We start from the raw sequence: 922746 nt of genomic DNA on the forward strand, positions 1-922746 counted from the left end.
ACAGATTCCCGAGTACAGAGGTAGCGATAAGAAGCGGTGATGCTGTAGCTCCTGTCTCCACATTCCCTGGAATATGGGCAAGGCCAAACAAAACGCCCGTAATGAACAGACCGAACCAGAACGCTGTAGTTATAGAATCGGTGACGAAGCTGAGTGCCCACATGGTCAGACTTAGGAAGCCCCATCGGAAAATAATCTCCTCAGTCATCCCACCCGAGGCTACTCTTGTCCACAAGCCCATCTGTAGCCGCTGGCTCTCGGAGATGCGGACGGTAGCCGGATCGAGACGCTTCCGCACATAGCCGTAATACACGGCAACCCACACGAGCCCGCACGGGAGTCCCGCAGCAATACCTATTCCTAGCTGCAGGTATAATTGCTCAGGAAGCCAATGGCCATTGCTAAGCGCAAGCAGGAATTCATCCATAAGACCCACCTTCGGGGTGAAATATGCGCCGCTGGCTGCACTAGCGCTGGTAATCAACAACGTTTGAACAAACGTAATCGTCAAAAGTGTCGTTCTTGAGAGTGAGTTGCTCGCATCAGAGTTCATGACGTTCGTCGTATGAACGCTCATCAGCCATATGCCAGGTAAGCAGAGCACGGTCAGTATCAGCCATAGATTGAAGTTAAACATATTCGCCTCCGATCAGGTGTGGATTGCATATCGATCTGCTCAAATTATATCCTGTAAATTCCAATAATACCATATAAGATAGATTCGAGCTGTATCAACGATTTGAAAATGGTACAAATAGCTCCAAGTGCCCAAGGATCGCAGCTTTCTTCACATCAAGCCGTTCACACACAATTTATTGTTTTCAAAGCGCCTGTTTTCGTGTACAATAGATGTATTGTTACAATTGCTAACACAACAGGACAGGTGATATTTCATGATAAATGCCCTCTTGGCAAGGAGCTCGGTGACGATGAATCAACGCAAAGCGGCTGATGTGTATCCATTCTTGGAAGCCTTCATTACTCACAAAGAGGCTCAAATTACAGAAATTGAGCAGGTTGTGCAGCGCTACGAGAAAAAACGGGCTCTAGAAGAAAGAAGCTACCAGTCGATGTCAGCTTTCAGACGGATGTTTGCTGGAAGAAAGCCGGACCACCATCTGGCGGTTGAGTACATTCACTATGTGAAGAAGCCGATGGAGCAAATTCGTCAGCTGCGTCTTGAAATTGAGCAGGCTCGCACCATTATGAACGACAGCAAGCCGAGCGATCTTGTCGTCGTGAGTGATGAGCTGGAGAAGCAGATGAACTAAATTAATATGCATGGCTTATCGAATTGGAGGCCGTGCTTCACGAACTTTCGCCAGCTGGCGGAAGTTTTTTTGTTTGACTATTTGTAGAAAAAAACTGGCGGCCAGTATGAGAGTTCATTCCCTCACACTAGCCGCCAGCCTATTCGTGTTTACTCGATTACTTCTCCCTCGTCAGCTGCCCGAGCTCGATGAAATCGTGCTCCTGGCTGTACGCCGGAACGCCGTGGATGCCGACGTCGAGACCGACGAGCTCCTCGTCGCGGCTGACGCGTGTCGGGATGAAGCGCCCGATCAGCTTGAACGCGAGCCATGTCGTGCCGAAGCCCCAGACGATAATGACAGCAAGTCCGAGCGCCTGCACGCCGAGCAGCTGGAAGCCGCCGCCGTAGAATAGTCCGGTGTAGCCTTGTCCGAGCTCGCCGATCAGCTCCGGCTGGGCGAACAGGCCGACAGCGAGTGTGCCGATGCTGCCGCTGACGCCGTGTACGGCGAATGCGCCGACCGGATCGTCGATGCGGCGGGATTCGAGGTATTCGGTCGCGAATACCATCGCGATGCCGCAGACGGCGCCGATCAAGATCGCGGCAGCGCTGCTGACGAACGCGCAGCCTGCGGTGATGCCGACGAGGCCGGCAAGAGAACCGTTGATGACCATCGGCGGGTCGGATTTGCGGTAGCGGAACATGGTGAACAAGATACAAGTCGCACAGCCCGACGCTGCGGCGAGCATCGTCGTCACGGCGATATGGCCGATGGCGCCGTTCGTCGCGCTGAGCGTACTGCCCGAGTTGAAGCCGAACCAGCCGAACCATAGGATGAATGCGCCAACAGAGGCGAGTGGCAGATTGGACGGCGGCACGATGTTCGCGACGCCCTTGTCCGTGAACTTGCCGATCCGCGGTCCGATGATCATCGCAGCTGCCAGCGCAGCGAAGCCGCCAAGCGCGTGGATCGTAGCGGAGCCTGCGAAGTCGATCATGCCGAGGCCGCCGAGCCAGCCGCCTACGCTCCATACCCAGTGTCCAGCGATCGGATAGATGAAGCCGGTCATTGCGACGGTGAACAATATGTAGGCGTGGAAGTTAATGCGCTCGGCCACCGCACCCGATACGATCGAGATGACGGCGATGACGAAGGCGCATTGGAACAGCCAGTACGTGTCGTGACTGATCGTTAAGTCGATGTGTGACAGATCCCCTTGCATGAAGAAGCCGGATGTGCCGATCATTCCTGCGAAGTCTTTCCCGTACATGAGTCCGAAGCCGAAGAAGAAGAAGATTAGGGCTCCGAAGGCGATGTCCACGAATACCTTCATAATGATGCTGACAGCGTTCTTCTGTCTGACGAACCCGGCCTCCAGCAAGGCGAAGCCGCCCTCCATCAGCAAAATCATGGCTGCCGTCAGCACGACCCAGATCGTATCCAAACCGCTCTGCAGCGCGGTCAAATCCATACATGTCACTCCTCGTTTTGATTAGGATTAAGCGTTTTCGCTTTCCAATTATAGATGGCGCCTGACAAGTATGTCAACGACAAACGTAAGAATAATTAACACCAGTTTAATAGCTGAGAACTATTAATTAACTTAACATGCATTGTCAGGTGCAAATGGTGTGCTCACTTGTATAACTCTCACTAATATTCTGCGCATTCGGTGTATTTAGACGCTCTGCGTCGTATTCCAGCATAATTTTACCTAAACATGTCCATCCTATTACTGCATCATACAAAACCAATAAACTCAATACATCGACGGTCTTGCGCATAAGCCTAGCCGATCGTAGGAGGAGAGATCCGCGATGATACCGCTGCAATCTACAATTACAGGCCGCGAGGAGGCCTTTGACGCTGTACGAGAATATTTGCATGGGATGGAGTTCGCGCTCGGAGGGAACTGGGATTACGAGCATGGCAGCTTCGATCGGTACCTCGATGAGGCGCATAAGGTGTGGCTGAGGCTGCCGTTCGAGGTGACACACGGGGTGCTCGACGGTGATACACCGGAGACAGGGGCGATCGTGCAATTCGGCTCTCCGTTCGTGCTGAAGCATATATATAATGAAGGCTTGGACAGCGAGGCGCAGATTCGAACGTATGGAGCGCTCCTCGACCAATTCTCATCACCTCTCGATAGTGATGCTCCGGTTGAAGACAAGTGGGTGAAGGAAGCGAAGGAGCTGCTGCACAGGGTGGAGAGCACCTGGCTTCAGTAGAGATACTGGAGTGTGCATTCACGTACGACTACTTATTAATATGTAATGAAGGGAAGCCAGTGGAGTCGACATGTATCCGCTGGCTTTTGTCGCCTATGCACGAAAAAATATACTTTTAGCTTCGCTTTACCTTCTTTTAATGTTCAGTTAAGGTTCATCCTTCAATATAAGTAGCATAGCAGCAAACGAAAACGAAACTTGATCGAAGTGGAGGGAATGTAGATGGACTTCAACAACAATAACAATAACCATAGCAATGGCGGCTCTAACGATAATAAGAACGGTGCGTACAATCCGTTCGACGATTTCTTCCGCAGCTCAAGCGCGCGCGATGGGGATGCACGACAGTCGGATGATTCGGCCGCGCAGCAGCCGGCGTCCAGCTCGAGCGAGCGCGACGGTCAGCCTGCCGGCCGATCCTCGCACTACTTCGGCTACGGTCCATATACGCCGAGCGCAGGGGATACGACGGTGACGGGTGCTAGTGGCACGTCCTCGGTCGAAGTGACGCCGCCGAAGCCGGTGCGACCGCTGCAGACGAATTCAGCCGAGCCGTCGGCTCAAGCCGGTCAATGGCAGTTCAATCCGGCACCGAAGCGCGGCAGCAGCTTCCGCTCGATTTTCGCCTCGTTCATGGCGGGTGTAATCGTGGTCGGATCGCTCATGTTCGCCTCGGATAAGATGAACCTGTTCACCGGCGCGGAAGGCGTCATGAACGGCTCCAGCCCAGCAAGTGCGACCGCTCAGTCGGCTCTCGGAGGCTCGGGCAATGCGGGAGTTCGTCAGACTGCGTTCGACATGGAGCGTCCGAACAACATCTCCGGCATCGTCGAGCAGTCAAGTCCTGCTGTCGTGAAGATCGAGACGAAGGTGAAGGCGAAGAGTACGAGCCGCAGCGGCAGCTCGCTGTTCAACGACCCGTTCTTCCGACAGTTCTTCGGCGATGACTTCGGCATGACGCCGCCGAGCAACAATGACTCTGGACAGCTGCAGCCGGGCGGGATGGGAACGGGCTTCATCTTCGAGAAGTCCGGCTACATTCTGACGAATGAGCACGTGATCGAGGGTGCGGATGAGATCTGGGTGTACGTACAGGGCTTCGAGAAGCCGTTCAAGGCTGAGTTGCTCGGCAACAGCTACGACCTCGACCTCGCGGCGCTGAAGATCACACCAGAGAATGGCAAAGACTTCCCGATGCTGCCGCTCGGCAATGCGGATGATCTGAATGTTGGGGACTGGGTCGTCGCGATCGGCAACCCGTACGGCTTCGACCATACGGTAACCGTCGGCGTGCTCAGTGCGAAGGAGCGTCCGATCAGCATTCCGGATGCGAACGGCACACGTAACTACAAGCATCTGCTGCAGACGGATGCTTCGATTAACCCAGGTAACTCGGGCGGACCGCTCTTGAACTTGAACGGCGAGGTTATCGGCATCAATACGGCGGTCAGCGCGACAGCACAGGGCATCGGCTTCGCCATTCCGACGAGCACGATCTCGGCGGTGCTGGATAATCTGAAGAACAACATCAAGATTCCGAAGGAGCCACTGCCGTACATCGGCATCTCCATGCAGAATATCGATAAGGAATGGCTGAGTGAGCTGAAGCTGGACAGCACCGACGGTGCAATCGTCGCTCAGGTCGAGCGTAAGAGCCCGGCGTTCAGCGCAGGTATTCGTCCTTATGACGTCATCGTCGAGGTGAACGGCACGAAGGTGAAGACGTCGACGGAGATCAGCGAAGCGATCAAGAAGCTGAAGGTCGGTGATAAGGTGACGGTCGGCATTATGCGCGACGGTCAGAAGCAGTCGATTGAAGTCACGATTGGCAATCGCAACGCGGAGTAGCAACTTCGAGTCATGAAGCGGGGCAGCAGAGCGCCCTGCTTCTTTTTTTCACCCGACATGTTCGGTACAATAGAGGAAGAGATGGCTGGAGAGGGAAGGTGACTTGCGATGCGCGAGAAGATCGTGGTGATCGATGATGATGAGAAAATTACGTCCATGCTGCGGCGCAGCCTGGCGTTCGAGGGATATACGGTGTTCACGGCGAATCACGGCGTCGAAGGACTGAAGTCGATTACGGAGAATGAGCCGCATGCGGTCATTCTCGATGTGATGATGCCGCAGCTGGACGGCTGGGAGGTCGTGCGCCGCATCCGCGAGGCGGGTCTTGAGGTGCCGGTGCTCATGCTAACGGCGAAGGATGAGGTGAGCGACCGGGTGAAGGGGCTCGATCTCGGTGCCGACGACTACCTCGTCAAGCCGTTCGCGCTGGAGGAGCTGCTCGCTCGGGTGCGCGTGCTGCTGCGGCGCAAGTCGCCGGACAAGCCGGAGGTGCAGACGAACAAGCTGACGTATCTGGACCTGTCGCTCGATCTCGATACGCGGGAGGTGTTCCGCGGCGGTCGTCTGGTGGAGCTGACGACGAAGGAGTTCGACCTCTTGCATCTGTTCATGCAGAATCCGCGGCGCGTGCTGTCGAGAGACATTATTATGGAAAAAGTATGGGGCTACGACTATAGCGGCGAATCGAACGTGCTCGAGGTGTACGTGGCGCTGCTCCGGCAGAAGACCGAGGAGCACGGTCACAAGCGTATCATTCAGACCGTCCGCGGCGCGGGCTACGTGCTGAGAGGAGAAGGGTGACATGTCGATCCGCATGCGCCTGACGCTGTGGTACACAGGGATATTGACCGCTACCCTGCTTGTGCTGGCGATCGGCTTCTATTTCTTCATGAACTACATCATGTACAGCAGTCTGAAGTCAGAGCTGAAGAGCGAGGCGGAGTACGTGCTCCCCCGCATTCGCGCGTTGCCGACCGTATCGTCGCAGGGCTTCAGCTTCAACTTCGAGCTGGAGGGGCGCAATTCGATTCGCAGCGGCAAGCTGCAGCTTCAGGTCGTTAACCTGCAGGATGGGCGCAAATTCCGCTCGAATGATCTCATTGAAGCGGATTTGGAGCTTCCGGGTGTGTCACCGGCCAAGGTTGCGTGCGTGCTGAGGGGGTCTTGTGCGTTTCAGAAGGTCAAGGTAGATGGCAATGATTTCCTTATTCATTATACACCGCTGTTCGCCTCGTCGCTGTTCGGCTCGTCCGATGAGCCGATCGGCATGCTGCAGGCGGCGTATTTCGTCGGCAATTACGAGCGTGTATTCGTCATTCTCCGGCTCGTACTGACGATTACGATGCTGCTGATCATCGTGCTGGCGGCATCGGTCGGTTGGTTCTTAGCGCGCAAGGCGCTTCGTCCGATCGAGCGGCTGGTGGAGGCGACGAATCGGATTGAGAAAGGAACCGACCTGCAGCGCCGCATCGAATATGACGGTCCGCCCGACGAGATCGGCGTGCTGACCGATACGATCAACGGTATGTTAAGCCGGCTGCAGCACACCTACACCGAGCTGGAGGAGGCGTACAGCGCCCAGCGTCGGTTCGTATCCGACGCCTCGCATGAGCTGCGGACGCCGCTGACGACGATTCGCGGCAATGTGGAGCTGCTGGAGAAGGTGTGGAACCAGACGCTGCAGCGTTCATCGGCGCCAGATTCGGGTATGTCCTCGGTCGAGCTCAGTCTGGAGGCGATGCGGGACATTTCCGGTGAGGCGGAGCGGATGTCGCGTCTTGTGAACGATCTGCTCGCGCTGGCTCGCGCCGATGCCGGGTTCCAGATGGCGAAGGCGGAGCTCGAGCTGAGGCCGCTCTTGGAGGACGCCGCGCGCAAGGCGCACATGCTGCCGCGTACGGTGGAATGGATCGTTGGTGATCTGTCCGCCGCTGCAGGTGTGCGGATCATCGGCAATCGGGACTATATGCAGCAGCTTCTGTTTATTTTCATCGAGAATGCGTTCAAGTACACGGAGCACGGCTACGTGAAGCTCGATGCGCTGCGCCATGGCGGTCAGATTGGTATCCGTATCGAGGATAGTGGCATCGGGATGGATGAGCAGGAGGTGCCGCACATCTTCGACCGCTTCTATCGGGCGGATGTGTCGAGGGGGATGAAGTCTGGTACCGGACTCGGTTTGTCGATCGCGAGGTGGATTATCGATGAGCATGGGGGCTCGATTGAGGTGAATACGGCTAAGGACGAGGGCTCGACCTTCACGCTGTGGTTCCCGATTGTCGAGTCGAGGGTGCTAGAGGCGGACGCAGAGCATGCGAGCCATTCCCTCACAGAAGGAGATCGGGTATAATGAGGGAATGAACTTTGCCGGGAAGGACGGTGTACCTATGGACGTGATCAAAATATCGCCGAGAGGCTACTGCTACGGCGTCGTCGATGCGATGGCGCTGGCGATGCAAACTGCGAAAAATTTCAACCTGCCAAGGCCGATCTACATTCTCGGTATGATTGTGCACAACGCGCACGTGACCGAGTTCTTCGAGAAGGAGGGCGTCATTACGCTGGATGGCCCGAACCGACTCGAGATTCTGGAGAAGATCGATAAGGGGACGGTCATCTTCACCGCGCATGGCGTATCGCCCGAGGTGCGTAAGCGTGCCCGCGAGCGCGGACTGTCGATCGTCGACGCAACGTGCCCGGATGTGACGAAGACGCATGACCTCATTCGTGAGAAGACGAGTGAAGGCTACCATATTATCTATATTGGCAAAAAAGGCCACCCCGAGCCCGAAGGCGCTGTCGGCGTCGCGCCGGACCATGTCCATCTGATCGAGAAGCTGGAGGAGATCGACGGACTGACGCTCACGAGCGAGCGCATCGTCATCACGAACCAGACGACGATGTCCCAGTGGGACATCAAGCACATCATGAACCGTCTGCTCGAGAAGTTCCCGCAGGCGGAGATCCACAACGAGATCTGCCTTGCGACACAGGTGCGCCAGGAGGCGGTGGCCGAGCAGGCGAAGGGAGCCGATCTTGTCATCGTCGTCGGCGATCCGCGCAGCAACAACTCGAACCGGCTGGCGCAGGTGTCGGAGGAGATCGCGGGCGTGAAGGCGCATCGGATCTCGGACTTGTCCGAGCTGAAGCGGGAGTGGCTTGAGTCAGTGCGGCGCGTGGCCGTTACGAGCGGCGCCTCGACGCCGACGCCGATCACGAAGGAAGTGATCTCGTATCTTGAGCAATACGACGAGAACGATCCGTCGACGTGGGAGATTCGCCGAACGGTGAACATGGACCGTCTCATTCCGACCGTGAGGACGAAGGCGGGCGCGGAGCAGGGGTAGCGTGAGTCTGGTGCGGGCCGGCGGCCGCGGAGCAGGGGTAATGTGCGCTAAGTGAGACCGTTTTCATCAGAATCCGAACGTTCGGTGTATCGCTCATTTTCGTGTAAAGCTTGGTTTTGTGGAAAATATAGGAATGTTGGAGCTAGAGCTTGGCGCTTTTGCACGAATTGCAGAGCGTCAAGCTCGTTTTATGTCGAAAATGTGAACTTAACCCAAAAAGGTGTGAGCATACCTTACACATGCATAAAAAATACCTTACATAAGTATTGACGATTAATGCCGAATAGTTTTATAATAACCACATATTCAAGGGAAAACTTGAACAATCTTCGTTTAAACAGCCGATAATGTTCGGAATTTAGGAGGTAACCGAGTCCATGTCAGTTCAAAATGTATTGAACCTTATTCAAGAAAAAGGTATCGAGTGGGTAGATTTCCGTTTTGTTGATCTGAACGGCCGTGCACACCATATTTCTTTGCCAGCAGTAGAAGTAGAAGAAGCAACGTTCGAGAACGGCGTAGCATTCGACGGCTCTTCCATCGTAGGCTTCCGCGGAATCGAAGAGTCCGATATGGTTATGCTTCCAGATACAGAGTCCGTATACGTGGACCCTTTCACAGCGCATCCGACGCTGATCGTAATGTGTTCCATCCACACGCCGGACGGCGCTCGTTATGAGCGTGACCCGCGCGGTATTGCTCAGAAGGCTGAAGAGTACTTGCAGAAGGCAGGCGTTGGTACGGCAGCATTCTTCGCGCCTGAGTCCGAGTTTTTCATCTTCGACGAAGTTCGCTTCGAGAGCAAGCAAAACAGCTCCACTTACTTCGTAGATTCCGAAGAAGCTCACTGGAACTCGAACCGTAAGGAAGAGGGCGGCAACCTGGGCTTCAAGGTCGGCCACAAGGGCGGCTATGTGCCAGTAGCTCCAACGGATACACAGCAGGACATCCGTTCGGAAATGTGCCGTCTGCTGATGGAAGCTGGTCTTCGCATCGAGCGCCATCACCACGAAGTAGCGACTGCAGGTCAAGGCGAGATCAACTTCCGCTTCGACACGCTGACGAAGACAGCCGACAACCTGATGAAATACAAGTACATCGTTCAGAACACAGCTCGCCAGTACGGCAAGGTGGCTACATTCATGCCGAAGCCGCTGTTTGGTGACAACGGTAGCGGTATGCACGTTCACCAGTCCATCTTCAACGGCGACGAGCCTTTGTTCTATGACAAAAACGGCTACGCAAACCTGAGCGAAATGGCGATCCACTACATCGGTGGTATCCTGTACCATGCTCCAGCTCTGATCGCGTTGACGAACCCGAGCACGAACTCCTTCAAGCGTCTGGTTCCTGGCTACGAAGCACCAGTTAACCTGGTATTCTCCAAGGGTAACCGTTCCGCAGCAGTTCGTATTCCAGTTGCTGCTGTTACGCCGAAGGGCTGCCGTATCGAGTTCCGTACACCGGACAGCACAGCTAACCCTTACCTTGCATTCGCAGCGATGCTGCTTGCAGGTCTTGACGGTATCAAGAAGAAGATCGATCCTCGTGAGCTTGGCTACGGACCTTTCGACAAGAACATCTACGAGCTGTCCGATGCTGAGAAGAAGGAAATCCGCAGCGTACCTGGCACACTCGACGAAGCTCTCAACGCGCTTGAGGCTGACTATGAGTTCCTGACAGAGGGCGGCGTATTCACGAAGGACTTCATCGACAACTACGTTGCACTGAAGCGTGACGAGGCGAAAGCTGTATCGATCCGCATTCATCCGCACGAGTTCTCCCTGTACTTCGATCTGTAAGACTCAGCACTTATATGATAAATACAGAGCGTACACTTTGAGCATTCAAGGTGTACGCTCTTTTTTGTGCGTGCGGAGAAGGAGGTGGGGGGCGTACGCTAATGCACGGGGCATGGGCAGGCGCGGCTATGGCGCTCGCGGATAGCGCCCGAAGCGTACGCTAAAGGGCGGCGCCTGCGCTCGGCGCGGTCATGGCGCGCGCGGATAGCGCCCGAAGCGTGCGCTAAAGCGCGGCGCCTGCGCTCGGCGCGGTTATGGCGCGCGCGGATAGCGCCCGAAGCGTACGCTAAAGGGCGGCGCCTGCGCTCGGCGCGGTCATGGCGCGCGCGGATAGCGCCCGAAGCGTGCGCTAAAGCGCGGCGCCTGCGCTCGGCGCGGTTATGGCGCGCGCGGATAGCGCCTGAAGCGTACGCTAAAACGCAGCGCCTGCGCCAGGCACGGTCATGGCGCGCGCGGATAGCGCACGAAGCGTGCGCTAAAGCGCGGCGCCTGCGCTCGGCGCGGTCATGGCGCGTGCGGATAGCGCCCGAAGCGTACGCTAAAACGCAGCGCCTGCGCCAGGCACGGTCATGGCGCGCGCGGATAGCGCACGAAGCGTGCGCTAAAGGGCGGCGCCAGCGCTCGGCGCGGTCATGGCGCGCGCGGATCGCGCACGAAGCGTGCGCTAAAGGGCGGCGCCAGCGCCGGGCGCGGTTATGGCGCTCGCGGATAGCGTACGAAGCGTACGCTAAAACGCGGCGCCAGCGCCGGGCGCGGTCATGGCGCGCGGATAGCGCCCGAAGCGTACGCTAAAGCGCGGCGCCTGCGCTCGGCGCGGTCATGGCGCGCGGATAGCGCCCGAAGCGTACGCTAAAGCGCGGCGCCTGCTCCCCACGCCTGTACGCTCCAGCCTCTGACGGCTCACCGCGCCCCGCTGCTTCCCACAACGTGCCCAACGCGTGGGCTAACTCTCCGCCGCCAGCCCCTCCGCACGCCATAGCGCATAGAAGTACAGACTTGCCTCCGGCAGACCATGTACGCGAATGTACGTGGCTCCAGCCGGCAGTATGTCAACGGCATGCTGCAGCCCCTCGAGACTCGTAATCGCGGCATCAGCAGCATGAAGCTCAGTCAACCGGCTCATGTCGGCAGCTGTAACCGAGTTAGCTTCCCCTAGCTGAAGCTGTGCCTTGACCGCCTTTTCCAAATGTATATCGGTAAATGCAACACGCCAAGACGCAGCCATCGCCGAGGGGGTACCGGAGCCTAAGGACATGCTGCAGACGATTAGTAAGACAGATACGGTGACTATAACCATTCCAATGCTACGTGATCCTCTCTATATTTTAGAGGATTGGCGTGAACAGTCAACAGAAAATGATACTCAGTGTATCAATCTATGGAGACATAGCCACCTCGTCCTGAGGCTGCACAAATATAGCCTCACAACAGCATATAATCAATCAATCCGCGTTAAATTTTTTTTGATTAAACGAACATTTTCTTCTGTCTGTATTGACAAAAGTGACATAAAATGAGATACATATTGTATCGGACGAAATAAATAGGCAGCGATGATTCTTACTCTATATGTGGGCACTTGGGGTAAGGGGAGCTAGTAGTGCAACCGGCCATCAAGCAGCATACGATGGCTATTTTTTATGCCTAAGCAGATGAAGGACATGAATCAGTGATTATGCGAGGGGGTGCGTCGGATGGGGCAGAAGCTGACCGTCATGCTGTCTACAGAAGGGACTTACCCGTTCTATCAAGGCGGCGTCAGTACCTGGTGCGACATACTTGTGAGGAAGCTCTCGAACATTGATTATGTGCTGTACAGTGTCATTACTGATCCTTACGTGTTGCCCAAGTTCAAGATTCCTAAGCATGCGCTGCTGAAGTCGATGCCGCTATGGGGAACTGAGGAGCCGTGCGAGCACCTGGACATTCCGTTCTCCCAAGTATACCTCGCCAAGAAACGAACAACGCCCAAGGTCATTCAAGAACAGTTCATTCCACTATTTACGACTCTCGTGGAGGAACTGATTGGACTCGACCGCAACCCCCAAGAGCTTGCTCAGGTGATGCATGCACTGTACCGTTACTTCCAGGAGTATGAGTACAAGGAGTCGTTCAAGTCTGAGTTGACCTGGGATGTATACAAGCGGATCGTGATGTCCGCCCCATCGCTTCCTGCACCAGACCTGTACGGCATGATCCAGAGCCTCGGGTGGATCTTCCGCTTTTTCAACCTATTGAACAATCCTGTTCCGAAGGCTCATGTCTCGCATTCCTCGGCTGCTGCGTTCTGCGGCATTCCATGCGTGCTTGCGAAGCTGGAGCACGGGACGCCGATATTGTTAACCGAGCACGGCGTCTATTTACGTGAGCAGTACTTGTCACTTGCGAAGCGGGGACTGTCCTCGTTCCTGAACACGTTCCTCGTTCGACTCATCTCGTCTATCGTCACCTTGAATTACGCCTATGCGGACCAAGTATCACCCGTTTGTCAGTACAACACACGTTGGGAGACTCGACTTGGGGTAGAAGCGGACAAGATCAAGGTCATCTACAATGGGGTGGATGATAAAATTTTCCTGCCTTCGCCAAGTCCCGGCAACGCTCATCCGACTGTTGTGACTGTTGCGCGGATCGATCCGAATAAGGACATTCTCACGCTGATCCGATCTGCCATGCTGGTGAAGCAGCGTATTCCGAATGTGAAATATGTCATCCACGGCAGCGTCGCAGTACCTGATTATTACGAGGAATGCGTGAAGCTCAGAGATCAGCTTGGTCTGGAGGCTACGGTGATCTTCGCAGGTCATACTCAAGATATGGCGGGCGCTTACCGGAGCGGGGACGTCGTCGTGCTGTCGAGTATTTCGGAGGCGTTCCCTTACGCCGTAGTTGAGGCAATGATGACGGCAAGACCTGTCGTCGCGACGAATGTCGGAGGGATCAGCGAGGCGCTCGGAGATACGGGCTACATCGTGACGCCTCGAGATGCGGAGGCGCTGGCTGAGCAGACAGCTCTCTTGCTGCAGGACGCGGAGCTGCGGCGTACGCTCGGCAAGGCGGCGAGAGCTCGGGCGATGAGCTTCCTGACCTTGGATAAAGTGCTGGAGCAGCATATGAAGAGCTACATCCAGCTATCGGTTCAATCGGACATGGCGATGCGCGAGAGCGCGGCTTCGGTGCATGTGGTGGACCGACAGCGAATCTATGTTCAGCAGGGCTACACGTTGAAAAGCCAAGGCTATTATCCCGAGGCCGTCACGCAGTTCCGGGCTGCGGTACAAATGCTGCCGGGAGCGGCATCAACACCTGCACTGCTAGCCGAAATTTCCGAGTGCTTGTCCCATATGGGACGGCCGGACGCAGCACGTATGGAGCTTGAGCGTATGCGAATGCTTGCTGAGCTGTATGGGTTCAAGATTGTATCGTAGGGAGGAAGATGTACTTGGATATGCTGTACCGCAAGCTGATCGATGAAGCCGAGACAGAGCTGTCCACACTGCTTCATGACAATGAACAACTCAAGCGCAGGCTGCAGGAGATGAATCAGCAAGGAACGGATCTGTCATTGGTAGAGAAGGAAATATCGTCCATCATTCTAATGTCTCATATGGACAATACGAAGAAGCTGTTCGAGCTGATCGAGAGCCTTAAGAAGAAGGAACAGGAGATGGAGCTACAGCTGGAACGGAAGAGGGAACAGCTGCACAAGCTAAAGAGAAGCTTGTCGCAGACGATTCGCACAATGAAGGCGCAGGTCGCGAATGTGGAACAGGGGGGAATCGGATGATGGAGATACAGATCAATGATTCTCTTGTTGAGACTGTGCAGCTGGATGATGCAAGACGTCTGTGGGAGGCGTACTTTGCTATTAAGCAGAGGATCGAAGTGTTGAGGCTTGAGAATGAGTCCCTGCAGCAGGCGCTTATGGAAGCGGAGGTGCGCAGCAGCCAGCTGGTGACGGACGAAGCGTATAAGCAGCTGGTGCTGCGCAAGACGAAGGATGCGCTGCTGCTGTTGAATAATGAGCGCGAGGAAGAGGCCAATCGGCTGAAGACGGAGGCGGCAAGGCGCAGAACGGAGCAGCTTGCTGCTGCGGCGGAGCTTGATATAGAGATTGATACGTTTCGTATCACGATCGAGGTATTGTTGGATCAACTGGACGAGGCTATTGGCGACGTCGAGCAGGATGCGTCGGCGTCGGAGCTGGGAGCCGAGACGGAGCCTGCGGCAGTAGAGGCGGAGTCTGGTGAAGACGAGACGGAGCCAGCGGTAGTGGAGGCGGAGTCTGGTGAAGACGAGACGGAGCCAGCGGCCGTAGTGGAGGCGGAGTCTGGTGAAGACGAGGCGGAGCCCGCAGCAGTAGTAGAGGCGGAGTCTGGTGAAGACGAGACGGAGCCTGTGGCCGTAGTGGAGGCGGAGTCGTCCGAAGACGAGACGGAGCCTGCGGTAGTGGAGGCGGAGTCTGGTGTAGCCGAGACGGAGCCTGCGGCAGTAGAGGCGGAGTTCGGAGAAGACGAGACGGAGCCCGAGGTGTCCGCGACTGAAGAGGCGCACTCCGCAGACACGATGGAGACTGAGGCTGAGGCTGAGGTGCGGATTGCGGCAACAGCGGTGGAGACAGCTCATGATCCGCGGGCGGATTTTTGGGATAACCTTGACAAATATTTGTACGGAGGCGATTCGGAGGCGAAGAAGGAGACGGCAGCAGTAGCAGAGGAGACGGCAGCACCAGACCCTGCGCATAGCTCGGCTGTAGATGCGGGCATCAGTAAGTCAGCGCAGGGAGCTTCGGCCGCTTATGGAACGGCTGATGCAGGTCCAGCAGCTCAAGACCCAGCTTCGTCGAGCGCTCAGCTGACGCAGGAGGCGAGCTTCATTAAGAAGCAATATATCGTCGGCAACCGGGCGGGCCAAGATCTTCTCGATAGCCGGGGGAAGCTGATCATTCGGAAGTACGAGGTCATCACCGAGCCGATTCTGGCTATAGCTGAGGCCGATGGTAAGCTTGCCGACTTGATCGTGCATATGATACTGCCCGGATTCGAGGACGATGAGACATGAGCAACGTTGTACCGATTAACGCCAGCGCTTCTCTGTATGAGAACGGGGCGTTCCGCGGGTTGGTCCAGGAGGTGCTGGAGCGGCACCTCCAGCCCCAGGACCGCTACGAGGTAGCAGCCATTCTCGAATCGATTGGCTGGAGTGACCGCAGAGCGGCTGACACCTTCGGCGTACAGGACGTATTCGGGCTCGCGGACGCCATCTGGGATTCGATCCGGGACAACATCCAGTACAGCTCATTCTCCAAGGCGGAGGAGCTGTCGTGGCGGCAGAAGCTGTATGAGCTGTTGCGTGCTTTTCTACGCGGAACGATATTCGCACTGCCGATGGCGATCTCCGTCATCTCCATGCTAACGCTGAAGTTCTCCCTCTGGTCGTTCGAGAACTTGTCTGTCGAGCTTGCGACGAGTATAGCGATCGGCACCATTCTAAGCTTCATGACGGTGGGCGGCTTCACCCAGGCGATTGCACGTCGCGGCTTCTTCTACATCCTGCAGGGTCATTACATGCTAGCCAGCCGAACGACGTTCTTCTTCATTAAAGTCGGCTTCGTTCTATGTTTAGTGATGGCTGTTCTGATTTTGGCAGTCGATATGCTCTTTACGTTGTTTCCTTACCGCATGCTCTTTCACATACTCGCCTATTTTATACTGCTCACGGGCATCTGGATTACGGTAACGGTTATGTACATTCTCAAGAAGGAATTGTACTTCACAGGCATTATCGTGCTCGGCATATTTCTTGTCTATGTTCTCTATAAAATACTCGGCATCGACATCATCTTCTCGCAGCTGGTCGCACTGACGATCGTATCGCTGCTCTGCATGCTGCTCATTATGAGACTGTTCCGACAAGCGGAGAAGAAGGCGGGACCGACGACAGTCTCGGTAATGCCTCGAGTGTCGATTACGATTTACTCGGCGATGCACTATTTCTTCTACGGCTTCTTATACTTCACCTTCATCTATATCGATCGGATCGTCGCATGGTCCACGAACAATACCTATATGCCGTACGTCATCTGGTTTCGCGGCGAATACGAGGTCGGGATGGACTTTGCTCTCCTCATGCTCATGATTCCGCTAGGCATCAGCGAGGTCAACATCTCCTGGTTCATGCGCAAGCTCGAGGCCGAGCAGAAGAAGTATATGGCGGACGAGGCGGAGAAGATGAACCGGTTTTTCCTACGGCGATACATTCGCACCCAACTGCTACAGGTCGTGACAGCAATCGGCAGCGCGATTCTCGTATTCTGGCTCTTCCATTATGCAAGTAACAATTATTTCCTGGAAAATGCTCAAGGCTTCCTGGCGAGCGAGGTAACTCAGTTCGTCCTCGTGTGGGCGCTAGTGGCGTACGCGGTGCTGTCAGTGTTCCTGCTGAACGCCGTCATCCTGTTCTCCTTATCACAGCCTACGAAAATTAACAAAGCGCTTATCATCGGACTGATCGTCAATTTCGTTGTCGGCTTCCTGCTTAGTCGCTGGGTCGATTACCATTATGCGATCTTCGGCTTGCTTGCTGGCTCGCTCGTCGTCGCGGTGCTGTCTACGATTAATCTGATGAAGCTGATCAAGAAGCTTGACTATTACTTGTACGCGGCATCTTAGTCGGGCGCTGGCAGACCTGACCTGAACGGATCGGTTCGGGGATCGGATGGGGCGCTGTTCGAGGGCAGCTGCACGTCAGTTCATCTTAGCATCATTGTGGAAAAGGAGGTAGAGAAGCGATGTATAGTGCGTGGTCTCACCAGCTCGGCCAGCTGCTGCATATGGCGTTCGCCTTGTTCATGCTACTCCTTGTCGTACCGAGACTGATCTTCACACGTCCGTCCGGCGATTGGGTCGAGCGACAGCTCGTCTACAGCAGTCACATCGTCCTGTATATCATCGCCTGCGGATACATCCTTGTCGCGACGAAGCTGTACGAATTCATAGCTTGGGTGCTGCTCGTGCTTGTCTTATCCATTCGCAAATATACCCGACTCAGGAAGCTCAGGCTGGCCATGGCTGGTCCCGACTCGCATAGCTTCCAGTACCAGGTGCTGTTCTACAATGCGCTCGACGGACGACTGGCTCTCGCAGGATTAACCCGTGAGTGGCTGCAGCGCAGGTGCAGACGACTTGCCCAAGCATGCTTCGAGCGTCTGCAGGTCAAGCGACTTGCAGGTCCGCTGCTGCTGCTCAGCGTCGTCGGCTACGCCGCCTACCTCCGGTTCTACGATGCACTGACCGAGGCGGCTCCGGCGCTGTCGGACGGCTTCGTGACTCTCGCGTGGATGAAGTATATTGACAAGCGGCAGCTGTTCTTCGACTACATCTATCCGCAGGGCTTCCATATTGTGCTGGCGACGATCCAGAAGTGGGCGCAGATCGACCATCTGTACATTCTGAAATATATGGGACCGCTGGACGGCATCCTGATTACGCTCGCGATCTGGGTCACCGTTCAGCGCTTGACCGGCTCCTACTCGGGAGCGCTGCTCGCCGCCGCACTGTACGGCTGGTTCGGCGCAGAGCTGAACCCCGGTGCCTGGGAGCGCCAGACGGCGACCAATTCGCAGGAATTCGCCTTCATCTTCGTGCCGCTGACGTCATACTTCTACTACCGCTACGTACGGATGCGGGGAGAGGATAGCGAGCTGAGCGAGCGCTTGGCAGCTGGCACTGGCCAGCACGCGGAGTCCTTGTCAAGCGGCGCAGGCGAGCACACGGGGCCACCAATTGCTGCTCGCATAGGTCTGAAGCAGACGCAGCTCCGCTGGCGCTTGAAGCATCCATCCTGGCCTGGCAAGGAGGCTTGGACCTCCGTTCTCGTCGTCCTGTGCATCCTCGGCCTGACGCACGCCCTCGCGTATGCGTATGCGTGTGCGGCGATCGCCGCAGGACTCGTTGCTGGGCTGATGGTGCAGCGGGTCGGCCGATTGCAGCTTGTGCTGCAGACTGCGGCTGTGGTCGTCATCTCCGGTGCAGCCGCCGCCATTCCGCTCGGCTACGGCCTGCTGATCGGACGGCCGCTGCACTCGACGTCTGTCGAATACTTAGTCAGCAAGGTTGAGGAGACGACCTACGTGACGACAGTGAACCTGATTCACGAGATCGCAGCTGTGTCGATCGGCGTTGTCGCCATGGGCATGCTGCTCAAGCTGCTCATACGTAAGCAGTCGTGGGCAACGATGTATGTGCCCATCTACCTCGTCGGCTTCGGCTGCGCGTCCTTCCTCCTGTACGCGTATGGAGGTGAGCTGACACAGAGCGGTGTCGTCGCCTCTCGCTCAGGCGACCTGTGGGCCTTGACGGCGCCGATCTGCATCGGGTCGGCATGGCATATGGTGTGGAGCTTCGTACGTCATTACCGCTGGGCAACGGCGGTGAGCAGCAGCGTCCTCATCATGGTGCTGGCATGGGCGCTGCTGCAATGGCAGCCGGAGAAGGTGGAGCCGTATAAGATGGAGTCGGAGAGCAGCATGGAGCAATATCTTCGCATTAGTCAGCAATACCGACCGAAGACATGGACGATCGTGTCACAGACCGAGGGCGGCTACTCGCTGGCGCTCGGGATCGGCTACCATCAACAGCTTAGCAGCTTCCTTGAACGGTACGATCCGAGCTACGAGCTACTGACTAGACAGGGCTCCGCTCGACCCGATCCGGACATTACGCATGACGTCTTCCTGTTCCATGAGAGGCAGTCGATCTTCGTCAAGGAGACGAACGGACTGTATCCGCTGCTGCTGGAGCGCCGTGTACCCTTTGAAGCCAATAACCGCAGATTAGAGCAGTGGCTTCATCAATATGAGAGCTTGCATGGCAAGCCGCCCGTCTATTACGAGGATGACCACTTAACGGTCTATCACTTCCATCGGGATGCCTCTCGTAAAGAAATATTCGACCTGCTATGGGGCCCGAGCCCAACGAGCCCGGTCAGCCAGACCCGCTCGACGAGCCCCACCAGCCAGACTGGCTCATCAGGCGCAACCGGCGCTGGCAGCCCATAACGAAAGGAGGTATTGCATCCGATGGCCGAATTTGCTGCTGATCTGTTCCATCTACTGAAATACATCATCGCCTACATGCTGCTGTTCTACTGGCTCCCGGCTCTAGTGGTGCCGCCGCACGTCGATGAGCAGCAGGAGCGTCCGCGCCCGATGGACCGCTGGATGGTCAGCATGGTGCACTCCCACTTCTTCATCATCGTCGTCGTGCATGTGCTGGCTCTGTCGAAGCTGTTCGAGACGATCTCGCTGTACTGTGTCATCATCTTGACCTTCGTCTTCCTTCTGCGGAAGCGGGCGAAGGAGGGGAGCTTGTCAATTGGTGTATATCGGCTAACGACGCTGCTGGACTTGTCCGATAACCGCATGAAGCTGCGGCAGCTGCTGCTCAAGAGCCTCAGAAAGGTGCGGCTGAAGACAAGGAGAGCAATCCACCGGACAGCCACCTACATCCGCCAGCATCCGGTCGTCAGTATCGGCCTGATCGGCTCGATCGGCTGCTCCGCATACATCGTGTTCCGACATGCGCTGCTATACGCCTATTACGCCTCCTCTGACCCGTACGTTCATCTGAAGTGGGCCAAGGCGCTCAGCACGAACATTATCTATATTGACGGAGTATACCCGTATGGGTATGAGGCGGTCATTGCGGCGCTGAACAAATTTTACATGATGGACCCGTACTATATCGTCCGATATATCGGTCCGCTGACGGGCGTGCTCATTCTGTTCACCATATTCTACGTGCTGCGCAGGCTGTTCCCTAAGGATCTGATGCTCATCGTGCTGACCTTCGTCATCATTACAGCGTCATCGTGGCTGTTCGGGGGCTACGTCTGGCGGCAAATGTCCGCGTTGTCGATGGAATACGGCATTCTGTTCTTCGCTCCGGGCATCTACTACCTCATCTCGTTCTTACGGACGGGACGCTCGTATTCACTCATTCTGGCTGCGGAATGTCTGGTGCTGACGCTGTTCATCCATCCGTACGTCGCCGTCTGTCACGGTGTCGCCTACATCATCGTGTTCGTCGTATACGCAGATAAGGTGCTGGCGTCGCGAAGCATGCTGCGCATCATCGCGATCTTCCTCGCCGCCGGTATTCTCGGTATGGCGCCGCTCGCGCTCGGTATTCTGGCGGGGCTCGAGTTCCACCAGACGTCGATCGACTTCATCAAGGACAGCGTGACGCTGGACGGCGCCGAGCAGACGTGGGCAGACAAGTGGAAGGTGTATCAGAGCAATCGGTTCTTCTTCCTGTTCTTGTTCTGCATGGGCGCTCTCGCTGTGCTGCTCGCCCTGTCGCAGCTGCTGCGCAAGCGGGTGTCCCTGTTGCCGCAGCATAGCCTAAGAAGCAGCATGGTGTTCCTGCTCCTTGGCTTGTTCTTCTTCTGTGTATACCAAGCAGGCCACCTCGGACTGCCGGTGTTCATTCCCGAGTACCGACTCGAAGCGTTCTTCGTGCTCGGGGCAGCGATTTTGATGGCGCTGACGATTAGTACGGCCGGCAGTCTGCTACGCAGCACGAAGCTGTCGAATGCGTTCAAGCTGCTATCGTGCTCGGCGGCGCTGCTGTTCTTCTTCTCCAATAGCGGGCATGCGATACCAGAGGGTGATCGGTTCCAGTATGACGATGCCGCGCGAGCGTACTTGCGCATACAGGGAGACTTCCCGCATCAGGAGTGGACGATCGTCTCGACGATTGAGGAGTATCCGCTCGTCATCGGCTACGGCTGGCATTACAACCTGTGGGAGTTCGTGCGCGACATTACGGGTCAAGGCGACGCGGAACGAGTCAGCTTCCCGACTAACTACGTGTTCTGGTTCGTGGAGAAGGTGCCGCTCGGCACAGAGCGGCACGTGACGGAGGCGGACGCGGCACAGCCGTTCCCGACGATACAGGGCGATCGACTCGATGATTATTACCGCAACAAGGATAGCCGCACCGTGCTCGAAGCGAAGACTTATTACTGGGCGGAGGCGTACCGGCAGAAGCATCCGGGTCGTCTTGAGGTGTATGAGGACACGCCGAGCATGCGCATTTACTTATTGAAGCAGGACGGGAATAACCCGTATGACCTGCTGCGCTGAGGAGAGAAGAAGATGAGGGTGCTGTTGACCGATGGCTTGATGCGCAAGACGCTCTCGGCTGTACGTTCGCTAGGGGAGCAGGGGGTGGAGGTCGTCGTCGCCGATCGCATGCGTGTGACGTCGGCCGCCTTCTCTAAGTATTGCTATAGAGCGCTTCGTTACCCCGATCCGGCTGCAGCTCCGCAGCTATTCATGAGCTGGCTGCTCGAGACGCTGGAGGTTCAGCGGATCGATGTGCTCATCCCTATGGACGATCAGACGATGTCTATCGTGCTGAAGCATCGGGAGGAGATTGAGGACAGAACTCGCGTTCTACTTCCGCCTCTGGATAGCTACAAGATCGCGGCGGATAAGTTCTTATCCGTCAAGTGGGCCGCCTCGCACGGGGTAGATTGTCCAGAGACGCTGATGCCGATGAGCATGAAGGAGCTGCAGAGCGCCATGAGCAGCTTAACGTATCCGGTCGTCATTAAGCCTCGGGCGAGCGCAGGCTCGAGAGGGATCCGCATGGCGCATACGCCAGCGGAGCTGCAGCTGCTGTACCGCGAGGTGCATGCGGAGTATCCGTACCCGCTGCTGCAGGAGTGCATTCCGGAGGGGCCGCGCTACGATGTCTGCCTGTTGTACAAGGCGGATGGGACGCTTGCTGCTTCCTTCGTGCAGAAGGAGCTGAGGCATTTTCCCGCGGAGCGGGGGCCAAGTACGGCACAGGAGAGCGTCGCATGGCCAGAGCTGATCGATGCGTGCGATCGGATGCTATCGGCCTTGAAGTGGCGCGGCGTCGCGGAGGTGGAGTTCATGCTCGATCCGCGGGACGGCAAGCCGAAGTTCATGGAGATCAACCCGCGCTACTGGAACTCGCTGCACTTGTCGTACTTGTCCGGACTGAACTTCCCGTACGATACGGCTCGGGAGGCGCTCGGACTCGGACTTACGGCAGATGAGCCTGCTCCCTATAAGGTCGGCGTACGGTGCCGCTCGCTGCTGCCGATCGATCTGCTGCACTTCTTGACGCGAAGGCGCAGGCTCGCTGCAGTCGGGGCGTTCGCCAAGTCGCTGTGGAACGGCGGCAAGGACGACATTATATCGTTCAAGGACCCGCTGCCCGCTCTCGGCATGGTGCTCGCCTGCTTCCGGCTCAGTCTCAATAGAACGGTGTGGAAGATGATGTTCGATCGATGAAGGGATGGGAAGCATGTGTTGAATGCATTAACGGTTGATGTGGAGGACTGGTACCAGACGAACGATTTTAACTATCCAGTGGAGACGTGGGGGAATTACCAGGATCGGGTGGTGGACAATACGTTCCGCCTGCTGGGCATGCTGGAGGAGCATCAGGTGAAGGGGACGTTCTTCATTCTAGGCTGTATTGCGGAGAAATATCCGGAGCTCGTGCGCGAGATCGACGTGAGAGGTCATGAGATCGGCTCGCATGGCGGCTGGCACCGGATGGTGAGCGAGCTGTCGCTGAAGGAGTTCAGACGGGACGTTCTATACTCCAGGCGAATGCTCGAGCGCGTTACGGGCAAGCCGGTACGTCTGTTCCGCGCGCCGTCGTGGTCGATCTCGCCGGATCGCTACGAGGTGCTCACCATCCTGGACCAGCTCGGCTTCACGTGCGACTCCAGCATTCAGCCGTTCTGGACGCCGCTCTCTGGTGTCGCGGGAGCGCCGTCTGAGCCATATTACCCAGTCGTGAACGGCCGACAGCTCAGCCTGCTCGAATTCCCGCCGACGGTGCTGGACTTCGGCAAGCTGAAGGTGCCGTTCTCCGGCGGCTTCTACATGCGGGCGCTGCCCTATACCGTTATCGCTTGGGCACTGAGGCAGCTGAACGAGAAGCGAGCGGGCATGATCTATATTCACCCGTGGGAGATTGATCTGGAGCAGCCGGTCGTTCGCAAGGTGCAGCCTCACCGCAAGCTGATTCATTACCATAACTTGAGAACGATGGAGCCGAAGCTGCTTCGTCTGCTGAAGGAGTTCCGCTTCGGCACGATGAGCGAGGTGATCCGCGAGAGCTACGCGGGCTCTCCGGTCAAGCAGCTGAGCGCTTCGGTCTAAGGGGGAGAAGGCTACGGCTGCGATCCATACTTTGTTCCAGTCTATACGGGGACCGACCGGTGCTGTTATATTCGTCAATCTGCTGCTTGCCGTCGTCGCCTTCCTGAAGGATACGTTGTATGCGATCTACTTCGGTACGCAGCAGGAGGCTGACCAGCTCGCGCTATCGTTCTTCATCGCCGATACGCTCGGCAACGGATTGTTCGCGGCTGTACTCGCCTCCGCCTGTGTGCCGAAGCTGACCGAGCTGACACTCTCAGGCGATGAGGCGCGATTGCGCAGCTCGATTCGGTGGGCCGTCATCGGGACGGCCGCAATTGGTCTATTGCTTGCCAGCTTGTGCGCGATCTTCAGCGTCCCGCTTCTCGGCTCGTTCGGCGCAGAGCTCGCGCCTCGTGGACAGGACACGTCTACGGCACTGCTGCTTCTAATGCTGCCGATCACGCTGCTGGCGCCGCTCGGTGCGGTCGGCACCTCTGTGCTGCAGGCGCAGAGGGAGTTCATCAGGCCGGCCGTAGCGCCTGTACTCTTGAATGGGGTGCTGCTCGCCGCCATCGTCGTCGCGCTTGCGCTGCAGCTGCCGCATGAGAGCGGTGTATACGTCTACGCGATGTGCGTTACCGGTGCGGCCGCGGTCATGGCTGTGTATGTATGGCAGCCGATTGTCGGCACGAGGGGTGGAGTCAGGCTGACAGACCGCTTGCTTCCGCGGCTCGACCCCGTCGTACGCGCCGATGTGCGCGAGATGGCCGCTGCCGCCTTGCCTTACTTCTTCATTCTGCTCACGTCACAGACGGTGCTGCTCGTGGAGCGCTATCTGGCGTCCCAGCTTGAGGTCGGTACGATCGCCGGCTTGAACTACGCCTACCGCATCTCCCAGTTCCCGATCTGGGTGTTCGCAGCTGCCATCTCGGCCGTCGTGCTGCCCTCCTTATCCGAATGGATTCGGAGCCGGGAATGGCACAAGCTGCAGCAACGGCTGCATCGCTCCGTGCTTGCCATTACCGCTCTGACGCTGCCGCTGTCGCTGCTGTTCTACGTGTTTCATGAGCCCATCGTCGCACTGCTGTTCCTGCGGGGCTCGTTCGATCATAGCTCGCTCGCCTTGACCTCCGGTATGCTGCAGAGCTATGCGCTGTGCATGGTCGGGCAAGGCATCTCGACGGTCGTGCTGCGCTACTTCCTCGCGGCTGGCCAGATGAGCAGGGCGCTGCTCGTGTTCATACTGTCCGGGGCGGTTACGATCGCGCTCGACCTCGTGCTCGTTGCCCGCCTTGGCGCTCCCGGCATCGGCTACGCGGCTGCCTGCGGCTGGAGCTTGAACGCGGTATGTCTATGGCTGATGATGGTTCGTTCGTTACGTATGACAATGAAGAAAGAGGGATTCGCCGATGGTCAAATCACTAGTCATCATTCCAGCTTATAATGAGGAAAAAAGCATCGCCAGCGTCATTACCGGCATCCGCGAGCAGCAGCTCGACGTCGACATCCTGGTCGTCAATGACGGCTCGGCCGACCGTACGGCGCAGCTGGCAGCGCAGCTTGGCGTCTACGTTATTTCGCATCCGAGCAATATCGGTTACGGCTCCGCGCTGCAAACCGGCTACAAGTTCGCCAGTCTGTATCAGTATCCATACATTATTCAATTCGACGGCGACGGCCAGCACGATCCGTCCACGCTGCGCAGCATGATCGAGGAGATGAACAAGGGGACGAGCGATATCGTAATTGGTTCCCGGTTTCTGAACAATGAGCGTATAGAGATGCATGTTGGACCGCACAAGAGAGCGGTAGCGGGCTTATTCCGCGACATCATTCGGGTCTTAACGGGCAAGCGGATCACCGACACGACATCCGGCTTACGCTGCATTCGACTGCCCTTGTATCGCGAATTCGCGATCAAGAACCGGTTCCCGATGGAATATCCGGATGCGGACTTCCTCATTCGGATGCTGTATCGCAATCTGACGATTACCGAGGTCCCTGTCAATATGCGGGATCGCGAGCACGGAGAGAGCCAGCAGCACGGTGGCTTGAAGCCGATCATCTACATGTGCCGCATGATGCTCAACATTCTCATCGTCTTCGTCCAGTACAAATTCAGATTGAGGGTGAAAAATAATGCCTAGCATTCTTCCCTACTTCACATTTGTATGCGGTCTGTGCTTCGTTATCATCGTCTTCCGTCTGCTCGCTCGTAGCAAAATAAGCGAGAAGCTGTCGCTCGTCTGGCTCGGCGGCTCCACCCTCATTCTCGTGCTATCCGGCAATCCGGGCTCGCTCGATAAGCTTGCAGCACTGCTCGGCGTGCAATACCCGCCCTCGCTGCTGTTCATGCTGTCTACACTTGTGCTGCTCTTGATCGTGCTATACTTGTCCATTCAGATCTCGCATCTGAACGATAAGCTGAAGGAGGTAGCGCAGCACGTGGCGCTGAACAACTTCTTCGTCAGCTCCGAGCTTCATATGCAGGAAGCGGGAGTGTCACTCGGAAAGGAGTCGTCCCTTCAACATGAGTAGCCTTACGACCTTATATCCCGTTCAAGCGGCTGCGGCGGGTATGCTGCTCGCGGTACTCATTATGGTGGCACTCGACATATTGGGGCGGTTTCGTGCGGGCAAGAGGAGAGCGAAGTCGTCTGAGGCGAACCCTAATATAGATGCTGGGCTCGCTGCAGACGGCGCTATTGGCACATTGACTGAAGATGCTTCTAAGACTGGCAGTGCGCGTGACACCGCCATCGGAGCATCAGCGGCCGTCCATGCGCTTGCTGCTGATGAGTCGTTCGACCTCGTCGTCGCTGCGGGCAAGGCGCGACGGCTCGTTGAACAGCCCGACGCGCTGGTCGAGCTGCTGTTCCAGCTTGCACAGACGAGCTGGAGCATGGACGGCTGCTTGCTGATTCATCCGGAGGGGCAGCAATTGAAGGTGACTTGCTCGTCCAAGGCGCAGGGAAGGGGTCTTGAGGCTCAGCTTGCTGAAGACAGGGGGATGAGGGCACTGTTTCGCCTCATCGGGGAGGCGGTCGAGCCCGTAACGATAACTACCGAACACCCGAGGTACAGCAGTCTACCGGAGACGGTGCGCGGGATCGGCGCGCAGTGGCTCGTATTCGCTAGAATGATGTACAGGGGCGAGCCTGCTGTCTGGATCGGCTACGCGATGGATCAGGAGCAATGGACCGGTCCATACAGCTACCGGGTACTCATGCTTGGGAGCGTGCTCGGACCGCTCAACGACCTGCTTCTGCAGCAGAGCCTTGCTGGCTCCGGTTCGGCGACTGCTCTCCAGCAATTGCGCAGCCTGGCGCAGCTCGTCGACTGTATCGAGCCGGGCTCATCCGGCCGCTCGGAGCAGGTGGGCCGCTACGCTGCAGCTATTGCGAGGCAGCTCGGTCTTGAGCCTCAGCTCGCACAGCGTGCCTCACTCGTCAGCAGCTTAGGCCGCATCGGTCTGCTTGGCTGTCCGGAGGAGCTATATATGAGGCACGATGTCGAGCTGCAGTCTGAGCTGTGGCGAAGACGCATTCGTCTCATCTCAGCGGAGCTCGTACGGTCTCTGACAGGCGACCTTCAGCTCGCAGCCGATCTACACGGAGAAGCCAACAACGAAGCTACCGACTCTGCCGCTGCTGACAGCAATTCAGATGAAACCGGGCAGCTGCGACCCGACCCTCCCGCACATTACGACGAGCCGAGCTATCTGGCAGCTGCACAGGCTGCAGAGCGCTTCGTTAGCTTGCTGAGTGCAGGCTCAGACACTGTACGCATCGGCTCCTTCGCTGATACGATGAGCCAGCTGCGTCTCGAAGCTGGCTCGCAGCTGAACGCGCGAGCTGTTGAAGCACTAACAGCTTGGTTCGCGCTGAAGCGGGAGCAGATACCATCCAGCGAGCGCTCGCTTGGCTATTGCTGGGAGATGAACTGCGCCCCGCTCACAGTATGCCGCAGCTGTCCCGCATACGAGCAGTATGCTGTGAATTGCTGGGAGCAGCTAGACAATGCCTGCAAGGCGCACGGCAAGAGCTGCAGCACGTGCTATGTTTATACAGAGAGCCAAGACTGGCAGCATCAGCAGAGTGTCTAAGTCATGTGCGAGTGTGGCGGTCAGCTATATGTTCCTGAAGCACGCAGTAGCTAGGAGATTCGTATGGCATGTGATACAATATGTATACGAATGTATGCGAAAGCGAGGAATTGTTGATGCGTATAGGTTGGAAGTGGACGATCCCCGTTCTATTGCTGGGGGGCAACATCGCGGTTTGGTTCTTCGGCAGTCAGTACTATGACCGGCAGGCGCGCGCCGCGGCCGTACCAGCTGCTGCAAGCCAGTCGACCCCAGCGAGCCCGGCAAGCCGTGTAACAGAGGACGTCTATCCGAACGGTTCACAGCAGGAGCGGCCTGCGGGAATGCTGTACGATCCTGCTGATCCGTTGCAGCTCCAGTTAGCTGCTGTTCAGTCGTATTCGTCAAGCAGAGCACACCAATAGAGCAGCAGTCATTATACAAGCAAGGGGGAGGGAGTAGTGAAGGTCGGTGATCGCATCAAAGTGCTGCGCTTACAGAGGGGATATACTCAGCACAGCATGGCCGAGAAGCTTCATATCGGAAGAGCCCACTACAGCCACATCGAGAATAACCGAATTAATCCTTCCATTGACAATTTGAGCCGCATTGCGGACATATTGAACACGACGACCGACTACCTTCTTGATCGGACAGGGGACACATCGCAGTCTTCTGTAGACATCGACCACCCGGCGATTCAGCTGTTATCTCGCGCGGCTTGCCGAATGACCGAGGAGCAAGTATTGCAGCTTCGCCGAGTCGCCGAGGTGCTCTATCCCGATGCATTCCGAGAATAACTCAATAAGCTCACAGTCATACACACCCATTCACGCATGCCCAAAAAGAGCACAGTCTGATCGTTCAGAACCGTGCTCCTTGGCTTGTTCACAATTGAGAACGGCTGCGTACAAGCAGCCCCAAGTCTATTCCTTGCGACCTATCATACGCTCCGCCCGGATGAAGGCGATAAAGCGGCGCGCCTCATCGGCAGTCAGCTTCGTCCCGTCGATCGTCAGGCTGAACTTCTCCATAATGTTGTCATCTGACAGCTCCAGGCTGTCCACGAATTCTCGAACCTCATCATCCAATACTTGATGCGGGTCGTCGGTGCGTCCGAGTAAATAATCGACTGACACCTTAAAGAAGTTGGCGATCTTGTCGATCGTTTCGAAATCTGGTGCACGTCTGTTGTTCTCGTAATGCGAGAGAGAGGCGCGTGTAATGCCGAGCTTGCTGGACAAATCGCCTTGCGTCATCGCATGCTTCTCACGAAGCAGTGCGATTCGCTCTCCGTAGTTCATAGACGGTACCTCCCAACATAGTTGACTTCCCAGTAGATGTATTATAAGCATGGCAAAAAAAAACATCTTGACAATGATACAGTTTGTATCATATTTTTAATTTAGTGAATGCACTCTTGGATGGTTCATTACAGATTGTATCCGCTTTACAAGCTTATTGTAACCAAAAAGTATGAAGATGGGAAGATGCTGAGTGCATGATTCGACATATTTTCTTGATGCCTCATATTTCAAGCTTCGTTCACCGATTCGGCTGACGCTCTCCATCGAGCGGCTGAACGGTAGAACGGTACATACGAGAAGCGCTGTCGTTCGATTGGTGAGCGTGACTGAGCACGACATTACGTTCGCCACTCCGCTCCGGTTACCTGACGATCACGAGGTGCAGCTTCGCTTCGAGCTTGCTGCAGACGAGCTTCGATTGAGCTGGCTCGGTATGCTTCTTCGACAGGAAGGTGAAGGCTCCTCCAACATCTATGCCGCACAGTGCACGTTGCAGGAGAAGGAGCGCTCGCATCTCTTACGCAGGCTAGCTGAAGCGTCCGATCAGAGAGAACGATTCTACGACCGTGCGACAGAAAGCTACCAGCTGCATATGAGCCCTATCTATAATTATACCCCGCTAGTCAATGTTCAAACCTAATTTCCATCCATACATTCTATGTCGTATTCTTTCATTCACAGCGTTCACCCTGGAGCTTCATCCATTTAACATAGATAACAAGGAGTGGGATTATGGTAATGAAAAACAAGCTAATGCTGACCACGCTTAGCGTTGGTCTGCTGTACAGCAGCCTGATGGTTGTCCCGGGCGTTGAGCTAGGACTGTATCGTTCCGTCTATGCAGCTACAACTCCAAGCCAGAAGCTGAACGATGAGATCAAGCGCATCGTGGAGAAGATGACGCCGGAAGACCGGAAGATCGTGCTTGCCGCTCAGGACAAGGTGGATGCTCTCAAGTCCGATCTCAATAATCCGGATAACCAGAAGCTTATTCAACCGATCTGGGCACGTGTAGAGGCGAAGAAGGGCACATCGCCGGACTATCCGAACTTGACCAAGGCGAACATTCTGAACCTCGTACTGCATCTGAGCTACCCGTATGATCAGCAAGGAAGTGGACTGAACGACATCATCACGAAGCCGGAGCTGCGCGCTGTCGCTGACGAGCTCATCCGTCTTGCCGGACAGGATGGCTTGAATTATATTACGATCGACGACATCGCAGCTGCGATCGACAAGCTGCAATCGAACGTTACGAATCGCTTCAAGGCGATGACGCTTAATGAGCTGCTGAATATGGCGACAGACCCGGTCAAGGCTGAGAATGTCGTGGAAGAAGAGCTTAATAAGGTGATCGGCGATAACTCGCTGAAGGTCTCTAACGTCTTGTCCACAATTGGGATTCGAGGCTCCGACATTACCGATGTTATCCGTCTATTCCGTCCGCGGGTTGACCCAGATCGTAAGGCAATGATCGCCTGGGTGAAGGCTGTTATCGCTGCAGAGGGTCTTGGCAATGGCAGCGGTAATGGTGAAGATTCGGGAAGCGGCAGTGGAGGCGGTACAACAGGCGGTACACCGGGCGGCACCACGACAGCTCCGTTCAACGGAACGCTCGGACTTGGAGCTGCGACGGTAACACAGGTGACCAAGAATGGCGTCGCGGTTAACGTTGTCGAGCTGAAGAGCGAGCAACTGAAGGCTGCGCTTGACGACCTCGCAAGCGGCAAGGTAGCTGGCAAGGTGCTGACTCTCGATCTCGGTGCTACGAAGCTGCCGGTCGATGTGAAGCTTGATGCAGCAGTATTGGCAGCAGCAGCTTCATCGGGCATTACGTTGAAGATTGTTGTAGATGGTATTACGCTCCAGATGCCTCTGAACATCTTCGCTAACGCAGCAGGCGCAGCGAATGATCGAATTGTCTTCGAGCTTGCACGAATTGACGAGGGAGATACGATGTATGAGAGAATTCAGAAGGCGGCTGCACTGAAGAGTTCTAAGGTTGTCAAGCCGATCTACCAATTCTCCATTAAGCGGGAAACGGCCAGCGGTACACGGACGAATATTACCGACTATAAGAATCAGTATGTGCCTCGAACGTGGACAATGAACAGCAGCGTGAATGCAAGCCGCACAACAGCCGTATGGTTCAATCCGGCCAATGATAAGCTGAGCTTCGTTCCATCTGTCTTCTCAGGCGGCTCCAGCACCTCGAACGCGACAATCAGTTCTCTGCACGACGCGATCTTTGCAACCATTACACGCGAGAAGGAGTTCGCGGATCTGTCGAGTCACTGGTCGAAGTCGGACGTTGAGATGATGGCCTCGAAGCTGGTAGTCGACGGCGTCAGCGAAGATACGTTCTCGCCGGAAGCTTCGGTTACACGTGCCGAGTTCGCGGCATTGCTCGTCCGTGCGCTCGGACTGTTGGAAGCACCAGCGGGCAGCACGTTCAAGGATGTGCAGGCAAGCGCCTGGTACAGCGGCTCTGTCGAAGCGGCGGCGAAGGCCGGACTCATCGAGGGCTTCGAGGACGGTACCTTCAAGCCAGACGCGACGATCCAGCGTGAGCAGCTATTCGTCATGCTCGAGCGCGCAGCGAAGTACGTCGGCCAAGATATTAAGGTCGCCTCGAACGGCAACCATAGATGGGAGCAGTTCGTCGATACGTCGCTCGTCAGCCCATGGGCAGCTGATGCAGTTAAGAAGTCGCTGCAGGCTGACATCATCCAAGGAGTGAAGGACTACTATGTCCGTCCACAGGAGACAGCGACAAGAGCGCAGGCGGCGGTGCTCCTGAAGCGACTGCTCGACCACCTGAAGTTTATCGACTAGTAAGTAGCTGAAGAATGTAGCAGGGAGGCTGGGGAGATCCGGTTGAGGATCTCCTCTTCTTTATGAAAAAGCAATTATAAAAAAAACTTGATATTTCGTCATAGAAGTAGGCGTTTTCATTGCTTACATTCGACATATAGCGACATATTTTTTGTTTGACAAGATACGCTGTGTATCATAAAGTGATAGTAAGAGCTGCAAGCAACATATCCTCTAACCATTCGATAGAGAAGGAGCAATGCCAAATGAGTAAACGACATGCCCATTCTGAACCGATCCATTTGGATATACAGCTGATCTTAGAGCAGCTCGATATTGCCTCCGACAAGTTCGTCAACGCCTCGATGATCGAGCCTAAGCCTTCCGAGCTTAATCAACAATCTTCCACAAAAGATTCATTCCGCGCGAATAATCGTTAAAAACCGCTTGACATGAAACATATTGTATCATAAAGTGTAAGTTGTAAGAGTAATGATACTTATAGTATCAATTTAATGTGCGTGAGTACGTTCTCTAGCGAGAACAACAGCGGAGCTGTCAGATCGGCGCGACCAGATGGCAGCTGAGGTGAGAGGGGGCGCGTGACAGATTCCTGGGACGGCACAGTCGAGACATAAGTAGGATCGCAGGGACTCATTTTTTTAACTACAATGATACATTAAGTATCAGTTAATACAAATAAACTAGAGAGAGCGTGAGGAGAAGCAATGGAACTAGAGCTGAAGGAATACGTCCAAATCTTAAAGAAGCGCATGTGGATGATTTTGGTGATCGTGCTTGCCAGCTGTCTGGCCTCGGCTGCGATTAGCTTCTATTACTTGAAGCCGGTCTACTCCGCCAGCACGAAGCTGATCGTCAACAAGTCAGTCGAAGTGAGCGGTAAAGATACGATTACGAGCGATCTCGTTCGGTCACAAATCATGCTCGTCAATACATATAAGGAAATTGTGAAGACACCGGCCATTATGGAGAAGGTAGCCACCCAATATCCAGACCTCGGGCTGACCACGGAGCAGCTCATCCAGAAGGTGAAGATCAGCTCGGTCAACGATACACAGGTCATCACGTTAACCGTCGAAGATCAATCCCACGTCTTAGCTGTCCGTACCGTGAATGCGATCGCGGATGTGTTCCGTAGTCAAATTCCTCTCATCATGAATGTCGACAACGTCATGATTCTCAATGAAGCGAAGCTGCTGGACCATCCGCAGCCGATCAAGCCGAATCCGAAGATGAATATTGCGATCGCCTTCGTCGTCGCGCTCATGGTCGCGATCGGACTGACGTTCCTCCTCGAATATCTCGATGACACGATTAAGAATGAAGCGGATGTGCAGCATGTGCTCGGCCTGCCGGTGCTCGTCACGATCCATAAGATGTCGAAGGAAGACTTCGGCACGAATAAGCAAGACAAACATACACAGGTGGGGGAGACGACCTATGCAAGCGCGAGCCAATAATTATCGCATTATGATCGCGGAGAATCCGAAGTCGTTCATCTCGGAGTCGTACCGGACGCTGCGCACGAATATTCAGTTCTCAACGGTGGATGATGAAATTAAGGCGATCATGGTCACCTCACCGGAGCCGTCTGAAGGCAAGTCGACAACGATTGTGAACCTCGCGGTCGCCTTCGCTCAAGAGGGCAAGCGGGTCATCCTGCTGGATGCGGACCTTCGGAAGCCGACGCTTCACTATTATTTCACGAAGTCGAATCGAATCGGCATCTCCAGTGTACTCGCCGGCCAGCACCAGCTCATGCAGGCGATCAACGATACTCATATCGATAACTTGTCGCTTCTATCGAGCGGTCCGATCCCGCCGAACCCGGCGGAGATGCTGAACTCGAAGAAGATGAACGCGCTGCTCGACGAGCTGAAGCAATCGTACGACATCATTCTAATCGACTCGCCGCCTGCGCTTGCCGTGACGGATGCTCAGGTGCTGTCGACCAAGTGCGACGGAGTGGTGATGCTGCTCAGCAGCGGACGCGTGAAGCGGGATACGGCCCGCAAGGCGGTGCAGAGGCTGCAGCAGGTGAATGCGCGGTTCCTCGGCGTCGTGCTCAATAACAAGGAACGCAAGAAGGAAGATGCGCCTTACTACTATTATTACAGCTCGGAGGAATAAGGGATTCGAATGCTTATGAATATGAAGGAAGCTTCAGCCCGAGGGCGCGCTTCAGGTCATGTCTACTGCACCTCTATCACGTGTAGGCACTCGGTCATGCTGTGGGCGGCTTGCCGCCTTAGACGTTCATCGTCAAGGGTGTGACGTGAGGAGGGGTTAGATGCCCCATTCTTTATTGTGTATAAAATTTCAAGCTATGCCGTTTTCGTGGTGAAGACGGTGTAGCTTGCACTTTTATCAGGCTGCAATGAAAGAAGTGCCATACCAATATATCGAATACGGGAGGTTAGATGTGATGAAAAAAGTCAGAAAAGCGATCATTCCCGCAGCCGGGTTAGGTACACGTTTCTTGCCGGCCACGAAGGCGATGCCGAAGGAGATGCTGCCGATCGTCGACAAGCCGACGATTCAGTACATCGTTGAGGAAGCGGTCAAGTCGGGTATTGAGGACATCATCATCGTCACAGGTAAAGGAAAACGGGCGATCGAGGACCACTTCGATCATGCGTTCGAGCTGGAGCAGAACCTGCTGGAGAAGGGGAAGCTTGAGCTGCTGCGTCAGGTGCAGCATTCCTCGAAGATGGCGGACATTCATTACATTCGTCAGAAGGAGCCAAGGGGTCTGGGTCACGCGGTCTGGTGCGCGCGCAGCTTCATCGGAGATGAGCCGTTCGCGGTCCTGCTCGGTGACGACATCGTACACGGCGATACGCCTTGCTTGAAGCAGATGATCGACCACTTCAACGAGAAGCAGCATTCGATCATCGGCGTGCAGCCGGTGTCGCAGGAGGAGACGAGTCGCTATGGCATCATCGATCCTTCGGAGAGAGATGGCCGTCTGTACAAGGTGAGCAACTTCGTCGAGAAGCCGGCCAAGGGCACAGCCCCGTCCAATCTGGCGATTATGGGCAGATACATATTGACACCGGAGATCTTCGAGATTCTCGGTCAGCAGAAGCCGGGCGCAGGCGGTGAGATTCAGCTGACCGATGCGATCCAGATGCTGAACAAGTTCCAGAGCGTGTATGCGTATCACTTCGAGGGGACGCGCTATGACGTCGGCGAGAAGCTCGGCTTCATTCTAACGACACTCGATTACGCGCTGATGAACGGCGAGCTGAAGCTTCCGCTGCTGAACGCGCTGCAGGAAATTCTTGACCGTGAGAAGTCTTCTCTGCCGATGCTCGGTTAAGGGGGAGAGAAGCATATGAAATCTACCGACTTCCATACCGGAGCGGAGGCGGCTGCTGTGATGCAGTCGTCCTCGCTGTCGCATACGAAATATTTCGCCATGAAGCGGATGATGGATGTGCTGGGAGCAGGAGCGGGCGTTGTGCTCCTCTTCCCGCTCTTCATCGTCGTCGCCCTTCTGATCAAGCTGGAGGACCCGAAGGGACCTGTCTTCTTCAGACAGACTCGCGTCGGCAAGAACGGCGCCGAGTTCTCGATGTATAAGTTCCGCTCGATGGTATCGAACGCGGAGGAGCTGCTCGCTGAGCTGCTCGCGAAGAACGAGACGACCGGCGCCATGTTCAAGATGAAGAATGACCCTCGCGTCACCCGCATTGGCCGCTTCATCCGCAAGACGAGCATCGACGAGCTACCGCAGCTGTGGAACGTGCTGAAGGGCGAGATGAGCCTCGTCGGCCCACGCCCGCCGCTTCCTCGTGAGGTCGCCGAGTATACGGAGTACGACAAGCTTCGGCTGCTTGCGACTCCAGGCTGCACCGGCCTGTGGCAGGTGAGCGGACGCAGCAACATCGGCTTCAAGGAGATGGTCGAACTCGACCTGCGTTACATACGGGAGCGCTCGATCCGGATGGATTGCCGGTTGATCGTGAAGACCGTGCTGGTCATGTTCGGGTCGAAGGGTGCTTATTAAGAGATGAAGAGAGGGAATAAGTGATGGAGCTTCAATCGAAAATTTATGTAGCCGGTCACCGCGGTCTGGCTGGCTCGGCTATTGTTCGCAGGCTGGAGAAGGCAGGACATGAGAATATCGTGACGAGAACGAGCAAGGAGCTCGATCTTCGTGACAAGACGGCCGTCTATCGATTCTTCGCCGAGCAGCAGCCCGAATACGTGTTCCTCGCAGCTGCAAGGGTAGGGGGAATTGTAGCGAATCACACCTATCCGGTGGACTTCCTTGGCGACAACCTGAAGATTCAGACGAATGTGATCGAAGCAGCGTATGAGTTCGGCGCCAAGAAGCTGATGTTCCTCGGCAGCACGTGCATCTATCCGAAGCTCGCGCCACAGCCTCTGAAGGAAGAGTACTTGCTGACTGGGGCACTAGAGCCGACGAATGAGCCTTACGCAATCGCTAAGATCGCCGGTATTAAGCTGTGCGAAGCATATAATCGTCAATTCGGCACCGATTATGTATCGGTCATGCCGACTAATCTGTACGGCCCGAACGATAACTTCGACCTGCAATCGTCCCATGTACTGCCAGCCTTGCTGCGCAAGTTCCATGAGGCGAAGGAAAGCAGTAAGCCATCCGTTGAAATCTGGGGTACAGGCACGCCACGTCGCGAGTTCCTGCATGCCGATGACCTTGCTGATGCCTGCGTGTTCTTAATGAATAACTACTCAGGCAGCGAGATTGTGAACATTGGCGTCGGCGACGACATCGCGATCAAGGACCTTGCCGAGCTGATCGGCCGCATCGTCGGCTACGAGGGCGAGATTGTCTACGACACGACGAAGCCGGACGGCACACCGCGCAAGCTCGTCGATACGACGAAGATCAACGAACTTGGGTGGAGCGCCAGCATCCCGCTGGAGGATGGAGTTCGTTCAGCTTATGCATGGTTCAAGGAGCAATACGCTGTAAATCCAGTTAATTAAATACGATTAAATTCAACCATTCGGAGGAGTATATCTATGACGAAGAGAGCGCTAATTACAGGTGTAACGGGACAAGACGGATCTTATCTGGCGGAGCTGCTGCTGAGTAAGGGCTATGAGGTGTTCGGCCTGCGCAGACGTACGAGCACACCGAACTATGAGAACGTCCAGCACATTAAGGATCAGATTCAGTGGATCTCTGGCGACTTGACAGACCTCGCTTCGCTGATCGAAGCGGTACGTATCTCGCAGCCGGATGAAGTCTATAACCTGGCGGCCCAATCGTTCGTCGCTGCATCTTGGCCGCAGCCCTTCACCACTGGACACATTACGGCGCTGAGTGTAACGAATATGCTCGATGCGGTTCGTCTCATTAAGCCTGATGCCAAGTTCTATCAAGCGTCCAGCAGCGAGATGTTCGGTAAAGTGCAGGAGACGCCTCAGAAGGAGACGACGCCGTTCTATCCTCGCAGCCCTTATGGCGTAGCGAAGGTATACGGTCACTGGATTACGGTCAATTACCGCGAGAGCTTCAATATGTTCGCTTGCTCTGGCATTCTGTTCAACCACGAGTCTCCGCGTCGCGGACTTGAGTTCGTCACACGTAAGGTGACAGACGGTGTCGCCCGTATCAAGCTCGGCCTGCAGGATAAGCTGCCGATGGGCAACCTCGACGCTCTGCGCGACTGGGGCTTCGCCGGCGACTACGTGAAGGCGATGTGGCTCATGCTTCAGCAGGACGAACCGGACGATTACGTCATCTCGACTGGCGAGATGCACACGGTTCGCGAGCTGCTAGAGGTGGCATTCTCTTATGTTGGCTTGAACTACGAGGATCATGTGTACATCGATCCGGCGTTCGTACGTCCAGCTGAAGTCGATCTTCTGCTCGGTGACTGCTCGAAGGCGAAGGAGCAGCTCGGCTGGGAGCTGGAGGTAGGGTTCAAAGAGCTGATTCATATGATGGTGGATGAGGATATGAAGCGGGTTGGTCGTGAGGAAAGTCACAGAGCCCGTGTTGAGATACAATAGTTGAGAATCATATATATGTATAGGTGGCGTTAAGGTATGTTGATGCCACCTAATACCTTTAGTATCTCAGGAGAGATAAGATATGAAAAAACTTATATATTTTACACTACCAAGTATTTTGTCAAGATTGATCAGTTTTTTTGTTTTTCCAATAATTACATTTTATATATCGCCTGAGGACTACGGTATTTTATCGATTTCAATAGTTATATGCACTATTATTACTACACTAGTAACACTCTCAGTCAATAATTATATATTTAAAAGCTTGAAGGAACAAAGTTCGAGTAATGGAACTGATGACCTAAAGGAATCATATTCTATAACATTTTGTATTTCTTCAATAATATTTGGAGCTCTTATTATTAATGGGTTCTTATTTGAGAATAGCAAGTTGGTCCTACTGACGAGTTTTTTACTAATAGTATATTTTGTTGATTTTTTCTTTTGTTCTTTCTATAGGGACTTCTATCGAGCGACCAACAACGCAAGAGACTATGCAGTAGCAGATCTTATTAAGGTTATATTATATCCATCTTTCACCATTATGGCGCTAGTTCAACTTGGTTGGGGAGTCTATAGTGTGGTTCTGGGGAATGTCGCTGCTTTAGTAATGACAATTATCTATAACACTCGCAAAAGTGGTGTTTTTTTTCATAAGGTATCATTTTCGAAAAAGTTAAAGACGAATTTGTTATCTGTTTATAAATATACTGTTCCATTTGCGATATTTGCCATCCTACAATTAGTACTAACCGGTGGAGATAGGGTTATTATCAGTTATTTGCTTTCAAGTCATGAGGCAGGTATTTACGCAACTGCAGTGACCATTGCTTCAATATTAGGATTAGTGGCCAACGCAGTAAATAATCAAATGATAGGGGTATTCATGAACACAACTGATCCAGAAAAAGTACAGTCAGCCATTGAACTATACAGTAAATTTATATTCTTCGTTTGTTTTTCTATATACTTAATGTCTAAACCGTTTATAGAATTATTCTTACATGATAGTTATGTTGATTCTATTCCTTATGTACCGTTTTTGTTAGCTGGACAACTACTATACTCACTACATCTAGTATCAGTAAATGTAATGGGTATTATTGCATTAAAATCTAAGTTAATACCAGTGAGTACCTTGATTGCAACAATTTTTAGTGTTTCAATGAATTTTATTCTTATCCCAAAATTCGGATTGTATATTGCTACTATAGTTTCACTTGCTTCGTTTGTTGTTCTACTAGTAATATCGTATTCGTTATCGCGTCGCTACTTTAGGTACAGACTATTTAGTAAAAGATTGTTGTATTATTGTGTGATTATGTTAATTTTTATTACAATATCAGAATTAACAGTTAGTTTAAGTGATAGTTCTATAGTACTTTTCATCATAAACATAGCCATAATCCTAATAGCATTAATAGTTTTTATATTACTTGAAAAAAAGGAAGTAGTGAAATATTTCTATAAGAGAAAAGTAAAGGTGGAAGCAGCTAAATTAACTTCATAATAAACGAATCCGTGTAGTCTGGGGGCCATATGATAAAATTCTTACTTGTTCTCTTGGTGATTGGTAACATTATCTCATATATGAAATATGAGTTTGCAACCCAAATGTATAGCTTGAAATTTCTAATTGTAATTTTAATATCATTATCAGTAATCATAGTATCCCTTTTAAAATATAGAAGTATATTATTTTATAAAAATAATATACTGGTTCTGACAACCTTCTATCTCTGGCTTCTAACTATAGGATTAGGAACAATAAATTCAAATGATTTTGATGAAATAGTAAGCATTTTATCATCTACTTTAACATACGTGCTACTATTTTTATTCTCTTTTGTTGTTATACCTAATTATATTAAGAGCAGAGAAGAATACTTTGAGTATCTGAAATTGTTTTTTTGGTGCCTTTTTTTATCACTTGGGATATCTTTCTTAATCAGCTTCTCGGATCCCTCTGCATATCACTTGAATCCAGAAAGCTTAAGGAATAGATATTATGCGTTATTTAATCATCCTAACTTCCTAGGAGTCTTTTCTTTTTTAGGAATAACTGTATGCACCTATTTGGCTTATGTTTTTAATAAAAAAAAATACTTAACCGTGGTGCCATTTTATTTGTACTTGATTTATCTGAGTGACAGTAGAACAGCAGGGCTGGCAGTTATTTTACTACTTACTCTCCTTGCTTATTTTATGTTGTCTAGTAAGTTTCAAGTTGTAATAAAAAGGACAACTTTAGGAGTTTTAACATGTATTGGGGTTATTGTATTGAGTAATAAATTAAGCCAAACAGGGAATTTATATTATGACCTAAATGAATTATTAAGTAATAGATTAGATGTCTGGATGTATCATATCGATCAAATGAACTCGGCGTCTACAGTATTTCTAGGAATGGGTTTAACCAAAAATGAATTACCTATTGATAATTACTATATAGCTGTATTTACGAAAACTGGTATCTTCGGACTGGGTATATTTCTTTTATTTATAGCATCTGTTTTTATTATACTTTATCGATCTTATAAGGTGAATAAAGATCGAAGCAGTAAATTTATGATGTCATTTTTTATTGTGATGCTTTATTATGCACTGACAGAGTCTGTCCTCTATACTCTCGGTAGTTTAACGAGTATTTTTTTATGGTCATCTATTGGTGTTCATACCAGTCAAAGCTTATCTAATCAGAGAACTCTAAAAGGTACAGTACCGGTAAAAACTAAAAATATAGATAATATTGTGAAGGAGTCCAAAATTCTAACATGAACATCCTAATGGTACTATCCATTGGCCTTCCAAGCAAAATTTATGGAGGTCCGACATCCGTTGCATTCAATCAAGCCAAAGCATTAGTTAAGCTAGGTCATGATGTAACGATTGTGACTTCTAATCTTCTGGCTTTCACTCCTAAGCAGGTTGTGAGCATGTCTGAGACCAACGTTGATGGTATTAAAGTGAAGTATTTTGAATCAAGCTATGTCCGAAAGAAATTTTCACTTCTATATTCTCAGTCGATGTTTAATTGGTTGAAGGCTAATTGCGGAAGATATGATGTCATACATATTCACTTCGGACGAGAGCTTATTCCGATTATTGCAACACGCATTGCGATGAAGAGTAAAGTACCCGTCTTTATACAGCCGCATGGCATGCTGAATAAAAGGTCCGGAGCTAGAAAGTTAATTGATCAAATAATTACAACAAGTATTCTTGAAAAATGTAATATGGTGTTTGTGCTGCAAGAAAAAGAGGCAGCCTGCGCGCTTGAAATTGCACCGAATTGTCGCACGATGGTCGTACCTAATGGAGTAGAACTGCAACCTAGAGAGACGACTTGGAGTATAGAAAACCTTAAGCATAAAACGATCCTTTTCTTGGCAAGATTACACCCTCGAAAACGGTTATTGAATTTTATAGAAATGGCAAAGGAACTTAAAGATCGTGGCGGTCAATACAATTACAAGGTAGTTGGTCCTGATGAAGGGGATCTGAATGAAGCAATTCGAAGAGTAACGGATTATGATATGCTTCAGAACTTTCAGTTTACCGGTGCTCTCAATAGTCAGCAAGCCATTGAAGCCTATCAAAGCGCTAGTATTTACATTTTGCCAGCTAAAGACGAGCCATTCGGAATGACCGTAATTGAAGCACTATCTATGGGGGTTCCAACAATTGTTAGTGAATGCATTCATATTCGAGACATATTGGAGGAATCTAACTCGGTGTTGCTTAGCGATGCTACACCAACTGATCTAGCGAATAAAGTAGAAATGATATTTAATGAACCACGAGTTGCCTCGGAGCTTTCGTTGAATGGAATGAAGTTAGTGCATGAGAAGCTGACGATTATGAATATTGCTAAGCAATTAGAAAGTACGTATTCCGAGGTGAAAAGTATTGGATAATCTGTCCTACAATGAAGCATCCGTAATCGATTTATCTAAAGCTGGAAATGGTGATTTCACAAGAACATGGCCGAGGTGGCTGGAAGCATTATGGATGATCATTGAATTTATATTAGTTACGAATCCTCTGCAGGTATCTTCAAAGCTAAGGATAGGAGTTCTCCGAATATTTGGAGCTAAGATAGGCTCTGGTGTCATTATGAGGGCCAGAACTAGAATTAGATTTCCATGGAACCTGACCATTGGGGATAATTGTTGGATTGGTGAGGGAGTATGGATCTCAAATAAGGGAAAGGTTGTTATTGGAAATAATTCAGTTATTTCTCAGGAATCATTCATCACAACAGGCTCACATGAGCCCTACGTCACTATGGATGTAATCGTTAAACCTATTATTATCCAAGATGGAGTATGGATTACATCAAGATGTATAGTGCTACCAGGGGTAACAGTGGGGAAAAATTCAATCGTTACTCCCGGGAGTGTAGTGAACAAGGATTTAAAGCCGAATGGCATTTATGGCGGTAACCCAGCTAAATTTATTAAGAATAGATTTCATAGAGAAGAGGATCTCAATGACCATGACCATGAAGAAAAAGAAAATCGTCTTCGTCATCAACTTCTTTCATCCTGACTATGCCTCAACCGGTCAGCTGATGACGGAACTGTGCCTGCATCTTCAGAATGACTTCGACATTACCGTCATCGCCCAGCAGCCTGACCATATGGAGCAGACGAACAACGGTAAGAGATTTACGACAGCGTACCTCGAGAGTATCGAGATCATTCGCATTCGACTGCCTCAGCTGAACAAGACGAATAAGCTTAGTCGCATCAAGTACATCTTGTCCTACTTCTTCTTCGCTCAGATTGCGCTCTTGAAGCTGAAGAACGTCGATATGATCTACTCGATCTCAAGTCCTCCGATCATCGGCGGTCTGATTGGCACGATCGGCAAGCTGCTGAAGGGTGCGAAGCACATCTACAACATCCAGGATTTCAACCCTGAGCAAGCGGAAGCGGTCAGCTTCACCGATAAGAAGTGGCTCTTCCAGCTGGCGCGTAAGGTGGACAATATCAGCTGCAAGCTGGCCGATCATGTGATTACCGTAGGTGAGGATATGCGGGAGACGTTGCTCCATAGGTTCAAGAATAGTCAAGCGCCTAGCAACACGGTCATTAACAACTGGACGGACGAGAAGCAGATTACACCGCTGCCGAAGGAGCACCCGAAGGTGCAGGCGTTCCTCGAGCAATACGGACTTACGAATAAGTTCGTTATTATGTACTCAGGCAATCTTGGACTGTACTACGATCTAGAGAATATGATCAGCATCACCGAGCACTTCAGACATATGTCGCACGTGGCCTTCGTCTTCATCGGAGACGGTGCAGTCAAGGGGAAGATGCAGCAGTTCGTGGAGCAGAAGCAGCTTCCGAACGTTCACTTCATCCCGTTCCAGCCGAAGGATCAGATCATCTATTCCCTGAATGCGGCTGACATTCATCTTGTTGTGAACCAGAAGGGGATTAAGGGCGTGTCTGTTCCGAGTAAAATATACGGAGTCATGGCGGCGGGCAAGCCGATTCTAGGTGTACTGGAGAAGGGCAGTGAAGCTTCGAACCTGATCGAGCATAGTCAATGCGGCTATACAGTGGAGCCTCAGGATTATAATGCACTTATTGATACGATTCGTAACATTGTGAAGCTTGATCGTCATCAGCTGATCGCTCAAGGGCTTCTGGGTCGTGAATATTTGGAGCAGCATCTGCGCAAGGAAGTGGCCATCAATAAGTACCGTCATCTACTGGCGAATATAGGGTAACGAGATGAGAACTCAATCATCGGTAGACGCTAACATAGCCTTCTATATCTCGGACTATGGATATGGTCATGCTTCACGCAGCATTGCCTTGATTCGGCAGTTGATGCTTATGCACAAGAGGCTCCGCTTCGTCGTGTGCAGCTCGTTTCCGATCCCGTTCATGCAAGCTTCGCTGCAGCCCTTCAAGGACCGAATAGTATACCGCAACGACTATTGTGAGTTAGGATACGAATTGTATCTACATTCAATGGAGCCGGATATTTCAGCCATGCGATCTGCGTATGAACGATTCACGGATGAACTGCCAGCCCGAGTGCAACGTGAGGTGCTGCTTCTCAAGGAGCAGGAGGTGCAGCTCGTCCTATCCGATATGGCTGCTGTTCCGTTCGCCGCTGCAGGTCAGCTTGGCATTCCATCCATAGGCATCTCGAACTTCACGTGGTATACGGCCTACAGAGGCATGCTGGATCACGACCAGCTGATTGACCTATACGCTCTATATGTGCAGATGGACTATTATGCTGCGCTGCCAGGGGCGAAGGAGCCACGCTGGGGACGACTCGGTCAATCGCAGTTCGGCTTCTACAGTCGGGAGGTGGATCAGCAGGAGGTGAATCGTATTCGCAGCTTGCTGCCTGCGGATAAGCGTATCGTATTCACTGCTCTCGGTATGAAGATTGACGCACAGCATATATCCGAGTGGCGGTTGTGGGCGGATGAGGATGTTCACTATATCGTATCTGCGAATATGAATGTGCCCCTGTCGAATGTAACAAGTATTCCTGCTGAATATACCGAGACGCAGCATTATGTAGCGGCCGCGGATGTGATCGTAACCAAGGCTGGCTGGGGGATGATCTCAGAGGCGGTATGCTGTGGCAAGCAGCTGTTCATTATGGAGAGACATCGTATGCAAGAGGACGAGAATACGCTCCTTGCGCTCGCCAGTCAGTATCCGTACGTGTCCGTACCTTGGGAGGCATTGAAGACCAAGAGCTTCTCGGAGCTGGAACGAATAGGTGAGCGTTGCGGTCCTCCGCAGGCGACCCAAGGTACGGACCGTATCGTAGCGATCGTCCGATATATCAATGAAATTATGACCACACTTCAGCTAAGGAGAGATGATCACGATGAAGCTAATTCTACTATCCGGCGGCTCGGGTAAGCGCCTGTGGCCCCTATCTAACGATGCAAGATCGAAGCAGTTCCTGAAGGTGCTGGACAACGAGACCGGAGATAAAGAATCGATGGTGCAGCGAGTATGGCGGCAGCTGGAACATGTTGGCCTCGCTCAGGATGCATGTGTGACAACGGGCAAAGGTCAAGTGGAAATGATCGTATCGCAGCTCGGCTCCCTCGTGCCTGTCGTCGTGGAGCCTGCTCGTCGGGATACGTTCCCAGCGATCGCGCTTGCAGCGACGTATCTGTACTCGATTCTTGGTGTCAGTCTTCAGGAGGTCATCGCGGTGCTTCCGGTTGACCCATACGTCGAGGATGATTTCTTCCTGCGCGTGAAGGAGCTGGAGACGATCGTCGAGCAGTCTGATGCTGATCTTGCACTTATTGGCATTAAGCCAACGTATCCATCGGAGAAGTACGGCTATATTGTACCGAAGCTCGAGGAAGCTGACGCGAGCAGCACTTATGTACGTGTCAGTCACTTCAAGGAGAAGCCCCGCGAGGAAGAAGCGAAGTCGCTGCTTGAGGCGAATGCGCTTTGGAACGGCGGGGTTTTTGCATTCAAGCTGGACTATATTATCAATCTGTTAATGGCCAAGGGTCTTCCGATTCAATATGAGGAGCTGCTGAAGCAGTTCGACAGCTTGCCGAAGATTAGCTTCGATTACGAGGTGGTCGAGAAGGCGAGCAACATTGTAGCGACTCCGTATGAAGGCTACTGGAAGGATCTGGGTACCTGGAATACGCTGACTGAGGAGATGGGCGTAAGTATTATGGGCTCCGGCATCCTGTGCGAGCAATCGACTAATTCTCATATCGTGAATGAGCTGGATATTCCAGTTACAGTGCTCGGCGTGCCGAATGTAGTGGTGGCCGTCAGTCCGGACGGCATTCTCGTCAGTGATAAAGCCGCAAGCCCGAGGCTCAAGGATATGATCAACCATATCGAGCAGCGCCCGATGTATGAGGAGCGCCGCTGGGGTGAATACAAGGTGATGGATTACCACAAGCTGGGTGAAGGTCAGGAGCTGCTGACGCGTAAGATGCGCGTGACAGCTGGCAACTCGCTGAGCTACCATATGCACCGCAACCGTAGTGAATGCTGGACGATCGTAGCCGGGCATGGGGAGTTCATACTGAACAACGTGTTCATGCAGGTGAAGGAAGGCGACATGCTGCAGATTCCGGCAGGCACCCTCCACAGCATACGCGCACTGACCGATCTGGAATGGATTGAGGTCCAAATGGGCAAACAGGTTAATGACGGAGACATCGTGCGCCTGTTCATGAACTGGGAAGAGATCGAACTGCATTGCCGCTCCGTGAGGTAATGGAACTCCATCAAGCAAAGGAAGCGGGCAATTGAGACAAAAACGAATGAAGCGAAGCGGCGCGAGGCTCTGGCTGTACGGGGCGCCGCTTCTGATCTGGCTGCTCGTCATCTTCATGATGTCAGCGCAGCCGTATACGAAGCAGGACTTGAAGCCTTGGATTAAGCAACACCTGTCTGAGCCTGTGATGAAGGAGCATCTCGGGCAAGTGGAAGTGAAGTATGGTGGCCGCACGATCAGTGTGGAGAAGAACGGGGCGGCGGGCTTTGTAGAATTTGTCATCCGCAAGGGTGCGCATCTGCTCGTATATATGCTACTGGGCATGATGATGTATCGGCTGCTTGCGTACGTGCTGCAAGGACGGAGTACGTATGTGCCGATCAGTCTTGCGCTCGTCCTGTGCTCGCTGTATGCGGTGTCGGATGAGTGGCATCAGCGCTACACCGTATCGAGAACGCCGATGGTCGCGGATGTGCTGGTTGATGTATGTGGTGCAGCGCTCGGTATAGGGACAGCTTGGTTGTTCATGTATGGGAAGCGGGGAAGGAGAGAGGTGACTTGACCGTTAAGAAACGACGATGGGCACGCACTGGAACGTATGTGCTTATCCTGCTGTTCGCTATATTGGCAGGTGGAGCGGGCTATGTAGCATACATGTACCATCAGCTTAGCTCGATGGATATTTCCGATGTGCTTGCTCGTCAGACAAGTACGACATCGACAACGCAGGAGCAGGGGCAGTCGGAGGCTGGGACAGGTACAGGGGACGGGAAGACGAACAATCCTACCGAAGATAAGGCGCTTCCTCTTATTCTGGATCAGACCTTGGATAAGGCGGGCGCCATCGCGAATAAGCCCATTGATAAGCAGGATGCACTGGATGCAGCCGCGATCTTACTGCAATCCGGATTATCGCTTCGGGACATCTACTTCCTGATCGGTCAGTCTGATGCGAAGCTGTCAACCGAGGAGAAGCAGCGCATTCGAGATATTTTATTAGAAAAAATGACGAATGAAGAAATCGACGCCCTGCGCGCCATTACGAGGAAATACGGCAAGGGCTTGAACATAGCAGACCCGAATTACCCGATCGAGCTGGTCGGAGTTACGGACAAGGCGGAGCGGGAGCGGATTATGCAGGAGCTCGCTGAGCGAGAGCGGCACGAGATGGCAGGCGGAGAGCCTGCTGAGCAGAGGACTGTTCCAGCATCAGTAGAAGCAGGTACGGCGGCTGGGGAAGCTGGGCATGTGGTAGGAGCTAAGCCTGAACGTACAGAAGCGATAGCCGCGATCGAAGGTAAGTATGAAGAGCAGCTGAAGCAGGTGCAAGCTTCCTGTCAAGGGAAGGCGTCTGCCCTGATCGGGGAGCTGAAGCGCGAGCTGGCTGGTCATGACAAGGTAGATCGTAAGCTGCTCCAGGAGCTGCAGCGTAAGTATGCGGCGCGCATTGATGCGGCCGAGACTGGCTGTGAGCAGCAGGTGAAGGGCATGGTCAGCAAGGCGAAGCAAGAGCTGAAGGCAGCAGGGCTGAACGACACGGGCCCAGATAGCTGGCTGAAGCAATACCATTCGGCGAAGGCTGGTATGCAGGCTAAGGCGTTCCAAGAGCTGGAGAGCAGCTTGAAGTAAGTGATGAGAGTTCAAGTATCATTTTACAAATCTAATGAAAGTGTTAAGGTGATCCGAATGATAGGTAAGCGTATACAGTATTACCGGAACATGAAGCGACTCTCGCTCACGGAGCTGGCGTACCGGGCTGGCGTGGCGAAGTCTTACTTAAGCTCGATTGAGCGTAATATTCAGAGCAATCCTTCAGTTGATTTTCTTAATAAAATCTGTAAAGCGCTCGGAATTGACATCTCGGTTCTGATTAAGGATACGGACCACGAGGCAGCACAAGTGGCGAGTCTGGACCAAGAGTGGCTGAGGCTTGCTCAGGAGGTTCAGGCGTCAGGGATGAGTGTGGAGGAAGTGCGGCAGGTGTTGAGTCAGTATAGGTAACCCCTCACAACTCATGCACCGTCACCTCGCTCCGCACGAACAGCCTGGCATTCACACCTGTCTGCCCGAGGCCCTTAGATATATAGTAATGTCCCTGCGGGCTGTGATGCAGCCCCTTATAGATTCCGCTCGCTGGCAGCTTGCCCATCGGGCGGATGCGGTACAGGAACGGGACGTTGATCTGCTTGCCGTGCAGGTGTCCGGCCATCAAGTAATCGTAGCGCTCAGTCAGATGGAGCACGATATTCGGATCGTGAGTGATGACGACGCGAGGGCGCTCGGCGTGGACGGAGTGGAACGCCTTCAAGACGCGGGCCTTGCCGCTACCGAAGTCGTCAATGCCGATGAGCTGGAAGCCGGGCAGCTGCACCGCTTCGTTGCGCAGCACGACGATGCCCCGCGATTGCAGCAGCTTGATCAGGTTCGTCAGCTTGCGCAGGTGATGGTCATGGTTGCCGAGTACTGCATAGGCGGGCACGCCGCTCTGCTGCACTGCCTCAAGGTACCGGTCCAGCGGCAGCAGCTGGTGCTCGAGCTCCGTATAGTCGCCGGTCAGGAACAAGTAGTCCGGCCTCTCACTCGCGATAACGCGGGCAAGCTGACGAGGCGTTATGCGCAGCCGTTCGACGTGCAGGTCGCTCAGCTGCAGCACCTTGATGCCGAGTCCGAGAGGGCGCTGCACGCGCTCGATCTTCAGCCATTGTGTAGGCAAGATGAATAGCACATAGACGCTTGCCAGTGCGCCTAATGCAGCTCCGATAATCCACTCCATAGCTATAACCTCCTCTGATCCCCAAGCAATGCTCAAGTCTTCATTCTAGCTCCAAGACATTGGATACTCAAGCACTCTCTATTATCAGTACGCTCCTGGTACCTATATTATTGACCTGCTTAACTATTATTTAAGAAAAAATAGTCAAATCTAGGGTTGGATTCTATCTCAGAACGTGTTAAAATTCACATAATGGGACTTGATACAAATTGTATCGTACTGGAGGTGTGCGACCAATGCCCTATCACTATTTTACAGAAATTTGGACACCGCTGCGCCTAATAGGAGTGAAGCTGCTTCGGGATTCAGATGGTAAGTATTGGGTCAAAATATGGGGTTTTACACGTCGCAAGCTTTAGTGTGGACGGTGTGATACAATTGGTATCCAAAAAGAGAGGGGAAGCGCCATGGAGATCAGAAGCTCGAGAGTACGAAATAACGTGCGGGCGATGACTGTAATTGACAAGCCGTATTATATGAACTACGAGGTCCATAAGAAAGCTAGTCCGGATGATGAAGAGCCGTTCTATGTGGGGTATGACCATGGTATGGATATACTATGCGGCTCTTGTCAATGGTTGATGACCAAAAATGTCAATCTCATGGACCTTCCCGTTCTCGCTGTCTACGAGTGCCCGAAGTGCGGACAGCTGAACCGGCTGTAGAGGTTCATAATATAGAGCTTACGGTTACTTCACGAGCTCCGATCGAACGAGCGACAGGAATTGCTTCGTCTCTTCGGCAGATAATGCTCTTCCCTGAAACGTAAGCTTGAACTGCTGCATGATCTGATAGTCTGAGTTGAATAGGCTTTGCACGAAGGAGCGAACATCTTCGTCAAGGATGGTGGTCGGGGCTAGTGTGAGGCCACGTATATAGTCTTCGGATACCTCAAGCGCGATGGCCAGCTGTCGCAGCTGCTGATCATCAGGGACTATTGTACCTTCTTCAATCCACTCGATTAGGTCTAATGCCATTCCGCACCTGCTTGCGAGCTCCTGCTCGCTCCATTCCAGGCTTAGTCTTGTCGCTGTGATTCGGCGTCCGACATGCTTCAACGTGTTACACCTCTGATTCTCTGTATAATATACAATATAATACGATTGTTCGCTGCAGCGAACACTTCACGATTATACAACATGTAGCATAGTATGTGAAGATAAGCTTTCTATGGAAAAGGTTTACATAGGAATAATTAACTAAATCTAAAAAATTATTTAGAAACGAAAATATGGATAATAATAACTATCGAAACGAAAAGGTTTTACCGATAAACTTAAACATATGGATAGAAGGCTCTCACACACGGAAGTGGATGGATCAAAGTCTAAATAGACGAATGGAGAGAGAGAACTTTGATGGAGAGAACCATTACAATAGAAGTCGAGCGCATTCTGCGACAATTGGGTATAGTGTCCATGCAGACGATGAACGCTTCGGATGCGGTTCAGCCTGCTGCATACGCTTCGGATGCGACCTCTGAGCAATCCGCCACCAGACGCTTGTCGCATCAACCTGACTTAGAACGCACATAATATACGCTGCCGAGCGGCCATATATACATTTCATGAAAACTACACTTGAATCCGTATGGTATCCTTTGCTATCATAACCATATCAATTGAGGAAACGAAGGTGTGATTCCTGTGTCCAAGCGCGCATATAATTTCAACGCCGGTCCGGCTGCACTGCCCCTAGAGGTACTGCAGCGTGCTCAAGAGGAGCTGGTCGAGTACCAAGGTATCGGCATGTCGATTATGGAAATTTCTCATCGCAGCTCGCAGTACGAGAAGCTGAACGAGGAGACGCAGGTGCTGCTGAAGGAGCTGTTCGCGATTCCGGACGGCTACAAGGTGATGTTCCTGCAGGGAGGCGCGAGCACCCAGTTCGCAATGATCCCGATGAACCTGCTGAAGGAAGGGAAGACCGCGCACTACGTGCATACCGGCTCCTGGGCTGATAAGGCGATCAAGGAAGCGAAGCTGTTCGGCGCTACAGCCGTTGCGGCATCGTCAGAAGAGGACAAGTTCACCCGTATGCCAGACCTGTCGGGTCTTGCTCTAGGCGAGGATGCTGCTTATCTTCACCTGACGTCGAATGAGACGATCGAGGGCACACAGTTCCAGACGTATCCGGACACAGGCTCGGTGCCGTTGATCGGAGATATGTCAAGCGACATCTTGTCCCGCCCTGTTAACGTGGCGCAGTTCGGCATGATCTATGCGGGTGCGCAGAAGAATCTCGGTCCATCTGGCGTGACGCTCGTCATTATGCGCGAGGACCTGCTGCAGGATGCGCCTAAGGGTGTAGCGACGATGCTCCGCTACGATACACATGTGAAGAACAATTCCCTGTACAATACGCCTCCAGTGTACTCGGTCTATATGATGAACCTGGTGCTGCACTGGATCAAGGATCATGGCGGTCTCGCCGCTATGGAGCAGCGTAACAAGGAGAAGACGGACCTGATCTACCAGGCGATCGATTCGAGCGATGGCTTCTACCGCGGTGTCGTACAGGCGCCGTACCGTTCGCGCATGAACATTACGTTCCGCCTTGGTACGGAGGAGCTGGAGAAGGCATTCGTGAAGGAGTCCGAGCAGAACGGCTTCGTCGGTCTGAAGGGACACCGCAGCGTTGGCGGATTGCGCGCATCGACGTATAATGCCGTGCCGCACGAGTCCTGCAAGGCGCTGGCGGATTTCATGAACGACTTCCGCAGCCGGAACCAGTAACAGGCGCGTCAAGTGCGCATGCTAGCCCAAGAGCAGTAGCTTGCTACAGACCGTCCGCGGCTCGTAGCAGGCTGCTGCTTTGTGCTGTTCAGCCTACACAGGAACGAGCCGCGGCGCACCTTAACAACGATATAAGCGCCACGGCTCGTTGGGCGCGTGACGCTTATGGATTCGATGATGATTTCGATTAGGCGAGCGATTCCTTGACGTTAGGCTCTGTTAATTTGTATCCGACGTTGCGAATCGTTACAATATATTCAGGCGTACGAGCGTTCGTCTCGATCTTGTCGCGCAGGTGACTGATATGCACGTCGACGATACGGGTATCGCCGAGGAAGTGATAGTCCCATACTCCGTGCAGCAGCTGCTGACGGCTGAGCACCTTGCCTCTGTGCTTGCATAAGAACAGCAGCAGGTCGAATTCCTTCGGCGTGAGCTCGATCGTCTCGCCCTTGATCTTCACCTCGCGCTGATCCGGCTGGATCGAGATGTGACCAATCTGTACTGGAGCGTTCTCGGATGTAGAAGGGAGAATCTGAATACGACGCAGGATGGCTTGAATGCGGGAGATGAGTTCCTGTGGACTGAATGGCTTCGTCATGTAATCATCGGCTCCGTTGTCAAGTCCGGCGATCTTGTCAGACAGATCCTGCATGGCGGTGAGCATAATGATCGGCACCATGTTGTTCTGATCTCTGAGCTTACGGCACACTTGAATGCCGTCCATCTTCGGCAGCATGAGATCGAGTACGATCAGGTCGGGGCGGAAGTGCTGAATCGCGCTGAATACAGCCTCGCCATCGTATACGCAATGCACCTCGAAGCCTACTAGCTTCAGGTTGAATTCTATGAGCATCGAGATGGAAGGTTCATCATCAACGACAAGAATTTTCTTCTTCAACATGATTGAATTTCTCCTTTACTGTCGATTGCATGTGAATCAGTAACATCGTTACAGCTTCGTTACAGCCTCACCAGATATGCTCATTATCTCAATGCACCGTCAACCTTGTATTAAGAATAGGTAAAGCGAGTGTTAAAATTGGAGTGACATGTAATGGCGTTTCACATTGTGCTGGTAGAACCCGAAATTCCGGCGAATACGGGGAATATTGCAAGAACGTGCGCAGCGACAGGTACCTGGCTGCATCTGGTACGGCCACTCGGCTTCGACACCGACGACCGAACGCTGAAGCGGGCGGGTCTTGATTATTGGCATTCCGTGAAGCTGGAGTACCATGATTCGTGGCACGAGCTCAAGGAGAAGTACGCATCTTCACGATTTTTCCTTGCGACGACGAAGGCGACGAAGCTATACACGGACATCGAATTCCAGGACGAAGATTTCCTCGTGTTCGGCAAGGAGACGAGAGGTCTCGATCCGTCGATCTTAGCTGAGCATCCGGATTCATTGATTCGCATGCCGATGACCGATACGGTTCGTTCCTTGAACCTGTCGAATTCGGCCGCTATTATCCTCTATGAAGGCTTGAGGCAGAATAGGTTTCCAGGATTATCCTAGCTGTCATGTTAGGGTCTGAAGGGCCATACAATTGGAGTAAGGCGGGGCAGGAATTTACACTTTGATGTCGAAATATCTAAGGTGGCAACTAAAGAACAGGATTGAAATGAGGTGTATGATGATGAAACCGGCAGGTGTTGTCCGCAAGGTGGATCAGCTTGGACGTATCGTGCTTCCAAAGTCGCTGCGCAAAAGGTACCAAATGAACGAGGGGGACCCGGTCGAAATATTGGTCAGCGGCGATCATATTATTCTGGAGCGATATCGGCCACGGTGTGTGTTCTGCGGATCGATGGAGCAGGTGAGCGATTTCAAGGAACGGCACATATGCGGCGAGTGCTTGAGAGAGATGTATGGTCTTAGGCAGAAGGACGCCTAGGAGGAGCATGAGCGGGGGAAGTGCTGCGCTTATGAGCTCAATGGAATGATGCTCTTCGCTTCGAGAACGAAAGAGATGGACTTAGAGGGCTCCACGGCATGCCGCCGTCGGAGCCCTCTCTCGTGATCAGGTCGGTGTATCGCGTGCCAGCTTGCGCCGTCTACGCAGCCACTTGCTCTGCTCCTTCCCTGCGCCGAGCAGCCGGTACGCCTCGATCAAGAGGTCGATCACCTGCAGCTCATTGACGCCGCTGTGCGGCTGCACGTTAAGCAAGAACTCGATAGCGGTGTGCGGCTTGCGCTGGGATAAGAGCTGTCTGGCCGCCCAGATCGCCAGCTTCTCCCATTGCATCTCCAGCCTGTCCTTGATGGACAAGGCATGGGGATCGTAGAAGCCCGACAAGATCGGACCGGTGAACTTGTCCAGCAGTAGCCGGCACAGGAATAGCTTGCTGACAGGCTCGGACAGCTCACTGGCTGTATGAAGCAGCTTCTGTAGCTCCAGCAGATCGAATGCGAGCTCGCCGTGGAGGTGCACATGAGAACGGTCGATGGTGATCGCCTTCTCTTGGTGCTGACCGCGGTCCAGCAGCTTGCTAATATGGTTCAGGTATACGCGCAGGTTACGCAGTGCGCTATGGTAGCTCTTCTCCGGAAACAGGTCGGTACATAGCTGCTCCCGGGATACGTTCCGGTGGAAGGCGAGGTAGAGCAGAATGTTCTTGGCATAGCGGCTATGCCAGCCGTCAGGCATTGCAGCTCCATCTGTCCAGCTGACATCGAATTCGCCGATACACTGGATCCGAAGGGCGGGCTTCGCTTGCTCTAGCATTGATTGCTCGGCTAACAGCTCTCGCATGTGCTCATGGATTAATGAGTCCACGATCGTCGGCGAGACGGACGTCTGTTGCTGGAGGAAGCGATGGAGCCAATCGAACGTGCAGGACGGATCATCGACGAACATGAGGTTCGCCGCCTCCGGTACGATGAGGAAGCCGCTCGTATTCCAATAGACATGCACGAGCCCCGCGAGCGCCGGAGTGAACAGCTGATCCTTCTCTCCGGACAACAACAGCGTCTCGATCGAGGCGAGCAGCGGACTAGGCTGCTGTTGAAGCCATACGGCGATCGTGTTCAAGGCTTGGCGATACGTAAGGTCACTTACACGGCTGAGAGCCTGCGTGACTTGCTGCTGCAGACGCGCCTGCTGCTGTCCATGTACAGTAAGGCTGATCGACTGATCGAGCATCAGCTTCCACTTGTCGAGGTGACTGAATATGGCGGCTGGGTCCTGATTGTAGCCGTGACGCAATAGGAATGGGAACGAGAACAACGGTGATAGGTAGACGATACGCTGTACGTAGCTCGGGTAATGCTGTGCATACGCTCTGGCGACGAGTGAGCCGAACTGATGTCCGATCAAGACGACGGAACGAAGCTCAAGATGAGTGATAAGTGCATGCAGGTCCTGGATTAAGCGATCAGGCTTAAGAGAATCGGGAGATTCCTCGCTGAGTCCGTGACCCGGCAGATCGTAGGCTACGACGGAGTAATGAGGCAGCAGCAACGGGAGTAGACGCTCCCAGATCGACGAGGATAGGCCCATGCCGTGAATGAGCACGAGAGCAGGCTTGTCCGTGGCGGGTGTAGTAGAGGAGGCTAGGTTATATGTAAAGTTCATTCCATAACTGCAAGTGAACGGCTGCATGATGTCATCCCTCTGGGTCTATAATCTTACAATTGGAACAAATAGTTTAATTTCTAAATTTATCTTAATACAAATATAGGGTAGTGTCACTAGAAATGGATGGTAGTGTAACCTTCGTGTAACGATAAATATGGTAATCTAGGTACAACATCCTATTTGTCGGATAAAATTATATTATTGACCAAGGGAAGGTGACAGCGCGCCATGGAGAGGACAGTTGAGATCGAGGTCATCCTACTTCAATTGGGGTTAAGCATTGAGCAGGGGAGGAAGCAGATTAGCGGTTCTGCACCTCTGCATAAAGAGTCAGTCAGTCTCGAGACGCAGACTGATGCACGATTAACGAAAAAAGCGGTCTCGTCCATTCCCCTTGAAGCCCGTACATCGTAGGGCCGTGGCGATGGCGAGTCCGCTTCATATAACGAAAGAGCCGTGCTTACAGCCCCTTCGTCTTATCCTCATTGTAAGCTGCAGTAAGCATCGCAACGATGAAAAGTAGAAATACGACAATCACTAACCAAAATGTAGCAGACATCCTGAGCACCCCCCAGCCATTATTATAACCAACCAATAACGAAAAGAAAACGGATAATGTGTGAACAATTGCTACTTGAAAAACAAAAAATGAGTCGGCATCGGTCTCAGACGTCCGCCGGCATCTGAAGGCTTGTTGATCACCTGTCCGTCGAAAATGAGACTCGATGAGCCTCCACCATCCAGATTATACGCGTCCTTGACGCCGAGCGCCAGCAGCTTGTCCTGAAGCTCGGCCAGCGTCGCTCCGGAATGTCCGCGCTCGTCGTACCCATCCGTTACGAGGAACACTAGCTGGTCGTTCTTCAGGCTGCCGACGACGGTCCTCGGTGCTCTCGCCGGAGACGTCTGCCATTGCGTAGGAATCGTCTGCTTCTGCCCGCCCTGCAGCAGCACCGGTACGAACGTCGCGCCGAACATCGGGTTCAGCTTGTCAAGCTGCTGCTGGGTGGAGAACATGCCGCCGATCAGCTTGCGGTCCTTGCTCAACCCGATGAAGGTCAAATCATTAAACGTAGGCTCGAAGCCGTATACGTACTTGCCCTCATAGACGGTCGTGCTGAGCGGATAGCGCTTGCCTGTACGCTTGTCGTCGGCGAAGCCGCCAGCGTTAACACCAGCGATCGCCCCGTAGCGGCGCGCCGCCTGCTGGGTTGTCTCGCTGCCGCCGACCTTGTCGTTGCCAAGCGTCATGCGCATCCCCTTATCCGACTTCACGGTAACCTTCAGCGCATGGCCGGCATATCGAGCCTCGCTGAACGAATATAGCTTCAGATCGATGTTGTCGGATGACGTGCTGCGCAGCTGCTTGCCGCCGAGTCTTGAGATGAACCGTGAGTCGAAGATGGCGGAAGGCCGCGTAGCGGCATCTGCTGCAAGCTGTGACAGCCGTGCCGCTTCATTGGCGCTCGCTGCGTACAGCTCATAGTACTTCTGAATCGTGGCACGAGTCGAGACTGCATCCTGATTCGCACGGTCGAGACCATCGAGCGCACGCTGTACCGTGCTCGCGAGCTGCAGCTCAGCCTTCGGCCCTGTTGCAGGCGGTGTAATCGTCACGCTCGGCGGGGCGAAGGCCAGGAAGCCGATCAGCCCGAGGAACGGAGCGGCGGCTAGCAGCATGAGCCGATTCAGCTGCTGGAAGCCATTCATGCTTGCTTCACCTCCTCATGAAGTTCGCTTCGTTCTATAGATTATTGCAGCGCATCGAGCTGCTTCTTCAGCTCTTCGAGCTTCTTCGTCACTTCCGCCAGCTGGGTATATAGCTGGTTGCTGTTGTCAGTCTTGCTGCTGGCGCTGTCCTTCGTGAACGCCAGCAGCTCATTCACGGAGTCAATCTTCGACTGCAGCTGCTTCATATCGTCTTGGATCGAAGCTCTCAGCTCCGTAATCTGCTTCTGATAGTCCTCCTGAATAGCAGCAAGCTGCAGCTCCGTCTGGGCCGCGATGTCGGCCTTCAGCTGCTGCTGAAGCTGATCGCTGTATAGCTTTGCCCCATAGATGCCTCCTCCGACGAGGAGAGACCAGACGAGCACGAGCAGCACGTACGTCCGTACTTGCTTCGGCTTGCCGGCTTTGCCGGTCCTGACCTGCTGCCCCCCAGTATCGGGATCTGTTCCTATGCCGGATCTGCTGCCGCGAACAGGCAGCTGCGTCGAATTCGTCTCTAGCTCCGTATTCATGCTTCCCGCCCCTTCCTGTATTCGTTCGGGGTGACACCTGTCGTCTTCTTGAACACCTTGCTGAAATATTTCTCATCCTCGTACCCGACCATCGAAGCGATCTGTGCGATCCGCAGGTGCGGATTCAGCAGCAGCAGCTTCGCCTTATCCATCCGGATGCGGCTCAAGTAATCCGACAGGTTCTCTCCGAATTCCTGCTTGAACTTGCGCGATATATATTCCCGGCTGAGGTAGAAGTGGTTCGCGATCTCCTGCAGCGAGATGTCCTCGTGATAATGGTTGCTGATATACTTCGCGATCTCGAACATGACGTTGCTGTCCTGCTGCTGCAGCTTCAGCATCTGCTTCGACAGCTCGGACAAGCTGCGCGTCAGCTGCTGCTCCCACAGATCAAGGGCGAGCCGCCCTTCGTTATCCGTCGGCACCTGGAACTCGGCTTCCTCACGCGGCTGGACGAGCTGCTGCTGATCGCCGAACCATTCGACGATCCAGCGGCTCTTGTACGCCTTGTACTGGTGCCACCACAGCTCCAGCTGCTCCAGATCAATAGAGCCGAGCTTGCGGACAGCAGCCATCCATTCGCTGACGGCCTTGCTGATCTGCTCCTCGCTGCCGCTGCGAACCGCAAGACGGATCATCTCGGCGTAGCCGTCGATTGACAGGGAGGTCGGCAGTGTACCGGGCTCCTCCGGCTGATAGACGTGAATGCGCTTCTGCTTCTCGAGCAGGTTGCGACGGCGCAGCGCTTGCTTCGCTTCGGCGTAGGCGTTCTTCAGGCCGTCCGGATAGGCGAGCGTGCCGCTCACGCCGATGTCCAGAGAGCTCTGGAACGTGCTCTTAATACACTGCTGCACCGTCTGCAGCAGCTGGTCCGAGCGGCCGAGCTCACGCACGAGCAGCAGGACGATCTCGTTGTCGCTGTTCCAGTAGCGGAAGGCAATGCCCAGCCTTGCAGGCTGCTGCTCGGTCAGCACCTCGTTGCACACATTCATCAGCGAGAAGTAGACGAGATCCCACTGCGACCAGAATCGGTCCTTCAGCTTGCCGTTGATCGTGTCGAGGCTGAGCACAGCCAGACGGCATTCCGTGATGGACGGATCGAAGCCGTACTCGTCGACGATTTCCTTCGCGTGCTTGTCATAGCCGGCCGGCTCGCTGACGAGATTGGACCAGATTGTGTCCCAATAGACGGGACGCAGCTGGTTCACCTCCATCTCGCGCGCCTGCTGCAGGAGGCGCTCCTCCTGCTCCTGCTTCAGCTCGAAGACGGCCTTCTGCACCGTCTCCTTCAGCTGCTGGGCGTCGATCGGCTTCAGTATATAGTCAGCGCCGCCATGCTTCATCGTGTGCCGCACAAGCTCGAAGTCATCGTGTCCGCTGATGACGATTGTCTTGGCGTCAGGCGCTATTTTACGAACCGAGACGAGGAGCTCCTTGCCGTCCATCAGTGGCATCATCATATCGGTGAAGATGAGCTGTGCCGTCTGTTCCTGGAGCAGCTCGACGGCCTCGGCGCCGTCCTGAGCCTCCATGACTGTATGGATGCCGAGCTCCTTCCACGGCACGAGCAGCTTGATCGCCTCGCGTACATGCTTCTCGTCATCGACGATTAATGCTATCATCCTATTCTTCCTCCTCTAGCTGTAGCTGCAATGGAATCGTGATCGTCACCTGGAAGCCGCCCTCAGGCGGTACCTCGATGTGCATGCGCGTGCGAGCATCCTTGCTGCGGCCGCTGCCGTCATAGAGCATGAGCCGCGCGAGCACGTTGCGCAGTCCGATGCTGTCCGATGCAGCGGTGCCACCGCCTCCTCCGGCAGTGGGCTCCAGCGGCAGCCGAAGTGACTGCTGGAGCGACTCGAGCTGATCGGCATTCAGTCCCTTCCCGTTATCCCGCACCGTCAGCTGCAAACAGCCCTCCGCGTTGATGAAGCCGCCAATATAGAGGCGACCTGCTTGCGTGCGAGGCTCGAACCCATGCTTGAAGTAGTTCTCCACGAGAGGCTGGAGCAGCATCTTCGGCACGCGGACCGATTCGGCCTCCTCGGATACGTCGATGGTGACCGTCAGCTCGTCCTCGAACCGCTGCAGCTGCAGATCGAGATACGCCCGCACGTGCTCCACCTCGCGCTTCAGCATGACGCTCGTCTCGTCGTTGTTCATGCTGTAGCGCATAATTTTGGCCAGGGAGGAGAGGAGGGTGTACACCTTGGTCGTCTCCTGCTGCAGCGCGAGCGTCCCGATTGATTGCAGCGCGTTGTATAGAAAATGCGGATTGATCTGCGCCTGAAGCGCCTTCAGCTGGTTCGTCTTATTGGCAAGCTCCAGCTTGTACTCCTTATGAATGAGCTCGTCGATCCGCTGCATCATCGTGCGGAACCGCTGAGCAAGTATGCCGAACTCGTCCTTGCTCGTGACATGAATATCGACCTGCATGTTGCCGGTCTGGACGATACCGATGTAGCCGATCAGCTTCTTGATCGGTGCCGTGAACCGGAACGAGACATACAGCGTGCCGAGGATGACGACGATCATGAAGACGATCAGAATGACCGTATTCGCGTACGTCAGCTCCGCAGCGTGAGCGTATAGCAGCTCGCTGGGGATACGCTTGACGATCGTCCAATTGGCGTAAGGCATACGTATATGCTCGTAGATCTGAATGCCCTTGAACGCGTCATCGCTCCATTCACCGCTGCCGCTGCTCGTCCAGTCTGCTGTCGCCAGCACCTGAGTGACCCAAGGGGCGGCAATGGCAGCGCCGATCAGCTGCGGCTTCGAGCTGAAGATGATGCTGCCGGACTCGTCGAGCACGTACAGCTCCTCGCCTGTCGCATATAGCTGACTGCATATCTCGCGTATATAGTCGAGCCGCACGTCGATGGACAGCGTTCCGAGATCCTTCAGCGTCAGCGCGTTCGAGATCGAGCGGTGCAGCGTGAATACATCGGCGACCGGCAGGGGATTAATAGAAAATAGCTCATACGTATGGCTGACATGCGTCGGCTCGATGCGAATATTGCTATGCTGAATCGCAGGTACATATTTAGACTGACCGGTCTCGTTCAGGTTGACGTTCCCGCGTGTATACAAGTACGCCTTGTCTGTCGTGCTCAAGTACAGGTACACCTGATGAATATCTCGCACCGCATTGTGCACGCTGATGAGACCGCGAATCACCTCGTTGCGGCTGCCGTAGCCAGGCGCTCCATTCTCAATGACGCTGTAGAAGCTCGGGTCGTTATAGACGAACGTTGACGCTTGCTTGATGCTCTCCAGATAGTTAACCATATTGGTCTTGCCTTGATAAATCAAGCGGGAATTGGTCTGTATCGTATCCTCGATGACCTGTCGCTCCGTGACGAAATACGTCATGACGATCGATGTCGAAATGGGCAGAATGGTGGCGGCAAGCAAAAATAAAATGAGCTTGTTGCGAATGCTGTTACGGATCATACGCTTGTCCTCCTAACGGCGCCAGCACCCTTAATTGTAACAATAAAGATCAATAAATTCCACCTGTTACGTCAAGAGAGTAAGTGTTAATTACATCCGTCGAATTTTATACTTACCGTATACTTTACAAGCAGATTGTAAAATTTATAAAAAAAGGGGAGGATCCCATGAAAGCAACCCAGCGGTGGTCTGGCTTCATGCAGCAGCTTGTATTCGTCGGACCGGCTTTCGTTTTTTTCAGCATTATAGTGGCAGTCCCATTCCTCATGAGCATGTACTACTCGTTCACAGAGTGGAACGGGGTCACCTCCAACGTGAAGTGGGTCGGATTCGATAACTTCGTCCACATTCTGACGAATGATAAGGACTTCCACAAGTCATTCTGGTTCACGACAAGATTCACCGTTACGGAAGTGATTCTGGCGAATGTTGTCGGCTTCTTGCTGGCGCTCTTGCTGTCGCAGGCGTTGAAGTCGCGGAACGTGCTTCGCACGATCTTCTTCATGCCGAACGTCATCGGCGGTCTGTTGCTCGGCTTCATCTGGCAGTTCATCTTCGTGAAGGGCTTCGCGAGCATTGGAGAGCTGACAGACTGGTGGTTCTTCACGCTTCCGTGGCTCGGCGACTCGCCGACCGCCTTCTGGGCAATCGTCATCGTTAGCGTGTGGCAGCATGCCGGCTATCTAATGGTCATCTATATCGCAGGCTTGGCGAACGTGCCGAAGGAGCTGCAGGAGGCCGCTTACATCGACGGCGCGAACCGCTGGCAGACGCTGCGCAACATTACGTTCCCGATGATCATGCCATCGATTACGGTGTGTCTGTTCTTAACGATCTCGTGGGCGTTCAAGATGTACGATCTCAACGTGTCGCTGACATCGGGCGGACCTTTTAACTCCACACAATCGGTTGCACTGAACATCTATGAGGAAGCATTCCGCAACAATCGATACGGACTCGGTACGGCGAAGGCGTTCCTGTTCTTCATCATCGTTGCGATTATTACGATGGTTCAAGTTACAATTACGAAGCGTAAGGAGGTTGAGGCGTAATGGAGGCATCCAAAAAAAGCTATACGTTCCGGCTGTTCAGCCTTGAGGTGATCGGCATCATCGTCGCGCTGCTGTTCCTCGTGCCGTTCTACTTCGTCATCGTCAACTCGATGAAGACGTTCGGCGAGCTGCTCGTGAACACGTCCAACCTGCCGAAATCGTTCAACATCGCGAATTATATTAAGGTATGGGACATTATGAAGTTCCCGAAGGTGTTCATGAATTCGTTCTGGATTACGGTGTTCAGTAACCTCGGTCTTGTGCTCGTGAGCTCGATGGCGGCTTACCGTCTCGTGCGGCATCCGTCCCGCTTTAATAACCTGCTGTTCCTGGCGTTCGTCGCGGCGATGGTCATTCCGTTCCAGTCGATCATGATTCCGCTGGTGAAGGTGGCGAGCGAGGTCGGTCTGATGGACAGCCGTCTGGGCCTTATCATCTGTTACTTCGGCTTTGGCGTATCGCTCAACGTGTTCCTGTACCACGGCTTCATCAAGTCGATCCCGAAGGAGATCGAGGAGTCGGCGACGGTCGACGGCTGCTCCCCTTACGGTGTATTCTGGAAAATCATCTTCCCGCTCCTGAAGCCGATGAGCGTCACGATCGTGCTGCTGAACAGTCTGTGGATCTGGAACGACTTCCTGCTCCCGCTGCTCGTGCTGAACAGCCCGGACCTGCGGACGATTCCACTCGCCACGTACTCGTTCTTCGGTCAATATACGAAGCAGTGGGATATGGCGCTGGCCGCGCTCGTACTGGGTGTCATTCCGATCATCCTGTTCTTCCTGTCGATGCAGCGCTACATTATCGAGGGGATTACAGCCGGCTCGGTGAAGGGGTAGTCAGTTGGCGAAGGGTGAGCTTAGAGGCTAGCCAGTCTGTATTTGTTGCGGATGTAAATAAATGGGATGAAAGCGTTTGTTCAAAATGTTCCACCTTTTCGTTCAATATCTTACGTGTTCGAAGGGCGGAGCCTTTTATACAATAAATTCAGAAGCAGCAAGACACGCACGTTCAAATTGAGAGTTACACAAACAGGGAGGGTTCTTAGATGAAAACAAAGAAAATCGTAGGTCTTAGCCTCGCGGCCTTGCTCGCGATGACGACAGCAGCAGGCTGCGCACAGAAGGATGACGCTCAGCCGAACAACGGTGCGGCTCAAGGTGACAAGCCAGCTGCGAAGAACGTAACGCTGAAGATGTTCCAGTTCAAGGTGGAGATCGCAGAGCCGCTGGCGAAGCTCGTGCAGGAGTATGAGAAGCAGAACCCAGGCGTGAAAATCCAGGTTGATACAGTCGGCGGCGGCGCAGACTACGGCGCAGCGCTGATGGCGAAGTTCAACTCCGGCGACAAGCCTGACATCTTCAACAACGGCGGCTTCTCCGACCTCGACAAGTGGATCGAGCACCTCGAGGACCTGTCCGGCGAGCCGTGGGTGAAGGATCTCGTAGACGTGGCGAAGGAGCCAATGACGAAGGACGGCAAGCTGTACGGTCAGCCGCTGAACCTTGAGGGCTACGGCTTCCTGTACAACAAGGACCTGTTCCAGAAGGCCGGCATTACGGAGACGCCGAAGACGCTCTCCCAGCTGGAGGAAGCGGCGAAGAAGCTCCAGGCCGCAGGCATTACGCCATTCGTGAACGGCTACGGCGAGTGGTGGGTACTGGGTAACCACTTCGTGAACTTGCCGTTCGCTCACCAGCCAGATGCGAATGCATTCGTGAAGGGCTTGAACGATGGCACAGCGAAGATTCCTGGCAACTCAGCGTTCGATAATTGGGTGAAGCTGTTCGACCTGCAGCTGCAATACGGCAACAAGAACCCGCTGCAGACGGACTACAAGACTCAGGTTACGGAGTTCGCGACGGGCAAGGCGGCCATGACACAGCAAGGTAACTGGACGCAGACACAGCTTACACAGACGAACCCTGATCTGAAGGTAGGCTTCCTGCCAATGCCGATCAGCGAGGACGCGGCTGCGAACGACAAGCTTCCGGTCGGCGTACCGAACAACTGGGTGATCAACAAGAACTCCGCGAACAAGGAAGAGGCGAAGAAGTTCCTCAACTGGCTCGTTACTTCTGACCTCGGTAAGAAGTACATGGTTGAAGAGTTCAAGTTCATCCCTGCGTTCAAGACGATCTCCGCTGACGAGAAGATTCTCGGCCCTCTGGCTGCTGATATCATCCGCTACAGCAAGGACGGCAAGACGATTAGCTGGAACTGGTTCAAGTTCCCAGGCGGCGAAGCTTCCTCCAAGAAGTTCGCAGCGTCCATGCAGGCTTATGTGGCGAAGCAGAAGACGAAGGACCAGATGCTGACGGAGTTCCAAGAGGCATGGGATAGTCTGAAGAAGAAGTAATACGACGGTGAAAGCTACCGTGTGATTTATGAGGCACCGCCCCGTAGGGGGCGGTGTTTTTTGTGTTGGGGCGAGAGGCTGGTGCGGTGCGGGAGGGCGCGAGGCCGCGCGGTGGGCGCTGGGCGCGAGGTGGCGCGGTGGGTTAGCGCACGAAGCGTGAGCTAACGGCGAGCGCCGGGCGCTGGGCGCCGTGCGCGAGGCCGCGCGGTGCGATAGCGCACGAAACGTGAGCTAACGGCGAGCGCCGGGCGCCGTGCGCGAGGCCGCGCGGTAGGTTAGCGCACGAAACGTGCGCTAACGGCAAGCGCTGGGCGCTGGGCGCGAGGCGGCGCGGTGCGATAGCGCACGAAGCGTGCGCTAACGGCGAGCGCCGGGCGCTGGCCGCGAGGCCGCGCGGTAGGTTAACGCACGAAACGTGCGCTAACGGCGAGCGCTGGGCGCCGTGCGCGAGGCGGCGGGGTGGGTTAGCGCACGAAAGGTGCGCTAACGGCGAGCGCTGGGCGCCGTGCGCGAGGCGGCGGGGTGGGTTAGCGCACGAAGCGTGCGCTAACGGTGCGCGCTGGGCGCTGGGCGACAGGCCGCGCGGTGGGTTAGCGCACGAAACGTGCGCTAACGGTGCGCGCCGTGCGCTGGGCGCCGTGCGCGAGGCTGCGCGGTGGGTTAGCGCACGAAACGTACGCTAACGGCGAGCGCCGTGCGCCGTGCGCGAGGCCGCGCGGTGGGTTAGCGCACGAAGCGTGCGCTAACGGTGCGCGCTGGGCGCCGTGCGCGAGGCCGCGCGGTGGGTTAGCGCACGAAACGTGCGCTAACGGCGAGCGCCGTGCGCTGGGCGCCAGGCCGCGCGGTGCGATAGCGCTTTTGCACACGCAATATCAATCCCCCTGAAGATTCGGCTTATCGGAGAGAATAACCAACATATAGTCCGATTACGGGGATAAGATCGCACCCAGCAACGAATTACGGCGCTATATGCGGTGAGAGCGGAATTTGACCATTATGCAACGATGCCGGGTCGCTATACAATGGGAAGAACATCTGTTCAAGCTTGGAGGATCGAGCGTTATGACGAAGGCACTTCCTGCAACATTATCCGGCTGGCTCGAATCACGTAGGTCAAGCATCCCTCCGGACAAGCGGCTCTCCAATGAAGCTGCGGTATCGTTGTTCATTCACTTCTGCTTCCAGTTCGGCGCATCGATGTCCGGCGTGTTCCTGACGCTTTATTTATGGCGGTTAACCGAGAGCTTGACGATCAACGCCATTTATTTTGCAACGAGTTTTTCGGCTATGATGGTAGGCTTCGTATTCGGCGGCTGGATGATTAAGAAGAAAGATCGGATGGTCGTATACCGGATCGGCATAGCGATGAACGCGGTATTTTATCTTGCGGTCGTGTTCGCTGGGGAGCTAGTAGCGTCGTGGTATCTGCTCTTCGCTATAGGCCACGGTATTGCCGGTGCCTTCTACTGGGTTGGATACTTGACGCTGATGTATGAAGTGTCGACGGATCAGAACCGGATTCGTTATCTCGCGCTGAATACGACCATGTTTATGCTTGGCGGGCTTGTCGGACCAGCGCTCGCAGGCTTCCTCATCCGTATGAACGACGGGCTGCAGGGCTATACACTCGTCTTCGGCATCGCCTGTGTCATGTTCTTCATCGCGAGCATCGGCAGTCTGCGGATTAAGTCGAATGCGTCTCATCACCGCACGTATTATCTGAAGTACTCGGGCTTGCTCATCCGCAAGCATAAGCGGTGGGCGAAGTCGATGTACGGTTTTTTATCGCTAGGGCTGCTGCAGGGTCTGATGCTGTTCCTCCCCAACATCCTGCTATTCCGGCTTATCCCAAGGGAGGACATCGTTGGCTACCTTGGCGTGCTGTTCGCGCTGCTTAGCATTGGGGCAAGTATGTACATCTCACGGTTCGGTAACGAATCGTTAGCGAAGCGAATGATCGTATTATCGACACTCGGCTTCGTACTCGGAACACTGTTCATCGTAGCGGATATGTCGATCGGGTCCGTGCTCATCTTCATGATTCTGTACTCCGTCTGTGCGCCGCTACAGGGCAATACGATCACCGTGTTCTTCTATCGAACGATTGGCGAGCTACCGTTACGCGGCGAGCTGCGGGTCGAGTCGGTCGTGCTGCGTGAGATCTTCATCAATATTGGCCGTATTATTGCAATTGTCAGCTTCGTGCTCGTGTTAGAGCGCTACGGAATTGAGCTGCTACCTTGGGTACTGCTCGTCGCGGCCGCCCTGCAGATCACACTATACCTCTTTGTTGAAAATGGTTCAGGCGAACCCAAACCTCTCGCCCCCGTAGACCACCAGCAGCGACAGGAGCGTGCGGAGGCGTAGGGTTGGGGCTGGTTCTTATGACGGATGGTGTCATAACAACCAGCCCTTTTTGACGTTACGATGCGAATCATCGTAACGCCATCCCGCCCGCGCCCGATCCGCGTCGCGCGCCCCTCCGTTACGATGCGAATCATCGTAACGCCATCCCGCCCGCGCCCGGTCCGCGCCGCGCGCCCCTCCGTTACGATGAGAATCATCGTAACGCCAAGCCGTCCGCGCCCGGTCCACGGCGCGCGCCCCACCGTTACGATGCGAATCATCGTAACGCAACGCCGACCGCGCCCGGTCCGCGGCGCGCGCCCCTGCGTTACGATGGGAATCATCGTAACGCCATCCCGCCCGCGCCCGGTCCGCGGCGCGCGCCCCTCCGTTACGATGGGAATCATCGTAACGCCATCCCGCCCGCGCCCAGCCTGCGTCGCGCGCCCCTCCGTTACGATGAGAATCATCGTAACGCCAAGCCGTCCGCGCCCGGTCCGCGCCGCGCGCCCCTCCGTTACGATGCGAATCATCGTAACGCCAAGCCGTCCGCGCCCGTCGCGCCCCGCCCCGCGATCCCCCCTGCATAATCCCCCCTCTGCGAAGAAATGCTAAGCAGTACAACACGTTCCGAAGAGGCAGGGGATTATGAGATGTACGATAGCATTATTGTTGGTGGAGGCTTTGCCGGACTGCAGGCTGCGATTCAGCTGGGTCGGTACAAGCATCGGGTGCTCGTGATCGATAAGGGAGAGGGGCGTTCCACGCTCTGTGTGAGCTATAACAACATTCTCGGCTGGCCGGAGGGCGTGTCGGGACAGCACTTGCGTTCACTTGGACGAGCACAAGCGGAGCAATACGGTGTTCAGTTCGTGGAGGACGAGGTCATCGCAGCAGCGCGTGACGGCGAACAGTTCGAGCTGGCGCTTGCGCGTCTTGGCGGTGTGCTAAGAGCTCGGACGATGCTCATCGCAACAGGGATCAGAGATCGTTATCCTGCTTTGCCAGGCCTGACAGACAAGCTCGGGTGCAGCATCTACGTCTGTCCGGACTGTGACGGCTATGAGACGTCAGGTAAGCGGACCATCGTTCTTGGCGCAGGTGTGGCTGGAGCTGGGATGGCGATCACGCTGCGGTACTGGTGCGACGATCTCGTCTATGTGAATCATGAGCGGACTGTTATCGGCAGCGACAAGCACGAGAAGCTTCAGGAGCTCGGCATTGCTTATATAGAGGCAGAGATTACAGAGGTGCTGGGTGAGCAGGATGGAGAAGTGTCGAGGCTCACAGGTGTCAGACTCGCAGATGGTCGTGTCATCGAAGGGGAGAAGGGGTTCATTGCATTCGGAGGCAATAAGGTTGAATCGGAATGGGCAGCTTCGCTCGGCATTGAGCGGATGGAGAACAAGCACATTATCGTCGATCCGCGGACAAAAATGACGTCAGTCCCCCGCGTATGGGCAGCAGGCGATATTGGCGTTCATTCGGAGCAGTCCGTCATTGCGATGGGCGACGGCTCTCAAGCGGCCATCTGGATGCATAAGGAGCTGCTGAAGCTGAAGGCGCAGCAGCCTGTCGGCTCCTTCTAACGGCTCCGAGTGGCGGTTGGATGGTAGTAGGGATTGCCGCACCACTCACCCGACTATTGTGCCCCCTCCCCGTCCAGCCCGCCTGTCTCCTCGAACCGAAACCCGCCTTCGAGCACATGCTTGTACTCGTCGAGCGCCGCCTCGCCTGCTGGCGTAAGGCGGTATATGCCGCGCTCTACTCGCTCGAACCAGCCGTACACGTTGCTGCGCAGCGTGGCGGCTGCTTGGGCGTTGCCTGTCGCGTCGCGCAGCTTGCGCGGGGCTTGCGGGCCGTAGCGGTGGAGCAGGTGCGCCAGCTGCAGCGCCTTCTCGCGGTAAGCGGTGACGAGCTTGCGCTTCGAGCTGCCGCCCACGTTGTAATCGCCCTGTCGCTCCTTGAATTCCTTCTCCAGCTTGTCGGCGGCATATTTGCTGCGACGCGGCTTGCGGACGTTGCCTGCAGCAGCTCGTCCTTCCGGCGACAGCTCCGGTGGATGGCACTCGACCTCGACGCGCGGCTTGCGGCTCTTATAGAACTGCACCGTCATCATACCCAGACCCAGCATACCGCACAGCATGCGCAGCTCGGACCAGCTCGCTCCGTGCGGAGCGCGCCCCTTAGCGGGCCGCTCGAACGCCACGTACACCGTCCGCGACAGCCGCAGACGGTCGATGCCCTGCAGCAGCAGCGGCACCGAGAAGCTGCGCTTCAGCTCCACGATCAGCGGCGGCTCCTCGCCGCGGATCGCCACGATGTCGCAATGACGCACCTCGCCCCGCACCTCGTAGCCAAGCTGCTCCAGATATGCTTTGACAGGAGCGTACAGCTCCATCTCACTCTTGATCGCCACGACGCCCGCCCCTTCGATCTCGTCGACACCGCCCTTGGCTACAGCTTAGAACACCAGCCTATGGAGAGTGTGAACGCTCTTTCGGTCATTTAAGTACAGTCATTATAGGCGAATTTCTCTGCTTTGTCTAAAAAACAGGTCAACTTCTCCTCAGCGGCGCATAGGTATTTAATACACTTCGAGTTCGGCAGGAAGGTGCTGGAAGCCCGACCGCTGTCGATCTCACGGTCGATGACGCTACGACAGCCTTACCGTCAGCCGCAGCTTGTACCGATGCTCATGAAAGCTGGTTTTGCTTCGCAAAGCCCGGAGGAGGTTATCGAATATGGACATATTTAAGAAAATCGCCGATTATCGCACGGAAACCGAAAGGCTCTCATGGACAGGGACGTTCGCCGAGTACATGGACCTGCTCCGCGACAACCCGAGTCTGGCTATGACCGCACACGCGCGCGTATATGAAATGATCGCCTCTCACGGTATTGTGGAGAAGAACGGGCGGCGCAAGTACCAGTTTTTCGAGAAGGAGCTGTTCGGTCTCGATACGGCCATTGAGAAGCTTGTGGAGGAGTACTTCCACTCCGCAGCGAAGCGTCTGGACGTGCGCAAGCGTATCCTGCTGCTGATGGGGCCTGTAAGTGGCGGTAAGTCGACGCTCGTGACGATGCTGAAGCGGGGTCTGGAGCAGTTCTCCAGAACAGAGAAGGGCGCTGTCTTCGCCATCAAGGGCTGCCCGATGCATGAGGAGCCGCTCCATCTCATCCCCAATGAGCTTCGTCCGGAGGTCGAGCAGGAGTTCGGCGTCCGCATCGAGGGCAACCTGTGCCCATCGTGCCAGATTCGTCTGCGCGACGAATATAACGGCAGAATCGAGGAAGTGCTGGTCGAGCGCGTATTGCTGTCGGAGGAGAGCCGCGTCGGGATTGGTACGTTCAGTCCATCTGATCCGAAGTCTCAAGATATTGCCGACCTGACGGGTAGCATCGATTTCTCCACCATTACCGAATACGGCTCCGAGTCTGACCCGCGTGCGTACCGATTCGACGGTGAGCTGAACAAGGCGAATCGCGGTATTATGGAGTTCCAGGAGATGCTCAAGTGCGACGAGAAGTTTCTGTGGAACCTGCTCTCGCTCACGCAGGAGGGCAACTTCAAGGCTGGCCGCTTCGCGCTCATCAGTGCCGACGAGCTCATCATCGCGCATACGAACGAGTCGGAGTACAAGGCATTCATCAGCAATAAGAAGAATGAAGCGCTCCAATCCCGCATGATCGTCATGCCGATTCCATATAACCTCAAGGTGTCCGAGGAGGAGAAAATATACGCCAAGCTCATCGAGCAGAGCGATATGCGCCATGTTCACATCGCGCCTCATTCGCTGCGAGCCGCGGCGATCTTCTCGATCATGACCAGGCTCAAGGAGTCGAAGAAGCAGGGCATGGATCTGGTGAAGAAGATGCGCATGTACGACGGCCAAGAGGTCGAAGGCTACAAGGAAGCGGACCTGAAGGAGATGCAGAACGAGTTCCTCGAGGAAGGCATGACCGGCATCGACCCGCGCTACGTCATCAACCGCATCTCGAGCGCACTCATTCGTCATGATCTTGAATTCATCAATGCACTCGACGTGCTGCGTGCGCTTAAGGACGGACTCGACCAGCATCCTTCGATTACGAAGGAGGAGCGCGAGCGTTACCTGAACTTCATCTCCATCGCACGCAAGGAATATGACGAGCTGGCGAAGAAGGAAGTGCAGAAGGCGTTCGTGTACTCGTTCGACGAGTCCGCGAAGACGCTGTTCAACAATTACCTCGACAACATCGAGGCGTATTGCAACTGGACGAAGATCAAGGACCCGCTGACAGGTGAGGAGATGGACCCGGATGAGCGCCTCATGCGTTCGATTGAGGAGCAGATCGGCATCAGCGAGAATGCGAAGAAGGCGTTCCGCGAGGAGATTCTGATCCGTATGTCGTCGTACTCGCGTAAGGGCAGAAGATTCGACTACAGCAGCCATGAGCGTCTGCGTGAGGCGATCGAGAAGAAGCTGTTCACCGACCTCAAGGATATTGTGAAAATCACGACCTCGACGAAGACGCCAGACGAGAACCAGCTGAAGCGCATTAACGAGGTCATCAAGCGACTGGTGGAGGAGCATGGCTACACGACAGCGTCGGCCAACGAGCTGCTGCGTTATGTGGGCAGCCTGCTGAACCGCTAGCTGTTCGCTTGCGGCAACAGCCCAGCCGCCGACCAGCAGCCCAGCTAAGCTGGACCAACGCATGCCGATCAACAGCTCAGCAGCAGCTGGACACCCTCGTGCTAATCAACAGCTCAACCGCCGACCAGCCAGCTTGCTAACTGGACACCCGCGATTCACCAAAGAGGACTGCCGATATCCCCGGCAGTCCTCTTCGTCTCTACATGCAGTCGTCCTGCCTCTGCGTCCGTAAGCCCCCTGACTAAGGTCAGCGCGGACGCTTACATCCGCGGGCTTCCTGTCCCTATTCGGACTCGGCTGCGCGGAGTACAATTTCGACCGTCGTACCGACGCCGACCTGGCTGTAGATTTTCATCTCGCCGCCATGATCCTCGATAATTCGGAATGTGACCATTAGGCCTAGGCCGGTGCCCTTCTCCTTCGTTGTATAGAACGGCTCGCCCAGCTTAGGAAGACGGTCCTCCGGAATGCCACAGCCTTCATCCATGAAGCGCAGCAGCACACGGCGATCGTCCAGCCTTCTAAGCTCAATACGGATCGTACCGCCCTCGTTCATCGAGTCGATCGAATTGTTAAGCACGTTAATGAACACCTGCTTAATCTGATTCTCATTACATATAATGGGGGGGAGGTTCGGCTCTGTGTCGACCTCGATCTCCACATTGCGGCCTGCAGCTTGCCCACCAAGCAGCATCACCGTGCTCAGCACAATTGACTCGGCGTTGCTCGGCTCATAGGCGATGGACTGCGGCTTCGCAATCACGAGAAATTCGCTGACGATAAAGTTAATGCGGTCAAGCTCTTCCTTCATTATATTGAAGTAATGGTCGAAGCCTTGTACACGTGTCTGCATCAGTTGAACGAAGCCCTTGAGCGACGTTAACGGATTGCGGATCTCATGTGCGACGCCAGCCGCTAATTGACCGACGATCGACAGCTTCTCGGAGCGAATAAGCATCTCTTCTGCGCGCTTGCGCTCGCTAATGTCTTGACCGATCATATAGATGCCGGCGATCTGCTTGCCTACATAGATTGGGAAGCTGTGTACGCTCAGCTCGATACGCTTGCCTTGCTTGTGCTGGAAGGCAAGCTCATATTGGGGAGTTGCCCCTTGGATCGTATCGTGGAAGAAGTTATACCACTGTGGATAATGCTCGGGCAGTATGAGCGTTCCGATCGTCTTATGTAGTAAGTCCTTCTCCGTGTAGCCCGTGACAGCGATCATCGCCGGATTCACGCTCGTGATGAGGCCGTTCAGATTCAGCGAACAGATCGGGTCCGGGTTATGGACGAACAACGACTTGTTGCGCAGCTCGCTCTCTTCTAATAGAATCTCCGTCTTGCGCTTCTCATACAGCGCCTTGATCATCGCATACGAACGGGCGAATCGATGATCCTCTTCCTGAGCGAGAATCGTCTCGAACAGCTTGTCATCCTCTTCATCTGGCATCCCATGCTCGAGCTTCTTCATCTTCTGTATAAGACTCATCAGCTTGACGATATGATCTCCCTGAATCCACGCAGCCGAGGCGGTGCGCATCGTGGAGTCGGAATCCGCTTGCAGCGTCACGATGCCCTTGCGAGAATCGTAATTCGTCACGCAGTTCATATTGACCAATGTCATCTGGTCGATCAAGCGGAAGTTCTCCTCGAACAAGAACTCCTCGAAGCCCTCGAGAGAGGCTGCCCAATAAAATTTGTCATGAGCGGTATATATCAAAAACTCCCGATCTCGAATACACTCGATCTTCATGACCTCATCGGACGAAATGATTTCGATATCGGAGCTTCTTTTATCTCGCACGACCGGAATTTTTTGCATGGATGAAGATCACCTGCCTGTTGCAATCGTTACATATGGTATGAGTCGTACCTCGATAAGTAGCATGCCGTGCCATGTATAATATAGTAGAAATCGTTCGTGAAATAAATGAGGTAAAGGTCATTATATTATACCGCTTGTCGAAATATGAAGTAAATGGGAACGGTTAATTAAGTTTTTGTGCGAAAGTACACAGAATTAGCCAATGACATCGAAGCAGACAGCCTTTATAATTTAATTATAAGAACAAGGCTCTATGCAGTAAGGGGTTATGGTAAGTGATAGATATTCATACACACATCCTGCCTGGTATCGATGACGGCGCCGCGAATGAGGAGCAAGCGCTGCAGATGGCCAGAGCCGCTGTGGCCGACGGTATTCATACATTGATCGCAACGCCGCACCATTACAATGGTAAATATACGAATCCAGGCGCTATGGTTCGTGAGCGAGTCCAGGCGTTGAACGCGTTGCTGCAGGCGAATGGCGTAGACGTTCAAGTGCTGCCCGGCCAAGAGGTGCGCCTCAATCGCGAGCTGCTGGACGAGCTGCAGTCCGGTGTAACTATCGGCTTGCATGATACAACGTACGTGCTGCTGGAGCTGCCTTCGTCCGACGTGCCGTCGTATACCGAGGAGATGCTTCATGAGCTGCTGCTCATGGGCCGCATTCCGATCATCGCGCATCCGGAGCGCAATGCCGTGCTCGCTTCAGACACCGAGCAGCTGTCCCGGCTCATCGAGGCTGGCGCACTCGCCCAGCTCACCTCGCATTCGATTAACGGTGTATATGGCCGCAAGCTGCAGAAGCTGTGCTTCACTTGGTGCAAGCAAGGTCTGATCCAATTCGTATCGTCGGATGCGCATAACGTGGAGCATCGGGCGTTCCATCTGAGACAAGCGTATGAGGCGGTTCGGGAGCAGTGCGGCTCGGACATGACAGACTACTTGATGGGCAATGCAGAGCGGCTCGTCGCGGGGGAACTGGTTCGGGTCCGAACAGCGGCCGTAGCTTCTGGGAGGAAATGGTGGAAGTTATGGGGGTAATCCGCATTTTTGTCTAGGCTTAGTATATAAAATTTTCTTTAAAATTATTGTATTTCATTGACCCTGCCTACTGGACATGGTAACATTTTGTAGCGATGTTTGCAGAAAATCGTCGTATTCTTGATTTATATTCATAAAGCGGCCAATGACTTCGCTACTACCTGTTCGCTATATCGTACATGTGAACAGGGAAGCGACTGATGCTCATGCTGCTTTTTATATAATATTAGATTCAGAGAGGAATGGGAGTATTGAAAAATAAAGTTATTGCGTCTACAGTTGCAGCCAGCTTGGCACTTGGTTCGTTCGCGGGATTGCCGCTTAGCACGAATGGTCTGTTGGAGAAGCTGGGGGTTAGCACCGCACATGCAGAATCCTCAGCAACGGTTGATTCGGTAGCCGTGCGCTTGCAGCAGTATCAAGCGTTCCTGTGGGAAGAGGAGCGGGTACAATCGATCCGCGATGCCCGCGCAGAGCTGAAGAACGTAACGGATGTTGAGCTTGTGAGACCGTTGACCGAAAAGATTAAGGGAAGCAAGGTCTCTGCAACTAGCTCCGCTCGTATTCTGAAGCTGTTCGCTCGTCTTGGACTGTTCTTCAATACGAACAGCGCTTCGGCATACGAGTACTTGAACGATGCAGAGGTACGCGAGACGCTGGAAGCGCTGGCGAAGAACGCTGACACGAGCCTGTCTGATCCGGAGCTGACGGTACAGGATGCGGTCGACTTCGCGATGAAGGTGCAGGACGAGGTACTGGATGAGCTGAAGAGCCAGAGCTTGCTGGAGCTTGCCTCACTTGCGAATGACAAGGTGAAAATCAAGGCGTTCATCAAGGAAGCCATTGCGGATGTGCTTGCCGACGACAATGCATTCAGCAACGTGCTGAAGCATCAGAACACGGAGGATCCGATCAATGCGGACGATGTCGCACAAGTGATCGTGAACCTGATCGATGCGGTCGATCCAGAGCGTGAGGCGGTCGAGAACATTGCGCTGTCGGTACTTCGCTACGAGGCGAATACGTCGATTAAGCATGGTGATTCAGGCAAAGAGGAATACAGCTTATCGTTCAATGTGCTCGGTATCGAGGTTCCTGCTGCTCTGATGAAGTGGGAGTTCGTTCCTTCGTCCACTACCGATAAGACCATAACTGTAGACGGCACGAAGGATAGTAAAGTAACCGTTAAGCTCTCCAGTGTTGGCGAAGTTAGCGGAACGATTAACGGCTACATTAAGCTGGCCGCTGGCATGCCGCTGAATGACGTGCTGCTGGTGAAGAAGGATAGTGTGTCGTTGAAGAAGGAAGAGGAACAGACGCCGCCAGATGGCAACCCAGGGAATGGAAACCCAGATGATGGAACCACCGGTTCCAACACTACACCACCTCCAGCTGAGCCAATTGAGGAGCTAGACAAAGAATTGGACAAGGTCGGCCAGGAATTAGCCACTCTTCCTCTATCCGAGCAGCTCGCCAAGCTGGACGGCCTTGTGAAGCAAGCAGCCGCTGCGCTGGATAAGGTTGCGACCGTCGACCTGAAGGATAAAGTGACCGTCACTGGCGATAAGGCCGAGGTGAAGGTTGACGCGGCTGCGTTGACAGGCAATATGAAGAAGGTTGCCGAAGAAGCGAAGAAGGTGAACGACAAGCTGAAGGAGCTTGGCGCACCGATTGTGAAGCCTGAGCTGAAGCTTGCGCTTGGCGAAGTGAAGGCGAAGGAAGTTAAGATTCCGCTGCCTAAGGATTTATTTGCAGGTGCAGCTGACAATGGTGTTGAACTCGTGAGAGTTGAATTCAACGATGTGAGCATCGGAATGGACCCGAGCGAATTCGGTGCAGATACGACGGTCGATGTACAGACGTTGGATAAGAACGTCGTTCCTGAACAGAAACGTTCTTCGCTTGTAAGCACTTTACTTGACTTTACTTTTACAGTTGGCGGCCAAGTGAAGAGCACGTTTGAGACACCGATTGATCTGCGCTTGAATATCCCGACTCATCCGGAGCCAGATTACTTGTCGATCTTCAAGGTCGAAGTTGATAATCGCTTGACGAATTACGGTGGAAAGTTTAGTAATGGCAGTGTCGGATCGAGGTTGTATACGTTCTCCGCATATACAGTCATGGAGAACAAGGTATCGTTCGACGATACCAGCTCCGTGAACGCCTGGGCAGGTCGCCAGATTCAATCTGCTGCAGCGAAGGGTATTGTGGAAGGTCGTGCGGACAAGCAGTTCGTTCCTAACGATTCTGTGACGCGTGCAGAATTCGCGAAGATGATTGTGAATGCATACGGCCTGAACACGCCGAATGCGAAGGAGACGTTCGACGACGTCGAGGCTACCGATTGGTTCGCTCCATACGTAGCTGCAGCTGTGAAGCACGGTCTCGTGAACGGACGCTCCGAAGGCAAGTTCGAGCCGAACGGCAAGATTACTCGTGCTGAGATGGCGACGATCGCCGCTCGTGCGCTGTCAGCTGTGAATGGCTGGCCGGCTGTGAAGGATGTAGATGCTTCTCTGAAGAAGTTCACAGATAATAGCTCGATTGACTCCACGCTGAAGGCAGGCGTTGCACTCTCTACTGCTCACGGTATCGTGATCGGTGAAGAGAATGAGAAGTTTAACCCGAACGGTGATTCGACTCGTGCGCAAGCTGCAGTGGTCATCTACCGACTGCTGAATAAATAAGCTGCTATCGTGATTGAGGTGCCTCCTCTCCGTGTGGAGGGAGGTGCTTCATTCATTTTGCCATTATGCGCGAAAATTGTGGGAATCATTCGAATCTTATCGAATAAGATGAACGAGCATGAACAGGGATGGGGGAACATAATGGAGCTCGATTTGAGGGATTACTTGAAGATCATTAAGAAACGGATCTGGTTAATCCTCGTTTTTGTATTGCTGTGTACACTGACCACGGGAGTAGTCAGCTACTTCTTCATGACACCGGTATATGAAGCTTCAACGAAGCTCATTGTGAACAAATCGAATGAACAGCAAGGCCTGCAGCAGGTCGATATTAACTCGGTTAACCTGAATATTCGTCTCATTGAGACGTATAAGGAAGTTATTAAGACGCCGCGCATTATGGACAAGGTGGCCAAGGAGTATCCACAGTTCAACCTGACGGCGGAACAGCTGATTAAGAAAGTTCGAGTGAGCTCTGTGAACAACACGCAGGTGATGACATTAATCGTACAAGACAACTCTTACAATAAAGCGGCCGATATTGTGAACGCCGTATCCAGGGTGTTCCAGCAAGAAATTCCGCAAATCATGAAGGTCGACAACGTGTCGCTGCTGAATGAGGCCATCTACATCGACAATCCGGTGCCGGTCAAGCCTAACCCGAAGCTCAATATTGCGATCAGCTTCATCGTGTCGCTGATGATCGCGATCGGTCTTGCCTTCCTGTTCGATTACATGGACGATTCCATTAAGACCGAGGAAGACGTTAAGCAATATTTGAATTTGCCGACAGTAGCTATGATTGCGAAGATTAAGGAAGAAGATCTAGCGAATCCGAAGTCATCTTCCTCCACATCTAAACAGGTAGGTGAGCCGACTCATGTTACCATTAACCAATAATCGCCGCCCGATTATTACTCATGAGAATCCGAAGTCGCCGATCTCAGAAGCGTACCGAACGCTGCGTACGAACATCCAGTTCTCTGCGATCGATGAAGACCTGCGCATTCTGATGGTCACATCAGCCGGACCTGGGGAAGGGAAATCGACGACCTTGACCAACCTCGCTGTGGCCTATGCCCAGACCGACCTCAAGGTTGTGCTGATCGATGCCGACCTGCGGAAGCCGACGATGCATCATACATTTACTCAGACGAACCGTTGGGGATTGACGAGTGTGCTGGCCGGACAAGCTCAGCTCGATGAGGTAATTCGTGAGACGTACATCCCGAACCTGAGCATTATTACCGCTGGACCGATTCCACCGAATCCGTCGGAGATGCTGTCGTCCAAGCGGATGACCGCGCTGCTCGATGAGCTGAAGAGTCGCTATGACATCGTGCTGATCGACACGCCGCCGGCTCTCGCCGTAACCGACGCTCAGATCGTGGCAACCAAGTGTGACGGTGTCATTCTCGTCGTAGACTCGGGCAAGGTGAAGCGCGACATGGCGATCAAGGCGAAGGCCAATCTTGATCACGTGAAAGCCCGCATACTCGGCGTCGTGCTGAACAACATGGACCGCAAGAATGCCGAGTCGTATTACTATTATTATTATGGAGCACCAGAGAATAAAAAATAACAGGCGCTAGATCGATAACGGAGGATGGTTATGAGTTACGAGAAACGATTATCATTACTTGTCATGCTGGATGTATTCATTGTATGGTTTAGCATCATGACAGCGTACGTGCTGCGTTTTGACGGAAACATACCATCCTCCTTCGTCATGCAAGCGATGCTGTATGGTATAGTATCGAGCATCATCTGCATCTATACGATGCGGCACTTCAAGCTGTACAACCGGGTGTGGCAATACGCCAGCACGCACGAGATGATCGCGATCTTCAAGTCAGTGACAGCAGGGGTCATTGCTTCGTACGTGCTTGTGCTCATATTCACACAGGAGCGGGTGCCGCTGTCCGTCCTGCTGCGCAATTATGAGACGTTGCTGCTGATGCTGGGCGCCTCGCGCTTCGCTTGGAAGTTCGTGCGTGATCGGTACGTCGTGAAGCCGAGCAGCTCGCAGAAGCGGGCGCTCATCTACGGCGCTGGCGACTGCGGTGCGATGATTGCGAAGGAGATGCTGAACCAGCCGAATGCTGACCTGTACCCTGTCGTATTCATGGATGATGATCGGACGAAGCACAGGCATCACATTCATAACATTCCGGTGTTAAGCGGCAGGTCTGACTTGCCGATTATCGTAGACCGGATGGACATTGATGAGATTATTATTGCGATACCGTCGCTGTCACGCAAGGAGACGGCTGAGATCATCGAGGTATGTAAGACGACCAAGGCGAAGCTGAAGCTGATCCCTCGACTTCAGGATCTGATCGATGGTAAGGTGACGATTAAGGAAATACGTCACGTTGAGGTGGAGGATCTGCTCGGTCGTGATCCGATCAATGTCGATCTGGAAGGCATCGCGAATTATGTGGAAAATAAAGTGGTGCTCGTGACGGGAGCTGGTGGGTCGATCGGCTCTGAGCTGTGCCGCCAGATCGGACCATTCCAGCCGAAGTGCCTGATTCTGCTCGGACATGGCGAGAACAGCATCTACAATATCGAGATGGAGATTCGCCGTAAGTACCCGGAGCTGCCGATCGAGACGATCATCGCTGATATTCAGGATCGTGAGCGTATACATGAGGTGTTCGACACGTATCGTCCTCAGGTCGTGTTCCACGCCGCGGCGCATAAGCATGTCCCGCTCATGGAGCGTAACCCGGCCGAGGCGATCAAGAACAACGTGTTCGGTACGAAGAACGTCGCAGAAGCTGCAGACCGCTATGGCAGCGAGCGCTTCGTCCTCATCTCGACCGATAAGGCCGTCAACCCGACCAGCATCATGGGCACGACGAAGCGTATCGCCGAGATGATCATCCAGTCGCTCGACAAGACGAGCCAGACGAAGTTCGTCGCCGTCCGCTTCGGCAACGTATTAGGCAGCCGCGGCAGCGTCATCCCGCACTTCAAGAAGCAGATCGCCCTCGGCGGTCCGGTCACGGTCACGCATCCCGAGATGATCCGCTACTTCATGACGATCCCGGAAGCCGTCCAGCTCGTCATCCAGGCCGGTGCCTTCGCCCAAGGCGGCGAAGTATTCATCCTCGACATGGGCGAGCCCGTGAAGATCGTCCAGCTGGCTGAGGACTTGATCCGTCTATCCGGCTTCACGCCGTATGATGACATTGAGATCGAGTTCACCGGCATGCGCCCTGGCGAGAAGCTGTATGAGGAGCTGCTGACGGATGAGGAGGGGCTCGGCTCGACGAAGCATGATCGGATCTTTGTAGGGAAGCCGCTTCATCTGAACCCTGCACAGCTCGAGTTCGAGCTGAAGAAGCTGGAGAAGGTGACGCTTGAGGATCAACAGGCGATTCGCGAGATGCTGAAGAAGATGGTGCCGACGTTTTTGAATGTTTCATAAAAGGGAATATTGTTCTAATTAAAAACAAAAAAATAGGGTGAAATATTTTGTATATTTTTTTTCTGTATCTCATTCTTGGACTATTAATCATATTATTTGAGAAAATTAGAAAAAAGAACAGCATAGTCGATATGTTGACTTTTATTAATTTGTTTTTCTTAGTTTCTTATATAATATATCCCGTATCTCTATGGTTTTATGAAGGCAGAGTAATTCCGTGGAAATATACGTCCAAGGACGAGATAAGTTTCACATCCAACTTTTTTTTAATATTTATTTTTTATGTATTTTTAATTCTTGGATTCTATGTTAGGTTTTCTAAATATAATACCCGACTATATTTAAAAATTAAACAGAAAATAGATCCAATAAAAGTTGCGGTAATTCTACTCATTCTTGGAATTCTTGCTTTTATCTTATTTGTCATTTCATATGGTGGTCTTTCTTATGTAATTCAAAATGCCGGAGCAATACGAGGCGGGTATGTTGAAAGATCAAATTTCGGAGCTATTGTAAATCTTTTTACTAAAAATATTTATCTCAGTTTTTGGATACTTCTAACAATATTCATAACTTCTAATAAAAATAAACTCGTGCTTATATTATTAATTTTATCGTTAAGTTCATCTATAGCAGTTGGCATTATTGGTGCTGGTCGTCTTGATTTTTTAATGATTTTTATAATTGCTTATTTTATCATAGTGAGTATTAAGCATAAGTTTTATTTCAGATATTTAATATTAATATTACCATTATCGTTATATACGATACTTTTTGGGAAAGAGATTTTTGGTTCAATTCAGTATGGATATAGTGGAGTTTTAAATGCAATTGAATATAAGCGTGAAGTAGTTGGGGGAGATCTGTTCTCAGGAATTATTCAGTACTTTGCACATCCTTTTATTTCTATACAAGCTTCATTAGATTCGACAGAGAGTTATAGATTTTTTAGTGACTTCCCTTACTCGTTTCTGTTCTTTCTGAAAATTTTTAACTTACAAGTACCGGAAACAATCGTATATTACAACACCGAATTCTTAAGCGGAATTTTTGAGAGTGATATACCAGCAGGTGTTGTTGCGTTTTCTTATTATAATCTAGGTATTTTAGGTATTATCATTTTTGGCTTTGTGTTCGGTGTAGTGAGTAAAGTTATTGAGGACCTGTTCATCTCGATAAAACAAAGTGCTCTCGGTATTGTACTATATTTGTTTACATGCTATTCATACGGTTGGTTTGTTACTCATGCTGAACTTCGAATTAACATATTATTCATGGCGTTTAGTATACCTTTACTAGTGCTTATAGTTTTTTATAGTAAACTTTATTCTACAAAAAGTCTTCAAGGTACTAGCATATGAAAAAAAACATTCTTCTTAGTTTTGTGAATTATGGTTGCTATTATTTTTCACAATGGCTAATTATAGTATTGCTAGCTAGATTCACAACTAAAGAGGATTTAGGTGTGTTTTCACTTGCACTAGCAATATGTGTACCGATGTTTTATTTTTTCGGACTGAGTTTTAAAAGTGTGATGTCAACAGATCAAGCTATTGATAGTACCGTTAGTAACTATCTTTCAATTCGATTGTTTTCATTTATTCCTGTATTTTTGTTGACAATTAGCATTGCATTTTTGTTTGATTATGCTGCTTACTTGAAAATTTTTATGTTAGTATTTGCGTGGAAGTTACTTGAGTTTGTTTCAGACGTTATTCATGGATATTTTCAAAGCAAGGAGTATTTTTTTAAGCTCACCATCGCGCAAATAATAAAAGCTAGTTTGGTTATCGTATGTTCTTTTGTAGTTTTGCTATTTTATCCTAGTGTTGTAGCGATATTATATACATTGATTGTTGTTTATTTGGTTGGTTTGATTGTTGAACTCGTAATGTTACTTAAGCCTGGAATTGTTACTTTTCAATTAGACCTTAAGGGGACTGTAAGCGTCTTAAAGAGAACATACCCTTTGGCTTTTGTAGTGTTGATTAGTAATCTATTCAATAACGTCCCCCGATATATGCTTGAACAAATTAGTTTGGAAGCAGTCGGTGTGTTTTCGGCTGTTTATTACTTTGCAGTAATAGGAAGTTCAGTTATTAATTCAATAAGCCAGGCTCTGCTTCCTAGACTATCCAAGTACTATAATCTTGGTGAACGTAACAAGTATAATCAGATCTTGAAAAAATCTACGTTGGTGTCTGTTGGATTAGGCGTAGGATGGCTATTGATTACAGTCATTTTTGGAGATCAACTGCTTTATATTATATTTGGTGAAGAATACATGTTATATCAGAGTTTGCTTGTGTATTTGTCCGTAGGGATGCTCTTTTTATATTCTTCTATTTTTATTGGTACTTCACTGCATGTTGCCGGTCAGTACCATCAACAATTGAAAATTAATGTTGCTTCTTTAGTTGTTTTATGTATCTCATCATTTTTAGCAATTGGACATTTCGGATTAGATGGTGCTGGTATAGCAATAATGCTCACTAATTTGTTTCATAGTATCCTTATATTCACTGTATATAGTTACAAGTTTAAATGGACTCATTAAATGAATCTAGGAGAAAAGCATGGTGAAACAAAAGATAGTACACATTATCACTGGATTAGGCAACGGTGGGGCTGAAGCAATGCTTTATAAGTTGCTTAAAAACTTAGATAAAAATAAATATGTGCTAGAAGTAATATCTATGATGGATTACGGAGTTTATGGCGAGAAACTAGAAAAGCTAGGGGTAACTGTACACAAATTGGATATGAGACGTGGCATTCCAAATTTTAAGAGTTTGCGCAAAGCACTAAAAATAGTACAGGGCGCAGACATACTTCAAACATGGATGTATCATGCTGATCTTTTTGGGTTCATTCTAGGTAAACTAGCCAACGTTCCAAAACTAATATGGGGTATCCATCACAGTAATCTAGAGTCTAATAAAAATAAAAAGACAACTATTCTACTCGCACGTATCAATGCTTTGTTGTCAAAGTATGTAACTAGTGTTGTTAGTTGTTCCAAGGTAGCTACAGAGGTGCACATTTCAATAGGATATTGTAGTCGGAAACTGCTTACGATACCAAATGGATTTGAAACGGATCTTTTTATCCCGAATAATAATGCTAAGGATAGCTTGCTTTCCGAACTTGGTATTAGTAGAGAAGTGGATGTCATCAGCCTCGTAGCACGTTGGGAGATCTTAAAAGATCATAATAATTTCTTGTCTGCTATTCAATTTCTTGAGGAAAGAAATCTTTCAAAGGATGTTGTCATACTTATGTGTGGAGAAGGGATAGATCATCATAATCTGGAACTTCAACAATTGATTAAGAAGATTAATCTTAGATCAAGCGTATATTGTCTCGGGAGAAGAATTGATGTGCCCAGAATTATGGCTGCGACAGATGTTCTTGTTTCCTCTTCAAGCGGAGAAGGCTTCCCTAATGTTATAGGTGAGGCGATGGCGTGTGAGACATTATGTGTTGTTACTGATGTGGGAGATTCAGCGTTTATAGTTGGGGATACTGGAAGAGTTGTGCCGAAACAGAGCCCACAACTTTTAGCTAATGCTATAAATGAACTCTTAATTCTGCCTAGTCATGTTAAGGAGGAATTGAAAATGAAAGCACGACAAAGAGTTAAAGATTTGTTTGATATAAAATCAGTTGTTTTGAAATACGAGTCTCTGTATAAAGAGGTGTAAGGATGAATCGAAAAATAGGTATAGTTGGTCTCGGGTATGTTGGCTTACCTGTAGCGGTTGCATTCGGCTTAAGAGAATCAGTCGTTGGCTTTGATATCAACCAAAAGAGGATTGAATCTTTGCAAAGAAATATTGACTCTACGGGTGAAATCAACTATGAAGATTTGAAAAATACTAATATAGAATTTACAACAAATTCTGCAAAATTGAGTGACTGCAATTTTATCATTGTAGCAGTACCTACTCCCATTGATGCAGCACGACAACCTGATCTAACACCACTCCAAAAAGCATCTGAAACGGTAGGGAAACATCTAAAAGCAGGAACTATTGTTGTATTTGAGTCAACTGTTTATCCAGGAGCTACTGAAGAAGTATGCTTACCTATTCTTGAGAGATTTTCGGGTCTACAAGCTGGAACTGATTTTTTTCTCGGCTACTCGCCAGAAAGAATTAATCCTGGTGATAGAGAACACACCTTTACAAAGATAGTAAAAGTAGTAGCGGGTCAAGATGAAAATACAACTTCAATCATTGCTGATGTATACGGCTCAGTAGTTGAAGCAGGTGTTTATCGTGCTTCTTCAATCAAAGTCGCTGAGGCAGCTAAGGTCATTGAAAATACTCAGCGCGACTTAAATATTGCGTTGATGAATGAACTCGCTATTATTTTTGATAGACTTAATATTGATACGTCTGAGGTTTTGAAGGCATCAGGTACTAAATGGAATTTCCTTAAATTTTCCCCTGGTTTGGTCGGAGGGCATTGTATTGGTGTAGATCCATACTATTTGACACACAAAGCCGAGAGCGTTGGGTATCATCCTGAGATTATTCTAGCCGGACGTAGAATAAACGATAACATGGGGCAATTTATAGCAACATCCTTGGTTAAACAAATGATTTTAGCAGGAATTCCTATTCAAGGTTCCAAGGTAGCCGTTCTTGGTATTACATTTAAAGAAAATGTACCTGATATACGAAATTCAAAGGTGATCGATATAATCAAGGAACTCCAAGAGTTTGGTATCGTTGTAGAGGTATCGGACCCAATTGCAGAGCCGACTGAAGTCTTTGATGAGTACGGTGTTCAATTAATTCCGTTGAATAAGCTAGAGAACTTTGATGCAGTTGTTCTTGCTGTTCCACACGAGGAGTTTGTTTGTGAAGGATGGAATATCGTTAATCCTATAGTTAACTTAAGTAATCGAGTGGTCATTGTTGATGTAAAAAGCGTGCTAGATGTACAAGCTAAACCAAACAATGCTAACCTTTGGAGATTATAAAGTGAAAAAAAATTTTACAAGTTTGCGCCATTGATCTTTCTGTTGATGCCTTACTAAAGCCTTTAATTCTTCAATCGATGGAGCACGGCTATATTGTGCATAATGTCTGTACGGATACGGGAAGATTTAGTCGGTTGAGAGCTGAAGGCCTCACTATGATAGATATAAAAATTGATCGTAAGATAAGCCCAGTTGCAAATATAAAGTCAGTTATTAAATTATACAAGTTAATGCGTACAGAGAATTATGACATTGTACACGTCCATACTCCTATAGCAGCTGTTTTAGGCCGTGTAGCAGCTAAGCTGGCAGGTGTAAAAAACATTGTTTATACAGCGCATGGTTTTTATTTTCATGACGATATGTCCCCAACAGTTTATCGTACTTTCTATCTAATTGAGAAGTTTTTTGCGAGGATGTTTACGGATTGGTTGTTACTTCAAAGCAAAGAGGATTATGAGCTATGTAACACAGATCATTTTAAAAACAAGAATCGCATTATTCACATTAGTAATGGAGTAGATATAACAACAAAGTTTAATCCGAGCTTGATTGATGAGAAGCAGCAATTAAATTTAAGGGAACAATTTTGTATTAACGAGCATGATATAGTTTTCTCTTTCATCGGTCGGTTTGTTCGTGAGAAAGGCATTTTTGAGTTATTGGAAGCATTTCATCAGCTGAAGGTCAGCTGTCCGAACGTTAAGCTACTTATGATTGGAGATGTTCTTGATAGCGAACGAGATCAAGAGAGCGCAGTTAGGCTAAAGCAGTTATTGAATGATCCATCCATTATTGCACCTGGCTTTCGTAAAGATGTACCGGAACTATTATCTATTTGTGATGTGTATGTCCTACCCTCCTATCGAGAAGGGTTGCCTAGATCAATAATTGAGGCGATGGCACTGGCTAAGCCAATCATTGCTACCGATATTAGAGGTTGCCGCGAAGAAGTATTTGATAGCGAGAATGGTTTCTTGGTTCGTAAAGGTGACTCACAACATTTATACGAAAAGATGAAGGCAATGGCTGACGATCCTACATTGCGAAAGAGATTTGGTGATAAGAGTAGGAAGCTCGTAGAAGAATTATTTGATGAAGATAAAGTTGTTAAAATTCAGCTTGACCTGTTTGAGAAACTAATCCATTAAGTATGGAGATGACAATGTGCTGAAAAGAAGCTTTGACATAATTACATCGTTGGCGTTATTGCTGATACTCTCTCCGGTCATTGTCTTAGTTGCCCTTCTAGTTCGACTTAGGCTTGGGTCACCAGTATTATTTAAACAGAAACGTCCGGGCCTGAATGGAAGACCTATTCATGTGTTAAAGTTTCGCACAATGACGAGTGATACGGACCAGCATGGGAAATTGCTACCTGATGAAGTTCGTTTGACCGCATTTGGAAAATTGTTAAGAAAACTGAGCCTAGATGAGCTACCGCAACTATTTAATGTGCTTAAAGGGGACCTCAGTCTCGTCGGTCCAAGACCTTTGCTTATGGAATACTTGGAGCTCTATACACCAGAACAAATGAGGCGTCACAATGTGAAGCCTGGCATTACGGGATGGGCTCAAGTCAATGGACGGAATACGATTTCTTGGGAGCAAAAGTTTGAATATGACGTCTGGTATGTGGACAATTATTCGTTCAAGCTTGACATTAAGATTTTGTGGTTGACTATCCGAAAAGTGTTTAAGTCGGAGGGAATTACTCAAAACGGCCATGTTACAGTAGAAAAGTATAAAGGGATTTCTTCATGAGAAGGCTCATAATACTTGGTGCTGGGGGCCACGGTAAAGTAGTTGCAGATGCAGCAGAACAATCTGGCCAATGGTCTGAGATTGCCTTCTTGGATGATAACTATCCGGATGTTACGCATGTATACGGCTGGAGTATTATAGATCGCATCTCTAATCTAGAGCAGTATGTAACAGAGTATGTCGATGTTGTTGTAGCAATAGGGAGTAATGGCGTTAGGCTATCCTTGCTTCAAGAAGCAGTTAGTCTAGGATACCGTGCAGCTCGGGTCATACATCCCAGAGCATTCGTGAGTAAGTACGCTGAGATCGGCGTAGGTACGGTATGTTTAGCTCAAAGTGCCGTTAATGCGGGGGCTACGATAGGTAATGGTGTTATTATCAACACAGGAAGTACAGTTGATCATGATTGTTCGATAGCCGCTGGAGTTCACATTTCCCCTGGAGCACATCTTGCGGGAAATGTTACAGTGGGGAAATGCAGTTGGGTGGGTCTGGGTGCATCTATTATCCAACAAACTAACATTGGAAGTTATGTGACGATTGGGGCTGGCTCCGTAGTCATTCGGAATATCCCAGATAACACGAAAGTAGTAGGGGTACCCGCTAAAGCTCTGACATAGAGAGGGACGAAGCAATGAATAATTCGACTACTCGACCAAGAATATACTTATCTTCTCCTCATATGGGTGGAGAAGAACTGATGTTTATTGAAGAGGCGTTTCGCACGAATTGGATAGCACCGTTGGGAGCCAATGTAGACTTGTTTGAGCAGGAACTGGCTTCTTACTGTGGAACGAAGGGCGCATTAGCTCTAAGCTCGGGTACTGCTGCTATCCATCTTGCTTTAAGGTTACTAGGTGTGGGTAGAGGAGATGTCGTATTTTGTTCATCTTTGACTTTTGTAGCGAGTGCCAATCCAATCTTATATCAAGGTGCTGAACCTGTCTTTATTGATTCGGAACCTGATTCATGGAACATGTCACCTGTAGCTTTAAGAAAAGCATTAGAAGCTAGCCGAGAACTAGGCAAATTGCCTAAGGCAGTTATTGTTGTTAATCTTTATGGCCAAAGTGCTGATTATGATGCTATTACTAATCTGTGTAATGATTACGAGGTCCCTATTATCGAAGACGCCGCGGAATCACTCGGTGCAACGTACAAAGAAAAAAAGAGTGGTTCTATAGGTAGATTTGGCATTTACTCATTTAATGGTAATAAAATCATCACAACCTCTGGTGGTGGAATGCTTGTATCTGACGATGTCGAGGCTTTAGACCAAGCAAGATTTTACGCTACGCAGGCACGTGATGAGGCTCCTCATTATCAGCATAGTCAGCTTGGCTATAATTATCGACTGAGTAATGTACTTGCAGGTATAGGTAGAGGACAACTCAGAGTTCTTGATGAGCGAGTTAAGGCTCGTCGACAAATTTTTAGGCGTTATCAAGAAGCCCTGTCTCACATTAGAGGCTTAAGCTTTATGCCTGAATGTGAGTACGGAGTCTCCACTCGATGGCTTACTGCTCTGACCGTTACTCCTGAAGTAGCTAATATCAACACCATTATTAATGGTTTAGCCGTTGAAAACATAGAGGCAAGGCCTGTTTGGAAACCACTGCACATGCAACCTTTATTCTCTGATAATCGTTATTATAAACACGGCGATGAGAGCGTCACAGATCAATTGTTCCATAACGGAATATGCTTACCATCCGGATCAAATATGACTGAGGATGAGCAGGATAAAGTCATTAATACAATATTAAAGCTTATCAGTAACACGAGCACGATTTAGGATGGAGGATATTTGTGGGATATAGACATTTGAAATTTCAAGACAACTCGACTTTCCTTATCACCGGTGGAGCTGGCTTTATTGGAGCTAATTTAGCAGAAGCGCTGCTCGAGATGGGGTACACAGTCAAAATTATGGACGACCTCTCCAACGGTAGAAAAGAAAATATTGAAGGTCTGAAGCAAAAGTATGAGTTTGACTTTATCGAAGGCAGCATTACTGACTTGGAGCTATGCCAGCAGGCTTGTCAAGGAGTCGACTACATACTTCATCAGGCTGCATGGGGGTCGGTGCCTCGCTCCATTAAGATGCCACTTCATTATGATACGGTCAATGTGCATGGCACGCTTAACATGATGCAGGCTGCTGTTGAAGCGGGTACGGTCAAAAAGTTTGTGTATGCTTCTTCTTCATCAGTATACGGGGACGAGCCTAATTTGCCTAAAGTAGAAGGCCGTGTAGGTAAGCCGCTATCACCATATGCAATAACCAAGAAGGTAAATGAGCTATATGCACTTAACTTCTTTGAAATGTACGGTCTTGAAACAGTTGGACTGCGATACTTTAACGTATTCGGTAGACGTCAGGACCCGCAATCTACGTATGCAGCTGTTATTCCTGTATTCGTAAAGTGTCTACTTAACAATACAGCCCCGACGATTAATGGTGATGGCTCGCAAACTCGAGATTTTACGTACATCGAGAACGTCATTGAAGCTAACCTGAAGAGCTGCCTAGCTGGTAAAGAAGCAAGCGGTAAGGCGTTCAATATTGCCTACGGACAGAACACGTCCCTGAACGAACTGTACCGGAAGCTGTCACAGCTTCTTGAGAAAGAGATCGCTCCTAATTATGGACCGCCGCGTGCAGGGGATATCCCACATTCTTTAGCAGACATATCATTAGCTAGAGAGCTTCTGGATTACAATCCTGAATATGATATTAATCAAGGTTTAGAGTTAACGATTGATTGGTATAAGAAGCATTTAGCGTAAGCAATTACGAAGAGAGGAGTGCCTATGCGAAAAAAAATCGTAGTCATCTCTATATCTGTCAGCTTGCTGCTCGCTGTAGCATTTTTAGCAAATCTAACGTTTTCTAAGGTTATTGGGAACTTTGTAAGTACTGGTGAAGTAGCTGCAGTAGTTCAGTCTATCACCAAGACTAATAACCATAATATGCAAGAGAACCCTTCAGTAAAAGCAGAAGGAAACCCGGCTTCAGTAGCTAAGGAAGAGGCGCAGCAGGCTCAACAACCTAAAACACCAGACGCTACTGAAAAAACAACCACATCGCATGACAATAATCATTCAGAGCCAAGCGAATCGAAGGTCCTTGAAAAAAATGTAGAACCTTCTTCTAAATACGAAGCGGCTGTACCAGAAGACAAAGCAATTGAAGTCAAAGAAAATGTCACATTAAAAGAAAAAGCAAAAGTAACATCCATCCTTCTCTCCAAGCTCAGCACATCCGAAATTCAGATGTTCATGAAAATGTCCTCTGGAGGGCTGACACTTGAGGAGAAACAAGAAGCCAAGAAGATCATTCTAGCCAAACTATCTGAAGAAGAATATAATGAGCTTATTGCAATTGCCGCTAAGTACGGCTTGAGTCAAGGGAAAAAATACAACGAGACACAGTAAGAGGAGGCACATATGCTTAGTAAAATAAAGCGGTTGGCTCTCGCATCTGTTCTTGCTGTGAGTCTGGCAGGAACAGCCCAAGCCGCCCAAACCCCCCAGCAAATCGACGTCTACTACGTGCCGTTGCAGTTCGTCTTCGACGGGGAGCAGTACGCGCCGCCGGAGGATCAGAAGAGCTTCATCTACGAGGGCAGTACGTATGTGCCATTGCGATTCCTCTCTTATTCACTGAATAAGGCGGTGAAGTGGGACGGAGATTCGTATACAGTATCGGTAGAGGAACCGAAGGATACGGCGAAGATCGAGATTCAAGAGCATAATCTCAATACGAAGGTGCGCGGCGGGAAGCTGCGGGAGCAGTTCGATGCGTCCCAGCTCGCGCCGACGCAGGTGACGGTGTACCAAGAGAAGGTTCAGTATGTGTTCGACGGGAAGCAGAAGGAGATTGGGGAGGACCTGCCGGGTCTGTTCGTGGATAACCGACTGTACGTGCCGCTGCGCTTCTTCTCCGAGTCGGTCGGACGCAAGATCGTGTGGGACCCGAAGAGCTACTCGATCGCGGCTGACACGCCGCCAGCGGAGAAGCCTCCGGTGAAGAAGGAGGAGCCGAAGAAGGAAGAGCCTAAGCCTGCTCCTGCAGCTCCAGGACCTGTCGGAGGCGGTGGTGGTGGAGGTGGCTTCGGAGGCGGTGCGCCTACGATCACGAAATCTGTAGAGGCGATACTTGCCGACTTCCAGTCGTCTTACGATTCGGTTAAGCTGCAAGCTATGATTGGAATGCTAGAGATATCTAATCTGCATACGGAGTACCTAGCCATCACAGACCCTGTTGTGCAGGAGGAGAAGAAAGATTATTATAAGGACGAGGCTCTAAAGATCGTAAAGAAGTACGACGATATGGTCGATGCGGCGTTGAATGAATTAGGTAGCAAGCTCCAACAGCACGGTCACGATGCTGCGACGGTTACAAGCGTGAAGGCTGAGAAGAAGGCGGAATACTTGAATCAGAAAAAGAGTCTACTTAGCCAATATGGTGTGGATACAAAATATTGGTATATGTTCGGCGTTACACCGTGACCTCAGGTCACGGTTATTTTCATTCCAAGCAGAGGTAATTCCCACCACAGCATCGAATCCATATAGCGAGGCTAGATCATACTCAAGCAAAGGGTGTGTACCATGTATAAAATCGCTGTAGCCGGTACGGGATATGTCGGGCTCGTCGCTGGAGCTTGCTTCGCCGAGGTTGGGTATAACGTGACGTGTGTCGATATTGACGAGCGGAAGGTCGAGCTCATGAAGTCGGGCGTATCGCCGATCTATGAGGTGGGGCTTGAGGAGCTGATGCAGCGCAATTATGCGGCGGGACGACTCCACTATACGACGGATTACCGCTCGGCGTATCGGGATGCCGATGTCATCTTCATCGGGGTCGGTACGCCGGAGCAGCCCGATGGATCGGCTAACTTGTCGTACATCGCGACGGCGGCGAGGCAGATTGCGGAGACGGTGGAGAACGATTGCCTGATCGTCGTGAAGTCGACCGTGCCGGTCGGGACGAACGATAAGGTGGAGCAGTTCGTGCACGACTTCCTCGTGCAGGATGTACGGGTCGAGGTGGCGTCGAATCCGGAGTTCCTCGCCCAGGGCTCGGCGGTGCGGGATACGCTCCATGCGCAGCGGATCATTATCGGGACGGAGAGCGAGTGGGCGGAGCAGCTGCTGAGGAAGCTGTACGAGCCGTTCGGGCTGCCGATCGTGTCGGTGAGCCGCCGTTCGGCGGAGATGATCAAGTATGCGTCGAATGACTTCTTGGCGCTGAAGATCTCGTACATGAACGATATTGCGAACCTGTGTGAGCTGGTCGGAGCCGATATTCAGGACGTGGCGCAGGGGATGAGCTACGACGAGCGGATCGGGGCGAAGTTCCTCGGGGCCGGGATCGGCTACGGCGGCTCGTGCTTCCCGAAGGATACGAAGGCGCTCGATTACCTCGCGCGTCAGCATGGCTATGAGCTGAGAACGGTGAAGGCTGCGATCGATGTGAATAAGGACCAGAAGACGGTGCTGTACCGCAAGGCGTGCAACCGGCTCATTACCTTCAACGGACTGAAGGTGGCGGTGCTCGGCTTGACGTTCAAGCCGGGGACGGATGATCTGCGAGAAGCGGCTTCGCTGGAGAATGTGCCTCTGCTGCTGCAGCAGGGCGCCGACATCTATGCCTACGATCCCGTAGGCGCGGATAACTTCGCCCGCTTGTATCCCGAGGGGCCTAACGGCAACGGACGGATCACGTATGTGCGTGAGGTCGAGGAGGCGCTGAGGGGGGCGAATGTCTGCTTTATTTTCACCGAGTGGGGAGAGATTAAGGCGTTGCAGCCAGAGGTGTACACGTTGATCATGCGAACGCCGTTAGTGTATGATGGTAGAAATATATATGCGGTGGAAGCGATGGCGGCAGCAGGTGTCGAATATTATTCGATCGGAAGGAAGGCGGCCGCAAGAGCCGAGTTAAAGGAGTCCAAGCAGCGTGAACGAACCTCAGTACGATCCAGCTAACGTATATCTCATTACCGGAGCGGCCGGCTTCATCGGCTGCCATATGGCGAAGAGGCTGCTCGATGCAGGCGCTCGCGTCATCGGTCTTGATAATATGAACAGCTATTATGAGTTGAAGCTGAAGGAGGAGCGGCTCGCGCAGCTGAAGGGCTATGAGTCGTTCCACTTCATTAAGGGCGACATCTCGGACAAGTCGCTGATACGTACAAGCTTCGCGACGCATCGTCCGAACGTCGTCATCCATCTCGCCGCGCAGGCGGGCGTGCTGCATTCGATCGATCAGCCTGATGTATACATGAGCAGCAATGTGCTCGGCTTCTACAACGTGCTGGAGGCGTGCAGGCAGTATCCGGTGGAGCATCTGATCTATGCGTCGTCGAGCTCGGTGTACGGGGCGAACAAGAAGGTGCCGTTCGAGGAGACGGATATGACGGATACGCCGATCTCGCTGTATGCGTCGACGAAGAAGTCGAATGAGCTGATGGCGTATACGTACAGCCATCTGTTCCGCATTCCGGCGACGGGCCTGCGCTTCTTCACGGTATATGGCCCGATGGGTAGACCCGATATGTCGTATTACAAGTTCGCCAACATGCACTTCGCCGGTAAATCGATTCCGATCTACAACAATGGCGACCTCGAGCATGATCTGTACCGGGATTTCACGTATATCGATGATATTGTAGCCGGGTTGGAGCGACTGCTCGGCCATGCGCCGACAGGTGAGGTGCCGCACCAGCTGTTCAACATCGGCAACAACAGGCCGGAGAAGCTGATGGTGTTCATTGAGACGCTGGAACGATGCTTGAGCCGCGCCGCGGGCAGGACGATCGTATTCGATAAGCGGTTCGAGCCGATCAAGGCCGGCGACGTTCCCGCTACCTATGCGTCGACGGAGCGGCTGCAACAGGCGGTCGGGTTCAAGCCCGAGACGCCGATCGAGGTCGGCTTGCAGCAATTTGCCGATTGGTACGTGTCTTACCATGGCATTAGTTAGCAGCAGGTGAAGCTGAGAGGTACATAGAGCTGCTTCCGAACCGATGTGAGCGTCGGTGGGGGCGGCTTTTTTGGCATCGGATGCGAAGGATAGATGTTGAGTTATAGGTACAACCTATTGCATCCATAACTTCTATATATTTCACTAATAATCAATCTTCCTTCATAATCAAGGTAAATAAAGGAAGGGACTGGTGTCTATGACGAAGTCAATGAACACACAAGTATGGAATGCGGAGCATTACGATGCTCGGATCGGGTTCGTGTCGGAGCTCGGGCGGGGGCTGATCGAGGTGTTGAAGCCGCAGGCTGGAGAGCGCATTCTGGACATCGGCTGCGGGACGGGGGATCTGGCGAGTGAGATTGCAGGCTTCGGTGCTGTCTGTAAGGGGATCGACTATTCGCAGGAAATGGTGGATCAGGCACGGGTGAAGTATCCGCAGCTCGTCTTCGAGCAGGCGGACGCGCAGGTGTATCGGCTGCAGCCCGGCGAGGAGCGGTATGATGCCGTGTTCTCGAATGCGGCGCTGCACTGGATGAAGCAGCCGGAGCTGGCAGCAGGCGCCGTCTGGGAGGCGCTGAAGCCGGGAGGCAGATTCGTCGCCGAGTTCGGCGGCAAGGGGAACGTCGGCGCGATCGTGGGTGCGCTGGAAGCGGAGTTAGCGGATGACGGCATCGATGGGGCGGGGCGGAATCCGTGGTATTTTCCCAGTGTGGGGGAGTATGCGGCTGTACTGGAGAGACAGGGCTTCGAGGTGAGAGGGGCGCAGCTGTACGATCGGCCGACGCAGCTGAGCGACGGGGAGCATGGACTCGCACATTGGCTGAAGGCGTTCGCGGGTGTGCATCTTGAAGGGTTGACGGAGGAGCAGCGGTCTTCGCTCGTCTGCCGATGCGAGGATCGCTTACGGCGTACGTTGTACCGTGATGGATCGTGGTATGCGGACTACCGGCGAATTCGAGTGTATGCGGTGAAGCCGGCGCGGGCTTAGTCTAACATTACGTGGACGGTGACAATGTTCGACTAAAGTTGGTAGAATAACGTGTTCAAGATGCACGGTGTCGATTATAATGAAGGAGAGCATGTCCAAGTAAGGATAAGGGAGGCCGTTGTGATGTGGAAGGAGAAGCTGAAGCTGCTCACGGCAGGTGGAGTCATTGGCGCGCTGCTGACGACAGCCGTAGGCGTAAGTGCGGCAGGTGAGCAGCTGGACGTATATGTGAAGCAGCTGAAGCTGGTGTTCCATGGTGTGGAGCGCCAGCTCGAGGAAGGACAGGGCAAGACATTCATTCATGAGGGCACGACGTACGTGCCGCTGCGCTTCATCAGCGAGTCGCTCGGGCAGCCGGTGCAATATAACGGTCAGCGCGAGACGATCTATATCGGCTATCGGTACCATCAGCCGCCTGAGATGATGATCGATCCGGACAAGAGCTACAAGGCGAAGCTGGAGACGACGAAGGGGACCGTGACGATCGAGCTGTATGCGAAGTCGGCGCCTTTGACGGTGAACAATTTCGTCTTCCTGGCGAAGGAAGGCTTCTATGAGGATGTCATTTTCCATCGGGTGCTCGAAAGCTTCGTCATTCAAGGTGGCGATCCGACAGGCACAGGACGAGGCGGTCCGGGCTATTCGTTCGCTGATGAGCTGAACAGCGGCTACCGGTATGAGCCGGGCGTCGTGGCGATGGCCAATGCGGGTCCTGATACGAACGGCAGTCAGTTCTTCATCTGCACGGGCGAGGATAGCCATAGCTTGAATCAGTATCCGAACTATTCGATATTCGGCCGGGTCGTGGACGGTATGGACGTCGTGAAGAGCATCGCAGCTGTGCCGGTAACCGCTGTCGGACCAGGAGGAGAGGCTAGCCGTCCGGTGGAGCCTGTGGCGATCAAGAAGGTGACGATCGAGGAGTCCGGCTCGTAGAGCGGAAAGATACAGGAGCTGAAGCGGTGAGCAGATACTTACGATTACGCATCATACCGCTGCTGGCGCTCGCGCTGCTATTGCTGCTGATCGGACTTGAGGTGCAGCGGATGCTGCTCTCCTCGGCAGCCTCACAGCCGAAGGCGAGTGCAGGTGTGCTCGAGCTGGACGACTGGGACTGGGAGCAGCAGCCGATTGTTCGCTTGAACGGACAGTGGGAGTTTTATTGGATGGAGCTGCTCGGTCCGGGTGAGTTTCTCGATTGGCCGAATCCGGTGGAGGATCGCTTTCGGATCGCTTCCGTTCCGGGCTCCTGGAATGCGATGAAGCAGGATGGTCAGTTGCTCAGCGGTCAAGGCTATGCGACCTACAGGCTCCGCGTTCGGCTCGATGAGAGGCTGGAGCGGCCACTCGCTGTTAAGCTCCCCGTGATCAACACGGCCTACCAGCTGTGGATGAACGGCAAGCTCGAGGCGACTGTCGGTGTCGTCGGGACGAGCGCTGATTATTCGAGGCCGGGCTTCATGCCTCAGCTGACGAGCGGTGACCGATACGCGGAGGAGCTGGAGCTCGTGCTGCAGGTGTCGAACTTCGATCATGTGAAGGGAGGACTGCTGCAAGCGATCGAGCTCGGAACGTTCCGTGAGGTGGCGCGCAAGAAGGAGCTTCAGACCGGCTTCGATACGCTCTTGGTCGGCAGCCTGCTCATTATGGGGCTGTACCATATCGGTGTATATGCGGTGCGGAGGAAGGAGCTGTCCTCACTCTTCTTCGGCATTCTATGCTTGCTGTTCGCGTTCCGGATGATGCTGCTGGGCGAGATCGTACTGACGAAGCTGTTCCCGGACTTCAACTGGGACCTTGAGCTGATGCTCGAATATATGAGTGCGGCGATGATGCCGCCGATGTTCGTCCTGTTCTTCGCCTGCATCTATCCCGAGGAGAGCTCGAAGCGTCTGAATCTGGCGCTATGCGCTGCGGTTGCTCTATATGTGATCGTATTGCTCTTCCTGAAGCCGATGACGTTCACGAAGCTGTTGTGGATCATGCAGCTGCTGGTCGTATGTGGTCTCGTTCAGGTGATGGTGACCGTGACGCTAGCGTTCATGCGCAAGCGTGAGGGCGGGGGACTCATTCTTATGTCGTGCTTCATCTTCGGCGTTTCGATCTTGAACGATATTTTGTACGCGCACGAATGGATTGATACGACAGACCGGATGGCGGCGTTCGGGCTGCTGGTGTTTATTTTTTGCCAGGCGGTGCTGCTGTCGATGAAGCTGTCTCGCGCCTTCGTCAATGAGGAGAAGCTGTCTGCCGAGCTCGCCGCTCTTAATAACGGTCTGCAGGAGCGGGTACGGGCGCGGACGGACGATCTCATGCAGGCTAACGCTGCGCTGCGACGGACGAACGAGGAGCTGTTCCGGCTCGAGACGTCGCGTAGTCACTTGATCAGCAACATATCTCACGATCTGGGCACGCCACTGACGACCATTCAATGCTATACGGAAGCGATATTGGATGGCATGGTCGATCAGGAGGAGCAGCGGGAGCGCTACCTGCGCATGATCCACAGCAAGGTGCTCGGGATGAATCGTCTGATCGAGGACTTGTTCCAGCTGTCGCGCCTCGAGGCTAGACAAGTCGAGTTCAAGCTGCAGCTCATAGCTGCTGATCGTCTAATGCAGCTGCTGTTCCATCGGATGGAGCTCGAGGCCCGGAATGCGGGCATCCGTTACGAGCTGACCATGCGCGGTCTGATGAAGGAGTACTGTGGAGAGCAGGAGCAGAAGCAGGAGTGCTTCTCGAGTGTGTCGGTCGATCTGGAGCGGCTTCATCAGGTGTACAGCAACCTGCTCGTCAATGCGGTCAAATTCACTCCGGCAGGAGGCTCCATTACAGTGGAGCTCCAAGATAACGGCAAGGAGATGGTATGCCGCATGACGGATACGGGTGACGGGATTAGCTCGGAGCATCTGCCGTACGTATTCGATCGGTTCTATACGAGTAACCAGTCGCGGAATATGTCGACCGGAGGCAAGGGCCTCGGCTTATCGATTGCCAAAGAAATTATTGAGGCGCATGGCGGAGAAATATGGATCGAGCGGACGGAGCCGGGGGAAGGGACGGTCTTCTGCTTCTCGCTGCCTGTGCAGCCGCATGTACATGCGGGCTAACGATGCACGGAACAGCATTCAGCTGCGGGAACGGATAGTCGCTTAGTCGCTTATTAATTAGGAACGCGGACAGCGCACAATTGGCGGAGGATACGCATAAGAGAGGCTTACGTATGTTGAAGGATAATACAAGCTCAGTGAAACTTGCGACGAATCGGGCGGTGATCAGATGAGGATGCACAAAATTATGGTGATCGAGGATGATCCGGACATTCAAGATGTGATCCGATTGTATCTTGAGAAGAACGGCTTCGAGGTCATTGCTCTGCAATCCGGAGACGGCTCCGTCGCTCTCTTGGAGAAGGAGCGTCCTGATCTGGTCATTCTCGATGTGCTGCTGCCGGGAAGCAGCGGCTTCGACATTTGTCAGGAGCTGCGTAAGGTGTCCCCGGTGCCGATTATTTTCCTAAGCTGCAAGAAGGAAGAAACGGACAAGATTCAAGGGCTCAATTACGGCGGGGATGATTATATGACGAAGCCGTTCTCGCCCAATGAGCTGATCGCCCGGGTGCGGGCGTTGCTGCGCCGTCCGTACCTCGTCGGTGCGGAGGAGACGGAGACGTCGTCCAAGCGGCTGACGTTCGGGGAGCTGCAGATCGATCCGGGGAGCCGGGTCGTTACGGTACGCAATCAGGAGCTGACGCTATCGCGCAAGGAGTTCGACCTGCTGTACATGCTGGCGACTCACCCAGAGCGGACGTTTACGCATGAGCAGCTGTTCCGCGAGATCTGGGGACAGGAGTGCTTCAACGATACGCGTACGATCATCGTGCACATTAGTAATTTGCGGAAAAAAATCGAGCCCGATACGTCCAGTCCGAAGCATATCATCAACGTTCACGGAGTCGGATACAAGTTCTTGCCAGGCAGCTGATCGTTAAGGATTGGATGCTTCAGAATTGGGCTATACAAGTACATGTAGCGATGATTAGAATGATTAGAGAAGAAAGTGGAGGGGCCGCAGATGGAGCCTATTATTACTACAGCGTCGATGACGCATTCGAAGGAAGACGGATATATCGGCCATGTTGTGTTCCATATGCCACAGCAGCAGACGAGCCTGGAGCTGACGCTGCAGAGCGCGAAGGGGAGAGACTGGAATTACAGCTTGACCTATGCGAACGATCAGGGCAAGGAGGAGGAGCTGTTCGCGGTCGAGGAGCGGCTGGAGAACGATGACGACTTCTTCGATGCGCTGATTGATGCTGCTCTTGCGAGCTTGCCGGAGGAAGAAGCAGCGGAGTAACGAGGAGGTGCACAGCCTATATGGGCACACGTGTTCGATGGACGATAGCGGTGTTGGCCGCTATGCTGCTGCTCTCTGCCTGTACAGCTGGACAGAGCGGGTCGGGACCTGGTTCTGGATCTGCACCTGGCGGCTCAGGAGCGGCAGCTCAGTCAGGCGCGGCAGGCGGGACGCGGACGGATGGGAAGCAGCCGGCTGTTGAGACGGTGCTGGAGCAGCTGAAGACGCCGTGGTCGATCACGCTGCACGACGGCACGTTCTATATGACGGAGCGCGGCGGGACGGTCGTGAAGAAGCCTCCGGGCTCGTCTGCTGCGATGGAGCGCCAAGCGGTGCGGCTCGTGAAGCCTGTGCTGCAGCAAGGCGAGGGCGGTCTGCTCGGCTTCGTGCTGGCGCCGGACTTCGCGAGGTCGCATCACGCTTATGCGTATCACACGTATGCGGAGGATGGCGAGACGTTCAACCGCATCGTGCTACTGCGTGAGACTAGCGGCGGCTGGGAGGAAGAGAAGCCGCTGCTCGAGCGTATTCCGGGCTCACGGTACCATAACGGCGGTAGGCTGGCGATTGGGCCTGATGGCTACTTGTACGCGACGACTGGCGATGCGAGCGAGGAGAGCTTGTCCCAGAATAAGGATAGTCTCGCAGGCAAAATATTACGGCTGACGCTGGACGGCCGCATCCCGCCTGATCAGTCGTCCTCGTATGTGTACAGCTACGGGCACCGCAATCCGCAAGGGCTCACGTGGACGCCCGATGGGACGCTGTACAGCTCGGAGCACGGACCGTCCGGCTCGCCGGGCGGACACGACGAGCTGAACCGCATCGAGCGCGGCAATAACTACGGCTGGCCGCTCGTCATCGGCGACGAGACGAAGCCGGACCTCGTGCCGCCGCTGCTGCATTCGGGCGAGCGCGCCTTCGCGCCGTCAGGTATTGCCGCTGACCCGAGTGGTCAGGTGTGGGTGACGGCGCTCGTCGGCGAGACGCTGTTCCGCTACGATCCGAAGGTGAACAAGCTGCACGTCGAGCTGCAGCAGCTCGGACGGCTTCGGGATGTGCTCGTGGCAGGCGACTACGTCTACGTCATCACGAGCAATACGGATGGCCGCGGTCACCCGAAGGCGGGCGACGACCGGCTGGTGCGGTTCAAGCTGCCGCAGTAAGGAGAGAGCGGGGAGGAGGCGCGGGAGAGCTTCCTCCCCTTGCTGTTGACGGGTTAAGAAGGGGAGAGGGGAATGAGTATGGTGAAATTCGTCGCATTCGATGTGGACGGTACGCTGCGCGATCGGAGCTATATGCCCGACTCGACGCGTGAGGCAGTGAGGCGGCTGAGGCAGGCGGGGGTGGAGCTGGCCTTGTGCACAGGCCGGAGCGAATATGAGATCGCGGGCTTGCGCGAGGAGCTCGGGATCGACTGGGCCATTACGTGCAACGGCGCGCATGTCGCGTATCAAGGGAGCACCGTATTCGGCACGGCCTTCGATGATGCGCGGGTGCAGCGATGGCTCGAGACGAGCCGCAGCGCACGTCATTCGCTGCTGCTGTACGGCTCTCAGGGCATGTACTGGAGCGGGGAGGACGATTCGTACTTCCGCCGAGCGCAGCAGGAGATCGGCTTCCTCGAGCCGCTGCCACTTCATGAGGAGCCGCAGCTACCAGCGGTCTATCAGGCGATCGTGTTCTGCACGGAGGCGGAGGAGCGGGCATATACGGCAGTGAGCGGGGGAGCGAGTGGAACGGATGCAACGGATGCAACGGATGCGAAGGGTGGCAGCCTGTACACACATCGCTGGCGTCCTTGGGCGGTTGATCTGAACCCGCAAGGCGTACATAAGGCTGCGGGCCTTGCTCTTCTGCTCGAGCATCTTGGCGTGCGCCGCGAGGAGACGGCTGCATTCGGAGACGGACTGAACGATCTGGAGCTGCTCAGCTCGGTTGGCATCGGCATCGCGATGGGCAATGGCTGCGACGAGCTGAAGGCCGTGGCGACCCATGTGACGAAGCCGCTGGCCGAGGACGGCATCGCCTATGCGGTGGAGCGCTGGCTGCTGCGCTGAGGACGCGGAATAAGCTGGTGCTCGGAGCACTGACGGCCAGTCTGGAGTCTGGTGCTACTCCTGAACGGCTGGATCAATGCGGCGCTGCTGCAGGCTGATCGAGCATTGCCGCCACATTATGCGGCGGTCGAGTCGATCCGACTGCTGTGGCTGCTGCGCTGCCGCCTCGATGAGGCGGTATTTTTGCTGTTGCTTGCGTATGCGGGCGTGATGTTTCTCGGGATGTATGTCGTCGAAGGGGTCGTCTGATTTGATACGCTCCAGAGCCGCGGCTCCGTTAGACGCGGTGGTCATTCAGCTTGATTGAGCATTGGATGAATGCGGTACAAGCAAAACAACAATAAGCCGGAGCTGCATCAGCGCAGCTCCAGCTATTCCATGGGTCATACGTTCAATTAGGATATGGAAGCCACATTCTTATCGAACTTGTACTTGATGTCCTTGATCAGGAACGCCTGTTCTTCAATCTCGTTCCATTGCTCGGACAGGTCCGTGACATCGTTAATCGCGCTGTCGATATCCGAAGCGGACAGATCGTTCAGCATCTTGTCCAGATCCTGCACCATCTGGTACGTCTCGTACACCGCAGCTTGCCAGAAGTTTCTCACCCCGGTGGCCGACTTCTGTACTTCCTCATTCTCTTGAAGCAATTGATCGAAGGTCAAGGAGATGCTCTTCAGCATCGCAATCGCCTTGTTCTCTTGATCCATCTCGGCCTGCACATTCGCGATCTCATCTTGCTCAGCCTTGACGTCTGCTCCATCGGCGACGATCACGTTGTAGGTGTCTTCGAGGGCAGATACAGCCGCATCCACGACCATATCCTCGTCCTCGATCAGCACCCCGACTACAATCTTCACCGTCGAGATGAAAATAATATAATCGATCTTGAGCCCCTTCTCGAGCTTGACGAGCTGCTTCTTGCTGTTAATCGTATCCTGAAGTGTATTGACACTGTCGACGAGCTTCTGAATCTGGGCAGTATCTGCCTCCGCCGATGCCATCGCATCGCTGGCGATCGCACTGAGCACCGCGGAGTCGGATACAAGCTCGGTGTTGAACTCGGCCATCGCATCGTCAAGTCCATTAATCGTGAGCTGCACGGACTCGATCGCTGCTTGCAGCTTGGGAATGCAAGCTTGAATCGCTTGGATCGCCGACTCGTTCTGCGGATCGGCTTGCAGCGCTTGCAGACTCTTCGTGATGACGTTCAGCTCCGCTTGCAGCAGCGTATTCAGATTGACGAGGCTCTGCGGAATCGTCGTCAGGCTTGTCAGAATACCGTTCGTCCAATCGAGGCAATGAGACTTGGCTACGGCCAGCTTCTCGGCGAACTCAGCGTACCAGTCGGGCACTAGAATAGTCAGGGCAGGCAGTCCAGTCTGCGTTAACGAATACGAATAGGATGTAACGTCCGAGATGTCATTAATATATTGGGATAGCTGATCCGTTGTAGGCTTAAGCGCAATGATTGTCGCTGTCATAGAGTACCTCCGTCTCGTAAAGGGCAAGCCCGATTGGCTTAGATTAAGCTACGTTGCTAGGCGCTTGATCGATCGTAGCACCGTTCGCTGGAGGCGCTTGATCGGTGAAGCTGTGCCAGTTACCGTTCTGATCCTGCCACTTGTAATCCACGCCTGCGAGGGCATCGGCGAAGGCGACAACCTCCTGCCAAGCCTCATTGGCTGCGTTGAGATCTGTGGAGGCTTGAGCGTATTGCTCCTTGGTCGGTGCCGCACCTTCGATATCTGCTTCGACAGAAGCGAGGTCTGTCTTGACAGTAGCCAGATCGTTGTACAGATCCTGCCACATGGCGATGACGACCTTGATCGCTTCTTGTGCCGCTTGGTTCGCTTCGATCAGGTACTGGAACGACGTGTTGATGCCCTGCAGCAGGATAATATCCTGATTCAAGCCATCAATCTGCTTCTGCTCGCTCTGAATCTGGTCATTGGCCGCATCAATCGCTTTCTGAGACAGCACCCAGCCTGTGATGGAGGCTGCTTCGCCGACAACACCTACGACGATCAGGCCAGCACCAACGCCTTGAGCGCCTGGAATGAAGCAGCACACAACCCCTACAAGACCGATGAATAAGGATAACCCTGTGCCGATCTCGGATAAAGTCAAGTACGTCTGCAGCGTATCAATCTGGTTATGCAAGTCCTTGATGCTGTTGTTCAACTGCGTAATCTGATCCTTGTCGGATTGAACATCATTCAACGCTTCTGTGGCAATGTTGTTCAGAATAGTCGCATCTGCAGTGATGTTCGTCGAGAAGGTGTTCAGGCTCGTGACAAGGCCATTCGCCGTATCAATTTGCTGCTGAATGAGGCTCATCATCGTCGTGATGGCTTGGTTCAGGCCTTCCTTCGCTTGTGCGTTGCTCGGGTCAACTTGAAGGATTTGAAGATAAGAGGCGGCCATCATCTCTTCCATATTAAAAAGATTCTTCATCTGGGTCGAGATCGTCTTCGGGAAGGAAAGCATCGTAGGGAAGATGCCGTTCGTCCAATCGAGGCAATGGGCCTTAGCAGGGGCGAACTGTGCGGTGAAATCGCCATAATCCTTAGGCGGGTATTGCAACACAGGCATCGACTGCTGGGTAATGGCGTATACATACAGGTTCACCTTGGACGTCGCATTGGCATAATCGAGAAGGCGTTGCTTGAACTCATCGGAATTAACGTTAACGCTTGCTGTCATAACAGGGATCATCTCCTTGGATATATTGGGATAATAGTAGAAGTTCAACCATTGTTTACGTCGAGCTCGGCCTTATGCTGCTAGCCGATCTGGAGATTGGCAGGCAACTGATCGTAGTTCTGTGTAGCGAACTGGACGAGATTGTTCCACGACTCGAGCGCGTAGGTGAGATCTAGCTTGACGAGAACAGCCGGATCGGCTGCGACCTTGTCCAATGCGGACATGACCGTCTGCGTGTTGGCCGTCATGACGGACCAGAATTGGAGCATGTACGAGATGCCTTGACTCGCGCTGCTCGCTTGGGATAAGGCGTTGCCAATGAGCGAATACAGCTGCTGAATCTGGTTGATCAGGTTCTGCTTGCTCTGGATCTGGCTCTTGCATGCCTGAATATCGCTGTCGCTCGGGCACGTCTTGCTCTCCAGACTGTGAAGCTGGCCATAGAGAGAGGATAGCTGGTTCTGCTGATTCTGAAGCTCTATCATGAGCGCCTGATAGCTGGCGTTCAAGCTGGCGAAGTCTGCGTTCATATGATCTTGGAATGAGGACAAGCCTTGCTGAAGCTTATTCGATTGCTCGTAGATACCGGCAACGAGGCTCTTCACCTGATTGCACGAGCTCACGATGGCGGTGTGAAGCGCTTCGTTGTCTGGCTGAGAGGCGTATTGTGCGGCTAATGATTGGAGCGTGTTGATGCCGCCTGTCACTTGCGGATTGAGCGATTGAATCGAGTTCAACACTTGAATACAAGACGGATAGATGACGTTATACCACTCGATGGCATCCTGCTTCGTCTTGGTGAAGGCGGTGTCTGCATTGTTGTAAGGCGCGTCGCTCGGATATGGCGCTACGGACTGACTCTCGATCCAAGTGACGAATGACGACACAGAGGCAATGGCATTGGCGTACGCATTACTGGAGTTCGATTGTTGGGCTGCTGTAATTAACAAATAACGGGACCTCCTGATCGTTCATGTTCAAGTCCATACGCTGAGTATGTATGCGAATGCTGACTAACGAGAACTCCACCCCCTATTTCGACCCGACTCAACCTGATTTTACCATCCGATTATCCATGTGTCTATAGTACTATCCTACTTTGTAGGAATGGGTCCTAATTACTGGTTGGGCTCGAGTGGTGGATGCAGCCGCCGTCGATGGAGGGGAGCGGGGGGTGAGAGTACGGGGGATTCGTCGAAGTCTGGAGGTGGTGATCCGGGTAATCGATCCGTCCATGTGTACGCGATGCACGATGGCAAGTACCTAGTCAGAGAGCTGTATATGGAGAAGGACGTGGTGCAGTCCGTCATGTTCAAGGATCTGTGTGTATCGACACATAAGCTGTTCAGCTTGGATGATGCTCGCTCGTAGACAACAAGCCGGCCCAGCACATACGCTGAACCGGCTTTTTCGACCTTCTAACCCTTCATACCCCGTTACGGCTACAAAAACTTCCGCTGGTGCTTCTTCCCGTCATACGTGAACAGCACGGGCTTATCCTCGATCCGCGTCTCCATGTGGACGTTCTTGCCCCAGAGGCGGTGAATGTACGGCAGCGTGCGCTCGAGATACTTCAGGTCCAGCTCGACGCCCTCGTAGCTGTGCTTCAGATACAGCTCACCGGAGCGGTTGTAATCGCCGTCGTGGACGACGATGTACGGGAAGCCACCGTTCACGCGGGAATAGACGAGCTGGTCGCGAATGTTCTCCCACGACTTGTCGGTGATCTTCCACTCCGGGCCCTTCTTCTCGAACACGTACAGATCCAGCTCGTCGCAGAGCGGCTTGTTCATGTAGTTGCGGATGAAGGAGATGTCCGAGTCGACCTCGCGTACCTCGAATATTTTGTCCCGACCCTTGCCTGGCACACGTCCGAACCGCTCGCGCTCCTCCTCGGTCGGATGGTCCCATCGCTTCTCAATATCTTCGAAAATCTTCAGCCCGAGGTAATACGGGTTCAGCGAATGACGCGACGGCACGACGACGGAGGAGTTCAGCTTGGCGTACTCGATCGTCTCGGTCTCGGTCAGGTCGAGCTCGCGCAGAATGCGCTGATGCCAGTAGGAGGCCCAGCCTTCGTTCATAATCTTCGTCTCGAGCTGCGGCCAGAAATACAGCATCTCGTCGCGGAGCATCGTCAGAATGTCGCGCTGCCAATCCTTCATGTACGGCGCGTACTCCTCGATGAACAGCAGCAGATCCTTCTCCGGCTTCTCAGGGAACCGTGTCTCCTCCTGAGTGTCCGGCTTCTTGTTCTTCGCCTCGTCCAAGTCCCACAGATCCTCGTAGCCGAACGTGCGTTCCTTGATGGCCGGGGCGTTGCCCGCATCCTTGCGGTCACGCTTGTCGAAGTGGCGGTACGGATTCGTGATGAGTGGATCGACATGCTCCTGAATCGCGAGCACCGCGTCGATGAACTGCTCGACCTCGTCCCGTCCATGCTCAAGCTCGTACTGGCGAATGCGCTCAGCCGTAGCGGACATGCTCTCGACCATGTTGCGGTTCGTTTTGGAGAAGCGGACGTTGTTCTTGAAGAAGTCACAGTGAGCCAGCACGTGCGCTACAATGAGCTTGTTCTGGATGAGCGAGTTGCCATCGAGCAGGAACGCATAGCACGGATCGGAGTTGATGACGAGCTCGTAAATTTTGCTTAAGCCGAAGTCGTACTGCATCTTCATCTTGTGGAACGTCTTCCCGAAGCTCCAATGGCTGAAGCGGGTCGGCATTCCGTAAGCGCCGAACGTGTAAATAATATCCGCGGGACAGATCTCGTAGCGCATCGGGTAGAAGTCGAGGCCGAAGCCGACTGCTATCTCTGTAATTTCGTCGATGGCGCGCTCGAGCTGCTTGATGTCATCTGGTGTCAAGCTTAGCTCACCTCCGATCTGGGTTGTAATCAATATATTCGGACGGAGGCGCGGACATACTTGATTTTCGTGGGGGAGGGGTGGTCGGTTAGATTAAGTTCTCCCCTGTGCTCCTTGATTGTTTCTGATCCGCACGAATTATGGTATAATTCAGGGATAAAGGAGGCGAAGATCATGCAATTCAGTCTCAAAGCTCCGGACGGTACAGTCATTGAGTCTTACTTGAAGAATCACAAAGAATTCATTCAGATTGCTGGCATGGAATACGAGGTGTACAGTCCTGTCGATGAGTTTGATTCCGACCCGGAAATCAGACAAATGATCGAGGCTTCTGAGAAGGACATAAAGGAAGGAAACGTGTATTCTGCTGAAGAGATGGTGGAAGCGATAAAGCGTGGTGAATTGTAGTTGATCGTGCAATGGACCGAAACGGCGCGAAATCGATTCCGGCAAATCAAGAGCAAGCATTACAGCGAACAAGAGACGATCGAATATAAGATAAATCTGCTTCGGCGCGTAGAGCATAAGGTCGTTCAAATGGGAACGATGATGCCTTCACGTGAATACCACGGCACCTACTACTGCATCGTAGACAGGTATATCGTGTCTTACAAGGTACTGGATAACGGGGAAAGATACGTCATCACTTCGTTCAAGCACGGTGCGATGAGACGCAACCTTAAATATTGAACCGACTTCACTGGGAGTCGGTTTTTTCGTCCCCAAATTAAGTAACTTGGTGACACGAAGCCTAGCCTTCTCTCATAAATTTTCATCTCGAGCTGCTTGATGTCATCTGGTGTCAAGCTTAGCACACCTCCGATCTGGGTTGTAATCCATATATTCGGTCGGAGGCGCGGACATACTTGATTTTCGTGGGGCAGGGATTCCCCTCCAATTAAAAGGAAACTTCCTTCCAGCTCCCTTCGTACTACCCCATAAGCTACAGAGGCAAGGGCTGAATACCCAATACGCTGCGAAGGAGCGCGAAGCGAGATGAGAGACAAGGGCTGTATGAAGTGCGGAAGCAGGGAAGCGAAGACGAAGAATGTCGCGATGACGGGAACGGGGCTGTCCAAGATGTTCGATCTACAGCATAACGAATTTGTGGTCGTATATTGCACGAACTGTGGATACTCGGAGTTTTATAATCGGAAGTCGTCCACGGCGTCGAATGTACTGGATTTATTTTTTGGCGGATAACAATCTATATTATAGTTGCATACGGAGCTCTCCCGACGGTCCTGGATCGTTCGCGGGGAGCTTATTCGTGTATGTGGCGGCTGGAGCTGCACTTCGCATCTAATCCGTACCCGGACTTGAAGGTCGTCCGATTGAACGAGCTAGACTTCGACACGAACGCGCCAGCGCTTGCCACGAATGTGCAGGAGGCCGCTCGCACTGATGCTCGAGCTAGCTGGGTCCCCTACCGACTAGAGCTAAACCGTGAGGTAACGCGTGCCTTTTTTCGAGATACGGAGTTGACCAAGGTGTTCAATTGGAGTATACCGACTGAGTTGATCGAATTCATCGTTGCGTATCCGGAGCATGGTGAATCCTAGAGACGAACTTGCGGTATCATTGTCATTGTTAGTAAAATCAACGATATAGGATTTAGATGCTCTCGAACAATCGGTTCATATACTATTCTTGTCAGAAGTGAGGGAGACCATGCCAATAACGAAAGCGAAGCTCTCCGATTTTACTGTTTTTGATGAATTAAATTTGTCATTTACTAATGGGATCAATGTCTTTATCGGAGAAAACGGGACAGGGAAGACACATCTTCTGAAGCTACTGTATGCAGCAAGTCAAGCCTCACGTAAAGATGTGACTTTCGAAGAGAAGATTCGAAAGGTGTTTAGACCTAAGGACATGAAGATGTCTCGCTTAGTTCGCAGGGTGAAGGCTGGAAATCGTACGGCCACTATTGAAATCAGCTCTCATGAAGCAACGCTGAAGAGCGAAATCAAGCTGAAAACAGCAGGAACTGAAACAAAGGGTGAAGAAAAATGGGAGCACCATTTTTTGGGTCACAGTATATTTATACCTGCCAAAGAAATTCTCTCGCACTCTTATAATTTCTTGGAAGCCCATCGAGCGGGGAACATTGACTTCGATGATACATACGCTGACATTATTGCATATGCAAAAGTGGATATCAAAAAAGGGCCGGAGCCACAAGCGAGAAAATCGTTCATTAAGGATCTCGAGAAGATGCTGAGCGGTACGGTTAAAGTGGACAATGATGTATTTTATTTACAGCAGAAAGTCGGAGGTCCCTTAGAATTTAGTCTTGTCGCAGAAGGTGTAAGAAAGCTGGCCTTGCTATGGATGCTCATCAAAAACGGAACCCTTGAACAAGGCTCTGTTCTATACTGGGATGAACCTGAAGCGAACATTAACCCTTCCGCTATTCCGATCATTGCCGATATTCTACTAGCCTTAGAAAAAGAAGGTGTGTAAATCTTCTTGGCCACTCATAACTATGTATTGCTGAAGGCGATTGATCTACGCAGGTCAACTGACAATCAGGTCCAATATCATTCCTTCTATAAAGATATGGAGACGATCCGGGTCAGTAGTTACACAGAGTTGTTCCAAGTGTCTCCAAATCCGATCTTAGAAGCATACACGATGTTAATGGATGAGTCTGTTAGACGGGAGATGGATAGTTGATCCTGATCATCCGAGGTCCTCGGTGGAGGAGAGAGTCAAATACTTGGAGCGTATGAAATCGTCTGACTTGGCTCGTGATCTCGGCCAGAAGGTGAAGGATACCTTGCTATTTGAGTGGGCCTGTAACCGATCGCTGGACAAGCCCATTCATTATATCGTGTTAATAGAAGCAAGCTTTGCGGATAGTGCAGTATTACTGGCGCTCTCTGACAAGACCAAAGGACATTTCCCTATGAAGCTGTCGAGGCTACCAGAAGTTAAGAGGCGGGGAATTGAAGCTTTCACGCTGGTTTCCTTGGCACAGTGGAATAAGCTCTTCACATTATTTCCCGTATGGCGGATAAGTGAGAGGTCAGAATAAATTGTAATGGCTATCATCCTTCATATTCCCCCAGATATGAACAGAATATATGTTCATGACCTATGCACTTCGTGGTAAGGTCTGGTAGTTTATCGGATGATGCGCAACCCAAAGAACCATCCGATAATGCTCCGGCCAAAATAAATCAATAAGTCTTGCAAACTGCTGTACATGTGTGTCACAATCGATGTAGATTCGCTGTTGCCCTTTGTGGTGTGACATGCGGACCTGACAACGAGTGTGGAAGAGGCCACGAACCATTTCGCCGTGGGTGTAGCCTTCATCACTCGTTTTTTCTTTGTTTAATTCGTATAGAGCAACGGACAGCAACGTTTCGGCCGTAAACAATAATTCGAAGTGTGCATGGTGATGGGCTTCAGTTTCGGAATGACACTTCTCCAAGGCGAGCTCCTGCTTGGCCGTTCGGAAAAACACCTCGATCCGCCAACGCTTCACGTAAGTACGCAAGGCTTCTTCAGGCGCATCGAAGCGGTTGCTGATGAGCAGGTAGGCACCCTTGTAAGTCGCGGGGGCTTCCTCCTCCGTCTCGAGCAACTCGGAATCATCTTCCTTTAAGCGCATGGCGGCTACAGCGGCAATTTGTACATAGCGCTGCTTGTTGACTTGCTTGCCTCTGCGGTTCGTTACAGGATGAGGCTGCTTCATGTAGATGTCAGGAATCGCAAGCGAAACCAGTCCTGACGCACCCTCGGCAACCAACTGGCCGTACACTTCCCGAATGAGCATGATCGGGGTCACAGGAACGTACCGCTCCCTGCCCGTGTAAGGCTCGATGACCTTACGAAATAATGCCGTGTTGCGTTTAGCCTTCGTTACCCAGTCAAATTGATGCTTTTCGAGAAAGGCGAAAAAGCCTTTACACAAGTACCAGCGGTCCATCGCAACCCAAAGACGGCAGGTCGCCGATTCGCGCAGCATCAAGAGCATTTGCTTAGCCAAATCGATCTTCGACAAGCCTTCGTTCTTCTGCTCAGACTTGTGCCATACGCGGTAAAACAACGGATATTCAAGTCCGCCTTGAAGTACGGCCTGAACAACGACCACATTCATCGCCCACACATAAGTCTTCTTAGACGAATCATACAACCAGCTCAAAAAAGGAAGCTGCTTGGCATAAGGATGAGCTAGATGCGTATCATCCAGATTGATCACATCCCCATCCTGCAGACGAGTGACTTCATCCTGCTGAAGCCGCGCTACTCGCTTTTTGCCAAAGGTAGTCCATGCGAAGGAGTTGGAGAGAAACCGACTCATCGTGTACTGAGCGAGCTTCCATGGCTGAAACATCACTTTAAGAAGCGCATCCTGCTCGGCCAGTCTCGCCATCTGAACGACAGACGAGCAGTTACTGACAAGGCCGATCACATAGAGAAAGCAGATGAGCCAGGACGGAGTACCACTTCGTTTCATCATACCGGATTGTGTGAGCAGCAGGGAAAGGTCAAACCGCTCCCACAAGCTTTTTAGTATGGGTGCGCCTGCGCACTCTCCATGGTTTAATTGTTTGAATCTCGGTTTTTGTAACGCTGACATTGGAAAACCACCTGTTATCTAGAAGATATACCTCGTGAAAAGGTATTCTTCGCAATTATTAGGCCGTTTTTCAAAAGTCAAGTTTTTTTTGGATTGGGATGCTACCAGTTAATTACTTCAACTGCATAGGTCATGTATGTTCTATCCACGGACAAAAAGAGGGCTTGCGCCCTCTTTTCCACCCCCACAGCTCTCATTTAATCTTCACCCCACCTTACCTCGCCGCGATACCGTCCTTCTTCGGGAAAAACGTCCGCAGCGCCTTGTACACCTCGCCCTTCTCGCGGATGACGTAGTGAACGAACTTCGGATCGTGCAGGTTGCGGTAGGCCGACATGAGCGTGCTGCTGCGGTTGTATTGGTTCACCTCGCCGTAGCCGAACAGGTTGCTGCGCTTGATGAGCTCGCCGATCAGCTTGACGCATTTCTCGTTGTCGGAGGTCAGGTTGTCGCCGTCGGAGAAGTGGAACGGGTAGATGTTGTAGCGGCTCGGGGCGTACTTGCGGTCGATCAGCTCGAGCGCCAGCTGGTAGGCCGATGAGCAGATCGTGCCACCGCTCTCGCCCTTCGTGAAGAACTCCTCCTCCGTCACGACCTTTGCCTCCGTATGGTGCGCGATGAAGACGATCTCGACGTGCTCGTACTTCGTGCGCAGGAAGCGGGTCATCCAGAAGAAGAAGCTGCGGGCAATATATTTCTCGAACGAGCCCATCGAACCAGATGTATCCATCATTGCTAAAATAAGTGCATTCGACTGTGGCGTCACCTTCTCCTCCCACGTGCGGAAGCGCAGGTCGTCCGGGCTAATGCCGTGAATGCCGGGTGAGCCCTCGCGCGCGTTGCGGCGCAGATTCTCGAGAATGGTCCGCTTCTTGTCGATGTTGGACATAATGCCCTTCTTGCGCACATCGTTGAAGATGATCTCCTTGCTGATGACGTTCTCCTTCTCCTTCTGCTCGAGGTTCGGCAGCTCCAGCTCCTCGAACAGCAGCGCCTCCAGCTTCTCCATCTCGACCTCAGCGTCGTAGTAGTCCTCGCCGGGCTGGTCGCCGGCTTCGCCCTTGCCCTTGCCGGGGCCTTGCGAGGCTTGCGGATCAACGCCCAGCACATCGCCGACCTGCGAGTCGCCATCGCCTTGGCCGACATGCTTGCTCTTGTTGTAGTTATAGCGGAAGCGGTACTCGTCGAGACTGCGGATCGGCACCTTGACGATCTGCTTGCCGTCGTTCATGATGATGCTCTCGTCGGTGACGAGGTCAGGCAGGTTCTGCTTGATCGCGTCGCGCACCTTCTCCTGATGGCGGGTCTGATCCTGGAAGCCCTTGCGGTGAAGCGACCAATCCTCGCGGGATACGGTGAATAGCGGCTCTGACATGCGGACACCTCCGGGTTCGTGAATAGAATAGCGAAACAAGTCTTGTAACTTAAATATATTCAAGACGCCAGTGTATATGTGACGGCAAGAGATATTGCCCCGGTGCAGCTCGCACGGAGCTTGTACCCGATCACCTGAAATTCCGGGAATCGATATGAAATATGAGGCCTTATGCTCCGGCGGCCAGCCCGATATAATCAACCTTGTAAGTGCTTACACGACTACAACATTGCTGCTCGGGAGGGAAAGCCTATATGCATGCGGAACGCAACGCCGGGCAGACGGCGCAGCCTAAGACTAAGCCGCCGCACATGCCGCCGCACATGCCGCCGCGTAGCCAGCATCGTTCGCGGCTGCAGCTGCTAGGGCGCAAGCTCGCCTCGCAAAAAATATTGCAGGTGATGGCGCTGCTCGGGGTCGCCTGGATGATCATCTTCAACTACATTCCGATGTACGGACTCGTCATCGCCTTCAAGGAATTCAGCATCATCAAGTCGATCTCGGAGGCGCCGTGGGTCGGTCTCGAGCACTTCAAGGCATTCCTTGACGATGAGAATCTCGTGAACGTCATCCGCAATACGCTCGGCATGAGCCTGCTCAAGCTGTTCATCGGCTTCCCGCTGCCGATTGTGTTCGCCCTGATGCTCAACGAGCTGCGTTCGGAGAGGTTCAAGCGTACGGTGCAGACGATCTCGTACTTGCCGCACTTCTTGTCCTGGGTCATTCTCGGCGGCATTCTGACGACGTGGCTGGCTGATGTCGGCATCATCAACAGTCTGCTGATGGCGCTGCACGTCATTGACGAGCCGATCAGCTACCTCGCGGAGCCGTCGTACTTCTGGGGCATCGTCGTCAGCTCGGACATCTGGAAGGAGCTCGGCTGGTCAGCGATTATCTACTTAGCAGCGATCTCGGCCGTATCGCCGGAGCTGTATGAGGCCGCGACGATGGACGGGGCCGGACGACTGCAGAAGATGTGGTACGTGACGCTGCCGATGATCAAGGGAACGATCACGATCTTGTTCATTCTCGCGGTCAGCGCGATTCTGAACTCGAACTTCGACCAGATCTTCGTGCTGCGCAACAAGCTGAACGAGTCGGCGAGCAGCGTCATCGACATCTACGTATACCAGACCGGTATTACGATGAGCCGCTACTCGTACGCGACAGCCGTCGGCTTATTGAAGGCCGTCATCGCCTTCTTTCTGCTGCTCACAGCGAACTACGTGACGAAGAAGGTTAACGGCACGTCATTATTTTAACGAGGAACAGAGGTGACATCTGCTATGCTGCGCTTACATCGAAGGACGGCGGGGGAAGCTGTATTCGATCTGTGGAATACGACGGTCATGCTGCTCGTCTGCTTCATCATGCTATACCCGATCTGGTACGTGCTTATACAATCGTTCAATGAAGGCAAGGATGCAATGCAGGGAGGCATCTATTGGTGGCCCCGTCTGTTCAGTCTTGAGAATTACGACGCCGTCTTCACGAACAGCGGCATCATGCAGGCGATGTGGATCACGATCGCCAAGACCGTAGTCGGCACCGTCGTCCACGTGCTATTCACCGCTATGGTCGCCTACGCGTTATCGCGGCAGGAGCTGGTCGGGCGCAAGCTCTATATGGTGCTCGGCACGGTGACGATGTTTTTCAACGGGGGACTGATACCGACTTACCTGCTCATCCGCGACCTCGGACTCCTGGATACGTTCTGGGTATATATCATACCGGTCATGTTCAGCTTCTTCGATCTCATTATATTCCTGACGTTCTTCCGGGAGATTCCAGCCGCTCTCGTCGAGGCGGCCCATATGGATGGCGCGAACGACTTCGTCATCTTCTACCGCATCATTATTCCGGTATCGATGCCTGTCGTCGCGACGATCGCGCTGTTCCACGGCGTGTACCAATGGAACGACTACTTCGCCGGCGTCATCTATGTGAACAACCAGGAGCTGCAGCCGATTCAGACGTATCTGTACCGCATTGTCGCACAGTCGGGGACGAGCCAGATCGCGAATGCAGCGGCCGGAGGCATTAACAAGACCGTCACCTCGCAGTCGATCAAGATGGCGACGATGGTCGTCACGACGGTGCCGATTGTACTGATCTATCCATTCCTGCAAAAGTACTTCGTCAAAGGCTTCATGATCGGCTCGATCAAGGGCTAGCTGTACCTGTAACTCACACCTCAACACAATCAGGAGAAAAGGGGTATTCCGATGACAATACTTAACAATAATAAAAAGCTGCTCCCGCTAACCGTTGCGCTCGCCATGACCTTCACGACTGCTGCCTGCACAAGCCCATCCGGCTCAGAGCCGAAGGAAGGGCAGTCTACCGACAAGCCGAAGCAGGATGCGGTTCAGGTCGATCCGAACTCGCCGGGCTGGAAGGCCGATACGTCCCCGATTACGTTCGACTGGTACTTGAACTTCTCTTGGTTCCCGAACAAGTGGGGTGTGGATGCGACGAGCCAATATGTGACGAAGAAGACGGGTGTCAACATTAACTTCATCGTCCCGGCTGGCAACGAGAACGAGAAGCTGAACACGATGATCGCCTCTGGTAAGCTGCCGGACCTCATTACGCTGGGCTGGTGGGAGGATGCGGTCAAGAAGATGGTCGAGGGCGGACTCGTTCTGCCGCTCGACGAGCTGGCGAAGCAGTACGACCCGTACTTCATCAAGGTCGCTGACCCGGCGAAGGTGTCGTGGTTCTCGCAGCCGGACGGTCATCTGTACGGCTATCCGAACGCGTCGGCCTCGCCGAAGGACTATGAGAAGTATGGTGAGAATTTCGTCGGCAACCAGACGCTGGTCGTGCGCAAGGATATGTATGAGGCGCTGGGCAAGCCGGACCTGCGTACGCCGGAGGGCTTCCTCGATGCGCTGAAGGCGGCGAAGCAGAAGTTCCCGGAGGTGAACGGGCAGCCGCTTATTCCGATCGGTTTCCATGAATTTACAGATACGGGCAATGCGTCGTTCTCGGATAACCAGCAGTACAGCTCGATGCTGCAGAACTTCCTCGCTATCCCGATGGAGAAGGATGGCAAGATGTACGACCGCGAGACAGACCCGGAGTACATCCGCTGGCTGAAGACGTTCCGCAAGGCGAACGAGCTCGGTCTGATCGCGAAGGATGTGTTCATCGACAAGCGCTCGCAGATGGAGGAGAAGGCGGCGCAGGGACGTTACTTCGCGATGTTCTACCAGCGCACAGACTTTGCCGCGGCGCAGAACGCGCTCTATGCGAAGGACCCGAACTCGGTCTACATCGCCGTAGACGGACCGGCGAACGCGAAGCTTGACCCGCCGACCATCCCGGGACCAGGCATCTCCGGCTGGACCGTGACGCTCATCTCGAAGGACGTCAAGGATAAGGCGCGGGCGATCCGCTTCCTCAGCTACCTGATGAGCGAGGAGGGCGTGAAGGATCTGTACCTCGGTGAGAAGGGCGTATCGTGGGATACGATCGATGGCAAGGATACGTTCAAGCCGGAGGTATGGGAGCTGATGAACAAGGACCGCAACGCCTTCGACAAGAAGTACGGCTCGTCGTGGACGTTCTGGATGCTGATGGACAACAATATGCAGCTGCAGTGGCAGAAGCCGACGCCTGAGCCGTTCAAGCAGCTGGAGGATTGGACGAAGGGCAAGCTGAAGAACTTCTCGCCTTACGACCAGACGGTGCCGAGCGGCACAGGTGCGGAAGGGCTCGCCGCGAGCAAGATTGCTCAAGTATGGGGCAAGGCGCTGCCGAAGCTGCTGCTCGCGAAGTCGGATGCCGAGTTCGATCAGCTGTTCGACAAATATGTGAAGGACCGCGAAGCAGCCGGCTTCGCGAAGATGATGGAATACCGCAATAAGGCTTACGGTGAGAATAAGAAGAAGCTGGAGCAGTTTATGAAATAGTTGGGGTAGAGTCCTCACACAGATGTCTACGGCTTGGTGGAGCCCAGGAAGTGCGATCGCAGCGCTTCCCGGGCTTTTCCAGTTACCCAAGCGGCCGTGAAGGTTCCAATGCTGACCGATTTCCGTTACGATAGACGTACAACTCTAAGCGGCTGGAAGTGATGCTAGCTCATGCTGATGAATCCATGGATCAAGCGCGTCAATGGCTGGCTGCAGCGGGCTGTCTTCTACTTCGGCAGTGTCACGCTGCGGACGAAGCTGATCTTATCTTATATTGTGATACTGCTTGTGCCTGTCATCTTGCTCTCGGCGTATGTGTTCCGAGACTTGTACGAGAGCGCGATTGACGACATGCTCCGCAAGAACGAGTATATGCTCGAGGTAGAGCTGAACAACGTCAGACATAATGTCGAGCTGATGCAACGGACGGCGCAGCTGGCCATATCGAATAAGAAGGTCACCGAATATGTAATGAGTAGCGAGGAGCTGGATGCGGCACAGCTTATTGCATTCCGCGAGCAGGAGAACTCGGAGCTGATCCGCATGCACTTCAACAACCCGAATATTGCTTACATCCGCATCTTCACGAGCAATCCGTATGTGAAGGAGCTGTGGCCGATCTTCCTGTCGGAATCGCGTATCGCAGGCAAGCCGTGGTACGAGGAGGTGCTGAAGACCGGAGGCATCGAGCAATGGGTGCTTCATCCCGAGGACAACGATCTGCTCCAGCCGATTATGAAGAACGCCGACTCCATCTCCCTGCTTCGCGAGATCAGCTATGCGCAGGGGCAGCATGTCGGACTCATTGAGGTCAATATGCCGCTGGCGCACTTCTTCCCCAAGTCGTTCGGCGGGGCGGAGGATGGGCAGACGCAGACGTTCTTGGTTGACAAGGGGAGGAGGGTGTTCACGAGAGCTGAATCGGGCTTCCTCAGCCGCAGTGGCCGTGAGCTTGTACTCGACCAACTTCAAGCTCTGCCACACGCCTCGCACGGGCATTGGGAGTTCACCTTGGATGGTGTTCCATATCTAGCCATCTACACCGAGGTCGAGGCGGTTGGCGCCTACATGGTGAACGTCGTATCGCTCCAGACGATGCACGAAGATATCGAACAGACGCGTACCCGGATGCTGCTGGTCGTCGTCCTGCTGGTCGGACTGCTGTCCGTTATTACGTATGTGCTGAATTCGTTGATATTGAAAAAGCTCCACCGGCTGCAGGATTCGATGAAGCAGGTTCGCCGCGGTCAGTTCAACGTGGAGATCGACATCCATAGCGGAGACGAGGTCGGCGAGCTGGCGCACCACTTCCGACTCATGATGCGCCGCATGAACGAGCTGATCGCCGATGCGGTGAACAAGCAGGCGGCGACGAAGGAAGCGGAGCTGAGATCGCTGAAGAATCAGATCGACTCTCACTTTTTGTATAACACATTGGAGAATCTGAAGATGCTTGCCGAGATTGAGGCGCAGTACACGATATCCGACGCGCTGACGTCGCTCGGCGGCATGATGCGCTACAGCATGAATTGGAGCGGCAGCTATGTTCGTCTTCAGGATGAGCTGCTTCACATTCGTAACTATATCGCGATCATGAACATCCGATATGACAATAGGCTGGTGCTGGAGCTGGACATACCGCCTGAGCTGATTGACCATGAGGTGCCGAAGATGTCGCTGCAGCCGATCGTGGAGAACGCAGTGAAGCATGGAATGAAGGAGATGCGCGAGGACGACCGCATGGTCATCTCGGTGCGAGCCTATGTGCATAGTGGGCATACCGTCATTGAGGTGATGGATCGTGGCTGCGGTATGAGCCATGAGGCGGTCGTCCTGCTGAACGAGTCGCTGGAGCTTAACGAAGTCCATACACGTTCAGGCGCTGCTGCAGAGCAGCGGGCGGAGCGTGACGGGAGCGGTATAGGTCTGCGCAACGTGCATCAGCGGATGAGACTGTATTATGGCCAGACCTGCGGTCTCAAGGTGGAGAGTGAGCAAGGTCGGTATACGAGAGTAGAGCTGCGGCTGTCTTACAGGTAGGCTCGGAGCGGCCTTTAGCATAACGGGAAGGAAGGGGGTAAGCGGATGCGTAAGCTGCTGATTGTAGATGATGAGCGTAATATTAGGGTTGGACTGAAGGCGATGCTGGAGCGAAGGTTTCCCGGGAAATATGTCGTATTGATGGCGCAGGATGGCGAACAGGCGCTGGAGCTCATCCGGCAGGAGCTGCCGGTTCATATCGTCATTACAGATATCCGAATGCCGAATATGGACGGTATTGCGCTCATGCAGGAGCTGCAGTCGCTGGAGCCGAAGCCGAAGCTCGTCATCCTGAGCGGCTATGATGACTTCAAGTATGCGAAGGCCGCGATCCAGTGCGAGGTGAAGCAATATTTGCTTAAGCCGATCGTGCGCGAGGAGCTGTATGAGACGATGGAGCGGCTGGAGGAGGAGCTAAGTCGGGAGGAGGCGCAGCAGGGCCGTCAGGAGGCGCTGCTCGCTACGCTGGACGAATTCCGCACCAGTCAACTCCATTATGTACTGCTGCATCCGCAGCTGCAGCCGGACGAGATCCGAGAGAAGCTGCAGCCCCTGGAGCTGCACGCGTTCGAGCGGCAGTATGCGGTGGCGGTTGCTCGATATCCGAAGGGGCGTCTCTATGACGCGGAGGAGCTCGTACGTCGCATGCATGCCTGCTGCCATCACGAGCAAGGGGAGCAGCTGATCCATCTGTATGACAAGGACGGGAGTCTCGTCGTCGTATCTAGCCGCAAGGCGGCCGAGCTTACAGAGCAGCTCGACAGTCTGCTTGACCGTCAGCCGGATGCGGTGTGCCGTATTGGTGTCAGTGAGACGATGTGCGGGCTGGAGCTGCTGAAGGCGGCTTATGAGCAAGCGGTGTACGCGTTGAAGCATACCTTCGTGCACGGCCAGACAGCTTGCCTTCGCTTCGGAGAGATAGATCGCAAGGAGCCTCAGCCGCCGATCCCGCTAGATACGATCCGTAAGCTGGCGAACATGCTCGGCACCGGACGTGACGACGATATGCAGGCGCTGCTGCGCGAGGTGCTGGACATTCGGGTGGTCCGCCGTTACGAGCCCGGGTACCTAGAGGCGGTTAGCCGCAGCCTTAACGAGCTTGTATTCGATTATGCCTTCCATACGTATGGAGACGCGCTGCTGGACATCTTGAAGCTGTATAAGCAGGTCGGTCAGCTCTATAGCTTCGACAATTATGCGCAATATTACCAGAGCGTCGAGGGCTTGCTGGGACGGGTTAGCACCTATGTTCAGCAGGCCAAGTCTGCACACGACGAGCATAAGGAGCTCAGCCGTGCTGTCGCTTATATTCATGAGCATTACAACAAGGACCTGAACATGGCGATGGTGTCCAACTACGTCTCGCTGAACTACTCCTACTTCAGCACCGCGTTCAAGGCGTACACCGGGGAAAGCTTCGTGCAATATGTGAAGAAGGTGCGCGTTGAGAAGGCGCAGCAGCTGCTCATATCGACCGACATGCTCGTCTATGAGATTGGGGAGCAGGTCGGCTTCGACAATGCGAAGCATTTCAACCGCGTGTTCCGCGAGCTCGCAGGCGTCACGCCGATGGAATATCGGCAGCATCGGGGGCATGGAGGCGGTACACCGTAGAGGACTTGATGGAGCGGCACCATGCATCTGTGTGGGTGCCGCTTTCGCTTATGTATGAACCTCGGGTCTCACTTCAAACGTAATTCCAGCGACCCCCTACGGGCTAGTCGAGCCACTGCTGGACGTATTGCTCGGCGTGCCTTTCGGCTGCGTGCCAGACGGTTGACCCTGCTGATTCTTCGTCTGGCTGCTCGTGTCGCTCTTCGATGCACTGCTCGTATCGCTCTTAGGCACATTGCCTGACGTTGCCTTCTCTGGTGTCTTCTCTGCCGGCTTCGTTCCTGTCGTAACGTTAGACGCCTTCTCCACAGGCTTCTCAACCTGCTTCTCCGGCGCCTTGACCTGACTCTTCACAGAGCTCTGCTCCTGCTTGGCCGCTGTCGGGAGAGCCTCGCGCTGTAGATGCCGAGGACCAGGCAAGTACAGTGTCTGCCGTCTGTCCTTGCTCACCTCAAGCAGCAGCTCCTTCCTCTCCGGGTCCATCACGATGTACAGCGCCTCGAACGGGATGTCATACTCCCCGAGCCGATCCAGCATGAGCTCGTAGTCATCGTCTGCCGGCTCATACTCTGCTGAGGTTACCTTGTAGGTGCCCGGCGCAAGGTCGGTATAAGCAGGCGCTTGCGTCGATACGCTCGAGCAGCCCGCCGTTGCCGCAGTGAGCGTCAGCGCCAGCAGCAATGTTCTCCAGCGGTACGTGTTCCTTTGGTTCATGATCATCTTCCCATACTCCTCTCCATAATCTCTAGCCACATCATGATTCCCAGACGCTAAGATGATATCGTTCTCTACAGCGCACATTACGCCCATCAAGAAAAGCACGCCATTCAACCGTTAACCGGTCAAAAAAAGCGTGCTTCGCTTCGAGAACGTACAATATGGATATGTTACCATATAGAACCAGAAGTGTCTATATATCGGTTGTTGATGTTTTGTAAAATGTGCAGGTCACACTATACGACTGCCGCGAGGAGCAAATGGATGAAGTGACTTCTTATATTTAAGACGTCTAAAGAAACGGGACATATATCACTTCCTCCGGTAATAAACAATAAAATAGACTGCGATGCTGCTCGTGCGGCGCCTTGTGCGGATTTGTGAATCATTGACCCATTCATACGTTAATTATCGATTTATCGTTGAAAATGTTGGAAATTGTATGTACCATGAAAGAGGACGCAATCGAGTCGCTGCCAACGTGCGGCTGTCTCAGGAGGGCAAACATCATGGACAAAAAGCTGTTCGTTACGATGATGCTGTTCATTGTCATATACATGGTCATTCCGTGGGTGCTGTCTCGCATATTCAGTCTCGGCGTATTCCGCCGAGGCCAAGCAGGCCATCAAGAGGTGGCCTTCACCTTCGACGACGGACCTGATCCCGTCTACACGCCGCTGCTGCTGGATATGCTGAAGGAGCGGGGCGTGAGAGCGACCTTTTTCGTCCTTGGCTCCAAGGCGGAGAAGCATCCCGAGCTTATCGAGCGTATGCACCGAGAAGGGCATCTCATCGGCGTTCATAATTACCGGCATCTGTCCAATTGGCTGATGGCCCCTTGGACGGTGGAGCGGCGTGAAGTGAAGCGTTCCGCGGACATCGTAGAGTCCATTACAGGAGTAAGACCTGTTCATTACCGGCCGCCGTGGGGTGTCCTCAACCTATTCGATTACAGGCTGACCCAGTGGTTTACAATCGTACTGTGGTCTGTGATGGTGCAGGACTGGCGCAGTCATGTCGGGAAGACAACAATGAAGTCGATCTTGCTGAAGCGCATCCAGGACGGCTCGATCGTGCTGCTGCACGACAGCGGGGATACGATTGGTGCGGATCAGGACGCTCCTCTATACATGCTCGAAGCGCTGAAGGACGTGATCGCGGAGCTGGCGAGCAGGGATTACCAGTTCGTCCGGGTCGATGAGCTGAAGACGAAGCCCTCTGCGGCCGGAGCGGCCAGAAGAATCGTCGTGACCGCTTGGCTCATGTGGGAGCGTGCCCTGATCAGACTGCTTCGCGTGAAGCCGATCGATCACGAGAATACGCTGCTGCAGCTGCGTGTACGCGAATATCGCGGACGCAGCCCGCTCCAGCTCGCGGACGGCGAGGAGATCAAGCAGGGCGATCAGATTGCGGAGCTTCATCTAGATAATTATCTGCTGTATGAGCTGGGCAAGAGCTCGAGCAGCTCTGTGCACTTGGCGATTCAGCTGGTGAGGCGGACCGAGAGTCTGATGCCGCGCATCATGCAGCTGATCGCCAGTGATCCGGCCTATAAGGATGTGAAGGGGCTGTATGGCATCAGCCTCATTCACCGAGGTACGAAGCAGCTCGGCTTCACGGTGCTGGACCTGCCGAAGGGTGTTTTTTCACACGTGACTCGTCTCTATCTTCGATTATTGCTATCCATCATACACCCCAGAGGCAAGGATCGTCTCAAGGAGAAGTCGGAGCTGCTCGTTCCGAAAATTATTGCCATATCGCGAAAAGAGCTCATGAACCGCTACATTGCTTAGCTCACAGAAAGGTGTGTCACTCCATGCATAAGCTCCGTAACATTCTTATTCTTACGGCCAGCTACGGCGATGGTCATATGCAGGTGTCCAAGGTGCTGAAGCAGAAGTTCGAGCAGGCCGGATTCCGCAGCGTAAGACTGATCGATCTATTCGAGGAAGCGCATCCTCTGATGAATACGGTGTCAAAGTTTCTATATATGAACAGCGGGGCGCTGTCCGCATACGGTCTTGATTACTACGGGTGGAGCTATTACTTGACCCGGGATATGAAGCCCGGCAGCGTGCTGGCGAGATGCTTGAATGTGCTCGGCATTCATAAGCTGATCAAGGTCATTATGCAGGAGGAGCCGGACGTGCTCATCAGCACGTTCCCGTTCGGCGGCATATCCGAGCAGCTCGAGCGGCGCTGTATATCGATTCCGACGTATACGATATTAACCGACTTCGTCGTGCATAACCGGTGGCTCTATTCGATTCCAGAGCAATTCTATGTGGCGACGAATCATCTGCGCGACACGATGGTGGAGCGTGGAATCGATCAGGAGCTCATTACGGTAAGCGGCATTCCGATTCGTGAGCCTTTCTATCGGACGAAGCGGGTCGAGGCATCAGCCGCCGAGGAGCCGTCCATTCTGCTGATGGCCGGAGGCTACGGTGTGCTGCGGGATATGAAGAAGATGACCGAGCAGCTCTTGACGATCCCGAGCGTGAGGCTGAATGTCGTCTGTGGGCGTAACGCGAAGCTGCTGGAGGAGCTGAACGACTGCTTTGCCTCGGAGCAGCGAGTGAGCGTGTACGGCTTCGTCGATAATATTCACGAGCTGATGAGTCGGTCCTCGTGCGTCGTGACGAAGGCGGGCGGCATTACGCTGTCGGAAGCGATTCATGTCAATGTGCCGATCCTTATCTTCAAGCCGTTTCCTGGTCAGGAGAAGGAGAATGCTGCGTACTTGGCTGAGCAAGGGGCTGCCTTCATCTCCTGCGAGCTGGAGGAGCTGCTGGAGCAGGCGCGCAGCATTCTGCACGATCAATCGCTGCAGCATACGATGAGAGAGCGCGCCAGGTCACTGCAGAACGAGTATGCGGCAGACCGGATCGTACGCGATGTGACACGCAAGCTGACGGAAGGGAACCAAGCTCAAGAAGGCTCCAGTGCTTGAGCCTGAATAGCCGGATTGACCTGTGAGAGCAACGATTGGAGGAGCTATGTCTACGATCAAAGCACTGTCGCTTAAGGGCTCGTTTATACAGCTATGCAGCATTTTGTTTTTTACCGAAATTGTGCGCAGCGCTTTTATTATCTCGTTCCTACCCGCCTATGCGAGCAACGTGCTCGGCATCTCGGTAGCAGCCGTAGGGCTGGCAGTGTCCATTCATTATATTGCCGATACGGCGATCAAGACGGTTGCCGGATATTTGCTCGACCGGCTTGCACCGCGCTTCATCTTGCACGCGTCGCTGTTGCTCGTCTTCGCCGGTTTATGGCTATCCTTCTTCATCGGACAGCCGTGGGCGCTCATTACAGGCGCTGCGCTGATGGGTCTTGGCGCTTCGCCGATCTGGCTCATCTGCTTGAGCTCGATTGAGGAGGATAGCCGAGGCTCGCATATGGGCATTATTTATACCGTCTGGCTAGCTGCGCTAGGTATTGGACCGGTGGCGGTCAATTTTGTGCTGGACAGCGGATATCGGATGACGTTCTGGCTGCTAGCCGCCATATTCGCGGTCGGTTGGCTCATCGCGCTCGGTTGGAACAGGCCGGTGCGGCCGATTCCGAGCATACCTGTACGCGAGCAGCTTGTCCAGCTGCGCCTGAAGCTGAAGACGATGAAGCCGCTGCTACCGGGGATGGTCGTACAGACGGCGGCAGCGGGCTTGCTCGTGCCGATCCTCCCGACGTTCGCACATCAATATTTACAGCTGAGCTATACGAATTATTCCTTCATGCTGATCGCTGGTGGTGCGGCGACGACACTGTTCCTCATCCCGATGGGACGGCTGTCCGATCGGTTCGGGCGCAAGTGGTTTCTCGTGGTCGGCTTCGCGCTGCTGGCTGTCTCGATGGCCTGTCTATTGCTGGCTTCCTCGAAGCTGTATTGGATCATCACGCTGGCTGTCGTGCTCGGAGCCTCCTATGCGGCCGTCCTGCCTGCATGGAACGCGCTGATGTCCTACTATGTACCGGAGGATCAGAAGGGGACCGGGTGGGGCGTGCTGTCGAGCATCGAAGGAATCGGCGTCATGGTTGGACCTGTAGCGGGAGGATGGATCGCCAGCATGTACGGAGAGGGCGTCACGGTCGCTATCAGCGCCTCGCTGCTGCTTGCAATTGCATTGCTGTATGTGTGGCTGCCGGTAGAGAAGCCACAGTAGAGTATCGTGATCGAGCTGTGGTTCTAGGAATATAGAGTGAATTTGCAGGTTTTGTCGAATTCAATGGAAGTCAAGCAGGAGAATAGATGCAGGGCGTCGTATCATTGTTTGTAGAGGAAGTCAAAAGGAGGACAGTTTATGAATTATTTAATTTGCCAAAAGGTTACAATTGTTGATATGAACGATGAAATCATCACAGAGGCACTGTTCGAGCACGGGAGCTACGATCTGCCAAGCTTGTCCATCGGACATTCGGTCGTTACGTATCAGCTTGGACTGAAGGAGTTCGAGGTGGTGTACGACAAGCGGGAAGGTAAGATGCAGCATTTTAAAGTGGTAGATGTCGAAATTAATTTAATGGACGAGCCAGCCGTTATGCGTGCTTATCTGGAGCCGGTTAAGCTTATTGTCGGTCAGCACGATATTGGCCTTCTGTAGAGCTGGCTTGTCAACGGAGGTAATAAGAGCGTGAACAGAACGTTTGTTGGACTGGGTGCGATCTGCGCTTTTTTGTCGGTTGCCATTGGAGCCTTCGGTGCTCATGCGCTGAAGGCCAAGCTCGGAGCGGACATGCTGGCGAACTATCAGACCGGCGTGCAATACCAGATGATGCATGCACTAGGGCTGCTTGCGGTTGGTCTTGCCTCCGCATATATCAAGGATAGTCGGCTGCTGCGTCTTTCCGGATGGTTCATGCTAGGTGGGATCATCATTTTTTCTGGCAGCTTGTATACGCTCAGCATCACCGGCATGAAGGTGCTTGGCGCGATTACGCCGATTGGCGGACTGTGCTTTTTGACGGCATGGCTGCTGCTGGCTGTTGCCGCTTGGCGCCATGGTGTGACACAGAATCGCTGAGTATCGTACTGAATAGGAGCACGACTCATTATTATCGGCATACGTGCCGATTTTTTTTATAGATTTTGTGATTTTTTGTCTGTATAGCAGGAATAAGCTCGTTTTCCGTAGAAAATGTTAGGAGCGCATCAAAGAAATGCGTACTAGCTAATGTAATCATGATCACATGTTGGGAATGAAGACGTGCGCTGGTTAAGGAGGACAACTCATTCATGCTCCACATTACGGATAAGTGTAACGTTGAAAGCAGGAATCGACGTCTTCGCACGGCAGCGGGTCTCGCAACGGTTGCTGCGGGCAGCAGCTTCATCTTCACTTTATTGCTGCCGCAACTGATGCCTTGCGTATTGAGCGGAATTGCTCTGCTGGCGGCCTGCTTCGTCTGGCGACAAACGTACGGGCTGTCTTCGCCGCGAACTGCTGCGGTTCAAGTCAACGGAGCAGAGCATCCCTCCGAGCTACCGTCTTATGAGGTGCTGGAGGCGCTGTATCGCCACAGCCCGAGCGGGATCGCCTATGTGAACGAGCAAGGCGAAGTGGTAAGGCTCAATGGCATGGGCGAGCAGCTCCTAGGACGGAAGGAGGCAGAGCTGCTCGGCAGTCGTCTGCGTGATTTCATCGTCCCTGAAGGACTCGTGCAAGCGCTGGGGATCGTTGAAGCTGCGATGAAGGGAGAGCGACATTCATTCCGAACAGCTCTTATACATAAGGATGGGTATCGGATCGACGTTGAGGCGACCGTCGTGCCGATTCAATGTGGCACCAAGACGACGGGAGTCGTATTGATTGGTCAAGACGTCACGGCGGCACGGCGCACTGAAGAACAGATTCGGCATATGGCCTATTACGATGATATGACTGGCTTACCGAACCGCAGAATGTTTCTGCAGCAGCTGGAGCTAGCTATGGAGCGACAGTCGACCGGTGTTGGCAAGGTTGCCGTATTATTCATTGATGTAGACCGGTTCAAGCTGGTGAACGACGGCTTCGGTCACGATTATGGAGATATGCTGCTGCTGCAGGTGGCCGAGCGGTTTACCCGATGCTTGTCGGAGCATGATTTCATGGCGCGTACGGAAGGCGATGAGTTCGCGCTATACTTCGGCAGCATTGAGGAGTCTTATGCCCATGAGCAATTGTCCGAGATTGCTCAGTCGCTGCTGCAGGTGCTGGAGGAGCCGTTCACGCTTGGACAGTTCCAGCTGCATATTACGGTCAGCATCGGTATCGCCATTCAATCCGAGGAGGAGAACGGGATTACCGAGCTGATGAAGGGGGCAGACCTGGCCCTCACTCGTGCGAAGGAGAAGGGACGCAACAATTATCAGATCTTCAACTCCCAGATGAAGACGGCTTCCCTGGAGAAGCTGACGATGGAGCAGGAGCTTCGGCGCGCAATTGCGAAGGATGAGCTGGTGCTGCATTATCAGCCGCAGATGGACATTGTAACCGAGAGCATCGTCGGCTTCGAGGCGCTTGTGCGATGGAAGCATCCGGAGAAGGGCTTTATTTCGCCAGGCGTATTCATTCCGTTCGCCGAGGAGAGCGGGTTAATAGTTCCGCTGGGAGAATGGGTATTGAAGGAGGCATGCCGGCAAAATATGGAGTGGAGGCTCTCAGGAATGAACCCTCTACCCGTGTCGGTTAACTTGTCAACGCGACAATTTTTGCAGCCGAATCTGATTGGTAAGATTAAAGAGGTGCTCGAGACGACCGGCTTGCCTGCGGACCAGCTGGAGCTAGAAATTACGGAAAGCAGCACGATGGATGTGGATTATGCGATTGAGCTTCTTCATGAGCTGAAGCAGCTCGGTGTCAAAATCAGTATCGACGATTTCGGTACAGGATATAGCTCGCTCTATTATTTGAAGAAATTTCCGATTGATAAGCTGAAGATCGATCAGTCGTTCGTACGTGATATTATGACGGACCCGAACGATGCAGCGATCGTGGCTTCTATCATTGCGATGACGGGACACTTGAATTTGAAGGTGATCGCGGAGGGGGTGGAGACGGAGGACCAGCTGCAATTTCTGCATCATAATCATTGCAACGAAATTCAAGGCTATTACTTCAGTCCACCGCTTGATGCGTTCGCGATTGAGAAGCTGATGCAAGCCCGGGCGATGACAGCGGCCGCAGCCCCGAACCGGTTACCTTCGGATGGAGAGCCGGTTCACTAGGGTGGCTACGAATGATGGATTACGTAATTTCGAAATCATCGATTTCGTTGATTTTGACCAAGTATACCTTCTTCTCATCGACATGATATACGGATAAATTGCCACTTGGCGGGTCTGTATTGATAATCCGGCAGGGCATGCTGGCCTTTACGCCTTTGCCCTTCAAGATGGAGAGGCGAATCAAAATGTTATTGGCTTGGAAATTCCCCAATTGATCCCAAATCAGGCGGTGCGGGTCCTTCTCAATAGAGTAGGGCTCCTCCGTCTTTTTCGTTGGTTCGCCGCTTGATGCTTTAGCCGTGCTCTTCTCGGGCTGTGGCTTCGGGGGTGCAGGCTTATCTGCTTCTGTCTTAGTCGCATGACGCTGCAGCAGCGTTTCCTTCAGAGACTGCTCAATTTTTTTGCCGAGCTCGATCCCTTCTAGTACCTTGTAGTCCTCAACCTTATCTGTATTAAGTAAGTGTAAAAGCGCTTCCAATGCTCGACCGTTAGTTTCTTCCTCTATCATAATATCCACCTTAAACAGAAATTTCCGTTTAGGCTTCGGATCGTTCCCCATTAATTTCCCCCCTGTCGCAGTAGTCCTAATATACCATGTTTTTCGATCAATATGTAGTCTGCATTCGAGCGGCATCGACTGCCTGACCTAGTGTCTTCACCTTCAGACGGCACGTGACATATAGTGAAGCATCATCAGAAATCAAGGAGGGTGCTTCATTATGATGCGCATGGAACCGATCGAAATTCAAGGCCGCACCGCTCTGGCAATCGAGGTCAAGCTTCCGAAGACGACGCTGCTCGTCGTAACGACGGATCAAGGTTATATTATGTGCGGCGCACTGGACGTTGGGCTGCTGAATGCGAAGCTGAAGGATCGCGGTATTATTGCCGGCCGGGCGACAGGCGTCCGCACGATTCAGGAGCTGCTCGAGGCGCCGCTCGAATCGGTCACGCACAAGGCCGAGGAGCTCGGCATTCGGGCAGGAATGAAGGGCAGCGACGCCGTAGCGCGAATGCTACACCTGGAATAACAAGCGCCAAGACGAAGTCGGAGCTTGTTATGGCAAGCCTCGAATTTGGTGCAACCAAATTGAGGGTCTAATCCCCCCTGGAATAACAAGCGCTAGGACGAAGTCGGAGCTTGTTATGGCAAGCCTCGAATTTGGTGCAACCAAATTGAGGGCCAAATCCCCCTGAAATAACAAGCGCCAAGACGAAGTCGGAGCTTGCTATGGCAAGGTGTAACGGTAGATTAGGGCTGGGGAACTCCCCCAGCCTGTTCGGAATGCCAGACAGCCGGTAATCTTCATTGCAGGCTGACGAGGACCCGTTCTATAATGGAATCAGATCCAATATAGGGAAGCGAGGTTCGCGGCTGATGCGTACGTGGCGGTTTACGTTTACAGATGCAGAGCAGGTTCCGATACATACGTATAGATGGTTACCGGAGGAGCAGGTGCCTGTGCGTGGCATCGTCCAGATTGCACATGGGCTCGCCGAGACGGCCGGTCGATACGCCCGCTTCGCCGAATGTCTGACGGCTAACGGCTATGCGGTGTACGCGAATGATCACCGAGGACACGGGCTGACGGCTGGCTCACGGGATAGATTGACCGATGTGGGTGCGGAGGGCTTCGGTCATATGGTCGATGCGATGCGCTTGCTATCTGACATTGCCAGGCAGGAGCAGGAGGGAGTGCCGCTCTATGTGATGGGGCACAGCATGGGCACGTTCTTAACGCTGCAATATATGTACCGGTATCCAGGTCATGCGGATGGTATTATGCTCTCAGCGCCGAAGGGCCCGTCCGCCGTGCATGCGGTAGGTTATCGGCTTGCGAAGCTGATGTACAGGCTGCAGGGGGCACAGCATCATGGCTGGCTGCTCAATCGGCTCGTTACAGGTGCATTCAATAAGCCGTTTCGTCCGAATCGCACACCCTTCGATTGGTTGACGCGTGATGAAGGAGAAGTTGACCGGTTCATCGCGGACGAATATTGCGGCTCCTCGGCCACGAACGCGCTCATTATGGGGATGCTCGGCTCGCTTGTGGACATTTTCCGGACGGAGCATCTGTTGCGCATTCCGCGTGAGCAGCCGATCTATATGTTCGCTGGTGATCAAGATCCACTTGGGGAGAACGGACGTTCCTTCATGCAACTCGTCCATACGCTGACCGGTATCGGCATGCTCGACGTCACGTACAGGCTGTATCCGGGTGGACGTCATGAGATGCTGAATGAGACGAATCGGGATGAGGTTGTCTCGCATGTGTTGGAATGGCTGGGCGAGCGCTCACGAGTTCTTCGTTGAGCGTCTCTCTATTTTTTTCATTTTTTTCATAGTCTTAATAGTCTCCTAATAAATGACTGAAACTTTCTGAAGATATGCCTCTTATAGTAGACTTATCGAGTTTAGGAGGTGTTGGATGATGAAGGAGCTTCAGGTCATCCATAAAGGAAAAGTGTACGTGGGCCATGTCTCGTTCGAAGGACATGAATTGATGGAGCTGTTCTTGGAGCAGCCGTCGACATTCGCTACGGGTGAATCGGTGATTTGCTTCAATCAACAGGAGCGGGCCCAGATGCGGGTGCTGCGAACGACGGAGAATAAGCTGCTGCTGGTGCCGGGCGATTCGGAGTTATTCCGGATCGCGGCCAGGCTGAAGGGGGAGCTGCAGAGCGAGCTGGATCTTCTGCTGGAGGACCCGACGAAGCCGGTTCAATCGATGGAGCTGAACAGCTACGGTACGTTGAATGATGATTTCAAGACGATGCCTGTTCGTTATTGCGCAGTGAGCCGCTTTGGCTTCAGCTTTGAAGTGAACGATTTCTCTGTTCGAATGAACCACCCTTACTACTCCATGATCATCTGCGGCGATGAGGCGATTCATCCGAGACTGATCGTTCGATATGCACATATTAAGGAGAATACGATTCGATACGGCGCGGAGATTCAAGCGATCTCAGATCGAGATTTGCAGAAGCTGCAGCTTCATCTGGTCGGAAGACAATTTATGTCGAAGTCTTAATTTGACTATAAAAAAACCTTGTCAAAGGCAGCGCGGCTCGCGGTAGGAACGGATGTTCGTTCCTGGGCGGTCAGGCTGGAGCTTTGTCAAGGTTTTTTTTGTCCTACGGTGCGTACGGTGAAAAATTATTCAAACAGCTGCTTCAAGCTGTCTGTATACGGAGCGCGGACGATGCCCTTCTCCGTGATGATCGCTGTTACATATTCATTCGGCGTTACGTCGAATGCTGGATTGTACACCTTCACGCCGGCAGGTGCGGTGCGCTTGCCGAAGCCTTGCGTAATCTCATCCTCGTGACGCTCCTCGATCGGAATGTCTGCACCTGTCGGTGTGCTCAGATCGATCGTGGACATCGGGCACGCAACATAGAACGGGATGCCGTGTGCCTTGGCGAGTACCGCAACGCTGTATGTGCCGATCTTGTTAGCGACGTCGCCGTTCGCGGCGACTCGGTCGGTGCCGACGATGACGGCCTGCACCCAGCCCTTCGCCATGACGGCGCCCGCCATATTATCGCAGATGAGCGTCACATCAACGCCAGCCTGCTGCAGCTCGAAGGCGGTCAGTCGTGCGCCTTGAAGCACCGGCCGCGTCTCATCGGCGAACACCTTGAGCGAGATGCCCTTCTCCTGGGCGACGTACATCGGCGCGAGCGCCGTGCCGTAGCGTGCCGTAGCGAGGCCGCCGGCGTTGCAATGCGTGAGGACGCCCATGCCGTCCTCGAACAGCGTCAGCGCGTGCTCGCCGATCAGGCGGCACGTCTGTTCATCCTCGGCCTGGATCGCCACGGCCTCGTCCAGCAGCGCCTGCTTGGCCACTCCCGGCTCGGCACCCTCGCCGTCCGGGCCAAGCAGAGCCTCTGCGCGCGCCCGCATCCGGTCGAGCGCCCAGAACAGATTGACGGCCGTCGGACGGCTCGTCGCGAGATAATCGCACTGGCGGTTCACCTCCGCCAGCAGCTCCTGCGGCGTGCCCTCTGCGTCACGCACGCCCAGATACACCCCATACGCCGCGGCGATGCCGATCGCCGGCGCGCCCCGGACCGCGAGCTGCTTGATCGCGTCCCATACTTGCTCGCTCGTCGTCAGCGGCAGGTAGACGATCTCCTCCGGCAGCAGCCGCTGGTCGAGCAGGTCGAGCTGCTCCGCTTGTGAGTTCCAGCGTACCGATTGCAGCCAGTCTGCTTTTTCTACTTGCTCTGTATTCATAATGATATCGCTCCTCGTATGTTCATCTGCAAGGGGGCCGCCTCCTGAAGGATGACAATCGGCAACCGATTGCTGTCTCCCTGAACGAGGCTCCCCGCCATTCATTCAAGCTTACTCGGACTTCGCAGCCTTCTCCGCAATCTGAAGCAGCTCGTCAATGGACGTCGCCTGACGATTGCGACGAATCAGCTCCGTACCGATCGCCAGCGCCATACGCTGCGCACGCTCGCGTGCCGCCTCGTCCTCCAGCTTGTTGATGTCCGCCACCTGCGCAAGACCATATGTACGGCGCACCATCTTGCAGCCCGTATAGCCAAGAGTGTCACGCAGCAGCTCCTGCATGTACCAATCCTGATAGCCCGGGGTCTTCGCCATCCGGTCAACGCCATGCTCGTTCCACAGCGCGCGGAACTCGGCCTCGAACTTCGTCCAGACGTCGCGGATCGTACCAGTCAAATACGAGCGGTATGCTTGCTTGTCTGCGGCGTTCTCGCTCCAGCCTTCCTGAGCGGTGAAGTTCAGCAGCAGGTTCGCGAACAAGGCGCCGATATCGAAGCCCATCGGTCCATAGTAGGCGAATTCCGGATCGATCACCTTGGTCGAGTCCGGCTTGATGAAGATGCTTCCTGTGTGCAGGTCACCGTGCAGCAGCGCTTGAGCCTTCGTCAGGAACTTATCGCGCAGAATGGCTACCTCCAGATGCAGCGCATGGTCCTCCCAGATCGCTTCCACCGCATCGCGGATCGCGGGCGGCACGTTGTTGTTTGGTGAATCCGTATACGGATCGTCGAAGATGAGATCCTCTGTAATTTTGCACAGCTCCGGATTAATGAAACGCTTCACGCGCTCCTTCTTCTCCTGCTGGTTCATGCCAAGATCGGACGTGAAGAACAGCGTGCGGGCGAGGAACGTGGCGATATGTCCAGCGAACAGCGGATACTGCTGCTTCTCCATCAGTCCGCGGCGCATAATGACGTGATCGCTCAAGTCCTCCATCACCGTCAGCGCGAGGTCGGCCTCGTATGCGTACACATGCGGCACCAGCGTCGGGCACAGCTCCTCCTGAATGATCAGCGCCTCGCTCTCGATACGGGCGCGGTCCAGCGTGAGCGGCCACGACTCGCCGACGACCTTGGCATACGGCAGCGCCTGCTTCAGAATGATGCTCTTGCCCGTTGCAGGCTCGCTAATGTGGAACACGAGATTCAGGTTACCGTCTCCGATCTCGCGGCTTACGAGCTCAGCGCCAGGGCTGAACAGGTCAGGGATGCCTCGCGCGTAGTCGATAGCTTGTGCTTCAGTGAATGCATGATAAGCGGTCATTCGTATATCCTCCTTATAATTGCTGTCACAGGCAGATCATTCCCTCTAGTATAAAGCAATTTGCGGTCGGTTGGAATATCTCGAATGATGTCGATTTGACGACGGGATCTGAGGACTGACAGTGGAACGCAAGCGTATCTATGTACAATGAAAAAAGGACGGCATGAGCCGACCTTTTTTCCTACAAAAAATGAATTAAAATCTTCTGCGGTGCTCCACCAAATCGATGGCTCCGAGCACGACGTGGGCAAGCCCGAAGCCGACGACCGCGGCTGCCGCCAGCGGATACTTGTTGCGGATTGCTGCCCCTGACGCGGTTACGGCTGTGCCTAGTACAGTTGGAATAAGACCTTCGCGCATCGTTAGTCAACCTCCTAGAAGCATCATATTGATGGTGCTGTATTAGCATCCATTTTTGCGATTGATTTTATGCTGAGGCGGAATTGCATTGTTTTGCCTAAAAATCTATAATATCAGAATGGCTCGACGGTCGACATCATCAGTCACCATATGAAGGGGAGGGGTACGAATGAGTCAGGCGATCGGGCTTAAGGAATGGGCCGTCGCGGTGGAGGCGCTGAAGCGCGGGGAGCAAATTCTCATTATGCGGAAGGGCGGCATTCGTGAGGAGACACGGGATTTCCAAGTGGAGAGCGATTGCTTCTTCCTCTATCCTACATACGAGCACCAACGCAAGGAGCTGGTCAAGTCGCATCACAGCTCACGGGTCGAGGAGCTGGAGCGAGGCTGGAATCCGCAGCAGGACGAGATCGAGCTTAGCGTGTACGCGGAGCTGGTTGAGGACATCTTGATTCATACACAGGAGGAGCTGGACAAGCTCGGTGGCTGTCACATCTGGACGGACCACTTCGCGGAGGAGCGACTGAAGTGGAAGCGGACGAAGCCGCTGCATCTGATGCTGCTCAGGATATATGAGCTGGACGAGCCTGTGAAGGTTCCGATACTGCCGGAGTACAACGGTTGCAAGTCGTGGATTCGTCTGCCGGACGAGCTGACCGAGGCGCCGCGGCGTGCGGTGATGTCGGAAGAGCGCTTTCAAGAGGAGCTTGCGGCAGTGAAAGTCGCGTTAAACGGATAAATTTCAAGAATATGCGATAAAAAGCGAGCGCGCAGGTATTTAATCATTCCAAATGGTAAGATATAATAGTATATTATGATTGAGAATCAGTGAGAATCAGTTTAGAATGATTCTAAACAAATAATAAATCTATAGTGCGGAGGCAAACGAACATGGCAAACTCACCTCATTTCAAAATAGAGGGATTGAAGGCGACGATTGAAGGTAAAGAAATTCTCAAGGGACTTAGCCTCGAAATTAAGGGCGGCGAGGTTCATGCGATCATGGGTCCGAACGGTACAGGTAAGAGTACCCTCGCTTCGACGCTCATGGGTCATCCGAAGTATGAAGTGACGGAGGGCTCGGTCGTGCTGGACGGCGAGGACGTGCTTGAGATGGCGACGGATGAGCGCGCACGCGCTGGACTGTTCCTTGCGATGCAGTACCCGAGCGAAATTACAGGCGTAACGAATGCCGACTTCCTGCGCAGTGCGATCAATGCCCGCCGTGAGGAAGGCAACGAAATCTCGCTGATCAAGTTCATCCGCCAGATGGAAGGCAAGATGAAGGAGCTTGAGATGAATCCGGAGTTCATGCACCGTTACTTGAACGAGGGCTTCTCCGGCGGTGAGAAGAAGCGTAACGAAATTTTGCAAATGCTGATGCTCGACCCGCGTGTCGTCATCCTTGACGAGATCGACTCCGGTCTTGACATCGACGCACTCCGCATCGTAGCGAATGGCGTGAACGCGATGCGTTCCGAGGAGCGCGGCTTCCTCATCATTACTCACTACCAGCGCTTGCTGAACTATATTAAGCCAGACTTCGTACACGTCATGATGCAGGGTCGTATCGTGAAATCCGGCGGACCTGAGCTTGCTGAGCGTCTTGAGAACGAGGGCTATGACTGGGTGAAGGAAGAGCTCGGCATTGTCGATGAGACGGTAGGCGGCTCGGAAGAAGAGTTCAAAATCCCAATGAATACGACAGCTCCTAAATACTAAGAAGCGACTCGAAGGACAGGAGGAATAAACGAAATGAGTACACAAACTCTTCCCATCGACCGCGCTAGCTTGGTGGAGCAGTCCAAGGCACGCAAAGAGCCGGAATGGATGACCACTATTCGTGAACAGGCGCTTGAGCTGGCTGGCTCGCTCGATTGGCCCGCATTGGAGAAAACAAGAATTGACCGTTGGAATCTGACTTCCTTCGGTACGTATAAGCAAGCTGAGGCGCTGACTACGCTTGACGCATTGCCTGAGGCTGCGCGCAGCCTGCTGGCGAACGGCGGCGAAGGCGTACAGACGAACCTGCTCGTGCAGCGCAATTCCGGCGTCGTGTACAGCAGCTTGTCTGAGGAGCTGAAGCAGCAGGGCGTCGTATTCACGAGCCTGGAGGAAGCGCTCAGCACACACGAGGAGCTCGTGAAGTCTTCCTTCATGAGCGTTGTGAAGAAGGATGAGCACAAGCTGACGGCGCTGCATGCGGCGCTGTGGAGCGGCGGTGTGTTCCTGTATGTACCGAAGAACGTCGTTGTTGACGTGCCGCTGCAGGCGCTGTTCCTGACAGACGACGCCGAGGCATCGTTCTCTCCGCACGTACTGATCGTTGCGGAGCAGCATTCGTCCGTGACTTATGTGGATAACTTCATCTCCGAGGGCCAGCTTGGCGGTCTCGTGCAGAACGGAGTCGTCGAAGTCATCGCGAAGCCGGGCGCTAAGGTTACGTTCGCATCGGTACACAACCTGAATGAGACGGTAGCGGACTTGACGTACCGCCGTGCGAGCCTTGACAACGACGCTTCGATCGAGTGGATCGTTGGCGAGATGCACTACGGCAATGCGGTATCCGATACGACCTCGATTCTGAAGGGTAACGGCTCGACGTCGGATGCGAAGCTGATCTGCGTCGGTACGAACGATCAGAAGCTGAATGTCACGACACGCGCCGTACACTTCGGCAAAAGCTCGGACAGCCAGATGATTACTCGCGCTGTAATGCGTGACGAAGCGACAGCGATCATCAACGGCGTAACGAAGATCGAGCATGGTGCGACGAAGGCGAACGGCGAGCAGACCGAGAAGGTGCTCATGTTGAGTCCGAAGGCACGCGGCGACGCGAACCCGATCCTGCTCATCGACGAGGACGATGTTACGGCTGGTCACGCCGCTTCGGTCGGTCAGGTGAATCCGGAGCAGGTGTACTACTTGATGTCGCGCGGTATCAGCCGTACACAGGCTGAGCGTCTCATCATCTACGGCTTCCTCGATCCAGTCGTGAACGAAATTCCGCTGGAGCAAATTCGCTCGCAGCTGCAATCGCTCGTCGAAAGGAAGCTGGGTCAATGAACACAGCTGAAATCCGCAGTCAGTTCCCGATTCTGAATCAGGAGATCAACGGTCACCCGCTCGTCTATCTCGATTCGGCCGCGACAAGTCAGAAGCCGGTCTCGGTGATTGAGGCGATCAAGACGTATTACGAGCGTGACAATGCGAACGTGCATCGGGGCGTTCATACGCTCGGCTCGCGTGCGACCGATGCGTACGAGGGCGCTCGCGAGAAGGTGCGCCGCTTCCTTAACGCCCGGTCGACGGAGGAGATTATTTTCACCCGTGGCACAACGACGGCGATCAATCTGGCAGCAGGCAGCTATGCGCGCTCGGTATGCGGCCCAGGCGATGAGATCGTCCTGACACCGATGGAGCATCATAGTAATCTCATTCCATGGCAGCAGGTCGCGAAGGCGACCGGCGCTGTGCTGAAGTATATTCCGCTGCAGCCGGACGGCACGATCAAGCTGGAGGACGTGGAGCGTACGATTACGGAGAAGACGAAGTTCGTCTCGATCGTGTATGCGTCGAACGTACTTGGCACAGTCAATCCGGTGAAGGAAATTGCAGCAATTGCTCATCGTCACGGTGCTAAGATTCTTGTGGACGGTGCGCAGAGCACACCGCACAAGAAGGTCGACGTGCAGGACCTTGATTGCGACTTCTACGCGCTGTCTGGTCATAAGATGTGCGCTCCTACAGGCATCGGTGCACTGTACGGCAAGAAGGAGCTGCTCCAGCAGATGGACCCGATCGAATTCGGCGGCGAGATGATCGATCATGTCGGCCTGTATGACTCGACGTGGAAGGACCTTCCATGGAAGTTCGAGGGAGGAACGCCGATCATTGCTGGCGCTGTCGGACTCGGCGCAGCGATCGACTTCCTAGAGAGCATTGGTCTTGATCAGATCGAGGCGCATGAGCGCAAGCTCACCGCCTACGCGATGGAGCGTATGCTCACGATTGACGGACTGACCGTATACGGTCCACAGACAAATCGTGTCGGACTGATCACCTTCAACCTCGACGATGTACATCCGCACGACGTAGCGACTGTGCTCGATGCGGACGGTGTCGCAGTACGTGCCGGACATCACTGCTGCCAGCCGCTCATGCGCTGGTTGAATGTGACCGCAACGGCGAGGGCAAGCTTCTATTTATACAATAATGAAGATGACGTGGACCGGTTAATTGCTGCTCTGAATAAAACAAAGGAGTACTTCGGCCATGCAATTGGATGATTTGTACCGCAGAGTCATTATGGATCATTATAAAAATCCGCGGAACCGCGGCTCGTTCGAAGGCGAATCGGTTAGCATCGACCTGAACAACCCGACGTGCGGCGATAAGATTCAGCTGCAGATGCAGGTTGAGGATGGGAAGATCAAGGCGGCGAAGTTCACCGGGGAAGGCTGCTCGATCAGCCTTTCCTCCGCTTCCATGATGACGGAGGCGGTCAAGGGAAAGTCGCTGGACGAGGCGCTTCAGATGGCGGAGCAGTTCTCGAGCTTGATGAAGGGCGAGTCGGTCGAATTCGAGTACGAGGAATTGGAAGCATTGTCCGGTGTGAATAAATTTCCTGCCCGCATCAAGTGTGCGACATTGGCATGGAACGCGCTCCGCAAGGGCGTAGATCAAGTAAAATAAAGGAGGTCGGAAGCAATGGCTAAGAAAATGCCCGAAATGGGAGAGTACAAATACGGCTTTCGTGATGAGCATAAATCGGTCTTCCAGAGCGGTAAAGGTCTGACTCGTGAGATCGTGATCGAGATTTCCCGCATGAAGGGCGAGCCGGAATGGATGCTGGAGTTCCGTCTGAAGTCGCTGGAGCAGTTCCAGAAGATGGCGATGCCGAACTGGGGCGGCAACATGGACGATCTGGATTTCAACGATATCCAGTACTACGTGAAGCCTTCTGAGAAGCAAGGTAAGACATGGGAAGAGGTTCCGACTGAGATTAAGGAAACGTTCGACAAGCTCGGTATTCCAGAGGCGGAGCAGAAGTTCCTCGCTGGCGTATCGGCTCAGTACGAGTCCGAGGTCGTCTACCACAGCATGCAGAAGGAGCTTGAGGATCAGGGCGTCCTGTTCATGGATACCGATACAGCGCTTCGTGAGCATCCGGAGATCTTCAGGAAATATTTCGGGACGGTTGTACCTCCTGCGGACAACAAGTTCGCAGCGCTGAACAGCGCAGTATGGTCGGGAGGGAGCTTCATCTACGTGCCTAAGGGCGTGAAGGTGGAAATTCCGCTGCAGGCGTACTTCCGTATTAACTCCGAGAACATGGGTCAATTCGAGCGTACGCTGATCATCGCCGATGAAGGCAGCTTCGTGCATTACGTTGAGGGCTGTACAGCTCCTGTCTACAGCACGAACTCGCTGCACAGCGCCGTCGTTGAGATTCTGTGCCTGAAGGACGCTCGTGTGCGCTATACGACGATCCAGAACTGGGCACCGAATATCTACAACCTTGTTACGAAGCGTGCGGTAGCCGAAGAGAACGCAACGATGGAGTGGGTGGACGGCAACATCGGCTCGAAGCTGACGATGAAGTACCCAGCTGTCGTGCTGAAGGGCCGCGGCGCGAAGGGTATGGTATTGTCCATTGCCGTTGCAGGCAAGGGCCAGCACCAGGATGCAGGCGCGAAGATGATTCACCTTGCACCGGACACGACGTCCACGATCGTATCGAAGTCGATCAGTAAGCACGGCGGTAAAGTTACGTACCGCGGTCTCGCTTCCTTCGGACGTAACTCCCAAGGCTCCAAGGCGAACATCAAGTGCGATACGCTGATCATGGATAACCAGTCCACGTCGGACACGATTCCATACAACGAGATTCTGAACGATAACATTACCCTCGAGCACGAGGCGACCGTATCCAAGGTATCCGAGGATCAGCTGTTCTACCTCATGAGCCGCGGCTTGACCGAGGCTGAGGCAACACAGATGATCGTCATGGGCTTCATCGAGCCGTTCACGAAGGAGCTGCCGATGGAGTACGCGGTTGAGATGAACCGTCTTATCAAGTTCGAGATGGAAGGTAGTATTGGATAAGCTTGATCTAGAAGGCGAACTTATACAGTTCGTCTTCTTTTTTTATCTCTGCCACTTCTTTCGAAAGAGTAGCGGTGTGTATTCTACGCGGTCCTTGAATAAATTTATAAAATGGCTGACGTTCTCAATGCCCACCTCTGCTGCGATTTGGGCGACCGGGAGGTCAGTATATTTGAGTAGCTCCTTGGCGTGTGTAATTCTGATGTTAATGAGGTACTCATTAGGTGAGAATCCAGTCATACGTTTAAACTGCTTGGATAGATGGGATTTACTTACAGCATGCTGTTTGCTCAGCTCATCCAACGTTATTTTACTTTTATAATTCAATTTGATATCCTCTATGACTGCATAAATATAGTCCGCTTCGCTTAACGCTGTACCTATGGCTTGCTTCTGCTCCAATAAGCAATCGGTCATGAGCTCAACCAGCAGCATCGAGCATTTCAATTCACTGTATAAGCTAGGTTGCTGATAATGAATAAGCTGCTTGATCAAAGAAGGGATGCTCGTTTCCGGCTGAAGGGTTAGGATCGGATTTCCGGCCTCGGCAAATTTGTCGTAATATCCACGAGTTGTACTGCCATTAAAGTGGACCCACAACAGCTCCCACGGGTTCTCATTGTCGGTTCGATAATGATGATATTGCATACAGTCAATAAAAAATAATTGATTGGCATGTACAGTAAGAGAGCGCTGCTGATAGTTTAATCTCCCTAATCCCCTAAGTGTGTAGACCATCAAGAAGGAATCGAGCTGCTCGCGTTCTGTGAAATAGGAGGGCTGTGTCTGAAAATGACCGATTTCCTGCACGTAAAATAAGCTGGACTTAGCAAATGGCGAAGGGGTGCGAATGAATCGTAGAGAGTCCTCGCTCCAAGCGTCTTTATAACGTTCCATAAATTGTGTCATGAGGCCACCTCACAGCATTCTGTTATTTTTGAAGCAGATTCTTTGATGTTTAATGAAATAAGAGCGTTTACAATTATAGTGTAAAGTTATTATTTCATAATTGGATGAGGTGGTAAAGATGCAATGGCAGCAGTCGATTAAACCAGCTAGTAAACCTAGAATCGGATTATATTCAGTAGGCTTGAAGGCTTACTGGGAGCAATTTCCCGGTTTGAGAGAGCGACTGCTCGAGTATGGAAGGTTTATTGAACAAAGAATATCTAACTGGGCTGAGGTGAAAAATTATGGTCTGGTTGATACGGAAGGAGAGGGACGCAAGGCCGGTGAATGGTTGAATGTGAACCAAGTAGATATCGTCTTTGTCCATGCGGCCACGTATTCGACGAGCTCGACAGTACTGCCGGTTCATCAAATTTGTAAGGCACCAGTCGTCTTCTTAAATCTTCAGCCAACAGACCGAATGAATTATGAGGCATCTACAACGGGGGAATGGCTGGCTCATTGTGGTGCTTGTCCAGTACCTGAGTTTTCAAATGCGTTCAATCGAGCAGGGCTACCCTTTCGAATTGTGAATGGACTGCTTGGCTTGGAAGACAGTCCTGCTATTTCGTTGTCCAATGAATCGACCCATATGCGCAAAGAAGCGATTCGCGCGTGGAAGGAGATTGAGGAGTGGACGAGAGCAGCAGCAGTTCCGCGGCAATTGCAATACAGTCGATTCGGTTTCCTCGGTAACACTTACTCTGGGATGCTGGATATGTATAGTGATTTTACGATGGTTCAGGCTCAGACAGGGGTACATCTTGAGATGCTGGAAATGTGCGAGCTCGATCGCTTGCTTCAGGAGATCACGACTCAAGAGGTCAAGGCTAAACTGGAAGAAGTGCATGCCATGTTCGACATAAGCGGCGACTCTCCGTCTGATCCAATAGCAAGAAAGCCAACTGAGGACCAACTGGAATGGGCCTGCAGAGTAGCGGCCGCACAAGAGAAGCTCGTTAGGGAATATGATTTGGATGCACTGACCTATTACTACCATGGCACTCCTGGTGGCCATTATGAGAAGCTACAGGGAGGGTTTATTGTAGGGCACTCGTTATTAACTGCGCGCGGTATTCCGTGCTCTGGTGAAGGTGACCTGAAGACTGCATTGGCCATGAAAATATGTGACCTGCTAGGTACAGGCGGCAGCTTCTCGGAAATTGTAGTTGTTGATTATGTGGATGAGACGATTCTTTTGGGACACGACGGTCCGTTCCACATTGCCATTTCCGAAGGAAAGCCTATTCTTAGGGGGATGGGACTCTATCATGGTAAGCAAGGCAACGGAGTGTCTGTCGAGGCGAAGGTGAAGACTGGCGACATCACGACCTTGAACGTCACCCAGACCGGAGACGGTAAGCTGAAGCTGATCATCAGCGAGGGGCAATCTACGAATGGTCCCATTATGCGCATCGGCAATACCCAAACTCCGGTAAAATTCAGCATGCATCCGGATGATTATATGAAGAAGTGGTTTATGGAAGCTCCGACGCATCACTGCGCCATAGCTATTGGACACCAGGCCAGTCTCTTCGAGAAGGTGGGATATCTTATGAATATCCATACTGTTCTTCTATAAAAGATACAGCACTATGCACGTTCGTTCTCAATTTAGTAAAACGTTTTTACAATAATTAGTTTGTAAACATGGGTATATTATGATAAATCCATATGTTTCTGGCGTGATTCAAACTATACACATGATATATTGCAAAAATGACAGCGTTGACAACGCTTACTTTATGGATTATCATGTATTTTATAAAAACGTTTTTATTCATGTAATGAGCTTGGGGAGGCTAGTACTCTAATTTTTACAGAGTTGAATCATGCGAAGGAGTGAGTATATATGAAAGGCTTGATTACTGTGTTGATGAGAAAAATGACTATTGTCAGTGTAATCCTGGTAATGGCTCTAGTAGTTAGCGGTTGTTCAGCATCAAATAAAAAAGTCGCGGAAAGTGAACATGTTGCGGAAGGCTCTGGGGCTGTTACGTTAAGAGTGGCCATAAGAGATTACTTAACTGCTGAAGCAGAGAAGGTCGTTGCTGCATTCGAGAAGAAATATCCGAACATTAACGTAGAGCTAGAGCCTTGGCCTACTAGCGAGGACCAGTATAGGCAAAAAATAACCACAAACCTTGCGGCGAATAATTTACCTGATGTGATTGCAAACTTAGGTGCAATGTCTTCGCTCTTTGCAGATAATGGTGTTACCGTGAACCTCGATGAAATGTTGAAGTCTGATCCTGATCTCAATAGAGATTCTTTTGATGCAGCCTTTTTGAATACTGGTGTATCATCAGGTACTAAAACTAAAGGTGAAGTGCACATGCTGCCGCTCGGAGCAGATGCCATCGTTATTTTTTATAACAAGCGGCTGTTTGATGAAGCGAATGTACCTTATCCAACAAGCGATTGGGATTATGAGAAGTTTATTGATACAGCTAGAAAGCTCACTAAGAAGGATGATAAAGGGAATACAATAACCTACGGTGCGAATATGCGATTTAAGTGGATGGCCGTTTATAATCCATTATTAGCGAATTTCGGAGGTTCATTGGTCAATGCTGGGGGAGATCAGGCGACTTTTGATAGTCCTGAAGCCATTAAGGGATGGAAAGCTCTCGTAGAGCCTGCGAAAGAAGGGATATTCGTACCTTTAACGGTTCAGAACGATATGGGTAGTGATAATGCTCCATTCTTAGCTGGTAAGGCTGCGATGTTCACTGGAATAAGAGCCTTGGTTCCTGTGGTAAGAAAAAGCTTAAAGGACGACTGGGATGTTGTAGAGCTTCCTTATATCAATGGTGTCAAAAAAGTTGGCGCTGGCGCTGTCGGCTTCTCGATAACATCAAAAACAAAGCATAAAGAGGAAGCATGGAAATTCATGAAGTTTATATACGATGCTGAAGGCGGAATGAAGATTTTTGCAGAAAATTATTCTGTAGTTCCGCCGATCAAGAGTCTATACACGAGTGCATTCTGGACGGAATTACCAGGTCCTCCATATTCAAATCATGTGTTTACAGATACTTTGAAATATTCTGTTACGTCTCCTCCAATACCTGTTGAGGCCGGTGGTGCATTCAATAGTGCAATCAATGAGGCTCTGGAAAAATACTTATTAACTGATGGACTCAATCTAGAGGAATTGATGCAGGACGCTGCTGTTAAAGCAACTAAGGCTCTTAACAAAAACTAATAAAATTCGATAGTCATATTAACGTGCTGGGAGATGCTCCTAGCACGTTAATATGAAACGAATTAGCTGGGGTGGGTGAATAATTGATGGCTGCGTCCAAAGGGTATTACAGTCAAGTAAGAAGAGCTTTCGGAAACAGAGATAATTGGTGGGCCTTTTTGTTTCATTTGCCTAACCTTGTTGTTTTTTCTGTCTTTACGCTATTTCCAATCCTATTTGCTATTGTTTTGTCGTTTTATCAATGGAATGTAATAGAGCCTCCCACTTTTGTTGGACTTGATAATTATATCCATTTTTTAAAGGATGATAAAGCAATCACTTCACTTCAATTAAATATTTTGCTAATTGTATATTCTGTGCCGACGGCCGTGGTGATTAGTTTCTTCATGGCTATATTAATTAATCGCAAGCTGGCAGGCATACATCTAATAAGAACTATGTTCTATTTTCCCATAATTATATCACTCGTATCATCGGCATTTATATGGAAATGGATATATTCGAAAAACTTCGGGGTGTTGAATTATGGCTTAGAGTGGTTAGGAATACCGCCTGTGGATTGGCTAGGGGATGACAATGTCGCATTGTTGGCGGTTGCAATCGTAATCATATGGAAGCATATTCCGCCCACTCTCATTATTTATTTAGCTGCTCTACAAAGTGTACCTAAGCATTTATACGAAGCTGCCTCCTTAGATGGTGCAGGAGCTTGGAAAAAGATGATTCATATCACTTGGCCCATGGTCTCCAATGCTACTTTACTATTGTTTATTCTAAATATGATATGGACATTTTTTGGTTCATTTGATGCAATTGCAGTATTAACTGGAGGCGGTCCATATGGTTCCACAGAAATAATTATATATTACTTGTATGAAAAAGCGTTTATGGAGCTGAATATGGGGTATGCATCTGCTCTTGGAATCGTTTTATTCGTCATTTCACTGTTTATAACATGGCTGCAGTTTTCACTGAAAAAAAGAGGTGACAGTAAATGAATATAGAGTTCGTAAAAAAGCAGATCCTCCTTATTTGTTCGTGTCTTCTAGGCTTGGTTATGTTTTTTCCATTTATATGGATGCTTAGTACTTCGTTAAAGCCGTCGGAAGAAGTGTATGTTTTTCCCCCTGAATTTGTACCTTCTTCGATACAATGGAATAATTTTGTGCTGGCATGGGAAGAGCTCGGCATTCAGACTTTTATGAATAGTATTTTTTTCACAGGGGCGATCTTAATCGGCCAAGCTATAATTTGTTTAATGTCTGGATTCGCATTGGCCAAAATTCCAGCAAAAGGTCAGAAGATCTTTTTTGCTTTGCTGTTGATGTCCATGATGGTTCCGAGTCAAGTTAGTCTAGTCCCGTCTTTTATCATAGTCAAACATTTAGATTGGGTGAACACCTATCAAGGACTCATTGTTCCTATTATTGCTCATACAGGATTTGGTACGTTTTTGTTTAGGCAGTTTTTACAGGACGTTCCTGATGAAATAGCTGAATCCGCGAAGATGGACGGCGCAAATTGGTTTACGATATTCGTCACTATTTTTATACCTCTAAGTAAACCTATTATTGCTACGTTCTCCTGTTTAACATTTCTAACTGCATGGAATATGTATTTATGGCCATTAGTGATAACACAAAAAACTGATCTATGGGTACTTACATTAAAACTGGCAGCAATGGGTTCAGAATATACTTCTGCACCATGGAATGTATCAATGGCTGCCAACTTACTGGCTGCTTTACCGGTTATTATTATTTTTTTGTTGGCACAACGATTTTTTGTTGAAAGCTTATCAACCACAGGAATGAAAAACTAATGAGCGTGAGATACGTATGCAATACGTTTGGGGAGACGAATATATTGGGACATAGAGTAGAGAGTGTACGGTGTGAGTATCGAACAAATCCAGTAGGAATCGATGTGAAGTGCCCTAGATTTAGTTGGAAAATGGTTTCTGATAGCCGCAATGTAGTTCAATCGTCTTATCAAATTCAAGTATCTATTAACGATCCGACCTTATCGGCGCTCCATTGGGATACAGGGAAAGTAGAATCCGATCAATCTATACATGTAGTGTACACAGGGCCCGACTTACTCCCTCGAACCAAGTATTATTATCGTGTCAGAGTGTGGTGTAATGCACTGGTGTCTGAATGGAGTGATGTGAATTACTGGGAGACGGGGTTATTGGGGCAGGAAGAGTGGTATGCCCATTGGATTACTGGGGATCTATCACGCGATTCCTCGAATATGGACGCGTGCCTTATGCTTCGCCGTGTATTCACTCTGAAGGGGAAGGTGAAGGATGCACGGTTGTATGCAACTGCATTAGGTCTATATGAGCTTCACCTTAACGGGCGCAGGGTGGGAGATTGGTTATTTACACCCGGATGGACCTCGTACAATAATCGATTACAATATCAAGCCTATGAGGTTACCGAATTATTGAAGACGGAAGTAAATGCTATCGGTGCCCTTCTAGGGAATGGTTGGTATAAAGGAAATTTGGCCTTTGCCGAACAAAGAAATATTTATGGGAAGCAATTGGCATTATTGTGCCAGTTGCATATCACCTATGAAGATGGCACTGAGGATATGGTTATATCTGATGATCAGTGGAAATCAGCAACTGGCCCCTTATTATTCTCTGAGATATACCACGGTGAAACCTACGATGCGCGATTAGCAAGGAACGGGTGGAATGAGGCGGAGGGTCTCGATTCTGATTGGGCAGGAACCCAAATTATCGATCATCCTAAAGACATATTGATAGCTCAAGAACATATGCCCACACGTATTATTCAAGAAATAAAGCCCGTTTCCATGATACACACGCCTTCAGGTGAAACCGTACTAGATATAGGACAAAACATGGTAGGCTGGGTTCATTTTAAGGTACAAGGGGAACGTGGACGAACCATTACATTGCAACATGCAGAAGTGCTTGATCGCAACGGAGAATTCTATGTAGGTAATTTGAGGAATGCCAAGCAAACGATAAATTATGTGCTAAAGGGAGGGGAAGAGGAGGAGTACGAGCCTCATTTTTCTTACCAGGGATTTCGTTACGTGAAGGTTGAGGGATGGCCGGGAGAGCTAGACTTGCAGGACTTCACAGCCAAAGTGATTCATACCGATAATGAGATAACAGGGACATTCGAATGCTCGGATCATATGCTCAATCAGCTACAGCACAACATTGTGTGGGGCCAGAGAGGTAACTTTCTTGATGTGCCCACAGACTGCCCTCAAAGAGACGAAAGACTGGGCTGGACAGGAGACGCTCATGTTTTTATGCGGACAGCGTCGTTCAACATGAATACAGCGTTATTCTTTACGAAGTGGCTGCGAGACTTGAAGGCTGACCAGCTTCCAAGCGGTGGAGTGCCTCATGTCATTCCACATGTACTACGGGAGGAAGACCATTCTTCATCAGCCTGGGGTGATGCTGCGGTTATATGCCCATGGACACTCTATGTCTGTTATGGAGATGTAAGAATTCTGGAGGAACAATATGAAAGCATGAAGGCATGGGTAGAGTATATACGAAATCAAGGCGATAATGAGTATCTTTGGAATACAGGCTTTCACTTTGGCGATTGGCTTGGATTGGATGCGAAAGAAGATAGTTATGAGGGCGCAACTCCGAAGGATCTAATCGCAACTGCATTCTACGCTTATTCAACTAAGTTAGTGAAAGAGACAGCTCAAATCCTCAGTCATACCGAAGATGTAGTCAAGTATGAACGACTGTACCAGCAAATAATCGAACATTTCAGTAGTGAGTTTGTTTCGCCTAATGGAAGATTGGTATCTCATACTCAGACTGCGCATGTGTTGGCTCTAATGTTCGATGTTCTTAAAGTAAAGGATCGGCAAAGAGTGGCGGACACATTAGCTAAATTAATCATTGATAATAAGGTACATCTATCAACGGGGTTTGTGGGAACGCCTTATTTATGCCATGTATTGTCACGGTTTGGCTACGTAGATCTCGCTTATCAATTAGTGTTGCAAAAGGACTACCCTTCATGGCTATATTCCATAAGTAAGGGGGCGACAACGATCTGGGAGCATTGGGACGGAATCAAAGAAGACGGCTCTTTCTGGAGTGACGATATGAATTCGTTCAACCATTATGCGTATGGTGCGGTTGGCGATTGGCTTTATCGAACCGTAGCTGGTATTGATACATCGATAGATCGGCCTGGATATAAGCATATTGTAATATGTCCTAGCTTTGGAACAGAATTAAGCTGGGTCAACGCCAGTTATGATAGCATGTATGGTACAATTCACTCCAAGTGGATGAAGCTGCCTGACGGTATGCAGATCTATATCTCAATTCCGCCCAACACTGATGCAACGGTACGATTTAGCGGAGTAAGCAGAGTGGAGCAAATAAGGGAAAGTGATTCGGCGATACCGGAAATGGAAGGCTTATTGGACTGGGGTCTTAACGATGGGCATGTCGAATTGCGAGTAGGATCGGGTCATTATCACTTTACGATTGAGCATTGATCACATATATCGAGGTATATATTAGGATGAGGAGGCGGTTGACGTGCGACCGAATATTATTTTTTTGATGACGGACCAACAGCGCTGGGACTGCATTGGAAGGTACAATAAGTATATTCATACCCCTACTATCGACAAGCTGGCGGATGAGGGGATCGTTTACAGCCAGGCGGTTTGCCAAGCACCGATGTGTGTACCAAGCCGCTACTCGATGATGTATGGTCTATATCCATCGCAGCTTGGGATTCGCACGAATTCGGGCGGTATTACGAATGAAGAACTGTTGCCTGTTGACCCACTCCCGGAGCTTATGCGCCAAGCTGGTTATCAGACCGCAGGGTTTGGCAAGACCCACTGGAATCATAATACTAAGGAGGTTCCCGAACCGTCCGCCCGAGGCTTTGAGCATCGCGCGATTGGATTAACTCGTGAGAGCGGACATTACGAACAAGGTGCTGTCATGATGGGGGATTCGCATCCAGAGCGACTTCAGGCGTATACAGAAGAGACGAACAATTACGGTGACGGCGAAGAGAATGCTAATGGATATATTGGCTGTACCAGTATGATTCCAATGAACTATCATCGCGATGGATGGGTCGCTGAGCAATGCTTACAGTTTATCGAGGATGGCGGGATTGATTCAGAACGGCCGCTGTTTCTGTATTTGTCATTTTTAAAACCACATGCGGGCTATAATGTCCCAAAACAATTCGAGGAGCTCTATCGTCTGGAGGATATTCCTGACATCCAGCAGCCACCCTGGGAGACGGAGTCGGATACGCACCTTGCGGCAACGGATGCACTTAATCAGGGAAGCCTAAATGATTATCGCGAGAAGCGTGACGCTTGGGAAGCGATGAGCCCACTCGAACGACGCCAGTCCACGTTAAGGTATTGGGCGAACTGCTCATGGCTGGATCATTATTTCGGTCAAGTATTGGAGCGATTGCGAGAACGGGGAGTACTGGATCATGCGTTGATCGTATTCTGCTCGGATCATGGAGAGATGCTCAGCGAGCGCCGCTTCCGTTTTTCCAAGTATTGCTTGTATGACAGCAGCGTGCGTGTACCTCTCCTTCTATCGGGTTCTTATATTGCCGAGGATCAACGCGGGACGACGGATGAACGTATGGCCGAGCTGATTGATCTCGTGCCTACGCTGTCTAACGTGGCGGGCTTGCCACGAAATTTGATGCTGCCCGGACTCGATTTGCTCGGTCAGGAGGTACGAAGCGGGACATTCTGTGAATTTCATGGCAAAGGAGTACCTGTTCATTCCGCTCCGGCGTATATGTGGAGGACTAAGGAATGGAAGTTGATTATGTACCTGGATGGGGCGATCGGCAATCCTCTGTCCAATCATCAGGAAGCGTTCGGAGAACTGTATGATCTGATCAATGACCCTAATGAGTGGAATAATGTATACTCTGATGATGCCTATGCTCGGATACGGGAACGGTTGAAGACAGACCTGTTGATGCATCTGGCGGTCGCATGGGCGAAGGCCCCGGCTTTTTATGATAGAAGGGGATTGGTTGGTTTGAAGCCATATAGAGGTAACCTCATATGAACGGATATACGAATCTGAAAGCGCAATTTACGTCAGCTTCACCCCCGCGCAGTTTATTCCCTCTGCTGTGGTTGCATGGTGATCCCCGGGAGACAGAAGCTGTCATTCGTCAAGAGATTGCCGCCATGGACGAAGGGGGATGCGGTGGATTTATTATTGAATCACGTCCGCATTGTGATTATTTAGGTGAGGGCTGGTGGAGGGATCTTGACATCTGTCTTGATGAAGCTCAGAAACGAGGCATGAAGGTATGGATATTTGATGAAGAGTACTATCCTTCGGGTATTGCAGGAGGTAAAGTGCTGCAGAGGATGCCTGAAGGTCGAATGAAGGTGCTCGTCAGGGACACTAGAAGGTGGAATGCTTCGGAGGCTGCGTTTCATAAGACGGATTATAATGATATGGACACGATATGCAAATGTGTATGTGTGCCTGAAACGGACGGTAAACCACAATGGACGCGTTCTGTGCGCTTCGATGAAGTAGATGATTTGTTGTCGTGGCAGTCCACAGAACGGAATGAGCCAGCATCCTGGCTCATTCATGTCATTGGTCTCAAGCCATCTTGGAGCGGTCGAATGTTTGATAAGATGGTGGATTATATCGATCCACAAATCACTGACTGCTTTATTGCGATAACCTATGAAGAGACTAAGGCTCGATTCGGTCATCTATTTGGAACGGTAATCCAAGGGTTCTTTGGCGACGAAACAAGCTTTGAAAATTTCGCTTCCTATGATGTCCTGTTTGGGGAAGACACTCCTTGTATGCCGTGGACCCGGTCTATGCGTGAAGCTTTCTTCGAAATGAAAGGATATGACTTGTTTGATGAGCTGGAGTGGCTCTGGTACGAGCATGCTGACGGTCGTGACGCAAGGGTGCGGTTCGACTTTATGGACGTAATTACCCGACTATTCTCTCAGCATTTTTTTGCCAAAATCCAAGCCTGGTGTCATGCAGAAGGCGTTAGTTTTATTGGACATGTTGTGGAGGACAATCAAGCACATATGCACCACGGCTATGGAGTGGGTCATTACTTTCGTACTACCCGTCACTTTGATATGGGAGGCTATGATTTCGTCCTGCGTCAGGTGGACTCGGAGCAAAAGCTGGAGCCTTATGTGGAAAACTATCCTCAATTTTCTCAGTATCGAGAAGCCTCGAATCCTGATTTCTTCCAGTACACACTGGGAAAGCTGGCACAATCCCAAGCTCATCTTGAAATCGGAACCGATTTAGTGATGTGCGAGAATTTTGGTGCTTATGGCTGGGACCTTGGACTTCGAGAGATGAAATGGCTGACGGACTGGATGACCGCGCGCGGTACGAACTGGTATGTTCCACATGCATTCTCTCCGATCTTTCCTGACGACGATTGTCCGCCGCACTTTTATGCTGGGGGGCGTAACCCGCAATGGAGCTTCTTCAGGAAATGGGCTGATTATGCGAACCGATCCTGTCTCATGCTGAAGGAAGCGGAGCACGTGTCAAGGATCGCTGTATTGTATCCGGCTGAATCACACTGGGCCGGAGATGAGACTTTGCTTGATCAGGTTGCCAAAGTATTGATGCAGCAGCAATATGATTTTGACATTCTTTCCATGGATTTATTAATGGATCGTGAACGGTGTCATCTTGTAGAAGGGAAGCTATGCATTGCCCAGCATCAGTTCTCATGTATATTGCTGCCCGGAATCGAAACTGTGCCGCTCGAGGTGCTTGAGCGTCTGCTGGAATTTCGTGATTCCGGTGGACTTCTACTTGAGGTCGAGCTCAGCTTGAAGAAGGATTGCCGTGGACGTCACGATCTTATTCAATCACGACTTGCATCGATAAATGAGAGGGAAGGTCCTATTAGTCTAAGTAGCTTGACTGACAGGCTGAACCAGCATTCAGGCTTGAGAAGCTTACAGCTAGGCCATTCTTTCCCTGAGCTCCGATACTGTCACTATCAGCGAGAAGGTCTTGATATGTTCTTTTTGAATAACGAGAGCGTACAGCTGATATTCGAGGATGAAGTTATTTTCTGCGCTTCCGGAACCCCGGAATTATGGGATGCGATGAGTGGAACAGTCATTCCACTGTCTGGATATGAACAACGCGAAGGGAACACGGCTATTCCGATGCGACTGGCCCCATATGAGGCAATATTCGTAGTATTCCACTCGGATGGCGGAGACGGTCTCGAGGTACGAAGCTCGAGTACCAGCCTCGAGCATAGGTCTGAAGCATACAACTATCCGCTCACCGACTGGAGTAGTATTCATAGCAGCAGTTCGGTTGCTCCCTTGCACGATGGGCACTCCCTGCCCGCTCCTGGAAATTGGATGGAGCAAGACGGGTTCGAATCATTTAGTGGTACGATTACTTATGCATGCAGCTTTACGCTGGATACGAGTGTATTGGAGCGGATTGATCAGAGTCACGCACGTGTAGACCTTGGTGAAGTGCATGAAACGGCTGTATTGTCAATCAACAGCTATCAGCTGCCTTCTAAAATTTGCCCTCCCTATGCTTGGGAGGTGCCACGAGATTTTTTTCAAGAGGGAACTAATACGCTTGTCCTGGAGGTAACGAACACTCTTGGCGCTTCTGTTCGTAGTACCTTTAATCGAAAGACTCCGGCTCCTTCCGGCTGGATAGGTCCTGCCATGTTAGTGATATCGTAGAGAGCGATGGGACATGCGGAAGGGACTGCCCCTAGATCGAGTTCGACCTTATGGGGCAGATTTCCTCTGGATAATACAGTTACTGCTCAAGGCTCTAACGGTTTTGTTGAGCCGCAGCTATTCCGAATGAAGAGTTCGCTGGGGATAATTATATTTTGTGGATGAAAATTTCTTTTGTTATGTTTGATTTGTTTTAATAATAGACGAGCTGCTTCCTTACCTATCTGGTACAGTTCCGTAGAGATGGAGGTGATTTGATGCTTCTTAGCGATATCTGAATTCTCAAAGCTTACTAAAGCCAGATCATTAGGGATGCTAAGTCCGAATTCAGTACAGTATTGTAACACACCTAGAGCTTGAATATCTCTTCCTGTAATTACTGCGGTTGGAGGTTTTTTCAACGAAAAAAATGATCGCATGGCCTCATAACCACTTTCTTCTCTTGTATCACCTATATAAAAATAACGATGATCGATCTTGATATGGTTGTCTTGCATGGCCGCCTTATAGCCTTGGTATCGGTCCTCCGAAAGAAGATAATCTAGAGAACCAGGACTGATGAAGGCGATCTCCTTATGGCCCAGTTGAATAAGATGTAGTGTATTTCGATAACTGATCTCGAAATTATCCACATTAACGGTATTCATAGTCATATTATTTATGGGAGGTCCCATAAAGACAAAAGGGTAGTTGTTCTGTGACAAATAGGAAATGGGCTCGATATGATCTGAAGGACTGAAAAATAAAAAACCATCAACCGTTTTTGATTTTGCCAACGACTCAATTTTCGAATGGCTTGATGAAGCATGATCCCAAGAGAGCAAGAGGTTATAGTTATGCTCGTCTATGACTTCACCGATGCCTTGAAGCATATCGTTTAACAACGTATTGCCCATAAACTTGAATATATTTGATTTGGGATTTGGAATGTGTAGACAGATCGAATAGGTTTTGTTGGTAACGAGACTGCGAGCAGAGGAGCTTGGTACATAATTTAATCGATCTACAGCCTCCATTATACGTTTTTTCGTCTCCTCAGCGACTGGAGCGGTTCCGTTTAATGCGAAAGATACTGTAGATATGCTCACATTGGCTTCTCTTGCAATATCTTTAATTGTGGTCTTCATTATTGTCATTCCCTTCCATGTGCCTGTCATTTCAAGCTGTGTGAGTGGAGTACGTATAGCGGTAAAAACGTTTTATATATTGTATCTTAATTCATGCCCGAGTAACAAGCCGTTGAATGTAAATAGGTAGAACGTAGAAGGTGGACAGTCGTTTTGAACTAGTGATGTGTCATGTTGAATATTTATGATGATAAGGGGGATTGTGCGATGAATGGTGTAAAGCCCAACGTCGTCTATATTTTCAGTGATCAGCATCGAGCTGAAGCCGTGGGGTATGAGAATCATCCTGATGTTAAGACTCCGAACATGGATCAATTAGCTCAACAAGCGCTTCGATTTACTACAGCTGTATCTTGTATGCCCGTATGCGCGCCATATCGGGCGAGCTTAATGACGGGGCAATATCCATTGACTCATGGCGTGTTTGTTAATGATGTTCAACTTAGCAATACAGCCGTGTCTTTAGGGCAAGCCTTTCAAGCGGGAGGCTATCATACAGCTTACATTGGAAAGTGGCATTTAGACGGTCCCAATAGAAGTGCATTCATTCCCGTGGAAAGAAGACAAGGCTTTGATCATTGGTGTGTGCTGAATTGTACGCATGATTACAATACATCCAACTATTATGATAATGAGGACCAATTTAAGCAGTGGGAAGGTTACGATGCATTCGCGCAGACGAAAGAAGCGCAGCGCTATATTTCTCAATATAAGGACGACAAGCCATTTATTCTTGTGCTCTCCTGGGGGCCGCCACACAATCCTTATGAAACTGCACCGAAAGCTTACCGAGATATGTATGATCCCCAGCAATTAACCTTGAGAGGCAACATACCACACGCCGATGAAGAAAAGGCTAGAGAAGAATTGGCAGGTTACTACTCACATATTACAGCCTTGGACGATTGCCTCGGAAGCTTAATGGAAACGATAACAGAAAAAGGGATATTGAACGATACCATTGTTATATATACCTCGGATCACGGTGACATGCTCTACTCTCATGGAGAAATTCGGAAGCAAAGACCTTGGGACGAATCCATACGAGTACCCTTCTTGCTTCATTATCCACGTGAATTCGGTAATAAGGCAAAGGAAATTAGCATCCCGTTCAATACACCAGACATTATGCCCACTCTGCTGGGGTTATGCGGGTTGACTATTCCCGAAACCGTGGAGGGGACGAACTTCACACCGCATCTTCTTGGAGAAGAAACATTGCACATTGAGGAAGCCTTAATAATGTGCCCCCATCCATTCGGTGAGTATAAACGAATTCAGAATGGAAGAGAATACCGAGGGATACGGACAGAACGTTATACCTACGTTAAGGATTTGAAGGGTCCGTGGCTGTTGTATGACAATAAAGTGGATCCACTGCAACTACATAATTTGGTTGATCTTCATGAATACGAGCAGCTTCAAAAAGACCTGGACCTAAGATTAATGAGCCTATTGAAACAGCGCGATGACGATTTTTTACCCGGAGAGGCTTACATTGACAGGTGGGGATATGAAGTTGATCAGAATGGGACAGTTCCGTTCGTGCTGTAAGGCTTGAATAGGATTAATGTGGCTTAGGCTGATGTCGTTAATTCTCGTCGTTCCATGCATATCCCCCTCCTTGTTGTCTCAAGCTATAGGCAGACCACTAAATGAGACAACAAGGAGTCGTGAACATGAAGAAGAGAAGCTATTCGTTACTTGCAGCCGCTGTAGCAATGACTATGCTCGTTACGTCGAGCGGCTGCGGACAAATCTCGAAGGAGCAGCGTCTGACGCAGCAGGATGTCCCGAATCGGGAGCATCAGAATGCAGATCGTCAGCTGAGCGAGCAGCTGAACGGGAAGTCGACTGCGCTCGGACAAGGCAGTACGATCAACATGCTGGGTAATCAAGAGACGCTGAGAATTCCGTTCGTGAATGTAGGCGGCGTCGATTATGTCGCGGGGTCGGAGCTGGCGAACGGGCTTGATTTTCTAAGCAAGTGGGAGAAGGATACGAATACATTCATGTTCGGCGACAACGATGCGGCGTACGAGCTGAAGTCGAACAGTACGACGGTGACTCGTGGTGACGAGCAGACGACGATCAGTCAAGCCCCGATCGTTCATAATTCTCAGCTGTTAATCCCTGTGTCTGCGCTGTCGTTCTTGCTTGCGGACGATTTCGATTACACCGTTGAGAATAAGGCTCTCGTAGTGAAGGCGAGCGGCGCGGCGGTTAACGGCTCGATTGACGGTCCTGACGAGGTGAACACAGGCGGAGAGCTGGAATTCGGCGATGACCCGAGCGATCCGTTCAAGGGTGAAGAGGGCACAGTTGATGAATCGGAGCCCATGATGCTGCCGATCGGCGCCGACGATACAGTCTGGTCCGATGAGGATGCCATCCCCGTATTGAAGAATATTAACATCAACGCGATGATTGCGCGTGCGAAGCGATATCTCGGTGTTAAATATGACTTTGGAGCGAAGCCGTACCCGCAGTCTGGTGTTTTTGATTGTTCGACGTTCGTCCAGTATGTGTATGGGAAATACGGCATCACGTTCCCGCGTACGTCGCGGGCGCAGGCGAAGAAGGGGACGACGGTTAGTCGCAAAAGCTTGCGCAAGGGCGACCTGCTCTATTTCTACGTTCCTGGGCGCTTCAAGAGCAATAAGATTGTCGGACACGTCGGTATCTACATCGGAAACCAAGTGATGATTCATTCGTCGCCGCAGCCGAAGGATGGTGTACAGCTGACGAATATCAACAAAGCGTATTGGAAAGAGACGTTCCTGTTTGCCAAGCGTGTGGCGTACTAGACGGGAGAGTGAAAAAAAGTGCCGCGTCGATCCAGCGATTGACTGCGGCACTTTGTAATTGTTCACTACATCCCAATGTATCGACTGTACAAGCTCTTGGCTGTAACAGGATCGTCGGTGCCTTGTACAATTAATCGTCCGTCCGGGAAGAGGACCAGCGTCAGCTCGTCGCTCACGTGCAGCTTCAATAAGAATGGATTGCGTTCGACGCGGCCGACTGGACGCAGCTTCTGCTCCCACTCGTCGAGTGACAGGCTCATCGGCTGTCTGGGCTGAATCTGGACCGAGTTGCGTCCGCACATCGATTGGATCGTATCTTCATCGATGCTGGCATCCAAGTATTCGAAGCGGCGTTCGCCGCAGCATGGACAGCTCTCCTTACGCGCCTTGGACACATCGACAGCAGAGTAATGGTTGTACCATACGTCCCAGTGTACCATCTTGCGGTTGCGGGCTTCGTCTGCACCGACGAGCAGCTTGAACGCCTCGGTAGCTTGATGAGATGCCACCGTATGGATTAGCGGTCCGATGACTCCAGCCGTGTCGCACGTCTCAGCCGTGCCTTGGGCTGGCGGCTGTCCGAACAGGCAGCGCAGACATGGAGTGACACCCGGAACTATGGTAAGCGATACGCCGCGGGAGCTGACGGCACCGCCATAGATCCACGGAATGCCAAGCTTGACACTGACATCGTTAATGAGAAAGCGAACGGAGAAATTGTCCGTACCGTCGAGTATGAGATCGACGTCGCCAAGCAGCTCCTCCGCATTAATGGCGTTCAGGTCGGCGACAATCGGCTCGATCGTGATACTAGAGTTCGATGCACGAAGGCGAGCTGCGCCTGCCTCGGCCTTCGGCGAGGAGGCGGCAGCATCCTGCTCGTCATACAGCATCTGCCGCTGCAGGTTGCTGCGCTCGACGAAATCGCGATCAATGATGCGGACGAACCCGATGCCTGCCCGAACGACGTGGTTGGCAAGCACTGTACCGAGCGCTCCCATGCCGACGATGGCGACGCGGGCTTGGAGCAGCTTCAGCTGGCCGTCTTCGCCGATTGGCTGGAACAGCATTTGTCTCGAATACCGCTCACGATCTATGGTTATGTGCTCCTGCGGAGCTAATGTCGAATCATTCATTGCTCGTTCAAGCCTCCTTCACGTGCTACAGGTGCTAGCGGGTTCCATGGACCCGTCTGATGCCCCTTCCACTCCGAGCCGTCCTCCCAGCGCTCCCGCTTCCAGATCGGTACGACCTGCTTCAGTCTCTCGATCGCATACCGATTCGCCTCGTAGACGGCATCGCGATGTGGGGACGATACGGCTATGACGACGCTGATCTCGCCGACAGCAACAGGACCGAGCCGATGGGTAACTGCGCACAGCGTACCCGGCCAGCGCTCCTTAATCTCGTCGACTAATTGCTCCAGCTTACGGATCGCCATCGGCTCATAAGCCTCGTACTCCAGCAGCAGCGTACGCTGTCCGTTCGTCCATTCACGGGTCGTCCCGATGAAGCATAGACTTGCGCCATGATTCGGATGGAGCACCTTGGCAGTTACTTGATCCGGTATGATAGGCTCATACGTAAGCTCGGCCCATTCAGGCTCTCCTCCAGATACAGGAGGAATGATCGCGACCTCGTCGTTCTCGTGTATAGGCGCGTCCTCAGCTGCATATTCTTGATTTATCGCAACATAAGCAGTGGCTAGCACGCCTCTAGCTTGTGGATGGCGCTGGGCTAGCAACGTCTTCAGTTCAGTAACGCTCAGCGTATGTTGCTCCGTATCCACCTCGATGTAACGGGCGCCCATGACGTCCGCTAAGCCGGCAAACAGCAGCACCTTCAGCTTCATGATCTCATCACTCCGGGTCACTTGTTGTACGATAGATGCAGCAGCTTGAGTCTGCTGCGTTCGATTATATCCCAGCATACCATAATTGAAGGCAAAAGTGATATAATGGCAACAAAGCTGCTTATGCTGCGGCAAACTGGAAATGATGAGAGACGGGGGACGTGAAGCTAGTGAAGCAAGTGGAAATTATGATGGAGGACGAACGTTTAGGAAGGCAAACGTATCAATCCGCGGCCGAGCTAGCTGAGCTGGGGCCTGCTGTTGCAGACCTGAGCGCGAGGCTGGAGAAGGTAAACGGATATGCGATCGATTGGAACGAGTGGTACGCTCGCTGGTGCGCTCAGCATAAGGCTGGCCAGGAGCAGACAAAGCAGGAGCAGACAGGCTCGGAGGCGAAGCAGGAGGCTGCTCCTACACATCTTCAAGTAACAGCGGTCGATGAGTTTCGGGCGCTCATTCCGTGGAAGCAGCTGACCGATGCGTTCATCGTCTATGCGAAGGAGGATGGGACACCGCTGGATAAGGGGTTTCCGATGCGGCTCTACGTGCCCCATGGCAGCAGTGACTGCTTACACGTTAAGGGGGTAGTCAGCCTTCGTGTGCTATACAATCCAGCTCTTGGCGAGCAGGCGGAGTATGGCTTCCTCAACACGATAAGCCCGGAGCAGCTATTCGGCGGCGCAGGGCGCGGCAAGGAATAAGGTCGAAGGCAGGTGCTTCACATTACGGAGGAATCGATTAAGCTTCGAATAATACATACGAACGATATACATAGCCATTTTGAGCAAATGCCGCATATGGCCTCCTGGATTCGAAGTCTGAAGGAGGATGCAGGCGCAGAGCATACCGTTGTGCTGGACATTGGCGATCACATCGACCGTATGCGTCCGGAGACAGAGGGCACCGAAGGAATGGCGAATGTCGCGGTGCTGAATGCAAGCGGCTATGACGCCATTACTCTTGGCAACAATGAAGGGCTGACGTACACGTCTGAGGTGCTGGAGAAGCTGTATGGTCAGCAGGCCAAGTGCCAGGTTGTGCTCGCCAATCTTCTCGAGCGTACGACCGGCGACGTACCGAGCTGGATGAAGCGATGGCACATCTTGGAGAAGTCCGGCATCCGGATCGGCCTCGTTGGCGTTACGGCTCCATTCACCGAGTTCTACAGGCTGCTTGGCTGGGACGTTACAGATCCATTCGATGCGGTGCGAGAAGCGGTTCATCAGCTGCGTCCGATCACCGACGTCATTATCGTTATGTCTCATCTAGGCATTCGCAGTGATGAGAGGCTTGCGGAGGAGATTCCCGGCATACATGTCATTCTAGGCGGGCACACACATCATCTGCTCACCGAGCCGCTGTATGCTGGAGGAGCCTGGATATGTGCAACTGGTAAGTTCGGGCAGTACGTCGGCTCTGTCGATCTGCAAATAGACCGCTCCACCGGCAAGGTGGAGCTGATTGGTACGGTTGTTCATCCATCTCAGGAGGCGCGTCCGGACCCGGAGCTACTGTCCATCGTGGATGCTTATCGCAAGCAGTCCAAGGAGGCGCTCTCGCGAGAGGTCGTCACGCTTGATCGTGACATGCCGGCAGACTGGTACGGCGAATCACCGCTTGGCAACCTGCTCGCAGAGGGGCTGCGCGAGCGGGCCGGTGCGCAGATCGGCCTCGTTAATGCAGGGCAGCTGCTAGGAGGGCCGCCGCAGGGGCCGGTAACGGCAGGCTCCCTGCTGCAGCTATGCCCTTCTCCGATCAACCCATGCCGAATGACGCTGACAGGAGAGCAGATCTGGCAGGCGCTGGAGGAAAGTCTGCTTCCCGAATTTATGGGCAAGCCGCTGTACGGCTTCGGCTTCCGCGGGAAGGTGCTCGGCACGCTGTGCCTCGCGGGGATCGTTGTCGAGTATGATCACGCGAGACCGCCTTATTCGAAGCTCGTATCGGTCTTCGTCGGGAATGAGCAGCTGCAGTTGGAACGCTCGTACTCTGTAGGAACGATTGACATGTTCACCTTCGGTATCGGCTATATGAGCATTGGGCAAGGCACCGATGTCGAATATTATTTGCCCGAATTTATTCGTGACATCCTGCTGGAACGTCTGCGGAGCCCGCAGGCGCTTGCGGAGAGCGCCTTGAAGCGATGGCGTTCGATGCCTGTTTAGCTTCATACAGTTCGACAGACAAGCCTGGTGAGGCTTGTCTGTTTGTGCAAAAAAATATGAAAAGTAAGCGCCAACATGTCGAAAATGCATTGCTACTTTACCGGAAATCGGATAGGCTGAAGGATGAAGACGATGAGACCGCATCATATTACAGAAGGAAGACGTGGTATCAGCTATGCGACTGCTGCCGATCAGCATGGTAGAGCCTGGGATGAGGCTCGGCAAAAGAATTTACAACTCGGAAGGCTTAATATTGCTAGGTGAGCACGTCGAGCTCACACAGAGCTTGCTGCAAAGACTGGAGCAGTACGGAATTCATCAGATTTATATAGAAGATCCGCGGACGAGCGATATTGTCATTCGAGATATGTTGTCTGACGAGACGCGCATTCGCGCCATTACCGAGATTCGTGATACGTTCCGCAAGCTGTCTGAGACCGATATTCGGAGGAAGGCTGTCGGGCAGCTGCAGGTGGGCAAATCGTTCCGAGGCTTGATGGACACAATCATGCAGGAGCTAAGCACCCATAAGGACGCGATGATTATGCTCTCCGCGATCCATGCAACAGATGAATACTTATTTCATCATTCGCTTAACGTGTGCATCTACTCCGTGATGCTCGGCATGGCCGACAGCTATACCCGGGAGGAGCTGATGACGCTAGGTCTTGGCTCGCTGCTGCACGATATCGGCAAGATCCATGTACCGCTCACTGTTCTGAACAAGACGGAGCCGCTGAGCGATGAGGAATTTTCACTGATTCAGCAGCATACGGTGTACGGCTTCCAGTACTTGAAGGATGAACCGAATATCCCTCTGCTCTCGGCACATTGCGCGCTACAGCATCATGAGCGTCTGGACGGTAGCGGCTACCCGCGAGGCTTGAAGGGTAATGACATTCATGAGCTGGCCAAGGTGATCGGAATCGTCGACTCCTACGATGCGATGACGACGAACCGTGTATACCGCAGAGCGATGCTGCCGCATCAGGCGATGGAGAGGCTGTTTGGCGGCTGTGGGACGCTGTACGACAAGGAGAAGCTGGAGCTGTTCCGGGACAAAATTGCAATTTATCCAATCGGCATTACAGTTACGCTGAGTACTGGCGAGAAGGGCGTCGTCGTTGATTTGAATACGAAGGTGCCGCACCGCCCGATCGTTCGCATTCTTGAGGATGAGGCCGGACAGCAGTTGGATGGCTCGAAGGAGATGGATTTGTCCAAGGTGCTAAACGTTATCATCACCGACATTAACGATGTGCCGGTTGGATGAACCGGCTTTCGTCTGGAGCGATGGCTGCTGTCCTATCCAGGGGGCGGCCTATTGGCATTTTGTTTTCTTTTTGTGCGTGTTGCGATACAATGGAGAATAGATTTTATTAGATACCAACTATCCTAAGACTTCCTATCCTAACAAGAATAAGGTGTGCCGAATATTATGTCTGATTCCTTACCGAACAACCTCTCCGTATGGCGCAAGCTATCTCCGGCCTACGATCCGTGGGATCCGTTGCCCGTCTATCAGCAGTACGGGGAGCACCGATTGACCAGCGTCGAGCTGACCGTGACGAACCTGTGTAACATGCGCTGTGAGCATTGCGCTGTCGGAGAGACGCTGACCTTGACCGAAGGCAAGCGTATACCGCTAGCTGACCTCCTAAGGCGACTTGATGAGGTAGAGCAGCTGGAGACGATCAGCATCACGGGAGGAGAGCCGAGCTTCCATGAGCAGACGGTGGGCGAATATATCGTTCCGTTGCTTCGATATGCGCGTGAGCGCGGTGTCCGCTCCCAGATTAATTCCAATCTTACGCTAGATCTTTCACGCTATGAGCTGCTTGCTCCTTATCTGGATGTGATGCATATATCGTTTAATTATTTGAATGCAGACGATTTCTATGAGGTGGGCTTCGTTCGCTCGGAGCGCCGTACACCGAGAGAAGCCGCCAATAAGCTGTACGAGCGTATGGTCGACAATACTAGAGCGCTTACGAAGGGCGGCATGCTCGTATCGGCCGAGTCGATGATCAATTATCGGACGCACGAGAAGCTGGTCGGCATTCATCAGCTGATCGCTGAGATGGGCTGTCAGCGGCATGAGGTGCATCCGATGTACCCGAGCGCGTTCGCTTCGAATCTTCCGGTTCTTTCATTAGATCAGACGCGTGACGCCATTAACCAGCTTCTGGACGGCAGAAGACGCGACCTGTGGATGCTGTTCGGAACGTTGCCGTTCTATGCCTGCAGCTCCTCCGAGGCGGATCGAGCAATCGTCGAGCGTCTGCGTCGTGAGCCTTGCGTAACGGTACGCAATGATCCTGACGGACGCAATAGGCTCAATGTCAATGTGTTCACCGGGGACGTGTACGTTACAGACTTCTCAGACGTTCCGCCGCTCGGTAATGCGCTCCATGACCGTCTCGATCAAGTATTCGCCCGCTGGAAGCAGCATCCGTTGTATAGCTCTGTCAGCTGCTATTGCGCGGCGGCAGCCTGCTGCGGTCCGAATCTGCTTGTGGCTGATACGTATTATCGGGATGTCGATTTTACGAAGCGTCAAGCGATCGTTTAACGTAGGGCGCATTGGCGGGTAAGGAACAGCATCAATCGATTATGTGAACGAACGATCTATTCGATTATCGAGGAGGAGCTTTCGGCAATGTCGTTACGTACCTTAGTGTTCTGCCTGCTAGTTGCTCTTCTGATCTACGCCTCATTTACGCTCGGCTTCCCGTTCATGCTGGCGATGCTGATTGCGATTTTGCTTGAGCCAGTCGTGCTAATGCTTAACAAGTACCTGAGACTCCCCCGCATCGGGGCAAGTCTGATTGTTTGTACTCTATTCGTTGGCGGCCTGCTCGGCTTCCTCTATGTGGTCGTGTTCAAGGTAGTGAACGAGCTTGTGTCGTTTTTGAAAAACGCGCCCTCGTACTTAAACGAGGTTACCGACTTCATTGAAGAAGCAACGATCCAGACGCAGTTCTTCTTCGATACGCTTCCTCCAGCGATGGCACTGGATGCCCAGAGATGGCTTGAGAACGGTCTGCAAGGCTTGACCGAGAACGTCAACAGCATCATCAGCGCGGCGACCGGCTACTTGATTGGTATTGCCAAGGCGATCCCGAATATGTTCATCTTCTTCATCGTCTTCGTGATCGCGCTGTACTTAATTTCCTTCAGCTTGCCTAAGCTGCACCAATCGTTCCTGAGTATGTTCGAAAGCTCCTCGAGGTCGAAGGTTAATGAGGTGCTGACCGATTTGCGGCGTGCGATTATCGGCTTCATCTTCGCACAAGGCTTGATCAGCCTCCTGACCTACATCGTGACGCTGATTGGCTTACTCATCTTGAAGGTAGACTATCCGATGGCAATCGCTCTCTTGATTATCGCCGTCGATATTTTACCGATTCTCGGGACGAGCGCCGTGCTGCTGCCTTGGGCAGGGTATAGCTTATTCGTGGGCAACGTGCATCTGGCCGTCGGGCTCGTCATCTTGTACCTGGTCATCCTCGTATTCCGCAGAATCGTCGAGCCGAAGATTATCGGTGAAGCCGTTGGCATCAATGCGCTTGCCGCGCTTGTCAGTATGTATGTGGGCTTTCAGGCGCTCGGTGTGCTCGGCTTGTTCCTTGGACCGATCATGGTCATTATATTCGAGGCGCTGCGACGGGTTGGTATATTAAAAATAAACATTAAACTAGGCTCCTAGGCTCCATATAGCCTAGCCTAGTTGTATGTGAGCAGAAGGGGGAATGCATGTGCAGAACGGAGTGGCGAACACGAAGCAGCATACGAAGATCGCACCTGCCAAGCTAATAAGGCGAGCCGTGCTGATGCTAATCGGAGCTGCTCTAGTGTCAGTCGGACTTGAAATATTTCTCATTCCTAATAACATTATCGACGGAGGCATCGTCGGCATCTCGATTATTACGTCTCACCTGTCTGGGATACCTATTGGGGTATTCCTGATGCTCTTCAATCTTCCGTTCTTATTCATCGGTTATAAGCAAATCGGTAAAACATTCGCGTTCTCCACTTTATTTGCCGTTACGATGATGTCGATTGGCACGACGCTGCTCCATCCGGTCAAACCGTTCACGGTAGATCCGCTGCTCGCCGCTGTGTTCGGGGGCATCATTCTTGGGGTTGGCGTCGGTATGGTGATCCGATCCGGAGGCTCGCTGGACGGTACGGAAATTATGGCGATATTGTTCAGCAAAAAAACCCCGTTCTCGGTTGGCGAAATTGTCATGTTCTTCAACCTCTTCATCTTGACCAGCGCAGGCTTCGTGTTCGGCTGGGATCACGCTATGTATTCGCTTATTGCCTATTACATCGCCTTCAAGATGATCGACATCACGATCGAGGGCTTCGACGAATCGAAGGCGGTCTGGATTATCAGTGACAACAGCCGGGAAATCGGCGACGCCATCCTCCACCGTCTCGGACGCGGTGTCACGTATTTGCAAGGAGAAGGCGCCTTCAGCGGCGGTAACAAGCTCGTCATTTTCTGCGTCATTAACAGACTGGAGGAGGCGAAGCTGAAGTCCATCGTGGAGGAGAAGGATCAGGCCGCGTTCCTTGCCGTCGGCAACATTCATGATGTGAAGGGCGGACGCTTCAAGAAGAAGGATATTCATTAACGTTATGCGTCTTCCCTAGGGCTGTCTTGTAGACCGGATCTCCGGCTGCGGGGCAGCTTTTTTTTACTGATGGAAGGGGAGGTGGCTTGAATTCGAATTCGTAAGCATAACAGGCTACACAGCTCTGTATACATAAATGTAGTCATTCGTAAAGGAGGTCCGGTGTATGGAGCAAACGAAAGCTTGGTACCCGTATGTCAGTCCGTTCGATCCGTGTCCGCCTGTAACCGTAAAAACATACTCTACGCCGATTAACCTGTACATTCCGTTCCAGCCGCCTGGTCTGCCGCAATTCTCGCCGATGGAGGCGCTGAAGTGCGGTACGCTGTGGCCTGCGCTCTACAGCCCTTACGAGCCGCGTCAATATTGAGTTACGAGGAGGGGACGATATGCATCACAAGCTTCCTGACCATTATTATACGATGCTGCATGAGCTGCAGGCTGTCGATTTCGTGCTGCTGGAGCTCAATCTGTATTTAGACACGCATCCGCACGATACGCAGGCGATTCAGCAATACAACCAATGCGCGCAGCAGCGCAAGGCGCTGGCCTACCAGTTCGAGCTGGAGTTCGGACCGCTGCAAAATTACGGCCAAAGCTACACGAAGCAGCCGTGGCAATGGAACGATACCCCTTGGCCTTGGCAAGTATAAGCCATTCCCCGAGCAAGCACGAGGTACGAGGAGAGGAGAATCGGTATGTGGGTATATGAGAAGAAGCTGCAGTATCCGGTCAAGGTAAGCAAGTGCGACCCTCGCATGGCTAAGCTGCTCATGGAGCAGTACGGCGGAGCAGATGGCGAGCTCGCGGCCGCGCTTCGTTACCTGAACCAGCGCTATACGATTCCGGATAAGGTGATCGGACTGCTTACAGATATTGGGACGGAGGAATTTGCGCACTATGGGTGTAGGTGATGAAAAAGCCTGTAGTGGCGCGGGTTTGGAGAGGAGGGGCTTGTGTGGAGAGGGTGAAATGAGAAGCTGCCGAGGGGTTCGGCAGCTTCTCTTAATTTATTTTGTTTCTAGTCCAATATTTTTTTTAGACAGTGACCACTCTAAAACTGTTTCTTCCGATAAGCTTAAAGTGTGGGTATTTTTCAGATGCCTCAAATAATGATTTTTTTCGTCTTCTGGTAATATCGAGCATGCTATTAGCAATGCTCTTCTACTCCATGGATCTAAAGTAGAGAAAAGTTCCTTCAACTCTCTAATCCAAGTAGAGGCATTAGCTTCATAAGCAGCAAGGATTATTTTTCTTTTAACTTCTGAAGATGATGAACTAAATTGCGATAGTAGTTTATTAAGATGGTTCAGTTTTGAGTTGCTTGCAAATAGATTTAATACAGCAATATAGAAGTATTCATTAATTTCAAATAACTCATCATCAAGTATATTTACAATATGATCACCCAATAAAAGGAAATCATCGTGAAAATTTCTACTTGCAGATATAAGATAATGACAAACATCACTAATAGCTGGGATTAGCTGTTGTATGTTTAATACTGTAAACATAATGCCATCTGGGGCTCCAAGCTGACCAAGTCTTCTATAAAGCCATCTAATTTTCTTATAGTCCGGTTCATCTATATCTAGATAGCCCGTAATAAGGTATCGAATGTTTTCTTCAGAAAATAATTCTTGTTCTTCTTCTGTCAATTGATAGAAGTTTGTTCCTTGATACGGTCCGGTAGTATATTTTTTTAATACTCTGATCATTTCATCTTCTTGTTCGTTTTGTGAGTTGTCGTCTAAATTTTTCTGACAAACATCAAAGAACTCTTCCGAAGTGAAAATTTTTGTTTTCTGATTTTGAAGGACAAGCCTCTGTTGTTTATCTAAAATATCTGCCATTTGATAAACTGTCTTATATGCATCTTTTTCAGTATCAACGAAAACGAATATGTCATCAGCATACCTACAAAAATCAAGACCTCTTATAGATAGACTATCATCAATTGGTATTAACGTCATCTCAGCAAGTAGATGGGAGGAGTGGGGACCAATTGGTAGACCTCTAGAGACAGTCTTGGTAATATCCTCAAGCAGTCTCATAATAAATTTTATTATTTGATTATTAAATTTTGATTCAGCTAGTTGGTTTTCGACTGTATGATGGTAGATTTGATTATAAAAATCTGAAATGTCCATTTGAACAACGAATTTTTTACGTTTACTCTTTTCAAGACAGGATTCCCAGAACTGTTTCCACGAGTTTTCATTGCTGTAAAAGATACCGTTCTTCAAAGGATTAAATCGATAGCTAAAAACACTTTTCTCACTAACTGGTCGTCTGCGCTTTTCTATTAATTCACCATACTCATAGAGAATTGCAGCTAGGAGCAAACTATCGAGAGGGTCGAGTTGAGTTGCTATCCTATAGGATAATTCAGTTTTTGGTATTACAAATCTTCTTGAAGGGCTGATTTTATGCTGAGAGATATCATAATCTTTTAACTTCTTTATAAGCTTTTCTTGATGTTCGCTAAAAACAGTAATTTCTTTAGGACTTGGGAATAAGTCTGTATCTTTCTCGACTTCTAAGTGTTTAATAGCCCATGTAATAGATTGTTCCTTTAATTTCATGATTCACCTCGCAGTTATAGTAATTATAATAATATTCTATATTGTTTATTTTTTCTATATCCTCGGAAACACTTCTAGCTCAAACTGATCCGCGGCGCCACTCCAGCGGCCGCCGGTCTCCTTGCGGTATTTCACCAGTCGGACAACCTCCTTGAGCAGTGCGTTCTTCTCGCCGGGGGAGCCGGCCAGCGGATAATCGTCCAGCACGCGCTCAACCTTCGGGATCGTATCGAACTTAGCTGACGTGCGGTGACGTTCTTCCTCGAGCTCTTTCTCGGTTTCCTCTAGTGATGACTTGATCGATTTCAGCCGTTCGGTATGCCGGGTCGATCGTTCCATGAAGACTTCAAGGGTATAGATCTTCTTCTCGAGCAAGTCATGCACCTGAGCGAGCTGTTCATTCACTTCCTCGAGCTGCTTCTTGAGCTCCTTTCGTACTTTCTCCAGAGCTTTGATTTTCGCCTCTGCTTGCGTGTCGGTGCTCGGGTCCTCTTGTCGGTCGTTCAGCTCGTTCCGAAGGCCCTGCAGCCAATCCTGAAGAGCGATGAGCAGTCTCTGCTCCACCAGGTGGACGTATGAGCTGACATTGCTGCAGCTGGTCTCGGGGCAGATCAGGCTATCGGGTATCTTGCTATTGTAAGGTCTTTGCAACATTGGACCGCCGCACATTCCGCATCGGACGAGTCCGGCCAATGGATTAGCGATCTTGTTCCTCGACACTGGCGCATGGCTATTGCTCTTCATGACCTCCTGAGCCCGTGCGAAGGTCACCTCATCAATCAGGGGAGGGTGGATGCCTTGCGCCTCGATCCATTGATCTCGCGGCTTCCTCGGGCGGCTCTTGGAGTCCTTCTTCTTCACAAGGGGACGTGATCCCCAGCGCACTTTACCGATGTATACCGTATTGCGAAGGATGCCGTTGATTGTGGCCACTGTCCATCGCGTCTGCCTTGCTGTAGGCACCTTCAGCTCTTCGTTCAAGTAGCGTGCCAGCTTGGCGGTGCCCATCCACTTGTCCGGATCTGGATCGGTATAGATGGCAAAGATGAGCTGCACGATAGGCGCCTGCTCCGGATGTGGCTCCAGCGTGAAGCCCTTGCCAGGTAGCTTCACTCGATTGTAGCCGTAGGGGGCTTGATTGCCGACGTACTTGCCTTGATTGACGGACATGACACGACCCGTCTGCATTCGCCGTGTGGTGGTCTTGAATTCACGCCGTGACATGAACAGGTTGAACTCGAAATATTCTTCATCATTCGGGTCGTTCGGATCGTACGTCCGCATCGGTGTGATGATCAGGGTGTTGGAGTACTTGAAGGTTTGGGCTACGATACCTTGGTCCATCGTGTCGCCGCGCGCCAGTCGCTCGACTTCAACAGCGAGAATACCATCCCACTTCTCAGCCTCTACGTCCGTAAGCAGCCGCAGCATCTCTGGACGCTCCGATATCCGTTCGCCCGATGTGCCGGCCTTCTCCTTATAGATCTCTCGGATCTGGATGCCAAGCTTCGCTGCAAGATCGAACAGTATTCGTTCATGCTTCGTGTAGGTGTCTTCTTCTCCGTTGGATTCCGCTTCGAGGTCCACTCGAGATTTCCTCATGTACACCGCATACTGAGCGTTCTTATCAAGAGCCTTATACATTGGGATCACCTCGCGACAGGATGGTTATTGCACGTATAATTTGGGAGAGATATAATAAGAATTATAAAGACCGCAGATGTTGGTAGCATCTACGGCCTGCACAATTGCCGCTATTAAGGGCGGTGGCTTGAGTTTTGGTGGTTGAGAAATAGACCGCGCACCTTCTCACAGGGCGGTCTATTTCTTATTCATGTAGGTAAGCAGTGCAAGTATGAACATTCCGAACAGGAACATTAGCTGCAGTGCTTGAAATACCTCCACAGGCATCACCTCCCATCTTGGGAGCTTAGCCGACCGCCCTTAAGCCGATTCAATTGTACAGGCTAGATTATAGCATATTTGGAAGGTGCGTACAGAGAATCTTCAAGGTTCTGTATAAAACAATAGGCCGCTTTCTCTTAGGAGGAGCGGTCTATTTCGACAACTATAAGTTGGATTGGTAGTATCTCGTCATCTCGCGAGGTATGCCATTTCTTGCAAAGTAGTTCTCTACCGATTCATGGCATTCTATGGTGCCTGACTGATGCAACAATAGATTCACAGCAAACTGATTAGCTTCCCTCTCGTATCGCCCCGGATTAAAGAACGTTGCCTCCTCGAGGAAGAAACGGCTCATACCCTTGTGCAGTCGGTCATGACCAAGCTCATGTGCACAGACGAACCGCTGCCATTCATCACTCAATGCATTGTTAATGGCTATGTATCGCCTGCGGAGTGTACGCAGATAGTAGCCGCGGCATTCCCCAAGATCACCGTACCAGACTTGAATGTTCAGTGCGCGAGCAAGTTCAAAGGGGCAATTCGTTTTATACTTTCTAGCGAGCTTTGCAATGATACGGGCGATATCCAATGCTACCCCTCCGACAATATATTTCTGTCCACATCCACATCCTTATTGATTGTCTTTGTCTTTCTTACGCTTGTTCTTTGCTTTAGCATCCCAGAACATGCCCTCCATGAATGCCAATACCTTATCCTTGCTCTCCTGATCCATTGGGACACCGTCGAACATGACCTCTTGTTGTTCTAAGAACTTCTTGAAGTCGCGCTTATCTTTGGGAGAAGCGTGTTCAGGAATGATTGGTCGATCTGGTGTGTTAGTTCGGCCAAGTAAATAATCTGTTGAAACATCAAACAGATCAGCAATTTTTCGTAAGGTTTCTTCACGTGGTACTCGGTTTTTATCCTCTGACTCATAACCGGCTATGGTTGGACGGGAGAGCCCGAGCTTGTCTGCTACCTGGTCTTGCGTCCAATTCGCGGCTTCTCTAAGCTGCTTAAATCGTTGTTGGAAAGAGCTCATATGTATATTAGTACTGGAATGTTTGAGTGACACATGTTCAGGAATATCTGTTGATGGACGTCCATTTGTTCTGGAGTCGTTGTTATTATTGTCAGATTCATCAAGACTTACAGGACGACTCGGAACTTCAGTCCGGCCTAGTATGTAATCAATATCAACTTCGAAGAAATCAGCAAATTTACTTAGTAAATCAATGTCAGGCTTTCTTGCTTCATTCTCATATCCAGATATTGTTGATTCAGCAAGGTTGAATTTTTTTCCGAATTCTTTCATGGTGAGATTTGATTTCTGTCGTAGTTCCCGAATTCTTTGCCCGAACATTGTTCTTATACACCGCCTTTTAATCTAAATTATACTTTGCACTTTGCAAAATGTGAATTTTTTTCTATTGACTTCGCAAAATGCATTGACAACTTCGCGTTATGCAATGTAAAATGTCAACATACAACGCGATTTGAGAAGTTGAGGGGTGAGTATATTTGAATAGAGTGAAGTTGGCTAGGTATGAGTCAGGATTATCAATAGAGGAGGCTGCTAGGTTATTGAATATTTCAGCTGGATACCTTTCTCAAATTGAGAATGGTCATCGACATGTTAGCTCAGAGCGGGCAAATGCTATTGCTCTGGTATATGGAAAAGCAAAAGAAGATATTTTTTTGCCAACGCGCTACGCAATTCGCGAAGTTGATTTGAAAATTTAGCATGCAAGCGAGCACAGGAGGTGAAAAAACAATGCCCGTCCCATCCAGTATCGAGCATATACATACCCATAGGAGGTCGATGTCCATGGGTCAGCAAGAATACGAAGGCAAGATCGTAGCAACGTACAAGTACGGCAACTCGCTATGCCACGTGAATGACAAGTATATCGCCAAGACGCCTGAAGAACGGGAGAAGGTACTGAGCAGCTACTACCGCACTGCCTGGAGCATCTGGAAGCGCCGCATGGCGGAGTCGGAGGTCGTCCGTGCCTTCCATCAAGCGAAGACGGAGGCCGAGCGTGACGAGCTGCTCCCATTGCTGGAGGCAGAGGGCTTCATGGTCGTGCCGCGCACAAGCTGAACTTATGCCATCTCATCCTTAGGATCATCAGATAAAAAAACAGCTCGCACCGATCCGGCCGCGAGCCTTACAGAATGGGACAAGCCGTATAAGCACAATTTCATCATAGTATGAGACGGTCCGCTTGTCAGTTCCAATATAGAACGAGAGGGAAGGTGATACCTTGAAGCTCGGCGCGATTATGCAAGCCTGCCGAGAACGAGCCAGATTAACTCAAGAACAGCTCGCTGAGAAGTTATATCGATCTCGAAGCTGTATCAGCAAGTACGAGAACGATCAGAAGGAACCGACGATGACGACGATGCTCAAGTGGGCAGAGGCAACAGGATCGAAGGATGTACTCATGGCTCTATGTAACGGCGTGGACGTAATGACGATTATGCAAAGCATTTTACAGGTAGGAGGGATCACGTGAATACAATACATACGAAGGTGGAGGCGTATCAGCGGCTTGCTGGACTGCATGGTATCAGGGAGCAGATGCTCCAACAGCCGGAAGGATATGTTGCAGGTGCGTACGATTGGGTCTGTAACGATATTGCGGAGCTGGAAGCTCTACTCTTCCGACAAAACGAAAAAGCCGCCGGCCAGGGCGACTTGATCATTATTGCATTGGAAAACCATCTTAGCCCAAGTATAACGCTAAAGCAGCAGCTTGACAAGGAGGTGCGCGCCGGTGCGTGAGACCTTGCGAGAGCTCCTCGAGCGATTGTGCCAACCGCACAGCCAGTGGCAGCCGCCAGATGTGACTCCAGCTCTGCTGGACGAATGTGACGATTGGTGGATCGTGCGTATAGCGGACGCGTTGCTCGTATACCGAAGCCGTGACGTCGATCGGGATGGGAACATAGGTGAAGGTGCTGAGCCTGTTGCTCGGATATACAGCAAGGCGCGAGCCGATCGGAGGAGTCTCAGGACGTGTGTGCTGCATGACTCGAGTGAGAAGACGATCATTCACAACGGTCACGCATACATCGTGACCCATGAGTTTACTGAGCAGCACGTATGGGCGTACCGCGAATTGGAGCATGGCTTCATCGAGCTGTACCGCTGTGTCAACGGCGCTGTGCATACCGAGATTGTCGTCGTTTCGATATTGCAGCACGTGTTTGCCGTGCGCGAAGGCGTTCAGCAGCAGCTACGAGACGAGCGACAGCGGTATGTGACCGATCGGCACTCATTGACCGAGGACGAGGCTACGGCTGAGCTGCATCTCGATGGACAATCGCTCGAACTGCTGGCGATGGCGGCTGAGCAGATGTGCCGCGGGCAGGACTACCGTTCGCGGCAGTACGGGATTCTGGCTAGGAAGCTGCGGGACTGCAAGCGTAGCTTCCATGCGTACCATGCAAGCCGATTCTCCGATCGATTCGGCTTGCATGGACAAGCTTTGAATTCGTAGTGCCATGTTAATTGAGTTCACCAAGATGATATCAGTGCGAACAGCCTATGAAGGACGCAGGAGCTTGGAATGCAGAGTGGGGGAGTCACTGGTGTGGTGCGGTCAGCTACTCGTAAGAGTCAGTCTGACCGCAACGAGAGGTTTAATAATTCGAGAGGAGGATGTTCTCATCTAAACAAGATTTGTCTGATTTGTTTATCGAACAAGGGAACGTCAAAGCTATGCAGATCTTTTAAATGATAGTTGATTAAATCAGTCAATTCGTCTAATAAGTCTGTCCGTTTAGCCTTTTTTAGAAGCTTGAGTAACATGTCATGAATATATTCATGTGATTGCATAGTCTGAATTTTATCCAAGCAAAACTGAGCATTATTGTTGAAATGTTCGCATAACTGAATAGATTCACCTTCTTCACTATAGAAATAGTCCATATTTTTCATGTTTTCAGCTGCGGATTGATATAGACTGAGCATCTCAAAAAAATAAGAAAATACACCGTCAGGAATGGCTTCCAAAAAACGTTTCTCACGCTGAAACATAAGTCGCCGTTTATCCACAATAACTGAAATCGAGAGAGGTTCAGTAAATCTTGAAGTTAGCCTATTTATTTCTTCCAGTGCTTCAACAAATTTACCTGCTTGCTGCAGATAGAGAGGAAGTCGGAGTAGTTCTGTGACTCCGTACCCTCCGTGCTCCAACATCTTAGCATGTAGTATTCGTAGCGGTTCGATGGCAGCGCTGTAGCCACCTTGTTGCTTGGCTAACTGTACATGATCTCTAAGCTCATAAATCTCTCTATCAAGTGGGCTCCAATTCATCGGTATAGTCATGCTCTCATCCTTTCGCACTAGTATTGAACTGTATGTACGGCTATGAAGTTCGACATATTAGGGAGAATATCCTGCATTTGGAAGGTGGGGGTGAGGCTATAGGTGGTCAGTATGAATTTCGTAGTGACTGATGTCTGACTATTCATATGGCAGGAAGGGAGGTGAAGATGGTGGATGAACAAAGGGTTCGGGAGATCGTACGGGAGGAATTGGCTGAACTGTTACGAGCAGATCAGCCAGCTGTCATGATAAAACTGGCACCAACAGTTGTTATTGATGCCAGTGAATTTACTGAAAGGCTTACGAATCAACTAACGCTTTCTAAAATGCCGAAAAACCATGGGGTTAGATTTCTTCTGTAATGAACCCGATGCGATGGGCTGGCTTGCTGTGAACGAGGTGGAGGCTAGCGTTGTATAGGTCGTATCAAGGCAGAGCCCTCCGGGCCATAGTTTATGTTAGGTTCTGCCTAGCAGGTAATCACTTGGGACATCAAGTACGTCTGCTAGACGATTTAAGTTATCGAATCTCGGTTTGACTTTCCCATCCAGCCAACGTTTGACTGTGACAGGTGAGACGTTAGCGATCATCGACAATGACATTGGGTCTAAGTTGCGACTTTCCATAGCGGATGCGAGCCGCTGGGAAAATTCAGATTTGAAAAAAAAGAAGAAGAAGACGCATCACACTCCTTTCCGCCCGGAGGGTTCTGCCTTGATACGACACCAACTAAATTCTGGCGCTGTAGCTCAGGAGCTACATTCACCGCTTAGCAGAGGACATGTGAAAGGAGGTGAACCCTATGTCCAATATGATTTTGTCCATCAACGACATTGCAGGCGGCGGCTTGGCCGAGAAGCTGAACATCGAGCTGCGCAAGGTCGCAGAGAACGTCCTTGATCCGAATACGAAGGCGAGCGCCTCAAGGACGGTCACGCTGTCTATCAAGATCACGCCGAATGAGACGCGTCAGATGGCATCCGCAGAGATTAATGTCAAGTCGAGCCTCGCCCCATCCAAGGGCATTCCGACGTCGTTCGTGTTCGACTTCGATCGTGAAGGGAAAGCCGTGATGAAGGAGTTGCTGACACGAGATCCCAATCAGCTCATCGTGAATAACGATGGAGACGTGGCAGACGCGACAGGCGGCAAGGTAGTGAACGGGAACTTCCGCTAGACCCACCAATCATGAAGTGAAGGAGCAATCATCCGATGATCAAAGAAGCGCTGCAGTATATTATCATGAACTTTACTTCCGAGACGAAGAATATCGAGGGCCAGATCTACTCCACCCAGCCGTTACACGCGGTCCGACAGGCGACGCCAGAACCGCTTCAGGTACGGAACCTATCTGGACTTGTGGACTACATCATCCATAACTACGACGAGCAGCCTGCTGTTCTCATCCAAGTATCCAGCCCTACCGAAGTCAATGTGTACAGCACCTTCAACCGCGACATGATCCGCAACCATCTGCTGAAGGCATCGGCGCTGCTTCCGAGCATTCCGTTCGAACGATTCCTGGATCTGGAGCACTTCAATATTCTCCTACAGAGCTGCTTCGTCCCTAATGAGCATCGCCAGACCTTGCTGGCCATTGTCGGCAATGTGAAGGACGAGCATGTCACGACCTTCGGAGACGACGGAATCGCACAGCAGGTGACGGCCAAGACGGGGGTAGCTACAGTCGCGCCGGTAGTCGTGCCGAATCCGGTGTTCCTGAAGCCGTTCCGAACGTTCGTCGAGATCGTACAGCCTGAGAGTCAATTCGTCTTCCGCATGCAGAAGGGACCGACAGCGGCACTGTTCGAAGCGGACGGTGGAGCGTGGAAGCTAACTGCGATTGACTCCATTCGTGCGTACTTGAGCGATAGGCTGCAGGATCAGATCAAGGGCGGCCGAGTCACGATCATCGCGTAATTATAGCTGTGCAGGGCGGCGGACGTGCGTCGCCCTTGCCAGGAAGGAGGAGACAGGAAATGTTGAAGGAAGCACTGAATAAGCTGCAAGCCGAAGTAACCGCAAAGCCAAAGGATAAGTATGTAGCAGTGGTTGCCGCTTTCCTAATGAATCATGTACGGAGCAATCCGCAGCATGCGGAGCTCATACTGGCCCAAGGCAAAAACATCGAGGGAAGTGTGTCTGCCATGAAAGAAGAGGCAAGGAAGCAACAACAGAACGGCGTTGGCGTGCTTACGGATGAAGAAGGTTTTGCCACGGTGCTGAAGTATTATGGCGTGGCCGTAGTGAGCCAAGCTGCATTCGCTCAATCAACTGCTCCTGCAACATTAAACGTGTCGCTAGATGATCTGTTCTAGGAGGATCGTGACATGAATCAAAGGGATATAGAACTGGAGGAATTTCTGGCTCACTTCGAATCAAAAATCAGTCAAGAGCTATGTGATTATGTGCGTGATGTTGTCCTCCTGAAAAGCAGATATGTATTCCTCACGCGGGAAAAAGGCTGCCAATACGGACACTGTACGCATTGCAAGGCAAAATACCGCACGAACCTTAATCACAATGATGATACTACATGTCCTAATTGCTCATCTGCTTGCATAGCAAAGAAGGCAGGTCTTGGGCGTAAGCATCTCTATGACGCATCATATGTCGTCGTATACGAAAAGAGCGTCGTGAACCCAGCTGCGATGGTTGCGAGAGGAATCACTGTCCAGAGGGATTACAGCGGAGACTACACGCAAGTAGTGACGAAATTCCATGCGGACTGCTTGTACCTTTTTGAGATGGGCAACAGCAAGATGTATCGCTCAAATTACCACAGCACAAGAGGGTACTATCCAGAGCGAACCGTTCATTCCGATTTTTATAAGACCAACTTTCATTCGACCATCGGATTTCACTCCTATTGCCCAGAGCAGTTTCTTCTTGAGGCAATAAAGGGGACACCTTATCAGTACAGTACGTGGGAGTCCTATCGCTGCGGAGACAATGTGAAGTTCTTTGATCTCTATTCCAAACATCCGTGCGTCGAGTATTTAACCAAGCTGAAAATGAATTACTTCGTCTTGGCGAAGCTTGACCGGGCATACACCTATGGAGCAATCAATTGGAATGGCAAAAGTATTGATAAAGTATTGAAGCTGGAAAAATCCCGAGTAAAAGAATTTTTGCGATTTGTAGAGCATCCGTCTGGCCATCCACTAACATTGCGACTATTTCAAATCAGCTGTAAAGAAAAATCTGAACTTACCCTGCATCAGCTGAATGATATGGCAGAACGATATGATGACTGCTTCGAAGCACTGAAAAAGGTATTAAAGTACACTGCCCTTCGACGTGCAGATGGATACATTCAAAAACAGCAGAGGGTCGAGAGGCAAGCGAAGCGACCGTGTGCTCCGAAGGATATTCTAGGCACTTGGTATGACTATATCGGAGATTGCATCCGCCTTGGTTTTGATCTTACGAACGACATGGTACTGTTCCCGTCAAATCTGCACCGCGCCCACCTCAACACGATCAAACAGGTCAAGGTAAAGGAGAACAAGGAGCTTGACGAAAAGATAAAGCAACGAAAGAAGAGATTGGATCAATACCATTTCGAACACAGCGGATATCTGATTCGGGCAGCTGCTGACACCGCCGAATTGATTATTGAGGGAAAAGTACTGCATCACTGTGTGGGTACGTATGCGGATCGTTATGCGAAGGGCGACTGTGACATTCTAGTTATCAGAAAAATCGAAGATCCGGACATACCATTCTTCACTATGCAGATTAGTGGCGGAAAGATAGTGCAGTGTCGAGGTCACAAGAACTGTGACACTACGAACGAAGTGAAGCAGTTTATCGACAAATTTCAGAAAGAGCGTCTGGAGAAGAAGCCGAAGCAACGACCAGATAAAAAGAAGCCCCAGGAGGTAGCTGTATGAGTAAAGCTTTGAAAGCAGCAGAGCCAGCAGGCATTATCGAAGAAAATCGGACACCGCAGCTGATCGCGGCAGAGATCCGCAGCATTGACTCCCAAACTCGGGAGTTCGTTCTTCGCAGCGCCATTGAGATCGGCCACCGGTTGACCGAAGCTAAGGAGCTCGTTGCTCACGGTGAATGGGGGTCCTGGTTAGAGAAGAACGTCTCATACAGCCAATCGACCGCCAATAACTTTATGCGGATCGCGACCGAATACGGGAAAACAAGTTCCCAGGTGCTCTCGAATTTGAGTTATACCAAAGCGGTCGCTCTTCTCGGCGTTCCTGCAGAAGAGCGGGAGGACTTTGCCGAAAAGCATGATGTGGAGAAGATGTCCTCTCGCGAGCTGCAGGCAGCGATCAAGGAGAAGCAGGAGCTTGAGCGTAAGCTGAAGGAGAGTCAGCAGCAGGCAGAGCAGGAACGTGTGGCCCGAGAGGCGCTTGCCGCATCCGTTGCGGAGATGGAAGCACAGCAGAAGGCTCATGACGAGCTGGTCCAGAAACTTAATGCAGATATTGAAGCAGCTAAGGCATCAAAGGACGATCAAGTAGCCCAGAAGGCCAAAGAGCAGCTGAAGAAAGCGAAGGACGAGCTCACCGAGAAGACCAAGCGGGTCAAGGAGCTCGAGGAGCAACTGAAGAATACTCCGATCGATGTACCGAAGATCGAGATTCCGAAGGAAACCCAGGAGGAGCTCGAGGCTCTTCGTAAGCGTGAGCAGGAGCTGGCGGCTATCACCCGGCAGAAGGAAGAAGAAGCGGCCAAACAGATCACAGAGATGAAGGAATTGCTGGAGAAGAACAACAATACGGCTGCCATTAAAGTGACGGTATGCTTCGAGAATTTGAAAACGAACTTTAACGACCTCCTCAAATCAATCAACGAGGTGAAGAACGAAGAGGAGAAGCAGAGGTTTAAGGCTGCCATTGGCAAGCTTTGCGACATGATCAAGGGAATGGTGTAATGTTTTTTTTCTTCTTCGGATCGGAGAGTTTTCGGCGAGGGCAGTTATGTGAATTCATCAATAATGACTCTCGTCACGTCGCCATGCCGAAGCTTTTCCCTGATCGGATCGGGAAGAGGGTTGTCGTTGATCGAGTATATCAAGACCAGCGAACGGTGTGGGTCTATGATGCCAAGCCAGCGCGGTGGAGATTGAATCAAAGAGGGAATCTAGTATGCGAGTACGATCCTCGCTGCGTTACATCACCAGTATCATTCGATGACTTGAAGGTAGTAAGTGACCACTACGAAGTGAAGAGAGAATATGTATAGATTGGAGTCGAAGAACATGCAAACGAGAGAGGAAGATCTGCTAGACGGCAAGCGGCTTGTACACTGGCTCCGCACCGAAGGCGCTTATGCCTCTCCGGAGGAGATCGTCAGACAAATACAGCAGGCGCGCTTCCATCCGTTCGGCATCCATGTCCGTTCAGATCGGAACGAGCGCTCGACCTTGAAGAAGGGCGACACGGTCGTCATGCATACATGCATGGAGGCGAGCAATCCGAAGTACGCGGGGCGACTCTGGACGTGCAAGTCGGACGCCTTCCGACCTAAGGGGCATAACTACTGCTCGATATTCCTCGAAGGCTACAGTGGGTGCTTTTCGACCGAATATCTGCAGCTGGTACAGCTTCCGCAGGCGGAAGGGAGCGCTGAGACCGATGCCTAACGCTAATGGTAGGTTTACGAAGGAAGAGGTTCAGGCCACGGGGCTACCGGTGTACATACCGCGCTCCAAGAGCTGGACGCATACGCCATACCCGTTCGCCGTGCTGATTAGCAAGACGAGGTGCGGCAAGTTCGGCGTACCCATTTTGCGTAATGGAGCAGAGCTTCCGTCGGCCTTCCTGTATCAAGCGAACGCAGGGGCTGGTACTGGTGATCTACTGCATCGGTACACTCCACTGTACGACCGAACGGATGTATTCGTGCGGGAGATTGGACTCGAGCAGCTGCTGGAGCGAGAGATCATGAGAGGCGAGTCGCCTCATTGACATAAGAAGAGGGTGAAGAGCTTGGACTACGTACGAGAGGTACACGCGTTTTATAACGAGCTAGAGATAAACCCACTTTCCTCATCCGCGATCGCGCTATGGCACGTGCTGCTGCATATGTCGACCCGATTCGGATCGAAAGGCAAGTTTTCCGTGCCCGTCGGAACGCTATCTCTTAAGAGTGGATTAAGCGACAGAAGCATCTCGAATGCAAGGAACGAGCTGAAGACGAAGGGCTATATCGATTTCACTTCACGAGGCGGTAGCAAGGCGGCGATGTACCAGCTGAGGCAATTGTCAGCATCTATTGCCGACAATTGTTCCGATAATGCTTCCGACTTTACTTCTGACAATAGTTCCGACTTCGGTTCCGGTAATGGTTCCGCTTTAAAAGATCTTAAAGATATTCATTCTTCTTCTGCTTCTTCTGCTGGCGCGTATGAATCGTTCTATGCTGCCCATACTCGAGTGTTCGGCTTCGAGTGCAATCCGTTCCAAACACAGAAGCTGGTGGCGTACATCGAGCAGGACGGGATGAGCGAGGACGTGGTGATTCGGGCGATTGAGCGTGCGGCTCTTGCAAGCAAGGGCTACAGGTTCAATCTCATTACGAAAATATTGGACGACTACTTCCGAGCAGGCGTAAGAACGCTAGGTGCTGCGAAGGCGCTGGACGAGTCGTTCGAGGCGGCGAAGGGAGCTTCTGCCTCTCAAGGAGCAGGTTATCGGCCATTCGATCTGCTGGATCAAGTCGTGGAGGAGGAACGTAAGCGTGGAGCTATCGGACATCTCGGAGTTGTTTAAGAGCATCAAGCGCATATATCCCTTGTTCGTCATACCGCGTGAGAATAGGAGCGAGGCTCGGGACATGCTGCATGCGTGGCATGAGTGCCTTGGATCTGTATCCGTCGAGGTCGCCAGAGAGAATCTGCGCAGGTATGCGCTAGATCCGGATAACAAGTATCCGCCTCATCCTGGAGCGCTGGCGAAGCCGCTGGATAAGCGGTCAGGAGCCGATCACTATCATGACCATATGCGTCAGTCGGGACTGGATACGCTGGCCGAGTACGACCGAATGCAAGAGCGGGCCGTCGGACCGACGCCGGAACAGAGGGAGAGGATCTTACGTGCGTTACACAAGTCAAGCTGAATCGCGTATGGAACACAGTATTCCGCTGCCGCATAGTCTGGAGGCCGAGCAGGCGGTGATCGGGGCGATCTTGCTATCTGGCAAGTTCGACATGACGGTTGACTTGACGGAGAAGCACTTCTACGATCGGCGGCATCAGCGCATTGTACGAGCGATCCGTCAGCTGAAGGAAGGTCCGATCGATCTCGTCACATTGGCATCAAGGCTGCAGGAGGGCGACGAGCTCGCACGGATCGGCGGCGTCGGGTATCTGACCGATCTCGCGCAGAGCGTGCCGACGGTGGCTAATGTGGACTATTACGCGGGCATCGTGCATGAGCGCTATCTGCATCGACTGACGATATTGGAGCTTCAGCGTCAGCTGGACGAAGCGTGGAAGCTGAATGCTACGGATGCCATATCGGGCATGCAGACGGCGGCCAGCGCGCTCGCAGAGCAGGCTCTGCAGTCTAAGGAGTTTCGTTCCATTCGGGAGGTCGCGATAGAGACCTATGAGCAGATCGAGCATCGGTTCAACAATCGGAGCGAGAATCACGTCAACGGTATTCCTTCGGGCTATGCGGATCTGGATCGGATGACGTGTGGCTTCCAGCGCTCTGATCTGATCATCGTCGCAGCGCGTCCCTCTGTTGGGAAGACCGCCTTCGCGCTGAACATTGCGCAGCATGCGGGTGTACAGGCGAAGAAGAAGGTGGGCATCTTCAGCCTGGAGATGGCTGCGGGTCAGCTCGTGCAGCGGATGCTGTCCGCAGAGCAGCATATCGACGCAGGCAAGCTACGGTCCGGCTACCTGCAGAGCGACGACTGGGACCGCCTTGCTGTGGCGGTCGGCTCAGTCGCAGAGGCTGACATTCATATCGATGACACGCCAGCGATCACGGTGCATGAGATTGCGGCCAAGAGCAGACGGCTGAAGAAGGAGCAAGGGCTGGACCTGCTGCTTATCGATTACTTGCAGCTCCTAGCAGGCAGTGGCAAGGGGGACAACCGGCAGCAGGAGGTGTCCGAGATCTCGAGGACGCTGAAGCAGCTGGCCCGCGAGCTGGACATTCCGATCATCGCGCTGTCGCAGCTAAGCCGAGCAGTTGAGCAACGGCAGGACAAGCGTCCGATGATGTCGGACTTGCGGGAGTCCGGCGCGATCGAGCAGGATGCGGACATCGTGGCGTTCTTATACCGCGACGACTATTACGACAAGGAATCCGAGAAGAAGAATATTATCGAGGTCATCATTGCGAAGCAGCGGAACGGTCCCGTGGGAACGGTGGAGCTGGCATTCTTGAAGAGCTTTAACAAGTTCGTCAGTCTGGATCGCTGTCATTATGATGGGGCGCACCAGTCGCTGCCTTCGGGTCAAGGACGGTTTCCTGTGCCGGATATGCACCGCCGTAAGATGAGTCGCTAATATCACAGAGAGGATGAGGAAGGATGAAGCAAGGGAAGAATCCAACGCGCAAGCAGAAAGAGCTGATCAAGTCATATGGCTTGAATTACCAGAACTGGCTAGTCGAGCGTGTGACGAGCGCGGAGGTCGTGATCGTACATCGGATGTCGGGGACCGTGCGGAAGCTGAGGGTCGGGGCGTAACGATGGGACAGGAGTTGCAAGAGACGTTTGAGGAAGTCGTTATGAACCTGAAGGAGCACGAGGAAGTGATCGTGCGGGTTCGTGACCGGGCATACGTGGTCGCGCCGGCTACGGCAGATGATGTGAAGAGGATTGTCCGAGGCGAGGCATCGATGGATTGAGGGGGATTCGCAAGCGATTGGGAATTTGATCCGGTTGCTGGTGAGGTTGAAGGGAGCTCGTAAGATGCCCAGCTATGACAAAGCAATTAAACTGCTCGAGGAAAAGATAACCCCCCTAGTCCATGCCGGCAAGGACATTCAGCTATTAGCATTGTATGTAGCTCCTACTGCTCCTATGGCCGAGAGATCGCATCTCGGTACGAAGTTCGGATACCTGAAGATTAAGACGAATGTGTACATGAGCAAAGGAATGGCATACATCCTAGAAGAGCCTGCAGGTGTTGCTGGGAGAGCGTTTTGTTGGATTGAAAATTGATTAGTAGGTGGGAACATGACATGAACTTAATTAATAAACTGGCCGGTTTCTTCAAATCTTTTTGTTCGTACTGGAAGTCAAACCAAGATTTCCGACTAACATTAACTATCTCTATAATTGCACTTATTGTGTCAATACTAAGGTTAATTATCCCTTAAGAACCGAGAAAACAAGAGCACAGACGGAGATTCCTATAGGTAGGGACTTCCATAGTATCTCCTTTTTTCTTTCTGTGAGATAATCCAAACCCTTAAGCGTAATGATCCAGTGATCGCATTCCTCTTTTTCATCTGTTGAATTTTGATTCGAGTCGACGACATAGCATTCTGTTACATGTTTAACATACTCAACTTCTTCTAACTCAAGTAAGCAAGAGAGCACGATAGTATTACAGTGGATATCGGCCAGGTTCTCTAAAGTCTGGGGCCCTTTAAAAAGTCTCTTTAAGATTGCTCGTTTGTACTTGTTCATTTTAATTACCCTCTTTCTTGGTAATATAAATTATCCGATATTTTTCACTATTCGATAGTGCAGTTGAGATATCCTTCCTCGGTGCAGCAATCACATTAGAAATTAAGTAGTGATCTATGTGGATATAAGGAGGATTGAACGCGTGAAGGCCATAACCATACATCAGCCTTGGGCGACGATGATCGCCCTTGGTGAGAAAAGATACGAAACACGGGGATGGCGTACGAAATATCGGGGACCTATTGCGATACATGCCAGTAAAAAAGACCCGTTTATCATTCTGGACACACTCCAGAACGATCAAGAAGAATACATTCGAGACTATTTTCGAGAAAGGTGCCGTTACAGTAACAGTTATACGATCAATAGATTGCCTAAGGGAGCCGTTATAGCAACAGCAATACTTAAAGACTGCATAAAGTGTATTGATACTTTCACAGGTGGATATGAACTAGAGAACGGAGTATATGTTTATCATCCTGAGTATGAATATGGTGACTTTGCACCAGGTCGATATGCGTGGGAATTGACTGCCATTACATCATTATCTGAACCGATTCCAGCTAAGGGTCAACAAGGGTTGTGGAACTGGAACGGACAAGTATGAATAATCTGTAGCAAGAGTCAGGGCATTGCGGGGTAGGAGAGGTTATCGATGAATGCATACGATAAAAAACGTCGTGCTCAAGTCGTCAAGACGCTGCAGAAGGCAAAAGAGCAAGCTGAAAACGCGCTTCTATACTTGACGGCAAACGAACGTAGCCTAGAGGAAATTGCTGATATTGGACTTGTCATTGAGCACATTGAAAATGCGATCGAAGTCTTGGAGTTAAAGCAATAATATAAAAATTCCCCAACACAATGATCTTTGGCCGGATCTGTCGGGGAATAAATGTTCTCACCCGAATTATACCATAGAGGATGGGTGAGCGGAATGGGACAACTGTCGTTTAAGCTGCTTGAGATTGATCAGGATGAGACGCGCCGCCGTGTGGAGGAAGCACTCGAGGCAGCCCGGACCTATAAAGGGATCGAGAAGCTCGAGTTCAAAACGAAGCCGGTGGAGGCTGCCGTGCAGCGACTAGGCAAGCTGCAGCGTGAGATCATCCGTAAGAGATACCTGGAAGATGAGGATGTGTACGACTTCAATGTGTATGCAGAATTGAACATCAGCGAGAGAACATACTACCGTGTGAAGTCCAAAGCGTTCTACAGACTTGCCTTTATGCTGAATCTGGAAGTGCTCATTGAACCATCTGAGAGCATTGCTGAAGGATAAAAAAAGTGGCAGACGAGTGGCAGAATGCAGACAGAATAGCGGCAGGTCATAAGGGTGGCATACAGGGTACAGTAGAATCATGGAAGCCGAGATGAGGCTTCGGGTGATGTCTACTGTACCCTTATCATTGTAGGCACTCGGCCGTGCTGTGGGCATGTGCTGCCTTAGACGCCAGTCGTCAAGGGTGCGGTGAGAGGTGGGGTTAGATGCCCCTTATTAACTTCAATCCTTGTAGAGCGGCTCGGCCGTAGCCGGTCCGCTGCGGAATGATTGAAGGTGGAAGACGTGCAGACGAACGGGTACTACTGTCGGCCTGCGCTGGGACTATCACGCATAGGACAAGGGGAGGGAGTCGCGTGAAGAAGCAAAGGTATAAGGATCCGCCACAACAGCCACAGATCTGCCGGGGCTGCATCTGGGGGCAGTGGACGGGAGTCAAGCAAGTGTGCTTCAAACCTCTACTATGTGTCAAGAAGGAGTGCACGAACCATGAAGTTCGTACAACCCATTCGTGACACGGCGCTCATTGAGAACATCAAAGAGGATCTGCGTTTGGTCAGTGAACGCAATTACATTCTGTTCTGCATGGGGATTTACACAGGATTACGAATATCTGATATTTTGAAGATTCGCGCAGGCATGGTTCGCAATAAGACGCACATTAAGATCATAGACGAGAAGACCAGGAAGAAGAAGAAGCGGCGTAAAGAACGAAATATCTTCATCACTCGGAACTTAAAAGCAGACCTCGACAACTATATCCGAACTATGGGTGATCAAGAGTATTTGTTTCCGAGCCGTCAAAAGAAGATGAAGAACGGAGCACGGCGACAGCCGATCGATCGGATGACCGCATATCGGATGCTGAATGCTGTTGCCAAGCGATACGGCTTAAGTGAAATTGGATGTCACACGATGAGAAAGACGTGGGGATACCACTTGTACCGGAGAGACCCGACGAAGCTGGCGTTACTAATGGATATGTTCGGCCATAGCTCGCAATGGGTTACCTTAAGGTATTTGGGCTTGACGCAAGACGCAATGGATGAGGCGTTCGACGAGCTGAGCGATACATATTGAGGTCCATGATACACTTGTTTTCAGAAAACATGGATAAACCCTTGATATAGCTAAGAATCTGGCGATCGGTTGAGTGTGACAGAATTACTACTAAGATACACTCATTTACCATGATTTAGTTAAACGTGGAGGGCAGATGTAAGCGAAAAGGAGCCTTGAATTTCGCATCCAACTTTATGATTATTTAGTAAATGTATGGTTAATCGTAATAATTACGTGAAAACCAACTCAATTATGAGGGGGTACATCGGGGGGTATACTTTCGCAGGCTGACTCACGACGAGCTGTGTCAAAAAGCATGCTTTTTGACACGTAGTAAAACTCATTCAACTTTGCATGTCAAAAGTTACAAAATTCTAAATTGAAATATGTCAATAATTGAGGTAATGTTATGACATGGATCAATGAACGGAGGAACTGACATGCGAATGGGTTATGTTCGTGCAAGCGCGAAAGATCAGAACGTCGAGCGACAGCTACGCAAAATGGCGGAGCTCGGCATCGAGGATCGTTACCTCTTCATAGATAAACAGAGCGGCAAAGACTTCGACCGTCCTCGCTATCAAGCGATGAAGCTCATGATCAGAGAGGGAGACATCATCTATCTGGATGCGCTGGATCGTCTCGGTCGTGATTACGATGGCATTATTCGGGAGTGGAAGGAAATCACTCGTGAGCTGAATGCGGACATTGTCGTGCTCGAGAATGAAACATTGTTCGACAGCCGGAAATTCAAGACGATGGGCGATCTTGGCAAGTTGCTGGAGGATCAGTTCTTATCCATGCTATCCTACGTGGCTGAGCAGGAGCGGAAGAAGAACAGGCAGCGCCAGGCCGAAGGGATCGCGGTAGCGCTGGACAGCGGAGTAAAGTTTGGTCGTCCGAAGCAAGAGGTCACGGAGCAATTCAGGGCCGTATATGGGGAGTGGAAGGCCGGCAACATGACGGCAGTAGCTGCTATGAAGCAGCTAGAGATGAAACCGAATACCTTCTACCGTAGAGTGAAGGAGATTGAACAAGATACAAGATGACCGATTTCGGGTCATCTTTTTTTGTTGAGGTGATCGGCTATGTCGAGAGCACAAAGCCCCGAGCGCAAGAAGGCACTCAAGATATGGGAGAAGAGCGGACGCACGAAGAAGCCGGCGGAGATCGCTGCTGAGCTGGGTATCAGCGCGCAGCTCGTCCGTAAGTGGAAGAGCATCGATCAGTGGGAGGAGAAGCCGACACCAAGACAGCGCGGCCCTGGCGCGCCGACCGGTAATAAGAATGCTAAGGGCAACAAGGGCGGCCCAGGAGGTCCGCTGCGTAACGCTAAGGCTGTGACACATGGGCTATATCGCAAGTTTCTTCCGAACGATAAGGAGACACTTGAGATCTTCGACGTGACTGATTCGATGGAGCCGCTTGATCTGTTATGGGCATCCATACGAATTCTATGGACCAACATCATTCGCGCTCAAAAAATCATGTTCGTCCGGGACCAGGACGACATGACGAAGGAGCTCAAGAAGGAGAAGAATGTGCACTTCGGCGGGGAGGAGGGCGGTGGGTCGGAAGAGACCGAGTACGAGATCCAGTTCGCTTGGGACAAGCAAGGTGCAGCACTGACGGCTCAATCCTCCGCCATGTCGAGGCTGACATCCATGATCAAGCAATATGAGGATATGCTTCGTACGCTGCCGCCTGAAGAGATACTCGAGGAGCAGCGCTTACGGATCGAGAAGCTGAAGCTGGAGATCGGTGACTTGAAGGGTGAGGGCAACGATATCGCCCATCAGCAGGGCAACAGCTACGAGGCGGCGCTGAACGCGCAAGCGGCAGACGTATTCGCCGACGAGGACTGAACTCATGCGGAAGCGTAAACGAACGACCTCATTCAAGTTCCAGCCCTTCAGCCGCAAGCAGAAGAAGTTGCTCATGTGGTGGACCGATAATAGTCGGTACAAGGATTACGATATTTGCGTAGCCGAAGGTGCGATCCGTTCGGGCAAGACAATTGCCTGCATAGACTCGTTCATTACATGGTCGCTTGCCAAACACCGTAACCAGAACTTCATCATAGCAAGTAAATCGATGGGCGCTCTGAAGCGTAACGTGCTCGAGCCCATGTTTCAGATTCTGACGGCGAAGGGCATTGATTACCATTACCATCGGTCGGAGAATCCTCATCTCATCATCGGTACGAACACTTACTATCTGTTCGGAGCGAACAATGAGTCCAGTCAGGACACGCTACAGGGCTTGACCGCAGCCGGCGCCTACTTAGATGAGGTCGCGTTGTTCCCGCAGTCGTTCGTCGATCAGGCGATTGGCCGTTGTTCGGCAGAAACAGATGGTCAAGGAGCGAAGCTATTCTTTAACTGTAATCCAGATGGTCCGTACCACTGGTTCAAGGTCGAATATCTCGACAAGGCGGTTGAGAAGAAGATTCTCGTGCTTCACTTCACGATGGATGACAATCTCTCGCTGTCCGAACGGGTGAAGGAACGCTTCCGGCGCATGTTCTCGGGCGTGTTCTATAAGCGGTATATTCTCGGTCTCTGGGTGCTCGCAGAAGGTGTCATCTACGACATGTTCGATCGGGATAAGCACGTCGTATCAACGATCGATCGACCCTATACGCAATACTATGTCTCCTGTGACTACGGAACATTAAACCCGACCACGTTCGGGCTGTGGGGGCAGAGCAAGGGGATCTGGTACAAGGTGAAGGAGTACCATTATGACGGTCGCTCCAGGGGCAAGCAGAAGACAGATGAAGAGTATTGTGACGACTTAATCGAATTTGTCAGCGGCCTGCCGATCAAAGGGGTCATCATTGACCCGTCAGCAGCTTCCTTCATCGCAGCGATCCGCAAGCGCGGTGAGTTGAAGGTTATCAAGGCCAAGAACGACGTCGTGGACGGGATCCGCAACGTCGCTTCCGCGCTGCTGGAGGGACTGATCAAGTACAACGACTGCTGCACGGAGACGTTCCGCGAGTTCAATTCTTATATATGGGACGAGAAGGCGTCAAAGAGGGGCGAAGACAAGCCGGTCAAGGAGAACGATCACCAGATGGACGGCGATCGCTATTTCGTCAATACGATCGTTAAGAACAAGGCAGGCGTCTGGTTCGATTAATGGGTGAAGGGAGGATAAGTATGTACGGAATCGATTCCAGTGGTATGAAGGAGATCACACGGATCTTACAAGCAGGCGCCAGATCGGCGATGACCGAGGCTCAGATCATACAGCAGGAAGTAAGCACATGGAGGAGCAGCACGAAGCGTAACTGGATGCTCACCGGCGAGCGATACTACCGTAACAGGACCGACATCATGGGCCGTGAGCGGACCGTCATTGGTGAAAACGGGGCGAAGGTCATCGTGGGCAACCTGGCCAACAACAAGCTCATCCATCCATTCATACGCAAGCTTGTGGATCAGAAGGTTGGCTATCTGTTAGCCAAGCCGCTCAGCATTCAGACGAACCTAACCAAGTATCAAGAGCAGCTGCAAGCCTTCTTCAACAAAAGCATGCTGCGCCTTCTGCAGAACGTCGGTAAAGAGGCGATCAATAAAGGCATCGCATGGCTGCATGTCTATTACGATCCAAAGGGGCGTCTTAGCTTCAAGAAGATCCCTTCTGAGGAGATCATCCCGCTATGGAGGGACACGGCTCATACCGAACTGGACGCGGTCATACGTGTCTATGAAGTGGAAGCCTACGAGGGCATTCGTCAGACCACAGTAACTAAGCTCGAATGGTGGGATACGGCAGGTGTGCGGCGGTACGTCCAGCAAGGCGGACTCGTACCGGATGTTGAGGCAGGAGAAGCGGACTCTCACTTCAAGGTCATTGCCGGACCCGAGGAGAAGACGTTGAACTGGGAGTACGTACCGTTCATCCCGTTCAAGTACAACGAAGAGGAGCAACCGCTCGTCGAGCTGATCAAGAGTCTTGTTGACGATTACGACCTGCGGAAGTCGGACAACGCGAACAACCTGGAGGATCTTCCCGACAGCATCTATGTGGTTAAAAATTACGGCGGTACAAGCGGAAGTGAGTTCCGAAAAAATATCTCCAATTTCCGTGTTGTGTTCGTAGAGGATGACGGCGGCGTCGACACGATCAGTCTGGACATTGACACGGAAGCCTACAAGACGCATATGCAGATGAACCGTAAGGACATCTACGAGTTCGGACGCGGTGTTGATACGCAGAGCGAGAGCTTCGGCAACAGTCCGAGCGGCGTCGCGCTCAAGTTCCTGTACGCTGATCTGGATATGGATGCGAATATTATGGAGACGGAGTTCCAGGCGTCTCTAGAACGTCTGCGCTGGTTCATCGATGCTCATCTCGCCAATACGACCGGTGTTGATTACAGTGAGGAGCAGGTCGACTTCATCTTCAATCGGGATATCGTCATCAACGAGACGGATACCATTACGAACGCCAAGAACAGCGCCGGCCTCATCTCGGATGAGACGATTATATCTAACCATCCGTGGGTCACAGACACAGCAGCCGAGCTTGATCGACTGGAGAAGCAGCGTCATGCGTCTATGGAGGATGCCCTCCAATACGGTGGGTTGACAGGCAATGAGAAGACGACACCTGAGGATGAGGGTGAATAGCCTTGAAATCCGAAGACTATTGGGTCAAGCGGCTTGAGAAGCTTAGCGATGCACAGTTTGCCAAGGGCGATGCCTACATCCAGAAGATGCGTCAGGAGTATGACAAGGCGATTGCATCCATCCAGCAGGACATCGAAGTTTTCTATCAGCGGTTTGCCAAAAACAACGAGGTCAGCTTCGCAGATGCACGCCAGCTGCTGAATGCCGGCCAGCTTAAGGAATTCAAGTGGACTGTCGAGGAGTACATCCAGAAGGGCCGAGAGAACGCAGTCGATCAGAGGCATATGAAGGAGCTTGAGAATGCAAGTATTAAGGTCCGAGTTAGCCGCCTGGAGGCGCTGCAATTGCAGATGCGGCAGGAAGTCGAGCTCTTGGCGGCCAAGCATCAGCAAGGCACGAGCGAGCTGCTGCATGGGATCTACAAAGACAACTATTATCGCTCTGTGTTCGAGCTCCAGAAGGGTACAGGCGTCGGGAGCTCCTTCGCCAAGCTGGATAACAGGCAGATCAATAACCTGCTGGTCACACCGTGGGCGCCAGACGGTCGAGACTTCAGCTCCCGCATATGGGGCGATCGCTCCAAGCTCATATCCGAGCTGCAGACAACGCTCGTACAGGGGCTGATTCGAGGTAACTCGTCAGATACAATGATCAACATCATGACCGAGCGCATGGGCGTCTCTCGGAGAGATGCCGAGCGACTCGTCCTTACGGAGATCGCCTTCTTCTCTGGCCATTCCCGCAGAGAGGCGTATAAGGAGCTGGAAGTCGAAGAGTTCAAGAACGTCGCCACGCTGGATAAGAAGACATCGACCCTATGCAGGCAGATGGATGGAACGGTGTTCAAGGTCGCAGAGGCGCAGCCGAACGTCAACTGCGCGCCGTTCCATGCCCGCTGTCGAACCGTCGATATTCCGCATTTTGAGGGAAACGTGAAGGAACGTGCGGCTCGGAATGAGAAGGGCGATCACTACATGGTGCCGGGGGATATGACGTATAAGGAATGGGCGAAGAAGAATGTGTCAAGTGACCTGTCAGAACCTTCGGGGTCATCGAATTCATCGACGCAAGCCGATCCATCTCCAGCGACGAAAGAACCTCCAGCGTCTGAACACAGCGGAAGTGTAGAGGAACCATCGGGCTTGCCCAATCGTCGATTTAACCCTAAGGCAAGTTATCACATTGAATTGCCTCAAGTAGGAGAGGAGACATTAGAGCGGTTGACCGAAACGAATCGAAGTATTGCTAAGGAAGGTCATAAACGAGCCAAGGAGATAGCGGTCCTATTGAGCTCAAAGGAGGGAATCCCTCTTGCTCGTACTTCAGGTACGATCAACAAAGCGGAATTTAGCAATGAGATGGACGCAATTTTACGTGAGGCAAGTTCAAATTCAATCATTTTGACTCATAATCATCCTCAAGGCACCCGCATTAATCTGAAGGACATTCAAAATTTGTCTTTATATCCTTCGCTTCAAGCCATAGTGGCGGTTGGTCATGATGGTGGGGTTAGCGCGGTATCTACACTCGGTAAGTTTATTAATGTATGGGTCTTTAACGACTTGATGGCAAAAACTGCTGAAAAAGTGAACAAGCAATTATCAGCGGACTCTAATTATGCTATAATGTCATCATCTGAACGACGATATTACTTTTCACATCTGGTCTTGTTATCTATGGTTGAGGAATTGGGGTGGGAATATGTCGAAGACTTCGAAGCCGCAAGAACGCCAAATTGGGGGATTTGATGAGACATATTTAGACGGTCTCCCTGATCCAAGCGATCCAAGCTTCCTCGAAAAATTTATTGAGGCTGTCAAAAAGCCCATTAAGATCGAGAAGGAAGACAAACAATAAGAAGCGCTCTCCATACAATGCGAGAGTGTTTTTTTTGTTTGGGGGAGGCTGGCCGAGCTATAAAGAGCACTCGCATGCAGCGGAGTGCTCTTTTTGATTTTTCCAAATTCATAAGCGCTTCGTATTTTAGGGGGGTGGTCGTCATGTAGCCGTGAGAATAGGCTGCGTACATTGAACTCGTTGTAGCAACGTCACGTAAATACAAAGTACAAAGCGAGGTCGAATCACATGGACTGGTTAAAGAAGCTGCTGGAGGCCCAAGGGCTTACCGCTGAGCAGATCAAGGCAATCACCGAGGGCGTCGACGCAAACTATAAAGGCTGGGTGCCTAAGGAGCGCTATGAGGAGGCTACGACGGCAAAGAATAAAGCGGAAGCCGATCTGAAGGATCGGGACAAGCAGCTCGAAGACCTGAAGAAAGCGGCAGGGGACAGCGCCACGCTGAAGCAACAGATCGAACAGCTGCAGGCAGATAACAAGACGGCCAAAGAGAAGTACGACGCAAACCTCAAGGAGCTGCGCCTTGGCACAGCTATGAAGCTGGCGCTCGTCGGCAAGGTGCATGATCCAGACATCGTAACAAGCTTGTTGGATAAATCGAAAATCGAGCTCGACGACAATGGCAACGTGAAAGTCGGACTCGAGGACCAGATCAAAGCCCTGCGCGAGAGCAAGGCTTTTTTGTTTGTCCAAGAGAAGCAGCAGGAAGAACAGTATCAATTCAAGGGCGTCAACCCCTTCGATGGCAAGGACAAGCACACGGGCGGCGGCGCAGGCGGCACCGGGAGCGACTTCGGCAAGCGCGTCGCGGATTACGCCAAGCAGAACGACGGGCTGGATAAAGCCCGCACAGCCTACTTTGAGTAAGGGAGCTGATTGAAGATGAGCAAGTACATCGTATCCACCTTTTCTAACAAAAAAGAAATTCTGAAGTTCCCCGATCACTTCATCGCCTTGGCCGTAACGGTGAGCGATGCCGGGGTCGTCGCCAATGCGGACGGTAAGAAGATCGTTCCTGCGGGCACGATTCTCGGCGGCGGCGTTCTGGCGAACGAGACAACCCCAGCTGCCCGGGCGACAACAGCAGATGGCGTATCCAATGCCGAAGGCGTGCTGCTGAACGATACAGACGTTACGCATGGCCCAGCACAGGGGGCGCTCGTCATCCACGGGTTCATTCAGACTGGCAAGCTGCCGAGCCCGCCAACCGAGGAAGAAACCGCTGCTCTGCCGCAAATTACGTTCATCGCCTAAATAGGCAGAAAGGACAAGTGAAAGCATGGCGACTATTTTTGACCTGGTCAACTCGAAAAACATCTCGACCTATTACCTCTCCAATCCATCGAACACGATTCCGTATTTAGGGGCGACACTGTTCCCGCCTAAGAAGCAGCTGGGGCTCGATCTGAGCTGGATCAAAGGCTCTCGGGGACTGCCAGTATCGCTGCAGCCGTCCGCCTTTGATGCGAAGGCGACGGTGCGCGATCGGATTGGCTTCAGCAAAATTGAGACGGAGATGCCGTTCTTCCGCGAAGCTATGCGGATCGGAGAGAAGGAGCGTCAGGAGCTCAATAAGCTTGCTGCCTCGCAGAACGAAGCGCTCATTATGCCGGTCATCAACGCGATCTACGATGATATCACGAATCTGGTCAACGGCGCTCAGGTCATTCCGGAGCGGATGATCATGCAGCTGCTGTCGACCGGGAGAATCAAGATTACGGCCAACCGTCAAGATTACGACTACACGTACAAGATGCCGGATAACCACAAGACGACTCTTGCGACCGCCGACGACAAGTGGAACAACCCGGAGGCGAACATCATCGGTGACATCATGATGTGGCAGGATACGGTTGAAGAAGACACTGGTGTCCGCCCGACGAAGGCGATCTGCACGCGGAAGACGTGGAATTACATTCTGGAGAATAAGAGAATTCGCCTCGACATGAATCCGCTCGGCGGCCAGAACATCATCATGACCGATGCGATGATGAAGCAGTACTTGCAGACGAAGCTCGGCCTGTCCGTAGCTGTCTACAACAAGAAGTATGCGCTGCATGACGGCTCCACGAGCTTGTTCTATCCGGATGACCACTTCACGCTTATTCCCGACGGGACGCTCGGCAGCACGTTCTACGGCACGACGCCGGAAGAGAGCGATCTTATGGCTGGCAGCACCGCTGCAGAGGTGTCCATCGTTCATACCGGTGTTGCGATTACTACGATTCGCGAGCCGCATCCGGTGAACGTGGAGACGGTCGTGTCGGAGATCGTCCTGCCGTCGTTCGAGACGATCGATACGATCTTTATCGCGCAGGTTGTGTAAGGAGAGGCACGTGCCTCTTCGCTATCGCTATTCAGGAGGTGAATACCGTGAGAAAGAAGCTTGTAGACAAAGACGAAGTCGAGCGATCGAATGAAGAGCTGGAATCAGTCGAGGGGAATCCGGAAGGCGCTTCGACTGAGCTACCATCCGAACAGCCATCCGAGCAGTCCTCTGAGCGGCCAAAGGAGACGGAGCCGTCGCAGCCGCCCGTCGTATTGGAGCTCGTACTCGTGAAGTGGAACAAGGGTGTCAAATACCGCGGGCAATGGTTTATGAAAGGCCAACGCGCCCAGGTCAAGCAGACGGACTATGCGGACCTCTTGAGGAATGGCCTGATCGTGCCGGAGGACGGTGAGTAGCATGGAGAAGTACATGCCTAAGCTGAAGGCAATGCTCGACATTCCACCTGAGGACACGAGCAAAGACGAGCGGCTGTCGTTCGTGCTGGAGACGGTCGTGCAAGCGGTCAAGACGTATTGCCGTCTCTCTCTCCTTCCTCCCGAGCTAGATCTTGTCATCGTTCAGATCGCGGAGGACTATTACCGAACCAAATATGCGGACGAGTTCCCGAAGGAGACGGTCATCCAAAGTGTAAAGCGTGGTGACGTGCAGACGACCTTCGGAGCCGCGAAGCCGACGGTTCGCGCCGGCAGCGACGCACAATTCGTCCAAGGGTATGCATCGCAGCTGCGAGCGTTCCGAAGGATGAGGTGGTAGCAGTGGCATACGGCAGCATTAGCGCAGAGCGCCAGGCGCTGGAGATGACCTACGAGGGGCTGTGCACGGTGACGGAGTTCCAGTCGGTCAAGGACCCGGCGACACGCGTCACAAGGCTGGAGCCGATCGTCGTGCTGCTTGAAGAGCCGTGCGCGTTGTCGCAAGCGTCGCTGGCTAGCGCGAAGGGAACGGACACGGATCAGCAGGTTCGCTATGACGCCAAGCTGTTCCTGTCACCCGATGTTGTGATCAAGGCTGGCAGCCGCATCCGAGTGCAGCAGCACGGAATGGAGCTTGAATTCGAGCATGTTGGCCATCCCTTCCGGTACCCGACGCATCAAGAGGTCATGCTGCAGGAGGTCAGCCGGGCATGAGCCAGATGGGGGAGTTCGAATTCGAGGGGCTGAAGGAGTTTCAGACGAAGCTCGAGCAGCTGCAGCTCGCGTACCCGAAGTTCGTAGAGTCGTGCATGAAGGAGCTCGCTGGTCGTCTGCTGGCCAAGGTCATCGCTAGGACGCCTGTCGGTCGTACTGGCGATCTGCGCAAAGGATGGACGGTCGGGAAGATCCAGCGAGCGGGCGATCAGATCTACATCGAGATCATCAATCCGATCGAGTATGCCAAGTATGTCGAGTTCGGACACCGAACGCGGGATCATGCCGGGTGGGTCGAAGGCCGATTCATGCTGACCACGTCTGAGGCCGAGCTGCAGCAGGAGCTTCCAGCCATACTGGAGCGCAGACTTCAGACATTCATGAACCGTTATCTGGGAGGCTGAGTCGATGATCGAAGTGATTCACGGCATTACAAGCTGCCTCGGCAGCTTGTATCCCGACCATCCGATCTATACCGAGCAGGTCAAGCAGGGCTTCGCGGAGCCTTGCTTTTTTGTACGGTCGATCAGCTCCGGGCAAGCTCGCGGGCTAGATCGCCGGTATACGCGCATGATGCTGATTACCGTTCGGTATTTCCCCGACCCGAGCAGCCTCGACATGAAGGGCGCTTGCGAACGCATCGCCGAGCGGTTATACGCCGAGCTGGAGTATATCCAGTGGGAAGGGGAAACGTACAGGGCTAACAGTCTGCGCCATGAGGTCGTAGACGACGTGCTGCACTTCTTGCTCGAGCTGAACGTCAGAATGCTCAAGCTGAAGCCTGCGGTACCGAAGATGAACCAACTGAAGAAGGAGGTCACGATCCGTGACTACACGTAAAAATCAGACCGATTCGGCTCAAACGGATGAACAATTCACCGAGCCGCTGACGTACAGCAAGCGCCAATTTCTCGACTCTAGCACCTATGCAGAGCATCGGGACGTACTGGCCGCCTTGCTGCAAGACGATCAGCTATACAGCCATGAGCAAGTCGAGCAGCTGCTCGGCACATTTCGCAATGCGGAGGTGAAGTAACCGATGGCAGGTGGAACATGGACAACGCAAAACAAAGTACGGCCCGGTGTCTACGTCAACTTCGCTAGCCAAGCGCAGCTCGGCTCGATCAGTGACCGTGGAGTCGCCTCCTTGCCGCTGCCGCTCAGCTGGGGGGATGCGAAGCAGATGGTCACGATTAATGCCGGCGACGACATATTCAAGATTCTCGGCTATGACTTGACTGACCCGAAGCTGCTGCTCGTACGGGAAGCGCTGAAGCGAGCCAGCAAGCTGCTGCTCTACCGCGTCAACACTGGCACGAAGGCGGCGGCCACAGTCGGCACGTTAACGGCCACTGCTCGATGTGGCGGCGTACGCGGCAACGACCTGAGGCTCGTCATCCAGGCGAACGTCGACGATAACACCAAGTTCGACGTCCAGACTCTGCTGCTTGGTAAAGTCGTCGATACACAGACGGTCGCCAACATCGCAGGGCTGAAGGCGAATGACTGGATCGTCTTCAGCGGAGCCGGCTCGTTGACTGCTACCGCGGGCAGTCCGCTCACAGGCGGCACAGACGGCACGGTGACGAATCAGGACTATCTGGATTACCTCGCGGCGGTTGAGCTGCATTCGTTCCAGACCATTGGCTTGCCCGTGACGGACAGTACACTGAAATCGGTGTTCGTTACGTTCATCAAGCGCCTGCGTGACAGTGAGGGGATCAAGGCGCAGCTCGTCATCGAAACTGACTCGACCGCCGACTGCGAAGGTGTTATCAACGTCAAGAACGGCGTCAAGCTGGCCGACGGCACGACGCTGACAGCAGCACAGGCAACAGCCTGGGTGGCCGGAGCGACCGCAAGGGCGGCAGCGAACGAATCGTTGACTTATGCTGCGTATGACGGCGCCGTCGATGTCCATCCGCGCTATACGAACAGCCAGATCGAAGCTGCGCTCAAAGCTGGCGAGCTCGTGTTCGTCCATCACAATGGACGCGCCATCATCGAGCAGGACATCAATTCGCTCGTTAGCTTCACGCCGGAGAAGGGTAAGATGTTCGCCAAGAACAGAGTGCTGCGCGTGCTGGACAGCATCAACAACGATTTCAAGCGCATCTTCGAGACGTACTACATCGGCAAGGTGGACAACGACGACGACGGCCGCAACCTGTTCAAGAAAGAGTGCATCAAGCTGCTGGAGACGCTGCAGTCGATTTCGGCGATCCAGAACTTCGACGCGCAGACGGATATCATCGTAAGCCAAGGCGACGAGTCGGACAGTGTTACGGTTGAGCTCTATGTCCAACCGGTCGACTCGATCGAGAAGATCTATGTCAAAGTCAACGTGCGCTAATACGTGAAGGAGGTGAGACCCGATGTTCTTAAAAGCTAGTGACACGATCAGCGGTCAGGAAGCGCGCGCGTACGCGACAATTGACGGACAGGTCGAGGAAATGTTCTATGCGAAGAAGATCGAAGCCAAGGCTAAGAAGGTAAAGAAAGCGATCAAGACGCTCGGCAAGCGGGGGGCGCAGCAGAAGGCTGCCGGATGGGAAGGGTCAGGCACGATGACGATCTACTACGTGACCTCGAAGTTCCGCCAGCTCATGCTGCAGTACATGAAGACCGGGAAGGACACGTACTTCGACCTGCAGGTTGTGAACGAGGACCCGACCTCGACGATCGGCAAGCAGACGACGATCATCAAGAACATTAACCTGGATGAAGTCGTCCTTGCGCTCGTCGATGTAGACTCCGATGCGCTTGAGGAAGAGATCCCGTTCACGTTCGAGGACGCAGACATTCTTGATCAATTCGGCAAGCCGATCTTAGGATAAACCCCATCTCGAGGAGGATGAATAACGATGTCAGATATTAGCGTATTTTTTGCTCAGAATGCCCCGATTGAAACGAACGTGGAGTACATGGTCTCCGATCGCTTCAAGGGCAAGGACGGCAAGCCCGTTCCTTGGATTCTTCGTTGCATGACCGAGGACGAGAACGAGACGATTCGCAAAGCCGCGACGAAGCGCGAGCGGGGCAAGAACGGGATCGTGACACAGGAGACGAATCAGAATGAGTACATGGCGAAGCTCGTTGTGGCCAGCGTCGTGTTCCCGAATCTGAAGGATGAGAGCCTGCAAAAATCGTACGGCGTGATGGGAGCGGAGGCGCTGCTGAAGAAGATGCTTCTGTCGGGCGAATATACGACCTTGATCATGAAGATCCAGGAAATCAACGGCTTCGATACCGATATGAATGAGCTGGTGGATGAAGCAAAAAACTGCTCAACGGAGGATATGACGCAGAAGGACAACGCATAGAACCGGATTCGGTGGCGAACCTGCTGCATTATGCCCTCCACAGGCTGAAGAAGCTGCCTGGCGAAATATTGGCCCTCCCGAAGCGCGAGAGGGCTTTCGTCTTTGCTTCCATTCAAGTCGCGGTGGAAAGCGAAAAGCGGGCCAAAAGGGAGCTGACGTAACATGGAAACGATTAGCGCCAGCCTAAAGCTATTCGATCACTTCTCGAACACGATGAATCGGGCGCAGCAGTCGATGCAGTCGACCTTGCAGGTGGCGGAGCGCTTGAAGCATACGTTACAATCACGCATCACGATAGACCTTGACACCGCTAGTATGGTCACTGAGATGGAGCAGGTGCGGCAGCGCGCCGCGTCGATGGGCGGACAATCGGCGATTCAGATCGTGATCGACAGCGATGGTGTCGCCCGGGAGCTCGCCGGCATCCAGAACCGTATACGCGCTGAGCTCGGGGACACGGCTGTACAGGTGGCACTGGATGCGACGTCGGCCATTCAAGCCGCGCCGCTCACGCGCAATCAGATTGCGGGCGCCATGAGCGAGATCGACGTGCCAGTCAAACTGAACGCTCCGACGATGCGCGAGCAGATGCTAGATGTGCTGCGGCACATGGATTCGATCCAAGCTCCGATCTCGATGCAACTGGACATTGCGCATGTCGACGCCTCGTTATCCACGTTGCGGACGCGGGTACAGTCTAATCCGGCTGTGCTGACGCTTACGATGGATGCTCGGGAGGTATATTCGGAGCTGGAGCAGCTGCGAGCTCGCGTCATGTCGTCAGGCGAGAGCAGCGCCTTGCACATCATACTAGATACAGCGGATATGTCTCGCAGTCTGAGCGAGGTCCAGCGGCAATTGCGAAGCTCCTTGACAGATATGGCGGTACAGCTCTCGCTTGACTCGACGCAAGCCTTGGCTCAGGCGAGCCAGCTGCGGCAGGCGCTGGATACGAGGCTCGAAGTGCCTGCGATCCAAGTGAGAGTTGACGCATCCGAGGCGACGCGTCAGCTGGAGCAGATGCGTCAGCAGCTGGCAGCAGGAGCGAGGGCCGGGGGAACGAGTGTCCTTCGCGTGCTCATCGATGCGGACGACGTGTCCCGACGATTAGCCGACATTCAACGAAGGATCAGCTCGGGTATCGCATCAGGAGCGGTTCGTGTGATGCTTGATATTCCTCACGCGGTTGCACAGGCTCGGCACATGCGGGGGCAAATCCTTGGGGAGATCGGTAACTTGCAGGCTCGCATCGAGCTGCAGCTGCCTTCATCCGTGACGAATACGTTTCGTCATCTGCAGCGACTGATGCTGCAGCTCGTCCATATCGCAAGGCGCATACAAGTGCCATCGGACGGTGCTGCCCAGCTTCAGGCGGCGCTGCAGCGTATTGCATCGCTTGAGCAGCAAATAATCGGTCTGCAGGAGCGGCTGAATAGCCGTATCGAGGAAGGCGGTCGTGAGGCCGGTGAGCTGAGTCGCACAATTCGGGATCTAGCCTCAGCTTACCTCAGTCTGCATACGGCTCAGAAGTTAACGGATCTGACCATCAACGGCGCGATGCAGCAACAGCAAATGATGGACATGTTCAAGGCACGAACCGGCGATGACGCGGTTGGCGCAGCCATGTTCCAGAAGTTCAAGAGCGAGGCTCTGAAGGCGGGTATGGACGTCAAGGAGTCGCTGCAAGGGACGCTGTCCTTCTTCTCGATGACGCAGGATACGAGCCAGCTCACGAAGCTGAACAACCTCGCCCAGCGTCTCAATGCGTTCGACAGCGCCGGGAACGGCCTCGACGGAGCGAACTTCTCTATCAAGGAAGCGATGAGCGGCGATATCGTGTCGCTGGCCGAGCGCTTCAACATGTCGAAGAACGACATTCGCGCCTTCAAGATCGATGAGCTTGGCAAAGAAGGCGACATCGACGGCTTTATCAAAGCGTTCGATAAGCTCCTCGAGAAGCAGAAGATGGGACAGGCCGCGTTCGAGAAGATGCTCGCAAGTCCGGCCAAGCAGACGGAGATTCTGAAGAACAACATGAAGTCTGCCTTCGCGGATGCCGGACAAGGAGCGGTCGCCGCGCTGCTGCCGCTCATTAAGCTGCTGAATACGGCCTTCCAGGAGGGAAGGTTCAAGCCGTTCCTCGATGCGCTCAGCGTCGGTCTGCGGTTCATCGCCATCGTCCTGACTCAAGTCGTACAAGGGGCCATGTGGTTTGCCGACGTCGTGCAGCGGCACTGGCCGATCATTGCCGGCGTTGTGACAGGCATCGGTGCGCTGTTGACGATGCAGATCATAGCCAAGCTATGGGCGATGATACCGCTCCTGTGGGCGCAAGTACCTCCACTGCTCGCACAGGCAGCTGCATGGATGGCCATTAACTGGCCGATCATGCTCATCGCCGCCGCCATCGGGATACTCATCTACGTGCTGCTGCGTTGCGGCGTGACGGCTGATCAGATTGTCGGCTTTATAGCAGGGCTGTTCACGACGCTCGGGGCAACGATCTGGAACCAGGTCGCGTTGATCTGGAACGTGTTCTCGAGCTTTGCCGAGTTTCTGATCAATCTGTTCATCGATCCGACGTATGCGGTGCAGAAGCTGTTCTATGACCTGATGCAGACGTTCGGCGGTTACATGTATAACATGCAGCGGAGCGCTGAAGACTTCGCGGGAGACTTCATGAAGGTCATTCTGAAGGGGATCAACAAGGTACTAGAGGGCTTCAACTGGCTCGTTGAAAAAGTGAACAGCATGTTCGGTACGGAGATCGGAACCGCGAAGCTCCTTGACGAGAACAACATCCACGTCGTCAGCGATGGGATGAAGAAGATGCTCGATCAGCTTCAGAAGCCGGTAAGCACGGAAGCGGTCGTATCCATTCCTCGTATGGAGCATATGAACCTGAAGTCGTCCTTCGATGTCGGGTACAAGGCAGGAGCAGACTTCGTGAACGGTCTCTCCTTCGAGCTGCCCGGTGCAGACATGAGCGTGCTCGATAAGTGGAATCAGGATCTGAATATTAATCGGGTCCATGAAGTCGGTAAAATCGGCGACGCTGTCGACATCTCCAGCGAAGATCTGAAGGTGATGCGGGATCTGGCCGAGATGAAGTCGATCCAGAACTTCGTTACGCTGACACCGACGGTGCAAGTACAGACCGGAGACATTCGTATGGATTCCGACATTGATGAGATCGTCGACCGCATCGAGCAGCGGCTCGTCGAACAGATCGCGTCTTCTGCGGAAGGGGTGTATGGGCTGTGAGTGAATACGGCATCTACTTGAGCTGGAACAACCAGGAGGAGGGGTTCCGGATCCCGGTCAACCCGGAATCCCTCGAGATGAAGGACAGCGGTGGGGATAACAAGACATATGCGGTGTCTGGCGGTGAGATCTCGGTCATCAAGGATCCGAAGCTGACAGAGATCGGCTTCTCAAGCGAATTCCCCGCGCAGCAGTATCCGTTCGTCGTGGGCAACCTACTCGCAGAGCCGATGTACTATGTGGACTTGATCCGCAAATGGATGCGGACGCGCATGCCGATCCGGTTCGTTTTCACCGGCTCATCGTTCGATTTGAACTTACCCGTAAGCATCGAGCGATTCGAATGGAAGGAGGCGGCCGGTAGTCCGGGGGATATTGAATACACGCTACATCTGAAGAAGTACGTCTTCTTCGCCGCGAAGCGTGTTTCGGTGGCCGCGACGGGACAGGGCGCTCCGCAGCTCGTCGCCGAAGCACCGTCTCGTCCCAGCGAGCGAGTACCGCCGAAGACGTACACGATCGCCGACGGCGATACGCTGTGGCTCATCGCCAAGAAGCTGCTCGGGGACGGCGCCAGATTCAAGGAGCTACAGTCCTTGAATGGAATTACAGATGCGCAGATGCGAGCTTTACCCGTCGGAATGGAGCTCCGGATGCCGGAGGGGAAAGGGTATGCTTGAGGTACTTATCGATAACAAGAATGGGAACGTGTGGGACATCTCCTCGATCGTGAGTAAAGTGACGTGGAAGTCATCACGGATCGGCAAAGCCTCGAACGCGACGATCAGCTTCGTGAAGGGCGGTCTGTATGAATCCAAGTCGTTTCAATACGGGCCTGGCGACATCATTCGGATCCGTCTCGGGGACCGGAACGTGTTCTATGGTTATTTGTTCACCATAAGCGGTGGGAAGACGGATATCGTGCAGCTGACCGCTTACGACCAGCTGCGGTATCTTCTTGCGAGCGATACCTATGTGTTCAAGAACGTGACGGCCACGGAGGTCATTCGGCGGATCGCAGGAGACTTCAGCTTGAAGCTGGGAGAGCTAGCCGACACCGTGTATCGAATCCCGACGATGGTAGAGGACGGCAAGAAGCTGCTCGACATCATCTGCACAGCGCTCGATCGGACTCTCATGGCCACGGGCAAGCACTACGTCTTCTATGACCAGTCCGGATCGCTGATGCTGCGGGACGTACTGAACCTGCGTGTTGATGTTGCGGTTGGTGATGGCAGCCTCATGCACGATTATGACTACACAACGTCGATCGATAGTGAGACGTACAACCGCATCAAGCTCGTTCGCGACAACAAGGAGACGAAGAAGCGCGAGGTATACATCGCCCAGGACAGCGCGACGATCGCGAAGTGGGGTCGCTTGCAGTTTTATCAGAAGGTCGATGATGGATACACCGATGCGCAGTTGAAGGAGCTGCTGGATAATCTGCTACAGCTTAAGAACCGTGAGCGCAAGTCGCTGCGCGTGGAAGCGATCGGGGATATCTCGATTCGCGCAGGCTGCATGGTCCCGATCATGATCGAGGAGCGGGGAATTCATCAGTATTTCCTGGTCGATGAATGTACGCATCTGTTCGAAGGAGCTGATCATACGATGACACTCGAATTGAAGGTGATTTGATGCTGCTAGATGTCATTAAGCAGGCAAGTAAAGCTGGGGTAGAGGCAGGCAATCCGGTTGCCCTGGTCCTTGGCACCGTGACTAACGAGAAGCCGCTAGAGATTACGGTCGATCAGCGATTCACACTGACGGAAGAGTTCCTTCTCGTGCTTGAGCATCTGACGCCATACGAGGTCGAGCTGCAGCATACACACACTTATGTCGATCAGACTGGCAATGGGAGCACCTCGAGCACAACAGCGGAAGCGCTCAAGGAGAAGCTAGTCATTCGACGCGGCATGAAGTTGGGAGATCAGGTTCTTCTGCTGCGCGCGCAAGGTGGCCAGCCGTACGTCGTCATAGACCGGGTGGTGACGAGCGGATGATTCCCCAAGGAGGCACACTTGCGCAGTTACCGCTCGCAGACCCGGCAGCCCGACCGAGCCGGACGTATGCACTTGACTTCGAATCCGGACGCATCTCCGGAATGATCGACCACCTTGAGGCGGTCCGGCAGGCGGTGTTCAAGATTTTGAACACCGATCGGTATGCACATGCGATCTACAGCACGAATTATGGCCATGAGCTGCATGCGGGCCTAGTAGGAGCTGACCCTGGATTATTCCGCTCCGAGCTTATGCGCCAGCTCCGGGAGGCGTTGCTGCAGGATGATCGGATTTCCGCAGTGGAGAACATTGAGCTGATGGGGCATGGGGATGAGGTGACGGTTACGTTCACCGTCATATCTACCTATGGCAGCTTCACGATGACGAAAGGAGGGGAGGGTGGTGTATGAGCATCAGACGTATGAAGCGATCTTGCAGCGAATGCTAGGCCGTGTCCCGGACGACGTCGATAAGAGGGAAGGAAGCATCATCTACGATGCGCTGGCGCCGGCGGCCGCCGAGCTCGCTCAGGTATATATCGAGCTGGATACCGTACTGAAGCTCTCGTTCGCGGATACTTCGTCTGGCGAGTATCTGGATCGGCGTGTCAGCGAAAGCGGCGTTTACAGGGAATCAGCTACGTTTGCTAAGCGCAAGGGGCTGTTTTACGACAGTCAGAACAATCTGCTGGACATTCCGCTGGGCAGTCGCTTCGCCATTGGTCAGCTTCATTATATTGCAGAAGAGCGACTTGCGGCCGTCGGTGAATACGTCATGGTATGCGAAAGCGCGGGTACGGTCGGCAACCAGCAATTCGGTGTACTTACGCCTGTGGAATATATCGATGACCTCGTACGTGCGGAGCTGACAGACGTCCTCGTGCCTGGCGAAGATGAAGAGTCTGACGAATCGCTAAGGCAGCGATATGTAGATGCGCTGCAGGAGCAGCCGTTCGGAGGCAATGCCGCGGATTACCGGCAGAAGATTGGCGCGATCAGTGGTGTCGGCGGTGTGAAGGTGCTTCGAGCGTGGGCAGGCGGCGGAACAGTGAAGTGTATCATCATCGGCGCGGACTACAACTCGCCGACGCAATCACTGATCGATACTGTGCAGCAGAAGGTGGACCCGCTTACGAATCCGGGTGAAGGGCTGGGGCTAGCTCCGATGGGGCATATCGTGACGGTGGAAGGTACAGCAGACCATGTTGTGAACGTCACCACCACGCTGACCTTAGCGACGGGGGTTACCATCGGGCAGGTAGAGGCCGATGTGAGGGCCGTGATCGAGGCGTATCTGCTCGCGCTGCGTCAATCCTGGGAGGATGCCGAATACTTGGTCGTTCGGACGAGCCAGATCGAGGCACGTATATTGACTGTGCTCGGTATTGCTGATATATCGGGAACGATGCTGAATGGGTCATCGGCCAATGTGACGCTAGACAGTCATCGAATCCCTAAGCTCGGGACGGTGACGCTGTATGCCAGTTAACCTACAGCCATATTTACCCGAATATTACCTCGACATACGAGAGTTTCGAGAGCTGGTCCAGACGGAGAATGCCGAGCTAGACGTACTGCGGGGCGCTCTGGAGCAGCTGCTCGATGACCAGTATATTGAAACTTCGGGCGAAACGGCGATCTTAAGACGGGAGCTGATGAGCGGTATTCGTGCCGATCCTAAGGCCGAGACGCTCGGGCTGCGCAGAAGCCGTCTGCTGGCGAAGTCGCGCAGTCGAATTCCGTTCTCCACCTTGACGCTGCAAGGCATCGCTGAGGCGTATACGGGCAAGCCTGCACGTGTCGCGATTGACGCGGAAAGTCTTATCGTGACCTTTTACTTTGAGGAATCGTTCGTCACGAACGCGAGCTTCTATCAGCAAGTCGATAAGGTGATTCCATCGAACATGCAGATCGTCAAGCAGGGTTATTGGGAGGACGAGAATACGATTGAGGTTAGACGCAGCTATACGGACCTGATGTATCCGTTTCAAGCATTCGCCTCTCAGACGCTATACACGGGCACGAAATACGGCGGACCGACCATCGTAAACTTGCCTACTCCGCCGGTGTACAATAACGGAACGCTTGTGGCCAGCCAAAGTGCATATGTAACGAAGCAGCAAGCGCCGTATGCGATTACGGGGCTTATTTATGCTGGGAGCAGCGGCGTAGCGATACCGCCGATGATCGATCCGGCCGATCAAGCAGTCACTTATACGGGATCGCTGGAAGCCAGCGCGACCTACAGCGTAGTAACCAAAGCTTACAGGGCTACGGGAACAGTTAACGCAGGAACGGGGGAAGTAATCTGATGGCTATTACAGCGGCAGCACATGCAAAGATGAAAGACTGGCTGCAAGGGATGATCTCTCACGGGACGTACACGAAGGGCGGTGTTGAGACGACGATGCCGATCCATGCGATCAGCCAGGCCGGTGACGTCATTACCGTGCAGTTCTATCTGGACGATAACGTCAGCGGCACGATTACGAAATTCAAGGTGATCGATAAGGAGGGCGGCGTCTTCGACGACCAGCCGGATAGCATCGTCAAGCCCGCGCTGAACGGGCTGCTCATTACGTTCAAGTACACCCTGAAGCGGGTATGAAGGAGGCTACTCTTGCGTGCAGTATACCAAAATTAACTTTAAGGACCATATCGTCGACGGCAGCGGCAATGTCGTCCAGCAGGGCACTCCGCTGAGTGCCGGTAATCTTAACAAGATTGAGGGGCTGGCGAAAGATGCCAGCGTACAGTTATCCAGCGAGCTGGCGGCACATGCGGCGCATAGCGGGGTGCTGGACTGGGAACCTGTCGTATACCGATGGAACATAGCTGCAACAGACAAGCTGGGGCAAGTTCAGGCACCGCATCCATCTGGCGGCACCGATCGTAATAATCAGCTGGCTCTGCAGCCGTTTCACGCGATTATTAACGGTAACATCATCCTGGTTCGAGGACTTAACAATACAGCAGCTCCCTTGGGATGTAGCCTTGTAACTCTTCCCGCGCCGCCAGCTGCTGGCGAACGTGACGATCTGGTGTTTTTGGAAGCGTGGCGCGATCAAACAGCACAAGACTGGAAGGTACGAATGCGATGTATCGCTGGTGTAGACTTCATCAGCTTCAACGCGGATGGTTTCTGTTCTAGAGAGTGGAACGGCTGGGTTTCGGTCAATTACTTGAACATCATGCCACAAGGCGGAAATACGGCCCCGATCACTCCGGTTGCAGGCTTCGACAAAACGTTCCTGCCAGTCGAACGTAGAATCACTACTTTCGCTCATACCGTGCACCCGCTAGACGCAGGGATCTATGTGGCAGGCGATGGAACGGATGCGTCTAAAGGATTGCACAAAACATACGACGGTTACGTGTACGCCATTCCACTGTTCAAAGTACGGCGAAGAAACTCAGGCGGGTACAGTGTAACGAATCCCAACGGCGCACGCTCTTACTACTCTGCAACATTGGCATCGCCAGGCGGGAACTTCGCGCTGGATGAAATTCGGCAAGTTACGGTAGCCAGTACGGCTGGGCTTAGGGTCGGTGATGTTCTGGGGCGTAGTGACGCTGCCAACTTAACGATGCAGGTTATTAGCATTGACTCGGCCACAACAGTCACGTTGAAAAATACATCGGGGGCTAGTGCTTTAGGTCTTGGCCTGCCTTTTGTTCTGAAAGCAGACCGCCCTGACGGGTTATTTGCTGACATTATTGATGAACGGGACGTCACCGATCTTCGCCATAAGACGTACCTTACGGCGCCTTCGTACAGCCAGCTGCTTATAGAGGGATTGGACCAGCACCTGCGCGGCGTTATTCAGCCCGAACGACGTAAGATAATGCGGAAGAATTATGTAGGTGTACGGAAAACCCCGATTGATGGGAATCATATATTCTATGCTTCTTATGATGGAAGCCCAGTTGCAGAGATCGGTGGTCCGGCTCAACTCAGTACGATAGCTGCTCATCCTTCAGTAACTGGCGTCGGCTTCAAGGGTGACAAGTCGAAGTATTTGGATTACCCACTTACTTTGTCAGGAAACATTCTGACCATTGATTTCTGGTATTACTACCGTAAAGAAGACGAGAATGCCTATTCGCACATTGTTACTTTATTAGATGCTTCGAACGCTCAAGTTTTCACGACGTTCCTGTATGACAATAAATTTTATCATAGTCTTCTAACGGGAGCTGTGAAACCGAATAACTGGAATCATTTTAGAGTCGTACTCAATAGCGGGAGTTGCACGACCTATATTAATGGAGTTCATGTTGCTGCAGCAGTCATCACGGTCAACCTAGCCAATGTCGCCAAGCTCCGCGTTGGCAGTAGCCATGCGGGCGGGAACAATACGTTTAACGGGATCATATGCGATCTTTCCCTGAGTACAGTGGACAGGGGGGCGACATTCGCGACACTTCCCGCAGACTTTATTGCGGGCTACGCCGACATCATGCCGTCATTCAACTACCAGCGTCGCATTAACAGTGACGCATTGACATCGCAGAAATCTTCCTCCGTAGCGAAGGTGCAAAATCAAACACAGGAGCGCGGTGTAACGGTAGCGAAGGGAACAGGCGTAAATACTGCAGTATGGGAAGTTGGAGACAGGATCAAGATCCGCGGACTGGCAGGAGAGATCATTAGTGGAATCATCGATGCAGATACGGCAGCTGCGCGAATTACCGGCTACATTAGCGGGGCTGGAACGACAACCGTAGTCTTAACCTTGAATTCCGTTAACGCAATGGCTGTTGGTGATAGCTTTAACGTTGTCTTCAATTCGGGCGCCGTTTCCGGAAACATCTATACTGTAGCTTCGATTGATACTAGCAAAAATGAAGTTACTTTCAGTGTAAACACATCTGCGACGACTAGCACGACACTTTGGACGGGTGGATACATTTACGAAACGACTGCGAGCACTTCCAGCCCTTCAGTACGATCCATTATCGCAGGAGTATCGACGGCAGTGCCTGGCACTTGGACGAGCCTTGGAACAACGGAAGCTGAGTTCACCCTTGGTACGTTGCCCGCTGGCCTCGACGTGGAAGAGCTCATCATTGAATACAGCCTTAACATGCCTGCAGGTCAGGGCGGATTGTTCCAGCTCTATTCCAACATCCTTGCAGGTGAAGCAAACGGCAAAAAGCTAATCAAAGGCACCGTCGTTGTGACGGATGACTTCGCAGGCAAAGTGGCGGGTAGCACGGCAGCCAACCCTAACAGAGCATATAGCAATGTCGGAGCTGTTCTTGCTACACCATCTGCGCCCGGTGCTGAACTGAATCAAGCCGATTACGATGCGATAAAGAAAATCGATAACGCGCTTAAGCTGGTGACTACCACTGTAAACGGAGATCGAGCGCAAATGTTGATCGGGTTTGATGCGGTGCGCATTTTCGAAGATAAATACGGGAAGATACCCGGTGCATACACGACCGTCGAGAAGGCGTCATGGCTGCGAGCCAACGTAGGGAAGCTAGTATTCAAATGGACCGGATACGGATCTGGACCTGCTGGATTCGGAGCAGAGACTGCACTATGGAACGGCAGCGCATGGCAGTATCCTGCGGCAAATTCTAACTCAGCTCCTGTAACGGTGACACGCAATATATCGGCGGGTACTCTCAATCCATACATCCTGGATTCAGGCTTCACATACATCATCGCGTATGCGCCTGTATCTGATGGCGTGACAGCTTCGACCTTATATACAGATTCTGCTTCCGTCGAATATGAGATCATCGCGAGAACGGGTTACGACACCCTCGTTCCTGAGAACCCGCGTCGCGATGCTGGTAACGCTGGGGTATTGTATGTGCGACGTCAGACCCGCGAGATTGAAAGTCTCTTCCCAGGCAATGACGAAGATAACGGCATCGTGGTAATAGGGGAGTACGTTCCGACGCAGGAATATGCCAGCACGTTGACGGGCATTAAGGAGCTGCTGCAAGGGGTGCAGGGCATCGTGCTGACCGCAGGGACGAACCGGCACTATGATGCGCTGAATCAGTATGCGAATGCGATCACGCGACTTGTAGGACCCGAGAGTGATCTCAACTACAAGGTGGACCCGCAGCCGCTCATGGCCAACATCATCTATGAGAGCGCGAATAACAGCGTGTTACGCTACTGGACAGCTGATGCCCCGCATTCCTTCGGGATCGCGACCATGTTATTCGCAGATGGTCTGCCTGCTTGGGCGAGTAAAGTGGCCGAGTTCCTTAGTGCTATGCCGCGACTTGTCGAGCATAACGGTGAGATTCTACTTCGATTAGACCTGCGCAGAAGGAGCGAATTAACAACCATAGGCTTAGGGGGTTCGGCCACAGTTCGTTACTATCGACTTCCAGGCCGTCCGCTTATTAAAAAGTAAGGGAGTAGCGATCGATGGCGATAATGAACGCAGTACTTAGTCGACAGGACCATTCGTTACGAGGGCTTAATCGGCCTGCAGCAGGCCCAGGGGAATATGTCGTACAGCTCCCATATGCAATCCGGCTCGCTAAGCCTGTAACGTATATCGACGGAGAGGTCCCCAAGACGAATGACTTGGGGCAGCCGCTATATAAAGATAACGTTACGGTGGACGAGCTTGGAGCGGAAGCTTGGGATGAGGTGACCGAGCGGCAGAAGCCTGTTGCTTGGGAAGAGCGGACGACAACGTATCTTGTGGACGGCGAGAACGTAACGACGACAGCTCAGATCCCGATCGAATGGGAAGAGCGAGCACCCGTTATGGTACCTCATCAAGTAACAAGCTACGTAACGTTCGAAGAAGCTCCGGCGCTGTTCACGTACGATGAGATAGTAGCCGCGAAGATCGAAAGTATCCAGGCGGTTCATAAAGGGTTGGATCTCGTCTTCTATGATGAGGATTTCTCACTAGAACACTTCGCCGACGAGCTACAGAGCCATAAAGCGAACATGGGTGACGGGATCATGGCGCTGCATCCGGGTGGCAGCTGTAGAACGGTCAAGCTGCAGCTGGGGAAAGCGACCGACACGATCCAGCTCTATCTTGAAGCGCAACCAGCTGTCGTCGTAGCTGTAGGAGCGAAGAGCGGCGAGCCCTTCGTCGACTTTGTCGATGGGATCGCTATGCTTCCGGAGCCCGCGGATGCTGTATATGTGCTGTTCACGAACACGACGGATCGTTACCGAGATGTATATGCGTTTGGTCTATTGATTTAGTGGCAAAGCCTCCAATGCTTGGGGGCTTTCTTAATACCCTCAGAGGGGAGTGGAGTAAACAATGGAACTGCAATCGATGTTGCCCTGGATTGCTGTAGCAGGGACAGTAAGCGGTATTGTGCTGGGCTGGAAGGCGAGGTCACGCTCAGTCCAGCAGGACACAGTGGCTGAAGCCAGCAAAGACGCCGCGCTGCAGGCTGATATGGCCTACATCAAGCGCGGGGTGGACGATATGCGAGTGGAGATCAAGATGCAGGGCCAGCGCTATGAACAGCTGTCTGAGCGCGTCACGCGCGTTGAAGAGAGCACGAAGCAAGCACATTATCGCCTCAATCGAATGGATGGAAAGGAGTAATCGAGATGCAGGAAGGACAATTTTTCACTTGGGAAGCTCTCTCCGCAATGGGGGGAGCTTCGTTGCTGACGTTCTTTATCGTCCAATATTCAAAGGGATTGCTGGATCGTGTCGTTAGTAATCTGCCGACGGACATTTATGCTGTGCTCGTTGCGTACATGGTACTGCTGGCCGCGCAGCTCGCAACCGGCGCAGAGGCGTTGGACTGGCGTCTGTATGTGCTGACGTTCGCGAATTCGTTTCTCGTCGCTGCCGCGGCGGGGCAGATTCAGACGAAATCACAGCATCCGCCGGCGATGCAGAAGGAGGAGCGTCCATGAGTCGGACTGAGTTTATCGCCGTAGTCGCGCCGATCGCGGTCAAGCTGCGGAGGGAGGGATCTCCGATCTTTCCTTCCGTTCGGATCGTGCAGGCCATGCTTGAGACTGGATGCGTGCTGCACGGATGGAATAACCTTGTAGGCTTCAAGGTCGGGAGCGGGAAGCCGAATGCGTTCTGGAAGGGGCGCAGCGTGAGTACGAAGACGTGGGAAGTATACAATGGTGTCCGCGTCGATGGTGTACAAGCTCACTGGCGTGCTTATGATACGATCGAGGATTGCTTTCGGGACCAGGATCTATTGTTCCAGTGGAGTCGGTATGATCGGGTGCGCGCAGCGAAGACACCGCAGGAGCAGACGGCCATGCTACGGATGTGTGGGTATGCGACTGATCCGGTGTATGAGCGGAAGTTGAATAGTTTCATCTCCGGATACGAGCTTTCGAAATATGACTGGGAGGCTGATGAGCCTGTGTTGAATCCAGATGTAGCTAATACGATTATTAATACTTGGATTAAGACTGCGTGGCATGGGGCAGAGTCCGCAAAAGCAGGAGCGGGGCGTGAGGCGGTTGCTCAGCTGGAGGAACAGCAGAGGTATTATAATTGGTTGGCGAATGAGCTGCGAATTGCTTCAGGACAGCAACCTACATGATCCATGTTATATGGGTTCGGTATTCATTAATATTATAAAGAAAACTTTATCGGAAAATGCCGAAAATGTATGGATATTATTGATAAAAAAAATTAAAATTAGCATGTTTGTAATTTGAGAGGAGTGGTTTTGTGTATCGGAAGATAAGATTTGAGTATTATCAAGTAGTTTATAGAACTAAGGATGATACAAAGCATGACCGAGATAGGCTATTTGATTTGGTACAGTGGATGGATAAGGCTAATAAAAAGTCTCTTGAAGGAAGAACTTATAATTATCGGCAGGAGCAAGCTCGTCTTGACTCATCATATTGGGATTCCGAACTGAATTACTATTTCCTACATTTGGTTAGACTTCGCGACACAAACATCCCCTCAAAGGCTAAAGTCGATGCAATTGTAGAACCTATGGAGTTGGAGGATGATGAGTTCATTGGAGAAGAAGTATCGGCACTGTATGATGAAGATAGCCACGTGTTGATGCTACAACGAAATAAGTTCAGTTTAGGACCTGAAGGTATTGAAGAATACATGAACTTACTTTGGGATAGTGATGATGAAAAAATATATCTGAGACCTATTTGTCCACCTGATGCATTTGCACTTGCAAGGAAAGCAACTGAATATAGAAAAATAAATATTAGGTTTGCCGATATTAAGAGTGTTGATAGTAATAGACTCGGAAGGTTCCAATCCCCACTAAAGAAAATTATATCCTCGTTCAACGAATATGAGGGAATCAATGCTCAAGTAATAATTACTGTTGGAAATGTAAAAGGATCGTCACTAGATGACGATACTATTAGTGATACCTTGAATGACCTGCAGGAGAATCCACAATTCTTTTCAAAAGCCGAGATTACCAAGAGAGACTGTGACGATTCAAGGGTTGAAATCTTAGACCTATTTGAGCATAAGGCACATGATTTTGGAACCTTCCGTATGGAAAAGAGGGAATCCTTGGGCCATTATGCGATAGCGGAAGAAATGTGGCGTATATATAGTGGAAATGAAGGATGTGCAAACAGGCAAAAGGATATTAACTCATTCTTAAGATAATGTGAAAGGGGGCGAACAATGGAAAGGGTGACTAAATTTTTGGGTTGGTTCTACCCTCTCTTGCTAGCTCTACTCCTTTTGGCTCTGGCATTCAAATTTGGGTTCAATAGCAAAGTTAAATATTTTGATAAAGTGTTAGATGGTTCAATAACTTTTAGCTCGATCGTTGTTGGTTTCCTAGGGGCGTTACTTGGGATACTAATGAGTATTCGAGATAGTTTAATTGTAAAAGCAATATTTGCAACAAATGAAAAAAAGACGTTGAAGCTGTATTTTCAAGAGACTTTTATCATTGGTTTTGCAGTTGTAATATCCTCTTGTGTTATGCATGTTATTAGGGAAGATATTTCTTTATTGACTGACTGGATTTTTACGATCTGGTTATTGGTGGTCGCATGGTTTATTCCGTCCACGTATCGAATTGTAAGTATTTTAATGTCTGTTTTTTTTAGCTCTAATAATTCAAGTACAAGACCTCAAGGAAACAAGACCAATGATATTACAGCCAGAGAACAGTTGAAAAAGAATCTAACACGTTATAAAGAGTAACAGTTGATTGTCAACAGTAAAACTGACAATCGGCTAGATGTCAAATTATCTGATATCTGTTACCGCTCATATAAAATGTCGGTAGAAACCGGGATTATTCTCATTTCAGATGGCGGCCAGCCAGAAGAGTGATTGACGGAAGCAACGGGAGTACCAGCCGCCAAGTAACGTGAGAAATCAAACGGTAGGAAGTCAAGGCCGCGCAGCGTTCATTTTAGCCTTGACTTCCGACTCCTTCGATCACGCTATTTCCTTGCCCTGCAATGCTTTGCAGGGCCTGCCGCACGGCGAGAGACGGGGTGCAGGGGACTGTGTTCCCTGCGTTTCCCCGGAGGGGACGGAAGGGGCGAGTGACTCCACCTTGACTCGTGATATATCTCTCAGTTGCTTGGCAGACTGACACCACAATTCTCACGCCGTTGTCGGTGAGAAAATCACCGTCAAATCTATTTAGCCCCTAAATGAATTTGGACAGTACACCCCTTACTCCGATACAATAATATTGAGGCGGAGGGGAACGAAATGAAGAAGAAGCAGTATGATCTAGAATTTAAAAAGATGGTGGTTGCCAAGGGCAACGAAATTGGCAACATGACTGCTGTTGCAAGACAACATGAACTGGATCCGAAGATGGTGCTGCGGTGGGCTAGAGAGCTGAACCGAAAGGATCTGGATCAATTGGATGGAGCCAGCTTCAAGCAAGCGAAGTATGTGCCCACCGCAGAAGATTATGCGCAGCTGCAGAAAGAGAATGAGAAGCTGAAGAAGCTCTTTGCAGAGCAAGCTTTAGAGAGGGACATTCTCAAAGACCTGCTAAAAAAAACGAACCCACACTTGCGGATAAAATAGAGATCGCCCAGAAGTATATCCGAGAAGGCAACAACATTAGCTTTGTGCTACGTGTGCTGGAAGTAGAGCGGTCCACGTATTATGCACATGCGAACAGAAGTAAGCAGCAATCTCAAGAGACTGTCCACAGGGTCGGGCGCCCCGCACCTGGTTTATCATATACACAAGAAGGCAAGCCAATCAGTGATGAACAAATATGCGAATGGATCATGGAGTTCTTAGCCGGCGAAGGCGCAAACTACGGTTACCGCAAGCTGACCGTGCTTCTTCGAAGACGCCATCAGATGGAGATTAACAAGAAGAAGGTCTATCGCCTTTGCAAGCAAATGAACGTGCTTCGGCCGCAGCGCAAAATAACAGTAAAGCATCCGAAGCGACTTGCTAACAATCGCGAGATAACGGGCTCCAACCAGTTATGGGAAACGGATATCAAGTATGGGTGGGTCCAGGGCGAGCAACGATTTTTCTTTCTTATGAGCATCATAGACGTGTTTGATCGCGCCATCGTTTCATACCACATTGGATTGACCTGTGAAGCCAGGCATCTCGTCCAGATCACGCAGGAAGCGCTCATGAAACGCCAGCTCTTTGAAAAGGCTGAGAAGCCGGTCATACGCTCCGATAACGGTCCACAGTTCATTAGCAATCTCTTCGAAAATGCGTGTGATGAGTTTGGTGTGATCCACGAGCGTATCCCGCCTAAGACGCCGAATAAGAACGCTCACATCGAATCGTATCATTCGATAATAGAGGCGGAGTGCTACCAGCGCCATGAGTTCGAGTCTTATCCACAGGCCTATGAAGTTGTGAGTCAGTTTATACAAGACTACAATCGAATCCGCATCCATGGCAGCATCTACGACTTATCCCCATATGACTATATGGAAGCGGTGAAGCAAGGCATTGTGAAGCCTAAGCAGATTAAGGTTTAATAAATCGTTATGTCCGTTTGCAAGCTGAACCAGTGGAAAAGGCAAGCGAAGCGGTCCTTGATGCTGAGAAGGCGGATATGATAGGCTGGTCCGGCTAGCAGCCCCAAGCGACCGTAGGGAGCGCCCTAGGGGGATGCCGGCAGGGATGCCTCATCATATCCGTCGGAGGCTCAGCGTCAAGGATGCCTTTGGAGCGGCCGATGGAAAGTCGACTGAATTGATCCAATGTATATCTGAATTCGGCGAAAAACGAAGAAAGTTAAAGCAATTGTACGATTGATATCGAATAAGAGGTGCGGTGTCCATAATAAGGGTGTTTAACCGAAATTACCTGAGAGGCAACAATGTCCCGTGAAAGTGTTACGTATTGAATTAGTTTCCCTAATTAGAGAGTTCCAATTTCAGATGGCGAAAATCCTTCAGCTCATCTGGTATTGGAACTCTGTCTCCATGATTTTGAATAGACCATGGGTACCCCGTGTGGAAAACCTTTCAAACTTAGGTATTGGCCGCTATTAATCAACCTTACACGTTTGTTAATATCTTTATACTTAGTTTCGTTACCATGGTCTGAATTAAATCATTCTATTTGCTGCAAATCGCCTGCCACTTTCGTAAAGAGAGGGGTGTTATTATCAGGCCCACGTTGTATTTTCGTGGCAGAGTCTACTCCATCATACGTGACTCTTTTATTTTATTAATTCCAAATTAGTATGTACGGTCTATTTATTGGTATTTATCTACTTGAAATAACGAATATTTCAATATTCGATGACATCTTGGATACTGTACAAGTCAACTCGTCTTTATCATTAGATTGGGGATAGAATGATGCATGCGCGGATAAGACCCAGTTATTACAAAAAGAAAAAACAAAATAATCATCGTATATTTATAGCACCATCTAATCCAGTCAGCCTTATTTTTCGATGTACTCTCCATGATGAGAATATGAGGGAGAAGGTTGTTGAGGGTAAGATACTACCTTATTGCAACTCATGTATGCTATCTAGTCTCGTACAGGAAAAGTTACAGCAAATTGAAAATGATAAGGAGAATAAGGCAAAAGCAATTAAAAAAGAACTCTTCAATTCATTCATGGCACTATTATTTGTCGGTGGTATATTTTATGTAGTTGTCGGGATTATTGTTGGGGGTATTATACACCAAATTGTTGAAGGTGTTCTGGATAAGATAGGATATGAACTATATATACATCCCAACTGGTTCATTGGAGTATTTGCTGCAGTTCTGCTCTTCCTCACGATAATAAGCACTTACTCTGAAGAAATTCGAAGAATAATCAAGGAGAAGGATGAAGCTCAAATTAATGAGGAAATCAAAAATAACTTGGAACGGGAAAAAAACACTAGAAGCTATGAATTAGTGAGATTCAAAGAGTCAATATACCGACAGTATCTTTATCAGACCAGTAATATTAGGGATATAGATAAGCTCGAAGGAATAGCATTTGAGGATTTTATGGCTTCTGTTTTTCAAAGGCAGGGATACATAGTCTCTGGAACAAAGGCGTCGGGCGACGATGGGATTGATCTTATTATTGAGACACACGGGAGACGAATTGGTGTACAATGCAAGAGGTACAGTGGAAATGTCTCTGTTTCGGCTGTTCAAGAGGTATACGCAGGTAAAGGAATGTATGATTGCGATGAAGCTCTTGTGGTTACGAATTCATACTATACACACCCAGCAAGGCGCATGGCAGACAAACTCGGTGTCGCACTTTGGGATCGGAATAATCTAATTGAGGAATTACATAACCTCCAGAAGAGAATAACTTGGGAGACTTATCTCAAGAATTATTACATAATTCCGAATCAAAATATTCCAACAGAAAATTCAGATTTAAAAGAGATCATAAAATGTTTGAATTGTAAAATTGACAATAGGGTGTTGGTTGGAAAACTATACATAGCACTTTGTGGTAATTGTCGGAAAAAGCTATCTGAAAGAGTATGTTAAGATGAAGATCATCGCATGAGAGTAAAGGGAGTATCCCAGATCTTCTTGGAAAAATGATAAACTCCCTGAGGTGCTTCCTCAAGGGGAGTTTTGCCGGTGCTTCCGGACAAAGTAAATTTACCACATATACTCATAATTGTAAATGTAATCACATATATTCCCAAACGCTTGGGATTTCTGTGTAATGCAACTGCTTAACTTAGGTTTATATGGTAGTTGTTTGTCTTTGTTGACACAGAGCTGTTTTTAATTGTATTATGTTTTATGCGGTCACGTTCCCGTAAGAAAGGGGAACCGAACAATATGAATAATGATCGTATCTTGCTTTACATCATTCTTCTAATTGTTGTGATTTTCGGTATTTTGGCTTTGACTCGTTAAGTGAGTACAGATTCATATCTAGACCAATCTCGTTAACAAAAAACGAACGTGACCAGCCCTTATCAGGGTTTGGTCAATAAAATAAATTATAAAAAACCAATCACCCATTAACAGGGTGGTTGGTTTTTTAGTACCTTCCTCTATTTTGTGAGTACTATCCCCTACAATCCATTGATTCATCAATCTCAGTAGGAGGTATCATTAAAAAGTCCACAATTACGTTCATTTAAGCAGCGCGTTGAGTTGATGCGGAAGCCGTTCCGCCTATCAGAAAGGATATTGCTACAGTCTGCATCTGCTAATTTGGTTTCAACGTGAAGTTTTAATATTGCACACAAAAAAGACGCCTTCAATGGAAGGCGTCGCGATATTCAAAATCAGAGTACTTACGATACTAAGAATTTCTGAGGATGCCAGAAGTATAAAGATAATAAGGATCTGAGTCAGCGGCTCCATCGACATAAATTACGTAACTAGAAAATGGATCCACTGGAAACTCTATAAAGGTGTGTCCGTTTTGTTGGCTGCTCTGAATAGGAGTAACAACATAGAATCCGCTTGGAGTGTATTTATAAGCTGTGACAATGAGAGAAGGGCTCCAATGGATAGCATTTACCGCAAATGTCCCACCATAGTCAGCTGTATGAAAACCATACCAATCCATATCCTCATGGCTGCTTATGTAACCTTGAAAGTTTGCTGCTCCAAATGCTGGGATGATCGTTGGGGTATAAGGAGAGTCGTTTGGTTCATTTACGTCCTGTGAAGCAAAAACGGATTGTCCCGTACTAAACATCAATACAGCAGCGAGCGCAATTGACAAAAATCTTCTCTTCTTCAAATCCACCATCTCCTAAACTATATAATATTTATATTACATATAATAATTTAATATATTTTCAATAATATGTAAATAAAAAATAGTGTTAAGATTTGATTAAAAGAGAAACATTACGTCAGGCAAATGAATCGATTATTTGACGCAGCCAGAGAATTGAAATAAACAGTAAACGGAGTTCAATATTCTAATGAAAGAAACACAGTGAAAAATAACCGATACCCATAGTGTTCAGAAGAATTTGCGCACCTCGAGATGATCGCCACCATGATCTACAAGCTGACGAAGGATGCATCGATCGAGCAAATCAAAGCAGCAGGTCTTGACCCTTATTACGTCAGCCACGATTCGGCGCTCTTCTACGCGAATGCGGCGGGAGATCCGTGGACCGCGACCTACATTCAGGCGAAGGGCGATCCGATCGCCGATCTGTATGAGGATATTGCGGCGGAGGAGAAGGCACGGGCGACGTACCAGTGGCTCATTGATATGACTGATGACGTCGACTTGCAGGACGGACTTAAATTTTTGCGCGAGCGTGAGGTTGTGCATTCCATGCGGTTCCGCGAGGCGGTTGAGATACTGAAGGCGGAGCAAGGGGCGAAGAAAATATTTTAGTAGCAGCTAACTAGACAACCATCATCATAGCTCACAGGGATAGGCCGTACTTCATTGCGAAGGAACGGCTTCTTTATATGCTGTCATCCTACCATTTACAAATAAATTACGCCTCAAGTATTGACTATTTAAACTGTAAATCGTAGAGTAACAGATATAGGGGCGCGCAAAACACAGCCCTGTATATACGGAGAAGGAAGTGGAGTGAAGGCATGAAGCAATATAATACGAAGGCCATTATGGCGTCGCTGCTCATTTGCGGCTTCATGGGCATGTTCAGCGAGACGGCGCTGAATATAGCGATCAGCAATTTAATGGAAGTATTCCAGATCACCGCTGCGACGGCGCAGTGGCTGACGACGGGCTTCCTGCTGACGCTAGGCATTCTGATGCCGATGACGGGCTTGCTGCTGCAATGGTTCACGACGAGACAGCTGTTCATTATTTCATTGGCCAGCTCGCTGGCGGGCACGTTAATCGCGGCTCTCGCGGTTAACTTCGAGATGCTGATGGTCGCACGTGTGCTGCAGGCGGCGGGTATGGGGCTTCTCATTCCGCTGATGTTCAATACGATCCTTGTCATCTACCCGCCGGAGCAGCGTGGAGCGGCGATGGGCTTCGTTGGACTGGTCATCATGTTTGCGCCAGCGACAGGTCCTACCGTGGCCGGTATCTTGATCGAATATTTATCGTGGCACTATATTTTCTGGCTGACGTTGCCGTTCTTGGTCGTTGGATTATTGGTAGGGTTGAAATATTTGGAAAATGTCACGGAAGTAACGAAGCCTCCTATTGATCTATTATCGGTCGTGTTATCGACAATCGGCTTCGGAGGAGTCGTCTTCGGCTTCAGCAAGGCTGGCGAAGGCGAGCAAGGCTGGGGCAGTCCGATTGTGATCGCCTCCATCGTCGTCGGCTTGATCGCACTGATGTTGTTCGTGCTACGTCAATTGACGATGCGTCAGCCGGTCATGAACCTGCGTGTGTTCAAGTTCCCGATGTTTATCGTTGGCCTACTGATGGTGCTGTCGTGCATGATGATTATATTGTCCAGTATGATTATTCTTCCGCTCTATTTGCAGAATGGCATGGGCTTGTCCACATTTGCAGCTGGACTGATGCTGCTGCCGGGCAGCGCGCTGAACGGTATTTTATCGCCGCGCATGGGGCGGTTGTTCGATAAGTATGGACCGAAGTGGCTCGTCATACCGGGGCTTGCCATCGTTGCGGTGACGCTATGGTTTTTCTCCGGCATTACGCCGACGACTTCGATTGCCTTCATCGTGGTGCTGCATATCGCTCTTATGGTTGGGATCTCGATGGTATGGATGCCTGCACAGACGAACGGGCTCAATCAGCTGCCGCCGGAGCTGTACCCGCACGGCACAGCTGTCATGAACACGCTGCAGCAGGTCGCAGGTGCGATCGGTACTGCCGTAGCGGTAGCTATATTGACGAGCGGGATGGAGAAGTACCTGCATCAATCGACTGCACCGTCAGAGCTGGCGGAGATGGCCAAGGCGATGACGCTCGGGTCGCAGAACGTGTTCCTGTTCGCCATGTTCGTTACGCTGATCGGACTCGCCATTGCGTTCACGATTCGTCGGGTCATTGTCAAGCAAGGCGCGTTAGGTCCGATGCATTAAAGCAGTTAGGAGAGGGAGTTTTCGGACTCTCTCTTTTTTTGCACCCAATAAATACGAGCACGCGAATTACATTTTTATACATATAAGTAATCTAAAGAAAATTTTAGGTGCGGCTCTGCAAAAAGAGTGCATTCTTGTCCATCCTATAACTCATCAAGTCTTATACAGAAGTGTGATGGAAAGAGGAGAGCTGTCATTCATCTACTAGTAACCGCAATCACGATTGCATGCTTCTTTCGCTCGAAAAATTGGCGGCAGTCCGGACGCTATCATACGACAGCGCTCTATATGATCGTCGGCAATTTATTGTATTTGCTGCTTACGGCCGGCTTCGTGCTGTGGCGATTTTCACCAGAATTCGAGCTGTTGCCCATTGTGTTTGAGCTTAGCTACACCTTCATCGTATTTCCGCTTACGGTGCTCATGTTCTTGAATAGCTATCCACAGGGTCGTGTCCATATTGCGAAGCATTATGCCAAGTGGATCTTGCTGTACTCAGGCTTCGAGCTTGTGCTCGCTTGGAACGGCCGTATGCTGTATGGCAATGGGTGGAACTGGTATTATTCCACAGCGTTTGATGTGCTCATGTTCCCCATGCTGCTGCTGCATAGCCGCAAACCGCTGATTGCCTATGCGGTGTCGGTACCCATTATTATACTCCTTGTATGGTACTTCAAGGTTCCGATCGAACCGATTGCCAGAGCCATATTGGAAACCAGGTGGTCTCCCGCTAATTGACATTCGAGAGGAAACATGGTTGTATAGAAGGGCATTGGTTTGAAAGCGGTGGGGGGAAACGAATGATGAACAAACGAACGATGCCGGAAGCGATGATATTTGATGTAGACGGTACGTTATTCCGGACGGAGACGCTGCTGCTGCCTGCCTATCATGCTGCATTCGAGCAATTGCGGGCTGAAGGGCTGTTTCGCGGGGAAACGCCGCCGGAACGGTACATCATCGGCAGTCTTGGGATGCTGCTTGAGCACATATGGGAGCAGGTACTGCCTGAGTATGGGCGTGATGTTCATCGACGTGCGGACGAGCTGCTGCTGAAGCTCCAGCTTGAAGGGCTGCGGCGCGGCGAGGGTGAGCTCTATGAGGGAGTTGCTGAGACGCTGCGAGCGCTGAAGGAGCGGGGCATCCGTTTGTTTACCGCGAGCAACGGTCTGGAGGCATATGTCAAAGGAGTGATCGGCTATCAGGGCTTGGAGCCGTTGTTCGAGCCGGAAGGGCTGTACAGCGCCGGGCAGCATCGGACGCGCTCCAAGGTAGACCTCGTTCGTCTCTTACTTGACCGGTTCGGAATTCAGGAAGCATGGATGGTCGGAGACCGCTCGTCGGACGTTGAGGCTGGCCGTGGCAACGGACTGTTCGTCGTTGGCTGCGATTACGCAGGCTTCCGCAAGCAGGGGGAGCTAGCGGGGGCCGATGTACGCATTCAGTCGTTCAGTGAGCTGCTCGACGTGCTCGATTCGTTCGAACAGACGCAGCGAAGCGGATAGCGACAACTCAAGCTGTAACATAGGGCTGTACCGTATGCCGTATGTGTAAAACAATAGACCCGCTCCACGGAAGCTCGTCACAGAGCTCCTGGGAGCGGGTCTTGTCATGAGGGTCCGATTGACCGCGTGAAGTGCTACGTCTGAGGTAGGCGACGGACTCGTTAACGCAGCCTTAGGGCCGCGGCTTGACTGGTGCATCCTTCTTCTTCGTAGTCATCAGCCACTGTGCATATTGTAGCGGTCGGGTGATCGCCTTCGCGTAGGTCTCCTTCTCGCCGATGCGTCGGAACACTTCACGGGACGGCTTCGGGTTCACCTCCAGCAGCCAGATGTGACCGCTTGGATCGACCGCAAGATCGATGCCCGCCTCGCAGAACGGGCCGAACTTCGTCTCCAGATGCTCCGCCACGCGAAGACCGAGCTCATAAGCCTCCTTGCGGATCGACTCGACCTTGGCCCCGGTGCCGAACCGCCTCGCGAGCAGCGTCTCCATCGACACCGCGCGGCCTCCGCCGTGCAGGTTGGACGTAACCGAGCGCTGCGGTCCGATACGGCCTGCACAGCCAGTCACCTGCCACTGGCCTTGGCCGTCCTTCTGCACGAGCATACGGAAGTCGTGTACGCGTCCATCCCTCAGCTTCAGGTTGATGCCCTGCTGCACAATATATTGCTCCTGCAGCTTCCAGCCTTCGAGCTTGGCGGGAAGGCGGTCGGTTTTCATTTTACCCGCGGTCAAGATGCGTCTCATCGGGTCTCGGCCTTGCACGTGAATAACGCTTCCGCTACCGGCCAGCCGCTGAAGACGAAGAATGCCGCGTCCGCCGGTGCCGCTCTTCGGCTTCATGTAGACGACCTCGTGCTTTTTCAGAAAATCAGCCAGCTCCTTCGCGCTTCGATAGCGGACCGTCGCCGGCAAGTAAGGCTCGATCCGGTCATCCTGTGCGAGCAGCTGATGCATCGCCCACTTGTTAGCAAGCGGGCGGCTTATATATTGAAGCTCCGGGTGGCGCTTGCGGAAGCCCGACAGCTTCCGGTAATTGCTGACGCCGTGGTACCGGCAGCGGTCGTAGATGAGTGGAGGGAACTTCGTCCACTTGCGCACCCATTTCTGCTGGGCTGAATCGTAGGTGAGGGCGTGCACGCGCGGAGGCTGCAGCTCCTTGACGTCATCGGGTGTAAAGATCATGACATCCAGTCCGAGCTTGCGGCCTTGGATGCACAGCTTTTTGAAGAAGGCGAGCTCCTCCAGACGACGCCCCTCCAGATACATAGCCAGAACGCCTAGTGGTTTGGACATGATGGTCACCTGCCTAACGATAGCTGCTTAGCTTCGTACTCTTTTTGGATAAAAACATCGAATAGCGAATCAAGTTTTCGAGCGATTTTTGCCGAATTGGAGGCTCATCGAACTTCATTGGCTTCGAATTCGCCTCGAAAAACCAGATGTGTCCGTCGCTGTCGACGCCAAGGTCCATGGACATCTCGCCAAGCGTATGGCCGCTTGCCTTCTCAATGTGCCGGGCAATCGTAAGCGCGGCCTTCTTCGCCCGCTGGATCACCTTCTTGCTCGTCGTGCTGCCGAAGGCATGCGCGAGCAGCTTGGCTGGGTCGTCGATGGAGCCTCCACGCGGGACGTGGGTCGTAATGCTGAGCTTACCGGCCAGCCTCGCCCCGACGCCTGCTACGCTCCAGGCGCCTTTGTAATTTTTCTGCACGAGCACACGGAGATCGAACGGCCGGCGCTTGTAGCTCGTCAGCTGGATGCCCTGCTGGGCGATATAATCCTTCGAGCCGATCAGCTCGCTCACCTCGCTCCACAGCTGGGAGACGTTCGGGAAGCGGGTAATCTGGCTCTTCGTCTTATCTTGAATGCTCAGCTCGAACTGCCTTGCGGCTGCCTTGCTGCTATCGACGCGGCTCACCTTCATAATCCCCTTGCCGGCCTTGCCGCGAATCGGCTTCAGGTACAGCGAGGAGTAGCTCTGCAGCAGCTTGTCGAGCTCGGAGCTGGAGGACAGGCGCACCGTAGCCGGGATGTAAGGCTTCGTCTGCTTCGACTTGTTCAGCCATTCGAACAGTGTCCACTTGTTGAAGAACGATGGGTTGAAGAAGCGGATGCGCTCGTGGCGCAGACAGGTTTGGATCACCTGCTGCACCTCGGGCATCATCTCGAACTTGCGGTACGGAATCCGGTTATAGATGACATGGGGCAGTGGCAGCAGCTCGCGCTTCCAGCTCTTCGTGCCATGCTGGTAGCGGTAGCCGACCGCATGCTTGCCGCTCAGCTTGAAGTCGCTCGTCGTCATGACGTATACGAGGACGCCGCGTTCCTCCCCGGCTCGGATCAAGTCGATGAAGTTATCTTGATTGCCGCGAAAAATACGCTTGTTATCCGCATAGGTCAGAATGGCGAGCGTCGGTCGCTGAGGCGTCGCTTGTTGCTTCGTTCGCGTAGCCACCTAACCATCCCTCCTTGCCTTGAAGCGGCTCAGGTAGAGGCAGTAGTCGTATATATATTGCAGGGAAGCGCGTCCCTGCTCCTTAAGAGCCGGGTGCTTGAAGATCGAGCGTCCTGGCTTGGAGTTCGCCTCGAACATCCAGATGCGCTCGTTCTTGTCGATGCCGATGTCGAAGCCGAGCTCGCCGAGCGTATGCTTGTAGTTGCGTTCGATGTCTTGCGCCAGCTTGATGGCCGAATCTTTGGCGTTAGACAGCACGGCATCCGCCCGCGAGCCGTACACTTGGCGCAGTGCTTGCTCCGGCGTCATCAGCATGCCGCCTGTGCGAACGTGCGTCGTAACACTGCCTTTACCCGCCTTCTTCGCGCCGATCGCAGCGACGACCCATTGGTTGGCGCTGTTCTTCGTCATATGGAAGCGGAAGTCGAGCGGACAGCCGTCAATCTCGATTAGACGGATGCCCTGCTGGGCGACATAGCCGCGCAGGCTGCCGTTATGACGGTGCAGCAGCTTAATGAGCCCATCGTACTTACCGAAGCGCAGCAGTACGTTGCGGCCGCTGCGACGGAAGCGAGCGTAGTAGCCGCGCTTCGGGTTATACGTCAGTCGGTAGATGCCGATGCCGAGACTGCCCGCTGTCGGCTTCAAGTAGATGAACTTGTGCTTCTCCAGCATCTCCTTCAATTCCTCACCCGAAGGATTAATGCGCGAGTCCGGTACAAAGCGGAACGCATCGGTGCCCTGGAGCAAGTTGTAGACGTCCCATTTATCGAAGAAGCTCCAGTTGAACAGCGGAATTCCCCGTCGGATGAAGCGCTGCTTGAACGCATTCATGGAGCTTAGCTTCTCCGCCTTGCGGCTCGGAAGCCGGTTGTACACGACATCTGGCAGCGGAACCGTCTTGCGCACCCAGCCGCCTTCGCTGCGAGGAATGATCGCGTTCACGGTGCCCTGCGACCAGTTCACATCGCTCGGGGAGAAGGCGAAGTAGAACGCGCGATCTGCGCCGACCCGCATGAATTGACGGATGAAGTCAGTCCGAGAGCCGAACGGTGCTGTGCTGCTGCGGACGACGTTGGTCAAGATGCCGATCAACGGTCCGAGCTTCATTTCTTTACCGCTGTTATTGACAACCATGATCGTTCCGGTGCGGGGGAGCTTGAGCTGCGTATAGAGGGAGGCGGTTATATACAGATGGTTCCCGCTTTTTTTCAGCAGCTTGAGTGGCAGCGTTACGCTCTTGCTGCCAGCCTTTACGGTAACGCTGCGCGTTTTGGACAATTTCAGCGCTCTAGCTAAGTCACCACTGGCATAGACCGCGCGTTCCTGTCTTTTTGTAATATGAACTGTACAAGTGGTCGAGCTCATGATGAACCTCCTATCCTGGAATAACAGTCTCCCGGAAGAAACAGGAGCTGTTATGGCAAGCCTCGAATTTGGCGTAGCCAAATTGAGGGCCTGATCTACTGGAATAACAGTCTCCCGGAAGAAACAGGAGCTGTTATGGCAAGCCTCGAATTTGGTGAAGCCAAATTGAGGGCCTGATTTACTGGAATAACAGTCTCCCGGAAGAAACAGGAGCTGTTATGGCAAGCCTCGAATTTGGTGAAGCCAAATTGAGGGCCTGATTTACTGGAATAACAGTCTCCGGGAAGAAACAGGAGCTGTTATGGCAAGCCTCGAATTTGGCGCAGCCAAATTGAGGGCATTTATCGAATGATGGACGCTTCGTGCCGCAGCATGTAATCCGCATAGCGCAGCGGGTTCGCTGCGGCGGCTGTTTGCGCCTCTTGATGCTGGATATAAGTAAAGATGGAGCGGCCCGGCTTGGAATTCACTTCAAGCAACCAGATACACCCGGCGGTATCGATCCCATAATCGATACCGAGCTCGGCGAGACGCCCGTGATCGGCTTCGAGAACGGGCGGCACCGCCTCTGAGAGCTGCTGCAGCTCCTCCAGCAGCTGGGCAGCTCGCGCCCGCCCGAACTGGCGGGCGAGGAAGGGCTCGGCGGCCTCCGCGGAGCCGCCGCCGTGCAGGTTCGCGGTCAGGCTGCCCCCCTGACCGCATCGGACGGCGAGGCCGGTCAGCTGCCAGCGGCCGGAGCCGTCCTTCTGCATGAGCGCGCGCACGTCGTACGCGCGGCCCTCGCTCGTGTGCAGCGCCAGATAGCGCTGCACCAGATAGCGGCGGCGGCCGATGAAGCGCCGCAGCCATAGCCCGAGCGCGGCGGCGTCCGCGAAGCCGCGCGACACATCGCGGTTGCGCGCGTCCCGGCCGCGCACCGTATAGGCATGCGCCGCGCCCGCTTCGCCGCGGCGCACGAGCAGCACGCCGCGGCCCTGCGAGCCGCCGAGCGGCTTCAGCACGGCTTCGCCGTGCGCCGCCAGCCAGACGCCGAGCGTGCGCATGCTGCGCAGCAGCTCGGTCGGCGGCAGGTGGCGGTTGAACTGGCCGCTTGCAGCGAGCATCTGCTGCACCGTCCATTTATCCTTCAGTCCGTTACTGAGCAGACGGACCGAAGGAATGTCGCGCAGCCGACGGAGCGCCTCGCGGTATACGGCTTGCTGCGGCTTGCTCGAGAAGAAGCACCGATCATAGATCACCGGAGGCAGCTCGAAGGAGCAGCGCTCCCAGCATCGCAGAGCGAGGTCGTATCGGTAGCCCTGCACGCGCTCCTGCTCCCAGTCGACGGAGCAAGGCGTGAACACGTACACGGTCAGGCCGAGCTTGTGGCCGAGCATCGTTAACCGCTGGTAGAAGCTGCGATTCTCGAACGGCGCCTCCTGATCAGTCCGTACCTCCGTTCTCGTCCTCGTCCTTGTCGTCAGGATGCCGACCGTCTTCGGCTTACGAGCCGACTTGTTGAAGATTGCCATCGCACAGCACCTCTCGATCGGTGGGAAGTGATCTTGCGCTCATCTTCATATATGCACGCAACGTTAGAACTTGGCAGCGTATCGGGAATATTGCACGATGGTCTTGACGGATGGACGAATTTTGCGTTCTGCCGACAGCGGCGTATTGTCCTCCTTGGACGGCTTCGAGTTGACCTCGATCAGCCATACCCGACCTCCGGAATCTAGCGCCAGATCGACGCCCAGCTCGGCAAAATGTCCATCGATCTGCTTCTCGACGCCCTTCGCGATCTGCAGCGCCGCGCGGCGCAGCTTGAGGAGACCGCTCGACGGAGAGATGGAGCGGGCACGCTTCAGCGCATCCTTGACGGTCGTCAGCGAGCCGCCGCGAGCCAGGTTCGACACGAAATGGTCTTGACCGGCGATACGAGCGACAATCGAGGTGACGGTCCACTGTCCGCCGTCTCCACGCTGTACGAGCGCGCGGAAGTCGACGGGGCGTCCTCCGACAGAGACGAGCGGCAAGCCTTGCTGAATCTGATACCGCTGCGACTTGACCTTGCGGGACAGCGCCGCGTACAAGGCGCTCATCGTCGGGTAAGACTGCTTGCGCGACCCGTTCACTCCAGTGAAGGAGCAGCTGTAGCCGCCGCCTGACAGCTTACGGATACGGATTATGCCCTTGCCGAGACTGCCAGTGATCGGCTTCAGAAAGACGGTGTTGTACTTGCTGCACATCGACTTCATCTGCTCGAACGATTTCAGTAGATGCGACTCTGGCAAGTAGAGGCGAATGCCGGACTCCTTCTGCAGGGCGTCGAACACCTCGGTTTTGTTCAAATATTTCTCATTGAACAGCACTGTGCCTTGCTTCGACCTTACATGCGAGATGAACTGCTGCACGCTCGGGCGGTTCTCCAGCTTGCGGCTCGTCAGTCGGTTGTACAGCACATGCGGCAACGGGAAGGCAGTCTTGTGCCACCCTCCGGCATAATGCCAGCCGCGAACAGTGTCGCCCTGGCCGTCCAGATCGTCAGGGGTGCAGAAGAAGACCGCTGCGCCGTACAGCTTGCACGCATCGCTGAGCTCCCGGCAGAAGCCGGTGTTCGCTCCGAACGGCTTGTCGGTTGCAGTTGCATGTACACGGCTCATCATGACGCCTATGAGCGGCCCCAGATGGAGCGACTTGCTGCTCGCCTTATACCGCACACATAGCTGCATCCCTTGGGTCAGACCGAGCTTGGCGGCGAGCGTCGGGCTCATGCGCAGCGTGCCGCTCGCTTGAACCGCCACGACCTTCACGTCGTGCCGAGCCGAGCCAAGGCGTAACTGGATCGTCTCTCGCTGCGGAATTTTCCATTTGCGGACCAAGGCATCACTGAGCATGAGCAGTGTGCTGTCGCCCATCATGGACGCTTGTATCGCGATTTTCACTTTTGTTCTCTTCTTCATACGGTACTCCTTCCCAGCATGAGCGGTGCGCCCTGTTGGCGGTTTTGTTCATGCATGGAGCGTTGGCAAACGAACTACTTCATCATATGAGGGCGTCTATCCCTTGGTGAGAATAAAAACGTGATCAGCCGCAATAACGCAAAAAGGACTCCACCTCATCGTCTACTGACGTTGAAGTGAAGTCCTATTTCAAACTTGACGATGCATGGTCAGAGCATCATTACAGCCGATACCGTGTCGGCCGCTTCTGCTCCTGCTCGTCGTTCTCTTGCTTCTCGTACGGTGATTCGGCCCCGATGCGGGTTACGGCAACGACGCCGAGCTCGTAGCGCTCATGTGGCGCTGTATCCTCGTAGACGGTAGCCGGATCGCCGTCGGTCTCCGGCTCGAATTGCGGCTCGTTAGGCATATGCTGCGCTCCTTATGAGTCTATATTAACGACAACAGCTCGTTGAAGCTCCTGGCGCTGGCGTTTACATGTACAGCTGGCCGCTGTCTCCGGTCTGGCCCTGCTGCTGCTTGACGAGCACGTCCATCTGATTGATGCATTGCTGAAGCTTCGATTGAATCTCCATGATGCGGCGCTGCTGCGCGCTCATCTGGGTCTCCACCTGAGACTGGGCCTGCTGGAGCTCGGTCTGTACTTGAACGAACTGCTGCTGAAGCTCGCGCAGACGGGAGGAGAAGTTCGTCAGTCCCGATTGGGCGAGTGCCTGCTGCGCCTGCTGGGCTTGCTGCATTTGCTGCAGTTGGCGCTGCTCTAGAAATTGCTGATACGATAACGATTGCTGCTGCATGCCCGGCTGTGTCGAGCCTTGCTGCGTATATCCTTGCGATTGTACACTTCCTTGAGGGATGTAGGTCTGCTGTCCTTGCTGCTGTTGCATGTTCTGCTGCATTCGTAGTGCCTCCTCGTCATCCTAGTGTAGTTTAAGTATTCGATGTACGGTGTGGAATTATTCGCTATAGCTGCCGCGATGCACCGCTTCCAGGTACACGAGCCAAGACAAGCGGTCATGAAGCCGTGCTATGGCGAATACAATGGGAGCGGGCGTGTGAACAAGCATGCGCCAATTCCGAATGCAAAGGAGCTCATACATGAACGTCTTTCTCTCGTACATGATGCTGGGCATCTCCTTATCGGCGCCGATCGGGCCGATTAACGCCGCTCAGCTGGACAAGGGGCTGAAGAACGGCTTCTGGCATGCGTGGATCGTCGGCTTCGGTGCGCTGCTAGCTGATGTGCTGTACATGCTGTGCGTCTATTTCGGCGTTGTCCACTTTCTGGAGACGCCCTTCATGCAGACGTTTCTATGGCTGTTCGGCTGCTTCGTGCTGCTCTATATCGGCCTCGAAAGCGTGCTGAAGGCCGGGGACGCCGCTTCTTATCAAGCCCGAGGAGACGAGACGCTGACCCGTTCGCTGCTGTCCGGCTTCCTGATGGCGCTGACGAATCCGCTGAATATCCTATTCTGGCTCGGCATCTACGGCTCGGTGCTCGCGAAGACCGCGTCCACCTTCGGGATGAAGGAGCTCATCCTGTATTCGCTTGGCATCATCGCAGGTATTCTGCTGTGGGACATCATTATGGCCAGCATCGCGAGCACGTTCCGCAAGGTGCTGACGCCGCGCATGCTGCGCTTCATCTCGATCGCCTCGGGTGTGTCACTGATCGGCTTTGGACTTTACTTTGGTTTTCAAGCGGCCAAGCTTCTGTTCGGTTGAGAAAATGGCAGGGTCCGGCTCGAAGCTCCAGATGGAGCCGCCGCTTGACGGGCGCACATCCCACGCTGGTGCAGCGCCTTCCGTCTTGCCATCGGCATGAGCATCGGCGGCATCCCCGTGCTTACGCCAGACGCGCTGCATCACAAGCGTGACGATGCCAACCACGACGACGAACAGCAGGCTGATGAAGAAGCCGGGCCGCGTCGTCTCGTGCAGCAGCGTGCCGCTGATTGCGAGGGCAAGCAGCAGGATGCCCGTATAGCGCTTCACCTTGCCGAACGTCGATGCCTCCAGCAAGCGACCGGAGGAGAGCAGGATGAACATCCAATTATAGAGCAGCATCAAGCCGGCCGCGGTCGTGACGAATTCATACAGGTTATCCGGCAGCAGCAGCGCCATGAGGACCGATAGCCCGAGCCCCCCGGCTGTGAACGCGATCGCACGCAGCGGCTTCTCCTTCTTCTTCGTCGTCTTGGCAAAAAACGGCGGAGCGTCCCGCTCCTCCGCAAGCGAGACGAGTATCGTCGTCACCGCGAATAGCGACGCGACCATCGTCGAGAAGCCCGCGATAATGAAGGTAGCGTTGAATACGTGCGGCACCCACGGCAGCAGCGGATCGGCTAGCGCGGTCACGAACGGGCTCTCCTTCGTCTGGAACGAGCCGAACGGCACGAGCACGAGGGCGAGTCCGATGGAGACGACATAGATGATGCCGAGGAGCAGCAGCATCACCTTGCCCGCCTTCGGGCCGTCCTTCGGGTTCTTCAGCCGCGTCGCCATCAAGCCCATCACCTCGATGCCGCCGAAGGCATAGAAGGCGTAGATGAAGGCCGACCATAGCGCTATCGTTCCGTTAGGCAGATAGGAGGCAGGCGTCTTCGGCGCATGTCCCGTGCCACCAATGACATCGAACAGAATGAGCGCGGCAAGCACGATGAACATGAAGATGGCCGCAATTTTCATGACGGCGAATGCATTCTCTGCCCGGTCGAACGTCTTCGTCCCGAGCAGGATGACCCCAAGTCCAAGCACAGCATAGACAAGTGCGAGCATCCACATTGGCATAGTCGGGAACCAGAAGCGCGAGAACAGCGACAGCGCCGTCAGCTGGCTTCCCATAATAAGCAGCTCCGACAGCCAGTACACCCAGCCGCAGCTGAAGCCCGCCCATCGACCGTAGGCGTTCTTCGCGTACGTGCGGAACGACCCCTTCTGCGGGTCGGCGATCGTCATACGAGCGAGTGCGTCGAAGACGAAGTACGTCCCGAGCGCAGCGAGCACGAAGGCGGCGATGAGCGCCGGTCCACCGATCGTCAGTCCAATCGCCGAGCCGAGGAAGAAGCCGGTGCCGATCGTACAAGCGACGCCAAGCAGGGCGAGCTGCCACCATTCGAGCCTGCGCTCCGCCTTGCCGCTGTCTGCGCTCACGTTGTGCTGTTGGTTGCTATGCTCCACGATACAATTCCCCTTCCGAGCAGTTATTTTCCTATAAAGTTAACCATTAGCTCTCTGCACGTTATTTGTGCGCAGGGGGCGAGCTTTTCATGCACAGGCGTAACATTCTCATCGTATAATCCGAACTGTGGTCCGAGGCACAATTCGTTATAGTCGTACATGCCTATGGTATGTTACTGTATAGGAATCATAAGCCAACGCGCGGAACAGGAGTTAGATGAGAATCGATGAGCAACAGCACTTCTTCAGTCAGTCCTATATGGCAGCCTAAGGTACCTGAGCTTCAGCTTGTACGCGCAATCGCTATTGTTGCGGTCCTTGTTATTCATGCAACAGCAGATGCGACCGTAGAGCTGCAGACTGGCAGCGGCTCACAGGCGATGTATGTCCTGATCAACAAGCTTCACAATTTTGCAGTGCCGGTCTTTATTTTGCTGAGCGGACTTGTCCTGTTCTACAGATATAAGGATGATTTCGGGAGCAGGCAGGCGGTCAGTTTTTATACGAAAAGATTAAAGCTAATCGTCATCCCTTACTTAGTCTGGTCCTTATTCTACTACCTATATAATCAATGGATCTATGACCGCAGTAATGTGCGCTTCGACGCTTCGGCATTCGCGGAGCTGCTGCCGTGGGCGGACGCGTCGTACCATCTGTACTTCATGATCATTATCGTGCAGTTCTACGTGCTGTTCCCGCTGCTGATGGGGCTATGCCACAAGTATGCGTGGATCGGGCGCCACCTCATCTGGCTCGGTCTAATCGTTCATGCGGCGTTCTACGTATACCACGATATGGTGCGTCCTGTAGACCACATGGCATCGCTATGCTTGAACTACTTCAGCATGTTCACGTTGGGCGGCTGGATCGGTCTTCACTATGAGCAGGTAACCGTATGGCTGAAGCGGAGGCTGGGACTGGTGCTTGCTTGCACAGCGGCTTGCGGTCTTAGCTTCGCGATCTTGTTCGTGCTAGACGATCGTAAGCTGTTCAGCATGTCCGCCTATACGTTCCAGGCGCTGTTCTTCGGCTATGCAGGACTTGCCGCCCTGACGTTCATTCGTCTCGGTCAATGGATCGTCAGCCATCAGCCGCGCGTATCCGCCGCTCTGCAGGCGCTAGGCGCCGCCTCGTTCGGCATCTATCTGGTGCATCCGGCTGTGTTGACGTATTACAAGGTGCATGTGGAGTCGCCTAGCTCGATGCTGCTCTATCATGGCTATGTGGCTGGCGGGTTGTTGGTCAGTCTGGCTGTGCCATGGCTGCTCTCGTACGTCTATGGCAAGGTGGTGCAGCCTGCACGTCAGGCGAAGAAGGCTAGCCCTGCGACGATGTCAGGCTGAGGTGAGGCTACTGGCGGGTCTATGGAGGGCAGTCGGGCTGCTGTCCGGCTGCTGCGACTGGGACGCGATCCGCACGGTTGCTCAATCGGGGGTGCTAATTCGCAATTCTTCTTCATACAATGAACTGTACAAGTTGTTAGGGAGGAGGATACGCCATGCGAAAAGGCTGGAAAAACATCATCTACATGGGGCTTGCGCTAGGAATGATTGCGTATTCCGTGCCCAAGATCGATATCGGCCACCTCAGTGCGCCTAGCACCATATTCGGCCTCGTCTGGATCGGCTTCGCCCTGCTCGTCGTAGCCTCTCATCTGCATGAGCTGCTCGGGGTCGAGGAGGAGACGAAGCGGGAGCTTCTGAAGATCAAGCGGATGAAGCGCTGGCAGATGGAGCAGGCGGTAACTGGCAAGCGCAAGATGCTTCAGGTGAGAAGATAATTGTCCGTATACATGTGCTCGTCAATATGTAATGAGCCCGCAGGCGGGCCGCTTCCTTGCAAGCGGCGGCGCTGCGGGCTATTTGTTGTATTCCTCATGAATGAACGAATGGACAACGAATTACACGAGCAGAGCGATCGCTAACAAGTCGAACAGTGCGAGCGGCAGGATGACATTGTTGTAATACGGATTGTAGCCCGGAGCTCCGTATCCATAGCCATAAGGCGAGCCGAGGAAGGCGCGGCTATGTCCTGGCATCACCTGCAAATATACATACTGCATATCAATATGTACGATGATGCCGTCATGCATGCTGCCTTGCACCGTCTGAATGCGCACAGGCTTGTGCATGTGCTGGCTGCAAATATCATGCACCTTATGCTTACACTTGCTCAGCACGTCGACATCGGACTTCTCCATCTCGAATATCGTTTGCGGAGCGGCTGCGTTCGGGTTAGGCATGTTTAACATTCGGAATACACCTCCATAAAGTATAGGCGACGCATAGGTCGTGTTCGATTCACTATATGCAGGAGAGGGTCGTTTCACGCTTTCTCAGAACGATAGAACCTTTAATTTTTTGCAAATTCAGCCGTAATCTGTACGCAGCTTGTTCTAATCGATCGCTAGACATGGTAAGATGAAGTTGAAGTAGTACAGTTATACATACAGTATAAGAGAAGCGGGTGAGACAGATGGACGAGCTGAGTCCGCTTGGGGCCGATGCGGCAACGAAGCATGAGCTTATACTTCGATATATTGAGAGTCTAAAGATCGGCAGCAAGATCTCTGTGCGTAAAATTGCGGAGAAGCTGGGGGTCAGCGAGGGGACGGCGTACCGGGCGATCAAGGAGGCCGATCAGAACGGTCTTGTCGCCACGAAGGAACGGGTTGGGACAGTACGAGTCGAGAAGAAGCTTCGCGATCAGCTTGACAAGCTGACGTTCGCCGAGGTCGTCAACATGGTCGACGGGGAAGTGCTCGGCGGCCGGAGCGGCCTGTCCAAGTCGCTGCACAAGTTCGTCATCGGCGCGATGGAGCAGGATGCGATGCTGCGCTATATCGATCCAGGCAGTCTGCTCATCATTGGCAACCGGAACGAGGCGCATTCGAGCGCGCTGGAGCAAGGAGCAGGCGTGCTCATAACGGGTGGCTTCGGAACGAGCGAGGAGGTGCGCAAGCAGGCTGACGAGCTAGAGCTGCCGATCATCTCGAGCAGCTACGACACGTTCACGGTAGCTTCGATGATTAACAGGGCGATCTATGACCGTCTCATTAAGAAAAAAATATTGCTCATCGAGGACATCCTCCCGAAGCCGATGAAGCTGTACGTACTCAAGGGCAATCATACGATGGAGGATTGGAAGCGGCTCAATGTGGAGACGGGTCTCAGCCGATTCCCCGTCGTCGACGAGTGGAACCGCGTCATCGGCATGCTGACGTCGCGCGACTTGATCGGCGCCTCGCCCGGGCAGACGATCGACAAGCTGATGACGCGTAATCCGGTGACGGCGCTCGTCAGCACGTCCGTCGCATCAGCGGCGCACCTGATGGTATGGGAGGGCATCGAGCTGCTGCCGATCGTCGACGGCGCGCGCAAGATCGTCGGCTGTATCAGCCGTCAGGATGTGCTGAAGGCGATGCAGCATGTGCAGCGGCAGCCGCAGCACGGCGAGACGTTCGAGGACTTGATCTGGTCGGGCTTCGCCGAGGAGAGGGATGGGGCAGGGCAGCCCGTGTATAGAGGCTCGATTACGCCTCAGATGATCAATCGACTCGGCACCGTATCCGAGGGAGTGCTGGCGATTCTGATGACACAGTCGGCCTACCACGCGATGCAGGTGGTGAAGAAGTCGGACATCGTGCTGGACAACATGGCCTCTTACTTTGTCAAGCCGGTGCAGATCGACAGCGTCATTGAGGTGCGCCCGCGCATCATCGAGGTGAGCCGCAAGTTCGGCAAGCTTGACGTGGAGATGTACCACAACGGCTCGCTCGTAGCCAAGGCGATGATGACCGCGCAGGTGATCGAGCCGGCTTGACGCTTCACACGGAGCGCGCATCACGACAGCAAGCCCGGCAGGCCACTCGGCCTCCGGGCTTGCTTGTCATGATTTGTATAGCTTCGCATCGCTTCAGCGCTCCCTGGTGCTGGCCTCTGAAGCATGCCTACCTCATGCGAGGATTGCGCGACACGAACAGGAGCATCGCGGCAACCTGACTCGATCCTGACACGAATCTCACTTCTGCAAGCGGCTGTAATGACCGTGGTTGCGCAGTCCTGCGAACAGGTTGTACACACCGATGATGAGACAGACCGTACCGAAGATGCGGCGCAGAGGCGTATCGGTGAAGAAGAACAGCTGCGACACAGCGATGACGACCAGCATCAGTCCCATCGCGATGTTCATTCTGGACGCATAGAGCCCCCGCAGCCGAGGCTCGCGCTCCCGACGGTAGCGGAAGCTGTAATAGACGGAGATCATCACCGTCACGATAATGAGGGCGCTGAGCACCCCTTGTACCTTTTCCATTCCAATCGCACATCCTTATTCGTACCGACCCGGCTACATGATAATGACTACTCCTCTACACTGTAGCCCATATGCCATACGGAATCAACTGCCGAAGTACGACGTCGGAATTCGCTTCCACTCCCGGACGCTGACCCAGATCTTCAGCTCCGACTGCGTCAGGACAATCCACTTGACCGATGTTACCATGTAATCTTTATCGAGCACGCCGAGCAGCGGCTTCTCGATCAGCATTTGCTCGTAGACGTCTGGCATTGCAGCGAACTCGGACACCTTGCGGCCGACGATGACAGGCTTCAGCTGGGCGTGGATGCGCCGCTTGAGCTCACTTTCGGTCAGCTTATCGATTTCGGAATGCTCCTCGGGCTGAATGTATACGTTGAGCAGATTGATCGTCGTTTGCTGATTTTTCGTCTTGCGCAGATCGGATACTTCGCCCTCGAGACGACTCTTCTCCGTGAACAGCTCGCGGTTCTGCTCGATCATCAGGTTCAGTCTCTGGTTGTAGATGCCGAGGAACAGGGCTGCGCCGATGACCATCCCGGCAATGATTAGACCTATCGCGCGCAAGTATGCTTGACTCGCCTCGAACGAAGGGACCCTCAAGCGGCCGTCCCTCCCTTGCAGATCCATTGGATGAGCGTCGTGCCCATGTGGGCGCCGATGAAGGCGCTGACGATGTACAGAATTTGCTGGATCGCCGGTGAGATGTGGCCGTAATGGAAGTGAGTCTCGATGGCGCGGATCGGATCGATCGTACCGCCGATGGCCGCAACCATGGCCCATATTTTAATCTGCTCGGCGACGTTCATCATCTTGTGCACCGGCGGCTCGAGCGTAATGACGGCACAGATGCCGGCGAGCATCGTTCCTCCGAACACAACGCCGAACGCGACGAAGAAATCAAGCAAGCATTTGGATAAAAATGCAGCCATCGTTGGCCCTCCCCATCCTACAAATGTAATCATTGGTCTTGTTCGCATACGCTGCTTCTGTACGAGCCGGGCTTGGCCGGCGCTTTCTACTACTCTATGGCACACTTGTTCGCATTATGCTAAAATTATTTTTACGAACAATGTGCGATAAAAGAAAGGGGGCCGGAGTATGCGTTCATTCGTCCATCTGCATGTACACAGCGAATACAGTCTCCTTGATGGGGCTGCGCGTCTGGAGGAGCTTGTGAGCCGGGCGGCAGAGCTCGGCATGAAGGCGCTGGCGCTGACCGATCACGGTGTGATGTACGGGGCAATCCCGTTCTATAAGGCGTGCAAGGCGCGCGGCATCAAGCCGATTATCGGCTGCGAAATGTACTTCACGCCGGCCTCCATCAGCCAGAAGGGAACCCGGCAGGAGCAGCCGATCTATCATTTGATTTTGCTGGCGAGGAATGAGGTCGGCTACCGTAATCTCATGAAGCTGAGCTCGATCGCCCATCTGGAGGGCTTTCACTACAAGCCGAGAATCGATCTGGAGCATCTCGCGCAATATGCCGAGGGGCTGGTCTGCACGAGCGCCTGTCTCGGCAGCGAGGTGTCCCAGCACCTGCTGCATGGACGGTATGAAGAGGCGAAGGCTGCGGCGCTGCGATATAAAGCCATATTCGGCGAGCACTTCTATCTGGAGCTGCAGGACCACGGTCTTCTCGAGCAGAAGAAGGTGAATCTGGAGCTGCTGCGGCTCGCGAGGGAGACGGGCATCGGCGTCGTGGCGACGAACGATGTCCACTATGTACATGAAGCTGATCATCAGGTGCAGGATATATTGATTTGTATCGGAACAGGCAAGACGGTGGAGGACGAGGATCGGCTGCGCATCGGGTCGAGCCAGCTGTACTTGAAGAGCGTCGAGGAGATGCACGCGCTGTTCGCGCACGTGCCGGAGGCGATTGCGAACACGACGGCCATTGCCGACAGCTGCTCGCTTGAGCTGGAATTCGGACGCTCGATATTGCCGCAGTTCGATCCGATTCCTGAGGGGTTGACAGCTGGTGACTACTTGGTGCAGCTGTGCCGGGAGGGGCTGAGGCTGCGCTATGCCGACACGTCGGACTGGAGCGATATCGAATGGCGTCGTGCGGCTGAGGAGCGGCTTGACTACGAGCTGGGCGTCATCGAGCGGATGGGGTACTCCGATTACTTCCTGATCGTGTGGGATTTCATCCGCTATGCGCATGAGCAGCGGATCGTGACCGGTCCGGGCAGAGGCTCGTCTGCGGGCAGTCTCGTTGCTTATGTGCTACGTATTACAGATGTCGATCCGATTCGGTATAGGCTGCTCTTCGAGCGTTTCCTCAATCCGGAGCGGGTATCGATGCCCGATATTGATATCGACTTCAGCGATCTGCGACGGGACGAAGTGATTGAATACGTCGTGCGCAAGTATGGTCGCGACCGCGTCGCGCAAATTATTACGTTCGGGACGATGGCCGCGAAGGCAGCTGTCCGCGATGTCGGACGGGCGCTGAACGTGCCTTATGGCGAGGTGGACCGGGCGGCGAAGCTCATCCCGAATCAGCTCGGTATGACGCTGGAGGAGGCGCTGCGCGTCAGCCCTGAGCTGAAGGCGCTTAGCGACAAGCACCCGAAGACGGCCGAGCTGCTCGATTATGCAAGAAGGGTCGAAGGAATGCCGCGTCACTCCTCTACACACGCGGCAGGCGTCATTATATCTCGCGAGCCGCTGACCGAGTACGTACCGCTGCAGGCGGGCAGCGACGATACGCCGCTGACGCAGTATACAATGGAGCATCTGGAGTCAATCGGGCTGCTGAAGATGGATTTTCTCGGCTTGCGAACCCTCTCGATCATTGAGCGCACGCTTGCGTGGATTCACGACCTGACCGGAGAACGCATTGATTGGACGCGCATCTCGACCGACGATCCGAGGACGTATGAGCTTCTTGGCCTAGGGGACACGACAGGCGTGTTCCAGCTCGAGTCGCCGGGCGTCCGCCGGGTGCTGAGGGAGCTGCGTCCGACGCACTTTGAAGATATTATCTCGGTTCTGGCGCTGTATCGTCCAGGTCCGATGGAATTCATTCCGAAATATATAGCGGGCAAGCACGGCCTTGTCGAGGTGGAATATCCGCATCCGGACCTTGCGCCGATCCTTAAGGATACGTACGGCATTATCGTGTATCAGGAGCAGATTATGCAGATCGCCTCGGCGATGGCTGGCTTCAGTCTGGGTGAGGCCGATCTGCTGCGCCGGGCGGTCAGCAAGAAGAAGCGTGAGGTGCTCGACGAGCAGCGGGCGCACTTCGTCTCGGGCAGCCGCTCTCAGGGCTACGGCGAGGACGACGCGAACCGCGTGTACGATATGATCGTGCGGTTCGCCGATTATGGCTTCCCGCGCGCGCATGCGACTGCCTACGGTGTGCTCGCCTTCCAGACCGCTTACCTCAAGGCGCATTATCCGGTCATCTTCATGGCATCGATGCTGGCGGCAGTCGTTGGCAGCCATCACAAGGTAGCCGAATATGCGGATGAGTGCCGCCGCATGGGTATTGCGGTGCTGCCGCCGGATGTGAACGAGAGCAGCTTTTTGTTCACGCCAGTGACGGGAGCGTCTGGTGAAGGCTCTGCGGCGATCCGCTTCGGCCTCGCGGCGATCAAGAACGTCGGCACGCACGCGATCGAATCCATTATCGAGGAGCGCAGGAGCGGTCCTTATGCCAGCTTGACTGACTTCTGTCGACGCGTGGACTTGCGCGTATGCAACAAGCGGGTGCTGGAGTCGCTCGTGCAGGCAGGCGCTCTCGGCTCGATGTCGGGACACCGCGCGCAGCAGCTGGCGATGCTGGAGGAGACAGTGGAGGCAGCGCTTAAGTGGCGCAAGGACCGCGAGGCGCTGCAGCTCGTGCTGGACGGCTTCGACGAGGAAGTAACGTGGGAGCTGGAATATCCCGACATCCCGCCCTTCACGCTCATGCAGCAGCTGGAGCTGGAGCGGGAGCTGCTCGGCCTGTACATCTCCGGCAGTCCGCTTGATGACTTCGACGACGTGCTGCGCAGGCTAGAGGTCGATTCGATCGCACGGCTTCCGGACTATCCGGACGGCGCTGACATTCGTGTGGCAGGACTCGTCATGTCGCATAAGACGATCATTACGAAGAAGGGGCAGCCGATGGCGTTCATGGAGCTGGAGGACCGTATCGGCAAGCTCGAGGTCGTACTCTTCCCCGAGACGTGGCGCATTCACGCTCCGCTCGTGCAGAAGGGCAGCCCGCTGCTTGTCGTCGGCAAGCTGCAGCACGGCGACGAGCAGGCGAAGCTGCTCGCCGATCGGCTCGTGGCGCTGACCGATCCGCACCTCGAGCTGAAGGCAGGCTCGCCGCCGCGCATGGCAGGAGGCGGTAGCGGCGCTGTGCGTGGCGGCGGAGCAGGCGGAGCGAGACCGTACGCAGGCGGTGCGAAGTACGGCGGCGGAACGAAGCAGGGCGCGGGGGGAGCTGCGGCATCGCAAGGCGGCTCAGCTGCGCGCCCGGCCTCGCGCGGCGCCGGGCAGTCGCAGGCGCCGACCAGCGGCGATGCGCAGAAGGGCGCGGCTTACAGCGCGGCGGCCTCGTCGGCCGCCGCGCGCCCTGGTCGCGCGCCCAGCAACGCCGCTGCGGCACCGCCCGTTGACCGGCGGCTTGGTGCCGCGCCAGCGCCTACGCCTAGCGGCACTAGGCCGGGCGCTGAGCGGCGGGCGCAGGCGGCCTCCCGCCCACCTGAGCGTCCGCCTGCGCGGCCAGATGCCTCCGCAGCACGCACGCAGGCGCAGCGCGTCTATGTGCGCATCGCGGCAGACCGAGAGCAGCCTGCCGTTCTTGCCTCGCTCAAGAAGCTTATAGCTGAGCATCCAGGCGCATTGCCTGTTGTGCTCTATTACGAGAGCTCCCAGCGCACGCTTGGCTTGAGCGCCGACCTGAACGTGAAGCCATCGCCAGAGCTTTTTGCCCATATTGAAGCACTTCTTGGCGAGCAATGTGTAATAGTGAAATAATGACGCGTTCCCTCGCATACATTTAGTATCCCAGACCATCCAGCCATAGCTCATGCCCGGTTATGTCGGGATGGTGCTCGGATTGTGAAGATGAATCGAGGGAGGCGTTGTTGTTATGTCTCAGCTACTCATTATCGACTATTTGAACAAACGCGGAGTAACCGTCGACCAGATTGCGGATATTGTACTCGAGCTGCAGCTCCCTTACAATCCGGCGTTGTCGAAGGAGGCTTGTGTGGAGAGTGTGCTTCATGTGCTGCGCAAGCGCGAGGTGCAGTACGTGCTCTTCACCGGTATTGCGCTCGATGAGCTGGCCGAGAGAAAGCTGCTGCCTGAGCCGCTGCAGAAGCTGATGGAGGAGGACGCTTCCTTGTATGGCGTCGACGAGACGCTGGCGCTCGGAATCGTGAACGTATACGGCATGATCGGCCTAACAAGCTTCGGTTACTTGGACAAGAAGAAAAACGGCATCATCCGCGACCTGAACGACCATCCGACGAGCATTCATGTGTTTCTTGACGATCTGGTTGCAGGGCTCGCTGCCGCCGCCTCAGCACGAATTGCGCACAAGCACCAGGATGAGCTGGAGCAGGCGCCGTATTAGCCGTTACAACGGGCAATGGGCTGAGAGGCCCATTTTCGCCTGTTTTTTTACATATATTTAATGAAGTAAAAATGCGGTCGACATCATGGATACAATGATGGATATTCGCGTCAGGACGCGTTTTTTGTGAGATTTGCCCGTTTATAGCGGTCCGTCCTCTCGGTTGCGGGAAAAAGTGGAGGTATGTTATCATTATTCCATTATGTACGGGAGGACTCTGTCATGTGGACCGTGATCTACATTGCCCCAACAGCGAAGATTGCTGATCGTATCAAGCATAGGTTGACGGAAGAAGGCTTTCTGGTACAGGTTCGCGCGATCAATATGACTAAGAATCAATTCGAAATTTTAGTTCCCGAAGGCGAATTGGAGGAAGTTCAGGAAGTGTTGAACACCATTTTGCATAGATCTTAATGGCAGGTACAAGCCCCGGCAAGGATGCACGGTCAAGTCCAACAACGTAAGGCGAGGTGTAGTCGTGCAATTTAAAGATTTGTTTCAGAAGAAGAGGAAGTATGCAACGGTCCCATCCGCGGACAAGCCCAGCGCTGTAAGACCGCTCGACGGAGCTATTGACGTTCCGGAGGAACGGCCGCGCCGAGAAGTTCCGGAAGGGCTGATGAACAAGTGCCCGAAGTGCGGAATGATTCAATACAACAAGGAGCTCGACAAAAATTTAAGAGTATGCTCCTCCTGCGATTACCATTACAAGCTGAATGCCGTTGAGCGCATTCAGATGACGATGGATGACGGTGAATTCGCAGAGTTCGATGCGGATATCATATCCGAGGACCCGCTCGGGTTCCCGGACTATGCGGCTAAGTATAATAAGGCCGTCGAATCGACTGGTCTGAAGGATGCCGTTATTACTGGCGAAGGTAGAATTGGCGGCCTGCCGGTCGTCGTAGCTGCGATGAGCTTCGACTTCATGGGCGGCTCGCTCGGCTCGGTTGTCGGCGAGAAGGTGACAGCTGCAATTGAGCATGCGATTGAGCATAAGAAGCCGATGATCATTTTCTCGACCTCGGGCGGAGCCAGAATGCAGGAGAGCATTCTGAGCCTTATGCAGATGGCCAAGACGAGCGCCGCGTTATCCAAGCTTAACGAGCAGGGCGGACTATATATTTCCGTTATTACAGATCCTACCTTCGGCGGTGTAACGGCCAGCTTCGCGACGCTTGGCGATTACATTATTGCGGAGCCTGGTGCTGCCTTCGGCTTCACCGGACGCCGCGTTATTGAGCAGACCATTCGTCAGAAGCTGCCTGATAATTTCCAGACGGCTGAATTTAACCTGAAGCACGGACAAGTTGACTTGGTTGCGCACCGCAAGGAGCTGCGAAGCATGCTGGCCAAGCTTCTTAGCATGCACACGGTAAAGGAGGAAGTCGTCAATGGCAAGTGAGATGCCGTTCGAACAGCCCCTAGCGGAGCTTCGTGCCAAGATTGAGGAGCTGCGCAGGTTCAGCAAGGATAAGCATATTGATTTCTCCGAGGAGATCGCGCGACTGGAGCAGCGTCTTGCCGAGCTTGAAGCCGAGCTGTACGTGAGCATGACCACCCAGCAGAAGATGCAGGTCGCCCGTCATCCGCAGCGGCCTACTACGCTCGATTACATTCAGCATATCTTCACCGATTTCATTGAGCTGCACGGTGACAGACTGTACGGTGACGACCTTGCGATCGTCGGCGGTATTGCCCGTCTCGATGGTGTGCCGGTAACGGTGATCGGACACCAGAAGGGGAAGGATACGAAGGACAACATCGCCCGTCACTTCGGCAGTCCGCACCCGGAGGGCTTCCGCAAGGCGCTTCGTCTGATGCGTCAGGCAGACAAGTTCAAGCGTCCGATCATTACGTTCATCGATACGAAGGGCGCTTATCCCGGCAATGCTGCTGAGGAGCGTGGGCAAGGTGAAGCGATCGCTCGCAACCTGCTCGAGATGGCAGGCATGCGTGTGCCGATTCTGTGCGTTGTTATTGGGGAAGGCGGCAGCGGCGGTGCTCTTGCGCTTGGCGTAGGCAACCGCGTGTTCATGCTGGAGAACGCGATCTATTCGGTTATTAGTCCAGAGGGCGCGGCCTCTATTCTATATAAGGACGCTTCGAAGTCGCTGGAGGCGGCTGAGGCGATGAAGATTACCGCAGACGAAATATTGAAGCTCGGCGTTGTTGACGAGGTCATTCAGGAACCGAAGGGCGGCGCCCATCGGGATGTCGCCGTGCAGGCTCAGGCGATCAAGGAGACACTTACGCGCAATCTTCAGCAGCTGCTCGTCTTGTCGGAGGAGAAGCTCGTTGAAGACCGGTACCGCAAATTCAGACAAATAGGACGCTTCACAACTATCCAGGAGGGTAACCATGCGTAAAACAAAAATTGTATGTACGATCGGTCCGGTAAGCGAATCGCTCGAAATGTTTAAGAAGCTCATCAATGCAGGTATGAACGTGGCTCGACTGAACTTTTCCCACGGCGACTTTGAGGAGCATGGCAATCGAATCAAGAATGTGCGCCAGGCTTGCCAGGAGCTCGGCAAAAACGTAGCGATCCTGCTCGATACAAAAGGTCCGGAAATTCGTACAGGCAAGCTCAAGGACGATCAGAAGGTCGAGCTTGTGCAGGATGAATTGATTACGCTGACGACAGAGGAGATCCTGGGCGACGCCTCCCGTGTATCAATTACATATCGCGATCTGTACAAGGACGTGAAGGTCGGCTCGACGATTCTGATCGATGACGGCTTGATCGGACTTACGGTCGAAGATATTCAAGGCACAGACATCGTGTGCCGCATCAAGAACGGTGGTCTGCTCGGCGGTAAGAAGGGTGTTAACGTACCAGGCGTGAAGATCAACCTGCCGGGTATTACGGAGAAGGATGCGAATGATATCGTGTTCGGCATTCAGCAGGGAGTTGACTTCATCGCCGCTTCGTTCGTCCGCAAGGCGAGCGACGTGATCGAGATTCGTGAAATTCTCGAGCAGCACCAGGCGCAGCACATTCAGATCATCTCGAAGATCGAGAACCAGGAAGGCGTAGACAACCTGGACGAGATTCTTGAAGTATCCGACGGTCTGATGGTTGCACGCGGCGACCTCGGCGTTGAGATTCCGGCTGAAGACGTGCCGATCGTGCAGAAGGCGATGATCAAGAAGTGTAACCAGGCAGGTAAGCCGGTTATTACCGCTACGATGATGCTTGATTCGATGCAGCGCAACCCGCGTCCGACTCGTGCGGAAGCGAGTGACGTGGCGAACGCTATTTTTGACGGAACAGATGCGGTTATGCTCTCTGGTGAGACGGCAGCCGGTAAGTACCCGGTAGAGTCCGTGCAGACGATGGCTCGCATTGCCGAGCGTGCAGAGGCTGCGCTCGAGCACCGTGAAATCTTCATTCGTCAGAGCAATGCTCAGCAGACGACAGTGACCGAGGCGATCAGCCAAGCGGTAGCGAACTCTGCACTCGATCTGGATGCGCGTGCGATTCTGACGGCGACTGAGAGCGGCTATACGGCACGTATGGTGTCCAAGTACCGTCCGAAGGCTCCGATCATCGCCGTAACGCCAGATGAGCGCGTGCTGCGCCGTCTGTCGCTCGTATGGGGCGTTGTGCCGTTGAAGGGCGAAAGCTGCACCTCGACTGACCAGCTGTTCGAGATGGCGGTAGACGCAAGCGTGAAGGCTGGTATCGTCAGCCTGGGCGATCTTGTTGTCATTACGGCAGGCGTACCTGTTGGCCGCTCGGGAACGACGAACCTGATCAAGGTTCATCAGATCGGCGAAATGATTGCGAAGGGCCAAGGCATCGGCACGCAGATTGCGACAGGCAAGGTTATTACTGCCCGCAATGCGGATGAGGCGATCACGAAGGTAGTTGAAGGCTGTATTCTCATTACGCCGACTACGGACAAGGAGTACATGCCTGCGTTTGAGAAGGCGGGAGCGGTCATTACCGAGAGCGGAGGCATTACGTCGCACGCAGCTGTTGTAGGCATCAGCCTCGGCAAGCCGGTTATTGTCGGTGTAGAGAACGCCTTGACCATCCTTAAGGACGGCGATGAAGTTTCGATCTATCCGGAGGTAGGCGTTATTTATTCCGGACGCGCGCGCGTGTTGTAATTGTAGGAACGAGGCATCAGCAGGAGCAAGAGGGCGAAATCGGATGCCGATTTCGCCCTTTTTTTGCGAGCGGGAGCGAGCTGTGCGTATAAGGATAGTACGAAAAAAGAGGGGGATATAGCATGTGGTTCAAGCATGAGCTGAGAGCTCGCTATGAGGAGACGGACCAGATGGGGGTCGTCTACCATGCGAATTACTTGACATGGTTCGAAATCGGCCGCACGGAGATGATTCGCTCGCTCGGGATGCCGTATCGGATGCTCGAGGCGAAGGGGCTGCTGCTTCCGGTCATCGAAGCTGAACAGCAGTTCAAGCAGCCGGCCAAGTACGACGATTGGATTACGGTGCACACGCGCATCGCTTCATATAATCACCTTCGGTTACAGTTCGAATTCAAGCTTACGCGGGACGACGATCTGCTCGTCACCGGGAGTACGAAGCATGTATGGCTGAACCGAGATTGGCGTCCGGTTCGCATCGACCGAGAAGCGCCTGAGCTGTTCAAGCTCATTCAAGAGGCGGCTGTGCAGCATTAATATAAAAAAAATATCGCATTTTCGGCTACAGTTCATATATAATTTACAATAAGTACATATACGCTTAACATTGTCGAATTATGATGAAACAAGCAGAAATTGACTGCGTAAAAGAAGCTTGATGAAGGTAGGGGTAAGGTATGACGGAAACAGCTTCCAAAGAAGCGGCTATTCGAGAGACGACCACACGCGATACCGCGAACCATTATTTGAATCGGGATCTCAGCTGGGTGGAGTTTAACTGGCGAGTGCTGGAGGAAGCTCAGGATCCGGCAACTCCGCTTTTGGAGCGGGCGAAGTTTTTGGCTATCGTCTCTTCGAATTTTGATGAGTTCATGAGCGTTCGCGTTGCTGGGATTAAGGATCAGATGAAGGCGGGCTACACGAAGAAGGATTTTACAGGGTATACCCCTGCAGGCTTGTTCAAGCGCATTATGAAGCGTTCGGAGAAGATGGTTGTAGAGCAGTATCGGACATACAGAGAAATATTGCGTATGCTCGCCAAGGAAGGTATTCATCTGACGGAATACAATGACCTGTCCGCGACGCAGCGTCGAGCGATGGACGAGTACTATCATGACATCATCTTCCCGGTGCTCACGCCGATGGCAGTCGACCAAGCGAGACCGTTCCCGCTCGTTCACACCCAGTCTGTCTACTTAGCTGTTGTGCTCAGGAAGGACGGTGACGATCCAGAGGACGATCCGTACTTTGCCATACTGCAGGTGCCGTCCAACCTGACTCGTTACATCGAGCTTCCAGGCCGTGTGAACAGTAAGAAGCAGGAATATATACTGATCGAGGAGCTCATTGAGCAGCATATTCAGACGCTGTTCAGCGGCTACAAGGCGGTGTCTGTTCATAGCTTCCGCCTGACTCGCAACGCGGATCTGACGCTGAACGAGGAGGGCGCAGAGGATTTGCTCGAGGAGATCGAGAACCAGCTGCGCAGACGGCGCTGGGGAGCTCCGGTGCGGCTGGAGGTGCAGAAGGGGATTCACCCTTATGCGCTGAAGCAGCTGACCGAGGAATTCGAAATTACAGATAATACATTCGAGATCGACGGTCCGATTGACTTGACGTACATGATGCGGCTCGCCGGACATCTGCGCGGCTACGACCATTTGCGCTACAAGCCGATTCAATCGGTGTACCCTGCTGAGCTACAGGATATCGAGGACTTGTTCGGCAAGCTGCGTCAGCGCGACGTGCTGGTGTACCATCCGTACGAATCGTTCGACGCGGTGACGGACTTCATCTGTCAAGCCGCATACGACCCGCAGGTGCTGGCGATTAAGATGACGCTATACCGGGTTAGCGGCAATTCTCCGCTCATTCAGGCACTCGCGCGTGCGGCTGAGTCGGGCAAGCAGGTGACGGTGGTTGTAGAGCTGAAGGCTCGCTTTGACGAGGAGCGCAATATTGCTTGGGCACGCAAGCTGGAGCAATCAGGCTGCCATGTCGTGTACGGTCTTATTGGACTTAAGACGCATGCCAAAATAACGCTCGTCGTTCGTCAGGAGTCGGACGGTCTGAGACGCTATGTGCATGTGGGCACTGGCAACTATAACGATAACACGGCTAAGCTGTATACGGATGTTGGCTTATTCACCTCGCACAAGATCATCGGTGAGGATGCTTCGGCTCTGTTCAATGAAGTGACGGGCTTCTCGGCGCCACATAACTGGAAGGCGTTCGGCGTCGCACCGACCGATCTGATGGAGAAGCTGTGTGAGAAGGTTGAGCGGGAGGCGGAGTTTGCTGCTCAAGGGAAGCCAGCCCGAATTATCGCCAAGCTGAACTCGCTGTCTAACCAGCAGATGGTTGATGTGCTCTATAAGGCGTCGCAGGCCGGGGTGAAGATCGACCTGATCGTTCGCGGCGTCTGCTGCCTGCGTCCTGGCGTTCCGGGCTTGAGCGACAACATTACGGTGCGCAGCATCGTGGATCGGTTTTTGGAGCATTCCCGCATTTTCTACTTCGAGAATGGCGGCACTCCGGAGATATATATTGCTAGCGCCGACTGGATGACCCGGAACCTGACACGTCGTGTGGAGCTGATGTGCCCGGTGTTTGACAAGCAAATTCAGGCCTCATTGATTAATATTTTACAACTAAGCCTCGATGACAATGTAAAAGCCCGCCAGCTTCAGCCGAACGGGCTCTACGAAAGAATATGTGCGAAGGACGATGAACCGCAGCTTCGCAGTCAATTCGAAGCGATGCGCATCAGCTCGTGGAAAACGACGGCTCATGAAGCTTAAGCTGCAATCCCCATAGCTTCTTGAAATCTTTAAGCAGCCCCTCGACCTCTCTGTATTCTGCAGAGGGGTCGTGCTGTGTCTTCAGACGTACGTGCAGACAGGTGTCTTCCGCGAAGGCACCTGTCACCTGCAACGCTTGCGTCTCGCTCACATCAAGCGCTGCTGCAAGCTGCACCAGGATGCCAAGCTTCGATATGAGATCAGCGTCCGACTCCTCGACGATATCCCGATAAGGGGCCATCGCCTGCTGGGTGCGGGCCTTCGTCTTGAACGAGGCGATCAGGGCGCAGAGCATCGTCTCCCGATGGCTGAAGCCGTCGATACGGGTGTGCGCGATCATATGGAATGAATGCTTCGGATACTGGTAGTATTGCAGCGATACGCCGACGCGGTACAGCTTGGCTGCAATTTTCAGACATAGTCGTGTGCGATCGGAATACTGATGGACGAGTCCATCCGCTAGCGCATCATAGAGCTGCAACGTCGTGCTAACAACCTGTGTCAGGTGTGCTTCGGGAGCTGTTGAGTGCAGAGCAAGCAGGTTGTCCGAGCTGTGCTCGGCTACGCTGAGCGCGCCTGCGGGCTCCTCAGGGCCGAACGTCTCGTAGAACAGTCCGTCGCGAAGTCCGGCTCCGCTGATGACGTAGTGACTCGCTCCGGCAGTCTCAAAGACGGTCTGAAGGATGACGAGGCCCGGAATAATGATGTCGTGCCGATCCTTAGATAGCCCGTCCACCTTCTTGCGCTTCTCGCTCGGCAGGAAGGGCAGCCAGAGGGCGAGCTCGTTCATTTCCGCTGCCTGCAGCACGTAATTGTGCGTCTGCTGGAGCGAATACTTCTTGCGTCGCTGGCTGATCTTGCATAGCGTGCGCACGCCGCCGCCAAGGCCGACGAGCGGTAAGCCCTTCGCCTCGCGAATCCACGGCTCCTGCTCGAGCGCCTGCTCGACCATTTCGCGAATTTGGCGAAGCTGCTCCTCTTGGACTTCTCCTTCTACGGCGAACCTGCGTGTCGTATTCACCGCTCCGAACGGGAAGGAGACGCTGCGAACGAGCTTTCGCTCGCGGAATAGCGACACCTCCGTGCTGCCGCCGCCGATATCGATAAGCAGACCTTCTGTTAGATCCATCGTGTGAATCATGCCGATAAATCCGATTCTCGCTTCGTCCTCGCCGGACAATATTTCAACAGGCAAGCCGCTGTCGCGCTGCAGTGTGTCTACGATTTCCTGAGCGTTCGCTGCATTGCGGATCGCTGCCGTTGCCACGACACGGTATTCGGTAACTTGATGGGCGCTGCAAATTCGTTTGAAGTGAAGCAGAATACGAACAGTTGCTTGTATTTCCGTAGAGCCGAGCACGCCGTCCGCGCCGACCCGGCCGCTCAACCGCGCCGATTCCTTAAATTCGCTCACGACTCGATAGCCTCGCCCAAGAAGCTCGTATATGGCCAGACGAATCGAGTTGGAGCCGATGTCAATAATGCCGATTCTGCGGTTGCTGCTCATTAGGCCTTCCTCCTGTTACGCGCATGAAAGATTATGCTCTATTTTAACTTCTAACTGTATGCAAGTCTACATTGGATCAGGGACTAATGGTACAAGATCAGTGCTTTTTCAGAGACTCTGGGCAAATTTGGAAGTCGGGACAACATTTGAGAATAATTTTACATCGGTTATGACATGCTTCTATGTGGGATCTGAATTTAGGCGGCTAAGTCTATAACAAACAATCTTTATGATGCTGATAATGAACTTTTATGTCTAAATTTGTTCACATTGATTGGTAAATCCATTATAGTAGACGTATGTGAAATTGAACGCTAAAGGAGAGATTATCTTGACTGCTACCAAAGGTTTGGAAGGAATTGTAGCAACAACGTCTTCCATAAGCTCCATCATCGACGGGGTTTTGACGTATCGCGGAATTAACATCGACGAGCTCGCCGAGCATGCCACGTTCGAAGAGGTTGTATACTTGTTATGGTACGGCAAGCTGCCTAATCGCTCCGAGCTGAGCAAGCTGATCCAGGATTTGAACGATAACGCGTCTGTACCTGCAGAGGTACTTGAGCAGATCAAGCTGTATCCGAAGGACGTTAACACGATGGCGGCGCTGCGTACAGCTATCTCCAGTCTGGCGCTGTACGATGCCGAAGCTAACGACATGAGCGACGAGTCGAACCTTCGCAAGGCGATTAAGCTTCAGGCGCAGCTTCCTACGATTGTTGCCGCTTTCGATCGCATCCGCAAAGGTCTTGAGCCGATCGCACCGAAGGCTGGCGCTGGTATCGCTGAGAACTTCCTGTACATGCTGACAGGCAACGCACCTGATAAAATTGCGATTCAAGCTATGGACAAGGCGCTTGTGCTTCATGCTGACCATGAGCTGAACGCTTCCACCTTCGCAGCTCGTGTAACGGTTGCAACGCTCTCCGATATTTATTCGGGCGTAACATCGGCAATTGGCGCGCTGAAGGGACCTCTGCACGGCGGAGCGAACGAAGCGGTTATGGCGATGCTCGAAGAAATCGGCACAGCCGATAACGTCGAGAGCTACATCTCCAACGCGCTGGCTAACAAAGTGAAAATCATGGGCTTCGGTCACCGCGTCTACAAGAATGGCGATCCGCGTGCGAAGCACCTTCAAGTGATGTCCCAGGAGCTCGGTAAGCTGACAGGCAACATGAACTGGTATGACATGTCTGTTCAGATCGAGGAAATGGTAACTGGACAAAAGGGATTGAAGCCTAACGTAGACTTCTACTCCGCTTCGGTGTACACTTCTCTAGAGATCCCGCGCGATCTGTTTACGCCGATCTTCGCGATCAGCCGTACATCCGGATGGACGGCTCACATTCTCGAGCAGTACGAGAACAACCGCCTGATCCGCCCGCGTGCGGAGTACACAGGTCCGTCCCAGCAAGCTTACGTTCCGATCGACAACCGTTAAGCGGCTGCGCGTTCGCTTCGAGCGCACATGACTTACGATCGGCTTAAGCACATAGCAATGTTACCTACACGGGCTGCTGCGGCACCCAGTCACCTCGAGCGGATGCGACAGGTGACGGCCGCAGCTCCCGTATCTTTTTGAGGTAAATCTTTACCTGTCATCCGATGGGGAGTATCTTACGAGTCAGTCGCGGCTGACTCTAATTTGACGAGGAGGAATACATAATCATGGCACAATTCGAGCAATACGCATTGCCGACTGAGGGCGAGCGCATCACAATTGAGAATGGCAAGCTGAACGTTCCGAACAATCCGATCATCCCTTTCATCGAGGGCGATGGTACAGGTCCTGACATCTGGGCCGCTTCCAAGCGCGTGCTGGATGCAGCTGTAGAGAAGGCATACAACGGCGAGAAGAAGATCGCTTGGTACGAAGTATTCGCAGGTGAGAAGGCATTCAACCAGTACAACAACTGGCTGCCAGCTGATACATTGACAGCAATCCGCGAGTACATCGTTGCAATCAAGGGACCATTGACGACGCCAATCGGCGGCGGTATCCGTTCCCTGAACGTTGCGCTTCGCCAAGAGCTTGACCTGTACGTGTGCTCCCGTCCAGTTCGCTACTTCAAGGGCGTACCTTCCCCTGTTAAGCGTCCTGAGCTTGTGGACATGGTTATTTTCCGTGAGAACACAGAGGACATCTATGCAGGTATCGAGTGGGCTGCTGGCTCCGACGAAGTGAAGAAGGTTCTTGCATTCTTCCAGAACGAGATGGGCGTGAAGAAGATCCGCTTCCCAGAAACTTCAGGTATCGGTATTAAGCCAGTATCGTCCGAAGGCTCCAAGCGTCTGATCCGCGCTGCCATCGAGTATGCGATCCAGCATAGCCGTAAGAGCGTGACGCTTGTACACAAGGGCAACATCATGAAGTTCACTGAGGGCGCGTTCAAGAACTGGGGCTATGAGCTCGCTGAGGAAGAGTTCGGCGACAAGACGTTCACTTGGGCACAGTACGACAAGATCAAGGAAGAGCAAGGCACGGACGCTGCGAATGCAGCACAGAAGGCTGCTGAGGCTGAAGGTAAGATCATCGTGAAGGATGCCATCGCAGACATCGCGCTGCAGCAAGTATTGACGCGTCCTACAGACTTCGACGTCATCGCAACGTTGAACCTGAACGGCGACTACTTGTCCGATGCACTTGCAGCACAAGTTGGCGGTATCGGTATTGCACCAGGCGCGAACATTAACTACGTGACTGGACATGCGATTTTCGAAGCGACTCATGGTACAGCTCCGAAGTATGCAGGTCTTGACGTTGTTAACCCTGGTTCCGTTATTCTGTCCGGCGTTATGATGCTTGAGCACCTGGGCTGGCTGGAAGCGGCTGAGCTGATCTACAAAGGAATGGAAGCATCCATCAACAACAAGACGGTTACTTACGACTTCGCACGTCTGATGGAAGGCGCTACCGAAATCAAGTGCTCGCAGTTCGCTGACGAGATTATCAAAAACTTCTAAATATAGAGCTAGAGCTGGCGAAAGCCGGAATGATGATGAAGCGTGTGACTTAACGTCTGCACGCTTCATCTTCTTCGTTTATGGCGTTCATATGTACGTCGTTGGCTCGTTGCGGCATGAACGACAATCCTTCTTGGGAGGTAATGGATAGTGGCCATTACGCGTAAGAAAATAACGGTAATCGGAGCAGGCTTCACAGGTGCGACGACAGCGTTGATGCTAGCGCAGAAAGAGCTTGGCGACGTCGTGCTTCTCGATATTCCTCAGCTGGAAAACCCGACGAAGGGGAAGGCGCTCGATATACTTGAGGCTTCACCGGTTCAAGGCTTTGATGCTCATATTATCGGTACCTCCAGCTATGACGACTCCGCACATTCCGATGTGGTCATCATTACAGCGGGTATTGCACGTAAGCCTGGCATGAGCCGCGACGATCTTGTGAACACCAATGCCGGCATCGTGACCTCGGTATGCGACAATATTAAGAAAACGAGTCCGAATGCGATTGTCATTATTCTCAGCAATCCTGTGGACGCTATGACTTACGTAGCCTACAAGGCGCTCGGCTTTCCCAAAAATCGTGTCATCGGTCAATCCGGTGTCCTCGATACGTCGCGTTACTGTACATTTATCGCACAGGAGCTGAACGTATCGGTCGAGGACGTTCGCGGCTTCGTGCTGGGCGGGCATGGTGACGATATGGTGCCGCTCGTCCGTTATTCGAACGTCGGCGGTATTCCGATCGAGAAGCTGATCCCTGCCGATCGTATTGAGGCCATCGTACAACGAACCCGTACAGGCGGCGGGGAAATCGTGAATCTGCTCGGCAACGGCTCCGCCTACTATGCGCCGGCTGCTTCGATCGTACAGATGACTGAAGCGATTGTGAAGGATAAGAAGCGTCTGCTGCCGACCATCGCACTGCTGCAGGGCGAGTATGGCTACCACGATCTGTTCATGGGTGTACCGACACTACTGGGCGGCAACGGAATAGAGAAGGTGTTCGAGCTGGAGCTGCTTCCGGAGGAACAGGCGGCGCTTGACAAATCGGCTGAATCTGTACGAAGTGTCATTCGAGTGATTACGATCTGAGGAAGATATGAACTGCAATAGCACCTGTCCGTTTAGCTTGCGTGCGGCAGGTGCTTTTTTTGTCACGAGATGGACATGGGAGCGAATTGCTCTTCGTAAGCAGTCTTCGGTATACTAGGGAAGAAGTGATGAAGAAATTGGAAGGGAGGGTCTCACTATGCTTCAAATTCTACTCTACATCCACGTGTTGACGTCGATCGTGATGGGCATATACTTGCTTATGCCATTCCTCGTTAAGCATGTGGACAAGCTTCAATCCGGTGCCGCTCAGTACGGCTTCTTGAACGTGCTGTTCGTGTCCAACCGTATCGGTCAGTTCGCTCTGATCTTGTCCTTCTTGACGGGCGGCTATATGATCAGCAAGGGGAATTACTCCGTTCTGTGGCAGGTACTCGCGATTGTGCTGTTCCTCGCGGTTGCTGCGTTGTCCGGCATTATGGGCAAGCGTCTGCGTCTTGCGGTGAAGGAATCGTCCGGCAGCGCTGTATCGGCTCAGCTCGGCTCGATTAAGACGCTGGCGACGATCACGGGAATTATTTATTTCCTGATCGTGACGCTGATGAAGTTCCCGTATTTAGTTTAGTGTAATGCCGCGACATGCTTCTTAACAGATGAAAAAAAGCCAGCCAGATCTTAAACGATCCTGTGCTGGCTTTTTTACTGCACAATTGAGGGCTTACAGCTCGTCAATCGTTTTCTCAAAGCTCGGCGCCATATGCTCGAGGAAGTACTCGAGCTCCGGCATGCTCAGCTGGGTCATCGACTGCTCGATCTGCTTCTTGGCTGTGGCGAACTCACGGTTCCCTGCGGACAGCTCGGTTACGCATTTCAAGTAAGCGTCGAGCAGGTCGGCGGCCTTCACGTACGCCTTGTATGCTGCGGCTGAGGGCTCCTCATTGCGCTTAGCGTCAACGAGCGGCTCATACACGTGTCGCAGCGGCTCTGGCACCATATCAAGCAGCCGATCCGCGGCCAGCTGCTCGATCTCGCGGAAGTTAGCTAATATTTTGTCATTATGGTGCTTGACGGGCGTCGGAATGTCTCCGGTGAACACCTCGGTTGCATCGTGGAACAGTGCCATGCTGACAATCCGATCTGTCGGCACGTTCCTCTCGAATACAACGTTGGCGATCGTGCACAGCGCATGCGTCAGCATGGCGACATGGAACGAGTGCTCCGCCACATTCTCCTTCATCATATTGCGCATCAGGCTCCAGCGCTCGATGTAACGAAGACGATACATATACGCGAAAAAGTGATTATTCATAGTAAAGTCCTTCCGTGCCGTTATGGTAGGGTGATTCGACAAGAGTCAACGAATATTATACACCATTTGACAATGAAAACGAATGGATCGTTGAGCGATCGAAGCGTATTTAAGCGTTCAAATATTGTTCTCTACTACCCTCGTGTAGCAGCACGAATAATATGTTAAGATAGAGCTATGTGTCTTAAGTATGATCAGTTCAATGTATAGTTATCGAAAGGGGATACACGCGATGGCACAACCATTTCAAGAGAGCATCTATAAGCTGATTGTCGAGACGTCGACGAACCTTCCTGCTGACGTTCGCGAAGCGATTCAGGAAGCGAGAAAGAAGGAGGATGCGGGTACGCGCTCGGCGCTGTCGCTCTCCACGATTGCTGATAATATCCGCATGGCGGAGTGCAACGTATCGCCGATCTGTCAGGACACGGGGATGCCGACCTTCATCGTGCATACACCGGTTGGCGTGAACCAGATGGAGCTGCGGAAGCAGATCATTGAAGCGGTCGCACAAGCGACGAAGGACAGCAAGCTGCGGACGAACTCCGTTGATTCGTTGACAGGTGCGAACAGCGGCGACAATATCGGACCCGGAACGCCGGTCATTCACTTCGAGCAATGGGAGAACAGCCAGATCGAAGTGAAGCTCATTCTGAAGGGCGGCGGCTGTGAGAACAAGAACATCCAGTACAGCCTTCCTACGGAGCTCGAAGGACTGGGCAAGGCTGGACGTGACCTCGACGGCATCCGCAAGTGCATCATGCACGCTGTGTACCAGGCGCAAGGTCAAGGCTGCAGCGCGGGCTTCATCGGCGTCGGCATCGGCGGCGACCGGACGAGCGGCTACGAGCTCGCGAAGCATCAGCTGTTCCGTGCTGTGGACGATGTGAACCCGCATGAAGACCTTCGCAAGCTCGAGGAGTATGTGATGGAGAATGCGAACAAGCTCGGCATCGGGACGATGGGCTTCGGCGGTCAAGTGTCGCTGCTCGGCTGTAAGGTCGGCGTCATGAATCGTCTGCCAGCGAGCTTCTTCGTATCCGTCGCTTACAACTGCTGGGCGTTCCGTCGTCAAGGCGTGCTGATCGATCCGCAGTCTGGTGAGATCACGAAGTGGGTATACCGCCGCGGCGATGAGCTGCCGATGAGCAAGGACGAGCCGACAGAGGCTGCTCCAGCGGCTGAAGCACAACCGGAGCGCCGCGAGATCGTACTGCAGACGCCGATCTCCGAGGAGCAGATTCGTCAGCTGCGCGTAGGCGATGTCGTTATCATCAACGGACCGATGCATACGGGACGCGATGCACTGCACAAGTATTTGATGGACCACGATTCGCCGATCGACCTGAATGGTGCGGTTATTTACCATTGCGGTCCGGTCATGGCTAAGGATGAGCAGGGCGGCTGGGTAGTGAAGGCAGCAGGACCGACGACGAGTATTCGCGAGGAGCCTTACCAGGGCGACATTATTAAGAAGTTCGGCATTCGTGCGGTCATCGGTAAGGGAGGCATGGGCGCGAAGACGCTGAAGGCGCTTCAAGAGCATGGTGCGGTATATCTGAATGCAATCGGCGGCGCCGCTCAATATTACGCAGAGTGCTTCAAGCAGGTCGAAGGTGTCGACTTCCTCGAGTTCGGTATTCCAGAGGCGATGTGGCACCTGCAGACCGAAGGCTTCGCAGCAATCGTCACGATGGATTCGCACGGCAACAGCCTGCATGCGGACGTCGAGAACGATTCCCGTACGAAGCTGGCGCAATTCAAAGACCCGGTCTTCGTGTAATGTCTTCCATGAGACAGGTCGGACTCCGACTCAATATACAGCTTGAGAAATATTTATTCGTTCTGACCCCGGTATCGCTGATACTCGGGTTTCTTTTATCTGAACAGAGTAAGGGCGGCGTAGCGCTCGTCCCTTACCTGTTCGCCTTCCTCACCTTCGTGATGGCGACAGGCTGCAGCTGGAGGCAGATTAAGGGTGCCTTAGCGATGCCGGGCATGATCGTGCTGACGTTTGCCATTACGCATATTGTAGCGCCAGCGATCGCGTATGCGGCGGGTGCTGCTTTTTTCGGGGCAGATTCGCCTTATGTGATTGGTCTTGTGCTGTTAGCCATCATACCGCTTGGTGTCTCCTCTGTCATCTGGGTATCGATCTCGAAGGGGCATGTGCCGTTCACGCTTGCCATGATCGTCATCGATACGGCCATTAGCCCGTTCGTCATACCCGCTGCGATGAAGCTCATATTCGCGGAGGCGATTGAGCTTGATCTGGCGAAGGTGATGGCGGACTTGCTTCAGATTGTCGTCGTTCCTACCGTGCTCGGCGTTATCGTTAACGAGCTGTCGCAGCAGCGCTTCAAGGATTGGTCGGCGCCAGCGTTCGGCCCGCTGTCCAAGGTGGCGCTTTGTTCCGTCATTCTTATTAATTCCGCAGCTATTGCCGAGTATGTGATCGAGCTGAAGCACAATATGCTGACGGTCGTACCGCTTGTGGCGGTGCTGGTGTTCATCTTTTACCTCATTGGCTTCGTCAGCTCGATCGGACTGCGTCGTCCGGAGTTGATGATCGCGATGACGTATTCGTCAGGCATGCGCAACATTTCACTTGGGATTGTGCTGGGACTCGCCTATTTCAGCCCGATTGCGGCTATTCCAGTCGTCATCGGCATCTTGATTCAGCAGCCGTTCGCGACGTTGAATCATGCGTTCCTGAAGCGATTGATGCAGACGAAGCTTTACAAAAAAATTACTGGCATTCCAGCGCCCGAAGAGCTACGATAATGTGTAAAACGTTTGACGGTGCTCTCCCTGCTCCGTCTCCTTGATGAAGGGAAGACCAGACCATATGAATATGTTTCGCGCCAGGCTTACTTTAATTTTCATCGTTCTGATAGGCTGCTCCGTATTGGTAGCAGGTATATTCATGGCCAGCATGCTGAGGAAGTCGTACATGGATTCCTTGACAGTCAGCATGGAGCGTGAGCTGCATGTGATTAAGTCCACAACTGACTGGGCCTATCAGGGGACTGAGGAGCAGATGTACCAATATTATTCGTCCAAGACGGCTCTGCTGAGGCAATCTGCAGACACACGTATTACGTTTATTGGGGTAGATGGCCAAGTGTTCGGAGATTCGGAGCATAATCCGCGTACGATGGATAGTCACACTGAGCGTGAAGAAATTGTAGAAGCCCGTCAGTATGGTATCGGGTATTCAACACGCTTCAGCAATACGATAAATCGCAATATGCTATATGTCGCGGTGCCGGTCCAGAAGGGTAGTGAGACAATAGGCTTCCTGCGCCTAGCGATGAGCCTTGTAGAGGTTGAGAAATCCATTCGGAACGTGTGGTATGTGCTGCTGGGGGGGCTCGCCGCTGTGTTCCTGCTGGCTGCACTGATCAGCTACAGAGTGGCCTTCAGCATTACGAGGCCGATCGAGCTCGTTACGAAGGTTGCCCAGCAAATTACCGACATGAACTATAAGTACCGTGTAAGTGTGAATAAGAAGGATGAGATTGGGCAACTCGGTAATGCGATTAATCGGATGGCTGACAGCCTGCAACTGCAGATGAATCGAATACGCGAGGATGAGAGTCGTCTGAAGAGCGTTCTGGAGAATATGATCAGCGGTGTTGTCATGATCGATCGTGATGGGCAGATCGTGCTTCTGAACCGCTCAGCAGAGGAGATACTCGGCTTCTCGTCACAGGAGCTGCTGGGCAAGCGATTCGACCAGGCGAAGCAGCAGTTCGAATTTACACAGCTTATTCAGGAGTGCATTGATTCTAGATCGCCGCTTCGTGATGAGATGGTGTTCTATTATCCGACGGAGCGTATATTGGAGATTCATATGAATCCGATCTCGCAAACAGAAGACGACTGGTCCGGCATGCTTATCGTGCTGCACGATATTACGGCGGTCCGGCGCCTTGAACGTATGCGTAGTGAATTCGTCGCGAATGTATCCCATGAACTGAAGACGCCGATCGCGGCGGTGAAGGGCTTCGCCGAGACGCTGCTCGCGGGAGCGCTTAACGATAAGGAGACGGCGCACTCGTTCCTGCAAATTATTCTTGATGAGAGTGAGCGCTTGAACCGACTCATCGGAGACATTCTGGAGCTGTCTAAAATCGAATCCAAGCGTATTCCGCTGCAGTTCTCACCTATTCATCTGGAGTCGTTCGTGAACAATTGTCTGAACGTACTCAATACGCAAGCAGCTTCCAAGGACATCGAGCTGTCAATGCTCGTACCGGAATACATATATATGGAAGCGGACGAAGACCGACTGCGTCAAATTATGATGAACCTGTTGTCCAACGGTATTAACTATACGCCAGAGGGCGGAAGTGTTACCGTGAAGGTCGAACACATTATGAGCGGCAACGATTCGGGAGAAGGGGATTGGGTTCGATTTACAATCGTAGATACGGGAATTGGTATTCCACGTAAAGACATACCGCGAATTTTCGAGCGATTCTACAGGGTGGACAAGGCACGCTCCAGAGGGTCAGGCGGAACCGGTCTAGGCTTATCGATTGTGAAGCATCTTGTCGAGCTGCATCAAGGGAATATTCGTGTGGAAAGTGAAGTAGGCGTAGGCTCGAAATTTATTATTGATATGCCGTTAATTCACTCTTAAACAAGCGTTATTGCACATTTTCGACCTCATGTATGGTTTGTCAACTCCTATCGGCTATGTTAAGCTACATAGTATATAGATCATAAGTCGGGGGAATCCCATGCCACAAAAAATATTAGTTATTGAAGATGAGCCTACGTTAGCAAGATTGCTATCTTATAACTTGTCCCAAGAAGGCTATGAAACGAAGGTTGTGGACCACGGGAGTGACGGGCTGCAAGCAGCACTCCAGCAGCAATTCGATCTAATCATTCTTGATATAATGCTTCCGGGTATGAACGGCTTTGAGATTTTGTCCAAGCTTCGCCAGAAGGGGAATCGGACTCCGGTCATTATATTGACAGCGCGCAACGCGGAGGAAGAGGTCGTACAAGGTCTGAAGTACGGAGCTGACGATTATATTACGAAGCCGTTCGGCGTTGCGGAGCTGCTGGCGCGTGTATCGGCTGTACTTCGGAGAACGATGTCGGAGGAGGGCTCGTCGGATAAGCCTTCCAGCGGTGAGAAGGTCATTACGGTTGGCGAGCTGCTTATATATCCGGAGAAATATGAAGTCGTACTGGGCGGAGAATCAATTCCGCTCCGTCCGAAGGAGTTCGAGGTGCTGCTGTACTTGGTTCAGAGGCCGGGTGTTGTAGTGACAAGAGATGACCTGATGAACATCGTATGGGGCTTCGATTATATCGGTGGTCAGCGTACGGTGGATGTTCATGTCAGCTCACTTCGCAAGAAGCTGGAGATGAATCAGGAATCGGTACAGATCGAATCGATCCGGGGTGTCGGCTACAAGCTGGTGACGTCTCCGGTGAAGAAATAGTTGATGATACGGTTATAAGAGAAAGGGCCCCGACAGGGCCCTTTCTCTTACCTAGTTTCCTTGGCTGATACTAGACGGAAACGAGTTTTTTCTCCTTCTCCTCAACCTTCTCTTCCTCGTTAGTTACTTCCTTCTCTATATGCTTCTCCTCTTGCATATCTTCTTGCCGGATCTCTTCCTTAAGCTCGATTACATCTCCAACTGGTTTACTCGGTGATTGGACATCGTCATTGGCAGTAGTCTGCGCCGCCGCTTCCGGTTCATCTTGGGCAGGGTCGGCAATGATGATGGCTTCTTCTTCTGTAGTAATACGGAATCTATTGATTTCACTCGACAGCCACTCGGCAAGCTCTAGAATGTCATCGGCTTCCTTCGCAACCTGATGAATGGCTGCATCCTGCTGCAAGGAGGAGGAGTTCACCTGCTCGACTCCTGCGGCTGTTTCTTGGGCGATGGCAGCTACTTGATGAACCGTTTCAATGAGCTGATTATTCTTATGCTCGGTTGCTTCAATACGCTTATGGATTTGATTAATGTAGTCCGACAGCTCGTCCATGGAGGTGCGAATATCTGTGAACGATTGCAGACTTTCGTTCATTTTGCCGTTCTGCTGCTCGAAGGAATCTTTGACCTCGGACAAGCTTACGGCAAGTCCATGAATTTGGGTTGTCAACGACTTGACGATCCCGCTAATGATTTTCGACGATTCGTTCGTCTGTGTAGAGAGTTGTCTGACTTCCTCGGCAATGACAGAGAAGCCTTTGCCGTGCTCTCCGGCTCTTGCAGCCTCGATGGCAGCATTGAGCGCAAGCACATTCGTTTGTGTAGAGATGTCGGATATCGAATTTACAATTTTGCCGATCTGAACGGAGCTTTGAGTCAGGCTATCAAGCGCGTTATATACTTGATGCAGCGTTGCTTCGGATTGTGTGGCTGCTGCTTGTAAGCCTTCCATTGATTTAGAGCCCGTATGCGTGTTGAACGCCGCTTCGCGGCTTCTGCGCTGTACGGTATCAATAAACTGTGCGATATCGCGAACTTGATCGGACAACTCAGAGATGGTGAAGGAGCTCGTCTCGGAGAAGAGCGCCTGCTGCTCGGCTCCTGTTGATATTTCTTGAATGGCCCGTACAATCTCCTTATTCGAGGCTGCGGTAGAGCTGGAGAACTCCTTGAATACGATGGAGTGCTTCGTTAACGATTGAGCAATTTGCTGGGAGCTTGCGAGCATCGACCTTACTTCCTCGATCATTTGATCGAAATCTCGGCTCAGTTGACCAAGCTCGTCCTTCGAGCTGTTATTGATCTTGCTCGTCAGATCGCCTTTCGCGATTTGCCGGACGGCCTTCTGCAGCTTCGTGATCGAGGCTGCGAACGACTGGATCAGCATGAAGGCAATGACAGAGCTGACGACAATGACTGTAATGATCGTGATGAGAGAGGCCGACTGGGATTCGCTCAGTATCGCGTTAGAGCTTGCGATAGCGGCGTGCACATCTTGGACATAAGCGGTATTGAATTGATCGACGAGCTCAAAAATATATTCCTTATGTACCTGCGACATGTCATGTATGCGAGCCATTTGATCATACTTTTCTTCTGTGGTCAGACTGTTGTTTTGAGATACTTCTATAATAGTATCAAAAGTAGCTGTATATTCAGTTGACGTGTTGGTCAGTCTTGCAGACCACTTGCGTTGATCTGCATTAGCTGCTGTAGCAGCAACCTGCTCAACCAGCTGCATGAATTGAGTCTTCTTCCCCGTAAATAATGTAATGAACTTCTCGTCTTGGGATATAATAAATGCGGACTTGATTGAATCAATTTCATTAGTGTTGACCTTAAGCTGCATCGCTAGCTGCTGCTTGTTCATTTCCGCGTTCTGATGCAAAACCTGACTATGAATCTCATTAATCTGGTTCTTGTTGTAGGAGGAGGCTGCGGCGAATATAGCGAGTAGGGCAACAAAGCTTAGAATCAGTTTAAGCTTGAGGCTTAGATGCGGCAGTTTGAGCTTGCTTAATAATCTGGTAAACACGTGAATTCCCTCCTGATAAATGTGTAAATGAATAATGAAGACGAGCGGCGCGTTTACTAAACATTCAAATTTAATAAAGTAATTACATTGTACTATTAATAGATTAAAGGACAATGTGCAAAAAGTTAAATCCATGTAAAATTTGTCGAATAACTGCGCTTTTTTGTTGCAAAATCTAGGAGGAAAAGATTACCTGATAGATTTCGAGTCTATTTTACATAGATTTTACAAACGATTGAAATAGCGAAAACAAATGAGGGGTAACATAGCGAATGTGGATGAAAAACATATAATTATTAAGGAGTGGTCAAGTTGTTTAAGAAAAGCACTTTGGCAGTAACTGCAGTTGCAATGGCATTGTCTCTCGGAGCATGTGGTACTAAAACTGAAGAAAACACTCAAGGCAGCACACCAGCACCGACAAACACAGAGAAGCCTGCTGATAAGGCTGCTGCACCTGCTCTGAAGGGCGAAATCAAAGTTGATGGCTCCTCCACAGTATTCCCGATCTCCCAGGCCGTAGCCGAAGAGTTCATGAAGAAAAATAAAGAAGTTAAAATTACTGTCGGCGAATCCGGCTCCTCCAACGGTGCGAAGAAGCTGATCGGCGGCGAGATCGATATCGCGGACATGTCTCGTAAATTCAAGGCAGCTGAGTATGAAGAGCTGAAGACAAAGCAAGGTACAGAAGCTGTTGAAATGCCAGTGGCTCTTGATGGTATCACGGTTGTTCTGAACAAGAAAAACACATTTGCAAAAGAAATGACAGTTGAAGAGCTGAAAAAGATTTGGTCCAAGGACAGCAAGATCAAGAAGTGGAACGAAGTTCGTCCTGAATGGCCTGATAAAGAAATCAAGCTTTACGGTCCTGGTACAGCATCCGGTACGTTCGAGTTCTTCACTGAAGCAATCAACGGTAAAGCGAAGGAATCCCGTGCGGATTACACAGCTTCCGAGGATGACAACGTACTTGTTAAGGGCGTAGCTGGCGATGAGTTCGCTCTTGGTTACTTCGGCTTCTCCTACTACAAGGAGAACGAGGACAAGCTGACAGCAGTAGCAATCAAGAAGGACGCTGCAGCACCAGCTGTACTGCCTTCGAAGGAAACGATCGAGAACTTCTCGTACGCTCCACTGTCCCGTGAAATCTATATCTACCCTACGAAGAAAGCTCTTGAGCAACCGCACATCAAGGAATTTATCAAGTTCTACAACAGCGAAGAGGGCATGAAGCTTGTTGAAGCTGCGAAGTACATCCGTCTTCCAGATGCAACAATCAAGAAAAACCTTGAGAACGTAAAGTAGTTTTGATAAAATAAACCATTGTCATGTACTGAAAACCGTGACGCTCCAATTTGCATCAATGGGGGTCACGGTTTTCACAATATTAATTGCTTTACACGGGGGAATGTAACGATCATGGACAAAGTTGCGGATTCAGGTATGAAGGTGAACTACAAAAAGAAGAATAGCGTATTATCCTCCGATGTGCTGATACCTAAAATATTAGCCTTTTTTGCTGTCATCTCGGTTCTTACGACGGTTGGAATTGTAGCCATCCTCGTCATTGAATCGCTGGGCTTTTTTAGGGAGGTTCCGTTTTGGACCTTTATCAGCGGTACGAATTGGACACCACTATTCGAACCACCGAGCTTTGGAGTGTTGCCGCTTGTGACAGGAACGCTCTTAATTACTATAATCGCAAGTATTGTTGCCATCCCGATCGGTCTTGGCTCGGCCATTTACTTAAGTGAGTATGCAAACCCGAAGGTTCGTAACATCGTTAAGCCTATCCTTGAAATACTGGCAGGAGTACCGACGATTGTATATGGCTTCTTCGCCCTGACGTTCGTCACTCCGATCATTCGCTTCATCATCCCGCAGACGGAAATATTCAATGCACTTAGTGCAGGTATTGTGGTTGGTATTATGATTATACCGATCATATCTTCAATGAGTGAGGACGCTATGGTAGCTGTTCCTAATGCGCTGCGTAATGGCGCATATGCGCTGGGGGCAACAAAGCTTGAGGTTGCGCTGAAAATTGTGTTGCCAGCGGCTTTGTCCGGTGTCGTTGCTTCGTTCGTGCTTGGCATTTCCCGGGCAATCGGGGAAACGATGATTGTTACGCTCGCGGCAGGCAGTATGGCCGTTATGGCATACAATCCGCTTCAAAGTATTCAGACGCTGACAGCATATATCGTTTCGGTCAGCTCCGGTGATACTCAATATGGCTCTACCGAATACTTAACCATTTATGCGGTAGGTATAACGCTCTTCGTAATGACATTAGTGATGAATATTCTGGCAAGCTATATCTCCAGAAAGTTCAGGGAGGAATATTGATGGATAGCAAAGCGGACTTAAAGCATATTAGCGCGAGAAAACGGAAAAACAAGCTTTACCATCAATTGTTCTTGTCTGCAACACTTTTCGGGATCGTGGCGCTTGCCTTGCTGCTTATACAAGTTCTCGTGCAAGGAATTGGCTGGCTCGATTGGGATTTCATCACGAATTACTCCTCACGCTTGCCTGAGCGTGCCGGTATTCTCGCCGCATTAGTTGGAACGTTCTATTTGATGTTGATTACCGCACCGCTTACGTTTTTCATTGGAGTTGCAACTGCACTCTATCTGGAGGAGTATGCGAAGGATACAAGGTTTAGTCGTATGATTCAAACGAATATTTCGAACCTGGCAGGAGTACCTTCGATCGTGTACGGCTTGCTCGGATTAACCGTATTCGTCCGCTTGCTTGGGCTGGAGCGAAGCCTGCTGTCGGGTGCGCTGACCATGACCTTGCTCGTCCTGCCGATTATTATTGTGTCTTCTCAGGAAGCGATCAAGACGGTGTCTCAGTCGCTTCGCAATGCTTCGTTCGCACTTGGCGCTAACCGTTGGCAGACGATCGTTCGGGTTGTATTGCCTTCCGCCTTGCCTGGTATTTTGACCGGTTCAATCTTGTCCTTGTCCCGTGCAATCGGTGAGACTGCTCCGTTGATCGTGATCGGTGCCGTAGCCTATATCGCGTTCTTGCCAAGGTCGCCGTTCGACACGTTCACCGTTATGCCGATTCAGATATATAACTGGGCGAGTCAGCCTCAAGAGGAGTTTGCCTACGTTGCGGCCGCGGGTATTATTTTGTTGCTTATTATGCTGTTAAGCATGAATGCTTTTGCGATTTATTTGCGTAACAAGTACCAGAGGAAGCAGTAGGAGGATCAGGACGATGACGACAATTGTCGATATTAAAAAATTGGATTTATACTATTCCGAGTTTCATGCTCTGAAAAAGGTCGATATGGACATATCCGAAAATTCCGTAACGGCATTCATCGGACCTTCCGGCTGCGGAAAGTCCACGTTGCTCCGAACGTTGAACCGGATGAATGACATGATCAAAGGAATTCGTATCGAAGGTCTTGTCAGCATCGATGGACAAAACATCTACGATCCGGATGTGAACGTGGAGCTGCTTCGTAAAAATATCGGGATGGTGTTCCAGCAGCCGAATCCGTTCCCTAAGTCCATCTATGATAACGTAGCCTACGGTCCGCGTATTCATGGTATTACAGATAAAGAGAAGCTGGATCATATCGTGGAATCGAGCTTGAAGGCTGCTGCACTATGGACAGAGGTATCCGGCAACTTGAAGAAGTCCGCTTACGGCTTATCCGGCGGACAGCAGCAGCGTCTGTGTATCGCCCGAGCGCTTGCGGTCAATCCTCGTATTTTGCTGATGGACGAACCGACTTCAGCGCTTGACCCGATTTCTACTCTTAAGATCGAGGAGCTGATTCGGGAGCTACGCGATAAGTATACAATTGTCATTGTAACGCATAATATGCAGCAAGCGGCACGTATTTCCGACTTTACTTCGTTCTTCTTGAACGGCGAGGTTATTGAATCCGACCAAACGGAGAAAATATTCACGACGCCAACAGATCAGCGTACAGAAGATTATATTACCGGACGATTTGGTTAATATACATACAAGAAGGAGGTCGAGTGTATGGACACGAGATCTAATTTCCATCAATCAGTGGAAGATTTGCAGGCAGAGCTACTCAAGATGGGTAGCCTCGTTGAGGATAGTATTCAAGGTGCAGTGGAAGCTCTAGCCAAGCGTGACGAAGCGCTTTCTAAGCAAGTTGTTGATCAAGATGATCGTATTGATCATATGCTGCTTGAGATTGAGGAGAAATGCTTGCGTCTAATCGCGTTACAGCAGCCTATGGCAAGCGATCTCCGTATTATTGGTACAGCGCTGAAAATCGCCATCGATCTGGAGCGTATTGCCGATCATGCGGTTGATATTGCGAAAATTGCGTACCGTCTTGCGGGCAAGGATCCGATCAAGCCGCTTGAAATCATACCGAATATGGCGATTGTGGTAAAGACGATGCTAAGCGAAAGCTTGAAATCGTACACGGAGCGTAACATTCATCGCGCTTCAGCTCTGGCGGAAAGAGATGATGAAGCAGATAAGCTGTACAGTGCAGTCGTTGAAGAGATTAACGGTCTCATGACTAGTGATCTGGTAAGAAACCGCGAGCTGTCGCAATTGATGCTCGCTGCTCATTTCCTTGAGCGTGTAGGCGACCACACGACGAATATCGGCGAAGGTGTAATCTACATGGTAACAGGCAAGCGTAAAGACTTGAACGTATAATACATTCAGCAGTATCAGGACCCTCCAGCATTGGCCGGAGGGTCCTTCATTTTATACAGAACTTTTATACAAAACATACTTTTCGACAAAATCTTAACATAACATTTACATAAATAGTCTACTTGATTTTACACTAGGTTCAATGACCTATGGTATGATACTGATTAAGAAGATTTCCAATAGTAAGTAGGGATGCTTAATGGTGACAGACCAAAATGTCGTCGAGTCGTCAGCAGGTGAACTTCAGATGAGACGCGATAAGCTTCAGCAAGTCATCCAACAAAGAGATATACACTGTGTCTATCAACCGATTGTTTCGCTCAAGGATGGGGATATTCTCGGATTTGAATCACTTACGCGTGGCCCTGAGGACAGTCCGTTACACTTCCCTCTTGATTTATTCGGCTTGGCTAAGGAAGAAGGGCTGTTATATTCTCTCGATCAGCTCGCTCGGGTGAAGGCGATTCAAGGAGCTGCTCTGTCAAGCATGAATCAGCTTCTCTTTATGAATGTGTCGGCCGACATATTGTACGATCCGGAATTTGCTCCTGGCAAGACCTTAGAACTATTACGCGGCAAGGGACTGCATCCGTCTAATGTCGTATTTGAAATTACGGAGCGAAGCTCTATAGAAGACTTTAATGCTGTGAAGCGTATACTTGAGCATTACCGACAGCAAGGCTATCGCATTGCCATTGATGATGCCGGAGCTGGTTACTCGTCGTTACAGTTCATTGCCGAGCTGAATCCACATTTCATTAAGATTGACCGATCGCTTGTTCACGATGTGCATCGGAACAAAACGAAGGAATATATCATGGAGACGATGGTGATGTTTGCTGAGAAGCTCGGCATTCACCTGATCGCCGAAGGTATAGAGACTGCGGATGAGCTGATGAAGCTTACCCGAATAGGTGTTCATTATGGTCAAGGCTTTTTACTCGGTCATCCGGTAGAGACACCGTCAGCCATTACACCAGACTTGCAGCGTCAAATCTTAGAGCATCGCAAGATCAACGAGATGATTGATCATTTTGTAGGAATTGGTGACATATCGACACCGTGCCAGACGTTTACCATGCAGACCTCGATATCGGTTGTCGCCAACTTTTTCAAGGATAATGTGAATGCTCAGGGCGCTGTTATTATGAAGGGACAGCAGCCTGTAGGCTTAATTATGCGAGACCGGCTGTTCCAGCAGCTGGCTGGCCAATATGGATATTCGTTGTTCTGGAATCGCTCGATTGATCAGCTGATGGATGTGAGCCCACTTATAGTGGAGGAGCAGACTCCGGTAGAACACGTATCCAAGCTGGCTACGTCCCGTGATATTCGGAATCTGTACGATCTGGTCATCGTTACGACGCAGGGCAAGCTTCATGGCACCGCTTCAATTCGTACCATACTGGAATGTATTACGAACGCGAAGATGGAGAGTGCGAAGGTCGCCAATCCATTGACCGGACTGCCTGGTAATTTGCAAATTAACAGAGAAATTAGCAGGAAGCTGGCTGATGGCTCCCGATTCTCCGTCATATATGCCGATCTTGATTACTTCAAGTGGTTTAACGATCAATTCGGCTTCCATAAGGGCGATCAGCTTATCCAATTTACCGCTGACAGCATGCAGCAGGCGATTTCGCTGCTTGGCACACCATCTGATTTTGTAGGGCATATTGGCGGAGACGACTTCATTGCCATCACTACATCTCCTGAGCCGGATCGAATATGTCTTGAGATGCTGCGGCGGTTTGATCTTGGGGTCCAAGCGTTATACGACTCCGGTAGCTTCACCTATGTGGAGGACCGTCACGGGAATCGTGTGGACAGTGAAGGGGTTACCTTATCGCTTGCACTTGTCGTATGCGATCCCGCGAACATGAACATTACGCCTGACCATATTTCGCAGGTTGCTGCCGCTTTGAAGAAGAAGTCCAAGGCCTTTAAGGGTAGCGTATTCTTCTGTGATTCGATCGGTAACAATGCGGAAGATTGCTGCAAGAGTGCTGCATTATACAAATAATTCGAGCATATGCTCCATCCGTCGTATCATATATACATTTCGTCGTCCCAGCCGGTGCTGGGATATTTTTTTGACATCAGGTTCATTGCTTCCCGAATCATGAATCCAGATCGCGTCCATGCCAGCCTTCACCGCTCCGCACACATCATGCTTCCAGGAGTTGCCGACCATGACCGCTTGTCGAGGCGGAAGCTTCATGCTTCGTATCGCTTGCTTGAATAAATAAAGGGATGGCTTCTTCTCCGCTGGTGAGCGTGCCGTGAACACTCGATGCTCCGGAAACAAGTCCTGCAGCCCGAATCGTTGTAGAAGCTGAAGCACCTCAAGCCTTGGGCTATTGCTAATAACTGCAAGCTTATGTGTCGATGCGAGGGCGGATAACGTTTCGAGCGTACGCGGGGGCAGCTGCTTCGCTGATGAATGCAGCTGAAGCACTTGCTGAATGAATGGTCTAGTCATTGCTTCGCTGATCGGCAGTCTATGTTCTCGGAACACCTGCCACAAGCATTGTACCTGCAGCTCGTCGAGCTGCTTGAAGGTAATTCGGTCCTTCTTATGCTGTCTCCACTTGGTCATATACGATTGCCACAGCTCTTGCCCATCTGGACGTTCTTCAGGTAACCAGCGTGCGCTAAGCTGCTCCCAAGCATGCAGGAAGCATGCTTCGAACGTCATGGTTTGTACGACAAGCGTTTGGTTCACATCAAAGAAAATAGCTTGCTTACCGCGAAGCGGCTTCATCTCGATCATCGTGTTCCCTCCGATCTCCTCAGTGCCATAGGTAGGCGAGCGGCAAGGATGAGTTAGTTCATTTTATGCATGAAGGGCTCGGGCGACGCCTTTTCGCAGAGAAAAGTGTCAAGTTTTTTTCTTGCTTACGCGTGTGCTATCATAAGAAGAGAATGCAGTTCGTAGGGATGAGGTGCACATGTTGTCTAAGTCGAAATTAATTATTGTAGATGGTAACGGAATAGCATATCGGGCGTTCTTCGCGCTGCCGCTGCTCAGCAACTCCAAGGGGATTCATACGAATGCGGTATTCGGCTTCACCAGAATGCTGCTGAAGCTTATTGAGGATTACAAGCCGACACACTTTCTTGTCGCATTCGATGCGGGTAAGAAGACGTTCAGACATACAGGCTATGCCCAATATAAAGGAACGCGGGAGAAGACGCCGCCGGAGCTGTCTGAGCAATTCCCGCTGTTGCGTGAGCTTATCCAATCGTTCGGTATGAAGCAGTTCGAGCTCGAGGGCTACGAGGCCGATGACATTATTGGGACAGTGACGAAGGTAATTGAGAGCAAGGCTGAATACGAGGCGCTGGTCGTAACGGGCGATAAAGATATGCTGCAGCTCGCATCGGACAAGGTATCGATCGCTCTGACGCGGAAGGGGATCAGTGAGATCGAGCTGTACAACCCGGCATACATCGACGAGAAATATGGCTTGAAGCCTGAGCAAATTATTGACCTCAAGGGGCTCATGGGCGATACGAGCGATAACATTCCCGGTATACCAGGCGTAGGCGAGAAGACAGCGCTCAAGCTGCTGCACGAGTATGGCTCGGTGGAGCAGGTGCTGGAGAATGCCTCGCTGATTAAGGGGAAAATGGGCGAGAAGGTCGCCGCCCATGCAGACGATGCCCGGATGAGCAAGGAGCTCGCGACGATCTACCGCGAGGTGCCTGCGGAGCTGCCGCTGGACGAGCTGGCCTATAGCGGATATGAGAAGGATGCGCTCGCGGATATGTTCCGCAAGCTTGAATTCAAGTCGCTGCTGGAGGAGCTCGATCTGTACGGACACGGCGGATCGGCTGATCCAGCTGACGTTGAAGAGGCGGAGGCGCATGCTCCTATCGAGGCGGTCTGGGCGGCGGGCGAGGAGCAGCTGGCGAGACTGTCTGACGAGCTGGATCGGGTGACCACCATTCACGTCGAGGTCGTTGGAGACAATCCGCACAATTCGGACGTGCTCGGTCTGGCATTCTACGTGCCGAATGCGGAGGCGGAAGAAGGGAACGCGGACATTCTGGCCGCAGACGTGTACTACGTGCCTTATAGCGCGCTGAAGGAGGCCGCTCAAGGCAGTGCGGCTGAGCGTGTGAAGCTATGGCTGGAGCAGGAGGATAAGGCTGTCGCGATGTACGACCTGCACCGTGCGATCATTGCACTCGCATGGCATGGGATCGAGCTGCGCGGAGTGGCGTTCGACGTGCTCTTAGCCGGCTATCTGCTCGATCCAACGGAATCGACGCTGACGCTCAGCGGCTTGACGAGCCGCTATAAGCTGCCTGCGCTCCAAGCGGATGAGGACGTCTTCGGCAAGGGGGCGAAGTTCCAGATTCCGTCTGAGGACAAGCTGTGTGACTTCATGGCACGCAAGACGGCCGCTATCGAGCGATTGACACCGAAGCTGAAGTCTGCGCTTGAGGCTGACCGTATGGAGCCGCTCTACTACGAGCTGGAGCATCCGCTAGCGCTCGTCCTTGCCTCAATGGAGCGCAAGGGGATTAAGGTCGACACCGGTGAACTGGAGGCGTACGGCAAGGATCTTGCCGGTCAGCTCGAGGGCATTATGAAGTCTATCTACGAATCCGTAGGAACCGAATTCAATATTAATTCACCGAAGCAGCTCGGCGAAATTTTATTCGAGAAGCTGGGGCTGCCTGTCGTCAAGAAGACGAAGACCGGCTATTCGACCGATGCGGAGGTGCTGGAGAAGCTGGAGCCGCATCACCCGGTCATCGGCCACATTTTACACTATCGTACACTCTCTAAGCTTCAGTCGACTTATGTGGAAGGTCTGCTGAAGGAGGTTCGGCCGTCGACCGGCAAGGTGCATACGTATTATAAACAGACGATCGCCGCGACAGGCCGCTTAAGCAGCCAATATCCGAACCTGCAGAACATTCCGATCCGACTTGAGGAAGGGCGCAAAATTCGCAAGGTGTTCGTGCCGTCCGAGCCGGGCTGGCGTATCGTAACCGCGGACTACTCGCAGATCGAGCTGCGCGTGCTTGCGCACATTTCCCAGGATGAGAAGCTGATCGAAGCGTTCCGCAACAATATGGACATTCATACGAAGACCGCGATGGACGTATTCGGGGTGTCCGAGGAGCAGGTCGACTCGAATATGCGACGCCAAGCGAAGGCGGTCAACTTCGGCATTGTGTATGGCATTAGCGATTACGGCTTATCGCAAAACTTAAATATTACGCGCAAGGACGCGGCGAAATTTATTGAGCAATATTTTGCCGTGTTCCAGGGCGTACGAACATATATGGACACCATCGTGCAGACGGCGCGGGACAATGGCTACGTATCGACGCTGCTGAACCGCAGACGGTACTTGCCAGAGATTAAGGCGTCGAACTTCAACACGCGCTCGTTCGCGGAGCGCACGGCGATGAACTCCCCGATTCAGGGCACCGCGGCCGATATTATTAAGCTGGCGATGGTGCAGCTCGATGAGCGGATGCGTCAGGAGCAGGTGAAAAGCCGCATGCTGCTTCAGGTGCATGACGAACTGGTGTTCGAGGTGCCGGAGGAGGAGCTCGATCAGATGAAGGCGATGATCATCGAAGTGATGGAATCGGCTCTTGCGCTCGATGTGCCGCTGAAGGTCGACGCCGACTCCGGTGCGAACTGGTACGAGGCGAAATAACAGGAGGAATCAGACATCATGCCGGAATTGCCAGAGGTGGAGACGGTTCGGCGCACGCTGCAGCAGCTCGTCGTCGGCAAACAAATTGAGCGTGTCAGCATTCATCTGCCACGCATTATCCAGCGTCCGGATGACCTGCAGCAATTCGCTTCGCTACTAGCAGGCGAGACGATTCAGTCGGTAGAGCGGCGGGGGAAATTTCTCCGCTTTATGCTTGATGCCTATACGCTCGTGTCGCATCTGCGGATGGAAGGGCGCTACGGTGTATACGAGGCTGCGGAGCCGCTGGAGACGCATACGCATGTCGTGTTTCATTTTACCGACGGGACGGAGCTGAGATATAAGGATGTGCGGCAATTCGGGACGATGCATCTGTTCTCGGCGAATGAGGACCTGAACGAGCAGCCGCTGTGCAAGCTCGGGCTGGAGCCGCTGGAGGCGACGTTCACAGAGAAGGCGTTCCGGGACAAGCTGAGCAAGCGGTCGACGAAGATCAAGCCGCTCCTGCTGAATCAGGAATATGTCGTCGGACTCGGGAATATTTATGTCGATGAGGCGCTCCACTTGGCCGGTATACACCCGGAGCGAGAAGCGAGTAGCTTGCGCGGCGCGGAATGGACAAGACTGTATGAGGCGGTCGTCCGAACGCTGGAGGAGGCTGTCGAAGCTGGCGGCTCATCGGTCAAGTCGTACGTCAACGGTCAAGGCGAGATCGGCATGTTCCAGCATCAGCTGAAGGTATACGGTCGCAAGGGTCAGCCGTGTAACGGGTGTGGAGGTCCGATCGAGAAGACAGTCGTCGGCGGTCGGGGCACTCACTTCTGTCCGGTCTGTCAGCCGATGAAGAAGCATAGTGGTGCGTGAGCTTTGTAGACGTGAAAATAAGATGCACACCCCGCCCAGAAGCGCCATATAGTAGCGAGTGAAGGCGCGCAAGGTCTGCTCAGCCGATGAGGCGTGCAGGCTTGCGTCATGAACTTGCTAGAGCCGCCGAAGCTGCAAGTTAGCACCGATACGGACAGTTGAACGTGCTGAAGGTGAAGCTAAAGGTGAGGCGGTTCCGCTTTACTCGGGAGGGGACATCATGCTGCCTGTAGTTTCGTTAATGCTGCTGGCGCTCGCAGTCAGCTTAGACGGCTTCGGCGTCGGTATTACGTACGGCTTACGCAAAATCCGCATCCCGCTGCTGTCCATCGCCATCATCTCGTTCTGCTCCGGACTGATCATCTTCGGTTCGATGCAGCTCGGTGTGTGGCTGAAGGGCTGGGTGCAGCCGGAGACGGCCCAGATGCTGGGTGCGATCATACTGATCGGAATCGGGACGTGGGCGCTGTATCAGCTGTACAGTCAACGTAATGGGGATCAGGAGGACGAGGAGGAGAATCATTCGCCTGTTGCAGTGGTGCCTGCTGCTACGGCGAAGGAAGTGCTGTACATCGAGCTGAAGCGATTCGGACTTGTCATTCAAATTTTGCGCAAGCCGTCCATCGCGGACGTCGACCGCTCCGGCAACATCTCGGCCTATGAGGCGATGCTGCTCGGTACGGCGCTGTCGCTCGATGCGCTCGGCGCGGGGATCGGGGCTGCGATGCTCGGATTTACGCCGTGGCTGACGGCGGCGGTCATCGCACTTGCGAGCGGAACGTTCTTAAGCGTCGGGCTTCGAGTCGGCTTCCGGTATGCGGGCATGAAGTGGATGCGCAAGCTGTCCTTGCTGCCGGGGTTCGTATTAATTATGATGGGAATTATGAAGCTGTTCTAATGTGAATGGTGAAGATAAGGATTTGAGAGTATGAATATAGGATTAACCGGAGGTATCGCCTGCGGCAAAAGCACGGTCGCCCGTCTGCTCGTCAGCCGCGGCGCCCTGCTGGTCGATGCGGACCGCATCGCCAGAGAAGTAGTCGAGCCCGGTACGCCGGTGCTCGCCCAAGTGATTGAGGCGTTCGGTGGTGACCTGCTGCAGGCGGACGGCTCATTGAACCGCAAGAAGCTCGGTGAGCGTATTTTCGGAGATGCGGAGGCAAGGAAGAAGCTCGAGCAGCTTCTGCATCCTCCTATTCGGGCGTTGATGCGTGAACGCAAGGAGACGTTCGAGACCGAGTTCCCGGACAAGCTCGTCGTGCTCGACATTCCGCTGCTGTACGAGTCTGGTCAGACGTCGATCGTGGATGAGATTATGGTCGTCTATGTGCCGCGTGACGTGCAGCTTGTACGGCTGATGGAGCGGGACGGGCTGACGCTGGAGGCGGCTGAGAAGCGGATTGCTGCTCAGATGCCGATCGAAGAGAAGAAACGGCTAGCAGATATTGTGATTGATAATAGCGGCACGATTGACGAGACCGAAAGGCAAATCGAATCGTTTTGGACGGAAAGGGGGCTTTCATGAGCTTTTGGCGCAAAAAGCGGGTGTACGCTCTATTGCTGCTTACTTTTCTCCTATTCTTATTCCTAAGCAGCTCGTGGATGGGCCGATTAATCTATCCGATTCATTATAAAGAGGTTATTCAACAGCATGCGGTCAAGTATAAGCTCGATCCGTTCTTGATCGCCGCCATTATACGTGTGGAAACGAATTATAAGCCGGATGTATCGTCCGTTAAGGGTGCTTATGGGTTGATGCAGCTTATGCCCGATACGTCGGATTGGATCATTGACAAGGCTCCGTTCGATAAGTCGTTCAAGCAGCGGCTTGATCAGCCGGTCGTGAACATTGAGCTAGGTGCTTGGTACTTAAATTGGATGGACAAGCAGTTCGATGGGAATCTGTATGCCGTCATCGCTGGCTATAACGCAGGACACGGCAAGGTGAGTCGCTGGATGAGCGAAGGCGAGTGGGACGGTACGTTCCAGCACGTGGATCGTATCCCGTACGGTGAAACACGCCACTATGTGCAGCGCGTCATGTATTATTACGATAAGTATGAGAAGCTGTATGCCGAGGAATGGATGGATAAATAGAAAGGAGCACCGGACAGGTGCTAGTTGCTCCTGTCCGACACTCCTTGCGTATTCTGCGAAACGTGTTATTATTTGAATTGACCTGCAAGCTGCTGCTCTGCGATTTGTACTAGGCGACGTGTAATGTGACCACCGATCGCACCAGTATCACGAGTAGCCATGTTACCATAGTAACCGTCTTGCGGAATGGCGATACCAAGCTCCTGTGCCACTTCGTATTTCAGTTGATCCAACGCTGCATTTGCTTGAGGGACTACCAATGCGTTGCTGCTGCGGGATTGACCTGCACCCATGTCTGTTCACCTCCTTGTCGTTGGTAATCCTATTATGTGTCCTGCTGGCGTTCTTCATGTGAGGGATTCATTGGTAATGGCGGTTCAGACGGTACATATGGAAAGGAAGAGCTCGAATTATGAAATGTCCGTATTGCGATAACGCCGGGACGAAGGTGCTTGATTCCCGTTCCGCTAATGAGAATAAATCGATTCGCCGCCGCCGCGAATGCGAGAAGTGCCAGAAGCGCTTCACGACGTTCGAGATGGTGGAGGAGACGCCGCTGATCGTCATTAAGAAGGACGGCAGCCGCGAGGAGTTCAGCCGCGAGAAGATGCTACGCGGTCTCATCCGCGCCTGTGAGAAGCGTCCGGTCTCGGTGGAGCAGCTCGAGATGATCGTCTCCGAGGTGGAGAAGCAGCTGCGCAACACCGCCCATGCCGAGGTCGACAGCCGCGACATCGGCGAGATCGTCATGACCGAGCTGTACCCTGTCGACGAGGTCGCCTACATTCGCTTCGCCTCCGTATACCGCCAGTTCAAGGACATCAACATGTTCATGAAGGAGCTCAACGAGCTGCTGTCCAAGCACCAGGTAGGCGGGGAAGGCAACGGTAAGCTGTAGCGTTTGTAGGAGATGTGATCGGGCGCAGGGGGCGGGCTGTTGTTGGCTCGCGGGATGGGATGGGCAAGACGCCTGCCTGTAGCTAGAAAGAAGGGCAAATGATGATGCGAAGGCGTGCGGATTGCTTATGAGCCAGTACGGAATGTGCGTGTGCGACTCGGTCATGAGGCTCCTTCTGGTGGTGTTGACAGCCTCACAGGCGTATGCTAATATACTCCTTGTCAACAAAAACGGGGCCTTAGCTCAGCTGGGAGAGCGCATCGCTGGCAGCGTGGAGATCAATTGAATATTTGGGCCCTTAGCTCAGCTGGGAGAGCGCTTGCATGGCATGCAAGAGGTCGTCGGTTCGATCCCGATAGGGTCCACCAAAATGCCAACAAACCCTTGATACATAAGGGTTTTTTCTGTTTTGCTCGAACTCAAATTCATACATTTTTGTAGTGATTAGGGCTACTTCAATCAATCTATATTCGTTGGCAAAGCAGCCGTGGTCACAACTGTGGTCACAAAAGGTTAGCACCTAGAATGTGGTCACAGACGGTCACACAATTAAGTGAAATCAAAAAAGGCCTTGTCCGTATGAATTCCATCATACGAGCAAACCCTTTATTGTAAAGCTGTTGAATTGCCGAATATTTTGTCTCCATGCCGCTTAGCTGTATCCTTATGAACAGTTGGAAGCACATGGTGGTAGGTACCAAGGGTAATCTTAACATCCGAATGTCCGAGGATTTCTTGGACAACTCTTGGGTTGACCCCATCCATTAACATAAGTGTGGCGACGGTGTGCCTTAGATCGTGGAATCGAATCTTTGGAACTTTGGCCTTCTTAATGATGTTGTAGAAAGTACGTAACAGATTCCTTGGCGACACAGGCGTTCCCTTAGCTGTACATATGACTAGATCGTTATCTTGATACGCGACGCTTGCGGCTTTTTTCTCCCTTGAGATAAGCCGTTCCTGTTTGAGTAGCGCATTCACCGTCCTGGTATCGATTGAGATTGTTCTGGAACTACTTTTGGTTTTGGTCTGAGTAAGCAGTTCCTTTCCATCATGACTTAACGTTTGTCTTACATTCAACACTTCATTGTCGAAATCAATATCCTTCCACCGAAGACCGAGTATTTCACTTTGTCTCATTCCTGTTGCCAGAGCAAGATGGAATGCTAAGTAATAGCGATCGTCACGAGCGGATTCCAGAAACTTGCTAACTTCTTCGATAGACCATACGCTCATCTCCTGGGATATGACTTTTGGTGTTTCAGCATCCCTTACAGGATTAGATGTAACGTACTTTCTTTTCATAGCTGCCTCAAAAGAGCTCTTGAGGATCTTATGAATATCAAGTACCGTTCTGCTGCCTAATCCCTTTTCCTCAGATAACGTAACATAGAACTTCTCAACCTGAGCAGACGTGATCTTGGCAATTTCATGAAACCCTAAATGGGGGACGATATGCCTCTGAACATGCCCTGTGTACATTTCAAGAGTGACTCGGCGCAGCTTAAGTGATTTGCTTTGCAACCACTCTGTTAAGAATTCAGAATAGGTTAGCTTTGTCGGCTTAACAAAAGTCTTCTCATCGACTTGCGACTGAACTTTCCGCATTTCACGCTTTGCCTCGGATTCGGTGCGGAATCCCCGCCTTTTGATTTGTTGCCGTTTGCCCTTATCGTCCTTTCCAGCATCTACAACGAAGTACCAGGTACCGCGTTTGTCGTCTTTTTTGACACTCATTGTGCCCCTCCTTAGACTCGTTAATGAATTTGTCTCGACAACCATGCATTGGTCGGATCGCGAATTCGGACAATAACCATTTCGTTCACTTCCTTTCAAAGTTCAATTATCTTTGGCTGTTCATCCACTTATAGAACACATCATGAGCGACTCGGATTGACTTACCGATGCGGATCACAGGGAACTGTCCTGAGTTCACCAGCTCGTATGCTTGGCGACGGCCAATACCAAGCATTTTCTGGATATCAGAAACTAACAGTACGGTTGGATAAGATTGCTCCATGACAAATCACTCCTTTAACCTTCATCTTTCTTTGGAGATGGGGGCTTCACTTCATTCACTGAGCCAATCAAGGCAGGGTGACATTCGATATTCATACCGTTTCTTCCTCTCAGCGACTTCGTAATATCGGCGCGGACATATCCACGTTCAGCAAGGATCACCAAGGCACTGTCAAACCTTTCAGCAGTATGGAATTTGCCCTTCACCATCGACCAGAGCTGCTGACGTTTGTATACTTTGATTTGCTTCTTCTTCAGAACATCCAGAAGATACTTAGCCCCTTCTTGATCTTGGCTTGATTTTAGCGAAGTAAATGCAGCCTTGGCGTGCTCAAGAAAGTACTCTCCAAGTGAAAGAGCTCTCTCCATCGTTTCCTTCGTGATTTGACTATCCAACGACTCATCAAACGACACACCATACATGGCTTGCTCGGCAACATGAAGTAGGGAAGCGATTCTAACGATCTGCCCAGGAAATCGCTCACTCCAGGTTCCTAGGAAGTCATAGGAGAGTTCTTCACCCTCTCTTAAATGCGGCTCATAGTGATTTCGGAATTCCTGAAATACATTCATTGCTTCCTCCGAGAGAGAGAGTACTACTGGCGTCTCTGGCTCAAACATCATGAGATGATGAATCAGGTCACTATACGACTCATACAAGTCATCAGGTATGGACTTGATCGCTATATCACGGTAACCACGTTTGGAAGGCGGCACCGCATATAAGAACCTACCGAGAAGTCCCAATCCAACAAACTTTTCAGGCAAGTTCTGAAGGACTGTGGGCTGTACAAACAAGCAGATGGTCAAAGTAGGATCGTTCAGCACGATTTTAGGAGCATGCTTTCGGTCAATGATCATCCGATCTCCTGTAAATGCCTTCAGGAAGACGTCCAGTTTCGCCTGATTACCATAGTGCTTGTGGGTGAGATTGTCGAAGAATCCCCCTTCTGTGGAAAGCACAGCCATTTTCTCTCCATTTTCATCGAGACGTTGAATGAGAGCTTGCGGGGTCACGTCATCAGTGACGAACTGTTGTACCCTGATTCCATGAGTCGTACGAAATGCGGGATCATCCAGCTTCTTTTCAAATTTAATCAACGGCTTGACTAGATGACTGAAAACAGCGCTTTTTCTCTCGCCTGATGGCATGGCAATAATGACGTAAAGGTTGTTTTTCTCTTTCCATCCTTCGCCTTCTGCCAATCGGACGATGAATTTTCTCGCAGCAGCCGCAGACAACATGGACAGTACAGCGGTGCCTGCCGCATCAGTTGCCGTCTGGGTTACTTCCGAAACTTGCTCTACAATTTGAGCCAGAACTTCTGGCAGGCTTTGAACTGGAAAGGCTATTTGCTTGTGTGCCTCGAATTCAACGGGTGCCTCTTCCCATTTCAATGCTTTCGCAGCTTGTTCAAGGATCTTCACGGCGTCGCTGGAATTGTGATCGTCATCTTTGTTTGCATTTGACATTGTTCATTCCTCCTCAGAATGGATTGATTGTCTAAAGTGATTAAAGCGAGTTGGAGCTGGCTACCAAAACACAGTTGAAATCAGCGTGGCTTTGACTTTCATTTTGCTTGTCATCTTAGTCACCGTCCTGTCATTTGTTGGCTTGCATGGATGATGATACATTGTGATTTTTGAGTTTTCAACTGGTTTAATAATGTTGTTGTGATGTTAGGTTGATTTATACTATAAATCGCTTTCAACATTGAAATAGGGTAGAAATAGTGTCATTATTAATATAAGGATTAAACTTACAGTGAAGGTGGTGTTATTTAATGAGTACGGATGCTAATTCAAAGGTCAGGACAAAACAATCTCCGCGACCGATAATCCTCGAGAGAATTCATGACGAATTAGATGAAGTTCCTGGCGGGTGCTTGGTCGGTGTTCACTTTGAAAGGTTCATGATACTCGATCCGCGAAAGAAACTACATCGTATTCGCATTTGGCTTGAGGAGATGTATGGGGATGAATATTCACGGTCAGCTGTGATCAAGAAGATAAACAATGACCTGTCTTATCAAGGTTTGAAGAACATTGAAGAGTGTCTGAAGGGGAGTGTCCGCAAAGGAAACATCAGCATACTTGCGAAGGCGTATGGTGTTCCCGAAGCGATTATCACTATGGAAACCACTGATGAATGCGGGGTTAAGGGGCTGTTCATAGGCAAGGAAGAGGATGAAGATGAATATTTTTACAGATACTTTTGTCAAAACGGTAAGAAGCACATCCTGGATGACAGCGACTTATCGAAGTACCAATGGGAGACGGATGTAAAGCGACTTAATGAAGTTGATGTTGAAATATTGATACGGGTAAGAGAGCCTGAAACTGGAGAGTTCATATCGAAGCGGAATAGCTTTGCTCGGTTCAAATTGTTGTCGGAAGATTTGCCACGATTACACGACATTCTCCAGAAGGATATTGAAATGATCTCCATTAAGCACAAAGAGTACATTGAAATGCGCGAACACATACAAGAGCTCTATCAAATGCTGTCAGCAGCGGAACGTCGCATAGACCAATATGAGGGCATTGATCCTAATGAACGAATCATGCGGGAGTTGAACCAACTACTCGACAACTGAAGCTCGGCAATGCCAAGACCTGGTTCCATAAAGGGATCAGGTTACTTTGTTCATCCAGCAAAATTGCCACTTGAAATATTATTGTGAAATGGTTGTTCTATGACTGCGAGTATAATATGACCCCGTTTCTTGTCATTTTTACTCAGCACTCACATGAACAGGACGGATGAACACATGCATATGAATACCGATTCTAAGCATCTTAAGATTGATCTAACGGATATCGAACGACAGCTAGTCTTCAAGCTTATCTGCCAGCGTTACGGCTATACACCAAGCAAGCAGTATCATTATGTTGTGCGGGATAAGCGAAATGGAGTTTATCTCTTACACTTTCCGAGAGCGCCATTTGCCAACTACACGACATCCCTTATCTTCCAGGGTTATTCAAATGAAAGCCAGCTTCTGAAGGATATCTTCGAGATCATTCCGTTAAGACGATGGAAAGCCCGCAGGATCGATATTGCACTGGATACTAACCTCCCATATCAGCAGCTACATGCCATTCACCCAGCGAAAAGGGCAGACACCACGCATTATCGAACCTCAGTATATCTCGGTTCTCATTCTTCTCCAGTACAGCTGCACATGTACGACAAACAGGAGCAGATGTATCGTCAATGGGGGATAATGACAGACACATGGACACGTATTGAGTTGCGGTTTCGCTTTGAGCCGATGATGCGGATATCTTCTCTATGCATCGATGATTTCGCCGCGGCCGCTCACTACTCCATCATTCCTGAGGTGTGCGCGATGTCGTCAAAGCTTAAGGATCAAGTAACGCAGTTAAACCAAGGGCTTGTTCAGTGGCGAGACCTGACTCGCACCACGCAAGAAAAGATAAGAGAGTACGGATGCGAACATGGTCTGAACATGTTCGAACACATACTCTCTGCTCTTGAGAACACCGATATTTGCAGTTTTGTTTACGATCCGAAGAAGCAGCCACCACAGCAGCTTTCTTCCTGAGGCTAGCATAAGCAATAGCACAAGGTACGTCAATGGAATACTGAAAGACTATATTGGGAAAGCCGCGCTACGACTGGCCTGAGAGGGCTCTGCCCCCTTTTTTCCAGTATTCCTAAAGTGCTGGCGGCGGCAATCACTCCGATGTTATTTAGGAATTCTAGGGATATTGCATATTCGTGGCTCAATTCCTCCTCATCCCTTGCGGGACAAGGTAAGCAGCATTTTAGTCTTTTAGTCATCCGTTTTCAAACATCTGGATAAGACGATGGAAGTCACCGATTACTTGCCCCGCGTAACCAATCCCTGTTCGTTCTGCGTCCTCTATCCCGTATTCGTCTATCAAGTGGTTAAGACTGGACCAGGCGCGGTCAATCTGCTCCCGTTCTTCCTGAGTAAAGATATCGATCAGGATATCGTCGGCAAATATTACTTCCTGCGGGACATTCCTTATGGATTCCAAATCGATAACAACGGGATTACGGGCGAACGGTGAGTCCACCTGGTATTTTCCCAACACAGCAGAATGAATCTGCCTGGCCGATTTAACCAGACGTTTGATGTATAAGCGTCTGAATGAATCTCTGCGCTGTCGTTCCTTCTTCTGAAATGCTTCATATTGCATCCTTGTATGCTCATTAGACTGGATTGCCGTCTCTGCGCTTCTTTCCGCCGCGAGAGCATTCCTTTCAGCAGCTTGTGTGTTTCGGTGAGCAGTCCTCCATGAGAATACACTAACGATGATAGCTGCAACAGCTAATATCGTAGTAATCCATTCAACGGGCTTCATTTCCATATAAGAGCTCTCCTTTCTTATGTTAACGTATTAACAGACTATTTGGCAGTCAAGGGCCGAAGGAGCGAAGCTGAACCCTTGACGGGGTTAAGCTCATTACAAGCTGTCCTATGTCCTCCAACTTGTTTGGAGGCTTGCTTGCGGCGAGCGACCTATGTATTTAATGTTTCGAGGTATGATCTTATGAATTGAAGGTACCCACGTACACAAGCTGCCTTAAACTGCTGATAAGTTAGATCGACTGAATAGATTCTTCTTAATCCAGAGATAATTCGTTTTCTCTTTAAGCTAGCTTCTGTCTGGCTCTCAGCTACTGTTAATGAGTTCATCATGCTATGGTCACTGTTTGCAAAATGAAAGTTCCAATAGTCTCCTTCGTGGGCAAAACAATTCCTTATCTCATTGACTACCCTTGCAAAGATATCCATGGTTACTCGCGTATTAAATGTACGATCAACCGAAGTGCTTAATCGTTCCTGATATTCTTCATAATTTTCTCCAGGGCGCTTATGAACATTGAACTTTTCGTCCGCAAGATTGCGGTGAAAGCAATCTAATATAAGCAGCCGATCATCCTCTTCGATATAGTTGGTAAAGAAGTCAATTACGGCTAGTGTCTTATTATCAACCTCTCCATCTCGAAGATGGTACAGGGATTCGATACAAACTACAAAGTGAAAAACCTTAAGAGAGTCCTTACCTGGACGTACTTCATCCATTGCATCGGCAAGAGTCACAAGCCTATGGATGCTGTTGAGCATTCTTCGAGGGACGTTGTTACTCCGCAGACGCAGAACAGATGTAATGAATTCCGCGAGTTCCCCCTTTTCTGTAACGAATGGCGCATAAAAATCTAGAAGTTCAGGTAGGAGGGATTCATCGTTCAAGACAGTAACAAATTGCAGGTATGTATCCATTTGAGTATCGTAGTCTGCTGTAGTGGCGATCTCCAAAGCGTGATCCTCGGTTATCTCCAACTTCTCGCAGAACAGTGATAATTGCACATTAGCCTCATTTAATAGATCAAGTAATGTTGACATTAGGTACCATCTCCCATGTTTAATTATAGCACGTCCCCCAGCGCGAATGCCTCATACTTCTGTTTGAGAATACGGCCATGAGTGCCCGAAACCCCAGTGTTTATGCGGGATTTCCCACTTCTGCATGCTTCACGGGTGTATAGGTCGCAGAAAGGCAATGAGGATTATTAATTTGTTTGACAAAATAGTTGACAACCAGCTCGCGAACAGCTTACGTTCGAGTTAGAACGATACAGGTTCCCAACTGTTTCCTGTATCGTGTTCTCCTTCCTAATATAGCCCCTCTTCACCAGGAGAGGGGCACGAAACCTGCAAAGGAATGATGTTATGGATTTTGATGATCTAACGAAGTATGGGGAATTCGGCTTTCGAAAAGCTTATGTGGAAGACCCCAATGATATCATGAGTATCTTTAATGCACGAAAAAGCGTTCTAATTGAACCTGACAGTTTGCCTCTGCATAAACAAATAAAACTTAAGAGAATTCACGACGGACTTTCTCAGGAGGGACTCGGAAAGATTGTCCGATTGCAAGCTTCTACTATAAGCCTTATTGAAACAGGCCAGCGGCTGATTCCCAAAAGGAGATTCAAGGAATTTGAATCGTACTTATATGAAGAACTATACTCTGATGGCGTTTTACAGTATAAGATTGATCAGGATGCACCAGAAGAACCATTAGATATGACTATTGAAGAACAACGAGCGCACTGGAAAGCGATAACCGATAATGATCCCGATCTTTGGGGTACGATACTATAACCTGTCGGCGGCGGAGAAAACAAACTGAATAAAAAGGGGGACAAGATGCATGAATAGCACTATTGTTTCGATTGAGCAAAACGAGCCAAGCTACTGGCCTGAGTTTATATTTGGATTTGGAACTGATGAAGACAATGAAGGAGAAGATGACAATGCATAATTACGACGACCTAATAGATTCCCTTAAAAGGGAAAGTGAATTGAGTACTTGTTCGGACAGTCAAAAGGCCGCAAATGCTCATATGATTAACCTGTATGAGAATCTAAAGAAGAAGCGGACCAGTGATTCCCCTACCTATACTAACGAGTTATCAATGGACCTAATGGCGCGGCGTTTGGCCGATCCTACCTACACGTTCAGCGTTCGATCACTCATGAAGGAGAAGTAACAGGTAAGAGCCAACCAGGTGGCTGGCTCCCTCCCAATTGAATCAATTACTGTCGAATAGCTGGATAACATCAGCAATCTTGCTATCCATTACATCTTTAACGGCTGGGAATACCTCTATTTCAGAGAGACCTTCTGCAACCAGTAGTGCCTTCAGCTTTGCAGCAGTTTCATCTTGTTCATGCTTTGGTAGTTGCGCAATGTATACAGCTTTGCTCATAGAATTGGATCCTTTCACTTGTGTCATAAATACAATTGCACCATAGGTATAATTCGAAACTTAAGAAGGGCCAATCACTTATGGAATGGCTCCTCCGCGATTACTCAATTAATTCCTACGATACACTTCCTCAGCTTCTTCCTCTGTAACGAGGTCAAGATAGCTGTACATAATAGATTCGAGGCGCTTTAGCTCCTCATGGTTCATGCCCATCTTCTTTGCTGCGAGTAGTGCGTATCCAATTGCTGCTGCGTTAGTCATAGTAACATTCCTCCACTGAATTTGATTTGTATGCATAGAACTGCGTATGATGAGAACGTGCGAACACAAAGGCGAGCGAAGCGAGCCCAACAACACAGCCGAAGGCTTTATATATAAGAGGGAGTCAGCGTATTAGGCCGACTCCCAATAGATGAACTACATCAACCCGTGCTCTTTAATCGAAAAGTAACTGTCAGTTGAGACAATAACATGATCGAGCAGTTCGATACCAAGCAATTCTCCAGCTTCAGCCAAACGCTTCGTTAGCTGTACATCTTCAGGGGAGCTGTCCGTAATTTGCGAGGGGTGATTATGAACTGCGATATAGCTTGCTGCTGATCTTTGGATTAGAGAACGATATACTTCACGGCAATGCACAATGGCACTATTCAGCGTTCCGACACTGATCCTTTCTTTACAAATAACATGATTCTTGGTGTTCAGCGGTAGAATCCAGAATTCTTCATGCATTAGGTGACCTACGGTAAAGCGCATGATGTCGAATACATCCTTCGGTGAACGGATAATGTGTGGATTCTCACGTGGAGTGTTCAACGCTCTTGCCAACTTAAGCGTAGAAACGATTTGACGAGCCTTCGAGGGGCCAACACCTTTGATACGGGTAAGTTCCAACTCATTAGCATCAAGTAGTTCATATGGCGTTACAAAGCGAGTAAACAGCTCTTGAATGACGGTACTATCTTCTTTCACGCAGAGCGCATCAGCTAAGGCTGTTTTGATAGAGTACATGTTCACTGTGGATTACCTCCAAGAAATAGAAATAGGAGAGGCGCGGCGACCTCCCCTTGAATGGGTATAGATATTGAGTTATGATTGAATCGAAATGGGTTTTACTGAGGGCGCTGGCAGGCGTCCTTTTTCATGCTTTGATGTTCTTCAATCTGCATTTCCGTAGTGACGAGCATAGCCAGGCAACGGATATACTGTCTTCCTTCATCGGACCTGAGTGATGCATTGTCATGCAGGCGCTTCCTGACGCTCTGTAAAGCCTTTTTGCGCTCCTTTAACTGCTTTGTCACCGAAGTTCACCTTCCTTAACTGGCTCGATTTTGACGCTTCAAATGCTTCTCTAGCTGCTTTGGATAGTACTTAGTAAAGTAGCCGCGAACAAAACGATTAGCTAGTTCCTCATCGACCTTCCATACACGCTGGAAGTACACTCCCAAGACGCGAGCCGCCATTACCAACTGATTTTGCATTACCAACTGACGGAGAAGAGTAGTCATCTCGTCAGCAATTTGCCGTTTTTCCACGCTTGATCGCCTCCTTAAGTTCGTTGATCGTTTCTTGCCATTCCAACATTCCATGTACGATTTCCAGCAGACACACGCTGAATGGGTAGTTCAAGCAGAGAAGATCGGAATGATCAGTTTCCGTTCAAACTCTTTGCTTAACAGAATCAATGCAGCCGATGCCTCACTCAGTCTCTTACTAAACTCGTCCATATGCATTACCTCCCCTCTGGCCTGATCTCACTAAGCCTACATTTGGTTCTCTGTCAAACGAAAAAGGGCTCCCACCAATACCCGTTCCCAGGTATCAAGCAGAAGCCCTTAGTGAAGCAGTTTCTTTATTTGTTTCCGAAGCTTTTGATTAGCAACTTTACCAAAAGGATTTCCGTACTGATTCCAACACCAGCTTTCATGTTCTTTCCATATCATCTCCCGTATCTGACCCAGGTCATTGAATCCTTGTCTGTGTAGATGATGGAATAACCAATTCACCTGATTTCCCTGTGCGGAGAGGGGACCGCTGTCATAATAGATTTCCTCTTGTCCGATGAATAGGATCGCAACGATGCCGTATGCACCGATCATTACGTTCTGCTCGATGATTGTGCCTCTGTAGTCATTGTAGGTAGCAGGATGGAGAATATCGACACGGTATAGCTGATACTGCGTATTGCCAGCGGTCTTTGTAACCAGTAGCTGTTTGCTCAATTGCATCGTTCCCTTCATTGATTTATGTTGGTGCCGTGGCGCTGCAACTCGCTTTCGATCAATGTGATGAATGCCGCATCCAACTTTAGTTCTCTTGCTGCTTTAAGCACGTTCAACAACTGCTGATCGGTCAATTCATTCAGGCTACTTGCCATTCTTTTCACCTCCTCCAATATGGGCGTCCTCTCACAGCCCTGGTTATCTCTGTCATACCGATGAACGCAAAAAGGCCCTATAGCCTTATCCCATTAGGGATTAGCCACAGAGCCCTGTGATAGCGCTGTACGATTAGCTGTACAACGCTTTTAATAATTGCAGTGCCTTCCGCTGTTCTTCGATGCTTCTGCTTTCCAATAACTTAACAATCTGAACTAGTACCGTATTATCGATCCTACTCTTGGTTTCATCAATATTATGGAACAGATCGCCGTACGAAACATCTAGTGCATTCAGAATGTTATCCAAGCTTTCAATCGTCCAATTAGACCTGCCCGATTCAAGCTTAGTTATGTATGAAGGATGGACATCGGCCTCGTGTGCAACGTCCTCTTGGGTTCTGCCCTGATGATTCCTGAATCCTTGTAGCCGCTGCCCCACAGCGGTCTTGATCTTCTGAACATCCCGAGATTTCCTAGCCATTCTCTCACCTCTACCAAAAACAGTAGAGGAATGATGAATCGTCGTCGAAACATTATAATGCACTATATCAACTTAACTAACCAATATAATGCATGTTATAATCTGATTGGGAAAAGTAGGTATTCTGTTCTAGTGAAGAAAGACTACCAGTCTGTAGGGAGGGGGTGGCCGATTCCAAAAGTTCGACAACATTCCACAATACATAATTACCTTGCCAATTTTTTGTAACTTCACGATCTGCTTAAGGAAATTTCTTCGGAAAGGAGAGCGTACATGAGAAAGATCGGATTGACCGCGACGATGATACTCGCACTTCTAATGCTCGTTGGATGCGGCGCTGATGCAACAGACAATAGTGATGGCGGGGCTAAAGCCAAGGTAACGCAATTGGTTAAGGAAAGCATCGGTGATCAGTACGGTCCAGAAGTCGCTAAGACGGTTAAAGTGCATTTTACTTCTGTTAAAGAAGGAGCGACAGACGGCAGAATGTTTCTCGATGGAAGTACGGAATTCACCTGGAAACATGAAGGCATGAAGAAGACGTGGGACTACACCAAGAGCTTTCAATATGAGCTGCAACATAACGGAACAGAATGGACAATACGCAATAAGATGTTTTTCGATGAAGAACGAACAGAACGCAAATAGATTAAGGCTAATTATCAGCTGGAGGGTGGTTGGGTTGAATGATAACAGTACAGGACAAGGAAAAATGGGATAGTTTTGACGAAGACTCTTTCGCCTCATTTCTCGACTACGTTACTCACTTTGTCTTTAATGATATTGACGACATCGTACTTCAGGGATTTGACAGGTCAGCCTTATCAGAGATGGAGCCTATATTAGACAGAGAGTATTTGGCAGCACATTTAGCTAGATGTGTACACCTTCAATCCGAATATGTCGTTAGTTCGAACAAGTTAAATTCAAGGCTATTCATCAAGCTCCTTCCAGAAGGAAAAGGGCTTGAGATTCGCGATTTCGATTTATATGGAGGATCAGGGTTATACGATCGACTTGCAGTAAGTCTGCAGACCATGATTTGGGGAGTATTCAAGCTGGAAATCCAATAGAGTTAATTGATAGATTCGTATTTTCCTTGGGAGGGGAACCTATGCAACAAATGAGCCAAGACCAAATTGTAAAAGCAATTGAGAACTTCATCATCGAAAATAAAGGGATACCAGGCATGTATCAAGTCAGTTTCGGACATGTTCCACCGCGTCAACGTCTTGAGTTATTTCAGAACATTCCATTGGAGGTCTTTGATTCTGATCTTGTTACTTTATTCATGAGTACGTGCGGTGAAGCTGGAGAAGTACAGACTGCTATCAAGTTTGCAAACTATTTCTTAGATAATGGGGTAATCAGCAAGTTTCAGTATGGTGGGATTCAAGCTATCGTGGAATCTCCATACAGAAGAGCGGAAGGACAGTACAAGACGTTTGATAAGGCAATAAGTAGATTACAGTTTGAAAATGATCCCTTCTCGAAGCTATTACTTCATTACTGCCAGCATTACAAGGCAAAGGGAGAAAAGTGAAAGAAGCGCCCATGTGGCGCTTTTCTTGTTACTGGAAGAAGGGTAATAACCTCCCTGCGTCGAATTAGTCGAATTATAGGACGAAAGTATGAAGTTTGGCGGTGAAACATGTGATTGTTAAGTATTTTGGTCTTATCATCGATCATCCAGGCAAAAACATCATTTACGGTGAATCAGGGATCATATATAAGCTAGAGAATATTGGTGGTTATCAAGCTACTATATACAAAACATCACATGGATTTGAGTCAGAGCTTGAACAGGCTCGCAAAACATACCCGATGTATTCGTTAATAACTGCGGGGCTTATGTTTTCAGTGCTGTTACCGAAATATATGGAAAGAGTAGCGGAGTTGCGATCAAAGGGGATGCCTATTGAAATAGACCAATCTTTGTTGTGATCTTCAAGCAAGAATGTTTGTTCGGTGACAATATGCTGACAGAATAGATAGCTATGATGGTATGATAAGAGGTGTTGCTCATGATCATTAAAAATCAAGCTGGACAAACCATCCATTCCCTTGATGAATGGCTCAAATATGCTCCACCAGCAAAAGGAGAGAAGCACTGGAAAGATGGCCGTAGCGCAAAAGAGTTTGCTAAAGCATGGATGTCCAGCAATGGAGCCAGAATGCCATCTTATATTTCTGATTTCTTATTATCCCAAGCTTGCACGGTCGGTTTCCAACCAGAATGGGCTACCCCTGAGCATGAAACAAAGCTTGATAATCTAAAAGGTAACTGTCGCAATCACGATATGATAGTCGTAGGAAATGCGAACGGGAAGAAAACACTGTGTGCAGTAGAAGCAAAAGTCGATGAATCATTCGGTGAGATTGTATCTGACTATGTAATCAAGAGTAGAAAGAAGAATCCACGTTCTCAGGTGCCTGAGAGGATCAACAATCTTTCAACTGCTCTATTCGGTTTGAAGGATATAGGAGCTCTTCGATATCAACTCATACATGCAATTGCTGGAACACTGATTGAAGCGAAGAGCCAAGGTGCCGATCAAGCTGTGTTTATTGTTCATGAATTTGTTCCATTTGGAAAAGCGTCTAAGAAAGCAAAGCAAAATGAAGAGGCTTTGCAGGAATTCGTAGAATCGCTGGCGGGTACTCCCTTATCTTCAGGTCAATTGAAAGGGCCGATATTTGTACCAGGAAATGATTTTATACCGAATGATATACCGCTATATATAGGTAAGGTCGAAACTGTACTCGGTATGAACCAATGGCAAGTAAGCGTAGCTGCTGAAGCCATAACCGCAGCATTGTTTGCAAGAGCGGGTTATGACGTTTCAGTGCAATATGGGGCAAACCAGCCCGAATATGACCTAATGGTAGCTAAAGGTAACAAGATGCTCAAGATATCTGTTAAAGGCAGTCAAGATGGAGGTTGGGGGCTTACTCAGTCGCATATGTCCGATGCGAACTATCATGCTGCTGCGGATGCCTGGTACAGAAAACACAAGCCGCATACGGTCATTTGCCTTGTACAGTTTAATGATGTGACGATAAACGAAATGCCGAGGGTATATCTTGCTACGCCTTTGGACATTGCAAATCACCTAAAGAAGAGTGCGAATGGGAGGGGAGAAACCATCCTGTATGAGTTCAAGCAATGGACGGACAGAGCTTTTGGCGCGGGAACCACCGACCAGATTCCTGCAGATTGGTTATTTTCAGAGTCCAGAATAACAGATGTGTTAGAGCATGCTTAACGGAGGAGCGGTTAGTTAAATGGCAAGTAATACAGCGGCAAGTAATGTAAACAGGGATGTCCTTGTCGGACAATTAGGATTAAGACAGTATAAAAATACGACCATCTATACAAAAAGCCGAGTCTTTGTAATATCCCCCTCCTCGCAGAACTCCTATAGCTGGTTCGATCTGAGAAAGGTGAACCTTGATCGGTACGATAGGACGAAGGAGACAGGGCATTTACTGGTGCGGTATCAAAATATACTGCTTTGGGCCGAACTCAACCAATTTATCGACAATTCCATTTCAGAAGAAAGCAAGGTATATACGCCTAGTATCGGTGTACACTGGAAGTTCAATATTGTTGAGCATGACGGTAATTATACCGCATTGAATCGAACGGGAAAGCAGAAGTATAAGCTCATTAACATAGGTGTAGAAAAACTTAAGTCAATCATTGAATCTTAACCAGTAGAGGTTTGCGAGGTGGAACCAAATTGAATGAAGTCATCAATTCCAATGAACATCTAATCACAAGGATCAATGAAGTACTAAAGGACAGGAAAGACAGTATTGTTAATATCATTAACGATAAGCTAACCCTTTCTGTCTTTTCAGAGCTTTCGAAAAACCTTCATAACGTGAAGCAGATCAACTTCATCATTCGTGATACAGCCTTCATTCCATCGGCCAGAGAGATAGCTAGAGAATTCGAGATAGCATTCAACAGCTCGGACTTATTCTTTAATTCGTATGAGATCACGGAGAAGAATAAGCTAAAGCATTTCGTAAAAGCAAAGTCCATGTATGACTTCATCAAGAAACATGTCAATGTTCGGAAGACTAGAACTCCTCAACTGGTAACGGGCAACCTGATTATTATTGATGAAGAGTTTCAGATACAGGGCTCTTCCTCCCTTGAATTATCGAGGAAAGCTGTGCGCGGCGCATTGCCAAGAGTGAATTTCGATACATTCATTACGAATTCAATGGATAATGCTCAAATATTAAACAATAAGGCAAAGTTCGAGGCTCTTTGGAACAACAATCAGTATACGGAAGACTTTAAGGATCAAATCCTGCAGAGTCTCAGCTATGTATATAAAGAGTATTCGCCTGAGTTTCTTTACTACTTCACGCTGAACGAGCTGTTTGGAGAGCAACTCGATAATGGTATTGACCGCTTCGAACGAGACAGCATCAGCTTCAAGAAGACCAAGATATGGGATAGCTTGTTCGACTTTCAGAAGGATGCCGTTGTCTCTGCAATTCAAAAGATAAACAAGTATAATGGCTGCATCATTGCGGATAGTGTCGGTCTTGGTAAGACATTCGAAGCATTAGCGGTGATTAAGTACTTCGAGCTTCGACAAGACAATGTCCTGGTTCTTACACCAGCGAAGCTCTATGATAACTGGAATTCGTTCAAGAGTCCGTACCGCGACAATCAATTCATTGATGATCGCTTCAACTATAAGATTCTCTTCCATACCGATTTATCAAGAACGAAGGGAATGTCCAGAAGCGGGATGGACTTATCTCGCGTTGATTGGAGCAAATTTGATCTGATTGTCATAGATGAATCTCATAACTTCCGCAATCGTGTTGAAAACGAGGAACACGAGACGCGGTATCAGCGACTGATGAACGAGGTCATTAAAAAGGGGTCAAACACGAAAGTGTTGCTCCTCTCTGCGACACCTGTAAACAATTCTTTGACCGATCTTAAGAACCAGCTGAGCATCATTACAACAGATAAGGACCATGCATTTGAGGAACAAGGTATTGCAAGTGTGTCGTCATTGTTGAGAAGGACTCAAAAGGAGCTAAATGATTGGCTCGAATCCGACAACCGTTCCAAGAACGCACTTATCGACAGACTCCCTGCTGATTTCTTTAAGCTGCTTGAAATGCTGACGATATCCCGCAGCAGAAAACACATTACGGGATACTACGGCAGCGATAAGGTTGGAAAGTTCCCTCAGAAACGGAAGCCTGATACGCATACTCCGCCGATTGATGAATGTAAAGAATTACTGAACTTCGGTCAAACGAATGAAGTGTTGGAGTCTCTTAAGCTTGCGGTATATTCACCGATGAGCTATATTCGTTCGGAGCATAAGGCATATTATCGTGAAAAGTATCAGACGGTACGCGGTGATCGAGTGCTCTTTTATCATGAAAGCCGTGAGCTCATTACGGCCAAGCTTCATCGGTTCAACTTGTTTAAGCGACTTGAGAGCTCGGTCTTTTCATTCGGCGAAACGATCAGACGCTTGATTTCCCGAATTGATGGCTATATCGATGTAATCTCTCGTCATGAGTCTGGAGACGTTTCACTTGAAGGAGAGGAAGTTCTGGACGATGGCACCACGCTTGATTACAAGTATGAAATTAAAGTGGAACATCTCCTCACTGCTGACTTCTTGGAGGATTTGTTTTACGACAAAAGCATTTTGGATCGGCTATATGATGATGTAATGACCGTCTTGAATAACCGCAGGGATGCGAAGTTGAAGGAGCTTGAGACGATTATATCCAATAAGATCATAACGACGCCGTTTAATCCAGGTAATCGCAAGATACTAATCTTCTCAGCCTTTGCTGATACAGCCAACTACTTGTATGACTCTATCGCGAAGGAATGTTCTAAACATGGCGTCAATGTAGCTTGCGTCACGGGTTCAGGCAATCCAAGATCGACGGTCAAAGGGTTGGCGGAATTCAACCAAGTCCTTAGCCATTTCTCGCCTCGTTCGAAAATGGGGCAAGAGTTGCCGCATGAACAACAAATCGATGTACTTATTGGTACGGACTGCATTTCCGAAGGCCAAAACTTGCAGGATTGTGATTGTGTAATTAACTTTGATATTCAGTGGAATCCTGTCGTTCTTATTCAACGTTTCGGACGGGTGGATCGGATCGGCAGTAAGAATCAGCAGATCGCAATGATCAATTTCTTCCCTGCTGTAGAGTTGAATGATTACTTGCAACTTGAACAGCGGGTTAAGGGCAAGATGCTGGGGGTCAATCTAACATCTACTGGAGATGAGGACCTGTTATCTCCTGAGATGAATGATTTCATGTTCAGAAAGAAACAGCTCGAACGGCTGCAAGAAGAAGTAGTCGATATGGATGATTTGAATGACAATATCTCCTTGACCGACTTGAACATGAACGATTACTTGTACGAGTTAGCAGGATATATTAAGGAGCATCCTGAGATCAAACAAGTACCGAAAGGGATCTATTCTTTGGTGGATGGCGGTACGAAGGGTACGCTCTTTTGCTTTAAGCATCAATCGGATACGTCCAAGCCCAATAACGAAAGCTCACTGTATCCCTATTACATCATGTATATGACAGAAGCGGGCGAAGTCCACTTTGGTAATGCCAATGCCAGGGAGGCACTGAAAGAATTCAGAAGACTTGCCTACGACAAGAGCGCTCCTATTGCGGATTTGTTTAACAAATTCAACAAAGAGACACGAAATGCTGAGAATATGTCGAAGTACTCCACCCTGCTGAATAAGGCAATAAAGGCGATTCAGGGCGAAGAGGATAAAAACGCACAGATATCCATATTCGACTTCAGCGGTTATAACAACGAGTTTGCGAATTCAAGCAGTGATGATTTCGAATTAATTTCATTCCTGGTTGTGGAATAGAGGTGATACAATGCTAGGCTTACCCAGCGAGTATGCGATAGACAAGAGTATTCAAGTGAGCACCTTTATGACTTCTGATTTGTTGCCTAAGGAAAAGAAGCGTTTCAAGGAAAGCGTGGAGAGTATTAAGCTGGCATTTCAGATTGCTGGCGAGTCGATCCCATCGCTGATTAATGACCAATATGATTGCCAAGCTATACTCTTTTTTGATGTTCAATTGAAGACGTTGAAGGATGCCTCATTCGTATGCGATAGCATGCAAAAGCTCGTAAAGCCGTTATGTGTGATTAGATGTTACGATGTAAAGGGAATGCAGACGTATTCCTTTGCACATAAAAGACTCAACCTTCAGGATCGTACACAGGTTGTTATCGAGGATTCAATCTTATCCGCGATTAGTTCATCGCAGCTAACAGATGATACGGTCACGCTTATGAATGACTTTGCAGCCTTCGAGAAGATAAGGAACAAGGCAAACAAAATGACCTTTTATATTGAGCTAATGACGAAGGCATACATTATATCTCATTTACTGGTGTGGTCTAGGAGTAAGGAAATGCTTGCTTCGAAAGCTTGGTATAATGTTTCCGATGCTCATCTTATCTTCGATTACTATAAGCGTATCATTCAGCTCCAAAAGGAAAAGAAGGCAGCCATGATAATCTCTAACCAATCAAAATACAATAGCGAGTTAAAGAACATATTTAATCAGTTATCCCAATTCATAACCCAATAATAGGAGGAATCAAAAGTGGAATATACTAAAGTATCCAAAGAGATATTCGATCCGATCAAGATGAACAAAGCAAAGTTCGAAGAGGTGTTCAGTGAACAATTAGCTGAACTATTTCCTTCTTCCGTGAAAGACGGAGTTGTAGATTTCGCCTGTTTGCTGGCGCATTTAGGGCAGTACATTGATTCGGAAGAACGCTACGAGCTCAACTGGGCTGGTAAAGTTGATTCAATGCGCATCGCCAATAGCGATATTGTTGGTAAAACCCTTAAGTATATACCTGAAGACAGTAAAGACCCTGAATTAACTGAAAATACCTATATAGAAGGCGACAACCTTGAAGTATTAAAGTTATTACGAAATAGCTACTATAACAAGATCAAAATGATTTACATTGACCCCCCATACAATACGGGGAATGACTTTGTTTACAAAGATGACTTCTCAATTAGTTCAAAAGAGAATGAGAAGGCTGAAGGTGATGTTGATGAGGATAATAACAGGCTAATTGCAAATCAGCGGAGTAATGGTAAATATCACTCTAACTGGTTAAGTATGATATACCCGCGGCTTAGAATTGCTAAGGATTTATTGTCGGAAGATGGAGTTATTTTTATTAGCATTGACGACAACGAAGTGGTAAACCTTAGGAAAGTTTGTGACAGTGTATTTGGTGAGGAAAACTTCTTTGCTCAAGTTATTGTGCAATCAAACAAGCGTGGACAAACATACAAACAAATATCAAAAACTCATGAGTACTTGCTGATCTACACTAAGAATCCAGATGTAGAGATTAATGAACTTGAGAAATCTGGTGAGACTGATGATTTGAACCAAGAGGATAACATCGGAAGGTTTAATACAAGGGAGTTAAGAAATCGAAACCCTAAATTTGGTAAATTCAATAGACCGAATCTCCACTATCCTATATACGTGAATGGTAGAGTTGTTGATAAAGATGGCTTCTCTCCCATCTCATTAGTTAGAGACAATAACTATAGTATAGAGGTGCTCCCTATTAACTCAACGGGGGGAGACAGTTGTTGGCGTTGGGGTAAGGCATTGTTAGAAAGTAATATTAACAGCGACACCTTATCCAGTAACGTAGTGGCAAAACGGAAGAATGATGGTGGTTATAACATTTATGAAAAATATAGAAAGAGCACATTTAAACCTAAGTCCATCTGGCAAGAGACGGATTTTATTACTGAAAAGGGTACAGTAGAATTAGGTAAGTTGGGACTATCTAAGTTTTTTGATTTCCCGAAACCAACGGCTTTAATTAAACAAATAGTCCAAATTGGTACGGATAAAGATAGTATTGTATTAGATTTCTTTTCTGGCTCAGCTACCACAGCAGAAGCTGTTATGAGAGTAAATGCTGAAGACGGTGGAAATCGCAAATACATTATGGTCCAATTAGATGAAAAGTTTGATAGCAGTTCTGAAGCCTTTGGTAATGGATATAAGACGATCTGTGACGTTGGAAAAGAAAGGATTAGAAGAGCAGGAATCGCTCTCAGAGATGAGTTCCAAAAAGCTGAATTGGATACTGGCTTTCGAGTATTCAAATTATCCAATACAAACATACGTTGGTTCAGTGAAGCGATCAAGTCGGACATTCTCGATTATGACATGACAATGACAGATAAGGACAAGCTGGACTTTAACCCTGGTTTCACAGACCTTGATGTTGTCTACGAAATCTTGCTGCGTCATAGAGACATCCAGCTCTCCACAAATGTTGAGCAGCTTTCAGATATCGGAAATAGAACATACATCTTTGCCGATACAGTAGTTGTATGTCTGGAAGAGATGATCTCCGAGGAAATGATCAATAAGATTGCGGCCATAGAACCGATGCCGACCAAAATAATCTTCCGAGATAGTGCTTTTAGTGATGACATCTCTCTAAAGGAGAACACAATGAGCCGCTTGGAAGCGCAAATGCGGAGAAATAGCGGACTTGAAAAACGGGCGTATCGAGTCGAATTCATTTAAGTGGAGGTGAATCAAAGGTGACTAAGCGAATTGCCTTTCAATTTGAAGACGGACTTGGCTATCAGAAGGAAGCTATAGAATCAGTCGTGAGCCTTTTCAATGGCGTTAACCGACAAGAAGAAAGTGCAATCTATCGAAATATTACTCGTGTCAGACAACTCACAGAGGGCGATCCTGTAAGGAACCCCCAGATCGTTACTGGTACGAGATTACTTAATAATCTACGTGAAGTACAGCTTCGGAATATGTTGTTTCCCGACAACCAGCTGGACAATAACAACTTCACAATTGAGATGGAGACTGGTACAGGAAAAACATATGTCTATCTGAGAACGATTCTTGAGCTTAATAAGTGCTATGGATTCACTAAGTTCATGATTGTTGTTCCGACAATCGCAATTCGCAAAGGCGTTGAGAAAAGCATCGAAATGCTACGAGAGCATTTCATGGCACTGTACGACGGACTGGACTTAAAGAACCATGCATTTGTGTATAGTTCCAATCCCAAAGAAATTAGTACAAAATTTGTTGAAACCAGAGAATTAAGCATTGTTGTCATGAATATTCAAGCTTTCAATAAGGAAACCAATAAGTTGCGTGATAAGGATGAATACGGTCAAGTATTATGGGATGATATCAAACATATTAACCCCATCGTTATCATTGATGAACCGCAAAAAATCGAAGGGGCGGCAAAAAAGAAGAGTGCTTCATTGGAAGCTATCGAGATGTTGAGTCCTTTGTTTATTTTACGGTATTCGGCAACACATAAGCGGCTGTACAATCAGGTATATAAATTAGATTCCTATGATGCCTATCAGAACAATCTGGTTAAGAAGATTGAAGTAAAGACGGTGCACGGCACGATCTCCAAGGAATATCCATACGTACGGTATGTAGAGTTCACGAAGGACCTTCATGCCAAGATCGAGATATTCCATGTCGAGCAAGGCGGACCGATACGCACAAAGACTTTCAACGTACGCCGCGGCGCGAACCTACATGAGCTTTCTGGTTCTCTGGAGCAGTATCGGAACATGATTGTTCAAGAAGACCCACATCAATTGAAGAAGCTAAAGATTGGTACAGGCGACAACATTATCGAGCTTGGCATAGGAGATAACAACTCTGACATCAGTGAGAGCGACATTATTCGTATCCAGATTCGTCTTGCAATCCGCTCACATCTTGAAAAGCAGCTTAAGATTCTAAGACAGGGATATAACATCAAGATACTGACTCTGTTCTTTATTGACGCTGTTCATAAGTTCAGAGATAGTAAGGCTACGGACGGACGCGGGGAATACCTGCGTATCTTTGACGAGGAGTATGCTGCGATCATTGAGGATTCCACCTGGAACCAGTTGTTTGCTGAATTCCCTGCGCTTTTCAAGCACTATAGAGATATCTTGAAAGTACGTGAAGGGTACTTTGCTGTCGATAAGAACAAGCAGACTGTTGAAGTGGAGAACTGGGAAGCTCTTCTTGATGAACAGAAGCTAAAGCAGAAGTCGCAAGAAGATGTGGATCGCGGTATCGAGCTTATCCTGGAGAAGAAGGACGAGCTCATTTCGTTTGATGAACCGTTGGCATTCATTTTTTCTCATTCCGCTCTGCGTGAAGGCTGGGATAATCCCAATGTATTTACGCTTTGTACGCTTAAACGCGGCGGTTCTGAGATTGCAAAGAAGCAGGAGATTGGCCGAGGGCTCAGACTGCCTGTAGACACAAATGGAAATCGCTGTACGAACGCAGAAATCAACGAATTAACCATTATTGCCAATGACTACTATGATCACTTTGCCGCAGCTCTACAGAATGATTTCAACGATCAGGCGGGCTTCAACAAGGATGAAGTGACAGCAGACATTATCCATAAGGCTTTGAAGCATGCGGGGATTCCAGCTGAGAAAGTTACTGCTGAATTGGTGGATACATTCAAGAACGAACTTCTTCAGAATAAGTTCATCAATGAGAAGAACCAACTCACGAAGAACGCCAAAGATATTCGAAACATTGAATTTAAGGATGAAACCTTAAAAGAACATAGCGAAATGATCAAAGAGAAGTTCGTTGAACAAATGATCGCTAAAGGTACGAAGAAGATACCAGTGAAGAATGGTGACGAGGCGCCTGTTGATAATGGTCAGCATAGCTTCATGTCTGAGGATTCCTTTGTACAGCTGCTCAAAGAGTTAAGTACGCGTATGAGTAAGCGTACCATGTATCAAGTTAAGATCGATCATCAGGCATTCATTGATTCGTGTGTTAGCGAACTGAATGATCTGTTGAGGTATAAGAAGATACGAAACGAATACGAGGTTGAGACAGGCAAAGCGACCTTTAATGATCAGCAGAAGTTTATGCTTGCCGAAGCCATTCAACAGTATGAGCACCAGGACTTGAGTATACAATGGCAGAAGAAGAGTGACTTCGAGATTGTCAATTACATTATGTATCATACTCTCCTGCCCCGTCTGGCTATCTATAAAATCGTATCAAAGCTGGACAGGAAGGTTCTTCTGAGCAACCAGGACATCTTAGACATCGCGACTCAACGTATCAAATCAAAGCTAAAGGAATATAAGGCACTCGGTATAACGGAATATCACACTATTGATGGTTATGTATTTAGTGATAAGACGATCTTTGAAGCAGACTCGATTGATCAGACAATGCTTGATGACGCGGCAAACTACATCTACAAGACGAATCCAAGTAACCGTAGAGCCATGTACAAGTATTATAAACTGGATAGCAAGGGCGAGAAGACGTTTGCGGAGCAGTTGGATGCTGATCCAAATGTGTTACTGTTTACGAAGATCAAGAAGGGCGGGTTCGTGATCGACACGCCATATGGTGAATATTCACCTGACTGGGCCGTACTGTATCGTGGAGATAACAACACCGCGAAGCTTTACTTCATCATTGAAACAAAGATCGACAAGGAAGATAAAGACTTGACAACAGTGGAGAAGCGGAAAATAAAATGCGGAGAGCTGCACTTCAAGGCAGTATCAAATGATGTAGATTTCCACTGGGCGAACAGCTACACCGATTTTAAGAACAAGATTGGCAGATAGTACTAAGCGTAAAGGAGATGAAGCAATGCCAATGCTGTATGCTATTTGTGACGATCAGGAGCAAGTGCAAGAAGTCTTCAAAAAAAGAGAAAATGCAGAGAAGTGTCTGTGTCTAGACCACGATAATGATCCTGAGTATACGATTAAGGAAATTAAGGCAGATAAGAATCAAAAGACTGATGACAAAGAATACTCGCGTATTCCCTATGAGTTTTATGCCGTTAAGATTAGCGGCGACATAAAGAAAGCATTCAGAAACGAAGAAAAGGCTGAAGCCTATGTGTACGAGTATAATGAGCAAGCAGAACAAGATGCTCGTGAAGAATTAGCCTTGGATGATGATATGTCAGAAAAAGATATGCATGATCTAGCCATTAAAATGGGTAATGACGGTGTTGCAAAAGTTAAACGTATTAAACCAAGCAAGGGTGAAGATTACAACGAGTGCTATAGCCTTTGGAAAAAATAGAGGTTGGTCACATCTGTGGTCACAAAACAGCAAATTACATCGGGAAACATGCGGTATCATTAAATAACGCGATGCCCGAAAACCCTTGTAAAATAAGGATTCTCGGACATCGCAGGATACAGGGGGAGCCGTGCTCGCCACACTGGCAGCGATGAGGTCAGGGGTTCGATCCCCCTAGGCTCCATAGCGAAAGAAGGTGATACCTACGGGTGTCACCTTCTTTCGCTATGGAGTCACGGAGGAGCACGGCGTCTGAATCTTCCACTTGGGATTGTTATCCCCGCCTCCTCCCCCGCAACTTTAATCAGAAACGTATATTACGGCATTTCTTCGGTGAATTTTACTTCGTGGGTAATGAAAGATTCGGCCCCCCCTTTGGCACTATCTACCACCGTACGGAACTGAGCAACCTTATTACTTCGAATAGGCACAAAATAAATAATGCAACGGAACTCAGCGCCGCTATTTGTGCAATTCGAGATAAAAAACACGTTAATTGCTTCAATAACGCTTCTGAGTTCCTTTAGAATTTATTCTCGAACATTTATGGCTAAATAACGTCTCCCAGTTCCGTTAGGCTCGCATCCCTACTGTCCCGTATGGCTCTACCACTCAGGTTGATGCTGGCTTCATTGGGATTTGGATCTAGCAAAAGCCAGTTCTCCTTCATCATATTTTCTATCCTTTGATCTGACGAATTCCTTGCGCAATCTGTTTCCTCTCACATTCTTGCAACGAATAAAGTACAGGTGCCGCAGGAATCTCAAACTTCAGATGAGAATGAGGAATTTCCGTTAATAATGTTCCAATGGGTTGATGACTTTGATTATTGCGTATAACATTCCAGAAAATCCTGGACCTATTTTCCTCGGTTCCCCAATTTTCTAGAGAGTTACGAAATAGCAGACATTTCCCAATTACAAAGTCATCTTCCATGAGAGGTACTGTTGATTCGAAACCTGCTTCCTCAAGGGCAACAAATAGTGCTGGCATCAACTGGTCCAAATATAACCCATAGGCAGCATCCTCAATTTCACGAAATGCAATCGTTAACTGCTCGTGCATTGAATCGTATAATGTCTTCCATACGGACCTGATATACTGATTGCCTACCTCGCTAATCTCCCCGATTGTCATGTCGTAACGGAATACTGGTTTTACTGTCATGTTTATTCCTCCTTGTAAATTAGACTAACTTCATCATACAACATGCAAGCCAATTGTAAGATTTCGGAACCATATATGAAGGATATCAACAAAAAAAATAGAACAACCTTACAATGGCTTTAATGTTGTGTAATTTCAATAAGGTGGGATAGTATGGGCTTTCGGCCAAAAAAACTGGCAGGAAAATATAAGATGAGCGCCAACACATTGCGCAACTACGAAGTGAAGGGATTAATTCCCCCAGCGGAACGATCCTCAAATGGATACCGGATGTATTCGGAACAGCATGAAGACTTTCTGGCATGTATTCAGGCTATGTCCCCCGCATTCGGGATGGAAGTGACGACCAAGGTATTACATTGTCTTCAGAGAAATGAAATAGACGACGCATTGTGGACCATTAGGGAAAGGGAGGTCCTGCTTTATCGGAAAAAAGCAAGTTTGGACCAACTGGTAATCGAATTGAAATCGATTGGCGAAGGTCATCAAGCCTGTGACTTTTCCCAACGGCTTAGCATTCACGAGGTCTCCAGCCGGACTGGCACTCCTAAATCAACAATTCGTTACTGGGAGCAAAGCGGCCTCTTCTCTACTCAGCGGAATCCTGATAATGGGTACCGTCTATATAGTGAAGCAGATCTTTTGAAAATCAGGATGATTCAGCTGATGCAGAATTGTGTTTATTCTGAGGAAGCTGTGAACTTAAAGATGTCGATTGCGCTATTAGAAATGCAGAACATCGAGCATGCCATGAAGCTTGCAGACTGCATCCGGGTTTATCTAAATAATACGATCAAACTCCAGATGCAGGCTCTCTGCTATCTATATCGCTTAATTCAAGCGTTAGGCTTTTCGAAAACAATCGAGACTCAACATAGGTAAGTTGAATTTGGGGTACGTGCTAGTTCTTGCAGAAGGCAGGTATTGTAGATAAGGACGGTAAGCTCGCCGCAATATCAAGAAAAATGATCTATTCCAATTTGCCGAATTGTGTACTTGGCTTTTATGGCTGCGATAAAGCTGTCGCTGAAAGAATATTGCTTCACGAGGATAAGATGCGTTCCAGCGACAACGATTATGACTGGCTTGGTCCTGGAATTTACTTCTGGGAAAACAACCCTCAGCGAGCTATTGACTATGCTCAAATGCTAAGGGATTATCCGAATCGATCTAGGAAGCCAATCATAGAGCCTGCCCCTATACGACTATGTAACGTCACCACGAAGTGGTGGCGTTTTTAAATGCATGCGTGCGCGGCTGTCGAGCTTAGTCGAGCTTTGAGCGCGTAGTTGCTACGAACACGAATTACAAGCACCGACTTTCCTCACAACGGAACTCAGCGACCTTATTCCTACGTAATGAGGCTCTCTAACGGGCTAACGGAACTCATCGCCGCTATATGACCTTAATGAGCCCGATACGCCGAGAAAAATACGAAATAACGTCTCTCAGTTCCGTTAGTGATAAGAAAAGCCCCATTTGCACCGAATAACGTCTCTCAGTTCCGTTAACGCCGGCTCTCATCTTGAAGGCCCATATATCCAACATCGCCAATATTCAATCGGTATGACCGGTATCTCACATTGCCACCTACAACCAACAAATACTGCTTCTCAACCAAGCCGTGCAGCAATCGGCGAGCATACCGATCCGTGACTCGAAGATGTGCGGCAAGCTCGTTCGGCTTGAACGGTCGTAGTGACCGTCTTGCATACCGTACAGTCTCAGCCTCCAGACAGCTTAACTCGGCGTTCACCTCGCACGAAACAAATTTCCCCAAGAACGAAAGGATGAGCTGCTTGCAAAATTCCGGCTCTTCTCTAATGGACAAATAAGCGATCGGTAAATAGATCCAATCATCGAGCGATAGTAAGCTTTGTCTGCGGCATAAGTCCTTGAAGCGGCGCGTGTCGAGGTCTCTGGCGTGCGATCCGTAATCTTGTATTTCAATGTCACCTTTCATGTTCCCACGAATGAATGCAAGATCAAGATACCGATATCCGTTATTGAAGTCTCGCACCTCCCACTCCGGATATAGATGATCGAAGTTACCAACGACTGGATACCAGATCTTCCGTAAAAACTCGACAGTTCCATGACTGAGCCCTTTTTGTAGCAGCTCTCTTCTTCTATTATTCTTCTCATGTTCAATTTGCTTCTGCATCCACAGCTCGTATTCTAGGTTGAACATAAGCCTCACCTCATTCCATTCCGCGAAAATAAAAATGCCGCCCGATACGAAAGTATCCGAGCGGCATGTGCTTCATGTCCATTGCTTATGATTATAGCCTATGAATCAGCTACGTTCAAGGAGCCAAGCTTCGACGCCCATTACCACTTGCAGCTTAGTCAGGAAGCATTATAGGATTGTCTAATTATGTAGAGAATGATAGACTAGACCCAGTGGATGTAATCAGTTGGCAGTATCGATACATAGTCTGGTAGTTACATGAACTGAATCTAATGGGTTAGTTACGTAATGACCGACATGCTGTCGAGTAAGCAACAAGCATATTCCTACATTAATTCAACGAGGTGAGAGAATGAAGAAGAAAGTATTGAAGGTATCCGTAGCGGCAAGCTTAGCGTTAGGATCGATCGCTGGAATTCCGATGAGCACGCCTGCTGTACAGCAGCTGTTCGGCACTACGACAGCTCATGCATCTCTTGCTGCATATCCACCTTTGCCAGTCGAGACGAACGCGTGGGTTCAGCGCATCATTAATGTATACTCGAAGCTAACGGTCGAGGAGATGCAGTCGGTTAAGGACTTCCAGAAGGCGCTGTCGCAGCTTACTCCTAGTGGCAATGATGCTCTAGTAGCTCCGATCGTCAACCACTTGAATAGCAAGAAGACTTCGAATCTGTTAACGACGGCTGATGTTCTCCAAGTTCTCGGATTTTTCGGAACCGTTGCTTCAACAGACGATGCAGACCTGCTCAGCAAACATCTGAATGCGTTCCGTAGCGACGCGCTTGTCCGTGGAGCTATTAGTAAAGTGCTGGATGGCACGCCTGTTTCCTTGGATGGCCAGAACCAAATTCAGTTCGCTGACATTACAGCCTTCCACGATGCTGTGCACAACGCGTTGTTGAAGCAGATCACACTGACCAAAGCCATGATTTACATCGATGCTCAGAAGAAAGGCAAGCTCGCCGAGCAAAAGGCATCTATTAAAGCGGACATGAAAGCGGCTTACCTGGAAGTTCTGGGTAACCAAAACTTAAAGCTATCCCAGGCAATGGCCCACTATGGGTCAACGACGACTGCACGGGCTGAGCTGGCTGAGGCTATAGCGACAAGCTACCTCAATGTGGTAGACTCCGTCGATACCGACATGGATGCGCAAATTGCAATAGTGAAAGCATTGCTGCGTTCCGAAGCGAGCCTTACTTCGACTTCGGGAACTACCGAGCTGACGCCTGTTCTGAAGCTGTTCGGAAATGACATCAGCAGCTTGGTGACATGGAAATCGAGTAATGAGTTGATCAGCTTCTCTAATGGCAAGTTCGTCCTAAGCAGCGGCGCGGCGGATAATACGACGATAACGGCGGAAGTATCTGCGCATGATGCTGCGTTTAACGAGCTTGTGTTCAAGGGCACGATTACGCTGCGGAGAAATGTTGAAAGTCCTAGCAGCGGCCCTGGCGGCGGCCCACCAGGACCTCCACCGACAACAGTGAAACCACCAGCCGATCGAGCGGAGCAGGCTGAAGCCGCGAATAAGGCCGTTAATGAAGCGAAAGAGAAGGCGCAGAATGCGCGTCCTCTGGAAAGAGCGGCCATTGTGAAAGAAGCTGTACAGGAAATAAAGGAAGCCGTTAAAAATATGAGCAAGGTGACCATCTCAAGTGATAACGTAACTGTAATAGATGGTAAAACGGTTCCGGTGTTCAATGAAGGCGATGTTATCAATCAGATCAAAGAGATCAAGCTACAAGTGAATAAGCTCCAAAGCGGAATTAAGGAAATAGCACCGAAAGCTCAAGTTCCATTTGAATTCACCCTTGATTTCGGCACGATCGAAGCTAAGACGTTAAGTATACCGCTCAGCGGAGAGGTGCTTAATGGAGCTAAAGATAACGGCGTGACGAAGCTCAACGTTGAAGCAAACGGTACAGGCGTAGGCTTCAAGCCTGAGCAATTTAAAGATGACACGACGCTGACGATTGAGAAGGTACCGCAAGATACCATTTCGTCTCTATTAAGTCGTACTACAGTCTCTCCAATTGTCGATGTTACGTTCCATAGTTCTAACGGAACAGAAATTAATAACTTCGCGACGCCTGTTGACCTGAGATTGAATATACCTACACATCCGGAACCGGACTACTTGTCGATCTTCAAGGTTGAGGTGGACAACCGTCTCACGAACTACGGCGGGATGTTCATCGATGGGGGCGTAAAAACACAGCGGATCACGCTCTCTCCATATGTTGTGCTGGAGAATAAAGTCGAATTCGGGGATACTTCATCTGTCAGTTCGTGGGCTGGTAAAGAAATTCGCTTCATCGCCACGAAGGGCATTGCTGAAGGACGTGCCGAAGGGCAATTCGACCCTAGCGCTAATGTGACACGTGCCGAGTTCGCGAAGATGCTCGCGAATGCGCTTGGGATCGTCGGCGGTCATGCGACGGAGACGTTCAGCGATGTGACGGACCAAGATTGGCACCAGCCTTATGTAGCTGCCGTTCAGCAGCGGGGCATTGTGAACGGAAGAGCGGACGGTCGATTCGATCCTAACGCGGTCATTACACGTGCGGAGATGGCGACGATGATCGCTAGAGGCTTGAAGGCTATTCATGGCACCGACAATTTGTTTGAAGCCAAGGAGATGCTCGCGCAGTTCACGGACCATGAGCTCATTCATGCCAGCCTGCAGGAAGGCGTTGCTCTAGCTGCGGAGCAGAGCATAATCCAAGGATTGCCAACAGGCGAGTTCGCTCCGAACCAGAGTACAACACGTGCGCAAGCGGCCGTCATGATCTACAGATTGCTTAAGCTGCAATAGCATTTATCATGTTATAAAGCTACGTACGGCTCAACATACCATTCAAGCATAGAAGCACGTCCTCTGGGCGTGCTTCTTAAAGTTTCTGTGAATCACCTGTACAGCACAATCTGAAGTATTGACATATCGCAAAAAAACGATATGATAAACGTATGGAGCCTATCGAAATTTTCAAAGCGTTGTCCAATGAGTCCAGATTACAAATTCTTAATTGGTTGAAGGAGCCTGAGAAGCACTTCACGCCTCACGAAGGGGTGGATATGAGGAAAACAGGGGTATGTGTAAGTCAGGTTACCGAAAAGCTGAATATGACGCAGTCAACCGCATCACAATATTTGACCATTCTCCTGCGGGCAGGCCTCATTAAGACGGAACGGAATGGCAAGTACACGTATTACAAGCGGGATGAGGAGAAGATCCGGGAGATTGGCGCCTTCTTGCAGTATGAATTATAACGTGAAGCTGAATGCCTGAATGAGCATTCGGGTTCATTTTATATATCACATCGATATATCTAGATATGTAAATTTAATTCACCGCAACCATCATATCTACATTTCTAGATATATCAATATAAATAATAAAGGAACGGGAGTGTATTGGAACATGTCAAGCACCTGGAGAGTGTATGTATTGGCGGTAGTAAGCTTTTTAGTGGGAACATCGGAGTATGTCATCTCAGGAATTTTGGATCAGATCGCAGAGGCTATGAGCATTTCGATTGCGGCAGCCGGACAGCTCGTAACGATCTTTTCATTGGTGTACGCGATATGTACGCCCATCATGATGGCCATTACAGCAAGGCTGGATCGACAACGGCTGCTCCTTGGAGCATTAGCGCTATTTGTGATTGCCAACCTCTTAGCCTATCTAATACCTGGGTTTGAAGCGTTCATTCTGGTTCGCATTATGATGGCGATTGGAGCAGGAATGGTGGTCGTAACGGCACTAGATATTGCTGCTCGAATATCGCCCGAGGGGAAGAAGGCAGGCTCGATTGCGACTGTCGTGATGGGCTTTACGGCCTCACTGATTATCGGTATTCCGCTTGGGCGGGTAGCCGCTGCTGCATTTGGGTGGCAGTCTGTATTTGGTTTTATCGCGTTATTCGGATTACTTGCGAGTATTGTTCTATATGTTGCGATACCTCGTATTCAAGGCGATCCGCCTGTTCCACTTCGGCAGCAATTGACCATGTTGAAGGATGGCAACGTATTGCTTGGCTTGTCGATCACGTTCTTTTGGCTCGGAGGCTATTCTATTGCCTATACCTATATTTCTCCGTATTTGCTCGATGCTGCTGGCATACCAGAGGGCATACTCAGCATCGTGCTGTTGGTGTTCGGGATTGCGAGCTTGTTAGGGTCTAAGGCCGGAGGATATAGCACAGATCGATGGGGCGTGTCCCGTACGCTGCTTGGCGGCATGCTTCTGCATATTAGCGCCCTCATCGTACTATCTTTGTTGGTTGCGAGTACCGTTCATGTTGCTGCAGTTATCGCCATCTTGGTAATCTGGTCGTTCGCGGCATGGTCTTCTGGACCGACGCAGCAATACAATCTCGTTCGGATCAATCCGAACCATTCTGGCGTCATGCTGGGTCTGAATCAGTCAATGATGCAGCTTGCGATGGCTGCAGGAGCGGGAATTGGTGGAGCAGCGGTGAAGCACGTTTCCTTAAGCTCCATTACATGGTTGGGTTCTATAGGGCTAGCCATAGCGATCATCGCCACGATGCTCTTGAACGTGCGGATGAAGGCGCAGGATGAAGTCAGATCGGTGTCCAAGACGAGAGCCAACGTATCCTAAATGTATAATACCGCTAAACACAAGGGACACCGAGTGTTTAGCGGTTTTTTTGCACCTTGTAAGTCTCCATGATCGAGACAGGATAGGATTATACTGACACTTTCTTTGTCGTAAGAATGGAATAAAGGTTTACACTTACATTTAATAAGCGTATGATTTATAATTAGTGATAGGAGTGATTAACGGAGGGGATAACGATGCGTAACAAATTATTGGTTTTTCTAGTTTCTACGGCTGCATTTTTTGGTCCATTTACCCAGACATTCTACACGCCAATGCTGCCACAAATCGCGGAGCAGCTTCAAGCCTCGCAACTTGCTGTCAATTTGACAGTGTCCATATATCCCCTTTTCTTTGCAATTATGCAATTAGTGTATGGCCCGCTTATCGATAAATATGGTCGGCGCCGAATATTGTTGATTGGATTTATGTTTTATTTGTTGGCAACTGTCGGAGCTGCGATGTCGTACTCGGTGACTACGCTCATTATTTTTCGTGCGCTGCAGGCAATTGGGGTTGCGGTAGGTTCGGTAGCGGCTTTAACGATAATCGGAGATTTGTTCGAAGGTAAGATGCGCGGCAGATCGATGGGCATTTATCAAATGCTGGTCGCACTGGGACCAGGACTCGGCCCGGTCTTCGGTGGTATAGTTGGACAGTACTATGGAATTCACCAGTTGTTCTGGATCCTTCTGGGCATCAGTTTCGCGCTCTGGTTAATCATGTTCATCAGCTTGCCAGAAACAAAGACAGAAACAAGCGGGAGCGACCGATTCCGACTTCGGCAATTGTCCACGGTGCTAACACACCGAGTCGGCTTAGGAATCGTTGTGCTGGCTTCGGTTCAATATTGCGTATTCTATACGCTGTTGATTTTGCTCCCGAATATCCTGATCGAGCTGTATGCGCTAACTCCCAGTCAGTCTGGGTGGATGTTCCTTCCCATATCGATCTGTATCGTAATCGGAAGCTTGATCGGCGGACGTATACAAGAGTATTTTGACACCAAAAAGCTGCTACTGGCTATCAGTTCGTTGAATATGGCATCCGTTTTTTTGTTTGCGGCTGTCGCTGCAGTGTCGTTACCCGTTCTAACCGTCAGTATATCGGTATTCGGTCTGTTTCTCGGCTTATCTCTTCCTCTGCAGACCACGCTTCTCGCGAATGAATTGCCTCATCATCGAGCCACCTCTACAGGCGTGTACAACTTCTTTCGTTACATATGGATGACGATTGGTCCCGTAGTTGCGACATCCTTATACGGGGTTGGATATAAGTTGGAGTTCTACACGTTCGGGATCATCTTCGCTTGTGCACTTCTATTCCTATATCGGCGGTTCTATGACTCCCTCGGGCAGCTTATTCGGATGAACAAGGCCATAGAAAAATAGATGAATGAACTGATCGACTACGAGTTGGTTGGTAGGGGCCGAGTCCTGATCTTGGTGCAATTGGCTGAATTGCTCTATATACATCTGGAAATATCGCAGAAGCGTCTCATCCAAGACATCGTGGGGAATGAGACCTTCCTGCTTGCCTAGCTCAATCAGCTTCATATAGAGGTGGCGGAGCTTGTCTGAGACATCTCCCGTAAGCAGCCGCGCGAGGTGAACTTTATCATTAGCTGCTTGCAACGGTCCGATTTTAAGTACAATTTTAAGATTTAGCGATTCTTGAATCATAATGCTACTAACCTTCTCCAGATAAGGCAGCTCCGAGTACAAGATCTCCTCATACTTCCGCAGTTGCTGCTCCATCCAGTGTTGTAGCATCTCCACATAAAGCTGCTCCTTGGTGCCGAAATAGTTGTAGATGGTTGCCGGTGAAACTCGAGCTTTCTCGGCAATTTCATTCACATTCACTCTCGACATGCCGTTGTTCATTAGTAAATCGAAGGCAGCGGTAAAAATTTGCTCGATTTTGCGTTGCTTTCTGCGCTCATATCCATTCATGCTCGTCACCTCATCTTGAAGTGTAGCTGAAGTTTTGGAGTAATTCAATATGACTACTATAAAAAATGTTGAAATAAGAATGCTCTTCATGTATTGTAGTTATGTAGTATTTAAGTTTAAAACTACAAAACTTACAGTGAAGGAGTGTTTTAACAGATGAACCAGCGTCGTATGCCCAGCTATTTGCGTGAGATTTTCGGTGAGAAGCAACGGATCACGACCATGATCGGCATCTTGTTGTTCGGCTTCTCTCTTGCGGGGCTCCTGTATGGGCGATACCCGGAGATGTATGAGAATATACCTTGGTGGCGCAGTCTGCTTGCCTTTGTCCTGATCTTCGATATTTTCTGTGGCTGTATAGCCAACTTTACGAGGTCCACGAACGATTACTATGCGGCCAATAGTCGCAAGCGTCTTCTATTCATCTCGGTACATATACACCTCCTCCTTGTAGGGCTATTGCTCGAAAGCTCCCTATTGCCGTATGTATGGGTGTGGTTATACACCGTCGCAGGGGCTTATGTCGTCAATGCCTTGCCCATATCCCAGCAGCTGCTCACCGCAGGCACTCTCTTATGCGCAGGAATCGGATGGATTCCAGTTGTACTTGATCTGACGCCGTCTATGCTCATCGTCAGTGAATTGTTCATGCTGAAGGTGCTGTTCAGCTTTAGCGTTGATCATTATGGTCGATCAGCGGGTTAAGATATCGTTCGCTAGGAGCATCTGTCCGGACAACTAGACATTCTGGTACACTAGTGTTAGTGTATCGCGTAGTCTGTCTGGCATGCCGCAGGTCCATACAGCATGAAGCCTTGAACAGCCGCGCCTAGAGTTTAGGATCAAGGAGTGATGGATATGAAGGTGGTCGTGTGTAAGGCTTACGGTTCAGCGGATGTTCTACAACTTGAAGAGGTACCCATGCCAGTATGTAAGGACAACGAAATTTTAATCCGAATCAGAGCAGCTACCGTATCTGCAGGAGATACGAGGGCCCGGCGAGGAACTCGCGAATCGTTGCCCTTGTGGCCGCTATCCAAGCTCGCGATGGGCATCCAGAGACCCCGTCACCCCATCCTAGGGGTGGAGCTCGCCGGTGAGGTCGTGCAGGTCGGCCGCACGGCAACGAGGTTCCGCGAGGGGGACGCCGTGTACGCGGCCAGCGGTATGGGCTGGGGCGCCTATGCGGAGTACAAGGCGATGTCTGAGCACGGAGCCGTGGCGATGAAGCCGGCGAATCTGACCTATGAGGAAGCGGCGGCGGTGCCGGTGGGCGCGTTGTCTGCTTTGTTTTTCCTGAGAAAGGGAGGCATTCAGCGTGGTCAGCAGGTGCTCATCTATGGTGCGTCGGGAAGTGTCGGTACGTATGCGGTACAGCTTGCTAAGCACTTCGGGGCTGTGGTGACCGCCGTGTGCAGCACCGGGAATGTGTCGATGATGAAGGAGCTCGGCGCCGATCGTGTGATCGATTATTCGCAGGAGGACTTCACAACTATAGATACGAAGGTTGATATGATCCTCGATACGGTCGGCAAGACGACGTTCTCCAGCTGCCGCAGGCTGCTACAGCCTCGTGGACGGTATATTCTGGCGGTGTTTAACTTCAAGGAAGTCGGTCAAATGCTGTGGACGTCGCTGTTCAGCGGTCAGAAGGTCGTGTGCGGCGTTGCGGATGAACGAATAGAGGATCTGGAGCTGCTCAGAGAGCTGATCGAGGCAGGAGCCGTCAAGCCTGTCATCGATCGGAGCTACACGCTGGATCAGATTCGCGAGGCTCATCGCTATGTCGAGCAGGGGCATAAGAAGGGGAATGTCGTGATTACGATGGACAACGACGATAACCTATAGTAAGGCTGGAATCACATGAAGCATAGATGTGGCTTTTCAGCTTATTATACGAATTGAAAGTGTAAGATCCATTTCGCAGGAGATGGGTCCTTTTTTATATTGTTAGCAATTGAATGTAACAGGGAGAAGTGGTAATTTATGAGAGGGTGCTTTGTTACAGGGAGGGACGATCATGTATCGAATCTTGATCATAGAAGATGACGACAAGATCGCTGCGATCTTAAAAAGTAACATGGAAAAGTACGGGCTGGAGGCAGCATGCGCCTCACACTTCCGGGACTTGATACCGGAAATAGAGACGTTCGCTCCGCATGTAGTGCTGCTCGATGTGAATCTTCCTTATTATGATGGCTATTATTGGTGCAGACAAATACGAGCGCGCTCGAGTATTCCGATCATTTTCATTTCGGCGCGCTCCGGGGAGATGGACCAGGTCATGGCGATCGAGAACGGAGCCGATGATTATATGACGAAGCCGATTCCTCTCGAGCTGCTCATGGCTAAGGTGAGAGGTATCCTGAGACGTGTGTATGGTGAGTATGCTGAGATTTCCGAATTCAGTACTCCCCTCCAATCAAGCTCCTCATCCGAGCTTCATGTTCAGGGCTTAACGCTGCGCCTCCACCGTAATGATCTGTTATGGCAGAAGCAGCGGGTCGAATTAACGAAAACCGAGAAGCTGCTTGCGGAGGGCTTGCTTAAGCATTACGGACGCATCGTCTCCAGGGAAGAGCTGCTCGAAGCATTATGGGACGATGTGCAGTTTGTTGATGATAATACGCTTACGGTGAATGTGACCAGGCTAAGGAAAAAGCTGGAGGAGCTGGGCCTTCCCAAAGCGATTGAGACCGTGCGCGGTCAAGGCTATATGTTTACCCTCGAATAAGGCGGTAAGAAGGAGAAGAAGCATGAAAGAGCACTCGATCATGATATTTGTAAGGGATCGATTCGTATTCATTCTGGTTGTGTTGCTCATTATCGGTTTATATGTCGGGGCGATTTTATTAAGTGAGTACAACCCTTCGGTGATGGACCTGGGAACGGTGCTTTATTTTGTTGGGTTAGGGTTGTTCTTTATGCTGTTAGGGCTGGCAGTGGATTACATACGACAACGTGAGTTCTACAAGCAGGTTCACGATGCCCTTGAGCGTTCGGGGGAATTGCATGCATCCGTTATTGTGCAAACCTTTGTTACGAGGGAGCAGAGACTCGTTACGCTTCTGTTCAAGGAGCAGCATCGTGCCTATTTGAACAAGCTGCACGTGTACCGTCGGCAGCAGGAGCTGCACAATCACTTTGTGCTTCAATGGGTGCATCATATGAAAACACCGGTATCCGTCATCGACATGATGGCTCAGGATGCGCAGCAAGAGCTGCCGCTTACACAGGAGGCGCAAAGAAAAATACTGCTTAGCATGAAGGAAGAAGCCGAACGTTTGACAAGCGGTCTGGAGATGATGCTCTATACGGCGCGTCTTGAAAAATTTGAGATGGATCTTCATCTCAAGACGACCCCTCTGCACGAGGTCATACGGAGTGTGATCCATTCACATAAGCGACTGTGCATCCGACACTCCATTTTCCCTAAAATTGAAGGGGAGGCTTGGGTGGAAACCGATGAGAAGTGGATCACCGTTGTATTCAATCAATTCATCAGCAACTCGATTAAGTATAGAAAAAAACATGTGGACGCTTCTTCGTTATTGTTCGAACTGAAGACCGCTCCGAACGGAGGTGGGAAGCTAAGCGTGATAGATGAAGGGATCGGAATCGCCGCACATGATTTGCCGCGAATTTTTGATTCCTTTTTTACAGGGGAGAACGGATGTTCTACAGGGGAGTCCACTGGTATGGGACTATTCCTAGCCAAGCAAATTTGCAAACGTCTGGGACACGGCTTGTACGTGACCTCGGAGCTTGGAGTTGGGACGACGATGACCGTGACCTTTGAGCCGCGGGGCATTCATAAGCTGACTGCAAAGTCATCATGAGTCTTGGTGTCAATGTTGTAAGCTTCCTTGAACGAATTGAAAGGTAAATCGATGGCTGCAGCCTGTTGCGGGCATCTATACTGTTCTCATCAAGGATAGCGAATACAAGGGGGAATCGTCGATGGCTGTGCTTCGAGCCGAAGGGTTAGGCAAGATCTATAGCTCTAAAGGAAATGTTACTTACAGAGCGCTGGAGGATTTAAGCCTACAGATCGAAAAGGGTGAATTTGTCGGAGTCATGGGGCCTTCGGGCAGCGGGAAAACGACGCTGCTCAATCTACTCGCGGCTATTGACCGTCCGACGTCCGGGGAGATTGAGGTCAATGGCATCAAACCGCATAAGCTGAGCGATAAGCAGCTTGCTTTGTTTAGACGACGACAGCTTGGGTTCGTGTTTCAGGATTTCAATCTGCTGGACACCCTAACGATTAAGGAGAATATCATTCTGCCATTAGTTCTCGAAGGTACTCCCCCGACCAAGATTGAGGAGCGACTTCAACCGCTGGCCGAATGGCTGGGGATTGCCAAGGTGCTTGAGAAGCGCACGTATGAGGTGTCTGGAGGTCAAAAGCAGCGGGCTGCGATCGCTCGATCGTTTATTCATCAGCCTTCGCTGGTGCTGGCGGACGAATTAACGGGTAACCTGGACTCGAAGGCCGCTAAGGATGTAATGGATTCGCTTAAAGATATGAACGAGCGTTTAAATACGACGGTTCTCATGGTTACGCATGACCCGTTCTCTGCGAGTTACTGCCAGCGAATCTTGTTCATAAAGGACGGCAGGCTGTTTTCTGAAATTCGGAGAGGATCGAATCGCCAAGCCTTTTTTCAACAAATCTTAGATGCTTTAAGTGTGCTGGGAGGGAATTTCGATGACGTTTCGTTCGCTCGCGTTTAGCAATATTAAAGGGAAATGGTGTTCCTATATTGCTTTCTTTATGAGCTGCACGTTCTCCGTCATGATTTTCTATATGTATGCTGCTTTTCTGGCACATCCTGATGTAGTAAACGGTCAAATTGTGGGCGCCTCTAAGGTGAGGCAAGGGATGCTCTTTTGTGAATATGTTATCGTTATTTTTTCATTACTCTTCGTGCTTTATTCCAATTCCGCTTTTGTAAAGACAAGGCAAAAGGAGTTCGGTCTTTTTTCTTTGTTTGGGATGACACGGGCGCAAATAAAGCGGCTTGTTATCTATGAGAACACGGCGATTTCTCTACTTGCAATCGGAGTTGGGATAGTACTGGGGATTTTGTTCAGTAAGCTCTTCTTTATGGCGCTGGGCGTCCTTCTCAACCTGGAACAGACGATTGCATTCGCCGTACCAGCACAAGCGATTTGGATGACGGCTTTCGGATTTTGCATCCTGTTTACGCTTATTTCGCTGTGGACGGCGCGGAAGATTGGAGGGTCGCAAATTATTGATTTGCTTAAAGCATCAAGAAGGCCTAAAGGTGATCTTTATTATTCTCCATGGTTAGTGGCAGCGGCAATCGGTTCACTCGGCATGGCCTATACGCTTGCCTTAATGATGAACGGAAACAATTTTTTGAGCCTCGACTTTTCCAGTTTCTCGGTTCGGGCTCTAGCGATTCTGGCTGCCGTGTTGGTGGGCACGTATTTAGTATTCACCCAGTTCAGCGTCCTTGTACTTGGGTTCATAAAAAAGCGCTACGGTATCTATTATCGGCGGACCAATATGCTGATCATTTCCTTACTCGGTTTTAAGATCCGAGACAACGCACGTATGCTCTTTATCGTTTCTATTCTGAGCGCGATCATCTTAACGGCGTCGAGCGCCTTTTATATACTGGGCCGTTCCGCCCCTCAAGAGAATTTAAAGGAAATGATTTCGCTGACGATGTTCATCGGACTCTTTATCAGTTTGCTCTTCTTTATCGCATCGGGGAGCATGATTTACTTTAAGCTGTTCACCGAGCTGCAGGACGATCGAGCGCAATTTGAAGCTTTAACGAGAATCGGTATGACGGAGGGAGAGATCCGTAACGTCGTCGTGACCCAGGTCGGCATTATTTTTTTCGTACCCTGCGTCATTGGTATCATTCACGCTTTGGTCGCTATGAAAACATTGGACAATATATTGATGTCGTCCAATTGGATCTATTCCTTTGTCGTTATTGGTATTTATTTGGCCATGCAAACGATCTACTTTGTTGCAGCCTGCCGCAGCTATATCGCAAGTTTGCGAATAAGAAGAGTATAAGAGGAAGGGGCTTACTCGATTTGACTTTAACCAGTTATCCTTCTACACTTAGTTACAAAAAGTAAGCGCAACAAGGAGAACAATCGATGACAATAAAGCTCGGTGTACTGGATCAAGTGTATGTCAGCGAGAACCGTACCGCCTCAGACGGACTCCACGAGTCTACGAGGCTCATACAAGCAGTAGAAGCGCTCGGCTACAGCCGCTTCTGGGTGTCGGAGCATCATTCGATGCGGGCGCTGGCATTCTCAAGCCCTGAGGTGCTTATTGCGCATCTGGCGGCAGCAACGAGTACGATTCGCGTCGGCTCGGGCGGCGTCATGCTCCCGCATTACAGCGCATATAAGGTGGCGGAGAACTTCCGCCTGCTTGAGGCGCTCCATCCTGGGCGCATCGATCTCGGGCTTGGCCGTGCTCCGGGTGGCATGCCGCTAGCAACGAGGGCGCTGCAGCAAGACAAGTACGTCGATGTCCACAAGTATCCTCAACAGGTGCTTGATCTGATCGGGTATTTACACGACGCGTTGCCCGAAGGGCATCCGTTCGAGAAGCTGGTCGCTTCTCCAGTGATCTCGACGGCACCGGACGTCTGGCTGCTCGGATCGAGCGGAGATAGCGCAAGGTTCGCGGCGGAGCTGGGCACGGGGTACGGGTTTGCCGAATTTTTCGGTACACCGGGTGGGGAGGATGCAGTTCGGCATTACAGGGAGAACTTCAAGCCGGCTGCGCTACTGGAACCGAGACCGCGCTCGTTGATCGCGACGCTTGCCATCTGTGCGGAGACCGAGGAGGAAGCGAACCGACTGGCGACGAGCAGCGACCTCTTGTTCCTGGCGATCCGCACGGGACGAGAGCTGCCAAGCCTGCCTTCGGTAGAGACGGCGATGAATTATCCGTATACGGAGGTTGACCTGTATTATATTCGACAGAGCCGCGAGCGGCGCATCATCGGCACACCGGAGCGGGTGAAGGAGCAGCTGCTGAAGCTGGCCGCGGAGTACGGTATTGAGGAACTATTAATTAACACACCTATACACGATCCATCGGCGCGTGTGCGCTCGTATGAGCTGATTGCGAAGGCGTTCGGCATGACAGAGCGGGTGTAGCAAGGACTATAGCTGACGAAGGATGCTGCATAGCCAAGGAAGTTCGACTCTCCTCGCGCATAATGAGCTGAGAACCGACATAGCTATCATTAGATTTGAATCTAATGATGGAATGGAGGCAGACCATGAAGTCGAATGAGGGAGCATGGACGAATATTTCAGCGCCGCAGAACGCAGTGGATCAATCCGCTTATGTAGGGAGGCTGCCAGCGGCGCACAGCCCGATTGTACCGATTCCCGCTGTGCCGCAGCCGGGCATATATGTGACACAGCTGGAGCCGGTGTTCGTGCAGCACATTAGCCGCCACCAAGGCCAGCGGCTTGCAGTGATGACAACAGCCGGTAGAGTAGAAGGGACGCTCGCTGGGGTTGGAGTGGATCACATCCAAATGAATGTGGGTGAACGGTCGCTGCATATTCGGATTCCGCACATCGTTTATTTCGAAGGACCGGCGGAATCTTATCGGTAATGATCTCAATAAGTTGACTTTAATATGGAGGAGTGGTATAAAAAAGGTATAGTCTGGCACTCGATAGAGTAGAGTGCTAATATATCGAAGGAGAGAATCATAGTCATGGAGAAGAAGCAATTTCAAGCCGAATCCAAGCGGCTGCTTGAGATGATGATCAACTCGATCTATACCCAGAAAGAAATTTTCTTAAGAGAATTAATTTCCAATGCGAGCGATGCCATTGATAAAATTTACTACGTCGCGCTGTCTGACCCGAACATCGTATTCGACAAAGATAACTACTTCATAAAAATAACGGCTGACAAGACGAGCCGTACGCTTACAATTCGCGATACAGGTATCGGGATGACGAAGGAAGAGCTCGAGAATAACCTCGGCGTTATCGCCAAGAGCGGCTCGCTCGCCTTCAAGAAGGAGAACCAGTCGAAGGACGGACACGACATTATCGGTCAGTTCGGCGTTGGCTTCTATTCTGCGTTCATGGTTGCGGATTCGGTGACGGTCATCAGTAAGTCTCTGACCGGCGACAGCGCCTACAAGTGGGAGTCGGAAGGTGCGGAAGGCTATACGATCGAGCCTTGCGAGAAGGACGAGGTCGGTACCGAGATTACGCTGAAGATCAAGGACAACACCGAGGACGAGAGCTACGACGAGTTTCTTGAGGAATACCGCTTGAAGTCGATCATTAAGAAATATTCGGACTTCATTCGCTACCCGATCAAGATGGACGTATCGAGCAAGCGTCTGAAGGAAGGCAGCGACAACGAGTTCGAGGATGTTCGCGAGGAGCAGACGGTCAACAGCATGGTGCCGATCTGGCGGAAGAACAAGAGCGAGCTGAAGACGGAGGACTACGAGCAATTCTACAACGAGAAGCGCTATGGCTTCGACAAGCCGCTTAAGCATATTCATATCAGTGCGGACGGCGCTGTCGTGTATCAGGCCATCCTGTACATACCGGAGAGCATTCCGTACGACTATTATTCGAAGGAATTCGAGAAGGGTCTTGAGCTGTACGCGAACGGTGTGCTCATCATGAACAAGTGCTCGGACCTTCTACCTGACTACTTCAGCTTCGTCAAGGGAATGGTCGACTCTGAGAGTCTGTCGCTGAATATCTCAAGAGAGCTGCTGCAGCATGACCGTCAGCTGAAGCTGATCGCGAAGAACATCCAGAGCAAGATCAAGAGCCAGCTTCAGAGCATGCTGAAGGACGAGCGGGAGAGCTACGAGAAGTTCTTCAAGGCGTTCGGCCGTCAGCTGAAGTTCGGCGTGTACAGCGACTATGGCATGCACAAGGACGTGCTGCAGGATCTCATCATGTTCCACTCCTCCAAGGAGAAGAAGCTGGTGACGCTCGAGGAGTACGTGTCCCGCATGCCGGAGGATCAGAAGTTCATCTACTACGCATCCGGCGAGTCGATCGAGCGGATCGAGAAGCTGCCGCAGGCGGAGCTAGTCGCGGACAAGGGCTACGAGATTCTGTACTTCACTGACGACATCGACGAATTCGCAGTGAAGATGCTCGGCGCCTATAAGGAGAAGTCGTTCAAGTCTGTATCGAGCGGCGACCTCGGCCTTGAGGACGAGCAGAAGGATGAATCCGAAGCGACGCAGCAGGAGAATAAGGACCTGTTCGAATATATGGCAAGCCAGCTCGCGGGCAAGGTGAAGGAGGTTCGCGCCTCCAAGCGTCTGAAGTCGCATCCGGTCTGCTTGACGACGGAAGGCGATCTGTCCATTGAGATGGAGAAGATATTGAAGGCGATGCCGAACAGCGGCGACGTGCAGGCTGACAAGGTGCTGGAAATTAACCCGAACCACGGCGTATTCCAGTCGCTGAAGAGCGCCTACGAGAGTGATAAGGAGAAGGCGGCCCTGTACACGGCTCTGCTGTACAACCAGGCGCTTCTCATTGAAGGCTTGCCGCTGCAGGATCCGGTTGAATTTACGAACGACATTTGTAAAATAATGGTATAACGCTTGCCTGACAAGCGGCTGACTTGCGAATCGTAAGCCCTGTTCATAACCGAACGGGGCTTTCTTGCTGTTAAGACGTTGAAGAGCTGGGCATATTTTTAACAAGCGCGGCTACAATAACAGGAGTCATATAACGGACCGCTACTTGGAGGCTGGAGGCGAACATAGATGCAGACATCTGCAACGTTAAGCAGTATCATAGATCGGCTCAAGACCGCAGAATGGAGGAAATATCGTACAGTTGCAATCAGCGACATAATGTGATAAATTATATTTCCGGCCGCTTCTTAAGCAAGACAACGGTGGCGGTTACGAAGTAAGTAATTGTATTCCCTGATAGCTCAGTTGGTAGAGCACTCGACTGTTAATCGAGTTGTCACAGGTTCGAGTCCTGTTCGGGGAGCCATATGGAGAGGTGTCCGAGTGGCCGAAGGAGCACGATTGGAAATCGTGTAGGCGTCACAAGCGTCTCGAGGGTTCGAATCCCTCTCTCTCCGTAGCACGTGGCGGTGTAGCTCAGCTGGCTAGAGCGTACGGTTCATACCCGTAAGGTCGGGGGTTCGATCCCCTCCGCCGCTATTGTACCATCTTCATATGCCGCTGTAGCTCAATTGGTAGAGCAACTGACTTGTAATCAGTAGGTTGGGGGTTCAAGTCCTCTCGGCGGCACCAGCATCACTTGGAGGCTTAGCGAAGTGGCCAAACGCAGCAGACTGTAAATCTGTTCTCTGACGAGTTCGGTGGTTCGAATCCATCAGCCTCCACCACATTTTTTGTAGTATTGGGGATTAGCCAAGCGGTAAGGCAACGGACTTTGACTCCGTCATGCCTAGGTTCGAATCCTAGATCCCCAGTGTATATGTGCGCGTATGGCGGAATTGGCAGACGCACCAGACTTAGGATCTGGCGGGCGACCGTGGGGGTTCAAGTCCCTCTACGCGCACCATCTTGTTATGCGGAAGTGGCTCAGCGGTAGAGCATCGCCTTGCCAAGGCGAGGGTCGCGGGTTCGATTCCCGTCTTCCGCTTACAACGTTACAACGTAACGATAGCAATCGTACAGAAGCTTGGCCCCATTGGAGCCAGGTTTTTTTCCTTTTTTGCAGGAGCCAATGAACGAGAACGTTTATGATGTTCTATTGGGATTCGCCTGCTGTATTTATCGCAGCCTTAGCTAACAATGAGCCAAATATAGAGCTAAACGGTTGCAACCCTGTTACAGGTTACTTATAATGGCAAGTATTGAGAAGAAGCCGGATTCGACGGGAGCAAGGAGAGGACAGCTATTGCGGCAAATGGTCAAGCAGTTTGTGCGACAGAAGGCTAGAAATATTACGCCGACACAATTCATTGTGTTCACGTATTTAACCGCAGTCATGGTGGCGGCACTGCTGCTGCTGCTGCCGGCCAGCGTGAAGGAGGGCAAGTCCATCTCGTTTCTGGATGCCCTCTTTACGGCAACGAGCGCGGTGAGCGTCACGGGTCTGACAGTTGTGAATACGTCAGAGACGTTCAGCGGCTTTGGCGCACTGATGATTATGGGAATGATTCAATTCGGCGGAATCGGAATTATGGCGCTCGGGACGTTCCTGTGGCTCATCTTCGGACAGAACATTTCGTTATCGTACCGCCGACTTATTATGGTGGACCAGAATCGAAGCAGCTTGTCGGGACTTGTGTACCTGATCCGTAGTCTGCTGCTCCTGGCGCTCCTGTTCGAAGGGGTCGGGGCGGTTCTGATCGGGAGCTACCTGCTCGCTGCAGGGTACTATGACAGTGTGCCGATGGCGTTCTATCATGGATTATTTCACGCCATATCGTCTTATACGAATGCAGGCTTCGATCTGTTCGGCGACTCGCTGCAATCGTTCTCGAACGATTATGTGCTGCAAGGCTTGACGATGGTGCTGCTCGTGCTCGGGGCCATCGGCTTCCCGGTGCTGATCGAGTTGCGCGAGAAGCTGGTGAAGAAGACGCCGAACTTCAAGTTCTCGCTCTTCACAAAGGTGACGGTGACGACGTTCGTCACGCTAATTATTCTCGGGACAGTCGGAATCTGGATCGTGGAGAGCAGTGTCTATTACCGGGAAATGCCATGGCACCAACAACTCGCTTATTCGCTGTTCAACTCGATCTCGACCCGAAGCGGGGGACTTGCGACGATGGATGTGTCCGAGTTTACGTCCCCGACGCAGTTCATGCTGTCTGTGCTCATGTTCATCGGGGCGAGTCCATCTAGTGTTGGAGGCGGTATTCGGACGACGACGTTCGCTGTTATCGTGCTTACCTTGGTTAACTATGCGCTCGGACGGAGCGAGGTGCGTGTGTTCCGTAGAACACTGAAGCAAGAGGACATTACGAAGAGCTTCGTCGTGTTTAGCGCGGCAGTGATGATCGTCATATTGTCGATCATGCTATTGGATGCGCTGGAGAGGCAACATTTCTCATTAATCAAAATCGTCTTCGAGGTATGCTCCGCATTCGGAACGTCCGGATTGTCCACAGGCATCACGAGCGAGCTGTCGGCGCCGGGGAAGGTGCTGATCATTCTGCTCATGTTCATGGGGCGTGTTGGCATTCTGACACTTCTCTTCATGTTCCGCTCCAAGGTGACCAAGGACCGATATCATTATCCAAAGGAAGAGCTGATCATCGGGTAGCCGTATCAGACGAAGAACAACTGCGCATGATGGTGACCCGGCGATTAGCTCTGAAGTATGATGCGATTCCGAATTATCTCATTGGTGGACAGGAGCTGGGCGGACGGACCTTATTCGGCGAAGGGTTCGGCAACTGCAGACAGGATATCATATTCCGATTGTATTATAATGATGTACGTACATGTTGATGCTTGTCGATTGCGGAGGGAACTATGAGCGATAAACCATTGCCGAAATATATGCAGCTGAAGCAAGAAATATTGAATTGGCTCCAGAGCGGACAGCTGAAGCCGAATGCTCAGATGCCGTCGGAGCACGAGATCGCCGCCTTGTTCCAGATGAGCAGGCAGACCGTCAGACAGACGCTCGGAGAGCTGGAGAAGGAAGGGCTCCTGTACCGGGTTCAGGGCAAAGGGACGTTCGTGTCACCGCCTCGGCAACTTCCGGTTGGAGGCACTGCGAGTCGGACGGTAGGCATGGTGACGACGCACATCTCTGACTACATTTTCCCGCACATCGTGCGGGGGGCGGAGGCGGCGCTGCGCAGCCGGGATTACATTCTGACGCTGTCGAGCACCGATAGTGACAAGGAGAAGGAGCGGCATAACCTGGAGCATATGCTGAACCGGTCGCTGTGTGGGCTTATCATCGAGCCAACGAAGAGCGCGCAAGGCAATCCGAGCTTGCCGCTCTATCTGGAGCTACAGGTAAGAGGCATTCCGTTCTTGATGATTAATGAACGATACCCGGAGCTGTCGTGTCCATGCCTGAAGGTGGACGATGAGGCAGGCGGCTTCATGGCGACAGAGCATCTGGTTCAGCTCGGACATCGTTCGATCGCTGGCTTCTTCAAGACCGACGATCTGCAGGGCGCGAACCGTCTGAAGGGATTCGTGCGTGCACTGAATGAGTATGCGCTGCCTCTCGACTCGTTCACCTTCACGACCTATACGAGCGAGGAAAAGGATCATAAGCCGTTCCAGGCGGCGCTTGCGATGCTGCAACAGGACAATCGTCCGACGGCGTTCGTATGCTACAACGACCAGCTGGCGGTGAAGCTGCTGGAGGCGGTGCGGCTGACCGGTCTTAGTGTGCCGGAAAATTTGTCCATCGTCGGGTTCGACGATTCGAGCCTTGCAACGGCGACTGAGGTTAAGCTGACGACGCTGTCGCATCCGAAGCAGGAGATGGGCGGTGATGCTGCAGAGCTGCTGCTTGAGATGATTGAGAGCAAGTGCCAGCTGGCGGCGTCGCGCGACGTCATCTATAAGCCACAGCTTGTGATCAGGGATTCAACGAAGCCGCTATAGGTGTAGAGAAGTTAGCATCTGTATGGGACGGAGACGCTTGAAGTGAACTTAGATGTAGAAGGAAGATAATATGTATCACCGATACAAAGCCTAGCGACCAGCTAGGCTTTGTACTTCCTTACAGGTTTGCCTGCCAGCCCAATCGCCGTTATAATTTCTGAAGATAGCTGGGCGGGCTGGAGCACGCATCAGACGCAGCTGCGAACGCCCGAACGAATCGGATCGGAGAGGAATGGAATGACACTCGGAGCTCGGATGCTCAAAACTGGAATAGCGGTGACCTTAACGATCTATGTCACCTCCCTGCTGCAAGTCACTTCCCCGGTCATCGCGGCGGTGGCGGCGATCTTTGCGATGCAGCCGACGATCTATCGCTCGTGGAAGCACTTCCTTGATCAGCTGCAGACGAATACGCTCGGCGCAGTGCTGGCCATGATCGCAGGTACCTATTTCTCCAAGGATCCATTCGCAGTCGGAATCGTATGCGTCATCGTCATTATGCTCTGTCTGAAGCTAAAGATGGAGGAGACGATCGGACTAACGCTCGTCACCGTCATTGCGGTGATGGACGCCTCGGGCCAATGGCAGTTTGCGCTTAATCGGTTCATGCAGATCTTGATCGGAATCGGGATCGCCTCACTCATTAATATTTTCTTCCTGCCGCCAAGGCCGCGAGATCACTTCATCGCGCAGATCGAGGCTGTATTCGTTAAGCTGTCGCTGCTGCTGCGAACGGTCATCTCGAATGAGCTGAGAGAAAGCATATTCCGCGATGAGAAGCGGGAGCTGAAGGATGCGCTCGATGCACTGTCGGCCAAGTTCAAGCTGCTGGAGGAGGAATACAAGAAGCTTAGAGGCGCGAAGCTGAGCAGCATCCGGGATCTCGTCGTATATTCGCACATGCTGGCAGCGCTGCGCAAAGGGTTCGATGTGCTGGAGACCGTCGATCAGCATTACTTCCAAGGCGATCGCGACGAGTGGACCGATGCACAGTTCGATCGGCAGCTCGAGCGGCTCATTAAGCTGCATGAGCATGTGCTGCTGCGCTTCGACGAGAAGCTGAAGAAGAGCGATCGTTCGGAGACCGAGCGGATCGAGGAGGAGTGCCAGACGTTCATGCGCGAGGTACTGAACTGGAGCGGCAAGCGGGCGGACGCCGACCTGAGGCTGACGATTGTGTCGGCATCGCTGTTTGATTACGGACATCAGATCGGCCGGCTAGACAAGCTGGTGGAGCAGTACCATAAGGGGGAGACGAGCAAGGCAGAAGCCCGTCAATGAACTCCTTGAACCAAGTAGGCTCAGCTTGAATATAATGATGAATAAGTCTTGCCATAACAGCTCCGATAGTCCTCGGAGACTGTTATTTCAGGGTATGAGAGATTATCAATGAAGGCCCTCAATTTGTCTGCGACAAATTCGAGGCTTGCCATAACAGCTCCGATAGTCCTCGGAGACTGTTATTCCAGGGGGGATGTCCAATATGTCTACCGTTATACGTGTGGCGGCGGTCGGCGACATTTTGATCTCCAATTCTATCATTCAATCGTCGCGCTGTGAGGATATAGGCGGGTACGACTTCAGACCTGTGTTCCGTTACGTTGCACCGCTGCTGAAGCGGGCGGATCTCGTTATAGGCAATCTGGAGGTGCCACTTGCAGGGGCTACAGGCGGCAGGTTCACATACCGTCATCCGAAGACTGGCTTCTTCACGTTCCATGCTCCGGACGAATTGGCTGCAGCGTTGAAGGATGCGGGCTTTCATGTGCTCCTAACAGGTAACAACCATTGTCTGGACCGCGGCATAGCCGGTCTTGTGCGTACGCTGGAGGTGCTGGATGGCCATCAACTCGCACATACGGGCACGTACCGCATGCCTGAGGAAGCCCACACGCCCCTTGTTCTGAATGTGCACGGCGTGCGTGTCGCGGTGCTGTCCTATTCGAAGAGTACGAATAAGCTGCCTCTACCTGGCAGCCGCTCCTGGATGGTCAATCTGCTGGATGAAGACAAGATGCTGGCTGATCTGGCCAAGGCGAGGCAGCTTGCAGATGCAGTTATCGTGTGCCCTCACTTTGGACGGGAATATACACACCAGCCGGTAGCCGTACAGAAGCGTATTGTGCGGAAGCTGCTGGAGGGCGGTGCTGATCTCGTGCTCGGCGCACATCCGCACGTCGTACAGCCGGTCGTTCGTCCTAACGAACGGCAAGCTGCTGTCTACTCGTTGGGTAATTTCGTCTCTACGACACTGATGAACCATGCAGCTACCCGTAGAGGCTTGATTGTACTTGCTGAGCTTCATAAGGATGAGCACGGTGCAGTGAAGCTGCAGCAGCTGGAATGCGTCCCGACCTGGGTGCGCCGTCGTCGAACCGCTCAGGGCCGCAAGTATGAGGTGATTCCTGTTCCTAATGCGACAATAGCGGCGGACGTACCGAATGATCTGACGCCAGCAGAGCGTCGAGCGATGCTGAAGGCAGCGAAGCATACGATGGATATTGTGAAGCGTAAAGTATAGATGCACCAATGATGAGATCGTTTTTCTGGTTTTCCATGGTAGTGGTGTCCAATAAATTCAAGTGTAGAGAAGCTAGTGATGAATAGGGAGGCAGTCCCAAGTGTCTAACATATTGCTGGTCTTAGACGGGCTCGCAGTTCGGCGTCGTGAGGCGCCGGACCAATTCTTGTTCCAGCCCGCTACAGCTTTCGTGAGGCTAGGGGAGCAGGTCGTGCTGCTAGGAGCGTCCGGTCAAGGTAAGAGCACGCTGCTGCGTGTACTCGCACTACTAGAGTTAGCGGACGAAGGCCGCTTGGAGCTGCTCGGGCGCAATAAAGAGGCATGGACGCCAATGGCGTGGAGGGCGACCGCTAGCTATGTGGCCCAGCATCCGGTGATGCTGCCTGGTACAGTAGAGGACAACCTGAGAGCGTCAAGCCGCATTCATCAGCGTCCATTCGACCGGGAGCTCGCGCTACGCTTGATGGATGACGTCATGCTAGGGGGGATCGACTGGGGCAGAGCCGCATCCGAGCTGTCCGGTGGAGAGAAGCAGAGAGTTGCCCTCATCCGCTCATTGCTCGCGAGTCCTCAGCTGCTGCTGCTCGATGAGGTGACAGCTTCGCTGGACCCGGAGAGCAAGCGGGCGGTTGAAGCCATGCTTGTCCGTTGGACGAGTTGTGAGGAGAGAGCGTTCATATGGGTTACACATGATCTGGAGCAGGCGAGAGCGGTTGGAAGCACAGTATGGTTCATGCATGGCGGTTGCTTGAGCGAGAGGAGTGTGGCAGCCGACTTCTTCAAGAAGCCTTCGACGGAGGCCGGACGCCGCTTCATCAGCTGGACCGAACAGGAGGAGGACGCGGATGTCTGATCTTGCGTTACTATGTACACTTGTGTTCGTTGCCGTAACGATGCTGATCTCCGTGCGATCCCGGCTCGGACTGGAAAAAGATATTGCAATCGGCACGATTCGCTCAGCTGTGCAGCTGCTTGCGATCGGCTACGTGCTGCACTACATCTTCGGCGCCGGGCAGCTCTGGCTCATGGTCGTGCTGATCGGTGTCATGATTGCGGTAGCGTCATGGAATGCGGGAGCTCGTGCAGGGCGTCTAGTCGGCATCCGCTGGCGCATAGCGGCGGCGATTGGCTGTACGGAAGCGATCGCCATGACGCTGCTGCTTGTACTCGGCGTTATAGAGCCGAGGGCGCAATACATCATCCCGATTAGCGGTATTATTATCGGCAGCTCCATGATCGTCGCCGGTCTGCTGCTCAACCAGCTGGGACGGGAGCTGGAGACATCTCGCGGTGAGATCGAGGCGCTGCTCGCGCTCGGGGCGGATGCTAGGCAGTCGCTACAGCTCCCTCTGAAGCGAGCTGTCCGGGCAAGCATGATCCCGACTGTAGACAGCATGAAGACAGTCGGTCTTGTCCAGCTCCCCGGTATGATGACCGGGATGATTGTGGCAGGCGCCGACCCGATGGAAGCGGTTCGGTATCAGGTGCTGATCATGTTCGTACTCGCGGCTTCAGCGGCGATGACAGCGATGCTGCTCGGAGCGTGGTCGTATAGGCTGCTGCTCACTCCCGACTTGAGATTGCTTGAGCCGGATGCGCTCAAGAGGTCTAAGTGATGAACGCACAAGAACTGGGCGAGGAATAAGCTTCATAATAGTAAGAGCCCCGACCACTGTTGGCCGGGGCTGTCCTGCATCATGCATCATGAGTTCGGATGCTGGGCATCATATTCGTCCGAATACTGGGCAAGCGACTTCACTTTGCCATGGGGGTGCTGGGACTGCTTGCGAATTTTCCACTCATTTTCTCTGCGGTTTTTCGGATGGCTCATCCTCGTTCACGTCCCTTTCTCCGGATATAGAAAGCATCTTTCTCGTTGGTGCACTTATAGGTTGCCGGAGTATCTCCTTCCTTATTCGCGAGTTCTGGAATCTGGATCAAGATGTAGATCCTTGTACGTGAAGCGGTGATTCCAATGGTGCTCCATGTCATACTTGGCTGTATCGCGCAACACCATTTCCAGCAGCATCGAGCTGAATACAAGCGTAATGGAGGCAAACAGCAGCAGCCACATCGCAAATTCTACCATCAGCAGCATGTCGAATTCTCTCCCTTGTAATCGGATACTATCAGTCTATGTGCGAGAGAGGCCGAACATGATGGAAGACGTCTATAGTTTGACAACTTTAAGACATCTTGCTTGAATCGGTTGTATGGCTGTCGGTTATCGTGTTAATCTGATCAAGCATGGTATACGATTACAGCTATAGGAGCGTGAATTCGCTTTGACTTACGATATGATGTTCTGGGTGCTGCTCGGCGCGGGCTTCGTCCTGACCGGTCTCGTTGGCGTCCTGGTGATGTGGAGAACTGAGCACGTACTAATATCCTTTGCGGCTGGCACGCTCGTGAATACACTCATCGCTGTCGGCTCCATCTGGTGGTGGTCATCCGTTTTTCCTGGTGAGGAGCACCACTTCAATCGAATGTTCGGCATATTCGGCTACGTCGTCTCAGCCGTTAACAACGCAGTACTGCTGCTGTTCGCGCAGCTTGCGATGAAGAAGAAGATCGGCGGGGCGTCTTCTGCGCAGGAGCAGCTCCAGTATGATGACGATTTGTAATCCAACTGTAATGTTCGTATCATCATTCTTTAATGTTCGAGGGCTATAATAACCCTTGACCCCCTTTTTAATTATATATCCCTTGACGCCTGCAGTCGCCTCGCGATGTGCGGGTTTTTTCTTTATCCTGTGCATATTGGGCAACCGACGGAGACACACTTGGAACAAACGTATGCAAGAGGAGGCAGAGCATGAACAACGTGGTCCAAGCGGAATGCAAGCGAGTGCTGGAGAGAAACGATACACTGTGCGCTGACGTAGAGGTGATTATAGAGGGGAAGGAGCATCATCTGATCGCCCTATTCGCGGAATCGAAGGATAACGATTACGATATGATCATGGTGCTGCGCAAGGACGCAAGCCGAGAGATCGACTGGTATGATAACGACCTGCATGCCGCCTACGAGGATGTGACGGAGGAGCTGTTCCAGGATCAGCACGGCGAGACGCATTGGGGTGAGCGTGAGAAATTCAAGGAGCAGGTGCTCAGCTTCGGCTCCGTACGAGCGGACATCAAGAGCAAGCTAGACCAAGCGAAGCTGGAGAAGCAGAAGGAGCTGGCGAGGTCTACGGTGTAGAGGGAGCAAGGCAGCATGACTGGTTATAATAAAAAAGTCGCAGGCCGATTGGATCGCGCCCGCGACTTTTTGCGTACATCTGATTATTTCGAGGGATGAGACGACTTCGAGCCTTGGTGAGTCCGTTCTTGGCGGGCAGCGAACAAGCGCTCGCGGCTGTCCCAGCGCTGATTGGAGATGAAGAAGCCGAGAATGCCGAATACGATCAGTCTTGTCGTCAGCCATGAGGAGAGCATCGTTTGCTGTGTCATATACTCGATTAGTGTGAACAGCGCCGTTAAGCCAATGCTCCAGAGGAGCACGCCACGCACCATTACATACTTTGCTTTGCCCATCTTGCGCACGTGGGCCCACTTGGCCGCGGCGGCATCATTCATTATACATTCCTCCGAACGTTCAATTGTAAACGACTTGCGGTTGACCTGACTCTGGAACATTATGGTACAATCGGTGTTGAGCCGATTCATGAAGCAGCATGTGCTCTCGAATCGCGAATGCTTATAGAAGGGCGGCGTCACAAACGTGAGCAAACTGTTATTATTTCCACTCCTATGGTGGCTGTTCGGCAATCCGTTCGTTGCATTACTCGTGCTGCTCCTCATTCTGTACATGATGGAGCGGCGCTTCATCGGCCTGACTCCGAGCTTGCTTAAGCCATTGACGCGGATGCGCAAGCTGAGCAAGCTGAAGGAGGAGCTTCGTCTCAGTCCTCATCATACGTCGACGAAGCTCGAGATTGCAAGGCTGTATATGGAGGAAGGCAAGTATGATGCAGCTTACCCGCTGCTCACCGAGGTGCTGCAGGTCATGGACGATTCGGCTGACGTGCTGAGCGAGCTAGGCACATGTGAGCTGAAGCGCGGTGCGAAGGCGGAAGGCGAAGCTCACATTCTGCAGGCGCTGGAGCTCAATCCACGGGTCAAATACGGCGAGCCGTACTTGAGACTTGCAGAATCGTTCGCGCTCTCGGACCCACAGAAGGCTGTCCAATACTTGGAGCAATTCCGGACCATTCACTCTTCCTCTTGCGAGGCGAATTACCGTCTTGGCGCTCTGCTGAAGCAGCTTGGCCGTGTCGAGGAAGCTCGTCAGGCGTTCCGGGAGACGGTTGAGCTGTACCGTGGACTTCCTCGATATAAGCGGCGCCATGAGCGCCGCTGGGCGCTGCTAGCCCGTCTCCAGGCGTAAAGTTATTACAACGCCTGCGAGGCGCCTGCGAGCGCTCTTGCCGGTGCATATGGGGTCAAATCCACCTCTGGCGTAATTCCGGTCGCCAGCTGGCCGATCACTCTGCCTGTAATGGGAGCGAGCAGGATGCCGTTGCGGAAGTGTCCAGTCGCAAGCAACAGCCCCGGAGCTCCCTCCCAAGCTCCCAGATACGGCAAGCCGTCCAGAGTGCCAGGGCGCAGGCCCGACCAAGTGCTGACGAATTCGGCCTCGGCCATGCGCGGCAGCAGCTCCTGGGCACGATCGTGCAGCACTGAGATCGCCGTCGCTGTTGCCCGCTTGTCGAAGCCAGCCTCCACCTGCGTCGCACCGATAATGCAGCTGCCATCAGCCTTCGGCACGATGTAGCAGCCCTTCGTGAACAGCGTGTGGCTAATGAGCGGTGCTTCGGTCCTCAGGGCGAGGCACTGTCCCTTCACTGGGAATATCGGCAGCTTCAAGCCGAGCGGCTCTGTTAGCGAGGAGCTCCAGGCTCCCGCGGCAAGGACGACAAGGTCGGCGTACAGCTCGCCCTCAGGCGTAGAGACGCCGCAGACGCTCCCTGTGCCTGGGGCTGTCAGCAGCTTGAACACAGGCGCCCATTCCTTGACGCAGCAGCCTTGACGCTCGAGTGCAGCACGCAGTGACCGCGTAAGCCATACCGGGTGAACCTGATGATCCTTGGGCAAATACAGTCCGCCGCGCACGGACGGGGTTAGCTCGTTCTCGATCTGAAGTAGACTTTGGGCATCCAGCCATTCGGCATCTTGAATCCAGTCCAGCCGGGAGCGCAGCTCCTGTTCATCCTCCTCGGATAGTGCGGCCCGGACGATTCCCTTCGCGATGTATTGCGGAGCGATGCCGGAGGCGGCTTCCAGCTCCTCGGTCCAATCGCTGTATAGCTGTTGACTTGCGCGGCACAGGTCGTAGAACGGTCCTGGATGGTGGGTCTCCGATTGAGCGCCCAGCATGCCGGCGGCCGCGGTCGATGCCTCCTGGCTCCAGCCGCTCTTGTCTATGATGGTGCAGGCGAAGCCTGCCTTGCCTAGCTCATAAGCGATGGAGGCGCCTATCACGCCCCCTCCTACGATAATCGCATGAGAGCGTGTGGAATGATTACGTCTATCAGATGTGGATATGTTCATGCTAGCTCTATCACTCCTTGCGGTGCGGCTTCGTCTTGTCGAGCGCTTCGTGGAAGCGCTGGGCTTGACGAGCCGGGTTGTCGCTTAACAAGATGCCGGAGAGTACCGCGATGCCGGCAGCTCCGGCTTGAATCACTTCATGTGTGCGCTCTGGGGTAATCCCCCCGATCGCAATTGTCGGCAGTGGACAGGCGCTGGACGCCATGGTCAGGGCGTGGAGGCCTCGTCCGGGTAGCCCCGCCTTCGAGCCGGTCTCATAGATGTGGCCGAACAGAACGAAGTCTGCCTGCTCACGAGCCGCTTCCGCAGCCTCTTCAGGGCTGTGGACAGATCGTCCAATGCAGGCGCCTGTCTGGAGCAGTCTACGGGCCTCAAGTGGCGTCAGGCTGCCTCCGCCAAGCTGCACGCCGTCAGCGCCGACCGCTGCGGCCGCGTCAACGCGGTCGTTGAGCAGCACGAGCATGTGCGGCAGCAGCTGCTTGAGGACTGTGTACCAGCGCATCAGCTCTTGGGCGGAGCGATGCTTCTCCCGGATATGGAGCACATCGACGGAGCCGATCGGCAGCTGACTGACGATGGCGGTCAACTCCTCGAGCTCCTGTCGGCCTGTTGTAATGAGATGTAAAGTTGCACGAGACGTCAATAGGTTCATTTTCGCAGCAGCCCGAGCCTTTCTCGTATCGGATGCTCTCCATTAGAGCATGTGTGGTAGCAGCATCCGAATATAATATGTTCATCATACCCCTCGGGCGGATGCATCGTCAAAGTGTTTACGAAAGTTGTCAAAAAAATATCACGAAACGACGTGCAGCATGCCTCTTCCTCGCCTTGACGAGCAGCTTCCGGGAATACTACACTTATTAGGAAGCAGTTGTTTATCGATAAAGGATGGGTGCAGGATGAAGGTGTATAAGGCATTAACGATAGCGGGGTCTGATAGCGGCGGCGGCGCCGGCATACAGGCAGACTTGAAGACGTTCCAGATGCTCGATGTGTTCGGCATGAGTGCGATTACGGCCGTTACCGCGCAAAATACGCTTGGCGTTCACGGTATATACGATATTCCGCTGGAAGGCATTGAGGAGCAGCTGGAGGCGGTATTGTCTGATCTCGGCGCCGATGCGGCCAAAACTGGCATGCTGTCGCAGCCGGAGGTGATCGAGCTGGCTGCGAATAGTATTCGCAAGCATCGGATCGACCGTCTCGTCGTTGATCCGGTTATGGTTGCGAAGGGCGGGGCGAGTCTGCTTGCGGTCAGTGCGCAGTCGGCGCTGCGGGACAAGCTGCTGCCGCTCGCCGCGGTCGTGACGCCGAATATTCCGGAGGCGGAGGTGCTGACCGGACTGTCCATCGATTCGATGGACAAGATGAAGGAGGCGGCAAGCAGGCTCGTGAACGAGTTCGGCGCGAAGGCAGCCATCGTCAAGGGCGGACATGCCGCCGGCGAGCCGACGGATGTGCTATACGACGGAGAGTCCTACCACCTCCTCACAGCAGAGCGCTATGAGACTCGCCATACGCATGGGACAGGCTGCACGTTCTCAGCAGCGATATGCGCGGAGCTGGCCAAGGGCCGCACGCTGCTTGAGGCCGCGCACACGGCCAAGTCGTTCATTACGCTCGCAATCTCGCGTGAGCTCGGAATCGGTGCGGGTCATGGACCGACGAACCATTGGGCATACGCTCGCGAGCAACAGCTCAGCTCAAGCCGAGCGAAGGAAGAGGGGCAATCGTCATGAGCTATGAATATTTGATGCAGGCGCTGCTGCTCATCGTGCTGCTACTCGTCACATTCCCGGCTATATGGCTATGGTCGAAGTGGAAAAAGAACAAACGGAAGCGGGGCTAGACCATGTATTACGTGAACCAAGAGCAGATCGACCGTCGTCTTCAATTCATTCCGGTGCTGCTCGAAGCAAGTCGTGCGCTGACAGAGGCCAAGCCATTCGATGCGGTGCTTAGCCGATTTGCGCTGGAGCATACGCTATATCTCGCCATCGAGACGGTAACGGATCTCGGAAGCTTGCTGATCGACGCCTTCATGATGCGCGACGCGAGCAGCTATGAGGATATTATCGACATTCTTGAGGGCGAGCAAGTTTTCGGTGCTGTAACGGCTCGAACGCTAAGAGAGCTGGTCCAGCTTCGCCGTCTGCTTACGCAGGAATATATGGATGAGCGCTCTCAAGCCGCGGAGACAACCTTATTTGGCGTCCTGCAGCAGCTGCCGGATGCGTTAACGGATTTCGCTGAGGCGATCCCTGCTTTTATTAACCGTGAGAAAATTTAATTGGATCACACATCAGGCGGACGTTCTCCGGAGCGTCTGCTCTTTGTGATGTCTCGACTACAGGTAAGTCCTTCCTTGATTCGTAATTTACATACAGCAGCGCATATGAATTTACTAAAACGATAGATTCGTATACAATGAGCATATGCATACGGGACGGCTTGTTCAGATGAACAGGCCTGCTGCTAGAAGGACGGTGAAGCCGGATGAACTATGAGCCCGATGTATCGACACGGAAGGTCATTTTACATCTGCTGAAGACGAAGGGTGCATTAAGCGTTGGCGACCTGTCGAAGCAGCTTGGTATAACGGAAATGGCGGTTCGCCGTCATCTAAATACATTGGAGCGTGATGGCTTCATTGAGTCTAAGCTTGTTCGCCAAGCGATGGGAAGACCGTCTCACCTATACTCGCTCGCTCCGGCAGCCGATGAATTATTTCCTAAGAAATATCATACGCTGGCGCTCGACCTGCTTGGTGAGCTTGTGGAGCTGGCTGGTGAGGAGCAGGTGCATGAGCTGTTCGATCGCCGCAGAGAGCGTCTTATTGAGCGATACGAGAGTCGGATGGCAGGCAAGTCGCTGTCCCAGCGCGTTGCCGAGCTGACCGATATTCAGAACGCGAACGGCTATATGGTGCAGCTGGATGAACGGGAGGACGGAGCGTTCGTGCTGCAGGAGCACAATTGTCCGATCTCGCAGGTGGCGAATCAATTCCAGCATGCGTGCAGCTGTGAGCTCTCGATGTTCCGCACGCTGCTCGGCAATGATGCAGAGGTTGAGCGTACGGAATGTCTTGCGAAGGGCGGCATGAAGTGTACGTATATTATACAGCAGCGAGAGGAAGCATCGAGCTGATCGATGGAAGTATGCATAGCCTGGCTTAACTCGGAAGCCTGTTAGTTGCAGGAGCAGACCGACTCGACAGATGTGAACTGCACCCCAATTGTTAGACACCATCTAACGATTGGAGGTGCAGTTTTTTTGCATGCGCTGGTACATATTTGAAGCACGGGTCGGGTATCCTGAATGAGTATGAAGGCGATACCTATGCCAGCCAAGCTGTGGGATAAGGAGGGACCTAGCGTGAACCGTGAGCTCATGAAGGAATGGTTCGGCCGTCCGCTGACTGATCGGGAGAAGGCTGAATATTGGCAGGATGCGATCCCCGATGAAGACGATGCGATGTTCTCCAGTGAAGAGATCGATACGAGCCGTAAGGCGGTAATTCCGAGGAGGAGGGGGGAGAAGCCATGAGTCGCTTACACGAAATTGTAGAAAACCATCAGCAGCTGGAGCAGCTGAACGCGCTGCTGAAGCATTACAGCGTGAATGCCCAGTATGTCACCTCCTCGTTAATTAAGTCGTTCGAGGACGAAGAGGAGAAGAACGAGGACCTGCTGACCGATCTGAAGCAGCTCTTCTTCATTAGCTAGTGCTACCGAATGTTACCGGCAGACAAACAAGACGAGGCTGACCTGCTCAGGTTGGCCTCGTCTTTGCATCTGGATGGGAGGTAGCGTCATTCCTACTATAGCTGGCGGGATTCACGGATCAGGCGGAATACGTCGATCGATTGATCCGTCTTCTCCTCGAATAGATCGCCCTGCTTAACATGATCGATGTATAGGATTCCGTCCAGATGGTCGATCTCATGCTGCATGCATATGGCCGTGAAGCCTTCGGCCTCCAGCACGGTTTCCTCACCGTTACGGTTCAAGCTGCTTACCTTGATGTACGTAGAGCGCGTCACGTAGCCGTACACGTTCGGAATCGACAAGCAGCCTTCCGCTCCCTCTTGCGAGCCTTTTCGTTCCACGATGACCGGGTTGATCAGCTCGATCACACCGTCCTCGGTGTCGACTACCGCTACCCGCTTCGGTATGCCGATTTGCGGAGCGGCAAGTCCTGCACGTCCGGGCTCCGCATATAGCGTATCCGCCAGATCGTTCAGCAGCTTGAGGACGCTGGCGTTCACAGTGCGGATGGGCATGCATCGTTCTCTAAGCACCGGATCGCCGATGCTGCGTATGATTTTCTCAGCCATATCGTATCGTTCACCCTATTCATCTATATCTTCTACGTATTCATCATACCTCACCTGCGGCAAAAGGCAACCGTCCCTCCGTAAGCTCAGCGCATGGATGCGCCTCCGGGTTACTTCGTCGTCCGTCTACCGCTTCGTTCCAGAAGCGGGGTCAATGCCGAATTTCGTCTGCCACGATCCGTACGTCGCCTTCGTCACAGTGGAGGAGCTGGTCTCTGTCAGCTCTAGCCTTGATCGCAGAGCTGCAACAGCCGCGGCAAGGTCCTCTTCCTTCGGCACGACATACGGACTATCCCACCGTCCATTCAGATGAATGAATTGAATCTGTTCTGGCTTCAGCGATCGGAAGTTCAACAGGAATCGGCGCAGCGTGTCGGCGGGAATATCGGTCTGAACGTTGCGTCCTGCGATCTCGAGCACTCCGCCCAATTGCGTAATACCACTAAGCGAGGTCATCTTCTGGAGCAGCTTGTCAAGCACGACCTGCTGACGTTCATTACGGGCGGTATCGGACGATTCGGCTGTGCCTCGGTTCGATTTGCGGTAGCGCAGGTAGTCCAGAGCTTGCTTGCCGTCCAGCTTCTGCAAGCCTTGCTTCAGGTTGATGTTCGTACCGTCAACGGTGTCCACATAGCGCATATCCATGTCGACGTCAACCTCAAGCCCTCCCAGCTCGTCGACTACCTCACGGAAGCCGTCGAAGTCGATGACAGCCATGTAATTCAAAGGCACGTTGAACATCGTGCTGAACAGCTGCTTCGTCTTCTCGAGAGCTGTGTCTTTATTCTGATTATTATAATAGGCATAGTAGTAGTTCGCCTTCTGACTGCTTAATCCGAGCGCCTTCGGCTTGAGCTCCAGATCACGCGGGATGGAGACTACGGTCGCGGATCGGGTCTTCGGATTCAGACTGACGAGCATGAGCACGTCCGAGTTCATTGAGCCTCCACTGCCGCTTCGGCTGTCGACACCGGCGAGCAGGAAGCTCATCGGCTTCTGCAGCGCGGCCTCTGCCTGCTTGTCTACAGATGTTGCCTGCGCCTTGCTTCCGGAAGACATCAGCTCAAGCGCATGGTCAACTTTATATATTCCATATCCGGCGAATGCAATGGCTCCACCGGAGACGATGGCGAGTGCGAGCAAGGAGTGGCGCAATCCTTTGGATCGTTTCGGCTTTGTTTTTTTTTGTTTACGCGGCGGCAGCATATCGTTCCTCCCGTACAAGTTGTCGAATAGCGTCTTATCTTTAGACGTTAATTGTAAGTAAAAAGTTTTAAGTTTGTAAAGAAAATAATTCCTTTCGAAGCGAAAAATTTTAGGTGAAGAAATTTTGCGAAAACTGTGTCAAACCGAGACGGTCCGACTTATACTGTACTATCTCATAGGCATTCGTCTAGAGGCTTGAGGAAGCAACGGAGGTGATACCGATGTGGTGGCAATGGGGGCTGGCGGTCTGTATGATCGCCTTCATAGCAGTAGCGGTAAGTGTAATCCGGTTTCTGTTCCATGCGCAGTCTGCGATGAAACGTACCGAGACGTCGCTTCTAGCACTTCAGCACGATGCGCATCGAGCGGTCGCAGAATCCGTCCGGACGCTTGAGACGTCTGCAGCGATTCTAGGTAATGTGAAGCGGAAGCTGGAAGCGACCGATGCGTGGTTCGAAGCGGCTAGCGAAACAGGTGAAGCTGTCCGCTCCATAATCCGCACCGTTGATCAGCTTACGCAGGCAGTGGAAGCGACGGTCACGGACGCCAAGAAGGCAGTGCAGGAACGGCAAGACACGTTCAGTGGAGCGCTGGAATGCTCAGCAGCGGTGTTCTCTCTCATCTCTCGCATTCAAGCCTCTAGACCTACGAAAACAAAGGAGTGACTTCACAATGGCAAACGAGAATAACGGTAAAAAATTCGTCGTCGGTGCAGTCGTCGGTACATTGCTCGGTGCGGTAACAGCTCTCTTGCTAGCACCCAAATCGGGCCGCGAGCTGCGCGCTGATCTAGCTGAAGGGTACGAGTGCGTCAGCGAGAAGACGCAGCAGGTTGCAGGCGAAGTAGGCGTGAAGACGAAGGAGCTGGCGACGGCGTTGTCTGAGCAATCGAATACAGCTGTTCAAACGATTCGCAGCCAGACGTCAGAATGGGCGGGTAAGGCCAAAGAGCTTGCCCTGCAAGCTCGTGATGAGGTGAAGGCATGGCGTGCAAGCAAGTCGACAGGCTCCGTTCAGAAGCCAGTAGAACAGGCGCCAGTTGCAGCCACTGCGGTGGAAGAAGAGTCAGGTGAGTCAGTCGAAGCTGAAGCGAAGTAATGAAGCATAGCTTTGCTCGTTAATGAATAACAAGGCGGCATGCTGATGAGCGTGCCGCCTTTAACATTTACCATTTGGATGGATCGATCTTCCTAGGGTCAAGACCTTCCCATATGTTATCAATATCAGCCTGATCCGGTTCGTCGAAAATAAGCCATGCGGTAGGCAAATAGCGCTCACCGTATTCACTCGAAGGCTTGTTGACGATCTTGTTATCTACAACCAGCACGGAGGAGGAACCGCCGTCTAGGTTCGCTGCAGTGACGGCTCCGCGTTCAAGGAAGATGCCTTGAATATCATATAGCGTCGCACCGATGGAGTGTGGCTGTCTACCGTCAATGACGGCGAACATAATCGTGCCGTCCTCCTTCTGGGCCATGGCGGTGCGGGGAGCGATTCCCCAGCCATCGGCTTGATTCTTGATTAAGCCAACGCCGTTCACGATAAACTTGGGAGCGAAGGTGACCGCCTCCTGCACGCCCATCTTCATGAGCTCGTTCGGCGAATATTTCCCTGCCACCATGCGTCCTTCCTTATCGATACCGACGATATGGTTCGCCGTATTCATGGCGCCGTCGTTGTAGAACAGCTTGCCTCCCGACATGACAAGTCCGGTCGGCTGGAAGCCGTTGCCCTTCCACTCCGGATCGACGAAGCCTCCTGCATTAACGCCTGCCTTGGCTCCTAGACGCTGAACCATGCTGGATACTTTCTCTCCCTTGCCCGCCTTACCGGGAACAGCGATGCGCAGCGACTTCGGGTCGCGAACCGTGAGCAGCTTGCCCTTGAAGTTCGTCCCGGATATATCCTCGACCTCGATGAGCGGCTTCGGAGCTTCCTTCGTCTGCTTCGGATCCTTCGAGGCTACCTTGACGAGCCCTTCATCCTTCACGCCGGAATAAATATCGAACTGTGCCCAATATCGGTTCACTCGCTTCTCTAGCTCCTCGCTGCCAATTAAATACTTGGCCCAGTGTCGATGCTGCGTCGTGATCAGCGTATCCGCCATCATGAAGCGCAGGTCGGTGCCCGGCTTCGTTAAGAAGAACCAGAGCATGAAGAGCATGCCGAAGACGAACAGTACGAATACGGTGTACAAAAATAGCGTTAGCGGAACGGAAGATCCACGTTTGCTGGAAGCCTGCTTTCTCCGAACGGGGGCAGAGGTTGTCTGCACACGGGAGGGGCCCGGTATTCTTGCGGACATGGCTCGAATCCTCTCCATCTCTTGTTAATTTTTGTTAACTTCATCTAACATACTTTGTTATAGACGAAAAAAAAGAGAAAAGGTTGCATAATATGCTCCCAATCCCCTTGATTTACTTGACCCTAATAATGTTCGGGCCCTAGTTAATTCATATATAGTTGCTTATTCTCCTTGATCATATACTCAAAATCATCCGCAGGCATCGGCTTGCTGAACACGTACCCTTGAATTTCGTCGCAGCCTTGTGACAGAAGAAACTGCAGCTGCTCCTGCGTCTCCACGCCTTCAGCCAATGACTTGATCTTGAGACGATGGCTCATCGCAATCAAGGCTGTAACGATGGCCGCATTATCTTCATCGGATGTAACATCGCGAATGAATGACTGGTCGATCTTAAGCGTATGGACACGGAAACGTTTCAAGTAGCTTAAGGACGAATAGCCTGTCCCGAAATCGTCAATCGAAATACGCACCCCGAGCAGCTTCAGCTTATGCATCGTCTCGAGAATATACGGCATGTTGTTCATGGCGATATTCTCGGTAATCTCCAGACAGAGCAGCTCTGGGTGAAGTCCAGACTCGTTCAGAGCATCTATCACAACATTTACGAAGTTAATTTGGTGAAACTGGATGGCCGATATGTTAACGGAGACGACAAGAGGAGGGGCCCCTTTAGTCTGCCATCGCTTATTTTGGATGCATGCTTGACGCAGCACCCAATTGCCGATCGGCACAATTAGTCCGGTTTCCTCCGCGAGCGGAATGAATTCTCCGGGAGATACCATCCCCCATTCGGGGTGCTGCCACCTTACGAGAGATTCCATACCGAATACGGTACCGTTCTTCAGATCAACGATGGGTTGGTAATGAACTCGAAACTCACCGCGCTCCAGCGCTTTGCGCAAATGGATTTCCAGGTTCAGTCGATGTAAGGACCGCTTGTTCATGTCCTTATTGTAGTAATGGTATGAATTCCCTCCTTTTTCTTTGGAACGATACATCGCGATATCCGCGTTCTTGAGCAGCGTCTCGACTTCGCTGCCATCCTGTGGATATAAGCTGATGCCAATGCTTGCCGTTACGAACAGCTCGTGGTTGTCAATGATGAACGGTTCCTTCAGTAGGTCAGGAATGCCCTTGGCGAATTGAGCAGCCTCATCGACATGGTTCACATTCGTCAACAATATTATAAATTCGTCTCCGCCGAAGCGTGCAACGATGTCCTTCTCCTTCACATATACCTGCAGCTTGCGTGCAAGCTTCTGAAGCAAGAGGTCGCCGACATGATGTCCAAGTGTATCATTGATGACCTTAAAGCGATCGAGGTCAAAGAAGATAACAGCCAGATTACTGCCATTGCGGCTTGCATCTTCGAAGGAGGCGCGCAGCTTCTCGTCGAATAAGAGACGGTTCGGCAAGTTCGTTAATGCATCGTGATAGGCCATGTGCAAAATTTTATCTTCAGCTCGTTTGCGCTCGTTCACGGCCCGAATCGTAGCATAAGATCGAAGCAACTGATAGTCGTTCGTTTCGCTGATAATGTTAGAGAATAGCTGTTCATAAGCTTCCGTGCCTGATTCCTCGGTCGTCATCCGAGCGGTCTTGATAAGCTTCACGGCATTCTCGATATGCTCTTTATGAATGCGGGCAGCTGTTGCCGTCTTGGCTAACTTCTTGTTGTCAGAGCCGAGATAGAGGAGACCGCGCTTTGTGTCATAATCCTCCACATGATTCATGTTCACAATATTGGAGGTATCAAGCTGACGGAACCCGTCCTCGAATAGCCATTCTTCTAAGTTGTCGAAAGAGTAGTCGAGGTAGTATTGCTCGGATTTGGTATGGATAATAATTTCACGATCGCGAATTTTATCAATTTTGATAACGTCGCGAGCGTCAATAATGAGCACCTCAGAGCCTCTCTTGCCGTCTCGAGTAACGGGTATTTTTTGCATACGTTTGTCAGCTCCATGAAAGTGTGATGAGGCTGACAAGCATAGCTTGTCAGCCTAGTCATCCTTTATTGAATCGTAGATGTCAGTAATTCCTAGATGTAATTATTTCTTGAGCAGTTCAGTTGGCAATTCAGGGCGATGAGTCCAGACCGTATTCGTGGTCATGAACATTGTGGCAAGTGCCACTAAAGCTCCATTAGCAAGTACAGCGATCATTTTTTTCATTAGTACAATCTCCCCTCAATATAATCAACAGCCTTTTTCATGAAGGGCGTCGTTAGCAACGCCTGGATTAGGAAGGCTGTTGTCAACACGGGTAACTGAAAATAAAAGTTACTGGCAACAATGAGAGCGGATACACATTTAAGCATGGGATAATACTTCGGATCGATCCGGCTCACACTCTTTATATCGGAAGGGGCATAGATCAGGACTAGAATGAAAGCCACTGTATTCAATAGTACCCCGATAACCGCAAACTCATAAGCTGCATGTGCAGCTGTTAAGAAAATGGTAGCTGAAGTTAAGCAACAAGCTAATGACGTACGCAGGTGCAAACCACCACTAACTATACGGAGTATGGTATAAGCGAGAATGACGAGCAATGCGTCGGCTATCTTCCCTGTAATCGTAGATATTGTCATTACAATGAGTACGGACACAGCCGAATTGATCAGCAGACTCAGTGCGTAGAACAATACGGTTTCGGAAGCAGCATCCGAATTATGCTTGCGAATACTGTGCGTCAGCGATAGAGCTGAGCGATCAATGAAGTTCATCGCGCTTTCATCCTTTCGTACTTCTCGTTAATAAGTCTTTTGTTATGTCGGTATGCGATAAAGATAGATACAAAAAAACAAGCTCCAAGACCGACTAACACAAATAAATGAACATATGGCTTCTCATTAAATAAGACAGAGTTGATTTGAATGATAGATATGATGGCAATGAGCACCGCAGATAAAGCAAAGTTGTACTTCTTAATGCCTTCACGAAGTGTCATCTTGTTCACAATCATCAGAAAGCCAAATTTGCGATAACGGATATACATGGTCAGTAAAGATGCCAATGTTGCAGTAGCAACATAGACGATACTCATGTGCAGGTTGCTGGTTGCGACCTCCTCGACAGTTGCGAGCTGCAATTGAACCACTAAAGTCATAACAGTGTACTCGAGCAGCATGGCAGCCAAGAAGCCGATCACCGTAATGAACAGTGAATAATAGACGGGCAGATTGAACAATAAAGTGATGAGAATAATTTCAGACACAACCATCGTCGGCATGGCCAACATTCCTAACCCAGCTACTTCTTTTAGGTAAAAAGCAACAGTTTTCATGACTAAGGCAATGATTACGAATCTGAAGTAGTTATATTGTAGCGGAAATCGGAAAAGCGAAAACGTGAGTAAGGTCAAAACTAGCAATTCCAAAAACGAGCAGGTATGTCGAATTATAAGTTCCATCCACATGTAAAGTAGCTCCGTTCATAAATATTATATATATTTTGTTAAGAAAAAAGCTATAGATATTAGGTAGCATGTTGGAAAAATACATTCTACACGAGTTGCTATGTATATACGTAGTTTAATACAGAGTAAGCATACATACAAGAGAAATATGTCGAATCATGCAATTTTATGTTGAAACAATATTTGTGAGATACTATTGGTATCGTTTTCATAATTGGAGGGTCATGGCAGCCACGCCAATGATGTTCAGTGCAGCATGCACTAGAATAGGCGGCAGAAGGCTTCCCGACTTTCGATACACCCAGCATAGAACTAATCCTACGCCAGCATAGGCGAGAAATAGCTTCACACTAAAATGAGCGAGTGCAAAGATGATCGATGATAGTATGGCAGACGGCCAGAACGACATCATGCGAATTAAAGAACCGAAAATGATCTTGCGGTAGACCACTTCCTCGATGACAGGGCCGAACAAGGCCGCATTAAGCGCCATCATGGGATACTGGGCAAGCAATGTATTGGTCATTGGGCTGCCGGGAACCTTGTACATAAGAAAATAGTTGATGGCGTGAGCATATATGCCCCATTGAATCGCTGTACGAATGAGGGAGAGGTTATCCTGACTGCGCAGAATGGCATTCCAGTCCGTTAGACGAAGCTCATCTTGATACAGATAGTAAGCTCCAGCCAGGAATACGAGAGGGAGGAACGTTATTGTATAAGGATTTAGGAAGAACAGGATCGGTCCTGGGCCTGCTGTCAGCACGAAGAGCACGACGAGGGCCGGCTGCCTGTAGGAGATCAGCTTGTTGTTCATAGTGCTCCTTCTGCATAGAAATGTAATCGTTATATACGATCAGGGCTCTATCATTGTTCTATATTCATCGCTCATGAGATATGGATAATGATAAGCCCGCCGTATAGTAGCTTACAACGAATAGAAGTGAGGAGTTCAATACTTATTGAGGGCCGATCTAATCCACATTTCATGCTGTTGAATCCCATATTCCATTCGGCTGAGGATAAGCACATGAGGTATGAATGTTGAAATGAAAAAGGATTCGCACACCATGTAAGCAGAATACGTCCTAGGCACGATCCTCTAAAGATGAAATTACAACGCCACGAGTGCTCTTGCTTAATGTAAATTCGAGGCTTTTGTTCGTATTGGAAGCCGTACTACGCATGATCTGATCGTGATACTTCTTCTGTCTCATTGCGGTTAATGTAACGCTGCTACCGCTGCCGTCTTCGGTAAAGTAAAGCTTACCTCGCCGCTCATCGTATTTACGGATATGATTGAAATTAACATAAAGATTGGCGTCTACCTTGCGAAAGCCAGCCTCCTCCAGCTCGTCTAGGAATGAGCTGAAGTCGATCAACGACTCTACGTTACGGGATACGGTTGACGTTCCCATGTAGTACACGATGTCTTTCATGGCAATTTCAATGTAATGCACACCGCTAAGCTCTACGTTCGATTTGACACTGCCCCCGGATTTCGGTATATCATTGCTAGTAAGATGGCCAGCCTTGATCATGAGCTCCGTATACGGATAGCTGTAAGCGATGGACAGCTTCTGTAGTGTGTCTGGAGAAGGTGTAATCTTATCGTTCGTGGAACGGTTGCGCTCGAGCTCCAAATCTCGTATGTATGCATGCGACAGCCCGCTCTTCTTGGCCGCCTCTCTTAACGACATGGAGCCTCGAAGTGTTTCGAGAAATTTACCGAATTCAGGAATAGGTTGTCCCATTCCGGTCACCCCTTTCTACACCATTGTATAAGACAAGTAAACGAAAAGAAATACAATTCTAAAAAAAAATTTATCTAATGAAGTTAACTATTGACGAGATGTAGTATAAATACTACCCTAAATAATAATGGGTGAAACATGTGTAAAAGGGGGGGAGTGTGCGGATGAAGGATAAAATCATGAATCGCTGGAGTACCTACGAGCCGTTTCATGTACCATTTCAAGGGTATAAAGTAGCGGATATCGTGATTACTAGCCATGCACTTGCCCGCTGGGCGGAACGGATTGATCCCGGGGAGGGCGGCATAGAGCATATATGCGCGTTTCTGTGGGATCGGCTGAAGCTCGACAAGATCTCCCCCTATTACCCGAACGAGAAGGACGTATTTTTGATTGATGACGATCTTGTGATGGTAGCGGAATTTTTGGAGCTTAAGGAAGAGACGGATATCGCAGGCAATCCGCTGCATAAGATGATCGTTGTGACGTTCCTGGGACGCATCTCACAAGATATACAGCTGCGCGACTTGAAGGCGTACTACTCTTGGCTGAGGCATTCCAGACGTATGACGCTTGTCAAGCACGGAAGGAAGCATAAATGATCGGAACCTCACACAGCTAGCTGACTTTGCACATTGCAGAAGTCGGCTATTTTTTGTTGAGTCATGCTGTATAAATCATTCCGTTCCGAGGGGAAATTAGGGAGAATAGGAAGGAGATGAAGCAGTCATGGCTCGTGATTTGCCTGTAGGTAACGGCAACGTGCTCGTTAATTTCGATACCCATTACAATATGCGTGATATTTATTTCCCTTATGTCGGTCAAGAAAATCAGGCCATTGATCATTTATCCCACTTCGGCGTGTGGACCGCTGAAGATTTCATGTGGATCGATCATCCGGAGCTGAAGAAGAAGGCAGGGTATTTGAACGATTCGATGATTACGAACGTAACAGCTGTCCATGAGCGTCTTGGCTTGAAGCTGCTGCTTCGCGATGGTGTGGATCATCAGAAGGACGTATTCGTGCGCAAGGTAGTTGTTACGAACGATTGGGACCGGGAGCGGACGGTGAAGCTATATTTTCATCTGGATCTGCATCTGTATGGCAATGGCGTCGGGGATACGGTCTATTATGATCCGGACCTTCGTTCGTTGGTGTTCTACAAGGGTCACCGCTATATGTCGCTGTCGTGTCGGACGGCAGAGGGGAGCGGCTCAGAGCCTTCCTCATTCGCCATCGGACAGAAGGGGATCCATCGACTGGAGGGGACATGGAGAGATGCAGAGGACGGACAGCTCGGATGTAATCCGATCGCTCAAGGCTCAGTTGATGGGACCATTGAGTTAGAATTGACGGTGCCTGCGGGGGGCTCGAAGGAAGCGTGGTTCTGGATAAGCTTCGGACGCAGCTATGCTGAGGTCAAGAAGCTGGAAGCGGAAGTGCGCAGTCTGACCCCGCATCGGCTGCTGCAGCGCACGTATAATTATTGGTTGGAGTGGCTTGCCTCTGACCGTCATGATCTCAGCCTGCTGACGGCTGATATGGCTTCGTTCTACAAGCGCAGCTTGCTCATTATCCGCACGAATATGGATAACCGCGGGGCTATTGTCGCGGCGAATGACTCAGACATCCTGAAGTTCGCGCGGGATACATATTCGTATATGTGGCCGCGGGATGGCGCGTTGATTACGCATGCGCTCGATCGCTCAGGCTATCACGCGTTGACAAGGCGGTTCTTCAACTTCTGCAAGAACGGGCTGGCGGAGGAAGGCTATCTGCTGCACAAATATAATCCGGATGGCTCGGCCGGCTCCAGCTGGCATCCGTATATCGATGAGCAGGGGGGCAAGCGACTACCGATTCAGGAGGATGAGACGGCGCTCGTGCTGTATGCCCTGTGGCATCATCACAAGCTGGGCGGGACACTTAGCGAGGCGGGAGACGATTACAAGTCGTTCGTCATCCCGGCTGCTGATTTCCTAGCGGCGTATATGGACGCTTCGGGACTCGTTCTGCCGTCCTACGATCTGTGGGAGGAGCGTTACGGCGTACATCTGTACACAGCGGCTGCCGTATACGGGGGCCTGCAAGCGGCAGCGATGTTCGCTGAGCAGTTCCGTGATAAGCTGCGGGCGATTCGATACCGTGACGAGGCAGACAAGCTGAAGCTCGCCGTAGAGCGCAGCATGGTGACGGAGGACGGCCGCTTCGTGCGTTCCTTGTATTGGAATGCGGATCGACAGACGTATGAGCCAGATATGACACTGGACGCAAGTATGTATGGCGTCTTCGACTTCGGGCTGTTCCCTGTGGACGATGCGCGTGTCGTTGCGACGATGAAGGCGATCCGTGACCAGCTGTGGGTGAAGACGGACGTCGGCGGCATTGCGAGGTACACGAACGATTATTACCATCAGGTGACGCGGGATGTAGAGAACGTGCCGGGCAACCCGTGGTTCATCTGCACGCTCTGGTATGCCGAATATGTCATCGCCGCAGCGAAGGATGAGTCCGGGCTGAAGGAGGCGGAGGAGCTGCTGCGCTGGACGATGGGCCATGCGCTGCCGAGCGGCGTGCTGGCGGAGCAGCTGCATCCGTTCACGGGAGCGCCGCTGTCCGTATCGCCTCTGACTTGGTCGCATGCCTCGTTCGTCAAGGTGGTACAGGAGTATGTGTCCAAGCTGAAGTGGTTTCGTCAGCACCGTCGCAGCCGGGAGGACGTCAGCGATGCGCGTCTGTTAGCTAGCTCCGCTACAGGAGGTGCAGCCGAGTGAGCGATCGAATGAAGGCTGTACGTGTGACGGGCTTAACCGACCCTCTGGACCATCGGGAGGATGATGCGGCCTCGGGAGCGCTCAGGCTGAAGCCGATGCTCGAGCTGGCCGAGGTGCCCCGTCCGAAGCGCGTAAGTAAGACCGACGTGCTGGTTCGTGTACTGTGCGTTGGTATGGACGGTACGGACCGGGAGATCGTGAGCGAGCAGTACGGCGTTCCGCCTCTCGGGGAGCACTCCCTGATTCTCGGGCACGAATCGCTCGGCGTCGTGATGGAGGCGGACGCTGCGACCGGCTTGAAGCCGGGAGATGCGGTTACCGCGCTCGTGCGCAGACCTTGCGGTCAGCCGGATTGCGTGAATTGCCGCAACGGGAAGCCAGACTTCTGCGAGACAGGGGCGTATGTCGAACGCGGCATTAAGGGGATGCACGGCTTCTTGTCCGAGTATTACGTGGAGGATGCGCGTTACTTGGTCAAGGTGTCGTCCTCGATGCTAACACTCGGGGTGCTGGCCGAGCCGCAGAGCATCGTCGAGAAGGTATGGGACGAAGTGCAGCGTATTCAGCAGCGGCTCATTTGGCAGCCGAAAACAGCCGTCGTGCTCGGCTCAGGGCCTCTGGGACTGCTGGCGGCGCTCACGTGCCGAACGCTTGGCCTTGACACGTACGTCTGGAGTAAGTCGCCTGCTGATTCCGCGGCGGCGGATATCGTTCGGGCGTGCGGTGCGCATTACAAGCAGGCTAGTGGGGCGAGTTCCACTGAAGCTGCGATGTTCGGGCATCGAGCAACTGTCGGGGATGAGCGGCAATCTGAGGAATCAGAGAAGCCGATTTCTCCGTTGGATGCGTTCCTGAAGGGACATGGGAAGCGGGCGGATCTCATCCTCGAGTGCACCGGTTACAGTCCGCTGGCCTTCGACGCGATGACTGCGCTCGGACCGAACGGCGTGCTCGCGCTGCTCGGTGTGACGCCGGGGAACCGTCGCGAGAAGGTGTCCGTCGATCGGATCAATCATGAGCTCGTGCTCGAGAATAAGTGCGTGCTCGGGTCGGTGAACGCCTCGCGCAAAGACTTCGAGACCGGCCTGTACCGCCTTGGCCGTATGGAGTCGCTGTTCCCTGGCGTTCTGGACCGATTGTTAACGGATCGGCTGACGATGGAGCAGGTGGCGCAGCTTGATTTTAGCGGAATCGGTGTGAAGGCGGTTGTCGATGTTATACCTCAGTCGGAATGGACGAGGCTTGCGGCAGCGAGTGAAGGGGAAGTGGCGTACAGCTTCTCCGTGTAGATCGAGTGTGTGTAATGGCAGATGGTAGGGTTATCATTGTGAAGAAGCGGGTCGACTCGTCAGGCGAGCGGCCCGCTTTTGTTTTCTAGCAAAGCAAGATGTGTCCAGCTTGTAAAAAATGATATAATACGAGATACGCACCTTTACATTTGTCTTGGAAGGAAGAGTGGATGAGCTTGATGAACTGGAAACCGTTTATTCGTGAGAACGGACTTCATCTGTCATGGGCGATCGCACTTGTTGCGACGCTGGGCAGCTTGTATTTCTCCGAGGTGCTGATGTATGCACCGTGCAAGCTGTGCTGGTATCAGCGAATACTGATGTATCCGCTCGTGCTGCTGCTCGGCATTGCGGCGGTTCGCAAGGAGCAGCGCTTCTACTGGTATGTGCTCCCGCTGTCCATCTGGGGGGGCGGCATCTCGCTGTACCACTATTTGATGCAAAAGACAGGCTTGTTCGCGGAAGGCGCGAAGGCGTGCGGCATCGTGCCGTGCGACGTGGACTATATCAACTGGTTCGGCTTCGTGACGATCCCGTTCCTGGCCTGGGTCGCGTTCGTTCTGATTACAGTCATTCAGCTGCTGATGCTCGCGGCGAGCCGGAAGTAAGGGGCAGTCGCGTAATCAGCGTGCTTCACTACCTAGAGGAGTGTGCGGATATGAGAGGACAAGTCAGCAGTTGGATATGCTTATCCGTACTAGCCAGTATACTCGTCTCCTGCAGCGGGCAGGAGAGCGGATCGTCTGAGCGGGCGTTGTCTCCTGCTAAGACTCCCTCCCCAGTGGGGGGACAGGGAAGCTTGAACGCGGGAGGCGAAGGGTCTGCGGCTACGCCTGTGCCTGCAGCGGAGGAGCCGAAGCTGTCGGCCAATCCCGACACGGCGGCGAAGCCTCAGGCTGCTCCGACCGAGGCTGCTCCATCGCGAACAGCGACAGACGCCGTATATGGCGGCAGCGGCACGACGCCTGCGACGACTGCACCGCAGTCGCCCGGTTCAGCTGCCGGTGATCGGAAGACGCTGTCCTGGTACTACATGAAGAAGGGCAAGGGACAGGTGCCACGCTTCCCGGCCGATACGGCGGCGATGACCGGTGACCGGAAGGCGCTGTGGGTCGGTACGGGCAAGAAGGTGTACCTCACGATCGATACCGGAGGAGCGCTTGGCGATAAGGAGGAGCTGCTGCGCGCGCTTAAGGACAACGGGGCGAAGGCAAACTTTTTTATCGCGGGCTATAATGTGAAGAAGGACCCTGAATTCATCAGACGTATCGTACAGGACGGGCATCTGCTCGCCAATCATACGATGACGCATAAGGATATGACGCTGATGACCGATGATGAGGTACGCAAGGAGATCACGGACTTCGCTGCGCTTGTGAAGGAAGTGACCGGCCAGCCGGACGCGCCGTATTTCCGTTTCCCCTATGGAAGATACAGTCAGCATCTGGTGAAGCTCGTCTCCGACATGGGCTATACATCGGTCTTCTGGTCGACAGCTATGCGTGATTGGGAGCCGCGGAAGAACGGGGCGGAAGATCCGTATAACGATATTATGGGCAACCTGCATGAGGGCAACATTATTCTGATGCATCAAGGCTCACCGGAAAACATCGAGGCGCTCGACCGCATTGTGCGGAGCATCCAGCAGGCCGGTTATACGTTCGCGCGGCTCGATGAGCTCGAGCCGCCGAAGTGATCGAATAGCTCAAGGAAGGTAAGCTGCATGGATTCGGGCACGTCGCGACCGCTCATGGTGGTACATTTCATCGCCATGATACATATTTTATTAGGAGCACCATACGTACACATCTTAAGAGAAGGAAGCGAGCCTACGTGCAGCAGCAAGCGATAGCGATATTAGATTCAGGAGTCGGCGGTCTGACGGTAGCCAAAGAAATTATGCGTCAGCTGCCGCGCGAAAAAATCTTATATTTCGGAGATACGGCGAGAACGCCCTACGGACCTAGACCGGCTGAGGAGGTCATCAGCTACACGCACCAGATCGTCGATTATTTACTCCAGTATCAGCCGAAAATGATTGTCATCGCGTGCAATACGGCAACCGCTGTTGCCATCGAGGAGGTTCGGGCCCGGCTGACGATTCCGGTTCTCGGGGTCATCTCTCCGGGCGCGAGAGCGGCCATCAAGTCGACCAAGAATCAGATCGTCGGCGTCATCGGCACCGACGGGACGATCAAGAGCGGCGCATATGAAGATGCGCTTCGGCTCATCTCGCCGAGCATTCAGGTCGTCAGCAAGGCGTGTCCGTTGTTCGTACCGCTCGTGGAGCGGGGGATGTTCCGCAGCGACCAGACGGAGCAGGTCGTCAGCGCTACGTTAAGCGAGCTGAAGGAGACGCCGATGGATTGCCTCATTCTCGGCTGCACCCATTATCCGTTCTTGTCCGATGCGATCGGCAAGGCGATGGGACCGGGCGTGAAGCTGATCAGCTCGGCGGATGAGACGGCTCGAGAGGTGAGCACCATCCTGTACCATAAAGGAATGCTGACGACGAGCATGAAGATGCCGATTCATCAGTTCTTCTGCAGCGGTGATCCGAACATGTTCAGATCGATCGCACAGGGCTGGCTGAATGAAGAAATCGGCGTGACGCCGGTCGTGTGGCAAGTCCCGAATATCATCTGACCCTTGCGCATAAGCATGAAGTATCGCAGGGGGTGGACACATTGAACATATCGAATTCGAAGCATTCGGATGCGGCAGAGCGTGCTATACGGATCGGACAAACTACTCAGGTGTCACAGGCAACCAGTAGTGCGCGACCGACAGTTGAACGAGCTGCCGAAGGTTATGGCTATGAAGCATTATTTCGAGACATTCGTGCGCTGCAGAGCGCCTATCCGTTCATCGAGACAGGCACGATCGGGCGCAGCGTCATGGGACGGGACATTCCGTTCCTTCGTATCGGTCACGGACAGCGGGAAATTCATTATAACGGCTCGTTCCATGCCAATGAGTGGATCACCTCGCAGCTGCTCATGCACTTCATCGCAGCTTACGCCGAGGCGTTCTACAATGGAGGGCGCTTGGCCGGACACGCAGCGGCAAGGCTGATGGAGGAGACATCGCTGTGGGTCGTGCCTATGGTCAATCCGGACGGCGTCGAGCTGTCCATTCACGGGGCGAACGGGCATCCGGCGCGCGACAGGCTGATTGCTTGGAATGGCGGCTCGGACGATTTCTCCGGCTGGAAGGCGAACATCCGCGGCGTCGATTTGAACGATCAATTCCCGGCCCATTGGGATACGGAGCGTGAGCGGCGCGAGGTCGACGGTCCAGGGCCGCGTGATTATACGGGCGAGCGTCCGCTGTCCGAGCCCGAGGCGGTTGCGATGGAGCAGCTCACGCGAAGCCGGGACTTCCGTCTAGTGATGGCGTTCCATACGCAAGGCAAGGAAATATATTGGAATTACCGAGATTATGAGCCGGGCGAAGCGGAGACGCTGTCCTCGCGTCTCGAGGTGCTGAGCGGCTACAAGGCGATTAAGCTGACGGGCAGCGATGCGGGGTATAAGGACTGGTTCATTCAGGAGTTCCGCAGACCGGGCTTCACCGTGGAGGCGGGCTTCGGCGTCAATCCGCTGCCGCTCGAGCAGTTCCCGGACATCTACAAGGAGCTGCTGCCACTGCTGACGGAAGGTATGCTGTTATAGTCAAGGAGCCCCTCTTGCCAGATGTAGGCAGGAGGGGCTTCTGTTCATTTACAGCAGCCTGCAGTAGATCGTACGTACTAGCGGCTGGAGAGCTTCTAATCTGGACGTAGCCGTGTCTAGAGACTTGGACTGTTCGATCGGCTTATGCTGGACATACGGCTGTCTGCTATATATTTTGCGAACGCTTGCCTCGATGGCGCCTGCCTCGTGCTGCTCACAGCTGACGATGCGGTGGGGCGCGTACAGAAGCGCTTGATGTATATCACGTATCTCCACATTGCTTGCATGCTGTAATCGCGTCAGGAGCTCGCGATCGCCCATGTTAGGCAGTTGCTCGAGAAGGCTTGGCTCCTCCATGAGATACAGGTTGGTTGCCCGGCATAGCAAGGCGTCAGCAGCGAGCATGGAGGAGCTTAGGAACAGCTGATGATCGTCAACGATGGCCTCGATCAGCTGTAAGGCCGTCGCTTCATCCGTCTCCACAACGTTGCCGTAGAAGTCTACTCGCTCGATAAGCGATGAAGGCTCTGCAGGAGACAAGCCTGCAGAGTGTGTGTCGCGCAGGAAGCTGTCGAGATGGTCAAGACCGAGACCGTCGGTATGAGGGGACAGCGGGGTATCCCGATGGAGGAGGTCGATGATCGACTGCTCGCTGAAGCCATGCTTGCGTAAGATGTGCTGGATTGAGGCGGATTGAATCGCCTGCTCGGTTAACGAGTGGTGGGACAGGTGTAATGTCCTCTCCAGCGTGTGGGAGAACGGTAGATGACCGATATCATGCAGAATACAGGCGATGTGAAGCTCAGGCCATTCCGGGAAAAATCGCTTGCTCAGCGCCCATACACCAATAGTGTGCTCCAGTCGGGAATGGATGACCGGGCTGATCAAGGCACCTGCCCCATAATGATGAATGTGCTTGAGTCTTCTGATCCTGTCGTTCTGAAACAACTCACGCTCGCAGCGGGTAACTGTCACATGCAAACGATATAGTGGCTCCCAGATCGTATCTTCGTTAAAGGCTTGCAGTACAGGTGAATGGATGTAGGACAATGACAATGGAAATCAACTCCTTATGGTCATACTATGTACATCAGCAAGCTTACATCGTATAGTTAAAGGACAAGTATGCCATCAACAAGGGGAGTGATGCGACATGTGGAAGCGATTGTTTTCGCTGCGCCGCTGGGGCTATGTCGTGCGACGTGTACTGCCGCTGCTCGGCTCCCGGCGTGTGCCGCTTCGGGAGAAGCTGCTGTTTGCGCTGCCTGTTCTCGTCTACTGGATCATGCCGGACCTTTGGTCGTTCATGCCGCTTGACGATGCGGCGGTGACGCTCTTGATGATGAATTGGTTTACCGAGCGGATCGAGAAGAAATATGGCGCATGAAGGCTATCGCGCGCAATAAAGAAGGCAGGACGTCTAGACGTCGCTGCCTTCTTGTTGCTTCGCTGTTATTTTCGCTAAAAAGGGTGAGCTCTCGTACTCCTCGGCCGGCATTCGAATCCACTTCTGCAGGTACCCTTGCTCGTACAAGGCCTTGATCAGGATGATGAGCACCGGTGACAGAATCAGACCCGCCACGCCGAACAGCTTCAGCGATATGATCATAAAGGACAGCATCGTGAACGCCGAGACGCCGAGCGAATCACCGGTAATCTTCGGCTCCAGAATCTGTCTGACGCCGATGACGAGCAGCAGCAGCACGGAGAGCCAGATCGCGAGTGTCGTCTGCCCAACAACGAGCAGGTAGATGATCCATGGGATGAACAGCGTCGACACCCCGAGCAGCGGCAGCACATCGAGGAAGGCCGACAGCAGCGCAATCGAGAATGCATTGTTCACATCGAGCAGCAGCAGGGCGATGAAGATGACGAGGAACGTCAGCGAGATGAGCTTCGCCTGCGCCTTAATATACGTTACGATGCCGATCAGCACATTTTCCCGTAAAAACTGGAAGGCGAGCTTGAACGTACGCGGCGTCTTGTCCGAGGCGATTCTCCGCCAGCCCTCAATCTCAATGCTTAAGAAGTAGGCGAGAATGATCGCGATGACGAAGTTCACGATGAACGTCGAGAAGCTCGTCAGCATGCCGAACAGTCCGATCAGGAACGCGCGAGCGAGCTCGGTCGCCTTCTGAATAATTTCGGCCGAATATTCCTTCGCCTTCTCGATGAGGTCGAGGTTGACCGGCAACGATCCGAGCATCGCCTGCAGCTCGGCTGAGCGGTTCAATACCTCCTTCTGCAGCACGATCGAATAATCGGGCAGCTTGTTCGCCAGATTGATGATCTGTACAGTGAAGATGGCGCCGAAGGCGGTAATGACCCCGAGTATAACGATGATGAAGACCAAGGTCGAGACGGCGGACGCGATCGACTTGCGTATACCTCGTCGGTGCAGGAAGCGGGCGAACGGCTCGATGACCATGTAGACGACGAAGGCCAGGAAGATCGGCGTTGCGATCCAGTACAAGTAGCTGAACAGCAGCATGAACAAGTAGACGGTCAGCACGAGCAGCGCAATATCGAAGATAGTGCGGTAATATTTACGGTAAAAGCTAATCATGCGATCAGATCACCTCGGCTAAAATTGGCAGGACTGCTGCAGCGCTCAGCACCACTTGGCCGCCCACAGCTTCATTTCCTTCAACATCTGATGCAAATCCTCGCCCTTCGGAGTCAATGCATATTCTACGGTAACAGGGACGGTTGGGTAGGGGGTTCTAATGAGAACGCCGGACTCCTCAAGATGACGTAATGTATCGGTGAGCGACTTCGGACTGATCGCCGTGATGCTGCGCTGCAGCTCGCCGAAGCGCTTCGTGCCGTCGAACAGCTCGCGAATGACGATGAACGACCACTTGCCGCCGATGACATCGAGCGCCTTCTCAATCGAGCATTCCACATGCTCAGGCTCACGCGGTATGTAGCTGTTAGGTAACGAGCTCTCAGGTATACACATAGACTCGCACTCCTCACTTTCCATTAAAATTCACTTCTCTCCATATTAAAAGACCGTACGGGATATCGCAAGTGCGGGAAGTCTTGCTTTCAAGATGTTGGTTGTATACAATAAGATGAAAATGTTAAGCAGGGGACGTGACTTCATATGAAATGCAAAATTTCGCGCAACGCAGCCAAGGTGCTCCTGAAGGAGATCGAGCAGGAAGAGGATAAGACGCTCGTACTGCGTGTCCACGTGACGCATAAGCATGGCGATCATGCACACTATGGACTTGGCATGGACACACCGACGGATAACGATGAGCGGGTGATGACGGACAGCGGCATCGAGGTGCTGCTGGAGAAGGACGAGCCGTTACTCGATGGCGTGCGCATTGACTACTTCTATACGCCTGAGGAAGGCTTCGTTGTTACGAATCCGAGCAAGGGCAACCACGGCGACCACTAGTCGACCTCAGCGTTCAGGATCGAACGGTAGAAAGGAACCACCGCATGGCCAACGATATACGCGTGTGTGACAAATGCAAGCACATGAGAATGAAGACGGCGCTGCCGAAGCTTCAGAAGCTCGCTCCCGATGCAGACATCAAGGTGGGCTGCAAGTCGTATTGCGGTCCTTGCTCCCGCTTCGCATTTATTTTCGTCAACGGCCGGTATATTACCGGCAAGACGGAGGACGAAGCGATCGAGAAGGCGAGTAAATATATCAAGAAGTAGCAGTGTGACGCTGCCGCACTTCTCCGCTCCGGGACAACGGCCCGGGGCTTTTTACGCTGAGCGTTACTTTTTTTACAATACGTTAACTTGAGCTTGACGCTCGTGTAACAGTTCTTATATAAGCTGGAATGTAGCAGAGAGTAAGAACATATTCGGAGGGAAGTTATGATGAGAAGATGGTTGAAGCGCAGAAAATGGCTCCTATTGTCGATCGCTGCTCGGGCTCGGCTAAGCGCCTGAAGTGACGTTATGGAGCGACGGTCAATGGTAGACGATGTTGGAATAGGGCCTGCTGACAAGCTGCGGCTAACGTCAGTGGGTCCTTTTTGCGCGAATGCTAGCAGGTGTAGTCGAATAATTAAGGCAGAAGACACGGGTGCATGCTGGAAAATAGGAACAAAGCATGATATTCATCGAGCTTCTGTTCTCTTATTCTTAAATGAAGTGTCTGGGTCCTTAACGGATCTGATCAAGGAGGAGCAGCCCTTATGTCCAAAACGGAACGCAGCATCATGAGCAAGCTGGGGTATTATACGAAGCTCGGTAACGATTTTTTTGGCGTATATTTATCGGAGGATGGGCCGAGGCTATTCATGAATGATCAAGTATATGATTTGACGAGCTCGGATTGGGACATAGAGATGATTCACGGTCGATGCTAGCAGGTGATGACGTTTTATTGGAAGGGTGAGGTCAAGCTGTCCGTTCGCTGCGACGCCAGACTGGACTTGTTCTTACCGTTGTTCGATTATTTGTCGTGTCGGCCAAGGAATGCGAAGCACGTCTAATTGTATAGAAAGCAGCTATACAGTGTTGTGCGCATGAGGGGCAGCGTTTATAATAAGAGGCGAAGCTAGTGTAGTGCTGTGGAACTAATTGTAGGAGGAACATTATGCGACTGATTACACGCTCGGACTTTGACGGTCTCGTATGCGCCATGCTGTTCAAGAAGCTCGGCATGATTGAAGAGATGAAATTCGTGCACCCGAAAGATATGCAGGACGGCTTGATTGAAGTAACGGAGAACGATATATTGGCGAACGTCCCTTATGTGAAGGGCTGCGGCCTCTGGTTCGACCATCATTCCAGTGAGCTGGAGCGCAATGCCGATGTGACGGACTTCAAGGGCGAGGTGCGCGTTGCACCGAGTGCGGCTCGTGTCGTCTATGATTATTACGGTGGCAAGGAGAAGTTCGGCGACATCGACGACATTATGGAGGGCGTGGACAAGGCGGACGCTGCACAATTCAGCGTCGAAGATATATTGAACCCGAAGCGCTGGGATCTGCTGTCGTTCATTATGGACGCTCGCACAGGACTTGGCCGTTACCGCGACTACCGGATCAGCAACTACCAGCTGATGGAGGAGCTTGTCGATCATTGCGCGCATATGACGATTGAGCAAATTCTCGAGCTGCCGGATGTGCAGGAACGGGTGAAGCGTTATCATGAGCTGGACGAGCAGTACCGTGCGATGCTGAAGCAATATACGCGTACGGACGGCAACGTCATCGTAACCGATCTGCGCGGCGTGGAGACGATCTATCCGGGCAACCGCTTCATGGTCTATGCGCTATATCCGGAGCAGAACATCTCAATCTGGATCGTAGACGGCCGCAATAAGCAGAACTGCGTATTCGCCTGCGGTCACAGCATCGTGAATCGTACGTCGAAAACGAATGTGGGCGCATTGATGCTGCATAACGGCGGAGGCGGCCACAAGGCGGCAGGCACGTGCCAGGTGCCGTACGAGACGGCCGATGACGTGCTGCAGAGCTTGATCGATGCGATGAAGAGCGACGGCTAGTCCGTCTCATAGGAAAAGGTACAGACCTTCAAGATATTTGAAGGGACTGTACCTTTTTGCTTTGTAATAGAGTCATCGTAAGGTGAGCGCGGATGATTCGACAACAATAAACATGTGGTTCATTTCATTTGAGAAGGGTGTGATCGCGATGCTTAATAAGCACGCGGCTATGACAATTACGGTTTCCCCGCCGCAGGCCCGCCTTGCTCACGGTCTTGCTTCTTCCAGGCATACAAGCCGCCCGAGGCGAAAAACTGGTTCAGGTTACATTCGATGCGGCCGTTGAACAGCTTCCGCTTCTTGTCGGCCTTGCGTGCCATGTAATGCTCCAGGTCCTTGCTCGGACTGAAGACGAAGGCGGACCATGTTGGCATATGTGCGTACGTCAAGCCGAGCTGGCGCAGCGCACGCTCGACCTCCTTCGGGTCGCCGATCCGCTCGCCGTAAGGCGGGTTCGTGATGAGGCAGCCGTATTCTCCGGCAGGCATCGCCTTATGAACGGGCAGCGTCTTGAACGTAAGCTCCTTGGCAAGACCTGCCGACTTCGCCGCGGCGAGCGCGACCTCGATTGCCTCCGGGTCGATGTCGGAGCCGCCGATCTGCAGCGGGATGTCGTCCTTGACGAGGTCGAACGCCTCCTCGCGTGCCTGCTCCCACAGCTCCTCAGGGATGATCGGCCAGCTGGACGAGTTGAACGTGCGGCGCAGTCCGGGCGCGAGGTTCCAGCCGATCATCGCGGCCTCAATCGGGATCGTGCCCGAGCCGCAGAACGGATCGTACAGCGGCCGCTCCGGCTCCCAGCGGCTGAGCAGCACGAGTGCGGCTGCCATCGTCTCCTTGAGCGGCGCCTCGGTGACGAGCTTGCGGTAGCCGCGCTTATGCAATCCGGGTCCCGTCGTGTCGAGCGTGATCGTGGCGATGTCATTCAACAGCGACACCTCGATGACGTAACGGCCTCCGGTCTCCTCGAACCATTCTGTGCCGTACTGCTGCTTCAGCTTCTCGACGACGGCCTTCTTCACAATGCCTTGACAGGCTGGCACGCTGGACAGCTGCGACTTGTGCGAGCGACCTTCTACAGGGAACTCGCCGTCCTCCGGTATCCAGTCCGACCAAGGCAGCGCCTTCACACCCTCGAACAGCTCGTCGAACGTGCGCGCCTCGAATTGCGCCATCTGGATGAGGACGCGGTCAGACGTGCGCAGCCACAGATTAGCACGGCAGATGGCGGCGAGATCGCCGATGAAGGTGATGCGGCCGTTCTCGACCTGCACGTCCTCGTAGCCGAGCTCGCGCACCTCGCGGGCGACGACCGCCTCGAGTCCCATAGGCGATGTTGCGATTAATTTTATATGCGTAGATGACATAGATAGCTTCACTCCGAATCGGATGAGTTGAACGAACGCTGGAAAAGCCATACAATACTTTAGTATAGGCGATTCGACACGATATTACAATGAAGGCTTCGTGGCCAAGCATAGGACAGAAAGGATGCTGACAGCATGACAGACGATTCCATCATAAAATCTCAAGAGCAGTACGCAGAGGAGCTATTCGAGCAGGATGAGGCGCTGGAGCAGGTGCTTGCCTCCATTCGGGAGAAGGGAATGCCGGAAATATCGATCGCGGCAGGCTATGGTCGGCTGCTGACGCTGCTTGTACGGCTGACAGGGGGACAGGACGCGCTGGAGATCGGCGCATTGGGCGGCTACAGCGGCATCTGCCTTGCCCGCGGACTGCAGCCGGGAGGGCGGCTCGTGTCGCTCGAGCTGAAGCGTGAATACGCGGAGCTCGCTCATGCGAATCTCACACAGGCCGGGTTCGGCGAGCTCGTCGAATACCGCGTTGGCGAGGCACTGGACCATCTGAGTGCGCTGGAGCAGGAGGGACGGCGGTTCGATCTATTTTTTATCGATGCGGATAAGGGGAATTACCCGAACTACCTCGAGTGGGCGATTAAGCTGGCTAAGCCCGGTGCGCTCGTCGTCGGTGACAACACGTTCATGCGCGGCAAGACGATCAATCCGGAGCAGAAGGGCAATGCGGTGACGAGGATGAGGCAGTTCAATGAGCAGATTGCACGCGATCCGCGGCTGGAGGGCGTCATGCTGCCTGCTTATGACGGCTTGGCGATCGCTAGAGTGAAATAAAAATTTCATCCATAATTCGTAGGATCGTCTCCTCGCCGCCTCGAACGAGCAGCTCTATACTGGTGAGGATAAGCACAACGATTATCAGCTAAAGGAGACTGTACGTCATGGCAATCATTCAATTTCCGGAGGGCTTCCGGTTCGGTACGGCAACCGCCTCTTATCAGATCGAGGGCGCCTATAACGAGGATGGCCGAGGCTTGTCGATCTGGGATACGTTCTCCCGCACGCCGGGCATGGTGAAGAACGGTGACAACGGCGACGTCGCTTGCGACAGCTACCATCGCTACGAGGAAGATATCGCGCTGATGAAGGAGCTCGGCATTCAGTCGTACCGGTTCTCGATCGCGTGGCCACGCATCTTCCCGAACGGGGACGGAGAGCCGAATGAGGCGGGGCTAGACTTCTACCACCGCTTCGTGGACTGCCTGCTGGCTAATGGCATCGAGCCGATGTGTACGCTGTACCACTGGGACTTGCCGCAGTCGCTGCAGGATCGGGGCGGGTGGGAGAGTCGCGAGACGATCGACGCGTTCGTGCGGTATGCAGAGCTGATGTTCAAGGAGTTCGGCGGCAAGATCAAGAAGTGGATGACGCTTAATGAGCCGTGGTGCTCCTCGTTTCTGTCGAACTACCTTGGCGTGCACGCCCCGGGGAAAAAGGATCTGCAGACGGCCGTGACAGTCGCGCATCATCTGCTCGTTGCCCACGGTCAGGCGGTCATGAAGTTCCGCGAGCTGGGTGCAGACGGCGAGATCGGCATTGCTCCGAACGTGACGTGGCTCGACCCGTATTCGGATCGTCAGGAGGACGTGGATGCGGCGAGACGCGAGGTCGGCTGGTTCGTGGAATGGTTCTTCGATCCGCTGTTCAAGGGCGAATACCCATCCTTCATGACCGATTGGTTCGCGGGGAAGGGAGCGACGGTGCCGATTCAGCCGGGCGATATGGACATCATCGCGCAGAAGCTCGATTTCCTCGGCATTAACTACTACACGGGGCACATCGGACGCTACAAGGCGGAGCTTGGCACGTTCGATTGTGAAGTGATTGATGCGGGCTACGAGAAGACGGACATCGGCTGGTTTATTTTCCCGGAAGGGTTCTATAAGGTGCTTGTACACATTAAGGATCGATATGGAAGCATTCCGATCTACATTACGGAGAATGGCGCCTGCTACAATGACGAGCCGTCCGAGGGACGAGTGCGTGACAGCCGCCGTATCTCCTATATCAAGCGCCATCTCGTTCAGCTGCATCGCGCGATGCAGTCGGGCGTCAACGTGAAGGGCTACTTGACATGGTCGATGATGGACAACTTCGAGTGGGCGGAAGGGTATACGATGCGCTTCGGCTTAATTCATGTCGATTACAATACGCTCGTCCGTACGAAGAAGGACAGCTATTACTGGTATAAGAAGGTCGCGACGAACGGCTGGTTCGAGAACTAGACGGCGTGGAGCTTCGGTCCGTTGAGTGGGGCGGGACTTAGCGTACGTAGGGGATTGGTCGTATGATATAAAAAAGGAGACAGTCACTTGTTCAGTGGTTGTCTCCTTTTTGGCGTGCGATATGCTGCATGGGCTGTGTTGGAGCTTCATGAGTTGTCCAGTGCTGCCTCAGTCCGCAGCAGCTTCGCGTACACCCAGACGGCGTTCACGAGGAGCAGCACCGCAGCGACCAGGAACAAGCTCTGGATCGACAAAATGCCGTACACGGCACCGCCGACGATCGGACCGATCATGTTGCCAAGGCTCAAGGAGCTGCTGTTGAAGCTGTAGGAGCGGCTCTCCATGCCGTTCGGCGTATATTTACGTATAAGTGCATTAACCGTCGGCAGCAGTCCGCCGATGAACATACCGAGGAAAAATCTGGCAGCGAACAGCTGACCGACGTTCTGTACGAACGCCTGCGGGACGGAGGCGATGGCAGCGCCGATGAGGCAGATGCCGAGAATTTTCTCCGCGCCGATTCGATCCGAGATGCGACCCAATATGGGCGATGCGAGCATGTTCGAGAACCCTGTGATCGAGCCGACGAGTCCGGCATAGAAGGCGAGCATCTCGCCGTTGCCGTGCAGCTCCTGCACGAATAGTGGAATGAGCGGCATCGTGCTGAGCAGAGAGAACTGGATGACGAACGTGACGGTGTACAGCGCGGGCAGCTGTGGAATTTGTCTCAGTCTTGCGAATGACTCACGCAACGTCTGGTTCGGTCGCTTCGCCGCTTCCTGCGCATTGAAGCTCTCCTTCACAAGCAGTTCCGCAAGGATCGAGGCTGTGAGCAGCAAGCCGCCGGTAATGTAGAAGATGTACCGGAAGCCGATCCATTCGGCCAGCAAGCCGCCAAGGAACGGTCCGAGTATGGTGCCGGCCACCGCGCCAGATTGCAGCGTTCCCATAGCGAAGCCCATGCGATCCTTGGGCGTGTTGGTCGATTGCAGCGCCGTCGCGGCCGGCAGGAAGCCCGAGATCGTGCCGTTAAGCATGCGTAGCAGCAGCAGCTGCCAGGCGCTCGTCGCGAAGCCCATCAGAATCATGACGATGGCCATGCCGATGCCCGAGCGAAGCAGCATCATCTTGCGGCCGTATCGGTCGGCAATGCCGCCCCAGATCGGCTGGAAGATGAAGGAGGTGACGAAGTTGCCTGCAAATATGATGCCGGCCCAAGCGGCTACCTCCTTCGTGTCGTGCATGCCGAGCTCCTGCAGATATAAGGGTAAGAACGGGACGATCATCGTCATGCCGCCCATGACAAAAAAGAGTCCGACCCACAGGACGGCGAGGTTGATTTTCCAATGAGCCAAGCTGAATCGCTTCCTTCCGAATGTGTTCTCTACATGATGCACCTGCCGATTGGAGCGGGCTTGTCTGTTAGGAGCACCTGTGTCTTAGGAATGCTCGCGTCCGCTGCGCTGCTCCTTGCGGTATCGCTCCAGCTGCGGAAGTCCTGCTGCCTCAGCTATCGCAATTGCACGCTCAACATCGTATGGGACGCGCACCCATTGGACGCCGAACGGTGCAGGCTGCTCGCTGTCTCGAACGCCCTGCAGCAGCATGTAAGAGGCATGAGGCAGGCCGTCGTAAGGTGCGCCAACGCTGCCGATGTTCAGCAGCATGAGTCCGTCCTCGCGTTCGGTGCGAAGTGTGCGCATATAGGGAACGTGGATGTCGCCGTATGCGACGACGTTCGGCGTGAGGTCGGTGCTGAGGAAGCCGCCTGTCTCCGCCGTATTGTCGAACATCCGCTGCTTCTCGGCCTTCGGGCTTTTGCGCAGGACACGGTGGTAGACGCTCACAGCAGAGGCATGCACGAGCCGCACACGTCTTCCGCTCAGCCACAGGTCGATGGAGAAGGGCAGTGAGGACAGATAGTGAAGCTGCTCCGCACTCAGCCGCTCTTGCGTCCATATTCCGGCTTCCTTGTCCTGCGGCTTCGATATGCCTTCGTCCCAGTTCCCCTTGACGACGTGCTCGCATACGTGACGAATACGATCTACAGCCTCTGCAGGCTGCGGACCTTTGCCGACGAGGTCACCAAGACAGATGATCGAGCGGGCTCCTCGGGCATGAATGTCCTCGAGCACCGCCTCCAGCGCCGTCATGTTGCCGTGTATATCTGATATAAGTGCGATTTGCTCCACTGCCAGCTCTCCCTTCGTGTTCCGTCATGCGTATCTCCCCATTATACACCAAAATTAAGGACATTTGACCATGACCTTCGTTACTGTATTTGGTATAATACGACTGATGAGAACATATGCGCTTACAGCTACAGCTGCGGCAGTATTCGGCAAAGGGGTAGGTTCACATTCAATCGCGTTCAGAAAAGCATAAGAGGAAGCAAGAAACGAAGGCTCGGTATATGCTGTGGATCAAGCTCGGCACGCTCGCCTTGCTGACGGTTGCAGCGTTCTTCTATCTCAACGATAAGCTGTCGACGCGGACGGGCCAGCAGCAGAACGGTAACGTTCCAAGTGATGCAAGGGGGCAGGATAGAGCCGACCAAGGCCAGCCGCCTGCAGCAGCTCCTAAGGGCGCACCTAGCTCCGAGGGAGGAGCTGGTACATCCGGTCAAGGCAGCGGCTCTACGCAAGGCTCAGGCGAACCACAGACGGGCACAGCGACTGGTCAGCAGCCGCCAGCCGTGCCACAGGCACAGCAGGTGAAGCTTGCATTCGTAGGCGACGTCATGTTCGCCGGCAAGGTGGACGATCTGGTCGTGAAGCACGGCTACGATTATCCATTCAAATATGTGAAGACGCTGCTCGAAGCGGCCGATATAACCGCAGCGAACCTCGAGACGCCGATTACGACGCGCGGGGATGCACAGACGAAGGAATATGTGTACCGTTCATCGCCGAACGTGCTGCCGGAGCTTACGAAGGCAGGTATTGATCTTGTCAATCTGGCCAATAATCATTCGATGGATTATGGGAAGGAAGGGCTGCTCGATACGCTTCGACATCTGGATGAGCATGGCGTGCTTCGGGTAGGCGCAGGCGTTGACGCAGACGAGGCATACGGGTACACAATCGTAGAGAAGCAAGGGATGAAGCTCGCCTATATCGGGACGAGCCACGTGCTTCCTGCCGTTAGCTGGCTGTCTGGCAAGGGTAAGCCGGGCATCTCCGTTCCGCATACGAGCAAGCAGGTGCTGGAATCGATCGCGAAGGCTAGACAGGAGGCAGATCTGGTCATTGTCGTTGCTCATTGGGGAGAAGAGCGCAAGCCTTATCCGGTGAAGGAGCAGACTGAGCTCGCGCATGCGTTCATCGATGCAGGAGCAGACCTGATCATCGGCAGTCATCCGCACGTGCTGCAGGGGTTCGAGCAATATAAGGGCAAGTGGATTGCTTACAGCTTGGGCAATTTCATCTTCACGACGAACGAGGTACCAGAGACATGGGAGAGCATGATTCTCGAGGCGTCCTGCACGAAGGAGCGCAGCTGTCAGCTTCACGTGACGCCGATCATTACGAAGTGGGCGCAGCCGATCCGTATGGTAGAGGATAAGGGGCAGCAGCTGCTTGAGAAGCTAGGCCGCATCTCGGTGAATGCCCAGCTCAGCACGGACGGCAAGGTGTCGGTGGGTCCGGTGCGCAAGCTGGAGGTTGACGTCGAGACGAACAAGAAGCAGAATGTGAAATAGTGCTTGTAGTAGCTGGCTATCCAGTGAAGCGCAGGCTATGATGAAGGGATGGATTCAACGATGGAAGCTGGTCTGATTCGAAATATTTACTGCGTAGGCAGAAACTATGGGCTCCATGCTGCAGAGCTTGGGAACTCCGTTCCGGATGAGCCGATGATCTTCACGAAGCCGACTCATGCTGCGGCAGCGGTGAACGGCGGGGATATCGTCCTGCCGGGCACTTCGGGCGCCGTTCATTACGAGGTGGAGCTTGTTCTGTATATCTCCGCTACGTATTGCCCGGGGAATACAGCAGTGGAGCAGCTTGTCGATCGCGTCGGTCTCGGCATCGACTTCACGCTACGCGATGTACAGGAGACGCTGAAGCGCAAAGGTTATCCGTGGCTGCCAGCGAAGGGCTTCCGTCAATCCGCTGCCTTAACGGAGACGATCCCGTTCCCCGGTCTGCAGCAGCTAGAGCAGCTATCGTTCGCGCTCGCTCGCAACGGCGTTGAGGTGCAGAGGGGGCAGGCGTCGGAGATGATTTTCTCTCTGCAAACGATTGTAGACTATGTCGGCACCCGTTACGGCTTAGGGGCAGGTGACGTTATTTATACAGGGACTCCGGCCGGAGTAGGCGCTGTCGGAGATGGGGACTTGTTCGAGCTGACGCTCGGTGAGCAGAAGCTGGGCTCGTTCCGGGCGGCACTGAAGTAAGTGCTTGAAGTGCTGCAGTAGTGTAGACCGTTCCTCTATCCTGAAATAACAGGTTCCATGATTATCGGAAAGCGTTATGGCAAGCCTCGAATTTGGCGAAGCCAAATCGAGGGCTATCTTCGATCTTACATCCCCTGATGGTGCCGCGTCAGCGACATGGATGTCTGATCGCCAAATAACCCTCCTTCCAGCGGATTGAGGTCCGCTTGCGAAGGAGGGTTTGTTATGCAGCCGTTTGCCCTAAAGCTCTTTGGCTTCTGCAGCCTGCTCGAGCGCAACATCGGAATACAGGTCTCGCACCTCCAGCAGCTTCGGCAGCTGCTCCATGAACACGTCGACGACGCGGGAATCGAAATGCTGCTCGCGCTCTTCGTTGAACAGCTTCAGGATGCGGTCCAGCTCCCACGCCTTCTTGTACACACGGTCGCTTCCGAGGGCGTCGAACACGTCGGCGATGGCCGTAATGCGCCCGTAAATATGAATCTCCTCACCTGCAAGACCGTTCGGGTAGCCGCGTCCGTTCCATTTCTCATGATGCTGGTACGCGACAATAGCTGCAGTCTTCATCAGACGTCTGGTCGAGTTCTTGAGCAGGTTATAGCCGATCGTCGTATGCGACTTCATCAGGTCGAATTCCTCCTCGGTCAGCTTGCCCGGCTTCTTCAGTACGGAGTCGGGGATTGCCACCTTGCCGATATCGTGCATCGGAGAGGCGATACGCAGCAGCTCTGCTTCTTCCTCAGACATGCCGAGCCCGAGCGCCAGAATGTAGGAATATTCAGCAACACGCTTGACGTGATTGCCCGTTTCCTTGGAGCGGCTTTCGCCGATTTCGCCCATGGAGAATATAATTTCCTTCTGCGTTTCTTCAATCTCAGCGGTGAGCAGTGCTGACTCGAGCGATTTACCTGCATAGGAAGCGGCGAGTGTTAAATATTCGAGATCGCGTTCCGAAAATATACGAGACGCGGTTAGCTTGTTCACGGCTTGGTACGCTCCCATGATCTCGCCTTCATTATTGCGGAACGGGATAACCATCAATGCTTTGGTTCGATAGCCAGTCACTTGGTCCATCGCGATCGCGCCGCTCTGCAGCACGTTGCGGTATTCCTCGTTCGTATAGGCGTCCTCAATGAAGATTGCTTGTCCGCTCTGTACCGCATGTCCGACGAGTCCGGCGTTGCTTGGTATTCGTAATTGTGGAACACCGTGGGCAACGGTGGAGTACAGCTCATCCTTGCTGCGGTCAAGCAGCCATACCGTGCAACGGTCGCTAACGATCATTTCCCGACCCATGTCTGCCATCAGCATCAGCAGATTGTCCAGCCGGCGCTCATTGGCAATTTTGGCTGCATAGTCAAAGATGACCTTCAGCATTTCCTTCGGGTTCAGGTCATGCTTGTAGCTGTATTCCTCGTGCAAGCTGTTCACTCCTTAGAACGTAACGTATTGAATCAGCTTTAATCATATTATATTTACAACAGATCTGTAAATAAGCGTCTGTCGAAGTCTGACATATATTCAGCTGAGATATAGGTAATGTGACAGGGAGAGGGAGGAGATACATATGGATTCGTTAGCAGTTACGATTCTAGTTGGCTTCACGGGCAGTCTGCTTATAGCCGGAGCGGCCTATTGGAAGCAGTCGTTGTCTGCTTCTGGCCTAATGGCCGCCGTCATGCTCGGTACAGCTCTGTACGCGGCAGGCAGCGCGGCGTGGTTCGGGACGCTTATAGCGTTCTTCGTCAGTTCATCGTTGCTCTCCAAGTGGAAGAGCCGGCGAAAGGCAGTCGCCGAGAGCGGCTATGCGAAGTCAGGTCGGCGAGATGCGGGACAGGTCGCAGCGAATGGCGGTATCGCGCTGCTGTTGTGTGTGTGCCACGCCATATGGCCTCATCCAGGCTGGTGGGCAGCCTATATCGGTGTACTGGCTACGGTTACTGCGGATACGTGGGCGACAGAGGTCGGGGGCTTAAGCAGCCGTCCGCCGCGCTCCATCGTCACTGGCCGCATCGTCAGTGCGGGTACGTCTGGCGGTGTTAGTGCGCTCGGATTGGCTGCATCAGCAGCAGGTGGTCTATTTATCGGCGTCATAGGCGGATTGCTCGCCTCGGTGGTCACCTCGAGCTCGAACGTGGCCGTTGCTGTGGACGCAGTCATGGCACCAATAAGTGGAGAGCAGTCCATCGGCTTCACGCTGTTACTGCTGATCGCGCTCATAAGCGGCATGGCCGGATCGCTCGCTGATTCGTGGCTCGGAGCTGTGCTGCAGGTGATGTACCGCTGCCCTGCTTGCGGTCGCACCGTAGAGAAGAACCGCCACTGCGGCGCAGTGGCGGTTCGAATTCGCGGTCTTGCCTGGATGACGAACGATGCGGTGAACGCAGTCAGCTCGCTCGCAGGCGGAGCAACAGCGCTGGTGCTCTGGCGTCTGTTGAGCTGAGTAATCGAGTCAGCGTCTAATCTTCGTCGTAATATTTGCGTTCGTAGGACTTCTTCGTTACGTAGAATGCTGCCGCTGAGACGAGCAGACAGATGATAATCGAGATGAATATGATGAAATTGACCATAAGCTGCGGGCACCTCCCGGTTCAATAAGCCGTAGTGTATTATTTGGTTCGTATTGTACCGCAATCGGTGCCCGCTTACCAGTGGTTCAGCTCAAAAAGTATTTATCTCTTCGGTGTCCATGTCGGAAGTGTGACAGCGCCTAGCTCGTTCAGGTCGCTCAGACGATTCGCCTTAATCTTGTCAGGTGAAACGGAATAGAGCGCGTCGCCGATGTAGAGCAAGCGTTCAATATTGCGATCGCTGCTATACCAGTACTTGCCTGCACGCTGCATGTCGTCGTCTGTCAGATGCGTCACCTTGCCGCGCAGCTGGAAGCCTTGCTTCAAGTCGACGCCGTACACATAAGCGCCCTGGAATTCGAATGCGCCGTATGCATGCGGGTCAGCCTTGCTCGGGTCCTGAATCTCATGAACGGTAACCGGGAACGTCATCAGGTTATGCTCCTTGGAGAAGAGCAGCGCCTTATGGTTGTGCAGCAGCTCCGAGTGTGTTCCTCGCCCGCCGATCGATTCCTTGAACAGCTCCTTCGGATTGCTGACATCAGAGACGTCGAACATGGCCAGCTTCATCCCTTGATGAAGCGCGATCGTATCTTGTCCAGAGCCCGCAGGAGCGCCGCTGCTCACTTCAATCGCGTCCTTGCCGAAGCCGATAATATGGTTCTCATCGTACGGGTGCAGGTAGTCGCTGTAGCCCGGAATTTTCAGCTGACCGAGTACAGCAGGAGCTGTCGGCTTCGCCAAATCGATGACGAAGAGCGGATCGACAGTACGGAATGTGACCATATACGCCCGATCGCCCACGTAACGGACGGAGTAGATGCGCTCTCCCGGTGCCAGATCCTCCAGCTTGCCTACGGTTGCCAGTGAAGAGTCAAGCACATAGACGTTATTCTTGGACGTAAATTCATCATTGCGCCACATGTTGCCCTTGGTCGTCGCGATGCGGAAGTGACCGTTATGCTCATCCATGGAGAACTGGTTCAGCGGCGTCCCCGGAACCTTGCCACGTCCGACGTAGCGAACGAAGCCTTGGTCGAGTCCGAACTTGTAGATCGCTGTAGACGACTCAGGCGGCGTCCAGTTCGGCGGCATGAGGCCGCCATTGCCTCCGTCCGGCGCTGGCATCGATGTGGCCGCGAGCGGGTTCGTCTGCACCGTCTCATTCGCAGCTACGTACAGATGCTCCCGGGAAGCGTAGATGTGCTGACCGGAGCCGAGATAAGCCGATACGTGGAGCTTCTGCTCCGGATCTGCGACATTCAGACCGCCAACGAGCAAGTAGTTCGGCTCGATCGAATTCGGGAAGTAGCGGATATCCTCAAGCCCGACCTTATTGAAATGCTCGCCTAGCGCGGAATCACGATATTCTGGCAGCATGGCTGCCCCTAGCTTATCCGTGCCCTCCAGCTTAGCGCCCATCAGCCAATACGTATCCAAATATTTGTTCGTAATGACGTACAGCGAATCGCCGACCTTACGCGACGATACGTAATGTCCCTCTTGCTCGACCTCACGCACCGGCTTCAGCTGACTGCGATCGTCGAGCTCGTAAATATACGTCTTCGTCGTTGAACGGTCGAAGGCAGGGAGGGTGAACGCCTTGTCAATGAGAATGGAATCGTCGGTTGGCATGACCTTAATGTTGATCTTCTCCAGAACTGGCTTCTTCTCCGCAACCGCAGTCGTATCTGTAGTTGTGCTCAGCGGCTTCGTTGTGGAGGACATAGGCTTCTCCGCTGGATACACGCTTATGCTCGGATAATACGTGCTGCCGAGCACGATGAGCCGATTGCCATCCACATACAGCTCGCTCGGATGGAAGTTCGGATCGCTCCAGTAGACCGACCCGACGACGCTCATCTTGTCCGCTGGTACAGCCGAGGTGACGAGCACCCGATCACGGTTGACATGGTAAATGTACTGGCCGTCCGTCTTCAGAATGTCGGCCTCATCGACGCCCTGCACCTGCACGTTCGTGCCGGAATAGCTGGCTCCGCTTGAGCCTGCTGCTGAAGTAGGCACGGCATTCGACACCGCATCCGCGGACATCTTGGCTGCGCCGGCTGCTGGTGCAGCTTGTACGGCTGTTTCGGCGACTGCAAGCTGGCCCTTTGTCATAAGTCTAAACCCGCCGCCTCGCTCATTCGCTTCCTTCAGCAGCTCCTCGAGCCTCGCCAGCGAGCCTACAGTCGGCAAGCTCTTGTCCGCATCAACGATGCTGACGACCTTGTTCGCTCCGTCCCAATACACGTTGAAGTCGAACGATTCACTGAAGAACCGCAGCGGAACGAGCAGGTGTCCGTCCTGCATGACCGGTGCCTGCGGCAGCTCGACCGCTGCTCCGCTCCGGAACGCTGCCGTGCTGTCCACCGTCAGCTGAATCGCCGCTTCGCCCTTCGTCACTGTAGCCGTCTGGGCTGACTCATTCCAGACAACAGCTGCCCCGAGCGCCTCCGCTACGTCCCGCAGCGGCACCATCATCGTGCTGCCGATCAGCTTCGGCTTGCTGTTGAACGGAACCGCCTCGCCATTGAGCTTGAGACCAATGTCTTGTCCAGCTTCCGCCACAGGCAGCATCCCCGTTCCAGGCGCACCCGATACGAGCAAGGCTGCGGCCAGCAGGAAGGCCGTTAATTTTTTGGACCTGTTCACGATTATATTCCTCCTCATTATATGAATGGTGCTGTATCGTTCAAGTTACCCTTAAGACGCAGCGCGATGCCAAAAGGTTGCAATTAAAAACGCCTTCCTCAATTAAAAGGAAAGCGCTTCATCTTACAGCTTGTCCGACGATGGCGTACCGCTTGTGCCTTCACCTGAACCAGGCTGGGCCGTCTCAGAGGGCTCGGGCAGCGCCGATGCATCAGTCGTGACTTGTGCCGCTTCAGCGATCTGGTAGCTCTCAAGGCTGCGCTCCGACTCGTCAAGTCGCCGCTCCAGCTGCTTGATCGTGCGCGTCAGCTTGAAGTGTCTCAGCATACCGAGCAGCGCCGCGATCAGACCACCGAGCAATGTCGAGCTCAGGATGACCAGAATTAACGGGATGTCCGTCTGTGTGAAAATAAAGTTGACTCGCACAGGCGCGACATTCGTAACGGCGAATATGGCCGTCAGCAGTGCAAATATGAGTATTAAAATCAGCATCCATTGGCTCTTCATCCGTAAGCTCGCCTCCTTCCGTTACCCCTTCATCATAACGTGAAAAGGCTGAACCGGCAATGCCGATTCAGCCCCTGACCCTATTATTTCGTCAATGCTTCCATCTCATCCAGAAGCTCCTTGAACACGCTCATTGCCTGCTTGATCGGCTCTGGAGACGACATATCGACGCCAGCCTTCTTCAGGATGTTAATCGAGTAGTCGTTGCCGCCGCTCTTCAGGAAGCCGAGGTAACGCTCGACAGCAGGCTCGCCTTCCTCGAGAATTTGCTTCGCAAAGCTGGTCGCGGCGGAGAAGCCAGTCGCATATTTATACACATAGAAGCTGTTGTAGAAATGGGGAATGCGCGCCCATTCCATCTCGATGTCCTGATCGACCGCCATCTCTTCGCCGTAATAGAGCTTGTTGAGGCCGTAATACACTTCGCTGAGCAGCTGCGGTGTGAGCGACTCGCCTTGCTCGGCCTTCTCGTGAATGATCTTCTCGAACTCGGCGAACATCGTCTGACGGAACACGGTCGTGCGGAACTGATCCATGTAGTAGGTGAGCAGGTACATCTTTTCCTTCGGATCGGTCGACTTGTTCAGCATGTACTCCATCAGGAGCGCTTCGTTCAGCGTCGACGCGACCTCAGCGAGGAAGATCGTATACTGCGCGTACCGGTAAGGCTGGTTCGTGTCGGACAAGTACGAGTGAAGCGCATGGCCCATCTCGTGGGTGAGTGTGAACATGCTGTTCAGGTTGTCCTTATGGTTCAGGAGCACGTAAGGGTGAGTGCCGTATGCACCCCAGCTATACGCGCCATTGCGCTTGCCCTCGTTCTCGTACACATCGATCCAGCGGTTGTCGAAGCCGTCCTGCAGCACGTCCAAGTACGCCTCGCCGAGCGGCTTCAAGCTTTCCTTCACCATCGACTTCGCCTCGTCATAGCTGATCTCGAGCTTATACTCGTCGACGAGCGGGGCGAACAGATCGTACATATGCAGCTGATCGACCTTGAGCAGCTTGCGGCGCAGCTCCATATAGCGGTGCATGAGCGGGAGCGCCTCGTGAATCGTGTCAATCAGGTTCGTATACACCGATTTATCGATATTGTCGCCGTACAGCGACATTTCGAGTGCGGACGGATACTTGCGTGTTTTGGCATAAAACATGTTCTTCGTCACGTTCGCAGCAAGTGTAGCGGCTATCGTGTTCTTCTGCTTCGCGTACGTCGCGTACATCGCCTGGAACGCTTCCTTGCGCACCTCGCGATTGAGGCTCTCGAGAAACTGTATGTATCGACCGTGGGTCAGCTCGACCTCTTCACCTTGCTCATTCTTGACCTTCGGGAACTTCAAGTCTGCATTGTTCAGCATGCCGAAGATCGTGCTCGGCGCCTGCGACAGATTGCCGACCTGTGCGAGCAGCGCTTCCTCCGCCTTGCTGAGCACGTGCTGCTTCTGACGAATCATCTCCTCGAGCGTCCGCTTATAGAAGGCGAGCTCTGGATCAGCGACCAGCTTCTGCAGCTGCTCGTCGGATAAGCTCAATATTTCAGGGGAGATGAACGACATCGCTTCGCCGACCTCGACGCTCAGCTTTTTCGACTTGTCGGACAAGGCCATATAAGCCGAATCTGCCATATCCTCGTGGTGCTTCATATTCGCATATACGTACAGTCGCTCCATCTGAAGGGAGATCGCGTCCTCCAGCTCGAAGCATTGCTTGATCGCGGCAGGCTCGCTCAGCTTGCCCTCGAAGCTCTTGATGTCGTGAAGCTTGCTCAACACGTCCTGATATTCACGATCCCACGCCTCACGGCTCGGGTATAGATCGTCCAAATTCCAGCGGTGCTCAGCTGGCACCTCGCTGCGCTTCAACAATTGATTCATGGGGGGCCTCCTCAACGAATGATTAGGTGTGGCGGTCTGATCCGCCCAGGCGGCTGGAGACACGATGAGCGTAGCGCTCAATATGCCGCACAGCCATAGTGGAATCCACCGCATTACGGCTCACGCTCCAAGTGAGAGAGTTGTGTCGTTGTGTCGGGTCAAAACTACAGGTTAGTATGACCGGAGCGCAGCTTATGTATTAGTATAGAGCTTCCAGACGATGAAGTCTAACCGGCCGCTCCCGCATGAAAGAGGGAGTAGAGCAGGAGCACGAACGAGAAGGTGATCATGACGAGAGCGATGATCGCCAGCGGTCTTTTGACACCCGCGGGCAGGGAGTCCTTCTTCATGATGAGCACCAGCGCTAACGAGAACGATAATATAATAAATGTAACAATCGTTGTTGACATGCTTATTTTTCCTCCTTAAATTACTGGCTCCGAGGGTTCTATAACATCCTCTGAAGAGACCGCTTACCTTCACGTATATGGTTCGCGACTCGCCTTTATTTTCCTCTGTTAGGTGAAAAAAAGCCCGTCTTCCTAATCAGGAAAACAGGCTAAATGGCGATTGTTGTGATTAATGATGTCCTTGGGACGTCACCTGTGACTTATGCAAGACAAGGCGACCCTTCTCGTCACGGCTAGCTGTGAAGCTGTCGGAAGGCTTGATGTCAGCTTCCTTCTCAAGTCCGACAGGGATCGAGAGACTGCCGTTCTCTGTAACCTTGACGACGGCGTCGGACTTCTTCTTCCAATAGGCTGCGCCGATGACGCCTACCACGATAATGGCAATCAAGCCCCACTTGACAACTGGATTCGCATGGAAGTAGTCGACGACCAATCTGTCCTCGGTAAGCATCTTCGCTGCCGTGTAAGCAAGAACAGCGGAGCCGATCGTAATGATGATCGGGAACTTGTCGATGAGCTTGAGGAACAATGTGCTACCCCATACCATGATCGGAACGGAGATGATGAGACCGAGAATAACGAGCGTGAAGCTTCCGTGAGCGGCGCCTGCTACCGCGATGACGTTGTCGAAGCCCATCGCTGCGTCGGCGATAATGATCGTCTTGATCGCATCGGTCAGACGGCTCTTCGCTTCAATCGCATGATCTTCCTTGTTCTCGACAAGCAGCTTGTAGGCGATCCAGATGAGCAGCACGGCACCGATGATGAGCAGGGCAGGCAGCTTGAGCAGCCAGACGACGGCGACCGTTGCGATGATCCGGATGACGACCGCTCCGACGGTACCCCATATGATTGCGCCCTTCTGCTGGTCCTTCGGAAGGTTGCGGGCTGCCAGCGCGATGACGATGGCGTTGTCACCGGCGAGTACGAGGTCAATGACGATGATGTTCAACAAGGCAAGTAGAAATTCCGGGGTTAACCAATCCATTACGCTCACTCCTTTAGTTCAATAAAGTTCTACATAAAAATGAACCTGTCCTAAAGCAGTGAAAAGGTATTTTTTTCCATCAAAAAAGACCTTTAGCCTGCTTTAGGCAAAGGTCTTGCTAACAACTATCAAGTTGCCAATAAAGCCGGGGTGGATCGCACCCGAATTGACGACTTTACTGTACCAGCTACTCCCCTTTGGAGGCATCTTATGTAATTGGTTTCATTATAACGATGGATGAACGCGTACGTCAAGCAAGTATTTATTATTAATTGTTAGATTTCCCGGAACGCCTCGAGAACAGCAGCTCTCTCTTCTTCGGTACCGTCAAATTGTTCCTTCATGTAACGTTCATTCACCCAATGCATCATCTCTGGACGGCTCAAGAACGTCTGGCATTCCTCACCCCACTGATCCGTAATGACGCGGACGACAAGCTGCTTGCCGTGTACCTCGACGTTAACCATGTTCCATTTGTCCTTCTTGTATACAGTGTGCTTCTTAATCACGGGCATAACCTCATTTCGAGCCAAAATAGCTGCGGCGTTGGCGGCAGACTTCTATCCGCGATATGATACCGCACCTGAGCAGGAAATGCAAATTTTCGTATTGTTAAAAATGGCAATATGTGCTACGATGCCCTGTAAGCTTCAGCAGCTGCCAGAGGGCGGCTGGAGGCTTGAGTGCAAAGAATGTCATGAGATGAGCCGAGAAGAGGAGAGTGTGATCGATGAATCACGAGCACAGGTACGAGCAGATTGGCGTCGCGATGACGTGCAGAGGGTATGAGGAGTATGTGCGAATGTTTGCACTGGAGGAGACGGAGCTGCAGACAGGTGCGGTGCTGGATGTCGCAGGAGGTGCGTCTTCATTCACCGCTGATGCGCGGGCGCGGGGCTGTGACGTGAGAGCGGTGGACCCGCTCTATGCGATGGAGCCGCAAGCGATCGTGGAGCACGGCAGACGCGAGATTGAGAGCTCGACGGCGAAGCTGGATCAGCTGAAGGAGCAATTCGACTGGTCGTATTATGGCAGCATCGAGCAGCATCGCGAAGGTCGTATCGCTTCGTTAGATCGATTCGGCGCACATTATGCCGCATCATGCACATCAGAAGAGCGCATATACATAGCGGCGGCATTGCCTGCATTGCCATATCCCGATGAGACGTTCTCCTTGGTGTTAGTTAGTCACTTCTTATTCTTATATGATAAGCAATTCGATTACGAATTCCATCTGAAGTCGCTGCGTGAGCTGCTGCGCATATGCCGGCAGGACGGAGAGGTGCGCATATATCCGGTTCAGACGTTGCTATGGGAGCGGTATCCGGAGCTCGATCGGCTCATGTCCGAGCTGACAGAAGAGGGCTTCCGATGCTCGCTCATTCCGTCGCAGCTACCCTTTATTCCGGGCTCTGTACACATTTTCCAGGTGAGGCGCTGAATAGAGGAAGATGAGTTGATTTATGCTATAGATGGTGATATACTCGAATTATTCGCCCTTGATGGCGATACATCTAGGAGGTTGTTTTCATTGAAAGGTACAGTAAAATGGTTTAACGCAGAAAAAGGCTACGGTTTTATCCAAGTTGATGGTGGCGACGATGTATTCGTACACTTCTCCGCAATCCAAGGCGATGGCTTCAAGACGTTGGAAGAAGGACAATCGGTTGAGTTCGAGATCGTATCCGGCAACCGCGGTCCACAAGCTGCTAACGTATTCAAGCTGTAAGATTCAAACTAACTGCGATTCCTGTGCTGCATAGCAACAGGTTTAACTTATAGATCGTCGGGTAGTTGTCTTATGCTGGCTGAAGATCACTTCACATGAAGCGGTTCTGAGAGCGTCTCTCATGAACCGCTTTTTGCTATGCTTATCGCTATACCTCGTTCACCCCCGTTTAACGGAAACAGCCCGACTGCGTGCATGACGCAGACAGGCTGTGCGGATCCGATTGCTTCTCCATTAATCAACAATGTGCAAAATGTCATCCACCGGCTTGCGCGGCAGTCGGGCAGGCCGTTCAGCAGGGTGACCGAGGGCGATCACCATATTAATCTGGCACTCTGGACGAATGCTCAAATATTCACGAAGACGATCCTGTGCAAGCAGCACCGGTCCGGTCATGGGGCACGTCGCAAGTCCGAGGGCGTGCGCGGCCAGCATCAAGTTTTGCGAAGCTAGACAGCTGCTCTTGATGCCTTCTTCCTCCCATACCGCATCCTCTACGAGCTCGATTGGATCGAAGATGCGCTCGCGGAACTTCGAGGCGTATGGTGTGGCGAGACAGATGAGCAGCACTGGTGCGTTCGAGAAGGCGGTCGCATAAGGGCCGAACGACTTGGTCAGTAGTCGCGCTTCCTTTGATAAGCCACGCTGCTCCGCTTCACCTGCGCGTCGATGCAGCTCCTGCCACGTCAGCTCCTCGATCTCCTTAATCTTCTCTCGGTTCGTGATCGCAATGAACTCCCACGTCTGTGAGTTCGTATCGCTAGGGGCGTAACGGGCGCAGTCAATGAGCTCCCGAATGTGCTCCACCGATACCGGCTCGTCCGTATATTTACGAACACTTCTCCGATCGAGCAGCACCGACTTGAATGCTTCGTATTGGGTATTCAGGGTCGCAGTCACTTCCGTCATCCTTCTCATCCTCTCCGATATAGCAAGGCTACGAGCTTATAATTAGTACTTGGTTCTAATAGCTACTAACCATTATATGCGCGACAGACCCGAATGACAACCATACGATGGATGAAAAAAAAGAACACCGCCCAGCTATACGCCAGAGCGCGTGTTCCGATAATGCAGACCGATAAACCCGACCATCGCTGAGAATGCAAGCAACGATGCCGTTTCATACATGAGCTGAGGGCTCAGCTCATTGAATATCCACCCGCCTGTTACTCCGCTCAGCAAGCCGGCAAGTCCTGACCATGTAATCGCGAACACCGCCTGACCGCTTGCGCGGTATTGGTCGGGGATCGCTCCCTGAATGTAACGGATGCCTGTAAACAGGAAGATGCCGAACGAGAACGAGTGCAGCGCTTGAATGACAACGATCCACATCGGATCGTGAGCTTGACTCATCAGCAGGAAGCGCAGAGCATAGACGAGGCTACTGACAGCCAGCAGCGGGAGCTCCTTGAACCGATGACCGTATTTGCTGAGCAGGAAGAAGATCGGAATCTCGCTCAGCGCAGAGACCATCCACGCCCAGCCAATCAGCGTCGGATTCGCTCCGAGATGCTGCATGTACAGCGCGAGGAAGCTGTCATTCATCCGGTGCGACATCGAGACGATGAGAATCATGACGAGGAAGGCGAGGAACGGCTTCGCCGTAACGAGCGGCAGCAGTCCGGAGAAATCAGGCTTCGTCACCTTCGCGTCCCGAGCATCCTTGATCAGAAGCGCAAGAAGCAACGTGACAGACAAGCTGCCGACAGCTAGCCATAGCGTCCAATCAGTGCCAAGCGACCTCAGCAGCATGCCGAAGCCGAGCGCCGCCGCCGCGAAGCCGATCGAGCCCCACACGCGGAAGGAGGCGTAGCTCTTCTTCGTACCGCTGATCGTCAGCAATGTGAGGCTGTCATTAAGCGAGATGATCGGCTGCTGGAAGAAGAACAGGAAGCTCATCGTGATCATCAGCAGCGCGAAGCTGTCGACCTGAAACAGGAAGGCCGATACGAGCAGCTGACCGAAGACGATAAGGATGATGATCTTCTTGACCGTACGATATTTATCGCTCATGAAGCCCCAGAACAGGTTGGACACGATGCCGATCATCGGCCCGATCGAGAAGATCAGACCGATCTGCAGCGTGTTATAACCGATGTGCTGGAAGTAGAGTGGGAAATAAGAGGCCATCAAGGCCATCATCGTGAACATGGAAAAGGTAAAGCCTCTTAGCAGCGCGTCGTCGCGTCGATTTGTCAAGCTCGTGACGCTGGTGCTACCAGCTGCTTGTGAGGCTGTGTCAGAGCTCATGATTGATCACTCGATTCTTGTGAGTTTTCACCGCTTCGTGCTTGCTGCCGCTGAAGGCTGAAGCCGGAAGGCTCGAGTCCGGAACGGCTCGTTTCTCTAATTATAAACCAGACGACGGCTGTTTCTGCAAGCAGTCCCAGCGATTGCGCCAGCGCGCCGATGGCGCCGTTCCAGCCCGGCGCGAGCCAGATGCACACGACGAGCGCGCCAAGGGTCGTGCACACGTTTGCAGCCTGTGACCAGACCATCGCCTTCGTCTGACCTCGCAGCATCAGCAAGCCGTTGCCGAAGTCTAGACACGGGAATATAAGCGTGAGCAGCACGAACACGCGCAGCGTCTGCAGTGACGCTTGCATTAGCGCTTCGTTCACGCCTATGACGCTGGACATGAACCACGGACCGAGCTCCGTGAACGATAATAGCGACAGGAGCAGCGCCGGAATGAAGGCTAGCATCGCAGCGAACCGAACGACAGTCCGGGCATCCTTCCGGTAGAAGTTCAATACGATCTGATGAATGTACGAGAAGAAGCTCGTCACCAGGTTCGTCAAGCTGGCCGCAATTGCGAAGGCGGCAATGGAAAGCTGAATATCGGTCGTTTTGCCGAGAAATGCGTTAATAGCTGGACCGATAATGACCGCAATGACGGACGAGTAGAGGAGCGGCTTATAAAATTTGAACACTTGCCCTGGCTTCTCAATCTCATGCTCAGGCTTCTTCTCGGGAATGTCGCGCTTCAGCAGTGCTCGTCCTTCCCAGAAGCTGACGGCCGCCTCGATCATCATGCCAGTCAAAAATATGATGGCCCCGACAGTTCCGCTCTTAACACCCGTGTGAATATAGTACAGCGACAGCGCGTACATGCCGACAAGGCGAATAACCATGCCGATCGTCAGCCACTTGGTCCGCATATTGAAAATGATAACACCGTGATACAAGCATCGAATACCAGAAAAAATGCTGACGAACATTAAGATTCGGTAAACGTCAACCATCGGATCGATCATGTCCGGCTTTGCCCCGAACAGATGGGTGAAGATCCACGGTCCAATCGGCGTATAGCTGATCAGCGCCCCTATCGCCAGCACTGCGCCGAAGACGTATAGGCTGACGATTTGCATCGCCCGGAAGGAGATGCGATCTCGGACGAGTGCCGAGCACGTCTGCCGCAGCAGTACAGCCGGGCGCTCTGTGATAGCCAGTATGCTCATCGGCAGCGCGTAGCTTGCGATGATGAGCTCTGGCTGGACCGAGCGGGCCAGCGTACTGTTGATGATGACGTGACTGATCGTCACGAGGCTCGCGGCTATACCGAGCGGGAGGAAGAAAGCGAGCAGCTGTCTGAACGTTACGCCGTTCGGTTGAAGCTCTGATTCATCACGCATAGCAGTCCCTCTTTTCATACAGTCTTAACATTATAGCACGATCCCGCTCGGCGGGGCGCAAAAAAATTTGCGAATTACTGGAACACGATCATCGTTTCTGATACATTAATAGAATAAAATAAGTGCGCAAATACGCGTCCTTAGATCGCGTTAAGGTGGTGTTCCGACAGCATGACGGAGATCTTCGTGTGGAACGAACGGCTCGGAATTCCGCTTCCGCAGCTGGATAGAGATTTCGAGGAATATTCGGATCGGGAGCAGGCTTCCATATTGCTGCGCTGGGAAGAAATACGCGGTACGATCCCGGATCGGGTGAAGCAGCTGGAGCGTGTCATTATTCAGAAGCAGAACCAGCTGAACGTAGAGGATAACTTCCGGGAATCGTGCCGGCTGAATAGTGAGATTGCCGATCTGGCTAGTACCATTAATGAGCTTCACCTGTGGTTCCGCGTCAATCAGGATATGGATGCCCGTGCACATCATTAACCGCTGGCAGCAGCTCGCTGCTCAGCGCATGATCAGCTATGGGTTGAATCGGGAGGTACGTATAGCGTGACTTGGAGTGATAGCCTTGGGCGCATTGCTGCGCAGCTGTCGAATCACCGGCCCTCGCTGTATCCGACAGAAGAGCTGGATGACTTGATTGATCTGAAGATCTCGAAGCTGTCTACGGACAGCTTCGGGGAGGAGCAGCGCAGCTTCGCCATCGCCGTGAAGGCGGGCTTACATGTATGGAATGAAAGCTTGGACGATTCGCATGAGCTGTCCCAGCAGCTGCACACGCGTGAGGGCAGCTACTGGCATGGCATGATGCATCGGATGGAAGGCGACTATTCGAATGCAGACTACTGGTTCCGCATGGCAGGCGGGCACCCGGCCGAGACGGCTTGGGGTGCTGCTTGCGCCAAGTGGACAGCAGATTACAGCTGGGATAACATCGCGAGCGTTTCGCTCCGAGAAGCGATTCGCAGCTGGGCGCAGCGCGATCGTCCCGACGCGATCGGCTTCTGTGAGCTCGTCCGCCTGCAGGTGACGAAGGCGCGTGACGAGAACGCCGAGCAGCTGCTGAAGGAGCTGCAGCGTGAGGAGATCTTGACGCTGCTCCAAGCTTGCTACGCGAACAGTGGAGGAGGCAGCTTGTTTGACAACCTATAGGAGTCCATTACCTGTTCCGCGCAGTCCGCTACATCTGATGACCCGCGTATACCGGTATGTACTGCCGGGCGTGCGGGAGCAGCTGAAGCATTGGCGCAGCCGGGCGGAAGCGATGCCGGACCCGGAGCTGCGCACACAGGCGCTGCAGAGTATGACGACCAAGGAGTTTCATTGTATTGGCGGGTGTGTGTACGCTGCGGCACATCCATCGATGCGCCATGTGCTCATACCGCTTATTGTCGCTTTTCAGACGATCAGCGATTATTTGGATAATCTGTGCGACCGCAGCACATCGCTCGACCCTGTTGACTTCCGCAGGCTCCATCAATCGATGCTCGATGCGGTCAATCCGGCGGCCACGCTGCACGATTATTACGAGTTCCGTGAGGAGAAGCAGGACGCGGATTACTTGAACGACTTGGTGAAGACATGCCAGGCATCGCTAAGGCTGCTCCCGTCTTATGTCCTTGTCGCTGAGCGTGTACAGGAGCTAGTCGGTCTATATTGCGACCTGCAGGTGTACAAGCATATCCATAAGGATCACCGGGAGAAGGCACTGCTCGATTGGTGGGCGGAGCATCAGTCGAAGTACGATACGATCGCGTGGAACGAGTTTGCGGCAGCGACAGGGTCGACGCTCGGTGTCTTCATGCTGTTCCTGGCTGCCTCAGAGGAGAAGCTGCAGCAGGAGACGATTCATTCGATTCACGAGGCTTATTTCCCATACATATGCAGTCTGCACATACTGCTGGATTACTTGATCGATCAAGAGGAAGACCGGATTGGCGGCGATTTGAATTTTTGCAGCTATTATGCCAATATGGATTCTACCGTCGAGAGGATCGAGTATATTGTCGGTGAGGCGAAGCGTCGTTCGCAATCGATTGCACACGCTGCCTTTCATCGGATGATTATAGAAGGACTGCTAGCTCTGTACTTATCTGATCCGAAGGTAAGCAGGCAGCAGCAGGTGAAGCGGGTTTCCAGGCGACTCATGAAGGGCAGTCCATGGATGCGCCTGTTTTTTCTAGTGAATAGTGTCTGGATTCGTACGATTTCGTAAGAGGTGCCGACTCATTGCGATCTTATTACAGACAGGCGATAACGATTAGGAGGAATGGATGATGTCAGTGAAAAAAATTGCTGTTCTGACGAGCGGCGGCGATTCGCAAGGGATGAATGCGGCGGTGCGCGCTGTCGTGAGAAGTGGTCTGTATCACGGTCTTGAGGTGTACGCGGTTCAGCGTGGCTACGCCGGACTCATTAACGATGACATTCGTCAGATGGACCTGCGAAGCGTAGGTGATATTATTCAGCGCGGCGGCACCATTCTGCAGACGGCCCGCTGCAAGGAGTTCTTGACGCCGGAAGGCCAGCAGCTCGGCGCAGACAACCTGCGCAAGCATGGCATTGACGGACTCGTTGTCGTAGGCGGAGACGGCTCGTACCAGGGCGCGAACAAGCTGAGCAAGCTCGGCATTAAGACGATGGGCTTGCCGGGCACGATTGATAACGACATTCCGTTCACCGATTTCACGATCGGCTTCGATACAGCAGTCAGCATCGTGGTCGATGCGATCAACAAGCTGCGCGACACGATGAGCTCTCATGAGCGTTCGTCGGTCGTTGAGGTTATGGGCCGTCACTGCGGAGACATCGCCTTGTATGCAGGTCTTGCGAGCGGCGCAGAGACGATTCTCGTGCCGGAGATTGATTACGATCTGGATGAGATCTCGAACCGGATGGCGGAGAACTTCGCACTAGGCAAGCGTCATAGTATTGTCATTGTCGCAGAAGGCGTCGGCAAGGGCGAGGACATCGCGAAGGGTATCACAGAGCGCAACGGCATCGAGCCGCGTGTTACGGTGCTTGGTCATATTCAGCGCGGCGGCACGCCGACGCACAATGACCGTGTTCTTGCGAGCAACCTCGGCGATTTTGCCGTTCGCAGCCTCATTGCTGGAGAGTCTGGCAAAGCATGCGGCATCATTCGCGGCGAGCTCGTGCTGACGGATATCGATCAAGTGGTGCACACGAAGAAGGAATTCAATATGGAGCTGTACAACCTGGCGAAGCGTCTGTCCCAGTAAGCAGCAGCGAAGCAAGAAGAGCGGAGTTCATCAGATCGAACTCCGCTCTTACTGATATATGCAGTCTGCGCCCCAATACAATGCTTACGCTCCTTGATCGCTCTTCAGCGCGGCGAGCATTCTCTCTGTTGGTGGATTGCCCTTCTGCGCGAAAATAATGCGTCCGCTTCGGCCGATCACATAGACGAACCGCTGCTGGCCGAGCAAGCCGAACAGCAGCTGGCCGACACCGTACAGCTGGCGAATCGTATCATCCTTATCGCTGATGAGCGGGAAGTCGTACATGAAGCGCGAGGCAAACCTGCTATGGGCCTCCGTGCTTGCCGGATTAATGCCTAGCACGAGTGCATCGTACGCAGCGTATTGCTCCTTCGAATCGCGTACTGCGCACAGCTGCTGTGTGCAGATGGGGGTTTCGTTCTTCGGATAGAAGACGAGAACGATCGGGCGCTTGCCAAGATGCTCCTCCAGCTTAATGGTGCCTTGGGTGCTGTCTGCCGTGAAGGCGGGTGCTGCGCTGCCTAATGGAAGCATAGGTATGAACACACCTTTCTTTTCGAAGCCATGATACCGTTTATTGTATAATGAGTAGTGCGTGTACAGCAAGCTAGGTGATAATAATTCTCATTAATGACGATACATCCTAGGAGGAATGCTCATGTATTTGTACAGAATGGAAGTAGAACTGCGGGACAGAAGTGTGCAGCTCGTCGTTATGGCGGAGACGGATGAGCAGGCGTTCGACAGTCTGGAGGAGCTCATCGGTCGCTTCTATGTGAAGACACCTGATGTGCAGTCTGCAGCGATCATCGAGAAGAAGCGTGCGGTGAAGGGCTCCGGCTACGTTCTGGACCCCGGCGTATAAGGGGTGCGGCCTGATGATGCTGGAGCCTACGCTTGACTGGGCGCGATTGCTGGAGACTGAGCTGCAGCAGCCTTATTATGAGGAGCTGCAGCTCAGGCTGGCACAGGAATATGATCGCCATGCCGTATACCCGCGGCAGGAGCACATCTATGCAGCGCTGCATCTGACGCCATACTCGAGGGTGAAGGCGGTCATCCTCGGCCAAGATCCATACCACGGACCAGGACAGGCGCATGGCCTGAGCTTCTCCGTCATGCCGGGAGTCGTGCTGCCACCTAGCCTGCGCAATATGTTCAAGGAGCTGGGCAGCGATCTTGGCTTGCCGATGCCGGAGCACGGCTGTCTTGTGCATTGGGCGAGCGAGGGTGTGCTGCTGCTGAACACGGTGCTCACGGTACGGGACGGGGAGCCGGGCTCGCACCAGCGACTAGGATGGGAAACATTTACAGATCGGATCATAACGCTTCTGAACGAGAGGGAGCAGCCGGTCGTGTTCGTGCTGTGGGGCGCTCATGCGCAGAAGAAGCTTCCGCTCATCGATCGCAGCCGTCACCACGTTCTGTGCTCCGCCCATCCGAGTCCGCTGTCGGCGCGCCGAGGCTTCTTCGGCAGCAAGCCGTATTCGCGGACGAACGAATATTTGCTTCGTCAAGGACTTGCTCCGATCAACTGGCAGCTGCCTGCTGATGTCACGATATAGCATAACGCCGAACAAGCCTGCCGACGTATTCGTTCGGAGGCTTGTTCTGATGCGCTGACGCTACTGTGTTGCTGCTCGCTAGTAGTTCACGCCAGGCGTATACGTGTTGACTGCGTTCCAGAGGAGGAACTCCTCGACGCCGTTGTCGTTCAGCGCGCGAATCTGGTCCTCGACCTGCTGCTTGCCATAGCGGATGTAGCCCGGCACCCAGCTTGCGGTGAAGTCCTGGATCCAAGGTCGGACGACAGGCTTTATGTCACCTAGAGGCTCAAGCTTCTTATGCGTATCCTTCGTCGCGCCTGCGATCGTTGCATAGGGCGCTGCGTCAGGCACCTTGGAGCCGAACCAGCCCGTCGTGTAATGGCTCGGATAGATCATCGGACAGATGACGTCGACGTTTTGAGATATTTTCTGGAAATCTTGACCAATCCCCTCCGCAGCTGGTACAGAAGCGGCATATCCGAATATATCGACGGACACGCGCACGCCGAGCGGTGCAAGCTGCTCGTGGGCGTATTTGACGAATTCGGCAACAGCCTGAATGCGTGACCGTTCATCCTTGTAATAGGACAGTATATCGGCACGCTTCTCGAACCCTTCCGGGAAGCGGACGTAGTCGAACTGAATTTCTTTGAAGCCAGCCTTGGCTGCTTCTTTGGCTACCTCAATGTTATAGTCCCACACTTCTTTTTGATACGGGTTGACGAAGCTGTCGGACGGGTTCTTGTTATTGCCCCATACGGTGCCGTCCGGATTTTGGAACGACAGCTCCGGCTTCTTCTTCGCAAGGATGGTGTCCTTGAATACGACGACGCGGGCGATCGGATAGATGTCATGCTCCTTCAGCGTCGTCATCAGCTTGCTGATGTCGGGAATAATTTTCTTAGTCGTATCCATGGCGAGCAATGTTGGGTTGCCGGTGTTGTACGTAATGTAGCCCCAGTCATCCTTCACATCAATGACCATGGCGTTCAGCTCGGTCTCATCGAGTAGCTTCAGCAGCGTGCTCATGCGTGCGCCTGCTGCACTGTGTGCAGTGGCGTAGATGCCCTTCACCTTCGGCGCGTCCGGCTGAGGGTCGAGCTTCGTAAGCGGCAGCAGCGGATCACCCGGATTCGACGCAGGGGTAGCAGCAACGCCTTGAGGCTGCGAGGCGGTCATATTCTTCGAATCAAGTGATGCTTGAGCGACTTGCTCAACCGTGAGGCCAGGCTGCTCGGCGTTGACTCCGCCCCAGGCCATAAGGAATGCGGCCAATATGAGTTCCATGATGATCGTCTCTCCTTGCCGTATAGGATTCTTTCATTATAATAGAGTTGAGCTGAATTCGATAGATTCGGTTTGATGGAATTTGACGAAGGCTGATGCAATCACGTGAAGGCTGTCAGTTGCTGTTGAGAAATGGAGAAGTACATATTAGTGAAGGAAGGTTATGATGAACAAACAGCTTTGGTCATTGCGAGGTCTCAATTTCTCGTTTTATGCGACGACAGGCGTGTTGAATCCGTTCTTGCCGATCTATCTGGAGGCTCGCGGCTACACCTCGGCGCAGATCGGTCTGCTTATGATGATCGGTCCGTTCATTACGATATTTGCCCAGCCGATGTGGGGGTATATCAGCGACAGGTATCAGGCGCTCAAGACGATCGTATTCTCGCTGTGGGCGATGACATTATTGTCAAGCTTCGGCATATTCGGCTCCACCAGCTACACCTTCTTGTTTATGTTTATGCTGCTGCTTTACTTTTTCTTACTCTCATCACAGCCGTTGTTGGACACACTCTCGATTCGCGTCGCGCAGCGTGCGGATGCTACGTACGGCTCGATCCGGTTATGGGGCTCTATCGGCTTTATGCTGCTGTCGATGTCCACAGGCTTTTTGCTCGATGTCATAGGTGGAATTGATCATATCGCTTACTTGTACTGGGGGATCTGGCTGCTTCCGTTCCTCTTCCTGCTCCTCGCCCGTAATGAGAAAGGGGAAGGCAACGCCGTTGTTTCCTTGAGCGCCTTCGGTCAAATGCTGAAGAATAAGCAGTTCGTCTGGTTTCTGTTCCTCGTCTTCATCCTGATGGTGCCGCACCGGATGAATGATTCCTTGCTGGCGCTCTACATGAAGGACTTGGGCGCAACCGATGTAATGGTCGGCTGGGCTTGGGCGCTAGCCGCAGGTAGTGAAATTCCGACGCTCGCCTTGCTGGCGAGATATTTGACACGCTTTCACGAGCTGGCGCTGCTAGGTGTCGTGTCGATTCTATACACGGTGCGATGGTTTCTGTATGGGTATTTGGACGACCCGTTCATGCTCATGATGCTTCAGGCGTCACATAGCATCACGTTCGCCGTGTTCTGGATTACCGCTGTGCAATATGTGGTGCGGCTCGTGCCTAGCCATCTCCAATCGACAGGCCAGTCGTTGCTGGCGATGATCTTCCTTGGTCTAGCAGGGATTACGGGGGGCTACGCCGGCGGGTATGTGAAGGATTGGCTCGGAGGAGATGCGATGTACTACATCGGCGCGGTCTTCGCGGCTGTATCTGCGGTGCTGTTCCTCGGGACGCACAGCTACTTGCGCAAGCACAACGATCCCGCTGTTTAATAGGTGAAAAAAGAAAAACCCATCTTCTAATGAAGATGGGTTTCTTTTTGGTACTCGGATATACTGTACTGAATAATTTCCATGGCGTCTTGCTCCTTCAATGCGGCAAGGCCGTTGCGCAGCACAATTTCGGAATCAAGCTCGTGTTGCTTGAGGAATGGATACAATTCAGGCGTTAGCTTCATGACAATCTTCGCAAGCTTTACGGTTTCCACAAGCATCACCCTTCCCGCCATCTAATGTTGAGAGCTCAGGAGCGACTTTCGAGTAACACAGGTAAAGCTGAGGAACGTTCAGCACTATGAATTTGTAGAACATTTTCATTATAACATAGTTTGCGAAAGTTGACATTGGACTTTTGCGGAAATGGTGGAGTCCAAGCTGCAGCTCGGCGAGCTCAAAGCGTACTGTTACCGTCACCAGCATATGCGGGGAAAGTTTCATATATACGCGCGCATAAGAAAAAGGCCCAGCTTGATGAGCTAGGCCGCTGCTACTTAGCGTCGCTTGAAGGAGCCGGTGCGCCGCGTCGTGCTCGGTTTCGTGCTACCGCTGCCGGTCGGTGCTTTGCTGTAGTTCGGAGTGGAGCCATCGTTGCGCCGAACAGCGCCCGTCTGTCCTTCTGTCGGTGCAGGCTTCGCCGGCTGCGTGAAGCTGCCTCGACGATTGGTAGTCGCCGGTGGAGCGTCGGTCGGCTTCCTTGCAGGAGCGCCCGCAGAGCCGCCAGCAGAGCCGGAATACGGCGCCGCTTGGTATTTGCCATAATCGTCATATCTGCGGGTGGAGGTGTAGCCTCTGTAGTCGGTTCCGCGCCTGCTGCCGAGCCAGCCTCCTCCGAGGACGGACTGCAGCATGACGGCTGTCATGTATCCTTGCAGGAAGGACGAATCGTAGTGCTCCCTTACGTAGGCAATCGAATTGACTTCGACGAGCGTCGTATTGTCGTTGTTCGGATCGTCCTGGACGTGAATCATCCGGTGGTCATAGATGAGGAACATGCGTTCGTCTGATTCCTTGCTCATCTCTTGCGGCGGCTCAGCGGCTGCAATTTCGTTAGCCACCGCCGGGACGTCCTTGCCCGAGACACTGTATATTTTAGCTGAGCTGTCGCCTTGACCCTGCACATCGATTAACGAGTAATTGTCTCGGATAAAATGGCCGGAATCGCCGCAGCCCACAAGCAGCGAGATCGTGAGCAGCAGCGCAAGCCATCTGGTCATTCGTTTCATTAATGGAACGCCTCCCGAGTCTGCACGATTCGGCGCAAGCTTGGCCGATATATTCATTATGGCTCTACTCGGCCGATTTCATGAAACGTAGCTGGCTTGCGGGCGTATGCACGCCTTCCATTGCTACATATTTACCGTCCTGCCACTGGAGGAAGAAATACCGTCCTCCTGCTCCTGCATACCGCCACAGCATAACGCGGTCGTTCGAACGGAAGTCAGTGCGGCCTTCTGACCTCAACGTATCCTCGCGGTAATATTCAAGGCTGTATAAGCTTCCCTCACCAAGGTCTAGCTGTGTTGGCACATCATTGGGGTCATCCAGCGAGCCTTCGACAAACTCGCAGGCGAAGCATTCGTACTCGCGTCCCTTTTCCACAAGCAAGCATGAAATTTGTTTGCCGTTTTGCAAATAATAAGCGAAGCGATGCGGGGCATAGCCTTGATCGTAGTAGGACAGCTTGCCGGACACGACATATTCCTCGAGCTCCATGGATATAATGTCGCCGACCTGCGTATCCTCAAGTGGCTCTCTGTTCTTAACGTCTGGTAAGGGCTTCTTGCCATTGATGATCTGTTGCGCTCTCTTCCACAAAGTCATGTGCCGTCGCTCCTTTTCGAATTCGTGTATGATGTATTAGTTACGATGTTCAAGAAGTCGAGGTTTCAAATTGAACATTTCTGGAATATGAGCTTCCCTTGTGTTATACTACTAAAGATATTCTTAAGTACGGCCTTGACTGTTCATTTTGACACAGCTCGAAAGTGTTTCATGAAGAGAGTAATACAGAGAGATAGGAGTCGCACTTAAGGGTACAGATAATAATAGAACCCAAAGTACAAAGGAGATTGAACAATTGAAAAACTTTAATGAATTCGGACTTGAGCCGAAGGTGTTGCGTGCCATTACAGAGATGGGCTTTGAGGAATCGACTCCGATCCAAGAGAAGGCTATCCCCGTTGCATTGGAAGGTCGCGACCTCATCGGTCAGGCACAAACGGGTACTGGTAAAACCGCTGCTTTCGGCATCCCGCTCATTAATAAGATCGACATTAAGGAAGAACGGATCGTTGCGCTCATCATGTGTCCTACGCGTGAGCTTGCCATTCAGGTTGGTGAGGAGATTGAGAAGCTTGGACGCTTCAAAGGCATTCGCTCCCTGCCGATCTACGGCGGTCAAGATATCGTGAAGCAGATTCGCGGCCTGCGTAAGAAGCCGCAAATTATTATCGGTACGCCTGGACGCTTGCTCGATCATATCAACCGTAAGACGATCAAGCTTGACGATGTACAGACCGTCATTCTCGACGAAGCGGATGAAATGCTCGACATGGGCTTCATGGACGACATTCAGTCGATCCTCAAGCTCGTTCCAGAAAATCGCCAGACGATGCTGTTCTCGGCTACGATGCCGGTTAACATTCAGAAGCTTGCTCAGCAGTTTTTAACGAACCCGGAGCATGTTTCGGTCATTCCGAAGCAGGTAAGCGCGCCGCTGATCGAGCAAGCGTATATCGAGCTTCATGAGCGTCAAAAGTTCGAGGCGCTATGCCGACTGATCGACATGGAAGCACCGGACTTGGCTATCATCTTCGGCCGCACGAAGCGCCGCGTCGATGAGCTGTCCGAGGCGCTGCAGAAGCGTGGCTATTCGGCAGAAGGCTTGCACGGCGACTTGTCCCAAAACCAGCGTGACAACGTCATGCGCAAGTTCCGCGACGGCAGCATTGATGTGCTCGTAGCGACTGACGTAGCGGCTCGCGGTCTTGACGTGTCAGGCGTGACGCACGTTATTAACTTCGACCTTCCGCAAGATCCGGAAAGCTATGTACACCGTATTGGTCGTACAGGTCGTGCAGGTAAGGAAGGCGTTGCGTACACGTTCGTTACACCGCGTGAGATCGATCACTTGCACTTCATTGAGAAAATCACGCGTCACCGCATTGCCCGCAAGCCGATGCCTAGCCTCGCGGAAGCGATCGAGGGCAAGCAGAAGCTGACAGCTGAGCGCGTGCTCGAAGTGCTTCAGAACGATGAGCACAATGAGTTTAAGGGACTTGCGATCACGCTCCTGGAGCAGCACGACTCTGTACACTTACTTGCTGCAGCATTGAAGATGCTCACTGGCGGTGACAAGAAGGTCGTGGACATCGAGCTTACGCCAGAGGATCCGATCCGCGCGAAGAAGCGTCGTCCAGACGTCCGTTCGAGCGGTCGCAGACCATCCGGTGGTCCTTACAGCACAGCAGGCGGTGCTCGTCGCAACGACCGTGGCGGCTACGATCGTGACCGCGGTGGAGACCGTGGCGGCTACCGTCGTGATGGACGCCGTGAAGGCGGCGGTGGTGGCGGCTACCGTGATGGAGGCAATCGCGAGTATCGCGGCGGTCGTTCGGAGCAGGGCCGTGAGAACCGCAGCAGCGGACCATCGAACAGCTCGAGCCGTTCTAACCAAGAGACGCTTGTGTAAGATAGGATTGGCCAACAAGCAAGCCGCTTAACGCGCGCTTGCTTGTTGTTTTTATATGCGCTACCTAACGAGGGCAAAATACGCTATAATAAAGCACATACAGAAGGAGGCGCTGAGCTTGGAGTTTCGAGGAATTATGGGCGGACTATACCGCATATCCGAATGGATTATGAGGCTGTCTGTCATTAATGTGCTTTGGGTTATATGTGGCATCCCTTTCTTTCTATTAGGGCTCGCGCTGCTAAGTCCGGCTAACGTGGATATGGTGTATCAGACATTATTTCTGATGGCGGTCGTATCGCCGTTCACCTTGTTTCCGTCGACAGCTGCGATGTTTAGTGTCGCTCGGAAGTGGCTGACAGGGGAAGAGGATGTCCCGCTCATCAAGACGTTCTTCCGCGGCTATAAGGCGAACTTCGTACAAGCGATGCTGGGCGGACTCATCTATATGGTGCTGGTCGCGGTGCTCGTTGCTAATTTTCAGTTTTATGGCAATCAAGGCGGGCTGTTCGGCATTTTGCGATTCTTGGTGATGTCGATCTCGGTGCTGCTGCTGATCTCCATGTTCCACTTCTTCTCGATCTTGACGCATCTGCATATGAAGACGCTTCAGATAGTGAAGAATGCGCTCCTCATTACAATAGGAAGCCCGATTCGCTCTATCTCCATGATCGTGTTGAATGGAGCTGTCATGTATGTTAGCTTCTTCGTGTTCACGTTTCTCATTCCGTTCTTTATGGGCAGCATGGTTGCGATCGTGTCGTTCTGGCACTTCAATCTGATCTTCGGTAAGATCCAGGAGCAGCAGCAGGCGCTCGACAAGAAAGACGATGAGGAAGAGTCGGATGAGCTGTCCGAGCCAGAGGCCGCGCTGGCCGCTGAGCCTCGTAAGAACGACACACCGGACGTTAAATAAGACTCTCTACATTTGTCACAAGTTCCATCAATGGACATGGGGCTCAAGGTTTACTTTCAAGCTGTCGTCGACTATAATGTAAGTACAACAAGATCCTGCGATGTTCGTTTCGGTTTAAAGTTGTTTTGAACCAATGACTGTTTCACGGGAGACCTACATCGAATCGTTGCTGACATGCCCTCGAAAAGGGACTTCAAAACCGATTCTGCGGACACCCACCTGCGAGAGCGGGTTTGAAACACTAAACCGGACGGCATATGCGGGTTTTTTGTTATGCTCGTTATTACCGATACATAGGAAGGGATGTAGGAAATGAAGCTGTTTATTGACACAGCCAACGTAGAAGAGATCCGTAAAGCGCACGAGCTGGGCGTTATCGCAGGTGTAACGACGAACCCTTCGCTGATCGCCAAGGAAGGCCGTGATTTCTTCGAAACGGTGAAGGAAATCTCGGCGATTGTCGGCAACATGCCGATTAGCGCTGAAGTGATCAGTCTTAAGGCTGATGAGATGGTGGAGCAAGGTAAGAAGCTGGCATCGCTAGGCGACGGTATCGTTGTGAAGGTGCCGATGACTGAGGACGGCCTGAAGGCGACGAGCCAGTTTGCGAAGCTGGGCATCAAGACGAACGTTACGTTGATCTTCAGCTCCACACAGGCATTGCTGGCGGCACGTGCAGGCGCTACTTATGTATCTCCGTTCGTAGGTCGTCTGGATGATATTAATCAGATCGGAATGAACATGATTAAGGAAGTTAGCGAAATTTTCACCATTCATGACATCCAATCCGAAATTATTACCGCAAGCGTGCGCACGACGACTCACGTCATTGAGGCAGCTCTGCAGGGCGCGCATATCGCGACTGTCCCTTATAAGGTTATTCAGCAAATGGCTCGCCATCCGCTCACGGATGCAGGGATCGAGCGTTTCCTGAAAGATTGGGAAGGCGCGAATCAATCGGTATTTTAGAACGAATTGATTAAATAAATTTAAACGTTTCAAATATATCTCAGCCGTCCTTTCTTTTGAATAGGGCGGCTTTACTTATGCTATTGGCTATAATAAATTGAGTCGTCGACGGAATTCCCTCTTTCTCTTCCATCTAATCAATGGTATGATAAAGAATAGTGTGAACGCATATAGATAAGCACTTCTTATAGGAGGGAATGCCTTGCTTAAGCGCGCCTTGGTCGGTCTTATTCGCAGCCATGAAGCTACAGGGGATAAAGCAAAGGATCCGCAGCTGAAGACACGTTATTATAAGCTTTCAAAAGAGCAAGCGATGGATGAAGTGGTCAATATGATCAAAAAATTAAGCGGCTACAAGCTGCTTCATGAGGTTCGCAGTGTCGGGGAAATTGTTCTGGAGAAGCGCACGATTACGGGTCGTACTCAAGATATTACGATAACGCTGTTTGGCATTAATCCGGTGAAAACAGCGATCGATATATACTCTGCATCGCGAGGCTCGCTTGGAGATCTTGGATCCAATTATCGGACTATTCTGGATCTTATAAAGCATATCGATAAGCGACTTTCAGCTTATCGCATGCATGAATAGCTGCGTTCAACAAATAAAACCAGCGTCGATTTACGAGCGCTGGTTTTATTGTTTTCTGCTTAATTAGACAAGCTTCTTCGCAGCTTCGATAGCCGCTTCGTAGTTCGGGTGCTCGGTCATCTCGCCGAGGTACTCAACGTATTGGATCGTGTCATTCGCATCGATGACGAAGATCGAACGCATCAAGAGGTGAAGCTCTTCGATCAGTACGCCATAAGCTTTGCCGAAGGAATGCTGCTTGTAGTCCGACAATGTTACAACCTTGTCGATGCCTGCAGCGCCGCACCAGCGGGATTGAGCGAAAGGCAGGTCCACGCTGATCGTCAATACTGCGACGTTGTCGCCGAGGTTAGCTGCCTCTTCGTTGAAGCGACGAGTTTGTGCGTCACAAACACCTGTATCCAAGGAAGGCACAACGCTGATGAGTTTTACTTTGCCTGCGAAATCGGACAGGGATGCAGTTTCGAGCAAGTTTTTGTTAACCGTGAAGTCTGGAGCTTTGTCACCCGCTTGAAGAGTAGGACCGACTAATGTGATCGGATTGCCTTTCAGTGTAGCTTGTGCCATGTGTACATGGGCCTCCTTCAATTTTTACAAATGAAATGATTGGTATTTACCCGTTTCTTATTATAAACTTTTAGAGGAGAGCTTGTCCAATTGAAGGCTGATGTTCATACAGGGGGAATAAACAGACGTGGAATTTAGGCAACTGCAATATTTCGTTAAGGTGGCGCGTAAGCAGCATGTGACACAGGCGGCGGAGGAGCTTCATGTCGCACAGTCGGCTGTAAGCCGCCAAATTCATCAGCTAGAGGAAGAGCTCGGTGTGCAGCTGTTCGTGCAGAAGGGGCGTAATTTGCAGCTTACGTCTGTAGGGAAGCTTTTTCTTAGCAGGGTCGAGACGATATTGACCGATCTGGAGCGTGCGGTGAGCGAGGTGCACGAATTTATTGATCCCGAGCAGGGTGAGATTCGGATCGGTTTCCCCCACAGCCTAGGAATTTACTTACTTCCAACCGTCGTCGCTCGCTTTCGTGAAACGCACCCGCGTGTTAAGTTCAAGCTCAGACAGGGCACGTACAATAGCTTAATCCGGGATGTGATGAAGGGGGAGATCGATCTCTCCTTCATCTCTCCGTTCCCCGATAAGCATAGTCATGTTACCGGCGACCTGCTGCTGCAGGAGGAGCTGTATGCCATCGTTCCTCAAGAGCATGCTTTATCGAGATTTGAGGAAATACGTCTTGAGCAGCTGCGTGACGATTCGTTCGTCATGTTCAGCGAGGAGTATTCATTGCGCTCCATCGTGCTGGAGGCTTGTCAGCTCGCAGGCTTCACCCCTCACATTGGCTTCGAGGGCGAGGAGACCGATACGATCCGTGGACTCGTCGCAGCCGGTATGGGGGTGAGCTTGCTGCCAGAGATGGCTCTGACAGAGATCAGCCAGCTGCAGCCGGCCAAGGTTCGTGTAATTGAGCCTAGAGTGACACGCAGTGTCGGGTTAATCCAGCGGACAGGAGAGAAGCTCCCGCTCGTAGCAGAGGGCTTCCGCAAATATTTGCTCGACTTCTTCGCGGACCAGGGTAAGCTGAATGAGTAGAGTTGAACGAGTGTTATAGGTATATAAAAGCCGCCCGGGTCTGCAGCAGCTGCAAGACTTCGGTCGGCTTTCGTCTTTAATATTGGTTTTAAGCTTAATCGTCGCTGCGGTTGAAGATCCAAATGTACTCAAGCAACTGCAGCACCGAGATTAATGCCGCTGATACGTAAGTTAATGCTGCGGCATTCAGCACCTTCGATACGCCCTGCTCCTCATGGTTCCGGATGAAGCCGGAGGAGACCATCAGCTCGCGTGCTCGGGACGATGCATTGAATTCGACAGGGAGCGTGATCAGCTGGAACGCTACCGCAGCGCTGAATAGAATGATGCCGAGCAGCAGCAAGCCGGACAGCTTGAAGAAAAATCCGCCAAGCAGCAAGAACGGCGCGATGCCTGACGAGAAGTTGACGATCGGGAAGATCTTGTGGCGAGCGACAAGCATCGGGTAGCTAACCTTGTGCTGGATCGCGTGTCCGACCTCGTGAGCAGCAACCGATACAGCGGAGATGGAACGCTCGTAATAGACTGGCTCGGACAATCTTACAGTTCTGGCCATCGGATCGTAATGGTCGGTGAGCGAGCCGCGTACCGGCTCAACAGGTACATCATACAGTCCGTTGTCGTCCAATATACGTCTAGCAACCTCATAACCGGTCAGACCGGATTCGACAGGCACGTCTGAAAACTTATTGAAGGTTCCTTTAACACGGAAGCTAGCCCATACACTTAATCCGAACGCCAACAAAATAAGTATGGTCCAAGGTGTGAACAACATCTTTACATGCACGCTCCATTCTGGTCATAATCATAATAAGGCTGTTATCTTAGGAGAGAGGACCTTTGCCCATCAGCAAGAGCAACGCTTCGATACAAGCAGCGGCTGAAGGTGTCAGCTTCTGGTGAAGGTTCTTCAGCTGCGTAGGCTTAAGACGCTCCGCGAGCGATTCGACTTCCTTGGCTTCCTTCTCCAGCTGCTGCAGCAGAAGCTGCAAGGATGTAAGTTTATGTGTCACCAGATCATCCCGACTTACTTTGCTCCACTGCATCAGGCTTTCCTTGATTTCCTCTAAGGTATACTTCTCTCTCTTCATCGTCTCAATACGTTTCAGCCGACTCAAGGTTTCATCACTGTATAATCGGTAATTTTTATCCGAGCGTGCTTCGGGCTCCAGCAGTCCGAGCTTCGTGTAATAGTCAATGGTGCGCGGACTTACTTGTGACATGCGGGCAAGCTCGCCGATCCGATATAGCTTTATATCCCCATCTAATCTCCCTCCTTCTTCATCTTAATGATACCTATTCCAAACCATACAGTCAAACGTTGTGCTTTTATAAGAAATTTGTGAAGATGTATTGCAAAGTATATAGAACGTCCCTATAATGGCATTAATAGTATCATCTTATGTTATAAAAAATAACACAAGCAAGGAAGTGGTCGATGTGTTGAAGAAGTTGTTGAGCTCGCTGGGGTTGTTCACACTGCTCGTACCTGCTGGGATGGCGCTAGCGGCCGAAGAGAAGACGGCTGCTGAGCTAGCAGCAGCTATTGATTCGGTGTGGGTGATGCTCGCGGCGATTCTCGTGATCTTCATGCAGGCAGGCTTCGCGCTGCTGGAAGCAGGCTCCACCCGTATGAAGAATGCCGGGCACGTAGCAGGCAAAACGATTCTTACGTTCGGCATATGCGCGATCGCGTTCTGGGCTGTCGGCTTCGGTCTTGCGTTCGGAGACGGTAACAGCTTCATCGGAACAGGGGGATTCTTCCTCGACGGTACGGCTGAGCAGGTGAAGGATAGCATCAGTCTATTCGCTGAATCTTCCATTCCGATCGGCATTCTGTTCTTGTTCCAGCTGGCGTTCGCTGGCGTATCACTTGCGATTGCATGGGGCGGCTTCGCGGAGCGCGGTAAGCTGGCGGTCTACTTCATCTTCGGTATTCTATTCACAGTGGTGATCTACCCAATCGTCGCTCACTGGGTATGGGGAGGCGGCTGGCTCGGAGCGATCGGCATGCAGGACTTTGCGGGCTCAACGGTCGTTCACTTGCAGGGCGCTACTGCTGCGCTTGTAGCCACTATATTATTGAAGCCTCGTATCGGCAAATTCAATAAGGATAAGACGCCTAATCTTATTCCTGGTCATAATCAGGTACTCTCCGTGCTAGGCGTCATCATCCTGTGGGTTGGTTGGTTCGGCTTCAATGCCGGCTCGACACTGAGTGCAACAGGCGACGGCTTCTTCGGCTATGTTGCGCTGACGACGAACCTGGCCGCTGCAGCGGGTGCAGTAGCAGCACTGCTCGTGTCGTGGATCTACTTCGGAAAGGCGGACATTCCAAGTATGCTGAACGGCGTATTGGCCGCGCTCGTTGCGATTACGGCGGCTTGTGCATTCGTTACACCTCGGGATGCGGTTATAATAGGTGCGATTTCTGGCGTGCTTACGTTCTTCACAGCTCAATGGTTCGAGCGGGCAGGCATCGACGATCCGGTCTATGCGTTCTCGGTGCATGGTATCGCTGGGGTGTGGGGAACGCTCTCTACAGGTCTATTCGCAACACCGGAGCTGGCTGAGAAGGTTGGAGTCGGCAAGGCTGGTCTCCTGTATGGCGGCGGCTTCGAGCAGCTAGGCGTTCAGGCGCTTGGTGTAATCGGTGCGTTCTTGTTCGTACTCGTCCTGTCGTTCATCATCCTATATCTCATCAAGGTAACGATCGGTCTGCGTGTTACGGAGGAAGAGGAGATTATCGGTCTGGATCTATCGGAGCATGGTACGTATGGATATCCGGAGGAAATGAAGAGAACCGGTCACTCGTCGATATAAGGCAGTGTTACTTGCAACGAACATGCTTCTAGAGAAAGGAGCGGGCCCATGGCGGAACGTCATGCATGGGCTGACATCATTGAAGAGGTGTCTGAAGCCCAGCATATCGAGCAAATTAGAGAAATACGCGACCGGGCTCATGAACAGTTCCTCGGACAGCTGTCATCGCTAGGCACGTTCGATTGGAATGCAGGCGTGAATCAATTTCATGATGCGATTATCCAGAGTGTGATCGCAAGGTCGGAGCTTGAAGTATGTGAGGAGCGAGGGGAAGAGGTTCCGCTTCCTTTCGCCTTCCTCTTGTTCGGAAGCGGCGGACGCAAGGAGCAGACGCTGTGGAGTGATCAGGATAATGGGATCGTCTATGAAGAGCCGGAGCATGAGGAGGAGGCGATGGCGGCGGGCGAATTTTTCTCCGCACTATCGTCGCGAATTTCGACCAATCTGGAAGCTGCAGGTTATCCGCCGTGTACCGGTGGTGTGATCTGTACGAAGGAGCAGTGGCGACAGTCAATCGAAGGCTACCGACGTATGGTGCAAGGCTGGCTGGAGGAGCCGAATTGGGAGAATGTCCGCTACTTGCTCATTGTGGCTGATCTTCGGGTCGTATACGGTGAGGAGCAGCTAGGTCAGTCCATACTGGAGATGATCATCGCCTACATGAAGGCACATCCTCAGATGTATGAGCACATGCTGCAGAACACGCTTCATCATAAGGTGTCCATCGGCTTGTTCGGACAACTCATCAAGGAGCGGTACGGGGAGGACGCTGGTGGAGTCGACATTAAGTATGGTGCCTACATCCCGATCGTCAACGGAATCAGGCTGCTTGCGATAGAGGTAGGTATTCAGGCCTCCTCGACGGAAGATCGTATTCGCAAGCTGCTGGCTGAAGGACATGTGCCGGAGGATCCCGGGCATGATTGGTTGGACGCGCTGGCGATTGCATTGAAGCTGAGATCGATGACGCCCTATCAGCTGGAGAACGGAGCTTACACGACAAGAGGGAAGCTGACCGCAGATTTGCTAAATAGAGAGAGAACGACCGATTTGAAATTGTGCTTGCGCATCGGCAACGAGCTGCAAAAGTACGTCAAAAAGGCCGTACATTCGGAGATAGAGCAAAGGAAGAGGCAGGGTGAACCGAAATGAAGGACATGAGACGTCCTGGAGGCATGTGGAGCTTGTATAAAATGGGAGGCATTACACCTGCCATTACGTCGATGTTTGATATGAAAAGCGCGCAGCAAATGGCCTTCATCCGTTCCATGATCAAGGAGCAGCGAAAAAACTCGTTATACGATATTTCACTGGATACTGTTGAGCTGGTCGTTTTCGATTTGGAGACGACCGGTTTTTCTCCGTATAACGGGGATGAGATTATTTCCTTCGGCGCGGTGTCGGTGACGGGGGCGAACGTGTGCGAGGATGAAACGTACTACAGCCTGGTTAATCCGAAGCGGAGCATTCCGAACGAAATCGAGCAGCTTACAGGTATAACGAACGAGGAGGCTGCAGAGGCGCCCGACCTGCTGCATGCGTTGCGCGGGTTTCTCGAGTTCGTGCAGCAGAAGGTGCTCGTCGCGCACGGTACGGGTCATGACAAGCATTTTTTGAACGCGGCGCTATGGCGCACGTCCAAGGTGAACTTCTCGCACCGACTGCTCGATACGATGATGGTAGCCAAGTGGCTCAACCCGAAGCTGAAGGGCTACGATCTGGATACGTTACTCGATATATATGAAATCGAGGTGTCGTCTCGCCATCATGCGCTGGAGGATGCCCAGATGACAGCGAAGCTATGGTCGAAGCTCATTCCACAGGTGATGGAACGAGACGTCGAGACGCTGGGTGATTTGTACACACAGCTGAGCAAGCATGCCTAAATCCGCGAGCAGCATTTGGCTGTCGCGGTTTTTTTTTCGTTCACGGGGGGCAATGATGAATCTCAAGCTGCTCGCTGATCGTGAAGGCATCCTGGCGTCTGAAGCGATAGGCTCGAACGTCGGCGATACCGTCTGAGGTGACGCTAACGATCCAGTGTGTGACGTAGGAGCCCCACAGGGTGCCGACATCGGCGGCAGAAGGCTCAGGCGCAGCAGAAGGGTGGGAGTGCATGATGCCGAGCAGCTGCAGCTGTGGATGCTCGTAGAGGGCGCGGATCATCTGCCCCGGCTCCATGTGAAACTGTCTGTCCGTCCGGCGCGCTGCGTTGTCCACGGGTACGAAGCGTGTGACGACAGGAGCGGGCTGATGCTCCGCGCACTCCAGGCAGCAGAGGGAGCGGTCAGTGCGATCCGAGTTGTCGAAGCGGTCTACAGTAACCAAGCCGACCGTACCGTCCAAGCAGCCGAACAGGAAGCCGCACGCTTCCTGCGGCCACTTGCTGCGTGCATAAGCCGATAGCTCCTCGAGCACGTCTGCTCGGATGAATACCTTAGCTGAAGCCATGAGTCGTAATCCCTTCTACACGTATATTGCTTCTATTATACGCATAGCGGCTCGCGGCGTCAGCTACTGGCTCTGCAGCTGTCCCTTCGGCTTGATTAGGAAGAAGACGAGGCCGAGCGCGATGAAGGCGAGCACGGTCACCGTAATGAACACGATCTGGTGCGACATATCCATCATCCAGCCGAACAGCGGAGGGCCGAAGGCGACGCCGAGGAAGCGCAGGCTGTTGTACAGCGATGTAATGCCGCCGCGCTGGGCTCTCGGGACCGACCCGGTGATCATGGTGTTCAAGCAGGGCAGTAATAAGCCAGTACCGATACTGCTTAGCGTAAGCAGACCAATGAACAAGTACATGTTGCTGTTATAAAAAAAGATACATAGACCGAGCGATACGGTCATGATGCCCAGCCCGATATTCATCAGCCAGCGCATCAGCGTTCCGTTCTTCTTGATCAGGGCGCCTGTCGTGTATGAGGTGACGACCATGCCAAGCAGCGGGATGGCGAGAACTAATCCTTTCATGACACCGTCAATGTTGTACGGAGCCTCCTCGAGAATGTCGGACAAGTAGAACAGCACGCCGAACAGAACGAAGAGGGCGAGAGAGCCGGCGAAGAAGGCGGTGATGAGCCAGCGGCCTTTTTCCTTCAGGACGGAGAAGATGTTATGCAAGTAAGTGCCGAGCTTCTCCGGCTCCTTCTTCCGCTTCGGCTCCTTGATTAAGAACATGACCGCGAGCAGCGATAGCAGGCAGAATAGCGGGAAGGCGAAGAAGGCGGCATACCAGACGATTAAGGCAAGCAGTGAGCCGAGTATTGGGCTGAGCACCTTGCCTGTTCCGTTCGACGCCTCGATGAGACCGAGCGCCTTGCTCTCTGTGCCGTCGTTGTACATGTCCCCGGCCAGCGCCATCGCAATCGATGATGTACCGGCTGCGCCTAGGCCTTGCAGGGCACGTGCAATGATCAGGATCGTGTACGAATTCCAGATCGCCGCGAAGCCGGCCAGTATGCCTGCAGCTCCGTATATGATCAGCGACGGGATAATAATGCCTTTCCGAGAGAAGCGATCGGATAAGTAGCCTGATACCGGAATGACAAGTCCAGCCGTAACCGAGAACAGCGTAATGACAAGACTGCTCTGGAACTGGCTGATGGCGAGCTTCTCCTGCAGGTCAGGCAAGATCGGCACGAGCATCGAGTTGCCGAATACGAGCACGAGCGGGACGGATGCGAGCGCTATGAAGTCCAGCAGGTGTCCCTTCGTCTCGCCGCCTTGATCGCCGCTGCCTTTCTTCTTGTTCGAGCTCTCCTCCGCATGCGCATCTGGACTAATATCACTTTCAAAGATGATGGAGAGTCTTCGTTTCTTCGTCTTTTCCATCGTACAGAGCGACCTCCAGTGTATGCTGAATATACCGATACTGTGCCCGCGTTGGCACTCTGTCATGCTTGTACAGGTGGCGGCAACGTTTACCTGCTCATCAGCTGTAGCTCGAATGAGCGCTCCTGATGTGGTCATACTAGAGGATACAGCGTATTCATGAACAGGAGGGCAACTAGTCGATGCGAAATAGAATGAAGGTAGCAGTCGGTGCAGTCGTCGTACTGTTCATCGGTGGTGTCTTGCAGTGGCAGCATGTGAAGGAGCGAAGCTCAGAGGAAGCGGCCTCGGTATGGCAGCCAGCCGCATTACAGCAGTCTGCTGTAGCGCACCAATCGGGTGGGCAGAAGCTGACTAAGGGGGCGCCTGTGTACGAGCTGGAGGGGCTGGACGGTCGATCCTATACGATTGGCGGGAAGCGGGATAAGCCGCTTATCGTTAATTTCTGGGCGTCGTGGTGCGGGCCGTGTCATGAAGAGGCGCCGGATCTGTCCTACATATATGAGAAGTACGGCGACAAGCTGGATCTGTACGCGGTCAATACGACGAAGGCGGACCAGATGAACAGCGTCTACAGCTTCGTCAGCAAGCATAAGGTGAAGTTCCCTGTATTGCTTGATCGGTCAGGGACAGCGGCAGACGGCTACCGTCTCGTCTTCGTGCCTACGAGCTTCCTCATTGATAAGGAAGGGCGACTGCTGGAGACGATCCATGTGCTGCCACGGGCGGAGCTGGAGAGCAAGGTGCAGCGGCTGCTGAGCGAAGGGTAGAGGGGATCGGGTAAGAGTAGGGCTAGCGGCTTGCCGTCTGATCGGATTGGAAAAAGAAAAAAGCAGCAGCCCGTCGTCATCTGAACGATGACAGGCTGCTGCTTGTCAATAAAGCGGCAAGGGACACCGCTCACTGTACATTTAATGGTTCACGAGTCCAAGTCGTTCCTTCTGCTCTTCTGGCTTGCTGTCCGTCTTCGGCTGGTTCAGCAGCGCGTAGCGGAAGCTGTCGGCCAGCGCCTGCCAGCTCGCCTCGATAATGTTCTCGGAGACGCCGACTGTGCTCCATGTGTTATGGAAGTCGGTTGATTCAATCAAGACGCGAACCTTCGCGGCCGTCGCATCCTTCTCGTCGAGCACGCGAACCTTATAATCGGACAGGTGCATATCCTGGATGCCTGGATAGTAGGCGACGAGACACTTGCGCAGGGCGTTGTCGAGCGCGTTGACCGGGCCTGTGCCTTCGGCGGCGTTGTAGACCGTCTCGCCGTGCACCTTGACCTTAACGATCGCTTCGGACAGCACGGGCTGCTCCTGCGACTTCGCGACCATAATCTTGAACGATTCGAGCGTGAAGACGTCCTCCAGCTGACCGAAGGCATTGCGAATGAGCAGCTCCAGCGTCGCATCGGCACCCTCGAACTGATAGCCCTGATGCTCCATTTCCTTGATTCTCTCAATGAGCTGCTTCGTCTCCTGGTTGCTCGTATTGAAGTCGAGGCCCATCTCTTGCGCCTTGAAGACGAGATTGCTCTGTCCGGCGAGCTCCGATACGAGTACACGCTGCTTGTTGCCGACGAGCTCTGGTTGAATGTGCTCGTACGTGCTCGAGTCGCGCAGGATGGCTGATACGTGAATGCCGCCCTTGTGTGCGAATGCCGCAGCGCCAACGTAAGGCTGGTTAATCGGCATGTGCATGTTCGCGATCTCGCTGACATAGCGGGCGACATTCGTCAAGCTGGCGAGCTGCTCGTCGCTGATGACGTTATAGCCGAGCTTGAGCTGCAGATTCGGGATGATGGAGACGAGGTTCGCGTTGCCGCATCGTTCGCCGTAGCCGTTGATCGTGCCTTGTACTTGCGTAGCGCCTGCCATGACAGCTGCGAGGCTGTTGGCAACGCCGAGCTCACAGTCATTATGCGCATGAATACCGATCGGGATCTGCAGCGTCTGTCTGACCGCTGTGACGATCTCTGTCACCTCGTGAGGCAGCGTACCGCCGTTCGTGTCGCACAGGACGACCCAATCCGCACCGGCCTCCTCGGCCTTGCGGATCGTCTCGAGCGCATAGTCAGCGTTGCTCTTGTAGCCATCGAAGAAGTGCTCCGCGTCGTAGATGACTTCTAGTCCGTTCTGCTTCAGGTAGCGCACAGAATCGAAGATCATCGCGAGATTCTCCTCCAGCGTCGTCTGGATGGCAGTATGTACCTGGAAGTCCCAAGACTTACCGAAGATCGTGGCGACAGGTACACCAACCTCGAGAATGCGGTTCAGGTTCGGGTCTTGCTCGGCGAGCGTCCCCTTGCGACGCGTGCTGCCGAATGCTGTGACCTTCGCTTGCTTCAGCTTCAGCTCCCCGACACGGGTGAAAAATTCGATGTCCTTATTATTGCTGCCCGGCCAGCCGCCCTCGATATAAGTGACCCCGAGTGAATCGAGCTTCAGAGCGATTTTAAGCTTATCTTCAACAGAAAGGCTGATGCCTTCTCCTTGTGTGCCGTCGCGCAGCGTCGTGTCGAATATTTTTACGGTGCGAGTCATTCGAAATCCTCCTATTTCCTTAAGCCTGACCAAGTAAATTTCATTTTATTATAGCACAATGTTTCTTTCAAAGGATATGATTAGAGTAAAAAACTGCGCAAGTCAAGGAGGTGATCGTGATGAACGATCGCGCAGAGCATACAGCCGGAATAAACAGCGCCTATCCTGTGAATGGTAGAGTGATTCTTCATATTGATATGAACGCGTTCTACTGCTCGGTGCATGAGGCGGTAGAGCCGGATAAGTATAGAGGGAAGCCGATCGCCGTAGCTGGCAGTGTGGAGCTTCGCAAGGGCATTCTCGTAACCTGCTCGTACGCGGCGCGGGCGAAGGGGGTCAAGACGGGGATGCTCGTTCGCGAGGCACTGAAGCTGTGTCCCGACCTCGAATTGCTGAAGCCTGACTTCCATCTGTATCGAGATTTCTCCAGACGATTCATGAAGATTGCCTACGATTATTCACCGTTGGTCGAGACGATGTCCATCGATGAATGCTTCGTTGATATTACCGGGTCCAAAATATTCGGCACGCCCCTCGAAATTGCCAGCACCATTCAGCAGCGCATACTTAAGGAGCTCGGCCTCCCGTGCTCCATCGGCATTGCGCCGAACAAGCTGCTGGCGAAGATGGCTTCGGATATGAAGAAGCCGAACGGGATGAGCGTGCTCCGCAAGCGAGATGTGCCGAAAGTGCTGTGGCCGCTGCCATGCTCGGAGCTGTACGGAATCGGCAAGAAGACAGCAGATAAGCTGAAGCTGCTCAACATTGATACGCTCGGGCAGCTGGCGCAGGCAGACGAGAGTCTGCTCATCAAGCGCTTCGGCGTCGTCGGTGCATGGCTCAAGCGTGCCGCGAATGGCGAGGACGATTCACCGGTCAACCCCGAGCAGGAGAGAAGCAAGTCGATTGGACATACGACGACGCTGCCGGTCAATTATACAGACAGAAGTGAGCTCCATCGGGTGCTGCTGAACTTGTCCGATCAGGTCGGTCGTCGTCTGCGCAGGCAAGGACTGCTCGCTGGTACGGTTCAGATTACGGTGCGCGATCCCGATATGTCGACAATTACCCGCTCGGTCAAGCTGGATCGTCCGTCGGAGAATGCCGATGACTTCTACAAGACGGCCTGCAAGCTGTTCGATGCATACTGGCAGCAGGGCAGTCCTGTCCGGCTCGTCGGGGTCACGCTCCAAGGCTTAACCGAAAAGAAGGAGTCGGCCGTCCAGCTCGATCTGTTCGATTACCAGCAGCAGCCTGTCAAGGAGAAGCTGACGAGGACGCTCGATGCGCTGCGCGACAAGTTCGGCGAGAATGCGGTGCTGACGGCCGGCATGCTCGGTGATGATCCGTCTACCTTAATTCGTAATTCGAAGGTTCGCGGGACGTCGCTGCAGATGGACCATCTGAAGCTGCGCGGCTTGGCTGATGATGATTCTACCTGACTCTTCCAGTCGTAAGGATGTAATTTCGAAGTCGCTAAGGGTATAATAAAAGCAGTGGTCGCGATCGTTCTCAATAGGTTATCACTTTGATCAACACTTTCTATTTGAACTTTCGCATCTTTTATATTATATTTTAGGATGATGTTACACATTCGAGGGAGGAAGATTAGAACATGGCAAAATACACATGGGTTGAGAAAGATACCTGTATCGCTTGCGGCGCCTGTGGCGCGACTGCACCTGACATCTACGACTACGACGATGAGGGTCTTGCAGAAGTAATCTACGAGAACGACGGTAACAAGGGTGTTACTGAAATTCCGGAAGATCTGTATGATGATCTGCAGGATGCACAGGATGGCTGCCCTACGGATTCGATCAAGGTTGCAGACACACCTTTCAACAACTAATTATTACTCGTGAGCACCAAGCCTATTTCCTTATCGGATTTAGGCTTTTTTTGCATTTGTTACCCTGCAAACATAGTCCTTATGGTAAGATAGGCACATAGACTGGGTAATGGGGGCTATTCATGTTCAAGAAGGAATGGAGTAAGTCGAGCGTTGTCTTATTCGGGAATGCACTAATTATTATGATCTGCTTGCTACTGCTCGCATACGGCTCGTTACGCGTGTTGTCCAATCAGATCTATGACTGGAATCTGCAAGGCACGATGTCACAGCAGCCGCACGAGGACATCGTCGTCATCGGCATCGACGAGCGTTCGATCAAGGAGGTCGGTCCATATCCGTGGGATCGTACTGTATATGTGGATCTGATTCAGAAGCTGCAGCAGGGTGGAGCGAAGGTGATCGGCTTCGATATCGAGCTGTACACAGAGAGCTCGAAGCCAGAGAGCGACAGGCTGCTCGCTGCAGAGCTCGCGAAGCATGACAATATTATTTTGCCGTCTCACGCGCAGCTGGAGGGGCAGTTCAATCGCAGCACGACGGTGAAGGCGGGGCAGCTTATTCAGGCGCAAGGTGTACAGCAGCCGATTCCGCTCTTCAGGGAGCATGTGAAACGCGCCCACATTAATGCAGCGTTCGATATGGACGGCGTCATTCGCTCCAACTGGCTGCAGATTGAGACGCCGGAGGGCGTATTCCCGTCCATGGGTCTTGCGATGGCGCAGCTCGCAGGGGCAGACGTCAGTCGCTTCCTAGAGCTTCCAGTCTTGAAGGATCGGCCTCGCTCGGAGCTGCTGCTGCGCTGGGATGCGAAGGAGTTCGACTTCGAGACGATTCCTTTTATCAACGTGGTGCAAGGGAAGGTGCCGGTATCGGCGTTCAAGGACAGACTTGTGCTGGTCGGCTATGTAGCTCCAGGCTCGGATGAAGGCATTACACCGGTAGAGAACCATATGCATCTGGTGTATGCGCATGCGACGATTTTGAACCAGATTCTGAAGGATCAAGTCATTACGAAGGCGCACCACCTTGTAGAGCTGGCATTAACGCTCATCGCTCTGGCGCTGGCGGCACTGCTGTCATGGCGAGTTCGTGCGACGACCGGGGCGCTGATGATGCTCGGCTTCACCGTTGCGCTGCTTGCTGGTCAATATGTGCTGTTCATGACGAGCCAGCAATATATGGATGTCGTGAACGCCGTCGTGTGCGGCTTGCTCGCTTATCTCGGCAACCTGTCGATGAAGACGTACTTCGAGACGAAGCAGAAGCTGTACATAACGAAGCAGTTCGGTCGCTACATCTCGCCGGATCTTGTGAAGGAGATTGCGAGCAGCGAGCAGGAGATTAAGCTCGGCGGCATCAGCAAGGAGCTGACGGTGCTGTTCCTCGACGTACGAGGCTTCACACCGCTGTCCGAGAGGCTGAAGCCGGAGGAGGTTGTCGACTTCCTCAACATGATGTTCGACTTGATTACGGAGCGGGCGCTTGCCAATCACGGGACGATCGACAAATTTATCGGTGATGCCGCGATGATTCTGTTCAACGCTCCGCTGGACGTTCCGAATCACCCGTACTATGCCGTGAAGACGGCCTTTGAAATTCAAGCTGGCATGAAGAAGGTGCGGGAGGACGTGCTGGAGAAGTATGGAGTTACGATCAGCGTCGGTATCGGCATCAATACAGGAGACGTTGTCGTCGGCAATATCGGATCCTACTTGCGTGTCGACTACACGGCGATCGGGGATAACGTCAATACGGCGGCCCGGATCGAGTCCAACACGCAGCCGAACCAGATTCTCGTGTCGGAAACGACGTATGAGCTGACGAAGGCGTACTTTGAATATAACTTTGCAGGTGAGAAGCTGATGAAGGGGAAGAGTGCACCGCTCAAGCTGTTTGAGGTGCTGGACGTCACGGGAGCTCCCGAAGCTGCTACGGAGAGAGTGTCTAAGGGGTTAGGTAAATAATGTGAAACATCACACATTTCGACTTTTTTCACCGATATTCATTGTAAAATCTAGCTACCCCTATTAAAATGAAGGTACATTCAAGGCATGTCTAGTTCTTCATGCATAGAAGTCTGAGAGGAGTATGAACGTGAGGAAGAAATCTCATCTACGTCGTAATCGGCGCGGTACGCTCGTCCGCTTACTCGTCACGGCAAGCTTGGTGTCTACGACGCTGTCCTCCCCAATGGCGCTGCCTGCGCATGCGAGCTCCGTTCGTTCGGCGATCGTATCGGAGGTTACCGGAACGGTTACATATAAGAAATCTGGTGGCTCCAGATCCAATACCGTCTATCAAGACTTGACACTTAATGAGGGCGATTCGATCTCAACAGGCTCTGGTGCCTATGCTGTGCTGAAGATCGCCGATCGCGATGATCTCATTACGATTGATCAGAACACGGAGGTATACATATCCGAGCTGGTGGAAATCGATGGCGCGAAGAAGTCGAAGCTGAAGATGTGGGCTGGCTCTCTGTGGAGCAAGGTGAAGTCACTCGTCGCAAGCTCCGATGAGGTCGAGGTGGCAACGCCGACTGCGGTCATGGGTGTTCGCGGCACGCACTTCTATACGTATGTCAATCCGTTGACCGGCCAGGAGCTCATGCTCGTTGCCTCCGGGCGGGTACACGTCAATACGATTACAGCGACCGAGCTGATGGATACGCAAGGGGCGGTCATCTCGCCGTCGGAGTCGGGCAAATCGGTCATGGTGTACCCGGCGCAGCAAGTTACACTTGATAAAGGGCAAGAGGTACAAGATCTGAAGACGAAGGTAGAGTACGTCGACATCAATGAGCTCGTATCTGTTGCATCGCCTGCGGTGCTAGGCAAAATTATTGAGAATGTGCCGGATATTCTGCAGGAGAACGAAAAAGTCAAGGAGCAGCTGAAGCAGAAGTTCGAGCAGGGTGCTCAGAAGCCGGATCCGAATGCGGCCTTGTTCATTCCAACTGATGAGGTGCTGAAGAAGATTCAGTCCAATATTGATGCATTCTTGCCAAACGTGGCGAAGCAAGCGGTTGAGCAGAAAAAAGTAACGGAGCAGCAAATTCAAAATACGAATGCCAAAATTGCGGAAGCTCAAAAAAAGCTGGATCTGAACAATGTGCCAAAGCTCGATCCGAATGCAGGTAAAGATCCTGCGGCAGGGAAGCCGGTGAGCAAGCCGGCTGTCCAGGTCGGAGCGGGCAAGGAGGCCGAGGAGAACCGAAAGGCGGCTCCACAGCAAGCGATCGAGCAAGCGAAGGCGAGCACAACGAGCAAGGCCGCTGAGAATACGAAGGTAGAGACGAAGCTCGTTCAGACCGCCGAGCAGACGCTGTTGAACAGCTATACGGCATCGCAGCAGCAGCAATTCAATAAAGCGAAGACGGACAATACAGCGGCTAACCCGCAGCCTGTACAGGTGCCAAATTCCTCAGGCGGCGGAAGCAGCGGCGAGGTGCCGGCGAAGCCGGAGCTCGTCAGTACGGCGGTGACGAAGGCGCTAGTCAACCAAGAGGTCGAGCTGAAGCTGAAGGCAGCAGCAGGGACGACCGTTTCGGTCAAGAAGGCGGGCAGCACGGAGTCACCGCAGAGCGCAGCCGTTGTGGACGGAACAGCGACGATTAAGGTGAAGTTCAGCCAGCGCGGAACGTATACGTTGCACGCTTATACGACGAATAGCAACGGATCGAGCGAGTCGATCAGCCTGCCAGCTATTCAAGTGTACGAGCCAGCGGTGAAGGCGGTGCAAGCCGGACCGAGAAGCGGCTCCGAGGTAAGGCTGCAGCTGGATATTCAAGATATCGTAGATGGCACCACCTTGAATGAAAAGTCGTTCTATGCAGTAGAGGTGCATTTGTTGTATGACAAGACGAAGCTGACCTACAATGGACCAAAAGCGCTGCCTGATAATGACGGCACGCTATTCGACGGAGCTAATGGTGCCGAGGTAGTGAGGCAGGATAGTGGTGCAACACAAAGCGAGCTTACCTACGCTGGGTCACTCTTCCAGTCCTCGACTTCGAATCCAGCTAGTGAGATCAGTCTGAACGGTGCGAAGAAGACGCTTGCTTACATTCCGCTTACTGTGACGACGACGGACCCTTCGGCGGAAGTGACTGTGGCCTATGTGAAGGTCTTAGATAAGGCAGGGGACATCCTATTTGAGTCCAGCAACAGTCAGAAGCTGACCGTCAGCTTGACGAACTAGCGCATCCTGCAAGGTGAAGGAGAAACGAATATGAATAAAGTGTTACGAATCCTATTAGTCTCAGGGCTGGCAGCCGCTCTTGCTACAGGTGGCTCCGCCTCGGCGGCTTCCTTATTGGAGGGTGCGTTGCTCGGGGCGGATCAGAAGCCTCTGCTCACCGTCGATACCGCAGCTGGAACTGGACAACTCGGCAGCGCGAACGGCGCAGCCGCCTCGGCGACGTTCCGTATACCTGCCGGACTTGCGGTTAAGGCTGACGGGACTGTATATATCGCCGATTCCCGTAATCACGAGATACGCGCCATGAAGGATGGTAAGGTGGAGCTTGTCGCCGGTACGTTCTTCGATGTCGATGATAAGGGCTTCCCAGTGGGTGGTATGCTGGACGGTCAAGGGGAGCTAACCTTATTCACGAACCCTCACGGCATTTCGTTGGATAAAAATGGGAACTTGTACGTCGCTGACTCGGGTAATCATGCCATTCGCAAAATCGATGCATCCGGCAATGTGACGACGTTAGCGGGAGACGGAATTATCGGGCTCACGGATGATGTCGGCGGGAAGGCTCGCTTCTATCAGCCTCTGGATGTAGCTGTAGCCGATAATGGCACCGTCTATGTAGCGGATACGCTCAATCATGTCATTCGCCGCATTGCGACGAACGGCCAAGTGACGACGTTGAATGCGCCCTCTACTCGAGCGGTGGAAGTATCGCGTGGTCAGGCCGCTCCAGCGGGTGACTTCGCAGACGGCGAGCTGAAGAACGCGAAGTTCAACGAGCCGAGCGGTCTTGTCCTAGATGCGAAGGGCAACCTGTATGTGAGCGATTCGGGCAATCAGCGCATACGTTACATCGACCTGCAGCAGCAGACGGTAACGACGGTGGCAGGAGGCGGTCAAGCTTCCCGACTGACGGACTTGTATGTACCTGGCGAGTATGCAGACGGACCTGCTGCAGCGGCTCGCTTTCATTTTCCGATAGGGCTGGCCTTAACAGATAATGGCGGGATTGTCGTTGCGGATAGTCAGAATCACTCGATTCGTCTCATTGCGAACGGTCAAGTGACGACTGTTGCAGGTACAGCTAATCAGACAACGATGGAGCATGACGGCGTAGACAGGCATACAGGCTTTCATCGTCCGGTAGATGTTGCCGTGCTGAAGGATGGCAGTCTGCTCGTCGCCGATGCCTTCAATAATAAGCTTCGACATGTACAGCCATTCAAGCTTCCAGCTAATCTACCACAAGATGATAGCGTGAAGGTCGTCTTGAACAACGACTGGATTACGTTCGATGCACAACCGGAAATTACGAACGGACGCACGATGGTGCCGGTTGGTGCAATCTCCGAGGCGCTAGGCTACAAGGTGACGTTCGATGATGCGACAAGAGCAATTCAGTTGATCAAGGACGATGTGACCATTGAATTGTACGTTGATCGCACGGGGATTAAGCGATTGGTTGAAGGCGAGCGTGCCGTCGAGAAGGAGACGGACGCAGCTCCGTATATGAAGCAGGGCCGCACGTATGTGCCTGTTCGCTTCTTCGCTGAAGAGATCGGACTTGACGTGCAGTGGGATGGGAATTCCCGTACCGCTATTATTCGCACTAAGCTCCAAGACAATAATTAATCTCGATGTGGGCAGGAAAAGACTTATCCGATGGAGAAATGTATTTTAACATTCTTCATGAATCGGATCAGTCTTTTTTTCGACCTAGTGCCTTGCTCGGTTCATTATATCGTTCATCGGTGGGGGGAGGGGATTATCATGTCTATTGAGAACGACAAGCTGCTCGAGCGAATTGAACAGCTGGAGAAACGTAATCGAGAGCTGGAGCTGCTGCTTGCTTCTGCTTCTGTGCTGAGCCGCACGGATCTTGTTCAGGAGGAGCCGTTCTCGGTCAGTCTGATCCAATCACTCGTGCTGGCGCTTGATTCACGGGATCCGTATACGGCCGGTCATTCCTCGCGGGTAGCGCTATATTCGCTATGGATTGCTCGCAAGCTAGGCATGTCGGAGGAAGAGTGCCGTCAGTTCCATCGAGCTGCCTTAATGCACGACATTGGCAAGATCGGGGTGCCAGACCGTGTGCTGCTGAAGGAGGAGAGCTTGACCGACGAGGAGTTCCAGGTCATGATCTCCCATACGACGATCGGCGCGCGCATCTTATCGAAGCTGGAGCCGGAGTCGAGGATGGTGCAGGCGACGGAGGTCGCGAAGTACCATCATGAGAAGATGGACGGCTCGGGCTATCCGGAAGGGCTACTGGGCGAGGCGATTCCGTTCTTCGCGCGCATCGCTGCGGTAGCGGATGCATTCGATGCGATGACGACGGATCGGCCTTATGCGAAGGGGCGAAGCTATGCGGACGGGGTGAAGGAAATCATTCGGTGCCGGGGCACGCACTTCGATCCGGTCGTGGTCGATGCGTTCGAAGCGGTGATGCGCGAACGGCTCGGGCGTGAGTTCGATCGTTATGTGATGAAGCATGGTGATCTGGTGTAACAGAACCTGAGTGTACATAAGGAGCGACTCCCACAGGTATGCGGAGGCCGCTCCTTCTTCGTGTCTTACATGAGACTCCTCTTATCCGTTGACGATCAGCAGCACCGTCATCGCGACGATGACACCACCGACTGCCGAGCCTATCCAGATGATCAGCTTTTTATTCGGCTCATCCTTCGCTTTGCGCTTTGTGTAAGGAGAAATTTTTGGCTTGGACATTGTGATCCACCCTTTCCTTTGAGAGGTTATAAGCATATATTAACATATTGTAACCGTTTTAGTAGGAGGAAGTTGATGGGCTGTCCCCTTTATTTTTCCGGCGTAAAGCGATACACTGTCATCTAGAGACTTATTCGAATTAACGAACTGCAAGTACGGACGGAAGAGGGAGACACGCATGTTGTATAAGAAGATTGCAAAGCCCGTGCTGTTCCGCATGGACCCGGAAAAAGCGCATCACCTGATGATTGATCTTATGTATACGCTCGGTAACGTGCCAGGCGGCCGCCAAACGCTGAAGGCGATGTGGGGCGTCGGCTCGTATCCGGAGCTGGAGACGGAGGTTGTCGGCATCCGCTTCCCGAATCCCGTAGGACTCGCCGCTGGACTCGATAAGAACGGTAAGGCAGTGCCCGGCTTCTCAAGCATCGGCTTCGGCTTCATGGAGGTCGGGACGATCACGCCTCAGCCGCAGGAGGGTAATCCGCTGCCGCGCTTGTTCCGCCTGCCTGAAGACGGGGCGCTGATCAATCGCATGGGCTTCAATAACGTCGGAGTCGAGGGCATGAAGCGCAACCTGCGCAGTCAAGGCAGCCGCACCATTCCACTGGCTATTAATATTGGTAAAAATAAATCGACGCCGAACGAGGAAGCCGAGAACGATTACCGCCTCTGCATCCAGGCGCTGTACGGCTACGGCGACTTCTTCGTTGTGAATATCAGCTCGCCGAATACGCCTGATCTGCGTCAGCTGCAGCATGGAGACGACCTGTCGAGACTGCTGGCGGCGGTCAAGGATGAGATACGCGTGCAGCATGCGCAGTTCGGCGGCAAGGAGAAGCCGGTACTCGTGAAGATCGCTCCAGACTTGACGCCGGAGGAGACCGAATATACGGTGGCGACGATCGTGCGTAGCGGCGTGTCCGGCATCATCGTCTCGAACACGACGATTGGGCGTGATGGGCTTGCGCACCCGAATCGAGGCGAAGCAGGGGGCTTGAGCGGCAGACCGCTGACGTCGAAGTCGACGGAGCTTATTCGCAGTGTGTATAAGCTGACGGAGGGCAACGTTCCGATCATCGGCTCGGGGGGCATTTTCACCGCGGAGGACGCATATGAAAAAATACGGGCCGGGGCCAGCTTGGTCGAGGTATATACGGCGCTTATTTATGAAGGTCCCCCGCTGCTGAAGCAGATCAATCAAGGGCTGCGCAAGCTGCTGAAGAAGGACGGCTTCAAGCATATTTCGGAGGCGGTCGGCTCGGAGCATCGAGGTTAAGTCTAGGGAGGATCGCATATGGATGGTCGTGACTGGAAGAAGTTTCTCATCCCATACGAGCAAGCGGTAGAGGAGCTGAAGGTAAAGTTCAAGACGCTCCGCTCGGAGCTGAAGACGCGGGAGCAATATTCGCCGATTGAATTCGTTACCGGACGCGTGAAGCGAATTTCCAGCATATTGGAGAAGGCGAAGCGGTTAAGCGTGCCGATGGAGCAGCTCGAAACAGGCATTGAGGATATTGCCGGCATCCGCATTATGTGCCAATTCGTGGAGGACATCGAGCGTCTGGCCGAAATTATTCGTGCGCGCGAGGATATGACCGTGCTGTACGTGAAGGATTATATTAATAATAAGAAGCCGAGCGGGTATCGCAGCTACCATATTATCGTCGAATTCCCTGTGCAGACGGCGCTTGGCATGAAGCGGGTACTTGCGGAGATTCAGCTGCGGACGCTGGCTATGAATTTCTGGGCAACGATTGAGCATTCATTGAATTATAAATATCGTCAGAGCTTGCCGGAAGAAGTCGTCAACCGGTTAAGCAAGGCAGCGGAGGCGGCCTATCTGCTCGATCAAGAGATGAGCAGCATTCGCCATGAGATTATGGAGGCGCAGGAGCTGTTCGAGGATATGTCGAACATCGTGAACAAGCTCATGGACGGCATTCAGCAGCTCTACTTCTACCATCGCGTGCGCGAGGCGGCGCACTTCCAGCTTCGCTTCAACGAGCTGTGGGATTCGAACGATGTATGGCTGCTGAAGGAGCTGTCCAATCAGGTTGACGAGGCGATCAGCCGGGCGAAAAAAAGTACGTAGTCGTGATCCGCGGCGCTAAGAGTGCGTAGAGGAAGGAGCAAACGTTGTGGCTTCCCAGTACGATCGGTTGTATGTGCTGTTCGTCTATTATTTCAACGTGGAGCGGGATTACTTCGAGTGTCACGAGGTGATGGAGGAGCTGTGGCTGGAGGAGGGCCGGGATACACTGTATCAAGGCCTTCTGCAGGTCGCAGTCGGCCTCTACCATTACCGGAACGGTAATAACGGGGGAGCGGTCAAGCTGATGACGGCGGCGCTGGAGAAGCTGGAGGGGCAGCCTGACGACGTGCTGGGCATCGACCTGAAGCGCTTGCGCGAGGACAGCCGCATCTATCTGGATAAGCTGCATCGGCTTGCGGAGGAGCCGTTCGCGTTCTACGATCTCGATATTCGTATCCTAGACGCGGAGCTGTCGGCGCTTGTGGAGGAGCTGAAGCTGCATCCGCCGAGTCCGCACGAGGAGGAATAAGCAGAGCCGAGCCCCTTGATGGGACTCGGCTTGTTCGTGTTGTGGGTTTTGAGATTGGATTATAGAGGAGGAGAGTAAGGAATGAAGCGCAGTATGAACGAGCGAAAAACCGCCGTATTATTCGTCTGCCTTGGCAACATCTGCCGTTCGCCGATGGCGGAGGCGGTGTTCCGCAATGTCGTGTGTGAGGCGGGACTAGAGGACCGTATTCGGATCGATTCGGCCGGGACAGGCAACTGGCATGTCGGCAAGCCGCCTCATGAAGGGACGCGTGATATCTTGCAGCGTAACGGCATCTCGTGCGACGGACAGCGGGCGAGACAAGTGTCTGTGGACGATTTTAAGGAGTTCGATTATATCATCGCGATGGATACGCAGAACGAAGCGGATCTACGCCGCTTGCAGGGTGCAGAAGCGGGCTCGGCACAGCTGCTTCGTCTATTGGAGCTGCTGCCTGCTCGGGCATTGCGGGACGTGCCGGACCCTTATTTCACAGGCAACTTCGAGGAAGTGTATGAGATGGTGACGGAAGGCTGTCTCGCGCTGCTAGAGCGGATACGGGACGATTGGCGGCGGGAGGGGTAACAGGGAACTAACGTTCTATCTTTTGTTGTCAAGTTGTGGTAAACTACTAGAGTACAATTGAATCTTGGGTGGGCATGGTTTCCCTTCGAAAGGAGGTGAGACCATGGAGTTGAAAGATGCAATTACCATCATGATCTTATTCGCAACATTTATCCTAGCTCTTTTAACATACATCGGGAATAACTACAAGAGAAAGTAAAAACCCACCCCAAGGTTTCACGGCCGAAGGTGGGTTTTATTACTTCCAAAGACTTAGAAGGGAATAAACCATCCAAGCCAATTGTATAACCGAGTGTTTGCGGCACTCGGTTTTTCTTAAATTTAATAATAGCATATCTTCATAACGCTGAAAACCCGTAAATCGGTTGCTGACAGGTTTTTTGCTTGCTGTGGGCTAAAGATTACGACTTGTGCTTCTTAATGAAGCTCTCGAGTCCGGCTTTCTCTTGGGCACCGACGAGACGCTCGACTTCCTTGCCTTCCTTGTAGTAGATGAGCGTTGGCGTGTATTGGATGCTGTAGCGGCTCCAGCCGTCCTTGAACTCCTCGAGGTTGAACTGCTTGATGTCTGCGCCAAGCTCCTGAGCGAGCGGTGTCAGGATCGGTGTCGTCACCTTGCAATGCGAGCATGTGGAGGCGAAGTAGTACAGGAAGAAGCTTTCCTTCGCGGCGAGCTTCTTGTCCAGCTCTGCAGGCAGGATGATGTTCTGGTAGTTCGGGTCGTCAAGCAGCTTGACGGTCTCGACATGCAGCTTGTCCGGCGCGATGCCGTACACGTTGTCGGCATGCTTGCCGTACTTGGCGTTGTTCGACTGCTGGTTCAACACATACAGCACGCCGAACAGAACGACGATGATGGATAAGTAGATCGCGAGCTTTTTCAAAATCGTCCCCTCTTTCATGATATAGATATGATGGCCGTCAACCGTCAGCCTTTGCTTACGCAGCCAGCGGCACCTTCTACTATTTTAACGCATATCGGGTGGAATTACGAACCTTGCTGTGGTTGCGGCTTCCAGCGGTTCGCAGTACAATGTTACGAAGAGAAGGAACAGGCTGGAGGGTTGCTTGACCGAATGAAGACGACATTACGATTAGACAAGCTGCTTGCGCACTCGGGCTTCGGTACGCGCAGCGAGATCAAGCTGCTCGTGAAGCGCGGGGCGATCACGGTGAATGGCAAGCCGATCAAGGACAGCGGATTGCAGGTCCATCCCGAGCGCGATGATATACAGGTAGAAGGCGAGAAGGTGCGGTACCGGGAGTTCGTCTATTTGATGCTGAACAAGCCTCAGGGCGTCGTATCCGCAACGGAGGATAACCGTGACCGGACGGTGATCGATCTGGTGGATGCGGAGTATGCGCACTTTGAGCTTTTTCCTGTTGGGAGATTGGATAAGGATACGGAAGGGCTGCTGCTGCTGACGAACGATGGCAAGCTCGCGCACAACCTACTGTCGCCGCGCAAGCACGTCCCGAAGACGTACTATGCGAAGGTGGAGGGCGCGGTCAATGAACGAGATCAGGAGGCGTTCCGCGCTGGCGTGACGCTGGACGATGGGTACGAGACGATGCCTGCGGAGCTGCGTATCTTGCTGAAGGGGGATCCGTCGGCAGGCCTGCTATCGGAGATCGAGCTGACGATTATGGAGGGTAAGTTCCATCAGGTGAAACGGATGTTCGAGGCGGTCGGCAAGAAGGTCGTCTTCCTGAAGCGTCTGTCGATGGGACCGCTGAAGCTGGACCCGGAGCTGTCGACAGGCGAGTGCCGGGAGTTGATGGAGGAGGAGCTGCAGCAGCTGCAGGCGCATGGGAGCGGGAGCGAATAGCGGCAGCACCTGCTGCTATACGAACATCATACGGGGAGTGGGGAAGCCGATGAACTATCGTTTAATCGCATTGGATGTGGACGGCACGCTGCTGAACGACGAGCATGAGCTGTCCGAGATGACGATCCGCACGCTGCATGCGGTTCACGCGGCTGGGCTGCGCATCGTGCTCTGTACGGGACGCGGGCCTGGGAACGCGATTCCGATCTTCGAGGAGATCGGTCTTGAGGGCGTACTGATCACGCATAACGGAGCGTCAACGGTACAGTCGCCGGGAGCTGGGGTGCTGCATGAGTATGCTTTTGCGATGCGGGAGCTGGAGGCAGTTGTTCGGTATTGCCGTGAGCGTGGCGTGCACTTCGACGTGAACACGTCCTGGAAGCTGTATGTGGAGAAGGTGGCAGCTCCCGTCGCGCTGATGTACGAGCAGTTCCTCATCGAGCCTGTGCAGGTCGACGATGTGCTTGCGATGTCGGAGCCTGTTGTGAAGTTCACGATGTTCGGAGAGGCCGAGCAGATGGATCGAGTGGAGGCGGACCTGAGAGGCGAAGCGCTGGAGCTTCCGAATTCGTTCCATTATATACGCAGCGGCGAGCAGTTCATCGATATGATGCTGAGTACGGTGTCGAAGGGGCATGCCTTGGAGCGGCTGGCTTCCTCCTGGGGCATTGAGCGGGAGCAGATCATCGCGATGGGCAACTATTATAATGATGTGGACATGCTGCAGTTCGCCGGACTCGGCATTGCGATGGACAACTCGCCGGAGGGCGTGAAGGCGGCCGCTGACGAGGTGACGCTCTCGAATAATGAGCACGGCGTGCATGCCGCTCTCGTCAAGCACGTACTCGCTCCGCTTCATGCTGCGGGGCTTGGGCAGTAGCACTAGGCGTACATCGATACACGCAGGCTCGGGACGACAGATCCCGGGTCTTTTTTCTCTGGCTAGCCGTCGGTTCAATAGAAAATACGAGATTACGCGGAGCTCGCGCATACTTTAGCTGGAAGGAAGGACATGCTAAGAGCGCATAGGTTTATGAGCTTTACAACCATTTTCCCAAGGGAGGGACTCGAATGAACAGCGTAATGTTGAGGCCGGATCTGAAGACGGCGGGCGGAGAAGTGTGTGATGTGGTGTACAAAAACCGGTTTGTAGGCACGTTGACAATGGTGTACCGGGAGTCCTCCCGCGTGGCCGGTTCTTTGCAGCTTGAGCAAGAGGTGCTGTCCAAGTCGGATAAAGAGCTCGTGTTCGAGGCGGTGCATGAGTATGTGCAGTCGTTCGTCGATGCAATCGGGGCGAAGGACTGTGAGATTATGGTCACCTACAGCAGCTACGACCATGTGATCGCTACGGAGCAGACGAAGGCGTTCCATAATGACAGCTTCGGTGTGACGACCGGTGCGAATGAGGATTTCGAATACGATACGGATTGGGTCGATACGGATTCCCGTCTGGAGGACGAATCCCCGCTGGAGCGTGACGACTACTCGATGGGTGATTACGAGCTTGTCGTTGCGGGAGAGGCCGAGGATGCGGTCGAATACCAGATTTATGATAAGGAAGAAAATTTGCTCGCCGAAGCGTTCCTCACGATGGAGGGCCGCGACGTATTCGGTACGGTCGATTGGCTCGTTGAGCCGAGTGACCGCGAGCTGGATGTTATCGCCGACCTGATCGTGCTAGACCTCGATGAGGACGAGATCGACACGTTCGTTATTCATATGGTGTACGATAACGATATTATCGAGACGATTGAGCTGACGCACGAGGACTTGCTCGATAACGAGGACGAGTCCGTACAGGTGTTCTCCGAGAGCGAGCTGACTAAGCACGATTACATGATCTCCATGTGCCGCGATGACGGCGATGTGCTGACGTATGAAATTTACCAAGCATCTCGTGGCAGTCTTCCAATCGGCATTGCGACGATCGATATTAGCCAGCGCCAGCTGACAGGCTTCATCGACTTCCGCGAGCCGGGCGAGGAGAGCGACCGTGAGCTGATCGCGACGCTGCTGATGGAGGAGCTGGACAAGGAGAAGGATTACGAAACCCTCAATCTGTCCATGATGCACCGCAACCGGCTGATCGAGGAAGTGCTGTTCGAGACGGAGCAGGTGCATTAGGTGCTTGGTGGAGTTGTGAGAAGGTAATCGTGACGAGTAAAAAGGTAAGCTCCCTGAACCGCTTATGGCTTATGCGGCAGGGAGCTGCTTGGCGTTGTGGAGCTACTGAATGGAAGGCAGATGTGCAGCGCGTACAGGAACCTCGGTGCTCTCTGTTGTGCCGTTGGCGAGCTGGTCAGACACATTGGAGCCCCATGACCAAAGCACACCGTGATGGTCAATAGCCATATTGTGGGCTGGCTGTACGCTGATGTCCATAATATTCCGAAGCTCATCCACCTGCCGTGGCTGCATAGGGTACGATTCATCGGGGGACATGTTCGGACAGTCGTTTATTGTGCAGTACATTGTTCTTCCCCACGTCCAGACAGTCCCGTCCTTTGTCAGAGCGAGTGTCGTACGTCCATTCGTATGAATCGTCTCTACATCTGTAATTCCTTCATACTGAACAGGCTTGATGTTGGAGAGGCTTGGCATCCCCTCGGTTCCTCTTGGGTTCTCTCCCCACGTCCACACGGTGCCGTCCTTCTTCATGGCATAGAAGACATCTGAGTCGCCTTGCGACAGCTTGACGATATCCGTTAGGCCCTTAATTTGCGTTAGCTCCCTATGCAGGGATGCTCCGTAGGATTCATGCCGTACCCATACCGTGCCATCCTCCTGAATAACGTGTAGATAGTTGTGACCAGCTGAGATGTCCACCGCTTTCCTCTCTAATGGTAGCTTCACTGGCTCGGAGGTCTTTAAATTCACTTGACCTAATTCAGGATAAAGGTAATTCCACATCCATACATTACCATCTTTATCTAGCGCCATGTTGATGAAGTGTGTGGAAGAGATTTTGGTAATATCCTTGAGTCCTGTAATCTGCAGGGCACCATAACTGAAGTAATCGGGATTCGAAGGCCAGCCTGTCATGAAATCGATCTTGGATGAGTCGTGCCTCCAGACGGTCCCGTTCTGCTTGAGCATGAGCTTATCTCCGCGGCTGTAGTGATAAGATGCCGCGTCCTTGAAGGCTGATGCGCGAACAGGCTTAACACCTGCCGGTTCTGTGCCTTTTGGTGACCAGACCCAGATCTCGCCCTTGCTGTTATAAGCGGAGCATTGGTATTCCGTTAAGCTCAGGCGATAGCTCTTATCCGGCTTCGGCTCGTCATTTGCTTGTTGTGCAGGATTGGCGGCAAAGCTGGGAAGGCTTAAGGAGACCGCCAGCAAGGTAGTTAGGCTCGCTAGCAGCACAAGCTTTCCATGACGAGATCGTACATTAGTCGTTTTCATCGTACACCTCTTTCATATGGATTAATTTACATTTATTAGACGGCGGTCAAAAGGAAAAGTTGTGGAAAAAAAGAAAAATTATGCTGCAACCTTAATCGTGCTGCAAGCGTCTATATGGAGATAGATGGAGGATGGAGTTAATCTATGGATGTAATTAGAACTAGAACACTTCGTGAAAGGATGTTCGATACGACATGCGCAAATATGCGGATGGCTGGTTTATCGTATTCGCTGTATATATCGCTACCTATTTTGCATCAGGGCAACTATTCGCGATAGTGACAGGAACACCGCCTGATCGCGGAGGAGCCATGTCTTCTGTCATGATGGGAGTGTGTCAAATTATCATTCCATATGTAGCAGGCGGTTGGTACGCGCGGGAGGTGTTCCGCCGAGAAGGGCGTCCCCTAATGAGCGCCTTGATCATCAGTGTCGTGCCTGCTGTATGCGAGAGGCTGCTGCTCGTAGGCATTGGAGCATGGCTCACGGTGTTGGGTGTGTACGGCGCAGGACAGACGAGCTTGACGATGGAGCGTGTTTTTGACTTGATTCAGACTGAGGCGCTTCCTTACTTCACTCCCGAGTACATCATCTGGGGACTTGTAGTGAGCGTCCCGGTCTGTATGGTGACAGCAGCTATGGTTAGACGGACGCAAGAGGTGACGAGCTCGTAACCGCCTCGGCAAGCTTGGATTGGAAGGTTTCGAGCGCAAGTCGGAGGACAAAGGAGTGGTTTTTATCACGTTTTCTTTCATTGCATTGCTCATTCAGCTCGTATACATAGCGCTCGTTATTTTTGTCATTTACTTCATGCTGAAGGTTCTGGAGTATATGAAGGACAGACAGCGAGCTGATGACAGTATCCGCACGAAGCTGAATCAGATCATTGACCTGCTGGAGAAGAAGGATAAGACCTGATGCGCAACGAGGCTAGGTGCTGGAGCTGAGGCTTGTTCGAGTAAGATGCTTCTATCCGGCTGGATGTGGAAAAAGAGGCGTCCGCCCACGGCAGACGCCTCTTCGACATGCACGTACCCTAGTGCCAGCGCAATCCCTTCGGGTAATGGTTCTTCACCTGCTGGCCAATCTGCTTGCCCCAGCCGAGCGCGAAGCCGCCGGCTGTGACGAGTACCCAGCCGCTGCCGGAGCTAGCGGCTTCGAGCGTCTCGCCGCGCAGGTAGCGCTCGGCCTGCGGCGGGTCAAGCTCGACCGCGGGCGCGAGAGCTGCCAGCGCCGCGTCCATCGCAAGCGCGAGCGCATGAGCAGGCTCCGCGCGGTCCTTCTTGAGCTCGGCCAGGTGCAGGCCCGGCCGCAGCACCTTCAGGCCGTGCAGCGAGTCGCTGCGCAGGCTGCCTTGCTCGCCCGCGGGCAGCCAGTACAGCTGCTCGCCGAACAGCAGCGGCTCGCCGGGGCCGAGCATCGCGAAGAGCCGCTGCGTGAACGATTCGCCGCCGAGCGTGTCGGCGAATTGCGCGAACAGCTTCATCGCGTCATCCTCGGGCTTGGAGCCGCGGCGGCCTTTGGGCGCTGCGGCTCCCTTGCGCGCACGACCGCGACCCGCAGCAACGGGCGACTGCCGATCCTCCTGCGCCGCCAGCAGATGGCGGCCTGCTGTCGCGTTCAGCGACTGCTGTACCGCGATCGTCTCGTGAGTCGCTCCAGCTTCCGCCGCATCGAGTCCCTCGCTATCCGCCTCGCCTCTCAAGCGCAGCACGGCGACGAAGTGGCCTTCCCCGCGGTGCAGGTGCGGCCATATGCGCTCCGTCCTCACCAGCTCGAGCGCCGGGTATGCCGCCAGCAGCGCCTCAACCGTTCGCTCGTTCTCCTGCTCGTTGAACGTGCATGTGGAGTAAGCGAGCGTTCCCCCTACCTTGAGCATATGCACAGCCGAATGCAGGATGTCGAGCTGCCTGGCTGCGCACATCTCGACGTGGGCCGGCGACCATTCGCGGATCGCGTCCGGGTCCTTACGGAACATCCCTTCGCCGGAGCACGGGGCGTCGACCATAATTTTATCGAAGAAGCGCGGGAAGCGACTCTCCAGCTGTGGCGGCGACGCGTTGACGACGACGGCGTTAGTGCCGCCCATTCGCTCGACGTTCTCGGACAGACTGCGGGCGCGAACAGGGTGAATCTCGTTCGAGATCAGCAGTCCGCGTCCGTGGAGCTTGTCGAGAATGTGTGTCGACTTGCCGCCGGGCGCAGCCGCGAGGTCCAGCACCGTATCGCCGGGCTCCGGTGCGAGCAGCTCGACAGCTGACATGGCCGACGGCTCTTGGATATAATAGAGTCCTGCGGCATGATACGGCTGCTTGCCGGGTCTGGCGTCCTCCCGGTAGTAGTAGCCGGACCTGCACCAAGGCACAGGCTCCAGTCCGAGCTTCTCGGTGAGCGCTGCGAGCAACTCCTCACGGGCTTCCGCTCCTAGCTCGGACAGCTTGCGTGTATGGAAGCGCAGCCCCTGCGTCCGCGGGGCGGTGTAGGCGTTCAGGAATCGCTCGGCCTCGCAGCCGAGCAGCGAGCGCATCTGCGCGGTATAGCTTTCGGGTAATACGATCGTCACGACGCTCGGCCGCTCCTTCCTCTCTCATTTTTCATAGAATCCATTATGGAGCATCCGATGTATCCTTGCAATCTCCTAATAAGCTCAGAGCAATGGATGGTGTGCATGACGGGCTGGCACATTTTCTTATTGAGAGAGTTCAAGTCTGCATGATATAATGGTATGATGTTCTGAGATAAAGGAGGGACGCTGAGGTGGAATACGATTTTCCTCGTAAAGTGCAACGGTTCGGCGAAGACATCCAGATGGAACAATTGAAATATCACGACAAGGAAGTGCTCGTATCCAAGGAGTTTACCTTCGACAGCGCCCACCATCTGCATTGCTATGAAGGTAAATGCAAGAGCCTTCACGGGCATACGTACAAGCTGCAGGTCGTCATGCGGGGCAAGGTGGACGAGCGCGGGCTGACCATTGATTTTGCTGATATTAAACGGATCGCGAAGGAACGCGTTATCGATAAATTGGATCATCGCTACTTGAACGAGGTGCTGCCTCCGATGAATACGACGGCGGAGAACATGGTCGTCTGGATGTATGAGGAGCTGTCGGACGCGCTGCGTGCCGAAGGGCTGTACCCGGCGGTCAAGCTCGAAGAGGTGCGTCTGTGGGAGACACCGACGAGCTATGCAGCGGTGACGGCTGCTCTGATGGGGGAGGCGTAGCATGAGCGAAGTAAGCACTCCGCTATCCGCGGAGCTGAAGCAGATCAAGCTGCCGATGGTGGAAATTTTCGAAACGGTGGAGGGAGAAGGCACACGTGCCGGCTTTCCGACCGTTTTTGTTCGTCTGTTCGGCTGCAACCTGCGCTGCACCTGGTGCGACACGACGTACAGCTATCCGCCTGCGGAGGCGGAGCTCGTGCTGACGATTGACCAGATCGTTCGGCAAGCGGGTACATACCGCTCCAGACATCTCTGTCTGACAGGCGGTGAGCCGCTGCTGTACGGGGATCGTTCGGCTGCTCTGATTGAGGCGCTGGCGGCTACGGGTCGTTATGATGATATTCATATCGAGACGAACGGTGCGATAGATCTCGCCCCATTCCTCGCTCGTATCGACGCGCCAGCCGTGCGGTATATTATGGATTACAAGCTGCCGGATTCGGGTGAGGAGGACAAGATGCTCGTCTCGAACTTGGCGCTGCTGCGCAGTCAGGATGAGCTGAAGTTCGTTATCGGCAGCGATCGTGACTTCGAGCGGGCGGTCGAGGTGCTGGAGCACCATCCGACGAAGGCGCTGCCGATGTTCAGCCCGGTATGGGAGACGATGCCTCCTGTGAAGCTCGTCGAGCGGATGCTGGAGCGGGGCTTGTCTCATGTGAAGCTGAACATGCAGCTGCATAAGATCATATGGGACCCGGCGGCGCGAGGTGTGTAATGAGGTGCTGTGGCTAGAGGAAAGTACGGAAGGATGAGCGTAAAGTGACGAAGAAGGCCGTTGTTATATTGAGCGGAGGCTTAGATAGTACGACATGTATGGGTATCGCACAGGATTGCGGGTACGAGGTGTACCCGATTACGTTCGATTACGGACAGCGTCAGCTGCGAGAGATCGAGAACGCCCGCAGCGTAGCGTCATTCTACGGTGCGGCGGACCGGCATAAGGTCATTTCGCTCGCGTTCCTGAAGGAGTTCGGCGGCAGTGCGTTGACGGACTTGTCCATCGACGTGCCGCCAGCGGGAGTTAGCGGAACCGCCTCCGATATTCCGGTGACGTATGTGCCGGGGCGCAACCTGCTGTTCCTGTCGATTGCGACCTCGTACGCGGAGGTGATCGGCGCCGAGGCGATCTATATCGGCGTTAATGCGCTCGACTACAGCGGCTATCCGGACTGCCGTCCGGAATTTATCCGCAAGGTCGAGGAAGTGATGGCGCTGGCGACGCGTGTCGGCGTAGAGGGCGTGCCGATTCGGATCGAGACGCCGCTTATTCATTGGACGAAGGCGGAGATCATTCGCGAGGGCGAGCGCCTCGGCGTGCCGTACGGCTTGACGACGTCGTGCTACAACGGTCAGGACGAGGCTTGCGGCGAGTGCGATAGCTGCCGTCTGCGGCTGAAGGGCTTCGAGGCGGCTGGTCTGAGCGATCCGATCGCCTACCGTGGCGGCGAAGAGTAGCAGCTATAAGCGTGAGCTGAGCAAACCATAGGAACGTGCCGAAGTGCATCAGCCTTACGTACGGTTGATCAGTAACGATAAGCGTGCGATGAGCAGCAACGATAGCAGCAAGAAGAAGTCCGAGGTCAGCGGTGTGCTGTCTATCGGACTTTTTGTGCGGAGTGGCTAGCGAGTCGGAATGATGCGGGCGCACGTATGGAGCAGCTGGAGCATGAGCTGGTAGCTCGTTCCAGGTGAGGAAATCTCATTCACGGTCCCTGTAAGATAGAGGCGGTGCTCTGGGCTGTAGAAGGCGAACGCGCCGGATAGTCCCGAATGGCCGAGCAGCTCGGGCGCAGGCTGGAACGGCGACATGAAGCGCGGCAGCTTGAAGCGGGCGAGGCCGACGCCGTATTCGAGCGGGAAGAAGATACGGTTCCACTGGTAGAGCGTCGCAAGAAGGTCCAGCGGGAACAGCTTACCCTCGAAGAACGCCCGCAGGAACACCATACATTCCTCTGCCGTCGATATGATGCTGCCGTCCGCGCCGAACGAGGTCATCGCGTGCGGGATTTGCAGCGGCTTTGCCTTGTAATGCATCGGGGCAGGCGTACGATCCGACGGATCGGTGTACATGTAGGTGTGGGTCAGCTGTAGCGGCTCGAAGATGAGCTCGCGCATCGCTTCTCCGATGGGCTTGCCGGTCACCACTTCGACAATGCGGCCGAGCAGCTGGAAGTTCGTGTCCGTGTAGAGCGCCTTCCCCTTCGTCCCCGGTGCAAAATGCGGCGTCATCGTCTTCGACCACGTGATCGCCTGCTCGAACGTCCAGCCTGAATCGTCCCCAGCCGTCAGTCGAGCCTGAAGCGGTCGCCCATTGGGATGACGATGCTGGAAGTAATCGGGTAAGCCGGACGTGTGCGAGAGCAGGTGAGTGATCGTCAGCTCCTGTGAGTAGTCGACGCCCTTGTACTGATGCAGCCCCTGCATCGTCTCGGCGTCTACATACACAGTGATCCGCTCATGCAGGCCGATGCGGCCCTGTGCGCTTAATTGCAGCACCATCGCAGAGGTGTACAGCTTCGTCGTGCTGGCGATGAAGTAAGGCGAGTCCGGCTGCAGCGGCTCTGTCGCACCCGTCCAGACCCAATCGCTATCGTGCGCTTCGATGCGGATGATGGTACCTTGCTTGCGGCGGCCTGTCAGCTTGTGAAGCTGCTTGTTCAGTTTATCATTTAATTGTTCATGTCCAATGGATAGCTCGGTCATGCTTGCACCTCCTAGTGACTCCGCGGCTGTTCGAGGGTCATGCGATTGACATGGGAGTAGTTATGTATGATTATACGTGTGGACTGGCAAGCGGCATACATGCAGGAGCGATTTTACGAAAACTATACATAAAAGAGTCTGTACGGGAGGAACTGTGATGGAGGACTTGAACTGGGTCATCTTGAAGGAGCTGTATACGCATCAGAACATGACGAAGGCCGCCGAAAGTCTGTACATCTCGCAGCCCGCACTGACGAACCGATTGCGGCAGATGGAGAAGGAATTCGGGGTGCAGATCGTACACAGAGGCCGCAGGGGCGTTCATTTCACGCCGGAGGGCGAATATTTGGCCAGATGCGCCGATGAGATGATCACCCGCATGCGTACGATCAAGGAGCAGGTGCTGAATATGAACGACCGTGTCGTCGGCACGCTGCGTCTTGCGGTGACGAATCTGATCACGCGCAAGAAGCTCCCGAAGCTGCTGAAGCTGTTCAAGCATCAATACCCCGACGTTGAATTCAAGGTGATGACTGGCTGGAGCAAGGATGTGTTCCATCAGGTGTACAACCAGGAGGTGCACGTCGGCATCGTACGTGGCGATTACGCATGGGCGGATCAGAAGCATCTGCTGTTCGAGGAGAAGGTGTGCATCGCCTCCAGCGAGCCGCTGGAGATGGGGGAGCTGCCGAGCCAGCCGCGTATCGACTACCAGACAGACCCGTTGTTCAAGTCGTTCATCGATCAATGGTGGTCCGAGAACTACACGGTGCCGCCGCGCGTCGGCATGGAGGTCGACAAGGCAGAGACGTGCAAGGAGATGCTGCTGAACGGGCTCGGCTATGCGATTCTGCCGCATACCGTCATCGAGGATGCGGAGGCGTTGTACACGGAGGTGCTTCTCGATACGTCTGGCGAGCCAATCGTACGCCGCACATGGCTGTATTACCATGAAGAGATGCTGGAGCTGAACATCGTCCGCACGTTCGTCGAATTCGTGAAGCAGCTGGACTTGCAGGAGGGGCTGTAGCGCAGCAGGAGCCATTCGCTGAGCGTATGGCTGGCCATTCATAATCGATATTTCCGCATGTGCTTCGCTCTCCGCTACAATAAGGACACAACGAGCTGCGCCCTTCGCGCAGATGGAGAGTGAGCCTTCATGACGACAATTCGAGCGATCTTCCTTATTGCATTAAGCTTTCATACGATGGTGAACTTGACCAGACCGCTCATCCCACTGTATGCGACCGAGCTTGGCGCGGGTACGATGGAGGTCGGCTTCCTGACCGCGGCGTATGCGGTGCTGCCGCTCCTGCTGGCGATCAGCGCTGGTAAGCTCGCTGACCTCGTCGGCGACCGGGTGCCGATCATCCTCGGCGCGGTTGGCCTCGCGATCGGGCTCGGGCTGCCTTACCTGTACCCTTCCATCGTGTCGCTGTATGCGTCTCAAGGCTTCGTCGGCATCTCACACATCCTCATCACCATCTCGCTGCAAAATGTGCTCGGCCACGCGGCAACGAAGGAGACGCGCGATCACGTGTTCGGGATGTTCAGCATGTTCGTGGCGATCGGAGCGTTCCTCGGTCCGGTGCTGGGCGGATATTTGGCCGAGTATATGTCGTATCGGTTCGCCTTCCTCGTGTCGACACTCCTAAGCGTCATGCCGCTCGCACTGGCGTTCCTCGTGCCGATGAACGTGCGCAGCAAGAGCCCTGAAGTCAATGCAGCTGCAGTAGAGGCGAAGCATACACAGGGTCAGGCACATCCAGAACAACCGAGCTCTGATGCACCCGTAGGCAAAAGCCCGCTGCAGCTGCTCCGGCTGCCCGAGCTCCGCAAGGCGCTCGCCTCGAGCGCGCTTGTGCTATATTCCCGGGACATCTTCGTCGCCTATTTCCCACTATTCGCAGTCGGGCTCGGCATCTCCGACTCCAGCATCGGCTGGATTATCGCGGTGCAAGGGCTCGCGATGATGCTCGTCAGACTGCTGCTCGGACGTATGACCGTCGCTTACGGGCGGGAGCGGGTGCTGCTCGCCTCGATCTGCGTAGCAGGCTTCGCGTTCCTGCTCGTGCCGATAGCAGGCCACGTGTACGCCCTCGGGCTGTTAAGCGCCCTGATGGGGCTGGGACTTGGCTGTGGTCAGCCGCTGTCGATGACGACGACGTACAACGCATCGCCGAAGTCGAGAACGGGCGAGGTGCTCGGGCTGCGGCTTGCGTGCAACCGACTGTCGCAGCTCGTCGCTCCGGTGTTCTTCGGGCTTGTCGGCAACGCGGTAGGCTTATTGTCGGTCTTCTATGTGAGTGGCGCGTTCCTGCTCGGCGGGGCGTTATTGACACGCTCCAAGCCCGAGGAGAAGTCGATGAACGGCTCACAGTACCGTATATGAAAAAAAGAGCGCCCGCTACAGCGATAGCGGACGCTCTTGGGTCTGTATGGCTCTACGTTGCGGACGAATAAGCACGAAATAACATACGAGCGATCCGAGTCCGGATACCGCAATCACGAGACCGAGGGGCACTGCCGTATGCTCGCCGCCAAGCCCGACTAGCGGCGACGTGAGCGCGCCGAACAGCAGCGACAGGACGCCGAGCAGCGCGGCTGCGCTGCCTGCGGTCTTGCCCTTGCTCTGCAGCGCCAGCGAAGAGCTGGTCGGGCCGACGATGCCGACGCTCGACACGATCAGGAAGCAGGCCGCTGTAACGACGTATAGCGGTGCGTGCAGCAGCAGGGAGGCGAGCAGCAGAACACCTCCGCTCGCGGCGATGACGTAGCCGGTTACGAGCAGCTTCAGCTCGCTGAATCGACCAACGAGCCGCCCGGTCAGCTGCGAGGCCAGTATGAAGCCGATACCGTTGAAGGCGAAGATGTAGCTGTACATTTGCGCGGACACGCCGTATACGTTCTGTAGCATGAATGACGAGCCGGACAAGTAGGCGAACAGCGCAGCGGTCACGAAGCCGGAGGACAAGGCGTAGCCGATGAACTCGCGATCGCGCAGCAGCTCTCCGAACGTGCGTACGGTATGGAGAAGTCCAGCCTGCGAGCGCTTCTCAGGAGGCAGCGTCTCCTTCAGACCGAACAGCACAGCAGTCAGCATGACGATTCCAACGCCGGACAATACGTAGAATATTCCGTGCCAAGTGGTGTAGAGCAGCAGCTGGCCTCCGATAAGCGGCGCGATGATCGGGCCTGCTCCGTTAACCAGCATCAGCAGGGTGAAGAACCGTGTCAGCTCCTTACCCGAAAACAGGTCCCGCACGATTGCCCTCGCTACAACGATCCCTGCAGCGCCGGACAGCCCCTGCAGCGTTCGCAGCACGATGAGCGAGCCGATGCTGGTGCTCAGCGCGCACAGCAGCGAGCTGATCGCATAGACGGTGAGTCCGACGATGATCGGAGCGCGTCGTCCGCGCACGTCGCTGATCGGACCGGCCAGCAGCTGGCCTAGCGCGAGGCCGAGTAGGTAGAACGTCAAGCTGAGCTGGACGGCGGAGGCCGACGTCTCGAAGTCGCTCGTGATCGCAGGTAGCGCGGGCAAGTACATATCGACGGTGAGCGGCCCCATCATTCCGAGCGAGCCGAGAATAGCGACGAGCACTGCTTTAGCGGGCATCGCCTTCCTAGCTGCAAGAGGCTGCACGTCGCGTTCCTCTAGCAAGGTGTTCTTGATGCTCACAGCAAGCTCCTCCTTGATTTTTCCATTTAATAGGCATGAGTCACGACTTGGAATCAACCTCCTTATTGTAGCAGACCTGTATGACTGAGGCTACATGGTGCAAAAGTTCATCGCTCCGACACACTTTAGAGCCGCTGAGCCAAGTATAATGAAGATAGAGTAACGCTTGTACCGGATAGCTAGCAAGTGGGTCAAATAAGTTAGCAACGAATTCATTCACGATAGGAGGCGTACATGATGACGTATAAGACACCGGTAGGCAGGCTGCGCTATATTGGCCTGTATGAAGGTATTTCGTATCTCGTGCTGCTGTTCATCGCAATGCCGCTTAAGTATTGGGCTGGAATCCCCGAGGCGGTCGCTCTTGTTGGTGCGCTTCACGGCTTCCTGTTCGTGCTGTTTCTACTGGCCGTCGCCCATGTCATGCTCGCTCGCCGCTGGTCGATTGTGTGGGGAATGCTCGCGGTGATCGCTTCACTGGTGCCGTTCGGCACGTTCGTGCTGGACCGCAGGCTGCGGGATGAGAAATAATGGAGGGCAGCCCGCTCTAGCGCTGGCTGCAGCAAGGTACTGTGGAGCAGTCTGCTCCTGACACCACTCTTATCAACACAAACATAAAGAGCATCCAACGAAATATCGAGCATATAAAAGCAGAAGATCGCCCTACCCGGCTAGCTTAGCCAGGTGGTTGGCGATCTTCTTGACGTTCTGATGCTTTCATCTATATACCATCTGGAAATTATAGTATAATGAAAGGAGGGTAACTATGGATATTTGCGGGGGTATTGCTATGAAAATACGTCGATCATCAGATATTGAAAAGGCGATGAAGAATGCAGATTGTTCGTTAAAAGTCGAAGGTCTTCATGTTACAGATGATGAGAATGAACTTATTCGTAAAAAGCTGCGCGGCGAAATTTCGCATGCTGGGTTTCTGCGTCGTGCTCTCAAGCTTGCTAAGTCATGAGTTCCAAATATGAGTATCCTGGAACGGATGTCTTAATTAAATATCTCCCGCATTCGAGATGTGGAAGAGTTGAAACGATTTGAGCGTGTGGTTTCTAAGGAATGGTTATCAGAGTTAGAACTCCGGCCACTACCAGCAACCAGAAACGACGAAGGAAGTTTACTTTCGAGACGGTCAGTATATGGCTGGCCGCCATAGGTTTTTATGAAATTGAGAAACGGCATGTACCCAATGAAATCATTCAGCTACGCCATAAGATGGTTCCGGCTACGGTCAAGAAAATTGAACCAGGGCAAGGAGAGGCTGACGATCCACATGTCGGCAGCCTTTACGTAACTAGATATTTACTGATATTTAACCTCTTAACATAGATAGGCAGCGCTTTATCTCAGGATGAGGACTTACTTTTTTTAAGTATCCTTCTGAAGGGAATGTTGACTAGTAAAAAATATATTGGGAAAATGACGATCCCTACAGCATTTATAACGACAATTTTGATTAACTATGAATCTTCTCTAATAGCATCAGTAGTGTTGTAACCATACAATAAATAAATAATCCAAATCATAACTAGAATGAATCCTGCTATATTTAACTTGTTCATTTCGGAACTCCGTTCTTAACGTTAGAAAGGGGGGTTAATGAACCCTCTTCAACATTCAAAAATTATTGAGTTTCTTCAAGTACCCAGAACAACCCGGCCCTTTCAAAATCACTTGTAGTAATTTTCGTAACAAAGATCTGGGCTTCATTAGCAAGCTGTTTCAATTCAGCTCCCGTTGAACGGCCTTCAATTTGTGTAAGCCCATTGAAATCAAAGTCCTTAAATGTAGAAATTGATTTAATCACTTCATCATTATCATAAGTCCAAGCAGGGCAAGGATTCAGGCTGTGATTGGCTCTGCGAAAGTTGAGCTATTATGATTTTGTAAACGGAACATCGATGAATTAAGACTCATATTGTCTGGAATTTATAGTTTCGATACTAATATCAATCTCGTAGTTCGGATACTCACTTATACGGCAGAGAATCTCCGACTTTTTGTTTTTTGCAATGTGAGCTTACTTGCTCACACTTATTCTAAAGATAATAAGTGAATGGATGTGGTTGAGCCTTGAGTCCGAATAAATTACGCTCTATAGCTGGTGCAACCTTCATTGTGACGGTAGCCTTGTTTTGTATTGATGGTCTGTTTATTCATTACCGTCAATTTCTTGATGGCATAGGAATCAAGTCAACCTTCATTCTTCCACCAATAGGGCTAGTGGCAGTGTATTTCGCACAAAGAAAAGCACATACTAAGACTGATACCACACTTATCATACTCAATATACTTGCTTTCTTGTTGCGCCCCCTATACATATTTTTCGGAACGTTAATCTTTGGTCCTTAAAACTGAGTTGAAATGACCGAATCCTATATCAGGACTCGGTCATTTTTCTATGGAATCCATTATCGAGAAGTTCAATCCAAAACTCCAGAAATTACTATAAAATGATTGAAGCTGTTTACAAATACGATATCGAAACAGTTCCAGGATTTTGGAGTTCATTCAGAATGATAAAGAGCAGGAAGATACCCTTATTCACCAAACTTAGCATCCGTCAGGATGCTTTTTTTGCGTTTACGAGCAATGGCTATGGGACCGATAACGAGCGATCACGTATTCGCTTGCAGAGCCTTACAGCTCGACTCTCAGGTTACCCAAAAATTGGACGAACTTCGGGTCGTGGTACGACATGAACAGACTTTCCCCTGTGTCGAGGTCGGAGATTAGCTTCATATCGTCTGCGCTCAGCTCAAAGTCGAAAATGTTAAAGTTCTCGACGATGCGCTCCTTGCGCACTGACTTCGGAATAGCGACAATATGACGCTGAGCAAGCCAGCGCAATATAACCTGAGCGACGGACTTGTTGTACTTGTTGCCGATCGAGGTCAGCACCTCGTTGCCGAACATGTTGTTGCGTCCTTCCGCGAATGGCGCCCATGACTGGTGCTGCACCCCCAGCTCCTTCATCCATGTAGCGCTCTCCAGCTGCTGGTAGAATGGATGCGTCTCCACCTGATTGACGGCGGGTACGATCTCGTTGTGTACGATGAGGTCCATCAGACGATCCGGCAGGAAGTTGCTGACCCCGATCGCCTTGATGACGCCTTCCCGGTACAGATCCTCCATCGCACGCCAAGCGCCATAATAATCACCGAACGGCTGGTGAATCAGGTACAGATCGAGATAGTCGAGCTGCAGCTTCTTCAGCGAGTTGGCTACAGCCAGCTTGGCACTCTCATAGCCCGCATCCTGAATCCAGAGCTTGGTCGTGATGAACAGCTCCTCGCGCGGCACCCCGCTGCGCTTGATCGCGCGTCCGACCGCTTCCTCGTTCAAGTAGCCAGCGGCCGTGTCGATCAGACGGTACCCGGTCGTCAATGCTTCATAGACGGCGTTCTCGCATTCCTCCGCATCGGTCACCTGATACACACCGAAGCCGAGAATCGGCATAGTCACTCCGTTGTTCAAGGTTACAGCTTGCATGGTCATTCCTCCTATGGATCGATTGTAATGTCAAATGGCGGCGAAGCCCGGGTATTGGGCCTTACAGCAAGCTTACTGCTTGGAGCCGATTTGCATTATAATGAGCTTACAGCCTTCGTGTTACACGAAGTCAACAGGGGCTGATCATTTTTTTCCAAGGAGGACATACTGATGCATACAGTCAAGGAAGCCGCCCAATTAACGGGACTCACCGAGCACGCAGTGCGTTTCTATACCGATAAGGGACTCGTGCCGAGTGTACAGCGCAATGACAACAATATCCGTCTATTCGATGCTGAAGCGATCAACTGGCTATATGGTGTCAAATGTCTTAAGCAATCCGGGATGCCGATCGAGGTGATTAAGACGTATGTTGATCTCTGTCTGGAGGGGGATTCGACGATTCCGCAGCGCTGCCAAATTATGAAGGAGCAGCATGAGGCGGCGCTCGTTCAGCTCGAAGAGGCCAAGCAGCGTGTCGCGCACTTGGAGGAGAAAACGGCTCTCTACGAGGCTATCATGGAGCAACGCACGCTAGACACGACCAATCCTGCCAACTGGGAACGAATACGGCATTACCATAGCGACGTCTTCTATTCGCCCTCTAAGCAACGCACGAACGAATAACGGCGGTCTGACCGCCGTTATCCCCACGCTATCGCTCCCTATTGCTTCAAAAAATGAAGACAAAACTCCAGGTCCGCCTTCAAATGCTCCTTCATCAATCGCTCCGCCGTGTCGCCGTCGTGCGAGCGGATCGCATCATAGATCCCTTGATGCTCATCCAGCAGGAACGGTCTCCGGTAGATGACGACCGTCTTGCGGAACAAGTAGATGATCGATTGCATCCTGTCGATAATGTCGATCATCTGCGGGTTGTTGCTGGACTGCACGATCAAGTTATGGAACTGCTCGTTCGCCTTCATCGTCTCCTCGTCAGGACCTTGACGAGCCAGCGTGATGCACGTCTCCAGCTGCTCAAGTGTTGCTGCATCCATGTAAGTGGCGGCGCAGCGGGCCGAGAAGCCCTCCAGCAGGATGCGCACCTGGAACGTATTGCTGATATCGGTCGCGGTCGGATTGATGACGCGCTTCTGCTGGATCAGACCCTCCTGCTCCAGCTTGCGGATCGACTCGCGAATCGGCGTCCGGCTGACGCCGAGCTCCTCCGCCAGCCGCTCCTCGACGAGCTTCGTCCCCCGCGGATATTCTCCATTCAATATTTTATCCCGAATGAATTCGTACGACGTTAAGTAAGCCTTCTGAAACGGCTGCTTGCTCATGTGCATGTCCTTTCTTAACCTTTATCTAGCTCGATGGCTGAAGATTCTATTGCTTCATCATACCGTATACAGGAGCTTGATCGCAAAGGAAAGTACATAAAAACAGAGAAACTGTATTCCTATTCTAAATTTTTGTATACAAAATAATAATTGTTGTGTACAATAAGCTTGCAACACATTACGTAAGCGCTTTAAGGAGGAATAGTTATGAACGTTGGTTTTATCGGAATAGGTATCATGGGTAAGCCCATGTCACGTAACTTAATGAAGCACGGCTTCAAGCTGACCGTCACCGATGTGAATGAGGCGGCGGTGCGCGAGCTGGTGCAGGAAGGTGCATGCGGTGCAGCATCACCAGTCGAGGTTGCGCGTGAAAGCGATATCATCATCACGATGCTGCCGAATAACGCAATCGTGCGCAGTGTCATTCTCGGGGAGAATGGAATTGTACAGGGCGCGAAGCCGGGTACAATCGTCGTCGACATGAGCTCGGTATCGCCGGTCGTGTCGAGGGAGGTCGCTGCGGCATTAGAGGAGCGCGGGCTTCATCTGCTCGATGCGCCGGTCAGCGGCGGTGAGCCGAAGGCGATAGACGGGACGCTGGCGATTATGGTCGGCGGCGAGGAGTCGATCTTCAAGAAGGCGGAGCCTGTGCTCGCTGCGATGGGCAAGGACATTACGCTAGTAGGCGGTAGCGGCTGCGGGTCGATTGCGAAGCTGGCGAACCAGATCATCGTCAACGTCAACATCGCGGCGATGTCCGAGGCGTTCGTGCTGGCGGCGAAGGCGGGCATCGACGTGGAGAAGATGTACCAGGCGATCCGCGGCGGCTTGGCGGGCAGCACAGTGCTGGATGCGAAGGCGCCGCTCATTCTTGCGCGCAGCTTCGAGCCGGGAGGCCGCATCGACATCAATATGAAGGATTTGACCAACGTCATGGAGACGGCCGACGACGAAGGGATGCAGCTTCCGCTGACGAGTCATGTGCTCGGCATGTTCCGCTCGCTCGTCGAGGATGGCAAGCAAGGTCTTGATCACGGCGCACTTGTGCAATACTACGAGAAGCTGACAGACACTATTGTAGAGAAGCGTAAGTAGGCGAAGAGCGCAGCACAACATTTTACAGATACATCATAAAGGAGCATCGATCAGCTATGGTAACAGGTCCACTATTAATTGTTATATTCGTGCTGGCGCTTGCGGCGCTGTTCTTCCTCATTCTTAAGGTGAGAATCGAGCCGTTCTTATCCCTCATTCTCGTCGCCTTCGCGACAGCGCTCGTCATCGGCATGCCGCTGAAGGACATTCCCGGCATCGTCACGACCGGCTTCGGCAATACGCTCGCGGGCGTCGGCATCTTGATCGGTCTTGGCGTCATCTTCGGTCAGTTCCTCGCGGCCTCGGGCGCTGTGGAGAAGATCGCGCAGGCGGTGCTTAAGGCGTTCGGCCCGAAGGCCTCTCCTGCAGGTCTTGGCTTGACAGGAACGATCGTCTCGATTCCGGTGTTCTTCGATGCGGCGTTCGTCATCTTGAGCGGTCTGGTCAAAAGTCTGGCGTCGAAGACGGGCATCGCCGTCATGACGTTCGTCACGTCGCTCGGCGTTGGCTTGATCGTCTCACACAACATGGTCGCACCGACACCGGGACCGCTCGTTGTAGCGGAGAACACGGGGGCCGACCTCGGACTGTTCATCATCTACGGGGTGCTGTGCTCCATTCCTGCGACGCTCGTCGGCGGCTTCCTGTACGGCTCCTTCATCGGCAAGCGGCTGAAGCACTCTGGCGACATTGAAGTGGTGGAGGTAGCAACGGATGCTGCCCAGCCGAGGAAGGAGATCAGCACCGCACTGTCGTTCGCGATGCTGTGCCTGCCGATTGTACTCATTCTGTTGAACACGATCTCCAAGCTGATCTGGCCAGGTACAGCGATTGCATCGTTCTTCGGCTTCGTTGGGGATAAAAATATTGCCTTGCTCATCAGTACAATCGTCGCGATTGCAGCGCTTCGACCGTATATTTCGGAGAAATATTCGAGCCTCTACGCGGAGGCGATCAACTCGGCAGGTATCATCATCTTGATCACTGGCGCAGGCGGTGCGTTCGGCGCAGTCATTAACAAGAGCGGCATCGGCGATTACTTGATCCAGAGCATGCAGGGGCTGAGTATTCCGATTCTGTTACTTGCCTTCGTCTTCTCGCAAATATTGCGGGCGTCACTTGGCTCGGCGACGGTCGCGCTCGTGACGACGTCGAGCATTCTCGGACCGATGATCGGCGAGCTCGGCGTATCCCCGATCTTGCTCGGTCTTGCGATCTGCGCAGGCGGTATCGGGCTGTCGCTGCCGAATGACTCCGGCTTCTGGGTCGTCAGCCGCTTCGGCAAATTAACGGTCACCCAGACGCTCCGCGCCTGGACGCTCGGCGGGTTCATCGCAGGCTTGACCGCGCTCGCCACCGTGTACGTATTCAGTCTGTTCAGTGGCATCTTGCCAGGGATCTAATATAGAAGGGAAGGCGTAAGCTGTGAATACGGTTACGAAAAGCATGAAGGAAGTACTCGGCAGCCTGCCAGCTGTTGACCGCAGCCTCGTATATGAAGCGCTGGCGAAGGAGCTGCACGACTTCAAGTCCAAGATCGTCGTCCTCGACGACGATCCGACAGGTGTTCAGACGGTACACGGTGTATCCGTGTACACCGATTGGTCGGTCGACAGTCTCGAGCAAGGGTTCGCCGAGCCGCAGTCGATGTTCTTCATCCTGACGAACTCCCGCGGGATGATCGCCAGTGAGAGCGAGGCGGTGCATCGCACAATAGCCGAGAACTTAGCTCTCGTATCGAAGAAGCGGAGCCAGCCGTTCCTGCTCGTCAGCCGCGGTGATTCGACGCTGCGCGGCCACTATCCCCTCGAGACGGAGACGCTGAAGAGCACACTTGAGGAGCGGCTTGCGATGCGCTTCGATGGCGAGGTGATCGTTCCTTTTTTCCGAGAAGGGGGACGGTATACGATAGATAACATTCATTATGTGCAGCAGGGAGAGGAGCTCGTGCCGGCTGGCGAGACGGAATTCGCGAAGGATCGGACGTTCGGCTATACGTCGTCGCACCTCGGTCAGTGGGTCGAGGAGAAGTCGGCGGGTCGCTACAAGGCGGCAGACGCCACCTACATTACGCTGGAGGACCTGCGGGCGCGCAATGTGGAAGGCATATCCCGTCAGCTCATGGACGTGCGCGACTTCCAGAAGGTGATCGTCAATGCAGTTGACGATACCGATGTCGCCGTATTCACGACGGCGTTAGTTCGCGCGATGAAGCAGGGCAAGACGTTCATCTTCCGCAGCGCGGCGGCGTTCACGAAGGTGATCGGCGGCGTCAGCGACAAGCCATTGCTTACCAGAGAGGAGCTTATCCGCGAGGACAATGGCCACGGAGGCTTGATTCTCGTCGGCTCTCATGTGAAGAAGACGACCGAGCAGCTGGCGGAGCTGCAGAAGTGTACGGACATTACGTTCGTCCAGCTGGACAGCCATCTGGTCGTCGAGCCAGATCGATTCGCAGCTGAGGTCGATCGCGTCATCGCTGAGGTCGAACGCCTGATAGCAGCTGGTCGCACCGTGACGGTGTACACAAGACGGGAGCGGCTCGATCTGGGCGAGGGCAAGCAGGAGGAGGAGCTGAAGCAATCGCTCCGAATCTCCGATTCGGTGACGAGCATCGTCGAGCGTCTGCAGGTCCGCCCGAGCTATATCGTGGCGAAGGGCGGCATTACGTCGAGCGAGATCGGGACGAAGGGGCTCTTGGTTCAGAGAGCGACCGTCGCCGGGCAGATCAAGCCGGGCATCCCGGTATGGCTGACAGGTGCGGAGAGCCGATTCCCCGGCATCGCATACATCATCTTCCCGGGCAATGTCGGTGCGACGACGACGCTGCGGGAGACGGTGGAGCTGCTGGACGGCACGAGGAAGGGAGGCGCAGCCGATGCTCTGTAATACGAAGCAGCTGCTCCTCGCCGCACAGCAGGAGAAGACAGCGGTAGCCGCGTTCAACGTCTACAGTCTCGAGACGGTGCAGGCGGCGGTACGTGTCGCTGAGCAGGAGGAGCGTCCGGTCATAATCGCGCTGGGCGAACGATATTTCCCAACGGTCGATGTGGAAGGGTTCGCTGCGCTCGTGCAGGCGATTGCCGCGAAGGCGAACGTGCCTGTAGCTCTGCATCTCGACCATGCCTATGAGAAGGCGTCGATCGTCCGCGCGATTCGCAGCGGCTTCACCTCGGTCATGTACGATGGCTCGAAGTATGAGCTTGCCGAGAACATTCGCCGCACGAAGGAGCTCGTCGAGCTCGCGCATATGGCGGGTGTGTCCGTCGAGGCGGAGATCGGCTCCGTCGCTAGAGGCGACTTCTCCGACGAGGAGGAGGGAGACGGCACGTTGACAGACCCGGCGTCTGCTCAACGATTCGTCGCCGAGACGGGTGTCGATTTCCTCGCGGCGTCCATCGGTACGGTGCACGGGATGTACACAGGTGAACCGAATATTAATCTAGAGCTGCTCGGACGTATCCGTGAGGCGGTGTCTGTGCCGCTCGTGCTGCATGGCGGCTCGGGGACGCCTGATGACGTACTTACCGAGGCGATCCGTGCAGGCATCTGTAAGGTCAACGTCAATACGGAAGTATCGATGGCAGCGGTGGCGTACTTAGTGGAAGCTGCACAACAGCCTGCCTTCCACAGAGCGCATCTGTCGACGATTATGGAGAGCATGCAGCAGTCGATGGTGCCTGTTATGGCGAGGTTCGTCCGACTTCTGGCGCATAAGCGTTGATTCCCCTCATTATCGTAAATGTAAAAAGTCCGGCACACCATCGTCATGATGGGGAGCCGGACTTTTGACATTACAGCGCATCATACGGTGCGGAATGGGCGATTGCAAGCTGTGCTTGTAGGCTTTATTCGCCTTCTGGGCCCTTCGGCTGAGAGACTTCCGCTTCATTGCTTCGCTTATGCTTTTCGCGCCAAAACATTGCGGTCAGTACTCGCTCGATCCATTCCTTATCCAGCTCGGACAGCGCAACGCCGTCGAAGTGAAGCTCGTTCTCTTGCAACAGCCTGCGCAAATTGACACGCGGTCTGTCTGGACTGCTCGGAGCGGACGCCGCCTCCTTAGGCTCCATATACCCGGCAATTCTCATAAGCTCGGGGTATGGTGTATTCAGTCCCTCTGATAGCTTCATCAGAACATCGGGCGAGGGTACGCCACGGTTGCCGTTCTCAATTTGCGAGATGTACGCGGCGGAAACGCCGGACCGGTCGGCAAGCTCGCGAATCGTAAATCCTTTTAGCTTGCGCATATCCTTGAGCTGCTGATAGAACAACATGGATCACACCTACTAAGTAATCAGTATAAGCATTTCTTGAAGCATGGATTGCCTGCGTTAGGTAAATCTTGGTTAATGTTTTTATATTATCAGTAAATGTGGGCAAGTACAACTATGTTAACAAGAGTGAAATAAATAGATTGCAATAGTGAATGAATCTTTATATAATGGGAACAAACGATTGTTTTGGAGGTATTTGTAAGATGAAGGTGATCGCTAAGACGAACGCAGTAATGAAGGCACGTATCATTATGGGCTTGACGCAAAGAGAGCTTGCAAGGCGGACCGGCTTAAGCTTCGCCTATGTCAGCTTGCTGGAACGATCCATGAAGTCGATCGGTCCCGGAGCGGCGAAGCGGCTGTGCGAGGCGCTGGAGCAGCCGTTCGAGGAGCTGTTCGAGCTGAAGTAGCATGACTATAGGTTACAGGTTCAAAAAAACCAGAGCTGCACACAGCTCTGGTTTACTTTTTAATGCGAATGGCGCTTAACGGTAGTCGGTCAGCTCCAGCCGATGACCTTGTTCTTACCCGACGTCTTCGCCTTGTACATCGCTTCATCGGCCTGCTGGATCAGCTCCTCGGCGTGGATGCCCTTCTTGAATACACTGTAGCCCATGCTCACGGTCACAATGGTCTCCTGCTCGATGCGTGCACGTATTCGCTCGGCCAGCTCCTCGGGGAGCACGTCGGGGTCGGTCACGAGCACGACCATCTCCTCGCCGCCGTACCGGCCGCAGGTGCCTGCTTCACCCGTTTCCTCCATGATAATTTGAGCGGCCTGACGCAGCACTTGATCGCCCATATGATGCCCCTTCGTATCATTGAGCTTCTTGAAATTATCGATGTCGCTGAACAGAACGGATACCGGATGACGCTGCTGCAGTGCAGACCGGAGACGATTGTCGAAATATTTACGATTATACAGCTTGGTCAAGCTGTCGGTAATTGATGACGTATAGATCGCCTGCATGATCTCAATGACCCGCTCGAAGATGAACAGGAACAGAACCATATGCAGGGCGAATGGAGCCATTCGCTCCAGCAGCTGCAGGACAGGCTGGCTGTCGTTGAATATATACAGGTTGGCCATGTGCAGCGTCTGCTGGATGAAGGAAACGGTCAGCATTGTCTGGTATTTGCCATTCTGGCCGATACGCGGGTTGACGATAATGAAGCTTAAGAAGATGAGGATAAACATATACAGCTCCAGCCCAAGCGGGCGAAGCAGATGAATATGGATGTCGCCGCTCTGCAGCCATTCGGGTGCGAGCCAATACGTGGACGCTACGGCGGCGGTCGCGATGACGAACAGGAGGAACAGCGTGATATCGCGCTTGCGCGTCGGGTTGTAGAGCTGGAATATGCCGACATTCAGCATGACGAAGGCGAACGCCTTGAGCAGCAGCGCTGCGAATATTTCATCCTCGGTCAGCTCTGGCGTCCAGGCTCGGGCGATCAGCAGCACATATTGAACGAGAAGCAGGGCCAGCGCGACGATCATCGAGAAGTACCCAATCTTGCGCCGGGTGAAGAGCAGGCGAATCGACACGAGCATTGTCATCGCGATCATCACAAGAAGCATGGAGTACATCCACACCGCGCCGGTAGGTTCTAGTAGTATCGAGGACAGCGTCAATGTATCATTCAATGGAAACAAGCCTCCGTCATTAACCATTTCTCGACACATTATACCAAACCTATATTCGCACAGGAAGTCTTGTCGAATGTTTATATAACTGATAGGATGATAGAGACTGTAGTAGACTGTGCCAGATGTGCGTCAACAACTATGAAAGACAGGGGACCTACCTATTATGCGAGTGCTTCAAGCGTTGTTTTTTCCACCGGAGCAGCCGGGCGGTGTATCTTCGATGGTACCGTACTTGCTGGACCGCTTCAATAAGCGTGGCTGGGAGATGGAGCTGTTCTCTCTGCCCAAGCGTATTCGGAACAAGGGCTCGGAGGACGTGAGCTTTACGACCTTCGACTGGACGCAGTACGCAGGCCAACCGATGGTTGATAAATATATCCAGACGTTCAAGGACTATACGTGGTGGACGAAGCTGCGTATTCAGAAATCGTACGATCTCATTCATGCCCATCATCCGATTGCGGCGCTCGTGATGAAGCGGGTGTTTCCCGATACGCCGGTGCTCATGACGGTGCACTCCAGCTATGAGAAGGAGCTGATCCTCAATGGGAGGATCGAGGAGAACGGTCCGGAGCATCAGTTCCTGACGTCGCTCTACGGCGAGCTGGAGGAGCATGTTGATCAGCTGATTACCGTCTCCAATTCGTTCAAAAAATATTTGTCCGACTACGTGCAGGAGCCGGAGCGCATTGGCGTCATCCCGAACGGCTTCGACGAGAAGCGGTTCCGTCCTGTGCAGCATGATACGAAGGTGCCGCAGCTCATCTCGGTATGCCGACTCGTGCCGGCCAAGGGGCTCGACACGCTGCTTCACGCGTGTGCGGAGCTGAAGAAGAAGGGGCACAAGTTCGTGCTGCATCTGATCGGCGACGGTCCGATCCGCACCGAGCTGGAGCAGCTGGCCGTTCAGCTCGATCTGTATGAGGAGACGATCTTCTACGGCTACATGCTTCATCCGGAGGACTTCATGCCGTTCTTCGACGTCTTCGTGCTGCCGTCGCGGGCGGAATCGTTCGGCTCCGTCTTCGCGGAAGCGGCGCTGTGCGGCCTCGCTGTCGTCGGAACGAACGTCGGAGGCATTGCCGAGCAGATCGAGCACGGCGTGAACGGGCTGCTCGTGCCTGTTGATGATGTCGGCGCCTTATCCGTCGCCTTGGAGAAGGTAATTAGCGATCCGATGTACCGCTACCAGCTGTCCCGCGTCGCCCTCGAGAAGGCGCTGAAGTCGTACTCGATGTCCCGCGTCGCGCAGCAGCTGCGCAATGTGTATCGGACGTATCGGGTGGAGCGACCGTAGACGTTACAGGAGTTCTACCGTCAGCTTTCTAGCTCATGGTGCGTTGTAGCTAATATTCAGTCATAAGTGGAAGTCTTGCTTGTTTAAGCAGGGCTTTTTTCTTATGGGGAAACTTGCGCTTCACTACGTTTGCCAACTGCGAACGCGCGTTCTATAATATAGGGGTGGTAGGTTGGTGGAAGGGGGCGGCTGTGTTGTTTAAGTTGATCCGATATTTGCAAGAAGGCACAGAGGTACAGCGTCGATCGTTCCGTGCGATTACGGAGCTTCGGAAGGAGCAGGGAACGAAGACAGAGCCCGCCTTTGCTCAACTACTTGGCTTGTCCGGCGACCCGTACGATGCGCTGCTGGAGCTTGAAGAGCAGCTCGGTCTGACAGCTGGGGAGGTGGATCGCATATGAGACCGTTCCGGTTCATACATGCGGCAGATCTTCATCTGGACAGTCCATTCAAGGGGTTGACGGGATTACCTGAGCGGCTTCGCGATGCAGTTCGTGATTCGACGCTGCAGGCGCTTAATCGGCTCGTGGAGCTGGCTGTGCAGGAGCGAGTCGATTTCATCGTGCTGGCGGGGGACATCTACGATGCGAAGGAGCGCTCGCTGCGCGCGCAGCTCCGTCTGCAGCAATGCTTCGAGAAGCTGGCGGCTGAAGGGATACAGGTGCTGCTTATCCATGGTAACCATGATCCGATGCAGGACGGGTATACCGCTTCACTGAAGGTTCCCGATACGGTAACCGTCTTCGGCTGCGAGGCTGTGGAGAGTGTCATCGTCCGAGCGGCTGGCGGCGAGCCGCTGGCAAGAGTGTCGGGGATGTCGTTCGCCCATGCCGCGGTGAAGGACAATCTTGCGCTGGGCTACCGCGGCCTAGGTGACCAAGGACTGTTCGAGATCGCGCTGCTGCACACGAATGTGGACGGCAATGGCGAGCATGGCAATTATGCGCCTTGCCGACTGTCGGACCTGCTCGGACGCGGCATCGATTATTGGGCGCTCGGTCACGTCCATACGCGGCGTGTGCTGCATGAACGGCCTTGGGTCGTCTATCCAGGCAATATACAGGGACGCCATATTCGTGAGCAGGGGGCCAAGGGCTGTTATGTAGTCGATGTGAATGCTGGCGGGGAGGCTGCGTTAACGTTCCATGCGCTGGACAGCTGGCGGTGGGAGCAGGCCGAGCTGTCGATCGCCGGTCTGGAATCGGAGCAGCAGCTGAAGGAGGCGCTGGAGGAGGCCGTGCAGGCGGCGGAGGAGAGCTCAGACGGACATTCCGTTATGCTGCGGCTGACGCTAACAGGAAGGGGGGCGCTGCACCGGATGCTGCGCCGTCCGGGCGCTTTGCATGAGCTGACGATGCTCCTTCGGGAGCAGGGCGGGCCGGTCTGGGTCGAAGGCTTGTACGATCGGACCGGAGTGCTCGTTGATCGGGAGGCGCTTGCCGCTCAGTCCGGCTTTGTCGGAGAGCTGCTACGGTTTGCCGAAGGGTTGAGAGTGGCTGAGAATGGCGCAGAGCTGGAGTCGTTCTCGCAGGAAGCGCTTGCGCCGCTGCACACACATTCTGCTTTGTCGGCGGAGTGGTCGGATGGCACAAGGGAGGAGCTGCTGGAGCTATTGAAGGAGGCTGAGGAGCTGGCGCTCCATCTGCTGCTGCCGGAAGTGGAAACGGGGGGATCGGAATGAAGCTTGTACGGATCGACATCAGCGCGTTCGGAGCACTTCGTCAAGTCGTCGTAGAGCTGGACCGTCCGATGACGCTCGTGTACGGTCCGAATGAAGCAGGGAAGAGCACGACGCTCGGCTTTATTCGAGCGATGCTCTTCGGCTTCCCGCCGAAGCATGCGCAGACCGCCTATGCCCCAGAGCCGTCTGTCGTGCAAGGGGGAAGTCTGACCTTCATCGATGAGGAAGGCAGACGTATTCGGCTGGAGCGGTGGGACCGCGGGGGAGAAGGTCGTGGACGCGCCTCTGGCGAAGCGGTGCTTACGTATGAAGACGGACGAACAGGCGGGGAACGCGAGCTGAGGGAGCTTACAGGAGGCTTGACCGCTGAGCTGTACCGTAGTCTATTCGCCTTCGGACTTACGGAGCTGCAGGAGCTTGGGACGATGAATAGCGAGGAGGTCAGCGGCTATTTGTATAGTGCTGGACTCGGCGTACCGGGGACGGTCATTCGTCAGGCGGAGCGCAAGCTGACGCAAGAGCAGGAGCAGCTGTACAAGCCTAGAGGTCGTTCACCGCTCGTCAACCAGCTGCTCGTCAAGCTGCAGGCGGCGCAGAAGCGGCTCGTTGAGAGCATGGAGCAGGCTGGACACTATGAGCAGCTTGTGTCACAGGGAGAGCTTCTAGGCAGGCAGCTGGTACAGCTGGAGGAGGCGCTGGAGCGGGCAAGACAGAAGGCGGCTTATGTGGAGCGCTGTATCGATGCAAGACCTCATGTGATGCGGCTTGCGGTCATCGAAGATGAGCTGGAGCAGCTTCCGGAGTCGCTGTCTGATGTACCGGAGGATGCGCTGGCGCGCGACGAGGCGCTTGAAGCTGAGCTGCACACGCTCGAGTGCGAGCTGGCCGAGCTGGCGTTGCTTATCCGAGAGTGCGAGGCCGAGCTTGTGGTGCTGGAGGCTGATGAGGAGGAAGAGGCGCGGCTGCTGGAGCATGAAACGGAGCTTGCAGGCTATGCCGAGCGGGCCGCCAGCTTCGAGGAGAACGAGCGTCAACGGGAGCAGGCCGAGCAGGAGGCAGGTCGTCTTCGTGGACAGCTGAGTATTCTGCTGAGACAGCTGGGCTCAGGCTGGACAGAAGAGCAGCTCGACCGTATAGAGGCGACTGTGGTGCTGCGGGAGGAGGTTATGGCTTACCGCGAGCAGTGGAGCAGCTGGAGGCAGGAGGAGGTGCTGCTGGGCGAGGAGGAACGGCGTCTGTTCGAGGAGGCGCCGGAGCTGCGCTTGCTTTCGGGTTCTACGGAGCTAGAGGAGCAGTCAGGTGACTTCGAGGAAAGAGAAGAGGCTGGCCTACAGGCGCTCATCGAGAGCGAGCGGGTGATGTATGATGAGCTGCTTCAGGAGCAGCAGACGGCTTCTTCTGCATTAGCGGAGCTGGCTCGAGCGGGTCAGCTTCTGTCGAGCTGGAAGGAAGCGCTGAGGGAAGCGCGGCATGCCCGGCAGCGGCTGTACGATCTGGAGCAGCTTGGCGGTGGGGATAAGCGACAATCGGACTCTGCGTATGCGAGCATGAAGGAGCCGAGTATCGCACTGCTTGCGACGCTGTATGCGCTCACGCTCGTGCTGCCCGCAGCGCTGTATGTGTTAGGTGAGCCGCTGGCTGCGCTCGTCGCGATGGTGCTGCTGCTAGGTGGCAGCATCGCAGAGACGGTACGTTTCTGGTACAGCCGACAGCGTAATAGGGGGCGTAGCAGAAGCCGTGGGAGCAGTCGCAGTCAGCGTCCTTATGCGCATGATGTAACGACTTCGACGCTGGAGAGAGAGACGAAGGCGACAGCGTCGGAGCTGGCGGGGATAAAGATTAAGACGTCTACGTCGGTGATGGCGGCGACAGAGGTAGCGGAGAAAAAGACGAAGGCGACAGCGTTGGTGATGGCGGCGACCGAGCTGGCGGAGACTGAGACAGCTGCGCAGTCGCTGGCGCCGCTCGCGGCGCACGCCGCGCAGCTGGCGGCGCAGCTTACAGCCGCGCTCGCCCAGCTCGCGCGGCTCGGCTTCGCCGCTCCCGGCCCGGCCGCTGGTGCGTCGGCCGAGCCGGGAGCGCCTGGCGCGCGGCAGCCGCTGCCGCCCGAGATCCTCGAGCCTTGGCTCGAGGATCTCGCCCAGCGGCTGCGCGCGCGCGAGGCACGGCTCGCAGCACGCCTGCGAGCCGCTGAGCGGCTTGCCGCGCTGCGCGAGCGGCAGCAGCGGCACCAGCGCGCCGCCGGGCCGCTGGCGGCGCGCTGGTGCGCCTGGCTGCGCAGCCAGGCGCTGCCGGACGCCGCGACGCCGGACGCGGCGCTCGAGCTGCTGCGGCTCGCCGAAGCGGCGGCGGCCGAGCGCGAGCGGCTGCGCCGCGCCGAGGCGCACGCGGCCGCGCTCGGACGCGAGACGGCCGGCTTCGCTGCGGCCGTCGGTGCGCGCCTCGGGCCGCGCGCAGCCCGCGAGCCTGCCGCCGCGCTGCGGGCGTGGCGCGAAGGCGCAGAGCGCGCCCGCGAGCGCATGCGGGCGCGCGCCCTGCGCCGCGAGCGCCTCGCCGAGCTGCGGCGCGGGGCTGCGCGGCTCGGCGAGCAGCGCGAGCGCGCGATGGCGCGGCGCGCGGCGCTCTATGCGAGCTGCGGCGTCGCCGATGACGCCGCAGCAGGCGCAGGCGCGGCGCAGCTGCTGCGCAGGCGGTGCGCCGAGGCGCAGCGGCAGCGGACGCTGCGCGAGGAGCGCCGTCACGAGATGACGGCGCTGCGGATGCTGCTTGGGGATTCGTGGGAGCAGGAGGCGGCGCGGCTGCGGCAGTATACAGCCGAGCAGCTCGAGACGGAGCGTAGCCAGGTGAAGGGCAGCATTGTGGAAGAGTCGAGGCGGCTTGCCGAGCTGCACGAGGCGCGTAGCCGGGTCAAGTATGAGCTGGAGCAGCTGGCGGACGGCAGCACGCATGCGAGCCGGCTGCAGGAGGTAGAGCTGTGCCGTGCCGAGGTGAAGCAGCTCAGCCGCAGATGGGCGGTGCTTGGGTTGACGAGCGCACTGCTCGAGCGGACGAAGCGAACGTTCGAGCAAGACAAACAGCCCTTCGTCATGCAAAGGGCTTCGCACTATTTTGCTTCGCTAACGGAAGGGCGCTATACGCGGGCGGTTGCACCGGTCGGCGAGCAGCGCGTCTTGGCCGAGCTGCCGGATGGACAGCTGGTCGATACGGTGCGGCTAAGCCGGGGCACCGCCGAGCAGCTGTACATCAGCATACGGCTTGCACTCGTGGATGAATTCGCCTCCGCCGGGGTCCGTCTGCCAGTCGTCATGGACGACCTGTTCGTCAACTTCGACGAGGCGCGTCTAGCCTGCGGGATCGAGCTGCTGAAGCAGGCGTCGAGCCGGGGTCAGCTGCTGCTCTTCACGTGCCATCGGCACGTCTGCGAGGCGTACAGACGCCTTCTGCCGGATGAACCGATCGTACAGCTCCATGCCGCTAGGACGGCACCTTCAGGAGAAGTCATATCAAGGAAGGCCCTCAATTTGGCTGCGCCAAATTCGAGGCTTGCCATAACATCTTCCGATACGTAGGGAACCTGTTATTTCAGGAGGCTAGCACGGCACCTTCAGGAGAAGTCATATCAAGGAAGGCCCTCAATTTGGCTGCGCCAAATTCGAGGCTTGCCATAACATCTTCCGATACATAGGGAACCTGTTATTTCAGGAGGCTAGCACGGCACCTTCAGGAGAAGTCATATCAAGGAAGGCCCTCAATTTGGCTGCGCCAAATTCGAGGCTTGCCATAACATCTTCCGATACGTAGGGAACCTGTTATTTCAGGAGGCTAGCACGGGACAACAGCGCAGAGACAGCGCGTTAAGAGACGAGCTTCAACAGGACGATACCGGATAAACCGAGGATGAGGCCGTACGTTTCAGTACGGGTGAACACATCCTTCAGTACAAATCGAGCGTACAGCATGACCATGACAACGTTCGAAGCGATAATAACGGACACTAGACCTGTGACGCCGAGCTGGAAGGCCGGCATCGCGAATAGCATGCCGCCTGTATTCGTCAAGCCGACAACCATGCCCCAGAGCATCGTTCGGCGTAGCGACCAGGCGGCTTGCTGTGTTGGAGCCGATTCATTCAGCTGCGGCTGCAAGCTGGCAGACTCCAGCGAATCGGTGCGTGTATGCTCTGCGACACCTGCTGCCAGCTCGCGCTGCGCTTGCTCCAGCTGGGCGAGCACGGCACGCTCCTTGCGCAAGCCGACGAGCCAGACGGCTCCGAATAGAAGCGCCCCTGTGGCGAACATGACGCTGAGCACCGGAAGTACAGGCGCTTCATAATTCGTGGCCACCTTCGTCATGAAGTCGGTGAGGCCGAAGAACAGCATCGTCAGTACGCCCCATTGGGCGCCCTGCAGGTTGCGCAGTGACAAGTCATTCGAGTAGCGCACGAGCAAGAGACCAGACATTATGATGACGAATGCCGCCAGCTGACCGTAGCTTAGCCGTTCATCCCATACGACGAACGCCAGCAGGGCGACGACGACCGGCGGCAGGCCGGAGAACATGGCGATCAGCGATGTTTTCCCGACTGAATACCCCTTATACATCGAACCGTTCGCGACAAAAGAGAACAGCCCGAGCAATACGCCAAGCCATACGGCAGGTGTCCAGGGCTGCTGCAGCGCCAGTGCGGCTATGAAGGTTATGATCATTCCCGACGTATATACACCAAGCAGCATCAAATTCCGATTCAAGGTCTGCTTGGAGGACCATCTGTACAATATGCCGCGCAGGCCGAAGCACGCAGCCGAAGCGGCAGCTAGTATAAACCACATGATGCCAATATCCCTCACTCTTCGTAAATCATTTTGACAGTCATACCGCCGTCAATGATTGAATTTTGTCCGGTTATCAAGCCGGCTTGCTTGCCCACCCGCCAAAGTGAGGGCGAGCAGCCCGCCCTTGGAGGCGGCATACGCCTCGGTAAGCGGCTCCGACATGAGCGCACGGGTGGAGGCGATATGGATAATCGAGCCCCCGCCTCGCGATCGATGTCGGCGACACATACCTCATAGCCCCGTTCAGCAAATGCGAGTGCAATCGCTTTTCCGATGCCTTGGGCGCCCCCGGTAATTGCGGCTACCTTCGTCATTTTTCGTCACCTCTTTACGTATAAACCGTTGCTTTTTTCCCGGGTTGTCCCTACTATTATAGAATACCATACGTTTGCCGGAGGTGCTCGTTTTTGGACACGGAAACTCGCAAGACGCGAGAGATGACGTATCATACCGGCTGGAAGCAGCACAAGATTGTACCATCCGCAAGACCCGATGCTGAAGACTCGTCCTCGGCACCGACTAGCGGTTCAGGCTTCATGCGAGCGAAGTCCGTCTTACAGCGCATGAAGCGGCTGCTTGAGCAGCAGCTGTGGACGCCTGCGCCTGTGCCTCGCGGTCATCGAGTGCTGCTGGCTGTATTGCTCGCGATGCCCGCTGCTCTGTTTGCCTTGTTCGTATGGGCTGTGCAGCTGCTTGCGAGGCAGTCATAGTCGACGAAGGATACATAGGAAGAAAGCAGGTGTTATCGAACGTTATGATGATTTTTCTAGCTATCGTGGCCGGGGTGACCGGACTTGCTGTGACAGCCTCTGCGGTGCTTCTCGCGTGGACCGTCGTGACTAGCGTGAAGAGAAGTAAGGAGGGGGACGACGCGCCGTCCGATGAGCGTACCGCTTCACAAGCTCCCTTCACCGTCATGGCGAGCTTGCGGGAGCTTGCGCCGTTGCTGCTGCGCTGGACGTACTTCGATTATGCGGTGCTCGCCTTGCTCGCTGTGGGGGGACTGTTCCTGTGGACGGACCTCGTTGCCGTCATTCGTGACTCGGAATCATTCCCGCCCTATCATCTGGCTTACCTGCTGTGCGGCTTCGTCTTCGTTCTTGCAGCCTGCTTCATGCTGACGGTACGGTTCGCCGTCGTCCTATCGATGGTGCGCCCGGTTCAGCGGGGGAGCGCTGCTGCGATGGAAGACGATCAGGACGAGCCAAGCGACGCTAAGCATGCCGAAGAGCGGGTATAGGTATGAGATGAGCGTCTTGAAGCCGAACTGGCTGCCCGCGTAGCTGAGCACCAGGATGATCGGCAGCAGCACCTGGTACGCCACACCGATCCGTTGCTCCAGCTGAAGGCATAAGCCGTAGACGTCAGCGATGAGCGTCGTAAATATTTCGCCGTAGATGACGAGCAGGAACAGCCATTGCAGCAGCGTACCGATCGATTCCAGAATCGTCGCCATCGGGATGTCATACTGTAAAATGCTAGGCATCTGTGACGAAAGAGCGTAGTGCAACGCCATAAGCATGAGGCCAATCGTAATTCCACCAATGACGCCGCCCCATACGATCGTGCTCCGATCCTTGATCTTCACCCCGAGCGGCACAAGCACAGCCTGTGACATCGTCAGGTTGAAGGCGGCATACAGGAACGGGGAGAACCATACCCGCAGTGGGGAGTAGGCGGTATCGAGCGTCAGCCAGTTCATTGCACCGGGCGTGTGCGCAGAATACCAGACGATGGAGATGCTGAACACCGCCATCATCGGTACGATGACGCTGTTGACTGCCATAATCGCATCCATCCCGCGAATGAGCACGACGTATGCGGCGATCATGGTGAACAAGAGCCCGAGCTGATACGGCAGTCCGAGCTGCTCCGAGAACAGAGAGCCTCCGCCCGCGAGCATGACGGTGCATACGCCGAACAGCGAGATGAGCGTCAGCAGGCTGACGGCGTCTCCGATTTTGGCCCCGAACAGCAGTCGGTTCAGATCCTCGTACGACTTGGCGTTCGTCTCGCTCGCCAGCAGCATGAGCTTAATGCCGATCCAGGTGAAGAAGAAGGTTGCGATCCCAATCGTTATGACAGCTGCTGAACCGTATCGGGTGAAAAACTGCAATATTTCCTGACCGGTGGCAAACCCCGCACCAATGACTGTACCGATATAGGTAAAGCTCACCTTCAGGGTGCTTCCTAATTTTTTCATTAGCTGTAAGTACCCTCCTTGGCACGGCTTGTATACTTACAACGTATGAGCCTCGGTCAAGCCTCATGACTGATTCAATATGGTTGGGAAATGATCGGTTTTCTGCTACAATGGAACTTGTCTTGTCTCTTGGGAGGCGGGCGCCTTACGAAATCGAATGCTGGAGCGTGGCAACTTGGAGCACTTGCTGCATTTAATAGATCAATTTGGATATGTAGCTCTGTACGGCTTATTGGCTCTCGGTATCGTCGGTATTCCGATTCCCGACGAGATTCTGATGACGACCGTGGGCACCTTGACGATCGGGCATGATCCTGTCATGTCGTTCGTTCCTGCGCTCTTGGTCAGCTTCGCCGGCGCGATGACGGGGATGAGCGTAAGCTATGCGATCGGTCGACGGGTCGGGAAGCCGTTCCTGTATCGACATGCCAAGAAGATCAAGCTTACACCTGAGAAGCTCGCCTCTGCCGAGCGTTGGTTTGACAAGTATGGCCTGTGGGCGGTCGCCTTCGGCTATTACGTCCCAGGACTGCGTCACTTGACCTGTTACTTGTCCGGGGTTAGCAATGTGAAGCTGGGACGCTACCTGCTGTTCGCAGGCATCGGGGGGTTCATCTGGTGTACGACATTTCTTGCGCTCGGTCATTTCATAGGGCGTAAGGCATACTTCCTGCTTCGGCATCTCCATCACTATACAGCACCTATTCTCGTCGTGCTCGCTGTCCTTGCGATCTGCTATTACTTGTTCTGGAGATATCGCAGACAGCGCTTCCGACGCACGGATACTTAAGCCGCCGTGTATAAAATAAGCCTCGACTCACCGGCATCTGCCGACAGTCGAGGCTTATTATTATTCAGCAAAAAGCTTGATCGAGTTAATCGTCTGCGTCTTCGGATCGATATCGAGCTTCAGTACGGAGCCGGACGCCTTATACGTAATGACGTAATTGGAGTTCGTCGTTGGCTTGCCTAGTGCCTTCGTAATGCTGCTGGTCGGGTCGCCAAGCTTGACGCCATTCAATCCGGTGTCGATCTTCTCACTGCGCACATCGATGAAGTGCACCTGATCCAGCGAGTCGAAGCCAATCAAGAAATCGGTATAGTCATATACCGTGATCGGGTCCTCGTCCTCATCCATGATGAACTCTTCCTTTGGCTTCCCTAAATCCTCAATGATCGAGGACCGCTTCGTCTTCAGGGTAATGCCTAGCAGCGTTGGCTTCGCCTGCGAGTATGGAGTATCAATCTTGATCGTCGGCTTCTGGCCCTCGCCAGACTTGTCTGCACTGCCTTGCGCCGGCTTGAGATCCTTATCCGTATTCGCGCTGGCGAGTGCGACCTTATCATCACCAGCGGGCAGCGGCGTTGTCGGTGCAGGCACCTGCTTGCCGTCCGAATGCTCGGCGGTAGCGGGCGGTAGGGTCGACGTAGCTTCTACGAATTGCTCGTGGGGGTTAGGCTGCTGCTCGTGTGGCGAGGCTTGCGGCTTGGGCTCACAGCCGGCTAGCAGCAGCAGTGCCACGCTTATAACAACGGACAAGAAACCGATGAATGCTTTTCTACGGTTCATCCTAAACGTCCTTTCCGTATATATGTATCTATCGTTTTGTTAACTTCATAATCATACTCCGTCACGCTGTCGGATACAAAGACGAAATTAGCTCAAATTAAGTGAAATAGAACGCTGAGAGGCTGAATTTATTTTCATAGCTTCATTCTCGTGGTGCAGAGCTTTCTTTATTGAATTCTTACCCATATAGACGAAATAAAATCAGGAAAGTTGCAGCTTCAGCAGATTTTGTTAATTTTAACCCGAATACTTGAAACGAGCGCGGTCATTGTGATAAGTTTTAACAAAAAAGAGGCTGATTGTCGAAAGGCGTGGAGCGCATGGAATTATTGAAGAAAAAAATTAAAGAGGTCGGAGTCGTCGTCTCCCCCGAGGTCATTAAGCTGGACGCCATCCTGAACCATGCGGTGGACCCGGAGCTGACAACAGCGATGGGGCAAGAGTTCGCCAGATTGTTCCGCGAGGAGCAGGTGACGAAGATTGTCACGATCGAATCGTCAGGCATTCCGATTGCATTCGCCGCGGCACAGGAGCTGAACGTTCCGATGGTGTTCGCCCGCCGCAAAAAAACGTTGAACACCGACACCGAAACGTATTGCGAGCGCGTGCCTTCCTTCACGAAGGGCTTCGTGACGGACATTATGGTATCCAAGGAGTTTCTGAACGAGACAGACCGTATTCTTCTCATTGACGACTTTATCGCCAATGGCGATGCGGCGAGAGGTCTGATTCGCATCATTCGTCGGTCCGGCGCTACACTTGTCGGTGTCGGCATTGCGGTAGAGAAGTCGTTTCAGGCCGGTGGCCGCACCATTCGCGAGTCGGGTGTACGGGTGGAGTCGCTCGCACGAATATCGTCGCTGGCGAACGGCGTCATCGAGTTTGAATAACAACATTTGCATCGCCTAATCGGGCTCTTAAGCCTTCCATCTCAAGTAAATATCCTTTATAATAGGGGTTAGCGGTATGAGATAATGCTTTTTTGGCAGTTGGTGTACGACTGACTACACGAAGGAGGTGCTGCTTGAATGGGGAAGGAAATACCGGCAGATTTTTTTGTTACCAAGTTGAATGAGGCGAAGGTTCACTTCGAACGTGCCTTGGATTGTAAACATACAGATTTTGACGATCTGTATCCCTATATGATTGAGCATCCTCAGTTTTTCTGGTATAAGCGATATGTCGCATGGTCGGAGCTGTTGACGGTCGTCAAGCTGTGCAAGGAGCTGGATGTTGCATGGGAGGCACAGTTCACGGAGCAGCAGGTCGATTATATTGAGAAGCGCGTCATGTCGAGCAAGGTGCTTGATTATTGGTTTGAGACGAACGATTCGCGTGAACACGTAGGCTAATGCAATCATCATAACAGATAGAACCTGTTTGCGAGTAGGCAAGCAGGTTCTCTTTTTGCGTGTACGACTAATGAATCTTCCCTTCGGCTAATATCCCCATCGACTCGATATGCTTGCGTGTAGCAGGTGTGCCGAGCTCGTGGAGCATGCTATAGATGTCGAGCAGCGTCTCGTCGTAGGCGTCGTTCTCTTTATCGTTGTGATACAGACGGTAAGGCGTTAAGGCGCGTACCGCGGAATCCTCTTCTTCCTTCTCCTTGTCCTCGAACAGCTCGGACAGCTTCTCGATCTCCTCATTCGTCGCGAGAATCTCGAATTCGAAGTTGCCATTCATCTGCTCCGGCTCGACGATCTGCCCCGTGCCTGCGCTGACCGCAACATAATACGTCTTCTTGTCCACAGCTGTCACCTCCGCTTGAATGTGGCGTTCTTTTATTATATCCCCCGAATGATGTATATTTATAACAGCTCAGCTTGGTGAAAAGAGGGATGAACGATGATATCTGATGAGCAGCTGGATCAATACAGGCAAGAAGGAACACTGCTGCGCGTCGTGCGCGATGCTGATCGTGCGAATGACGTCAGGGGCTATGTCGTCGCGTGGGACGATACGACCGTCATGCTTCGCAAGCGAACGAGACGCGTTGTGAAGCTGGATCGTGCTTATGTATACGAACCGTATAGCGAGCCTCGTGCTGAATTGTTCGCAGATGAAGAGAGCGAGCAGGACTGAGATCGAGGATTACGGATGTCGAATGTATGGAATGAACCTTCGCCGACTGGGAAATCCTATGGCTATTAGATTAGTAGCCTTCAGGGGACGGAGGGATGATCATGTCAGGCGATGGCGAGCAAATATGGGTAGAGCTTGGACATGGCTATGCGCTTAGGGCCAATCCGTGCAGCGGCGGTGTAGCAGGTGAGATCGTGAGATTCGACCGAACCGATGCGGAGCGGGGCGTTAGGCTGTTCGAGACACCTGTACAGTCAACCGTAGATTCGCTCGTGGACTGGTCCCATCGAGCTCTAGCTGCTTATTGGGAAGGATGAGTGGCACTGTGCAAGCATTGAGAAAAATTGTTGACATCGAGCATACCGCGTGATATGATGTTTCTTGTCTCCTTACGAGACACATCGAAATAAGCGTTCGTGGCGGAATTGGCAGACGCGCTAGATTCAGGTTCTAGTGGGGTAACAGCCGTGGAGGTTCGAGTCCTCTCGAGCGCATTTTCTTTTGCTTTTAGCTGTACCAAGCAGTCGTGGCGGAATTGGCAGACGCGCACGGTTCAGGTCCGTGTGGGCTAACCCCCCGTGGAGGTTCGAGTCCTCTCGACTGCATAACGTTTCAAGCAAAGAGCTTCAACCTAATGGTTGAAGCTCTTTTTCTTTGTCTATGGTAGCCCTCCATAGAAATACCTTCCTCGATAAGCCTTCCGTCACCTTGGCATATCCTAATACCTACCCTTTGCATCTACTCTCCAAACAATAGGAATGAAGCTGATGTACCCGAACTCCGCCATGAAGCGCTCGTAGGGTCATCGTATCCTCGTCAAACGATTCATCCGCTTCCAGTAAGCAATTGCTGTCACAGAGAATTTAGTAATTTTGGATTGCTCTAATATGTACTTTTTGGACGGATATAACCAATCCATCTATTGATATACTAGCTTAAGCAATCGTTCAAATATGCACCGGAAAAGATACGCATGAGGATGCATCCCGAACAAAAATAACAGGAGGCGTGAACATGAACACGAATAGGAATACAGGCACAGAGCGGGTAAAAAGAGGGATGGCGGACATGCAAAAAGGTGGCGTCATCATGGACGTGATGAATGCAGAGCAAGCCAAAATTGCGGAAGCGGCCGGAGCAACAGCTGTGATGGCGCTGGAACGTGTGCCTTCCGATATTCGCGCAGCTGGCGGAGTAGCCCGCATGGCTGATCCGACCATTGTGGAAGAGGTCATGAAGGTTGTATCGATACCGGTGATGGCCAAAGCCCGCATCGGCCATTATGTAGAAGCCAAAGTACTCGAATCGTTAGGTGTAGATTATATCGACGAGAGCGAAGTGTTGACACCTGCAGACGAGGTTTTCCATATTAGCAAAAGCGTATTCACCGTTCCGTTTGTCTGCGGTGCCAAAGACCTTGGCGAAGCGCTGCGCCGTATTCAAGAAGGAGCCGCCATGCTTCGCACAAAAGGCGAACCAGGGACAGGCAACATTGTGGAAGCGGTACGTCACATGCGCTTGATCAACGGTCAAATTCGCAAAGTACAAGGCCTGTCCAAGGACGAATTGTACAACGAAGCGAAGCTGCACGGCGTACCGTATGATCTGCTGCTGCAGGTTCACGAATCCGGCAAGCTGCCGGTAGTCAACTTTGCTGCAGGCGGGGTGGCTACGCCAGCCGATGCAGCGCTAATGATGCATCTGGGCGCAGATGGCGTTTTTGTAGGTTCAGGTATTTTTAAGTCGGATAGCCCTGAGAAGTTTGCGCGTGCGATTGTTGCAGCTACGACACACTACGAAGATTATGCGTTAATCGCCGGTGTATCGAAAAACTTGGGAACGCCGATGAAAGGCATTGAAATATCCAGTTTGCAGCAGCATGAACGGATGCAGGAACGCGGTCAGTAATCGGAGCGAATTTGCAGCGAACAGGAATTCAGTGTAGGAGAAAGCGGTGGTCAATCTGAATAAGAGTTTTTTATTTCCTACTTATAATAAGTTCCCGCTCACGCTGGTGAGAGGACATCAAACCACCTTGTGGGATGATGAAGGGAAATCGTATTTAGACTTTATGGCAGGACTTGCTGTTTGTAATTTAGGTCACGTCCCGGAGCGGGTAAAAGCACGGATTCAAGAGCAGCTGGATCAATTATGGCATGTGTCCAATTTGTTTCATATCCCGGTTCAAGAGGAGCTTGCCGAGAAGCTTGTGACTATCAGTTGTGCAGATCTTGTGTTTTTCTGTAATAGCGGTGCTGAAGCAAACGAAGCAGCTATTAAATGCGCTCGCCGGTATCACCAGCGTGTGCTGGGAAATAACCGCTATGAGATTATTTCATTTGAACAATCGTTCCATGGCCGTACAATGGCTACTTTGACAGCTACCGGACAAGAAAAGGTTAAGGATGGGTATCTTCCGTTGCCGGAAGGGTTTGTGCATGCTCGCTTTAACGATATTCAGAGCGTAAGAAACAGCATCACGGACCAAACGGCAGCTGTCATGCTGGAACTGGTGCAGGGAGAGAGCGGCGTTCATCTTGCCGAGCCCAAATTCGTATTTGAGCTGGCTAAGCTATGCGAAGAGGAAGAAATTCTCCTGATCGTTGATGAAGTGCAAACCGGAATCGGGAGAACGGGGAGCCTGTTCGCTTATGAGCAGTATGGCATCGCACCGGATATCATCACACTGGCGAAGGGATTGGCAAGCGGTTTGCCGATCGGGGCGATGCTCGGGAAGGAGAAGCTAAGGGAGGCATTCTCGGCCGGCAGCCATGCTTCCACGTTTGGCGGTTCGCCTCTTCCTATGGCAGCAGGGCTGGCAACGATTGACACATTGCTGGAGGACGGATTGGCAAAGCAAGCGCAGCAGACGGGAGTATATGCGTTGGATAAGCTGCGCAAGGAGTTAAAAGCTAATCCAGCCATTAATGCCGTTCGAGGACTAGGATTACTGATCGGTATTGAATTTGCCGAGCCTGTTGCGCCGATCATTCAGAAGCTGCACCAGAATGGTCTGCTTGTTCTAGCGGGAGGAACCCATGTCATCCGTTTTATGCCAAGCTTATATGTAACCTGCGATGAGTTTGATCAAGCGATCGACATTTTGAACAAGGTGTTGAAAGAACGGGCTGGCAGCGCAGGCGAAGCTAACCTATAAGCAAACGTCTGGCAGGGCTACTTGTGCAAAAGGATCTCTGCCAGACGTCCAATCCCTTCTTCAATGGCGGCTTCGTCAACTTTAGCGAAACCGAGTATCCAGCCTTTTCGCTTGCTTTCCAAGCCGTACTGGCTGAGCGGATAGATGCGAATTCCTTTTTCCAACGCCAAGCTCGTCACGGTTGCCTCGTCAAACGATGGCATAGCTTCAAGCAGCATATGCAGCCCTGTTTCTGCGCCGCTTAGTGTGAAGCGTTCGCTCAAGCCTGTCGCGACGATGGCTTTTGTCATGGCTGCGTGTCTACGCCGGTATATATTTCGTACCTTTCTCATATGGCGCATGAAGTGACCGTGTTCGATAAAATGGGTGAGCGTTAATTGCTCCATAATCGGAAGATGACGATAAGTTAATTCATGGACGTGAGCGAGCTGACGAATGGCCTCTCTCGGACCAATGAGGGCCGACATCCGAATACCGGGAGCGATCATCTTGGAGAAGCTCAACATATATAACGTGTTCTGAGGCCGCTGACTGAACAAAGTGGGAAGTGGGTCGCCACGATAACGAAATTCGCTGTCGTAATCATCCTCGACGATCCAAAAAGATTGCTCCGCAGCCAAATGCAGCAATTGTTGCCTGCGAGGCTCTGACATAATTACGCCAACCGCGCACTGGTGCGATGGCGTCACATACACAAGTCTGGATTCAGGGTGAATGCCGTCTACGCATAGCCCATGTTCGTCGACGGGGACAGATACAACTTGCATTCGCCGGTATTTCATCGCCATCCAGGCAGGAGGAAAGCCGGGATCTTCAACCGAAATGGTTGCTCCTTCTTGCAACAGGGCTTGGGCAATCAAATCGAGGCTATGTTGCGCGCCTGAGGTCAGCAGAATTTGATCGACGCTCACATGAACGCCTCGTTCAAGCGATAAATAGCGCACAATCTGTTCTCGCAGCGGCAGATAGCCATAGGCGTCGCCGTAGGTCCAACTGTCCAGGTCTGTTTGTGTTGAAGCCTGTAAAAAGGATTGTCGCCAATTATTTAGAAAGTGATCATCTAAATACGGTTCATGGGGACTGAAATCGATCACTGGCTTGCCGTGTTCTTTATCTCCAAACCAGCTATGTAAATGGCCAATTGCTCTGTTTAATAACGACAATTGTGGCAGCGCGGGTCCTTGGGCTGGAACTTCGACAGTTGAGTGGGGCTTATACATCCATTCACTAACTCTTGTTCCGCCGCGACGAGAGGTTACGGTGTATCCGCGGCTGAATAACTCCTCATACACACTTTGGATAGTTGAACGGGAAACCCCGATCAGTTGCGCGAGCTCGCGAGAAGGGAGCAGCAATTCGCCAGGCGGCCATTTTCCGGTCGTAATATTATGGATTGCTTGGTCAAGCAGCTGCTGCCAAATGGGACGTTCATCATCTCGGTTCACTTTGAGCATCGGGTTCACCTCTATCATTTATTATGGAATTATGGATTGTTCAAATATATGGAAGTTCGATAGTAGCTAATAATCCATTGACTGCTATGCTATCATGAAAATCGTTGCTATTGCAACGCATTGGTGGGAAGGAAGATGTCTGTGAAACGATTGGAACAACAGGACAAAATCATTGCGAACGCCATTTGGCAAGAAGCAGCACGACAGCGGGATAAAATAGAGTTGATTGCTTCGGAAAATTTTGTGAGCCGAGCAGTTATGGAAGCAACGGGCACAGTACTGACCAATAAGTATGCCGAAGGATACCCGGGAAGAAGGTACTATGGTGGTTGCGAGTATGTGGATCGGGTCGAGGAATTGGCTATATCGCGTGCGAAAACCCTTTTTGGTGCAGAGCATGTCAATGTGCAGCCTCACTCCGGCGCTCAGGCCAATATGGCGGTTTATTTTGCTGCCGTTGAACCGGGGGATACGATTTTAGGTATGGATCTATCTCATGGCGGCCATCTGACACACGGGAGCCCGGTTAATTTTTCTGGAAAATTATATAATTTTGCACCTTATGGTGTTGATGAAAAATCGGCGCGTATTGACATTGAACTTGTGCGAAAGCTTGCGCTTAAGCACCGCCCGCGTATGATCGTTGCTGGTGCCAGTGCTTATCCGCGAACGATCGAGTTTGAGCTGTTTACTCAAATCGCAGCCGAAGTAGGAGCGCTATTCTTTGTAGATATGGCGCATATTGCAGGAATTGTCGCGGCAGGATTCCATCCTAGCCCCCATTCCTCACGCGCACTTTGTTACGACCACAACGCATAAAACGCTGCGAGGTCCAAGAGGCGGTATCATCATGTGCCGCAAGCCGTGGGCGCAAGCGATCGATAAAGCGATCTTTCCTGGAGTCCAAGGCGGTCCTCTTATGCATGCCATTGCGGCCAAAGCGGTTACGTTCGGCGAAGCGTTGCAACCGGAATTTAAATCTTATATTGAGAAAGTGCTGGTTAACGCCAAAGTGTTGGCGGAGGCATTGTTAAATGAAGGGTTAACCGTTGTGTCGGGAGGGACAGACAATCATATTATTTTGCTCGACCTGCGCCCGATCGGACTAACTGGAAAAGAAGCTGAGAGCATACTTGATGAGGTGGGGGTTACAGCGAATAAAAATGCGATTCCTCATGATACGGCAAGCCCGCTTGTGACGAGCGGCATTCGCTTCGGGACTCCAGCTATGACAACAAGAGGATTGGGACCCCAAGAAATGAAAGAAATTGCTCGGCTTATTGGACTTGCACTTAAAAATCCTGAGAGTTCAGTCGCCAAGGAGCAAGTACGAAGAAGTGTGCAGGAAATCACGTCGCAATTCCCTTTATATGAAGGTCTACAGGAGTGATGAGCCATGGCTAATACCTATAATTTAAATGCCGGTCCGGGAGCGTTGCCGGCGGAAGTATTGCAGGAAGCACAAGAAGAGTTGCGGAATTATCAAGGGATTGGCGCATCCATTCTGGAAATCTCCCACCGAAGCAAACAATATGAAGCTATTCATCATGAAGCGCAGCAGTTGATTAGACAGCTGATGGGTCTCTCTTCAGATTATGAGGTTTTATTTCTTCACGGAGGGGCAAGCCTGCAATTTTCGATGGTGCCGATCAACTTTTTGACAGAAGGAAAAGTAGCGGGGTATGTACATTGTGGGACATGGTCGGGAAAGGCGTGGCAAGAAGCGCAAAAAATAGGGCAGATGCTCGTGTTGGCAAGCGGGGAGAAACAAAGCTTCAAACAGATGCCCGATCTAAGCAGCTTGAATATTCCGAAGGAGATGGCGTATGTCCATCTCACATCCAACGAAACGATTGACGGCATACAATACCGAAGCTTCCCTGATACCGGACATGTTCCCTTAGTAGTGGATATGTCTAGCGATTTTTTTTCCCGTCCCATTGAAGCATCCCGATTTTCATTGATATATGCAGGAGCTCAGAAAAATTTGGGACCTGCAGGCGTTACGATCGTCATTGTCCGCCGTTCTTTGCTGGAGTATGTTCCAGAAACGATTCCCGATATATTAAGCTATCGAACACATGTCAACCATCATTCGCTCTACAATACACCGCCCGTTTTTTCCGTATATATGGTGAACCTCGTGCTCAGGTGGATTGTGAATCAAGGCGGCCTACAAGGGATAGCTGTCCGCAACCAGCAGAAAGCGGAGCTGCTTTATCATGTGCTCGACAGCAGTGGCGGATTTTATAAAGGATTGGCTTATAAGGACAGCAGATCGATGATGAACGTTACCTTTCGTGCATCCAGTCGAGAAATTGAAAAGAAGTTACTTGTTGAACTGGAGCAGGAAGGATTTTTGGGATTAAAAGGCCATCGGAATGCAGGACATTTACGTGCTTCTATTTATAATGCGGTTCCTTATGAGCATTGCAAAGCTTTAGCGGATTTTTTGTCTGATTTCCAAAAGAGGAACGGCTGAATAACCATTACATTTGCCTATGATAACGATAAGCAATTTGAAATTGATGATGCCCCTAGTCGCTTCTATAATTATATTAAGTAGCAAAGCTACATTAAAACGAGGGAGTGATTGTCAATGGCACAAGCAATTTTTTATCATGCAGGTTGTCCCGTTTGTGTAGATGCAGAGCAAGTGGTGGTTAGTTATCTTGACAAATCAAAGATTACTACGGAAATTGTGCATCTCGGTACAGCGCGAAACCGGATCGAAGAAGCGGAGAAGGCGGGTGTTAAATCCGTTCCAGCTTTGGTGGTTGACGGACACGTGTATCATATCAATTTCGGTGCTAGTCTCGAGGATGTAAAAGGTTAAATCACGCTAAGAAGGTGCCGACAAGGCACCTTCTTTACATGAAGCGATGTGGCCACGGTAGGCAACTTCGCACCAAAAGCCGAAGATCATCGAGTGACCTTCTACCAAGAATGCCCCGAACATACTCCCTCATTCAGAGTTTAGAATCGCAGTGGACGAACGTGTCTTGCTATCAGCAATAGGAGGTGATGGTTCTGGATTTGAGCAAATCGGCTTGGATGTCATCGAAGCGCATGACAAGCAATTGACCAGCTATGCGGTAGAACGAATGAAACAGATCGATCATTTAACGATGTACGGTCCGGAGGAAGGTCGGTTTGGTTTGGTGACGTTTAATTTGGACACGATTCATCCGCATGATCTGGCTACGGTGCTGGACACGAACAAGACGATACAATACTTTAGGGGTGCTCGGCTTACAGAAGGCTTTTGTTTTTAACCGTTGAAACTAATTGTTCCATAAATACACGGCTAGCCGCGCATAAATGTTTATTCTTTCGATATACGAGGCCAATTTGTGTGGTGAGTACCGGATTTTGAATCCTAAGCGTTCGGATTTGTGGATGATCGATATAATCCAGGTAAGCTTTCGGCAGGATGGTGACACCGACGCCCTTGCTAACCATCGTGATGATCGACTCCATCGTGGTCATTTCCAGCACTGGCTGGGGTGTGAATGCCAATGATCGGCAATGCTCATTAATGATTTGCCGTAAGAAATACGTATTCGGCAATAGAACAGAAGGTGTTTCCTTTAGAATGTCAAGCGTCACAAACGATGCTTGGGCTACGGGATGATCTACACAAACTGCAAGGGCAAGATGTTCCTTATAAAGTGGGATAGCTTCAAGCTCTTCATGTTCCATTGGCAAGAAAACAATTCCAAGATCAAGCTCATTTTGCAGGAGTCCGTTATAGATTTCGCCGGTCCGCAGCCCAAGCACAGAAAGCTCTATATTGGGATAACGGTTATGGAATCCCATCACCGTAGGAGGCAGCAAGTAATTAACAACGGTCAAGAGAGCGCCAATTTTCAATGTACCTCGCTTTAAACCTTGCAGCTCACTGATTACTGCACGCACCTGTGAGAGCTCATGAAACACATTGTAGCCGTGATGTTGTAACGCTTTTCCTGCTTCGGTAAGCATTGTTTTTTTGCCGATACGATCAAAGAGAGGCATGCCAACCTCGTGCTCAAGCAAACGAATCTGCTGGCTAAGCGAGGGCTGGGTAATACCAAGTTTTTCGGCAGCACGGGTAAAATGCAGTTCTTGACTTAACGTCATGAAGTATTCCAATTGCTTCAGTTCCACTGGTCGTTCTCCTTTTGTGTTGCTTTGATAATGATAGGAATTTCCTGCTATTATATGATAAATGATATTGAATTACTAATGGGAAAACCAAGAGCGCCTCTCTCTATTGAGATGAGGCGCTCTTGGTTTTACACTTTCAATCTGATGAACATAGGTCCTGAGGACTATCTTTAGTGTTTTACCTCAATTTCTCCCATGCCGATTAACTTCCTGAAATCGACGATAACTATCATTCATCGACAAGGCGTAGATATGATGGTATGTTAAAGAATATAACAAGTTAATCAAATTTGTATTAAAAATTGAAAATATATAAGAAAAAACGTTCAGATTGCGTTACAATGAGAATATACTACAAGTTAAAAGGTAGAACTAAAGTACTAAAATTTGGCTTCCTTCGGATACAGGTAATAATGCTCATTCGGCAGTGAGTGCAATCGGAAGCCGCCGCGGGCAAAGTCAAGATCCTTATACTTCGCCGTGTACGTTACGTCGATTGTGTGGAAATCATTGTAGTTCGAGATGTACGGGAACTTCCGAAGCAGGTTCGAGTAAGGCTTGTCGGCGCTATAGTCGATTGGTGACAGACCGTAGCCATCCAAGGAGAACACGCCTGCTGTTACTTCGTTCATTCGGAAAAATTTGCGAATCGCCGTATCGCTGTATTGCTCGAAATCCATGATGCTCACTGACATGAGACGGACGCCTGTCTCCTTGCGGTAATGAAGGAGCTCATCCAGCTTCTTACGGAACGTCGGCGTGAAGACGCTGATGCTGCTGCTCGCCGTAATGTCGGTCTCCTGCAGGAAATCCTCGAGCAGATAGATGTCGCGCTCGTCGATCGCACTTGCAGCACCTGTCGGGTTGTAGACCGGATGCGGCTCGCTGCCGAACACTTCCTTCGGATGCCATGCATTAATGAACGCTGACATGCCTTGATCGTGAACGTAATTCACCATCGTGTTCAATCGTTCGCGGGGAACCTTGTAGTCGTAGCCGGCATCGTCGAGAAATATACCGGTTGCACCCATCGATTTCCAAGAGTCGACGCGAGATTTCATATTGGCAATACTGAGGTTCAACGTGCTGACTCCAAGGTCTACGTAGCCGTAGATGGCAATGTTAGGATTGTTCTCCTTCATCAGCTTGATCACGTTGAACGTCGACTTGTGGAAGGTATGGGACGTGGTTTCTAGATTTTGTCCGAGAACAACGACATCGTATGTAGCTAGAGCCTTCGCGGACTTCTCTTCATCCCATACACCGTTGACGGCCTTAGGGGTTCCATAGTAGATGAGCAGGCGATAGCCCTTACTCTGCGTGTCGATACCTTCAGAGGAAGCGTAAGCGGTCCACGCGGGGGACGGAGCAGTGAGCATGACGACGAAGATAAGTGTAAGAAGAATAAGCCTCTTCATAGCTGTGTCCTCCTGATGGGGTGAATTTGACTTCTATTATAGGGATAATGTAGCCAAAACACTAGTAATATTTAAGAACGAAACGATTAGACATAAGGGGGATCCGCCAATGAACGTGCTGATTACAGGCGGGTGCGGCTTAATCGGCTCGGCTGTTGCTGAACGGTTTCATAAGGAAGGGCACCGGGTGTACATCATTGATGACTTGTCGTCTGGAAGCATGAAGCCGTCGAACAGCGCATTTAAGTTTTATAAGCTCAGTGTTGAAGATCCGGCATGTGAGGAAGTATTCCGCGGTGCAGGCTTCGAGGTTGTCGTCCATCTGGCCTCTCGCGATCCGCTAACGTCGGAGAAGGTGCTCGAGTATGAGGACACGCGGACGAACATGATGGGTCTTATTCATATGCTGGACTGCTCGCAGAAGCATGGCGTTCGCAAATTCATATACGGCTCTTCCTCTGAGGTGTACGGTCATGCCGAGGAGCTGCCTAGCCGCGAGGATGATGAATGCATACCGCATACTGTGCATGGCGTTAATGTTCTGGTCGGCGAGCAGTATTGTAAGAAGTGGCATGAGCTGTACGGACTACAGACCGTATCGCTTCGCATCGCGAACGTATATGGTCCTGGCATGCAGCTGGAGCGTCACGGGGTGATTGGCAAGCTGCTGGAGCAGGGCTTGAACGGACAGCCGCTTACGTTGTTCGGAGATGGGGAGCAGGCAAGAGACTTCATCTACGTAGCCGATGTGGCCGATCTCATCTATCGCGCCTCGCAGCAGCCTGTTGTAGGTGTCATTAATGCTTCGACGAATGTGGACACGAGCATCAACGCATTGCTTCGGCTCATTCGCCTATACGTAGGTATTACAGGAGTTGACCATCACGCGGAATTACCAACAGGCCCTGCGCGTGTGCTGCTCGATAATACGAAGGCGAAGCAGCTGCTGGATTGGGTGCCGCTCTATACGCTGCAGGAAGGGATTCAGCGTACGTACGAATGGCTTGCCAAGGAGAAGGAAATGGCGAAGCCAGTCAAGGCTCGACGAAGACAATGGCCGGACTGGGCGAGGCTCGTGCGTCCTTATGTTGAGAACCTGCTAGCTTTTGCGTTGCTGTACTTGCTCACGACGAACGGTCTTGGCTGGTCAGATACGAAGACGGTTGACTTCAATTTGCTCTACGTGCTGGTGATCGGCATTTTTTATGGCACGAAGCAGTCGCTACCTGCCTCGATCGCGGTGATTGTGCTGCAGGTCGGAGAACAGCTTGTCGCGGGACGGCATTGGAGCTCACTGCTCGGCGACTCGGATATGCTGCTCATTACGTCGGTATATTTGTTTTTTGGTCTAGCTGTCGGCTTCTATTCGGATAAGGTCCGTAAGGAAAAGTACTTCGCGGCGAACGATCTGCAGCTGGAGAAGCAGCGCTATAGCTTCCTGATGGAGGTCTATAAGGATACACGCGACGTGAAGGACCGTCTTCAGAAGCAGGTGCTGACGAGCAAGGACAGCCTTGGCCGCTTGCACTCAATCGTAGCGGAGCTGGAGAGCATGGAGCCGGAGCAGGTCGTATTCACGTCGGTAACGGTGCTCGAGGATTTACTCGAGACGCGGCGTATCTCCATCTATGCTGTCAATGAGAACTCGCCGTACTTGCGGCTGATGTCCAAGTCGTCCGACCCGGACTTCCGTGTACCGCGTTCGTTATACTTGAACGATGCGCCAGAGATTGCCGAGGTTATTCGCAGCGGCCGACATTTCTCGAACAAGTCGCTGTCGCCGGATGCGCCGATGCTCGTTGCTCCAGTCTTGCACGAGCGTAGCACCGTTGCGATTATTTGCATACATGAGCAGTCGTTCGAGAAATTTTCATTATATTATGAGAACTTGTTCCGAATTGCTTCTGACCTGGTGTCGCGTTCGTTATCAAGATCGTTCACCTATGTGACCGCGACCCGCAGTGATCGGTATGTGGAAGGCACGGAGGTGCTGCAGGAGAAGGTATACACGGAGCTTCTGCAGAGCAAGCAGGCTGCCAAGGAGCGCAACCAGACCGACTTCGTCATGCTGCTGGTCAAGTCGGACGAAGATATTACAGAGGTGTCCCGCCGTCTGTTCAAGCTGCTGCGCACGACCGATTATATGGGGCTGCTGCAAGGTCGTCTGACGCTGATGCTGTCTAATACTAGTCTTGAGGAAGCTGGAGCTGCTATTACACGTCTGGAGAAGAACGGCTTCGTCATCGAACTGCTTGAGGAGGGATTGGTGCATGGTTGAAGCGTTGCTGCTGGCATATTATGCTTGTGCCCTCTTGTTTACATTACTTGTATACTTAAAGCGTAAGACGATTCCGCTCTCGATTGGTCTGATCGGACTCGTCATTCCACTTGCTGGCTTACCTATGGCATGTCTAGTCGTTCTACTGTCAAGAAGGCGTCAGTTGAATAACACGAAGGAACGGTTCGAGGAAGCGCTCGGACTCGGTTTTCGGGATCGCGAGCTCATTAATCAGGTGAATGTCGAGAAGGAGTCGAACATCGTTCCGCTGGAGGAGGCGCTTGTCGTGAACGACAAGCATACCCGCAGACGCATCGTCATGGATGCGCTGAAGGAGGAATCGTTCGATATGGTTTCGTTCCTGAGCAGAGCGGTGCGCAACGAGGACAGCGAGACGAGTCACTATGCCGTTACGGCCATCCTGGAGATGAAGCGGGTGATGATGGCGGAGCTGCGCCAGCTAGGTGCGGCCTATGAGCAGCGGCCCGATGAGCACGAGGTGATCTTGCAATATGCGGAGAAGCTTCGTTCGTATATGGGCACTGGATTGATGGACCCACGCACACAGAAGACCTATCGAGAAATTCAGTCCAAGGTGATCGATAAGCTGATCGAGCGGGGGATATGTGACGAGGAGCAATTGGCAGAGAAGGTGGACTGTGAGCTTGCGCTTGGACATGTGGAGCAGGCGGAGACCGTCTCTAATCTGTTCTTAAGCCGCTTCCCTTCGTCGGAGAAGGCTTACTACGCTGCGATGAAGGTCAGCTATATGACGCGTACGGGAGAAGGCTTCAAGGAAGCGCTAGACAATCTCAAGCAGTCGCCAGTGAAAGTATCACAGCAGATGCTGCAGCTGATCCGATATTGGAATACGGGTGAAATGAATGCCAATAAAACTGTCAAAAGCTCTAAAGCAAGTGATTCTAACGATAGCCGCCGTCATTCTTCTCACGCTTCTGCTGCAAGCGGTCCGATCGGATCTGCTGTTCAAGCTGAACAAAGGAAGCGGGCATGAAGTAAGCAGTGAGCTGCCGGAGGCAACAAATGCACTATCCGACGAGGAAAAAAGCAAGCTTAAGACAGATTCGTTCGTTATTGTGTACGACAAGGCTAACAACTATAGCGTGAACATCAAGCAGAATGCCGAACAGCTGTTAAAAAGCATGAAGAAGAACTACCGCGTCGTCGAGCAGGAGCAGCCGTTCTTGTCGGAAGGTGAAGCGCCGTCACTCGTCATTATCGCTACACCGAGTCTGGGCAAGGTGAAGGAGCTGGATCGGGTCAACAGCTATGCGACGAATGGGGGAACGGTGTTCATTGCTACTGTCCCAGACCCGGATGAAGGTCTTCAGCGTGTATACCGCAAGCTGGGAATTCTGGAGCTCGGCACCTTCATGGAGGCATCGGGGGTCAAGTTCCATACGAACGTGCTGATCAAGCAGCAAGGCAAGGCGTTCACCGAAGATACCCTACATAATTCGTTCCTGCGGGTGAAGCTCGATTCCCGGGTGAAGGTGCATATGACGGTTGACGGAACGCTGCCGCTGATGTGGGAGCATAAGCTTGGTCAAGGCAAGTACGCCATCTATAACGGCACGATGCTGCAGGAGAAGGTAAGTCGGGGGGTCTTCGCAGGGGCGATCAGTATGCTGCTTCCGGACTTCATGTACCCGATCATGAATGCTAAGATTATGTACATCGATGACTTCCCGGCTCCGTTCTATGGATCGGCTCCAATCATTCAGAAGGAATACGGTCTCGATAATGACCGCTTCTTCAAGCGGGTATGGTGGCCGGATATGATTCGGATTGCGGAGCAGTACGATATGAAGTATACCGGCGCACTTATCGTCACGTATCACGATCAGGTCAAGCAGCCGTTCGATTGGGCGGCCGATGGCAATCAGGAGCTGCTCGGGATGTATGGCGGTGACCTGCTGCGTATGGGTGGGGAAATCGGCCTGCATGGCTACAATCACCAATCGCTCACCTTGTCAGCTAAGACGTCGCAGGCATTCGGCTACAAGGTGTGGACGGACCCGTACGATATGGTCGCCTCGATTGTGGCCGCGCGCGACTATGTGCATTCCGTATTCCCAGGCTATGAGCTTCGCTCGTACGTACCGCCGTCCAACGTGCTGGGCCGTGAGGGACGCATCGCCTTAAGCGAGGCGCTGCCGGAGCTGAGTAATGTCGCGGCTCTGTTCAATGAGGATGCGACACACATGTCTTATGTGCAGGAGTTTAAGGTAACGAAGGATGGAGAGGTCGAGCTTCCGCGGATTACATCGGGCTACGTCATGCGCGAGTACGACAATTACTTGGCTGTCAATGTGCTGACGCTCAAAGGGTACTTCTCCCACTTCGTTCACCCCGATGACGTCTTGAGCGAGGAGCGCGGACAAGGAATGACGTGGAAGCAGCTGTATGAAGGCTTCGAGGACTTGCTGGAAGGACTGAAGCAGGACTTCGGCTGGATCCGCAAGATGACGTCATCGGAAGCAGCTGTCGAGGTCAAGAGGCACCTAGTGAGCGAGCCGATTATCGAGCGCACAGACAACGGGCTGAACGGCTACATTAATGGGTTTACCGGCGAGATCCACTTCATACTGCGGACTGAGCATCAGTCGATGCATACGGAAGGCTGCGAAATCAGTCGTATAGATTCAGGTGTGTATTTGGTAAAAGCACAACGTGAACGATTCTCAATTGAATGGAAGGATACTCCATGAAAATATGTATTGTAGCGGAAGGCTCCTATCCCTATATTACCGGAGGCGTATCCAGCTGGATTCATGCCCTGATTACTTCAATGCCCCAGCATGAGTTCATCCTCTTGACGGTAGGCGCAGAGGAGAAGATGAAGGGCAAGTACAAGTATACGCTTCCTCCTAACGTATCGGCTGTCCACGAATCGTTCCTCGATGTGTTCCTGCGCGAGGAGGATAAGTGGGGGAAGACGTTCTCTCTAAGCGCTGACGAATACAGCGCCTTCAAGTCGCTCATCTCCGGAGGAGCGGATACGAATTGGGACGCTCTGTTCAAGCTGCTGCTCGACAAGCGGTGGGAGACGTCGACAGAGTTCCTCATGAGTAAGGACTACTTCGATCTGCTCAGTGAACTGGGTCGGGAGAAGTATAGTCAGCTTCCGTTCCGCGAGATGTTCTGGACGGTGCGCTCCATGCTGCTGCCGCTCATGCAGCTACTGCGTCAGACGATCCCGGAGGCCGACCTGTATCACGCTGTATCGACGGGATATGCAGGTGTGCTCGCTAGCTTCGGCAAGCAGCTGTACGGTAGGCCGATGCTGCTAACCGAGCATGGCATCTATTCCCGAGAGCGGGAGGAAGAGATCATTAAGGCCGACTGGGTGAAGGGCTACTTCAAGGACATCTGGATTCAATTCTTCTATGGACTAGCCAGCTGCGCCTACTTGTATTCGGATAAGGTCATTACGCTGTTCGGACGTAATCTCGAGATGCTCATTGAGCTCGGCTGTCCGTCCGAGAAGGCATCCATTATTCCGAACGGGGTGCGCACGAACGATTACATGCAGCTTCCCCAGCCGGAGGAGGGTCACTTCCGTGAGAAGGTGATCATCGGGGCGATCGTACGCGTCGTGCCGATCAAGGACATCAAGACGATGCTGCTCGGCTTCGTGCATGTGAAGCGGGAGGTACCGAATGCCGAGCTGATCGTTATGGGGCCGACGGAAGAAGACAAGCAATATTACCGCGAGTGTCTGGAGCTCGTCGATCTATTAGGCATTGAAGATGTGACGTTCACGGGCAGCGTTAACATTAAGGAATATTTAGGTCGGATGGACCTGATGCTGCTGACCAGCATCAGTGAGGGGCAGCCTCTGGCTATATTGGAGGGACTGGCGGCGGGCAAGCCGTTCGTGTCTACCGACGTCGGCGGCTGCCGGGAGCTATTGTATGGTCGAAATGATAGCTACGGTCAAGCGGGCTATGTGGTGCCTGTGATGAACGATGAGGAGCTGGCCAAGGCGATCATCCGTCTATGCCGCAATGAGCAGGAGCGGATTCGGATGGGGCTGAACGGCCGTAATCGTGTGTTGAACGATTACACGCACGAACAGTTCATCTCGAAGTACGAGGAGCTGTACGATGAGCTCGGTATGAGCATAGGGACGAAGGGGGAGCGCGAATGGCGGGCATAGGCTTTCAACTCAAAACGCTGTTCGATAAGGAAGGCATATTCGGACGTTCGCAGGCGATCTCGTATGCTGCGCTTGTTACGGTAGGCCCGATGATCTGCTGTATGCTCGCCGTGACGCTCATTCAGCTTATGATGATCGGCGGAGATACACCGTTCCGCGTGAAGGAGCTGTTCCAGGCCGGCACGTCTTATGCATTCGCCTTCTCGATTATGGTATCCTCGCCCTTGTCGATGTTCCTGACGCGCTGCATCTCGGACCAGCTGTACTCAAGTCGATTCCAGCTGCTGCTGCCTACTTACTATGGCGGCATGCTCATCAGCCTGATTATTTCAGCAGCGATCGGCATCGGGTTCGTGCTGTTCGCAAGCCTCCAGCCGCTGGAGGAGCTGATTCTGTTCATCCTATTCATGGAGATCGTCATGATCTGGATTCAAGTTGTGTTCATCTCGGCGATGAAGGAGTACAAGAAGATCGCGCTGGCGTTCGCGCTTGGTATGCTGCTCGCAACAATAGGCGTCTACTTGACGGTGTATCTTGTGCAAGAGGCAGCTACCTTTGCGTTGCTGCTCGGATGGATGGCTGCTGGCTTCTTCGTAACTGCAGCGATGCTGTGGGTGGAGATCGATAAGTTTTTTCAGATGGAGGAGAAGGTGCCGATCTTTGCCTTCCTTGCGAACTGGAAGAGATATGCGTCACTGATCTTGATCGGGCTGTTCACCGGCATCTGCATGTTCGAGCATCAGCTGGCGGAATGGTACTTCCACGGCATCTGGATCGAGGACTCCTTCAAGCTGCTGCCGGAATACGATTCAGCTGTATACTTCGCAGTCTTGTCGGTGATGCCGACGCTGATCTGGTTCGTCGTATCGGTGGAGACCGCGTTCTATCCGAAGTTCAGAGATTATTATGATGCAATTCTCGGTATTGGTAACATTCTGGAGATTGATCGCTCGCGGAGAGAAATGGAGAAGGTGCTCGTCGGCGAGCTGGCGAAGCTAATGGGTCTCCAATTGGCGTTCTCGATCTTCGCGGTCGCCTGCGGCATTAAGCTGCTGCCGCTGATCGGCTTCACAGCCAGACAAATATTGACCTACAACATTCTCGTGATGTCGTTCTATATGTACATTATGGTGACGATAGCGATTCTGCTTCTGCTGTACTTCGATGATCGGATCGGAGCGTTGTGCTTATCCTTCATGTTCTTCGTGATGAATGTAGGAGCCTCGTGGTTCCTTAAGGATATGCCGCAATTCCAGGGATTGTCGCTGTTCGTTGCCTCGCTGCCAACGTTACTGGTGCTGCTGTGGCGGCTCATGTACAGACTGCGAAGGCTGCATTACGTCACCTTCAGCGCCCAGCCGCTGCTGTCTAAGAATGAGAATAAATTTGGATAGTGATGTATCCAACAGGTCCGACGTGCCTGTATCTGTATGCTAGAGGAATGAGGTGAATGGAGTTGAAACAACCAGGATCATATGCAAGACGAGGAGTAGCCTTGCTGCTCGCAACGGCGATGCTTGGACTGACGGCCTGCGAGGCTCGCGATGAGATCGTTCGCAAGCTGGAGAACCAGCAGCCGGTGACGGCGGAGGATGCGAAGGCTGCCTATTCCCCAAGACTTGTCGAGCACCGTCAGGTGTACAGTAATGATCAGCCCGGCTCGCTCATTCATATGTACTTGACCGTTACGAAGGATAACTTGACGGCCTCGCCGCCTGTCACATGGTCCCAGCTGAACGAGATCAAGCTGGCGAAGGACAACACGCCTGACCGAGAGATGAATGTGATCATACAGGAAGGAAGCGAGAAAGGACCGGAGAGCGGCTACTTCGGCTCGGGCGCGAACAAGGCGAATGCGAGCATCCGATTGCGCGGCAAGACGACGCTGGGGGCATCGCAGAAGTCCTATAAGATTGAGCTGGGCGGCAGCGCGGGGGAGTGGCGCGACCAGCGTACGATCAATCTCGTCAAGCATGCGTATGACTTCAGTCGGCTGCGCAACAAGCTGAGCTTCGATCTGATCAAGACGATACCGGATATTACGAGTCTTCGTACCCAATTCGTGCAGCTTCACGTGCGTGACCTGACGAGCGGAGCTGGTGATCAAGGCTTCGTCGATTACGGCTTGTATACGCAGGTGGAGCAGCCGAACAAGTCCTTTTTGCGGACGCATGGGCTCGATCCATATGCTCACTTGTATAAGCCGGTATTCTTCGAGTTCTATCGATACCCAGAGCAGCTGAAGAAGGTGGATGATCCTGCCTACGACAAGGCGTCGTTCGAGACGATTATGGAGACGAAGGGCGATAAGGACCATACGAAGCTGCTGCGAATGCTCGATGATGTCAATGATATGACGCAGGACATCGACAAGGTGTTCGAGAAGCACTTCGACAAGGATAACTTCTACACGTGGATGGCCGTTAACATCTTGATGGATAACGTTGACACGAACTCGCAGAACTATTATTTATACTCACCGCTGAATTCTGAGAAGTGGTACTTCCTTCCATGGGATTACGACGGCGCATGGGGAATCTACGAAACACCGGGGTCGCCGGATGAATACCGGATGCCTTGGCGACAGGGATTGTCGACGTATTGGAACAACGTGCTGCATAATCGCTTGTTCAAAAATCCGCAAAACGTCGAGCTGCTGACTGCGAAAATGAAAGAAATCAGCGCATATATCAACGAAGAGAACACACGTAAGCAGATCGAGATATACAAGCCGATCACGAACCTGTTCGTGCATCGACCGCCGGATATCGGCTATATGAATCGTCCGATCGAATATTACCAGATGGAGCTGGAGCGTCTGCCTAAGCTTCCGGCCTTGAGCGAGCAGCGATACATGACCAGTCTGCAGACGCCGATGCCATTCTACATGGGGGTGCCGGTACGGGTGGACGGACAGCTGGAATTCGTCTGGGACCCGTCCTATGATCTGCAAGGTGACGACTTAACGTATCGCATTCAGATCGCGAGGGATCCGGGTATGGAGAAGCTTATCGCGGAGCAGACGGAGCTGAAGTCGACTCGAGTGAAGTTACCTGACCCGGGACCAGGCGAGTACTACTGGAAGGTCGTGGTGGAGGATATACAAGGCAACGAGATGACGTCCTTCGACCGTTATGTAGACGAGGATCGCGACCGCTTCCAAGGCGTCCGACAATTTTATCTGGAATAACGAAGGAGGGGAGCAGGTTGAAGTACGACGGCAAGAAGCTGCGACATGAGCTGAAATTCTATATTAATCCACGCGAGCTCGTCTCGCTTCGTCAACGTGTGCAGCAGCTGCTGCCGCTCGATCGTTACTCGGTATCTCCTGAAGGGTATCATATTCGCAGCCTGTATATGGACGATTACGGAGAAGGCGCGCTATATGATAAGATCAACGGCGTGTTCAGTCGTCGCAAGTACCGAATTCGCATCTATAACAAGAGCGATAAGATCATTAAGCTGGAGCGCAAGAGCAAATTCAACGAGTATGTGGCGAAGGAGTCCGCGACCTTAACGCGCGAGCAGGTGGACCGTCTGCTGGAGGGAGATGTCAGCTGGGCGAGCAGTGCGCCGCGCGGGCTGCTGCAGGACTTCTACCTCGATGTGAAGCATGGTGCAATGAAGCCTTCCGTCATCGTCGATTACGTGCGGGAGGCATACATCGACGAGCTGTCCGACACGCGCATTACGTTCGACAAGCAGCTTGCCTCGGGCTTCCATCATGTGGATCTGTTCGATGCGGAGCTGCCGACCTGGCCGGCGGTGGACGATAACCGGTACATTCTGGAGGTCAAGTACAACGCGTTCCTGCCGCACAGCATTCGGGCGCTCGTCCAGATGGAGACTCACCAGCGGTCGACGATCTCGAAGTATGTGCTATGCAAGGAGCGGCAGAAGGTGTATTACAAGGCGTGACGGATCTAGTACGGATAGAAGGGGATGCTTCATGGGTGACCTTTTGAATTTTGACGATATTATTAAGAAGAATGTACTGAATCTGGAGAGCTTCGGCAGCATCTCGTATCTGGACATGGTGTTCGGTCTAGGGCTGTCGCTTGTAATCGGACTATTCATCTATTACATCTATAGACTGTGCTATCGTGGAGTTGTGTACAGCCACAACTACAACATGACCTTCGTCCTCATGACGGTCATTACCTCGCTCATTATTATGACGATCAGCACGAACATCGTACTCTCGCTCGGAATGGTCGGTGCGCTCAGTATCGTCCGCTTCCGGACAGCGGTGAAGGACCCGATGGACATTATCTACTTGTTCTGGGCGGTGGCGGCTGGAATTGCGACAGGGGCCAAAATGTACCCGCTCGCACTCTGCGGCTCGCTCGTCATCGGTGCGACGATCTTCTTCCTGACGCTGCGCCGCGAGGTGAAGGCACCTTATCTGGTCGTACTACGCTATGAGGACCGCGCCGAGGAGGAGGTCAAGCGGCAGCTGCGCAGAATGAAGGCGGTACTGAAGTCGAAGACGTTCCGCAAAGGAATGATCGAGCTGACCGCTGAAATCAAGGTCAAGGACGATAATGTGTCGATGGTCGCGGATATGTCGCGCATCGACGGTATGATCGACTCGGCGGTCGTCAGCCACTCGGGCGACTATGCGCAGTAAGATCGGGGTTGTGACTTTGCTGTGATAGATGTGGACAGCGGAGCGGCCGAGCTGCGGGCGTGATGGCTTGACTCGATTTTGACCCGTCTATATAATGGAACATATGTGAAGTTCGGGCCCGAAGCACGCTGCACAAGCATGATTCGAACATGATTCGAATGTGAGGCACCCCTGATGGGGTGCTTTGTCGTATGTGGGCGTGCAAGACAGCGCAGGCTGTACGTGGGCTTATATCGGAAAGGGGTACTACGTGATGAATTATAAATTATGGCTGGCCGAGCAGACGGCCGCGAAGCTAGAGGGCGTAAGCGCGGAGGCGCTCGCGGAGTGGGTCGAATATCCGCCGAATCCGGAGATGGGCGATCTGTCGCTGCCATGCTTCAAGCTGAGCAAGCAGCTGCGCAAGGCGCCTCAGGCGATTGCGGAGGAGCTGAAGGGCGCTTGGGCGGACGAGCCGACGGTGGAGCGGGTCGAGGCTGTTGCGGGGTACTTGAACATTTACTTGAATAAATCAGCGTATGCTCGTTCGGTCGTGCAAGCGGTGCTGACGGCAGGAGATCGTTACGGCTCTCAGAACCTCGGAGGCGGGCGCAAGGTGCCGATGGACTTCTCCTCGCCGAACATTGCGAAGACGTTCCATATCGGACATCTGCGCTCGACGGTGATCGGCAATGCGCTGTACCGGATCTTCAACTTCCTCGGCTATGAGAGCGTGGCGGTCAACCATCTCGGTGACTGGGGCACTCAATTCGGCAAGCTGATCGTCGCTTACAAGCTGTGGGGCGATCAGGAGGCGGTCGAGCGCGATGGAATTGACGAGCTGCAGCGCATCTACGTGAAATTCCACGACGAAGCAGACCAGAAGCCGGAGCTCGAGGACGAGGCACGCGCTTGGTTCGTGAAGCTGGAGCAGGGCGATGAAGAGGCGCACAAGCTGTGGCGCTGGTTCGTCGAGATCAGTCTGAAGGAATTCCACAAGATGTACGACCTGCTCGGCGTCAAGTTCGATTCGTATGCGGGCGAGAGCTTCTATAATGATAAGATGGGCGCGGTGCTGGACGAGCTGAAGGACAAGCAGCTGCTCGTCGAGGACGATGGGGCGCTGCTCGTTCGTCTGGACGAGTTCAACATGCCGCCTGCGCTCATGGTGAAGAAGGACGGCGGCACGCTGTACCATACACGCGACACGGCGGCGGCGATCTACCGGAAGAAGGAATACGACTTCGACCGTTCACTCTATATTACAGATGCAGGGCAGAGCCTTCACTTCCAGCAGCTGTTCAAGGTCGTCGAGCTGATGGGCTACGACTGGGCGAAGCAGATGAACCACGTGCCGTTCGGTAAAGTAAGCCTCGAGGGAGCGAAGCTGTCGACGCGTAAGGGTAACGTCGTTCATCTCGAGGAGCTGCTGACGAAGGCGATCGAGAAGACACGTGAAATTATTGAGGAGAAAAATCCGAGCCTCGCGAACAAGGACGAGGTAGCGCGTCAGGTCGGCGTAGGCGCCATCGTCTTCAACGATCTGAGCAACAACCGGATCAAGGATATCGTGTTCTCGTGGGAGGACGCGCTTAACTTCGAGGGTGAGACCGGTCCGTACGTGCAATATACGAATGCGCGGGCGAACAGCGTGCTGCGCAAGTCCGGCGAGCAGGTGGACGTCGCTAGCGTGAAGCTGGAGCTGCTCACAGCTACGGCGGAGACGGCGCTCATTCGTGAGCTGTACGTCTTCAAGGAGCGCATCGTGCAGGCGATGGAGAAGCTGGAGCCGTCGATCATCAGTCGCTACCTCGTTGACCTCGCGCAGTCGTTCAACCGATTCTACCACGAGTGTCCGATTCTGAAGGCGGACGGAGAGCTGAAGGCAGCGCGTCTAGCGCTGACGTACGCGACGACGATTACGCTCAAGAATGGCCTCAGTCTGATCGGCTTGGAAGCGCCTCAGGAAATGTAAGTCATGAAGCCCCTGACAGCTATGGATGCTGTTGGGGGCTTTTTGGCGTGAGCTGAGATGAGTTTCCATGCTGAGAGGCTGCGGGCTCGCACTCGCTCAAAGTGGAGTGAAGGCGCTTAGCTCTTGTGCGACTGCCGTTTGCATCCCGCCTCTTCGGTGCATAATGAGTACAGAAGGAGGGATGCACGATGGGGAAGAGCGATGAGCTGGTGAAATATATGACCGAGCGGTTCGTCAAATATATCGATACGCCGAAGGACGTTCGGCGGCAGGTGCGCCTGGACAGGAAGGTGCTGCGTGAGCCGTGGGAGTACCGCTGGTTCGGCATGATCCCGTTCTCGATCCGCATGTGGGCAGACAAGTGGCGGCGAGAGAAGGAGAAGTGAGTAGACTCTACATAAAAAAAGGAAAAGCTTCTTGCCCAAGGCTGATGACGCGGTGTTCGACGGCACCGGACTTGCCTTAGAGCGGGAAGCTTTTCTATATGGGAAGAGGAGAAAACCGTAGGTTAGTGCTTCAGCCCGTATGTACTTGGGCTCGCTGCGCTGTGTGATCGCAATCGGCAAGCTTGAGCGATTACGGATAATACTGACCAGCCACAGTCAGCGATTCATACGGGATGTAGCGAGCATCGTCCTGGACGATGTGAACGTAGCGGCTGCCGTCGGACCATTCATGGACACCGGCTACCAGGAGCGGGACGTTCGCTGTACCATTGTACAGCTGTGTCACCAGTACGGGAGGCTGTCCGCCTTCCACTTGCTCCATGAGCTTCGCGAAGCTTGGAAATGCTGCAGGTGTACCCTGCACCCAAGGAAGCTCCGCGTAAGGCTCTGAAGGGTGAGCGTCCCTTCGTAATATTATAGTATGCAGCGAAGACGGATTTGTGACCGTTTTCATTGCGTGTGTCGGCATAAAAGTTGTACGAGGCTCCGCAGACAGGTTGGTCAATGGAAGCTCCTCACCCGTCTTGGCGTCAATGTACCACACCCGATCAGCCTGCTCGACCGTTACGCGCCATGCGGCTTGAAGCGGGTCCCAATAGAAGGGCTCTGCCTTATAATTATAATCGATAAGTTCGAGCCGTACCAGACTTTGGTACAGCGTATTGCTGCTGAACAGCGGGTATTCACCTCGGCCGTACTCGGTGAGCTGATACGATCCGCTCTCAACGGCGTGGATGACCATGTAGCCGAGCTCGCGTCCGGATTGCTGGATCAGAACGATCCAGCCGTGGGTGCCCGGACCGAGCGGCTGGCTTGTCCAGCTGGCGCTGGCCCAAGCCTCGAAGCCTGGCTCCTTGGCAAGCGTGTCCTTGAACGTGCGTATGGCCTCCTGCAGCGGCTTGTCCACCGTCTGCAGCTCGTCAGGCTGTGCCCCGAGGGCGCCTAGGTTGGAAGCGGCTGGACTGTTCATGCGGCTGGCGAGTGGGGCTGTAGGGCTCGCGCTCACTGGATCGCCGTGAAGCTCTGTGCTCGCTGGCTGCAGCTCGTCATGGCGCGTGGCCTGCTCCATCGCAATCGCATGAGCGTAAGGGCTTAGCTCGGAGCCGTCCCTGAGCAGCAGGCTTGTCCCGATGACGACAACGGATAACACAATCGACAGCTTCTTCATTCATTCACCTGCTTCGCGTTAGAGTCGTGCATCTTCGCCTCGAGAACGCTGCAAGAGCGAATATGCTTACATTATATAAGGTATGACAGGAAAAGTTTGTTAGAACCTGTAGATGACTTGAATAAACTTTTCCCCTTAAATATTCACCGTTCGTGTCAGTTCGTCATGACTGACGTTCGTTCGAGGCCGGTACGTGAAACAGCCCGCAGTTGATGGCAGATATTAGAATTCGAGGTCGGTATTGCCATTCGACTTCCTTCAAGCGGCCGTCATATTGCGCCTCGATGTCAGGCTTCGCCTCCGGCTCGGCCGCCTTCAGCAGCGGCTCGTAATAATCGCGTACGCGAGTATGCTCCTCAGAGAGGCGCAGCTGCGCATCGCGAGCCCAGCTGTGGTCATAGGCGGCCAGCTTCGTCTCGAGGTGCTGCTCGAGGAATAGCACGGCGCGCGGCAGCGTGATCCGGTCAGGAGTGACATAGACGCGTGCTGGCAGTCTCGGTGTCAGCTTGCGGCTGTCGATCCAGTCCTGGAACTGCTCGCGAAGCTCACCGGTCTGCAGCTGAATGCCGATCGAATGAATTTCGCTGCGCTTCATATCGCACGAGAGCTCGACCAGGTAGTTCACTGCGAGCCACGTGTCGTACGGGATCGTGCTCGTGTCGCGCTGCCGTGGATCGGCGGGCGGCTGTGCCTCGAACAGGCGCACGAAGCGTCCCTTGCCCTTGACTGCGGCGAAAATTTGCTCGAGCCTGCGGCTGCCGTACGTCAGCTCGTCGCGCGGTGTGCGCGCGGTGAACGACGTCGGCACGAAGCCGAAGTAGCGGCCGAGTATGCTGTCGCCCGTCGGCTGTCCGGGTGCGGCAGGCTGTCCGGCGGCGGGCTGAGCGGGCGGCGCAGCGAGGGCTCCTGCGCCAGCAGCGGTTGCGGGCGCGGCACCGGCAGGGGCGCTGCCGTGCGCAGTCGTAGCAGCCGCGGGGCTCGGCGCGAAGCCCGGCGAAGGCACCGCGGCGGTAGGGCTCGGCGCAGCGCCCGGCGCACTGCCCTGAGCTGGGCTAGGCCCGCCAGCTACGCCTGGCGCTGTCGTGCCTGCGAAGCCCGGCGAAGGCGCCGCGGCGGTGGGGCTCGGCGTAGCGCCCGGTACGCTGCCCTGAGCTGGGCTAGGCCCGCCAGCTACGCCTGGCGCTGTCGTGCCTGCGAAGCCCGGCGGCGCCGCTGTGCTGATGCCGGGCGCTGGACCGCCTGGCTGCGCCTGCGGATGCAGCTCGCCGTAGCGCTCGGGGTCGAAGATGAACGTACACGTCATCGTCTCCGGCTCGACGCCGGTACGCTCGACGAAGCTCCAGTAATACGGACGGTGATTCAAGTCCTTGTCCGCCGAAGGCGAGAGCTTCACGGTGACGTAGGCAGGATGCTTCTCGAGCAGCTCGCAACTCTCGGCGTCCAGATAGCGGAGGACGTACGATCGAATTTGCTCGCTTGTCATCGTCATCGGTGCGCCTCCTCACTGACGGGCATATCCGTTACCGGATTGCCTACGGCATGCAGCAGGCTGGCGATCGCAGACGGCTCCGGCTTGTCGTGCTCGACCTCGCTGCGCAGCAGTGTGAACGACTGACCTAGCTCGTCGAGCTGACGCTTGATCTCGCCCTCGTCTTGCGAGGCGAGAATCATTTTCGCCAGGTGGGACTCCAGGGAAGTCGTCTTCTCCAGCCGCTCCAGTATCGTATCGAGGCCGCCGATGACGAGCTCGAACATGTTGATCTTCTCATGCAGCAGCGACAAGATATGCTCCTCAATCGTCCCTGACGTCGACAGGTTGTAGATCTTGACGTCGTTCTGCTGACCGAGACGGTGGACCCGTCCGATCCGCTGCTCGACCCGCATCGGGTTCCACGGCAGGTCGAAGTTAATCATATGGTGGCAGAATTGCAGGTTGATCCCTTCGCCGCCTGCCTCGGTTGCGATGAGCACCTGGGCGCGGTTGCGGAACAGGTCCATCATCCAGTCCTTCTTGCCTCGGTTCATACCGCCGCGGTACGGAACGGCTGTAATTTTGCGATCCTTCAAGTATTGGAGCAAATATTCCTGTGACGCCCGGTATTCGGTGAAAATAATGACCTTCTCGTTCACCGATTCGATCAGCTCGAGCACCTTCTCCGCCTTCGTATTCGCCTTGATGCCACGGATGAGCTCGACGAGCTCCCATATTTTCGGACGGAGGGGAGAGTCCTCTGCTGTTTTCTTAAACATATTCACGAGTGTAATAAACACGGCATCCCGGCTCGAGCACACCTCGCGCTGCAGCGTGACGAGCGACAGGGCGCTGTTCATATCGCCGCCGGACTCCTCATAGCGTGTCTTGACGAAGCTCGTGACGCCGTCGTACAGCGCCTGCTCCTCTTCTGACAGCTGCAGCGGAATGTTGCGCACGATGCGCTTCGTGAAAGAGACGTTGCCGTCGCTGCGTCGGTTGCGGATCATGACCTTGCTCAGCTGCGCCTGCAGCTGCTGCTCGTTCTTCGGGATGCGCTTGTCGACGACGAAGTTCGACTGGAAGCTGGATTGGCCGCCGAGCTGGCCGGGCTTGAGCAGGTTGATCAGGTTGTACAGCTCCTTCAGATCGTTCTGCACCGGAGTGGCGGTGAGGAGGAGGCAGTACTTTTTGCGTAGCTCTACTATGAATTGGTAGTTCGTCGTCTTCTTGTTCTTCAGCTTGTGCGCCTCATCGATGACCAGCATGTCGTATTCCTGCTCGAGCACGATGCTGCGGTGAGGGTCGCGCTTGGCCGTATCCATCGAGGCGACGACGATGTCGTTCTGCGCCCACATGTACGCCTTCTTCTGGGCAACGGCAGAGATGCCGAACTTCTGGTTCAGCTCCCGCACCCATTGCAGCACGAGCGATGCCGGGACGAGTATGAGCACCTTGCGGATCAGTCCGCGTATCATATATTCCTTCAAGATAAGTCCGGCTTCAATCGTCTTGCCAAGCCCCACCTCATCTGCGAGTATGGCGCGTCCGCGCATGTCCATCAGCACGCGCTTCGCGGTATCGATCTGGTGATCCATCGGGACCAGGTTCGGCAGATGGGAGAGGCATTGCAGCTCGTCGAACGAATGAATGAGCTTCGCGCGCTCGGCCTCGACGGCCAGCTTGAACATGGCCCAGTCGTCCCAAGGACCGTTGCGCAGCGAACGTGCGTGCAGCTCCTCAAACCATTCCCGTTCATAATGAAGCTCGACATGCTCATTCAGCGGTTTCACGTGGTCTTTGCGCTCAGTTGTTTGCATGATGCAGTCTCTCGCTCCTTTATGCGGCGTGGAGTTAAATTTTAGTATGTACGAAACGATACGCTTTCAAACAGGCACCCGCTGTATTATGATGGAGAGAACGCTCGAAGGTTGGGCGAAAAAAGACATAGCGATCAGGTGATGACAATGGAGAAGTGGCGTTACATTCGGTCGGGGCTCGGTGCTCCGGCTTACAATATGGCGGTGGATGAGGCGATCTTGACCGCGCACAGCGAAGGGAAGGTGCCGCCGACGGTGCGGTTCTACGGCTGGTCGCCGGCGACGCTGTCGGTCGGGTACTTCCAGAAGGCGCTGCAGGAGGTGGACTTCGCTGCTGTGGAGCAGGCGGGACTCGGCTTCGTGCGCAGGGCGACAGGTGGACGAGTTGTACTGCACGACCGCGAGCTGACGTACAGCATCATCGTGTCGGAGGAGTATCCGGGCATCCCCCGCAGTGTGACGGAGGCGTACCGCGTGCTGAGCGAGGGGCTGCTGCTCGGCTTCCGCGGGCTCGGCCTGCAGGCGGAGATGGTACAGCTAGCGAGCGCCGAGGAGCAGGAGAAGTATGCGTCGATGGGCTCGGCGGCGTGCTTCGACTCACCCTCGTGGTACGAGCTTGTCGTCGAGGGCCGCAAGGTGGCTGGCAGCGCACAGACGCGGGCGAAGGGTGTCGTGCTGCAGCACGGCTCGATCTTGCTCGAGCTCGACTCGGAGCAGCTGTTCGGACTGCTGACGTTCTCGACCGAGCGGATCAAGGAGCGGATGAAGCAGCAGTTCGAGCGCAAGGCGGTGGCGATTAACGATGTGCTGCTGGCAGCCGGGCGCGAGAAGACGACGCTCGCCGAGGTGGAGCGGTCGTTCGAGGCGGGCATCGCGCAAGGGCTGGGCATCGAGCTGGTGGAGGGCGAGCTGACAGACTACGAGCTGGAGCTCGTGCGGCAGCTGGGGGCGGAGAAGTACGGGAATGAGGAATGGAATAAGCGGAGGTAAGATGCAACACCTATCCAATGCCGATCAGCAGGAGTCCATTCAATCGATGCAGTCGACCATACGCAAGCTAGAGAATGCTTTCTCTCGAATGACTCAGCAAGGCGCAAGGACGACGGTAGTCAACAAAAGACTCCAAGCTTGTACAATTGGCTTAGCCATGCTGGAGCATGTGTGGATTCAAGCGCCTCATTCTTACACTCAGGATGAAATTACAGAGGCTCGCCGTGTGTTGACTGGCCTGATACGATCCGTTCATAGCAGCTATGTCAAAGCAAAGATAGGCAGTCCCCAGCGAACACTTCTTGAGCGAAGAAGGGTGGCGTTCGAGCGGGCTATTCAAGCGATGAGTGAGCTTGATTCGAATATGATGTAGGGTCGTTGGAGTGGCTACTAAGCTTGTAACGAAGGAGGAGCCGGAGCGCCAGTAGCGCTTCGGCTGCTTGATGGTAGGGGCAGGTGACGGGCAACGAAGAGCAATGCTGCGTTGCAGAAGCTGCTCGAGCCGTTAGTTGTCAGCGAGTGCTCTTATGCAGTTGTGGTTATGTACGCCTCGAACGCCTCCTGCAGCTTGCGTGTCACAGGGCCTGGTACACCTTCTGCTATAGGTGCGTCATCCAGCTTAATAACAGGCGTAATCTCGACCGTCGTACCGGTGATGAACGCCTCATCGGCTTGCGCGAGCTGCGCCGTCGTGAATGGCTCTTCCTTGACCGTCATGCCTGACTGCCGGGCGAGCTTCAGCACGACCTGGCGTGTTATGCCGTGGAGAATGAGGTTGTTCGCCGGATGCGTGTACAGGATGCCGTCCTTCACCATCATCATGTTAGACGCGCTGCATTCGGTTACAGTGCCCGAGCGGTGCAGGACGACCTCTTGTGCGCCGCGGTCGAGCGCCTCTTGCTTGGCGAGCACGTTCGCGAGCAGATTGAGCGTCTTCAGGTCGCACCGCAGCCAGCGGATGTCCTCGCTCGTCACAGCGGCGATGCCGCTACGCATCGCCGCGAGCGGACGCTCGTATTCGGTCGTATACGCGAGCATGACCGGTTCGGCCGCTGCGGGGAACGGATGCGCGCGCGGTGCGGCGCCTCTGGTGATTTGCAGATAGATCGTGCCTGTGTCAAGTCCGTTCTTCTGCACGAGCTCGTTCAGCTTCTTATTCAGCGTCTCGGCTGTATCGTGCAGCGGGATGCGCAGCGCCTCCGCCGTTCGCTTCAATCGGTCATAATGACCGTTCGCCTCGAAGATGACTCCACGATATACTCGATACACCTCATAGATGCCGTCTCCGAAGTAATAGCCGCGATCATCGGGCGAGATCGAGACGGATTTTCTAGGAACCAGCTCGTTGTTATACCATACCCAGTTCTCATGTGAGCGTGACATATGGGCAGCCTCCTCTGGATTGTTGTTTAGAAAAAAAACAAGAACATACGTTTGTGTTCGGTTGTGCGTTATGGTAAGATTCTTCTAGACTAACAACGTTGTGAGCTGAAGTCAAAGCAGCTTGAAGCTGTGAGAAGGGCTCGGCATCAATTTCCAACTATAGTCCCTTGTAATGGATTAGAGCGAATGTATATTTTCCAGCTTGAGCCGGAGTTTGGACGTCAATAAGTCCTGAGTATGAGGTATGGAGACAGGGGCTTACTGTTGAGTTTTGTCGATTTCCATAAAGTTATGATGAACGAAAAACAGAGTAATCGCGAGCAAATAGAAGAGAATTGCATGGAGTCTAGGGACGAGCGCTAATTTCCGCTAATTCCCCGTTAGAAACACTATATGTTGTATTGTATAATGAATCACGCATCCATATATTGTGATCGTGAGTTTACCATAATTCCGGGGGGTTGTTGTTTTGAAGACCATGCAGCAGACCAAATTGGAAGGCCTAAGCGAGAAAATATTTCTTGATCGATACGCGATGAAAAATGCGGATACAAGCAAGACACAGGTCGGCGATACGGTGCTCGTGCTGACGAAGGACGATCCGAAATTTCCAGCGAAGGAAGTCGGAGAAGTCATCGAGAAGGCAGGCAGACAGGTGAAGGTCAAGCTTCGGAGCGGCGAAGTGGTGGAGTCTTCGATCGAGAAGCTGACGCTAACCCTGGAGAAGACGCCGCAGCAGATGTGGGATCGTCTGGCTGCTGCTATGGCCTCTGTCGAAGCAACACCGGAGAAGCGCAAGGAATGGACGGATAAGTTCCGTTACATATTAGAGGATTGGAGGCTCGTACCCGGCGGACGAATTGCTGCAGGCGCTGACGCCAGCGATGAGCTGACGCTGTTCAACTGCTACGTCATTCCGTCCCCTCATGACAGTCGCGGTGGCATTATGGCTACGCTGAGCGAGATGACCGAGATTATGGCGCGCGGCGGCGGTGTAGGCATCAACTTGTCCTCGCTGCGTCCCCGCAGGTCGGTGGTGAGAGGCGTGAACGGCTCCTCGAGCGGCGCAGTATCGTGGGGCGGGCTGTTCAGCTACACAACGGGACTGATCGAGCAGGGCGGCAGCAGACGCGGCGCGCTCATGCTCATGATGAACGATTGGCATCCGGATGTAGTGGACTTCATTACCGTGAAGCAGACGATGGGCCAGATCACGAATGCGAACTTGTCCGTATGCGTCAGCAACGGCTTCATGAAGGCGGTCAAGGAGGACCTTGATTGGGAGCTCGTCTACCCCGATACGTCAGATCCAGATTACGACAACGTCTGGAACGGCGATCTGGATAAGTGGCGTCAGGAAGGACGCAACGTCATTACGTACCGTACGGTGAAGGCACGTGAGATCTGGCATACGATCATCGAGTCGGCCTGGAAGTCGGCGGAGCCTGGCGTCGTATTCATGGAATACTATAACCAGATGTCCAACAGCTGGTACTTCAATCCGATCATCTGCACGAATCCATGCGGCGAGCAGGGGCTGCCGGCGTGGGGCGTGTGCAACTTGTCGGCGATTAATTTGTCCAAGTTCTATGATGAGGAGCAGCATGATGTGGACTGGGAGGAGCTCGGGAAGGTCGTCTCGTACTCGGTCCGCTTCCTCGACAACGTCATTGACAAGACGCCGTACCACTTCGAGGAGAATCGTCTGAACCAGCAGAATGAGCGGCGGATCGGCCTCGGCACGATGGGGCTGGCGGAGCTGATGATCAAGCTTGGCATTCGTTACGGCAGTCCGGAGTCGCTGGAATTCCTCGATAAGCTGTACGGCTTCATGGCTCGTGAATCGTATCTGGCTTCGGCTGATATTGCGGCGGAGAAGGGCTCGTTCACACAGTTCGAGGCGGAGAAGTTCCTTCAGAGCGGCTTCATGAAGACGATGACGAGCGTCTATCCAGAGGTCGGAGCGGCGATTCAGAAGAAGGGAATGCGCAACGTCACGGTCATTACGCAGGCGCCGACAGGCAGCACCGGTACGATGGTCGGCACGTCGACCGGCATCGAGCCGTACTTCGCGTTCGAATATTATCGTCAGAGCCGTCTCGGCTTCGACAAGCAGTACGTACCGATCGCGCAGGAGTGGAAGGACCGTCACCCGGATCAGGAGCTGCCTTCGCACTTCGTGACTGCGATGGATCTGTCCGCAGAGGATCACATTCGGGCACAGGCCGCGATCCAGAAGTGGGTCGACAGCTCGATCTCGAAGACGGCGAACTGCCCATCCGACTTCACCGTCGATGAGACGAAGCGACTGTATGAGCTTGCGTTCGATCTCGGCTGCAAGGGCGTGACGATCTACCGCGATGGCAGCCGCGATGTGCAGGTGCTCCAGACGGAGAAGAAGGAGGAGAAGGCAGCCGTTGCTACGGCTCCAGCTCCAGCCACGGCCTCCGACAAGCAGGAGCAGGTGCAGACGGTGAAGAGCGAGCCTGTTGAGAAGCAGACGATGACGCAGCTCTCCGAGTCTCTGACCGTGAACATCGACGCGCAGACCGAGCGCGTATTCGATAAGCAGTACAAGCGCCGCCCACAGGTGCTGCGCGGCTCCACTTACAAGTTCAATACGCCGTTCGGCATGGCGTACATTACGATTAATGACATGAACGGCTCGCCGAGCGAGATCTTCCTGAACGTCGGCAAGGCCGGCTCCGACGTGTTCGCGATGTCCGAGGCGCTCGGCCGCGTCTGCTCCTTGTTCCTGCGATACGGCGACCACGGCAACAAGGTCGAGCTGCTCGTCAAGCATCTGAAGGGCATCGGCGGCTCCGGCGCTATCGGCTTCGGCGCGAACCGCGTCGAATCGATCGCCGATGCGGTAGCGAAGGCGCTCGAGATGCACGGCGATTTCACCGACACCGCAGAGGACTACGTGACGGCCACGCAGGAGGAGGACGTCGTGCAGGAGGCGCCGACGGCTCAATACGCCGTCTCGCGCAGCGCCGCAACGTCGCTCGACCTGTGCCCGTCGTGCGGCACCGCCTCGCTGATTAACAGCGAGGGGTGCAAGAGCTGCACGAACTGCGGGTATAGCAGGTGCTCGTAGGGGATTCGATTGACGAGTAGTTCTATAATTCTGTGATTTTGCATAATAGGTGAGAATTTTTACTCACTAGTTGAGAAATATTCGTCATATATATTGAGAAAAATGAATCAATACAATGCGTTGTATATTTATGCATCGATGAATGTGTTTGCTCAAGCATTTTAAGTGTAAACCAGCCTGTAGCGGCAGAATTTCAGCAGCTACAGGCTGGTTTCACGATCAGGATTATTGAGGTTAGATTTGCTGTGTGGCGACTTCTTAGGGGCTTAAGTTTGGTATGGATAACTTGAATAATGATTCGGTATCCAATCACCAAAACATTCTGCAATGTATTCCGGTTGAATTGGGGCTTAATCTGGGAGAGTGTGCTTCTTCAGAGTCGGTGGTGTATTATGATAATAATTATGATTCGGTGGTAACGGAAATTGAATAAGAAGAAATTGGGGAGTATCGAATGGACATTTCGCTGCGTCAGTAAAAAACATATCTTGTCCCAAAATTCATACTGGTTTACATTCAATGAGTAAAAACAGCTTGTATCAGCAAACACATTTGCACAGCTACAGGCTGTTTTTCATGAACAAAATTATTAGCGGTTAGTATTGTCGGGTGGTGGTAATTGCTCGTGGTCTTGAAAGTAGGGTGTTGCGAAACTCATTGAGTGTTTTCGTATATGGAGGAAAATCATTTATGATGAAATCAATCGGTGTTGTATTCTCGACCGCAGGATGAGTGAGCATATGAATTAATCGTAAAGCATGTTTTAGTCCAGCGATTTTCCCCATGTCATACTCAGTAGGTTTTTGCTGTCTTTCTGCATCCTTTAAGGCAAAATGTAATGCGTCAAGTATGATGTCCTTCGCAATCGTTTTATCGCTCATTGAATCATCACCTAAACTCTTACTTTTTCCATTTCTCCTTTTGTATCCTGTAAGCCTCCAAGCAACGGGTCAAAAAATCTCCTTCATCCTCGGTTAATGCTTCCTTGTTTCGGTAATTGTCAAGATAGTTGTCGCGATTAAATAAATTAAGACAGCATAGATTCCGTCTTCTGCTCAGCTTGAAGAACGGTCGCTTTCTCAGGATTGAGCCAAACTTCTTCATCCAAGCTCCAATCCCGTGTAGCCCCCGACCAGCGACCAGGATGAAGAGTTTTGGCAGCTTCATAAACCTGCCGCCGCTTCTCAAATACCTGTTCGGACTGCCCTTTATGCCTCTGACTAGGCGTGAGGAAATTAAGGCCGCTGTGTCGATGCTCGTGGTTGTACCAGTGTACAAAACGCAGCACCCATTCTCGGGCCTCCATACGATCTTTAAACCCTCGCTCCGGGTATCCTGGACGGTACTTGCATGTACGGAAGACGGACTCCGCATAAGGATTGTCATTGCTTACCCGCGGGCGACTCCTGGAAGGCGTGATCCCTAAGCTATACAGCGTTTCGAGGTGAGCGTCAAATAGCCCCCACCTAGCGGTGGGAGCGAACCTGATGTATGCTACGATTACTTCTTATTCATACGACATTCAGCCGGGAGCGATCCCGACCATGGCATGAATGAATCGAGTGCTGGTTCATCAAGCGGATCAGGCAACTGAGGCAACTGCTCGAATAGATACTTCAAGTAGTTGTACGGATGCAGTCCGTTTTCCTTGGCTGTCTCAATCATGCTATAGATGACAGCGCTCGCCTTCGCTCCTCGCGGCGTGTTCGCGAACAGCCAGTTCTTCCGGCCGATCACAAACGGTTTAATGGAGCGTTCACTTCGGTTGTTGTCGATCTCCAGCCGTCCATTTTCCATGAAGGCCGTCAACTTCTCCCACTGGTTCAAGCTGTAGGCAATCGCCTGACCGGTCAAGCTCTTCGGCAATGTCCGAGAACGCTGTTGCTTGAGCCAAGCTTTGTAGGCTTCAATACGGGAGCACTGCGCTTCTGCCGCTCTTCATGCCGCTCTTCCGGTGAAGCCTCCGCAAGCTCGCGCTCGATTGCAAACAACTGATTGCAATAAGCCAATCCTTGTCCCGCGACACTGCCGAGCGTTCCCGTCTCTGGGGGAGCTCCCTTCAATGCTTCATCGAACTTGCGACGCGCATGCGCCCAGCAGCCGACGAGCTTGACCTTCGCGACCTTGTGGTATCCGGCGTAGCCGTCCACATGCAGATAGCCTGTAAATCCAGCCAGGAAATTCCGAGGATGCTCGCCGCCCCGCGTCCGCTGGTAGTCATACAGCACAACCGGCGGTATCCCGCGGCCTGTGCGATACAGCCACAGATACGAGGTGGATTCTGCCGATTTGCCCGGCTCCCGCAGCACCTGAAGGGTCGTTTCATCCGCATGCAGCGCATCCTGACTAAGCAGATAACGCTTCATCGCTTCATACATCGGCATGAGCCACTTCTCAGCTCCGTAGATCATCCAGTTCGCCATCGTCTGCCGGGAGAGCGAATAGCCCAGCCGGGCAAAAGCTTGCTCCTGTCGATACAGCGGCAAACTGTCCACGTACTTCTGACACATGACATGAGATAGGATGGACGGCGAAGCCAAGCTGCCGGGATAGACCGGCTTCGGCATGGGCGCGGTGACGATTGGCGTCTGCAGCTCATGGCGCTCACAGTGACGGCAGGAGTAGACCTGACGCACATGACGCATCACCTTGACCTGTGGCGGTACAATGGCAATCTCGCTGCGCGTCTCGGTCGTCATCTCGTGCAGCGAACCGCCGCAGCATGCGCAGAGCTGCTGACCTTCTTCCAGTGTATAGACAATAGTCTCCACGGGCAGGTTGGACAGATCTTCCTCACGCTTGCCGGAAGACTTCCGGCGCTCATACGTCACCTTCTCCATTGGCGGTTCTTCACCAGCTGGTGTTGCCAGCATTTCCGCTTCGTTGAACAGGTTCAGCTCGAGTTGATCCGGATGCGTCTTCTCGCTGGAAGAGCCGAAACGTTTCTGCTGAGCCAGACGGAATTGCTCCTCGTACCATTTGAGCTTGGCCGATAGTTCTACGTTCTGTTCTTCCAGCTTCTTATTTTGTTGTTGGAGTTCTTCGAGAGTTGGGGAATCCGGTCGCTTATCCATAACGGATATATTCGTCAGCAGATGGCTCTCGCCTGCTGCTAGATAAGGCGATTCCGCGAACAATGTATGGATTACCAGGCGTTGTCTGCTGTAACGGCCCGGTGTGCCTGCCGCTGTGTGAGCGCCAGTCCATCCAGCAGCCAGCGTAGCTCGCGTGCCGAGATCGCAACCGTACGTTCCGTGCTGCTCGGCCATTGGAAGGTGCCGCGCTCTAACCGGCGATAAAATAGCCAGAAGCCGTTATGGTCCCAGTACAGCAGTTTGAGCTTGTTGCGCTCTCGATTGCAGAAGACGAAGAGGCACTTGGAGAAGGGATTCAGGCCAAAGCATTCTTGAACGATTGCCGCCAGTCCGTCAATCGATTTTCGAAGATCCGTTGCTCCAGCGGCCAGATAGACCTGATGCGCACTCGAGATGCTCAGCATGAGACCGTTAGAGCGCTGACGACGTCATGAAGAAGCTTGGCATCGAAGCCTGATCGTACTTCAAGACGAGCGGCACCCGCATGAACGATGATGCAGGAGGATGTTGGATTACTCGAATCCGATAGGGTCAGTGGAATGAAGGAATTACTGGTGTTGCCAGAGGATTTACCAGAAGTACGTTCGTTAAGTGTACGAAGCCAATAACGCAATTGGTCCTTGGTCACGCCTTGTTCGGCGCACCATGCTTTCATGGTCTGTCCGCTCGCTTCATAGTCCGAGACACGAGCGATCCATTCTTGTCTTCTCAGCTCTTTCTTCGTCATGAGTATAAGCCTCCATCTCTGAATAACGTTGGCCTTATCTTCTCATAACGATTCATCTTGTTGAAGGTGTGCTAGGTTTGACGCTTACGCTTGTTTACCTCTGCCTCGAGCGCTTCGCTGTATGTTTTGTATTCATCTAGTGTTTGGGGTTGGGCTGATTCCGCACGTTTTGTCATGAAGAATGTATTCGCTGAACGACTACGTTTATCCTGCATTTCAAGTAAACATGATGGAGGTAGGCACGATGATTATTCGCGCCTACACCACCGCTTGAACGGAAACCACAGGATGCGCTTGCTGCTGCTCGATCGACAGTCCATCCAGTAACCAGTTCAATTCGCGACGAGTCAGCGCGATGGTCGCATGGCTGTCGTCAGTCGGCCACTGGAAGGTGCCGCGTTCGAGGCGGCGGTAGAACAGCCAGAAGCCATTTACATCCCAATACAGAATCTTGAGCTTGTCTCGCTGTCGATTGCAGAACACGAACAAGCTACTCGAGAAGGGGTTGAGTGCATACACCTCCTGCACCAGAGCGGCCAGGCCATCGATCGACTTGCGTAGGTCCGTACTGCCGCTTGCTAAATACACGGGAATGCTACTCGGAACGGTCAACATAGATCCTTCAGCACCTTAACGACTTCACGAAGCTGGGTAGAGTCGAAGGACTCACTCAGCTCAATAGAAGCCGCTCCAACATGAATCCGTAGGGATCCCGTTGGCAGATTGCTACGCACGGGAGAAGGTGGCACGATAACGGGGATGAAGGTTGATGCAGACTTTGATCGTTTGGATTTTGGGGGGCCTTCGATCTGTTTGAGCCAGTACTTCAGCTCATGGATGGTATGGTTATTGGCTTTACTCCAGGCTACCATGGTTTGACCGCTCGCTCGATAGTTCTCAATGCGAGTTCTCCATGCCTGTTGCCGCTCTACTCGATTCATGGGATGTCCTCCTCGATTCATATTGAGGACATTATCTCATCTATGCATGCATGGGGTGAAGGTGTGATGTATTTGACGCTTACACACTGGAACAAGACATACTGGATTTCTCTGGACATATCGACTTTGATCTAAATGTAATCTTTCAAACTAACTAGGGTTTGCTGAACGCCCATAAACTTCTTACTCCACAAGGGATTTGACCATTTCTGTCGAATTTATCTGCAAAGAAATTGTGGAAATTCGGCTAAAACCCTTGCAGACGGAGTGAATGAATGTGTTCGTGCAAAATCGAGATATGGCAGACCTGCTGAAAAATTTCTGCCTACCCTTGGCGGAAAATTAAATCCATCCAATCGCTGGGTCCAACTCGCGGCGATTATCCCTTGGGACAAAGTGGAAGAAAAATACGTGAATGCGTTCCAAAGGATTACCATTGGACAAAAAGCGTACTCGGCACGGATCGCCCTCGGTTCACTCATCATCAAAGAACGTCTTGGATTAAGCGATCGTGAGACCACCTTGCAAATCCAAGAGAATCCCTACCTGCAGTTCTTCCTCGGCTATTCCGAATACGTCGATGAAGAGCCGTTTCACCATTCTCTGCTCACCCATTTTCGAGAGCGGTTCGGCATGGAGAACCTGGTTGAAATCAACGAATGGATCGCTCAGGCCGCATTGCAAGCGGATCGAGAGGCTGAGCAGACGAAGGCGAAATCGAAAGATCGTGAACGCGACGACGATAATGATTCTGGGGGCTCGCAGCTCACCTTGGACGTTGGTGAGGCTCTCTCTCTTCCCGCCGAAGCTACCGAAGAGACCAAACAGCCTCGTCGTACGACGAAAAAGCTGCATGTACTACGGGCCGCCTCCGAGACAACGGCGGATGTCACGAACCGAGGCACCCTGATGCTGGATGCGACTTGCGCGCCTGCGGACATCAAGTATCCAACGGACTTGGGGCTGCTGAACCACGCTCGTGAAATTCTCGAAGACATCATTGATGTGCTGCATACTCCGCATGTTGGACAGATGGAGAAACCACGGACGTACCGCGAGATTGCAAGGAAGTCGTATCTGAACGTTTCGAAACAACGCAAAGCATCGGGCAAGATCATCCGCAAAGCGATCCGTAAGCAGCTCGGCTACGTGGGACGAGACCTCCGTATTATTGAAACACTAGTAAAGCACACGCCGCTGACAACGCTGAGTAAACGCACTATCGCCAGCTCTTGATCATCGCCGAGCTCTATCGTCAGCAGCGGGAGATGATGGAGAAGAAGATCCATGTCGTCGCCGATCGGATTGTCAGTATCGAAAAGCCGCACGTCCGCCCGATGGTTTGAGGCAAAGCTGCCGCGAACGTAGAGTTCGGTGCGAAAATCGCCGTCAGCTTGGTGGAAGGTTACGCCTGGATTGAAGCCGCACAGTGGGACAGCTTCAACGAAGCCACGACACTGCAAGCATCGGTAGAAGCGTACAAACGGCGATTCGGCTACTACCCGGCTGTGATTCTGGCGACAAAATCTACCGCAATCGAGACAACCTGAACTTCTGCAAAGAGCTCGGTATTCGTCTTAGCGGTCCCAAGCTGGGCAGACCGTCGAAAGAGCACAATGACACTGCCGACCGAGCGCAAGAGCGGCAAGACGCGGCACAGCGCAATGCGATCTAAGGAAAATTTGGAGAAGGCAAACGCAAATTAGGACTGGGGCGCATTCGCGCACGTGGTGCAGCAACCAGTATGTCCGTCATCGCCCTACAGTATCTGGTTATGAATCTGGAGCGGCGACTACGGGTTCTTTTTTTGCTTTTTTTTCAGAATGCTTGGCCTCAGCGGTTTACGCTGGGCGTAGGCCTGAACTAATCTTGTTCAGCAAACCCTATATTAGAGGTTTTCTGCTAGTCCAGCTACTGAAAGCTATGCATTATGAAATTGTTTTCCTTATTATATAAAATCTATCTAGAATTCTAAAGTTCGACATTACTTCTATGTATTCCACGGACATACATGGTTTGACTTAAAGGGGTTATTTGTATTCCTTGGAAATTAATGTGATAAGGGCTTTTATAAATCCAATGTATAGTTTCTGCTAAGTCTTTTGCCTCAAGTGGGAGAAATCCTGAATAACGATTTTCGTTATTATTAGTTGACTGCCCCTCCAATAAGGCGGTACGAGTTGTACCTGGCTCAATACAACAAATTCTTATGTTTAAACCATGGATGTCTGAACGAATTGAACGCAACAAATGAGATAAATATGATTTTGTTGCGGAATACACCGCCATATTTGGCGCAGAATCATGAGCTGCAATTGAACTAATTACTATTAACGTTCCTTTGCCTTTAGAAATAAAATATTTTATCGCATTCTGAATAAATAATGTAGTTCCAATAATATTGGTTTTTATTTGTTCCATGATATCGAGTTGATCCATTTCGTGGAAAGGTTTCCCTTGCCTTGCGCAACCAGCAGCGTGAACGATTAAGTCAATATCATGGATACCATGCATCTCCTTGTATATTTCTTCAAATATAAGCTGTTCTTCACTAATATCCTTACAGAGATATTCAAAGTTGTCTGTCCAGTCGTCCTTAATCTTCATAAGTTCTATTTTATTTCGTGCAAGCCCAATAACTTTGTAGCCATTTCGAAGAAAGAACAAAACCGTTTCTTTACCTATGCCAGAAGAAGCGCCTGTAATAAGACATGCGCAATCATTGTTCTGATCTGCATTCATAGAATATTTTTCCGCTCCACTCTACTAAAGAATAATAGCAATTATTGAATGTGCTCAATTCCCGGTTCCTTGATAATTTTTGAGGCCGAATTTCCAAAAGCGATATACAACAACAAAGAAGATAATGCTAACAATTAACGAACAATTTCCCAATATATAGCTCAAGCTTTCTTGAGGGAACTTCTCAATGAGAACGCCTACAGGATAATATGTTATAAATGCCATAGGCACTATAGTGAAAAATACATGTAAAGAAAAATCGTAAGCAGATAACGGAAAAGTCATATAGTTTACACTCAACGTCCACCCCATAAAAGTTAGGGAATTATTGTTTATCATCCAAAATACCATTGTTGCCCATAAAATTAATAATCCTGCTTGTATTATTGCACCAGCAAGTAAAAATTCACTCAATTGAATGAATTTTATCAAGCTCCAAGTAACAACTTCCTTACTACTCAAAAAAATCGTAGTAGCTCCAATCAAAGTATGTACCCAAGCTGTCAAATCCGATTTGCCACAAATCACTTGAAACAGAACATTGTTGGGACGTAATAGGTATATGTCTAAATCCCCGGTATGAACTAACCTTCTAAAATCTCTTATTCCTGCACAAAATATCAGTTGAAATCCATATGTAAAAAGCCAAAAGCCATATAGCAAACTTACTTCGTAAATATTCCATCCGTTTATTGTTCCAAAAAAATGTAAAATGGTCCAAAGAGGCAGATACTGACTACAATAAAGGAAAAGGGCACCAAAACTTGATGCGATAAAATTGAAACGATAAACAGAATTGGATTTAATTTGGGATTTTATGTACATGTAGAATAATATCATATAGTCCATATTATCCTCCATTAATGGAGACTCTTTGAAGAGCTCTATTCCAGATGAAATGAGCTGTAAAAGCAATTACTATGATCCAAAATAATTGTAAAAAGATGTTCCCTAGAAGCTCTGAAATAAGGTACTCATGTATATATATTTGAATCGGAATAAAGATAACACAAGAAAAGGGGAGATAGTGGATAGCTTGATTTACTTCAGAAGGGAAAAACCAAAGTGGTACAAAGGCTCCTGACAAAAACAGAACAGTCTGCGTTTTTAATATATTCAGACTAGTAACTTGAGTTATCCAAAAAGTCATAATTGAAGTAATGAAATTGATATAGAACATGACTAGGAAAGATAAGACTATACTTATAAGGAAGAAAAGCAAATGTAGAATCGATTTGGGAATCTGAAGGTCAATTGTAAAGTAGAAAAACGCAATGATTGGTAGTGTCTGGAAAAATAAGCGATTAATATATAAACCCATTTCTTGACTCATTAAGTAGGTAGTATATTGCATTGGACGTAATAGTTCGAATACAACCTCACCAGACAGTACTCGTTGCTGTAATACTTCTACAAACTCCATATCAATTGAAGTGATGATTCTTGCAAGTATTAGGTAAGTGGATAATTGTTCTAAGTTGATGCCATTAACCTCATCGCGTCCATGAAATAAAGTTTTCCAAAGTTCGATACTTAAATAAATGAATAGTACATTGCTAGCAAGTCCAATGAAGTAATTTCCCCTAAAAACCATAGAATTAATAAAGGATTGGCGAGCAATGATGTATGCTGTCTTACAAAAGTGTATAGAATTCGGAAGTTCCATTTAACGCTCCTCTATTTTCGTTTGATTGTTTGCGTTGTAAACATTTCGTACTAAATGCTCTATTTTTGGTTCTTCTATACTACAGTCAATTACAGGATATTCAGAAATAATAGATTCGATTAGTTTTGTCGCTGAAATGTCTTCCTTACTAAACAAAATTCTTGCTTCTTTATTATTGAAAGAAAGTAGAACTCCGGATTTTAAAGATATATCTGTAATTTCATTTTCAAAATGAATAGTTAGTATTCGTTCCTTGCCAAAATGTTCAATAAACTTTATTGTTCCGCCATTATACAGAATTTGACCATGATCAATAAGAATCATTCGATCAGAAACTTGCTCAATATCATCCATGTCATGCGATGTCAAAATAATAGTCGTTTTCTTTTCTGTTTTGATTTCACGTAGAAAGCTTCTTATGCGTTCTTTTGCAACTACGTCAAGACCAATTGTAGGTTCATCTAAGTAAACGATTGTTGGATCATGTAAAAATGCACATGCAATTTCAGCTCTCATTCTCTGGCCAAGACTTAATTGACGAACAGGAATTGAAGAAAATTCATCTAACCTGAGAAGTTCGGTCATTAAGTTTAAATTTTGTTTGAATTTTGAGTGTTTTATTTTATATATAAATCTAAATAATTCAAAAGATTCATGGATGGCTAAGTCCCATAGGAGTTGACTACGTTGTCCGAATACTGTTCCTATTTGTAATGCGTTTTCTTTACGGTTTATTTTAGGATTGATGCCGTTTACAAGAACGGCTCCGCTTGTTGGTTGTAAAATCCCAGTTAATAACTTTATGGTTGTAGATTTTCCAGACCCATTTGTACCAATATATCCAACTGCTTCACCTTGATTAATATTGAAGTTTATCCCTCGAACTGCTTCTTTTGTTTTTTTTATAGGAGAAAATAAATCGTTAAGGGAACCCCAAAATCCCTTTCGTTGCTCCTGATAGGTATATACTTTCCACAAATCTTTTGCTTCTATCATGTGCAAGTTCCCTCCCCTAAAATTTAGAAAAACGAATCTAATAGTGATTATAATTTAATTTTCATGAATATGGAATAAGTATACAATAATTTAATAAGAGCTGGAGTCAAGTATTGCGGATATGAGAGAATTTTAATAAATTGTAAAAATATACTTTTCTGTTGCATGCATCAAATAGATGAGTGTAATATAAATGACATCCGAAAATTATTTTAGAGGAGGGTATTCAAAATGTTTGAACAAATTATTAAATCTGGTTCGGTTGAGACTACTGTATTACAACATGGCTTAGTATTTGATTGTAGTAAGGGGATGTACCCAAGTCGAGTAAGTGGCTACGTAGGAAATTCTACTATGAGAATCGGATCCGATGTGACAACACTCTATGGTTACGTTTATGAATCGGGACTTATCATAAAAGTAGGCGGACAAGTTTGGGGACCTCTTCAAAACGGTTATTATTTTTCTGTTGTCGGGGAATGCGAGTTATCAGGTAATGGTAAAGCGGTTTTTTTTGAAAGAGTCGGATTTAGAGGACAACAATGTATAGGTGGTCCAACAGAAGAAAGAGGTAGAGTAAGTTATATTGATGGCTGTAGCGATTCCATTTTGATATATCCACCAAGAATGGGAGATCCGTGCTTGAATTTATTGTGGTTTCCCAAAAATATTAGGCAATCGATGCATATTCATCCTACTGTTCGTCTTGGATTAGTAATTAAAGGGGAAGGTAGATGCATTACTCCTGAAGGTGAGCTGCCTTTAAAAGAAGGCAACATTTTTTATTTGGCCGAAATGGGACAACACTGTTTTTATACTGATGATTCGCAAATGGCAATCGTCGCCTATCATCCAGATAGTGATTGGGGACCGACAGATACAAATCATCCAATGTTAAATCGGACATTTATTCGTTAACAATCGAGTTTCAATATATGGAGGGGTCTCACTCATGATCAATTCTATTAACTCAATCGAAACACAAAGGGTACCAGCCATTCGGGGACCTATTAAACTTCCTCTTAAGATAGGAAATAGCACTCATAACTTTGAACTTAAATACTTCGAATATTCAGGAGAAAGATATGCGGTTGCTTGTTTAGGTGAAGTATCCCAAGATGAATATATTCCTCTTCGAATCGAATCAGCTTGTTTATTTGGACATGTTTTTAATTCTGATAAATGTGATTGTGGGTTTCAACTTAAAGAGGCGCTAAAAAGAATAGCAGAGCATAAAAAAGGTATGGTTATTTATGCGATTGACCAAGATGCTAGAGGGTTAGGCATTGAATCACATTTTAGAATTTATGTTATGCGGCAACATGAAAACTTAGATACAGATGAATTATACAACAGACTTGGATCGCCGGTAGACGCTCGAAACTATGAGCATGTTGCTGATATTCTACAGAGTTATAACATTAAAAAGATTTTGTTGATGTCAAATAATAGGCATAGAAGGGAATTTTTAACTGAAAAGGGATTTCAATTAGAGATTGAACCCATTGAGGCTCCATTGAACTTTAATAACATGGCTACCTTAATGCTTGAAAAGGAAGATTTACCTTATGATTTCCACTTCAAAACTCACAGTGACTGGTTGAAGTCGATTCAAGAGGAAGTGGATGGTGATTTAAATGCAACAGTTATACAGATAATTTCAGGGACAGAGGAAGTTATCCTTCATTCAAAAGTTTTGGAAACATGGAATCTGGCTAGTGAAGTAACTAAGAACTTAACTAATAATGATTTGAAGAGTAACGATTCCAATATCATTTATTTGACTGACTTTCCTAGAATAGATGAACTTGAAAGTTATTCTGCAATAGGGGCGAAAATGATAGTTCTACCTTTTTCTGAAATTCCGTCTTGGTTGTATAATGAGGCCGAAAAGCATAAGATTATCATTCAAGACTGGGGCAGAAAAAACAAATATGTGATCGAAAGGCCTCAATGGAACTTATTGAAAGACTATCAATTTATGCATGTGTATGTTAGAGGGGATAAAACTAGATGTGTATTTGTTGGAGAAAATAGTAATCAAAACATGAACTACTTAATGGAGGGTTATAAAAATTTAAATACAATACTACTCGGAAGCAGTCCTGAGATTACGCATATTTTTGAAGGAGATTGTCCGTGGTTCGAACTTCAGCAACCCATCGGTAAAGCTAACGGCATTTCGTATAATTCACCGGATTTTGTATTAGAATTTCTTAAATATAATCTAGAAGAATATTTTGTTTTATGCCCAAAATTAAATAAATGAGCATTTTGCATAATTCCGTTTTTGAAAATTAGGCAGTAAATTCTTGGACCTAAAACACGGTATATTAGCTCAGCCGACCCTTAAATTTCAAAAATGGGCAGACCTGCAGTGTTTCTGCTGAATCAAAAATTTATGTGGAGGATTCCTTGTAATGGCGGGCCATCGCTAACGCAGAAGCCAGCAACACAATGGCGTTTAGATATTGGTGAGTGGTCACTTTTTGAATGCCCCAGACGTGCATGGCGTCTGCGGTCAGATATGTTTTCAACCGGGAGTTACATCGCTCAACGCTTGATCTTTCGTTATAAAGCTCCTTCCAGCGTTTCGTGTCCCGATGTGGACTGGAGTAGCACCGTAGAACGCTTTTCGTAACGACATTGATGACCATTCCATAGTTTGAAGATGAGCATGCACGGACAGTCGACCTTCCCTGTGGCATGAGGGCAGCGGAATCTCAGGTGATCGCCATCGGCGCCCCAATAGGTCATGGCAAAACCCATCGAGCAGCAGGGCGTACCGCTAGAGGTCATGCCCGCAGACGATTCCTTTTCATTACGAAGGTTCATCGGAATAATTGCTTGTGCCTTTACGTTCCGCACGGCTTCGTAGTTTATAAGTTGGTCATACGCGGCATCCAGCATAAAGAACTTCACTTTCGAACCCTTAGCCACTTGCTCCATAAGAGCAGAGCCAAATCGCCGTCATTGACGTGCGCCGGTGTAACTGAGAGCGCCACGGGCAACTCGCTCGTGGTGTCAACGGCAAGATGGAGCTTGTAGCCAAACCACTTGACCTTATTGCCAAAGGAGTCAAACTTCGCGCCCCAGTTGGCATTCCCGGTCAGTTCGCTTTTCCGTTTAGGCTGCTTTTTCTCATAAGCAAGGATCGCTGTGCTATTAATTGCAATGTGACTTCCATCGATGATTCCTTTTTGCATGCAGCGTGTTAAGAGATCCTCAGACAGACGTTTCGCCAGTCCCTTGTTCGTTAGCTCGGTGAAGACTCGGCTTAACGCCGCTATCGACGGAGCTTCCCGATCAAGTCGGAGTCCACATTGATAACGAAAACGAAGACCCACGTCCAAACGACGATGCAAGTCACTAAAGGTATCGATATTCTCAAACGGTGCGGCAAGCAGGGCCCGAAGCCTGCAATGCCCATCGGCACCTCGGGGTGATTAACCTCTCAATTCCTTAGCATAAGGTCGTAAATCTAAGGTATTGAAGAAGATAGGTAGACGTTCTTTGGATTCAAGTTTTTGCAATTCCTCAAAAGAAAATAGATTTTCTTGGAGAATACAAGTGACTTCATGTCCTTGGTTGTTTTCGGGTTTGGTCTCTTGAAAACTTCTCCAAGTTGGGGTGAATTCCCTTTTTTATGTTCAAAACTCCTTGTCTAGCAAGGGCTCAGATTTATGCAAAATGCTCAAATAATAACTTTGATAGTGCTTATTTAAAAAGGGGGGCTTGCATGAATTGTTCGAGTAAAGGTAAAGCGACATGTCTGCCCAGGAATAAGGCATTAGAATTAATGAGCAAGGAGCAATCAAAGTTAATTTTTATTGATTCAGCTGATTGTGCTCCGAGTGAAATGCAACAATTTCAATGCTTTAATCCTTTTCGATTTGACCCCCAAATACTAATACCTGTTCCTGGACAAGAAAGCTTTTCATATTCGATTGAAGCAATTTGGCAAGGTTTAAAGATATTTGATGGAAAAATTGATTCAGATATGTTTCATAAGAAGCCGTATAAAAGGCCTTTGGAAGCGGAGCAAACCGAATACAGCTACAGTGATACAGTATTTTGTTACAAAAACTATATCATTGATATCGTAACTGCAAGATTTCTTATTTATTTACCATCATATCTTTATTTGTTGGATAGAATATTACCTCAAGATTTGTGTAATGAAATTTTTAAATATCTTCAATGTGATTGCGATATCATCTTCTATGATTGGGATAGTAACTTTGATATTTATAATAAATTTGAATCATTCAGTCATTCTGCTATTCTTACATCTTGGTTTAATGGAACATTGGAAAAGGATTTTCTTTATGATCTTACTAAAATAAAATTGGAAGCTGGAATTAATGAAAAAATGAATCTAGATTTAACTCGATATTTGAATGTACATCAAAAATCAAGGGGTATTCTTAATGAAATTATCTGAAGACATAGCAAGAAACATGTACTGGAAACTGCAAGATTTAAGGGGTAAGTCTGATATAGCAAAAAGATTGCAAATTTTAAGAAAAACCCAGCACATGAGACCTGAAGAAATAAAGACATTGCAATTTGATAAATTATTGACTATTTTAAAACATGCTTATAATACAGTGCCGTACTATAAACAGATATTTCAGGAAAGAGGAATTTCGCCCCATGATTTTAACTGTTTTGAGGATATGCAACAGATTCCTCTGTTAACACGTGATTTATTGCGATCGAAACAGAATGAATTGATATCTACAGAAGCTGACTTTGCTACTATTCAAAATAACTATAGCAGTGGATCCACAGGAGTGAGAGCAGAATTTAAACAAGATTTAAATTTTCGATTATGGATGAGAGCCCATCAGATTAGAACTTATGAGTGGTGTAACGATTGGCAACTAGGCAATCCATTCGTATTGTTATGGGGCTCAGAGATTTATTGGTCTTATAAACGAGTACTCGATATGATCGATAACTTTCTGACAAATAGAAGAGAATTTAATACGTTTAATTTAAGTAATGATCTGATAAATAAGTTTTTAGATAAATTAATTACATTTAACCCGTATTTAGTAAGTACTTATACTAACGCAATGCATCTCATTGCCAAACGTGCCGAAGAACGAAATGTAACTATTAAAGGCTTAAAAGCAATACAGGCGACATCTGAACCTGTGCCAACTGCTGTCAGAGATCGTATGAAGAAGGTGTTTGGCTGTGAAATTTATGATAAATATGGAATGAGAGAAAGTAATATTATTTCACATGAAAGTCCTCTTCACGATGGAATGTGTATTCAATCTGAAAATGTGTATGTTGAGTTTTTGAAACCAGATGGGTCCCCTTGTAAATATGGTGAAAAAGGAAAAGTAGTAGTCACAACTCTAAATAATTTGTCTATGCCATTAATTCGCTATGAAACTAGTGATTTGGCTGCTCCATTGGCTGGTTATTGTTCTTCTGGTATTGGTTTACCACGTATGACTTCAGTAACGGGTAGATTACAGGATCTTATTATTTCGCCCACTGGATCCCATATTGATGCATATTTCTTTTCATATTTGATTATGAGATATCCTCAAATACATTGGTTCCAGGTTGTTCAATCGGAGCTAGAGCGACTGAATATTCATTTATATGCACCAAATGGAATTATAACAGAGTTACGCAATGAAATTGTGGAGAGGATCCATCATCATACTGGATTTCCATTTAATATTGAATTTGAATTATTGTCAGAAATGCCGATCTCTTCTACAGGGAAATTTAGGCTATGCGTTAGTGAATTGGGGAAGAGTTACTCTGAGATAGCAGCAACCGGAAGTGGAAAATTATGATCATTCCGGAGTGGTTAACTGATCATAAATACAAAGTTGAACCCCCGCCTGAGCGAGAACACGTAAATAATGTAAAGTGGACCCGGAAAGATGAGAATAGTAATGAGTTAATTATCGCTGATGGCAAAAAAAAATCCTTTAACATGGGGAAATTTTCTAAGGCGTTAAAAGTAAATGATGTGCTTGATAATGAGACGATTACTTTACCTGGAAGTATGATCATCTTACCTTACGGGGTTAGACTCTTAGATCAATTTATTGCGATTGTTAAAAATACCTATAGGAAATACGCATTACAAGAATATAATTATCCGGTCATTGCTCCAAAAGAGATTTATGAAAAGCAGTCCCAAATAATGAATTTGGAAAATAAATTATTATATGTGGGAACGTCTGGTGATTTTCTTAATCACTCGCCGAGAGGGATATTAAATCCAACTGGGGAAGCGACCATTTATACTCATTGGAGAACTTTGATAAGAACTAAAGAAGATCTACCGCTCAAGATGTATCGTAGAGCATCATATTTTCGACCCTTTTCAAAGGGGAAACATTCTGGTAGAAGTATATTTAAATCTCTTGAATCTGGAGATGTATTCGAATTTCATCTTTGCTATCCTTCTTTGAAGGATTCTCTTGGGGAAATGGAACAATTTAAAATGATGCTGGATGAAATATCGAATATTATTTCTGTTCCTACTATTTGGAGTTTGAGGCCACCTTGGACAAATAACGAAAATATTGCGCACTGGACTATTGGAGGTGATGTTCCATTACCATTGGGTAACACTGTTCAGACATGCTGCTTATATAATCAAGGTCAAATTTTCTCGGAGAAATTTGATATTAAATATAAACAAGGAAATGAATATATTCACACTTCACATATTACCGGAGCAATTACAAGGCGAATCTTGTTAACTCATTTGTTACTAGGAATGAGAACCTCAGGAGATCTATTTTTGCATCCTAATATTGCTCCTGATCAAGTAAATATTTTATTTAGACCTGGATTAGAAGAAGATTGTCCTGAAGAGATTCAATACGTATATCAACAATTGCAGATAAGATCAATTAGAGTAAACTTCAAAAAGTTTATGAAGAAAAATGAGTTCATTAAAGAATTGAAATTGAATAAACGTTCAGGTGTCCCTGTTCAGGTAATAGTTTATGGGAAAAGAGAGGCGGATGAAAGAGTAAGAGTTATAATAATTCGCTCTGATACATTAGAAGAGGCTAATATTTCGGAAATGGATCTTTCTCAACTTCCATTCTTAGTTGAAGAGTTAATAGATGAAATTGGAGCGTTTTATCAAAAAAGTGTGAGAGAGTTTTACAATCGTCAAGTCGTCTTTGCCGAAAATAAAGTAGAAGTCATTGAGTTTCTAGCAGAAAAAAAGGTCGTTAGTTGTCCTCTCGATTTCTCTAATGAAAAAGTATTAGAGATAGCGAATTATCATATGGGAGAAGTCCTTGGATTTGTTCATGAATCGGAAGAAAAAACTTGCGTCTTATCAGGTTCGAAGACGAAGTACATAGCTTATATTTCAGGTCGAATTTAAGATGAAGGGAGCCTTACTTTTTTGAAGATTATTGTCATTACAGGTGCCCCTGGCGTAGGAAAAACGGAAACAGGCAGACAACTCGTAAATTTATATCAAAGCAATTCAGCGTGGATTGATACTGATGCTTTTGCTAGTATAAGTCCTTTTGTAATTAACGATGAGTTTTATAAACTTGCGGGAAATAATTTGAAATCATGCATTAATAATTATTATCAATGGGGAATAGAAAATTTAATTATTAGCGGTGTTATTTTACCCGGTGGTATTTATGACCAGATTACTCAAATCCGCAATGAGGAAGTATATACTTGGAAATTCTATTTTTTAAATGCGGAAATGGAAATAATAAGAAATAGAATCGTAAATGATTATAAACCTCAGGATGCAGAACAAAGATTGAGTTGGTTACATTTAAATGATAACAGTAATGAGTTGCCAAACTGTAGAGTAATTAATAACTCGAATAAGACAATAAAAGAAGTAGCTATGGAAATATTCACTTATGAAAATTTTCAAGCAGAAAAGGGAGCATAGGGTGATGACATGGTCGCAAATACCCAACATGTAAAACTAGACATTCATTACGTACAACAAGTATTAAGGGAAATATTACAAACCTTTGGCGCAACACCTAACATAGCAGAACAAGTTTCACTTTCACTATTAAGAAGTGAGTTTGATGGTTACCCTTCACATGGACTGATTCGATTACCCGATTACATAAATGCAGTAAGGAATAAAGAAATTGATCCGACGATCATTCCGACATCTCAGCGACTTCATGATTATTCTAGTATTGTTAATGGACAAAGAGGATTTGGAACCTTAGCGGCAACAAAAGTTGCTGAGGAAATTATTGAGTTATTAAAAGATAGCCATGTTGCGATCGTTAGTCTAATTAATTCTAACCATATTGGAAGACTAGCACATATAATTTCTCCAATAGTCAAGCAAGGATATATTGGATTAGGCTTCATTAATTATATGGGAGCTGGCCAAAATGTAGCGCCATGGGGAGGATTAGATGGGAGGCTTTGTACGAATCCCATCACAATGGGGTTCCCATTAGGTGGATCAGACCCTATTTTGGTAGATATGACTACAAGTATTGTTTCAGAAGGGAAGATCCGTTGTTATCATATGGAATCAAAGGCAGTACCGGAGGGCTGGTTAATGAATGAGCATGGTGAACCAGAACTTGATCCATCTAATCTTTATAAGAAGCCATGTGCAACTACCATTATGCCGTTTGGAGCTGAATTTGGATATAAAGGATTTGCCCTTGGGTTAGCAACGGAAATTCTTGCCGGAATTTTAACCGGTGCTGGCTTTGCAAGACCAAATGTGTCGACTGGTGGAAATGGAGGTCTCTTTATTGGTTTAAGAGCAGACATATTTGGAAGGAGTCGTGAAGGGGTCATAAACGAAATTGATGAATTAATAGCATATTTAAAAACATCACGATTAGCCCCAGGATTCGAATCAATCAGATTTCCAGGCGAAGGAACCTCAGAACGGATCTTGCAAAACCAAATTAAAGGAAGTCTGGTAATTAATAAAACGTTATGGGAAGAAATAGTGAGTTTGAGTGCTAGAAAAGAGGAGAAGGGCATATGACAAATCTTACAAAAAAGACATTAGAAATGGGTTTGACTACTTACGGAGTTTTTCTATTAACAAGTAATAGTGTTGTTTCTGAGATTTTTGCGCTTAGCGACTTTCAGTGGGTTGTTATGGACATGGAGGCTTCCACTGCAAGTAAAAAGGATATTATGTTAATGCTACAAAGTATGAACGGTTCAACGGTTTCTCCATTTGTAAGGGTACCAAATTTGGAAAAACATATAATTGAAAGCGTGCTTGACATCGGTTGTTCGGGAGTACTAGTACCTAAAATAAATAATGCAAAAGAGGCAGCTTTAGCTGTTGAAGCATGTTTTTATCCACCCAAAGGGACTCGAGGGATTAACCCGGTTAGGGCGTCAAAGTATTTTCATAATATTGAGAAATATCTGAGAATTTCGAACAGGGAAACCCTATGCATGGTACAAATCGAATCACAAGAAGGTGTTGAGAATGCCCACAACATTGCTACTGTTGATGGTGTAGATGTAGTTTTTATTGGTTGTGGTGATTTGGCATCTTCATTGGGGCAACCAGGAGTGGTAACAGGAGAAAAAATGGATAATGCGAGAAGGAAAGTGCTGTTAGCTACGTTAGAGGCAGGTAAAATACCTGGAATTTTTGCTTATAGTTTGGAGCTAGCTGAGATTTATGCTAAAGAAGGGTTTAAATTTATTGCAGTTGGCAATGATATTAAGTTTCTTCAACAAGCAATAAAATTTAACATCGACAAAATTGAGAATTTTATCAGATAAGAGAGGATTGTATGCATACGGAAAGCAATATTGAATCTGCAATACTAATTAGACAACTAACTTCGGATGATGTGATTAGTTATAAAAGCATTCGTCTTCAAGCATTAGGTATAAAGCCTGAAGCGTTTTATCGAACATTAGAAGAAGAAGAAATAAAAACGTTAGAGGATTATTCAAAACTATTAAAAGAACGCAGTAAGGAAAATAATTTTTTACTTGGGGCTTTCCTAGATGGTCAATTAGCCGGCACTATTGGATTTCATAATTATGAGGAAGGAAATTTGCGTCATAAGGGATATATATATGGCTTATATGTTATAGAAATGAATTTAAAGATGAAATTTATGCAGAAATTAATCGAAGAAGTAATTTCGAGGGTAAAGCAATTAAGATATATAAGACAAATAATAGCTACAACCGTACTTATTGAAGAATTACAAGAGTACAAAAATTTGGGATTTATTTGCCACGGAATTGCTCCACAATCTGTGGCAAACCAATCCAGTTTTTCAGATGAGTTTTTATTAAATTTTGTTATATAAAATGAATTTTTCGACACTTCTAGGTGGGGATGAAACAATCTAATTTGTTTGTACATACTTTGCGTGAAGTTCCTTCCGAGGCGGAAGTAATTAGTCATCAGCTTATGTTAAAAAGTGGACTAATAAGTCAATTAGCTTCCGGTGTATATGCATATCTGCCACTGGAATATCAAGATTAATTGCAGTTAAAGTGGAGCAGAATCATGACCAAAATGGAATCAGTATCTCCTTTCGATGTTCATCTACTGTTGGCGGATTTTATTTATCAATTTTTGCAGGATGCGGGATATCAGGTTCTTTATGATCGGAGACTAGGAGAAACAAAAGAAGTTTTAGTAAATAATCTGCTAGAGTTTGTAAATAACTTTTCAAAGAAGGGGGATTCTACGGTTGTTAAAGAATAGGGATGTGGAGACGCAATTGCTTCAAGAAATATTTCAATTGCTACAGCAGGTAAGAAGAATAATGCCAAATAACACTAATGAGAGAAATGAATGGTACGAAAAGCTAAGAATATTTGAAAAGAAAATTTCTAATAATATATCGAAAGCCAAGGAGGAAACTTATGAAACTAAGTAATGAACATACTCTTTTATTACAGTTTGCTAGAGAAATGGCTGAAAATTCAAGCAATGTAAAAAACGAAGTCACACAAGAAATTAATTGGGAATATATGATTGAGTTAGCTAGACAAAAAAGAGTTTATCCGATGTTTTATCACTATATAAAAGAAAATATACCAATTGAGTATCGAGAGCTCTATGATAAGACTTACCAAGATCATGTTGAAAAAGTGAAATTTTTAATTCAAGAAATGAAAGAACTGACTCAACAAACAAGTAATGACAAAATTATAATGATTTTTCTGAAAGGGATTGTTTTATCGAATATTTTATATGGCGATTCTTTTACCAGACATGTCGGAGATGTTGATACTTTGATTAATCAAAGTGATATCGAATACATTGATCATATGTTAAGAAGCAATGGCTACATACAACTAGCCAGTGTAGACGGGAAAGTTGAAGAAACTCCATTTCCAATATTAAAGAGTTGGAGCCATCACGAATATTTTGGCTATCATAAAAAAATGCAAAATGGACGAACTGTAGAATTGGAGGTACAAAGGTTTTTACATCAAACTGTAAAAAATGAATTTATAGGTTGCTTTTTAGAGGCGACTCAAGTTATCACTATTGATAATATCGATATTATGACATTGGATCAACCACATACTTTTTTGGCAATTTGTGAGAATGCGTATTACAATGCTGAAACTGCAAACTTACCAAGCTTAGCAGAGTATATCGACATTTATAATTACATTAAAAAATACAATCCTGATTGGGATGAAATAAAGGAATTGGCTGTTAAGTATAATATATTAACAGAAATGAATTATGTCTTTAAAGCTTTCAGTTCGATATATCCACAATTTCTGGATCAAGAAATAATTGATAAGTTTAATAATAAAAGGGACAATACTAAAAAAGTTTTTTTACAATGGAAGGATACTTTTATTAATAGACTATTTCTATATGATTTTAATAGATATCAAATTGAAATATTTAAAATGAGAAAAGCATTTGCTTACAGTGGTGAGAATGACTCTTATAAAACACCACATCAAGTGAAAAAGCTTAACGAAGTCCAACTTATGGATATAAATGCTTATAAAGAACTACATATCGAGAAGTATAATTCGACGCTTCATTATTTAACAGCATACGACAACGAAAATCTTTATTTTTATTTCTCTTTCAATAATCAGTTTTTCGCGGAAGGAAAAGAAACCCATTTACTGATTGACTTTATTGATCGTGATGTACATAGTGATTTATTTTACAAACATGAAATTTGTATAAATTGTGATAAGCTTGATGGATATACGATGTTTACATCAAATATAAAAATGGTTGAAAACTGGGTTTGTCCGGTAACGTCTTCTAAAGATGCTAGAACACAAAAATTCAAAAGTGTATTAATAGAAAGAGATAACATCAAGATTATGGAAGTGAAGATTAAATTAGATGATATAGGCATAGAGCCAGATAGTGGTTTTAGTATGTTAGCATACAATGTAAGCATCGATGAAAAAGTTTACTCAAATGTCAAACATAAAATAGCTTCACATATTCATAATTTCAATACTTCGGCTAACCTGCCGGTTTTAAAAATTGGTTAGAAAAATTTAGGAGTGGTCTAATGCAGAAAGGATTTCACATAGCTTTTTCGGGAACTGACGGGTCTGGTAAGTCTACTCAAGCTGGTTTTCTATTTAAGAAAATGAAAAATGCTAACTATCCCACATATTTTGCAGAGAACAATGATATATTTTCGTATAACATTCTTCAAAATTTAACAGCGAAAAAGCAACAAGTTTATTTTAGAAATTTAATTGGTATGGATAATTCTGAATTGGTTATGACTTTCGATGCACTTAGAGACTATTTGACCGATATTTTGCCGAACCTATGCATAGGCAATAATGTGATTGTCCCAAGGTCAAATTTTGACCGGATTGCAAAAGCGAAATTGTTTGATTGCAGTAATGTAGATATAATTGAAATGCTACATACCTCGCTTTGTTCGCTAGCGGATCTGCATTTTTTTATAGATGTTCCTCCCATTATAGCTATACAGAGGATTAATGAGCGAGGAATAGATACTGAGGATTTAACTATCATTCAAAAATACTATAGTATTCTTAAAAAGATGGAAAACGAATACAATTGGATCAATATTGACGGCACAAAAAGTAAAGATCAAGTCCATAGTCAAATCTGGGAAATTGTACAAAGGTTTTTAACTAATAAAGAAAAACTGCACAGAATGGAGAACTAAATGAGTAATTAACTACAAGTAAAAGAGTTCGAAGATGAGAAAGATATCTTCATAGTAATCGGACTTCTTATTAAAACGGGTTTTATTATGCTTTTAGTTGCCGAGTGTATTAAATGATGACGATCTGCTTTGGATTGAAGAACGAATGGAAAAAAACGTGCAGGGCGTGAATTCGTGGTCGAGTCTGTAATATAAATTGTGTAAACTCTCAAACCTATTAAAATGAAAGTAACAGAAAGGTTGGGGAGCACACATGGGATTATGGACGAAAGAACAGCTTCGGAGCTTCATCAAGGAAAACCACTTGGTCACCGCACAGGATGCGCAGAACGCCCTCAAAGACCTGTTTGCGTAAACGTTGCAGGAAATGCTGGAAGCCGAAATGGATACTCATCTGGGCTACAGCAAGCATGACGTACAGAATAAGCAGACGAAGAACAGCCGCAACGGCAAAAGCAAGAAAGTCGTTACCAGCGAGTACGGCGAGCAGGAGATCGCCGTGCCGCGGGATCGCCTGGGCGAATTCGAGCCGCTCGTCGTCAAGAAGCATCAGTCCAACGTCACCGGCATCGAGGACCAGATCATCGCTCTGTACGCCAAGGGCGTCAGCACGCGGGAGATCCAGGACCATCTGCAGAACCTGTACGGTCTGGAGGTCTCTCCCACCTTCATCTCCAACGTCACAAACAAGATCATTCCGCTCATTAAGGAGTGGCAAAATCGACCGCTGCAGGGCGTGTACGCCGTCGTCTTTTTGGACGCCATTCACTTCAAGGTCAAGCAGGACGGCGCCATTGTGAACAAGGCAGCCTATATGGTTATCGGTATCGATCTGGACGGCAACAAGGACGTGCTGGGCATGTGGATCGGCGAGAACGAGTCCGCCAAGTTTTGGCTGAGCGTCCTTAACGACCTCAAGAACCGCGGCGTCCAGGACATCCTCATCACCTGTGTGGACAACCTCACGGGCTTCTCACAGGCGATCTCTGCCTGTTACCCGGAGACGGAGATTCTGAAGTGCATCATCCACCAGATCCGCAATTCCACACGCTATGTCTCCTATAAGGACCTGAAGAAGGTGACGGCCGATCTAAAGCCGATCTACAAGGCAGCGACCGAGGAGATGGCCTTGCTGGAGCTAGACCGCTTCGAGGAGACGTGGGGCGCCAAGTATCCGCTCATCATACGCTCGTGGCGGAGCAACTGGGATGAGCTGGCCACTTTCTTTAAGTATCCGCCCGAACTGCGCAAGCTCATCTACACGACGAATATGATCGAGAGTTACCATCGCCAGCTGCGCAAGGTTACCAAAGGCAAAAGCATCTTCCCAAGCGATGAGGCTTTACTGAAGATGCTGTACCTTGTCACGATGGACGTCACCCGCAAGTGGACGGGGCGCGTGCAGAACTGGGGCCAAATGCTTCTCCAGCTATCCGTATTCTTCCCGGATCGAATCGGTCAGCACCTACGTTGAGGCCAATCTCCCTTCTGGGAGATTTCTATTAAAGAGTTTACACAAAATTCTTGACAGACCCTCGTGGTCCGCATAGGGGGCTCACACCGTCGAGCCACTGGCACCTAGCGGTGGGGCGATTAGCGTACATATCCTCATGTTCGGCAAGCAGCGCACAGACAGTGTCGATGTCCGGTCGACGCTCAGCCATCTGCTTCACAGCCCGGGGGGCTTGGAAGAACAGCCTAATCCGCAAAGCCTTCCCGAACGACTACTCGAAGAGATGGATGGTCTCGATCGCGCTGAACTTAGGGGGGGCCTTGCAGACGATGAGACAATCAACTGAGCTCGGACGCCTGACCTTCGCCAATAGCGCCTTGCTGGCCGCAAGGCTGGAAAGTTTGAGCCGGAGGAAAACAGCGATGTGGATCTGAGCAAATAAGACGCGATGCTGTAGCCTGCAGGAGGTGCGGCAAGATGAGCGTAACCCGTGATCGAGCAACGCTTCTCAGCGAAATCTTGGCCTTCTTCAAAAAGCTAGTGCTCAGCCAGCACGCGTGTTGCACTGCGAAACCGAAGCTACGCCGAAGCAGGAAGAGTTTCTTCACCGTGTGCTGGCCAAAGAGATGGAAAGTTGAGAGCGCAGCCGTCTGATGGGCCGTGCGGGGTTTCCCGTGTAAAAGACGCTGGATGGCTATGACCGGCACGGTGAAACTTCCATCGTCTCTGCAGTGGAGCGACCTGACGAAGGCACATTTATTCAAGGTCACCGCAATCTCGTGCTCTACGGCCCTGTAGGCACTGGCAAATACACCTTGCTATTGCTGCCGGTTTTCGTGCCTTCGAGCTCGTCATGGCCGTAAAGATTTACACCTTGGCCGAACGGGTCATGCGTCTGGCTGATGAAGCGAAGCGCAGTGGTACGCTAGAGAGGCTCATGAGTGAAATCCAGCTTTGCCAGTTGCTAATTTTAGACAAGTGGGGCTACGTACCGTTGGACAAGGAAGGCACGTAGATCCTCTTTCGCGCCATTGGGACAACGAAGCCTGATCATTGCCACTAACCTTTAATTTTCCTATTGAGGCATCGTCTTCACCGACGATCAAATGACTATCGCCATGATCGACTGGGCTGCATCACCATGGGCCTTGCTTGTTTTTGACGTATGCACATGTATTTTCGATTTTGCTTGTTAATTCCGCATACAAATCCGCTGTTAATCGCAAGCACCTTTGACTGTCACTCTTGTCTTCGTGTTGTCTGCCCATTAAGCGATAGGGCAGTAGAACTCAATTACATAAGGACTTAATGATAAGAGGATTTGACATGGAATTGTTCATCGTTTATGATATTTAACAATATATCACAGAACAGCATCGACCAAGGAACATGTTATCGAATTCGGTGGCGCAGAGAGGGACCCTAGTGCTGCAAGGTCTCCCCCGAACCTAACATCCCCCACCTTGTGAGCTGCAGCGGCCAACTGGAGTAACCGTTGCCGGCGCCGACCGTTATTCGGATGGAGGATCGACATGAATCGGCGATTAAACAAGAGTGGTACCACGACACATTCGTCCCTGACGAGTGTGTCCTTTTTGTTTGAGCGAAAAAAGGAGGCATCAATTATGCGTCAATCACAATTATTTGCTAACACATTACGAGAAGCACCCGCGGAGGCGGAGGTCACAAGCCATCGACTGTTGTTAAGAGCGGGCTTTATTCGTCAACTGGCCGCAGGCATTTATATCTTTATGCCGTTGGGTTTGCGCGTCCTTCAAAATGTCGAACGAATTCTGCGCGACGAGCTGGAGCGTGCGGGTGCGAATGAACTTCTCATGCCAGCATTGCAGCCAACGGAGCTGTGGAAGGAGTCGGGTCGTTATGACGTTTATGGTCCTGAGTTAATCCGCCTAACTGATCGACATCATCGTGAATTTGCATTGGGTCCAACGCACGAGGAAGTCGTAACTATGTTGATGAAGAATGAAATCAACTCCTATCGTCAGTTGCCCGTAACGGTATATCAAATACAGACGAAGTTCCGTGACGAACGCCGTCCTCGTTCCGGGCTACTTCGTGGACGTGAATTTCTGATGAAAGATGCTTACTCATTCGATACCACTTGGGATGGATTGAATCGTTCTTACAGAGCTATGTACGATGCATACCACCGTATTTTTGAGCGTTGCGGATTAACGTTCAGAGCGGTGGAAGCCGATGCAGGAGCGATCGGCGGTGAAGGCGGTACACATGAATTTATGGCGCTAGCTGACATTGGGGAGGATACGATCGCAGTTTGCACACATTGCGGATATTCGGCAAATATAGAGAAGGCGATATCAAGGGAGGAATGTTTCGAGACCGAAGGGAACACAATCCCCAAGTACGATAAGATCCACACACCTGGCGTGCATACAATTAAGGAACTTACCGAGTACTTAAAAATAAAACCGGTTAACGTCATGAAGACGCTCATCTACTTAGCCGATGGAAATCCGGTAGCAGTCATAGTTCGCGGGGATCACGAAGTGAATGAGATTAAAGTGAAGAATGCCTTAGGTGCCGAAACATTAACTCTTTCAGAAACTGAGACGACGGAGTCTGTAACAGGCGCTAAGACAGGGTTCGCTGGGCCTATTGGGTTATCCATCCCGCTTCTTGTCGATAAAGTTGTTATCCGGATGAAGTGGGGCATCACCGGTGCAAACGAAAGTGAGTATCACATTAAGAATGTTGTTCCAGGACGGGATTTCTCGGTAGAGCATGTTGGCGATTTTCGCAACGTCAAGGAGGACGAAGCCTGCTCCCGTTGCGAGGAAGGCAAGCTTCGTTTAGTGAAGGGGATAGAAGTTGGGCATGTGTTCAAACTTGGGACGAAATACAGTGAGGCACTTAAGGCCCGATATTTAGATGCGAATGGAAAAGAGCAACCCATAATTATGGGCTGTTACGGCATTGGCGTCTCTCGCATCGTGTCAGCGATTGTGGAGCAATATCATGACGAGCGCGGGATCGTCTGGCCCCCTGCAATAGCCCCATACCGGGTTCATCTCATTCCCGTTTCCATTAGAGACGATATGCAGAGGAAAATAGCAGAGGATTTGTACGATGCGTTACGGCAAATTGGCATCGACGTATTGCTCGACGACAGGGACGAGCGCGCTGGTGTGAAATTCAACGATTCCGATCTAATCGGTCTTCCAATTCGCATCGTTGTTGGAAAGGATGCGATCCACGGCAAAGTTGAATACGTCGAGCGTTCCGAGAATAACAAGCAACTTCTTTCGGTTGAAGAAGTAGTTATGCGAATTAATACTGGAGATAAATTCCGTTAAAGGATACGTAAATGAAATGTTATGACTGGTGCAAGCGCCGTGCGGTGATCTGCCACAGTCAATTGAAGCTAAGGGATCCGTCGTTAATGCTCTTTCAATGCTGTCTCATTGAAGTGACGAAGACAGATGTGGAGTGCTACGATAAAAATGCAGTCGAAAAACACCCTCGTATGAAATAAAATGAAAGCTGACGAGGGGATGAGAGACAATGAATCGGTACGACAAAGCATTCAAAGAAGAAGCAGTAAGATTGAGCGATGAGATTGGCCCAAAGAAAGCCGCCGAGCAGTTAGGCGTAGCCTACCACACTTTGCAGGATTGGAGAAAGCGAAGAACCCTGCACGGTGACGGGGCGCATATCGGGAGCGGACGCGCTTATGCATCTGCCGATAAGACTGCGCGTGAAATCGAATTAGAAAGAGAGATAATCGAGTTGCGTCGCGCGAATGAAATTCTCAAGGATGCACTCGGTTTTTTCGCAAAAGACCGGAAGCGGTAAAGGCTTGCCAGCTCTATGCTTACATCCGTGAGCGACGGGATCGATGGACCGTCAACAAGATGTGCAAGGCACTTGCTGTCAGCGAATCGGGCTATTATCGTAGCTTGAAGCCCACACCCAAACAGGAGCGGCAGCAACGCCTTCTGGTCAAAATCAAAGAAATCATCGGTGAACATGAAGACAACAGCAATTACGGTGTCCAGCGTATTCTGCTGGCGCTGTCACAAATAGATATCAGGACCAGCTACAGCACCGTCTATCGAATCATGAAGAAGCACGGTCTGCTAAAGAAAGCCAAGCGTCATCCAAACGGCATTACACGCGAGGATGCCACAGCTCAAAAGAGCGAGAACCTGATCCAGAGAGACTTCAGATCCTCAGCACCCAACCAAAAGTGGCTATCGGATATCAACGAAGTTCCTTGTTCAGACGGCAAGTTATATCTCTCCGCGGTACTGGATTGTTTCAATGGAGAGATCGTTGGCCTCGCCATGGACGACAATATGCGCAAGGAACTCTGCATCCAAGCCTTTGAGAACGCCTGTAAAGCAAGAAATGCTCGCGGGATGATTTATCACAGCGATCGAGGCAGTCAATTCACGAGCCATGCTTTCCGGGAGAGCCTGGCTAAACGTGACGCCATTCAAAGCATGAGCGGTACAGGGCGTTGCTATGATAACGCAAGGATGGAAAGCTTTTTTGCTACGCTAAAGAAAGAGAAGCTGCATAAGATCAACACGGAGCGCTATCCGATGGCCTATATTAAATCGATCGTCTCCCCCTGTGTCAGAATAGTTGTCGTACCCCTCAATTGAAAGTATAGTGAGGATAACAAGGGTGAGGTGGGAGACAACAATGAACCAAGTAGATCCGGAATTGAAGCAAAGAGTCGTACAACGAATGATGCCACCGCATAATGAATCGGTCAGTCAGTTATCTAAAGAGTACGGCATATCTGAAACAGTGTTATACAAGTGGAGGAAAGCGGCGAAAGCTCAAGGCGTGATCCATTCGACCGGGATCTCATCCACAGAGCGATGGAGCACACGGGATAAATTTGCAATCGTGGTCGAAACAGCAGCATTAAGCGAGATGGAGTTGGTGGAATATTGCCGGGCTAAAGGATTATACGTTGAGCAAGTGGCAGCGTGGCGCGATGCTTGCATGAACGCCAATGGCGGAATCGCCGAGCAAGCGAGCAAGCTACAGAAGGAGCTGCGAACCAAGGAGCATGAGGTCAAAACCCTGAGCCGCGAGCTCCAACGAAAGGATGCAGCCTTAGCCGAAACCGCCGCATTACTGGTATTGCGAAAAAAGGCCCAGGCGATCTGGGGGGACCCCGAGGACGAATGATCAGTGCCCCAGAGCGTCAGTTGGCTGTATCACTGATTGAAGAAGCCGTACAAGCCGGTGCGAGGGAGAGTATGGCTTGTAAGGAGCTTGGACTGACCCAGAGAACCCTGCAGCGTTGGCGACAGCATCATATCAGCGAAGATAGACGCCCTCTTGCCAAGCGGCCTGAGCCTGTCCACAAGCTCACCAAAGAGGAAGAGCAACAGATACTGGATGTCATTGGGCAGGCGGAATTTAAGAGCCTGCCCCCGAGTCAAATCGTCCCCGCCCTTGCGGACCAAGGAACCTACATAGCCTCAGAGTCAAGTTTTTACCGTGTGATGCATAAACACAACCAGCAACACCATCGTGGTAGAAGCAAGAAACGGACCTCCAAGCCTCTGACAAGCCATTGTGCAACTGGAGCCAACCAGGTCTGGATGTGGGACATTACGTGGATGCCAGGGCCCGTGAAAGGCCTGTTCTTCTACCTCTATCTGGTCCTAGATCTATATAGTCGTAAAATCGTTGGCTGGGAGATTTGGGATGAAGAATCCGCTGAACACGCCAGTCAGTTGATACGTAGAACGGTACTCAGCGAGCAGTGTGTGATACGCCAGAAGACGCTTGTGCTACACTCGGACAACGGAAGCCCAATGAAGGGGGCGACCTTGCTCGAAACGCTGTATAGCTTAGGGATCACGCCTTCCAGGAGTCGCCCGCGGGTAAGCAATGACAATCCTTATGCGGAGTCCGTCTTCCGTACATGCAAGTACCGTCCAGGATACCCGGAGCGAGGGTTTAAAGATCGTATGGAGGCCCGAGAATGGGTGCTGCGTTTTGTACACTGGTACAACCACGAGCATCGACACAGCGGCCTTAATTTCCTCACGCCTAGTCAGAGGCATAAAGGGCAGTCCGAACAGGTATTTGAGAAGCGGCGGCAGGTTTATGAAGCTGCCAAAACTCTTCATCCTGGTCGCTGGTCGGGGGCTACACGGGATTGGAGCTTGGATGAAGAAGTTTGGCTCAATGTAAGCGTCAAATAGCCCACACCTATTCAAAAGACGAGGGCTGAGGTAAGCTAGTGTTACTTCGGTGGTGCTACACGGCAAGAGTCCGGCAATGACGTTGACCACGGAGCCAGTTGTCTCAAAGCATCCATATCCTGAATGTTCGGAAGCTGCGGCAATTGCTCGAACAAAAGCTTCAAGTATGCATACGGATTTAACCCGCTCGCCTTTGCGGATTCCACAATGCTGTAGATCGTCGCACTTGCTTTCGCGCCTTTAGGCGTATTGGCAAAAATCCAGTTTTTCCGGCCAATTACAACCGGTTTGATGGCACGCTCCGCTCGGTTATTGTCAATCTCGAGCCTGCCGTCTTGCATGAATGCGACAAGCTTGTCCCACTGGTTCAGGCTGTAGGTGATCGCCTGTCCGGTCAAGCTTTTGGGCAGCACCTCAGCTTCCGCGTTTTGCAGCCACTTCAAATAAGCCTCCAGCAATGGCGCACTCTGCTCCTGACGAGCTTGGTGCCGGGCCTCAGGGCTTACATCCTTCAGCCATCGTTCCACAGCGAACAGCTCATTGCAAAACCATAAGCCCTTGCCAGCGGCCACCTCGGCCGTACGATGGGCTGCCGGCAGCGCCTTCAGCGCCTCATCGAACTTGCGTCTTGCGTGGCTCCAGCAACCACAGAGTGTCACGTCCGTGAGTTTATGGTAGCCTGAGAATCCATCCGCATGCAGGTAGCCGCTGAAGCCTTCTAGAAATTGACGCGGGTGCTCCCCACTGCGGGTCGGCTGGTATTCGTACAAGACGATGGGCTCACTCGTATGTCCGGTACGGTACATCCAAAGGTACGACTTCTGTTCGGCCTTCCGTCCCGGTTCCTGCAGCACGGGGAATGTCGTCTCGTCCGCATGGAGGATGTCCTGCAGCAGCATGTGCGACTTCATGAACTGAAATAGCGGCTCTAGCCAGTGTTCGGACGCGTAGATCATCCAGTTGGCTAGTGTTTGACGCGACAGGATCAGACCATGCCGAAGAAACTGCTGCTCTTGACGATAGAGCGGCAGGCTTTCGACATACTTCTGGTGCATCACATAGGCCAGTATAGAAGCCGATGCCAGGCCTCCAGGATGCGCGGGTGCAGGTGCCTTAGCAGTGACCACGGGAGTGCTCTCCTCGTTGCGCTCGCAGTGGCGGCAGCTATAGATGAATCGAATGCTCCTCACGATCTTGTACTGGGCAGGCATGAACACCAATTCATCGCGGGCTTCGCTGCTCATCTCATGTAGCTTCCCATCGCAGCACGAACAGACCTGCTCTTCCTCGGGCAATCGATACTCCACGGTTTCTACAGGCAAATGATCAAACTTCGCCAGGCGATCCCCCTTGACTTTCTTCCGCTTGTGGATCACGGTTTCCACAGTTGGCTCAGGGAGCGCAGGGCTAGCTGCCTGCTCTGCTTCGTTGAACAGGAACAGCTGAGCTGGATGCGTCTTCTCGCTCGAAGCGCCGAAGCGCTTATGCTGGGCAAGCTTGGATTGCTCCAGCAGCATATGGACCTGCTTCTTGAGCTTGTTTACCTCTGCCTCGAGCGCTTCGCTGTATGTTTTGTATTCATCTAGTGTTTGGGGTTGGGCTGATTCCGCACGTTTTGTCATGAAGAATGTATTCGCTGAACGACTACGTTTATCCTGCATTTCAAGTAAACATGATGGAGGTAGGCACGATGATTATTCGCGCCTACACCACCGCTTGAACGGAAACCACAGGATGCGCTTGCTGCTGCTCGATCGACAGTCCATCCAGTAACCAGTTCAATTCGCGACGAGTCAGCGCGATGGTCGCATGGCTGTCGTCAGTCGGCCACTGGAAGGTGCCGCGTTCCAGGCGGCGGTAGAACAGCCAGAAGCCATTTACATCCCAATACAGAATCTTGAGCTTGTCTCGCTGTCGATTGCAGAACACGAACAAGCTACTCGAGAAGGGGTTGAGTGCATACACCTCCTGCACCAGAGCGGCCAGGCCATCGATCGACTTGCGTAGGTCCGTACTGCCGCTTGCTAAATACACGGGAATGCTACTCGGAACGGTCAACATAGATCCTTCAGCACCTTAACGACTTCACGAAGCTGGGTAGAGTCGAAGGACTCACTCAGCTCAATAGAAGCGTAAGCGTCAAACCTAGCACACCTTCAACAAGATGAATCGTTATGAGAAGATAAGGCCAACGTTATTCAGAGATGGAGGCTTATACTCATGACGAAGAAAGAGCTGAGAAGACAAGAATGGATCGCTCGTGTCTCGGACTATGAAGCGAGCGGACAGACCATGAAAGCATGGTGCGCCGAACAAGGCGTGACCAAGGACCAATTGCGTTATTGGCTTCGTACACTTAACGAACGTACTTCTGGTAAATCCTCTGGCAACACCAGTAATTCCTTCATTCCACTGACCCTATCGGATTCGAGTAATCCAACATCCTCCTGCATCATCGTTCATGCGGGTGCCGCTCGTCTTGAAGTACGATCAGGCTTCGATGCCAAGCTTCTTCATGACGTCGTCAGCGCTCTAACGGTCTCATGCTGAGCATCTCGAGTGCGCATCAGGTCTATCTGGCCGCTGGAGCAACGGATCTTCGAAAATCGATTGACGGACTGGCGGCAATCGTTCAAGAATGCTTTGGCCTGAATCCCTTCTCCAAGTGCCTCTTCGTCTTCTGCAATCGAGAGCGCAACAAGCTCAAACTGCTGTACTGGGACCATAACGGCTTCTGGCTATTTTATCGCCGGTTAGAGCGCGGCACCTTCCAATGGCCGAGCAGCACGGAACGTACGGTTGCGATCTCGGCACGCGAGCTACGCTGGCTGCTGGATGGACTGGCGCTCACACAGCGGCAGGCACACCGGGCCGTTACAGCAGACAACGCCTGGTAATCCATACATTGTTCGCGGAATCGCCTTATCTAGCAGCAGGCGAGAGCCATCTGCTGACGAATATATCCGTTATGGATAAGCGACCGGATTCCCCAACTCTCGAAGAACTCCAACAACAAAATAAGAAGCTGGAAGAACAGAACGTAGAACTATCGGCCAAGCTCAAATGGTACGAGGAGCAATTCCGTCTGGCTCAGCAGAAACGTTTCGGCTCTTCCAGCGAGAAGACGCATCCGGATCAACTCGAGCTGAACCTGTTCAACGAAGCGGAAATGCTGGCAACACCAGCTGGTGAAGAACCGCCAATGGAGAAGGTGACGTATGAGCGCCGGAAGTCTTCCGGCAAGCGTGAGGAAGATCTGTCCAACCTGCCCGTGGAGACTATTGTCTATACACTGGAAGAAGGTCAGCAGCTCTGCGCATGCTGCGGCGGTTCGCTGCACGAGATGACGACCGAGACGCGCAGCGAGATTGCCATTGTACCGCCACAGGTCAAGGTGATGCGTCATGTGCGTCAGGTCTACTCCTGCCGTCACTGTGAGCGCCATGAGCTGCAGACGCCAATCGTCACCGCGCCCATGCCGAAGCCGGTCTATCCCGGCAGCTTGGCTTCGCCGTCCATCCTATCTCATGTCATGTGTCAGAAGTACGTGGACAGTTTGCCGCTGTATCGACAGGAGCAAGCTTTTGCCCGGCTGGGCTATTCGCTCTCCCGGCAGACGATGGCGAACTGGATGATCTACGGAGCTGAGAAGTGGCTCATGCCGATGTATGAAGCGATGAAGCGTTATCTGCTTAGTCAGGATGCGCTGCATGCGGATGAAACGACCCTTCAGGTGCTGCGGGAGCCGGGCAAATCGGCAGAATCCACCTCGTATCTGTGGCTGTATCGCACAGGCCGCGGGATACCGCCGGTTGTGCTGTATGACTACCAGCGGACGCGGGGCGGCGAGCATCCTCGGAATTTCCTGGCTGGATTTACAGGCTATCTGCATGTGGACGGCTACGCCGGATACCACAAGGTCGCGAAGGTCAAGCTCGTCGGCTGCTGGGCGCATGCGCGTCGCAAGTTCGATGAAGCATTGAAGGGAGCTCCCCCAGAGACGGGAACGCTCGGCAGTGTCGCGGGACAAGGATTGGCTTATTGCAATCAGTTGTTTGCAATCGAGCGCGAGCTTGCGGAGGCTTCACCGGAAGAGCGGCATGAAGAGCGGCAGAAGCGCAGTGCTCCCGTATTGGAAGCCTACAAAGCTTGGCTCAAGCAACAGCGTTCTCGGACATTGCCGAAGAGCTTGACCGGTCAGGCGATTGCCTACAGCTTGAACCAGTGGGAGAAGTTGACGGCCTTCATGGAAAATGGACGGCTGGAGATCGACAACAACCGAAGTGAACGCTCCATTAAACCGTTTGTGATCGGCCGGAAGAACTGGCTGTTCGCGAACACGCCGCGAGGAGCGAAGGCGAGCGCTGTCATCTATAGCATGATTGAGACAGCCAAGGAAAACGGACTGCATCCGTACAACTACTTGAAGTATCTATTCGAGCAGTTGCCTCAGTTGCCTGATCCGCTTGATGAACCAGCACTCGATTCATTCATGCCATGGTCGGGATCGCTCCCGGCTGAATGTCGTATGAATAAGAAGTAATCGTAGCATACATCAGGTTCGCTCCCACCGCTAGGTGGGGGCTATTTGACGCTCACATAGAAGCCGCTCCAACATGAATCCGTAGGGATCCCGTTGGCAGATTGCTACGCACGGGAGAAGGTGGCACGATAACGGGGATGAAGGTTGATGCAGACTTTGATCGTTTGGATTTTGGGGGGCCTTCGATCTGTTTGAGCCAGTACTTCAGCTCATGGATGGTATGGTTATTGGCTTTACTCCAGGCTACCATGGTTTGACCGCTCGCTCGATAGTTCTCAATGCGAGTTCTCCATGCCTGTTGCCGCTCTACTCGATTCATGGGATGTCCTCCTCGATTCATATTGAGGACATTATCTCATCTATGCATGCATGGGGTGAAGGTGTGATGTATTTGACGCTTACGGCTCAATCCTGAGAAAGCGACCGTTCTTCAAGCTGAGCAGAAGACGGAATCTATGCTGTCTTAATTTATTTAATCGCGACAACTATCTTGACAATTACCGGTCTTCAGATACATCATGGTCTACTATAACAGGCGGCGGATCTACACCTCTAATCCAGGGGGCTGGCCGCCAGCTATTTATCGCGAGAGAATGCTGTCGCAAGCAGCTTAGTAACGGGTTCTGTATGAGGGTGTTTTCAAACTGCACTTTTTTTGACAACTCCAATGTTCTTTGTGACTATTATGATCTCTTTTTGAAAGATGAGGAGAGCAAACCTGAAGAGCCTGTCCAAAGTTTAGTGTAAAATTTCTCAAGTTTGTTTCTTGGCCACACGTTATTGCGTCTCCGCATAGATATACACTAAGCTATCTACAAACCGCCAATCCCTTTTTCCAAGACTGGGTTTGGCGGTTTTGTTCTACTAAGTGTAAATCGGGTGAATATATATGAGATTGTTCTGTTAATGGCGTAACAGAGGTTGTGGTTCCAACGATATGGTCGCATATAGTTACTTATAGTACTACTAAAATGTTTTCGACAGCCAAATCCGCCTGCATTCGACAAGAACAATGAAGTATAATTTTTTATGCTATTTATGTCGAATCCATGTACTATAAAAATGTTGGAGCAATAAATAACTGAAAATCAGTTATCTAGGATTATTTTGAAACTGGAGACGTGTTGCATAAATGAAAAACTTTTCGCTGTTACATATCTCAGACCTTCATAGAACACAAGATTACGTATCAAATGAAGTGCTCATTACATCCATTGAACATGTCTTGGATTCATACAATGGCAATGACTGGCGGCCTTCATTGATTATTGTGAGTGGAGATTTGGTTCAGGGTAGTAAATCTTCAGACGAGGCTAAAGTGGTTGAAGAGTTAGACAAGCAATATCAAGAAGCCGGGGAATTACTTGATGAACTAACTCGGATTTATCTGGGCGGCGATCGAAACAAGGTTGTTATGATTCCAGGGAATCATGATGTAAGCTTTTATCACTCAAGAATGAGCATGAAGAAGGAAGAACCAGCAGCTGGTCAGGATCCTATTCATTATAAAAAGTGGTTACTAAAGCAAATGGGGGTACAACGAAGTCGAATTCGCTGGTCATGGCAGGACTTTGAGTTTTATCATATTGTTGACGAAAGCATGTATGAAAGAAGGTTCGAGGCGTTCTGCCGGTTCTATGAAAATTTCTATAGAGGTGAAAGGAGATATACGTTAGCTCCAGGGGATCAATTCGACTGTTACGATTTTGAAGATCTTAATCTGGTTGTGATAGGTTATAATAGTTGCCATGATAATGATCATTGTAATTATAGTGGTGCGATTCATCCTGATGCTTTAGCTAAGGCAGAGAGGTTGTTGAAGGGAGACAAATACCGAGATCGGCTGCGAATTGCAGTTTGGCATCACCATACTTCTGGAAATCCACAAAAGTCGGACTATATGGATAATCGGACTCTCCAACACCTAATGAGGGCTAATTTTCATGTGGGGATGCATGGTCATGCCCATATTACTGGGGTTGCTTATGAGCCTTCTAGAATACAATCCGATCAACAAATGATTGTCATAAGCGCGGGAAGTTTATGCGCCGGCGGAGAGGAACTGCCTACTGGTGAACTCAGATCCTTTAATGTTGTTCAATTCGATAATGAGTCCAGAAAGGCAATCGTGGATATCTACCGGGATAGCATGCAAGGTTTGGCAGCTTTCCCAACGTGGATCAAACATCAACAGGTTGTAATGAACTATTACTATCCAGCAGAGACACTAACTCAGTCGAAGCAGAAAGAAACTTTACATATTCATACGAAAGAGATGCCTAGTCAAGATGAACGAATTTTGCAACTGGTAGAGGCAGAGCAAATGATCATGGAAAGTCAATATGACAAAGCATTAGTTATAGTTGGATCATTGGAGAAGAAAGATCCATATGTCCGTAGGCTCTTAATGCAATGTTATCAGGGTTTACACATGCATAACGAGATTATCGAGCTTTTTACACAACCCGAGCCCGAGGGTGCGGAGGAAATTATTTCATTAATTAGAGCTGCTCAGGCTTCTGGAAGAACAGATTTACTCAAGGAAATTCTTCAAATGGAGGCAATACAAGAATGTGACGATCATTTTGTCAAACAAATTGTTCAGAAATATCGGAGGTTTGGGGCAATATGAATAAATTAAAATTTCAAGTGGAAACGAAACGGATTATTGAGATTTTATCAAACGATATCTACGACTCTCCTTACGCACTGCTAAGGGAAAATATTCAAAATGCTTATGATGCTATCTTAATGAGGAACGCTCATGATCCAGATGACTTTCCCTTGTCAGAGGGGCAGATAGATGTTCTTTACAATATGGAGGAACGTCGACTAGAGATTATTGATAATGGTATTGGAATGAATGAGGATGTATTAAAGGAGAATTTCTGGAAGGCTGGTTCTAGTGGCAAAAGAACAGAATTGGCAAGCCAGGCAGGGGTCATAGGAACTTTTGGAATTGGGGCCATGGCAAACTTTGGGGTGGCAGATCGACTCGAGGTATATACAAGACCTATAGGATCCCTGGTTACTTTTTTTAGTGCTGTTGATAGGGACGCTTTATCCCTTACTGAAGAGTGTATCGATTTTTCCATCCTGGAACATGAGTATCCAGTTGGCACTAGAATCATTGTACATTTAGATAAATCACAACAATTCGACTGGAATCAAGCTACACAGTATATCTTACCGTACATTAAATATGTTCAGGTTCGTATCATGTTTCGTGAAAATAATATTGGTGGATTGTCTTATCAAAAGGAACTTCTTCCAGCCGATAGTAAAATGGAAAGCAATGCGGTTTTTAATTACGCACACTATCAAGCCAAAGTTTCCACTTCTATATCAGGAAATGGGCAAGTTGCGTGTCATATCTCAGACATTTTCATCCATGGGCAACCCGTTAAAGGGGAGTTAGTATTAAAACAAGGTATGGGTGCTATCATGGGGTTACGAAATTATTTTGGTCTTGCTCATATTCCTTTGAATTCATATTACTCGCTTGGTGGTGTTGCAAATCTAATTTTGTTACATCCAACAGCAGGAAGGGAAGCTTTAAGCAGAGGAAGTATAGCTATTGTTCAAGATCTAGTAAGACTTGGGGAAGAAGCAATATCAATAGCGATAGCTGAAACGGAGTACGCAGATCTAAATACTGCATTTATGTCTTTCATACAGGCATATAATCGGTATGATCTTGCAAAAAAGATTAAAATTCAAGTATACCCTAATGATGAATTAGTACCACTTGAGTTGATTGCTACAGCCTTCGAAGGACATCAATTATTTTATGCATCTGCTTCCGACAAGCAATTGATCGATTCCTTTACTACCGGCAATACTTCTGTGTGTAGTCTAAGTAATCAATCTCCGCGGCGACAAGTTCAGTTGAAGTATTTAACCCAGTATTTACAAATACCATCTTTGCCCACAGAGGTCCAAATCCAAAAGATATATAAAGAAACTGAGCTTTCGTCCGCTGAAATGAGCTTTGTTCTACAACTTGCTTATTATCTAAGGAATGATTATCAATTAACCAATGTAAAAGTCCAATTTGCAGAACTGACTCATTTTGTGTCTGTGCATGTATTACACATAAATGGGGAGGTGCATATTTACTTAAAACGTGATAGTGATATTGTAAAGCAAGTCCTAGCGTATAGAGAACGGGATTATGCATCTTTTCCGATATTCATTAAGGACTTTATTCGAGCTTACTTATATAAGCGTGTATCAGATTATATTCCTTCCTCTATAAAGGTAGGTGCAGATGCATTTTACAAAATGCTACAGGATCAATCAGATACATTTATTCTTGAGCAAAAGGATATAGGTGCTGCTGAAACTTTATTAAGTGACTATTTAAAAGGAGAAGAATCCTTATCTGATGTTCTAGACAAAATGGGAAAACTTGGAAGGAGTCAGACGGATTCTGTCACAAGTAGCCAAGTTGGGTCTGTTGAGACAATAATCCCTGACTTGGTTATGTCTCCTATGAATGTTGCCGCTGAAACTCATCAAGCACCTGCCCAGGGCTCCAATCGTGTTTTTCCCGCAATGCCGCCTATTTATCGGAGAGATACTGAAACAGATATGAAAATACTAACGGTCAATAATGCATATCCTCAGTTAAATGATTTTAACTTATTCTTATCCTTATCGAATCGATTGGGTGGCTTGACGGATTTCTTCTGGTCTGCACATACAACAAAAATTTTGTGGGCCTCCCATCGAATTGTTTACATTTTTACTAGGACGCCGGATCAAACCACGCTTTATTATGATATTGAACTAAAGGAGCCTCTAACTGAAACGAATGCAGGAGGCGACGCATTTCCTTCTACAACACTTATTACAAAGTCCAAAATTTTCATTCCGATACCAACTGTAATTCGCTCGGCGTTTGAGGTGCATGACAAGAAAAAAGAGTTTTTTATTCGCTACGACATCATTTAAGTTAGAATACTAGTTTGGGGGCTTGTTTCTCATTATTGAAGAAACGGCCTCTTTCGTTTTATAAATAGGCTTGCTTTAAGAGTTACAAGAATTCCCTCGAAGTTCTTTTTATCAATTGCATTATAACTAATAACCTGTCGTATTCACTTGCTAATAATTACCTATGTATATTATACATTTGTATGAATGTTTTTCTACAGCGTTTTTTCTCACTTTTCAAGAAATTTCCTTTATCTAATTAAAGCTTGTTAGTGAGCTTTATCAATAATTCTGATATAGAAATGTATATAAAATGGATATTCGTAATACTAATTTTCTCGCTTTTTATGCAACATCACAAATTCGTATATTTATACGAGTGGGTCAGGGGAAGGAATATCCCTGCACTACGCTTGCATCAAAGTTAACATCGTGCGATAAAATACTGCATTTCACAACAAACATCCATATAATCAATTATTTAACAGCTAACTTTCCATTCCAACGGCTAAAAAAGGAACGATGAACAAAAGTGTCGCGTGTATCCCTAAAATTGGTATATATGGATGTTGCTTATCGCAAAATGATGCGCTGAGGGTCGGGCTTGCCTGCGGTTCTATCCACCTTCTGTTTCCCCCTCGATGGTCGTTTCGGTGGTCGATTGAACTCTCTTTCAAACTCCTCCCAGCTATGGAACATGTACGTTCGCAGAAGCTGTAGCACTTGCCACGGGCTCTTGCTTGTCTGCAAATCCAATGTAACCAACAAATTCACTGCAAACGCGATCAATGACAAAAACAGTTGGTTCCACACGGATGTCGGCTGGCTGCCATGCAGCTTCGCAAGCTTCAAGTGCTGTTTGATCCATTTGAAGAACAGTTCAATTTTCCAACGATTCTTATAGATACTCGCCACTTCTGCCGCGGTGAGATCCCATCGAGTTGTGACAACCCGGTAATATCGTCCCTTTTCATCTTGAAACGCAACAAGCCGCAACGGAGTTGTGGTCTTGTTCAGCAGCACATCGACATCTTGAAGAATCTGCAGCGCTCCTGCTTCTGACGAGTGCTCACGTTCCGTACCACTAACAGGATAAAGCTTGGTGCGATCCCGTACACGTACCACAAACCGTTTGCCACCGGTAACCCACTCCTGAAACAGAGAGCTGCTTTCGTACCCACGATCCATTACATAGGTCGCATCGGGGTCAATGACTAGGTCGGGGGCGATCTTGGCTTCCCGCACATTGACTGTGGAGGCGACCACTTTGTCCGGAAACACCGTTTTAGGATTTACGACAACCAGGCGGACATGGAGGCGTACCCCTGTTTTCCGCGAACCGCATCGTGCCCAGTGCCCCAGTACTTCCGGGAGGGAAATATCCGTGGCGTCTACGATATGAAGCCGCCCAATTTGAGGAGTAAGCCCGTTTTCTCGATTCGTTTTTTCATGGATTCGACCTATAAGCTCATAGAAGAGTCCTTGCAGGGCTTGTGTGCACAACCGGTTAGTCTTACGTGAAAGCTGGGCGCTGCTGATGGAATCGATGTTGATGGCTTCCTGCAGTTTAGGATGAGCGCGCAGTTGCGCTGTGATTTCATCGTACGTATCGAGCTGTAGCAATTGTGCGACCGTGTGAAGTTCCACAGCTGTATGCGAGAATAGCTTATGTGTACGATGGTCCTCCAGCAAGGGACGAAAATTTAACGACTGAAGCGTGCGTAAGCATTGACATACGACCGAGTAAGGTTTAACGTTATCCATGGATGGCTCCTTATTGGAGAATTGATGGATACACGTCGTCAATTCAACAATAAGGGCTTTTTTTAATTTTATCCACGAAGAAACATCTTTAAATTCCATATATAGTATTTTATTGAAGGAATTTTTCTCATGTCAGGTTTGATGCAAGCGTAGTGATATCCCTGACCTTATTTTGTGTTCTGTAAGCATATGCATTCGCCGATGAGGAGGAAGAAATGGCCTGGAGCAAATTGAAGCAACAACTGGAAAGCTTTCTCTGTCCTGCATTACATGGTAGGGTTGAATACCTTTCAACCAGCTACCGCTATGTACCAGATAAAGCTGGGCTATGTTATATTGCTGTAGATAAAAAGAAAGTACTCAACATGAATAATACCTCAATCCGATGGTATCAGACGGAGCAGGAAATTAGGAATGATTCAGATATCCAGGTCCCTATTGACAAGGGGGATATTGAAGCGGTTAGAAAAGATACGACAGGGAGTGTTCCTGAGGAGCGTTTAATCGTCATCGCAAGAAATAGAATAATAAAAGAATATGCAAAGGAGCTTATGTCGGCACAGTCAGCTTTAAGTAAGTCAAATTTTATTGATGTCTGTAATCGATTTTTATCTACTTCCATAGAGGAAAGCTTAGATAGCAATGAGATCTTATTGAATATTCTAGCTTTGGTTGACAGGAGAGTTGGAAAAAAGCGAATTTTAAATATGACCGAGAAGATGAAGTTCAAGCATCCAATTGTACAATATTTCTTTGAACTGCGGATGAGTACGTTGTGAGAGGAACATTACATTCAGAACAATGGCAGTTCCATATGAGTCATTACATAAGCTTGAAATAGCCTCCACAAGGTGGAGGCTATTAGTATGATTACAAATATAGGTGCTGTGGGCATGTCACCCCCTCCGCTGCTCCCGATATTTATGCGGAGTCGTACCGGTGTGTTCCTTGAACACGCGGCAGAAGTAGGACGGGTTGGAGAAGCCGATATCCAGTGCGATCGTGCTGACGGTCATGGACGTGTTCTCCAGCATGCGGCACGCTTCCTTCATCCGGCGTCCCATGATGTACTCGGTGATGCTGCTGCCTGTCGTTTGAGTGAAGGAATGAGAGAGATAGTAGGTGGATAGATGCAGCTCTGCTGCAAGCTTATCCAGCGTGAGCTTCTCCCTGTAATGGTCCTCCAGCCATAGAATGGTAGCTTCGACATGGTGTGGCAGCCGCTTGTGAGAGCGCTTACGATCCAGGTTGAATTCATAGGCTGACAATGTATTGATACAGCTGATGAGGGCTAGAGCGTATTCTTCGGACTGCTTGTCATAGGAGATACTACGAACTCTGTTCATCAGTCGGTCTAGAGTCTCCTCCAGCTCACGGCTTATGGCTGGCTGTGCGAAGGCCTGCTGCTCCAGCTCCTGCTTCCATAAGGTGTCGAAGCATTGGCGCGTGCGCGGGAACGGCTGGAGATAGGGCTCGACGGCCAGTGGATCGAACATGAATACGGTGCGTACGAAGGTGTCAGAGACGAGAAGCCGATGCAGCTGGAACGGCTGGAACAGTAGAAGTGTACCTGGTTGGAAGTCGAAGACGCGATGCCCGACAATGGCCGTTCCATAGCCTTCATGTACATAGAGCAGCTCCATCGCCTGGTGAAAGTGGAACACCTCCCAATGCTCGGCGTGACTTGTTTTCTTATAGTTAAGATGGTAGGGCTCCTTCTGAACATTGACGTTCGTGCTGACCTTCACTTTCATCCCCTCCTCTTCATTCACCTGTAACTACAAGTATGTCAACTGGCCTCCCGAAAGTAAAGTGCGAATGAATGAGATCAGCAATTCATGACTATGTTAACGCAATTGATGACTATTATTCATCTCAGGTTCTGATATTCTAATATTGTAAGCGCTTCAGTAAAGCGCTGTCATGTGAAGGGGGCGATCGAATTGATGAATAAGAAAACCGCTGCATGGTTAACATCGGCAGTGTTAGCTCTCAGTATAGGTGCAGTGCCCGCCCATGCAGGGGTAGACCCATCCTTGCCGGACTGGTCCAAGGCTGGCTACAAGGGAGGACAGTCGATTCCGACGAGTGGTACCATCATTAATCTGACGACTAAGGGTATTGCGGCAAATGATGGTGTGGATGACTCGAATGCCTTGCAGAAGGTGATCGATGATATTCGCAGCGGTGCGCTGAAGGTCAACGGTGCTGTTGTTAGCGAGAGCAATCGTGCGATCCTGCTGCTGCCGTCAGGTCAGGTGGACCTCAATAAGCAGATTCGTGTCGATGCCAGCTACATTACGCTTCGTGGAGCGGGCTCCAACCCAACAACAGGTACGAGAATTGTCTTCAAGCCTGCAGCTACGTATACCGTAGAGGACGGACTGCCAGTTATCGATGGGAAGCTGTGGCCGGGCTACGCTGCATTCCGGGTGGAGGATCGTACCAAGCATGCGAACGAGACGAATTACGAGGGCAGCATTAACTTCCACTGGCTCTCCGGAGTGAAGGTCGCATCGGGTGGCGGTGGAACGAAGGGGAGCGATAAGGTATATCTCGCTTCGGGCAACGGAAGTAAATTCAAGGCAGGCGATACCGTATATGTTGGCGCGGCCAACACCAAAGAGCTGTATGACCAGATGGGAGCGCCGTCCTCGTACCGTGAGAATGGTCATATGCGTACACAGATGTTCAAGGTGGTGAGTGTCAGCGGCGATACGTTGACCATCGATAAGAACCTGGAATTTGACATTCCATATAGCAACGGAGGGCAGATTGGAGGCTCCACCTATTACAGCAAGGTGATGCCCGTCACAGCCGTGAAGGGCGTCGGCTTCGAGTCCTTCTACTTCACACAGGACATCTCTTATACACCGTATGCGAGCACTGTGAATGCGAACGATTATAACGCAACGAGCAATCCGAATGGCGTCGGGCTGAAGTATACGAATGCGCTGCCCGAGTATGCGGTTCATGGCATCCTCTTTAAGTGGGCGCAGGATGGCTGGGTGAAGGGAATCCGTACGTACATGACGGGCTCCCATCCGATAGTGACGGAATTCGCCAAGAACATGGACATTCGCGACAACACGATCTATGGGGCCTGGAATAAGGGCAAGGGCGGGCACGGCTATGTTCGCGGCTCGAAGCTCTATGATAGCAAGATCGTCAACAACACGATTGATCGAACGCGTCATCTTACGCTGCAATGGTCAGCTACAGGCAATGTGGTGCAATCCAATACGATATCCGTCGATATGAACCTCCATGGCGGCTGGGAGCGGCGCAACCTGATCGAGAACAATGCGATCTCAGTGCCATATGAGCATTACAGCTGGGGTGAAGGAGAAGGAGGCACAGAATCGGACGGTACGTGGTATCCGATCTGGTGGGGAGCAGGACCTCATGCTTCCAAGTGGTCGGGGGCGACCGGGGAGCAGAATGTATTGTTCAACAACACGATGTCCAAGCAGGAGACGAAGGGCGGAGCTTATGTCACGTATTCCCCATACACGTCGGCGACGACCATCTACCAGCTGGGCTGGGATGGAGCGAACTGGAAGCATCTGGAGAATCCAGCAGGCACTCTTATCTCGACTTGGGGCGGTAATGAGAAGGTCAACTATTCGCTCTCGCCTAATGCGGGTGCTTACCATTGCTTAAGCTTCACAGGGACTTCATTGCTAGGCAACGGTACGGCGACGAACAGCTGTGGCGGCAGCAGCGGCGGCGGTACACCTGGTACGCCTGGTACACCTGTCACTCTCAGTCCGAGCGATGATTCCTATATACGTGATGGAAGCTACGCCGGGAACAATTACGGCACGACGTCCAGCATGTATCTGAAGACATCATCCAGCGGGAACACCCGTCACACGTATCTCAAGTTTGATCTATCCAATCTTAACTCGTTATCCAGCGCTAAGCTGCGGATCTATGGTAGCGCTTCCTATGCCACAACGATGACAGCGTATAAGACGTCAGACAGTTGGTCCGAAGCGACGATCAATTGGAACAACAAGCCAGCTGCAGGCAGCAATGCAGGTAGTGTGGACATGAACACGACCTCGACATATTATGAGATCGATCTGACCTCCTATGCGAGCAGCGAGCTGTCCGGAGACCAGGTACTGTCGGTGGTGCTCATCGAGAATTCAGGTAAATATGTGGAGCTGAACAGCTCCGAGAACAGCACGAACAAGCCGCAGTTGGTTATTCTCCCATAACATAAGCTAAGCGTCTGCGCCTCTGCTTGATGTAGGGGTGCAGACGAACGACTCCATTGAACCCACACAGGAGGGATATTTATGACTTCGATCAAAAAAGCATGGTTCACCCTACTCATGATCACGCTCGTATTCAGCATCGTCCATGCTCCAGGGGCGGCTCACGCCGCAACGAATGTGTACGTCGATACGACTGCGAAGCTTCAGGCTGCTCTGCTGAATGCTCAGCCGGGTCACACGATCCTCGTAGCTCCCGGGACGTATGAGCTAACGACGACGACAACTGTAGGCACGAAGGAAGCTTACTATTACGGTACAGCGAACGGTACTTCTACGAACCCGATCACGATCAAGAGTCAAGACCCAGCTAATCCGGCAACGCTGAAGGGCGGGAACGTCGCGAGTGTTGGCTATACGCTGTACATTACGGGCGACTATTGGGTCATTCAAGACCTTAACGTTACCCATGGTCAAAAAGGAATTATTCTCGACAACTCGAATTACACCAGGATCAACGGTGTGACCGTATCGAATGTCGGTCAAGAAGGCATTCATGTCAGAGACGGAAGCTCCAATGTTACGATTGAGAACAGCACGATCAAGGATACTGGCGTGACAGGAACAGCGTATGATAAGGGCTTTGCTGAAGGTATATACATCGGCTCGGACCGTTCGGTATGGGATGTGAATTCACCTACAGGCTATAACCGCCAAGTGTACAACACGACGGTCAGGAATACGACGATTGGGCCGAACGTTGCAGCGGAGTCTATAGATCTCAAGGAAGGAACGATCGGTACGCTCATCGAAGGCAATACGTTCCTCGGAGCGGGAATATCCGGTGAGAACTTCGCGGACAGCTTCATCGATGTGAAGGGTGTTCAGGTGACGATGCGCAACAATGTTGGCTACCGTCAAAACAATTCGAACATCACCAAGGATATCGCCGAGGTGAACCGTACGAGCTCGAATCCATGGTGTCCTGCAGCAGAGACGTCGAACGGCAATCTGACGAATACAGCAGACGGCAATACGTATACGAACAATACGTTCCATGCCGGCAATCCGCCGGTGAATGACACACAGGCTCCGACAGCGCCGACTAGTCTCGCAGCTGCAGCAGCCTCGAGCACACAGATCAACTTGAGCTGGACGGCTTCCACCGATAATGTGGCTGTAGCAGGCTATCGAGTATATCGGGGCGGCACGCAGGTCGGGACAGCAAGCTCGACCTCCTATAGTGATACAGGGCTCACGGCATCAACAGCTTACAGCTATACCGTGAGAGCCTATGATGCGGTAGGGAATGTGTCGAGTGCCAGCAATACAGCAAGCGCGACGACAACGTCGAGCGGCGGTGGAGGCTCTACGGCTTCCTTGAAGCTGCAATATGAGGAGGGCGACGGGGGAGCGAGTGCGGATAACCGGATCAAGCCGTATTTCAAGATCATCAATACCGGGGCAACGGCCATTCCGCTAAGCGAGCTGAAGATTCGTTACTATTATAAGAAGGAAGCGAACGTCTCCCAGCAATTCAATGTGGATTATGCGCTAATGGGCAAGTCCAATGTGACCGGAGCGTTCCAGACGCTGAGCAGCCCTAAGCCTACAGCGGATACGTATCTAGAGGTCGGCTTCACCACGGGTGCAGGCAGCCTTGCTGCCGGGGGCGATACGGGCTCGATCAAGGTTCGGATGAATAACAGTGACTGGTCGAACTATAATGAAGCGAATGATTATTCCTACGACGCATCCCGAACGAGCTTGGCCGATTACAGCAAGATCACAATTCATCATAATGGTACGTTAGTGTGGGGTACAGCGCCTTAACGTTTTGGAAGATTGCTATCCTATCATTGATAGCGCTTATATGAAGCACATACATCGAGGAGGAATTAAATTGAAGTTAAAATCTTATTGGGTTGTTCTGTTTATGCTCGCATTGGTATTTAGTACGATTCAAGCTCCACAAGCTGCTCATGCTGCAACAAGAAATGTGTATGTGGATACTGTGACAGAAATCAAGGATGCTCTTAAGAACGCTTTGCCGGGAGATGTTATTTTAGTTGCGCCAGGCGAATATCATCTTACGACTACTACCACAGTAGGGGACAAGAAGGCTTATTACTATTCAACGAAAAGTGGAAATTCTACGGATAAGATTACAATCAAAAGTCAGTTTGCATCAAACCCTGCTACACTCAAGGGTGGTAATGTTGCAAGTGAAGGCTATACCCTGTATATCACAGGGAACTATTGGGTCATTCAAGATATCAAGATTAAAAATGGACAAAAGGGAATCATTCTAGATAATTCCAACAATACGCGCATTAACAAAGTAACTGTATCGGATGTAGGTCAAGAGGGCATCCACGTTCGTGACGGCAGTAAGAACACTATAATTGAAAACAGCACCATCAAAAATACGGGTGTAACCGGTACAGCTAATGACAAGGGTTTTGCTGAAGGAATCTACGTAGGATCCGATCGCTCTGTGTGGGATGTTAATTCCTCTACAGGCTACGATCGTAATGTTTCGAATACGAAGATCCGTAATAACACAATCGGACCTAACGTTGCAGCTGAATCTATCGATATTAAAGAAGGCGCTTCCGGCACGCTGGTAGAGGGCAATACATTCCTAGGGGCAGGGATATCAGGAGAAAACTACGCAGATAGCTTTATTGATGTTAAAGGCTATAACACAACGATTCGTAACAATGTATTCTACCGTCAAAATAACTCCAAGATTACAAAAGATATCGCTGAGGTTGATCGTACAAACAGCAGTAATCCATGGTGTCCTGCTAATGAAACCTCGAACAAGGATCTTGATGATACGTCGGATGGAAATACGTACACGAATAACACGTTCCATCAAGGAAATCCATAGATAAACGTTCAATCCCATGTTATGGTGATAGGCAGGGGCCTACACATGCATGGGTTTTTCCCTGTAATGAAAAATATATAGATAGGGTGTGGAGAGGATGATTTGCTTGACCCATTATGACCGCAGACTTCAAGAAATCAGGCTGAAGGTAGCGACGAAGGCCTTCGAGCTGCCGCTGCTGGAGAGCGGGCTCTGGTTTCATAGTGACATACGCGATAATTTCTATTATGCCTCATATTTATTCGTTGCCGCGGTAGATGAGACTCAGGCTGTGCCGTTCAATCGAAGCCACGCCTTGGAGAAGGCTTCTGCTGTGATGCTGGAGGTGCTCGAGCTGCAGGATCGGAATCCGGAGAGCACTACGTATGGAAGGTGGCCGTTGCGGCTCGCTCCATCGCCGCGAGAGGCCGCACCTCATGGACTGCCAATCGAGCTGATGGGGAGCTTGATGGCGTATTTTCACCAGACGTATCAGGACAAGCTGGGGGAGCTGCTCCTGCAGTCGTTCAAGCAAGCGCTGTACCATACGTATCAATGCGGCTTCTATCGCAAGAAGCTGCAGCAGGTCAATCATCACGAGGCGAAGTTTACAGCTGCGAAGCTCATCTTCGGTCAACTATTCGATGATCGTGAGCTTATGGAGGACGGTCAGCACAGCCTGCAGGCGACGCTGCAGCACGTGCGGACGAAGGGAATGGGGGAGTACGGCTGCTTGCCATGGTTCTGGCATTGGGTTCAAGCGTTCACCTGCGCGAGAGAGCTGGTCGCGGATCGTTCATTGAAGGAGGAGCTTGGCTGGATGCTCGATTATTTATGGGAAGAGCGTGCTAAGGTGTATCTCAAGGGAGCTTGGGTCGGGGCACATTCCCGGGGCTGGCCGCATGACCTGCCACGGGATGGGAATGTACTGCACGACTATGTGCAGTTCGGCGATTTCCCATTGCCTGAGGAGATGCCTCGTACCGAATACGCAGGCATTCTATTCTATGAAGCGCCGGAGCAGGTGCGTCGGCTTGCGCTGGAGCGACAGACGCCGGATGAGCAGAAGCGGTATACGACGAAGCTTCATCAGGGCGGGGAGCAGCGGCTTCACAGCAATCTGTACATGACGAAGTCCTTCGCCATCGGCGGGATGTGGGAGCGTGTGCAGGAGTTCGACAATGAGCAGCATCGCTGGGAGCTGACGCTGCCGATCGACGGTACGGATCGAGTGAATAGAGCCTATTTCTTCCATCCGGGGGACAGGTACAAGGCTGGAGATCCTCGGCATGAGAGTCCGTATGGTGAGGTGCTGTACGATCGTAATGTCGTGATGGCGCTATATCCGATTCCAGAGGAGGCTGAGGGAACCGTAATAGGTGTTCTGCCGCCAGGGAGCTGGAAGGAGGAGCCGAACGCTCTATATGGTCTTGTTGATGATGTGTATATCGCGGTATATGTACTGCAGTCGTATGTGACAGAGCGGTTGGCTGACCGTGTGAACGTGTCATCGACAGGGAAGCCGAATGGTGTTGTGATGGAAGCAATCGACATCGCAGAGGCCAATCGACTCGGTATTCGTGATCATGCGAGCTTCGCGGAGGTGATGGATGCCAAGCAGCCGCAGTTCGGGGAGTCTCCGCTTGAGGTTAGCTATACCTCGCTGTATGGCGATAAGCTTCAGCTGCGGGTGGAACACAGCACGGAAGGCACGACGTCTGCTGCGCTGGTGAACGGAGAGAGCGTGCGGTTCGACCAATATGAGCTATAAGTCATCTGACTCTTGTGATGGATTATGATGATGAAAAAACCTCAGCCTCCCTTGACCCATAAGAGGAGGCTGAGGTTTATTCGTGCTGCGGTGACTCGATGGCGATGTAAAGCTACGTGTACGTTTAGTCGTACAGCTCATTACCCTACAGCTTACATGAGCCCCAGCTGCTCCAGCTTCTGCATAATCTGGGTAATCTGCTGGATCGTCTGGAAGATCTGCGAGTCCTGAACCGCCTGCAGGTCGAGCTTCTGGTTGATCTGCTCGAGAAATCTGTTAATGTCAGTGAGCAGCGTCTCGTTCAAGGCGACGAGCTGGCTGTGAAGCTCCTTCGCGAGCGGCGGCGCCTCCAGTGCATTGAACTGAACGATCTTGTCCTTCATCTGCAGCAGCTCCTGCTTCAGCCTTTCTCGAGCCTCAGGGTCGGCCGCCGCCTGCTGCGCAATCGTCTGAACCCGCTCTGCGAATGATGCGGCGTCGTTCATGTACGTAGTGGCCTGCTCGGCGTAGCTGACCGAACGGTTTACCCCTTCGAGCAACGAGCAGCCTGTCAGCATGGTCATCGTGAGCACAGCCGCTAGGATGAACGTGGTTAATCTCCAAGTCATTCGACAATCACCTCAATCGAAGAATTCTTTCTATTATTATACTGGCTGAACGCTGGTTTGGTTTCAGCGGAGGTGGTCGGGAAGCGCTCACGAGTTGCTCCCATTATATTTTTTTAGCTCTGCAATAAATTATATGATTCAACAAAAACGCATTCATGTGTTTATTCGCAGCTATCTTTTGGATATAATAAATTGTTGAAAAAATATATTTTTCTACATTTAATAATGATACACTTGGGTAAGGTTTGATTAGAGCACATGTGCGGTAGATCGGGTCGTCCTAGCTTGCAGTAGCGCTTAAGCAGGAGCGACTACATTTTTTGCAAATTTTACGATATAAGGACGGTTACTATGAGCAACAGACAAACAAAAGCTGACGTGATCTTAATTGGAGCAGGAATTATGAGTGCGACGCTGGGCGCACTGCTGAAGGAATTAATGCCGAGCTGGGAAATTAAAGTGTATGAGCGTCGTGAGGGTGCTGGAGAGGAAAGCTCGAACGAATGGAACAATGCCGGAACAGGCCATGCCTCTCTGTGCGAGCTTAATTACACGGTCGAGAAGCCGGACGGATCGATAGATATTAGTAAGGCGATTAAGGTGAACGAGGAGTTCCAGGTGTCCAAGCAGTTCTGGTCCTATCTCGTGAACAGCAAGCTGATCAAGAATCCGAGGGACTTCATCTCGCCGTTGCCGCATATGAGCTTCGTGCAGGGTGAGCAGGATGTGAAGTTTCTGAAGAAGCGTTTCGAGGCGATGTCGAATAATCCGCTGTTCGATGAGATGGAATATTCCGAGGATCCAGAGAAGCTGAAGCAATGGATTCCGTTGATGATGAAGGATCGCGCCTTGAATAAGCCGATTGCGGCTTCAAGAATTGCGGCTGGAACCGATGTGAACTTCGGTGCGTTGACACGCATCCTGTTCAAGCATCTGAAGAGCAAGAACGTCGATATTCAGTATAAGCACAACGTGGACGACATTAAGCGTAATCGTGACGGCTCGTGGGACCTGAAGATTCGGAATCTGGATAAAGGTACGGTTGAGCGTCACTCGGCGAAGTTCGTCTTCATCGGCAGCGGCGGCGGCAGCCTGCATCTGCTCCAGAAGTCCGGCATTCCAGAGGGCAAAGGAATCGGCGGCTTCCCGATCAGCGGGATCTTCATGGTCAGCCACAATCCGGAGCTCGTCTCGCAGCATCGCGCCAAGGTGTACGGGAAGGCAGCGGTTGGTGCGCCTCCGATGTCCGTGCCACACTTGGACACGCGTCTGATCGATAACAAGGAATCGTTGTTCTTCGGACCGTTCGCAGGCTTCTCGCCGAAATTCCTGAAGTACGGCTCGAATGCGGACTTGATTACGTCGGTGAAGGGTCATAACCTGGTGACGATGATGGCCGCCGGGATGAAAAATGTGCCGTTGACGACGTATCTGATCAACCAGCTGATGCTCTCGAAGGAGCAGCGGATGGCCGAGCTGCGTGAATTTATTCCGAACGCGAACAGTAAGGATTGGGAATTGGTCGTAGCTGGACAGCGTGTGCAAATTATTAAGGATACTCCAGCTGGCAAAGGTACGCTCCAGTTCGGTACCGAGGTTATCAGCGCGGCGGACGGCTCTATTGCTGCACTTCTCGGCGCTTCCCCTGGTGCTTCGACGGCCGTCTCGGTCATGCTCGAGGTGCTTAAGCGCTGCTTCCCGAAGCAGCTGAAGGATTGGGAGCCTAAGCTCAAGGAGATGATCCCATCTTACGGCGTCAGCCTCGTGCAAAATCCGGAGCTCATTCGTCAACTTCATGACACGACTGCCCGTGCGCTTGATCTGCACGACAGCGCGCCGTTGCAGACGGCAAGATAACGATATAGCGGTAAGTGAAGCCCACACCTTCTTGGAGGTGTGGGCTTCGTCTTGTTCGTTGCAGGCGCGGTTCTGGTGGGGAATGGGGCCGTTACGATGATATTCATCGTAGCCTAGGGAGATGAGCAGCTGGAGTGGGGCTGTGGTGTGGTTGTTACGATGAAATTCATCGTAAGGAATGGGGATGAGGAGCTGGAGTGGGGTAGAGGAGGGGCTGATGCGATCATTTTCATCGTAAGGGAGGGTGAAGAGCGGCTGGATTGTGGTAGTGGCGGGTTCGTTGCGATCATATTCATCATAAGGGAGGGTGAATAGTAGCTGAATAGGGTCTGTGGTGGGCTCGTTGCGATCATATTCATTGTAACGGGCGTTTCAGACACTTTGCATGCGCTCGCGGTGATATCGCAGTGCTTGCGCTTTATTAGTAACTCATAAAGACACCTCACCGTTGATGCTGTACGGGAGGTGTCTAAGTTTGGCGTCGCGTAGGTGGTATAAAGATGCAGAGACGCAGAGGTCAGAGGTTAAGAGACACCGAGAATCAACGATGCAGAGACTCAGAGATGGAGACTATCGACGGTATTGCAAAAAGTACGCCCGGATGACGCTGTCATCGTCCGTCGAGGTGAAGATCGAGCCCCACGTCTGACTCGGGTCATAGCGCAGCACTAAGCCTCGTGTGTCGACGGGCAGCGGAGGACTAATCTCGACGTACGATTCGTACATGTCGAACAGCTTGAGCGCGTTGCCGAGAAGCTGGTTCGCCGTCTCGGCAACCGCGTCGGCGAGGTAGGCGCCGCGCTCCTCGGCAGGCGGCGGCGTATCGTCACCGCTCGCGACGAGCAGCGAGCGCAGCAGTGCCTCCTGCGCGGGGCCGCTCGCGCTGAGCACGAACAGGCCGCCGAGCGTGCCGCGGAGCTCGAGGAACACGGAGTGTTCCTCGAGCCGCGCAGCGTCGCCGGCGTAGCCTTGCTCGCTGGCGATGGCGAAGCCCGCGCGATAAGGCAAGAACATGCGGACCGCATCGAGCAGCGGTCCGAGCAAGCCGGGCTCGTGCCGCTGACGTGGCACGAGAGGGTGATGGCTTGTTCCTTTTTCCGAAGCTGACAGCACTCCAGCACTTGCATCCGCCTCAGCTGTATCTCGCACCACCACTTCAGCACTCGCACTTGCCTCTACAGCAGCACTAGCCCTTGCCGTCGTTGAATCACCTGCCACCACTCCAACACTCGCACTAGCACCCGCCTCGACCGCCGCCTCTATAAGCAGCTGCTGCACCGTCTGCTCCAGCGCGTAGTCGCTGGCAGCCGTCTCGGCCCACAGCTGCGACTCGGGGGCGCACAGCCGAATGTAGCGGCGCGCCACGAGATCGTGCGGGCAGGCAGCAACCGCCTGCTCGAACAACGGCTGCGCCTCGGCGCTGCGGCGATCGAGGAACAGCTGCAGCGCCTCATCGAACAGCGGCCGCGTCCTTAGTTTGCCGCTGCGAAGCTCGGACGCCTCGTGGTCGAACACCTCGTAGAGATCGACGGCGTGCAGCTTTCCTTTGGCCGTTACGCGGTCGATGCGTCGCACGCACAAGTGGTCCGACTGCTCCAGCGCCTGATACGTATGGCCGGAGATGAGCAGTGATGTCCCGTATTGCTTGTTCATCGCTTCAACGCGTGAAGCAACATTCACCGGATCACCGATCACGGTCGCCTGCAACCGACTCGGTCCCCCGACAATGCCCAGCATGACCGGGCCTGTATTCAGCCCGATGCCGATCCGAATCGGCACGTAGCCGGCGCGCAGCCGCCCCAGGTTGTAGGCGTACAGTCGGCGCAGCATGTCGCTCGCCGCGCGAACGGCATCGTCGGCACGACCGAACAGCGCCATGATGGAATCGCCGATAAATTTATCAATGACACCGCCATTCAGCTCAACCGCAGGCTCCATGTGCGACAAGTATGAATTCAGGAAGCGGAAGTTTTGCTCCGGTGTCAGCTGCTCGGACAGGGCGGTGAAGGAGCGTATATCGGAGAATAGCACCGTCAGCTCGAGCTCCTTATGATCACCGAGCTGGACTTCCTCGATCGAACGCTTGTCCAGCAGCTTCAGTAGCGCGTGCGGCACGAACCGTTCGTCGTATACATAGGGTGACTCGTTCATCATCTATACTATAATTTGCGAAATATCGGTATACACCTTCGCGAACAGCTCCGCATCCGTCTCCTTCAGCTGCTGCGTCAGTAAGCGGCTGCCGGTCACTGCCTTGGCGATGCCTCCCGCCTGCACGATGCTGGACATGTACTGCGCGAATCGACTCGGCAACTCCGGTGGCAGCTGCTCCAAGCTGTCGTGGAAGTGGAAGATGACCTTCAACGGCTTGACGAATAGGAAGCCCTGCACGGCCATGCCGATCGAATCGAGCTCGGCGCTGCCGATGCCGCAGCGCGCAGTGACGATGAAGATGCCGTTCTTGTTCTCAATGGCAAAAGGCGGCATGCCGCACTCCTTGCCGGACGCTGAGTGTGCAGTCGCAGACTCCGCCCCTGATGTCACGGCAGCAGGAGAAGCCGTTGCTTGTACGTGCAGCACCTCGTTGATCGTCTCCACAATTTTTTCAACCGTAATCGGCTTCAGGATGTAGTGCTTCGCGCCGTTCTGGATCGCCTCGAACACCATACTCTTCTGATCGAGCGCGGAGATCATGATGACGTTCGCCTCCGGGTAGGTGGCGATTATTTTTTTGACCGCTTCAATCCCGTTCATGACGGGCATCGTAATATCCATCGTTACTAGATCTGGCTGATGCTTCGCGTATTCCTTGTACGCCTCGATGCCGTTGGCCGCTTCGGCGACGACGTTGTGGCCAGCCTCGGTCAGCATCATTCTCAAATTACGACGCATCAGTATCGAGTCGTCGACGATTAACAGGTTCGCCATATGTACTCTTGCCTCCTCTATCTATTCAGGTGTTGTCGTAAGGACGAAGCTAAGCTGAATCGCTCCGACGTCGCTCGTTAAGCTGCACGTCCATATATTCGAATCGCAATATTTCATCGAAGCGCCCTCGGTCTGCAGCGTGATCGGCGGCTCGATGACGATATACGGCTCAAGCTCGGGGAAGCAGCGAATCGAGTTGCCGATAATGATGTTCGTCGCCTCTGCGAGCGTATCCTCGGCCAGCTCCAGCTCCTCCTCGGGAGTGAGGCTGCCGTAGACGAGCGAGCGAACCGCTGTAGAAGCAAGCGCCTTGTCGATCGAGAGCACCAGCATCCCGTCGATCGCGCCTTTTACACGAATGAAGGTCGTCACATTCTGCAGGGACAGCTTATCGCCCTCGCTCAGCTGGAACGGCTGGGTCGCCTGCAGAGGCTGGTTCACCTGCTCGCGGAAGAACGTCAGCGCGGTCTCGGCCAGCGGGCCGATGATCGAGCCGACCGACAGCTGCGGCACCTCGGTGAGATCGACGTACGGAATGCGGAAGACGAACGTCGTGCCGCGACCCGGCTCAGAGCTCACGTCGAGCGTGCCGCCGAGCCGCTCGGTCTCGAGCTTCACGGCCGCAAGCCCGATACCTCGACCGGACAGCTCGCTGACCTCATCCTTCGTGCTGAATTGTTCGTGGAACAGCAGCTCGATGACCGCCTCGTCCGCCAGAGCTGCGGCCGCTTCATCGGCGATCAGCCCCTTGGCGACCGCCTTCGCCTTGATCTGCTCCGGGTCGATGCCACGGCCGTCATCGCTGATCTGCAGCACGATCACGCCTTCGTCGAGCTGTACGTCGCAGCGAACGCGGCCGAGCTCCGGCTTGCCGAGCGCCTCCCGCACGTCGCACGGCTCAATGCCGTGATCGGCGAGATTGCGGAAGACGTGCACGAGCGAGCGGGCGAAGTCCGCATATCGATCTGAATCGCACAGCACCTCATCGCCCTCAATAGCGAACGGCTCGATCATCTTGTCCATCCGCTCCGCAAGCCCCAGTGTATATTCCGGATAAGCGCGCAGCAGCTCCTTGAACGGCTTGTAGCGAAGCTTGCGCAGCTCCGGCAGCAGCAGCTGACAGTCGGCGGTGGAGAGGGAGGCGACCATTTTGCGCTCGATCTCCACAATTTTTCCTTTATCGATGAACAGTACGTTGTCTTGTCCGAAGAACGTGTCGCCGAGAATGCGGTGGAGCACCTCGAGCTCATACTGGAGCCACTCATCCATATGGAAGCTATCCAGCACAGCACGAATCTCCGAGTGAGTGACGTCCTCCGCACGCTTGCACAGCTCGGCGATCACGCTCTCAGCCTCGTGAAGCTTCTGCGCCGCATGCGTCAGGCCGAATTGCGAGAAGCTGCCCTTGAACGTATGAATGTGACGGAACAGCTCGAAGAGCGACGCGTCCAGCGGCTCCTGCTCCTGGAACAAGGCGTGCACCCGCTCGCCAATAAAATGCTTGTAATCCGATACGAGCTCACGGTAATCGTTGTAGCCGACGACGACCTTGACCACCATCTTGAGCGTATTGCGCTCCTGCTCCATCTGCGATTGCAGCAGCCGCTTCTCGGTCACGTCGGTCAAGATGACCATGCACGATTCCTCGTCGTCTGCCTCCAGCGCGGCGATCAGCTTGTATTCGAGCTGAATGTGCCTTCCGTCGATGACCAGCTCATCGGTCAGAAGAGGCATGTACAGGCTGCGTCTGGACGGCTCCTTCTCTTGAAAAAGCTTGCCGAGCAAGCTGCGCAGGAAGCTCTGCTGCTGTGCATCGTCCGCAGCAATCAGCTCGACGAACGGGCGTCCCGACAGGCCAGCGCCGAACAGCTTGACGCACTCGAGACTGTACTCCTCGCGGACGAGTAGATCGGCCCCGAAGGAGAGGAAGCCTTGGCCCGCATTGTTGAGCAGGCTGCGCAGCGACTTCTCCTGCTCGGTGAGCTTCTGCTTCGCTTCCTGAATTCGCTCCTGGGAGCGAACGAGCTCCTCCTTCTGCGCCTCCAGCTCATCCCGCTGAGCTTCCAGCTCATTGCGCTGCGCCTCGAGCTCGTCGCGTTGCTCCTCCAGCTGCATGTTCTGCGCCTCCAGCTCGTCGTTCTGCTCCTTGAGCAGCTCGGCGTAGCTCCGCATTTTGCCCATAATCGTATTGGTTGAATCGACGAGCGACTCGATCTCGCGCAGCGGCCGCTTCAGTCGAACGGTGGTGCTGATCGCATTCTCCATATCTTCGTCGGCTGCGATACACTTCATCGTTGCCTCGAGCTGATTGATCGGCTGAATGATCGGCAGCGTGAAGAGCAGGCTCATCAGCTTCGATACGCAGAGCAGCACGAGCATGAGCACGAGCAGCATGATGGCGAGCAGGATGAACATGCACATCCCGACATACGGGTGGATGGCTGTCGTAACGACGCCGACCTTCCCTTGCTCACGGTCGATGAGCGGATGCTTCGATTCGACGGTGAACAGCTGTACGAGCGGCTCGACGAGAAGACTCACATCATCGATCATGGAATCGGCCTTCGCCTGGTTCGAGTAGATGACCTTATCTTCAATCTGTACGCTGAGCAATACGATGTCCAGTTTCTCCTCGGACCATATGCCTGCAACGTCCTCGCTCAGCATGTGGAGGAAGCGGTCATGTCCGGTCGTCTCTTCTAAGTGAGTGCGAATCCATTGCCGTGCCTTCTCGGTGTTCGGATCGAACTGCTCCAGACGCTCGATGCCGAACTGCTGGAGGAACTCAGCCGAGTTCATGTCGCGCGCTATCGTGGAACCGACCAAGCGGGATGCGGTCTCGGACATCGGGCGGAACATCTGGGAGATGATGACGAGCGTGAACAGGCCGAACACGATAATATTGATCATGGAGGATACGTACATGAGTCTGTGTATACGATTGCGCAGCGTTCTGGGATTTCGCGGCTTGACAGCAGCCATAGCATCACCTTATTCGTATAGAATGGTTGTTTGCGTTCGATATGTAGATGGGTCATTCTTTAACATTCGACAATTAGTGCGCCTCTCCTGCTTCGCACTGTGGATCGATGGCAGGCAGCTCCATTCATCAATGGTACGACTATACGGTGGGCGGCTCGATCACGGAGGAGGTGAGCCATTGCGAGGCGGTGTAACGAATCTATATGATCGTGAAGGCTTGCCTGCTTCGTCGTTTACGACGGAGTAGACGGGGGCGTGCGTGCAGCCTTGTCAGGCAAACGAAAAACAAGCATCCGAGCATGCTCGAAGGCTTGTTTCATTTATACCGTTGCAGCTCGTCTGGAATGCTGTTCATAATCTCACGCATCGTGAAGGCTGCGCAAGGCAGCTTATCGGACACCATCGGGTCATCCTGTTCGAATACATTCGTCAGTGCGTACGAGTCACCCTGCAGCTGATACAGCTCAAGGTAGCTATCAGAAGTGTTCACGATCCAATATTCCGGGATGCCATAGTGCGCATAGGTGATGAGCTTGGACAGCTTGTCTCTCTTGATGGAGGTTGGAGATAGAATCTCGATGACAGCATCGGGCACACCTTCAATCCCTCGACGGGTTACAATGTTCAGGTTAGATCGAAGCACGATGACAAGGTCAGGCTGTCGAACGTCGCTAGGCGATAGGATCAAGTCGATCGGAGCGTGTAGGATGATCGCTTCATTCGAACAAGACTGTGAGATACGCCGTTGAATTTCGAAGCTGACCAGCTGATGGATGACGGTCGGACTCGGACTCATCAGCTCCAGGCGACCGTTGATCAGCTCGTAGCGGTCGATGTCTTCATGTTCAAGGGCAGCGTAATCGTCATAGGTCATGTGTTGTTCACGCAGCATAGCTTGCTTGGGTGCAGTCGGCTTATACTTGTTGTCCAACGAGCTCACCACCTTGACAGGAATAGAATGTACGTTCGATTCCATTTCATTGTAACATACAGCTTCATTGGGACTCAATGCGGTGTATGGCAATCTTTCTCTCCATGTCACAAAAAAATCCCTTCAAGCGACCATCGCCTGAAGGGATTTCTACTATTATAATTAGTTGCTGATCATCTGACGCAGAACCGTCTGCAGAATACCGCCGTTGCGGTAGTAATCTACCTCAACGAGGGAATCCAGACGCACGATGACGTTGAACTCGAAGCTCGAGCCGTCCTCGCGAGTTGCGACGACCTTCACTTGGTCGCCAGGCTGTACGTCGTTCGACAGACCGACGATGTCGAATGTCTCACGGCCTGTGATGCCGTGGGATGCCCAGCTCTCGCCTGGCAGGAACACGAGTGGAAGCACGCCCATGCCGACGAGGTTGGAGCGGTGAATACGCTCGAAGCTCTCGGTAATAACAGCCTTCACGCCGAGAAGGAATGTACCCTTCGCTGCCCAGTCACGGGAGGAGCCTGTGCCGTACTCCTTACCGCCGATGACGACGAGGTTCGTGCCGTCAGCCTGGTACTTCATCGAAGCTTCGTATACGGACATGACTTCATCCGTAGGCAAGTATTTCGAGAAGCCGCCCTCTGTACCTGGAGCTACCTGGTTCTTGATACGGATGTTCGCGAACGTACCGCGTACCATGACCTCGTGGTGACCGCGGCGGGAGCCGTAGGAGTTGAAGTCCTTCTTCTCAACGCCGTTCTCGATCAAGTACTTACCGCCTGGAGCGTCTGGCTTGATCGTTCCCGCTGGGGAGATATGGTCCGTCGTCACGGAATCGCCGAGCAAGAGCAATGTCTTCGCAGCCTTGATGTCTTCTACATCGCGGATGCCGTCAGCCAGCTTCTCGAAGAACGGCGGGTTCGCGATATATGTGGACTTCTCGTCCCACTCGTACAGCTCGCCCTCTGGCACTGGAATCTGGTTCCAACGCTGGTTCTGCGTGTACACGTTCTCGTACTTCGCACGGAACATGTCTGCGGACAGGGAGGATTCCATCGCTTCTGCGATTTCCTTGGAGGAAGGCCAGATGTCCTTCAGGAATACCGGCTGACCGTTCTGATCGTGACCGATTGGCTCGTTAGCGAAATCGATGTTCACGTTGCCTGCAAGCGCGTAAGCGACAACAAGCGGCGGCGAAGCCAAGAAGTTCGCCTTGATCTGCGCGTGAATACGGCCTTCGAAGTTACGGTTACCGGACAATACAGCCGCTACCGTCATGTCGTTGTCCGCGATCGCCTGGCTTACTTCGTCAGGAAGCGGACCGGAGTTACCGATACAGGTTGCACAGCCGTAGCCTGCTACGTGGAAGCCAAGCGCTTCGAGCGACTCAAGCAGACCTGCTTTTTTCAGATACTCGGTAACGACCAGGGAGCCTGGTGTCAAGGAGCTCTTCACGTATTCCGGCTTCACGAGACCGCGCTCGACAGCCTTCTTCGCGACAAGACCTGCACCGATCATAACGCTCGGGTTGGACGTGTTCGTGCAGCTCGTAATGGCCGCGAGCACGACTGCGCCGTTCGCCATCTTGCTGTCCTTGCCGTTCGCATGCTTCACGTCTACGATTTCTGCAAGCTTGCTGTCGGACAGACCGTAGCCGCCCTTCTCCACTGGCTTGCGAACGATTTCGTTCCAAGTCTCTTTCATTGCAGTCAGCTCGATGCGGTCCTGTGGACGCTTCGGACCTGCAAGGCTCGGTACGACAGTCGACAGATCCAGCTCAACTACCTCTGTGAATACAGGGTCTGGCGTGCTGTCTGTGCGGAACATGTTCTGTGCTTTATAGTAAGCCTCGACAAGAGCGATCTGCTCTTCTGTACGGCCTGTTTGACGAAGGAAGTCCAGCGTCGTGCTGTCAACCGGGAAGAAGCCGATCGTTGCACCGTACTCAGGAGCCATGTTAGCTACTGTCGCGCGGTCAGGAAGGCTGATCTCGGACAAGCCTGTGCCATAGAACTCAACGAACTTGCCGACAACGCCCTTCTTACGAAGAATCTGAGTAATCGTCAGCGCGAGGTCAGTAGCTGTTGCGCCTTCAGATAGCTTGCCAGTCAGCTTGAAGCCGATAACCTCAGGAGCAACGAAGTACAGCGGCTGGCCAAGCATACCTGCTTCTGCCTCGATACCGCCGACGCCCCAGCCTACGATACCAAGACCGTTGATCATCGTTGTATGGGAGTCTGTACCTACGAGGGAATCCGGGAATACGACGGTCTCGCCGTCAATGACCTTCGTCGCTGCTACGGAAGCGAGGTACTCCAGGTTCACCTGGTGAACGATACCTGTATCTGGTGGTACGGCACGGAAGTTATCGAATGCCGTCTGTGCCCAACGGAAGAAGCGGTAGCGCTCAGCGTTACGCTCGAACTCGATGCGCTCGTTGATCTCAAGAGCGTCCGGGGAGCCGAAGGCGTCAACCATGACGGAGTGGTCGATAACGAGATCGACAGGAACGAGCGGGTTGATCTTCTTCGGATCGCCGCCAGCTTTCTTCACCGTCTCACGCATAGCTGCGAGGTCAACGACAACCGGTACACCTGTCAAGTCCTGCAGAACGATACGGGAAGGGATGAACGGAATTTCTTTGTCCTCGCGCTTCTCTGCCCAGTTCGCGATCTGGCTTACATGCTCAGTTGTAATCGCACGGCCGTCGAATTGACGAACAGCGCCCTCGAGCAACACTTTAATGGAGAAAGGAAGCTTCGAGATTGTGCCAAGTCCTTGCTCTTCGAGACCTTGAAGACGGTAGTAGGCGTACGACTTGCCACCGACTTCGAGGTTGGAGCGGACCGAGAATTGATTTTGTGCCATGGAATGACATGCCCTCCTCAAATTCACTGAATTTGGATGAAATACGTTTCAGGCTGAATACCGGCGGAGTTGCCTGCCTAGTTTCACCTAGTGAAACTATATTTCAAATATCCTTAGTCCTAGTATATCGCTAATTCGACGTATTCGTAAAGCACATTTTTCCTGGAATATTATCGTATATAGAGGCTGGAAAACGCAGCAACGCCAGAAGACGGCCAGACACGAATCGTGACTGAACCGTCTCTATAGGTGGAGGGAAGGCCATAAGGGGAGTAAGCTCGCAAGGGGGAATGAATGGTGAGAGTACGGTATGCTCTACAGGAACTGGTGTGCTGGCGCTGCATCTCATCAGCTTCTAACTAAAGCTTCATGATCCGTAGCGAGCGGAGGCTGCTCCATCCACCCGTTCTCGATTAAGAGGTTCATACCGTCCTCGGCCAGCAGACCGATCTCGGCGATCATCTTGGCGTAGTCCGCCGCGAGGTCCTTCCTCTGACACATGGACATCGCTTCTGCGTAATAGCCGATAGCCGAGGATAGCAGCGTACAGATTAAGAACAGCATCAGCTTATCGGAAAAAGGCGGGACGGTCGAATCCGTCACCTCAGACTCAAAGGTTCGAGGGGTATGCAGTTGATCCTCCTTCAGCATGGAAGCGAGGATCTCGTAGTGGCTCTGGCACACGAGGCGTGCTCGTTCCATATAGCTTCTCACATCACGAGATTGGCACACTTGACCGAAGCCAAGCTCGAGTACGACCTTGGCGATCGTCTTGTGCATGTTCAGGAACGTTCCGCTCACCTCGAGAGCGTTGATCGGTCTTCGTTTGCCAAGCCAGCCTGTCAGATAGCTCTGCTTCTTAACGATATCGGCCTTCTGGTGGTTATTGAAGCACGGCGGCTTGCTGATGATCCCCTTGCTCTCAAGTACACCTGTGCATACATCATAGAGCTCGGTCGTCTCGGCTATGACTTGCTTGAAATATTTTCTCTGGTCCTCACGAACGGTACAGCCGAGCGCTCCGGCATAACGGGTCATGCCATGGATTAACATCGTCTGAATAAATACGAGGATATAGACGTCTGTGAACAGCGCAGGTGCATCCACGAACACATCCTCATCGGTAAAGCCGATCGGAAGCGGGTATTGCTCGGCCGTCAAGAACCGTTCGATGCTATGCAGATGGCTCTCGGATAGGCTTAGTGCTACTTGCAGAATGTCTTGAGTGCTCTGATCTTGAACGGTTCGAATAAAATAACGTAGCATACAGCGCGAAAGACTGTCATTCACATATTGTGCCCACAGGTTGGCGAGCTCTGAGGCGCTCATTCTGCTGTAATGTGTGATCTCCTCCATTAGTTCACCCTCCAGTATGTTGGTACGAAGCAAGAGAACCCTTGTGCTAGGTAGTATATACCAATGGGTTGTAATTATTAGTGGTTCGCAATGAGGAGAGCTAAAGATTATACAATTGACTTGTATACAAGTAAACAACTATACTTGGCATATGAAATGGACCGACAAATTCAGGAGGGTATACCGACATGAGAATGGTATTTCGCTGGTACGGGGAAGGGAACGACAACGTCACCCTGCAGCACATCAGGCAAATTCCAGGCGTTGAAGGTATCGTATGGGCGTTGCATGATATACCGGCAGGAGACGTATGGCCGCTCGAGCGTATAGTCGAGCTGAAGCGCACGATCGATCCTTATGGCTTCCATATGGAGGTCGTGGAAAGCGTCAACATTCATGAGGACATCAAGCTAGGCCGGCCGACCCGTGATACGTATATCGATAACTACAAGCAGACGATAGCAAATTTGGGGCAAGTCGGCGTGAAGACGATCTGCTACAACTTCATGCCGGTGTTCGACTGGGTGCGGACCGAGTTGTTCAAGGAGCTGGAGGACGGCTCGACGGCGCTGTTCTACGAGAAGGCACAGGTCGCGGATATGGATCCGATGGTGCTTGTGCGTAAGATTGCAGACAACCCTGACTTCACGATGCCGGGCTGGGAGCCGGAGCGGTTAGTGCGACTGTCGAGTCTGTTCGAGGCGTATAAGGATGTGACCGAGGAGCAGCTGTGGAGTAACCTCGGCTATTTTCTCGAGCAGATCATTCCAGTATGTGAGGAGCATGACATCAAGATGGCGATTCATCCGGACGACCCGCCATGGTCGATCTTCGGACTGCCGCGCATCGTGACCGGGCAGGCGAACATCAGACGTCTGCTGTCGCTCGTAGACAGTCCGTATAACGGTGTGACGCTGTGCAGCGGCTCGCTTGGCGCGAACCCGGATAACGACATCATTGCGATGATCCACGAGTTCGCAGGCCGCATCCCATTCGCCCATATACGCAACGTACGGCGCTATGAGAATGGCGACTTCATCGAGACGAGCCATCGGACCGCGGACGGCAGCGTGGACATTACGGGCATCGTACAGGCTTATTATGAGACAGGCTTCTCCGGCTACGCCCGACCTGACCACGGTCGAAACGTATTCGGGGAGGTGTGCCGACCAGGCTACGGGCTGTACGACCGGGCGATGGGCATTATGTATTTGTGGGGCTTATGGGACGCATTCGAGAGGAGTGGCTGACATGCTGGGATTGAATCCGAATTTGCAGGGTAAAGTAGCGGTAATTACAGGGGGCAGCGGCGTACTATGCTCGGCGATGGCGCGTGAGCTTGGGCGGCAGGGCGTGAAGGTGGCCATCTTGAACCGGACGGCGGAGAAGGGAGAAGAGGTTGCAGCCGATATTCGCGAGGCGGGCGGCCGAGCGATAGCGGTCGCTTGCGACGTGCTCGATCTTGCGAGTGTGAAGCAGGCGGAACGTATAGTAACAGAAGCGTTCGGCGTATGCGACATTCTCATCAACGGAGCGGGAGGCAATCACCCGCAGGGAATTACGACGAACGAGACGTTGAAGCTCGAGGACTTAAACAATTCGGAAATTACGACGTTCTACGATCTAACGGCAGAGGGTATCGGCTACGTGTTCAACTTGAATTTTCTCGGAACGCTCATTCCGACGCAAGTATTCTCAAGAGGCATGACGGGTAAAGCCGGCGCGACGATCATTAACATCTCGTCCATGAGTGCGCCGAGTCCGATGACGAAGGTGCCTGTCGACGGCGGCTTCATGGCCTCCTCAGGCGTGTAGGCTGCTGGAGAAGCTATTGCCGGGTACTGTGACGCTCGGTATACTAGGGTTACGGTCTATCCGCCTTCGTCCGAGCTTTGATCTTCGGAACCGGGGCTAGGCCCGGAGTGACCAGCAACTTGAAGGAGCATTGCGATGTCCTATCTATCCCCACTGCCCGCAGCGCAGCGCAGAACGTTAGGCGAGCAGGTGTATGAATCGATCCGTGAAGGGATCGTGTCCATACGGCTTGCGCCCGGAACCTACATCTATGAGAACGAGCTGTCCGAGCAGCTTGGCGTCAGCCGTACGCCGATTCGTGAAGCGATCCGCATGCTCGCCAGTGAGCAGCTACTCGAGGTGCTGCCTCAGCGTGGCACCCAGATTGCCTTGATCTCGGAGCAGAAGGTGCAGGAGACGCGCTTCGTCCGCGAGCATCTGGAGCTCGGCGCCTTCAGATTAGCGGCTCGCCGCTGGAATGCGCAGGCACACGAGCCGTATCGCCAGCGGTGCGAGCAGCTACTCGAGCAGCAGCTGGCAGCCGTACGGAGCGACGATCTGGCTCTATTCCTGCAGCTGGACGAGTCGTTCCACCGTTCGATTCTCGAGGTGACGGGCAACACGACGCTGCTGCAGGTTGTGAATCATATGCGCGGACACTTGAATCGCATCCGCTACTTGTCGCTCAAGCAGTTCAAGCATGCTGAGCGGCTAGTTGAGGAGCACGCCTTCCTGCTGCGCAGCATCCAGGCTGGCGACGAGGAGCAGGCGGCGGCGCTGCTCGCGGCTCATTTTGGCAAGCTCGACGACGAGCTGCCGGAGCTGCGCCGTACGTATCCGCAATATTTTGGCTGAGGCCGAAGCTGAACAGATCGTAGTGGTCGCCCTGTGAAGGGTATCGATACGGTCTGTTTTTGTAGCGTTAGCTCATCATTGAATACTGTATGGGGGTATAGTATAATGGTCGTATTGTGATTATTCCAATAACGGGGGAGATCAATAGATGAAGCGTATGGGGCTCATTATGTCGGTAGCCGCGTTACTGCTGTTGGCGGCCTGCGGGGCGAAGCCGCCTGCCGAGCACAGTGGACACGGTGCAGCAGCAGGTCAGCAAGACAGGGGCAAGCACACGGACGGACATGGAGGGCATAGTGGGCATGGAGAGCAGAAGGCTGATGTGCCGGTCAAGGCGGTCTGGAGCTTCTCGAAGGAGAAGCCGCAGCCGAACGAGCAGATGACATTAACGCTGCAGATTAACGATACGACGGGGAAGCCGATCGAAGGCTTCGATATTAGTCACGAGAAGAAGCTTCATCTCATAGTCGTCAGTAAGGACTTGTCTTACTTCGATCATCTTCATCCCGAGTATCGGGGTACAGGTCAGTTCGTGGTGTCGACGAAGCTACCGCGCGATGGAGCATACAAGCTGATTGCAGACTTCATACCGAGCGGTGCTGCTCAGAAGACAGAGACGCATTGGCTTGAGGTCGGCAACGTCTCTCAAGCGACTGTAGCCGCAGTAGAGCCGGAGTCGCAGCTGAAGAAGACGGTCAACGGCAAGGAAGTAACGCTGGCCTTCGACAAGCTGCAGGCCGGTCACGATGTACAGATGACGTTCAGCTTCAAGGATGAAGCCTCCGGTAAGCCGATTACGAACCTGCAGCCGTATCTCGGTGCAGTCGGTCACGTGGTGATCATGAGCAGCGACGTCGAGCAATATATTCATAATCATCCACTGGATGAGAAGGCGTCAGGTCCGGACGCCGTGTTCGGTACGAGCTTCCCCGTGAGCGGCGTCTATAAAATATGGGGGCAGTTCCAGCACCAAGGTGAATCGTTCCTTGTTCCATTTGTGGTGAAGGTGCCGTAATGCCATGTAAGCTCTAACTACGAAATAGAAGCGAGCTTCAGGGGCTCGAAGACTCCAGAATCATTTCTGCGGAAATGGTCTGGAGTTTTTTTTGTTATAGCTTGCGGGGCGATGGCGGCTGCTTCCCTACGTCAGGGGACAGCTAATCGATACGATTGTTGTTGAGGTCAAGAAATAATACGAGGAAAATAGCCCCCAATCCGTTCTTCTTATGTTAATATGTGGTAGTATATGCTGGGTTGCATTTATCCGAAGGGTGAAGGAGGCTGGGCATTGGTCAACGAAGAGGTCGTGATCCGCATCGAGGATCTATACATGAGCTACGGCCAGCAGCAGGTGCTGCATGGCATCTCGCTGGAGGTCAGACGCGGTGAGATCATAGGATACATCGGACCGAACGGAGCGGGGAAGAGTACAACGGTGAAAATATTGCTAGGCCTGACGGAAGGCTATACGGGGAATGTGTACGTGCTCGGGCAGCCGATCCGGGAGAGCGGCGTCGCCTATAAGCGTTCGATCGGCTATATGCCGGAGCTTGCTGAGCTGTACGAGTCGCTGACCGCGCGCGAATACTTGACGTTCATCGGTGAGCTGTACGGGATCGATGGGGCGGAGGCTGATCGGAAGGCACAGCGTATGATGGAGCTGCTCGGGCTGGACGATGTGTACGACGCTCGGATTACGTCGTATTCCAAGGGGATGAAGCAGCGGGTGTTGCTCATCTCAAGTCTTCTGCACGACCCTGACATTCTGTTCCTCGATGAGCCGCTGAGTGGACTCGATGCGAACAGCGTCATGATCGTTAAGGAGCTGCTCGCCCAGCTGGCGGGGCAGGGGAAGACGATCTTTTACTCCTCGCACATGATGGATGTGGTGGAGAAGATTAGCTCGCGCATCATTCTGCTGCACAATGGACGTATTGTGGCCGACGGTTCGTTCAAGGAGCTGCAGGAGAGCAGCAAGGACGCATCGCTGGAGGAGCTGTTCAACGCGCTGACCGGCTTCCACGAGCATCGGCGTATAGCCGAGGAGCTAGTTGAGGCGATGCGGGAGGACGGGCGATGAACCATTATTGGAGCTTGAAGCTGCTGGACCGACTCCGGGGCGGGTTCGAGCGTCTTGGCATCGATTACCCGATCATGCGGCGTATCGTGCAGGTGAAGCTGACGATGGATCGCAGGCGTGTACCGACTGTACTCGCTCAATCGAAGTGGGGGCAGAACAAGCAGCAGGCGAACAGCGAGGAGGGGCAGACGGAGCAGAGCCGAGATCTGTACGTGCTGTCACTCGCCCTCTACGGTTTGATGGGGCTCACGACGGTGCCTCTGCTGCTGTTCAATTGGAGCTTGCATCTGCAGCTGAGCCTCGTGTTCGGGGTGTTCATGTTCCTGATCATGACTTCGCTGATTTCCGAGTTCTCGTCTGTGCTGCTCGATGTGAAGGATCGCTCGATTCTGTACATTCGCCCGGTGAACCGGCAGACGCTGCAGATGGCCAGAGTCGTTCATGTGAGCATATATTTGTTCAGCAGGACGCTGGTTGTTGCAGCAGTGCCTCTCCTGACCGTGCTCATCCGGCATGGGTTGCTCGCAGCGCTATTGTTCGGCGCGGAGCTGGTGCTGATGGTGCTGCTTATAGTCGTGCTGACGAGTCTGTTCTATGCGCTGATCTTGAAGTGGTTCGACGGCGAGAAGCTGAAGGATATGATTAACGCGGTGCAAATAGTGCTGGCGATGGGCATGATGATCGGCTACCAGCTCGTAGGTCCGATGTTCAGACTGTCCGAGCTGGGGGGCGGCTTGCAGCCATCACTGTGGCATGTGCTGCTTCCTCCAGTCTGGTTCGGCGCTCCGCTTGCCCTCTTGCTGGAGCAGAAGTCGGATCCCTTGACGATCGGACTCGCACTGCTGGCGCTCGTCGTCCCGCTCTTGTCGCTCGCGGTATCTTGAAGGCGGGACTCATGAAGCTCGTGCTGCCGGTGTTCGCTGTAGTCAGTGTGTTATACATCGCTGTGTTCGGCGCACGGATCGTTCCCGACCTCGTTGCGGCGATGCTTGGGGCGAGCATCTATACGTATGTCAGCTATTATGTGCTCGTGCGGGAGCTTCCGTTCTCGAAGCCGTTCACGGAGGCGCAGCAAGGGAGCTGGTGGATGATTCCGCTAATGCTTGGCTTGTTCGTGCTGCCTGCCGTTCACATTGTCGTTAGCTTGGTGAGCAGTGTGGGCGTGTATGCTTATGTCGCGGTGCTGCTCGTTGTGAATGCAGGGCTGTGGGTAAGACGAGGGGGCGAAGGGAATGAGCGAACGGTGCCTGTTACTGGACGAAGCGCCTTATGAGTACTCGGGATTTGGGTAAGCTCTTGCAATATGCCGAGATCTGCCTTGCACGGTTCGTCTACCATGTACTGCTCCTGTTGAAGCATTCACGAAGAAGCCTCGGTCTCGCAGACCGTGGTTTTCTTTGATATCGTAAATCAGTAGCGTTGCATAAATCATGACATCTAAAATGGTGGAATATTCAGAAATTAGTTTTCAAATTCCAAGGGCCAAAAACTTACGGGGTACCCCTGAAACAGGCAGTTGCTGTCCATTTGTAATATTCATCCTTTTCAAGTTGATGATTGGTTTTTTTCGACTTAGGCGACTTACTGGTCTTTCTGTTTCTTCTGTCGCCCTCTCGAAGTTCGACTCGTTCCCAGTTCTAGCTTCATAAGCAGCAGCAAGCAGTATGCAATTAAACAGATCCAAATCTGATTCATCACTGCGTTCTCGCTGTCACCGTAAAAACAGGTTAGCTTCAGGTTCTGCTTGACCCACCGGAAGAACATCTCGATCTGCCAGCGGCTACGATACAGGTCACCAAGCTCTTCTGCCGTCAGGTCGAACCGATTCGTAATGATACGGACCTCATTACCGCGACCGTCTGTGGTGACGATCATACGAAGGGGGTGCTGCATGCGCTTGTGAGCTTTGCCTAGCACGACTTTGACATCGCGGATGATGTCTGAATCTGTGTTCACCGAAAGTTCTTCCACTTCTTCGACAACAGCATTGTCCTTTAATCGTGATACGAATCGAATGCCACGCTCGCAGTAACTGTCGTATTTGCCGTAGTCCAGATACCCGCGGTCCATCAGATACGTGACGTCCGACTCATCGATCAGGACGTCCATTTGGCTGCGGTCTGCGGGCCTTGCAGGCGTAACCACTGCCTTATCCGGATAAACATGGTCGGGGTCAGCAAATGCCACTCGCAGGTGCAGTTTCACGCCTGCTTTCGTTTTTCGGAAAGTCGCCCATTTATACCGCTGTAGGCAAACGCTGATCGTAGAAGAGTCTATAATCTTGACCGTTCCGATGCGCCCTGATATCGGCCTAGCATCTCGATGCAACTGTGTAATGAGATTACAAAGGATGGCTTGAAGTACTTCTGGGTCCAGTTGATTATTTTTACGGGACAACTGGGATGCACTGATCGAAGCAATGCCGAGTTGCTTTTGAAATTCCTCGTCGTGCTCCAGCTTTCGCATGATGGAACGAAGACCCTTTCGCTTCTCTAACTGTGCTTCGATGAAGATGTACAGAAAGACTAAGGTGTCGAGCTTTTTCACATAACGGTCGAGCGTAGTCGTGCTTTGCCAATTCGGGATGATGTTTGGATTTATTGGTGCAACCCATTTACCAAATGCAGAAAATAGTGTATCCTTGTCCATGCGTATCTCCTAAGTTAGGGATTTGGACAGGGCTACCTGTTACCCTAATTTTAGGAGTTTTTTGTTACAGAGTACGACCTATTTATTACAATAATAGCACAATTTGTCCAATCTGTTCGCGTGTTAGTTTTTATGCAACGCTACTGATCGTAAATATGTAAAATTAATGGAAGTCAAGGTCAATCACCTAAATTTTCCTTTATAATGGTTTACTTGTATGGCATAAAAAAATACACTTATTTTGTAAGCAGTACAAACCTCACATGAGGCTGTGTCTCAACTAAATACAAAATAAGGGGATATCCCGCAATGCTGTCCGAACTTTATGTCAATGCCTCGATCATGCTCGCCCACGTTTTCATCATTCATAAGATCTATCATTGGCTGCGCAAGGCGGCTGGCTGGCAGAGATGGGGATCAGCGTATTTTGGAATCAGCTATGGACTTCTAGGGAATGTATTGATGCTGTTTACCTTCGATCTGAAGGATGGCACGATGCTTGATCTACGTGCACTGGCCATTATGCTGGCCGGTAAGCAAGGCGGAGCGCAGGGTGCTCTAGTCTGCACGGTGCTCGTCGCAGCCGGGCGATTGTCTCTGCAGCCACTGGACGATGTGTCGATCTTAAGTGCGTTGGTCACATTGATCGGGGGTGGGGCATGTGCATGCTTGCTACGCTATATCAGGCTGAACGGAATATTGGCATGGGTATGGATGACAACGCTATATTCAACCATTACAGCGATTGGCATGACTTGGTTGATCCAATCGAACACACAGCACTTTAGCGTGATGCTCCAATATGCACTTGTACTCGCCATTGTGGGCAGCCTAAGCTTCCTGTTCATCGAATATTTGGAGAAGACCATTCACGCGCTGTATCGACTGCGAGCCATTAGCGAGACCGATTCATTGACGGGTCTTCTCAATTATAGAGGGCTTCATATTCAGCTGCGCAAGCTTCTGACAATGCCGATTCGATTACGGCCTGCGTTCTCAATGTACTTAATTGATGTGAAGGATATACGCATACATAATTTGGAGCTGGGCCATCGGCAAGTGAACTATTTGCTGGAATGTACGGGACAAGCTTTGAAGCACTTGTTTCCCCATGCGCTCATACTTGCGAGGTATCAAGGAGACAAGTTCGTGCTCGTGACCGATGAGGATGAGGAGCGTGTCCGTACGATTCTCGATGAGGAGCTGTCCGAGCATAGCGGGTTGGAGTTTATTTATACCCAATTGCTGTATCCTGATTATGGGCTGAGCGAGCAGGAGCTTCTGATGAAGCTCGAGGAACAGCTGCTTGCCCGGAAGAAGGTGAAGTGGAAGAGTGAGGAAGAGAGGCTGACACGTAACGAGAAGCTGAAGGCGGTGGGCGAGCTGGCTGCTGGACTTGCCCATGAGATACGCAATCCGTTAACTGCGGTGAAGGGCTTCTTACAGGTCGGGATGCAGAAGGGGGATATTGCTCCGTACTACACGATTATATTGGATGAAATTAACAGAATGAGCGAGCTGACGAACGAGTTTTTACAATATTCCCGTCCGCAATCGGCGCAGATGTCTCGCTCTAGCCTTGAAGCGTGCGTCAGTCGCGCGGTGCAGTTGGCTGAGTCGTCAGCGATTCATCATGGTCATCAGGTTCAGAATATGTCAGCGGAGCATGATGTTGAGGTAATGGCTGACCCGCAGAAGCTGATCCAAGTGCTGCTGAACTTGATGAAGAACGGACTTGAGGCGATGAGAGAGCCTGGCACCTTAACGGTTCGGATGTATCCGTTGTCTGAGCATTTCGTTGCGATCGAGATTAAGGATACTGGAATGGGCATCTCTTCCGAACAGATGGAGCGCATATTCAGCCCCTTCTTCACGACGAAGGAGACGGGAACCGGACTCGGCTTGTCGATCTGTCAAAAAATAGTGCAGGATCATCGCGGTATGATCGCCGTGGACAGCGAGGAAGGCAGTGGCAGCACATTCACAGTGACACTTCCAGTCATCAAGCGGCACTCATCGACGGCTTGACGACGGTTCAACAGAGGTAGTCGCACGCCAAGCTAGCAGCAGCGTGCCGACTGCCTCTTTATTGTAACTATACTAAGACAAGCTCAATTTTCCAATAGATTTTTTGGCCTTCTTTTAGTAAAATTGGCTATGAGACATTAGTCCTATATATTGAATCCCATACGTAAAGGCAAACTCGGCGAAAGACGGGGACGCAAAGCTTCAGGCCTAAAGTAAAGCTTCGGCTTCACTAGGGCGGCTGGGCTGCCAAGTGGTGTTAATGGTCAAACCGCTCCCTATTGGTCGGTTTTTTTGCGCTTGCCGGCCGAACGCCTCAGCATTTTTGCGTATGATGTATGAACAGATTGGGGAAGGTGCAGCTTATGAAGTGGACAATCAGCAAGAAACTGTATGGCGGATTTTGTATTATTCTGTTCTTTGTTGTGTTGCAAGGCATTACTTCGATCTATTTTCAGTCTCGATTGGTAACGATCTATGAAGACCTCATCGAACGTCGTGCCGTCATCGCTAGCACGATGATGCGCGTTGAGACGAAGGCTGCGCTGCAGACAAGCAGTCTCCAGGATTACTTGCTAACCCAGGACGAGAGCTCGAAGCAGAGGCTTCTTGCTGCTAACCGAGACGCGAGAATGGGAATTGGATCGGCATCGTTGTTGGTACATCGTGAGGAAGACAAGCAGAAGCTGGCGAAGCTGATTGATCTGAATAAGAGGTATCTTGACGTGACCAGCTCCGTATTTGCGATCTCCTCCAAGCAAGAGCAGCTGATGTATGCCAATAAGGAAGTGTTCCCGATAGCTAGGGAGATGGGGCAGCTCGCCGAAGAGATCGCCAATGGCCAGAAGGAGCTGATGCAGCAAGGGATAACGGACAATGCTGCGCGTGCCGACAACATCAAACGGATCCTGTATATGTCGCTGGGTATCACCATTGTGGTTTCAGCCTTGCTCGGCTATTTCATCTCACGCAGCTTGTCAAGACCGATCATCGCGTTGACTCACGCGGCAAGAGCGATCGCCTCGGGCGATCTTCGTGACCAAGACCTGCGCATCCGCAATAAGGAGGAGCTCGGTGTGCTGGCTTCTTCGTTCCGCGAGATGACTGAGCAGCTACGCATGCTAATCCACCAGGTGCAGACTACCGTGGAACAGACAGCAGCCAGCTCCGAGGAGCTGACAGCAAGCGCAGAGCAGTCCGCATCGGCTGCTCAAGGGATCGCTAGTACGATCATGGAGGTGAGCAGCGGCAGTCAATCGCAGGATAAAGGCGCCCGCGAATGTGTCGTTGCGATGCAGGAGATGGCGATCGCGCTGCAGCGGATCGCGGAGTCGTCGGCAACCGTATCCGACATTGCACTCGTAACCAGAGAGTCGGTTGAGCAGAGTTATAGCTCAATTGAGCAGACGATCGATCAGATGGAAGGCATCCAGCGATCCGTCGGAGGCGCCGCCGTAGAGGTCGGGCATCTACATAAGCATTCTCAAGAAATCGGCGACATTGTGAAGCTGATTAGTGAAATATCGAATCAGACGAACCTGTTGGCGCTGAACGCCTCCATTGAGGCGGCACGTGCAGGCGAGCAGGGCAGAGGCTTTGCCGTTGTAGCGAACGAAGTCAAGAAGCTGGCCGGAATGACCCAGCAGTCTGCTGCCCAGGTAGAGGAACTGATCGCCCACATTCAACAGAGCACCGAGAAGATCGTAGTTGCCATCGATCAGAGTGTGGAGGATGTGCAGGTCGGCAGCACGGCAGTTCAGAAGGCCGGGGAAACGTTCGCAGAGGTAAGAGACGCAATGCGTATAGCCGTTGAGCAAATTCAAGAGGTATCCGCCTCGGCGGAGCAAGCGTCGGCAAGCTCGGAACAAATGCTGGCAACCGTCGAGGAGGTATCGACCATCGCTCGCACGATTATGGAAGAGACGCAGAGTGTCGCCGCTTCCACCGAGGCGCAGCTTGCTTCCATGGAGGAGATTTCAGCGTCTTCCGAAGCGTTAAGTCAGCTCGCAGCTGATCTTCAGCAGAACATAAGCCGATTTAAGGTGCAATAATCTTGTACGGATAGTGAGCAAAAATAGCCTCCCCCGATCATAAGGGGGAGGCTACTTATCATACAAGATTAAGCCATACAAACCTTGTTGCGTCCGGAATACTTGGCAGCATACAGCGCTTGATCGGCTTCCTTAAGAAGCTGCTTCAGCTTCATGGTGTTATCTGTGCGGGCGGTGCTTACACCTAAGCTGATGGTAACGCTTAGAGTACCGCTGTCGCTTGTGAACGTTAGCTCACTAACTGCTTGGCGAATGACTTCGGCAAGTCGGCTGCTCTCCTCCAGGCCGGTATACTCGAGCATTACGATGAACTCTTCACCACCGTAGCGTCCGACCCGTGCTGATGCATCGTGCTCGAGAAGCTCGCTGACCTTGCGGGCGACCCCTTTGAGCACCTTGTCTCCAACAAGATGCCCGTACCGGTCGTTCACGCTCTTGAAATGATCGATGTCGAACATGATGAAGCTCAGAGCTGTTGACTCCTGTTGGGAGCGAACCAGTGCCGACTCAGCGAGCTCAATGAACGTGCCGCGGTTCAGGAGGCCGGTCAGCGAATCTGTTGTTGCGAGCTGCTGCATACGCTTGTACAAGGATGCGTTATGAATGAATACGCTCACCTGACTGAATAAAGAGTAAGCCGCTGTCATCTGCTGCGACGTAAAGGGCTCATCTGCAGTCAGTCCGATCAGTCCGACTCTGTTCTGCTCGATAGTCAGCGGATACCAGAGCACCTTCGCATCAGGTGACATGTGAGGCTCGCCCGTTTCGCACATATGTCGGAACGCAGATTCAACCTCTTCTTGATGAAAGTTAGGCTCGCTGTCCAGCTCAGATACTGCAGACTTCTGTAGCAGCTGCCCGTGATCGAGCATCCAGACAGCTGCGTGACGGTAAGGCAGCAGCTCACGTGACCCCTGCAGGACGCGATCCATTACTTGCTGTACATCAAGCGAGGAGCTCACGCTGGAGACAATACGCTGGAGCTTCTCTGCTACCTCTCGTTGGCGACGCTCCAGCTCGTATTGCGTTTCCAGCTCAGCCGTCTGAGCGGTGCGCCTAAGCAAGTCGTTAATTTGAGTTACCATATGATTGAAGGAGGAAGCAAGCTGGCCGATCTCATCCTTCGTTACGATGTCGGCGTTCGTCCGCAGATCGCCGGCGGCTACAAGGCCCATATGCATGGACATAACCCGCAGCGGCTTCGTGACCCATCTGGATAACGTAATCATGATGAAGTAGAACGCAAGCGCGACGAATATGAAGGACAATACGATCGGAACGAGCGCGTAGGCGGCTAGCTTCTGGGTGATGACGCTCTTACGCATCGTCACGACGACGGCGCCGGAAGCTGGCTCTAGGCTATTGTTTTGCACGGGCAGCACAACGGCTGTATACAGCTCGTCTTCCATGGAATAATCGAAGCGCGTTTCTTGGACCATCATCAAGGCTTGCGAATAATAGGGCAGCTCCGCCTCCGTTCCAATGAGCACCGGGTTGCTGTGAAACAGGATACGTCCATTAGGATCGATGACGAAAGCATGGCTGACGTCCGGGTATTTCGAAATAATCTCCTTGCATTGCTGCTCGAAGCCGGTCAATTCCTCCAATGGGACACCGAGTGCGGAGAGTCGGTCGAGCTGTGTAAGTAAACTGTTGCCGACGACAGCAAGCTCCTGCTGCAGAACTCGGCTATATTCTTGCTGAAACAAGAACGAAGTAATCCAATTGTTCGCTCCCACGATGAGCGCTAGGGTGACGATCAGCATGACGGCAATTTTGGTCTGTAGACGTTTGAAGTTCATAGGCTTAAGGCTCCCATATGAAGCGATTGTACACCTTGGAGCTGAGCAGTACCGTGCTGTCCAGCTTCATATTCAGCTTCTTGGCTCTGGCAAGACTGACGATCGGCTCGCCCTTAACGGTCGGCTTCATAGGCAGAGAGGACGGCTTCTCTCCGTCCTCCAGCACACGTCGAGCTAATATGCCGGCTTCATAGCCTTGCTCGTAGCCTGATACAGTGACGGTACTAAGTGTACCGTGTGCGGCCCGGTCCTTCCAGAAGCTGAAGTCAGGCAGCTTACTGTTCTCCGCGGTCCATCGTAGCACGTCTTGATACGGCACGTTGGCACCGTTCTCATCCTTGAAGTTGAATATTCCGATTAAGGCAACCGCATCGACATGATTCGGATAATCCGTCATCCTCTGCTTGAACTGCTCGAACGTCTCAATCGTATCCCATATTGGAAAGTCGATCTCCGGCGGCAGCTCGGCAAGCTGAGCCTTCATCCGCTTTGTAACCGGTTTCCAAATTTCGGCTTGATCGAAAACGACAGCGACCTTACGTACCGAAGGGCTAATCTGCTTCATCAGCTTCACGTTATCTACGAAATGCTCAGTCTCCAGCACTCCCGTCACATTGCTCGCCTGGTCAAAGCCGTACGTGCTAGGCTCCCAATTGACGCCGCTGAACACGACAGGTGTCTTCGTGTTGTTGTAATGCTTCGCCACATACCGCTGGGCTTCATCGTCGCTCGTGTAGATGAGGTCCGGCTGATAGGCATCAATCTCGCCTCTCACCAATTGTCCCATCTGCTCTAGCTGATCGGGCGAGCTGATGCGCTTGGCGTCAAGCTGTATAACCTTCCAATCGACTTGTACATTCTTGAACGATGCCTTGAACCCTTCCAGCTGCGCGTCTGTCCACTCCCATGGAGAGTGGTAGCTCATGACATGGACGATCTTATAGGTACGTGCCGCAGGGCTGCTAGTCTGCTCTTGGTGAGCAGTAGAAACAGACCGTGGCCCTTGAGATGATGTCTCGGGAGCGGCTGTGGCGCAGGCTGTTAACGATAACAGAGTGGCAAGCAGCACGAGGTGTCTTTTGCGAATAGGATACATGTTCTCTCCCCCTGGCACTCGACGTCTGGCGTCTCTATCTATGATGTAAGGTGATGTAAAGTATGGCAATGTCGTAATCAATTTTGTATTCGACGCTAAGTCGGACGATTCCTGCTTGAAGTTTGAAATGCAGTCTACGTTCTGGTACGATGTGCCTGTATACAAGCGACAGCTTTATGCTCGATCGATTGATAATGTTTTTTTCCAAGGAGGAAGTACATATGGATAAGCCAAGAATTATTGTAACCGGCGGGAGTGGCTTGGCCGGCATTTATATTTTGAAGCATTTTGAAGAGCAGGGCTATGAGGTGATCAATCTCGATGTGAAAAAACCGATCGAGCCGATCGGACGCACCATTATTACCGATCTGACTGACCTCGGACAGGTGCATAATGCTTTATCGCCATTCAGCAGCAGAGCGCGCAGGAAGCCGGTCGGCATCGTGCACTTCGCTGCCATCCCACAGGCGTATACGTTCCCGAATGAGGTGTGCTTCCGCAACAACGTCATGTCGACGTACAACGTGCTGGAGGCCGCGGCGAATCTGGGTATCGATAAGGTCGTTATCGCTTCGAGTGAATCGTCGTATGGTTTCTGCTTCGCGGCCGATTACTTCGAGCCGAAGTATGTGCCGATTGACGAGGACCATCCGCAGCTGCCCGAGGATAGCTACGGCTTGTCCAAGGTCGTTAACGAAGTGACAGCGGAAGCGTTCCACCGCCGCACAGGGATGCAGGTCGTCAGCTTCCGACTTGGCAACATTCTGGTGCCGGAGAGCTACGCCAAGGTGAAGGCGCGCTTCGAGCATCCGGAGGACCGTCTGCGCATCTTCTGGTCGTACATTGATGCTAGAGACGTAGCCTCTGCATGTCGTCTTGCTATTGAGAAGGACGGGCTCGGCGCTCAGGTGATGAATTTGGCCGCGGACGACTCCTCGTCGGATCAGCCAACGAAGGAGCTTGTGGCGAAGTACTTGCCGAACGTAAGCGACATTCGCACACCGCTCGAAGGACGCAACTCGCTGCTGTCCAGCGAGAAGGCGAAGCGGATGCTTGGCTGGGAAGCGAAGTACAAGATCATGGAGCAGGCGTAGCGGCTGGTAAGGACTGAATGAGCGGACAGATCGAATGGAGCACCCTGAGAGCAGGGAAGGGATCGGCACGTTCATCCACATTCGGCTGCCGAACCGAGAGCAAGCGTAACCGACGGACCCGGGGTTCTGTTGGTTACGCTTGTTTGGTGTTGGGGGAGATGAGACTAGAGTGAAAGTCAGGTTCAGAGATAAGACTTAATTCATGATCGACAGGGGGCATATTTTGAGTCCTAGTTTCCCAGTAGAATAGTAAGAAAATTCCAACTCACACCTCTGTACGGGGAGTGACACGCTAAAGATTTCCGCTCATTGCCGCTCGGGCTAGTTTCAATCCTCGCCCCCCGTGCGGAGGGCGACTGTTCAGTGATCCTTATGCTTCTCAGGTATTCGTGTTTCAATCCACGCCCCCGCACGGGGAGCGACATAAAAAACCGAGTAATGATCGAGCTAGACGAACCGTTTCAATCCACGCCCCCGCACGGGGAGCGACATTTCGCGGTCAGAAACTAAGTACTTTGCATCCGAGTTTCAATCCACGCCCCCGCACGGGGAGCGACGAAGCAGCGTAAGCTGCTGACGCCAGAAGAAAAAGTTTCAATCCACGCCCCCGCACGGGGAGCGACCAAGGTAAAGGAAATGAGTGGTGCATATGGATAGTTTCAATCCACGCCCCCGCACGGGGAGCGACGACATGAAGGTTATGAAAGTACCTGACTCTAAGGGTTTCAATCCACGCCCCCGCACGGGGAGCGACGCAATAACCTCCTACAAAAAATACATGATTCATCTGTTTCAATCCACGCCCCCGCACGGGGAGCGACTGTGCTCATTATAAACCCTTGCCACGCCTAAGCTCAAGTCGTGCTTTCCGCGAACCCCCTGGATTGAGTGGTCAGATGTTATCTCAGATGTGACTTCTAACAGCGCGAGCCCTGATCCCAGCTGAAGCGCGAACCTTGCAGGGTTTCAATGAGTGCTTGGGGTTCGCGGCTATTGGTGCGAGCTCTTCCTCAGATCCCAGCATTCGGTTAAACATTCTAACATATGCATAATGCGGGAACATCATAGGATTGTTGATCAGCATCAGCAGCTGATTAAGCTGGAACGTTAAGGAGAGCAGAGATACATCTCTCGGCGGCTCTTTCTCAATACTCACCCTACGAATGACCTTATAATGACTCAGAGACAGAGGTGTAGTGGTTTTTAAGGAACTGGCTCCAGGCATTACAATTTTCGAATACTGGTAGCCAGATTCAGGATCTTGCGGGTTGAAGCCTGCATGATTCAGACTATCCAGCCAATCAGATAACAGTCGTGATTCGTCATTCCATTGGATCTGTAATTTAGTAGCATCCTTCTGAGGACTGATCGTGAGATCGAAATAAGGGGTTGCGCTCGCTCGGTGTTCTGTCGTGCATAGTATCTTAATCGGTCGCGTAGATGTCTGTGTAATTGGTTTTCCAGACTCCCCCAATTGATCGCATCCCAATTCACCTGTAGACACCGAATAAAATTGACGTGCTATCGACATCATTGACGTACGTAATAATTCAATGCTGTTCGTCCATTTGTATAACCCCTTTAAATCTTTTCCCTTACACTGCACCACCACAGCTACCGCTTCAATCGGAATGAACTTCATCACCCCGTAATTGAAGATATATGGCGTATACTGTTCGTCGAATATCGCGAGATCTACTTCTTTGGAAAAATTCCCAAGAGAGTCAATGATAAATACGGATCGAGCAATCGAGAACTTCTTCGGAATAATGCGTTCAAAGAGGGAGAGCCACAGCTCTTCTCGGAAAGTACCTGTAACGACTCCATGCTGCGCTGCCATCTGTAATTGAGTGACGATACTGGCTTCCAGTTTCTCGTAGTTATCGATGATATGTAGAATGCTTTTGCAATTATCGTCATTCGTCTTACTCATTCTCCGTCCCTCCCACTAATTGAAATCGACCATAGCCGGAATTACGCTTTCCTCCAATGCCCTCATGTATCAAGGCGTTCTTCACAAGCTGCTCGATCAGATCCAATCGATCCTCTGTGTCAGGTCCTGAGCCTTCGCAGGATACCATGATCTGGAAGGTGGCTCGTACCGTCAAAAAAGGTACAGGTTCAGGCGAGTCATCATCACGCGGTGCCACTGCGGATCGGTTAGACGCAGGTGTATAAGCGTTATACTTCTGATGATGCGGCGTCATGACATCGAGATCTAACCAGTGACTCGGACACATATCGAGCGGATACGCATCATGGAAGGTGATCCACCCGCGACTTGTCGTTGTCCCGAATAACTCGTTATATAGAGTGCTTCCAGGTCGCAAGTCCTCCATATGCTTCCCTCTCGCCAGCTTGCAGTACGAAGCCGTCACACCTTTCAGAGCGGAGCCTGGTAAGTAAGGGACCCCATAGATGTGATGCAAGGTTAGATAGGTATCGAGCACAGTTGGAGTACCGCTACCTATCGTTAATCGTGTATCCGACTGGAGCTGGAAGCTTCGGTTAGCTTCATGGCAGGAATACAGCAGCTTGAATCGACTCTCATATAGCTCGTCCATCTGGTTTTTGTATTCATACAACTTTTGAGCGTGTTCACCTGCTTGATTCGAATACTTTGCGATGATGGATTGATACAAATTATGCTTGGGCAAGTTCAGATAAGTCTCAATTGTATTCTCTACTTTAGTCGAACGATTACGCCTGCGTGTATCCTTAGTCAGCAAGAGGCGCAGATTCATCAGCATTCTCCTCCTTACCCACGACTGAGCTGGATTGGGCTCGCATGTGATAAGCTTCGGCGTACCGCTTGAACCATGTGGCAGCCTTCAGCGCCTCCATCGTCATTCTACGATATGCAGTAAAGTTAGAGGGCAGCCTGTTCGTGGATAACGGTTGACACGGGTGAGACGTTCCATCCTGTGCCTTAACACGTAGCGCCTCGCCCATATCGTTCAGATAGCACTTGTACGCACATTCGGATGACTTCTTCTCGAAATAGGCAACTGCGAGTCGCAAGCCGTTGGTCTGGATGTAGGCGGGGAAGCTGTGACATACTCGCTTGTATTCTTCTAACTTACCGGGATCTTTAGAAGCTATCTTAGCTACTGCGCGGTAGGCGACCTCGGAATAGTGATGTTCACGAGACTTCATAAGGAGACTCCTCCATCGAACCGGAAGCGGGTTCGTCCCTTGCCCACCGTAATATGACCGCCTATTGCAAGAGACAGCGTTCCAGATATTGGCTGGAGTATATCCTTAATGCTGAATGTAGTAGCATCCGCTTGGTCGTACCACATTAGGCCATACAGGATGGACTCCGCTGGCAAGTATTCCTCCGTCCATAACCCGCCTTGATCGACGATGCCCTTGGAATCATCAATCCTTATCCGCGGCGTCACTTCACAGCAGATCGTTACGAAGTATTGGAACGCTTCATCACTGACGATGACGAGCCGCTCACGAAATATTTTCTGCGATGGCTTATCCTCAAACAGTCGTTGTGCGAGCTGTGTTGTCCATTCGTTCAGTCGTGGCTGCGGTTGCGCCTGACACTCGAATTCGTCCAGAATGACGGTATTCTCCGATACAACTCTGGATTCACTCATAGGTACAGGTACAATCACCGTATCGTCTGATGCTTGCAGGATCTGCTCGATCTCGTCGCACCCTGGATCGGCAACAGGAACATCAGCTGCTGCTGCATCCCGTACCAGCCGTCGGAGTACGAGCGGGCACGTGACATAAGCGAACGTACCGCTTAGACTCATCACAGGAAATGCGAGCAGTCTCGCATCGGAGAAGCTGAGCGCTCCAGCATTCCCTCCATCGGTCGAATCGTTAGAGTGGGAGGATGCAACGCCGAACGCGACGGATAGTAACTGTGAGTGTTGGGAGTAACGGTTATAATGGTCACGCAATACGCCCTTCATCGAGCTGCCAGGGATCATTGGCCAGCTCGTCATTTTTTCTCTTACAATGGGTTGGTCGATGAGACCGACGCCTTGACCCGAACCGACGTGAACAGGGCTCAGGCAGTGTATATAATAGAAGCGACTCGCTTCATGCATAGATGATCTTCCTCTCCATGTCGAATGATATTACGATTATTCATGCCACCACTTGCCCCATAACGCCAATCCGAACCCGTCTTCATCATCGAATGCAGCATGACGGCGATGCTGATCGGACACTGACATGAGCCACGTCAGACTGGCTAAGTCTGCGGGATTGCCTTGCACTACTTGGAAGAAGTACACACTTCCTGCTGGTACCATTCGTCGAACCGATTTCTCCGCTTCCTGCTGTCTGGCTCTTGCGTGACTCCAGCCAGAGATCGGCACGTAGCCAGAAATACAAGCCCATCTGAGCTGGAGTGTGACACCGCTCGCTTGTCCTGGCCAATCGGCCTTCGTTAACAGGTTCTCATCGAGCCATCCCGGTAACCAGCCCTTCTGGAAGAATGCAGGCGTAGCGAGTACGAGCCTGATATATGTCGCGTCCTCTAAGGCATGCAGCAGTTCCTTAGACGGCTGTAACCCATAAGGAGGCGTCTCCAGCTCTTGAATATGGACAAGCCGCCTCTTGCCTCCTAGTGAATGGATGGTCGACAAGGAATGCGGCCAAGGGAGTTGACTCGGCCAAGCTACAGAAGCCAGTACATGCAGGGAGTGCGGGAAGGCGAGATATCTCGTCGTGAACAGCCTCTCGTCTCGGGCTCCTTGCGTCTTGAGGTCAATCTCTGTATGCTCTCGTTGATCGATTGGCAACGAAGACATGTAGTGCGGATGCTCCAGCTTCTCTTGAGCGGTTAGATCATTCCATTCGTTAAGTCCACCTCTTAGCGACTCGAGCTTCGAGGATGCCGGCGCCTCGCTTAACCAGTCCATCATGCGTTCGGCGGAGATATAGGCTGGGGCGTTACTCCACACTTTGGAATCCAGGGGCAGTTCGGGAGGCCATAGCTCTTCCTCAAAGTGCCCGCCCTTGCCTGTGCCAAGGAAGCCTGCTTGGACGGAGTCATGTGGAGAGCGTTGTGGGCGTATGGCATCTAGCCTTAGATTTCCCTTATGCGCTGTATCATGCTCGGGTGAATACTCATACGCATACATGTCTTGAGGCCATGGGAACAGGACCATCCCGTCGCTCTCATACAGTGGACCTCTGAGCCGCATCCGATGAATTGATTCGATGTAAGCTCGCTCTTGATCCTGAGATCCTTCACCAAGCTGCTTGCCTAGCATGGTGCGTAGCGATCCTGCGACCGTACTAGGCGACAAGTCCTGAAGCGAGTACGCTTGAGATCCTGGAGTAGCGTTGAATGGGCGACCATCGCGACTCATGAGGGGATCAAGCGGTGTGATTTGTAGCCACTTATCCATAGTGATCTCCTTCCGCAGTCAGTTGTACGGCAACGATCATCAGGTTCGCCTGTGCGCCTAATTGTTCCACAGGATTTGAACCTTGTAACGACTTCAGCAGACGGTCGAGCCATGCGGCGAACGACGCATCGGTCAGTTTACTTGGTCGCTTCTTACTGACTAGACGTATGACCTCTGCCTCTATCAAGTGGAGCTGCTCCTCAATGCTTAATGGTGTTGTCCATTGCTTCAATCGTCTGTTGTAGGTGTGATATAGCTCTCTGAGCTCATAAGGCAGCTTAGCTGTAAAATAGCCCAGACAATATTCCCGTTGGTAGCTCTGAATACGCCTAACAGGATCGTCGTCGAAGGACAGGCTGACATCATAGTCGGTGCCTCCGTGTCGCTTCCTCAGAAGGATGGCTAGCTCGTTGCGTTTCTTCTTCGCCAGCTTCTCAGCTTCACGCGCGAGCGCTCTTGCTTCACCCAGTCGTTCGAGTTGATGGACGATTGCAATGCCGACTGATAAAGTCGGGGGATGCTCCTTCGAGCAGATGTCGCGCATGGAATGGGCGAATGCGAGACGCAGAGCCTCGGCACCTTCAAGCGCTCTGCTCAACGGCAAGCAGGCCGCGACATCGTCTCCGCCGCTATAGATTAGCAATCCGCCCAAGCTCGCGATGATGCGCTCCACTTCTTCGGAGAATCTGGACAACGAACGAGAGAATTGCTGGTGCTCTTGTACGGTCGTTAATTCGCGAAGCTGCCTGCCCATGCGATCGCCGTCACAGACGAGGAATGCGTAGTAGTTCGGCGGAGTCGTCTTCAGCTCGTGTACGAGCAACGTATTCAATCGTTGCGAGAGGTCGGTATAGATCGCATTCAAATCTAATTTGTCCTGGTACTTCGCATGCTCGCGGATGAAATCCACTAGGCGATTATCATAGAACAAGGCGGACTCGATGCGGTCGAGGTGGACAGTGTCATCTGATACGGCCCTGAGCTTCAATTTATCATGATATAGCTGGTTGATGGACAAGTAATAGTTGCAGATGTGCTGCTGTCTCATCGCTCTCGTAGCCGACGGCTGGACATCCCAGTACGAGCGGAAGGCAACATCACACACCGATGTGAACGTGCCTGCCCCCTCATCCTTATATAGTCGATTGGATAGCCGCTTCACAACGCTGACAGCATCCAGTGTCTCGCTCTGTCCGATGCCGAATGGAGCGAGCTCACGCATGCGGTCAGGCAGAAGAACATTCTCTCTTCCTGGGTCCAGACTGGACTTCAGATCACCGAATAATTTCCCTGGCTCATTCGGCTTGAAGTCCCTAAGCGTCTTCCGCGCTGTCATAAGCTGCTCTGCTCGTTGCAGGCTGGTCAAGTAGTTGTCATTGTCGGTATAGAGGGACCACACAGCATGATATTCGATGATGTCCTTAATCTGTCGATCCCAGTGTCCCAGATGGACTAGGTTCGGAAGAATCTTTAATGCTTGCTCGGCATAGTTCAGCCAACAGGTCTCGACGGCACGTCGAACTTGAAGCGCTACCCATCTGGGCTCATCAGTAGTGACAATGCCGAGTAGCTTGTTGCTTGGCTTCAGACGCTCTAGCAGTTCAACTTCGTCTGAGCGGAGCGCAGGGAAGATGAGTTCTGCATCGTATCGACGTAATAATTCGCTAGCCGCCGCGCGACTTAATTCGGTCAAGAGATGTGAGCCGAACCATAGGTCACGAGTTCTTCGTGCTTGTGCGATGAAGGACTGCACAGGACCGATCGAGATCAGCAGGATGTACCTGTTGTGGGTCATGTTCAATTTATGTGCCTCCTTCGCTCGAGGATATGAATTGTAAGAATGCTTCTACCGCGGATGTTGTGTTTTTCATCGGGTTTTTGTTTTGCTTGTCACGGTTAGGGTAGACAGGTGAGCAGTAGATGTGTCCATGCTCGCTTGATATTTTGGTGCGCGAGAGTATGGTTTTAATTTTTTCAAAGTGTATTGGGTTATCTGACTTACTTTTAATCGCATTTAGTGTAAGTTCATTGATCTTAGGCTGGTTCAACACAGCGACGATTGAACGTCCTTTGCTAGCACTGAAGGCTAATACCTTCAATATTAATGGAGAAGCTAGTCGATCTGCACCGCGTGGGGTGAGAGTCGTTGGGTAGGGCTCTCGTGAGTAATGGTCACCATTCGAGATGGTACAATCCTTGCTATGGAAGCGGATTCCAATCGGCAAACCCAGTTGAGCTCGAGGGAACGCATAGCTATCATGATCAGAGAGGGTGATGCTCTCCTTGTGCTTCTTCACAGACATGCCCGTGATGCGACGGATGGAATCGGGTTCGGGCCAATGGCTTCTCTTTTTGTGGTCTTCCTTCCTAAATAGCTGGTATTTCTCGATTAGCTCCTTCCATGAATGAACATTGTTGTTCGAACGGGTGGAAGGCAGTCCGAGTCGGGTGCTCAGCGTCGGCCACTCTTTGCCTTCCTCGGGCGGGGTAAGCCGCGCCCCATATCTCTTCAGTGAGTTCACAATCCAACTACGTATGTCTGGGACATCGTGACAACTTGGAGACAAAGTCTTGCAATATAGACTCCCACAGCCGCGTCTAGTGCGGGCTCCGATACCGCCAAAGTTAATCCACGCCCATAATGCGCATTCGATCTCATCCCAGTGCTCGGAATGCCCCGGCCTGTTCAGAATGATATGCAGGGTAAACGAGCACGATTGAATGCCAGCGGATGTCTTCTTTGGATCTCTATAAGGGAACATGATATAAGGTGGATATAGCTCTGGAGTTAACTGCGTTTCTTTAGGAGATTCGGATAGACGCACCTTGATCGTCCATGGACTCGCTTGATTCGTGTCCCCGAAAATGGCCGACTCTTTTATTTTCAGCTCAGATGAATCCTTACATGCAGCCCCGAGAGTGGCGCGCCACCAAAACCGAAGATGTCCACGAATGGCTGTTGCTCGGATCGGCTCGGTCAGATCTGAATTGCCAGGAGCTATGCCACCTCCAACCATTGGCGTTGCTAATTGAATCTGGTACGTCCGTTCCAATGTATGGTTGTGGTCTTGTGTTGTTGCTGACGTTCCATTGGCCAGTGCTGCTAGCTCTGTCAGAAGCCGCTGCTTCTTGTCACTATGAATCGTATTCAGTGAGCGCTTCACGTTCCACTCTCCTTCCATTTCAAGCCTGTTTGGAACACCATACACACATTCGACCTTTTTTTCCATTTTCCTACTTATTCCTTGTTTTTTTATTATCAAAACGCTGTAGAATAGTGTTAAATCAAATAAGTAGAACATTAAGCAATATAATCCAATAGTCGACGCCAATGAACGAATCAACAGGGCATATTGTATAGTAAAAAAACGACTGCCCCCTTTATACGGAGCAGTCGTTTTGTCGTTGTAATGGTGAGCGAGCTCAGATCCTATTCCTTGACTGGCGTAAGGTGAGGCTCAAGCAGCTGACGCAGCTCAGGGCTTAGCTTCAGCGCGTTCAGAATAACGGTCAACGCCTCAGCCCGTGTCGAGGCGGCTTCTGGCTCGTATTGCTGGCTGGTACGGCCTTGAATGATATCGGCCTTGGCAACCGCTTGAATGTGGTTAGCAGCATAAGATTCGCTAATATCTGTGAATGTGATCGGTGCGGATGAAGGCTTGACAGCCTCCAGATTGACGATCCGACTTATCATGACAGCCATCTCTGTACGAGTGATGATGCGATCAGGCATGAACTTGTCTCCGTAGCCGTTCAGCACTCCAGCTCGTGCGAGCTTCTCAATGACCGCTTGGCCCTAGTACGGGGTGTTATTATTTAGACCAGTAATGACAGTGGAATACGTAGCACCATTCACCGTCGCTATCGGCTGCAAGCCATACTTGCCTGAGTTCGTGCCAGTAGCTGACGGCATGAGGTGATGCGCTCCAGCGAAGCGATACTCGTTCATCGTCAGCTGCGGTGGAGAGGTCTATTGGTGCGGCTGGTGCTCTAGACACCGTCATTGTATACATGCCCGTCTGGCCGTTCTGAGCGGTTACCTGCACTTGAATAACGTTGTCGCCTACCGCAGCGGAAGCTCAGGACTTGCTTGACCGCTAGTCAGAGCAACAGGGCCGTGCTTGAGTGTGCCGTTGCCATCGTACACAGCAGCAGAGACTGTTGAGCGGGAATCGTAGACAGCTGCAGTGACCGATGTTGCTTGTGCTTGATGTGGAACAACGGTGCTGTATGTAGTCACTCCTCGTTCGAATGCACGGTTCAAGCTGGCCGAGGTGAAGCTTAACGAGCTCAGCTCTGCATTGCTGTTCAGCACGGAGCCGGATTCGAAGATTGTGCCCTCAATTCCGACAACCAGAAATCGTCCATCGCCATACGCAACCCCATGAAGTAATAACGATGTCGGAAGCTGCTAGTAGCTCCAGTTCATCCCGTCGGTGGAGACAAGCACCGTCCCGCAACCACCTACAGCAACGAAATATCCGTTGCCATATGTAACCTTGAACAAGGAAGCTTGGATGTTGTCAATCGCAGTCCAATCTTGTCCATTCTCCGATTACATAATCATATTGGAACCGACCGCTACGAGCTTGCCGTTGCCGTATGTCAGGCTTCTCAGGTTGTTCGCCGTGATGGAGACGGGAGTCGACCACGTTGCTCCATCCTCGGAGCTAAGCATCGATCCGTTAGATCCGATTGCGGTATATCGACTGCCGGTGTGGACGACCGACACTAGCTCCTCTGTCGAAGTTGACAGTTGCTGCGTCCAGTTTATTCCATCTGGGGAAGACAGGATTGTGCCGCTGGCTCCAACGGTCACATATTGCCCATTGCCATGTACGATGGAATGTAGACGATGTCCCACACCAGAGGTACGATTCGTCCAGTTGACCGCATCAGAAGAAGTCATAATTGCACCGGGAGCGCCGACAACGATATACATTCCGTTAACGGAAGTTCCAGCATCAAGCATCCGCTGATTAGGCTGATTACGCCAATTCGTACCACTCTCAGAGACTGATAAGATTCTCGTGCCCATGACGACGTACTTGCCACCTGCGCGCATTGCGCCTAGCAGCTGACCGTTCATACCATCGGAGCGAACTGTCTAGTTGACTCCGTCCTCGGACGTCAGCACGGTACCTTGAGCTCCACCAGCTACGAATAGTCCGTTACCGTACGTGATCCCCAGCAATGTGTACGAAATAAAGCTTCAGGGGTAATCAAGTGAGAAGCGTTACGCTCCGCTGCCGATCGCAATCATGCGATATTGCTTTCTTCTGCGTATGACAACGTGCAGCTTGCATATGAACATTACGTTATGATCCTAGAGAAGCTTGCGGAGCGTAAGTGCGGATATTTATACGAATAGGAGCTTGGATCAAGGAGCAGGAGCTTTTCATCCAAGGTTTGACGAGTTCAATTGGAAAGCCTCCTTAACGGCTTGTTATTCAAGCCATAATTTTGACAATCCGCTACCGCATTGTGTCGAATTTGGAATTGTAAACCTCTCGAACCTCCTATATAATTAATTTGCTAGAATGTTTTTCCACTAATACTAGATCAAAGGTGATGGAAAGGGAGGAAATGAGTTGAGCTATCTGGACCCGTTGCGCTTGCACTTTGCAGGCAGATTCCAAGCATCCGTATCGACCGTCAACAACGACATCACGCACTACAACAACGCAACCTTCAAGCCGGAGTTTCAAGAGAGACAGACCAAGGATTCTATGAATGGCTGGTGGAACCCGAGAGGGGATGCGGCGTGGCGCTTCATCGGTTGTAATGTCACCTCAGCTTGGCTGGACACCGATGTACCTGCCGAACCGAGCGATGCGATTCATGCGAGCATGGTTGCGGACTCGGACCTTCGCGTAACCGCGAAGCTGGTGGATCTCGATCCGGAGCAGCAGCTTGTGTCTGCGATCTGGGGGCTGGAGGTTCGAATCGTCGATGCTAGCGGGGAGACGTTGCTGCGAGGTCAATTTGAAACCGCTTCCTTCATGGATATCTGGGATCGCGCGGCAAGCGGCGGCGGAGATATCGGGGCAGGCTCGATGTACCAGTCGATTCTATGTGAGCTGGAGTGGGGTGATCTGAGCGCTTCTCCATTCTTGCAAAAGCTCAAGGATGCTTCGCCAGACGGCCTGCTATCGATCAAATTCAACGTGGACGGCTACAACATGGACTACAAGTCGCCAGAGTTCACAAGAGGCCGTGTCGTCGGAACGATCGGCCCTGCGTCCGCGACAGAGCCTGTACATGCGGTAAGAGGCCGGCAACTCATGACCGATTCGGCGCAGCCGCCAGGCAACTTCTTCAAGCCTGCAGGTGGCATTAACTTCTGTACAGCTGTCGTCCAGGAGCAACAACGCAAGATTACAATAGACCTCGGCAACGCGCTGCCCACGACAGTGCCGGGCGGTCCGTTTACCGATCTTGGGGCGCTTACGATCGCTTACGAATCGCCAACCTCCGAAGAGCAATGGATCACCATCGACACGATTCCTTACCTCGAAGAAGGCTGGTATGAGCGCACAGGCGGCGTCATTGATCTCCCTGTGAGCCGTACGCTAACCGATGCGGAGCTTGCTGCGATTCAGTCTAGCCGATTAGGCCTGCAGCTGGAGCAGTCTGGGACGACGAAGCTAGCCATCGCTGAAGCACCGCAAGGCTTGTTCCTGCGACCGGATCAATTCGTCTACCGATTCAATCCGGGCGATGAGCATCAGGTGAGCCTGATCGCGACCCAATACGGCAAGCCGCTCGCTAACGCTGCTGTGCAGCTGGAGCTTGATCCGAGCATGCTGCAAGCGCCGTCAGATCCTGGACAGCCTCAGCCGGGCGAGCCGGCGAGCGCGGTGCAATTCAAGGAGTCAGTCGTCATGACGGATCACAACGGCATTGCGGTCGCTACGATCCAAGCGAGCTCCCCAGGTAATCCGCGCGGGTACATCGACGGGCAAGTATACGGTGTGCGTGCGAGCTTCAAGGATACCCCTGCTGGCACTCCGGTGAACCAGTGGAATTTCATCAGCTTGCTCGTATGGGATGACTTCATGTCGGATGAACCGCCAGTATGGTACGGAACGCCTGCGGGGTCGCTTCAGCCGATCTTCCAACAATATGCGAACCTGTATCCGGTCATGGATCGATTCTTGAACTTGGCCGACTATGAGGACGTGTGCAAAAATCGCAGACTGCTGCTGCTCGCCTTCGGTCTTGATCCTGACAATCCGAACGCGATGCCGGTCACAAGAGATATGTCCACAGCGAAGCTGACTACGATTCTGCGCTGGTTGAACGAGGTCGGGCCTGACGGCAAGCCGCTGCTCGGCAAGCTCCAAGGCAACGCGGACGCCAATCCGACAGGAGCATTACAATCGACAGCGGCATCCCAAGAGGAGACTGGCAAGCCCGTATCCGCTGAGGCGACCAAGCAGGGCGGTAAGGCTACGGCCGCCGCACGACGTCTCTCTGTGCTCTATCCGGAGAAATATACGAAAGCGTAGTAAATTCATGCGTTCGACGAGGAGGAAGTCATGATTCTATTAAAATCAGAAACCGTAAAGAACATTCATACGGTTGAGGGATTACGGCAAGCGGTGCAGCAGGCCATCGAATTAGAGCATGCGACCATTCCGACCTATCTCTATGCGTTATACTCGCTGAAGGCTGGCTCGAATCAGGAGATTCGCCGCTTGATTCTATCCGTTGTTGTTGAAGAAATGCTGCACATGTCGCTCGCCTGTAACATCTTGAACGCCATTGGCGGCACGCCGGTGATCGATGACCCGAGCTTCATTCCGAAATATCCGGGACCGCTTCCGGGCTCGGTCGAATCGGGCTTAATCGTTCCGCTCGCGCCATTTTCTATAGAGCTTGTGAAGGATGTATTTATGGTCATCGAGGAGCCTGAGCAGCCGTTAGACTTCCCGGTGTTGATGAGTGAAGCGGATGGAAAAATAACAATTGGTCAATTTTACCAGGCGATTGCCGATCAGATTAAGGCGTTGGGTGACGGGATCTTCACCGGGGACGAATCGAAGCAGGTCGTTAGCTCGTATTGGCCGGATGAACTGATCAAGATCACCGATGTCCAGTCGGCGTTGCACGCGATCGACATCATCGTTGAGCAGGGCGAGGGAACGTCCACATCTCCGCTTGATCTGGAGGGTGACTTCGCTCACTACTATCGTTATGCTGAGATCTTCCACGGCAAGAAGCTGATTCTGAACCCGGATGCGAAGCCAGGCACGCCTCACGATCAGAAGTACATCTACGGCGGTGATCCGATTCCATTCGACCCGGCTGGCGTGCTGCCTCTTATCGAGAACCCGAGCGCTGCCTCCTATGCGCCTAATTCCAAGGCGCAGTATGCGAATGACACCTTCAACTACACGTACACGAGTCTGCTGCGATCATTGCATGCCACCTTCAATGGGCAGCCGGATCGATTGAAGACGGCGATCGGATTGATGGAGTCTCTCAAGCTTCAAGCGCTGGACTTAATGGATATTGATCTTGGTAACGGCAAGCATGCAGGTCCAAGCTTCGAGTACCAGCCATTCAACCCATAGCAGTCGTATAAGGAGGGCTAATACATGAGAAAGCTCATGTTCCCGCTTCAATTTCATCGCGAGCCCAGTCAAGCTGGGGGCACCGAGCCTCCCGCAGTGGCGAAGAGTATACGGATGGATACGATCGTGACGGCAGAAGGCGTCGAGGTTCAGCTCGAGGAGCTGACGGGTCAGACAGCCATCATGTCCAACGAGGCGCAGCTGAACCATGACCAGACCTTGTTCTTCGAGTGGGGGACGATCCAGTTTGCCAATCCGGCGAACACGTTGAAGTTCTCGAGCATTGGAGCGGGGATGTTGGTCGGTGAGGCGGACGCGGAAGGATTCACCCCAGGCGTCGTACTCTGGCGAATTGACGGAGGAACCGGATACTTCCAAGGGGCACACGGTACGATTACTTCGAATTTCTTGATTAACTTGGCAACGAATGAACTGATCGATAACCATTTCTACGTCGTGTATGTTCCGTAAGAAGGCTGCAACTACAAGCGAGCCGTCCGCAAGAACGGGCGGCTTGCTATACAATTGGCTTGGATGGTTTATTCCCTTCTGAGTCTCAGGTAATAAAAACCCACCTTCGGCCGTGAAACCATTGGGTGGGTTTTTACTTTCTCTTGTTGCTTGAGGATCACTATCGCATTCTGGACAGCGGACCTTGCAGCCTCCTAAGCGTAAGTGTGACGACATCGACCCAGATCCAGCTGTATACAATTGTAAAAGCATAGATCGAGAGCGCCTCTGTAAGCTGGAACATCGTCGAAGTATCCGGTCCGAGAATCGGATAGCTGAAGATGTAGGCTAGTGCTGCGATCCCGCTCCATAGGATGAACCCGGCGAACGCGACGATCAATAGTCGGCGCTTCAATAGTCGTATGCCTGTTCCGAGACCAAGTCCCAGCAGTCCAGTCGTGAAGGCGAATATGATCAGCTCGCTGGGCTGTATGAGCAGCAGAAGGGCATTGCTCAGGATGTATGCAAGCAGCCCTTGCTTGATCGAGATCGCAGCGATCATGGCGATCGGGAACGTAGCCAATACGCTGATCGCGACCCCAATGCCGGGCAGCAGCCCGCCAGCCGCCTGGAAGATGACAGCCAGTCCAATGTGAAAGGCGGTCAGTACCGTTAACCGCACAGGCCTCGCGAGAGCGGTCTCGCCAATGACCTCGGCATACGCGCGTAGGTTATTCCAGCCGTAACGTCTTATAGGTCCAAGCATCCTTATTCCTCCAATCGTATCATGACGATGTACTGCGCAGCTGCGATGCACAGCAGCAACGTATCGCGCCAGCTCCAATACAGTGTAACTCTGGACGTACGCGGTCGGGTCGGCGTGTAGCCTCTAGCTTCTATCGCCGTCGCTAGTGCATCGGCCCGCTGGAAGACGGCTATCGTCATATTGGATAAGAACGCCAGCATGGAGCGCCACCTTCTGCCCACGTTCCAGCTCTCGTAATCGGCCCCGCGTGCCTTCAGAGACTTGAGCATGCGCTCTAGCTCGTCGATGAACTGCGGGATATACAGAATGGCGAGCTCCAAGGTGAAGAGTCCTCTCGACACGGGCACGTGCAGTCGTTCGAGCGGACGCAACAGTCGATGTAAGCCAGTCAGCAGCGCTTGCAAAGGGGTCGTCATCTTCATTAGCTGCAGCACCGTAATGATCAGGATCAGCTTCAAGGCGTACAGCCCGAACACAGCGAACCCCTCCGACGTCAAGCGAAGCTCCCACCATGACCACCACACCATTCCGTCCTGTTCCTTCCATATAGAATAGACGAGTAGCAGCGTTATTAGCGGCCACAATCCCTTCACATCTTGCCAGAAGGAGCGTAATGGAATGGTTGACACACTTATCGCCAGAACGGCAGTAGCCGTGAGCAGCCCCAGTGACTTGAAGCCGGGTGACAGGGCGATTGCCATCGTGTTCAGCACAGCGAACGACAGCTTGCTTCGAGGATCGAGACGATGCAGGAACGATTGTCCGGGCTCATATCGGTAAGCGAGTAGTTGCTTATAGCTGTTCATGCAAGCTCTTCCTCCGTAATCGTGACTGTGCGACGTATTGTTTCACCTGCTCGATCAGGTCGCGCTCCTTCACATGCTCGTGTCGGAATGACGTCGTATGCTCCAGACGCTGCACGAGCCGCATCATCGGCGGCAGCTCGATGCCGACCTCTTGGAGCTGGTCGGCGTAGTCCAGCACACGGATCGGCGCTATATCCAGATGCACGTGTCCTCCGCGTAAGACGACGATTCGCTCCGCATAATCAAGAGCTTCCTCTAGTCGGTGGGTGATGTACAGAATGGTGCAGCCGTAGGCTTGATGAACCTTCTGTAACACATTCAATAGCTCCGACCGTCCTTCAGCGTCCAATCCTGCAGTGAATTCATCCAGCACGAGAATACGTGGCTCCTGTGCCAGTACGGAGGCTAATACTGCCTTCCGCTGGAGGATGCCGTGCAGTGTATACAGCGGTCGATGTGCATGTGATTCATAGGGCAAGCCGACCTCGTCCAGCACTTGCCGCGCCTTACGCCTAGCTGCCGCTACAGTGACTTCAAGCAGATTCAGACCGGCCATTATATTATCCTCTATCGTATCTCCCAGCGTCGCGTAGCCGTTATTTTGGAACACATATCCGACGCGCTTCCTTAACTCGCGATAATTCCTCTTGCTCCGCTGCACGATATGTTCACCGACTTGTAGGTGACCCTGCTGCGGAATGATCAGCGCATTCACCATCTGGGCCAGTGTAGACTTGCCGCTGCCATTCGGCCCCATCCAGGCGACGAATTGTCCGGACGGAACGGTCAGGTCCAGCTCGCGAATGATCGGCTCATCGTGCCGATGGCCGGGATACGTGTAGCTTACTTGCTCGTAATGAATGTGCATAGCTGCTCCGCCATTTCATCGATATGTAAGGTGCTTCTCAGCTCAGGGCATACGGCTTCGTCGACAAGCTCTACATGAAGACGGAGCATGAAGGGAGGACGGATGCCAGCCTGATGTAATAATGAAGTGTGCTGTGCAAGGCTCATCGGAGCACCTAGATCTATCAGCTCGCCTTCATGGAGGATGAGAACTCGGTCTGCGGACAACGCCTCATCTAAATTATGGGTGAGCTGGATGACGGTATGTCCGTGCTCCTGCAGGTCTGACATCAGCCGCTGTAGCTGCTGTCTGCTCGCCGCATCCAGCATCGATGCCGCATCGTCCATGATGATGACCGCTGGCTTCATCGCGAGCACGCTTGCAATGGCAAGCCGCTGTTTCTCCCCACCGGATAGCTGCTGAGGAGAGACTTGGCGCTTCGTCTGCAGCCCCATGAGTTGAAGCGCCTCTTCGATCCGTTCTTCCATAACCGCCAGTGGCAGCTCCAGCTGCTCCAGTCCGAAGAAGATATCATCCTCCACGGTTAGTCCGATGTATTGATGGTCGGGATTAGGCAGAATCAGACCTCGACCTTGCGCGCTATTCAGCTGAACGGTGCCTGATGTAGGCTGAAGCAAGCCTTGCAGCAGCTTCGCCAGCGTCGATTTCCCCGAGCCATTCCGGCCAACGACTGCCACCCATTCTCCTGGGTAGAAGTCTGCGGATACAGCATGTAGCAGCGGAATGCCGACAGGAGTGGTATAGCTGACCTGCGCCAGACGCATCACTGGGATCGGGAGGTGATGCGAGGTATGTGAAGCGTTCATAGGCGGTGCCTCCTGAGTGGGATGCTTACGATTCATTGTACCACTATCTGGGGAAATTGGAATATGTATTGGTGTAAGATTTGGATAGAGAAGTCAACAACACACTGCCGTCAGCTACAGTGACCAGAGCACGAATGAATCGATCTATGGACGGTGAGTATGGTATAATAGATCTGTTAATGGAAGGAGCTGAGACGGGCTATGGCAGAGCTGCTCGATCCGAAGGTAGACTTTTTGTTCAAGCGTATTTTCGGTAGTATAGAAAATAAAGATATTCTCATCGCATTTCTAAACGCGACCTTCATGAACAGCGGCGAACCGCCAGTGACAGACGTTGAAATTCTAAATCCATATATAGATAAATTAGCGCTTGACGATAAGCAGTCCATTCTCGATATCCACGCCAAGACCGCGGATGGAAAGCTGGTTAATATCGAAATCCAGCTTTTTAACCGTTACGATATGGAAAAGCGGACGCTCTATTATTGGAGTAAAATGTTCGCAGCCCAGCTGACGGAGGGTAAGCCGTACAAGGACTTGCGCAAGACGATCGCGATTAATATCGTAAACTTTGCTTACGTAAATAATGAACGATTCCATAACGTGTTTCATTTGCGAGAGGATCATACAGGCATCGTGCTGACGGACTTGATCGAGATCCATTTTTTGGAGCTACCGAAGCTGGAGCAGCAACGAACAACCATGAACAATAAGCTAGTCAAGTGGTTGCTATTCTTAAAGGGTGTACAGAAGGATAGATGGGAGGAATTGGCGATGAATGAGCCGACACTGCGCAAGGCGATGGATACGCTGGAATTTCTAAGTCAAGATCGGGAAGCGCGGCAGCTCTATGAAATGCGGCAGAAGGCGCTACACGATGAAGTGTCGATGATTGCAGGTGCGAAAGAGGAGAAGGCGTTGGAGGTTGCGAAAAATTTGTTGAGCATGGGGTTAAGTATCGAAATGATCATACAAGCAACAGGGCTGAAAAAAGAGGAGATTGAAAAGCTAGACAACCCCATCCAATAATGGGAAGTGCTTGCGACTAATGTCGTGAGCACTTTCTTTTTGTAGCTTTCACCTTACTTAAGATGAAGAAAAACGTAAACATTCAAACCAGAAGGTTGATCCAATGTTAACAGAAGTAGTCCCAGTGGGTTCACTTCGATTACAATTTTTTTAATTGGTATAAACGCGAGCTTGTGGAACAGGTCATCCAAAGAATATTGCAGCATGATACTGCTCCTACTCTGTATAATAGGAATGAGCCATTCGGCAAAAAAATGAAGGGGACACGTTGCCGCTCATTGACTTATCCGGAGTTACGATGGATGAATCTTATTTGGAGGTTCTATATGGATCTTATTGGAGGATAGAGGCTACATGCAAGCCCGTCCTATAAGACACTTGAGATTAGGTGAACGTGCCTTTGTTGCTCTAGGAAAAATGTGAGGAGACTACGGAGGAACGGAAACATTAACCCCAGCGTTTGATATAGCGCTCTTGTATTTGATTCGAACGAAATCAGTCATACTCTACTGAATGCAGAAGCATGATATAACGTATGACAGATTGAATGAAGACCCGTAGATAACGAGTCGTATTTCTAAACGCGACCTTCATGAACAGTGGCGAACCGCCAGTGACAGACGTTGAAATTCTAAATCCATATATAGATAAATTAGCGCTTGACGATAAGCAGTCCATTCTCGATATCCACGCCAAGACCGCGGATGGAAAGCTGGTTAATATCCCTTGCTTACGTAAATAATGAACGATTCCATAACGTGTTTCATTTGCGAGAGGATCATACAGGCATCGTGCTGACGGGCTTGATCGAGATACATTTTTTGGAGCTACCGAAGCTGGAGCAGCAACGAACAACCATGAACAATAAGCTAGTCAAGTGGTTGCTATTCTTAAAGGGTGTACAGAAGGATAGATGGGAGGAATTGGCGATGAATGAGCCGACACTGCGCAAGGCGATGGATACGCTGGAATTTCTAAGTCAAGATCGGGAAACGCGGCAGCTCTATGAAATGCGGCAGAAGGCGCTACACGATGAAGTGTCGATGATTGCAGGCGCGAAAGAGGAGAAGGCGTTGGAGGTTGCCAAGAACATGCTGGATGAGGGTCTGGGCGATGACCTGATTATGAAGATCACGGGTCTTTCGGAAGTAGATAAAGGATACGTTTGATGTGTACTACGAGGCATTGAAATGCGCATCCCAGTATGACTTTGATCTTGAGATCTATTCGGTATAATATACATTAAACGCACGCGAGTACACCCCATCCCCCGCGCCTAACCTGAGGCGCGGGGGATTTAACATTTCCCCGAAGTCCGTCGAAATTTCAACCCTCGATCAAAGGATTGTCACCTCGGCAAATCGGACCCCCGGCAGTAAGATTAAGGAGAAGGAACCGATTCCGATTCCAACTGATCGAAAGGGGATATAAACAAATGAGTACTTTCAAAAAATGGACGGCCGCAAGCGCGGCGATGGTGTTAGCAGCATCCCTCACTGCATGTAGCGGAGGCACGACAGAGCCATCTGGCTCCACCGCGAAGCCAGCGGAAGGCAACGCACCGACAGAGGCGAAGAAGGAGGAGCCGATCGAGCTGACGTTCTGGTCGCTCGGGACGAACGGCTACGAGAAGCTCGCTGAGGATTACAAGAAGGTCAATCCGAACGTCACGATCAAGATCCAGAACACGTCGGACCAGACGGCGCACCACAACAACATGCTGACGGCGTTGTCGGCTGGCAAGGGCGCACCGGACATCTTCATGCTCGAGATCGCGTTCCTTGAGAAATTCATGGAAGCGAAGGATAAGTTCCACAACTTGAACGACCTCGGCGCGGGCAGCATGAAGGGCAACTACCTCGACTGGAAGTGGAAGCAAGCTTCCTCGCAGGACGGCAAGTTCCAGCTCGGTCTTCCGACTGATGTAGGTCCGACGGTCGTCTACTACCGTGCGGATCTGCTCGAGGCGGCAGGTCTACCAAGCAAGCCAGAGGAGCTGCAGAAGGAGATCGCGACGTGGGATAAGTTCGCTGAGACAGCGAAGAAGTTCAAGGAGAAGACGGGTAAGCCGTTCACAGATATTCCAGGCCTAATGTTCAACGGTCTGCGTGACCAGGGCAGCGACATTTATTTCAACGACAAGGATGAGTTCATCGGCGACAAGAACCCTCAGATCAAGAAGGCGTACGACTTCACGGTGAAGGGTATTAAGGAAGGCTGGGTTGGCAACTACGTGCTGTGGACACCAGAGTGGGCGAAGGCAACGAACGACGGCAGCTACGCGGTCATGCTCGCACCAGCTTGGATGAACGGCGTCATTAAGGGAAACGGCAAGGACACATCGGGCAAGTGGAGCATTACACAGATGCCAGAGGGTGCAGGCAACTGGGGCGGCTCGTTCTTGTCGATCCCGAAGGAGTCCAAGAAGCAGAAGGCAGCCTATGACTTCATCGCTTATGTGACGAGCAAGGAAGGCATGATGAAGTCGTACAAGGAGAACGGCTTGTTCCCATCGATCCCGGCGATCTATGACAATCCAGAGTTCAAGGAAATGAAGGATCCGTTCTTCAACAACCAGCAGACGTCGATCCAATACGCAGAAGCTGCGAAGACGGTTAAGCCGATGCGCTACGGCAAGCTGCACGATGCGACAGACAGCTTGATCAAGGAAGCGCTGCAGAACGTGCAGGCGAAGAATGCAGATCCAGAAGCCGAGTGGCAAGCGGCACTCAAGAAGATTCAAGAGCTCGTGAAGCGCAGCTAATCACCATATCAGAATGATATATACCAATGGGGCAGGCTCACCGCTGCAAGCAGCAGTGAGCCTGTCGCCATTTCGGATCGAACGAGGGAGGGAACCAGCGATGAACTCGAATACAGCCGTACCAACCGCTTCATCTACTGTACGCCCGTGGCTCACAGAGAAAGTAAAGAGCCGGCTTGCGGCCTACTTATTTATTTCACCATTCTTCTTGCTGTTCGCCGTGTTCGGCGTCTATCCGATCTTCTTCACCTTCTACCTGTCGCTGTACAAATGGAACGGACTTGGAGAGATGAAGTACGTCGGCCTGCAAAACTTTCAATTCGTGCTCGAGGACCCTACCTTCTGGGTCTCTGTCGGCAACACGTTCATCATGGGCGCATTGGGCACCATTCCACAGCTCTTCCTGGCGCTCATGCTTGCAGTGGCCTTGAATTCCGCCTTCATTAAAGGGGTCAAACTATTAAGAGCGATCTACTTCCTGCCGAACATTACGTCCATCGTCGCCGTCACCCTCATCTTCAGCGCCGCCTTCGCGAACGAGGGGATGTTCAACTATCTCGTCTCGCTGATCGGTCTAGGTCCGTACACGTGGAACGTGGAGAACTGGCCGCTCAAGATCGCGGTGGCGATCATGGTGCTGTGGCGCTGGACCGGATATAACGCAATCATCTACCTCGCTGGGCTGCAGAGCATTCCGACCGACCTGTACGAGGCCGGCCGCATCGACGGTGCGAACAAGCGTCAGCTGTTCACGTACATTACGGTTCCGCTGCTGAAGCCGTTCATCATCTTCACCGTGCTGCTCTCGACGATCGGCAGCCTGCAGCTGTTTACTGAACCGTACGTATTCCTCAGCCAAGGCGGCTCCGGCTCGACTCGCTCCGAGGGCATTACGATGGTCATTTACTTGTATTCCGAGGCGTTCCGCAATTCGTTCTTCGGCACAGCTGCGGCGTCTGCGGTCATTCTGTTCTTCTTCACCATCATCTTCTCGCTATTCAATTCTTGGGTATCTCGCCGGATCGGAGGGGACGAATAATGCCAGTCGGAGAAAAGCAAGGCATCATTACACGCACGCTCACGTACATCGTCCTGCTCGGCGGAGCGTTCCTGTCTGCGTATCCGTTCTATTGGATGCTCGTCATCGCGACGCGTACGCGCGAGGCGGTGTACAGCATGCCGCCCGTATTCCTGCCGCAGGGTGAATTCGTCACGAACCTGACGAACGCGCTGCAGAAGATCGTGTTCTTCAAGGCGCTGTGGAACTCCTTTGTCGTGTCGAGTGCGACGACCGCCTCGGTGCTGTTCTTCTGCTCGCTCGCCGGCTATGCGTTTGCCAAGTACGATTTTCCGGGGAAACAGGCGCTGTTCCTGATCGTCGTCGGAACGCTGCTCGTGCCGCAGCAGCTCAGCGTGCTGCCGAACTACATTCTGATGGCGAAGCTGTCGTGGATCGACTCGTATCGTGCGATTATCGTACCGGGGATGGTATCGGCATTTGGAATTTTCTGGATGAGACAATATATTCAAGCGAGCGTCCATAACGAGCTGCTGGAGGCGGCGCGCATCGATGGGTGCAGTCACTTCTACACGTTCTGGCGCATCGTCGTGCCGGTCATCGTGCCTGCGTTCGCGACGCTCGGCATCTTCACGTTCCTGAATACGTGGAACGACTTCTTCTGGCCGCTCGTCGTCCTGAAGAACAGCGAGAACTTCACGATCCAGATCGCGCTGCAGGGCTTGTTCGCACGGAATGACTCGATTGACTACGGTATGATCATGTCCGCCACGTTCCTCGCGACGCTGCCGCTGCTCATCGTGTTCATGCTGTTCAGTCGCTGGTTCATCTCGGGCCTGACGAGCGGAGCTGTCAAAAGTTAACGGCAACCGACGACGGGATGAAGAAGGAATACGCTTCCTCCGCTGCGAATACGTATGGTGAGTCTACAACGGCCGGGGAGGGAATCGCGATGTCGCTTCGTCACAAAATTATGATCGCTGTCGTGCTCCTCGTTCTGGTCCCGGTTGTACTCATGGGCAGCATCACGTATCGACTGTTCTCGAACGTGATCGAGAAGCAGACTGAGAGCTTCTACGCGACGAGTCTGCTGGAGACCGATCGTAAGATCCAGTACGTACTGAACGAGCTGAACGGCGTGTCAGATATTAGCATTACGCAGCCGCTCGTGCAGCAGGTGCTGAAGCGGTCGACCGGGAGCGAGAAACAGTATCCCGAAGGGTCGATTGGTCGCGAGCTGGAGGCTGAGCTGAACAAGCTGATTTTGTCCCATCCTAAGATTACGTCGCTCTCGCTGTACAACCAGCAGGGGATTGTATATTCGTCCGGCGTATCGGCGTCCATGAGCTATGAGGCGTTGGTCCGTCAGCCTTGGTTCCCGCACGTGCACGACTTGAAGGGGCGTCCGCTATGGCTCGGCCCCTTTGAGAATGCGGAGCTGTCGATGAATCAGCTGACGCACGTCCGTACGGTCAAGGACTATTACACGCTCGAGGACATCGGCACGCTCGTGTTGACGGTCAAGACGAGTGCTATAGACACTATTTTTTGGGAGGCGGGCACGCTCAATGAGGGCGAGCTGCTCGTCGTGAACAAGCAAGGTACGATATTGTTTAGCAAATCCGGTGGCAAGGCCGGGGAGCAGGTTACGTTTCCATTTTTGCAAGGGGAGCAGCAAGAGGCTTATATCGATGAGTATGAAGGGGCCAAGACGTTCGTGACGTACCTCCCTTCGAGAATCGAGGGCTGGTATCTGGTGGCGCTTACACCGCTCGATAAGATGCGGGCGGAGACGATCAGTGTGCGTAATCTCGTGTTCGGGCTGCTCGCGCTGACACTGCTGAGCGTCATTCTGTTCGATGTATGGTTCATCCGCAAGCTGGTGCGTACGATTATCTCCGTCGTGAAGGCGATGCGCTATGCCGAGGCTGGCGCGTTCACAGAGGTGCAGATGAGTCAGGAGGTATACCGCGACGAGTCGGGCTTGCTCGTGAAGGGGTTCAACCGCATGAGCCGACAAATTGACGACTTGATCAGACGTGTGGAGGAAGAGCAGCAGAGAAAGAAAGAGGCGGAGATGCAGGCGCTCGTGTCGCAGATCAATCCGCACTTCATATATAACTCACTGGAGACGATTAATTCGATGGCGGTGCTCCAGGGGAATAAAGAAATTAGCCGCCTCGTCATCTCGCTCGGGAAGCTGCTGCGCATTAGCATTAGCGAGACGCAGGAGCTGGTGTCGATTGCGACAGAGCTGGAGCATGTGCGGCATTACCTCTTCATCCAAATATGCCGGTTCGGGGACAAGCTGCAATATGAGCTGAACGTACCCGAGCAGCTGCGCAAGCATATGACGCTGAAGCTGATCGTGCAGCCGATCGTCGAGAATGCGCTGTATCACGGGATCGAGCCGCTGCAAGGTCAAGGCATTATCCGCATCGAGGCGCTGGAGGCTGGGGACGATCTCATTATCGAGGTGCGGGATAACGGCTACGGCATCGAGGCGGCACGCCTTGCGGAGCTGTTCGGGGACGCACAGTCCCCGGCGCTGGCAGGCAGGACGAAGCATCGCGGCGTCGGGATGAAGAATGTGCACGATCGTCTGCGCATCCGGTTCGGACCGCGCTACGGCATTCTCATCTGCTCCGAGATGAACGTGGGCACCATCGTACGCATCCGCATTCCGAGGCTCGGCATGGACGGTAGAGGAGGTACAGCAGGATGAGGACAGAACGTACGCGCGCGTGCAGGCTACTGCTGCTGTTGATGGCACTCGTCATACTGGCGGCTGCGGTCTCGGGCTGTATGAGCTCGGAGGACAACGGCGAGGAAGCGAAGATCAAGCTGTATTTCAGGCACGTCTGGATTCAGAAGCACAACGGCTCGATGGAGCAAATAATAACCGACGCCATCCGTCGATTCGAGAAGGAGCATCCGAACGTACGCGTCGACTTCGAAGGGATGCACCAGACGCAGCACCGCGAGCAGAAGCTGAAGAGCGAGATGGTGACCGGCAATCCGCCGGATCTGTTCGTGCTGTTCGGCGGGGCGGAGCTGGAGCCGTACGTGAGGGCTGAGCGGCTGCTCGACCTGACCGATTACTTGAAGGAGAGCGGACTGTATGAGCAGTTCCACGATCTGAGTCTGTGGACGTTCGATCAGCGTGTATATGGGCTTCCGGTGGAAGGCTTCACCGAGCCGGTGTTCTATAATAAGAAGCTGTTCGCGGAGCTGGGGTTGAGTGTGCCGACGAATTGGGAGCAGCTGACCGATGTGATCCGGAGGCTGAATGCGGCTGGCGTAACGCCGATGGCGATCGGCAACTCGGAGCGCTGGCCTGGGGCGGCGCATTACCATTATTTCCTCGAGCGTTATGCGGGTAATGATCCGATCCAGCGTATTGTGAAGGGCGAGGGCAGCTTCCTGCTGCCGGAGTATGAGGAAGCGACGGAGCGCTTCCTCGAATTCGCCCGGCTGAAGCCGTTCGCACCACAGCCTGGTCATCGAGCTATCCTGGAGGCGGAGCAGATGTTTCTGCAGGGCAAGGCGGCGATGTTCCTGAGCGGCAGCTGGGAGGTGTCGATCTTCCCGCCGGGTGCGGATTTCGCGGATCAGGTGGGCGTGTTTCATTTTCCGAACGTGACGGATCAGTCAGGGGTTAAGCAAAGCTTAGCAAGCGGCTATACGTTCGGCATCGGCTTATCTGCGAATCTTACGGGGGAGAAACGAAGGATGGCGCTCGAGCTGCTGAAGGCGATCTACTCGCCCGAGGTGCAGCAGCGTGTCGTCTATGAGGCGTATCGGATGCCTTCGATGAAGGTCGAGGTCGATGAGCGACGCATTGGGCCTGTGTATAAGCAGATTGCCGAGCAGCTGGAGTCGGCGGACGCTACCTTCATCCCGTACGATAACGTGCTGCCTCCTGCGATGCATGAGACGTTCTTCCAGGTGACTGATGAGCTTATCGAGGATCGGATTACCGCTAAGGAAGCGCTGCAGCGATTGGAGAATGAGCGCAAGCGATACAATACGATGATTGGTAAATAGGAAGGAGGAATCCGGATGTCTGTGGTGCATCGAGTCGTGCTCGTTGATGATGAGAATATTATCGTGCGCAGCTTGAGGGCGGCGCTGCCTTGGGACGAGATGGGCATGGAGGTCGTCGCTGACGCCTCCAACGGGAAGGATGGGCTGCGACTCATCCGCGAGCTGAAGCCGGACATCGTGATCAGTGACATTCGGATGCCGGTGCTGGATGGCATCGCCATGATGAAGGAGGCGCTGGAGGAGCGACCAGCGCCGATCTTCGTGCTGCTGAGCGGCTACAGCGAGTTCGAGTATGCGCGAGAGGCGGTGCGCGCGGGCGCGTTCGACTATCTATTAAAGCCAGTCGACCATGAGGAGCTGGAGTCGGTCATGCGGGAGGCGAAGAAGCGTCTTGAGCAGGAGGCGCAGCAGCAGCATGAGCGGGAATATTTGACCCGGTCCGTTCAGTCGTTGTCAACACTCGTGCGGGAGCGGCTCGTTAGCCTCATGCTGGAGGGCGAGCAGCAGCCGGTCGATCCGTCGTATTGGCTGCAGGGCTGGGACCTTGAGCATCCGTACGTGATGCTGGTGGTGGCGCTTGACGATACGCTGGAGGTGCATCAGTGGAGCAGTGAGGATCGGCGGTTGTGGTTTTTTGCCGTGAACAATGTGCTTAGCGAATTCGGGCAAAATAACGGCGCCTTGACCGTGTTCCCGTTCCGAAGCGGGGAGTGGGTCGTGCTGCTGCCGAATGCGAACCGTACCGAGGTCGAGCGTATTGCCGGGGAAATGATTCCGCTCATCAAGTCGTGCACGAAGCTGGCCTGCTCGGTCGGTGTAAGTGCGGTGCATCAGGGACTCGGACAGCTGTTCGCCTGCTATCGCAGTGCGCAGCAGGCGCTGCTGCGGCGGTTCGCTAGTGGACGCGAGCAGGTGTACGTCGATGGTGTGTTGCCGCAGGGAGCTGCAGATAGGGCGGCTGATGCGTTCGTGGTCCATCAGGAGGTGACTGTGCGCGGACAGCTGTCGAGACTGGGCACAGAATCGTTCACGTCATCGTCTACAGTACCGACGGAGATGAAGCAGCGGAAGGAGAACATCGGGCAAGACTCTCTGCTTCGGTGGGAGCTGCGTATCTGCGAGGCGATCGCCGGCTTCGACCGGGAGCAGACGCTCGGCATTCTGAGAGAGCTGTTCGTCCTTCTGCGCGAGAGTGGTGTTCGTCAGCCTGAGGCTGCCGCTGTGATGATCGAGCTGACGGTCGGCATGTCGCGCCAGCTGAGCGAGCTGAGCCGCGAGCCGTTCGGCATGCTGAAGGAGCTCATCGCTGGACTGCCGATGTGCGGCACGCTGGAGGAGATGGAGCTGCTGGTCCGGCAGGCGCTGCTCTCCTACATCGATCGGACGATGACGACCGTCTCGGGCGAAGCGGAGGGTAATTCCATCCGCAAGGCGACCGACTACATGGCGGGTCGGTTCCACTACGACCTGAGCATGGAGGAGGTGTCCGAGTTCGTAGGCTTGAGCTGCAGCCACTTCTGCGTCCTGTTCAAGAAGGAGACGGGACTTACGTTCCTCGAATATTTAACGAAGCTTCGAGTGGAGCGCGCCTGCTCGATTCTGAAGAATACGCAGGTGAAGGTGTATCAGATCGCGCCGCTCGTGGGGTATCAGGATGCGAAATATTTTACGCAGGTGTTCAAGAAGCTGGTAGGCAAGACGCCCTCGGAGTACCGGACAATGGTGCAGGTGAGCGACAGTTGAATGGTAGGCTGATGGCCGTTCCGCTTAGGCGGGGCGGCCTTGCTGTGTGACGGGATGGCGGGAGTATACGTGGGGAGCTTGAGCTTGGTTCGGATCATTGAGTGTTATAGAGCTGAGTGATATAGTAATCAAGGATGGGAGATTCATAGAATTTGTTAAAAAATTGTTAATTGTAGAGGAGTGGGATCGGTGTGGAATAAAGCGATGCGCTCGCTGCTGTGCGGCCTGGTGTTGATGCTAAGTGTGTCGGGGACTACCATAGCGAAGCCAGAGTCTGAAGATAAGGGGAAGGCGTCAAGTAAGTTGACCTACAACTTCAGCAATATTCAAGTGCTGTACGCGGCTGAATTCAATGCGTACCCTGCTGGTACATCGTTCGTGCCGGGGCAGAGTGTGTCCGTTAGCTCGTCCGTATATGGCTCGGTGTACGGGGCTGTGTATGGCCCGCAGCCGCTGCGTGTGTTGTATGGGGTTGTCAGTCTTGATGCCAGCACCGGTATGCAGGAGGAGTTTATTAAGGTTAGCGAAGGTGCGCAGAGTGTGAGAGGGCTGTCGAATGGCACGGGCTGGGAGAACTATGGACAAGGCCATAAGCATAAGGAGCTGTCGACCGAATTCGTAACGGGTAAGAAGCTGGAGGGCAATAGTGTCGTTAAGGATTATTCGGACGGTTGGAAAACGATCAAGCTGACGCGTTATATCGATGAATACAGCAATTTAACGAATATGCACATTCAATTCGGCTGGGACATGCGGGGGTCGCATGATCCGTTCTTCCAGAGGCTGACGGAAACGAGCTACGTGGTTGATATGAGCAGCTTGAAATATGTCGGAAAGCAAGGTGCACAGCCATGAGTAGAACGTCAAAGAGGCACATTGACGGGCGCTACATGCTGGCAGCAGGATTAGTGGGAGTGATCGCAGCATCGTCCGTCTATGCGTCGGACAGCTTCGCGACTCGGGCGGCAGCGGGTCAGCAGCAGGTGCAAGGCGCTGCTACAGCGAATGCACAGCAGCAGGCGCAAGGCGCTACTGGTGCAAATGGACAGAAGCTAGTACAAGTTGCGGCTAATGCGAACGCACTGCAGCATCAGGCGAAGGCCGATACGCTAAATCAGCTGCGGCTGTTCCAGGGAACGTCTGCTGGGTATGAGCTGGACCAGCCGTTCACCCGGGCGCAGGGCGCGGTCATGCTGCTTCGGCTGCTCGGCTTGGAGGACGATGCGCAGCAAGCGGCTCAATCGCCGGTATTCGCGGATTCCGCAGCACCGTATTGGGCAGCTCCATACGTCGCGTTCACACATCAGAAGGGACTTGTGCGCGGCGTCTCGGAGACGGCATTCGCACCGGATGCGCCGATGACTGGCGCTCAGTTCATCACCTTGACGTTGCGGGCGCTGGGCTATGCCGAGGCCGAGCCGGAGCAGGCATCCGCCCTTGCCGTGACGGCAGGGCTGCTGTCGGGTGAGCAGGCAGGGCAGCTGACGGGCAAGACGCATTTTCTCCGTGACGACATGGTCGCGGTTGCTTACTATGCGCTGACGACGAGGCTGAAGTCTGGTGAGCAGACGCTGATTGAGAAGCTTGTCGACACGGACGGAGCGGTGAACCGGGAGCTGGCGCTGCAATCTGGCCTATACTCGAAGCCAGCGTCGAACGATCCGCTGGACCATATCGAAGCGGCGCTGCGTCGGGCGCTCAACGAGTCGAGACGATGAGGATGCTGTACCTATACTAGAGAAGCTTGAATCGGACTGGACAACCATCCCACTAGCGCGTCACTTTCAGGTGATGTAGTATCGAGGATGCCCCTAACATGTTCCGTCATATAGGGAACCTGTTATTTTAGGATAGAGAGTAGAGGAGAAACCAACTTGAGCCTTACTGCGGAACCATCATCTTGGACTAAACTTAGCTTATTTGCCGTCACATGGCCCATTTTCGTCGATACGGTTCTACGAATGTTAATAGGCACTGCTGATGTCTTGATGCTTAGCCGATTGTCCGATCAGGCGGCGGGAGCTATCGGTCTTGCCAACGAAATCATTATGTTCTGCATTCTGATGTTCGGCTTCGTCGGCATCGGAACGTCGGTTGCGTTGACGCAATATATTGGCGCTGGTAAGCCGGAGACGGCAAGCCGCATCTCGGCGCTTGCGATCACGATGAACCTGCTATTCGGAATCGTCGTGAGTGGAGCGCTGCTTCTATTGAGCGAGCCGTTAATGCGCTGGATGAATCTGGACGCGGAGCTGCTCGAGCTGGCGAAGCCGTATTTGCTGCTCGTCGGGGGCTTCATCTGGATCGAGGCGCTATCGAGCTCCGTATCATCCGTCATTCGGGCGAACGGTCATACGAAGGATGTTATGTATGTGACGCTTGGGATGAACATTTTGAACGTTACGGGGAACCTGGTGCTGATCTTCGGTTACTTGGGATTTCCTGCGATGGGCATTACGGGCGCGGTCATCTCGACCGTCGTCAGCCGGGCTCTCGCTCTCTTCGTGCTGTTCATCCTCATGTATCGCCGCTTGCCTGCGCCTATACGGTTGAATGATTATGTCACGTTCGATAAGCGCTATATGGGACAAATCTTATCCATCGGCCTTCCGGCCGCCGGAGAGCAACTGGCTTGGCAATCCCAGCATATGATGGTATTCAGCTTCATCAACCTGCTCGGACAATCGGCGCTTGCAGCTCACGTCTACATGTTCAATATTAGCTATTACTTCATGGCGCTGGCGATCTCTGTGGGGATCGGTACTGAAATTATCGTCGGTCATATGGTCGGCGCTGGCCAGACGAAGCTGGCGTACCATCGGCTGCTCCGCAGCTTGAAGATCAGCATGGTGCTGACGATTGCGGTCGTAGCCCTCGCCGCTCTATTCCGTTACGAGCTGTTCGAGCTGTTCACGGACGATCCAGCGATCATTTCCGTTGGAGTTACACTCATGCTGCTCTCCATTATTATCGAGCCTGGACGTACGTTCAACCTCGTTGTCATTAATTCGCTGCGCGCAGCAGGAGATGCTCGATTCCCTGTTGTGATGGGCGTGCTGTCGATGTGGGGCATATGCGTGCCGCTGGCTTACTTGCTCGGCATACATTACGAGATGGGTCTGATCGGCATCTGGCTGGCCTTCACCGTCGACGAATGGCTTCGCGGCATTGTGATGCTGCTTCGCTGGCGCAGCCGCATATGGGAGAAGAAGGCGCTGGTCCAGGCCGAGCCTGCGGCTCTTGCAAGTCATGCGAGCTGACGAGGTAGGCGGGTGTAGATATATAGTTGTTGAAGGAAGATGGTCCCTCTTGGCGGGGCCGTCTTCCTTTTTTGTTTCTCGAGGCGCGGGACTGCGCGGAATAACGCACGTATCGTGCGCTATGGGTTCGCGCGGGCGGATGCGAGGCGAGGGACAACGCGGAATAACGCACGTAACGTGCGTTATGGGTTCACGCAGGCGGGTACGAGGCGCGGGACGGCGCGGAATAACGCACATATCGTGCGTTATGGGTTCACGCGTGCGGGTGCGAGGCGCGGGACGGCGCGGAATAACGCACGTATCGTGCGTTATGGGTTCACGCGGGTGGGTGCGAGGTGAGGGACGCGGCGGAATAACGCACGTATCGTTCGTTATGGGTTCGCACGTGCGGGTGCGAGGTGAGGGACCGCGCGGAATAACGCACGTATCGTGCGTTATCGGTTCACGCGTGCGGGTGCGAGGCGCGGGACTGCGCGGAATAACGCACGTATCGTGCGTTATGGGTTCGCGCGGGCGGGTGCGAGGCGAGAGTCGCGGCGGAATAACGCACGTATCGTGCGTTATGGGTTCACGCGGGCGGGTGCGAGGCGAGAGTCGTGGCGGAATAACGCACGTATCGTGCGCGCTGTACCCGTTTTCTTCTGATTTTATACTATACAAACAAAAACAAACGTGATAAACTCAAAACAATCCCAAATAAACAAACACAAACGGAGGTAAACACAATATGGTACAAAGCTTATGGAGCGAAACGGAAGCAGTCAAGCATCAAGGAGGACTGAACGAGCTCGTCTACCGTTCCAACTTGATCGGAGCGGATCGCCGCGTCTGTAACTGGGGCGGAGGCAACACATCGAGTAAGACGATCGAGAAAGATTTCCGCGGTCGTGACGTTGAGGTCATGTATGTGAAGGGAAGCGGCTCCGACCTGGCTACAATGAAGGCAGGCAACTTCACCGGACTTCGCATGGACGACATTCGTCCGCTGTTCGAGCGTGAGGAGATGCCGGATGAAGAGATGGTTGCTTACCTCGCCAAGTGCATGGTTGACGCGAAGCATCCGCGTGCGTCCATCGAGACGCTGCTGCACGCGTTCCTGCCGTTCAAGCATGTCGATCATACGCACCCGGATGCGATCATCAGCCTGTGCTGCGCCGATAACGGCAAGGAGCTGGCGAAGGAGATTTTCGGCGACCGATTCGTATGGGTGCCTTATGTGCGTCCAGGCTTCACACTGTCCAAGATGATCGCACAGGGCGTATTGGACAACCCGAACGCCGAGCTCGTCCTGATGGAGAAGCACGGCCTCGTCACATGGGGCGAGACGTCCGAGGCTTGCTACGCGAAGACGATTGCGATCATCAACGAAGCCGAGAGCTTCATCGAAGCGCGTGTGCAGGAGGAGAAGCTGTTCGGCGGGGCGAAGCATCAGCCGCTGGCAGCTGACGTCAGACGCCGCATTGCAGCCGAGGTGATGCCTACAATTCGCGGTGCGGTCAGCGACGGCAAGAAGATGATGCTCTCGTTCGATGACGAGGCGGATGTGCTGCAATTCACATGCGGCGAGCAGTCGCCGAAGCTGTCCCAGGTTGGCGCGGCGTGCCCGGACCACCTCGTACATACGAAGGTCGTGCCGCTGTTCATCGATTGGGAGCCGAATGCGGACGACGTTGACGGTCTGATCGCCAAGCTGAAGGCAGGCATCGCGGCTTACAAGGCCGATTACGAAGCGTACTTCGAGCGCAATAGGAACGAAGGCGACGTCATGTTCGAGGCTGCGCCTCGCGTCATCCTCATTCCGGGCGTCGGCATGATCAATACAGGCAAGAGCTGGGCGATGTCCAAGGTCAGCGGTGCGCTCTACCATCGGGCGATTGCGGTTATGCGCGGTGCGACAGCGCTCGGTCAGTTCGTTTCACTGAGCGAGAACGAGTCCTACAACGTGGAATATTGGCCGCTAGAGCTGTATAAGCTGAGCCTTGCACCAGCGGAGGCTGAGTTTTCCCGCAAGGTGGCGTTCATCACAGGTGGTGCAGGCGGCATCGGCAGCGAAACGGCACGTCGTCTCGTATCGGAGGGAGCGCATGTCGTGCTCGCGGACCTGAATCTGGAGGGTGCGGAGAAGGTCGCTGCTGAGATCAATGCGAAGTACGGCGATAACCGCGCGATCGCGGTGAAGATGGATGTGACGAAGGAAGAGGAAGTGACGGCAGCGTTCGCGCATACAGCACTCGCCTACGGCGGCGTGGACATTCTTGTCAACAACGCGGGTCTTGCGACGTCGAGTCCGTTCGAGGAGACCTCGCTCAAGGAATGGAACCTGAACATGAACGTGCTCGGCACTGGCTATTTCCTCGTGGCGCGTGAGGCGTTCAAGCAGATGAAGACGCAGGCCATCGGCGGCAGCATGGTATTCATCGGCTCCAAGAACTCGGTCTACGCAGGTAAAAATGCTTCGGCCTACAGCTCGGCGAAGGCGCTCGAGGCGCATCTGGCGCGCTGCATCGCCGCAGAGGGCGGCCAGTACGGCATCCGCGTCAACACGGTGCTGCCGGATGCTATCCTGCAGGGCTCGGCGATCTGGAACTCCAACTGGCGCAACGAGCGCGCGGCAGCGTACGGCATCGAGCCGGATCAGCTGGAGGACTATTACCGGAAGCGGACGACGCTGCTCGTGAACATATACCCGAGCGACATCGCCGAAGGCGTTGCCTTCTTCGCTTCGTCGAAGGCTGAGAAGACGACGGGCTGCATGCTGACTGTCGATGGCGGCGTGCCGGCTGCGTTCACCCGATAAGAGGAGGGCGACTCGATGAGTGAGCGAGATGCTTTTTCTAACACGGAGCCGAATGGGAGCCAGATTCTGAATCCAGGCGAGGCACAGCAGCCGACCGAGGGGGCTCAGTCACAGACACAGCAGACGCAGCAGCCGATCGAGCAGACACAGCCGCAGCACCCGCAGCGGCATGTGCCGAAGGGCGAGACGTGCTGGGTCATCCCGGACGCCTATATTCCGGAGCACAGCAGCGGCTCGCTGACCAGCCATGAATCTGTGTGCGTGCTGAACCGCTCCTCGCAGGATGCGCAGCTGCTGTTCACGATCTACTTCGAGGACCGCGAGCCGATGGAGCGCATTCCATATGTCGTGCCTGCCCGCCGTACGCTCCACATTCGCACCAGCTCGCTACTGAAGCTAGGAATGCCGATTCCGGTCGGCGTTCCTTACGCCATCGAGGTGGAGAGCGACATTCCGGTGTTCGTGCAGTACAGCCGACTCGATTCCACACAGGCCGAGAATGCACTGATGACGACAATGGGTTATCCTTATAAATAGTAGAAATAAACGTGCTTAATGAAGCAACGCTCGAAGTAATGAGAGAGGATGTTGACGATGACGATACAAGACCGCGCATACGCCTGCTTGGAAGAGCAGCAGCAAGCTAGAGGTATTGATCTTGCCAAGGTGAAGGCTCAATTGAAGACACTGCGCATTGAGACCCCTTCCTGGGGCTACGGCGATTCCGGTACGCGCTTCAAGGTATTCAAGAAGGAAGGCGTACCCCGTAATCCGTTCGAAAAATTCGAGGACGCCGCCGTCGTGCACCGTCTGACGGGCTTGTGCCCATCTGTGGCGATCCACATTCCATGGGATAAGGTGGACGACTACAGCAAGCTGCGCCAGCATGCCGAAGGGCTCGGCCTTCAGATCGGCGCTGTCAACCCGAACCTGTTCCAGGACGACGACTACATGCTCGGCAGCGTTACGAATACAGACCCGGCCATTCGCCGCAAGGCAACGGACCACCTGCTCGAGTGCGTCGATATTGCCAAGGAGACGGGCTCGCGCGATCTGAGCCTCTGGTTCGCAGACGGCACGAACTACCCGGGGCAGGGCGACCTCCGCAAGCGCAAGACGTGGATGCTCGAGGCGCTGCAGGAGATGTACAAGGCGATGACGCCTGAGATGCGGATGCTGATCGAGTATAAGTTTTTCGAGCCGGCGTTCTATCATACGGATCTGGCCGACTGGGGCATGGCGTACAACTACGCGCTCAAGCTCGGACCGCAGGCGTCGGTACTCGTCGACACGGGTCACCACGCGCAAGGCACGAACATCGAGCATCTGGTCGCTTACTTGATCGACGAGCAGCGTCTAGGCGGCTTCCACTTCAACAGCCGCAAGTATGCCGATGACGACCTGATCGTCGGCTCCGTCAATCCGTACGAGCTGTTCCTCATCTTCTACCAGATTTCGCTCGCTGCGCAAGATCCGAGCAACGCGATTCGCAGCACCGTTGACAATATTGCCTACATGATCGACCAATCGCATAATATCGAGGCGAAAATTCCAGCGATGCTCCGCTCCGTCCTGAATGTGCAGACGCAGTATGCGAAGGCGCTGCTCATCAACCACGAGGAGGTCGAGGCGGCTCAGCTGCGCGGCGATGTGCTTGGCGCGGAGGATGCAGTACGCCGTGCGTTCGAATTCGACGTGACGCCGCTGCTGCACGCGGTGCGCGAGGAGCAAGGGCTGCCGCTCGATCCGATGAAGGCGTATCTGTCGAGCAGCTACGGTCAAGACATTGCCGCAAGAGGCAAGGGCGGTGCGAGCTGGTGACCATTCTCGCATACGATCTTGGAGCAAGCAGCGGCCGTGCCCTGCTCGGCCGATTAACGGACCGCCGGATCGAGGTGGAGGAGCTGCATCGGTTCGGCAACGATCCGGTGCAGGTCGCAAGCCGGCTGCAATGGGACATTCTGCGGCTGTATCATGAGATCAAGCAAGGGCTCCTGAAGGCGAAGCATCGGGGTGTGACGCCGACCAGTCTCGCCATCGATTCGTGGGCGGTCGACTTCGGGCTTATCGGACGACACGGCGAGCTGCTCGGCAATCCGTACCATTACCGCGATCCGCATACGGACGGGGTGATGGAGGAGGTGCTCGGGCGAGTGCCGCGCGACGATATTTTTGCCCGCACGGGCATTCAGTTCCTTCCATTTAATACAATCTACCAGCTCGCCGCGTTGACAAAGGCCGACCATCCGCTCCTCGCATCAGCGGAGCGTCTGCTCATGATACCCGATCTGCTGCGTTACTTCTTGACGGGTGAGCAGCTCAGTGAGTTCTCCAACGCGACGACGACGCAGCTGTACAATCCGACGACAGGCGACTGGGACCGGACGCTGCTCGAGCAGCTGGACGTACCGTCCTCTCTGTTCGCTCGTGTCATCAATCCCGGCACACATGCCGGACAGCTGCTCCCGTCGGTGAGCGCGGAGCTCGGCATCGGACGCATTCCAGTCATTGCGGTGGCGGAGCACGATACAGGCTCGGCGGTCGCAGCTGTACCTGCGCTCGAGCGCTCGTTCGCTTACTTGAGCTGCGGCACGTGGTCGCTCATGGGTACGGAGATCGAGCAGCCCGTGCTGACCGAGCAGGCGCTGCGGTACAACTTCACGAACGAGGGCGGCGTCGGCCGCACGTACCGGCTGCTCAAGAACATTATGGGGCTGTGGCTGGTGCAGGAGCTGAAGCGGGAGTGGGACCGCCAAGGCGTCGTCTACACGTTCTCGGAGCTCGTACAGCTGGCCGATCAGGCGAGGCCGTTCGGTGCGTTCATCGATCCCGACGACCCGAGCTTCCTGCATGCAGGCGACATGCTTCCGCGTATTCGGCACTATTGCGTGCAGACGGGACAGAAGGCTCCGGAGGAGCCGGGAGAGGTCGTCCGTTGTATTTTGGAAAGTCTGGCGTTAAAATACCGATATGTCTTCGAGTTGACCGAGCAGCTGGCCGGACATCGATTCGGCGGTCTGCATATGGTCGGAGGCGGCATTCAGAACCAGTTGCTCTGTCAATGGACGGCGAATGCGATCGGCAAGCCGGTATGGGCAGGCCCTGCGGAGGGCAGCGCCATCGGCAATCTCGCGGTGCAGTGGCTTGCAGCAGGCGAGTTCCGCGACATTCGCGAGGCGCGCAGCGTCATTCGCGATTCGTTCCCGATCGACGTCTACGAGCCGCAGCAGCAGGATGCTTGGGAGGACGCGTACGGTACGTTCAAGCGCGTGTGCAGGCTCGGCTGACATTCTGAGTGTCTGATCGTTTGACAGTCTGACAGTCTGACGCGAAGATAGATCGAGGTCCTTAGCGAGTTGGGACGAGTAAGCAACAGGGGAGAGGAGCATTCGTATGCTGGTAGCGGAACGGTATGAGTACATTGTGCAGCTGGTCAATGAACGAGGCAGCATCCGCGTCTCGGAGCTCAGTGAGCTGTGTCAGGTGACGGAGGAGACGATTCGCCGCGACCTGGATCGGCTGGAGTCGCTCGGGCGGCTGAAGCGCTCGCATGGCGGCGCGGTCAGCGTGAAGGAGCAGCAGGCCGAGACGCCATACCTCGAGCGCGAGGTGATGCATGCCGAGGAGAAGAAGCGGATCGCGCAGGAGGCGGTTAAGCGGATTGAGCCGCACGACCGCGTGCTGCTCGACGCGAGCACGACCGCTTGGTACATGGCTGCGTACTTGCCGGACATTCCGCTAACCGTGCTTACGAATTCGATCAAGGTCGCGACGGAGCTGAGCAGCAAGGAGAAGATCGAGGTCATATCGACCGGTGGTCAGCTCGCCAAGCGCTCGCTGTCCTACGTCGGCCCTCTCGCCGAGCGCTCGCTCGATGCGTACCACGTTGATAAGGCGTTTCTGTCGAGCAAGGGTGTGCATCTGGAGCGGGGTGTGAGCGAGTCGAGCGAGCAGCAGGCGCGGGTGAAGCAGAAGATGCTTGGCATCGCCGATCAAGTGTTCCTGCTGGCCGATGCGAGCAAGTTCGGGGTTCGCGCCTTCACGCATGTGGCTGACTTGAATCAGATCGACGAGCTGATTACCGATTTGCGGCTGGAGGAGCAGGCGCTGACGCCGTACCGGGAGCAAGGTCTAGTCGTTACAACCGTATAACGAACAGGAAGTCATTCAGGTTGCCTCTACCTAGGCGTCGTATGCTGTACAGGCGGCCGGGCAGAGGCATTTTTATATACGATACAGCTACGGTTCATGGACTTCATTACGAATGAAAGGGGTATGCCGCAATGAAGGTTTCCCTGTTTATTACATGCTTAAGCGATGCCATCTATCCTCGTGTAGGGGAAGCGCTCGCAAGGCTGCTCGCCCGCTACGGGGTAGCGCTCGACTTCCCGTCCGTTCAGACGTGCTGCGGACAGCCGGCCTACAACAGCGGCTATTGGAAGGAAGCAAAGGCGTCAGCGCGGACGATCATCGCCGCCTTCGAGGACAGCGACTTCGTCATCTCGCCGTCGGGTTCGTGTACGTATATGCTCCATCACTATGACCAGCTGTTCCAGGACGAGCCGGAGATGGCGGAGAAGGCGAAGCAGCTGCAGGCGAAGACGTATGAATTTACCCAATTTCTCGTGCAGGTGCTCGGCGTGACCGACCTCGGAGCGGTGTTCCCGCACAAGGTGACGTACCATCCGTCGTGTCACGGCAGCCGTCTGCTTGGAGTCAAGGATGAGCCGATGGAGCTGCTGCGTCAGGTGAAAGGGCTCCAGTTCGTGCCGCTCCCGTATGCGGACGATTGCTGCGGCTTCGGCGGTACGTTCTCCGTGAAGATGGCGGATATCTCCGGGGCGATGGTGTGCGAGAAGGTCGATCACATTAAGGAGACGGAAGCCGAGGTGCTCGTCGGCCTCGACATGGCGTGTCTGATGAATATCGCTGGTAACCTGCGCTACCGGGGCGAGCCTGTCCGCGTCATGCATCTGGCGGAGCTGCTGTACGAGGGGGTGAAGCAAGCATGAGCGCAAGTGGGGGAAAGAAGGCACAGACAGCCGTGAGCCATCACGGGGCGGAAGCAGCCACGCACAGCACCGCTCCGAAGGGGTCGGTGAAGGAGCGTGCGGAGCTGGCGCTGAACGACGAGTTTCTGCGCAAGGCGGTGAAGTTCACGACCGAGCGGCTGCGCAGCGGCAAGAAGGCCGCCTCCGAGGAGCACGGCAACTGGGAGCTGTGGCGCGAGCGTGGACGGCACATCCGACTGCACACGATTGCGCACCTCGATTATTACTTGAACCTGTTCGTTGACAATGCGCGGGCGAACGGGGTTCATGTTCATTTTGCCGAGACGGCGGCTGATGCGGTGAAGCTGTCACTAGCGATTGCCGAGCGGAAGTCGGCGAAGTCGGTCGTCAAGTCGAAGTCGATGGTGACGGAGGAGCTGCATCTGAATCAGGCGCTTGAGTCCATCGGCGTGGAGGCCGTGGAGACGGACCTCGGCGAATATATTATACAGCTGGCGAACGAGACGCCCTCGCACATCATCATCCCGGCGATTCATAAGAATCGGTACCAGGTTGCCGAGCTATTGTCCAAGGAAGCAGGGGAGACGCTGCCGCCCGATACGACGGTGCTTGCCGGGTTCGTGCGGAAGAAGCTGAGGGAGAAGTTTCTCGAGGCAGAGATCGGGATGACCGGCTGTAATTTTGCGATAGCGGAGACTGGGTCGATGGTTCTGTTCGAGAATGAAGGCAACGCCCGCATGGTATCGACGGTGCCGCGTATGCAAATTACGCTGATGGGCATGGAGCGCATCATTCCGTCGTGGGCCGACCTCGAGGTCATGGCGACGCTGCTGCCTCGCTCGGCGACTGGACAGAAGCTGACCGTCTACATGTCGGGCATCACCGGCCCGCGCCGCTCTGCGGATGCGGACGGACCGGATGAGATGCATATCATCATCGTCGATAACGGACGCTCGCTCCAGCTCGGCGATCCGGAATTCCAGGAGCTGCTTAACTGCATACGCTGCGGAGCGTGCTTGAACGCGTGCCCGGTGTACCGCCACATCGGCGGTCATGCGTACGGTGGCACGTACAGCGGTCCGATCGGCGCGGTGCTCACCCCGGCGCTGAAGAAGAATGTCGCGGAGTGGGACGATATTGCGAACGCTTCGAGCCTGTGTGGAGCGTGCTATGAGGCATGTCCGGTGAAAATCCCGCTCCACGACATGCTCGTCTCGCTGCGCCGCCGCAAGATCGAGAGCGGCCACGGCGACATGCTCGAGTCCGCGGGCATGAAGGGCTTCGCCGCCGTCATGGGCAGCGCAGCGAGCATGAAGCTGGCCGTCAAGCTCGGTCAGCTCGGTCAGCTGCCGCTTGTGCGCAGCGGAGGCATTCGGGTCAAGCTCGGGCCGCTGAAGGGCTGGAACACGTATCGCATCGCCCCGAGCTTGCCGAAGAAGTCGTTCCGCCAAGGGTGGGGAACGCTCGAGCAGGAGCTGCGCAGCGGGCTACAGGAGCTGCCAGCTGCGATGCGCAGCCGCATGGAGTCGCTGGTGAAGGAGCGCAAGCGCGAGGGAGGAGGACATGGACATGGAGAAGGATAAGGGCAAGCGGGAGGCGCAGCTGGCGGGTGATGGAGGCGCATCGGGCGCACCACAGGCAGGCGAGCCACAGGCGGCCGGTCAGACGCTGAGCGACAAGCGTGCTCAGACGGCTGAGTCCGCAGCAGCTGGCACGAGCGGAGCAGGCGCAGCTGGCACGAATGCGGAAGCGAGCGATGACTACGCCAACTGGCTGAAGCAGCTGGAGCAGCAGTCGCGGCAGCAGCAGCGCACGTTCATGGACGGCATCGCGGCGAAGCTGAACCGTCCTCGCGTTCAGTCGAAGCCCGAGCACCCGTATCGCGGGGCGCCGGACTTCTGGAACGCGTTCGAGTGGCCGCTCGAGGAGCGGATCGAGCGCTTTACCGCCAACTTCCAGGCTGTTGGCGGCCATACGGCCCGCTTCGCCAGCATGGACGAGGCGAAGCGCTTCATCGCGGAGAAGGCAACGGAGCTGAGCGCGAAGCGCATCGTCCGCCAGGATGAGCCGGAGCTGGAGGCGATGGCGCTCGAGGCTGCGCTGCCAGACGTTCAGGTGAACGTGTGGAACACGGAGCCTGAGGCGGATTGGCGGGCCAAGGCCGCGGAGGCCGACTTCGGCATCGTCCTCGCCGACTACGCAGCCGCGTATACCGGCTCGATCACGGTGCTCTCCGCGCGCGCCAAGGGCCGCTCGGTCAGCCTGCTGCCGACCGTCCTCTTCGCGCTGCTCCCGGTGGAGCGGCTGAAGACGAGACTCGGCGAGGTGCTCGTCCGCTTCGATGAGGCGGGCCGGGAGCAGCTGCCGGCGGGCATTCACTTCATATCCGGCCCGAGCCGGTCCGCCGATATTGAGAACGATCTGACGATCGGCGTGCACGGTCCGGGGATTGTCTATGTATTAATCGTTGGTTGATTGAGCTGCCTTAACGCACCATAATAAGCAGCAATAGCCCGGGAAGCTTAGGAGCTTTCCGGGCTTGTTTTTTTCATACAAATCTACCAAATCTATTGCCAAATCCGCATACATCGTGTATAACGGTTACAAACAAAGACAACCCATTACACATTCACATCTTCAGAGCGTGCGATCATGATCGTATTGAGCCAAGCTAGCTCCGTCACGGTCAGCTCGCGGTTGTAAGCACGCTCCACCCAGCGGCGGTCGGTGATCAGACCTTTCTGATACAAGCCGTCCAGAGCGTCGCCCAGCTGCTTCCATTGCCAGTCGAATTTCAGCTGCATCGGGATCCATCCTCCTTCCTCGGCCGCACGGCGGTCGAATTCGTATAAGCGGTATCGTTCGATGATGCTGATCAGCTTGTTCGCATATTGCGGGTCGGTCGCGTAGCCGGCTGTCTGCAGCGCCCGGGCTGCGTTCTTGTAATCGAGCAGCTCGGAGTAGACGAAGAAGCCTGCTCGGGTATAGATCGGATTGGTGCGCAGGAAGCTGCTGTGATCGCTTATGCTTTCCGACCAGCTGTCATATATGCGGAAGCCTTCATTGACCTGAATCCAGCGGCCGTTGACGTACTCGCTCGTCGTACTGCGCTGCTGAGGCTCACTGCCCTTGGCCTTGATTCCGAACAAGTTGTTGCCTCTCGCATATTGGCCGTACCCGGTCTCGAGCGCAGCCTGAGCAATCGTAATCGAAGCAAGCACACCCGTCCTCTGCATGTCGGTCACAGCTTCCTCGGAGATAGCATCGATAAACTGCTGTGGGGTCATCATGGTTCACCTCCGCTTCTCCTCACGATCTTACAGCTTATGCGCGTAGTAAACCGCAGGTGCAGACAACATTTCTATACATATAATAGGTTTTATCTGGATATAAATGGTCGTAGTGACGATAGCAACAGGGGAGGCGAGTATGATGAAGAAGCTGACATTGCTGCTTACCGCTATATTTATATTGATGGCCGCACTGCTCGTAGATAAGCTCAAGTCGAGTCGACTGGCAGTCGAAGGGGATAGCGCTTACAATGCTTCCAGAACTGCTGTCGATCCGATGGTCGGAGCTGACATGGCGACGCCTTCCCATGAGCGACTGTCCCCGACTGCAGCCAATGCCGCGTCCGATGACCATCGAACAGGTCGCACTGTCAGCCCACAGGCGTCTACAGGCGGTGACAGCAGCAACTCCGCTAGTGCAGGCGCTGGCTCATCGGCAACGAGCTCAACAAGCTCGGCAGTCTCGGATGACTTCTCCATTGCTGTGGGCGGGTCCGACCCGTCTGCTACCAGTCACGATGACACCCGTACCGCTTCTTCAACTGACGAGTCAATCGCGCAGTCAGATCAACAGCGTCCAGCCGCTCTGCACCCATCGGAGGTGACAACGGTCGCCGCTTCGACCTACGCCCCTAATCGGAAGAAGACGGCTCAAGGACAGGCGCGGACAGGCGTATCGATTCCCGTTCTCAACTACCATAGCATCAACACGAACCTCGGCAGCACGCTCATCTTAAGTCCGGCCGCCTTCAGACAGCAGGTTGCCTATTTGGCGGATAACGGGTTTACACCGCTGACCTTAACTGACTTTATACTTATATTGGAAAAACGCAAGGAACCCCCTGCCAAGCCGGTGCTTCTCACCTTCGACGACGGCTACACGGACAATTATGTATATGCAGCGCCGATCTTGAAGGAGTACGGCTTCCCCGCGACGCTCTTCATGTCTCCCGGATGGGTCGACCGCCCCGGTTACCTGAATTGGGAGCAGGTCGAGGAGATGAAGAAGGCGGGCTGGGACATACAGCCTCACGGGATGACGCATCCGCGCCTGCCGGAGCTTACGTCGGAGCAGCAGAAGACCGAAATACTCGAGTCCCGCCGTCTTATTGAAGAGAAGCTCGGCACGACGGCCAATGTGTTCTGCTATCCGTACGGGGAGTACAACAAGACGACCTTAACTATCTTGAAGGAAGCGGGATTTACGTACGCGTTCACGATCCAGCAAGGCAGAACGGACGCCTCCCAGAAGCCATTTGAGCTGAAGCGTATTTATGTCAATGGGAAGGAAAGCCTGACTACGTGGGTCAAGAGACTGAATGCTCCTGAGAGCTGATGTGAACATTTTCTCCTATTTTTTCATTCATTTTGTGTCAAAAGCAACAGCATGGATCACTTCCTTCGCCGTATAATCAATCATGAACTTTTTGATTATGATGGAGTGAGTGCGTTGTATAATTTAACGATTAACTGCCGAACCTGCGAGTTTTTTGCGAACGGACGTTGTACGAATCCGAGGTCTGAGGTCGGCTATAACCAGATGATTCAATCGATGGATGTGGAAGGGAAGGGCTGCTGGTCCATCTCGCTCGATTACTTCTCCTTGCTCGTCTCCTGCTTGCCCTTGAAGGATCAGAAGTGGGTGCATATCGACGAGAGTCTCACGGTCATTGAACTGCTGGAGAGAGTGGAGACAGGCGAGTGGGGGTACACGGTACGTCGACGGATGCAGCGGCAGTCGAAGTCTTCTTCCCAGGACGGACTTCCAGCGAGCATGGTAGATTGCTTGTATATCTAGACGCCAGTTCTCACATGTATGGGAAAAAGGTGCATCGCGCAGAAGCTTCTGCTTCCGAGCGGTGCACCTTTTTTGTCGCCGTCTCCAGCTTACTTCAATTCATTCGTCAGCAAGTATTGAATTAGCTGCTCGATCGCAGCTGCCGCATGCGCGGTCATATGCTCGCGGTTCATCGTAGCAAGCGCATTCTCTAGATGCTTCCTCGCCTGATCCGCTTGCCCCTTGGCAAGCTTCGACTCAACCTGACTCAGCTTCGCCTCCAGCGAGCGCTGTGTACCGTGATTGTGGAATTGCCCCTCTTGTCCGAGCTTGTTGACAACGGCCATCAGCTCGGCAACAGTCGTGCCGACGTTGAAGCTGAAGCTCTCGCTTACCGTGTGACCTGCCGCATCCATGACCTCATAGCGAATCGTGTGACTGCCAAGTCCCAGCGCAGCTGCTTCCAGCACGGCACCTTCCGCTACAGGACTGCCGTCGACATACAGCTGCTTCAGCGCGATGCCAGAGACGGCATCGTCGGCTGTCAGCGTGAAGCTGATGCGATCCGAATACGTAACATCACGGACGGAGCCGCCATTCATCAGCAGCTTCGCAGTCGGAGCGCTCTTGTCCAGCTTCAGCTCAAGGCTGTTCGTCTGTTCCTGGTTGCCCGCTGCATCCTTCGAGTAATAACGGAGCGCAGTCTGACCTTCCTCCGTGATAACGATCGGACCCGCGTAGGTCGACCATGCGCCATCGCCGAGCTGAACGTATGTCACCGGAGTGCCGCCGCCAGCGTCTGTCGCTTCCAGCTCTACCGTTGCATCGCTAGTGAACCAGCCGTTATTGCCCGTTACGCCGTTCGTAGTAGCAGTCGTGACCGGAACTGTACGATCCACAGCCGTGAAGTCATCCAGCCCTCTAGGCTTCAGCTGATACGTCCCGCGGAAAATAGCAGATACGCCCTTGATGCTGACCGTGTCGCCTTCTGCATAAGGGAAGCTGCTAAGCGTCAAGCCGGTGCGACCATCTACGCGAATAAGCGTCGACGCGCTGCCGGACACGGCATTGAACTCGAATGAGCCGCTAGGCGAAGCGGTGCGAATCGCACCGATTGTGACATCGCTCAGCTCGATCAGCTGTCCTTGATTCGCTTCGTTCACTTCCGTTGCAGCAGCTGCGGCAGGAAGTGAAGCGGTGCCCTTCTTCTCGATCGTCGGATCGATGATCTCGACTTCGGTATTATAGACCGTCTTCGTGCCTGTAATCGAGAGCACATCTCCTGGCTGATAGCCGGCTGCATGCTGGTAAATGTACATACCGCCCGTTGCATCCTGTACATAGAAGCTTTGTGTGCCGAACGAGCCAGGGCGCGTCGTGACGACGCCTTCAATGGACACGGTCGTATCGTCCGACTTCTGGCGTGCCTCGGCAATGGTAATCGTCTCCGGCTTCTCGTTCTCATCCGGAGGAAGCTGCTCAGCCGGAACGTTCGCGAGCGTGACGGTCTCGGTCTTCAGGTTCGAGCCGTTCAGTCGAATGCGCAGATTGGCCGTGCCGTTCGTACCCGGCTTGATGCGCACAGTCAGGTCCTTCGTCGCGCGCCCCTTATCGTTGGCCGTGAGCGAGAAGACCGAGCTGTAGCCGTATGTGGTCGGCCAACTGCCGTCTGCGTTCTGCACTTGGGCGACCTGCGCCCCGCCATTCAAGTAGATGCCCAGCGTGTAGCCGGAGATGGTCGAGTTCGGCTGCATATTTTCCACCACGACGCGCAGCTGGAATGACTCCGCATTCGGCAGCTGTGCTTGCTTCACGAACGAGTACACTGGCTGGTAGCTGATGCCAGATCCACCGTAGGAGCCCGGCTTGAACGTGGAGCGATCCCACCACTTGTATCCAGCGTCCGGTGCTGCCCATGGTTCCGGCTTCGGCTCCGTGCTTTGCGCTGGAACCTCGAAGGCGTGGAGCGCGGTTGGGGCGTCCAGCTGCAATCCAGGAACTTCACTGAAGCTCGTATAGGACTCGTCCTTCGATAGCCAATTGATCAGGTTCACGAGCAGCTTCCCGTCGTCCTGCTCCTTGAAGCCGTCATAGGTTGTTTTCGTACGGCCGTTGTCCTCGCGTAAATATTTCGGCGTGACGTCTTCGACCGGCGAGGAGTCGCCGATGAATGCTGCCTTACCTGCGCCAGTCTTCGCGATTGCCACATATGGACCTTCGGCGACGCCCCCGCCGTTATAGACGCCTTGATCGACCGCATTCGGCCAAGCGTCGTTCGTCTCCGGCAAGAACACGATACCCTTCGCCTTCGTCGGGTCCATGATCGCCAGCGTAGCGCCTGCGTGCATCGCAACGGTGTTCACGCCGCTCGTAATGCCGAACGTCTGGCTCGAGGAGACGACGCGATTCGTAATGATGTCGCCCAGCGCATTGTAGCGGAAGCGGACGCCGAAGTGAGTGGCGAGCCAGTCGGAGCTTGCGATGCCCTGCATCGCCTCGGAGCTGCGCTCCTCCTCGCTCATGCCCTGTGTTGGGTTGGTGTAGGCGCCACGGCGGTAGCCGTTGAAGATTTCGTTCGAGTCCCACCGATTCTTGTTGCGGTCTGCGTTATAATGGTCGCCGATGAAGAAGATGCTGCCGCCACTCTGCACATATTGCAGCATGGCCGCCTGCTCGCTCTGCTTGTACGGAATGTTCGGCTCCGGAATGACGAATACGTCGTAGCTTGCCAGATCGTTGTAGGTGATCGGCGTCGTCTTGCGAAGCTCCTTCACCTCGTAGCCATCATTCGCTAGGGCGTGGGCGAAGTCCGAGAATGCGCCGTCGATGACCCAATCGGCCGCACCGGCTGTTTGCCCGTGAGTGTTGTCGAATAATACCTTCTTACCTGCATTGCCGTTCACAACCTTCGCTGCAATGACCGGTGCCGGGTCGGTCGGTCCCTCTGCATACGCAGCAGGTACTCCAGCCGGAAGAACCGGAAGTGCAAGCGCCAAGGCTAGCGCCGTCTTGGCCAGCCAAGACTTAAGCTTCAACTTGGTGTACATGTGTAATCTTCCTCCTCAGTGGATTAAGGGATGAATACTCCAAGCTATATTCTATCATCCTTATTTATGAGCGAGGTTAATTTATTGTAAAGAATGGTAGATTAAGTCGCGGCGGCGTAATGAACGACAGCTGTGTACAGCACCTTGTTCGCATTCGGCTGGAAGACGGCATGATGCTGAACAGAACGAACGCGAAGCAGCAGCGCCTTGTTGTTATCAATCTGCTCCTCGATCTGACGCTGCAGCGTCTTCAGGTCATACGCCTCGTACAGTTCCACCTTATCCTCAATGCGGTCTAATCTGAAGTCCATGGTCTTGACCCTCTCCTTTATCATTCCTGATCATATTCATCTGTTCTCGTACCAAATTATAAGGAAATCGACGACACCCTGCAAAAAAGCTTGCTCGATCTCGCGAGAGCGCAGGTCAAGAGTCGGAAAGAAGCAGCATAGGCTATATAGATGGCATATGTAGCACAGGCTCCTTGCAAAAGTGGTAGGCGGTAAGCGCAAAATGTGATAAACTAAATGTAACTGTTGCAAAAGCAACTAATATTATGGACCGTATCGAAAAAGGAGTGAAGTGGTATGAGCGCTCAGAGGCTGCTGCTCGACTACGTGAAGTCGAAGTGGCTGATGTATGTGCTTGCAATCGCGAGCATCTGCGCGGCCAACCTGATTCAATCGCAATATCCGAGCTTGCTCGGGCAGTTCACCGATCAGCTGCAGAGAAGCGAGCTTACACCTGCGGTTATCGTAGAATACAGCCTGCTGCTGCTCGCGGTAGCTGTAAGCTTCGCCGTATTAGGCGGGATCGGGCAATATGTGATTATGCGGGTTGGGCGTCTGTTCGAATTCGTGACGCGGAAGAAGCTGTTCGAGCATTTCACCCGTCTCAGCGAATCGTTCTATTCCCGGCATGGCGTCGGCAAGCTGCTCAGCTACGTCATGAACGATGTGACCGCTGTGCGGGAATCGATCTCCATGGGCGTCAATCAGACGTCTAATGCTGTCATGCTGCTCGGCTCGGCGGTCGTCATGATGGTGATCAGCGGCATTCCGATTACGCTGATCCTCGTCTGTATCGCACCGCTGCTGCTGATTCCGATCGCAGTTGTACGGTTCGGACCCGTCATTCGCCAGCGCTCCATGAGCGTGCAGGAGGCGCTAGGTAAGATGACCGAGACAGCGGAGGAGCAGTTCGGAGGCATTCGGGTGACGAAGAAATTCGCTGCAGAGCCGATTATGATTCAACGGTTCGGCGTAACGGTAGAGCGCATTCGCGATAACCAGCTGAAGCTCGTGCGGGTGTCCTCGCTGTTCCAGGCGCTCATTCCGTTCCTCGGCGCGTTGTCGCTCGTCATTACGATTGCGTACGGCGGATACTTAACGATCCAGCAGGAGCTGACGCTTGGCAGCTTCGTCGCGCTGACGCTGTACATTCGCATGATGGTGACGCCGCTCCAGCAAATTGGAAACGTCATCAACACGATGCAGAAGTCGCGCGCCTCACTTGAGCGAATCAACGAGCTGCTGTCGCGGAGGCCGGACATCGTCGAGCTGCCCGAGACAACGTCGGTGCGGCTGGACCATGCGCCGCTCGAGCTTCGCGACCTCACCTTCACGTATCCCAGCGGGACTGTTCCGGCGCTTGAGGGCATCAGCCTGACGATCGAGCCGGGACGGACGCTCGGCATCGTTGGCCGTACCGGCAGCGGCAAGACGACGCTGGCGAAGCTGCTGCTGCGTATCTATGACCCGCCCGAGGGGACGGTGCTGCTGGGTGGTACAGACATTCGCGAGCTGTCGCTGGAGAGTCTGCGCACACAAGTTGGCTACGTGCCCCAGGAAGGCTTCCTGTTCAGCACCACGATCCGGGAGAACATCGCCTTCTACCGGAGGGACAGCGCACTCGAGCAGGTGGAGCAGGCGGCGAAGCAGGCGCAAATATACGCTAGCATTACAGGCTTCCCCGATCAATTCGACACGAAGCTAGGGGAGCGAGGGGTGACGCTCTCTGGTGGTCAGCGTCAGCGAACGAGTCTGGCAAGAGGACTGATCAAGAACGCGCCGATCCTTATTCTCGACGACAGCGTCAGCGCTGTCGATGCGGTCACGGAGAAGGCGATTATGGAGACGATTCGTAAGGAAAGACGCAATAAGACAACTATAGTGATCGCGCATCGGATCAGCGCCCTGAAGCATGCGGACGACATCATCGTCCTTGAGGAGGGGCGTATTGCCGAGCGTGGGACGCACACGTCGCTGCTGGCACGCAAGGGCATCTACGCATCGATGTATGACATTCAGGAGGAAGGAGGAGACGACCAACATGATAAGCAAGTCTACGAAGCCGGACGTTGACGGTCGGCCGAAGCAGGAGCAGAAGCAGCAGTACCGATCGGCATTCTCGATCTTGTTCAGCTACGCGAAGCCTCACCGGTGGACGTTCGCGCTCATGTTCGTCTGTACGCTGCTAGGCATTGCCGCTGACCTGCTGCAGCCGTATTTGGTCAAGATCGTCATCGACGACCATCTCATGACCGGCGACACCAGCTATTCGACGATAATGTGGATCAGCTTCACCTACTTGGGACTGTCGCTGGGTGCGCTGCTGTTTACGTATCTGCAGAGCAACCTGCTGCAGCACGCTGGACAGAGCATCGTCGCGCACATCCGTAAGGAGCTGTTCGAGCATATCTCGAAGCAGTCGATGTCCTACTTCGACCGGGTGCCGAGCGGCAGCCTCATTACGCACGTGTCGAGCGATACCGAGGCGCTGAACCAGTTTTTCAACCAGGTGCTGCTCAGCCTTGTGAGAGACGGTATGACGCTCCTCTTCATCATTGTGCTGATGTTCCAGCTCGATGCGGAGCTGACGATGTATTGCTTGATTCTGCTGCCGATCATCGCGCTTATTGCGATCGCCTTCCGTTCGTATATGCGCAAGACGTATCAGGAGGCGCGGACGAACCTGTCGAGGCTCGTCGCCTTCGTCGCCGAAAATTTGGCCGGCATGAGCCTCATTCAGTCGTTCCATCAGGAGAAGGAGCAGGAGAATCAATTTCTCGGGCGGAACAACAAGTATTACCGCTCCAATCTGAAGGAGATCCGAACGAACGTGCTGTTCAACCGTTCCTTCGATTTGCTCGGCAACTTGTCGGTCGCCTTCGTCGTCTGGCTTGGGGGTATGGCCGTATTCAACAAGCAGATTGAATTCGGCGTACTGTATGCGTTTATTACGTACATTCGCCAATTTTTCCAGCCGATTAATACGATTACGCAGCAATGGAATACGCTTCAAGCGGCCACGGTCGCGGCGAACCGAATCTGGAGCATCTTCGCCGTGAAGCCTGAGGTGAACGATGCGCAGCAGCCTGTGCAGTGGAGGCCCGAGCAGGTGGAGGGACGCGTTGAGTTCGAGCAGGTCGAATTCGCCTATGCGAACGGCATTCCTGTGCTTCGCGGCATCGACCTTCGTCTGAAGCCTGGAGAGATGCTTGGTATTGTAGGTACGACAGGTGCTGGCAAGAGCTCGCTGATCAGTTTGCTGTGCAGATTTTACGACGTGCAGAAGGGTAGAGTCAGGATTGACGGAACGGATGTTCGGGATATTCCGCAGTCTGCGCTCCATCGGACCGTAGGCCTCGTGCAGCAGGAGCCGTACCTGTACTCGGGTACGATCATTGACAACGTTCGCTTGTTCGACGAATCGATTCCGGAGGAAGAGGTCGTGCGGGCCTGTAAGCTTGTTGGCGCCGATGCGATCATTCGTCGTATGAAGGACGGATACCGGACGCGTCTGTCGGAGCGGGGCAGCGGACTGTCTGCCGGAGAGCGGCAGCTGCTCTCATTTGCCCGGATCGTCGTGTTCCAGCCGAAAATATTAATTCTCGACGAGGCGACGGCGAATCTGGACTCCCACACGGAGCAGCTGATCCAATCGGCGCTTCGCCTCGTATCCGAGGGGCGGACGACGCTTGTCATTGCGCATCGACTATCTACCATTATGCATGCTGACCGCATCATCGTCATGAAGCATGGGCGGATCATCGAGGAGGGCACACACGAAGAGCTACTGGAGCAGCACGGCTGCTATGAGGAATTGTACCTGCATACGAAGAGTTCAGCGATGCTCGGTGCAGGCTAGAACGGTCGAATTGAACGATGGAGGGACACGAGTCCCTCCATTTTGTAATTTTTTGGTGATATTGGCTTGTCGTTCGTGTATAATGGTGGCGAATATGTGACGAGGAGGCCGCACAATGATGGAGTCCATCCGCAAGCCGATGGGAGTCGGGGCAGTGCTCGACCGCAGCTTTCAGCTGTACCGCTCTCATTTTGTAACTGCTTTTTTATTCGTGCTTTTGTTTTATGGACCTTTTTACTTTCTACAAACGTTCGTGCTGTATGATACGGGCACCGCGCCGCTGCTGCCTGATTCAGGGACGACGGTGTCAAGCTCGATGGAGCTGTTCCTTCGCGGCAGCGAGTCCAGTGTGGATGGCATGCCGGACACTGGCACGATGGTGTTCATCTTCCTGCTTATGCCGTTGTATATGCTGCTCGTCTTCCCTGCTTCTATAGCGTCGCAGCTTCATCTCGTTCAATCCGTGCTTGAGGGGCGTCCGGTCCGCTTCGGCGAGGTGCTTCGCAAGTCGTTCACCCGATATGGTAAGACGCTGCTCTTCTCCTTCCTGTACGCGCTGATCATGATCACGGTACAAGGGATGATAGGGACGGTGCTGGTCATCGCTCTGATGCTCGTTGTTACACTCACAGCGGGGCTTGGAAGCGGGCTGCTGGAGCTGGCGAACGATCCGCTCGCCGGCGGACTGACGTTCATAGTCGTATTTATGATCATCTATTTGCTGTCGATCCTGGTCGTCATGGCAGGTTCTTCGTTCTTTATTATTAGGTTTGGCTACTTCCTGCCGATCATCTCGGTTGATAATGGTCAAGATCCGCTTGGACGCAGCTGGAGGCTGACGCGCGGTCATTTTTGGCGCATATTCCTCATCCTCGTCGTTCTGACGGTCATTTATACGGTGTTCAGTCTTGGACTGTATGCTCTTGTTATCGGTGTGTTCAAAATGTCTCTAATCGGCCAACTGATTCTCGTCGTCTTATCTTTGCTCATTATGCCGATCTTTACGATTCCGTACGCGCTCCTCTACTTCGACCTGCGCGTCCGCAACGAGGGCTCGGACCTCGAGCAGGTGCTGTCTGGCTGGACAGCCGGACAGCAGGTAGAGCAGCAGGAGTCGGCGGCTGCCCAAGCTCGTGAGACGGATGACCAAGCTCGTGAGTCTACGGCCGAAGACCGTGAAACTACGGTCCAACCTCGTGAGTCTACGGAGGAGCGCAAGACGGAGTGATGAGCAGTGTAGATGTAATGGCCGATAAGGAGCAGCTCCGACATATTTTACAACGGGATGAATATACAGAGTATCTTGAGCAGCGCTCGAATCCGGTGCTCGATTGGCTGGAACGGATGTGGCGCCGACTTCTCGATCTGTTCCCGGACGTTCCGATGCCTGACGAGGCGCCGCTCGTCTTGACCTATGTATTAGTCGGCGTCGTCGCTCTGATGCTGCTAGGCGTTATCGTCTGGCTGGTGCGCAGTGTTGTCATCGCTAGACGTCAGTCACGTAAGGGTGTGTTCCGCAGCACAGGCGAGCTGGACCGATCCGCGGCAGTGCACAGGCAGGAGGCTGAGCGGCTGGCTGCGGAGGGAGATTACGAGGAGGCGGTGCGCCGTCTCTTCCTCGCGCTGCTGCTGCTTCTCCATGAGCGCCGCTGGGTACAGGCTGAGAAGTGGAAGACGAATGATGAATATATGGAGGAGCTGGGCGAGCGCCAGCCTCGTGCTGCTGCTCCGTTCAGATGTGCCGCCTCGCTGTACGAGCAGGTGTATTATGGAGGTGTGGAGGCTGATGCGTCCCATTATGAGGCGATGGTCAGTCTTCTAGCGCCGTTCGAAGGGAAGGAGGCTGTCCATGCTGAAGCCGAATAGACGCCTCGTGGCGCTCATGCTGAGTGTTGCCGCCTTCCTTGTGCTGGGGTATGTGTTCGTCAAGCCGAAGCTCCAGGACTACCCTCCGTACTTGTCGAGCTCGGCTGACCGGGACGGTACGAAGGCGGTCTACACGCTCCTTGAGGAGAAGGGGGCTGCGGTTCAGGCTTGGGAGAGGCCGTGGAGTCAGCTGCCGAAGGGCACCGGTCAGACGCTCGTCGTCGTTCAGCCGTATGAGGTGGCGGAGCGGGAGTGGAGCGAGCTGCAGTCCTGGCTCAAGCAGGGTAATGAGCTGCTGCTGCTGCACGGTGCTCCGACCTCCTTCCCTCCGTTCGTCACAGAAGAGCTGAAGCGCGATCGAGAGACTGAGTCGAGTCCGCAGCGCGTAGATGTGGATCGGCTGCTGTCGTCGGAGACGGGGCCCTTCATGGTGCAGGTGACGGATCTGAACAGGCCGGGCGATAAGAGCTTCACCGCTGTCATTGCCTCCAATTACCGATTGAAGCCAGTAGAAGGCATGAACCCGCTGCTGCAGGATGACAAGGGCATATTGGCCGCACGGTTCGTCGTTGGCAGCGGGGGCATGACCTTATTCGTCGTGCCGGAATGGCTCAAGAACGAGAACGTGCTGCAGCACGCTCACTACGAGCTGCTGGCACCGTACTTGCCGCAGGAGCGCAGCGCGATCTGGTTCGATGAATATCACCACGGCATCCAGCAGAAGCCGGGGCTGCTCGCCGTGTATCCGAACTGGCTGCTCGCCGTTATGGTGCAGCTGACCATCGGTCTGCTGCTATGGTTGTGGCTGCGCGCGGTACGGTTCGGCCCGGCCTATACGCCGAGATCGTGGACCGTTCGGCGCGGCGACGAGACGCTGCAGGCGGCTGCCAGCTGGTATGAGCGACGCGGCCTTGCTCTTGATGCGCTCGCGCATCAAGAGCGGTTCATCCGCAGCCTGCTTCGCGCGCGCTGGGGTGTTCGCCACGATGCGACGGACGCGCAGCTGCTTCATACCGCGAAGCAGCAGCTCGAGCCTCGCCAGGTAGAGCAGCTGGCTGAGCTGCTGCGGCGCTACAACGAGGCTCAGGCAGGAAGCGGCCGTTACACAGCCAAGCAGCTGCTTGAGGACAGCCGTCGTGCGGACGGACTCATACATACACTAGAGAAGGAGTGAGCCGAAGTGGAGCAGCTTTTACAGAGCATGAATAACATCGTCATCGGACAGTCGAAAAACATTCGGCTGCTCGTTACCGCCTTTTTGGCCGGTGGTCACGTCTTGCTGGAGGGGGTGCCCGGGCTAGGGAAAACGAAGCTCGTACGTACGCTCGCTGAGCTGACAGACGGCTCGTTCAGCCGGCTGCAGTTCACGCCGGACATGATGCCAAGCGATATTACGGGCAGCGTCATCTATAACATGAAGGACAACGAATTCCAGACGATTCGCGGTCCTGTCTTCACGAATATATTGCTGGCCGACGAAATTAACCGGACTCCGCCGAAGACACAGGCGGCACTGCTTGAGGCGATGGAGGAGCGGCAGGTGACGATTCAAGGCACAACGATGAAGCTGCCTGATCCGTTCCTCGTCGTCGCCACGCAAAATCCGGTCGAATACGAGGGGACGTATCCGCTGCCGGAGGCACAGCTCGACCGCTTCCTGTTCAAGCTGACGCTAGATTATCCGTCCCGGGAGGCGGAGCTTGCGATCTTGAAGGAGCATGTGCCGTTCTTCGCACAGCCGAAGGAGGCGGCCATCGCGCCTGTATGGCCTCTTGAGCAGCTTCGGGAGCTGAGAGGACAGCTGCAGAGCGTCGTCGTGCAGGAGTCGCTGATTGAATACATTGCGACGCTGATTCGCCGTACACGCGAGGATAAGCGTCTGCTGCTAGGGGCAAGTCCGCGTGCGGGCATTGCGCTCATGACGGCCTCGCGCGCTTGGGCGCTGCTGGACGGGCGCGATTATGTCACCCCGGACGATATTAAGACGGTTGCGGTGCCTGCGCTTCGCCATCGTCTTATGCTGACGCCGCAAGTCGAACTGGAGGGGGAAACGGGTGACCACTTCATCCAAGAAGCGTTGGCCTCTATTGCGGTACCTCGCTGATGCGGTCGGAAGCCGAATGATCGTACCGACCGGTCGCATGGTCATCCTTGCCGCTGGAGGCTCGATCCTTGCAGCTGCAGGCTTCGGCGTTGGTGCAGGCTGGACGGCGCTAGCGCTTGTCAATGCGATCTTGCTCGGACTGACTGTCCTCGACCTGTCACTTCTGCCGCGCAGACGGACGCTGCGCATTGGGCGAACGCTGCCACCGAAGGCGGATGTCGGTGCAAGCTTCGAGGTCGTCGTGACGGTCGAGGCAGAGCAGCCAGCAGCGCTCTGGCTGGAGCTGGCGGACGATGTGCCGCAGACGTTCGAGGCACCGGACGCGCCGCTCGTCACGGCATGGCACGGCAGGACCGCTGAGCTTCGCTATACAGCGAAGGGGCGGGAGCGCGGTATCTTCGTCTTCGATCAGGTGCAGCTTCGTTATCGGGGCATGCTGGGGCTGTGGATGAAGCAGGTTCGCAAGCCGCTCGGACAGACGATTCGCATCTACCCCGATCTGTCGGCGGTACGGGGTCTGCTGTCCTCTATACAGCAGGATATGATCCTGGAGGGCAAGAAGCTGTACCGCAAGGAGCGAAGCGGCTCCGAGTTTCATACGATGCGCGAGTATGTGCCTGATGACGATCCGCGATCTATCAATTGGCGCGCTTCCGCCCGCTCTAGAACGCTCGTTACGAACGTATACCGACCTGAGCGGGGGAAGTTCGTGACGATTCTGATCGATTGCGGACGTATGATGGGCGTTGAGCTGGACGGTAAGACGAAGCTCGACGTCTCGCTCGAGGCGGCGCTTGCGCTGGCAGCCGTCGCTTTGCGGCAAGGCGACAAGGTGGCAGTTATTGCTTTTTCGAGTCGGATCAAAGCGTTCGTCCCTGCTGGCGCAGGTCTAGCTCACCTGCAGACGATTACGGATGCGGTATTTAACCTGCAGAGCGACTTCGTGGAGTCGAGCTACTCGCTCGCGCTGCAGCATCTCCTGAAGGTGCAGAAGAAGCGCAGCCTGACCGTGCTGTTCTCGGATCTCGATAATTATATGTTCGAGGATCGTCTCCTCGGTCTGCTGCAGCGGATGAAGCGTCAGCATCATCTATTGCTGCTCGGACTGAGGGATGAGGTGCTGCACGGCTGGACACGGGTGGAGACGACCTCGAAGCGGAAGGCGTATGTGAAGAGTGTGGCTCATCAGCTTACATTGGCACGTGAAGCGTATACGGCGAGGATGGCTGCTTCAGGCATTGAGGTGATCGACGTACCGGTTGGTCAGCTGGCCTGGAGCGCCGTTAGTAGGTATCTCGATGTGAAGGCGAAGGATGTGCTCTAATACTCTTATCGATTCGGATGGCTGCAGCAACGCCATAACAGTCCGGCCATCTGGCCGGACTGTCGGCATGCTCACCGATCGGGTGAATCAGAGGGCGCCTGGGGCTGTAGATCGGCCAGTTCTCCGTATGACGGATGCGCCATACACCCCATACACGAGCAGAGCGACGAGCGTGGCGCCGGAGAATATGTACTTGATCTCTAGCGATAGCTCAGAAGGCGTTAGATAGCCTTCGATGATGCCGGCGATAACGAATAAGGGGATCGTGCCTAGCAAGAGAAGCGCCGATTCCTTCACCGATTGGATGAATTGATACTTGCGCGTATATCGGCCTGGATCGATCATCCGGTAGCCCATATAGAGCCCCGAGCCGCCTGCGATGAAGATCGCTGTCAGCTCGATGACGCCGTGCGGGAGTATGTATGCCCAGAACGTGTAGCTGTAGCCAGCCTGCCAGAATACGGCCGTCAGCGCACCAATCAGCAGCCCGTTGTAGAACATCACGTAAACAGTCAGCAACCCGAACGTAATGCCGCCGACGAAGGCCAGCACCGCTACCCGAATATTGTTCGTCATAATGGCGGTGGACATCGTCGCGTGCTGGACGTCGGCATGATTGTGCCCGACCTTGGATGGATCGATGCTCTCGGCGATGGATGAGGGGATGATGGCATATAAGTTCAGCGGGTTGCTCGAGACGGCAAGGAACCCGCTTAAGCCGCCGAGAACGAACAGCGCAAGTGCCGCTGCGATGAACCATCCACGGTTCAGCACATGGCCGATGAACAGGTGCTTGAAGAAGTCGCTGAGCCGGTTCTCACCCTTGCCTTGCTCGGCGTAGAGCGCTTGATGGGCACGGGATATAAGCTGGTTAAGGAACAAGGTGACCTCATCGCTTGCGTAATACGTCTTTGCGTAGGCCAGATGAGCGGAGGCTGTTTTGTACAGCTCGGTCAGTCTGTCCACTTGAGCGGCGCCTATCGTGGCTCTCTGCCGCTCGAACTGCTCGAGCAGTCGCTCAAGCTCGGACCAGACCGGCTTGTGCTCGCGAATGTACCATTGAATATCCATAGCTTCCGAATGCCTCCTTCAGGGATAGCTATAGTTTACCACAATAATTGGAAGATGGTGAGTGGGAAATGATCGATACAGACAGCCGCGAGGCGAATATTGTCACACCTGAGCACGTACAGCTGCAGCTGCGTACGGCAGGTCTTGGCAGCCGTACTGCTGCGCAGCTGCTTGATCTACTCGTCCTGGCGGTTCTGTTCGCCGCTGTCAGTCTTGTTGTAGGCATCGTGCTGATGGTAGTTGGAACGGGCGTCGCCAAGGCACTCGGTGACTATGCGGCCGCGCTCTTGATCGTGCTCGGATTTTTATTGACAGGTGGATACTTTGCGATCTCAGAGTACTATATGGGCGGGCAGACTTGGGGCAAGCGCAGGCTTGGGCTTCGCGTCGTGCTCGAGAACGGTCAGCCGCTTACGTGGCTAGCCTCCATTATTCGTAATTTTTTCAGGCTCATTGACTTCTTGCCCTCGTTCTATTTCCTTGGGACGGTATGGATCTTCTTGCACAAGAAGGATAAGCGGCTTGGTGACGTCGCGGCTGGGACGATCGTCGTGCAGGATATGCGCTGGGATAAGCTCACACAGCGAAGACGGATGGAGCGATGGCTACAGAAGTGGCGAGCCGAGGAACGCCCGGAGCTCATATTGACCGATTCGATGCGCAGACGGTTCGAGCGGGAAGACTGGATCGTGCTCTCCTCATTCGTCGAGCGGCTTCCTTCGCTGCTGCCTGCCAAGCGTCAGCAGTTCGCGGAGACGATCGCGGCGAAGCTGGCGCATAAGCTGGAGCTGGAGCAATCACTGTACGAAGCGGCTCCAACAGGCTTTCTTATTGCGTTGTACGAGCAATTTTCAGAAGAATGGACGCTTTAAGTGTAGGCTTGCTTGCTATTCCCCAAGCATTGTGTTAAGATAATAATAATTGTTATGAAGAAACGCCGTTCACATGTTGAAAAGGGTGTCATTCTCGTAATGATACCCTTTTCAATGTGTGAATTTTTTTATCAGACATTGGTGAATACTATAGCTAGTGTTCATCGGCGTCAACTTCGGTGCCGTCCATTTCTAAGCCTTCAAGCGGATGAATGGGCGGGATAGAAAAAAGGAACATGTTAATTTAACTTTGGAGGTTTTCCAACATGCAAACAGGAACAGTGAAATGGTTTAACGCAGAGAAAGGCTTTGGCTTCATCGAGGTAGAAGGCGGCAACGATGTATTCGTACACTTCAGCGCGATCCAAGGCGAAGGCTTCAAGACGTTGGACGAAGGTCAAAAGGTTCAATTCAACGTTGTTCAAGGCAACCGTGGACCACAAGCTGAGAACGTAGTTAAAATCTACTAATCTCATCTGACTTCAAAAGCCGTACTCGACTGTCAAACAGTCGAGTACGGCTTTTTCGCATTCACAAACACAAAACAAAAAAGCGCCCTCGCGGGCGCGTAAGATGCAACGTCTATACGTGAACAGCTTCCTCGTATGTACCGTGAATGAGCTGCTTCAGCTGCGCGTAGAGCAGGTCCGGGGATTCTGCGCAGACGACGCCGGCTTTGCCGACCTTCACGATGCACTGCTTCGAGCATTGCTTGCAGCAGCCGATACAATCCTTCTTCTTATGCTCGAGCTCCGGGAATTCTTCCTTTAGTGATTTGAACACAGACTTTGAGCCTTGCTTGAAGTTTTTGCAGCAGTACTTAAGTTTCATCGGGCTTCCCTCCGGATTGTCCGCTTGCTCGGTAATGATAATCATTCTCGATTATTATATAAGCAGAAGCGAGCTTCTGTCAATGTATACTTTCGTACAGATTACTTGCATGATGAGCTTGTACGTATATAGGCTGGGCTCGCATCGTATTGTAGGGTGTGACACCCGGGCACACTAGTTCAGAGGCTTGTCGGTCTAGGAGGGAGAAGATGGAACAGCCATTGCATGAACGAAGAATCGAAATTGAAGGTGTATTCGAAATTCCGCAGCACGTATCGCATGAGCAGTTTAAGGCAGAGCTGTACAACCTATTTCAGACACGGGGATGGGACTTCAAGGGCTACACGGCAGACATTACGAGCGGTCGTGCAGAGGGACGGCTAAGCTGAGCTGCGAAGCGTGCGACTAGCATATAGCTCTATAGCTCCAGTCAATAGCCGCCCTCAGGTAGGCTCAACTCGACGATACGAGACTAGCATTTAATGAGCTGTTGGATTTCATCCAGCAGCTTCCGTGCATACTGTACGTTGTCCGCAGCGGTACGAGAGACTTCCCTTCTTCCAGCCAAGGCATCGGGGCTTGCTGACTGAACATGCTCATGTAAGCCTACACCTCATTGCGATATTTTACCAACATACACAGCATAAAAAACCGAAATGACAAGCGATCGCTCGCTAGTGCATTTCGGTTCATGTTCGGCTCGTCTCGGTGACGTCCGGTCCATTCCCACCACGTAAAGGTTTTGGATTTGATACAAATAGGATGACACTCTTGTCGCGTTGAAAATCCCAATCGACAAAAGAATCGACGACGCGCTTCTGCAGGAGTTCGAGCAGCACCCGCTCGGAAGGTGACAAAAAATTACGTAAATAAATGCTGATGTACGTATGCCCGATGGACACGATTCAGGTCCTTTGCCGAAGCTATCGCGCAATAATTTACCGACGTAGCTCGAAATCATTTGCTGCAGCTGCTGCAGCTGTGTCTGAGTAGAGGTCTCCATGTCGATTCTGTCACCTGCTTTACAATAGATACAAGGATCAGCATTCATTACCGCTCCTCGGGTTAGTATGCGCAGCAGGCGCTGGACGAAGCCCTTCAGGGAGGTTAGCGGATTGCGTATTTCATGCGCGATACCGGCCGCGAGTACCCCGATCATGGTCAGCTTCTCCGTCTGCTCGAGCTGCTCCTTTAGCTCGGCGGCTTTATCTGATCCGCTGCGTTGCTGAGCTTGCTGAACACGAGTCCAGAGCCTATAGAGTACACCTAGCAGATAGCATCCCCTATTGGAAAAAGCATGTCACCTATATTTCCCATCATTGGCGAGCCTTATTTGAGCTTTGTTGATCTGTAAGGAGCAGTCCTGAAAATATCGTACCAATTTTTATCAAAATGTGTGGAACACTACAGCAATCCATCTGCGAAAAAGGTAACATATGGTTCGTGCTCATAGAAGTGAAAGAACATATCGAGAGGAGAGTACGAATCATGATGTACAGTTGGATACAAAGACAAGGAGGGCGCATGCTCTCCATGCTGCTAGTGCTCGCACTCGCTATGTCGAGCGTCGGACTTAGCGTCCTGACGCAGCAAGCTTCGGCAGCGGAGGCGGTCCAGACCGCCGTGACGATCGCAAGTGAGCTTGAGGCAGGCGCAGCAGCCCCGGTTCAGGTTCACCTGACCGCTGACAAGTCGCTGAACGTGCTGGTGGACGTCGAAATATTCGACGCGAGCTTCAAGAAGGTGCACCAGATGTTCACCGATAACGTTAATCTTCCCGCAGGGCAATCGGTGTCCGTACCGTTCACCTGGAACGTACCGGCACAGCTTGCGCCAGGCAGCTATATCGTCAGCATCGGCGTGTTCGGAGCAGGCTGGAGCGGGATGCACAAGTGGCATGCGGGTGCTGGCAGCTTCACGGTGAAGAAGGGGTCGCAGCAGCCTGCGATCCATTTCACCGGTGCGATCCAGGCGGCTCCAGCGAGCGTCACGGTCGGCGGTACCGTCGCTCTGCAGGCAACCGTTACGGCGGCTGCCTACGCGGACGCGGTGATCGAGCTCAGCCTGCTTGATCCTGCTGGCGTTAAGGTGCATTCGGTGAGCACGCCCAAGTCGTTCGCGGATGGAGAGACGGCGTCGTTCCCGACGTCGTGGACGGTGCCGCAGCAAGCGCAGCCGGGCACCTATCGTGCGGAGCTTACCGTATGGAAGCCCGGACAGAGCACTCGCTACGAGAGCGGCTCCGCATCGGCGCCGGTTCAAGTGAAGTCGGCTGAGCAGCCGGGTGGCGGTCAGCTGAGCGTCAGCCTCGAGACGAGTGCTAACGTGCAGACACAGATGCCAAGCGTCGCGTTCAAGCTGCATAACGAAGGCAAGACCGCGGTCAGCTTGCATGAGGTGATGGCGCGGTATTATTTTACCATCGATCAGGAAAGCGCACTGAAGCTCGACTTCTGGAGCACGGTGGCGAAGGCGAATGTGAAGACGAGGTTCGTCAAGATGCCGATTCCATCAGCGGATGCGGATCATTATATGGAGCTGACGTTCACGAAGGAGGCAGGTACGCTCGCACCGGGCGCTGCTGTTACGGTATCGACGTGGTTCAACAAGACGAACTGGTCCAGCTTCAACCAGACGAATGACTATTCGTACATCAAGGCGAGCAGCTATACGAAGGCGACGAAGGCGCCAGCCTATGTGGCGGGCAAGCTCGTATGGGGAACAGAGCCGACGCTGCTCGATATGCCGGCGTTCCCGTCTAACATTCAGGCTACACCTACAGAGACGACCGTGCAGCTGACATGGGACGCGGTGGAAGGGGCAGACGGCTATGAGGTGTATGCGGACGGCAGTCTGTTCCGCGTGACAGAGCCGATGTACCTCGATCAATGGCTGCGCACCGGAACGCTTCACACATATAAGGTGAGAGCTGTGAAGGGTGACACGTACAGCGTATGGAGCGGGCTGCTGCAGGTGAAGACGCTCGGCGAGCAGATGCTGCCAGCGCCTCGCGGAGTCAGAGCAGAGCGCACGGACAGTTCGATCGCGATCACATGGAAGGCGCTCGAGGAGACCATTACCGGCTACGACATCGAGGTGGACGGAGCGGTCGTCCGTCTAGGTAAGGTGACAGCTTATACCCATAGCGGCCTCACGCCGGGCTCCCAGCATACGTACCGCGTACGTGCGGTAGACGGACAGACGCTCGGTCCTTGGAGCGAGCTGGTGCGGGCGAATACCGTATATGAGCCGAACGGTACGTTCACCGTACAGATGAGCATTGATCCTTCGGCAGAGCGCGCGCCGATCAGCCCATACATCTACGGTACGAACGATGAGCTGACCGGTGAGGAGAATTGGACAGCAAGGCGGATGGGCGGCAACCGTCTGTCGACGTACAACTGGGAGAACAATGCCTCGAATGCGGGCAAGGATTACTTCTGGCGCAGCGACGGCTACATTCCGTGGTTCTACGGCAATATTATGGACCGCTCCCTGTATGACGTTCCGGGCATCGGTGCTACGGCGTTCCATGAGCGCTCGCTGAGCAAGGGCTCGTACACGCTGCTGACGCTGCAGACGGCAGGCTATGTAGCGGCAAGCCGCAGCGACACGTCTGTGACGGAGGAAGCACCTTCTCCGCAGTGGGTCGAGGTGAAGGCGTCCAAGAACGCGCCATTCACGCTGACGCCGGACTTGCATGACGGCAAGGTATATATGGATGAATTCGTTAACTTCATCGTGAACAAGTTCGGACCAGCCTCGTCGGCAACTGGTGTGAAGGGCTTCGAGATCGACAACGAGCCTGCGCTGTGGGGCGAGAACCATAAGTACATGCACCCAGAGCAGACGCGCGGCGTCGAGGTGCTGAACAAGTCGATCGAGCTCGCCAAGGCAGTTAAGAAGGTCGATCCGACGGTTGAGATGTTCGGTCCGGTGTCCTACGGCTTCAGCGAATATTTGATCATGGACAATAAGGCGGAGTGGGAGACGATCAAGGGCAGCTACGACTGGTATCTGGATTATTATCTGGATAAGCTGCGCGTCGCATCGGAGCAGGAGGGTCGTCGCTTGCTCGACGTGCTGGATCTGCATTGGTATCCAGAGGCAACAGACGGCAGTGTAACGATCTCGAATCCGTACGTGGAGAACACCCTTGCGACACATAAGGCACGGGTGCAGGCGCCAAGAACGCTGTGGGATGCAAGCTATACGGAGAACAGCTGGATCGGCCAGTTCTATAGCCGCTTCCTGCCACTCATTCCGCGCCTGCAGCAGTCGATCAACGAGTATAATCCGGGGACGAAGCTTGCGTTCACGGAGTATAACTACGGCGGCGAGAACCATATATCCGGCGGAATCGCAATGGCCGATGTCCTCGGCATCTTCGGCAAGTACGGCGTCTACATGGCGAATTACTGGAAGATGACGTCTCCGGAGAATACGGCTTACTCGTCAGCTGCAACGAAGATCTATACGAACTACGACGGCAACGGCTCGAGCTACGGCGATACGAAGGTGAAGGCAGAGACGAGCGATCCGGAGAACAGCTCGGTCTACAGCTCCGTCTACACGGATAACGACAACAAGCTGCACATGATCGTCATGAACAAAAACTTCGATTACGATATGAGCGCAGTCATCGAGATCAGTGGAGATGCTTCTTACAAATCCGCACGTGTGTTCGCTTATGATGGGGATAGCCCGGTCATTACGGAGCGCGAGGGTGTTGCGCATATTGAAGGCAATACGTTCACTCTGAACGTACCGAAGACGACGGTCGCGCACATTGTGCTCAGCAAGGAATAATCCGAATCGATACTTGTGTGGTGTAAAATGAAACCCGGCCCGTGAGCTACAGCAGCTCACGGGCCGGGTTGTTCATGCTTCCTCCTGCATCGAGACGAGCACCCGACCGCGCATGCGACCGGCGAGGATCGCTTCGAACGCTGCAGGGAGCTCGTGGAGGCCGATGACTTGATGTCCGGCCTTCAGATAAGTGTCCGGCTTCCAGTCGCCGGCAAGTCTTGACCACAGCTCAAGCCGCTTCTCCATCGGACATTGAACAGAGTCGATCCCCAGCAGCTTAATGCCGCGGAGAATGAACGGATAGACGGTTGCGTCGAAGCTGGCTCCACCAGTCAAGCCACTAACTGCTGCCCCGCCGCCATATTGTAGAGAGCCGAGCACGACAGGCAGCGCGCTGCCTCCGACAGGGTCAACCGCAGCGGCCCATCGTTCTCTAAGCAGCGGCTGACCTGCTTGCTTAGTAAGCTCGTCGCGCTCAATGATCTCACTTGCGCCAAGCTGCTGCAAGTACTCGGTCTCATGCAGCTTACCGGACGAGGCGGTGACCTGATAGCCGAGCTTCGCGAGCAGAGAGACGGCGACGCTTCCGACGCCGCCGGTCGCTCCGGTGACGAGAACGTGTCGATCTGTCGCCCGTTGTAGGCCGCAATGCTCCAGCTCCATGACCGATAGAGCCGCAGTGAAGCCAGCCGTACCGAGTAGCATTGCTTCCTTCGGCGTAAGGCCGTCCGGCAGCGGGACGATCCATGACGCTGGCACTCGCGCGAGCTCACTGAAGCCTCCGTCATGCGTCACGCCGAGCTCGTAGCCGGTGACGAGCACTGGCTGTCCGACGGACAGACTGCTGCTCCCTGCATCGATGACCGTACCGGCGAGGTCGATCCCCGGCACGAACGGATAACGCTTGACGACCGGACTGACCGGCATCGCCGCGAGCGCATCCTTGTAGTTAAGGCTGGAATAGTGTACGCGTATGGTGACGTCCTCGGACGAGCCTGGCAGCTGATCAGTCGTCATCTGGCGCACCGAGCCTGATGCGAACTCGGTTGATTTTTCCAGTACATAGGCGCGATATGTATTCATCTCTTAAGCTCCCTCCGCTTGAGTTGAGATCAGTATAGCACAGAAGGAAGCTCATCTCACAAGAGGACCGATGTGAGCGGAACGTTCAGGAGGGTGGGGCGGCTAAGCTGCCTTGTTATAAGGAACACGTATGTGAACAAGAAGTCCGATCAGTACAAGTACAAGCAGAGAGCCAAGCGCGATGCGGCTGGCCACATTGCCGTATTCTGCGAGCGCAAGCGTAATGCTGCCGTACAGTAGCGGCCCGACGATTGACGATACTTTGCCTGAGAAGGCGAATAGGCCAAAGAATTGCCCGCGCTTGTCCTCAGGCGTCAGCTCGACGATGAGTGTACGTGAGGTGACCCACATCGCGCCCATCGCGATGCCGTACAGGCTGCCCGCCGCCCAAAAAACAGGCTCGCTTGTCGCCGTCGATGCTAGAGCGATTGAGCCCATCATTACGATTGCTACGGCCGATACGGCCGTCTTCGCTCCCGTGGCGCGCGTAATGTAGCCGAAGACGAAGGAGCCAATGATGCTGGATACGGTCGATACGAGGTAGAGCAGGATGAACTTGCCGGTCGAGAAGCCGATGACAGTCTTCGCATAGACGCCCATGACAGCAATCGCCGTCGCAACCGCATCGTTGAAGAAGAAATAGGCGATCATGAACAGAAACACGGCTTTATATGTGCGCGCTTCCTTGAACGTCGCTGCAATATCGCGATAGCCACTCAGGAACGATTGCTTCGGCTTGGCCGTGATTGGCTTAGCGGTTGTTTCCTTATACATGAAGAACAGTGGCAGAGAGAAGATGAGGAACAGCAACGCGCTCGGAATGAAGGCGTTATGGAAGCTGCTGCTGCCGACAAGCGGATAGACCGACAGGCCGACTAACGTACCGACGTAACCAACCGCGACGCCGAAGCCGGAGATGAGCGGGAGCTCCTTCTGGCTCCCGAGGTCAGAGATCATCGCATCATAGAAGACGAGACTGGAGCTGTAAAAAAATTTGGCAAGCATGAACGCAATAAGTACCAATGCAAGCGACAGCGGAATGCCGCCCAACGTAAGCTCCGTCTGCCAGTATGACAGTCCGCCCATTACAAGTGTACAGGCGATGCAGGCGATCGCCAGCGGCACAAGGAACGCCTTCTTGCGGCCAGTCCGGTCTATGAGAACGCCGTACAGCGGGGATAGCAGCACAAGAAGGAGGCTGGAGAGTGCGTTCGTGTACGTAATGAACGTGCTGGCGATCTGGTTCATCGTATCGCTGCCGCCTAGTACCTCCTGTAGATAGAACGGGAAGAAGATCGTAATAATATTGGAGGTGAAGATCGTGTTGGCGAAGTCAAACATCGCCCACGCCAAAATCGGCATGGAGAAAAACAGACTCATCGCCTTACGGGAGCCTAGAGCTGGTTCGGTCAGCTGGCTTTTTTCGAGATTCGGCATGGAGTACACTCTTCCTTTTCTATTCATTATCTTCGCTACATCATTCGTCCTAAGCTGTCAATATTCCTTGCGTTTTACATAAATTTAATGCTGGGCTTACTTGCTGTTCTATGTATTCGTCATGATTCAACAATTAGCAACAAAAGTAGTGATGGCATTGTACTAAGGCATTCGGTATAATGAAGGTAAATGTAAGCGTCACCAAATCTTGGGTCAGCTAAGCTCCATGCATATGCTCGATATTCGAATGTAATTTGGGGTTCAGCTTGTAATTTTTAGAAACGGTGATATAATACTTTTTACAAATGTTTGTAACCGACAAAGGCAAACTTGGCGAAAGCTAAGGACGCAAAGCTATAGGGACTACTGTAGGTGTACAAAGTCAGCCAGCTGCCGAAGGACAAGAGATGCACGGTACTCAGGTCCTCTTTAGGCATGAAGAAGGGGGCTATTTGTTTTGCTATGACAACAACATACGCCTGCGCACATACATCCTCGGGAATACAAGTCGATACGCATTATGTTAACAACGAAGTCGAAGAGGAGGTTGTTCACGACGTGAATCCAAAGATTATGGTCGTTGATGATTCACTCTTTATGCGCATGTTATTGAAGAATGTCATTCGTGAGCTCGGGTACGAAGTAACCATGGAAGCCAGTAACGGTGTGGAAGCGCTATCACTATACTCAGATGAAAGACCGGATCTCGTGACCTTGGATATTACGATGCCAGAGATGGACGGATTAACGGCGCTGGAGAAAATTAAAGATCTAAATCCGAACGCAAAGGTGATTATGGTGTCTGCTATGGGGCAGCAGGCTCTACTTATTCGGGCGGTCAGTATGGGGGCGAGCGATTTTATTGTGAAGCCGTTTAGTAAAGACCGTGTGAAGGAAGCGCTGAAGCGGGCATTTGCCGGATAAGACACGCTGTAAGCTAGAATGAATACATGCATGCAAGTGGATTAGGGGAATTCGTATGGGAATGAAATGGGAGCATCTACAGCAAGTCATACAGGTAACCACGGCTGAGCAGCTGCAGCAGTGTCTTCAGGTTCGATCTGAAGTGTTCGTGAAGGAGCAGGGCGTGCCAAGTGAGCTGGAGGTGGACGAGCTGGACGTATCGCCCGATGCGGCTAGGCACTTCCTGATGCTCGATGGCGAGGTGCCGATTGCGGCAGCCCGTTATAAAATGTATGACGCGCACACGGCGAAGCTTCAACGGATCGCGGTGCTGCCTTCCTATCGAGGACAGGGCCTCGGCAAGAGGCTTGTTCAACGGATGGAGGACGATATTCGAAGCAGGGGTATTGGTCGCGTGATGCTGGACTCCCAGACGCATGCAGCGCCGTTCTACACCTCGGCCGGATACAGCATACAGTCGGAGGAGCCGTTCCTGGATGCCGGGATGTGGCACGTTCGAATGACGAAGCAGCTCGCTTCATTTCCCGGGTAAGCGCAGTAATCGACAATATTCAGTCAGTGGACGTCGACCGTTCGTTCCAGATGCTAGAATAGCCGCATTCCATGAGTGGAGTGCGGCTATTGCTATGTCCCGTTAAGGCTTCGCTATAATCTCGAACGGTACAGGGGCAGACGTTGCGAGTACCTTCTCCTTCGAGTCGATCACCTTCACCTCGATCGGCATCGATTGATGCTTGCTCAGCATGGAGACAGGCAACACCGCCTCCAGCTTCTGCTCGCTGCGCCACGTCGTCTTCAGCTTCACGCCTGCGGCATAGACCTTACAGCCGAGCCCGAATCGACCGCCTTCAACGGTCAACGTTATGGGCTTAGCGTCTGGCTTTCCCTTCTGATGCTGAAGCTGCTGAGGCGAGATGCGGTCAATTACCGGCTTGCCATAGCCGAGCGTGAACGCTGGTTCGGCTCCTGACGGCACTGCTCCTAAGGCAGCTGCCTGCTGTAGCTCACGCTCCAGTATCGCTTGCTGCTTCTGCTCATACTCCTTGACTGTCGACTCGTCAATATGCAGCGACTCATATTGCTCCTTGGGCGGCAGCAGCGGCATGCGGGACGCCAGCGCGTTCAAGTAATCGGTATAGTCGTTGCCGTTCAGCTTGGCATGCTTCAGCACGTACGGTCCGAGGAACGAAGGGCTGATGTGCAGGTGGTCCTTCTCTCCGCGCGGCATGTAGTTGTTCCAGACGAGGACGGGCACCTCGTACATTTTGGACCAGAAGTCGGGGTCGTCCTCTCCCTTAATATATCCTGTATCCGTATACGCATCATACTTCTCAAGAGAAGGCAGATGATCCCCGAAGAAGACGAGAATCGTCGGCTCGCGCAGCCGATTCAGCTGGATGACGAGCTCCTGCAGCATCCGGTCAGCTCCGGACGCGCCTTGCGCATACGTCTCGATCAAGCCTAAGCTGCGCTTGGAGGCTCTGCCCTTGACTTCTATCGTATTCGCATCGAATTTGCCCGGCCAATAATGGTAATGGTTCTCCATCGTGTTCGCGAAGATGAAGTCTTGCCCCGGAGTCGCTTCTAGCTGCTCCAGCACACGTAGAGCCACAGCGTGATCGCCAATGTACGGACCGACATATTCATCCGGATTGAAGTATTCGAGGCTAATGAACTGGGAGAAGCCTAGATGCTTATACACATCCGTACTATTGAAGTACCAGCCGTGGAACGGACTGATCGCTGTCGTCGCGTAGCCCTGCTGCTTCAGGAGGCTGGCGATCGAGGCGGTCGGATGCTTGATATATTGCTCATACACAATAGAGCTCTCGGGGAAAAATCGGTACGAGTGTCCAGTCAGCACCTCGAACTCCACATTCGCCGTTCCTCCTCCGAACATCGGCGACAGCATCGTGCCCGACGTATACTGCTTCTGCAGCGCATGATACATCGGTAGCGGATCTCTGCTGAATTGAAGGCCTGGCAGCTGCGTCACGTCCCAGAACGCTTCGCTGAGAACGATAATAATATTCGGCGGCTTCTGAAGCTCCTCGGCCGTCCACTGGACCTCCTCCTCAAGCTCGGTCTCATAGACGTAGGTCGGGCTCGGGGCTGGTAAGTTCCAGCCGGAGGTCGGAATGAAGATAAGAGCAGCAATCCATAAGCCGGCTGCCAGCAGGCGTGCTTTGCGCATGTTCGCATTCTCCTGAGGTCGTTGTAATCGTTTTCTTTTTATCAATGGTAGATATTATAGCATTTTTTCGATAGAGGTGATAGAGTGAATTCCTGTGCATGTATTATATAGACGATAACTAAAAATGTTTGACATATACAGGACTAAACTATATTATGTCTATATAAATGTAATGGAGGGGTACCGAGTGGAGAAGTCCATGACCGACTGGCTCGGCGAAGCGCCGATTGAAGATATTGAACGAGGCTATATGTATGATGCGGAGAGCGGGATGTATCGGTGTCTTATCTGTGGCAGCAGCTCGGAGCGAGGCGTCATCTACGCATCAGCGGAGGATGGCGTATGGTGGGATGCGGAGAAGTGGATGAGGGAGCATATCGCCAAGCAGCACGGCTCGGTGTTCCATGCACTGCTGCATCTGGATAAGAAGTGGACCGGACTGTCCGCCTTGCAAAAGCAGCTGCTGCTGCTGTTCCATGAAGGGATGAGCGATGCGGAGGTGCTGGAGCGGGTCGGCGGGGGCAGCGCCTCGACGATCCGCAACCATCGGTTCACGCTGCGGGAGAAGGAGAAGCAGGCGAAGCTGTTCCTCGTGCTCATGCGCCTGATGGAGAAGGGCAAGGCAGCGGCCAGCGCCTCGGGCAAGGGCAAGAAGCGTGGACGACCGGCATCGGTGCAGCCGATTCAAGATTTGCTGGAGCTGGAGCATGACTATTTCCCAGAGGGACTGGATGGGCCGCTGAAGGAATGGCCGCGTAAGGAGCGAGCGCGCGAGCTCGTAGCAGAGGAGCTGACACGGCGGTTTCAGCCGGACGTTCCGTACGCTGAAGCCGAGGTGAACGGCATACTGGAGCAGGCGTGGCCCGATTATGCAGTCATTCGCCGCTTCATGGTCGATTACGGCTGGCTGGAGCGGACCGAGGATGGCCGTGCCTATTGGCTCGGTTCGAGAGTGAAGGCGCAGCTGACTGTATTGACAGCATCAAGCGTGCCGGAAGTATCAGAAGGAGGAGAACAGATGGAGAAGCAGCGGCGTAAGGAGCTTGTGACTGCATATGAGGAGATGGAGAAGCCGATCGGGGTGTTTCGCTTCGTGAACAAGCAGAACGGCAAGACGCTGGTCGGCTCCACCCGCAATCTGAATGCGATGGAGCGTCGACTCCCGTTCGAGCTGAAGCTGGGCACGTCCCAGCATAAGGAGCTCATACGCGAGTGGAACGAGTATGGGGAGGATAGCTTCGAGTTCGAGGTGCTGGAGACGCTCCGCATTCGCAAGGAGGGCTTTCAGGATATTCCGTATGAGCTGGAGAAGCTGGAGGAGAAATGGCTGAATGATCTCCAGCCCTACGGGGAGCGCGGCTACAACAAGCTGAAGCCGGCTCGGAAGGTGGATGAGGACGAAGCGCGTTCATAGAGTTGATAAAGCTGCTGGTCGATGTGATCACGGATGAACGCAAGCATAGGAATGGTTCCTTCTGGTAACGATAGGAAGTACAGTGCGTCTGCATGAGTGAGTCTGGATGCATAGCATCCATGTGCCTCAGGGGTAAGCAAGACGTACATCATGAAGCAGAAGATGGAGTGAGCAGCGATGGAGCATATGAGCGAGCAGACATTCATTATGGTCAAGCCTGACGGCGTGCGTCGGCATCTGGTCGGAGGCATTCTGCAGCGGTTCGAGCAGCGCGGCTTCGATATGATGGCGGCGAAGCTGTTCCGCATGAGCAGAGAGCAGGCGGAATTTCACTATGAATCGCATAAGGGGAAGCCGTTCTTCGAGGAGCTGGTCGAGTTCATTACATCAGGACCTGTGTTCGGCATGGTGTGGCAAGGGGAGAACGTCATCGAGCTGTCGCGCATGATGATGGGGAAGACGAATCCGCTCGACGCGCAGCCGGGAACGATACGCGGTGATTACGCGACCTATGTCGGAGAGAACATCATTCACGGCTCTGACTCGCTGGAGAGCGCGAAGCGGGAGATTAACAACTTCTTCACGAAGGAAGAGCTAGAGGCGCAATGGCCGCCGCGGTAGTATGAGCGAATCGAGTCGATCAACACGAAGGGCCGGGGGCGTTGCTGATGAAGCGACCGTTCCCGGCCTTCGTTCGATGCTTGTTGATTGTTCCCGTGCGCGATCGATGAGTTAATGGGCGGGCACGTCGTTTGAACTTTCCAACAAAATCCGTTACATTGAGGTAGTTAATATGAAGTTGGCGTACAGCCAGAGGAGGAAGCGTATGCGTGATCCGCGATTGAAGCAGTTTGCCCACAATTTGGTTCGATATTCAATCAGTCTCCAGCCGGGAGAAAATGTGCTGATCGATCTCATCGGTCTGCGCGACCAGGAGCTGGCTCGATGCTTAATCGAAGAGGTGTACGCAGCAGGCGGTCACCCGTTCCTGGAGTTCCGCTATCCAGAGGTGACGCGCAGCCTGATGCTCGGCGGCACGGAGGAGCTGTATAAGCGGATGGCCGAGCTGGAGCTGAACCGGATGAAGAATATGCACGCATATCTTGCCGTGCGCGGCGGGGACAACATTACGGAGACGTCCGACGTGCCTGACGAGAAGATGCGGCTGTTCTCGAAGGTGTACCAGCGTCCGGTTACCGAGCAGCGCGTTAATCATACGAAGTGGTGCGTCATGCGTTATCCGAGTCCGTCGATGGCGCAGCTGGCCAACACGAGCACGGAGGCGTTCGAGGACTTCTACTTCCAAGTATGCAATCTCGATTACAGCAAGATGTCTGCTGCGATGGATGCGCTCGTCTCCCGTATGGAGCGGACGAACGAGGTGCGGCTGGTCGGACCTGGAACCGACTTGACGTTCTCGATCCAAGGCATTCCAGCGATCAAGTGTGCGGGCACGCACAATATTCCGGACGGCGAGGTGTTCACGGCTCCAGTGAAGACTTCGGCTAACGGCGTCATTACGTTCAACGCGCCGACGATCTACACCGGTACGTCGTTCGAGAATATTAAGCTGCGTTTGGAGAATGGCAAGATCGTGGAGGCGACAGGCAGCGACACGGCTAAGCTGAACGATATTCTCAATACCGACGACGGTGCTCGATATATTGGGGAGTTCGCGATCGGCGTGAATCCGTACATTCAGCATCCGATGAAGGACATCTTATTCGATGAGAAAATTAACGGCAGCATCCACTTCACCCCGGGCAATGCGTACGAGGATGCGGACAATGGTAACCGCTCCAGCGTCCATTGGGACATGGTGCTCATTCAGCGGCCAGAATACGGTGGCGGCGAGATGTACTTCGACGGGGAGCTCGTCCGCAAGGATGGTCGGTTCGTGACGGCTGATCTCGAGCAGCTGAACCCGGAGCATCTGAAGTAGTAGTGGGACAGTGGTCACACATGTGAAAAATCAAGCGACTCGTCTCCTTCCATTCGTGGAGACGGTCGCTGTTTCTTCGCTGGGCGGGTGGCTGTTCCAGCTGCTGAACGCGCCGCTCGCCTGGATGCTCGGCCCGCTGACAGCCGCTGTGCTATGGCAGACGGGTACGGGCCGCAGGCTCGTATGGCCGTCGGCGCTGCGCAATGCCGGGCTGCTGCTGCTCGGCTACGGACTCGGTCTGTCGTTCACGCTGGACAGCGCAAGGAGCATCGCCGCCCAGCTGCCCTCGATGCTCGCTGCGACGGTGCTGACCGTCGGATTCAGCTTGCTGACGGCTCTCGTGCTGTCGAGGGCCGCAGGCATCTCGCCGGAGAGCAGCATCATCGGCAGCATCCCCGGCGGACTTACGCAGATGGTCGTGCTCGGAGAGGAGATTCCGGGCGCCGACCATACGGTGGTGACGTTCATGCAGACGATACGGCTATTAACCGTCATCTTCATTGTGCCGTTCTTGACGGTGCACGGGTTGAACGGGGGGATAACCGTCGGCTTGCCCGTTCTGGTCGAGCCGGAGTCTGTGATGTCTGTCGTATCATCGATGCCTGTGCATGAGGTGGGAGCCAGTGCAGGTGTGGGTTCAGTAGGAGGAGCGGGTGCGCATGCAGGTGCTGGAGCAGGTGTAGGAGCGGTTGCACATGCGGTTGCAGGAGCGGCTAAGCTCGTGCTCTGTGCGGCTCTAACGGTTGCGGCTGCAAGTGTTGCCGCTCGTCTGAAGCTGCCGACGCCTTGGTTTCTCGGCCCGATCGTGCTCGCTGCACTGCTGACCGTCTTCGGCTGGGGTCCGCCTGTACCGCCGGAGCCGCTCGTGCTGGCGGCCCAGTGGAGCCTCGGCATCTATCTAGGCATCGGCATACGCTTCAGCTCATTAGCGAGCTGGGGCAGACTGCTGCCATATTCGCTGGCGAGCAGCTTGGCGCTGGTGGCGTTCGCGCTCGGGCTGAGCTACTTGTTCACGCTTGTGCATCCAGTGAGCTTGACGAGCGGCTTCCTCAGCGTAGCGCCCGGCGGGATGACGGAGATGGGTGTCGTAGCAGCAGTCGTGGGAGCCGATGTGTCGCTCGTCGTCGCGTACCAGATGTTTCGGATCTTATTTATACTATTCATTGTGCCGTACGCGCTGCGCAGGCTGTTCCAGTCATCGCTGCTGAGGAAGCGGGAGGCGGAGGAGAAGGCGAATTCGATGCGGTGAATGGTTTGTATATCGTGTATGCGATCTTCCACCGAGCTTAATTCATAGCAGCAGTCCAGCTTCCGGCGATTTCGCCTCGAAGGGGACTGTTGTTTTTTTGTAAAGATAGGCATCGGCGTTGACTTGTATTATGATTATTGATATATAAAACTAATAACGAGAATAATAGTATAGAAGGAATGTGTCATAAGGAGGATTAACGATGTCAGAGATCCGTACGGATCAGAAGTCGCGGGTTGAAGGTGGGGATGCTGGGCTCAGGCTGCAGACAGACAAGGCAGGCGCTGTGGATCCGGTGGAAGCTCTCAGTGACAGCCGAAGCCGCTTGGGTGGTCTGGGCGAAATATTCGCCGTATCGCTGAAGCTCGGACTTACGTCGTTCGGCGGTCCAATCGCACATCTCGGCTACTTCCGCGACGAATATGTGCGCCGCCGCCAATGGCTAAGTGAGGCCGCCTATGCAGAGCTCGTCGCGCTCAGCCAGTTCCTGCCGGGGCCTGCCAGCAGCCAGACTGGCATCGGCATCGGTCTGCTGCGCGGCGGCTTGCTCGGCGGACTGACGGCGTGGCTCGGCTTCACGCTGCCGTCCGTCGTCGCGCTCGTGCTGTTCGCCGCATGGGCGCAGGCGACGCCAGGAGCGATGGAGGCCGGCTGGCTGCACGGCCTCAAGCTAGTCGCCGTCGCGGTCGTCGCGCAGGCGGTGCTCGGCATGGCCGGCAAGCTCGCGGCCGGCCGCACGAGAGCAACGCTGGCGCTCGGCGCCGCCGCGACTGTACTGCTCTGGCCGGGTGCCATCGGCCAGCTGGTCGTGCTCACCGCCGCCGGCCTGTACGGCTGGTGGCGCGGGCAAGAGCACCTCGGCGCGGCAGGCGGCGCCGAGGGGAAGCCCTTGGCCAGCGGCGTAAGCCGCAGGACGGGCGCCGCCGCACTCGGCGCCTTCTTCGTCCTGCTGGCCGCGCTGCCGCTCGTGCGTCAGGCGGCTGGCGACACCCAGCCGCTGCTCGCGCTGTTCGACAGCATGTATCGCGCGGGCTCGCTCGTCTTCGGCGGCGGTCACGTCGTGCTGCCGCTGCTGGAGCGGGAGGTCGTGCAGGCGGGCTGGCTGACGGAGAGTCAATTTCTCGCTGGCTATGGGGCGACGCAGGCGGTGCCTGGTCCGCTGTTTACGTTCGCCTCGTACATCGGGATGGCAGGCTTCGGCCTGGCCGGGGCGGCTGTGGCGACGCTCGCCATCTTCTTGCCTGCGTTCCTGCTCGTGCTGGGCGTGCTTCCGTTCTGGGAGTCGCTACGCACCCGTCCGCGTCTGCAAGGTACCGTCGCGGCGATGAACGCCGCTGTCGTCGGTCTGCTCGGGGCTGCGCTGTATGACCCGATCTGGACCTCGACCGTTATGAACGGCTATGATGCTGCGTTCGTTCTTGTGCTATTCGGCTTGATTCAGTGGTGGAAGACGCCGCCTTGGGTCATCGTGGTGCTCGGCATTGCCGCAGGCTGGGGCTGGTCGAGCTTGTCGAGCTTGTCGAGTACGCTTGGACTGGTATCTTAATCTCGTTGCTACGGAAGGTTTCGTCAGGCAAGCCGCGCGTGAGAACAACAGCTATCATTTATCCGGTAATCGTACAAAAAAAGCGGACACGAGTCTTCCTCTCGTGTCCGCTTATTCACGTTCTCGTTACATCCGTTTATTCAAACGACTCCAGCACGAGTTTGCCGATCATGCGGCCCGATTCGAGCTTGCGATGGGCTAGCCGCATGTTGTCAGCGTGAATTGGCGTTAGACGCTCGGTCATCGTCGTCCGAAGCGTGCCGCTGTCGACCAGCTCAGCTACGCGGTTGAGCAGCCGGTGCTGCTCGATCATGTCCGACGTCTCATACATCGCGCGGGTAAACATGAACTCCCAGACGAACATAACGCTCTTGTTCTTGAGCAGTGACAGATTCAATGGCTCACTAGCATCTACGATGGAGCAAATACGTCCTTGAGGGGCGATCACGTCTACCATACTGGTCCAATGTCCAGCGGTGTTGTTCAGGCAGAAGATGTAATCGACGTGGGTATAGCCCAGCGCTTGCAGCTGCGGAGCAAGCTCCTCGCGATGGCTGATGGCCGCGTGCGCGCCCAGCTGCTGCACCCACGCCACGGACTCTGGCCGCGAGGCGGTGCCGATGACGGTTAGTCCAGCCCAGCGTGCTAGCTGCACGGCGATCGAGCCGACGCCTCCCGCTGCTCCGATGATAAGTACGGTGCGCCCTTCGTTCGCCCCTGCCTCTGGAGTGAGGCCGAGGCGGTCGAAGAACGCCTCCCACGCCGTAATAGCGGTGAGTGGTAGCGCAGCAGCCTCAGCAACGGTCAGCGAACGCGGCTTGCGGCCGACGATGCGCTCATCGACGAGCTGGTACTCACTGTTGCTGCCTTGTCTCTGTATAGCGCCTGCATAATACACTTCGTCCCCGGGCTGGAACAGCTCGCAGTCGGGTCCGACCGCTTCGACGACACCGCACGCATCCCAGCCCAGTACGCGAGGCTGCTCCTCCTGCTTCGGCTTCGGGGAGCGGATCTTCGTATCGACGGGGTTGACAGAGACGGCGAGCACCTTCACGAGCAGATCTTTGCCTTGGGGAGCAGGCTTCGGCAGCTCCAGATCGAGCAGGCTCTCAGGATCATCAATTGGCAAATAGCAGTGTAGACCTACAGCTTTCATCATTGTTTGTGTCATGTGTGTCAGCACATCCCTTATATGTAATGTTGAGGAGTTTCCATAAATGGAATTATTGTATAAAACAACAAGAATACAGTATGATAGATACATTAGAAGGAAAGGGAGTGTACGATGAAAAGAAATGGGTTTGCATGGATGCTGGTGTGCGTGTTTGCCTTAATGTGTGTCGGGCTAGTGAGTGCTAAAGGTGTAGAGCGATCCTTACAGTCGACAGTAACGCTGGAGTCTATAACGAGCAGGTCAGTCGATGAGCTGATGAGTAATCCCTCAGAGGTCGCTAAGTCGATAGTTGTTGATTACTATAACGAGATTATAAAGCAAGGTGACACCTATGGTGTGCCCTTGAATAGCTTTGAAATTCATTCAATAAACTCACAAAGTTTAGATGAAATAAAAGTTACGGTGACCCTCACCTTCAGTGAGTGGAAATGGCCGCCCATCGAAACATCGGTTATAAAAGTCGGTGATCGGTATCAAGTTCGCAAAGACATTTGCGCATACGATTATGCCACCAGCGGCAGAGTAAGCTGCAGTCAGGATGCCAGGATGGTTGACGGTAACGTATCTTTTTCATACTAATTATCCCGCTTCACCGCTTCCATAACTTAACCACGAAAGCACTCACCTCGAAGATCAGAATCACAACGGACAGCACCGCGAGCGCATACGGTACGATGAGCGGGATCGCCCGCAGATCACTAATCTGGAGCAGCTTCAGGAACAGCGGATACAGCATAAGCAGTACAAGGAATGCGATAAGCTTCATCGAGAGCCTCCAATGTGCGTCTATCCCGTTCATAGGTGTGCAGCTCGGAATTAATTGAACGTCTGTCGAATAATGATTGACGGGTAAGCTGTAGCATACTATTATATCATTATTACATCTCTGTTATGGTACCATAATAGGCAAGGGGGAGCATCAGATTTGAAGAAAACTAACAAACTACTTACCTTACTCGTCGCCGTCCCGCTCGTACTCGCGGCATGCGGCACCAAGGCGCCTGAAGGCGGCAACAATACAGGAAGCGCTTCCGGCGACACGAAGGTCGTTAAGATCGGTATCTCACAAATCGTCGAGCATCCATCGCTGAACGCGACCCGCGAAGGATTCCTCGCCGCGCTGAAGGACGGCGGCTTCGTCGAGAAGCAGAACCTGGAGGTTGATTACCAGAACGCCCAGGGAGATTCATCAACGAACATCACAATTGGTCAGAAGTTCGCGGCTGACAAGAAGGACCTCATCTTCGCCATCGCAACACCGTCGGCTCAAGTCGTCGTGCAGAATGTGAAGGATAAGCCGGTGCTGTTCGGTGCCGTGACCGATCCGGTCAGTGCGAAGCTCGTGTCGAAGCTCGAGCAGCCTGGCGGCAACGTGACTGGCGCAGCAGATACGCATCCGGATTCGATTCCGAAGCTGATGGACTTCATCGCTGCTGAATTTCCGAAGGTGAAGACGGTCGGGATCGTAGCGAACGAGGGCGAGGCGAATTCCGCCTTCATGGTGAAGACGGCAGAAGCTGCTCTTGCGAAGCACAACATTAAGGTTGTGAAGGCGGCCGTATCGAACAGCTCCGAGGTGAAGCAGGCGGCTGAGTCGCTAGTTGGACGTGCGGACGCGATCTACATTACATTGGATAATACGGTCGTAAGTGCGGTAGAGTCGATCATCAAGGTAGCGAACGACAAGAAGCTGCCGTTCTTCTCGAGTGACCGCGATACGGTGGAGAAGGGCGCGATCGCAACGTTCGGCTTCAAGTACTACGATCACGGCTACCAGGCTGGCAAGATGGCTGTCGACATTCTGAAGGGCAAGAAGCCGGGCGAGATGAACGTCAGCTACCCGGATAAGCTTGACCTTGACCTCATTATGAATGCTGCAGCGGCACAGGCGCAGGGTGTGGAAATTACCGATTCGATGAAGAGCAAGATGAGCGATAAGAACAACCTGCTGAACGCGGCGAAGTAAGTAACGCGTTATGTCAGCAAATAAGAACAAGTTTACAATATGAATGAGTGGCCTTTCCTCCTCGTGAGGGAGGTCACTTTCATGCTTTCAGGCAGGAGGATGAATGATGTTAGTTGCATTACAGGGCTCTATGGAGCTTGGTATGCTGTACGCCATTATGGCGCTAGGTGTCTACATTACGTTCCGCATTCTCGACTTCCCGGACTTGACGGTCGATGGAAGCTTCACGACGGGCGGGGCGATTGCGGCGGTTCTCATTACTAGCGGTACCTCACCGCTGCTCGCGACGATTGCAGCGTTCGGCGGAGGTCTGATTGCTGGTGCCATTACCGGACTTCTTCATACGAAGGGTAAAATTAACGCGCTCCTCGCCGGTATTCTGATGATGATCGCCCTGTACTCGATCAATCTGCGTATTATGGGCAAGGCGAATATTCCTCTGCTCGGAATTGACACACTGCTGTCAGGTCTGAATGTTCTAATCATGATGCCCATCATGCTCATCCTGATCAAGCTTGCGCTCGATTGGTTCTTCCATACCGATCTTGGACTTGCGTTGCGCGCGACAGGCGACAACCCTCGAATGATTCGCAGCTTCGGTGTGAACACCGATTCGACGATCATTACTGGTGTCAGCTTGTCGAATGGCCTCGTTGCCATGTCAGGTGCATTGATCGCACAATATCAGGGCTCTGCTGATAACACAATGGGCGTAGGCATGATCGTCATCGGTCTAGCCTCTGTCATTATCGGGGAGGCGCTGTTCGGTGCGCGTAACATGATTCGCGCGACGCTCGCTGTAGTGCTCGGGGCTGTGGTGTACCGCCTGATCGTCGCCATGGCGCTGCGCGTCGGTCTGGAAGCGACCGATATGAAGCTGATGACTGCACTCATCGTCATCGTCGCGCTCATGCTGCCGATGGTACGGAAGACATTGCGTCAGAGGGCTGTTATGCGGAAGCGCGCACTCGAGCTTGAAGGACAGGAGGGAGCTCGCTAATGCTGCGTATTGAGCAAGTTTCGAAGCTATTTAACCCCGGAACACCGGATGAGAAGATCGCCCTGTCGCGCATTAACCTGCAGCTGAAGGACGGCGACTTCGTCACCGTGATCGGCAGTAACGGAGCGGGCAAGTCGACGCTGATGAACATTATATCGGGCGTCATGACACCCGATACCGGCAAGGTGTGGATTGACGACCAGCGGGTCGATGGCTTGCCGGAATATCGTCGCAGCACGTGGATCGGCCGCGTCTTCCAGGACCCGATGGCCGGCACTGCACCGACGATGACAATTCAGGAAAATCTGTCGATGGCCTATATGCGTAGTAAGCGTAGAGGTCTGTCAATTGGCCTGACAGGCGCGAAGCGTAAGTGGTTCCGCGAGCAGCTCAGCCGTCTCGGCATGCGCCTTGAGGATCGGATGAATGCGAAGGTCGGTCTCTTGTCAGGTGGCGAGCGTCAGGCGCTCAGTCTCTTGATGGCGACGTTCACCGAGCCCCGCATTCTGCTGCTCGATGAGCATACGGCCGCGCTTGACCCGTCGCGCGCGGAGCTCATCACGACGCTGACGGAGCAGATCGTGTCCGAGCTGAAGCTGACGACTCTGATGGTGACGCATAACATGGAGCAGGCGATTCGTCTCGGTAACCGTCTCATTATGATGGACAAGGGCGGCATCATTCTCGATGTGCCGGAGCACGAGAAGCAAGGGCTGACCGTGCCGCTGCTGCTGCAGCAATTCGAGCGGATTCGCGGCACGAAGCTTGCGGACGACCGTGTCGTGCTCGGCTAGGTTGGCAGATCGATACAATAGAAGGGACTGACACAAGCAGCTGTGTGCCGGATAAGACCGGGCATCGCTGCTTGGAGGCAGTCCTTTTTTTCTCCACGACTAGAACTGATGTCTCAACTCCTTCATCGATCGTGGCTAAGCTTATTCATAGGTAGATGGCCTCCTGCTGCGGGTCCGATTCCGTATCGGTCCTTCGTCGTATTGTAGCTTGTACTGGAAAGCGGCCTGTCGCTGCTGTACACGTATACGCCGTTCATTTGACTTGTACCCGTATCGTGCTTCAATATGGAGTGGAGGAGTCGGTGTTATTATAGTAGAAAAGGAAGTGAGTTCCGTTGGTTAAGCGTGTTCTGCGAGGAGGCGTCGTCTTCTATCGCACGTGGATCTCGCCGCTGAAGCCGCCGACGTGCCGCTTCTATCCGACGTGCTCCGAATATGCGCTGGAGGCGCTGGACAAGCACGGCGCGCTCAAGGGGAGCTGGCTGACGATCAAGCGGATCGGCAAGTGTCATCCGTTCCATCCTGGAGGCGTCGACCACGTTCCTTGACAGACCCCCCTCTGATTCGATATATTTGGCTTAATATCCCATGAACGGATAAGTACTTCGCATAGGCGCGTCATACAGAGAGCCGGGGCAGGTGGAAGCCGGTTGACGACAGCGGAGGAAGATGGTCCCGGAGGATATGAGGGTGAGCGGAGCACAGCTGGATTGTCGATAAGCTGAGCCGTCGAGCCTTCATCGTAATTCCGGCGTTAACGGAAGGTCGCAAGACCGCTGAGCTCTGCAGTCAGTAGCCGAACGTCCTTCATTATGGACAGGCAGCGATGGCAGAGGAAGTTGGGTGGTACCACGTGAGCGTAGTCTCTCGTCCCAAGTGGATGAGGGCTTTTTTGCGTTTTCTTCATCGAAGCGCACCATATGCAGCTGTATATTCGAACAAGGAGGCTTCACTTAACATGTCCAATGGTACTAAACCGAGCTTCTACTTAACGACCCCAATCTATTATCCGAGCGACAAGCTTCATATCGGTCACGCCTATTCGACGGTAGCTGGCGATGTGATGGCTCGCTACAAGCGTCTGCGCGGCTTCGACGTCATGTACTTGACGGGCACGGACGAGCACGGCCAGAAGATCGAGCGTAAGGCACAGGAGGCCGGCAAGACGCCGCAGCAGTTCGTCGACGACATCGTCGCAGGCATTAAGGAGCTGTGGCGCAAGCTTGACATCTCGTATGACGACTTCATCCGCACGACCGAGCCGCGCCATAAGGAGGCGGTGGAGCGTATTTTTACCCGTCTGATGGAGCAGGACGATATCTATCTCGGTCACTACGAGGGCTGGTACTGTACGCCGTGCGAGTCGTTCTTCCTGGAGAGCAAGCTGGACGAGGGCAACAAGTGTCCGGATTGCGGCCGACCTGTCGAATGGGTGAAGGAGGAGAGCTACTTCTTCCGTCTGTCGAAGTATGCAGACCGTCTTATCGCCTTCTACGAGGCGAACCCGGAGTTCATTCAGCCGGAGTCGCGGCGCAATGAGATGATCAACAACTTCATCAAGCCGGGCCTTGAGGATCTCGCGGTGTCCCGTACGACGTTCGATTGGGGAATCCGTGTGCCGGGCAATCCGAAGCATGTCATCTACGTCTGGATTGACGCGCTCTCGAACTACATCACGGCGCTCGGCTACGGCAGCGGGGACGACAGCCGCTACCAGACGTACTGGCCGGCGGACGTGCATCTGATGAGCAAGGAGATCGTTCGCTTCCATACGATCATATGGCCGATTATGCTGATGGCGCTAGAGCTTCCACTGCCGAAGAAGGTGTTCAGCCACGGCTGGCTGCTCATGAAGGACGGCAAAATGTCCAAGTCCAAGGGCAACGTCGTCGATCCGGTGACACTCATTGACCGCTACGGCCTCGATGCGCTCCGCTACTACTTGATGCGCGAGGTGCCGTTCGGCTCCGACGGGACGTTCACTCCGGAAAGCTTTGTGGAGCGTATTAACTTCGACCTGGCGAACGATCTCGGTAATCTACTGAGCCGTACGGTGGTCATGATTGATAAATATTTCAACGGCGTTGTGCAGCCGTACATCCCGAACGCGACGGAATTCGATGCGGCGCTGCTCGATACGGTGCATACGACGGTCGCCAAGGTCGAGGAGGCGATGGAGAAGCTGGAGTTCTCCGTCGCGCTGACCGCGATCTGGCAGTTGATTAGCCGTACGAACAAGTACATCGACGAGACGCAGCCGTGGGCGCTGGTGAAGGATGAAGCGAAGCGTCCAGCGCTCGGCTCGGTGCTCTATATGCTGGCAGAGTCCTTACGCATTGCCTCGGTGCTGCTGCAGCCATTCATGACCGAGACGCCTCGCAAAATGTGGCACCAGCTCGGCCTTACAGAAGGCCCGCTGACCGCATGGGACAGTGTGGCGTCGTTCGGCGCGCTGCCGTCAGGTACAGCAGTGAACAAGGGCGAGGTCATGTTCCCGCGTCTTGAGGCGGACAAGGAGATCGCCTACATCGCGGGTACGATGGGCGGGGGTAAGCCAGCCGCCGCAGCAGCTGAAGGCGCAGACGGCGGACAGTCGGCGGACAGCGCGGCCTCTCAAGCGACTGGCGGTGCTGCAGGCGCTGCACAGGGCGCAGGAGACGCAGCTGCCGAAGCACCGGAGCTCGCGCCGGAAATCTCGATCGACGACTTCTTCAAGGTCGAGCTCCGCGTCGCGCAGGTCATCGCGGCCGAGCCTGTGAAGAAGGCGGACAAGCTGCTGAAGCTGCAGCTCGATCTTGGCTTCGAGCAGCGTCAGGTCGTGTCCGGCATCGCCAAATATTACACGCCTGAGCAAATGATCGGACGCAAGGTCATCTGCGTCACGAATCTGAAGCCGGTCAAGCTGCGCGGCGAGCTGTCGCAAGGAATGATTCTTGCCGCCTCGCAGGGCGACCAGCTGACGCTGGCAACAGTGGCGGACGACCTGCCGAACGGTTCGATTGTGAAGTAACATGTGAAGTAGCTTGGAGCATAGACCTATACGGATGTTCATACAGCAAGCCCGCATGATGAAGGTTCATCATGTGGGCTTGGTCTTGTTACATGTCTTTCTTGTTAGATGTGTTGTAGCATCCTCAGTTGTTAGCCTTAGGATCGGCGGTCGGCCGAAGCGTACTTAATCGAAATTCCTACATTTAACGTTGACAAGGTACATACCCGGTCGTATAATCTCTCTAGTTAATGAAAATGATTACGATTTACATAACGGAGGGAATTCATACATGCTTCGAACTGGATTGAAAAAAACGTTACTTGCCTGCTCGCTTGTGGCACTGCTTCTATCGTCCATGACGGCCTGCGGCAAAGAGCAGCCGCAGCTGGCGAGCGATAAGATTAATATTGTAGCGAGCTTCTACCCACTGTACGATTTCGCCCAAGCAGTAGGCGGCAGCCGGGTTCACGTTATCAACATGGTTCCAGCAGGGGTGGAGCCTCACGACTGGTCGCCGAAGAGCCGTGATATTCAGACGCTGACGAAGGCGGACCTGTTCCTGTACCTTGGCGCAGGCTTCGAGGGCTGGGTAGGCGATACGCTCGGTAGCTTGAAGAGCGATGTGAAGGTGAAGCCTGTAGAAGCAAGCCACGGCATAGAGCTGATCCCAGGAACCGAAGATGAGCACGGCCATGAGGACGAGTCTAAGGACGCGCACGGACATAAGGATGAGCACAAGGACTCCCATGGACACAAGGATGAGCATAAGAGTAAGGAAGACGAGCACGACCACGGCTCGATGGACCCGCACGTTTGGCTGTCACCACTGAAGGCGAAGCAGATGGCACTGAACATCAAGGACGCACTGGTCGAAGTCGATGGTGCCGGCAAGGCCGAGTATGAGGCGAACTACAAGCAGCTGGAGGGTAAGCTGGACGCCCTTCATGAGAAGTATAAGACGGAGCTGGCGAAGACGAAGAAGAAGGAAATCGTCGTCACGCATCAGTCGTTCGGATATTTAGCCCATGAATATGGACTGACACAGATGGCGATTATGGGGCTGGCGCCAGATGCCGAGCCGACCTCTCGTGAGATGAAGAACATTTTGGCCTTCATTCGGGAGCACGAGGTGAAGTACATTTTCTTCGAGGAGCTGATCTCGGATAAGCTGGCTAAGACGCTCGCTGGAGACGCCGGTGTAGAGACACTGGTGCTTAGTCCGCTCGAGGGCATTACGGAGGAGCAGCTTCGAAATGGTGACAATTATATTACGATTATGGAATCTAATTTGAATAATTTATTAAAAGCATTACAATAGAATAGACAACCACGGTCTCTGTTCTGAAATAGCAGGTTCCCCCTGAAGTTGCCGCGTCAGTGGCAGGGGGGCTGCTCAACAGAGACTTGATTCAATTAAGGAGCTGCAGAATATGAACTCGCCTGCTCAATCCGGATGTCATCAAGAGATCATAGCGATCGATGACATCTTTTTTTCTTATGAACATAAAACGGTGATCGACGGACTCAGCTTCTCGGCGCTAGAGCGGGACTTCATTGGTCTAGTCGGCTCGAACGGGGCAGGGAAGACGACGCTGCTCAAGATGATCGTCGGACTGTTGAAGCCTACGCGCGGCGAGATCCGTCTGTTCGGTCAGCCGGTTAGCACGTTCCGCGACTGGGAACGGATCGGCTACGTGCCGCAGAAGAACGCGCTTAACCCGCTGTTCCCCGCTACGGTGCGAGAGGTCGTGCTGTCTGGAATGTATAGCAAGAAGACGCTATTCCGTCGCCTGTCAGCCGCGCAGCGCTCAAAGTGTGATGACGCGCTCTATGCGATGCGCATTGAGGATCTTGCGGACCGACGGATTGGCCAGCTGTCTGGCGGCCAGCAGCAGCGCGTCTTCCTCGCGAGGGCGCTCGTTAACAATCCGGAGCTGCTCATTCTCGATGAGCCGACGGTCGGTATTGATGCAGAGACGCAGGCCGGCTTCTTCCGCATGATTCGTCATATGCATGAGCATCATCATATGACGTTCATGATGGTGTCGCACGATATGGATATGGTGAAGTCGTACCTGGGACCTGAGCCGGAGCGCGCACAGGGCGGTCTGACCTTCTATGTCAAGCATACGCATTCCCCGGAAAATTGCCGGGAGACCGATCTGAAGCATTCGATGCAGCAGCTTCGCGAGAGCGTCGAGGTTACGGTATAAGAGTAAGGGGAGAGCAACTTGGATATTTTTGCAGAACATTTTTTTCAAAGGGCGCTGCTCGGCGGTCTGTTAATCGGCTTGACGGCACCGCTGATGGGCGTATTCCTCGTGCTGCGTCGTCTGTCCATGATCGGGGATACGCTTGCGCATGTCTCGATCGCGGGTGTAGCGCTCGGCTTCCTCATCAACGTGTACCCGATTGGTGTGGGCCTCTTGTTCGCGCTGGCTGCATCGTTCGCGATTGAGCGGCTGCGTAAGGCGTACAAGACGTATGCGGAGCTGTCAATAGCGATCATTATGTCTGGCGGCGTGGCGCTGGCGACGATGCTCTTTACACTCGGCAGAGGCTTCAATATTAATGTAATGAGCTACTTCTTCGGTAGCATCTATACGCTGGATCGTATGGACTTGTGGGTCGTTGGCGGCGTGACAGTCATCGTGGCGGCGTTCGTAGTGCTCAACTATAAGGAGATGTTCCTGCTGTTCTTCGATGAGGACGCTGCGGGCGTGAGCGGACTACCGCTTCGCTTCTATAATATTATGATCACGATGCTGACGGCGCTCGTCATCAGCGTTTCGATTAAGATCGTTGGTGCGCTCCTCGTCTCGTCACTGCTGACGATACCGGTGGCATGCAGTCTTCTCGTTGCCCGAAGCTTCAAGAGCTCGATCTTCTGGTCGATCTTGTTTGCAGAGGCGGCTGTCATCATCGGATTGACTAGCGCAGGCATATGGGACTTGGCTCCGGGTGCGACGGTCGTGCTCGTGCTCATTGCACTGCTGATCGGGATCTTGTTTGTTAAGCGCGGGCTGAGAGCGTAAGCTGTCTTCGAAGGAGGAATGGATGTGGAATTGAATGTGTGGATTGCATTGTGGGCCGGTCTCATCTCGTTCATCTCGCCGTGTGTGCTGCCGCTGTATCCGTCGTTCTTGTCATACATTACAGGCGTATCGGTCGGTCAGCTGAAGGAGAGTCAGAGCTCGCGAGACGTTCGCTTCAAGCTGGTGACGCACACCTTATGCTTCATCGCCGGCTTCTCGATTATATTCTACAGCCTGGGACTTGGCGCCAATTTGCTGGCGACGACGTTCATCGATAACCGTGATCTGCTGCGTCAGCTGTCTGCGTTGTTCATGTTCGTCATGGGTCTGTTCTTACTCGGCATCTTCCGGCCGGAGTGGCTCATGCGTGAGCGCAAGCTGCAGCTGAAGACGCGTCCTGCCGGCTACCTCGGCTCGTTGCTCATCGGGATCGGCTTCGCGGCGGGTTGGTCGCCGTGTATCGGTCCGATCTTGTCGTCGATGCTCGTGCTAGCCGCTACAGAGCCAGGCTCTTGGCTGCCGCTCATTACGGCATACTCGATCGGCTTCGCGTTGCCATTCTTCGTGCTCGCCTTCTTCATCGGCTCGACGAAGTGGATCGTGCGCTATTCTTCCATCATTACGAAGATAGGCGGTGGCGTGATGCTGCTGATCGCCGTGCTGCTGTACACGGACCAGATGACGCGCATCACGATCTGGCTACAGAGCATCACGCCTGCCTGGATTGGATGACGAGTTATCATTGCGATTACGTGACGTTTACGTTACGTAAAATACTCGATCTTCGCTTGTGGGAAGCTCTCGAATATACGTTCGGTGATGAATTCTCGTAGGGCGTTCGCTTGCTTGTCCGGGTACACATATTTACCTTGTCCCCAACGGCCCCACTTGTACTTGCGCTTCGCTTCGTCCATCTCGAGCTTCGTCTTCGGATAGCGCTGCTCAATAATCGTCTTCGCTGTCTTGGTGAAGCGATGCTGGATGAGCTCGAACGTCAAGTTCGCCGTCGCCTCTGTGGGGAGCGTCTCCTTAAGCTTCAGCAGCAGGTCGGCGTAGCCGTCCTCCCAGCCGTCATGCCAGATGATCGGGGCGATGATGAAGCCGAGCGGATACCCGGCCTTCGCCACTTTACCGGCCGCCTCGATGCGTTCGGTGAAGCTCGACGTCGCAGGCTCGAAGTTGCGGATCACATAGTCGGCGTTCACGCTGAAGCGGAAGCGCGTATTGCCGTTGTGCTTCACGTCGAGCAGCGGCTCCACGTGGTGAAACTTCGTGACGAAGCGCAGACGGGCAAGCGGCTCCCGGCCCATGAACTCGATATATTCCTTCAGCGACCCGGAAATATGCTCAAGTCCAACCGGATCGGACGTACAGGCGGCCTCGAAGCGAGTAATTTCGGGAGCACGCTCTTCGATGTAAGCCTTCGCCTGCTTCAGTATATCGTCCGTATTGACATATACCCGGATGTATGGCTTCGCTCCGAGCGTTGTCTGCAGGTAGCAATAGTGACAATGCGCCATGCAGCCTGTAGCGATCGGGATGGCGTATTCGGCTGACGGCTTGGACGTATCGAACTTGAGCGTCTTCCGTATGCCGACGACGAGTGTCCGCTTCGCTATCCGGTATTTCTCCAGATCCGATTCACCGGGTAGGTTCGTAATCCGATTATGCGACGTCGTCATCCGAATCGGCAAGCCTTCAGCCTTCGCCCATTCATGGATACGCTGACCCTTCGGGTACTCGAGTGCGTCCGGCTCGAAGTAGACGAGCTCGGGTACGAACACCTCCGTCTGTTTGACGGGTGGTGTCAACAGTCCTGTGGCCATCCGAATTCCTCCTTAGGGTGGACTTGCTTACAGGGGGAGGCTATGTTATAGTTATTAACGCTTAAATCCGCCCTTCATAGAATGCGTCATCGCAGCCGCCGTCACTCATGGCAATTCGGCTGAATGCTGGCAGAGGTACGAAGATGTGCGGGAAGACGAACGCCTGGCAATCGTCTATAGGGAATACGGGGGGAACACGAATGGCTACGCCGAGTATGGAAGATTATTTGGAACGGATCTACAAGTTGATCGACGAGAAAGGTTATGCGCGTGTGTCCGACATCGCTGAAGGACTCTCGGTACATCCATCCTCCGTAACCAAGATGATTCAGAAGCTGGATAAAGATAACTACTTAATATATGAGAAGTATCGCGGCCTCGTCCTGACGTCGAAGGGGCAGAAGGTCGGCAAGCGTCTCGTTGACCGCCATCATTTGCTGGAGCAGTTTCTGACGCTGATCGGGGTGTCTGAGGAGAACATCTACCAGGATGTGGAAGGGATCGAGCATCATCTCAGCTGGGATTCGATTACGTGCATTGAGACGCTCGTAGAATACTTCAATCGGGATGAAGCGCGTCTTCAGGAGCTGATGAAGCTGAAGTCGGAGCTTGAGGAATCGTAAGAGTTGTATGAATAAGAAGCTTCTAGGCCTATTTTGGTGGGCTTAGAGGCTTTTTTTGCTAGGCGGATTACGTGCTGATGTCATACGGACAGCCGGTTACCTCATACATAGTCAGTAGGAGCGAGCTAGGATGGGAGCGGATGACGGATGAAGATTAATGCTGTGTTTCAAGGCGGAGGGGTTAAGGGAATTGGTCTTGCGGGAGCGGTATCGGTCGTCGAGGAGCTCGGCCATACGTTTCACCAAGTGGCAGGCACGTCGTCAGGCGCGATTGTCGCCTCGCTCGTCGCAGCGGGGTACAGCGCATCAGAGCTTAGGGCGATCATAGAGGGTACTCCGTTTCACTCCTTCCTGCAGCGCGGCGCGATCTTCAACACGAAGGTCATCGGCCCCATATCTCGTCTGTTTATTAAAAAAGGTCTATACTCCGGCGAAGCGCTTGAGCATTGGATCTACCAGCTGCTGCTGGCGAAGGGTGTACGAACGTTCGGTGACTTGAAGCCGAATCAGCTGCGTATCGTCGCATCCGATATTTCGGATCGGAAGCTGCTCGTCCTTCCCGACGACATTGCTCAATACGGCGTTGATCCAAGCCGCTTCCTAGTGGCGAAGGCGGTGCGCATGAGCACGAGCATTCCATATTTCTTCGATCCTGTTATTATTCGTCGCAAAAATTCGCCCTCCGGCACGAAATTTTTCGAACAATTCGTGTACATCGTGGACGGGGGCTTGCTCAGTAACTTTCCACTCTGGCTGTTCGACGACGAAGAGACATCCGCGCATGCCTCTCTCGTTCCGACAATCGGCTTCCAGCTGGTCGGCCGCGGAGCAGGGACGCCGAACACGATCTACGGCCCTCTGTCGATGCTGAAGGCGCTGTTCTCGACGATGCTCGATGCGCATGATGATTATTACATTCAGGAGCACAACCGGTTCCGGACGGTCAAGATTCCGGCGCATGGCGTCGGGACGACTGATTTTGACATTGAGCCGGAGAAGAGCCTGGAGCTGTTCGAGTCGGGGAGGAAGGCGGCGCTGAAATTTTTCGACAAGTGGAAGCAGCAGGACTATATGAAGCAATATAGCCAGCATATGCGACTGAGGAAGGAGCAGGAGCTGTGGGTGCAGTGATCGAACAGCGAAGCTCTTCAATTACACGAATTCACACGAAAAAGCGGCAGCTCCTTGTCATGTGACAACGACTGCCGCTTGTTGTGCGCTCGCTGGATCGGTTGGTTAAGCTGTGTAGGCTGTGTAGGCCAAACAGTCGAACAACCGGACAGAACTGCTTAGAGCGAGTTTAGTGGTACTTAGGCGGCTCCTCGGAATCGGAGCTGCGCTTATTTCCCGGGATAACGCGGAACGTCGCGCGCTTGCTCTTCGCACCGCGGCTGTTCATCGTACCGCTGCGGCGGGAGAGCTGCTTCCATGTGTGCGGCGGATATTTATACAGCAGGAATATGCCGCCGAATATGAGCAGAGGGATCAGGAACGCTCCCGGCTTAGACAGCAGACTCGCGAGCACGCCGATGGCGATTAGGGCGAAAATAATGTAAGCGAACATATTGTTACGTTGTCTCATGCGAATAACCTCCTTGTAACGTTACATTGGGGCGATTATTGAATTTGACGGTCCAGCTCGCGCATACGATTGAACGATGCAATCGATACCTCGACCTGCTTGTCGTCTGGCTCCTTCGTGGTCAGCAGCTGCAGCCAAAGTCCCGGGTAGCCGAGGACCCGTAGCACAGGAGTCTCACGCAGACTGTTGGTCAGGCGCAGCGCTTCATACGATACGCCGATGACGAGCGGCAGCAGCACGATGCGCTGGATGATGCGCTCTGTGAACGATTCATACGGGAACAATGAGTAGATGACGACACCGATCAATACGGTGAATACGATGAAGCTACTGCCGCAGCGGTAATGTAGTGTGTTGTACTTCTGCACATTCTCAACCGTCAGCTCAACGCCTGCTTCATAGGCGGTTATGACCTTATGCTCTGCTCCATGGTACTGGAACAGTCTCTTGATCATTGGCGTTAACGAGATCGCGTAGATGTAGCCGACGAGCAGCACAATCTTGATCAAGCCTTCAATGAGATTATGCCCAATCTGATTCTCGAATAAGTGACCGAACAGCACCTGCTCCACAGCCGTCGGGACGAGCGTGAAGATGAATTTACCGAATATGAACGATAATATACCGATGAATGCGACTCCCAGAATCATCGCGAGGCGGCTGCCGAGCGTCTCCTTCTGCTCCTCCTTGGAGTCGCCTTCCTCCTCGGCGAACACCTCCGCCGCGAAGTTCAAGTGCTGCGCGCCCTTGGCGCTTGCCTCAATGATGCCGACGATCCCGCGGATGAACGGAATTTTCTTCAGAAACTGTACCCATGGAATATCTTTGCGCGGCACCTCTAAAAACTGAATCGTATCGTCCTTACGCCTCACTGCGGTGACGTGCACCTTCTGTCCGGCGAACATGACTCCTTCGATAACTGCTTGGCCCCCATAGACCGCTTGCGGCTGCTGCGTTAAGTTGTCAGACAAGCTCGATGCACCTTCTTCTTCATAGAAATATTCTAGTAGAACCCGAGTTCAGTTATTACAATAAATATATACACTCCGTATATTGTACCGAATTGCAGGGCTGATTGCCACTTGTTTATCATTTTGACTTTTGCACATACTAGGCCATATCGGAAGCTGAAGGAGGCACCATGAGATGAAGAAGTCAGAGGATACGGTGAAGCCGCGCACGAATAAGTGGATGTTTGGGCTGTATGTTGGTTTTTTTGCCGGGCTCATATGGGGCGGGCTTAAGATTGTTGAGAGCTATTTTCGCTTTACCTCGCTTACACCGGGCTTTATGCTCGAGCCGTTCTTTAAGCACAGCTTTCTCCTCACCTGGCAGGGCTACATGCTCGGCTGGGCGACATTCATTGCGATGTCTATTGTTGCGGCGCTGATCTACGTAACCTTTTTACTGAAGCTGAAGGGGCCGTGGCCGGGACTGGTCTACGGTGTGGCTTGGTGGTCGATGATCTACCTGCTTGTAGGGCCACTAACGGGGATGATAACCTGGATCGTCAATCTGGATCTCAATACGATCATTACGGACCTGTGTCTGTTTGCTTTGTGGGGACTGTTCATCGGCTACTCCATTGCATTCGAATTTACGGATGAGCGAGTGTATGAGCCGTTCAAGACGAAGGGCAATTCACCCGATCCTGCCTAATAAGAAAAAGTTGTTCTCAAACCGGGGAAAGTTATGGTAAAATAACCGAGTATGTGCTGTTTTCTGAGGGGGACCATCGGTTGAAGCGTATATTACTGTTGAACGGACCGAACTTGAATATGCTCGGCGTACGTGAGCCTGGCGTATATGGCACGCTGACGCTGCAGGCGATCGTTGATCGCGTGAGCCAGCTCGCCGCAAGTCTTGGTGTGGAGCTTGAAGCGTTCCAATCGAATCATGAGGGAGAGCTGATTGATCGCATTCACAGCGCCTATGGAACGATGGACGGCATTGTGATCAATCCGGGAGCATTCACACATTACAGCTATGCGCTGCGGGATGCTATTAGTACGGTTGCTCTGCCTACGGTGGAGGTACATATATCGAATATTCATAAGCGCGAAGCGTTCCGGCACGTCTCCGTGATCGCTCCGGTTGCGCTTGGGCAGATTGCAGGCTTCGGTGCGGACGGCTATGAGCTGGGCTTGCAAGCGCTGGTCCGCCATCTTGAGCGTACGGAGGGATGAGCATGCAGCAGAAGCGATTGCACCGATTACGGCAGCTGATGGAGAAGCAAGGCATCGAGGCGTTGCTAATTACGAACGCGACGAACCGGATGTATATGACCGGGTTCACCGGAAGTGCAGGCTATGTGCTCGTTACGACTGACCGCGCTGTGCTGCTGATCGATTTCCGTTATATGACGCAAGCACCACAGCAGGCTGTCGGGTATGAGGTTATCGAGCATGCGCCGAATCTGATGAACACGATTGCAGATGTGATGGGTGCGGCTCGCCTGACGAAGCTGGGCTTCGAGCAGCATGACGTCACCTATGGCTCGTATGTGAGCTACGGCCAAGCGCTGAATGGAATCGAGCTCGTCGGAACGGATGGGCTGATTGAGCGGCTGCGGATGGTGAAGGATGAGCAGGAGCTTGCGGTGATGCAGGAGGCAGCAGAGCTTGCCGACCGTACGTTCACCCATATCGTTGATTTCCTCCAGCCTGGTGTAACTGAACAGGAGATCGCGCTGGAGATCGAGCTGTATGTTCGTCGCCACGGTGCCGCCTCGACCTCGTTCGAGACTATTGTCGCGTCTGGCGAGCGATCCGCGCTCCCGCACGGGAAGGCGAGCTCCCGCTTGCTTGGGACGAACGAATTCGTCAAGCTGGACTTCGGTGCTTATTATCAAGGATATTGCTCCGATCTTACACGTACCGTCGTACTCGGCAAGCCGACGGACCAGCACCGACGTATTTATGACATCGTGCTGGAGGCACAGCTAGAGGCGCTTAGCCGTATTAAGCCCGGCATGACTGGTCGCGAGGCTGATGCCGTCGCGCGCGAGATCATTACCCGTCACGGCTACGGCGAACATTTCGGACATGGCCTTGGTCATGGACTCGGCATGGAGATTCATGAGGCGCCCCGTCTGTCCAAGCTCGGCGACATTGTGCTTGAGCCTGGTATGACGGTGACCGTAGAGCCTGGTATTTACGTCCCTGGCTTCGGCGGCGTCCGCATTGAGGACGATATCGTCATTACCGATACAGGTAACCGCAGGTTGACGCAATCAAGCAAAGACTTGATTGTGATTCCATAAATTGCTTATATCAGCAGCTTACGCTATTCAGGTAGGCTTGGCTAAGATAGAACCGGTGACAGCTTCTGACAGCGGAGCGTTCTTCCGGGCGATCGGAGGACGCTCCGCGGCGCGCTTTACCCAGTGCTTGTCCTAGTCTCGACCATGCCCGCAGCTGCTCACTTTTTAGGGAGGGTTTTGTAGTGATTTCTGTTAACGATTTTAAGACAGGCTTGACAATTGAAGTAGAGCATGATTTGTTCACGGTTATCGATTTCCAGCACGTGAAGCCGGGTAAAGGCGCAGCCTTCGTCCGCTCCAAGCTGAAGAACCTGCGTAACGGCAACACCGTCGAGCGCACATTCCGTGCCGGCGAGAACGTCAGCCGCGCGCACATCGAGAACCGTCAGATGCAATATCTGTACGCGAGCGGCAAAGAGCATTCGTTCATGGACACTGAAACGTTCGATCAGTTCTCCCTTGACGAGAAGCAAATCGAGTGGGAGCTGAACTTCCTGCGCGAGAACATGATGATCCACATCATGAGCTACCAAGGCGAAATCCTCGGCATCAACCTGCCGAACAGCGTTGAGCTGAAGGTCATCGAGACCGAGCCGGGCATCAAGGGCAACACCGCAACCGGCGCAACGAAGAGTGCGAAGGTTGAGACTGGATTGAATGTCCAAGTTCCTCTGTTCATCAACGAAGGCGACGTCCTTCTAATCGATACGCGCGAAGGTCAGTATATTTCGAGAGCTTAGATTGCGAGTTACTGCTAAATTGAATAATGTGTGCGTTCCCAAAAGAATTGAGAACAGCTGGCCTAGGGGCCAGCTGTTTTTTTGTTTTTTTTGTAGATGAGGTGGGGGAGAGTGAAGCATGATTGTTGTGAAAACGTATACGGCCTTATTGGTAATCGTACGAATGTCCCAGCCTCCCAAGAAGGAATGGCTTGAGAAGATGGAGAGAATTGTTGATCGTAGATGGGATAATAAGAATAGGTGGTGGACCGTTCCGAATCAAGAAACTACATTGAGAGACTTTGTGATGCATTTTAATAATGAGCCGGTTATAATCGAACCTGATTTATTGAAGAAGTATCATTGGATATTTGAGAATTTCACGGTGAAGCTTCCAGTTGATTCCACTGAGCTTATCGAACGTATGAAGATGCTTATGAAGCTTAATGGATTTAGTCATCGAACTCTGAAAGCATATAGTCTCCACGTCAAGCGGTTCTTGGATTACTCGAAGGTCTTAGCCATACAAGTTGAGACGCAGCATGTCGAGGATTACTTGATCGAACTGATCCAAAAAAACTGCTCCCACTCCTATGTGAATCAAGCGCTAAGCGCCTTGAAGTTTTTCATGAAGGATACGTGCTTTCGTAAAGATATCGTGTATCAACTGCCTAGGCCAAAGAAAGAGAACAAGCTCCCAGATGTACTGAACTACTCGGAGGTGCTAAAAATACTAGGCAGTCTTAGCAATATTAAGCATAAAGCTCTGTTATACTTGGCGTATTCCTCCGGTCTTCGAGTCGGAGAAATTGTACGTCTTCGCATTCGTGATATCGATAGTGAGCGAATGGTCATTCATGTGAGGCAGTCCAAGGGAAGGAAGGATCGCTATACGGTTCTATCGGAGTCGACGTTATTGCTTTTGAGAGACTACTTCAAGAAGGAACGACCGGAAGATTGGTTATTCCCAGGGATGGACCGGAGAAAGCATATGACCGAGCGCAGTGTTCAAAAGGTGTTTGAAAAAGCAAGGGAGCAAGCAGGAATACTGAAGGATGTCAGTATTCATTCATTGAGGCATTCGTTTGCAACTCATTTGTTAGAGGGGGGCACAGATATCCGGTATATTCAAGAACTGCTTGGACATCAAAGCTCGAAAACGACTGAGATTTATACCCATGTGAGTGTTCGCGATGCAAGAAGGATTCAAAGCCCACTGGACAGACTGCTGCAGGACGAAGGGAGAGGAAAGTCAGAGAAGGGGAAAATATAGTTTCCGATATCCTACCAAAACATGATATTATATGAACTGAGTTAGAGTTATTTACAGATAAAAGGTAGTGATTGGATATTACACGAACATTCGTATAATAGGAGTTAAGTGAAAGCCAGCCCGAAGTAAATCATGAAGAAAATCCCAACCCAATCCATCAAGAGGTTGATCCCGACCTGGGAGAAGCGAGGAAGTGTGAATCAGGACAAGTTAGTTAGATCGATGAAACACGATCAGTCCTGCTTCTAGATGTCGGGAACAACCGGATGGATTGAGTTGGGGCATAATTCCTTAATTTCTAATGCCCTTGTTCGATCAATTCAGATTCATTCCTAATGGTTAGTTGACAACCAATTCTCGGTGTTGTCTTGGAACTATTATTAGGAATGAAGGAATTGATCTAGGATTTTGATTTCATAGGCAGTGGAGCGAGGAACTTAGATACAGGATGGTTAACAAGTGACAGCCAGTAGGATGGATCATACGAGTAACCTGCCACGCCAAGATTGTCGTGCTAATGTTTACTCTAGAGGAGGCTGTCACTTGTAAAACCTGTATCTAAGTTCCAAAACACAAAGAAGTGAATGAAATCAAAATCGAACAAGGGCAAGGAAATTAAGGAATTATGCGGGTAGCTCAGCTGGCCATCACTTAACACCGTATTCACGCATCGGGTCTGCGCCCCTCGGTCTGCAGGAAGATTTTTCGGAGTAGCGGATTCAGCAGACAACCCTGCACTGGCTAAGTCTGACGACCCGCTCGCTAACGCTCACTTAAGCCAGTGAGGGTTCGTGAATACAAGAACGTTAGCTGAAATAACGGCAAATCAAAAAGAAATAATAAGTCATTAAGTGTCCTGTTAATTTATTTGTTGATTCAGTGTATACTGGATGTAGGTAATTATTGCAAAGGAGTGTGTAAAATGAGCCTTGAGGAAAAGTTGCTCAGAGACTTTTTAGCTCTCCCTGAAGAGAAGAAGCAAGAAGTCATAGATTTTGTTGAGTTTTTAAAGATAAAAAATGAACGAAAACTGGATTTGATGATGGATGACATCATATTGCAGAATCGCGAAGCATTAGAGGAACTATCCAAATGAATCATATAGAAGTTGACGATATAATCAGATTCCATGCAAAGATCGTAGCCGCAACCGGTGGCTCAAATGGGATAAGAGATCGTGCGTTGATTGAAAGTGCAATTCAAAAAGCATTTGTTACATTTGATGAACAAGATTTGTATGAAGGAGTCCTAAAGAAAATTTCAGTTATAGCTTATTCACTAGTAAAGAATCATGGTTTTGTTGATGGAAATAAGCGCATTGGTGTTGCATCTATGCTGTTGTTACTTAGGCTGAATGATATAAAAGTCGAGTATTCACAAAAGGAATTGATAGACTTAGGATTGGGAATAGCCGAAGGAAAACTAAAAGAAGAAGATATTGAACAATGGATAATTGGACATCAAGTGTGAGCGCTTGGTGTTTTTTTAATGAGGCTAGGGCATTTCAGAGAAGGCCGTTACATCAGCTAACACAGCATTCACGCATCGGGGCTAACGCCCCTCGGTCCGCGAGAAGAATTTGCTAGGAAGAAGATTCAGCGGACAACCTCCTGCGGAGGTTCGTGAATGCAAGAACGTTATACGCAATTGCTGCAATTAAAATATAAGAGCAGGAGTATTTCGATGAGGAAGAGAAGTGTAATAATAACATCTATCTGTCTTATTTTGTTATTGTTTTATATAGGAAGCGTTCAAGACAGATCTAAAGTTGAGAACACGATTAGTGGATTTTATCAAGGAATGATTAAGAATGATTATTCAGAGAGTCACAAATATTTTAACATTAAGCATAATCCAGAACTATCTCTTGAAGGTAAGCAATCTATAATAGCTCAGAGTCTGATTGAAGATCGACATTGGTATGGCGAGATTAATGGCACATCAATAAAGTGGATTTTATGGGCAGGATTCTCTAGAAAGTTGATACTAGTTAATGTGCGTTATACTCATGATAACATTCAGATTAAAGAAGGAACTGACAAAATTCTAATTGAAAATTTAAATGATGAATGGGTTATAACAAACTATAAATCGGGAGCACCTATTCCGCAAATGCCTTGAAAATATATTTTGGTAGTAATTCAAAGATGGCAGCAACAGCGTATAACACCGCATTCACGCATCGGTCGCTTTGCTCCCTTGGTCTGCCAGGAGATCATTCGGAGAAGTGGATTCAGGCAGACAATCCTGCGAGGCTAAGTCTTCGACCCGCCGCTCCGCGGCTTAAGCCTCTCGGATTCGTGAATACGAAGACGTTATGTGAAAGTCAACACGAAGTGTATCAAGAAGAAAGACCCAACCCAATCCATTGAGGTGAATATTCCCGACAGGTGAGAAGCGAGGAAGTGTGAATCAGGACAAGTTTGTTGTATCGGTGCTACTCGATAGGTCCTGCTTCAAGAGGTCGGGAACATTCGAATGGATTGGGTTGGTGCATAATTCCTTAATTTCTGTGAAAGGATTATTGAAAGCAGTGTCATTAGAACGTCGAAGTTGCTTTAAGAAATAGCGTTTTTTCTGGAAGAAAGTTGAAAAATAGCAATAGGATGCCTGACACATCGTTTTTGAGATGTGATGTATAATCAGTCTTAAAATAGGCTAGACTGTTAAGCTACAGGTTTTGAGACAGGAGGTCCACCTTCGATATAAGTCGACTTCGTCTTTAACATCATGTAGATGATCGTGAGCATTTTGTGAGCTAGAGCAATAATGGCTTTGTTCTTCCCACGGCGTGCAGCTATTTTCCAAAATCGAACCGACAACTGTGATTTTCGGCACTTCGTTGCTGCCCAAGCGGCTTCACATAAAGCTGTTTTCACATGCGGATTGCCCTTACGTGTTCGTGTACTTTTTTTTTACCCGCGCTCTCATGGTTACCCGGAGCCACACCTGCCCAGGACGCGAGATGATCAGCCGTTGGGAACTGATCCATATCGACTCCGATTTCGGCAATGATCGCTGCGGCGGTAATCTCACTTATGCCCGGAATCGTTTGAATCAACTGATAGGCTTCCTGATAGGACTGAAGATGCACCTCAATTTCTGCATCCAGCAACGCGATGGATTGCTCGAGGAAGGTAATATGCTCCCAGCAATTGCGAATCATCAAGATTTGGTGCTTGTTTAACGTTCCGAAGAGCGACTCGGCCACCCGAGCGACATTACGTTTTACGTTGCCATGTACTCGGGCTTCAATATCATCCGGATCGACGTAGCCCTGCATGACCAGTCGTTCCAGCAAATTGCGTCCGGATACGCCGAACACATCTGAAATAACCGTTCCCAACTTGATGTTGGAGGCTTCCAGCATTTTTTGAATGCGGTTTTTCTCTGCGGTCAAGTTTCCAACCCGTTTCTTACGTAAACGTGTTAAATCACGTAATTCTCGGAGATCCTCGGTAGGCACGAAGCTCTTCTCGATTAATCCTACGCGCAAAAGTTTAGCGATCCACTCCGCATCGCTGACATCCGTTTTGCGTCCAGGAACATTCTTAATCCGTTGTGCATTGGCAAGGGCGATGTCGAAGTACCCTTCCAATATGTTGTACACTGGTTTCCAGTAGATCCCTGTACTCTCCATGGCAATATGCGTCACACCTTCGGACTCGAGCCATGTCATCAAGGAGAACAAATCACGAGTCATCGTAGGGAAAGTGCGTGTTTCAGCGCGTGGTGCTTCATCCGCTTCGCCAGTCAAGACACAAGCTACAATGGTTTCTTGATGCACATCCAGTCCGGCACACCGAGCAATTAACATCTCCATTTAACTACCTCCAATCGAATGATACTGACGATTGGCGCATTCGTTAGAAGTCTCCATTTTTCTGTCCGCGGTCATTCGGTCTTCTTGTACCGAAGCCAGCACGGGGTTGCTCACATAACGAATGCTCACAGTTTTCTAGACAGGGTCGAACCACCAAAAAGAGCCACGTATTTCTGTCCAATCGCAGTATTACTCAGTATGGGGACTAGGCAGTCACGCTAAACCCAACTTTCATATCGGGGATGTGGCGAGGAAGCCATGATTGTTTTCTAATGCCCTTGTTCGATCGAGAGAAGTTCATTCCTAATAGTTTGTTAACTAACGAGAATCGTTATGTTTTGGTAGTATTAGGAATGAAGGGGACGATCGAATCGATGTTGATTTCATAGGCAGGGAAGCGAGGAACTTAGATACAGAACGGTTAACAAGTGACAACCAGTAGATGGGATCATACGAGTAACCTGCCACGCCAAGAATGGCGTGCTAATGTTTACTCTGGAGGAGGCTGTCACTTGTAAAACCTGTATCTAAGTTCCAAAACTCAAAGAAGCGAATGAAATCAAAATCGAACAAGGGCAAGAGAATTTAGGAATTATGCGGGTAGCTCAGTTGACCATCACATAACACCGTATTCACGCATCGGTCGCTGAAGCTCCCTCGGTCTGCCGGTAGATGATTCAGGGAAGTGGATTCAGGCAGACAATCCTGCGAGGCTAAGTCTCCGACCCGCCGCTACGCGGCTTAAGCCTCTCGGATTCGTGAATACGAAGACGTTATAAGAAAGTCGGGCTAGACAAAACAAGAGCAATTTAAAATCTTGAATGAGTAAATTGATTCTTATAGAACCAACAGTACAGCAAGTAGAGCATTTCGAAAAAAGTTAGTCTAACATGAATACTAAGACTTCAACAGAAGCGAAGCGTTGCGAGTATCCTTCGAGATTGATGCACAACGCGGCCGCCGTAAAAAGCAAAACATGTAGGTTCGTCAAGAAGATAGTGCTTGGTTTATGTTAATTTTGATCAAACAGCGATTTGAAATGAGCAATGATATTAGACAAGTTACGTAGTGAGGATTTCGCGAACCAGTACAAGAGTTAGTGGTGATGAATCGAGTTTGAAAAAGTTGGATGAGGTAGCTACGTGAGTCGATTTGGTAGCTAGTAGTGAGCAGTCGAGTGAAGTCGAAAGCAGGATTGAAACCGGAAATTAGTTAGTTAGCCAGACTTCGACTAAAGTGGAACGTTGCGATGATCGGAAATTTGGACAGTTACATCGCGACCGCCGAAATAAAGAAAATCAAGAGCTTGAGGTGTTAGAAGGAATGTAACGAGCATGAACCCGAAGTAAAACGATGAAAGCAGCAAGAAATATGAAGGTAACTCAAAGAAGGCCCGACCATCTTATAACACCGCATTCACGCATCGGGGCTGGCGCCCCTCGGTCTGCCAGGAGATCATTCGGGGAAGCGGAATCAGGCAGACAACCCTGCAAGGCTAAGTGGCGGAGCCACCCGGCGCTGCGCGCCTTAAGCCTTTCGGGTTCGTGAATGCAAGAACGTTAGGTGAAATTCCTGTTGAATAATAAATATCTAAAGCACAAGAAAATAAAAAAGGCACTTAGAGGAGTGCCAGGATGAAACTAACTGTTGGGACTTTGTAATTTTTCAACAATAGATTCATGTTCAATAGATCTTAAGGCTAATTTTTCAAGAATGCTTTCGTGTCGATCTTGTCCATCTTGTAAAGCCTTAATATGTCCAATTACTTTATGAAGATCCATTGACATTGCATCTATTTTTGCGTCTGATTCGTCAACTCGATTTCTTACTGCAGTCATTAATGAGTTTAGTTCTTTTAATTGTTCAAGTATTAGGTCAAGTTTATCCACATAATTCACCACCCAGAAATATTAAGAACATTATAACAGAGGATATACAAATCATAAAGAAAGAAAGTTTAAGGCTCAACACAATAATCAGTGCTAGACAGCTCGAAGCAAAGAATTACATCACAGAACTTTTTATGAAAATCGATTTCATCTCTAACATTATGGGGTAACTAAAGGAAGGTTCACGTCAAGCGATGATTTCGAGCTGGAGTCAAGTTTATATGAAGAGATAAAACAAAGCATATGCAGTTGACTCGAAGAAGTCAGGAACATCACCTAACACCGCATTCACGCTTCGGGCTGACGCCCTCGGTCTGCCAGAAGATAATTCGGGGAAGTTGATTCAAGCAGACAACCCTGCGAGGCTAAGTCTGGCGACCCGGCGCTGACGCGCCTTAAGCCTCTCGGGTTCGTGAATGCAAGAACGTTATGTGAAAGTCAACACGAAGTGTATCAAGAAGAAAGACCCAACCCAATCCATTGAGGTGAATATTCCCGACAAGCGAGAAGCGAGGAAGCATGAATCAGGACAAGTTTGTTGTATCGGTGCTACTCGATAGGTCCTGCTTCTAGAGGTCGGGAACATTCGAATGGATTGGGTTGGTGCATAATTCCTTAATTTCTAATGCCCTTGTTCGATCGATAGAAATTCATTCCTAATAGTTTGTTGACTAACGAGAATCGTTATGTTTTGGTAGTATTAGGAATGAAGGGGGCGATCGAATCGATTTTGATTTCATAGGCAGGGAAGCGAGGAACTTAGATACAGGACGGTTAACAAGCGACAGCCAGTGGATTGTATCATACGAGTAACCTGCCACGCCAAGAATGGCGTGCTAATGTTTACTCTGGAGGAGGCTGTCACTTGTAAAACCTGTATCTAAGTTCCAAAACTCAAAGAAGCGAATGAAATCAAAATCGAACAAGGGCAAAGGAATTAAGGAATTATGCGGGTAGCTCAGTTGACCATCACATAACACCGTATTCACGCATCGGTCGCTGAAGCTCCCTCGGTCTGCCGGTAGATGATTCAGGGAAGTGGATTCAGGCAGACAACCCTGCGAGGCTAAGTCTTCGACCCAGTCGCTCCGCTCCTTTAAGCCTCTCGGGTTCGTGAATACAAGAACGTTAAGTGAAAGCCAGCCCGAAGTAAATCATGAAGAAAATCCCAACCCAATCCATCAAGAGGTTGATCCCGACCTGGGAGAAGCGAGGAAGTGTGAATCAGGACAAGTTAGTTTGATCGATGAAACACGATCAGTCCTGCTTCTAGATGTCGGGAACAACCGGATGGATTGAGTTGGGGCATAATTCCTTAATTTCTAATGCCCTTGTTCGATCAATTCAGATTCATTCCTAATAGTTAGTTGACAACCAATTCTCGGTGTTGTCTTGGAACTATTATTAGGAATGAAGGAATTGATCTAGGATTTTGATTTCTTAGGCAGTGGAGTGAGGAACTTAGATACAGGATTGTTAACAAGTGACAGCCAGTAGGATGGATCATACGAGTAACCTGCCACGCCAAGATTGTCGTGCTAATGTTTACTCTAGAGGAGGCTGTCACTTGTAAAACCTGTATCTAAGTTCCAAAACACAAAGAAGTGAATGAAATCAAAATCGAACAAGGGCAAGGAAATTAAGGAATTATGCGGGTAGCTCAGCTGGCCATCACTTAACACCGTATTCACGCATCGGGCTGACGCCCTTGGTCTGCCAGGAGATAATTCAGCGAAGTAAATTCAGGCAGACAACCCTGCGAGGCTAAGTCTTCGACCCGGCGCTACGCGCCTTAAGCCTCTCGGGTTCGTGAATACAAGAACGTTATCCGAAACCCCTGAAAAGCAATATATTATAAAACCTAAAGGAAGAATACTCATGCAAATTCAAGGTATAAGTCACTTATGCTTTTCAGTGTCTGATTTAACTAAATCTATTATGTTTTATCAGCAAGTTTTTGGAGCAAAGATATTAGTAAAGGGCAGAAAGCTAGCTTATTTTGATTTAAATGGATTATGGATAGCTTTAAATGAGGAATCTGAAATTGAAAGAACCGAACAAAATAAATCATATACGCATATAGCATTTTCAATATTAGAAGAAGAATACGAGGCATTCAAAGATAAATTTAGAGAATTAGATGTCAATATAATATCTGGAAGAGAGCGTGATGAAAGAGACAAGAGGTCCATTTATTTTACAGACCCAGACGGGCACAAATTTGAATTACACACAGGACAATTAAATGATAGGATGGAATATTATAGAAATAGTAAAGTGCACATGACATTTTTTAACTAAGGATGGAGTAAGACAAGAAACAGATTGATGTAAGTAACTCTAAGTAGTCAGGGGCATCGGATAACACCGTATTCACGCTGCGGTCGCTGACGCTCCCTTGGTCTGCCAGGGGAATTTCGAGGAAGCGGATTCAGGCAGACAACTCCTGCGAGGCTAAGTCCTTCGGACCCGGCGCTAACGCGCCTTAAGCCTCTCGGGTTCGTGAATACAAGAACGTTATATGAAATCCGAAGCTGGACAAGGGAGAACCCCTCCGACCTAAGCAATCATGAAGTGATTCACGACTAGGGTTGAGCAGGGAGGAACGAATGAGGACGGAATAGTTAGTTGGAGCGTGGAGTAATTGTCCTCATTCTAACGGTCGTGAACCACAGATTGCTAGGTCGGCGCATAATTTCTTAATTTTTCAAGGCTCTTGTTCAAGATCGATTCTAAAAACCGTTCATATTAGTTAGTAGGACAACGTGTTACGTTGTTGATTTTGAAGTTTGTATATGAACGGATAAGAATCGATTATTGATTTCATTGGCGAGGAAGTGTGGAATTTCATATACAGGAACATAAACAAGTGGCGAGCAGCGATGGTATAATATGGAGTAACCTTCCACGCAAGGTTTGCGTTATTCTAATGTTTACTCCTAAAAGCCTGCCACTTGTTAAACCTGTATATGAAATTCTAAAGAGCAAAGAAGTCAATGAAATCAAAAGATGAACAAGAGCAACGAAAATTAAGAAATTATGCTGGGGTTTAATCAGATGGACTTCATATAACAACGTATTCACGCAGCGCTCGCTGGCGCTCCCTTGGTCTGCTGGAAGATGATTCGGAGAAGTGGATTCAGGCAGACAATCCTGCGAGGCTAAGTCTTCGACCCGGCGCTGAAGCGCCTTAAGCCTCTCGGATTCGTGAATACGAAGACGTTATCGGAAATTACCGAAAGATTTATAAAATTACATTTTGAAGGTGAAGACAAGATGTATCAAATAAATTTCTATCAAACCGACCGTCCATATGGTTGTTTTTCTAATTTTTCAAACCATCCAATTAAAGTAGAAAATAAGATCTGGCCAACTTCTGAACATTATTTTCAAGGAATGAAATTTAAGAATACTGAGCATGAAGAATTAATAAGATTAGCTTCAACACCAATGGAAGCTGCAACGATGGGGAGGGACCGATCAAGACCACTAAGATCAGATTGGGAACAAATAAAGGATGAGGTAATGCGAATAGCAGTAAAAGCTAAGATATCTCAGAACATTAGTGTAAGGAATATCTTGTTATCTACAGGAAACTGTATAATAGTGGAACATACTAAAAACGACTCATATTGGGCAGATGGTGGGGATGGGACAGGTAAAAACATGTTGGGATTAATATTAATGGAAGTTAGAAACTCTTTAGAAGAATACGAGGAAGAATTCTACTTACCACAGTGGATGGCTTTTCCGGGTATTCATCCGTTTGATATGTTTTGGAGGAAGGGGAAAGGTGAGGAGTATGTAAGCGTCAAATACATCCCACCTTCACCCCATGTATGCATAGATGAGATAATGTCCTCAATATGAATCGAGGAGGACATCCCATGAATCGAGCGGAGCGACAACAGGCATGGAGAACTCGCATTGAGAACTATCGAGCGAGCGGTCAAACCATGGTAGTCTGGAGTAAAGCCAATAACCATACCATCCATGAGCTGAAGTACTGGCTCAAACAGATCGAAGGCCCCCCCAAATCCAAACGATCAAAGTCCGCATCAATCTTCATCCCTGTTACCGTGACACCTCCTCCCGCACGTAGCAATCTGCCAACGGGATCCCTACGGATTCATGTTGGAGCGGCTTCTATTGAACTGAGTGAGTCATTCGACTCTACCCAGCTTCGTGAAATCGTTAAGGTGCTGAAGGATCTATGTTGACCATTCCGAGCAGCATTCCCGTGTATTTAGCAAGCGGCAGTACGGACTTACGCAAGTCGATCGATGGCCTGGCCGCTCTGGTGCAGGAGGTGTATGCACTCAACCCCTTCTCGAGCAGCTTGTTCGTGTTCTGCAATCGACAGCGAGACAAGCTCAAGATTCTGTATTGGGATGTAAATGGCTTCTGGCTGTTCTACCGCCGCCTCGAACGCGGCACCTTCCAGTGGCCGACTGACGACAGCCATGCGACCATCGCCCTGACTCGTCGCGAATTGAACTGGTTGCTGGACGGACTGTCCATCGAGCAGCAGCAAGCGCATCCTGTGGTTTCCGTTCAAACGGTGGTGTAGGCGCGAGTGACCATCGTGCCTGCCTCCATCATGTTTACTTGAAAAGCAGGATAAACGTGGTCGTTCAGCGAATACATCCTTCATGACAAAACGTGCGGAATCACCCCAACCCCAAACTCTAGATGAATACAAAACATACAGCGAAGCGCTCGAGGCAGAGGTAAACAAGCTCAAGAAGCAGGTCCTTATGCTGCTGGAGCAATCCAAGCTTGCCCAGCATAAGCGCTTCGGCTCTTCGAGCGAGAAGACGCCTCTGAACCAGCTGTTCCTGTTCAACGAAGCAGAGCAGGCAGCTAACCCTGCGCTCCCTGAGCCAACTGTGGAAACCGTGACCCACAAGCGGAAGAAAGTCAAGGGGGATCGCCTGGCGAAGTTTGATCATTTGCCTGTAGAAACCGTGGAGTATCGATTGCCCGAGGAAGAGCAGGTCTGTTCGTGCTGCGATGGGAAGCTACATGAGATGAGCAGCGAAGCACGCGATGAATTGGTGTTCATGCCTGCCCAGTACAAGATCGTGAGGAGCGTTCGATTCATCTATAGCTGCCGCCATTGCGAGCGCAACGAGGAGAGCACTCCCGTGGTCACTGCTAAGGCACCTGCACCCGCGCATCCTGGAGGCCTGGCATCGGCTTCTATACTGGCCCATGTGATGCACCAGAAGTATGTCGAAAGCCTGCCGCTCTATCGTCAAGAGCAGCAGCTTCTTCGGCATGGGCTGATGCTGTCGCGTCAAACGCTAGCCAACTGGATGATCTACGCCTCCGAACGCTGGCTAGAGCCGCTATTTCATTACATGAAGTCGCACATGCTGCTGCAGGACATCCTCCATGCGGACGAAACGACATTCCCCGTGCTGCAGGAACCGGGACGGAAGGCCGAACAGAAGTCGTACCTTTGGATGTACCGTACCGGACATACGAGTGAGCCCATCGTCTTGTACGAATACCAGCCGACCCGCAGTGGGGAGCACCCGCGTCAATTTCTAGAAGGCTTCAGCGGCTACCTGCATGCGGATGGATTCTCAGGCTACCATAAGCTCGCGGACGTGACACTCTGTGGTTGCTGGAGCCACGCAAGACGCAAGTTCGATGAGGCGCTGAAGGCGCTGCCGGCAGCCCATCGTACGGCAGAGGTGGCAGCTGGCAAGGGCTTATGGTTCTGCAATGAGCTGTTCGCTGTGGAACGACGGCTGAAGGATGTAAGCCCTGAGGCCCGGCACCAAGCTCGTCAGGAGCAGAGTGCGCCATTGCTGGAGGCTTATTTGAAGTGGCTGCAAAACGCGGAAGCTGAGGTGCTGCCCAAAAGCTTGACCGGACAGGCGATCACCTACAGCCTGAACCAGTGGGACAAGCTTGTCGCATTCATGCAAGACGGCAGGCTCGAGATTGACAATAACCGAGCGGAGCGTGCCATCAAACCGGTTGTGATTGGCCGAAAAAACTGGATTTTTGCCAATACGCCTAAAGGTGCGAAAGCAAGTGCGACGATCTACAGCATCGTGGAATCCGCAAAGGCGAGCGGGTTAAATCCGTATGCATACTTGAAGTTTTTGTTCGAGCAATTGCCACAGCTTCCGAACCTTCATGATCAGGATGCTTTGAGACAACTGGCTCCGTGGTCAACGTCATTGCCGGACTCTTGCCGTGTGGCACCACCGAAGTAACACTAGCTTACCTCAGCCCTCGCCATTTGAATAGGTGTGGGCTATTTGACGCTTACAGGAGTATATCACTGAATTTGGAGAATGGATTAATAAAATGCATATGGAAGCAAGAACGGAATATTGGAGATATTTTGATTACCTTAGACCAGTGGACTGGTTAGATTCCTAAAGTATACAAAATAGAAATAGGAAGTAATTTTTGGGTAATTCTATGGTGGCGGTAACATCCGATAACACCGCATTCACGCTGCGGGCTTGCGCCCTTGGTCTGCTAGGAGAACATTCGGGGAAGCGGATTCAGGCAGACAACCCTGCGAGGCTAAGTCTGGCGACCCGGCGCTAACGCGCCTTAAGCCTCTCGGGTTCGTGAATGCAAGAACGTTATAAGAAATCGGCGAAATGATCATATAAAACAATAAACATAGGAGCATTATCCATGAGATGTCCTCATTGTAATGAAAAACTTAAAGAAATACCTTTATGTTATGGAAGTAATGCTCCGTACGTTTTTTATACAATTGATAAGAAGGAACGGGAACTGAGATTTGATTTGAATAAAGATCAATGTGTAATGGATGATAAATTCTTTTTTATTAGAGGTCATATTGAGATTCCTGTATTAGAATCAGATGATATCTTTATCTGGAGTGCATGGGTTTCATTAAGCGAAGAAAATTTTATCAAATCAACAGAACTTTGGAATTCAGAAGAAAGAATTAAAGAACCACCGTACTTTGGTTGGTTATCTACGGAGATATCTATATACTCGACACCAACATTAAACTTAAAGACGAATGTACATACAAGAAAAGTAGGATTAGTACCATTTATTGAATTAGAACCAAATGATCACCCATTGGCAATTGAACAAAGAACTGGAATAACAATGAAAAGAATACAGGAAATAACACATTTAATAATGCATAAGAAGTAATTATGAAGGTAATTCAAAGAAGTCGCCGACATCTTATAACACCGTATTCACGCGGCGGGCCTGACGGCCCTTGGTCTGCAGAGGCATTTCGGGAAGTGGATTCAGCAGACAACCCTGCGAGGCTAAGTGGCGGAGCCACCCGGCAGCTGGCGCTGCCTTAAGCCTCTCGGGTTCGTGAATACAAGAACGTTATATGAAATCCGAAGCTGGACAAGGGAGAACCCCTCCGACCTGAGCAATCATGAAGTGATTCACGACTAGGGATGAGCAGGGAGGAACGAATGAGGACGAGTAGTTAGTTGGAGCGTGGAGTGATTGTCCTCATTCTATCGGTCGTGAACCACAGATTGCTAGGTCGGCGCATAATTTCTTAATTTTTCAAGGCTCTTGTTCAAGATCGATTCTAAAAACCGTTCATGATAGTTAGTTGGACAACGTGTTACGTTGTTGTTTTGAAGTTTGTATATGAACGGTTACGAATCGATTTTTTGATTTCATTGGCGAGGAAGCTTGGAATTTCATATACAGGAACGTAAACAAGTGGCGAGCAGCGATGGTATAATATGGAGTAACCTTCCACGCAAGGGTTGCGTTATTCTAATGTTTACTCCTAAAAGCCTGCCACTTGTTAGACCTGTATATGAAATTCCAAAGAACAAAGAAGTTAATGAAATCAAAAGATGAACAAGAGCAACAAAAATTAAGAAATTATGCTGGGGTTTAGTCAGGTGGACTTCATATAACACCGTATTCACGCGGCGGTCGCTGAAGCTCCCTTGGTCTGCTGGAAGATGATTCGGAGAAGCGGAATCAGGCAGACAACCCTGCGAGGCTAAGTCTTCGACCCGGCGCTGAAGCGCCTTAAGCCTCTCGGATTCGTGAATACGAAGACGTTATGTGAAAGTCAACACGAAGTGTATCAAGAAGCAAGACCCAACCCAATCCATTGAGGTGAATATTCCCGACAAGCGAGAAGCGAGGAAGCATGAATCAGGACAAGTTTGTTGTATCGGTGCTACTCGATAGGTCCTGCTTCTAGAGGTCGGGAACATTCGAATGGATTGGGTTGGTGCATAATTCCTTAATTTCTAATGCCCTTGTTCGATCGAAAGAAGTTCATTCCTAATAGTTTGTTGACTAACGAGAATCGTTATGATTTGGTAGTATTAGGAATGAAGGGAACGATCGAATCGATTTTGATTTCATAGGCAGGGAAGCGAGGAACTTTGATACAGGATGGTTAACAAGTGACAGCCAGTGGATTGGATCATACGAGTAACCTGCCACGCCAAGATTGTCGTGCTAATGTTTACTCTGGAGGAGGTTGTCACTTGTAAAACCTGTATCTAAGTTCCAAAAACTCAAAGAAGCGAATGAAATCAAAATCGAACAAGGGCAAGGAAATTAAGGAATTATGCGGGTAGCTCAGTTGACCATCACATATCACCGTATTCACGCATCGGTCGCTGAAGCTCCCTCGGTCTGCCGGTAGATGATTCAGGGAAGTGGATTCAGGCAGACAATCCTGCGAGGCTAAGTCTCCGACCCGCCGCTCCGCGGCTTAAGCCTCTCGGATTCGTGAATACGAAGACGTTATAAGAAATCGGCGAAATGATCATATAAAACAATAAACATAGGAGCATTATCCATGAGATGTCCTCATTGTAATGAAAAACTTAAAGAAATACCTTTATGTTATGGAAGTAATGCTCCGTACGTTTTTTATACAATTGATAAGAAGGAACGGGAACTGAGATTTGATTTGAATAAAGATCAATGTGTAATGGATGATAAATTCTTTTTTATTAGAGGTCATATTGAGATTCCTGTATTAGAATCAGATGATATCTTTATCTGGAGTGCATGGGTTTCATTAAGCGAAGAAAATTTTATCAAATCAACAGAACTTTGGAATTCAGAAGAAAGAATTAAAGAACCACCGTACTTTGGTTGGTTATCTACGGAGATATCTATATACTCGACACCAACATTAAACTTAAAGACGAATGTACATACAAGAAAAGTAGGATTAGTACCATTTATTGAATTAGAACCAAATGATCACCCATTGGCAATTGAACAAAGAACTGGAATAACAATGAAAAGAATACAGGAAATAACACATTTAATAATGCATAAGAAGTAATTATGAAGGTAATTCAAAGAAGTCGCCGACATCTTATAACACCGTATTCACGCGGCGGGCCTGACGGCCCTTGGTCTGCAGAGGCATTTCGGGAAGTGGATTCAGCAGACAACCCTGCGAGGCTAAGTGGCGGAGCCACCCGGCAGCTGGCGCTGCCTTAAGCCTCTCGGGTTCGTGAATACAAGAACGTTAAGTGAAAGCCAGCCCGAAGTAAATCATGAAGAAGATCCCAACCCAATCCATCAAGAGGTTGATCCCGACCTGGGAGAAGCGAGGAAGTGTGAATCAGGACAAGTTAGTTTGATCGATGAAACACGATCAGTCCTGCTTCTAGATGTCGGGAACAACCGGATGGATTGAGTTGGGGCATAATTCCTTAATTTCTAATGCCCTTGTTCGATCAATTCAGATTCATTCCTAATAGTTAGTTGACAACCAATTCTCGGTGTTGTCTTGGAACTATTATTAGGAATGAAGGAATTGATCTAGTATTTTGATTTCATAGGCAGTGGAGCGAGGAACTTAGATACAGGATGGTTAACAAGTGACAGCCAGTAGGATGGATCATACGAGTAACCTGCCACGCCAAGATTGTCGTGCTAATGTTTACTCTAGAGGAGGCTGTCACTTGTAAAACCTGTATCTAAGTTCCAAAACACAAAGGAAGTGAATGAAATCAAAATCGAACAAGGGCAAGGAAATTAAGGAATTATGCGGGTAGCTCAGCTGGCCATCACTTAACACCGTATTCACGCATCGGGTCTGCGCCCCTCGGTCTGCAGGAAGATTTTTCGGAGTAGCGGATTCAGCAGACAACCCTGCACTGGCTAAGTCTGACGACCCGCTCGCTAACGCTCACTTAAGCCAGTGAGGGTTCGTGAATACAAGAACGTTAAGTGAAAGCCAGCCCGAAGTAAATCATGAAGAAGATCCCAACCCAATCCATCAAGAGGTTGATCCCGACCTGGGAGAAGCGAGGAAGTGTGAATCAGGACAAGTTAGTTTGATCGATGCAACTCGATCAGTCCTGCTTCTAGAAGTCGGGATCAACCGGATGGATTGAGTTGGGGCATAATTCCTTAATTTCTAATGCCCTTGTTCGATCGATTCAGTTTCATTCCTAATAGTTAGTTGACACCCGATTCTCGATGTTGTGTTGGAGGTATTAGGAATGAAGGAATCGATCTAGGATTTTGATTTCATAGGCAGTGGAGCGAGGAACTTAGATACAGGATGGTTAACAAGTGACAGCCAGTAGGATGAATCATACGAGTAACCTGCCACGCCAAGATTGTCGTGCTAATGTTTACTCTAGAGGAGTTTGTCACTTGTAAAACCTGTATCTAAGTTCCAAAACGCAAAGAAGCGAATGAAACCAAAATCGAACAAGGGCAAGGGAATTAAGGAATTATGCGGGTAGCTCAGCTGGCCATCACTTAACACCGTATTCACGCATCGGGGCTGCGCCCCTCGGTCTGCAGGAAGATTTTTCGGAGTAGCGGATTCAGCAGACAACCCTGCACTGGCTAAGTCTGACGACCCGCTCGCTAACGCTCACTTAAGCCAGTGAGGGTTCGTGAATACGAAGACGTTAGATGAAACTCGCTTAAAGAAATAATGGATTAGTTTAAGTGCCGTCGTGAGCTGAAGCTCCCGAATCAATGGAGTAATCGTAGCGAGCAAGGAAGAAAACTCAAGAAGTGATCTCCTGACGGAGGCCACGATTACTCCATTGATGATGTTACTTTTGGAAGCGAGTTCGAAGAAGCCCGCGAGCATCATCTAACACAGTATTCACGCTGCGGTCCTGACGGCCCTTGGTCTGCCAGAGGAATTTCGGAGACGTGGACTCAGGCAGACAACCCTGCGAGGCTAAGTCTTCGACCCAGTCGCTCTGCTCCTTTAAGCCTCTCGGGTTCGTGAATACAACGACGTTATACGACAGAACCTATTCGAGCACAGGGGGTGAAATCATAGAAGAGTTAATAAAAACGCAAGTTCAACAATTAATTTATTCCGGATCACCTGTGAGAGGTTATTTTATAAAGGACCTTGATCTATATGATTCAAACTTGTTTGAGAATGAACAGGTTAAGTCAAACGTAATTTTAGAGAATTGCATTATTGATAAATTGGATTTAACTATTATGCTATTTACAGAAGAAGTTATTATTCGGGATTGCTCTATTAATTCAGCAAGTTTCCATGGTACATATTTTTTCAAGGGAATAACGATAGAACGATGTGTGTTTAATGAAATCTTCTATTTCGACTGTGGAGGGCACAACGAATTTTCGCATACAGTAAAATTAATAGGAAATAAATTCAAGAAATTTGTAGACTTTTTTGATGCATGGTTTATGGGACCAGTAGAAATTAGGAATTGTCAATTCACTGGCGGTACAAATCTACTATGTGATTCACTGGCATTTGACGTGGAGCCAACAATTGAAAATAACGAAGGAAACCTTAGACTCGAGAGATGATTCGAAGAAGCGGTTCCGTCGTATAACACCGCATTCACGCATCGGGCTGACGCCGTTGGTCGCAGACGTGGGTTCGAGGAAGTGGTTGCTGCGACAACCTCCTTCGGAGGTTCGTGAATGCAAGAACGTTAAGTGAAAGCCAGCCCGAAGTAAATCATGAAGAAAATCCCAACCCAATCCATCAAGAGGTTGATCCCGACCTAGGAGAAGCGAGGAAGTGTGAATCGTGAATCAGGACAAGTTAGTTTGATCGATGAAACACGATCAGTCCTGCTTCTAGATGTCGGGAACAATCGGATGGATTGAGTTGGGGCATAATTCCTTAATTTCTAATGCCCTTGTTCGATCAATTCAGATTCATTCCTAATGGTTAGTTGCCAACCAATTCTCGGTGTTGTCTTGGAACTATTATTAGGAATGAAGGAATTGATCTAGGATTTTGATTTCATAGGCAGTGGAGCGAGGAACTTAGATACAGGATGTTAACAAGTGACAGCCAGTAGGATGGATCATATGAGTAACCTGCCACGCCAAGATTGTCGTGCTAATGTTTACTCTTGAGGAGGCTGTCACTTGTAAAACCTGTATCTAAGTTCCAAAACACAAAGGAAGTGAATGAAATCAAAATCGAACAAGGGCAAGGAAATTAAGGAATTATGCGGGTAGCTCAGCTGGCCATCACTTAACACCGTATTCACGCATCGGGGCTGCGCCCCTCGGTCTGCCGGAAGATTTTTCGAAGTAGCGGATTCAGCAGACAACCCTGCACTGGCTAAGTCTGACGACCCGCTCGCTAACGCTCACTTAAGCCAGTGAGGGTTCGTGAATACAAGAACGTTAAGTGAAAGCCAGCCCGAAGTAAATCATGAAGAAAATCCCAACCCAATCCATCAAGAGGTTGATCCCGACCTGGGAGAAGCGAGGAAGTGTGAATCGTGAATCAGGACAAGTTAGTTTGATCGATGAAACACGATCAGTCCTGCTTCTAGATGTCGGGAACAACCGGATGGATTGAGTTGGTGCATAATTCCTTAATTTCTAATGCCCTTGTTCGATCAATTCAGATTCATTCCTAATGGTTAGTTGCCAACCAATTCTCGGTGTTGTCTTGGAACTATTATTAGGAATGAAGGAATTGATCTAGGATTTTGATTTCATAGGCAGTGGAGCGAGGAACTTAGATACAGGATGTTAACAAGTGACAGCCAGTAGGATGGATCATACGAGTAACCTGCCACGCCAAGATTGTCGTGCTAATGTTTACTCTAGAGGAGGCTGTCACTTGTAAAACCTGTATCTAAGTTCCAAAACACAAAGGAAGAGAATGAAATCAAAATCGAACAAGGGCAAGGAAATTAAGGAATTATGCGGGTAGCTCAGCTGGCCATCACTTAACACCGTATTCACGCATCGGGTCTGCGCCCCTCGGTCTGCCGGAAGATTTTTCGAAGTAGCGGATTCAGCAGACAACCCTGCACTGGCTAAGTCTGACGACCCGCTCGCTAACGCTCACTTAAGCCAGTGAGGGTTCGTGAATACAAGAACGTTATGTGAAAGTCAACACGAAGTGTATCAAGAAGCAAGACCCAACCCAATCCATTGAGGTGAATATTCCCAACAAGCGAGAAGCGAGGAAGCATGAATCAGGACAAGTTTGTTGTATCGGTGCTACTCGATAGGTCCTGCTTCTAGAGGTCGGGAACATTCGAATGGATTGGGTTGGTGCATAATTCCTTAATTTCTAATGCCCTTGTTCGATCGAAAGAAGTTCATTCCTAATAGTTTGTTGACTAACGAGAATCGTTATGATTTGGTAGTATTAGGAATGAAGGGAACGATCGAATCGATTTTGATTTCATAGGCAGGGAAGCGAGGAACTTTGATACAGGATGGTTAACAAGTGACAGCCAGTGGATTGGATCATACGAGTAAACTGCCACGCCAAGAATGGCGTGTTAATGTTTACTCTGGAGGAGGCTGTCACTTGTAAAACCTGTATCTAAGTTCCAAAAACTCAAAGAAGCGAATGAAATCAAAATCGAACAAGGGCAAGGAAATTAAGGAATTATGCGGGTAGCTCAGTTGACCATCACATAACACCGTATTCACGCATCGGTCGCTGAAGCTCCCTCGGTCTGCCGGTAGATGATTCAGGGAAGTGGATTCAGGCAGACAATCCTGCGAGGCTAAGTCTCCGACCCGCCGCTCCGCGGCTTAAGCCTCTCGGATTCGTGAATACGAAGACGTTAGCTGAAATTACCTGAAAACTAAAGGAGAAATCTCATGACAGATTTTAATTTATTAAAAGAAGAAGATCTATTTGAGGAACCATTTCTTTCAGAATATAAAGAAGAAATGCAGTTTTTTTATTCTGAACTTGTTCATCTAAATGTACAGTTGTTCATTATTGAAAAGATAATGAGATTTAGATTTGATCTTTTTGTCAATCCAAATCAAACAATATTTTTCAGTAATGTTTTAAGTAGTTTCTTTGAATCTAGTATATTGCGTATTGCTCGAATAATAACAGATACCGATGGGGATTTCAGAACGATTACAAAGTTTAAGAATAGGATATTCCAAAGTATAAAAGATGTTTACAAAGGAGAATTTCGAAATAGAATAAAGGAAAATCGGTTTGATAAAAATACTGAGGAATTACTTGTAAAGATTAGAGCTAGGAGAAACCAACGAATAGCACATACTATTATAAATGTAAGTGAAGAGGATCTTCATAAATCGACAATCTATTTAAAGGATTTATTTAGTTTACGAGATCAATTGAACTCAATACTTTCTACATTGTCATTTGGCACCACACGAATGATGCTACCAATTCAATACGATGAACATGTTCAGCACCCTAAGGGTACAGATAGTAGAACAGATATTGAGCGAATTTTAGATAGTCTTGCATTTGATAGCTTTATTTTATCTTTGCCAGAGAAGAATCCAGTTCTGTGGGATGCCAGAAAAAGATCACTAAAAGAGCATGACATAAAGGAGATAAATTTTTATAGGAGCAAGTTGGGTTTAAAGAATGTTTAGGCAACTCGAAGATGTCAGGTAACTTCAGCTAACACCGCATTCACGCATCGGGCTGACGCCCTCGGTCGCAGACGTGGGTTCGAGGAAGCGGGTGCTGCGACAACTCCCTACGGGAGTTCGTGAATGCGAGGAACGTTAGATGAAACTCGCTTAAAGAAATAATGGATTAGTTTAAGTGCCGTCGTGAGCTGAAGCTCCCGAATCAATGGAGTAATCGTAGCGATCAAGGAAGAAAACTCAAGAAGTGATCTCCTGACGGAGGCCACGATTACTCCATTGATGATGTTACTTTAGGAAGCGAGTTCGAAGAAGCCCGCGAGCATCATCTAACACAGTATTCACGCTGCGGGCCTGACGGCCCTTGGTCTGCCAGAGGAATTTCGGAGAAGTGGAATCAGGCAGACAACCCTGCGAGGCTAAGTCTTCGACCCAGTCGCTCCGCTCCTTTAAGCCTCTCGGGTTCGTGAATACAACGACGTTATCGGAAATTAATGTAAAGAGATGATGAGTATGATATTCCAGAGAAGTCTTTTCTCAAAGATATTGTTTACTGCAATATTTATTGGGTCAACACTATTATTGTATTTGTTTTTAGACCAGGATTTGGTGACCTTAGTTATATCAACCATTTTTTTGACTGTACTGACTTTAATAATTGGAGTTAACTACAGAGTAACAGACAATAAAGTTAGCAGATGTTTTTTTAGAATTACAATTTTTGAAGTTAATATTAATGATATAAATTATATTGAGTTCTATAGAGAGGATAAGGCCGGACATCTTAGAATTACAATTGCTAGTCCAGAAGAGGATGAATATAGAATTTGTTTTGATGATGAGAGTATAATTGTGATACCTTCTTATTATTTGAACGGGAGTATGGGTATAGGTGAATTACTGTGCAATAAATATAAGACCCCAAAGAAAATAACAACACGAACAAAATATTTTTCTGGAAACCCTTGACTGACTAGCAAGTAACTCGAAGAGGACATTAACTTCCGATAACACCGCATTCACGCGGCGGGCTGGCGCCCTTGGTCTGCCAGTAGTTAATTCGGAGAAGCGATTTCAGCAGACAACCCTGCGAGGCTAAGTCTTCGACCCGGCGCTGGCGCGCCTTAAGCCTCTCGGGTTCGTGAATGCAAGAACGTTAAGTGAAAGCCAGCCCGAAGTAAATCATGAAGAAAATCCCAACCCAATCCATCAAGAGGTTGATCCCGACCTGGGAGAAGCGAGGAAGTGTGAATCAGGACAAGTTAGTTTGATCGATGCAATTCGATCAGTCCTGCTTCTAGATGTCGGGAACAACCGGATGGATTGAGTTGGGGCATAATTCCTTAATTTCTAATGCCCTTGTTCGATCAATTCAGATTCATTCCTAATGGTTAGTTGACAACCAATTCTCGGTGTTGTCTTGGAACTATTATTAGGAATGAAGGAATTGATCTAGGATTTTGATTTCATAGGCAGTGGAGCGAGGAACTTAGATACAGGATGGTTAACAAGTGACAGCCAGTAGGATGGATCATACGAGTAACCTGCCACGCCAAGATTGTCGTGCTAATGTTTACTCTAGAGGAGGCTGTCACTTGTAAAACCTGTATCTAAGTTCCAAAACACAAAGGAAGAGAATGAAATCAAAATCGAACAAGGGCAAGGAAATTAAGGAATTATGCGGGTAGCTCAGCTGGCCATCACTTAACACCGTATTCACGCATCGGGTCTGCGCCCCTCGGTCTGCAGGAAGATTTTTCGAAGTAGCGGATTCAGCAGACAACCCTGCACTGGCTAAGTCTGACGACCCGCTCGCTAACGCTCACTTAAGCCAGTGAGGGTTCGTGAATACAAGAACGTTATCCGAAACCCCTGAAAAGCAATATATTATAAAACCTAAAGGAACTTGACAGTGAAAAGTTCTCGATAGAAAACAATCATGGCTTCCTCGCCACATCCCCGATATGAAAGTTGGGTTTAGCGTGACTGCCTAGTCCCCATACTGAGTAATACTGCGATTGGACAGAAATACGTGGCTCTTTTTGGTGGTTCGACCCTGTCTAGAAAACTGTGAGCATTCGTTATGTGAGCAACCCCGTGCTGGCTTCGGTACAAGAAGACCGAATGACCGCGGACAGAAAAATGGAGACTTCTAACGAATGCGCCAATCGTCAGTATCATTCGATTGGAGGTAGTTAAATGGAGATGTTAATTGCTCGGTGTGCCGGACTGGATGTGCATCAAGAAACCATTGTAGCTTGTGTCTTGACTGGCGAAGCGGATGAAGCACCACGCGCTGAAACACGCACTTTCCCTACGATGACTCGTGATTTGTTCTCCTTGATGACATGGCTCGAGTCCGAAGGTGTGACGCATATTGCCATGGAGAGTACAGGGATCTACTGGAAACCAGTGTACAACATATTGGAAGGGTACTTCGACATCGCCCTTGCCAATGCACAACGGATTAAGAATGTTTCTGGACGCAAAACGGATGTCAGCGATGCGGAGTGGATCGCTAAACTTTTGCGCGTAGGATTAATCGAGAAGAGCTTCGTGCCTACCGAGGATCTCCGAGAATTACGTGATTTAACACGTTTACGTAAGAAACGGGTTGGAAACTTGACCGCAGAGAAAAACCGCATTCAAAAAATGCTGGAAGCCTCCAACATCAAGTTGGGAACGGTTATTTCAGATGTGTTCGGCGTATCCGGACGCAATTTGCTGGAACGACTGGTCATGCAGGGCTACGTCGATCCGGATGATATTGAAGCCCGAGTACATGGCAACGTAAAACGTAATGTCGCTCGGGTGGCCGAGTCGCTCTTCGGAACGTTAAACAAGCACCAAATCTTGATGATTCGCAATTGCTGGGAGCATATTACCTTCCTCGAGCAATCCATCGCGTTGCTAGATGCAGAAATTGAGGTGCATCTTCAGTCCTATCAGGAAGCCTATCAGTTGATTCAAACGATTCCGGGCATAAGTGAGATTACCGCCGCAGCGATCATTGCCGAAATCGGAGTCGATATGGATCAGTTCCCAACGGCTGATCATCTCGCGTCCTGGGCAGGTGTGGCTCCGGGTAACCATGAGAGCGCGGGTAAAAAAAGTACACGAACACGTAAGGGCAATCCGCATGTGAAAACAGCTTTATGTGAAGCCGCTTGGGCAGCAACGAAGTGCCGAAAATCACAGTTGTCGGTTCGATTTTGGAAAATAGCTGCACGCCGTGGGAAGAACAAAGCCATTATTGCTCTAGCTCACAAAATGCTCACGATCATCTACATGATGTTAAAGACGAAGTCGACTTATATCGAAGGTGGACCTCCTGTCTCAAAACCTGTAGCTTAACAGTCTAGCCTATTTTAAGACTGATTATACATCACATCTCAAAAACGATGTGCCGGGCATCCTATTGCTATTTTTCAACTTTCTTCCAGAAAAACGCTATTTCTTAAAGCAACTTCGACGTTCTAATGACACTGCTTTCAATAATCCTTTCACAGAAAAATAACCCAACCTAGCGATTTTACGGTATCCTTAAGGTCTCACTCTAAAAGGATAGAATCGCTGGATGGGTTATAGACAACAGTCTAACCCATTTGCGGGCGATTGACCAGACCTATGCTCCCATACCTCGATAAAATCATAAATGAATTTCGTTCCTGCTTCTCCAGGCAAGCCACCTTTCACTGGTTTGTCATTACGGTGATCGGCCTGATGGTGCGCTCCGACCAGTTAGGGGTGACCTCCATTGTACGAGACCTTACGCTGCATCCGCGCTGCTACGAGACGCTGATCCATTTCTTTCGTTCTTCGGCCTGGTCGCTGGAATCCCTTCGATTAACTTGGCTCCAAGTCGTCCGCAAGGCGGCTCCTTTGATGACCGTTGGTGACCGCGTAGTCCTGGTGGGCGATGGCATGAAGCAGTCCAAGGAAGGCCGTCGAATGCCCGGCGTGAAGAAAATGCATCAGGAATCAGAAAATTCGTCCAAAGGTGAATATATCTTTGGCCATCTCTTTGGAGCCGTCGGTGTGTTGGTCGGAGCGTCGGCCAAATGGTTCTGCTTGCCCCTCTTTATGAATTTGCAAGACGGCGTGAAGACGATTTGGAACTGGGGAGCGTCCGCTCCAGCCGAGCCGAAATCAGATTCCCATGTGGTGCAAATGATCGGGCAGGGCTTTGCCGCCGCGAAGGTGCTTGGTGACGCCTTGTTCCTGCTGGATCGCTATTTTCTGTCCGTTCCGGCGCTGATCCGGTGGAAGCAGCAGCAGGCTGCGAGCGGAGTTCGGCTGGACCTCATCACGAAGGCCAAAGTCAACACCACAGCCTATGAATTCCCTGCCGCCAAAAAACCAGGCCGGGGCCGTCCGCCGAAGAAAGGCGTGAAAGTCAAGCTCAAGGAGCTTTTTCAAACCCGGGCAGCATCGTTTCAAACGGCCAAGGTGATGCTGTATGGCAAGGAAGAAACGGTTTCCTTTTTGTGCCTGGACCTGTTGTGGGGGCAAAAGCTGTATCAGCCTTTGCGATTTGTCCTGGTGCTGCGTGGAGACCAGACCTCCATTTTGGTGAGTACGGACCTGACGCTTGCCGGTCCCGAGATCATTTCCTTGTACGGATACCGGTTCAAGATCGAATGTACGTTTCGGGAAATGAAACAAGTCATCGGCGCCTTCGGCTATCGCTTCTGGAGCAAATCCATGCCGAAGCTCAAGCGGTATCTGCGCAAGACCGAGAACCATCCACTGGAACAAGTAAAGAACGAACAGGATCAAAAGCGAATACGACAAACACTTGAAGCCATCGAAGGATTCGTCATGTGCAGTTGCATCGCAACCGGCTTAATTCAGATGGTCGCGTTGACGTTTTCGGCGCGTACGCCGGGCTTGTTCTCGCGCTATTTGCGAACACCATCGAAAGCCATCGTCTCTGAGGCTACCGTGGCGGTTTATTTGCGCAGATCCATTTTTCGCATGGTTGCCCAGCACCCGGATTTACCCATAACCGAAATAATTCGTTCCAAGCAGGAAAAAACCACGAACAACGTGGATTTGCTGGCTTCTTAAGCGTTAGAACTTTTCACTGTCCAGTAAAGGAAGAATACTCATGCAAATTCAAGGTATAAGTCACTTATGCTTTTCAGTGTCTGATTTAACTAAATCTATTATGTTTTATCAGCAAGTTTTTGGAGCAAAGATATTAGTAAAGGGCAGAAAGCTAGCTTATTTTGATTTAAATGGATTATGGATAGCTTTAAATGAGGAATCTGAAATTGAAAGAACCGAACAAAATAAATCATATACGCATATAGCATTTTCAATATTAGAAGAAGAATACGAGGCATTCAAAGATAAATTTAGAGAATTAGATGTCAATATAATATCTGGAAGAGAGCGTGATGAAAGAGACAAGAGGTCCATTTATTTTACAGACCCAGACGGGCACAAATTTGAATTACACACAGGACAATTAAATGATAGGATGGAATATTATAGAAATAGTAAAGTGCACATGACATTTTTTAACTAAGGATGGAGTAAGACAAGAAACAGATTGATGTAAGTATCTCTAAGAAGTCAGGGGCATCGGATAACACCGTATTCACGCTGCGGTCGCTGACGCTCCCTTGGTCTGCCAGGGGAATTTCGAGGAAGCGGATTCAGGCAGACAACTCCTGCGAGGCTAAGTCCTTCGGACCCGGCGCTAATGCGCCTTAAGCCTCTCGGGTTCGTGAATACAAGAACGTTATATGACATACCGGAAGAACTTGAAAAGGATGAAACAAAAATGATAACTAAATCAATACATCAGTTAGTTTTAAATGATTTTAACAACTTCCCATTTTGGAGAATTACTGATTATGATGTGAGTAATGGAGTCGATATGCTAGTGACACCCACTGAAGTAGAACTCATAGATCAGAACGAAGACTATTGGGTACGATTCAAGTGGGAGTTTAATGATGGAACGAGTGGGTATGGAATTGGGGTGTTAGAATTAAAGAATAAATTATTGAAAGGACTTTCGTTTTACATCAATGAAGAGTGGGAAGTATTCCATTTACCACCAGCTCCAGAATTTGTACTCGAAATAAGCGGCCCGGTGCCATTTAGTGAAAGAATAAAAAAATCACTAAAAGATATATTTCCAATTACCATAGAATCAGATACACAAAGAAATTATGAAGTAAAGATAATATTAGAACATAAGAGCGATTTGAATGCATCACAATGAAGTCCGGTACGTCATATAACACCGCATTCACGCATCGGGCTCGCGCCCTCGGTCTGCCAGAAGATAACTCGGAGAAGCGGATTCAGGCAGACAACCCTGCGAGGCTAAGTCTTCGACCCGCCGCTCCGCGGCTTAAGCCTCTCGGGTTCGTGAATGCAAGAACGTTAGGCGAAATTGCTGGGGACAATGAAAATAAAAAAGCCTATCAGAGTATGATAGACTTAATTCAGGTCTTATAGACATCACCACGGGAGCCAATTTTTATTACATGGATTACTAATATTTCTTCTTCAACTGTGTAAACAACTCGATATGAGCCAACACGCAAACGGAAATCTTGGAATGTTCCTTGCATTCTTTTAATATCAAGTTCAGGATGGAAAGGATCTTCGGCTAATATTTGTAAGTGTTGTATAATTCGCGTTCGCATTTTCTTATCTAATTTCTGTAGGTACTTTAGTGCACTTTTATCAATTTCAATTGAGTAAGTCATCAATAACGTCCTTAAGTTTTATGGTTTCACCACGCTTAAATGCTTCTTTTGCTTTTCTAATATCGTCTAGATCCTCCTGAGTTGTAGGTTCATCATCCCAAGGAATAAACCGATGATCACTCTTGTGAATTAATTTTTCAAGAAAGTCAGCTGCCATCGGGAGAGCATCCTCAGGTAATTGTTGAATCAACTTATTAAGTTGGTCCTTTGTTACTGCCATTTCAAGCACCACCTAATCAGGAAAGTTATTTTAATTATAGCATGAAATTAGAAAATCATGAATGGTGTTCTCGTGAGTAACTCGAAGAAGCCAGCAACATCGCCTAACACAGCATTCACGCATCGGGGCTAACGCCCCTCGGTCCGCGAGAAGTGTTTTCGAGGAAGAGGATTCAGCGGACAACCTCCTGCGGAGGTTCGTGAATGCAAGAACGTTAGACGAAACCAACGCTAGAATAAACCAATAACCAAATACGATCATATTAGAGATCTATTGTGACGTGAAGATCGGTTTACTTTACCGCGAGTTGTCATGGCTTGTGCTTAGTATGAATTCCGAAAAACCATCAGCGAAGGAAGTTAGTTTGATGTTTGGTTTACATTTGAGTCAGTTGGTCGACGTTCCATGATAAGGTAAGCGTCAAATACATCCCACCTTCACCCCATGTATGCATAGATGAGATAATGTCCTCAATATGAATCGAGGAGGACATCCCATGAATCGAGCGGAGCGACAACAGGCATGGAGAACTCGCATTGAGAACTATCGAGCGAGCGGTCAAACCATGGTAGTCTGGAGTAAAGCCAATAACCATACCATCCATGAGCTGAAGTACTGGCTCAAACAGATCGAAGGCCCCCCCAAATCCAAACGATCAAAGTCCGCATCAACCTTCATCCCCGTTACCGTGACACCTCCTCCCGCACGTAGCAATCTGCCAACGGGATCCCTACGGATTCATGTTGGAGCGGCTTCTATTGAACTGAGTGAGTCATTCGACTCTACCCAGCTTCGTGAAATCGTTAAGGTGCTGAAGGATCTATGTTGACCATTCCGAGCAGCATTCCCGTGTATTTAGCAAGCGGCAGTACGGACTTACGCAAGTCGATCGATGGCCTGGCCGCTCTGGTGCAGGAGGTGTATGCACTCAACCCCTTCTCGAGCAGCTTGTTCGTGTTCTGCAATCGACAGCGAGACAAGCTCAAGATTCTGTATTGGGATGTAAATGGCTTCTGGCTGTTCTACCGCCGCCTCGAACGCGGCACCTTCCAGTGGCCGACTGACGACAGCCATGCGACCATCGCGCTGACTCGTCGCGAATTGAACTGGTTGCTGGACGGACTGTCCATCGAGCAGCAGCAAGCGCATCCTGTGGTTTCCGTTCAAACGGTGGTGTAGGCGCGAGTGACCATCGTGCCTGCCTCCATCATGTTTACTTGAAAAGCAGGATAAACGTGGTCGTTCAGCGAATACATCCTTCATGACAAAACGTGCGGAATCACCCCAACCCCAAACTCTAGATGAATACAAAACATATAGCGAAGCGCTCGAGGCAGAGGTAAACAAGCTCAAGAAGCAAGTCCATATGCTGCTGGAGCAATCCAAGCTTGCCCAGCATAAGCGCTTCGGCTCTTCGAGCGAGAAGACGCATCCAGATCAGCTGTTCCTGTTTAACGAAGCAGAGCAGTCCGCTAGCCCTGCGCTCCCTGAGCCAACTGTGGAAACCGTGACCCACAAGCGGAAGAAAGTCAAGGGGGATCGCCTGGCGAAGTTTGATCATTTGCCTATAGAAACCGTGGAGTATCGATTGCCCGAGGAAGAGCAGGTTTGCTCGTGCTGCGATGGGAAACTGCATGAGATGAGCAGCGAAGCGCGCGATGAATTGGTGTTCATGCCTGCCCAGTACAAGATCGTGAGGAGCATTCGATTCATCTATAGCTGCCGTCACTGCGAGCGTAACGAGGAGAGCACTCCCGTGGTCACTGCTAAGGCACCTGCACCCGCGCATCCTGGAGGCCTGGCATCGGCTTCTATACTGGCCCATGTGATGCATCAGAAGTATGTCGAAAGCCTGCCGCTCTATCGTCAAGAGCAGCAGTTTCTTCGGCATGGTCTGATGCTGTCGCGTCAAACACTAGCCAACTGGATGATCTACGCGTCCGAACACTGGCTAGAGCCGCTATTTCATTACATGAAGTCGCACATGCTGCTGCACGACATCCTCCATGCGGACGAAACGACGTTTCCCGTGCTGCAGGAACCGGGACGGAAGGCCGAGCAGAAGTCGTACCTCTGGATGTACCGTACCGGACATACGAGTGAGCCCATCGTCTTGTACGAATACCAGCCGACCCGCAGTGGGGAGCACCCGCGTCAATTTCTAGAAGGCTTCAGCGGCTACCTGCATGCGGATGGATTCTCAGGCTACCATAAACTCACGGACGTGACACTCTGTGGTTGCTGGAGCCACGCAAGACGCAAGTTCGATGAGGCGCTGAAGGCGCTGCCGGCAGCCCATCGTACGGCCGAGGTGGCAGCTGGCAAGGGCTTATGGTTCTGCAATGAGCTGTTCGCTGTGGAACGACGGCTGAAGGATGTAAGCCCTGAGGCCCGGCACCAAGCTCGTCAGGAGCAGAGTGCGCCATTGCTGGAGGCTTGTTTGAAGTGGCTGCAAAACGCGGAAGCTGAGGTGCTGCCCAAAAGCTTGACCGGACAGGCGATCACCTACAGCCTGAACCAGTGGGACAAGCTTGTCGCATTTATGCAAGACGGCAGGCTCGAGATTGACAATAACCGAGCGGAGCGTGCCATCAAGCCGGTTGTGATTGGCCGGAAAAACTGGATGTTTGCCAATACGCCTAAAGGCGCGAAAGCAAGTGCGACGATCTACAGCATTGTGGAATCCGCAAAGGCGAGCGGGTTAAATCCGTATGCATACTTGAAGTTTTTGTTCGAGCAATTGCCACAGCTTCCGAACCTTCATGATCAGGATGCTTTGAGACAACTGGCTCCGTGGTCAACTTCATTGCCGGACTCTTGCCGTGTAGCACCACCGAAGTAACACTAGCTTACCTCAGCCCTCGTCTTTTGAATAGGTGTGGGCTATTTGACGCTTACATGATAAGTCAGAGTGTACTCGAAACGATGAGTAAAAGGCCGAATCTAAAAGATAATTGAAGAGTTAGCCGCGAAGATCAGTCATAGTGGGTTGAAAGTACGAGCGCGCGTAAGAAACAGAGCTTGACAAGAAGCCGAAGCTGAAGCACCCTTTGTAATAATGATTTTAAGAGCGATTTTAAGAGCGATTTTAAGAGCGATTTTAAGAGCGATTTTAAGAGCGATTTTAAGAGCGATTTTAAGAGCGATTTTAAGAGCGATTTTAAGAGCGATTTTAAGAGCGATTTTAAGAGCGATTTTAAGAGCGATTTTAAGAGCGATTTTAAGAGCGATTTTAAGAGCGATTTTAAGAGCGATTTTAAGAGCGATTTTAAGAGCGATTTTAAGAGCGATTTTAAGAGCGATTTTAAGAGCGATTTTGGAGAGGGTTTTAGGCAGCGAAGTGAATGATGAAGAACCAGTTTGTGGGAGTAGCTCGAAGAGGGCCGTTGGCATCGTCTAACACCGCATTCACGCATCGGGCTGACGCCCTCGGTCTGCCAGAAGATAATTCGGAGAAGTGGATTCAGGCAGACAACCCTGCGAGGCTAAGTCTTCGACCCGGCGCTGACGCGCCTTAAGCCTCTCGGGTTCGTGAATGCAAGAACGTTAGATGAAACTCGCTTAAAGAAATAATGGATTAGTTTAAGTGCCGTCGTGAGCTGAAGCTCCCGAATCAATGGAGTAATCGTAGCGATCAAGGAAGAAAACTCAAGAAGTGATCTCCTGACGGAGGCCACGATTACTCCATTGATGATGTTACTTTAGGAAGCGAGTTCGAAGAAGCCCGCGAGCATCATCTAACACAGTATTCACGCTGCGGGCCTGACGGCCCTTGGTCTGCCAGAGGAATTTCGGAGAAGTGGAATCAGGCAGACAACCCTGCGAGGCTAAGTCTTCGACCCAGTCGCTCCGCTCCTTTAAGCCTCTCGGGTTCGTGAATACAACGACGTTATATGAAATCCGAAGCTGGACAAGGGAGAACCCCTCCGACCTAAGCAATCATGAAGTGATTCACGACTAGCGTTGAGCAGGGAGGAACGAATGAGGACGGAATAGTTAGTTGGAGCGTGGAGTAATTGTCCTCATTCTAACGGTCGTGAACCACAGATTGCTAGGTCGGCGCATAATTTCTTAATTTTTCAAGGCTCTTGTTCAAGATCGATTCTAAAAACCGTTCATAATAGTTAGTTGGACAACGTGTTACGTTGTTGTTTTGAAGTTTGTATATGAACGGTTAAGAATCGATTTTTTGATTTCATTGGCGTGGAAGCTTGGAATTTCATATACAGGAACATAAACAAGTGGCGAGCAGCGATGGTATAATATGGAGTAACCTTCCACGCAAGGGTTGCGTTACTAATGTTTACTCCTAAAAGCCTGCCACTTGTTAAACCTGTATATGAAATTCTAAAGAGCAAAGAAGTCAATGAAATCAAAAGATGAACAAGAGCAACGGAAATTAAGAAATTATGCTGGGGTTTAATCAGATGGACTTCATATAACAACGTATTCACGCGGCGGTCGCTGAAGCTCCCTTGGTCTGCTGGAAGATGGTTCGGGGAAGTGAATCAGGCAGACAATCCTGCGAGGCTAAGTCTTCGACCCGGCGCTACGCGCCTTAAGCCTCTCGGGTTCGTGAATACAAGAACGTTAGGCGAAATTGCTGGGGACAATGAAAATAAAAAAGCCTATCAGAGTATGATAGACTTAATTCAGGTCTTATAGACATCACCACGGGAGCCAATTTTTATTACATGGATTACTAATATTTCTTCTTCAACTGTGTAAACAACTCGATATGAGCCAACACGCAAACGGAAATCTTGGAATGTTCCTTGCATTCTTTTAATATCAAGTTCAGGATGGAAAGGATCTTCGGCTAATATTTGTAAGTGTTGTATAATTCGCGTTCGCATTTTCTTATCTAATTTCTGTAGGTACTTTAGTGCACTTTTATCAATTTCAATTGAGTAAGTCATCAATAACGTCCTTAAGTTTTATGGTTTCACCACGCTTAAATGCTTCTTTTGCTTTTCTAATATCGTCTAGATCCTCCTGAGTTGTAGGTTCATCATCCCAAGGAATAAACCGATGATCACTCTTGTGAATTAATTTTTCAAGAAAGTCAGCTGCCATCGGGAGAGCATCCTCAGGTAATTGTTGAATCAACTTATTAAGTTGGTCCTTTGTTACTGCCATTTCAAGCACCACCTAATCAGGAAAGTTATTTTAATTATAGCATGAAATTAGAAAATCATGAATGGTGTTCTCGTGAGTAACTCGAAGAAGCCAGCAACATCGCCTAACACAGCATTCACGCATCGGGGCTGACGCCCCTCGGTCCGCGAGAAGTGTTTTCGAGGAAGAGGATTCAGCGGACAACCTCCTGCGGAGGTTCGTGAATGCAAGAACGTTATATGAAATCCGAAGCTGGACAAGGGAGAACCCCTCCGACCTAAGCAATCAAGAAGTAATTCACGACCTGGGTTGAGCAGGGAGGAATGAATGAGGACGGAATAGTTAGTTGGAGCGTGGAGTGAATGTCCTCATTCTAACGGTCGTGAACCACAGATTGCTAGGTCGGCGCATAATTTCTTAATTTTTCAAGGCTCTTGTTCAAGATCGATTCTAAAAACCGTTCATAATAGTTAGTTGGACAACGTGTTACGTTGTTGTTTTGAAGTTTGTATATGAACGGTTAAGAATCGATTATTGATTTCATTGGCGAGGAAGTGTGGAATTTCATATACAGGAACATAAACAAGTGGCGAGCAGCGATGGTATAATATGGAGTAACCTTCCACGCAAGGTTTGCGTTATTCTAATGTTTACTCCTAAAAGCCTGCCACTTGTTAAACCTGTATATGAAATTCTAAAGAGCAAAGAAGTCAATGAAATCAAAAGATGAACAAGAGCAACGAAAATTAAGAAATTATGCTGGGGTTTAATCAGATGGACTTCATATAACAACGTATTCACGCGGCGGGCTTGCGCCCTTGGTCTGCCAGAAGATGATTCGGGGAAGTAGATCAGGCAGACAATCCTGCGAGGCTAAGTCTTCGACCCGCCGCTCTGCGGCTTAAGCCTCTCGGATTCGTGAATACAAGAACGTTAGGCGAAATTGCTGGGGACAATGAAAATAAAAAAGCCTATCAGAGTATGATAGACTTAATTCAGGTCTTATAGACATCACCACGGGAGCCAATTTTTATTACATGGATTACTAATATTTCTTCTTCAACTGTGTAAACAACTCGATATGAGCCAACACGCAAACGGAAATCTTGGAATGTTCCTTGCATTCTTTTAATATCAAGTTCAGGATGGAAAGGATCTTCGGCTAATATTTGTAAGTGTTGTATAATTCGCGTTCGCATTTTCTTATCTAATTTCTGTAGGTACTTTAGTGCACTTTTATCAATTTCAATTGAGTAAGTCATCAATAACGTCCTTAAGTTTTATGGTTTCACCACGCTTAAATGCTTCTTTTGCTTTTCTAATATCGTCTAGATCCTCCTGAGTTGTAGGTTCATCATCCCAAGGAATAAACCGATGATCACTCTTGTGAATTAATTTTTCAAGAAAGTCAGCTGCCATCGGGAGAGCATCCTCAGGTAATTGTTGAATCAACTTATTAAGTTGGTCCTTTGTTACTGCCATTTCAAGCACCACCTAATCAGGAAAGTTATTTTAATTATAGCATGAAATTAGAAAATCATGAATGGTGTTCTCGTGAGTAACTCGAAGAAGCCAGCAACATCGCCTAACACAGCATTCACGCATCGGGGCTGACGCCCCTCGGTCCGCGAGAAGTGTTTTCGAGGAAGAGGATTCAGCGGACAACCTCCTGCGGAGGTTCGTGAATGCAAGAACGTTATATGAAATCCGAAGCTGGACAAGGGAGAACCCCTCCGACCTAAGCAATCAAGAAGTGATTCACGACAAGGGTTGAGCATGGAGGAAGGAATGAGGACGGAATAGTTAGTTGGAGCGTGGAGTGAATGTCCTCATTCTAACGGTCGTGAACCACAGATTGCTAGGTCGGCGCATAATTTCTTAATTTTTCAAGGCTCTTGTTCAAGATCGATTCTAAAACCGTTCATATTAGTTAGTTGGACAACATGTTACGTTGTTGGTTTTGAAGTTTGCATATGAACGGATAAGAATCGATTATTGATTTCATTGGCGAGGAAGTGTGGAATTTCATATACAGGAACATAAACAAGTGGCGAGCAGCGATGGTATAATATGGAGTAACCTTCCACGCAAGGGTTGCGTTATTCTAATGTTTACTCCTAAAAGCCTGCCACTTGTTAAACCTGTATATGAAATTCTAAAGAGCAAAGAAGAAAATGAAATCAAAAGATGAACAAGAGCAACGAAAATTAAGAAATTATGCTGGGGTTTAGTCAGATGGACTTCATATAACAACGTATTCACGCAGCGCTCGCTGGCGCTCCCTTGGTCTGCTGGAAGATGATTCGGAGAAGTGGATTCAGGCAGACAATCCTGCGAGGCTAAGTCTTCGACCCGGCGCTGAAGCGCCTTAAGCCTCTCAGATTCGTGAATACGAAGACGTTATCTGAAACCCATGCAAAGAAAGGAAGAGAAGCAAATCAATATAAGAGAAGCTTGCTTTAGGGACGCTCCTATCCTATCGGAACTTGCATTTTTGTCTAAGTCCTTTTGGGGATACGATAAAGAATATCTTGAAAAGGCACGAAAAATGATAATGATTACTGAAAACCAGATTAAGAAAGACATTGTATATGTTTTAGAATCCGAAGAAAAAATACTTGGATTTTACCATTTTCAAGAGATGAATGAAGAGGGTCAATCTGAGTTAGTTTGGTTATTTATAGATCCTGAGAGTATTGGTACTGGTTACGGAAAGAAGTTGTGGAATCATTTGATGGCTAAAGTAAGAGGAATGGAAATTGATATGTTTGTGATTAAGAGCGATCCGAACGCAGAGGGGTTTTATTTGAGACAAGGAGCCACAAGGATCGGACAGAAAAGATCAGTCGCAGATGAAAACCATGTATTACCTGTACTAGAATATTGGTTGAACGATGATTGAGGGTAATTCAAAGAGGGCATGGGCATCAGATAACACCGCATTCACGCATCGGGTCTGACGCCCCTCGGTCTGCCAGGAGATCATTCGGAGAAGCGGAATCAGGCAGACAACCCTGCGAGGCTAAGTCTTCGACCCAGCGCTGGCGCGCCTTAAGCCTCTCGGGTTCGTGAATGCAAGAACGTTAAGTGAAAGCCAGCCCGAAGTAAATCATGAAGAAAATCCCAACCCAATCCATCAAGAGGTTGATCCCGACCTGGGAGAAGCGAGGAAGTGTGAATCAGGACAAGTTAGTTTGATCGATGAAACACGATCAGTCCTGCTTCTAGATGTCGGGAACAACCGGATGGATTGAGTTGGGGCATAATTCCTTAATTTCTAATGCCCTTGTTCGATCAATTCAGATTCATTCCTAATAGTTAGTTGACAACCAATTCTCGGTGTTGTCTTGGAACTATTATTAGGAATGAAGGAATTGATCTAGGATTTTGATTTCTTAGGCAGTGGAGTGAGGAACTTAGATACAGGATTGTTAACAAGTGACAGCCAGTAGGATGGATCATACGAGTAACCTGCCACGCCAAGATTGTCGTGCTAATGTTTACTCTAGAGGAGGCTGTCACTTGTAAAACCTGTATCTAAGTTCCAAAACACAAAGAAGTGAATGAAATCAAAATCGAACAAGGGCAAGGAAATTAAGGAATTATGCGGGTAGCTCAGCTGGCCATCACTTAACACCGTATTCACGCATCGGGCTGACGCCCTTGGTCTGCCAGGAGATAATTCAGCGAAGTAAATTCAGGCAGACAACCCTGCGAGGCTAAGTCTTCGACCCGGCGCTACGCGCCTTAAGCCTCTCGGGTTCGTGAATACAAGAACGTTAAGTGAAAGCCAGCCCGAAGTAAATCATGAAGAAGATCCCAACCCAATCCATCAAGAGGTTGATCCCGACCATAGAGAAGTGAGGAAGTGTGAATCAGGACAAGTTAGTTTGATCGATGAAACTCGATCAGTCCTGCTTCTAAATGTCGGGATCAACCGGATGGATTGAGTTGGGGCATAATTCCTTAATTTCGAATGCCCTAGTTCGATCAATTCAGATTCATTCCTAATAGTTAGTTGACAACCAATTCTCGGCGTTGTCTTGGACCTATTAGGAATGAAGGAATTGATCGAGGACTTTGATTTCATAGGCAGGGGAGCGAGGAACTTAGATACAGGATAGTTAACAAGTGACAGTCAGTAGGATGGATCATACGAGTAACCTGCCACGCCAAGATTGTCGTGCTAATGTTTACTCTAGAGGAGGCTGTCACTTGTAAAACCTGTATCTAAGTTCCAAAACTCAAAGAGGTGAATGAAATCAAAATCGAACAAGGGCAAGGGAATTAAGGAATTATGCGGGTAGCTCAGCTGGCCATCACTTAACACCGTATTCACGCATCGGGGCTGCGCCCCTCGGTCTACCAGAGGATTTTTCGGAGTAGCGGATTCAGCAGACAACCCTGCGAGGCTAAGTCTTCGACCCGGCGCTACGCGCCTTAAGCCTCTCGGGTTCGTGAATACATGAACGTTATAAGAAATCCCCGCAATGTTTTTTTAAGACCTAATGTTATTGGTAGGTGATTAACATGGTATCAATTCAAAAAGCGAATAAAGAAGATAGTCACATTGTAGCGGGTATGGTTGCAAGGTTATTGAGTGAACTAACTGCTAAAGAACTCGAAAAAGCTACATATATAAAAACATGTGAAGAATTATTTGAAGTTCCAGATATATATAGTTGTTATATTGCGTTAGATAATCAAGAGTGTGTAGGTACAGTTGCAGTTTCTGAGTCATGTTCAATATATGCCGGAGGGCGGTTTGGAATTATACAAGAGCTATATGTACTACCAGAATATCGTTCAAAGAATATCGGACATTTATTGATTGATAATATAGTTGAACTGGCAAAAGTTCGAGGCTGGAAGAGAATAGAAGTTGGAACGCCAGACCCAGTAATATGGAATCGAACAATTGAATTTTATAAGAGAGAAGGATTTAGCGAGGTAGGTTTAAAGCTTAAGATGGTATTTTGAGATACAAGAACCGTGAAGGTAGGCCTTCGAAGGCGGGGACATCTTATAACACCGCATTCACGCATCGGGCTAGCGCCCTCGGTCTGCTAGGAGATCATTCAGAGAAGTGGATTCAGGCAGACAACCCTGCGAGGCTAAGTCTTCGACCCAGTCGCTCCGCTCCTTTAAGCCTCTCGGGTTCGTGAATGCAAGAACGTTATAGGAAATCAGCGTAAATTAATAAAAATATGGAGAAAATCAAAGAATGTCAAAATCAATACATATTAACCGAATTAAAAATAGACTTGGTTCAAAAGATGTTAACACAGTCTTTTTAAAGCAAAAAGAAATTAAGATCATAGTAAAAGAAGAATTGGGTCACTTACTTTTAATCGACGCGGCCGATTGTGACGAAATGTTTCTTTTGGCAAGTTTATTCAATCATTCAATGAAAAGTCACGATGTAATTTATTTAGAAAGAGAAGATACAAGATATACAGATTTATTTATATTTAATCAGTAGCGTTGCATAAAAACTAACACGCGAACAGATTGGACAAATTGTGCTATTATTGTAATAAATAGGTCGTACTCTGTAACAAAAAACTCCTAAAATTAGGGTAACAGGTAGCCCTGTCCAAATCCCTAACTTAGGAGATACGCATGGACAAGGATACACTATTTTCTGCATTTGGTAAATGGGTTGCACCAATAAATCCAAACATCATCCCGAATTGGCAAAGCACGACTACGCTCGACCGTTATGTGAAAAAGCTCGACACCTTAGTCTTTCTGTACATCTTCATCGAAGCACAGTTAGAGAAGCGAAAGGGTCTTCGTTCCATCATGCGAAAGCTGGAGCACGACGAGGAATTTCAAAAGCAACTCGGCATTGCTTCGATCAGTGCATCCCAGTTGTCCCGTAAAAATAATCAACTGGACCCAGAAGTACTTCAAGCCATCCTTTGTAATCTCATTACACAGTTGCATCGAGATGCTAGGCCGATATCAGGGCGCATCGGAACGGTCAAGATTATAGACTCTTCTACGATCAGCGTTTGCCTACAGCGGTATAAATGGGCGACTTTCCGAAAAACGAAAGCAGGCGTGAAACTGCACCTGCGAGTGGCATTTGCTGACCCCGACCATGTTTATCCGGATAAGGCAGTGGTTACGCCTGCAAGGCCCGCAGACCGCAGCCAAATGGACGTCCTGATCGATGAGTCGGACGTCACGTATCTGATGGACCGCGGGTATCTGGACTACGGCAAATACGACAGTTACTGCGAGCGTGGCATTCGATTCGTATCACGATTAAAGGACAATGCTGTTGTCGAAGAAGTGGAAGAACTTTCGGTGAACACAGATTCAGACATCATCCGCGATGTCAAAGTCGTGCTAGGCAAAGCTCACAAGCGCATGCAGCACCCCTTCGTATGATCGTCACCACAGACGGTCGCGGTAATGAGGTCCGTATCATTACGAATCGGTTCGACCTGACGGCAGAAGAGCTTGGTGACCTGTATCGTAGCCGCTGGCAGATCGAGATGTTCTTCCGGTGGGTCAAGCAGAACCTGAAGCTAACCTGTTTTTACGGTGACAGCGAGAACGCAGTGATGAATCAGATTTGGATCTGTTTAATTGCATACTGCTTGCTGCTGCTTATGAAGCTAGAACTGGGAACGAGTCGAACGTTAACGGAACTCATTGAGGCTTTGAAAGAACTCATGTGGCAACCGTGGCTGAGGATGGTCGCAGCAGTAGAGCGAAAACCAAGTCGAACTTCGAGAGGGCGACAGAAGAAACAGAAAGACCAGTAAGTCGCCTAAGTCGAAAAAAACCAATCATCAACTTGAAAAGGATGAATATTACAAATGGACAGCAACTGCCTGTTTCAGGGGTACCCCGTAAGTTTTTGGCCCTTGGAATTTGAAAACTAATTTCTGAATATTCCACCATTTTAGATGTCATGATTTATGCAACGCTACTGATATTTAATGGAGCCATTAACCCATTAACACAAAAAGAATTAAGAATGATCAAATACTCAATTGATTATTCTAAACCCATTACATATAAACTTGCTTTAATAAACACACATGATGAAACCGTTTGGGATACATGGAAACATTGGAAGTATGACGAAGAACTTAGAATAAAGGCAGATAAAGATATGGCAATAATTAATTCATCACAACTCGGATTTGAACTGTTAGTTCATAGTTGTTCATATCTAGCTACTTCATATTCAGGGCATTCCCATTTTGATTGTCATTCTACAAAATCGTCACCAGAATTAATCATAAGAAATATAGCCAGAAATTAAGTGATTTGTAAGTATTTCAAAGAGGACGCTGACATCCTATAACACCGTATTCACGCGGCGGGCCTGAAGGCCCTTGGTCTGCAGAGGCATTTTCCAAGAAGTTGATTCAGCAGACAACCCTGCGAGGCTAAGTGGCAGAGCCACCCGGCCCTTGCGGGCCTTAAGCCTCTCGGATTCGTGAATACGAAGACGTTATATGAAATCCGAAGCTGGACAAGGGAGAACCCCTCCGACCTGAGCAATCATGAAGTGATTCACGACTAGGGATGAGCAGGGAGGAACGAATGAGGACGAGTAGTTAGTTGGAGCGTGGAGTGATTGTCCTCATTCTATCGGTCGTGAACCACAGATTGCTAGGTCGGCGCATAATTTCTTAATTTTTCAAGGCTCTTGTTCAAGATCGATTCTAAAAACCGTTCATAATAGTTAGTTGGACAACGTGTTACGTTGTTGTTTTGAAGTTTGTATATGAACGGTTAAGAATCGATTTTTTGATTTCATTGGCGAGGAAGCGTGGAATTTCATATACAGGAACATAAACAAGTGGCGAGCAGCGATGGTATAATATGGAGTAACCTTCCACGCATGGGTTGCGTTATTCTAATGTTTACTCCTAAAAGCCTGCCACTTGTTAAACCTGTATATAAAATTCCAAAGAGCAAAGAAGAAAATGAAATCAAAAGATGAACAAGAGCAACGAAAATTAAGAAATTATGCTGGGGTTTAATCAGGTGGACTTCATATAACAACGTATTCACGCGGCGGGCTTGCGCCCTTGGTCTGCCAGAAGATAACTCGGAGAAGTGGACTCAGGCAGACAACCCTGCGAGGCTAAGTCTTCGACCCGGCGCTACGCGCCTTAAGCCTCTCGGGTTCGTGAATACGAAGACGTTATATGAAATCCGAAGCTGGACAAGGGAGAACCCCTCCGACCTAAGCAATCAAGAAGTGATTCACGACAAGGGTTGAGCATGAAGGAAGGAATGAGGACGAATAGTTAGTTGGAGCGTGGGGTGATTGTCCTCATTCTATCGGTCGTGAACCACAGATTGCTAGGTCGGCGCATAATTTCTTAATTTTTCAAGGCTCTTGTTCAAGATCGATTCTAAAAACCGTTCATAATAGTTAGTTGGACAACGTGTTACGTTGTTGTTTTGAAGTTTGTATATGAACGGTTAAGAATCGATTTTTTGATTTCATTGGCGAGGAAGCTTGGAATTTCATATACAGGAATGTAAACAAGTGGCGAGCATGGATGGTATAATATGTAGTAACCTTTAACGCAAGGGTTGCGTTACTAATGTTTACTCCTAAAAGCCTGCCACTTGTTAAACCTGTATATGAAATTCCAAAGCGCAAAGAAGTAAATGAAATCAAAAGATGAACAAGAGCAACGAAAATTAAGAAATTATGCTGGGGTTTAGTCAGATGGACTTCATATAACAACGTATTCACGCATCGGGGCTGCGCCCCTCGGTCTGCCGGAAGATGATTCGGAGAAGTGGATTCAGGCAGACAACCCTGCGAGGCTAAGTCTTCGACCCGGCGCTACGCGCCTTAAGCCTCTCGGGTTCGTGAATACAAGAACGTTATGTGAAAGTCAACACGAAGTGTATCAAGAAGAAAGACCCAACCCAATCCATTGAGGTGAATATTCCCGACAAGCGAGAAGCGAGGAAGTGTGAATCAGGACAAGTTTGTTGTATCGGTGCTACTCGATAGGTCCTGCTTCTAGAGGTCGGGAACATTCGAATGGATTGGGTTGGTGCATAATTCCTTAATTTCTAATGCCCATGTTCGATCGAAAGAAGTTCATTCCTAATAGTTTGTTGACTAACGAGAATCGTTATTTATTGGTAGTATTAGGAATGAAGGGACGATCGAATCGATTTTGATTTCATAGGCAGGGAAGGGAGGAACTTTGATACAGGACGGTTGACAAGTGACAGCCAGTAGATGGGATCATGCGAGTAACCTGCCGCGCCAAGAATGGCGTGCTAATGTTTACTCTGGAGGAGGCTGTCACTTGTAAAACCTGTATCTAAGTTCCAAAACCCAAAGAAGCGAATGAAATCAAAATCGAACAAGGGCAAGAGAATTAAGGAATTATGCGGGTAGCTCAGTTGACCATCACATAACACCGTATTCACGCATCGGTCGCTGAAGCTCCCTCGGTCTGCCAGTAGATGATTCAGGGAAGTGGATTCAGGCAGACAATCCTGCGAGGCTAAGTCTCCGACCCGCCGCTCCGCGGCTTAAGCCTCTCGGATTCGTGAATACGAAGACGTTATCGGAAATTAATGTAAAGAGAAGATGAGTATGATATTCCAGAGAAGTCTTTTCGTAAAGATTTTGTTTACTGCAATATTTATAGGATCAACATTATTATTGTATTTGTTTTTAAACCAAAATTTAGTAACCTTAATCATAGCAACCATTTTTTTGACTGTATTGACTTTAATAATTGGAATTAACTACAGAGTAAAAGACAATAAAGTTAGCAGATGTTTTTTTAGAATTGCTATTTCTGAAGTTAATATTAATGATATAAATTATATTGAGTTCTATAGAGAGGATAAGGTCGGACATTTTAGAATTACAATAGCTAGTCCAGAAGAGGATGAATATAGAATTTGTTTTAATGATGGGAGTATAATTGTGATACCTTCCTATTATATGAACGGGAGTATGAGCATAGGAGACTTTCTGTGCAATAAATATAAGACCCCAAAGAAAATAACAACACGGACAAAATATTTTTCTGGAAACCCTTGACTGACTAGCAAGTAACTCGAAGAGGACATTAACTTCCGATAACACCGCATTCACGCGGCGGGCTAGCGCCCTTGGTCTGCCAGGAGATAACTCGGGGAAGCGGAATCAGGCAGACAACCCTGCGAGGCTAAGTCTTCGACCCGGCGCTGACGCGCCTTAAGCCTCTCGGGTTCGTGAATGCAAGAACGTTAGGCGAAATTGCTAGGGACAATGAAAATAAAAAAGCCTATCAGAGTATGATAGACTTAATTCAGGTCTTATAGACATCACCACGGGAGCCAATTTTTATTACATGGATTACTAATATTTCTTCTTCAACTGTGTAAACAACTCGATATGAGCCAACACGCAAACGGAAATCTTGGAATGTTCCTTGCATTCTTTTAATATCAAGTTCAGGATGGAAAGGATCTTCGGCTAATATTTGTAAGTGTTGTATAATTCGCGTTCGCATTTTCTTATCTAATTTCTGTAGGTACTTTAGTGCACTTTTATCAATTTCAATTGAGTAAGTCATCAATAACGTCCTTAAGTTTTATGGTTTCACCACGCTTAAATGCTTCTTTTGCTTTTCTAATATCGTCTAGATCCTCCTGAGTTGTAGGTTCATCATCCCAAGGAATAAACCGATGATCACTCTTGTGAATTAATTTTTCAAGAAAGTCAGCTGCCATCGGGAGAGCATCCTCAGGTAATTGTTGAATCAACTTATTAAGTTGGTCCTTTGTTACTGCCATTTCAAGCACCACCTAATCAGGAAAGTTATTTTAATTATAGCATGAAATTAGAAAATCATGAATGGTGTTCTCGTGAGTAACTCGAAGAAGCCAGCAACATCGCCTAACACAGCATTCACGCATCGGGGCTGACGCCCCTCGGTCCGCGAGAAGTGTTTTCGAGGAAGAGGATTCAGCGGACAACCTCCTGCGGAGGTTCGTGAATGCAAGAACGTTATATGAAATCCGAAGCTGGACAAGGGAGACCCCTCCGACCTGAGCAATCATGAAGTGATTCACGACTAGGGTTGAGCATGGAGGAAGGAATGAGGACGGAATAGTTAGTTGGAGCGTGGAGTGAATGTCCTCATTCTAACGGTCGTGAACCACAGATTGCTAGGTCGGCGCATAATTTCTTAATTTTTCAAGGCTCTTGTTCAAGATCGATTCTAAAACCGTTCATATTAGTTAGTTGGACAACGTGTTACGTTGTTGGTTTTGAAGTTTGCATATGAACGGATAAGAATCGATTATTGATTTCATTGGCGAGGAAGTGTGGAATTTCATATACAGGAACATAAACAAGTGGCGAGCAGCGATGGTATAATATGGAGTAACCTTCCACGCAAGGGTTGCGTTATTCTAATGTTTACTCCTAAAAGCCTGCCACTTGTTAAACCTGTATATGAAATTCTAAAGAGCAAAGAAGAAAATGAAATCAAAAGATGAACAAGAGCAACGAAAATTAAGAAATTATGCTGGGGTTTAGTCAGATGGACTTCATATAACACCGCATTCACGCTGCGGGCTGGCGCCCTTGGTCTGCTAGGAGATCATTCGGGGAAGCGGATTCAGGCAGACAACCCTGCGAGGCTAAGTCTGGCGACCCGGCGCTAACGCGCCTTAAGCCTCTCGGGTTCGTGAATGCAAGAACGTTATGTGAAAGTCAACACGAAGTGTATCAAGAAGAAAGACCCAACCCAATCCATTGAGGTGAATATTCCCGACAAGCGAGAAGCGAGGAAGCATGAATCAGGACAAGTTTGTTGTATCGGTGCTACTCGATAGGTCCTGCTTCTAGAGGTCGGGAACATTCGAATGGATTGGGTTGGTGCATAATTCCTTAATTTCTAATGCCCTTGTTCGATCGAAAGAAGTTCATTCCTAATAGTTTGTTGACTAACGAGAATCGTTATGATTTGGTAGTATTAGGAATGAAGGGAACGATCGAATCGATTTTGATTTCATAGGCAGGGAAGCGAGGAACTTTGATACAGGATGGTTAACAAGTGACAGCCAGTGGATTGGATCATACGAGTAACCTGCCACGCCAAGAATGGCGTGCTAATGTTTACTCTGGAGGAGGCTGTCACTTGTAAAACCTGTATCTAAGTTCCAAAAACTCAAAGAAGCGAATGAAATCAAAATCGAACAAGGGCAAGGAAATTAAGGAATTATGCGGGTAGCTCAGTTGACCATCACATAACACCGTATTCACGCATCGGTCGCTGAAGCTCCCTCGGTCTGCCGGTAGATGATTCAGGGAAGTGGATTCAGGCAGACAATCCTGCGAGGCTAAGTCTCCGACCCGCCGCTACGCGGCTTAAGCCTCTCGGATTCGTGAATACGAAGACGTTATATGAAATCCGAAGCTGGACAAGGGAGAACCCCTCCGACCTAAGCAATCAAGAAGTGATTCACGACAAGGGTTGAGCATGAAGGAAGGAATGAGGACGAATAGTTAGTTGGAGCGTGGAGTGACTGTCCTCATTCTAACGGTCGTGAACCACAGATTGCTAGGTCGGCGCATAATTTCTTAATTTTTCAAGGCTCTTGTTCAAGATCGATTCTAAAAACCGTTCATAATAGTTAGTTGGCCAACGTGTTACGTTGTTGATTTTGAGGTTTGTATATGAACGGTTAGGAATCGATTTTTGATTTCATTGGCGAGGAAGCGTGGAATTTCATATACAGGAATGTAAACAAGTGGCGAGCATGGATGGTATAATATGTAGTAACCTTTAACGCAAGGGTTGCGTTACTAATGTTTACTCCTAAAAGCCTGCCACTTGTTAAACCTGTATATGAAATTCCAAAGCGCAAAGAAGTAAATGAAATCAAAAGATGAACAAGAGCAACGAAAATTAAGAAATTATGCTGGGGTTTAGTCAGATGGACTTCATATAACAACGTATTCACGCATCGGGGCTGCGCCCCTCGGTCTGCCGGAAGATGATTCGGAGAAGTGGATTCAGGCAGACAACCCTGCGAGGCTAAGTCTTCGACCCGGCGCTACGCGCCTTAAGCCTCTCGGGTTCGTGAATACAAGAACGTTAGGTGAAATTCCTGTTGAATAATAAATATCTAAAGCACAAGAAAATAAAAAAGGCACTTAGAGGAGTGCCAGGATGAAACTAACTGTTGGGACTTTGTAATTTTTCAACAATAGATTCATGTTCAATAGATCTTAAGGCTAATTTTTCAAGAATGCTTTCGTGTCGATCTTGTCCATCTTGTAAAGCCTTAATATGTCCAATTACTTTATGAAGATCCATTGACATTGCATCTATTTTTGCGTCTGATTCGTCAACTCGATTTCTTACTGCAGTCATTAATGAGTTTAGTTCTTTTAATTGTTCAAGTATTAGGTCAAGTTTATCCACATAATTCACCACCCAGAAATATTAAGAACATTATAACAGAGGATATACAAATCATAAAGAAAGAAAGTTTAAGGCTCAACACAATAATCAGTGCTAGACAGCTCGAAGCAAAGAATTACATCACAGAACTTTTTATGAAAATCGATTTCATCTCTAACATTATGGGGTAACTAAAGGAAGGTTCACGTCAAGCGATGATTTCGAGCTGGAGTCAAGTTTATATGAAGAGATAAAACAAAGCATATGCAGTTGACTCGAAGAAGTCAGGAACATCACCTAACACCGCATTCACGCTTCGGGCTGACGCCCTCGGTCTGCCAGAAGATAATTCGGGGAAGTTGATTCAAGCAGACAACCCTGCGAGGCTAAGTCTGGCGACCCGGCGCTGACGCGCCTTAAGCCTCTCGGGTTCGTGAATGCAAGAACGTTATGTGAAAGTCAACACGAAGTGTATCAAGAAGAAAGACCCAACCCAATCCATTGAGGTGAATATTCCCGACAAGCGAGAAGCGAGGAAGCATGAATCAGGACAAGTTTGTTGTATCGGTGCTACTCGATAGGTCCTGCTTCTCGGTGTTTGTCAATATAGTTGTCGTGAATCTTTGAAAATTAAATAGAGTCAATCAGGCTTGTGTCGCCGTTGTTGTAGCTATGGAGTGCTGGACTTTCTCGGGATTAAGATACACTCGTTCGTCTAGACTCCAGTTCCTTATCTTCCCGGACCACCGCCTTGGGTTGTCCTGTCTAGCTTGTTCGTACACTCGCTTTCTCTTCTCAAAAATCTGTTCAGCAAGTCCCTTATGCCTTTGGTTAGGGGTCAGGAAATTAAGCCCGCTGTGGTGATGCTCAGTGTTATACCAATGGACGAACTTCCGTACCCATTCACGGGCTTCTGTCGTCGACTTAAATCCATGTAACGGGTAGCTGGGGCGGTATTTGCAGGTGCGAAACACCGACTCGGCGTAAGGGTTATCGTTGCTGACACGCGGCCTGCTTTTGGAGGGCGTGATTCCTAGGCTGTATAACGTTTCAAGTAGAGTGGCACCCTTCATCGGACTCCCGTTATCCGAATGCAGGACCAGCGGCTCCTTGCGCACAACACACTGTTCGCTCAGGACCGTTCGACGAACCAATGTGCTCGCATGCTCCGCGGATTCTTCATTCCATACCTCCCAGCCTACGATTTTTCGGCTGAATAGATCCAGGATGAGATAGAGGTAGTAGAATAAACCCTTCACAGGACCAGGCAGCCAGGTGATGTCCCACATCCACACTTGGTTGGCCGCCACAGCACAATGGCTCGTTAACGGCTTCGAAACAGGCTTCTTACTGCGACCTCGATGGTGCTGCTGTCCATGAGCATGCATTACGCGATAGAATGTCGATTCGGACGCCATGTAGACACCCTCATCAGCCAGTCGTGGTACGATTTGGCTAGGTGGAAGGCTCTTGTATGCCGGCTGATTCACGACCTCGATAATCTGTTGTCGTTCCACTTCACTTAGCTTGTGGGATGGGGCAGGCCTTACCGCATGCGGCCGTTGATCCTCTTGCGGTGCGCCCTCTTTGCGCCACCGCTGCAAGGTCCGCTGCGTTAATCCGATCTCTTGGCATGCCGCCTCTTCTTTGGCTCCAGCATCTACTGCTTCTTGGATCAGTTCCATGGCCATTCGTCGATCTGAGGCACTGATCATGCGTCCTCTTGGTCCCCCCAGATCGACTGTGCCTTTTTTCGCAGCACGAGAAGCGCTGCCGTTTCGGCTAGAGCAGCTTCCTTTCGTTTTAACTCCCGAGTGAGCGTCTTCATTTCTCGCTCTTTAGTTCGGAGTTCTTTTTGCAGCTGGGATGCCTGTTGGGCGAGTCCACCATTGGCTTGCATACAAGCATCCCGCCAAGCTTCAATCTGTTCTGCGTAGAGTCCTTTGGCACGACAGTATTCGGCCAGTTCGACTTCGCTCAACGTAGCGGTTTCCAGCACAATCGAAAACTTATCCCGACTACTCCATTTCTCGGGCTCTGCTCCGCCACCTGGAACGACAGCGCCGTTCGCTCGGGCTTCTTTTTGCCACTTGTACAGCGTCCCTTCGGACAGGCCGCTGTCTCTTGCAATCTGACTCACAGATTCATTATGCGGGGGGATCATTCGTAGTTGTATGTTGCGTTTCAATTCCTCACTGTATCTAGCCATCGTCCGTCACCTCTGCCTCTCTGGTTCTACTATACTTTTTATCGAGGGGTACGACAACTATTGTGACACAGGGGGTTCTAGAGGTCGGGAACATTCGAATGGATTGGGTTGGTGCATAATTCCTTAATTTCTAATGCCCTTGTTCGATCGATAGAAATTCATTCCTAATAGTTTGTTGACTAACGAGAATCGTTATGTTTTGGTAGTATTAGGAATGAAGGGGGCGATCGAATCGATTTTGATTTCATAGGCAGGGAAGCGAGGAACTTAGATACAGGACGGTTAACAAGCGACAGCCAGTGGATTGTATCATACGAGTAACCTGCCACGCCAAGAATGGCGTGCTAATGTTTACTCTGGAGGAGGCTGTCACTTGTAAAACCTGTATCTAAGTTCCAAAACTCAAAGAAGCGAATGAAATCAAAATCGAACAAGGGCAAAGGAATTAAGGAATTATGCGGGTAGCTCAGTTGACCATCACATAACACCGTATTCACGCATCGGTCGCTGAAGCTCCCTCGGTCTGCCGGTAGATGATTCAGGGAAGTGGATTCAGGCAGACAACCCTGCGAGGCTAAGTCTTCGACCCAGTCGCTCCGCTCCTTTAAGCCTCTCGGGTTCGTGAATACAAGAACGTTAAGTGAAAGCCAGCCCGAAGTAAATCATGAAGAAGATCCCAACCCAATCCATCAAGAGGTTGATCCCGACCTGGGAGAAGCGAGTAAGTGTGAATCAGGACAAGTTAGTTTGATCGATGCAATTCGATCAATCCTGCTTCTAGAAGTCGGGATCAACCGGATGGATTGAGTTGGGGCATAATTCCTTAATTTCTAATGCCCTTGTTCGATCGATTCAGTTTCATTCCTAATAGTTAGTTGACACCCGATTCTCGATGTTGTGTTGGAGGTATGAGGAATGAAGGAATCGATCGAGGATTTTGATTTCATAGGCAGTGGAGCGAGGAACTTAGATACAGGATGGTTAACAAGTGACAGTCAGTAGGATGGATCATACGAGTAACCTGCCACGCCAAGAATGTCGTGCTAATGTTTACTCTGGAGGAGTCTGTCACTTGTAAAACCTGTATCTAAGTTCCCAAACGCAAAGAAGTGAATGAAATCAAAATCGAACAAGGGCAAGGAAATTAAGGAATTATGCGGGTAGCTCAGCTGGCCATCACTTAACACCGTATTCACGCATCGGGGCTGCGCCCCTCGGTCTGCCGGAAGATTTTTCGAAGTAGCGGATTCAGCAGACAACCCTGCACTGGCTAAGTCTGACGACCCGCTCGCTAACGCTCACTTAAGCCAGTGAGGGTTCGTGAATACAAGAACGTTATATGAAATCCGAAGCTGGACAAGGGAGAACCCCTCCGACCTGAGCAATCATGAAGTGATTCACGACTATGGTTGAGCATGGAGGAAGGAATGAGGACGGAATAGTTAGTTGGAGCGTGGAGTGATTGTCCTCATTCTAACGGTCGTGAACCACAGATTGCTAGGTCGGCGCATAATTTCTTAATTTTTCAAGGCTCTTGTTCAAGATCGATTCTAAAACCGTTCATATTAGTTAGTTGGACAACGTGTTACGTTGTTGGTTTTGAAGTTTGTATATGAACGGAGAAGAATCGATTATTTATTTCATTGGCGAGGAAGTGTGGAATTTCATATACAGGAACATAAACAAGTGGCGAGCAGCGATGGTATAATATGGAGTAACCTTCCACGCAAGGGTTGCGTTATTCTAATGTTTACTCCTAAAAGCATGCCACTTGTTAAACCTGTATATGAAATTCTAAAGAGCAAAGAAGAAAATGAAATCAAAAGATGAACAAGAGCAACGAAAATTAAGAAATTATGCTGGGGTTTAGTCAGATGGACTTCATATAACACCGCATTCACGCTGCGGGCTGGCGCCCTTGGTCTGCTAGGAGATCATTCGGGGAAGCGGATTCAGGCAGACAACCCTGCGAGGCTAAGTCTGGCGACCCGGCGCTAACGCGCCTTAAGCCTCTCGGGTTCGTGAATGCAAGAACGTTAGGCGTAATTTCCGAAACCAATAGGAGGAAGATCAATGATGGAATATAAAGCAGTCGAGTTGATAGTCGATGAAGATTTGATTAATGCAAATGATATTATGAAGATTATTGAACCTTTATGGTGGAGTGTAAGCATTCATGAAGGGGAAGAAAAGTATATAAAAGACTTATCGAACTTTTCAGAAGAACAGAAATATATACTTGCAATTGAATGGTATATAGCGGAAGTAAATAATGGAGGTCATGATCAATTTTTCTTCAATTCAACAGGAATAGTGTGGGAGGATGCACTGAAGGGATTTGAAATAATTGGTTCCAAAGAATATTACGAGATATTAAAAGAATCTACATTAAGACTTGGAGGCTTCCCGAGTAAGGATAGATTTACCCGTCAAGATCAACTAGACGAGTACGAAGCAGATTTCGATGACCTCGATGAAAAATTATATAATTCTGAAGAAGATTACTTTGGGTTAGTTATGAACTATATTCGAACAAATGCAAATAAGTTCCTTTTTAGAGGATATGTTAATATACCTGAATGAAAATGTACTGTAACTCGAAGGAGTCGGAAACTACGCCTAACACCGCATTCACGCATCGGGCTGACGCCCTCGGTCTGCCAGGAGATAACTCGGGGAAGTGGATTCAGGCAGACAACCCTGCGAGGCTAAGTCTTCGACCCGGCGCTGACGCGCCTTAAGCCTCTCGGGTTCGTGAATGCAAGAACGTTATGTGAAAGTCAACACGAAGTGTATCAAGAAGAAAGACCCAACCCAATCCATTGAGGTGAATATTCCCGACAAGCGAGAAGCGAGGAAGCATGAATCAGGACAAGTTTGTTGTATCGGTGCTACTCGATAGGTCCTGCTTCTAGAGGTCGGGAACATTCGAATGGATTGGGTTGGTGCATAATTCCTTAATTTCTAATGCCCTTGTTCGATCGATAGAAATTCATTCCTAATAGTTTGTTGACTAACGAGAATCGTTATGTTTTGGTAGTATTAGGAATGAAGGGGGCGATCGAATCGATTTTGATTTCATAGGCAGGGAAGCGAGGAACTTAGATACAGGACGGTTAACAAGCGACAGCCAGTGGATTGTATCATACGAGTAACCTGCCACGCCAAGAATGGCGTGCTAATGTTTACTCTGGAGGAGGCTGTCACTTGTAAAACCTGTATCTAAGTTCCAAAACTCAAAGAAGCGAATGAAATCAAAATCGAACAAGGGCAAAGGAATTAAGGAATTATGCGGGTAGCTCAGTTGACCATCACATAACACCGTATTCACGCATCGGTCGCTGAAGCTCCCTCGGTCTGCCGGTAGATGATTCAGGGAAGTGGATTCAGGCAGACAACCCTGCGAGGCTAAGTCTTCGACCCAGTCGCTCCGCTCCTTTAAGCCTCTCGGGTTCGTGAATACAAGAACGTTAGACGAAACCAACGCTAGAATAAACCAATAACCAAATACGATCATATTTGAGATCTATTGTGACGTCAAGATCGGTTTACTTTACCGCGAGTTGTTATGGCTTGTGTTCAATATGAATTCCGAAAAAACATCAGTGGAGGAAGTTAGTTTGATGTTTGGTTTACATTTGAGTCAGTTGGTCGAGGTTCCATGATAAGTCAGAGTGTACTCGAAACGATGAGTAAAAGGCCGAATCTAAAAGATAATTGAAGAGTTAGCCGCGAAGATCAGTCATAGTGGGTTGAAAGTACGAGCGCGCGTAAGAAACAGAGCTTGACAAGAAACCGAAGCTGAAGCACCCTTTGTAATAATGATTTTAAGAGCGATTTTAAGAGCGATTTTAAGAGCGATTTTAAGAGCGATTTTAAGAGCGATTTTAAGAGCGATTTTAAGAGCGATTTTAAGAGCGATTTTAAGAGCGATTTTAAGAGCGATTTTAAGAGCGATTTTAAGAGCGATTTTAAGAGCGATTTTAAGAGCGATTTTAAGAGCGATTTTAAGAGCGATTTTAAGAGCGATTTTGGAGAGGGTTTTAGGCAGCGAAGTGAATGATGAAGAACCAGTTTGTGGGAGTAGCTCGAAGAGGGCCGTTGGCATCGTCTAACACCGCATTCACGCATCGGGCTGACGCCCTCGGTCTGCCAGAAGATAATTCGGGGAAGTGGATTCAAGCAGACAACCCTGTGAGGCTAAGTCTGGCGACCCGGCGCTGACGCGCCTTAAGCCTCTCGGGTTCGTGAATGCAAGAACGTTATAAGAAAGTCGGGCTAGACAAAACAAGAGCAATTTAAAATCTTGAATGAGTAAATTGATTCTTATAGAACCAACAGTACAGCAAGTAGAGCATTTCTAAAAAAGTTAGTCTAACATGAATACTAAGACTTCAACAGAAGCGAAGCGTTGCGAGTATCCTTCGAGACTGATGCACAACGCGGCCGCCGTAAAAAACATAACATGTAGGTTCGTCAAGAAGGTAATGCTTGGCTTATGTTAATTTTGATCAAACAGCGATTTGAAATGAGCAATAATGTTAGATAAGTTACGTAGTGAGGATTTCGCGAACCAGTACAAAAGTTAGGGATGATGAATCGAGTTTGAAGAATTTGGAGTAGGTTGCTACGTGAATCGATTTGGTAGCTAGTAAGCAGGTCGAGTAAAGTCGAAAGCAGGATTGAAAACGAAAATTAGTTAGTTAGCCAGACTTCGACTGAAGTGGAACGTTGCGATGATCGGAAGTCTGGACAGTTACAGCTCGACCGCCGAAATAAAGAAAATCAAGAGCTTGAGGTGTTAGAAGGAATGTACGAGCATGAATCTGAAATATATTAATGAGAAGCAGCAAGAGATATGAAGGTAACTCAAAGAAGGCCCGACCATCTTATAACACCGCATTCACGCATCGGGGCTGGCGCCCCTCGGTCCGCAAGAAGAGTTTTCGAGGAAGTAGATTCGGCGGACAACCTCCTGCGGAGGTTCGTGAATGCAAGAACGTTATGTGAAAGTCAACACGAAGTGTATCAAGAAGAAAGACCCAACCCAATCCATTGAGGTGAATATTCCCGACAAGCGAGAAGCGAGGAAGCATGAATCAGGACAAGTTTGTTGTATCGGTGCTACTCGATAGGTCCTGCTTCTAGAGGTCGGGAACATTCGAATGGATTGGGTTGGTGCATAATTCCTTAATTTCTAATGCCCTTGTTCGATCGAAAGAAGTTCATTCCTAATAGTTTGTTGACTAACGAGAATCGTTATGATTTGGTAGTATTAGGAATGAAGGGAACGATCGAATCGATTTTGATTTCATAGGCAGGGAAGCGAGGAACTTTGATACAGGATGGTTAACAAGTGACAGCCAGTGGATTGGATCATACGAGTAACCTGCCACGCCAAGAATGGCGTGCTAATGTTTACTCTGGAGGAGGTTGTCACTTGTAAAACCTGTATCTAAGTTCCAAAAACTCAAAGAAGCGAATGAAATCAAAATCGAACAAGGGCAAGGAAATTAAGGAATTATGCGGGTAGCTCAGTTGACCATCACATAACACCGTATTCACGCATCGGTCGCTGAAGCTCCCTCGGTCTGCCGGTAGATGATTCAGGGAAGTGGATTCAGGCAGACAACCCTGCGAGGCTAAGTCTCCGACCCGCCGCTACGCGGCTTAAGCCTCTCTGATTCGTGAATACAAGAACGTTATATGAAATCCGAAGCTGGACAAGGGAGAACCCCTCCGACCTAAGCAATCATGAAGTGATTCACGACTAGGGTTGAGCAGGGAGGAACGAATGAGGACGGAATAGTTAGTTGGAGCGTGGAGTAATTGTCCTCATTCTAACGGTCGTGAACCACAGATTGCTAGGTCGGCGCATAATTTCTTAATTTTTCAAGGCTCTTGTTCAAGATCGATTCTAAAAACCGTTCATATTAGTTAGTAGGACAACGTGTTACGTTGTTGATTTTGAAGTTTGTATATGAACGGATAAGAATCGATTATTGATTTCATTGGCGAGGAAGTGTGGAATTTCATATACAGGAACATAAACAAGTGGCGAGCAGCGATGGTATAATATGGAGTAACCTTCCACGCAAGGTTTGCGTTATTCTAATGTTTACTCCTAAAAGCCTGCCACTTGTTAAACCTGTATATGAAATTCTAAAGAGCAAAGAAGTCAATGAAATCAAAAGATGAACAAGAGCAACGAAAATTAAGAAATTATGCTGGGGTTTAATCAGATGGACTTCATATAACAACGTATTCACGCAGCGCTCGCTGGCGCTCCCTTGGTCTGCTGGAAGATGATTCGGAGAAGTGGATTCAGGCAGACAATCCTGCGAGGCTAAGTCTTCGACCCGGCGCTGAAGCGCCTTAAGCCTCTCGGATTCGTGAATACGAAGACGTTATAAGAAAGTCGGGCTAGACAAAACAAGAGCAATTTAAAATCTTGAATGAGTAAATTGATTCTTATAGAACCAACAGTACAGCAAGTAGAGCATTTCTAAAAAAGTTAGTCTAACATGAATACTAAGACTTCAACAGAAGCGAAGCGTTGCGAGTATCCTTCGAGATTGATGCACAACGCGGCCGCCGTAAAAAGCAAAACATGTAGGTTCGTCAAGAAGATAGCGCTTGGTTTATGTTAATTTTGATCAAACAGCGATTTGAAATGAGCAATGATATTAGACAAGTTACGTAGTGAGGATTTCGCGAACCAGTACTAAAGTTAGTGATGATGAATCGAGTTTGAAGAAATTGGATAAGGTTGCTACGTGAATCGATTTGGTAGCTAGTAGTGAGCAGTTGAGTGAAGTCGAAAGCAGGATTGAAACCGAAAATTAGTTAGTTAGCCAGACTTCGACTAAAGTGGAACGTTGCGATGGTCGGAAGTCTGGACAGCTACAGCGCGGCCGCCGAAATAAAGAAAATCAAGAGCTTGAGGTGTTAGAAGGAATGTAAGCAGCATGAACCCGAAGTATAACGATGAAAGCAGCAAGAAATATGAAGGTAACTCAAAGAAGGCCCGACCATCTTATAACACCGCATTCACGCATCGGGGCTGGCGCCCCTCGGTCCGCAAGAAGAGTTTTCGAGGAAGTGGATTCGGCGGACAACCTCCTGCGGAGGTTCGTGAATGCAAGAACGTTAACTGAAAGATAGGCATAGAATTACTGTTTGATAGTATGACGATGAAGTAGTTAAGACTATAACTATCCGATGATGAAGTGGTATTCGAAGCAATATTAAAGCGATTTGAGTCACGAGAGTAATATGATGCTCTAAAGTCATTGGAAAACCAACATTGAATTGAAAAGCAAAAAATGTTGAAGATCAAAGACGGTTTGAAGATCAAGAACGAATTGAAGACCAAGAGCGAATTTAAGAATAAGAATGATTTGAAGGCCAAGAGCGGATTTAAGACCAGGAACGAATTGAAGACCAAGAGCGGAATTAAGACCGAGAACGAATTGAAGACCAAGAGCGGAATTAAGACCAAGAACGAATTGAAGATCAAGAGCGGATTTAAGATCATGAACGAATTGAAGAACAACAACGGATTAAGAGATCAAGAACGAATTGAAGATCAAGAGCGAATGGAATATCAAGGACATATTGAGTTTATTCGAAGATGGCCTATCCATCAGTTAACACCGCATTCACGCATCGGGGCTGGCGCCCCTCGGTCTGCCAGGAGATCATTCGGGGAAGCGGAATCAGGCAGACAACCCTGCAAGGCTAAGTGGCGGAGCCACCCGGCGCTGCGCGCCTTAAGCCTTTCGGGTTCGTGAATGCAAGAACGTTAAGTGAAAGCCAGCCCGAAGTAAATCATGAAGAAAATCCCAACCCAATCCATCAAGAGGTTGATCCCGACCTGGGAGAAGCGAGGAAGTGTGAATCAGGACAAGTTAGTTTGATCGATGAAACACGATCAGTCCTGCTTCTAGATGTCGGGAACAACCGGATGGATTGAGTTGGTGCATAATTCCTTAATTTCGAATGCCCTAGTTCGATCAATTCAGATTCATTCCTAATAGTTAGTTGACAACCAATTCTCGGTGTTGTCTTGGAACTATTATTAGGAATGAAGGAATTGATCTAGGATTTTGATTTCAAAGGCAGTGGAGCGAGGAACTTAGATACAGGATGGTTAACAAGTGACAGCCAGTAGGATGGATCATACGAGTAACCTGCCACGCCAAGATTGTCGTGCTAATGTTTACTCTAGAGGAGGCTGTCACTTGTAAAACCTGTATCTAAGTTCCAAAACACAAAGAAGTGAATGAAATCAAAATCGAACAAGGGCAAGGAAATTAAGGAATTATGCGGGTAGCTCAGCTGGCCATCACTTAACACCGTATTCACGCATCGGGTCTGCGCCCCTCGGTCTGCAGGAAGATTTTTCGAAGTAGCGGATTCAGCAGACAACCCTGCACTGGCTAAGTCTGACGACCCGCTCGCTAACGCTCACTTAAGCCAGTGAGGGTTCGTGAATACAAGAACGTTATGTGAAAGTCAACACGAAGTGTATCAAGAAGAAAGACCCAACCCAATCCATTGAGGTGAATATTCCCGACAAGCGAGAAGCGAGGAAGCATGAATCAGGACAAGTTTGTTGTATCGGTGCAACTCGATAGGTCCTGCTTCTAGAGGTCGGGAACATTCGAATGGATTGGGTTGGTGCATAATTCCTTAATTTCTAATGCCCTTGTTCGATCGAAAGAAGTTCATTCCTAATAGTTTGTTGACTAACGAGAATCGTTATGATTTGGTAGTATTAGGAATGAAGGGAACGATCGAATCGATTTTGATTTCATAGGCAGGGAAGCGAGGAACTTTGATACAGGATGGTTAACAAGTGACAGCCAGTGGATTGGATCATACGAGTAACCTGCCACGCCAAGAATGGCGTGCTAATGTTTACTCTGGAGGAGGTTGTCACTTGTAAAACCTGTATCTAAGTTCCAAAAACTCAAAGAAGCGAATGAAATCAAAATCGAACAAGGGCAAGGAAATTAAGGAATTATGCGGGTAGCTCAGTTGACCATCACATAACACCGTATTCACGCATCGGTCGCTGAAGCTCCCTCGGTCTGCCGGTAGATGATTCAGGGAAGTGGATTCAGGCAGACAATCCTGCGAGGCTAAGTCTCCGACCCGCCGCTACGCGGCTTAAGCCTCTCGGATTCGTGAATACGAAGACGTTATGTGAAAGTCAACACGAAGTGTATCAAGAAGCAAGACCCAACCCAATCCATTGAGGTGAATATTCCCGACAAGCGAGAAGCGAGGAAGCATGAATCAGGACAAGTTTGTTGTATCGGTGCTACTCGATAGGTCCTGCTTCTAGAGGTCGGGAACATTCGAATGGATTGGGTTGGTGCATAATTCCTTAATTTCTAATGCCCTTGTTCGATCGAAAGAAGTTCATTCCTAATAGTTTGTTGACTAACGAGAATCGTTATGATTTGGTAGTATTAGGAATGAAGGGAACGATCGAATCGATTTTGATTTCATAGGCAGGGAAGCGAGGAACTTTGATACAGGATGGTTAACAAGTGACAGCCAGTGGATTGGATCATACGAGTAACCTGCCACGCCAAGAATGGCGTGCTAATGTTTACTCTGGAGGAGGTTGTCACTTGTAAAACCTGTATCTAAGTTCCAAAAACTCAAAGAAGCGAATGAAATCAAAATCGAACAAGGGCAAGGAAATTAAGGAATTATGCGGGTAGCTCAGTTGACCATCACATAACACCGTATTCACGCATCGGTCGCTGAAGCTCCCTCGGTCTGCCGTAGATGATTCAGGGAAGCGGATTCAGGCAGACAATCCTGCGAGGCTAAGTCTCCGACCCGCCGCTACGCGGCTTAAGCCTCTCGGATTCGTGAATACGAAGACGTTATATGAAATCCGAAGCTGGACAAGGGAGAACCCCTCCGACCTGAGCAATCATGAAGTGATTCACGACTAGGGTTGAGCATGGAGGAAGGAATGAGGACGGAATAGTTAGTTGGAGCGTGGAGTGATTGTCCTCATTCTAACGGTCGTGAACCACAGATTGCTAGGTCGGCGCATAATTTCTTAATTTTTCAAGGCTCTTGTTCAAGATCGATTCTAAAAACCGTTCATATTAGTTAGTTGGCCAACGTGTTACGTTGTTGGTTTTAAAGTTTATATATGAACGGATAAGAATCGATTTTTGATTTCATTGGCGAGGAAGCGTGGAATTTCATATACAGGAATGTAAACAAGTGGCGAGCATGGATGGTATAATATGGAGTAACCTTTAACGCAAGGGTTGCGTTACTAATGTTTACTCCTAAAAGCCTGCCACTTGTTAAACCTGTATATGAAATTCCAAAGCGCAAAGAAGTAAATGAAATCAAAAGATGAACAAGAGCAACGAAAATTAAGAAATTATGCTGGGGTTTAGTCAGATGGACTTCATATAACACCGCATTCACGCTGCGGGTGTCGCCGCTCACTTCCAATGTCGGAAGATGGGCGGCTATTTCTCATATACGCTGACGGTACAGCAAGGATATAATTGGCGGAGGGGCAGCCTGAATGTGCCGACAATCATAAGGAGTTAAGGCGATTGACAAAAAAAACAGGGAGACGTCAAGGTTTGGCGGCCTCGTCTCCCTGTTCACCACAGCTTTCGCCTCTATTATCGTAGTGGATTGGGACATCGATGTAAAGAGCTATTTATTACGATGCGAGGACGGCTTGCCGGAAGCCGACCGGCCTGTCGGATGCAAGCACTGTCACTCCGAGCGCAAGCCGCATCGGCACGGGAAGTTTACGCGTATGCTGTACACGCTGGAGGAGGCGCTCTCCATCCCTATATTCCGTTTTCGATGTCCAGACTGCGAGCGTGCGATTAGCATCGTGCCTTCTTTCGTGGAGCGGCATCATCAGGCAGCGGTCGATGTCAAGGAGACCGTCGTCCTCGCGGGAGAGGATGGCTTGAGCTTGTCTGAGATCGCAGCAGAAAGCCAGGCGTATGCGGGCGGACCCTACGCCGAGAAGACGCTATGGCGATGGCGTCGATGCTGGGAGCAGCGTCGAATTGCGCAAGAAGCTCGGGTGTGGGCAACGCTTTTTCATGAAGGCATGGATGCGGCCTTACCTCGCGAACGCCGCTCTGCCTGGAAGGCGCTGTGGGCCGCTTGGCGTCAGCTTGAACGCCCGGGCAGGCTCCTTTCTGTCTTCTTGCGAATGGAACGCTCATTTCAGGTGACGGTAGGCCCACTTCATCCCACAAAAGCTGGGTATGGCTGAGGGTGCCTCTTTCCCCTCACAATGGACGGAGGATACCCTGTACCCATGAACATGCTGAAGGAGGATGAACCATGTCTCATCAGATTACAAAGGAACAGATTGCCCTAGCGCGGTATGCGCTTATTGCCCCCATCGTCAGCCGTCAAACCCCGCTTGCGCCGGGGGAGCTGGGAGCGTGGCTTCGCGAAACCGCAAGCCGCATGTACGAGCTTCCCGGAAGTCGTCGTCAGCAGGTCAGCGTTCGGACGCTGGAACGGTACCTGGAAGCGTACCGCAAGGGGGGATGGGAGGCGCTGATGCCGCGCGAGCGAGCAACAGACGGACGTACCCGGCTGGCTCCAAGCTTACTGCAGCAAGCCATTGAGCTGCGACGGCAACGGCCAGCTCGCAGCGTGGAGCAGCTGATCTTCCTGCTCGAAGAGAGCGGAGCAGCCGCCCCGGGCCAAATCGCCGTTAGCACATTAGCCAGGCACCTCAGACGAGCTGGCGTCAGCCGCGGACAAGTCATAGAAGCGACTTCGGCTCAGACGTTTCGCCGCTTTGAGGCGGAAGATATATTAGAGCTGCTGCAGGCAGACTTCAAGCACTTCGTCTACTTGCCTGATCCGAAGGAGCCGAAGAAGAAGCGAAAGACCATTCTGCTGGCCATCCTCGATGACTACAGCCGATACGTGGTGCAGGCTCAAATCTATTGGGACGAGCAACTGCCTCGGCTAGAGGACAGCTTGAAAAAAGCAATCCTCCGTCACGGCATTCCGGAGATGTTCTATTGTGACAACGGCTCCGCTTTCTCGGCTCACCATTTAGCCCGTATTTGCGGGCGGCTCGGTATTGAGCTTCGGCATAGTAGACCTTACCGGCCTCAAGGTCGTGGGAAGGTAGAGCGTCTGTTCCAGTTTGTCGATAGCAGCTTCCGCCCCGAGGTGCAGGCGCTCATCGACCGGGGAGAAGTGACGACGCTGGAGGACGTAAACAAAGCGCTTCGCAGCTGGCTGGATGGTTACTACCATCTCCGCGTGCACAGCAGCACGAAACAGACGCCGCATGAACGCTTCGAGGCAAGCACGAAGGCGCGCAAGCGCAGGCCGCTTACCGAGTTGAATGAGATGTTCCTATGGGAAGAGGAGCGCACCGTAGACAAAACCGGCTGTATCCAGCTGTCCGGTAACACCTATGAGGTCGACAGCGAGCTTGCCCGTAAGCGAATCGCGCTTCGATACGATCCGTACGACTTGACAGAGCTGCAGGTCTGGTTCGAGGGCAAGCGATACGCCGATGCGGTGCCGATCGATCTGAAAAAGCGTCGCAAGCGCAAGCCGGATGAAGTGAAGCCTGTAGAGGTCGAGACGTCGGCGGAGACATTGTCGTTCGTTGAGCTTGCCGAGAAGAAGCGTCAGGCGCAGTGGGAGCAAGATGAAGTGAGCTATGCACAGCGTCAAGGTGGTGAGGTGCGATGACACGACGTCCCTTTACGCGCGAGGTGGAGCCGTGCTACGAGTTTCAAGGACACCGGGAAGCGTACGCCCGACTAAGCATGGCGGTCGAGAACCGGCTGCTCGGTGTCTTGACCGGTGAAGTGGGCAGCGGAAAATCCGCTCTATTGCGGCGTTTATTCCGATCGCTGGACACGATGCGCACGCATCCGATCTACATCAGCATGGCGGACCTGAAGCCAAGAGACTTTTACGGACAGCTTCTGGCGCACGTCGATGAAGAGGCCCCTTACTCCGTCGCGAAGGCGCGTCGGTTGTGGGGCGAGGTGATGTCTCGGCGGGAGGCGCAGGGAGAGCGCAACATTCTCGTCGTCATCGACGAAGCGCACGAAATGAACGAAGCGATGCTGCTGGAGCTGCGCTTTGTGATGAGTCACCAGATGGATGCGAGGTCGCTATTCCCTGTACTGCTTGCGGGTCAGCCGGAGCTACGGAAGAAGCTACGCTTGAAGAAGTATGAGTCGATTAGCCAGCGCATCGGCATCCAGTACCATCTAAGCGGGATGAGCCGTGAGGAGACGGCGGGCTACGTCCGTCATCATATGGGAGCGGCTGAGCTGCAGCGGCCTGTGTTTTCCGACAGTGCGATCCAGATGCTGCACGCAGCAAGCCAAGGCATCCCACGAGTGGTGAACCAAATTTGCAGCCAAGCGCTCTATGACGTCGAGCGTTCGGACGCCGAAGTAGTCGAGGATGGGCACATTGGGCGTGTGCTGTCTGATATGGACCGACAGCGAGGGACGGCGGGATAACCGCCGTTTTTCCGCTACTGCGATAATTGGCGTTAGCATTCTCAATGGAGTGACGTGGCTGACGCACAAACGCTCACGTCATTGGCGGTGATGATTGCACCGACAAATTACGTGAGCGTTGACATGCGGGCTGGCGCCCTTGGTCTGCTAGGAGATCATTCGGGGAAGCGGATTCAGGCAGACAACCCTGCGTGGCTAAGTCTGGCGACCCGGCGCTAACGCGCCTTAAGCCTCTCGGGTTCGTGAATGCAAGAACGTTAGACGAAACCAACGCTAGAATAAACCAATAACCAAATACGATCATATTAGAGATCTATTGTGACGTGAAGATCGGTTTACTTTACCGCGAGTTGTCATGGCTTGTGCTTAGTATGAATTCCGAAAAACCATCAGCGAAGGAAGTTAGTTTGATGTTTGGTTTACATTTGAGTCAGTTGGTCGAGGTTCCATGATAAGTCAGAGTGTACTCGAAACGATGAGTAAAAGGCCGAATCTAAAAGATAATTGAAGAGTTAGCCGCGAAGATCAGTCATAGTGGGTTGAAAGTACGAGCGCGCGTAAGAAACAGAGATTGACAAGAAACCGAAGCTGAAGCACCCTTTGTAATAATGATTTTAAGAGCGATTTTAAGAGCGATTTTAAGAGCGATTTTAAGAGCGATTTTAAGAGCGATTTTAAGAGCGATTTTAAGAGCGATTTTAAGAGCGATTTTAAGAGCGATTTTAAGAGCGATTTTAAGAGCGATTTTGGAGAGGGTTTTAGGCAGCGAAGTCAATGATGAAGAACCAGTTTGTGGGAGTAGCTCGAAGAGGGCCGTTGGCATCGTCTAACACCGCATTCACGCATCGGGCTGACGCCCTCGGTCTGCCAGAAGATAATTCGGAGAAGTGGATTCAGGCAGACAACCCTGCGAGGCTAAGTCTTCGACCCGGCGCTGACGCGCCTTAAGCCTCTCGGGTTCGTGAATGCAAGAACGTTATATGAAATCCGAAGCTGGACAAGGGAGAACCCCTCCGACCTAAGCAATCAAGAAGTGATTCACGACCTGGGTTGAGCAGGGAGGAACGAATGAGGACGGAATAGTTAGTTGGAGCGTGGAGTGAATGTCCTCATTCTAACGGTCGTGAACCACAGATTGCTAGGTCGGCGCATAATTTCTTAATTTTTCAAGGCTCTTGTTCAAGATCGATTCTAAAACCGTTCATATTAGTTAGTTGGACAACGTGTTACGTTGTTGGTTTTGAAGTTTGCATATGAACGGATAAGAATCGATTATTGATTTCATTGGCGAGGAAGTGTGGAATTTCATATACAGGAACATAAACAAGTGGCAAGTAGCGATGGTATAATATGGAGTAACCTTCCACGCAAGGGTTGCGTTTTTCTAATGTTTACTCCTAAAAGCCTGCCACTTGTTAAACCTGTATATGAAATTCCAAAGCGCAAAGAAGTAAATGAAATCAAAAGATGAACAAGAGCAACGAAAATTAAGAAATTATGCTGGGGTTTAGTCAGATGGACTTCATATAACACCGCATTCACGCTGCGGGCTGGCGCCCTTGGTCTGCTAGGAGATCATTCGGGGAAGCGGATTCAGGCAGACAACCCTGCGAGGCTAAGTCTTCGACCCGGCGCTACGCGCCTTAAGCCTCTCGGGTTCGTGAATGCAAGAACGTTATGCGAAACCTCGGAAAATAATGAAAACATATTAAAGGACATTAATCATGAATCAATTTGAACTGAGGATTTTAAATCAGCATTTTTTAACAAATGAGCTCGCAGAACCCTGCTCACATGGACAGATCTTACTTAAAGTAAATACAACTATTATTTCTGATGAAGATGATGGCGATTGGGTTATTAATGAGGCTGCTCTCTCTTTGTTGAGAACTGTAAGGTATGGGTTTCCTGATCCGAATGTTGCGCCACCAAGATATTATTCAGAAGGCATACAAGAAGAAACATTAATTAATTGTTGCGGTGCGTACATGCTGTTCTGCTCATCAAATATTAAATGGGAAGTTCGATTATTAGGTCAAGTAGTTAGATTAGCAAGATTTATTAAAGATGATCATTTGGATTACGGAGATCTCCAAGTGACTTTAAAAACGGTTGATTATGCAAAAATTGTCTACGAGTTTGCAGACCAATCCTTGAATTTTTATAACGGCAAGAATGTTGATGTGTCAGGCTGGGAACAGTTTGAGGGGCAATACATAGAATTCTGGAATGAGTATAAGGAACATATGGAATACATTAAAGCCAAATACCTTATGTAGCACATCCAAAGGAGCCCGAGGCATCGCATAACACCGCATTCACGCATCGGGCTGACGCCCTCGGTCGCAGACGTAGATTCGAAGAAGTGGTTGCTGCGACAACCTCCTCCGGAGGTTCGTGAATGCGAGAGACGTTATATGAAATCCGAAGCTGGACAAGGGAGAACCCCTCCGACCTAAGCAATCATGAAGTGATTCACGACTAGGGTTGAGCAGGGAGGAACGAATGAGGACGGAATAGTTAGTTGGAGCGTGGAGTAATTGTCCTCATTCTAACGGTCGTGAACCACAGATTGCTAGGTCGGCGCATAATTTCTTAATTTTTCAAGGCTCTTGTTCAAGATCGATTCTAAAAACCGTTCATATTAGTTAGTAGGACAACGTGTTACGTTGTTGATTTTGAAGTTTGTATATGAACGGATAAGAATCGATTATTGATTTCATTGGCGAGGAAGTGTGGAATTTCATATACAGGAACATAAACAAGTGGCGAGCAGCGATGGTATAATATGGAGTAACCTTCCACGCAAGGTTTGCGTTATTCTAATGTTTACTCCTAAAAGCCTGCCACTTGTTAAACCTGTATATGAAATTCTAAAGAGCAAAGAAGTCAATGAAATCAAAAGATGAACAAGAGCAACGAAAATTAAGAAATTATGCTGGGGTTTAATCAGATGGACTTCATATAACAACGTATTCACGCAGCGCTCGCTGGCGCTCCCTTGGTCTGCTGGAAGATGATTCGGAGAAGTGGATTCAGGCAGACAATCCTGCGAGGCTAAGTCTTCGACCCGGCGCTGAAGCGCCTTAAGCCTCTCGGATTCGTGAATACGAAGACGTTATCCGAAACCCCTGAAAAGCAATATATTATAAAACCTAAAGGAAGAATACTCATGCAAATTCAAGGTATAAGTCACTTATGCTTTTCAGTGTCTGATTTAACTAAATCTATTATGTTTTATCAGCAAGTTTTTGGAGCAAAGATATTAGTAAAGGGCAGAAAGCTAGCTTATTTTGATTTAAATGGATTATGGATAGCTTTAAATGAGGAATCTGAAATTGAAAGAACCGAACAAAATAAATCATATACGCATATAGCATTTTCAATATTAGAAGAAGAATACGAGGCATTCAAAGATAAATTTAGAGAATTAGATGTCAATATAATATCTGGAAGAGAGCGTGATGAAAGAGACAAGAGGTCCATTTATTTTACAGACCCAGACGGGCACAAATTTGAATTACACACAGGACAATTAAATGATAGGATGGAATATTATAGAAATAGTAAAGTGCACATGACATTTTTTAACTAAGGATGGAGTAAGACAAGAAACAGATTGATGTAAGTAACTCTAAGTAGTCAGGGGCATCGGATAACACCGTATTCACGCTGCGGTCGCTGACGCTCCCTTGGTCTGCCAGGGGAATTTCGAGGAAGCGGATTCAGGCAGACAACTCCTGCGAGGCTAAGTCCTTCGGACCCGGCGCTAACGCGCCTTAAGCCTCTCGGGTTCGTGAATACAAGAACGTTATAAGAAAGTCGGGCTAGACAAAACAAGAGCAATTTAAAATCTTGAATGAGTAAATTGATTCTTATAGAACCAACAGTACAGCAAGTAGAGCATTTCTAAAAAAGTTAGTCTACCCCCTGTGTCACAATAGTTGTCGTACCCCTCGATAAAAAGTATAGTAGAACCAGAGAGGCAGAGGTGACGGACGATGGCTAGATACAGTGAGGAATTGAAACGCAACATACAACTACGAATGATCCCCCCGCATAATGAATCTGTGAGTCAGATTGCAAGAGACAGCGGCCTGTCCGAAGGGACGCTGTACAAGTGGCAAAAAGAAGCCCGAGCGAACGGCGCTGTCGTTCCAGGTGGCGGAGCAGAGCCCGACAAATGGAGTAGTCGGGATAAGTTTTCGATTGTGCTGGAAACCGCTACGTTGAGCGAAGTCGAACTGGCCGAATACTGTCGTGCATAAGGACTCTACGCAGAACAGATTGAAGCTTGGCGGGATGCTTGTATGCAAGCCAATGGTGGACTCGCCCAACAGGCATCCCAGCTGCAAAAAGAACTCCGAACTAAAGAGCGAGAAATGAAAACGCTCACTCGGGAGTTAAAACGAAAGGAAGCTGCTCTAGCCGAAACGGCAGCGCTTCTCGTGCTGCGAAAAAAGGCACAGTCGATCTGGGGGGACCAAGAGGACGCATGATCAGTGCCTCAGATCGACGAATGGCCATGGAACTGATCCAAGAAGCAGTAGATGCTGGAGCCAAAGAAGAGGTGGCATGCCAAGATATCGGATTAACGCAGCGGACCTTGCAGCGGTGGCGCAAAGAGGGCGCACCGCAAGAGGATCAACGGCCGCATGCGGTAAGGCCTGCCCCATCCCACAAGCTAAGTGAAGTGGAACGACAACAGATTATCGAGGTCGTGAATCAGCCGGCATACAAGAGCCTTCCACCTAGCCAAATCGTACCACGACTGGCTGATGAGGGTGTCTACATGGCGTCCGAATCGACATTCTATCGCGTAATGCATGCTCATGGACAGCAGCACCATCGAGGTCGCAGTAAGAAGCCTGTTTCGAAGCCGTTAACGAGCCATTGTGCTGTGGCGGCCAACCAAGTGTGGATGTGGGACATCACCTGGCTACCTGGTCCTGTGAAGGGTTTATTCTACTACCTCTATCTCATCCTGGATCTATTCAGCCGAAAAATCGTAGGCTGGGAGGTATGGAATGAAGAATCCGCGGAGCATGCGAGCACATTGGTTCGTCGAACGGTCCTGAGCGAACAGTGCGTTGTGCGCAAGGAGCCGCTGGTCCTGCATTCGGATAACGGGAGTCCGATGAAGGGTGCCACTCTACTTGAAACGTTATACAGCCTAGGAATCACGCCCTCCAAAAGCAGGCCGCGTGTCAGCAACGATAACCCTTACGCCGAGTCGGTGTTTCGCACCTGCAAATACCGCCCCAGCTACCCGTTACATGGATTTAAGTCGACGACAGAAGCCCGTGAATGGGTACGGAAGTTCGTCCATTGGTATAACACTGAGCATCACCACAGCGGGCTTAATTTCCTGACCCCTAACCAAAGGCATAAGGGACTTGCTGAACAGATTTTTGAGAAGAGAAAGCGAGTGTACGAACAAGCTAGACAGGACAACCCAAGGCGGTGGTCCGGGAAGATAAGGAACTGGAGTCTAGACGAACGAGTGTATCTTAATCCCGAGAAAGTCCAGCACTCCATAGCTACAACAACGGCGACACAAGCCTGATTGACTCTATTTAATTTTCAAAGATTCACGACAACTATATTGACAAACACCGTTCCTAATAGTTTGTTGACTAACGAGAATCGTTATTTGTTGGTAGTATTAGGAATGAAGGGACGATCGAATCGATTTTGATTTCTTAGGCAGGGAAGGGAGGAACTTTGATACAGGACGGTTGACAAGTGACAGCCAGTAGATGGGATCATACGAGTAACCTTCCACGCCAAGAATGGCGTGCTAATGTTTACTCTGGAGGAGGCTGTCACTTGTAAAACCTGTATCTAAGTTCCAAAACTCAAAGAAGCGAATGAAATCAAAATCGAACAAGGGCAAGGAAATTAAGGAATTATGCGGGTAGCTCAGTTGACCATCACATAACACCGTATTCACGCATCGGTCGCTGAAGCTCCCTCGGTCTGCCGGTAGATGATTCGAAGAAGTGGATTCAGCAGACAATCCTGCGAGGCTAAGTCTTCGACCCGCCGCTCCGCGGCTTAAGCCTCTCGGATTCGTGAATACGAAGACGTTAGGTGAAATTACCGAAAGAATAAAAAATGAGGCAAAGTGATGAACGATCATTATCAAATCATTAATGACCCTTCCCAGGAAATATACAAGAAATTAGATGAACATATTAATACTTTTTGGGATTGGTCTAAAACTCAAGAACAAAAAATGGAATGGGAGACCAATTATTTAGATTGGTCATTAATCTGTACTATAACAGAGAGATTGTTTGAAACGACTGATCATACAGATTGGGCCCGAAGAACTGTTAATAATTTACTTTACATAATAGCTCGTGATAATGAGTGCGAAATAATAATAGGGCAACTTACAAAAAATCCATCAAGTTTTTTGTTTCTTGCTAAAGAGGCTTTATTTTATTCTGATTACGATGCGAGATGGCAGTTTGCGCATTATTTGACGAGAATCCTGTATAAGTGTCCAGATGCGATGGAGGTACTGCTTAGATACACAGAGGATAATGTTGAATATGTTAGAAGAAGAGCAATAGAAGCGATGAAAACTATTAATTAATAATCACTAGCGTTGCATTAATGTTCTCAGAATCATCATAATATTCACTCTAATTGTTCCGCAGACATGAAAAAATCCTTTACAATGGAATGGCAGGTAGTACCTGTCCATAATCCACTGAAAAGGATCAGCCATGGACAAGGATACCCTATTTTCTTCATTTGGTAAATGGATTTCTCCAATTTGTGCGAAGACGTTCACAGATCGTTTTCGTGAAATGGAACAAGATAAATATGTGAAGAAGCTTACAACATTGTCGTACCTTAAATTGTTCTTGCATGCGCAAATTCAGCAGCGAGACGGGCTTCGTGAAATAGCTGCCGATGTGCTTTGTGAAAACTTTCAAAGGGAACTCGGAATCCAATCGATCTCCGCCTCCCAGTTAAGCCGGAAGCATAATCAAGTCGACTCTTCCTTGCTGGAACAAGTATTCCAGTCGCTGGTGCAGCACATTCGCCGAAGCGAAGCTCCTCCTTCCCTTCGAAAAGATTTTAAGATCATCGACTCTACGACCATCGGACTTTGCCTGCAAAAATACAAATGGGCTGAGTTCCGGAAAACGAAAGCTGGAATCAAGCTACACTTTCGCCTGGCGTATATGGATGATGAAACTGCTGTTCCCGAGAAGGTCAACATGACACCTGCCAAGAAGAGTGATCGCAGTCAGTTGGATGACCTGGTCGACGAAGTGGGTTGCACCTACGTGTTTGATCGCGGCTATATCGACTACGCCAAGTTTGACGACTACTGCGACCGTGGCATTTTCTTTGTGACTCGGACGAAAAAGAATACCGCCATCCGTCAGATTGAGTCGTTTAAACTGCCAGCTGATGCTCGTGTGAAATCGGATGAAATGGTGTACATCGGAACACCGCAGAAGCGAATGGAAAACGTCTTGCGATTGATCCAAACGGAAGATACCGAAGGCAATCCGATTACCATTCTCACGAACCGCTTCGACTTAGAGGCGGATGAAATCGGACAAATCTACCGGGAACGCTGGGCGATTGAAACGTTTTTCAAATGGATGAAGCAGCACGTACGCATCAAGACATTTTATGGAACCAGTGAGCAAGCCGTTATGAATCAGGTGTGGATGGCACTCATCGCCTTTTGTCTGCTCGTGCTGGTGAAGATGGAAACGGGCACCAAACACAGTCTTCTGGATCTATACCGGTGGCTAAAGGTCTTGCTATGGAATTCAGCAGAAATCTGGATGGAACGTATTCATTACAAACCCAGTCGAACATCTGCAGGTAGGCGAAAGAGAGTTTAGTGCAATTGACAAAACATTGATCATATTACATATAATTACCAAATGGACAGGTTACCTTTATATGGGGGTCGACCTTTTGGCTGATTGACCCAGAATAAATGACTGAATTTTTTGTTATTAGTGATGATGAGTTTTATGCAACGCTAGTGAAAAAATATAAATTAAGCCGAAAGTCCTCCAAACAGTCAGAGTTTGATAAAATGATAAAATTCATTGATGTTAATATATATAAGTTTAACGAAAGCGATCACCAAACTATTAAATTAATTGAAGAACATATAAGAAAGACAAGAAATGATGGGATTCATGAACCCTACGAAAGCATAGGGAATGAGGTGAAGAATGCAATCTTAATAAATGACAATAATGTTGATGGAAGACTAAGAGTTGTCTATTCTCTTTTCGAAGATAATATTAATGCCTTATATAAAGTGGCTGAAGATTATAAAACTATTTTGCTAAAGATGTTACCTGATAAAGGATGAAAAATCATATTGTTAGCAGCTCAAAGAAGGCGGTAACATCACATAACACCGCATTCACGCTGCGGGCCGCTGTCGCGTCCCTTGGTCCGCCCGAGGATTTTCGAAGAAGTGGAGTCAGGCGGACAACCCTGCACTGCCTAACCGCATCGCGGCCGCTCCCTTTCGGTCGCTTAAGGCAGTGAGGGTTCGTGAATGCAAGAACGTTATGTGAAATTCTCGCAAAAATCTTAAAGGCGGAAAATCATGGATGATCAGATTGCCATACGAATAAAGGGAAGAAGACAGTTGTTGATAATTGGCAATAACTATTATTTTCATGACCTATGCACTTCGTGGTAAGGTCTGGTAGTTTATCGGATGATGCGCAACCCAAAGAACCATCCGATAATGCTCCGGCCAAAATAAATCAATAAGTCTTGCAAACTGCTGTACATGTGTGTCACAATCGATGTAGATTCGCTGTTGCCCTTTGTGGTGTGACATGCGGACCTGACAACGAGTGTGGAAGAGGCCACGAACCATTTCGCCGTGGGTGTAGCCTTCATCACTCGTTTTTTCTTTGTTTAATTCGTATAGAGCAACGGACAGCAACGTTTCGGCCGTAAACAATAATTCGAAGTGTGCATGGTGATGGGCTTCAGTTTCGGAATGACACTTCTCCAAGGCTAGCTCCTGCTTGGCCGTACGGAAAAACACCTCGATCCGCCAACGCTTCACGTAAGTACGCAAGGCTTCTTCAGGCGCATCGAAGCGGTTGCTGATGAGCAGGTAGGCACCCTTGTAAGTCGCGGGGGCTTCCTCCTCCGTCTCGAGCAACTCGGAATCATCTTCCTTTAAGCGCATGGCGGCTACAGCGGCAATTTGTACATAGCGCTGCTTGTTGACTTGCTTGCCTCTGCGGTTCGTTACAGGATGAGGCTGTTTCATGTAGATGTCAGGAATCGCAAGTGAAACCAGTCCTGACGTACCCTCGGCAACCAACTGGCCGTACACTTCCCGAATGAGCATGATCGGGGTCACAGGAACGTACCGCTCCCTGCCCGTGCAAGGCTCGATGACCTTACGAAATAATGCCGTGTTGCGTTTAGCCTTCGTTACCCAGTCAAATTGATGCTTTTCGAGAAAGGCAAAGAAGCCTTTACACAAGTACCAGCGGTCCATCGCAACCCAAAGACGGCAGGTCGCCGATTCGCGCAGCATCAAGAGCATTTGCTTAGCCAAATCGATCTTCGACAAGCCTTCGTTCTTCTGCTCAGACTTGTGCCATACGCGGTAAAACAACGGATATTCAAGTCCGCCTTGAAGTACGGCCTGAACAACGACCACATTCATCGCCCACACATAAGTCTTCTTAGACGAATCATACAACCAGCTCAAAAAAGGAAGCTGCTTGGCATAAGGATGAGCTAGATGCGTATCATCCAGATTGATCACATCCCCATCCTGCAGACGAGTGACTTTATCCTGCTGAAGCCGCGCTACTCGCTTTTTGCCAAAGGTAGTCCATGCGAAGGAGTTGGAGAGAAACCGACTCATCGTGTACTGAGCGAGCTTCCATGGCTGAAACATCACTTTAAGAAGCGCATCCTGCTCGGCCAGTCTCGCCATCTGAACGACAGACGAGCAGTTACTGACAAGGCCGATCACATAGAGAAAGCAGATGAGCCAGGACGGAGTACCACTTCGTTTCATCATACCGGATTGTGTGAGCAGCAGGGAAAGGTCAAACCGCTCCCACAAGCTTTTTAGTATGGGTGCGCCTGCGCACTCTCCATGGTTTAATTGTTTGAATCTCGGTTTTTGTAACGCTGACATTGGAAAACCACCTGTTATCTAGAAGATATACCTCGTAAAAAGGTATTCTTCGCAATTATTTGGCCGTTTTTCAAAAGTCAAGTGTTTTTTTGGATTGAGATGCTACCAGTAAATTACTTCAACTGCATAGGTCATGTATTTTGAATTTAAAGATACTGATGAGACATCTTTTCATAAGCTCCGTTCGAAAGTTATGGATATACATTGGAAAGATGCAGATAGCGGTAAGACATTTTTCTTTATTTATGTACATGAACAAAATCTTGACAGTGAAAAGTTCTCGATAGAAAACAATCATGGCTTCCTCGCCACATCCCCGATATGAAAGTTGGGTTTAGCGTGACTGCCTAGTCCCCATACTGAGTAATACTGCGATTGGACAGAAATACGTGGCTCTTTTTGGTGGTTCGACCCTGTCTAGAAAACTGTGAGCATTCGTTATGTGAGCAACCCCGTGCTGGCTTCGGTACAAGAAGACCGAATGACCGCGGACAGAAAAATGGAGACTTCTAACGAATGCGCCAATCGTCAGTATCATTCGATTGGAGGTAGTTAAATGGAGATGTTAATTGCTCGGTGTGCCGGACTGGATGTGCATCAAGAAACCATTGTAGCTTGTGTCTTGACTGGCGAAGCGGATGAAGCACCACGCGCTGAAACACGCACTTTCCCTACGATGACTCGTGATTTGTTCTCCTTGATGACATGGCTCGAGTCCGAAGGTGTGACGCATATTGCCATGGAGAGTACAGGGATCTACTGGAAACCAGTGTACAACATATTGGAAGGGTACTTCGACATCGCCCTTGCCAATGCACAACGGATTAAGAATGTTTCTGGACGCAAAACGGATGTCAGCGATGCGGAGTGGATCGCTAAACTTTTGCGCGTAGGATTAATCGAGAAGAGCTTCGTGCCTACCGAGGATCTCCGAGAATTACGTGATTTAACACGTTTACGTAAGAAACGGGTTGGAAACTTGACCGCAGAGAAAAACCGCATTCAAAAAATGCTGGAAGCCTCCAACATCAAGTTGGGAACGGTTATTTCAGATGTGTTCGGCGTATCCGGACGCAATTTGCTGGAACGACTGGTCATGCAGGGCTACGTCGATCCGGATGATATTGAAGCCCGAGTACATGGCAACGTAAAACGTAATGTCGCTCGGGTGGCCGAGTCGCTCTTCGGAACGTTAAACAAGCACCAAATCTTGATGATTCGCAATTGCTGGGAGCATATTACCTTCCTCGAGCAATCCATCGCGTTGCTAGATGCAGAAATTGAGGTGCATCTTCAGTCCTATCAGGAAGCCTATCAGTTGATTCAAACGATTCCGGGCATAAGTGAGATTACCGCCGCAGCGATCATTGCCGAAATCGGAGTCGATATGGATCAGTTCCCAACGGCTGATCATCTCGCGTCCTGGGCAGGTGTGGCTCCGGGTAACCATGAGAGCGCGGGTAAAAAAAAAGTACACGAACACGTAAGGGCAATCCGCATGTGAAAACAGCTTTATGTGAAGCCGCTTGGGCAGCAACGAAGTGCCGAAAATCACAGTTGTCGGTTCGATTTTGGAAAATAGCTGCACGCCGTGGGAAGAACAAAGCCATTATTGCTCTAGCTCACAAAATGCTCACGATCATCTACATGATGTTAAAGACGAAGTCGACTTATATCGAAGGTGGACCTCCTGTCTCAAAACCTGTAGCTTAACAGTCTAGCCTATTTTAAGACTGATTATACATCACATCTCAAAAACGATGTGCCGGGCATCCTATTGCTATTTTTCAACTTTCTTCCAGAAAAAACGCTATTTCTTAAAGCAACTTCGACGTTCTAATGACACTGCTTTCAATAATCCTTTCACAGAAAAATAACCCAACCTAGCGATTTTACGGTATCCTTAAGGTCTCACTCTAAAAGGATAGAATCGCTGGATGGGTTATAGACAACAGTCTAACCCATTTGCGGGCGATTGACCAGACCTATGCTCCCATACCTCGATAAAATCATAAATGAATTTCGTTCCTGCTTCTCCAGGCAAGCCACCTTTCACTGGTTTGTCATTACGGTGATCGGCCTGATGGTGCGCTCCGACCAGTTAGGGGTGACCTCCATTGTACGAGACCTTACGCTGCATCCGCGCTGCTACGAGACGCTGATCCATTTCTTTCGTTCTTCGGCCTGGTCGCTGGAATCCCTTCGATTAACTTGGCTCCAAGTCGTCCGCAAGGCGGCTCCTTTGATGACCGTTGGTGACCGCGTAGTCCTGGTGGGCGATGGCATGAAGCAGTCCAAGGAAGGCCGTCGAATGCCCGGCGTGAAGAAAATGCATCAGGAATCAGAAAATTCGTCCAAAGGTGAATATATCTTTGGCCATCTCTTTGGAGCCGTCGGTGTGTTGGTCGGAGCGTCGGCCAAATGGTTCTGCTTGCCCCTCTTTATGAATTTGCAAGACGGCGTGAAGACGATTTGGAACTGGGGAGCGTCCGCTCCAGCCGAGCCGAAATCAGATTCCCATGTGGTGCAAATGATCGGGCAGGGCTTTGCCGCCGCGAAGGTGCTTGGTGACGCCTTGTTCCTGCTGGATCGCTATTTTCTGTCCGTTCCGGCGCTGATCCGGTGGAAGCAGCAGCAGGCTGCGAGCGGAGTTCGGCTGGACCTCATCACGAAGGCCAAAGTCAACACCACAGCCTATGAATTCCCTGCCGCCAAAAAACCAGGCCGGGGCCGTCCGCCGAAGAAAGGCGTGAAAGTCAAGCTCAAGGAGCTTTTTCAAACCCGGGCAGCATCGTTTCAAACGGCCAAGGTGATGCTGTATGGCAAGGAAGAAACGGTTTCCTTTTTGTGCCTGGACCTGTTGTGGGGGCAAAAGCTGTATCAGCCTTTGCGATTTGTCCTGGTGCTGCGTGGAGACCAGACCTCCATTTTGGTGAGTACGGACCTGACGCTTGCCGGTCCCGAGATCATTTCCTTGTACGGATACCGGTTCAAGATCGAATGTACGTTTCGGGAAATGAAACAAGTCATCGGCGCCTTCGGCTATCGCTTCTGGAGCAAATCCATGCCGAAGCTCAAGCGGTATCTGCGCAAGACCGAGAACCATCCACTGGAACAAGTAAAGAACGAACAGGATCAAAAGCGAATACGACAAACACTTGAAGCCATCGAAGGATTCGTCATGTGCAGTTGCATCGCAACCGGCTTAATTCAGATGGTCGCGTTGACGTTTTCGGCGCGTACGCCGGGCTTGTTCTCGCGCTATTTGCGAACACCATCGAAAGCCATCGTCTCTGAGGCTACCGTGGCGGTTTATTTGCGCAGATCCATTTTTCGCATGGTTGCCCAGCACCCGGATTTACCCATAACCGAAATAATTCGTTCCAAGCAGGAAAAAACCACGAACAACGTGGATTTGCTGGCTTCTTAAGCGTTAGAACTTTTCACTGTCCAGAACAAAATGAAGATTATTTAATAAGTGATGAAGAGATTATTACTGCTAAATTGGCTGATTTAGTTGTGGGCAAGTTTTACAGATTTATTATGGACAATGGGTTTACAATTACTGGTGAATACCTTGAATTAAAAAAGATAGGTGAAATAATACACTCAGTATGGATTGATATAGGGCGGCAACCTGTCTATTTAGACTATAGGGAAATTGCTGAGATTATTGAACTAAATATTGATTAGTTGTAAGCATCTCGAAGAAGGCGAGAACATCACATAACACCGTATTCACGCATCGGGCTGACGCCCTTGGTCTGCCAGGAGATAATTCAGCGAAGTAGATTCAGGCAGACAATCCTGCGAGGCTAAGTCTTCGACCCGCCGCTCCGCGGCTTAAGCCTCTCGGATTCGTGAATACGAAGACGTTAGGCGAAATTGCTGGGGACAATGAAAATAAAAAAGCCTATCAGAGTATGATAGACTTAATTCAGGTCTTATAGACATCACCACGGGAGCCAATTTTTATTACATGGATTACTAATATTTCTTCTTCAACTGTGTAAACAACTCGATATGAGCCAACACGCAAACGGAAATCTTGGAATGTTCCTTGCATTCTTTTAATATCAAGTTCAGGATGGAAAGGATCTTCGGCTAATATTTGTAAGTGTTGTATAATTCGCCATGACCTATGCACTTCGTGGTAAGGTCTGGTAGTTTATCGGATGATGCGCAACCCAAAGAACCATCCGATAATGCTCCGGCCAAAATAAATCAATAAGTCTTGCAAACTGCTGTACATGTGTGTCACAATCGATGTAGATTCGCTGTTGCCCTTTGTGGTGTGACATGCGGACCTGACAACGAGTGTGGAAGAGGCCACGAACCATTTCGCCGTGGGTGTAGCCTTCATCACTCGTTTTTTCTTTGTTTAATTCGTATAGAGCAACGGACAGCAACGTTTCGGCCGTAAACAATAATTCGAAGTGTGCATGGTGATGGGCTTCAGTTTCGGAATGACACTTCTCCAAGGCGAGCTCCTGCTTGGCCGTTCGGAAAAACACCTCGATCCGCCAACGCTTCACGTAAGTACGCAAGGCTTCTTCAGGCGCATCGAAGCGGTTGCTGATGAGCAGGTAGGCACCCTTGTAAGTCGCGGGGGCTTCCTCCTCCGTCTCGAGCAACTCGGAATCATCTTCCTTTAAGCGCATGGCGGCTACAGCGGCAATTTGTACATAGCGCTGCTTGTTGACTTGCTTGCCTCTGCGGTTCGTTACAGGATGAGGCTGCTTCATGTAGATGTCAGGAATCGCAAGCGAAACCAGTCCTGACGCACCCTCGGCAACCAACTGGCCGTACACTTCCCGAATGAGCATGATCGGGGTCACAGGAACGTACCGCTCCCTGCCCGTGTAAGGCTCGATGACCTTACGAAATAATGCCGTGTTGCGTTTAGCCTTCGTTACCCAGTCAAATTGATGCTTTTCGAGAAAGGCGAAAAAGCCTTTACACAAGTACCAGCGGTCCATCGCAACCCAAAGACGGCAGGTCGCCGATTCGCGCAGCATCAAGAGCATTTGCTTAGCCAAATCGATCTTCGACAAGCCTTCGTTCTTCTGCTCAGACTTGTGCCATACGCGGTAAAACAACGGATATTCAAGTCCGCCTTGAAGTACGGCCTGAACAACGACCACATTCATCGCCCACACATAAGTCTTCTTAGACGAATCATACAACCAGCTCAAAAAAGGAAGCTGCTTGGCATAAGGATGAGCTAGATGCGTATCATCCAGATTGATCACATCCCCATCCTGCAGACGAGTGACTTCATCCTGCTGAAGCCGCGCTACTCGCTTTTTGCCAAAGGTAGTCCATGCGAAGGAGTTGGAGAGAAACCGACTCATCGTGTACTGAGCGAGCTTCCATGGCTGAAACATCACTTTAAGAAGCGCATCCTGCTCGGCCAGTCTCGCCATCTGAACGACAGACGAGCAGTTACTGACAAGGCCGATCACATAGAGAAAGCAGATGAGCCAGGACGGAGTACCACTTCGTTTCATCATACCGGATTGTGTGAGCAGCAGGGAAAGGTCAAACCGCTCCCACAAGCTTTTTAGTATGGGTGCGCCTGCGCACTCTCCATGGTTTAATTGTTTGAATCTCGGTTTTTGTAACGCTGACATTGGAAAACCACCTGTTATCTAGAAGATATACCTCGTGAAAAGGTATTCTTCGCAATTATTAGGCCGTTTTTCAAAAGTCAAGTTTTTTTTGGATTGGGATGCTACCAGTTAATTACTTCAACTGCATAGGTCATGATTATTACGCTGATGCTCCTAGCGGCTGCTATTATGGGCAGATATCGTCAAGAGAAGATGTAATTGGAACAGTAGCTTGAAAAAGATTACTATAGAAATAGATCTTGGAAATACTCGGCGATTGCAATATAATAATGACACACAAGGAGTTACCAAGTACGGTTTCTATTTTCCGTTTAGGTTAGTGAATGTGGTAGCCTTTTTTATGAGGTCGCTTCTTTCGAATCAAGTTCTGTGGTGGAATTGATTCTAACGGAATCGAGACCTTTTTTAATGTTTTTTTCTTGTTTGGATTAATCAACAGACGTGTCTATATATCTATAATAAGTTGGGAGTGCTTAATGCAAAGGGTTGAATCGTTATTCTTCACCAAGGGAGTGCGTCGATTGATTGTTGTTAAAACTGAGATCGTAGTAAATGCTCCAATTGAACTATGTTTTAATCTTTCTCGTGATATTGAACTACACACCAGAACAGTTTGGAAGCATACAAGTGAAAAAGCGATAGACGGGGTAACATCAGGAAAAATTGGCCTTGGCGAATTCGTAACCTTTCAGGCAACTCATTTGGGCATAAGACAGAAATTAACCTCCCAAATTGTAGAGTACGAAAGACCGAAAAAATTTGTAGATCAGATGGTTCGAGGCGCCTTCAAGAGTATGAGACACATACACGAGTTTGAGGCTCGAGAGGATCAGACTGTAATGAAGGATACGTTAATATTTGAGGCGCCTCTAGGAATATTAGGACTGATAGTAGAACGGCTGATCTTAAAGAAATATATGCGAAGATTTCTAGATGACCGAAACGAGGGGTTAAAGCAAATCGCTGAAAGCCTAGGACTTCAACAATTGTAGAGTAACATTTAAGCATCGAGGGTGTCGCCCCTCGGTTCGAGAGAAGTAATGATATGAAAGTGGCCTCAGAAGACAAATTTAAACTGATATAATAATGTTTTGAGGGTGATTCGATGATGAAAGATCAGAGTGTGATACAGCTTGTACAATCAAGTGGCCTTAACAGGATTGAATCCCTATTAATTAGCCTTACTCTGGAATCCATAAGACTATGGACTGATGTTGAACGAGAAGAGATTATCCCCATTGGCTCTTCAAAGTTAGGCGGTAAACCAGATCTTCCTATAAATCACGAATGGCCACAGAATCAAGGTGGGTTTCTTCAATTTATTGCGCAGATTAATCTTGGACAGATCGCTTCTCTAGAAACGACGATGCTTCCCTCTGAAGGGCTATTAAGCTTTTTTTACGATGCATTAGAGCAACCATGGGGATTTGATCCGAAAGATAAAGGGAGCTGGAAAGTATTATACTTTCAGGATATGAATGAATTCGAAAGAAAAGTAGAACCGTTCGAAATACAAGAAGAAGGAAGCTTCGGTACAGCGAGGATTTCCTTCGAGACACAGACTAGTGTACCTTCTTCCGAATCGATGTCTGTTGAGCGCCTTGAATTATCTCAGGATGACTGTGATCGTTACTGGGAATTGTACGATAAGATTCAGGAACATAATCGTTCAAATGGCATTACACATAAGTTATTGGGCCATCCGGATAACATTCAAGGTGATATGCAATTAGAATGTCAGCTGGTCAGCAACGGCTTGTACTGCGGAGATTCTTCAGGTTACGGTGACCCTCGGAGAACATGGTTAGAGCATGGGGCAGCTTCATGGAGGCTGCTACTTCAAGTTGATTCTGAGGATGAGATTGGAATGATGTGGGGGGACGCAGGGAGACTTTATTTTTGGATCCGGGAAGAAGATCTCCGCGAGAGGAATTTTGACAATGTATGGGTGATCTTGCAATGTGGTTAAGAAAGTAAGAATGTGGTCCAAAAATGATGTCATATACAAAGTACGATAATGAATGAGTAATGGTATGAGGCGATTCTTAAGAGGAAGCATACTTCGAATGCTACCCATCTATCTGAGAAGGGAATGTCAAACAGTATGATGAATCGAGCAATTAGTTCTAAAAGCATCGTAATCATTTTATATTTAATATCTATGTTGTTTTTTGGGGTTCTATGCGTTCCATTCTATGAGGTATGGGGGCCTGCCAAAGAAGTTGCAGGATACTTGTATAAGCCACTCATCTCAACAATCAATAGTAGTCACACGATTAACGGTTACCATAGATTTTATCAAATTGATATTATTAAACAAACATATACCTTAGGAATTATCACAATCATGTTTGTGTTAGTCTGGATTTTACTTTTGCAATGGGAAGTAGAGGATAACAAGAAGCAACAGCAGGATTAACATTATGTTCTACAGCGGATACATCTTCGGGGCATTACAGTTCAAGCTGATCCAACGAATGCAACAAGGCTCAGCGAAGGACCCGAAAGAAAGGATGCTCGAAGAGGTGGATTACTTATGAAATTAAGTGTATAGGTTGTTCTGGTTACATGAAATACCTGAGAGGATTGTACTTATTGAGGAACAGTATGTCCCATAGACGAAGATGAGATTTTTGTTGCAGGGCTGGGAGACGGGGGCATGGAGTGGCTATCATCATGAGAGGAGGCTTGAAATGAACAGTCTATACGTATTGTTCGCTGTAGTGTTGTAAATCGTATCCATATTTACCGGTGAGGTCGTCACGTTTATCGTTTTAGGATTCATACTCATGGCACTCAACAATATTTTAGTCGTGCTGAAAGACATTTCGAATAAAATGGGCACGAATAAAGCAAGAAGCATCGAGAAGAACCAATAGAAGGATTGGAGTAGGAACAAAAGGCTCTGAGAGATTAGACGACTTACTGAGGTGATACTTGCTAATGAGCGATATATTATTCTTTCTGATCGTGATTGCTATTTTTCTGACTCCGATCCTCACTAGAGTGTTCTTCGAGTTTTTTCAAGTATTATTCGGAATAGCTTGTATCATTGCTATAGTGTTCTATCCTGAATTCACTTTTAGCAATAGACCCGTCTTACCTGTCTTATTCTTCGTGATGTGGGTGATCGGGTCATTATATGCGCTGGGCATGCGGAGCAGAGAGCTCGCAATAGATTTGAAACGTGAGCACGAGTACGAGTATCATTCAAAAGGTAACTCATGAAATGACAGGTAAGGTGAACTGTGATGAGCTTATATCGTTTCATCGTAAGTGAAACTCCGCTAGAAGAGGCTGATTACAGCGGCTTCATCTTGTTGAAGGTGAAGGACCTGTTGAAGCTCCCTCAATTACCTACAGGAGCAATTCCTTGGGAAGAACTCGATGGAGAATTAGAAGTGTTGTATGCAGAAGACGAAGATGCTGCTGACGGTCTGTGCATTACATTATGCCACAACCCACCCTATGGCTTGCACAATTATGTCGGCAGTAAACATATATACTGGCTTGAGGGCCGTGTGAACACGAAGTGGGCCACTCAACTGTATGATTACATGAAGAAACATGTGCCTGAAGGTATAAAGGTTGAGCTTTGGTCCATTTGGTTCGGAGCATACATTCAACCAATAACCTCTATATGTATGGAAAGAACACAATTACAAATAGAAGATTTGCTCATTTTGAGTGAGATGAACAAATGCATCGTAGTTGAATAACGAACAGGAGTCTTTGATTTCAAGAGGAGTTCAACGCGATGCCATATTATCAGATCACAAGACCATTTATCGGGGGTTAGCATGATCCAACCTAATTCTACTCCGTTTCCTCAGAAGCTTGCGATCTTGCTCGCTCTAGGAGTGTTGACGTTAATCTGCATGCTGAATATATACGGTATTCGGCAGCCGAACGGAGACCGAACTTATCTGTTTATTAGATGGGATACGTTTTTAGCATGGGTGCCCGTCTGGATTGCGCTCAAGCTTGATTTCGTATATCTCATGAAAAATCGAACGACTCGGTTCGTGCTCTTACTGCTGCTTGGCGCTATCTGGTTATTTTTCTATCCAAATTCTTCGTATCTCGTGACTGAGCTGCTACACGTGTTCGTTCGATATAGCTTCGATCCGGCTCAACGCTTCTGGGTAAATATGGAGTTCTGGGAGCATCTACTCACGCTAACCTCGATAGCGATTCTAGGCTTGCTGCTCGCGGCATATTCCTTGTATACCGTTCAGGAGCTGGTCAGAAGATCGTACGGGTTGCTCGTTAGCTGGATCTTCGCACTCCTCGTTCTTATGCTGAGCAGCTTTGGCGTATATATCGGTCGATTCGTAAGGTGGAATAGCTGGGATGTCATGACCAGACCGGGCTATATTATTGGTCAAACGTATGAGATGCTGACGGACAGCAGTCAGCTCGGCCCCATCATGATGTTTTGTAAATATTTTTTCATCGTACTGCTGCTAGGCTACATACCAATCTATTTGATGACTCGTATAAGAAGGGAAAGTTGAATGGAGGGGGATTGCGGAGCGGATGGAGGCTCTAATCATCGTGGGGTTCCTTGTTATATTAGTTAGAATTGAGATGAACACGAAGAAAAAGCTGGACAACGACGAACGAATCATCGCACGTCTCGATCTACTCATCAACGATATTAGAAAATATAACGAAGAACGAGAGGAGGGCTCGAAATAAGGAAAAAGCGCACGGTAATCCTTCTGTTGTTCTCGATTGCTGCAAATATCGTACTGGCATTCCTCTTATATGTGTAGAGTGAGTCTAATATTCGCGCACTTGATAGCATCCTGACTTATGGAGTACAGAGCAATCTCGTACAGCTTGAGGGGGCTATTACATTTCAGGAGCAGATGAATTGGTCACAAGCTCATCATGTGACGGAGAAGCTGGATGATGTGATGGAATCAGTCTCCATTGCAATTGTGGTTGCCAGCAGGACAGGTCAGCTCGAGGATGAGGTTGGAGCTGCTCTGGACAATCTGTATTCATATCTATCACCATACAAGAAAGATTCAGGCTATCCGAACACGGTATTAAGCGATTCTGAGCGTGATGAATTTGTAGAGCTGGCCAAGAGACTGCGTGAAGCAGGTTGGGGAATGAAGCAAGGATATCATTCTGGTTTTGATAGTTTTATAGAAAAAGTAGGAGGCTTGCTGCAATGATTGAACTCCCTGTGTCCAATCTGAAGGCTTCCCACGATTAGATAAAAGTGTCCAAGGAGAAGGCTATGAAGGTCATCGGGATTAGTCACGTCACGATTAAAGTGACTGATTTGAACAGGTCCATCGATTTTTATTGTCGTGTACTTCAGATGGACTTACGGCACAGAGGCAACAAGGATGCTTACTTGGAGTGGGGGAGCAGTTAGGTTTGTTTAATACAAAGTGAGCACAGAACTCGAATTGCATACCTCGAATCTGGAGGAGCGACTGTTGGTGTGGTAGCAGACAGACTTGGAGGTGTCGATATTGAGAAGGAAGTACAAGATCATGTTCATTACGATCGTATTCATCCTAATGGCTCCGGTCCTGTATTCTTATGTATCTTATTTGCAAATCAGAGTGAGCAATGAGCATGACGCTGAATTTTCGACCCGATTGGAGAGTACGGTGCTTGAAGGCCAGCCTTTCAAGATGACGGACGTCACGATGTTTGAATGGGACAAGATGTATGCCTTCGGTCCATATACGCCAAAAGAGTATGTATTCGAAAACGTAGGAAAAAAGTGGACGACTGTGGATTCATTTAATGAATATCTAATCTCCGAGCACATCGGTTTAGGTAGTGACCCGTTGATCCATGAAAGCAACAATCAACTTGTTTTTATAAAGGGTGACGATGTCATATTGGATGTGATATTCACTCGAGATCAGGTGGATCTGACGGAAATAAAATCAGTCATTACTGCAGATGATTCTGCATTTCAAATCAAGAAACCAAGTGTGATCTTGCATACTCCGGCTTCAAAGTAAGTGTCGGTGCTCAGACTTGAGGATGAGGTAAGCTATAGAGCAGTAATTGAAGGTGTAGGGTTTGAGCTGAGAAGCGAAAATCCGGACAAGACGAAGCGGTACTTCCGCGAAATTCCCGGAACTCGTAGAACACATCTCCATGTGAAGGAAGCGGGGAGCTTCGCGGAGCAGGCGACCTTGCTGCTCAGAGATTATTTGCGGGAGCATGTGGATGATTGCCGTAGGTGTGCACTCGAGAAGCACCGTCTGATGAAGCTCTATGCCGATCAAAGACCGAGGTATGTGGAAGGCAAAGCGCCGATCGTGTGGGAAATCCTGCATCGAGCGCATGTATGGGCACAAGAGACTGGCTGGCGGCCTGGTCAGAGCGACGCTTAGTCGGAAACTCGAGCCAGTAAGCCAGTATTCAATCAAGCAAGAGTAAAGGAGTGTTGAAGATAATGATAGCTATGAAGCTGCCACGAGAGCAAAAAGAACAGCTCATTGAAAGTGTACAAGCTTACTTCGAGCGAGAACGATCTGAAGAAATCGGCGAGCTCGCCGCGGAGCAGCTGATTGATTATATGCTGCAGGAGCTGGGGCCGCACATCTACAACAAGGCGATCGCAGATGCGAGAGCGCTGGTCCAAGAGAAGGCGATGCAGATCGAGGATGAGCTGTACGCGCTGGAGAAGCCGTTAAGCAGTCGTTAATGGTTCGACATGAATGAAGATGATCCATACTGGAGGCGACTCGATGCCATACATCAATCTACAGATTACAGCCGGTGCGACACGCGAGCAGAAGGCTCGGATTGTGCAAGAGTTCACGCAGACACTGGTTCATGTGCTCGGCAAGAAGCCGGAGCATATTCATATTGTGATTCAAGACATCGAGGAGCACAACTGGGGCTACTCCGGTATGCTGACCGATGACTACCGTAAGCAGGGTGAGAGCTAAGCGATCTTATGAATCGCATGAGTTCAATGCTCCAGCCCGCAGCACATCAATGCGGTCGTTCGCACGTCTGGAGCCGTCGTTGACGAACGGGACGTCGGACTTGTCACCGGCTGAGAACGCCCCGAAGCCGGCTATGAAGTGAACCTCACGCTCAGTCGATAAGCGGGAAGCATGTGATGAATAATCGACGGCAGCTCACAGGTTAAGTAGGGCTTGCTGAACCAACTCAAAACCCTTAATCCACAAGGATTTTGACGACTTTTCGTCGAATTCATCTGCAAGGATAACACAGGAAAACGGCAAAAAACCTTGCAGATGGAGTATGAGAAAATGTTCATGCAGAATCGAGTTATGACGGATTTGTTGAAGGACTTCTATTTACCCTTCGGCGGGAAGCTCAATCCAACCAATCGTTGGTTGGGTGCAGCTCTCGGCGATCATCCCGTGGGATATGGTAGAGGAGAGGTATGTCAAGTCCCTTCAATCCCTGCACATCGGACAGAAGGCGTATACGTCGCTACTATACAGGGATTCCCTTATACTCATTTAGGAAGGAGAAAAAACTCAATGGGAAGAACCATCGGCTATATTATTTTGTTAGTTCTGGCCAGCTTTATATCTTTCCTTGTAATAGATTATTCGATTCCCAGGGCAAATTTTACGGAAGTAATAGTAATTTTGATTTCAGTTCAAAACTCTGTAATTTTAGCACTACTTCTTAGTAACTTGACAGTGAAAAGTTCTCGATAGAAAACAATCATGGCTTCCTCGCCACATCCCCGATATGAAAGTTGGGTTTAGCGTGACTGCCTAGTCCCCATACTGAGTAATACTGCGATTGGACAGAAATACGTGGCTCTTTTTGGTGGTTCGACCCTGTCTAGAAAACTGTGAGCATTCGTTATGTGAGCAACCCCGTGCTGGCTTCGGTACAAGAAGACCGAATGACCGCGGACAGAAAAATGGAGACTTCTAACGAATGCGCCAATCGTCAGTATCATTCGATTGGAGGTAGTTAAATGGAGATGTTAATTGCTCGGTGTGCCGGACTGGATGTGCATCAAGAAACCATTGTAGCTTGTGTCTTGACTGGCGAAGCGGATGAAGCACCACGCGCTGAAACACGCACTTTCCCTACGATGACTCGTGATTTGTTCTCCTTGATGACATGGCTCGAGTCCGAAGGTGTGACGCATATTGCCATGGAGAGTACAGGGATCTACTGGAAACCAGTGTACAACATATTGGAAGGGTACTTCGACATCGCCCTTGCCAATGCACAACGGATTAAGAATGTTTCTGGACGCAAAACGGATGTCAGCGATGCGGAGTGGATCGCTAAACTTTTGCGCGTAGGATTAATCGAGAAGAGCTTCGTGCCTACCGAGGATCTCCGAGAATTACGTGATTTAACACGTTTACGTAAGAAACGGGTTGGAAACTTGACCGCAGAGAAAAACCGCATTCAAAAAATGCTGGAAGCCTCCAACATCAAGTTGGGAACGGTTATTTCAGATGTGTTCGGCGTATCCGGACGCAATTTGCTGGAACGACTGGTCATGCAGGGCTACGTCGATCCGGATGATATTGAAGCCCGAGTACATGGCAACGTAAAACGTAATGTCGCTCGGGTGGCCGAGTCGCTCTTCGGAACGTTAAACAAGCACCAAATCTTGATGATTCGCAATTGCTGGGAGCATATTACCTTCCTCGAGCAATCCATCGCGTTGCTAGATGCAGAAATTGAGGTGCATCTTCAGTCCTATCAGGAAGCCTATCAGTTGATTCAAACGATTCCGGGCATAAGTGAGATTACCGCCGCAGCGATCATTGCCGAAATCGGAGTCGATATGGATCAGTTCCCAACGGCTGATCATCTCGCGTCCTGGGCAGGTGTGGCTCCGGGTAACCATGAGAGCGCGGGTAAAAAAAAAGTACACGAACACGTAAGGGCAATCCGCATGTGAAAACAGCTTTATGTGAAGCCGCTTGGGCAGCAACGAAGTGCCGAAAATCACAGTTGTCGGTTCGATTTTGGAAAATAGCTGCACGCCGTGGGAAGAACAAAGCCATTATTGCTCTAGCTCACAAAATGCTCACGATCATCTACATGATGTTAAAGACGAAGTCGACTTATATCGAAGGTGGACCTCCTGTCTCAAAACCTGTAGCTTAACAGTCTAGCCTATTTTAAGACTGATTATACATCACATCTCAAAAACGATGTGTCGGGCATCCTATTGCTATTTTTCAACTTTCTTCCAGAAAACAATCATGGCTTCCTCGCCACATCCCCGATATGAAAGTTGGGTTTAGCGTGACTGCCTAGTCCCCATACTGAGTAATACTGCGATTGGACAGAAATACGTGGCTCTTTTTGGTGGTTCGACCCTGTCTAGAAAACTGTGAGCATTCGTTATGTGAGCAACCCCGTGCTGGCTTCGGTACAAGAAGACCGAATGACCGCGGACAGAAAAATGGAGACTTCTAACGAATGCGCCAATCGTCAGTATCATTCGATTGGAGGTAGTTAAATGGAGATGTTAATTGCTCGGTGTGCCGGACTGGATGTGCATCAAGAAACCATTGTAGCTTGTGTCTTGACTGGCGAAGCGGATGAAGCACCACGCGCTGAAACACGCACTTTCCCTACGATGACTCGTGATTTGTTCTCCTTGATGACATGGCTCGAGTCCGAAGGTGTGACGCATATTGCCATGGAGAGTACAGGGATCTACTGGAAACCAGTGTACAACATATTGGAAGGGTACTTCGACATCGCCCTTGCCAATGCACAACGGATTAAGAATGTTTCTGGACGCAAAACGGATGTCAGCGATGCGGAGTGGATCGCTAAACTTTTGCGCGTAGGATTAATCGAGAAGAGCTTCGTGCCTACCGAGGATCTCCGAGAATTACGTGATTTAACACGTTTACGTAAGAAACGGGTTGGAAACTTGACCGCAGAGAAAAACCGCATTCAAAAAATGCTGGAAGCCTCCAACATCAAGTTGGGAACGGTTATTTCAGATGTGTTCGGCGTATCCGGACGCAATTTGCTGGAACGACTGGTCATGCAGGGCTACGTCGATCCGGATGATATTGAAGCCCGAGTACATGGCAACGTAAAACGTAATGTCGCTCGGGTGGCCGAGTCGCTCTTCGGAACGTTAAACAAGCACCAAATCTTGATGATTCGCAATTGCTGGGAGCATATTACCTTCCTCGAGCAATCCATCGCGTTGCTAGATGCAGAAATTGAGGTGCATCTTCAGTCCTATCAGGAAGCCTATCAGTTGATTCAAACGATTCCGGGCATAAGTGAGATTACCGCCGCAGCGATCATTGCCGAAATCGGAGTCGATATGGATCAGTTCCCAACGGCTGATCATCTCGCGTCCTGGGCAGGTGTGGCTCCGGGTAACCATGAGAGCGCGGGTAAAAAAAAAGTACACGAACACGTAAGGGCAATCCGCATGTGAAAACAGCTTTATGTGAAGCCGCTTGGGCAGCAACGAAGTGCCGAAAATCACAGTTGTCGGTTCGATTTTGGAAAATAGCTGCACGCCGTGGGAAGAACAAAGCCATTATTGCTCTAGCTCACAAAATGCTCACGATCATCTACATGATGTTAAAGACGAAGTCGACTTATATCGAAGGTGGACCTCCTGTCTCAAAACCTGTAGCTTAACAGTCTAGCCTATTTTAAGACTGATTATACATCACATCTCAAAAACGATGTGTCGGGCATCCTATTGCTATTTTTCAACTTTCTTCCAGAAAAAACGCTATTTCTTAAAGCAACTTCGACGTTCTAATGACACTGCTTTCAATAATCCTTTCACAGAAAAATAACCCAACCTAGCGATTTTACGGTATCCTTAAGGTCTCACTCTAAAAGGATAGAATCGCTGGATGGGTTATAGACAACAGTCTAACCCATTTGCGGGCGATTGACCAGACCTATGCTCCCATACCTCGATAAAATCATAAATGAATTTCGTTCCTGCTTCTCCAGGCAAGCCGCCTTTCACTGGTTTGTCATTACGGTGATCGGCCTGATGGTGCGCTCCGACCAGTTAGGGGTGACCTCCATTGTACGAGACCTTACGCTGCATCCGCGCTGCTACGAGACGCTGATCCATTTCTTTCGTTCTTCGGCCTGGTCGCTGGAATCCCTTCGATTAACTTGGCTCCAAGTCGTCCGCAAGGCGGCTCCTTTGATGACCGTTGGTGACCGCGTAGTCCTGGTGGGCGATGGCATGAAGCAGTCCAAGGAAGGCCGTCGAATGCCCGGCGTGAAGAAAATGCATCAGGAATCAGAAAATTCGTCCAAAGGTGAATATATCTTTGGCCATCTCTTTGGAGCCGTCGGTGTGTTGGTCGGAGCGTCGGCCAAATGGTTCTGCTTGCCCCTCTTTATGAATTTGCAAGACGGCGTGAAGACGATTTGGAACTGGGGAGCGTCCGCTCCAGCCGAGCCGAAATCAGATTCCCATGTGGTGCAAATGATCGGGCAGGGCTTTGCCGCCGCGAAGGTGCTTGGTGACGCCTTGTTCCTGCTGGATCGCTATTTTCTGTCCGTTCCGGCGCTGATCCGGTGGAAGCAGGAGCAGGCTGCGAGCGGAGTCCGACTGGACCTCATCACGAAGGCCAAAGTCAACACCACAGCCTATGAATTCCCCGCTGCCAAAAACCAGGCCGGGGCCGTCCGCCGAAGAAAGGCGCGAAAGTCAAGCTCAAGGAGCTTTTTCAAACCCGGGCAGCATCGTTTCAAACGGCCGAGGTGATGCTGTATGGCAAGGAAGAAACGGTTTCCTTTTGTGCCTGGACCTGTTGTGGGGGCAAAAGCTGTATCAGCCTTTGCGATTTGTCCTGGTGCTGCGTGGAGACCAGACCTCTATTTTGGTGAGTACGGACCTGACGCTTGCCGGCCCCGAGATCATTTCCTTGTACGGATACCGGTTCAAGATCGAATGTACGTTTCGGGAAATGAAACAAGTCATCGGCGCCTTCGGCTATCGCTTCTGGAGCAAATCCATGCCGAAGCTCAAGCGGTATCTACGCAAGACCGAGAGCCATCCACTGGAACAAGTAAAGAACGAACAGGATCAAAAGCGAATACGACAAACACTTGAAGCCATCGAAGGATTCGTCATGTGCAGTTGCATCGCAACCGGCTTAATTCAGATGGTCGCGTTGACGTTTTCGGCGCGTACGCCGGGCTTGTTCTCGCGCTATTTGCGAACACCATCGAAAGCCATCGTCTCTGAGGCTACCGTGGCGGTTTATTTGCGCAGATCCATTTTTCGCATGGTTGCCCAGCACCCGGATTTACCCATAACCGAAATAATTCGTTCCAAGCAGGAAAAAACCACGAACAACGTGGATTTGCTGGCTTCTTAAGCGTTAGAACTTTTCACTGTCCAGTTAGTAAAAAATCAAAGTGAAGCAGACTCAACAAGTTGAGTTCAATTGTGCTAAGGACCTTCGGACGCGCTCGCACAAGGCAGGAAGCTCCTCGGTAATAAAGGTGTAATAATCCCGGCCATATACCGTGTTCGTGTTACAGCCCAACAGACCCTGGGGCATGATGACGGCAACCGGAAGCCCGTCTATATATCGCTCGATGCTCGTTCTCCGCAGCCAGCTCGTATGGTCGCCACCTAATGGATGGAGCAGGTACAATGCACGGTAATCATCGGTGTCCGCCCTGGATGACGTGTGCGCTGTACCGGTGGCTTCGGGCAGTAGCACCTCCAGGCTGAGCGGCATCCGCAGCGCCTCGGAATGAATATTCATATGCAGCCATGACATGGACAGTCCTCCTTCTCGAGTCATTCGAAGCGAATGCTCAACATATGATGTAGGAAGCAGGGGGTGGACAATAGGGTCTACATTGTAGGCCAAGGATAGCTCACTTAGCAAGACGCAGCTATCCGGCAAGAAGACGTCCCAGCTGTAATGACATGACAAGGAGCTGTGATCGCCATGCTGCTGGAGGTAATGGAATCTGCTGTGCTCATGATTAAGCCGGGAATGGCTAACGCGTTCGAATCTGCCTTTCGCCAAGCTTCGGCGCTTATGACGGCTAGGCGCGGCTACATCAGCCATGAGCTGCATAAATGTATCGAGACGGATCATAAATATATGCTGCTCGTCCGATGGGCGACACTGAAGGACCATATGGTCGGCTTCCGGCAGTCTCCCGAGTACGAGGAGTGGGTGATACGGCTGCAGCCGTATCTCGAGTCGGATCCGCAGGAGGAGCATTACATTCGCATCAAGCACGAGTCGCCTGATTCTACACGTTCATAATGAAGACAAGCCCAAGCTGCATAGACTGGTAGTACTAGCGAGCCGAGGTGAGAGCGCATGAGAATCATATTGGCGATTAGCGGAGAAGCGGAGAATCGTGGTCATGTACGGCGGGAGAAAGATGGCGGGCATTGGACTAATATGAGAAATGAAACAAATACCGCTGCAGACACTTACATCGCAAGCTGTGACGACAGCTCTCTGAACGAGTCTGCTCGCCTTGACCTCGCAGGTCATTCCCTCACCGAGCAGGGGCGCCTTGCAGCGCTACAGTGGCGGTCGCGCATCCCGCTTACGGATGAGGATGCGATCATCGCCGGCCCGATGCTGTCGATGGTGCAGACCGGCGAGCTCTGGAGCGGTGCCAGCGGCTGCGCGAGGTTCATTCATCCGCTGGCCGGTCCGCGGCTGCATCCGCACAGCCCGAGCTTCGAGCATCTGGAGTCGCACGAGCAGGATCGCGTGATCGAGCCAGACTGCCTGCAAGCGGCGTTCCCAGACTGGCTGTACCCACCCGACTTGCCGGAATATTTATGGGTGCAGGGTATTCATGCGCTGCCGACCTTCTTGTTCGAGCAGCAGGCGAAGCGCTTTCTCGACTGGTGCGCCCAGCTTGGGCGGCCTCGGGTCGTTATCGTGACGGCGCCCGGCACGCGGATCGCACTACGGGGGCTGCTGCAGCAGCAGATGAAGGCCGACAGCGGGGAATTGCGTTCGATTACGAACGTATTTCGTCAAGAAGCGGCCGATCTGTAGTCTGTTTCGACAATATGTATTTCAAGGTTAGCCGCAATATGGTATAATTCATCCTTAGTTAAGTCAAAGATTGGGTAAGGAGTGGGACGTCTTGGCATTAATAGTGATGAAATTCGGCGGAAGCTCAGTGGGCGATGCCGAACGTATGAAGCGTGTTGCAGCTCGAGTGGCCGAGCGGCAGCGTGAAGGACATCAATGCGTCGTCGTCGTATCCGCAATGGGAGACACGACCGATGACCTGATTGATCTGACGAAGCAGATTTGCACGATTACTCCACCAGCTCGTGAGATGGATATGCTACTGTCGACCGGAGAGCAAGTATCGATCGCGCTGCTATCGATGGCCATTCAGAGTCTTGGTCAGCCGGCGGTATCGTTCACAGGCTGGCAGGCGGGCATGTACACCGAAGCGGTGCACGGCAAGGCGAGAATTACCGACATTCAGCCGGAGCGCGTACATCAGGCGCTTGACGCTGGCAACGTTGTGATCGTAGCTGGCTTCCAGGGCATGAGTGAAGCTGGAGAGATTACGACGCTCGGTCGCGGCGGCTCCGATACGACAGCGGTAGCGCTTGCAGCTGCGATCAAGGCGGACGTGTGCGAGATCTTCACCGATGTGGACGGCGTCTACTCGACCGACCCTCGGATCGTGAAGTGCGCACGCAAGCTGAACGAAATTTCGTATGACGAAATGCTGGAGCTCGCGAACCTCGGGGCAGCTGTTCTTCATCCGCGTGCGGTTGAATATGCGAAAAATTACAACGTACGTCTCGTGGTACGATCCAGCTTTAACCATAATGAAGGTACGAACGTGAAGGAGGAAGCAATGATGGAGCAAGGAATCGTAGTACGCGGAATCGCTTACGACAAGAACGTAGCCCGCATCAGCATTCTGGGCATTGAAGAGAAGCCAGGCCAGCTGGCGAAGGTGTTTACGGCGCTCGCGAAGGAGCAGATTGACGTGGACATTATCGTACAAAGCGGGGTTCAGAGCGGAGGCGCTGACTTCTCGTTCACCGTGTCGATGTCGGACCTCGAGAAGGCGTTGCAGACGATTGACAGCATCCGCGGCAGCGTCGGCTTCCGTGAGGTGACTTCCGAGACGAATCTCGTGAAGGTATCGATCGTAGGCGCAGGCATGGTTAGCACACCGGGTGTTGCGGCGAAAATGTTCGAGACGATCTCCGACCTCGGCATCACGATTCTGATGGTCAGCACGTCCGAAATCAAGACGTCGTGCGTCATCGAGAGCGGCCGCGTGAACGAGGTCGTTCAGGCGCTGCATACCGCATACGGTCTGGACACGGATCAGACGGTATTCGTTGGCGGTCCTTCGGAGCGTCGCTAATTTGCCCCCTAGCTCCATGTTTACCTGAAATTATCGAATATAAACGTAAACACCTTCAATAGGAAGGCAGTAATCCCGGCGGCCATCAACGGACCGACCGGGATTCCTTTTAGGAATATAATCCCGAATATCGATCCAATCACGAGGCCCACAATCATTTGTGGGTCTATTTTTAATAGCTCGAGTCCCTTGCCATTCATATAGGTAGCTATGGCTCCGCCCAGAAGAGCGAGAATGCCGGGCCATGTCGTGAACATGGAGGTGACGTCCTTGATCGAAATTTTCTCACTGGCGAACGGAACGAGCACGCCCATGGTCAAGAACAGCAGTCCGAGCTCCAAGCCGCGGCGTTCAATCGTCGGTAGATAGCGATCGAGACTGATCAGCTTGATGATGAGCAGCACGCAGGCGGCTGTCGTAATGATGTGGGATCGGCCAAGCATCCCGATGATGATGAGAGCGACGAGCAGCAAATCTCCGTTCATACACAGGCCCCTTGTCCGTAGAATTGTACGTTTCATGTGTATGAACGGCATGCTGCGGTTTAGAACAAGCTTATTGTAGCTGAGTGACGACAGCCTCGATGCGGCCGTTCTTCACCTCGGGGGCGAAGTCGAACACGTTCGTACGGGCGCAGAAGACGACGTCGTTGTGGTAGCCGATGCGGCTGAGCCGCGCTCCGTTCGATGACCGGAGCAGCGCGTCGAGCACCTGCCCCTTCACGCTGCGGTACGTCTCGAGCATCGCAAGACCCATATCGTTCACGTGCAGCCGATGGCGGTCACTGGCCGCACTTGTACCTGCCCCTATGCCTACTGCCGTGCCACCACCTATGCCTGCAGCCGTACCCATCATGCCCCGCACCTGACCGCATTCGTGGCGCTTCATCAGCTCCTCCACGAGCAGCCCTGCGCATAAGCCGTCCTCGAGCGCGAACACGTCCTGTGTGCCAGCGCAGACGATGACGATCTCATGGGACAGCCGGGCAGCCTCGCGGGCACAAGCCTCCGCATTCAGCAAGCCTCCGATCAGGACGTGCGCAGCCTTCTGCGACTTCTGAATCGCGCGAGTGCCGTTCGTCGTCGTCATGATGACCGTCTTGCCGCCGACGGCATCGGGTGTGAATTCAAGCGGCGAATTCCCGAGCTGGAAGCCCGGAATTCGCTTGCAGAAGCGCTCTCCGGCGAGCAGCTCTCCCTCCTGCTGCAGGGTAAGCGCCTGGTTAACCGTCTCGACCGGCACGATCGAGCGACAGCCGGACGCGAGTGCCGCGAGCATCGTCGAGGTCGCACGCAGCACATCGATCGCGATGACGGTCTTGTGTAGCAGATCGTCGGCGCGGGCTTCATTGACAGTAGGGATCACTTCTATATGCACGTAGAATCAGCCTCCTCTGTTAGATGTGGTAGTACCAGCTGCCCGATGCATCCTCATTGGCTCGCGGAAGCGCGTTAGGCTCGTCAAGCAGAAGCTTCTCCATCGTGAACGTGTCGGAGCGCAGCCCGCGGCGCAGCGCCTCCAGCGCGATGACATCACCAGGAGCAATGTTGCCCAGATGAATGCCGCTGCCGAGCCGCTTCATCAGATGCACCTGCTGCTCCTTATGCGGAGCTTCCCATAAGAGCAGCTCCGGACTAGGCACCTCGCTCAGCACACGCTCCAGCTCCTCATCCTTACAGCCGCCGTCTGCATCGTAGATGCCGACGCCCTTGCCGGACTCGCGGCCTTCGATCGTGACGAGTGCCGCTCCGAGCTCAGAGTCGATCACGACGGTCTCGATGAGCTCGTCAAGCTCAATGCTCGAGCCCCAGCCTTTTTTCCCATACTCCGTAATGACGGTGAAGCCGCTGTCCACAGCACGCTTGATGAGCTCTGTCCGCAGAGCGCGATCCATCTCAATCGTCCCGTCCGACACTTCAATGCCGTTGAAGCCCAAATATGCAGCCATATCGAAGAATGAATCGACGTTTCCTTGCACGATCGCCACCTCGAGGAACGTTCCGCCGGGATAGACGAGCAGGTCGTGCGACTTCGCGAGCTCGATTTTTTGCCGAAGCAGAGTCGTTGAATATAGAGGAGAAGTGCCAAAGCCCATCTTCAGCATATCCATATGAGCAGCGGCGGTCTGCAGTAAATCGTCCAGCGCATGAAGCCCGAGCCCCTTGTCGATCACCATTGTCTTGCCCTGCGTACGGGGCTTGCCTGCTCGCTGACCGGTAGGGTCGCTAAGTGCGGCCGGCCATTGGAGCGGTGTACGGATTTCCATTCGTTATCGCCTCGCTATTAACATAATCTGTCATGCCTGAACTATCATATGCAATTTCAATTGGGGGTGTGCCCGGATAGCCTAAATGAAGACGAGCTTGCATACAGTGTTAAGGAAACTATACGGATGAGGTGAAACGAATGCTGTCGCTGATCAACAAGGTCGTGCTGAGCATGGCCACGCTGCGGCTCCTGTCAGGAACGATTGAAATTGCGGCTGCGCTCTTCATGCTGCGCGTGAACCAGATCGACAAGGCGCTGCTCATCAACTCCGGCCTTGCGCTCGTTGGCCCGCTCGTGCTGCTGTCGACGACGACGATCGGATTGGTAGGTGTAGCCGACAAGCTGTCCTGGGGGAAGCTCATATGGGTCATTGCCGGAGTGACGTGTCTCTTTATCGGAATCTTGAAGAAGTAATCTGTCATATTTCACTAGAGACGGCATACACATGATTGTAAAAGATGGACAGCTTATCAGCTTATCCGATGGGAGATGATCCGGTGCAAACGCTGCTTCCATATTTCTCTGCCACTATGCGTGACACGTTGTCCGCACTAGCTGCCAAGCTACCTCATCGGCTTCAAGAAATTCGCGTTCGAGAAGGTCGCCCGCTCGAGGTGCTCTGGGGAACGGGCCATAGCTTCGTCACAGGAGCAGGCTCGCTCACGAGCCAGCCTTCAGAAGCTTATCGGCCGACCCGCCAAGATTGCGCCGTGCTGCTGGAGCTGCTGACTCAGCACTCGCTGTACACGTTCGAGGAGGAGCTGAAGCGGGGCTTCATTACGGTGCAAGGCGGACACCGCGTTGGCCTCACTGGCCGTGCGATCGTCGAGCAGGGCAAGGTCAAGTACATCAAGGACGTCAGCGGCTTCAACGTCCGCATCGCCTGCGAATGGAAGGGAACCGGGCAAGCCGTGCTTCCTTACCTGATCGATACGCGACTCGGTCACGTGTGCCGGACGCTGATTATTTCGCCGCCGCAGCGAGGGAAGACGACGCTGCTGCGCGATCTTGCCCGGCTGCTGGGCGGAGGCAGCACGTCCTCTGAAAGCTCCCTAGCCCGCTCCTACAAGGTCGGCATCGTCGACGAGCGCTCCGAGATCGCCGCCTGCGTCCGGGGAGTGCCGACGTTCGACGTCGGACCGCGCACCGACGTGCTCGACGGCTGCCCGAAGGCGGAAGGGATGATGATGCTCATCCGCTCGATGTCGCCCGAGGTGCTCATGGCCGACGAGATCGGACGGGCCGAGGATGCGGCGGCGCTGCACGAGGCGGTGCATGCCGGCATCAGCGTCATCGCGACGGCGCACGGCACGGACGTCGAGGATGTGCGGCGGCGGCCGATCCTGCGAGAGCTGCTCAGCGAAGGGGTATTCGACCGCTTCGTCGTCCTGTCGGCAGGCCGTGAGAGCGGACAGCCTGCAGCCGCCCCGTCGTTCGCCGTATACGACGGACAAGGGAAGCGGCTCGACGAGCGGCTCGCCCTACGCGGGAGCGTCAGCCTATGACTGCGCCCCGACATAAGCCGAACAGAAGGCGGGGCGATGCCGCATGCTGAAGCTCGTCGGCGCGGCGATGATCTTGCTCGCAGGCACGCTGCTCGGCTTCTATCAGGCGTCACAGCTCGCCCGACGGCCAAGGCAGATCTCCGATCTGATCCGGCTGCTGCAGCGGCTCGAGACCGAGATCGTCTACGGCTTCACGCCGCTCGCCGCAGCGCTGCGTACGTCGAGCCAGACATGCTCGACAGCGGTCGGCACGCTGTTCGCTGCGGCGGCCGAGGCGCTCGGACGGTCCGAGGGTCGGCCCGTGCAGGCGATCTGGCAGGAGACGATGCGCGAGCGCTGGCGCGAGCTGTCGCTCAAGCAGGGCGAGCAAGAAATTATGCTCCAGCTCGGAACGACGCTCGGTCTAACCGACCGGGACGATCAAGTGAAGCATCTGCGGCTTGCGATCAGCCAGCTGCAGGGCGAGCACGAGCGAGCGAAGGACGAACAGCAGCGCTACGAGCGGATGTGGAAAAGTCTCGGCGTTCTCATGGGAGCACTCGTCGTCATCTTAATGTACTAGCCCGGGGGAGTCCGTGGCCTGACGTCTGACAGGTTTGGAGTGAGGTGCCGTTTATGAACGTGGATGTGAATGCGATATTCCAGATCGCCGGCATCGGCATCATTATCGCAATGATTCATACTGTGCTGAAGCAGATGGGCAAGGAAGACATGGCCCATTGGGTGACGGTCATCGGTTTTGTCGTCGTATTGTTCATGGTTGTCAGCCTGCTCGATACGCTCTTTAAGGAAATTAAGACGATCTTTCTCTTTCAATAGGCGGGTGATCCCATGGACATGATTCAGATCGTGGGGCTCGGTCTGATCACGACGGTGCTCGTGCTGATCATCAAGGAGCAGAAGCCGATGTTCGCCTTCCTGCTGACGGCGTTCACGGGCATTACGATCTTCTTGTTCCTGATAGGTAAAATATCGTCCGTCATCTTCGTCCTCGAGGATCTGGCGAGCAAGGCGGACATTAATACCGTATTCCTGAAGACGATTCTCAAAATTATCGGCATCGCCTATATCGCCGAATTCGGCGCCCAGATCGTCCGTGACGCCGGGCAAGAGTCCATTGCCTCGAAGATCGAGCTTGCCGGCAAAATCATCATCATGGTGATGGCGATTCCGATCGTATCGGTCATCATCGAAACGGTCGTGAAGCTACTGCCGGCATAAGCGATAGGGAGGCCATGCCGGGCACGCGGCAGACCGAAGGTTGAACCAGGAGATGAAGCTCATGCAGCAGCACCAAATACGCTATCGTCCCGGACTAGACATGATCGCACCGGACCCCGGTCGTCACGCGATGTACGAGCAGAGCCGATGGCTGCTCACCGTAGCCCTGCTGATTGCTCTAATGCTCAGCGCAGCCGAGCACCTGACAGGAGCAGGCGTATGCACGAGCTACAGCGGCAGCTACGGCTTCGGCACACTGTCGAGCAGCTGCGGGAGCGGGGTGCTCGCCGCCACGCCAGCCGAGGAGCTTGTCAGGCAGCAGGCGGAGCGGCTTCCGCTCGATGACGTCGAGCAATATTGGAGCAATCTGATGAAGCAATACGGCGGATATTTCCCGGATAGCCGGGCGCCGACGTTCATGGAGCTGCTCTCGGGCGCGAAGCCATTCAGCATCGGCGGGCTGTTCAGCGGCTTGCTCCGCTACTTCTTCCACGAGCTGCTGTATAATGGCAAGCTGCTCGTCTCGATCGTCATCCTGACCGTGTTCAGCATGCTGCTCGAGACGCTGCAGAGCTCGTTCCAGCGCAATGCGGTCAGTAAGATTGCGTATGCGATCTCGTTCCTGGTGCTGATGATTCTCGCGATCAACAGCTTCAATGTCGCCATCGGCTATGCGAAGAGCGCGATCTCACACATGATACATTTTATGGTTGCGGTCGTCCCCGTCATTCTGACGCTGCTCGCCTCGATGGGCAATGCGGTATCGGTGACAGTTATGCACCCGCTGATCGTCTTCATGGTGCATACCGTCGGTACGGTCGTCTACGTCTTCGTCTTCCCGCTACTGTTCTTCTCGGCGGTGCTGCACATCGTCAGCGGCTTGTCGGACAAATACAAGGTGACGCAGCTGGCGAACCTCCTGCGTAACATTAGCCTCGGCAGCCTCGGGGTGTTCATCACGGTCTTCCTCGGGGTCATCTCGGTGCAGGGCGTCACTGGAGCGGTAGCCGACGGCGTAACGATCCGGACGGCTAAGTACATTGCAGGCAACTTCGTGCCCGTCGTCGGCCGCCTGTTCTCGGATGCCTCCGAGACGGTCATCGGCGCGTCGCTCATGGTCAAGAACGCGGTCGGTCTTGCGGGTGTCGTCGTCATTCTCGTCATATGCGCCTTCCCAGCGCTGAAAATAATGGCGTTAGCCTTGATATATAACATCTCGGCCGCTGTCCTGCAGCCGCTAGGCGATAATCCGATGATCACATGTCTCGAGACGATCGGCAAAAGCATGATCTACGTATTCGCCGCCCTAGCGGTCGTCGGCTTCATGTTCTTCCTCGCGATTACGATCTTGATTACGGCGGGCAACGTGTCGGTGATGATGCGATGAAGCGAGCACAGCAAGCTGCAGCTTGCATATATGCACGACTAAGCTCGGTAAAGGAGGGGTTCGCGTGGCGTACTTGAGCGATTGGCTCAAATCGGTGATTCTCGTCATTCTGCTCGCCACGTTCGTGGACCTCTTATTACCGAATCAGTCGATGCAGCGGTACGTGAAGACCGTAGTCAGCTTGTTCCTCTTGATGACGCTGCTGCATCCGCTGCTCAGTCTCCTGCAGCACAGCGAGCGAGTCGAGAGCGAGCTGGCCTCGGCACTCCTCTCACCGAAGGCGACACAGGTGTCTGCGACGATGGAATCGATGCCCGTCATCTCCAGGCGGGCGGAGGCGATGAAGCAGAAGCAGCAGGAGCAGACGCAGAGCCTCGTGGAGCGCCAGATCGCCGAGCTTGTGGAGAAGAAGGCGGAGCAGAGCGCAGAGGTTGATGTGCGTCGAGTGCGCGTCGAGACCGTCCTGAATGCCGACGAGCAGCCCGTCCTTCGCAGCCTCTCGCTTACGGTAGCCCAGAAGCAGAAGGGGAAGGTAGAGAAGCCTGCTGAGCCAGGACGCAGCCTTGCGGCATCCGACCATACGATGAAGCCGATACAGCCTGTAGCCGCAATCGAGGACATACGTATCGACGCACCTTCTACCGAGCGGCAGCCATTGGCCACAAGGGGAGCACTAAGCTCTGAGGAGATGGAGCAGCGCCTGACCCCGGCTATGCAGCAGACGAAGACGCAATTGATCCATATGCTGGCTCAAGATTGGCAGCTGGCACAGGAGCATATTCATATTACATTCGAACTCGAGACCGGGGAGGTGGGCATCAGGTGAGTGTGGAGAAGAAATCATGGTGGTCATCCTTCTTCGGTGGAGGACCTGGAGGTCCGAAGCGACAGCAGACGTTCCGGCTGCTGCTGCTGCTCGGGCTTGCGGGGTCGGCGCTGATGATACTGAACTCTTTTATAACCGTGAAGGATGTTGATCCGATTCAGGAGGGTCGCGCCTCCCCAGGCGAGCCTGCACGAGCGACCTTCGGCTCCGGCAGCAAGGAGCAAACGAGCTTCCGTGAATACGAGGAGGCCTACCAATCGCAGCTACGTGAAATATTGACGAAGATTGTCGGCGTCGGCGACGTCGAGGTGCTCGTCACGATCGAGTCGACCGAGGAGATTATCGTCGAGCGCAACCTGAATGAGTCCGAGCAGCAGACCAACGAGAAGGATCAGCATAACGCCACGCGCCATATTACGAGTGTCACCCGCAGCGGTGAAGTCGTGCTGTACGAGGTGTCCGAGGGCAAGAAGCCGCTCGTGTCGAAGACGATCAAGCCGAAGATTCGAGGTGTGCTCGTCGTTGCGAAGGGGGCTGAGAATTTGACAGTGAAAAAGATGATTACCGAAGCGGTTGAGCGGGGACTGGACGTACCGGCACACCGCATATCCATACTGCCACGCAAGCAATAAATTATACCAGTTGAATGAGGAGGAATTAACAATGAATTCCAAGAGACAAACCGTTTGGTTAGTATCCATGCTGAGCTTAATGGTCGTGCTATCCGCATATTACTTGTTCACAGAGGATGTGAGCGAGCTTGAGGTTGCGACAGCAGGCATGAAGACGAATGAGATCGTAGTGAACACAGGTCAATTGGATGTGAAGCCGCAAGCGAACGCCGAGAAGACTGGCGAAGTGGATGCAGCAGCGGACAAGGAAGGTACTGCACAGAAGCCGGAGGCAGATAAGACAGACGCGAAGTCGGAGCCGAAGGCCGATGCGAAGGCTGAGCCTCAGGCAGCGGACAGCGGGAAGGAAGCGCCGAAGTCCGATGCGAAGACGGAGACGAAGGAAAGCAGCACGAAGACGGATACACCATCGTCTGCAGCAGAGGATAAGACGGCGAAGCCGGTATCGTCCAAGGAAGCAAGCGAGCAGGCGCAGCTGCTGCAGAAGATGCAGGCGACAGCGACAGCCGGCACGGATTATTTCATCAATCTTCAGCTGAAGCGCAACGAGGAATGGTCCGCTCAAGTGGAGAAGCTGCTCACGGTCATCACGGACTCGAAGCAGACGACTGACGCCTCCGTGAAGGCGCAGCAGGAGTATGACAAGTTGATTGAGATGGAGACGAAGATTACGAGCTTCGAGGAGAGCCTGCAGAAGGACTTCGCTTACGCGGTCGTGACGCAAACCGGCTCGAAGTGGAAGATCAGCGTCCAGACGACGAAGCTGGAGAAGAGCCAGGCCGTTAGCATCCTGGACAAAGCGATGAAGGAGCTCGGCTTGTCGGCAGAGCAGGTAACGATCGAAGCGAAGCCTTAATGCACGTGAGATAGAGTCCGAGGGCAAGGCGCGGACTCTATTTTTTTCCACTAGAGACGCTGTTCAGAGAGGTTGGCTACCCCCAAATTATGACTAGGTATAAGGAGCATGATATGAAAACCCCTTTCCTTAGTTCGCGATTGTGATATAATAACAACGTCGTTTGTTAATCTTCGCCAGAGGCAACAGTGCTCGACTAGAGCTTGTTCGCGGCGAGCAGATGCAAAAAGGAGTGAACGTTCGTGTTCAAATTAAACGAAATCAAAGAATTGATTGAGCTCATGGATCAAAGCTCGCTGCAGGAAGTGGAAATCGAAAACGAAGGCTCCCGCCTTGTTATCCGTAAACCGAATAAAACCGAGCAGGTGATCGTCTCCGCTGCTCCAGCTACAGCCGCTTATGCGCCTGTAGCAATGCCTCAGCAGCAGGCTGCAGCTGTACAAGCTCAGCAGGCTCCAGCTGCCGCAGCAGCGCCAAGCATCGATGCGGGCTTACATACGATTACTGCGCCGATGGTCGGCACGTTCTATTCGGCACCGTCGCCGGGCGCTGCTCCGTTCGTATCCAAGGGTAGCCGCGTGAACGACAAGACCGTCGTCTGTATTCTCGAGGCGATGAAGCTGATGAACGAGATTGAGGCTGAAGTGAAGGGTGAGATCGTCGAGGTACTCGTCGAGAATGGCCAACTGATCGAGTACGGTCAGCCGTTGTTCGTGGTGAAGCCTGAGTAGTAGGAGGAGAGTCACTTGAAGTTTCATAAAATATTAGTAGCGAACCGCGGGGAAATCGCGGTACGCATCATTCGTGCCTGCCGCGAGCTCGGCATCTCCACGGTTGCCGTCTATTCCGAGGCGGATCGGGAGGCGCTGCACGTTCGTCTTGCGGACGAGGCTTACTGTATCGGACCGACGCTGTCGAAGGACAGCTACTTGAACTATACGAACATTATGAGCGTTGCAACGATGACGGAGACCGACGCGATTCATCCGGGCTACGGCTTCCTCGCAGAGAACGCCGACTTCGCGGAAATATGCGAAAGCTGCAACATTACGTTCATCGGCCCATCCCCGAACGCGATCAGCCGTATGGGTGACAAGGCGGTCGCGAAGCAGACGATGAAGGATGCAGGCGTACCGGTTATCCCGGGCTCCGACGGCCTCGTGGAGGACCTTGACGAAGCGATCCGTCTAGGTCGTGAGATCGGCTACCCAATCATCATCAAGGCAACCGCAGGCGGCGGAGGCAAGGGCATTCGTCTTGCAGAGAACGAGGACATGCTCATCTCGCAAATTACGACGGCTCAACAGGAGGCGCAGAAGGCGTTCGGTAACGCAGGCGTCTATCTGGAGAAATATTTGACCGGGATGAAGCACGTTGAGATTCAGGTGTTAGCTGACAAGCACGGCAACGTCGTCCATCTTGGCGAGCGCGACTGCTCCGTGCAGCGCCGCAGACAGAAGCTGGTCGAGGAAGCGCCTTGCCCGATCCTGACGCCGGAAATTCGCGAGCGTATGGGCGCAGCAGCCGTGCGCGCGGCGCAGGCTGTGGAGTATTCCGGCGCAGGGACGCTCGAGTTCTTGCTCGGACAGGACGGGCAGTTCTACTTCATGGAGATGAACACCCGTATTCAGGTTGAGCATCCAGTGACCGAGCTTGTAACCGGCATCGATATTATTAAAGAGATGATCCGTGTTGCCGAAGGCGAGCCGCTCTCCTTCACGCAGGACGAGGTCGTCATCAACGGCTGGTCGATCGAGTGCCGCATTAACGCGGAGGACCCGGATCGCAACTTCATGCCGTCCGCGGGACAGATCAAGTTCTACCTGCCGCCAGGCGGCTTCGGAGTGCGCGTGGACAGCGCTGCTTATCCGGGCTACACGATCTCGCCGCATTATGACTCGATGATCGCGAAGCTGATCGTATGGGGCAAGACGCGCGAGGAGGCTGTAGAGCGCATGAAGCGCGCGCTCGCGGAGTTCGCCGTCGAGGGCATCCATACGACGATTCCGTTCCACCTCAAGCTGCTGGAGCACCGCAAGTTTCTTGCTGGCGACTTTGACATCAAGTTTTTGGAAGAGCATGACGTGAACGATCCGAATTCGTAGAAGTCGATTTCGTTGTCATATTTTTTCCTAAATGGTATAGTATACAGTAAAGACAAGGTTTGGGCTGGCCACAGCACCAGTCGCCAAAGTGCCTCAGCAAATACTTGGAGGAGGACCTAACCATGAGCATACTAGCGGATTACGAGAAGACCGACATGGGTACGATTCAGATTGCTCCTGAGGTAATTGAGATTATTGCCGGCATGGCCACGATCGAGGTTCCTGGTGTAGCGGGAATGAGCGGCGGCTTCGCAGGCGGAATCGCCGAGCTCCTTGGACGCAAGAATGCGGCTAAGGGCGTCAAGGTCGATGTCGGACAGCGGGAAGCAGCAGTCGATGTGTCCGTAGTCATTGAGTTCGGCACACGCATTCCAGAGGTAGCAAGCGGCGTTCAGCAGAATGTGAAGCATGCGATCGAGTCGATGACGGGCCTTAGCGTCGTACAAGTGAACGTTCACATTCATGATGTTCTGTTCAAGGGTGCTGAGAAGCCGGTGGAAGAGCCGGAAGCAGCGCCGCAGCGCGTGAAATAAACAAGACGATAATCAGGTTGAGCCCCCTTACGTTCACGTCTGGGGGTTTCGGCCTTCCTTCGGAAGGAGTCATAAGCCGTGGCCAAAGTATTGGACAAACTACTATTATTCGTACTTACGATCGTCATAATCGTATCGGCAGTCATGTTGCTGCTGGCAGCGACCGGCGTGATTCCGCTTCAATCAGCGCATAATTTCGTTGAAGCTGTGTATAGAGATCTGAATACAGCGCTTATCTTTATCGGCATTACGACTGCCGTCGGCTTGCTTGCCATCCGCTTCCTGTTCTTGTCCGTTCGCAGAGAGAAGAGCTCTGTTGCGTCGATCGATCAACGCACCGACTTCGGAGACATCCGTATTTCGCTCGATACGGTCGAAAACTTGGCGCTGAAGGCGGCAGGTCGCTCCAGAGGTGTTCGTGATCTTCGTGCGCGGGTGAAGGTAAGTCCGTCCGGTCTTGAAATCGTCATTCGCTCGATCGTAGACGGCGAGATGTCGATTCCGACGTTGACCGAGGAGATGCAAGGCAGCGTGAAGCGTCATATCGAGGACATTACCGGTATTCCGGTGGCGCAGGTTACCGTCTTCGTGGCGAATATTCAGCAATCATCCCCCACGTTCAAGAGTCGAGTGGAGTAAAGGGGAGTGTCCCGTATGTGGCTGCAATTATGGGAGCGGCTGATGGAGCAGCACCGAGGAGCAACGCTGGGCGTTATGCTTGGTGTCGGCTTTGGGTTCATTTATTTGTTCTTCGGCCTGTTTCATATGTTAATCTTTGGCTTGATCGTATATACTGGTTATTATATAGGGAAAAAGCTTGACCGGAACGAGCCGGTGTTTCCCGCAGAAAACACTTGGCGCTGGCTAATGGACAAATGGAGATTGTTCCGCTAAAATCCTTGGGAGACAGACGCCCAAGGTTTTTTTCGGCTTTTGGGGATTGGACGAGGTAATTGACAGGAGGACTTACATGCGATGAGAAAACGATTAGCGAGAGAGCTCGCTTTGCAAAGCTTATACCAGATGGAAATGAACGACAGCACACTCGTAGCAGCTATTGAGCATGTCATTGAAGAGGCTCGCGGTGAGGATGAAGGTCAGCTGACGCGCGCGAAGGACCAGATCTCGTTCGACGAGGTACGCGAGCTGGTGAACGGAACGAAGCAGCATAAGTCGCAGATCGACGATCTGCTTGTCGATTATTTGAAGGGCTGGCAGATGGACAGGCTGTCGCGTGTCGATCGCGAAATATTGCGTCTGGCTACTTATGAGATGATATTCCGCGACGATGTGCCGCCTAAGGTTGTCGTGAACGAGGCGATTGAGATGTCGAAGAACTTCGGAACGGAAGAATCGGGGAAGTTCGTCAACGGCGTGCTCGGTAAGATGATTAAGGATTTGGACGGACTCAGAACGAATTCCGAATCGAAGCCAGCAACCGAGTCGTCAGAGTCGACGGATAAGTAAGAAGCATGAAGAGATATGCAAGAACAACAGGCTAAGAGAGGGGAACGGATGATATGTCAGCGCACGTCATTAATGGGAAAGAGCTGGTCGGCGCATATCGCGCGGAGATTAAGGAGCAGGTAGAGCAGCTTGTGAAGCAAGGTGTGACTCCTGGTCTTGCGGTCGTCATCGTCGGTGACGATCCGGCTTCTCATGTCTATGTCCGCAACAAGCATCGGGCATGTGAGGAGGCTGGTATATATTCCGAGGTACACAAGCTTCCGGAGGAGACGACAGAGGACGAGCTGCTGGAGCTGATTCGCAGCCTGAATAGCAACGCGAGCATTCACGGCATTCTCGTTCAATCGCCGTTGCCGAAGCATATTCACGAAGAGCGTGTTGTCGAGGAAATTGACCCGGAGAAGGATGTCGATTGCTTCCACCCGGTCAATGTCGGCAACCTGATGATCGGCAAGCCAGGACCGGCTCCCTGTACACCGGCCGGTGTGATTGAAATATTGAAGAAGGCGGGCGTCGAGATCGCAGGTAAGCACGCCGTCGTCATCGGGCGCAGCAATATTGTCGGCAAGCCGATGGGCATGCTGCTGCTGCGCGAGAATGCGACGGTGACAACCTGTCATTCCCGCACGGCGAACCTCGAGCAGCTGACGAGTCAGGCGGACATTCTGATCGCGGCGATCGGCAAGCCGCAGGTCATTAAGCGTCAGCATGTCAAGCCTGGAGCGGTCGTCATTGATGTCGGCATTAACCGACTCGAGTCGGGCAAGCTGTGCGGCGACGTTGACTTCGACGACGTTGTGGAAGAGGCGAGCGTCATTACACCGGTGCCGGGTGTTGTCGGACCGATGACGATTACGATTTTGCTGCGGAACACCCTAGAGGCTGCACAGCGGGCGGCGGGCGTAGCCGCGGCACAGTAAGCCGATGAGTGGGAAGACGATCTATTCGATTAAGGAGCTTAACCGCTTCATTAAGTATAAGCTGGAGCAGGACGACACGCTGCAGCACGTATGGGTACGGGGGGAAATATCGAATTTCACCCACCATTCGAGCGGTCATATGTACTTCACCTTGAAGGACGCCGACAGCCGTCTGAAGTGCATTATGTTCGCCTCGTATAATTCCCGTCTCGGCTTCATGCCGAAGGAAGGGACGAAGGTGCTGGCACTGGGTAATATCTCCGTGTACGAGCGCGACGGACAGTACCAGTTCTACGTGACGCAGATGCAGCCAGACGGCATCGGCAGCCTGTATCTCGCCTTCGAGCAGCTGAAGCGCAAGCTTGAGAGCGAGGGGCTATTCGATACAGCCCGCAAGAAGCCGATTCCCCGCTTCCCGCGGGCGATCGGCGTTATTACATCGCCCACGGGCGCAGCTGTGCGTGACGTGATGATTACGCTGCAGCGGAGGTGGCCGTCGGTGCCGATCGTGCTCTACCCTGCGCTCGTGCAGGGGAAGCAGGCGGCGCCATCGATCGTGAAGGCGATTGAAGAGATGAATCGGATGAACGAGGTCGACGTGCTCATCGTCGGCCGCGGCGGCGGCTCGCTCGAGGAGCTGTGGGCGTTCAATGAGGAATCGGTAGCGCGGGCAATCTTCGCCTCGCAGCTGCCGGTTATTTCGGCGGTCGGACATGAGACCGATTACACCATTGCCGACTTCGTGGCTGACCTGCGGGCTGCTACGCCGACGGCAGCAGCGGAGCTGGCGGTGCCGCATCATCTGGAGCTTGCGCAGCAGGTGGCGCATCTGAAGCAGCGGCTATACGGCGGCTTATCGAGCCGACTGGACAGCAGCCGTGAGCGTCTGAAGCGGCTGCAGCGCTCGCCGTACTTGACGAGTCCGCGCAGGCAGCTGCTGCTGCAGCCAGCTGAGCGGCTGGATCGTGTGCGCGAGCAGCTCAGCTTCAAGATGGAGGGGCGTATTGCCAGATCACATGAGCGTCTGATGCGGCTTGACCGGAAGCTCGCTGCCTTCAATCCGAAGGAGCAGACGGTCTATGCCCGGCAGCGGCTGAACGCCTCGAGTGCGCGGCTTAGGCAGTCGATGCTTGCTTCCATGAAGGAGAAGCAGCGGGAGCTGGCATCAAGCATTAGGCAGCTCGATGCGTTAAGTCCACTGAAGGTGATGCAGCGCGGCTATAGCCTCGTCTATGACGAGCAGGAGAAGCAGCTGATCAAGTCGGTGCAGCAGGTACAGCCGGGAGACATCTTGAAGCTTAGACTGCTCGACGGTCGCGTCGATTGTCATGTATGGTCATTGGAGGAGAAACGAGATGACGAATCAGGAAGTAACGCCTAGCTTCGAGCAGGCGCTGGAGCAGCTGGAACGGATCGTAAGTCAGCTTGAGAGCGGCGATGTGCCGCTGGAGCAGGCGATCGAGCTGTTTCAGGAAGGGATGAAGCTGTCTCAGCTGTGCGGACAGAAGCTGGAGCAGGTAGAGCGTAAAATTGAAGTGTTGCTCGAGCAGGAGGGCGGACTGGTGAAGAAGCCGTTCCAGCCGGGTGAAGATAAGGGAGATGCACGATGAACGCTGCAAGCAGCATCGCTCAATATATTCAAGAACAGTCCGTCCGTGTCGAGCGAGAGCTGGAGACGTCCATCCCGTCGACGTGGAGCGTGCCTGTCGCATTGCGGGAATCGATGATGTACTCACTCATGGCTGGCGGGAAGCGACTGCGGCCCATTCTGGTGCTCGCTGCGGCCGAGGCGGTAGGCGGACGTGAGGATGCTGCGATGCCTGTGGCGCTCGCAATCGAGATGATTCACACGTATTCGCTCATCCACGACGACTTACCAGCGATGGATAACGATGATCTGCGGCGCGGCAAGCCGACCAATCATAAAGTATACGGTGAAGCGATGGCGATACTCGCGGGCGATGCACTGCTGACACATGCGTTCTTCATGATCGTCCAGGCAGCACGCAGCTGTGGCGTCAGCGGCGATACGGTCGCAGACATCGTCGAGGAGCTGTCGGTGCTGGCGGGTGCGCCTGGAATGGTCGGCGGTCAGGCCGCGGACATGCTCGGGGAGCAAGGTGTGACGAAGCTCGAGGAGCTCGAATATATTCATCTGCATAAGACGAGCGATCTGATCGTATTCTCGTTGAAGGCGGGAGGACGAATCGGCGGTGCAAGCGCAAGCCAGCTGGCGGCGCTGGAGAAATTCGGTACGTGCCTCGGTCTTGCATTCCAGATTCAGGACGATATTCTCGATCTGGTCGGCGAGGAGCAGAAGCTCGGCAAGCCTGTGCAGAGCGATGTGAAGCAGCAGAAGGTGACGTATCCGTTCTTCATCGGGATGGAGGCGTCGCTCGCGAAGGTTGAGCAGCTGACGCAAGAGGCACGAAGCGCGCTGCTGGCCGCTGATATTCCGCAGCCTGAGCGGTTGCTTGCTCTAGCTGATTTCCTGATGAAGCGCGATCACTAAGCGTGCCATCAGAAGCGAACATCAGAGCGTACCAGCATACTCCAGCTCCGTTGATGCGTCGACTGACAGTGTACACGCTTCGTTTGAGCACACGTCAGACGCGTGCTATAATGCATCGTATATAGTTAACGTTTCGTGAACAATGAAGGGGCGTCAGCGATGGAATTACGTGCGGAAGGCTTGCGCCCGAGCTCGACACGACACACAATTATTTTACTACGGAAAGCGAGGGAACAAGCATGCTGCTCGATCACATTCAACAGCCTGACGATTTGAAGCGCCTGACGCTCGAACAGCTCGAAGAGGTGGCGCTTGAAATACGACAGTTTCTAGTTGAGAAGCTATCGGTAACCGGCGGCCACCTCGCGCCGAATCTAGGTGTTGTCGAATTAACGTTAGCGATGCACTACTTGTTCGACAGCCCGGCTGATAAATTCATCTTCGATGTCGGACATCAATCCTATGTACATAAAATATTAACAGGTCGCATGGACCGGTTCGATACGCTACGTAAATATAAGGGACTGTGCGGCTTCGTCAAGCGCTCCGAGAGTGAGCATGACGTCTGGGAGGCCGGTCATAGCAGCACGTCGCTGTCTGCAGCGATGGGCATGGCGGTTGCCCGCGACTTGAAGGGCGAATCGAATCGGGTCGTCGCCATGATCGGAGACGGCGCATTAACAGGTGGAATGGCGCTGGAGGCGCTCAATCATATCGGACATGAGCGTCGCAAGCTGATGGTTATTCTGAACGATAATGAGATGTCGATTGCTCCGAATGTCGGGGCACTCAGCAACTACTTGGCGCGCATTCGATCCGATCGTCATTATGTGAAGGCGAAGGAAGAGGTCGAGCATCTCATTAAGCGCATTCCAGCGATTGGCGGCACACTTGCCAAGACGGCTGAGCGGTTGAAGGATTCGTTCAAATATTTAGTCGTGCCGGGCGTATGGTTCGAGGAGCTAGGCTTCACCTATATGGGGCCCGTCGATGGACACAATCTCCCGCTCCTGCTCGAGACGTTGAAGCAAGCAGATAAAGTGAACGGACCAGTCGTCGTTCACGTCATTACGCTCAAGGGTAAGGGCTATTCCCCTGCCGAGGCAGATTCTCATAAGTGGCACGGCATCAGTCCATATAAGATGGAATCGGGTCAAGTATTGAAGACTGCGGGTCCTCCCATGTATACGGAGGTGTTCGGCTCGACATTGATCGAGCTTGCGAAGAAGGATGAGCGCATCGTCGCGGTTACGCCTGCGATGCCGGGGGGCTCGGGCTTGTTAGGCTTCGCCAAGCAATTCCCGGAACGGATGTTCGATGTCGGTATTGCCGAGCAGCATGCCGCGACGTTCTGTGCGGGGCTTGCCGGCGAAGGCTTCAAGCCGGTATTCGCGGTCTACTCGACGTTCCTGCAGCGGGCGTACGACCAGGTCGTGCACGACATATGCCGTGCGAATCTGAATGTAGCGTTCGCCATTGATCGCGCAGGCTTCGTCGGACCGGACGGGGAGACGCATCAAGGTGTGTACGATATCGCGTATTTGCGCAGCATTCCGAATATGGTCGTCATGATGCCGAAGGACGAGAATGAGCTTCGGCATATGATGCAGACGGCGTTCGAGTATGAGGACGGTCCCATTGCTTACCGCTATCCGCGTATGAACGGCCTGGGCGTAACGCTGGATGAAGAGCTGAAGCCGATCCCGATCGGCAGCTGGGATATTCTGCGCCATGGCAGCGATGCCGCTATATTGGCTGTCGGCCCGATGATTCCAATCGCTCTGGACGCAGCGGAGCAGCTCGCGAAGGAAGGCGTTCAGCTGCAGGTCGTCAATGCAAGGTTCATTAAGCCGATGGATGAAGCGATGCTCCTGCAGCTGGCCAAGGCGTCCATGCCGATCATTACGCTTGAGGAGGGCGCAGTGATGGGCGGCTTCGGCAGCGGAGTTCTGGAGTTTTATTCCTTGAACAACATATTCGGCATGGTCATTAAGACGATCGGAATTCCTGATTATTTCGTTGAGCACGGCTCGGTTGGCGAGCAGCGGCAGGAGGTCGGCTTAACCGTCGAGCGTCTGGTTGCTGACATACAAGCCATTGTTCCGCGCAAAAGACAGCACGCGTAAGAGGTGTGTGCAGCGTGAAAGTTGAGGTATCGCATGGCTTCAGATAAACAAGAGAAGGAACGGCTAGACGTCCTGCTCGTCGAGCAGGGCTATTACGAGACGAGAGAGAAGGCGAAGGCCGCCATTATGGCGGGTCTTGTCTCCGTCGGCGGCGAGCCTGTGGATAAGGCCGGCACGAAGGTGCCGGTCACGGCGGCGATTACCGTCAAGGGTGCGCTGCACCCTTATGTGAGCCGCGGCGGGTTGAAGCTGGAGAAGGCGCTGCGCGTATTCGGCATCGACCTCACCGGTGTGACGATGCTGGATATTGGAGCATCAACGGGCGGCTTTACCGATTGCGCATTACAGAACGGCGCCGCCTACGTCTATGCGATCGATGTCGGCTACAACCAGCTCGACTGGTCGCTGCGCAAGGATGAGCGCGTACACGTCATGGAACGGACGAACTTCCGCTTTATGCAGCCGGGCGACCTGAAGGGGCCGCAGCCGTCATTTGCGTCGATCGATGTATCGTTCATATCGCTTAAGCTAATTCTTCCCCCGCTCCACCAGCTGTTGTCTGAGGATGGCAAGGTGGTCGCGCTCATCAAGCCTCAGTTCGAGGCTGGACGCGAGAAGGTGCCGAAGACGGGTGTCATTAAGGAACCGACCGTTCATCTCGAGGTGCTTCGGTCGGTGCTGGGCTTCGCTCATGATATCGGCTTCTCGATCGTCGGGCTGACGCATTCGCCGATTAAGGGCGGTGAGGGGAATATCGAATTTTTAACGTATTTATCCAAGTCCAAGTCGGATTCCTCCGATTGTATCGTTGGTGAGCGTCTCGAGGCGCTGATCCGCGAAGTGGTAGCCGAGTCGCAAAGCATGCAGAACTCATCCGGAGCTTGATGTCCCGGCATGAGTTTTTTTGCGTAGGAATGGAAGGAAATTGCGTAAAAAAGGCGAATATAAGTTCTGAGGTGATGCTATGCATAGCGGAGATGCATGGGTCGTAGTCCTACTTGTCATTGCGGCCGGAATATGGGGATACTTCTTCATACAGACCAAGCTGCGGCAAGCGGTGGAGGAGACAGCCGTCCACGATTGGGAGATGTATGGCCATCCGCCTATAGATGCAGCAACTGAGCTGCTGGAGGAGCTAGGGTACCGTGTGCTGTGCGGCAAGCGTCGCATTCCGATTGTGATTCAAGTTAATGAAGGAGAGACGCTGCAGAGCAGGCTGTTCCTCGACTATATGGCGGAGCGGGATGGAGCGTACTTCGCGGTGAAGCTGGCGAAGGACCGTCTACCGATGGAGCATACCGGCAGCTCGGTGCGGGACAGGCTCTTCCTCTATCAGCTGATCGAGCCGAAGACGAGCGGAGTTCTGTACGTGAAGCTGGATGAGCGGAAGGTCGATTGCTACCGCTTCAGAACGACGGAAGCCGAAGAAGAAGTTGATTAATCAGATAACCACATAGATCGAACAAGTTCAGGAGGCTCCATGAAAGGTCAACGACATGTCAAGATACGTGAAATTATTACGAATAACGAAATTGAAACGCAGGACGAGCTCGTCGAGGAGCTGCGCAATGCTGGCTTCCATGTGACTCAGGCGACGATCTCGCGAGATATTAAGGAGCTCCTCCTGATCAAGGTGCCGCTGGACGACGGACGCTACAAGTATTCGATGCCGGCCGACCAGCGCTACAATCCGATGCATCGGCTGAGGCGGGCGCTGAACGATCATTTTGTCCATATCGATTACTCCGAGAATCTCGTCGTGCTCAAGAGCTTGCCGGGAACAGCGAACGCGATCGGCGCACTGATCGACAGCTTGGAGTGGAACGAAGTGATGGGGACGATCTGTGGAGACGACACCATCTTAATCATATGCCGCACGAAGGACCAGAGCGTGCACGTCGTCAATCAAATATTAGGAATGCTAAGCTGAGAAAGGTAGAGGTGTGCTTATGCTGTTGGAATTGTCCATTCGCAACTTGGCGGTTATCGAGCATGTCGAGCTTCATTGCAAATCCGGCTTCCATGTGCTGACAGGAGAAACCGGCGCGGGAAAATCGATCATCATCGACGCCTTGAGCTTGATCGCCGGAGGACGAAGCTCCGCGGACCTCGTTCGTTATGGGAGCGATAAGGCTTCTATTGAAGCTATGTTTCACGTCAAGGCCGATCATCCGGTGTGGGAAGCGATGTCACGCCTTGGGATAGAAGGGGATGCGGAGGAGCATCTTATTATTCGAAGGGAAATATCGGCTGCTGGCAAAAGCACAAGCCGGGTGAACGGACAGCTTGTCAATTTGGCGATGCTCAAGGAGATCGGATCATGGCTCGTTAACATTCACGGACAGCATGAGCATCAATCTTTGTTTAATACCGAGGAGCATATTCGCTTCCTTGACCTATACGGCGACACGGAGATCGCCGCTTATAAGTCGGCCTATACCCGAGCTTACGGCGGCTATCAGAGCATACGCAAGCAGGTGAGGGAGCTTCAGGAGACGAGCCAGAAGGCGCTGCAGATGGCCGATCTGTACAAGTTCCATCTGGAGGAGATTCAGGCTGCGAAGCTGAAGCCGGGCGAGGACGAGGCTCTCCAGGAGGAGAAGCGCAAGCTGTCGAACGCCGAGCGGCTGTACCAGAACTCTGCGGACGCATACGAGCTGCTGTACGGCGGCAGCAAGGGTCTGGATGCGATCTCCCGCGCGATGCAGAAGCTGCAGGATATCGTATCCTACGACAATGCGAAGCTCCAGCCGCTAGCCGAGCAGCTGCAGTCTGCCTACTACCAGCTCGAGGATGCGGCTTACCAAGTTCGCGACTATCGGGATGAGATAGAATTCAATCCGGCCCGACTCGACTTCATCGAGCAGCGGCTCGATACGATCTCCTCGCTGCGGCGCAAGTATGGTGATTCCGTGGAACAAATTATTGCCTACGCCACGAAGATTGAAGCGGAGCTAAGCGTTATCGAGAATAAGGACGAGCTGCTGCAGCAGCTTCAGCGTGAGGAGCAGCAGGCGCTGGAGGAGCTTAGCCGAGTTGCTGACGAGCTGACCCGCTATCGTATGGCAGCAGCAGAGCGGATGGCTGGCGAGATTATGACCGAGCTGCGGGAGCTGCAGATGGAGCGTACACAGTTCAAGGTTCATTTTAACACCGAGCATGAACGGAGATTTACGCCGGATGGCGCCGATCTCGTCGAATTCCTCATTTCCGCCAATCCGGGTGAGCCGATGCGTTCCTTGAGCAAAATCGCCTCAGGCGGTGAAATATCGCGTATTATGCTCGCGCTGAAGTCGATTTTCTCCCGAATAGACCGCATACCTGTTCTTGTATTCGATGAAGTCGATACAGGCGTGAGCGGCCGTGCTGCGCAGGCGATCGCGGAGAAGATGTCCAAGCTCTCGGGCAGCTGCCAAGTATTCTCCATCACCCATCTGCCGCAGGTCGCCTGCATGGCGGATGTTCATTATTTAATACAGAAGACGACCGACGGCGCCCGAACGTATACACAGATCCATGATTTGGATGAGCAGACGCGCATTAATGAGCTGGCGCGAATGCTGGGCGGCGTTGAGGTGACGGACAAGACGCTGGAGCACGCGCGGGAGATGATTGGACTTGCGGAGCACAAGAAGGCAGTGATGACGTCAGGCTAGAGGAGTGGGAGCATTTTGGAGTTATAAAAGCGGAGGAGAGGGGTTACCTTATAGGTACACAAAAAGGCGGTGCTGCCAAGTAAGCTAGCCGTAGGATCGCTTGCTACATAAGCTGCATGTACATCTACAGGCAGCGAACGGAGCAAGCACGAGGCGCCGCTAACAAAGGAAGCAAGGGAGCGTGAGCGAATTGAGTTCCAACCAGAGAAGAAAATTGCTTGGATTACTGCTCGTCCTCTTCGTTTGTTTGGGTAGCTTGTCCACCCCTTTCCGCAGCTTTGCCTCATTCCCCGAGGAACTTCGATTGTTCACCGGTCAGCACACACAGCTGAAGCTTGCCATGCCAGTTAATGCTCAACTTACGGTTAATCATCCTGAAATTATTAAAGTTAATGGCTCCACCGAGCACTCCTTCCAAATCGATCTGCACAAGCCGATCTCGCTTGAATCGTATCAAGCAGGCCATGCGGAGATGAAGCTGAAGCTGTTCGGTGCGATCCCGCTCAAGACCGTCAAGGTCAACGTCGTGCCTGACCTGAAGGTCATTCCTGGCGGACAGACGATCGGTGTGAAGCTGAAGTCTGCTGGCATCATGGTGGTCGGTCATCATCTTGTGTCGATCGCCGACGATAAGAAGTCTTCCCCAGGTGAGGAGGCCAAAATTCAGCTCGGCGACTTGATCGTCAAGATGAACGGCAAGCCGATCCAGGACGTGACGAAGGTAGCTGATGTCGTGAAGGAAGCGGGGGAGAGCAATAAGCCGCTCATCCTTACCATTGTACGCGGCTCGGAGACGCTCGACATTCCGATCACGCCAGCCTATGATTCGATTGATAAGGCCTATCGATTAGGCTTATACATTCGGGATTCTGCGGCGGGTGTTGGTACTCTGACATTCTACGCGCCGGATCAGGGCGTATACGGAGCGCTCGGCCATGTCATTACGGATATGGATACACAATCGCCGATTGTTGTCGGCGGCGGGGAGATCGTGCATTCCAACGTGACCTCCATCTCCAAGAGCCAGAATGGGGAGCCGGGAGAGAAGCGTGCGCAGTTTTCGCGTGAGAGCAAGGCGATCGGTAACATTGAACGGAATACACAGTTCGGTATTTTTGGTAAAATGTTTCATTCTCCAGAGCATAGCTTGAACAGTAAGGCGCTGCCTGTTGCCTTCGCAGAGGATGTGAAGGAAGGGCCAGCCCACATATACACCGTCATCAACGGGCAGAAGGTGGAGAAATTCGATATCGAGATCGTCCATGTTGCGAAGCAGGATTACCCGGCAACCAAGGGGATGGTCATCAAGATTACAGACCCTCGCTTGCTTGATAAAACTGGCGGTATCGTGCAAGGGATGAGCGGTAGTCCGATTATCCAGAACGGCAAAGTGATTGGAGCAGTGACTCACGTTTTCGTGAACGATCCGACGAGCGGGTACGGCTGCTTCATTGAGTGGATGCTGCAGGATGCAGGCATTATGCTACGCCCATCCGCAGAGTTGAAGGAGAAGGAATCACAACTGAAGGCCAGCTAATGGTCTTCAGTTTTTTTTGATGCGCAAATGTCGATTAATGTATAACTGTGAAATAAATTTTTTATTATAATAGAACAAAGAAAAAAAATCCATAAAAAGATTATTCGACAGAAGGAATTTTCTTCTACGTGTCGAAATCATATATTTAGGTAAATCATGCTACACAGGCGTTTGAATTAGAGGAGGAACATAACGTGCACACAATTGAAGTACTTTTAGCAGATGATAATCGGGAATTTACGAATCTGTTATCTGAATTTATCGATGAGCAGGACGATATGCAGGTGACAGGCGTGGCGTATAACGGTAACGATGTGCTTCGTCTAATTGAGCAGAGCAGCCGTGTGCCAGATGTGTTGATTCTGGACATTATCATGCCTCATCTGGACGGTCTCGGTGTGCTGGAGAAGCTTCGCGAGATGGACTTGAACCCGCAGCCGAAGATTATTATGCTAACAGCGTTCGGTCAAGAAAACATTACGCAAAAAGCGGTTCAGCTTGGCGCCTCCTACTATATTCTTAAGCCGTTCGATATGGAAATATTGACAAACCGCATTCGTCAGCTAGTCGGCTCCGCACAATCGATGCCGATGATGAGCAACTCGAGCCAAGGGCAAATGAAGACGAACGTCGTTCAGCTGCCAAAGACGAAAAACTTGGACGCCAACATTACGACAATTATCCACGAAATCGGTGTACCTGCGCATATTAAAGGGTATCAATATTTGCGTGAAGCGATCACGATGGTGTATAACAACATCGAGATTCTGGGCGCCATTACGAAGACGCTGTATCCGGCGATTGCCGAGAAATATAAGACGACGCCTAGCCGTGTTGAGCGTGCGATTCGTCACGCGATTGAGGTTGCTTGGACGCGCGGCAACATCGACAGCATCAGTCATCTGTTCGGCTACACGATCAACATCTCGAAGTCGAAGCCGACGAATAGCGAATTTATCGCGATGGTGGCGGATAAGCTGCGGATTGAGCACAAGGTGTCGTGAAAGGATAAGCAGTAGCCAATAGATATGGAGTGTGGAGGGCCATTCTTCTTCAGCAGAGGAATGGCTCTTTGGTATACTTGAATTCGCTGGCGTGACTCACATAATAGAGCCGGACCATATGGCCCGGCTCTGTGACATTCGACAGCTAATTGTCATTGTAGTACGACCAAGCTACGGCCGTATGTCGCATTTGTTTTTGATAAAATGAATCTGATTTTCCAGTCGGTTGATCATTTCCACGGTTTCTTTGTCTGAGGAGTTGGACGACTGCTTTAACGACGCGAGCTCTTCTTGCAAGGTATGCAGGTCCTGGCCTGCATTGGAGCAATTGTAGCTGCTTTCCAGCTGATCGATCATTCGGATGCTACCTCCCATGACTCATAAGATCTGTCTAGAGAACAGCTATAGTATGGGATCAAATTGAAGGCTTTATGCCGCTCCCGCTTCAAGCAATTACAGGATGGACTGCTTCTGTAGTTCCCTGGCCTCGTCATGATTTGCTTGTTCCAGCTCCGAGCACTTCTCTTCAATCCATTCCAACCAACCCTCAGGCAGTCGGTCTGCTATGTAGCTTTGCAGCTCCTCCTTCTGAGTCGCGAGCTCATAGATGAGCCGCTCATACGTACGCAGCATCTCGTTGAAATCCAGTCCGATATCATCCATCACCAGCTCTTGAATCGCCTTGTCGTTACGACTTTCACGGAAGCTTTTGGTGAACAAGCCATCGTAAATCTCAACTATCAGACCGTTCTGAACGCGAACAATTTTCTGACATATTTTTTGCATGGAATCTACTCCTTGCACTGGATTGAGATCATTATAACATAACATTATTTAACACGGTGTAGAATTTTGTAAGTGCTTTCTTAATTTTTGGTATTTTTTTGTTGCATACCGATTAACGGGTTCGGACATTTTAGGATAGAAGACAGTGAAGCTTGAAGGACGGCTCATAACAGGGGGACATCGGTGTCGAAAGGAGACGCGAACATGCAGCAGACGGAGATGGAACGTAAGGTGGATTCGTATAAAATTGGGGTCGGTCACATGATGGACCACTTGCCTACGATGGTTCAGGCGTATAACCATTTCACAGGTGAATGCTTCGCAGACGGGGCGCTTGACGCTAAGCAGAAGCAGCTGATTGCACTCGGCATTAGTTTGTTCGCGAACAATGAGGTGTGCACCTATTATCACGTTCAGGAGGCAATCAGCAAGGGGGCAACCAAGGCTGAAATTATGGAGGCAACGGCTGTTGCCGCAGCCGTCGGCAGCGGACATACGCTGTCACAGGGTGTGACGAGAGTTCAGAAGGCGCTCGAGACGCTCACAGCTGGTACGCAGTAATGGAATACGTAAAGCCTCCGCCTGAAGGTCGGAGGCTATTTGCGTTTATACGTTGATCAGCGCCGGTTCCGCTTCTCTCGGAATCGAGGCGCTACATAATTACGCTTGCGATCGCGGAAGAACGTCCAGCCTCCGATGAAGGCGACGCCAAGCGCGAATAAGATAAAGCCTATGATCAGCTTCCACCAGAGTATGCTGCCGTCGCTCGTGTTGAATTGCGCGAACCAGGCATCCTTCATCGCGAGGAAGCCGTAGGTCGCCATTAACCCTGGAATAACAAGAAGTAATATCGCAATAAAGCGTTGAAATGCTGCCTTCATGTGTAAGCTCCTTCAGTCTAAGAGTATCCAGCCTTCTTTTATTCATACACGATATACGTTAACATATTTTATTGAACAATTCATCGCAATTCACAAATTGGACTATATTTCTACGGTAAATTAAGGTTAAAATAATAGAATACTAGCTTCGGGAGGGAATCCAATGTCTGAAACGTTTGACACGATCGTGCTCGGAGGCGGCATCGGCGGCTACACAGCTGCGATTCGCGCAGCTCAGCTCGGCCGAACAGTTGCGATTGTGGAGCAGGACAAGCTCGGTGGCACATGTCTACATCGTGGCTGTATTCCAAGCAAGGCGCTGCTGCGCAGTGCAGAGCTGTACGCTCAGATGAAGGAGAGCGAGAGCTTCGGCATTATCGCCGAGGCGGTGAAGCTGGATTACCGTAAAGTATCAGAGCGTAAGAGCGCAATCGTAGAGCAGCTGTACCAAGGCGTCCAATATTTGATGAGTAAAAATAAAATAACGGTATTCCAAGGTGTCGGCCGCATTATCGGTCCGTCGATCTTCTCGCCGCGCAGCGGTACGGTATCGGTCGAGCAGGCGGATGGGGAGATCTTAAATATTGTGCCTTCGCAGCTCATCATTGCGACCGGCTCGAGACCGCGTATGCTGCCGGGCCTCGAGGCGGACGGTCAATATGTACTGACAAGCGATGATATTCTTCGATTGGAGGAGCTGCCGCAGTCAATCGTGATCGTAGGAGGAGGCGTCATCGGCGTCGAATGGGCGTCGATGCTGAACGACTTCGGCGTCGAGGTCACGGTAGTCGAGTATGCGCCGCGGCTAGTACCCTCCGAGGACGAGGATGTGTCACGTGAGCTGGAGAGGCTGCTGAAGCGTAGGGGAGTAAGCGTACTCACTAGCGCCAAGCTACTAACCGATACCGTCGAACGTGGAGCTGAAGCTTCGCAAGGGCCCGGTGTGAAGCTCCAGATTGAGCGCAAGGGCGAGCGTCAGCAGCTGTCTGCTCAAGCGATGCTTGTCTGCGTCGGACGTCAAGCGAATATCGAAGGAATTGGCCTCGAGAATACGGATGCGCGCGTGGAGAACGGGTTCATCAAGGTGAATGCGAACAAGCAGACGGCGGAGCTCCATATCTATGCGGTCGGTGATTGTATCGGCGGGCTGCAGCTGGCCCATGCGGCAGCACATGAAGGTATAGCCGCAGCCGAGCATGGCGCAGGACTGAAGCCGACTGCTTATGCGGAGCACCAGATTCCAAGATGCGTCTACACGCGTCCGGAGATCGCATCTGTCGGCTGGACGGAGCAGCAGGCGAAGGAGAAGGGGCTGCAGGTGAAGACGGCGAAGCTCAGCTTCCAGTCGCTAGGCAAGGCGAAGGTGCTCGGCGAGACGGATGGCTTCGTCAAGGTCATTGCAGATCAAGCAACCGGCGATATTGTCGGCGTTCATCTGATTGGCGCTCATGCGACTGACATGATCGCTGAGGCGGCGCTTGCTCAGCTGCTGCAGGCGACCCCTTGGGAGGTCGGACAGACGATCCATCCGCACCCGACATTGTCCGAGCTGATGGGCGAAGCGATGCTGGCGGTGGATGGCCAATCGATCAGCTTTTGACCCTAATTAGATCGTATTGATGAAATTGTGTTCATAACCGAATCCGACTATAATATACTTATAGCGTCAAGTATTAGCACCAGGTTATAAATTCTTCGCACGCATAAGCGATTCGTACACGGAGGAGGCGTTAGCCCCATGTCTATCGGACATACGACTAAGCATCACCAGCTCGGATTGACAGATGAACAAGTCATCGAGATGTACATATACATGCAGACGGCCCGCATGTACGACGAGCGCGGCTTCGTGCTGCAGCGCTCCGGCAAGGTAGCGTTCCACGTATCAGGCATTGGCCAGGAGACGGCGCAGGTGGCGGCAGCTTACGCGCTCGAGAAGGGAGTCGATTACTGCCTCCCTTATTACCGCGACTACGGCGTCGTATTGACGCTCGGCATGTCGCTCAGAGAGCTCATGCTGTCGGTGTTCGCCAAAGCCGAGGATCCTAATAGCGGGGGTCGGCAGATGCCGGGTCACTTCAGTCACCGGAAGCTGAACATCGTCACAGGCTCGAGTCCAGTTACGACTCAAGTCCCGCATGCTGTCGGCATTGCGCTCGCAGCGAAGATGAAGGGCGAGCAGAAGGTGTCGTTCGTGACGTTCGGCGATGGCTCGAGCAACCAGGGCGATTTCCATGAAGGGTGTAATTTCGCCGGGGTGCATAAGCTTCCGGTTATCTTCATGTGCGAGAACAATCAATATGCGATCTCGGTGCCGCTGCATAAGCAGATGGCGGGCAGTATCGCGGAGCGTGCGCTCGGCTACGGCTTCCCAGGTATTCGCGTGGACGGTCGTGACCCGCTAGAGGTGTACCGCGTCGTGAAGGAGGCGCGCGAGCGTGCGCTGCGCGGCGAAGGTCCTACACTGATCGAAGCGGTCATGTACCGCATTCCGCCACACTCGACAGCTGACAACGATCTGCTGTACCGGACGAAGGAAGAGGTAGAGGAGGAGCGGGGGAAGGACGGTCTGCCTCGCTTCCGCCAATATTTACTCGACTGCGGCATCTGGTCAGAGGGGCAGGAGGAGGAGCTGAGAGCTCGTCTGAAGCAGGAGCTGACGGATGCGACAACCTATGCGGAGCAGGCGCCGTTCCCGAAGCCGGAGGACACGCTGCTGCATGTGTACGGTACGGAAGAGGAGGGAGCGACATGGCGGTAATTACATACCTGGAAGCGATTCGCTCTGCCATGCGAGAAGAGATGGAGCGGGACGAGAACGTATTCGTACTCGGCGAGGACGTCGGTCCGAAGGGCGGCGTTATGAACGTGACGAAGGGCTTGTACGAGCAGTTCGGCGAGGCTCGAGTGCTCGACACGCCACTTGCCGAGTCGGCGATAGCGGGCGTTGCGATCGGCGCCGCGATGAACGGGATGCGTCCGATTGCCGAGATGCAGTATGCGGACTTCATCTTCCCGGCGACGAATCAGATCGTCAGCGAAGCGGCATTGATCCGCTACCGCTCGAACAACGATTGGCATTGCCCGATCGTCATTCGCGCTCCTTATGGAGCAACCGGAGGCGGAGCGCTCTACCACTCACAGTGTCCGGAGTCTGTATTCTTCGGCGTGCCGGGTCTTAAGATCGTAGCTCCATCCGATCCGTACGACGCCAAGGGCTTGTTGAAGGCGGCCGTACGCGATGCGGATCCTGTGCTTTATTTTGAGCATAAGAAGTGTTACTTAAGCATTACGGGCGAGGTGCCGGACGACGATTACATCGTGCCGATCGGCAAGGCGAAGGTGAAGCGGGAAGGGACCGATATTACGGTCATCTCCTATGGAATTACGGTGCAATATGCGCTGAGAGCTGCTGAGGAGCTGTCCGAGGAGGAGGGCATCAGCGTGCACGTGCTCGATTTGCGCACACTGCAGCCGCTCGATACGGACGCTGTGCTTGAGGCGGCGGCGAAGACTGGCAAGGTGCTGATCGTCCATGAAGCGAACAAGACCGGCGGCGTCGGTGGCGAGGTCGCTGCGCTGATCGCGGAGCATCTGCTGTTCGAGCTTGATGCGCCGATTATGCGTCTATGCGGACCGGACGTGCCCGCTGTCGGGATGAACCCGCCGATGGAGAAGTTTTACTTATTGAACACCGAGAAGATCAAGGACGAGATGCGCAAGCTCGCCTTGTTCTAATTCATACACAGGGCGGCTTGGCCTCATGCAGGCTGCAGCCGCTCATGCTTTGGGGGAGGTAGACGAGATGAGCGAGTCAAGGAAGGGAACGGAGGTACCCGTACCTCATCTTGCGGAAAGTCTGGTGTCGGCTACAGTCGGCAAGTGGCTGAAGCAGCCGGGGGATTACATTGAGCAATACGACGTGCTGTGCGAGCTGATTACGGATAAGGTGACGGTCGAGATGCCTTCACCGATCGAGGGAACGCTGCTGCAATTGCTCGTGCCGGACGGGGCGACAGCAGCTGTAGGCGAAGCGCTCTGCCTGATCGAGGAGCCGCAGCGGGCTGCGACAGGCTCAGGCGCGGGTCAGCCGATGTCGTCGACAGTCGCTGTGGCTACTGCTGGAGCAGAGACGGCAGCTGCAGGACCGATGAGCGCACGTTATTCACCTGCCGTGCTGAAGCTGGCGGCCGAGCATCAGATCTCGCTTGCGGACGTGCGAGGTACAGGTATTGGCGGGCGCATTACACGTAAGGACGTGGAGGCGTATGTGGCAGCCGGCGGAGCGAGCCGCAGCGCGTCGACGGGTAGTGCAGTAGATGGTGGACTGCACGCCGCTTCGGCTGGAGCAGCCGGCGCGAGACAGGCAGCCGCGGCAGGGCGTACAGCGGAGCAGGCCATTACGGGCGGCGAGGCCGATGTATCCGAGGTGAACCGCAGAGCGGCGCAGCATGCCGCGGAGCAGGGCGTATTCGCAGCTGCGCCACCGAGGGTGGAGGTGCGGACCTCGGGTCTTCATCTGTCGCAGGTGCCTCAGCTGACGAATGTGGAGGCTGAAGGGCATGAGCTGCACGGCCGCGGCGAATATTTGGTCGACGTGACGCCGATGCGCAACGCCATCGCCAGACAGATGCGTCAGAGCAAGTCGGAGATTCCTCACGCGTGGACGATGATCGAGGTCGATGTCACGAATCTGGTGCTGCTGCGCAACAAGCTGAAGGGGGAATTCCAGAAGCAGGAGGGCGTGAACCTGACGTACTTGGCCTTCGTGCTGAAGGCGGTCGTGAGCGCGATCAAGGATTACCCGATCATGAACTCCGTCTGGGCTACGGACAAGATTATCGTGAAGCGAGACATTAACATATCGCTCGCAATAGGTACGGAGGACTTCCTGGTTACCCCGGTCATCAAGAAGGCGGATCAGCTGAACATCGCGGGACTTGCCCGCGAGATCGATCTGCTGACGCGTAAGGCAAGAGCGGGCAAGCTGACGCTCGACGAGATGCAGGGCGGAACATTTACGGTGAATAATACGGGGTCCTTCGGCTCGATCTTGTCGTATCCGGTCATTAACTATCCGCAGGCGGCGATCTTGTCGCTCGAGTCGATTGTGAAGCGGCCGGTCGTCATTCAAGATATGATCGCCGTCCGCTCCATGGTCAACCTGTGTCTGTCGCTCGATCACCGCATTCTCGACGGCATCGTCTGCGGACGGTTCCTGCAGCGCGTCAAGGAAAATCTTGAGGGCTACAATCAGGATACACAGGTATACTAAGCTTGTCAGCCGCTTAAGCTGTTAAGAAGCAGCTAGATGAAGCTGCCGATCGCCATCAGAATCGTGGACAGCACCATGGCGATCAACGTGACGTAGATGACGATTTTGAATATAAGCTTGTTCTGCAAGACGTGTCAGCTCCTTTCGATGGGGGATTACACACTTAATCCTATCATAACTCAATCTTCGTATGGGAGGAAAGAAGTCAATGATCCAGCAGCAGCGTTTGGTTGAGGAATTCATGGAGCTTGTACAGATTGACAGTGAGACCCGCAGTGAGCAGCGAATCGCCGAGGTGTTGAAGCAGAAGTTCTCCGCGCTCGGACTGACGGTGCAGGAGGACGACTCGATGAGCCGCACCGGACACGGCGCGAACAATCTGTTCTTCACGCTGTCGGCCTCGGAGGGAGTGACAGCACCTAAGCTGTTCTTCACCTCGCATATGGATACGGTGACGCCGGGCAAGGGCATTAAGCCGCAGCTGGGCGAGGACGGGTACATTCGCAGTGACGGCACGACCATACTCGGCGCGGATGACAAGGCGGGGATTGCCGCCATGCTGGAGGCGATTCGAGTGCTGAAGGAGCAGCAGCTCGCCCACGGACAGCTGCAATTCGTCATTACCGCGGGAGAAGAGGCAGGACTGAAGGGTGCTCGGGCGATGGACCCGAAGCTGCTGGATGCCGACTTCGGCTATGCGCTCGATTCGAACGGAGCGATCGGAGATATTGCGGTTGCCGCCCCGACCCAGGCCAAAATTACGATCACGTTCCTCGGACGCTCCGCCCATGCAGGCGTGAATCCGGAGGACGGCGTCAGCGCCATTACGGTCGCGGCCAAGGCGATCTCGCGGATGCGGCTCGGCCGCATCGACAAGGAGACGACCGCGAACATCGGCCGCTTCGAAGGTGGCGTCGAGGGCGCGACGAACATCGTCGTCGAGAAGGCGAGGCTCGAGGCTGAGGCGCGCAGTCTGACGCAGGCTCGCCTTGACGAGCAGGTCGCCGCGATGCGTGAGGCGTGCCAGAGCGTCGCTGACGAGATGGGCGCGAAGCTCGACTTCCAGAGCGAGATCATCTACCCGGCGTACATGTACGACGACGAGGCGCCGGTCGTGAAGCTGGCGAAGCAGGCGCTGACGAGCATCGGCTGCACCCCGCGGACGTTCCACTCCGGCGGCGGCAGCGACGCGAACGTGTTCAACGGCTTCGGCGTACCGACCGTGAATCTTGCAGTCGGGTACGTCGACATTCACACGACGCAGGAGCGCATTGCCGTCAGCGATCTCGTCAAGACAGCGGAGAGCGTCGTTGCAATCGTCCGTCAAGTTCAGGCTTGACGCTTGCTCCATGCACATCCAGAAACCGCCGACTGCGTATGCGAGATCGGCGGTTTTGCTATATACCAACGAGTCCGCTCATCTACTCGGCACGAGGTACAAGCTTAAGCGCGGCTCGCCTGTGGACTCTCAGACTGTCGGCGGCATAACGGACAGCTGGCTTGCGTAGCGTCATCTTGCCGCTCGGCTCGATGACGCGGCCGCCGAGGAATTCGTCGAGCGTCGCATCGCGCCCGGCTTGCTCCAGCTGCTGCTTCAAGTAATGACGAATTTCCCAGCACTTCCCGACAAGACGCAATTGACGATCGGCCGCATATATTTTCATAGAGTTCCACCCGCCTTTCATAGTTTTATAGTAGAGCCTATGCGAAGGTGACGGGTCGTATACCTGTTTATTTGAACTTGAATGGTATAGATGAAGTCCGGCTAACGCACACGATCCATGAACATAAGGGAGAGAATAAGACGATGACACGATCCGTTCCAAAAAAATTCGAGGAAGTCACTATATCCACGCAGCCGATCTTCCAAGGCAAAATCATCTCATTGCAGGTCGATACGGTCCGCTTGCCCGACGGCGGCGAGGCGACTCGCGAAATCGTGAAGCATCCGGGAGCTGTCGCGGTGCTGGCGCTCACAGAGGACGATCGGATGATCGTTGTCGAGCAATACCGCAAGCCGCTGGAGAAGAGCCAGGTCGAGATTCCAGCCGGTAAGCTGGACGGCGCGGAGGACCCGCTGGAGGCGGCCAGACGTGAGCTCGAGGAGGAGACCGGCTACACGTCGGCGTCGATCCGCCACGTCGCTTCCTTCTATACGTCGCCGGGCTTCGCCGATGAGCTGCTGCATCTGTACGTGGCGGACAAGCTCACGAGCGGCGAGAGCAGACCGGACGAGGACGAGTTCCTCGAGGCAGAAGCGATCACGCTGGAGGAGGCGCAGACGTACATTCGAGAGCAGCGCATCAGCGATGCGAAGACGATTCTCGCCGTCTATGCGTGGCGGCTGTACAAGCTGACCGGCTCGTTCGAGTAGTAGCGACGATGAGCCTGAATACGTATTACGCCGATCTGCACATCCATATCGGACGTACGGAAGCGGGAGCGGCCGTGAAGATCAGTGCGGCGAACAATTTGACGTTCTACAACATTGCGCGAGAGGCGTCAGAGCGCAAGGGGATGGACATCGTCGGCATCATCGACTGCCATTCGCCCGGCGTGCAGGAGGAGCTGCTGCATTACTTGCAGCAGGGGGAGATGACAGAGCTGCCAGGAGGCGGCATCCGCTACCGCGAGTCGACGCTCATTCTCGGCTGCGAGCTGGAGGTACGGGAGCCCGGCATGAATGCCGCGCATGTGCTCGCTTATTTCCCGACGCTGGCCGACATGCAGAGCTTCACCGAATATTTGCGCCGTTATATGAAAAATGTACAGCTCAGCTCGCAGCGCGTCTACGTGCCAGTGCGAGAGCTGCAGCGGGAGGTCGTGCAGCGTGGCGGCCTGTTCGTCCCGGCGCACATCTTCACGCCGCATAAGAGCGTGTACGGCAGCTGCTGCGCGCGTATGGACGAGCTGCTTGAGCCGGAGCTGCTCGCAGCGGTGGAGCTCGGGCTCAGCGCCGATTCGACCATGGCGGGCTACATCAGCGAGCTGGACCGCTATACGTTCCTGACGAATTCGGATGCGCATTCGCTGCCGAAGATCGGCAGAGAGTACAACAAGCTGCTCCTTACGGAGCCGACGTTCGCCGAGCTTCGCCTTGCCCTCGCCCGTGCCGAAGGGAGGCAGGTGCTCGCCAACTATGGCCTCAATCCGCGTCTTGGCAAATACCATCGCACGTACTGCGCGGCCTGCGAATCGATCGTGGACGAGCAAGGGGCGTCTGTCGTCGAGAGGTGCCTCTATTGCGGCAGCCCGAAGCTGGTGCGCGGAGTCATGGACCGGATCGCCGCGATTGCGGATCGGCAAGAGTCCTTCGTGCCGCCGCACCGTCCGCCGTACATCTACCAGGTGCCGCTCGAGTATGTGCCCGGACTCGGGCCGAAGACGATGAATCGGCTGCTCGAGCGATTCGGCACCGAGATGAACATGCTCCACCGCGCCTCCTTCGAGGAGCTGGCCGATACCGCGGGCGAAGCGATCGCCGCGTATCTCATGGCGGCGCGCAGCGGTCAGCTGCAGCTCGAGTCAGGGGGCGGCGGCAAGTACGGCAAGGTGCGCAGCAGACGGTAGCAGGCTCGGCTGTAGGCACAGGCAGGCCAGGCTGCTGGCCGACAAGGTGGTTGACGTCTTTTTTTCGCCACACGGAGACAGTCTTGCGACTTGAACAAGCCTCCGTCATATTCATCCGCTTGTCCGCATACGATCTAGTAGATGGGATATGGACAAGGGGGACTTGACGATGGCGCGCAGAAGCAGTCTGGATGCATACATGAAGGAGCATATGTCTCTCTATATATTCGTAGGTGTCATCTTCATCACAGGAGTTGTGTTCGGAGCGATTATGGTCAACGCGCTGTCCATGGAGCAGAAGGAGGACATCTCCCGCTACCTCGGACATTTCTTCACGCTAGTGAATCAGGGCTCGCTCGATGGTGAGGCGAAGGTGTCGTTCACGCAGACGCTGACGCTCCATCTGAAGTGGGTGCTGCTGATCTGGCTGCTCGGGATGTCGGTAATCGGTCTGCCGCTGATCTTAATTCTTGATTTCCTCAAGGGTGTGCTGATCGGCTTCACCGTTGGCTATATGGTCGGGACGCTGTCTTGGAAAGGTCTGATGTTCGCCTTCGTCTCGGTCGTACCGCAAAATCTGATCGTCATTCCGGTGCTCATCGTGTGCAGCGTCACCGCCGTCTCGTTCACGATTCATCTGGTGAAAAATCGTTTCATCCAGAAAAAGGGTGCGCTCCTCGAGCCGCTGCTCCAGTTCTCCGGCATTACAGTCGCCTCGGGAGTGCTGCTCGTCGGCGTGGCGATGTTCGAGGCGTACGTGTCGCCGACGATGATGAAGTGGGTCACACCGATGCTCGTCACGCTGGGCATAGGCTAAAACGTTTGACTTTACGCAGGTCCTCCTCCTATAATGGTAGCATAACTTGACATTCCCGAATCCGCGCTTGTGTTAGGCAGCCTGTAGCGGATTGTTGGCAGCCGTAGGGGGAGGAGCATGGAATCTCGGATTGAGAAAATTAAACAGCAGCTGCAGTCGCAAGGTTACAAGCTGACGCCCCAACGGGAAGCGACCGTTCGCGTGCTTCTGGAGCACGAGGAGGATCATCTGAGCGCCGAGGATGTGTTCATGCTCGTGAAGGACAAGGCGCCTGAGATTGGACTAGCTACGGTATATCGGACATTGGAGCTGCTCAGCGAGCTGCATGTTGTGGAGAAAATGAACTTCGGCGACGGTGTCGCCCGTTACGATCTGCGTAGCGACAGCTCTCATCATCATCATCACCATCTGATTTGCGTGCAGTGCGGCTCGGTCGATGAGATTATGGAAGACTGGCTCGGAGAGCTCGAGGAGCGGCTTGAGCGCGAGTTCGGCTTTCATGTACTGGATCATCGGCTCGACTTCCAAGGCATTTGCCACCGCTGCAAGGACAAGAACACGACCACTTAAGCAATCGAACCTTCAACTGCACTTCGGACAGGTGAAGGTTTTTTTCTATCCACTCGACTGCATCGGAGTTCATGTTTTTCGACTAAATGGTAAATCCTATACGAAGCAATTCATATACGGGAGGCGACGGATATGATCATAGGCGTAGCGAAGGAGATTAAAAACAACGAAAATCGCGTGGCTCTCACGCCAGGCGGTGCGGCAATGCTGTCGGCTGCCGGTCATCAGGTGCTGGTGGAGACGGGCGCAGGGGCAGGCAGCGGCTTCGCCGATGACGACTACGTCAAGGAAGGCGCGGAGCTGGTACCCACGGCTGCGGAGGTGTGGGGACGCGCGGAGCTGTTGATGAAGGTCAAGGAGCCGCTGCCTGAGGAGTTCGGCTACTTCCGCGAAGGGCTGACGCTGTTCACGTATCTACATCTGGCGGCTGAGCCGAAGCTGACGCAGGCGCTCGTTCAGTCGAAGATGACGGGCATCGCCTACGAGACGATCCAGCTGCCGACAGGCGGACTGCCGCTGCTGACGCCGATGAGCGAGGTAGCGGGCCGGATGTCGGTGCAGGTGGGGGCGCAGTTCCTCGAGCAGTTCTACGGCGGACGCGGTATTCTGCTTGGGGGCGTGCCGGGCGTTCCACCTGCAGATGTGATCATTCTCGGCGGTGGGGTCGTCGGGACGAATGCGGCGAAGATCGCGCTAGGTATGGGGGCGAACGTCGTGCTCATCGACCGCAGTGCAGACCGTCTGCGTTACCTCGACGATGTGTTCCTGGGACGTATACGGACGCTGATGTCGAATCCGTACAATATCGCGAACGCGGTGCAGAAGGCGGATCTTCTCATCGGGGCGGTGCTCATTCCGGGGGCGAAGGCGCCGAAGCTCGTCACCGAGGACATGGTGCGGACGATGAAGCCGGGCGCCGTCATTGTCGATGTGGCGGTCGATCAGGGCGGCTCGATCGAGACGATCGATCGCGTCACGACGCACAGCGACCCGGTCTACTTGAAGCACGGCGTCATCCATTATGCAGTAGCGAATATGCCGGGCGCTGTGCCGCGTACGTCTACGCTTGCGCTGACCAATGTGACGATTACATACGCGCTGGAGCTGGCCAATAAGGGTGTAACTCGCGCTCTGTATGGCAACCCGCCGTTGAAGCTTGGCGTGAATACGTATCAGGGTCATGTGACGCACGCAGCGGTCGCGGAGGCGGTCGGTCTGCCATTCGCAGGCCTTGATTCCTTGCTGCCGATCAGCTGACGCTTGAGGACGACTAACGGATGTAGGCGATCGGGTTGAGCTTGTAGCTTGTCAACATATTTGCACCATCTGCATCATAGTCTACTCTTAAGAGCAGCCTCTCCCATAACGAGGGAGGAGGCTGCACGAAGGAGGATGGCTATGATTTTTCATATTCGGATTGGACGCTGGCTTCAGCGGGCGCGGTTTGCGGTCTTGTTCATCGTATTTACATTCGCACTGTATCAGCTGCTGCTCTTTGTGACGCCGTTCTTGAACCCGATGTCCAAGTACAAGGAGCCTGAGGGGCGAGCGGTTAAGGTGTTTCAGAACGAGACGGCGGTTGCCGGGCAATCGCAGGCGATGGGGGAGCGACTTAAGCTCTTTTATTGGATCGGGGAATAAAGGAAGGCTAACGGAAGCTTGATCATGCTGGACATGTTGGGCATGCAAAAATTTGTTCGCATGATCTTTCACCGTCAAGGCAGGAAAACGGCTTCACTCTGTGGAATAACATAGGCTAGAACGGTTCGGCTCGACGAACAAAGGGGTTATTCCACATGAGAGAGCAATTGCAATCATTCATCCATTACTTGACCGATGACCGCAGGCTCGCCCCCAACACACTTGACTCCTACGAGAGAGATATCGCGAAGTATATCAGCTATCTGGAGGAGATGGGCGTAGGGGCAATTGCGGACACGGGCAGAGCGAATATAGCGAGCTACATGCTCAGATTGAAGCAGCTCGGACGGGCGAATGCAACGCTAACGCGAAGCATGATCTCGATCCGTGCGTTCTATCAGTACATGGCGAGGGAGCGATACATTGATCACGACCCGTCGCTGCAGCTGGAGACGCCGAAGCTGGAGAAGCGGGTGCCGCACGTGCTGACCGTTGAGGAGGTCGGCATGCTGCTGGAGGCGCCGCACATGAATACGCCGGGAGGGCTCCGCGATAAGGCGATGCTCGAGGTGCTGTACGCGACCGGTATTCGGGTGTCGGAGCTGATCTCGCTCAATGTAGACAGCGTTAACCCGTCGCTCGGGTTCATTCGCTGCATCGGCCGGGAGAAGGAGCGGATCGTGCCGCTCGGCCAGATCGCTTCCAGCTACGTGCAGCAATACATCGATACGATGCGCCCAAGACTGCTCAAGGAGACGAAGCAGGAGGACGGTCTGTTCATCAGCCATCTCGGGACGAGAATGACACGCCAAGGCTTTTGGAAAATTGTGAAGCGTTACGCGAAGGAAGCGGGTGTGCAGAAGGAGATTACGCCTCACACGCTTCGTCATTCGTTCGCAGCTCACTTGATTGAGAACGGCGCAGATTTGCGCTCGGTGCAGGAGATGCTCGGCCATGCCGATATTTCGTCTACACAAATTTATGTGCAGATGTCGCGTGGTAAGCTGAAGGATGTATATGACAGCGCACACCCGAGAGCTCATCTGAAGTCGAACTGATCCGGTTCATACCGTTTTGGAAACAGTCCGTCCGCGTTTGGCAGCGCTGGCGGGCTTTTTGAGCTGGGCGGGGCTCGTCGTCTTCATTTGTAAACATTCGCCTGTTTTGCGATAATAGCGGTAGGCTACAGAGACTATGTGACACAGGGAGGTGCAGCCCATGCGATACAAGCGGATAAGTGTAATCGTGCTCGACAGCGTCGGCATCGGAGAGCTTCCAGATGCCCCGAGCTTCGGGGACGCAGGTGCGCATACGCTCGGTCATATCGCCGAGCGGGTGCCGACGATGCGGCTGCCGCAGCTCGAGCGACTCGGGCTCGGACGGATCGCTCCGATCGAGGGCGTGCAGGCTGTCGAGCAGCCGCTCGGCTACTTCGGCAAGATGGCAGAGGTCTCGGTCGGCAAGGATACGATGACCGGGCATTGGGAGATTGCAGGGCTTAAGGTGGAGACGCCGTTCAATGTGTTCCCCGACGGCTTCCCGGCTGAGCTCATCGAGCAATTCGAGCGTGAAACCGGACGCAAGGTGCTCGGCAACAAGCCCGCGTCCGGTACAGAAATACTGGACGAGCTGGGCGAGGAACAGATGAAGACTGGCGCGTGGATCGTCTACACGTCTGCGGACAGCGTGTTCCAGCTCGCGGCACATGAGGAGATCATTCCGCTCGAGGAGCTGTATCGCGCGTGTGAGCTTGCACGGCGGCTGACGCTGGAGGACCCTTACACCGTCGGGCGCGTCATCGCCCGTCCTTATGTAGGGACGCCGGGTACGTTCAAGCGTACACCGAACCGGCATGACTATGCGGTGAAGCCTCCGGCGCCTACTGTGCTGGATAGGCTGAAGGAAGCAGGCAAGGACGTGATCGCCGTAGGTAAGATCAGCGACATTTTCGACGGTGAAGGGGTGACACGCTCGCTTCCAACGAAGAGCAATCTGGATGGCATCGAGCAGACGATCGCCATGCTGAAGGAGCCGTTCGAGGGGCTGCTGTTCACGAACCTCGTCGACTTCGACTCGCTGTTCGGTCACCGCAGAGACCCGCAAGGGTATGCTGGTGCGCTGATGGAGTTCGACGAGTGGCTGCCGCGCATCATGGAGCATGTCGGCGAGGACGATCTGCTCATCTTGACGGCCGATCACGGTAACGACCCGACCCATCACGGAACGGACCATACTCGGGAATACGTGCCGCTGCTCGTATACAGCCCATCGCTGCAGCAGCAGGACTCACTCGGTGTTAGAGAGACGTTCGCTGACGTGGCTGCGACGATCTCGGACAATTTTGGCGTAGCCTCAACAGGGAACGGTGTTAGCTTCTTAAGCAAGCTGGTATGAACAGGTAACGCATTACGATTACGTACATAGAGGAGTTGTCGGTCAAGTGGAGCAACAGAACCAAGCTGCCGTGCTGCAGCAGATGAAGGAAGCAGCGGATTACATCCGATCCCACTATTCGGAGCAGCCGGAGATCGGCCTTATTCTCGGCTCGGGTCTCGGCGTGATTGCTGAGCTTGTGGAGGATGTGGTAACGATTCCTTACGAGAACATTCCGCATTTCCCCGTGTCCACGGTGGAAGGACATGCAGGCGAGCTGCTGCTTGGTACAGTAGGCGGGCGTCGGGTGCTATTGATGAAGGGAAGATTCCATCAGTATGAAGGGTATGGCGTGGAGACGGTGTCGTTCCCAGTTCGTGTGATGAAGGAGCTCGGCGTCGAGAAGCTGCTCGTGACGAACGCAGCAGGCGGCGTTAACATGGAGTACGAGCCGGGCGATCTGATGGTCATCCGCGATCATATTAACTTCACGTTCCGCAACCCGCTCATCGGGCCGAATGTGAACGAGCTGGGCGTCCGCTTCCCGGACATGTCGGAGGCGTACAGCCGCAGACTGCGCGAGGTCGCGAAGAGCGTAGCCGAGGAGCAGGGGCTGCAGCTGCGCGAGGGCGTCTACTTCGGTCTCCTCGGACCGTCCTATGAGACGCCAGCGGAGATTCGTATGATCCGTACGCTCGGCGGCGATGCGGTCGGGATGTCCACCGTCTCCGAGGTGCTGCTTGCCCGTCACGCAGGCATCGAGGTGCTCGGCTTCTCCTGCATCAGCAATATGGCTGCAGGCATTCTCGATCAGCCTCTGTCGCATGAAGAGGTCATCGAGACGACAGAGCGTGTGAAGCAAACGTTCTTGAAGCTCATATTGGGCATTATTCCACGGATGTAGCGGAGGGAGCGATACAGATGCAGGTGCAGATGGACAGCAATTCATCTTATATACAACAAATTCGCGAGGCCGCCGCATGGATACAGCAGCAGCTGGGAGATACGTCACCGGAGCTTGGGCTTGTGCTCGGCTCGGGACTTGGCGATCTGGCCCATCAGGTTGAGAATCCACAGGTCATTGCGTATGATCGCGTTCCGCATTTCCCCGTGTCTACGGTAGAAGGACATGCGGGTCAATTCGTCATCGGTCAGCTCGAGGGCAAGACCGTCATCGTGATGCAGGGCCGCTTCCATTATTACGAGGGGTATTCGATGCGTAAGGTTGTGTTCCCGATCTACGTGATGAAGCAGCTCGGCGTCCGTTCACTTGTGATTACGAATGCAGCGGGCGGGATGAATCGCAGCTTCGCCGCCGGTGATCTGATGCTGATTACCGATCATCTGAATATGACCGGCGACAATCCGCTCATCGGACCGAACGATCCGGAGCTCGGCGTCCGCTTCCCGGACATGTCTGAGGCGTACAGCCGCACGTACCGTGCGCTGGCGAAGCGGATCGGCGAGGCGATGAGTGCAGAGCGCGGCGAGCCTGTAAGACTGCAGGAGGGCGTGTATGCGGGCATTACGGGCCCGAACTACTTGCCACCTGCGGAGCTGACGATGCTCGCTCGTCTGGGCGGCGACGCGATCGGGATGTCCACTGTGGGCGAGGTGATCGCAGCGAGCCATGCACAGATGAAGGTGCTCGGTATCTCGTGTATCACCGACATGGCGGTAGGCGAGGAGCTGGAGCCGCTCACGCATGAGCAGGTCGTGGCGGTCGCGAATCGGACGAAGCCGGTGTTCATCGAGCTCGTGAAGCGGTTCGTGCGTGAGGTAGAGCTGTAGGCTGTAGTGGTATGACGCTGTAGAGCTTGCACAGACTTGCGCAGGATCGTTGCTGGATGATGCAGAGAAGCCGAGTACGCGATGTACTCGGCTTCTGCATGTTCCTTTGTGAGAGCTAATCGCTGTGAGACAAGCTTCAGCGGCAGCTGTAGCTACATGGGAGCTGCTTGCCATCGCTGCTCATTAGCTCGGCATCGGTGTAGGCGTCGGCTTCGCGAAGCCTTGCTTGTACTTCTGATCGATCTGGGCGCGAATCTCGCGTTCCGTGTGACCGTCCTGCTTCAGCTTGATCGCCTCTACTGCGATTGTCAGACATACGCCGCAGCGGGTGCCGTGGTCGTCCCAGACGACGGAGCCATCCTGCTCGATCTCGCGCACGAAGCAATTGGCGTTGCTCTGATGTCCCGCACTGTCACCACAGCCGCAATAGCAAGGAATCCAGCCGAGCAGCTCCGTGCTCTGACCTGCCGCTTGATATACAAGTCGGATGTGCTCGGACTGACCGTCGAGGAACGTCGGCAACGTCGTCACAGACGCTGTTTTCTCCTGCAGATCACCGTTTTTATGTTCCATATGTCCCGCGTGATTGCCGCTTGAACCCGTGGAGCTGCAGCCAACGACAGCCGCCAAGGACAAGCTGATGACCGCTATGTGGAAGGGAAGCTTCAGCTTCACATGATCACCTCAGTTGTACATGATTGTATTACTATAGCATAGACGGGCTGCGCGCTGCACGTTCCAGCTTTTATTTCTGGATCAACGATACGGTTGCGATTTGCGATTGTGGGGAGGGCGCAGGAGCTTCGAAGTCGCTCGTGGTCAGCTCGGTACGGACATAGATCTCCTTCCGACCACTCAGACTGTAAAATAATAAATATGAGCCTTCCATCTCATCCCAGCCCTCACTAGTCGGCTTGCCCAGCGCATCCACCACATGTTGGAGAGTGAGATGATCTGGTTTCAGTTCTATCGAGGAAATCCGATTCTTATTCTCCTTCATGGTGAATATCGCGCAGCTGCATTGTGAATAAAAGTATCCGACGCCTCCTTCACGTTCTTGATCCCTCGGCACCTCGCCCCACTTGGCCTTCACCTCATTAAAGTCTGAACCGAGCCCGAACTCCATATGGGCGAAGTAGCCTTGCTCCAGCGTCTCGCGAGAGAGCGGAGGCCGCTCGGCAACAGGTAGCGGCTTGGGCTGATGTTCGGTGTTCCGATCTGTTCGAGTATGATCCGTTCGGAGACGATCGTAGAGCTCGTTCAATTGGCTTACGGACTTTGTCATAGAATCCTGTGCAAGTTCTATAGCCTCATGATAGCGTACCTTCCACTCCTCCTTCCCGGTATTGGTATATTGGTCGAAGTACTCCATCGCATCAGAAAAATAATGATAGCCTTGTACGACATAGTCTCTCACTTTCTCCAGCATAGTCGCATGCTCAGGCTCTAGTCCTTCGGGGAACGGGATATGTAACAAGTCCTGAACTAATTCCTGGAAAGCCATAGAGGCGAACATAGAAATAGTAGCATTATTTTCTTGCTGCGGATTACTTTGCTCATTAGCGTTATACTCCGTAATCATTTCCGTGTATGGTTTAATCGTAATAGTCATCTTCTTCATAAATTCATCAATAAGCCGAGCCTGCTGCTCCTTCGTCAAGGGGGTGATGCCGGTCGCTTCAGATCCTGTACGAGCAGGCATAACCGTAGTAGAGTTAGTCGTTGATCTTCCGTGGAAGTCTAATTTACGGCTTTCGTATTTCTGAACCAACAGGTATGACAAAGTAACGATGATCGCAAGTAAGAACGTAATAATCGCGGTACCAAGCCAGATGCTTCCTCTCATCAAATGGATCTCCTCTCATGAATTGGTTCCATTGTACCAAACATTAGGAGAAAACAGCAGTAGATAAGTCTGTCGTCACAAAATGGACAAATAACTGTTGACAAATCGTCAGAATATTCCTAATATAAAGACATAAGTCCTACGACTTACTGCTTAAAGGCAAACCTGATGAAAGTCAGCGGCGCAAAGCTATGGGCCTAAAGTCTCGGTTGTTATCAAGGCAACGGCCGCCAAGCTACCGATTCTACTCTACATAATCGAAAGGCAGGCGAATGGTTATGGTATTGGTTGCTAAGGATGTTTTCAAAGGTATGGGAATTGGTCTTGTTGCAATCGCACTGCTGCCCTTCCTCGTTGTACGTGCAATCATCGGATAATTCATCGCTTTGGGAGATGGAGAGGGGGAGTGAGCCGGGGACGGCTGTCGCTATGATGCTGAGGTATATATGGAAAAACGGATGACGATGCGGCTTACCCGCGAACGTGCATCCGTTTTTTCGTTCAAAGCCGCATAGCTGGGAGCATTCGGCTTACTTCGATTTCTTCGAGCTCTTGTCGCTCGTGCGCGTCGTCGTGTTCTGGTTGCCGTGACCTTGCTGCTTGTCGGACATCGTCATTCACCTCCGCAGGGCGAGACGGATGCTCGCGCGTGATTATGTAAGCTTACGTAGTATTCGCGAACGGAGACCTCGTTCATACATAAGCAGAAGCTCAGCGCTGTATCGACATATGCTACTATTTACTATAGGTCATTCGTGCTATAATTGGGAATATGGAACTATATTAGAGGGGTGGATCGGTGATGTCGATGCTGAAGGTTGCCAATTGTCCGAAGTGCGGTAAGGTTTTTCAGAAAAATATGCGAAACCTGTGTCAGCCTTGTCAGCAAGCCTGCGATAATCAATACGAGCAGTGTCACGCCTACTTGCTGCGACACCGAACAGCCTCAACCGAGGAGGTTAGTGAAGCGGTCAACGTGCCTGCAGCTGTTATTCACGGCCTCATTAAGGAGAATAAGCTGCCCGTGTCCTACTTCGCCGGGTTAACGTTTCCATGTGAATCGTGCGGTAGCCCGATTCGTCAGCATAAACTGTGCGCTTGCTGCAAGAGCAGACTAGACTCTGATATTCGGGAGTTGAAGGAGCGGGAAGCGAAGGACAGAGAACGTGGAAGTGGCTTCCATGTTAGAGAAGGCACTCGCCGCTGACCTAGAGGCGCATGCTGATATTGGAATGGGGTAGTCCGATCAGCCACTACTTGACAAGGTCGGAGCGACATTTGGTTAATAGTAGCTGACTATGGTAAGATGGCACAAGGCCGATTTTGTCACAAATCGTTCACCGGAAGCGGTGAAAAAGGCATGTGTAACCTTCATCAGATTATGTACAATAAGGCTATATGTCTCTAACGGTTAAATGTAAGGGGGGAATACGTATATGCAAAAGTGGTTGATGTTCTCACTATTCATCGTAGCTTGTGTCCTCGGAGTCGGCGTTCTGTTCCAAGACATCTCGGTGCGTCAAGCAGAAATGGCGCATGAAGCGGCTGCTGGACCGTCGTTGAAGCTTGCAGCGTCGAACTTCAAGTTCGATCAGGCGGAGTACACGATTAAGGCTGGCGAGAAGGTGACTGTTTCCTTGATCAACAAGGAAGGTCTGCACGCCGTTGAGATCAAGGACACGAACGTGAAGCTCGACAACAACAACAAGTCGATGGAGTACACGTTCGATAAGCCGGGTGAATATGAGATTTATTGCTCGTTGCCATGCGGTACGGGTCACGCAGATATGAAAGCGAAGCTGATCGTGCAATAATTGCGATCGCTATACCATGTATACAGGGAAGGAAGCCGTGCTTATGCGCCGGCTTCCTTTTCTTTTGGCCCAGCTCGGCCTATAATACAAGACATAACGTGAACAGAAGGGACGGACAGCTTATGCCAATGCGTACGGTCGACCTTATCCTGAAAAAACGAAACGGTGGAGAGCTGTCACGCGAGGAGCTTCGACATCTCATCGAAGGCTACACATCTGGAGCTATTCCCGATTACCAGATGTCGGCGTGGGCGATGGCCGTCTATTTCCGCGGAATGACGGCAAGAGAAACGGCAGAGCTGACGCTCGCGATGGCAGCCTCTGGCGACCAAGTGGACTTAAGCTCGATACCGGGCATTAAGGTCGACAAGCATAGCACGGGCGGGGTGGGTGATACGACGACATTAATCGTCGCACCGCTTGTTGCGGCCGCAGGTGTGCCGGTAGCGAAGATGTCAGGTCGCGGTCTTGGCCATACAGGCGGCACGATCGACAAGCTGGAGTCGATTCCCGGCTTCGGCGTGGAGCGGTCGAAGGAAGATTTCCTCCGTCAAGTACGGGAGATCGGACTTGCGGTCGTCGGACAGTCGGGCAACATGACGCCTGCCGATAAGAAGCTGTACGGCCTGCGCGACGTGACGGCGACAGTCGAGTCGATTCCGCTTATTGCAAGCTCCATTATGAGCAAGAAGCTGGCCTCTGGTGCAGATCGGATCGTGCTCGATGTGAAGACAGGCTCTGGTGCATTCATGAAGTCGCTTGACGATTCAGTGCGGCTCGCCGAGGCGATGGTCGCTATCGGTACAGAGGTCGGACGCGAGACGGTTGCGCTCATTACCAGTATGGAGGAGCCGCTCAGTCCGTCGATCGGCAATGCGCTCGAGGTGCAGGAGGCGATCGAGACGCTGCGCGGCGACGGTCCTGCTGAGCTCGCAGCCGTCTGTCTCGAGCTGGCCGCGCACATGGTGCTGCTCGGTGAACGCGCCCAGTCGATTGAGGAAGCGAAGGCGCTCGTCCAGGGCGTCTGGGAGAGCGGGGAGGCGCTAGCCAGCTTCCGCCGCTTCATCGCGGCGCAGGGCGGCGATGCGGCTGTCGTAGATCGAGCCGAGCTGCTGCCGCAGGCCGCGTACCGTGTGACGGTACCCGCTCCCGAAGACGGCTACGTGCAAGCGATCGACGCCGAGTCGCTAGGCGTAACGGCGATGCTGCTCGGTGCAGGCCGAGCGACGAAGGAGGACCGCATTGATCTGGCGGTCGGACTGAAGCTGTTCAAGCGGATCGGCGACCGCGTCGCACAAGGAGAGCCGCTGGCGGAGCTGTACATGAATCGCGGCGAGACTGCCGAGACCGAGCGGCTCATCCAGCGCACGATCGACGCCTTCACCTTCTCCGCGGCTCGCACAGAGCCGGCGAAGCTGCTGCACGCGATCGTGACGAAGGACGGCGTGACCTATCTGTGAACTGTAGCGAATATGAAGTCCGAGACGCTCATGATGAGCGCTCGGGCTTTTTTCGTTCCGACAAGAATATTTCCCAGCCATTACGTCAACAATGATTACCAGCACTTCAACACGTATACGTTTCAGGAGGGGAAGAGACAGGTGAATGGAATGTTAGGCAAACGATGGAGCAAGCTGCTGAAGCTTACGCTCAGCACCGTATTATTGATGCTGCTGGCATTGCCGACAGGGTGGGCGGCTGAAGAAGAGAAGCCGCTAGACCTGGCGCCCAATGCGACCTCGGCGGTCGTCATGGATGTCGACACAGGCACGATCATCTTCGAGAAAAATAAAGATGCGAAGCTGCCACCTGCGAGCATAACGAAAATTATGACGATGCTGCTAACGATGGAGGCGCTCGACAAAGGTAAGCTGAAGATGGATGAAATGGTGCGGACGAGCGAATATGCGGCCTCGATGGGCGGCTCGCAAATTTTTCTCGAGCCGGGCGAGGAGATGAAGGTGTCGGACATGCTGAAGGGTATCGCGATGGCGTCGGGCAACGATGCGTCTGTGGCGATGGCCGAGAAGCTCGGCGGCTCGGAGGAATCGTTCGTCCGCATGATGAACGACAAGGCGAAGGAGCTCGGGATGAATAACACTCACTTCGTGAATCCGAACGGCTTGCCAGCGGACAATCACTACTCCTCGGCGTATGACATTGCGCTCATGTCGCAGGAGCTCTTGAAGCATGAGGGCATCACTCAGTTCACCGGGCAATACCAAGATTACTTACGCAAGGAGACGTCGAAGCCGTTCTGGCTCGTTAATACGAACAAGCTCGTTCGATTCTACTCCGGTGCGGACGGTCTGAAGACTGGCTATACGAGCGAGGCGAAGTTCTGCCTGTCTGCGACAGCGAAGCGGGATAACCTGCGCATCGTCGCCGTCGTCATGGGCGAGCCGGACACGAAGACGCGCAACGCCGAGGTGTCGAAGCTGTTCGACTATGCGTTCTCGCAATACACGAACCTGCCGATCTACAAGAGCGGAGACTCGCTCGGCGAGCTGAAGATCCATAAGGGCGAGCAGCAGACGGTGCCGCTGACAGCGAAGCATTCGTACTCGCTCCTGATGAAGAAGGGCGACGCAGCCGAGGGCATTCGCCATGAGGTGCAGCTCGACCCGAACGTACAGGCGCCTGTCGCTGCAGGTCAGCCGATCGGCAAGATTGTCGTGTTCAAGGGCGACCAGGTGCTCAAGGAGTTCCCGCTCGAGGCGCCGGTTGATGTGAACAAGGCTGGTCTATGGACGCTGACGAAGCGGACGGCGAAGCGACTGTTCTTCTTTGATTAACAAGACGTTAACATAACCGACATACACCTAGAACCCCGCAGATGGCATCACGACCGTCGTGCGGGGATTTTTGTTATAGGCGGATTATGATTACTGACATAACCCTTTCGCGGCTGCCGCAGCCTTCGGATGATGTCGCTTTAATGCTAGTTGTGGCGCTTTTCTTCTAGTTTTGTCGGGGGGAAGGAAAAGGTTTCCTCGGCGTAGAATTGAGTGGTCATGAACCGGAAGGAGTTGAACATCGTGAGCTTACGTATCGAGCTGGAGCATTATCGAAGCACGCTGATTGTCCGTCTGCATGGGGAGCTGGACCACCATACCGCGGAATCTGTCAAGGCCCAGATGGAGGATGCGATTGTTCGCGGCCATAGCACTCACATCGTATTGAGTCTGCGCGACTTGACGTTTATGGACAGCTCAGGTCTTGGCGTCATCCTGGGCCGATATAAGCAAATTACCGGACGTGGCGGCAAGATGGTCGTCTGCGACGTGAATCCGTCGGTGTACCGCTTGTTCGAGATGTCGGGTCTGTTCAAAATATTGTCCATTCAAGCAAGCGAGAGCGAAGCGATCCAAAGTTTGGAGGTCGTATCATGAGTGATCGAAATCACATGAAGCTGCAGTTCGCAAGCCGCTCGGAGAACGAGTCGTTCGCGCGTGTTACGGTCGCCGCCTTCGTCTCTCAGCTCGATCCGACACTTGATGAGCTGACTGATATTAAGACCGTCGTCTCCGAGGCCGTCACCAACTCGATCATTCACGGCTACGATAACGATCCGAACGGCGTCGTCACGATTACAGCCGAGATTGAGGGGGATACCGTCTTCATCGCTGTGCAGGATCATGGAGCGGGCATTGAGGATCTGGAGCTGGCGAAGCAGCCGCTATATACGTCCAAGCCGGAGCTTGAGCGCTCGGGAATGGGCTTCACGATAATGGAAAATTTCATGGACGAAGTGGAAGTTACAAGCGAGCCTGGCGCCGGAACATCGATCCGCATGAAGAAGCGAATTGAGTCGAAAAAAGCTTTATTCAATTAGGGGTCGATGAATATGGATGCAGATTTAAAGCACGCAACCCATACGTATTTGGATGACACCGAGGTCAAGCGATTGATTGCGTTGAGCCAATCCGGCGATGCGCTCGCGCGAGATACGCTTGTCAATTGCAACATTCGGCTTGTCTGGTCCGTCGTGCAGCGATTTCTGAACCGCGGCTATGAGGCGGAGGATTTGTTCCAGATCGGCTGCATTGGGCTGCTGAAGTCCGTTGACAAGTTCGACCTCTCCTACGATGTCAAGTTCTCCACATACGCTGTACCGATGATTATTGGGGAAATCCAGCGGTTTCTGCGCGATGACGGCACGCTCAAGGTGAGCCGCTCGCTCAAGGAGCTCGCGAACAAGATTCGCAAGACGAAGGACGAGCTGTCGAAGCGCCACGGGCGACTCCCGACGATCAGCGAGGTGGCGGAGGAGCTAGGTATCGCCCCGGAGGACGTCGTGTTCGCCCAAGAAGCGAGCAAGCCGCTGTCATCCATTCACGAGACGGTGTTCGAGAACGATGGCGATCCGATTACACTGATGGATCAGATTGCCGACGAAGGCCAGGATAAGTGGTTCGAGCGTCTAGCGCTGAATGAAGCGATCGGTTCGCTCAACGAGCGTGAGCGGCTGATCGTATACTTGCGTTACTTCCGGGATCAGACACAGTCCGAGGTCGCAAGCAGGCTTGGCATATCTCAAGTACAAGTATCCAGGCTGGAGAAAAAAATATTGCAATCGATCAAAAATCAAATTGCTCAATAAATGAGCTTCAACGAAAAGAGCCTGCGCCCTCATGGATGAGGGAGAGCAGGCTTTTTTCGTGCTGCAATTTTTTTATTTTCCCTGTATTATCGCACCTTCGCGTCGTCGCGGAACAAGAGGCCGATGCTGACGATACCGGCCAGTCCGACCAGGGAGTACACGATTCGTGCAAGTGCAGAAGACTCGCGATGAATTTCTCCACCCAGCAGGGCAGTAACCAAATCCCACTCGAACAATCCGACGAGCAGCCAGTTCAGTGCTCCGATAATGACAAGCGTTAATGCTGTTTTCATTGTTTGCACCATCCTCGTTAATAGTCGTGGTATTCGGGTTCTCGATACTATTTTTCCTTGCTTTTTGAAAGCTATACCGGCTTGTGTTGCTGCAACTTTTTCCATGTGCGGCTGCGATTATTGGACGGCCTATCCATTCATACTACCCATATATGGCATGTGGGAGGTGTAAGCGATGCAATCGCAAGCCATGAAGCCGTGTCTGTACTTGCGTCTTCGCCGCTCCGTTACGATCTCACCGGGCAAGCCTGTCAGGCTCGGACACATTGCCCAAATGCTCGCTCCGCCCGAATACGAGAACGAGCTGCAGCAGCTCATTCTGTGCAAGCCGCACGAGCGCGACGGCAGTCTGGTGCTGGTCGATATGCTTCTCATCGTCGAGAAGGTGAAGGAGCGGTTCCCGATGCTTGCGCTTGAGCACTTCGGTGAGCCTCATGTTCTGGTCGAAGTGAAAGGGAAGATGAAGCCGCCGAGTCTCATCCTCATTATTGTGGTGTGGCTGTTGCTGTTCATCGGCTCGGGACTTGCGATTATGAACTTCCATGCAGATGTCAGCATGGCCCAGGTGCACCGGGATATATATAGGCTGCTGACGGGTACGGATAACGTTCATCCGCTGCTGCTGCAAATTCCGTACTCGATTGGGATCGGCATCGGGATGGTCGTGTTCTTCAACCACCTGTTCAAGAAAAAGTTCAACGAGGAGCCGAGCCCGCTCGAGGTCGAAATGTTCATGTATCAAGAAAGCGTCAATCGGTACGTCATCACCGAGGAATACGGCAAGCTCCATCACGCGAATAGTAAGGGGGCGCTGAAGGATGAGTGAGTGGGCGGCATCGGTGCTGATGGCCTTCGTCGGTCTGGCGGGAGGCATTGCCGTCGGCAGCGGTCTGGTCGCGTTCCTCGTCGTGCTCGACGTCATCCCGCGGCTGGCGCAAATTACACGCTCGTATGCGCACATCAGGTGGTATGAGGGAGCGGTCATCTTAGGCGCCTTGTTCTTCACGTTCGCAGGCTTCCTGGAGTGGCAGCTGCGGCTAGTGCCTGTAACGGCCGCCGTGTTCGGCCTGCTCGCTGGCTGCTTCGTCGGAATGCTGGCAGCTGCGCTGACGGAGGTTATTAATGTGCTGCCGATCTTGACCAAGAGAATCGGGATGGAGAAGTATATGATCTGGCTCTTGATGGCGATGATCTTCGGCAAGGTGCTCGGCTCATTCATAGATTGGCTCGGCTTAATTGGACAATGAAGCGTCGCGAACGGTCCATGGACGTTAGAGGAATGGAAGGGAGATTCAGCTGATGAACAACATATTCAAGAAGGCGAAGCGAGCGAAGCTGATGAAAGGAAGTCCGGTCGACGTGAGCTCACAAGAGCATGAAGGCAAGGAGGAGTCGAGCTCGGCCCCGCAATCGAAGCTCGAGGTGAACGAGCAGGGCGATATTATGGGAGAAGCTAAACACGCTCCAGCTCCTGCAGTTAAGGAGAAGAAGGCGGTTAAGAGCGGGAAATCGGGCAGTGTCAAGCTGACACAGAAGGAATCCCGATTGAAGAAGAAGGATGACATCTCGGAAGACTTCGAGCTCTTGAAGCGACAACTGGAGGAGCGGGTCGGCTTAAATAAAAGCTTCGATGTCGTCTTCCGCGAGATGGTATTCGGCGGTCAGAAGACCGGTATCTTCTATTACAATGGCTTCGCCAAGGATCAGGTGCTGACCGACATTATTACGAGGCTGTCCTATGCCGTAGAGGTCGGAAGTAAGGAGGATGGGAATAAGCAGGGCGAGAGCGATGGCGGGGGAGAACGTGACCAGAAGCCGTCGATGAGCATCGTCGAGCTATTCGACAAGGCGCTCATTCCTCATATACAGGTGCAGAAGACGGACTGCATGAAGACGGCGGTTGATAACGTTGCAGCGGGAGGCACCGCCTTCTTCTTCGAGGGGCAGAAGGAAGCGCTACTCGTCGATGCCAAGAGCTTCCCGGCCCGTTCGACCGAGGAGCCGGACCTTGAGCGCGTCGTCCGCGGCTCGCGGGATGGCTTCGTCGAGACGCTGCTGACGAATGTGACGCTCGTTCGCAGGCGGCTCCGCGATCCTCGACTGAAGCTGGAGATGATGCGTGCCGGGCAGCGGACGCAGACCGATATATGCCTCGCGTACATTGAGGATATATGCGATGAACGACTCGTGGAATCGGTCAAGGACAAGATCAATCAGGTTAACGTCGACGGCTTGCCGCTCGGGGAGAAGCAGCTGGAGGAGGCGATTGTCGGCAAGGGCTGGAATCCGTATCCGATGGTTCGTTATTCCGAGCGCCCGGACGTTGTGACTGCACACTTGCTGGAAGGGCATATGATCGTGTTCGTGGATACGTCGCCTTCGGTAATGATACTGCCGACGACATTCTTCCATCATGTGCAGCATGCCGAGGAATACCGTCAGACGCCGACGATCGGCACGTATCTTCGCTGGGTACGGTTTCTCGGTATTATGGCCTCGCTGTTCCTGCTGCCGCTCTGGTACTTGCTCGTCACGTCGCCTGAGCTGAAGCCTGCAGGACTTGAGTTCCTCGGACCGGCTGAGGAGGCGAAGCTGCCGATGCTGCTGCAGTTCTTCATCGCGGAGCTCGGTATTGACCTGATGCGGATGGCCGCGGTACATACGCCGACGCCGCTAGCTACCGCCATGGGCTTGGTTGCGGCGATATTAATTGGAGACGTTGCGGTCAAGACTGGACTGTTCGTCAACGAGGTCATCCTGTACTTGGCCGTTGCTGCGATCGGTACGTTCGCGACGCCGAGCTATGAGCTGAGTCTGGCGAATCGTCTGATGCGCCTTGGTCTACTCGTCTCGGCTGCGATGTTCAAGGTGCCGGGGCTAGTGGTCGCCTCGACGGGCCTCGTGCTGCTGCTCGCGCTCCAGCGCTCGTACAATACACCTTACATGTGGCCGTTCCTGCCGTTCAATGCGAAGGCGCTATACGATATTATGATCCGCAGACCGTTCACGTCGATGAAGAAGCGCATGAGCTTGACGAAGACGCTGGACAGCTCCCGTCAGTCTCAATCTTAGTACGTAGATTGGAGCCGGCCCGGCGAAGCGATTCGACTTGGGCCGGTTTTGTATTGTCTCCGAACGGATAATTATGTTACTTTAATAGTAATGTCTGTTTAAAGGGAAGAGGGAGCATGAAGGATGCATCTACACGGCACCAGCACAATTAACAAGGACGGCCATCTCGAGATTGGCGGCTGCGATACGAAGCAGCTGGCGAGCCAGTTCGGTACGCCGCTATATATTATGGATGAGGCGCTCATTCGTCAGCGCTGCCGCGAGTTCGTCGAGGCGTTCCGCGCGACGGGGATGCCGTTCCAGGTCGCCTATGCAAGCAAGGCGTTCTGCGTCATGGCGATGTGCCGCATCGTCGAGGAGGAAGGGATGTCGCTCGACGTCGTCTCGGACGGCGAGCTGTATACAGCGCTGCAGGCGGGCTTCCCGGCGGAGCGCATTCATTTCCACGGAAATAATAAGACCCCGTACGAGATCGAGATGGCGATTGACGCTGGTATTGGCTGCTTCGTCGTCGATAACTTCGTTGAGCTGCATATGGTCAATGCGATCGCGGGAGAGAAGCGTCAGCGTGTGAAGGTGCTGCTGCGTCTTACTCCAGGCGTAGATGCCCACACGCACGAGTACATTTCGACCGGACAGACCGATTCCAAGTTCGGCTTCGATATGGAGAACGGCTCCGCGCGTCAAGCGGTGCAGGAAGCATCCAGTGCGCCGAATCTCGAGCTGCTCGGCATTCATTCGCATATCGGCTCGCAAATCTTCGAGGTCGGCGGCTTCCAGCTCGCGGTGGAGAAGATGACGGCGTTCACGGTGGCGATGCGCGACGAGCTCGGCGTCACCTTCAGCGTGCTGAATCTGGGCGGCGGCTTCGGCATTCGCTACGTCGAAGGCGATACGCCGCTCGCGGTGGGCGAATACGTTCGCGCTATCACAGATACGGTGCGTGAGCAGTTCACCCAGCATGCGTATCCGCTGCCTGAAATATGGATCGAGCCGGGTCGCAGCATCGTCGGCGACGCAGGTACGACACTGTACACGGTTGGCACGTACAAGGATATTCCAGGTGTGCGCAAGTACGTCGCTGTCGATGGCGGCATGACCGACAATCCGCGTCCAGCGCTGTACGAGGCGAAGTACGAGGCGCTGCTGGCGAATCGTGCATCGGATCAGGCCGATGAGCTCGTCTCGATCGCAGGCAAATGCTGCGAGAGCGGCGATATGCTGATCTGGGACATCGAGCTGCCGCAGGTACAGAGCGGCGACCTGCTCGCTGTATTCTGCACAGGGGCGTATAATTACGCGATGGCTAGCAACTACAACCGACTTCGCCGCCCTGCGGTCGTGTTCGTGAAGGACGGTCATGCCGACGTCGTCGTAGAGCGCGAGACGTATGGTCATCTCGTTCAGAACGATGTTGTGCCTGAGCGGATGAAGCCGGTGACGAAGACAAGATAGAGAAGCTGCAGGCCGACGATAGGCCCGCATAAGAACGTGACCAGCACCAGCTGCTGCAGAAGGCTGGTGCTGGACGTCAGTTCGTCTCCGAATACGAGGCTTACCATAACAGCTCGAGATACCTCGAGTCTGTTATTACAGTATATATGTAAGCGCTACAGCAATATTAATACGAACGTACATAATGGAGGAATGAAACCAATGAGTGAGAAGCCGCAATGGAGCTTGGACACGTTAGCTGTACATGCAGGACAAGAGATTGACCCGTCGACAATGTCGAGAGCGGTGCCGATCTACCAGACGACCTCGTATGGCTTCAAGGATACGGAGCATGCAGCAGACTTGTTCGCGCTGAAGCAGTTCGGCAACATCTATACACGTCTGATGAATCCTACAACCGATGTGTTCGAGAAGCGCGTAGCTGCTCTTGAGGGCGCACCTGCTGCGCTCGCGACAGCTTCCGGACAAGCTGCGATTACGTATTCGATCATGAACATTGCCGGTGCTGGCGATGAGATCGTATCGGCGACGAGCCTGTACGGCGGAACGTATAACTTGTTCGCAACGACGCTGCCGAAGCTGGGCATTCAGGTGAAGTTCGTCAACCCGGACAACCCGGAGAACTTCCGCGCTGCTATTACGGAGAACACGAAGGCGCTGTATGCGGAGACGATCGGCAACCCGAGAGGCGATGTGCTCGATATTGCAGCTGTAGCAGCCATCGCACATGAGCATGGCATCCCGCTCATCGTGGACAATACGCTCGCGAGCCCGTACCTGTGCCGCCCGATTGAGCATGGCGCAGATATCGTCGTCCACTCGGCGACGAAGTTCATCGGCGGTCACGGAACGTCCATCGGCGGTATTATCGTCGACGGCGGCAAGTTCGACTGGAAGTCGAGCGGCAAGTTCCCGGGTCTGACGGAGCCAGACCCGAGCTATCATGGCGTCGTCTATACCGATGCGGTCGGTCCGATCGCCTACATCATCAAGGCGCGCGTCCAGCTGCTGCGCGATATGGGCGCGGCGATCTCGCCATTCAACTCGTTCCAGATCTTGCAGGGTCTTGAGACGCTGCACCTGCGTATGGAGCGTCACTGCTCGAATGCGCTGCAGGTAGCCCGCTATCTGGAGCAGCATGAGGCGGTGGAGTGGGTCAGCTATCCGGGCCTTGAGCAGCATTCGTCCTACAGCCTTGCGCAGAAGTACTTGCCGAAGGGTCAAGGCGCAATCTTGACGTTCGGCATCAAGGGCGGCATCGCGGCTGGCCGTCGCGTAATCAACAGCGTTCAGCTGTTCTCGCACCTTGCGAATGTTGGCGATTCGAAGTCGCTCATCATTCATCCGGCGAGCACGACGCACAGCCAGCTGGAGGGCGAGGAGCTCGAGTCGACGGGCGTAACGCCGGGCATGATTCGTCTGTCGATCGGCACAGAGGGCATCGACGACCTGCTGTACGATCTCGGACAAGCAATTGCAGCGAGCCAGGCTTAATATCGAGCTTGCGCGGCATTCGGTTTTCATTTGTGGACAAGTTGTAGTAGAATAGTAGGGATCGTTCGGTAGCGGTAATGATCGAATGTATAGACCCTACATATTCCCATTCGGAAAGGATGCATCTGTCGATGGCGAAAAAAGGTACGATTGAGCTGGAAAACGGTAATAAAATTAATATTGATTTCTTCCCGGAGGAAGCGCCGAATACGGTAGCGAACTTCGAAAAGCTGGCAAACGAGGGCTTCTATAACGGCCTGTCGTTCCACCGCGTCATCCCAGGCTTCGTCGCGCAGGGCGGCTGCCCGAAGGGTACAGGCACTGGCGGCGCTGGCTACACGATCAAGTGTGAGACAGCTACGAACACGTCGAAGCATGAGCGTGGCACACTCGCGATGGCGCATGCGGGTCGCGACACAGGCTCGTGCCAGTTCTACATCTGCTACGCGCCACAGCCGCATCTGGACGGCAACCATACCGTGTTCGGCAAGGTGACTGAAGGCATGGAGCATGTTGACGCGGTGCGTCAAGGCACGAAGATGAAGGAAGTGAAGGTGTGGGAGGAGTAATTCGAGCGATCGAAGACTCATTCTGCGGCTTGACTTGAAGAAGGGGCGATCCGGAGGAGGCTGCAGCAGCAGCTTCGGAAGGGTCGTCTTTTTGTTGGTATAAACATACTTTTAGTAAGTTGCTTTATTATTTTCGTGAAAACTGTTGCAAATGTCCGAATTCAATGCTATGATTTGCATATTATTAGCATGATTTAATTTTCAATGCAATATATACGCTACCACTTCGGGGCTGGGTGAAATTCCCAACCGGCGGTGATGCGCGGCTGCCACTGGCGGTCGCCTCAGTCCGTGACCCGTGCAGCAGCTTGTGAAGCTAAGCTTAACGCTTGGCACAGCCGTTGCCGGTGGACTCGGTGCAAGTCCGAGACCGACAGTATAGTCTGGATGGGAGAAGGGGAAAGCGGGCTTCGATGCTACAGCTTACGCAGCTGGTTGTGCTTTGTTTCACATGCTCATTCGAGCTTGTTTCGTCATGCGACAGCAGGTATCAGCTATTGGGGCTGCTTCTGTCCGCGTCCGAGGCTTGCTTCGAGCTGTGTCGATACAGGCAAACTGGATGTCGTTCGTTTGAGCTGCACCTATGCATAGCTTGCATCGATTTACTCGACTCGAGAGCGATTTCGACCCTTTTGTTACCATCAGCCCTTTTTGCGATAGCGAAAAGCGGCTTTTTGTCGTGCTCATGTTACTCATATGAGCACGTATGATGCCGAACACCTGATTGGAGCAAGGTGCGGGAGGCTAGAGCATCTATGGACATTCTGAATGATGAATATTATATGCGGCTGGCGCTGCAGCTGGCCGCGGCGGCTACCGGACAGACCGGCATCAACCCGGTCGTCGGCTGTGTCGTCGTCAAGGACGGGCGCATCGTCGGCCTCGGCGCGCATCTAAAGCGCGGGGAGGGCCATGCCGAGGTGCATGCGCTCAATATGGCCGGAGCCGAGGCCGAAGGGGCGACGGTGTACGTCACCCTTGAGCCGTGCAGTCATCACGGCCGCACGCCGCCGTGCAGCGACAGGCTTATTCGCGAGAAGGTGAAGCGCGTTGTCGTCGCGGCGACCGATGCGAACCCGCTCGTCGCGGGCAGCGGACTGGCGCGGCTTGCGGCGCACGGCATCGAGGTCGTGACCGGCGTGCTGGCTGCTGAGGCGGAGGCGCTGAACGAGGCGTTCAACGCGTATATCTTGACACGCCGTCCGTTCGTCACCGTCAAGAGCGCGAGCACGCTCGACGGCAAGGTCGCCGCGAGGACGGGCGACAGCAAGTGGATCACGGGCCCGGCTGCCCGTGAGCAGGGACATCTGCTTCGCCACCGGAACCAGGCGATCATGGTCGGCATCGGCACGGTGCTCGCTGATGATCCGCTGCTGACGACCCGGCTGCCTGTGCCGGGTCTGAACCCGCTGCGAGTCGTCGTAGACTCGCAGCTGAGGCTGCCGCACGAGGCGCAGCTCGTGCGGGACGGCTCGGCGCCTACGGTCGTGCTGACGACCGAGGCTGCGCCGAGCGAGCGGCGCCGCGCTCTCGAGGCGCGCGGCGTGGAGGTGCTGGACTGCGGCCCAGGACCCGCAGTCGATCTACTCGCCGCCATGGAGCGGCTCGGCGAGCGCGAGATCGGCTCGCTGCTCGTCGAAGGCGGCGGCAAGCTGAGCGGAGCCCTGCTCGCAGCAGGGCTCGTGAACAAGCTGGCGCTGTTCCTCGCGCCGAAGATTATTGGCGGGGGCGCGATGGCCCCCTGCAGCTTTGACTTCCCCGGCTTCGACCAGATGAGCCGGGCGATCCGAATCGAGCGGATGAAGGTGGAGACGGTCGGCGACGACGTCCTCCTGACTGGCTATCCGCGCTACGAAAGCGAGGGCTGATGCACATGTTTACCGGCATCATAGAAGAAATCGGCACGATGCGCCGCATCGCGCGAAGCGGTCAGGCGATGGTGCTGACGATCGGCGCGAGGCGCGTGCTCGACGATGTGAAGCTCGGCGACAGCATCGCCGTCAACGGCGTATGCTTAACGGTCGTCAGCTTCGACGAGAGCAGCTTCACCGTCGACGTCATGCCCGAGACGTTCCGCCGCACGAATCTGGAGCGGCTGTCAACCGGCTCACCGGTCAATCTGGAGCGTGCGATGGCCGCAGGCGGCCGCTTCGGCGGTCATATCGTGCAGGGACACGTCGATTCGACGGGCACGATCAAGAGCCGCACGCCGGAGGAGAACGCGGTTGTCTTCCGGGTCGAGCCGCACGATGCGGGCATGCTCAAGTATGTCATCCCGCACGGCTCGATCACGATTGACGGCATCAGCTTGACCGTCGTCGATACGGACGACGCCACCTTCACGGTGTCGATCATTCCGCACACGCTGGCCGAGACGGTGCTGCAGCACAAGAAGGCGGGCGACGAGGTCAACCTTGAGGCGGACGTGCTCGGCAAGTACATTGAGCGGCTGATGACGTACCCGGGGGCGACGGCTCAGCATGGACAAGTCCGCGGGCGAGGCGGCAGCGGGCGGCTGACGGAAGCTTTTTTACAAGAAAATGGATTCATGTAACAGATCTGGGAGGCGAATCCGATGAGCGAGCATAAGGAGCAAGCTGAGCAAACGGAGCAATTCAAGTTTCACCCGATAGAGGAAGCGATCTACGATCTGATGCTCGGCAAGGTCATTATCGTCGTCGACGATGAGGACCGCGAGAACGAAGGCGACTTCATCGCGCTGGCCGAGAAGACGACGCCGGAGGTCATTAACTTCATGATCAAGGAAGGCCGTGGCCTCGTCTGCATCCCGATTACGGAGGAGCGTGCGCTGGAGCTGGACCTGCCGCCAATGGTGCAGCGCAACACGGACTACCACGGTACCGCGTTCACCGTATCGGTCGATCACGTCGAGACGACGACGGGTATCTCCGCGTCGGAGCGCTCTCGGACGGTCAAGGCGCTGATTGATCCGAAGACGAAGGCGCATCACTTCCGTCGTCCGGGGCACATTTTCCCATTGATCGCGAAGAAGGGCGGTGTGCTGCGGCGTGCAGGACATACGGAGGCGGCGGTCGATCTGGCCCGTATGTGCGGCTCGTACCCGGCGGCTGTCATCTGCGAGGTCATCAAGGAAGACGGCGAGATGGCACGCGTGCCGCAGCTGATGGAGATCGCCCGCAAGCATGACCTGAAGATCATTACGATTCAGGACTTGATCCGCTACCGCAATCATAAGGAGAAGCTGATTCAGCGTGAGGTCGAGGTGCGGATGCCGACCGACTTCGGTACGTTCCAGACGATTGCCTATTCGAACGTTGTCGATAACAAGGAGCATGTCGCCCTCGTTAAGGGGAAAATCGATGGCTCGACGCCGACGCTCGTCCGCGTACACTCCGAGTGCTTGACTGGCGACGTGTTCCACTCCCATCGGTGCGATTGCGGTCCGCAGTTCGCGGCGGCGATGCGTCAGATCGAGGAAGCGGGCAGCGGCGTGCTGCTGTACATGCGTCAGGAGGGCCGCGGCATCGGGCTCATCAACAAGCTGAAGGCTTACAAGCTGCAGGAGCAGGGGCTCGATACGGTCGATGCGAACCTGGAGCTGGGCTTCGCTGCTGACTTGCGCGACTATGGAATTGGCGCCCAGATTCTGAAGGATCTCGGCATCCGCAACATTCGGCTCTTGACGAACAATCCGCGCAAGATTCGCGGTCTTGAGGGCTATGGCCTCGAGGTCGTCGAGCGCGTGCCGCTGCAGATGGAGGAGAACGAGGACAATACGGGCTACCTGCATACGAAGCAGGCGAAGCTTGGGCATTTGCTCGATTTTACGAATTGATCGTACGAAGTGTTAGGTGGAAGTAACAGGATTGTCACAAAAAATATAAATACCGGAAGGAAGTTGTGCAATTATGGCGAAAGTATACGAAGGTCAATTGGTGTCGAAAGGGTTAAAATACGGGATCGTTGCAGGTCGATTCAACGAGTTTATTGTCGGCAAGCTCGTCTCGGGCGCGCTTGACGCGCTGAAGCGTCATGGTGTCGAGGAAGAGGAGATCGAGGTCGCATGGGTGCCGGGCGCATTCGAGATTCCGCTGATCGCACAGAAGATGGCCGAGAGTGGCAAGTACGATGCGGTCATTACGCTCGGCGCGGTCATTCGCGGATCGACGCCGCACTTCGACTACGTCTGCAACGAGGCGGCGAAGGGTGTATCGGCGATCGCGCTGAAGACAGGCGTGCCGACGATCTTCGGCGTGCTGACGACCGATTCGATCGAGCAGGCGGTGGAGCGTGCAGGCACGAAGGCCGGTAATAAGGGCTGGGAGGCTGCCGTTACGGCAATTGAGATGGCGAACCTGCTGAAGCAGTTCGAGGCTTAATTCAGCTATACCTTGTAATAGCGTACACATGAGGTGCGGCATGGCCGCATTTTCCAATAAAGAATTGCGTCTTATGATCGATTGAGCATACAGCCTAGGCAACCAGCAGAAGTGATACAAGGGGGAACGAACGACAGGTGAAGGTTACAGTTAAGCTCGAAACGTTTGAAGGCCCCCTTGACTTGCTGCTGCATCTGATTGATAAGGCTGAGGTCGACATCTACGACATTCCGATCAAGCAGATTACAGATCAATATATGGAATATTTGTCTGCGCTGACAGAGCTGGAGCTCGAGGTGACGAGCGAGTTCATCGTGATGGCCGCGACGCTGCTGTCGATCAAGAGCAAGATGCTGCTGCCGAAGCCGCCGGTCATCGATCTGGAATTCGACGATTACATGATGGATGACGATTACGACCCGCGGGCTGAGCTCGTGGCGAAGCTGATCGAATACCGGAAGTATAAGGCGATTGCCGACCATCTGCGGGAGAAGGAAACGGAACGGAGTCTCATCTACACGCGGGAGCCGGAGGACTTGACGCCTTACGTACCTGTTATACAGGAGAATCCGGTGCAAGGCTTGAGCGTTACGGACCTGGTGCACGCCTTCCGTAAGGCGATGCGTAGAATGGCGAGCCGTCATGCCGTGGCGAAAATTCGCAAGGATGAAATATCGGTGAAGGATCGGATGCTCGAGGTGCTGGATTCGCTGGAGCGTATGGGCGGCAAGGTGCTGTTCTCGCGACTCCTTGAGCGGGAGCATACGAGAGATTCGATCGTTGTGACGTTCTTGGCATTACTGGAGCTGATGAAGGTGAAGCGGATCGTCTGCTTCCAGCATCAGTTGTTCGATGACATCGTGATACAGGCGCGGGAGGATGGAGCGGCAGATGGATTCAGCACAGATGAAATCAGTTATTGAAGGCTTGCTGTTCGTAGCTGGCGACGAGGGGCTCGACGCGAAGCAGCTGGCTGAGGTGCTGGAGATGGATGCGGCCTTCGCAGCCGAGCTCGTGCGTGAGCTGCAGGACGAGCTGAAGCGGCAGCGGCGCGGCTTGCAGATCGTCCAGCTCGCAGGTACGTACCAGCTGACGACCGTGCCAGAGCATGCCCTCTACTTCGAGCGGCTTGCCTACTCGCCCTCCCGCTCGTCGCTGTCGCAGGCTGCGCTCGAGACGCTCGCGATCGTTGCATATCGGCAGCCGATCACACGTGTCGGTATCGAGGAGATTCGCGGGGTGAAGGCGGACCGCGCCATTCAGACGCTGGTGGCGAAGGATTTGATCCAGGAGGTCGACCGTGCCGATGCGCCGGGCAGGCCGATTCTGTACGGAACGACGAAGTCGTTCCTCGATTACTTTGGGCTGCCTAGCCTTGCGGAGCTGCCGGAGACGAGTCTGTTCGAGAGCGAGGACAGTCTTGAGGAAGAGACGAGAATGCTGTTCGAGAAGCTGGATGGGACGCAGATGACGTTCGAGGATGTATCCAGCGCACGCGAGTCTTAGCGGCTCGTGCATGTTTTGCCATAGCAGGGCCATACTAACTCCCGAGGAAACGAAGCGGCGGCTTTCGTATCGGGAGTTTTTCTATATCGTGCTTCATCTGAGCACGGGCCTGCCGCAAGGGCAAGGGAGGAACGATGATATGGTGTGGATCTGGGCAGCAGTGGTGATCTTCGTTATCTTCACGATCGTGATGGCGAGCTACGTCACGGTCAGTGTGGAGTTCAGCCACCGCAACAAGGATGATGACATTCGGGCGAATATGAAGGCTCTATTCGGCATGGTTCGGTATAAGCTGAACATTCCGGTGCTCCGTTACAGAGGCCTGAACGAAGGGGTAGAGGTTCAACTGGAGCAGATTAATGCGAACGCCGACAATAAGACGAAGCGTCAGGGGAACATTACAGCGGAGGTCATACGCAATACCTTCGACAAGTTCATGACGCTGCTGAAGCATACCGTTGATCTGCATGAATGGGTGAAATGTGTGCTCGGACATACGCACTGCCGTCAGCTGACTTGGCGGACGACGGTCGGCGTTGGCGAGGCGCCGGAGACAGCTTTTCTCGTGGGGACGGTATGGGGGCTGAAGTCTTCGATTCTCGGCTACTTGTTCCGCTTCATCAAGCTGGAGGCGCAGCCGAGGCTGGAGGTCATCCCGGCCTTCAACCGGAACATGCTACACCTGGAGGGCAGCTTCGTCATGCGTCTGCGTGTGTGGCATATGGTCGTATGCGGCGTTCAGCTGCTGCTGAAGATCAGGAAGGCCGAGGGCGGGTTCGCTGCTTGGCGACGGGTGCTGTTCCCGAATAAGGAGCCTAGGCTTGGGTGAGGCTGCGTTGGGGTGAGTATGAAGCTTAAGCTTCATAAGAATATTACATATAGGGGGAGTACCAGCGAAGCTGTCACCAAGTGCCAATAGCTACTGGACTTCGGAGTTTTCCTGGTACTCTTCAATTTCAGCAAGTATCTTTCCATGAACGCTTTGATTAAGTATGTATAGTCATCTATGGTTTCATCAAATAACTAATGAAAAACATAAAAAAGCCCATACCATCAAGGTATGAGCTCACGACATTTATGTTCCAATTCAACGACATTTTATCTTCCAATCAACGACATTTTAAGTTACAACTCACAATTGCCGAGCCACAATCATCTGATCGCAGCCCGGAAACAAATCGAAGGACGTATCCCTCACTTAAATTCTCTTTGGTGTTTAACGGACAGTCTTAATACCCGAATCGTTGGCGCCATGGAATAACAACCCACTGTCAGACTTATAGATCCGTGTCACTGGATCCGCAACGCTGAGGAGTATATTGCCCAAACCATCAAATAGTACTACGCCATAATTCGCATCCTTGGTCATCTGACACACAAGCTTGTTATTCATAACTTGAACACTGCTAACATTTGAAGGCAGGAGCAGCTTGTCATTATTTATAGGATCTGCTTGGTACAAACCGGGATTTTGATCTTTTGACATATAAAACACATTCCCGTTGATAACATCGAACCATGAAACAGGACGCTCGGAAATTAGAGTCTCAGCTGTTCCGTCAAGGGCTGACGAATAAAGCATATCATCCTTGCTTCGAATGAAATACAATATGTTGTCCATGATTTTAAAAGCCTTAAGTCCTGATTGGATCGTCGGATAAGTCGTATTGGTTTTAAGGTTAATCCTGCAAAGAGAGTTTTGTTCACCGGGTTCACCTGAGCACAACACGTATAGGCTATCTCCCGAAATTCCAGCGGCACTAAAAGGGATATTTATGCCGCGTTGATTCCCATACGTTGTATTAAAATCTCCAATGCGTTTACCTTTAGACCAATCTTCCCCCGGTTGAGTTAAATACATATCTCCACCTGGAAGTCCGAAAACTATAGTGCCATATGATGATTCAAGGAAATCCAGATATCCGTGTAGTTGCTTTTCAGCTTTGCCATCTTGAGTGATCTTTACATAATTGTCACGCCCGGTGACGCCTCTCCCCGTATGATACATCAACCACAATGAACTGCCTCTGACTTGAAAGGTAACTCGACTTGAATAATATTTATCATCGGTGTAGAACGAATGGATCTCTTTTTTACTGGTCGGTTGGTGTAAGGGAGCCTGATAAACATGATTGACATCATCAATCGTTTCTACGTAATAATAAGAGCCATTATGCAAAGCAACATCTTTAAGCGTAGCTTTGTCCGAGAGTTCGACATCTTTCACTTGGTCATTGTTCGAGGTAATACTTAATCCTGAAGCATCACTCCATTGATAATCCCAACCGAATTCATCATGAGCAAACCGCCAAGTCAATGGAAAATAAGTAACATCACGAAAACTAATAAGCGGATACGTTTCTTTGCTATTATCAATAACCTTACCATTTATTGTTACAACAGAAGCAGGCGCTTCAGCCCAATAAGTTTGAGCATTACGCGAATCTGATTTGTATGGTACATAAGAGGAAGTGACGGGGCCCTGCTTGATACTGAGGCCGTTCGTGGCAGACCAGCTTGCTTCTAAGCCAAGCATTCTGGAATCATACCAAGTCATGGGGAAATAGGTAATATCCCTATAAACTAACAAAGGATATTCGCGGTTTTGATTTTCTATGTTGTTCCCATTCAAACTCACTTTAAATTGCGGTATGGTGACCTTTACATTCGTATCAGCGGCATTGGCCTTTTCTGTATGCAACACAAAACATAATCCCAAAATTACTGCCAGCCCTAAACTAATACATTTTCTTTTCAACATCGTATCATCTCCTTCGTAAGAAATTAACGAGCTTTTTGGTATTTATGTTGCAGCAGTCGTAAAAAGTATTTGCGGAATAAGAAAGACTTAACCCCCCTATGTAAAAACATGAGGGGGGTGTATTATCTTGCAATAACGTATAACTTAATAAAAGTGAATATTCACGCTTTCTGAGTCCCACTGTGTATAACTATTGACCGATACCTGGTTAACGTTAGTACTGTTAGTACCAAACACCCCACGACGCGTTGTTGTATTCGCGGAAGATACAGGCGCATAACCGCTCGAACTGTAGAGATACGCTTGGCTAAACTGTGCATTGTTCATGTATGCCCCATTTAAGAAATTCTTAACAGCTTGGCACAGCGTAATTTGGCGGATGAAATTAGCATTAGATGGATAGATGCCACGATCACCTACATAAAAGTAGAAATCAGCAAGAACGTTGCTGAAGTTATTAGCATCAAGTACGACAAATTGAGCGTATCCATCTGAGCGGATGAAGTTTTTCATGTAGATTTGTTTCCCTGCTACCAGTTGAGGAATGAGCATGAATCGAATCGCCAGCGTACGAGTGTCCATGCAAGCTCATATAAGCCGTCTGCTCCGAGTGGAGTGACGGTTTTTTGTTGTATTCATTGTGAATATATGATAAAATTATTCATATAGTCATTTTATTCATATATGATTGATTATAGAGGAGATTCGTTTATGCCTAAAAAATTCGGTGATGCCGAGCGTGACGTCATTATGGCGAAGCTACAGGAGGAGGGACGCCGCTTGTTCGGCACGCTAGGCTTGAAGAAAACGAGCGTATCGGACTTGACGCGCAGCTGCGGCATCTCGCAGGGGGCGTTCTACTTGTTCTATAGCTCCAAGGAGGAGCTGTTCTTCGACCTTATCGAGCAGGAGGAGCAAGCGGTCAGGGAGCGTATGCTGCAGCTGATGGAGCTTCAAGCTAAGCCTTCGGCTGACAGTGTGGCGTTATTTCTACAGGAGTCGCTCCGAGCGATTGAAGCGAGCACGGTGCTGCAGCAGATGCTGGAGCCGGGACAGCTGGAGCTGCTGCTGCGGAAGCTGCCACCGGAGCGGCTTGCTCGCAATGCGGCTGACGATCAGGATGCGCTGCAGCCGGTCGTGGAGCGCTGGCAGCAGGCCGGGCTCGCAAGCGGCACTAGTCCAGAGCTGATCGTCAGTATGCTACGCGCGGTTATTCTGCTCTCGCTGCACAAGAAGGAGATCGGCGAAGACACCTATGAGCCGACGATGCAGCTCTTATTCCGCACGATTGGAGCAGGGCTGGCAGCGATGAATGGAGGGAATGCGCGATGATCGAGGTCCAATCGGTAACGTACACGTATCCGAGGCAAGCGGAGCCTGCTCTGCGTGACATCAGCTTCGACATTAGGCGAGGTGAAATATTTGGCTTTCTTGGACCGTCGGGAGCGGGTAAGAGCACGACGCAGAAGCTGCTGATTGGGCTGCTGAAGGGGTATCAAGGCTCCGCGCAGGTGCTTGGTCGCGAGGTGAGCGAGTGGGGGCCGGACGACTACGAGCGAATTGGCGTCGCCTATGAGTTCCCCTACTTCTACGAGCGGTATACGGCGAAGGAGAATTTGAACTGGTTCGGCTCGTTGTATCGGAAGCCGTCAGAGAGTCCCGAGCAGCTGCTTGCGCGCTTCGGTCTTGAGGAGGCGGCGAACCGTAAGGTCGGGCAGTTTTCCAAAGGGATGAAGATGCGTCTAAACGTATGCCGGGCGATGCAGCATGAGCCCGAGCTGCTGTTCCTCGACGAGCCGACCTCGGGCCTTGACCCTGTCAGCGCACAGCAAATGAAAGAGCAGATCGTAGCCTGCAAGGCGAAGGGGCAGACGGTCATCCTGACGACGCACAACATGGCGGCGGCCGAGCAGCTCTGTGATCGGGTCGCCTTCGTGACGGACGGCCGCATTCGGCTCATCGATACGCCGCGGCAGCTGAAGCTGAAGTACGGGGCGCGGCGAGTGACCGTGGAGCATCGGGAGAGGGGCGGGGTGCTGGTCGCAGAGCATTTTGAGCTGGACGGCCTTGGCGATCATGAGCGCTTCTTAGCGCTGCTTCGCACGGGCCAAGTGGAGACGCTGCATTCGCAGGAGACGACGCTGGAGCGGATTTTTATCGAGGTGACAGGGAGAGGCTTGCAATGAGGCAGCAGATGATGAAGACGTCTAGGTCGTGGGGGTTGCTCTGGAGCTGGCGCCGTTGGATGAACGGGTTCAGGCAGGACATCTCGTTCCAATGGAGGCATCGGTTCTATCATGCGTATATGTTCGTCTGTGCGGCGTATTACTTGCTGATGCTGTGGATTCCTGAGGCGTACCGTGAGAAGACGGCTGTCGTGCTGACGTTCTCTGACCCGAGCGCGCTCGGCCTGCTATTCGCTGGCGGGATCGTCCTCTTGGAGCGTCAGCAGCGGCTGCTCGACTGCTTCTTCATCACGCCTTACCGTGTGACGGAGTATGTGCTGTCGAAGGGGGCCTCGCTCGGACTCTTATCTCTTGTTGTAGCGTTCCTGATACACGGCTTCGCGGCTGGACTGCCGGATGCCCCGATTCACTTCGCGCTGGGCGTCCTGCTGACGTCGCTGTTCTTCACATGGCTGGGCATTGGTCTCGCGCTGCGTTGCCGTAGTCTGAATGGGTATCTGCTCTATTCGCAAGCTTGGACACTGGTCTTCGTCCTTCCGCTGCTTGGCTATCTCGGCGTACTGCAGCAAGCTTGGCTTGCGCTCATTCCGACGGATGGGACGTTCATTCTGCTGGAGGCCGATGAGGCGCACGTTACGTGGGTTGAGCTTGCGAGGAGCTACGGTCTATGGTTAGCCGCTGATGCGGGAGCACTGCTATTCGCTTCTCGTATGCTGAAGCTGACGATTCAAGGTAAGATCGGAGGCGGTCTCAATGGGTAAAAGCTCACTGCGACTGCTCGCCGCTGACCAAAGGCGGGTGTTGGTCGACCCCGCTATATGGACGAGCGTGCTCGGTCCTGTTGCCATTACGGCATTCGCAAGGTGGGGCGTGCCAGCCATTCATACGCTTTTGTTCGAATGGTTAGGATACCGCTTATCTGACTATTATGATGAGCTTCATCTATTGCTCCTGCTGTTCATCCCGATGCTGATCGGGTTGATGACCGGCTTCAAGCTGCTGGAGGAGCGGGATCAAGGCATATCCGCATACGTCGCGATCACACCGCTCATGCGCTCAGGCTACGTTGTTCAACGGCTGCTGCTGCCAACGGCGATCGGACTAGCAGCGGCGCTGGTGTATCAATATGGGAGCGGTCTGGCTCTGAATGGGACAGGGAATGGGACAGGGAATGGGACAGGGATGACGATGGGGGTCGTTGTGCTGGTCGCCTTGCAGGTGCCTCTATATGCGTGCATGCTAGCAGCCTTCTCTTCGAACAAGATTGAGGGCTTGGCGATGTCCAAGCTCGGCTCGCTGCTACCGTTCGCGGCGCTCGTTGTTATGCTGCTTGAGCATCCGGGAAAGCTGGCATTGCTCGTAGTGCCGACAGCTTGGCTAGGGGTGCTGGATGAACCGGAGGTTTATGACATTCATCTGTTGTGGCTGTTGGTCGGTGCAGTAGTGGTGCATGGCGTTTGGTTCGTGGGGGCGTTGTGGGCTTATTGGAAGCGGTCGGAGGGATGATGTGAGGTGAGTGGCATTTGAATCCGACTAGCCTCATTACAGCAAGGCACAAAACATTTTGTTATTAAAAAAGTTGCAGATGTAAATACAATTGTTGGTGATCCTGTTGAAACGCCGGACAGGAAGGGGGTTGCATACGACAAAACTCACATAAAAAGGAGTGGCAGTCAGTCTGCCGCTCCTTATGCATTCTTAATTTGATACAATTTCCTTTTTGGAATTCCATCAACATCAATCTTTAATAATTCCCTTTTATTCACCACCCAAGGTTTTGATATTTTCTTAGATCGTTTACTTGTCAACGTGCTTGTCTCCACCAATGGAGTTTTTGTCTGTGAAGTTCGGATGAAGTATTGTATTAAACTCGAAAGTTACTGGATGATTGTTATTAACGACGGCATAATTTCATATATTGCTCCTGCTATTCATCCGATGCTGGTCGGTCTGATGACTGGATTCAAGCTGCTGGAGGAGCCTGGTCATGGCATATCAGCATACATAGCGATCAAGCTGCTCCTGCGCTCAGGCTAGTTCGTGCAGCGACTGCTATTGCTAATGTGCTACAGTTGTCCGATCGAATAGATAATTTTAAAATTAACAGATCGGTTTTTTCCTTAATAATTACATTGTCTCTCACATTTCGCTATTGTATGTTATTCACTAGTTCGTGAACTTTTTATAACTAGCTAAGCGGAGGGAGGATTAGTATTGTATGAAAAAGAAATTGGTAGCCTTAGTAGCAAGCTTGGCTTTAATAGGTGGACTATCCTACCATTATGCGGATCAAAAAATTGTTGCGGAAGCTTGGTATGGGGAATATAACCACGCTATATACGACAACGTTGATGACCTATATAAGGATTCTACATTAGTTGTAAGTGTTACTGCCACTTCAAATACAAAAGAACTTTCCGAACAGAACTTCGAATACACTGATCGTTACTCGGTAACAGAAGTTAACATTGATAAAGTAATTAAGGATCAAAACAATGCGGTAGCTAATAGTTCATCCATACCCATTATTGAACGTGCATTTACCGTAGATAACGGTATCGTTCCAGGTAAGACTAAGTTGGTTGCAGATGGATATACAACACTCGTACCTGGAAATAAATATATTTTGTTTCTAAACTGGTCTGAAAAAAGAAACGCGTATTGGATTCACGCTGTCAGCCAAGGCAAAATCAGTATTGATGGTAAGGATATAAAAGAAAATAAGTTTGCTTCCAAAGATGAAACCTTCCAGAAACTTAAAGATAGTGTAAACAAAAAGTTTGCACATTAGTAGCACTAAATAAGTATTCGACTTTAGCCATCCCCCTGTGTCACAATAGTTGTCGTACCCCTCGATAAAAAGTATAGTAGAACCAGAGAGGCAGAGGTGACGGACGATGGCTAGATACAGTGAGGAATTGAAATGCAACATACAACTACGAATGATCCCCCCGCATAATGAATCTGTGAGTCAGATTGCAAGAGACAGCGGCCTGTCCGAAGGGACGCTGTACAAGTGGCAAAAAGAAGCCCGAGCGAACGGCGCTGTCGTTCCAGGTGGCGGAGCAGAGCCCGAGAAATGGAGTAGTCGGGATAAGTTTTCGATTGTGCTGGAAACCGCTACGTTGAGCGAAGTCGAACTGGCCGAATACTGTCGTGCCAAAGGACTCTACGCAGAACAGATTGAAGCTTGGCGGGATGCTTGTATGCAAGCCAATGGTGGACTCGCCCAACAGGCATCCCAGCTGCAAAAAGAACTCCGAACTAAAGAGCGAGAAATGAAGACGCTCACTCGGGAGTTAAAACGAAAGGAAGCTGCTCTAGCCGAAACGGCAGCGCTTCTCGTGCTGCGAAAAAGGCACAGTCGATCTGGGGGGACCAAGAGGACGCATGATCAGTGCCTCAGATCGACGAATGGCCATGGAACTGATCCAAGAAGCAGTAGATGCTGGAGCCAAAGAAGAGGCGGCATGCCAAGAGATCGGATTAACGCAGCGGACCTTGCAGCGGTGGCGCAAAGAGGGCGCACCGCAAGAGGATCAACGGCCGCATGCGGTAAGGCCTGCCCCATCCCACAAGCTAAGTGAAGTGGAACGACAACAGATTATCGAGGTCGTGAATCAGCCGGCATACAAGAGCCTTCCACCTAGCCAAATCGTACCACGACTGGCTGATGAGGGTGTCTACATGGCGTCCGAATCGACATTCTATCGCGTAATGCATGCTCATGGACAGCAGCACCATCGAGGTCGCAGTAAGAAGCCTGTTTCGAAGCCGTTAACGAGCCATTGTGCTGTGGCGGCCAACCAAGTGTGGATGTGGGACATCACCTGGCTACCTGGTCCTGTGAAGGGTTTATTCTACTACCTCTATCTCATCCTGGATCTATTCAGCCGAAAAATCGTAGGCTGGGAGGTATGGAATGAAGAATCCGCGGAGCATGCGAGCACATTGGTTCGTCGAACGGTCCTGAGCGAACAGTGTGTTGTGCGCAAGGAGCCGCTGGTCCTGCATTCGGATAACGGGAGTCCGATGAAGGGTGCCACTCTACTTGAAACGTTATACAGCCTAGGAATCACGCCCTCCAAAAGCAGGCCGCGTGTCAGCAACGATAACCCTTACGCCGAGTCGGTGTTTCGCACCTGCAAATACCGCCCCAGCTACCCGTTACATGGATTTAAGTCGACGACAGAAGCCCGTGAATGGGTACGGAAGTTCGTCCATTGGTATAACACTGAGCATCACCACAGCGGGCTTAATTTCCTGACCCCTAACCAAAGGCATAAGGGACTTGCTGAACAGATTTTTGAGAAGAGAAAGCGAGTGTACGAACAAGCTAGACAGGACAACCCAAGGCGGTGGTCCGGGAAGATAAGGAACTGGAGTCTAGACGAACGAGTGTATCTTAATCCCGAGAAAGTCCAGCACTCCATAGCTACAACAACGGCGACACAAGCCTGATTGACTCTATTTAATTTTCAAAGATTCACGACAACTATATTGACAAACACCGCCATGGAATTTGTGGTTGAGGTCACTTTCATTGCATTGCATGGATGTTCTCAGAGTTATCATAATATTCGAACTAATTGTTCGGCAGACATGAAAACATCCTATACAATGGGATGGCAGGTAGTATCTGTCCATAGTCTGCCGCTCCTTATGCATTCTTAATTTGATACGAACACGTTCAATGCATGATGGTACAAAACTCAATATGTTAATAGAACGTCCTTGAGAAACGCATAAGAATTTTGCCATATGCTCATACTTTAAAAGTACAGATATCTCAAGGCATTTACCTACAAGGAGGAGTCCAACATGACTGAACATCCAATCCAAGGCCTAATGAAAACCGCAATGGAAAATATTAAAGAAATGGTTGATGTCAATACAATTGTTGGTGATCCTGTTGAAACACCGGACGGCAGCGTCATCATGCCGATCAGTAAGGTGGGCTTCGGCTTCGCGGCAGGCGGTAGCGAGTTTATTATAGAGGAGCCGGCACAAGGTGCATCAGCAGCACGTACAGACGCACACAATGCCTCTGTCGCGCTTCCGTTTGGCGGCGGTAGCGGCGGCGGTGTATCGATTACGCCAATCGCCTTCTTGGTCGTAGGTAAGCAAGGCGTGAAGATCGTGCCGCTTGACAACCAAACGCACCTGCTGGAGCGTCTGATCGACTCCGCTCCTCAAGTCGTAGACCGCATCCAGACGATGATGAAGGGCAAGCAGTCCGGCTCCGCATCCCAAGGCATGGGCGCTTCCGGTATGAACTCGACTACGGACAGCACTATGGGTGCAACGGCAGCACAGAACTCGCAGGCTAATCAGACGAGCCAGTCCGACAACAAAAACTTTATTGTATAAGCTGATTCTTTTTAATTATTGGGCTGCCCACATTGTGGGTGGTCTTTTTTTTCTACTCCAGTGAGTCACTATGGCATACTCAATTGATTTGCGTTTTTAGTTACCTGTCCGTTCCACTATGAACGCTATTACCGCACTTGAGGGACTACTTCAGAAAAAAATCTACTCCTCCTCCTATTCCTTAAAATACTAGGGGGATTTCATGATGTACTGCCGACAGAACGAATTTTATTCTTAGATTCACATATTTATTTTATTATCATTTCAACGTAACGTTTTTTAGGTTCAGAGCGGCAATGTTGGATCGTAAGTTAAGACACGAAGGTAGCCTCCTAATAAGCATTAATGGATAGCTGGTTAAATAATTGATAGCGGGATTCCTAGTATAATGGCTTCGAATTTCAGGAGCGCCCTCTAGTTGTCGTTACTTTACTCTTATTAAGTCTTGAATGCTTGTATTTCTTCATATGTAATCAGATGTAATCAGACGGATAGGACAAATTGACTATGGAAAATATTATAAATTTAAATAAAATAAAGAGAGTAACACAACTTGCATTTATCTACTGAATAGGAAAAGAAAGGAGGTTGTGTAATATGGCATTTAAGATCCGTTCTGTCAACGAGAATAAAGAACTCTGGACTAATTTAGCTGATGAAGTCGAAGAATTGGAAAACAGAGATGAGATGTCTTGCTTGCAGATAACTTGCTGCTTCAACATCTGTTGTTTTCAGATAAACAACGCTTAATGAAATACGGTGTACTCTACAACTACTATAATGTAGGGTACACCGTCGTATGGAACTTAACAGCATTAAGGAGGGATTAAAGGACATGATTCTAAATAAATTTCATTTGCGTTATCCGCTAGATGACAAAGAAACCCTCTTTATTAATACGTTGACCGGTGCTCTTGACTATTTCTCAAACGATGTTATTGAGTATATAGATCGACTAACAACATATGGACCTGCTGCCACACAAACAAAAGAAGAGGAAGCTCTTGTACATCTTCTGAAGCAAAGAGGTTATATGTATGATAGTGTTCAAGAGGAGAATAAGAGAATTCAGCAGGCTTTGACTTTTTCTACCCCACTACAACAAATGGAATACGTGATATGCCCCACTTATACTTGTAATTTCAGATGTCCTTATTGTTTCGAGGATCATAGTATTCATGAGAAAATTTCTCTTATGACAGATGAGCAATTAGATGCTGTGATGCTTGCGATAGATTATTTTCATAAAGAAAGTGGACTACAGAAGGGATTTTTACAACTATTTGGTGGAGAACCCTTGCTGCCTTTTACCCGTGATATCGTGAAGAAGATATGCGATAAAGCCGTTACTATGGATTTTAGAATTACTTGTAATACAAATGGGTTTCATCTCGAGAGTTATGTCGATTTAATGTTCCACTACAGGGATCGCATAAACATAACAGTTACTGTTGACGGTCCTGAAGAAATTCATGATAAGCGCCGTATCTTAACGGGAGGGCAAGGGACGTTTTCTCGGATTGAAAAGGGCGTATTAGCTGCGCTAAAAAAAGGAATTGGAATAGTTCTAAGGGTAAATATTGACAAAACTAACATCAATTACGTTGGAGATTTGGTCAATCATTATCGAAAAAATGGTTTTATTGAGCACGAAGCCTTTTTACTCCATTTTGCGCCTATTACTGATCATACTTGTAAGGGCACAGGTGATACGATAATGGAAGGTTTTGAGATCATAAAACGGTTAAGAAAAGATATTCCAGACCTCGAAGAACTAGAAAAAAACAATCGTTTGCGTATAGGTCCTGATATGTATCGCTTTTTACATACCGTAATGCGGTTGGACCCAGAACTTCGTAGCAGAGCAAGTGAATTTGTACCTCACATTGTTTTTTGTGAATCTGTGCAAGGGCGTAAAGTTGTTTTTGGCCCAGACAGCCATATGTATGCGTGTGCTGATTTAATTGGCCGGCCTGAATATAAAATAGGTAATTATTTTCCGAATTTCGAGTTAACCCATTGGAAATGGAGTAAGTGGAAGGCGTTTAATTCTCTTACAATACAGCAGTGCAGTAGCTGCCATTGTGCTCCGATTTGCGGTGGGGGTTGTGCAGCAGAGGCGCTGATTACATATGGGAACTTGGACAAGCCACATTGTACTCATGCCGATCAACAAGTATACAATTACTTAGATAGTATTCGAGACGAGCTCTTATGCTCGGTGGGGGACTGAATTTATGATCCCAAGTACATATAATTCATATTATAAACTATCAGACGGAAACTATGTTTTGGTTAATTCTCTAAGTGGAGCTGTGGACACGATTGGACCCGAAGTAAAGTCTTTCTTAGGCAGATTAAAGCGAGGTGATATTCCTTCGGGTATACATGTTGAGGAGTTAATCCAATTTTTAACACATAGAGGGTACATCTTCAAAAGTCGTGAGGAAGAATGGAAAAAGCTTCTTCAGATAAAAGAACAAGTAAATAAAATCTCAGCGATGTCAAATACCGGATTTGTGTTTAATGTATGCACAACGTATATGTGCAATCTGAGATGTCCCTATTGTTATCAAGGTCATGAGATTCATAAACAATCGCATGCCCTTAGCCATGAAGAAATTAATAAGCTCTTTGAAGCTGTTGATTCTATACTAAGCATGGAAAAAAGAAGGGGCAGGTTTGTAAACGCCAGTCATCAAATGATGTTATATGGAGGGGAGCCGCTACTCCCCACAACAAAAGCTGCTGTTTATGAAGTGGTAAGACGCGGTATTGAAGATTACGGTTTTCGTTTCCACGCCATTACTAATGGTACCTTTTTACATGAATACATCGATTTTTTCAAGCAATATCGTGATATGTGGGATTACTTTCAGATTACAATTGACGGCCCCAAGCATCTTCATGATCAGATGAGGATTAATGCGAATGGTCGTGGGACCTTTGATCGCATAGTACACAATATTGATCTTGCGATGGCTAATGGATTTAGAATAGGCTTAAGAACAAATGTAAATAAGGACAATGTTGATCAATTAGAAGAACTAGCATTATTTATTGAGGACAAGGGCTGGCCTGAACATCCATTATTTCTATGGCAGATATCCCCAGTTACTGATCATTACGGTGATAATTTGCCAAATCATCTGCCTGAACACAAGTTACTTGCTGCACTCTATGGAAAATTCGGTAATGTGGATGTATTCTTGGATAAGTTTCACGCACAATTGGGCACCGATCTCAACATGAGAACCAGTCGAATACGCCAAGCACTTCAATCAAAGGGATGGTCATCCAATCCATGCGATAGCTGTAACTCAACACCTAATACGTTGCCTATCTTCAAAGAATGCAGCGCAAGAGATCATCGATACTATGCCTTTGGTGCTGAAGGGTTAATATACGCCTGTCCTGAATCTGTTGGTCGTAAAGAACTCGCAGTCGGAACGTTCATACCTTCTTATAATATAGACAAAAAGAAGCATGATATGTGGAATCAAGATATAACTGACTCGGAGCAATGCAGTTCCTGTAGTATTGCTTTGTTCTGTGGCGGTGGGTGTGGCTATACCAATTTAATGAGAAATGGCGATATAAATAAACCATATTGTAATTTCACTCACCCAACAATCTCGACATACATTAAACAAAATGAGGAGTCGTTTACTGGTGTCTTGAATAATTAATGGATATAATGGGCAGGTTTAGCTGTAGTAAAGGGGGATTAATTGATGTCAAAAATTCAATCCGAATACCCGCTAATACTGCCCTATTCGGTATACCCGATGGATACGTCCGGAAGTCGATTGTATTACTTGATCTTATTTGATTCCGGAGCTCAACTGAAAGTTTCAGATAAAATATTGAAAATCTTAACTTATTTAGATGGTACACATAGTTATAGTGAAATATGTAAGTCTCTTAGAACAGAACATGGAATATCAATTTGTGAAGAGGAACTTCGCTTTTTAATAGAAACTCGCTTATCAACGGCTGGAGCTTTTTATTCTGGTGCAAAAGATGAACCACGGAGCTCCAATTATCACTCCGCAATCATGTTTCGCACTACTTTTATTCAAGGGATTCATTTTAAGGCGTTAACAGTCCCTTTTCAATTCCTATTTTCAGTGCATTATGCTCTTGCAATGATCTTGATAGCTTTACTTTCGGTTCTGTACCATCTTACAAATTACAGGGCTGCCGATTATATGGATCCCCTTAGTACAATGACAGGGATGAGCTTTGCTGTAATACTAGCTTTACTGTCTATAGTTTTTCATGAATTTGGTCATATTACAGCTGCATTTCGCTTTGGAATTGTCCCCCGAGATATTGGTGTTGGATTGTATCTCCTTATGCCTTCCTTATTTGTAGATTTGCGTGAGGCATGGCGACTTCCTAGGAAGCAACGCGTTATTATCGACTTAGCAGGGGTTTACTTCCAACTAATACTCTTTATACTTTTTGAAATCATGTACTGGATAAGTAACGAGAACGTTTTTTTACTTGCAAACCAATTTATTTTAGTGAGCGTTTGTGTGAATTTGAATCCTATTCTTCGTTATGATGGGTTTTGGGCTGTAACTGATGCGCTAGGAATTGTAAATTTTCACTCCAAAGCATTCGAGGTTATAAAAAGTCATTGGTTTTATTTTATTTTACGTAAGAGGAGTTATAGGGATAGGTTGGATCGTCCTTTTAGAGATATGCAGGTAAATAGACGTAAAGTACTTATTAAATTTTCCTTTGTTTACTGGATAACTGTGATTACAGCCACGACCTACATCATTCACACTATGATAAGTGCGCTATTCAGTGGACCGTTCCTGGACTGGGAGTCAAAAAAAGGATTAATTGTAGTTCTTGGGATTGCGCTTGTTAATGCAGTCTTTCGGTACGTAGTTAAGAGACAATCACAGCGAAGGAGTGAAAAACGTGCTTCAAAGGGAAGTGATGAAAGTCACACAGTTGACCAAAACATATGAAACGGAATCCGGTAAAGTTCATATTCTAAAAGGGATAAGCTGCTCCTTTCGCCGGGGGGAGCTTGTTAGCATTATGGGGCCTAGCGGTAGCGGCAAATCCACCTTGCTCGGGATATTGGGGACATTGGATGTACCCACATCAGGGAGAGTAATTATAGATGGAAGAGATATTACGGATCTAAGCGAGCATCAGCTTGTTGAATGTAGAGCTAAAAAAGTTGGATTCGTGTTCCAAGCTTATAACTTGATTTCCACGATGACTGCGCTAGAAAATGTGATGCTGCCTATGCGCTTCGGGGAACAGAGCGTCGGTCGGAAGAGTATGGAGCAGAGGGCCAGGGAATTGCTAGAGATTGTAGGAATAGGGAATAAGACGAGCAATCTTCCTACCCAATTGTCCGGCGGCCAACAGCAGCGTGTAGCCATAGCCAGAGCACTAGCCAATCGTCCTCCCATTGTCGTTATGGATGAACCGACCGGTAACCTTGATTCTCAGACCGGCCGCAGAATTATTGACCTTATTCTTGAATTACGCGAGAAGTATGAAATGACTTTCGTACTAGCCACACATGATCCGTTAATAAGCAAGCTCTCAGATCGGACCATTCATATTCTGGACGGACAAGTATCAAGAGAAGAACCAAGGGAAGAGGTCGTGATGTCATGATTCTCCGGTCGGCCATCAGAAGTTTAACCCGTGCAAGAGGTCGAACGCTGCTTACGGTGTTTAGCATTCTCATTGGAACGTGCAGCTTCTACATGATGACAATGATCACTGGCCTTGTTCCGGCTTCTATAGACCAATCCGCTAGGCAAATGCTGGGCGGAGATCTAGCACTTCAAGCTTATCTAACCCCTATACAGACTGAGGCTATATCGGCACTTATACCTGCGGAGCAACGAACTGCAATGACTGCTGCATTAGTTAAGTCTAGTATGATTAAATCCGAGGCGAAGACGACCAATATCATTGTGAAAGGCGTCGATATACGGTCGTATCCACTAATCGATAATGAACAGTTACCGGGATTGGAGCTTCTAATGCAAGATGAGGTAATTCTGACTGAGGATGCTGCGAGCCGATTGAATGTAGAGCCTGGTGATCCAATAGGCCTTCCGAATGCAACCGACGGAACACTTCAGGAGTTTCGAGTGAAGCACATCGTGCCGCCAACATCTGAAACCTACACGGATGCTTCCATATTAGGGATGGCCTACTTGCCATACGAGCAGGCGATAACGTTATGGAACGAACGGACAGGGAATGTTAATGAAGCTTGGTTTATGTTAAAAGATCCCTCAACTGCCGCGAGTCTGAAAGAAGCGATTGCTGCTCAAATTCCAGGCGTGAAGTTGGTGGATCTTGAGGACAAGAAGAAGGAGTTGAAGAAGGAATCTCGTAACTTGCTTCTATTTTTACAATTCTTCAGTCTTCTTGCCCTATTTATATCCGGAATCACGATATCCAATACGATGGCTGTTATTGTGGTTTCCCGTCTGCAGGAAGTCGCGGTAATGAAGACGATTGGGATGAGAGCAGCGGCGATTTCACGCTATTTTCTGGCTGAAGCAGCCGTCTTAGGAATAAGTGGTCTTGTTGGTGGCCTTGTACTCGGCATTATATTCAGTCGGCTCATCGCCTCCTATACGGCATCGCTGCTTACACTTCCCCTTAAGTGGCATATTGCCCCTGAAGATATCTTCGTTACAGGCCTCGCAGTTTGTGGGGTTACAGGGGTTAGCAGTTGGTTAGCCATTCGCAGAACGAACAGCGTTTCCCCGCTTCAATTATTAAGAGATTCTTGGGCAGGTGCCAGTAAGCAGCCGTCCCTTTCCTTCGGTCAGCGTATGCTCTTTATGATTGGTGTAAGCTTGCTGCTCGGACTTTATTTGAAATCTTTCTTGTACCCAACCTCCGCAGCGTTCACGTTGGGACAATGGTTGTTGTCTTCACTTGCGGCGTTCGGACTGCTCCTTCTTGCCGCGATATTTATGAAGGTAAGTGCCTTCATATTTAGTATGGTTTATCGATTCATTGGATTATGGAAAAATTACTTCACCAAGCAGATATATTTAGGGTTCCATCAACTATCGTCGGCTCATAGGCGTAATAGTGTACTTACTGTAACGCTTACAGTCGGGATCATCTCTGTGATCGCAAGTCATATTTTCGGTGAAAATTTGATGGCTCAAACGAAAAGTCAGTTGGAGCAGCAAGCAGCAGGCAATCTCTATGTAACGAGCAGTATTCAGGATGAACGAGAAACGCGCCGTATTCTCCAGGAGACGTCCGGTGTGGAGTCGGTAAAAATGTATCATCAGCTCAATGGGAGCTTGCAGTCCGTTAACGGTCAGAATGTGCTTCCATTGTTTGCTCAAGCGGCGCAGACCGGGCAATCGTTTTTTAACTCTACTAACTTATCAATTCAAGGAGAAGATGCGTCGGATTCCCAATGGACAGTAATTGAAGGAAACGTGATTACGGAAGAAGATCAAGGTAAGAACAAGGCGCTTCTCCTAGACCAATATCGGGATGTGCTGAAGATCAAAGTGGGGGACCGGGTAGGTGTTCGGATTGGTGAACATGTAGAAGAATTTGAAGTCAAAGGCTTCTTCAAATCCGGAATAGTCAAAACCGCAAGCATGCTCATTCCTTCGGACACACTCGTGAAAGTAGCCGAGCCTGTCCGCGTAACGTTTAGCGTTCGTGTAAATGACGAGCAACTGAGCGGAGCACTCTCGACGGTTAATCGCCAGCTACCTAATAGTGCGATGGCCTTCCCGGTGGGGGGACAACTCGAAAGCTTGAACAAAATGATTGAGTTCCAACGCACATTTTTCACGATCATTGCTGTGTTTGCATTTGTAATTGCTGTTATCACGATCGGTAATCAAATCATTATCTCCATCATGCAGCAGACAAGGGATATCGCTCTGATTAAAACGGTCGGTGCATCGTCCGGAAGGCTACTAATTGCGATACTCGTAGAATATGTAACCGTAGCGGCATGTGCGGGCTTCGCTGGTTCCATCATCTCCCTACTGCTGTCGGCGCTAACTCTAAGTGCCATGCTCCATGTTCCCGTATCGCTGGACCTGATTTGGTGCTTCATTGGCATCGGTCTAGCCGTCGTCACAACGGGAACTGTTGCTCTGCTAGTCTCTATGAGATCACTAGCGATCAAGCCCATTCAAATGCTGCGATAAGCTTCTGAAACAAAATGAAGGAGACGTTGACATGGTGCTGTCGCCGAATCTGAGCTCAAGCTGCTTCTGGCATTACTGATGTGCCCAACCATTTGGTTCATCGACCTCAAACAAGTTATAATTGATTTATCCAAAGCAAATGATACGAGTCAGTAATAACTGTCTCGTCATCCTATAACCTGTCTGTAGTTCTTAGTGAGTGAGGTGAATTTCCAATGTGCGGCAGATATACCATCACACTAGACTGGGACGAGCTCGTCCTCCGGTTCATGCTCGACCAGCAGCCCGGCAATTACAAGCCGAGATACAACGCTGCGCCGGGGCAGATGATTCCTGCGATAATTAGCGGTGTTGGGCGCGGGGCCGATGGCAGCACATACGCGCCTGCCAATCGGCTCGGCGAGCTGCGCTGGGGGCTTGTGCCTGCATGGGCGCAGGACGACCGCGGCGGGGCGAGGATGATCAACGCGAGGTCGGAGACGGCTGCGGAGAAGCCGGCGTTCCGCCAGCTGCTCGCTCGCAAGCGCTGTCTCATACCAGCCGACGGCTTCTATGAATGGGAGCGCCGCGGCAAGAGCAAGCAGCCGATCCGATTCGTGCTGAGAAGCGGGGAGCCGTTCGCGATGGCGGCGCTGTACGATACGTGGGTGCGGCCAGATGGTACGAAGCTGCATACGTGCTCGATTATGACGACAGAGCCGAATTCGGTTGTGGCCCGTGTGCACGATCGGATGCCCGTCATCTTGACGCGAGATCATGAGGAGAGATGGCTAGACCGCCGTCTTCAATCCACGAGCGAGCTGCTGCCGATGCTGAAGCCTTATGCAGCGGAGGAGCTTGACTTCTACGAGGTCGACAGCGGTGTTGGCAAGGTGAGCTGGGATGAGCCGGGCTGTATTGAACGAATCGAGAGTCTGCCAGGATGAGCGTGAGAACGCGTATCCGAAGGCAGGCTCTTTTTTCACATATCCGCACATGCAACGCATCGCACGTAGCCTCCTCAGCCAACACAGCCAACCGGATACATATCGATGGTCAAGCCGCATATACATGTACAAGGGAGTCCGGCTCGTCCTCTTCGGTATGCAGGCTGGAGCGCTGGATGTCGCGTTGCGTCGCTGGAACGTACGGGGCGCTTGCAGGCTGCAGTTGACCTAAAGAGGCGCAGGACGCGCACGTACAACAGAACGGGGTGGGAGGATCACGATGAGAAGAGTAGGATTGCTGCTGCTGGCGCTGTGGCTGGCTGCCTCGGGCTTCGGCTATCGCTTCGGCTTGGGCGGGACGGTACAGGCTGCGCCTGCTGTCGGGACAAGCGCGGTGTCTGCGGCATTGATTGATGTGGAATCAGGCCGCCTGCTGTACAGCTCAAGAGGCGACAAGCAGATGCTAATTGCCAGCCTGACTAAGATTATGACCGCGATCGTCGCGATCGAGCACGGCAACCTGAGCGACATGGCAAAGGTGAGCAAGAACGCATTCGGCAAGGAGGGCTCCTCCATCTATTTGAAGCTGAACGAGGAGATGAACCTGAAGGACCTGCTGTTCGGTCTCATGCTTCGCTCTGGCAACGATGCAGCGGTGACGATCGCCGAGCATGTCGGCGGCAGCGTGGAAGGCTTCGCGTACTTGATGAACGAGAAGGCGAAGCTGATCGGCATGACCAATTCCAGCTTCAAGAATCCGTCCGGCCTTGATGAGGACGGTCACTATTCGACGGCGAACGATATGGCCAAGCTGACGGCGTATGCGTTACGCAACCCTGTTTTCCAGGAAATTGTCAAGACGAAGATGAAAAAGGTTCCGAACCCGCATGAGTCCTGGGACTATACGTGGTTGAACAAAAACAAGATGCTGTCGCTATATGATGGCGCAGATGGTGTGAAGACGGGCTACACGAAGGCGGCAGGCCGCTGTCTCGTATCGTCTGCTACGCACGGCGGACAGCAGCTGGCGGTCGTGACGCTTAGCGATCCGAACGATTGGATTGACCATGCGCGGCTGCTCGACTATGGCTTCCAGCATTATCCATTGAAGTCGCTAGTGGAGAAGGGAGCGGCGGTCGAAGGGACGACGCTTGTATCTGGAACGGACTTCCAGTACCCGCTCGAGCAAGGCGAGGACGCGAAGCTGGAGCGCAAGACGACGATGAATGATGCGACATCGACCGACTATATGCTTGGCATTGCAGGCAAGCTCGAATTTATGCTCAATGGCAAGTCGATCGGCTCCGTGCCGCTCGTGCAGCCGGGCAGTCAGCGCTTGTCGCTCAAGGATCGCTCAACCTTTACATTTACGAATACGGAGTCAGACAGCTGGCATTTGTCCGATCAATGGCTGTACGTGCTAAGGACGCTGTCTAGGGTGCTGTTCACCGGGCAGACGGATTAGAAGTCAGCTTGCACATGTACATTCGCTGGAACTGAAGTAACATCGCGACCGAGTTACAGTAACCGTGTTTAACCGGGAGGGAAGGGGCATGCGAAGCTATGGTCAACATCATTTGGTTGTTTTTTATCGTTGCCGGATTTATCGTCGCCGCGTTTCAAGGGAGAATCGACTTGGTTACGGAGGCCGTGTTTGAAGGAGCGAAGAGCGGCGTCACCGTCTGCTTTGGCTTGATCAGCATTATGGTGTTCTGGCTCGGGATGATGCGTATCGCGGAAGATTCCGGCCTGCTTCGCATGATGGCGAGGCTGCTTGGACCGGTCGTCCGCGCCCTCTTCCCGGGCATCCCGAAGGATCATCCGGCGCTCGGCTACATCATGTCGAACATGAGCGCCAACATCTTCGGTCTTGGCAATGCAGCGACGCCGATGGGCATCAAGGCGATGCAGGAGCTGCAGAAGCTTAATCCGAACAAGGAAGTGGCAAGTCCTGCGATGTGTACGCTGCTGGCGCTCAACACGGCGAGCATCACTCTCATTCCGACGACGCTGATCGCGATTCGGATGAGCTACAACTCGGCCAATCCGGCCGAGATCGTCGGAACGACGCTGATGGCGACGATCGTGTCGACGGCGGCAGCTATTATCGTGGACCGTTGGTACCGTAATCGAAGCACGCAGATCGAGCTGAGGAAGAGGTGAGCTGCACGTGTTTGATTTTGTCAATCTCATATCGGCTTGGGCTATACCTGTCATCATCGTCTTCATCCCGCTCTATGCAGCGTACCGCAAAGTTCCGGTCTACGAATCGTTCGTAGACGGAGCGAAGGACGGCTTCGATACGGCGATTCGCATCATTCCGCATCTGGTCGGCATGATGGTTGCGATCAGTGTGTTCCGCGCCTCGGGCGCGATGGACATCTTCATCGGCTGGCTGAAGCCGATCTGCGAGCAGCTTGGCATTCCGACCGAGGTGATGCCGCTGGCGTTCCTGCGCCCGATTACTGGTGCGGGGTCGCTGGCGTTCACGACCGACCTGATCTCGCAGTTCGGGCCGGATTCGATGGTCGGGCGGATCGCCTCGACTGTACAGGGCAGCACCGATACGACGCTGTACGTCATTACCGTCTACTTCGGTGCGATCGGCATCCGCAAGGCGGGCTACGCGCTCAAGGTCGGCTTAATCTCCGATGCGGTTGGCTTCATCGCCTCGATCGCGGTCTGCTACCTCGTATTCACGTCGTAATCGCTCAGAGATGGACCCCGAACCGCCGCGCACTAGCGCACTAGCGCACTTCATGACTACTCCGGGATGCACCGCTTGGCGTCTTGCACATATACTGTGCATGAACCGCAGACGAAGAGGTGATCATCCGATGTACACTGGCATCATACTTCATCATTCCGCATGTCCCTCCATTAACGGAAAAGGGTATGACCTGTTCGTCACCAAGAACGGTGTCATCATCCCTTCTTCCGCCCAAACGGACCCTTACTATATCCATGTTTGTATCGAAGGCGATTACAGCGCCCCGCGCGTTACACTGACCGCGCAGGAGCGCGAGCAATGGTTCATCCTCGCGAAGCTCGTGCATCGGCTGTGCCAGCAGTACAATTTACAGCCTGATCAGCTGCGTCCGCACTCCGACAGCTGTCCTGGCGCAGGCTTCGATTGGGCTCAGCTTGTGATTTCACCTGAGGATAGGTATCATTAGCTTGAGGTGAAGAGAGAGATGGAACGTTTACAGAAGGTGCTGGCCGAAGCCGGAATCGCATCCCGTCGCAAATGCGAGGAGCTGATTACCGCTGGCCGCGTACAGGTCAATGATGAGGTGGTCACAACGCTGGGGGTGAAGGTGGATCCGAAGCAGGATTCCATTCGCGTTGATGGCAAGCCGATTCGCAAGCAATCGAAGGTCTATTTACTATTCAACAAGCCGAAGGGCGTCATTACGAGCGCGGAGGACCCGGAGGGCCGCAAGACGGTCACCGATTTTTTCAAGCATTTGAAGGTGAGAGTATATCCCATCGGACGGCTCGATTACGATACAGAGGGCTTACTGCTGCTGACGAATGACGGTGATTTTGCCCATTTACTCACGCATCCTAAGTTTCACGTGCCACGTACGTATCTCGCGACGGTGAATGGAGTGCCGCATGGCACGATGCTGGACAAGCTGCGTTCAGGCATTAAGCTGGAGGATGGCATGACGTCACCTGCCGAGGTCGATTATTACGATGTCGATCCGGATAAGAAGGAGGCGATCATCAAGATTACGATCTTCGAGGGCCGCAATCGTCAGGTGCGTCGTATGTTCGATGCGATTCATCATCCGGTCATTAAGCTGAAGCGGGTGCAGTTCGGGCCAATTCTGCTTACTGGCGTGCCGCGAGGCAAGTCCCGTCCGCTGCTACCTGTCGAGGTGGAGGAGCTGCGCAAGGCGGCGCAGGATGTTGGAGCTGGCAAGTCACATAATATTCATAAAGGCGAATTGGACGTCTGACATTTTTCGATATAATAAAATCAGCGGCTGCGGCATGACGCAGCATCGGTCTTCGGCGGCTCGTACGGCGGGCGGATGCTCGGAGCTCAGCCGCTAGTTTACTAGGTTTGAAGGTGATGCAGAATGGGAAAAGCTAGAAGGTCGATCCAAATTATCATTTTCGCGCTTATTGCGGCGGTTGGCGGTTGGACGCTGTACACCAACCTGTTCGCTGGTACGGAGAAGCCGGTCGTCGGAGCAGCAGCGCCGAACTTCAAGCTGTCGAGTCTGGACGGTGTCACTCGCGAGCTATCCGATTATAAAGGGAAGGTCGTCGTCGTGAACTTCTGGGGCACGTTCTGCGAGCCTTGCCGCAACGAGATGCCAGCACTGGACCGGCAGCAGACGAAGTGGAAGGACAGCGGAGTCGTCGTGCTCGGTCTTAATCTCGATGAGCCGCGCATTACGGTGGACAATTACATTCGACAGGTTGGCGTGACGTTCCCAATCTTGTTCGACAAGGATGAGCAGATGCGGAAGCGGTACGGCGTATCGCAATACCCGACGACCTTCTTCATCAAGCCGGATGGCCGCATAGGCGAGATCCGCATCGGGGAGATGGACGAGGCTTATATCGATCGCACCATTGCCGCCATGCTGAAGCCATAGCTCACGTTCGTCGTGACGGCTAACGTATAACCGCTTAGGGGAAGCAGGAGGAAGCATGATTCATAATACGAAATGCGAATGCGGTCATCAGAATCCGGTAGCGACGCTGCTGTGCGAGTCGTGCGGCAAGCCGCTGGAGGATGCGGACGGCACACTGCCGCTGGAGATGAGGTACGACGGCATGGCGCGGCGGTCGCAACGGGAAAACCCCGGTTTGCTGGACCGGGTGTGGAACTTTTTTTCCTCGGTCAAAATCGCGATAGTCTTGATCGCCATTACGCTGATCGGCTCGGCGATCGGCACGATCTACCCGCAGGAGAACACGTTCCTCAACATGGACCCGTCGGTCTATTATAAGGAAACGTACGGAACGAGCGGGCACATCTATTACTTGCTCGGCTTCTCGCATACGTTCGAGTCGTGGTGGTTCATCACACTGCTGTTCATGATCGGCACGTCGCTCATCGTCTGCAGCCTGGACCGGGTGCTGCCGCTGTATCGGGCGCTGAGCAAGCAGCAGATTCGCAAGCATCTGCAGTTCATCACCCGGCAGAAGGTGACGTATTCGGGACCAGTCGAGTCGGATGGACAAGCATGGGTGAAGCAGGCGTCGGAGGTGCTGAAGAAGAAGCGGTACCGCGTTCACGTCGATGCCGAAGGTACAGCCCTGCTCGCGGAGAAATATCGGTTCAGCCGCTGGGGGCCGTACATTAATCATATCGGACTGATTATCTTTCTTGCGGCAGTACTGATGCGGAGCATTCCCGGCTGGCATATGGACCAGCATCTGGCGTTCCCGGAGGGGAAGCTGGTGCCGATTCCGGACTCGCCGTATTATCTCAAGAATGAGAAGTTCACGCTGGAGCTGTATAGCGAGGACGAGATGACCGACGGCTTCAAGGAGAAGGGCATCGCCGTACCGAAGGTGTATGAGACGAAGGCGGTGCTGTACGAGTGCAAGGCGGACTGCGACGATCCTTCGAAGGAGCCTGTGCTAGAGGAGGTGCACCGCCAAGACATTATCGTGAACAAGCCGCTTGATTATGAGGGGCTGCTGGCGTTCCAGTTCGACTATAAGCCGTCGCTCAGGCTCATCTCGGTGAAGCCTTCGCTGCGCAGCGTCGAGACGGGTGAGGTGTTCGGTACATTCGATTTGTCGATGGACAATCCGAAGGAGCAGTTCAAGCTCGGGCCGTATGAGCTGAAGCTGCAGGCGTACTTCCCGGAATTCGCGATGGACGCGAAGGGGACGCCGATTACGAAGTCGAACAATCCGGTCATGCCGGCGTTCGTCTTCTTGGTGAAGGGCCCGGACGTAGCGCCAGAGGGTGAGCCTTTCCTCTATTTCCCAAGACAGATCGATCAGGCGAACTTCCGTCAGGATGAGATCAACGGAGAGCTTGGCCGCAAGCTGGAGCTGTCTGTCGGCTCGATGCAGGACGTCGCCTTCTCTGAATATATCAGCTATTTGAACATTCGGATCGATCGCGCGATGCCGTACATCTGGGTAGGGACGACAATCTCGATGATCGGCCTGATTATGGGCTTCTACTGGCATCACCGACGGATCTGGCTGCGCATCGACAATGGCGTACTGGCGCTCGGCGCCCATACGAACAAGAACTGGTTCGGTCTTCGTAAGGAAGTGTCCGAGCTGCTCGGTAAGAGCGGCATCGAGATCGATCCGAAGAAGCTGGACAAGGAGCAGACAGAGCAGCTCGAACGGATAGAGAACAATGAGGAGAATGAGGTGAAATCGACTTGAGCGGCACGTTCTTATTACTAGCGTTCATTATATATACGGTGGCTATGCTTGGCTTTGTCATCGGCGTATCGGGTCGGAGCTCGACGCAGGTCGAAGACCAGGCTGCATACAGTAGGAAGTGGGGGCGGATTGGCTTCGTCATTACGCTGCTGGGCTTCGGCTGTCATTGTGCATTCTTCTTCCTGCGGTGGGCCGAGGCGGGCCATATACCAACGAGCAACATGTACGAGTTCATGACGTTCCTCGCCATGATGATCGTGCTGGCGTTCCTCGTCGTGTATCTGATCTACAAGTCGACCGTGCTCGGCGCGTTCGCACTTCCGGTTGCGATCATAATTATTGCATACGCTTCTGTATTTCCGAAGGAAATTCAGCCGCTTATTCCGGCTCTGCAGAGCTACTGGTTGAAAATCCACGTTACGACCGCAGCTCTCGGTGAAGCGTTCTTCGCGGTCGGCTTCGCTGCCGGACTGATGTACTTGGTCAAGACGGTTAACTTCAACAGTCGCGAGAAGAGCGACCGCCGCGAGCAACGAGGCGTCGAGTTTACGATGTTCATCATGATCGTTATTATCGCCTTCGTCACGGCGATCTTCAGCTTCAACGGAACCGGCTATAAGGCCGTATTCAAGAGCGATGTGACCGTAACCGACGTTAACAACGTCGATCAGGTCGTGAAGCAGGAGTCGACGTATGTGCTTCCGCCGATCTTCGGTCCTTACGGCGCAGAGACGGTGTCGATGACGCCTTTCCTCGGCATGACCGAGCCGCTACTGGAGGCGCCGTCGTGGATGAAGGGGGCGAATGCTGGCCGCAAGCTGAACACGGTCGTCTGGTCGCTGCTTAGCGGAGCCTTGCTGTACGGGCTGCTTCGCCTCATCGCACGTAAGCCGCTCGGCGCTGCGCTGCATCCGATGATGAAGGGCGTCGATTCGGACGATGTCGATGAGATCGGCTACCGGTCGATCGCGATCGGCTATCCGGTGTTCACGCTCGGGGCGCTCGTCTTCGCGATGATCTGGGCGCATGAGGCGTGGGGTCGCTTCTGGGGCTGGGACCCGAAGGAGGTATGGGCGCTCATCGTCTGGCTGTTCTACGCCGTGTACCTGCATCTGCGTCTGTCCCGCGGCTGGCAGGGCAAGCGCTCGGCGTGGCTGTCGGTCATCGGCTTCCTCGTCGTCATGTTCACGCTGATTGGTGTCAATCTCGTTATTGCTGGACTTCATTCGTACGCGGGCGTTTAGCCCGCGTTTGCTGTACAGGTAGCGCTCATTATTCCTAATGGAAGAGGGTCTGTTGTATGAGTGATGTAAAAATGAACATTCTCGTCGTCGACGACGAGGAGCGCATTCGCCGACTGCTGCGTATGTATCTGGAGAAGGAGAATTACAAGATCGACGAGGCAGAGGACGGCGAGACGGCGCTGCGCAAGGCGCTCGACTTCGATTACGATCTGATTCTGCTCGATCTGATGCTGCCGGGTATCGACGGCAACGAGGTGTGTCTGCGGCTGCGTCAGGTGAAGGCAACACCGGTTATTATGCTGACAGCCAAGGGCGAGGAGACGAACCGCGTGCAGGGCTTCGAGGCTGGAGCCGACGATTACGTCGTGAAGCCGTTCAGTCCGCGTGAGGTCATATACCGAGTGAAGGCGATTCTGCGCCGCTCCTCTGTTACGGCTTACTTGTCCAAGGAGGTCAACTCCAGCAACAACATCGTATTTCCGAACCTCGTGATCGAGCACGACGCGCATCGCGTGACGGCGGGCGGACAGGAGGTTGCGCTCACGCCGAAGGAGTACGAGCTGCTGCACTATTTGGCGGTGTCGCCGGATAAGGTGTTCTCCCGCGAGGAGCTGTTGAAGGACGTGTGGAACTATGAGTTTTTCGGCGATCTGCGCACGGTTGATACCCATGTGAAGCGTCTGCGCGAGAAGCTGAACAAGGTATCGCCGGAAGCCGCCTCGATGATCACGACCGTATGGGGCGTGGGCTACAAGCTCGAGGTGCCGAAGTAACGTGTTTATATTCAAAAGCATCGTCGGCAAGCTGTGGCTGACGATTATTGGACTTGTCGTCGTCGTACTTCTAACACTTAGCGTATTCTTGTTCAACTATATCGAAACGTCATTCCCGCGCTCGAAGGATCAGGTCGAGACGCTGACCCGGCTCGCAGCGAAGGTCGCGAGTGAAATATCGCTGCACAAGGAAGAGCGGCGCTACCTGCAGGTCGTCAATGAGCTGATGGAGGCGCAGGGCGCTAGCGTCCTTGTCGTAGGGAAGGATTACTCCCAGGAGATGATGTCCGGCGCTGTCGTCTCGGGTGGCGCTATCTCGCACAGTGTGCCGTTCGAGGAGTTTTTCACAAGAGAGGAACTGTTGAACGTATTCAGTGGCAGCACGATCGACAATCGGACGCTGACACCCCGAGTCGGTCTGCCGCCGAATAATACATATACGGCCGTTGCCGTGCCGATTATGGACGCTTCCATGTCGAGTGTGAACGGTGCACTCATTATGTACCAGCTGACGCAATCGTCCGAGGAGACACAGGACTACGTGAAGAAGCTGTTCGTCGTCGTTGGCGTGTGCGGCTTCCTCATGACGACGTTCTTCGCCTTCTTCCTGCTGAGCCGCATTACGAAGCCGCTGCAGCACTTGAAGACGGCAGCTGACCTTATCTCTGAGGGTGAATACGGCAGTCGGGTGCCGATCCAGTCATCGGATGAGATCGGACAGCTGGCCCGCACGTTCAATCATATGGGAGAGCAGCTGGAGGATACGATCCAAGCGCTCAGTCATGAGAAGGAGCATCTCGCGAGCGTCCTGCGCAGTATGGCCGATGCGGTCGTCACCTTCGATGCAGAAGGGGATGTCATTCTGACTAATCCGCAGGGTGAGCGTATTATTCGGGATTGGAACGAGCTCGAGTGGCTCGGACATAGTGGAGGACCCGAAGGTGCTGAGGCGTCCGGCCCGATGACGGGCTGGAGCCGCATTCCAGAGCCGATCCGACCCCTCTTCGAGGAGATTATACGTCGACCGAAGGAGCTCACCTCCAAGCTTCATGTCAAGAGCGAGGTGTGGTCCGTCGTCATGGCGCCGCTCTACTCGCAGGATCTCGTACGAGGCGTCGTCGCTGTAATGCGTAACGTCACCGAGGAGTATCGGCTCGACAAGCTGCGCAAGGATTTCGTCGCGAACGTCTCGCACGAGCTGCGCACACCGCTGTCGATGCTGCAGGGCTACAGCGAGGCACTCATCGACGACATCGCTGGATCGCCGGAGGAGCGGCAGGAGCTGGCGCAGGTCATCTATGACGAGTCACTGCGAATGGGGCGTCTCGTGCACGATCTGCTCGATCTGGCCAAGATGGAGACGGGGAATCTGGAGCTGCATCTTCGTGAGCTCGACGTACACACCTTCATGAAGCGAATGCACCGCAAATTTGCTGTACTGTCCAAGGAGAAGGGCATTCAGATGTCGTATGACCTCGATAACGTGCCACTTAAGCTCGAGAAGGCGGATGAGGATCGACTGGAGCAGGTGATGACGAATCTGCTCGATAATGCGATTCGCCATACACCAGCGGACGCGCACATCCGAATACGCGCAACGAGCACGCTGCTGCGCGGTGAGAAGGCCGTTCTAATCGAGGTTAGCGACGAGGGAGACGGTATCCCGGCCCAAGATCTGCCGTTCATCTTCGAACGCTTCTACAAGGCGGACAAAGCCCGTACACGCGGTTCCTCAGGCGGAACAGGGCTAGGGCTCTCGATCGTCAAGAACATCGTAGAAGCGCACCGCGGCGTCGTACAAGCGCGAAGCTTGCCCGGACAAGGTACGACATTTTCTATCACGCTTCCTTGTTAAATACTATGGATTAAACAAAACCCTCGCCGATTCGATACCGGCGAGGGTTTGTTTGCTGTTGAATCTTATCCTTAATTCTTGTTGTTCGTGGAACAAGTTCGTTGTTAGCTTGTTGCTTACAGTGACAGCTCGCGAACGTGTGTTAGCTCTGGAAGCTCGACCAGCTGATCAAGCACGTTCTGCGGCGTGTTCTTGTCTGTCGTCAAGATCATGATTGCGGAGCCGCCGATTACTTTACGTCCAACCTGCATCGAAGCGATGTTGACATCGTTGCTGCCGAGCAGCGTTCCGACCTTACCGATGATGCCCGGCTTGTCGTTATGGGAGATGAGCAGGATGTTGCCGTTAGGCGCGATATCTACAGGGTACTGGTCGATCTGGACGATGCGTTCGCCATAGCCGGACAGCAGTGTGCCTGCCAGCGTGCGCTCTTCGTTCTTCGTCTTCAGTGTCACGGAGACGAGATTCGTGAACGACTTCGATACCGACGACTTCTGTACGACGACGTTCACTTCACGCGTCTTCGCTAGATGCATTGCGTTGACTACGTTGACGCCTTCGAGCTGGTGTTGAAGCACGCCCTTCACGATGTAACGGGTAAGCGGCGACGTATCGACATCCGTCAAGTCACCGGAGTAGCTGATCGAAATCTCGCTTACTGCGCCCTCGATCGTCTGGCCAAGGAATACGCCGAGCTTCTCGCCGAGGTTGAAGTATGGCTGGAGCGCATTCAGCACGTCAGCCGGTACCGGAGGCATGTTGACCGCGTTCTTGAACGGTACTTCACGGAGAATGTTGAGCACCTGCTCCGATACGTCAATCGCTACGTTCTCCTGGGCTTCGATCGTGGAAGCGCCGAGGTGAGGCGTGACGATGATCTTCGGATTGTTCAGGAACGGATGGTCTGCTGCTGGCGGCTCGGATTCGAATACGTCGAACGCAGCGCCGGCCACTGTGCCAGCCTGGATCGCCTCTACAAGAGCCATCTCGTCAATGATACCGCCGCGGGCACAGTTCACGATGCGAGCGCCCTTCTTCATAATTTCGAACTGCTTGCTGCTGATCATATGTCTCGTTTCGTTCGTGAGCGGAGTATGAACCGTAATGAAGTCCGAATTGGCACAAATATAATCAACCGTACCGAGCTTCACGCCAATCTTCTCTGCGCGCTCTTCAGTAAGGAATGGGTCGTAGCCGAGCACCTCCATGCCGAATACCTTCGCGCGTCTAGCTACCTCGCTGCCGATTCGGCCCATGCCGAGAATACCGAGCGTCTTGTTGCGAAGCTCAACGCCGACGAACGTCTTGCGATCCCATTCGCCGCCGACTGTCTTCTTATATGCTTGAGGGATGGAGCGGGCGATCGACATCATCATCGCAAATGTAAGCTCGCATGTCGCAATGGTGTTGCCATCCGGAGCATTGATAACGACGATACCGGCCTTCGTTGCTGCTTCCAGATCGATGTTGTCAACGCCTACGCCTGCGCGGCCTACGACCTTCAGGCGGCTGCCCGCGTTCATGATGCGCTCCGTTACCTTAGTGGCGGAGCGTACGAGAAGGGCGTCATACTCGGTGATGATGGCGACAAGCTCATCCTCGGACAAGCCGTTCTTCTTGTCCACCTCAACATCCTGTGCATCGTACAACAGCTGAATCCCCATGTCGCTGATTCCATCCATGACTAACACTTTAAACATTACATTTCCCTCCATTATCTTTTTATACAAACCAAAAACTCCTCATCCCGATACGTCTAGCGTATACAAGGGACGAGGAGCTGATTCATCTCGTGGTACCACCCTAATTCGCTACACGTTCGCACGCGCAGCCTCGGACAGTCTGTTGTTCGACAGACCTGGAAGGGTAACGGCTTCTAACCGGCTGCAACTACTGGAAGCTTCGAGGCAGCAACTCTGGAGTGCTCCGCATGACGATCGCGTCCGGTTTCCACCACCCACCGGCTCTCTGTGCGCTTTCGTATAATGCTTGGCTCCGTCATCGTTTTGTGTCAAATATGCTCGTAAATTTGCCCCTAGCTTACCATGCCAAAATCAGGCTTGTCAAGAAGTAAATGCACATCTCCGGCCGATATCCGCGACTGCCCTCAGCATGGTTGCCTCGGCCGTACGGAGGCGGTACAATGTGGGCATTATACGTGACGCAGAAGGGGGTACATACATGTCATTCGACCGAATTGGTCCAGACGCTTACAAGCGCAAGCGTGATCGTGGAGAGCTCGAAGGGACGCTAACGATCGATGTCCGCGAGCAGATGGAGTGGGACTATTACCATTGGGAAGGAATGGAGCTCGTGCCAATGATGACGATCCCGCAGAAGCTGGACGAGCTGCCGCGGGACAAGCCACTGTACATCGTCTGCGCTCATGGGGTGCGCAGCGCCAACGTCTGTCATTATTTGAGCCAGCACGGCTTCGATAACGTCGTCAACGTCGAAGGCGGCATGGCCGCGCTCGCTGCGTTAGACGGTGTGCATTACGACTGACCATCGTATGAAGCATCATGCACGCTGCAACAGTGAAGCCGCGCTACCTGCATATACAGGTGCGCGGCTTATTGTCGCATCAACGTCAGAGTTAGAAGAAAGGAAGCTGCGGAAGCGTCTGACCGTTGTAATATTTATTTTTCAGCCGCTGGAAATCACCGGATCGCACCGCATCCGTGGCAATCAGCGTGTTGACAATTTGCGGGACATTGGTCAAATTCATGTTCTTCGCCTGTCCGCTTGCGATCAGATCGTCGACGCGTGCGCTCATGTCCTGCGGCGTATACGCAGGGAAGATGGCGCTGCCAGCGAACAGGTTGGCAATGTACGCATTTTTCATATTCAGCGTAAGCGCGTTCCAATCTTTAATGGCAAGCGTCGCCGTCACATCGATCGACTTGAATTGTGGACTGACCGTCTCATACCACTTGAGCATCGCATCATAATACTGCTTCTCAGCTAGCAGCGCGAAGTTGCGCGCCTCCGACAAGTAGGCGTCCGACTGAAATTGACTGACAAGCTCATAGCCCGGCATCGCATTCGCCTTGGAGGTGAACGTGCGAAGCGCCTCGCTGGTCAGCTTCAAGCTTCTCATATAATTTTGCTGCGATTCCTTCAAGAGAGGGGAGGAGTCCGGCGCAGCCTTTTGCGACAGCGTGTCGTATACCTCTTGTGATTGCTTGGCCAGATCCTTCACAATTAATGAGGCGTCTGCCGACTGATTCGCCTGCAGCGTGTCGAGCTTGTCGAACCAAGCTTTGTGAAATTCCCTGTACGGCTGATAAATGGTATGATAGAAGGAGACCAAGTATTGTTGATGGTAGGCGGTAAGACCGTTGTTCTCCGCCTTCTTCTCAACGAGCAGCTCCTCATACTTGGCCGCGGCGCGTTCCTGTCCGAGTCTTAAGCCGTAGAAGAAGGCGCCCAGCGCTACGACGAGCATGAAGATGAATGTTATAGCGAACACGTAGTCGGTTCGATTTAACCGTTTTTCCATGAGCAAGGCACCTCGCGAAACGTTATAATTTATGCATCCTAAGTATAGGTGAATATGTCGAAAAAGGGAATCGTCATGAAAAAATTTAACTTCAAGTCGTTCAAGGTGCGACTACGCCAAGTCAAGGCTGAAGAGCTGAATGACCGTCTGCTCCTCATTAATCTGTATGTAACGCAAGCTCTAGTGCTGCTGGCTGCTGTCGTGATCATGCTGTTCCAGCGTCCTGATCTGCTACAGATGTTCTCCATCGAGCCAGGCCTTACAATCGTGCTATGGGGAGCTCTGTTCGCTGGCGCGGTGCTCGCCGTTGATCTGCTGGTGACGAATTGGGTGCCCTCCGAGGTGACCGATGACGGGGGCATCAACCAGATGCTGTTCGGCAACCGCCCACTGTGGCATATCGCGCTGTTATCCCTCGTCGTCGCGTTCTGTGAAGAGCTGCTGTTCCGCGGCGCCATACAAGCAGCATGGGGACCGTATTGGACGAGCATTCTGTTCGCCGCTATTCACATTCGGTACTTGCAGCACTGGCTCATGACCGGCCTCGTATTTAGTATCAGCTATGGCCTCGGCTGGATCTATATTCAGACAGGTACGCTGTGGACGCCGATTTTGGCCCATTTCCTGATCGACTTTATTATGGGCTGTATCTTAAGGTATAGGAGAGAGAGCTAGCATGAATATCAGTCACCAGCATTCCGAGCTGCAGCAAGCAGCCTCGGAAACGGCGGCCGCCGCCTCCGAGGAGCTGTACCTTCCTCCCCGCAAGAAGGTTCATCCAACTGAGAAGGAGAAATGGCTGCCTATCTTTTATCGGACGCTGCTGTCTATTTTTGTACTGTTAACAATTGGATTGCTCGTATGGGGCTGGTATCGCGATCAGCAGCTATAGACTCGGGTCGATCGCATGCGGGTCCACGAAGCCGTAGCCTCGCTTCTTGATTTGCGACAACATGTCGTCCAGTGCCTCCGCCGTCCACGGCAGCTCATGCATAAGAATGTTGCTGCCGGGGCGCAGCTGGCCGATGACGTTCGCCGTCACCTCCTGGGCACTGTTCCGCTTGACGGTCATTTCCCAATCCTTGGAGCCATTGGACCATGTCATATATAGCATACCGAGCTCCTTCGACTTCGCACGTACCTCATCATTGCCTGATCCGAACGGTGGCCGGAAAAAAACAGGCGCTTCTCCAGTAATCGCCTTCACCGCGTCTTGCACGTCCTCCAGCTGCTGGGCAATCTTCTCCTTCGTTTGCTTCTTAAGATCAATATGATCCCACGAATGATTGCCGATGGCATGACCGCGCTCATGAATGAGCTTGACGATGTCGGGCTTTTGCTTCACGCGATAGCCGTTCACGAAAAATATGGCCTTCGCCTGATGCTTATCCAGCGTATCGAGTAATGCCTGGTTCAGCTCGAGGTCCTTCGGTCCGTCATCGAATGTCAGCAATACGACCTCCTTCGGATGCTTACTGGCGTCGATCGGGACGATGTCGTACGTCCTCGGGCTCATCTTGTACGTTCGGGCAACAGGCGTAGCTTGGGGCTGAGTCCGACTCTCTTGCTTGGCCGACTGCTGTGTATGCGACGTGACTTTATCTGCGGTCGCAGGTACGGAGACCGCCTGTTCTTGCAGGCTGCTCGACTTAGTGGCGTTCTCTGGACGGGCTGCACTGTTCGGAACAGCTGCACTCGATTCCAGCGACTGGCTGACAGGGGAAGGTGGTGGGGTCACTTCGTTGCGGTCGGACGATGTAGAGCAGGCAGAGGCTAGCACTGAAGCAAGCAGCAGTACGGCTGTCGTCTTTATTTTATTAGTCATCAAGTGTGATCTTCCCTTCATGTAGGCTGCTTCCTAATATTATCATGCATGAGCTGGGCCCACCTAGCGGAAAATATAGCTGAAGTCGAATCCAACACCACAACGGAGGGATCGAAGATGAGAATAGGAGCCTTTATGTTTGGCGGTATTGTCGGAGCAGCAGCAGCAATCTACGTATCGAACCGGATGAAGCCGATCATGTCGGCATTTGCGGGCAATGATGCGGTCAGCAGCATGCTGAACCAAGCGGACAAATCGATGAAAAACCGCAAAAGCTCGGATTCTGCATCTATGTTCCAGGGAGCTGCTTTTACAAGCAGCCAAAACCAGCATAAATCCAATGTGTCGAATGTGTCTTCCCACAGCTCGGCAAACAACACAAGCACGTCGAGCAACACAGGCGCATCCAACACAAGCGCATCCAACAGCACAAGCAAGAAGGACTTCGTGTTTGATGAGAGCTTGTTCAAAGAGGACGGCCTAAATAAAGTGGAGGACATTGTGAATCAGGATCCGAAGCTGCGCGCAGCAGTGGACGAAATTTTGGCAGGCAATGGAACCCCCTCGAAGAAAGAGCAGCAGCAGACGCACTAAGAGAGTAGTACGCTATCATGCTCATCGATACGTAACAGGTGCAAGGTTCTCGTTCCATGCGAACGGGGCCTTGCTTTTTTTTGTTTTTAATCATTTTTTCGGCTCTTGACCGTTCTTTTCTGAACGGAATGTGATATAATAGACGTAACATGGAAAACAAGCACACCCTTTCTATGTTTAGTTGCGCGTTTAGGGATTGTCGTCATGTCTTGGTTTCTCTTGATGAACCATACTTCATAAGCTTTTATTAACAGTCGGCTAGGGGGGAATCCAGTATGAAAATGGAGCGATTAAGTCAGGACAAGATACGGATATTCCTCACATTTGATGACTTAACGGAGCGCGGCATTCAGAAGGATGACATGTGGAGAGAAATCCCTAAGGTACATGAGCTGTTCAGCGAAATGATGGATCAAGCTTATATGGAGCTAGGCTTCGACGCGACCGGTCCTCTCGCCGTTGAGGTTCTCGCTATGCCTGCACAAGGGATGATGGTTATCGTCACGCGCGGCAAGATGAACTTCGGCTCTGAAGATACGCTTGAAGATGAGCTGGAAGAGGAAGTGTACGAGCTCGAGCTTACATTGGATGAGACAGACCAGGTCACATACGCCTTCCGAGACTTCGAGGATTTGCTGAGGCTGTCTAAGGTTCTGGGTGGAATGCTCACAGACGGCGGAACGCTCTACTCCTATAAAAATAAATATATTTTACTTCTGGATGCGGAGCCGCTGGATGAGAGCAAGCTACAGACGATTGTAGCAGTGTTGTCGGAGTACGGTGAAGCAACCTCGGTGACTCATGCAATGCTTGAGGAGTACGGCAATAAAGTGATTGCAGAGCATGCAATTCGAACGCTTTGTGAGAAATTCCGTTAATCCCGATTGATGTTCCATATTGTGACTGTGAAATATCAGATTATATGGCAAAGCATTCACAAAAACATTCGTTTTTGCGGAATGCTTTTTTTGAAATCATCCGCTATGCGTGAATAAGGGGAAGCAGTGGATGGAATTGGCGGTCGCATAAGACGGGGAGGACGAACCAGGTGACAGGACTGAACAGAAGCGCGGCCAAGTCGTCTTTCGATTTAGAAGAGCTCGTCACGCATTATCAGAAGCAGCTGCGCGAGGATGCTCTCTATTACTTGCAGCGCCGCGGCCTCGAACAAGAGACGATTCAGCAATATCGGATCGGCTTCGAACCGGGGAAGATTGGCTTCTATGTACAATCGGGGAAGCTCGGCGGTTACTTCGAGAATCGCGTCATTATTCCGATACTGGATTCGGCAGGAGAGCCGATCGACCTGATCGGACGTTCCATCGATAATCGGGAGCCGAAGTACAAGACATTGGTCGGTATGGATGATTACTTGTTCAACGAGCCGGTGCTTGAGCAGACCGACGACGTGATCGTCTGCGGCGGTGTGTTCGACGTGTTGAGCTTGTCACAAGCGAGACTGCCAGCCGTATGTACGACCGTGTGGATGACCTTCAAGGAGAGTCATGCCGAGAAGCTGAAGGATAAGCGTGTGTTCATATGTCTTGGCAATGATGAGCTCGGACGCAGAGAGAGCGCGAAGATCGAAGCGCTGCTGCAGGGCATCAGCCGAGAGACATTCATCGTCAACATGCCGGAGTCGATTCGGGATGTGAACGACTTTTTCGTTCGTGTGCAAAATCCGCTCGACACATTCATGCAGCTGCTGAACGAGACGATGGAGGAGTCGCTTCTCCTGCCGATCGCACCGGATGTGAAAAATATTACGGCGTATACCGAGGAGTTCATGAAGCGGTTTCGCGGACAAACAAGCGGCGTGTCGACTGGACTTCTGCAGCTGGATGAGGCACTGCTGGGAGGTATTCGCGCCGGTCTGTACTTCATCGCAGGTGGAGCCTCCTCCGGCAAAACGATGCTGCTCAAGCAGCTCGCCGATGAGATGGCAGCACGGCAAGTTCCGGTCGTCTACGTCTCTTGGGATATGACGGCCTTCGAGCTGTGGGCGCGCAGCATCGCCAGACTGATTGGTGCTGAGCCCCACCAGGTGCTTAGCGGCAAAGCATCACCGGAGGAAGTAGCTCGGGGCAACAAGCAATATGTCGAGATCAGCAAGTGGATGTGGACGATTGAGTGCTCGATGGAAACGTCAATGGAGCGTGTGTTCGCAACGGTGGAGCGTATCGCAGGCATTGCCGGACGAACGCCGGTCATTATTATCGATCATCTGAACCGTATACCCGCGACGGGCCTGCAGCGTCAGCCGCAGTCGATCGCCGAGCACCAGACCGTGCTTGCTTACATGCTTAAGCAATGGTCGCGAGAATGGGGGGCCCCGGTGCTGGCGGCGATTCCGACGGATGTAAGCCGTGAAGGGCTTCCTGAGGGAGTCGAGGCATCGGCAGATGTCATATTCGGCTTGAAGCAGCTGGCCGATGACGTGCTGGAGGACGGTGTGAACCGCTGTCTGCTGCAGCTGTTCAAGCACCGCAACGGTCCGCTCGCTACGGTAGAGCTTCGCTTCAACCAGCGGAAGGCGTGCTTCGAGGAGTCTGAGGTGCAGTCTGACGTATAACCATATATTTTGGTTTCACAGCACTTATTTTTCTGGAGGACTGGAGGAGTAGACCCTGAGCCTTTTTTCGTTGCTAGTTGCTGCTGTGGCGCCGGGCGTCGCTCTTCTGTCCTATTTTTATTTGAAGGACCGTTACGACCCGGAGCCGATCTCGCACGTCCTACGATTGTTCATATTCGGCGTGCTGCTTGTGTTCCCGGTGATGGTGCTGCAATGGGCGCTACTGCAGGGCCTAGGCTCGCATCCGCTCGTTTTCTCTTTTGTAACGTCTGCGTTGCCTGAAGAATTCTTCAAGTGGTTCATCGTCTATTTCTTAATTTTTCAGCATTCGACGTTCGATGAGCCGTATGACGGGATCGTCTACGCCGTAGCGGTGTCGCTTGGCTTTGCCACGATGGAGAACGTGCTGTACGCACTGCTGAGTCCGATGGATTTCTCTCAGCTATTGCAGCGGGCATTCCTTCCGGTGTCAGGGCATGCAATGTTTGGCGTTATGATGGGCTATCACTTCGGCTCTGCGAAGTTCGTGAGAGGGAAGTATCGCAAGCATCTGGCACTCGCGCTGCTGCTGCCTCTGTTCTGGCACGGTGTGTTCGACTATACGTTAACCGTATCCGGTGGCAACTGGATCTGGTTCATGCTGCCGCTTATGTCGTTCCTGTGGCTAAGGAGCATGTGGAAGGTGCGTCGTGCGAACGAAAGCTCGTCGCTACGTCTGCTTACTCGCGAGGAACGGATTAAAGCTTGAGGGAACTGTCTATAATGGGATGTAACGAGACTTACAATCGGAGGAATCCCATGAATAGTACAATGAGTCCCAGAGTGAAAGTCATCATTCGCTGCAACCAGTGCGGAGAGAAATTTATATTAAGAGGTCGCAGGGATAAGGGCCGCATTGATACCGGCTTCAAGCAATGCATCTGCAGCAATGCGAACGATTTTGAGATCGAGACGAACAGCATGTAGTTTATGTTCAGAGCCGTCCTTCACAGGGCGGTTTTTTCTTTTGAGGAGATAGGTGCATAAAGGCTCCGCTCTGAAGCGCAAACTAAGCCCAAGTTTGGCTGAAGAAGGGAGATCTCGCGCATATGTACAAGAGGCTAAGTATCGTCATGTTTCCGATTTTGCTCGTCGCTCTCATCGGTACGGGGATCTGGGGGTATATGGAGCATCAAGAGAAAAACTCCGTTTTGATAAAAGCTGAAAATCAATACCAGCGGGCGTTCCATGACCTCACGTTTCATGTTGACAAGCTTCATACAGAGCTCGGCAACACGCTAGCGGTTAATTCCACGTCCCAAGAAGCTTACAAGAAGGGGCTCATTAACGTTTGGCGCATTACGAACGAGGCTCAGAACGAGATCAGTCAGCTTCCGCTTACGCTGCTGCCGTTCAATGAGACGGAGCAATTCCTTGCGAATATTTCGAAGTTTGCGTACCGCGCGGCTGTAAGGGATCTGAGCAAGCAGCCGTTCACCGAGGCGGAGATGAAGACGATGAAGTCGCTCTATGAGCATTCGAAGCAAATATCGGACGATCTGCGTCAGGTGCAATCGACGGTTGTGGAGCAAAATCTTCGCTGGATGGACGTGGAGCTTGCACTGGCGACCAAGTCGGAGCCCTACGATAACGACATCATCGATGGCTTCGCAACGCTGGACAAAAAAGTAAGCGAATATGCGGAGGTCAACTGGAGTCCATCGGTGATGAGCATGTTCGAGAAGCGCGATGTCAGCATGCTGTCAGGCAACGAAATGACGGTCGACGATATTAAGCAGCGAGCAGCTCAATTTCTAGGCGTTCAGAGCTTGGATACGGCCCAAATCGTGGAGAACGGCGTCGGCACCGAATATGCCTCCTACAGCGTGTATATACCGAAGGAGGGCACGTTGGACGGGGCGCACATGGATTTTGCCAAGAAGGGCGGACAACTGCTGTGGTACAACGCAACCCGCGATGTACAGACTCGTGCCCTTGATCTACGCCAAGCGCGCGATGTGGCAGCACAGTTTCTGGACGAGCATGGCTACACTGGGATGACGGCCGTGTCTTACGATGATTACGCCAACGTAGCGAACTTGACCTTCGCTTCCAGAGAGGGAGACGCGATTAACTATCTCGAGAAGGTTGCGGTGAAGGTTGCGCTTGACAATGGCGAGGTTACCGGCCTTGAGGCGACGGATTACGTATTCAACAATAAGGAGCGTCAGTTGCCTGCGCCTACAGTGACTGTGGAGGATGCGAAGAAGACGTTGAACCCTGAATTCAAGCTGGACAGCGTCAGTCAAGCGTTGATTCGCAATGAGATCGATGAAGAGGTGCTGTGCTATCAATTCATGGGTCGCGTGAATGGCGGCTATTACCGAATCTTCATTAATGCTGCTACGGGAACGGAAGAGAAGATTGACTACATTCAAGCAGACGAGGTTCAGGTGGCACAGTAAGGAGAGCGGAGCCCGGCTTATGGCCGGGTTCATTCGTGTTCAAGCGTTCAGGTATACCCTCAGGTGCTTGACGTGGTATAATATGGGCAGACCTAGGTCTGAAGTATCGATGATGATCATTCCGAGGGGTGCTTGCCTTGCTTCCGAAAATTAACCAGATTTTGCACATACAAGTGAATTCCATCGACGAAGAGGAAGCGAAGCAGGAATATAAATCGCGGATCGCCGATATGACCGACAGCTCGATCATGATGGAGGTGCCTCTCCATGAGAAGACAGGTCGCTTGAAGCGACTGTATCCGGGCGATGAGCTGTCGATCTACTTCGTCTCCGAGGGTGGTGTGAAGAACTACTTCAACTCTTCTGTCATCGGCTACACGGATGATGTGATCCGACTTGTCCAAATCAAGCTGCCAGCGGTTGAATCCATTACGAAGATGCAACGCCGAACGTTCCTCCGTGTGCCTGCCGAGCTCGATATTGCGGTCAAGCTGGTTGAGAATCTTCAATTCGTTGCATTGACCGACGACGTCAGCGGCGGGGGCGTGTCGTTCCTTTGCGAGAGCAATACTCCGGTCAGCTCCGGTCAGGCCGTTGGCTGCTGGTTGAACATACCGTATAAGAACGGAACCATTGAGCATGTGCCGTTCAAGGGAGAGGTCGTTCGCGTGAAGGCGCTGGAGACGGGACGACTGCAGGTGATGATGCGCTTTACTGAGATCGCCGACCGGGACAGGGAGAAGGTAATCCGGTTTTGCTTCGAACGTCAGTTCGATTTTCGTAAAAAATAAAACGGTCGGATAATTGTAAGGAATATGGGAAAGCTATCCGCATTATGCCAATTGAGGGTGATGTGGGTATGAGTGTAGATCGTCAGAATGAAGCGGAGCGGACGTATGAGGAGCTGTTCATCCAATTCTCCTCCCGCATCGAGAAGCTGCTGCTGCTTGGTGTGAAAATAGTGCTGCTTGCTCTTGTCGCCAGTCAGCTGCTGCTGCAGGTGCCTCAGCTTCGGCATGGCCTCGTGAAGGTCGAGCGTCTGGAGGGCAAGCCCTATTTACACGAATCCGTATCGGTCCATAGCAGAGCTGCACAATAGTTCCGGAGTAGGCTTTGCAATGATCGTGAAATCTATGGTATAATTTTCTACGTTCGAGGCTTCGGCCTGTTTTTTTTTCAAAATGCTCGTCCGTTTTATCGGGAATAGGAGGCCGCAGCTTGGAGAAGTTTAACATCGCTATCGACGGTCCGGCCGGCGCAGGGAAGAGCACCATCGCAAGATTGGTTGCCAGCGCGCTTGGCTTCGTATATATTGATACCGGAGCCATGTACCGAGCCGTAACCTGGAAGATTATGGACAAGGGCCTTCAGCCTGATCAAACGGGGGACATGATCGCGCTCACGAAGCAGATGGATATTCAGCTCACCCCGGGAGAAGCAGGTCAGAACGTTTTTGTCGATGGTTATGATGTGACGGGCTTGATCCGTACCGCAGAAGTAACCGGATACGTATCGTTCGTATCGTCGATCGCCGAAATTCGGCAGGTGCTGACCCGGAAGCAGAAAGAGATGGCCGCGAGCATGGGCGTCGTGATGGACGGCCGCGATATTGGAAGCCATGTGCTGCCAGACGCGGAGGTTAAGGTGTTCTTGACCGCAAGCGTGCTGGTTAGGGCAGAGCGGCGTCTGAAGGAAATCGAGCATACGCAGCCCGGCATTACGCTGGAGCAGCTGATGCACGATATCGCTACACGTGACCGGATGGACGAGCAGCGAGATGCATCGCCGCTGGTTCAGGCTCCTGATGCCATACTGGTGGATACGACCAGCATGACGATTCCAGAGGTCGTTGATCGTATTCTGGAGCTGTGCGCAAGTCGCGTCGGTGGAGGGAAGTAGATGCTTTATATTTTTTTTCGCACCCTATTTCGGATGATGTTCGCTGTTCTATTTCGTCTTAAGACGGAAGGCGAGGAGAACATTCCGCGCGAAGGACCTGTTGTCCTGTGTGCGAATCATACGAGCAACTGGGATCCTCCAGTTCTTGGTTCCATGCTTGATCGCAAGGTGCACTACATGGCCAAGGCGGAGCTCTTCGAGCTGCCGGTGCTGAAGCAGGTGCTGCCCCGTATCGGAGCTTTCCCCGTGAAGCGAGGCGGTGTCAGCAAGGAGTCGATTCGTCTGTCTATCCAGCTGCTTAAGGATGGCAACATGATCGGCGTCTTCCCGGAAGGGACGCGAAGTAACGCAGGCGGTATGGGCAAGAAGGGAGCGGCAAGTCTGGCGTTGAAGTCAGGGGCTACCGTTATTCCGGCCGCAATCGTAGGTAATTATTCATTATTTCGTCCTATGAAGGTCATCTATGGTCGCCCAATCGATCTGAGCGAGTATGCAGATGCCGGCTCCGAAGGCTTGGAGCAAGCAACGGACTTGATCATGAGCACGATTCGCTCGATGGTCCGTGAGCACGAATCGAAATAAGATTTGGTGGCATACTGAAGAAAACGGGGAATGAAGTAATTTATTCAAATAAACCATATATGTCGTAAAGGTTGCTAAGGAGGCTATTTGAACTATGTCTGATGAAATCAAAGTAGAACAAAACGAGCAAGAGGTACAAGCTGTAGAAGCAGCAGAGGTGTCGCAGGAAGAGTCGATGGCGAATGTTACGTTCCTCAAAAAGGGCGATATCGTCACTGGCAAAGTCATCAAGGTTGATGCTGATCAAGTCGTTGTTGACGTAGGCTACAAGTACGATGGCGTTGTGCCGGTTCGCGAGCTGTCGTCGGTTAACCTCGACAATGCTGCAGAGGTTGTAGAGGCTGGTCAGGAAATCGAGCTGAAGGTCATGAACATCAATGATCATAAAGAGACGCTCGTACTGTCCAAGCGCGCAATCGAGGGCGAGAAGGCATGGGATAAGCTGGCTGCTGACATGGAGAACAAGACTGTTCTCGAAGCGAAGGTTGCTGAAGTTGTAAAGGGCGGTCTTGTCGTGGATGTAGGTCTTCGCGGCTTCGTTCCAGCTTCGATGGTAGAGCGCAACTTCGTAGAAGATTTCAGCGACTACAAGGGTCGTACACTTCGTCTGCGCGTGAAGGAAATGGATCGCGAGAAGAACAAGGTCATCCTGTCCCAGAAGGACGTGCTTGACGAAGAGTTCGAGTCGAAGAAGAAGGACATCTTGAACCAGATCTCCGTTGGTCAGCAGCTCGACGGTACGGTTCAGCGTCTGACTCAATTCGGCGCATTCGTTGATATCGGGGGCGTGGACGGTCTCGTGCACATCTCCGAGATGGCATGGCACCACGTTGAAGCTCCTTCCGAGGTTGTGAAGGAAGGCGATGCAGTGAAGGTGCAGGTTCTGAAGGTTGATCCGGAGAACGAGCGCATTTCGCTGTCGATCAAGGCAACTCAGCCAGGTCCTTGGCAGCAGGTTGCTAGCCGCATCAACATCGGTGATATCGTAACGGGTACGGTTAAGCGTCTTGTGCAATTCGGCGCCTTCGTAGAAGTTGCGCCTGGTGTGGAAGGTCTTGTACACATCTCGCAAATTTCCCACCGTCACATCGGAACACCTGGCGAAGTATTGAAGGAAGGCCAGGAGGTACAAGTGAAGGTGCTTGATATGAATCCGGACGAGAAGCGCGTTTCCTTGAGCATCAAGGAAACGGAAGAAGCTCCAGCTCGTGAGGCGAAGCCAGAGCGCGCTGAGCGTGAGCCGCGTGAGCGTGCACCTCGCCGTGAGAAGGAATCCGTCTCCCATGAGGAGATGTCTGGCCTGAACTTGACACTGGGCGAGCGCTTCGGCGACAAGCTTAGCAAATTCAAGTAAGCATATCGCGAGCGAAAAGAGGGATTCAGGGTGCGCATACCAAGGAAGCTGGAGCATGTTCACCATGCTCTGCAGCTTGGACAGAGCGGGCTTCACGGCCTTGACGATGTTAAGCTGATCCATAACTGCCTCCCGGGAGTCTCTACGGAATATATCGCACTGCCTACGACAATCGGCGAACTCTCCTTGAGTTCGCCGATTGTTATTAATGCGATGACCGGAGGGGCTCACGAGACGGAGGAGATCAATAGAGAGCTCGCTATAGCGGCCAGGGAAACAGGACTTGCCATGGCAGTTGGCTCGCAAATGTCTGCGATTAAAAATCCGGAGGTCGCGTCGAGCTACCAGATTGTACGTCGTGTGAATCCAGATGGAATCGTATTCGGCAACCTCGGCAGCGAAGCAACGGTCGAGCAGGCAGAGCGGGCTGTACATATGCTGCAGGCCGACGGTCTGCAAATTCATCTTAACGTCATGCAGGAGCTCATTATGCCGGAGGGGGATCGCTCCTTCACGGGCATGCTGGAACGAATTCAGCACATCGTCCGTGCGATTGGTGTGCCTGTCATGGTGAAGGAGGTCGGCTTCGGCATCGCTCGCGAGCATGCGGAGGCGCTCATTCAGGCAGGAGTAACGATGCTCGATGTCGGCGGCTCAGGCGGGACGAACTTCGCCCGCATTGAGAATGCCAGACGGGAGCAAGCGCTGGACTGGTTGAATAATTGGGGCTGCACCACGAGTGTAGCGCTGCTGGAGGTGCTGGAGGCGAAGCGGCGGCTGCAAGCGGAGGCGAAGGGACTGTCCGTCATCGCCACTGGCGGAATGGCGACAGCACTTGATGCTTGCCGGGCACTCGTCGTTGGTGCTTCAGCGGTCGGTATGGCCGGTGCCTTGCTGAAGGTACAGCGGACAGAAGGCACAGAGGCGCTGATCTCTCACATCGGGCGGCTTCATTCCGAGCTCAAGCTGCTCATGACTGCGCTCGGCGCTGCAACGATTGACGAGCTGCACCAGGTGCCGATTGTTATCACGGGTGAGACAGCCGAATGGTGTGTTGCGCGCGGAATCGACCATCATACATACGCTAGGCGTCAAGGCTACTCGAGGCGTCCAGCAGCGACGATCTAACGTATTGACTAAAACCGAATATGACCAGCCATACTATAGAAAAAAGAGAGGCCAAAACGTCTTTTTCTATGGGTGAGTGCTAAATATGAATGCAGGCTATTTGTCGCTATTGCTCGTTGTCGTAGCTCTCATATTGGTACTAAGCGGCTGGAAGGACATCCTATTAAGAGGTATGACTCCTACGAGTCTACTTCTTTTTTTTGTTCTCTGGATCGTGCTGCTGCCGCTTAGCTTCGAATGGCAGTCGATTCAGTTCTCAGGCTCCGCGATCTTGTGGATCGGGATATTGTCTTATGTTTTCGTGAGCATGAGAGGGAGCCTGTTACGCTTTCATCTGATCTCGGTGTCGCTGCTGCTATCGTCGGTGTACTTTTTCTTGAAGGAAACGATTCACTTGATGCCTACGATCATGATATGGAACGCTACGTTCACGACAGCGTTAATGGTTGGTGTGCTGGCAGCAGGACTGCTGCGGCAACCGGGATTACAGATTGCTGCGATTACAGCAGCGCTGCTCCTCGGTGAGAGCATGTCCCTATACGCGCATCGGGATACCGCAATTGTAGTCATCGGACACGCTGGCGCTCAGGACCTATGGTGGCTGTCGATATTCACAGCTAGAGCGGTGTCACTGCTGCTGGAGGCTATGGGGAATGCTGTTCGAGGTATGGCGAAGCGTGTGGCAGACCGATTGCGGATCCGGAAGCCGTAATGCGTCGTTGTGACTTCAGGAATCATCAAGGAATCACACTCAAGGAGGGCTCGTGCATGTGGGCGTGGTTAATGGAGCAGAAGGTTACGGTTGGCATTATTATAGGTGTGCTATTCGGCGTAATCGCTCGCTTGTCAATGCTGCGCACCGATTACAGGCAATACCCGACGTACCCTCATGGGAAAATTATACATCTTTCTCTAGGCGTCATTGCAGCCGGATTAGGTGCCGTCGCGGTTCCATCGCTCATAGATAAAAACTACACGGCGATTACGTTCCTCGCGCTGGCGGCCCAGCAATTTCGGGATGTTCGCAATATGGAGCGAAACACATTGTCGAAGATCGATGAGGTCGAGCTCGTACCAAGAGGCGGTACTTATATTGAAGGGATTGCTATGGTATTCGAGGGGCGCAACTATCTCGTTATATTCAATGCGTTCGTAACCGCCTTCTTCAGCATCGTCTTCGCTTGGTATTGGGGGATCGCGGCAGGTGTGGCTGTGTTGCTCATCACCAATAGGTTGAAGTCGGGCAAAAGCATTGCGCATATCGCCGATGTGTCGATCGGTAAGCTGCGCTTCGATGGTCCAAATCTCTATGTGAACAACATCTACATCATGAATGTCGGATTGAACGACTCTCGCAAGGCGATGGAGGAGCGAGCGCTCGGCCTCGTGTTCACCCCGAAAAACATTAATGCGCGTATTACGCTCGCTAACCCGGGACAGCGACAGGCGATATTGCATGACATCTCCACGATTCTCGGTGTCTATCGGGATGAAGGCGAACCGTCACTCGTGCCGCTCGCCAAGCTCGACATGAATGATGGTCGACTGGCGGTGCTGGTGCTGCCGCAGGATCGCAGTCCGGACAAGGCGCTGCAAGCCGCGCTGCGAGCTCCGATCTTGGAGAGCGCCGTTCGGATGCCGAGCGAGGCTGCTGCGGTCCAGTCATCCGATGGAAAGGCAGGTGCATAAGTATAATGGGTAAAATAGCGGCAATCGTGACGAAGCACAAGGAATGCGTCGCTGGTGGAGCGCCGATCTTTGTAGTAGAAGGGGACAAGGAGCTGCAGGACGTCTCGTTCCGTCTTGAGAAAATGCTGGATGCAGCTGCTCACGATCTGGAGAATGGCACGATGCTTCTGGTGAAGCATTAGTGTGCTTGCGAGTCTCTTGTTTTACTTGCACCCCATATTTTGTTATAATAGCAAAGCCTATGGCCTATTTCGGCCGTAACTATACATCATGGCAACGGAGCTTGTGTCGTTAAACGAAGGGACTGAAGCAACATGGCAAGACCAATCATTGCAATCGTCGGTCGACCGAATGTCGGGAAGTCGACGATTTTTAACCGAATTATCGGTGATAAGCTGGCGATTGTCGAGGATAAGCCGGGCGTAACCCGGGATCGTCTGTACGGTCGGGGCGAATGGCTGGACCAAGAGTTCAGCATTATTGATACGGGCGGTATCGAGATCGAGGGTGAGGATGAGATCATGCGTTCGGTGCGGATGCAGGCCGAGCTCGCGATCGAGGAAGCCGACGTCATCGTGTTCATGGTCGATGCGAAGGCGGGCATTACACCTGCGGACAGTGAGGTCGCTCAGATGCTGTTCCGTGCGAAGAAGCCGGTCATCATCGCAGCGAATAAGGTTGACAATCTGCAGCGCTTCGACGATGTGTACGAATTCTACAGCCTCGGCTTCGAGGAAGTAGTCGGCATATCCGGCTCACACGGAACCGGAATCGGTGACCTTCTCGAGAAGGTCGTGGAGCATTTCCCCGATACGCAGGATGAAGAGTATGACGAAGATGTGATCAAGGTAGCGCTAATCGGCAGACCTAACGTAGGGAAGTCGTCGCTCGTCAATGCGATTCTCGGTGAGGAGCGCGTCATCGTCAGCGACATCGCTGGCACGACTCGCGATGCGATTGATACGCCGTTCGAGAAGGACGGACAGCGCTACGTCATCATCGACACGGCCGGTATGCGCAAGCGCGGCAAGGTGTATGAGAACACCGAGAAGTACAGTGTCATGCGTGCGATGAAGGCGATTGAGCGCGCCGATGTCGTACTCGTCGTCATTAACGGCGAAGAAGGTATCATCGAGCAGGATAAGCATATCGCAGGCTACGCGCATGAGGCAGGGAAGGCAGCCATCTTCGTCGTCAACAAGTGGGATGTCGTGGAGAAGGACGAGAAGACGATGCACCAGTTCTCACAGAAGATTCGCGACCACTTCTTGTTCATGACGTATGCGCCGATCGTCTACTTGTCCGCGAAGACGAAGCAGAAGATGCATAAGCTGCTTCCTGTCGTCCAGCAAGTCGCCGAGCAGCATTCGCTGCGCATCTCGACGAACGTGCTCAACGACTGTATCTCGGATGCGGTTGCCATTAACCCGCCTCCGACGGATAAGGGACGTCGACTGCGTATCAACTATGCGACACAGGTGGGCGTGAAGCCTCCGACGATCATCTTGTTCGTGAACGATCCAGAGCTGATGCATTTCTCGTATGAACGTTATTTAGAGAATAAGATCCGCGCTGCGTTCGGGTTTGAGGGAACACCGCTTCGCCTCTTCACCCGCCGTAAGTCGGAGGACAGCTGATTCTAGGGGTGGCGCTTGTGTGGGCATGGAGCTCTTTATTAATCGGATATTTGCTCGGCTCGATTAGCTTCAGCTACTTGGCCGGGAAGCTGCTTAAGGGCATTGACATTCGACAGCACGGCAGCGGCAATGCAGGGGCGACCAATACGCTGCGCGTTCTTGGCAAGGGGCCGGGTATTACGGTTCTAATGCTTGACGTTGTCAAAGGTATTGTCGCAGTCTGGGTCGGTACTTGGATGAGCGGAGGAGATCCGCTTATTCAAGTGCTGGCAGGAGTAAGCGTTATCGTCGGTCATAACTGGCCGGTCTTCTTCGGCTTCCGCGGCGGGAAGGGCATCGCTACTACGATTGGTGTTATGGCGACGCTCGCCTTCTTCCCTGCGTTGTATGCAGGCATTATCGCGATCGGCTCCATCGTGCTGACACGCTATGTTTCGCTCGGCTCCCTCTTGTTCACAGCACTATTACCGTTATTCATATGGCTGATGGGAGTTCCGTACGAAATATTGCTGCTTAGTCTGGTGCTGTTCGTCTTCGCCTGGTTCCGTCACCGCAGCAACATCGTCAAGCTGCTTAAGGGTCAGGAGAACAAGCTCGGCTCGAAAAAATCATCCTAGCATCAAGAGCGATAGTTCAAACGCGGAGGTGACTGTTCGATATGTCGAAGCCGATAAAAACGGCCGTACTCGTGGCAGGCAGCTGGGGGACGGCGATCGCATCTGTCCTTGCGGATAATGGAAGACAAGTGTTGCTCTGGTCCCGCAACCAAGAGCAGGTCAATGAAATTAACCAATTGCATCGCAATCATCGTTTCCTGAAGGATGCAGCTCTATCGCCGCATATTCAAGCCACGACGGATATGGGTGAGGCGGTAACGGATGCTGACGTCGTCATCGTCGTCGCGCCGTCATCGGCGATGCGCGCGATCGCACAGCAGCTTCGGCCGCTTCTGTCGGAGCGCTCGCTCCTCGTCCATGCGACGAAGGGCTTCGAGTCAGGGACGTTGAAGCGTATGAGCGAGGTGCTAGCCGACGAGCTGCCGCAATATGATCCGAGCCGGATCGTTGTGCTGTCCGGACCGAGTCACGCGGAGGAGGTTATCCAGCGCTGTCCGACGACGGTCGTCGTGGCCGCACAGGATAAATCAGCGGCCGAGGCGGCGCAGGATGCACTGATCAGCCCGTACTTCCGTGTGTATACGAATCCGGATGTGGTCGGTGTCGAGGTCGGTGGCGCTCTGAAGAACATCATTGCGTTAGGGGCCGGCTTGTCAGACGGGCTCGGCTTCGGCGATAACGCCAAGGCGGCGCTGCTGACGCGCGGGCTCGCCGAGATCGCGCGACTTGGCACTGGCATGGGCGGACACCCACTGACGTTCGCGGGTCTTGCTGGCGTCGGCGATCTGGTCGTCACCTGCACGAGCAAGCATAGCCGCAACTGGCGAGCAGGGTCGATGCTGGCGCAGGGGCTCAGCCTTGATGAGATGCTGAAGCAGATGGGCATGGTCGTAGAGGGAGTCAAGACGACTCAGGCTGCCTATCAGCTGTCCGCGCAGCTCGGCATTACGATGCCGATTACGTCGGAGCTGCATCATGTGCTGTTCGATGGGAAGTCGCCCCGTGCTGCTGTAGAGGCGCTGATGGGCCGCGGACGCACGCATGAGCTGGAGGACGCAGTGGACGCTTCCCAATCGACTTGGTTCGGTTAATATAACCGGACTGGGACGTTCGCCCTCACCGATGAACAACAACGTACATATAATACCTCAGACTTGACTTAGCGCTTCCTCGCTAAGGCTACTTCAGTTCTGGGGAGGTACGACGATGGCGAATAAAAATATGGGCAAAGACGTATTGAGCATCGTGAAGAAGAAGACGGGTAAGAGCGTATCCGAGAAAGATATTCAGAAGCTCGCAAGCGGCGTCAAGCCAAGCACGGTGCAGAGCGAGGCGCAGCTGCGCCAGCTCATTAAGCAGGTTGCTTCGCTCGTGAACGTTCCAGTGTCCGAGCAGACGATGAATGAGCTTATTCAAGCAATTAAGAGCAGCAAGATGAGCCCGAACAACATGGAGCAAATGATGAAGATGCTTACGAAAAAGTAACAGTTTAGTGGCATAAGCGTCCGAATGCGGCGCTTGTGCTTTTTTTATGCTATCATAGTAGACAATTATGTCGCTGGTGCGGCACCTGTCCTATCCAGGATCACAGTAACGTTCGTATGGAGGTTGAGCTGTTCTTATGTCACCGTTAGACAAAATGTGGGCGTCGTTTATCGCGATCGGACTTATGGTTTTTGCATCGTTCCTCATTACGTTTGCTCGTACCCGGACCAAAGGCGTCTTGCGCGTAATCTTGTCTATTATCGCGTTCTTTATGTTCGTGCCAATACTCATTTACATGATGGTGTCCATGCTGTAAGGAGGGCTTGCGTACAAGATGATTACGTTAAAAGGTCGTACGTTAAAAAAAGAGCTGGAGCCTGTAACCGGCCATACGCTGTTAGATCTTGCGCTTAAAGGGAAGGTGGATTGGTCGTTCTCCTGCACACGTGGGACATGCTCCCGCTGCCGCTGCTTAGTCACAGAAGGCGCGGAGCATCTGAACGCGCCTACGGACGCGGAGCTGGATAATCTGGAGCCCGAGGAGCTCGAGCAAGGCTATCGGCTTGGCTGTCAGGCTGTGCTGAAGTCGGCAGGTCGCGTGGAGGCGGCGCTTAAGCCGTATTTTTAATAGTTACACCAACAAGCCCTTACAATGGGGTAATCAGTACAATACAGGATGATGAATCGTGAACGATAATCGCATTCCGGACGCAAGGCTTGAGCCGGTTATCGGCGCTTTGCGACAAATTAAACGACTATACAGGCACGAAGAGGGTGCATGGCTCGTGGGAGGAAGTACGGGCTTGCTGCTTCAGGGAGTAGCGTTAGCCGCTCCTCCACGCGATCTGGATCTGTATATGGATCTTGAAGCAGTAGGTGCATTACATCAGCGGCTGAGCCTGTACGCTACAGATGAACAAGCAGCCAACGAGTCTGGGATGTATCGGTCTGTGCTCAGCCATTATGCGATTGAAGGCGTGAAGGTAGAGCTCGTTGGTGCATTTGAGGTTAGGTCGCAGGGCTGCTGCTATCAGGTGGAAGCGGAATATTTGGCAGATGCTTATCCGGTGCACTGGACGTTACCGAAGCATGATGAAGCTCCGGAAGGCAGCAGGATCGTTCTTCTCATGCCGCTCGTCCACGAGCTGATCTTCAATGTGCTGCGAGAGCGGCCTGATCGCTATGAGGCGATCGCTTCAGCTTGTCGCAGCCAAGGGCCGGACAGGCTCCGTGAACACCGGAGCACGCTGGCTGCTCTGATGGGCCGCAATCGTTTCACTGAAGCGGTCAGCAGGAAGCTGGAGATGCTGCTGGACGATTCTCTCCTATAGTAGAAATAGAAAGGGGACGTTGCGGATGACCGCTCAGGTGACCTTTGTACCAGATGAGAAGCAGATTCAAGCAAGACCCGGCACAACGCTGCTCGATGCGGCGAGAAGAGCTCGTGTGCACATTCGGACGCGCTGCGGTGGCAAGGCCGCATGCCTCATGTGCAAGGTGCAGGTAGCTGACGGCGGGGAAGCGGGTCTAGTGCCGATGAACGATGCCGAACGCAACAAGCTCGGCAGTCTGGAGGAGCAAGGCTATCGTCTGTCGTGTCAGGCGAAGCTGAACGGCAAGGCATCGATGACCGTCACCATACCCGAGGATCCGCTGAAGAGCGCCATTCGCCGTCAGCTGGAGCAGCAGAAGGAGGAGGATTGGCTGTGAGGAGGAAGGGCAGAGCAATGCTGCTCACCCGGCTGTCAGCTGTGCTGGTGCTGCTCGGACTGCTGGCAGGCTGCATGTATCCGAACGAGCTTCGGAAGGAGAACATGCTCGCAGGCGGTGAGTACGTCATACTGGTGCAGTCGGCGGTCGATCAATACAAGTCGAAGACGGGCGTGCTGCCGATCAAGAACAGCGAGGAAGCAACGCCACTATATGAGAAGTATCCGATTGACTTCAAGAAGCTGCTGGGTGCTTACATGAGCACGATACCTTCGAACGCCTTCGAGAACGGGGGTACGGCAAGGTACGTGCTCATCGATGTAGAGACGAAGCCGACAGTCAAGATGCTGGATCTGACGAGCTTCCAGCAGACGGTCGAGCTGCAGCGTGCCGTGGATGAGTACCGTTCTCGAACGGGTGTGCTGCCGCTTGCCGAGAAGACGGCGCAAGGGTTTCACCGCATCGACTTTGACAAGCTGAAGTGGAAGCAGACGGATGTGCGCAGCATGTACTCGGTGAACACGCGGCTGCCTTTCTTAATCCACGATTCCGGTACGGTTACGATCGATTATGCGCTCGAGATGATGAAGCTGATCGATAAGAAGCAGCTGCAGGGCAAGCTTGCGCCTGACGACGATCTGCGTGCGCTGCTGGCCGCTGAGTCCTACTTCGTGCCGGCACGCTCCTATGCGTATCGGTTCGTGAACGGGGAGCCAGTGCCGATTACGGCGCCTTAGGCGAACGAATACCAGCTTAACGCTGATTGCACATGCTTATATGGGAATGACCTCTTTAGCCTCTGACTGTCCGCTCTCCGGATGTCAGGGGTTTATTCATGTTGTTCTATTTCTTCCGTTCGATTCACTAGCATACGAAGAAAGGGCGGCTCATATATATGCTAAGGATGAGCATGCAGGCGCATCCTGCGGATGATCAGGGAGCAGCGGGGAGACGTTGTGAAATTTCCTCAAGGCCTGTCATCATATTTTGTACCGCAATACATATATATGTACTAGTCCGAAGCATGTACGAGTTTCGTCTAAACAACCTGTAGGAGGGATTCCGATTGGAAAAAGTGGATATCTTTAAGGACATTGCAGAGCGTACTGGCGGGGATATTTACCTGGGGGTCGTGGGCGCGGTCCGTACGGGAAAATCAACGTTTATTAAGCGCTTTATGGAATCGATCGTGCTTCCGAACATTCAGAACGAGGCCGATCGCGCACGGGCAACCGACGAGCTGCCGCAAAGCGCAGCGGGCCGCACCATTATGACGACAGAGCCGAAATTCGTACCGAACAATGCGGTTCAGCTTCACGTGGCCGAAGGCCTGAACGTGAACGTCCGCTTGGTCGATTGCGTCGGATATGTGGTAGAAGGCGCCAAGGGCTATGAGGACGAGAGCGGCCCTCGCATGATCAACACACCTTGGTTCGATGAGGCGATTCCGTTCCAAGAGGCAGCCGAGATCGGCACACGCAAGGTCATTCAAGAGCATGCGACGCTCGGTGTAGTCATTACGACAGACGGCTCCATTGCTGAAATTCCGCGTGCTTCTTACGTGGACGCTGAGGACCGCATCATCAATGAGCTGAAGGAAGTCGGCAAGCCGTTCATCGTCATTGTCAACTCCACGAAGCCGGACAGCGACGCGGCGCTTGAGCTGCGGAGCGAGCTTCAGATGAAGCACGACGTACCGGTTGTCACGGTTAGTGTAGCGAACATGCAGGAGGAAGATTTCACTTCCGTGCTGCGTGAAGTATTATACGAATTCCCGGTTCATGAGGTGAACGTGAACCTGCCAAGCTGGGTAATGGTGCTCGAGGAAAATCATTGGGTGCGCTCTAGCTTCGAGAACTCTGTCCGTGATACGGTTCAAGATATTCGCCGCTTGCGCGATGTTGATCGTGTCGTCGAGCAGTTCCAGGAGTATGAGTTCATTGACAAGGCAGGTCTGGCCGGCATGAACATGGGCCAAGGCGTCGCTGAGATCGATCTGTATGCGCCAGATGAGCTGTATGATCGCATTCTGCAGGAGGTCGTCGGCGTCGAGATCCGCGGTAAGGATCACCTGCTGCAGCTGATGCAGGAATTCACACATGCGAAGCGTGAGTACGATCACTTCGCTGAGGCGCTCGAGATGGTGAAGACGACAGGCTACGGTATTGCACCTCCGACGCTCGCAGAGATGATGCTCGATGAGCCGGAGCTGATCCGCCAAGGTGCGCGCTTCGGTGTACGCTTGAAGGCGACTGCGCCTTCCATTCACATGATTCGCGTCGACGTCGAGTCTGAGTTCTCGCCGATTATCGGTACAGAGAAGCAGAGCGAGGAGCTTGTTCGCTACCTGATGCAGGACTTTGAGGATAACCCGCTTAAGATTTGGGAGTCGGACATCTTCGGCCGCTCGCTGCACTCCATCGTGCGTGAGGGTATTCAGGGCAAGCTGGCGATGATGCCGGACAACGCGCGTTATAAGCTGCAGGAGACGCTCGGACGAATCATTAATGAAGGCTCCGGCGGTCTGATTGCGATCATTTTGTAATAAAATCGGCGTTAGCGCCGTTCAGATGCACCCTTCGGGGTGCATTTTTTGTTATTTTGTCTTGAAAAAGCGTAAAACCTGTATTACTATTAGTTTGTTTGCTTAGAGAGTATCTAACACCGTATGTATATTTTTCGCGGTTTCCGTGAAAAAAGGAAATAAAGGGTGTTGCACAACTTGGGGGGAGGTGAATCGCATGAATAAATCCGATTTGATCAATAAGGTCGCTGAAGTAAGCGAGCTGTCCAAGAAGGATGCGACTAAAGCTGTTGAAGCGGTTTTTGAAGCTATTTCCGAAGCTCTCCAAAGCGGTGACAAGGTCCAGCTCGTCGGTTTCGGCAACTTTGAGGTACGCGAGCGTTCCGCCCGTAAAGGCCGCAATCCGCAGACAGGTGAGGAGATTGAAATTCCTTCCAGTAAAATCCCGGCGTTCAAGCCTGGAAAGGCATTGCGCGACGGCATTCAATAAATAAACATTGTTACATAGCATCACTGTTTTTGGTTGGAGCAGTGAGTACGGCAGACGCTTGAGTCCTGAAGATGGACCAGGCGTCTTTTCATCGGCATGGCATAGGTTCAACGGGCTGGAGGTAGAGCAATGGAATCGAATGAGAACAAAGCCGCTCAGTCGGAAGGGCAAGATTATTTCGTCATCAAGGCGAAGGAGAACGGCGTTCAGGTGATCGGTCTTACGCGTGGCCAAGATACGCGCTTTCACCATACGGAGAAGCTGGACAAGGGCGAGGTCATGATCGCACAATTTACGAACCATACGTCCGCAGTGAAGATTCGCGGCAAGGCAACGGTGTTCACACGCTATGGCACCATTGAGACGCAGGAATAATTTATCGGGGATTGGCAGGCATAGCCTGCTTTTTTTCGTTGTACAATGATAGTAGACAGGCTTTCAGCCGGTCGTCACCCGCGAAGGAGGAACGTGCCGCGATGAGATGGATTACCCGTCTATTGATCATGACTTGTATATCTGCAGTGGTGGCTGTCGGATTGTCCTACGTGCTGCAGCTGGACGAGAGCGCCTCTGTATTCCGAACGAACAAGCCGACTACCGTTAATGAATCGAACATTGTTGATGTCGTATCCAAAATGCCGCTCCATCTGCGTATCAGACGTGTCGAGGTCAGTCACAGCATCGTCTCTGTCGATCTGCTCGCTGTTCAGGCTACACCTACGTCCGATCTGCTGAACGACCTGTACCAAATTCCAAATTCGGTCTTCTCCGTCTCCACGAATATCAATCAAGTGCACGTTCGAGTGCTCGACGGCTCCAGCACGCAGTCCAGCGGTACGCAGCTTCTCGTCGCAGCTGATGCGCGCCGGGATAAGTGGCTCCCTAGCGAGCCGAAGCTGCAGCCCAAAGGGATGGAGGAGCTCCAGATGTTCCTGGATTCTCATTACCGAATGACCTACACACCGAAGTGGGAGGAGCATTCACGGCAAAAGAGCTAAAGCTGTAACATTTGACCGGCATGGTCGAATATGCGAATTGAATGCAGTTGTGCTATAATGGTTTGGATCAAAAAGAGACGTGATTTATTGCAGGGTTCGGAGGCTTGGTTATGAACAGTTATCGGATTCCGGAAATCGCCAAACCATATATCGAGCATGACATGATCCAGATGCATACGGACTTGCCGGTATTTCCTGATTTCCGCGCACGGTTGTTGTACGCTTTCTTGAACAAGCACAGCTCTCTCGCCGGGCATAGCGAGCTCTATACGCTCGTGACGAGCCTAGTGCAGCTCGGGCTGGACACACATGATACGGTAAGCGTAACGAATGCGGACAAAGAGATGAAGGCGGCTCGCTCGCGGCAGCTGAAGGTGCTGGCGGGCGATTATTTCAGCAGCCGCTTCTACTACTTGCTCTCACATGCCGGGCACATTGACTTAATTGGAATGATCTCAGGAGCGATCTGCGAGGCGAATCGGCTGAAGATGAACATGTACATGCTGATGAAGCAGCTGAAGCTGAGCGCAGACGACTACATCCAGCGCACCGTTGAGGTGAAGTCGCAGCTGTTCCTGTCGTTCAACGGCATGCTGGAGGAGCACGTGAATACGACGTGGCGTGAGCTGCTGCAGCTGTTCACACGGTGCGAGGTGCTGCTGCATGAGCTGATACGTTCGGAATCCTCCCTCCAGTATCGGGATAGCTGGGGGTATTGGCATGTACTGCAATCCGGCACCAAGGAGGAGCGAAGGCTGCTCCAGCAGGAGGAGACCGATCATGCGAAGGTGCGCTCCCTGTGGATGAAGTACAAGGTGACCTCTCAGCTGTACGACATGCTGGAGGCGTGTATGGAGGAGCTGCAGGACAAGCTTCGCCTGCTCGGTGGGGATACGGACAAGTGGGTGAAGGAGCTGCAGCTGATCGGCGAGCCGGTGAAGCATTATTTATCAGCCCCAAGAGCGACACAGGAAGTATGAGGTGAGAACCGGATGGAAGGCAAGACGAAGGAACAATTTGTACATTCCGTATTTGAGAGCATTGCGCCCAAATATGACTTGATGAACGACATTCTAAGCTTTCGGCGTCATAAGGCGTGGCGTGAATTTACGATGCGGAAGATGAATGTGCAGCCAGGCAGCAGCGGTATCGATGTATGCTGCGGCACTTGCGACTGGACGATCAGTCTGGCGGAGGCGAGCGGCAACGGCCCGATGGTCGGTCTTGATTTCAGTCAGAACATGCTTGATGTCGGCGCTGACAAAATCGAGCGGATCAATCGGGACCGTCAAATCAAGCTCATTCGCGGCAATGCGATGGAGCTGCCATTCGCCGATCATACGTTCGATTATGCGACGATCGGCTTCGCGCTTCGCAACGTCCCTGATCTTGTGCAAGTGATCAAGGAGATGCAGCGAGTCGTGAAGCCTGGCGGACTGGTCGTCTCGCTGGAGCTGTCCAAGCCGACTTGGCAGCCGTTTAAGAGTTTGTACTACTTTTATTTCCAGCGTGTGCTTCCGATGCTCGGCAAGCTGATCGCGAAGAGCTACGAGCAGTACAAGTGGCTGCCGGAATCACTGGTGAATTTCCCCGATCATAAGCAGCTTGCGGACATCTTCCGCTCTACGGGGCTCATTGATGTGAAGGCATACCCATTAACAGGCGGCATTGCTGCGCTGCATATCGGTGTGAAGCCGGGCGAGCTGCCTAAGGGAGACTGACATCATGTGGAGAAAGACACGAATATTTCTCGAAATGATTAAGATCGAGCATACATTGTTCGCCCTGCCGTTCGCGTTCATGGGGGCGCTGCTCGGATCAGTTGTAAAGTTCAACCAGCTGCCGTCGTGGGCGCAGATCGGCTGGATCCTGCTCGCGATGGTCGGGGCGAGGAGCGCGGCGATGGGTATTAATCGGGTTGCAGACAAAGTATTCGACGCGAAGAACCCGAGAACGTCAATGCGCGCCATACCCGCTGGACTCATATCATCCAAAGAAGCAATCATCTTTATTATCGTTTCGTTCGTTCTGCTCTTTGTTGCAGCGGCGCAGTTGAATCCGCTATGTATGAAGCTGATGCCGATCGCTGTATTCTTTCTCGTCTTCTATTCGTATACGAAGCGCTTCACGTGGCTGTGCCATCTGTTCCTCGGAATGGCGATTGCCCTTGCGCCGCTCGGCGGATGGGTAGCGGTTACCGGCGAGATCACGCTTGCTTCCATCGTGTTCTACATCGCAATCATGTTCTGGCTTGCTGGCTTCGACGTCATCTATGCGTGCCAGGATGCGGAATTCGATCGGAACGAAGGGCTTCATTCGATTCCGGCCCGCTTCGGTATTCCGACTGCGTTGAAGCTGGCGCGAGCGTTCCATGTGGTGACTGCAATCGGCTTGCTCAGTCTTTATTTTATGACCGATCTGGCATGGGTGTATTTGCTCGGAGTCATCGTTTCGTTCGGCTTGCTGTTCTATGAGCACCTCATTGTGAAGCCGAACGACCTTACACGTGTAAATACGGCGTTCTTTACGATGAACAGCACGCTAAGCATGGTGATGTTCGCCGTCACCTTCATCGATCTGGTGGTGTATCGCGTATGACAGCTACGAAGCCTTGGGTGATCGGAATAACGGGAGCGAGTGGCGCTGCCTACGGCGTCCGCTTGTGCCGGTTTTTGCTATCGGAGGGAGAGAGTGTTCATCTGATCGTGACGGATGCCGGCTGGCGCGTGTTCAAGGAGGAGCTCGGCTGGGATTCCGCGAAGCGGGTCGATACGTTGAAGCAGCAATTCAGCGGCCTTCCGGGCTCACTCGAGTATGTGAACAACCAAGACATTGGAGCGAAGACAGCGAGCGGCTCGTTCTTGACGAAGGGAATGATCGTTATTCCTTGCTCAATGGGGACGCTGTCCGGCATTGCGAACGGCGCTTCGGATAATCTTCTCGAGCGTACAGCGGATGTTATGCTGAAGGAAGGTCGCAAGCTTATTCTCGTGCCTAGAGAGACGCCGCTTCATGCGATTCATCTGGAAAATATGCTGAAGCTCGCTCGAATGGGTGTTCGCATCATACCGGCGATGCCGGCTTTTTATCAAGGTCCGCAAACGATAGACGATATGGTCGACTTCATGGTGGGCAAAGTGCTCGATGCCATGGAGCTTGAGCATCAATTGTACAAAAGATGGGGTATGCCACATGACAACGAGCATCAGGCCCATTCGGATCGGACGAATTGATTTCACGAACGTTTGGCCGTTGTTTTACTATTTCCCCTTTGCTGCATTTGGCTCCCAGGTAGAGGTGCTGCAGCAGGTTCCGACGGGACTGAACCGGGCAATGGCGGCTGGCCAGATCGACATCGGTCCAATCTCGTCTTATGCATACGGCGAGAACGTGTCTGAGTATATGCTGTTCCCTGATATATCAGTTAGCGCTTACGGGGCGGTGCATTCCATCTTGCTGTTTCATCGTAAACCGCTGGAAGCACTAGGAGGCGCTACGATTGCCTTACCGACAACGAGCGCAACCTCGGTCAATTTATTGAAGATTATTTTGGCTAAATTTTATCGTGTGCAGCCTGAATACGTCTACGAGACTCCGAACCTGGACACGATGATGACGAAGGCTGACGCCGCGCTACTGATCGGCGATCACGCTATCCGGGCCAACTGGGAAGATCGCGGCTACATGATCACCGATCTTGGCGCGGAATGGAACAAGTGGACGGGCCACTGGATGTCGTTCGCGGTGTGTGCCATCCGCAAGGCTGTGATCGAGGAGCAGCCGGAGCTGATCAAGCGTATTTATGACGGCTTTATCGAGAGCAAGCGTAAGTCCTTGACCGACATGACGTTGCTGATCGAGGACGCGCAGGTGGAGCTTGGAGGCGAAGCGGCCTATTGGCAAAGCTATTTTTCCAAGCTCAGCTATGATTTCGGACCACAGCAGTGGGCAGGCTTGAAGCAATATTTCGAATACGCAGCGGAGCTCGACTTCCTGAAGCATGAGGTGCCGCTGCACATATGGAACGATAATTCAGTAGCACAGGTGACGGAATGAAACTGCTTGATTTATATGCAAAGCTAAAAAAAGATATCTCGTACATCGAGAAGGAGCTGGAGCGCAGCATTGACGTTGATCATCCGATGCTGCGCGATGCGTCGCTGCACCTGCTGAAGGCAGGAGGCAAGCGCATACGTCCGGTCTTCGTGCTGCTTGGCGGCAAGTTCGGCACGTACGATCTGGAGCTGATCAAGCATGTGGCCGTGCCGCTCGAGCTCATCCACATGGCTTCTCTTGTGCACGATGACGTCATCGATGACGCGAATACGAGACGCGGCCAGCTCACCGTTCGCTCGAAGTGGGACAATCGCGTTGCGATGTACACCGGTGACTACATATTTGCCAAGGCGCTCAGCATCGTCACGAAGCTGTCCAATCCGGAGATACACCAGATCATGTCCAAGGCGCTCGTAGAGATGAGCATTGGAGAGATGGAACAGATTCGATTCTTCTACCGTAAGGAGCAGCGGGTACGTGACTACCTGCTTCGCATTAAGCGCAAGACTGCGCTATTGCTTGCCATTAGCTGCCAGCTCGGTGCTATGGCGGCCGACGCTCCTGATCGCGTTGCGAGACAGCTGTTCAAGTTCGGCTATTACGTTGGGATGGCGTTTCAGGTGCGTGACGATCTGCTCGATCTGTGCGGTACGGAGAAGGAGATCGGCAAGCCGCCGGGCAGCGATATTAAGCAGGGCAACATTACGATCCCGGTCATTTTCGCTTTGCAAAATGCGGAGCTGCGTCCAGCACTTCTCGAGGAGATCGCTCGAATTGAAGCGCAGGACGGTCAGACCGACATCAGCCACTTTTTGCAGCTGATTCGCAATAGCGACGGAATAGCCCGCTCGGAGGCGCTCGCCTCCAAATATATTGATAAAGCGATCGAGGCGTTGCAGGAATTACCCGATGTCGCATCGAAAAAAGACTTGATTGGTATTGCCCATTTCATCGGCAACCGATCGTATTAAATGGAATAGACGTCGGCAGAAGAGATGTTTGCTTGGGAAGGGAGGATGTACATATGGAGAGAACGTTCGTCATGGTGAAGCCGGATGGTGTTGAAAGAGGACTGATTGGGGAAATAGTTAGACGGTTCGAGCAGAAGGGGTTGCAGCTCTGCGCCGCGAAGCTTGTACAGATGAGTCGTGAGCAGGCGGAGGCTCATTACGCTGAGCATGAGGGCAAAGATTTTTATGAGCCACTCGTCGCATTCATTACATCCAGCCCTGTGTTCGCGATGGTATGGCAGGGTGACCGCGCTGTTGCACTTGTTCGATCCATGATCGGCAAGACCGACGCGCTTGAGGCTGCACCTGGTACGATACGCGCCGATTATGCTGTACATACCCGCTTGAATCTTGTGCACGGCTCTGATTCACCAGAGAGTGCGGAGCGAGAGATGGCTAATTTTTTTGCACCAGAGGAGCTAGTCGTTTATACAAGAGCTATCCAACAGTGGATCTGACAAGGTGGGGATGACAGCATGGAGGATCAAGATTTCCTATTGTTCATCAAGAAGGTAAAGGACTACACGTCGATTGACCTGTCACAATATAAGGAAGCGCAGATGAAGCGCAGACTGACCACCTTGCGGATGAAGAAGGGCTATAACACTTTCGTTGCCTTTTTTGACGCGATGACCAAGGATAAGGCGTTGTTCTATGAATTTCTAGACCGGATGACGATCAATGTGTCCGAATTTTGGCGCAATCCGAACCGGTGGGAGCTGGTCGAGCAGCGCTTCATCCCCGAGATGATTAAGAAGTCACGCCGGCTCAAAATATGGAGTGCCGCCTGTTCGACCGGCGAGGAGCCGTATACACTCGCGATGATATTAGCTGAGCAAGGCGTGCTTGGCGATAGCACCTTGATGGCGACCGACATTGACGAGGGCGCGCTGGAGAAGGCAAGGCACGCCGTCTATTCGGATCGCTCGATCCGGGATGTGCCGGACAAATATTTAAAAAAGTATTACACGCAGGAAAACTTAACGTTCAAAATCGTCGATTCGCTAAAGAAGTCGGTCCGCTTTCAGAAGGGCAATCTGTTAACGGACACATTCGAGTCGAACTTCGATATGATCGTTTGCCGCAACGTGATGATTTATTTCACGGAGGATGCGAAGCATTTGCTGTACCAGAAGTTTGCTAACGCGTTGAAGCCGGGCGGCATTCTATTCGTTGGGAGCACGGAGCAAATTTTCAATCCGGGTCAATACGGCATGGAATCCGCAGATACTTTCTTTTATAGAAAAGTATAAGCTGTAGTGAATATAGACTTACATTCAATCCCATACTAGGAATAAACTGAGTATGAGCCGATTGCTGAAGCAATCAGCGGAAGGAGAAGAATGGACAAGCGTAAAGTCATTACCGCATATCGACGCGGATTTATTACGATGCAGGAATGTGCCCAGATCTTAGGTATTGATTCGTTGCAAATCGTAGGTATCGTTGAGGACCCACAGTGGAGAGAGCCTGCCCGCGCGCTGCACAAGCAGTCTGCGAACGGTTAGGCTTGCAAGAGAATGCACGATACGCCGCCCCGACAGCGCAAGCTTTCGGAGGCGGCGTATTTGGTGTTGACGCTATTATTTCTTGTCAAAGAACAAGGCCTGTACTATAATTAGGCCAAGGAATATAATGCTTAAAAGCGGTAAAGTGTTCAAGTGCCGCAAAGCGTAGTGGGTTGGGATAGGACGAAAGGGGAAACGAATAGTGAGATACCTGACTTCAGGCGAAACGCATGGCCCGCAGCTGACGGCCATTATTGAAGGATTTCCAAGCAATGTAAGCATCGATTTCGAAAGCGTGAATTTCCAGTTAGCGAGACGTCAGAAGGGCTACGGACGTGGGCGCCGCATGCAGATCGAGAAGGACACAGCTAACATTGTCGGCGGCGTTCGACATGGGAAGACAACAGGAGCTCCGATCGCAGTCGTTGTCGAGAACAATGACTGGAAGCATTGGACGACAGTCATGAACATTGAACCGATCGAAGGCAGCGATGAGACGAAGCGTCGGGTGAACCGTCCGCGTCCGGGTCATGCTGACTTGAACGGCGGCTTGAAATACAACCAGCGCGACCTGCGCAACATTCTTGAGCGTTCCAGCGCGCGTGAGACGACCATGCGCGTTGCGGTTGGCGGCATCGCGCGCGAGCTGCTGAAGGAGTTCGGCATCAAGGTTGCTGGACAAGTAATTCGTATCGGCGATGTGGAAGCGAAGCGTCAGGAGCTGCCGATCGATGAGCTGATTGCGATCACTGAGGAGTCACCGGTTCGTGTAACTGACAAGGAAGCAGAAGCGCGCATGATCGCAGCAATCGACGCGGCGAAGGAAGATGGCGATACACTTGGCGGTATCATTGAGTGCATCATCGAGGGCGTACCGTCAGGACTTGGCAGCCACGTGCAGTGGGATCGCAAGCTGGACGGACGTATTGCTCAGGCGGTGCTGTCCATTCAAGCGTTCAAGGGTGTGGAGTTCGGCATCGGCTTCGAGGCTGCTGAGCGCCGTGGCTCTGCTGTGCATGATGAGATCATGCACGAGGAAGGACGCGGCTTCTACCGCGCGACGAACCGTGCTGGCGGCTTCGAGGGCGGCATGACGACAGGCGAGCCGATCGTTGTACGTGCTGTTATGAAGCCGATCTCAACGCTGTACAAGGCGTTGCAAAGCGTCGATATTGATACGAAGGAAGCGTTCACGGCTCAGGTAGAGCGTTCTGATACGTGCGCCGTTCCTGCGGCAGGCGTTATTCTGGAGAATGTCGTCGCTTGGGAAGTGGCGAATGCGTTCCTAGAGAAGTTCGGCGGCGACTCGATCGAGGAGATTCGCCGTAATTACGAGGGCTACCTGGAGCAGATCAAGAACTATTAAGCGGGTGAGAGCATTGATTAAAGAGCTAACGGTTGACTTGGGTGACCGGTCCTATCCGATCTATGTCGGGTCAGGACTGCTGAATGACATCGCAGTCTATCTCGAGAAGCACGGTATCAGCAAGGCCTCTCCGCTCATCGTCATAACCGACAGTCAGGTTGCGCCGCATTACTTGGAGCCAGTTGTGTCGAAGCTGACCGAAGCTGGCTTCAAGGCGGCCTCACATACGATAGCTTCCGGTGAGAAGTCGAAGTCGCTCGCTGTGCTCGAGGACGTTGTCACGACTTGTCTTGAGGCGGGTCTCGACCGCAAGTCGGCTGTTCTTGCGCTCGGCGGCGGTGTGGTCGGCGATCTGGCAGGCTTCGTCGCAGCCAGCTACATGAGAGGCATTCGCTTTGTGCAAATTCCGACGACCATTCTGGCACACGATAGCAGTGTCGGCGGCAAGGTGGCTGTCAATCACCCACTCGCCAAGAACATTATCGGCGCGTTCCATCAGCCAGAGCTTGTGCTGTATGACACGGCGACGCTTGCGACGCTGCCAGACCGCGATGTGCGCTCAGGCTTGTCGGAGATGATTAAGCATGGCCTGATCTGGGATGCAGATTTTACAACGTGGTGTGAGGACAACGCGGAACGGCTGATCGCTCTTGACCCGGAGGCGCTTCAATATGGTCTGTATAAGGGCTGTAGCGTGAAGGCTGCTGTCGTCTCGCAGGACGAGCGGGAGAACGACCTGCGCGCGATTCTGAATCTAGGCCACACGATCGGACATGCACTCGAAGCTGTTGCAGGCTACAATGAGCTGCTGCACGGTGAGGCGATCTCCATCGGCATGATCGGCTCGGCGATGCTGTCGGTCGAGCTTGGCAATCCGGAGCATATACATACGGTAACCGAACGTATATTCACCAAGTTCGGCCTGCCTACCCGTATCCCGGCGCATTTCGACACGGATGAGATCATGAAGGCGATGATGCACGACAAGAAGTTCAAGGAAGGTCAGATGGTTTTCATCGTGCCGACAGAGATTGGTAAGGTGGAAATCAATAAACGCGTCTCCGCTGATCTCGTTAGATCAATCGTGGAGCGGTTAAAACAGGAGGCTTGACAGCATGTTTGTTAGGGGAATCCGCGGTGCGACAACTGTGGAGCATAACGAGGAGAACGAAATTTTATCAGCAACGACCGAGCTGTTGAACCAGATCGTGCAGGAGAACGGCATCGTTCCTGAGGAGATCGCCAGCGTATTCATTACGGTAACTCCGGACTTGACAGCGACGTTCCCAGCTCGCTCCATTCGCCAGATGGCAGGCTGGGAGCTTGTACCGCTCATGTGCTCGCTCGAAATTCCGGTGGAGGGCGGATTGCCGCAGTGCATCCGACTGATGGTTACTGTGAACACCGAGAAGAAGCAGAATGAGATCAAGCATGTGTATCAGCGTGAAGCGATGCGTCTTCGTCCGGACCTATCGACGAAATAATACTATCCAAATTGACAATTCCATCCTTGAGGTAGTATAGTAAGGGCAAACGAACCGTCGGTAGACGGCGGTTGTTTGAGCATTACAGTAGAGACGAGCATAGTTCAGCAGAGCCTAGACGAGCATAGTAGCCAGCATAGCAAGGTACCGATCAGTCTACAGATGACCAAGTATCCATCACAATTGTTGCCCTCTCTTGTTCGGAGTATGAACGTTGAAGGCATTTGAAGATGCTTGTTCGAGCTGATGTCTGTCGATTATTTTTCATGCTGCCCTCATTCCTTATTCTGCTGATTATCGCCTCTACGTACGCGTAGAGGCTTTTGCGCGTATATACGGCTTCAAGCTTGCCACATAATTAAGAGACGTACGAGACGAGTAGAGGAGAGATGAAGATGTACACACCGGAAGCGTTGGAAGTTATCCGACTGGCCAAGGACTATAATTTAATCCCGGTCGTACGCACGCTGATGGCCGACACCGAGACGCCGATTCGCGTGTTTCAATACTTTTATGAGGACAACAACTCGTTCCTGCTCGAAAGTGTAGAGGGCGGCGACAAGTGGGCCCGCTATTCGTTCATCGGCACTGATCCGTTCATGAAGATTCGTTCGAAGAATGGGGTCACTATGATCGATGGCAAGGATGGTCAGGTTGCCGTTGAGGAGAAGCCGCTTGAGGTGCTGAAGGCGCAGCTTCGTTCCTACCGCAGTCCGAACTTGCCGGGCTTGCCGCGGTTCACAGGAGGCGCCGTAGGCTTCTTCGGATACGATCTGCTGCAATATTATGAGAAGCTGCCTGCTCATCGCAAGGATGACCTTGAGATGAATGACATCGAGTTCATGTTCTGTGATCAGGTCATCGTCTTCGATCATGTGAAGCAGCAGCTGAAGCTGATCGCGAACGTGCATGTGCCGGCAGGCGGCACCGATGCGGACATCGTAGCTGCATACGAAACAACGTGTGCCAAGATCGATGCGACGATCGAGCGTCTGCGCCGTCCAATGCCGAATATGGCGACGCCTCACCGTCCGCTTCCGGACGATGTAGATATGGGCGAGATTAAGTCAAATTTGACGAAGGAGCAGTTCCTCGACAACGTTGTGAAGGCGAAGGAGTATATTCGCGCCGGAGATATTTTCCAAGTCGTATTGTCCCAGCGCTTCGAGATCGAGACGGATGTGTCGCCGATGCAGGTGTATCGTATTCTGCGGGCCATGAATCCATCTCCGTACATGTACGTGCTCAAGATGGATAACGAGGTCATCGTCGGTACGTCGCCTGAAATCTTAGTGCGCGTAGAGGACGAGAAGGTCGAGACGCGTCCGATTGCCGGTACAAGACCGCGTGGACGGACGCCCGAGCAGGACGCTGCGCTTGAGGTGGAGCTGCTTGCCGACGAGAAGGAGCGCGCAGAGCATCTGATGCTCGTCGACCTTGGTCGTAACGATATTGGCCGCGTATCCGAGTTCGGTACAGTCAAGTGTGACTCATACATGCAGATCGAACGCTACTCGCACGTCATGCACATTGTGTCGAACGTATCCGGTAAGCTGGCGAAGGATAAAGACTTCTACGATGCGTTCATCTCCTGCATGCCGGCGGGTACGGTCTCCGGCGCTCCGAAGCTCCGCGCCATGGAAATTATTGCTGAGCTGGAGAACGAGGCGCGTGGCGCGTACGCTGGTGCGATCGGCTATCTCGGCTTCTCGGGGAACCTTGATACGTGCATTACGATTCGTACCATCATATTCAAGAATGGCAAAGCTTATGTACAAGCAGGCGCAGGCATTGTGTGGGACTCTGTTCCGGAGAGCGAGTACCAAGAGACGGTCAACAAGGCGATGGGCATGCTGAAGTCGATTCGCGTCGCAGAGGCTGTATTCACCCAGACTCCACGCGAGCAGGCAGTCATTAATCACGACTATGCTTAAGCTGCCGCTGTTCGGCTTGCCTCTATGGAGGCCGGACAGTCAGGTGACGATTATCGGGAGAGGGTGACCGTACGTATGGAAGCGACGAGAAAAACGATGCAGCAGGCGATCCAGCAGGTAATCGGCCTCCAGCATCTGTCTCGTGCCGAAGCGCGCGAGGTAATGGAGCTCATCATGGAGGGGGAGGCGACACCGACCCAGATCGGCGCGCTGCTGACCGCTCTGCGGATGAAGGGCGAGACGACAGACGAAATTACCGGCTTCGCGGAGACGATGCGTGCGAAGTCAAACCGTGTACAGACGGAGCAGTCCGATCTGCTCGATACATGTGGCACAGGCGGAGACGGCTCGGACACGTTCAACATCTCGACGACAGCTGCGATCGTTGCCGCTGCTGGAGGCATTCGCGTAGCGAAGCATGGCAACCGCGCCATGTCGAGCAAGAGCGGCAGCGCAGACGTGCTGGAGGCTCTCGGCGTGAACATTCAGCTTAATCAGGAGCAGGCGGGGGAATGTCTGGACCGTGTCGGCATCTGCTTCATGTTCGCGCAGCTGTTCCATCAGTCGATGAAGCACGTCGCAGGTCCTCGGCGCGAGCTCGGTATCCGCACCATATTCAATCTGCTCGGACCGCTGACGAATCCGGCAGGTGCGGACCGTCAAGTGCTTGGCGTATTCGATCGGTCGAAGACCGAGACGATTGCACAGGTGCTGCAGGCACTCGGTGTGAAGCGTGCGCTCGTCGTCGCTAGCTTGGATGGACTCGACGAGATTAGTATCTCGGATGCAACGAAGGTGACGGAGCTTCGCAACGATGAAATTCACACGTTCGAAATTACGCCGGAGGAGCTGGGCTTGAAGCGTTACCCGATCTCGGAGGCTGTTGGCGGCGATGCTGCAGTGAACGCTTCGATTATTCGCGGCGTGCTCGAGGGTAAGCAGGGAGCTTGCCGCGATATTGTGCTTGCGAATGCGGGTGCATGCTTCTATGTGACAGGAAGAGCAGAATCGCTCGTGGAAGGCGTGAAGCTGGCCGCAGAGACGATTGACAGTGGGAAGGCACTGAATAAGCTGAATCAACTAGTACAATGTACGGAGGACGTGAGCCATGTTTCTTGATCGAATTGTAGCGACGAAGCAGCAGGAGGTCGCAGCGCTGAAGGAGACCGTAACGATCGCTGAGCTTGAGCGTCAAATCGCCGACATGCCAGCATGTCTCGGATTCGAGCGTGCGATTAGCGAGCGGGCGAACCGTTCCATGGGACTGATCGCCGAGGTGAAGAAGGCATCGCCTTCGAAGGGCTTGATCCGCGAGGACTTCGAGCCTGTGCTGCTGGCGAAGGCGTATGAGTCTGCGGGCGCCGATTGCATCTCGGTGCTGACCGATGTGCAATATTTTCAAGGTGCGAATGAATACTTAAGCCGAGTGCGTGAAGCGGTCAATGTGCCGCTGCTGCGCAAAGATTTCACCATTGACCCGATTCAGATCTATGAGGCACGTGCGATCGGAGCTGATGCGATACTGCTGATCGCTGCTATTCTGACGACTGAGCAGATGAAGGAGTACCAATCGATCGCCCGCAGCATCGGGCTGGATGTGCTCATCGAGGTGCATGACCGTGAGGAGCTTGATCGTGTGTTAACGCTAGAGCCTTCGCTCGTTGGTATTAACAACCGGAACTTGAAGACGTTCGTTACGGATCTCGGCACGACCGAGGAGTTGGCCAAGCACGTTCCAGCTGGCGTTACAATCGTAAGCGAGAGCGCGATCTCGAAGCCGGAGGAGATTGCATGGCTGCATCAGGTGGGTGCTAGAGCCGTCCTGATCGGCGAGCACTTCATGCGCCAGCCTGTCGTCACCGATGCGGTTCACGACTTGATGGGACCGATGGTGAACGGCGCTGCTGCCGTGAAGGAGTAGCGGCGATGGCGTTGGTCAAAATATGCGGCATTCTGTCCGCTGAAATGGCGGAGCATGTAGCGAAGCTTGAGGTCGATTATATCGGCTTCGTCTTCGCGCGCAGTAAGCGGCAAGTAAGTGCAGCTCAAGCAGCCGAAATGATACGCTCGATTCGATCTGCAAGTCCGGAGCGTAAGGTGAAGGCTGCTGGCGTGTTCGTCAATCCAACTCTTGAGGAGCTGGATGCAATCGTGTCCGAAGCTCCCCTCGATGTTGTGCAGCTTCACGGGCAGGAATCGGCAAATTATTGCCGTGAGGTGAAGTCGCGCTATGGCGCGTATGGCATCGAGGTTATCAAGGTGTTCTCGCTGAGCACGGCTGGAGCTGCGAGCGTGGGTGAAGAAGGCGCTGTAGAGGCAGAAGCGGAGTCCGATTCTTATGAGTCGGCTGCGAATAAGCTGCTGGAGCCGTATCGCGATGCGGTGGACGGCGTGCTGCTGGACACCTTCGATCCGCTCTACGGTGGCGGCTCGGGCAAGACGTTCGCCTGGGATGCGATTCCACCCTATCAAGCTTGGTGCCGTGAGGCTGGTGTGCCGCTCCTTGTCGCAGGTGGCTTGCTGCCTGATAACGTGAGCGGACTGCTGGAGCAATATCGTCCAGATGGAGTAGACGTATCAAGCGGTGTCGAAACGGATGGAACGAAGGATTTATCCAAAATTATAACGTTCGTCGAAAGGGTGAAATCGATTGTTTAACGGACCAGATGAGCATGGCCGCTTCGGTAAATTCGGCGGTCGATACGTGCCAGAGACGCTGATGAATGCGTTGATCGAGCTCGAGCAAGCATTCAAGTCGCACACGAAGGAAGAGAAATTCATTCAAGAGCTGCATTATTGGTTGCACCGTTATTCAGGCAGACCGACATCGCTCTATTATGCGGGCCGTCTGACCGAGCACCTCGGCGGTGCGAAAATATATTTAAAGCGTGAGGATCTTAACCATACGGGCGCACACAAAATTAACAACGCGCTCGGACAAGGCCTGCTGGCGAAGTGGATGGGCAAAAAGAAAATTATTGCCGAAACTGGAGCAGGTCAGCACGGTGTAGCTACAGCTACGGTCGCTGCGTTATTCGGCTTCGAGTGTAAGGTGTTCATGGGTGAGGAGGATACGAAGCGTCAGCAGCTGAACGTGTTCCGTATGAACCTGCTGGGCACAGAGGTCGTACCGGTCAAATCAGGCACACGGACACTGAAGGATGCGTGTAACGAAGCGCTGCGCTATTGGGTTAGCCACGTGGATGACACGTATTACATCCTCGGATCGGCAACGGGTCCGCATCCGTACCCGATGATGGTGCGCGACTTCCAGCGCATTATCGGCGACGAGGCGCGTAAGCAAATAGTCGAGCTCGAGAATCGTCTGCCTGATACGATCATTGCTGCAGTTGGCGGCGGTAGCAACGCCATTGGAATGTTCTACCCGTTCCTGCAGGACGAGAGCGTTCATCTTGTTGGTGTCGAGGCGGCCGGTCACGGTGTCGATACAGACAAGCACGCGGCGACGATGACGAAGGGAACGATGGGCGTCTTCCAAGGCTCGTACAGCTACCTGCTGCAGGATGAGTACGGTCAAGTCGTTGAGCCGCACTCGATCTCTGCCGGACTCGACTATCCGGGTATTGGACCTGAGCATTCACATCTGAAGTATACAGGCCGTGCCGAGTATGTACCGATTACGGACCAGGAGGCTCTTGATGCGCTTCAGCTGCTGAGCCGCACGGAGGGCATTATTCCTGCTCTTGAGAGTGCTCATGCGATTGCCGAGACGATCAAGCGTGCGCCGCAAATGAGCAAGGACCAGGTCATCGTCGTCAGCTTGTCCGGCCGTGGCGATAAGGACGTGGAAGCCATTATGAAATATTTAGGGGGGAACGTCCGTGAATCGCATTGATCAAAGGTTCGCCGAGCTTCGTGATAAAAAAGAGGCAGCCTTCATTCCTTTCATCTCCGTCGGAGATCCGGATCTGCGGACGTCCGTCGATATTATTAAAACATTAGAGGAAGCCGGAGCTGCTATGGTCGAGCTCGGCGTTCCTTACTCCGATCCGCTAGCGGACGGTCCGGTCATTCAGCGCTCCTCCATGCGCGCGCTGTCGAACGCGAGAATCTCGATTCTTGATGTCATCGAGACGGCGAAGCAAGCGCGCAGCGAAGGCTGCGAGCTGCCGTTCATTCTGTTCACGTACTTCAACCCGGTGCTTCAGGTTGGTCTGGATCGTATATTCCCGCTGCTGCAGGAAGCGAGCATTAGCGGGCTCATTATTCCGGACCTGCCGATGGAGGAGGACGAGGAGGTTCGGGCAGGCGCTGCCGCTCACGGACTTCACCTTATTCCTCTCGTTGCTCCGACGTCGAATGAGCGGGTGAAGCGTATCTCCTCGAGAGCGAGCGGGTTCGTCTACTGCGTATCGTCGCTGGGCGTTACAGGTACGCGAACAGAGTTTTTCTCCGGCATCGATGACTTCTTGTCTACGGTCAAGAGCTCGACCGACCTGCCGATTGCGATCGGCTTCGGGATCTCGACGCGCGAGCAATATAGCCGCTTCGCTGAGAAGTGCGATGGCATTGTGGTCGGAAGCGCACTCGTTCGTCAAATCGAAGAATCGTTGCCATTGTTAACAAACTCGGATACGAAATCGGAAGGCCTCTTGCAAATTCATAAATTTGTGAGAGAATTAATAGGAAACTGAACACAGAACAGTTATTAACATCGATTGTTGAGGTGACCTATTACGTGCAACCCAAAGCTAATATTGTACATCTTCCGGTGTATCAGCCGGGAAAGCCTATTGATGAAGTGAAGCGTGAGCTTGGATTGACCGAAGTCATCAAGCTCGCTTCGAATGAAAATCCGTTCGGCTGCTCGCCGAAGGCGAAGGAAGCGATTATCGCTGCCGTTGAGCAGTCGAGCATATATCCGGACGGAGGCGCGGTCGACCTGACGAAGGCGGTAGCTGAGCAGCTTGGCGTTCAGCCGAACCAGATCATCTTCGGAGCGGGCTCTGATGAAGTGATCTTGATGATTGCCCGTGCGTTCTTGACGTCTCAGGACGAGACGATCACCGCGTCCCCTACATTCCCGCAGTATAAACATAATGCGGAGGTCGAAGGGGCTACGGTCATCGAGGTGCCTGTCGATTCTGAAGGTAAGCATGACCTTGCAGCGATGCTGGCGAAGGTGAACGAGAAGACGAAGATCGTCTGGCTGTGCAATCCGAACAATCCGACCGGTACGATGCTGACAGAGGAAGAGGTTGTCGGCTTCCTGAACGCGGTGCCAGACCGCATCATGGTTGTCCTTGATGAGGCGTATGCCGAGTATAATGTGAGCGGCGCTTATCCAGACAGCATTAAGCTGCTTGATCAGTACCGGAACATCGTCGTATTGCGTACGTTCTCCAAAATATTCGGTCTCGCTTCGTTGCGTATCGGCTACGGCGTTGGACATCCAGACGTCATTCGTTCGATCAACCAGGTACGTGAGCCTTTCAATACGACAGGCTTCGCGCAGAAGGCAGCGCTCGCTGCTGTGCACGATACGTCATTCATCGAATCATGCCGCGAGGCGAACGCCAAGGGCATCGCACAGCTGAACGCAGCCTTTGACGAGCTGGGACTGTCTTACTTCGAGGCACACGGCAACTTCGTTATGGTCGATGTACAGCGTCCGGGGACAGAAGTGTTCCAGAGCTTGCTGCGCAAGGGCATCATCGTCCGTCACGATCCGAGCTGGGGCTATCCGACCCGTATCCGCGTCACGGTCGGTAGTGTGGAGCAGAATGATAAATTCCTTGATGCGCTGAAGCTGGCGCTGAACGAAGTAGCGGTTTCATGACGAAAATCACCATCTTTGGAGTCGGGCTGATCGGTGGCTCACTGGCTTTGTCCTTCAAGGGAAAGCCGGATCTGTACGTCGTCGGTCATTCCAACAATCCAAGCTCGGTTGATAAATATTTAAAACGTGAGGTCGTCGATCATGCGACGACCTCGATTGAGGAAGCGGCTGCGGATGCCGACTTCATTTTTATTTGTGTGCCGGTCGGCAACCTGGAGGAGTATCTACTTAAGCTCTCCGCCCTGCCGCTGAAGCCAGGCTGTATCATTACAGATGTGGGCAGCACGAAGGCCTCCATCGCAGCGTGCGCGTCGGGTATTGAGCTGCCGAATGCATACTTCATCGGGGGCCATCCGATGGCGGGCAAGGAGAAGTCCGGCGTCGAGGCGGCCAGCTCACTGCTCTTCGAGAATGCGTTCTATGTGCTTACACCAGACTCTAAGACGCCTCAGGGGGCTGTGGATCGTCTGAAGAGTCTGTTGAAGCATACAGGTGCCCAACTGGTTACAGTCGATCCTGATCATCACGATGAGATCGTCGGTGCGATCAGCCATCTGCCTCATATTATTGCGGTTGCACTCGTCAATCAGATCGCCCGCTACAATGAGACTAATGAGCTGTATCAGATGCTAGCAGCAGGCGGCTTCCGCGACATTACGCGAATCGCCTCCGGCGACCCAATCATCTGGCGCGACATCTTGATCAGCAATCGTCATGTGATGCTGCAGCTGCTGAAGGACTGGAATGAGGAGATCAGCGGCTTCATTCGACTGATTGAGGAGAAGAACGGGGACGGCATTGAGCAAGCGTTCAGCCGTGCGGGCAAATTCCGCAGCGGCTTGCCGGAGCGTCGCAAGGGTGTCATTCATTCGTTCTACGATATCTATGTCGATGTACCGGATCATCCTGGCGTCATCGGTCAAATTACGATGCTGCTTGGCAGCCACAAGGTGAATCTGAGCAACATTCAAATTATCGAGAGCCGGGAGGACATCCCTGGTGCGCTGCGTCTATCGTTCCGCGAGGAAGCGGATATGGACAAGGCGCTCGAGCTGTTGAAGCAGGACTACGCGGTTTACGTGTAGTTCTGTTTTTCTCTTTATCTGGGCTTGTTTAAAAAATTAAAACGTTTTCAAAAAAGTGGTTGACATTTTGTAACCGTATACATATAATAAAAGTACAGTATGGTTTCTCTCCACTCCTATCCGAATACTCGCACAGATTGTGCAGCCGCCTGATTGTCAGGCGGTCTTTTTTTGTTCCCTCCGCAAAAAAGAAGGATTTTTGCCATTCAATGGCGAATTATTACTAACGTTTTACATGAGAATATTTTCTTCAATGAATGACCGCAACTTTTTACCGCCGCGGCAGTACAAACAAATAGAGTCGCGGGGTAAGCGGGAATCACAAGGAGGGTCGCTCTGGATGACCGATTCCCATTTAATCCGAGAAATTAAGGATGGCAACGTTCAGCTCTATAATGAACTCATGCGCCGATATGAGCGTAAAATTTTGGCGTTTATTTATCATATGCTCAAGAGCGCCCAACTGGAGTCAATGGCTGAAGACCTGTGCAACGAGACGTTCTACAAGGCGTACCGCAGTCTGCATTCTTTCCGCGAGGTGGAAGCGACCTTCTCGACATGGCTATATACAATTGCTCGCAATACGGTTCTGAGCGAGCTACGCAAGCATAAGAACGTGAAGGTGTCGCTTGAAGAAAGCGGGTACACACCTCCGGTATCGCTGGACGCTCTGCCGGAGCAGTCTGTGCTTCGCAATGAGAAAGTATCGCTCGTTCGCGAGGCCATTAATAATTTACCAGAGAAGCAGCGCAGCGCACTAATACTGCGGGAGTACGACCAGTTGGACTATCAAGAGATTGCTAATATATTGGGGCAGACGGTCAGTTCGGTGAAGTCGCTTTTGTTCAGAGCGAGAGCGAGTGTCAAGCTTCAACTGGAGCCTTACTTTGTAGAGCCAATCATCGAAGAGTACGAGGGGGTGAGTCGACATTGAAGTGTGAGCATGTCCAGGAGCTGTTAGCTGTGTACTGGGATTTGAAGGAAGAAGATCCGGAGCGCCGTGCTGTGGATGAGCATCTTGTAGAGTGCGAGGCGTGCGCCGAGGAGTTCATGATATGGCAAGAAAGCATGACGTTAATTCGCGAAGTTCCAGCCGCTGAGCTGCAGGAGTCCCGAATGGGTGTGAGCTCCAGTGTAATGAGCCGCATTTATGCTGAGGAGTCGTGGCGGGTACCTGTAGCGGACCGCTTTTATCATTTCTCAGGGAAGCTGAGACGTAACTTCATGGCTTCCATTGCAGCATGCTTGCTCGTGTTTGCGTTTACGTTCTGGGTGTCGATCATGCAGGAGCCATCGTACGAGCCGGCTACATCGCAATCGAGCGTATTCGGACGCATCGGCGATCCAGCTGTCGCGGCAGGCGGTCAACAGGAGTCGATGAACGTGCACGCGATGCCAACGGCTGTTGCAAGCCTCAAGGGGTTCAATCAGCCAGTCGCGTATCAGATCGGGCCGATTCATACGTTGAAGGATTATTTATTATTCGTTTCGTTGCTTGGCTTGACGAGCACACTGCTCATTATGAACTGGCTGTCTCGAACACGTCAGTAGACGACTGCACGCTTAGATGAAGGCTCCCCGTGGAGCCTTTGTTTTTTTAGCTATACAACAAACATCTACAAGGAGCTCAGCTACATGATAACGATAGGTTTTATTCGGCATGGTACGACAGAGTGGAATCTCGCAGGACGCATGCAGGGGCAGATGGATACACCACTAGCAGAGGCGGGACGCCATCAGGCAGAGCGAATTGCCGAGCGGCTGCGGGGCGAAAGCTGGGATGGGATATGGTCGAGCGACTTGAAGCGTGCGCTGGAGACGGCGGAATGTATCGCCAGCATGACGGGGATTCCGTTGCTCGGGACGGATGCCAGACTGCGAGAGCGTTCGTTCGGACAGCTGGAAGGAACGACGCTGGAGGAGCGTATCAGCCGCTGGGGAACCGAGTGGCGCGAGCTTGACCTTGGCCTCGAGAGCGATGAGTCGCTGCTGCTGCGCTGGTCCTCATTTCTTGAGGAGCTTGAAGAATCGCATGAGGGCAAGCGAATGCTTGTCGTCAGTCATGGCGGCTATATCGTACCGATTGTGGAGTCAATCCGGCAAGAGAAGCTGGAGCAGCATCTCATGAACACGTCGCTCACCGTGATGGTCAAGCACCAATCCGAAGGCTGGAGCTTCCCTGTGCTTAACTGTACGAGACATCTCCCCTGAATAACGGTTTCCAATATAATGGAAACCGTTATGTAAGCCTCGAATTTGACGGAGACAAATTGAGGGTAGGGCACTCCCCTGAATAACGGTTTCCAATATAATGGAAACCGTTATGTAAGCCTCGAATTTGACGGAGACAAATTGAGGGTAACGCACTCCCCTGAATAACGGTTTCCATACACTCACAGCATTCGCTGCTGAACGTGGAACGAAGCCTCAAGCTGTATATCAGCTTAGGCGCTTTGTTTTATCGTCGGCCGCGGATGCTTTTTTTTGTTCGTATGCACGTTTAAAAGCGGTAGTTTTTCCCATAATGATAGTAGACGCCAACGACACGGGACAGCAGGCTGAAGCGGCGTCACCTTCGAAAGCTGTAAACGGGACCTCGCACATAGCCGAGGCGACTTTACAAGAAAGGTGAATGGCCTCTCTATTCAATGCGGGGGGAGGACGGGAGGGAAGCATAGGATGAACTTGGCGGATATGTTGAGCTACGCGGACATTCATGATCTGGGTCGAATTGCCAGCACCTATGAGTGCGAGTGTAACGGTCATTCGAAGCATGAACTGATTCAATCGATATTGTCACGGGTCGGGCGCAGAGAAGTATTTGATCAGTCCGTGGACAGGCTGACCTTGGAAGATTTGCGCTTCCTGAATTCATTACTGTTCGATCAACGCCAATATTTCAGTCTGGAGGAGCTGCTCGCCCGGGTGAAGCAGAGTCGATTCCAGAAGGAAGAAGACGTAGACTGGAATCCGAGAGAAATGATTACACGATTCAAGCATCGCGGCTGGCTGTTCAATGGCTATTCCCAGCAGACACGATATTTGTTCCAGGTGCCTATTGATCTGAAGCGAAGATTCATACACGCCCTGACGAAGCGCTTCGAGGAGAAGCTGGTGTTGACGGACGAGCCCCCGATATATCGGGATGAGCAGAGGTTAATCGTCGAGGACATATGGAACTTCCTGCATGTGCTACAGGAGCAAGAGGTTATGCTTACCTCAGAGTCAGTGATGTACAAGCGAAGCCTCCAGCTCATTCTGGACCGACTGTCGGTGGCAGAGGAGCCGGTTGGCAAGACAGCGTGGCGATTCGGCTACGGACGGATGTTCCGCGATTATCCGAATCGGTTCTCTTTCATTTACGACTACTGCTACTTCAACGAACTGATCACGGAGCATCATCAAGTGCTGGCACTTACCGAGCTTGGTAAGGATGCGGTTATGCAGCTTAAGAAGGAAGATCCCGCTCACGTCTATCGGTTCTGGCTTAGATTGTACAAGGGGCCGATCCCTCAGCTTCAATCACTCGTATATTGGATGAGTCGCTTGGCAGATGAGTGGGTGACCTATGAATCGGTGAGGGCGATACTCGTGCCGTTCATCCGACCGTTCTACTACGATGAACCGGACTCTATATTGGAGCAGCGCATTACGCTGATGATGATGCACCTCGGACTGCTTCGAGTCGGAGAAGATTCAAGACATGGACGAGTGATCCGTATGACCAAGCTGGGCAAAAGCATTGCAGAAGGTACTTATGTACCGGATGAAGATAAAATCGTACTTCCCATTGACAAGCCGTAAACGAAGTTGCTACAATCTCTCCAATTTCGAAGTGAAATGAGGAGGGAATGGTATGCTGCATAGCTACAACGGGATCATGCCGAAGGTGCATCAGACTGCATTTTTGGCGGCGGGGGTTCAGCTGATCGGAGATGTCGTCATCGAGGAGGGCGCTTCCGTCTGGTACAACACGGTGCTGCGAGGAGATTTGGCGCCGATTCGTATCGGACGTCGAAGCAACATCCAAGATGGCTGTATCGGTCATGTGAATACCGATCAGCCACTAATCGTCGAGGATGAGGTGTCTGTCGGACACGGAGCTATCATTCACGGCTGCCGCATAGGCAAAGGCACATTAATCGGCATGGGGGCGATTGTCCTTAACGGTGCCGACATCAGTGAATATGCTTTAATAGGAGCAGGTGCGCTTATAACGGAGCGGAAGTCGATACCCTCGTACACGCTTTCAATGGGCTCCCCGGCGAAGGTGGTCCGCGACTTGAATGATTCGGACTTGGCGCGGATGCGAAAAACAATGGAGAGCTATTGCTTGAAGGCCGAGGAATATCGAAGCATGAACTAAGTGCAGCCGTCGTCCGTGCTCCTGCTGTAGAAACGGTAGTTGGTGTTATCAAATGACCCCGTTTGGAGGTAGGGACCCATGGGCAAAATGAATGTAACAGGCGACGTCATGCTGGGCTTGTTCGCTGAAATGGTGCTGGATGAGGCGATTCGACGCTATAAGGAAAAAAAGCTGTATTCCGAGATCGACAGTGCTTTGGCTGCCAAAGATAAATCCGCCTTTTTAGTCCTTACAGCTGAGCTGAATAAGCTGCGGCTAGAGCGTAAATGCGGCTAATCAGGCGAGCATCGGGTAACATCGGTTACGATAGGTTCATGAAGGACATATGAAGCCCTTTCATATGTCCTTTTTGGTATGGTAAAGTAAGGGACGGGAAGGATGGTGAACGAATGAAGTTCAGTGATATCGAGGCTGTGCAGTGGAAGGAGCTGCAGCCTTATTTAGACACGTGCATCCTTCCGGTTACCGGCATGGATGGCAGTGAGGAGCCGTGGCAGGCGACCGATGCGCTGGAGGCGCTGAGGGATGTGCTTGACTTAATTGAAGTACCGTTCAGAGGGCGCGTTGTGACGTATCCGGCCTTCCATTATTTCGGCACCGGACAAGCGGCAGCTGCCGGTCTGGCATTGCTGGAGGAGCTATGCGAGAGGCTAAGGCTGTCAGGCTTCCGCTATATCGTACTTGTGTCGGCAGCATCCAAGGAGCTGGCAGTCGGTCTTGAGTCGGCCTCTGGATCGGATCTGCTCATTCATATGACTCGTGAGGAGCTCTGCGATCCAGAGGTCGACGCGAAACGTGCTGTGGCCGCCATGCTTACAGCATTATGGAATGGAAGGCAATCTGTGTGAGTGATGTATGATTCGTGGCAGCTGTGTTAATTATATGTAGACGACTTACCATGCCATTAATGCGGCCTTCCAGGTGCGAAGTGTTTTCGATACAATTGGAAACTTGTTCCATTCGAATTAGAGTCTGTTGTCCAGCACAGGCTGCGTACAGTTGTGACAATTATGTTAAACTGTTTCGGAGGCTTCGGCTTCGCAGCCTCATATGCTCGTCTCTATTCTTGACGCACCTTGTGCCGTAGGCTATTATAAGTTATGTCCTAGTATATGGTGTAAAAGTATGTCGAACGACTGATATATGTAGCAAAAGGGGGTAGAACAGAATGAACGATCATACGAGTCACGATTCGCAGCATCAGGGTCAGAAGCCGGTTAAGCGTCGCGAAATGTCCAGACGCCAGTTTCTTTCCTATACCCTTGGCGGAGCAGGTGCATTCATGGGCGCAGGTATGCTGGTGCCGATGGTTCGATTTGCGGTCGATCCGGTTCTTCAGCCGAAGGCGAAGGCGGACTGGGTGAAGGTCGTCGAGGAAGCTCAAGTTACGACGACGCCGAAGTCCTTTAAGTTCAAGGTGCTTCAGACCGACGGCTGGTACGAGAGCGAGCCTGAGCTTGAAGCATGGATTGCCAAGGACAAGGCTGGCAACGTATTCGCGCTGAATCCGACATGTAAGCATCTGGGCTGTACAGTTAACTGGAACGGCAGTCCCGAGTTCAAGGATGAATATTATTGTCCGTGTCACGGTGCTCACTATACAGCTGACGGCAAGCATCTGGCTGTAGCTTCGGCACCGCTCGATGAGTATGAAGTGAAAGTGGAGCAAGGCTTCGTGTATCTCGGTCAGCTTGGTCCGAACAAACGGGTGTAAGAAGGAGGCGTAACATCAAATGTTTAAAAGTGTTTATAACTGGATCGATGAACGCCTTGACATCACGCCGATGTGGAGAGACGTTGCAGACCATGAGGTGCCGGAGCACGTTAACCCGGCTCACCACTTCTCTGCATTCGTTTATTGCTTTGGCGGCTTGACGTTTTTCATCACAGTTATTCAGATCTTGTCCGGTATGTTCCTGACGATGTACTACGTTCCGGATATTATTAATGCGTATGCGAGTGTTGACTACTTGCAGCATAAGGTTGCGTTCGGTGTTATCGTGCGCGGTATGCACCACTGGGGCGCCAGCCTCGTAATCGTCATGATGTTCCTACATACGCTCCGCGTGTTCTTCACAGGATCGTACAAGGCTCCTCGAGAGATGAACTGGGTTGTAGGAATGCTGATTTTCTTCGTTATGCTCGGTCTAGGTCTCACAGGCTACCTGCTTCCTTGGGATAACAAAGCCTACTTCGCAACGAGCGTTACGCTGAAAATCGTTGAGTCCGCTCCGTATATTGGACCGTACGTGAAGACGTTCCTGCAGGGCGGCGAGATCATCGGCGCGCAAACGCTGACTCGCTTCTTCGCGCTGCACGTGTTCTTCTTGCCGGGCGCGTTGCTCGGACTGCTTGCCGGTCACTTCATCATGATCCGTAAGCAAGGTATTTCCGGGCCGCTGTAAGCTTCCTGACGGAGGCGATCACGGCATACGGCTTCAAATGATAAGAGAAGGAGGGGCGCTCACGTGGCTCACGGACCTAAACCTGGTGAAAAAATTGTATTCGTTGGAGATTCGCGCGTTCGCGCAAAGGATAAGCAAGATCGCCCTATACCGCAAGACTTCTCGGCTTACCCGGGTAAGTCAGAGGTGTTCATCCCGAACTTCCTGCTGAAGGAATGGATGGTAGGGGTTGTCGTTCTGCTCGGTATTCTTGCGCTCGTTATGTCCGAGGCAGCTCCGCTCGGCTATCCGGCGGACCCGACGAACACCGGCTTCATTCCGATGCCGGACTGGTACTTCCTCTTCATGTACCAGCTGCTGAAATATCCGTATACATCCGGAGACTATGTTGTGCTTGGTACGGTCGTTATTCCTGGACTACTGTTCGGTGGACTGTTGCTAGCACCGTTCCTCGATACGGGTAAAGAAAGACGCTTCTACAAGCGTCCGATTGCTACTGCCTTGATGTTCCTTAGCTTGGTCGCTTGTACGTACCTGACTGTGTACTCTTGGGACCACTACCAGCATGAGCTGAAGGAAAAAAATATTATTCCTGAGCACATCAAGCGTGAACAGGAGATGCATGCGGCTAAGGGCGAGGGCGGACATACGCCAGCGAAGAAGCCTGGTGCGAAGGAGCAGCTCGCTGCGATTGTCGCTCCGGATGATCCGGCTGCAGCAATTTATCAGAAGTCCAACTGCTTGTCCTGCCATGGCGGCGACCTGAAGGGTATGCCGGCTGCAGGTATCCCAGCACTTCGCGGTGTTGGCGACAAGCTGGATCAGGCAGGTATCTTGAATGTCATCAAGAACGGCCAAGGTAATATGACCCCAATGTATGATGCGAACATTGCCAAGGGCTTGACGGCTGATGACATCGATAAGCTTGCTGAATGGCTATCCAAGCAAAAGAAATAAATACAGCTGCGAAACCTGACCGATACGACTCGGTCAGGTTTTTTTCGAAATCAGGTACATCATTCAGCCATAGAGCAAGGAGGTACATCATTGACAGACTGGCGAATCGCTTATTTCGTGTCCGATCGCTTTCTAACGAGTAGGCTCATGCTTACGCTTTTGCTCATCATTAATGTGCCAGGTACGGTGTACGGCTACCAATGGTACTGGGGGCAGCTTCAGTATACGGCGAGGGAGGTGGGAGAGCAGTATCTACCTTTTGTGCCGGATAGTCCGACTGCGAGCTTGTTCTTCAGCCTATTCCTCTTCTACTTACTCGCGAGCTGGAGACGAGAGACTCAGATGGCCGTGATGCCAGAACGGTCCGGCTTCGTGCGCGGCTTCGTAGAGGCGATGGCGCTCATCACGTCGTTTAAGTACGGAATATGGGCCGTTGTGATGATCTGGGCCTCAGCGTATCAAGGGGATTCCGTTAGCTGGCAAGATTGGATGCTCACGATCTCTCATCTGGGGATGGCGGCCGAGGCTCTCCTCTATGTGAGGCTGTACCGATTCACAGCTGTGGCGGTTATCACGGCCTCCGTATGGACGCTCTGGAACGATACGATGGACTACAATGTCGGTGTGTTTCCTGGGCTTCCTGACACATTGATGGACGACCTGAAGGTGGTTGAGTCGTTCACGGTCACTCTCAGCATCGTGAGTATAGGCATTGCCGCAGCAGTGCTACTGTATCGCTACCGCTCACTAAGAGCTAATGGATAGCTTGTATATAGAAATCGGTCTAAAACAGACAACCCCTCCATAGGATGTACTTAGGAGGGGATGTCCGAATGATATGGTTCCTATGGAAGAAGTGGCTGGCGATCAGCATCATGTGTGTACTTGCTATGAGTATGGTAACAGGCTGTGGCAGCAAGGGTGAGAGCAAGGATGCGAAGGAGAGCGAGACGAATCGTTCAGCAGCAGCACCTTCACAGGAGCAGCTGAAGCAGATCAAGCTGCTGAACGAAACAGCCGATGGGATGTACCAGAAAGTACAGAAGGGCGATATTGCAGGCGGACGGGAGCTATTGCTACAGCTGAGCGATCAAGTAACGAACATCAGCTTTGACGGTATTGCGTCTGTGGAAGGCATTAATGCATTGACGGAAACAGTCGTTGAAGGAAAGCGTGTATTGAACGCAGTCAAATTCGATCCTGCGGCCGGTCAAATCGCGGCAGCGAAGATTCGTCTTGCTACTGATGCACTGACGCATGCGAACCAGCCGCTGTGGCTGCAGTTCTACAAGCAGCTTCAGGATGATGTGAATGCGATCGAGCAGGCAGCGAAGACGAGTGACAAGACCGCGCTGAAAAATGCGACTGTGCTGCTAGAGCAGCATTATGCGATCGTACACCCAAGCCTTATCATTAGCAGACCAGAAGCGGATGTCGAGCGCATGGATTCGCTTATCACGTTCATCCAGACACAAGCAGATAATCAAGGTATGCCTTATCGCAATGTGCTGAATGCGGTCCCCCCATTAAGACAAGCGCTTGACAAGCTGTTCATGAAGCGCGAGACGACGGCCTTCTTGCCTTATCCGGAGCCCCAAAACCCACTACTATGGACAGCTATTTTCGGCTCTGTCATTATGGCGGCCCTCGGCTTTGCCGGTTGGCGGTTGTGGAAGAAGGATGACGGACTTGTACGTGTCAAACGGTCCGAGTAGCTGGTTGCTCAGCTGATTTTCATACATATAATTGATACTCTTACAATCTGGACAGTGAAAAGTTCTAACGCTTAAGAAGCCAGCAAATCCACGTTGTTCGTGTTTTTTTCCTGCTTGGAACGAATTATTTCGGTTATGGGTAAATCCGGGTGCTGGGCAACCATGCGAAAAATGGATCTGCGCAAATAAACCGCCACGGTAGCCTCAGAGACGATGGCTTTCGATGGTGTTCGCAAATAGCGCGAGAACAAGCCCGGCGTACGCGCCGAAAACGTCAACGCGACCATCTGAATTAAGCCGGTTGCGATGCAACTGCACATGACGAATCCTTCGATGGCTTCAAGTGTTTGTCGTATTCGCTTTTGATCCTGTTCGTTCTTTACTTGTTCCAGTGGATGGCTCTCGGTCTTGCGTAGATACCGCTTGAGCTTCGGCATGGATTTGCTCCAGAAGCGATAGCCGAAGGCGCCGATGACTTGTTTCATTTCCCGAAACGTACATTCGATCTTGAACCGGTATCCGTACAAGGAAATGATCTCGGGGCCGGCAAGCGTCAGGTCCGTACTCACCAAAATAGAGGTCTGGTCTCCACGCAGCACCAGGACAAATCGCAAAGGCTGATACAGCTTTTGCCCCCACAACAGGTCCAGGCACAAAAAGGAAACCGTTTCTTCCTTGCCATACAGCATCACCTCGGCCGTTTGAAACGATGCTGCCCGGGTTTGAAAAAGCTCCTTGAGCTTGACTTTCGCACCTTTCTTCGGCGGACGGCCCCGGCCTGGTTTTTTGGCAGCGGGGAATTCATAGGCTGTGGTGTTGACTTTGGCCTTCGTGATGAGGTCCAGTCGGACTCCGCTCGCAGCCTGCTCCTGCTTCCACCGGATCAGCGCCGGAACGGACAGAAAATAGCGATCCAGCAGGAACAAGGCGTCACCAAGCACCTTCGCGGCGGCAAAGCCCTGCCCGATCATTTGCACCACATGGGAATCTGATTTCGGCTCGGCTGGAGCGGACGCTCCCCAGTTCCAAATCGTTTTCACGCCGTCTTGCAAATTCATAAAGAGGGGCAAGCAGAACCATTTGGCCGACGCTCCGACCAACACACCGACGGCTCCAAAGAGATGGCCAAAGATATATTCACCTTTGGACGAATTTTCTGATTCCTGATGCATTTTCTTCACGCCGGGCATTCGACGGCCTTCCTTGGACTGCTTCATGCCATCGCCCACCAGGACTACGCGATCACCAACGGTCATCAAAGGAGCCGCCTTGCGGACGACTTGGAGCCAAGTTAATCGAAGGGATTCCAGCGACCAGGCCGAAGAACGAAAGAAATGGATCAGCGTCTCGTAGCAGCGCGGATGCAGCGTAAGGTCTCGTACAATGGAGGTCACCCCTAACTGGTCGGAGCGCACCATCAGGCCGATCACCGTAATGACAAACCAGTGAAAGGCGGCTTGCCTGGAGAAGCAGGAACGAAATTCATTTATGATTTTATCGATGTATGGGAGCATAGGTCTGGTCAATCGCCCGCAAATGGGTTAGACTGGTGTCTATAACCCATCCAGCGATTCTATCCTTTTAGAGTGAGACCTTAAGGATACCGTAAAATCGCTAGGTTGGGTTATTTTTCTATCGAGAACTTTTCACTGTCAAGTTACAATCTATATAGGCTTAAAGCCTTCGCCGACGACGTCGTGCACCTCCGTTATGATAATGAACGAACGGGGGTCGACGGAGCGGATGAGGTCTTTAAGCCTTTTCATTTCGCTCCGGGCCACCACACAATATACGACGTTCTTCTGTCTCTTCGAATAAGCGCCAACAGCAGGGAATAAGGTGACGCCACGGTCGAGATTGCTCGTAATGACAGCGGCAAGCTCCTCGGCTTGCTCCGTAATAATGGTGAACGCCTTAGCTGCATACGCACCCTCTACGATAATATCGATGATCTTCGTGGCAATGAAGACGACGACCAGCGTATACATGATCTTCTCCTTCGGAATGAAGAAGAGCGCCATGCCTAATACGATCGCATCGACGACGAGTATGAGTCGCCCTACGCTCCAGCCCTTCAGCTTATGACCGATCTGAGCGATAATATCGGACCCGCCCGTCGTGCCACCATAGCGGAAGACGATGCCGAGTCCTGCTCCTAATGTGACGCCCGCATAGGCAGAGACGAGAAATATGTCTTGATCCGTACGAAATGGAACGATCAAGCCCGCATGGATGCCAAGCTCCATCATCCACAGAAAGAAGGAGAGCAGGAAGGTTCCGGCTATCGAGTAGCCGACTGCCTGCCGCCCAAGATATTTCCACCCGATAAGAAATAATGGTACATTGATGACAAGTGTAGTCAGCGAAGGCGGGAAGCCGAATATATAGTTTAAAAGCAGAGCGACGCCAGTGACACCGCCCTCCATAAATTCGTTCGCGATAATAAAGTAATGAAGGCCGAAGGCATAGATCGCCGTTCCGAGCGTAATCGGCAGCAGATTGCGCATGATCGTCCAAGAAGCCGCAAGCAACGTGTTCACATCCGTTTTTTTGACCCTAATATGTGTTATTCGACAGGGGCCTATGCTTGTGGGCGAAAAAAAATTTGTCATGCAGGCATCGTTTGCGATAACATGGTAATGATGTCCACATCACCGTTACATACACCACACAAGACAAAGGCAGGTGAAGCCGCCGCATGGATAAGGAACGTTCCTTAAAGGACCTTCAGGAAGAGGTTCATGCCTATATTTCACAGTTCAAGGAAGGCTACTTCGGTCCACTCTCGATGATGGCGAGGATGACCGAGGAGGTCGGCGAGCTCGCGCGCGAGGTCAATCATCAATTCGGCGAGAAGCCGAAGAAGACGACTGAGGCGGACAATTCGATCGAGATGGAGCTTGGCGACATTCTATATGTCATCATCTGCTTTGCGAATTCGATGAACATCGATCTTCAGGAAGCGCATGATAAAGTGATGCACAAGTTCCGCACCCGCGATGCAGATCGCTGGACCCGAATAAACACCGATTCGTAAGCAGCTACATATGCTGTAGCATCACCCTTTTGACATACGGCCGCTCCACACACGAGGCTCCGCCTAAGGAGGAGGGAGAAGCGAATGGACGGCGAATATGCGATAAAGAAAGCGTATGAATCGATATTGAAGCATGATTTCGAACAGGCGATCGTCTGGTTCGAGCAAGCGATACAATCGAATCCGACGTGTGCGTCGTACCACTATAAGCTGTCGATTACGTACGCGCGCAGCAACAAGCTGCAGAAGGCGATTGACCATGCGGGTCAAGCGGTTAAGCTCGATTCGTCGGATGAGCATTACCGGTTTCATCTGCAGCATCTGAAGGCGAAGGCGCTGCTGTTCGAAGCGGAGAAGCTGTTCGAGGAATCAGATGAACGACTGTGGCTGGCGGTAGCCTTGCTGAAGCAAGCTGCACAAATGGACCCTCTGTCATCAGAGGCTTTCCTATTGCTGGGGATCGCCTACAGCCGGCTGGACGAATATAGTCTGGCAATTGGGGCAATCAAAGATCTACTGAAGCTCGATCCCGGTCATGAGATCGGCGGTCGACTGCTCTCGGAATATGAGATGAAATGGAAACTATATATGCAGCGTACTTCACAGACGGGAGTGCAGAAGGAGAGGGACCTTGATCATGGTGCAAACGAGAATTAAAGTTGCGGTAGCAGGTGCAAGCGGCCGAATGGGGCGTGAGGTTGTCAAAATGGTGCTCAGCGACGCCGAGCTGGAGCTGGTCGCTGCTGTGGGCCGTTCGACAAAAGATACAGATGCAGCGAAGATGGTGGGCATGGAGCCTTGCGGCGTGCAAGTAACTAACGATTTGGAGCTGGCGCTCGTGGAATCGAAGGCGGACGTTCTCGTCGATTTCACGACGCCGCAGTCTGCTGTTGCGAATACGTCGCTTGCGATCAAGCACCGTGTTCGCCCTGTCATCGGGACGACTGGCTTCACGCCGGAGCAGATTGAGGAGCTGGACAAGCAGTGCAAGGAGGCTGGAATCGGCGGATTGATCGCGCCGAACTTCTCGATCGGAGCTATATTGATGATGAAGTTCGCCGCACAGGCAGCTAAATATATGCCGCACGTCGAAATTATTGAGTATCATGGTGATCAGAAGCTCGATGCGCCATCCGGTACATCGATTAAGACGGCTGAGATGATTGCCGAGGTGCGCGAGGAGTTCCGTCAAGGCAATCCAAACGAAGAAGAAACAATAGAAGGCGCCCGCGGCGCATATTATAACGGCTTCCGCATTCATAGTGTGCGGCTGCCAGGCGTGTTCGCCCAGCAGGAGGTCGTATTCGGTGCGTTCGGACAGACGCTGAAAATTCGCCACGACTCATACGATCGGGCTGGGTATATGCCAGGAGTGAATGTTGCTGTCAAAAAAGTGATGACGTACGAGGGCATGGTGTACGGCTTCGAGCATTTTGTAGATTAATCACCGTCCCTAAGGAGGCATTGACCCTATGTCCATGAATATCGCTCTTATCGCCCATGACCGGAAGAAGGATGAGATGGTCAACTTCGTAATGGCTTATGAGCATGTGTTCCAGCATCATAAGCTGTTTGCGACCGGTACGACCGGCACGCGCATTATGGCCAATACGAAGCTGAACGTTCACCGCTTCATGAGCGGTCCGCTCGGCGGAGATCAACAGATCGGCGCACTGGTCGCCCAGAACGAGATGGATCTGATCATCTTCTTGCGCGATCCGCTCATGGCACAGCCGCACGAGCCGGACATTATTGCCTTGCTCCGTCTATGCGATGTGCAAGGAATACCGGTAGCGACGAACATCGCGACTGGAGAAATATTAGTTAAGGCGCTCGACCGCGGCGATTTCGCATGGCGGGAGCTTGTACATAAATATAAGCCGGGTGTGGACGAATGACTGAACGGCTAGACTTCTTAATATTCGGCGCCCATGCCGACGATGCCGAGATCGGGATGGGTGGCACAATCGCGAAGCATGCTCGCGCTGGCTATCGGATCGGACTATGTGATCTGACTTGCGCCGAGATGTCGTCGAACGGCACCGTCGAGACGAGACGAGTCGAGGCGGAGCAAGCGGCTCGAGTGCTCGGCGTTGCGGTGCGGGACAATCTCGGCTTACCGGATCGAGGCTTACGCGATGAGCCAGAGACGATTGAGCGTATCGTGTCCGTTATTCGAGCGTATCGGCCCCGAATGGTCTTCGCTCCTTATTGGGAGGATCGGCACCCGGACCATATTGCTTGTAGCAAGCTGGTGCAGGAGGCCGTATTTAATGCAAAGCTTCGCAAGTATAGACCAGACCTTCCTGCGCATAGTGTAGAAGAAACGTTGTTTTATTTCATTAACGACATGGTTCCGCCGGATCGCATGATTGATGTATCGGAAGTCTATGAGCTGAAGCGGCAGTCGCTGCAAGCATACCGCTCCCAGTTCGAGCGTTCGTCAGGGGACGACCGCATTGCGACTCCGTTGAATCAAGGCTATCTCGAGCGGGTGGAGGCACGTGATCTGCTGCTCGGACAGAAGCGCTCCGTACCGTTTGCGGAAGGCTTCGTCAGTAAGCTTCCCGTGATGACGGACTTGTTATAGGATGGTACGAACAGACCGATTACGAACGATCGGAAGGGGGCGGCATCGATGAATCCGAAGGATCGATTGAAAATAGGCATTACTTGTTATCCGACGCTCGGCGGCTCGGGTGTCGTGGCGACGGAGCTTGGGAAGCTGCTGGCGGAGAAGGGGCATGAGGTGCATTTTATTACGCACAGCATGCCTTTTCGACTCGGGAAGTTCGATAAGAACATCTTCTACCATGAGGTGGAAGTGAACGATTATCATGTGTTCAAATATCCGCCTTACGATCTGTCTCTTGCGAGCAAGCAAGCACAAATTGTGAAGCAGGAAGGACTCGATCTGCTTCACGTTCACTATGCGATACCCCATGCTGTATGTGCGCTGCTGGCCAAGCAGATGGTTGGTGAGCATCTGAAGGTGGTGACGACACTGCACGGCACAGATATTACGGTGCTGGCGCAGGATGAGTCGCTTAGTGATCTGATCCGCTTCGCGATCAATGGTAGTGACGTGGTGACAGCCGTATCGGACGATCTTATTCAGGAGACGAGACAACTGCTCGGCATCGAGAAGCCGATCGAGCTGCTCTATAACTTCGTGGACAAGCGCGTCTATTACCCGCGTGATGTCGGTAATTTGCGCAGAGAGTTCGCACGTCCCGATGAGAAAATATTAATTCATATCTCCAACTTCCGTCCGGTGAAGCGTGTAATCGATGTGATCGAAATATTCGACCGGATCAGCAAGGAGGTACCGTCAAGGCTCTTGTTCGTCGGGGAAGGTCCAGAGCTGTCGAAGGTGCTGTGCAAGGCGAAGGAGAAGGGGCTGCTGGATAAAGTAACGTTCTGCGGCAGGCAGGATGACGTGGCACAGCTGCTCTCTCTCGCCGACCTGATGCTGCTGCCGTCGGAGAAGGAGAGCTTCGGCCTCGTGGCGCTTGAAGCGATGGCGTGCGGCGTTCCGACGATTGCCTCTAATGCAGGAGGTATTCCAGAGCTGATTACGCATGGGGTGACGGGCTATCTGGCCGACATCGGTGATGTGGAGACGATGAGTCAGCTTGCGATTCATCTGCTGCAGAACGAGGCGGCCTATAAGGCGATGCGTGAGGCATGTCTGTACCGGGCCCGGTATACCTTCTGTAATGATGTCATCTCGAGGCAGTACGAGGCGCTCTACTATCAGGTGCTCGGCCGTGAGGCTCCAGAGGAGCTGCTCGTGAAGCCGCTCGAGTGCTAATGTGTGTTAGACTGCTGATGTAAGTGGCGATAGCTAATGAAGGATGATACTTAAGGATGGTACATGGATGACGCACTTGCCACAGGACCATGGAGTGAAACGGAGGGCGCTTCAGCTGATCCATACGCTGAATGATGCGGGCTATGAGGCGTATCTCGTCGGCGGTTGTGTACGTGACGAGGTGCTGGGTCGCCCTGTTAAAGATTACGACATTGCGACATCGGCGCGGCCTGAGCAGGTCGAGAGCCTCTTCTCGCGCACGATCCCAACTGGCCTGCAGCACGGTACGGTAACGGTTGTCATCGAGCGGGAGCCATTCGAGGTGACGACGTTCCGTAAGGAAGCAGGCTATGAGGATTTTCGACGTCCAAGTGAGGTGTCGTACATCGACAGCCTGCTGGAGGACTTGAGACGGCGTGATTTCACGATGAATGCGATGGCTCTCGATGCGGAGGGTCGACTGATCGATCCGTTCGGCGGGCAGGCGGATGCGGCTAGCGGTGTGCTGCGTTGTGTGGGGGATGCACATGAGCGGTTCTCGGAGGACGCGCTGCGCATGCTTCGCTGCGTCCGCTTCGCGGCGGAGTACAGACTTGAGGTGGAGCCGCTAACCTGGGAAGCGCTGACGACTTCAGCTCCACTGCTGCGACATATCGCTCTGGAGCGGGTGCGCGCGGAGCTTGAGCGCATGTTAAGCGGGAGTGACCCGAATCGGGCGCTGCTGCTGCTAGGCGCAAGCAAGCTGCTGCTGCATACGAAGTCGCGGGTCCTATGGAGTGAGCTGCAAGATACGAAGAGCTGGCCGTCCTTGAGCGTTATTCCGACGCTGGAGGGGCGGCTAGCTTACTTATATATAGGCTGCGGGGCTGACTTGAACGAGACGAAGAACGATATGCGCGTGCTGACGTTCTCGAAGAAGCAGCTGGAGGAGACAGGGGCGATCGTTGCGGCGCATCGGGCTCTAATAGACAAGCTACAGCAGGATGCGGACGAAGGAACGGCAACCGAGGATGAGCAGCGGAAGCATTGGCTGCTGACAGCTGTCCAATATGGGGCTATCGCAATGGAGTCACTGAGACAGCTCTATGAGCTGGAGCTGGAGCATGAGCGGCGGGACAGCTCGGACACAGCGGTGAGCGGCGGTCTCAAGCTGTCCGGTGCGCAGAAGTTGGCTGCTGAGGCATGGGCTTACAGCGGAAGCCGATGGCTTACAGAAGCGCCGGCGCTGGAGCTGAAGCAGCTAGCGCTCACTGGTCAGCAGCTCGTGCAGCTGCTTGGCGTGAAGCCGGGGCCTTGGACAGGACAGCTGCTCAGTCGATTGCTCGAGGAGACGGCGCTCGGATTCATCCCGAATGAACCCGAAGCGTTAGCCGCTGCCGCGAAGAGTTGTTACGAACTACTGCAGGAGAAGGGATAATAGCGATGTCAGAACGATTAATAGAGCTCTTCGAGCAAGCGAAGGGTGAGTTCATATCCGGGGAGCAGCTGAGTGGGGAGCTGAAGGTGAGCCGGACCGCGGTGTGGAAGCAGATTGAACGGCTGAAGCTGCAGGGGTATCATTTTGAAGCGATTCCACGTAAGGGCTATAGACTGCTCTCCGCTCCGCAAAAATTCGCAGAGGACGCCTTCAGGCAGCAGCTGCGTACAGCATCATTCGGCCGTCCGCTGCACCTGCTGGACGAGATCGACTCGACCCAGCTGGCAGCAGTCCAGCTCGTGCGGGATGGGGCCGAGGAGGGGACCCTTGTGCTCGCCGAGCAGCAGCTGGCTGGGCGGGGACGGCTCGGGCGGCAGTGGCACTCGCCCAAGGGCAAGGGACTGTGGAGCTCGCTTGTGCTGAAGCCTAATTGGCTGTCGCTGGCGCAGACGCCTCAGCTCACGCTGCTGACAGCGGTTGCGTTGTGCCGTGCCGTCCGTCAGGTGACGGGTCTGGACGCTGGCATCAAGTGGCCGAACGATCTGCTCGTCGGCGGTCGTAAGGTTGCCGGTATATTGCTCGAGGCGAGCGTCGAGAATGGCACGCTGCAGCACATCGTCGCTGGAGTCGGCATCAGTGTGAATTTGCAGGAGAGCGACTACCCGACGGAGCTGCTGGAGAAAGCGACATCACTGGCGATGTGCGCCGGACATTCGATCTCCAGAGAGACGCTGCTTGCGGAGCTCATGAACGAATGGGAGCAGCTGTACAAGCTGTATCAAGCGTCTGGCTTCGCCCCGATCAAGCTGCTGTGGGAGGCGCTGACCGTATCGCTTGCTCGCGAGCTTGTGTGCAGCACTCCGCAAGGTCCCGTACAAGGCTTCGCCGAGTCGATCGATGAGCATGGAGCGCTGCTGCTAAGACTGCCCGACGGAAGCTCCCGCAAAATGTTTTCCGGCGATGTCGATTTTAAGTGACATTTGGAGAATCGTTTGTTACACTCTTCTATAAGCGCTCTGACTCGTGCATGAGCAAGGGCATTGGCACAATGAAGGTGGCATCCGATACCAGGAGCTGCACTTCAGCAGGCTGATTCGCTTGCATTAATTGCATTAACTGCGACGAGGATTAACGTGTCACAATTCATACGAAGTTCATTTCAGTAGGTCGGATTCTGCTCTGAGCCGCAAGGACCGAGACAGAAGGATCATGTGAGTCTATTTGCCATGTGAACCTTTTAGCTCCGATTGCGGGCTGGAAGGTTTTTTTTGCATACTCTGGGAACAACTAACGATATCGAACGAGAAGGCAGGTGAAGCTATGGATACGCGCAAGCCTATAACAACCGCTAAGCTTCGCAAAATGAAGCTCGACCATACACCCATCGCCGTCGTAACGGCTTATGATTACCCGTCGGCGCGGCTAGCTGAGGAGGCGGGAGTCGATGTGATTCTCGTCGGAGATTCGCTCGGCAACGTGGTGCTCGGCTATGAATCGACGGTGCCGGTGACGCTCGACGATATGCTGTATCATACTCGCGCCGTCACTCGCGCCGTCCGTTCCAGCTTCGTCGTCACCGATATGCCGTTCATGACGTATCACGGCAGCCTCGATGCGACACTGAAGGGAGCAGCTCGCCTCATGCAGGAGGGGCTCGCGAAGGCGGTGAAGCTGGAGGGCGGTGCGGAGATCGCCCCTGCAGTGAAGGCGCTCGTGCAGGCCGGCATCCCGGTCATGGCGCACATAGGTCTAACACCGCAGTCCATTCATCAGATCGGCGGCTACAAGGTACACGGTAAGACGAACGATCAGGCGGAGCGTCTAATGGCAGACGCCCTCGCGCTCGAGGAGGCGGGAGCGTTCGCGATCGTGCTGGAGCTCGTGACCGAGCAGCTGGCGGCTGAGGTGACGGCGAGGCTGTCCATCCCGACGATTGGTATCGGGGCAGGCGCAGGCTGTGACGGACAGGTACTCGTCTTCCATGATGTGCTTGGCTATGGCTCTGACATCGTGCCGAAGCGGTTCGTCAAGGCGTACGCATCGGTCGGCGACACGATCCGCACGGCGATCGGGCAATATGTATCCGAGGTCAAGGGACGGCAGTTCCCTGCAGCCGAGCATGCATTCCGGATGTCGGATGAGGAGGCAGGACGCTTGTACGGCCAAGGAAGTGGGGGCAACGACCATGAGCAATGATCAACAGCCCATCATCATCCTGAGCGGTGTTGAATTGAGAGCGTGGCTGAAGTCACGTCGATTACAATCGCCAGGAGCGGTCGTCGGGTTCGTGCCGACGATGGGATTTCTGCATGAAGGGCATGCCTCGTTGCTGACCGCTGCACG

881 protein-coding genes, 11 tRNA genes, 1 other RNA gene, 19 pseudogenes, 1 CRISPR repeat array, 5 riboswitches and 1 other annotated feature (2 of these 919 only partly in view) are annotated in these 922746 nt (G+C 51.9%); of the genes and pseudogenes, 685 read left to right on the top strand and 227 right to left on the bottom strand.

All coding sequences use genetic code 11. The annotated features are described in order from the left end of the window. A protein-coding gene (locus PAE68_RS06695) for a CPBP family glutamic-type intramembrane protease (RefSeq protein WP_281885312.1) crosses the window boundary here: on the bottom strand, positions 1 to 637 show its 5' portion. Its footprint begins 137 nt before the window's first position; the window shows 637 of its 774 coding nt (coding positions 1-637); the start codon lies at positions 635 to 637; its stop codon lies beyond the left edge, outside the window. 292 nt (positions 638 to 929) lie between these two features. Between PAE68_RS06695 and PAE68_RS06700 the strand changes: the two genes are divergently transcribed. Beyond that, positions 930 to 1271 carry a hypothetical protein gene (locus PAE68_RS06700; protein WP_281885315.1) on the top strand — a complete coding sequence of 114 codons (342 nt, stop codon included), beginning with the start codon at positions 930 to 932 and terminating at the stop codon, positions 1269 to 1271. A 157-nt stretch (positions 1272 to 1428) separates the two neighbouring features. On the opposite strand, the gene PAE68_RS06705 is transcribed toward PAE68_RS06700, so the two are convergent. Beyond that, positions 1429 to 2724: an ammonium transporter gene (locus PAE68_RS06705; RefSeq protein ID WP_281885317.1), complete on the bottom strand. Its 1296-nt coding sequence runs from the start codon at positions 2722 to 2724 to the stop codon at positions 1429 to 1431. A 346-nt stretch (positions 2725 to 3070) separates the two neighbouring features. Here PAE68_RS06705 and PAE68_RS06710 point away from each other — a divergent pair, with 346 nt between their 5' ends. The 6 genes from PAE68_RS06710 (at position 3071) to glnA (ending at position 10481) form a co-directional block, all read left to right on the top strand. Beyond that, complete coding sequence (locus tag PAE68_RS06710; protein WP_281885319.1) at positions 3071 to 3484, top strand: YugN family protein; 414 nt, start codon at positions 3071 to 3073, stop codon at positions 3482 to 3484. A 222-nt stretch (positions 3485 to 3706) separates the two neighbouring features. Beyond that, positions 3707 to 5332: a S1C family serine protease gene (locus PAE68_RS06715; protein ID WP_281885321.1), complete on the top strand. Its 1626-nt coding sequence runs from the start codon at positions 3707 to 3709 to the stop codon at positions 5330 to 5332. Between the two features lie 108 nt (positions 5333 to 5440). Beyond that, positions 5441 to 6133, top strand: coding sequence for a response regulator transcription factor (locus PAE68_RS06720; protein WP_281885323.1), 693 nt, complete (start codon positions 5441 to 5443; stop codon positions 6131 to 6133). A gap of 1 nt (position 6134) precedes the next feature. Beyond that, a complete protein-coding gene (locus tag PAE68_RS06725) occupies positions 6135 to 7682 on the top strand; it encodes a sensor histidine kinase (RefSeq protein ID WP_281885325.1) in 1548 nt (515 codons plus the stop codon). A 37-nt stretch (positions 7683 to 7719) separates the two neighbouring features. Continuing rightward, positions 7720 to 8679, top strand: a complete 960-nt coding sequence (locus PAE68_RS06730) for a 4-hydroxy-3-methylbut-2-enyl diphosphate reductase (protein ID WP_281890940.1) — start codon at positions 7720 to 7722, stop codon at positions 8677 to 8679. Positions 8680 to 9056: 377 nt separating this feature from the next. Next, complete coding sequence (gene glnA / locus PAE68_RS06735; RefSeq protein ID WP_281885327.1) at positions 9057 to 10481, top strand: type I glutamate--ammonia ligase; 1425 nt, start codon at positions 9057 to 9059, stop codon at positions 10479 to 10481. A gap of 943 nt (positions 10482 to 11424) precedes the next feature. Here the strand turns inward: glnA and PAE68_RS06740 are convergent. Then, positions 11425 to 11778: a hypothetical protein gene (locus PAE68_RS06740; protein WP_281885329.1), complete on the bottom strand. Its 354-nt coding sequence runs from the start codon at positions 11776 to 11778 to the stop codon at positions 11425 to 11427. Between the two features lie 240 nt (positions 11779 to 12018). Beyond that, positions 12019 to 12101: riboswitch (cyclic di-GMP riboswitch) on the top strand. 74 nt (positions 12102 to 12175) lie between these two features. On the opposite strand from PAE68_RS06740, the gene pelF (PAE68_RS06745) reads away from it, so the two are divergent. The 14 genes from pelF (PAE68_RS06745) to PAE68_RS06810 all read left to right on the top strand — a co-directional run bounded on the left by pelF (PAE68_RS06745) (position 12176) and on the right by PAE68_RS06810 (position 28557). After that, entirely contained in the window at positions 12176 to 13909 is a 1734-nt protein-coding gene (gene pelF, locus PAE68_RS06745; protein WP_281885331.1) for a GT4 family glycosyltransferase PelF, read from the top strand. Between the two features lie 14 nt (positions 13910 to 13923). After that, entirely contained in the window at positions 13924 to 14268 is a 345-nt protein-coding gene (locus tag PAE68_RS06750; protein WP_281885333.1) for a coiled-coil domain-containing protein, read from the top strand. Next, a complete protein-coding gene (locus PAE68_RS06755) occupies positions 14265 to 15542 on the top strand; it encodes a hypothetical protein (protein ID WP_281885335.1) in 1278 nt (425 codons plus the stop codon). The genes PAE68_RS06750 and PAE68_RS06755 overlap by 4 nt, the downstream gene beginning before the upstream one ends. After that, entirely contained in the window at positions 15539 to 17152 is a 1614-nt protein-coding gene (locus tag PAE68_RS06760; protein ID WP_281885337.1) for a hypothetical protein, read from the top strand. The genes PAE68_RS06755 and PAE68_RS06760 overlap by 4 nt, the downstream gene beginning before the upstream one ends. A gap of 119 nt (positions 17153 to 17271) precedes the next feature. Continuing rightward, on the top strand, positions 17272 to 19539 hold the full coding sequence (locus PAE68_RS06765) for a hypothetical protein (RefSeq protein ID WP_281885339.1): 2268 nt from the start codon (positions 17272 to 17274) through the stop codon (positions 19537 to 19539). 21 nt (positions 19540 to 19560) lie between these two features. Beyond that, positions 19561 to 21627: a hypothetical protein gene (locus PAE68_RS06770; protein ID WP_281885341.1), complete on the top strand. Its 2067-nt coding sequence runs from the start codon at positions 19561 to 19563 to the stop codon at positions 21625 to 21627. Between the two features lie 12 nt (positions 21628 to 21639). Further along, positions 21640 to 22809 carry a carboxylate--amine ligase gene (locus PAE68_RS06775; RefSeq protein WP_281885343.1) on the top strand — a complete coding sequence of 390 codons (1170 nt, stop codon included), beginning with the start codon at positions 21640 to 21642 and terminating at the stop codon, positions 22807 to 22809. A gap of 15 nt (positions 22810 to 22824) precedes the next feature. Continuing rightward, positions 22825 to 23691: a DUF3473 domain-containing protein gene (locus tag PAE68_RS06780; RefSeq protein ID WP_281885345.1), complete on the top strand. Its 867-nt coding sequence runs from the start codon at positions 22825 to 22827 to the stop codon at positions 23689 to 23691. Between the two features lie 31 nt (positions 23692 to 23722). Further along, a complete protein-coding gene (murJ, locus tag PAE68_RS06785) occupies positions 23723 to 25117 on the top strand; it encodes a murein biosynthesis integral membrane protein MurJ (RefSeq protein ID WP_281885347.1) in 1395 nt (464 codons plus the stop codon). Beyond that, positions 25083 to 25820, top strand: coding sequence for a glycosyltransferase family 2 protein (locus PAE68_RS06790; protein WP_281885349.1), 738 nt, complete (start codon positions 25083 to 25085; stop codon positions 25818 to 25820). The genes murJ and PAE68_RS06790 overlap by 35 nt, the downstream gene beginning before the upstream one ends. Then, the gene (locus PAE68_RS06795) at positions 25813 to 26211 is read left to right on the top strand and encodes a DUF2304 domain-containing protein (protein ID WP_281885351.1); all 399 of its coding nucleotides are present in this window, start codon (positions 25813 to 25815) and stop codon (positions 26209 to 26211) included. Before PAE68_RS06790 ends, PAE68_RS06795 begins: the two co-directional genes overlap by 8 nt. Continuing rightward, positions 26204 to 27778, top strand: coding sequence for a hypothetical protein (locus PAE68_RS06800; RefSeq protein ID WP_281885353.1), 1575 nt, complete (start codon positions 26204 to 26206; stop codon positions 27776 to 27778). Before PAE68_RS06795 ends, PAE68_RS06800 begins: the two co-directional genes overlap by 8 nt. 116 nt (positions 27779 to 27894) lie before the next feature. After that, positions 27895 to 28182, top strand: coding sequence for a hypothetical protein (locus PAE68_RS06805; protein ID WP_281885355.1), 288 nt, complete (start codon positions 27895 to 27897; stop codon positions 28180 to 28182). A gap of 36 nt (positions 28183 to 28218) precedes the next feature. Further along, a complete protein-coding gene (locus tag PAE68_RS06810; RefSeq protein WP_281885357.1) occupies positions 28219 to 28557 on the top strand; it encodes a helix-turn-helix domain-containing protein in 339 nt (112 codons plus the stop codon). A 126-nt stretch (positions 28558 to 28683) separates the two neighbouring features. Here the strand turns inward: PAE68_RS06810 and PAE68_RS06815 are convergent, their stop codons facing one another. Further along, complete coding sequence (locus PAE68_RS06815; RefSeq protein WP_281885359.1) at positions 28684 to 29061, bottom strand: helix-turn-helix domain-containing protein; 378 nt, start codon at positions 29059 to 29061, stop codon at positions 28684 to 28686. Positions 29062 to 29254: 193 nt separating this feature from the next. Between PAE68_RS06815 and PAE68_RS06820 the strand changes: the two genes are divergently transcribed. The 19 genes from PAE68_RS06820 to PAE68_RS06910 all read left to right on the top strand — a co-directional run bounded on the left by PAE68_RS06820 (position 29255) and on the right by PAE68_RS06910 (position 48168). Beyond that, positions 29255 to 29704 (top strand): hypothetical protein, encoded by a 450-nt coding sequence (locus tag PAE68_RS06820; protein ID WP_281885362.1) that lies wholly within the window; start codon positions 29255 to 29257, stop codon positions 29702 to 29704. A 98-nt stretch (positions 29705 to 29802) separates the two neighbouring features. Then, positions 29803 to 31899, top strand: coding sequence for an S-layer homology domain-containing protein (locus PAE68_RS06825; RefSeq protein WP_281885364.1), 2097 nt, complete (start codon positions 29803 to 29805; stop codon positions 31897 to 31899). Positions 31900 to 32144: 245 nt separating this feature from the next. Next, entirely contained in the window at positions 32145 to 32318 is a 174-nt protein-coding gene (locus PAE68_RS06830) for a hypothetical protein (RefSeq protein ID WP_281885366.1), read from the top strand. A 288-nt stretch (positions 32319 to 32606) separates the two neighbouring features. Further along, entirely contained in the window at positions 32607 to 33359 is a 753-nt protein-coding gene (locus PAE68_RS06835) for a YveK family protein (RefSeq protein ID WP_281885368.1), read from the top strand. Further along, positions 33340 to 34029: a CpsD/CapB family tyrosine-protein kinase gene (locus tag PAE68_RS06840; protein WP_281885370.1), complete on the top strand. Its 690-nt coding sequence runs from the start codon at positions 33340 to 33342 to the stop codon at positions 34027 to 34029. The genes PAE68_RS06835 and PAE68_RS06840 overlap by 20 nt, the downstream gene beginning before the upstream one ends. 295 nt (positions 34030 to 34324) lie before the next feature. Further along, the gene (gene galU, locus PAE68_RS06845; RefSeq protein WP_281885372.1) at positions 34325 to 35221 is read left to right on the top strand and encodes a UTP--glucose-1-phosphate uridylyltransferase GalU; all 897 of its coding nucleotides are present in this window, start codon (positions 34325 to 34327) and stop codon (positions 35219 to 35221) included. A 60-nt stretch (positions 35222 to 35281) separates the two neighbouring features. Beyond that, positions 35282 to 35911: a sugar transferase gene (locus PAE68_RS06850; RefSeq protein WP_281890941.1), complete on the top strand. Its 630-nt coding sequence runs from the start codon at positions 35282 to 35284 to the stop codon at positions 35909 to 35911. A 23-nt stretch (positions 35912 to 35934) separates the two neighbouring features. Next, positions 35935 to 36879 (top strand): GDP-L-fucose synthase, encoded by a 945-nt coding sequence (gene fcl, locus PAE68_RS06855; RefSeq protein WP_281885374.1) that lies wholly within the window; start codon positions 35935 to 35937, stop codon positions 36877 to 36879. A gap of 36 nt (positions 36880 to 36915) precedes the next feature. Then, positions 36916 to 37911, top strand: a complete 996-nt coding sequence (gene gmd, locus PAE68_RS06860) for a GDP-mannose 4,6-dehydratase (RefSeq protein WP_281885376.1) — start codon at positions 36916 to 36918, stop codon at positions 37909 to 37911. A gap of 82 nt (positions 37912 to 37993) precedes the next feature. After that, a complete protein-coding gene (locus PAE68_RS06865) occupies positions 37994 to 39424 on the top strand; it encodes a lipopolysaccharide biosynthesis protein (RefSeq protein WP_281885378.1) in 1431 nt (476 codons plus the stop codon). Positions 39425 to 39453: 29 nt separating this feature from the next. Next, the gene (locus PAE68_RS06870) at positions 39454 to 40692 is read left to right on the top strand and encodes an O-antigen ligase family protein (protein WP_281885380.1); all 1239 of its coding nucleotides are present in this window, start codon (positions 39454 to 39456) and stop codon (positions 40690 to 40692) included. Further along, entirely contained in the window at positions 40689 to 41831 is a 1143-nt protein-coding gene (locus PAE68_RS06875; RefSeq protein WP_281885382.1) for a glycosyltransferase, read from the top strand. The genes PAE68_RS06870 and PAE68_RS06875 overlap by 4 nt, the downstream gene beginning before the upstream one ends. Then, complete coding sequence (locus tag PAE68_RS06880; RefSeq protein WP_281885385.1) at positions 41824 to 42465, top strand: WcaF family extracellular polysaccharide biosynthesis acetyltransferase; 642 nt, start codon at positions 41824 to 41826, stop codon at positions 42463 to 42465. Before PAE68_RS06875 ends, PAE68_RS06880 begins: the two co-directional genes overlap by 8 nt. Continuing rightward, positions 42419 to 43657 carry a glycosyltransferase family 4 protein gene (locus PAE68_RS06885; protein ID WP_281890943.1) on the top strand — a complete coding sequence of 413 codons (1239 nt, stop codon included), beginning with the start codon at positions 42419 to 42421 and terminating at the stop codon, positions 43655 to 43657. Before PAE68_RS06880 ends, PAE68_RS06885 begins: the two co-directional genes overlap by 47 nt. Positions 43658 to 43925: 268 nt before the next feature. Further along, positions 43926 to 44822, top strand: coding sequence for a hypothetical protein (locus tag PAE68_RS06890; protein WP_281885386.1), 897 nt, complete (start codon positions 43926 to 43928; stop codon positions 44820 to 44822). Further along, positions 44788 to 46167, top strand: a complete 1380-nt coding sequence (locus tag PAE68_RS06895) for a sugar phosphate nucleotidyltransferase (RefSeq protein ID WP_281885388.1) — start codon at positions 44788 to 44790, stop codon at positions 46165 to 46167. The genes PAE68_RS06890 and PAE68_RS06895 overlap by 35 nt, the downstream gene beginning before the upstream one ends. 31 nt (positions 46168 to 46198) lie before the next feature. After that, complete coding sequence (locus tag PAE68_RS06900) at positions 46199 to 46729, top strand: VanZ family protein (protein ID WP_281885390.1); 531 nt, start codon at positions 46199 to 46201, stop codon at positions 46727 to 46729. Further along, positions 46726 to 47796, top strand: a complete 1071-nt coding sequence (locus PAE68_RS06905) for a hypothetical protein (protein ID WP_281885392.1) — start codon at positions 46726 to 46728, stop codon at positions 47794 to 47796. The genes PAE68_RS06900 and PAE68_RS06905 overlap by 4 nt, the downstream gene beginning before the upstream one ends. Before the next feature lie 57 nt (positions 47797 to 47853). Beyond that, positions 47854 to 48168, top strand: coding sequence for a helix-turn-helix domain-containing protein (locus PAE68_RS06910; protein WP_281885394.1), 315 nt, complete (start codon positions 47854 to 47856; stop codon positions 48166 to 48168). A gap of 4 nt (positions 48169 to 48172) precedes the next feature. Here PAE68_RS06910 and PAE68_RS06915 read toward each other — a convergent pair whose 3' ends face one another. After that, positions 48173 to 48940, bottom strand: coding sequence for a metallophosphoesterase (locus PAE68_RS06915; RefSeq protein ID WP_281885396.1), 768 nt, complete (start codon positions 48938 to 48940; stop codon positions 48173 to 48175). Positions 48941 to 49347: 407 nt separating this feature from the next. Here PAE68_RS06915 and PAE68_RS06920 point away from each other — a divergent pair, with 407 nt between their 5' ends. Then, positions 49348 to 49605, top strand: a complete 258-nt coding sequence (locus PAE68_RS06920; RefSeq protein WP_281885398.1) for a hypothetical protein — start codon at positions 49348 to 49350, stop codon at positions 49603 to 49605. A gap of 24 nt (positions 49606 to 49629) precedes the next feature. Here PAE68_RS06920 and PAE68_RS06925 read toward each other — a convergent pair whose 3' ends face one another. After that, positions 49630 to 49998, bottom strand: coding sequence for a helix-turn-helix domain-containing protein (locus PAE68_RS06925; RefSeq protein ID WP_281885401.1), 369 nt, complete (start codon positions 49996 to 49998; stop codon positions 49630 to 49632). 588 nt (positions 49999 to 50586) lie between these two features. Here PAE68_RS06925 and serC (PAE68_RS06930) point away from each other — a divergent pair. After that, positions 50587 to 51675 carry a 3-phosphoserine/phosphohydroxythreonine transaminase gene (gene serC, locus PAE68_RS06930; RefSeq protein WP_281885403.1) on the top strand — a complete coding sequence of 363 codons (1089 nt, stop codon included), beginning with the start codon at positions 50587 to 50589 and terminating at the stop codon, positions 51673 to 51675. Between the two features lie 187 nt (positions 51676 to 51862). Here serC (PAE68_RS06930) and PAE68_RS06935 read toward each other — a convergent pair whose 3' ends face one another. Then, a complete protein-coding gene (locus PAE68_RS06935; protein WP_281885405.1) occupies positions 51863 to 52579 on the bottom strand; it encodes a response regulator transcription factor in 717 nt (238 codons plus the stop codon). Positions 52580 to 52732: 153 nt separating this feature from the next. On the opposite strand from PAE68_RS06935, the gene trmL reads away from it, so the two are divergent. Beyond that, positions 52733 to 53197 (top strand): tRNA (uridine(34)/cytosine(34)/5-carboxymethylaminomethyluridine(34)-2'-O)-methyltransferase TrmL, encoded by a 465-nt coding sequence (trmL, locus tag PAE68_RS06940; RefSeq protein ID WP_281885407.1) that lies wholly within the window; start codon positions 52733 to 52735, stop codon positions 53195 to 53197. Between the two features lie 121 nt (positions 53198 to 53318). Beyond that, positions 53319 to 53576, top strand: a complete 258-nt coding sequence (locus PAE68_RS06945) for an AbrB/MazE/SpoVT family DNA-binding domain-containing protein (protein WP_281890945.1) — start codon at positions 53319 to 53321, stop codon at positions 53574 to 53576. 126 nt (positions 53577 to 53702) lie between these two features. Here PAE68_RS06945 and PAE68_RS06950 read toward each other — a convergent pair whose 3' ends face one another. The 5 genes from PAE68_RS06950 to PAE68_RS06970 form a co-directional block, all read right to left on the bottom strand. Continuing rightward, on the bottom strand, positions 53703 to 55256 hold the full coding sequence (locus tag PAE68_RS06950; protein WP_281885410.1) for an alpha/beta hydrolase: 1554 nt from the start codon (positions 55254 to 55256) through the stop codon (positions 53703 to 53705). Between the two features lie 633 nt (positions 55257 to 55889). Continuing rightward, positions 55890 to 56969 (bottom strand): phosphodiester glycosidase family protein, encoded by a 1080-nt coding sequence (locus PAE68_RS06955; protein WP_281885412.1) that lies wholly within the window; start codon positions 56967 to 56969, stop codon positions 55890 to 55892. 41 nt (positions 56970 to 57010) lie between these two features. Continuing rightward, on the bottom strand, positions 57011 to 57499 hold the full coding sequence (locus PAE68_RS06960) for a hypothetical protein (RefSeq protein WP_281885414.1): 489 nt from the start codon (positions 57497 to 57499) through the stop codon (positions 57011 to 57013). Continuing rightward, complete coding sequence (locus PAE68_RS06965) at positions 57496 to 59121, bottom strand: response regulator (RefSeq protein ID WP_281885416.1); 1626 nt, start codon at positions 59119 to 59121, stop codon at positions 57496 to 57498. Before PAE68_RS06965 ends, PAE68_RS06960 begins: the two co-directional genes overlap by 4 nt. Position 59122: 1 nt before the next feature. Next, positions 59123 to 60955, bottom strand: a complete 1833-nt coding sequence (locus tag PAE68_RS06970; RefSeq protein WP_281885418.1) for a cache domain-containing sensor histidine kinase — start codon at positions 60953 to 60955, stop codon at positions 59123 to 59125. Between the two features lie 167 nt (positions 60956 to 61122). On the opposite strand from PAE68_RS06970, the gene PAE68_RS06975 reads away from it, so the two are divergent. The 5 genes from PAE68_RS06975 (at position 61123) to PAE68_RS06995 (ending at position 68301) form a co-directional block, all read left to right on the top strand. Beyond that, entirely contained in the window at positions 61123 to 62007 is an 885-nt protein-coding gene (locus PAE68_RS06975; protein WP_281885420.1) for a carbohydrate ABC transporter permease, read from the top strand. Further along, positions 62007 to 62846 carry a carbohydrate ABC transporter permease gene (locus PAE68_RS06980; RefSeq protein ID WP_281885422.1) on the top strand — a complete coding sequence of 280 codons (840 nt, stop codon included), beginning with the start codon at positions 62007 to 62009 and terminating at the stop codon, positions 62844 to 62846. Before PAE68_RS06975 ends, PAE68_RS06980 begins: the two co-directional genes overlap by 1 nt. Before the next feature lie 209 nt (positions 62847 to 63055). Further along, positions 63056 to 64366: an ABC transporter substrate-binding protein gene (locus tag PAE68_RS06985; RefSeq protein WP_281885424.1), complete on the top strand. Its 1311-nt coding sequence runs from the start codon at positions 63056 to 63058 to the stop codon at positions 64364 to 64366. 1062 nt (positions 64367 to 65428) lie between these two features. Further along, positions 65429 to 66733, top strand: coding sequence for an MFS transporter (locus PAE68_RS06990; RefSeq protein WP_281885426.1), 1305 nt, complete (start codon positions 65429 to 65431; stop codon positions 66731 to 66733). A 632-nt stretch (positions 66734 to 67365) separates the two neighbouring features. Further along, positions 67366 to 68301: an NAD(P)/FAD-dependent oxidoreductase gene (locus PAE68_RS06995; protein WP_281885429.1), complete on the top strand. Its 936-nt coding sequence runs from the start codon at positions 67366 to 67368 to the stop codon at positions 68299 to 68301. Positions 68302 to 68354: 53 nt separating this feature from the next. Here the strand turns inward: PAE68_RS06995 and PAE68_RS07000 are convergent, their stop codons facing one another. Then, complete coding sequence (locus PAE68_RS07000; protein ID WP_281885431.1) at positions 68355 to 69131, bottom strand: DUF2161 domain-containing phosphodiesterase; 777 nt, start codon at positions 69129 to 69131, stop codon at positions 68355 to 68357. Positions 69132 to 69254: 123 nt separating this feature from the next. Between PAE68_RS07000 and PAE68_RS07005 the strand changes: the two genes are divergently transcribed. Both PAE68_RS07005 and PAE68_RS07010 read left to right on the top strand, forming a co-directional pair. After that, a complete protein-coding gene (locus tag PAE68_RS07005; RefSeq protein WP_281885433.1) occupies positions 69255 to 69470 on the top strand; it encodes a hypothetical protein in 216 nt (71 codons plus the stop codon). Further along, positions 69457 to 71352: a PrkA family serine protein kinase gene (locus PAE68_RS07010; protein WP_281885435.1), complete on the top strand. Its 1896-nt coding sequence runs from the start codon at positions 69457 to 69459 to the stop codon at positions 71350 to 71352. Before PAE68_RS07005 ends, PAE68_RS07010 begins: the two co-directional genes overlap by 14 nt. A 283-nt stretch (positions 71353 to 71635) precedes the next feature. Here the strand turns inward: PAE68_RS07010 and PAE68_RS07015 are convergent, their stop codons facing one another. After that, positions 71636 to 73174 (bottom strand): ATP-binding protein, encoded by a 1539-nt coding sequence (locus PAE68_RS07015; protein WP_281885437.1) that lies wholly within the window; start codon positions 73172 to 73174, stop codon positions 71636 to 71638. A 278-nt stretch (positions 73175 to 73452) separates the two neighbouring features. Here PAE68_RS07015 and PAE68_RS07020 point away from each other — a divergent pair, with 278 nt between their 5' ends. The 26 genes from PAE68_RS07020 to PAE68_RS07145 all read left to right on the top strand — a co-directional run bounded on the left by PAE68_RS07020 (position 73453) and on the right by PAE68_RS07145 (position 101750). Then, positions 73453 to 74220, top strand: a complete 768-nt coding sequence (locus PAE68_RS07020) for a tyrosine-protein phosphatase (protein WP_281885440.1) — start codon at positions 73453 to 73455, stop codon at positions 74218 to 74220. 251 nt (positions 74221 to 74471) lie between these two features. Then, positions 74472 to 76910 carry an S-layer homology domain-containing protein gene (locus PAE68_RS07025; protein WP_281885442.1) on the top strand — a complete coding sequence of 813 codons (2439 nt, stop codon included), beginning with the start codon at positions 74472 to 74474 and terminating at the stop codon, positions 76908 to 76910. A gap of 141 nt (positions 76911 to 77051) precedes the next feature. Further along, on the top strand, positions 77052 to 77810 hold the full coding sequence (locus tag PAE68_RS07030) for a YveK family protein (RefSeq protein WP_281885444.1): 759 nt from the start codon (positions 77052 to 77054) through the stop codon (positions 77808 to 77810). Next, positions 77791 to 78492, top strand: coding sequence for a CpsD/CapB family tyrosine-protein kinase (locus PAE68_RS07035; protein WP_281885446.1), 702 nt, complete (start codon positions 77791 to 77793; stop codon positions 78490 to 78492). Before PAE68_RS07030 ends, PAE68_RS07035 begins: the two co-directional genes overlap by 20 nt. A gap of 30 nt (positions 78493 to 78522) precedes the next feature. Further along, complete coding sequence (locus PAE68_RS07040; protein WP_281885448.1) at positions 78523 to 80346, top strand: polysaccharide biosynthesis protein; 1824 nt, start codon at positions 78523 to 78525, stop codon at positions 80344 to 80346. A gap of 131 nt (positions 80347 to 80477) precedes the next feature. After that, positions 80478 to 81707 (top strand): O-antigen polymerase, encoded by a 1230-nt coding sequence (locus PAE68_RS07045; protein WP_281885450.1) that lies wholly within the window; start codon positions 80478 to 80480, stop codon positions 81705 to 81707. Next, a complete protein-coding gene (locus PAE68_RS07050; RefSeq protein ID WP_281885452.1) occupies positions 81704 to 82903 on the top strand; it encodes a lipopolysaccharide biosynthesis protein in 1200 nt (399 codons plus the stop codon). The genes PAE68_RS07045 and PAE68_RS07050 overlap by 4 nt, the downstream gene beginning before the upstream one ends. Positions 82904 to 82922: 19 nt before the next feature. Then, positions 82923 to 84050: a glycosyltransferase gene (locus PAE68_RS07055; protein ID WP_281885454.1), complete on the top strand. Its 1128-nt coding sequence runs from the start codon at positions 82923 to 82925 to the stop codon at positions 84048 to 84050. 2 nt (positions 84051 to 84052) lie between these two features. Beyond that, positions 84053 to 85336 (top strand): nucleotide sugar dehydrogenase, encoded by a 1284-nt coding sequence (locus PAE68_RS07060; RefSeq protein WP_281885456.1) that lies wholly within the window; start codon positions 84053 to 84055, stop codon positions 85334 to 85336. 77 nt (positions 85337 to 85413) lie between these two features. Further along, a complete protein-coding gene (locus PAE68_RS07065) occupies positions 85414 to 86487 on the top strand; it encodes a glycosyltransferase family 4 protein (protein ID WP_281885458.1) in 1074 nt (357 codons plus the stop codon). Positions 86488 to 86506: 19 nt separating this feature from the next. Further along, positions 86507 to 87100 (top strand): sugar transferase, encoded by a 594-nt coding sequence (locus PAE68_RS07070; RefSeq protein WP_281890946.1) that lies wholly within the window; start codon positions 86507 to 86509, stop codon positions 87098 to 87100. Continuing rightward, entirely contained in the window at positions 87097 to 87720 is a 624-nt protein-coding gene (locus PAE68_RS07075; protein WP_281885460.1) for an acetyltransferase, read from the top strand. Before PAE68_RS07070 ends, PAE68_RS07075 begins: the two co-directional genes overlap by 4 nt. A gap of 14 nt (positions 87721 to 87734) precedes the next feature. Then, the gene (locus PAE68_RS07080) at positions 87735 to 88895 is read left to right on the top strand and encodes a DegT/DnrJ/EryC1/StrS family aminotransferase (RefSeq protein ID WP_281885462.1); all 1161 of its coding nucleotides are present in this window, start codon (positions 87735 to 87737) and stop codon (positions 88893 to 88895) included. A gap of 29 nt (positions 88896 to 88924) precedes the next feature. Continuing rightward, a complete protein-coding gene (locus PAE68_RS07085; RefSeq protein WP_281885464.1) occupies positions 88925 to 89890 on the top strand; it encodes an SDR family oxidoreductase in 966 nt (321 codons plus the stop codon). Between the two features lie 24 nt (positions 89891 to 89914). Further along, positions 89915 to 90538, top strand: a complete 624-nt coding sequence (locus PAE68_RS07090; RefSeq protein WP_281885466.1) for a hypothetical protein — start codon at positions 89915 to 89917, stop codon at positions 90536 to 90538. 12 nt (positions 90539 to 90550) lie between these two features. After that, positions 90551 to 91615 carry a copper amine oxidase N-terminal domain-containing protein gene (locus PAE68_RS07095; protein WP_281885467.1) on the top strand — a complete coding sequence of 355 codons (1065 nt, stop codon included), beginning with the start codon at positions 90551 to 90553 and terminating at the stop codon, positions 91613 to 91615. A gap of 102 nt (positions 91616 to 91717) precedes the next feature. Next, the gene (locus PAE68_RS07100; RefSeq protein WP_281885469.1) at positions 91718 to 93097 is read left to right on the top strand and encodes a UDP-glucose dehydrogenase family protein; all 1380 of its coding nucleotides are present in this window, start codon (positions 91718 to 91720) and stop codon (positions 93095 to 93097) included. Continuing rightward, on the top strand, positions 93069 to 94094 hold the full coding sequence (locus tag PAE68_RS07105; RefSeq protein ID WP_281885471.1) for an NAD-dependent epimerase/dehydratase family protein: 1026 nt from the start codon (positions 93069 to 93071) through the stop codon (positions 94092 to 94094). The genes PAE68_RS07100 and PAE68_RS07105 overlap by 29 nt, the downstream gene beginning before the upstream one ends. A 199-nt stretch (positions 94095 to 94293) precedes the next feature. Further along, positions 94294 to 95085: a class I SAM-dependent methyltransferase gene (locus tag PAE68_RS07110; protein ID WP_281885473.1), complete on the top strand. Its 792-nt coding sequence runs from the start codon at positions 94294 to 94296 to the stop codon at positions 95083 to 95085. Between the two features lie 123 nt (positions 95086 to 95208). Then, positions 95209 to 96021 (top strand): peptidylprolyl isomerase, encoded by an 813-nt coding sequence (locus PAE68_RS07115; protein ID WP_281885475.1) that lies wholly within the window; start codon positions 95209 to 95211, stop codon positions 96019 to 96021. Positions 96022 to 96047: 26 nt separating this feature from the next. Further along, entirely contained in the window at positions 96048 to 98195 is a 2148-nt protein-coding gene (locus PAE68_RS07120) for an ATP-binding protein (protein ID WP_281885477.1), read from the top strand. A gap of 169 nt (positions 98196 to 98364) precedes the next feature. Continuing rightward, entirely contained in the window at positions 98365 to 99069 is a 705-nt protein-coding gene (locus PAE68_RS07125) for a response regulator transcription factor (protein WP_281885479.1), read from the top strand. Between the two features lie 90 nt (positions 99070 to 99159). Further along, positions 99160 to 99441, top strand: coding sequence for a hypothetical protein (locus PAE68_RS07130; protein WP_281885481.1), 282 nt, complete (start codon positions 99160 to 99162; stop codon positions 99439 to 99441). A 20-nt stretch (positions 99442 to 99461) separates the two neighbouring features. Next, positions 99462 to 100607, top strand: coding sequence for a PQQ-dependent sugar dehydrogenase (locus PAE68_RS07135; RefSeq protein WP_281885483.1), 1146 nt, complete (start codon positions 99462 to 99464; stop codon positions 100605 to 100607). Positions 100608 to 100679: 72 nt separating this feature from the next. Next, on the top strand, positions 100680 to 101501 hold the full coding sequence (locus PAE68_RS07140; protein ID WP_281885485.1) for a Cof-type HAD-IIB family hydrolase: 822 nt from the start codon (positions 100680 to 100682) through the stop codon (positions 101499 to 101501). A gap of 51 nt (positions 101502 to 101552) precedes the next feature. Continuing rightward, positions 101553 to 101750, top strand: a complete 198-nt coding sequence (locus PAE68_RS07145; protein ID WP_281885487.1) for a hypothetical protein — start codon at positions 101553 to 101555, stop codon at positions 101748 to 101750. 146 nt (positions 101751 to 101896) lie between these two features. Here PAE68_RS07145 and PAE68_RS07150 read toward each other — a convergent pair whose 3' ends face one another. From PAE68_RS07150 to PAE68_RS07160, 3 genes are all read right to left on the bottom strand, one after another. After that, the gene (locus PAE68_RS07150; RefSeq protein ID WP_281885489.1) at positions 101897 to 102985 is read right to left on the bottom strand and encodes a hypothetical protein; all 1089 of its coding nucleotides are present in this window, start codon (positions 102983 to 102985) and stop codon (positions 101897 to 101899) included. Positions 102986 to 103028: 43 nt separating this feature from the next. After that, positions 103029 to 104207: an HBL/NHE enterotoxin family protein gene (locus PAE68_RS07155; protein ID WP_281885491.1), complete on the bottom strand. Its 1179-nt coding sequence runs from the start codon at positions 104205 to 104207 to the stop codon at positions 103029 to 103031. Positions 104208 to 104287: 80 nt separating this feature from the next. Then, entirely contained in the window at positions 104288 to 105157 is an 870-nt protein-coding gene (locus PAE68_RS07160; protein ID WP_281885493.1) for a hypothetical protein, read from the bottom strand. Between the two features lie 175 nt (positions 105158 to 105332). Here PAE68_RS07160 and PAE68_RS07165 point away from each other — a divergent pair, with 175 nt between their 5' ends. After that, positions 105333 to 105578, top strand: coding sequence for a hypothetical protein (locus PAE68_RS07165; protein WP_281885495.1), 246 nt, complete (start codon positions 105333 to 105335; stop codon positions 105576 to 105578). Positions 105579 to 105649: 71 nt separating this feature from the next. On the opposite strand, the gene PAE68_RS07170 is transcribed toward PAE68_RS07165, so the two are convergent. Continuing rightward, entirely contained in the window at positions 105650 to 107074 is a 1425-nt protein-coding gene (locus PAE68_RS07170; RefSeq protein ID WP_281885497.1) for a SpoVR family protein, read from the bottom strand. Between the two features lie 174 nt (positions 107075 to 107248). Here PAE68_RS07170 and PAE68_RS07175 point away from each other — a divergent pair, with 174 nt between their 5' ends. The 6 genes from PAE68_RS07175 to PAE68_RS07200 all read left to right on the top strand — a co-directional run bounded on the left by PAE68_RS07175 (position 107249) and on the right by PAE68_RS07200 (position 110114). Continuing rightward, on the top strand, positions 107249 to 107482 hold the full coding sequence (locus tag PAE68_RS07175; protein WP_281885499.1) for a hypothetical protein: 234 nt from the start codon (positions 107249 to 107251) through the stop codon (positions 107480 to 107482). After that, positions 107483 to 107764 (top strand): hypothetical protein, encoded by a 282-nt coding sequence (locus tag PAE68_RS07180; protein ID WP_281885501.1) that lies wholly within the window; start codon positions 107483 to 107485, stop codon positions 107762 to 107764. A 306-nt stretch (positions 107765 to 108070) separates the two neighbouring features. Then, a complete protein-coding gene (locus tag PAE68_RS07185) occupies positions 108071 to 108277 on the top strand; it encodes a zinc ribbon domain-containing protein (protein WP_281885503.1) in 207 nt (68 codons plus the stop codon). Positions 108278 to 108348: 71 nt separating this feature from the next. Next, entirely contained in the window at positions 108349 to 108636 is a 288-nt protein-coding gene (locus PAE68_RS07190; RefSeq protein WP_281885505.1) for a hypothetical protein, read from the top strand. Between the two features lie 109 nt (positions 108637 to 108745). After that, a complete protein-coding gene (locus tag PAE68_RS07195; RefSeq protein ID WP_281885507.1) occupies positions 108746 to 109540 on the top strand; it encodes an AAA family ATPase in 795 nt (264 codons plus the stop codon). Positions 109541 to 109796: 256 nt separating this feature from the next. Then, on the top strand, positions 109797 to 110114 hold the full coding sequence (locus tag PAE68_RS07200; protein WP_281885509.1) for a hypothetical protein: 318 nt from the start codon (positions 109797 to 109799) through the stop codon (positions 110112 to 110114). Between the two features lie 60 nt (positions 110115 to 110174). Here PAE68_RS07200 and PAE68_RS07205 read toward each other — a convergent pair whose 3' ends face one another. Together PAE68_RS07205 and yhbH are read right to left on the bottom strand one after the other, a co-directional pair. Further along, positions 110175 to 111668, bottom strand: coding sequence for a transposase (locus PAE68_RS07205; protein WP_281885511.1), 1494 nt, complete (start codon positions 111666 to 111668; stop codon positions 110175 to 110177). 214 nt (positions 111669 to 111882) lie between these two features. Continuing rightward, positions 111883 to 113043 (bottom strand): sporulation protein YhbH, encoded by a 1161-nt coding sequence (gene yhbH / locus PAE68_RS07210; protein ID WP_281885513.1) that lies wholly within the window; start codon positions 113041 to 113043, stop codon positions 111883 to 111885. Between the two features lie 323 nt (positions 113044 to 113366). On the opposite strand from yhbH, the gene PAE68_RS07215 reads away from it, so the two are divergent. From PAE68_RS07215 to PAE68_RS07235, 5 genes are all read left to right on the top strand, one after another. Next, positions 113367 to 114305, top strand: a complete 939-nt coding sequence (locus PAE68_RS07215) for an ABC transporter permease (protein ID WP_281890948.1) — start codon at positions 113367 to 113369, stop codon at positions 114303 to 114305. Between the two features lie 24 nt (positions 114306 to 114329). Beyond that, complete coding sequence (locus PAE68_RS07220; RefSeq protein ID WP_281885515.1) at positions 114330 to 115217, top strand: carbohydrate ABC transporter permease; 888 nt, start codon at positions 114330 to 114332, stop codon at positions 115215 to 115217. 51 nt (positions 115218 to 115268) lie between these two features. After that, positions 115269 to 116960 carry a type 2 periplasmic-binding domain-containing protein gene (locus tag PAE68_RS07225; RefSeq protein WP_281885517.1) on the top strand — a complete coding sequence of 564 codons (1692 nt, stop codon included), beginning with the start codon at positions 115269 to 115271 and terminating at the stop codon, positions 116958 to 116960. A 171-nt stretch (positions 116961 to 117131) separates the two neighbouring features. Beyond that, positions 117132 to 119000, top strand: a complete 1869-nt coding sequence (locus tag PAE68_RS07230; protein WP_281885519.1) for a cache domain-containing sensor histidine kinase — start codon at positions 117132 to 117134, stop codon at positions 118998 to 119000. 45 nt (positions 119001 to 119045) lie between these two features. After that, positions 119046 to 120614 carry a response regulator gene (locus PAE68_RS07235; RefSeq protein ID WP_281885521.1) on the top strand — a complete coding sequence of 523 codons (1569 nt, stop codon included), beginning with the start codon at positions 119046 to 119048 and terminating at the stop codon, positions 120612 to 120614. A 96-nt stretch (positions 120615 to 120710) separates the two neighbouring features. Here PAE68_RS07235 and PAE68_RS07240 read toward each other — a convergent pair whose 3' ends face one another. Continuing rightward, positions 120711 to 121334, bottom strand: coding sequence for a hypothetical protein (locus PAE68_RS07240; protein WP_281885523.1), 624 nt, complete (start codon positions 121332 to 121334; stop codon positions 120711 to 120713). Positions 121335 to 121840: 506 nt separating this feature from the next. On the opposite strand from PAE68_RS07240, the gene PAE68_RS07245 reads away from it, so the two are divergent. The 6 genes from PAE68_RS07245 (at position 121841) to PAE68_RS07270 (ending at position 128538) form a co-directional block, all read left to right on the top strand. Continuing rightward, a complete protein-coding gene (locus PAE68_RS07245) occupies positions 121841 to 123124 on the top strand; it encodes a polysaccharide deacetylase family protein (protein WP_281885525.1) in 1284 nt (427 codons plus the stop codon). 23 nt (positions 123125 to 123147) lie between these two features. Next, the gene (locus PAE68_RS07250) at positions 123148 to 124284 is read left to right on the top strand and encodes an MGDG synthase family glycosyltransferase (RefSeq protein ID WP_281885527.1); all 1137 of its coding nucleotides are present in this window, start codon (positions 123148 to 123150) and stop codon (positions 124282 to 124284) included. 46 nt (positions 124285 to 124330) lie between these two features. Then, a complete protein-coding gene (locus PAE68_RS07255) occupies positions 124331 to 125497 on the top strand; it encodes an MFS transporter (RefSeq protein ID WP_281885529.1) in 1167 nt (388 codons plus the stop codon). 138 nt (positions 125498 to 125635) lie between these two features. Further along, entirely contained in the window at positions 125636 to 125935 is a 300-nt protein-coding gene (locus PAE68_RS07260) for a hypothetical protein (RefSeq protein WP_281885531.1), read from the top strand. Positions 125936 to 125965: 30 nt separating this feature from the next. Next, complete coding sequence (locus tag PAE68_RS07265; protein ID WP_281885534.1) at positions 125966 to 126355, top strand: DUF423 domain-containing protein; 390 nt, start codon at positions 125966 to 125968, stop codon at positions 126353 to 126355. 212 nt (positions 126356 to 126567) lie between these two features. Continuing rightward, positions 126568 to 128538: a putative bifunctional diguanylate cyclase/phosphodiesterase gene (locus PAE68_RS07270; RefSeq protein WP_281885536.1), complete on the top strand. Its 1971-nt coding sequence runs from the start codon at positions 126568 to 126570 to the stop codon at positions 128536 to 128538. A gap of 19 nt (positions 128539 to 128557) precedes the next feature. On the opposite strand, the gene PAE68_RS07275 is transcribed toward PAE68_RS07270, so the two are convergent. Then, positions 128558 to 129097: a hypothetical protein gene (locus PAE68_RS07275; protein ID WP_281885538.1), complete on the bottom strand. Its 540-nt coding sequence runs from the start codon at positions 129095 to 129097 to the stop codon at positions 128558 to 128560. A gap of 160 nt (positions 129098 to 129257) precedes the next feature. Between PAE68_RS07275 and PAE68_RS07280 the strand changes: the two genes are divergently transcribed. The 3 genes from PAE68_RS07280 (at position 129258) to PAE68_RS07290 (ending at position 131570) form a co-directional block, all read left to right on the top strand. Beyond that, positions 129258 to 129569 (top strand): YunC family protein, encoded by a 312-nt coding sequence (locus tag PAE68_RS07280; RefSeq protein ID WP_281885540.1) that lies wholly within the window; start codon positions 129258 to 129260, stop codon positions 129567 to 129569. Positions 129570 to 129916: 347 nt separating this feature from the next. Further along, on the top strand, positions 129917 to 130852 hold the full coding sequence (locus PAE68_RS07285; RefSeq protein ID WP_281885542.1) for an alpha/beta hydrolase: 936 nt from the start codon (positions 129917 to 129919) through the stop codon (positions 130850 to 130852). Positions 130853 to 130967: 115 nt separating this feature from the next. Beyond that, positions 130968 to 131570, top strand: a complete 603-nt coding sequence (locus PAE68_RS07290) for a hypothetical protein (RefSeq protein ID WP_281885544.1) — start codon at positions 130968 to 130970, stop codon at positions 131568 to 131570. 125 nt (positions 131571 to 131695) lie between these two features. Here the strand turns inward: PAE68_RS07290 and mtnA are convergent, their stop codons facing one another. From mtnA to PAE68_RS07305, 3 genes are all read right to left on the bottom strand, one after another. Beyond that, complete coding sequence (gene mtnA / locus PAE68_RS07295; RefSeq protein WP_281885546.1) at positions 131696 to 132778, bottom strand: S-methyl-5-thioribose-1-phosphate isomerase; 1083 nt, start codon at positions 132776 to 132778, stop codon at positions 131696 to 131698. Between the two features lie 111 nt (positions 132779 to 132889). Continuing rightward, positions 132890 to 134101, bottom strand: coding sequence for an S-methyl-5-thioribose kinase (gene mtnK / locus PAE68_RS07300; protein WP_281885548.1), 1212 nt, complete (start codon positions 134099 to 134101; stop codon positions 132890 to 132892). Positions 134102 to 134296: 195 nt separating this feature from the next. Then, a complete protein-coding gene (locus tag PAE68_RS07305) occupies positions 134297 to 134461 on the bottom strand; it encodes an asparagine synthase (protein WP_281885550.1) in 165 nt (54 codons plus the stop codon). Positions 134462 to 134630: 169 nt separating this feature from the next. Between PAE68_RS07305 and PAE68_RS07310 the strand changes: the two genes are divergently transcribed. From PAE68_RS07310 to sufB, 6 genes are all read left to right on the top strand, one after another. Next, positions 134631 to 135200, top strand: coding sequence for a DUF1802 family protein (locus PAE68_RS07310; protein WP_281885552.1), 570 nt, complete (start codon positions 134631 to 134633; stop codon positions 135198 to 135200). 152 nt (positions 135201 to 135352) lie between these two features. Continuing rightward, positions 135353 to 136183 (top strand): Fe-S cluster assembly ATPase SufC, encoded by an 831-nt coding sequence (sufC, locus tag PAE68_RS07315; protein ID WP_281885554.1) that lies wholly within the window; start codon positions 135353 to 135355, stop codon positions 136181 to 136183. 33 nt (positions 136184 to 136216) lie between these two features. Next, positions 136217 to 137527 (top strand): Fe-S cluster assembly protein SufD, encoded by a 1311-nt coding sequence (sufD, locus tag PAE68_RS07320; RefSeq protein WP_281885556.1) that lies wholly within the window; start codon positions 136217 to 136219, stop codon positions 137525 to 137527. After that, on the top strand, positions 137524 to 138750 hold the full coding sequence (locus PAE68_RS07325) for a cysteine desulfurase (protein WP_281885558.1): 1227 nt from the start codon (positions 137524 to 137526) through the stop codon (positions 138748 to 138750). Before sufD ends, PAE68_RS07325 begins: the two co-directional genes overlap by 4 nt. Continuing rightward, a complete protein-coding gene (gene sufU, locus PAE68_RS07330; RefSeq protein ID WP_281885560.1) occupies positions 138737 to 139156 on the top strand; it encodes a Fe-S cluster assembly sulfur transfer protein SufU in 420 nt (139 codons plus the stop codon). Before PAE68_RS07325 ends, sufU begins: the two co-directional genes overlap by 14 nt. 15 nt (positions 139157 to 139171) lie before the next feature. Beyond that, positions 139172 to 140569, top strand: coding sequence for a Fe-S cluster assembly protein SufB (gene sufB / locus PAE68_RS07335; protein WP_281885562.1), 1398 nt, complete (start codon positions 139172 to 139174; stop codon positions 140567 to 140569). A gap of 42 nt (positions 140570 to 140611) precedes the next feature. Here the strand turns inward: sufB and PAE68_RS07340 are convergent, their stop codons facing one another. Further along, the gene (locus PAE68_RS07340) at positions 140612 to 141478 is read right to left on the bottom strand and encodes a helix-turn-helix domain-containing protein (RefSeq protein ID WP_281885564.1); all 867 of its coding nucleotides are present in this window, start codon (positions 141476 to 141478) and stop codon (positions 140612 to 140614) included. A 118-nt stretch (positions 141479 to 141596) separates the two neighbouring features. Between PAE68_RS07340 and PAE68_RS07345 the strand changes: the two genes are divergently transcribed. The 7 genes from PAE68_RS07345 to PAE68_RS07375 all read left to right on the top strand — a co-directional run bounded on the left by PAE68_RS07345 (position 141597) and on the right by PAE68_RS07375 (position 153494). Continuing rightward, positions 141597 to 143099: an L-fucose/L-arabinose isomerase family protein gene (locus PAE68_RS07345; protein ID WP_281885566.1), complete on the top strand. Its 1503-nt coding sequence runs from the start codon at positions 141597 to 141599 to the stop codon at positions 143097 to 143099. Between the two features lie 270 nt (positions 143100 to 143369). Then, positions 143370 to 144725: an ABC transporter substrate-binding protein gene (locus PAE68_RS07350; RefSeq protein ID WP_281885568.1), complete on the top strand. Its 1356-nt coding sequence runs from the start codon at positions 143370 to 143372 to the stop codon at positions 144723 to 144725. 86 nt (positions 144726 to 144811) lie between these two features. Further along, on the top strand, positions 144812 to 145723 hold the full coding sequence (locus PAE68_RS07355) for a carbohydrate ABC transporter permease (RefSeq protein ID WP_281885570.1): 912 nt from the start codon (positions 144812 to 144814) through the stop codon (positions 145721 to 145723). Beyond that, positions 145720 to 146547 (top strand): carbohydrate ABC transporter permease, encoded by an 828-nt coding sequence (locus PAE68_RS07360; RefSeq protein WP_281885572.1) that lies wholly within the window; start codon positions 145720 to 145722, stop codon positions 146545 to 146547. Before PAE68_RS07355 ends, PAE68_RS07360 begins: the two co-directional genes overlap by 4 nt. Further along, the gene (locus PAE68_RS07365; protein ID WP_479684788.1) at positions 146547 to 149252 is read left to right on the top strand and encodes a family 78 glycoside hydrolase catalytic domain; all 2706 of its coding nucleotides are present in this window, start codon (positions 146547 to 146549) and stop codon (positions 149250 to 149252) included. Before PAE68_RS07360 ends, PAE68_RS07365 begins: the two co-directional genes overlap by 1 nt. Before the next feature lie 43 nt (positions 149253 to 149295). Beyond that, the gene (locus PAE68_RS07370) at positions 149296 to 150825 is read left to right on the top strand and encodes a sulfatase family protein (RefSeq protein WP_281885574.1); all 1530 of its coding nucleotides are present in this window, start codon (positions 149296 to 149298) and stop codon (positions 150823 to 150825) included. Then, positions 150822 to 153494: a glycosyl hydrolase gene (locus tag PAE68_RS07375; RefSeq protein ID WP_281885576.1), complete on the top strand. Its 2673-nt coding sequence runs from the start codon at positions 150822 to 150824 to the stop codon at positions 153492 to 153494. The genes PAE68_RS07370 and PAE68_RS07375 overlap by 4 nt, the downstream gene beginning before the upstream one ends. 86 nt (positions 153495 to 153580) lie before the next feature. Here PAE68_RS07375 and PAE68_RS07380 read toward each other — a convergent pair whose 3' ends face one another. Continuing rightward, positions 153581 to 154621 (bottom strand): LacI family DNA-binding transcriptional regulator, encoded by a 1041-nt coding sequence (locus PAE68_RS07380; RefSeq protein ID WP_281885578.1) that lies wholly within the window; start codon positions 154619 to 154621, stop codon positions 153581 to 153583. Between the two features lie 207 nt (positions 154622 to 154828). Between PAE68_RS07380 and PAE68_RS07385 the strand changes: the two genes are divergently transcribed. Then, positions 154829 to 156175 carry a sulfatase family protein gene (locus PAE68_RS07385; RefSeq protein ID WP_281885580.1) on the top strand — a complete coding sequence of 449 codons (1347 nt, stop codon included), beginning with the start codon at positions 154829 to 154831 and terminating at the stop codon, positions 156173 to 156175. A gap of 125 nt (positions 156176 to 156300) precedes the next feature. Further along, positions 156301 to 157428, top strand: a complete 1128-nt coding sequence (locus PAE68_RS07390; RefSeq protein WP_281885582.1) for a C40 family peptidase — start codon at positions 156301 to 156303, stop codon at positions 157426 to 157428. Between the two features lie 65 nt (positions 157429 to 157493). Here PAE68_RS07390 and PAE68_RS07395 read toward each other — a convergent pair whose 3' ends face one another. Together PAE68_RS07395 and moaD are read right to left on the bottom strand one after the other, a co-directional pair. Beyond that, positions 157494 to 158564: a ThiF family adenylyltransferase gene (locus tag PAE68_RS07395; protein WP_281885584.1), complete on the bottom strand. Its 1071-nt coding sequence runs from the start codon at positions 158562 to 158564 to the stop codon at positions 157494 to 157496. Then, complete coding sequence (moaD, locus tag PAE68_RS07400; protein WP_281885587.1) at positions 158561 to 159280, bottom strand: molybdopterin converting factor subunit 1; 720 nt, start codon at positions 159278 to 159280, stop codon at positions 158561 to 158563. The genes PAE68_RS07395 and moaD overlap by 4 nt, the downstream gene beginning before the upstream one ends. A gap of 161 nt (positions 159281 to 159441) precedes the next feature. Here moaD and PAE68_RS07405 point away from each other — a divergent pair, with 161 nt between their 5' ends. From PAE68_RS07405 to cotJC, 9 genes and pseudogenes are all read left to right on the top strand, one after another. Continuing rightward, on the top strand, positions 159442 to 159981 hold the full coding sequence (locus PAE68_RS07405) for a hypothetical protein (protein ID WP_281885589.1): 540 nt from the start codon (positions 159442 to 159444) through the stop codon (positions 159979 to 159981). Positions 159982 to 159993: 12 nt separating this feature from the next. Continuing rightward, positions 159994 to 161445, top strand: a complete 1452-nt coding sequence (locus tag PAE68_RS07410) for a bifunctional metallophosphatase/5'-nucleotidase (protein ID WP_309299314.1) — start codon at positions 159994 to 159996, stop codon at positions 161443 to 161445. 163 nt (positions 161446 to 161608) lie between these two features. Then, positions 161609 to 162718 carry an HD-GYP domain-containing protein gene (locus PAE68_RS07415; protein WP_309299315.1) on the top strand — a complete coding sequence of 370 codons (1110 nt, stop codon included), beginning with the start codon at positions 161609 to 161611 and terminating at the stop codon, positions 162716 to 162718. Positions 162719 to 162883: 165 nt separating this feature from the next. Next, positions 162884 to 164017, top strand: a complete 1134-nt coding sequence (yfkAB, locus tag PAE68_RS07420) for a radical SAM/CxCxxxxC motif protein YfkAB (RefSeq protein ID WP_281885591.1) — start codon at positions 162884 to 162886, stop codon at positions 164015 to 164017. An 87-nt stretch (positions 164018 to 164104) separates the two neighbouring features. Beyond that, complete coding sequence (gene ytvI / locus PAE68_RS07425; RefSeq protein ID WP_281885593.1) at positions 164105 to 165154, top strand: sporulation integral membrane protein YtvI; 1050 nt, start codon at positions 164105 to 164107, stop codon at positions 165152 to 165154. A gap of 124 nt (positions 165155 to 165278) precedes the next feature. After that, positions 165279 to 166088 (top strand): YitT family protein, encoded by an 810-nt coding sequence (locus PAE68_RS07430; RefSeq protein ID WP_397379419.1) that lies wholly within the window; start codon positions 165279 to 165281, stop codon positions 166086 to 166088. Positions 166089 to 166254: 166 nt separating this feature from the next. Then, entirely contained in the window at positions 166255 to 166458 is a 204-nt protein-coding gene (locus PAE68_RS07435) for a spore coat associated protein CotJA (RefSeq protein ID WP_281885597.1), read from the top strand. 19 nt (positions 166459 to 166477) lie between these two features. Further along, positions 166478 to 166741 carry a spore coat protein CotJB gene (locus PAE68_RS07440; protein ID WP_281885599.1) on the top strand — a complete coding sequence of 88 codons (264 nt, stop codon included), beginning with the start codon at positions 166478 to 166480 and terminating at the stop codon, positions 166739 to 166741. A gap of 45 nt (positions 166742 to 166786) precedes the next feature. Continuing rightward, a pseudogene (gene cotJC / locus PAE68_RS07445) lies at positions 166787 to 166987 on the top strand (spore coat protein CotJC); the annotation flags it as partial. Between the two features lie 111 nt (positions 166988 to 167098). Here the strand turns inward: cotJC and PAE68_RS07450 are convergent. From PAE68_RS07450 to PAE68_RS07470, 5 genes are all read right to left on the bottom strand, one after another. After that, positions 167099 to 168673 carry an RNA-directed DNA polymerase gene (locus PAE68_RS07450; RefSeq protein WP_281885601.1) on the bottom strand — a complete coding sequence of 525 codons (1575 nt, stop codon included), beginning with the start codon at positions 168671 to 168673 and terminating at the stop codon, positions 167099 to 167101. A gap of 54 nt (positions 168674 to 168727) precedes the next feature. After that, positions 168728 to 170317: a recombinase family protein gene (locus PAE68_RS07455; protein ID WP_281885603.1), complete on the bottom strand. Its 1590-nt coding sequence runs from the start codon at positions 170315 to 170317 to the stop codon at positions 168728 to 168730. A gap of 177 nt (positions 170318 to 170494) precedes the next feature. Beyond that, positions 170495 to 170584: a putative holin-like toxin gene (locus tag PAE68_RS07460; protein ID WP_281885605.1), complete on the bottom strand. Its 90-nt coding sequence runs from the start codon at positions 170582 to 170584 to the stop codon at positions 170495 to 170497. Positions 170585 to 170741: 157 nt separating this feature from the next. Continuing rightward, positions 170742 to 171161 carry an ImmA/IrrE family metallo-endopeptidase gene (locus tag PAE68_RS07465; RefSeq protein WP_281890955.1) on the bottom strand — a complete coding sequence of 140 codons (420 nt, stop codon included), beginning with the start codon at positions 171159 to 171161 and terminating at the stop codon, positions 170742 to 170744. Between the two features lie 48 nt (positions 171162 to 171209). Continuing rightward, the gene (locus PAE68_RS07470; RefSeq protein ID WP_281885607.1) at positions 171210 to 171941 is read right to left on the bottom strand and encodes a helix-turn-helix domain-containing protein; all 732 of its coding nucleotides are present in this window, start codon (positions 171939 to 171941) and stop codon (positions 171210 to 171212) included. A 158-nt stretch (positions 171942 to 172099) separates the two neighbouring features. On the opposite strand from PAE68_RS07470, the gene PAE68_RS07475 reads away from it, so the two are divergent. From PAE68_RS07475 to PAE68_RS07495, 5 genes are all read left to right on the top strand, one after another. Then, positions 172100 to 172321 carry a helix-turn-helix transcriptional regulator gene (locus PAE68_RS07475; RefSeq protein WP_281885609.1) on the top strand — a complete coding sequence of 74 codons (222 nt, stop codon included), beginning with the start codon at positions 172100 to 172102 and terminating at the stop codon, positions 172319 to 172321. Positions 172322 to 172406: 85 nt separating this feature from the next. Beyond that, on the top strand, positions 172407 to 172682 hold the full coding sequence (locus tag PAE68_RS07480; protein WP_281885611.1) for a hypothetical protein: 276 nt from the start codon (positions 172407 to 172409) through the stop codon (positions 172680 to 172682). A gap of 181 nt (positions 172683 to 172863) precedes the next feature. Beyond that, complete coding sequence (locus PAE68_RS07485; protein ID WP_281890957.1) at positions 172864 to 173097, top strand: helix-turn-helix domain-containing protein; 234 nt, start codon at positions 172864 to 172866, stop codon at positions 173095 to 173097. Next, positions 173094 to 173366 (top strand): hypothetical protein, encoded by a 273-nt coding sequence (locus tag PAE68_RS07490; protein ID WP_281885613.1) that lies wholly within the window; start codon positions 173094 to 173096, stop codon positions 173364 to 173366. The genes PAE68_RS07485 and PAE68_RS07490 overlap by 4 nt, the downstream gene beginning before the upstream one ends. Beyond that, complete coding sequence (locus PAE68_RS07495; RefSeq protein WP_281885615.1) at positions 173359 to 174084, top strand: hypothetical protein; 726 nt, start codon at positions 173359 to 173361, stop codon at positions 174082 to 174084. Before PAE68_RS07490 ends, PAE68_RS07495 begins: the two co-directional genes overlap by 8 nt. Positions 174085 to 174251: 167 nt before the next feature. On the opposite strand, the gene PAE68_RS07500 is transcribed toward PAE68_RS07495, so the two are convergent. After that, a complete protein-coding gene (locus PAE68_RS07500; RefSeq protein WP_281885616.1) occupies positions 174252 to 174914 on the bottom strand; it encodes a hypothetical protein in 663 nt (220 codons plus the stop codon). Between the two features lie 167 nt (positions 174915 to 175081). Here PAE68_RS07500 and PAE68_RS07505 point away from each other — a divergent pair, with 167 nt between their 5' ends. Then, positions 175082 to 175276, top strand: a complete 195-nt coding sequence (locus PAE68_RS07505; protein ID WP_281885618.1) for a hypothetical protein — start codon at positions 175082 to 175084, stop codon at positions 175274 to 175276. Positions 175277 to 175372: 96 nt separating this feature from the next. On the opposite strand, the pseudogene PAE68_RS22790 reads toward PAE68_RS07505, so the two are convergent. Next, positions 175373 to 175543: pseudogene (locus PAE68_RS22790) on the bottom strand (helix-turn-helix domain-containing protein); the annotation flags it as partial. A 173-nt stretch (positions 175544 to 175716) separates the two neighbouring features. On the opposite strand from PAE68_RS22790, the gene PAE68_RS07510 reads away from it, so the two are divergent. The 52 genes from PAE68_RS07510 to PAE68_RS07765 all read left to right on the top strand — a co-directional run bounded on the left by PAE68_RS07510 (position 175717) and on the right by PAE68_RS07765 (position 219282). Next, entirely contained in the window at positions 175717 to 176091 is a 375-nt protein-coding gene (locus tag PAE68_RS07510) for a replication terminator protein (RefSeq protein ID WP_281885620.1), read from the top strand. Positions 176092 to 176126: 35 nt separating this feature from the next. Then, positions 176127 to 176834: a hypothetical protein gene (locus PAE68_RS07515; protein WP_281885622.1), complete on the top strand. Its 708-nt coding sequence runs from the start codon at positions 176127 to 176129 to the stop codon at positions 176832 to 176834. A 59-nt stretch (positions 176835 to 176893) separates the two neighbouring features. Further along, entirely contained in the window at positions 176894 to 177232 is a 339-nt protein-coding gene (locus PAE68_RS07520) for a hypothetical protein (RefSeq protein WP_281885624.1), read from the top strand. Positions 177233 to 177244: 12 nt separating this feature from the next. Beyond that, positions 177245 to 178810 (top strand): PcfJ domain-containing protein, encoded by a 1566-nt coding sequence (locus tag PAE68_RS07525; RefSeq protein ID WP_281885626.1) that lies wholly within the window; start codon positions 177245 to 177247, stop codon positions 178808 to 178810. Continuing rightward, positions 178807 to 179811: a DUF3102 domain-containing protein gene (locus PAE68_RS07530; RefSeq protein ID WP_281885628.1), complete on the top strand. Its 1005-nt coding sequence runs from the start codon at positions 178807 to 178809 to the stop codon at positions 179809 to 179811. Before PAE68_RS07525 ends, PAE68_RS07530 begins: the two co-directional genes overlap by 4 nt. Positions 179812 to 180138: 327 nt before the next feature. After that, positions 180139 to 180522 (top strand): hypothetical protein, encoded by a 384-nt coding sequence (locus tag PAE68_RS07535; protein ID WP_281885630.1) that lies wholly within the window; start codon positions 180139 to 180141, stop codon positions 180520 to 180522. Further along, entirely contained in the window at positions 180515 to 180847 is a 333-nt protein-coding gene (locus PAE68_RS07540; RefSeq protein ID WP_281885632.1) for a hypothetical protein, read from the top strand. The genes PAE68_RS07535 and PAE68_RS07540 overlap by 8 nt, the downstream gene beginning before the upstream one ends. 21 nt (positions 180848 to 180868) lie before the next feature. Next, a complete protein-coding gene (locus PAE68_RS07545) occupies positions 180869 to 181651 on the top strand; it encodes a DnaD domain protein (RefSeq protein WP_281885634.1) in 783 nt (260 codons plus the stop codon). Further along, complete coding sequence (locus PAE68_RS07550) at positions 181620 to 181997, top strand: hypothetical protein (RefSeq protein WP_281885636.1); 378 nt, start codon at positions 181620 to 181622, stop codon at positions 181995 to 181997. Before PAE68_RS07545 ends, PAE68_RS07550 begins: the two co-directional genes overlap by 32 nt. Positions 181998 to 182004: 7 nt before the next feature. Continuing rightward, positions 182005 to 183402 (top strand): replicative DNA helicase, encoded by a 1398-nt coding sequence (dnaB, locus tag PAE68_RS07555; protein WP_281885637.1) that lies wholly within the window; start codon positions 182005 to 182007, stop codon positions 183400 to 183402. Between the two features lie 23 nt (positions 183403 to 183425). Beyond that, positions 183426 to 183584, top strand: coding sequence for a DUF6906 family protein (locus PAE68_RS07560; protein WP_281885639.1), 159 nt, complete (start codon positions 183426 to 183428; stop codon positions 183582 to 183584). 2 nt (positions 183585 to 183586) lie between these two features. Next, a complete protein-coding gene (locus PAE68_RS07565; protein ID WP_281885642.1) occupies positions 183587 to 183745 on the top strand; it encodes a hypothetical protein in 159 nt (52 codons plus the stop codon). 64 nt (positions 183746 to 183809) lie between these two features. Continuing rightward, on the top strand, positions 183810 to 184061 hold the full coding sequence (locus PAE68_RS07570; protein ID WP_281885644.1) for a hypothetical protein: 252 nt from the start codon (positions 183810 to 183812) through the stop codon (positions 184059 to 184061). 613 nt (positions 184062 to 184674) lie between these two features. Beyond that, on the top strand, positions 184675 to 185139 hold the full coding sequence (locus PAE68_RS07575) for an ASCH domain-containing protein (RefSeq protein ID WP_281885646.1): 465 nt from the start codon (positions 184675 to 184677) through the stop codon (positions 185137 to 185139). Between the two features lie 48 nt (positions 185140 to 185187). Next, positions 185188 to 185373 (top strand): hypothetical protein, encoded by a 186-nt coding sequence (locus PAE68_RS07580; RefSeq protein ID WP_281885648.1) that lies wholly within the window; start codon positions 185188 to 185190, stop codon positions 185371 to 185373. A gap of 93 nt (positions 185374 to 185466) precedes the next feature. After that, positions 185467 to 185811: an ArpU family phage packaging/lysis transcriptional regulator gene (locus PAE68_RS07585; RefSeq protein ID WP_281885650.1), complete on the top strand. Its 345-nt coding sequence runs from the start codon at positions 185467 to 185469 to the stop codon at positions 185809 to 185811. Positions 185812 to 186300: 489 nt separating this feature from the next. Beyond that, on the top strand, positions 186301 to 186891 hold the full coding sequence (locus tag PAE68_RS07590; protein WP_281885652.1) for a tyrosine-type recombinase/integrase: 591 nt from the start codon (positions 186301 to 186303) through the stop codon (positions 186889 to 186891). Between the two features lie 422 nt (positions 186892 to 187313). Beyond that, positions 187314 to 187922: a recombinase family protein gene (locus PAE68_RS07595; RefSeq protein ID WP_281885654.1), complete on the top strand. Its 609-nt coding sequence runs from the start codon at positions 187314 to 187316 to the stop codon at positions 187920 to 187922. 39 nt (positions 187923 to 187961) lie between these two features. After that, the gene (gene terS, locus PAE68_RS07600) at positions 187962 to 188738 is read left to right on the top strand and encodes a phage terminase small subunit (RefSeq protein ID WP_281885656.1); all 777 of its coding nucleotides are present in this window, start codon (positions 187962 to 187964) and stop codon (positions 188736 to 188738) included. A 4-nt stretch (positions 188739 to 188742) separates the two neighbouring features. Next, the gene (locus PAE68_RS07605; protein ID WP_281885658.1) at positions 188743 to 190017 is read left to right on the top strand and encodes a PBSX family phage terminase large subunit; all 1275 of its coding nucleotides are present in this window, start codon (positions 188743 to 188745) and stop codon (positions 190015 to 190017) included. A gap of 20 nt (positions 190018 to 190037) precedes the next feature. Further along, positions 190038 to 191513: a phage portal protein gene (locus PAE68_RS07610; protein ID WP_281885660.1), complete on the top strand. Its 1476-nt coding sequence runs from the start codon at positions 190038 to 190040 to the stop codon at positions 191511 to 191513. An 86-nt stretch (positions 191514 to 191599) separates the two neighbouring features. Further along, positions 191600 to 193261: a minor capsid protein gene (locus tag PAE68_RS07615; protein WP_281885662.1), complete on the top strand. Its 1662-nt coding sequence runs from the start codon at positions 191600 to 191602 to the stop codon at positions 193259 to 193261. A 337-nt stretch (positions 193262 to 193598) separates the two neighbouring features. Continuing rightward, on the top strand, positions 193599 to 194237 hold the full coding sequence (locus tag PAE68_RS07620) for a phage scaffolding protein (RefSeq protein WP_281885664.1): 639 nt from the start codon (positions 193599 to 193601) through the stop codon (positions 194235 to 194237). A 15-nt stretch (positions 194238 to 194252) separates the two neighbouring features. Then, complete coding sequence (locus PAE68_RS07625; protein WP_281885666.1) at positions 194253 to 194624, top strand: hypothetical protein; 372 nt, start codon at positions 194253 to 194255, stop codon at positions 194622 to 194624. A 25-nt stretch (positions 194625 to 194649) separates the two neighbouring features. Then, positions 194650 to 195696 carry a major capsid protein gene (locus tag PAE68_RS07630; RefSeq protein ID WP_281885668.1) on the top strand — a complete coding sequence of 349 codons (1047 nt, stop codon included), beginning with the start codon at positions 194650 to 194652 and terminating at the stop codon, positions 195694 to 195696. 47 nt (positions 195697 to 195743) lie between these two features. Further along, positions 195744 to 196055: a hypothetical protein gene (locus PAE68_RS07635; protein ID WP_281885670.1), complete on the top strand. Its 312-nt coding sequence runs from the start codon at positions 195744 to 195746 to the stop codon at positions 196053 to 196055. 1 nt (position 196056) lies between these two features. After that, positions 196057 to 196413 carry a phage head-tail connector protein gene (locus tag PAE68_RS07640; protein ID WP_281885672.1) on the top strand — a complete coding sequence of 119 codons (357 nt, stop codon included), beginning with the start codon at positions 196057 to 196059 and terminating at the stop codon, positions 196411 to 196413. A 2-nt stretch (positions 196414 to 196415) separates the two neighbouring features. After that, complete coding sequence (locus PAE68_RS07645) at positions 196416 to 196787, top strand: ABC transporter ATP-binding protein (protein ID WP_281885674.1); 372 nt, start codon at positions 196416 to 196418, stop codon at positions 196785 to 196787. Further along, the gene (locus PAE68_RS07650; RefSeq protein ID WP_281885675.1) at positions 196784 to 197191 is read left to right on the top strand and encodes an HK97 gp10 family phage protein; all 408 of its coding nucleotides are present in this window, start codon (positions 196784 to 196786) and stop codon (positions 197189 to 197191) included. The genes PAE68_RS07645 and PAE68_RS07650 overlap by 4 nt, the downstream gene beginning before the upstream one ends. Positions 197192 to 197195: 4 nt before the next feature. Continuing rightward, positions 197196 to 197627: a phage tail terminator family protein gene (locus PAE68_RS07655; protein WP_281885678.1), complete on the top strand. Its 432-nt coding sequence runs from the start codon at positions 197196 to 197198 to the stop codon at positions 197625 to 197627. Continuing rightward, positions 197614 to 197823: a hypothetical protein gene (locus PAE68_RS07660; protein WP_281885680.1), complete on the top strand. Its 210-nt coding sequence runs from the start codon at positions 197614 to 197616 to the stop codon at positions 197821 to 197823. Before PAE68_RS07655 ends, PAE68_RS07660 begins: the two co-directional genes overlap by 14 nt. 3 nt (positions 197824 to 197826) lie before the next feature. Continuing rightward, on the top strand, positions 197827 to 199140 hold the full coding sequence (locus PAE68_RS07665) for a phage tail sheath family protein (RefSeq protein WP_281885682.1): 1314 nt from the start codon (positions 197827 to 197829) through the stop codon (positions 199138 to 199140). A 22-nt stretch (positions 199141 to 199162) separates the two neighbouring features. Beyond that, positions 199163 to 199624: a phage tail tube protein gene (locus tag PAE68_RS07670; protein ID WP_281885684.1), complete on the top strand. Its 462-nt coding sequence runs from the start codon at positions 199163 to 199165 to the stop codon at positions 199622 to 199624. A gap of 27 nt (positions 199625 to 199651) precedes the next feature. Beyond that, on the top strand, positions 199652 to 200110 hold the full coding sequence (locus tag PAE68_RS07675) for a phage tail assembly chaperone (RefSeq protein ID WP_281885686.1): 459 nt from the start codon (positions 199652 to 199654) through the stop codon (positions 200108 to 200110). A gap of 162 nt (positions 200111 to 200272) precedes the next feature. Further along, positions 200273 to 203374 carry a phage tail family protein gene (locus PAE68_RS07680; RefSeq protein ID WP_281885688.1) on the top strand — a complete coding sequence of 1034 codons (3102 nt, stop codon included), beginning with the start codon at positions 200273 to 200275 and terminating at the stop codon, positions 203372 to 203374. Then, positions 203371 to 204054, top strand: a complete 684-nt coding sequence (locus PAE68_RS07685; protein ID WP_281885690.1) for a LysM peptidoglycan-binding domain-containing protein — start codon at positions 203371 to 203373, stop codon at positions 204052 to 204054. Before PAE68_RS07680 ends, PAE68_RS07685 begins: the two co-directional genes overlap by 4 nt. Continuing rightward, positions 204047 to 205015: an XkdQ/YqbQ family protein gene (locus tag PAE68_RS07690; RefSeq protein WP_281885692.1), complete on the top strand. Its 969-nt coding sequence runs from the start codon at positions 204047 to 204049 to the stop codon at positions 205013 to 205015. Before PAE68_RS07685 ends, PAE68_RS07690 begins: the two co-directional genes overlap by 8 nt. After that, entirely contained in the window at positions 205015 to 205380 is a 366-nt protein-coding gene (locus tag PAE68_RS07695; protein WP_281885694.1) for a DUF2577 domain-containing protein, read from the top strand. The genes PAE68_RS07690 and PAE68_RS07695 overlap by 1 nt, the downstream gene beginning before the upstream one ends. Then, positions 205377 to 205790 carry a DUF2634 domain-containing protein gene (locus PAE68_RS07700; protein WP_281885696.1) on the top strand — a complete coding sequence of 138 codons (414 nt, stop codon included), beginning with the start codon at positions 205377 to 205379 and terminating at the stop codon, positions 205788 to 205790. The genes PAE68_RS07695 and PAE68_RS07700 overlap by 4 nt, the downstream gene beginning before the upstream one ends. After that, the gene (locus PAE68_RS07705; protein WP_281885698.1) at positions 205783 to 206868 is read left to right on the top strand and encodes a baseplate J/gp47 family protein; all 1086 of its coding nucleotides are present in this window, start codon (positions 205783 to 205785) and stop codon (positions 206866 to 206868) included. The genes PAE68_RS07700 and PAE68_RS07705 overlap by 8 nt, the downstream gene beginning before the upstream one ends. After that, on the top strand, positions 206858 to 207691 hold the full coding sequence (locus PAE68_RS07710; protein ID WP_281885700.1) for a putative phage tail protein: 834 nt from the start codon (positions 206858 to 206860) through the stop codon (positions 207689 to 207691). Before PAE68_RS07705 ends, PAE68_RS07710 begins: the two co-directional genes overlap by 11 nt. Beyond that, a complete protein-coding gene (locus PAE68_RS07715; protein ID WP_281885703.1) occupies positions 207691 to 207987 on the top strand; it encodes a hypothetical protein in 297 nt (98 codons plus the stop codon). Before PAE68_RS07710 ends, PAE68_RS07715 begins: the two co-directional genes overlap by 1 nt. 16 nt (positions 207988 to 208003) lie before the next feature. Further along, positions 208004 to 211765, top strand: coding sequence for a LamG-like jellyroll fold domain-containing protein (locus tag PAE68_RS07720; protein ID WP_281885704.1), 3762 nt, complete (start codon positions 208004 to 208006; stop codon positions 211763 to 211765). 14 nt (positions 211766 to 211779) lie between these two features. After that, positions 211780 to 212583, top strand: coding sequence for a hypothetical protein (locus PAE68_RS07725; protein WP_281885706.1), 804 nt, complete (start codon positions 211780 to 211782; stop codon positions 212581 to 212583). A 61-nt stretch (positions 212584 to 212644) separates the two neighbouring features. Then, positions 212645 to 212938, top strand: coding sequence for a hypothetical protein (locus PAE68_RS07730; protein ID WP_281885708.1), 294 nt, complete (start codon positions 212645 to 212647; stop codon positions 212936 to 212938). A 5-nt stretch (positions 212939 to 212943) separates the two neighbouring features. Next, positions 212944 to 213258 carry a hypothetical protein gene (locus tag PAE68_RS07735; RefSeq protein WP_281885710.1) on the top strand — a complete coding sequence of 105 codons (315 nt, stop codon included), beginning with the start codon at positions 212944 to 212946 and terminating at the stop codon, positions 213256 to 213258. Then, entirely contained in the window at positions 213255 to 213911 is a 657-nt protein-coding gene (locus tag PAE68_RS07740) for a glycoside hydrolase family 73 protein (protein ID WP_281885712.1), read from the top strand. Before PAE68_RS07735 ends, PAE68_RS07740 begins: the two co-directional genes overlap by 4 nt. A gap of 131 nt (positions 213912 to 214042) precedes the next feature. Beyond that, a complete protein-coding gene (locus PAE68_RS07745) occupies positions 214043 to 214969 on the top strand; it encodes a DUF6731 family protein (RefSeq protein WP_281885714.1) in 927 nt (308 codons plus the stop codon). 18 nt (positions 214970 to 214987) lie between these two features. Further along, positions 214988 to 215518 (top strand): hypothetical protein, encoded by a 531-nt coding sequence (locus tag PAE68_RS07750; protein ID WP_281885716.1) that lies wholly within the window; start codon positions 214988 to 214990, stop codon positions 215516 to 215518. 522 nt (positions 215519 to 216040) lie between these two features. Then, positions 216041 to 216367, top strand: a complete 327-nt coding sequence (locus PAE68_RS07755; protein WP_281883356.1) for a transposase — start codon at positions 216041 to 216043, stop codon at positions 216365 to 216367. Between the two features lie 53 nt (positions 216368 to 216420). Next, positions 216421 to 217299, top strand: coding sequence for an IS3 family transposase (locus tag PAE68_RS07760; protein WP_281883358.1), 879 nt, complete (start codon positions 216421 to 216423; stop codon positions 217297 to 217299). Positions 217300 to 218250: 951 nt separating this feature from the next. Next, entirely contained in the window at positions 218251 to 219282 is a 1032-nt protein-coding gene (locus PAE68_RS07765; RefSeq protein WP_281885718.1) for a restriction endonuclease, read from the top strand. A gap of 775 nt (positions 219283 to 220057) precedes the next feature. On the opposite strand, the gene PAE68_RS07770 is transcribed toward PAE68_RS07765, so the two are convergent. Next, positions 220058 to 220504, bottom strand: coding sequence for a hypothetical protein (locus PAE68_RS07770; RefSeq protein ID WP_281885720.1), 447 nt, complete (start codon positions 220502 to 220504; stop codon positions 220058 to 220060). Positions 220505 to 220732: 228 nt separating this feature from the next. On the opposite strand from PAE68_RS07770, the pseudogene PAE68_RS07775 reads away from it, so the two are divergent. The 4 genes and pseudogenes from PAE68_RS07775 to PAE68_RS07790 form a co-directional block, all read left to right on the top strand. Next, a pseudogene (locus tag PAE68_RS07775) lies at positions 220733 to 221119 on the top strand (manganese catalase family protein); the annotation flags it as partial. A gap of 212 nt (positions 221120 to 221331) precedes the next feature. Continuing rightward, positions 221332 to 222765: a DHA2 family efflux MFS transporter permease subunit gene (locus PAE68_RS07780; RefSeq protein ID WP_281885722.1), complete on the top strand. Its 1434-nt coding sequence runs from the start codon at positions 221332 to 221334 to the stop codon at positions 222763 to 222765. Positions 222766 to 222891: 126 nt separating this feature from the next. Further along, complete coding sequence (locus tag PAE68_RS07785) at positions 222892 to 223503, top strand: CBO0543 family protein (protein ID WP_281885724.1); 612 nt, start codon at positions 222892 to 222894, stop codon at positions 223501 to 223503. Positions 223504 to 223568: 65 nt separating this feature from the next. After that, the gene (locus PAE68_RS07790; RefSeq protein WP_281890959.1) at positions 223569 to 224270 is read left to right on the top strand and encodes an HAD family hydrolase; all 702 of its coding nucleotides are present in this window, start codon (positions 223569 to 223571) and stop codon (positions 224268 to 224270) included. Positions 224271 to 224442: 172 nt separating this feature from the next. Here the strand turns inward: PAE68_RS07790 and PAE68_RS07795 are convergent, their stop codons facing one another. The 7 genes from PAE68_RS07795 to PAE68_RS07825 all read right to left on the bottom strand — a co-directional run bounded on the left by PAE68_RS07795 (position 224443) and on the right by PAE68_RS07825 (position 231938). Continuing rightward, positions 224443 to 225567, bottom strand: coding sequence for a YheC/YheD family endospore coat-associated protein (locus PAE68_RS07795; RefSeq protein ID WP_281885726.1), 1125 nt, complete (start codon positions 225565 to 225567; stop codon positions 224443 to 224445). A gap of 13 nt (positions 225568 to 225580) precedes the next feature. Then, a complete protein-coding gene (locus tag PAE68_RS07800; RefSeq protein ID WP_281885729.1) occupies positions 225581 to 226729 on the bottom strand; it encodes a YheC/YheD family endospore coat-associated protein in 1149 nt (382 codons plus the stop codon). Then, entirely contained in the window at positions 226730 to 228097 is a 1368-nt protein-coding gene (locus PAE68_RS07805; RefSeq protein WP_281885731.1) for a YheC/YheD family endospore coat-associated protein, read from the bottom strand. Between the two features lie 341 nt (positions 228098 to 228438). After that, on the bottom strand, positions 228439 to 229608 hold the full coding sequence (locus PAE68_RS07810) for a YheC/YheD family endospore coat-associated protein (RefSeq protein ID WP_281885733.1): 1170 nt from the start codon (positions 229606 to 229608) through the stop codon (positions 228439 to 228441). A 63-nt stretch (positions 229609 to 229671) separates the two neighbouring features. Beyond that, entirely contained in the window at positions 229672 to 231039 is a 1368-nt protein-coding gene (locus tag PAE68_RS07815) for a YheC/YheD family endospore coat-associated protein (protein ID WP_281885735.1), read from the bottom strand. 220 nt (positions 231040 to 231259) lie between these two features. Then, the gene (locus tag PAE68_RS07820) at positions 231260 to 231448 is read right to left on the bottom strand and encodes a hypothetical protein (RefSeq protein WP_281885737.1); all 189 of its coding nucleotides are present in this window, start codon (positions 231446 to 231448) and stop codon (positions 231260 to 231262) included. 64 nt (positions 231449 to 231512) lie between these two features. Next, positions 231513 to 231938: a hypothetical protein gene (locus PAE68_RS07825; RefSeq protein ID WP_281885739.1), complete on the bottom strand. Its 426-nt coding sequence runs from the start codon at positions 231936 to 231938 to the stop codon at positions 231513 to 231515. Positions 231939 to 232137: 199 nt separating this feature from the next. Here PAE68_RS07825 and PAE68_RS07830 point away from each other — a divergent pair, with 199 nt between their 5' ends. Then, complete coding sequence (locus tag PAE68_RS07830) at positions 232138 to 232764, top strand: LysE family transporter (protein WP_281885741.1); 627 nt, start codon at positions 232138 to 232140, stop codon at positions 232762 to 232764. Here PAE68_RS07830 and PAE68_RS07835 read toward each other — a convergent pair. Next, positions 232705 to 234219: an amino acid permease gene (locus PAE68_RS07835; RefSeq protein ID WP_281885743.1), complete on the bottom strand. Its 1515-nt coding sequence runs from the start codon at positions 234217 to 234219 to the stop codon at positions 232705 to 232707. The two genes, PAE68_RS07830 and PAE68_RS07835, sit on opposite strands and share 60 nt — an antisense overlap. Before the next feature lie 227 nt (positions 234220 to 234446). On the opposite strand from PAE68_RS07835, the gene PAE68_RS07840 reads away from it, so the two are divergent. Both PAE68_RS07840 and PAE68_RS07845 read left to right on the top strand, forming a co-directional pair. Beyond that, entirely contained in the window at positions 234447 to 235562 is a 1116-nt protein-coding gene (locus PAE68_RS07840) for an acyltransferase (protein ID WP_281885745.1), read from the top strand. A 155-nt stretch (positions 235563 to 235717) separates the two neighbouring features. Further along, the gene (locus PAE68_RS07845; protein WP_281885747.1) at positions 235718 to 235999 is read left to right on the top strand and encodes a hypothetical protein; all 282 of its coding nucleotides are present in this window, start codon (positions 235718 to 235720) and stop codon (positions 235997 to 235999) included. 120 nt (positions 236000 to 236119) lie between these two features. Here PAE68_RS07845 and PAE68_RS07850 read toward each other — a convergent pair whose 3' ends face one another. Then, positions 236120 to 236470: a hypothetical protein gene (locus tag PAE68_RS07850; RefSeq protein WP_281885749.1), complete on the bottom strand. Its 351-nt coding sequence runs from the start codon at positions 236468 to 236470 to the stop codon at positions 236120 to 236122. Positions 236471 to 236694: 224 nt separating this feature from the next. Between PAE68_RS07850 and PAE68_RS07855 the strand changes: the two genes are divergently transcribed. After that, positions 236695 to 238041 (top strand): DRTGG domain-containing protein, encoded by a 1347-nt coding sequence (locus PAE68_RS07855; protein WP_281885751.1) that lies wholly within the window; start codon positions 236695 to 236697, stop codon positions 238039 to 238041. A gap of 198 nt (positions 238042 to 238239) precedes the next feature. On the opposite strand, the gene PAE68_RS07860 is transcribed toward PAE68_RS07855, so the two are convergent. The 3 genes from PAE68_RS07860 to PAE68_RS07870 all read right to left on the bottom strand — a co-directional run bounded on the left by PAE68_RS07860 (position 238240) and on the right by PAE68_RS07870 (position 239468). Continuing rightward, complete coding sequence (locus PAE68_RS07860; protein ID WP_281885753.1) at positions 238240 to 238533, bottom strand: YtpI family protein; 294 nt, start codon at positions 238531 to 238533, stop codon at positions 238240 to 238242. An 84-nt stretch (positions 238534 to 238617) separates the two neighbouring features. Continuing rightward, positions 238618 to 239139 carry a sporulation membrane protein YtrI gene (locus tag PAE68_RS07865; protein ID WP_281885755.1) on the bottom strand — a complete coding sequence of 174 codons (522 nt, stop codon included), beginning with the start codon at positions 239137 to 239139 and terminating at the stop codon, positions 238618 to 238620. Beyond that, positions 239136 to 239468: a YtrH family sporulation protein gene (locus PAE68_RS07870; protein ID WP_281885757.1), complete on the bottom strand. Its 333-nt coding sequence runs from the start codon at positions 239466 to 239468 to the stop codon at positions 239136 to 239138. The genes PAE68_RS07865 and PAE68_RS07870 overlap by 4 nt, the downstream gene beginning before the upstream one ends. A gap of 169 nt (positions 239469 to 239637) precedes the next feature. Here PAE68_RS07870 and PAE68_RS07875 point away from each other — a divergent pair, with 169 nt between their 5' ends. From PAE68_RS07875 to PAE68_RS07910, 8 genes are all read left to right on the top strand, one after another. Beyond that, positions 239638 to 243519, top strand: coding sequence for a DNA polymerase III subunit alpha (locus PAE68_RS07875; RefSeq protein ID WP_281885759.1), 3882 nt, complete (start codon positions 239638 to 239640; stop codon positions 243517 to 243519). A 115-nt stretch (positions 243520 to 243634) separates the two neighbouring features. Then, entirely contained in the window at positions 243635 to 244123 is a 489-nt protein-coding gene (locus PAE68_RS07880) for a phosphatidylglycerophosphatase A family protein (RefSeq protein WP_281885760.1), read from the top strand. Positions 244124 to 244345: 222 nt separating this feature from the next. Then, the gene (locus PAE68_RS07885; RefSeq protein WP_281885762.1) at positions 244346 to 244537 is read left to right on the top strand and encodes a glutamate decarboxylase; all 192 of its coding nucleotides are present in this window, start codon (positions 244346 to 244348) and stop codon (positions 244535 to 244537) included. Positions 244538 to 244601: 64 nt separating this feature from the next. Continuing rightward, positions 244602 to 245528 carry an acetyl-CoA carboxylase, carboxyltransferase subunit beta gene (gene accD, locus PAE68_RS07890; protein ID WP_281885764.1) on the top strand — a complete coding sequence of 309 codons (927 nt, stop codon included), beginning with the start codon at positions 244602 to 244604 and terminating at the stop codon, positions 245526 to 245528. Next, positions 245518 to 246492, top strand: coding sequence for an acetyl-CoA carboxylase carboxyl transferase subunit alpha (gene accA / locus PAE68_RS07895; protein ID WP_281885766.1), 975 nt, complete (start codon positions 245518 to 245520; stop codon positions 246490 to 246492). Before accD ends, accA begins: the two co-directional genes overlap by 11 nt. Continuing rightward, positions 246485 to 248242, top strand: coding sequence for a pyruvate kinase (gene pyk, locus PAE68_RS07900; RefSeq protein WP_281885768.1), 1758 nt, complete (start codon positions 246485 to 246487; stop codon positions 248240 to 248242). Before accA ends, pyk begins: the two co-directional genes overlap by 8 nt. A gap of 122 nt (positions 248243 to 248364) precedes the next feature. Further along, entirely contained in the window at positions 248365 to 248778 is a 414-nt protein-coding gene (locus tag PAE68_RS07905) for an acyl-CoA thioesterase (protein ID WP_281885770.1), read from the top strand. A 140-nt stretch (positions 248779 to 248918) separates the two neighbouring features. Continuing rightward, a complete protein-coding gene (locus tag PAE68_RS07910; protein WP_281885772.1) occupies positions 248919 to 251042 on the top strand; it encodes an RNA degradosome polyphosphate kinase in 2124 nt (707 codons plus the stop codon). Here the strand turns inward: PAE68_RS07910 and PAE68_RS07915 are convergent. Beyond that, entirely contained in the window at positions 251008 to 252549 is a 1542-nt protein-coding gene (locus PAE68_RS07915) for a Ppx/GppA phosphatase family protein (protein WP_281885774.1), read from the bottom strand. The genes PAE68_RS07910 and PAE68_RS07915 overlap by 35 nt on opposite strands. A gap of 331 nt (positions 252550 to 252880) precedes the next feature. Between PAE68_RS07915 and citZ the strand changes: the two genes are divergently transcribed. The 4 genes from citZ to PAE68_RS07935 all read left to right on the top strand — a co-directional run bounded on the left by citZ (position 252881) and on the right by PAE68_RS07935 (position 257191). Beyond that, positions 252881 to 253993: a citrate synthase gene (citZ, locus tag PAE68_RS07920; RefSeq protein WP_281885777.1), complete on the top strand. Its 1113-nt coding sequence runs from the start codon at positions 252881 to 252883 to the stop codon at positions 253991 to 253993. A 227-nt stretch (positions 253994 to 254220) separates the two neighbouring features. Further along, positions 254221 to 255516: an NADP-dependent isocitrate dehydrogenase gene (icd, locus tag PAE68_RS07925; protein WP_281885779.1), complete on the top strand. Its 1296-nt coding sequence runs from the start codon at positions 254221 to 254223 to the stop codon at positions 255514 to 255516. Between the two features lie 150 nt (positions 255517 to 255666). Further along, a complete protein-coding gene (mdh, locus tag PAE68_RS07930) occupies positions 255667 to 256608 on the top strand; it encodes a malate dehydrogenase (RefSeq protein ID WP_281885781.1) in 942 nt (313 codons plus the stop codon). 157 nt (positions 256609 to 256765) lie between these two features. Then, positions 256766 to 257191, top strand: a complete 426-nt coding sequence (locus PAE68_RS07935; RefSeq protein ID WP_281885783.1) for a hypothetical protein — start codon at positions 256766 to 256768, stop codon at positions 257189 to 257191. A gap of 93 nt (positions 257192 to 257284) precedes the next feature. On the opposite strand, the gene yfbR is transcribed toward PAE68_RS07935, so the two are convergent. Next, positions 257285 to 257875, bottom strand: a complete 591-nt coding sequence (gene yfbR, locus PAE68_RS07940) for a 5'-deoxynucleotidase (protein WP_281885785.1) — start codon at positions 257873 to 257875, stop codon at positions 257285 to 257287. A gap of 232 nt (positions 257876 to 258107) precedes the next feature. On the opposite strand from yfbR, the gene PAE68_RS07945 reads away from it, so the two are divergent. The 4 genes from PAE68_RS07945 to PAE68_RS07960 all read left to right on the top strand — a co-directional run bounded on the left by PAE68_RS07945 (position 258108) and on the right by PAE68_RS07960 (position 263340). Further along, complete coding sequence (locus PAE68_RS07945) at positions 258108 to 259658, top strand: fumarate hydratase (protein WP_281885787.1); 1551 nt, start codon at positions 258108 to 258110, stop codon at positions 259656 to 259658. Continuing rightward, on the top strand, positions 259658 to 260659 hold the full coding sequence (locus PAE68_RS07950) for a bile acid:sodium symporter family protein (RefSeq protein ID WP_281885789.1): 1002 nt from the start codon (positions 259658 to 259660) through the stop codon (positions 260657 to 260659). The genes PAE68_RS07945 and PAE68_RS07950 overlap by 1 nt, the downstream gene beginning before the upstream one ends. A 64-nt stretch (positions 260660 to 260723) precedes the next feature. After that, on the top strand, positions 260724 to 262523 hold the full coding sequence (gene pnpS / locus PAE68_RS07955) for a two-component system histidine kinase PnpS (RefSeq protein ID WP_281885791.1): 1800 nt from the start codon (positions 260724 to 260726) through the stop codon (positions 262521 to 262523). Between the two features lie 100 nt (positions 262524 to 262623). Continuing rightward, positions 262624 to 263340 carry a response regulator transcription factor gene (locus tag PAE68_RS07960; RefSeq protein WP_281885793.1) on the top strand — a complete coding sequence of 239 codons (717 nt, stop codon included), beginning with the start codon at positions 262624 to 262626 and terminating at the stop codon, positions 263338 to 263340. 70 nt (positions 263341 to 263410) lie between these two features. Here PAE68_RS07960 and PAE68_RS07965 read toward each other — a convergent pair whose 3' ends face one another. After that, the gene (locus tag PAE68_RS07965; protein ID WP_281885795.1) at positions 263411 to 265378 is read right to left on the bottom strand and encodes a methyl-accepting chemotaxis protein; all 1968 of its coding nucleotides are present in this window, start codon (positions 265376 to 265378) and stop codon (positions 263411 to 263413) included. Between the two features lie 312 nt (positions 265379 to 265690). Here PAE68_RS07965 and PAE68_RS07970 point away from each other — a divergent pair, with 312 nt between their 5' ends. The 6 genes from PAE68_RS07970 (at position 265691) to PAE68_RS07995 (ending at position 272072) form a co-directional block, all read left to right on the top strand. Then, entirely contained in the window at positions 265691 to 266683 is a 993-nt protein-coding gene (locus tag PAE68_RS07970) for a PstS family phosphate ABC transporter substrate-binding protein (protein ID WP_397378401.1), read from the top strand. 114 nt (positions 266684 to 266797) lie between these two features. Next, positions 266798 to 267724, top strand: coding sequence for a phosphate ABC transporter permease subunit PstC (gene pstC, locus PAE68_RS07975; protein ID WP_397378403.1), 927 nt, complete (start codon positions 266798 to 266800; stop codon positions 267722 to 267724). Then, entirely contained in the window at positions 267724 to 268593 is an 870-nt protein-coding gene (gene pstA, locus PAE68_RS07980) for a phosphate ABC transporter permease PstA (protein ID WP_281885799.1), read from the top strand. Before pstC ends, pstA begins: the two co-directional genes overlap by 1 nt. Before the next feature lie 13 nt (positions 268594 to 268606). Further along, a complete protein-coding gene (gene pstB, locus PAE68_RS07985; protein WP_281885801.1) occupies positions 268607 to 269362 on the top strand; it encodes a phosphate ABC transporter ATP-binding protein PstB in 756 nt (251 codons plus the stop codon). Positions 269363 to 269389: 27 nt separating this feature from the next. Then, entirely contained in the window at positions 269390 to 270049 is a 660-nt protein-coding gene (phoU, locus tag PAE68_RS07990; RefSeq protein ID WP_281885803.1) for a phosphate signaling complex protein PhoU, read from the top strand. A gap of 202 nt (positions 270050 to 270251) precedes the next feature. Continuing rightward, positions 270252 to 272072 (top strand): GGDEF domain-containing protein, encoded by a 1821-nt coding sequence (locus PAE68_RS07995; RefSeq protein ID WP_281885805.1) that lies wholly within the window; start codon positions 270252 to 270254, stop codon positions 272070 to 272072. Here the strand turns inward: PAE68_RS07995 and PAE68_RS08000 are convergent. Next, the gene (locus PAE68_RS08000) at positions 272061 to 272822 is read right to left on the bottom strand and encodes an HAD family hydrolase (RefSeq protein WP_281885807.1); all 762 of its coding nucleotides are present in this window, start codon (positions 272820 to 272822) and stop codon (positions 272061 to 272063) included. The genes PAE68_RS07995 and PAE68_RS08000 overlap by 12 nt on opposite strands. A gap of 178 nt (positions 272823 to 273000) precedes the next feature. Between PAE68_RS08000 and polA the strand changes: the two genes are divergently transcribed. The 5 genes from polA to PAE68_RS08025 all read left to right on the top strand — a co-directional run bounded on the left by polA (position 273001) and on the right by PAE68_RS08025 (position 278697). Beyond that, complete coding sequence (gene polA / locus PAE68_RS08005) at positions 273001 to 275736, top strand: DNA polymerase I (RefSeq protein ID WP_397378407.1); 2736 nt, start codon at positions 273001 to 273003, stop codon at positions 275734 to 275736. Positions 275737 to 275754: 18 nt separating this feature from the next. Further along, positions 275755 to 276600 (top strand): DNA-formamidopyrimidine glycosylase, encoded by an 846-nt coding sequence (gene mutM, locus PAE68_RS08010; RefSeq protein WP_281885811.1) that lies wholly within the window; start codon positions 275755 to 275757, stop codon positions 276598 to 276600. A gap of 220 nt (positions 276601 to 276820) precedes the next feature. Continuing rightward, positions 276821 to 277498, top strand: coding sequence for a sporulation membrane protein YtaF (ytaF, locus tag PAE68_RS08015; RefSeq protein WP_281885813.1), 678 nt, complete (start codon positions 276821 to 276823; stop codon positions 277496 to 277498). Between the two features lie 30 nt (positions 277499 to 277528). Further along, positions 277529 to 278125 (top strand): dephospho-CoA kinase, encoded by a 597-nt coding sequence (coaE, locus tag PAE68_RS08020; RefSeq protein ID WP_281885815.1) that lies wholly within the window; start codon positions 277529 to 277531, stop codon positions 278123 to 278125. Beyond that, complete coding sequence (locus PAE68_RS08025) at positions 278122 to 278697, top strand: lytic transglycosylase domain-containing protein (protein WP_281885817.1); 576 nt, start codon at positions 278122 to 278124, stop codon at positions 278695 to 278697. Before coaE ends, PAE68_RS08025 begins: the two co-directional genes overlap by 4 nt. 68 nt (positions 278698 to 278765) lie before the next feature. Here the strand turns inward: PAE68_RS08025 and PAE68_RS08030 are convergent, their stop codons facing one another. Continuing rightward, positions 278766 to 278990 (bottom strand): alpha/beta-type small acid-soluble spore protein, encoded by a 225-nt coding sequence (locus tag PAE68_RS08030; RefSeq protein WP_281885819.1) that lies wholly within the window; start codon positions 278988 to 278990, stop codon positions 278766 to 278768. Between the two features lie 119 nt (positions 278991 to 279109). Here PAE68_RS08030 and nrdR point away from each other — a divergent pair, with 119 nt between their 5' ends. Both nrdR and PAE68_RS08040 read left to right on the top strand, forming a co-directional pair. Next, complete coding sequence (gene nrdR / locus PAE68_RS08035) at positions 279110 to 279595, top strand: transcriptional regulator NrdR (RefSeq protein ID WP_281885821.1); 486 nt, start codon at positions 279110 to 279112, stop codon at positions 279593 to 279595. Positions 279596 to 279887: 292 nt separating this feature from the next. Continuing rightward, a tRNA-Ala gene (locus PAE68_RS08040) sits at positions 279888 to 279963 on the top strand. Positions 279964 to 280201: 238 nt separating this feature from the next. Here PAE68_RS08040 and PAE68_RS08045 read toward each other — a convergent pair. The 3 genes from PAE68_RS08045 to PAE68_RS08055 form a co-directional block, all read right to left on the bottom strand. Continuing rightward, positions 280202 to 281332, bottom strand: coding sequence for a site-specific integrase (locus tag PAE68_RS08045; RefSeq protein WP_281885823.1), 1131 nt, complete (start codon positions 281330 to 281332; stop codon positions 280202 to 280204). A 106-nt stretch (positions 281333 to 281438) separates the two neighbouring features. Next, positions 281439 to 281615, bottom strand: coding sequence for a helix-turn-helix domain-containing protein (locus tag PAE68_RS08050; RefSeq protein WP_281885825.1), 177 nt, complete (start codon positions 281613 to 281615; stop codon positions 281439 to 281441). Between the two features lie 14 nt (positions 281616 to 281629). Continuing rightward, on the bottom strand, positions 281630 to 283087 hold the full coding sequence (locus PAE68_RS08055) for a YfjI family protein (protein ID WP_281885827.1): 1458 nt from the start codon (positions 283085 to 283087) through the stop codon (positions 281630 to 281632). A 311-nt stretch (positions 283088 to 283398) separates the two neighbouring features. Between PAE68_RS08055 and PAE68_RS08060 the strand changes: the two genes are divergently transcribed. Then, on the top strand, positions 283399 to 284211 hold the full coding sequence (locus tag PAE68_RS08060; RefSeq protein WP_281885829.1) for a hypothetical protein: 813 nt from the start codon (positions 283399 to 283401) through the stop codon (positions 284209 to 284211). Between the two features lie 174 nt (positions 284212 to 284385). After that, complete coding sequence (locus PAE68_RS08065; RefSeq protein WP_281885831.1) at positions 284386 to 285183, top strand: replication initiation factor domain-containing protein; 798 nt, start codon at positions 284386 to 284388, stop codon at positions 285181 to 285183. A 235-nt stretch (positions 285184 to 285418) separates the two neighbouring features. Here PAE68_RS08065 and PAE68_RS08070 read toward each other — a convergent pair whose 3' ends face one another. Then, the gene (locus PAE68_RS08070) at positions 285419 to 285976 is read right to left on the bottom strand and encodes a hypothetical protein (protein WP_281885833.1); all 558 of its coding nucleotides are present in this window, start codon (positions 285974 to 285976) and stop codon (positions 285419 to 285421) included. 152 nt (positions 285977 to 286128) lie between these two features. Beyond that, positions 286129 to 287016, bottom strand: coding sequence for a hypothetical protein (locus PAE68_RS08075; RefSeq protein ID WP_281885835.1), 888 nt, complete (start codon positions 287014 to 287016; stop codon positions 286129 to 286131). 327 nt (positions 287017 to 287343) lie between these two features. Here PAE68_RS08075 and PAE68_RS08080 point away from each other — a divergent pair, with 327 nt between their 5' ends. Continuing rightward, entirely contained in the window at positions 287344 to 287778 is a 435-nt protein-coding gene (locus tag PAE68_RS08080) for a helix-turn-helix domain-containing protein (RefSeq protein WP_281885837.1), read from the top strand. Between the two features lie 431 nt (positions 287779 to 288209). Here PAE68_RS08080 and PAE68_RS08085 read toward each other — a convergent pair whose 3' ends face one another. From PAE68_RS08085 to PAE68_RS22795, 8 genes are all read right to left on the bottom strand, one after another. Beyond that, entirely contained in the window at positions 288210 to 288386 is a 177-nt protein-coding gene (locus tag PAE68_RS08085; protein ID WP_281885839.1) for a hypothetical protein, read from the bottom strand. Positions 288387 to 288494: 108 nt separating this feature from the next. Next, on the bottom strand, positions 288495 to 288647 hold the full coding sequence (locus PAE68_RS08090; protein WP_281885841.1) for a hypothetical protein: 153 nt from the start codon (positions 288645 to 288647) through the stop codon (positions 288495 to 288497). A gap of 156 nt (positions 288648 to 288803) precedes the next feature. Further along, positions 288804 to 289397 carry a JAB domain-containing protein gene (locus PAE68_RS08095; RefSeq protein ID WP_281890963.1) on the bottom strand — a complete coding sequence of 198 codons (594 nt, stop codon included), beginning with the start codon at positions 289395 to 289397 and terminating at the stop codon, positions 288804 to 288806. Positions 289398 to 289498: 101 nt separating this feature from the next. Then, positions 289499 to 289687, bottom strand: coding sequence for a hypothetical protein (locus PAE68_RS08100; RefSeq protein ID WP_281885843.1), 189 nt, complete (start codon positions 289685 to 289687; stop codon positions 289499 to 289501). Between the two features lie 15 nt (positions 289688 to 289702). Continuing rightward, a complete protein-coding gene (locus tag PAE68_RS08105) occupies positions 289703 to 289921 on the bottom strand; it encodes a hypothetical protein (RefSeq protein WP_274336895.1) in 219 nt (72 codons plus the stop codon). Between the two features lie 300 nt (positions 289922 to 290221). After that, a complete protein-coding gene (locus tag PAE68_RS08110; RefSeq protein ID WP_281885849.1) occupies positions 290222 to 290614 on the bottom strand; it encodes a hypothetical protein in 393 nt (130 codons plus the stop codon). Between the two features lie 8 nt (positions 290615 to 290622). Further along, complete coding sequence (sda, locus tag PAE68_RS08115; RefSeq protein ID WP_281885851.1) at positions 290623 to 290763, bottom strand: sporulation histidine kinase inhibitor Sda; 141 nt, start codon at positions 290761 to 290763, stop codon at positions 290623 to 290625. A gap of 133 nt (positions 290764 to 290896) precedes the next feature. Further along, the gene (locus PAE68_RS22795) at positions 290897 to 291247 is read right to left on the bottom strand and encodes a helix-turn-helix domain-containing protein (protein ID WP_397378415.1); all 351 of its coding nucleotides are present in this window, start codon (positions 291245 to 291247) and stop codon (positions 290897 to 290899) included. A 273-nt stretch (positions 291248 to 291520) separates the two neighbouring features. On the opposite strand from PAE68_RS22795, the gene PAE68_RS08120 reads away from it, so the two are divergent. The 11 genes from PAE68_RS08120 to PAE68_RS08170 all read left to right on the top strand — a co-directional run bounded on the left by PAE68_RS08120 (position 291521) and on the right by PAE68_RS08170 (position 304447). Further along, complete coding sequence (locus PAE68_RS08120; RefSeq protein WP_281885853.1) at positions 291521 to 291895, top strand: hypothetical protein; 375 nt, start codon at positions 291521 to 291523, stop codon at positions 291893 to 291895. 38 nt (positions 291896 to 291933) lie between these two features. Further along, positions 291934 to 292320 carry a hypothetical protein gene (locus PAE68_RS08125; RefSeq protein ID WP_281885855.1) on the top strand — a complete coding sequence of 129 codons (387 nt, stop codon included), beginning with the start codon at positions 291934 to 291936 and terminating at the stop codon, positions 292318 to 292320. A 41-nt stretch (positions 292321 to 292361) separates the two neighbouring features. Beyond that, the gene (locus PAE68_RS08130; RefSeq protein WP_281885857.1) at positions 292362 to 292790 is read left to right on the top strand and encodes a hypothetical protein; all 429 of its coding nucleotides are present in this window, start codon (positions 292362 to 292364) and stop codon (positions 292788 to 292790) included. Between the two features lie 101 nt (positions 292791 to 292891). Then, the gene (locus PAE68_RS08135) at positions 292892 to 293191 is read left to right on the top strand and encodes a hypothetical protein (RefSeq protein WP_281885859.1); all 300 of its coding nucleotides are present in this window, start codon (positions 292892 to 292894) and stop codon (positions 293189 to 293191) included. A gap of 80 nt (positions 293192 to 293271) precedes the next feature. Further along, a complete protein-coding gene (locus PAE68_RS08140; protein WP_281885861.1) occupies positions 293272 to 294513 on the top strand; it encodes a DUF6946 family protein in 1242 nt (413 codons plus the stop codon). Positions 294514 to 294532: 19 nt separating this feature from the next. After that, on the top strand, positions 294533 to 294961 hold the full coding sequence (locus PAE68_RS08145; protein WP_274336905.1) for a hypothetical protein: 429 nt from the start codon (positions 294533 to 294535) through the stop codon (positions 294959 to 294961). A gap of 29 nt (positions 294962 to 294990) precedes the next feature. Beyond that, positions 294991 to 298161 (top strand): helicase-related protein, encoded by a 3171-nt coding sequence (locus PAE68_RS08150; RefSeq protein WP_281885864.1) that lies wholly within the window; start codon positions 294991 to 294993, stop codon positions 298159 to 298161. Between the two features lie 10 nt (positions 298162 to 298171). Beyond that, positions 298172 to 298897 carry a DUF4391 domain-containing protein gene (locus PAE68_RS08155; protein WP_281885866.1) on the top strand — a complete coding sequence of 242 codons (726 nt, stop codon included), beginning with the start codon at positions 298172 to 298174 and terminating at the stop codon, positions 298895 to 298897. A gap of 15 nt (positions 298898 to 298912) precedes the next feature. After that, positions 298913 to 300895 (top strand): site-specific DNA-methyltransferase, encoded by a 1983-nt coding sequence (locus PAE68_RS08160; RefSeq protein ID WP_281885868.1) that lies wholly within the window; start codon positions 298913 to 298915, stop codon positions 300893 to 300895. Between the two features lie 17 nt (positions 300896 to 300912). Continuing rightward, positions 300913 to 303978: a restriction endonuclease gene (locus tag PAE68_RS08165; RefSeq protein ID WP_281885870.1), complete on the top strand. Its 3066-nt coding sequence runs from the start codon at positions 300913 to 300915 to the stop codon at positions 303976 to 303978. A gap of 25 nt (positions 303979 to 304003) precedes the next feature. Next, the gene (locus tag PAE68_RS08170; RefSeq protein ID WP_281885872.1) at positions 304004 to 304447 is read left to right on the top strand and encodes a hypothetical protein; all 444 of its coding nucleotides are present in this window, start codon (positions 304004 to 304006) and stop codon (positions 304445 to 304447) included. Between the two features lie 678 nt (positions 304448 to 305125). Here the strand turns inward: PAE68_RS08170 and PAE68_RS08175 are convergent. Further along, on the bottom strand, positions 305126 to 305614 hold the full coding sequence (locus PAE68_RS08175; RefSeq protein ID WP_281885874.1) for a DUF6022 family protein: 489 nt from the start codon (positions 305612 to 305614) through the stop codon (positions 305126 to 305128). Positions 305615 to 305767: 153 nt separating this feature from the next. Here PAE68_RS08175 and PAE68_RS08180 point away from each other — a divergent pair, with 153 nt between their 5' ends. Beyond that, complete coding sequence (locus PAE68_RS08180; RefSeq protein ID WP_281885876.1) at positions 305768 to 306496, top strand: MerR family transcriptional regulator; 729 nt, start codon at positions 305768 to 305770, stop codon at positions 306494 to 306496. A gap of 625 nt (positions 306497 to 307121) precedes the next feature. Here PAE68_RS08180 and PAE68_RS08185 read toward each other — a convergent pair. After that, on the bottom strand, positions 307122 to 307805 hold the full coding sequence (locus PAE68_RS08185) for a transcriptional regulator (RefSeq protein WP_281885878.1): 684 nt from the start codon (positions 307803 to 307805) through the stop codon (positions 307122 to 307124). 352 nt (positions 307806 to 308157) lie between these two features. Between PAE68_RS08185 and PAE68_RS08190 the strand changes: the two genes are divergently transcribed. From PAE68_RS08190 to PAE68_RS08205, 4 genes are all read left to right on the top strand, one after another. Next, complete coding sequence (locus PAE68_RS08190) at positions 308158 to 310626, top strand: S-layer homology domain-containing protein (protein WP_281885880.1); 2469 nt, start codon at positions 308158 to 308160, stop codon at positions 310624 to 310626. Positions 310627 to 310778: 152 nt separating this feature from the next. Next, positions 310779 to 311081: an ArsR/SmtB family transcription factor gene (locus PAE68_RS08195; RefSeq protein ID WP_281885882.1), complete on the top strand. Its 303-nt coding sequence runs from the start codon at positions 310779 to 310781 to the stop codon at positions 311079 to 311081. Positions 311082 to 311232: 151 nt separating this feature from the next. Beyond that, complete coding sequence (locus PAE68_RS08200; RefSeq protein WP_281885884.1) at positions 311233 to 312435, top strand: MFS transporter; 1203 nt, start codon at positions 311233 to 311235, stop codon at positions 312433 to 312435. A gap of 197 nt (positions 312436 to 312632) precedes the next feature. Next, positions 312633 to 313826: an MFS transporter gene (locus tag PAE68_RS08205; RefSeq protein WP_281885885.1), complete on the top strand. Its 1194-nt coding sequence runs from the start codon at positions 312633 to 312635 to the stop codon at positions 313824 to 313826. On the opposite strand, the gene PAE68_RS08210 is transcribed toward PAE68_RS08205, so the two are convergent. Beyond that, positions 313761 to 314387, bottom strand: coding sequence for a TetR/AcrR family transcriptional regulator (locus PAE68_RS08210; RefSeq protein ID WP_281885887.1), 627 nt, complete (start codon positions 314385 to 314387; stop codon positions 313761 to 313763). The two genes, PAE68_RS08205 and PAE68_RS08210, sit on opposite strands and share 66 nt — an antisense overlap. 156 nt (positions 314388 to 314543) lie before the next feature. Between PAE68_RS08210 and PAE68_RS08215 the strand changes: the two genes are divergently transcribed. The 23 genes from PAE68_RS08215 (at position 314544) to PAE68_RS08325 (ending at position 332113) form a co-directional block, all read left to right on the top strand. Beyond that, positions 314544 to 315092 carry a hypothetical protein gene (locus PAE68_RS08215; protein WP_281885889.1) on the top strand — a complete coding sequence of 183 codons (549 nt, stop codon included), beginning with the start codon at positions 314544 to 314546 and terminating at the stop codon, positions 315090 to 315092. Positions 315093 to 315245: 153 nt separating this feature from the next. After that, positions 315246 to 316235, top strand: a complete 990-nt coding sequence (locus PAE68_RS08220; protein WP_281885890.1) for an NAD(P)-dependent alcohol dehydrogenase — start codon at positions 315246 to 315248, stop codon at positions 316233 to 316235. 172 nt (positions 316236 to 316407) lie between these two features. Continuing rightward, the gene (locus tag PAE68_RS08225; RefSeq protein WP_281885892.1) at positions 316408 to 317121 is read left to right on the top strand and encodes a response regulator transcription factor; all 714 of its coding nucleotides are present in this window, start codon (positions 316408 to 316410) and stop codon (positions 317119 to 317121) included. A gap of 22 nt (positions 317122 to 317143) precedes the next feature. Then, positions 317144 to 318226, top strand: a complete 1083-nt coding sequence (locus PAE68_RS08230; RefSeq protein WP_281885894.1) for a sensor histidine kinase — start codon at positions 317144 to 317146, stop codon at positions 318224 to 318226. Between the two features lie 121 nt (positions 318227 to 318347). Beyond that, positions 318348 to 319124, top strand: a complete 777-nt coding sequence (locus PAE68_RS08235; protein ID WP_281885896.1) for an ABC transporter ATP-binding protein — start codon at positions 318348 to 318350, stop codon at positions 319122 to 319124. After that, the gene (locus PAE68_RS08240) at positions 319099 to 320448 is read left to right on the top strand and encodes an FtsX-like permease family protein (protein ID WP_281885898.1); all 1350 of its coding nucleotides are present in this window, start codon (positions 319099 to 319101) and stop codon (positions 320446 to 320448) included. The genes PAE68_RS08235 and PAE68_RS08240 overlap by 26 nt, the downstream gene beginning before the upstream one ends. Before the next feature lie 86 nt (positions 320449 to 320534). Continuing rightward, the gene (locus PAE68_RS08245) at positions 320535 to 321554 is read left to right on the top strand and encodes an LLM class flavin-dependent oxidoreductase (RefSeq protein WP_281885900.1); all 1020 of its coding nucleotides are present in this window, start codon (positions 320535 to 320537) and stop codon (positions 321552 to 321554) included. Between the two features lie 125 nt (positions 321555 to 321679). Next, positions 321680 to 322024, top strand: coding sequence for a DUF2642 domain-containing protein (locus tag PAE68_RS08250; RefSeq protein WP_281885902.1), 345 nt, complete (start codon positions 321680 to 321682; stop codon positions 322022 to 322024). A 105-nt stretch (positions 322025 to 322129) separates the two neighbouring features. Further along, on the top strand, positions 322130 to 324007 hold the full coding sequence (gene htpG / locus PAE68_RS08255) for a molecular chaperone HtpG (protein ID WP_281885904.1): 1878 nt from the start codon (positions 322130 to 322132) through the stop codon (positions 324005 to 324007). A gap of 330 nt (positions 324008 to 324337) precedes the next feature. After that, positions 324338 to 324413, top strand: a tRNA-Asn gene (locus tag PAE68_RS08260). Between the two features lie 3 nt (positions 324414 to 324416). Then, positions 324417 to 324504: transfer RNA gene (locus PAE68_RS08265), tRNA-Ser, on the top strand. Between the two features lie 8 nt (positions 324505 to 324512). After that, positions 324513 to 324586, top strand: a tRNA-Met gene (locus PAE68_RS08270). Between the two features lie 17 nt (positions 324587 to 324603). Continuing rightward, positions 324604 to 324679: transfer RNA gene (locus PAE68_RS08275), tRNA-Thr, on the top strand. Positions 324680 to 324688: 9 nt separating this feature from the next. Further along, positions 324689 to 324774 (top strand) — tRNA-Tyr (locus tag PAE68_RS08280). Between the two features lie 15 nt (positions 324775 to 324789). Beyond that, positions 324790 to 324861 (top strand) — tRNA-Gln (locus tag PAE68_RS08285). Positions 324862 to 324870: 9 nt separating this feature from the next. Further along, positions 324871 to 324953, top strand: a tRNA-Leu gene (locus tag PAE68_RS08290). A 9-nt stretch (positions 324954 to 324962) separates the two neighbouring features. Continuing rightward, positions 324963 to 325034, top strand: a tRNA-Gly gene (locus tag PAE68_RS08295). Positions 325035 to 325301: 267 nt separating this feature from the next. Continuing rightward, a complete protein-coding gene (locus tag PAE68_RS08300) occupies positions 325302 to 326666 on the top strand; it encodes a TrkH family potassium uptake protein (protein WP_281890965.1) in 1365 nt (454 codons plus the stop codon). A gap of 212 nt (positions 326667 to 326878) precedes the next feature. Beyond that, positions 326879 to 327976 carry a GntR family transcriptional regulator gene (locus PAE68_RS08305; RefSeq protein WP_281885906.1) on the top strand — a complete coding sequence of 366 codons (1098 nt, stop codon included), beginning with the start codon at positions 326879 to 326881 and terminating at the stop codon, positions 327974 to 327976. Positions 327977 to 328213: 237 nt separating this feature from the next. Continuing rightward, positions 328214 to 329257, top strand: a complete 1044-nt coding sequence (locus PAE68_RS08310) for an FUSC family protein (RefSeq protein WP_281885908.1) — start codon at positions 328214 to 328216, stop codon at positions 329255 to 329257. A 202-nt stretch (positions 329258 to 329459) separates the two neighbouring features. Continuing rightward, a complete protein-coding gene (locus PAE68_RS08315; RefSeq protein ID WP_281885910.1) occupies positions 329460 to 330497 on the top strand; it encodes a CapA family protein in 1038 nt (345 codons plus the stop codon). Between the two features lie 100 nt (positions 330498 to 330597). After that, the gene (locus PAE68_RS08320) at positions 330598 to 331350 is read left to right on the top strand and encodes an ABC transporter ATP-binding protein (RefSeq protein ID WP_281885912.1); all 753 of its coding nucleotides are present in this window, start codon (positions 330598 to 330600) and stop codon (positions 331348 to 331350) included. After that, complete coding sequence (locus tag PAE68_RS08325) at positions 331343 to 332113, top strand: ABC transporter permease (protein ID WP_281885914.1); 771 nt, start codon at positions 331343 to 331345, stop codon at positions 332111 to 332113. The genes PAE68_RS08320 and PAE68_RS08325 overlap by 8 nt, the downstream gene beginning before the upstream one ends. Before the next feature lie 86 nt (positions 332114 to 332199). Here the strand turns inward: PAE68_RS08325 and PAE68_RS08330 are convergent, their stop codons facing one another. Further along, entirely contained in the window at positions 332200 to 332328 is a 129-nt protein-coding gene (locus tag PAE68_RS08330; RefSeq protein WP_281885916.1) for a DUF6254 family protein, read from the bottom strand. A gap of 81 nt (positions 332329 to 332409) precedes the next feature. Beyond that, the gene (locus PAE68_RS08335; RefSeq protein ID WP_281885918.1) at positions 332410 to 332595 is read right to left on the bottom strand and encodes a hypothetical protein; all 186 of its coding nucleotides are present in this window, start codon (positions 332593 to 332595) and stop codon (positions 332410 to 332412) included. 187 nt (positions 332596 to 332782) lie between these two features. Here PAE68_RS08335 and PAE68_RS08340 point away from each other — a divergent pair, with 187 nt between their 5' ends. Then, positions 332783 to 333121, top strand: a complete 339-nt coding sequence (locus PAE68_RS08340; RefSeq protein ID WP_281885920.1) for a hypothetical protein — start codon at positions 332783 to 332785, stop codon at positions 333119 to 333121. Between the two features lie 191 nt (positions 333122 to 333312). Beyond that, positions 333313 to 333699 (top strand): hypothetical protein, encoded by a 387-nt coding sequence (locus PAE68_RS08345; RefSeq protein ID WP_281885922.1) that lies wholly within the window; start codon positions 333313 to 333315, stop codon positions 333697 to 333699. Between the two features lie 83 nt (positions 333700 to 333782). Here the strand turns inward: PAE68_RS08345 and PAE68_RS08350 are convergent, their stop codons facing one another. After that, positions 333783 to 334076, bottom strand: a complete 294-nt coding sequence (locus tag PAE68_RS08350; protein ID WP_281885924.1) for a hypothetical protein — start codon at positions 334074 to 334076, stop codon at positions 333783 to 333785. A gap of 145 nt (positions 334077 to 334221) precedes the next feature. On the opposite strand from PAE68_RS08350, the gene PAE68_RS08355 reads away from it, so the two are divergent. After that, entirely contained in the window at positions 334222 to 334887 is a 666-nt protein-coding gene (locus PAE68_RS08355) for a tetratricopeptide repeat protein (RefSeq protein ID WP_281885926.1), read from the top strand. Positions 334888 to 334892: 5 nt separating this feature from the next. Here the strand turns inward: PAE68_RS08355 and thiO are convergent, their stop codons facing one another. Then, positions 334893 to 336050: a glycine oxidase ThiO gene (gene thiO / locus PAE68_RS08360; RefSeq protein ID WP_281885928.1), complete on the bottom strand. Its 1158-nt coding sequence runs from the start codon at positions 336048 to 336050 to the stop codon at positions 334893 to 334895. Positions 336051 to 336060: 10 nt separating this feature from the next. Continuing rightward, the gene (locus PAE68_RS08365; protein ID WP_281885930.1) at positions 336061 to 336702 is read right to left on the bottom strand and encodes a thiamine phosphate synthase; all 642 of its coding nucleotides are present in this window, start codon (positions 336700 to 336702) and stop codon (positions 336061 to 336063) included. Positions 336703 to 336949: 247 nt separating this feature from the next. Here PAE68_RS08365 and thiD point away from each other — a divergent pair, with 247 nt between their 5' ends. The 5 genes from thiD (at position 336950) to PAE68_RS08390 (ending at position 339775) form a co-directional block, all read left to right on the top strand. Beyond that, positions 336950 to 337789 (top strand): bifunctional hydroxymethylpyrimidine kinase/phosphomethylpyrimidine kinase, encoded by an 840-nt coding sequence (gene thiD, locus PAE68_RS08370; RefSeq protein ID WP_281885932.1) that lies wholly within the window; start codon positions 336950 to 336952, stop codon positions 337787 to 337789. Positions 337790 to 337902: 113 nt separating this feature from the next. Then, the gene (locus PAE68_RS08375) at positions 337903 to 338340 is read left to right on the top strand and encodes a DUF86 domain-containing protein (protein WP_281885934.1); all 438 of its coding nucleotides are present in this window, start codon (positions 337903 to 337905) and stop codon (positions 338338 to 338340) included. Positions 338341 to 338546: 206 nt separating this feature from the next. Then, on the top strand, positions 338547 to 339197 hold the full coding sequence (locus PAE68_RS08380) for a helix-turn-helix transcriptional regulator (protein WP_281885937.1): 651 nt from the start codon (positions 338547 to 338549) through the stop codon (positions 339195 to 339197). Between the two features lie 228 nt (positions 339198 to 339425). Next, entirely contained in the window at positions 339426 to 339596 is a 171-nt protein-coding gene (locus PAE68_RS08385; protein WP_281885939.1) for a hypothetical protein, read from the top strand. Next, positions 339593 to 339775: a hypothetical protein gene (locus PAE68_RS08390; protein ID WP_281885941.1), complete on the top strand. Its 183-nt coding sequence runs from the start codon at positions 339593 to 339595 to the stop codon at positions 339773 to 339775. Before PAE68_RS08385 ends, PAE68_RS08390 begins: the two co-directional genes overlap by 4 nt. Before the next feature lie 95 nt (positions 339776 to 339870). On the opposite strand, the gene def is transcribed toward PAE68_RS08390, so the two are convergent. Together def and PAE68_RS08400 are read right to left on the bottom strand one after the other, a co-directional pair. Next, the gene (gene def / locus PAE68_RS08395) at positions 339871 to 340386 is read right to left on the bottom strand and encodes a peptide deformylase (RefSeq protein WP_281885943.1); all 516 of its coding nucleotides are present in this window, start codon (positions 340384 to 340386) and stop codon (positions 339871 to 339873) included. A 126-nt stretch (positions 340387 to 340512) separates the two neighbouring features. Continuing rightward, positions 340513 to 341592, bottom strand: coding sequence for an LCP family protein (locus PAE68_RS08400; protein WP_281885945.1), 1080 nt, complete (start codon positions 341590 to 341592; stop codon positions 340513 to 340515). A 221-nt stretch (positions 341593 to 341813) separates the two neighbouring features. Between PAE68_RS08400 and PAE68_RS08405 the strand changes: the two genes are divergently transcribed. Both PAE68_RS08405 and PAE68_RS08410 read left to right on the top strand, forming a co-directional pair. Next, positions 341814 to 342257, top strand: coding sequence for a DUF948 domain-containing protein (locus tag PAE68_RS08405; RefSeq protein ID WP_281885947.1), 444 nt, complete (start codon positions 341814 to 341816; stop codon positions 342255 to 342257). 7 nt (positions 342258 to 342264) lie between these two features. Further along, positions 342265 to 342690, top strand: coding sequence for a YtxH domain-containing protein (locus PAE68_RS08410; RefSeq protein WP_281885949.1), 426 nt, complete (start codon positions 342265 to 342267; stop codon positions 342688 to 342690). A 67-nt stretch (positions 342691 to 342757) separates the two neighbouring features. On the opposite strand, the gene PAE68_RS08415 is transcribed toward PAE68_RS08410, so the two are convergent. The 7 genes from PAE68_RS08415 to PAE68_RS08445 form a co-directional block, all read right to left on the bottom strand. Further along, positions 342758 to 343897: a phosphodiester glycosidase family protein gene (locus PAE68_RS08415; RefSeq protein ID WP_281885952.1), complete on the bottom strand. Its 1140-nt coding sequence runs from the start codon at positions 343895 to 343897 to the stop codon at positions 342758 to 342760. A 143-nt stretch (positions 343898 to 344040) separates the two neighbouring features. Beyond that, the gene (locus PAE68_RS08420; RefSeq protein WP_281885955.1) at positions 344041 to 345849 is read right to left on the bottom strand and encodes a putative bifunctional diguanylate cyclase/phosphodiesterase; all 1809 of its coding nucleotides are present in this window, start codon (positions 345847 to 345849) and stop codon (positions 344041 to 344043) included. A gap of 102 nt (positions 345850 to 345951) precedes the next feature. After that, complete coding sequence (locus PAE68_RS08425; protein WP_281885959.1) at positions 345952 to 346074, bottom strand: cyclic lactone autoinducer peptide; 123 nt, start codon at positions 346072 to 346074, stop codon at positions 345952 to 345954. Further along, complete coding sequence (locus PAE68_RS08430; RefSeq protein WP_281885962.1) at positions 346074 to 346628, bottom strand: accessory gene regulator B family protein; 555 nt, start codon at positions 346626 to 346628, stop codon at positions 346074 to 346076. The genes PAE68_RS08425 and PAE68_RS08430 overlap by 1 nt, the downstream gene beginning before the upstream one ends. Beyond that, entirely contained in the window at positions 346625 to 347320 is a 696-nt protein-coding gene (locus PAE68_RS08435; protein ID WP_281885965.1) for a hypothetical protein, read from the bottom strand. Before PAE68_RS08435 ends, PAE68_RS08430 begins: the two co-directional genes overlap by 4 nt. 208 nt (positions 347321 to 347528) lie before the next feature. Continuing rightward, positions 347529 to 348137, bottom strand: a complete 609-nt coding sequence (locus tag PAE68_RS08440) for a CPBP family intramembrane glutamic endopeptidase (RefSeq protein ID WP_281885968.1) — start codon at positions 348135 to 348137, stop codon at positions 347529 to 347531. A gap of 271 nt (positions 348138 to 348408) precedes the next feature. Next, positions 348409 to 349074, bottom strand: a complete 666-nt coding sequence (locus PAE68_RS08445) for a helix-turn-helix domain-containing protein (protein ID WP_281885971.1) — start codon at positions 349072 to 349074, stop codon at positions 348409 to 348411. 164 nt (positions 349075 to 349238) lie between these two features. On the opposite strand from PAE68_RS08445, the gene PAE68_RS08450 reads away from it, so the two are divergent. The 7 genes from PAE68_RS08450 (at position 349239) to PAE68_RS08480 (ending at position 356812) form a co-directional block, all read left to right on the top strand. After that, a complete protein-coding gene (locus PAE68_RS08450; protein WP_281885973.1) occupies positions 349239 to 349676 on the top strand; it encodes a hypothetical protein in 438 nt (145 codons plus the stop codon). A gap of 127 nt (positions 349677 to 349803) precedes the next feature. Then, positions 349804 to 351849, top strand: a complete 2046-nt coding sequence (locus tag PAE68_RS08455) for a glycoside hydrolase family 15 protein (RefSeq protein ID WP_281885976.1) — start codon at positions 349804 to 349806, stop codon at positions 351847 to 351849. Further along, complete coding sequence (locus PAE68_RS08460) at positions 351846 to 353138, top strand: glucose 1-dehydrogenase (RefSeq protein ID WP_281885978.1); 1293 nt, start codon at positions 351846 to 351848, stop codon at positions 353136 to 353138. Before PAE68_RS08455 ends, PAE68_RS08460 begins: the two co-directional genes overlap by 4 nt. 179 nt (positions 353139 to 353317) lie before the next feature. Next, on the top strand, positions 353318 to 353746 hold the full coding sequence (locus tag PAE68_RS08465) for a disulfide oxidoreductase (RefSeq protein ID WP_281885980.1): 429 nt from the start codon (positions 353318 to 353320) through the stop codon (positions 353744 to 353746). Positions 353747 to 353796: 50 nt separating this feature from the next. Further along, positions 353797 to 354834 (top strand): polysaccharide deacetylase family protein, encoded by a 1038-nt coding sequence (locus PAE68_RS08470; protein ID WP_281885982.1) that lies wholly within the window; start codon positions 353797 to 353799, stop codon positions 354832 to 354834. A gap of 137 nt (positions 354835 to 354971) precedes the next feature. Beyond that, positions 354972 to 355784 carry a glutamate racemase gene (gene racE / locus PAE68_RS08475; RefSeq protein WP_281885984.1) on the top strand — a complete coding sequence of 271 codons (813 nt, stop codon included), beginning with the start codon at positions 354972 to 354974 and terminating at the stop codon, positions 355782 to 355784. 41 nt (positions 355785 to 355825) lie between these two features. Continuing rightward, entirely contained in the window at positions 355826 to 356812 is a 987-nt protein-coding gene (locus tag PAE68_RS08480; RefSeq protein ID WP_281885986.1) for a M14 family metallopeptidase, read from the top strand. A gap of 48 nt (positions 356813 to 356860) precedes the next feature. On the opposite strand, the gene PAE68_RS08485 is transcribed toward PAE68_RS08480, so the two are convergent. Further along, positions 356861 to 357868 (bottom strand): HD domain-containing protein, encoded by a 1008-nt coding sequence (locus PAE68_RS08485; RefSeq protein ID WP_281885988.1) that lies wholly within the window; start codon positions 357866 to 357868, stop codon positions 356861 to 356863. 97 nt (positions 357869 to 357965) lie between these two features. On the opposite strand from PAE68_RS08485, the gene PAE68_RS08490 reads away from it, so the two are divergent. Then, positions 357966 to 358199: a hypothetical protein gene (locus PAE68_RS08490; RefSeq protein WP_281885990.1), complete on the top strand. Its 234-nt coding sequence runs from the start codon at positions 357966 to 357968 to the stop codon at positions 358197 to 358199. Between the two features lie 33 nt (positions 358200 to 358232). Here PAE68_RS08490 and PAE68_RS08495 read toward each other — a convergent pair whose 3' ends face one another. Together PAE68_RS08495 and PAE68_RS08500 are read right to left on the bottom strand one after the other, a co-directional pair. Next, positions 358233 to 359378 (bottom strand): AI-2E family transporter, encoded by a 1146-nt coding sequence (locus PAE68_RS08495; protein ID WP_281885992.1) that lies wholly within the window; start codon positions 359376 to 359378, stop codon positions 358233 to 358235. Between the two features lie 45 nt (positions 359379 to 359423). Next, positions 359424 to 359774, bottom strand: coding sequence for a winged helix-turn-helix transcriptional regulator (locus tag PAE68_RS08500; protein WP_281885994.1), 351 nt, complete (start codon positions 359772 to 359774; stop codon positions 359424 to 359426). A 147-nt stretch (positions 359775 to 359921) separates the two neighbouring features. On the opposite strand from PAE68_RS08500, the gene PAE68_RS08505 reads away from it, so the two are divergent. The 4 genes from PAE68_RS08505 (at position 359922) to PAE68_RS08520 (ending at position 362300) form a co-directional block, all read left to right on the top strand. After that, positions 359922 to 360224, top strand: coding sequence for an iron-sulfur cluster assembly accessory protein (locus PAE68_RS08505; RefSeq protein WP_281885995.1), 303 nt, complete (start codon positions 359922 to 359924; stop codon positions 360222 to 360224). Positions 360225 to 360268: 44 nt separating this feature from the next. Continuing rightward, positions 360269 to 360493 (top strand): YuzB family protein, encoded by a 225-nt coding sequence (locus PAE68_RS08510; protein WP_281885997.1) that lies wholly within the window; start codon positions 360269 to 360271, stop codon positions 360491 to 360493. Between the two features lie 488 nt (positions 360494 to 360981). Further along, on the top strand, positions 360982 to 361155 hold the full coding sequence (locus PAE68_RS08515) for a hypothetical protein (RefSeq protein WP_281885999.1): 174 nt from the start codon (positions 360982 to 360984) through the stop codon (positions 361153 to 361155). Between the two features lie 230 nt (positions 361156 to 361385). Continuing rightward, a complete protein-coding gene (locus tag PAE68_RS08520; protein WP_281886001.1) occupies positions 361386 to 362300 on the top strand; it encodes a DHH family phosphoesterase in 915 nt (304 codons plus the stop codon). Positions 362301 to 362476: 176 nt separating this feature from the next. On the opposite strand, the gene PAE68_RS08525 is transcribed toward PAE68_RS08520, so the two are convergent. After that, a complete protein-coding gene (locus PAE68_RS08525) occupies positions 362477 to 363667 on the bottom strand; it encodes a THUMP domain-containing class I SAM-dependent RNA methyltransferase (protein WP_281886003.1) in 1191 nt (396 codons plus the stop codon). A gap of 135 nt (positions 363668 to 363802) precedes the next feature. Between PAE68_RS08525 and PAE68_RS08530 the strand changes: the two genes are divergently transcribed. After that, a complete protein-coding gene (locus PAE68_RS08530) occupies positions 363803 to 364450 on the top strand; it encodes an O-methyltransferase (protein WP_281886005.1) in 648 nt (215 codons plus the stop codon). A gap of 107 nt (positions 364451 to 364557) precedes the next feature. Further along, on the top strand, positions 364558 to 365901 hold the full coding sequence (locus PAE68_RS08535; RefSeq protein WP_281886007.1) for a GH1 family beta-glucosidase: 1344 nt from the start codon (positions 364558 to 364560) through the stop codon (positions 365899 to 365901). A gap of 146 nt (positions 365902 to 366047) precedes the next feature. Here PAE68_RS08535 and PAE68_RS08540 read toward each other — a convergent pair whose 3' ends face one another. Both PAE68_RS08540 and PAE68_RS08545 read right to left on the bottom strand, forming a co-directional pair. After that, positions 366048 to 367256 carry an MFS transporter gene (locus PAE68_RS08540; protein ID WP_281886009.1) on the bottom strand — a complete coding sequence of 403 codons (1209 nt, stop codon included), beginning with the start codon at positions 367254 to 367256 and terminating at the stop codon, positions 366048 to 366050. 84 nt (positions 367257 to 367340) lie between these two features. Further along, positions 367341 to 368093 (bottom strand): metallophosphoesterase family protein, encoded by a 753-nt coding sequence (locus PAE68_RS08545; protein WP_281886011.1) that lies wholly within the window; start codon positions 368091 to 368093, stop codon positions 367341 to 367343. 221 nt (positions 368094 to 368314) lie between these two features. Between PAE68_RS08545 and PAE68_RS08550 the strand changes: the two genes are divergently transcribed. After that, complete coding sequence (locus PAE68_RS08550) at positions 368315 to 369601, top strand: CapA family protein (RefSeq protein WP_281886013.1); 1287 nt, start codon at positions 368315 to 368317, stop codon at positions 369599 to 369601. A 60-nt stretch (positions 369602 to 369661) separates the two neighbouring features. After that, the gene (locus tag PAE68_RS08555; RefSeq protein ID WP_281886015.1) at positions 369662 to 370297 is read left to right on the top strand and encodes a fumarylacetoacetate hydrolase family protein; all 636 of its coding nucleotides are present in this window, start codon (positions 369662 to 369664) and stop codon (positions 370295 to 370297) included. 240 nt (positions 370298 to 370537) lie between these two features. On the opposite strand, the gene PAE68_RS08560 is transcribed toward PAE68_RS08555, so the two are convergent. Then, positions 370538 to 371728, bottom strand: a complete 1191-nt coding sequence (locus PAE68_RS08560; protein WP_397378443.1) for an HD domain-containing phosphohydrolase — start codon at positions 371726 to 371728, stop codon at positions 370538 to 370540. A gap of 136 nt (positions 371729 to 371864) precedes the next feature. Between PAE68_RS08560 and PAE68_RS08565 the strand changes: the two genes are divergently transcribed. Continuing rightward, a complete protein-coding gene (locus PAE68_RS08565; protein WP_281886019.1) occupies positions 371865 to 372740 on the top strand; it encodes a DUF92 domain-containing protein in 876 nt (291 codons plus the stop codon). A gap of 229 nt (positions 372741 to 372969) precedes the next feature. On the opposite strand, the gene PAE68_RS08570 is transcribed toward PAE68_RS08565, so the two are convergent. From PAE68_RS08570 to PAE68_RS08595, 6 genes are all read right to left on the bottom strand, one after another. After that, entirely contained in the window at positions 372970 to 375522 is a 2553-nt protein-coding gene (locus PAE68_RS08570; RefSeq protein ID WP_281886021.1) for a beta-propeller domain-containing protein, read from the bottom strand. Between the two features lie 123 nt (positions 375523 to 375645). After that, the gene (locus PAE68_RS08575; RefSeq protein WP_281886023.1) at positions 375646 to 376029 is read right to left on the bottom strand and encodes a LapA family protein; all 384 of its coding nucleotides are present in this window, start codon (positions 376027 to 376029) and stop codon (positions 375646 to 375648) included. A gap of 83 nt (positions 376030 to 376112) precedes the next feature. Then, positions 376113 to 377903 carry an oligoendopeptidase F gene (gene pepF / locus PAE68_RS08580; protein WP_281886025.1) on the bottom strand — a complete coding sequence of 597 codons (1791 nt, stop codon included), beginning with the start codon at positions 377901 to 377903 and terminating at the stop codon, positions 376113 to 376115. 227 nt (positions 377904 to 378130) lie between these two features. After that, a complete protein-coding gene (locus PAE68_RS08585; RefSeq protein ID WP_281886026.1) occupies positions 378131 to 378313 on the bottom strand; it encodes a hypothetical protein in 183 nt (60 codons plus the stop codon). A gap of 169 nt (positions 378314 to 378482) precedes the next feature. Continuing rightward, positions 378483 to 379301: a TerC family protein gene (locus PAE68_RS08590; RefSeq protein ID WP_281886028.1), complete on the bottom strand. Its 819-nt coding sequence runs from the start codon at positions 379299 to 379301 to the stop codon at positions 378483 to 378485. A gap of 275 nt (positions 379302 to 379576) precedes the next feature. Next, on the bottom strand, positions 379577 to 379810 hold the full coding sequence (locus PAE68_RS08595) for a hypothetical protein (protein WP_281886030.1): 234 nt from the start codon (positions 379808 to 379810) through the stop codon (positions 379577 to 379579). 221 nt (positions 379811 to 380031) lie between these two features. Here PAE68_RS08595 and PAE68_RS08600 point away from each other — a divergent pair, with 221 nt between their 5' ends. Both PAE68_RS08600 and PAE68_RS08605 read left to right on the top strand, forming a co-directional pair. Next, complete coding sequence (locus tag PAE68_RS08600) at positions 380032 to 380742, top strand: class I SAM-dependent methyltransferase (RefSeq protein WP_281886032.1); 711 nt, start codon at positions 380032 to 380034, stop codon at positions 380740 to 380742. 90 nt (positions 380743 to 380832) lie between these two features. Continuing rightward, positions 380833 to 381030: a cold shock domain-containing protein gene (locus tag PAE68_RS08605; RefSeq protein ID WP_281886034.1), complete on the top strand. Its 198-nt coding sequence runs from the start codon at positions 380833 to 380835 to the stop codon at positions 381028 to 381030. Positions 381031 to 381264: 234 nt separating this feature from the next. On the opposite strand, the gene PAE68_RS08610 is transcribed toward PAE68_RS08605, so the two are convergent. From PAE68_RS08610 to PAE68_RS08620, 3 genes are all read right to left on the bottom strand, one after another. Further along, on the bottom strand, positions 381265 to 381939 hold the full coding sequence (locus PAE68_RS08610) for a nitroreductase family protein (protein WP_281886036.1): 675 nt from the start codon (positions 381937 to 381939) through the stop codon (positions 381265 to 381267). Between the two features lie 135 nt (positions 381940 to 382074). After that, positions 382075 to 383283, bottom strand: coding sequence for an MFS transporter (locus PAE68_RS08615; RefSeq protein ID WP_479684789.1), 1209 nt, complete (start codon positions 383281 to 383283; stop codon positions 382075 to 382077). After that, the gene (locus PAE68_RS08620) at positions 383280 to 384668 is read right to left on the bottom strand and encodes a multi antimicrobial extrusion protein MatE (protein ID WP_281886039.1); all 1389 of its coding nucleotides are present in this window, start codon (positions 384666 to 384668) and stop codon (positions 383280 to 383282) included. Before PAE68_RS08620 ends, PAE68_RS08615 begins: the two co-directional genes overlap by 4 nt. Positions 384669 to 384839: 171 nt before the next feature. Here PAE68_RS08620 and PAE68_RS08625 point away from each other — a divergent pair, with 171 nt between their 5' ends. The 4 genes from PAE68_RS08625 to pfkA all read left to right on the top strand — a co-directional run bounded on the left by PAE68_RS08625 (position 384840) and on the right by pfkA (position 387913). Then, the gene (locus tag PAE68_RS08625) at positions 384840 to 385154 is read left to right on the top strand and encodes a hypothetical protein (RefSeq protein WP_281886041.1); all 315 of its coding nucleotides are present in this window, start codon (positions 384840 to 384842) and stop codon (positions 385152 to 385154) included. 66 nt (positions 385155 to 385220) lie between these two features. Beyond that, positions 385221 to 385823 carry a hypothetical protein gene (locus PAE68_RS08630; RefSeq protein WP_281886043.1) on the top strand — a complete coding sequence of 201 codons (603 nt, stop codon included), beginning with the start codon at positions 385221 to 385223 and terminating at the stop codon, positions 385821 to 385823. A gap of 37 nt (positions 385824 to 385860) precedes the next feature. Further along, positions 385861 to 386886, top strand: coding sequence for a tetraprenyl-beta-curcumene synthase family protein (locus tag PAE68_RS08635; RefSeq protein ID WP_281890969.1), 1026 nt, complete (start codon positions 385861 to 385863; stop codon positions 386884 to 386886). A 58-nt stretch (positions 386887 to 386944) separates the two neighbouring features. Continuing rightward, on the top strand, positions 386945 to 387913 hold the full coding sequence (gene pfkA, locus PAE68_RS08640) for a 6-phosphofructokinase (protein ID WP_281886045.1): 969 nt from the start codon (positions 386945 to 386947) through the stop codon (positions 387911 to 387913). An 84-nt stretch (positions 387914 to 387997) separates the two neighbouring features. Here pfkA and PAE68_RS08645 read toward each other — a convergent pair whose 3' ends face one another. Beyond that, a complete protein-coding gene (locus PAE68_RS08645) occupies positions 387998 to 388447 on the bottom strand; it encodes a peroxiredoxin (RefSeq protein ID WP_281886047.1) in 450 nt (149 codons plus the stop codon). 124 nt (positions 388448 to 388571) lie between these two features. On the opposite strand from PAE68_RS08645, the gene PAE68_RS08650 reads away from it, so the two are divergent. Further along, entirely contained in the window at positions 388572 to 388778 is a 207-nt protein-coding gene (locus tag PAE68_RS08650) for a DUF3906 family protein (RefSeq protein WP_281886048.1), read from the top strand. Between the two features lie 13 nt (positions 388779 to 388791). After that, positions 388792 to 389478, top strand: a complete 687-nt coding sequence (gene ung / locus PAE68_RS08655; protein WP_397378450.1) for a uracil-DNA glycosylase — start codon at positions 388792 to 388794, stop codon at positions 389476 to 389478. A gap of 78 nt (positions 389479 to 389556) precedes the next feature. On the opposite strand, the gene PAE68_RS08660 is transcribed toward ung, so the two are convergent. After that, the gene (locus PAE68_RS08660; protein WP_281886050.1) at positions 389557 to 390747 is read right to left on the bottom strand and encodes a putative glycoside hydrolase; all 1191 of its coding nucleotides are present in this window, start codon (positions 390745 to 390747) and stop codon (positions 389557 to 389559) included. 166 nt (positions 390748 to 390913) lie between these two features. Between PAE68_RS08660 and PAE68_RS08665 the strand changes: the two genes are divergently transcribed. Further along, entirely contained in the window at positions 390914 to 392077 is a 1164-nt protein-coding gene (locus tag PAE68_RS08665; protein ID WP_281886052.1) for an MFS transporter, read from the top strand. A gap of 26 nt (positions 392078 to 392103) precedes the next feature. Here the strand turns inward: PAE68_RS08665 and PAE68_RS08670 are convergent, their stop codons facing one another. From PAE68_RS08670 to PAE68_RS08680, 3 genes are all read right to left on the bottom strand, one after another. Further along, entirely contained in the window at positions 392104 to 392298 is a 195-nt protein-coding gene (locus PAE68_RS08670; protein ID WP_281890973.1) for a hypothetical protein, read from the bottom strand. A gap of 276 nt (positions 392299 to 392574) precedes the next feature. Then, a complete protein-coding gene (locus tag PAE68_RS08675; protein ID WP_281886054.1) occupies positions 392575 to 393306 on the bottom strand; it encodes a DUF4247 domain-containing protein in 732 nt (243 codons plus the stop codon). A 64-nt stretch (positions 393307 to 393370) separates the two neighbouring features. Then, positions 393371 to 393904 (bottom strand): DUF4178 domain-containing protein, encoded by a 534-nt coding sequence (locus PAE68_RS08680; RefSeq protein ID WP_281886056.1) that lies wholly within the window; start codon positions 393902 to 393904, stop codon positions 393371 to 393373. Between the two features lie 256 nt (positions 393905 to 394160). Here PAE68_RS08680 and cshA point away from each other — a divergent pair, with 256 nt between their 5' ends. From cshA to PAE68_RS08705, 5 genes are all read left to right on the top strand, one after another. Next, positions 394161 to 395774 (top strand): degradosome RNA helicase CshA, encoded by a 1614-nt coding sequence (gene cshA, locus PAE68_RS08685; RefSeq protein WP_281886058.1) that lies wholly within the window; start codon positions 394161 to 394163, stop codon positions 395772 to 395774. 118 nt (positions 395775 to 395892) lie between these two features. Beyond that, entirely contained in the window at positions 395893 to 396690 is a 798-nt protein-coding gene (locus tag PAE68_RS08690) for a YesL family protein (RefSeq protein ID WP_281886060.1), read from the top strand. A gap of 89 nt (positions 396691 to 396779) precedes the next feature. Further along, positions 396780 to 396960: non-coding RNA, 6S RNA (ssrS, locus tag PAE68_RS08695), on the top strand. A 42-nt stretch (positions 396961 to 397002) separates the two neighbouring features. Then, on the top strand, positions 397003 to 397659 hold the full coding sequence (gene fsa, locus PAE68_RS08700) for a fructose-6-phosphate aldolase (RefSeq protein ID WP_281886062.1): 657 nt from the start codon (positions 397003 to 397005) through the stop codon (positions 397657 to 397659). Positions 397660 to 397861: 202 nt separating this feature from the next. Next, positions 397862 to 398251 carry a DUF1499 domain-containing protein gene (locus PAE68_RS08705; RefSeq protein ID WP_281886064.1) on the top strand — a complete coding sequence of 130 codons (390 nt, stop codon included), beginning with the start codon at positions 397862 to 397864 and terminating at the stop codon, positions 398249 to 398251. 63 nt (positions 398252 to 398314) lie between these two features. On the opposite strand, the gene tpx is transcribed toward PAE68_RS08705, so the two are convergent. Continuing rightward, positions 398315 to 398818 (bottom strand): thiol peroxidase, encoded by a 504-nt coding sequence (gene tpx, locus PAE68_RS08710; RefSeq protein WP_281886066.1) that lies wholly within the window; start codon positions 398816 to 398818, stop codon positions 398315 to 398317. Between the two features lie 127 nt (positions 398819 to 398945). Between tpx and gltC the strand changes: the two genes are divergently transcribed. Next, on the top strand, positions 398946 to 399851 hold the full coding sequence (gltC, locus tag PAE68_RS08715; RefSeq protein WP_281886068.1) for a glutamate biosynthesis transcriptional regulator GltC: 906 nt from the start codon (positions 398946 to 398948) through the stop codon (positions 399849 to 399851). A gap of 94 nt (positions 399852 to 399945) precedes the next feature. Here gltC and PAE68_RS08720 read toward each other — a convergent pair whose 3' ends face one another. Both PAE68_RS08720 and PAE68_RS08725 read right to left on the bottom strand, forming a co-directional pair. Then, positions 399946 to 400626, bottom strand: coding sequence for a zinc metallopeptidase (locus PAE68_RS08720; protein ID WP_281886070.1), 681 nt, complete (start codon positions 400624 to 400626; stop codon positions 399946 to 399948). Positions 400627 to 400675: 49 nt separating this feature from the next. After that, on the bottom strand, positions 400676 to 401107 hold the full coding sequence (locus tag PAE68_RS08725) for a MerR family transcriptional regulator (RefSeq protein ID WP_281890974.1): 432 nt from the start codon (positions 401105 to 401107) through the stop codon (positions 400676 to 400678). A 241-nt stretch (positions 401108 to 401348) separates the two neighbouring features. On the opposite strand from PAE68_RS08725, the gene PAE68_RS08730 reads away from it, so the two are divergent. From PAE68_RS08730 to PAE68_RS08740, 3 genes are read left to right on the top strand one after another with little or no spacing between them, the layout of a single operon-like run. Next, on the top strand, positions 401349 to 402674 hold the full coding sequence (locus PAE68_RS08730) for an ammonium transporter (protein WP_281890976.1): 1326 nt from the start codon (positions 401349 to 401351) through the stop codon (positions 402672 to 402674). 48 nt (positions 402675 to 402722) lie between these two features. Continuing rightward, a complete protein-coding gene (locus PAE68_RS08735; protein ID WP_281886072.1) occupies positions 402723 to 403826 on the top strand; it encodes a DUF294 nucleotidyltransferase-like domain-containing protein in 1104 nt (367 codons plus the stop codon). Next, positions 403823 to 404560, top strand: coding sequence for an exonuclease domain-containing protein (locus PAE68_RS08740; protein WP_281886074.1), 738 nt, complete (start codon positions 403823 to 403825; stop codon positions 404558 to 404560). The genes PAE68_RS08735 and PAE68_RS08740 overlap by 4 nt, the downstream gene beginning before the upstream one ends. Positions 404561 to 404600: 40 nt before the next feature. Here the strand turns inward: PAE68_RS08740 and PAE68_RS08745 are convergent, their stop codons facing one another. Together PAE68_RS08745 and PAE68_RS08750 are read right to left on the bottom strand one after the other, a co-directional pair. Further along, a complete protein-coding gene (locus PAE68_RS08745) occupies positions 404601 to 405125 on the bottom strand; it encodes a M67 family metallopeptidase (RefSeq protein ID WP_281886076.1) in 525 nt (174 codons plus the stop codon). Between the two features lie 63 nt (positions 405126 to 405188). Beyond that, positions 405189 to 406508, bottom strand: coding sequence for an MFS transporter (locus PAE68_RS08750; protein WP_281886078.1), 1320 nt, complete (start codon positions 406506 to 406508; stop codon positions 405189 to 405191). A 182-nt stretch (positions 406509 to 406690) separates the two neighbouring features. On the opposite strand from PAE68_RS08750, the gene PAE68_RS08755 reads away from it, so the two are divergent. Further along, entirely contained in the window at positions 406691 to 407278 is a 588-nt protein-coding gene (locus PAE68_RS08755) for a TlpA family protein disulfide reductase (RefSeq protein ID WP_281886080.1), read from the top strand. Between the two features lie 141 nt (positions 407279 to 407419). Here PAE68_RS08755 and cimA read toward each other — a convergent pair whose 3' ends face one another. Next, the gene (gene cimA / locus PAE68_RS08760) at positions 407420 to 409039 is read right to left on the bottom strand and encodes a citramalate synthase (protein WP_281886082.1); all 1620 of its coding nucleotides are present in this window, start codon (positions 409037 to 409039) and stop codon (positions 407420 to 407422) included. A 119-nt stretch (positions 409040 to 409158) separates the two neighbouring features. On the opposite strand from cimA, the gene PAE68_RS08765 reads away from it, so the two are divergent. From PAE68_RS08765 to PAE68_RS08790, 6 genes are all read left to right on the top strand, one after another. After that, the gene (locus tag PAE68_RS08765; RefSeq protein WP_281886084.1) at positions 409159 to 410481 is read left to right on the top strand and encodes a DNA polymerase IV; all 1323 of its coding nucleotides are present in this window, start codon (positions 409159 to 409161) and stop codon (positions 410479 to 410481) included. A 173-nt stretch (positions 410482 to 410654) separates the two neighbouring features. After that, a complete protein-coding gene (locus PAE68_RS08770) occupies positions 410655 to 410891 on the top strand; it encodes a ferredoxin (protein WP_281886086.1) in 237 nt (78 codons plus the stop codon). Positions 410892 to 411013: 122 nt separating this feature from the next. Then, entirely contained in the window at positions 411014 to 412858 is a 1845-nt protein-coding gene (locus PAE68_RS08775) for a CHASE2 domain-containing protein (RefSeq protein ID WP_281886088.1), read from the top strand. A 130-nt stretch (positions 412859 to 412988) separates the two neighbouring features. Continuing rightward, positions 412989 to 415094, top strand: coding sequence for a FecR domain-containing protein (locus PAE68_RS08780; RefSeq protein WP_281886089.1), 2106 nt, complete (start codon positions 412989 to 412991; stop codon positions 415092 to 415094). A gap of 30 nt (positions 415095 to 415124) precedes the next feature. Then, positions 415125 to 416726, top strand: a complete 1602-nt coding sequence (locus tag PAE68_RS08785) for a stalk domain-containing protein (RefSeq protein WP_281886091.1) — start codon at positions 415125 to 415127, stop codon at positions 416724 to 416726. A gap of 138 nt (positions 416727 to 416864) precedes the next feature. Continuing rightward, positions 416865 to 417602 carry an HD-GYP domain-containing protein gene (locus PAE68_RS08790; protein ID WP_281886093.1) on the top strand — a complete coding sequence of 246 codons (738 nt, stop codon included), beginning with the start codon at positions 416865 to 416867 and terminating at the stop codon, positions 417600 to 417602. An 81-nt stretch (positions 417603 to 417683) separates the two neighbouring features. Here PAE68_RS08790 and PAE68_RS08795 read toward each other — a convergent pair whose 3' ends face one another. Further along, positions 417684 to 417821 carry a hypothetical protein gene (locus PAE68_RS08795; RefSeq protein WP_281886095.1) on the bottom strand — a complete coding sequence of 46 codons (138 nt, stop codon included), beginning with the start codon at positions 417819 to 417821 and terminating at the stop codon, positions 417684 to 417686. A gap of 178 nt (positions 417822 to 417999) precedes the next feature. On the opposite strand from PAE68_RS08795, the gene PAE68_RS08800 reads away from it, so the two are divergent. The 5 genes from PAE68_RS08800 to PAE68_RS08820 all read left to right on the top strand — a co-directional run bounded on the left by PAE68_RS08800 (position 418000) and on the right by PAE68_RS08820 (position 421169). Beyond that, entirely contained in the window at positions 418000 to 419100 is a 1101-nt protein-coding gene (locus tag PAE68_RS08800; RefSeq protein WP_281886097.1) for a quinone-dependent dihydroorotate dehydrogenase, read from the top strand. An 18-nt stretch (positions 419101 to 419118) separates the two neighbouring features. Then, positions 419119 to 419916, top strand: a complete 798-nt coding sequence (gene yjbM, locus PAE68_RS08805; RefSeq protein ID WP_281886099.1) for a GTP diphosphokinase — start codon at positions 419119 to 419121, stop codon at positions 419914 to 419916. 46 nt (positions 419917 to 419962) lie between these two features. Further along, the gene (locus tag PAE68_RS08810; RefSeq protein WP_281886101.1) at positions 419963 to 420385 is read left to right on the top strand and encodes a DUF309 domain-containing protein; all 423 of its coding nucleotides are present in this window, start codon (positions 419963 to 419965) and stop codon (positions 420383 to 420385) included. 81 nt (positions 420386 to 420466) lie between these two features. After that, positions 420467 to 420970, top strand: coding sequence for a low molecular weight protein-tyrosine-phosphatase (locus PAE68_RS08815; RefSeq protein ID WP_281886103.1), 504 nt, complete (start codon positions 420467 to 420469; stop codon positions 420968 to 420970). Between the two features lie 103 nt (positions 420971 to 421073). Next, positions 421074 to 421169: a putative holin-like toxin gene (locus PAE68_RS08820; protein WP_309299318.1), complete on the top strand. Its 96-nt coding sequence runs from the start codon at positions 421074 to 421076 to the stop codon at positions 421167 to 421169. A 202-nt stretch (positions 421170 to 421371) separates the two neighbouring features. Here PAE68_RS08820 and PAE68_RS08825 read toward each other — a convergent pair whose 3' ends face one another. After that, the gene (locus PAE68_RS08825; RefSeq protein ID WP_281886105.1) at positions 421372 to 421854 is read right to left on the bottom strand and encodes a thioredoxin family protein; all 483 of its coding nucleotides are present in this window, start codon (positions 421852 to 421854) and stop codon (positions 421372 to 421374) included. Positions 421855 to 422046: 192 nt separating this feature from the next. Here PAE68_RS08825 and PAE68_RS08830 point away from each other — a divergent pair, with 192 nt between their 5' ends. The 3 genes from PAE68_RS08830 to PAE68_RS08840 all read left to right on the top strand — a co-directional run bounded on the left by PAE68_RS08830 (position 422047) and on the right by PAE68_RS08840 (position 424926). Continuing rightward, positions 422047 to 422799, top strand: coding sequence for a pseudouridine synthase (locus tag PAE68_RS08830; protein WP_281886107.1), 753 nt, complete (start codon positions 422047 to 422049; stop codon positions 422797 to 422799). Between the two features lie 49 nt (positions 422800 to 422848). After that, positions 422849 to 423679, top strand: coding sequence for a Cof-type HAD-IIB family hydrolase (locus PAE68_RS08835; RefSeq protein ID WP_281886109.1), 831 nt, complete (start codon positions 422849 to 422851; stop codon positions 423677 to 423679). Between the two features lie 191 nt (positions 423680 to 423870). Then, positions 423871 to 424926: a hypothetical protein gene (locus PAE68_RS08840; RefSeq protein WP_281886111.1), complete on the top strand. Its 1056-nt coding sequence runs from the start codon at positions 423871 to 423873 to the stop codon at positions 424924 to 424926. Positions 424927 to 425028: 102 nt separating this feature from the next. On the opposite strand, the gene PAE68_RS08845 is transcribed toward PAE68_RS08840, so the two are convergent. Beyond that, a complete protein-coding gene (locus tag PAE68_RS08845; RefSeq protein WP_281886113.1) occupies positions 425029 to 426207 on the bottom strand; it encodes an RCC1 domain-containing protein in 1179 nt (392 codons plus the stop codon). A gap of 194 nt (positions 426208 to 426401) precedes the next feature. Here PAE68_RS08845 and PAE68_RS08850 point away from each other — a divergent pair, with 194 nt between their 5' ends. Beyond that, positions 426402 to 426881, top strand: coding sequence for a hypothetical protein (locus tag PAE68_RS08850; RefSeq protein WP_281886115.1), 480 nt, complete (start codon positions 426402 to 426404; stop codon positions 426879 to 426881). 55 nt (positions 426882 to 426936) lie between these two features. Continuing rightward, a complete protein-coding gene (locus PAE68_RS08855) occupies positions 426937 to 427125 on the top strand; it encodes a hypothetical protein (RefSeq protein WP_281886117.1) in 189 nt (62 codons plus the stop codon). Between the two features lie 118 nt (positions 427126 to 427243). Here the strand turns inward: PAE68_RS08855 and PAE68_RS08860 are convergent, their stop codons facing one another. Beyond that, a complete protein-coding gene (locus PAE68_RS08860; protein WP_281886119.1) occupies positions 427244 to 428770 on the bottom strand; it encodes an RsmB/NOP family class I SAM-dependent RNA methyltransferase in 1527 nt (508 codons plus the stop codon). Positions 428771 to 428964: 194 nt separating this feature from the next. Between PAE68_RS08860 and queD the strand changes: the two genes are divergently transcribed. From queD to PAE68_RS08880, 4 genes are read left to right on the top strand one after another with little or no spacing between them, the layout of a single operon-like run. Beyond that, complete coding sequence (gene queD / locus PAE68_RS08865) at positions 428965 to 429435, top strand: 6-carboxytetrahydropterin synthase QueD (protein ID WP_281886121.1); 471 nt, start codon at positions 428965 to 428967, stop codon at positions 429433 to 429435. 1 nt (position 429436) lies between these two features. Then, positions 429437 to 430150 (top strand): 7-carboxy-7-deazaguanine synthase QueE, encoded by a 714-nt coding sequence (locus PAE68_RS08870; protein ID WP_281886123.1) that lies wholly within the window; start codon positions 429437 to 429439, stop codon positions 430148 to 430150. 44 nt (positions 430151 to 430194) lie between these two features. Further along, on the top strand, positions 430195 to 430890 hold the full coding sequence (queC, locus tag PAE68_RS08875; RefSeq protein ID WP_281886125.1) for a 7-cyano-7-deazaguanine synthase QueC: 696 nt from the start codon (positions 430195 to 430197) through the stop codon (positions 430888 to 430890). 43 nt (positions 430891 to 430933) lie between these two features. Beyond that, positions 430934 to 431059, top strand: a complete 126-nt coding sequence (locus tag PAE68_RS08880) for a hypothetical protein (protein ID WP_281886127.1) — start codon at positions 430934 to 430936, stop codon at positions 431057 to 431059. Here PAE68_RS08880 and PAE68_RS08885 read toward each other — a convergent pair. Beyond that, positions 431056 to 432138: a serine hydrolase domain-containing protein gene (locus PAE68_RS08885; protein ID WP_281886129.1), complete on the bottom strand. Its 1083-nt coding sequence runs from the start codon at positions 432136 to 432138 to the stop codon at positions 431056 to 431058. The two genes, PAE68_RS08880 and PAE68_RS08885, sit on opposite strands and share 4 nt — an antisense overlap. A gap of 157 nt (positions 432139 to 432295) precedes the next feature. Between PAE68_RS08885 and PAE68_RS08890 the strand changes: the two genes are divergently transcribed. Both PAE68_RS08890 and PAE68_RS08895 read left to right on the top strand, forming a co-directional pair. Beyond that, positions 432296 to 433168: a LysR family transcriptional regulator gene (locus tag PAE68_RS08890; protein WP_281886131.1), complete on the top strand. Its 873-nt coding sequence runs from the start codon at positions 432296 to 432298 to the stop codon at positions 433166 to 433168. A 129-nt stretch (positions 433169 to 433297) separates the two neighbouring features. Next, positions 433298 to 434530 carry an MFS transporter gene (locus tag PAE68_RS08895; RefSeq protein WP_281886133.1) on the top strand — a complete coding sequence of 411 codons (1233 nt, stop codon included), beginning with the start codon at positions 433298 to 433300 and terminating at the stop codon, positions 434528 to 434530. A gap of 15 nt (positions 434531 to 434545) precedes the next feature. Here PAE68_RS08895 and PAE68_RS08900 read toward each other — a convergent pair whose 3' ends face one another. Then, the gene (locus PAE68_RS08900; protein WP_397379428.1) at positions 434546 to 435757 is read right to left on the bottom strand and encodes a Bcr/CflA family multidrug efflux MFS transporter; all 1212 of its coding nucleotides are present in this window, start codon (positions 435755 to 435757) and stop codon (positions 434546 to 434548) included. 300 nt (positions 435758 to 436057) lie between these two features. Here PAE68_RS08900 and PAE68_RS08905 point away from each other — a divergent pair, with 300 nt between their 5' ends. Next, entirely contained in the window at positions 436058 to 436351 is a 294-nt protein-coding gene (locus PAE68_RS08905; RefSeq protein ID WP_281890979.1) for a DUF3817 domain-containing protein, read from the top strand. A gap of 235 nt (positions 436352 to 436586) precedes the next feature. Further along, a complete protein-coding gene (locus PAE68_RS08910) occupies positions 436587 to 436787 on the top strand; it encodes a hypothetical protein (protein ID WP_281886137.1) in 201 nt (66 codons plus the stop codon). 666 nt (positions 436788 to 437453) lie between these two features. On the opposite strand, the gene PAE68_RS08915 is transcribed toward PAE68_RS08910, so the two are convergent. Next, positions 437454 to 437636, bottom strand: coding sequence for a hypothetical protein (locus PAE68_RS08915; protein ID WP_281886139.1), 183 nt, complete (start codon positions 437634 to 437636; stop codon positions 437454 to 437456). Positions 437637 to 438469: 833 nt separating this feature from the next. Further along, positions 438470 to 439321, bottom strand: a complete 852-nt coding sequence (locus PAE68_RS08920) for an aldo/keto reductase (protein ID WP_281886141.1) — start codon at positions 439319 to 439321, stop codon at positions 438470 to 438472. Positions 439322 to 439492: 171 nt separating this feature from the next. Between PAE68_RS08920 and PAE68_RS08925 the strand changes: the two genes are divergently transcribed. After that, entirely contained in the window at positions 439493 to 439948 is a 456-nt protein-coding gene (locus tag PAE68_RS08925) for a MerR family transcriptional regulator (protein ID WP_281886143.1), read from the top strand. Between the two features lie 38 nt (positions 439949 to 439986). Here the strand turns inward: PAE68_RS08925 and PAE68_RS08930 are convergent, their stop codons facing one another. After that, positions 439987 to 440604 (bottom strand): GntR family transcriptional regulator, encoded by a 618-nt coding sequence (locus PAE68_RS08930; protein WP_281886145.1) that lies wholly within the window; start codon positions 440602 to 440604, stop codon positions 439987 to 439989. A gap of 201 nt (positions 440605 to 440805) precedes the next feature. Here PAE68_RS08930 and garR point away from each other — a divergent pair, with 201 nt between their 5' ends. Genes garR through PAE68_RS08950 form a run of 4 tightly spaced genes read left to right on the top strand, consistent with a single transcriptional unit; the run spans position 440806 to position 445426 of the window. Further along, a complete protein-coding gene (gene garR / locus PAE68_RS08935; RefSeq protein ID WP_281890981.1) occupies positions 440806 to 441702 on the top strand; it encodes a 2-hydroxy-3-oxopropionate reductase in 897 nt (298 codons plus the stop codon). Between the two features lie 56 nt (positions 441703 to 441758). Beyond that, positions 441759 to 443105 carry a GntP family permease gene (locus PAE68_RS08940; protein WP_281886147.1) on the top strand — a complete coding sequence of 449 codons (1347 nt, stop codon included), beginning with the start codon at positions 441759 to 441761 and terminating at the stop codon, positions 443103 to 443105. Between the two features lie 43 nt (positions 443106 to 443148). Further along, the gene (locus PAE68_RS08945; RefSeq protein WP_281890983.1) at positions 443149 to 444591 is read left to right on the top strand and encodes a four-carbon acid sugar kinase family protein; all 1443 of its coding nucleotides are present in this window, start codon (positions 443149 to 443151) and stop codon (positions 444589 to 444591) included. Beyond that, positions 444581 to 445426: a class II fructose-bisphosphate aldolase gene (locus tag PAE68_RS08950; protein ID WP_281886149.1), complete on the top strand. Its 846-nt coding sequence runs from the start codon at positions 444581 to 444583 to the stop codon at positions 445424 to 445426. The genes PAE68_RS08945 and PAE68_RS08950 overlap by 11 nt, the downstream gene beginning before the upstream one ends. A 124-nt stretch (positions 445427 to 445550) precedes the next feature. Here the strand turns inward: PAE68_RS08950 and PAE68_RS08955 are convergent, their stop codons facing one another. Further along, positions 445551 to 445979, bottom strand: coding sequence for a helix-turn-helix domain-containing protein (locus tag PAE68_RS08955; RefSeq protein WP_281886151.1), 429 nt, complete (start codon positions 445977 to 445979; stop codon positions 445551 to 445553). Positions 445980 to 446182: 203 nt separating this feature from the next. Here PAE68_RS08955 and PAE68_RS08960 point away from each other — a divergent pair, with 203 nt between their 5' ends. Further along, positions 446183 to 446389, top strand: a complete 207-nt coding sequence (locus tag PAE68_RS08960) for a helix-turn-helix domain-containing protein (protein ID WP_281886153.1) — start codon at positions 446183 to 446185, stop codon at positions 446387 to 446389. Positions 446390 to 446478: 89 nt separating this feature from the next. Here PAE68_RS08960 and PAE68_RS08965 read toward each other — a convergent pair whose 3' ends face one another. Then, positions 446479 to 447627: a GGDEF domain-containing protein gene (locus PAE68_RS08965; protein ID WP_281886155.1), complete on the bottom strand. Its 1149-nt coding sequence runs from the start codon at positions 447625 to 447627 to the stop codon at positions 446479 to 446481. Between the two features lie 166 nt (positions 447628 to 447793). Here PAE68_RS08965 and PAE68_RS08970 point away from each other — a divergent pair, with 166 nt between their 5' ends. The 4 genes from PAE68_RS08970 to PAE68_RS08985 all read left to right on the top strand — a co-directional run bounded on the left by PAE68_RS08970 (position 447794) and on the right by PAE68_RS08985 (position 454177). Continuing rightward, positions 447794 to 448927: a glycosyltransferase family 4 protein gene (locus tag PAE68_RS08970; RefSeq protein ID WP_281886157.1), complete on the top strand. Its 1134-nt coding sequence runs from the start codon at positions 447794 to 447796 to the stop codon at positions 448925 to 448927. Positions 448928 to 449121: 194 nt separating this feature from the next. After that, a complete protein-coding gene (locus PAE68_RS08975) occupies positions 449122 to 449328 on the top strand; it encodes a DUF4269 domain-containing protein (protein ID WP_309299319.1) in 207 nt (68 codons plus the stop codon). Then, entirely contained in the window at positions 449325 to 450608 is a 1284-nt protein-coding gene (locus tag PAE68_RS08980; RefSeq protein WP_281886159.1) for a metallophosphoesterase family protein, read from the top strand. Before PAE68_RS08975 ends, PAE68_RS08980 begins: the two co-directional genes overlap by 4 nt. After that, positions 450605 to 454177 carry an AAA family ATPase gene (locus PAE68_RS08985; RefSeq protein WP_281886161.1) on the top strand — a complete coding sequence of 1191 codons (3573 nt, stop codon included), beginning with the start codon at positions 450605 to 450607 and terminating at the stop codon, positions 454175 to 454177. The genes PAE68_RS08980 and PAE68_RS08985 overlap by 4 nt, the downstream gene beginning before the upstream one ends. Positions 454178 to 454462: 285 nt before the next feature. On the opposite strand, the gene PAE68_RS08990 is transcribed toward PAE68_RS08985, so the two are convergent. The 3 genes and pseudogenes from PAE68_RS08990 to PAE68_RS22805 all read right to left on the bottom strand — a co-directional run. After that, positions 454463 to 455437 carry an EamA family transporter gene (locus PAE68_RS08990; protein ID WP_281886163.1) on the bottom strand — a complete coding sequence of 325 codons (975 nt, stop codon included), beginning with the start codon at positions 455435 to 455437 and terminating at the stop codon, positions 454463 to 454465. Positions 455438 to 455536: 99 nt separating this feature from the next. After that, positions 455537 to 455653 (bottom strand): annotated as a pseudogene (locus PAE68_RS22800) (SDR family NAD(P)-dependent oxidoreductase); the annotation flags it as partial. A 32-nt stretch (positions 455654 to 455685) separates the two neighbouring features. Next, positions 455686 to 455754 (bottom strand): annotated as a pseudogene (locus PAE68_RS22805) (hypothetical protein); the annotation flags it as partial. Between the two features lie 93 nt (positions 455755 to 455847). On the opposite strand from PAE68_RS22805, the gene PAE68_RS09000 reads away from it, so the two are divergent. Beyond that, positions 455848 to 456150, top strand: a complete 303-nt coding sequence (locus PAE68_RS09000; protein ID WP_281886165.1) for a hypothetical protein — start codon at positions 455848 to 455850, stop codon at positions 456148 to 456150. A gap of 29 nt (positions 456151 to 456179) precedes the next feature. After that, on the top strand, positions 456180 to 456680 hold the full coding sequence (locus PAE68_RS09005) for a hypothetical protein (protein WP_281886167.1): 501 nt from the start codon (positions 456180 to 456182) through the stop codon (positions 456678 to 456680). On the opposite strand, the gene PAE68_RS09010 is transcribed toward PAE68_RS09005, so the two are convergent. Further along, positions 456582 to 457643: a YkvI family membrane protein gene (locus PAE68_RS09010; RefSeq protein WP_281886169.1), complete on the bottom strand. Its 1062-nt coding sequence runs from the start codon at positions 457641 to 457643 to the stop codon at positions 456582 to 456584. The genes PAE68_RS09005 and PAE68_RS09010 overlap by 99 nt on opposite strands. Positions 457644 to 457818: 175 nt before the next feature. Here PAE68_RS09010 and PAE68_RS09015 point away from each other — a divergent pair, with 175 nt between their 5' ends. Further along, positions 457819 to 458433, top strand: a complete 615-nt coding sequence (locus PAE68_RS09015) for a DedA family protein (protein WP_281886171.1) — start codon at positions 457819 to 457821, stop codon at positions 458431 to 458433. A 60-nt stretch (positions 458434 to 458493) separates the two neighbouring features. Here PAE68_RS09015 and PAE68_RS09020 read toward each other — a convergent pair whose 3' ends face one another. Then, positions 458494 to 459213 carry a DUF4309 domain-containing protein gene (locus PAE68_RS09020; protein WP_281886173.1) on the bottom strand — a complete coding sequence of 240 codons (720 nt, stop codon included), beginning with the start codon at positions 459211 to 459213 and terminating at the stop codon, positions 458494 to 458496. Positions 459214 to 459533: 320 nt separating this feature from the next. On the opposite strand from PAE68_RS09020, the gene PAE68_RS09025 reads away from it, so the two are divergent. Next, positions 459534 to 460103 (top strand): xanthine phosphoribosyltransferase, encoded by a 570-nt coding sequence (locus PAE68_RS09025; RefSeq protein ID WP_281886175.1) that lies wholly within the window; start codon positions 459534 to 459536, stop codon positions 460101 to 460103. A 138-nt stretch (positions 460104 to 460241) separates the two neighbouring features. After that, positions 460242 to 460565: a hypothetical protein gene (locus PAE68_RS09030; RefSeq protein WP_281886177.1), complete on the top strand. Its 324-nt coding sequence runs from the start codon at positions 460242 to 460244 to the stop codon at positions 460563 to 460565. A gap of 67 nt (positions 460566 to 460632) precedes the next feature. Here the strand turns inward: PAE68_RS09030 and PAE68_RS09035 are convergent, their stop codons facing one another. Beyond that, entirely contained in the window at positions 460633 to 460965 is a 333-nt protein-coding gene (locus PAE68_RS09035) for a hypothetical protein (protein ID WP_281886179.1), read from the bottom strand. A gap of 96 nt (positions 460966 to 461061) precedes the next feature. Between PAE68_RS09035 and PAE68_RS09040 the strand changes: the two genes are divergently transcribed. The 6 genes from PAE68_RS09040 to PAE68_RS09065 all read left to right on the top strand — a co-directional run bounded on the left by PAE68_RS09040 (position 461062) and on the right by PAE68_RS09065 (position 464455). Next, positions 461062 to 461298 (top strand): hypothetical protein, encoded by a 237-nt coding sequence (locus PAE68_RS09040; RefSeq protein ID WP_281886181.1) that lies wholly within the window; start codon positions 461062 to 461064, stop codon positions 461296 to 461298. A 101-nt stretch (positions 461299 to 461399) separates the two neighbouring features. After that, a complete protein-coding gene (locus PAE68_RS09045) occupies positions 461400 to 461615 on the top strand; it encodes a hypothetical protein (RefSeq protein ID WP_281886183.1) in 216 nt (71 codons plus the stop codon). Positions 461616 to 461708: 93 nt separating this feature from the next. Continuing rightward, a tRNA-Leu gene (locus PAE68_RS09050) sits at positions 461709 to 461792 on the top strand. A gap of 26 nt (positions 461793 to 461818) precedes the next feature. After that, positions 461819 to 461903: transfer RNA gene (locus PAE68_RS09055), tRNA-Leu, on the top strand. A gap of 409 nt (positions 461904 to 462312) precedes the next feature. Beyond that, a complete protein-coding gene (gene pdxS / locus PAE68_RS09060) occupies positions 462313 to 463206 on the top strand; it encodes a pyridoxal 5'-phosphate synthase lyase subunit PdxS (protein ID WP_281886185.1) in 894 nt (297 codons plus the stop codon). Positions 463207 to 463252: 46 nt separating this feature from the next. Continuing rightward, the gene (locus tag PAE68_RS09065) at positions 463253 to 464455 is read left to right on the top strand and encodes an acetylornithine transaminase (RefSeq protein ID WP_281886187.1); all 1203 of its coding nucleotides are present in this window, start codon (positions 463253 to 463255) and stop codon (positions 464453 to 464455) included. A gap of 17 nt (positions 464456 to 464472) precedes the next feature. On the opposite strand, the gene pdxR is transcribed toward PAE68_RS09065, so the two are convergent. Beyond that, positions 464473 to 465909 (bottom strand): MocR-like pyridoxine biosynthesis transcription factor PdxR, encoded by a 1437-nt coding sequence (gene pdxR, locus PAE68_RS09070; protein WP_281886189.1) that lies wholly within the window; start codon positions 465907 to 465909, stop codon positions 464473 to 464475. A gap of 141 nt (positions 465910 to 466050) precedes the next feature. On the opposite strand from pdxR, the pseudogene PAE68_RS09075 reads away from it, so the two are divergent. The 4 genes and pseudogenes from PAE68_RS09075 (at position 466051) to PAE68_RS22810 (ending at position 469184) form a co-directional block, all read left to right on the top strand. Continuing rightward, positions 466051 to 467299: pseudogene (locus PAE68_RS09075) on the top strand (serine hydroxymethyltransferase). A 6-nt stretch (positions 467300 to 467305) separates the two neighbouring features. After that, positions 467306 to 468391: a 3-phosphoserine/phosphohydroxythreonine transaminase gene (gene serC, locus PAE68_RS09080; protein WP_281886191.1), complete on the top strand. Its 1086-nt coding sequence runs from the start codon at positions 467306 to 467308 to the stop codon at positions 468389 to 468391. A gap of 117 nt (positions 468392 to 468508) precedes the next feature. Further along, positions 468509 to 468745, top strand: a complete 237-nt coding sequence (locus PAE68_RS09085; protein WP_281886193.1) for a thioredoxin family protein — start codon at positions 468509 to 468511, stop codon at positions 468743 to 468745. Positions 468746 to 468896: 151 nt separating this feature from the next. Next, positions 468897 to 469184: an aminotransferase class V-fold PLP-dependent enzyme gene (locus PAE68_RS22810; protein ID WP_397378476.1), complete on the top strand. Its 288-nt coding sequence runs from the start codon at positions 468897 to 468899 to the stop codon at positions 469182 to 469184. Here the strand turns inward: PAE68_RS22810 and PAE68_RS09095 are convergent. Beyond that, the gene (locus PAE68_RS09095; RefSeq protein WP_281886195.1) at positions 469162 to 470058 is read right to left on the bottom strand and encodes a LysR family transcriptional regulator; all 897 of its coding nucleotides are present in this window, start codon (positions 470056 to 470058) and stop codon (positions 469162 to 469164) included. The genes PAE68_RS22810 and PAE68_RS09095 overlap by 23 nt on opposite strands. Before the next feature lie 380 nt (positions 470059 to 470438). After that, positions 470439 to 471476, bottom strand: a complete 1038-nt coding sequence (locus PAE68_RS09100; protein WP_281886197.1) for a hypothetical protein — start codon at positions 471474 to 471476, stop codon at positions 470439 to 470441. A 109-nt stretch (positions 471477 to 471585) separates the two neighbouring features. Here PAE68_RS09100 and PAE68_RS09105 point away from each other — a divergent pair, with 109 nt between their 5' ends. The 10 genes from PAE68_RS09105 (at position 471586) to PAE68_RS09150 (ending at position 484907) form a co-directional block, all read left to right on the top strand. Then, the gene (locus PAE68_RS09105; RefSeq protein WP_281886199.1) at positions 471586 to 473754 is read left to right on the top strand and encodes an NAD-dependent epimerase/dehydratase family protein; all 2169 of its coding nucleotides are present in this window, start codon (positions 471586 to 471588) and stop codon (positions 473752 to 473754) included. Beyond that, positions 473747 to 474769 (top strand): hypothetical protein, encoded by a 1023-nt coding sequence (locus PAE68_RS09110; RefSeq protein ID WP_281886201.1) that lies wholly within the window; start codon positions 473747 to 473749, stop codon positions 474767 to 474769. The genes PAE68_RS09105 and PAE68_RS09110 overlap by 8 nt, the downstream gene beginning before the upstream one ends. Continuing rightward, a complete protein-coding gene (locus PAE68_RS09115) occupies positions 474672 to 476486 on the top strand; it encodes a DUF2194 domain-containing protein (RefSeq protein WP_281886203.1) in 1815 nt (604 codons plus the stop codon). The genes PAE68_RS09110 and PAE68_RS09115 overlap by 98 nt, the downstream gene beginning before the upstream one ends. Next, entirely contained in the window at positions 476483 to 477937 is a 1455-nt protein-coding gene (pelF, locus tag PAE68_RS09120) for a GT4 family glycosyltransferase PelF (RefSeq protein ID WP_281886205.1), read from the top strand. The genes PAE68_RS09115 and pelF (PAE68_RS09120) overlap by 4 nt, the downstream gene beginning before the upstream one ends. Continuing rightward, positions 477925 to 479331, top strand: coding sequence for an exopolysaccharide Pel transporter PelG (gene pelG, locus PAE68_RS09125; RefSeq protein ID WP_281886207.1), 1407 nt, complete (start codon positions 477925 to 477927; stop codon positions 479329 to 479331). Before pelF (PAE68_RS09120) ends, pelG begins: the two co-directional genes overlap by 13 nt. 62 nt (positions 479332 to 479393) lie before the next feature. After that, positions 479394 to 481127: a CotH kinase family protein gene (locus PAE68_RS09130; RefSeq protein WP_281886209.1), complete on the top strand. Its 1734-nt coding sequence runs from the start codon at positions 479394 to 479396 to the stop codon at positions 481125 to 481127. Positions 481128 to 481144: 17 nt separating this feature from the next. Continuing rightward, positions 481145 to 481855, top strand: a complete 711-nt coding sequence (locus PAE68_RS09135) for a polyphosphate polymerase domain-containing protein (RefSeq protein ID WP_281886211.1) — start codon at positions 481145 to 481147, stop codon at positions 481853 to 481855. 31 nt (positions 481856 to 481886) lie between these two features. Beyond that, positions 481887 to 482567 carry a DUF4956 domain-containing protein gene (locus PAE68_RS09140; protein ID WP_281886213.1) on the top strand — a complete coding sequence of 227 codons (681 nt, stop codon included), beginning with the start codon at positions 481887 to 481889 and terminating at the stop codon, positions 482565 to 482567. Positions 482568 to 482820: 253 nt separating this feature from the next. After that, positions 482821 to 484521 (top strand): arginine--tRNA ligase, encoded by a 1701-nt coding sequence (argS, locus tag PAE68_RS09145; RefSeq protein ID WP_281886215.1) that lies wholly within the window; start codon positions 482821 to 482823, stop codon positions 484519 to 484521. A 188-nt stretch (positions 484522 to 484709) separates the two neighbouring features. Then, positions 484710 to 484907 (top strand): YqzE family protein, encoded by a 198-nt coding sequence (locus PAE68_RS09150; protein ID WP_281886217.1) that lies wholly within the window; start codon positions 484710 to 484712, stop codon positions 484905 to 484907. 190 nt (positions 484908 to 485097) lie between these two features. Here PAE68_RS09150 and PAE68_RS09155 read toward each other — a convergent pair whose 3' ends face one another. From PAE68_RS09155 to PAE68_RS09165, 3 genes are all read right to left on the bottom strand, one after another. Next, positions 485098 to 486135, bottom strand: coding sequence for a hypothetical protein (locus PAE68_RS09155; protein ID WP_281886219.1), 1038 nt, complete (start codon positions 486133 to 486135; stop codon positions 485098 to 485100). A gap of 163 nt (positions 486136 to 486298) precedes the next feature. Continuing rightward, positions 486299 to 487624, bottom strand: coding sequence for a YqhG family protein (locus tag PAE68_RS09160; RefSeq protein ID WP_281886221.1), 1326 nt, complete (start codon positions 487622 to 487624; stop codon positions 486299 to 486301). Then, positions 487621 to 489426 (bottom strand): DEAD/DEAH box helicase, encoded by a 1806-nt coding sequence (locus PAE68_RS09165; RefSeq protein ID WP_281886223.1) that lies wholly within the window; start codon positions 489424 to 489426, stop codon positions 487621 to 487623. The genes PAE68_RS09160 and PAE68_RS09165 overlap by 4 nt, the downstream gene beginning before the upstream one ends. A gap of 147 nt (positions 489427 to 489573) precedes the next feature. On the opposite strand from PAE68_RS09165, the gene PAE68_RS09170 reads away from it, so the two are divergent. Then, the gene (locus PAE68_RS09170; RefSeq protein ID WP_281886225.1) at positions 489574 to 490416 is read left to right on the top strand and encodes a lipoate--protein ligase family protein; all 843 of its coding nucleotides are present in this window, start codon (positions 489574 to 489576) and stop codon (positions 490414 to 490416) included. Position 490417: 1 nt separating this feature from the next. Next, the gene (locus tag PAE68_RS09175; protein ID WP_281886227.1) at positions 490418 to 490789 is read left to right on the top strand and encodes an apurinic/apyrimidinic endonuclease family protein; all 372 of its coding nucleotides are present in this window, start codon (positions 490418 to 490420) and stop codon (positions 490787 to 490789) included. Between the two features lie 152 nt (positions 490790 to 490941). Here PAE68_RS09175 and dat read toward each other — a convergent pair whose 3' ends face one another. Beyond that, complete coding sequence (dat, locus tag PAE68_RS09180) at positions 490942 to 491799, bottom strand: D-amino-acid transaminase (protein WP_281886229.1); 858 nt, start codon at positions 491797 to 491799, stop codon at positions 490942 to 490944. 469 nt (positions 491800 to 492268) lie between these two features. On the opposite strand from dat, the gene PAE68_RS09185 reads away from it, so the two are divergent. Then, positions 492269 to 494899, top strand: a complete 2631-nt coding sequence (locus PAE68_RS09185; RefSeq protein ID WP_281886231.1) for an adenosylcobalamin-dependent ribonucleoside-diphosphate reductase — start codon at positions 492269 to 492271, stop codon at positions 494897 to 494899. Between the two features lie 596 nt (positions 494900 to 495495). Here the strand turns inward: PAE68_RS09185 and PAE68_RS09190 are convergent. The 7 genes and pseudogenes from PAE68_RS09190 to tnpA (PAE68_RS09220) form a co-directional block, all read right to left on the bottom strand. After that, complete coding sequence (locus PAE68_RS09190; RefSeq protein WP_281886233.1) at positions 495496 to 495780, bottom strand: hypothetical protein; 285 nt, start codon at positions 495778 to 495780, stop codon at positions 495496 to 495498. A 146-nt stretch (positions 495781 to 495926) separates the two neighbouring features. Beyond that, positions 495927 to 496343, bottom strand: a pseudogene (locus PAE68_RS09195) (transposase); the annotation flags it as partial. A gap of 56 nt (positions 496344 to 496399) precedes the next feature. Next, positions 496400 to 497991 (bottom strand): annotated as a pseudogene (gene tnpC, locus PAE68_RS09200) (IS66 family transposase). Positions 497992 to 498044: 53 nt separating this feature from the next. Beyond that, positions 498045 to 498398: an IS66 family insertion sequence element accessory protein TnpB gene (gene tnpB, locus PAE68_RS09205; protein ID WP_281886235.1), complete on the bottom strand. Its 354-nt coding sequence runs from the start codon at positions 498396 to 498398 to the stop codon at positions 498045 to 498047. Beyond that, the gene (tnpA, locus tag PAE68_RS09210; RefSeq protein WP_281886237.1) at positions 498392 to 498721 is read right to left on the bottom strand and encodes an IS66 family insertion sequence element accessory protein TnpA; all 330 of its coding nucleotides are present in this window, start codon (positions 498719 to 498721) and stop codon (positions 498392 to 498394) included. The genes tnpB (PAE68_RS09205) and tnpA (PAE68_RS09210) overlap by 7 nt, the downstream gene beginning before the upstream one ends. 258 nt (positions 498722 to 498979) lie before the next feature. Further along, the gene (tnpB, locus tag PAE68_RS09215) at positions 498980 to 499336 is read right to left on the bottom strand and encodes an IS66 family insertion sequence element accessory protein TnpB (RefSeq protein ID WP_281886239.1); all 357 of its coding nucleotides are present in this window, start codon (positions 499334 to 499336) and stop codon (positions 498980 to 498982) included. Further along, positions 499330 to 499662, bottom strand: coding sequence for an IS66 family insertion sequence element accessory protein TnpA (tnpA, locus tag PAE68_RS09220; RefSeq protein ID WP_281886241.1), 333 nt, complete (start codon positions 499660 to 499662; stop codon positions 499330 to 499332). The genes tnpB (PAE68_RS09215) and tnpA (PAE68_RS09220) overlap by 7 nt, the downstream gene beginning before the upstream one ends. Before the next feature lie 267 nt (positions 499663 to 499929). On the opposite strand from tnpA (PAE68_RS09220), the pseudogene PAE68_RS09225 reads away from it, so the two are divergent. Beyond that, positions 499930 to 501529, top strand: a pseudogene (locus PAE68_RS09225) (IS5 family transposase). Between the two features lie 104 nt (positions 501530 to 501633). Here the strand turns inward: PAE68_RS09225 and PAE68_RS09230 are convergent. The 4 genes from PAE68_RS09230 to PAE68_RS09245 are packed head-to-tail and all read right to left on the bottom strand — an operon-like array spanning position 501634 to position 505066. Then, complete coding sequence (locus tag PAE68_RS09230) at positions 501634 to 502404, bottom strand: SDR family oxidoreductase (protein ID WP_281886243.1); 771 nt, start codon at positions 502402 to 502404, stop codon at positions 501634 to 501636. A gap of 54 nt (positions 502405 to 502458) precedes the next feature. Continuing rightward, positions 502459 to 503253 carry an ABC transporter permease gene (locus tag PAE68_RS09235; RefSeq protein ID WP_281886245.1) on the bottom strand — a complete coding sequence of 265 codons (795 nt, stop codon included), beginning with the start codon at positions 503251 to 503253 and terminating at the stop codon, positions 502459 to 502461. Between the two features lies 1 nt (position 503254). Further along, a complete protein-coding gene (locus PAE68_RS09240; RefSeq protein WP_281886247.1) occupies positions 503255 to 504070 on the bottom strand; it encodes an ABC transporter permease in 816 nt (271 codons plus the stop codon). Further along, positions 504071 to 505066 carry an ABC transporter ATP-binding protein gene (locus tag PAE68_RS09245; RefSeq protein ID WP_281886249.1) on the bottom strand — a complete coding sequence of 332 codons (996 nt, stop codon included), beginning with the start codon at positions 505064 to 505066 and terminating at the stop codon, positions 504071 to 504073. It abuts the gene before it with no gap. A 231-nt stretch (positions 505067 to 505297) separates the two neighbouring features. Here PAE68_RS09245 and PAE68_RS09250 point away from each other — a divergent pair, with 231 nt between their 5' ends. Continuing rightward, a complete protein-coding gene (locus PAE68_RS09250; protein WP_281886251.1) occupies positions 505298 to 505984 on the top strand; it encodes a hypothetical protein in 687 nt (228 codons plus the stop codon). Between the two features lie 34 nt (positions 505985 to 506018). Continuing rightward, complete coding sequence (locus PAE68_RS09255) at positions 506019 to 507335, top strand: GTP cyclohydrolase II (protein WP_281886253.1); 1317 nt, start codon at positions 506019 to 506021, stop codon at positions 507333 to 507335. 130 nt (positions 507336 to 507465) lie between these two features. On the opposite strand, the pseudogene PAE68_RS09260 reads toward PAE68_RS09255, so the two are convergent. Beyond that, positions 507466 to 508632 (bottom strand): annotated as a pseudogene (locus tag PAE68_RS09260) (transposase). A gap of 173 nt (positions 508633 to 508805) precedes the next feature. Here PAE68_RS09260 and PAE68_RS09265 point away from each other — a divergent pair. The 16 genes and pseudogenes from PAE68_RS09265 (at position 508806) to PAE68_RS09335 (ending at position 525888) form a co-directional block, all read left to right on the top strand. Next, entirely contained in the window at positions 508806 to 509510 is a 705-nt protein-coding gene (locus PAE68_RS09265) for a DUF6939 family protein (protein ID WP_281886254.1), read from the top strand. Next, positions 509497 to 510891 carry a phenylacetate--CoA ligase family protein gene (locus tag PAE68_RS09270; protein WP_281886256.1) on the top strand — a complete coding sequence of 465 codons (1395 nt, stop codon included), beginning with the start codon at positions 509497 to 509499 and terminating at the stop codon, positions 510889 to 510891. The genes PAE68_RS09265 and PAE68_RS09270 overlap by 14 nt, the downstream gene beginning before the upstream one ends. Continuing rightward, the gene (locus PAE68_RS09275; RefSeq protein ID WP_281886257.1) at positions 510888 to 512453 is read left to right on the top strand and encodes a class-II aminoacyl-tRNA synthetase family protein; all 1566 of its coding nucleotides are present in this window, start codon (positions 510888 to 510890) and stop codon (positions 512451 to 512453) included. The genes PAE68_RS09270 and PAE68_RS09275 overlap by 4 nt, the downstream gene beginning before the upstream one ends. Positions 512454 to 512474: 21 nt before the next feature. Further along, complete coding sequence (locus PAE68_RS09280) at positions 512475 to 512990, top strand: DEAD/DEAH box helicase family protein (protein ID WP_281886259.1); 516 nt, start codon at positions 512475 to 512477, stop codon at positions 512988 to 512990. Positions 512991 to 512999: 9 nt separating this feature from the next. Continuing rightward, complete coding sequence (locus tag PAE68_RS09285; RefSeq protein WP_281886261.1) at positions 513000 to 514073, top strand: Ldh family oxidoreductase; 1074 nt, start codon at positions 513000 to 513002, stop codon at positions 514071 to 514073. After that, positions 514070 to 514834, top strand: coding sequence for an HpcH/HpaI aldolase family protein (locus PAE68_RS09290; protein ID WP_281886263.1), 765 nt, complete (start codon positions 514070 to 514072; stop codon positions 514832 to 514834). The genes PAE68_RS09285 and PAE68_RS09290 overlap by 4 nt, the downstream gene beginning before the upstream one ends. A gap of 11 nt (positions 514835 to 514845) precedes the next feature. Next, complete coding sequence (locus PAE68_RS09295; RefSeq protein ID WP_281886265.1) at positions 514846 to 515376, top strand: GNAT family N-acetyltransferase; 531 nt, start codon at positions 514846 to 514848, stop codon at positions 515374 to 515376. A 203-nt stretch (positions 515377 to 515579) separates the two neighbouring features. Then, the gene (locus tag PAE68_RS09300; protein ID WP_281886267.1) at positions 515580 to 515780 is read left to right on the top strand and encodes a hypothetical protein; all 201 of its coding nucleotides are present in this window, start codon (positions 515580 to 515582) and stop codon (positions 515778 to 515780) included. A gap of 161 nt (positions 515781 to 515941) precedes the next feature. Next, a complete protein-coding gene (locus tag PAE68_RS09305) occupies positions 515942 to 517561 on the top strand; it encodes a nucleotidyltransferase family protein (protein ID WP_281886269.1) in 1620 nt (539 codons plus the stop codon). 20 nt (positions 517562 to 517581) lie between these two features. Further along, positions 517582 to 518220, top strand: a complete 639-nt coding sequence (locus PAE68_RS09310) for a dTMP kinase (RefSeq protein WP_281886271.1) — start codon at positions 517582 to 517584, stop codon at positions 518218 to 518220. Positions 518221 to 518473: 253 nt separating this feature from the next. Then, positions 518474 to 519694: pseudogene (locus PAE68_RS09315) on the top strand (IS256 family transposase). A gap of 799 nt (positions 519695 to 520493) precedes the next feature. Further along, positions 520494 to 520688: an ATP-binding protein gene (locus PAE68_RS22815; RefSeq protein ID WP_397379433.1), complete on the top strand. Its 195-nt coding sequence runs from the start codon at positions 520494 to 520496 to the stop codon at positions 520686 to 520688. Between the two features lie 610 nt (positions 520689 to 521298). Next, on the top strand, positions 521299 to 523008 hold the full coding sequence (locus PAE68_RS09320; RefSeq protein WP_281886273.1) for a proline--tRNA ligase: 1710 nt from the start codon (positions 521299 to 521301) through the stop codon (positions 523006 to 523008). A 208-nt stretch (positions 523009 to 523216) separates the two neighbouring features. Beyond that, positions 523217 to 523507: a transposase gene (locus PAE68_RS09325; RefSeq protein WP_281886275.1), complete on the top strand. Its 291-nt coding sequence runs from the start codon at positions 523217 to 523219 to the stop codon at positions 523505 to 523507. 23 nt (positions 523508 to 523530) lie between these two features. Beyond that, entirely contained in the window at positions 523531 to 524322 is a 792-nt protein-coding gene (locus PAE68_RS09330; protein ID WP_281890984.1) for an IS3 family transposase, read from the top strand. 40 nt (positions 524323 to 524362) lie between these two features. After that, positions 524363 to 525888: pseudogene (locus PAE68_RS09335) on the top strand (IS3 family transposase). 41 nt (positions 525889 to 525929) lie between these two features. Here the strand turns inward: PAE68_RS09335 and tnpC (PAE68_RS09340) are convergent. Together tnpC (PAE68_RS09340) and tnpB (PAE68_RS09345) are read right to left on the bottom strand one after the other, a co-directional pair. After that, complete coding sequence (gene tnpC, locus PAE68_RS09340) at positions 525930 to 527510, bottom strand: IS66 family transposase (RefSeq protein WP_397378491.1); 1581 nt, start codon at positions 527508 to 527510, stop codon at positions 525930 to 525932. An 82-nt stretch (positions 527511 to 527592) separates the two neighbouring features. Beyond that, the gene (tnpB, locus tag PAE68_RS09345) at positions 527593 to 527949 is read right to left on the bottom strand and encodes an IS66 family insertion sequence element accessory protein TnpB (protein ID WP_281886239.1); all 357 of its coding nucleotides are present in this window, start codon (positions 527947 to 527949) and stop codon (positions 527593 to 527595) included. A 159-nt stretch (positions 527950 to 528108) separates the two neighbouring features. On the opposite strand from tnpB (PAE68_RS09345), the gene tnpA (PAE68_RS09350) reads away from it, so the two are divergent. From tnpA (PAE68_RS09350) to tnpC (PAE68_RS09360), 3 genes are read left to right on the top strand one after another with little or no spacing between them, the layout of a single operon-like run. After that, positions 528109 to 528438 (top strand): IS66 family insertion sequence element accessory protein TnpA, encoded by a 330-nt coding sequence (gene tnpA, locus PAE68_RS09350; protein WP_281886237.1) that lies wholly within the window; start codon positions 528109 to 528111, stop codon positions 528436 to 528438. After that, positions 528432 to 528785 (top strand): IS66 family insertion sequence element accessory protein TnpB, encoded by a 354-nt coding sequence (gene tnpB / locus PAE68_RS09355; RefSeq protein ID WP_281886235.1) that lies wholly within the window; start codon positions 528432 to 528434, stop codon positions 528783 to 528785. Before tnpA (PAE68_RS09350) ends, tnpB (PAE68_RS09355) begins: the two co-directional genes overlap by 7 nt. A 53-nt stretch (positions 528786 to 528838) precedes the next feature. Beyond that, entirely contained in the window at positions 528839 to 530431 is a 1593-nt protein-coding gene (tnpC, locus tag PAE68_RS09360) for an IS66 family transposase (protein ID WP_397379437.1), read from the top strand. A 52-nt stretch (positions 530432 to 530483) separates the two neighbouring features. Here the strand turns inward: tnpC (PAE68_RS09360) and tnpA (PAE68_RS09365) are convergent, their stop codons facing one another. Next, positions 530484 to 530750, bottom strand: coding sequence for an IS66 family insertion sequence element accessory protein TnpA (tnpA, locus tag PAE68_RS09365; RefSeq protein WP_281886279.1), 267 nt, complete (start codon positions 530748 to 530750; stop codon positions 530484 to 530486). Between the two features lie 813 nt (positions 530751 to 531563). On the opposite strand from tnpA (PAE68_RS09365), the gene PAE68_RS09370 reads away from it, so the two are divergent. After that, on the top strand, positions 531564 to 533063 hold the full coding sequence (locus PAE68_RS09370; protein ID WP_281886281.1) for a metallophosphoesterase family protein: 1500 nt from the start codon (positions 531564 to 531566) through the stop codon (positions 533061 to 533063). Further along, positions 533060 to 535387, top strand: coding sequence for an ATP-binding protein (locus PAE68_RS09375; protein ID WP_281886284.1), 2328 nt, complete (start codon positions 533060 to 533062; stop codon positions 535385 to 535387). The genes PAE68_RS09370 and PAE68_RS09375 overlap by 4 nt, the downstream gene beginning before the upstream one ends. A gap of 552 nt (positions 535388 to 535939) precedes the next feature. On the opposite strand, the gene PAE68_RS09380 is transcribed toward PAE68_RS09375, so the two are convergent. Next, positions 535940 to 537130 (bottom strand): IS4 family transposase, encoded by a 1191-nt coding sequence (locus PAE68_RS09380; RefSeq protein ID WP_281886286.1) that lies wholly within the window; start codon positions 537128 to 537130, stop codon positions 535940 to 535942. Between the two features lie 215 nt (positions 537131 to 537345). Between PAE68_RS09380 and PAE68_RS09385 the strand changes: the two genes are divergently transcribed. Further along, the gene (locus PAE68_RS09385; protein WP_281886288.1) at positions 537346 to 537909 is read left to right on the top strand and encodes an SF0329 family protein; all 564 of its coding nucleotides are present in this window, start codon (positions 537346 to 537348) and stop codon (positions 537907 to 537909) included. Positions 537910 to 538026: 117 nt separating this feature from the next. On the opposite strand, the gene PAE68_RS09390 is transcribed toward PAE68_RS09385, so the two are convergent. Further along, positions 538027 to 538878 (bottom strand): helix-turn-helix transcriptional regulator, encoded by an 852-nt coding sequence (locus tag PAE68_RS09390; protein WP_281886290.1) that lies wholly within the window; start codon positions 538876 to 538878, stop codon positions 538027 to 538029. Positions 538879 to 539076: 198 nt separating this feature from the next. Here PAE68_RS09390 and PAE68_RS09395 point away from each other — a divergent pair, with 198 nt between their 5' ends. The 4 genes from PAE68_RS09395 to PAE68_RS09410 all read left to right on the top strand — a co-directional run bounded on the left by PAE68_RS09395 (position 539077) and on the right by PAE68_RS09410 (position 545999). After that, positions 539077 to 541356, top strand: coding sequence for a CBM96 family carbohydrate-binding protein (locus PAE68_RS09395; RefSeq protein WP_281886292.1), 2280 nt, complete (start codon positions 539077 to 539079; stop codon positions 541354 to 541356). Positions 541357 to 541437: 81 nt separating this feature from the next. Continuing rightward, entirely contained in the window at positions 541438 to 543186 is a 1749-nt protein-coding gene (locus PAE68_RS09400) for a cellulose binding domain-containing protein (RefSeq protein ID WP_281886294.1), read from the top strand. A 70-nt stretch (positions 543187 to 543256) separates the two neighbouring features. Next, positions 543257 to 544249 (top strand): right-handed parallel beta-helix repeat-containing protein, encoded by a 993-nt coding sequence (locus tag PAE68_RS09405; RefSeq protein ID WP_281886296.1) that lies wholly within the window; start codon positions 543257 to 543259, stop codon positions 544247 to 544249. Between the two features lie 97 nt (positions 544250 to 544346). Continuing rightward, the gene (locus tag PAE68_RS09410; RefSeq protein WP_281886298.1) at positions 544347 to 545999 is read left to right on the top strand and encodes a hypothetical protein; all 1653 of its coding nucleotides are present in this window, start codon (positions 544347 to 544349) and stop codon (positions 545997 to 545999) included. 152 nt (positions 546000 to 546151) lie between these two features. On the opposite strand, the gene PAE68_RS09415 is transcribed toward PAE68_RS09410, so the two are convergent. After that, positions 546152 to 546607, bottom strand: a complete 456-nt coding sequence (locus PAE68_RS09415; protein ID WP_281886300.1) for a DUF6376 family protein — start codon at positions 546605 to 546607, stop codon at positions 546152 to 546154. Between the two features lie 351 nt (positions 546608 to 546958). Between PAE68_RS09415 and PAE68_RS09420 the strand changes: the two genes are divergently transcribed. Together PAE68_RS09420 and PAE68_RS09425 are read left to right on the top strand one after the other, a co-directional pair. After that, entirely contained in the window at positions 546959 to 548464 is a 1506-nt protein-coding gene (locus PAE68_RS09420; protein ID WP_281886302.1) for a malate:quinone oxidoreductase, read from the top strand. A 159-nt stretch (positions 548465 to 548623) separates the two neighbouring features. Continuing rightward, complete coding sequence (locus PAE68_RS09425) at positions 548624 to 548779, top strand: hypothetical protein (protein WP_281886304.1); 156 nt, start codon at positions 548624 to 548626, stop codon at positions 548777 to 548779. A 255-nt stretch (positions 548780 to 549034) separates the two neighbouring features. Here PAE68_RS09425 and PAE68_RS09430 read toward each other — a convergent pair whose 3' ends face one another. From PAE68_RS09430 to PAE68_RS09455, 6 genes are all read right to left on the bottom strand, one after another. Beyond that, positions 549035 to 550618, bottom strand: a complete 1584-nt coding sequence (locus PAE68_RS09430) for an adenylate/guanylate cyclase domain-containing protein (protein ID WP_281886306.1) — start codon at positions 550616 to 550618, stop codon at positions 549035 to 549037. Further along, positions 550619 to 551392 (bottom strand): response regulator, encoded by a 774-nt coding sequence (locus PAE68_RS22705; protein WP_309299320.1) that lies wholly within the window; start codon positions 551390 to 551392, stop codon positions 550619 to 550621. Between the two features lie 21 nt (positions 551393 to 551413). Continuing rightward, positions 551414 to 554374, bottom strand: a complete 2961-nt coding sequence (locus PAE68_RS09440; protein ID WP_281886308.1) for an ATP-binding protein — start codon at positions 554372 to 554374, stop codon at positions 551414 to 551416. 316 nt (positions 554375 to 554690) lie between these two features. After that, the gene (locus PAE68_RS09445; RefSeq protein ID WP_397379440.1) at positions 554691 to 555314 is read right to left on the bottom strand and encodes a Uma2 family endonuclease; all 624 of its coding nucleotides are present in this window, start codon (positions 555312 to 555314) and stop codon (positions 554691 to 554693) included. A 153-nt stretch (positions 555315 to 555467) separates the two neighbouring features. Further along, positions 555468 to 558173, bottom strand: a complete 2706-nt coding sequence (gene acnA, locus PAE68_RS09450; RefSeq protein WP_281886312.1) for an aconitate hydratase AcnA — start codon at positions 558171 to 558173, stop codon at positions 555468 to 555470. 348 nt (positions 558174 to 558521) lie between these two features. Then, on the bottom strand, positions 558522 to 559529 hold the full coding sequence (locus PAE68_RS09455) for a DUF3231 family protein (RefSeq protein WP_281886313.1): 1008 nt from the start codon (positions 559527 to 559529) through the stop codon (positions 558522 to 558524). A gap of 188 nt (positions 559530 to 559717) precedes the next feature. On the opposite strand from PAE68_RS09455, the gene uxuA reads away from it, so the two are divergent. The 7 genes and pseudogenes from uxuA to PAE68_RS09490 all read left to right on the top strand — a co-directional run bounded on the left by uxuA (position 559718) and on the right by PAE68_RS09490 (position 565531). Then, positions 559718 to 560779 carry a mannonate dehydratase gene (uxuA, locus tag PAE68_RS09460; RefSeq protein ID WP_281886315.1) on the top strand — a complete coding sequence of 354 codons (1062 nt, stop codon included), beginning with the start codon at positions 559718 to 559720 and terminating at the stop codon, positions 560777 to 560779. A 1-nt stretch (position 560780) separates the two neighbouring features. Next, positions 560781 to 561308, top strand: a pseudogene (locus tag PAE68_RS09465) (SDR family NAD(P)-dependent oxidoreductase); the annotation flags it as partial. Positions 561309 to 561479: 171 nt separating this feature from the next. Next, the gene (locus PAE68_RS09470) at positions 561480 to 562178 is read left to right on the top strand and encodes a GntR family transcriptional regulator (RefSeq protein ID WP_281886317.1); all 699 of its coding nucleotides are present in this window, start codon (positions 561480 to 561482) and stop codon (positions 562176 to 562178) included. Positions 562179 to 562326: 148 nt separating this feature from the next. Continuing rightward, a complete protein-coding gene (locus tag PAE68_RS09475) occupies positions 562327 to 563193 on the top strand; it encodes a hypothetical protein (protein WP_281886318.1) in 867 nt (288 codons plus the stop codon). Between the two features lie 315 nt (positions 563194 to 563508). Beyond that, positions 563509 to 564258 carry an ABC transporter ATP-binding protein gene (locus PAE68_RS09480; RefSeq protein ID WP_281890990.1) on the top strand — a complete coding sequence of 250 codons (750 nt, stop codon included), beginning with the start codon at positions 563509 to 563511 and terminating at the stop codon, positions 564256 to 564258. After that, positions 564255 to 565142: a hypothetical protein gene (locus PAE68_RS09485; RefSeq protein ID WP_281886319.1), complete on the top strand. Its 888-nt coding sequence runs from the start codon at positions 564255 to 564257 to the stop codon at positions 565140 to 565142. Before PAE68_RS09480 ends, PAE68_RS09485 begins: the two co-directional genes overlap by 4 nt. Before the next feature lie 11 nt (positions 565143 to 565153). After that, positions 565154 to 565531 carry a hypothetical protein gene (locus PAE68_RS09490; protein ID WP_281886320.1) on the top strand — a complete coding sequence of 126 codons (378 nt, stop codon included), beginning with the start codon at positions 565154 to 565156 and terminating at the stop codon, positions 565529 to 565531. A gap of 308 nt (positions 565532 to 565839) precedes the next feature. Here the strand turns inward: PAE68_RS09490 and PAE68_RS09495 are convergent, their stop codons facing one another. Beyond that, positions 565840 to 566907: an IS4 family transposase gene (locus PAE68_RS09495; protein ID WP_281886321.1), complete on the bottom strand. Its 1068-nt coding sequence runs from the start codon at positions 566905 to 566907 to the stop codon at positions 565840 to 565842. 309 nt (positions 566908 to 567216) lie between these two features. On the opposite strand from PAE68_RS09495, the gene PAE68_RS09500 reads away from it, so the two are divergent. After that, positions 567217 to 568935: a sensor histidine kinase gene (locus tag PAE68_RS09500; protein ID WP_281886322.1), complete on the top strand. Its 1719-nt coding sequence runs from the start codon at positions 567217 to 567219 to the stop codon at positions 568933 to 568935. Between the two features lie 158 nt (positions 568936 to 569093). Then, positions 569094 to 569186, top strand: a riboswitch (cyclic di-GMP riboswitch). Positions 569187 to 569297: 111 nt separating this feature from the next. Then, positions 569298 to 570983, top strand: a complete 1686-nt coding sequence (locus PAE68_RS09505) for a methyl-accepting chemotaxis protein (RefSeq protein WP_281886323.1) — start codon at positions 569298 to 569300, stop codon at positions 570981 to 570983. A gap of 68 nt (positions 570984 to 571051) precedes the next feature. Here PAE68_RS09505 and PAE68_RS09510 read toward each other — a convergent pair whose 3' ends face one another. Further along, entirely contained in the window at positions 571052 to 572785 is a 1734-nt protein-coding gene (locus PAE68_RS09510; RefSeq protein ID WP_281886324.1) for a diguanylate cyclase, read from the bottom strand. A gap of 4 nt (positions 572786 to 572789) precedes the next feature. Next, positions 572790 to 573881 (bottom strand): ABC transporter substrate-binding protein, encoded by a 1092-nt coding sequence (locus tag PAE68_RS09515; protein WP_281886325.1) that lies wholly within the window; start codon positions 573879 to 573881, stop codon positions 572790 to 572792. Positions 573882 to 574102: 221 nt separating this feature from the next. On the opposite strand from PAE68_RS09515, the gene PAE68_RS09520 reads away from it, so the two are divergent. After that, the gene (locus PAE68_RS09520) at positions 574103 to 574975 is read left to right on the top strand and encodes an NAD-dependent epimerase/dehydratase family protein (protein WP_281886326.1); all 873 of its coding nucleotides are present in this window, start codon (positions 574103 to 574105) and stop codon (positions 574973 to 574975) included. A 391-nt stretch (positions 574976 to 575366) separates the two neighbouring features. Then, positions 575367 to 575796: a CRISPR direct-repeat array (repeat unit 32 nt; unit sequence GTTTCAATCCACGCCCCCGCACGGGGAGCGAC). A gap of 83 nt (positions 575797 to 575879) precedes the next feature. Here the strand turns inward: PAE68_RS09520 and PAE68_RS09525 are convergent. The 10 genes from PAE68_RS09525 to PAE68_RS09570 all read right to left on the bottom strand — a co-directional run bounded on the left by PAE68_RS09525 (position 575880) and on the right by PAE68_RS09570 (position 585397). Beyond that, on the bottom strand, positions 575880 to 576908 hold the full coding sequence (locus PAE68_RS09525) for a DUF6602 domain-containing protein (protein WP_281886327.1): 1029 nt from the start codon (positions 576906 to 576908) through the stop codon (positions 575880 to 575882). Further along, positions 576901 to 577560, bottom strand: a complete 660-nt coding sequence (cmr6, locus tag PAE68_RS09530) for a type III-B CRISPR module RAMP protein Cmr6 (protein WP_281886328.1) — start codon at positions 577558 to 577560, stop codon at positions 576901 to 576903. The genes PAE68_RS09525 and cmr6 overlap by 8 nt, the downstream gene beginning before the upstream one ends. A 133-nt stretch (positions 577561 to 577693) precedes the next feature. Next, positions 577694 to 578131, bottom strand: coding sequence for a type III-B CRISPR module-associated protein Cmr5 (gene cmr5 / locus PAE68_RS09535; RefSeq protein WP_281886330.1), 438 nt, complete (start codon positions 578129 to 578131; stop codon positions 577694 to 577696). Next, complete coding sequence (gene cmr4 / locus PAE68_RS09540; protein WP_281886332.1) at positions 578128 to 579048, bottom strand: type III-B CRISPR module RAMP protein Cmr4; 921 nt, start codon at positions 579046 to 579048, stop codon at positions 578128 to 578130. Before cmr4 ends, cmr5 begins: the two co-directional genes overlap by 4 nt. A 36-nt stretch (positions 579049 to 579084) precedes the next feature. Further along, positions 579085 to 580359, bottom strand: a complete 1275-nt coding sequence (gene cmr3 / locus PAE68_RS09545; protein WP_281886334.1) for a type III-B CRISPR module-associated protein Cmr3 — start codon at positions 580357 to 580359, stop codon at positions 579085 to 579087. Then, the gene (gene cas10, locus PAE68_RS09550) at positions 580352 to 582154 is read right to left on the bottom strand and encodes a type III-B CRISPR-associated protein Cas10/Cmr2 (RefSeq protein WP_281886336.1); all 1803 of its coding nucleotides are present in this window, start codon (positions 582152 to 582154) and stop codon (positions 580352 to 580354) included. Before cas10 ends, cmr3 begins: the two co-directional genes overlap by 8 nt. Before the next feature lie 7 nt (positions 582155 to 582161). After that, positions 582162 to 583589 carry a type III-B CRISPR module RAMP protein Cmr1 gene (cmr1, locus tag PAE68_RS09555; RefSeq protein WP_281886338.1) on the bottom strand — a complete coding sequence of 476 codons (1428 nt, stop codon included), beginning with the start codon at positions 583587 to 583589 and terminating at the stop codon, positions 582162 to 582164. Between the two features lie 200 nt (positions 583590 to 583789). Beyond that, positions 583790 to 584143, bottom strand: coding sequence for an S-layer homology domain-containing protein (locus PAE68_RS09560; RefSeq protein ID WP_281890992.1), 354 nt, complete (start codon positions 584141 to 584143; stop codon positions 583790 to 583792). A 279-nt stretch (positions 584144 to 584422) separates the two neighbouring features. Continuing rightward, the gene (locus tag PAE68_RS09565; protein ID WP_281886340.1) at positions 584423 to 584674 is read right to left on the bottom strand and encodes a cadherin-like beta sandwich domain-containing protein; all 252 of its coding nucleotides are present in this window, start codon (positions 584672 to 584674) and stop codon (positions 584423 to 584425) included. Between the two features lie 240 nt (positions 584675 to 584914). Continuing rightward, the gene (locus PAE68_RS09570; protein ID WP_281886342.1) at positions 584915 to 585397 is read right to left on the bottom strand and encodes a WD40/YVTN/BNR-like repeat-containing protein; all 483 of its coding nucleotides are present in this window, start codon (positions 585395 to 585397) and stop codon (positions 584915 to 584917) included. 553 nt (positions 585398 to 585950) lie between these two features. Here PAE68_RS09570 and PAE68_RS09575 point away from each other — a divergent pair. Genes PAE68_RS09575 through PAE68_RS09585 form a run of 3 tightly spaced genes read left to right on the top strand, consistent with a single transcriptional unit; the run spans position 585951 to position 589409 of the window. Next, a complete protein-coding gene (locus PAE68_RS09575) occupies positions 585951 to 587870 on the top strand; it encodes a hypothetical protein (protein WP_281886344.1) in 1920 nt (639 codons plus the stop codon). Positions 587871 to 587900: 30 nt separating this feature from the next. Next, entirely contained in the window at positions 587901 to 588938 is a 1038-nt protein-coding gene (locus PAE68_RS09580; protein WP_281886346.1) for a ferritin-like domain-containing protein, read from the top strand. Between the two features lie 24 nt (positions 588939 to 588962). Beyond that, entirely contained in the window at positions 588963 to 589409 is a 447-nt protein-coding gene (locus PAE68_RS09585; protein WP_281886348.1) for a hypothetical protein, read from the top strand. A 160-nt stretch (positions 589410 to 589569) separates the two neighbouring features. On the opposite strand, the gene PAE68_RS09590 is transcribed toward PAE68_RS09585, so the two are convergent. Genes PAE68_RS09590 through PAE68_RS09605 form a run of 4 tightly spaced genes read right to left on the bottom strand, consistent with a single transcriptional unit; the run spans position 589570 to position 592634 of the window. Then, positions 589570 to 590154: a hypothetical protein gene (locus PAE68_RS09590; RefSeq protein ID WP_281886350.1), complete on the bottom strand. Its 585-nt coding sequence runs from the start codon at positions 590152 to 590154 to the stop codon at positions 589570 to 589572. A 2-nt stretch (positions 590155 to 590156) separates the two neighbouring features. Next, positions 590157 to 590960, bottom strand: a complete 804-nt coding sequence (locus PAE68_RS09595) for an energy-coupling factor transporter transmembrane component T family protein (protein WP_281886351.1) — start codon at positions 590958 to 590960, stop codon at positions 590157 to 590159. Beyond that, positions 590947 to 591828: an energy-coupling factor ABC transporter ATP-binding protein gene (locus PAE68_RS09600; protein WP_281886354.1), complete on the bottom strand. Its 882-nt coding sequence runs from the start codon at positions 591826 to 591828 to the stop codon at positions 590947 to 590949. Before PAE68_RS09600 ends, PAE68_RS09595 begins: the two co-directional genes overlap by 14 nt. Continuing rightward, positions 591804 to 592634, bottom strand: a complete 831-nt coding sequence (locus tag PAE68_RS09605) for an ATP-binding cassette domain-containing protein (protein ID WP_281886356.1) — start codon at positions 592632 to 592634, stop codon at positions 591804 to 591806. The genes PAE68_RS09600 and PAE68_RS09605 overlap by 25 nt, the downstream gene beginning before the upstream one ends. Positions 592635 to 592835: 201 nt before the next feature. On the opposite strand from PAE68_RS09605, the gene PAE68_RS09610 reads away from it, so the two are divergent. The 20 genes from PAE68_RS09610 (at position 592836) to PAE68_RS09705 (ending at position 616779) form a co-directional block, all read left to right on the top strand. Continuing rightward, positions 592836 to 593663 (top strand): Rpn family recombination-promoting nuclease/putative transposase, encoded by an 828-nt coding sequence (locus PAE68_RS09610; RefSeq protein ID WP_281886358.1) that lies wholly within the window; start codon positions 592836 to 592838, stop codon positions 593661 to 593663. A 592-nt stretch (positions 593664 to 594255) separates the two neighbouring features. Next, positions 594256 to 594405 carry a PD-(D/E)XK nuclease family transposase gene (locus PAE68_RS09615; protein ID WP_281886360.1) on the top strand — a complete coding sequence of 50 codons (150 nt, stop codon included), beginning with the start codon at positions 594256 to 594258 and terminating at the stop codon, positions 594403 to 594405. Next, on the top strand, positions 594368 to 594832 hold the full coding sequence (locus PAE68_RS09620) for an Rpn family recombination-promoting nuclease/putative transposase (RefSeq protein ID WP_281886362.1): 465 nt from the start codon (positions 594368 to 594370) through the stop codon (positions 594830 to 594832). The genes PAE68_RS09615 and PAE68_RS09620 overlap by 38 nt, the downstream gene beginning before the upstream one ends. 266 nt (positions 594833 to 595098) lie before the next feature. Then, on the top strand, positions 595099 to 596427 hold the full coding sequence (locus tag PAE68_RS09625; protein WP_281886364.1) for an extracellular solute-binding protein: 1329 nt from the start codon (positions 595099 to 595101) through the stop codon (positions 596425 to 596427). Positions 596428 to 596527: 100 nt separating this feature from the next. Next, on the top strand, positions 596528 to 597466 hold the full coding sequence (locus PAE68_RS09630) for a carbohydrate ABC transporter permease (RefSeq protein WP_281886366.1): 939 nt from the start codon (positions 596528 to 596530) through the stop codon (positions 597464 to 597466). Beyond that, on the top strand, positions 597466 to 598308 hold the full coding sequence (locus tag PAE68_RS09635; protein WP_281886368.1) for a carbohydrate ABC transporter permease: 843 nt from the start codon (positions 597466 to 597468) through the stop codon (positions 598306 to 598308). Before PAE68_RS09630 ends, PAE68_RS09635 begins: the two co-directional genes overlap by 1 nt. A gap of 89 nt (positions 598309 to 598397) precedes the next feature. Next, positions 598398 to 600170, top strand: coding sequence for a cache domain-containing sensor histidine kinase (locus tag PAE68_RS09640; RefSeq protein WP_281886369.1), 1773 nt, complete (start codon positions 598398 to 598400; stop codon positions 600168 to 600170). Continuing rightward, positions 600167 to 601492 (top strand): extracellular solute-binding protein, encoded by a 1326-nt coding sequence (locus PAE68_RS09645; RefSeq protein WP_281886371.1) that lies wholly within the window; start codon positions 600167 to 600169, stop codon positions 601490 to 601492. The genes PAE68_RS09640 and PAE68_RS09645 overlap by 4 nt, the downstream gene beginning before the upstream one ends. A gap of 15 nt (positions 601493 to 601507) precedes the next feature. Continuing rightward, entirely contained in the window at positions 601508 to 603235 is a 1728-nt protein-coding gene (locus tag PAE68_RS09650) for a response regulator (protein WP_281886374.1), read from the top strand. Between the two features lie 189 nt (positions 603236 to 603424). Beyond that, positions 603425 to 604090, top strand: a complete 666-nt coding sequence (locus PAE68_RS09655) for a hypothetical protein (protein ID WP_281886376.1) — start codon at positions 603425 to 603427, stop codon at positions 604088 to 604090. Beyond that, entirely contained in the window at positions 604087 to 604953 is an 867-nt protein-coding gene (locus tag PAE68_RS09660) for an S-layer homology domain-containing protein (RefSeq protein ID WP_281886378.1), read from the top strand. Before PAE68_RS09655 ends, PAE68_RS09660 begins: the two co-directional genes overlap by 4 nt. Before the next feature lie 156 nt (positions 604954 to 605109). Then, positions 605110 to 606495 carry an MATE family efflux transporter gene (locus PAE68_RS09665; protein ID WP_281886380.1) on the top strand — a complete coding sequence of 462 codons (1386 nt, stop codon included), beginning with the start codon at positions 605110 to 605112 and terminating at the stop codon, positions 606493 to 606495. 727 nt (positions 606496 to 607222) lie between these two features. Continuing rightward, entirely contained in the window at positions 607223 to 609292 is a 2070-nt protein-coding gene (locus PAE68_RS09670; protein WP_281886382.1) for a bifunctional aldolase/short-chain dehydrogenase, read from the top strand. 171 nt (positions 609293 to 609463) lie between these two features. Further along, complete coding sequence (locus tag PAE68_RS09675; protein WP_281890993.1) at positions 609464 to 609829, top strand: sensory rhodopsin transducer; 366 nt, start codon at positions 609464 to 609466, stop codon at positions 609827 to 609829. A gap of 63 nt (positions 609830 to 609892) precedes the next feature. Beyond that, positions 609893 to 611113, top strand: coding sequence for an L-rhamnose isomerase (gene rhaI / locus PAE68_RS09680; RefSeq protein WP_281890995.1), 1221 nt, complete (start codon positions 609893 to 609895; stop codon positions 611111 to 611113). Further along, on the top strand, positions 611110 to 612579 hold the full coding sequence (locus PAE68_RS09685) for a rhamnulokinase (protein ID WP_281886384.1): 1470 nt from the start codon (positions 611110 to 611112) through the stop codon (positions 612577 to 612579). Before rhaI ends, PAE68_RS09685 begins: the two co-directional genes overlap by 4 nt. Before the next feature lie 106 nt (positions 612580 to 612685). Next, positions 612686 to 613444 (top strand): DeoR/GlpR family DNA-binding transcription regulator, encoded by a 759-nt coding sequence (locus PAE68_RS09690; protein ID WP_281886386.1) that lies wholly within the window; start codon positions 612686 to 612688, stop codon positions 613442 to 613444. Between the two features lie 131 nt (positions 613445 to 613575). Beyond that, entirely contained in the window at positions 613576 to 614304 is a 729-nt protein-coding gene (locus PAE68_RS09695) for a (Fe-S)-binding protein (RefSeq protein WP_281886388.1), read from the top strand. After that, complete coding sequence (locus tag PAE68_RS09700; RefSeq protein WP_281886390.1) at positions 614301 to 615887, top strand: LutB/LldF family L-lactate oxidation iron-sulfur protein; 1587 nt, start codon at positions 614301 to 614303, stop codon at positions 615885 to 615887. The genes PAE68_RS09695 and PAE68_RS09700 overlap by 4 nt, the downstream gene beginning before the upstream one ends. Continuing rightward, on the top strand, positions 615874 to 616779 hold the full coding sequence (locus PAE68_RS09705) for a LutC/YkgG family protein (protein ID WP_281886392.1): 906 nt from the start codon (positions 615874 to 615876) through the stop codon (positions 616777 to 616779). Before PAE68_RS09700 ends, PAE68_RS09705 begins: the two co-directional genes overlap by 14 nt. Positions 616780 to 616925: 146 nt before the next feature. On the opposite strand, the gene PAE68_RS09710 is transcribed toward PAE68_RS09705, so the two are convergent. Next, positions 616926 to 617594, bottom strand: coding sequence for a glycoside hydrolase family 73 protein (locus PAE68_RS09710; protein ID WP_281886421.1), 669 nt, complete (start codon positions 617592 to 617594; stop codon positions 616926 to 616928). Positions 617595 to 617736: 142 nt separating this feature from the next. Here PAE68_RS09710 and PAE68_RS09715 point away from each other — a divergent pair, with 142 nt between their 5' ends. Both PAE68_RS09715 and PAE68_RS09720 read left to right on the top strand, forming a co-directional pair. Further along, complete coding sequence (locus PAE68_RS09715) at positions 617737 to 618930, top strand: polysaccharide deacetylase family protein (RefSeq protein WP_281886424.1); 1194 nt, start codon at positions 617737 to 617739, stop codon at positions 618928 to 618930. Positions 618931 to 619044: 114 nt separating this feature from the next. Further along, positions 619045 to 619392 (top strand): hypothetical protein, encoded by a 348-nt coding sequence (locus PAE68_RS09720; protein WP_281886426.1) that lies wholly within the window; start codon positions 619045 to 619047, stop codon positions 619390 to 619392. Between the two features lie 89 nt (positions 619393 to 619481). Here PAE68_RS09720 and PAE68_RS09725 read toward each other — a convergent pair whose 3' ends face one another. Both PAE68_RS09725 and PAE68_RS09730 read right to left on the bottom strand, forming a co-directional pair. Then, positions 619482 to 622418: an OmpL47-type beta-barrel domain-containing protein gene (locus tag PAE68_RS09725; RefSeq protein WP_281886428.1), complete on the bottom strand. Its 2937-nt coding sequence runs from the start codon at positions 622416 to 622418 to the stop codon at positions 619482 to 619484. 101 nt (positions 622419 to 622519) lie between these two features. Next, positions 622520 to 622729, bottom strand: a complete 210-nt coding sequence (locus PAE68_RS09730) for a DUF2536 family protein (protein ID WP_281886430.1) — start codon at positions 622727 to 622729, stop codon at positions 622520 to 622522. Between the two features lie 276 nt (positions 622730 to 623005). Here PAE68_RS09730 and PAE68_RS09735 point away from each other — a divergent pair, with 276 nt between their 5' ends. The 7 genes from PAE68_RS09735 to PAE68_RS09765 all read left to right on the top strand — a co-directional run bounded on the left by PAE68_RS09735 (position 623006) and on the right by PAE68_RS09765 (position 631861). Continuing rightward, entirely contained in the window at positions 623006 to 624781 is a 1776-nt protein-coding gene (locus PAE68_RS09735; RefSeq protein ID WP_281886432.1) for an ABC transporter ATP-binding protein, read from the top strand. Continuing rightward, positions 624750 to 626567 (top strand): ABC transporter ATP-binding protein, encoded by a 1818-nt coding sequence (locus PAE68_RS09740; RefSeq protein ID WP_281886434.1) that lies wholly within the window; start codon positions 624750 to 624752, stop codon positions 626565 to 626567. The genes PAE68_RS09735 and PAE68_RS09740 overlap by 32 nt, the downstream gene beginning before the upstream one ends. Positions 626568 to 626682: 115 nt before the next feature. Further along, positions 626683 to 627795 (top strand): hypothetical protein, encoded by a 1113-nt coding sequence (locus tag PAE68_RS09745; protein ID WP_281886435.1) that lies wholly within the window; start codon positions 626683 to 626685, stop codon positions 627793 to 627795. Further along, positions 627795 to 628433, top strand: a complete 639-nt coding sequence (locus tag PAE68_RS09750; RefSeq protein WP_281886437.1) for a DUF4129 domain-containing protein — start codon at positions 627795 to 627797, stop codon at positions 628431 to 628433. Before PAE68_RS09745 ends, PAE68_RS09750 begins: the two co-directional genes overlap by 1 nt. Next, positions 628417 to 629607, top strand: a complete 1191-nt coding sequence (locus PAE68_RS09755; RefSeq protein ID WP_281886440.1) for a DUF4350 domain-containing protein — start codon at positions 628417 to 628419, stop codon at positions 629605 to 629607. Before PAE68_RS09750 ends, PAE68_RS09755 begins: the two co-directional genes overlap by 17 nt. Before the next feature lie 6 nt (positions 629608 to 629613). After that, positions 629614 to 630537, top strand: coding sequence for an AAA family ATPase (locus PAE68_RS09760; protein WP_281886442.1), 924 nt, complete (start codon positions 629614 to 629616; stop codon positions 630535 to 630537). Beyond that, positions 630488 to 631861 (top strand): DUF58 domain-containing protein, encoded by a 1374-nt coding sequence (locus tag PAE68_RS09765; RefSeq protein WP_281886444.1) that lies wholly within the window; start codon positions 630488 to 630490, stop codon positions 631859 to 631861. The genes PAE68_RS09760 and PAE68_RS09765 overlap by 50 nt, the downstream gene beginning before the upstream one ends. Before the next feature lie 87 nt (positions 631862 to 631948). Here PAE68_RS09765 and PAE68_RS09770 read toward each other — a convergent pair whose 3' ends face one another. Beyond that, complete coding sequence (locus PAE68_RS09770; RefSeq protein ID WP_281886446.1) at positions 631949 to 632932, bottom strand: stage II sporulation protein M; 984 nt, start codon at positions 632930 to 632932, stop codon at positions 631949 to 631951. Between the two features lie 68 nt (positions 632933 to 633000). Here PAE68_RS09770 and PAE68_RS09775 point away from each other — a divergent pair, with 68 nt between their 5' ends. Together PAE68_RS09775 and PAE68_RS09780 are read left to right on the top strand one after the other, a co-directional pair. Beyond that, complete coding sequence (locus PAE68_RS09775; protein ID WP_281886448.1) at positions 633001 to 633804, top strand: RDD family protein; 804 nt, start codon at positions 633001 to 633003, stop codon at positions 633802 to 633804. 266 nt (positions 633805 to 634070) lie between these two features. Further along, complete coding sequence (locus PAE68_RS09780; protein ID WP_281886450.1) at positions 634071 to 634274, top strand: cold-shock protein; 204 nt, start codon at positions 634071 to 634073, stop codon at positions 634272 to 634274. A gap of 112 nt (positions 634275 to 634386) precedes the next feature. Here PAE68_RS09780 and PAE68_RS09785 read toward each other — a convergent pair whose 3' ends face one another. Then, positions 634387 to 634635: a DUF1450 domain-containing protein gene (locus tag PAE68_RS09785; RefSeq protein WP_281886453.1), complete on the bottom strand. Its 249-nt coding sequence runs from the start codon at positions 634633 to 634635 to the stop codon at positions 634387 to 634389. A gap of 209 nt (positions 634636 to 634844) precedes the next feature. On the opposite strand from PAE68_RS09785, the gene PAE68_RS09790 reads away from it, so the two are divergent. Next, complete coding sequence (locus PAE68_RS09790; protein WP_281886455.1) at positions 634845 to 635024, top strand: hypothetical protein; 180 nt, start codon at positions 634845 to 634847, stop codon at positions 635022 to 635024. 665 nt (positions 635025 to 635689) lie between these two features. Here PAE68_RS09790 and PAE68_RS09795 read toward each other — a convergent pair. After that, positions 635690 to 635818 (bottom strand): annotated as a pseudogene (locus PAE68_RS09795) (histidine kinase dimerization/phospho-acceptor domain-containing protein); the annotation flags it as partial. Positions 635819 to 636168: 350 nt separating this feature from the next. Here PAE68_RS09795 and PAE68_RS09800 point away from each other — a divergent pair. Beyond that, a complete protein-coding gene (locus tag PAE68_RS09800; RefSeq protein ID WP_281886457.1) occupies positions 636169 to 639444 on the top strand; it encodes a glycoside hydrolase family 44 protein in 3276 nt (1091 codons plus the stop codon). Positions 639445 to 639516: 72 nt separating this feature from the next. Here PAE68_RS09800 and PAE68_RS09805 read toward each other — a convergent pair whose 3' ends face one another. Both PAE68_RS09805 and PAE68_RS09810 read right to left on the bottom strand, forming a co-directional pair. Then, the gene (locus tag PAE68_RS09805) at positions 639517 to 640527 is read right to left on the bottom strand and encodes an acrylyl-CoA reductase family protein (RefSeq protein ID WP_281886459.1); all 1011 of its coding nucleotides are present in this window, start codon (positions 640525 to 640527) and stop codon (positions 639517 to 639519) included. Between the two features lie 102 nt (positions 640528 to 640629). Continuing rightward, positions 640630 to 641907, bottom strand: a complete 1278-nt coding sequence (locus PAE68_RS09810; RefSeq protein ID WP_281890997.1) for an MFS transporter — start codon at positions 641905 to 641907, stop codon at positions 640630 to 640632. Between the two features lie 370 nt (positions 641908 to 642277). After that, a riboswitch (cyclic di-GMP riboswitch) is annotated at positions 642278 to 642362 on the top strand. 160 nt (positions 642363 to 642522) lie between these two features. Here PAE68_RS09810 and PAE68_RS09815 point away from each other — a divergent pair. Together PAE68_RS09815 and PAE68_RS09820 are read left to right on the top strand one after the other, a co-directional pair. After that, the gene (locus PAE68_RS09815; protein ID WP_281886462.1) at positions 642523 to 642888 is read left to right on the top strand and encodes a response regulator; all 366 of its coding nucleotides are present in this window, start codon (positions 642523 to 642525) and stop codon (positions 642886 to 642888) included. A 55-nt stretch (positions 642889 to 642943) separates the two neighbouring features. Next, positions 642944 to 643420, top strand: coding sequence for a GNAT family N-acetyltransferase (locus PAE68_RS09820; protein WP_281886464.1), 477 nt, complete (start codon positions 642944 to 642946; stop codon positions 643418 to 643420). A gap of 102 nt (positions 643421 to 643522) precedes the next feature. Here PAE68_RS09820 and PAE68_RS09825 read toward each other — a convergent pair whose 3' ends face one another. Continuing rightward, complete coding sequence (locus tag PAE68_RS09825; protein WP_281886466.1) at positions 643523 to 645082, bottom strand: LTA synthase family protein; 1560 nt, start codon at positions 645080 to 645082, stop codon at positions 643523 to 643525. Between the two features lie 187 nt (positions 645083 to 645269). Here PAE68_RS09825 and PAE68_RS09830 point away from each other — a divergent pair, with 187 nt between their 5' ends. From PAE68_RS09830 to chrA, 5 genes are all read left to right on the top strand, one after another. After that, the gene (locus PAE68_RS09830; RefSeq protein ID WP_281886468.1) at positions 645270 to 646496 is read left to right on the top strand and encodes a DUF2087 domain-containing protein; all 1227 of its coding nucleotides are present in this window, start codon (positions 645270 to 645272) and stop codon (positions 646494 to 646496) included. Between the two features lie 186 nt (positions 646497 to 646682). Continuing rightward, a complete protein-coding gene (gene ndk, locus PAE68_RS09835) occupies positions 646683 to 647117 on the top strand; it encodes a nucleoside-diphosphate kinase (protein WP_281890999.1) in 435 nt (144 codons plus the stop codon). 205 nt (positions 647118 to 647322) lie between these two features. After that, positions 647323 to 648438, top strand: coding sequence for an aminopeptidase (locus PAE68_RS09840; RefSeq protein ID WP_281886470.1), 1116 nt, complete (start codon positions 647323 to 647325; stop codon positions 648436 to 648438). 22 nt (positions 648439 to 648460) lie between these two features. Beyond that, positions 648461 to 649687 (top strand): AbrB family transcriptional regulator, encoded by a 1227-nt coding sequence (locus PAE68_RS09845; RefSeq protein ID WP_281886472.1) that lies wholly within the window; start codon positions 648461 to 648463, stop codon positions 649685 to 649687. Positions 649688 to 649889: 202 nt separating this feature from the next. Next, positions 649890 to 651233 (top strand): chromate efflux transporter, encoded by a 1344-nt coding sequence (chrA, locus tag PAE68_RS09850; protein ID WP_281886474.1) that lies wholly within the window; start codon positions 649890 to 649892, stop codon positions 651231 to 651233. 136 nt (positions 651234 to 651369) lie between these two features. Here chrA and PAE68_RS09855 read toward each other — a convergent pair whose 3' ends face one another. Next, on the bottom strand, positions 651370 to 652404 hold the full coding sequence (locus PAE68_RS09855; protein ID WP_281886477.1) for a zinc-binding alcohol dehydrogenase family protein: 1035 nt from the start codon (positions 652402 to 652404) through the stop codon (positions 651370 to 651372). Positions 652405 to 652518: 114 nt separating this feature from the next. On the opposite strand from PAE68_RS09855, the gene PAE68_RS09860 reads away from it, so the two are divergent. Continuing rightward, the gene (locus tag PAE68_RS09860; protein ID WP_281886479.1) at positions 652519 to 652986 is read left to right on the top strand and encodes a hypothetical protein; all 468 of its coding nucleotides are present in this window, start codon (positions 652519 to 652521) and stop codon (positions 652984 to 652986) included. Between the two features lie 10 nt (positions 652987 to 652996). Here PAE68_RS09860 and PAE68_RS09865 read toward each other — a convergent pair whose 3' ends face one another. Further along, complete coding sequence (locus tag PAE68_RS09865; protein ID WP_281886481.1) at positions 652997 to 653173, bottom strand: hypothetical protein; 177 nt, start codon at positions 653171 to 653173, stop codon at positions 652997 to 652999. 159 nt (positions 653174 to 653332) lie between these two features. Between PAE68_RS09865 and PAE68_RS09870 the strand changes: the two genes are divergently transcribed. From PAE68_RS09870 to PAE68_RS09910, 9 genes are all read left to right on the top strand, one after another. Then, positions 653333 to 654373, top strand: a complete 1041-nt coding sequence (locus PAE68_RS09870) for an ABC transporter substrate-binding protein (protein ID WP_281886483.1) — start codon at positions 653333 to 653335, stop codon at positions 654371 to 654373. A gap of 106 nt (positions 654374 to 654479) precedes the next feature. Beyond that, the gene (locus PAE68_RS09875; protein WP_281886485.1) at positions 654480 to 655373 is read left to right on the top strand and encodes an ABC transporter permease; all 894 of its coding nucleotides are present in this window, start codon (positions 654480 to 654482) and stop codon (positions 655371 to 655373) included. Then, on the top strand, positions 655373 to 656167 hold the full coding sequence (locus tag PAE68_RS09880; protein WP_281886487.1) for an ABC transporter ATP-binding protein: 795 nt from the start codon (positions 655373 to 655375) through the stop codon (positions 656165 to 656167). Before PAE68_RS09875 ends, PAE68_RS09880 begins: the two co-directional genes overlap by 1 nt. A 335-nt stretch (positions 656168 to 656502) precedes the next feature. Next, positions 656503 to 656715: a membrane protein insertion efficiency factor YidD gene (gene yidD, locus PAE68_RS09885; protein WP_281886489.1), complete on the top strand. Its 213-nt coding sequence runs from the start codon at positions 656503 to 656505 to the stop codon at positions 656713 to 656715. A 410-nt stretch (positions 656716 to 657125) separates the two neighbouring features. After that, positions 657126 to 659177, top strand: a complete 2052-nt coding sequence (metG, locus tag PAE68_RS09890; protein WP_281886492.1) for a methionine--tRNA ligase — start codon at positions 657126 to 657128, stop codon at positions 659175 to 659177. A 271-nt stretch (positions 659178 to 659448) separates the two neighbouring features. Continuing rightward, complete coding sequence (locus tag PAE68_RS09895; RefSeq protein WP_281886494.1) at positions 659449 to 660477, top strand: metal ABC transporter substrate-binding protein; 1029 nt, start codon at positions 659449 to 659451, stop codon at positions 660475 to 660477. Between the two features lie 112 nt (positions 660478 to 660589). Further along, positions 660590 to 661372 (top strand): metal ABC transporter ATP-binding protein, encoded by a 783-nt coding sequence (locus PAE68_RS09900; RefSeq protein ID WP_281886497.1) that lies wholly within the window; start codon positions 660590 to 660592, stop codon positions 661370 to 661372. 18 nt (positions 661373 to 661390) lie between these two features. After that, positions 661391 to 662194, top strand: coding sequence for a metal ABC transporter permease (locus PAE68_RS09905; protein ID WP_281886499.1), 804 nt, complete (start codon positions 661391 to 661393; stop codon positions 662192 to 662194). An 18-nt stretch (positions 662195 to 662212) separates the two neighbouring features. Further along, positions 662213 to 662926 (top strand): cytochrome c biogenesis CcdA family protein, encoded by a 714-nt coding sequence (locus PAE68_RS09910; protein ID WP_281886501.1) that lies wholly within the window; start codon positions 662213 to 662215, stop codon positions 662924 to 662926. A gap of 32 nt (positions 662927 to 662958) precedes the next feature. Here the strand turns inward: PAE68_RS09910 and splB are convergent, their stop codons facing one another. Continuing rightward, positions 662959 to 664020 (bottom strand): spore photoproduct lyase, encoded by a 1062-nt coding sequence (gene splB, locus PAE68_RS09915; protein ID WP_281886504.1) that lies wholly within the window; start codon positions 664018 to 664020, stop codon positions 662959 to 662961. Between the two features lie 200 nt (positions 664021 to 664220). Between splB and mntR the strand changes: the two genes are divergently transcribed. Together mntR and PAE68_RS09925 are read left to right on the top strand one after the other, a co-directional pair. Beyond that, positions 664221 to 664643: a transcriptional regulator MntR gene (mntR, locus tag PAE68_RS09920; protein ID WP_281886506.1), complete on the top strand. Its 423-nt coding sequence runs from the start codon at positions 664221 to 664223 to the stop codon at positions 664641 to 664643. Between the two features lie 147 nt (positions 664644 to 664790). Further along, entirely contained in the window at positions 664791 to 665774 is a 984-nt protein-coding gene (locus PAE68_RS09925; protein WP_281886508.1) for a patatin-like phospholipase family protein, read from the top strand. A gap of 169 nt (positions 665775 to 665943) precedes the next feature. Here the strand turns inward: PAE68_RS09925 and PAE68_RS09930 are convergent, their stop codons facing one another. Together PAE68_RS09930 and PAE68_RS09935 are read right to left on the bottom strand one after the other, a co-directional pair. After that, entirely contained in the window at positions 665944 to 666225 is a 282-nt protein-coding gene (locus PAE68_RS09930; protein WP_281886510.1) for a hypothetical protein, read from the bottom strand. A gap of 35 nt (positions 666226 to 666260) precedes the next feature. Next, the gene (locus PAE68_RS09935; protein WP_397379445.1) at positions 666261 to 667130 is read right to left on the bottom strand and encodes a DUF1385 domain-containing protein; all 870 of its coding nucleotides are present in this window, start codon (positions 667128 to 667130) and stop codon (positions 666261 to 666263) included. 241 nt (positions 667131 to 667371) lie between these two features. On the opposite strand from PAE68_RS09935, the gene PAE68_RS09940 reads away from it, so the two are divergent. The 8 genes from PAE68_RS09940 to PAE68_RS09975 all read left to right on the top strand — a co-directional run bounded on the left by PAE68_RS09940 (position 667372) and on the right by PAE68_RS09975 (position 673600). Further along, positions 667372 to 667884, top strand: a complete 513-nt coding sequence (locus PAE68_RS09940; protein ID WP_281886515.1) for a YqhR family membrane protein — start codon at positions 667372 to 667374, stop codon at positions 667882 to 667884. A gap of 80 nt (positions 667885 to 667964) precedes the next feature. Next, the gene (gene aroQ, locus PAE68_RS09945) at positions 667965 to 668411 is read left to right on the top strand and encodes a type II 3-dehydroquinate dehydratase (protein WP_281886517.1); all 447 of its coding nucleotides are present in this window, start codon (positions 667965 to 667967) and stop codon (positions 668409 to 668411) included. 2 nt (positions 668412 to 668413) lie between these two features. Then, positions 668414 to 669487, top strand: coding sequence for a M24 family metallopeptidase (locus tag PAE68_RS09950; protein WP_281886520.1), 1074 nt, complete (start codon positions 668414 to 668416; stop codon positions 669485 to 669487). A 182-nt stretch (positions 669488 to 669669) separates the two neighbouring features. After that, a complete protein-coding gene (gene efp / locus PAE68_RS09955; RefSeq protein WP_281886522.1) occupies positions 669670 to 670227 on the top strand; it encodes an elongation factor P in 558 nt (185 codons plus the stop codon). A 118-nt stretch (positions 670228 to 670345) separates the two neighbouring features. Further along, positions 670346 to 671479 (top strand): site-specific tyrosine recombinase/integron integrase, encoded by a 1134-nt coding sequence (gene xerA / locus PAE68_RS09960; RefSeq protein ID WP_281886524.1) that lies wholly within the window; start codon positions 670346 to 670348, stop codon positions 671477 to 671479. Positions 671480 to 672401: 922 nt separating this feature from the next. Further along, positions 672402 to 672575 (top strand): hypothetical protein, encoded by a 174-nt coding sequence (locus PAE68_RS09965; RefSeq protein ID WP_281886526.1) that lies wholly within the window; start codon positions 672402 to 672404, stop codon positions 672573 to 672575. Further along, entirely contained in the window at positions 672572 to 672949 is a 378-nt protein-coding gene (locus tag PAE68_RS09970; protein ID WP_281886528.1) for a type II toxin-antitoxin system death-on-curing family toxin, read from the top strand. Before PAE68_RS09965 ends, PAE68_RS09970 begins: the two co-directional genes overlap by 4 nt. 156 nt (positions 672950 to 673105) lie before the next feature. Further along, positions 673106 to 673600, top strand: coding sequence for a hypothetical protein (locus PAE68_RS09975; protein ID WP_281886530.1), 495 nt, complete (start codon positions 673106 to 673108; stop codon positions 673598 to 673600). Between the two features lie 545 nt (positions 673601 to 674145). Here PAE68_RS09975 and PAE68_RS09980 read toward each other — a convergent pair. Further along, positions 674146 to 675302: pseudogene (locus PAE68_RS09980) on the bottom strand (IS110 family RNA-guided transposase). A gap of 1640 nt (positions 675303 to 676942) precedes the next feature. After that, a complete protein-coding gene (locus tag PAE68_RS09985) occupies positions 676943 to 677191 on the bottom strand; it encodes a hypothetical protein (RefSeq protein WP_281886532.1) in 249 nt (82 codons plus the stop codon). 1878 nt (positions 677192 to 679069) lie between these two features. Between PAE68_RS09985 and fosB (PAE68_RS09990) the strand changes: the two genes are divergently transcribed. The 14 genes from fosB (PAE68_RS09990) to PAE68_RS10055 all read left to right on the top strand — a co-directional run bounded on the left by fosB (PAE68_RS09990) (position 679070) and on the right by PAE68_RS10055 (position 698273). Then, positions 679070 to 679492 carry a metallothiol transferase FosB gene (fosB, locus tag PAE68_RS09990; protein WP_281886534.1) on the top strand — a complete coding sequence of 141 codons (423 nt, stop codon included), beginning with the start codon at positions 679070 to 679072 and terminating at the stop codon, positions 679490 to 679492. 975 nt (positions 679493 to 680467) lie between these two features. Further along, positions 680468 to 681061 (top strand): NADAR family protein, encoded by a 594-nt coding sequence (locus PAE68_RS09995; RefSeq protein WP_281886537.1) that lies wholly within the window; start codon positions 680468 to 680470, stop codon positions 681059 to 681061. Positions 681062 to 681078: 17 nt separating this feature from the next. Further along, the gene (tnpA, locus tag PAE68_RS10000) at positions 681079 to 681411 is read left to right on the top strand and encodes an IS66 family insertion sequence element accessory protein TnpA (RefSeq protein ID WP_281886539.1); all 333 of its coding nucleotides are present in this window, start codon (positions 681079 to 681081) and stop codon (positions 681409 to 681411) included. Continuing rightward, positions 681405 to 681761, top strand: coding sequence for an IS66 family insertion sequence element accessory protein TnpB (gene tnpB / locus PAE68_RS10005; RefSeq protein ID WP_281886541.1), 357 nt, complete (start codon positions 681405 to 681407; stop codon positions 681759 to 681761). Before tnpA (PAE68_RS10000) ends, tnpB (PAE68_RS10005) begins: the two co-directional genes overlap by 7 nt. 82 nt (positions 681762 to 681843) lie before the next feature. Then, positions 681844 to 683424 carry an IS66 family transposase gene (gene tnpC, locus PAE68_RS10010; protein ID WP_397378532.1) on the top strand — a complete coding sequence of 527 codons (1581 nt, stop codon included), beginning with the start codon at positions 681844 to 681846 and terminating at the stop codon, positions 683422 to 683424. Positions 683425 to 683860: 436 nt separating this feature from the next. Beyond that, positions 683861 to 684358, top strand: a complete 498-nt coding sequence (locus tag PAE68_RS10015) for a DUF2199 domain-containing protein (protein WP_281886546.1) — start codon at positions 683861 to 683863, stop codon at positions 684356 to 684358. 1648 nt (positions 684359 to 686006) lie between these two features. After that, complete coding sequence (locus tag PAE68_RS10020; protein WP_281886546.1) at positions 686007 to 686504, top strand: DUF2199 domain-containing protein; 498 nt, start codon at positions 686007 to 686009, stop codon at positions 686502 to 686504. Positions 686505 to 688348: 1844 nt separating this feature from the next. Continuing rightward, a complete protein-coding gene (locus PAE68_RS10025; protein WP_281886548.1) occupies positions 688349 to 688990 on the top strand; it encodes a hypothetical protein in 642 nt (213 codons plus the stop codon). Positions 688991 to 691273: 2283 nt separating this feature from the next. After that, positions 691274 to 692038 (top strand): AbiU2 domain-containing protein, encoded by a 765-nt coding sequence (locus PAE68_RS10030; protein WP_281886550.1) that lies wholly within the window; start codon positions 691274 to 691276, stop codon positions 692036 to 692038. Between the two features lie 510 nt (positions 692039 to 692548). After that, a complete protein-coding gene (locus PAE68_RS10035) occupies positions 692549 to 693004 on the top strand; it encodes a hypothetical protein (RefSeq protein ID WP_281886552.1) in 456 nt (151 codons plus the stop codon). Positions 693005 to 694234: 1230 nt separating this feature from the next. Beyond that, positions 694235 to 695389: an IS110 family RNA-guided transposase gene (locus PAE68_RS10040; protein ID WP_281886554.1), complete on the top strand. Its 1155-nt coding sequence runs from the start codon at positions 694235 to 694237 to the stop codon at positions 695387 to 695389. 273 nt (positions 695390 to 695662) lie between these two features. Next, positions 695663 to 697105 carry a transposase gene (locus tag PAE68_RS10045; protein ID WP_281886556.1) on the top strand — a complete coding sequence of 481 codons (1443 nt, stop codon included), beginning with the start codon at positions 695663 to 695665 and terminating at the stop codon, positions 697103 to 697105. Positions 697106 to 697145: 40 nt separating this feature from the next. After that, entirely contained in the window at positions 697146 to 697568 is a 423-nt protein-coding gene (fosB, locus tag PAE68_RS10050) for a metallothiol transferase FosB (RefSeq protein WP_281886534.1), read from the top strand. Between the two features lie 201 nt (positions 697569 to 697769). Next, a complete protein-coding gene (locus tag PAE68_RS10055) occupies positions 697770 to 698273 on the top strand; it encodes a hypothetical protein (protein ID WP_281886559.1) in 504 nt (167 codons plus the stop codon). A gap of 226 nt (positions 698274 to 698499) precedes the next feature. Here the strand turns inward: PAE68_RS10055 and PAE68_RS10060 are convergent, their stop codons facing one another. Together PAE68_RS10060 and PAE68_RS10065 are read right to left on the bottom strand one after the other, a co-directional pair. Further along, entirely contained in the window at positions 698500 to 698766 is a 267-nt protein-coding gene (locus tag PAE68_RS10060) for a type II toxin-antitoxin system RelE family toxin (RefSeq protein ID WP_281886561.1), read from the bottom strand. After that, positions 698750 to 698986: a hypothetical protein gene (locus PAE68_RS10065; protein WP_281886563.1), complete on the bottom strand. Its 237-nt coding sequence runs from the start codon at positions 698984 to 698986 to the stop codon at positions 698750 to 698752. Before PAE68_RS10065 ends, PAE68_RS10060 begins: the two co-directional genes overlap by 17 nt. Positions 698987 to 699482: 496 nt before the next feature. Here PAE68_RS10065 and tnpA (PAE68_RS10070) point away from each other — a divergent pair, with 496 nt between their 5' ends. The 3 genes from tnpA (PAE68_RS10070) to tnpC (PAE68_RS10080) all read left to right on the top strand — a co-directional run bounded on the left by tnpA (PAE68_RS10070) (position 699483) and on the right by tnpC (PAE68_RS10080) (position 701828). After that, positions 699483 to 699815, top strand: a complete 333-nt coding sequence (gene tnpA / locus PAE68_RS10070; protein ID WP_281886565.1) for an IS66 family insertion sequence element accessory protein TnpA — start codon at positions 699483 to 699485, stop codon at positions 699813 to 699815. Then, complete coding sequence (tnpB, locus tag PAE68_RS10075; RefSeq protein ID WP_281886541.1) at positions 699809 to 700165, top strand: IS66 family insertion sequence element accessory protein TnpB; 357 nt, start codon at positions 699809 to 699811, stop codon at positions 700163 to 700165. The genes tnpA (PAE68_RS10070) and tnpB (PAE68_RS10075) overlap by 7 nt, the downstream gene beginning before the upstream one ends. An 82-nt stretch (positions 700166 to 700247) precedes the next feature. Then, positions 700248 to 701828, top strand: coding sequence for an IS66 family transposase (tnpC, locus tag PAE68_RS10080; protein ID WP_397378537.1), 1581 nt, complete (start codon positions 700248 to 700250; stop codon positions 701826 to 701828). Positions 701829 to 701965: 137 nt separating this feature from the next. Here the strand turns inward: tnpC (PAE68_RS10080) and PAE68_RS10085 are convergent, their stop codons facing one another. The 5 genes from PAE68_RS10085 to PAE68_RS10105 all read right to left on the bottom strand — a co-directional run bounded on the left by PAE68_RS10085 (position 701966) and on the right by PAE68_RS10105 (position 705586). Beyond that, positions 701966 to 702379 (bottom strand): hypothetical protein, encoded by a 414-nt coding sequence (locus PAE68_RS10085; RefSeq protein ID WP_281886570.1) that lies wholly within the window; start codon positions 702377 to 702379, stop codon positions 701966 to 701968. 1259 nt (positions 702380 to 703638) lie between these two features. Continuing rightward, positions 703639 to 703905, bottom strand: coding sequence for a type II toxin-antitoxin system RelE family toxin (locus PAE68_RS10090; protein WP_281886561.1), 267 nt, complete (start codon positions 703903 to 703905; stop codon positions 703639 to 703641). Further along, a complete protein-coding gene (locus PAE68_RS10095) occupies positions 703889 to 704125 on the bottom strand; it encodes a hypothetical protein (protein WP_281886563.1) in 237 nt (78 codons plus the stop codon). The genes PAE68_RS10090 and PAE68_RS10095 overlap by 17 nt, the downstream gene beginning before the upstream one ends. Before the next feature lie 974 nt (positions 704126 to 705099). Further along, a complete protein-coding gene (locus tag PAE68_RS10100; RefSeq protein WP_281886561.1) occupies positions 705100 to 705366 on the bottom strand; it encodes a type II toxin-antitoxin system RelE family toxin in 267 nt (88 codons plus the stop codon). Further along, positions 705350 to 705586 carry a hypothetical protein gene (locus PAE68_RS10105; RefSeq protein ID WP_281886563.1) on the bottom strand — a complete coding sequence of 79 codons (237 nt, stop codon included), beginning with the start codon at positions 705584 to 705586 and terminating at the stop codon, positions 705350 to 705352. The genes PAE68_RS10100 and PAE68_RS10105 overlap by 17 nt, the downstream gene beginning before the upstream one ends. A 931-nt stretch (positions 705587 to 706517) precedes the next feature. Here PAE68_RS10105 and PAE68_RS10110 point away from each other — a divergent pair. From PAE68_RS10110 to PAE68_RS10130, 5 genes are all read left to right on the top strand, one after another. Next, positions 706518 to 707006 (top strand): GNAT family N-acetyltransferase, encoded by a 489-nt coding sequence (locus PAE68_RS10110; protein WP_281886572.1) that lies wholly within the window; start codon positions 706518 to 706520, stop codon positions 707004 to 707006. A 1628-nt stretch (positions 707007 to 708634) separates the two neighbouring features. Beyond that, positions 708635 to 709084 (top strand): GNAT family N-acetyltransferase, encoded by a 450-nt coding sequence (locus PAE68_RS10115; protein ID WP_281886574.1) that lies wholly within the window; start codon positions 708635 to 708637, stop codon positions 709082 to 709084. A 642-nt stretch (positions 709085 to 709726) separates the two neighbouring features. After that, a complete protein-coding gene (locus PAE68_RS10120) occupies positions 709727 to 710503 on the top strand; it encodes an IS4 family transposase (RefSeq protein ID WP_281886576.1) in 777 nt (258 codons plus the stop codon). Next, entirely contained in the window at positions 710500 to 710883 is a 384-nt protein-coding gene (locus tag PAE68_RS10125; protein WP_281884708.1) for a transposase, read from the top strand. The genes PAE68_RS10120 and PAE68_RS10125 overlap by 4 nt, the downstream gene beginning before the upstream one ends. Positions 710884 to 713708: 2825 nt before the next feature. Continuing rightward, the gene (locus tag PAE68_RS10130) at positions 713709 to 714164 is read left to right on the top strand and encodes a hypothetical protein (RefSeq protein WP_281886578.1); all 456 of its coding nucleotides are present in this window, start codon (positions 713709 to 713711) and stop codon (positions 714162 to 714164) included. 250 nt (positions 714165 to 714414) lie between these two features. On the opposite strand, the gene PAE68_RS10135 is transcribed toward PAE68_RS10130, so the two are convergent. The 4 genes from PAE68_RS10135 to PAE68_RS10150 form a co-directional block, all read right to left on the bottom strand. Beyond that, positions 714415 to 714681, bottom strand: coding sequence for a type II toxin-antitoxin system RelE family toxin (locus PAE68_RS10135; RefSeq protein WP_281886561.1), 267 nt, complete (start codon positions 714679 to 714681; stop codon positions 714415 to 714417). After that, entirely contained in the window at positions 714665 to 714901 is a 237-nt protein-coding gene (locus PAE68_RS10140; RefSeq protein WP_281886563.1) for a hypothetical protein, read from the bottom strand. Before PAE68_RS10140 ends, PAE68_RS10135 begins: the two co-directional genes overlap by 17 nt. 2393 nt (positions 714902 to 717294) lie before the next feature. Further along, a complete protein-coding gene (locus tag PAE68_RS10145; protein WP_281886532.1) occupies positions 717295 to 717543 on the bottom strand; it encodes a hypothetical protein in 249 nt (82 codons plus the stop codon). A gap of 623 nt (positions 717544 to 718166) precedes the next feature. Then, a protein-coding gene (locus PAE68_RS10150; RefSeq protein WP_397378190.1) for an IS3 family transposase occupies positions 718167 to 719731 on the bottom strand; the annotation gives its coding sequence in 2 pieces (ribosomal slippage) (positions 718167 to 719260 and positions 719260 to 719731; 1566 coding nt in all). Between the two features lie 2073 nt (positions 719732 to 721804). On the opposite strand from PAE68_RS10150, the gene PAE68_RS10155 reads away from it, so the two are divergent. Beyond that, the gene (locus PAE68_RS10155) at positions 721805 to 722314 is read left to right on the top strand and encodes a DMP19 family protein (RefSeq protein ID WP_281886580.1); all 510 of its coding nucleotides are present in this window, start codon (positions 721805 to 721807) and stop codon (positions 722312 to 722314) included. Between the two features lie 1159 nt (positions 722315 to 723473). Here PAE68_RS10155 and PAE68_RS10160 read toward each other — a convergent pair. Further along, a complete protein-coding gene (locus PAE68_RS10160) occupies positions 723474 to 723839 on the bottom strand; it encodes a hypothetical protein (protein WP_281886582.1) in 366 nt (121 codons plus the stop codon). A 3217-nt stretch (positions 723840 to 727056) separates the two neighbouring features. Between PAE68_RS10160 and PAE68_RS10165 the strand changes: the two genes are divergently transcribed. The 4 genes from PAE68_RS10165 to PAE68_RS10180 all read left to right on the top strand — a co-directional run bounded on the left by PAE68_RS10165 (position 727057) and on the right by PAE68_RS10180 (position 733266). Continuing rightward, entirely contained in the window at positions 727057 to 727524 is a 468-nt protein-coding gene (locus tag PAE68_RS10165; RefSeq protein ID WP_281886584.1) for a hypothetical protein, read from the top strand. 2942 nt (positions 727525 to 730466) lie between these two features. Next, the gene (locus tag PAE68_RS10170) at positions 730467 to 731021 is read left to right on the top strand and encodes a hypothetical protein (RefSeq protein WP_281886586.1); all 555 of its coding nucleotides are present in this window, start codon (positions 730467 to 730469) and stop codon (positions 731019 to 731021) included. 71 nt (positions 731022 to 731092) lie between these two features. Beyond that, positions 731093 to 732478 (top strand): DDE-type integrase/transposase/recombinase, encoded by a 1386-nt coding sequence (locus tag PAE68_RS10175; protein WP_281886588.1) that lies wholly within the window; start codon positions 731093 to 731095, stop codon positions 732476 to 732478. Beyond that, positions 732475 to 733266 (top strand): ExeA family protein, encoded by a 792-nt coding sequence (locus PAE68_RS10180; RefSeq protein WP_281886590.1) that lies wholly within the window; start codon positions 732475 to 732477, stop codon positions 733264 to 733266. Before PAE68_RS10175 ends, PAE68_RS10180 begins: the two co-directional genes overlap by 4 nt. 529 nt (positions 733267 to 733795) lie before the next feature. Here PAE68_RS10180 and PAE68_RS10185 read toward each other — a convergent pair. Next, complete coding sequence (locus tag PAE68_RS10185) at positions 733796 to 734089, bottom strand: hypothetical protein (protein WP_281886592.1); 294 nt, start codon at positions 734087 to 734089, stop codon at positions 733796 to 733798. Between the two features lie 901 nt (positions 734090 to 734990). Here PAE68_RS10185 and PAE68_RS10190 point away from each other — a divergent pair. The 6 genes and pseudogenes from PAE68_RS10190 (at position 734991) to PAE68_RS10215 (ending at position 741631) form a co-directional block, all read left to right on the top strand. Then, positions 734991 to 735545: a hypothetical protein gene (locus PAE68_RS10190; protein WP_281886594.1), complete on the top strand. Its 555-nt coding sequence runs from the start codon at positions 734991 to 734993 to the stop codon at positions 735543 to 735545. Between the two features lie 893 nt (positions 735546 to 736438). Further along, on the top strand, positions 736439 to 736861 hold the full coding sequence (fosB, locus tag PAE68_RS10195; RefSeq protein ID WP_281886534.1) for a metallothiol transferase FosB: 423 nt from the start codon (positions 736439 to 736441) through the stop codon (positions 736859 to 736861). A 406-nt stretch (positions 736862 to 737267) separates the two neighbouring features. Then, positions 737268 to 738832: pseudogene (locus tag PAE68_RS10200) on the top strand (IS3 family transposase). Between the two features lie 564 nt (positions 738833 to 739396). Further along, positions 739397 to 739870, top strand: coding sequence for a HEAT repeat domain-containing protein (locus PAE68_RS10205; RefSeq protein ID WP_281886596.1), 474 nt, complete (start codon positions 739397 to 739399; stop codon positions 739868 to 739870). Positions 739871 to 740003: 133 nt separating this feature from the next. After that, positions 740004 to 741146, top strand: a complete 1143-nt coding sequence (locus PAE68_RS10210; protein WP_281886598.1) for an IS4 family transposase — start codon at positions 740004 to 740006, stop codon at positions 741144 to 741146. 98 nt (positions 741147 to 741244) lie between these two features. Next, positions 741245 to 741631, top strand: coding sequence for a hypothetical protein (locus PAE68_RS10215; protein ID WP_281886600.1), 387 nt, complete (start codon positions 741245 to 741247; stop codon positions 741629 to 741631). A gap of 321 nt (positions 741632 to 741952) precedes the next feature. On the opposite strand, the gene PAE68_RS10220 is transcribed toward PAE68_RS10215, so the two are convergent. Beyond that, positions 741953 to 743446 (bottom strand): transposase, encoded by a 1494-nt coding sequence (locus tag PAE68_RS10220; protein ID WP_281886603.1) that lies wholly within the window; start codon positions 743444 to 743446, stop codon positions 741953 to 741955. A gap of 556 nt (positions 743447 to 744002) precedes the next feature. On the opposite strand from PAE68_RS10220, the pseudogene PAE68_RS10225 reads away from it, so the two are divergent. Both PAE68_RS10225 and PAE68_RS10230 read left to right on the top strand, forming a co-directional pair. Then, positions 744003 to 745159, top strand: a pseudogene (locus PAE68_RS10225) (IS110 family RNA-guided transposase). Positions 745160 to 745433: 274 nt separating this feature from the next. After that, on the top strand, positions 745434 to 746876 hold the full coding sequence (locus tag PAE68_RS10230; protein WP_281886556.1) for a transposase: 1443 nt from the start codon (positions 745434 to 745436) through the stop codon (positions 746874 to 746876). Positions 746877 to 747383: 507 nt separating this feature from the next. Here the strand turns inward: PAE68_RS10230 and PAE68_RS22820 are convergent. Further along, positions 747384 to 747593: a type II toxin-antitoxin system RelE family toxin gene (locus tag PAE68_RS22820; protein WP_397378545.1), complete on the bottom strand. Its 210-nt coding sequence runs from the start codon at positions 747591 to 747593 to the stop codon at positions 747384 to 747386. Further along, complete coding sequence (locus tag PAE68_RS10235; RefSeq protein ID WP_281885511.1) at positions 747586 to 749079, bottom strand: transposase; 1494 nt, start codon at positions 749077 to 749079, stop codon at positions 747586 to 747588. The genes PAE68_RS22820 and PAE68_RS10235 overlap by 8 nt, the downstream gene beginning before the upstream one ends. Before the next feature lie 521 nt (positions 749080 to 749600). Between PAE68_RS10235 and PAE68_RS10240 the strand changes: the two genes are divergently transcribed. From PAE68_RS10240 to PAE68_RS10315, 16 genes and pseudogenes are all read left to right on the top strand, one after another. Next, the gene (locus tag PAE68_RS10240; protein ID WP_281886605.1) at positions 749601 to 750071 is read left to right on the top strand and encodes an SRPBCC family protein; all 471 of its coding nucleotides are present in this window, start codon (positions 749601 to 749603) and stop codon (positions 750069 to 750071) included. Between the two features lie 113 nt (positions 750072 to 750184). After that, positions 750185 to 751048 carry a YwqG family protein gene (locus PAE68_RS10245; protein WP_281886607.1) on the top strand — a complete coding sequence of 288 codons (864 nt, stop codon included), beginning with the start codon at positions 750185 to 750187 and terminating at the stop codon, positions 751046 to 751048. 1282 nt (positions 751049 to 752330) lie between these two features. Beyond that, positions 752331 to 752798: a hypothetical protein gene (locus tag PAE68_RS10250; protein WP_281886609.1), complete on the top strand. Its 468-nt coding sequence runs from the start codon at positions 752331 to 752333 to the stop codon at positions 752796 to 752798. Positions 752799 to 752879: 81 nt separating this feature from the next. Further along, positions 752880 to 753596 (top strand): DUF1361 domain-containing protein, encoded by a 717-nt coding sequence (locus PAE68_RS10255; RefSeq protein ID WP_281886611.1) that lies wholly within the window; start codon positions 752880 to 752882, stop codon positions 753594 to 753596. A gap of 22 nt (positions 753597 to 753618) precedes the next feature. Beyond that, a complete protein-coding gene (locus PAE68_RS10260) occupies positions 753619 to 753780 on the top strand; it encodes a hypothetical protein (RefSeq protein WP_281886613.1) in 162 nt (53 codons plus the stop codon). Between the two features lie 173 nt (positions 753781 to 753953). After that, on the top strand, positions 753954 to 754268 hold the full coding sequence (locus tag PAE68_RS10265) for a hypothetical protein (RefSeq protein WP_281886615.1): 315 nt from the start codon (positions 753954 to 753956) through the stop codon (positions 754266 to 754268). Positions 754269 to 754333: 65 nt separating this feature from the next. After that, entirely contained in the window at positions 754334 to 754474 is a 141-nt protein-coding gene (locus PAE68_RS10270) for a VOC family protein (protein WP_281886617.1), read from the top strand. Between the two features lie 121 nt (positions 754475 to 754595). Beyond that, complete coding sequence (locus PAE68_RS10275; RefSeq protein ID WP_281886620.1) at positions 754596 to 755078, top strand: hypothetical protein; 483 nt, start codon at positions 754596 to 754598, stop codon at positions 755076 to 755078. A 6-nt stretch (positions 755079 to 755084) separates the two neighbouring features. Then, complete coding sequence (locus PAE68_RS10280; RefSeq protein ID WP_281886622.1) at positions 755085 to 755456, top strand: GrpB family protein; 372 nt, start codon at positions 755085 to 755087, stop codon at positions 755454 to 755456. A gap of 62 nt (positions 755457 to 755518) precedes the next feature. Then, positions 755519 to 755770 carry a DUF2164 domain-containing protein gene (locus PAE68_RS10285; RefSeq protein WP_281886624.1) on the top strand — a complete coding sequence of 84 codons (252 nt, stop codon included), beginning with the start codon at positions 755519 to 755521 and terminating at the stop codon, positions 755768 to 755770. Positions 755771 to 755813: 43 nt separating this feature from the next. Further along, positions 755814 to 756017, top strand: a complete 204-nt coding sequence (locus PAE68_RS10290) for a tautomerase family protein (protein WP_281886626.1) — start codon at positions 755814 to 755816, stop codon at positions 756015 to 756017. A 330-nt stretch (positions 756018 to 756347) separates the two neighbouring features. Further along, the gene (locus PAE68_RS10295) at positions 756348 to 756767 is read left to right on the top strand and encodes a hypothetical protein (RefSeq protein ID WP_281886628.1); all 420 of its coding nucleotides are present in this window, start codon (positions 756348 to 756350) and stop codon (positions 756765 to 756767) included. A gap of 269 nt (positions 756768 to 757036) precedes the next feature. Continuing rightward, a pseudogene (locus PAE68_RS10300) lies at positions 757037 to 758193 on the top strand (IS110 family RNA-guided transposase). Positions 758194 to 758551: 358 nt separating this feature from the next. Further along, a pseudogene (locus PAE68_RS10305) lies at positions 758552 to 759708 on the top strand (IS110 family RNA-guided transposase). Between the two features lie 274 nt (positions 759709 to 759982). Further along, on the top strand, positions 759983 to 760807 hold the full coding sequence (locus PAE68_RS10310) for a transposase (RefSeq protein ID WP_281886630.1): 825 nt from the start codon (positions 759983 to 759985) through the stop codon (positions 760805 to 760807). Positions 760808 to 760838: 31 nt separating this feature from the next. Next, on the top strand, positions 760839 to 761423 hold the full coding sequence (locus tag PAE68_RS10315) for a hypothetical protein (protein WP_281886632.1): 585 nt from the start codon (positions 760839 to 760841) through the stop codon (positions 761421 to 761423). 51 nt (positions 761424 to 761474) lie between these two features. On the opposite strand, the gene PAE68_RS10320 is transcribed toward PAE68_RS10315, so the two are convergent. Further along, a complete protein-coding gene (locus tag PAE68_RS10320) occupies positions 761475 to 761834 on the bottom strand; it encodes an alpha/beta hydrolase (RefSeq protein WP_281886635.1) in 360 nt (119 codons plus the stop codon). 174 nt (positions 761835 to 762008) lie between these two features. Between PAE68_RS10320 and PAE68_RS10325 the strand changes: the two genes are divergently transcribed. The 3 genes from PAE68_RS10325 to PAE68_RS10335 all read left to right on the top strand — a co-directional run bounded on the left by PAE68_RS10325 (position 762009) and on the right by PAE68_RS10335 (position 764439). Then, positions 762009 to 762335: an antibiotic biosynthesis monooxygenase family protein gene (locus PAE68_RS10325; RefSeq protein ID WP_281886637.1), complete on the top strand. Its 327-nt coding sequence runs from the start codon at positions 762009 to 762011 to the stop codon at positions 762333 to 762335. Between the two features lie 57 nt (positions 762336 to 762392). Continuing rightward, the gene (locus tag PAE68_RS10330) at positions 762393 to 763091 is read left to right on the top strand and encodes a histidine phosphatase family protein (RefSeq protein ID WP_281886639.1); all 699 of its coding nucleotides are present in this window, start codon (positions 762393 to 762395) and stop codon (positions 763089 to 763091) included. A 91-nt stretch (positions 763092 to 763182) separates the two neighbouring features. Further along, positions 763183 to 764439, top strand: coding sequence for an aspartate kinase (locus PAE68_RS10335; RefSeq protein WP_281886641.1), 1257 nt, complete (start codon positions 763183 to 763185; stop codon positions 764437 to 764439). Positions 764440 to 764459: 20 nt separating this feature from the next. Here the strand turns inward: PAE68_RS10335 and PAE68_RS10340 are convergent, their stop codons facing one another. The 3 genes from PAE68_RS10340 to comA form a co-directional block, all read right to left on the bottom strand. Next, positions 764460 to 764924 carry a DUF441 domain-containing protein gene (locus PAE68_RS10340; protein WP_281886643.1) on the bottom strand — a complete coding sequence of 155 codons (465 nt, stop codon included), beginning with the start codon at positions 764922 to 764924 and terminating at the stop codon, positions 764460 to 764462. A 70-nt stretch (positions 764925 to 764994) separates the two neighbouring features. Beyond that, entirely contained in the window at positions 764995 to 765816 is an 822-nt protein-coding gene (locus tag PAE68_RS10345) for a 2-phosphosulfolactate phosphatase (RefSeq protein WP_281886645.1), read from the bottom strand. A 19-nt stretch (positions 765817 to 765835) separates the two neighbouring features. Further along, positions 765836 to 766705 (bottom strand): phosphosulfolactate synthase, encoded by an 870-nt coding sequence (comA, locus tag PAE68_RS10350; RefSeq protein ID WP_281886648.1) that lies wholly within the window; start codon positions 766703 to 766705, stop codon positions 765836 to 765838. A 140-nt stretch (positions 766706 to 766845) separates the two neighbouring features. Here comA and PAE68_RS10355 point away from each other — a divergent pair, with 140 nt between their 5' ends. The 26 genes from PAE68_RS10355 to spo0A all read left to right on the top strand — a co-directional run bounded on the left by PAE68_RS10355 (position 766846) and on the right by spo0A (position 788994). Further along, positions 766846 to 767121, top strand: coding sequence for a YqhV family protein (locus PAE68_RS10355; RefSeq protein ID WP_397378553.1), 276 nt, complete (start codon positions 766846 to 766848; stop codon positions 767119 to 767121). Between the two features lie 44 nt (positions 767122 to 767165). Then, positions 767166 to 768212 carry a stage III sporulation protein AA gene (gene spoIIIAA / locus PAE68_RS10360; RefSeq protein WP_281886650.1) on the top strand — a complete coding sequence of 349 codons (1047 nt, stop codon included), beginning with the start codon at positions 767166 to 767168 and terminating at the stop codon, positions 768210 to 768212. A gap of 43 nt (positions 768213 to 768255) precedes the next feature. Next, positions 768256 to 768774 (top strand): stage III sporulation protein SpoIIIAB, encoded by a 519-nt coding sequence (gene spoIIIAB, locus PAE68_RS10365; RefSeq protein ID WP_281886652.1) that lies wholly within the window; start codon positions 768256 to 768258, stop codon positions 768772 to 768774. A gap of 53 nt (positions 768775 to 768827) precedes the next feature. Then, positions 768828 to 769031, top strand: coding sequence for a stage III sporulation protein AC (spoIIIAC, locus tag PAE68_RS10370; protein ID WP_281886655.1), 204 nt, complete (start codon positions 768828 to 768830; stop codon positions 769029 to 769031). A 12-nt stretch (positions 769032 to 769043) separates the two neighbouring features. Continuing rightward, a complete protein-coding gene (spoIIIAD, locus tag PAE68_RS10375; protein WP_281886657.1) occupies positions 769044 to 769433 on the top strand; it encodes a stage III sporulation protein AD in 390 nt (129 codons plus the stop codon). Positions 769434 to 769533: 100 nt separating this feature from the next. After that, the gene (spoIIIAE, locus tag PAE68_RS10380) at positions 769534 to 770820 is read left to right on the top strand and encodes a stage III sporulation protein AE (protein WP_397379448.1); all 1287 of its coding nucleotides are present in this window, start codon (positions 769534 to 769536) and stop codon (positions 770818 to 770820) included. Positions 770821 to 770884: 64 nt separating this feature from the next. After that, on the top strand, positions 770885 to 771646 hold the full coding sequence (gene spoIIIAF, locus PAE68_RS10385) for a stage III sporulation protein AF (protein ID WP_281886659.1): 762 nt from the start codon (positions 770885 to 770887) through the stop codon (positions 771644 to 771646). Further along, entirely contained in the window at positions 771643 to 772278 is a 636-nt protein-coding gene (gene spoIIIAG, locus PAE68_RS10390) for a stage III sporulation protein AG (RefSeq protein WP_397378557.1), read from the top strand. The genes spoIIIAF and spoIIIAG overlap by 4 nt, the downstream gene beginning before the upstream one ends. 31 nt (positions 772279 to 772309) lie before the next feature. Next, on the top strand, positions 772310 to 773134 hold the full coding sequence (locus PAE68_RS10395) for a SpoIIIAH-like family protein (protein ID WP_281886661.1): 825 nt from the start codon (positions 772310 to 772312) through the stop codon (positions 773132 to 773134). 242 nt (positions 773135 to 773376) lie between these two features. After that, entirely contained in the window at positions 773377 to 773865 is a 489-nt protein-coding gene (gene accB / locus PAE68_RS10400) for an acetyl-CoA carboxylase biotin carboxyl carrier protein (RefSeq protein ID WP_281886663.1), read from the top strand. A 15-nt stretch (positions 773866 to 773880) separates the two neighbouring features. Continuing rightward, the gene (accC, locus tag PAE68_RS10405) at positions 773881 to 775239 is read left to right on the top strand and encodes an acetyl-CoA carboxylase biotin carboxylase subunit (RefSeq protein WP_281886665.1); all 1359 of its coding nucleotides are present in this window, start codon (positions 773881 to 773883) and stop codon (positions 775237 to 775239) included. Between the two features lie 122 nt (positions 775240 to 775361). Next, positions 775362 to 775772: an Asp23/Gls24 family envelope stress response protein gene (locus tag PAE68_RS10410; RefSeq protein ID WP_281886667.1), complete on the top strand. Its 411-nt coding sequence runs from the start codon at positions 775362 to 775364 to the stop codon at positions 775770 to 775772. Between the two features lie 78 nt (positions 775773 to 775850). After that, positions 775851 to 776411 carry an alkaline shock response membrane anchor protein AmaP gene (gene amaP / locus PAE68_RS10415; protein ID WP_281886669.1) on the top strand — a complete coding sequence of 187 codons (561 nt, stop codon included), beginning with the start codon at positions 775851 to 775853 and terminating at the stop codon, positions 776409 to 776411. A 15-nt stretch (positions 776412 to 776426) separates the two neighbouring features. Then, positions 776427 to 776666: a DUF2273 domain-containing protein gene (locus tag PAE68_RS10420; RefSeq protein ID WP_281886671.1), complete on the top strand. Its 240-nt coding sequence runs from the start codon at positions 776427 to 776429 to the stop codon at positions 776664 to 776666. Between the two features lie 81 nt (positions 776667 to 776747). Further along, complete coding sequence (gene nusB, locus PAE68_RS10425; protein ID WP_281886673.1) at positions 776748 to 777239, top strand: transcription antitermination factor NusB; 492 nt, start codon at positions 776748 to 776750, stop codon at positions 777237 to 777239. A 53-nt stretch (positions 777240 to 777292) separates the two neighbouring features. After that, positions 777293 to 778159, top strand: coding sequence for a bifunctional methylenetetrahydrofolate dehydrogenase/methenyltetrahydrofolate cyclohydrolase FolD (folD, locus tag PAE68_RS10430; RefSeq protein ID WP_281886675.1), 867 nt, complete (start codon positions 777293 to 777295; stop codon positions 778157 to 778159). 4 nt (positions 778160 to 778163) lie between these two features. Further along, on the top strand, positions 778164 to 779540 hold the full coding sequence (gene xseA / locus PAE68_RS10435) for an exodeoxyribonuclease VII large subunit (protein WP_281886677.1): 1377 nt from the start codon (positions 778164 to 778166) through the stop codon (positions 779538 to 779540). Further along, positions 779515 to 779769: an exodeoxyribonuclease VII small subunit gene (xseB, locus tag PAE68_RS10440; protein WP_281886679.1), complete on the top strand. Its 255-nt coding sequence runs from the start codon at positions 779515 to 779517 to the stop codon at positions 779767 to 779769. The genes xseA and xseB overlap by 26 nt, the downstream gene beginning before the upstream one ends. Continuing rightward, positions 779766 to 780671, top strand: a complete 906-nt coding sequence (locus tag PAE68_RS10445; RefSeq protein WP_281886681.1) for a polyprenyl synthetase family protein — start codon at positions 779766 to 779768, stop codon at positions 780669 to 780671. The genes xseB and PAE68_RS10445 overlap by 4 nt, the downstream gene beginning before the upstream one ends. 239 nt (positions 780672 to 780910) lie before the next feature. Beyond that, entirely contained in the window at positions 780911 to 782797 is a 1887-nt protein-coding gene (gene dxs / locus PAE68_RS10450; RefSeq protein ID WP_281886683.1) for a 1-deoxy-D-xylulose-5-phosphate synthase, read from the top strand. A 33-nt stretch (positions 782798 to 782830) separates the two neighbouring features. Next, positions 782831 to 783682: a TlyA family RNA methyltransferase gene (locus PAE68_RS10455; RefSeq protein WP_281886685.1), complete on the top strand. Its 852-nt coding sequence runs from the start codon at positions 782831 to 782833 to the stop codon at positions 783680 to 783682. A 79-nt stretch (positions 783683 to 783761) separates the two neighbouring features. Further along, the gene (locus tag PAE68_RS10460; protein WP_281886688.1) at positions 783762 to 784238 is read left to right on the top strand and encodes a hypothetical protein; all 477 of its coding nucleotides are present in this window, start codon (positions 783762 to 783764) and stop codon (positions 784236 to 784238) included. A gap of 39 nt (positions 784239 to 784277) precedes the next feature. Beyond that, positions 784278 to 784727 carry a transcriptional regulator AhrC/ArgR gene (ahrC, locus tag PAE68_RS10465; RefSeq protein WP_281886691.1) on the top strand — a complete coding sequence of 150 codons (450 nt, stop codon included), beginning with the start codon at positions 784278 to 784280 and terminating at the stop codon, positions 784725 to 784727. A gap of 19 nt (positions 784728 to 784746) precedes the next feature. Then, positions 784747 to 786453, top strand: coding sequence for a DNA repair protein RecN (gene recN, locus PAE68_RS10470; RefSeq protein ID WP_281886693.1), 1707 nt, complete (start codon positions 784747 to 784749; stop codon positions 786451 to 786453). Between the two features lie 190 nt (positions 786454 to 786643). Beyond that, positions 786644 to 787990 carry a SpoIVB peptidase gene (spoIVB, locus tag PAE68_RS10475; protein WP_281891005.1) on the top strand — a complete coding sequence of 449 codons (1347 nt, stop codon included), beginning with the start codon at positions 786644 to 786646 and terminating at the stop codon, positions 787988 to 787990. Between the two features lie 194 nt (positions 787991 to 788184). Continuing rightward, positions 788185 to 788994: a sporulation transcription factor Spo0A gene (gene spo0A / locus PAE68_RS10480; RefSeq protein WP_281886695.1), complete on the top strand. Its 810-nt coding sequence runs from the start codon at positions 788185 to 788187 to the stop codon at positions 788992 to 788994. 171 nt (positions 788995 to 789165) lie between these two features. On the opposite strand, the gene PAE68_RS10485 is transcribed toward spo0A, so the two are convergent. Both PAE68_RS10485 and PAE68_RS10490 read right to left on the bottom strand, forming a co-directional pair. After that, entirely contained in the window at positions 789166 to 789351 is a 186-nt protein-coding gene (locus PAE68_RS10485) for a DUF2524 domain-containing protein (protein WP_281886697.1), read from the bottom strand. Between the two features lie 96 nt (positions 789352 to 789447). Next, complete coding sequence (locus PAE68_RS10490) at positions 789448 to 789780, bottom strand: hypothetical protein (RefSeq protein ID WP_281886700.1); 333 nt, start codon at positions 789778 to 789780, stop codon at positions 789448 to 789450. 204 nt (positions 789781 to 789984) lie between these two features. On the opposite strand from PAE68_RS10490, the gene PAE68_RS10495 reads away from it, so the two are divergent. Further along, positions 789985 to 790341 carry a carboxymuconolactone decarboxylase family protein gene (locus PAE68_RS10495; RefSeq protein ID WP_281891007.1) on the top strand — a complete coding sequence of 119 codons (357 nt, stop codon included), beginning with the start codon at positions 789985 to 789987 and terminating at the stop codon, positions 790339 to 790341. A 56-nt stretch (positions 790342 to 790397) separates the two neighbouring features. Here the strand turns inward: PAE68_RS10495 and PAE68_RS10500 are convergent, their stop codons facing one another. Beyond that, positions 790398 to 790661, bottom strand: coding sequence for a DUF2627 domain-containing protein (locus tag PAE68_RS10500; RefSeq protein ID WP_281886701.1), 264 nt, complete (start codon positions 790659 to 790661; stop codon positions 790398 to 790400). Positions 790662 to 790824: 163 nt separating this feature from the next. Here PAE68_RS10500 and lpdA point away from each other — a divergent pair, with 163 nt between their 5' ends. From lpdA to PAE68_RS10520, 4 genes are all read left to right on the top strand, one after another. Beyond that, complete coding sequence (lpdA, locus tag PAE68_RS10505) at positions 790825 to 792261, top strand: dihydrolipoyl dehydrogenase (RefSeq protein WP_281886704.1); 1437 nt, start codon at positions 790825 to 790827, stop codon at positions 792259 to 792261. A gap of 138 nt (positions 792262 to 792399) precedes the next feature. Further along, the gene (locus PAE68_RS10510) at positions 792400 to 793422 is read left to right on the top strand and encodes a thiamine pyrophosphate-dependent dehydrogenase E1 component subunit alpha (protein ID WP_281886706.1); all 1023 of its coding nucleotides are present in this window, start codon (positions 792400 to 792402) and stop codon (positions 793420 to 793422) included. After that, positions 793413 to 794399, top strand: a complete 987-nt coding sequence (locus PAE68_RS10515; protein WP_281886708.1) for an alpha-ketoacid dehydrogenase subunit beta — start codon at positions 793413 to 793415, stop codon at positions 794397 to 794399. The genes PAE68_RS10510 and PAE68_RS10515 overlap by 10 nt, the downstream gene beginning before the upstream one ends. A 67-nt stretch (positions 794400 to 794466) precedes the next feature. Continuing rightward, positions 794467 to 795936 (top strand): dihydrolipoamide acetyltransferase family protein, encoded by a 1470-nt coding sequence (locus tag PAE68_RS10520; RefSeq protein ID WP_281886710.1) that lies wholly within the window; start codon positions 794467 to 794469, stop codon positions 795934 to 795936. A 32-nt stretch (positions 795937 to 795968) separates the two neighbouring features. Here PAE68_RS10520 and prli42 read toward each other — a convergent pair whose 3' ends face one another. Beyond that, positions 795969 to 796064 carry a stressosome-associated protein Prli42 gene (prli42, locus tag PAE68_RS10525; RefSeq protein WP_281886712.1) on the bottom strand — a complete coding sequence of 32 codons (96 nt, stop codon included), beginning with the start codon at positions 796062 to 796064 and terminating at the stop codon, positions 795969 to 795971. 80 nt (positions 796065 to 796144) lie between these two features. On the opposite strand from prli42, the gene PAE68_RS10530 reads away from it, so the two are divergent. After that, on the top strand, positions 796145 to 797275 hold the full coding sequence (locus tag PAE68_RS10530) for a M20/M25/M40 family metallo-hydrolase (protein WP_281886715.1): 1131 nt from the start codon (positions 796145 to 796147) through the stop codon (positions 797273 to 797275). Positions 797276 to 797357: 82 nt separating this feature from the next. Here the strand turns inward: PAE68_RS10530 and mciZ are convergent, their stop codons facing one another. Beyond that, a complete protein-coding gene (gene mciZ / locus PAE68_RS10535) occupies positions 797358 to 797600 on the bottom strand; it encodes a Z-ring formation inhibitor MciZ (protein WP_281886717.1) in 243 nt (80 codons plus the stop codon). Positions 797601 to 797743: 143 nt separating this feature from the next. Here mciZ and PAE68_RS10540 point away from each other — a divergent pair, with 143 nt between their 5' ends. From PAE68_RS10540 to PAE68_RS10585, 10 genes are all read left to right on the top strand, one after another. Then, complete coding sequence (locus PAE68_RS10540) at positions 797744 to 798310, top strand: NUDIX domain-containing protein (protein WP_281886719.1); 567 nt, start codon at positions 797744 to 797746, stop codon at positions 798308 to 798310. A gap of 8 nt (positions 798311 to 798318) precedes the next feature. Next, the gene (locus PAE68_RS10545; protein ID WP_281886721.1) at positions 798319 to 799506 is read left to right on the top strand and encodes an endonuclease Q family protein; all 1188 of its coding nucleotides are present in this window, start codon (positions 798319 to 798321) and stop codon (positions 799504 to 799506) included. A 169-nt stretch (positions 799507 to 799675) separates the two neighbouring features. Beyond that, entirely contained in the window at positions 799676 to 800323 is a 648-nt protein-coding gene (gene spoIIM / locus PAE68_RS10550; RefSeq protein ID WP_281886723.1) for a stage II sporulation protein M, read from the top strand. Between the two features lie 117 nt (positions 800324 to 800440). After that, positions 800441 to 800893: a ferric iron uptake transcriptional regulator gene (gene fur, locus PAE68_RS10555; RefSeq protein ID WP_281886726.1), complete on the top strand. Its 453-nt coding sequence runs from the start codon at positions 800441 to 800443 to the stop codon at positions 800891 to 800893. A 132-nt stretch (positions 800894 to 801025) separates the two neighbouring features. Beyond that, positions 801026 to 802150 carry an alanine dehydrogenase gene (ald, locus tag PAE68_RS10560; RefSeq protein WP_281886728.1) on the top strand — a complete coding sequence of 375 codons (1125 nt, stop codon included), beginning with the start codon at positions 801026 to 801028 and terminating at the stop codon, positions 802148 to 802150. A 141-nt stretch (positions 802151 to 802291) separates the two neighbouring features. Then, a complete protein-coding gene (locus PAE68_RS10565) occupies positions 802292 to 802534 on the top strand; it encodes a DUF4227 family protein (RefSeq protein ID WP_281886731.1) in 243 nt (80 codons plus the stop codon). Between the two features lie 155 nt (positions 802535 to 802689). Continuing rightward, positions 802690 to 803592 carry a site-specific tyrosine recombinase XerD gene (gene xerD, locus PAE68_RS10570; RefSeq protein WP_281886733.1) on the top strand — a complete coding sequence of 301 codons (903 nt, stop codon included), beginning with the start codon at positions 802690 to 802692 and terminating at the stop codon, positions 803590 to 803592. Between the two features lie 160 nt (positions 803593 to 803752). Then, on the top strand, positions 803753 to 804928 hold the full coding sequence (gene deoB / locus PAE68_RS10575) for a phosphopentomutase (RefSeq protein WP_281886735.1): 1176 nt from the start codon (positions 803753 to 803755) through the stop codon (positions 804926 to 804928). A gap of 46 nt (positions 804929 to 804974) precedes the next feature. Further along, entirely contained in the window at positions 804975 to 805811 is an 837-nt protein-coding gene (locus PAE68_RS10580; protein ID WP_397378570.1) for a purine-nucleoside phosphorylase, read from the top strand. 17 nt (positions 805812 to 805828) lie between these two features. Beyond that, entirely contained in the window at positions 805829 to 806698 is an 870-nt protein-coding gene (locus tag PAE68_RS10585) for a purine-nucleoside phosphorylase (protein ID WP_397378572.1), read from the top strand. A 183-nt stretch (positions 806699 to 806881) separates the two neighbouring features. Here the strand turns inward: PAE68_RS10585 and PAE68_RS10590 are convergent, their stop codons facing one another. Further along, entirely contained in the window at positions 806882 to 807334 is a 453-nt protein-coding gene (locus tag PAE68_RS10590; RefSeq protein WP_281891012.1) for a PCYCGC motif-containing (lipo)protein, read from the bottom strand. Between the two features lie 109 nt (positions 807335 to 807443). Next, positions 807444 to 808544 (bottom strand): hypothetical protein, encoded by a 1101-nt coding sequence (locus PAE68_RS10595; protein ID WP_281886737.1) that lies wholly within the window; start codon positions 808542 to 808544, stop codon positions 807444 to 807446. 148 nt (positions 808545 to 808692) lie between these two features. After that, positions 808693 to 808787: riboswitch (cyclic di-GMP riboswitch) on the top strand. A 559-nt stretch (positions 808788 to 809346) separates the two neighbouring features. Here PAE68_RS10595 and PAE68_RS10600 point away from each other — a divergent pair. The 7 genes from PAE68_RS10600 to sigF all read left to right on the top strand — a co-directional run bounded on the left by PAE68_RS10600 (position 809347) and on the right by sigF (position 814961). Then, positions 809347 to 809751, top strand: coding sequence for a flagellar protein (locus PAE68_RS10600; protein ID WP_281886739.1), 405 nt, complete (start codon positions 809347 to 809349; stop codon positions 809749 to 809751). Positions 809752 to 809980: 229 nt separating this feature from the next. Then, positions 809981 to 810358, top strand: coding sequence for a cupredoxin domain-containing protein (locus PAE68_RS10605; protein ID WP_281886741.1), 378 nt, complete (start codon positions 809981 to 809983; stop codon positions 810356 to 810358). A gap of 128 nt (positions 810359 to 810486) precedes the next feature. After that, positions 810487 to 811818, top strand: a complete 1332-nt coding sequence (locus PAE68_RS10610; RefSeq protein ID WP_281891013.1) for a pyrimidine-nucleoside phosphorylase — start codon at positions 810487 to 810489, stop codon at positions 811816 to 811818. A gap of 207 nt (positions 811819 to 812025) precedes the next feature. Further along, positions 812026 to 813153: a D-alanyl-D-alanine carboxypeptidase family protein gene (locus PAE68_RS10615; protein ID WP_281891015.1), complete on the top strand. Its 1128-nt coding sequence runs from the start codon at positions 812026 to 812028 to the stop codon at positions 813151 to 813153. 243 nt (positions 813154 to 813396) lie between these two features. Continuing rightward, positions 813397 to 813750: an anti-sigma F factor antagonist gene (gene spoIIAA, locus PAE68_RS10620; RefSeq protein WP_281886743.1), complete on the top strand. Its 354-nt coding sequence runs from the start codon at positions 813397 to 813399 to the stop codon at positions 813748 to 813750. Continuing rightward, complete coding sequence (spoIIAB, locus tag PAE68_RS10625; protein ID WP_281886745.1) at positions 813747 to 814193, top strand: anti-sigma F factor; 447 nt, start codon at positions 813747 to 813749, stop codon at positions 814191 to 814193. The genes spoIIAA and spoIIAB overlap by 4 nt, the downstream gene beginning before the upstream one ends. A 12-nt stretch (positions 814194 to 814205) precedes the next feature. Beyond that, entirely contained in the window at positions 814206 to 814961 is a 756-nt protein-coding gene (gene sigF / locus PAE68_RS10630; protein ID WP_281886747.1) for an RNA polymerase sporulation sigma factor SigF, read from the top strand. 86 nt (positions 814962 to 815047) lie between these two features. Here sigF and PAE68_RS10635 read toward each other — a convergent pair whose 3' ends face one another. Continuing rightward, a complete protein-coding gene (locus tag PAE68_RS10635) occupies positions 815048 to 815254 on the bottom strand; it encodes a DUF378 domain-containing protein (protein WP_281886749.1) in 207 nt (68 codons plus the stop codon). A 175-nt stretch (positions 815255 to 815429) separates the two neighbouring features. On the opposite strand from PAE68_RS10635, the gene PAE68_RS10640 reads away from it, so the two are divergent. The 13 genes from PAE68_RS10640 to PAE68_RS10700 all read left to right on the top strand — a co-directional run bounded on the left by PAE68_RS10640 (position 815430) and on the right by PAE68_RS10700 (position 828540). After that, positions 815430 to 816080, top strand: a complete 651-nt coding sequence (locus tag PAE68_RS10640) for a stage V sporulation protein AA (RefSeq protein ID WP_281886752.1) — start codon at positions 815430 to 815432, stop codon at positions 816078 to 816080. Continuing rightward, on the top strand, positions 816073 to 816501 hold the full coding sequence (locus PAE68_RS10645) for a stage V sporulation protein AB (RefSeq protein WP_281886754.1): 429 nt from the start codon (positions 816073 to 816075) through the stop codon (positions 816499 to 816501). Before PAE68_RS10640 ends, PAE68_RS10645 begins: the two co-directional genes overlap by 8 nt. A gap of 52 nt (positions 816502 to 816553) precedes the next feature. Next, positions 816554 to 818326: a spore germination protein gene (locus tag PAE68_RS10650; RefSeq protein WP_281886756.1), complete on the top strand. Its 1773-nt coding sequence runs from the start codon at positions 816554 to 816556 to the stop codon at positions 818324 to 818326. 123 nt (positions 818327 to 818449) lie between these two features. Beyond that, positions 818450 to 819781 (top strand): diaminopimelate decarboxylase, encoded by a 1332-nt coding sequence (lysA, locus tag PAE68_RS10655; protein WP_281886758.1) that lies wholly within the window; start codon positions 818450 to 818452, stop codon positions 819779 to 819781. A 201-nt stretch (positions 819782 to 819982) separates the two neighbouring features. After that, positions 819983 to 821275: a homocysteine synthase gene (locus PAE68_RS10660; RefSeq protein WP_281886760.1), complete on the top strand. Its 1293-nt coding sequence runs from the start codon at positions 819983 to 819985 to the stop codon at positions 821273 to 821275. 131 nt (positions 821276 to 821406) lie between these two features. Then, positions 821407 to 821844, top strand: coding sequence for a peptidylprolyl isomerase (locus PAE68_RS10665; RefSeq protein WP_281886762.1), 438 nt, complete (start codon positions 821407 to 821409; stop codon positions 821842 to 821844). Positions 821845 to 822062: 218 nt separating this feature from the next. Next, positions 822063 to 822247: riboswitch (FMN riboswitch) on the top strand. Positions 822248 to 822599: 352 nt separating this feature from the next. Next, positions 822600 to 823712, top strand: coding sequence for a bifunctional diaminohydroxyphosphoribosylaminopyrimidine deaminase/5-amino-6-(5-phosphoribosylamino)uracil reductase RibD (ribD, locus tag PAE68_RS10670; RefSeq protein WP_281886765.1), 1113 nt, complete (start codon positions 822600 to 822602; stop codon positions 823710 to 823712). A gap of 5 nt (positions 823713 to 823717) precedes the next feature. Next, positions 823718 to 824398: a riboflavin synthase gene (ribE, locus tag PAE68_RS10675; RefSeq protein ID WP_281886767.1), complete on the top strand. Its 681-nt coding sequence runs from the start codon at positions 823718 to 823720 to the stop codon at positions 824396 to 824398. Between the two features lie 21 nt (positions 824399 to 824419). Next, positions 824420 to 825661: a bifunctional 3,4-dihydroxy-2-butanone-4-phosphate synthase/GTP cyclohydrolase II gene (locus tag PAE68_RS10680; RefSeq protein ID WP_281886769.1), complete on the top strand. Its 1242-nt coding sequence runs from the start codon at positions 824420 to 824422 to the stop codon at positions 825659 to 825661. 73 nt (positions 825662 to 825734) lie between these two features. Beyond that, on the top strand, positions 825735 to 826205 hold the full coding sequence (gene ribH / locus PAE68_RS10685; protein WP_281886771.1) for a 6,7-dimethyl-8-ribityllumazine synthase: 471 nt from the start codon (positions 825735 to 825737) through the stop codon (positions 826203 to 826205). Between the two features lie 137 nt (positions 826206 to 826342). After that, entirely contained in the window at positions 826343 to 827128 is a 786-nt protein-coding gene (locus PAE68_RS10690; RefSeq protein WP_281886774.1) for a segregation and condensation protein A, read from the top strand. Continuing rightward, a complete protein-coding gene (gene scpB, locus PAE68_RS10695) occupies positions 827097 to 827711 on the top strand; it encodes an SMC-Scp complex subunit ScpB (protein WP_281886776.1) in 615 nt (204 codons plus the stop codon). The genes PAE68_RS10690 and scpB overlap by 32 nt, the downstream gene beginning before the upstream one ends. Before the next feature lie 88 nt (positions 827712 to 827799). Continuing rightward, the gene (locus PAE68_RS10700) at positions 827800 to 828540 is read left to right on the top strand and encodes a DUF2953 domain-containing protein (RefSeq protein WP_281886778.1); all 741 of its coding nucleotides are present in this window, start codon (positions 827800 to 827802) and stop codon (positions 828538 to 828540) included. Positions 828541 to 828927: 387 nt separating this feature from the next. Here PAE68_RS10700 and PAE68_RS10705 read toward each other — a convergent pair whose 3' ends face one another. Together PAE68_RS10705 and PAE68_RS10710 are read right to left on the bottom strand one after the other, a co-directional pair. Further along, positions 828928 to 830472 carry a DUF5050 domain-containing protein gene (locus tag PAE68_RS10705; protein WP_281886781.1) on the bottom strand — a complete coding sequence of 515 codons (1545 nt, stop codon included), beginning with the start codon at positions 830470 to 830472 and terminating at the stop codon, positions 828928 to 828930. A gap of 144 nt (positions 830473 to 830616) precedes the next feature. After that, the gene (locus PAE68_RS10710) at positions 830617 to 831054 is read right to left on the bottom strand and encodes a hypothetical protein (RefSeq protein WP_281886782.1); all 438 of its coding nucleotides are present in this window, start codon (positions 831052 to 831054) and stop codon (positions 830617 to 830619) included. Positions 831055 to 831183: 129 nt separating this feature from the next. On the opposite strand from PAE68_RS10710, the gene PAE68_RS10715 reads away from it, so the two are divergent. The 25 genes from PAE68_RS10715 to PAE68_RS10835 all read left to right on the top strand — a co-directional run bounded on the left by PAE68_RS10715 (position 831184) and on the right by PAE68_RS10835 (position 857399). Beyond that, a complete protein-coding gene (locus PAE68_RS10715; RefSeq protein ID WP_281886784.1) occupies positions 831184 to 831804 on the top strand; it encodes a TetR/AcrR family transcriptional regulator in 621 nt (206 codons plus the stop codon). After that, a complete protein-coding gene (locus PAE68_RS10720) occupies positions 831801 to 832658 on the top strand; it encodes an ABC transporter ATP-binding protein (protein ID WP_281886787.1) in 858 nt (285 codons plus the stop codon). Before PAE68_RS10715 ends, PAE68_RS10720 begins: the two co-directional genes overlap by 4 nt. Then, positions 832655 to 833419 carry a fluoroquinolone export ABC transporter permease subunit gene (locus PAE68_RS10725; protein ID WP_281886789.1) on the top strand — a complete coding sequence of 255 codons (765 nt, stop codon included), beginning with the start codon at positions 832655 to 832657 and terminating at the stop codon, positions 833417 to 833419. The genes PAE68_RS10720 and PAE68_RS10725 overlap by 4 nt, the downstream gene beginning before the upstream one ends. Then, positions 833412 to 834164 carry a hypothetical protein gene (locus tag PAE68_RS10730; protein WP_281886792.1) on the top strand — a complete coding sequence of 251 codons (753 nt, stop codon included), beginning with the start codon at positions 833412 to 833414 and terminating at the stop codon, positions 834162 to 834164. Before PAE68_RS10725 ends, PAE68_RS10730 begins: the two co-directional genes overlap by 8 nt. A gap of 378 nt (positions 834165 to 834542) precedes the next feature. Further along, on the top strand, positions 834543 to 834695 hold the full coding sequence (locus PAE68_RS10735) for a hypothetical protein (protein ID WP_281886794.1): 153 nt from the start codon (positions 834543 to 834545) through the stop codon (positions 834693 to 834695). Between the two features lie 181 nt (positions 834696 to 834876). Then, a complete protein-coding gene (locus tag PAE68_RS10740) occupies positions 834877 to 835449 on the top strand; it encodes a hypothetical protein (protein WP_281886796.1) in 573 nt (190 codons plus the stop codon). Between the two features lie 106 nt (positions 835450 to 835555). Beyond that, positions 835556 to 837119, top strand: a protein-coding gene (locus PAE68_RS10745; protein ID WP_397378583.1) for an IS3 family transposase whose coding sequence is annotated in 2 segments (ribosomal slippage) — positions 835556 to 836019 and positions 836018 to 837119 — 1566 coding nt in all. Because the reading frame shifts where the segments join, the coding sequence is not laid out codon by codon here. Between the two features lie 360 nt (positions 837120 to 837479). Continuing rightward, a complete protein-coding gene (gene ytfJ / locus PAE68_RS10750; protein ID WP_281886798.1) occupies positions 837480 to 838028 on the top strand; it encodes a GerW family sporulation protein in 549 nt (182 codons plus the stop codon). 597 nt (positions 838029 to 838625) lie between these two features. Then, the gene (locus tag PAE68_RS10755; RefSeq protein ID WP_281886801.1) at positions 838626 to 838778 is read left to right on the top strand and encodes a hypothetical protein; all 153 of its coding nucleotides are present in this window, start codon (positions 838626 to 838628) and stop codon (positions 838776 to 838778) included. 85 nt (positions 838779 to 838863) lie between these two features. Then, the gene (locus PAE68_RS10760) at positions 838864 to 840261 is read left to right on the top strand and encodes a radical SAM/SPASM domain-containing protein (protein WP_281886803.1); all 1398 of its coding nucleotides are present in this window, start codon (positions 838864 to 838866) and stop codon (positions 840259 to 840261) included. A gap of 4 nt (positions 840262 to 840265) precedes the next feature. Further along, positions 840266 to 841717, top strand: a complete 1452-nt coding sequence (locus PAE68_RS10765) for a radical SAM/SPASM domain-containing protein (protein WP_281886806.1) — start codon at positions 840266 to 840268, stop codon at positions 841715 to 841717. Between the two features lie 45 nt (positions 841718 to 841762). Continuing rightward, positions 841763 to 843016 (top strand): zinc metalloprotease, encoded by a 1254-nt coding sequence (locus PAE68_RS10770; RefSeq protein ID WP_281886809.1) that lies wholly within the window; start codon positions 841763 to 841765, stop codon positions 843014 to 843016. Then, positions 842967 to 843683 carry an ABC transporter ATP-binding protein gene (locus PAE68_RS10775; protein ID WP_309299323.1) on the top strand — a complete coding sequence of 239 codons (717 nt, stop codon included), beginning with the start codon at positions 842967 to 842969 and terminating at the stop codon, positions 843681 to 843683. Before PAE68_RS10770 ends, PAE68_RS10775 begins: the two co-directional genes overlap by 50 nt. Further along, positions 843680 to 846223, top strand: a complete 2544-nt coding sequence (locus PAE68_RS10780) for an ABC transporter permease (protein WP_281886811.1) — start codon at positions 843680 to 843682, stop codon at positions 846221 to 846223. Before PAE68_RS10775 ends, PAE68_RS10780 begins: the two co-directional genes overlap by 4 nt. A gap of 215 nt (positions 846224 to 846438) precedes the next feature. After that, positions 846439 to 847149 carry an SOS response-associated peptidase gene (locus PAE68_RS10785; protein WP_281886813.1) on the top strand — a complete coding sequence of 237 codons (711 nt, stop codon included), beginning with the start codon at positions 846439 to 846441 and terminating at the stop codon, positions 847147 to 847149. Positions 847150 to 847429: 280 nt separating this feature from the next. Next, a complete protein-coding gene (locus tag PAE68_RS10790) occupies positions 847430 to 848614 on the top strand; it encodes a D-alanyl-D-alanine carboxypeptidase family protein (RefSeq protein WP_281886815.1) in 1185 nt (394 codons plus the stop codon). Between the two features lie 98 nt (positions 848615 to 848712). Next, positions 848713 to 849312, top strand: a complete 600-nt coding sequence (locus tag PAE68_RS10795; RefSeq protein WP_281886818.1) for a nucleoside recognition domain-containing protein — start codon at positions 848713 to 848715, stop codon at positions 849310 to 849312. 7 nt (positions 849313 to 849319) lie between these two features. Further along, positions 849320 to 849856: a spore maturation protein gene (locus PAE68_RS10800; protein ID WP_281886819.1), complete on the top strand. Its 537-nt coding sequence runs from the start codon at positions 849320 to 849322 to the stop codon at positions 849854 to 849856. A 130-nt stretch (positions 849857 to 849986) separates the two neighbouring features. Next, positions 849987 to 850325: a peptidoglycan recognition protein family protein gene (locus tag PAE68_RS10805; protein ID WP_281886822.1), complete on the top strand. Its 339-nt coding sequence runs from the start codon at positions 849987 to 849989 to the stop codon at positions 850323 to 850325. 18 nt (positions 850326 to 850343) lie between these two features. Next, positions 850344 to 851114: a pseudouridine synthase gene (locus PAE68_RS10810; RefSeq protein ID WP_281886824.1), complete on the top strand. Its 771-nt coding sequence runs from the start codon at positions 850344 to 850346 to the stop codon at positions 851112 to 851114. 123 nt (positions 851115 to 851237) lie between these two features. Beyond that, positions 851238 to 851762 carry a thiol-disulfide oxidoreductase ResA gene (gene resA, locus PAE68_RS10815; protein WP_281886826.1) on the top strand — a complete coding sequence of 175 codons (525 nt, stop codon included), beginning with the start codon at positions 851238 to 851240 and terminating at the stop codon, positions 851760 to 851762. A gap of 55 nt (positions 851763 to 851817) precedes the next feature. Further along, positions 851818 to 853527 (top strand): cytochrome c biogenesis protein ResB, encoded by a 1710-nt coding sequence (gene resB, locus PAE68_RS10820; RefSeq protein WP_281886829.1) that lies wholly within the window; start codon positions 851818 to 851820, stop codon positions 853525 to 853527. Then, positions 853524 to 854771 carry a cytochrome c biogenesis protein CcsA gene (gene ccsA / locus PAE68_RS10825; protein ID WP_281886831.1) on the top strand — a complete coding sequence of 416 codons (1248 nt, stop codon included), beginning with the start codon at positions 853524 to 853526 and terminating at the stop codon, positions 854769 to 854771. Before resB ends, ccsA begins: the two co-directional genes overlap by 4 nt. Positions 854772 to 854827: 56 nt before the next feature. Beyond that, positions 854828 to 855544 (top strand): response regulator transcription factor, encoded by a 717-nt coding sequence (locus PAE68_RS10830; protein WP_281886834.1) that lies wholly within the window; start codon positions 854828 to 854830, stop codon positions 855542 to 855544. A gap of 1 nt (position 855545) precedes the next feature. Further along, a complete protein-coding gene (locus PAE68_RS10835; RefSeq protein ID WP_281886835.1) occupies positions 855546 to 857399 on the top strand; it encodes an ATP-binding protein in 1854 nt (617 codons plus the stop codon). 116 nt (positions 857400 to 857515) lie between these two features. Here PAE68_RS10835 and serA read toward each other — a convergent pair whose 3' ends face one another. After that, positions 857516 to 859099: a phosphoglycerate dehydrogenase gene (gene serA, locus PAE68_RS10840; protein ID WP_281886838.1), complete on the bottom strand. Its 1584-nt coding sequence runs from the start codon at positions 859097 to 859099 to the stop codon at positions 857516 to 857518. A gap of 65 nt (positions 859100 to 859164) precedes the next feature. After that, positions 859165 to 859410, bottom strand: a binding site (T-box leader). Between the two features lie 170 nt (positions 859411 to 859580). Here serA and PAE68_RS10845 point away from each other — a divergent pair. After that, positions 859581 to 859904, top strand: coding sequence for a rhodanese-like domain-containing protein (locus tag PAE68_RS10845; protein ID WP_281886840.1), 324 nt, complete (start codon positions 859581 to 859583; stop codon positions 859902 to 859904). A gap of 91 nt (positions 859905 to 859995) precedes the next feature. On the opposite strand, the gene PAE68_RS10850 is transcribed toward PAE68_RS10845, so the two are convergent. Beyond that, positions 859996 to 860901 (bottom strand): hypothetical protein, encoded by a 906-nt coding sequence (locus PAE68_RS10850; protein ID WP_281886843.1) that lies wholly within the window; start codon positions 860899 to 860901, stop codon positions 859996 to 859998. Positions 860902 to 860976: 75 nt separating this feature from the next. Here PAE68_RS10850 and PAE68_RS10855 point away from each other — a divergent pair, with 75 nt between their 5' ends. Together PAE68_RS10855 and PAE68_RS10860 are read left to right on the top strand one after the other, a co-directional pair. Beyond that, the gene (locus PAE68_RS10855; protein WP_281886845.1) at positions 860977 to 861576 is read left to right on the top strand and encodes a CPBP family intramembrane glutamic endopeptidase; all 600 of its coding nucleotides are present in this window, start codon (positions 860977 to 860979) and stop codon (positions 861574 to 861576) included. Between the two features lies 1 nt (position 861577). Then, on the top strand, positions 861578 to 861793 hold the full coding sequence (locus PAE68_RS10860) for a hypothetical protein (protein WP_281886847.1): 216 nt from the start codon (positions 861578 to 861580) through the stop codon (positions 861791 to 861793). Here the strand turns inward: PAE68_RS10860 and PAE68_RS10865 are convergent. Continuing rightward, entirely contained in the window at positions 861788 to 862726 is a 939-nt protein-coding gene (locus PAE68_RS10865) for a polysaccharide deacetylase family protein (RefSeq protein ID WP_281886849.1), read from the bottom strand. The genes PAE68_RS10860 and PAE68_RS10865 overlap by 6 nt on opposite strands. Positions 862727 to 862843: 117 nt before the next feature. Between PAE68_RS10865 and PAE68_RS10870 the strand changes: the two genes are divergently transcribed. The 60 genes from PAE68_RS10870 to PAE68_RS11165 all read left to right on the top strand — a co-directional run bounded on the left by PAE68_RS10870 (position 862844) and on the right by PAE68_RS11165 (position 912135). Then, positions 862844 to 863320 (top strand): hypothetical protein, encoded by a 477-nt coding sequence (locus PAE68_RS10870; protein ID WP_281886851.1) that lies wholly within the window; start codon positions 862844 to 862846, stop codon positions 863318 to 863320. 275 nt (positions 863321 to 863595) lie between these two features. After that, positions 863596 to 864198: a genetic competence negative regulator gene (locus tag PAE68_RS10875; RefSeq protein WP_281886853.1), complete on the top strand. Its 603-nt coding sequence runs from the start codon at positions 863596 to 863598 to the stop codon at positions 864196 to 864198. Positions 864199 to 864368: 170 nt separating this feature from the next. Next, positions 864369 to 865892, top strand: a complete 1524-nt coding sequence (locus tag PAE68_RS10880) for a DnaB-like helicase C-terminal domain-containing protein (protein ID WP_281886857.1) — start codon at positions 864369 to 864371, stop codon at positions 865890 to 865892. A 55-nt stretch (positions 865893 to 865947) separates the two neighbouring features. Beyond that, positions 865948 to 866640: a glutamic-type intramembrane protease PrsW gene (gene prsW, locus PAE68_RS10885; RefSeq protein ID WP_281891019.1), complete on the top strand. Its 693-nt coding sequence runs from the start codon at positions 865948 to 865950 to the stop codon at positions 866638 to 866640. A gap of 50 nt (positions 866641 to 866690) precedes the next feature. Next, positions 866691 to 866858, top strand: a complete 168-nt coding sequence (locus PAE68_RS10890) for a hypothetical protein (protein WP_281886860.1) — start codon at positions 866691 to 866693, stop codon at positions 866856 to 866858. 122 nt (positions 866859 to 866980) lie between these two features. Next, positions 866981 to 868336, top strand: a complete 1356-nt coding sequence (ypeB, locus tag PAE68_RS10895) for a germination protein YpeB (protein ID WP_281886863.1) — start codon at positions 866981 to 866983, stop codon at positions 868334 to 868336. Positions 868337 to 868473: 137 nt separating this feature from the next. After that, positions 868474 to 869127 carry a flagellar brake protein gene (locus PAE68_RS10900; protein ID WP_281886866.1) on the top strand — a complete coding sequence of 218 codons (654 nt, stop codon included), beginning with the start codon at positions 868474 to 868476 and terminating at the stop codon, positions 869125 to 869127. Positions 869128 to 869195: 68 nt separating this feature from the next. After that, the gene (locus tag PAE68_RS10905) at positions 869196 to 869435 is read left to right on the top strand and encodes a hypothetical protein (RefSeq protein WP_281886870.1); all 240 of its coding nucleotides are present in this window, start codon (positions 869196 to 869198) and stop codon (positions 869433 to 869435) included. A 119-nt stretch (positions 869436 to 869554) separates the two neighbouring features. Further along, positions 869555 to 870235: a (d)CMP kinase gene (cmk, locus tag PAE68_RS10910; RefSeq protein ID WP_281886873.1), complete on the top strand. Its 681-nt coding sequence runs from the start codon at positions 869555 to 869557 to the stop codon at positions 870233 to 870235. Further along, positions 870236 to 870817: a lysophospholipid acyltransferase family protein gene (locus PAE68_RS10915; RefSeq protein ID WP_281886877.1), complete on the top strand. Its 582-nt coding sequence runs from the start codon at positions 870236 to 870238 to the stop codon at positions 870815 to 870817. It abuts the gene before it with no gap. Between the two features lie 94 nt (positions 870818 to 870911). Beyond that, positions 870912 to 872171 (top strand): 30S ribosomal protein S1, encoded by a 1260-nt coding sequence (gene rpsA, locus PAE68_RS10920; protein ID WP_281886880.1) that lies wholly within the window; start codon positions 870912 to 870914, stop codon positions 872169 to 872171. Between the two features lie 30 nt (positions 872172 to 872201). After that, positions 872202 to 873299 (top strand): type 2 isopentenyl-diphosphate Delta-isomerase, encoded by a 1098-nt coding sequence (gene fni / locus PAE68_RS10925; protein ID WP_281886882.1) that lies wholly within the window; start codon positions 872202 to 872204, stop codon positions 873297 to 873299. An 85-nt stretch (positions 873300 to 873384) separates the two neighbouring features. Further along, on the top strand, positions 873385 to 874011 hold the full coding sequence (locus tag PAE68_RS10930) for a YphA family membrane protein (protein WP_281886884.1): 627 nt from the start codon (positions 873385 to 873387) through the stop codon (positions 874009 to 874011). A gap of 56 nt (positions 874012 to 874067) precedes the next feature. Continuing rightward, positions 874068 to 874988, top strand: a complete 921-nt coding sequence (locus tag PAE68_RS10935; protein WP_281886886.1) for a YIEGIA family protein — start codon at positions 874068 to 874070, stop codon at positions 874986 to 874988. Positions 874989 to 874993: 5 nt separating this feature from the next. Then, on the top strand, positions 874994 to 875170 hold the full coding sequence (locus tag PAE68_RS10940; RefSeq protein WP_281886888.1) for a capping complex subunit for YIEGIA: 177 nt from the start codon (positions 874994 to 874996) through the stop codon (positions 875168 to 875170). A gap of 132 nt (positions 875171 to 875302) precedes the next feature. Then, positions 875303 to 876625, top strand: a complete 1323-nt coding sequence (gene der / locus PAE68_RS10945; RefSeq protein WP_281886890.1) for a ribosome biogenesis GTPase Der — start codon at positions 875303 to 875305, stop codon at positions 876623 to 876625. Between the two features lie 17 nt (positions 876626 to 876642). Next, the gene (gene plsY / locus PAE68_RS10950; protein ID WP_281886893.1) at positions 876643 to 877242 is read left to right on the top strand and encodes a glycerol-3-phosphate 1-O-acyltransferase PlsY; all 600 of its coding nucleotides are present in this window, start codon (positions 876643 to 876645) and stop codon (positions 877240 to 877242) included. 41 nt (positions 877243 to 877283) lie between these two features. Then, positions 877284 to 878333, top strand: a complete 1050-nt coding sequence (locus PAE68_RS10955; protein WP_281886895.1) for an NAD(P)H-dependent glycerol-3-phosphate dehydrogenase — start codon at positions 877284 to 877286, stop codon at positions 878331 to 878333. A gap of 115 nt (positions 878334 to 878448) precedes the next feature. Continuing rightward, on the top strand, positions 878449 to 878727 hold the full coding sequence (locus tag PAE68_RS10960) for a stage VI sporulation protein F (protein WP_281886897.1): 279 nt from the start codon (positions 878449 to 878451) through the stop codon (positions 878725 to 878727). Between the two features lie 136 nt (positions 878728 to 878863). Continuing rightward, positions 878864 to 879043, top strand: a complete 180-nt coding sequence (locus PAE68_RS10965) for a DUF2768 family protein (RefSeq protein WP_281886899.1) — start codon at positions 878864 to 878866, stop codon at positions 879041 to 879043. Positions 879044 to 879061: 18 nt separating this feature from the next. After that, positions 879062 to 879355: a 2Fe-2S iron-sulfur cluster-binding protein gene (locus tag PAE68_RS10970; RefSeq protein ID WP_281886901.1), complete on the top strand. Its 294-nt coding sequence runs from the start codon at positions 879062 to 879064 to the stop codon at positions 879353 to 879355. A 58-nt stretch (positions 879356 to 879413) separates the two neighbouring features. Continuing rightward, positions 879414 to 880058 (top strand): nucleotidyltransferase family protein, encoded by a 645-nt coding sequence (locus PAE68_RS10975; protein WP_281886903.1) that lies wholly within the window; start codon positions 879414 to 879416, stop codon positions 880056 to 880058. A 25-nt stretch (positions 880059 to 880083) separates the two neighbouring features. Then, a complete protein-coding gene (locus PAE68_RS10980; protein ID WP_281886906.1) occupies positions 880084 to 880437 on the top strand; it encodes a 2Fe-2S iron-sulfur cluster-binding protein in 354 nt (117 codons plus the stop codon). After that, on the top strand, positions 880434 to 881174 hold the full coding sequence (locus tag PAE68_RS10985) for a hypothetical protein (RefSeq protein WP_281886908.1): 741 nt from the start codon (positions 880434 to 880436) through the stop codon (positions 881172 to 881174). Before PAE68_RS10980 ends, PAE68_RS10985 begins: the two co-directional genes overlap by 4 nt. A gap of 329 nt (positions 881175 to 881503) precedes the next feature. Further along, complete coding sequence (gene spoIVA / locus PAE68_RS10990; protein WP_281886910.1) at positions 881504 to 882982, top strand: stage IV sporulation protein A; 1479 nt, start codon at positions 881504 to 881506, stop codon at positions 882980 to 882982. 196 nt (positions 882983 to 883178) lie between these two features. Continuing rightward, positions 883179 to 883451, top strand: coding sequence for an HU family DNA-binding protein (locus tag PAE68_RS10995; RefSeq protein WP_281886912.1), 273 nt, complete (start codon positions 883179 to 883181; stop codon positions 883449 to 883451). Between the two features lie 129 nt (positions 883452 to 883580). Further along, positions 883581 to 883826, top strand: coding sequence for a trp RNA-binding attenuation protein MtrB (mtrB, locus tag PAE68_RS11000; protein ID WP_281886914.1), 246 nt, complete (start codon positions 883581 to 883583; stop codon positions 883824 to 883826). 101 nt (positions 883827 to 883927) lie between these two features. Next, complete coding sequence (locus PAE68_RS11005; protein WP_281886916.1) at positions 883928 to 884449, top strand: hypothetical protein; 522 nt, start codon at positions 883928 to 883930, stop codon at positions 884447 to 884449. Between the two features lie 110 nt (positions 884450 to 884559). Continuing rightward, positions 884560 to 885429 (top strand): heptaprenyl diphosphate synthase component 1, encoded by an 870-nt coding sequence (locus tag PAE68_RS11010; RefSeq protein WP_281886918.1) that lies wholly within the window; start codon positions 884560 to 884562, stop codon positions 885427 to 885429. A gap of 12 nt (positions 885430 to 885441) precedes the next feature. Beyond that, on the top strand, positions 885442 to 886170 hold the full coding sequence (locus tag PAE68_RS11015) for a demethylmenaquinone methyltransferase (protein ID WP_281886920.1): 729 nt from the start codon (positions 885442 to 885444) through the stop codon (positions 886168 to 886170). Between the two features lie 4 nt (positions 886171 to 886174). Then, complete coding sequence (locus tag PAE68_RS11020; protein ID WP_281886923.1) at positions 886175 to 887047, top strand: UbiA-like polyprenyltransferase; 873 nt, start codon at positions 886175 to 886177, stop codon at positions 887045 to 887047. Further along, positions 887044 to 887682, top strand: a complete 639-nt coding sequence (locus PAE68_RS11025) for a UbiX family flavin prenyltransferase (RefSeq protein ID WP_281886925.1) — start codon at positions 887044 to 887046, stop codon at positions 887680 to 887682. The genes PAE68_RS11020 and PAE68_RS11025 overlap by 4 nt, the downstream gene beginning before the upstream one ends. Beyond that, complete coding sequence (locus PAE68_RS11030) at positions 887642 to 888505, top strand: menaquinone biosynthesis protein (protein WP_281886927.1); 864 nt, start codon at positions 887642 to 887644, stop codon at positions 888503 to 888505. Before PAE68_RS11025 ends, PAE68_RS11030 begins: the two co-directional genes overlap by 41 nt. Next, the gene (hepT, locus tag PAE68_RS11035) at positions 888502 to 889476 is read left to right on the top strand and encodes a heptaprenyl diphosphate synthase component II (protein WP_281886929.1); all 975 of its coding nucleotides are present in this window, start codon (positions 888502 to 888504) and stop codon (positions 889474 to 889476) included. The genes PAE68_RS11030 and hepT overlap by 4 nt, the downstream gene beginning before the upstream one ends. Positions 889477 to 889529: 53 nt before the next feature. Continuing rightward, the gene (gene ndk, locus PAE68_RS11040) at positions 889530 to 889973 is read left to right on the top strand and encodes a nucleoside-diphosphate kinase (RefSeq protein ID WP_281886931.1); all 444 of its coding nucleotides are present in this window, start codon (positions 889530 to 889532) and stop codon (positions 889971 to 889973) included. 18 nt (positions 889974 to 889991) lie between these two features. Beyond that, positions 889992 to 890768: a CheR family methyltransferase gene (locus PAE68_RS11045; RefSeq protein ID WP_281886933.1), complete on the top strand. Its 777-nt coding sequence runs from the start codon at positions 889992 to 889994 to the stop codon at positions 890766 to 890768. A 90-nt stretch (positions 890769 to 890858) separates the two neighbouring features. Continuing rightward, positions 890859 to 891023 (top strand): hypothetical protein, encoded by a 165-nt coding sequence (locus PAE68_RS11050; protein ID WP_281886936.1) that lies wholly within the window; start codon positions 890859 to 890861, stop codon positions 891021 to 891023. 202 nt (positions 891024 to 891225) lie between these two features. Continuing rightward, entirely contained in the window at positions 891226 to 892389 is a 1164-nt protein-coding gene (gene aroC / locus PAE68_RS11055; RefSeq protein ID WP_281886939.1) for a chorismate synthase, read from the top strand. Between the two features lie 13 nt (positions 892390 to 892402). Next, complete coding sequence (gene aroB, locus PAE68_RS11060; RefSeq protein WP_281886942.1) at positions 892403 to 893500, top strand: 3-dehydroquinate synthase; 1098 nt, start codon at positions 892403 to 892405, stop codon at positions 893498 to 893500. A gap of 4 nt (positions 893501 to 893504) precedes the next feature. Next, the gene (aroH, locus tag PAE68_RS11065; protein WP_281886944.1) at positions 893505 to 893873 is read left to right on the top strand and encodes a chorismate mutase; all 369 of its coding nucleotides are present in this window, start codon (positions 893505 to 893507) and stop codon (positions 893871 to 893873) included. A gap of 395 nt (positions 893874 to 894268) precedes the next feature. Further along, a complete protein-coding gene (gene trpE, locus PAE68_RS11070) occupies positions 894269 to 895807 on the top strand; it encodes an anthranilate synthase component I (protein ID WP_281886946.1) in 1539 nt (512 codons plus the stop codon). Positions 895808 to 895882: 75 nt separating this feature from the next. Further along, complete coding sequence (gene trpD, locus PAE68_RS11075; protein ID WP_281886948.1) at positions 895883 to 896926, top strand: anthranilate phosphoribosyltransferase; 1044 nt, start codon at positions 895883 to 895885, stop codon at positions 896924 to 896926. Next, positions 896916 to 897728: an indole-3-glycerol phosphate synthase TrpC gene (trpC, locus tag PAE68_RS11080; protein WP_281886950.1), complete on the top strand. Its 813-nt coding sequence runs from the start codon at positions 896916 to 896918 to the stop codon at positions 897726 to 897728. The genes trpD and trpC overlap by 11 nt, the downstream gene beginning before the upstream one ends. Before the next feature lie 5 nt (positions 897729 to 897733). Next, positions 897734 to 898465, top strand: a complete 732-nt coding sequence (locus PAE68_RS11085) for a phosphoribosylanthranilate isomerase (protein WP_281886953.1) — start codon at positions 897734 to 897736, stop codon at positions 898463 to 898465. Continuing rightward, entirely contained in the window at positions 898458 to 899663 is a 1206-nt protein-coding gene (trpB, locus tag PAE68_RS11090; protein ID WP_281886955.1) for a tryptophan synthase subunit beta, read from the top strand. The genes PAE68_RS11085 and trpB overlap by 8 nt, the downstream gene beginning before the upstream one ends. Further along, the gene (gene trpA / locus PAE68_RS11095; RefSeq protein WP_281886957.1) at positions 899650 to 900462 is read left to right on the top strand and encodes a tryptophan synthase subunit alpha; all 813 of its coding nucleotides are present in this window, start codon (positions 899650 to 899652) and stop codon (positions 900460 to 900462) included. The genes trpB and trpA overlap by 14 nt, the downstream gene beginning before the upstream one ends. Positions 900463 to 900506: 44 nt before the next feature. Further along, on the top strand, positions 900507 to 901607 hold the full coding sequence (hisC, locus tag PAE68_RS11100; protein ID WP_281886959.1) for a histidinol-phosphate transaminase: 1101 nt from the start codon (positions 900507 to 900509) through the stop codon (positions 901605 to 901607). Continuing rightward, entirely contained in the window at positions 901604 to 902692 is a 1089-nt protein-coding gene (locus PAE68_RS11105) for a prephenate dehydrogenase (protein WP_281886961.1), read from the top strand. Before hisC ends, PAE68_RS11105 begins: the two co-directional genes overlap by 4 nt. A 340-nt stretch (positions 902693 to 903032) precedes the next feature. Further along, positions 903033 to 903626, top strand: coding sequence for an RNA polymerase sigma factor (locus tag PAE68_RS11110; RefSeq protein WP_281886963.1), 594 nt, complete (start codon positions 903033 to 903035; stop codon positions 903624 to 903626). Continuing rightward, on the top strand, positions 903623 to 904243 hold the full coding sequence (locus PAE68_RS11115) for an anti-sigma factor family protein (protein ID WP_397378605.1): 621 nt from the start codon (positions 903623 to 903625) through the stop codon (positions 904241 to 904243). The genes PAE68_RS11110 and PAE68_RS11115 overlap by 4 nt, the downstream gene beginning before the upstream one ends. A gap of 84 nt (positions 904244 to 904327) precedes the next feature. Next, positions 904328 to 904903, top strand: coding sequence for a histidine phosphatase family protein (locus tag PAE68_RS11120; RefSeq protein ID WP_281886967.1), 576 nt, complete (start codon positions 904328 to 904330; stop codon positions 904901 to 904903). Positions 904904 to 905371: 468 nt separating this feature from the next. Next, positions 905372 to 906496 (top strand): hypothetical protein, encoded by a 1125-nt coding sequence (locus tag PAE68_RS11125; RefSeq protein ID WP_281886969.1) that lies wholly within the window; start codon positions 905372 to 905374, stop codon positions 906494 to 906496. A 52-nt stretch (positions 906497 to 906548) separates the two neighbouring features. Then, complete coding sequence (locus tag PAE68_RS11130) at positions 906549 to 907058, top strand: gamma carbonic anhydrase family protein (RefSeq protein WP_281886971.1); 510 nt, start codon at positions 906549 to 906551, stop codon at positions 907056 to 907058. 78 nt (positions 907059 to 907136) lie between these two features. Beyond that, entirely contained in the window at positions 907137 to 907334 is a 198-nt protein-coding gene (locus PAE68_RS11135; RefSeq protein ID WP_281886973.1) for an IDEAL domain-containing protein, read from the top strand. 113 nt (positions 907335 to 907447) lie between these two features. Beyond that, positions 907448 to 907906 carry a DUF2487 family protein gene (locus tag PAE68_RS11140; RefSeq protein ID WP_281886975.1) on the top strand — a complete coding sequence of 153 codons (459 nt, stop codon included), beginning with the start codon at positions 907448 to 907450 and terminating at the stop codon, positions 907904 to 907906. 320 nt (positions 907907 to 908226) lie between these two features. Next, entirely contained in the window at positions 908227 to 908772 is a 546-nt protein-coding gene (locus tag PAE68_RS11145) for a Rieske (2Fe-2S) protein (RefSeq protein ID WP_281886977.1), read from the top strand. A gap of 19 nt (positions 908773 to 908791) precedes the next feature. After that, positions 908792 to 909463 carry a menaquinol-cytochrome c reductase cytochrome b subunit gene (gene qcrB, locus PAE68_RS11150; RefSeq protein ID WP_281886979.1) on the top strand — a complete coding sequence of 224 codons (672 nt, stop codon included), beginning with the start codon at positions 908792 to 908794 and terminating at the stop codon, positions 909461 to 909463. A gap of 63 nt (positions 909464 to 909526) precedes the next feature. Then, positions 909527 to 910420: a menaquinol-cytochrome c reductase cytochrome b/c subunit gene (locus PAE68_RS11155; protein ID WP_281886981.1), complete on the top strand. Its 894-nt coding sequence runs from the start codon at positions 909527 to 909529 to the stop codon at positions 910418 to 910420. A gap of 90 nt (positions 910421 to 910510) precedes the next feature. After that, the gene (locus PAE68_RS11160) at positions 910511 to 911185 is read left to right on the top strand and encodes a DUF1405 domain-containing protein (protein WP_281886983.1); all 675 of its coding nucleotides are present in this window, start codon (positions 910511 to 910513) and stop codon (positions 911183 to 911185) included. 68 nt (positions 911186 to 911253) lie between these two features. After that, entirely contained in the window at positions 911254 to 912135 is an 882-nt protein-coding gene (locus PAE68_RS11165; protein WP_281886986.1) for a sporulation protein YpjB, read from the top strand. Between the two features lie 71 nt (positions 912136 to 912206). On the opposite strand, the gene PAE68_RS11170 is transcribed toward PAE68_RS11165, so the two are convergent. Next, positions 912207 to 913649, bottom strand: a complete 1443-nt coding sequence (locus PAE68_RS11170) for a transposase (RefSeq protein ID WP_281886988.1) — start codon at positions 913647 to 913649, stop codon at positions 912207 to 912209. A 150-nt stretch (positions 913650 to 913799) separates the two neighbouring features. Then, positions 913800 to 914642, bottom strand: coding sequence for a YitT family protein (locus PAE68_RS11175; protein WP_281891021.1), 843 nt, complete (start codon positions 914640 to 914642; stop codon positions 913800 to 913802). Positions 914643 to 914833: 191 nt separating this feature from the next. On the opposite strand from PAE68_RS11175, the gene PAE68_RS11180 reads away from it, so the two are divergent. The 10 genes from PAE68_RS11180 to panC form a co-directional block, all read left to right on the top strand. Continuing rightward, positions 914834 to 915172, top strand: a complete 339-nt coding sequence (locus PAE68_RS11180; RefSeq protein WP_281886990.1) for a nucleotide pyrophosphohydrolase — start codon at positions 914834 to 914836, stop codon at positions 915170 to 915172. Between the two features lie 84 nt (positions 915173 to 915256). After that, positions 915257 to 915829, top strand: a complete 573-nt coding sequence (locus tag PAE68_RS11185) for a tetratricopeptide repeat protein (protein WP_281886992.1) — start codon at positions 915257 to 915259, stop codon at positions 915827 to 915829. Further along, positions 915810 to 916616 (top strand): 4-hydroxy-tetrahydrodipicolinate reductase, encoded by an 807-nt coding sequence (dapB, locus tag PAE68_RS11190; protein WP_397378610.1) that lies wholly within the window; start codon positions 915810 to 915812, stop codon positions 916614 to 916616. Before PAE68_RS11185 ends, dapB begins: the two co-directional genes overlap by 20 nt. Before the next feature lie 34 nt (positions 916617 to 916650). Next, on the top strand, positions 916651 to 917070 hold the full coding sequence (locus tag PAE68_RS11195; protein ID WP_281891025.1) for a methylglyoxal synthase: 420 nt from the start codon (positions 916651 to 916653) through the stop codon (positions 917068 to 917070). Beyond that, positions 917067 to 917762, top strand: coding sequence for a bacillithiol biosynthesis deacetylase BshB1 (bshB1, locus tag PAE68_RS11200; protein WP_281886994.1), 696 nt, complete (start codon positions 917067 to 917069; stop codon positions 917760 to 917762). Before PAE68_RS11195 ends, bshB1 begins: the two co-directional genes overlap by 4 nt. Positions 917763 to 917810: 48 nt before the next feature. Next, on the top strand, positions 917811 to 918986 hold the full coding sequence (gene bshA / locus PAE68_RS11205; RefSeq protein ID WP_281886996.1) for an N-acetyl-alpha-D-glucosaminyl L-malate synthase BshA: 1176 nt from the start codon (positions 917811 to 917813) through the stop codon (positions 918984 to 918986). Between the two features lie 67 nt (positions 918987 to 919053). Next, positions 919054 to 920403 carry a CCA tRNA nucleotidyltransferase gene (locus tag PAE68_RS11210; RefSeq protein ID WP_281886998.1) on the top strand — a complete coding sequence of 450 codons (1350 nt, stop codon included), beginning with the start codon at positions 919054 to 919056 and terminating at the stop codon, positions 920401 to 920403. A 5-nt stretch (positions 920404 to 920408) separates the two neighbouring features. Next, entirely contained in the window at positions 920409 to 921380 is a 972-nt protein-coding gene (locus PAE68_RS11215; RefSeq protein WP_281887000.1) for a biotin--[acetyl-CoA-carboxylase] ligase, read from the top strand. A gap of 343 nt (positions 921381 to 921723) precedes the next feature. After that, positions 921724 to 922599 (top strand): 3-methyl-2-oxobutanoate hydroxymethyltransferase, encoded by an 876-nt coding sequence (panB, locus tag PAE68_RS11220; protein ID WP_281887002.1) that lies wholly within the window; start codon positions 921724 to 921726, stop codon positions 922597 to 922599. Next, positions 922589 to 922746, top strand: partial view of a pantoate--beta-alanine ligase gene (gene panC, locus PAE68_RS11225; RefSeq protein ID WP_281887004.1) — the 5' portion only. It continues 730 nt past the right edge of the window; only the first 158 of its 888 coding nucleotides appear in the window; the start codon lies at positions 922589 to 922591; its stop codon lies beyond the right edge, outside the window. The genes panB and panC overlap by 11 nt, the downstream gene beginning before the upstream one ends.

Origin of the sequence: Paenibacillus sp. YYML68 (assembly GCF_027923405.1) — a bacterium.
Taxonomy (GTDB): domain Bacteria; phylum Bacillota; class Bacilli; order Paenibacillales; family NBRC-103111; genus Paenibacillus_G.

Bases quoted from the DNA above. Each gene is read 5' to 3' on its own strand.
- PAE68_RS07125 (WP_281885479.1), top strand. From the start codon at position 98,365: ATGAGGATGCACAAAATTATGGTGATCGAGGATGATCCGGACATTCAA.
- PAE68_RS07455 (WP_281885603.1), bottom strand. From the start codon at position 170,317: ATGTATAAGGCTCTTGATAAGAACGCTCAGTATGCGGTGTACATGAGG.
- PAE68_RS08900 (WP_397379428.1), bottom strand. From the start codon at position 435,757: ATGCCCGCTAAAGCAGTGCTCGTCGCTATTCTCGGCTCGCTCGGAATG.
- xerD (WP_281886733.1), top strand. From the start codon at position 802,690: ATGAGAGAGCAATTGCAATCATTCATCCATTACTTGACCGATGACCGC.
- PAE68_RS10445 (WP_281886681.1), top strand. From the start codon at position 779,766: ATGAACGCTGCAAGCAGCATCGCTCAATATATTCAAGAACAGTCCGTC.
- tnpC (WP_397378537.1), top strand. From the start codon at position 700,248: ATGACAAAACGTGCGGAATCACCCCAACCCCAAACTCTAGATGAATAC.
- PAE68_RS08795 (WP_281886095.1), bottom strand. From the start codon at position 417,821: ATGTCCAAGCCAAAAATTTCTCCTTACACAAAGCGCAAAGCGAAGGAT.
- PAE68_RS07810 (WP_281885733.1), bottom strand. From the start codon at position 229,608: ATGGCAATCTTCAACAAGTCGGCTCGTAAGCCGAAGACGGTCGGCATC.
- cimA (WP_281886082.1), bottom strand. From the start codon at position 409,039: ATGACTCGCACCGTAAAAATATTCGACACGACGCTGCGCGACGGCACA.
- PAE68_RS08960 (WP_281886153.1), top strand. From the start codon at position 446,183: ATGAAGGTGATCGCTAAGACGAACGCAGTAATGAAGGCACGTATCATT.
- PAE68_RS08435 (WP_281885965.1), bottom strand. From the start codon at position 347,320: ATGTGGATGGAACTTATAATTCGACATACCTGCTCGTTTTTGGAATTG.
- uxuA (WP_281886315.1), top strand. From the start codon at position 559,718: ATGAGAATGGTATTTCGCTGGTACGGGGAAGGGAACGACAACGTCACC.
- PAE68_RS07175 (WP_281885499.1), top strand. From the start codon at position 107,249: ATGCAATTCAGTCTCAAAGCTCCGGACGGTACAGTCATTGAGTCTTAC.
- moaD (WP_281885587.1), bottom strand. From the start codon at position 159,280: ATGAAGCTGAAGGTGCTGCTGTTTGCCGGCTTAGCGGACGTCATGGGC.
- PAE68_RS06755 (WP_281885335.1), top strand. From the start codon at position 14,265: ATGATGGAGATACAGATCAATGATTCTCTTGTTGAGACTGTGCAGCTG.
- PAE68_RS07310 (WP_281885552.1), top strand. From the start codon at position 134,631: ATGAGTCAGGCGATCGGGCTTAAGGAATGGGCCGTCGCGGTGGAGGCG.
- PAE68_RS10795 (WP_281886818.1), top strand. From the start codon at position 848,713: ATGGTCAACATCATTTGGTTGTTTTTTATCGTTGCCGGATTTATCGTC.
- PAE68_RS10510 (WP_281886706.1), top strand. From the start codon at position 792,400: ATGTCTATCGGACATACGACTAAGCATCACCAGCTCGGATTGACAGAT.
- PAE68_RS08770 (WP_281886086.1), top strand. From the start codon at position 410,655: ATGGCAAAATACACATGGGTTGAGAAAGATACCTGTATCGCTTGCGGC.
- PAE68_RS08195 (WP_281885882.1), top strand. From the start codon at position 310,779: ATGGAGCCTATCGAAATTTTCAAAGCGTTGTCCAATGAGTCCAGATTA.
- PAE68_RS10130 (WP_281886578.1), top strand. From the start codon at position 713,709: ATGATATTCCAGAGAAGTCTTTTCGTAAAGATTTTGTTTACTGCAATA.
- PAE68_RS10155 (WP_281886580.1), top strand. From the start codon at position 721,805: ATGATGGAATATAAAGCAGTCGAGTTGATAGTCGATGAAGATTTGATT.
- PAE68_RS07675 (WP_281885686.1), top strand. From the start codon at position 199,652: ATGTCAGATATTAGCGTATTTTTTGCTCAGAATGCCCCGATTGAAACG.
- PAE68_RS08080 (WP_281885837.1), top strand. From the start codon at position 287,344: ATGGATTTTGATGATCTAACGAAGTATGGGGAATTCGGCTTTCGAAAA.
- trpE (WP_281886946.1), top strand. From the start codon at position 894,269: ATGTACACACCGGAAGCGTTGGAAGTTATCCGACTGGCCAAGGACTAT.
- PAE68_RS11085 (WP_281886953.1), top strand. From the start codon at position 897,734: ATGGCGTTGGTCAAAATATGCGGCATTCTGTCCGCTGAAATGGCGGAG.
- PAE68_RS08380 (WP_281885937.1), top strand. From the start codon at position 338,547: ATGAACTATGAGCCCGATGTATCGACACGGAAGGTCATTTTACATCTG.
- PAE68_RS07570 (WP_281885644.1), top strand. From the start codon at position 183,810: ATGCCCAGCTATGACAAAGCAATTAAACTGCTCGAGGAAAAGATAACC.
- PAE68_RS09900 (WP_281886497.1), top strand. From the start codon at position 660,590: ATGAACTCGCCTGCTCAATCCGGATGTCATCAAGAGATCATAGCGATC.
- PAE68_RS09290 (WP_281886263.1), top strand. From the start codon at position 514,070: ATGACAAATCTTACAAAAAAGACATTAGAAATGGGTTTGACTACTTAC.
- PAE68_RS06795 (WP_281885351.1), top strand. From the start codon at position 25,813: ATGCCTAGCATTCTTCCCTACTTCACATTTGTATGCGGTCTGTGCTTC.
- PAE68_RS10905 (WP_281886870.1), top strand. From the start codon at position 869,196: ATGAGTGTAGATCGTCAGAATGAAGCGGAGCGGACGTATGAGGAGCTG.
- PAE68_RS08985 (WP_281886161.1), top strand. From the start codon at position 450,605: ATGAAGCTTGTACGGATCGACATCAGCGCGTTCGGAGCACTTCGTCAA.
- fosB (WP_281886534.1), top strand. From the start codon at position 697,146: ATGCAAATTCAAGGTATAAGTCACTTATGCTTTTCAGTGTCTGATTTA.
- mntR (WP_281886506.1), top strand. From the start codon at position 664,221: ATGGCTACGCCGAGTATGGAAGATTATTTGGAACGGATCTACAAGTTG.
- PAE68_RS08675 (WP_281886054.1), bottom strand. From the start codon at position 393,306: ATGAAACGAATGACCAGATGGCTTGCGCTGCTGCTCACGATCTCGCTG.
- pelF (WP_281885331.1), top strand. From the start codon at position 12,176: ATGGGGCAGAAGCTGACCGTCATGCTGTCTACAGAAGGGACTTACCCG.
- metG (WP_281886492.1), top strand. From the start codon at position 657,126: ATGTCCAATGGTACTAAACCGAGCTTCTACTTAACGACCCCAATCTAT.
- PAE68_RS07350 (WP_281885568.1), top strand. From the start codon at position 143,370: ATGAAAGGCTTGATTACTGTGTTGATGAGAAAAATGACTATTGTCAGT.
- PAE68_RS07015 (WP_281885437.1), bottom strand. From the start codon at position 73,174: ATGCAAAAAATTCCGGTCGTGCGAGATAAAAGAAGCTCCGATATCGAA.
- PAE68_RS08950 (WP_281886149.1), top strand. From the start codon at position 444,581: ATGCTCTGTAATACGAAGCAGCTGCTCCTCGCCGCACAGCAGGAGAAG.
- PAE68_RS10785 (WP_281886813.1), top strand. From the start codon at position 846,439: ATGTGCGGCAGATATACCATCACACTAGACTGGGACGAGCTCGTCCTC.
- PAE68_RS10165 (WP_281886584.1), top strand. From the start codon at position 727,057: ATGTTGAAGATCAAAGACGGTTTGAAGATCAAGAACGAATTGAAGACC.
- PAE68_RS09395 (WP_281886292.1), top strand. From the start codon at position 539,077: ATGAATAAGAAAACCGCTGCATGGTTAACATCGGCAGTGTTAGCTCTC.
- PAE68_RS10035 (WP_281886552.1), top strand. From the start codon at position 692,549: ATGATATTCCAGAGAAGTCTTTTCTCAAAGATATTGTTTACTGCAATA.
- PAE68_RS09810 (WP_281890997.1), bottom strand. From the start codon at position 641,907: ATGAGTCTGTTTTTCTCCATGCCGATTTTGGCGTGGGCGATGTTTGAC.
- PAE68_RS08300 (WP_281890965.1), top strand. From the start codon at position 325,302: ATGGTCAAGCAGTTTGTGCGACAGAAGGCTAGAAATATTACGCCGACA.
- PAE68_RS10485 (WP_281886697.1), bottom strand. From the start codon at position 789,351: ATGATCGATCAGCTGGAAAGCAGCTACAATTGCTCCAATGCAGGCCAG.
- PAE68_RS10210 (WP_281886598.1), top strand. From the start codon at position 740,004: ATGGACAAGGATACCCTATTTTCTTCATTTGGTAAATGGATTTCTCCA.
- ndk (WP_281890999.1), top strand. From the start codon at position 646,683: ATGAGCGAGCAGACATTCATTATGGTCAAGCCTGACGGCGTGCGTCGG.
- PAE68_RS10605 (WP_281886741.1), top strand. From the start codon at position 809,981: ATGCAAAAGTGGTTGATGTTCTCACTATTCATCGTAGCTTGTGTCCTC.
- sigF (WP_281886747.1), top strand. From the start codon at position 814,206: ATGGATGCAGATTTAAAGCACGCAACCCATACGTATTTGGATGACACC.
- PAE68_RS09245 (WP_281886249.1), bottom strand. From the start codon at position 505,066: ATGATAGAAGCAAAAGATTTGTGGAAAGTATATACCTATCAGGAGCAA.
- PAE68_RS10585 (WP_397378572.1), top strand. From the start codon at position 805,829: ATGCAGGTGCAGATGGACAGCAATTCATCTTATATACAACAAATTCGC.
- PAE68_RS07230 (WP_281885519.1), top strand. From the start codon at position 117,132: ATGCTGATGAATCCATGGATCAAGCGCGTCAATGGCTGGCTGCAGCGG.
- PAE68_RS06960 (WP_281885414.1), bottom strand. From the start codon at position 57,499: ATGAATACGGAGCTAGAGACGAATTCGACGCAGCTGCCTGTTCGCGGC.
- PAE68_RS06720 (WP_281885323.1), top strand. From the start codon at position 5,441: ATGCGCGAGAAGATCGTGGTGATCGATGATGATGAGAAAATTACGTCC.
- PAE68_RS09010 (WP_281886169.1), bottom strand. From the start codon at position 457,643: ATGAAAAAATTAGGAAGCACCCTGAAGGTGAGCTTTACCTATATCGGT.
- PAE68_RS09030 (WP_281886177.1), top strand. From the start codon at position 460,242: ATGGGGAAGGAAATACCGGCAGATTTTTTTGTTACCAAGTTGAATGAG.
- PAE68_RS06970 (WP_281885418.1), bottom strand. From the start codon at position 60,955: ATGATCCGTAACAGCATTCGCAACAAGCTCATTTTATTTTTGCTTGCC.
- PAE68_RS10965 (WP_281886899.1), top strand. From the start codon at position 878,864: ATGTCACCGTTAGACAAAATGTGGGCGTCGTTTATCGCGATCGGACTT.
- PAE68_RS10290 (WP_281886626.1), top strand. From the start codon at position 755,814: ATGCCATACATCAATCTACAGATTACAGCCGGTGCGACACGCGAGCAG.
- dnaB (WP_281885637.1), top strand. From the start codon at position 182,005: ATGGAACACAGTATTCCGCTGCCGCATAGTCTGGAGGCCGAGCAGGCG.
- pelG (WP_281886207.1), top strand. From the start codon at position 477,925: ATGGCGGGCATAGGCTTTCAACTCAAAACGCTGTTCGATAAGGAAGGC.
- spoIIIAA (WP_281886650.1), top strand. From the start codon at position 767,166: ATGGACAGCTTATCAGCTTATCCGATGGGAGATGATCCGGTGCAAACG.
- PAE68_RS07755 (WP_281883356.1), top strand. From the start codon at position 216,041: ATGAAGAAGAAGCAGTATGATCTAGAATTTAAAAAGATGGTGGTTGCC.
- PAE68_RS09105 (WP_281886199.1), top strand. From the start codon at position 471,586: ATGAACGTGCTGATTACAGGCGGGTGCGGCTTAATCGGCTCGGCTGTT.
- PAE68_RS10230 (WP_281886556.1), top strand. From the start codon at position 745,434: ATGCTCCCATACCTCGATAAAATCATAAATGAATTTCGTTCCTGCTTC.
- PAE68_RS07260 (WP_281885531.1), top strand. From the start codon at position 125,636: ATGAATTATTTAATTTGCCAAAAGGTTACAATTGTTGATATGAACGAT.
- serA (WP_281886838.1), bottom strand. From the start codon at position 859,099: ATGTTTAAAGTGTTAGTCATGGATGGAATCAGCGACATGGGGATTCAG.
- PAE68_RS10515 (WP_281886708.1), top strand. From the start codon at position 793,413: ATGGCGGTAATTACATACCTGGAAGCGATTCGCTCTGCCATGCGAGAA.
- PAE68_RS07115 (WP_281885475.1), top strand. From the start codon at position 95,209: ATGTGGAAGGAGAAGCTGAAGCTGCTCACGGCAGGTGGAGTCATTGGC.
- PAE68_RS07960 (WP_281885793.1), top strand. From the start codon at position 262,624: ATGCCACAAAAAATATTAGTTATTGAAGATGAGCCTACGTTAGCAAGA.
- PAE68_RS11010 (WP_281886918.1), top strand. From the start codon at position 884,560: ATGAACAGTTATCGGATTCCGGAAATCGCCAAACCATATATCGAGCAT.
- PAE68_RS08955 (WP_281886151.1), bottom strand. From the start codon at position 445,979: ATGTTGTTCTATCAGCAGCTCAAGGATATGCGCAAGCTAAAAGGATTT.
- PAE68_RS10845 (WP_281886840.1), top strand. From the start codon at position 859,581: ATGTCATTCGACCGAATTGGTCCAGACGCTTACAAGCGCAAGCGTGAT.
- PAE68_RS06715 (WP_281885321.1), top strand. From the start codon at position 3,707: ATGGACTTCAACAACAATAACAATAACCATAGCAATGGCGGCTCTAAC.
- PAE68_RS08905 (WP_281890979.1), top strand. From the start codon at position 436,058: ATGACGTATAAGACACCGGTAGGCAGGCTGCGCTATATTGGCCTGTAT.
- PAE68_RS07590 (WP_281885652.1), top strand. From the start codon at position 186,301: ATGAAGTTCGTACAACCCATTCGTGACACGGCGCTCATTGAGAACATC.
- PAE68_RS09710 (WP_281886421.1), bottom strand. From the start codon at position 617,594: ATGATGACCCCACAGCAGTTTATCGATGCTATCTCCGAGGAAGCTGTG.
- PAE68_RS08325 (WP_281885914.1), top strand. From the start codon at position 331,343: ATGTCTGATCTTGCGTTACTATGTACACTTGTGTTCGTTGCCGTAACG.
- PAE68_RS10270 (WP_281886617.1), top strand. From the start codon at position 754,334: ATGAAGGTCATCGGGATTAGTCACGTCACGATTAAAGTGACTGATTTG.
- PAE68_RS08310 (WP_281885908.1), top strand. From the start codon at position 328,214: ATGACACTCGGAGCTCGGATGCTCAAAACTGGAATAGCGGTGACCTTA.
- PAE68_RS09275 (WP_281886257.1), top strand. From the start codon at position 510,888: ATGATCATTCCGGAGTGGTTAACTGATCATAAATACAAAGTTGAACCC.
- PAE68_RS06840 (WP_281885370.1), top strand. From the start codon at position 33,340: ATGCAAGCGCGAGCCAATAATTATCGCATTATGATCGCGGAGAATCCG.
- PAE68_RS07670 (WP_281885684.1), top strand. From the start codon at position 199,163: ATGTTCTTAAAAGCTAGTGACACGATCAGCGGTCAGGAAGCGCGCGCG.
- PAE68_RS09745 (WP_281886435.1), top strand. From the start codon at position 626,683: ATGATGGAGTCCATCCGCAAGCCGATGGGAGTCGGGGCAGTGCTCGAC.
- yhbH (WP_281885513.1), bottom strand. From the start codon at position 113,043: ATGTCAGAGCCGCTATTCACCGTATCCCGCGAGGATTGGTCGCTTCAC.
- PAE68_RS08830 (WP_281886107.1), top strand. From the start codon at position 422,047: ATGAAGACGACATTACGATTAGACAAGCTGCTTGCGCACTCGGGCTTC.
- PAE68_RS07860 (WP_281885753.1), bottom strand. From the start codon at position 238,533: ATGGAAAAGGTACAAGGGGTGCTCAGCGCCCTCATTATCGTGACGGTG.
- PAE68_RS10715 (WP_281886784.1), top strand. From the start codon at position 831,184: ATGCCTAAAAAATTCGGTGATGCCGAGCGTGACGTCATTATGGCGAAG.
- PAE68_RS07285 (WP_281885542.1), top strand. From the start codon at position 129,917: ATGCGTACGTGGCGGTTTACGTTTACAGATGCAGAGCAGGTTCCGATA.
- PAE68_RS10090 (WP_281886561.1), bottom strand. From the start codon at position 703,905: ATGACTTACTCAATTGAAATTGATAAAAGTGCACTAAAGTACCTACAG.
- PAE68_RS11125 (WP_281886969.1), top strand. From the start codon at position 905,372: ATGAACTTGGCGGATATGTTGAGCTACGCGGACATTCATGATCTGGGT.
- PAE68_RS07140 (WP_281885485.1), top strand. From the start codon at position 100,680: ATGAGTATGGTGAAATTCGTCGCATTCGATGTGGACGGTACGCTGCGC.
- PAE68_RS10215 (WP_281886600.1), top strand. From the start codon at position 741,245: ATGACTGAATTTTTTGTTATTAGTGATGATGAGTTTTATGCAACGCTA.
- PAE68_RS10810 (WP_281886824.1), top strand. From the start codon at position 850,344: ATGGAACGTTTACAGAAGGTGCTGGCCGAAGCCGGAATCGCATCCCGT.
- PAE68_RS08775 (WP_281886088.1), top strand. From the start codon at position 411,014: ATGTTCAAGAAGGAATGGAGTAAGTCGAGCGTTGTCTTATTCGGGAAT.
- PAE68_RS10040 (WP_281886554.1), top strand. From the start codon at position 694,235: ATGGAGATGTTAATTGCTCGGTGTGCCGGACTGGATGTGCATCAAGAA.
- dxs (WP_281886683.1), top strand. From the start codon at position 780,911: ATGCTGCTCGATCACATTCAACAGCCTGACGATTTGAAGCGCCTGACG.
- terS (WP_281885656.1), top strand. From the start codon at position 187,962: ATGTCGAGAGCACAAAGCCCCGAGCGCAAGAAGGCACTCAAGATATGG.
- PAE68_RS08245 (WP_281885900.1), top strand. From the start codon at position 320,535: ATGACAATAAAGCTCGGTGTACTGGATCAAGTGTATGTCAGCGAGAAC.
- PAE68_RS07805 (WP_281885731.1), bottom strand. From the start codon at position 228,097: ATGAGCTCGACCACTTGTACAGTTCATATTACAAAAAGACAGGAACGC.
- PAE68_RS09415 (WP_281886300.1), bottom strand. From the start codon at position 546,607: ATGACTTGGAGATTAACCACGTTCATCCTAGCGGCTGTGCTCACGATG.
- tpx (WP_281886066.1), bottom strand. From the start codon at position 398,818: ATGGCACAAGCTACACTGAAAGGCAATCCGATCACATTAGTCGGTCCT.
- PAE68_RS07850 (WP_281885749.1), bottom strand. From the start codon at position 236,470: ATGTTAAACATGCCTAACCCGAACGCAGCCGCTCCGCAAACGATATTC.
- PAE68_RS10565 (WP_281886731.1), top strand. From the start codon at position 802,292: ATGATTTTTCATATTCGGATTGGACGCTGGCTTCAGCGGGCGCGGTTT.
- PAE68_RS08210 (WP_281885887.1), bottom strand. From the start codon at position 314,387: ATGAATGGATATGAGCGCAGAAAGCAACGCAAAATCGAGCAAATTTTT.
- PAE68_RS07255 (WP_281885529.1), top strand. From the start codon at position 124,331: ATGTCTACGATCAAAGCACTGTCGCTTAAGGGCTCGTTTATACAGCTA.
- PAE68_RS09895 (WP_281886494.1), top strand. From the start codon at position 659,449: ATGCTTCGAACTGGATTGAAAAAAACGTTACTTGCCTGCTCGCTTGTG.
- PAE68_RS09855 (WP_281886477.1), bottom strand. From the start codon at position 652,404: ATGACACAAACAATGATGAAAGCTGTAGGTCTACACTGCTATTTGCCA.
- PAE68_RS07380 (WP_281885578.1), bottom strand. From the start codon at position 154,621: ATGAAGACCACAATTAAAGATATTGCAAGAGAAGCCAATGTGAGCATA.
- PAE68_RS07585 (WP_281885650.1), top strand. From the start codon at position 185,467: ATGGGACAACTGTCGTTTAAGCTGCTTGAGATTGATCAGGATGAGACG.
- PAE68_RS09255 (WP_281886253.1), top strand. From the start codon at position 506,019: ATGATCAATTCTATTAACTCAATCGAAACACAAAGGGTACCAGCCATT.
- pelF (WP_281886205.1), top strand. From the start codon at position 476,483: ATGAAAATATGTATTGTAGCGGAAGGCTCCTATCCCTATATTACCGGA.
- sufD (WP_281885556.1), top strand. From the start codon at position 136,217: ATGAGTACACAAACTCTTCCCATCGACCGCGCTAGCTTGGTGGAGCAG.
- PAE68_RS09825 (WP_281886466.1), bottom strand. From the start codon at position 645,082: ATGCGCAAAGCACGCCTGCTGGCAGCCGGCTTATGGATTGCTGCTCTT.
- PAE68_RS08305 (WP_281885906.1), top strand. From the start codon at position 326,879: ATGAGCGATAAACCATTGCCGAAATATATGCAGCTGAAGCAAGAAATA.
- PAE68_RS07240 (WP_281885523.1), bottom strand. From the start codon at position 121,334: ATGATCATGAACCAAAGGAACACGTACCGCTGGAGAACATTGCTGCTG.
- PAE68_RS09490 (WP_281886320.1), top strand. From the start codon at position 565,154: ATGAAGCTCGTGCTGCCGGTGTTCGCTGTAGTCAGTGTGTTATACATC.
- PAE68_RS08850 (WP_281886115.1), top strand. From the start codon at position 426,402: ATGCGCAAATATGCGGATGGCTGGTTTATCGTATTCGCTGTATATATC.
- lpdA (WP_281886704.1), top strand. From the start codon at position 790,825: ATGTCTGAAACGTTTGACACGATCGTGCTCGGAGGCGGCATCGGCGGC.
- PAE68_RS09440 (WP_281886308.1), bottom strand. From the start codon at position 554,374: ATGGCTGCTGTCAAGCCGCGAAATCCCAGAACGCTGCGCAATCGTATA.
- PAE68_RS09580 (WP_281886346.1), top strand. From the start codon at position 587,901: ATGATTCTATTAAAATCAGAAACCGTAAAGAACATTCATACGGTTGAG.
- PAE68_RS09925 (WP_281886508.1), top strand. From the start codon at position 664,791: ATGAAGATTAATGCTGTGTTTCAAGGCGGAGGGGTTAAGGGAATTGGT.
- PAE68_RS10790 (WP_281886815.1), top strand. From the start codon at position 847,430: ATGAGAAGAGTAGGATTGCTGCTGCTGGCGCTGTGGCTGGCTGCCTCG.
- resA (WP_281886826.1), top strand. From the start codon at position 851,238: ATGGGAAAAGCTAGAAGGTCGATCCAAATTATCATTTTCGCGCTTATT.
- PAE68_RS10520 (WP_281886710.1), top strand. From the start codon at position 794,467: ATGAGCGAGTCAAGGAAGGGAACGGAGGTACCCGTACCTCATCTTGCG.
- PAE68_RS07740 (WP_281885712.1), top strand. From the start codon at position 213,255: ATGAGTCGGACTGAGTTTATCGCCGTAGTCGCGCCGATCGCGGTCAAG.
- tnpA (WP_281886241.1), bottom strand. From the start codon at position 499,662: ATGAATCGAGTAGAGCGGCAACAGGCATGGAGAACTCGCATTGAGAAC.
- PAE68_RS07480 (WP_281885611.1), top strand. From the start codon at position 172,407: ATGGGTCAGCAAGAATACGAAGGCAAGATCGTAGCAACGTACAAGTAC.
- PAE68_RS06790 (WP_281885349.1), top strand. From the start codon at position 25,083: ATGGTCAAATCACTAGTCATCATTCCAGCTTATAATGAGGAAAAAAGC.
- PAE68_RS11175 (WP_281891021.1), bottom strand. From the start codon at position 914,642: ATGCGCAATCTGCTGCCGATTACGCTCGGAACGGCGATCTATGCCTTC.
- yfbR (WP_281885785.1), bottom strand. From the start codon at position 257,875: ATGAATAATCACTTTTTCGCGTATATGTATCGTCTTCGTTACATCGAG.
- PAE68_RS07680 (WP_281885688.1), top strand. From the start codon at position 200,273: ATGGAAACGATTAGCGCCAGCCTAAAGCTATTCGATCACTTCTCGAAC.
- PAE68_RS09250 (WP_281886251.1), top strand. From the start codon at position 505,298: ATGTTTGAACAAATTATTAAATCTGGTTCGGTTGAGACTACTGTATTA.
- PAE68_RS10850 (WP_281886843.1), bottom strand. From the start codon at position 860,901: ATGGAAAAACGGTTAAATCGAACCGACTACGTGTTCGCTATAACATTC.
- PAE68_RS07040 (WP_281885448.1), top strand. From the start codon at position 78,523: ATGAGTTACGAGAAACGATTATCATTACTTGTCATGCTGGATGTATTC.
- PAE68_RS09620 (WP_281886362.1), top strand. From the start codon at position 594,368: ATGGAAAGCTGGTTAATATCCCTTGCTTACGTAAATAATGAACGATTC.
- PAE68_RS09865 (WP_281886481.1), bottom strand. From the start codon at position 653,173: ATGAAGCTTATCGCATTCCTTGTACTGCTTATGCTGTATCCGCTGTTC.
- htpG (WP_281885904.1), top strand. From the start codon at position 322,130: ATGGAGAAGAAGCAATTTCAAGCCGAATCCAAGCGGCTGCTTGAGATG.
- PAE68_RS07875 (WP_281885759.1), top strand. From the start codon at position 239,638: ATGCGTTCATTCGTCCATCTGCATGTACACAGCGAATACAGTCTCCTT.
- PAE68_RS08840 (WP_281886111.1), top strand. From the start codon at position 423,871: ATGAACAGCGTAATGTTGAGGCCGGATCTGAAGACGGCGGGCGGAGAA.
- PAE68_RS08800 (WP_281886097.1), top strand. From the start codon at position 418,000: ATGTTGTATAAGAAGATTGCAAAGCCCGTGCTGTTCCGCATGGACCCG.
- PAE68_RS09600 (WP_281886354.1), bottom strand. From the start codon at position 591,828: ATGCACATTCATTACGAGCAAGTAAGCTACACGTATCCCGGCCATCGG.
- PAE68_RS10595 (WP_281886737.1), bottom strand. From the start codon at position 808,544: ATGAGAGGAAGCATCTGGCTTGGTACCGCGATTATTACGTTCTTACTT.
- PAE68_RS07440 (WP_281885599.1), top strand. From the start codon at position 166,478: ATGCATCACAAGCTTCCTGACCATTATTATACGATGCTGCATGAGCTG.
- PAE68_RS09040 (WP_281886181.1), top strand. From the start codon at position 461,062: ATGATATCTGATGAGCAGCTGGATCAATACAGGCAAGAAGGAACACTG.
- serC (WP_281886191.1), top strand. From the start codon at position 467,306: ATGGCTAATACCTATAATTTAAATGCCGGTCCGGGAGCGTTGCCGGCG.
- PAE68_RS08835 (WP_281886109.1), top strand. From the start codon at position 422,849: ATGAACTATCGTTTAATCGCATTGGATGTGGACGGCACGCTGCTGAAC.
- ytfJ (WP_281886798.1), top strand. From the start codon at position 837,480: ATGACTGAACATCCAATCCAAGGCCTAATGAAAACCGCAATGGAAAAT.
- PAE68_RS07950 (WP_281885789.1), top strand. From the start codon at position 259,658: ATGTCTTCCATGAGACAGGTCGGACTCCGACTCAATATACAGCTTGAG.
- PAE68_RS09650 (WP_281886374.1), top strand. From the start codon at position 601,508: ATGTCTGTGGTGCATCGAGTCGTGCTCGTTGATGATGAGAATATTATC.
- PAE68_RS09320 (WP_281886273.1), top strand. From the start codon at position 521,299: ATGCGTCAATCACAATTATTTGCTAACACATTACGAGAAGCACCCGCG.
- PAE68_RS08180 (WP_281885876.1), top strand. From the start codon at position 305,768: ATGGGCTTTCGGCCAAAAAAACTGGCAGGAAAATATAAGATGAGCGCC.
- PAE68_RS11180 (WP_281886990.1), top strand. From the start codon at position 914,834: ATGGATAAGGAACGTTCCTTAAAGGACCTTCAGGAAGAGGTTCATGCC.
- PAE68_RS07700 (WP_281885696.1), top strand. From the start codon at position 205,377: ATGATTCCCCAAGGAGGCACACTTGCGCAGTTACCGCTCGCAGACCCG.
- PAE68_RS08090 (WP_281885841.1), bottom strand. From the start codon at position 288,647: ATGACTAACGCAGCAGCAATTGGATACGCACTACTCGCAGCAAAGAAG.
- PAE68_RS07560 (WP_281885639.1), top strand. From the start codon at position 183,426: ATGAAGCAAGGGAAGAATCCAACGCGCAAGCAGAAAGAGCTGATCAAG.
- PAE68_RS08670 (WP_281890973.1), bottom strand. From the start codon at position 392,298: ATGCTTGTGGAAACCGTAAAGCTTGCGAAGATTGTCATGAAGCTAACG.
- PAE68_RS08155 (WP_281885866.1), top strand. From the start codon at position 298,172: ATGCTAGGCTTACCCAGCGAGTATGCGATAGACAAGAGTATTCAAGTG.
- PAE68_RS08505 (WP_281885995.1), top strand. From the start codon at position 359,922: ATGAAATGCAAAATTTCGCGCAACGCAGCCAAGGTGCTCCTGAAGGAG.
- cmr3 (WP_281886334.1), bottom strand. From the start codon at position 580,359: ATGGATAAGTGGCTACAAATCACACCGCTTGATCCCCTCATGAGTCGC.
- PAE68_RS10020 (WP_281886546.1), top strand. From the start codon at position 686,007: ATGAGATGTCCTCATTGTAATGAAAAACTTAAAGAAATACCTTTATGT.
- PAE68_RS10860 (WP_281886847.1), top strand. From the start codon at position 861,578: ATGAATATCAGTCACCAGCATTCCGAGCTGCAGCAAGCAGCCTCGGAA.
- PAE68_RS09910 (WP_281886501.1), top strand. From the start codon at position 662,213: ATGGATGTGGAATTGAATGTGTGGATTGCATTGTGGGCCGGTCTCATC.
- PAE68_RS09880 (WP_281886487.1), top strand. From the start codon at position 655,373: ATGCTGCGTATTGAGCAAGTTTCGAAGCTATTTAACCCCGGAACACCG.
- mutM (WP_281885811.1), top strand. From the start codon at position 275,755: ATGCCGGAATTGCCAGAGGTGGAGACGGTTCGGCGCACGCTGCAGCAG.
- PAE68_RS09950 (WP_281886520.1), top strand. From the start codon at position 668,414: ATGCAGCAGAAGCGATTGCACCGATTACGGCAGCTGATGGAGAAGCAA.
- tnpB (WP_281886541.1), top strand. From the start codon at position 699,809: ATGTTGACCATTCCGAGCAGCATTCCCGTGTATTTAGCAAGCGGCAGT.
- PAE68_RS10015 (WP_281886546.1), top strand. From the start codon at position 683,861: ATGAGATGTCCTCATTGTAATGAAAAACTTAAAGAAATACCTTTATGT.
- PAE68_RS07280 (WP_281885540.1), top strand. From the start codon at position 129,258: ATGATGCGCATGGAACCGATCGAAATTCAAGGCCGCACCGCTCTGGCA.
- PAE68_RS09800 (WP_281886457.1), top strand. From the start codon at position 636,169: ATGCTGCTAGTGCTCGCACTCGCTATGTCGAGCGTCGGACTTAGCGTC.
- PAE68_RS09020 (WP_281886173.1), bottom strand. From the start codon at position 459,213: ATGAACCGTAGAAAAGCATTCATCGGTTTCTTGTCCGTTGTTATAAGC.
- PAE68_RS08465 (WP_281885980.1), top strand. From the start codon at position 353,318: ATGAACTGGAAACCGTTTATTCGTGAGAACGGACTTCATCTGTCATGG.
- PAE68_RS06760 (WP_281885337.1), top strand. From the start codon at position 15,539: ATGAGCAACGTTGTACCGATTAACGCCAGCGCTTCTCTGTATGAGAAC.
- tnpC (WP_397378491.1), bottom strand. From the start codon at position 527,510: ATGACAAAACGTGCGGAATCAGCCCAACCCCAAACACTAGATGAATAC.
- PAE68_RS08250 (WP_281885902.1), top strand. From the start codon at position 321,680: ATGAAGTCGAATGAGGGAGCATGGACGAATATTTCAGCGCCGCAGAAC.
- PAE68_RS09705 (WP_281886392.1), top strand. From the start codon at position 615,874: ATGGAGAAGGATAAGGGCAAGCGGGAGGCGCAGCTGGCGGGTGATGGA.
- splB (WP_281886504.1), bottom strand. From the start codon at position 664,020: ATGGCCACAGGACTGTTGACACCACCCGTCAAACAGACGGAGGTGTTC.
- PAE68_RS10720 (WP_281886787.1), top strand. From the start codon at position 831,801: ATGATCGAGGTCCAATCGGTAACGTACACGTATCCGAGGCAAGCGGAG.
- PAE68_RS10645 (WP_281886754.1), top strand. From the start codon at position 816,073: ATGAGTGAGTGGGCGGCATCGGTGCTGATGGCCTTCGTCGGTCTGGCG.
- PAE68_RS22795 (WP_397378415.1), bottom strand. From the start codon at position 291,247: ATGGCTAGGAAATCTCGGGATGTTCAGAAGATCAAGACCGCTGTGGGG.
- pdxR (WP_281886189.1), bottom strand. From the start codon at position 465,909: ATGCTCAAAGTGAACCGAGATGATGAACGTCCCATTTGGCAGCAGCTG.
- PAE68_RS10310 (WP_281886630.1), top strand. From the start codon at position 759,983: ATGCTCCCATACCTCGATAAAATCATAAATGAATTTCGTTCCTGCTTC.
- PAE68_RS07655 (WP_281885678.1), top strand. From the start codon at position 197,196: ATGATCGAAGTGATTCACGGCATTACAAGCTGCCTCGGCAGCTTGTAT.
- PAE68_RS08575 (WP_281886023.1), bottom strand. From the start codon at position 376,029: ATGAAGAGCCAATGGATGCTGATTTTAATACTCATATTTGCACTGCTG.
- acnA (WP_281886312.1), bottom strand. From the start codon at position 558,173: ATGGCACAAAATCAATTCTCGGTCCGCTCCAACCTCGAAGTCGGTGGC.
- PAE68_RS07195 (WP_281885507.1), top strand. From the start codon at position 108,746: ATGCCAATAACGAAAGCGAAGCTCTCCGATTTTACTGTTTTTGATGAA.
- PAE68_RS08565 (WP_281886019.1), top strand. From the start codon at position 371,865: ATGGATTCGTTAGCAGTTACGATTCTAGTTGGCTTCACGGGCAGTCTG.
- PAE68_RS08000 (WP_281885807.1), bottom strand. From the start codon at position 272,822: ATGATCGAGATGAAGCCGCTTCGCGGTAAGCAAGCTATTTTCTTTGAT.
- yfkAB (WP_281885591.1), top strand. From the start codon at position 162,884: ATGTCTGATTCCTTACCGAACAACCTCTCCGTATGGCGCAAGCTATCT.
- PAE68_RS10705 (WP_281886781.1), bottom strand. From the start codon at position 830,472: ATGTTGAAAAGAAAATGTATTAGTTTAGGGCTGGCAGTAATTTTGGGA.
- PAE68_RS06915 (WP_281885396.1), bottom strand. From the start codon at position 48,940: ATGGAGTGGATTATCGGAGCTGCATTAGGCGCACTGGCAAGCGTCTAT.
- PAE68_RS10640 (WP_281886752.1), top strand. From the start codon at position 815,430: ATGCAATCGCAAGCCATGAAGCCGTGTCTGTACTTGCGTCTTCGCCGC.
- PAE68_RS08765 (WP_281886084.1), top strand. From the start codon at position 409,159: ATGAACGATCGCGCAGAGCATACAGCCGGAATAAACAGCGCCTATCCT.
- ald (WP_281886728.1), top strand. From the start codon at position 801,026: ATGATCATAGGCGTAGCGAAGGAGATTAAAAACAACGAAAATCGCGTG.
- tnpA (WP_281886565.1), top strand. From the start codon at position 699,483: ATGAATCGAGCGGAGCGACAACAGGCATGGAGAACTCGCATTGAGAAC.
- PAE68_RS08515 (WP_281885999.1), top strand. From the start codon at position 360,982: ATGTCCAAAACGGAACGCAGCATCATGAGCAAGCTGGGGTATTATACG.
- PAE68_RS11140 (WP_281886975.1), top strand. From the start codon at position 907,448: ATGAAGTTCAGTGATATCGAGGCTGTGCAGTGGAAGGAGCTGCAGCCT.
- PAE68_RS09150 (WP_281886217.1), top strand. From the start codon at position 484,710: ATGGGGAAGAGCGATGAGCTGGTGAAATATATGACCGAGCGGTTCGTC.
- PAE68_RS11130 (WP_281886971.1), top strand. From the start codon at position 906,549: ATGCTGCATAGCTACAACGGGATCATGCCGAAGGTGCATCAGACTGCA.
- PAE68_RS07155 (WP_281885491.1), bottom strand. From the start codon at position 104,207: ATGACAGCAAGCGTTAACGTTAATTCCGATGAGTTCAAGCAACGCCTT.
- fsa (WP_281886062.1), top strand. From the start codon at position 397,003: ATGAAGCTGTTTATTGACACAGCCAACGTAGAAGAGATCCGTAAAGCG.
- PAE68_RS08330 (WP_281885916.1), bottom strand. From the start codon at position 332,328: ATGAGCCATCCGAAAAACCGCAGAGAAAATGAGTGGAAAATTCGCAAG.
- PAE68_RS09325 (WP_281886275.1), top strand. From the start codon at position 523,217: ATGAATCGGTACGACAAAGCATTCAAAGAAGAAGCAGTAAGATTGAGC.
- PAE68_RS08870 (WP_281886123.1), top strand. From the start codon at position 429,437: ATGAGCGAAGTAAGCACTCCGCTATCCGCGGAGCTGAAGCAGATCAAG.
- PAE68_RS10160 (WP_281886582.1), bottom strand. From the start codon at position 723,839: ATGCCAACGGCCCTCTTCGAGCTACTCCCACAAACTGGTTCTTCATCA.
- PAE68_RS09690 (WP_281886386.1), top strand. From the start codon at position 612,686: ATGCTGGTAGCGGAACGGTATGAGTACATTGTGCAGCTGGTCAATGAA.
- PAE68_RS08645 (WP_281886047.1), bottom strand. From the start codon at position 388,447: ATGCTTCCATTAGGCAGCGCAGCACCCGCCTTCACGGCAGACAGCACC.
- PAE68_RS06895 (WP_281885388.1), top strand. From the start codon at position 44,788: ATGAAGCTAATTCTACTATCCGGCGGCTCGGGTAAGCGCCTGTGGCCC.
- xseB (WP_281886679.1), top strand. From the start codon at position 779,515: ATGACGAATCAGGAAGTAACGCCTAGCTTCGAGCAGGCGCTGGAGCAG.
- PAE68_RS06985 (WP_281885424.1), top strand. From the start codon at position 63,056: ATGAAAACAAAGAAAATCGTAGGTCTTAGCCTCGCGGCCTTGCTCGCG.
- PAE68_RS07640 (WP_281885672.1), top strand. From the start codon at position 196,057: ATGGAGAAGTACATGCCTAAGCTGAAGGCAATGCTCGACATTCCACCT.
- PAE68_RS08055 (WP_281885827.1), bottom strand. From the start codon at position 283,087: ATGTCAAATGCAAACAAAGATGACGATCACAATTCCAGCGACGCCGTG.
- galU (WP_281885372.1), top strand. From the start codon at position 34,325: ATGAAAAAAGTCAGAAAAGCGATCATTCCCGCAGCCGGGTTAGGTACA.
- PAE68_RS09370 (WP_281886281.1), top strand. From the start codon at position 531,564: ATGAAAAACTTTTCGCTGTTACATATCTCAGACCTTCATAGAACACAA.
- PAE68_RS10420 (WP_281886671.1), top strand. From the start codon at position 776,427: ATGTGGCTGCAATTATGGGAGCGGCTGATGGAGCAGCACCGAGGAGCA.
- PAE68_RS10030 (WP_281886550.1), top strand. From the start codon at position 691,274: ATGACAGATTTTAATTTATTAAAAGAAGAAGATCTATTTGAGGAACCA.
- PAE68_RS08635 (WP_281890969.1), top strand. From the start codon at position 385,861: ATGACCCGCGTATACCGGTATGTACTGCCGGGCGTGCGGGAGCAGCTG.
- chrA (WP_281886474.1), top strand. From the start codon at position 649,890: ATGTCAGAGATCCGTACGGATCAGAAGTCGCGGGTTGAAGGTGGGGAT.
- tnpA (WP_281886237.1), bottom strand. From the start codon at position 498,721: ATGACGAAGAAAGAGCTGAGAAGACAAGAATGGATCGCTCGTGTCTCG.
- PAE68_RS06885 (WP_281890943.1), top strand. From the start codon at position 42,419: ATGAAGAAAAAGAAAATCGTCTTCGTCATCAACTTCTTTCATCCTGAC.
- PAE68_RS07605 (WP_281885658.1), top strand. From the start codon at position 188,743: ATGCGGAAGCGTAAACGAACGACCTCATTCAAGTTCCAGCCCTTCAGC.
- PAE68_RS08660 (WP_281886050.1), bottom strand. From the start codon at position 390,747: ATGGAACTCATATTGGCCGCATTCCTTATGGCCTGGGGCGGAGTCAAC.
- mciZ (WP_281886717.1), bottom strand. From the start codon at position 797,600: ATGAAAATATATGCGGCCGATCGTCAATTGCGTCTTGTCGGGAAGTGC.
- PAE68_RS08510 (WP_281885997.1), top strand. From the start codon at position 360,269: ATGGCCAACGATATACGCGTGTGTGACAAATGCAAGCACATGAGAATG.
- PAE68_RS10340 (WP_281886643.1), bottom strand. From the start codon at position 764,924: ATGAACGGAGATTTGCTGCTCGTCGCTCTCATCATCATCGGGATGCTT.
- PAE68_RS08590 (WP_281886028.1), bottom strand. From the start codon at position 379,301: ATGGATTGGTTAACCCCGGAATTTCTACTTGCCTTGTTGAACATCATC.
- ytvI (WP_281885593.1), top strand. From the start codon at position 164,105: ATGTCGTTACGTACCTTAGTGTTCTGCCTGCTAGTTGCTCTTCTGATC.
- PAE68_RS09630 (WP_281886366.1), top strand. From the start codon at position 596,528: ATGAACTCGAATACAGCCGTACCAACCGCTTCATCTACTGTACGCCCG.
- PAE68_RS09230 (WP_281886243.1), bottom strand. From the start codon at position 502,404: ATGAATGCAGATCAGAACAATGATTGCGCATGTCTTATTACAGGCGCT.
- panB (WP_281887002.1), top strand. From the start codon at position 921,724: ATGGATACGCGCAAGCCTATAACAACCGCTAAGCTTCGCAAAATGAAG.
- pstC (WP_397378403.1), top strand. From the start codon at position 266,798: ATGGACAAAGTTGCGGATTCAGGTATGAAGGTGAACTACAAAAAGAAG.
- PAE68_RS07355 (WP_281885570.1), top strand. From the start codon at position 144,812: ATGGCTGCGTCCAAAGGGTATTACAGTCAAGTAAGAAGAGCTTTCGGA.
- PAE68_RS08550 (WP_281886013.1), top strand. From the start codon at position 368,315: ATGCTGTGGATCAAGCTCGGCACGCTCGCCTTGCTGACGGTTGCAGCG.
- spoIIIAE (WP_397379448.1), top strand. From the start codon at position 769,534: ATGATCGCACCGGACCCCGGTCGTCACGCGATGTACGAGCAGAGCCGA.
- PAE68_RS10115 (WP_281886574.1), top strand. From the start codon at position 708,635: ATGGTATCAATTCAAAAAGCGAATAAAGAAGATAGTCACATTGTAGCG.
- PAE68_RS07610 (WP_281885660.1), top strand. From the start codon at position 190,038: ATGTACGGAATCGATTCCAGTGGTATGAAGGAGATCACACGGATCTTA.
- PAE68_RS10930 (WP_281886884.1), top strand. From the start codon at position 873,385: ATGAATGCAGGCTATTTGTCGCTATTGCTCGTTGTCGTAGCTCTCATA.
- pdxS (WP_281886185.1), top strand. From the start codon at position 462,313: ATGAACACGAATAGGAATACAGGCACAGAGCGGGTAAAAAGAGGGATG.
- rpsA (WP_281886880.1), top strand. From the start codon at position 870,912: ATGTCTGATGAAATCAAAGTAGAACAAAACGAGCAAGAGGTACAAGCT.
- pyk (WP_281885768.1), top strand. From the start codon at position 246,485: ATGCGTAAAACAAAAATTGTATGTACGATCGGTCCGGTAAGCGAATCG.
- tnpB (WP_281886541.1), top strand. From the start codon at position 681,405: ATGTTGACCATTCCGAGCAGCATTCCCGTGTATTTAGCAAGCGGCAGT.
- PAE68_RS10770 (WP_281886809.1), top strand. From the start codon at position 841,763: ATGTCAAAAATTCAATCCGAATACCCGCTAATACTGCCCTATTCGGTA.
- PAE68_RS10765 (WP_281886806.1), top strand. From the start codon at position 840,266: ATGATCCCAAGTACATATAATTCATATTATAAACTATCAGACGGAAAC.
- PAE68_RS06990 (WP_281885426.1), top strand. From the start codon at position 65,429: ATGACGAAGGCACTTCCTGCAACATTATCCGGCTGGCTCGAATCACGT.
- PAE68_RS06875 (WP_281885382.1), top strand. From the start codon at position 40,689: ATGAACATCCTAATGGTACTATCCATTGGCCTTCCAAGCAAAATTTAT.
- PAE68_RS07130 (WP_281885481.1), top strand. From the start codon at position 99,160: ATGGAGCCTATTATTACTACAGCGTCGATGACGCATTCGAAGGAAGAC.
- PAE68_RS07615 (WP_281885662.1), top strand. From the start codon at position 191,600: ATGCGTCAGGAGTATGACAAGGCGATTGCATCCATCCAGCAGGACATC.
- PAE68_RS08410 (WP_281885949.1), top strand. From the start codon at position 342,265: ATGGCAAACGAGAATAACGGTAAAAAATTCGTCGTCGGTGCAGTCGTC.
- PAE68_RS10045 (WP_281886556.1), top strand. From the start codon at position 695,663: ATGCTCCCATACCTCGATAAAATCATAAATGAATTTCGTTCCTGCTTC.
- pepF (WP_281886025.1), bottom strand. From the start codon at position 377,903: ATGAATCAATTGTTGAAGCGCAGCGAGGTGCCAGCTGAGCACCGCTGG.
- PAE68_RS08680 (WP_281886056.1), bottom strand. From the start codon at position 393,904: ATGACTTTGTGGAAGAGAGCGCAACAGATCATCAATGGCAAGAAGCCC.
- PAE68_RS11215 (WP_281887000.1), top strand. From the start codon at position 920,409: ATGTCAGAACGATTAATAGAGCTCTTCGAGCAAGCGAAGGGTGAGTTC.
- PAE68_RS08790 (WP_281886093.1), top strand. From the start codon at position 416,865: ATGTCTATTGAGAACGACAAGCTGCTCGAGCGAATTGAACAGCTGGAG.
- PAE68_RS09840 (WP_281886470.1), top strand. From the start codon at position 647,323: ATGCGTGATCCGCGATTGAAGCAGTTTGCCCACAATTTGGTTCGATAT.
- der (WP_281886890.1), top strand. From the start codon at position 875,303: ATGGCAAGACCAATCATTGCAATCGTCGGTCGACCGAATGTCGGGAAG.
- PAE68_RS06825 (WP_281885364.1), top strand. From the start codon at position 29,803: ATGAAAAACAAGCTAATGCTGACCACGCTTAGCGTTGGTCTGCTGTAC.
- PAE68_RS08470 (WP_281885982.1), top strand. From the start codon at position 353,797: ATGAGAGGACAAGTCAGCAGTTGGATATGCTTATCCGTACTAGCCAGT.
- tnpA (WP_281886539.1), top strand. From the start codon at position 681,079: ATGAATCGAGCGGAGCGACAACAGGCATGGAGAACTCGCATTGAGAAC.
- PAE68_RS10355 (WP_397378553.1), top strand. From the start codon at position 766,846: ATGCTGTCGCTGATCAACAAGGTCGTGCTGAGCATGGCCACGCTGCGG.
- PAE68_RS08365 (WP_281885930.1), bottom strand. From the start codon at position 336,702: ATGAACCTATTGACGTCTCGTGCAACTTTACATCTCATTACAACAGGC.
- PAE68_RS08555 (WP_281886015.1), top strand. From the start codon at position 369,662: ATGGAAGCTGGTCTGATTCGAAATATTTACTGCGTAGGCAGAAACTAT.
- PAE68_RS08235 (WP_281885896.1), top strand. From the start codon at position 318,348: ATGGCTGTGCTTCGAGCCGAAGGGTTAGGCAAGATCTATAGCTCTAAA.
- PAE68_RS07625 (WP_281885666.1), top strand. From the start codon at position 194,253: ATGAGCAAGTACATCGTATCCACCTTTTCTAACAAAAAAGAAATTCTG.
- PAE68_RS07010 (WP_281885435.1), top strand. From the start codon at position 69,457: ATGGACATATTTAAGAAAATCGCCGATTATCGCACGGAAACCGAAAGG.
- PAE68_RS07710 (WP_281885700.1), top strand. From the start codon at position 206,858: ATGCCAGTTAACCTACAGCCATATTTACCCGAATATTACCTCGACATA.
- PAE68_RS09775 (WP_281886448.1), top strand. From the start codon at position 633,001: ATGATCGATACAGACAGCCGCGAGGCGAATATTGTCACACCTGAGCAC.
- PAE68_RS09310 (WP_281886271.1), top strand. From the start codon at position 517,582: ATGCAGAAAGGATTTCACATAGCTTTTTCGGGAACTGACGGGTCTGGT.
- PAE68_RS10295 (WP_281886628.1), top strand. From the start codon at position 756,348: ATGTTCATGCAGAATCGAGTTATGACGGATTTGTTGAAGGACTTCTAT.
- PAE68_RS10960 (WP_281886897.1), top strand. From the start codon at position 878,449: ATGGCGAATAAAAATATGGGCAAAGACGTATTGAGCATCGTGAAGAAG.
- PAE68_RS07910 (WP_281885772.1), top strand. From the start codon at position 248,919: ATGACGGAAACAGCTTCCAAAGAAGCGGCTATTCGAGAGACGACCACA.
- PAE68_RS06950 (WP_281885410.1), bottom strand. From the start codon at position 55,256: ATGAACTTTACATATAACCTAGCCTCCTCTACTACACCCGCCACGGAC.
- PAE68_RS09295 (WP_281886265.1), top strand. From the start codon at position 514,846: ATGCATACGGAAAGCAATATTGAATCTGCAATACTAATTAGACAACTA.
- PAE68_RS09385 (WP_281886288.1), top strand. From the start codon at position 537,346: ATGGCCTGGAGCAAATTGAAGCAACAACTGGAAAGCTTTCTCTGTCCT.
- PAE68_RS09155 (WP_281886219.1), bottom strand. From the start codon at position 486,135: ATGAAGAAGCTGTCGATTGTGTTATCCGTTGTCGTCATCGGGACAAGC.
- PAE68_RS09635 (WP_281886368.1), top strand. From the start codon at position 597,466: ATGCCAGTCGGAGAAAAGCAAGGCATCATTACACGCACGCTCACGTAC.
- PAE68_RS07360 (WP_281885572.1), top strand. From the start codon at position 145,720: ATGAATATAGAGTTCGTAAAAAAGCAGATCCTCCTTATTTGTTCGTGT.
- PAE68_RS09995 (WP_281886537.1), top strand. From the start codon at position 680,468: ATGTATCAAATAAATTTCTATCAAACCGACCGTCCATATGGTTGTTTT.
- sda (WP_281885851.1), bottom strand. From the start codon at position 290,763: ATGGCAAGTAGCCTGAATGAATTGACCGATCAGCAGTTGTTGAACGTG.
- PAE68_RS08375 (WP_281885934.1), top strand. From the start codon at position 337,903: ATGTATTACGTGAACCAAGAGCAGATCGACCGTCGTCTTCAATTCATT.
- PAE68_RS09860 (WP_281886479.1), top strand. From the start codon at position 652,519: ATGAAAAGAAATGGGTTTGCATGGATGCTGGTGTGCGTGTTTGCCTTA.
- PAE68_RS08910 (WP_281886137.1), top strand. From the start codon at position 436,587: ATGGATATTTGCGGGGGTATTGCTATGAAAATACGTCGATCATCAGAT.
- PAE68_RS06770 (WP_281885341.1), top strand. From the start codon at position 19,561: ATGGCCGAATTTGCTGCTGATCTGTTCCATCTACTGAAATACATCATC.
- PAE68_RS10660 (WP_281886760.1), top strand. From the start codon at position 819,983: ATGAGTGAGAAGCCGCAATGGAGCTTGGACACGTTAGCTGTACATGCA.
- PAE68_RS07665 (WP_281885682.1), top strand. From the start codon at position 197,827: ATGGCAGGTGGAACATGGACAACGCAAAACAAAGTACGGCCCGGTGTC.
- PAE68_RS10175 (WP_281886588.1), top strand. From the start codon at position 731,093: ATGTCTCATCAGATTACAAAGGAACAGATTGCCCTAGCGCGGTATGCG.
- PAE68_RS10100 (WP_281886561.1), bottom strand. From the start codon at position 705,366: ATGACTTACTCAATTGAAATTGATAAAAGTGCACTAAAGTACCTACAG.
- PAE68_RS09605 (WP_281886356.1), bottom strand. From the start codon at position 592,634: ATGAACGCTTCACATACCTCGCATCACCTCCCGATCCCAGTGATGCGT.
- PAE68_RS07505 (WP_281885618.1), top strand. From the start codon at position 175,082: ATGGTGGATGAACAAAGGGTTCGGGAGATCGTACGGGAGGAATTGGCT.
- PAE68_RS11165 (WP_281886986.1), top strand. From the start codon at position 911,254: ATGATATGGTTCCTATGGAAGAAGTGGCTGGCGATCAGCATCATGTGT.
- spoIIM (WP_281886723.1), top strand. From the start codon at position 799,676: ATGGCGCGCAGAAGCAGTCTGGATGCATACATGAAGGAGCATATGTCT.
- PAE68_RS10285 (WP_281886624.1), top strand. From the start codon at position 755,519: ATGATAGCTATGAAGCTGCCACGAGAGCAAAAAGAACAGCTCATTGAA.
- PAE68_RS07430 (WP_397379419.1), top strand. From the start codon at position 165,279: ATGCTAATCGGAGCTGCTCTAGTGTCAGTCGGACTTGAAATATTTCTC.
- PAE68_RS09410 (WP_281886298.1), top strand. From the start codon at position 544,347: ATGATTTGCTTGACCCATTATGACCGCAGACTTCAAGAAATCAGGCTG.
- PAE68_RS07750 (WP_281885716.1), top strand. From the start codon at position 214,988: ATGGAAAGGGTGACTAAATTTTTGGGTTGGTTCTACCCTCTCTTGCTA.
- PAE68_RS07215 (WP_281890948.1), top strand. From the start codon at position 113,367: ATGCCGCCGCGTAGCCAGCATCGTTCGCGGCTGCAGCTGCTAGGGCGC.
- PAE68_RS09285 (WP_281886261.1), top strand. From the start codon at position 513,000: ATGGTCGCAAATACCCAACATGTAAAACTAGACATTCATTACGTACAA.
- PAE68_RS08125 (WP_281885855.1), top strand. From the start codon at position 291,934: ATGATAACAGTACAGGACAAGGAAAAATGGGATAGTTTTGACGAAGAC.
- PAE68_RS08665 (WP_281886052.1), top strand. From the start codon at position 390,914: ATGAACAAACAGCTTTGGTCATTGCGAGGTCTCAATTTCTCGTTTTAT.
- PAE68_RS06850 (WP_281890941.1), top strand. From the start codon at position 35,282: ATGCAGTCGTCCTCGCTGTCGCATACGAAATATTTCGCCATGAAGCGG.
- PAE68_RS09730 (WP_281886430.1), bottom strand. From the start codon at position 622,729: ATGGACTTCAGATTAGACCGCATTGAGGATAAGGTGGAACTGTACGAG.
- PAE68_RS10610 (WP_281891013.1), top strand. From the start codon at position 810,487: ATGCGTACGGTCGACCTTATCCTGAAAAAACGAAACGGTGGAGAGCTG.
- sufC (WP_281885554.1), top strand. From the start codon at position 135,353: ATGGCAAACTCACCTCATTTCAAAATAGAGGGATTGAAGGCGACGATT.
- PAE68_RS07795 (WP_281885726.1), bottom strand. From the start codon at position 225,567: ATGTCCAAACCACTAGGCGTTCTGGCTATGTATCTGGAGGGGCGTCGT.
- pfkA (WP_281886045.1), top strand. From the start codon at position 386,945: ATGATGTCAGTGAAAAAAATTGCTGTTCTGACGAGCGGCGGCGATTCG.
- PAE68_RS09940 (WP_281886515.1), top strand. From the start codon at position 667,372: ATGAAGAAGTCAGAGGATACGGTGAAGCCGCGCACGAATAAGTGGATG.
- nrdR (WP_281885821.1), top strand. From the start codon at position 279,110: ATGAAATGTCCGTATTGCGATAACGCCGGGACGAAGGTGCTTGATTCC.
- PAE68_RS06815 (WP_281885359.1), bottom strand. From the start codon at position 29,061: ATGAACTACGGAGAGCGAATCGCACTGCTTCGTGAGAAGCATGCGATG.
- coaE (WP_281885815.1), top strand. From the start codon at position 277,529: ATGAATATAGGATTAACCGGAGGTATCGCCTGCGGCAAAAGCACGGTC.
- PAE68_RS09470 (WP_281886317.1), top strand. From the start codon at position 561,480: ATGTCCTATCTATCCCCACTGCCCGCAGCGCAGCGCAGAACGTTAGGC.
- PAE68_RS09505 (WP_281886323.1), top strand. From the start codon at position 569,298: ATGAAGTGGACAATCAGCAAGAAACTGTATGGCGGATTTTGTATTATT.
- PAE68_RS06995 (WP_281885429.1), top strand. From the start codon at position 67,366: ATGTACGATAGCATTATTGTTGGTGGAGGCTTTGCCGGACTGCAGGCT.
- PAE68_RS08750 (WP_281886078.1), bottom strand. From the start codon at position 406,508: ATGGAAAAGACGAAGAAACGAAGACTCTCCATCATCTTTGAAAGTGAT.
- PAE68_RS08740 (WP_281886074.1), top strand. From the start codon at position 403,823: ATGAAGGACATGAGACGTCCTGGAGGCATGTGGAGCTTGTATAAAATG.
- PAE68_RS10250 (WP_281886609.1), top strand. From the start codon at position 752,331: ATGAGCTTATATCGTTTCATCGTAAGTGAAACTCCGCTAGAAGAGGCT.
- PAE68_RS09240 (WP_281886247.1), bottom strand. From the start codon at position 504,070: ATGGAACTTCCGAATTCTATACACTTTTGTAAGACAGCATACATCATT.
- PAE68_RS11020 (WP_281886923.1), top strand. From the start codon at position 886,175: ATGTGGAGAAAGACACGAATATTTCTCGAAATGATTAAGATCGAGCAT.
- PAE68_RS08060 (WP_281885829.1), top strand. From the start codon at position 283,399: ATGAGTACGGATGCTAATTCAAAGGTCAGGACAAAACAATCTCCGCGA.
- PAE68_RS07470 (WP_281885607.1), bottom strand. From the start codon at position 171,941: ATGTTCGGGCAAAGAATTCGGGAACTACGACAGAAATCAAATCTCACC.
- PAE68_RS07595 (WP_281885654.1), top strand. From the start codon at position 187,314: ATGCGAATGGGTTATGTTCGTGCAAGCGCGAAAGATCAGAACGTCGAG.
- PAE68_RS07880 (WP_281885760.1), top strand. From the start codon at position 243,635: ATGTCTCAGCTACTCATTATCGACTATTTGAACAAACGCGGAGTAACC.
- PAE68_RS08735 (WP_281886072.1), top strand. From the start codon at position 402,723: ATGGCGGAACGTCATGCATGGGCTGACATCATTGAAGAGGTGTCTGAA.
- PAE68_RS09790 (WP_281886455.1), top strand. From the start codon at position 634,845: ATGGAACAGCCATTGCATGAACGAAGAATCGAAATTGAAGGTGTATTC.
- PAE68_RS08980 (WP_281886159.1), top strand. From the start codon at position 449,325: ATGAGACCGTTCCGGTTCATACATGCGGCAGATCTTCATCTGGACAGT.
- PAE68_RS07715 (WP_281885703.1), top strand. From the start codon at position 207,691: ATGGCTATTACAGCGGCAGCACATGCAAAGATGAAAGACTGGCTGCAA.
- nusB (WP_281886673.1), top strand. From the start codon at position 776,748: ATGAGAAAACGATTAGCGAGAGAGCTCGCTTTGCAAAGCTTATACCAG.
- PAE68_RS09520 (WP_281886326.1), top strand. From the start codon at position 574,103: ATGGATAAGCCAAGAATTATTGTAACCGGCGGGAGTGGCTTGGCCGGC.
- PAE68_RS10830 (WP_281886834.1), top strand. From the start codon at position 854,828: ATGAGTGATGTAAAAATGAACATTCTCGTCGTCGACGACGAGGAGCGC.
- PAE68_RS10935 (WP_281886886.1), top strand. From the start codon at position 874,068: ATGTGGGCGTGGTTAATGGAGCAGAAGGTTACGGTTGGCATTATTATA.
- PAE68_RS10410 (WP_281886667.1), top strand. From the start codon at position 775,362: ATGAGCATACTAGCGGATTACGAGAAGACCGACATGGGTACGATTCAG.
- PAE68_RS07520 (WP_281885624.1), top strand. From the start codon at position 176,894: ATGTTGAAGGAAGCACTGAATAAGCTGCAAGCCGAAGTAACCGCAAAG.
- PAE68_RS09695 (WP_281886388.1), top strand. From the start codon at position 613,576: ATGAAGGTTTCCCTGTTTATTACATGCTTAAGCGATGCCATCTATCCT.
- cas10 (WP_281886336.1), bottom strand. From the start codon at position 582,154: ATGACCCACAACAGGTACATCCTGCTGATCTCGATCGGTCCTGTGCAG.
- PAE68_RS09975 (WP_281886530.1), top strand. From the start codon at position 673,106: ATGCAAGAACGTTATACGCAATTGCTGCAATTAAAATATAAGAGCAGG.
- PAE68_RS09740 (WP_281886434.1), top strand. From the start codon at position 624,750: ATGATAAGCAAGTCTACGAAGCCGGACGTTGACGGTCGGCCGAAGCAG.
- PAE68_RS07060 (WP_281885456.1), top strand. From the start codon at position 84,053: ATGAATCGAAAAATAGGTATAGTTGGTCTCGGGTATGTTGGCTTACCT.
- PAE68_RS09930 (WP_281886510.1), bottom strand. From the start codon at position 666,225: ATGAGACAACGTAACAATATGTTCGCTTACATTATTTTCGCCCTAATC.
- PAE68_RS08500 (WP_281885994.1), bottom strand. From the start codon at position 359,774: ATGTGTATACCTGAGAGCTCGTTACCTAACAGCTACATACCGCGTGAG.
- PAE68_RS10710 (WP_281886782.1), bottom strand. From the start codon at position 831,054: ATGGACACTCGTACGCTGGCGATTCGATTCATGCTCATTCCTCAACTG.
- folD (WP_281886675.1), top strand. From the start codon at position 777,293: ATGTCAGCGCACGTCATTAATGGGAAAGAGCTGGTCGGCGCATATCGC.
- PAE68_RS10545 (WP_281886721.1), top strand. From the start codon at position 798,319: ATGAGCCTGAATACGTATTACGCCGATCTGCACATCCATATCGGACGT.
- PAE68_RS07730 (WP_281885708.1), top strand. From the start codon at position 212,645: ATGGAACTGCAATCGATGTTGCCCTGGATTGCTGTAGCAGGGACAGTA.
- trpC (WP_281886950.1), top strand. From the start codon at position 896,916: ATGTTTCTTGATCGAATTGTAGCGACGAAGCAGCAGGAGGTCGCAGCG.
- PAE68_RS10460 (WP_281886688.1), top strand. From the start codon at position 783,762: ATGCATAGCGGAGATGCATGGGTCGTAGTCCTACTTGTCATTGCGGCC.
- PAE68_RS08335 (WP_281885918.1), bottom strand. From the start codon at position 332,595: ATGCTGCTGATGGTAGAATTTGCGATGTGGCTGCTGCTGTTTGCCTCC.
- PAE68_RS07945 (WP_281885787.1), top strand. From the start codon at position 258,108: ATGGCACAACCATTTCAAGAGAGCATCTATAAGCTGATTGTCGAGACG.
- PAE68_RS08615 (WP_479684789.1), bottom strand. From the start codon at position 383,283: ATGAGCTCTGACACAGCCTCACAAGCAGCTGGTAGCACCAGCGTCACG.
- PAE68_RS07765 (WP_281885718.1), top strand. From the start codon at position 218,251: ATGAGGGAGAAGGTTGTTGAGGGTAAGATACTACCTTATTGCAACTCA.
- PAE68_RS09590 (WP_281886350.1), bottom strand. From the start codon at position 590,154: ATGCTTGGACCTATAAGACGTTACGGCTGGAATAACCTACGCGCGTAT.
- PAE68_RS08130 (WP_281885857.1), top strand. From the start codon at position 292,362: ATGCAACAAATGAGCCAAGACCAAATTGTAAAAGCAATTGAGAACTTC.
- dapB (WP_397378610.1), top strand. From the start codon at position 915,810: ATGGTGCAAACGAGAATTAAAGTTGCGGTAGCAGGTGCAAGCGGCCGA.
- ribE (WP_281886767.1), top strand. From the start codon at position 823,718: ATGTTTACCGGCATCATAGAAGAAATCGGCACGATGCGCCGCATCGCG.
- PAE68_RS09375 (WP_281886284.1), top strand. From the start codon at position 533,060: ATGAATAAATTAAAATTTCAAGTGGAAACGAAACGGATTATTGAGATT.
- scpB (WP_281886776.1), top strand. From the start codon at position 827,097: ATGGATTCAGCACAGATGAAATCAGTTATTGAAGGCTTGCTGTTCGTA.
- PAE68_RS08070 (WP_281885833.1), bottom strand. From the start codon at position 285,976: ATGGAAATGAAGCCCGTTGAATGGATTACTACGATATTAGCTGTTGCA.
- PAE68_RS10540 (WP_281886719.1), top strand. From the start codon at position 797,744: ATGACACGATCCGTTCCAAAAAAATTCGAGGAAGTCACTATATCCACG.
- ung (WP_397378450.1), top strand. From the start codon at position 388,792: ATGATGCTGGAGCCTACGCTTGACTGGGCGCGATTGCTGGAGACTGAG.
- PAE68_RS08445 (WP_281885971.1), bottom strand. From the start codon at position 349,074: ATGGGACAACCTATTCCTGAATTCGGTAAATTTCTCGAAACACTTCGA.
- bshB1 (WP_281886994.1), top strand. From the start codon at position 917,067: ATGACTGAACGGCTAGACTTCTTAATATTCGGCGCCCATGCCGACGAT.
- PAE68_RS07245 (WP_281885525.1), top strand. From the start codon at position 121,841: ATGGACAAAAAGCTGTTCGTTACGATGATGCTGTTCATTGTCATATAC.
- PAE68_RS11015 (WP_281886920.1), top strand. From the start codon at position 885,442: ATGGAAGGCAAGACGAAGGAACAATTTGTACATTCCGTATTTGAGAGC.
- PAE68_RS10245 (WP_281886607.1), top strand. From the start codon at position 750,185: ATGATGAAAGATCAGAGTGTGATACAGCTTGTACAATCAAGTGGCCTT.
- cmr4 (WP_281886332.1), bottom strand. From the start codon at position 579,048: ATGCATGAAGCGAGTCGCTTCTATTATATACACTGCCTGAGCCCTGTT.
- xerA (WP_281886524.1), top strand. From the start codon at position 670,346: ATGATTGTTGTGAAAACGTATACGGCCTTATTGGTAATCGTACGAATG.
- PAE68_RS09585 (WP_281886348.1), top strand. From the start codon at position 588,963: ATGAGAAAGCTCATGTTCCCGCTTCAATTTCATCGCGAGCCCAGTCAA.
- PAE68_RS09515 (WP_281886325.1), bottom strand. From the start codon at position 573,881: ATGTATCCTATTCGCAAAAGACACCTCGTGCTGCTTGCCACTCTGTTA.
- PAE68_RS07205 (WP_281885511.1), bottom strand. From the start codon at position 111,668: ATGTCAGCGTTACAAAAACCGAGATTCAAACAATTAAACCATGGAGAG.
- PAE68_RS10110 (WP_281886572.1), top strand. From the start codon at position 706,518: ATGCAAAGAAAGGAAGAGAAGCAAATCAATATAAGAGAAGCTTGCTTT.
- PAE68_RS10120 (WP_281886576.1), top strand. From the start codon at position 709,727: ATGGACAAGGATACACTATTTTCTGCATTTGGTAAATGGGTTGCACCA.
- PAE68_RS08025 (WP_281885817.1), top strand. From the start codon at position 278,122: ATGAGCTTTTGGCGCAAAAAGCGGGTGTACGCTCTATTGCTGCTTACT.
- PAE68_RS10205 (WP_281886596.1), top strand. From the start codon at position 739,397: ATGAACGATCATTATCAAATCATTAATGACCCTTCCCAGGAAATATAC.
- aroH (WP_281886944.1), top strand. From the start codon at position 893,505: ATGTTTGTTAGGGGAATCCGCGGTGCGACAACTGTGGAGCATAACGAG.
- PAE68_RS09110 (WP_281886201.1), top strand. From the start codon at position 473,747: ATGGTTGAAGCGTTGCTGCTGGCATATTATGCTTGTGCCCTCTTGTTT.
- PAE68_RS09165 (WP_281886223.1), bottom strand. From the start codon at position 489,426: ATGCAAACAACTGAGCGCAAAGACCACGTGAAACCGCTGAATGAGCAT.
- PAE68_RS08095 (WP_281890963.1), bottom strand. From the start codon at position 289,397: ATGTACTCTATCAAAACAGCCTTAGCTGATGCGCTCTGCGTGAAAGAA.
- PAE68_RS10125 (WP_281884708.1), top strand. From the start codon at position 710,500: ATGATCGTCACCACAGACGGTCGCGGTAATGAGGTCCGTATCATTACG.
- PAE68_RS07365 (WP_479684788.1), top strand. From the start codon at position 146,547: ATGAGCGTGAGATACGTATGCAATACGTTTGGGGAGACGAATATATTG.
- tnpB (WP_281886235.1), top strand. From the start codon at position 528,432: ATGCTGAGCATCTCGAGTGCGCATCAGGTCTATCTGGCCGCTGGAGCA.
- PAE68_RS08200 (WP_281885884.1), top strand. From the start codon at position 311,233: ATGTCAAGCACCTGGAGAGTGTATGTATTGGCGGTAGTAAGCTTTTTA.
- PAE68_RS10870 (WP_281886851.1), top strand. From the start codon at position 862,844: ATGAGAATAGGAGCCTTTATGTTTGGCGGTATTGTCGGAGCAGCAGCA.
- cmr5 (WP_281886330.1), bottom strand. From the start codon at position 578,131: ATGAAGTCTCGTGAACATCACTATTCCGAGGTCGCCTACCGCGCAGTA.
- PAE68_RS08610 (WP_281886036.1), bottom strand. From the start codon at position 381,939: ATGACGGAAGTGACTGCGACCCTGAATACCCAATACGAAGCATTCAAG.
- PAE68_RS07790 (WP_281890959.1), top strand. From the start codon at position 223,569: ATGAACAAACGAACGATGCCGGAAGCGATGATATTTGATGTAGACGGT.
- PAE68_RS09805 (WP_281886459.1), bottom strand. From the start codon at position 640,527: ATGAATACATATCGCGCCTATGTACTGGAAAAATCAACCGAGTTCGCA.
- PAE68_RS07050 (WP_281885452.1), top strand. From the start codon at position 81,704: ATGAAAAAAAACATTCTTCTTAGTTTTGTGAATTATGGTTGCTATTAT.
- PAE68_RS08230 (WP_281885894.1), top strand. From the start codon at position 317,144: ATGAAAGAGCACTCGATCATGATATTTGTAAGGGATCGATTCGTATTC.
- accA (WP_281885766.1), top strand. From the start codon at position 245,518: ATGGCAAGTGAGATGCCGTTCGAACAGCCCCTAGCGGAGCTTCGTGCC.
- PAE68_RS09265 (WP_281886254.1), top strand. From the start codon at position 508,806: ATGAATTGTTCGAGTAAAGGTAAAGCGACATGTCTGCCCAGGAATAAG.
- tnpA (WP_281886237.1), top strand. From the start codon at position 528,109: ATGACGAAGAAAGAGCTGAGAAGACAAGAATGGATCGCTCGTGTCTCG.
- PAE68_RS10915 (WP_281886877.1), top strand. From the start codon at position 870,236: ATGCTTTATATTTTTTTTCGCACCCTATTTCGGATGATGTTCGCTGTT.
- PAE68_RS09610 (WP_281886358.1), top strand. From the start codon at position 592,836: ATGGCAGAGCTGCTCGATCCGAAGGTAGACTTTTTGTTCAAGCGTATT.
- PAE68_RS09175 (WP_281886227.1), top strand. From the start codon at position 490,418: ATGCAACACCTATCCAATGCCGATCAGCAGGAGTCCATTCAATCGATG.
- PAE68_RS09495 (WP_281886321.1), bottom strand. From the start codon at position 566,907: ATGGACAAGGATACACTATTTTCTGCATTTGGTAAATGGGTTGCACCA.
- PAE68_RS09755 (WP_281886440.1), top strand. From the start codon at position 628,417: ATGCTGAAGCCGAATAGACGCCTCGTGGCGCTCATGCTGAGTGTTGCC.
- PAE68_RS09750 (WP_281886437.1), top strand. From the start codon at position 627,795: ATGAGCAGTGTAGATGTAATGGCCGATAAGGAGCAGCTCCGACATATT.
- PAE68_RS06920 (WP_281885398.1), top strand. From the start codon at position 49,348: ATGGAGATCAGAAGCTCGAGAGTACGAAATAACGTGCGGGCGATGACT.
- PAE68_RS11005 (WP_281886916.1), top strand. From the start codon at position 883,928: ATGAGATGGATTACCCGTCTATTGATCATGACTTGTATATCTGCAGTG.
- PAE68_RS09770 (WP_281886446.1), bottom strand. From the start codon at position 632,932: ATGGATATTCAATGGTACATTCGCGAGCACAAGCCGGTCTGGTCCGAG.
- PAE68_RS09625 (WP_281886364.1), top strand. From the start codon at position 595,099: ATGAGTACTTTCAAAAAATGGACGGCCGCAAGCGCGGCGATGGTGTTA.
- PAE68_RS07905 (WP_281885770.1), top strand. From the start codon at position 248,365: ATGTGGTTCAAGCATGAGCTGAGAGCTCGCTATGAGGAGACGGACCAG.
- cmr1 (WP_281886338.1), bottom strand. From the start codon at position 583,589: ATGGAAAAAAAGGTCGAATGTGTGTATGGTGTTCCAAACAGGCTTGAA.
- PAE68_RS08525 (WP_281886003.1), bottom strand. From the start codon at position 363,667: ATGTCATCTACGCATATAAAATTAATCGCAACATCGCCTATGGGACTC.
- PAE68_RS10760 (WP_281886803.1), top strand. From the start codon at position 838,864: ATGATTCTAAATAAATTTCATTTGCGTTATCCGCTAGATGACAAAGAA.
- PAE68_RS07630 (WP_281885668.1), top strand. From the start codon at position 194,650: ATGGCGACTATTTTTGACCTGGTCAACTCGAAAAACATCTCGACCTAT.
- PAE68_RS10255 (WP_281886611.1), top strand. From the start codon at position 752,880: ATGATCCAACCTAATTCTACTCCGTTTCCTCAGAAGCTTGCGATCTTG.
- PAE68_RS10065 (WP_281886563.1), bottom strand. From the start codon at position 698,986: ATGGCAGTAACAAAGGACCAACTTAATAAGTTGATTCAACAATTACCT.
- PAE68_RS10980 (WP_281886906.1), top strand. From the start codon at position 880,084: ATGACCGCTCAGGTGACCTTTGTACCAGATGAGAAGCAGATTCAAGCA.
- fur (WP_281886726.1), top strand. From the start codon at position 800,441: ATGGAATCTCGGATTGAGAAAATTAAACAGCAGCTGCAGTCGCAAGGT.
- PAE68_RS07035 (WP_281885446.1), top strand. From the start codon at position 77,791: ATGTTACCATTAACCAATAATCGCCGCCCGATTATTACTCATGAGAAT.
- PAE68_RS07525 (WP_281885626.1), top strand. From the start codon at position 177,245: ATGAATCAAAGGGATATAGAACTGGAGGAATTTCTGGCTCACTTCGAA.
- PAE68_RS07845 (WP_281885747.1), top strand. From the start codon at position 235,718: ATGCGAAAAGGCTGGAAAAACATCATCTACATGGGGCTTGCGCTAGGA.
- PAE68_RS07045 (WP_281885450.1), top strand. From the start codon at position 80,478: ATGTTGACTTTTATTAATTTGTTTTTCTTAGTTTCTTATATAATATAT.
- PAE68_RS08490 (WP_281885990.1), top strand. From the start codon at position 357,966: ATGTGGAAGCGATTGTTTTCGCTGCGCCGCTGGGGCTATGTCGTGCGA.
- fcl (WP_281885374.1), top strand. From the start codon at position 35,935: ATGGAGCTTCAATCGAAAATTTATGTAGCCGGTCACCGCGGTCTGGCT.
- PAE68_RS09480 (WP_281890990.1), top strand. From the start codon at position 563,509: ATGAGCTACGGCCAGCAGCAGGTGCTGCATGGCATCTCGCTGGAGGTC.
- PAE68_RS09970 (WP_281886528.1), top strand. From the start codon at position 672,572: ATGAATCATATAGAAGTTGACGATATAATCAGATTCCATGCAAAGATC.
- PAE68_RS07340 (WP_281885564.1), bottom strand. From the start codon at position 141,478: ATGACACAATTTATGGAACGTTATAAAGACGCTTGGAGCGAGGACTCT.
- PAE68_RS08820 (WP_309299318.1), top strand. From the start codon at position 421,074: ATGGAGTTGAAAGATGCAATTACCATCATGATCTTATTCGCAACATTT.
- PAE68_RS10495 (WP_281891007.1), top strand. From the start codon at position 789,985: ATGCAGCAGACGGAGATGGAACGTAAGGTGGATTCGTATAAAATTGGG.
- PAE68_RS09190 (WP_281886233.1), bottom strand. From the start codon at position 495,780: ATGAGCGATAAAACGATTGCGAAGGACATCATACTTGACGCATTACAT.
- PAE68_RS09670 (WP_281886382.1), top strand. From the start codon at position 607,223: ATGGTACAAAGCTTATGGAGCGAAACGGAAGCAGTCAAGCATCAAGGA.
- PAE68_RS10500 (WP_281886701.1), bottom strand. From the start codon at position 790,661: ATGAAGGCAGCATTTCAACGCTTTATTGCGATATTACTTCTTGTTATT.
- PAE68_RS09510 (WP_281886324.1), bottom strand. From the start codon at position 572,785: ATGAACTTCAAACGTCTACAGACCAAAATTGCCGTCATGCTGATCGTC.
- PAE68_RS08495 (WP_281885992.1), bottom strand. From the start codon at position 359,378: ATGATTAGCTTTTACCGTAAATATTACCGCACTATCTTCGATATTGCG.
- PAE68_RS07515 (WP_281885622.1), top strand. From the start codon at position 176,127: ATGATCAAAGAAGCGCTGCAGTATATTATCATGAACTTTACTTCCGAG.
- PAE68_RS08065 (WP_281885831.1), top strand. From the start codon at position 284,386: ATGCATATGAATACCGATTCTAAGCATCTTAAGATTGATCTAACGGAT.
- PAE68_RS08085 (WP_281885839.1), bottom strand. From the start codon at position 288,386: ATGAGCAAAGCTGTATACATTGCGCAACTACCAAAGCATGAACAAGAT.
- PAE68_RS09100 (WP_281886197.1), bottom strand. From the start codon at position 471,476: ATGAAGAGGCTTATTCTTCTTACACTTATCTTCGTCGTCATGCTCACT.
- PAE68_RS07825 (WP_281885739.1), bottom strand. From the start codon at position 231,938: ATGCAGCAGAACATGCAACAGCAGCAAGGACAGCAGACCTACATCCCT.
- PAE68_RS09935 (WP_397379445.1), bottom strand. From the start codon at position 667,130: ATGTTCGCCGGACAGAAGGTGCACGTCACCGCAGTGAGGCGTAAGGAC.
- PAE68_RS10105 (WP_281886563.1), bottom strand. From the start codon at position 705,586: ATGGCAGTAACAAAGGACCAACTTAATAAGTTGATTCAACAATTACCT.
- PAE68_RS07270 (WP_281885536.1), top strand. From the start codon at position 126,568: ATGCTCCACATTACGGATAAGTGTAACGTTGAAAGCAGGAATCGACGT.
- PAE68_RS09235 (WP_281886245.1), bottom strand. From the start codon at position 503,253: ATGGACTATATGATATTATTCTACATGTACATAAAATCCCAAATTAAA.
- PAE68_RS07385 (WP_281885580.1), top strand. From the start codon at position 154,829: ATGAATGGTGTAAAGCCCAACGTCGTCTATATTTTCAGTGATCAGCAT.
- pstA (WP_281885799.1), top strand. From the start codon at position 267,724: ATGGATAGCAAAGCGGACTTAAAGCATATTAGCGCGAGAAAACGGAAA.
- PAE68_RS06740 (WP_281885329.1), bottom strand. From the start codon at position 11,778: ATGGTTATAGTCACCGTATCTGTCTTACTAATCGTCTGCAGCATGTCC.
- PAE68_RS09875 (WP_281886485.1), top strand. From the start codon at position 654,480: ATGTTAGTTGCATTACAGGGCTCTATGGAGCTTGGTATGCTGTACGCC.
- PAE68_RS10940 (WP_281886888.1), top strand. From the start codon at position 874,994: ATGGGTAAAATAGCGGCAATCGTGACGAAGCACAAGGAATGCGTCGCT.
- PAE68_RS11110 (WP_281886963.1), top strand. From the start codon at position 903,033: ATGACCGATTCCCATTTAATCCGAGAAATTAAGGATGGCAACGTTCAG.
- PAE68_RS08450 (WP_281885973.1), top strand. From the start codon at position 349,239: ATGAAGGATAAAATCATGAATCGCTGGAGTACCTACGAGCCGTTTCAT.
- PAE68_RS07460 (WP_281885605.1), bottom strand. From the start codon at position 170,584: ATGCCTGTGGAGGTATTTCAAGCACTGCAGCTAATGTTCCTGTTCGGA.
- PAE68_RS08190 (WP_281885880.1), top strand. From the start codon at position 308,158: ATGAAGAAGAAAGTATTGAAGGTATCCGTAGCGGCAAGCTTAGCGTTA.
- PAE68_RS08030 (WP_281885819.1), bottom strand. From the start codon at position 278,990: ATGGGTGCAGGTCAATCCCGCAGCAGCAACGCATTGGTAGTCCCTCAA.
- argS (WP_281886215.1), top strand. From the start codon at position 482,821: ATGAATTATAAATTATGGCTGGCCGAGCAGACGGCCGCGAAGCTAGAG.
- glnA (WP_281885327.1), top strand. From the start codon at position 9,057: ATGTCAGTTCAAAATGTATTGAACCTTATTCAAGAAAAAGGTATCGAG.
- PAE68_RS07135 (WP_281885483.1), top strand. From the start codon at position 99,462: ATGGGCACACGTGTTCGATGGACGATAGCGGTGTTGGCCGCTATGCTG.
- PAE68_RS09615 (WP_281886360.1), top strand. From the start codon at position 594,256: ATGAACAGTGGCGAACCGCCAGTGACAGACGTTGAAATTCTAAATCCA.
- PAE68_RS07235 (WP_281885521.1), top strand. From the start codon at position 119,046: ATGCGTAAGCTGCTGATTGTAGATGATGAGCGTAATATTAGGGTTGGA.
- pnpS (WP_281885791.1), top strand. From the start codon at position 260,724: ATGAATATGTTTCGCGCCAGGCTTACTTTAATTTTCATCGTTCTGATA.
- xseA (WP_281886677.1), top strand. From the start codon at position 778,164: ATGAGTGGGAAGACGATCTATTCGATTAAGGAGCTTAACCGCTTCATT.
- PAE68_RS10615 (WP_281891015.1), top strand. From the start codon at position 812,026: ATGCTGCTGGCATTGCCGACAGGGTGGGCGGCTGAAGAAGAGAAGCCG.
- PAE68_RS06710 (WP_281885319.1), top strand. From the start codon at position 3,071: ATGATACCGCTGCAATCTACAATTACAGGCCGCGAGGAGGCCTTTGAC.
- spoIIIAC (WP_281886655.1), top strand. From the start codon at position 768,828: ATGAACGTGGATGTGAATGCGATATTCCAGATCGCCGGCATCGGCATC.
- PAE68_RS07500 (WP_281885616.1), bottom strand. From the start codon at position 174,914: ATGACTATACCGATGAATTGGAGCCCACTTGATAGAGAGATTTATGAG.
- gmd (WP_281885376.1), top strand. From the start codon at position 36,916: ATGACGAAGAGAGCGCTAATTACAGGTGTAACGGGACAAGACGGATCT.
- sufB (WP_281885562.1), top strand. From the start codon at position 139,172: ATGGCTAAGAAAATGCCCGAAATGGGAGAGTACAAATACGGCTTTCGT.
- PAE68_RS07510 (WP_281885620.1), top strand. From the start codon at position 175,717: ATGTCCAATATGATTTTGTCCATCAACGACATTGCAGGCGGCGGCTTG.
- PAE68_RS06955 (WP_281885412.1), bottom strand. From the start codon at position 56,969: ATGAATGGCTTCCAGCAGCTGAATCGGCTCATGCTGCTAGCCGCCGCT.
- PAE68_RS11145 (WP_281886977.1), top strand. From the start codon at position 908,227: ATGAACGATCATACGAGTCACGATTCGCAGCATCAGGGTCAGAAGCCG.
- PAE68_RS07185 (WP_281885503.1), top strand. From the start codon at position 108,071: ATGAGAGACAAGGGCTGTATGAAGTGCGGAAGCAGGGAAGCGAAGACG.
- PAE68_RS08415 (WP_281885952.1), bottom strand. From the start codon at position 343,897: ATGTCCGCAAGAATACCGGGCCCCTCCCGTGTGCAGACAACCTCTGCC.
- PAE68_RS08730 (WP_281890976.1), top strand. From the start codon at position 401,349: ATGGCGCTAGCGGCCGAAGAGAAGACGGCTGCTGAGCTAGCAGCAGCT.
- PAE68_RS06800 (WP_281885353.1), top strand. From the start codon at position 26,204: ATGAGTAGCCTTACGACCTTATATCCCGTTCAAGCGGCTGCGGCGGGT.
- PAE68_RS09660 (WP_281886378.1), top strand. From the start codon at position 604,087: ATGAGTAGAACGTCAAAGAGGCACATTGACGGGCGCTACATGCTGGCA.
- PAE68_RS10490 (WP_281886700.1), bottom strand. From the start codon at position 789,780: ATGCAAAAAATATGTCAGAAAATTGTTCGCGTTCAGAACGGTCTGATA.
- PAE68_RS10995 (WP_281886912.1), top strand. From the start codon at position 883,179: ATGAATAAATCCGATTTGATCAATAAGGTCGCTGAAGTAAGCGAGCTG.
- PAE68_RS11025 (WP_281886925.1), top strand. From the start codon at position 887,044: ATGACAGCTACGAAGCCTTGGGTGATCGGAATAACGGGAGCGAGTGGC.
- PAE68_RS08315 (WP_281885910.1), top strand. From the start codon at position 329,460: ATGTCTACCGTTATACGTGTGGCGGCGGTCGGCGACATTTTGATCTCC.
- PAE68_RS09140 (WP_281886213.1), top strand. From the start codon at position 481,887: ATGGGTGACCTTTTGAATTTTGACGATATTATTAAGAAGAATGTACTG.
- sufU (WP_281885560.1), top strand. From the start codon at position 138,737: ATGCAATTGGATGATTTGTACCGCAGAGTCATTATGGATCATTATAAA.
- PAE68_RS07080 (WP_281885462.1), top strand. From the start codon at position 87,735: ATGAATAATTCGACTACTCGACCAAGAATATACTTATCTTCTCCTCAT.
- PAE68_RS09715 (WP_281886424.1), top strand. From the start codon at position 617,737: ATGAAGAAGCTGACATTGCTGCTTACCGCTATATTTATATTGATGGCC.
- PAE68_RS06890 (WP_281885386.1), top strand. From the start codon at position 43,926: ATGCGATCTGCGTATGAACGATTCACGGATGAACTGCCAGCCCGAGTG.
- PAE68_RS07345 (WP_281885566.1), top strand. From the start codon at position 141,597: ATGCAATGGCAGCAGTCGATTAAACCAGCTAGTAAACCTAGAATCGGA.
- PAE68_RS07190 (WP_281885505.1), top strand. From the start codon at position 108,349: ATGTGGCGGCTGGAGCTGCACTTCGCATCTAATCCGTACCCGGACTTG.
- icd (WP_281885779.1), top strand. From the start codon at position 254,221: ATGGCACAATTCGAGCAATACGCATTGCCGACTGAGGGCGAGCGCATC.
- PAE68_RS10755 (WP_281886801.1), top strand. From the start codon at position 838,626: ATGGCATTTAAGATCCGTTCTGTCAACGAGAATAAAGAACTCTGGACT.
- PAE68_RS10265 (WP_281886615.1), top strand. From the start codon at position 753,954: ATGAATTGGTCACAAGCTCATCATGTGACGGAGAAGCTGGATGATGTG.
- PAE68_RS08530 (WP_281886005.1), top strand. From the start codon at position 363,803: ATGACAGACGATTCCATCATAAAATCTCAAGAGCAGTACGCAGAGGAG.
- PAE68_RS07225 (WP_281885517.1), top strand. From the start codon at position 115,269: ATGACAATACTTAACAATAATAAAAAGCTGCTCCCGCTAACCGTTGCG.
- PAE68_RS09270 (WP_281886256.1), top strand. From the start codon at position 509,497: ATGAAATTATCTGAAGACATAGCAAGAAACATGTACTGGAAACTGCAA.
- PAE68_RS06725 (WP_281885325.1), top strand. From the start codon at position 6,135: ATGTCGATCCGCATGCGCCTGACGCTGTGGTACACAGGGATATTGACC.
- PAE68_RS08940 (WP_281886147.1), top strand. From the start codon at position 441,759: ATGGTAACAGGTCCACTATTAATTGTTATATTCGTGCTGGCGCTTGCG.
- fosB (WP_281886534.1), top strand. From the start codon at position 679,070: ATGCAAATTCAAGGTATAAGTCACTTATGCTTTTCAGTGTCTGATTTA.
- PAE68_RS07580 (WP_281885648.1), top strand. From the start codon at position 185,188: ATGAATGCATACGATAAAAAACGTCGTGCTCAAGTCGTCAAGACGCTG.
- comA (WP_281886648.1), bottom strand. From the start codon at position 766,705: ATGGAAATCCGTACACCGCTCCAATGGCCGGCCGCACTTAGCGACCCT.
- PAE68_RS10395 (WP_281886661.1), top strand. From the start codon at position 772,310: ATGAATTCCAAGAGACAAACCGTTTGGTTAGTATCCATGCTGAGCTTA.
- PAE68_RS09475 (WP_281886318.1), top strand. From the start codon at position 562,327: ATGAAGCGTATGGGGCTCATTATGTCGGTAGCCGCGTTACTGCTGTTG.
- phoU (WP_281885803.1), top strand. From the start codon at position 269,390: ATGGACACGAGATCTAATTTCCATCAATCAGTGGAAGATTTGCAGGCA.
- PAE68_RS07690 (WP_281885692.1), top strand. From the start codon at position 204,047: ATGCTTGAGGTACTTATCGATAACAAGAATGGGAACGTGTGGGACATC.
- trmL (WP_281885407.1), top strand. From the start codon at position 52,733: ATGGCGTTTCACATTGTGCTGGTAGAACCCGAAATTCCGGCGAATACG.
- PAE68_RS09305 (WP_281886269.1), top strand. From the start codon at position 515,942: ATGAAACTAAGTAATGAACATACTCTTTTATTACAGTTTGCTAGAGAA.
- ytaF (WP_281885813.1), top strand. From the start codon at position 276,821: ATGCTGCCTGTAGTTTCGTTAATGCTGCTGGCGCTCGCAGTCAGCTTA.
- PAE68_RS08345 (WP_281885922.1), top strand. From the start codon at position 333,313: ATGAACAACGTGGTCCAAGCGGAATGCAAGCGAGTGCTGGAGAGAAAC.
- PAE68_RS09725 (WP_281886428.1), bottom strand. From the start codon at position 622,418: ATGTACACCAAGTTGAAGCTTAAGTCTTGGCTGGCCAAGACGGCGCTA.
- PAE68_RS10600 (WP_281886739.1), top strand. From the start codon at position 809,347: ATGTCGATGCTGAAGGTTGCCAATTGTCCGAAGTGCGGTAAGGTTTTT.
- PAE68_RS09455 (WP_281886313.1), bottom strand. From the start codon at position 559,529: ATGGAGGAGATCACACATTACAGCAGAATGAGCGCCTCAGAGCTCGCC.
- PAE68_RS07855 (WP_281885751.1), top strand. From the start codon at position 236,695: ATGGACGAGCTGAGTCCGCTTGGGGCCGATGCGGCAACGAAGCATGAG.
- PAE68_RS10665 (WP_281886762.1), top strand. From the start codon at position 821,407: ATGGCGAAAAAAGGTACGATTGAGCTGGAAAACGGTAATAAAATTAAT.
- PAE68_RS07735 (WP_281885710.1), top strand. From the start codon at position 212,944: ATGCAGGAAGGACAATTTTTCACTTGGGAAGCTCTCTCCGCAATGGGG.
- PAE68_RS08075 (WP_281885835.1), bottom strand. From the start codon at position 287,016: ATGTCAACATTACTTGATCTATTAAATGAGGCTAATGTGCAATTATCA.
- PAE68_RS11120 (WP_281886967.1), top strand. From the start codon at position 904,328: ATGATAACGATAGGTTTTATTCGGCATGGTACGACAGAGTGGAATCTC.
- tnpA (WP_281886279.1), bottom strand. From the start codon at position 530,750: ATGAATCGAGTAGAGCGGCAACAGGCATGGAGAACTCGCATTGAGAAC.
- PAE68_RS07030 (WP_281885444.1), top strand. From the start codon at position 77,052: ATGGAGCTCGATTTGAGGGATTACTTGAAGATCATTAAGAAACGGATC.
- PAE68_RS10085 (WP_281886570.1), bottom strand. From the start codon at position 702,379: ATGCCAACGGCCCTCTTCGAGCTACTCCCACAAACTGGTTCTTCATCA.
- ribH (WP_281886771.1), top strand. From the start codon at position 825,735: ATGGCGAAAGTATACGAAGGTCAATTGGTGTCGAAAGGGTTAAAATAC.
- PAE68_RS08650 (WP_281886048.1), top strand. From the start codon at position 388,572: ATGTATTTGTACAGAATGGAAGTAGAACTGCGGGACAGAAGTGTGCAG.
- PAE68_RS08405 (WP_281885947.1), top strand. From the start codon at position 341,814: ATGTGGTGGCAATGGGGGCTGGCGGTCTGTATGATCGCCTTCATAGCA.
- polA (WP_397378407.1), top strand. From the start codon at position 273,001: ATGTTGTCTAAGTCGAAATTAATTATTGTAGATGGTAACGGAATAGCA.
- PAE68_RS07095 (WP_281885467.1), top strand. From the start codon at position 90,551: ATGCTTAGTAAAATAAAGCGGTTGGCTCTCGCATCTGTTCTTGCTGTG.
- PAE68_RS10805 (WP_281886822.1), top strand. From the start codon at position 849,987: ATGTACACTGGCATCATACTTCATCATTCCGCATGTCCCTCCATTAAC.
- PAE68_RS10740 (WP_281886796.1), top strand. From the start codon at position 834,877: ATGAAAAAGAAATTGGTAGCCTTAGTAGCAAGCTTGGCTTTAATAGGT.
- PAE68_RS07275 (WP_281885538.1), bottom strand. From the start codon at position 129,097: ATGGGGAACGATCCGAAGCCTAAACGGAAATTTCTGTTTAAGGTGGAT.
- PAE68_RS08970 (WP_281886157.1), top strand. From the start codon at position 447,794: ATGCGAGTGCTTCAAGCGTTGTTTTTTCCACCGGAGCAGCCGGGCGGT.
- PAE68_RS10275 (WP_281886620.1), top strand. From the start codon at position 754,596: ATGTTCATTACGATCGTATTCATCCTAATGGCTCCGGTCCTGTATTCT.
- PAE68_RS11045 (WP_281886933.1), top strand. From the start codon at position 889,992: ATGGAGGATCAAGATTTCCTATTGTTCATCAAGAAGGTAAAGGACTAC.
- PAE68_RS07530 (WP_281885628.1), top strand. From the start codon at position 178,807: ATGAGTAAAGCTTTGAAAGCAGCAGAGCCAGCAGGCATTATCGAAGAA.
- PAE68_RS06975 (WP_281885420.1), top strand. From the start codon at position 61,123: ATGAAAGCAACCCAGCGGTGGTCTGGCTTCATGCAGCAGCTTGTATTC.
- PAE68_RS07870 (WP_281885757.1), bottom strand. From the start codon at position 239,468: ATGGCTGCATTTTTATCCAAATGCTTGCTTGATTTCTTCGTCGCGTTC.
- PAE68_RS07055 (WP_281885454.1), top strand. From the start codon at position 82,923: ATGGTGAAACAAAAGATAGTACACATTATCACTGGATTAGGCAACGGT.
- mtnK (WP_281885548.1), bottom strand. From the start codon at position 134,101: ATGACCGCTTATCATGCATTCACTGAAGCACAAGCTATCGACTACGCG.
- PAE68_RS09570 (WP_281886342.1), bottom strand. From the start codon at position 585,397: ATGGGCACGAGAATCTTATCAGTCTCTGAGAGTGGTACGAATTGGCGT.
- PAE68_RS09085 (WP_281886193.1), top strand. From the start codon at position 468,509: ATGGCACAAGCAATTTTTTATCATGCAGGTTGTCCCGTTTGTGTAGAT.
- PAE68_RS08520 (WP_281886001.1), top strand. From the start codon at position 361,386: ATGCGACTGATTACACGCTCGGACTTTGACGGTCTCGTATGCGCCATG.
- PAE68_RS10735 (WP_281886794.1), top strand. From the start codon at position 834,543: ATGATTGTTATTAACGACGGCATAATTTCATATATTGCTCCTGCTATT.
- PAE68_RS07450 (WP_281885601.1), bottom strand. From the start codon at position 168,673: ATGAAATTAAAGGAACAATCTATTACATGGGCTATTAAACACTTAGAA.
- PAE68_RS06965 (WP_281885416.1), bottom strand. From the start codon at position 59,121: ATGATAGCATTAATCGTCGATGACGAGAAGCATGTACGCGAGGCGATC.
- PAE68_RS10725 (WP_281886789.1), top strand. From the start codon at position 832,655: ATGAGGCAGCAGATGATGAAGACGTCTAGGTCGTGGGGGTTGCTCTGG.
- PAE68_RS08220 (WP_281885890.1), top strand. From the start codon at position 315,246: ATGAAGGTGGTCGTGTGTAAGGCTTACGGTTCAGCGGATGTTCTACAA.
- PAE68_RS07090 (WP_281885466.1), top strand. From the start codon at position 89,915: ATGCGAAAAAAAATCGTAGTCATCTCTATATCTGTCAGCTTGCTGCTC.
- PAE68_RS08050 (WP_281885825.1), bottom strand. From the start codon at position 281,615: ATGGAGCAATCTTATCCAACCGTACTGTTAGTTTCTGATATCCAGAAA.
- trpD (WP_281886948.1), top strand. From the start codon at position 895,883: ATGGAAGCGACGAGAAAAACGATGCAGCAGGCGATCCAGCAGGTAATC.
- def (WP_281885943.1), bottom strand. From the start codon at position 340,386: ATGGCTGAGAAAATCATACGCAGCATCGGCGATCCGGTGCTTAGAGAA.
- PAE68_RS07435 (WP_281885597.1), top strand. From the start codon at position 166,255: ATGGAGCAAACGAAAGCTTGGTACCCGTATGTCAGTCCGTTCGATCCG.
- PAE68_RS09160 (WP_281886221.1), bottom strand. From the start codon at position 487,624: ATGACGATGACAAGCGAGCAAATTCGATCGTACGTCCTCCGCTATCTG.
- PAE68_RS08110 (WP_281885849.1), bottom strand. From the start codon at position 290,614: ATGCAATTGAGCAAACAGCTACTGGTTACAAAGACCGCTGGCAATACG.
- tnpC (WP_397378532.1), top strand. From the start codon at position 681,844: ATGACAAAACGTGCGGAATCACCCCAACCCCAAACTCTAGATGAATAC.
- PAE68_RS08755 (WP_281886080.1), top strand. From the start codon at position 406,691: ATGCGAAATAGAATGAAGGTAGCAGTCGGTGCAGTCGTCGTACTGTTC.
- PAE68_RS10635 (WP_281886749.1), bottom strand. From the start codon at position 815,254: ATGAAAACAGCATTAACGCTTGTCATTATCGGAGCACTGAACTGGCTG.
- PAE68_RS07540 (WP_281885632.1), top strand. From the start codon at position 180,515: ATGCCTAACGCTAATGGTAGGTTTACGAAGGAAGAGGTTCAGGCCACG.
- PAE68_RS06865 (WP_281885378.1), top strand. From the start codon at position 37,994: ATGAAAAAACTTATATATTTTACACTACCAAGTATTTTGTCAAGATTG.
- ypeB (WP_281886863.1), top strand. From the start codon at position 866,981: ATGTACAAGAGGCTAAGTATCGTCATGTTTCCGATTTTGCTCGTCGCT.
- qcrB (WP_281886979.1), top strand. From the start codon at position 908,792: ATGTTTAAAAGTGTTTATAACTGGATCGATGAACGCCTTGACATCACG.
- PAE68_RS06870 (WP_281885380.1), top strand. From the start codon at position 39,454: ATGATAAAATTCTTACTTGTTCTCTTGGTGATTGGTAACATTATCTCA.
- spoIIIAD (WP_281886657.1), top strand. From the start codon at position 769,044: ATGGACATGATTCAGATCGTGGGGCTCGGTCTGATCACGACGGTGCTC.
- PAE68_RS08620 (WP_281886039.1), bottom strand. From the start codon at position 384,668: ATGCGTGATGAATCAGAGCTTCAACCGAACGGCGTAACGTTCAGACAG.
- lysA (WP_281886758.1), top strand. From the start codon at position 818,450: ATGCATCTACACGGCACCAGCACAATTAACAAGGACGGCCATCTCGAG.
- PAE68_RS10320 (WP_281886635.1), bottom strand. From the start codon at position 761,834: ATGTCATGGCTGCATATGAATATTCATTCCGAGGCGCTGCGGATGCCG.
- PAE68_RS07250 (WP_281885527.1), top strand. From the start codon at position 123,148: ATGCATAAGCTCCGTAACATTCTTATTCTTACGGCCAGCTACGGCGAT.
- PAE68_RS10730 (WP_281886792.1), top strand. From the start codon at position 833,412: ATGGGTAAAAGCTCACTGCGACTGCTCGCCGCTGACCAAAGGCGGGTG.
- spoIIIAB (WP_281886652.1), top strand. From the start codon at position 768,256: ATGCTGAAGCTCGTCGGCGCGGCGATGATCTTGCTCGCAGGCACGCTG.
- PAE68_RS09300 (WP_281886267.1), top strand. From the start codon at position 515,580: ATGACCAAAATGGAATCAGTATCTCCTTTCGATGTTCATCTACTGTTG.
- PAE68_RS09170 (WP_281886225.1), top strand. From the start codon at position 489,574: ATGGAGAAGTGGCGTTACATTCGGTCGGGGCTCGGTGCTCCGGCTTAC.
- PAE68_RS08145 (WP_274336905.1), top strand. From the start codon at position 294,533: ATGGCAAGTAATACAGCGGCAAGTAATGTAAACAGGGATGTCCTTGTC.
- PAE68_RS08585 (WP_281886026.1), bottom strand. From the start codon at position 378,313: ATGTCAACAACGATTGTTACATTTATTATATTATCGTTCTCGTTAGCG.
- PAE68_RS10220 (WP_281886603.1), bottom strand. From the start codon at position 743,446: ATGTCAGCGTTACAAAAACCGAGATTCAAACAATTAAACCATGGAGAG.
- PAE68_RS10680 (WP_281886769.1), top strand. From the start codon at position 824,420: ATGAGCGAGCATAAGGAGCAAGCTGAGCAAACGGAGCAATTCAAGTTT.
- PAE68_RS06805 (WP_281885355.1), top strand. From the start codon at position 27,895: ATGCGTATAGGTTGGAAGTGGACGATCCCCGTTCTATTGCTGGGGGGC.
- PAE68_RS11050 (WP_281886936.1), top strand. From the start codon at position 890,859: ATGGACAAGCGTAAAGTCATTACCGCATATCGACGCGGATTTATTACG.
- PAE68_RS10530 (WP_281886715.1), top strand. From the start codon at position 796,145: ATGATCCAGCAGCAGCGTTTGGTTGAGGAATTCATGGAGCTTGTACAG.
- PAE68_RS08400 (WP_281885945.1), bottom strand. From the start codon at position 341,592: ATGCTGCCGCCGCGTAAACAAAAAAAAACAAAGCCGAAACGATCCAAA.
- deoB (WP_281886735.1), top strand. From the start codon at position 803,753: ATGCGATACAAGCGGATAAGTGTAATCGTGCTCGACAGCGTCGGCATC.
- PAE68_RS07725 (WP_281885706.1), top strand. From the start codon at position 211,780: ATGGCGATAATGAACGCAGTACTTAGTCGACAGGACCATTCGTTACGA.
- thiD (WP_281885932.1), top strand. From the start codon at position 336,950: ATGAAGGTGTATAAGGCATTAACGATAGCGGGGTCTGATAGCGGCGGC.
- resB (WP_281886829.1), top strand. From the start codon at position 851,818: ATGATTCATAATACGAAATGCGAATGCGGTCATCAGAATCCGGTAGCG.
- PAE68_RS10330 (WP_281886639.1), top strand. From the start codon at position 762,393: ATGAGAATCATATTGGCGATTAGCGGAGAAGCGGAGAATCGTGGTCAT.
- PAE68_RS08140 (WP_281885861.1), top strand. From the start codon at position 293,272: ATGATCATTAAAAATCAAGCTGGACAAACCATCCATTCCCTTGATGAA.
- PAE68_RS07780 (WP_281885722.1), top strand. From the start codon at position 221,332: ATGAAGCAATATAATACGAAGGCCATTATGGCGTCGCTGCTCATTTGC.
- PAE68_RS07650 (WP_281885675.1), top strand. From the start codon at position 196,784: ATGAGCCAGATGGGGGAGTTCGAATTCGAGGGGCTGAAGGAGTTTCAG.
- PAE68_RS10955 (WP_281886895.1), top strand. From the start codon at position 877,284: ATGTCGAAGCCGATAAAAACGGCCGTACTCGTGGCAGGCAGCTGGGGG.
- PAE68_RS08945 (WP_281890983.1), top strand. From the start codon at position 443,149: ATGAAGGAAGTACTCGGCAGCCTGCCAGCTGTTGACCGCAGCCTCGTA.
- PAE68_RS11210 (WP_281886998.1), top strand. From the start codon at position 919,054: ATGACGCACTTGCCACAGGACCATGGAGTGAAACGGAGGGCGCTTCAG.
- PAE68_RS07305 (WP_281885550.1), bottom strand. From the start codon at position 134,461: ATGCGCGAAGGTCTTATTCCAACTGTACTAGGCACAGCCGTAACCGCG.
- recN (WP_281886693.1), top strand. From the start codon at position 784,747: ATGCTGTTGGAATTGTCCATTCGCAACTTGGCGGTTATCGAGCATGTC.
- PAE68_RS07915 (WP_281885774.1), bottom strand. From the start codon at position 252,549: ATGAGCAGCAACCGCAGAATCGGCATTATTGACATCGGCTCCAACTCG.
- PAE68_RS09485 (WP_281886319.1), top strand. From the start codon at position 564,255: ATGAACCATTATTGGAGCTTGAAGCTGCTGGACCGACTCCGGGGCGGG.
- PAE68_RS08455 (WP_281885976.1), top strand. From the start codon at position 349,804: ATGGCTCGTGATTTGCCTGTAGGTAACGGCAACGTGCTCGTTAATTTC.
- PAE68_RS11030 (WP_281886927.1), top strand. From the start codon at position 887,642: ATGACAACGAGCATCAGGCCCATTCGGATCGGACGAATTGATTTCACG.
- PAE68_RS08215 (WP_281885889.1), top strand. From the start codon at position 314,544: ATGAACCAGCGTCGTATGCCCAGCTATTTGCGTGAGATTTTCGGTGAG.
- PAE68_RS07485 (WP_281890957.1), top strand. From the start codon at position 172,864: ATGCAAGCCTGCCGAGAACGAGCCAGATTAACTCAAGAACAGCTCGCT.
- PAE68_RS06935 (WP_281885405.1), bottom strand. From the start codon at position 52,579: ATGTTGAAGAAGAAAATTCTTGTCGTTGATGATGAACCTTCCATCTCG.
- PAE68_RS08890 (WP_281886131.1), top strand. From the start codon at position 432,296: ATGGAGGACTTGAACTGGGTCATCTTGAAGGAGCTGTATACGCATCAG.
- PAE68_RS10180 (WP_281886590.1), top strand. From the start codon at position 732,475: ATGACACGACGTCCCTTTACGCGCGAGGTGGAGCCGTGCTACGAGTTT.
- PAE68_RS08350 (WP_281885924.1), bottom strand. From the start codon at position 334,076: ATGAATGATGCCGCCGCGGCCAAGTGGGCCCACGTGCGCAAGATGGGC.
- PAE68_RS06910 (WP_281885394.1), top strand. From the start codon at position 47,854: ATGATAGGTAAGCGTATACAGTATTACCGGAACATGAAGCGACTCTCG.
- PAE68_RS08440 (WP_281885968.1), bottom strand. From the start codon at position 348,137: ATGAACAACAAGCTGATCTCCTACAGGCAGCCGGCCCTCGTCGTGCTC.
- PAE68_RS08045 (WP_281885823.1), bottom strand. From the start codon at position 281,332: ATGAGTGTCAAAAAAGACGACAAACGCGGTACCTGGTACTTCGTTGTA.
- mtnA (WP_281885546.1), bottom strand. From the start codon at position 132,778: ATGAATACAGAGCAAGTAGAAAAAGCAGACTGGCTGCAATCGGTACGC.
- fosB (WP_281886534.1), top strand. From the start codon at position 736,439: ATGCAAATTCAAGGTATAAGTCACTTATGCTTTTCAGTGTCTGATTTA.
- PAE68_RS07325 (WP_281885558.1), top strand. From the start codon at position 137,524: ATGAACACAGCTGAAATCCGCAGTCAGTTCCCGATTCTGAATCAGGAG.
- PAE68_RS07815 (WP_281885735.1), bottom strand. From the start codon at position 231,039: ATGAAGAAGAGAACAAAAGTGAAAATCGCGATACAAGCGTCCATGATG.
- PAE68_RS09045 (WP_281886183.1), top strand. From the start codon at position 461,400: ATGTCAGGCGATGGCGAGCAAATATGGGTAGAGCTTGGACATGGCTAT.
- PAE68_RS08930 (WP_281886145.1), bottom strand. From the start codon at position 440,604: ATGAGCAAGCAGCCGTTTCAGAAGGCTTACTTAACGTCGTACGAATTC.
- PAE68_RS10865 (WP_281886849.1), bottom strand. From the start codon at position 862,726: ATGACTAATAAAATAAAGACGACAGCCGTACTGCTGCTTGCTTCAGTG.
- PAE68_RS08420 (WP_281885955.1), bottom strand. From the start codon at position 345,849: ATGCAAAAAATACCCGTTACTCGAGACGGCAAGAGAGGCTCTGAGGTG.
- bshA (WP_281886996.1), top strand. From the start codon at position 917,811: ATGAATCCGAAGGATCGATTGAAAATAGGCATTACTTGTTATCCGACG.
- PAE68_RS06765 (WP_281885339.1), top strand. From the start codon at position 17,272: ATGTATAGTGCGTGGTCTCACCAGCTCGGCCAGCTGCTGCATATGGCG.
- PAE68_RS09420 (WP_281886302.1), top strand. From the start codon at position 546,959: ATGAGCAACAGACAAACAAAAGCTGACGTGATCTTAATTGGAGCAGGA.
- PAE68_RS07830 (WP_281885741.1), top strand. From the start codon at position 232,138: ATGAACGTCTTTCTCTCGTACATGATGCTGGGCATCTCCTTATCGGCG.
- PAE68_RS08225 (WP_281885892.1), top strand. From the start codon at position 316,408: ATGTATCGAATCTTGATCATAGAAGATGACGACAAGATCGCTGCGATC.
- PAE68_RS09500 (WP_281886322.1), top strand. From the start codon at position 567,217: ATGCTGTCCGAACTTTATGTCAATGCCTCGATCATGCTCGCCCACGTT.
- PAE68_RS07220 (WP_281885515.1), top strand. From the start codon at position 114,330: ATGCTGCGCTTACATCGAAGGACGGCGGGGGAAGCTGTATTCGATCTG.
- PAE68_RS09820 (WP_281886464.1), top strand. From the start codon at position 642,944: ATGGGAATGAAATGGGAGCATCTACAGCAAGTCATACAGGTAACCACG.
- PAE68_RS08185 (WP_281885878.1), bottom strand. From the start codon at position 307,805: ATGTTCAACCTAGAATACGAGCTGTGGATGCAGAAGCAAATTGAACAT.
- PAE68_RS07390 (WP_281885582.1), top strand. From the start codon at position 156,301: ATGAAGAAGAGAAGCTATTCGTTACTTGCAGCCGCTGTAGCAATGACT.
- PAE68_RS10140 (WP_281886563.1), bottom strand. From the start codon at position 714,901: ATGGCAGTAACAAAGGACCAACTTAATAAGTTGATTCAACAATTACCT.
- PAE68_RS08845 (WP_281886113.1), bottom strand. From the start codon at position 426,207: ATGAAAACGACTAATGTACGATCTCGTCATGGAAAGCTTGTGCTGCTA.
- PAE68_RS09400 (WP_281886294.1), top strand. From the start codon at position 541,438: ATGACTTCGATCAAAAAAGCATGGTTCACCCTACTCATGATCACGCTC.
- PAE68_RS08535 (WP_281886007.1), top strand. From the start codon at position 364,558: ATGGCAATCATTCAATTTCCGGAGGGCTTCCGGTTCGGTACGGCAACC.
- PAE68_RS10970 (WP_281886901.1), top strand. From the start codon at position 879,062: ATGATTACGTTAAAAGGTCGTACGTTAAAAAAAGAGCTGGAGCCTGTA.
- PAE68_RS08175 (WP_281885874.1), bottom strand. From the start codon at position 305,614: ATGACAGTAAAACCAGTATTCCGTTACGACATGACAATCGGGGAGATT.
- PAE68_RS08885 (WP_281886129.1), bottom strand. From the start codon at position 432,138: ATGACCGAGCTATCCATTGGACATGAACAATTAAATGATAAACTGAAC.
- PAE68_RS07935 (WP_281885783.1), top strand. From the start codon at position 256,766: ATGCTTCAAATTCTACTCTACATCCACGTGTTGACGTCGATCGTGATG.
- hepT (WP_281886929.1), top strand. From the start codon at position 888,502: ATGAAACTGCTTGATTTATATGCAAAGCTAAAAAAAGATATCTCGTAC.
- PAE68_RS07150 (WP_281885489.1), bottom strand. From the start codon at position 102,985: ATGACAGCGACAATCATTGCGCTTAAGCCTACAACGGATCAGCTATCC.
- PAE68_RS09780 (WP_281886450.1), top strand. From the start codon at position 634,071: ATGCAAACAGGAACAGTGAAATGGTTTAACGCAGAGAAAGGCTTTGGC.
- PAE68_RS10855 (WP_281886845.1), top strand. From the start codon at position 860,977: ATGAAAAAATTTAACTTCAAGTCGTTCAAGGTGCGACTACGCCAAGTC.
- PAE68_RS08925 (WP_281886143.1), top strand. From the start codon at position 439,493: ATGCATACAGTCAAGGAAGCCGCCCAATTAACGGGACTCACCGAGCAC.
- PAE68_RS10325 (WP_281886637.1), top strand. From the start codon at position 762,009: ATGCTGCTGGAGGTAATGGAATCTGCTGTGCTCATGATTAAGCCGGGA.
- PAE68_RS07065 (WP_281885458.1), top strand. From the start codon at position 85,414: ATGGAGCACGGCTATATTGTGCATAATGTCTGTACGGATACGGGAAGA.
- PAE68_RS08205 (WP_281885885.1), top strand. From the start codon at position 312,633: ATGCGTAACAAATTATTGGTTTTTCTAGTTTCTACGGCTGCATTTTTT.
- PAE68_RS08120 (WP_281885853.1), top strand. From the start codon at position 291,521: ATGAGAAAGATCGGATTGACCGCGACGATGATACTCGCACTTCTAATG.
- PAE68_RS07840 (WP_281885745.1), top strand. From the start codon at position 234,447: ATGAGCAACAGCACTTCTTCAGTCAGTCCTATATGGCAGCCTAAGGTA.
- PAE68_RS07820 (WP_281885737.1), bottom strand. From the start codon at position 231,448: ATGCCTAACGAGCCGCAATTCGAGCCGGAGACCGACGGCGATCCGGCT.
- PAE68_RS10135 (WP_281886561.1), bottom strand. From the start codon at position 714,681: ATGACTTACTCAATTGAAATTGATAAAAGTGCACTAAAGTACCTACAG.
- PAE68_RS07535 (WP_281885630.1), top strand. From the start codon at position 180,139: ATGCAAACGAGAGAGGAAGATCTGCTAGACGGCAAGCGGCTTGTACAC.
- PAE68_RS11185 (WP_281886992.1), top strand. From the start codon at position 915,257: ATGGACGGCGAATATGCGATAAAGAAAGCGTATGAATCGATATTGAAG.
- PAE68_RS09025 (WP_281886175.1), top strand. From the start codon at position 459,534: ATGGAATTATTGAAGAAAAAAATTAAAGAGGTCGGAGTCGTCGTCTCC.
- ahrC (WP_281886691.1), top strand. From the start codon at position 784,278: ATGAAAGGTCAACGACATGTCAAGATACGTGAAATTATTACGAATAAC.
- yjbM (WP_281886099.1), top strand. From the start codon at position 419,119: ATGGATGGTCGTGACTGGAAGAAGTTTCTCATCCCATACGAGCAAGCG.
- PAE68_RS08920 (WP_281886141.1), bottom strand. From the start codon at position 439,321: ATGCAAGCTGTAACCTTGAACAACGGAGTGACTATGCCGATTCTCGGC.
- dat (WP_281886229.1), bottom strand. From the start codon at position 491,799: ATGTCACGCTCACATGAGAACTGGGTATGGTATAACAACGAGCTGGTT.
- tnpB (WP_281886235.1), bottom strand. From the start codon at position 498,398: ATGCTGAGCATCTCGAGTGCGCATCAGGTCTATCTGGCCGCTGGAGCA.
- PAE68_RS08390 (WP_281885941.1), top strand. From the start codon at position 339,593: ATGAGTCGCTTACACGAAATTGTAGAAAACCATCAGCAGCTGGAGCAG.
- PAE68_RS09640 (WP_281886369.1), top strand. From the start codon at position 598,398: ATGTCGCTTCGTCACAAAATTATGATCGCTGTCGTGCTCCTCGTTCTG.
- PAE68_RS06835 (WP_281885368.1), top strand. From the start codon at position 32,607: ATGGAACTAGAGCTGAAGGAATACGTCCAAATCTTAAAGAAGCGCATG.
- PAE68_RS07290 (WP_281885544.1), top strand. From the start codon at position 130,968: ATGATGAAGGAGCTTCAGGTCATCCATAAAGGAAAAGTGTACGTGGGC.
- mtrB (WP_281886914.1), top strand. From the start codon at position 883,581: ATGGAATCGAATGAGAACAAAGCCGCTCAGTCGGAAGGGCAAGATTAT.
- PAE68_RS07375 (WP_281885576.1), top strand. From the start codon at position 150,822: ATGAACGGATATACGAATCTGAAAGCGCAATTTACGTCAGCTTCACCC.
- PAE68_RS08785 (WP_281886091.1), top strand. From the start codon at position 415,125: ATGAATAAAGTGTTACGAATCCTATTAGTCTCAGGGCTGGCAGCCGCT.
- PAE68_RS07620 (WP_281885664.1), top strand. From the start codon at position 193,599: ATGGACTGGTTAAAGAAGCTGCTGGAGGCCCAAGGGCTTACCGCTGAG.
- tnpB (WP_281886239.1), bottom strand. From the start codon at position 527,949: ATGTTGACCGTTCCGAGTAGCATTCCCGTGTATTTAGCAAGCGGCAGT.
- PAE68_RS10185 (WP_281886592.1), bottom strand. From the start codon at position 734,089: ATGCCAACGGCCCTCTTCGAGCTACTCCCACAAACTGGTTCTTCATCA.
- PAE68_RS08170 (WP_281885872.1), top strand. From the start codon at position 304,004: ATGCCAATGCTGTATGCTATTTGTGACGATCAGGAGCAAGTGCAAGAA.
- PAE68_RS10190 (WP_281886594.1), top strand. From the start codon at position 734,991: ATGAATCAATTTGAACTGAGGATTTTAAATCAGCATTTTTTAACAAAT.
- PAE68_RS08990 (WP_281886163.1), bottom strand. From the start codon at position 455,437: ATGTGGTTTATACTAGCTGCCGCTTCGGCTGCGTGCTTCGGCCTGCGC.
- PAE68_RS10095 (WP_281886563.1), bottom strand. From the start codon at position 704,125: ATGGCAGTAACAAAGGACCAACTTAATAAGTTGATTCAACAATTACCT.
- ribD (WP_281886765.1), top strand. From the start codon at position 822,600: ATGGACATTCTGAATGATGAATATTATATGCGGCTGGCGCTGCAGCTG.
- PAE68_RS07100 (WP_281885469.1), top strand. From the start codon at position 91,718: ATGTATAAAATCGCTGTAGCCGGTACGGGATATGTCGGGCTCGTCGCT.
- PAE68_RS10235 (WP_281885511.1), bottom strand. From the start codon at position 749,079: ATGTCAGCGTTACAAAAACCGAGATTCAAACAATTAAACCATGGAGAG.
- PAE68_RS11195 (WP_281891025.1), top strand. From the start codon at position 916,651: ATGAATATCGCTCTTATCGCCCATGACCGGAAGAAGGATGAGATGGTC.
- PAE68_RS08815 (WP_281886103.1), top strand. From the start codon at position 420,467: ATGAAGCGCAGTATGAACGAGCGAAAAACCGCCGTATTATTCGTCTGC.
- PAE68_RS10890 (WP_281886860.1), top strand. From the start codon at position 866,691: ATGAATAGTACAATGAGTCCCAGAGTGAAAGTCATCATTCGCTGCAAC.
- PAE68_RS08240 (WP_281885898.1), top strand. From the start codon at position 319,099: ATGACGTTTCGTTCGCTCGCGTTTAGCAATATTAAAGGGAAATGGTGT.
- PAE68_RS07565 (WP_281885642.1), top strand. From the start codon at position 183,587: ATGGGACAGGAGTTGCAAGAGACGTTTGAGGAAGTCGTTATGAACCTG.
- PAE68_RS08895 (WP_281886133.1), top strand. From the start codon at position 433,298: ATGACGACAATTCGAGCGATCTTCCTTATTGCATTAAGCTTTCATACG.
- PAE68_RS08425 (WP_281885959.1), bottom strand. From the start codon at position 346,074: ATGAAAAAAATGATCGCTGTACTTGCTAATGGAGCTTTAGTGGCACTT.
- PAE68_RS09785 (WP_281886453.1), bottom strand. From the start codon at position 634,635: ATGAAACTTAAGTACTGCTGCAAAAACTTCAAGCAAGGCTCAAAGTCT.
- tnpB (WP_281886239.1), bottom strand. From the start codon at position 499,336: ATGTTGACCGTTCCGAGTAGCATTCCCGTGTATTTAGCAAGCGGCAGT.
- PAE68_RS11170 (WP_281886988.1), bottom strand. From the start codon at position 913,649: ATGCTCCCATACATCGATAAAATCATAAATGAATTTCGTTCCTGCTTC.
- PAE68_RS06730 (WP_281890940.1), top strand. From the start codon at position 7,720: ATGGACGTGATCAAAATATCGCCGAGAGGCTACTGCTACGGCGTCGTC.
- PAE68_RS09430 (WP_281886306.1), bottom strand. From the start codon at position 550,618: ATGATGAACGAGTCACCCTATGTATACGACGAACGGTTCGTGCCGCAC.
- PAE68_RS06945 (WP_281890945.1), top strand. From the start codon at position 53,319: ATGAAACCGGCAGGTGTTGTCCGCAAGGTGGATCAGCTTGGACGTATC.
- PAE68_RS08720 (WP_281886070.1), bottom strand. From the start codon at position 400,626: ATGTTGTTCACACCTTGGACCATACTTATTTTGTTGGCGTTCGGATTA.
- PAE68_RS09380 (WP_281886286.1), bottom strand. From the start codon at position 537,130: ATGGATAACGTTAAACCTTACTCGGTCGTATGTCAATGCTTACGCACG.
- PAE68_RS11135 (WP_281886973.1), top strand. From the start codon at position 907,137: ATGGGCAAAATGAATGTAACAGGCGACGTCATGCTGGGCTTGTTCGCT.
- PAE68_RS06705 (WP_281885317.1), bottom strand. From the start codon at position 2,724: ATGGATTTGACCGCGCTGCAGAGCGGTTTGGATACGATCTGGGTCGTG.
- PAE68_RS08430 (WP_281885962.1), bottom strand. From the start codon at position 346,628: ATGAACTTCATTGATCGCTCAGCTCTATCGCTGACGCACAGTATTCGC.
- ndk (WP_281886931.1), top strand. From the start codon at position 889,530: ATGGAGAGAACGTTCGTCATGGTGAAGCCGGATGGTGTTGAAAGAGGA.
- PAE68_RS10875 (WP_281886853.1), top strand. From the start codon at position 863,596: ATGAAAATGGAGCGATTAAGTCAGGACAAGATACGGATATTCCTCACA.
- PAE68_RS07395 (WP_281885584.1), bottom strand. From the start codon at position 158,564: ATGAATGATTCGACATTAGCTCCGCAGGAGCACATAACCATAGATCGT.
- PAE68_RS09735 (WP_281886432.1), top strand. From the start codon at position 623,006: ATGAGCGCTCAGAGGCTGCTGCTCGACTACGTGAAGTCGAAGTGGCTG.
- PAE68_RS10780 (WP_281886811.1), top strand. From the start codon at position 843,680: ATGATTCTCCGGTCGGCCATCAGAAGTTTAACCCGTGCAAGAGGTCGA.
- PAE68_RS09525 (WP_281886327.1), bottom strand. From the start codon at position 576,908: ATGAGTAAGACGAATGACGATAATTGCAAAAGCATTCTACATATCATC.
- PAE68_RS09425 (WP_281886304.1), top strand. From the start codon at position 548,624: ATGAAATTCATCGTAAGGAATGGGGATGAGGAGCTGGAGTGGGGTAGA.
- PAE68_RS06700 (WP_281885315.1), top strand. From the start codon at position 930: ATGAATCAACGCAAAGCGGCTGATGTGTATCCATTCTTGGAAGCCTTC.
- PAE68_RS07885 (WP_281885762.1), top strand. From the start codon at position 244,346: ATGTGGACCGTGATCTACATTGCCCCAACAGCGAAGATTGCTGATCGT.
- PAE68_RS11105 (WP_281886961.1), top strand. From the start codon at position 901,604: ATGACGAAAATCACCATCTTTGGAGTCGGGCTGATCGGTGGCTCACTG.
- PAE68_RS07075 (WP_281885460.1), top strand. From the start codon at position 87,097: ATGAGAAGGCTCATAATACTTGGTGCTGGGGGCCACGGTAAAGTAGTT.
- thiO (WP_281885928.1), bottom strand. From the start codon at position 336,050: ATGAACATATCCACATCTGATAGACGTAATCATTCCACACGCTCTCAT.
- PAE68_RS06980 (WP_281885422.1), top strand. From the start codon at position 62,007: ATGGAGGCATCCAAAAAAAGCTATACGTTCCGGCTGTTCAGCCTTGAG.
- PAE68_RS08625 (WP_281886041.1), top strand. From the start codon at position 384,840: ATGACGGAGATCTTCGTGTGGAACGAACGGCTCGGAATTCCGCTTCCG.
- PAE68_RS06775 (WP_281885343.1), top strand. From the start codon at position 21,640: ATGAGGGTGCTGTTGACCGATGGCTTGATGCGCAAGACGCTCTCGGCT.
- pstB (WP_281885801.1), top strand. From the start codon at position 268,607: ATGACGACAATTGTCGATATTAAAAAATTGGATTTATACTATTCCGAG.
- PAE68_RS08600 (WP_281886032.1), top strand. From the start codon at position 380,032: ATGAATCACGAGCACAGGTACGAGCAGATTGGCGTCGCGATGACGTGC.
- PAE68_RS09645 (WP_281886371.1), top strand. From the start codon at position 600,167: ATGAGGACAGAACGTACGCGCGCGTGCAGGCTACTGCTGCTGTTGATG.
- PAE68_RS10650 (WP_281886756.1), top strand. From the start codon at position 816,554: ATGAACAACATATTCAAGAAGGCGAAGCGAGCGAAGCTGATGAAAGGA.
- PAE68_RS08745 (WP_281886076.1), bottom strand. From the start codon at position 405,125: ATGGCTTCAGCTAAGGTATTCATCCGAGCAGACGTGCTCGAGGAGCTA.
- PAE68_RS07695 (WP_281885694.1), top strand. From the start codon at position 205,015: ATGCTGCTAGATGTCATTAAGCAGGCAAGTAAAGCTGGGGTAGAGGCA.
- PAE68_RS06830 (WP_281885366.1), top strand. From the start codon at position 32,145: ATGAGTAAACGACATGCCCATTCTGAACCGATCCATTTGGATATACAG.
- spoIIAB (WP_281886745.1), top strand. From the start codon at position 813,747: ATGAGTGATCGAAATCACATGAAGCTGCAGTTCGCAAGCCGCTCGGAG.
- PAE68_RS09965 (WP_281886526.1), top strand. From the start codon at position 672,402: ATGAGCCTTGAGGAAAAGTTGCTCAGAGACTTTTTAGCTCTCCCTGAA.
- PAE68_RS22705 (WP_309299320.1), bottom strand. From the start codon at position 551,392: ATGGCGAACCTGTTAATCGTCGACGACTCGATACTGATGCGTCGTAAT.
- PAE68_RS09595 (WP_281886351.1), bottom strand. From the start codon at position 590,960: ATGAACAGCTATAAGCAACTACTCGCTTACCGATATGAGCCCGGACAA.
- PAE68_RS10455 (WP_281886685.1), top strand. From the start codon at position 782,831: ATGGCTTCAGATAAACAAGAGAAGGAACGGCTAGACGTCCTGCTCGTC.
- PAE68_RS10260 (WP_281886613.1), top strand. From the start codon at position 753,619: ATGGAGGCTCTAATCATCGTGGGGTTCCTTGTTATATTAGTTAGAATT.
- PAE68_RS07110 (WP_281885473.1), top strand. From the start codon at position 94,294: ATGACGAAGTCAATGAACACACAAGTATGGAATGCGGAGCATTACGAT.
- PAE68_RS10060 (WP_281886561.1), bottom strand. From the start codon at position 698,766: ATGACTTACTCAATTGAAATTGATAAAAGTGCACTAAAGTACCTACAG.
- PAE68_RS09700 (WP_281886390.1), top strand. From the start codon at position 614,301: ATGAGCGCAAGTGGGGGAAAGAAGGCACAGACAGCCGTGAGCCATCAC.